The organism is Acinetobacter sp. FB (assembly GCF_056033405.1).
Window position 1 is genome coordinate 115,343 of record NZ_CM148502.1, and the last position, 922,746, is coordinate 1,038,088.

Annotated in this window: 816 protein-coding genes, 26 tRNA genes, 3 rRNA genes, 1 other RNA gene, 10 pseudogenes and 2 riboswitches (2 of these 858 only partly in view); of the genes and pseudogenes, 504 read left to right on the forward strand and 352 right to left on the reverse strand. The window is 38.9% G+C overall.

Going from position 1 to position 922,746, the window contains the following annotated elements; translation table 11 throughout:
- The 4 genes in view from urtB to urtE are tightly spaced (at most 9 nt apart) and all read left to right on the forward strand, a layout consistent with a single transcriptional unit that may run on beyond the window.
- Positions 1 to 171, forward strand: partial view of an urea ABC transporter permease subunit UrtB gene (gene urtB, locus AC0JIQ_RS00520; RefSeq protein WP_474202314.1) — the end only. The gene continues 1,452 nt to the left of window position 1, outside the view; only the last 171 of its 1,623 coding nucleotides appear in the window; the start codon falls outside the window, past its left edge; it ends in the stop codon at positions 169 to 171.
- A gap of 4 nt (positions 172 to 175) precedes the next feature.
- A complete protein-coding gene (urtC, locus tag AC0JIQ_RS00525) occupies positions 176 to 1,246 on the forward strand; it encodes an urea ABC transporter permease subunit UrtC (RefSeq protein ID WP_474202315.1) in 1,071 nt (356 codons plus the stop codon).
- Positions 1,247 to 2,074 carry an urea ABC transporter ATP-binding protein UrtD gene (urtD, locus tag AC0JIQ_RS00530; RefSeq protein WP_249570419.1) on the forward strand — a complete coding sequence of 276 codons (828 nt, stop codon included), beginning with the start codon at positions 1,247 to 1,249 and terminating at the stop codon, positions 2,072 to 2,074.
- A 9-nt stretch (positions 2,075 to 2,083) separates the two neighbouring features.
- Positions 2,084 to 2,782 (forward strand): urea ABC transporter ATP-binding subunit UrtE, encoded by a 699-nt coding sequence (urtE, locus tag AC0JIQ_RS00535; protein WP_474202316.1) that lies wholly within the window; start codon positions 2,084 to 2,086, stop codon positions 2,780 to 2,782.
- Between the two features lie 26 nt (positions 2,783 to 2,808).
- On the opposite strand, the gene AC0JIQ_RS00540 is transcribed toward urtE, so the two are convergent.
- From AC0JIQ_RS00540 to AC0JIQ_RS00550, 3 genes are all read right to left on the reverse strand, one after another.
- Positions 2,809 to 3,549, reverse strand: a complete 741-nt coding sequence (locus tag AC0JIQ_RS00540; protein WP_474202317.1) for a hypothetical protein — start codon at positions 3,547 to 3,549, stop codon at positions 2,809 to 2,811.
- Positions 3,550 to 3,620: 71 nt separating this feature from the next.
- Positions 3,621 to 4,166, reverse strand: a complete 546-nt coding sequence (locus AC0JIQ_RS00545; RefSeq protein ID WP_474202318.1) for an N-acetyltransferase family protein — start codon at positions 4,164 to 4,166, stop codon at positions 3,621 to 3,623.
- 93 nt (positions 4,167 to 4,259) lie between these two features.
- A complete protein-coding gene (locus AC0JIQ_RS00550) occupies positions 4,260 to 4,997 on the reverse strand; it encodes an outer membrane protein OmpK (RefSeq protein WP_474202319.1) in 738 nt (245 codons plus the stop codon).
- A 370-nt stretch (positions 4,998 to 5,367) separates the two neighbouring features.
- Here AC0JIQ_RS00550 and AC0JIQ_RS00555 point away from each other — a divergent pair, with 370 nt between their 5' ends.
- The 5 genes from AC0JIQ_RS00555 (at position 5,368) to AC0JIQ_RS00575 (ending at position 9,840) form a co-directional block, all read left to right on the forward strand.
- Positions 5,368 to 5,742, forward strand: coding sequence for an HPF/RaiA family ribosome-associated protein (locus tag AC0JIQ_RS00555; protein ID WP_004659842.1), 375 nt, complete (start codon positions 5,368 to 5,370; stop codon positions 5,740 to 5,742).
- Positions 5,743 to 5,871: 129 nt separating this feature from the next.
- Positions 5,872 to 6,417: an ankyrin repeat domain-containing protein gene (locus AC0JIQ_RS00560; RefSeq protein WP_046739832.1), complete on the forward strand. Its 546-nt coding sequence runs from the start codon at positions 5,872 to 5,874 to the stop codon at positions 6,415 to 6,417.
- Between the two features lie 31 nt (positions 6,418 to 6,448).
- Positions 6,449 to 7,216, forward strand: coding sequence for a transporter (locus AC0JIQ_RS00565; protein WP_046739831.1), 768 nt, complete (start codon positions 6,449 to 6,451; stop codon positions 7,214 to 7,216).
- A 78-nt stretch (positions 7,217 to 7,294) separates the two neighbouring features.
- The gene (dsbD, locus tag AC0JIQ_RS00570) at positions 7,295 to 9,142 is read left to right on the forward strand and encodes a protein-disulfide reductase DsbD (RefSeq protein WP_474202320.1); all 1,848 of its coding nucleotides are present in this window, start codon (positions 7,295 to 7,297) and stop codon (positions 9,140 to 9,142) included.
- Between the two features lie 2 nt (positions 9,143 to 9,144).
- On the forward strand, positions 9,145 to 9,840 hold the full coding sequence (locus AC0JIQ_RS00575; RefSeq protein WP_474202321.1) for a glutathione S-transferase family protein: 696 nt from the start codon (positions 9,145 to 9,147) through the stop codon (positions 9,838 to 9,840).
- A gap of 44 nt (positions 9,841 to 9,884) precedes the next feature.
- Here AC0JIQ_RS00575 and AC0JIQ_RS00580 read toward each other — a convergent pair whose 3' ends face one another.
- Positions 9,885 to 11,072 carry a GGDEF domain-containing protein gene (locus tag AC0JIQ_RS00580; RefSeq protein ID WP_346510205.1) on the reverse strand — a complete coding sequence of 396 codons (1,188 nt, stop codon included), beginning with the start codon at positions 11,070 to 11,072 and terminating at the stop codon, positions 9,885 to 9,887.
- 286 nt (positions 11,073 to 11,358) lie between these two features.
- Positions 11,359 to 12,270: an alpha/beta hydrolase gene (locus AC0JIQ_RS00585; RefSeq protein WP_005219239.1), complete on the reverse strand. Its 912-nt coding sequence runs from the start codon at positions 12,268 to 12,270 to the stop codon at positions 11,359 to 11,361.
- 187 nt (positions 12,271 to 12,457) lie between these two features.
- On the opposite strand from AC0JIQ_RS00585, the gene AC0JIQ_RS00590 reads away from it, so the two are divergent.
- On the forward strand, positions 12,458 to 12,895 hold the full coding sequence (locus tag AC0JIQ_RS00590; protein WP_004659856.1) for a DUF2147 domain-containing protein: 438 nt from the start codon (positions 12,458 to 12,460) through the stop codon (positions 12,893 to 12,895).
- A 65-nt stretch (positions 12,896 to 12,960) separates the two neighbouring features.
- Here the strand turns inward: AC0JIQ_RS00590 and AC0JIQ_RS00595 are convergent, their stop codons facing one another.
- Positions 12,961 to 13,311, reverse strand: coding sequence for a Spx/MgsR family RNA polymerase-binding regulatory protein (locus AC0JIQ_RS00595; protein ID WP_050041173.1), 351 nt, complete (start codon positions 13,309 to 13,311; stop codon positions 12,961 to 12,963).
- A 441-nt stretch (positions 13,312 to 13,752) separates the two neighbouring features.
- A complete protein-coding gene (locus AC0JIQ_RS00600; RefSeq protein WP_474202322.1) occupies positions 13,753 to 14,577 on the reverse strand; it encodes an exodeoxyribonuclease III in 825 nt (274 codons plus the stop codon).
- 41 nt (positions 14,578 to 14,618) lie between these two features.
- Between AC0JIQ_RS00600 and pyrE the strand changes: the two genes are divergently transcribed.
- The gene (gene pyrE / locus AC0JIQ_RS00605; RefSeq protein WP_061393106.1) at positions 14,619 to 15,269 is read left to right on the forward strand and encodes an orotate phosphoribosyltransferase; all 651 of its coding nucleotides are present in this window, start codon (positions 14,619 to 14,621) and stop codon (positions 15,267 to 15,269) included.
- Between the two features lie 227 nt (positions 15,270 to 15,496).
- On the forward strand, positions 15,497 to 16,420 hold the full coding sequence (locus tag AC0JIQ_RS00610; RefSeq protein ID WP_474202323.1) for a LysR family transcriptional regulator: 924 nt from the start codon (positions 15,497 to 15,499) through the stop codon (positions 16,418 to 16,420).
- On the opposite strand, the gene AC0JIQ_RS00615 is transcribed toward AC0JIQ_RS00610, so the two are convergent.
- From AC0JIQ_RS00615 to AC0JIQ_RS00625, 3 genes are all read right to left on the reverse strand, one after another.
- On the reverse strand, positions 16,370 to 16,978 hold the full coding sequence (locus tag AC0JIQ_RS00615) for a LysE family translocator (protein WP_474202324.1): 609 nt from the start codon (positions 16,976 to 16,978) through the stop codon (positions 16,370 to 16,372). The genes AC0JIQ_RS00610 and AC0JIQ_RS00615 overlap by 51 nt on opposite strands.
- Positions 16,979 to 17,106: 128 nt before the next feature.
- Positions 17,107 to 17,295 carry a DUF3565 domain-containing protein gene (locus AC0JIQ_RS00620; RefSeq protein ID WP_474202325.1) on the reverse strand — a complete coding sequence of 63 codons (189 nt, stop codon included), beginning with the start codon at positions 17,293 to 17,295 and terminating at the stop codon, positions 17,107 to 17,109.
- A complete protein-coding gene (locus tag AC0JIQ_RS00625) occupies positions 17,296 to 17,748 on the reverse strand; it encodes a MarR family winged helix-turn-helix transcriptional regulator (protein ID WP_005060194.1) in 453 nt (150 codons plus the stop codon).
- Between the two features lie 179 nt (positions 17,749 to 17,927).
- Here AC0JIQ_RS00625 and AC0JIQ_RS00630 point away from each other — a divergent pair, with 179 nt between their 5' ends.
- The 9 genes from AC0JIQ_RS00630 to lpxC all read left to right on the forward strand — a co-directional run bounded on the left by AC0JIQ_RS00630 (position 17,928) and on the right by lpxC (position 27,892).
- A complete protein-coding gene (locus tag AC0JIQ_RS00630; RefSeq protein ID WP_005052532.1) occupies positions 17,928 to 18,410 on the forward strand; it encodes a glutathione peroxidase in 483 nt (160 codons plus the stop codon).
- 223 nt (positions 18,411 to 18,633) lie between these two features.
- Positions 18,634 to 19,578 (forward strand): glutathione synthase, encoded by a 945-nt coding sequence (gene gshB / locus AC0JIQ_RS00635; RefSeq protein WP_474202326.1) that lies wholly within the window; start codon positions 18,634 to 18,636, stop codon positions 19,576 to 19,578.
- Between the two features lie 226 nt (positions 19,579 to 19,804).
- Positions 19,805 to 20,902, forward strand: a complete 1,098-nt coding sequence (gene murG / locus AC0JIQ_RS00640) for an undecaprenyldiphospho-muramoylpentapeptide beta-N-acetylglucosaminyltransferase (protein ID WP_474202327.1) — start codon at positions 19,805 to 19,807, stop codon at positions 20,900 to 20,902.
- Between the two features lie 13 nt (positions 20,903 to 20,915).
- Entirely contained in the window at positions 20,916 to 22,361 is a 1,446-nt protein-coding gene (gene murC / locus AC0JIQ_RS00645) for a UDP-N-acetylmuramate--L-alanine ligase (protein ID WP_050041164.1), read from the forward strand.
- A 46-nt stretch (positions 22,362 to 22,407) separates the two neighbouring features.
- Complete coding sequence (locus AC0JIQ_RS00650) at positions 22,408 to 23,334, forward strand: D-alanine--D-alanine ligase (RefSeq protein WP_474202328.1); 927 nt, start codon at positions 22,408 to 22,410, stop codon at positions 23,332 to 23,334.
- A gap of 6 nt (positions 23,335 to 23,340) precedes the next feature.
- Complete coding sequence (locus tag AC0JIQ_RS00655) at positions 23,341 to 24,198, forward strand: cell division protein FtsQ/DivIB (protein ID WP_004659878.1); 858 nt, start codon at positions 23,341 to 23,343, stop codon at positions 24,196 to 24,198.
- Positions 24,199 to 24,263: 65 nt separating this feature from the next.
- Positions 24,264 to 25,526, forward strand: a complete 1,263-nt coding sequence (ftsA, locus tag AC0JIQ_RS00660; protein ID WP_004659879.1) for a cell division protein FtsA — start codon at positions 24,264 to 24,266, stop codon at positions 25,524 to 25,526.
- A gap of 167 nt (positions 25,527 to 25,693) precedes the next feature.
- Positions 25,694 to 26,878 (forward strand): cell division protein FtsZ, encoded by a 1,185-nt coding sequence (ftsZ, locus tag AC0JIQ_RS00665; protein WP_241306458.1) that lies wholly within the window; start codon positions 25,694 to 25,696, stop codon positions 26,876 to 26,878.
- Positions 26,879 to 26,989: 111 nt separating this feature from the next.
- Positions 26,990 to 27,892, forward strand: coding sequence for a UDP-3-O-acyl-N-acetylglucosamine deacetylase (lpxC, locus tag AC0JIQ_RS00670; RefSeq protein WP_474202329.1), 903 nt, complete (start codon positions 26,990 to 26,992; stop codon positions 27,890 to 27,892).
- A 98-nt stretch (positions 27,893 to 27,990) separates the two neighbouring features.
- On the opposite strand, the gene AC0JIQ_RS00675 is transcribed toward lpxC, so the two are convergent.
- Positions 27,991 to 28,431 (reverse strand): hypothetical protein, encoded by a 441-nt coding sequence (locus AC0JIQ_RS00675; protein ID WP_004659883.1) that lies wholly within the window; start codon positions 28,429 to 28,431, stop codon positions 27,991 to 27,993.
- Between the two features lie 106 nt (positions 28,432 to 28,537).
- Here AC0JIQ_RS00675 and AC0JIQ_RS00680 point away from each other — a divergent pair, with 106 nt between their 5' ends.
- The 11 genes from AC0JIQ_RS00680 (at position 28,538) to recJ (ending at position 42,249) form a co-directional block, all read left to right on the forward strand.
- The gene (locus AC0JIQ_RS00680) at positions 28,538 to 29,242 is read left to right on the forward strand and encodes a M23 family metallopeptidase (protein WP_005219268.1); all 705 of its coding nucleotides are present in this window, start codon (positions 28,538 to 28,540) and stop codon (positions 29,240 to 29,242) included.
- Between the two features lie 205 nt (positions 29,243 to 29,447).
- Complete coding sequence (gene aceE / locus AC0JIQ_RS00685) at positions 29,448 to 32,165, forward strand: pyruvate dehydrogenase (acetyl-transferring), homodimeric type (RefSeq protein WP_474202330.1); 2,718 nt, start codon at positions 29,448 to 29,450, stop codon at positions 32,163 to 32,165.
- Between the two features lie 2 nt (positions 32,166 to 32,167).
- A complete protein-coding gene (locus tag AC0JIQ_RS00690; protein WP_474202331.1) occupies positions 32,168 to 34,126 on the forward strand; it encodes a 2-oxo acid dehydrogenase subunit E2 in 1,959 nt (652 codons plus the stop codon).
- A 136-nt stretch (positions 34,127 to 34,262) separates the two neighbouring features.
- The gene (locus AC0JIQ_RS00695) at positions 34,263 to 34,550 is read left to right on the forward strand and encodes a hypothetical protein (protein WP_005219274.1); all 288 of its coding nucleotides are present in this window, start codon (positions 34,263 to 34,265) and stop codon (positions 34,548 to 34,550) included.
- Between the two features lie 34 nt (positions 34,551 to 34,584).
- Positions 34,585 to 34,726, forward strand: a riboswitch (yybP-ykoY riboswitch).
- An 83-nt stretch (positions 34,727 to 34,809) separates the two neighbouring features.
- Positions 34,810 to 35,385, forward strand: coding sequence for a TMEM165/GDT1 family protein (locus AC0JIQ_RS00700; protein WP_004659895.1), 576 nt, complete (start codon positions 34,810 to 34,812; stop codon positions 35,383 to 35,385).
- Positions 35,386 to 35,542: 157 nt separating this feature from the next.
- The gene (locus AC0JIQ_RS00705) at positions 35,543 to 36,340 is read left to right on the forward strand and encodes an oxygen-binding di-iron domain-containing protein (RefSeq protein WP_241282271.1); all 798 of its coding nucleotides are present in this window, start codon (positions 35,543 to 35,545) and stop codon (positions 36,338 to 36,340) included.
- Positions 36,341 to 36,444: 104 nt separating this feature from the next.
- On the forward strand, positions 36,445 to 36,810 hold the full coding sequence (locus AC0JIQ_RS00710; protein WP_474202332.1) for a YkgJ family cysteine cluster protein: 366 nt from the start codon (positions 36,445 to 36,447) through the stop codon (positions 36,808 to 36,810).
- A gap of 141 nt (positions 36,811 to 36,951) precedes the next feature.
- Positions 36,952 to 38,418: an IMP dehydrogenase gene (gene guaB / locus AC0JIQ_RS00715; RefSeq protein WP_004659900.1), complete on the forward strand. Its 1,467-nt coding sequence runs from the start codon at positions 36,952 to 36,954 to the stop codon at positions 38,416 to 38,418.
- 126 nt (positions 38,419 to 38,544) lie between these two features.
- Positions 38,545 to 39,882 carry a phosphoglucosamine mutase gene (glmM, locus tag AC0JIQ_RS00720; protein WP_474202333.1) on the forward strand — a complete coding sequence of 446 codons (1,338 nt, stop codon included), beginning with the start codon at positions 38,545 to 38,547 and terminating at the stop codon, positions 39,880 to 39,882.
- A gap of 12 nt (positions 39,883 to 39,894) precedes the next feature.
- Positions 39,895 to 40,548, forward strand: a complete 654-nt coding sequence (pdxH, locus tag AC0JIQ_RS00725) for a pyridoxamine 5'-phosphate oxidase (protein WP_336938460.1) — start codon at positions 39,895 to 39,897, stop codon at positions 40,546 to 40,548.
- Positions 40,549 to 42,249, forward strand: coding sequence for a single-stranded-DNA-specific exonuclease RecJ (recJ, locus tag AC0JIQ_RS00730; RefSeq protein WP_474202334.1), 1,701 nt, complete (start codon positions 40,549 to 40,551; stop codon positions 42,247 to 42,249).
- Positions 42,250 to 42,292: 43 nt separating this feature from the next.
- Here the strand turns inward: recJ and AC0JIQ_RS00735 are convergent, their stop codons facing one another.
- The gene (locus tag AC0JIQ_RS00735; protein ID WP_004659907.1) at positions 42,293 to 43,060 is read right to left on the reverse strand and encodes a putative porin; all 768 of its coding nucleotides are present in this window, start codon (positions 43,058 to 43,060) and stop codon (positions 42,293 to 42,295) included.
- 388 nt (positions 43,061 to 43,448) lie between these two features.
- On the opposite strand from AC0JIQ_RS00735, the gene prfB reads away from it, so the two are divergent.
- From prfB to AC0JIQ_RS00750, 3 genes are all read left to right on the forward strand, one after another.
- A protein-coding gene (gene prfB, locus AC0JIQ_RS00740) for a peptide chain release factor 2 (protein ID WP_152630136.1) occupies positions 43,449 to 44,544 on the forward strand; the annotation gives its coding sequence in 2 pieces (ribosomal slippage) (positions 43,449 to 43,520 and positions 43,522 to 44,544; 1,095 coding nt in all).
- A 162-nt stretch (positions 44,545 to 44,706) separates the two neighbouring features.
- Complete coding sequence (locus AC0JIQ_RS00745) at positions 44,707 to 45,009, forward strand: ArsR/SmtB family transcription factor (RefSeq protein WP_034601002.1); 303 nt, start codon at positions 44,707 to 44,709, stop codon at positions 45,007 to 45,009.
- Positions 45,010 to 45,035: 26 nt separating this feature from the next.
- Positions 45,036 to 46,100 (forward strand): alkene reductase, encoded by a 1,065-nt coding sequence (locus tag AC0JIQ_RS00750; protein ID WP_474202335.1) that lies wholly within the window; start codon positions 45,036 to 45,038, stop codon positions 46,098 to 46,100.
- Between the two features lie 52 nt (positions 46,101 to 46,152).
- Here AC0JIQ_RS00750 and AC0JIQ_RS00755 read toward each other — a convergent pair whose 3' ends face one another.
- On the reverse strand, positions 46,153 to 47,169 hold the full coding sequence (locus AC0JIQ_RS00755) for a hypothetical protein (protein ID WP_474202336.1): 1,017 nt from the start codon (positions 47,167 to 47,169) through the stop codon (positions 46,153 to 46,155).
- A 154-nt stretch (positions 47,170 to 47,323) separates the two neighbouring features.
- Between AC0JIQ_RS00755 and AC0JIQ_RS00760 the strand changes: the two genes are divergently transcribed.
- Positions 47,324 to 48,640: a 3-deoxy-D-manno-octulosonic acid transferase gene (locus AC0JIQ_RS00760; protein WP_474202337.1), complete on the forward strand. Its 1,317-nt coding sequence runs from the start codon at positions 47,324 to 47,326 to the stop codon at positions 48,638 to 48,640.
- Complete coding sequence (locus AC0JIQ_RS00765; protein ID WP_474202338.1) at positions 48,637 to 49,350, forward strand: 16S rRNA (uracil(1498)-N(3))-methyltransferase; 714 nt, start codon at positions 48,637 to 48,639, stop codon at positions 49,348 to 49,350. Before AC0JIQ_RS00760 ends, AC0JIQ_RS00765 begins: the two co-directional genes overlap by 4 nt.
- On the opposite strand, the gene AC0JIQ_RS00770 is transcribed toward AC0JIQ_RS00765, so the two are convergent.
- Together AC0JIQ_RS00770 and AC0JIQ_RS00775 are read right to left on the reverse strand one after the other, a co-directional pair.
- Positions 49,339 to 50,310: a mechanosensitive ion channel family protein gene (locus tag AC0JIQ_RS00770; protein WP_004659919.1), complete on the reverse strand. Its 972-nt coding sequence runs from the start codon at positions 50,308 to 50,310 to the stop codon at positions 49,339 to 49,341. The genes AC0JIQ_RS00765 and AC0JIQ_RS00770 overlap by 12 nt on opposite strands.
- Positions 50,311 to 50,444: 134 nt before the next feature.
- On the reverse strand, positions 50,445 to 51,014 hold the full coding sequence (locus tag AC0JIQ_RS00775) for a DUF805 domain-containing protein (RefSeq protein ID WP_474202339.1): 570 nt from the start codon (positions 51,012 to 51,014) through the stop codon (positions 50,445 to 50,447).
- Positions 51,015 to 51,296: 282 nt separating this feature from the next.
- Between AC0JIQ_RS00775 and acs the strand changes: the two genes are divergently transcribed.
- Positions 51,297 to 53,240 carry an acetate--CoA ligase gene (acs, locus tag AC0JIQ_RS00780; RefSeq protein ID WP_474202340.1) on the forward strand — a complete coding sequence of 648 codons (1,944 nt, stop codon included), beginning with the start codon at positions 51,297 to 51,299 and terminating at the stop codon, positions 53,238 to 53,240.
- 61 nt (positions 53,241 to 53,301) lie between these two features.
- Here acs and AC0JIQ_RS00785 read toward each other — a convergent pair whose 3' ends face one another.
- Positions 53,302 to 53,844, reverse strand: coding sequence for a cysteine hydrolase family protein (locus AC0JIQ_RS00785; RefSeq protein WP_474202341.1), 543 nt, complete (start codon positions 53,842 to 53,844; stop codon positions 53,302 to 53,304).
- 104 nt (positions 53,845 to 53,948) lie between these two features.
- On the opposite strand from AC0JIQ_RS00785, the gene AC0JIQ_RS00790 reads away from it, so the two are divergent.
- A complete protein-coding gene (locus AC0JIQ_RS00790; protein WP_474202342.1) occupies positions 53,949 to 54,362 on the forward strand; it encodes an Lrp/AsnC family transcriptional regulator in 414 nt (137 codons plus the stop codon).
- A 75-nt stretch (positions 54,363 to 54,437) separates the two neighbouring features.
- Here AC0JIQ_RS00790 and sfnG read toward each other — a convergent pair whose 3' ends face one another.
- Together sfnG and msuE are read right to left on the reverse strand one after the other, a co-directional pair.
- Positions 54,438 to 55,544 (reverse strand): dimethylsulfone monooxygenase SfnG, encoded by a 1,107-nt coding sequence (sfnG, locus tag AC0JIQ_RS00795; RefSeq protein WP_336942458.1) that lies wholly within the window; start codon positions 55,542 to 55,544, stop codon positions 54,438 to 54,440.
- Between the two features lie 27 nt (positions 55,545 to 55,571).
- Positions 55,572 to 56,312: an FMN reductase gene (msuE, locus tag AC0JIQ_RS00800; protein ID WP_474202343.1), complete on the reverse strand. Its 741-nt coding sequence runs from the start codon at positions 56,310 to 56,312 to the stop codon at positions 55,572 to 55,574.
- Between the two features lie 351 nt (positions 56,313 to 56,663).
- Here msuE and AC0JIQ_RS00805 point away from each other — a divergent pair, with 351 nt between their 5' ends.
- On the forward strand, positions 56,664 to 57,314 hold the full coding sequence (locus AC0JIQ_RS00805; RefSeq protein WP_004659931.1) for a response regulator transcription factor: 651 nt from the start codon (positions 56,664 to 56,666) through the stop codon (positions 57,312 to 57,314).
- A gap of 123 nt (positions 57,315 to 57,437) precedes the next feature.
- Here the strand turns inward: AC0JIQ_RS00805 and omp33-36 are convergent, their stop codons facing one another.
- On the reverse strand, positions 57,438 to 58,367 hold the full coding sequence (gene omp33-36, locus AC0JIQ_RS00810; RefSeq protein WP_241339636.1) for a porin Omp33-36: 930 nt from the start codon (positions 58,365 to 58,367) through the stop codon (positions 57,438 to 57,440).
- 1,066 nt (positions 58,368 to 59,433) lie between these two features.
- Between omp33-36 and AC0JIQ_RS00815 the strand changes: the two genes are divergently transcribed.
- Together AC0JIQ_RS00815 and AC0JIQ_RS00820 are read left to right on the forward strand one after the other, a co-directional pair.
- A complete protein-coding gene (locus tag AC0JIQ_RS00815; RefSeq protein ID WP_474202344.1) occupies positions 59,434 to 61,155 on the forward strand; it encodes a GGDEF domain-containing protein in 1,722 nt (573 codons plus the stop codon).
- Positions 61,156 to 61,209: 54 nt separating this feature from the next.
- On the forward strand, positions 61,210 to 62,883 hold the full coding sequence (locus AC0JIQ_RS00820; protein ID WP_474202345.1) for a P-loop NTPase fold protein: 1,674 nt from the start codon (positions 61,210 to 61,212) through the stop codon (positions 62,881 to 62,883).
- A 27-nt stretch (positions 62,884 to 62,910) separates the two neighbouring features.
- Here AC0JIQ_RS00820 and uvrA read toward each other — a convergent pair whose 3' ends face one another.
- Entirely contained in the window at positions 62,911 to 65,742 is a 2,832-nt protein-coding gene (uvrA, locus tag AC0JIQ_RS00825) for an excinuclease ABC subunit UvrA (protein WP_474202346.1), read from the reverse strand.
- A 367-nt stretch (positions 65,743 to 66,109) separates the two neighbouring features.
- On the opposite strand from uvrA, the gene AC0JIQ_RS00830 reads away from it, so the two are divergent.
- The 4 genes from AC0JIQ_RS00830 to AC0JIQ_RS00845 all read left to right on the forward strand — a co-directional run bounded on the left by AC0JIQ_RS00830 (position 66,110) and on the right by AC0JIQ_RS00845 (position 69,166).
- Entirely contained in the window at positions 66,110 to 66,712 is a 603-nt protein-coding gene (locus tag AC0JIQ_RS00830) for a TetR/AcrR family transcriptional regulator (RefSeq protein WP_474202347.1), read from the forward strand.
- A 3-nt stretch (positions 66,713 to 66,715) separates the two neighbouring features.
- The gene (locus tag AC0JIQ_RS00835; protein ID WP_474202348.1) at positions 66,716 to 67,693 is read left to right on the forward strand and encodes a zinc-binding dehydrogenase; all 978 of its coding nucleotides are present in this window, start codon (positions 66,716 to 66,718) and stop codon (positions 67,691 to 67,693) included.
- Between the two features lie 71 nt (positions 67,694 to 67,764).
- Positions 67,765 to 68,118 carry a DUF1304 domain-containing protein gene (locus AC0JIQ_RS00840; protein WP_474202349.1) on the forward strand — a complete coding sequence of 118 codons (354 nt, stop codon included), beginning with the start codon at positions 67,765 to 67,767 and terminating at the stop codon, positions 68,116 to 68,118.
- 313 nt (positions 68,119 to 68,431) lie between these two features.
- Positions 68,432 to 69,166: a hypothetical protein gene (locus tag AC0JIQ_RS00845; RefSeq protein WP_474202350.1), complete on the forward strand. Its 735-nt coding sequence runs from the start codon at positions 68,432 to 68,434 to the stop codon at positions 69,164 to 69,166.
- A 44-nt stretch (positions 69,167 to 69,210) separates the two neighbouring features.
- On the opposite strand, the gene tenA is transcribed toward AC0JIQ_RS00845, so the two are convergent.
- On the reverse strand, positions 69,211 to 69,879 hold the full coding sequence (gene tenA, locus AC0JIQ_RS00850) for a thiaminase II (RefSeq protein ID WP_474202351.1): 669 nt from the start codon (positions 69,877 to 69,879) through the stop codon (positions 69,211 to 69,213).
- A 170-nt stretch (positions 69,880 to 70,049) separates the two neighbouring features.
- Here tenA and AC0JIQ_RS00855 point away from each other — a divergent pair, with 170 nt between their 5' ends.
- From AC0JIQ_RS00855 to ssb, 3 genes are all read left to right on the forward strand, one after another.
- Entirely contained in the window at positions 70,050 to 71,132 is a 1,083-nt protein-coding gene (locus tag AC0JIQ_RS00855) for a DUF475 domain-containing protein (RefSeq protein WP_005156777.1), read from the forward strand.
- Positions 71,133 to 71,283: 151 nt separating this feature from the next.
- A complete protein-coding gene (locus tag AC0JIQ_RS00860; protein ID WP_034602552.1) occupies positions 71,284 to 72,648 on the forward strand; it encodes an MFS transporter in 1,365 nt (454 codons plus the stop codon).
- A gap of 51 nt (positions 72,649 to 72,699) precedes the next feature.
- On the forward strand, positions 72,700 to 73,281 hold the full coding sequence (gene ssb, locus AC0JIQ_RS00865) for a single-stranded DNA-binding protein (protein ID WP_336938445.1): 582 nt from the start codon (positions 72,700 to 72,702) through the stop codon (positions 73,279 to 73,281).
- A gap of 74 nt (positions 73,282 to 73,355) precedes the next feature.
- Here ssb and AC0JIQ_RS00870 read toward each other — a convergent pair whose 3' ends face one another.
- Both AC0JIQ_RS00870 and ycaC read right to left on the reverse strand, forming a co-directional pair.
- Positions 73,356 to 74,282, reverse strand: a complete 927-nt coding sequence (locus AC0JIQ_RS00870) for a LysR substrate-binding domain-containing protein (RefSeq protein ID WP_474202352.1) — start codon at positions 74,280 to 74,282, stop codon at positions 73,356 to 73,358.
- Between the two features lie 69 nt (positions 74,283 to 74,351).
- Positions 74,352 to 74,978 (reverse strand): isochorismate family cysteine hydrolase YcaC, encoded by a 627-nt coding sequence (gene ycaC / locus AC0JIQ_RS00875; protein WP_474202353.1) that lies wholly within the window; start codon positions 74,976 to 74,978, stop codon positions 74,352 to 74,354.
- Between the two features lie 288 nt (positions 74,979 to 75,266).
- Here ycaC and AC0JIQ_RS00880 point away from each other — a divergent pair, with 288 nt between their 5' ends.
- The 3 genes from AC0JIQ_RS00880 (at position 75,267) to AC0JIQ_RS00890 (ending at position 78,691) form a co-directional block, all read left to right on the forward strand.
- A complete protein-coding gene (locus AC0JIQ_RS00880) occupies positions 75,267 to 76,133 on the forward strand; it encodes a pirin family protein (protein ID WP_474202354.1) in 867 nt (288 codons plus the stop codon).
- 429 nt (positions 76,134 to 76,562) lie between these two features.
- Positions 76,563 to 77,861 carry an FAD-dependent oxidoreductase gene (locus AC0JIQ_RS00885; protein WP_474202355.1) on the forward strand — a complete coding sequence of 433 codons (1,299 nt, stop codon included), beginning with the start codon at positions 76,563 to 76,565 and terminating at the stop codon, positions 77,859 to 77,861.
- 2 nt (positions 77,862 to 77,863) lie between these two features.
- A complete protein-coding gene (locus AC0JIQ_RS00890; protein WP_474202356.1) occupies positions 77,864 to 78,691 on the forward strand; it encodes an SAM-dependent methyltransferase in 828 nt (275 codons plus the stop codon).
- Between the two features lie 48 nt (positions 78,692 to 78,739).
- On the opposite strand, the gene AC0JIQ_RS00895 is transcribed toward AC0JIQ_RS00890, so the two are convergent.
- Positions 78,740 to 78,815 (reverse strand) — tRNA-Thr (locus tag AC0JIQ_RS00895).
- A gap of 100 nt (positions 78,816 to 78,915) precedes the next feature.
- The gene (locus AC0JIQ_RS00900) at positions 78,916 to 79,242 is read right to left on the reverse strand and encodes a gamma-glutamylcyclotransferase (protein ID WP_474202357.1); all 327 of its coding nucleotides are present in this window, start codon (positions 79,240 to 79,242) and stop codon (positions 78,916 to 78,918) included.
- A gap of 569 nt (positions 79,243 to 79,811) precedes the next feature.
- Here AC0JIQ_RS00900 and AC0JIQ_RS00905 point away from each other — a divergent pair.
- Entirely contained in the window at positions 79,812 to 80,543 is a 732-nt protein-coding gene (locus AC0JIQ_RS00905) for a Fic family protein (RefSeq protein WP_474202358.1), read from the forward strand.
- A gap of 613 nt (positions 80,544 to 81,156) precedes the next feature.
- Here the strand turns inward: AC0JIQ_RS00905 and AC0JIQ_RS00910 are convergent.
- The gene (locus AC0JIQ_RS00910; protein WP_474202359.1) at positions 81,157 to 81,447 is read right to left on the reverse strand and encodes a hypothetical protein; all 291 of its coding nucleotides are present in this window, start codon (positions 81,445 to 81,447) and stop codon (positions 81,157 to 81,159) included.
- 559 nt (positions 81,448 to 82,006) lie between these two features.
- On the opposite strand from AC0JIQ_RS00910, the gene AC0JIQ_RS00915 reads away from it, so the two are divergent.
- Positions 82,007 to 82,876, forward strand: a complete 870-nt coding sequence (locus tag AC0JIQ_RS00915; RefSeq protein ID WP_474202360.1) for a YagK/YfjJ domain-containing protein — start codon at positions 82,007 to 82,009, stop codon at positions 82,874 to 82,876.
- 110 nt (positions 82,877 to 82,986) lie between these two features.
- Positions 82,987 to 83,286 carry a hypothetical protein gene (locus AC0JIQ_RS00920; RefSeq protein WP_336916737.1) on the forward strand — a complete coding sequence of 100 codons (300 nt, stop codon included), beginning with the start codon at positions 82,987 to 82,989 and terminating at the stop codon, positions 83,284 to 83,286.
- A gap of 90 nt (positions 83,287 to 83,376) precedes the next feature.
- Here AC0JIQ_RS00920 and AC0JIQ_RS00925 read toward each other — a convergent pair whose 3' ends face one another.
- Together AC0JIQ_RS00925 and AC0JIQ_RS00930 are read right to left on the reverse strand one after the other, a co-directional pair.
- The gene (locus tag AC0JIQ_RS00925; RefSeq protein ID WP_241282245.1) at positions 83,377 to 83,601 is read right to left on the reverse strand and encodes a hypothetical protein; all 225 of its coding nucleotides are present in this window, start codon (positions 83,599 to 83,601) and stop codon (positions 83,377 to 83,379) included.
- Between the two features lie 131 nt (positions 83,602 to 83,732).
- Positions 83,733 to 83,990 carry a hypothetical protein gene (locus AC0JIQ_RS00930; RefSeq protein ID WP_474202361.1) on the reverse strand — a complete coding sequence of 86 codons (258 nt, stop codon included), beginning with the start codon at positions 83,988 to 83,990 and terminating at the stop codon, positions 83,733 to 83,735.
- A gap of 660 nt (positions 83,991 to 84,650) precedes the next feature.
- Here AC0JIQ_RS00930 and AC0JIQ_RS00935 point away from each other — a divergent pair.
- The 11 genes from AC0JIQ_RS00935 (at position 84,651) to AC0JIQ_RS00985 (ending at position 103,493) form a co-directional block, all read left to right on the forward strand.
- Positions 84,651 to 85,706 carry a DUF932 domain-containing protein gene (locus AC0JIQ_RS00935; protein WP_474202362.1) on the forward strand — a complete coding sequence of 352 codons (1,056 nt, stop codon included), beginning with the start codon at positions 84,651 to 84,653 and terminating at the stop codon, positions 85,704 to 85,706.
- 166 nt (positions 85,707 to 85,872) lie between these two features.
- On the forward strand, positions 85,873 to 87,024 hold the full coding sequence (locus AC0JIQ_RS00940; protein ID WP_474202363.1) for a YqaJ viral recombinase family nuclease: 1,152 nt from the start codon (positions 85,873 to 85,875) through the stop codon (positions 87,022 to 87,024).
- Between the two features lie 147 nt (positions 87,025 to 87,171).
- The gene (locus tag AC0JIQ_RS00945; protein ID WP_474202364.1) at positions 87,172 to 88,044 is read left to right on the forward strand and encodes a recombination directionality factor; all 873 of its coding nucleotides are present in this window, start codon (positions 87,172 to 87,174) and stop codon (positions 88,042 to 88,044) included.
- 105 nt (positions 88,045 to 88,149) lie between these two features.
- A complete protein-coding gene (locus AC0JIQ_RS00950) occupies positions 88,150 to 88,383 on the forward strand; it encodes a helix-turn-helix transcriptional regulator (RefSeq protein WP_474202365.1) in 234 nt (77 codons plus the stop codon).
- Positions 88,384 to 88,475: 92 nt separating this feature from the next.
- Entirely contained in the window at positions 88,476 to 90,305 is a 1,830-nt protein-coding gene (locus AC0JIQ_RS00955) for a GmrSD restriction endonuclease domain-containing protein (RefSeq protein ID WP_474202366.1), read from the forward strand.
- Between the two features lie 179 nt (positions 90,306 to 90,484).
- Positions 90,485 to 91,513 (forward strand): competence protein CoiA family protein, encoded by a 1,029-nt coding sequence (locus AC0JIQ_RS00960; RefSeq protein WP_474202367.1) that lies wholly within the window; start codon positions 90,485 to 90,487, stop codon positions 91,511 to 91,513.
- Positions 91,514 to 91,607: 94 nt separating this feature from the next.
- Positions 91,608 to 94,883 carry a helicase-related protein gene (locus AC0JIQ_RS00965; RefSeq protein ID WP_474202368.1) on the forward strand — a complete coding sequence of 1,092 codons (3,276 nt, stop codon included), beginning with the start codon at positions 91,608 to 91,610 and terminating at the stop codon, positions 94,881 to 94,883.
- 2 nt (positions 94,884 to 94,885) lie between these two features.
- Positions 94,886 to 95,569: a DUF4391 domain-containing protein gene (locus AC0JIQ_RS00970; RefSeq protein WP_474202369.1), complete on the forward strand. Its 684-nt coding sequence runs from the start codon at positions 94,886 to 94,888 to the stop codon at positions 95,567 to 95,569.
- Positions 95,569 to 98,283: an ATP-binding domain-containing protein gene (locus tag AC0JIQ_RS00975; protein ID WP_474202370.1), complete on the forward strand. Its 2,715-nt coding sequence runs from the start codon at positions 95,569 to 95,571 to the stop codon at positions 98,281 to 98,283. Before AC0JIQ_RS00970 ends, AC0JIQ_RS00975 begins: the two co-directional genes overlap by 1 nt.
- Positions 98,284 to 98,308: 25 nt before the next feature.
- Positions 98,309 to 100,285 carry a site-specific DNA-methyltransferase gene (locus tag AC0JIQ_RS00980; RefSeq protein WP_474202371.1) on the forward strand — a complete coding sequence of 659 codons (1,977 nt, stop codon included), beginning with the start codon at positions 98,309 to 98,311 and terminating at the stop codon, positions 100,283 to 100,285.
- Between the two features lie 13 nt (positions 100,286 to 100,298).
- Positions 100,299 to 103,493 carry a type III restriction-modification system endonuclease gene (locus tag AC0JIQ_RS00985; protein ID WP_474202372.1) on the forward strand — a complete coding sequence of 1,065 codons (3,195 nt, stop codon included), beginning with the start codon at positions 100,299 to 100,301 and terminating at the stop codon, positions 103,491 to 103,493.
- 130 nt (positions 103,494 to 103,623) lie between these two features.
- On the opposite strand, the gene AC0JIQ_RS00990 is transcribed toward AC0JIQ_RS00985, so the two are convergent.
- The 6 genes and pseudogenes from AC0JIQ_RS00990 to AC0JIQ_RS01015 form a co-directional block, all read right to left on the reverse strand.
- On the reverse strand, positions 103,624 to 104,250 hold the full coding sequence (locus AC0JIQ_RS00990; protein WP_474202373.1) for a hypothetical protein: 627 nt from the start codon (positions 104,248 to 104,250) through the stop codon (positions 103,624 to 103,626).
- Entirely contained in the window at positions 104,237 to 104,701 is a 465-nt protein-coding gene (locus tag AC0JIQ_RS00995) for a hypothetical protein (protein ID WP_474202374.1), read from the reverse strand. Before AC0JIQ_RS00995 ends, AC0JIQ_RS00990 begins: the two co-directional genes overlap by 14 nt.
- Complete coding sequence (locus tag AC0JIQ_RS01000) at positions 104,698 to 105,399, reverse strand: hypothetical protein (RefSeq protein ID WP_474202375.1); 702 nt, start codon at positions 105,397 to 105,399, stop codon at positions 104,698 to 104,700. Before AC0JIQ_RS01000 ends, AC0JIQ_RS00995 begins: the two co-directional genes overlap by 4 nt.
- 70 nt (positions 105,400 to 105,469) lie before the next feature.
- Complete coding sequence (locus tag AC0JIQ_RS01005; protein ID WP_474202376.1) at positions 105,470 to 105,745, reverse strand: hypothetical protein; 276 nt, start codon at positions 105,743 to 105,745, stop codon at positions 105,470 to 105,472.
- Between the two features lie 316 nt (positions 105,746 to 106,061).
- Positions 106,062 to 107,224 (reverse strand): annotated as a pseudogene (locus AC0JIQ_RS01010) (tyrosine-type recombinase/integrase).
- Positions 107,225 to 107,407: 183 nt separating this feature from the next.
- Positions 107,408 to 107,497 (reverse strand) — tRNA-Ser (locus AC0JIQ_RS01015).
- Positions 107,498 to 107,619: 122 nt separating this feature from the next.
- Between AC0JIQ_RS01015 and AC0JIQ_RS01020 the strand changes: the two genes are divergently transcribed.
- From AC0JIQ_RS01020 to AC0JIQ_RS01030, 3 genes are all read left to right on the forward strand, one after another.
- Entirely contained in the window at positions 107,620 to 109,497 is a 1,878-nt protein-coding gene (locus AC0JIQ_RS01020; protein ID WP_474202377.1) for a potassium transporter Kup, read from the forward strand.
- 163 nt (positions 109,498 to 109,660) lie between these two features.
- Positions 109,661 to 110,734: a DNA/RNA non-specific endonuclease gene (locus tag AC0JIQ_RS01025; RefSeq protein ID WP_474203207.1), complete on the forward strand. Its 1,074-nt coding sequence runs from the start codon at positions 109,661 to 109,663 to the stop codon at positions 110,732 to 110,734.
- A gap of 71 nt (positions 110,735 to 110,805) precedes the next feature.
- The gene (locus AC0JIQ_RS01030) at positions 110,806 to 111,048 is read left to right on the forward strand and encodes a hypothetical protein (protein ID WP_346510289.1); all 243 of its coding nucleotides are present in this window, start codon (positions 110,806 to 110,808) and stop codon (positions 111,046 to 111,048) included.
- 39 nt (positions 111,049 to 111,087) lie between these two features.
- On the opposite strand, the gene aqpZ is transcribed toward AC0JIQ_RS01030, so the two are convergent.
- Positions 111,088 to 111,777 carry an aquaporin Z gene (gene aqpZ, locus AC0JIQ_RS01035; protein ID WP_241339622.1) on the reverse strand — a complete coding sequence of 230 codons (690 nt, stop codon included), beginning with the start codon at positions 111,775 to 111,777 and terminating at the stop codon, positions 111,088 to 111,090.
- Positions 111,778 to 111,951: 174 nt separating this feature from the next.
- Positions 111,952 to 112,959, reverse strand: a complete 1,008-nt coding sequence (locus AC0JIQ_RS01040; protein ID WP_346510292.1) for an AraC family transcriptional regulator — start codon at positions 112,957 to 112,959, stop codon at positions 111,952 to 111,954.
- A 115-nt stretch (positions 112,960 to 113,074) separates the two neighbouring features.
- Here AC0JIQ_RS01040 and AC0JIQ_RS01045 point away from each other — a divergent pair, with 115 nt between their 5' ends.
- The gene (locus tag AC0JIQ_RS01045; RefSeq protein ID WP_474203208.1) at positions 113,075 to 113,719 is read left to right on the forward strand and encodes a hypothetical protein; all 645 of its coding nucleotides are present in this window, start codon (positions 113,075 to 113,077) and stop codon (positions 113,717 to 113,719) included.
- A 248-nt stretch (positions 113,720 to 113,967) separates the two neighbouring features.
- Here the strand turns inward: AC0JIQ_RS01045 and AC0JIQ_RS01050 are convergent, their stop codons facing one another.
- Both AC0JIQ_RS01050 and hisF read right to left on the reverse strand, forming a co-directional pair.
- Entirely contained in the window at positions 113,968 to 114,411 is a 444-nt protein-coding gene (locus tag AC0JIQ_RS01050) for a hypothetical protein (protein WP_046739921.1), read from the reverse strand.
- A 53-nt stretch (positions 114,412 to 114,464) separates the two neighbouring features.
- Positions 114,465 to 115,223, reverse strand: coding sequence for an imidazole glycerol phosphate synthase subunit HisF (gene hisF / locus AC0JIQ_RS01055; protein WP_004659983.1), 759 nt, complete (start codon positions 115,221 to 115,223; stop codon positions 114,465 to 114,467).
- 101 nt (positions 115,224 to 115,324) lie between these two features.
- Between hisF and AC0JIQ_RS01060 the strand changes: the two genes are divergently transcribed.
- The 4 genes from AC0JIQ_RS01060 to AC0JIQ_RS01075 are packed head-to-tail and all read left to right on the forward strand — an operon-like array spanning position 115,325 to position 117,652.
- On the forward strand, positions 115,325 to 116,281 hold the full coding sequence (locus AC0JIQ_RS01060) for a homoserine kinase (RefSeq protein ID WP_474202378.1): 957 nt from the start codon (positions 115,325 to 115,327) through the stop codon (positions 116,279 to 116,281).
- A gap of 4 nt (positions 116,282 to 116,285) precedes the next feature.
- Positions 116,286 to 116,903 (forward strand): DUF1294 domain-containing protein, encoded by a 618-nt coding sequence (locus AC0JIQ_RS01065; RefSeq protein WP_474202379.1) that lies wholly within the window; start codon positions 116,286 to 116,288, stop codon positions 116,901 to 116,903.
- A gap of 32 nt (positions 116,904 to 116,935) precedes the next feature.
- Positions 116,936 to 117,328 carry a DUF4870 family protein gene (locus tag AC0JIQ_RS01070; protein ID WP_046739924.1) on the forward strand — a complete coding sequence of 131 codons (393 nt, stop codon included), beginning with the start codon at positions 116,936 to 116,938 and terminating at the stop codon, positions 117,326 to 117,328.
- A 12-nt stretch (positions 117,329 to 117,340) separates the two neighbouring features.
- Positions 117,341 to 117,652 (forward strand): antibiotic biosynthesis monooxygenase family protein, encoded by a 312-nt coding sequence (locus tag AC0JIQ_RS01075; protein ID WP_474202380.1) that lies wholly within the window; start codon positions 117,341 to 117,343, stop codon positions 117,650 to 117,652.
- Positions 117,653 to 117,671: 19 nt separating this feature from the next.
- Here AC0JIQ_RS01075 and AC0JIQ_RS01080 read toward each other — a convergent pair whose 3' ends face one another.
- Positions 117,672 to 118,601 (reverse strand): DMT family transporter, encoded by a 930-nt coding sequence (locus tag AC0JIQ_RS01080; RefSeq protein ID WP_474202381.1) that lies wholly within the window; start codon positions 118,599 to 118,601, stop codon positions 117,672 to 117,674.
- Positions 118,602 to 118,664: 63 nt separating this feature from the next.
- Here AC0JIQ_RS01080 and AC0JIQ_RS01085 point away from each other — a divergent pair, with 63 nt between their 5' ends.
- The gene (locus AC0JIQ_RS01085) at positions 118,665 to 119,216 is read left to right on the forward strand and encodes a helix-turn-helix domain-containing protein (protein ID WP_474202382.1); all 552 of its coding nucleotides are present in this window, start codon (positions 118,665 to 118,667) and stop codon (positions 119,214 to 119,216) included.
- 43 nt (positions 119,217 to 119,259) lie between these two features.
- Here AC0JIQ_RS01085 and hisA read toward each other — a convergent pair whose 3' ends face one another.
- The 5 genes from hisA to hisB form a co-directional block, all read right to left on the reverse strand.
- Positions 119,260 to 119,991, reverse strand: a complete 732-nt coding sequence (gene hisA, locus AC0JIQ_RS01090) for a 1-(5-phosphoribosyl)-5-[(5-phosphoribosylamino)methylideneamino]imidazole-4-carboxamide isomerase (protein WP_474202383.1) — start codon at positions 119,989 to 119,991, stop codon at positions 119,260 to 119,262.
- A 66-nt stretch (positions 119,992 to 120,057) separates the two neighbouring features.
- On the reverse strand, positions 120,058 to 120,720 hold the full coding sequence (locus AC0JIQ_RS01095; protein ID WP_474202384.1) for a 3'-5' exonuclease: 663 nt from the start codon (positions 120,718 to 120,720) through the stop codon (positions 120,058 to 120,060).
- Between the two features lie 141 nt (positions 120,721 to 120,861).
- A complete protein-coding gene (locus tag AC0JIQ_RS01100) occupies positions 120,862 to 121,362 on the reverse strand; it encodes a DUF805 domain-containing protein (RefSeq protein WP_474202385.1) in 501 nt (166 codons plus the stop codon).
- Positions 121,363 to 121,516: 154 nt separating this feature from the next.
- On the reverse strand, positions 121,517 to 122,134 hold the full coding sequence (hisH, locus tag AC0JIQ_RS01105; RefSeq protein ID WP_474202386.1) for an imidazole glycerol phosphate synthase subunit HisH: 618 nt from the start codon (positions 122,132 to 122,134) through the stop codon (positions 121,517 to 121,519).
- Positions 122,134 to 122,727 (reverse strand): imidazoleglycerol-phosphate dehydratase HisB, encoded by a 594-nt coding sequence (gene hisB, locus AC0JIQ_RS01110; RefSeq protein ID WP_000194096.1) that lies wholly within the window; start codon positions 122,725 to 122,727, stop codon positions 122,134 to 122,136. The genes hisH and hisB overlap by 1 nt, the downstream gene beginning before the upstream one ends.
- Before the next feature lie 103 nt (positions 122,728 to 122,830).
- Between hisB and AC0JIQ_RS01115 the strand changes: the two genes are divergently transcribed.
- The 4 genes from AC0JIQ_RS01115 to AC0JIQ_RS01130 all read left to right on the forward strand — a co-directional run bounded on the left by AC0JIQ_RS01115 (position 122,831) and on the right by AC0JIQ_RS01130 (position 125,048).
- Positions 122,831 to 123,208 (forward strand): GNAT family N-acetyltransferase, encoded by a 378-nt coding sequence (locus AC0JIQ_RS01115; protein WP_004659998.1) that lies wholly within the window; start codon positions 122,831 to 122,833, stop codon positions 123,206 to 123,208.
- A gap of 109 nt (positions 123,209 to 123,317) precedes the next feature.
- Positions 123,318 to 123,393: transfer RNA gene (locus tag AC0JIQ_RS01120), tRNA-Phe, on the forward strand.
- A gap of 138 nt (positions 123,394 to 123,531) precedes the next feature.
- Positions 123,532 to 123,607, forward strand: a tRNA-Phe gene (locus AC0JIQ_RS01125).
- 181 nt (positions 123,608 to 123,788) lie between these two features.
- Positions 123,789 to 125,048 (forward strand): OmpP1/FadL family transporter, encoded by a 1,260-nt coding sequence (locus AC0JIQ_RS01130; protein WP_474202387.1) that lies wholly within the window; start codon positions 123,789 to 123,791, stop codon positions 125,046 to 125,048.
- A 60-nt stretch (positions 125,049 to 125,108) separates the two neighbouring features.
- Here the strand turns inward: AC0JIQ_RS01130 and AC0JIQ_RS01135 are convergent, their stop codons facing one another.
- The 3 genes from AC0JIQ_RS01135 to ompR form a co-directional block, all read right to left on the reverse strand.
- Positions 125,109 to 126,623, reverse strand: coding sequence for an acetyl-CoA hydrolase/transferase family protein (locus AC0JIQ_RS01135; RefSeq protein WP_474202388.1), 1,515 nt, complete (start codon positions 126,621 to 126,623; stop codon positions 125,109 to 125,111).
- A 147-nt stretch (positions 126,624 to 126,770) separates the two neighbouring features.
- Positions 126,771 to 128,234, reverse strand: a complete 1,464-nt coding sequence (locus tag AC0JIQ_RS01140; protein ID WP_474202389.1) for an ATP-binding protein — start codon at positions 128,232 to 128,234, stop codon at positions 126,771 to 126,773.
- A 17-nt stretch (positions 128,235 to 128,251) separates the two neighbouring features.
- Positions 128,252 to 129,016, reverse strand: coding sequence for an osmolarity response regulator transcription factor OmpR (ompR, locus tag AC0JIQ_RS01145; RefSeq protein WP_004657337.1), 765 nt, complete (start codon positions 129,014 to 129,016; stop codon positions 128,252 to 128,254).
- A gap of 318 nt (positions 129,017 to 129,334) precedes the next feature.
- On the opposite strand from ompR, the gene AC0JIQ_RS01150 reads away from it, so the two are divergent.
- Positions 129,335 to 131,692, forward strand: a complete 2,358-nt coding sequence (locus AC0JIQ_RS01150) for a Tex family protein (RefSeq protein WP_474202390.1) — start codon at positions 129,335 to 129,337, stop codon at positions 131,690 to 131,692.
- Positions 131,693 to 131,863: 171 nt separating this feature from the next.
- Here AC0JIQ_RS01150 and AC0JIQ_RS01155 read toward each other — a convergent pair whose 3' ends face one another.
- A complete protein-coding gene (locus AC0JIQ_RS01155) occupies positions 131,864 to 133,603 on the reverse strand; it encodes an acyl-CoA dehydrogenase family protein (protein ID WP_474202391.1) in 1,740 nt (579 codons plus the stop codon).
- Positions 133,604 to 133,866: 263 nt separating this feature from the next.
- On the opposite strand from AC0JIQ_RS01155, the gene AC0JIQ_RS01160 reads away from it, so the two are divergent.
- From AC0JIQ_RS01160 to AC0JIQ_RS01170, 3 genes are all read left to right on the forward strand, one after another.
- Positions 133,867 to 134,697 (forward strand): AraC family ligand binding domain-containing protein, encoded by an 831-nt coding sequence (locus AC0JIQ_RS01160; RefSeq protein ID WP_474202392.1) that lies wholly within the window; start codon positions 133,867 to 133,869, stop codon positions 134,695 to 134,697.
- Positions 134,698 to 134,773: 76 nt separating this feature from the next.
- A complete protein-coding gene (locus AC0JIQ_RS01165) occupies positions 134,774 to 135,484 on the forward strand; it encodes an AzlC family ABC transporter permease (RefSeq protein ID WP_005219401.1) in 711 nt (236 codons plus the stop codon).
- Positions 135,481 to 135,798 (forward strand): AzlD domain-containing protein, encoded by a 318-nt coding sequence (locus AC0JIQ_RS01170; RefSeq protein WP_005052287.1) that lies wholly within the window; start codon positions 135,481 to 135,483, stop codon positions 135,796 to 135,798. Before AC0JIQ_RS01165 ends, AC0JIQ_RS01170 begins: the two co-directional genes overlap by 4 nt.
- A 45-nt stretch (positions 135,799 to 135,843) precedes the next feature.
- Here the strand turns inward: AC0JIQ_RS01170 and AC0JIQ_RS01175 are convergent, their stop codons facing one another.
- Complete coding sequence (locus tag AC0JIQ_RS01175) at positions 135,844 to 136,599, reverse strand: SDR family oxidoreductase (protein WP_474202393.1); 756 nt, start codon at positions 136,597 to 136,599, stop codon at positions 135,844 to 135,846.
- A gap of 108 nt (positions 136,600 to 136,707) precedes the next feature.
- Between AC0JIQ_RS01175 and AC0JIQ_RS01180 the strand changes: the two genes are divergently transcribed.
- Together AC0JIQ_RS01180 and AC0JIQ_RS01185 are read left to right on the forward strand one after the other, a co-directional pair.
- Complete coding sequence (locus tag AC0JIQ_RS01180; RefSeq protein ID WP_474202394.1) at positions 136,708 to 137,592, forward strand: LysR family transcriptional regulator; 885 nt, start codon at positions 136,708 to 136,710, stop codon at positions 137,590 to 137,592.
- Between the two features lie 100 nt (positions 137,593 to 137,692).
- Positions 137,693 to 138,454 carry an HD domain-containing protein gene (locus tag AC0JIQ_RS01185; RefSeq protein ID WP_474202395.1) on the forward strand — a complete coding sequence of 254 codons (762 nt, stop codon included), beginning with the start codon at positions 137,693 to 137,695 and terminating at the stop codon, positions 138,452 to 138,454.
- A 65-nt stretch (positions 138,455 to 138,519) separates the two neighbouring features.
- Here AC0JIQ_RS01185 and AC0JIQ_RS01190 read toward each other — a convergent pair whose 3' ends face one another.
- Together AC0JIQ_RS01190 and AC0JIQ_RS01195 are read right to left on the reverse strand one after the other, a co-directional pair.
- On the reverse strand, positions 138,520 to 139,812 hold the full coding sequence (locus AC0JIQ_RS01190; RefSeq protein WP_474202396.1) for an MFS transporter: 1,293 nt from the start codon (positions 139,810 to 139,812) through the stop codon (positions 138,520 to 138,522).
- A 201-nt stretch (positions 139,813 to 140,013) separates the two neighbouring features.
- Positions 140,014 to 140,391: a heavy metal-responsive transcriptional regulator gene (locus tag AC0JIQ_RS01195; RefSeq protein ID WP_005219411.1), complete on the reverse strand. Its 378-nt coding sequence runs from the start codon at positions 140,389 to 140,391 to the stop codon at positions 140,014 to 140,016.
- 103 nt (positions 140,392 to 140,494) lie between these two features.
- On the opposite strand from AC0JIQ_RS01195, the gene AC0JIQ_RS01200 reads away from it, so the two are divergent.
- On the forward strand, positions 140,495 to 141,604 hold the full coding sequence (locus AC0JIQ_RS01200; protein ID WP_474202397.1) for an SDR family oxidoreductase: 1,110 nt from the start codon (positions 140,495 to 140,497) through the stop codon (positions 141,602 to 141,604).
- A 57-nt stretch (positions 141,605 to 141,661) separates the two neighbouring features.
- On the opposite strand, the gene AC0JIQ_RS01205 is transcribed toward AC0JIQ_RS01200, so the two are convergent.
- Both AC0JIQ_RS01205 and AC0JIQ_RS01210 read right to left on the reverse strand, forming a co-directional pair.
- Positions 141,662 to 142,549: an SDR family NAD(P)-dependent oxidoreductase gene (locus AC0JIQ_RS01205; protein WP_046739943.1), complete on the reverse strand. Its 888-nt coding sequence runs from the start codon at positions 142,547 to 142,549 to the stop codon at positions 141,662 to 141,664.
- A gap of 249 nt (positions 142,550 to 142,798) precedes the next feature.
- Positions 142,799 to 144,076 carry an O-acetylhomoserine aminocarboxypropyltransferase/cysteine synthase family protein gene (locus AC0JIQ_RS01210; RefSeq protein WP_474202398.1) on the reverse strand — a complete coding sequence of 426 codons (1,278 nt, stop codon included), beginning with the start codon at positions 144,074 to 144,076 and terminating at the stop codon, positions 142,799 to 142,801.
- 297 nt (positions 144,077 to 144,373) lie between these two features.
- Between AC0JIQ_RS01210 and ettA the strand changes: the two genes are divergently transcribed.
- The 7 genes from ettA (at position 144,374) to AC0JIQ_RS01245 (ending at position 154,410) form a co-directional block, all read left to right on the forward strand.
- The gene (ettA, locus tag AC0JIQ_RS01215) at positions 144,374 to 146,035 is read left to right on the forward strand and encodes an energy-dependent translational throttle protein EttA (protein WP_004660087.1); all 1,662 of its coding nucleotides are present in this window, start codon (positions 144,374 to 144,376) and stop codon (positions 146,033 to 146,035) included.
- A gap of 228 nt (positions 146,036 to 146,263) precedes the next feature.
- Positions 146,264 to 146,857 (forward strand): hypothetical protein, encoded by a 594-nt coding sequence (locus tag AC0JIQ_RS01220; RefSeq protein WP_474202399.1) that lies wholly within the window; start codon positions 146,264 to 146,266, stop codon positions 146,855 to 146,857.
- Between the two features lie 210 nt (positions 146,858 to 147,067).
- On the forward strand, positions 147,068 to 147,466 hold the full coding sequence (locus AC0JIQ_RS01225) for a cation efflux protein, CzcI-like (protein WP_241306525.1): 399 nt from the start codon (positions 147,068 to 147,070) through the stop codon (positions 147,464 to 147,466).
- A gap of 54 nt (positions 147,467 to 147,520) precedes the next feature.
- Positions 147,521 to 148,948, forward strand: a complete 1,428-nt coding sequence (locus AC0JIQ_RS01230; protein WP_474202400.1) for a TolC family protein — start codon at positions 147,521 to 147,523, stop codon at positions 148,946 to 148,948.
- Between the two features lie 3 nt (positions 148,949 to 148,951).
- Positions 148,952 to 150,184, forward strand: a complete 1,233-nt coding sequence (locus tag AC0JIQ_RS01235; RefSeq protein WP_474202401.1) for an efflux RND transporter periplasmic adaptor subunit — start codon at positions 148,952 to 148,954, stop codon at positions 150,182 to 150,184.
- Complete coding sequence (locus tag AC0JIQ_RS01240) at positions 150,174 to 153,338, forward strand: efflux RND transporter permease subunit (protein ID WP_474202402.1); 3,165 nt, start codon at positions 150,174 to 150,176, stop codon at positions 153,336 to 153,338. The genes AC0JIQ_RS01235 and AC0JIQ_RS01240 overlap by 11 nt, the downstream gene beginning before the upstream one ends.
- A 127-nt stretch (positions 153,339 to 153,465) precedes the next feature.
- Positions 153,466 to 154,410 (forward strand): cation diffusion facilitator family transporter, encoded by a 945-nt coding sequence (locus AC0JIQ_RS01245; protein ID WP_034600869.1) that lies wholly within the window; start codon positions 153,466 to 153,468, stop codon positions 154,408 to 154,410.
- 31 nt (positions 154,411 to 154,441) lie between these two features.
- Here AC0JIQ_RS01245 and AC0JIQ_RS01250 read toward each other — a convergent pair whose 3' ends face one another.
- Entirely contained in the window at positions 154,442 to 154,780 is a 339-nt protein-coding gene (locus AC0JIQ_RS01250; RefSeq protein WP_004660100.1) for a zinc-ribbon domain-containing protein, read from the reverse strand.
- A gap of 224 nt (positions 154,781 to 155,004) precedes the next feature.
- Here AC0JIQ_RS01250 and AC0JIQ_RS01255 point away from each other — a divergent pair, with 224 nt between their 5' ends.
- Both AC0JIQ_RS01255 and AC0JIQ_RS01260 read left to right on the forward strand, forming a co-directional pair.
- A complete protein-coding gene (locus AC0JIQ_RS01255) occupies positions 155,005 to 156,615 on the forward strand; it encodes a hypothetical protein (RefSeq protein ID WP_474202403.1) in 1,611 nt (536 codons plus the stop codon).
- A 179-nt stretch (positions 156,616 to 156,794) separates the two neighbouring features.
- Entirely contained in the window at positions 156,795 to 157,730 is a 936-nt protein-coding gene (locus tag AC0JIQ_RS01260) for a hypothetical protein (RefSeq protein ID WP_428980039.1), read from the forward strand.
- Between the two features lie 42 nt (positions 157,731 to 157,772).
- Here the strand turns inward: AC0JIQ_RS01260 and AC0JIQ_RS01265 are convergent.
- From AC0JIQ_RS01265 to AC0JIQ_RS01295, 7 genes are all read right to left on the reverse strand, one after another.
- Positions 157,773 to 157,848 (reverse strand) — tRNA-Glu (locus AC0JIQ_RS01265).
- Positions 157,849 to 157,885: 37 nt separating this feature from the next.
- A tRNA-Glu gene (locus AC0JIQ_RS01270) sits at positions 157,886 to 157,961 on the reverse strand.
- 211 nt (positions 157,962 to 158,172) lie between these two features.
- A complete protein-coding gene (locus AC0JIQ_RS01275; RefSeq protein WP_474202404.1) occupies positions 158,173 to 159,579 on the reverse strand; it encodes an amino acid permease in 1,407 nt (468 codons plus the stop codon).
- Positions 159,580 to 159,696: 117 nt separating this feature from the next.
- Positions 159,697 to 159,772, reverse strand: a tRNA-Glu gene (locus AC0JIQ_RS01280).
- Between the two features lie 26 nt (positions 159,773 to 159,798).
- A tRNA-Ala gene (locus AC0JIQ_RS01285) sits at positions 159,799 to 159,874 on the reverse strand.
- A gap of 58 nt (positions 159,875 to 159,932) precedes the next feature.
- Complete coding sequence (gene gltX / locus AC0JIQ_RS01290; RefSeq protein WP_474202405.1) at positions 159,933 to 161,441, reverse strand: glutamate--tRNA ligase; 1,509 nt, start codon at positions 161,439 to 161,441, stop codon at positions 159,933 to 159,935.
- A gap of 105 nt (positions 161,442 to 161,546) precedes the next feature.
- A complete protein-coding gene (locus AC0JIQ_RS01295; protein ID WP_413772447.1) occupies positions 161,547 to 161,792 on the reverse strand; it encodes a DUF4179 domain-containing protein in 246 nt (81 codons plus the stop codon).
- A gap of 463 nt (positions 161,793 to 162,255) precedes the next feature.
- On the opposite strand from AC0JIQ_RS01295, the gene AC0JIQ_RS01300 reads away from it, so the two are divergent.
- The 8 genes and pseudogenes from AC0JIQ_RS01300 (at position 162,256) to AC0JIQ_RS01335 (ending at position 171,485) form a co-directional block, all read left to right on the forward strand.
- On the forward strand, positions 162,256 to 163,251 hold the full coding sequence (locus tag AC0JIQ_RS01300; RefSeq protein ID WP_336938377.1) for a sulfate ABC transporter substrate-binding protein: 996 nt from the start codon (positions 162,256 to 162,258) through the stop codon (positions 163,249 to 163,251).
- A gap of 197 nt (positions 163,252 to 163,448) precedes the next feature.
- Positions 163,449 to 164,372 (forward strand): 16S rRNA (cytosine(1402)-N(4))-methyltransferase RsmH, encoded by a 924-nt coding sequence (rsmH, locus tag AC0JIQ_RS01305; RefSeq protein ID WP_050041021.1) that lies wholly within the window; start codon positions 163,449 to 163,451, stop codon positions 164,370 to 164,372.
- Positions 164,372 to 164,710, forward strand: coding sequence for a cell division protein FtsL (gene ftsL / locus AC0JIQ_RS01310; RefSeq protein WP_004660120.1), 339 nt, complete (start codon positions 164,372 to 164,374; stop codon positions 164,708 to 164,710). Before rsmH ends, ftsL begins: the two co-directional genes overlap by 1 nt.
- A gap of 10 nt (positions 164,711 to 164,720) precedes the next feature.
- Positions 164,721 to 166,554: pseudogene (gene ftsI / locus AC0JIQ_RS01315) on the forward strand (penicillin-binding protein PBP3).
- Positions 166,555 to 166,557: 3 nt separating this feature from the next.
- Entirely contained in the window at positions 166,558 to 168,057 is a 1,500-nt protein-coding gene (locus AC0JIQ_RS01320) for a UDP-N-acetylmuramoyl-L-alanyl-D-glutamate--2,6-diaminopimelate ligase (protein WP_474202406.1), read from the forward strand.
- Between the two features lie 22 nt (positions 168,058 to 168,079).
- A complete protein-coding gene (locus tag AC0JIQ_RS01325; RefSeq protein ID WP_474202407.1) occupies positions 168,080 to 169,489 on the forward strand; it encodes a UDP-N-acetylmuramoyl-tripeptide--D-alanyl-D-alanine ligase in 1,410 nt (469 codons plus the stop codon).
- Positions 169,490 to 170,608 (forward strand): phospho-N-acetylmuramoyl-pentapeptide-transferase, encoded by a 1,119-nt coding sequence (gene mraY, locus AC0JIQ_RS01330; protein WP_004660135.1) that lies wholly within the window; start codon positions 169,490 to 169,492, stop codon positions 170,606 to 170,608.
- Between the two features lie 58 nt (positions 170,609 to 170,666).
- Positions 170,667 to 171,485, forward strand: coding sequence for a putative RNA methyltransferase (locus tag AC0JIQ_RS01335; RefSeq protein WP_474202408.1), 819 nt, complete (start codon positions 170,667 to 170,669; stop codon positions 171,483 to 171,485).
- Positions 171,486 to 171,504: 19 nt separating this feature from the next.
- On the opposite strand, the gene ponA is transcribed toward AC0JIQ_RS01335, so the two are convergent.
- On the reverse strand, positions 171,505 to 174,075 hold the full coding sequence (ponA, locus tag AC0JIQ_RS01340) for a penicillin-binding protein PBP1a (RefSeq protein WP_474202409.1): 2,571 nt from the start codon (positions 174,073 to 174,075) through the stop codon (positions 171,505 to 171,507).
- Positions 174,076 to 174,237: 162 nt separating this feature from the next.
- On the opposite strand from ponA, the gene AC0JIQ_RS01345 reads away from it, so the two are divergent.
- The 17 genes from AC0JIQ_RS01345 (at position 174,238) to AC0JIQ_RS01425 (ending at position 195,309) form a co-directional block, all read left to right on the forward strand.
- Positions 174,238 to 175,296 (forward strand): pilus assembly protein PilM, encoded by a 1,059-nt coding sequence (locus AC0JIQ_RS01345; RefSeq protein WP_004660139.1) that lies wholly within the window; start codon positions 174,238 to 174,240, stop codon positions 175,294 to 175,296.
- Positions 175,296 to 175,946 carry a PilN domain-containing protein gene (locus AC0JIQ_RS01350; RefSeq protein WP_474202410.1) on the forward strand — a complete coding sequence of 217 codons (651 nt, stop codon included), beginning with the start codon at positions 175,296 to 175,298 and terminating at the stop codon, positions 175,944 to 175,946. Before AC0JIQ_RS01345 ends, AC0JIQ_RS01350 begins: the two co-directional genes overlap by 1 nt.
- Positions 175,943 to 176,692, forward strand: a complete 750-nt coding sequence (locus AC0JIQ_RS01355) for a type IV pilus inner membrane component PilO (protein WP_474202411.1) — start codon at positions 175,943 to 175,945, stop codon at positions 176,690 to 176,692. The genes AC0JIQ_RS01350 and AC0JIQ_RS01355 overlap by 4 nt, the downstream gene beginning before the upstream one ends.
- Positions 176,692 to 177,219 (forward strand): pilus assembly protein PilP, encoded by a 528-nt coding sequence (locus tag AC0JIQ_RS01360; RefSeq protein WP_474202412.1) that lies wholly within the window; start codon positions 176,692 to 176,694, stop codon positions 177,217 to 177,219. Before AC0JIQ_RS01355 ends, AC0JIQ_RS01360 begins: the two co-directional genes overlap by 1 nt.
- 16 nt (positions 177,220 to 177,235) lie before the next feature.
- Positions 177,236 to 179,416 (forward strand): type IV pilus secretin PilQ, encoded by a 2,181-nt coding sequence (locus tag AC0JIQ_RS01365; protein WP_474202413.1) that lies wholly within the window; start codon positions 177,236 to 177,238, stop codon positions 179,414 to 179,416.
- Between the two features lie 10 nt (positions 179,417 to 179,426).
- On the forward strand, positions 179,427 to 179,993 hold the full coding sequence (gene aroK / locus AC0JIQ_RS01370) for a shikimate kinase AroK (RefSeq protein ID WP_087535970.1): 567 nt from the start codon (positions 179,427 to 179,429) through the stop codon (positions 179,991 to 179,993).
- A 24-nt stretch (positions 179,994 to 180,017) separates the two neighbouring features.
- Positions 180,018 to 181,100: a 3-dehydroquinate synthase gene (gene aroB / locus AC0JIQ_RS01375; RefSeq protein ID WP_178882506.1), complete on the forward strand. Its 1,083-nt coding sequence runs from the start codon at positions 180,018 to 180,020 to the stop codon at positions 181,098 to 181,100.
- A 19-nt stretch (positions 181,101 to 181,119) separates the two neighbouring features.
- Positions 181,120 to 181,986: a hypothetical protein gene (locus tag AC0JIQ_RS01380; RefSeq protein ID WP_474202414.1), complete on the forward strand. Its 867-nt coding sequence runs from the start codon at positions 181,120 to 181,122 to the stop codon at positions 181,984 to 181,986.
- 463 nt (positions 181,987 to 182,449) lie between these two features.
- Positions 182,450 to 186,928, forward strand: a complete 4,479-nt coding sequence (gene gltB, locus AC0JIQ_RS01385; protein WP_346510610.1) for a glutamate synthase large subunit — start codon at positions 182,450 to 182,452, stop codon at positions 186,926 to 186,928.
- Between the two features lie 71 nt (positions 186,929 to 186,999).
- On the forward strand, positions 187,000 to 188,421 hold the full coding sequence (locus AC0JIQ_RS01390; protein ID WP_474202415.1) for an FAD-dependent oxidoreductase: 1,422 nt from the start codon (positions 187,000 to 187,002) through the stop codon (positions 188,419 to 188,421).
- Between the two features lie 168 nt (positions 188,422 to 188,589).
- Positions 188,590 to 189,480 carry a metal-dependent hydrolase gene (locus AC0JIQ_RS01395; RefSeq protein ID WP_250750273.1) on the forward strand — a complete coding sequence of 297 codons (891 nt, stop codon included), beginning with the start codon at positions 188,590 to 188,592 and terminating at the stop codon, positions 189,478 to 189,480.
- 182 nt (positions 189,481 to 189,662) lie between these two features.
- Positions 189,663 to 190,253, forward strand: a complete 591-nt coding sequence (locus AC0JIQ_RS01400) for a LemA family protein (RefSeq protein ID WP_004660169.1) — start codon at positions 189,663 to 189,665, stop codon at positions 190,251 to 190,253.
- Between the two features lie 85 nt (positions 190,254 to 190,338).
- Positions 190,339 to 191,349 carry a TPM domain-containing protein gene (locus AC0JIQ_RS01405; RefSeq protein ID WP_474203209.1) on the forward strand — a complete coding sequence of 337 codons (1,011 nt, stop codon included), beginning with the start codon at positions 190,339 to 190,341 and terminating at the stop codon, positions 191,347 to 191,349.
- Positions 191,343 to 191,903, forward strand: coding sequence for a TPM domain-containing protein (locus tag AC0JIQ_RS01410; RefSeq protein WP_474202416.1), 561 nt, complete (start codon positions 191,343 to 191,345; stop codon positions 191,901 to 191,903). Before AC0JIQ_RS01405 ends, AC0JIQ_RS01410 begins: the two co-directional genes overlap by 7 nt.
- A gap of 403 nt (positions 191,904 to 192,306) precedes the next feature.
- Entirely contained in the window at positions 192,307 to 192,786 is a 480-nt protein-coding gene (locus tag AC0JIQ_RS01415) for a prepilin-type N-terminal cleavage/methylation domain-containing protein (RefSeq protein WP_474202417.1), read from the forward strand.
- Positions 192,787 to 192,858: 72 nt separating this feature from the next.
- Complete coding sequence (gene tfpZ, locus AC0JIQ_RS01420; protein ID WP_474202418.1) at positions 192,859 to 193,590, forward strand: TfpX/TfpZ family type IV pilin accessory protein; 732 nt, start codon at positions 192,859 to 192,861, stop codon at positions 193,588 to 193,590.
- 84 nt (positions 193,591 to 193,674) lie between these two features.
- Entirely contained in the window at positions 193,675 to 195,309 is a 1,635-nt protein-coding gene (locus tag AC0JIQ_RS01425; protein ID WP_474202419.1) for an O-antigen ligase family protein, read from the forward strand.
- A gap of 53 nt (positions 195,310 to 195,362) precedes the next feature.
- Here the strand turns inward: AC0JIQ_RS01425 and bfr are convergent, their stop codons facing one another.
- The 6 genes from bfr to gmk form a co-directional block, all read right to left on the reverse strand.
- Positions 195,363 to 195,827, reverse strand: coding sequence for a heteropolymeric bacterioferritin subunit Bfr (bfr, locus tag AC0JIQ_RS01430; RefSeq protein WP_004660182.1), 465 nt, complete (start codon positions 195,825 to 195,827; stop codon positions 195,363 to 195,365).
- A gap of 265 nt (positions 195,828 to 196,092) precedes the next feature.
- Positions 196,093 to 196,287 (reverse strand): bacterioferritin-associated ferredoxin, encoded by a 195-nt coding sequence (locus AC0JIQ_RS01435; protein WP_474202420.1) that lies wholly within the window; start codon positions 196,285 to 196,287, stop codon positions 196,093 to 196,095.
- Between the two features lie 178 nt (positions 196,288 to 196,465).
- Positions 196,466 to 196,849: a RidA family protein gene (locus AC0JIQ_RS01440; protein WP_474202421.1), complete on the reverse strand. Its 384-nt coding sequence runs from the start codon at positions 196,847 to 196,849 to the stop codon at positions 196,466 to 196,468.
- A gap of 172 nt (positions 196,850 to 197,021) precedes the next feature.
- The gene (locus AC0JIQ_RS01445) at positions 197,022 to 199,130 is read right to left on the reverse strand and encodes a RelA/SpoT family protein (protein WP_474202422.1); all 2,109 of its coding nucleotides are present in this window, start codon (positions 199,128 to 199,130) and stop codon (positions 197,022 to 197,024) included.
- A gap of 208 nt (positions 199,131 to 199,338) precedes the next feature.
- Entirely contained in the window at positions 199,339 to 199,617 is a 279-nt protein-coding gene (gene rpoZ, locus AC0JIQ_RS01450) for a DNA-directed RNA polymerase subunit omega (RefSeq protein ID WP_004660187.1), read from the reverse strand.
- A 70-nt stretch (positions 199,618 to 199,687) separates the two neighbouring features.
- A complete protein-coding gene (gene gmk / locus AC0JIQ_RS01455) occupies positions 199,688 to 200,311 on the reverse strand; it encodes a guanylate kinase (RefSeq protein ID WP_474202423.1) in 624 nt (207 codons plus the stop codon).
- 102 nt (positions 200,312 to 200,413) lie between these two features.
- Between gmk and ispH the strand changes: the two genes are divergently transcribed.
- The 12 genes from ispH (at position 200,414) to rplS (ending at position 211,998) form a co-directional block, all read left to right on the forward strand.
- Positions 200,414 to 201,364 (forward strand): 4-hydroxy-3-methylbut-2-enyl diphosphate reductase, encoded by a 951-nt coding sequence (gene ispH / locus AC0JIQ_RS01460; RefSeq protein WP_474202424.1) that lies wholly within the window; start codon positions 200,414 to 200,416, stop codon positions 201,362 to 201,364.
- A 140-nt stretch (positions 201,365 to 201,504) separates the two neighbouring features.
- Complete coding sequence (locus tag AC0JIQ_RS01465; RefSeq protein ID WP_474202425.1) at positions 201,505 to 202,005, forward strand: pilus assembly FimT family protein; 501 nt, start codon at positions 201,505 to 201,507, stop codon at positions 202,003 to 202,005.
- Positions 202,005 to 202,547 (forward strand): type IV pilus modification protein PilV, encoded by a 543-nt coding sequence (gene pilV / locus AC0JIQ_RS01470; protein ID WP_474202426.1) that lies wholly within the window; start codon positions 202,005 to 202,007, stop codon positions 202,545 to 202,547. Before AC0JIQ_RS01465 ends, pilV begins: the two co-directional genes overlap by 1 nt.
- Positions 202,548 to 203,552: a PilW family protein gene (locus AC0JIQ_RS01475; protein WP_474202427.1), complete on the forward strand. Its 1,005-nt coding sequence runs from the start codon at positions 202,548 to 202,550 to the stop codon at positions 203,550 to 203,552.
- Complete coding sequence (locus tag AC0JIQ_RS01480; protein ID WP_474202428.1) at positions 203,552 to 204,388, forward strand: pilus assembly PilX family protein; 837 nt, start codon at positions 203,552 to 203,554, stop codon at positions 204,386 to 204,388. The genes AC0JIQ_RS01475 and AC0JIQ_RS01480 overlap by 1 nt, the downstream gene beginning before the upstream one ends.
- 15 nt (positions 204,389 to 204,403) lie before the next feature.
- A complete protein-coding gene (locus AC0JIQ_RS01485) occupies positions 204,404 to 208,579 on the forward strand; it encodes a PilC/PilY family type IV pilus protein (protein ID WP_474202429.1) in 4,176 nt (1,391 codons plus the stop codon).
- Positions 208,567 to 209,106 carry a type IV pilin protein gene (locus AC0JIQ_RS01490; RefSeq protein WP_474202430.1) on the forward strand — a complete coding sequence of 180 codons (540 nt, stop codon included), beginning with the start codon at positions 208,567 to 208,569 and terminating at the stop codon, positions 209,104 to 209,106. Before AC0JIQ_RS01485 ends, AC0JIQ_RS01490 begins: the two co-directional genes overlap by 13 nt.
- The gene (locus tag AC0JIQ_RS01495; RefSeq protein WP_474202431.1) at positions 209,100 to 209,564 is read left to right on the forward strand and encodes a type IV pilin protein; all 465 of its coding nucleotides are present in this window, start codon (positions 209,100 to 209,102) and stop codon (positions 209,562 to 209,564) included. The genes AC0JIQ_RS01490 and AC0JIQ_RS01495 overlap by 7 nt, the downstream gene beginning before the upstream one ends.
- Positions 209,565 to 209,821: 257 nt before the next feature.
- Positions 209,822 to 210,079, forward strand: coding sequence for a 30S ribosomal protein S16 (gene rpsP, locus AC0JIQ_RS01500; RefSeq protein WP_004776006.1), 258 nt, complete (start codon positions 209,822 to 209,824; stop codon positions 210,077 to 210,079).
- A 16-nt stretch (positions 210,080 to 210,095) separates the two neighbouring features.
- Positions 210,096 to 210,644: a ribosome maturation factor RimM gene (gene rimM, locus AC0JIQ_RS01505; protein WP_009513842.1), complete on the forward strand. Its 549-nt coding sequence runs from the start codon at positions 210,096 to 210,098 to the stop codon at positions 210,642 to 210,644.
- Positions 210,645 to 210,689: 45 nt separating this feature from the next.
- Entirely contained in the window at positions 210,690 to 211,430 is a 741-nt protein-coding gene (gene trmD / locus AC0JIQ_RS01510) for a tRNA (guanosine(37)-N1)-methyltransferase TrmD (protein ID WP_474202432.1), read from the forward strand.
- Between the two features lie 196 nt (positions 211,431 to 211,626).
- Positions 211,627 to 211,998, forward strand: a complete 372-nt coding sequence (gene rplS, locus AC0JIQ_RS01515) for a 50S ribosomal protein L19 (RefSeq protein ID WP_004660214.1) — start codon at positions 211,627 to 211,629, stop codon at positions 211,996 to 211,998.
- 58 nt (positions 211,999 to 212,056) lie between these two features.
- On the opposite strand, the gene AC0JIQ_RS01520 is transcribed toward rplS, so the two are convergent.
- Both AC0JIQ_RS01520 and AC0JIQ_RS01525 read right to left on the reverse strand, forming a co-directional pair.
- A complete protein-coding gene (locus tag AC0JIQ_RS01520; RefSeq protein ID WP_005219522.1) occupies positions 212,057 to 213,031 on the reverse strand; it encodes a lipase family alpha/beta hydrolase in 975 nt (324 codons plus the stop codon).
- Between the two features lie 103 nt (positions 213,032 to 213,134).
- Complete coding sequence (locus tag AC0JIQ_RS01525) at positions 213,135 to 214,178, reverse strand: lipase secretion chaperone (RefSeq protein WP_474202433.1); 1,044 nt, start codon at positions 214,176 to 214,178, stop codon at positions 213,135 to 213,137.
- 137 nt (positions 214,179 to 214,315) lie between these two features.
- Here AC0JIQ_RS01525 and truB point away from each other — a divergent pair, with 137 nt between their 5' ends.
- From truB to AC0JIQ_RS01540, 3 genes are all read left to right on the forward strand, one after another.
- The gene (gene truB, locus AC0JIQ_RS01530) at positions 214,316 to 215,209 is read left to right on the forward strand and encodes a tRNA pseudouridine(55) synthase TruB (protein ID WP_474202434.1); all 894 of its coding nucleotides are present in this window, start codon (positions 214,316 to 214,318) and stop codon (positions 215,207 to 215,209) included.
- A 10-nt stretch (positions 215,210 to 215,219) separates the two neighbouring features.
- A complete protein-coding gene (locus tag AC0JIQ_RS01535) occupies positions 215,220 to 215,990 on the forward strand; it encodes a TSUP family transporter (RefSeq protein WP_474202435.1) in 771 nt (256 codons plus the stop codon).
- Between the two features lie 151 nt (positions 215,991 to 216,141).
- Entirely contained in the window at positions 216,142 to 216,588 is a 447-nt protein-coding gene (locus AC0JIQ_RS01540) for a hemerythrin domain-containing protein (RefSeq protein ID WP_474202436.1), read from the forward strand.
- A 37-nt stretch (positions 216,589 to 216,625) separates the two neighbouring features.
- Here AC0JIQ_RS01540 and AC0JIQ_RS01545 read toward each other — a convergent pair whose 3' ends face one another.
- The 3 genes from AC0JIQ_RS01545 to serA all read right to left on the reverse strand — a co-directional run bounded on the left by AC0JIQ_RS01545 (position 216,626) and on the right by serA (position 219,801).
- The gene (locus AC0JIQ_RS01545; protein ID WP_474202437.1) at positions 216,626 to 217,492 is read right to left on the reverse strand and encodes an EamA family transporter; all 867 of its coding nucleotides are present in this window, start codon (positions 217,490 to 217,492) and stop codon (positions 216,626 to 216,628) included.
- A 91-nt stretch (positions 217,493 to 217,583) separates the two neighbouring features.
- Positions 217,584 to 218,453, reverse strand: a complete 870-nt coding sequence (locus tag AC0JIQ_RS01550) for an EamA family transporter (RefSeq protein ID WP_474202438.1) — start codon at positions 218,451 to 218,453, stop codon at positions 217,584 to 217,586.
- A gap of 115 nt (positions 218,454 to 218,568) precedes the next feature.
- On the reverse strand, positions 218,569 to 219,801 hold the full coding sequence (serA, locus tag AC0JIQ_RS01555; RefSeq protein ID WP_004660223.1) for a phosphoglycerate dehydrogenase: 1,233 nt from the start codon (positions 219,799 to 219,801) through the stop codon (positions 218,569 to 218,571).
- 357 nt (positions 219,802 to 220,158) lie between these two features.
- Here serA and AC0JIQ_RS01560 point away from each other — a divergent pair, with 357 nt between their 5' ends.
- Positions 220,159 to 221,568 carry an FAD-binding oxidoreductase gene (locus tag AC0JIQ_RS01560; RefSeq protein ID WP_474202439.1) on the forward strand — a complete coding sequence of 470 codons (1,410 nt, stop codon included), beginning with the start codon at positions 220,159 to 220,161 and terminating at the stop codon, positions 221,566 to 221,568.
- Positions 221,569 to 222,057: 489 nt separating this feature from the next.
- The gene (locus AC0JIQ_RS01565; protein WP_474202440.1) at positions 222,058 to 222,822 is read left to right on the forward strand and encodes a nucleotidyltransferase domain-containing protein; all 765 of its coding nucleotides are present in this window, start codon (positions 222,058 to 222,060) and stop codon (positions 222,820 to 222,822) included.
- A 301-nt stretch (positions 222,823 to 223,123) separates the two neighbouring features.
- Here AC0JIQ_RS01565 and AC0JIQ_RS01570 read toward each other — a convergent pair whose 3' ends face one another.
- The 3 genes from AC0JIQ_RS01570 to AC0JIQ_RS01580 form a co-directional block, all read right to left on the reverse strand.
- Positions 223,124 to 223,438, reverse strand: coding sequence for a putative quinol monooxygenase (locus tag AC0JIQ_RS01570; RefSeq protein WP_474202441.1), 315 nt, complete (start codon positions 223,436 to 223,438; stop codon positions 223,124 to 223,126).
- A 12-nt stretch (positions 223,439 to 223,450) separates the two neighbouring features.
- Positions 223,451 to 224,041, reverse strand: coding sequence for an NAD(P)H-dependent oxidoreductase (locus AC0JIQ_RS01575; RefSeq protein WP_474202442.1), 591 nt, complete (start codon positions 224,039 to 224,041; stop codon positions 223,451 to 223,453).
- A gap of 108 nt (positions 224,042 to 224,149) precedes the next feature.
- The gene (locus AC0JIQ_RS01580) at positions 224,150 to 225,022 is read right to left on the reverse strand and encodes a DUF4349 domain-containing protein (RefSeq protein ID WP_474202443.1); all 873 of its coding nucleotides are present in this window, start codon (positions 225,020 to 225,022) and stop codon (positions 224,150 to 224,152) included.
- A gap of 181 nt (positions 225,023 to 225,203) precedes the next feature.
- On the opposite strand from AC0JIQ_RS01580, the gene AC0JIQ_RS01585 reads away from it, so the two are divergent.
- Both AC0JIQ_RS01585 and craA read left to right on the forward strand, forming a co-directional pair.
- Positions 225,204 to 225,575 (forward strand): hypothetical protein, encoded by a 372-nt coding sequence (locus AC0JIQ_RS01585; RefSeq protein WP_004660233.1) that lies wholly within the window; start codon positions 225,204 to 225,206, stop codon positions 225,573 to 225,575.
- Between the two features lie 349 nt (positions 225,576 to 225,924).
- On the forward strand, positions 225,925 to 227,154 hold the full coding sequence (gene craA / locus AC0JIQ_RS01590) for a chloramphenicol efflux MFS transporter CraA (RefSeq protein WP_474203210.1): 1,230 nt from the start codon (positions 225,925 to 225,927) through the stop codon (positions 227,152 to 227,154).
- Positions 227,155 to 227,249: 95 nt separating this feature from the next.
- On the opposite strand, the gene sodC is transcribed toward craA, so the two are convergent.
- From sodC to AC0JIQ_RS01605, 3 genes are all read right to left on the reverse strand, one after another.
- The gene (sodC, locus tag AC0JIQ_RS01595; protein WP_288403436.1) at positions 227,250 to 227,831 is read right to left on the reverse strand and encodes a superoxide dismutase [Cu-Zn] SodC; all 582 of its coding nucleotides are present in this window, start codon (positions 227,829 to 227,831) and stop codon (positions 227,250 to 227,252) included.
- A gap of 103 nt (positions 227,832 to 227,934) precedes the next feature.
- Positions 227,935 to 229,032 (reverse strand): AI-2E family transporter, encoded by a 1,098-nt coding sequence (locus tag AC0JIQ_RS01600; RefSeq protein ID WP_474202444.1) that lies wholly within the window; start codon positions 229,030 to 229,032, stop codon positions 227,935 to 227,937.
- Between the two features lie 122 nt (positions 229,033 to 229,154).
- A complete protein-coding gene (locus AC0JIQ_RS01605; protein ID WP_474202445.1) occupies positions 229,155 to 229,799 on the reverse strand; it encodes a ParA family protein in 645 nt (214 codons plus the stop codon).
- Between the two features lie 128 nt (positions 229,800 to 229,927).
- On the opposite strand from AC0JIQ_RS01605, the gene AC0JIQ_RS01610 reads away from it, so the two are divergent.
- Positions 229,928 to 230,395: a Holliday junction resolvase-like protein gene (locus AC0JIQ_RS01610; protein ID WP_005156416.1), complete on the forward strand. Its 468-nt coding sequence runs from the start codon at positions 229,928 to 229,930 to the stop codon at positions 230,393 to 230,395.
- A 14-nt stretch (positions 230,396 to 230,409) separates the two neighbouring features.
- Here the strand turns inward: AC0JIQ_RS01610 and AC0JIQ_RS01615 are convergent, their stop codons facing one another.
- Entirely contained in the window at positions 230,410 to 231,033 is a 624-nt protein-coding gene (locus AC0JIQ_RS01615) for a class I SAM-dependent methyltransferase (protein WP_474202446.1), read from the reverse strand.
- Between the two features lie 169 nt (positions 231,034 to 231,202).
- Between AC0JIQ_RS01615 and AC0JIQ_RS01620 the strand changes: the two genes are divergently transcribed.
- Positions 231,203 to 231,766, forward strand: coding sequence for a hypothetical protein (locus AC0JIQ_RS01620; RefSeq protein ID WP_004660247.1), 564 nt, complete (start codon positions 231,203 to 231,205; stop codon positions 231,764 to 231,766).
- A 44-nt stretch (positions 231,767 to 231,810) separates the two neighbouring features.
- On the opposite strand, the gene AC0JIQ_RS01625 is transcribed toward AC0JIQ_RS01620, so the two are convergent.
- Together AC0JIQ_RS01625 and AC0JIQ_RS01630 are read right to left on the reverse strand one after the other, a co-directional pair.
- A complete protein-coding gene (locus tag AC0JIQ_RS01625; RefSeq protein ID WP_474202447.1) occupies positions 231,811 to 232,386 on the reverse strand; it encodes a hypothetical protein in 576 nt (191 codons plus the stop codon).
- A 19-nt stretch (positions 232,387 to 232,405) separates the two neighbouring features.
- Positions 232,406 to 233,185, reverse strand: coding sequence for a class I SAM-dependent methyltransferase (locus AC0JIQ_RS01630; RefSeq protein WP_474202448.1), 780 nt, complete (start codon positions 233,183 to 233,185; stop codon positions 232,406 to 232,408).
- Between the two features lie 120 nt (positions 233,186 to 233,305).
- Here AC0JIQ_RS01630 and AC0JIQ_RS01635 point away from each other — a divergent pair, with 120 nt between their 5' ends.
- Complete coding sequence (locus AC0JIQ_RS01635) at positions 233,306 to 234,580, forward strand: hypothetical protein (RefSeq protein ID WP_474202449.1); 1,275 nt, start codon at positions 233,306 to 233,308, stop codon at positions 234,578 to 234,580.
- 58 nt (positions 234,581 to 234,638) lie between these two features.
- Here the strand turns inward: AC0JIQ_RS01635 and AC0JIQ_RS01640 are convergent, their stop codons facing one another.
- Both AC0JIQ_RS01640 and AC0JIQ_RS01645 read right to left on the reverse strand, forming a co-directional pair.
- Positions 234,639 to 235,226, reverse strand: coding sequence for a hypothetical protein (locus tag AC0JIQ_RS01640; protein WP_474202450.1), 588 nt, complete (start codon positions 235,224 to 235,226; stop codon positions 234,639 to 234,641).
- Between the two features lie 318 nt (positions 235,227 to 235,544).
- Positions 235,545 to 235,991, reverse strand: a complete 447-nt coding sequence (locus tag AC0JIQ_RS01645; RefSeq protein WP_474202451.1) for a hypothetical protein — start codon at positions 235,989 to 235,991, stop codon at positions 235,545 to 235,547.
- 240 nt (positions 235,992 to 236,231) lie between these two features.
- Between AC0JIQ_RS01645 and AC0JIQ_RS01650 the strand changes: the two genes are divergently transcribed.
- Positions 236,232 to 237,728: a flavin-containing monooxygenase gene (locus AC0JIQ_RS01650; protein ID WP_474202452.1), complete on the forward strand. Its 1,497-nt coding sequence runs from the start codon at positions 236,232 to 236,234 to the stop codon at positions 237,726 to 237,728.
- Between the two features lie 48 nt (positions 237,729 to 237,776).
- On the opposite strand, the gene AC0JIQ_RS01655 is transcribed toward AC0JIQ_RS01650, so the two are convergent.
- From AC0JIQ_RS01655 to AC0JIQ_RS01680, 6 genes are all read right to left on the reverse strand, one after another.
- Positions 237,777 to 238,196, reverse strand: a complete 420-nt coding sequence (locus AC0JIQ_RS01655; protein ID WP_474203211.1) for a hypothetical protein — start codon at positions 238,194 to 238,196, stop codon at positions 237,777 to 237,779.
- A gap of 138 nt (positions 238,197 to 238,334) precedes the next feature.
- On the reverse strand, positions 238,335 to 238,925 hold the full coding sequence (locus tag AC0JIQ_RS01660) for a hypothetical protein (protein ID WP_192413901.1): 591 nt from the start codon (positions 238,923 to 238,925) through the stop codon (positions 238,335 to 238,337).
- Positions 238,918 to 239,637, reverse strand: coding sequence for a nucleotidyl cyclase domain-containing protein (locus tag AC0JIQ_RS01665; protein WP_192413903.1), 720 nt, complete (start codon positions 239,635 to 239,637; stop codon positions 238,918 to 238,920). Before AC0JIQ_RS01665 ends, AC0JIQ_RS01660 begins: the two co-directional genes overlap by 8 nt.
- 72 nt (positions 239,638 to 239,709) lie before the next feature.
- Positions 239,710 to 241,779 (reverse strand): glycine--tRNA ligase subunit beta, encoded by a 2,070-nt coding sequence (gene glyS / locus AC0JIQ_RS01670; protein ID WP_474202453.1) that lies wholly within the window; start codon positions 241,777 to 241,779, stop codon positions 239,710 to 239,712.
- Positions 241,779 to 242,768, reverse strand: a complete 990-nt coding sequence (gene glyQ / locus AC0JIQ_RS01675) for a glycine--tRNA ligase subunit alpha (protein ID WP_004660270.1) — start codon at positions 242,766 to 242,768, stop codon at positions 241,779 to 241,781. The genes glyS and glyQ overlap by 1 nt, the downstream gene beginning before the upstream one ends.
- A gap of 112 nt (positions 242,769 to 242,880) precedes the next feature.
- Positions 242,881 to 243,291, reverse strand: coding sequence for a phosphoesterase (locus AC0JIQ_RS01680; RefSeq protein WP_474202454.1), 411 nt, complete (start codon positions 243,289 to 243,291; stop codon positions 242,881 to 242,883).
- A 183-nt stretch (positions 243,292 to 243,474) separates the two neighbouring features.
- Between AC0JIQ_RS01680 and AC0JIQ_RS01685 the strand changes: the two genes are divergently transcribed.
- The 4 genes and pseudogenes from AC0JIQ_RS01685 to AC0JIQ_RS01700 all read left to right on the forward strand — a co-directional run bounded on the left by AC0JIQ_RS01685 (position 243,475) and on the right by AC0JIQ_RS01700 (position 247,230).
- Positions 243,475 to 244,737 carry a putative DNA modification/repair radical SAM protein gene (locus AC0JIQ_RS01685; protein WP_474202455.1) on the forward strand — a complete coding sequence of 421 codons (1,263 nt, stop codon included), beginning with the start codon at positions 243,475 to 243,477 and terminating at the stop codon, positions 244,735 to 244,737.
- A 2-nt stretch (positions 244,738 to 244,739) separates the two neighbouring features.
- The gene (locus tag AC0JIQ_RS01690; RefSeq protein WP_474202456.1) at positions 244,740 to 245,534 is read left to right on the forward strand and encodes a TIGR03915 family putative DNA repair protein; all 795 of its coding nucleotides are present in this window, start codon (positions 244,740 to 244,742) and stop codon (positions 245,532 to 245,534) included.
- Positions 245,535 to 245,587: 53 nt separating this feature from the next.
- Positions 245,588 to 246,006: pseudogene (locus tag AC0JIQ_RS01695) on the forward strand (lysozyme inhibitor LprI family protein).
- A gap of 111 nt (positions 246,007 to 246,117) precedes the next feature.
- Positions 246,118 to 247,230, forward strand: coding sequence for an HPP family protein (locus AC0JIQ_RS01700; protein ID WP_474202457.1), 1,113 nt, complete (start codon positions 246,118 to 246,120; stop codon positions 247,228 to 247,230).
- A 60-nt stretch (positions 247,231 to 247,290) separates the two neighbouring features.
- On the opposite strand, the gene AC0JIQ_RS01705 is transcribed toward AC0JIQ_RS01700, so the two are convergent.
- Positions 247,291 to 247,560 (reverse strand): PspC domain-containing protein, encoded by a 270-nt coding sequence (locus tag AC0JIQ_RS01705; RefSeq protein WP_004660281.1) that lies wholly within the window; start codon positions 247,558 to 247,560, stop codon positions 247,291 to 247,293.
- Between the two features lie 346 nt (positions 247,561 to 247,906).
- On the opposite strand from AC0JIQ_RS01705, the gene AC0JIQ_RS01710 reads away from it, so the two are divergent.
- Entirely contained in the window at positions 247,907 to 248,578 is a 672-nt protein-coding gene (locus AC0JIQ_RS01710; protein ID WP_474202458.1) for a hypothetical protein, read from the forward strand.
- Positions 248,579 to 248,635: 57 nt separating this feature from the next.
- Here the strand turns inward: AC0JIQ_RS01710 and AC0JIQ_RS01715 are convergent, their stop codons facing one another.
- Positions 248,636 to 250,459 (reverse strand): acyl-CoA dehydrogenase C-terminal domain-containing protein, encoded by a 1,824-nt coding sequence (locus tag AC0JIQ_RS01715; protein ID WP_474202459.1) that lies wholly within the window; start codon positions 250,457 to 250,459, stop codon positions 248,636 to 248,638.
- Positions 250,460 to 250,698: 239 nt separating this feature from the next.
- On the opposite strand from AC0JIQ_RS01715, the gene AC0JIQ_RS01720 reads away from it, so the two are divergent.
- Positions 250,699 to 253,026, forward strand: a complete 2,328-nt coding sequence (locus tag AC0JIQ_RS01720) for a hypothetical protein (protein ID WP_474202460.1) — start codon at positions 250,699 to 250,701, stop codon at positions 253,024 to 253,026.
- 68 nt (positions 253,027 to 253,094) lie between these two features.
- Here the strand turns inward: AC0JIQ_RS01720 and aroE are convergent, their stop codons facing one another.
- Both aroE and hemF read right to left on the reverse strand, forming a co-directional pair.
- Complete coding sequence (aroE, locus tag AC0JIQ_RS01725) at positions 253,095 to 253,883, reverse strand: shikimate dehydrogenase (protein ID WP_474202461.1); 789 nt, start codon at positions 253,881 to 253,883, stop codon at positions 253,095 to 253,097.
- Between the two features lie 133 nt (positions 253,884 to 254,016).
- Positions 254,017 to 254,958, reverse strand: coding sequence for an oxygen-dependent coproporphyrinogen oxidase (gene hemF, locus AC0JIQ_RS01730; RefSeq protein ID WP_474202462.1), 942 nt, complete (start codon positions 254,956 to 254,958; stop codon positions 254,017 to 254,019).
- Positions 254,959 to 255,191: 233 nt separating this feature from the next.
- Here hemF and hemN point away from each other — a divergent pair, with 233 nt between their 5' ends.
- Complete coding sequence (gene hemN, locus AC0JIQ_RS01735; protein WP_474202463.1) at positions 255,192 to 256,562, forward strand: oxygen-independent coproporphyrinogen III oxidase; 1,371 nt, start codon at positions 255,192 to 255,194, stop codon at positions 256,560 to 256,562.
- A gap of 51 nt (positions 256,563 to 256,613) precedes the next feature.
- Here the strand turns inward: hemN and ribA are convergent, their stop codons facing one another.
- Positions 256,614 to 257,216, reverse strand: coding sequence for a GTP cyclohydrolase II (gene ribA, locus AC0JIQ_RS01740; RefSeq protein WP_004660293.1), 603 nt, complete (start codon positions 257,214 to 257,216; stop codon positions 256,614 to 256,616).
- 305 nt (positions 257,217 to 257,521) lie between these two features.
- Here ribA and dxs point away from each other — a divergent pair, with 305 nt between their 5' ends.
- The 9 genes from dxs to AC0JIQ_RS01785 all read left to right on the forward strand — a co-directional run bounded on the left by dxs (position 257,522) and on the right by AC0JIQ_RS01785 (position 267,409).
- Positions 257,522 to 259,417: a 1-deoxy-D-xylulose-5-phosphate synthase gene (dxs, locus tag AC0JIQ_RS01745; protein ID WP_474202464.1), complete on the forward strand. Its 1,896-nt coding sequence runs from the start codon at positions 257,522 to 257,524 to the stop codon at positions 259,415 to 259,417.
- A 135-nt stretch (positions 259,418 to 259,552) separates the two neighbouring features.
- Positions 259,553 to 260,383: an inositol monophosphatase family protein gene (locus AC0JIQ_RS01750; RefSeq protein ID WP_004660297.1), complete on the forward strand. Its 831-nt coding sequence runs from the start codon at positions 259,553 to 259,555 to the stop codon at positions 260,381 to 260,383.
- A gap of 819 nt (positions 260,384 to 261,202) precedes the next feature.
- Positions 261,203 to 263,155, forward strand: coding sequence for a DEAD/DEAH box helicase (locus AC0JIQ_RS01755; protein ID WP_474202465.1), 1,953 nt, complete (start codon positions 261,203 to 261,205; stop codon positions 263,153 to 263,155).
- Between the two features lie 420 nt (positions 263,156 to 263,575).
- On the forward strand, positions 263,576 to 264,394 hold the full coding sequence (locus AC0JIQ_RS01760) for an ABC transporter ATP-binding protein (protein WP_346510486.1): 819 nt from the start codon (positions 263,576 to 263,578) through the stop codon (positions 264,392 to 264,394).
- Positions 264,391 to 265,170: a lipid asymmetry maintenance ABC transporter permease subunit MlaE gene (gene mlaE, locus AC0JIQ_RS01765; RefSeq protein ID WP_004660307.1), complete on the forward strand. Its 780-nt coding sequence runs from the start codon at positions 264,391 to 264,393 to the stop codon at positions 265,168 to 265,170. Before AC0JIQ_RS01760 ends, mlaE begins: the two co-directional genes overlap by 4 nt.
- Positions 265,170 to 265,847, forward strand: a complete 678-nt coding sequence (gene mlaD, locus AC0JIQ_RS01770; RefSeq protein ID WP_046738988.1) for an outer membrane lipid asymmetry maintenance protein MlaD — start codon at positions 265,170 to 265,172, stop codon at positions 265,845 to 265,847. The genes mlaE and mlaD overlap by 1 nt, the downstream gene beginning before the upstream one ends.
- Positions 265,848 to 265,866: 19 nt before the next feature.
- Positions 265,867 to 266,499 (forward strand): MlaC/ttg2D family ABC transporter substrate-binding protein, encoded by a 633-nt coding sequence (locus AC0JIQ_RS01775; RefSeq protein ID WP_346510489.1) that lies wholly within the window; start codon positions 265,867 to 265,869, stop codon positions 266,497 to 266,499.
- Positions 266,500 to 266,510: 11 nt separating this feature from the next.
- The gene (locus AC0JIQ_RS01780) at positions 266,511 to 266,798 is read left to right on the forward strand and encodes an STAS domain-containing protein (protein ID WP_004660311.1); all 288 of its coding nucleotides are present in this window, start codon (positions 266,511 to 266,513) and stop codon (positions 266,796 to 266,798) included.
- A 62-nt stretch (positions 266,799 to 266,860) separates the two neighbouring features.
- A complete protein-coding gene (locus AC0JIQ_RS01785; protein WP_474202466.1) occupies positions 266,861 to 267,409 on the forward strand; it encodes a hypothetical protein in 549 nt (182 codons plus the stop codon).
- Positions 267,410 to 267,459: 50 nt separating this feature from the next.
- Here AC0JIQ_RS01785 and AC0JIQ_RS01790 read toward each other — a convergent pair whose 3' ends face one another.
- Complete coding sequence (locus AC0JIQ_RS01790) at positions 267,460 to 268,473, reverse strand: CorA family divalent cation transporter (RefSeq protein ID WP_046738987.1); 1,014 nt, start codon at positions 268,471 to 268,473, stop codon at positions 267,460 to 267,462.
- Between the two features lie 172 nt (positions 268,474 to 268,645).
- On the opposite strand from AC0JIQ_RS01790, the gene AC0JIQ_RS01795 reads away from it, so the two are divergent.
- Positions 268,646 to 269,230: an LOG family protein gene (locus AC0JIQ_RS01795; RefSeq protein ID WP_474202467.1), complete on the forward strand. Its 585-nt coding sequence runs from the start codon at positions 268,646 to 268,648 to the stop codon at positions 269,228 to 269,230.
- A 9-nt stretch (positions 269,231 to 269,239) separates the two neighbouring features.
- Positions 269,240 to 269,635, forward strand: coding sequence for an NUDIX hydrolase (locus tag AC0JIQ_RS01800; RefSeq protein WP_474202468.1), 396 nt, complete (start codon positions 269,240 to 269,242; stop codon positions 269,633 to 269,635).
- Here AC0JIQ_RS01800 and AC0JIQ_RS01805 read toward each other — a convergent pair.
- Together AC0JIQ_RS01805 and recG are read right to left on the reverse strand one after the other, a co-directional pair.
- Complete coding sequence (locus tag AC0JIQ_RS01805; protein ID WP_474202469.1) at positions 269,586 to 270,272, reverse strand: ComF family protein; 687 nt, start codon at positions 270,270 to 270,272, stop codon at positions 269,586 to 269,588. The genes AC0JIQ_RS01800 and AC0JIQ_RS01805 overlap by 50 nt on opposite strands.
- Complete coding sequence (gene recG, locus AC0JIQ_RS01810; protein WP_474202470.1) at positions 270,265 to 272,310, reverse strand: ATP-dependent DNA helicase RecG; 2,046 nt, start codon at positions 272,308 to 272,310, stop codon at positions 270,265 to 270,267. Before recG ends, AC0JIQ_RS01805 begins: the two co-directional genes overlap by 8 nt.
- An 18-nt stretch (positions 272,311 to 272,328) precedes the next feature.
- On the opposite strand from recG, the gene AC0JIQ_RS01815 reads away from it, so the two are divergent.
- The gene (locus AC0JIQ_RS01815; RefSeq protein WP_474202471.1) at positions 272,329 to 273,147 is read left to right on the forward strand and encodes an NAD-dependent epimerase/dehydratase family protein; all 819 of its coding nucleotides are present in this window, start codon (positions 272,329 to 272,331) and stop codon (positions 273,145 to 273,147) included.
- 125 nt (positions 273,148 to 273,272) lie between these two features.
- The gene (locus AC0JIQ_RS01820) at positions 273,273 to 274,253 is read left to right on the forward strand and encodes a putative solute-binding protein (protein ID WP_004660323.1); all 981 of its coding nucleotides are present in this window, start codon (positions 273,273 to 273,275) and stop codon (positions 274,251 to 274,253) included.
- 51 nt (positions 274,254 to 274,304) lie between these two features.
- Here AC0JIQ_RS01820 and plsB read toward each other — a convergent pair whose 3' ends face one another.
- On the reverse strand, positions 274,305 to 276,860 hold the full coding sequence (gene plsB / locus AC0JIQ_RS01825; RefSeq protein WP_474202472.1) for a glycerol-3-phosphate 1-O-acyltransferase PlsB: 2,556 nt from the start codon (positions 276,858 to 276,860) through the stop codon (positions 274,305 to 274,307).
- Between the two features lie 329 nt (positions 276,861 to 277,189).
- Between plsB and AC0JIQ_RS01830 the strand changes: the two genes are divergently transcribed.
- On the forward strand, positions 277,190 to 278,062 hold the full coding sequence (locus AC0JIQ_RS01830; protein WP_004660328.1) for an acyl-CoA thioesterase: 873 nt from the start codon (positions 277,190 to 277,192) through the stop codon (positions 278,060 to 278,062).
- A gap of 136 nt (positions 278,063 to 278,198) precedes the next feature.
- The gene (locus AC0JIQ_RS01835) at positions 278,199 to 279,440 is read left to right on the forward strand and encodes a dicarboxylate/amino acid:cation symporter (RefSeq protein WP_474202473.1); all 1,242 of its coding nucleotides are present in this window, start codon (positions 278,199 to 278,201) and stop codon (positions 279,438 to 279,440) included.
- Positions 279,441 to 279,495: 55 nt separating this feature from the next.
- On the opposite strand, the gene AC0JIQ_RS01840 is transcribed toward AC0JIQ_RS01835, so the two are convergent.
- From AC0JIQ_RS01840 to AC0JIQ_RS01865, 6 genes are all read right to left on the reverse strand, one after another.
- Positions 279,496 to 280,440, reverse strand: coding sequence for a metal-dependent hydrolase (locus AC0JIQ_RS01840; protein WP_474202474.1), 945 nt, complete (start codon positions 280,438 to 280,440; stop codon positions 279,496 to 279,498).
- Between the two features lie 129 nt (positions 280,441 to 280,569).
- Entirely contained in the window at positions 280,570 to 281,346 is a 777-nt protein-coding gene (gene yihA / locus AC0JIQ_RS01845) for a ribosome biogenesis GTP-binding protein YihA/YsxC (RefSeq protein ID WP_004660333.1), read from the reverse strand.
- Positions 281,347 to 281,420: 74 nt separating this feature from the next.
- Complete coding sequence (locus AC0JIQ_RS01850) at positions 281,421 to 281,873, reverse strand: RrF2 family transcriptional regulator (protein ID WP_004660334.1); 453 nt, start codon at positions 281,871 to 281,873, stop codon at positions 281,421 to 281,423.
- Between the two features lie 79 nt (positions 281,874 to 281,952).
- On the reverse strand, positions 281,953 to 283,164 hold the full coding sequence (gene hmpA, locus AC0JIQ_RS01855; protein ID WP_474202475.1) for an NO-inducible flavohemoprotein: 1,212 nt from the start codon (positions 283,162 to 283,164) through the stop codon (positions 281,953 to 281,955).
- 143 nt (positions 283,165 to 283,307) lie between these two features.
- Positions 283,308 to 284,855 carry a helicase HerA-like domain-containing protein gene (locus tag AC0JIQ_RS01860; RefSeq protein ID WP_474202476.1) on the reverse strand — a complete coding sequence of 516 codons (1,548 nt, stop codon included), beginning with the start codon at positions 284,853 to 284,855 and terminating at the stop codon, positions 283,308 to 283,310.
- Positions 284,856 to 284,874: 19 nt separating this feature from the next.
- Positions 284,875 to 286,068, reverse strand: a complete 1,194-nt coding sequence (locus tag AC0JIQ_RS01865) for a PLP-dependent transferase (RefSeq protein ID WP_474202477.1) — start codon at positions 286,066 to 286,068, stop codon at positions 284,875 to 284,877.
- Positions 286,069 to 286,235: 167 nt separating this feature from the next.
- Here AC0JIQ_RS01865 and AC0JIQ_RS01870 point away from each other — a divergent pair, with 167 nt between their 5' ends.
- The 32 genes and pseudogenes from AC0JIQ_RS01870 to AC0JIQ_RS02025 all read left to right on the forward strand — a co-directional run bounded on the left by AC0JIQ_RS01870 (position 286,236) and on the right by AC0JIQ_RS02025 (position 303,742).
- A complete protein-coding gene (locus AC0JIQ_RS01870) occupies positions 286,236 to 286,964 on the forward strand; it encodes a type 1 glutamine amidotransferase (protein ID WP_004660342.1) in 729 nt (242 codons plus the stop codon).
- Positions 286,965 to 287,190: 226 nt separating this feature from the next.
- On the forward strand, positions 287,191 to 287,502 hold the full coding sequence (gene rpsJ / locus AC0JIQ_RS01875) for a 30S ribosomal protein S10 (RefSeq protein ID WP_000070912.1): 312 nt from the start codon (positions 287,191 to 287,193) through the stop codon (positions 287,500 to 287,502).
- 57 nt (positions 287,503 to 287,559) lie between these two features.
- Positions 287,560 to 288,198: a 50S ribosomal protein L3 gene (gene rplC / locus AC0JIQ_RS01880; protein ID WP_004660344.1), complete on the forward strand. Its 639-nt coding sequence runs from the start codon at positions 287,560 to 287,562 to the stop codon at positions 288,196 to 288,198.
- 11 nt (positions 288,199 to 288,209) lie between these two features.
- Complete coding sequence (gene rplD / locus AC0JIQ_RS01885; protein WP_004660347.1) at positions 288,210 to 288,812, forward strand: 50S ribosomal protein L4; 603 nt, start codon at positions 288,210 to 288,212, stop codon at positions 288,810 to 288,812.
- On the forward strand, positions 288,809 to 289,129 hold the full coding sequence (gene rplW / locus AC0JIQ_RS01890) for a 50S ribosomal protein L23 (RefSeq protein WP_004641070.1): 321 nt from the start codon (positions 288,809 to 288,811) through the stop codon (positions 289,127 to 289,129). Before rplD ends, rplW begins: the two co-directional genes overlap by 4 nt.
- 11 nt (positions 289,130 to 289,140) lie before the next feature.
- The gene (gene rplB, locus AC0JIQ_RS01895; protein WP_004660349.1) at positions 289,141 to 289,965 is read left to right on the forward strand and encodes a 50S ribosomal protein L2; all 825 of its coding nucleotides are present in this window, start codon (positions 289,141 to 289,143) and stop codon (positions 289,963 to 289,965) included.
- Positions 289,966 to 289,978: 13 nt separating this feature from the next.
- Positions 289,979 to 290,254 carry a 30S ribosomal protein S19 gene (gene rpsS, locus AC0JIQ_RS01900; RefSeq protein ID WP_004641066.1) on the forward strand — a complete coding sequence of 92 codons (276 nt, stop codon included), beginning with the start codon at positions 289,979 to 289,981 and terminating at the stop codon, positions 290,252 to 290,254.
- 11 nt (positions 290,255 to 290,265) lie between these two features.
- Positions 290,266 to 290,595 (forward strand): 50S ribosomal protein L22, encoded by a 330-nt coding sequence (gene rplV / locus AC0JIQ_RS01905; RefSeq protein ID WP_004657676.1) that lies wholly within the window; start codon positions 290,266 to 290,268, stop codon positions 290,593 to 290,595.
- 1 nt (position 290,596) lies between these two features.
- Positions 290,597 to 291,413 (forward strand): annotated as a pseudogene (gene rpsC / locus AC0JIQ_RS01910) (30S ribosomal protein S3).
- Positions 291,353 to 291,766, forward strand: a complete 414-nt coding sequence (gene rplP / locus AC0JIQ_RS01915) for a 50S ribosomal protein L16 (protein WP_004657678.1) — start codon at positions 291,353 to 291,355, stop codon at positions 291,764 to 291,766. Before rpsC ends, rplP begins: the two are co-directional and overlap by 61 nt.
- Complete coding sequence (rpmC, locus tag AC0JIQ_RS01920) at positions 291,766 to 291,963, forward strand: 50S ribosomal protein L29 (RefSeq protein WP_000849927.1); 198 nt, start codon at positions 291,766 to 291,768, stop codon at positions 291,961 to 291,963. Before rplP ends, rpmC begins: the two co-directional genes overlap by 1 nt.
- Positions 291,960 to 292,217, forward strand: coding sequence for a 30S ribosomal protein S17 (gene rpsQ / locus AC0JIQ_RS01925; RefSeq protein WP_004641057.1), 258 nt, complete (start codon positions 291,960 to 291,962; stop codon positions 292,215 to 292,217). The genes rpmC and rpsQ overlap by 4 nt, the downstream gene beginning before the upstream one ends.
- Positions 292,218 to 292,309: 92 nt before the next feature.
- Positions 292,310 to 292,678: a 50S ribosomal protein L14 gene (rplN, locus tag AC0JIQ_RS01930; protein ID WP_004657680.1), complete on the forward strand. Its 369-nt coding sequence runs from the start codon at positions 292,310 to 292,312 to the stop codon at positions 292,676 to 292,678.
- Positions 292,679 to 292,687: 9 nt separating this feature from the next.
- A complete protein-coding gene (gene rplX, locus AC0JIQ_RS01935) occupies positions 292,688 to 293,005 on the forward strand; it encodes a 50S ribosomal protein L24 (RefSeq protein ID WP_004641054.1) in 318 nt (105 codons plus the stop codon).
- A gap of 15 nt (positions 293,006 to 293,020) precedes the next feature.
- Positions 293,021 to 293,557 (forward strand): 50S ribosomal protein L5, encoded by a 537-nt coding sequence (gene rplE, locus AC0JIQ_RS01940; protein WP_004660357.1) that lies wholly within the window; start codon positions 293,021 to 293,023, stop codon positions 293,555 to 293,557.
- A 9-nt stretch (positions 293,558 to 293,566) separates the two neighbouring features.
- A complete protein-coding gene (gene rpsN, locus AC0JIQ_RS01945) occupies positions 293,567 to 293,872 on the forward strand; it encodes a 30S ribosomal protein S14 (RefSeq protein WP_004660360.1) in 306 nt (101 codons plus the stop codon).
- Between the two features lie 12 nt (positions 293,873 to 293,884).
- On the forward strand, positions 293,885 to 294,280 hold the full coding sequence (gene rpsH / locus AC0JIQ_RS01950) for a 30S ribosomal protein S8 (RefSeq protein ID WP_004660361.1): 396 nt from the start codon (positions 293,885 to 293,887) through the stop codon (positions 294,278 to 294,280).
- 13 nt (positions 294,281 to 294,293) lie between these two features.
- On the forward strand, positions 294,294 to 294,827 hold the full coding sequence (gene rplF / locus AC0JIQ_RS01955; RefSeq protein WP_004660363.1) for a 50S ribosomal protein L6: 534 nt from the start codon (positions 294,294 to 294,296) through the stop codon (positions 294,825 to 294,827).
- Between the two features lie 14 nt (positions 294,828 to 294,841).
- Entirely contained in the window at positions 294,842 to 295,192 is a 351-nt protein-coding gene (gene rplR / locus AC0JIQ_RS01960; protein ID WP_004660364.1) for a 50S ribosomal protein L18, read from the forward strand.
- A gap of 2 nt (positions 295,193 to 295,194) precedes the next feature.
- Positions 295,195 to 295,692 (forward strand): 30S ribosomal protein S5, encoded by a 498-nt coding sequence (gene rpsE / locus AC0JIQ_RS01965; protein WP_004657688.1) that lies wholly within the window; start codon positions 295,195 to 295,197, stop codon positions 295,690 to 295,692.
- A 6-nt stretch (positions 295,693 to 295,698) separates the two neighbouring features.
- On the forward strand, positions 295,699 to 295,875 hold the full coding sequence (gene rpmD / locus AC0JIQ_RS01970) for a 50S ribosomal protein L30 (protein WP_003653652.1): 177 nt from the start codon (positions 295,699 to 295,701) through the stop codon (positions 295,873 to 295,875).
- 3 nt (positions 295,876 to 295,878) lie between these two features.
- Positions 295,879 to 296,319 (forward strand): 50S ribosomal protein L15, encoded by a 441-nt coding sequence (gene rplO, locus AC0JIQ_RS01975; RefSeq protein ID WP_004660366.1) that lies wholly within the window; start codon positions 295,879 to 295,881, stop codon positions 296,317 to 296,319.
- Positions 296,320 to 296,364: 45 nt separating this feature from the next.
- The gene (gene secY, locus AC0JIQ_RS01980; protein ID WP_171062401.1) at positions 296,365 to 297,684 is read left to right on the forward strand and encodes a preprotein translocase subunit SecY; all 1,320 of its coding nucleotides are present in this window, start codon (positions 296,365 to 296,367) and stop codon (positions 297,682 to 297,684) included.
- 20 nt (positions 297,685 to 297,704) lie between these two features.
- A complete protein-coding gene (gene rpmJ, locus AC0JIQ_RS01985) occupies positions 297,705 to 297,821 on the forward strand; it encodes a 50S ribosomal protein L36 (RefSeq protein WP_000867907.1) in 117 nt (38 codons plus the stop codon).
- A 107-nt stretch (positions 297,822 to 297,928) separates the two neighbouring features.
- Positions 297,929 to 298,285, forward strand: a complete 357-nt coding sequence (gene rpsM, locus AC0JIQ_RS01990) for a 30S ribosomal protein S13 (RefSeq protein WP_000090816.1) — start codon at positions 297,929 to 297,931, stop codon at positions 298,283 to 298,285.
- Positions 298,286 to 298,304: 19 nt separating this feature from the next.
- Positions 298,305 to 298,691: a 30S ribosomal protein S11 gene (rpsK, locus tag AC0JIQ_RS01995; protein WP_001040166.1), complete on the forward strand. Its 387-nt coding sequence runs from the start codon at positions 298,305 to 298,307 to the stop codon at positions 298,689 to 298,691.
- Between the two features lie 12 nt (positions 298,692 to 298,703).
- Positions 298,704 to 299,330: a 30S ribosomal protein S4 gene (gene rpsD / locus AC0JIQ_RS02000; protein WP_004641035.1), complete on the forward strand. Its 627-nt coding sequence runs from the start codon at positions 298,704 to 298,706 to the stop codon at positions 299,328 to 299,330.
- A gap of 18 nt (positions 299,331 to 299,348) precedes the next feature.
- Complete coding sequence (locus AC0JIQ_RS02005) at positions 299,349 to 300,356, forward strand: DNA-directed RNA polymerase subunit alpha (protein WP_004660372.1); 1,008 nt, start codon at positions 299,349 to 299,351, stop codon at positions 300,354 to 300,356.
- A gap of 18 nt (positions 300,357 to 300,374) precedes the next feature.
- Entirely contained in the window at positions 300,375 to 300,740 is a 366-nt protein-coding gene (rplQ, locus tag AC0JIQ_RS02010) for a 50S ribosomal protein L17 (RefSeq protein WP_004641032.1), read from the forward strand.
- A 147-nt stretch (positions 300,741 to 300,887) separates the two neighbouring features.
- Positions 300,888 to 301,331 (forward strand): hypothetical protein, encoded by a 444-nt coding sequence (locus AC0JIQ_RS02015; RefSeq protein ID WP_474202478.1) that lies wholly within the window; start codon positions 300,888 to 300,890, stop codon positions 301,329 to 301,331.
- Positions 301,332 to 301,628: 297 nt separating this feature from the next.
- On the forward strand, positions 301,629 to 303,119 hold the full coding sequence (locus tag AC0JIQ_RS02020) for a flavin-containing monooxygenase (protein ID WP_474202479.1): 1,491 nt from the start codon (positions 301,629 to 301,631) through the stop codon (positions 303,117 to 303,119).
- A gap of 122 nt (positions 303,120 to 303,241) precedes the next feature.
- Positions 303,242 to 303,742, forward strand: coding sequence for a DUF2059 domain-containing protein (locus AC0JIQ_RS02025; RefSeq protein ID WP_474202480.1), 501 nt, complete (start codon positions 303,242 to 303,244; stop codon positions 303,740 to 303,742).
- A gap of 53 nt (positions 303,743 to 303,795) precedes the next feature.
- On the opposite strand, the gene AC0JIQ_RS02030 is transcribed toward AC0JIQ_RS02025, so the two are convergent.
- Positions 303,796 to 304,968, reverse strand: a complete 1,173-nt coding sequence (locus AC0JIQ_RS02030; RefSeq protein ID WP_004660381.1) for an acyl-CoA dehydrogenase family protein — start codon at positions 304,966 to 304,968, stop codon at positions 303,796 to 303,798.
- Between the two features lie 188 nt (positions 304,969 to 305,156).
- On the opposite strand from AC0JIQ_RS02030, the gene AC0JIQ_RS02035 reads away from it, so the two are divergent.
- The 6 genes from AC0JIQ_RS02035 (at position 305,157) to AC0JIQ_RS02060 (ending at position 310,694) form a co-directional block, all read left to right on the forward strand.
- On the forward strand, positions 305,157 to 305,414 hold the full coding sequence (locus AC0JIQ_RS02035) for an FAD assembly factor SdhE (RefSeq protein ID WP_004660383.1): 258 nt from the start codon (positions 305,157 to 305,159) through the stop codon (positions 305,412 to 305,414).
- Entirely contained in the window at positions 305,401 to 305,796 is a 396-nt protein-coding gene (locus AC0JIQ_RS02040) for a hypothetical protein (RefSeq protein WP_005219655.1), read from the forward strand. The genes AC0JIQ_RS02035 and AC0JIQ_RS02040 overlap by 14 nt, the downstream gene beginning before the upstream one ends.
- 210 nt (positions 305,797 to 306,006) lie before the next feature.
- On the forward strand, positions 306,007 to 306,213 hold the full coding sequence (locus AC0JIQ_RS02045) for a hypothetical protein (RefSeq protein ID WP_004660385.1): 207 nt from the start codon (positions 306,007 to 306,009) through the stop codon (positions 306,211 to 306,213).
- A gap of 359 nt (positions 306,214 to 306,572) precedes the next feature.
- Positions 306,573 to 307,652 (forward strand): hypothetical protein, encoded by a 1,080-nt coding sequence (locus AC0JIQ_RS02050; RefSeq protein ID WP_004660386.1) that lies wholly within the window; start codon positions 306,573 to 306,575, stop codon positions 307,650 to 307,652.
- Positions 307,653 to 307,728: 76 nt separating this feature from the next.
- Positions 307,729 to 308,310: a rhombosortase gene (rrtA, locus tag AC0JIQ_RS02055; protein WP_474202481.1), complete on the forward strand. Its 582-nt coding sequence runs from the start codon at positions 307,729 to 307,731 to the stop codon at positions 308,308 to 308,310.
- Between the two features lie 179 nt (positions 308,311 to 308,489).
- Positions 308,490 to 310,694 carry a TRAP transporter large permease subunit gene (locus AC0JIQ_RS02060; protein ID WP_314370475.1) on the forward strand — a complete coding sequence of 735 codons (2,205 nt, stop codon included), beginning with the start codon at positions 308,490 to 308,492 and terminating at the stop codon, positions 310,692 to 310,694.
- Positions 310,695 to 310,801: 107 nt separating this feature from the next.
- Here AC0JIQ_RS02060 and AC0JIQ_RS02065 read toward each other — a convergent pair whose 3' ends face one another.
- The 5 genes from AC0JIQ_RS02065 to rnr form a co-directional block, all read right to left on the reverse strand.
- The gene (locus tag AC0JIQ_RS02065; protein ID WP_474202482.1) at positions 310,802 to 311,686 is read right to left on the reverse strand and encodes a DMT family transporter; all 885 of its coding nucleotides are present in this window, start codon (positions 311,684 to 311,686) and stop codon (positions 310,802 to 310,804) included.
- A gap of 227 nt (positions 311,687 to 311,913) precedes the next feature.
- Entirely contained in the window at positions 311,914 to 312,360 is a 447-nt protein-coding gene (locus AC0JIQ_RS02070; RefSeq protein WP_474202483.1) for a hypothetical protein, read from the reverse strand.
- 10 nt (positions 312,361 to 312,370) lie between these two features.
- Entirely contained in the window at positions 312,371 to 312,577 is a 207-nt protein-coding gene (locus AC0JIQ_RS02075) for a YheV family putative metal-binding protein (protein ID WP_004660391.1), read from the reverse strand.
- Positions 312,578 to 312,615: 38 nt separating this feature from the next.
- Positions 312,616 to 314,655 (reverse strand): M3 family metallopeptidase, encoded by a 2,040-nt coding sequence (locus tag AC0JIQ_RS02080; RefSeq protein ID WP_474202484.1) that lies wholly within the window; start codon positions 314,653 to 314,655, stop codon positions 312,616 to 312,618.
- Between the two features lie 180 nt (positions 314,656 to 314,835).
- A complete protein-coding gene (gene rnr, locus AC0JIQ_RS02085; RefSeq protein ID WP_474202485.1) occupies positions 314,836 to 317,268 on the reverse strand; it encodes a ribonuclease R in 2,433 nt (810 codons plus the stop codon).
- A 259-nt stretch (positions 317,269 to 317,527) separates the two neighbouring features.
- Here rnr and AC0JIQ_RS02090 point away from each other — a divergent pair.
- From AC0JIQ_RS02090 to AC0JIQ_RS02100, 3 genes are all read left to right on the forward strand, one after another.
- Positions 317,528 to 317,617 (forward strand) — tRNA-Ser (locus tag AC0JIQ_RS02090).
- Between the two features lie 11 nt (positions 317,618 to 317,628).
- Positions 317,629 to 317,705 (forward strand) — tRNA-Arg (locus AC0JIQ_RS02095).
- Positions 317,706 to 317,751: 46 nt separating this feature from the next.
- A tRNA-Arg gene (locus tag AC0JIQ_RS02100) sits at positions 317,752 to 317,828 on the forward strand.
- Positions 317,829 to 317,947: 119 nt separating this feature from the next.
- Here the strand turns inward: AC0JIQ_RS02100 and AC0JIQ_RS02105 are convergent.
- Entirely contained in the window at positions 317,948 to 320,830 is a 2,883-nt protein-coding gene (locus AC0JIQ_RS02105) for a beta strand repeat-containing protein (protein WP_474202486.1), read from the reverse strand.
- A 557-nt stretch (positions 320,831 to 321,387) separates the two neighbouring features.
- On the opposite strand from AC0JIQ_RS02105, the gene AC0JIQ_RS02110 reads away from it, so the two are divergent.
- Positions 321,388 to 321,464: transfer RNA gene (locus tag AC0JIQ_RS02110), tRNA-Arg, on the forward strand.
- Between the two features lie 59 nt (positions 321,465 to 321,523).
- Here AC0JIQ_RS02110 and AC0JIQ_RS02115 read toward each other — a convergent pair.
- Complete coding sequence (locus tag AC0JIQ_RS02115; RefSeq protein ID WP_474202487.1) at positions 321,524 to 322,822, reverse strand: SRPBCC family protein; 1,299 nt, start codon at positions 322,820 to 322,822, stop codon at positions 321,524 to 321,526.
- Positions 322,823 to 323,282: 460 nt separating this feature from the next.
- Between AC0JIQ_RS02115 and AC0JIQ_RS02120 the strand changes: the two genes are divergently transcribed.
- From AC0JIQ_RS02120 to AC0JIQ_RS02130, 3 genes are all read left to right on the forward strand, one after another.
- Positions 323,283 to 323,780, forward strand: coding sequence for a YcxB family protein (locus AC0JIQ_RS02120; protein ID WP_004660401.1), 498 nt, complete (start codon positions 323,283 to 323,285; stop codon positions 323,778 to 323,780).
- Positions 323,781 to 323,813: 33 nt separating this feature from the next.
- Positions 323,814 to 324,455 carry a fumarylacetoacetate hydrolase family protein gene (locus tag AC0JIQ_RS02125; protein WP_004660402.1) on the forward strand — a complete coding sequence of 214 codons (642 nt, stop codon included), beginning with the start codon at positions 323,814 to 323,816 and terminating at the stop codon, positions 324,453 to 324,455.
- Between the two features lie 69 nt (positions 324,456 to 324,524).
- Positions 324,525 to 325,421, forward strand: a complete 897-nt coding sequence (locus AC0JIQ_RS02130; RefSeq protein ID WP_474202488.1) for a polysaccharide deacetylase family protein — start codon at positions 324,525 to 324,527, stop codon at positions 325,419 to 325,421.
- Position 325,422: 1 nt separating this feature from the next.
- Here the strand turns inward: AC0JIQ_RS02130 and AC0JIQ_RS02135 are convergent, their stop codons facing one another.
- The gene (locus tag AC0JIQ_RS02135; RefSeq protein ID WP_474202489.1) at positions 325,423 to 326,223 is read right to left on the reverse strand and encodes an AraC family transcriptional regulator; all 801 of its coding nucleotides are present in this window, start codon (positions 326,221 to 326,223) and stop codon (positions 325,423 to 325,425) included.
- 107 nt (positions 326,224 to 326,330) lie between these two features.
- Here AC0JIQ_RS02135 and AC0JIQ_RS02140 point away from each other — a divergent pair, with 107 nt between their 5' ends.
- Positions 326,331 to 327,239 (forward strand): DMT family transporter, encoded by a 909-nt coding sequence (locus AC0JIQ_RS02140; protein WP_474202490.1) that lies wholly within the window; start codon positions 326,331 to 326,333, stop codon positions 327,237 to 327,239.
- A gap of 30 nt (positions 327,240 to 327,269) precedes the next feature.
- On the opposite strand, the gene AC0JIQ_RS02145 is transcribed toward AC0JIQ_RS02140, so the two are convergent.
- Both AC0JIQ_RS02145 and AC0JIQ_RS02150 read right to left on the reverse strand, forming a co-directional pair.
- Positions 327,270 to 328,040, reverse strand: coding sequence for a tetratricopeptide repeat protein (locus AC0JIQ_RS02145; protein WP_474202491.1), 771 nt, complete (start codon positions 328,038 to 328,040; stop codon positions 327,270 to 327,272).
- Between the two features lie 153 nt (positions 328,041 to 328,193).
- Positions 328,194 to 329,444, reverse strand: coding sequence for a YihY family inner membrane protein (locus AC0JIQ_RS02150; protein ID WP_474202492.1), 1,251 nt, complete (start codon positions 329,442 to 329,444; stop codon positions 328,194 to 328,196).
- 112 nt (positions 329,445 to 329,556) lie between these two features.
- Between AC0JIQ_RS02150 and wrbA the strand changes: the two genes are divergently transcribed.
- Positions 329,557 to 330,156, forward strand: a complete 600-nt coding sequence (gene wrbA / locus AC0JIQ_RS02155; RefSeq protein WP_474202493.1) for an NAD(P)H:quinone oxidoreductase — start codon at positions 329,557 to 329,559, stop codon at positions 330,154 to 330,156.
- A 32-nt stretch (positions 330,157 to 330,188) separates the two neighbouring features.
- Here wrbA and lgt read toward each other — a convergent pair whose 3' ends face one another.
- Positions 330,189 to 331,001 (reverse strand): prolipoprotein diacylglyceryl transferase, encoded by an 813-nt coding sequence (gene lgt / locus AC0JIQ_RS02160; protein ID WP_004660416.1) that lies wholly within the window; start codon positions 330,999 to 331,001, stop codon positions 330,189 to 330,191.
- A gap of 106 nt (positions 331,002 to 331,107) precedes the next feature.
- Between lgt and AC0JIQ_RS02165 the strand changes: the two genes are divergently transcribed.
- Positions 331,108 to 331,890 (forward strand): NRDE family protein, encoded by a 783-nt coding sequence (locus tag AC0JIQ_RS02165; RefSeq protein ID WP_474203212.1) that lies wholly within the window; start codon positions 331,108 to 331,110, stop codon positions 331,888 to 331,890.
- Between the two features lie 45 nt (positions 331,891 to 331,935).
- Here AC0JIQ_RS02165 and AC0JIQ_RS02170 read toward each other — a convergent pair whose 3' ends face one another.
- From AC0JIQ_RS02170 to AC0JIQ_RS02230, 13 genes are all read right to left on the reverse strand, one after another.
- Positions 331,936 to 334,113 carry a PhoX family protein gene (locus tag AC0JIQ_RS02170; protein WP_474202494.1) on the reverse strand — a complete coding sequence of 726 codons (2,178 nt, stop codon included), beginning with the start codon at positions 334,111 to 334,113 and terminating at the stop codon, positions 331,936 to 331,938.
- Between the two features lie 181 nt (positions 334,114 to 334,294).
- Positions 334,295 to 335,062, reverse strand: a complete 768-nt coding sequence (gene tatC / locus AC0JIQ_RS02175; protein WP_474202495.1) for a twin-arginine translocase subunit TatC — start codon at positions 335,060 to 335,062, stop codon at positions 334,295 to 334,297.
- Complete coding sequence (tatB, locus tag AC0JIQ_RS02180) at positions 335,059 to 335,499, reverse strand: Sec-independent protein translocase protein TatB (protein WP_474202496.1); 441 nt, start codon at positions 335,497 to 335,499, stop codon at positions 335,059 to 335,061. The genes tatC and tatB overlap by 4 nt, the downstream gene beginning before the upstream one ends.
- A 12-nt stretch (positions 335,500 to 335,511) precedes the next feature.
- Positions 335,512 to 335,727 carry a Sec-independent protein translocase subunit TatA gene (locus tag AC0JIQ_RS02185; RefSeq protein WP_004660425.1) on the reverse strand — a complete coding sequence of 72 codons (216 nt, stop codon included), beginning with the start codon at positions 335,725 to 335,727 and terminating at the stop codon, positions 335,512 to 335,514.
- Positions 335,728 to 335,965: 238 nt separating this feature from the next.
- Complete coding sequence (rdgB, locus tag AC0JIQ_RS02190; protein WP_474202497.1) at positions 335,966 to 336,589, reverse strand: RdgB/HAM1 family non-canonical purine NTP pyrophosphatase; 624 nt, start codon at positions 336,587 to 336,589, stop codon at positions 335,966 to 335,968.
- Positions 336,590 to 336,703: 114 nt separating this feature from the next.
- Positions 336,704 to 337,171, reverse strand: a complete 468-nt coding sequence (locus tag AC0JIQ_RS02195) for a hypothetical protein (RefSeq protein WP_005318076.1) — start codon at positions 337,169 to 337,171, stop codon at positions 336,704 to 336,706.
- A 94-nt stretch (positions 337,172 to 337,265) separates the two neighbouring features.
- Positions 337,266 to 337,853 carry a tetratricopeptide repeat protein gene (locus tag AC0JIQ_RS02200; protein WP_004660430.1) on the reverse strand — a complete coding sequence of 196 codons (588 nt, stop codon included), beginning with the start codon at positions 337,851 to 337,853 and terminating at the stop codon, positions 337,266 to 337,268.
- Complete coding sequence (gene metW / locus AC0JIQ_RS02205) at positions 337,850 to 338,443, reverse strand: methionine biosynthesis protein MetW (protein ID WP_005219708.1); 594 nt, start codon at positions 338,441 to 338,443, stop codon at positions 337,850 to 337,852. The genes AC0JIQ_RS02200 and metW overlap by 4 nt, the downstream gene beginning before the upstream one ends.
- Positions 338,443 to 339,603, reverse strand: coding sequence for a homoserine O-succinyltransferase MetX (metX, locus tag AC0JIQ_RS02210; protein ID WP_004660433.1), 1,161 nt, complete (start codon positions 339,601 to 339,603; stop codon positions 338,443 to 338,445). The genes metW and metX overlap by 1 nt, the downstream gene beginning before the upstream one ends.
- 103 nt (positions 339,604 to 339,706) lie before the next feature.
- Positions 339,707 to 341,404 carry a 2-isopropylmalate synthase gene (leuA, locus tag AC0JIQ_RS02215; protein WP_005219710.1) on the reverse strand — a complete coding sequence of 566 codons (1,698 nt, stop codon included), beginning with the start codon at positions 341,402 to 341,404 and terminating at the stop codon, positions 339,707 to 339,709.
- A 403-nt stretch (positions 341,405 to 341,807) separates the two neighbouring features.
- Entirely contained in the window at positions 341,808 to 342,911 is a 1,104-nt protein-coding gene (locus tag AC0JIQ_RS02220; RefSeq protein ID WP_474202498.1) for an alpha-hydroxy acid oxidase, read from the reverse strand.
- Complete coding sequence (locus tag AC0JIQ_RS02225; RefSeq protein WP_474202499.1) at positions 342,911 to 343,594, reverse strand: Fe2+-dependent dioxygenase; 684 nt, start codon at positions 343,592 to 343,594, stop codon at positions 342,911 to 342,913. The genes AC0JIQ_RS02220 and AC0JIQ_RS02225 overlap by 1 nt, the downstream gene beginning before the upstream one ends.
- Before the next feature lie 97 nt (positions 343,595 to 343,691).
- Complete coding sequence (locus AC0JIQ_RS02230) at positions 343,692 to 346,091, reverse strand: catecholate siderophore receptor Fiu (protein WP_474202500.1); 2,400 nt, start codon at positions 346,089 to 346,091, stop codon at positions 343,692 to 343,694.
- A gap of 462 nt (positions 346,092 to 346,553) precedes the next feature.
- Here AC0JIQ_RS02230 and tig point away from each other — a divergent pair, with 462 nt between their 5' ends.
- From tig to AC0JIQ_RS02250, 4 genes are all read left to right on the forward strand, one after another.
- Positions 346,554 to 347,885, forward strand: a complete 1,332-nt coding sequence (gene tig, locus AC0JIQ_RS02235) for a trigger factor (protein WP_046738411.1) — start codon at positions 346,554 to 346,556, stop codon at positions 347,883 to 347,885.
- Between the two features lie 196 nt (positions 347,886 to 348,081).
- Positions 348,082 to 348,687 carry an ATP-dependent Clp endopeptidase proteolytic subunit ClpP gene (gene clpP, locus AC0JIQ_RS02240; protein ID WP_004660445.1) on the forward strand — a complete coding sequence of 202 codons (606 nt, stop codon included), beginning with the start codon at positions 348,082 to 348,084 and terminating at the stop codon, positions 348,685 to 348,687.
- A gap of 28 nt (positions 348,688 to 348,715) precedes the next feature.
- Positions 348,716 to 350,026, forward strand: a complete 1,311-nt coding sequence (gene clpX, locus AC0JIQ_RS02245) for an ATP-dependent Clp protease ATP-binding subunit ClpX (protein WP_004660446.1) — start codon at positions 348,716 to 348,718, stop codon at positions 350,024 to 350,026.
- A 151-nt stretch (positions 350,027 to 350,177) separates the two neighbouring features.
- A complete protein-coding gene (locus AC0JIQ_RS02250; protein ID WP_046738410.1) occupies positions 350,178 to 350,894 on the forward strand; it encodes a DUF2846 domain-containing protein in 717 nt (238 codons plus the stop codon).
- Between the two features lie 17 nt (positions 350,895 to 350,911).
- On the opposite strand, the gene AC0JIQ_RS02255 is transcribed toward AC0JIQ_RS02250, so the two are convergent.
- The 3 genes from AC0JIQ_RS02255 to AC0JIQ_RS02265 form a co-directional block, all read right to left on the reverse strand.
- Complete coding sequence (locus tag AC0JIQ_RS02255) at positions 350,912 to 351,454, reverse strand: DUF2059 domain-containing protein (protein WP_474202501.1); 543 nt, start codon at positions 351,452 to 351,454, stop codon at positions 350,912 to 350,914.
- Between the two features lie 93 nt (positions 351,455 to 351,547).
- On the reverse strand, positions 351,548 to 353,074 hold the full coding sequence (locus AC0JIQ_RS02260) for a fumarate hydratase (protein ID WP_474202502.1): 1,527 nt from the start codon (positions 353,072 to 353,074) through the stop codon (positions 351,548 to 351,550).
- A gap of 148 nt (positions 353,075 to 353,222) precedes the next feature.
- Positions 353,223 to 354,083, reverse strand: coding sequence for a helix-turn-helix domain-containing protein (locus tag AC0JIQ_RS02265; protein WP_474202503.1), 861 nt, complete (start codon positions 354,081 to 354,083; stop codon positions 353,223 to 353,225).
- Between the two features lie 183 nt (positions 354,084 to 354,266).
- On the opposite strand from AC0JIQ_RS02265, the gene AC0JIQ_RS02270 reads away from it, so the two are divergent.
- Complete coding sequence (locus AC0JIQ_RS02270) at positions 354,267 to 355,172, forward strand: DMT family transporter (RefSeq protein WP_474202504.1); 906 nt, start codon at positions 354,267 to 354,269, stop codon at positions 355,170 to 355,172.
- 63 nt (positions 355,173 to 355,235) lie between these two features.
- Here the strand turns inward: AC0JIQ_RS02270 and pta are convergent, their stop codons facing one another.
- The 3 genes from pta to AC0JIQ_RS02285 form a co-directional block, all read right to left on the reverse strand.
- Positions 355,236 to 357,371, reverse strand: a complete 2,136-nt coding sequence (gene pta, locus AC0JIQ_RS02275; RefSeq protein ID WP_474202505.1) for a phosphate acetyltransferase — start codon at positions 357,369 to 357,371, stop codon at positions 355,236 to 355,238.
- A gap of 33 nt (positions 357,372 to 357,404) precedes the next feature.
- The gene (locus tag AC0JIQ_RS02280; RefSeq protein ID WP_474202506.1) at positions 357,405 to 358,580 is read right to left on the reverse strand and encodes an acetate/propionate family kinase; all 1,176 of its coding nucleotides are present in this window, start codon (positions 358,578 to 358,580) and stop codon (positions 357,405 to 357,407) included.
- Positions 358,581 to 358,877: 297 nt separating this feature from the next.
- Positions 358,878 to 360,143 (reverse strand): glutamate-5-semialdehyde dehydrogenase, encoded by a 1,266-nt coding sequence (locus AC0JIQ_RS02285; RefSeq protein ID WP_005219728.1) that lies wholly within the window; start codon positions 360,141 to 360,143, stop codon positions 358,878 to 358,880.
- 344 nt (positions 360,144 to 360,487) lie between these two features.
- Between AC0JIQ_RS02285 and AC0JIQ_RS02290 the strand changes: the two genes are divergently transcribed.
- Positions 360,488 to 361,798: an alpha/beta fold hydrolase gene (locus AC0JIQ_RS02290; RefSeq protein WP_474202507.1), complete on the forward strand. Its 1,311-nt coding sequence runs from the start codon at positions 360,488 to 360,490 to the stop codon at positions 361,796 to 361,798.
- 60 nt (positions 361,799 to 361,858) lie between these two features.
- Here the strand turns inward: AC0JIQ_RS02290 and AC0JIQ_RS02295 are convergent, their stop codons facing one another.
- Positions 361,859 to 362,701, reverse strand: a complete 843-nt coding sequence (locus tag AC0JIQ_RS02295) for a class I SAM-dependent methyltransferase (RefSeq protein ID WP_050042015.1) — start codon at positions 362,699 to 362,701, stop codon at positions 361,859 to 361,861.
- A gap of 133 nt (positions 362,702 to 362,834) precedes the next feature.
- On the reverse strand, positions 362,835 to 363,854 hold the full coding sequence (nagZ, locus tag AC0JIQ_RS02300; RefSeq protein ID WP_050042014.1) for a beta-N-acetylhexosaminidase: 1,020 nt from the start codon (positions 363,852 to 363,854) through the stop codon (positions 362,835 to 362,837).
- Between the two features lie 239 nt (positions 363,855 to 364,093).
- On the opposite strand from nagZ, the gene AC0JIQ_RS02305 reads away from it, so the two are divergent.
- Complete coding sequence (locus AC0JIQ_RS02305) at positions 364,094 to 366,277, forward strand: carboxy terminal-processing peptidase (protein ID WP_004660463.1); 2,184 nt, start codon at positions 364,094 to 364,096, stop codon at positions 366,275 to 366,277.
- A gap of 61 nt (positions 366,278 to 366,338) precedes the next feature.
- Here the strand turns inward: AC0JIQ_RS02305 and AC0JIQ_RS02310 are convergent, their stop codons facing one another.
- The 6 genes from AC0JIQ_RS02310 to AC0JIQ_RS02335 form a co-directional block, all read right to left on the reverse strand.
- Positions 366,339 to 366,785, reverse strand: a complete 447-nt coding sequence (locus AC0JIQ_RS02310) for a DUF2147 domain-containing protein (RefSeq protein ID WP_004660464.1) — start codon at positions 366,783 to 366,785, stop codon at positions 366,339 to 366,341.
- A gap of 237 nt (positions 366,786 to 367,022) precedes the next feature.
- On the reverse strand, positions 367,023 to 367,466 hold the full coding sequence (locus AC0JIQ_RS02315) for a DUF2147 domain-containing protein (protein ID WP_161794032.1): 444 nt from the start codon (positions 367,464 to 367,466) through the stop codon (positions 367,023 to 367,025).
- An 86-nt stretch (positions 367,467 to 367,552) separates the two neighbouring features.
- Complete coding sequence (locus tag AC0JIQ_RS02320) at positions 367,553 to 368,221, reverse strand: LrgB family protein (RefSeq protein ID WP_004660468.1); 669 nt, start codon at positions 368,219 to 368,221, stop codon at positions 367,553 to 367,555.
- A gap of 12 nt (positions 368,222 to 368,233) precedes the next feature.
- Positions 368,234 to 368,596: a hypothetical protein gene (locus AC0JIQ_RS02325; RefSeq protein ID WP_004660470.1), complete on the reverse strand. Its 363-nt coding sequence runs from the start codon at positions 368,594 to 368,596 to the stop codon at positions 368,234 to 368,236.
- A gap of 43 nt (positions 368,597 to 368,639) precedes the next feature.
- The gene (hflX, locus tag AC0JIQ_RS02330) at positions 368,640 to 369,968 is read right to left on the reverse strand and encodes a ribosome rescue GTPase HflX (RefSeq protein WP_474202508.1); all 1,329 of its coding nucleotides are present in this window, start codon (positions 369,966 to 369,968) and stop codon (positions 368,640 to 368,642) included.
- Positions 369,969 to 370,042: 74 nt separating this feature from the next.
- Positions 370,043 to 370,183 carry a hypothetical protein gene (locus tag AC0JIQ_RS02335; protein WP_005156142.1) on the reverse strand — a complete coding sequence of 47 codons (141 nt, stop codon included), beginning with the start codon at positions 370,181 to 370,183 and terminating at the stop codon, positions 370,043 to 370,045.
- Positions 370,184 to 370,372: 189 nt separating this feature from the next.
- Here AC0JIQ_RS02335 and AC0JIQ_RS02340 point away from each other — a divergent pair, with 189 nt between their 5' ends.
- A complete protein-coding gene (locus tag AC0JIQ_RS02340) occupies positions 370,373 to 371,185 on the forward strand; it encodes a lysophospholipid acyltransferase family protein (RefSeq protein WP_474202509.1) in 813 nt (270 codons plus the stop codon).
- Between the two features lie 15 nt (positions 371,186 to 371,200).
- On the opposite strand, the gene AC0JIQ_RS02345 is transcribed toward AC0JIQ_RS02340, so the two are convergent.
- Entirely contained in the window at positions 371,201 to 372,766 is a 1,566-nt protein-coding gene (locus tag AC0JIQ_RS02345) for a phospholipase D family protein (RefSeq protein WP_474202510.1), read from the reverse strand.
- 168 nt (positions 372,767 to 372,934) lie between these two features.
- On the opposite strand from AC0JIQ_RS02345, the gene AC0JIQ_RS02350 reads away from it, so the two are divergent.
- On the forward strand, positions 372,935 to 373,945 hold the full coding sequence (locus tag AC0JIQ_RS02350; RefSeq protein WP_474202511.1) for a metallophosphoesterase: 1,011 nt from the start codon (positions 372,935 to 372,937) through the stop codon (positions 373,943 to 373,945).
- A gap of 48 nt (positions 373,946 to 373,993) precedes the next feature.
- Here the strand turns inward: AC0JIQ_RS02350 and yfiB are convergent, their stop codons facing one another.
- Genes yfiB through yfiR form a run of 3 tightly spaced genes read right to left on the reverse strand, consistent with a single transcriptional unit; the run spans position 373,994 to position 376,223 of the window.
- Positions 373,994 to 374,473 carry an outer membrane lipoprotein YfiB gene (yfiB, locus tag AC0JIQ_RS02355; protein ID WP_004660479.1) on the reverse strand — a complete coding sequence of 160 codons (480 nt, stop codon included), beginning with the start codon at positions 374,471 to 374,473 and terminating at the stop codon, positions 373,994 to 373,996.
- Between the two features lie 8 nt (positions 374,474 to 374,481).
- Entirely contained in the window at positions 374,482 to 375,705 is a 1,224-nt protein-coding gene (gene dgcN, locus AC0JIQ_RS02360; protein ID WP_474202512.1) for a diguanylate cyclase DgcN/YfiN, read from the reverse strand.
- Between the two features lie 5 nt (positions 375,706 to 375,710).
- On the reverse strand, positions 375,711 to 376,223 hold the full coding sequence (gene yfiR, locus AC0JIQ_RS02365) for a regulatory sequestration protein YfiR (protein ID WP_474202513.1): 513 nt from the start codon (positions 376,221 to 376,223) through the stop codon (positions 375,711 to 375,713).
- A gap of 518 nt (positions 376,224 to 376,741) precedes the next feature.
- Here yfiR and AC0JIQ_RS02370 point away from each other — a divergent pair.
- The 11 genes and pseudogenes from AC0JIQ_RS02370 to AC0JIQ_RS02420 all read left to right on the forward strand — a co-directional run bounded on the left by AC0JIQ_RS02370 (position 376,742) and on the right by AC0JIQ_RS02420 (position 386,593).
- Positions 376,742 to 378,278 (forward strand): 16S ribosomal RNA (locus tag AC0JIQ_RS02370).
- Between the two features lie 59 nt (positions 378,279 to 378,337).
- A tRNA-Ile gene (locus AC0JIQ_RS02375) sits at positions 378,338 to 378,414 on the forward strand.
- A 55-nt stretch (positions 378,415 to 378,469) separates the two neighbouring features.
- Positions 378,470 to 378,545: transfer RNA gene (locus tag AC0JIQ_RS02380), tRNA-Ala, on the forward strand.
- Between the two features lie 359 nt (positions 378,546 to 378,904).
- A 23S ribosomal RNA gene (locus AC0JIQ_RS02385) occupies positions 378,905 to 381,795 on the forward strand.
- A gap of 159 nt (positions 381,796 to 381,954) precedes the next feature.
- A 5S ribosomal RNA gene (rrf, locus tag AC0JIQ_RS02390) occupies positions 381,955 to 382,069 on the forward strand.
- Together the 16S, 23S and 5S rRNA genes with 2 tRNA genes alongside form the textbook arrangement of a ribosomal RNA operon.
- Before the next feature lie 92 nt (positions 382,070 to 382,161).
- Entirely contained in the window at positions 382,162 to 382,551 is a 390-nt protein-coding gene (locus AC0JIQ_RS02395; RefSeq protein ID WP_474202514.1) for a putative signal transducing protein, read from the forward strand.
- Between the two features lie 84 nt (positions 382,552 to 382,635).
- Positions 382,636 to 383,031, forward strand: coding sequence for a hypothetical protein (locus AC0JIQ_RS02400; protein WP_474202515.1), 396 nt, complete (start codon positions 382,636 to 382,638; stop codon positions 383,029 to 383,031).
- 65 nt (positions 383,032 to 383,096) lie between these two features.
- Positions 383,097 to 383,441, forward strand: a pseudogene (locus tag AC0JIQ_RS02405) (GFA family protein).
- A 22-nt stretch (positions 383,442 to 383,463) separates the two neighbouring features.
- A complete protein-coding gene (locus tag AC0JIQ_RS02410) occupies positions 383,464 to 384,027 on the forward strand; it encodes a DUF4256 domain-containing protein (RefSeq protein WP_287691082.1) in 564 nt (187 codons plus the stop codon).
- A gap of 137 nt (positions 384,028 to 384,164) precedes the next feature.
- Entirely contained in the window at positions 384,165 to 385,328 is a 1,164-nt protein-coding gene (locus tag AC0JIQ_RS02415; RefSeq protein WP_474202516.1) for an acyl-CoA dehydrogenase family protein, read from the forward strand.
- Between the two features lie 92 nt (positions 385,329 to 385,420).
- Positions 385,421 to 386,593: an acyl-CoA dehydrogenase family protein gene (locus tag AC0JIQ_RS02420; RefSeq protein WP_474202517.1), complete on the forward strand. Its 1,173-nt coding sequence runs from the start codon at positions 385,421 to 385,423 to the stop codon at positions 386,591 to 386,593.
- A gap of 55 nt (positions 386,594 to 386,648) precedes the next feature.
- On the opposite strand, the gene AC0JIQ_RS02425 is transcribed toward AC0JIQ_RS02420, so the two are convergent.
- From AC0JIQ_RS02425 to AC0JIQ_RS02440, 4 genes are all read right to left on the reverse strand, one after another.
- Positions 386,649 to 387,386 (reverse strand): hypothetical protein, encoded by a 738-nt coding sequence (locus tag AC0JIQ_RS02425; RefSeq protein ID WP_474202518.1) that lies wholly within the window; start codon positions 387,384 to 387,386, stop codon positions 386,649 to 386,651.
- Between the two features lie 17 nt (positions 387,387 to 387,403).
- Entirely contained in the window at positions 387,404 to 388,021 is a 618-nt protein-coding gene (locus AC0JIQ_RS02430) for a DUF6915 family protein (RefSeq protein WP_474202519.1), read from the reverse strand.
- 249 nt (positions 388,022 to 388,270) lie between these two features.
- Positions 388,271 to 388,675: a YbbD-related protein gene (locus tag AC0JIQ_RS02435; RefSeq protein ID WP_474202520.1), complete on the reverse strand. Its 405-nt coding sequence runs from the start codon at positions 388,673 to 388,675 to the stop codon at positions 388,271 to 388,273.
- Positions 388,676 to 388,710: 35 nt separating this feature from the next.
- Positions 388,711 to 389,310: a TetR/AcrR family transcriptional regulator gene (locus AC0JIQ_RS02440; RefSeq protein ID WP_346511008.1), complete on the reverse strand. Its 600-nt coding sequence runs from the start codon at positions 389,308 to 389,310 to the stop codon at positions 388,711 to 388,713.
- A 194-nt stretch (positions 389,311 to 389,504) separates the two neighbouring features.
- Here AC0JIQ_RS02440 and AC0JIQ_RS02445 point away from each other — a divergent pair, with 194 nt between their 5' ends.
- The gene (locus tag AC0JIQ_RS02445; protein ID WP_474202521.1) at positions 389,505 to 391,307 is read left to right on the forward strand and encodes an acyclic terpene utilization AtuA family protein; all 1,803 of its coding nucleotides are present in this window, start codon (positions 389,505 to 389,507) and stop codon (positions 391,305 to 391,307) included.
- A 67-nt stretch (positions 391,308 to 391,374) separates the two neighbouring features.
- Here AC0JIQ_RS02445 and AC0JIQ_RS02450 read toward each other — a convergent pair.
- Positions 391,375 to 393,343: pseudogene (locus AC0JIQ_RS02450) on the reverse strand (DUF2075 domain-containing protein).
- Between the two features lie 176 nt (positions 393,344 to 393,519).
- Between AC0JIQ_RS02450 and AC0JIQ_RS02455 the strand changes: the two are divergent.
- Genes AC0JIQ_RS02455 through AC0JIQ_RS02475 form a run of 5 tightly spaced genes read left to right on the forward strand, consistent with a single transcriptional unit; the run spans position 393,520 to position 400,053 of the window.
- Positions 393,520 to 394,440: an SDR family oxidoreductase gene (locus tag AC0JIQ_RS02455; protein WP_420001480.1), complete on the forward strand. Its 921-nt coding sequence runs from the start codon at positions 393,520 to 393,522 to the stop codon at positions 394,438 to 394,440.
- Positions 394,441 to 394,443: 3 nt separating this feature from the next.
- A complete protein-coding gene (locus AC0JIQ_RS02460; protein ID WP_474202522.1) occupies positions 394,444 to 396,057 on the forward strand; it encodes an acyl-CoA carboxylase subunit beta in 1,614 nt (537 codons plus the stop codon).
- A gap of 43 nt (positions 396,058 to 396,100) precedes the next feature.
- A complete protein-coding gene (locus AC0JIQ_RS02465; protein WP_474202523.1) occupies positions 396,101 to 397,258 on the forward strand; it encodes an acyl-CoA dehydrogenase family protein in 1,158 nt (385 codons plus the stop codon).
- 15 nt (positions 397,259 to 397,273) lie between these two features.
- Positions 397,274 to 398,107 (forward strand): enoyl-CoA hydratase/isomerase family protein, encoded by an 834-nt coding sequence (locus tag AC0JIQ_RS02470; RefSeq protein WP_474202524.1) that lies wholly within the window; start codon positions 397,274 to 397,276, stop codon positions 398,105 to 398,107.
- Positions 398,107 to 400,053: an acetyl/propionyl/methylcrotonyl-CoA carboxylase subunit alpha gene (locus AC0JIQ_RS02475; RefSeq protein ID WP_474203213.1), complete on the forward strand. Its 1,947-nt coding sequence runs from the start codon at positions 398,107 to 398,109 to the stop codon at positions 400,051 to 400,053. Before AC0JIQ_RS02470 ends, AC0JIQ_RS02475 begins: the two co-directional genes overlap by 1 nt.
- Positions 400,054 to 400,084: 31 nt before the next feature.
- On the opposite strand, the gene AC0JIQ_RS02480 is transcribed toward AC0JIQ_RS02475, so the two are convergent.
- The 12 genes from AC0JIQ_RS02480 to rplM all read right to left on the reverse strand — a co-directional run bounded on the left by AC0JIQ_RS02480 (position 400,085) and on the right by rplM (position 408,983).
- The gene (locus tag AC0JIQ_RS02480) at positions 400,085 to 400,552 is read right to left on the reverse strand and encodes a hypothetical protein (protein ID WP_474202525.1); all 468 of its coding nucleotides are present in this window, start codon (positions 400,550 to 400,552) and stop codon (positions 400,085 to 400,087) included.
- Between the two features lie 115 nt (positions 400,553 to 400,667).
- Positions 400,668 to 401,597, reverse strand: coding sequence for a lipase secretion chaperone (locus AC0JIQ_RS02485; RefSeq protein ID WP_474202526.1), 930 nt, complete (start codon positions 401,595 to 401,597; stop codon positions 400,668 to 400,670).
- Between the two features lie 12 nt (positions 401,598 to 401,609).
- The gene (locus tag AC0JIQ_RS02490) at positions 401,610 to 402,956 is read right to left on the reverse strand and encodes a sphingomyelin phosphodiesterase (RefSeq protein WP_287690647.1); all 1,347 of its coding nucleotides are present in this window, start codon (positions 402,954 to 402,956) and stop codon (positions 401,610 to 401,612) included.
- A gap of 452 nt (positions 402,957 to 403,408) precedes the next feature.
- On the reverse strand, positions 403,409 to 403,828 hold the full coding sequence (locus AC0JIQ_RS02495; protein ID WP_004664921.1) for a roadblock/LC7 domain-containing protein: 420 nt from the start codon (positions 403,826 to 403,828) through the stop codon (positions 403,409 to 403,411).
- 32 nt (positions 403,829 to 403,860) lie between these two features.
- Positions 403,861 to 404,403 carry a GTP-binding protein gene (locus AC0JIQ_RS02500; protein ID WP_004664920.1) on the reverse strand — a complete coding sequence of 181 codons (543 nt, stop codon included), beginning with the start codon at positions 404,401 to 404,403 and terminating at the stop codon, positions 403,861 to 403,863.
- Positions 404,404 to 404,411: 8 nt separating this feature from the next.
- Complete coding sequence (locus AC0JIQ_RS02505) at positions 404,412 to 405,371, reverse strand: hypothetical protein (protein ID WP_474202527.1); 960 nt, start codon at positions 405,369 to 405,371, stop codon at positions 404,412 to 404,414.
- Positions 405,372 to 405,518: 147 nt separating this feature from the next.
- Positions 405,519 to 405,878, reverse strand: coding sequence for a roadblock/LC7 domain-containing protein (locus tag AC0JIQ_RS02510; RefSeq protein ID WP_005214502.1), 360 nt, complete (start codon positions 405,876 to 405,878; stop codon positions 405,519 to 405,521).
- 381 nt (positions 405,879 to 406,259) lie between these two features.
- Positions 406,260 to 406,907: a hypothetical protein gene (locus tag AC0JIQ_RS02515; RefSeq protein ID WP_474202528.1), complete on the reverse strand. Its 648-nt coding sequence runs from the start codon at positions 406,905 to 406,907 to the stop codon at positions 406,260 to 406,262.
- Positions 406,908 to 406,924: 17 nt separating this feature from the next.
- Complete coding sequence (locus AC0JIQ_RS02520; protein ID WP_004664913.1) at positions 406,925 to 407,350, reverse strand: ClpXP protease specificity-enhancing factor; 426 nt, start codon at positions 407,348 to 407,350, stop codon at positions 406,925 to 406,927.
- Positions 407,351 to 407,361: 11 nt separating this feature from the next.
- The gene (locus AC0JIQ_RS02525; RefSeq protein WP_474202529.1) at positions 407,362 to 408,021 is read right to left on the reverse strand and encodes a glutathione S-transferase N-terminal domain-containing protein; all 660 of its coding nucleotides are present in this window, start codon (positions 408,019 to 408,021) and stop codon (positions 407,362 to 407,364) included.
- A gap of 134 nt (positions 408,022 to 408,155) precedes the next feature.
- On the reverse strand, positions 408,156 to 408,542 hold the full coding sequence (rpsI, locus tag AC0JIQ_RS02530; protein ID WP_004640839.1) for a 30S ribosomal protein S9: 387 nt from the start codon (positions 408,540 to 408,542) through the stop codon (positions 408,156 to 408,158).
- Between the two features lie 12 nt (positions 408,543 to 408,554).
- A complete protein-coding gene (gene rplM / locus AC0JIQ_RS02535; protein ID WP_004664909.1) occupies positions 408,555 to 408,983 on the reverse strand; it encodes a 50S ribosomal protein L13 in 429 nt (142 codons plus the stop codon).
- Positions 408,984 to 409,246: 263 nt separating this feature from the next.
- Between rplM and AC0JIQ_RS02540 the strand changes: the two genes are divergently transcribed.
- From AC0JIQ_RS02540 to AC0JIQ_RS02620, 17 genes are all read left to right on the forward strand, one after another.
- On the forward strand, positions 409,247 to 409,876 hold the full coding sequence (locus AC0JIQ_RS02540; protein ID WP_474202530.1) for a hypothetical protein: 630 nt from the start codon (positions 409,247 to 409,249) through the stop codon (positions 409,874 to 409,876).
- A gap of 413 nt (positions 409,877 to 410,289) precedes the next feature.
- A complete protein-coding gene (gene pdxA / locus AC0JIQ_RS02545; RefSeq protein WP_474202531.1) occupies positions 410,290 to 411,258 on the forward strand; it encodes a 4-hydroxythreonine-4-phosphate dehydrogenase PdxA in 969 nt (322 codons plus the stop codon).
- 32 nt (positions 411,259 to 411,290) lie between these two features.
- Positions 411,291 to 412,103 carry a 16S rRNA (adenine(1518)-N(6)/adenine(1519)-N(6))-dimethyltransferase RsmA gene (gene rsmA / locus AC0JIQ_RS02550; RefSeq protein ID WP_474202532.1) on the forward strand — a complete coding sequence of 271 codons (813 nt, stop codon included), beginning with the start codon at positions 411,291 to 411,293 and terminating at the stop codon, positions 412,101 to 412,103.
- Positions 412,103 to 412,942 carry a symmetrical bis(5'-nucleosyl)-tetraphosphatase gene (locus AC0JIQ_RS02555; protein ID WP_474202533.1) on the forward strand — a complete coding sequence of 280 codons (840 nt, stop codon included), beginning with the start codon at positions 412,103 to 412,105 and terminating at the stop codon, positions 412,940 to 412,942. Before rsmA ends, AC0JIQ_RS02555 begins: the two co-directional genes overlap by 1 nt.
- A gap of 126 nt (positions 412,943 to 413,068) precedes the next feature.
- Positions 413,069 to 414,385 carry a glycosyltransferase family 4 protein gene (locus tag AC0JIQ_RS02560; protein ID WP_474202534.1) on the forward strand — a complete coding sequence of 439 codons (1,317 nt, stop codon included), beginning with the start codon at positions 413,069 to 413,071 and terminating at the stop codon, positions 414,383 to 414,385.
- A gap of 24 nt (positions 414,386 to 414,409) precedes the next feature.
- The gene (locus tag AC0JIQ_RS02565; protein WP_474202535.1) at positions 414,410 to 414,961 is read left to right on the forward strand and encodes a phosphatase PAP2 family protein; all 552 of its coding nucleotides are present in this window, start codon (positions 414,410 to 414,412) and stop codon (positions 414,959 to 414,961) included.
- Positions 414,962 to 415,055: 94 nt separating this feature from the next.
- Complete coding sequence (gene iscX, locus AC0JIQ_RS02570; RefSeq protein ID WP_004664895.1) at positions 415,056 to 415,256, forward strand: Fe-S cluster assembly protein IscX; 201 nt, start codon at positions 415,056 to 415,058, stop codon at positions 415,254 to 415,256.
- Between the two features lie 108 nt (positions 415,257 to 415,364).
- Positions 415,365 to 415,796, forward strand: a complete 432-nt coding sequence (ndk, locus tag AC0JIQ_RS02575; RefSeq protein ID WP_003654870.1) for a nucleoside-diphosphate kinase — start codon at positions 415,365 to 415,367, stop codon at positions 415,794 to 415,796.
- 121 nt (positions 415,797 to 415,917) lie between these two features.
- The gene (gene rlmN, locus AC0JIQ_RS02580; RefSeq protein ID WP_004664894.1) at positions 415,918 to 417,153 is read left to right on the forward strand and encodes a dual-specificity RNA methyltransferase RlmN; all 1,236 of its coding nucleotides are present in this window, start codon (positions 415,918 to 415,920) and stop codon (positions 417,151 to 417,153) included.
- A gap of 17 nt (positions 417,154 to 417,170) precedes the next feature.
- On the forward strand, positions 417,171 to 417,974 hold the full coding sequence (pilW, locus tag AC0JIQ_RS02585) for a type IV pilus biogenesis/stability protein PilW (RefSeq protein ID WP_046740161.1): 804 nt from the start codon (positions 417,171 to 417,173) through the stop codon (positions 417,972 to 417,974).
- The gene (locus AC0JIQ_RS02590) at positions 417,965 to 418,765 is read left to right on the forward strand and encodes a helix-turn-helix domain-containing protein (RefSeq protein ID WP_474202536.1); all 801 of its coding nucleotides are present in this window, start codon (positions 417,965 to 417,967) and stop codon (positions 418,763 to 418,765) included. Before pilW ends, AC0JIQ_RS02590 begins: the two co-directional genes overlap by 10 nt.
- 22 nt (positions 418,766 to 418,787) lie before the next feature.
- Entirely contained in the window at positions 418,788 to 419,903 is a 1,116-nt protein-coding gene (ispG, locus tag AC0JIQ_RS02595; protein ID WP_004664888.1) for a flavodoxin-dependent (E)-4-hydroxy-3-methylbut-2-enyl-diphosphate synthase, read from the forward strand.
- The gene (hisS, locus tag AC0JIQ_RS02600) at positions 419,900 to 421,192 is read left to right on the forward strand and encodes a histidine--tRNA ligase (RefSeq protein ID WP_474202537.1); all 1,293 of its coding nucleotides are present in this window, start codon (positions 419,900 to 419,902) and stop codon (positions 421,190 to 421,192) included. Before ispG ends, hisS begins: the two co-directional genes overlap by 4 nt.
- Positions 421,193 to 421,223: 31 nt before the next feature.
- Positions 421,224 to 421,922 (forward strand): YfgM family protein, encoded by a 699-nt coding sequence (locus AC0JIQ_RS02605; RefSeq protein ID WP_336938867.1) that lies wholly within the window; start codon positions 421,224 to 421,226, stop codon positions 421,920 to 421,922.
- Positions 421,922 to 423,064, forward strand: a complete 1,143-nt coding sequence (gene bamB / locus AC0JIQ_RS02610; protein ID WP_474202538.1) for an outer membrane protein assembly factor BamB — start codon at positions 421,922 to 421,924, stop codon at positions 423,062 to 423,064. The genes AC0JIQ_RS02605 and bamB overlap by 1 nt, the downstream gene beginning before the upstream one ends.
- Before the next feature lie 176 nt (positions 423,065 to 423,240).
- Positions 423,241 to 424,650: a ribosome biogenesis GTPase Der gene (der, locus tag AC0JIQ_RS02615; protein WP_005214471.1), complete on the forward strand. Its 1,410-nt coding sequence runs from the start codon at positions 423,241 to 423,243 to the stop codon at positions 424,648 to 424,650.
- Positions 424,651 to 424,847: 197 nt separating this feature from the next.
- A complete protein-coding gene (locus tag AC0JIQ_RS02620) occupies positions 424,848 to 425,501 on the forward strand; it encodes a 4'-phosphopantetheinyl transferase family protein (RefSeq protein ID WP_474202539.1) in 654 nt (217 codons plus the stop codon).
- Positions 425,502 to 425,595: 94 nt separating this feature from the next.
- Here AC0JIQ_RS02620 and secF read toward each other — a convergent pair whose 3' ends face one another.
- The 7 genes from secF to queA all read right to left on the reverse strand — a co-directional run bounded on the left by secF (position 425,596) and on the right by queA (position 432,963).
- Positions 425,596 to 426,564 carry a protein translocase subunit SecF gene (gene secF / locus AC0JIQ_RS02625; RefSeq protein WP_004664877.1) on the reverse strand — a complete coding sequence of 323 codons (969 nt, stop codon included), beginning with the start codon at positions 426,562 to 426,564 and terminating at the stop codon, positions 425,596 to 425,598.
- A gap of 10 nt (positions 426,565 to 426,574) precedes the next feature.
- The gene (gene secD / locus AC0JIQ_RS02630) at positions 426,575 to 428,476 is read right to left on the reverse strand and encodes a protein translocase subunit SecD (RefSeq protein ID WP_474202540.1); all 1,902 of its coding nucleotides are present in this window, start codon (positions 428,474 to 428,476) and stop codon (positions 426,575 to 426,577) included.
- A 51-nt stretch (positions 428,477 to 428,527) separates the two neighbouring features.
- Positions 428,528 to 428,857 (reverse strand): preprotein translocase subunit YajC, encoded by a 330-nt coding sequence (gene yajC, locus AC0JIQ_RS02635; RefSeq protein WP_004664873.1) that lies wholly within the window; start codon positions 428,855 to 428,857, stop codon positions 428,528 to 428,530.
- 109 nt (positions 428,858 to 428,966) lie between these two features.
- A complete protein-coding gene (gene tgt, locus AC0JIQ_RS02640) occupies positions 428,967 to 430,097 on the reverse strand; it encodes a tRNA guanosine(34) transglycosylase Tgt (protein ID WP_005162280.1) in 1,131 nt (376 codons plus the stop codon).
- Positions 430,098 to 430,257: 160 nt separating this feature from the next.
- Positions 430,258 to 430,827 carry a LemA family protein gene (locus AC0JIQ_RS02645; protein ID WP_004664869.1) on the reverse strand — a complete coding sequence of 190 codons (570 nt, stop codon included), beginning with the start codon at positions 430,825 to 430,827 and terminating at the stop codon, positions 430,258 to 430,260.
- Positions 430,828 to 430,883: 56 nt separating this feature from the next.
- On the reverse strand, positions 430,884 to 431,912 hold the full coding sequence (locus AC0JIQ_RS02650; protein WP_474202541.1) for a hypothetical protein: 1,029 nt from the start codon (positions 431,910 to 431,912) through the stop codon (positions 430,884 to 430,886).
- Between the two features lie 13 nt (positions 431,913 to 431,925).
- Positions 431,926 to 432,963 carry a tRNA preQ1(34) S-adenosylmethionine ribosyltransferase-isomerase QueA gene (queA, locus tag AC0JIQ_RS02655; protein WP_346510958.1) on the reverse strand — a complete coding sequence of 346 codons (1,038 nt, stop codon included), beginning with the start codon at positions 432,961 to 432,963 and terminating at the stop codon, positions 431,926 to 431,928.
- A gap of 181 nt (positions 432,964 to 433,144) precedes the next feature.
- On the opposite strand from queA, the gene AC0JIQ_RS02660 reads away from it, so the two are divergent.
- From AC0JIQ_RS02660 to AC0JIQ_RS02680, 5 genes are all read left to right on the forward strand, one after another.
- Positions 433,145 to 433,231, forward strand: a tRNA-Leu gene (locus AC0JIQ_RS02660).
- Between the two features lie 514 nt (positions 433,232 to 433,745).
- Positions 433,746 to 435,017: a sensor histidine kinase gene (locus AC0JIQ_RS02665; protein ID WP_474202542.1), complete on the forward strand. Its 1,272-nt coding sequence runs from the start codon at positions 433,746 to 433,748 to the stop codon at positions 435,015 to 435,017.
- A 73-nt stretch (positions 435,018 to 435,090) separates the two neighbouring features.
- Positions 435,091 to 437,838, forward strand: coding sequence for a bifunctional [glutamate--ammonia ligase]-adenylyl-L-tyrosine phosphorylase/[glutamate--ammonia-ligase] adenylyltransferase (glnE, locus tag AC0JIQ_RS02670; RefSeq protein ID WP_474202543.1), 2,748 nt, complete (start codon positions 435,091 to 435,093; stop codon positions 437,836 to 437,838).
- A 26-nt stretch (positions 437,839 to 437,864) separates the two neighbouring features.
- Entirely contained in the window at positions 437,865 to 438,791 is a 927-nt protein-coding gene (locus AC0JIQ_RS02675; protein ID WP_004664837.1) for a branched-chain amino acid transaminase, read from the forward strand.
- A 176-nt stretch (positions 438,792 to 438,967) separates the two neighbouring features.
- Positions 438,968 to 439,723 carry a glycosyltransferase gene (locus AC0JIQ_RS02680; protein ID WP_474202545.1) on the forward strand — a complete coding sequence of 252 codons (756 nt, stop codon included), beginning with the start codon at positions 438,968 to 438,970 and terminating at the stop codon, positions 439,721 to 439,723.
- Positions 439,724 to 439,809: 86 nt separating this feature from the next.
- Here the strand turns inward: AC0JIQ_RS02680 and AC0JIQ_RS02685 are convergent, their stop codons facing one another.
- From AC0JIQ_RS02685 to AC0JIQ_RS02695, 3 genes are read right to left on the reverse strand one after another with little or no spacing between them, the layout of a single operon-like run.
- The gene (locus tag AC0JIQ_RS02685; RefSeq protein WP_474202546.1) at positions 439,810 to 440,835 is read right to left on the reverse strand and encodes an NAD-dependent epimerase; all 1,026 of its coding nucleotides are present in this window, start codon (positions 440,833 to 440,835) and stop codon (positions 439,810 to 439,812) included.
- Positions 440,832 to 442,001, reverse strand: coding sequence for a nucleotide sugar dehydrogenase (locus AC0JIQ_RS02690; protein ID WP_474202547.1), 1,170 nt, complete (start codon positions 441,999 to 442,001; stop codon positions 440,832 to 440,834). Before AC0JIQ_RS02690 ends, AC0JIQ_RS02685 begins: the two co-directional genes overlap by 4 nt.
- A gap of 35 nt (positions 442,002 to 442,036) precedes the next feature.
- Positions 442,037 to 442,918 (reverse strand): ATP-grasp fold amidoligase family protein, encoded by an 882-nt coding sequence (locus AC0JIQ_RS02695; protein ID WP_474202548.1) that lies wholly within the window; start codon positions 442,916 to 442,918, stop codon positions 442,037 to 442,039.
- A 374-nt stretch (positions 442,919 to 443,292) separates the two neighbouring features.
- Here AC0JIQ_RS02695 and AC0JIQ_RS02700 point away from each other — a divergent pair, with 374 nt between their 5' ends.
- The 3 genes from AC0JIQ_RS02700 to AC0JIQ_RS02710 are packed head-to-tail and all read left to right on the forward strand — an operon-like array spanning position 443,293 to position 446,012.
- Entirely contained in the window at positions 443,293 to 444,291 is a 999-nt protein-coding gene (locus tag AC0JIQ_RS02700) for a Stealth CR1 domain-containing protein (RefSeq protein WP_474202549.1), read from the forward strand.
- Positions 444,292 to 444,294: 3 nt separating this feature from the next.
- Positions 444,295 to 445,053 carry a glycosyltransferase family 25 protein gene (locus AC0JIQ_RS02705; RefSeq protein ID WP_474202550.1) on the forward strand — a complete coding sequence of 253 codons (759 nt, stop codon included), beginning with the start codon at positions 444,295 to 444,297 and terminating at the stop codon, positions 445,051 to 445,053.
- Positions 445,054 to 445,100: 47 nt separating this feature from the next.
- On the forward strand, positions 445,101 to 446,012 hold the full coding sequence (locus tag AC0JIQ_RS02710) for a capsular polysaccharide synthesis protein (protein WP_474202551.1): 912 nt from the start codon (positions 445,101 to 445,103) through the stop codon (positions 446,010 to 446,012).
- Here the strand turns inward: AC0JIQ_RS02710 and AC0JIQ_RS02715 are convergent.
- The 3 genes from AC0JIQ_RS02715 to AC0JIQ_RS02725 all read right to left on the reverse strand — a co-directional run bounded on the left by AC0JIQ_RS02715 (position 446,009) and on the right by AC0JIQ_RS02725 (position 449,991).
- A complete protein-coding gene (locus AC0JIQ_RS02715) occupies positions 446,009 to 447,952 on the reverse strand; it encodes an acyltransferase family protein (RefSeq protein ID WP_474202552.1) in 1,944 nt (647 codons plus the stop codon). The two genes, AC0JIQ_RS02710 and AC0JIQ_RS02715, sit on opposite strands and share 4 nt — an antisense overlap.
- Before the next feature lie 57 nt (positions 447,953 to 448,009).
- On the reverse strand, positions 448,010 to 448,897 hold the full coding sequence (locus AC0JIQ_RS02720; protein WP_474202553.1) for a lipopolysaccharide biosynthesis protein: 888 nt from the start codon (positions 448,895 to 448,897) through the stop codon (positions 448,010 to 448,012).
- A 185-nt stretch (positions 448,898 to 449,082) separates the two neighbouring features.
- Complete coding sequence (locus AC0JIQ_RS02725) at positions 449,083 to 449,991, reverse strand: glycosyl transferase (protein WP_474202554.1); 909 nt, start codon at positions 449,989 to 449,991, stop codon at positions 449,083 to 449,085.
- 272 nt (positions 449,992 to 450,263) lie between these two features.
- Between AC0JIQ_RS02725 and AC0JIQ_RS02730 the strand changes: the two genes are divergently transcribed.
- Complete coding sequence (locus tag AC0JIQ_RS02730) at positions 450,264 to 451,079, forward strand: glycosyltransferase family 25 protein (RefSeq protein ID WP_474202555.1); 816 nt, start codon at positions 450,264 to 450,266, stop codon at positions 451,077 to 451,079.
- 13 nt (positions 451,080 to 451,092) lie between these two features.
- Here the strand turns inward: AC0JIQ_RS02730 and AC0JIQ_RS02735 are convergent, their stop codons facing one another.
- The 4 genes from AC0JIQ_RS02735 to AC0JIQ_RS02750 all read right to left on the reverse strand — a co-directional run bounded on the left by AC0JIQ_RS02735 (position 451,093) and on the right by AC0JIQ_RS02750 (position 455,020).
- On the reverse strand, positions 451,093 to 451,971 hold the full coding sequence (locus AC0JIQ_RS02735) for a lysophospholipid acyltransferase family protein (RefSeq protein ID WP_474202556.1): 879 nt from the start codon (positions 451,969 to 451,971) through the stop codon (positions 451,093 to 451,095).
- A 5-nt stretch (positions 451,972 to 451,976) separates the two neighbouring features.
- Positions 451,977 to 452,198: a hypothetical protein gene (locus tag AC0JIQ_RS02740; protein WP_004664817.1), complete on the reverse strand. Its 222-nt coding sequence runs from the start codon at positions 452,196 to 452,198 to the stop codon at positions 451,977 to 451,979.
- Between the two features lie 126 nt (positions 452,199 to 452,324).
- Entirely contained in the window at positions 452,325 to 454,106 is a 1,782-nt protein-coding gene (gene aspS, locus AC0JIQ_RS02745) for an aspartate--tRNA ligase (protein ID WP_004664816.1), read from the reverse strand.
- 140 nt (positions 454,107 to 454,246) lie between these two features.
- Complete coding sequence (locus AC0JIQ_RS02750; protein ID WP_474202557.1) at positions 454,247 to 455,020, reverse strand: DUF4184 family protein; 774 nt, start codon at positions 455,018 to 455,020, stop codon at positions 454,247 to 454,249.
- Positions 455,021 to 455,156: 136 nt separating this feature from the next.
- Here AC0JIQ_RS02750 and znuD point away from each other — a divergent pair, with 136 nt between their 5' ends.
- Both znuD and AC0JIQ_RS02760 read left to right on the forward strand, forming a co-directional pair.
- Complete coding sequence (znuD, locus tag AC0JIQ_RS02755; protein WP_474202558.1) at positions 455,157 to 457,223, forward strand: zinc piracy TonB-dependent receptor ZnuD; 2,067 nt, start codon at positions 455,157 to 455,159, stop codon at positions 457,221 to 457,223.
- A 79-nt stretch (positions 457,224 to 457,302) separates the two neighbouring features.
- Positions 457,303 to 458,766 (forward strand): phospholipase D family protein, encoded by a 1,464-nt coding sequence (locus AC0JIQ_RS02760; protein WP_474202559.1) that lies wholly within the window; start codon positions 457,303 to 457,305, stop codon positions 458,764 to 458,766.
- A 24-nt stretch (positions 458,767 to 458,790) separates the two neighbouring features.
- Here the strand turns inward: AC0JIQ_RS02760 and AC0JIQ_RS02765 are convergent, their stop codons facing one another.
- Positions 458,791 to 459,231, reverse strand: a complete 441-nt coding sequence (locus AC0JIQ_RS02765; protein WP_474203214.1) for a hypothetical protein — start codon at positions 459,229 to 459,231, stop codon at positions 458,791 to 458,793.
- A 180-nt stretch (positions 459,232 to 459,411) separates the two neighbouring features.
- On the opposite strand from AC0JIQ_RS02765, the gene AC0JIQ_RS02770 reads away from it, so the two are divergent.
- Both AC0JIQ_RS02770 and AC0JIQ_RS02775 read left to right on the forward strand, forming a co-directional pair.
- Positions 459,412 to 459,900: an RcnB family protein gene (locus AC0JIQ_RS02770; RefSeq protein WP_474202560.1), complete on the forward strand. Its 489-nt coding sequence runs from the start codon at positions 459,412 to 459,414 to the stop codon at positions 459,898 to 459,900.
- A gap of 153 nt (positions 459,901 to 460,053) precedes the next feature.
- The gene (locus AC0JIQ_RS02775) at positions 460,054 to 460,425 is read left to right on the forward strand and encodes an RcnB family protein (RefSeq protein WP_474202561.1); all 372 of its coding nucleotides are present in this window, start codon (positions 460,054 to 460,056) and stop codon (positions 460,423 to 460,425) included.
- Positions 460,426 to 460,466: 41 nt separating this feature from the next.
- Here AC0JIQ_RS02775 and AC0JIQ_RS02780 read toward each other — a convergent pair whose 3' ends face one another.
- From AC0JIQ_RS02780 to AC0JIQ_RS02795, 4 genes are all read right to left on the reverse strand, one after another.
- Positions 460,467 to 460,964, reverse strand: coding sequence for a phosphate-starvation-inducible protein PsiE (locus AC0JIQ_RS02780; RefSeq protein ID WP_004664805.1), 498 nt, complete (start codon positions 460,962 to 460,964; stop codon positions 460,467 to 460,469).
- A 122-nt stretch (positions 460,965 to 461,086) separates the two neighbouring features.
- The gene (locus tag AC0JIQ_RS02785) at positions 461,087 to 462,868 is read right to left on the reverse strand and encodes an acyl-CoA dehydrogenase C-terminal domain-containing protein (RefSeq protein WP_474202562.1); all 1,782 of its coding nucleotides are present in this window, start codon (positions 462,866 to 462,868) and stop codon (positions 461,087 to 461,089) included.
- 161 nt (positions 462,869 to 463,029) lie between these two features.
- Positions 463,030 to 464,832: an acyl-CoA dehydrogenase C-terminal domain-containing protein gene (locus tag AC0JIQ_RS02790; RefSeq protein WP_474202563.1), complete on the reverse strand. Its 1,803-nt coding sequence runs from the start codon at positions 464,830 to 464,832 to the stop codon at positions 463,030 to 463,032.
- A 330-nt stretch (positions 464,833 to 465,162) separates the two neighbouring features.
- A complete protein-coding gene (locus tag AC0JIQ_RS02795; RefSeq protein WP_474202564.1) occupies positions 465,163 to 465,516 on the reverse strand; it encodes a heavy-metal resistance in 354 nt (117 codons plus the stop codon).
- A gap of 131 nt (positions 465,517 to 465,647) precedes the next feature.
- On the opposite strand from AC0JIQ_RS02795, the gene baeS reads away from it, so the two are divergent.
- From baeS to AC0JIQ_RS02815, 4 genes are all read left to right on the forward strand, one after another.
- Positions 465,648 to 467,318, forward strand: a complete 1,671-nt coding sequence (gene baeS / locus AC0JIQ_RS02800) for a sensor histidine kinase efflux regulator BaeS (RefSeq protein ID WP_474202565.1) — start codon at positions 465,648 to 465,650, stop codon at positions 467,316 to 467,318.
- A 45-nt stretch (positions 467,319 to 467,363) separates the two neighbouring features.
- A complete protein-coding gene (locus tag AC0JIQ_RS02805; protein WP_004664800.1) occupies positions 467,364 to 468,050 on the forward strand; it encodes a response regulator in 687 nt (228 codons plus the stop codon).
- Positions 468,051 to 468,210: 160 nt separating this feature from the next.
- The gene (locus tag AC0JIQ_RS02810; RefSeq protein WP_474202566.1) at positions 468,211 to 469,599 is read left to right on the forward strand and encodes a hypothetical protein; all 1,389 of its coding nucleotides are present in this window, start codon (positions 468,211 to 468,213) and stop codon (positions 469,597 to 469,599) included.
- 38 nt (positions 469,600 to 469,637) lie between these two features.
- Complete coding sequence (locus tag AC0JIQ_RS02815; RefSeq protein ID WP_474202567.1) at positions 469,638 to 470,711, forward strand: hypothetical protein; 1,074 nt, start codon at positions 469,638 to 469,640, stop codon at positions 470,709 to 470,711.
- A 3-nt stretch (positions 470,712 to 470,714) separates the two neighbouring features.
- Here AC0JIQ_RS02815 and AC0JIQ_RS02820 read toward each other — a convergent pair whose 3' ends face one another.
- The 4 genes from AC0JIQ_RS02820 to AC0JIQ_RS02835 all read right to left on the reverse strand — a co-directional run bounded on the left by AC0JIQ_RS02820 (position 470,715) and on the right by AC0JIQ_RS02835 (position 474,990).
- Positions 470,715 to 471,575, reverse strand: coding sequence for a hypothetical protein (locus tag AC0JIQ_RS02820; RefSeq protein WP_474202568.1), 861 nt, complete (start codon positions 471,573 to 471,575; stop codon positions 470,715 to 470,717).
- Between the two features lie 74 nt (positions 471,576 to 471,649).
- Complete coding sequence (locus AC0JIQ_RS02825; protein ID WP_474202569.1) at positions 471,650 to 472,231, reverse strand: L,D-transpeptidase family protein; 582 nt, start codon at positions 472,229 to 472,231, stop codon at positions 471,650 to 471,652.
- A 10-nt stretch (positions 472,232 to 472,241) separates the two neighbouring features.
- A complete protein-coding gene (locus AC0JIQ_RS02830) occupies positions 472,242 to 473,684 on the reverse strand; it encodes a protein adenylyltransferase SelO (protein ID WP_474202570.1) in 1,443 nt (480 codons plus the stop codon).
- Between the two features lie 136 nt (positions 473,685 to 473,820).
- A complete protein-coding gene (locus tag AC0JIQ_RS02835) occupies positions 473,821 to 474,990 on the reverse strand; it encodes an acyl-CoA desaturase (RefSeq protein WP_005214393.1) in 1,170 nt (389 codons plus the stop codon).
- A gap of 211 nt (positions 474,991 to 475,201) precedes the next feature.
- Between AC0JIQ_RS02835 and AC0JIQ_RS02840 the strand changes: the two genes are divergently transcribed.
- Positions 475,202 to 475,729 (forward strand): META domain-containing protein, encoded by a 528-nt coding sequence (locus AC0JIQ_RS02840; protein ID WP_474202571.1) that lies wholly within the window; start codon positions 475,202 to 475,204, stop codon positions 475,727 to 475,729.
- Positions 475,730 to 475,758: 29 nt separating this feature from the next.
- On the opposite strand, the gene AC0JIQ_RS02845 is transcribed toward AC0JIQ_RS02840, so the two are convergent.
- The 3 genes from AC0JIQ_RS02845 to AC0JIQ_RS02855 all read right to left on the reverse strand — a co-directional run bounded on the left by AC0JIQ_RS02845 (position 475,759) and on the right by AC0JIQ_RS02855 (position 479,040).
- Complete coding sequence (locus AC0JIQ_RS02845) at positions 475,759 to 476,478, reverse strand: glycerophosphodiester phosphodiesterase (protein WP_474202572.1); 720 nt, start codon at positions 476,476 to 476,478, stop codon at positions 475,759 to 475,761.
- 20 nt (positions 476,479 to 476,498) lie between these two features.
- On the reverse strand, positions 476,499 to 477,086 hold the full coding sequence (locus tag AC0JIQ_RS02850; RefSeq protein WP_474202573.1) for a cob(I)yrinic acid a,c-diamide adenosyltransferase: 588 nt from the start codon (positions 477,084 to 477,086) through the stop codon (positions 476,499 to 476,501).
- A gap of 94 nt (positions 477,087 to 477,180) precedes the next feature.
- A complete protein-coding gene (locus AC0JIQ_RS02855) occupies positions 477,181 to 479,040 on the reverse strand; it encodes a TonB-dependent receptor plug domain-containing protein (RefSeq protein ID WP_474202574.1) in 1,860 nt (619 codons plus the stop codon).
- Between the two features lie 37 nt (positions 479,041 to 479,077).
- Positions 479,078 to 479,290: riboswitch (cobalamin riboswitch) on the reverse strand.
- A gap of 117 nt (positions 479,291 to 479,407) precedes the next feature.
- Between AC0JIQ_RS02855 and AC0JIQ_RS02860 the strand changes: the two genes are divergently transcribed.
- From AC0JIQ_RS02860 to AC0JIQ_RS02880, 5 genes are all read left to right on the forward strand, one after another.
- Positions 479,408 to 480,067 carry a phosphoribosylanthranilate isomerase gene (locus tag AC0JIQ_RS02860; RefSeq protein ID WP_474202575.1) on the forward strand — a complete coding sequence of 220 codons (660 nt, stop codon included), beginning with the start codon at positions 479,408 to 479,410 and terminating at the stop codon, positions 480,065 to 480,067.
- Positions 480,048 to 481,292, forward strand: coding sequence for a tryptophan synthase subunit beta (trpB, locus tag AC0JIQ_RS02865; RefSeq protein ID WP_241307068.1), 1,245 nt, complete (start codon positions 480,048 to 480,050; stop codon positions 481,290 to 481,292). The genes AC0JIQ_RS02860 and trpB overlap by 20 nt, the downstream gene beginning before the upstream one ends.
- A gap of 247 nt (positions 481,293 to 481,539) precedes the next feature.
- Complete coding sequence (locus AC0JIQ_RS02870) at positions 481,540 to 482,565, forward strand: GGDEF domain-containing protein (RefSeq protein WP_227505859.1); 1,026 nt, start codon at positions 481,540 to 481,542, stop codon at positions 482,563 to 482,565.
- An 18-nt stretch (positions 482,566 to 482,583) separates the two neighbouring features.
- Entirely contained in the window at positions 482,584 to 483,579 is a 996-nt protein-coding gene (locus tag AC0JIQ_RS02875; RefSeq protein WP_474202576.1) for a DUF2804 domain-containing protein, read from the forward strand.
- A 225-nt stretch (positions 483,580 to 483,804) separates the two neighbouring features.
- On the forward strand, positions 483,805 to 484,200 hold the full coding sequence (locus AC0JIQ_RS02880) for a hypothetical protein (protein WP_474202577.1): 396 nt from the start codon (positions 483,805 to 483,807) through the stop codon (positions 484,198 to 484,200).
- 58 nt (positions 484,201 to 484,258) lie between these two features.
- Here the strand turns inward: AC0JIQ_RS02880 and AC0JIQ_RS02885 are convergent, their stop codons facing one another.
- Positions 484,259 to 485,134 (reverse strand): metal-dependent hydrolase, encoded by an 876-nt coding sequence (locus AC0JIQ_RS02885; protein ID WP_005214379.1) that lies wholly within the window; start codon positions 485,132 to 485,134, stop codon positions 484,259 to 484,261.
- A 118-nt stretch (positions 485,135 to 485,252) separates the two neighbouring features.
- Between AC0JIQ_RS02885 and AC0JIQ_RS02890 the strand changes: the two genes are divergently transcribed.
- Positions 485,253 to 486,275, forward strand: a complete 1,023-nt coding sequence (locus AC0JIQ_RS02890; protein WP_336938819.1) for an AraC family transcriptional regulator — start codon at positions 485,253 to 485,255, stop codon at positions 486,273 to 486,275.
- A gap of 35 nt (positions 486,276 to 486,310) precedes the next feature.
- Here AC0JIQ_RS02890 and AC0JIQ_RS02895 read toward each other — a convergent pair whose 3' ends face one another.
- Positions 486,311 to 487,642, reverse strand: a complete 1,332-nt coding sequence (locus AC0JIQ_RS02895) for a Na+/H+ antiporter NhaC family protein (protein ID WP_474202578.1) — start codon at positions 487,640 to 487,642, stop codon at positions 486,311 to 486,313.
- A 276-nt stretch (positions 487,643 to 487,918) separates the two neighbouring features.
- On the opposite strand from AC0JIQ_RS02895, the gene trpA reads away from it, so the two are divergent.
- The 5 genes from trpA (at position 487,919) to AC0JIQ_RS02920 (ending at position 493,019) form a co-directional block, all read left to right on the forward strand.
- Positions 487,919 to 488,722: a tryptophan synthase subunit alpha gene (gene trpA, locus AC0JIQ_RS02900; protein WP_004664768.1), complete on the forward strand. Its 804-nt coding sequence runs from the start codon at positions 487,919 to 487,921 to the stop codon at positions 488,720 to 488,722.
- A complete protein-coding gene (gene accD, locus AC0JIQ_RS02905) occupies positions 488,719 to 489,615 on the forward strand; it encodes an acetyl-CoA carboxylase, carboxyltransferase subunit beta (protein ID WP_004664767.1) in 897 nt (298 codons plus the stop codon). Before trpA ends, accD begins: the two co-directional genes overlap by 4 nt.
- Positions 489,612 to 490,898 carry a bifunctional tetrahydrofolate synthase/dihydrofolate synthase gene (folC, locus tag AC0JIQ_RS02910; protein ID WP_474202579.1) on the forward strand — a complete coding sequence of 429 codons (1,287 nt, stop codon included), beginning with the start codon at positions 489,612 to 489,614 and terminating at the stop codon, positions 490,896 to 490,898. The genes accD and folC overlap by 4 nt, the downstream gene beginning before the upstream one ends.
- Complete coding sequence (locus AC0JIQ_RS02915; RefSeq protein ID WP_474202580.1) at positions 490,889 to 491,995, forward strand: SPOR domain-containing protein; 1,107 nt, start codon at positions 490,889 to 490,891, stop codon at positions 491,993 to 491,995. The genes folC and AC0JIQ_RS02915 overlap by 10 nt, the downstream gene beginning before the upstream one ends.
- Before the next feature lie 88 nt (positions 491,996 to 492,083).
- Positions 492,084 to 493,019 (forward strand): DUF6929 family protein, encoded by a 936-nt coding sequence (locus AC0JIQ_RS02920; protein ID WP_474202581.1) that lies wholly within the window; start codon positions 492,084 to 492,086, stop codon positions 493,017 to 493,019.
- Between the two features lie 154 nt (positions 493,020 to 493,173).
- On the opposite strand, the gene AC0JIQ_RS02925 is transcribed toward AC0JIQ_RS02920, so the two are convergent.
- The 3 genes from AC0JIQ_RS02925 to AC0JIQ_RS02935 form a co-directional block, all read right to left on the reverse strand.
- A complete protein-coding gene (locus AC0JIQ_RS02925) occupies positions 493,174 to 493,761 on the reverse strand; it encodes a dual specificity protein phosphatase family protein (RefSeq protein WP_474202582.1) in 588 nt (195 codons plus the stop codon).
- Position 493,762: 1 nt separating this feature from the next.
- Positions 493,763 to 494,572: an MBL fold metallo-hydrolase gene (locus AC0JIQ_RS02930; RefSeq protein ID WP_474202583.1), complete on the reverse strand. Its 810-nt coding sequence runs from the start codon at positions 494,570 to 494,572 to the stop codon at positions 493,763 to 493,765.
- 300 nt (positions 494,573 to 494,872) lie between these two features.
- Positions 494,873 to 495,508: a peroxiredoxin gene (locus AC0JIQ_RS02935; RefSeq protein ID WP_004664755.1), complete on the reverse strand. Its 636-nt coding sequence runs from the start codon at positions 495,506 to 495,508 to the stop codon at positions 494,873 to 494,875.
- 337 nt (positions 495,509 to 495,845) lie between these two features.
- Between AC0JIQ_RS02935 and secA the strand changes: the two genes are divergently transcribed.
- Positions 495,846 to 498,581 carry a preprotein translocase subunit SecA gene (secA, locus tag AC0JIQ_RS02940; RefSeq protein ID WP_474202584.1) on the forward strand — a complete coding sequence of 912 codons (2,736 nt, stop codon included), beginning with the start codon at positions 495,846 to 495,848 and terminating at the stop codon, positions 498,579 to 498,581.
- A 146-nt stretch (positions 498,582 to 498,727) separates the two neighbouring features.
- Entirely contained in the window at positions 498,728 to 499,102 is a 375-nt protein-coding gene (locus AC0JIQ_RS02945) for a hypothetical protein (protein WP_005214358.1), read from the forward strand.
- Between the two features lie 55 nt (positions 499,103 to 499,157).
- Here the strand turns inward: AC0JIQ_RS02945 and lpxO are convergent, their stop codons facing one another.
- The 3 genes from lpxO to trhA all read right to left on the reverse strand — a co-directional run bounded on the left by lpxO (position 499,158) and on the right by trhA (position 502,275).
- A complete protein-coding gene (gene lpxO, locus AC0JIQ_RS02950; protein WP_474202585.1) occupies positions 499,158 to 500,063 on the reverse strand; it encodes a lipid A hydroxylase LpxO in 906 nt (301 codons plus the stop codon).
- 156 nt (positions 500,064 to 500,219) lie between these two features.
- Positions 500,220 to 501,530, reverse strand: coding sequence for an MFS transporter (locus AC0JIQ_RS02955; protein WP_287691353.1), 1,311 nt, complete (start codon positions 501,528 to 501,530; stop codon positions 500,220 to 500,222).
- A gap of 103 nt (positions 501,531 to 501,633) precedes the next feature.
- On the reverse strand, positions 501,634 to 502,275 hold the full coding sequence (gene trhA, locus AC0JIQ_RS02960) for a PAQR family membrane homeostasis protein TrhA (protein WP_474203215.1): 642 nt from the start codon (positions 502,273 to 502,275) through the stop codon (positions 501,634 to 501,636).
- Positions 502,276 to 502,376: 101 nt separating this feature from the next.
- Here trhA and AC0JIQ_RS02965 point away from each other — a divergent pair, with 101 nt between their 5' ends.
- Entirely contained in the window at positions 502,377 to 503,594 is a 1,218-nt protein-coding gene (locus AC0JIQ_RS02965) for a class I SAM-dependent methyltransferase (protein WP_474202586.1), read from the forward strand.
- 17 nt (positions 503,595 to 503,611) lie between these two features.
- Positions 503,612 to 504,037: a GNAT family N-acetyltransferase gene (locus AC0JIQ_RS02970; protein ID WP_474202587.1), complete on the forward strand. Its 426-nt coding sequence runs from the start codon at positions 503,612 to 503,614 to the stop codon at positions 504,035 to 504,037.
- 63 nt (positions 504,038 to 504,100) lie between these two features.
- On the opposite strand, the gene AC0JIQ_RS02975 is transcribed toward AC0JIQ_RS02970, so the two are convergent.
- The 3 genes from AC0JIQ_RS02975 to AC0JIQ_RS02985 form a co-directional block, all read right to left on the reverse strand.
- Positions 504,101 to 504,340, reverse strand: coding sequence for a hypothetical protein (locus tag AC0JIQ_RS02975; RefSeq protein WP_474202588.1), 240 nt, complete (start codon positions 504,338 to 504,340; stop codon positions 504,101 to 504,103).
- A gap of 266 nt (positions 504,341 to 504,606) precedes the next feature.
- Positions 504,607 to 505,461 carry a patatin-like phospholipase family protein gene (locus tag AC0JIQ_RS02980; RefSeq protein WP_474202589.1) on the reverse strand — a complete coding sequence of 285 codons (855 nt, stop codon included), beginning with the start codon at positions 505,459 to 505,461 and terminating at the stop codon, positions 504,607 to 504,609.
- A gap of 66 nt (positions 505,462 to 505,527) precedes the next feature.
- Positions 505,528 to 505,749: a hypothetical protein gene (locus tag AC0JIQ_RS02985; protein ID WP_474202590.1), complete on the reverse strand. Its 222-nt coding sequence runs from the start codon at positions 505,747 to 505,749 to the stop codon at positions 505,528 to 505,530.
- Positions 505,750 to 506,015: 266 nt separating this feature from the next.
- Between AC0JIQ_RS02985 and AC0JIQ_RS02990 the strand changes: the two genes are divergently transcribed.
- On the forward strand, positions 506,016 to 506,303 hold the full coding sequence (locus AC0JIQ_RS02990; RefSeq protein WP_004664733.1) for a hypothetical protein: 288 nt from the start codon (positions 506,016 to 506,018) through the stop codon (positions 506,301 to 506,303).
- 90 nt (positions 506,304 to 506,393) lie between these two features.
- Here the strand turns inward: AC0JIQ_RS02990 and AC0JIQ_RS02995 are convergent, their stop codons facing one another.
- Together AC0JIQ_RS02995 and AC0JIQ_RS03000 are read right to left on the reverse strand one after the other, a co-directional pair.
- Entirely contained in the window at positions 506,394 to 508,529 is a 2,136-nt protein-coding gene (locus AC0JIQ_RS02995) for a 3-hydroxyacyl-CoA dehydrogenase NAD-binding domain-containing protein (protein ID WP_474202591.1), read from the reverse strand.
- Positions 508,530 to 508,539: 10 nt separating this feature from the next.
- Positions 508,540 to 509,745, reverse strand: coding sequence for an acetyl-CoA C-acetyltransferase (locus AC0JIQ_RS03000; RefSeq protein WP_474202592.1), 1,206 nt, complete (start codon positions 509,743 to 509,745; stop codon positions 508,540 to 508,542).
- A gap of 231 nt (positions 509,746 to 509,976) precedes the next feature.
- Between AC0JIQ_RS03000 and AC0JIQ_RS03005 the strand changes: the two genes are divergently transcribed.
- Positions 509,977 to 511,074: an agmatine deiminase family protein gene (locus tag AC0JIQ_RS03005; RefSeq protein WP_474202593.1), complete on the forward strand. Its 1,098-nt coding sequence runs from the start codon at positions 509,977 to 509,979 to the stop codon at positions 511,072 to 511,074.
- Positions 511,075 to 511,154: 80 nt separating this feature from the next.
- Here the strand turns inward: AC0JIQ_RS03005 and AC0JIQ_RS03010 are convergent, their stop codons facing one another.
- Positions 511,155 to 512,168, reverse strand: a complete 1,014-nt coding sequence (locus AC0JIQ_RS03010) for an AraC family transcriptional regulator (RefSeq protein WP_004664725.1) — start codon at positions 512,166 to 512,168, stop codon at positions 511,155 to 511,157.
- Between the two features lie 213 nt (positions 512,169 to 512,381).
- Between AC0JIQ_RS03010 and AC0JIQ_RS03015 the strand changes: the two genes are divergently transcribed.
- The 7 genes from AC0JIQ_RS03015 (at position 512,382) to AC0JIQ_RS03045 (ending at position 521,570) form a co-directional block, all read left to right on the forward strand.
- Positions 512,382 to 513,500 carry a CaiB/BaiF CoA transferase family protein gene (locus AC0JIQ_RS03015; protein WP_474202594.1) on the forward strand — a complete coding sequence of 373 codons (1,119 nt, stop codon included), beginning with the start codon at positions 512,382 to 512,384 and terminating at the stop codon, positions 513,498 to 513,500.
- 146 nt (positions 513,501 to 513,646) lie between these two features.
- The gene (locus AC0JIQ_RS03020) at positions 513,647 to 514,867 is read left to right on the forward strand and encodes a carbohydrate porin (protein ID WP_474203216.1); all 1,221 of its coding nucleotides are present in this window, start codon (positions 513,647 to 513,649) and stop codon (positions 514,865 to 514,867) included.
- A gap of 87 nt (positions 514,868 to 514,954) precedes the next feature.
- On the forward strand, positions 514,955 to 517,360 hold the full coding sequence (locus AC0JIQ_RS03025; protein ID WP_474202595.1) for a glucose/quinate/shikimate family membrane-bound PQQ-dependent dehydrogenase: 2,406 nt from the start codon (positions 514,955 to 514,957) through the stop codon (positions 517,358 to 517,360).
- A gap of 173 nt (positions 517,361 to 517,533) precedes the next feature.
- Positions 517,534 to 519,177, forward strand: coding sequence for a nitrite/sulfite reductase (locus AC0JIQ_RS03030; RefSeq protein WP_474202596.1), 1,644 nt, complete (start codon positions 517,534 to 517,536; stop codon positions 519,175 to 519,177).
- Entirely contained in the window at positions 519,170 to 519,655 is a 486-nt protein-coding gene (locus AC0JIQ_RS03035; RefSeq protein WP_474202597.1) for a DUF934 domain-containing protein, read from the forward strand. Before AC0JIQ_RS03030 ends, AC0JIQ_RS03035 begins: the two co-directional genes overlap by 8 nt.
- A gap of 81 nt (positions 519,656 to 519,736) precedes the next feature.
- Positions 519,737 to 520,090 (forward strand): DMT family transporter, encoded by a 354-nt coding sequence (locus AC0JIQ_RS03040; protein WP_474202598.1) that lies wholly within the window; start codon positions 519,737 to 519,739, stop codon positions 520,088 to 520,090.
- Between the two features lie 130 nt (positions 520,091 to 520,220).
- Positions 520,221 to 521,570, forward strand: a complete 1,350-nt coding sequence (locus tag AC0JIQ_RS03045) for a hypothetical protein (RefSeq protein WP_474202599.1) — start codon at positions 520,221 to 520,223, stop codon at positions 521,568 to 521,570.
- A gap of 54 nt (positions 521,571 to 521,624) precedes the next feature.
- On the opposite strand, the gene AC0JIQ_RS03050 is transcribed toward AC0JIQ_RS03045, so the two are convergent.
- From AC0JIQ_RS03050 to AC0JIQ_RS03060, 3 genes are all read right to left on the reverse strand, one after another.
- Positions 521,625 to 522,065, reverse strand: a complete 441-nt coding sequence (locus tag AC0JIQ_RS03050) for a VOC family protein (protein WP_474202600.1) — start codon at positions 522,063 to 522,065, stop codon at positions 521,625 to 521,627.
- A gap of 133 nt (positions 522,066 to 522,198) precedes the next feature.
- A complete protein-coding gene (locus AC0JIQ_RS03055; RefSeq protein ID WP_474202601.1) occupies positions 522,199 to 523,374 on the reverse strand; it encodes a thiolase family protein in 1,176 nt (391 codons plus the stop codon).
- Positions 523,375 to 523,485: 111 nt separating this feature from the next.
- On the reverse strand, positions 523,486 to 523,998 hold the full coding sequence (locus tag AC0JIQ_RS03060; protein ID WP_050041455.1) for a GspH/FimT family pseudopilin: 513 nt from the start codon (positions 523,996 to 523,998) through the stop codon (positions 523,486 to 523,488).
- A 387-nt stretch (positions 523,999 to 524,385) separates the two neighbouring features.
- Here AC0JIQ_RS03060 and omp38 point away from each other — a divergent pair, with 387 nt between their 5' ends.
- Positions 524,386 to 525,423 (forward strand): outer membrane protein Omp38, encoded by a 1,038-nt coding sequence (gene omp38, locus AC0JIQ_RS03065; protein ID WP_241307096.1) that lies wholly within the window; start codon positions 524,386 to 524,388, stop codon positions 525,421 to 525,423.
- A gap of 148 nt (positions 525,424 to 525,571) precedes the next feature.
- Here the strand turns inward: omp38 and AC0JIQ_RS03070 are convergent, their stop codons facing one another.
- From AC0JIQ_RS03070 to AC0JIQ_RS03090, 5 genes are all read right to left on the reverse strand, one after another.
- The gene (locus AC0JIQ_RS03070; protein WP_474202602.1) at positions 525,572 to 525,730 is read right to left on the reverse strand and encodes a hypothetical protein; all 159 of its coding nucleotides are present in this window, start codon (positions 525,728 to 525,730) and stop codon (positions 525,572 to 525,574) included.
- A 4-nt stretch (positions 525,731 to 525,734) separates the two neighbouring features.
- Positions 525,735 to 526,940: an RtcB family protein gene (locus tag AC0JIQ_RS03075; RefSeq protein WP_474202603.1), complete on the reverse strand. Its 1,206-nt coding sequence runs from the start codon at positions 526,938 to 526,940 to the stop codon at positions 525,735 to 525,737.
- A gap of 237 nt (positions 526,941 to 527,177) precedes the next feature.
- On the reverse strand, positions 527,178 to 528,635 hold the full coding sequence (locus AC0JIQ_RS03080; protein ID WP_046740265.1) for an amino acid permease: 1,458 nt from the start codon (positions 528,633 to 528,635) through the stop codon (positions 527,178 to 527,180).
- 18 nt (positions 528,636 to 528,653) lie between these two features.
- Entirely contained in the window at positions 528,654 to 529,670 is a 1,017-nt protein-coding gene (locus tag AC0JIQ_RS03085) for a methyltransferase (RefSeq protein WP_474202604.1), read from the reverse strand.
- Between the two features lie 62 nt (positions 529,671 to 529,732).
- On the reverse strand, positions 529,733 to 531,091 hold the full coding sequence (locus AC0JIQ_RS03090) for a uracil-xanthine permease family protein (protein ID WP_004664690.1): 1,359 nt from the start codon (positions 531,089 to 531,091) through the stop codon (positions 529,733 to 529,735).
- Between the two features lie 176 nt (positions 531,092 to 531,267).
- On the opposite strand from AC0JIQ_RS03090, the gene typA reads away from it, so the two are divergent.
- The 3 genes from typA (at position 531,268) to AC0JIQ_RS03105 (ending at position 534,268) form a co-directional block, all read left to right on the forward strand.
- Complete coding sequence (gene typA / locus AC0JIQ_RS03095; protein ID WP_004664688.1) at positions 531,268 to 533,103, forward strand: translational GTPase TypA; 1,836 nt, start codon at positions 531,268 to 531,270, stop codon at positions 533,101 to 533,103.
- Between the two features lie 245 nt (positions 533,104 to 533,348).
- The gene (gene mscL / locus AC0JIQ_RS03100; RefSeq protein ID WP_004664687.1) at positions 533,349 to 533,777 is read left to right on the forward strand and encodes a large conductance mechanosensitive channel protein MscL; all 429 of its coding nucleotides are present in this window, start codon (positions 533,349 to 533,351) and stop codon (positions 533,775 to 533,777) included.
- Between the two features lie 152 nt (positions 533,778 to 533,929).
- Positions 533,930 to 534,268 carry a gamma-glutamylcyclotransferase family protein gene (locus AC0JIQ_RS03105; protein WP_474202605.1) on the forward strand — a complete coding sequence of 113 codons (339 nt, stop codon included), beginning with the start codon at positions 533,930 to 533,932 and terminating at the stop codon, positions 534,266 to 534,268.
- Between the two features lie 41 nt (positions 534,269 to 534,309).
- On the opposite strand, the gene AC0JIQ_RS03110 is transcribed toward AC0JIQ_RS03105, so the two are convergent.
- Complete coding sequence (locus AC0JIQ_RS03110) at positions 534,310 to 534,600, reverse strand: peptidylprolyl isomerase (RefSeq protein WP_004664683.1); 291 nt, start codon at positions 534,598 to 534,600, stop codon at positions 534,310 to 534,312.
- 33 nt (positions 534,601 to 534,633) lie between these two features.
- On the reverse strand, positions 534,634 to 535,455 hold the full coding sequence (mutM, locus tag AC0JIQ_RS03115) for a bifunctional DNA-formamidopyrimidine glycosylase/DNA-(apurinic or apyrimidinic site) lyase (protein WP_474202606.1): 822 nt from the start codon (positions 535,453 to 535,455) through the stop codon (positions 534,634 to 534,636).
- Between the two features lie 206 nt (positions 535,456 to 535,661).
- Between mutM and AC0JIQ_RS03120 the strand changes: the two genes are divergently transcribed.
- Complete coding sequence (locus AC0JIQ_RS03120) at positions 535,662 to 537,791, forward strand: TonB-dependent receptor domain-containing protein (RefSeq protein ID WP_474202607.1); 2,130 nt, start codon at positions 535,662 to 535,664, stop codon at positions 537,789 to 537,791.
- Positions 537,792 to 537,836: 45 nt separating this feature from the next.
- On the opposite strand, the gene AC0JIQ_RS03125 is transcribed toward AC0JIQ_RS03120, so the two are convergent.
- The 5 genes from AC0JIQ_RS03125 to ygfZ all read right to left on the reverse strand — a co-directional run bounded on the left by AC0JIQ_RS03125 (position 537,837) and on the right by ygfZ (position 541,575).
- On the reverse strand, positions 537,837 to 538,640 hold the full coding sequence (locus tag AC0JIQ_RS03125; RefSeq protein ID WP_474202608.1) for a tetratricopeptide repeat protein: 804 nt from the start codon (positions 538,638 to 538,640) through the stop codon (positions 537,837 to 537,839).
- 217 nt (positions 538,641 to 538,857) lie between these two features.
- On the reverse strand, positions 538,858 to 539,589 hold the full coding sequence (locus AC0JIQ_RS03130; protein WP_346510821.1) for a DsbC family protein: 732 nt from the start codon (positions 539,587 to 539,589) through the stop codon (positions 538,858 to 538,860).
- 76 nt (positions 539,590 to 539,665) lie between these two features.
- Complete coding sequence (locus AC0JIQ_RS03135; protein ID WP_474202609.1) at positions 539,666 to 539,986, reverse strand: low molecular weight protein tyrosine phosphatase family protein; 321 nt, start codon at positions 539,984 to 539,986, stop codon at positions 539,666 to 539,668.
- A 12-nt stretch (positions 539,987 to 539,998) separates the two neighbouring features.
- Complete coding sequence (locus tag AC0JIQ_RS03140) at positions 539,999 to 540,691, reverse strand: DsbC family protein (RefSeq protein ID WP_474202610.1); 693 nt, start codon at positions 540,689 to 540,691, stop codon at positions 539,999 to 540,001.
- Positions 540,692 to 540,852: 161 nt separating this feature from the next.
- Positions 540,853 to 541,575, reverse strand: coding sequence for a CAF17-like 4Fe-4S cluster assembly/insertion protein YgfZ (gene ygfZ / locus AC0JIQ_RS03145; protein ID WP_474202611.1), 723 nt, complete (start codon positions 541,573 to 541,575; stop codon positions 540,853 to 540,855).
- A gap of 185 nt (positions 541,576 to 541,760) precedes the next feature.
- On the opposite strand from ygfZ, the gene AC0JIQ_RS03150 reads away from it, so the two are divergent.
- The 5 genes from AC0JIQ_RS03150 (at position 541,761) to AC0JIQ_RS03170 (ending at position 543,870) form a co-directional block, all read left to right on the forward strand.
- On the forward strand, positions 541,761 to 542,207 hold the full coding sequence (locus AC0JIQ_RS03150) for an SRPBCC family protein (protein WP_474202612.1): 447 nt from the start codon (positions 541,761 to 541,763) through the stop codon (positions 542,205 to 542,207).
- 62 nt (positions 542,208 to 542,269) lie between these two features.
- On the forward strand, positions 542,270 to 542,605 hold the full coding sequence (locus tag AC0JIQ_RS03155; RefSeq protein ID WP_004664670.1) for a DUF2004 domain-containing protein: 336 nt from the start codon (positions 542,270 to 542,272) through the stop codon (positions 542,603 to 542,605).
- Positions 542,606 to 542,634: 29 nt separating this feature from the next.
- Entirely contained in the window at positions 542,635 to 542,991 is a 357-nt protein-coding gene (locus tag AC0JIQ_RS03160) for a DUF488 domain-containing protein (RefSeq protein ID WP_474202613.1), read from the forward strand.
- A gap of 51 nt (positions 542,992 to 543,042) precedes the next feature.
- The gene (locus AC0JIQ_RS03165; protein ID WP_346510811.1) at positions 543,043 to 543,387 is read left to right on the forward strand and encodes a zinc ribbon domain-containing protein YjdM; all 345 of its coding nucleotides are present in this window, start codon (positions 543,043 to 543,045) and stop codon (positions 543,385 to 543,387) included.
- Positions 543,388 to 543,534: 147 nt separating this feature from the next.
- Positions 543,535 to 543,870 (forward strand): YegP family protein, encoded by a 336-nt coding sequence (locus AC0JIQ_RS03170; protein ID WP_046738379.1) that lies wholly within the window; start codon positions 543,535 to 543,537, stop codon positions 543,868 to 543,870.
- A 54-nt stretch (positions 543,871 to 543,924) separates the two neighbouring features.
- Here AC0JIQ_RS03170 and AC0JIQ_RS03175 read toward each other — a convergent pair whose 3' ends face one another.
- Positions 543,925 to 545,640, reverse strand: a complete 1,716-nt coding sequence (locus AC0JIQ_RS03175) for a proline--tRNA ligase (RefSeq protein WP_474202614.1) — start codon at positions 545,638 to 545,640, stop codon at positions 543,925 to 543,927.
- Positions 545,641 to 545,829: 189 nt separating this feature from the next.
- Entirely contained in the window at positions 545,830 to 546,486 is a 657-nt protein-coding gene (locus AC0JIQ_RS03180) for a hypothetical protein (protein WP_474202615.1), read from the reverse strand.
- A gap of 280 nt (positions 546,487 to 546,766) precedes the next feature.
- Here AC0JIQ_RS03180 and pilG point away from each other — a divergent pair, with 280 nt between their 5' ends.
- The 6 genes from pilG (at position 546,767) to AC0JIQ_RS03210 (ending at position 555,876) form a co-directional block, all read left to right on the forward strand.
- A complete protein-coding gene (gene pilG / locus AC0JIQ_RS03185; protein WP_004652356.1) occupies positions 546,767 to 547,150 on the forward strand; it encodes a twitching motility response regulator PilG in 384 nt (127 codons plus the stop codon).
- 19 nt (positions 547,151 to 547,169) lie between these two features.
- Positions 547,170 to 547,532: a response regulator gene (locus AC0JIQ_RS03190; protein ID WP_004664659.1), complete on the forward strand. Its 363-nt coding sequence runs from the start codon at positions 547,170 to 547,172 to the stop codon at positions 547,530 to 547,532.
- Between the two features lie 39 nt (positions 547,533 to 547,571).
- Positions 547,572 to 548,108, forward strand: coding sequence for a chemotaxis protein CheW (locus AC0JIQ_RS03195; RefSeq protein WP_004664657.1), 537 nt, complete (start codon positions 547,572 to 547,574; stop codon positions 548,106 to 548,108).
- A 47-nt stretch (positions 548,109 to 548,155) separates the two neighbouring features.
- Positions 548,156 to 550,243, forward strand: a complete 2,088-nt coding sequence (locus AC0JIQ_RS03200) for a methyl-accepting chemotaxis protein (RefSeq protein ID WP_474202616.1) — start codon at positions 548,156 to 548,158, stop codon at positions 550,241 to 550,243.
- A gap of 156 nt (positions 550,244 to 550,399) precedes the next feature.
- Positions 550,400 to 555,409: a hybrid sensor histidine kinase/response regulator gene (locus tag AC0JIQ_RS03205; protein ID WP_474202617.1), complete on the forward strand. Its 5,010-nt coding sequence runs from the start codon at positions 550,400 to 550,402 to the stop codon at positions 555,407 to 555,409.
- 11 nt (positions 555,410 to 555,420) lie between these two features.
- Positions 555,421 to 555,876: a hypothetical protein gene (locus AC0JIQ_RS03210; RefSeq protein ID WP_474202618.1), complete on the forward strand. Its 456-nt coding sequence runs from the start codon at positions 555,421 to 555,423 to the stop codon at positions 555,874 to 555,876.
- A 50-nt stretch (positions 555,877 to 555,926) separates the two neighbouring features.
- On the opposite strand, the gene dapE is transcribed toward AC0JIQ_RS03210, so the two are convergent.
- The 3 genes from dapE to AC0JIQ_RS03225 all read right to left on the reverse strand — a co-directional run bounded on the left by dapE (position 555,927) and on the right by AC0JIQ_RS03225 (position 558,299).
- The gene (dapE, locus tag AC0JIQ_RS03215) at positions 555,927 to 557,060 is read right to left on the reverse strand and encodes a succinyl-diaminopimelate desuccinylase (RefSeq protein ID WP_474202619.1); all 1,134 of its coding nucleotides are present in this window, start codon (positions 557,058 to 557,060) and stop codon (positions 555,927 to 555,929) included.
- Positions 557,061 to 557,173: 113 nt separating this feature from the next.
- Positions 557,174 to 557,317, reverse strand: coding sequence for an entericidin A/B family lipoprotein (locus AC0JIQ_RS03220; RefSeq protein ID WP_017196706.1), 144 nt, complete (start codon positions 557,315 to 557,317; stop codon positions 557,174 to 557,176).
- 100 nt (positions 557,318 to 557,417) lie between these two features.
- A complete protein-coding gene (locus tag AC0JIQ_RS03225) occupies positions 557,418 to 558,299 on the reverse strand; it encodes a DUF1853 family protein (RefSeq protein ID WP_474202620.1) in 882 nt (293 codons plus the stop codon).
- Positions 558,300 to 558,399: 100 nt separating this feature from the next.
- Here AC0JIQ_RS03225 and AC0JIQ_RS03230 point away from each other — a divergent pair, with 100 nt between their 5' ends.
- From AC0JIQ_RS03230 to AC0JIQ_RS03270, 9 genes are all read left to right on the forward strand, one after another.
- A complete protein-coding gene (locus AC0JIQ_RS03230) occupies positions 558,400 to 558,765 on the forward strand; it encodes a YbaN family protein (protein WP_474202621.1) in 366 nt (121 codons plus the stop codon).
- A 269-nt stretch (positions 558,766 to 559,034) separates the two neighbouring features.
- Complete coding sequence (elsL, locus tag AC0JIQ_RS03235; RefSeq protein ID WP_474202622.1) at positions 559,035 to 559,544, forward strand: cell wall-recycling L,D-carboxypeptidase ElsL; 510 nt, start codon at positions 559,035 to 559,037, stop codon at positions 559,542 to 559,544.
- Between the two features lie 163 nt (positions 559,545 to 559,707).
- A tRNA-Val gene (locus AC0JIQ_RS03240) sits at positions 559,708 to 559,783 on the forward strand.
- Positions 559,784 to 559,806: 23 nt separating this feature from the next.
- Positions 559,807 to 559,883: transfer RNA gene (locus tag AC0JIQ_RS03245), tRNA-Asp, on the forward strand.
- Between the two features lie 45 nt (positions 559,884 to 559,928).
- Positions 559,929 to 560,005 (forward strand) — tRNA-Asp (locus AC0JIQ_RS03250).
- A 103-nt stretch (positions 560,006 to 560,108) separates the two neighbouring features.
- A tRNA-Val gene (locus AC0JIQ_RS03255) sits at positions 560,109 to 560,184 on the forward strand.
- Positions 560,185 to 560,222: 38 nt separating this feature from the next.
- Positions 560,223 to 560,299, forward strand: a tRNA-Asp gene (locus AC0JIQ_RS03260).
- A gap of 82 nt (positions 560,300 to 560,381) precedes the next feature.
- Positions 560,382 to 560,457 (forward strand) — tRNA-Val (locus tag AC0JIQ_RS03265).
- Between the two features lie 88 nt (positions 560,458 to 560,545).
- On the forward strand, positions 560,546 to 561,016 hold the full coding sequence (locus AC0JIQ_RS03270; protein ID WP_004664639.1) for a DUF2750 domain-containing protein: 471 nt from the start codon (positions 560,546 to 560,548) through the stop codon (positions 561,014 to 561,016).
- Between the two features lie 31 nt (positions 561,017 to 561,047).
- Here the strand turns inward: AC0JIQ_RS03270 and AC0JIQ_RS03275 are convergent, their stop codons facing one another.
- From AC0JIQ_RS03275 to yccS, 4 genes are all read right to left on the reverse strand, one after another.
- Positions 561,048 to 561,833: a YdcF family protein gene (locus tag AC0JIQ_RS03275; RefSeq protein ID WP_474202623.1), complete on the reverse strand. Its 786-nt coding sequence runs from the start codon at positions 561,831 to 561,833 to the stop codon at positions 561,048 to 561,050.
- A 121-nt stretch (positions 561,834 to 561,954) separates the two neighbouring features.
- The gene (locus AC0JIQ_RS03280) at positions 561,955 to 564,492 is read right to left on the reverse strand and encodes a PepSY domain-containing protein (RefSeq protein ID WP_474202624.1); all 2,538 of its coding nucleotides are present in this window, start codon (positions 564,490 to 564,492) and stop codon (positions 561,955 to 561,957) included.
- 159 nt (positions 564,493 to 564,651) lie between these two features.
- A complete protein-coding gene (locus tag AC0JIQ_RS03285) occupies positions 564,652 to 565,236 on the reverse strand; it encodes a YcxB family protein (protein ID WP_004664633.1) in 585 nt (194 codons plus the stop codon).
- A gap of 79 nt (positions 565,237 to 565,315) precedes the next feature.
- Positions 565,316 to 567,490 carry a YccS family putative transporter gene (gene yccS, locus AC0JIQ_RS03290; protein ID WP_474202625.1) on the reverse strand — a complete coding sequence of 725 codons (2,175 nt, stop codon included), beginning with the start codon at positions 567,488 to 567,490 and terminating at the stop codon, positions 565,316 to 565,318.
- 142 nt (positions 567,491 to 567,632) lie between these two features.
- On the opposite strand from yccS, the gene AC0JIQ_RS03295 reads away from it, so the two are divergent.
- The gene (locus AC0JIQ_RS03295; RefSeq protein WP_474202626.1) at positions 567,633 to 568,850 is read left to right on the forward strand and encodes a multidrug effflux MFS transporter; all 1,218 of its coding nucleotides are present in this window, start codon (positions 567,633 to 567,635) and stop codon (positions 568,848 to 568,850) included.
- 21 nt (positions 568,851 to 568,871) lie between these two features.
- On the opposite strand, the gene AC0JIQ_RS03300 is transcribed toward AC0JIQ_RS03295, so the two are convergent.
- Positions 568,872 to 569,579 carry a nitroreductase gene (locus tag AC0JIQ_RS03300; RefSeq protein ID WP_005214270.1) on the reverse strand — a complete coding sequence of 236 codons (708 nt, stop codon included), beginning with the start codon at positions 569,577 to 569,579 and terminating at the stop codon, positions 568,872 to 568,874.
- A 421-nt stretch (positions 569,580 to 570,000) separates the two neighbouring features.
- Here AC0JIQ_RS03300 and AC0JIQ_RS03305 point away from each other — a divergent pair, with 421 nt between their 5' ends.
- The 5 genes from AC0JIQ_RS03305 to sbmA all read left to right on the forward strand — a co-directional run bounded on the left by AC0JIQ_RS03305 (position 570,001) and on the right by sbmA (position 576,901).
- The gene (locus AC0JIQ_RS03305) at positions 570,001 to 571,347 is read left to right on the forward strand and encodes a DcaP family trimeric outer membrane transporter (RefSeq protein WP_474202627.1); all 1,347 of its coding nucleotides are present in this window, start codon (positions 570,001 to 570,003) and stop codon (positions 571,345 to 571,347) included.
- 181 nt (positions 571,348 to 571,528) lie between these two features.
- Positions 571,529 to 572,764, forward strand: a complete 1,236-nt coding sequence (gene gltS / locus AC0JIQ_RS03310) for a sodium/glutamate symporter (protein WP_336938776.1) — start codon at positions 571,529 to 571,531, stop codon at positions 572,762 to 572,764.
- Between the two features lie 94 nt (positions 572,765 to 572,858).
- The gene (locus tag AC0JIQ_RS03315) at positions 572,859 to 574,334 is read left to right on the forward strand and encodes an alanine/glycine:cation symporter family protein (protein ID WP_005214267.1); all 1,476 of its coding nucleotides are present in this window, start codon (positions 572,859 to 572,861) and stop codon (positions 574,332 to 574,334) included.
- A gap of 163 nt (positions 574,335 to 574,497) precedes the next feature.
- A complete protein-coding gene (locus tag AC0JIQ_RS03320; protein WP_474203217.1) occupies positions 574,498 to 575,475 on the forward strand; it encodes a patatin-like phospholipase family protein in 978 nt (325 codons plus the stop codon).
- A 229-nt stretch (positions 575,476 to 575,704) separates the two neighbouring features.
- Positions 575,705 to 576,901 carry a peptide antibiotic transporter SbmA gene (gene sbmA, locus AC0JIQ_RS03325; protein ID WP_288401416.1) on the forward strand — a complete coding sequence of 399 codons (1,197 nt, stop codon included), beginning with the start codon at positions 575,705 to 575,707 and terminating at the stop codon, positions 576,899 to 576,901.
- A 52-nt stretch (positions 576,902 to 576,953) separates the two neighbouring features.
- On the opposite strand, the gene AC0JIQ_RS03330 is transcribed toward sbmA, so the two are convergent.
- Complete coding sequence (locus AC0JIQ_RS03330) at positions 576,954 to 577,703, reverse strand: DUF4850 domain-containing protein (RefSeq protein WP_474202628.1); 750 nt, start codon at positions 577,701 to 577,703, stop codon at positions 576,954 to 576,956.
- Positions 577,704 to 577,828: 125 nt separating this feature from the next.
- On the opposite strand from AC0JIQ_RS03330, the gene AC0JIQ_RS03335 reads away from it, so the two are divergent.
- The 3 genes from AC0JIQ_RS03335 (at position 577,829) to AC0JIQ_RS03345 (ending at position 580,349) form a co-directional block, all read left to right on the forward strand.
- Complete coding sequence (locus AC0JIQ_RS03335; RefSeq protein ID WP_474202629.1) at positions 577,829 to 578,902, forward strand: DUF1176 domain-containing protein; 1,074 nt, start codon at positions 577,829 to 577,831, stop codon at positions 578,900 to 578,902.
- Positions 578,903 to 578,940: 38 nt separating this feature from the next.
- Positions 578,941 to 579,711 (forward strand): hypothetical protein, encoded by a 771-nt coding sequence (locus tag AC0JIQ_RS03340; RefSeq protein ID WP_474202630.1) that lies wholly within the window; start codon positions 578,941 to 578,943, stop codon positions 579,709 to 579,711.
- Between the two features lie 122 nt (positions 579,712 to 579,833).
- Positions 579,834 to 580,349 carry a hypothetical protein gene (locus tag AC0JIQ_RS03345; RefSeq protein ID WP_474202631.1) on the forward strand — a complete coding sequence of 172 codons (516 nt, stop codon included), beginning with the start codon at positions 579,834 to 579,836 and terminating at the stop codon, positions 580,347 to 580,349.
- Between the two features lie 166 nt (positions 580,350 to 580,515).
- Here AC0JIQ_RS03345 and AC0JIQ_RS03350 read toward each other — a convergent pair whose 3' ends face one another.
- On the reverse strand, positions 580,516 to 582,180 hold the full coding sequence (locus tag AC0JIQ_RS03350; protein ID WP_474202632.1) for an FRG domain-containing protein: 1,665 nt from the start codon (positions 582,178 to 582,180) through the stop codon (positions 580,516 to 580,518).
- A gap of 195 nt (positions 582,181 to 582,375) precedes the next feature.
- Positions 582,376 to 583,242 (reverse strand): metal-dependent hydrolase, encoded by an 867-nt coding sequence (locus AC0JIQ_RS03355; RefSeq protein WP_474202633.1) that lies wholly within the window; start codon positions 583,240 to 583,242, stop codon positions 582,376 to 582,378.
- Positions 583,243 to 583,354: 112 nt separating this feature from the next.
- Here AC0JIQ_RS03355 and AC0JIQ_RS03360 point away from each other — a divergent pair, with 112 nt between their 5' ends.
- On the forward strand, positions 583,355 to 583,975 hold the full coding sequence (locus tag AC0JIQ_RS03360) for a TetR/AcrR family transcriptional regulator (protein ID WP_474203218.1): 621 nt from the start codon (positions 583,355 to 583,357) through the stop codon (positions 583,973 to 583,975).
- Between the two features lie 43 nt (positions 583,976 to 584,018).
- Here AC0JIQ_RS03360 and gatB read toward each other — a convergent pair whose 3' ends face one another.
- Genes gatB through gatC form a run of 3 tightly spaced genes read right to left on the reverse strand, consistent with a single transcriptional unit; the run spans position 584,019 to position 587,337 of the window.
- Positions 584,019 to 585,488: an Asp-tRNA(Asn)/Glu-tRNA(Gln) amidotransferase subunit GatB gene (gatB, locus tag AC0JIQ_RS03365; RefSeq protein ID WP_474202634.1), complete on the reverse strand. Its 1,470-nt coding sequence runs from the start codon at positions 585,486 to 585,488 to the stop codon at positions 584,019 to 584,021.
- Positions 585,488 to 586,966, reverse strand: a complete 1,479-nt coding sequence (gatA, locus tag AC0JIQ_RS03370) for an Asp-tRNA(Asn)/Glu-tRNA(Gln) amidotransferase subunit GatA (protein WP_474202635.1) — start codon at positions 586,964 to 586,966, stop codon at positions 585,488 to 585,490. The genes gatB and gatA overlap by 1 nt, the downstream gene beginning before the upstream one ends.
- Positions 586,967 to 587,019: 53 nt before the next feature.
- Positions 587,020 to 587,337, reverse strand: coding sequence for an Asp-tRNA(Asn)/Glu-tRNA(Gln) amidotransferase subunit GatC (gene gatC / locus AC0JIQ_RS03375; RefSeq protein ID WP_474202636.1), 318 nt, complete (start codon positions 587,335 to 587,337; stop codon positions 587,020 to 587,022).
- 133 nt (positions 587,338 to 587,470) lie between these two features.
- Here gatC and AC0JIQ_RS03380 point away from each other — a divergent pair, with 133 nt between their 5' ends.
- From AC0JIQ_RS03380 to AC0JIQ_RS03405, 6 genes are all read left to right on the forward strand, one after another.
- A complete protein-coding gene (locus tag AC0JIQ_RS03380; RefSeq protein ID WP_004664594.1) occupies positions 587,471 to 588,511 on the forward strand; it encodes a rod shape-determining protein in 1,041 nt (346 codons plus the stop codon).
- A gap of 17 nt (positions 588,512 to 588,528) precedes the next feature.
- On the forward strand, positions 588,529 to 589,386 hold the full coding sequence (gene mreC / locus AC0JIQ_RS03385) for a rod shape-determining protein MreC (RefSeq protein ID WP_004664592.1): 858 nt from the start codon (positions 588,529 to 588,531) through the stop codon (positions 589,384 to 589,386).
- Complete coding sequence (gene mreD, locus AC0JIQ_RS03390; protein ID WP_005214245.1) at positions 589,373 to 589,864, forward strand: rod shape-determining protein MreD; 492 nt, start codon at positions 589,373 to 589,375, stop codon at positions 589,862 to 589,864. The genes mreC and mreD overlap by 14 nt, the downstream gene beginning before the upstream one ends.
- The gene (locus AC0JIQ_RS03395; RefSeq protein ID WP_474202637.1) at positions 589,852 to 590,412 is read left to right on the forward strand and encodes a Maf-like protein; all 561 of its coding nucleotides are present in this window, start codon (positions 589,852 to 589,854) and stop codon (positions 590,410 to 590,412) included. The genes mreD and AC0JIQ_RS03395 overlap by 13 nt, the downstream gene beginning before the upstream one ends.
- Before the next feature lie 48 nt (positions 590,413 to 590,460).
- The gene (gene rng, locus AC0JIQ_RS03400; protein WP_004664586.1) at positions 590,461 to 591,915 is read left to right on the forward strand and encodes a ribonuclease G; all 1,455 of its coding nucleotides are present in this window, start codon (positions 590,461 to 590,463) and stop codon (positions 591,913 to 591,915) included.
- Between the two features lie 134 nt (positions 591,916 to 592,049).
- On the forward strand, positions 592,050 to 592,223 hold the full coding sequence (locus AC0JIQ_RS03405; RefSeq protein WP_004664584.1) for a PA1571 family protein: 174 nt from the start codon (positions 592,050 to 592,052) through the stop codon (positions 592,221 to 592,223).
- A 38-nt stretch (positions 592,224 to 592,261) separates the two neighbouring features.
- On the opposite strand, the gene AC0JIQ_RS03410 is transcribed toward AC0JIQ_RS03405, so the two are convergent.
- Both AC0JIQ_RS03410 and AC0JIQ_RS03415 read right to left on the reverse strand, forming a co-directional pair.
- Positions 592,262 to 593,647, reverse strand: a complete 1,386-nt coding sequence (locus tag AC0JIQ_RS03410) for a WS/DGAT/MGAT family O-acyltransferase (RefSeq protein ID WP_004664582.1) — start codon at positions 593,645 to 593,647, stop codon at positions 592,262 to 592,264.
- Positions 593,648 to 593,830: 183 nt separating this feature from the next.
- Complete coding sequence (locus AC0JIQ_RS03415; RefSeq protein WP_087535743.1) at positions 593,831 to 594,565, reverse strand: phosphoadenylyl-sulfate reductase; 735 nt, start codon at positions 594,563 to 594,565, stop codon at positions 593,831 to 593,833.
- A gap of 171 nt (positions 594,566 to 594,736) precedes the next feature.
- Here AC0JIQ_RS03415 and thrH point away from each other — a divergent pair, with 171 nt between their 5' ends.
- Positions 594,737 to 595,354, forward strand: a complete 618-nt coding sequence (thrH, locus tag AC0JIQ_RS03420) for a bifunctional phosphoserine phosphatase/homoserine phosphotransferase ThrH (RefSeq protein ID WP_046738126.1) — start codon at positions 594,737 to 594,739, stop codon at positions 595,352 to 595,354.
- A gap of 84 nt (positions 595,355 to 595,438) precedes the next feature.
- On the opposite strand, the gene AC0JIQ_RS03425 is transcribed toward thrH, so the two are convergent.
- Both AC0JIQ_RS03425 and AC0JIQ_RS03430 read right to left on the reverse strand, forming a co-directional pair.
- Positions 595,439 to 596,668, reverse strand: a complete 1,230-nt coding sequence (locus AC0JIQ_RS03425) for an OmpP1/FadL family transporter (protein ID WP_474202638.1) — start codon at positions 596,666 to 596,668, stop codon at positions 595,439 to 595,441.
- Between the two features lie 294 nt (positions 596,669 to 596,962).
- Positions 596,963 to 598,453, reverse strand: a complete 1,491-nt coding sequence (locus AC0JIQ_RS03430; RefSeq protein ID WP_474202639.1) for a long-chain fatty acid transporter — start codon at positions 598,451 to 598,453, stop codon at positions 596,963 to 596,965.
- Positions 598,454 to 598,942: 489 nt separating this feature from the next.
- Here AC0JIQ_RS03430 and kdpA point away from each other — a divergent pair, with 489 nt between their 5' ends.
- Genes kdpA through AC0JIQ_RS03455 form a run of 5 tightly spaced genes read left to right on the forward strand, consistent with a single transcriptional unit; the run spans position 598,943 to position 606,691 of the window.
- The gene (gene kdpA, locus AC0JIQ_RS03435; protein WP_474203219.1) at positions 598,943 to 600,640 is read left to right on the forward strand and encodes a potassium-transporting ATPase subunit KdpA; all 1,698 of its coding nucleotides are present in this window, start codon (positions 598,943 to 598,945) and stop codon (positions 600,638 to 600,640) included.
- Between the two features lie 16 nt (positions 600,641 to 600,656).
- On the forward strand, positions 600,657 to 602,669 hold the full coding sequence (kdpB, locus tag AC0JIQ_RS03440; RefSeq protein ID WP_474202640.1) for a potassium-transporting ATPase subunit KdpB: 2,013 nt from the start codon (positions 600,657 to 600,659) through the stop codon (positions 602,667 to 602,669).
- A 9-nt stretch (positions 602,670 to 602,678) separates the two neighbouring features.
- Positions 602,679 to 603,314 carry a potassium-transporting ATPase subunit KdpC gene (kdpC, locus tag AC0JIQ_RS03445; protein ID WP_474202641.1) on the forward strand — a complete coding sequence of 212 codons (636 nt, stop codon included), beginning with the start codon at positions 602,679 to 602,681 and terminating at the stop codon, positions 603,312 to 603,314.
- A 12-nt stretch (positions 603,315 to 603,326) separates the two neighbouring features.
- A complete protein-coding gene (locus AC0JIQ_RS03450; RefSeq protein WP_474202642.1) occupies positions 603,327 to 605,975 on the forward strand; it encodes an ATP-binding protein in 2,649 nt (882 codons plus the stop codon).
- 11 nt (positions 605,976 to 605,986) lie between these two features.
- A complete protein-coding gene (locus AC0JIQ_RS03455; protein WP_474202643.1) occupies positions 605,987 to 606,691 on the forward strand; it encodes a response regulator in 705 nt (234 codons plus the stop codon).
- Positions 606,692 to 606,744: 53 nt separating this feature from the next.
- On the opposite strand, the gene AC0JIQ_RS03460 is transcribed toward AC0JIQ_RS03455, so the two are convergent.
- Positions 606,745 to 608,205 (reverse strand): coniferyl aldehyde dehydrogenase, encoded by a 1,461-nt coding sequence (locus AC0JIQ_RS03460; protein ID WP_474202644.1) that lies wholly within the window; start codon positions 608,203 to 608,205, stop codon positions 606,745 to 606,747.
- 128 nt (positions 608,206 to 608,333) lie between these two features.
- Between AC0JIQ_RS03460 and AC0JIQ_RS03465 the strand changes: the two genes are divergently transcribed.
- The 4 genes from AC0JIQ_RS03465 to AC0JIQ_RS03480 all read left to right on the forward strand — a co-directional run bounded on the left by AC0JIQ_RS03465 (position 608,334) and on the right by AC0JIQ_RS03480 (position 612,713).
- On the forward strand, positions 608,334 to 609,398 hold the full coding sequence (locus AC0JIQ_RS03465) for an AraC family transcriptional regulator (protein WP_474202645.1): 1,065 nt from the start codon (positions 608,334 to 608,336) through the stop codon (positions 609,396 to 609,398).
- Between the two features lie 111 nt (positions 609,399 to 609,509).
- Positions 609,510 to 610,073: a phosphatase PAP2 family protein gene (locus tag AC0JIQ_RS03470; RefSeq protein WP_474202646.1), complete on the forward strand. Its 564-nt coding sequence runs from the start codon at positions 609,510 to 609,512 to the stop codon at positions 610,071 to 610,073.
- 132 nt (positions 610,074 to 610,205) lie between these two features.
- Complete coding sequence (locus AC0JIQ_RS03475) at positions 610,206 to 611,618, forward strand: glutamine synthetase family protein (RefSeq protein ID WP_474202647.1); 1,413 nt, start codon at positions 610,206 to 610,208, stop codon at positions 611,616 to 611,618.
- 291 nt (positions 611,619 to 611,909) lie between these two features.
- The gene (locus tag AC0JIQ_RS03480; RefSeq protein WP_004664554.1) at positions 611,910 to 612,713 is read left to right on the forward strand and encodes a metal-dependent hydrolase; all 804 of its coding nucleotides are present in this window, start codon (positions 611,910 to 611,912) and stop codon (positions 612,711 to 612,713) included.
- A gap of 85 nt (positions 612,714 to 612,798) precedes the next feature.
- Here the strand turns inward: AC0JIQ_RS03480 and AC0JIQ_RS03485 are convergent.
- Positions 612,799 to 612,874: transfer RNA gene (locus tag AC0JIQ_RS03485), tRNA-Arg, on the reverse strand.
- 70 nt (positions 612,875 to 612,944) lie between these two features.
- On the reverse strand, positions 612,945 to 614,303 hold the full coding sequence (locus AC0JIQ_RS03490; protein WP_474202648.1) for an amino acid permease: 1,359 nt from the start codon (positions 614,301 to 614,303) through the stop codon (positions 612,945 to 612,947).
- A 368-nt stretch (positions 614,304 to 614,671) separates the two neighbouring features.
- Here AC0JIQ_RS03490 and prpF point away from each other — a divergent pair, with 368 nt between their 5' ends.
- From prpF to AC0JIQ_RS03505, 3 genes are all read left to right on the forward strand, one after another.
- A complete protein-coding gene (gene prpF, locus AC0JIQ_RS03495; protein WP_474202649.1) occupies positions 614,672 to 615,859 on the forward strand; it encodes a 2-methylaconitate cis-trans isomerase PrpF in 1,188 nt (395 codons plus the stop codon).
- 163 nt (positions 615,860 to 616,022) lie between these two features.
- Positions 616,023 to 616,934 (forward strand): polyprenyl synthetase family protein, encoded by a 912-nt coding sequence (locus tag AC0JIQ_RS03500; RefSeq protein ID WP_474202650.1) that lies wholly within the window; start codon positions 616,023 to 616,025, stop codon positions 616,932 to 616,934.
- A gap of 48 nt (positions 616,935 to 616,982) precedes the next feature.
- Positions 616,983 to 617,351 carry an MmcQ/YjbR family DNA-binding protein gene (locus tag AC0JIQ_RS03505; protein WP_046739393.1) on the forward strand — a complete coding sequence of 123 codons (369 nt, stop codon included), beginning with the start codon at positions 616,983 to 616,985 and terminating at the stop codon, positions 617,349 to 617,351.
- A 48-nt stretch (positions 617,352 to 617,399) separates the two neighbouring features.
- Here AC0JIQ_RS03505 and AC0JIQ_RS03510 read toward each other — a convergent pair whose 3' ends face one another.
- From AC0JIQ_RS03510 to AC0JIQ_RS03525, 4 genes are all read right to left on the reverse strand, one after another.
- On the reverse strand, positions 617,400 to 618,251 hold the full coding sequence (locus tag AC0JIQ_RS03510; RefSeq protein WP_004664547.1) for an SPFH domain-containing protein: 852 nt from the start codon (positions 618,249 to 618,251) through the stop codon (positions 617,400 to 617,402).
- Between the two features lie 18 nt (positions 618,252 to 618,269).
- A complete protein-coding gene (locus tag AC0JIQ_RS03515) occupies positions 618,270 to 618,731 on the reverse strand; it encodes an NfeD family protein (protein WP_474202651.1) in 462 nt (153 codons plus the stop codon).
- A 153-nt stretch (positions 618,732 to 618,884) separates the two neighbouring features.
- On the reverse strand, positions 618,885 to 619,802 hold the full coding sequence (locus tag AC0JIQ_RS03520; RefSeq protein WP_474203220.1) for a patatin-like phospholipase family protein: 918 nt from the start codon (positions 619,800 to 619,802) through the stop codon (positions 618,885 to 618,887).
- Positions 619,803 to 619,864: 62 nt separating this feature from the next.
- Positions 619,865 to 620,491: a 1-acyl-sn-glycerol-3-phosphate acyltransferase gene (locus tag AC0JIQ_RS03525; RefSeq protein WP_087535760.1), complete on the reverse strand. Its 627-nt coding sequence runs from the start codon at positions 620,489 to 620,491 to the stop codon at positions 619,865 to 619,867.
- 144 nt (positions 620,492 to 620,635) lie between these two features.
- On the opposite strand from AC0JIQ_RS03525, the gene AC0JIQ_RS03530 reads away from it, so the two are divergent.
- The 5 genes from AC0JIQ_RS03530 to AC0JIQ_RS03550 all read left to right on the forward strand — a co-directional run bounded on the left by AC0JIQ_RS03530 (position 620,636) and on the right by AC0JIQ_RS03550 (position 627,310).
- Positions 620,636 to 621,883, forward strand: a complete 1,248-nt coding sequence (locus AC0JIQ_RS03530) for an MFS transporter (protein ID WP_474202652.1) — start codon at positions 620,636 to 620,638, stop codon at positions 621,881 to 621,883.
- 336 nt (positions 621,884 to 622,219) lie between these two features.
- On the forward strand, positions 622,220 to 623,341 hold the full coding sequence (locus AC0JIQ_RS03535; protein ID WP_336938752.1) for a porin: 1,122 nt from the start codon (positions 622,220 to 622,222) through the stop codon (positions 623,339 to 623,341).
- Positions 623,342 to 623,645: 304 nt separating this feature from the next.
- A complete protein-coding gene (locus tag AC0JIQ_RS03540; RefSeq protein WP_474202653.1) occupies positions 623,646 to 625,286 on the forward strand; it encodes a phosphoethanolamine transferase in 1,641 nt (546 codons plus the stop codon).
- A 14-nt stretch (positions 625,287 to 625,300) separates the two neighbouring features.
- Entirely contained in the window at positions 625,301 to 625,978 is a 678-nt protein-coding gene (locus AC0JIQ_RS03545) for a DNA-binding response regulator PmrA (RefSeq protein WP_004664536.1), read from the forward strand.
- Positions 625,979 to 625,984: 6 nt separating this feature from the next.
- A complete protein-coding gene (locus AC0JIQ_RS03550; RefSeq protein WP_474202654.1) occupies positions 625,985 to 627,310 on the forward strand; it encodes an ATP-binding protein in 1,326 nt (441 codons plus the stop codon).
- A gap of 42 nt (positions 627,311 to 627,352) precedes the next feature.
- Here the strand turns inward: AC0JIQ_RS03550 and AC0JIQ_RS03555 are convergent, their stop codons facing one another.
- From AC0JIQ_RS03555 to AC0JIQ_RS03565, 3 genes are all read right to left on the reverse strand, one after another.
- Complete coding sequence (locus AC0JIQ_RS03555; RefSeq protein WP_474202655.1) at positions 627,353 to 628,159, reverse strand: serine/threonine protein kinase; 807 nt, start codon at positions 628,157 to 628,159, stop codon at positions 627,353 to 627,355.
- Between the two features lie 61 nt (positions 628,160 to 628,220).
- Positions 628,221 to 628,937, reverse strand: coding sequence for a phosphatase PAP2 family protein (locus AC0JIQ_RS03560; protein WP_474202656.1), 717 nt, complete (start codon positions 628,935 to 628,937; stop codon positions 628,221 to 628,223).
- 112 nt (positions 628,938 to 629,049) lie between these two features.
- Positions 629,050 to 630,237, reverse strand: a complete 1,188-nt coding sequence (locus AC0JIQ_RS03565) for an ammonium transporter (protein WP_050041557.1) — start codon at positions 630,235 to 630,237, stop codon at positions 629,050 to 629,052.
- Between the two features lie 413 nt (positions 630,238 to 630,650).
- Between AC0JIQ_RS03565 and AC0JIQ_RS03570 the strand changes: the two genes are divergently transcribed.
- From AC0JIQ_RS03570 to AC0JIQ_RS03585, 4 genes are all read left to right on the forward strand, one after another.
- Positions 630,651 to 632,321, forward strand: a complete 1,671-nt coding sequence (locus tag AC0JIQ_RS03570; RefSeq protein ID WP_474202657.1) for a sensor domain-containing diguanylate cyclase — start codon at positions 630,651 to 630,653, stop codon at positions 632,319 to 632,321.
- Positions 632,322 to 632,429: 108 nt separating this feature from the next.
- Positions 632,430 to 633,449, forward strand: coding sequence for a molecular chaperone DnaJ (locus AC0JIQ_RS03575; RefSeq protein WP_474202658.1), 1,020 nt, complete (start codon positions 632,430 to 632,432; stop codon positions 633,447 to 633,449).
- Between the two features lie 155 nt (positions 633,450 to 633,604).
- Positions 633,605 to 634,432: a hypothetical protein gene (locus tag AC0JIQ_RS03580; RefSeq protein ID WP_474202659.1), complete on the forward strand. Its 828-nt coding sequence runs from the start codon at positions 633,605 to 633,607 to the stop codon at positions 634,430 to 634,432.
- A gap of 29 nt (positions 634,433 to 634,461) precedes the next feature.
- Positions 634,462 to 634,932 (forward strand): hypothetical protein, encoded by a 471-nt coding sequence (locus AC0JIQ_RS03585; protein ID WP_474202660.1) that lies wholly within the window; start codon positions 634,462 to 634,464, stop codon positions 634,930 to 634,932.
- A 127-nt stretch (positions 634,933 to 635,059) separates the two neighbouring features.
- Here the strand turns inward: AC0JIQ_RS03585 and AC0JIQ_RS03590 are convergent, their stop codons facing one another.
- Together AC0JIQ_RS03590 and AC0JIQ_RS03595 are read right to left on the reverse strand one after the other, a co-directional pair.
- The gene (locus AC0JIQ_RS03590; RefSeq protein WP_474202661.1) at positions 635,060 to 635,929 is read right to left on the reverse strand and encodes a hypothetical protein; all 870 of its coding nucleotides are present in this window, start codon (positions 635,927 to 635,929) and stop codon (positions 635,060 to 635,062) included.
- Between the two features lie 77 nt (positions 635,930 to 636,006).
- Positions 636,007 to 638,907 (reverse strand): valine--tRNA ligase, encoded by a 2,901-nt coding sequence (locus AC0JIQ_RS03595; RefSeq protein WP_474202662.1) that lies wholly within the window; start codon positions 638,905 to 638,907, stop codon positions 636,007 to 636,009.
- A 204-nt stretch (positions 638,908 to 639,111) separates the two neighbouring features.
- Between AC0JIQ_RS03595 and AC0JIQ_RS03600 the strand changes: the two genes are divergently transcribed.
- The 4 genes from AC0JIQ_RS03600 to AC0JIQ_RS03615 all read left to right on the forward strand — a co-directional run bounded on the left by AC0JIQ_RS03600 (position 639,112) and on the right by AC0JIQ_RS03615 (position 642,101).
- Positions 639,112 to 639,792: a hypothetical protein gene (locus AC0JIQ_RS03600; RefSeq protein ID WP_474202663.1), complete on the forward strand. Its 681-nt coding sequence runs from the start codon at positions 639,112 to 639,114 to the stop codon at positions 639,790 to 639,792.
- A 117-nt stretch (positions 639,793 to 639,909) separates the two neighbouring features.
- The gene (locus AC0JIQ_RS03605; RefSeq protein WP_005214182.1) at positions 639,910 to 640,572 is read left to right on the forward strand and encodes a hypothetical protein; all 663 of its coding nucleotides are present in this window, start codon (positions 639,910 to 639,912) and stop codon (positions 640,570 to 640,572) included.
- A gap of 18 nt (positions 640,573 to 640,590) precedes the next feature.
- Positions 640,591 to 641,397 (forward strand): SDR family NAD(P)-dependent oxidoreductase, encoded by an 807-nt coding sequence (locus tag AC0JIQ_RS03610; protein ID WP_005214180.1) that lies wholly within the window; start codon positions 640,591 to 640,593, stop codon positions 641,395 to 641,397.
- Positions 641,394 to 642,101 carry a Dph6-related ATP pyrophosphatase gene (locus AC0JIQ_RS03615; protein ID WP_474202664.1) on the forward strand — a complete coding sequence of 236 codons (708 nt, stop codon included), beginning with the start codon at positions 641,394 to 641,396 and terminating at the stop codon, positions 642,099 to 642,101. Before AC0JIQ_RS03610 ends, AC0JIQ_RS03615 begins: the two co-directional genes overlap by 4 nt.
- A 39-nt stretch (positions 642,102 to 642,140) precedes the next feature.
- Here the strand turns inward: AC0JIQ_RS03615 and AC0JIQ_RS03620 are convergent, their stop codons facing one another.
- The 8 genes from AC0JIQ_RS03620 to sdsA form a co-directional block, all read right to left on the reverse strand.
- Positions 642,141 to 642,575, reverse strand: a complete 435-nt coding sequence (locus tag AC0JIQ_RS03620) for a YbjQ family protein (RefSeq protein WP_474202665.1) — start codon at positions 642,573 to 642,575, stop codon at positions 642,141 to 642,143.
- Positions 642,576 to 642,583: 8 nt separating this feature from the next.
- Positions 642,584 to 642,934, reverse strand: coding sequence for a YbjQ family protein (locus AC0JIQ_RS03625; protein ID WP_004664510.1), 351 nt, complete (start codon positions 642,932 to 642,934; stop codon positions 642,584 to 642,586).
- Between the two features lie 110 nt (positions 642,935 to 643,044).
- A complete protein-coding gene (adeK, locus tag AC0JIQ_RS03630) occupies positions 643,045 to 644,505 on the reverse strand; it encodes a multidrug efflux RND transporter AdeIJK outer membrane channel subunit AdeK (RefSeq protein WP_004664509.1) in 1,461 nt (486 codons plus the stop codon).
- A 5-nt stretch (positions 644,506 to 644,510) separates the two neighbouring features.
- Positions 644,511 to 647,684, reverse strand: coding sequence for a multidrug efflux RND transporter permease subunit AdeJ (gene adeJ, locus AC0JIQ_RS03635; RefSeq protein WP_346510697.1), 3,174 nt, complete (start codon positions 647,682 to 647,684; stop codon positions 644,511 to 644,513).
- Between the two features lie 12 nt (positions 647,685 to 647,696).
- Positions 647,697 to 648,953 (reverse strand): efflux RND transporter periplasmic adaptor subunit, encoded by a 1,257-nt coding sequence (locus tag AC0JIQ_RS03640; protein ID WP_474202666.1) that lies wholly within the window; start codon positions 648,951 to 648,953, stop codon positions 647,697 to 647,699.
- Entirely contained in the window at positions 648,940 to 649,590 is a 651-nt protein-coding gene (locus AC0JIQ_RS03645; RefSeq protein WP_004664505.1) for a phosphatase PAP2 family protein, read from the reverse strand. The genes AC0JIQ_RS03640 and AC0JIQ_RS03645 overlap by 14 nt, the downstream gene beginning before the upstream one ends.
- Before the next feature lie 152 nt (positions 649,591 to 649,742).
- Entirely contained in the window at positions 649,743 to 651,794 is a 2,052-nt protein-coding gene (locus tag AC0JIQ_RS03650; protein WP_474202667.1) for a site-specific recombinase, read from the reverse strand.
- A 14-nt stretch (positions 651,795 to 651,808) separates the two neighbouring features.
- The gene (gene sdsA / locus AC0JIQ_RS03655) at positions 651,809 to 652,786 is read right to left on the reverse strand and encodes an All-trans-nonaprenyl-diphosphate synthase (RefSeq protein WP_005214169.1); all 978 of its coding nucleotides are present in this window, start codon (positions 652,784 to 652,786) and stop codon (positions 651,809 to 651,811) included.
- Positions 652,787 to 653,235: 449 nt separating this feature from the next.
- Here sdsA and rplU point away from each other — a divergent pair, with 449 nt between their 5' ends.
- Both rplU and rpmA read left to right on the forward strand, forming a co-directional pair.
- On the forward strand, positions 653,236 to 653,547 hold the full coding sequence (gene rplU, locus AC0JIQ_RS03660) for a 50S ribosomal protein L21 (RefSeq protein ID WP_004664501.1): 312 nt from the start codon (positions 653,236 to 653,238) through the stop codon (positions 653,545 to 653,547).
- A 17-nt stretch (positions 653,548 to 653,564) separates the two neighbouring features.
- Complete coding sequence (gene rpmA / locus AC0JIQ_RS03665) at positions 653,565 to 653,819, forward strand: 50S ribosomal protein L27 (RefSeq protein WP_004640422.1); 255 nt, start codon at positions 653,565 to 653,567, stop codon at positions 653,817 to 653,819.
- A gap of 73 nt (positions 653,820 to 653,892) precedes the next feature.
- Here rpmA and AC0JIQ_RS03670 read toward each other — a convergent pair whose 3' ends face one another.
- The gene (locus AC0JIQ_RS03670; protein WP_474202668.1) at positions 653,893 to 654,756 is read right to left on the reverse strand and encodes a pirin family protein; all 864 of its coding nucleotides are present in this window, start codon (positions 654,754 to 654,756) and stop codon (positions 653,893 to 653,895) included.
- Between the two features lie 297 nt (positions 654,757 to 655,053).
- Between AC0JIQ_RS03670 and lolA the strand changes: the two genes are divergently transcribed.
- From lolA to AC0JIQ_RS03700, 6 genes are all read left to right on the forward strand, one after another.
- Entirely contained in the window at positions 655,054 to 655,752 is a 699-nt protein-coding gene (lolA, locus tag AC0JIQ_RS03675) for an outer membrane lipoprotein periplasmic chaperone LolA (RefSeq protein WP_004664497.1), read from the forward strand.
- A 190-nt stretch (positions 655,753 to 655,942) separates the two neighbouring features.
- Complete coding sequence (locus tag AC0JIQ_RS03680) at positions 655,943 to 657,418, forward strand: carotenoid oxygenase family protein (protein WP_474203221.1); 1,476 nt, start codon at positions 655,943 to 655,945, stop codon at positions 657,416 to 657,418.
- A gap of 97 nt (positions 657,419 to 657,515) precedes the next feature.
- Positions 657,516 to 658,280, forward strand: a complete 765-nt coding sequence (locus tag AC0JIQ_RS03685) for an RsiV family protein (RefSeq protein WP_474202669.1) — start codon at positions 657,516 to 657,518, stop codon at positions 658,278 to 658,280.
- Positions 658,281 to 658,397: 117 nt separating this feature from the next.
- Positions 658,398 to 659,669, forward strand: a complete 1,272-nt coding sequence (gene serS, locus AC0JIQ_RS03690; RefSeq protein ID WP_474202670.1) for a serine--tRNA ligase — start codon at positions 658,398 to 658,400, stop codon at positions 659,667 to 659,669.
- Between the two features lie 67 nt (positions 659,670 to 659,736).
- The gene (gene cysG, locus AC0JIQ_RS03695) at positions 659,737 to 661,110 is read left to right on the forward strand and encodes a siroheme synthase CysG (RefSeq protein ID WP_474202671.1); all 1,374 of its coding nucleotides are present in this window, start codon (positions 659,737 to 659,739) and stop codon (positions 661,108 to 661,110) included.
- 79 nt (positions 661,111 to 661,189) lie between these two features.
- Positions 661,190 to 661,660 carry a tRNA (cytidine(34)-2'-O)-methyltransferase gene (locus tag AC0JIQ_RS03700; RefSeq protein ID WP_474202672.1) on the forward strand — a complete coding sequence of 157 codons (471 nt, stop codon included), beginning with the start codon at positions 661,190 to 661,192 and terminating at the stop codon, positions 661,658 to 661,660.
- 9 nt (positions 661,661 to 661,669) lie between these two features.
- Here AC0JIQ_RS03700 and AC0JIQ_RS03705 read toward each other — a convergent pair whose 3' ends face one another.
- Together AC0JIQ_RS03705 and AC0JIQ_RS03710 are read right to left on the reverse strand one after the other, a co-directional pair.
- Positions 661,670 to 662,050 carry a VOC family protein gene (locus tag AC0JIQ_RS03705; RefSeq protein ID WP_474202673.1) on the reverse strand — a complete coding sequence of 127 codons (381 nt, stop codon included), beginning with the start codon at positions 662,048 to 662,050 and terminating at the stop codon, positions 661,670 to 661,672.
- A 26-nt stretch (positions 662,051 to 662,076) separates the two neighbouring features.
- Positions 662,077 to 662,451: a winged helix-turn-helix transcriptional regulator gene (locus tag AC0JIQ_RS03710; RefSeq protein ID WP_474203222.1), complete on the reverse strand. Its 375-nt coding sequence runs from the start codon at positions 662,449 to 662,451 to the stop codon at positions 662,077 to 662,079.
- A 117-nt stretch (positions 662,452 to 662,568) separates the two neighbouring features.
- Here AC0JIQ_RS03710 and AC0JIQ_RS03715 point away from each other — a divergent pair, with 117 nt between their 5' ends.
- Positions 662,569 to 663,123, forward strand: coding sequence for a flavodoxin family protein (locus tag AC0JIQ_RS03715; protein ID WP_004664484.1), 555 nt, complete (start codon positions 662,569 to 662,571; stop codon positions 663,121 to 663,123).
- 53 nt (positions 663,124 to 663,176) lie between these two features.
- Here AC0JIQ_RS03715 and AC0JIQ_RS03720 read toward each other — a convergent pair whose 3' ends face one another.
- From AC0JIQ_RS03720 to rpoD, 7 genes are all read right to left on the reverse strand, one after another.
- A complete protein-coding gene (locus tag AC0JIQ_RS03720) occupies positions 663,177 to 664,580 on the reverse strand; it encodes an APC family permease (RefSeq protein WP_171062470.1) in 1,404 nt (467 codons plus the stop codon).
- Between the two features lie 253 nt (positions 664,581 to 664,833).
- On the reverse strand, positions 664,834 to 666,018 hold the full coding sequence (locus AC0JIQ_RS03725) for an iron-containing alcohol dehydrogenase (protein ID WP_474202674.1): 1,185 nt from the start codon (positions 666,016 to 666,018) through the stop codon (positions 664,834 to 664,836).
- A 1-nt stretch (position 666,019) separates the two neighbouring features.
- Entirely contained in the window at positions 666,020 to 666,553 is a 534-nt protein-coding gene (locus tag AC0JIQ_RS03730; RefSeq protein WP_004664480.1) for a hypothetical protein, read from the reverse strand.
- A gap of 81 nt (positions 666,554 to 666,634) precedes the next feature.
- Positions 666,635 to 667,285 (reverse strand): lipoyl(octanoyl) transferase LipB, encoded by a 651-nt coding sequence (gene lipB / locus AC0JIQ_RS03735; RefSeq protein ID WP_474202675.1) that lies wholly within the window; start codon positions 667,283 to 667,285, stop codon positions 666,635 to 666,637.
- Positions 667,286 to 667,573: 288 nt separating this feature from the next.
- The gene (locus AC0JIQ_RS03740) at positions 667,574 to 667,885 is read right to left on the reverse strand and encodes a DUF3144 domain-containing protein (protein ID WP_474202676.1); all 312 of its coding nucleotides are present in this window, start codon (positions 667,883 to 667,885) and stop codon (positions 667,574 to 667,576) included.
- A gap of 50 nt (positions 667,886 to 667,935) precedes the next feature.
- Positions 667,936 to 668,223: a YbeD family protein gene (locus tag AC0JIQ_RS03745; protein ID WP_004664473.1), complete on the reverse strand. Its 288-nt coding sequence runs from the start codon at positions 668,221 to 668,223 to the stop codon at positions 667,936 to 667,938.
- A 130-nt stretch (positions 668,224 to 668,353) separates the two neighbouring features.
- Positions 668,354 to 670,237 carry an RNA polymerase sigma factor RpoD gene (gene rpoD, locus AC0JIQ_RS03750; RefSeq protein ID WP_004664471.1) on the reverse strand — a complete coding sequence of 628 codons (1,884 nt, stop codon included), beginning with the start codon at positions 670,235 to 670,237 and terminating at the stop codon, positions 668,354 to 668,356.
- Between the two features lie 350 nt (positions 670,238 to 670,587).
- On the opposite strand from rpoD, the gene AC0JIQ_RS03755 reads away from it, so the two are divergent.
- The 3 genes from AC0JIQ_RS03755 (at position 670,588) to AC0JIQ_RS03765 (ending at position 672,633) form a co-directional block, all read left to right on the forward strand.
- Complete coding sequence (locus tag AC0JIQ_RS03755; protein WP_004664469.1) at positions 670,588 to 670,788, forward strand: PA3496 family putative envelope integrity protein; 201 nt, start codon at positions 670,588 to 670,590, stop codon at positions 670,786 to 670,788.
- Positions 670,789 to 670,865: 77 nt separating this feature from the next.
- Positions 670,866 to 671,390, forward strand: a complete 525-nt coding sequence (locus AC0JIQ_RS03760; RefSeq protein WP_004664468.1) for a YecA/YgfB family protein — start codon at positions 670,866 to 670,868, stop codon at positions 671,388 to 671,390.
- A 307-nt stretch (positions 671,391 to 671,697) separates the two neighbouring features.
- Complete coding sequence (locus tag AC0JIQ_RS03765) at positions 671,698 to 672,633, forward strand: hypothetical protein (RefSeq protein WP_474202677.1); 936 nt, start codon at positions 671,698 to 671,700, stop codon at positions 672,631 to 672,633.
- 380 nt (positions 672,634 to 673,013) lie between these two features.
- Here AC0JIQ_RS03765 and tmpT read toward each other — a convergent pair whose 3' ends face one another.
- From tmpT to trhO, 3 genes are all read right to left on the reverse strand, one after another.
- On the reverse strand, positions 673,014 to 673,646 hold the full coding sequence (gene tmpT / locus AC0JIQ_RS03770; protein ID WP_474202678.1) for a thiopurine S-methyltransferase: 633 nt from the start codon (positions 673,644 to 673,646) through the stop codon (positions 673,014 to 673,016).
- A 47-nt stretch (positions 673,647 to 673,693) separates the two neighbouring features.
- Positions 673,694 to 674,305 (reverse strand): DedA family protein, encoded by a 612-nt coding sequence (locus tag AC0JIQ_RS03775; RefSeq protein WP_474202679.1) that lies wholly within the window; start codon positions 674,303 to 674,305, stop codon positions 673,694 to 673,696.
- 145 nt (positions 674,306 to 674,450) lie between these two features.
- Positions 674,451 to 675,383: an oxygen-dependent tRNA uridine(34) hydroxylase TrhO gene (gene trhO, locus AC0JIQ_RS03780; protein WP_005214121.1), complete on the reverse strand. Its 933-nt coding sequence runs from the start codon at positions 675,381 to 675,383 to the stop codon at positions 674,451 to 674,453.
- A gap of 109 nt (positions 675,384 to 675,492) precedes the next feature.
- Here trhO and AC0JIQ_RS03785 point away from each other — a divergent pair, with 109 nt between their 5' ends.
- Positions 675,493 to 675,984 carry a DUF1289 domain-containing protein gene (locus tag AC0JIQ_RS03785; RefSeq protein ID WP_346510651.1) on the forward strand — a complete coding sequence of 164 codons (492 nt, stop codon included), beginning with the start codon at positions 675,493 to 675,495 and terminating at the stop codon, positions 675,982 to 675,984.
- Here the strand turns inward: AC0JIQ_RS03785 and AC0JIQ_RS03790 are convergent.
- Positions 675,981 to 676,637: a DUF2306 domain-containing protein gene (locus AC0JIQ_RS03790; protein WP_474202680.1), complete on the reverse strand. Its 657-nt coding sequence runs from the start codon at positions 676,635 to 676,637 to the stop codon at positions 675,981 to 675,983. The two genes, AC0JIQ_RS03785 and AC0JIQ_RS03790, sit on opposite strands and share 4 nt — an antisense overlap.
- 69 nt (positions 676,638 to 676,706) lie before the next feature.
- On the opposite strand from AC0JIQ_RS03790, the gene AC0JIQ_RS03795 reads away from it, so the two are divergent.
- On the forward strand, positions 676,707 to 677,372 hold the full coding sequence (locus tag AC0JIQ_RS03795) for a YARHG domain-containing protein (protein ID WP_474202681.1): 666 nt from the start codon (positions 676,707 to 676,709) through the stop codon (positions 677,370 to 677,372).
- Between the two features lie 77 nt (positions 677,373 to 677,449).
- Here the strand turns inward: AC0JIQ_RS03795 and gltA are convergent, their stop codons facing one another.
- Positions 677,450 to 678,724, reverse strand: a complete 1,275-nt coding sequence (gltA, locus tag AC0JIQ_RS03800) for a citrate synthase (protein WP_004664452.1) — start codon at positions 678,722 to 678,724, stop codon at positions 677,450 to 677,452.
- 900 nt (positions 678,725 to 679,624) lie between these two features.
- Here gltA and sdhC point away from each other — a divergent pair.
- From sdhC to AC0JIQ_RS03855, 11 genes are all read left to right on the forward strand, one after another.
- Positions 679,625 to 680,026, forward strand: coding sequence for a succinate dehydrogenase, cytochrome b556 subunit (sdhC, locus tag AC0JIQ_RS03805; protein ID WP_018676974.1), 402 nt, complete (start codon positions 679,625 to 679,627; stop codon positions 680,024 to 680,026).
- The gene (gene sdhD, locus AC0JIQ_RS03810) at positions 680,026 to 680,391 is read left to right on the forward strand and encodes a succinate dehydrogenase, hydrophobic membrane anchor protein (protein WP_474202682.1); all 366 of its coding nucleotides are present in this window, start codon (positions 680,026 to 680,028) and stop codon (positions 680,389 to 680,391) included. Before sdhC ends, sdhD begins: the two co-directional genes overlap by 1 nt.
- A 12-nt stretch (positions 680,392 to 680,403) precedes the next feature.
- The gene (gene sdhA / locus AC0JIQ_RS03815; protein WP_004664448.1) at positions 680,404 to 682,299 is read left to right on the forward strand and encodes a succinate dehydrogenase flavoprotein subunit; all 1,896 of its coding nucleotides are present in this window, start codon (positions 680,404 to 680,406) and stop codon (positions 682,297 to 682,299) included.
- 14 nt (positions 682,300 to 682,313) lie between these two features.
- Positions 682,314 to 683,024: a succinate dehydrogenase iron-sulfur subunit gene (locus AC0JIQ_RS03820; protein ID WP_004664446.1), complete on the forward strand. Its 711-nt coding sequence runs from the start codon at positions 682,314 to 682,316 to the stop codon at positions 683,022 to 683,024.
- 740 nt (positions 683,025 to 683,764) lie between these two features.
- On the forward strand, positions 683,765 to 686,605 hold the full coding sequence (locus tag AC0JIQ_RS03825) for a 2-oxoglutarate dehydrogenase E1 component (RefSeq protein WP_474202683.1): 2,841 nt from the start codon (positions 683,765 to 683,767) through the stop codon (positions 686,603 to 686,605).
- Entirely contained in the window at positions 686,605 to 687,798 is a 1,194-nt protein-coding gene (gene odhB / locus AC0JIQ_RS03830; RefSeq protein ID WP_346510643.1) for a 2-oxoglutarate dehydrogenase complex dihydrolipoyllysine-residue succinyltransferase, read from the forward strand. The genes AC0JIQ_RS03825 and odhB overlap by 1 nt, the downstream gene beginning before the upstream one ends.
- 97 nt (positions 687,799 to 687,895) lie before the next feature.
- The gene (lpdA, locus tag AC0JIQ_RS03835) at positions 687,896 to 689,329 is read left to right on the forward strand and encodes a dihydrolipoyl dehydrogenase (protein ID WP_046739361.1); all 1,434 of its coding nucleotides are present in this window, start codon (positions 687,896 to 687,898) and stop codon (positions 689,327 to 689,329) included.
- A 136-nt stretch (positions 689,330 to 689,465) separates the two neighbouring features.
- Positions 689,466 to 690,632, forward strand: a complete 1,167-nt coding sequence (gene sucC / locus AC0JIQ_RS03840; protein WP_004664440.1) for an ADP-forming succinate--CoA ligase subunit beta — start codon at positions 689,466 to 689,468, stop codon at positions 690,630 to 690,632.
- 12 nt (positions 690,633 to 690,644) lie between these two features.
- Positions 690,645 to 691,535, forward strand: coding sequence for a succinate--CoA ligase subunit alpha (sucD, locus tag AC0JIQ_RS03845; RefSeq protein WP_474202684.1), 891 nt, complete (start codon positions 690,645 to 690,647; stop codon positions 691,533 to 691,535).
- 279 nt (positions 691,536 to 691,814) lie between these two features.
- A complete protein-coding gene (locus AC0JIQ_RS03850) occupies positions 691,815 to 692,441 on the forward strand; it encodes an esterase/lipase family protein (RefSeq protein WP_474202685.1) in 627 nt (208 codons plus the stop codon).
- A gap of 254 nt (positions 692,442 to 692,695) precedes the next feature.
- Positions 692,696 to 692,935, forward strand: a complete 240-nt coding sequence (locus tag AC0JIQ_RS03855) for a hypothetical protein (protein ID WP_474202686.1) — start codon at positions 692,696 to 692,698, stop codon at positions 692,933 to 692,935.
- Between the two features lie 79 nt (positions 692,936 to 693,014).
- Here the strand turns inward: AC0JIQ_RS03855 and AC0JIQ_RS03860 are convergent, their stop codons facing one another.
- From AC0JIQ_RS03860 to trpS, 3 genes are all read right to left on the reverse strand, one after another.
- On the reverse strand, positions 693,015 to 694,721 hold the full coding sequence (locus AC0JIQ_RS03860; RefSeq protein ID WP_474202687.1) for a flotillin family protein: 1,707 nt from the start codon (positions 694,719 to 694,721) through the stop codon (positions 693,015 to 693,017).
- Between the two features lie 30 nt (positions 694,722 to 694,751).
- Positions 694,752 to 695,396, reverse strand: a complete 645-nt coding sequence (locus AC0JIQ_RS03865; RefSeq protein WP_474202688.1) for a YqiJ family protein — start codon at positions 695,394 to 695,396, stop codon at positions 694,752 to 694,754.
- Between the two features lie 414 nt (positions 695,397 to 695,810).
- A complete protein-coding gene (gene trpS, locus AC0JIQ_RS03870) occupies positions 695,811 to 696,824 on the reverse strand; it encodes a tryptophan--tRNA ligase (RefSeq protein WP_004664430.1) in 1,014 nt (337 codons plus the stop codon).
- A gap of 165 nt (positions 696,825 to 696,989) precedes the next feature.
- Here trpS and AC0JIQ_RS03875 point away from each other — a divergent pair, with 165 nt between their 5' ends.
- The 6 genes from AC0JIQ_RS03875 (at position 696,990) to AC0JIQ_RS03900 (ending at position 727,004) form a co-directional block, all read left to right on the forward strand.
- Positions 696,990 to 697,913, forward strand: coding sequence for a DUF808 domain-containing protein (locus tag AC0JIQ_RS03875; RefSeq protein WP_474202689.1), 924 nt, complete (start codon positions 696,990 to 696,992; stop codon positions 697,911 to 697,913).
- 42 nt (positions 697,914 to 697,955) lie between these two features.
- Complete coding sequence (gene ypfJ, locus AC0JIQ_RS03880; RefSeq protein WP_474202690.1) at positions 697,956 to 698,849, forward strand: KPN_02809 family neutral zinc metallopeptidase; 894 nt, start codon at positions 697,956 to 697,958, stop codon at positions 698,847 to 698,849.
- Positions 698,850 to 699,108: 259 nt separating this feature from the next.
- Positions 699,109 to 700,608, forward strand: coding sequence for a cation:proton antiporter (locus AC0JIQ_RS03885; RefSeq protein WP_288401476.1), 1,500 nt, complete (start codon positions 699,109 to 699,111; stop codon positions 700,606 to 700,608).
- Positions 700,609 to 701,009: 401 nt separating this feature from the next.
- A complete protein-coding gene (locus tag AC0JIQ_RS03890) occupies positions 701,010 to 723,485 on the forward strand; it encodes a BapA/Bap/LapF family large adhesin (RefSeq protein WP_474202691.1) in 22,476 nt (7,491 codons plus the stop codon).
- A 112-nt stretch (positions 723,486 to 723,597) separates the two neighbouring features.
- A complete protein-coding gene (locus AC0JIQ_RS03895; protein ID WP_474202692.1) occupies positions 723,598 to 725,262 on the forward strand; it encodes a poly alpha-glucosyltransferase in 1,665 nt (554 codons plus the stop codon).
- A gap of 17 nt (positions 725,263 to 725,279) precedes the next feature.
- Positions 725,280 to 727,004: a CapA family protein gene (locus AC0JIQ_RS03900; protein ID WP_474202693.1), complete on the forward strand. Its 1,725-nt coding sequence runs from the start codon at positions 725,280 to 725,282 to the stop codon at positions 727,002 to 727,004.
- Here the strand turns inward: AC0JIQ_RS03900 and AC0JIQ_RS03905 are convergent.
- Positions 727,001 to 727,732, reverse strand: a complete 732-nt coding sequence (locus AC0JIQ_RS03905) for a zinc metalloprotease (RefSeq protein WP_474202694.1) — start codon at positions 727,730 to 727,732, stop codon at positions 727,001 to 727,003. The genes AC0JIQ_RS03900 and AC0JIQ_RS03905 overlap by 4 nt on opposite strands.
- 92 nt (positions 727,733 to 727,824) lie before the next feature.
- Here AC0JIQ_RS03905 and AC0JIQ_RS03910 point away from each other — a divergent pair, with 92 nt between their 5' ends.
- Positions 727,825 to 728,142: an MGMT family protein gene (locus AC0JIQ_RS03910; protein ID WP_474202695.1), complete on the forward strand. Its 318-nt coding sequence runs from the start codon at positions 727,825 to 727,827 to the stop codon at positions 728,140 to 728,142.
- A 105-nt stretch (positions 728,143 to 728,247) separates the two neighbouring features.
- The gene (locus AC0JIQ_RS03915) at positions 728,248 to 728,760 is read left to right on the forward strand and encodes a hypothetical protein (protein WP_474202696.1); all 513 of its coding nucleotides are present in this window, start codon (positions 728,248 to 728,250) and stop codon (positions 728,758 to 728,760) included.
- Positions 728,761 to 728,834: 74 nt separating this feature from the next.
- On the opposite strand, the gene AC0JIQ_RS03920 is transcribed toward AC0JIQ_RS03915, so the two are convergent.
- Both AC0JIQ_RS03920 and AC0JIQ_RS03925 read right to left on the reverse strand, forming a co-directional pair.
- Complete coding sequence (locus AC0JIQ_RS03920) at positions 728,835 to 729,272, reverse strand: universal stress protein (protein ID WP_004660790.1); 438 nt, start codon at positions 729,270 to 729,272, stop codon at positions 728,835 to 728,837.
- Positions 729,273 to 729,482: 210 nt separating this feature from the next.
- Entirely contained in the window at positions 729,483 to 730,106 is a 624-nt protein-coding gene (locus tag AC0JIQ_RS03925; protein ID WP_474202697.1) for a CatB-related O-acetyltransferase, read from the reverse strand.
- Positions 730,107 to 730,592: 486 nt separating this feature from the next.
- Here AC0JIQ_RS03925 and AC0JIQ_RS03930 point away from each other — a divergent pair, with 486 nt between their 5' ends.
- Positions 730,593 to 731,075, forward strand: coding sequence for a DUF5071 domain-containing protein (locus AC0JIQ_RS03930; protein WP_474202698.1), 483 nt, complete (start codon positions 730,593 to 730,595; stop codon positions 731,073 to 731,075).
- A 101-nt stretch (positions 731,076 to 731,176) separates the two neighbouring features.
- On the opposite strand, the gene greA is transcribed toward AC0JIQ_RS03930, so the two are convergent.
- The 3 genes from greA to carA all read right to left on the reverse strand — a co-directional run bounded on the left by greA (position 731,177) and on the right by carA (position 736,132).
- Positions 731,177 to 731,653 (reverse strand): transcription elongation factor GreA, encoded by a 477-nt coding sequence (gene greA, locus AC0JIQ_RS03935; protein ID WP_004660795.1) that lies wholly within the window; start codon positions 731,651 to 731,653, stop codon positions 731,177 to 731,179.
- Between the two features lie 91 nt (positions 731,654 to 731,744).
- Complete coding sequence (carB, locus tag AC0JIQ_RS03940) at positions 731,745 to 734,978, reverse strand: carbamoyl-phosphate synthase large subunit (protein WP_046738773.1); 3,234 nt, start codon at positions 734,976 to 734,978, stop codon at positions 731,745 to 731,747.
- 14 nt (positions 734,979 to 734,992) lie between these two features.
- Complete coding sequence (gene carA / locus AC0JIQ_RS03945; protein WP_474202699.1) at positions 734,993 to 736,132, reverse strand: glutamine-hydrolyzing carbamoyl-phosphate synthase small subunit; 1,140 nt, start codon at positions 736,130 to 736,132, stop codon at positions 734,993 to 734,995.
- 360 nt (positions 736,133 to 736,492) lie between these two features.
- Here carA and AC0JIQ_RS03950 point away from each other — a divergent pair, with 360 nt between their 5' ends.
- Positions 736,493 to 737,101, forward strand: a complete 609-nt coding sequence (locus tag AC0JIQ_RS03950; RefSeq protein ID WP_004660802.1) for a hypothetical protein — start codon at positions 736,493 to 736,495, stop codon at positions 737,099 to 737,101.
- A 45-nt stretch (positions 737,102 to 737,146) separates the two neighbouring features.
- Here the strand turns inward: AC0JIQ_RS03950 and AC0JIQ_RS03955 are convergent, their stop codons facing one another.
- Together AC0JIQ_RS03955 and yhbY are read right to left on the reverse strand one after the other, a co-directional pair.
- Positions 737,147 to 737,683, reverse strand: coding sequence for a DOMON-like domain-containing protein (locus tag AC0JIQ_RS03955; RefSeq protein ID WP_087536935.1), 537 nt, complete (start codon positions 737,681 to 737,683; stop codon positions 737,147 to 737,149).
- A 5-nt stretch (positions 737,684 to 737,688) separates the two neighbouring features.
- Positions 737,689 to 738,015 carry a ribosome assembly RNA-binding protein YhbY gene (gene yhbY / locus AC0JIQ_RS03960; protein WP_004660805.1) on the reverse strand — a complete coding sequence of 109 codons (327 nt, stop codon included), beginning with the start codon at positions 738,013 to 738,015 and terminating at the stop codon, positions 737,689 to 737,691.
- Positions 738,016 to 738,243: 228 nt separating this feature from the next.
- Between yhbY and rlmE the strand changes: the two genes are divergently transcribed.
- The 7 genes from rlmE (at position 738,244) to AC0JIQ_RS03995 (ending at position 745,288) form a co-directional block, all read left to right on the forward strand.
- Positions 738,244 to 738,894, forward strand: coding sequence for a 23S rRNA (uridine(2552)-2'-O)-methyltransferase RlmE (gene rlmE, locus AC0JIQ_RS03965; RefSeq protein WP_314371050.1), 651 nt, complete (start codon positions 738,244 to 738,246; stop codon positions 738,892 to 738,894).
- Between the two features lie 136 nt (positions 738,895 to 739,030).
- On the forward strand, positions 739,031 to 740,926 hold the full coding sequence (gene ftsH, locus AC0JIQ_RS03970; protein WP_004660808.1) for an ATP-dependent zinc metalloprotease FtsH: 1,896 nt from the start codon (positions 739,031 to 739,033) through the stop codon (positions 740,924 to 740,926).
- Between the two features lie 70 nt (positions 740,927 to 740,996).
- Positions 740,997 to 741,263, forward strand: coding sequence for a hypothetical protein (locus AC0JIQ_RS03975; protein ID WP_474202700.1), 267 nt, complete (start codon positions 740,997 to 740,999; stop codon positions 741,261 to 741,263).
- Positions 741,264 to 741,397: 134 nt separating this feature from the next.
- Positions 741,398 to 742,246 carry a dihydropteroate synthase gene (gene folP, locus AC0JIQ_RS03980; protein WP_474202701.1) on the forward strand — a complete coding sequence of 283 codons (849 nt, stop codon included), beginning with the start codon at positions 741,398 to 741,400 and terminating at the stop codon, positions 742,244 to 742,246.
- A gap of 112 nt (positions 742,247 to 742,358) precedes the next feature.
- Positions 742,359 to 743,102, forward strand: a complete 744-nt coding sequence (locus AC0JIQ_RS03985; RefSeq protein ID WP_474203223.1) for an SIMPL domain-containing protein — start codon at positions 742,359 to 742,361, stop codon at positions 743,100 to 743,102.
- A 134-nt stretch (positions 743,103 to 743,236) separates the two neighbouring features.
- Complete coding sequence (locus tag AC0JIQ_RS03990; protein WP_474202702.1) at positions 743,237 to 744,862, forward strand: vWA domain-containing protein; 1,626 nt, start codon at positions 743,237 to 743,239, stop codon at positions 744,860 to 744,862.
- Between the two features lie 111 nt (positions 744,863 to 744,973).
- On the forward strand, positions 744,974 to 745,288 hold the full coding sequence (locus AC0JIQ_RS03995) for a DUF5713 family protein (RefSeq protein WP_042862453.1): 315 nt from the start codon (positions 744,974 to 744,976) through the stop codon (positions 745,286 to 745,288).
- A 29-nt stretch (positions 745,289 to 745,317) separates the two neighbouring features.
- Here AC0JIQ_RS03995 and AC0JIQ_RS04000 read toward each other — a convergent pair whose 3' ends face one another.
- Together AC0JIQ_RS04000 and AC0JIQ_RS04005 are read right to left on the reverse strand one after the other, a co-directional pair.
- Positions 745,318 to 746,922 (reverse strand): CocE/NonD family hydrolase, encoded by a 1,605-nt coding sequence (locus tag AC0JIQ_RS04000; protein ID WP_474202703.1) that lies wholly within the window; start codon positions 746,920 to 746,922, stop codon positions 745,318 to 745,320.
- A 120-nt stretch (positions 746,923 to 747,042) separates the two neighbouring features.
- Positions 747,043 to 747,996, reverse strand: a complete 954-nt coding sequence (locus AC0JIQ_RS04005; protein WP_474202704.1) for a DMT family transporter — start codon at positions 747,994 to 747,996, stop codon at positions 747,043 to 747,045.
- 412 nt (positions 747,997 to 748,408) lie between these two features.
- Between AC0JIQ_RS04005 and pnuC the strand changes: the two genes are divergently transcribed.
- Positions 748,409 to 748,981 carry a nicotinamide riboside transporter PnuC gene (gene pnuC, locus AC0JIQ_RS04010; RefSeq protein ID WP_250748073.1) on the forward strand — a complete coding sequence of 191 codons (573 nt, stop codon included), beginning with the start codon at positions 748,409 to 748,411 and terminating at the stop codon, positions 748,979 to 748,981.
- A 40-nt stretch (positions 748,982 to 749,021) separates the two neighbouring features.
- On the opposite strand, the gene AC0JIQ_RS04015 is transcribed toward pnuC, so the two are convergent.
- Positions 749,022 to 750,155: a glycerophosphodiester phosphodiesterase gene (locus tag AC0JIQ_RS04015; protein ID WP_474202705.1), complete on the reverse strand. Its 1,134-nt coding sequence runs from the start codon at positions 750,153 to 750,155 to the stop codon at positions 749,022 to 749,024.
- A 165-nt stretch (positions 750,156 to 750,320) separates the two neighbouring features.
- On the reverse strand, positions 750,321 to 751,934 hold the full coding sequence (locus tag AC0JIQ_RS04020) for a phosphoethanolamine transferase (RefSeq protein ID WP_474202706.1): 1,614 nt from the start codon (positions 751,932 to 751,934) through the stop codon (positions 750,321 to 750,323).
- A gap of 310 nt (positions 751,935 to 752,244) precedes the next feature.
- Between AC0JIQ_RS04020 and AC0JIQ_RS04025 the strand changes: the two genes are divergently transcribed.
- From AC0JIQ_RS04025 to AC0JIQ_RS04035, 3 genes are all read left to right on the forward strand, one after another.
- On the forward strand, positions 752,245 to 755,352 hold the full coding sequence (locus tag AC0JIQ_RS04025; protein WP_474202707.1) for a multidrug efflux RND transporter permease subunit: 3,108 nt from the start codon (positions 752,245 to 752,247) through the stop codon (positions 755,350 to 755,352).
- Between the two features lie 292 nt (positions 755,353 to 755,644).
- Positions 755,645 to 756,982, forward strand: coding sequence for a magnesium transporter (gene mgtE / locus AC0JIQ_RS04030; RefSeq protein WP_474202708.1), 1,338 nt, complete (start codon positions 755,645 to 755,647; stop codon positions 756,980 to 756,982).
- A gap of 78 nt (positions 756,983 to 757,060) precedes the next feature.
- The gene (locus tag AC0JIQ_RS04035; protein ID WP_474202709.1) at positions 757,061 to 757,654 is read left to right on the forward strand and encodes a DUF4112 domain-containing protein; all 594 of its coding nucleotides are present in this window, start codon (positions 757,061 to 757,063) and stop codon (positions 757,652 to 757,654) included.
- 57 nt (positions 757,655 to 757,711) lie between these two features.
- Here AC0JIQ_RS04035 and htpX read toward each other — a convergent pair whose 3' ends face one another.
- Together htpX and AC0JIQ_RS04045 are read right to left on the reverse strand one after the other, a co-directional pair.
- Complete coding sequence (htpX, locus tag AC0JIQ_RS04040) at positions 757,712 to 758,617, reverse strand: protease HtpX (RefSeq protein WP_004660837.1); 906 nt, start codon at positions 758,615 to 758,617, stop codon at positions 757,712 to 757,714.
- Positions 758,618 to 758,831: 214 nt separating this feature from the next.
- Positions 758,832 to 759,692 carry a lytic transglycosylase domain-containing protein gene (locus tag AC0JIQ_RS04045; protein ID WP_474202710.1) on the reverse strand — a complete coding sequence of 287 codons (861 nt, stop codon included), beginning with the start codon at positions 759,690 to 759,692 and terminating at the stop codon, positions 758,832 to 758,834.
- Between the two features lie 492 nt (positions 759,693 to 760,184).
- On the opposite strand from AC0JIQ_RS04045, the gene ttcA reads away from it, so the two are divergent.
- On the forward strand, positions 760,185 to 761,090 hold the full coding sequence (ttcA, locus tag AC0JIQ_RS04050) for a tRNA 2-thiocytidine(32) synthetase TtcA (protein ID WP_004660841.1): 906 nt from the start codon (positions 760,185 to 760,187) through the stop codon (positions 761,088 to 761,090).
- A gap of 200 nt (positions 761,091 to 761,290) precedes the next feature.
- The gene (locus tag AC0JIQ_RS04055) at positions 761,291 to 761,674 is read left to right on the forward strand and encodes an SCP2 sterol-binding domain-containing protein (protein ID WP_004660844.1); all 384 of its coding nucleotides are present in this window, start codon (positions 761,291 to 761,293) and stop codon (positions 761,672 to 761,674) included.
- Positions 761,675 to 761,726: 52 nt separating this feature from the next.
- On the opposite strand, the gene AC0JIQ_RS04060 is transcribed toward AC0JIQ_RS04055, so the two are convergent.
- Positions 761,727 to 762,836 (reverse strand): transglycosylase SLT domain-containing protein, encoded by a 1,110-nt coding sequence (locus AC0JIQ_RS04060; RefSeq protein ID WP_004660845.1) that lies wholly within the window; start codon positions 762,834 to 762,836, stop codon positions 761,727 to 761,729.
- Positions 762,837 to 763,207: 371 nt separating this feature from the next.
- On the opposite strand from AC0JIQ_RS04060, the gene greB reads away from it, so the two are divergent.
- The 3 genes from greB to AC0JIQ_RS04075 all read left to right on the forward strand — a co-directional run bounded on the left by greB (position 763,208) and on the right by AC0JIQ_RS04075 (position 765,207).
- Positions 763,208 to 763,696, forward strand: a complete 489-nt coding sequence (gene greB / locus AC0JIQ_RS04065) for a transcription elongation factor GreB (RefSeq protein WP_474202711.1) — start codon at positions 763,208 to 763,210, stop codon at positions 763,694 to 763,696.
- 96 nt (positions 763,697 to 763,792) lie between these two features.
- A tRNA-Ser gene (locus AC0JIQ_RS04070) sits at positions 763,793 to 763,882 on the forward strand.
- 500 nt (positions 763,883 to 764,382) lie between these two features.
- Positions 764,383 to 765,207, forward strand: coding sequence for a hypothetical protein (locus tag AC0JIQ_RS04075; RefSeq protein WP_046739556.1), 825 nt, complete (start codon positions 764,383 to 764,385; stop codon positions 765,205 to 765,207).
- 13 nt (positions 765,208 to 765,220) lie between these two features.
- Here the strand turns inward: AC0JIQ_RS04075 and AC0JIQ_RS04080 are convergent, their stop codons facing one another.
- Positions 765,221 to 765,571, reverse strand: a complete 351-nt coding sequence (locus AC0JIQ_RS04080) for a helix-turn-helix domain-containing protein (protein ID WP_474202712.1) — start codon at positions 765,569 to 765,571, stop codon at positions 765,221 to 765,223.
- A gap of 452 nt (positions 765,572 to 766,023) precedes the next feature.
- Between AC0JIQ_RS04080 and AC0JIQ_RS04085 the strand changes: the two genes are divergently transcribed.
- The 5 genes from AC0JIQ_RS04085 to AC0JIQ_RS04105 all read left to right on the forward strand — a co-directional run bounded on the left by AC0JIQ_RS04085 (position 766,024) and on the right by AC0JIQ_RS04105 (position 772,229).
- The gene (locus AC0JIQ_RS04085) at positions 766,024 to 767,586 is read left to right on the forward strand and encodes a YadA-like family protein (RefSeq protein ID WP_474202713.1); all 1,563 of its coding nucleotides are present in this window, start codon (positions 766,024 to 766,026) and stop codon (positions 767,584 to 767,586) included.
- Between the two features lie 60 nt (positions 767,587 to 767,646).
- On the forward strand, positions 767,647 to 769,287 hold the full coding sequence (locus AC0JIQ_RS04090; protein ID WP_474202714.1) for a YadA-like family protein: 1,641 nt from the start codon (positions 767,647 to 767,649) through the stop codon (positions 769,285 to 769,287).
- 290 nt (positions 769,288 to 769,577) lie between these two features.
- The gene (locus AC0JIQ_RS04095; RefSeq protein ID WP_474202715.1) at positions 769,578 to 770,453 is read left to right on the forward strand and encodes a hypothetical protein; all 876 of its coding nucleotides are present in this window, start codon (positions 769,578 to 769,580) and stop codon (positions 770,451 to 770,453) included.
- Positions 770,454 to 770,863: 410 nt separating this feature from the next.
- A complete protein-coding gene (locus AC0JIQ_RS04100) occupies positions 770,864 to 771,487 on the forward strand; it encodes a MarC family protein (RefSeq protein ID WP_050040697.1) in 624 nt (207 codons plus the stop codon).
- Between the two features lie 220 nt (positions 771,488 to 771,707).
- Positions 771,708 to 772,229 (forward strand): acyl-CoA thioesterase, encoded by a 522-nt coding sequence (locus tag AC0JIQ_RS04105; RefSeq protein ID WP_004663395.1) that lies wholly within the window; start codon positions 771,708 to 771,710, stop codon positions 772,227 to 772,229.
- Positions 772,230 to 772,362: 133 nt separating this feature from the next.
- On the opposite strand, the gene AC0JIQ_RS04110 is transcribed toward AC0JIQ_RS04105, so the two are convergent.
- Entirely contained in the window at positions 772,363 to 772,578 is a 216-nt protein-coding gene (locus AC0JIQ_RS04110) for a hypothetical protein (RefSeq protein ID WP_004663393.1), read from the reverse strand.
- A gap of 477 nt (positions 772,579 to 773,055) precedes the next feature.
- Between AC0JIQ_RS04110 and AC0JIQ_RS04115 the strand changes: the two genes are divergently transcribed.
- The 7 genes from AC0JIQ_RS04115 to pgaD all read left to right on the forward strand — a co-directional run bounded on the left by AC0JIQ_RS04115 (position 773,056) and on the right by pgaD (position 779,786).
- Positions 773,056 to 774,069 carry a CobW family GTP-binding protein gene (locus AC0JIQ_RS04115; protein WP_474202716.1) on the forward strand — a complete coding sequence of 338 codons (1,014 nt, stop codon included), beginning with the start codon at positions 773,056 to 773,058 and terminating at the stop codon, positions 774,067 to 774,069.
- Between the two features lie 75 nt (positions 774,070 to 774,144).
- Positions 774,145 to 774,675, forward strand: coding sequence for a YaeQ family protein (locus AC0JIQ_RS04120; RefSeq protein ID WP_046739798.1), 531 nt, complete (start codon positions 774,145 to 774,147; stop codon positions 774,673 to 774,675).
- A gap of 19 nt (positions 774,676 to 774,694) precedes the next feature.
- On the forward strand, positions 774,695 to 775,036 hold the full coding sequence (locus AC0JIQ_RS04125; RefSeq protein ID WP_005217778.1) for an FKBP-type peptidyl-prolyl cis-trans isomerase: 342 nt from the start codon (positions 774,695 to 774,697) through the stop codon (positions 775,034 to 775,036).
- A gap of 385 nt (positions 775,037 to 775,421) precedes the next feature.
- Entirely contained in the window at positions 775,422 to 775,817 is a 396-nt protein-coding gene (locus AC0JIQ_RS04130) for a hypothetical protein (protein ID WP_474202717.1), read from the forward strand.
- Positions 775,818 to 776,069: 252 nt separating this feature from the next.
- The gene (pgaB, locus tag AC0JIQ_RS04135) at positions 776,070 to 778,067 is read left to right on the forward strand and encodes a poly-beta-1,6-N-acetyl-D-glucosamine N-deacetylase PgaB (protein WP_050040689.1); all 1,998 of its coding nucleotides are present in this window, start codon (positions 776,070 to 776,072) and stop codon (positions 778,065 to 778,067) included.
- A 15-nt stretch (positions 778,068 to 778,082) separates the two neighbouring features.
- Positions 778,083 to 779,339 carry a poly-beta-1,6-N-acetyl-D-glucosamine synthase gene (gene pgaC, locus AC0JIQ_RS04140; RefSeq protein WP_474202718.1) on the forward strand — a complete coding sequence of 419 codons (1,257 nt, stop codon included), beginning with the start codon at positions 778,083 to 778,085 and terminating at the stop codon, positions 779,337 to 779,339.
- Between the two features lie 30 nt (positions 779,340 to 779,369).
- Positions 779,370 to 779,786, forward strand: a complete 417-nt coding sequence (gene pgaD / locus AC0JIQ_RS04145) for a poly-beta-1,6-N-acetyl-D-glucosamine biosynthesis protein PgaD (RefSeq protein ID WP_004663380.1) — start codon at positions 779,370 to 779,372, stop codon at positions 779,784 to 779,786.
- Positions 779,787 to 779,920: 134 nt separating this feature from the next.
- On the opposite strand, the gene AC0JIQ_RS04150 is transcribed toward pgaD, so the two are convergent.
- Positions 779,921 to 780,006 (reverse strand) — tRNA-Leu (locus AC0JIQ_RS04150).
- A gap of 208 nt (positions 780,007 to 780,214) precedes the next feature.
- Here AC0JIQ_RS04150 and AC0JIQ_RS04155 point away from each other — a divergent pair.
- From AC0JIQ_RS04155 to AC0JIQ_RS04180, 6 genes are all read left to right on the forward strand, one after another.
- Positions 780,215 to 782,023 carry an alkaline phosphatase D family protein gene (locus AC0JIQ_RS04155; RefSeq protein WP_474202719.1) on the forward strand — a complete coding sequence of 603 codons (1,809 nt, stop codon included), beginning with the start codon at positions 780,215 to 780,217 and terminating at the stop codon, positions 782,021 to 782,023.
- A 329-nt stretch (positions 782,024 to 782,352) separates the two neighbouring features.
- Complete coding sequence (locus AC0JIQ_RS04160) at positions 782,353 to 783,255, forward strand: helix-turn-helix transcriptional regulator (protein ID WP_474202720.1); 903 nt, start codon at positions 782,353 to 782,355, stop codon at positions 783,253 to 783,255.
- A gap of 14 nt (positions 783,256 to 783,269) precedes the next feature.
- Positions 783,270 to 784,385, forward strand: a complete 1,116-nt coding sequence (locus AC0JIQ_RS04165) for an ATP-binding protein (RefSeq protein WP_474202721.1) — start codon at positions 783,270 to 783,272, stop codon at positions 784,383 to 784,385.
- Positions 784,385 to 785,584, forward strand: a complete 1,200-nt coding sequence (locus AC0JIQ_RS04170) for a hypothetical protein (RefSeq protein ID WP_474202722.1) — start codon at positions 784,385 to 784,387, stop codon at positions 785,582 to 785,584. The genes AC0JIQ_RS04165 and AC0JIQ_RS04170 overlap by 1 nt, the downstream gene beginning before the upstream one ends.
- Positions 785,581 to 786,867, forward strand: a complete 1,287-nt coding sequence (locus tag AC0JIQ_RS04175) for a hypothetical protein (protein WP_474202723.1) — start codon at positions 785,581 to 785,583, stop codon at positions 786,865 to 786,867. Before AC0JIQ_RS04170 ends, AC0JIQ_RS04175 begins: the two co-directional genes overlap by 4 nt.
- A 5-nt stretch (positions 786,868 to 786,872) precedes the next feature.
- The gene (locus AC0JIQ_RS04180; RefSeq protein ID WP_474202724.1) at positions 786,873 to 787,502 is read left to right on the forward strand and encodes an OmpA/MotB family protein; all 630 of its coding nucleotides are present in this window, start codon (positions 786,873 to 786,875) and stop codon (positions 787,500 to 787,502) included.
- A gap of 271 nt (positions 787,503 to 787,773) precedes the next feature.
- Here AC0JIQ_RS04180 and AC0JIQ_RS04185 read toward each other — a convergent pair whose 3' ends face one another.
- The 4 genes from AC0JIQ_RS04185 to AC0JIQ_RS04200 all read right to left on the reverse strand — a co-directional run bounded on the left by AC0JIQ_RS04185 (position 787,774) and on the right by AC0JIQ_RS04200 (position 789,082).
- A complete protein-coding gene (locus AC0JIQ_RS04185; RefSeq protein ID WP_474202725.1) occupies positions 787,774 to 787,968 on the reverse strand; it encodes a hypothetical protein in 195 nt (64 codons plus the stop codon).
- A gap of 176 nt (positions 787,969 to 788,144) precedes the next feature.
- Positions 788,145 to 788,735: a DUF805 domain-containing protein gene (locus AC0JIQ_RS04190; protein WP_474202726.1), complete on the reverse strand. Its 591-nt coding sequence runs from the start codon at positions 788,733 to 788,735 to the stop codon at positions 788,145 to 788,147.
- 179 nt (positions 788,736 to 788,914) lie between these two features.
- Positions 788,915 to 789,000: transfer RNA gene (locus AC0JIQ_RS04195), tRNA-Leu, on the reverse strand.
- Between the two features lie 8 nt (positions 789,001 to 789,008).
- Positions 789,009 to 789,082, reverse strand: a tRNA-Cys gene (locus AC0JIQ_RS04200).
- Positions 789,083 to 789,234: 152 nt separating this feature from the next.
- Between AC0JIQ_RS04200 and folD the strand changes: the two genes are divergently transcribed.
- The 3 genes from folD to AC0JIQ_RS04215 all read left to right on the forward strand — a co-directional run bounded on the left by folD (position 789,235) and on the right by AC0JIQ_RS04215 (position 791,201).
- Complete coding sequence (gene folD, locus AC0JIQ_RS04205; RefSeq protein WP_004663376.1) at positions 789,235 to 790,083, forward strand: bifunctional methylenetetrahydrofolate dehydrogenase/methenyltetrahydrofolate cyclohydrolase FolD; 849 nt, start codon at positions 789,235 to 789,237, stop codon at positions 790,081 to 790,083.
- A gap of 48 nt (positions 790,084 to 790,131) precedes the next feature.
- On the forward strand, positions 790,132 to 790,800 hold the full coding sequence (locus AC0JIQ_RS04210) for a class I SAM-dependent methyltransferase (protein ID WP_474202727.1): 669 nt from the start codon (positions 790,132 to 790,134) through the stop codon (positions 790,798 to 790,800).
- 116 nt (positions 790,801 to 790,916) lie between these two features.
- On the forward strand, positions 790,917 to 791,201 hold the full coding sequence (locus AC0JIQ_RS04215; protein ID WP_474202728.1) for a GNAT family N-acetyltransferase: 285 nt from the start codon (positions 790,917 to 790,919) through the stop codon (positions 791,199 to 791,201).
- Between the two features lie 53 nt (positions 791,202 to 791,254).
- On the opposite strand, the gene AC0JIQ_RS04220 is transcribed toward AC0JIQ_RS04215, so the two are convergent.
- On the reverse strand, positions 791,255 to 791,680 hold the full coding sequence (locus AC0JIQ_RS04220; protein ID WP_005217773.1) for a hypothetical protein: 426 nt from the start codon (positions 791,678 to 791,680) through the stop codon (positions 791,255 to 791,257).
- Between the two features lie 260 nt (positions 791,681 to 791,940).
- Here AC0JIQ_RS04220 and glpK point away from each other — a divergent pair, with 260 nt between their 5' ends.
- The 3 genes from glpK (at position 791,941) to glpD (ending at position 796,040) form a co-directional block, all read left to right on the forward strand.
- Complete coding sequence (gene glpK / locus AC0JIQ_RS04225; RefSeq protein WP_474202729.1) at positions 791,941 to 793,455, forward strand: glycerol kinase GlpK; 1,515 nt, start codon at positions 791,941 to 791,943, stop codon at positions 793,453 to 793,455.
- A 50-nt stretch (positions 793,456 to 793,505) separates the two neighbouring features.
- Positions 793,506 to 794,264, forward strand: a complete 759-nt coding sequence (locus AC0JIQ_RS04230) for a DeoR/GlpR family DNA-binding transcription regulator (protein ID WP_046739790.1) — start codon at positions 793,506 to 793,508, stop codon at positions 794,262 to 794,264.
- Between the two features lie 255 nt (positions 794,265 to 794,519).
- Entirely contained in the window at positions 794,520 to 796,040 is a 1,521-nt protein-coding gene (glpD, locus tag AC0JIQ_RS04235) for a glycerol-3-phosphate dehydrogenase (RefSeq protein ID WP_474202730.1), read from the forward strand.
- A 644-nt stretch (positions 796,041 to 796,684) separates the two neighbouring features.
- Here glpD and AC0JIQ_RS04240 read toward each other — a convergent pair.
- From AC0JIQ_RS04240 to AC0JIQ_RS04250, 3 genes are all read right to left on the reverse strand, one after another.
- Positions 796,685 to 797,227 (reverse strand): hypothetical protein, encoded by a 543-nt coding sequence (locus AC0JIQ_RS04240; RefSeq protein ID WP_474202731.1) that lies wholly within the window; start codon positions 797,225 to 797,227, stop codon positions 796,685 to 796,687.
- Positions 797,228 to 797,401: 174 nt separating this feature from the next.
- Complete coding sequence (locus AC0JIQ_RS04245; RefSeq protein WP_474202732.1) at positions 797,402 to 797,611, reverse strand: hypothetical protein; 210 nt, start codon at positions 797,609 to 797,611, stop codon at positions 797,402 to 797,404.
- Positions 797,612 to 798,086: 475 nt separating this feature from the next.
- Entirely contained in the window at positions 798,087 to 799,916 is a 1,830-nt protein-coding gene (locus AC0JIQ_RS04250; RefSeq protein WP_004663356.1) for a phosphoenolpyruvate carboxykinase (GTP), read from the reverse strand.
- Positions 799,917 to 800,311: 395 nt separating this feature from the next.
- Between AC0JIQ_RS04250 and AC0JIQ_RS04255 the strand changes: the two genes are divergently transcribed.
- The 5 genes from AC0JIQ_RS04255 to AC0JIQ_RS04275 all read left to right on the forward strand — a co-directional run bounded on the left by AC0JIQ_RS04255 (position 800,312) and on the right by AC0JIQ_RS04275 (position 805,053).
- On the forward strand, positions 800,312 to 801,250 hold the full coding sequence (locus AC0JIQ_RS04255; protein ID WP_474202733.1) for a diacylglycerol/lipid kinase family protein: 939 nt from the start codon (positions 800,312 to 800,314) through the stop codon (positions 801,248 to 801,250).
- Entirely contained in the window at positions 801,231 to 801,986 is a 756-nt protein-coding gene (locus AC0JIQ_RS04260; protein ID WP_474202734.1) for a metallophosphoesterase family protein, read from the forward strand. Before AC0JIQ_RS04255 ends, AC0JIQ_RS04260 begins: the two co-directional genes overlap by 20 nt.
- A 189-nt stretch (positions 801,987 to 802,175) precedes the next feature.
- Entirely contained in the window at positions 802,176 to 802,466 is a 291-nt protein-coding gene (locus tag AC0JIQ_RS04265; RefSeq protein ID WP_005144860.1) for a co-chaperone GroES, read from the forward strand.
- Positions 802,467 to 802,526: 60 nt separating this feature from the next.
- The gene (groL, locus tag AC0JIQ_RS04270; protein ID WP_004663351.1) at positions 802,527 to 804,161 is read left to right on the forward strand and encodes a chaperonin GroEL; all 1,635 of its coding nucleotides are present in this window, start codon (positions 802,527 to 802,529) and stop codon (positions 804,159 to 804,161) included.
- A 154-nt stretch (positions 804,162 to 804,315) separates the two neighbouring features.
- Positions 804,316 to 805,053 (forward strand): outer membrane beta-barrel protein, encoded by a 738-nt coding sequence (locus tag AC0JIQ_RS04275; protein WP_474202735.1) that lies wholly within the window; start codon positions 804,316 to 804,318, stop codon positions 805,051 to 805,053.
- 61 nt (positions 805,054 to 805,114) lie between these two features.
- On the opposite strand, the gene AC0JIQ_RS04280 is transcribed toward AC0JIQ_RS04275, so the two are convergent.
- A complete protein-coding gene (locus tag AC0JIQ_RS04280) occupies positions 805,115 to 805,489 on the reverse strand; it encodes a diacylglycerol kinase (protein WP_005217751.1) in 375 nt (124 codons plus the stop codon).
- A gap of 191 nt (positions 805,490 to 805,680) precedes the next feature.
- On the opposite strand from AC0JIQ_RS04280, the gene AC0JIQ_RS04285 reads away from it, so the two are divergent.
- On the forward strand, positions 805,681 to 806,748 hold the full coding sequence (locus AC0JIQ_RS04285) for a 4-phosphoerythronate dehydrogenase (protein WP_474202736.1): 1,068 nt from the start codon (positions 805,681 to 805,683) through the stop codon (positions 806,746 to 806,748).
- Positions 806,745 to 807,728 (forward strand): EF-P lysine aminoacylase EpmA, encoded by a 984-nt coding sequence (gene epmA / locus AC0JIQ_RS04290; protein WP_474202737.1) that lies wholly within the window; start codon positions 806,745 to 806,747, stop codon positions 807,726 to 807,728. The genes AC0JIQ_RS04285 and epmA overlap by 4 nt, the downstream gene beginning before the upstream one ends.
- A gap of 20 nt (positions 807,729 to 807,748) precedes the next feature.
- Here epmA and AC0JIQ_RS04295 read toward each other — a convergent pair whose 3' ends face one another.
- The 5 genes from AC0JIQ_RS04295 to AC0JIQ_RS04315 all read right to left on the reverse strand — a co-directional run bounded on the left by AC0JIQ_RS04295 (position 807,749) and on the right by AC0JIQ_RS04315 (position 812,761).
- Positions 807,749 to 808,876, reverse strand: coding sequence for a helix-turn-helix transcriptional regulator (locus tag AC0JIQ_RS04295; RefSeq protein ID WP_474202738.1), 1,128 nt, complete (start codon positions 808,874 to 808,876; stop codon positions 807,749 to 807,751).
- A 200-nt stretch (positions 808,877 to 809,076) separates the two neighbouring features.
- Entirely contained in the window at positions 809,077 to 809,238 is a 162-nt protein-coding gene (locus AC0JIQ_RS04300) for a hypothetical protein (RefSeq protein WP_288400949.1), read from the reverse strand.
- 95 nt (positions 809,239 to 809,333) lie between these two features.
- On the reverse strand, positions 809,334 to 810,335 hold the full coding sequence (locus AC0JIQ_RS04305; protein WP_474202739.1) for an SUMF1/EgtB/PvdO family nonheme iron enzyme: 1,002 nt from the start codon (positions 810,333 to 810,335) through the stop codon (positions 809,334 to 809,336).
- Positions 810,332 to 812,011 carry an arylsulfatase gene (locus tag AC0JIQ_RS04310; RefSeq protein ID WP_474202740.1) on the reverse strand — a complete coding sequence of 560 codons (1,680 nt, stop codon included), beginning with the start codon at positions 812,009 to 812,011 and terminating at the stop codon, positions 810,332 to 810,334. Before AC0JIQ_RS04310 ends, AC0JIQ_RS04305 begins: the two co-directional genes overlap by 4 nt.
- Before the next feature lie 132 nt (positions 812,012 to 812,143).
- Positions 812,144 to 812,761 (reverse strand): rhomboid family intramembrane serine protease, encoded by a 618-nt coding sequence (locus AC0JIQ_RS04315; RefSeq protein ID WP_474202741.1) that lies wholly within the window; start codon positions 812,759 to 812,761, stop codon positions 812,144 to 812,146.
- 154 nt (positions 812,762 to 812,915) lie between these two features.
- Here AC0JIQ_RS04315 and nfuA point away from each other — a divergent pair, with 154 nt between their 5' ends.
- Positions 812,916 to 813,554, forward strand: coding sequence for a Fe-S biogenesis protein NfuA (gene nfuA / locus AC0JIQ_RS04320; RefSeq protein WP_004663326.1), 639 nt, complete (start codon positions 812,916 to 812,918; stop codon positions 813,552 to 813,554).
- A 227-nt stretch (positions 813,555 to 813,781) separates the two neighbouring features.
- Positions 813,782 to 816,049, forward strand: a complete 2,268-nt coding sequence (locus tag AC0JIQ_RS04325; RefSeq protein WP_474202742.1) for a TonB-dependent siderophore receptor — start codon at positions 813,782 to 813,784, stop codon at positions 816,047 to 816,049.
- Positions 816,050 to 816,074: 25 nt separating this feature from the next.
- Here the strand turns inward: AC0JIQ_RS04325 and AC0JIQ_RS04330 are convergent, their stop codons facing one another.
- Together AC0JIQ_RS04330 and AC0JIQ_RS04335 are read right to left on the reverse strand one after the other, a co-directional pair.
- Positions 816,075 to 817,085 carry a hypothetical protein gene (locus AC0JIQ_RS04330; protein ID WP_474202743.1) on the reverse strand — a complete coding sequence of 337 codons (1,011 nt, stop codon included), beginning with the start codon at positions 817,083 to 817,085 and terminating at the stop codon, positions 816,075 to 816,077.
- Positions 817,086 to 817,108: 23 nt separating this feature from the next.
- Positions 817,109 to 818,122 (reverse strand): alpha/beta fold hydrolase, encoded by a 1,014-nt coding sequence (locus AC0JIQ_RS04335; RefSeq protein WP_474202744.1) that lies wholly within the window; start codon positions 818,120 to 818,122, stop codon positions 817,109 to 817,111.
- A 236-nt stretch (positions 818,123 to 818,358) separates the two neighbouring features.
- Between AC0JIQ_RS04335 and AC0JIQ_RS04340 the strand changes: the two genes are divergently transcribed.
- Positions 818,359 to 818,973 carry a carbonic anhydrase gene (locus AC0JIQ_RS04340; protein WP_004663322.1) on the forward strand — a complete coding sequence of 205 codons (615 nt, stop codon included), beginning with the start codon at positions 818,359 to 818,361 and terminating at the stop codon, positions 818,971 to 818,973.
- Positions 818,974 to 819,001: 28 nt separating this feature from the next.
- Here the strand turns inward: AC0JIQ_RS04340 and AC0JIQ_RS04345 are convergent, their stop codons facing one another.
- Entirely contained in the window at positions 819,002 to 819,631 is a 630-nt protein-coding gene (locus AC0JIQ_RS04345) for an arylesterase (RefSeq protein ID WP_474202745.1), read from the reverse strand.
- 36 nt (positions 819,632 to 819,667) lie between these two features.
- On the opposite strand from AC0JIQ_RS04345, the gene AC0JIQ_RS04350 reads away from it, so the two are divergent.
- Together AC0JIQ_RS04350 and AC0JIQ_RS04355 are read left to right on the forward strand one after the other, a co-directional pair.
- On the forward strand, positions 819,668 to 820,372 hold the full coding sequence (locus AC0JIQ_RS04350) for an ABC transporter ATP-binding protein (protein ID WP_474202746.1): 705 nt from the start codon (positions 819,668 to 819,670) through the stop codon (positions 820,370 to 820,372).
- The gene (locus tag AC0JIQ_RS04355) at positions 820,369 to 822,846 is read left to right on the forward strand and encodes an ABC transporter permease (RefSeq protein WP_474202747.1); all 2,478 of its coding nucleotides are present in this window, start codon (positions 820,369 to 820,371) and stop codon (positions 822,844 to 822,846) included. Before AC0JIQ_RS04350 ends, AC0JIQ_RS04355 begins: the two co-directional genes overlap by 4 nt.
- Here AC0JIQ_RS04355 and AC0JIQ_RS04360 read toward each other — a convergent pair.
- The gene (locus tag AC0JIQ_RS04360; protein ID WP_474202748.1) at positions 822,843 to 823,649 is read right to left on the reverse strand and encodes a rhomboid family intramembrane serine protease; all 807 of its coding nucleotides are present in this window, start codon (positions 823,647 to 823,649) and stop codon (positions 822,843 to 822,845) included. The two genes, AC0JIQ_RS04355 and AC0JIQ_RS04360, sit on opposite strands and share 4 nt — an antisense overlap.
- A gap of 72 nt (positions 823,650 to 823,721) precedes the next feature.
- Between AC0JIQ_RS04360 and mtgA the strand changes: the two genes are divergently transcribed.
- Both mtgA and ppk1 read left to right on the forward strand, forming a co-directional pair.
- Positions 823,722 to 824,396: a monofunctional biosynthetic peptidoglycan transglycosylase gene (mtgA, locus tag AC0JIQ_RS04365; RefSeq protein ID WP_474202749.1), complete on the forward strand. Its 675-nt coding sequence runs from the start codon at positions 823,722 to 823,724 to the stop codon at positions 824,394 to 824,396.
- 112 nt (positions 824,397 to 824,508) lie between these two features.
- Positions 824,509 to 826,587 (forward strand): polyphosphate kinase 1, encoded by a 2,079-nt coding sequence (gene ppk1, locus AC0JIQ_RS04370; protein ID WP_293741598.1) that lies wholly within the window; start codon positions 824,509 to 824,511, stop codon positions 826,585 to 826,587.
- 43 nt (positions 826,588 to 826,630) lie between these two features.
- Here ppk1 and AC0JIQ_RS04375 read toward each other — a convergent pair whose 3' ends face one another.
- Both AC0JIQ_RS04375 and AC0JIQ_RS04380 read right to left on the reverse strand, forming a co-directional pair.
- Positions 826,631 to 827,674 carry an NAD(P)H-dependent flavin oxidoreductase gene (locus AC0JIQ_RS04375; RefSeq protein ID WP_474202750.1) on the reverse strand — a complete coding sequence of 348 codons (1,044 nt, stop codon included), beginning with the start codon at positions 827,672 to 827,674 and terminating at the stop codon, positions 826,631 to 826,633.
- A gap of 118 nt (positions 827,675 to 827,792) precedes the next feature.
- Positions 827,793 to 828,494, reverse strand: coding sequence for a VIT1/CCC1 transporter family protein (locus AC0JIQ_RS04380; protein ID WP_004663310.1), 702 nt, complete (start codon positions 828,492 to 828,494; stop codon positions 827,793 to 827,795).
- A gap of 226 nt (positions 828,495 to 828,720) precedes the next feature.
- Here AC0JIQ_RS04380 and AC0JIQ_RS04385 point away from each other — a divergent pair, with 226 nt between their 5' ends.
- Together AC0JIQ_RS04385 and wecB are read left to right on the forward strand one after the other, a co-directional pair.
- Entirely contained in the window at positions 828,721 to 829,935 is a 1,215-nt protein-coding gene (locus AC0JIQ_RS04385; RefSeq protein WP_474202751.1) for a tetratricopeptide repeat protein, read from the forward strand.
- A 2-nt stretch (positions 829,936 to 829,937) separates the two neighbouring features.
- The gene (gene wecB / locus AC0JIQ_RS04390; RefSeq protein WP_474202752.1) at positions 829,938 to 831,065 is read left to right on the forward strand and encodes a non-hydrolyzing UDP-N-acetylglucosamine 2-epimerase; all 1,128 of its coding nucleotides are present in this window, start codon (positions 829,938 to 829,940) and stop codon (positions 831,063 to 831,065) included.
- A 34-nt stretch (positions 831,066 to 831,099) separates the two neighbouring features.
- Here the strand turns inward: wecB and AC0JIQ_RS04395 are convergent, their stop codons facing one another.
- From AC0JIQ_RS04395 to AC0JIQ_RS04435, 9 genes are all read right to left on the reverse strand, one after another.
- Entirely contained in the window at positions 831,100 to 832,008 is a 909-nt protein-coding gene (locus AC0JIQ_RS04395; protein ID WP_474202753.1) for an alpha-amylase family protein, read from the reverse strand.
- Positions 831,986 to 833,833 (reverse strand): hypothetical protein, encoded by a 1,848-nt coding sequence (locus AC0JIQ_RS04400; RefSeq protein ID WP_474202754.1) that lies wholly within the window; start codon positions 833,831 to 833,833, stop codon positions 831,986 to 831,988. The genes AC0JIQ_RS04395 and AC0JIQ_RS04400 overlap by 23 nt, the downstream gene beginning before the upstream one ends.
- Positions 833,834 to 835,084, reverse strand: coding sequence for a glycosyltransferase family 2 protein (locus AC0JIQ_RS04405; RefSeq protein WP_004663300.1), 1,251 nt, complete (start codon positions 835,082 to 835,084; stop codon positions 833,834 to 833,836).
- Entirely contained in the window at positions 835,071 to 835,976 is a 906-nt protein-coding gene (locus AC0JIQ_RS04410) for a hypothetical protein (protein ID WP_474202755.1), read from the reverse strand. Before AC0JIQ_RS04410 ends, AC0JIQ_RS04405 begins: the two co-directional genes overlap by 14 nt.
- Positions 835,976 to 836,725 (reverse strand): hypothetical protein, encoded by a 750-nt coding sequence (locus AC0JIQ_RS04415; RefSeq protein ID WP_474202756.1) that lies wholly within the window; start codon positions 836,723 to 836,725, stop codon positions 835,976 to 835,978. Before AC0JIQ_RS04415 ends, AC0JIQ_RS04410 begins: the two co-directional genes overlap by 1 nt.
- Positions 836,726 to 836,904: 179 nt before the next feature.
- A complete protein-coding gene (locus tag AC0JIQ_RS04420) occupies positions 836,905 to 838,347 on the reverse strand; it encodes a cryptochrome/photolyase family protein (RefSeq protein ID WP_474202757.1) in 1,443 nt (480 codons plus the stop codon).
- Positions 838,348 to 838,467: 120 nt separating this feature from the next.
- On the reverse strand, positions 838,468 to 838,950 hold the full coding sequence (locus tag AC0JIQ_RS04425) for an FKBP-type peptidyl-prolyl cis-trans isomerase (RefSeq protein ID WP_004663295.1): 483 nt from the start codon (positions 838,948 to 838,950) through the stop codon (positions 838,468 to 838,470).
- A 122-nt stretch (positions 838,951 to 839,072) separates the two neighbouring features.
- On the reverse strand, positions 839,073 to 840,359 hold the full coding sequence (locus AC0JIQ_RS04430; protein ID WP_474202758.1) for an NAD(P)/FAD-dependent oxidoreductase: 1,287 nt from the start codon (positions 840,357 to 840,359) through the stop codon (positions 839,073 to 839,075).
- Between the two features lie 93 nt (positions 840,360 to 840,452).
- On the reverse strand, positions 840,453 to 841,772 hold the full coding sequence (locus AC0JIQ_RS04435) for a D-alanyl-D-alanine carboxypeptidase PBP6B (protein ID WP_474202759.1): 1,320 nt from the start codon (positions 841,770 to 841,772) through the stop codon (positions 840,453 to 840,455).
- A 170-nt stretch (positions 841,773 to 841,942) separates the two neighbouring features.
- On the opposite strand from AC0JIQ_RS04435, the gene AC0JIQ_RS04440 reads away from it, so the two are divergent.
- Positions 841,943 to 843,646: a M61 family metallopeptidase gene (locus AC0JIQ_RS04440; RefSeq protein WP_474202760.1), complete on the forward strand. Its 1,704-nt coding sequence runs from the start codon at positions 841,943 to 841,945 to the stop codon at positions 843,644 to 843,646.
- 113 nt (positions 843,647 to 843,759) lie between these two features.
- On the opposite strand, the gene uraH is transcribed toward AC0JIQ_RS04440, so the two are convergent.
- On the reverse strand, positions 843,760 to 844,158 hold the full coding sequence (uraH, locus tag AC0JIQ_RS04445; RefSeq protein ID WP_241306155.1) for a hydroxyisourate hydrolase: 399 nt from the start codon (positions 844,156 to 844,158) through the stop codon (positions 843,760 to 843,762).
- Between the two features lie 492 nt (positions 844,159 to 844,650).
- On the opposite strand from uraH, the gene AC0JIQ_RS04450 reads away from it, so the two are divergent.
- Both AC0JIQ_RS04450 and AC0JIQ_RS04455 read left to right on the forward strand, forming a co-directional pair.
- The gene (locus AC0JIQ_RS04450) at positions 844,651 to 846,882 is read left to right on the forward strand and encodes an NADP-dependent isocitrate dehydrogenase (RefSeq protein ID WP_474202761.1); all 2,232 of its coding nucleotides are present in this window, start codon (positions 844,651 to 844,653) and stop codon (positions 846,880 to 846,882) included.
- 135 nt (positions 846,883 to 847,017) lie between these two features.
- Entirely contained in the window at positions 847,018 to 848,061 is a 1,044-nt protein-coding gene (locus AC0JIQ_RS04455; protein WP_474202762.1) for a DUF2971 domain-containing protein, read from the forward strand.
- Positions 848,062 to 848,097: 36 nt separating this feature from the next.
- Here AC0JIQ_RS04455 and AC0JIQ_RS04460 read toward each other — a convergent pair whose 3' ends face one another.
- Positions 848,098 to 848,901: a pseudouridine synthase gene (locus tag AC0JIQ_RS04460; RefSeq protein WP_005157989.1), complete on the reverse strand. Its 804-nt coding sequence runs from the start codon at positions 848,899 to 848,901 to the stop codon at positions 848,098 to 848,100.
- 192 nt (positions 848,902 to 849,093) lie between these two features.
- Here AC0JIQ_RS04460 and icd point away from each other — a divergent pair, with 192 nt between their 5' ends.
- The 3 genes from icd (at position 849,094) to AC0JIQ_RS04475 (ending at position 854,304) form a co-directional block, all read left to right on the forward strand.
- Positions 849,094 to 850,350: an NADP-dependent isocitrate dehydrogenase gene (gene icd / locus AC0JIQ_RS04465; protein ID WP_005157986.1), complete on the forward strand. Its 1,257-nt coding sequence runs from the start codon at positions 849,094 to 849,096 to the stop codon at positions 850,348 to 850,350.
- Positions 850,351 to 850,572: 222 nt separating this feature from the next.
- Entirely contained in the window at positions 850,573 to 851,391 is an 819-nt protein-coding gene (locus tag AC0JIQ_RS04470) for a PhzF family phenazine biosynthesis protein (protein ID WP_474202763.1), read from the forward strand.
- 144 nt (positions 851,392 to 851,535) lie between these two features.
- Positions 851,536 to 854,304, forward strand: a complete 2,769-nt coding sequence (locus AC0JIQ_RS04475) for a M16 family metallopeptidase (RefSeq protein WP_474202764.1) — start codon at positions 851,536 to 851,538, stop codon at positions 854,302 to 854,304.
- 48 nt (positions 854,305 to 854,352) lie between these two features.
- On the opposite strand, the gene AC0JIQ_RS04480 is transcribed toward AC0JIQ_RS04475, so the two are convergent.
- Positions 854,353 to 854,739: a DUF3144 domain-containing protein gene (locus AC0JIQ_RS04480; RefSeq protein ID WP_005217661.1), complete on the reverse strand. Its 387-nt coding sequence runs from the start codon at positions 854,737 to 854,739 to the stop codon at positions 854,353 to 854,355.
- Positions 854,740 to 854,843: 104 nt separating this feature from the next.
- Here AC0JIQ_RS04480 and AC0JIQ_RS04485 point away from each other — a divergent pair, with 104 nt between their 5' ends.
- The gene (locus tag AC0JIQ_RS04485; RefSeq protein WP_474202765.1) at positions 854,844 to 855,476 is read left to right on the forward strand and encodes a hypothetical protein; all 633 of its coding nucleotides are present in this window, start codon (positions 854,844 to 854,846) and stop codon (positions 855,474 to 855,476) included.
- A gap of 97 nt (positions 855,477 to 855,573) precedes the next feature.
- On the opposite strand, the gene AC0JIQ_RS04490 is transcribed toward AC0JIQ_RS04485, so the two are convergent.
- The gene (locus tag AC0JIQ_RS04490) at positions 855,574 to 857,022 is read right to left on the reverse strand and encodes a CYTH and CHAD domain-containing protein (protein WP_474202766.1); all 1,449 of its coding nucleotides are present in this window, start codon (positions 857,020 to 857,022) and stop codon (positions 855,574 to 855,576) included.
- A 176-nt stretch (positions 857,023 to 857,198) separates the two neighbouring features.
- On the opposite strand from AC0JIQ_RS04490, the gene AC0JIQ_RS04495 reads away from it, so the two are divergent.
- From AC0JIQ_RS04495 to rapA, 8 genes and pseudogenes are all read left to right on the forward strand, one after another.
- Complete coding sequence (locus tag AC0JIQ_RS04495) at positions 857,199 to 857,570, forward strand: Mpo1-like protein (RefSeq protein ID WP_050040619.1); 372 nt, start codon at positions 857,199 to 857,201, stop codon at positions 857,568 to 857,570.
- 114 nt (positions 857,571 to 857,684) lie between these two features.
- Positions 857,685 to 858,593: pseudogene (gene cas1f / locus AC0JIQ_RS04500) on the forward strand (type I-F CRISPR-associated endonuclease Cas1f).
- 115 nt (positions 858,594 to 858,708) lie between these two features.
- The gene (locus AC0JIQ_RS04505) at positions 858,709 to 859,716 is read left to right on the forward strand and encodes a S1 family serine peptidase (RefSeq protein ID WP_474202767.1); all 1,008 of its coding nucleotides are present in this window, start codon (positions 858,709 to 858,711) and stop codon (positions 859,714 to 859,716) included.
- A gap of 46 nt (positions 859,717 to 859,762) precedes the next feature.
- The gene (gene thiE / locus AC0JIQ_RS04510; RefSeq protein WP_474202768.1) at positions 859,763 to 860,374 is read left to right on the forward strand and encodes a thiamine phosphate synthase; all 612 of its coding nucleotides are present in this window, start codon (positions 859,763 to 859,765) and stop codon (positions 860,372 to 860,374) included.
- A 51-nt stretch (positions 860,375 to 860,425) separates the two neighbouring features.
- Positions 860,426 to 861,724 (forward strand): glutamate-1-semialdehyde 2,1-aminomutase, encoded by a 1,299-nt coding sequence (gene hemL, locus AC0JIQ_RS04515; protein ID WP_474202769.1) that lies wholly within the window; start codon positions 860,426 to 860,428, stop codon positions 861,722 to 861,724.
- A gap of 108 nt (positions 861,725 to 861,832) precedes the next feature.
- Entirely contained in the window at positions 861,833 to 862,429 is a 597-nt protein-coding gene (locus AC0JIQ_RS04520; protein ID WP_474202770.1) for a hypothetical protein, read from the forward strand.
- 161 nt (positions 862,430 to 862,590) lie between these two features.
- Positions 862,591 to 863,235, forward strand: a complete 645-nt coding sequence (locus AC0JIQ_RS04525) for an RluA family pseudouridine synthase (RefSeq protein WP_474202771.1) — start codon at positions 862,591 to 862,593, stop codon at positions 863,233 to 863,235.
- A 187-nt stretch (positions 863,236 to 863,422) separates the two neighbouring features.
- Positions 863,423 to 866,251, forward strand: a complete 2,829-nt coding sequence (rapA, locus tag AC0JIQ_RS04530; protein ID WP_474202772.1) for an RNA polymerase-associated protein RapA — start codon at positions 863,423 to 863,425, stop codon at positions 866,249 to 866,251.
- Positions 866,252 to 866,313: 62 nt separating this feature from the next.
- Here rapA and dps read toward each other — a convergent pair whose 3' ends face one another.
- From dps to fabR, 3 genes are all read right to left on the reverse strand, one after another.
- On the reverse strand, positions 866,314 to 866,808 hold the full coding sequence (gene dps / locus AC0JIQ_RS04535) for a DNA starvation/stationary phase protection protein Dps (RefSeq protein WP_046739728.1): 495 nt from the start codon (positions 866,806 to 866,808) through the stop codon (positions 866,314 to 866,316).
- A gap of 206 nt (positions 866,809 to 867,014) precedes the next feature.
- Entirely contained in the window at positions 867,015 to 868,031 is a 1,017-nt protein-coding gene (locus tag AC0JIQ_RS04540) for an AI-2E family transporter (RefSeq protein ID WP_241281715.1), read from the reverse strand.
- An 85-nt stretch (positions 868,032 to 868,116) separates the two neighbouring features.
- On the reverse strand, positions 868,117 to 868,815 hold the full coding sequence (fabR, locus tag AC0JIQ_RS04545; RefSeq protein ID WP_004663232.1) for an HTH-type transcriptional repressor FabR: 699 nt from the start codon (positions 868,813 to 868,815) through the stop codon (positions 868,117 to 868,119).
- Between the two features lie 138 nt (positions 868,816 to 868,953).
- Here fabR and AC0JIQ_RS04550 point away from each other — a divergent pair, with 138 nt between their 5' ends.
- Positions 868,954 to 870,021, forward strand: a complete 1,068-nt coding sequence (locus AC0JIQ_RS04550) for a ferredoxin reductase (RefSeq protein WP_474202773.1) — start codon at positions 868,954 to 868,956, stop codon at positions 870,019 to 870,021.
- Between the two features lie 14 nt (positions 870,022 to 870,035).
- Positions 870,036 to 871,130 (forward strand): fatty acid desaturase family protein, encoded by a 1,095-nt coding sequence (locus AC0JIQ_RS04555; RefSeq protein ID WP_046739725.1) that lies wholly within the window; start codon positions 870,036 to 870,038, stop codon positions 871,128 to 871,130.
- Between the two features lie 52 nt (positions 871,131 to 871,182).
- On the opposite strand, the gene AC0JIQ_RS04560 is transcribed toward AC0JIQ_RS04555, so the two are convergent.
- Positions 871,183 to 871,650, reverse strand: a complete 468-nt coding sequence (locus AC0JIQ_RS04560; RefSeq protein ID WP_474202774.1) for a hotdog fold domain-containing protein — start codon at positions 871,648 to 871,650, stop codon at positions 871,183 to 871,185.
- Positions 871,651 to 871,763: 113 nt separating this feature from the next.
- Between AC0JIQ_RS04560 and AC0JIQ_RS04565 the strand changes: the two genes are divergently transcribed.
- On the forward strand, positions 871,764 to 872,396 hold the full coding sequence (locus tag AC0JIQ_RS04565; RefSeq protein ID WP_474202775.1) for a TetR/AcrR family transcriptional regulator: 633 nt from the start codon (positions 871,764 to 871,766) through the stop codon (positions 872,394 to 872,396).
- 38 nt (positions 872,397 to 872,434) lie between these two features.
- Positions 872,435 to 872,896: pseudogene (locus AC0JIQ_RS04570) on the forward strand (GFA family protein).
- 49 nt (positions 872,897 to 872,945) lie between these two features.
- On the opposite strand, the gene AC0JIQ_RS04575 reads toward AC0JIQ_RS04570, so the two are convergent.
- Complete coding sequence (locus AC0JIQ_RS04575; RefSeq protein ID WP_474202776.1) at positions 872,946 to 873,647, reverse strand: SIMPL domain-containing protein; 702 nt, start codon at positions 873,645 to 873,647, stop codon at positions 872,946 to 872,948.
- Between the two features lie 465 nt (positions 873,648 to 874,112).
- Here AC0JIQ_RS04575 and AC0JIQ_RS04580 point away from each other — a divergent pair, with 465 nt between their 5' ends.
- The 8 genes from AC0JIQ_RS04580 (at position 874,113) to blp2 (ending at position 885,902) form a co-directional block, all read left to right on the forward strand.
- Positions 874,113 to 875,483 (forward strand): diaminobutyrate--2-oxoglutarate transaminase, encoded by a 1,371-nt coding sequence (locus AC0JIQ_RS04580; RefSeq protein WP_346509674.1) that lies wholly within the window; start codon positions 874,113 to 874,115, stop codon positions 875,481 to 875,483.
- A 3-nt stretch (positions 875,484 to 875,486) separates the two neighbouring features.
- A complete protein-coding gene (locus tag AC0JIQ_RS04585) occupies positions 875,487 to 877,019 on the forward strand; it encodes a pyridoxal phosphate-dependent decarboxylase family protein (protein WP_474202777.1) in 1,533 nt (510 codons plus the stop codon).
- A gap of 523 nt (positions 877,020 to 877,542) precedes the next feature.
- A complete protein-coding gene (locus AC0JIQ_RS04590; protein WP_004663224.1) occupies positions 877,543 to 878,574 on the forward strand; it encodes a substrate-binding domain-containing protein in 1,032 nt (343 codons plus the stop codon).
- 99 nt (positions 878,575 to 878,673) lie between these two features.
- Positions 878,674 to 880,053 carry a phosphate ABC transporter permease subunit PstC gene (pstC, locus tag AC0JIQ_RS04595; protein WP_474202778.1) on the forward strand — a complete coding sequence of 460 codons (1,380 nt, stop codon included), beginning with the start codon at positions 878,674 to 878,676 and terminating at the stop codon, positions 880,051 to 880,053.
- Complete coding sequence (gene pstA, locus AC0JIQ_RS04600) at positions 880,050 to 881,441, forward strand: phosphate ABC transporter permease PstA (protein WP_474202779.1); 1,392 nt, start codon at positions 880,050 to 880,052, stop codon at positions 881,439 to 881,441. Before pstC ends, pstA begins: the two co-directional genes overlap by 4 nt.
- Before the next feature lie 14 nt (positions 881,442 to 881,455).
- The gene (gene pstB, locus AC0JIQ_RS04605) at positions 881,456 to 882,370 is read left to right on the forward strand and encodes a phosphate ABC transporter ATP-binding protein PstB (protein WP_241339845.1); all 915 of its coding nucleotides are present in this window, start codon (positions 881,456 to 881,458) and stop codon (positions 882,368 to 882,370) included.
- Positions 882,371 to 882,519: 149 nt separating this feature from the next.
- Positions 882,520 to 883,482: a protease SohB gene (sohB, locus tag AC0JIQ_RS04610; protein WP_004663217.1), complete on the forward strand. Its 963-nt coding sequence runs from the start codon at positions 882,520 to 882,522 to the stop codon at positions 883,480 to 883,482.
- A gap of 242 nt (positions 883,483 to 883,724) precedes the next feature.
- Positions 883,725 to 885,902: an Ig-like repeat protein Blp2 gene (blp2, locus tag AC0JIQ_RS04615; protein WP_474202780.1), complete on the forward strand. Its 2,178-nt coding sequence runs from the start codon at positions 883,725 to 883,727 to the stop codon at positions 885,900 to 885,902.
- 23 nt (positions 885,903 to 885,925) lie between these two features.
- Here blp2 and AC0JIQ_RS04620 read toward each other — a convergent pair whose 3' ends face one another.
- Together AC0JIQ_RS04620 and AC0JIQ_RS04625 are read right to left on the reverse strand one after the other, a co-directional pair.
- Positions 885,926 to 886,564 carry a DUF2238 domain-containing protein gene (locus AC0JIQ_RS04620; protein ID WP_474202781.1) on the reverse strand — a complete coding sequence of 213 codons (639 nt, stop codon included), beginning with the start codon at positions 886,562 to 886,564 and terminating at the stop codon, positions 885,926 to 885,928.
- A 38-nt stretch (positions 886,565 to 886,602) separates the two neighbouring features.
- Positions 886,603 to 886,953 carry a hypothetical protein gene (locus tag AC0JIQ_RS04625; protein WP_004663211.1) on the reverse strand — a complete coding sequence of 117 codons (351 nt, stop codon included), beginning with the start codon at positions 886,951 to 886,953 and terminating at the stop codon, positions 886,603 to 886,605.
- Positions 886,954 to 887,101: 148 nt separating this feature from the next.
- Here AC0JIQ_RS04625 and AC0JIQ_RS04630 point away from each other — a divergent pair, with 148 nt between their 5' ends.
- Together AC0JIQ_RS04630 and AC0JIQ_RS04635 are read left to right on the forward strand one after the other, a co-directional pair.
- On the forward strand, positions 887,102 to 887,707 hold the full coding sequence (locus AC0JIQ_RS04630; protein WP_474203224.1) for a GNAT family N-acetyltransferase: 606 nt from the start codon (positions 887,102 to 887,104) through the stop codon (positions 887,705 to 887,707).
- A gap of 79 nt (positions 887,708 to 887,786) precedes the next feature.
- Complete coding sequence (locus AC0JIQ_RS04635; RefSeq protein WP_474202782.1) at positions 887,787 to 888,191, forward strand: hypothetical protein; 405 nt, start codon at positions 887,787 to 887,789, stop codon at positions 888,189 to 888,191.
- On the opposite strand, the gene rsmD is transcribed toward AC0JIQ_RS04635, so the two are convergent.
- Together rsmD and mrdA are read right to left on the reverse strand one after the other, a co-directional pair.
- Positions 888,188 to 888,736: a 16S rRNA (guanine(966)-N(2))-methyltransferase RsmD gene (gene rsmD, locus AC0JIQ_RS04640; RefSeq protein WP_269239280.1), complete on the reverse strand. Its 549-nt coding sequence runs from the start codon at positions 888,734 to 888,736 to the stop codon at positions 888,188 to 888,190. The genes AC0JIQ_RS04635 and rsmD overlap by 4 nt on opposite strands.
- Complete coding sequence (gene mrdA, locus AC0JIQ_RS04645; RefSeq protein WP_474202783.1) at positions 888,736 to 890,736, reverse strand: penicillin-binding protein 2; 2,001 nt, start codon at positions 890,734 to 890,736, stop codon at positions 888,736 to 888,738. The genes rsmD and mrdA overlap by 1 nt, the downstream gene beginning before the upstream one ends.
- 241 nt (positions 890,737 to 890,977) lie before the next feature.
- Here mrdA and AC0JIQ_RS04650 point away from each other — a divergent pair, with 241 nt between their 5' ends.
- From AC0JIQ_RS04650 to AC0JIQ_RS04690, 9 genes are all read left to right on the forward strand, one after another.
- Complete coding sequence (locus AC0JIQ_RS04650; protein ID WP_004663205.1) at positions 890,978 to 891,499, forward strand: hypothetical protein; 522 nt, start codon at positions 890,978 to 890,980, stop codon at positions 891,497 to 891,499.
- Positions 891,500 to 891,562: 63 nt separating this feature from the next.
- Positions 891,563 to 892,876, forward strand: coding sequence for a DUF445 domain-containing protein (locus tag AC0JIQ_RS04655; RefSeq protein WP_346509694.1), 1,314 nt, complete (start codon positions 891,563 to 891,565; stop codon positions 892,874 to 892,876).
- 83 nt (positions 892,877 to 892,959) lie between these two features.
- The gene (adk, locus tag AC0JIQ_RS04660) at positions 892,960 to 893,613 is read left to right on the forward strand and encodes an adenylate kinase (protein WP_004663203.1); all 654 of its coding nucleotides are present in this window, start codon (positions 892,960 to 892,962) and stop codon (positions 893,611 to 893,613) included.
- A 184-nt stretch (positions 893,614 to 893,797) separates the two neighbouring features.
- Complete coding sequence (locus AC0JIQ_RS04665) at positions 893,798 to 895,129, forward strand: SWIM zinc finger family protein (protein ID WP_474202784.1); 1,332 nt, start codon at positions 893,798 to 893,800, stop codon at positions 895,127 to 895,129.
- A complete protein-coding gene (locus tag AC0JIQ_RS04670) occupies positions 895,120 to 896,757 on the forward strand; it encodes a hypothetical protein (RefSeq protein ID WP_474202785.1) in 1,638 nt (545 codons plus the stop codon). Before AC0JIQ_RS04665 ends, AC0JIQ_RS04670 begins: the two co-directional genes overlap by 10 nt.
- Positions 896,758 to 896,789: 32 nt before the next feature.
- Positions 896,790 to 897,872 (forward strand): ATP-binding protein, encoded by a 1,083-nt coding sequence (locus AC0JIQ_RS04675; RefSeq protein WP_474202786.1) that lies wholly within the window; start codon positions 896,790 to 896,792, stop codon positions 897,870 to 897,872.
- Between the two features lie 76 nt (positions 897,873 to 897,948).
- Entirely contained in the window at positions 897,949 to 900,306 is a 2,358-nt protein-coding gene (locus AC0JIQ_RS04680) for a DUF5682 family protein (protein WP_474202787.1), read from the forward strand.
- 3 nt (positions 900,307 to 900,309) lie between these two features.
- A complete protein-coding gene (locus AC0JIQ_RS04685) occupies positions 900,310 to 901,494 on the forward strand; it encodes a VWA domain-containing protein (RefSeq protein ID WP_346509704.1) in 1,185 nt (394 codons plus the stop codon).
- A gap of 64 nt (positions 901,495 to 901,558) precedes the next feature.
- Complete coding sequence (locus AC0JIQ_RS04690; protein ID WP_034602651.1) at positions 901,559 to 901,741, forward strand: hypothetical protein; 183 nt, start codon at positions 901,559 to 901,561, stop codon at positions 901,739 to 901,741.
- Here the strand turns inward: AC0JIQ_RS04690 and nth are convergent.
- Positions 901,738 to 902,424 carry an endonuclease III gene (gene nth / locus AC0JIQ_RS04695; protein ID WP_474202788.1) on the reverse strand — a complete coding sequence of 229 codons (687 nt, stop codon included), beginning with the start codon at positions 902,422 to 902,424 and terminating at the stop codon, positions 901,738 to 901,740. The two genes, AC0JIQ_RS04690 and nth, sit on opposite strands and share 4 nt — an antisense overlap.
- The gene (locus AC0JIQ_RS04700) at positions 902,425 to 903,225 is read right to left on the reverse strand and encodes an RnfABCDGE type electron transport complex subunit B (protein ID WP_474202789.1); all 801 of its coding nucleotides are present in this window, start codon (positions 903,223 to 903,225) and stop codon (positions 902,425 to 902,427) included.
- Between the two features lie 344 nt (positions 903,226 to 903,569).
- Between AC0JIQ_RS04700 and gdhA the strand changes: the two are divergent.
- A pseudogene (gene gdhA / locus AC0JIQ_RS04705) lies at positions 903,570 to 904,953 on the forward strand (NADP-specific glutamate dehydrogenase).
- Between the two features lie 89 nt (positions 904,954 to 905,042).
- On the opposite strand, the gene AC0JIQ_RS04710 reads toward gdhA, so the two are convergent.
- The 5 genes from AC0JIQ_RS04710 to AC0JIQ_RS04730 all read right to left on the reverse strand — a co-directional run bounded on the left by AC0JIQ_RS04710 (position 905,043) and on the right by AC0JIQ_RS04730 (position 911,169).
- Positions 905,043 to 906,149, reverse strand: coding sequence for an META domain-containing protein (locus AC0JIQ_RS04710; RefSeq protein ID WP_474202790.1), 1,107 nt, complete (start codon positions 906,147 to 906,149; stop codon positions 905,043 to 905,045).
- A gap of 181 nt (positions 906,150 to 906,330) precedes the next feature.
- Positions 906,331 to 907,104, reverse strand: coding sequence for a DODA-type extradiol aromatic ring-opening family dioxygenase (locus AC0JIQ_RS04715; protein ID WP_046739158.1), 774 nt, complete (start codon positions 907,102 to 907,104; stop codon positions 906,331 to 906,333).
- A 100-nt stretch (positions 907,105 to 907,204) separates the two neighbouring features.
- Entirely contained in the window at positions 907,205 to 907,684 is a 480-nt protein-coding gene (gene rlmH, locus AC0JIQ_RS04720) for a 23S rRNA (pseudouridine(1915)-N(3))-methyltransferase RlmH (RefSeq protein ID WP_474202791.1), read from the reverse strand.
- A gap of 323 nt (positions 907,685 to 908,007) precedes the next feature.
- On the reverse strand, positions 908,008 to 910,437 hold the full coding sequence (gene lon, locus AC0JIQ_RS04725) for an endopeptidase La (protein WP_004663189.1): 2,430 nt from the start codon (positions 910,435 to 910,437) through the stop codon (positions 908,008 to 908,010).
- Positions 910,438 to 910,581: 144 nt separating this feature from the next.
- Positions 910,582 to 911,169 carry a 5-formyltetrahydrofolate cyclo-ligase gene (locus tag AC0JIQ_RS04730; RefSeq protein WP_474202792.1) on the reverse strand — a complete coding sequence of 196 codons (588 nt, stop codon included), beginning with the start codon at positions 911,167 to 911,169 and terminating at the stop codon, positions 910,582 to 910,584.
- Positions 911,170 to 911,574: 405 nt separating this feature from the next.
- Between AC0JIQ_RS04730 and AC0JIQ_RS04735 the strand changes: the two genes are divergently transcribed.
- Entirely contained in the window at positions 911,575 to 911,775 is a 201-nt protein-coding gene (locus tag AC0JIQ_RS04735; RefSeq protein WP_005217587.1) for a hypothetical protein, read from the forward strand.
- 58 nt (positions 911,776 to 911,833) lie between these two features.
- Here the strand turns inward: AC0JIQ_RS04735 and AC0JIQ_RS04740 are convergent, their stop codons facing one another.
- Positions 911,834 to 912,214 (reverse strand): MerR family transcriptional regulator, encoded by a 381-nt coding sequence (locus AC0JIQ_RS04740; RefSeq protein WP_005217585.1) that lies wholly within the window; start codon positions 912,212 to 912,214, stop codon positions 911,834 to 911,836.
- Between the two features lie 100 nt (positions 912,215 to 912,314).
- Here AC0JIQ_RS04740 and AC0JIQ_RS04745 point away from each other — a divergent pair, with 100 nt between their 5' ends.
- The 3 genes and pseudogenes from AC0JIQ_RS04745 to AC0JIQ_RS04755 all read left to right on the forward strand — a co-directional run bounded on the left by AC0JIQ_RS04745 (position 912,315) and on the right by AC0JIQ_RS04755 (position 916,951).
- Entirely contained in the window at positions 912,315 to 915,029 is a 2,715-nt protein-coding gene (locus AC0JIQ_RS04745; protein WP_474202793.1) for a heavy metal translocating P-type ATPase, read from the forward strand.
- A 163-nt stretch (positions 915,030 to 915,192) separates the two neighbouring features.
- Positions 915,193 to 916,431 (forward strand): putative solute-binding protein, encoded by a 1,239-nt coding sequence (locus AC0JIQ_RS04750; protein WP_004663180.1) that lies wholly within the window; start codon positions 915,193 to 915,195, stop codon positions 916,429 to 916,431.
- An 80-nt stretch (positions 916,432 to 916,511) separates the two neighbouring features.
- Positions 916,512 to 916,951 (forward strand): annotated as a pseudogene (locus AC0JIQ_RS04755) (SMI1/KNR4 family protein).
- 111 nt (positions 916,952 to 917,062) lie between these two features.
- Here AC0JIQ_RS04755 and ssrS read toward each other — a convergent pair.
- From ssrS to AC0JIQ_RS04770, 3 genes are all read right to left on the reverse strand, one after another.
- A non-coding RNA gene (ssrS, locus tag AC0JIQ_RS04760) (6S RNA) lies at positions 917,063 to 917,244 on the reverse strand.
- A gap of 79 nt (positions 917,245 to 917,323) precedes the next feature.
- The gene (locus AC0JIQ_RS04765; protein ID WP_474202794.1) at positions 917,324 to 917,611 is read right to left on the reverse strand and encodes a cell division protein ZapA; all 288 of its coding nucleotides are present in this window, start codon (positions 917,609 to 917,611) and stop codon (positions 917,324 to 917,326) included.
- A gap of 2 nt (positions 917,612 to 917,613) precedes the next feature.
- Positions 917,614 to 918,168 carry a hypothetical protein gene (locus AC0JIQ_RS04770; RefSeq protein ID WP_005217581.1) on the reverse strand — a complete coding sequence of 185 codons (555 nt, stop codon included), beginning with the start codon at positions 918,166 to 918,168 and terminating at the stop codon, positions 917,614 to 917,616.
- 66 nt (positions 918,169 to 918,234) lie between these two features.
- Between AC0JIQ_RS04770 and AC0JIQ_RS04775 the strand changes: the two genes are divergently transcribed.
- The 5 genes from AC0JIQ_RS04775 to AC0JIQ_RS04795 form a co-directional block, all read left to right on the forward strand.
- Complete coding sequence (locus AC0JIQ_RS04775) at positions 918,235 to 918,870, forward strand: UPF0149 family protein (RefSeq protein WP_474202795.1); 636 nt, start codon at positions 918,235 to 918,237, stop codon at positions 918,868 to 918,870.
- A gap of 69 nt (positions 918,871 to 918,939) precedes the next feature.
- Positions 918,940 to 920,262 (forward strand): Xaa-Pro aminopeptidase, encoded by a 1,323-nt coding sequence (pepP, locus tag AC0JIQ_RS04780; protein WP_474202796.1) that lies wholly within the window; start codon positions 918,940 to 918,942, stop codon positions 920,260 to 920,262.
- 56 nt (positions 920,263 to 920,318) lie between these two features.
- Positions 920,319 to 920,789: a hypothetical protein gene (locus AC0JIQ_RS04785; protein WP_474202797.1), complete on the forward strand. Its 471-nt coding sequence runs from the start codon at positions 920,319 to 920,321 to the stop codon at positions 920,787 to 920,789.
- A gap of 493 nt (positions 920,790 to 921,282) precedes the next feature.
- Positions 921,283 to 922,494 carry a 2-octaprenyl-6-methoxyphenyl hydroxylase gene (gene ubiH / locus AC0JIQ_RS04790; protein ID WP_474202798.1) on the forward strand — a complete coding sequence of 404 codons (1,212 nt, stop codon included), beginning with the start codon at positions 921,283 to 921,285 and terminating at the stop codon, positions 922,492 to 922,494.
- Positions 922,491 to 922,746, forward strand: partial view of an FAD-dependent monooxygenase gene (locus AC0JIQ_RS04795; protein WP_474202799.1) — the start only. The gene runs 977 nt beyond the window's last position; 256 of the gene's 1,233 nt are visible here — the first part of the coding sequence; the start codon lies at positions 922,491 to 922,493; the stop codon falls past the right edge of the window. Before ubiH ends, AC0JIQ_RS04795 begins: the two co-directional genes overlap by 4 nt.

Genomic DNA, 922,746 nt, shown 5'->3' on the forward strand with positions numbered 1-922,746 from the left:
CAAGTATGGGGTGCGGTACTTGCAGCCTTAGGCTTAGGGATTAGCGGTACAGTTTTAGAGATTGGTTTAGGTGCGGTTTTAGCAAAAATTATTCTCTTGGTTCTTGTGATTTTGTTTATCCAAAAGCGTCCACAAGGTTTGTTTGCCATCAAAGGTCGTTTCGTGGAGTAAGCCAATGAAAATCACTTCTTTATTTGCAGATAAACCGTATAGCGCAATTGCGATTGCCATTTGTTTTACCGTGTTATTGAGCTTACCTTGGTTACATCTGTTATCCCCTGATTCGGCATTTTATCTGTCTGCGTATTGGATCACGTTAATTGGCAAAATCATGTGCTTGGCTTTGGTCGCGTTGGCACTGGATTTAGTGTGGGGCTATGCAGGGATTTTAAGCTTGGGGCATGGTTTGTATTTCGCCTTGGGTGGTTATGCCTTTGGCATGTACTTGATGCGCGAATCCGCAGGTGATGGCTTACCTGATTTCATGCGTTTCCTCAGTTGGACAGAACTCCCTTGGTATTGGGTTGGCACTGAGCATTTTGCTTGGGCGATGATCTTGGTTTTATCTGTGCCTGCCTTAGTTGCGTTTATTTTTGGTTTTTTTGCTTTCCGCTCAAAAATCAAGGGTGTGTATTTCTCAATTATTACCCAAGCCATGACTTTTGCCGCAGCCTTATTATTCTTCCGCAATGAGACAGGTTTTGGTGGAAACAATGGCTTCACGGGGTTTAAAACCTTACTCGGTTTTGATATCACCTCTGCGCCGATGCGTGCCACTTTATGTTTTGTCACTGCTTTGGTGTTAATGCTGTGTTTTATCGGCTTACGTCAACTGATGAATCGTCCTTATGGTCGAGTGCTTGGCGCGATTCGTGACAGTGAAAACCGCTTGCAATATTTGGGCTATCGCACACTGTGGTACAAGCTTTCAGCATGGGTGCTATCGGCAGTGATTGCAGGTATCGCAGGGGCGTTGTATGTGCCACAGGTTGGCATTATTAACCCAAGTGAAATGAATCCAGTCAACTCGATTGAAATGGCAGTGTGGGTTGCCGCAGGTGGTCGTGGCACATTGATTGGACCGATTCTTGGTGCAGGTTTAATCAATGCTGTGAAGACTTATTTTACAGTAGCAGCACCAGAAGCATGGTTATTGATCTTAGGTGCTTTATTTATCGTGGTGACGATTTTCTTGCCAAAAGGTGTGATTGGATTATTTGACCGTTTTAAAAAGGAGAGCAATTAAATGAGTGATTTATTCCTAGACTCAGCTCAACATGGCGGTCAACTCGGCGAGGGTTATGGACGCGCCAAAACTGAGGGCGCAGACTTTAGTCATGGCATTGCCTTGTATTTGGAAAAAGTCAGTGTCTGGTTTGATTCGTTTCGCGCCCTCAATGATTTATCACTGTATATCGCTGAAGGTGAATTACGCTGCATCATTGGACCAAATGGTGCGGGGAAAACCACACTAATGGATGTGATTACAGGGAAGACTCGTCCAACCACGGGCACTGCTTTTTTTGGACAAAACTATGATCTTGCCAAAATGAGTACCGAGGAAATTGCGGAAGCAGGGATTGGGCGCAAATTCCAAAAACCAACGGTATTTGAAAATTTCACAGTCATGGAAAATTTACTGCTCGCTGCACCACGAGATAAGCGAGTCAAGAAGAGCTTATTTTCTCGTTTAGACCCAGAAGCACAATTGGCATTGGATGAAAGTTTGGAGCAAATCCGTTTAAAGGAATTTGTAAAAAAGCCCGCAGGATTATTATCGCATGGTCAAAAGCAGTGGTTAGAAATCGGCATGTTATTGATGCAACGTCCGAAGCTGATTTTATTGGATGAACCTGTGGCAGGAATGACCGATGCAGAAACAGAACGGACGGCTGAACTGTGTTTGGAATTGAAAAAAAATCATACGCTTGTGGTCGTAGAACATGACATGAGCTTTATTGATACCATAAGCGAAAAAGTTACGGTATTAGCACAGGGCGCAATCTTGGCAGAAGGCACATTAGCAGAGGTACAAGCCAATGAAGATGTGATTGAAAAGTATTTAGGACGCTAGGAGACAGCCATGTTAGAAGTGAAAGAAATTAACCAGTTTTATGGTGGCAGTCATATTCTGCGTGACGTATCTTTTCAAGCGCCTATAGGTGAATGCAGCGTCGTTTTAGGACGTAATGGCGTAGGTAAAACCACGTTGCTGAAATGCTTGATGGGAATTTTACCGATTAAATCAGGACAAATTTTGTTAGACGGCAAAGACATAGCCAAGATGTCGCCTGAGCAACGGGTGCGTGCTGGCTTGGCATATGTACCGCAAGGACGAGATATTTTTTCAACTTTGACAGTAGAGGAAAATATCTTAATTGGTATGGCGAAATTTTCAGGTGCAAAAACACGGACAGTACCGAGTCATCTCTACGAAATTTTTCCTATACTTGATGAAATGAAACATCGCCGTGGTGGAGATTTATCGGGTGGTCAGCAGCAGCAGCTTGCAATTGCTAGAGCGTTGGCTTCTGAGCCTAGTGTCTTGATTTTGGATGAGCCAACTGAGGGGATTCAGCCGTCAATCATTAAAGATATTGGTCGCGTAATTCGTAAATTAGCAGATCAAGGGGAAATGGCGATCGTTTTAGTTGAGCAGTTTTATGATTTTGCTGAAGAGCTTGCAGATAACTATACCGTGATGGCGCGTGGTCAGGTGATCGCACAGGGGCAAGGTGCGGAAATGCCTGAAAAGGGAATAAGGGAGTTGGTGGCGATTTAATAAAAGCCTCGTAAGAGGCTTTTTACTTATTTACTCTCCACTTTATAGAACGTCCCACCAGCATAAACATTGTGTCCAAAGCCACAAGAAGATTCACTATCCTTCTGTTTCACCTCAATTTTTTGACCTAGATTCGGGTCATTAGCAAATTGAAGTTTGATCTGACAGTCTTCATAGCGATAGTTTGCCTGTTTTGCCGTGGTCGGCATGGTAGTTTCAAACTGCCCCATATTTGGACCATAAATCAGACCTCGAATCCCAAAGTAATAACCATCAAAAGCGATCTGATATTTATTTTGCTTTTTACTGACCTTAATGTAATCCCATTGCCCAAAACCATTGGCTCGAACATAAGTGCCTTGTAGGTCTTTAGATATTTGGGGCTTTGCTAGCTGTTTCAGGTTGTATTGGCTAGTTTTAGAGTCTTTATCTCTTAAAAACCAAACTCTTGCCCATTGGGGTTTACCTAATTTTGCATAACTTAATCCCACATTATTATTGGCAATTTCAATGTCTCGGTCAGTCACCTGAATGCCACTTTCCTGAGCATTCATTTGGCAGAACTGAGCCCATGCAGCTTGATCTTCAAATTGTTTTACTGCTTTGGCATATTGCTTTTGATCGTAAAACTTTTTGCCTGCTTGCGCATATTGTTTCACTTTGGCACAGCCTTGTTGTAACTCTTGTTCAAATGAATCTTCAGCAAAAGTTGAAGCTGAGCCAATTGCTGTTATAACCATTAGGCAAAGTTGCGTTGTTCTCATCATTTTCAATATTTCTAAAACTGCTTGGTACTCATTTTAAACAAGAAGTGAAAATAGATGCTGTGAGCAAATTGTTAGCTTGAAAGTTGTAGCTGCATCCAAACCAAGTCACGCCATTGTCCAAATTTTTGTCCGACTTGTGGCATATAACCTGTTTGTACAAAACCAAGCTGTTCATGTAACACAATTGAACCCATATTTTCACTATCAATCGCAGCTACCATGATATGCATGTTTTGTTGTATCGCGAGATGGATCAGTTGTTGCATCAAGGCTTTGCCTAGACCTTGACGTGCGTAGCTTGGATCAACAAAAACAGAATGTTCGATACTCTGACGATAGCCGCTGATACTACGAAATGCAGCATAGTAGGCATAGCCAGCAACTTTATTATGACGTTGGTCTTCAACCACAATCATTGGCAATTGCTGCTGTTGCATGTCTTGAAAACGTTGTTGGTATTGTTCTAAAGCAACAGCTTGATCGTTCCAGTTGGCTGTACCCGTCAGGATTTCATGATTATAAATCGTAAGAATTTGTTCCAAATCATTCATCGTGGCAAAACGAATTTGATAAGGTGAATGCAAAGGACGTGCTGCAAGCTTAAGTTTGAATGGCATGGATGAATTAATGAAAGTTCACATATTCTGAATATGCGTGATTGCAAAAAAAACAGCAAGACTAAGCTTGCTGTTTTTCAATAGATGGACTGTTTAGAAATGATATTTCACTAACGCACTGACATTGTTTTCGTCGCTGCCTTGGATACCAAACTTGTTATTCCAAACAGAGTGCTCAATACCTAAATATAAGCGTGTTTCAGGTGAAATATGTTTACCAACATTCCACTTATATTGAGTCGTCCAGTTGAGTTCACTTGCGTGACGCTCCTTACCGTCGTGTGCAGCACTTGACCAGTCAAGGAAACCATCGACCAAGAAATCTTCAGTTGATACTTTAAATGGCAATGCATAGGCAATCGTCATTTGATAGTCATCAGCGGTTTTTTCATTATTGGCACGGTAGAAGTTTACATTCGCATATTGGAAATATGGAATTGCTAAATCAAAGCCTACGCCGTACAAGAAGTTGTCAAAGTTATTGCCATTGGCACTATTGCTTTCCCATGTTGTTGAGATCAACACATCTTTGACTGGGCCGAAAGCAAGTTTTTGACCAGAAATTTCGCCTAAGCTCAAACGAGGAGAAAGTTCGAAATAGGTACTTTTGTTGTCGTCACCACCACGCATACGATCCATAAAGAAGAATACGTCGGCATATTGTACTTTTGCAGCGTATTCGACAGTTAAAGTCGTTTGTTTTTCATCGACAACTTCATAGTTTTCACCGTATAAACCAGTGAGGCTAAAATCTTGCCAAATAGGCTTTGCCTGAACGAAAGCTGCTGTAGATACCAATAAACAAGTCGCTGCAAGTTGCTTCAATTGCATTTAAAAAATCCCCCCAAAAATGGCGTGTCAAGCATACAAGGAATTAAGCAAAAATAAAGCCAAATTTGACCAAATGCTCAAAAGAACTGTATAGAGCCGACCAAAAGAAAAAAGCCAATGAATTTAAAAATCTTTTTGATCAAGTTTTAATAAAAATGTCAAAAATCAGCTTGCATATTTGTTATGAAAGTCAGATATTGGAGTTATAGAAGATCTTCTTAACTACTGAAAAGCAACAGATGTGAAGCAAGGAGACCACAAGCATTTACATAATCAAAATATACAACTGCACTGAATGAATGCATGCTCAAAGCGTGCTAAATAAAAAAGTTTCGTAGAACCGTCTCACAGAAAAGAGAGGAAGATATTTATGAATATTGAAATCCGTACAGATAAAAACATTCAAGGTAGCGAACGTTTAATTAGTTATGTCCGTGCAGAACTTACGCAAGAATTTCAACGCTATAGCGAGCGTATTACACATTTTTCGGTTCATATTAGTGATGAGAATGGGGAGAAAACGGGCGATCATGACAAACGTTGTATGATCGAAGCTCGTCCAGCGGGTATGAAGCCACTTGCCGTGACTCATAAAGCTGCAAATATTGATGCATCTATTCATGGTGCGATTGATAAGCTAAAACGTAGTTTGGAACATTTATATGAGAAAAAAGAACATCATCGTGGTGGTTTACCAGAATATGTTGACGTCGATGACGATGTAAAAGTTGATGATGAAGCGTAAAGATAAACGCGAAAAAAAGTCCAGTTTTGGGCTTTTTTTTTGTGTATATCAAATTTATACGTGATTTTATAAAAACCTGTCGGGATATTCGGCATAATAGAAACATTAAATATATTGTGAGAATTGGTCATGTTAAGCAATCAGCAGCAGGCCTTGGTGCAAGCCATACAACAACTCGATTTAGACCAAGTGCAATCTTTACTTGCTGAAGGACTCGACCCGAACTTTATTGATCCAGAACATGGTTTCCCGGTCTCTATTTTATGTGATGGCTTATTTGTCTGGTGGGAGAATGTCTGTGAAGCTTATGAAGCGGGTCAGCCATTGACTGAAGCAGATAAACAACAACAATTACAAGTTTATCAAGACATTTTAGAAGCATTAATTCAAGCGAAAGCCAATCTTCATTTATGGGATGCGGAAGAGTTTTATGGCCCGCTCTGGGATGCTGCAAGTTCAGCATGCGTACCAGTGGTTCAACGCTTACTTGATGAAAAAGTCGATCCAAACACAAGAGATGAAGAGGGTCTAACGATTTTGTCTTCAATTAGCCAACTGTTTTTTGATTGTGATTTTGATGAAATTGACTGGTCAGAATCTTTGGTCGAAGAGCGTGAGACACTCGAATTATTACGCAAACATGGCGCAAAAATGTCAAAAGAGCTAACGGCATAAGTCTAGCCAACAAGATATAAAGGGGAGAACAATGAAAAAGTTTCAAGTATTAGGCTTGGTTGCTGCATCAATCATGACAACTGCAACATTTGCAGCAGAATTTTCTTTTGACCGCCCAGGCTCAGGTATAGGTACGGGTATTACACCTGTAGGTCACTTGGCGTGGGAACAAGGACTACCGAGCGTAAGCTATCAAGAAGGGACAGTCGATGGCGTAAAAGATAAAACGCTTACATTGAACGGTGATATGCTTTTACGCACAGGTTTAGCTGATGGTCTAGAACTGCAACTGGGTTGGCAAGGTCCTGTTTGGCAGCAATATAAACATGCTGGCACTAAGAAAGAAACCAATGGTTTAGGTGATGTCAGTATTGGTTTGAAAAAGGCGATTAATTTAAAAGATGATCGTTTAACAATGGCATTGTTAGCAGAAGCGATTATTGCGACTGGCAATGATGAATTCACGAATCACGATGATATTTATAGCCTTACTTCAGCAGTTGCGTATAAGTTCAGCGATTTGGTGGGTACATCAATTACCATGCGTTATGAAGCACAAAACAGTGATTGGGCTGTGACTGCAATTCCAACCATTGATTATAAAATTGCGGGTAAATTATCTGGTTTTTCAGAGTTTGTTTATCGGAAAGCAGAAAGCCAAGACTATGAATATGGTTTAGGAACAGGTTTAGTCTATAGCTTAAATGATCGAGCTCAACTTGATGCCAGTATAGGTGTGGATTTGAATGGCGATCAAAAAAGCTATAACGGTGGTTTAGGTTTATCTGTTTTATTCTAGTCAAAATCTCCGCTAACTTTTGAAATACTTCTTCAAAATAAGGCCTTAAGTTATCGGGAGAGTTACAGTGAGATGAACATGAAAATGTCTGTTCAGGGTGGGTACCTTAGCCAATTAATACGCTACTTTTTGGCTACTTTATTGTTGTTATGTACGTCTTTGGTTTACGCTCAAGACAATCTATCAGCACCGTTACTGACTCCTGAACAGGCATTTGCATTTTCAGTTGAATCGACCAAAACCAATCAAGCGCGGTTACACTGGACCATTCAGCCCAATTATTATCTCTATCAACACAAATTTGAGGTTCAACAAGGCAATCAACCTGTTACGTTGAAATTACCCAAAGCAGTTGAACAGTACGATGAAAACTATGGTCATAGCCAAGTTTATTATCAGCAAGCAGAGTTTGAGATTAGCACTCAAGCATCTCAACATTATCGTGTTACATGGCAGGGTTGTGCCAAAGACCGTATTTGCTATCCACCTCAAAATATTGAATTTCAAACCGATGCTGATGGGTTGGTCAGTGTTGAAAATGTCAGTTCTAATTCACAAAAACGTTTTTTAGATGTTGCTCGTTCTGCGAATAGCTTAAATGCTCAGACCGTAGAGACGGATGAACTTACAACTGAAAAGTCTAATGATGTAAAGCTGAATAATTCAGTCAATATGGCGCAAGACCAACAGTGGTCAAGCACATTGGCACAGCACTCTCTTGCTTATAGCTTGTTATTATTTCTAGGTTTAGGAATTTTATTGGCATTTACGCCGTGTTCTTTACCAATGTTGCCGATTTTGACCTCATTGATTGTTCGTGAACATAAAGGCGTTAAAGCGTGGACGATTGCACTTACTTTTGTATTTAGTATGGCAATGGTCTATGCCGTATTGGGTTTAATTGCCTCTGTGGCAGGGCTAAATTTCCAACGATGGTTACAGCAACCTGCGACATTAGTTGCATTTAGTCTATTGTTCGTTGTATTCGCTTTAAATCTGTTTGGTTTATTTGAATTGAAACTGCCACAGAAATGGGTGAATCGCCTTGACCAAATGCAGTCAGTACAACAAGGTGGGACTTTGCTTGGTGCGAGTATCATGGGCATGATCTCCGCATTGTTAGTCGGTCCGTGTATGACGGCACCTCTAGCGGGTACATTGCTCTTTATTTCACAAACGCAAAATCAGTGGCAAGGTGCTCTACTATTATTCACCTTGGGATTTGGTATGGGTATTCCATTACTGCTTGCTAGTGTTCTAGGTGCAAAGGCACTACCGAAAGCAGGGGAATGGATGCATCAAATTAAGGTTATTTTTGCCTTTTTGATGTTGGCTTTAAGTATTTATTTTATCCGTCCGTTGTTACCTGAATTAGCGATTCAAATACTTAGTCTTGTATTGGGCATGGCATTTATTGGTTTCGCGATATATCGTCTATTTGTGAAAAAAGGGCAATTACAGTGGTTATATGCATTGTTGCTGATGATCTCAGTTCCGTTTTTAGCTTTTAACCAATATCAACATATTCAAAATTTAAGCGCAGTTCAGGCAGATAAATTAGCAGAGTGGCATGTCGCAACAACCGCTGTTGAGTTTGAGCGGATTCTAGCCAATGCACCAAAAGATCAAGCTATAGTGATTGATGTGTATGCAGACTGGTGTGTGGCTTGTCAGCCGATTGAGCATCGTGTATTAAAAGATGCAGAAGTTCAACAGGCATTATCTCACTATTATTTGATTAAACTTGATTTAAGTCATTATGATGCGTCGCATCAGGCTTTATTAAATCAATGGGACATTTTAGGACCCCCAACCTATTTATTTTTAGATCAAAAACAACAAGAAGTACGTTCACTGCGTTTAACTGGTGCTTTTCAAAAATCAGAATTATTACAACAACTCACCTTGCTGAAAGGGAAATTATAATCATGTATCAACTGTTTATTGGCAATAAAAATTATTCAACTTGGTCGATGCGACCGTGGATTTTATTAAAACAACTTGGCATTCCATTTCAGGAGCATGTAATTCAATTTGATAGTTTTGAACCTGACAGCCAATTTAAAACTGAGATTTTAAAATTGAATTCAACGGGCAAAGTCCCAACACTCATGCACGATGATTTGATTATTTGGGATAGTCTAGCGATTTGTGAATATATTGCTGAACAAAATCCTGAGAAGAATGTGCTACCTCAAGATAGAAAGCAACGAGCCAGAGCACGATGTATTAGTGCAGAAATGCACAGTAGTTTTCAAAGCTTACGTAATTTGTGTCCAATGAATGTTGAGGCTGATTTGTCCCATATTGGAAAACAGCTTTGGGCTGACCACGAGCAACTAAGGAATGACGTGGCCCGAATTGATCAAATTTGGTCAGAGAGACCAAGTGAAGAGCAGTTTTTATGTGGTGAGTTTAGTCTAGCCGATGCATTTTATGCGCCTGTGGCTATGCGGTTTGAATGTTATAAATTACCCATCTCTGCTTCTAGCCAAAGTTATATGCACAAGATATTGTCTTTAGCATCAGTTCAAGAGTGGATTGCAGAAGCCAAACAAGAACAGATGTTTGTACCCTTTGATGAGCCTTATCGTAATCATCGTGAAGAATATTTAAAAGACTAAATAACAGATCAAAAATAAAGGCATCTTTGGATGCCTTTATTGGATTAATTTAAGAAAAGTTCAGTAAAAATTTTGACTTGATTTCGACCAGATGCTTTTACCGCATATAATGCTTGATCTGCCTGACTAATAATTAGGTGAGGTTCATCGGCACTGAGGGTGCTACTGATTCCAAAACTGGCACTGATTGAAAACTCTTGATGATCTTCTGAGGTAAATTTTAACTCACTAATCGCTAAGCGACAGCGCTCCGCCACATTTTGTGCTTGTGCAGGCGTAGTATTTGGCAATAATAAAATAAATTCCTCGCCCCCAAAGCGCCCAATCATATCTCGGTCACGTAAATTATTCGCCAAACATTTTGCAACATTGACCAACACTTGATCCCCAACGCTATGCCCAAAATGATCGTTAATATTTTTAAAATGATCTAAATCGAGTAATACAATCGAGTACAGTTGATTTGGTTGCTGATGTAAGCGCTCTAAGTGATTGCTAATACTGCGACGATTCATCACATTGGTGAGCGGATCTAAACGACTGAGTACTTGAATAGCCGTTTCTCTAATTCGCCATTGTTTGAGCAGACTTTCAAATAGCAGCAAACAAGCAATTAAAATTGGCAATAAGAAGAAAAACATACTGCCAACCCAAAAAGGATGCATTTGAGCTTGATTCAGGACTTCTAGCTTAAATATCGGTGCATATTGTAGTACACCATACATACTTAAAAAGTTACAAAACAGCAGTGCGATTGTTGCTGGCACTAGAGCGCAATAAATCATTTTACGATCAAACAGAACCAGACCTACTCCCACGACACTAACATACGCAACCATGGTTGCAGGACTAAAACTCCCAATCAGATAGCCTGTATGACAAAGTAAAACAGTAAAGACCTGTACGCTTAAAATCGGAATAATTTCTTGTACCCAAGATTTATCTTTATAAATAAAGCAGGGCACAATCAAACTTAAAAAGACAAAAAGCATGATTACATTGGTCCAAAGTTTAGATCGAACCAACGGTAAATTTACCCATTGCCATGTAAATGGATTGAGCAGGACAAAACTGTCCCAAATAATTCCAAATAGACTCATAAGTGAGGCTAAGATTAGCAACAGAATACATTTCTTTAACATGTTCCAATTAATTAATGGTTCATGTTCCCAGAACTGCGAGAAATTCCATTTTTCTCTGTCAACTAATCTCTTAAAATGAATCTTCATCATTGGCATGCTTCCTTATATGCAATGAGATTCCTAAGAAACGTTATTAGTGTAAATTCGTCATCAAAAACATTATTAAACGATTATTAAAATAACAATAGCACCTTTAGAATGAGAAGGAAGTCTAGCTATGTGCTTTTTAATGTAAATTAGGAGAGGAAAAATTCTTTGAAAAAGGAAGCTTAATCTAAATATTCGATCAGTTTGTTCTTATAATGACAAAAAGGAATTAAGAATGACAATGGTCAGACATAGCTGACCATTTTCTGCACAATCATCAAATTATGTTTTAATCACGATCAATTGCATGAGCAAAATCCGCAATGTCTGCTAAAGCTTGTTTGGCTTCTGGAAACCAAGCATTAAACATTTGGAAGTTATGCCACATGCCTGTGTAAAGTTTAAAGTGTACTTTGACTCCAGCTTTTTCTGCTTTTTCTCTAAAGCGTTTTGAATCATCTAGTAAAATTTCTTTTGAGCCGACTTGCACCAGTGTCGGCGGTAAGCCTTTAAGATCATCAAATAGAGGAGAAACACGCGGATCATCCGCTTGAATACCATCTTTTAAGTAATGATTAATTCCTGCTTGTAAGGCTTCAATAGAGAGCAGGGCATCATGTTTTTGATTAAAGCGTAATGATTCACTGGTGAGGGTCAGGTCTAAATAGGGTGACATTAAAATTAAACCGCTTGGCATGAGGTCAGGTTGTGCTTTTAATCGTAAGCACAATGCCAACGCAAGATTGGCACCACAAGAATCACCCGAAATAATAATATCTTTAGGTTGGATACCTTGTACCAATAGTGCTTGATAAACGTCAAAAATTGCATCAATTGCTTCAGGGAAAGCATGTTCAGGGGCTAATGGATAATCCACATGAACCACTTGCATTTGCGTGCGTGCAGCAATATCAGTCATGAGAGCACGATGCGTATTTAAACTCCCCAAGAAAAAAGCGCCGCCATGAATATGGAAAATAAGCTGTGTGGCAGAAGCTTGTGCTTTGATTTCTTCACCACGCACGCCTGCTAAGCGCAATGGCCGAATTTGTACTGTTGGATTTTGAGGGAATAGACGACAAAGTTGGTCTAATAAAGGTCGCAAAGCATTCGGGGCTAAATTAAACTGACTCGGCGTACGAATGGTCGCTTTTAGTAATGATTCAGTAAAATAATATTTCCAAACAGTACCAAATTTCATAATTTTTCCATATTGTTAGGTCAGTATATAACTAAGAGAGTTTTGACTCGTGTGCCTTGCACTGTAATTACAACAATGTTTTGTTGTTGCTCAGGCTATACCCAATAGTCATAATCAAGAATTGCAATATTGATAGAAATTCTCAATACTCTTAGTCTTGAAAAGACCCCTTAAGGATATTACAAAAATGAAGAAAATTGCTTTAGCATTTGGATTGCTCGGTTTAACAACTTTTGCCAATGCTGCAGATGCATTAAATGGCTCAGTATGGCAAACCATTGATGATGAAACAAAACAGCCAAAAGCGATCGTGAAATTTACGGAGCTGAAGGATGGCACGCTTACAGCATCTATTCAAAAATATTTAGTTCCAGGTCAAGAGAATGCATGTTCAAAATGCGAAGGAACATTTCATAACAAGACATTAAAAGGGGTAACGATTGTTCATAGCCTTAAAAATGTTGGTGGCGTAAATTATGATGGTGGTTCGATTATCGATCCTAAGAATGGCAAAACTTATAAATTGAAAGCTGAGATCATCGAAGGTGGTAAAAAGCTTAAATTACGCGGTTATATTGGTGTAGCGGCGCTTGGTCGTAACCAAACTTGGATTCGTGCAAACTAATTACATTTTAAGCGTAAAAAAACCGAGTCTCATGACTCGGTTTTTTATTTCTATTAATGGGTCATTTATGCTGATAAAGCTTGATAAGTCGCTTCATCAAAGCCAATTACAAAGCCTTCAGGCGTTTGTAAAACGGGACGTTTAATCAAACTCGGCTGAGCAATTAAAGTTTCAATCAAATTTTCCTGATTACTGGTTGCATGTGCCTGTTCTGCTTCGGTTAATTTACGCCAAGTCGTACCTTTTTTATTTAGGACCTTATCTGCGCCAATCTCTTTTAGCCAAATTGCTAAAGTGTCGGCATCAATCCCTTGTTTTTTATAATCATGAAATTCGTAAGAAATTCCTTTTGCTTGTAGTGCATCAAAAGCTTTTTTCATCGAATTACAATTTTTAATTCCATAAATTTTAAACATACTGAAAACCATAACAACACAATGAAAGATATGCGTTAAAGCCTAACTTAAAAGGCAGGGAATGTACCAGTTGAAAATTTTTATCAAGTTAATCGATGTTATGTATTAAGCGTAGATTAAATGACTAAATCTTTCTTATTTTTTGAACAAAATTGCTAAATACAAAGGAGAGGAAAAATATTTAATATCTGAAAAAGAGAAAACCCGCATCTAATCATCCTGATCATGCGGGTCTCATTTCAACGTCCAATGTCTCATCCTTGCAAATAAACTTAATCTAAGTTTATTTTGTCTTCCTACGGCGTCCTATCCTTTTGTGGTCATCCTGACCGCTTCCCTGTGCCGTGGTGCTATAATGCCGTTACAGCTGGTAAATAAAAATACACAAAAAACGACATGATATGTAAGCTAAAGAGGCGGTCAAAGTGAACGAGTGTTCACTTATTCGCATATTTTATAATCAATAATCACAGGTGCATGGTCACTAAACCATTGTTCTTTATACACCCAGGCATTTGCAGTCCGTGCTTTCCAATCTGGAGAACATGCTTGATAGTCGATACGCCAACCGACATTTTTCGCACGTGCTTGCCCACGATTTGACCACCATGAATACAATTCGGCTTCTTTTCGTACCTCACGGAAGGTATCTACATAGCCAAGTTCATCATAAATATGGTCGAGCCATGCACGTTCATGTGGTAAACAGCCAGATGATTTCTGATTGCCTGACCAGTTTTTAATATCAATACGTTTATGCACGATATTGTAGTCACCACACACGATGATCGATTTATTTTCATCTCGCCATTGCTTGAGTATTTGGGCATATTCTTGAAGAAATAAATCTTTACGTGCTTGTGCTTCATCACCGCTTGAACCTGATGGTAAGTATAACGAGGCAATATGAACAGGGTGTGACAGACCTAAATCGAATTCCGCCGTGATAAAACGTCCTTGCGAATCCGCCAATTCAAAACCTAAGCCATTTTGCACAGAGACAAAAGGTAAGCGGCTATAAATAGCTGTGCCTGCATAGCCTGCACGTTCAGCAGGGAACAGATGCGTATACCAACCTTCTGGTTTAAATTTATGCGTCCATTGTTCATGGGTGATGCGGCTTTCTTGCATACACACCACATCGGCATCGGACTGTTCTAACCACTCAAGCAGACCTTTGGTCACAGATGAACGTAGACCATTTACGTTAATTGAAACCACTCGAAGAATTTTTACATCACTTGGATAGCTATCCTTTGGTATCATACGTCTGTTTAACCTCAATTAAAGAATTTGGAGCACCTAATATGACAACGCCTGTGTCATTTCATCCGCAAGCTTTTATCGAACTCGCATTATCACGTGGTGTGCTTAAATTTGGTGAGTTTACCTTAAAATCAGGTCGTGTCAGTCCTTATTTCTTTAACGCGGGTTTACTCAATGATGGCGAAGCGTTGTCTTTGTTAGCACAAGGTTATGCCGATAAATTGGTTCAGTGTGAAAACGTTGGTGTGATTTTTGGTCCTGCATATAAAGGTATTCCTTTTGTTGCTGCTACTGCGGTGGCATTGTCTCAAGTGCATGGCAAGAGTGTTCCTTGGGGTTTTAACCGTAAAGAAGCCAAAGATCATGGTGAAGGTGGTGTGTTGGTTGGTGCATCGGTTGCAGGTCAAAAAGTCTGGATCATTGATGATGTAATCACTGCGGGGACTGCGATTCGTGAAGTTGTAACGATCTTAAAAAATGCGGGTGCGACGATTGCAGGGGTGTTGGTTGCGCTAGACCGTCAAGAACGTGGTCAAGGTGAGCTTTCTGCGATTCAGGAAGTACAAAAAGAACTCGAAATCCCTGTGCATGCTTTAATCACGATGAAAGATTTGATGGATTATTTGGATGCAAAAGGCGAGAAAGAAGCATTGGCAAATATGCAGGCTTATCGTGAAAAATATGGCATCTAAGTTTTAGATGTAAAAGAAAAGGAAGCGAAGGCTTCCTTTTTTTGTTGAGGTAATAGATTATTGTAAATAATGTTTAAAAATAAGCGTGAAAACTGAAAAAGCCGTTATAGTGCACTGAATCCTAAGGTGGCTTAATTTAAGATATTGATACTTATAGAAAGATTTCAAGCATTTTTTATAAAATTTATTATGTCGATTTTAGATATTCTTTAATATTATGGTATGAAATGATTGAAGACATTAGATACTTAATAGTTTTTGCTAAGATTGCTGAAATAGGTTCCATTAGTAAAGGGGCTAAAGCGCTTGGCTTATCTAGTGCAACAGCTAGTCAACACCTTACAAAATTAGAAAAAAATTTGGGGTGTGCATTGTTCTATCGAAATACTAGAAAAATAACTCTAACTCATGATGGAGAAAAACTTTTAGAAACAGCTAAATCTATATTAGAAACTTATGAGCAAGGTATCAATGACTTAAGAAAAAGTTCAATAATTAGAAGTACAAAGTTAAATATATCAATTCCTGCTATTTTTATTCACGGGGGTTTTATGAAACATATAACAGATTTCATAAAAAATTTTCCTGATTTAATAATAAATATTACTTGTGATGATGAAAAAAATGACCTTGTTTTTGAAAATATAGACGTGGCTTTTAGAATAGGAGAGCCTTTGGATAGCTCACTAAAATCTAAGTATTTATTTGATATACCTAGAAGTATTGTTGCGACAAAAAACTATCTTAAAACTCATGAAGAGCCACAAACTCCATATGATTTGGAAACAATGAGCTGGATTGGTTTAAGTATGCGCCCTCATTCAAGAATATTGAGAAACAAAACTAATGCCGAGGAAGTAAAAATTACTTATAATCCAAGTGTTTGTGTAAATAACGTGGAAGCATCTTATCAGCTAGCAAAACTTGATGTTGGCTTGGCTGCTCCTCCTAATTATTTGATTAAAAATGACATTATTAGTGGAGATATTGTAAAAGTTTTACCTCAATGGGAATTACAACCTTTAAACGTATATGCTATTTGGCAAGCTAATTTACCTATCAATAGTATTGCCTATTTGTTAATTAATAAAATTTATAGTTCATTTGAAAGTAAAAATACTAAATATCATATATATAGAAATGAATATTAAAGAAAAGCCCATCAACCTATTGAATAGTAAGATACGCTTACTATTACTCAATATCATAGTTAACTTTTCCCCTAAAGCTCCCCATAAGGCTAAAGATAAATAACAAATTAGAAAGTAAATACAGATAAAAACTATGAATGGAGCGTTAGTGTTTGGAGCTGAAAATAAAGCAGCTCCTGAAGCACATGCTATCCATGCTTTAGGATTTAACCATTGTAATAGGAATCCATCTAAGAAATTAGGTATCGAATTATTATGAAGGATTTCAATTTTTGGTTTTGATGATAGTATTTTATAGCCTATATAGATAATAAAAACGGATCCTAAAAACTCTAATGACTTAAAGATGATAGGGTAAGTATTTATAATTTTAGAAAAGCCGAATCCTACACATATTAAAAGCAATATAAATCCAATAGTAGCTCCCGATATGAAAGGAAATGCTTTAATAAAACCATGATTTAGGCTAGTTGATAGTATTGTTATATTTACTGGACCGGGGGAAATAGACATGCTCAAAGAAAACATGAACATGCTTAAAATTACTGCTAATGACATCTTGAATATAATCTATAAATATTTTTAGGTAGCTAAAGATTACAATCATAAGACATATAGAATTAGCCTATTTTTATCAAAAACAGTTTTAGAAATTTTTCACATTTAACATAAATCTCTAATGCGAATTACTTATCTTCGCACTTCTTACATTCCAACATCAGACCTAATTTTTCTTTACGCCCTTGTTTAGTTAAAACCCAAGGGCGATTTTGCCACGGTGGGTCGTGGCGCACATGTTGCGTATGACCACAAGCGAGATCAGCAACCCAATGATTTTCTTCATCGATATGAAAACCAACAATGGCTTGCTGCATTTATTCACTCAAACTTTCGAGTTTAGAATCCTCTAAACCCTTTAAAAAACGATGGCATAGATTATGAATTGCCACCAAATCATTTGGATCAACACCCAAAGAGCAGGCGAGTTTAAACGGAATTAAGGTAATTTCATCTTTTGCAGCAAGTGCTTTTTCAAGCAAGATCACTTTTTTCATACGCTCATCTTCTTTCACTGCAACGCGCTTTAAAAATTGCTTTTCTTCTAGTTTTTTAATAATTGGTGTCAGCGTGCCCGAATCAAAAAAGGTCTTTTGACCAATTTCAGACAACGTCACATTGTCCTTCTCGTATAAAGCCAATAGCACAATAAATTGCGGATAGGTCAGGTCGTATTCTTGAAGCAAGGGACGATATTGACGAATCATCGCATTGGTCGCGGAATACATTGCAAAACACACTTGATTATCCAAGTAAGAAAATTCAGTCATGCTTTGCTCCTTAGCGTCATCTTTGCGAACTCACAGTATAGTTTGATTAATATAAAAAGTATATTGTGTATAATTAACTTGCACACAATATAATTGTGTGCAATATTAATCCACATAGCTGAACAAATAGACAAAGCTATTAGGCAAATAAGATTGATTGAATCAGAGCGAGATGTTGTATGACCACAATTTATGATTTTCAGGCTGAACTTTTAGAAGGCGAGCAAAAGAACTTTGCAGACTATCAAGGCAAAGTTTTATTGGTGGTGAACACGGCAAGTCAATGTGGCTTAACTCCACAATTTGAAGGTTTAGAAAAGCTATATCAGGACTATCAACAACAAGGTTTGGTGATTTTAGGCTTTCCATGTAACCAATTTGCCAACCAAGACCCATCAAGCAATGAAGAAATTGGTAGCTTCTGTCAGCGTAACTATGGCGTATCATTTCCAATGTTTGCCAAAGTCGATGTGAATGGTTCAAATGCGCATCCGATTTATAAATATCTCACTTCAGAAGCCAAAGGCATCTTAGGGAGTGAAAGCATCAAATGGAATTTCACCAAGTTTTTGATTAACCAAAATGGTGAAGTCATCAAACGCTATTCACCAACCACCAAACCTGAAAAAATTAGCAAAGATATTCAAAAACTCTTGGCATAAGTTGAATATAAAATTGAATGCTTTAGAAATTACTGGTATCGAAATCATCTACCAGTAATTTTTTAATTTTTATCACTCAGAAAATCGTCTATTTAAATAAATCGAATCTAGTGATTTGAATAAATTAGAATTTTTTAGATTTAATAATTACATAACTTGTTTAAACAACATCAACAAACTTCGCTATACTTTTTGCCAAGATTAAAAATATGAGCGTTAAATTATGCGTGTACTTGTAGTGATGGACCCAATTGAAACGGTGAATCTCAAGAAAGATTCCACCATGGCAATGTTATGGGCGGCAAGCCGTCGCGGTCATGAATTGGGTTATGCATTACAACACGATTTATATATTGATAAGGGTAAAGCCTTTGGTTTGATTTCACCGCTTAAAGTCTTTGAAGATTACGATCACTATTATGAGTTGGGTGACAAGCGCAAAGAGTCATTGGCGGACTACGATGTGGTTTTGATGCGCAAAGACCCACCGTTTGATATGAATTTTGTCTATACCACTTATATTCTGGAACAAGCTGAACGTGAAGGGGCGTGGATTATTAACAAACCACAATCGCTACGTGACTGTAATGAAAAGCTGTTCGCAACTCAATTCCCAGAATTACAAGTACCGACTTTAGTGACTTCACAACAAAGCCTAATTCGTGAATTCATTAAAGAACATGGTGATGTGATTGTAAAACCACTCGATGGTATGGGCGGGATGGGGATTTTCCGTTTATACCAAGATGGGGTAAATATTGGTTCAACTCTGGAAATGCTCACCGAAATGGGAACATGTCCGATCATGGCACAACGTTATATTCCTGAAATTGTTGAAGGGGATAAGCGTATCTTGATGGTGAATGGTGAGCCGATTCCATATTGCTTGGCGCGTATTCCGCAAAATGGTGAAGTTCGAGGTAATTTGGCGGCAGGTGGTTTAGGTCAAGCGCGCCCACTCACTGAAAATGACAAAATGATTGCGGCAAAAGTCGGTCCTTTCCTACGTGAAAAAGGTTTGGTTTTTGTGGGTCTTGATGTGATTGGTAATTATGTCACTGAAATAAATGTCACGAGTCCAACCTGTATTCGTGAGATTGATGCTCAGTTTGGTACCTCGATTGCAGATAATTTATTTGATGTGCTAGAAGCAGGGCGAAACAGCTAAGATTACGCCATTTTTTGACCAAACTGCCCGTTTGTATTTAGATTAAATTTATGTGCAAATGGGTGTTTGGATATTGGCAGAACCTTGTTTTCAACAAAGAATTAAAAAAAGCTGAGCTTTCTGTTGTAAACAGGTGAAATTCGCTTTTCGTGAATGAAGCTTTAGGATTAGAATAACTTCCGAAAACAATAGACGATAACTTTCTTTTGAGTTGAAGAATTAGACCGTGACCAATTCACCACAGAACAAACCTAAACATGTCATGATGATGGCCGCTGGTACAGGTGGACATGTTTTCCCTGCGCTTGCTGTTGCCAAACAACTGCAACAGGATGGCTGCCAAGTCTCTTGGCTAGCAACGCCTACAGGAATGGAAAATCGGTTACTCAAAGATCAAAATATTTCTATTTATCAAATTGATATTCAAGGCGTACGCGGTAATGGTATTTTACGTAAGCTGAGTGCGCCATTTAAAATTCTAAAAGCAACGTTAAGCGCAATGCGCTACATGAAGCAGCTTAATATTGATGCTGTTGCTGGTTTCGGTGGTTATGTGGCAGGCCCAGGTGGTTTAGCAGCGCGTTTACTCGGTATTCCTGTGTTAATCCATGAACAGAATGCGATTGCAGGATTTACGAACACCCAATTGGCGCGTATTGCCAAGACCGTGTGTCAGGCTTTTCCAAATACATTTGCAAACAGTGATAAAGTCGTGACCACAGGTAATCCTGTACGTGCTGAGATTACTGCAATTTTGAACCCATCATGGCGTTATCAAACCCGTGAGCAAGAACAATTACCACTGAATATTTTGATTGTTGGTGGTTCACTTGGTGCACAAGCACTAAATGAACGTTTGCCTGAAGCTTTGAAAAAGGTCAATGTTCCATTGAATGTGTTTCATCAATGTGGCCAAAATCAGCAAGATACAACGCGTGTGCGTTACCAAGGCGCGCCTTCGAGTTTGAATATTCAAGTTGAGCCCTTTATTCATGATATGGCAAAAGCCTACAGTGACGCTGATTTAATTATTTGCCGTGCTGGCGCATTAACGGTTACAGAAGTCGCAACTGCAGGTCTTGCCGCAGTGTTTGTTCCGCTGCCTATCGCAGTGGATGATCACCAGACTGCAAATGCGAAATTTTTAGCAAATGTCGGCGCTGCGAAAATTTGTCAACAAGCAGATATGACACCCGCTGTTTTAGATGAGTTGTTAGCCACATTATTAAATCGCCAACTACTGTCTGAAATGGCAATTAAAGCACGTCAACAAGCACAACCGAATGCAACTCAGCATGTGGTTGATCTGATTAAAAAATTGTAATTCGAGTTTATTTATGTCTCCAACAAATCCAAACCAAGCCAAAAAGCTCATCAAAGTGCCAGAAATGCGCCGTATTAAACATATCCACTTTGTTGGGATTGGTGGAGCGGGGATGTGTGGTATCGCCGAGGTATTGGCCAATCAAGGTTATAAAATTTCTGGTTCAGACATCAAAGCCTCAAAGACCACAGCGCAACTCGAAAGCAATGGTATTAAAGTTTATATTGGGCATTCGGCTGAAAATATTAAAAATGCCAATGTGCTAGTGGTATCAACTGCGATTGATCCTGAAAATCCAGAAATTAAAGCCGCGATTGAACAACGCACACCGATTGTACGCCGTGCTGAAATGCTAGGTGAGTTAATGCGTTATCGTCACGGTATTGCAGTCGCTGGAACGCATGGTAAAACTACAACTACCAGTTTATTAACGACGATGTTGGCGGAAGAAAATCTAGATCCAACTTACGTAATTGGTGGTTTGCTGAATAGTACAGGTGTCAATGCTGCACTGGGTGAAAGCCGTTTTATCGTAGCAGAAGCTGATGAGTCAGATGCATCTTTCTTGTATTTGCAACCGATGGCTGCAATCGTGACCAATATTGATGCAGATCATATGGACACCTATGAAGGTAGCTTTGATAAGTTAAAAGATACCTTTATTCAGTTCTTACATAATTTACCATTCTATGGTTTGGCAGTCGTTTGTGGTGATGATGCCAATATTCGTGAAATTCTTCCCCGTATTGGTCGTCCAACTTTGACTTACGGTTTTGGTGAAGATAACGATATTCGTGCAGTCGATGTGGTACAAGAAGGTATGCAATCGCACTTTACTGTACTGCGTAAAGATCGTGAGCCATTACGCGTCACCATCAATCAACCAGGTCTGCATAATGTCTTGAATGCATTGGCTGCGATTGGTGTGGCAACTGATGAAGGTGTTTCTGATGGTGCGATTTGCCGTGCTTTAGAAGGCTTTAGTGGAGTGGGGCGTCGCTTCCAAGTTCAAGGTGAATTTGCAGTGGGCGAAGGCTTGGTGAAATTGGTGGATGACTATGGTCACCACCCGAAAGAGGTAGAGGCCACTATTAAAGCAGCGCGTGCCAGCCATCCAGACCGTCGTTTGGTGATGTTGTTCCAACCACACCGTTTTAGTCGTACTCGTGATTGTTTTGATGACTTTGTCGATGTGTTATCGCAAGTGGATCAACTGTTATTACTGGAAGTCTATCCAGCGGGTGAAAAACCGATTGTGGGTGCGGATAGCCGTGCTTTAGCACGCAGTATTCGTTTACGTGGTGAAGTTGAACCGATTCTAGTTGATCCAGTTGATGGCAATTTGCCGAATGTTTTACAAAAAGTGTTACAAGCGAATGACTTGTTATTAACACAAGGCGCAGGTAACGTGGGAGCAATTTCGGTAGAATTGGCTCAGCATCGTTTGTATGCCAAATAATTTATTTTCGTGAATATAAAAGTTTTACAGTTTTAAGGATATAAACGTGTCAAATGCTGCAAAATTCGGCAAAGTTGCTGTGTTGTTTGGTGGGAAGTCAGCTGAACGTGCTGTGTCATTGGATAGTGGTCAAGCCGTTTTAGAGGCTTTGTTGCGCTCAGGTGTGCAAGCAGAAGCATTTGATCCACAAGAGCGGAGGGTGACTGAGTTGGTCGGTTATGATCGTGCTTTTATCGTATTGCATGGTCGTGGTGGTGAAGATGGCCAGATCCAAGGTGTATTGGAGTGGTTAAACCTTCCTTATACTGGTACGGGTGTACAAGGTTCTGCGATTGGGATGGATAAAGTCAAAACCAAACAAATTTGGCAGGGCAGTGATTTACCAACCGCACCATACCGCATCATTACGAAAGACTCAGATCTAGATGCAGTCATTGCAGATTTAGGTTTGCCTGTGATTATCAAACCTGTGCACGAAGGTTCGAGTGTCGGAATGAGCAAGGTTGAGAAAGCAGAAGATTTTGCGGCTGCAATTGAAAAAGCGACACAGCATGATGCTGTGGTGATGGCTGAAAAGTGGATTACGGGTCGTGAATTCACCATTTCATTCTTGAATGGTCAGCCTTTGCCTGTGATTCGTTTACAGCCACCTGCAGACGTTGCTTTTTATGACTATGAGGCAAAGTATCAACGCAATGACGTGGAATATGGCATTCCTTGTGGTTTAAGCGAAGATGAAGAGAAAAGCTTACAAGCATTGTGTCTACGTGCTTTTCAAGCAGTCGGTGCGGAAGGTTGGGGGCGTATTGATGCAATGCAGGATGAGCAAGGCAATTTCTGGTTGTTAGAAGTCAATACCGTACCGGGAATGACCAGTCATTCTTTAGTGCCTAAAGCAGCTCAAGCCGTAGGTTATAGTTTCGATCAGCTCTGTGTTGCAATTTTAGAGCAAACTTTAACCCAATCGGCTTAATGATATATGGCTCAACTCCCTGCTTCTATGCGCCGTAAAACACGGCCAGCCATTAGCTCGATTCATGAGAAACCGCCTTCACAGAAACAAAAAATGGTGAATGCGGGTGGCTGGGCGTTGTTGATCATTGCTTTTATTGTATTGGCAATTGGTCTATATGGCTTATATAAAGTGATGACTGATGCAAAAGTCGCACAATTACAGGTGGTTGGGACTAATTCGGATATTGAAAATCAGCAGTTAGTGCAATATCTAAGTCCAATTATCAAAGATAACTATTTCACTTCCGATTTAGAGCAAATTCGAGATCAGGCGTTAAAAGTGTCTTGGGTAGACCGTGTCGTGGTATCACGAGCTTGGCCGAATGGGATTCGTGTAAGGGTTATGCCGCGTCATGCAATTGCGCGTTGGGGAACAGGGCGTTTGCTCAGTGATAATGGTGATGTCTTTAGTGAAGCTGTATTAAAAGTACATCCAAACTTGCCACTTTTACATGGGCCGGTCAGCCAATCCAAAATGATGATGCGTCGCTATAATGAAATTAACCAACTGTTTCATCCAGCGAATTTAAGATTAAAAGAATTGTATTTAACAGAGCGAATGACGTGGTTTATGCAGTTTGATTCAGGTCTACGGATTATTGTTGATCAAGATCAAACCATGAATAAGCTTCAACGCTTAAGCCATTTGGCACAAACGGATCTCAAACCTGTATGGTCGAAAATCTCAGCAATTGATTTGCGTTATCGGAATGGCTTGGCTATTCAATGGAAAAACGCAATCCCGCCAAAGATTGTCAACGGTCAGTTAGTTGTAACGATTGATGACACAAGCCTTGCAGGGGCAATTCAGGCAAAGCCATAATACGTGGCTTGAAAATAACAGGCAGTTTGCCCGTACTAAACAACAAAAGATATGGTAATGAAGTAATGAGTGAAGCTGTTTCCTCAGTTGTTGCGATTGATATTGGGACGCATAAAGTCTCAGTTTTGATTGGTAAGGTCCATGCACCGGATAAGATCCAAGTGATTGGCATGGCAACTGCTCGCAACCGAGGCATGGTTAAAGGCAAAATTGTGAGCTTGGATAAGGTGATTGCTGCGATTAAAAATGCAGTCTCTGAAGCCGAAGATATGGCTGAATGTCGTATCCATAGCGCATGGGTGTCAATTCCAAGTACTGAATTGCAAAGTTTTTATGCATCAGGCCGTACACCAGTGGCTAATCATGATCATATTATTACGACAAATGAAGTGGTTAGAGCATTAGAGTTAGCCAAAGCGAGCCATGTATCGCCAGATTATTATCTTGCGAGTGCTGTTCCATTAGGCTTCGAGTTAGGCGATTCGGCTGAATGGGTGCAGAACCCAGTCAATATGTCGGCTCATAGCATGACAGGGCATTATCAATTGATGATGATGCCGATTAGTACCATGCAAAACCTTGATCGTGCCATGAAAGGTGCGAATATCGGGGTAGAGAAAATGGTGGTATCTAGTTTAGCTACGGCTGAAGCTAGTTTGCTCAAAGATGAAAAAGAATATGGCGTATGTTTAGTTGATATTGGTGCAGGGATTACTAATATCGCTGTGTATTTAGATGGTCGTTTAGCATTAGTACGTACCTTGCAACGTGGTGGTGAAAATGTGACCCGCGATATCGCAGCGGTTTTACAAACGACCACTGAAGAAGCTGAACGTATTAAAATTTTACATGGTTGTGTTGATCTTAGTGTAGTGAAACCTGACCATATGATCCAAGTGCAAGCGATTGATGGACAACAGACCATTAGTCGTATTGAGCTTGCAGAAATTATTATTGCGCGCTATGAAGAAATCTTTACATTAATTCGTGAAGAGTTAGAGCATAGCGGGGCAATACATGGTTTATATCATGGTGTTGTACTCACAGGTGATGCTTGTCAAATTGAAGGTATGGTGAATTTGGCACGTCGTATGCTTGGAGTATCTGCACATTTAGGTAATCCACCTTTACAGGTCTATGCTGAAGACCAACATCTTGCCGCATTACGCCGTTCGATGTATGCGACAGCGTCAGGATTATTGATGTTTAGCCAAAGTGATTTGCAGGATGCAGTAGAAGAACCAGAAGAATCGAATGATCGAAGTTTTATGGATCGAGTGACCAATGGTTGGAATGCATTAAATAGCAAATTAAAAGCTATATTTTAAGTTGTACGTATTTTGGGGAAAATTTGTTAGGAAGTTGTAATAGTGAGCCGTTGTACTTGACAAGCTAGCTATTATTGAACAGCATCCTAAACATCGGTTGTTTTAAAAATCAGGGCAGTAACGGGCTGAAGTAACTGTCACTTAATATATTAGGAAATCTAAAGGTCATGGCCTCATTTGAATTTATAGAAGATGAACTAGACGATGGCAACGGTCAAGCCCGTTTCACAGTATTTGGTGTCGGTGGTGGTGGTGGTAATGCTGTCCAACATATGGTGCAGTCAGATATCCAAGGGGTAAAATTTGTTTGTGCCAATACTGACAAACAGGCACTTGATAGCATGAATGCCCCTTTTAAAATCCAATTGGGTGAGCAAAGTACGCGCGGATTAGGTGCAGGTGCAAACCCTGAAGTTGGACAAATCGCAGCTGAAGAAAGCCGTGAAGTGATTCGACAACACCTTGAGGGTACGGATATGGTATTCGTAACTGCGGGTATGGGTGGTGGTACTGGAACAGGTGCTGCGCCAGTTGTGGCTGAAGTTGCTAAAGAAATGGGCATCTTAACCGTAGGTGTTGTAACAACCCCGTTTAATTTCGAAGGTCGTCGCCGTCAAAAATCAGCTGAAAAAGGGATAGATGCATTAGAGGCTCATGTTGACTCACTGATTATCATTCCAAACCAACGCTTACTCAGCGTTTATGGCGATATTTCAATGAAAGATGCCTATAAAAAGGCAGATGACGTATTATTAAATGCCGTTCGTAGTATCTTTGACTTGGTTGTAAATCGTGGTCATATTAACCTCGACTTTGCAGACTTGAAAACAGCCATGAGTACTCGTGGTTATGCGATGATGGGTGCTGGTTTAGGGCGTGGCGAAGACCGTGCACGCCAAGCTGCTGAACAAGCGATTCGTAGCCCATTATTAGATAATGTGAATATTATCAATGCGAAAGGTGTACTGATCAATATCACGGGTGGTGATGATATCACCTTGCGTGAAACTGAAATTATTACCGACGTGGTTAACCAAATCGTTGATTTGGATGAAGGTGAAATCTTCTATGGTACGGTATTTGATCCTGATGCACGTGATGAACTACGTGTCACTGTGATTGCGACTGGTTTGACCCGTAATGCATCTGAAGTTGAACATAAGAAACGTACAGTGACTGCACATCATGCACCTGTTCAAGCAGCTGCTCAGCAGCCAGTTGATGAAGATGATGTTCCAGCGATCAGTAAACGTGCAAATGTAGACGCACCTGCTACAGCAGCGCCAAGTTCTACACCACGTTCATCGCCAATGAGTATTCAAGACTATCTGAAAAATCAGCAGCGTAAATAATAAAATCATATGTTTAGAGAGAGGGGGTAAATAATTGCTCCCTTTTTTATTTTTTTAAAATGGCAAAATATGCTAAGTTATATCGGTTTTTGCAAATGAAGTTGTCATGGTATGGTGAAACAACGTACTCTCAAGCGTGCGGTGAAAGCGAGCGGTATTGGTCTGCATAGTGGTCAAAAGGTGCTGATTAATTTTGTTCCTCACCATATTGATGGAGGTATTATCTTTCGCCGTATTGACCTCAATCCTCCCGTAGAAATTCCTGCGAATGCTTTACTCATTCAAGAAGCATTTATGTGTTCCAATCTTGTCCGAGAAGATATAAAAGTCGGTACGATTGAGCATGTGATGAGCGCTATAGCGGGATTAGGCATTGATAATTTAATCATTGAGGTCTCCGCTTCCGAAGTGCCTATTATGGATGGCAGTGCAGGTCCATTTATTTATTTACTCATGCAAGGTGAGTTAGCAGAGCAAGATGCACCAAAGAAATTTATTAGAATTCTGAAACCTGTTGAAGCACTCATTGAAGATAAGCGTGCTATTTTCACCCCGCATTCAGGTTTTCAACTCAACTTTACGATTGATTTTGATCATCCCGCATTTGCTAAAGAATACCAATCCGTGTCGATTGATTTTTCAACGGAAACTTTTGTATACGAAGTCAGTGAGGCGCGAACTTTCGGCTTTATGAAAGATCTTGATTATCTAAAGGCGAATAATCTGGCTTTAGGGGCGAGCCTAGACAATGCGATTGGTGTTGATGATACAGGTGTAGTCAACGAAGAGGGATTACGCTTTGCTGATGAGTTCGTGCGTCATAAGATTTTAGATGCTGTCGGTGATTTATATTTATTAGGTCATCAGGTAATTGCTAAGTTTGATGGCTATAAATCAGGGCATGCACTCAATAATCAGCTGTTACGCAATGTTCAAAATGATCCGAGCAGTTATGAAATTGTAACATTTAATAACGATAATGATTGTCCAATTTCTTATGTGAGTGTGACATAAGTCATTGTCTTTTATTGGCTATGTTATATTATAACAATAAAAGTTGAGATTTAGTTCACATAAAATAAGTGTATATTTCAATACCTAAGATAAGTAGTTTACTTTTTATTGCTTGCCAAACGTAGTAAAGCTTGGCTAAGCTTAGGGTCGCTCACATATTCAGCGGCGCTGCGTAACTGCTCTTGGGTTTCTGAAGAAAGTGTTTTAGATGGGGGAGAAGGTTCACGAGGAACATTCATTTTGTTTCTTAGACGAACTTGGATTTTTCGTAAGTCTTTGAGTCCTTCTAATTGAGCTAACTGCGCAACATAGTTGCTTTGTAAATAGCTGAGTTGACTAATCATCGCTTGATTTTCACCAGTTATGATCAGAACTCCATGTTGATAACAAACAACCTGCCATTGCTCTGGTTGGGGCAGTATAGGTTGAATAATTTTCGTAAGTTGTTTCCATTGAGTCACTTGCGTAGTCAGAAACGTTAAGTTTCCAGTTTTTATGTGTTGTCCTTTCTGTTGAAAAACGTTGCTAGGTTCAGACATGTTAACTTCCTTCGAGGTTATCTGCTCATCTTAAGCGTTCATTTTAACTGTTATCAAGGAAGAGATGATAAAGGAACTATTTAAGGACGGTTTCAAGAGGTTTTTTATGCATACGCGTCGTATTTTACTCGCATTCTCACTCGCTGCTTCAGCCGCTTCGGTTGCTTTTGCAGATTATCAAAATATTGGTCAAGCAACAGATGGTGACCGCCTAGAGCAATTATCTAAAACCTTAGCACAAGGTTCTTATAGCCATCCTGATGATATTGATTTGCCTGCCGTATCGAATGTATCAGTTAAATTGCGCGAAAAAACCATTGAGTTGAATAATGCGACGATCGAAAGAAAATATGGTCGTTCAGCGATTTCATCGACTGCCGAAGATAATGCACCATCTTTTTCAGCAAATACAGGTTATTCGTGGCTAGTTAATCATCCACTTCAAGAAGGGCGGGTAAGTTCAACATGGGGCAATCGTACCTTATTAGGAACGACACGTCATCATTCGGGTGTTGATTTAGCGGCACCGTCAGGTACACCTATTTATTCAACAGGTTCTGGTGTTGTAACCAAATCAGGTTGGGGATCAGGTTATGGTCAATATGTTGAAATCGATCATGGCAACGGTTATATCACTCGTTACGCACATGCTTCACGCTTAATGGTGAATGCGGGTGATCGCGTTAGTGCAGGCGAGCATATTGCCAATGTAGGCTGTACTGGACGTTGTACAGGACCACATTTGCATTTTGAAGTTGTCAAAGATGGTCAACGTAAAAATCCAACAACTTATCTTGCAATGTTGCCGTAAGCTAATTTGTTAACAGTTGTATATTAAATTTAAAAAGAAAGCGCCTTAATTGGCGTTTTTTTATGTTTTTTGTTTCATTTAAGTCAATGACTATTTAGCAAGAAAATATTAAGGGATTTTGTATTCATTTGGAGCGATACCTCCATAGCACCAAAACATGATAAATATATAAGGTCAAAATAACTTAAGGGAAAAGGTGAATTGTATGGCGTTTTATGGCGACTCAGACGCGCAGGAAACCCAGGAATGGCAAGAAGCATTTGATTCAGTATTACAACATATGGGCACGGAACGCGCCGCATTCTTATTAGAAAAACTTTATCAACAGGCTATTGCAAAACATGTTCCGATCCAACGCTTAAATACACCTTATCTCAATACGATTTCTGTTGAAGAACAACCAGCGATGCCAGGCGACCAAGATATGGAGCGTCGTATTCGTGCTTTAATTCGTTGGAATGCCTTGGCGATGGTATTACGTGCGAATAAAACGGGCGATGATCTTGGTGGTCACCTTGCTAGTTTCGCATCGTCTGCAACCTTATATGATGTTGGTTTTAACCATTTCTTCCGCGCAAATAGCAATAACTTTGGCGGAGACATGATTTATTACCAAGGACACTGTGCGCCGGGTATTTACGCACGTTCATTCTTGGAAGGGCGTTTAACTGAAGATCAATTGAATAATTTCCGCCGTGAAGTGGGTGGTAATGGTCTTCCGAGTTATCCACATCCGTATTTAATGCCGGACTATTGGCAGTTCCCAACTGTATCCATGGGTTTGGGTCCAATTATGTCGATTTACCAAGCACACATTCAAAAGTACTTGATGAATCGTGGTTTGATTAAAGAAGAAAATCGCAAAGTCTGGGCATATCTGGGCGATGGTGAGATGGATGAGCCAGAAAGTACGGGTGCAATTTCACTTGCTGGTCGTGAAAAGCTGGATAACCTGATTTGGGTGGTGAACTGTAACTTACAGCGTCTCGATGGTCCCGTACGTGGTAACGGTAAAATTATTCAAGAATTAGAATCTTTATTCCGTGGTGCGGGATGGCGTGTGATTAAAGTGGTGTGGGGCCGTCATTGGGATCCACTACTTGCTCAAGATGCTTCAGGTGCTTTAAAAGCGGTCATGGAAGAAACAGTGGATGGTGAGTACCAACGCTATCAAGTGAAAGGTGGTGCATATACCCGTGAGAAATTCTTTGGCAAGTATCCAGAAGCTGCGGAACTGGTCAAAGATTTAAGCGATGAGGACATAGATAATCTTAATCGTGGTGGTCACGACCCATACAAAGTTTTTGCTGCCTATGCAGAAGCAATGAAAGCCAAAGGTCAACCCACCGTTATTCTTGCGAAAACGGTTAAAGGTTACGGTTTGTCTGAAGAAATTGAAGCGGTGAACAAAACCCACCAAATCAAAAAAATGCAGATCGACTCTTTGAAATATGTACGTGACCGTTTTAATTTGCCATTTACAGATGACAAGTTAGAAGAGCTTCCATTCTATCGCCCAAGTGAAAACTCTCCAGAAATGAAGTATATGAAGGCGCGTCGTGAAGCATTAGGGGGTTACCTACCTGCACGTCGTCGTGAGAGTGAAACTTTAGCGATTCCTGAACTCTCTGTATTTGATGCGGTATTAAATGGTTCAGGTGGTAAAGAACAATCGACCACGATGCTGATGGTGCGTTTAATTGCGGCTTTACTGAAAGAAAAAGCCATTAAAGACCGCGTTGTTCCAATCGTTCCAGACGAAGCACGTACCTTTGGTTTAGAAGGGATGTTCCGTCAGCTGGGTATTTATGCCGCTCACGGTCAAAAATATACCCCAGAAGACCAAGAACAGTTAATGCATTACCGTGAAGCAAGTGATGGTCACATGTTGCAAGAAGGCATTAACGAAGCGGGTGCGATGAGTGCATGGGCTGCGTTGGCAACCAGTTATTCAACCAATAACTTGCCGATGATTCCAATGTACATGTACTACTCAATGTTTGGTTTCCAACGTATTGGTGACATTGCATGGGCTGCTGGTGATGCACAGGCACAAGGTTTCTTGCTCGGTGCAACTGCTGGTCGTACCACATTGAATGGTGAAGGTTTACAGCACCAAGATGGTCATTCACATATCTTGGCGAACACCATTCCAAACTGTGTATCTTATGATCCATGTTTTGGTTATGAATTGGCAGTGATCGTACATGATGGTTTACAACGTATGTATGTGAACCAAGAGCGAGTGTTCTATTACTTAACCGTAATGAACGAAAACTACGAGCATCCTGCAATGCCAGAAGGGGCTGAGGAAGGCATTAAACGTGGTATGTACTTGTTCGAAAAAGACGAAAAAGCCACTGTGCAATTATTGGGTTCAGGTGTCATTCTTCGCGAAGTGATCAAAGCTGCGAAAATCTTACGTGATGAATACCAAATCCATTCAAACGTTTGGAGTGTAACCAGCTTCAATGAGTTGTCGCGTGATGGCATGGCATGTGAAGAATACAACCGCCTACACCCACTGACTGAAGAAGTGAAAGAATCTTGGGTATCTAAACAGTTACGTGGTACAGAAGGTATCGTTGTTTCTGCGACAGATCATATGCGTGCGTATAGCGAACAAATCCGTGCATATCTCCCAGATGGTCGTCCATTTGTTGCCTTAGGTACTGATGGTTACGGTCGTTCAGATACACGTGCCAACTTACGTAGTTTCTTTGGTGTTGATGCTGCGCATATCGTGGTTGCGACGTTGAAAAAATTAGCAGATGAAGGCGAAGTGGATGCACGTTTAGTGAAAGATGCGATTTCTAATTTTGAGTTAGATACTGACCGTCCAGTAGCATGGGCGCCACAAGCGCACCCAGAAGTTCAGGCAGTTGCTGAATACCATGAAACGCAAACAGGTGAGGGGAAATAATCATGCAAATCCAAGCACCTGATATTGGCGTAGATAAAGCACTGGTTGCAGAAATCTTGGTCAAAGTAGGCGACCATGTTGCAGTTGATGATAGCCTTCTGGTTTTAGAGTCAGATAAGGCAACGGTCGAAGTACCAAGCACTGCGGCAGGTATCGTAAAAAGTATTCTGGTTCAACAGGGAGATGAAGTCACTGAAGGCGTCGCATTAATTGAATTAGAGTCTGAGTCTGCTGCTGAAGCACCTGCGAACGAAGCACCGAAAGCGGAAGCGCCAAAAGCAGAAGCGAAACCTGTCGAAGCTGAAACAAAAGCACAACCCGCTGCCGCTCCAGTAGCGACAGCAAGCCAGGTTGTGGATGTAAAAGTTCCAGATATTGGTGTGGAAAAAGCGCTGGTTGCAGAAGTGTTGGTCAAAGTCGGTGATCAGATTGAGCCAGAACAAAGTATTGTCGTGGTTGAATCAGACAAAGCGACGGTAGAAGTCCCAAGCTCTGTTGCTGGTGTTGTTGAAGCCATCCAAATCAAAGAAGGCGATAGCATTAAGGAAGGCGTGGTCTTGATTCAGGTCAAGACCGCAAGTTCGGCTGCTGCACCAGAATCGCAAGCAGCACCTGCTCAAACAGAAGCGCCAGTCGCAACCACAGAAGTAGCAACTGCAACAAATACCTCAACAGGTAATGTTGAAATTGAAGTACCTGATCTAGGTGTAGAAAAAGCTCTTGTTTCAGAAATTCTAGTCAATGTCGGTGATCGCGTTGAAGCGCAACAAAGCCTATGCGTGGTTGAGTCAGATAAGGCTTCTGTTGAGGTGCCAAGTTCAGTAGCAGGGATTGTGAAAGCAATCCATGTGTCTGCCAATCAAGAAGTGCGTCAAGGCGTGGCTTTGGCAACGATTGAGGTGAGTGGTCAGGCCGCTGCACCAGCATCTGCACCAAAAGCTCAGCCAGCAGCAACGACAGCACCAGCAAAACCACAGGCGGCAGCGACAGCAGCACCAAGTGAACCTGCACAAGCTGAGAAGTTGACTAAACAACAAGAAGCTGACAATGCCAAAGTCTATGCAGGTCCAGCCGTGCGTAAACTGGCACGTGAGTTGGGTGTTGTTCTTGGGCAGGTCAAAGCCTCTGGCGAACACGGTCGTGTGATGAAAGACGATGTTTTCGCTTATGTGAAAACACGCTTAACTGCACCACCGCAAGCTGCTTCTAGTACACAGGCTGCACCTGTTGCATCGGGCTTGCCTAAGTTGCCAGACTTTAATGCATTTGGTGGTGGTGAAATGAAAGCGATGACGCGTTTACAGCAAGTGTCTGTACCGCAATTGTCATTGAACAATTTCATTCCTCAAGTCACCCAGTTTGATTTGGCTGATATTACAGAGCTTGAAGCGTGGCGTGGCGAGCTGAAAGATGGTTTCAAAAAACAAGGAATTAGCTTAACTATTTTAGCGTTCATCGCGAAAGCGATTGCTCACTTGCTAAAAGAAGAGCCTTATTTTGCAGGCCATTTGGCAGATGATCAAAAGTCAGTGTTGTTGCGTAACGAAATTCATATGGGTATCGCAGTCGCTACACCAGATGGCTTAACGGTTCCTGTGCTGCGTAATCCTGACCAGAAATCCATTAAGCAAATCGCGGTGGAATTGGCTGAGCTGAGTCAAAAAGCGCGTGATCGCAAGTTATCACCGAAAGACTTACAAGGTGCAAACTTTACCATTACCAGCTTAGGCAGTATTGGTGGTACTGCGTTTACCCCATTGGTGAACTGGCCTCAAGTCGCCATTTTGGGTATCTCTCCAGCTACGATGCAACCTGTATGGAATGGTAAAGATTTTGATCCACGCTTAATGTTGCCATTATCGTTGTCATATGATCATCGAGTCATTAATGGTGCTGATGCAGCACGCTTTACAAATAAGCTGACCAAGCTTTTAAAAGATATTCGTAGCTTATTGCTCTAGTACTTTTTAACGATGGAAACCTCGCATATGCGAGGTTTTCTATTTTATAGCATTAAAAAATCGACTTTATTTGCGCAAGCTTTTGTCTAAAATTAATATAGTTGAAAGAAGTATTTATTTGGAGTAAGGAGCAAGGATGTTAATCATTTATCGAGTTGTATTACCGATATTACTGATTATTTTTGTATTAATGGGCTTGTGGGTCAATTTTCTACATTTTGCATCAGATTGGGTTATGTACATCGTCATGGGTTTGGAGGTGTTAGCTGCAACAATTGTGGTTAGCATGGAATATCAAGCTCAAAATGTTGGTGGTGCAAGTGGTTGGGGGATTTTTGGTTTTTTTGGTTTGAGTGTGAATTTAGCTTTGTTATTGGGGATTGCCCGTTTAATGATTTGGGGTTACCAAAAATTTTGGGCATAGTGATTTAAAAAATTTAAAGAGTTTGATAAACTAATATCACTTCATTGGGGAGTAGCCGCTCTTTACGCAAAGTAAAGAGGTGATGGTCAACATAATTGTTCCACAGAACATGGTCATCATAGCAAAGAACCAAGAACAGCTGTTTAGCTGTGCTTTTGTTGGCAAGACCTTTGATTTACCACTCTGCATCAATCTATTTGATTTTGGCTAGCAGGAGGGGTAGGTCATCGGTATATTTTGCTAGCCAGAGCATTCAACTATGTATGAATTCCTCATCTCCACATCAATTGTTGCCCTTGCTGAAATGGGCGATAAAACGCAATTGCTGGCATTATTACTCGCTGCACGTTTCCGTAAACCCGTTCCGATTTTAATTGCAATTTTACTGGCTACCACGATTAATCATGGTATCTCTGCGGTATTAGGTCAATGGATTACGACTGTCCTAAGTCCTGAAATTCTATTATGGATTTTGGCACTTGGTTTTATCGGTATGGCGATTTGGATGCTCATTCCTGATGAATTAGGGGATGAAACTGAAAGTATTAATAAATGGCAAAAATTTGGCGTATTTGGTGCAACTTTTATTCTATTTTTCTTGGCTGAAATAGGTGATAAAACCCAAATTGCTACAGTTGCTTTAGCTGCACGTTTTGACAGTATTTTTTGGGTCATGTGTGGTACAACGCTTGGCATGATGTTAGCAAATGCACCAGCAGTATTTATCGGCGATAAGTTAGCTGATAAGTTACCAATTTCACTTATTCATAAAATTGGTGCTGCTATTTTCTTAGTCGTTGGTGTTTCAACCTTGGTACAGCATTATTTCTTCTAATTAAATTTAAATTGCAAAAAGATCCATTATTTATGCATGGATCTTTTTGCATAAATTATGATAAAAGTACAATATCTGATTGAAACAATAATAAAATCCCATTATTTTATTAAGGAATTAAAATATTTCATATTTAAAGAATTTTTATGGGGTTGATATGAGTTTTGAGCGGACTACATCGCAAATACTATTTGATAATGGTACGCATAAATGCATTAGTTTTACCAGTTTGGTCAAGGGCGAAGGCATTCAAGCCAATCAATTTTTAATTATTGATCACGATCGTGCAGCGGTTCTAGATCCAGGTGGTGATCTGACCTATGTTCCTTTAACAATGGAGCTGAATCGATATACCAAATTGAAAAATTTGGATTATGTGATGGCATCCCATCAAGACCCCGATATTATTACTTCGATGCCACGTTGGTTAGTTTATACCGATGCGAAAGTAGTGGCATCTAAATTATGGGCACGCTTTTTACCGCATTTAAACTCAGCATTTATGAGTGATCGAATGAAAGGGAATTGGGAAGAACGCTTAATTGAGCTTGCCGATACGGGACAAGTGATTCCTTTAGGTGAATCAGCAATCGTAGCGATTCCTGCTCACTTTTTGCATTCGGTGGGTAATTTTCAGTTTTATGATCCAACTGCCAAAATTCTATTTTCAGGTGATATGGGCGCATCCATAGTGGAGGATGCAAGTCAGCCTATTAGCGATTTTGAAGCGCATATTAAAAAGATGAAAGGCTTTCATCAACGTTATATGTGTTCCAACAAAGTCATTCGTTTGTGGGTCAATATGGTTCGTCAAATGGATATTGATATGATCGTGCCGCAACACGGGACTGCATTTGTCGGTAAAGAAATGATCAATCAATTTTTAGATTGGATTGAGCAACTAGAATGTGGCGTAGATTTAATGAATGAGTATGTATTTAGTTGTCCTACCTAAATGAATTCATAAAATTTTTTCTATAAATCTATTGTGTTCATCAACAACTTTTCTTAGGATTCAAGTTACAAAAAATTAATTTGATAACGAGAATTTTAAGAAAAATGTTGTCTCAAGTTGCAAGCTCAGATACATGCGTGAGTTGTGGTGCATGCTGTGCAAATTATCGTGTTTCTTTTTATTGGGCTGAAGCAGAACGGATGCCTGCAAACATGGTCGAACCGCTCACAGCCGTTTATTCTTGTATGAAAGGTACCAACCAAGCTCAAGTCAAATGTATCGCATTACAAGGAGAAGTAGGACAGCAAGTCAGTTGTTCGATCTACGCCGTTCGAAGCTCAACGTGTAAAGAGGTTCAGATTGCGGATGATCATTGTAATAAAGCACGACTTGCGCACAATCTCATCTCATTGATTAATATTGAACAACAAGATTCAGAAAATAATGAGAATTATGATCAAGTTTGTTAACTGTATCGATGTTGCTTAAATGACATAAGGCGTCGTAGTGAAGCGTTTCTACGCGCTTATCAAATTATTTTCATCATAGAAAATGAAAATCACATCGAAATTTGTTTATAATAGCTCACGGAAATTACCAGTGAGATTGTTATGCTGACCATCGTTCAAGAAGCGTTAACCTTCGATGATGTCTTATTACTTCCTGCCTACTCAACTGTTCTCCCAAAAGATGTCTCCTTAAAGACACGTTTAACTCGCGGAATTCAACTTAATATCCCTCTCGTTTCTGCTGCAATGGATACTGTGACTGAGTCTCGTATGGCGATTGCAATGGCGCAAAATGGTGGTATTGGTATTTTGCATAAAAACATGGATATCGCTGCACAAGCTGCGGAAGTACGCCGTGTAAAAAAATTCGAAGCTGGAATGGTGAAAGACCCAATCACAGTAACGCCTGAAACGACAGTACGTGAACTTATTGCAATTACTCAAGCTAATAATATTAGCGGTGTACCTGTTGTAAAAGATGGCAAAGTTGTGGGTATTGTCACAGGTCGTGATACTCGTTTTGAAACCAATCTTGAACAACCAGTAAGCAACATCATGACAGGCCAAGACCGTTTAGTGACTGTTCGTGAAGGTGAGTCGAAAGAAAATATTCAAGCATTGCTACAAAAGCATCGTATTGAAAAAGTTCTAGTTGTTGGTGAACACAATGAACTCAAAGGTTTAATTACAGTCACTGACTTCCGTAAAGCGGAAAGCTATCCAAGCAGCTGTAAAGATGACCTTGGTCGTTTACGTGTTGGTGCTGCAGTCGGTACAGGTGTAGAAACACCAAGCCGCGTGGAAGCATTAGTCGATGCGGGTGTAGATGTGATTGTCGTAGATACGGCACACGGTCACTCAGCAGGTGTGATTGAACGTGTACGTTGGGTAAAAACAAATTATCCACAAGTTCAAGTGATTGGTGGAAATATTGCAACAGGTGATGCAGCTTTAGCATTGTTAGATGCAGGTGCAGATGCCGTTAAAGTGGGTATTGGTCCTGGTTCGATCTGTACGACACGTATTGTGGCAGGTATCGGTATGCCGCAAATTTCGGCAATTGATAGCGTTGCCAATGCACTAAAAGATCAAATTCCATTGATCGCAGATGGCGGTATTCGTTTCTCTGGCGATATGGCGAAAGCGATTGGCGCAGGTGCGAGCACGATTATGGTTGGTTCACTCCTTGCTGGTACTGAAGAAGCGCCAGGTGAAGTTGAATTTTTCCAAGGTCGTTACTATAAAGCGTATCGTGGTATGGGTTCATTGGGTGCAATGGCGGGAGCAACAGGTTCTGCTGACCGTTATTTCCAAGACTCTAAAGCAGGTGCTGAAAAGTTGGTGCCAGAAGGCATCGAAGGTCGTGTTCCATATAAAGGTCCAATGGGGAATATCATCCATCAAATGATGGGCGGTTTGCGTTCTTCTATGGGCTATACAGGTTCATCTGTGATTGAAGATCTTCGTCAAAATGCAAAATTTGTGAAAATTACTTCAGCAGGCATGTCTGAATCACATGTTCATGATGTGACGATTACTAAAGAAGCACCAAACTATCGTGTAGGTTGATCTTTAGTAATTTTGGCAATAAAAAAACCGTCAGTCCACTGACGGTTTTTTTGTTTTGGTGTAAAGTAAAACAGATGAAAAATGATATGACGATACGTCATATAAAGATAAGAAAGCGAGTAAAGAATGAGCTATTTTGGAACTGATGGAATTCGTGGCAAATTTGGACAAATGCCGATTACCCCTGAATTTGCATTAAAATTAGGATTTGCAGCAGGAAAAGTATTAAAAAGAAATAGCCCCAAAAACAAACCAATTGTTGTTATGGGTAAAGATACGCGTTTATCAGGTTATATTCTAGAAGCAGCTCTCCAAGCAGGTTTAAACGCAGCAGGTGTGTATGTGCATTTGTTGGGACCATTACCAACGCCTGCAATAGCGCATTTAACACGTGCTTTGCATGCACATGCAGGTATTGTGATTTCAGCATCACATAACCCTTACTTTGATAATGGGATTAAATTTTTCTCAGGTGAAGGTAAAAAACTCCCAGATGCCCTACAAAATGAGATTAATCAAGAATTAGAAAAAGATTTAGTGATTGATGATACGGCTAACCTAGGTAAAAGTGTTCGTGTAAAAGATGCAAATGGCCGATACATCGAATTCTGTAAATCAACATTTCCATACCACTTCGATCTTAGTAATCTCAAAATTGTAGTGGATTGTGCTAATGGCGCAGCATATAGCGTTGGTCCTTCAGTTTTTAGAGAGCTAGGTGCAAAAGTAATCCCGCTTTTTAATGAACCAGATGGTTTAAATATCAATGAAAATTGTGGATCAACCCATCCTGAATTTCTACAAAAGGCTGTGGTTGATCACCAAGCCGATTTAGGTATTGCGTTTGATGGTGATGCAGATCGTGTCGTGATGGTGGATAAAAATGGTCAGCTGGTAGATGGTGATCATATTCTGTATATCCTTGCAACTCAGGCCAAAAATAAACCAACAGGTATTGTTGGAACAGTCATGAGTAATATGGCGCTTGAGTTAGCATTACAGAAAGCGGATGTCGGTTTTGTACGCGCAAAAGTCGGTGACCGCTATGTATTACAGGCATTAGAAGAAAATGGTTGGGTCACAGGTGGTGAGCCTTCAGGTCATATCTTAACGTTGGATAAGAGCACAACTGGTGATGCGATTATTGCCGCTCTACAAGTGTTAACAGTGATGGTTGAGCAAGCGAAAGCATTACATGAATTAGTTGCAGACTTTGAATTATTTCCACAGGTGTTAATTAATGTTCGTTTACAGCATATGATTGATCCATATGCTGTTCCTGCTCTTGTTGCTGAATTTGAAAAAGCTGAACAACAATTGACTGGGCGTGGACGTATTTTGATTCGTAAATCAGGTACTGAACCTGTGATTCGAGTTATGGTAGAAGGAGATCAACAGCAGGAAGTGGATGCCATCGCAAATCATTTAGCCGATGCAGTTAGAGCTCATGCTCAAGCTGCTTAAAGGAGAGTAATAATGAATGATGTCATTAAAGACCTGAGTGAGCTTCGTTTAAGTTATGAACAAGGTGAGTTACACGAATCCCAGATTAGTGTAAATCCCCATGAGCAATTCTTGAATTGGTTCAATCATGCACTCACTGCTCAATTACATGAACCGTATGCGATGTCTTTGGCGACAGCAAATGTTCAAGGTCGCCCACACGTGCGAACTGTTCTGTTAAGGGGTGCGACAGAAGCTGGTTATGATTTTTACACCAATTATGATAGTCAGAAAGGATTAGACCTTGCGGAAAATCCTTATGCTGAACTTTTATTTTACTGGCCGAGTTTAGAACGTCAGGTACGTATTGGTGGTCAGGTTTCCAAGATTCCAGAACAGGAATCGACGGATTATTACCATAAGCGTCCACGTGATAGTCAGATTGCAGCACATATTAGTACGCCACAAAGTGGTGTCATTGAAAGCCGTGAGTTATTACAACAGCGTTTTCAAAACTTACAAAACCAAGTACATGAAGCTGAGTTGGATAAACCCGAATTTTGGGGTGGTTATCGCTTAGATGCAGATTGTTATGAATTCTGGCAAGGACGACCAAATCGTTTACATGATCGTTTGAGTTATGAAAAACAAAATGGACTTTGGATTATTCAACGCTTGATGCCATAAATGACCATGATTCAAATTCAACAAAGACCATTTTTGACACGCCCTGAAAAATTTCAGGGCGTGCCTACGTTTATTGCTGAGATATTGGCGAGACGTGGAGTGCAATCGGAACAAGAGCTTGAGCTAAAACTCAAGCATTTATTGCCACCTGATCTCGAAGGATTAGATCAAGCCGTTGAATTAATTGATCAAGCGATTGATCAAAAAAAACAGATTGTGATTGTTGGTGACTATGATGCGGATGGTGCGACCAGTACTGCATTGATGATCTTAGTTCTTAAAGAAATGAGGGCGAACGTTGAATATTTAGTGCCTGATCGCTTTAAGTACGGTTACGGCTTAACCCCTAAAATTGCTGAGCTCGCCAAGGAAAGCTATCAGCCAGATCTTTTGATTACCGTGGACAATGGTATATCGAGCCATGCAGGGGTGGAGACTGCCCAAGCTTTAGGGATGCAGGTCATCATTACCGATCATCATTTGACGACGAAACCTACGCCAAATGCTGAAGCAGTGGTCAATCCGAATCAACTAGGTTGCATTTTTCCAAGTAAAGCACTTGCAGGTGTTGGCGTTGCTTTTTATGTACTAGCAAAATTAGCCAGTTACCGTTCTCAGCAGGGAAAAAGTACCAGTAAAGTTACTCAGTATTTAGATTTGGTTGCATTGGGGACTTATGCTGATGTTGCATCGCTTGATTATAATAACCGTATTTTAGTGGATGCTGGCCTAAAACGAATTCAGCAATATCAATGTCGTGCAGGAATTTTAGCATTATTGGATATTGCAAAACGAGACGCCGCAAGTTTACGCGCTCAAGATTTAGGTTTCGTGATCGGCCCTCGAATTAATGCGGCTGGTCGTATGGAGAGCATGCGAATTGGCATTGAGTGTTTATTGGCTCCAGATCTAGCAACAGCCTATCCAATTGCACAGCAGCTCAATCAACTGAATGTAGAACGTCGTCAAGTTGAAGCTGAGATGAAACAGCAAGCGATCAGTGCATTACAGCATGTACAGCTACAAGCAGATTCTTTACCTGCCGCATTGGTGATGTTTGATGAACAGTGGCATCAAGGGGTAATAGGGATTGTAGCTGGGCGTCTAAAGGAACAGTTTCACCGACCAAGTTTAGTATTTGCTCCTGATGAAGATGGGATACATATTAAAGGCTCTGCGCGTTCGATTGAAGGTATTCATATTCGCGATACTATTGAGCAAGTCGCAGAACAATACCCACATTTAGTTAGCCATTTTGGTGGTCATGCCGCAGCAGCAGGTTTGACCTTAAAAAAAGACAATTTTGATGAATTTAAAACAGTTTTTATTCAATCGATTGCTGAAATGGATGCTGAATTGTTTCATGCAACGATTTGGACAGATGGTGAATTGCCTGAGAATGCTTTAGATCTATCTACAGTGGATTGGATTGAGCAATTGGGGCCATGGGGACAGAAATTTCCATTTCCACAATTTCAAGGAACATTCAAAGTCATTGATTATCGCTGGTTGAAAGATCAACATCTCAAGTTAAAACTTTCACTTGGTACACAGTCGATTGATGCAATTGCATTTAATGCGGTTGACCGTTTTGAGTTTAATCCAATGCTTGGTTATGTTGATCTAGTTTATACATTGGAACGTAACGTTTTTAATGGCAATACGAGTCTGCAATTGCAAATATCACATCTCGCACAATAAAAAATCCGCTCAGTAGAGCGGATTTTTTATCTAGCATAATTGCTTAGAAGCGGTATGCACCACGGATACCATAGGTATTATAGTCATCACCAAAACCAACACGACCTTCTAAGCTCACTTGTTGATTCAGGAATTTCTTCGCAGAGATACCCCATTCATCACGATTTGTTAGGTCGTTATTGTAATAATCTGCACCAACACTCAGTGTTTTATCTAGATAGTAGTCACCTTTAACACGGTATTCATCTAAATCACCAAATGCGCCATAAGCTTCTAAGTTGACATCTTTCCCACCAACTTGAGTGACATATTTAGCACGTACAGTTGGATCAGCGCCGTCTTTACCATTTTTCTCGTCGTAACCTTTCACACCTAATGCAAGTAATAAGCCTGGAGCAGGTAAGTAACCAACTTCTGCGCCGTAGGTTGTTACTTTTTGATCGATGGCAGTATTGTCTACTTCAAGCTCACTACGACCGACATTACCACTTAAATAGAAATCACTATTCGGTACGAAATATTCAACACCTGCGCCATATTTTGTATCTTTTACGCCACTATTGTCGGCATAGTTAACATTGGCTTTCACGTTGCTAGCACGGTTTAAGAACGCTGCTTCTGCAAGTGGTGCATTACGTGTTTGGACTGGATTGAAATAATAAGTACCATCTACGCCAAAACTATGAGTGTTATCATAATGATCCGGATCTGTATAAGTATATGAACCACCGACTTCAGCTTGATAAGCATGAGCAGTGCCTGTTACTGCAATCGCAGATAAAAGTGCTGATGCTATTGCTAATTTTTTCATGGTTATGCCCCTGTTGAGATAATGAACCAAATGAATATTAATTACACGTTTTGTTACAACTTTTAGTCTAGAGAAAATTATTTAATCGTCAATCTTAAGAAAGTAACTGTACGGTACAAACGTAGATAAAATGTAAATTTCAATTAATACATGATTGATTTTAAATAAAAAATATTAGTGTTTTGATTTATTAAAACTTAGGATAGATTGTGTTGATTCGTATTTTTAGTGTAATCAGAGTCAGTTTTAAACACGAAATTATATAAGCAAAATACATTTCCATGTATCTGATGAACTGCTGAATTTAGTTAAAAAGACATGGCTGTGTCGTACAAACCAGTTATGTTAAAATATGAGATTGAGTGAAAAATATTGTGAGAAAATACGCGTGGAAATTAATCCGTACTTAGTCCAATTGAAAGATTTATCTGATCGTAGCCAAACACTACGGGGGTATCTTTGACTACGATCTAAAGGCTGAGCGTTTAGAAGAAGTTTTAAGAGAACTAGAAGACCCAACGATTTGGAATGATCAGAGTCGTGCGCAAGCGATTGCGAAAGAAAAGGGCAGTTTAGAAAATACTTTAGGTGTATTTGATCGTCTTGCAGAGCAGTTAGATGATGCTAAAGCCATGCTTGATCTGGCTGTAGAAGCCGATGATGAAACTTTACTGGAAGATGTTCAGGCTGAACTTGATAGTGCTGAACAGGCTTTAGGTAATTTAGAATTCCGCCGTATGTTTAGTAATCCAATGGATCCAAATCCATGTTTCCTTGAAATCCAATCAGGTTCTGGTGGTACGGAAGCACAAGACTGGGCATCGATGTTACTACGGATGTATCTACGTTGGATTGAACGTCATGGCTTTAAAGCTGAATTGATGGAAGTGTCTGATGGTGATGTGGCAGGCATTAAATCAGCAACCATCCGTGTCGATGGCGAGTTTGCTTATGGCTGGTTACGTACCGAAAGTGGCGTACATCGTTTAGTACGTAAGTCACCATTTGACAGTAATAACAACCGTCATACCTCATTCTCAGCGGTATTTATCTCACCTGAGATTGATGACAATATCGAAATTGATATTAATCCGTCGGATGTCCGTACCGATACTTATCGTGCTTCGGGTGCGGGTGGTCAGCACATTAACAAAACCGATTCGGCAGTTCGTCTCACTCATGCACCAACGGGTATCGTGGTGGCGTGCCAGAACCAACGTTCACAGCATGCGAACCGTGATCATGCGTGGAAGCAATTACGTGCCAAACTCTATGAGTTAGAGATGAGCAAACGTAATGAAGCAGCTCAAGCATTGGAAGACTCGAAGTCAGATATTGGTTGGGGAAGTCAGATTCGTTCTTATGTCTTAGATGATTCGCGTATTAAAGATTTGCGTACTGGTATTGAAAATTCAAATACTAAAGCAGTCTTAGATGGTGATTTAGATCGATTTATTGAAGCAAGTTTGAAACAAGGTCTATAAGTTTCAATTAACTTAAAACGGCAATCTCGTTCAGCATTTGATAGTTAATCGAAAAAATATGATATTAATATCGGAAAATATAGATATTAATATTTATAAAAATCGATATAATGGTTTCAGATGCTGAACAAAGCTTTGCCTGTTGAGAAACGTGGTGAGTCTATGGATATTGATGTTATAAGCAAGGCCTTAGCCAATCCATTACGTCGACAGATTTTGCAATGGCTGAAAGAGCCTGAGCAATTTTTACCGGTGCAGGAATGTGGTGGCAGTTTTGAACGAGGCGTATGTGCAGGTCATATTGAACGTCTTGGCAAAGTTGCACAATCAACCATGTCAAATCATTTGTCTGTGTTACAGCAGGCAGGTTTGATTCAAGTTGAGAAATATGGGCAGTGGTCCTATTTCACCAGAAACGAAGCTTTGATTCAGCAATACATCGAACATTTAAAACAAACACTTTAAGTGAATAAGTGTAAGTTGAGGCGATCATGGCTGGACTAAATTCTGCGTTACAAGTGGGTGATTTTACGATAAAAAACCGTTTGGTTTTAGCACCTTTGACGAGAGCTCGTAGTGGTGTTGAGCGTATTCCAAACGATTTAATGGTGGAATACTATCAACAACGTGCCAATGCGGGCTTAATTATTACTGAAGCGACGGTGATTAGTCCGAAAGCTGTTGGCTACGCCAATACGCCAGGCTTATGGTCACAAGAACAAGCTCAAGCGTGGAACAAAATTGTTGAAGCAGTGCATGCCCAAGGTTCAAAGATTGTGGTTCAGCTATGGCACGTCGGTCGTATTTCACATCCTGACTTATTGGATGGTGATATTCCGGTTGCACCAAGTGCGATTCAACCTGCGGGTGAAGTGAGTTTACTGCGTCCAAAACGTCCTTTCGTTACACCTCGTGCTTTATCGCATGAAGAAATCCAAGAAATCGTCGCACAATATAAACATGCAGCTGAGTTAGCGAAAGCAGCAGGTTTTGATGGTGTTGAGTTGCATGCAGCCAATGGTTATTTGATTGACCAATTCTTGCAAAGTACGACCAATCATCGTGATGATGAATATGGTGGTTCGATTGAAAATCGCGCACGTTTATTATTACAAGTGGTCGATGCATTTATAGAGGTTTGGGGGGCTGGTCGTGTGGGTGTCCACCTTGCACCACGTGCAGATTCACATGATATGGGCGATGCAGATCCATTAGCGACTTTTGGTTATGTGGTTGAGCAGTTAGACCAACGTAATATTGGTTTTATCTTTACCCGTGAATATGCAGCGGAAGATAGTTTACAGCCGCAACTCCGCCCTAAATTTAAAGGGGTGTGGATTGCTAACGAGAAATTGACACCAGCTTCAGCAAAACAAATTTTAGAAACTGAGCAAGCAGATGCCGTTGCATTTGGATTAGCTTATATTGCCAATCCAGATCTATTAGAACGTTTGGAACATGATTTGCCTTTAAATCAGGTTCAATTTGATACTTTATATGGTGCCGGTGCAGCGGGTTATACCGATTATCCTGCCTTTGAACAGCTTGAAGCTTAAGTAAAGCAAAAACCTCCTCGCAGGTTGAATCTGTAAGGAGGTTTTTGACAATTTAAGTTTGTGGTGCTTGTATAGCGTGTTCACTTCTATTTTTGTAGAAATCCAGAATCACATTGGAAAAATCATGCACCATCAATTGTGCAATCTGATTGGCATAAAAATTGACTTCGGTGCTAATTCGATAATCAATTTTTAGTGTGAGCTTAGTTTGCTGATCATTGATTGGTGTCAGTTCAAACGCGGTATATCGAAGATCAAAATATTTCCCTCCAATACTGACATGATCATCTAGCGCGCCTTGAGGAATGGACTTCGGGGAGAAACGATAGGTCCAACTGAGATATTGATTAGGTTTGGATTGTTGAATGATTTCTTCAAAATGAATATTTTTTTGCCAAGTTGAATATCGGATCAATCCTTCATTTGTCGGTTTAGTCAGCCCAGAAACGGGATAAGGCACACCAATGCTGTATAACACGCTCGGTTTAAATTCATGTGGTTGAATATTGTCAGCATGATTGAGTTGTTGCCAAATGACCTTAGCAGGGGCATTGATGAGAATACTCCGATCAACATGATCATAATGCAGTTGGGTTTTCTCAGGGATAGGCAGCAGAATAAATGGTAATAATACGAGGCTATAAATAGTTTTATTGGGTTTCCATATTTTATAACACAGCCCTTTCATGAATAAAGCGCCAGTCAGCATACCGCCCAATAAAATCGGGGTCATAATTACAACGCAAATAGCACCTTCATGTAGTACAACAATCGAGAACAATAAGAGCAAAACGAGGAAAATAATAATCACTTTAAAACTTTGTATAAATGAAACAGCCTTTCGGTAATTCTGGATATATACAATGAGCGCACCAATAATAAAGGGAACCACAAGTAAAAAACTGGCTTTCATTAATGCGCCTAAGTGACTGGCTAGAAGGGCCCATAAGCAGCACAGTAACGCTAGAATTAAAAAAGGGAGGATAATTTGAAATGGATGACGGGGTAGATATTCTTGTGTCGTTTCATCAGAAGGTTGCTTTATTTGTTTGAACCAATCAGGTTGCATTTTTTTTCTCAAAATGGATTATTCTTTGTTCTAAGATATCATTTTTCTTTATAAAGAAATATTTAATCAAAGTGCAACATACAATAATCAATTGTCAATGCATATGAAACTTCCGCATAATGAGCTGAAATCAAATTCTAAATTATGGTCTAGGATGGCGCAGCAAAACGCAGTACAGCAAACACCATTTTGGTATAACTTTTTACTGATATGTCTCAAGCCGTTATACCGTTGGAAAATTAAACAACGGGCTGAAAGTGATGCGCTATTCCAGCAAGAGTGCCTAGAGCGTTTTGGACCATTTCAACCACCTAAAAATTTAAATACGATTTGGTTTCATGTGGTATCGGTTGGAGAAACTAATGCTGCTCAACCTTTGATTGAGCACTATCTAAAACTTGGACATTCGGTTTTAGTAACCAACACCACAAAAACAGGGCAGGCCAGAGCCAAGAGTTTATTTTCCGAAAAATATCCTGCACTTTTTCAGGCAGTCTATTTGCCTGTTGATCAAAAACCGTTACTCAAGCAATTTTTTAATTTGTATCAGCCGAAGCTACTCGCTTTAGTTGAAACTGAGATTTGGCCAAACTTAATTGCCCAAGCGAAACAGCAACAAATCCCATGTATCTTATTGAATGCTCGTCTTTCAGCAAAATCAGCGAAAGGTTATGGCAAAGTTCGTCGTTTAACACAGCCGATGTTGCAGCAACTCACATGGTTATTGGCTCAAGACATCGCGACACAACAGCGTTATATTGATTTAGGGCTAGATCAAGCCAAGAGTCAGGTGGTTGGTAATATTAAATTTGATATTGCAGCACCGCAATCTTATGTAGAAAAAGCTGAACAGTTAAAACAAGATTGGCAATTGCTAGATCGTCAGATGATTACCTTAGCTAGCACCCATTCACCTGAAGAAGAAAATTTATTAAGACAATTACAACCACATTTAAATTCAAATCCAAATTTGCTCTGTATTGTGGTGCCGCGTCATCCAGAGCGCTTTGATGATGTGTATCAAATTTGCCAGAATTTAAATTTAAATACGCAACGCCGTAGTCTTAAACAGCCAATTCAAACCGATACACAGGTTTTTCTTGCTGATAGTATGGGTGAAATGTGGTTATGGTATGCACTCAGTCAAGCTTGTTTTGTTGGTGGTTCATTGAATGAGCCAGGTGGTGGACATAATATTCTAGAGCCGATGGTGCTTGATGTACCAACGGTGATTGGTCCACGCTATTTTAATTTCCAAAGTATTGTGGATGAGTTTGTAGCTGAACACGGAATTTTGATTGGAAAAGATGCAGTGCAAGTAGCACAGCAACTTTTGAGTTGTTTAGATGACCCAATACAGACTCAGCAATTGATTGAACAGGCTGAATTGGTTCTGCAACGAAATAAAGGCTCACTCCAAAAGCATATTCAATTGATTGATCATTATTTAGAATTCAAAGCTTTGTCATGAATATTGTTTTACTCGAACCTAATCAAATCACGACAACGGATGATGTCTGGCAGATTGAAAATCAACGTCAATTACAACATTTACAACAGCATATTCAGTTGAATTGTGGTGATACCTTAAAAGTCGGCGTGCGCAATGGTCAACGCTATCTTACGAAAGTAATATCTGTTTCTGAGCAACAGATTCGCATAAGACCGATTCAGGTTGAAGCAATCCCAGCAAAGTTACCTGTGCATTTAATTCTTGCTTTGCCACGTCCTAAAGTGTTACGCCGTATCATCATGGATGCGGTGACTTTAGGCGTGGAACGGATCAGTTTGATTCATAGTTATCGCGTGGATAAAAGCTATTGGCAAAGCCCATTCTTACAGCAGCTCGATGATTATGTGACTTTAGGTTTAGAGCAGGCAGGTGATACGATTGCACCTGAAATTCAATTGTATAAACGCTTTAAACCTTTTGTTGAAGATGTTTTGCCTACATTTATTTCAAATGAAAAACCTGCTTATGTCGCACATCCTTATGCGGAACAGAAAATACCATCTGCGATTCAACATTCATGTCACTTAATTGTTGGTCCAGAAGGTGGGTTTATTCCATATGAGGTCGATCTGCTCATAAAAAACGGCTGCCAAGCGATGAGCTTAGGCAACCGAATTTTACGAACTGAAACCGCAGTATCACATATTTTAGGGCGATTATTTATCTGAGTTCTCTGTATTATCAGATTGATCACCACGATACACTTTGACTTCTTGTACTGGGTAAGGAATCGAAATTCCTTTCTCATCGAAGGCTGTTACAACCAGTTCTTGAATTTCACTAATTGATGCAGATGTGGTGGTTTCTGTAGTATTCACCCACCAACGGACGGTTAAATTAATCGAGAAATCTGCAAGTGCGGTGACATTGACCGAGAAACCAGGTTGGCTCAGTACATTGAGATTACGGTCTAAAATATCCATAATGATTTTTTTTGCTTTCTGCATATCATCTTCATAACCAATACCAACGACAAACTCACAACGACGACGCTGATAGGCATTGTTCACGATGACTGCACTGGTATATACCGTGGCATTTGGAATCACGATGCGACGACCATCTGGTGAACGTAAGAAAGTCGCACGGATTTGAATATCTTCAACATTTCCTTCCAAACCATTCACAACAATATCATCGCCAATACGGAAAGGTTCACTGAGTAAAATTAAGATACCTGATAGCAAGTTTTGGAAAATATCTTTGAAAGCAAAACCGATCGCAACAGAACCGATTCCCAATGCTCCGATTAACTGGCTTGGGGTGAAACCGGGAATAGCGATGACTAATGCAATTAAAAAACCAAAGAATAGAATAAAAGTACTTCCGACACGGTTGAGAACCAATACCAAGTTTTGTCGGGTGTAGCTACGGTTTTCCAAAGTTTTGCGAATAAAGAATTTAAATAGCTTAGTCAGTAGCCAAAAAATGACAAATACTGTGATCGCAATACAGATATAGGGTACACGCTCCCAAAAGCTATCCATAATTTTATCAATTGTAGTATAGGCATCATGATATTTTTCAGTATGTGCCAATACCGTTTGCGTGGTTTTTGCACCTGCTTGATGAATCAATTCACCAGTATCTTTAGCGACCTCAGTTAATGTCGTTTGCTCATTTGCCACGGGAAAATCTCTATTTCGCAACGTAAGGAATTTATTAGGGGAGCCATCATAATGAATTTATCTTGATCATGCATGATAAATTCCGTAACGGTTTTATTTATTGAGTAGTTCAAATTTGGCTGTTCGATAAAGTATTAAAAATACTCAGTTGTATTTTGTAAGATTTGCGTTGGTGTACCCCAAAAGTCAGGGCTAGCAAAATAATAGCTAAAGATAAACATGCCAAATATCATCATTAAACTCAATATAATCATGATCCATGCAAATAGTTTTTCCCATGTGGTGGATGGGCGGACATCGCCATAATCATTGCGATGAGGTGTGCCTGCTGCAAATAAGACATAAAGTGTAAAAAAGAATTGAATGATTGGCACGAGTAATAATAGACATAGCCACCCTGTTTTATTCAGATCGTGTAAACGTCGGATCAAAAAAACGATCTGAAAATAAAAGCCAGCAAACCATAGTGCAATCAGCGCAATTCCACCAATTCCTGAAAATGCAGATAAGATTGGTTCATGAATCTGTACGTTATTTACGCTTAGACTCGCCGAAATTGTGGCAATAAGAATGAAAAGAACCGTCCAACTGATACTCAGTAAACCATACCAACCTAGATAGCTTAAGCGATTAAAACGTCCTTTAGCAGATAAAGGGTGATCGTATTGAGGCTGAATTGGGGCAGATAACGTTTGATCGAACATAATGAATTCCTATTTTTTGATTATTAAATCTTTTAAGGTCTTAGCAATGATCAAAATAATCACTTATTTTAAAAGTAAAAAGCATGGACAAGCAGTTCAAATTTAAATTATTTTGAGTAAATTTTTGAAAACAATTTGGTCGCTAAAGCATAACATTCTTACGACCAAAGCCGCATTGTTTGCTCTTGTAAATGGTGACCATACTGCAAGAGAAAACAAAACATACCCGAAAAATAGATGTGTATATCTAAGGTATGAAATAAAAAACAAAGGAAGTGAGCTATGAAAGAAATCTACCCAGTGCCTGATAAATTCAAAGAAATGGCAAGAATCTCGGAAGCAGACTATTTCAAACGTTATCAGGATTCAATTGAGCAACCCGAAGTATTTTGGGCGCAGGAAGCAAAGAATATTGATTGGATCAAACCATTCACACAGGTTAAAAATACAAGTTTTAACGCAGATAATTTCAAAATTGAGTGGTTCGCCGATGGTGAACTGAATGTTTCAGCCAACTGTTTAGATCGTCATCTTAAAGATAATCCTTTAAAGCCTGCGATTATCTGGGAAGGTGATCATCCTTCACGTCATAAAATCATTTCATTTTCTGAACTACACGATGAAGTCTGTCGGTTTGCCAATGTGCTAAAGAAACAAGGCATTCGCAAGGGTGATCGTGTGGTGCTATATATGCCAATGGTGCCTGAGGCAGCGATTGCCATGTTGGCCTGCGCACGAATTGGTGCTGTGCATTGTGTGGTATTTGGTGGGTTCTCCCCAGACTCATTGGCCAGCCGTATCGAAGATAGTCAAGCAAAATTAGTGATTACCGCTGACGCAGGAATGCGCGGCGGCAAGCTCATTCCACTGAAAGAAAATGTAGATGCAGCCTTAGAAATTGATGGCACCACTAGTGTCGAAAATGTGATTGTGGTGCATCGTACAGGGAATCCAATTCAGTTTAATGCGGAACGTGATGTTTGGTATCACCTTGCGATTATGGAAGTAGATGAACACTGTCCACCAGAACCGATGAAAGCAGAAGATCCGCTCTTCATTCTGTACACCTCGGGTTCAACAGGAAAACCGAAAGGCGTGCTGCATACTACAGGTGGTTATCTGGTTTATGTCAACACCACCTTTAGAGAAGTCTTTGATCTCAAAGAAGATGATGTATATTGGTGTACCGCCGATGTGGGCTGGATTACGGGACATAGTTATTTACTTTATGGTCCGTTGAGTAATGCCACTACTACGGTCATGTTCGAGGGAATTCCACAATATCCAACTTGGGCACGTATTGGTCATGTGATTGATAAACATAACATCACGATTTTATATACTGCACCAACTGCAATTCGCGCCATGATGCGTGAAGGCGATGCCTACGTGCGTGAAAGTGATCGGAGTAGTTTGCGTTTGCTGGGTTCAGTCGGTGAACCAATTAACCCTGAAGCATGGAATTGGTATCACGAGGTCGTAGGTGAAGGCCGTTGTCCAATTGTTGATACTTGGTGGCAAACTGAAACAGGTGGCATTTTAATTTCACCATTGCCGGGTGCAACTGCACTCAAACCGGGTTCAGCAACACGTCCATTCTTTGGAGTACAACCTGCGTTAGTCGATGGTGAAGGAAATGAATTGGACGGAGCAACCGAAGGTAATTTGGTCATTAAAGATTCATGGCCGGGTCAAATGAGAACGATTTGGGGCGATCCAGAGCGCTTTATTGAAGCTTATTTCTCAACTTTTAAAGGCTATTATTTTACTGGTGATGGTGCGCGCCGTGATGCCGATGGCTATTACTGGATCACTGGGCGTGTTGATGATGTACTGAACGTTTCAGGTCATCGTTTAGGGACAGCCGAGATTGAAAGTGCATTAGTCGCACATGAAGCTGTGGCTGAGGCGGCAGTTGTTGGTATGCCACATGACATTAAAGGTCAAGGGATTTGTACTTTTGTCACCTTGCAAGCTGATGTTGCGGAATCTGAAGAGCTACGTAAAGAGTTGGTGAATTGGGTGCGTAAAGTGCTTGGTCCTGTGGCAACCCCTGATGCCTTGCATTGGGCACCAGCTTTGCCAAAAACCCGTTCAGGTAAAATCATGCGCCGGATCTTGAGAAAGATTGCTGCCAATGAATTGGATAGTTTAGGTGATACCTCGACCCTCGCTGAACCCGCTGTGGTTGAGCATTTGATTGCGACAGTTTATCCAAACCGATAAAAAACCGGATTCAAATGTGAAAAGAGCGTTCGATTGAACGCTCTTTTTTGTCTGCATTATTTTAATTTTGCGCTAAAAAATCCGCCGTATTTTGTACCGTGGCGAAGAATCCCAATGCTGCTAAAAATGCTGTTTGTACATCGGCTGCTTTGACGATCTTGCCCTCATGTTCAAGATCACGGCTAGCAGTTGCATCGGCAATCACAATCGGTTGGTAGCCAAGCTCTTTCGCTGCACGTGTCCCTGAATCAATACAGACATGGGTCATCATGCCTGTAATCACTAACTGTTCAACTTGATGCTGTTCAAGGATGGCTTGAAGGTTGGTTTCTAGAAAGCTATTGGGGAAATGCTTTTCGACAATCAGTGATTGATCTGTGATTTTAAGTTGAGGATGTAATTCAACACCCACGGTATTTTCCTGAAAAAAACTGGCTGAGGCAGGATTAATATGCTGAATATAAATAATCGGTAAATTGTTTTGAATAAAATGATCTTCTAATTGGTTGGTTTTCGCCAGAGCAAAGTCTGGATTGACCAATTCCATTTTGCCATTTTTAAAATAGTCGTTTTGAACATCAATAATCAGTAAGGCTTGTTTCATTGTTTTTAGGTCCAACATTAAGATAAAACAAGAGTAGGGTGAAACTGAGAAATCGGCTATATTCAAATGAAAGCATTGTTGCTGGTTTTCTTTCGTAATGAAAAATGAATATTGAACTTGATCCCATCGACTTAAAAATTATTGAATTGCTGAAGCAGGACTCACGTTTAAGCCATAAAGAAATTGGGCAGCGAGTGCATCGTACTGGGCAGGCGGTGGGTGCCCGTATTGCTCAATTGATGGGTGCAGGCATCATCAAAAATTACACCGTTGCGATCAACTACGAACATAAGCAGTTTATTCAACTCTTTATGAATGATCAGCAAGCTTTTATCGAAGTTGAATTACTGGTTAAACAATATGAGCAGGTGGATGAATGTTTTAAAATTCTCGGTAATGCTTGTTATATGATTGTCAGCCATTTTAATCCATCACAATTAAATGAGTTTATTGAGCAACTGTCACAGTGGTGCCGATATTCGGTTGAAACGGTCATGCGGGAAATTAAGACTGCTTAAATTAAAAATCCCCAAGCCGAGCCTTGGGGAGAAATATTCAATCGCTTTTATTTTTCTTCTTATTTAATGTCTAGCTTACGCTGATTTTGCCTCCAATTGAATTTCCTGTTGTTGTTCAAGCTGACGAACCAGTGGCAGTACTTTTTCGCCAAAATATTCTACTTCTTCAATAAAATGTAGAAAGCCTGAAAGAACCAGATCAACGCCAACATTCTTCAAAGCCACAATCCGTTCCGCAATTTGTTGCGGAGTACCAATTAGATTTGTTTTAAAACCATCATTGTATTGAACCAAATCATCAAAGGTCGATTTTGCCCAGTTGCCCTCACGCTCAGGGGCTGCTGCACCAGCTTCACGGGTGGCATCACCGAAGGCATTCACCGCTTCGACATTGGCTTGAGCAATGATTTCATTCAGTACGGCTTTGGCTTCTTCCTCAGTATCACGTGCGATAATAAAAGCATTGACTCCAATCTTGACTTGTCTGTTGGCTAACTTTGCTTTGCTGCGGACATCATCAACCTGTTTTTTAATTTCTTCGACACTGTTGCCATTGGTAAAATACCAGTCCGATACTCGTGCAGCCATATCACGTGCGGCACGTGAGCTGCCACCTTGGAACACTTCGATATAAGGTTTTTGCAAAGGTTTCGGTTTAAGCGTGTAATTCTGGAATTGGTAATATTTGCCATCAAAGCTGTAATTGTCAGTGGTCCAGATACCTTTGAGGGTACGAATAAATTCTTCAGAACGCACATAACGCTCATCATGTTCAGGCCAAGGCTCACCAATGGCATCAAATTCGCCACGGAACCAGCCACTGACCACATTAATCGCAATACGCCCTTGGCTGAGGTAGTCAATGGTTGCCAGCTGTTTAGCCGCAAGTACAGGCTTCCAAGGACCAGGTAAAATAGCCGCAATTACTTTGAGTTTTTCGGTCTTTGCTAATAAAGCATGGCTAAAACTTACGGATTCATGTTGGTTTTCTGCGCCATAGCCAGCGGTAAAACGGATTTGGGTGAGGGCATATTCAAAGCCGCTTCGTTCCGCTGCTTGTGCTAAGCGCACATTATAGTCATAGCTCCAGTCAGTGCGTTGTTCAATATTGCTTACAACGAGACCGCCACTCACATTCGGAACCCAGTAGGCAAATTTAATTGCGGATGCTGTTGTTGTCATCGTTGTATCCTCCATAAAAGATATGGTTTATGCGACGTGGGTTAACTTCTTGGATGACTTCGGGTGTAAGCGAGATTCAGCTGCATCCAGATTCGGTACTGCCGCAGATGGTAAGACTTCTGCTTGTTCGATTTGTTTGTTGATGCCGAGATTCTGATTCGCTTGCTCAGTTTTGGCTTTGATGGCAGCAGCACGTTGACCTTTGGCAGGTGCCCATTCCAAAATCGGTAAAGCACGTGCTACAGCTAAGGTGACGCGATCAGACAATTGCTCGCTTTTAACTGTATATTCAGGCGTGAAATCACGATCGGTAGCATAGACGCCAATCGGTAAAGTTTGTGCTTGGAAGAAGCTAAATAGTGGGCGTAATTGATGTTCGAGAACCAAAGCATGGCGATCACTGCCACCTGAGGCTGCCAGTAAAACGGGTACATCAACCAAAGCGGTTTGCTCAACAAAGTCGAAGAAATGCTTAAATAAGCCTGTAAATGAAGCACGATAAACAGGGGTGCCCACAATCAATGCATCGGCGGCTTCAACTGCAGCCAAATCATCTTGTACGCGTTGTGGCAGCTGATTGCGATAAATTGCCCCACCCAGTAAAGGCCCAATTTCACTCAGCTTGACGAAATGCACCTTGATATTAATCGCCTCTGAAAGTTCATCCAGAATCGCCTGAACTAAACTTTCTGTTTTTGATGGGCTGTTTAAACCACCAGATACTGCAACAATATTAAGGGGAGTAGAGAGAGTATTGTGATTGGACATAATAGCGGCCTAAAAGATCATTTCGAATTGCTATTTATTTATCTACATCGCATGCCAAGTTGTAAAATAAGGAAATGCTGCAAGCTTATCTGTTTTGTATATATACCTATAGAGGATTAAGTAGAAAAAATTAAATGAATTTAATACTCTGTTTCTATTGGTTATTTCTGTATAGTAGTTATTGATTAGTCTATGTTGTGTGAGTTATATCAATATTTGTATTGTTTTGCATTTATGACGAAATAAACAACTTTTGATGTCTAACCAACAGTTCATTTAAAAAATAGGCTAAGATAGATTAAATTTGAATAAACACCGTACAGTGACGTACTCGCAGACAGCTCAGCGCTTATGAATATTTTAATTGTAGATGACCACCCTTTATTTAGACATGCTTTAATTCAAGCGGTTCGATATAGTCTTCCTCAAGCACAGATTCAGGAAACTGCGGATGTCGATGAATTCTATGAGCGCTTAGAGCATGGTGCAGAACCTGATCTCGTATTACTTGATCTGAATTTACCCGGCGCATCTGGTTTTTCTGCCTTGGTATACGTACGAGCACAATACCCAGCGATTCCAATCATTGTTGTATCAGCACATGAAGAAGTGTCGATTATCCAACGGGCAATTGCACATGGTGCAATGGGGTATATCCCGAAATCATCACATCCAAGTCATATTGGCGAGGCAATTAAACATGTATTAGAGGGTGAAATTTGGCTACCACCGAATTTACCCATGCATCATGGTTTCGATCCAAGAGCTGCGGATGAAACGGCGTTGGCAGAACGTTTGCAATCGCTTACACCTCAACAGTTCCGTGTATTGATGATGGTGGCAGAAGGTCTGCTCAATAAACAAATTGCTTATGAGTTAGATGTATCAGAAGCCACGATCAAAGCGCATGTCACGGCTATTTTTCGTAAGCTAGGTGTACAAAATCGCACGCAAGCTGTTTTAGCAATTAGTGCATTAAATATTGAAGATAAAAAGATGTAAGATACTCAAATGAGACAGCCAATCTCTTATTTAATTGAATATCATAAAAATAAAAAACCAGTTCTTATGAACTGGTTTTTTATTATGAATTAAATGTTTTAACGTTAAAACATAAACCCAATATTAGAAACGGAATTTTGCATTCACACCGATTGTTTGAATATCAGCATTTATGCCCATACCGCCTACAACTACTTCTTTTGCATTCGCATTTACATAGCTAGCACCTACAGCAACTGCTGGAGTGATGAAGTAATTTACGTTCGCACCCCAAGCAGATTTGATTGGTGAAAAGTTGTCGCTAGCTTGATCAGAACTGTAGTTAGCCTGAGCATATGAAGCACCAACACTTAGCTTTGGTGTTAAGTAAAGATCAGTTTTTAAACCGTAAGCTTTGTTCTCACCATATACAAGGTTAGATTCAAAACCAACAGCCATATTTGTACCATCGATATTACCTACGTATTTAGTACGTGCAGTAACAACATCTTGCTTTTCACCAATGATCATTGAGTCAGCAACAGTGTTAAATACGCCATTTTCTAGAACATTGTTAGCATCTAAAGCGATTTGATCTGATACGCGAGTATAACCCACAGCAATTAAGAAATTAGGTGCTACTAATGCACCAACTTCTAATGAATAACGGTCACCGTTGTCTTTCTCATCTTCAAACTTAGTTTGAGAGTGGCTATAAGATGCACTAGCGTAAGCTGGTACATAAGGTGTTGGAATATATGCTTCACCTTTTGCACCAAATGAATTGTTTTTTAATGAAAAACTTTCGCCACCGTCAACATCACCGCTTAATTTAGCAAAGCTGTAAGCTGCAGAAACGTTTGATGCTTGGTTTAAGAATGCTGCTTCAGCTAAAGGGCCTTTAGATGTATCAACATTTTTAAGGTAGAAAGTACCTTGAGCAGCACCAGTAAAGTCTTTGTCATTCAAATCTGTAGCATTGATGAATTCAGATTGACCTTGAACTTCTACTTGGTAAGCGTGAGCACCGGTCATGGCTAATAATAAAGCAGTGGCTAAACCGAGTTTTTTCATAATAATTTCCAGCTTTTACAGTAAGGAGTAAAGTTGGATTTCATTCTATTGTAACAAAATATGAAGTCAATGTAATAAATGACATGTTCCGACAAATGATCTTGTAAGATAATAATGGTGGTTAAAAATTGCTCTGCTAGAGTATCGGTTGTCAACTTTAGAAAAAATATAATATTAATATATAGATAAGATATTTTCTTATGTTTATTTAAGCAAGTAATCTTGTTTCGAAACGATGTATCTTAATTGTTTAATTCGATTGAATTTATCGTTTTTTTCGTTTCAATCTGTCGTAAAACTGTAATAAAACACCAATAAAAATGTGATTTTAATCTCATTAAGATTGTGTTATGTGATTAATTTGATTTGTAAATGAAGCGTGATAATTAGAAAATTTGGGAAGTTCAATTTTAAGAGCTAATTTAATTTGGAAAAACGATTGTAAATTTAAACCCGATCTATTTAATCGACTTTACTTTTTGAGATATAATTCACATAATGATTGTGAAGAGGTATTTAATTTGCATTTTATTATCTCGTAACATTTTCTCAATATATTGTGTTTTACTAGCTCGACTTTCCCCAAGGTTGAGCTTTTTTTTGTCCCATTCTTTATCCATTTTTTTTAGATATGACCTTTCAAGAACATAGAAATTTGTGACAAAGATTTATTCTGTTTACAATCATAAGGTGATTTAAATTCTAAACGTTTAAAAAATATGTTTTTAATCAATTATTAAAGTTTATTATTTTATTTTTTGATTAAAATTCAAATCTATTTAACTTAAAAAGAAGATCTTAATTATTTTTAAAATTATGAAACAAATTTTTCTCTTATATTTTTATCAAATAAGTAATAATTGAATTAAATGGATTTTAATATTAACTTTATTAAAACAATAGATTAGATTAAAAATCACAGCTTAATTGAAAAATATTTTAAATTTATACTTTATTTAAATGAAAAAGTACCTGGAATTATGACAGTTAGATTTAAAATTCAGGTAAAATTAGCGTTGTTTAAAAATCAATCAGGATGGTTTTTTGAGAATAGTAGGATATGTTCATGGAACGTAGTCAAAAACATACGAAATTACGTTCAGGACATACAAGCCTTCGTCTATTTTTCTGTATGGTCATCATTATTTTCTCTATTTTATATATTTCCATTCCTCTCATCGTTCATAGTTATCAAGAATACGTCAAAACAAAACAAGCTTTAATCGAAATTACGAGTCTGCGAGCTTTGGTACAAACGGCAAATCAAATTTCTAAAGAAAGAGCGCCATCCAATCAGGCAATGTCGAGTCAACCGAATGAGTTATTTATAAATAAAGAAAAGTTGCAACGTCATCGACAGGCTGTAGATACTCAGATTAATCAAACCATTTCAGTATTAAAGCAGAATGGTTTTCAATCTATTGCAGGACATTTGCAGACTGATCTCAAAGTGAAATTAGCTCAGGCACGTCATGTTGTTGATGTTTATATTGAAACACCGTATTCGCAAAGAAGTTCTCAACAACTGGATCATGCAATTTTAGCGCTTTTCTCTGTGTGGGATGAAAATAGGCTTTTTTTAAAATTATTAATGACGCAATTAGAAAGTAAAGATAGCGACATGTCGAATTATTTTACTTCAATTCTCATCCTAACAGATATGCGAGATCAGGCTGGGCGTATTGCATCTAACATTATGGCTCCAATCACTTTTGCTGAACCGATTTCTGATGCAAATCGAGCACGTTCTTTACAGACTCAGCATCAGGCAGAATATCTTTGGTCGTTGGTTGATACGATTCAACCTGAACAGACCAAAACACTAAAATATAAACTTTTACATGAACGTGTAAAAACGGAGTTTTTAGAGCAGGGTTTGCCTTTAATTTCTAAATTACTTGATCAAAGTGAAAATGCTGAACCGTATTCTTTAACAGGGACGCAACTGACCGAGCGGATGGTTGATAAATTTACCACGGTGATGGATTTACAGAACTATATTTTAGATTATAGCTATGAAATCGTTAAGCAGCAGAATAAAGAAGCTCAGCAGCAGTTTATTTTTAACTTTGGTATCTCGATTGTTTCATTGCTTACAGCAATTTTCACTATGAGCTATGCCAAGAGACGTGTATTTCAGCCTTTAATTAGAGCAAGAAATATGATTTTGAGCTTATCAAATAGTCCAACTGAACCTTTTACTGGTAAGCAGTCTCGGCAGGAATTCTTTTCTTTATTTGAAGCGATAGAAAGATTAAAAAGTATTTTGAAACAACGTGACATGATGGAGTCGCAGCTTAAGAAAGTTGCGAACTCAGATATATTAACAGGCGTCGCAAATCGCTTGGCTTTGGAAGAATATATCAATGTTTTAGAGTCAAAGCCTGAAGGTCTATCAGAAACCTGTGTCATTGTGATTGATATTGATAATTTTAAATTTGTGAATGATCAATATGGGCATATTGCGGGTGATCAGGTGATTACCATGATTGCAGATCAACTCAAGCATAATGTAAGAGCTTCTGATTTAATCGTTCGTTATGGTGGTGATGAATTTTTAGTCGTGATCGAAAGTATTGAAATGAAAGCAGCAAAAGCGATTGCTGAAAGTATTCGTTCAGGGATATTAAAACAGAATATTATGACCTCAAATGTTGGTGAGTTGATTCAGGTTTCAGTGAGTATAGGAATTGCGATTGGAGCCGAAACTTGGCTAGAGTTATTAGAAAAAGCTGATCAGTCTTTGTTAAAAGCAAAAGCAAAAGGGAAGAACATCGTAGAGACTTGATTCGCTCAATTATTGAATTATTATAAAATTTTATATTTACAGCATTATGATCTGATGGACATATTAGAGAAAGAAAAAAGATTAAAAGAGCGACTAGAACACAATATTAGAAATGAGGAGATCGGGACAGCAATTGCAATTACTGGACCTTGGGGTGTTGGTAAGACTTTCTTTTGGAAAAGATGTATAGATGGATATAATTTTAAAAAGAAGTACGTCTATGTCTCATTATTTGGTCTTGAGTCGCTGAGTGATTTAAAAACGCATATTTATAGCAATATTGAGAATAATCATTCAACTTTAGAGATTCCTCGATGGATTCGGGGGTTACCATCGATTTTAAAAGATACCAGAGTTTCACAATTTGGATTAAACGCTTCTACTAAAATTTTTGATAGTCTTATGTTTAATCAGGTCAAAGATGCCATCATCTGCTTTGATGACTTCGAGCGTATGTCTAATAAATTAGATATAAAAGACGTTATGGGCTTAGCAAATTATTTAAAATTAGAAAAAAATTGTCAGATCATTTTGATTTTAGATGAAGATAAAGCAGAAGGTGACAATAAGCAGAAGTATGCGGACTATAAGGAAAAACTAGTTGATGAAACGATTATTATCAATTCTGTTGAGCATTTGATACGTGCAAATACAGAAGATATTGATGATGAACTTGTTAATTTGATGATTGATTTTGCTGAGACATTAGAGGTTCGTAATTTTCGCTTTTTCCAAAAGGTGATTAAGCTATATCAGCAATTTCGAAAAGAATTAGGTGCCGATATTGCACTGTCAACAAAAGAAATTATTTTAGTAAGAGTTCTTCAAGGCTACTTAATTCAGGACTTTACAAATTTTGAGTATAGTTGGAGTGATTATCGATATTATTCCAACAAGGATCGAGAACATTGGAGTGAAATAAAACAACAGAAATATGAAGCATTGAAAAAGATTAGCTATAACTTTACTGAAGATGATTTATGGTTTTATGAATTTAAAAAATGGTTTGAACAAAAGGATCGTGTGAATTTCCAAAAACTCAAAGAACTAGCTACATCTGAGTTGATATCAGAGGAACAAAATCAATTTAGAATGGAAATAAGGCAGCTAATGCTTCAGTGGAGAAATATTGAGATAGATAAGAATTTTTGTGAGCGACTACATTCTTTAGCTATCAAAAGAATTGGTTTTGAGAGCTTAGAAAATCTAGATTTTTGTAGAATATTATTGAGTGAATTTGGCAGAACGGATTTATCAAAAAACTTAAGAATGAAAATTAAAGAGTGGATAAATATAGAAATACAGACTAAAGGAAAGTCCTTTGCGAATGATACATTCAGTTTTGGATACCATGCAAAAAATATATTTCATCGTTACATAAGAGTTTTAGCTAAGCAGAATCCTTTAGCTGGCTTGCCAAGTCTTATTGAAGTTGTTAAGCGATATGTTATCCATGATATTTATAATAGTGAAACAAGTGCTATTGTTTTAGAGCAAGCAGCTAAAGAAGATTGGCGTAAACTATTATTTGTAGTGTTCCATGAGGATGGAGATTTTAAAGAAATTAGTAGGTTAGAACTGATTAAAAAAATAATTAGACAACCAATTAAATCTGAGTTGAATCCAAAAATAAGACAAGAAATTTTAGAAATATTACAGGAAAAAGCAGAGGAATCAGAAATACTCAAATTGAATGTGGACTATTTAATTACAAGACTAGATGATTAAAAAAGGGCTCTTTCGAGCCCATTAAAATCATTTCAACATTGGTTTCAAGAAACGACCTGTATGTGAGATTTCAACTTCAGCCACTTGCTCAGGCGTACCTTCTGCAATAATTTGACCGCCACCAGAACCACCTTCAGGACCAAGGTCAATTACCCAATCGGCAGTTTTGATCACATCCAAATTATGTTCAATCACCACAATGGTATTTCCCTTATTGCGTAGCTCATACAAAATGTCGAGTAACTTGGCAATATCATGGAAATGTAGACCTGTAGTCGGCTCATCCAAGATATATAAGGTTTTACCTGTATCACGTTTTGCTAACTCACGCGCTAATTTCACCCGTTGTGCTTCACCACCTGAAAGCGTGGTTGCAGCTTGACCTAGGCGAATATAACCCAGACCCACTTGCATTAAGGTATCTAAACGACGATGAATCACAGGAATGGCATTAAAGAACTCAGCTGCATCTTCAACGGTCATTTCTAACACATCTGATATGTTCTTGCCTTTATAACCGACTTCTAAAGTTTCACGGTTATAACGCTTGCCATGACAAGCATCACAAGGCACATACATATCAGGTAAGAAGTGCATTGCCACCTTGATCATGCCATCGCCTTCACAAGCTTCACAACGTCCACCTTTCACGTTAAACGAGAAACGACCTGCACTATAACCACGCGCTTTGGCTTCAGGTGTTTGCGCAAATAATTCACGAATCGGCGTAAATAAACCCGTATACGTGGCAGGATTCGAACGAGGAGTACGACCAATTGGACTTTGGTCAATATCGACCACTTTATCGAGATGCTGTAAGCCATCAATCGAATCAAACTTCTCTGCGGTCAGCGTTGTTGCGCCATTCAGTTGAGTCGCAGCCAAAGGCAATAAGGTACGGTTAATCAGCGTTGATTTTCCTGAACCTGAAACCCCAGTCACACAGGTCATAATGCCGAGTGGAATGGTAAGATCGACATTTTGTAAGTTGTGTCCGCTTGCGCCAGACAATTTAATGACTTCATCTGGACGAGGTGATTGAGTACGCTGTTTCGGTACTTCAATCTTCAATTTGCCTGAGAGGTATTGACCTGTAAGGGAATCAGCATGGTTTGCCAACTCATCATACGTTCCTTCAGCAATAATTGCCCCACCGTGAATTCCTGCACCAGGACCAATATCAATAATATGATCCGCGGCACGAATTGCATCTTCATCATGCTCAACCACAAGCACGGTATTGCCGAGATCGCGTAAGCGAATTAAGGTTTGTAATAGACGATCATTATCACGTTGATGCAGACCAATAGATGGCTCATCCAATACATACATCACACCCATTAAGCCTGCACCAATTTGCGATGCGAGACGAATACGTTGTGCTTCACCACCTGAAAGTGTTTCAGCCGAACGTGCCAAGCTCAGATAATTCAGGCCAACACTGACTAAAAAGTGTAAACGCTCACGAATCTCTTTAAAGATTTTATCGGCGATTTCACCTTTAGCCCCTTCAAGATTGAGGTCTTGATAATAGTTTTCCGCATCACCAATCGACATCTTGGTGATTTCTGCGATGGTCTTATCTTTAACACGAACATGACGTGAAATTTCGTTTAGACGTGAACCATCACAGGCATCACATGCTGCATTTGATAAATATTGTGCGAGATCATCACGCACATAATTCGATTCAGTTTCACGATAGCGACGTTCTAAATGTGGCAAAATTCCTTCAAAGGCTTGTATGCGACTGTGTTTACGACCTCGTTCATCGATATAACTGAGATCGATTTTCTCTTTGCCTGTGCCTTGTAAAAATTTCTTTTGGGTGTCTTTATCTAAACTATTCCAAGGCTGATCGAGATCAATACTGAAATGATCCGCTACTTTTTGCAGCATGGTGTAGTAATACGGACGTTGTCTGTCCCAACCCCGAATTGCACCTTGGCTAATGGATACTTCAGGATTTGGAATCAACTTTTCTGCGCTGAAATGACTACGAGTTCCCAAACCATCACAGACAGGGCAAGCACCGAATGGATTATTGAATGAGAACAGACGTGGTTCGAGTTCAGCTACGGCACGGTCACATTCAGGACATGAATGTTTTGCAGAGAACACACGTTCAGGATGTTCGCCATTCATCCACGACAACACCGCAATATCACTACCTAGACGTAATGCGGTTTCAAACGATTCTGCGATACGATTGCCAAGATCGTCACGGACTTTAAAGCGATCGACCACGACTTCGATGGTATGTTTTTTCTTTTTATCCAGTTCAGGTGGGGTATCAATATCAATGATTTCACCATCGACACGGGCACGGACAAAACCTTGGCCTTGTAATTGTTCAAATAATTGGGTGTATTCACCCTTACGCTCACGCACCACAGGTGCGAGTAACATCAATGCTGTACCTTCTTCTAATCCTTTTACCGCATCAACCATTTCTGAAATGGTTTGTGCCACCATCGGTAGATCATGTTCAGGACAGTAAGGTGTTCCTACACGTGCATAGAGCAAACGTAAATAGTCATAGATTTCGGTAATTGTACCTACAGTTGAACGTGGATTATGACTGGTTGATTTTTGCTCAATCGCAATTGCAGGCGATAAACCTTCGATTGAGTCAACTTCAGGTTTTTCCATTTGCGAAAGGAATTGGCGTGCATAAGCTGAAAGTGATTCGACATAGCGACGCTGACCTTCAGCATATAAAGTGTCAAATGCAAGGGATGATTTTCCTGAACCTGAAAGCCCTGTGATCACCACAAATTTGTCACGTGGAATATCGAGTGACACATTCTTTAAATTGTGGGTACGTGCGCCTCGAATACGGATATGACTTTGGCTCATGAAAACATCTCAGTAATATGCAAATAGAAGATCAAAATACATTGAACAGCAATCTCATAGATCATTCATTATTTAAGTTGAATGTATTGAAAGAAAGCTCAGTACTAAACAATTTAAAATAATTTCTGAGCAGCATTCTGCTGTTGAATGGGTCTTATATGATAGCGCCTTAAAATTGTTCAAGTGGTATAAAAATATTTAAAACGACAAATTATGACGGTTAAATCACATTGATAACGAGTATCACATACTGACCGAGTTGTATTTTTATCATTCCTTTTCTGATTTTACTACCGTAAAGCTGTTGCAGAATAAAAATACATAAATTTACTAGACGACTGGTCTAATATTAATTTATAGTGTGACGATGAAACGATCAATCAAGAGTGAAGCAACTCGACAACATATCTTGGATACCAGTTTTGAATTGGTATTGCGTAAAGGTTTTGTGGGAGTTGGCTTACAAGAAATTTTAAAAGCCTGTGACGTGCCAAAAGGTTCGTTCTATCACTACTTTGCATCTAAAGAGGCATTTGGTTGTGCCCTATTAGAACAGTATATGGCGGATTACAAAGTACGAGTCGAACAGCTCTGGCAGCACACTGAACAAAGTGCGTATGCACATTTGATGGCTTTGTGGCAGGCATGGATTGACGATCCAATTTATGGCAGTTGGGCAGAAAACTGCTTAATTGTCAAACTCGCGGCTGAAGTCTCTGATTTATCAGAAGACATGCGACAGATTTTAAATTTAGGTGTGCATCGACTCACGCAACGCGTGGCGCTGTTATTGCAAGAAGGGCAGCAGCAAGGTTCGATTCCAACACATCTTGATCCATTTAAAACAGCTCAAGTGATGTATCAGCTTTGGTTAGGGGCTGCTTTGATGACCAAATTGGCACAAGACAAAGCACCGCTGCATCTGGCTCTAGAAACCACCAAACAGCTGTTACAACCAATACAGGAGTAAATCATGCAAAGTATTATCCATCATCAATTTGGCGAACCTGTAGATGTTTTAGAATTCGGTGATATGCCGAAACCTGAGCCTAAAGCAGGTGAAGTCCGTATTAAAACGATTATGTCCCCAATCCATAATCACGATGTGTGGACGGTGCGGGGGAGTTATGGCTATAAGCCAACTTTACCTGCAATTGGTGGTAGTGAAGCAGTCGGTATCGTCGACGCTATAGGTGAAGGTGTCGATGAAAGTAAATTAGGGCAACGGGTTGCAGTTGCTGGTGTACATGGTAGTTGGGCAGAATATTTTATTGCGCCTGCGCAAAGCATTATTCCTTTAAATGATGCGATTGATGATGCAACAGCAGCGCAATTGATCGGGATGCCGATAAGTGCTTTGATGTTACTCGACTTTGTAAATGTTCAAGCAGGGCAATGGCTGATTCAAAACACAGCCAATGGTGCGGTGGGTAAAACCGTGGCGATGATTGCTCAGGCGCGTGGTTTGCAAGTGATTAATCTTGTGCGTCGTACCGATGCAATTGCCGAAATGCAGGCTTTAGGCATTCAACATATAGTTGCCACGGATCAAGCGGATTGGAAGCAACAAGTCAAAGCGATTCATGCTGATCAGCCATTGATTGCAGGCGTGGACTCAATTGGTGGAGTGGCGAGTGGTGAAATGTTGAATCTACTGAGTGAAAATAGCGTATTGGTTTCATTTGGCAGCATGACGGGTGAAACCATGCAGATTTCATCGGGTGATTTGATTTTCAAACAGGCTACAGTGAAAGGCTTTTGGGCAAGTGTAGTCAATAAAGAAATGCCAGCAGAGCGTAAAAAGGCATTATTTGTTGAGTTATTAACGCTTGCGACACAAAAGAAACTAGTTTTACCTGTGGAAGGTGTTTTTAGTTTTGATGACATTAAAACGGCTGCACTGAAAGCAACTCAGGGTGCGCGTCAGGGCAAAGTGTTATTAAAGCCTTAATTTGGAAAACAGATGACCAGTCGTGAGGCTGGTCTACTGATATTGAGTCATAAAATAAAAAGGAAAATGAGATGATTGGACAACTGCTCGTAGGATTAATTGCTGTCTTACATGTTTATATTTTAGTACTGGAAATGTTTTTGTGGGATAAGCCCTATGGTTTAAAAGCTTTTGGTAATAGTTTGGAAAAAGCTCAGCTCACTAAAGTTTTAGCGCAGAATCAAGGTCTTTATAATGGGTTTCTTGCAGCAGGTTTGTTTTGGGCATTAATTGCACCTGAAACCTATGCGGCGGCTTTGGCGAATTTCTTTTTAGGCTGTGTGTTGATTGCAGGTATTTATGGTGGTTTGACTGCAAGCAAAAAAATTATTTATATCCAATCCGTACCCGCATTGCTTGCCTTAATTGCGGTTAACTTTTTTTAAGCAATTAAAGGTATTCACTCGATCTGATTTATGTTTTAATGCAGCCAGTTTGAGATGAGCCTCATACAGTATATCGGACAACACGATATACGACTAAGCCCCCATGAGGGGCTTTTTTTATTTTGTATAGAGTTTTTAATTAAATTAAAAATATTGAATTTATTTGTAATAAGCATTATTGGTAAATAAAGATAAGAGAGTGCTAATATTTGCCACTTTTAGTCACTACTAGTTGATATAATTAAAAAACTGTTTCTTTATTCATCAATAAACAAATTAAAATTAAATATATATAAATAATGAGTAAAGAATAATGTCAAAAAGGATGATGCTATTTGTATGTGTATTATTTTTCACGGACGGTACTTTTGCTGAAGAAACTAAAATTAGTGGTTTTAATCAGGTTATCGATGTAAATCCTGATCAGAACTATCAATCTGAATTAAAAGATTTAAACCCAAGTACTCAGTTGTGGACAGCATTTTATGTAGTTGGAGTTCCTCAATCTGCAGGAGCACACACTCAAGCAAATTTGACGGTTACTGGGGAGGGACTAATTGCAAAAAATCATCCTAAGATACCAGTCGAAAATATTACTTTGATTGCGAATGATTTACCAGTCCGTCAAAATTATTCTTTAAATGAATTCAATGATTTAGTTTCTGAAATAGAAGAGCAGACTGGACAGAAAATCCAGGAGCCTAATGTTAGTCAAACGAATAATGTTCGAGTATATGGACAGATTTTAGATTGGATTCCAGAATATAATCTGCAAAAACCAGCGAAAATTAGTTTCAGTATTCATAATCCTAGAGATTTTGATATTAAGGCAATTTATATGATTGTTGGTGAAGGTGTAAAAACACCTCAGTTATTGAAGTTGGTGATTGGAAATAATGCTGGAGAAATACAAGAAACTAGTATTAAAACACAGGCGAATGCTAGTCACTCATCTTTCTCTAATTCTTTAGTAATCAAGGTCTTTGTCTTTTTAGCATCTGCTGCTTTAATGGGTATAATAGCTTTTTTAAAAAGAAAAAGAGCATAAAAAGTTATTGTTAAAGGAGGATTTAAATCCTCCATATATTTACCTTAATCTAAACCTACCCATTGACGTTGTTGATACGCGCTGTCCCAAAACAACCATTCCAGTTTTGCACCCATAGTGTATGCAGCATGCATTTTCGCCAAAGTGTCTTGATCACAACGTGCTGCCACTTTATCTACAGTTGCAATCACATTGCGCACTGCCGTATTAAATTCTTCACCTGCATAGGTATCAATCCATGCTTGGTATGGATTATTAGGAACAGATTGGTTTACGATGTCTTTACCAACCTCAGCATAAATCCAAAAACAGGGAAGCAATGCTGCCAAGATCACAGGATAACTTTCTGACCAAGCCGTTGCAGTTAAAAAAGAAGTGTAATGGTGACAGGCAAGTGTTAATGGTGTGCTTTCAAACTCAGCCTTGCTGACGTCAAACTCCTGCATAAAATCACTATGCAGGCTACGTTCTACAATAATCGCAATTTTTGCTGCTTCAGAAAATTGAATCACATCATCTGCTTCATAGGCTTTTGCCGCAGCTACAGCAAGTGCACGACCATAAGCTAGTAAATAGTGAGCATCTTGAATCACATAATGGCAAAAAGCTTTACGATCCAAAGTCCCTTTAGCTAGTTCTTGATTGAATGGTAAAGCTAATATTTTTTGATATAAATCGTGATTACGTTGCCATACATCTTGAGAAAACGTCATGAAATGAACCTATTAAAGTACATATAAAAGAAATCTTTCAGCACTATAACAGAGTCTGGTTTGGATGGTTTCTTTTGCCAAACAAGTCCAACAATCTTTTCTCTTTTTGGGTCGAAACTCGCCTACAATAGCTACATTTTATAACTCAACGATTTCGCATAAGGCTGTTCATGAAGCATTTTCGTTTTTCTATATTCTTTACGGTAGTGTGCTTAGCACTATCTGCCTATTGGGGCTACACGCATGGTCCTGAAGCAGGCGTAGCTACAATGCTTAAAGCATTAACGATTACTGCGATCTTGGCAGTAATGGAAGTTTCACTATCCTTTGATAATGCTGTGGTAAATGCTTCGGTATTACGTAATTGGGATCATTTCTGGAAAATGATTTTTTTAACGGTAGGTATTCTAATCGCCGTGTTTGGTATGCGTTTGATTTTCCCTGTCGTTATTGTCGCTGTGACGGCAGATATGGGCATGATTGAAGTCGCTAAAATGGCATTGAATGATCCAAAAACCTATTCAGAGCGTTTAATGGCACATCATGCTGAAATTTCAGCGTTTGGTGGTACTTTCCTATTAATGGTGTTTTTAAACTTCTTCTTTGATGATGGTAAAGAAACGCATTGGTTTAAGTGGTTAGAAGCAAAATTAGCGAATTTAGCTAGTGTGCCAGCAATGTCTGTTTTTCTCGCATTGATTGCCATGATTATTATGGCAGCCAATGTTGAAGAGTCTGTACGTTTGGCTGTGACCATGGCAGGGATCTGGGGTATTGTCGTATATATTGGCGTACAGGTACTTAGTCATCTCCTCGGTGGTGAGCCAGAGATTGATGAAAATGGTAATGCGGTTACGCATGATGCAAATGGGGCTGCTTCAGGTGTCGTGAAAGCTGGTTTTGGTGGCTTTTTATATCTTGAAGTCCTAGATGCATCGTTCAGTTTTGATGGTGTGATCGGTGCATTCGCGATTACCAGTGATGTTGTCATTATCATGTTAGGTCTTGCGATTGGCGCAATGTTTGTCCGTTCAATGACCATCTATCTTGTTGAAAAAGGCACATTGGATGCTTATATTTTCTTGGAACATGGCGCGCATTATGCGATTGGCGCTTTGGCATTTATCATGATCGCAAGTGGTACAGGTTTACATGTACCTGAAGTTGTAACAGGCCTGATCGGGGTTGCCTTTATCGTTTGGGCTGTGATCGCATCTATTCAATATAGCAAGCGAGAACAGCAAGCTTCTTAAGCTTATTTTCAGCTAAGTGATATATTTTAAATAAAGGAGCACGATTTGCTCCTTTATTTTTTCTCCTAAAGATTGTGTTTTTCATAATCTACTTACAACCTTGTTAAGCGAATCGCTTATAATTCGCTAAGCCAGTTATAGTGTCTTATCAATAATGAATGCTTTAGAACGCCGTTCAACTTTTGCCTTAAGCAGCATTTTTGCCTTACGCATGTTGGGTTTGTTCATGATTATTCCTGTCTTTTCAGTGGCAGGACAATCTTATCAATATGCCACGCCTGCCCTCATTGGTTTAGCTGTAGGGGTCTATGGTTTAACACAAGCAATTTTGCAGATTCCGTTTAGCTTGTTGGCTGATCGTTTTAGTCGTAAACCATTGGTTGTGCTTGGTTTGCTCTTATTTGCGATTGGTGGTGCGATAGCAGGTTTATCTGACACAATTTATGGTGTGATTATTGGTCGTGCAATTGCAGGTGCAGGTGCAGTTTCAGCCGTAGTAATGGCTTTACTGGCCGATGTGACCCGTGAAGAACAGCGGACCAAAGCCATGGCAGCGATGGGGATGAGTATTGGCTTGTCTTTCGTGGTGGCATTTAGTTTAGGGCCTTGGCTCACTAGCTTAGTCGGTATTTCTGGGCTATTTTTCGTGACAACGATTATGGGATTGGCTGCGATTTTGATGTTATTGCTCGTGCCTAAAGTCACCCGACATCATCGTAATTTCCAACAAGGTTATTTATCGCAGTTGAAACAAGTCATTCAAATGGGCGATCTGAATCGCCTACATGTCTCTGTTTTTTCTCTGCACTTATTGCTCACGGCAATGTTTATTTATATTCCTTCTCAGTTGATTGAATATGCACAAATTCCACTGGCAAAACATGGTTTGATTTATTTGCCATTATTGGTGCTGAGTCTGTTCTTTGCTTTTCCAAGTATTATTATTGCTGAAAAATATCGCAAAATGCGTGGTATTTTCTTATCAGCAATTGCTGGAATTATTGTGGGCTTACTGATTCTTATTTTTGGTTATGAATCAAAGTATGTATTGCTCGCAGGGCTTGGTATTTTCTTTATCGCCTTCAATGTCATGGAAGCGTTATTGCCATCTTGGTTATCGAAAGTTGCACCTATTCAATCTAAAGCAACTGCGATGGGAATAAATGCCAGTAGTCAATTCTTAGGTGCTTTTTTTGGTGGTACTTTGGGCGGACAGCTTTTGATGTTACAGAATACTGCACTTGGGTGGAGTGTCCTCTCTGGGATTGCTATACTTTGGTTGTTGGTCAGCTTTGGGCTGGCTCAACCTCGATATTTGTCTTCAATTGTGTTGCCTCTACCTCAAATGACACAAACGGATGAATGGACTTCAAAATTGTTGGCAATTCGTGGTATTGAAGAAGTCGTGGTGATGCCTGAACAACAAGTTGCTTATATTAAAGTCGATAAACAGTGTATAGATGATGCTGGGCGACAAGATTTAACGCACTTGATTGGCAAAGAGGTAGCCATTTAAACATAACTCTTATAAAGTAAAACATAGAAATACATAGGATGAAGACAGCTAATGCGTGGTGTGAATAAAGTTATTTTAGTAGGTACTTTGGGTAAAGATCCTGAAACAAAAACTTTTCCAAATGGTGGATCCCTGACTCAATTTTCGATTGCAACAAGTGAGTCTTGGACAGATAAAAATACAGGCGAGCGTAAAGAACAAACAGAATGGCATCGTATTGTGTTACACAACCGTTTAGGTGAAATTGCACAGCAATATTTGCGTAAAGGTTCAAAAGTTTATATCGAAGGTTCATTACGTACTCGTCAATGGACAGATCAAAACGGTCAAGAGCGTTACAGTACTGAAATTCGTGGCGATCAAATGCAGATGTTAGATACGCGTCAACAAAGTGAACAAGGCGGCGGTGACTTTAATCAACCACGTTTTAATAACAATAATCAAGGTGGTGGTTACCAAAATACGGGTTATAACAACAACCAAAATGGTTATGGTCAAGGCGGTGGCTTTGCTGGTGGTAATCAAGGTAATTATGCAGGTAGTCCACAAGCAGGAAATGGTTTTAATACACCAAAATCAGCACCTCAGCCTGCGACAGCCCCTGCGGATTTAGATGACGATTTACCATTCTAAATCTTCTGATTCAAAAAAGGCATGAACTTGGTTTCATGCCTTTTTTATTTTTAAAAAATATTTTTAATTTTATATTACAAAGCGTAACCATTGTCAGTTTTTGCCAATTCCCGAAGACCGTCTATTAATGTTTCGATAAGTTTTTCAACCACAAGACGTTGCCCTTTACGTGATGCGTATACCAATTGGACGGTGCCCCGATTTGATTTCCATTCGGGCAGGATATGGATAAGGTGTCCTTTTTGAATATCAGCTTGAACGGTTAAATAAGGCAGGTCTGCGATACCTAAACCATCACGAACAGCATAATAAACGCCTGCTAAATCATTGCTTTTTATGCGTGGATGGTAAGATATATCAACGGTTTCATCATTTTCTACATGGCATAGATGCCAAAAATATTGATTTTTTTGAGTCCCTAAAGCTACGCTTGGAAAATGTTGTAATTCTGAATAATGTCGAACTTGTTGACCTTGCAGCAATTCTGGAGCAGCAACCAGACAATGCTCAGTTCGAATCACATCTCGCACAATTAAGCTCGAGTCCTGATTCGGTTCAAAGCTTGTTCGGATCGCAATATCAATATCATCATGTAGAATATCAACGCGGCGGCTCGTCAGCTCTAAAGAAATTTCAACTTTTGGATAATCTTTTAAAAATTGATTCAGTAATTTTCTGATTTGAAAATGCATCATGAGGGGAGGACAACTGATCTTAATCAGACCTTGTGGTTCACTTTTTTGTTTTAGCAACACATTTTCAGCGCATTCAACTTGTGCAATCACCTTACAACATTCTTCATAAAACTCTTGCCCTAATTCTGTCACTTTGAAATGGCGTGTCGTTCGTTGGATCAGATTGACATTAAACTTATTTTCCAAATCAATAATGCGGCGACTGAGTTTGGATTTACTGATATTTTCTGCTTCACTGGCAGCACTAAATCCGCCATGTTTCACGACCGAGTAAAAATAATGAAAGTCATCAAATGAATTGATCAAGACAAATTCAGTCCTATAATGAGATGAAGATTAGAATAGCATCAACACTTCTAATCTTCAGTGAACGATTTATTTTTGTGACGTATTTTGAACGTAGCTGTTGATTAAATTGCGGTAATCAGGAATATGATTGGAAAATAAAGCGCCTAAACCTTCAATATCGTTACGCCAGTCGCGATGAAGTTCACATGCCATTCCAAACCATGTCATGAGTTGTGCGCCTGCTTTGGACATACGATCCCAAGCAGCATCGCGTGTTAAGGCATTAAATGTTCCAGATGCATCGGTAATGACAAAAACTTCAAACTCTTCTGCTAGCGCGGAAAGCGCAGGAAATGCGACACACACTTCTGTGACCACACCTGCAATAATCAATTGTTTTTTCCCTGTTGCTTTTACAGCTTGAATAAAGTCAGGATTATCCCATGCATTGATTTGACCAGGACGGGCAATATACGGTGCATCAGGAAATATTTCTTTGAGTTCTGGGACTAGAGGACCATTTGGACCATGTTCAAAACTGGTGGTGAGAATGGTGGGGAGATTAAAGTATTTGGCTGCATCAGCCAGCGCTAATACATTATTTTTAAATTTATCTGGATCAATATCACGAACCAGTGAAAGTAGACCTGTTTGATGGTCAACTAAAAGTACGGCAGCATTGTCTTTATCTAAACGAATATAGCCTTTTCCCATTTTTGCATCCTCAAGTTTTTGTTAAAAATAAATATGAAAAGAAAGCATCTTTTTCCTATTACCTGAAATGATGCTAGTGAAATTCTAGAGAGTGATGAAGTCTAAATATTGAGATTAACAATACTGAAAATAGGATGATGATTTTAATATATTACTTAATTGTGTATTAAATTTAGGATTGTCCTGTTTATGGAATAATGTGTTGTTAATCCATATCTATAAGCGTTGATCATCAAGGCGTAAAATGAATCTTAAGAAAAGAATTTCTGCCTGAATAGGAGAAACTAAATGAAGAAAGTTCTTGGTATTTATCAAAATAAAAACATGCACTGGGTCGGTGATGGTTTCCCTGTGTACAACTTGTTTTCTTATGATCGTTTAGGACAAACGATTAGTCCATTTTTACTTTTAGATTATGCAGCGCCGTACCGTTTTGAACCAACAACTGCTCAACAAGGAGTTGGTACACATCCGCACCGCGGTTTTGAGACCGTGACGATTGCTTATCAAGGTGAAGTGACACATAAGGATTCAAGTGGTGGCGGTGGCACAATTAAAGCCGGTGATGTGCAATGGATGACAGCTGGAGGTGGTGTTCTACACCAAGAATTTCATTCCCCTGAATTTGCTCATCAAGGTGGTTTGTTTGAAATGGTGCAATTATGGGTAAATTTGCCAGCTCATTCGAAAATGACACCTGCAAAATATCAAGCCATTGAAGCAACAGATATCCAAAGTATTCACTTAGATGATGTAGGGAGTGAATTACGTGTGATTGCTGGGCAATATCAAGAGACAATTGGTGCAGCTGCAACGTTCAGTCCAGTCAATGTTTGGGATGGTAAAATTGTGGCGGGTCAAGCACACACATTTTATGTGGCTGAAGGTCATACAACATTGTTGGTGCTACTTTCTGGTGAGCTGATTTTAAATGATGAGCAAACGATAGAGGCTCCAAGCTTGGTGGTGCTCAGCCGTGAACAGATTGATTTTAAGATCCAAGCAGAGCAGGACAGTAAATTCTTGATTTTAACAGGCCAACCTTTAAATGAGCCTATTGAGGGTTATGGTCCATTTGTGATGAACAATAAGGCTGAAATCATGGATGCAATCAATGATTTCAATCGTGGTAAATTTGGTGTGATGGATCGCTAATTTATCTTGATTTTGATTACATATAAGAAAGCCCATAACTCCTTTAGAGTTATGGGCTTTCGCTATAAGGTTCTCTATTGATTTTTTTAATATTAGGTCACTTATTATTATCCAGTTTATTATGTGACTCAGTTCTGATTATTGTTTAATCAGAATAGCGCTAAATTTTTGCTTTGCAAAGCCCCTAACAAGGTAAAAATGGAAAAATAAAGAATGTTCTGTATATTTATTTAATGTGTAGAACAATATAGTTAATATTATCATTGAGTTAAGCTTAAAATAAGAAGTGTGTTAAAATGTAACAATAAGTGAATGGCCACATTAAGACAAAAGTCTAGCTTAAATGCAGAATCTGGTATTTTTTAATACCGTATTTAGGTTAACTATCAGTCATAATCAAGAAAAATCATCAACTGATGGGACATAATTTTGGATATTGCAATTATCGGCAGTGGTATGGCAGGACTTGCCTCAGCCAGAATCCTACATGATGCAGGACATAACGTAACGATATTCGAAGCACTTGCTGGGCGCGGCATGGACAGTCACAGTATAGACTTTGATGGGGGCTTAATTGACGCACCATTACGTGTGATGAACCCAAAACTTTGGAAAAATACCTTAAGTTTAGCCAGCTATTTGGGAATAGAAACGTTCCCTGTGCGTACATTTATGGCTTGTAGTTGGTTATTTGAAGATAAAACAGATACTTGGCTAACAACTTCACGTAGCCGGATTGGAAATTTCCCAATTATTAATAACCGTAAAGGCATACAGCAATATGGTTGGCGTCTGGTGAAAGGGATGCTACAACTCAAAACAGCTGTGCATCAATTTTTCAAATCAGATAATCAAGACATCACCCTAGCTGAGTTCATGAATCAATACCATATTGAGGAAGTGTTTTGGCACGGTACGGTAATGCCAGTGCTTTATACCATTTGCACATGCCATCCAAAAACGATTGGTGAGTGGCCGGCTAGACCCCTATTAGAATTTGTTCGTCAGTTGACTGAAGGTGAAGCTTTATTACGAATGAAAGGTGGAACACCTGCACTTGTGAATCGACTGATTGATGGAATTGATATCCATAGCGGCTCACCTGTTGAGAAAGTAGAAGAGCAAGGTGATAAGATTTTGGTAGAAAATGGACAAGGTGAAAGCCAATTGTTCGATCGAGTTGTTATTGCAACACCAACACCAGCCATTGAAAATTTTCTGAAGCAACCACAATTTGCAGATGATATTGCATTATTGAAAAAGTTCCGTTTTGAACAAGGTGATTTGGTTATTCACACCGATCCAATCGTGATGCCACAACGCCGTAAAGATTGGGCAGTATTAAGTTATATGATGGATCGGAATTTTAGTCGTCAGCAATTTACAGTGTGGATTAATTCAATTGAACCAAGCCTAGTCGGCAAAAATGCCGTATTCCAAACTTGGTGCCCTGTAATTGATATTGACCCTAAGAAAATTATTTCTAAAGTACAGCTCACGCGTGCTGTTGTAGATTCAGAGACGGTTGCATTGAATAAACAAATTCAACAACGTCATTTAGACCTCAATCGTAAAGTGTTTTATTGTGGTTCGTGGTCATGTGATGGATTACCAATTTTAGAATCTGCAGTGACCTCGGCGATGCATATTTCTGAAATTTTAGGTGCACCATTACCTTTCGTTGGGCTTAAACCGAAAGTTTCAGTTGCGCCAGAACTGGGTTATTAAATATGGCTTACTCCAAGCAAGGATGGATTGAGAAAGTTTTCGGACATAAATATGCAATAGATGCAAAACGCCTCGGAGATGATTCTCTACTTGCTTGGAGTAATTTAGGTTATTGGCAGAACCAATATGATGATTACCCACAGGCTTGCCAAAGCCTAGCAGATCAAATCGCTTCTTCTATTCAACTCAAACAATCTGATCATGTTTTAGACCTAGGCTGTGGACAGGGAGCAAGTCTTTTACATTGGCTTCGGTATTATCAGATTCAACAACTCAGTGCGGTTGAACTACAGCCCGAATGTACCAAACGAATTCAAAAACAATTACCCCAAGTTCAAATTCATTGTGGATCATTTTTGAATTTAAAAGCACTGCAATTTTTGAATTCATTTGACGTAGTGCTGTGTATAGATGCGGCTTATCACAGTGATTTGAATTTATTTCTCAATTCGACATCTTTGGTTTTGAATTCAAAAGGTCGAATCGCATTTCATTATTTGATGTGGTCAGATGCTTGGCGAGAGAGTTCGAGTTTTAAAAAACAACAATATCGTTATTTGCTCAAAAGTGCTGATGTTAATTGGCAAAATTTAATGGGCGAACAACAATTAACACAAAAGCTTATACAAAAAGGATTTACCGAAATTGAAATTCAGAATTTTTCCGAACCTGTTTTAAATGGTTTTGCTGTCTATATTGAAAATAAGAGAACAGAAAGGAAACATTTTGACTTAGCACAATTAAAAATTGATATGACAGCAAAGTTATGTAGAAAGCTCTATCAAGATGGTTTAGTGCATTATATTCAGGTCAGCGCAATTAAAAATTAGGCAATAAAAAAGGCTTAATCTTTAAAATTAAGACTTTTTTGAATTTGATGGTGCCGGCACACGGATTCGAACTGTGGACCTACTGATTACAAGTCAGTTGCTCTACCAACTGAGCTATGCCGGCAACGTGGCGAGAATTTTACAGAATCTATTTAAAAAAACAAGCGAAAAAATGAGCAATTGGGTGGATTTAATTCGATTGTGGGATTTTTATCCATTTTTATTTAAGTATTTAGTGCGTATACATAAGAATCAATCACTTCACCTGTACTTAAATACGCTTTAACAGAGATGCGTTGATAGCTTGTACCTTCGAATTCATCGAGTTCTTGCCAATGTTGTTCTAGATTGTCTGAGAAAAAGACAAAGCCAGAGACCTGATGTTCGCTGTGATCCAACACAATCCCCGGAAACCCGAGTTCTGCCCCCCAACCTTGTTCTTTTAGTGTGCCAAATACATGTGCTTCTGCCCAATTACCGCCAATTTTTTCCAAAATATGAGCGTTGGGACGATTTGGTCCTAACGTACCGTAAACAAATAAACTAAGCATAAATAAATGTAGGAATTAAAAAGGATAGTTTAGCAAATAGGATAACTCAAGAATGAGGGCTTTTTATTTCATGATTTTTTTGATCAAAAATCATTTAAAAATTTGAATGGGATTTTTTAAATATATGTCTTTTGATGTCGCCATCTGTACCATTTCAGAAGTTTCCGTAGAAAATTGGGGGGATAAAAATAGGGGTAATTTATTATACCCCCAATTGTCCCCCACAACATGGGGGATTGCAATGGAAAGGGTAGGAACTTGTAAGCAATAAAAAAAGCTTAAACCCTTTAGATTTAAGCTTTTAGGACTCTATGAGACATCATAGAAACTAAATTTGGCGAGAGAGGGAATAAACTTATTAATTTAAGTGTATGATAATTAATTAAAATTAAAAACCGTATTTTGTATTTTACCCCCCAGTTATACCCCCAACTGTATGAGGGTACTCCATAGCTACTTAGCCATTGTTCTTACTATAGCATGGAAGCATTGGATTAACCTGATGGATTTCATTGCCATCATTTTTTAATGTATGATCATTTCATACTTACATACGTACAGAGATAAGCATGTTTGAGATCATTGATGATTTAAAAGCTAAATTAGATCAGCATCGACCTCTTTCACCTGCGATTGTTAAAAATCTACATGAAGACTTGATCCTGCGCTGGACGTACCATTCCAATGCGATTGAGGGTAATACTTTAACCTTATTGGAAACCAAAGTTGTTCTAGAAGGGATTACGGTAGGTGGTAAGGCATTAAGAGAGCATTTTGAAGCGATCAATCATCGTGATGCAATCTTGTATATCGAAGATATTATAAAAAAAGAAGAACCATTTTCTGAATGGCAAATTCGGAATGTTCATCAACTAATATTAAAAAACATTGATGATGAAAATGCTGGACGATATCGCCAGCAGAATGTATTAATTTCAGGTGCTACAACTAATCCGCCAGACCATACTTTGCTTAATGACAAAATGGCTCAGTTTATAGATTGGTATAACACGGAAGCTCATACATTGCATCCAGTTGAACGAGCTGCCAAAGTTCATGCTGATTTCGTAGGCATCCATCCTTTTGTCGATGGGAATGGACGAACATCTCGGTTATTGATGAATCTGGAACTGCTTAAAGCAGGCTATCCGCCCAGTGTGATTACAGTAGAAAATCGTTTAGCTTACTATGAGGCTTTAGATCAATGGATGGCTTATGGTAATACAGAACCATTCATGAATCTAATTGGTGGAGTTGTACTGGATGGATTTAAGCCTTATCAGATAGTTCTTGGTATTTGACTTTATTTAGAATGATTGTCAATTTTACTTTTTCATGGAATCCAATCTCAATGAGCGCTTACGAGCATCATGTGATCTTTTATTCCAAGTACTTTGAATTTTCTTTAAAACTTGATGATATCTTCTAATATCAAGTGTATACCATAGATCAAGTTGATGAAGCATAAAGCTCTTTCTTTCGTCGATAGTGTATGGAATATAAGTTGTTCTGTATGACATTTCTGATGCAATAATATTTTTTTCTATATAGTCAAATAACCACTGAGAAAATTCTTCATTTTGGATATGATTTTCGATAATCGTTTTTGATTGCTTTTTTATTTGAATAAATATTGTTAAATAAGTATTAAAAAATTTTTTACAATTATCTTGTTCTATGTATTTTTTTACTAAATAAAGATTTGCTAATAATGGTGAGTTGTTGCTGTAAAAATAAACTAATTCATCATTGTAAAAAATCACCTTTTGGGGTGGGGATGCAATTAGTAATTCTATTAATTTTTTTTCATTATTTCTTTTGTTGAAGGAGATATCTATAGAGTCATCTAAAAAATAATATATAAAATCTGCTAACCTCTTTTCACTATAAATCTTTTTTAAAAATGTTCTAAATTCAGCATTTGGATATGAAAAAGGAAGCTCTTTTAGGAATTTCTTTTTTAAGGGATAAATCAGTAGGTAGAACTAATATTAATCTGGTTAGTTCTTTTTTTACATCAATTAGTGTTTCACATCGTTGAATAATTTTAAGAGTCTCATCGAAATAATTAATTTCTCTTTCAAGTAAAGTTTCATAATCATGTTGAAATTTATTAAATATTTTAATTATTACCCAGATATATAAATTTACATCTGTTGTCTTCAGTAAGGTTTCTATTTCTTTTAACTCATCAGGTGATTTCATTCTATATCTAGCCCTCTTTGTTTTAAAGTAATTCAAAAGTAAAAATTATAGCATAAAATAGTATTTTTTTAGTAATAAAAAGTAATTTATTTAGGATAAATAAGTAATAATTATTCCTGTAAACTATTGTAGTAGTTGGTATGTTTGTTTAAAAAAGTAATTTATTACCTACTTTTAATGAATCGCTATCAAAATATAGAGTTCTATACTTAGCATTCTCAGCTCTTACTTATTTAAGTAAGTGTAAAATTTTGAATTGTTTGGAAACTTTTTGGTATAAATGTTCTTGTAATAATACTAAATTTTATTTTTTGTTAATCGAATAAAAGTTGCTTGATATTTTTTAATTTTATTATTGATGTATAGAGTGGTGAATTAATTTTTTAAGTTATTTCATCAAGGGTTATTAATATTATCTACTTTCAATTTATACTTCTTGTATTGATCTATTTGAATCTATCTGGTAGTTGGTATACTTGCTGTAGCAGTATGCTGTTTTGATTTAAGTCAATAATTACATCATCAGTTTTCCTATGTCTAAATAGCGTAGGAAATAAAGATGGTAAATCCAGTAAATGAATCAAGAGTCTTAATTGAAATTGAGTATTTTGTTGAGGATGTTATTGCTAAAAGATCTAAGCCAAGAAACTTCTACAGCAAGTTAACTCATTTATTGATTGAGTTTGATGCAATCTATAATCCTGACTTTCATTATTCCGCATTAATCGGTGCATTTATTGAATTGCTGCTTGATATGGAAAAATATCTCTATTGTCAAAAACAGTTGTTGGATCGATTATCTGAAATCTCTTACGCCGATATTCAACGAGATTTTAAAAAGCAGGATCGACGATATAAAAAACAATTACGTGATCATGGTTATAGTGAATCTCAGAACAGCGAACAACTAGTAAGACGAATGGAGCAGGTGAGTCAACGATATGCCCGTATTTTAGTAGTACGTGTTGATCTGGCTTATCCCCTGAAGCATCAGCATTTGGTGAATATCCAAAAGTTGGATGATGATATGAGGGTGCTGAGAAGACGGATTCAGGATCAGGATAAAATCTTTAAAGGTTTAATTGAATCAGCTTGGGCATTAGAGCAAGGGGAAGACAAGGGTTATCACTGTCATCTATTACTGGTGTATAAGGGGCATGAACGCTGCAAAGCCTATGGTATTGCTGATCAGGTTGGCAAGTTGTGGAAGCAGATCACAGGTGATTTAGGCTGTTATTTTAATTGTCATGATACTGAATATCTTAGACAGTTCTCCGAACGCAACATGCTTGGCATTGGTATGATTCATCGGAATAATCACCTAGAGGTCAATAATATGCTGAATACGGTGAAGTATCTGGTTCGTCCTGAAAAGGAGCATCAGTATCTCCGAGTTAAAACCCGTAAACGAATGCGAACCTTTGGATAAATTAAAAAAGATCTCAGATCTACATTATCGACATGAAGATGGATGCACAACATCCAATTTTTAAGGGCTGAGTTAACTGAGCCCTTTTTTATTATTCATGGAGATTACTTATGCAAATTCTTTGTCCTTATTGTCATTCTGAACATGTACAACGGATGTTACATAGCCCAGCGCAAGCTTCTGATGATTCAAGTCACCTATTGGGTACATCGGCAACCTTTGCCAGTATTGGTGCAGGCTTATCCAAAAGCTTGGGTGGCCAGATTCCAATTTCACCATGGATTGGGGGAATAGCAGGAGCGGTGATTGGTGGATTGTTTAGCGGATTACTGGATACACCACAACGAGCAGCAGCACCGTTACCAATCAGTTATTTCCAATGTCAGTCATGTCGGCAGTCGTTTATGTAGCGGCATAGTTTAAAAAAACCAATCAGCTTGATGACATGTATCTCAAAGCTGATTGGTTTGTATTCTATGTACGCGTGAGGGGATTGGATCTTATTTGGAACGTAGTGCGATAAACCCAATGAATAAGAGAATAATGATTCCCCCAATAAATTTACCGAAAGAGGGGAACATTATTGTAGGCCAGACTACCCCTTGACCTAAATGATAGGCAAAGGATTTATAGCTTTGAGGCCCCCAAAAGTGTTGATATACGGTAAAAAGTAATCCAATCGAGCAATAGCAACCAATTAACCAAGATTTAATATTTGTATTCATTTTTTTCCTCCAAATGCATATTCAACAAGTAAGACAAACAGAAACAACAGGATCATCATTCCAATAAAGGGTAGACCTAAGAAGCTGATGACAACGATGATGCAGATTAGTCCAGCAAGGAAGCGCATACGCTACTCCTGCATGCATTGCATGCTGCTTTGGATCATGTCTTGTTGAAAGCTTGTGGTTTGATTCATGGTGTAGAGATTGCTTTTGAGCCCATCCTCACCATATTTATTTTCCAGTTTTTGATAGATACAACTACAGGTTGATCCATCAATGCCACCTGTCTTACAGCCATTCACAAACTGCCGTTCGGTTTTACTGGCACAGCCTGTGAGTAGCAATATGGCGAAAGTGATGGATACCATTGTTAAAGAGGTTTTCATTGTTTCCCCAGAAATTGATTTTTAAATCAACATGCATATTTTTATTTAGCGTCTTATGAGAAATTCTAGCGACAACCAAGCTCCGAACTGTAATGTCGGATTTTTAGCAGCAACAAAGATGCTTAAATAACGGTATGGGCTAATTCAGCCTGTAACAAAGAACGCAGGGGTGCTTGAGGGAAAACAAGAGAGATAGATAGTGCTTAGTCATGATCGACTCCTTAGGTTGAAGAAGTCCTACCGAATCACTGTCAATTGATTATGGTGGCAGAACGAAAGGGGGTTGACAGACTGAACCTAAGAATCAGCACACCCGAAGGTGTCCCCCTCCCGTTCTACCGCAGAGGGAGCACGAGAACTCACACCAAAAGAAAGGGATCTTTTAGTGTACTTAGGAATCGGTCTGTCAAAACCGACTGACCATGAGGGTCAGCAAGGCAAGGATAATATTGAGTGGGTGTTTAGTCAATTGCGAGTTTTTAAAAGTCTTTGATTTGACTGAATTAGAAAAAATTTCAGCTATATATCATCTAAGTGAATCAAACGGTTCAAATTTATTTGATCGTCTTCATCTTTGGTCTGCTCCCTCAGCAGGCCTTTTTTTATGCCCAAAATTTAATTTGGATGACAGCAATTTCACTCTTTTAAAAGGAAAATCATATGGCACATTTAGTTGAAACCATGGCATTCGTTGGACAAACCCCTTGGCATGGACTAGGCAACCAACTCACCCAAAACCAGCCCATCGAGATATGGGCGCAGCAGGCAGGTATGGATTGGCGCATCGAATCCTCTGATGTCAGTTACATGGCGCAAAATGAAAAAGGACAAAGCATCATCATGCCTTTTGAGGAACAGCGAGTACTTTACCGTTCTGATACCCATGCACCTCTATCCGTGGTGAGTCAACGCTTTCAGGAAGTGCAACCTAAAGAGATTTTAGAATTCTATCGTGACCTGACTGAACAATCAGGCTTTGAACTAGAAACCGCTGGGGTGCTGAAAGGTGGTAGGAAATTCTGGGCATTGGCTAAGACGGGACAGACTTCCGCTTTAAAAGGTAAAGACGTCAGCAATGGTTATATTCTTTTAGCGACAGCCTGTGATGGCACACTCGCCACCACAGCACAATTCACCAGTATTCGAGTGGTGTGTAACAACACTCTCGCGATTGCCCTTAAAGGACAAAATACCAGTGCAGGTGTAGTTAAAGTTCCGCATAGTACCAAGTTCGATGCAGAGAAAGTCAAACAGCAACTCGGGATTTCAGTCCGTGCATGGGATGAACACATGTATGAAATGAAACAACTGAGTCAGCGTAAAGTGACACAGCAGGAAGCGACCGCCTATTTTGATGCAGTGTTTAACAACACCAGTCTCAGTACAGCAGAACAGGATGAAAGCATTATTCAATTCTATCGAAATGCAGCCATGCCAAATCAAGGCATCACGCCAGTAAGTAAAGCCGACAATAAAACTGAACCGAATGGACGTGCCATGTCGAAAGTCATGACTATGTTTAACGGACATGGACGAGGGGCAGAACTCAGCTCAGCCAAGGATACGGCGTATGGATTATTGTGTAGCATCACCGAGTTTTGTGACCATGAACGAAGAGCGATGAGTACCGATCATCGACTGGATTCAGCATGGTTCGGAGCGGGGGCTGCCATTAAACAGCGTGGTCTCGAACAGGCATTGAGAATGGTTAGTTAAGAAAAGCATACCATTCGTTCAGTTTTATTTAAGCTCATCCATTTAGCCTAAGCATACGGTAACACCGTACAAGCACAGCAACATCTTTAGCCACATTCTCCAGATGTGGCTTTTTTTATGCCCGAAATTTAGCTTTTACGATTTTACTCATACAGGAATATTCAATATGCATAGCCATACCCAAATTCAAAACACATTAAATCATCCACCACTACAGCCTTATTCACCAAACTTAGATCAACCCACTCAACAGGTTGAGGCGGGAACTCGAACCAAGCGAAATCCATCTAACAGCACAACCAATCCCTCACACAGTAAGCAGCCACGAAAAACCAAAGCACCTGTAGCGAAACGCCTTGCCAATACTAAACAGCTCAATTACCAACAATGGCTCGAAGTCAGAAAACAGGGCATTGGCAGTAGTGATGCAGCAACCGCCTGTGGACTCAATCCCTATATGTCGATGCTGGAACTGTGGATGATTAAGACAGGACGGATGCAACAAAACATCGAGGATGAAAGTGCAGGCTACGCTCCATTGTACTGGGGCAAGCAGTTAGAACCGTTGGTGGCTGAATACTACAGCATGCATACCAACCACAAAGTGCGTCGGGTCAATGCAGTGCTGCAACACCCTGATGAAGACAAGCATTTTATGCTCGCCAATTTGGATTATGCCGTGGTAGGTAATGAAGAAGTTCAAATATTAGAATGCAAAACCGTAGGGGAATATGGCTCAAAACTCTGGCGGGATGGCGTACCGCTTTATGTCCTCTGCCAAGTGCAACATCAACTCGCAGTCACAGGTAAACAGGCAGCACATATCTGTGCCTTGATCTGTGGACATGAAAGTAAAATCTTTAAAGTGACCCGTAATGAAACGGTGATTCAGCACATCATTAATGCCGAACGCCACTTCTGGCAATGTGTGGAGTCGGATATTCCACCGAGTGTCGATGCCTCGGATTCAGCGGCCAAAGCTTTGCAACAACTTTATCCAGCACAGACGCCATTACAGGTAGAAGACCTTACCCAAAATGAACAAGCCAATTACTTATTCAATCAACTGTTAGAGGAGAGACATAAAGTTGAACAACACCAACAGTATTTCGATGAACTCAAACATCAACTACAAATGATGATGAAAGAGGCAGAGCGAGCGGTATTTACAGGTGGTTCAGTCACTTGGAAAAAGTCGCAAGACTCCATCAGCCTAGACAGCAAATCCCTGCTTAAACAGCATCCTGAATATCTACAGCAGTTTCCACAAACTAAAGCTGGGACACGAAGATTTCAGATTTATTCGAATGGTGGATAGGACAGATATTTATTCCACCATTTATTATCTTAACAAAAGTATCAATTCAGCCGATCCCATACCTCAACAGGTATGGGATTTTTTATGCCCAAAATTTAATTGAACCTATTCAATTTTTATTTATACATCTATATAGAGGACATCAACATGATTAAAGGTCTCGCAATCACTCCACCTGTTTTAGGTCGTATCAGTATCGGCAAAATTGTTGAAAAGAATGGTAAACGTCTGCCTGAACGAGATGATCAATTTACCATTACCAGTCAAATCCAAAACAAAGAGGGTTGGGTGAAACATCCACTGGATGAACAGTTACGTGCTAATGCACAAAACCAAAAACTCAGAACGATTCCAGTACGGATGATTTTCAATGACCCTGAACTTAACCTACGGGCAGAGTACAGCCTATTTGACCGCCAAACAGGACGATTAATCTGCTCAGGCAATGGCGAAACTTGTCAGCGACTTGGACAAAATGGCATTGAACAACATCCATGCCCATCACCTGATTTATGTCCATTGGCACAAGGTGGACTGTGTAAACCTTATGGCAGACTGTATGTCAATTTAGATGAATCAGATGAGTTTGGCACATTCATCTTTAGAACCACAGGCTTTAATAGCATTCGCACTTTGGCAGCAAGGCTCAGTTATTATCATGCAGCATCGGGTGACTTGCTTTCGTGTTTGCCATTGCAATTGACCTTGCGAGGTAAAAGCACAACACAAAGCTATCGTACCCCGATCTACTACGTGGATCTAACTTTACGTGATGGCACAAACCTGAAAGACGCGATTAGTTCAGCCAAACAGATGGATGAACAAAGTAAGATAGCAGGGTTTTATCAGGAGGCGTTGGATCATGTGGCACGGCAAGGCTATGGCAATGCCAGCTTTGAGGTGGGAAGTGAAGAGGGCTTGGATATTGTGGATGAGTTTTATACTGAGGAAGCAAAATCTGAGCAACATCAGCAAAGGCATGATTTAACTAATGTTCAGGATATTCAGAAAGGTTTGTAGCAGTCGGTTCAGGCTTTGAATTAGCTGAAGCCCAGTGAAATTTTACTGGATAGAGCTATCATCTGAGCGAATCCCCGCTCGCATCAATGATTAGGAGAAATCATCATGAATGCGTTCACAGGTCAAACTTTTCAGATGAATCAAATTATTAACATTAAGCATGTAGTCGAGTTTACTGCCCTTAGCCGATCGAAAATCTATGAGATGATTAACAAGGACTCAAAATATTACGATCCTACATTTCCCCAGCCTATACGGTTGACTGAAATGCGTATTGGTTGGTCAGCGTGGGAAATCCATCAGTGGATTGAGAGTAAGCTGAAAAGCCGAGAAGAATAATAGTGGGAGCTTTTGCTCCCTTATTTTTTTGCTAATTGAAAAATTTATAAGATAATGTATTTTAAATGAATTAATTTAAATAAGTTTGGCATATGAGTAATTTTGATAGTTCAAAAGAATATTTGAATGATATTTTAAAGAAAGTTATTCAAGGTAAATTACAGTTACCTGATTTTCAGAGAGGCTGGGTATGGGATAATTCACATATAAAATCTTTACTAGTGAGTATATCTCGTTCTTTTCCAGTTGGTGCAGTGATGTTATTGGAAACAGGTGGAGATGTTAAATTTCAAGTGCGCCCCGTAGAAAATGTGGATCTAAAAAATAAAGATATTCAGCCTGAGGAGCTCATATTAGATGGTCAACAACGATTAACATCTTTAACTCAAGTACTAATGCTTGATAAACCAGTAAAGACTTTTGATGAAAAAGGGCGTTTAATTAAACGCTTCTATTATATTGATATTGAAATGGCTCTTGGTGGTAATCTTGAGGAGGCTTTTATATCAGTAGAAGAGGATAGAATTGTTAGAACTAATTTTGGACGCGATATAAAAAAGATAACAAATGAAAAAGGGGATGAGATTCTATTAGACTTTTCTACAACACAAAAAGAATGCAAGGCATTTTTCTTTCCCTGTAATAAAATTCTAAACTCTGATGAGTGGGAGGAGTCTCTTTTTGAAAATGCTCCTGAAAATATGCCTAAATATATGCAGTTTAGGAAAAAAGTATTAGATGCTTTTCGAAAGTATGCTGTGCCAGTGATTAAGCTAGATAAGGATAACTCAAAAGAAGCAGTCTGCTTGGTATTTGAAAAAGTAAATACTGGTGGTGTTCCATTATCTGTTTTTGAGTTAGTAACAGCAACTTTTGCAGCCGAAGGTTATAACTTAAGAGATGATTGGTACGGTCACCCAGAGAGAAATCCTATTGGACGTTTCCAATCTTTATTTGATAAAGAATCAATTTTAAAAGTGATTGAACCTACTGATTTTTTACAAACGATCAGCCTTTTGAGTACATTGCAAAAACGAACAACAGATGTAAAAGAAAATAAGTCTGGAAAATTAGTTTCAGCAGTCAGTGCAAAACGTTCAGCAATATTGGCAATGTCATTAGAAGAATATAGGCAATGGGCTGATAAAGTAGAAAATGGTTTTTTACTGGCTGCAAAGTTCTTGAGGAAAGAGTGTTTTTTCTTCACGAAAGATCTGCCATATAGAACTCAACTAGTCCCTTTGGCTGCAATATTGAGCCTCCTAAATGAAAGATGGCTTGAACCAAAAGTTTATGAAAAATTAACTCAATGGTTTTGGTGTGGTGTCTTAGGCGAGCTATACGGTGGGGCAGTTGAGACTCGTATTGCAAATGACTTAGAAGACTTCGTAAGTTGGTTGACAGATAACCATCATGATGTCCGTACTATTCAAGAGGCCTCTTTTCAGGCACAACGTCTAGTAACTTTAAGATCTCGTTTGAGTGCTGCTTATAAAGGACTAAACATACTAATATTAAGAGATGGAGCACAAGACTTTTTTTGGAAAGAGTCTATTCAAAATCTAGATGTAGAAGAGGTAGCTTTAGATATTCACCACATTTTCCCTAAGAAATGGTGTGAAGAAAATAATAAACCTGTAAAAGTGTATGACTCGATACTTAATAAAACGCCAATATCTTATAAAGCAAATAGAATGATTGGGGGGAAGGCCCCCTCTAAATATCTAGAGGATTTACAAAATCATAAGACTGTTATGATTGATAATGAAGCAATGAATCAAATCTTGAAATCTCATCTTATTAGCTTTGATGCTATTAGAAATGATAATTTTGAACTTTTCATTGAAAATAGAAGAAATGATTTACTCTGGTTAATTACAAGAGTAATGGGTAAATCTTGCTCAGATATGAGTGTTGGTTAATTAAAATTGGGAGATAAGCTATCTCCCAATTTTCTTATATGTATCTATATAAAAGAATATTTGATTTTATGTGGCTTAATTTCTTAGTTGGAATAGTGCATTTCTTAAGATTTAGGGGCATTGAAGAGGAAACAATTAGAACTTAGAGTATTTGATTATAAATATAAAAGGGCAGGTTTATGGCACGTTATCAATATGCTAAAGATCAATTGGGGAAAGTAGTCAGAGCTATTGATTTGGTTGGTAAAGAGCAACAGTCAAATTTCATATGTTTAGGCTGTGATAATATTTTAATAGCCAAAGTCAATGGAAAAATAAAACAACCACATTTTGCACATAAAAATATTCAAGAGTGTAATGGTGAAACATATTTGCATCGTTTGGGCAAACAGGTTTTTTTTGATGTGTATCGAAAATGTTTAGAGGAAAATGAACCCTTTTATATTACTTTTCATGTTTCTAAGAAATGCAATAAATTCAGAAGAAGTATTCGTAAGAATTGTGATCTTGGATTTATTGAAAAAAAGTTTGATCTGACCGAATATTTCTCAATTATTGAAGTTGAGAAGAAAGAGGAAAATTTTATTCCAGATTTATTACTTTCTAGAGCAAATTTCCCAGAAGACAATATTTATATTGAAATTGCCGTAACGCACTTTTTGAGTGAGAAAAAACAAAGCTCAGGAAAACGTATTATAGAAATAAGAATTGATTCTGAAGAAGATATAGATCAAATATATCAAGCAAATTTAGAGCCTCATGGTGCTTTGTTTTTAGGTTTTAATCAGGGTAGTGCCTCAATTACGGATTCTGAGTGCAAATGTTTACGTAAGCAATTTTTTGGTTTCTATATTTGGGACTCAGGTAAGTCCTTTTTAGAGCTCTCCTATTTGTCAGATATTGAAGAAAAGCTTACGAAGTATAGGGATAAAATTATTTATAGCAATATCATTGAAACAGATTTAGAGTTCGTTAACTCTACTGTATATGTGGGCTATGCTCATGGTGATATCTTTCTGGACCAGCTAAAGCTGGCAGCTCAGAACAAAGTACCGATTAAGAATTGTTTTTTATGCAAATATAGTGGGAATAACTGGGATTATGCAAATAATCAGCCTATTTTTTGCAAAGCCAAAAAATTTAAATGTGGGTCCAATCAGGCAGCTGAATGTGATTGGTATAGACCTGAAAAACTATTGAATTTATGAAATAAATAAGAATTTGGTATGTGTGGGGAAGATTGCGAAAAAGAAGAAATATTTCAGTTATTATAGTGAATGATATATTTATTATTCCTTCTCTATGAAACTTATTGATAACATTAATAACACATTAGGTAATGAGATTGAGGAAAATCTCAACAGCAAATCACGTCTAAAGATAGCGGCATCTTATTTTTCAATTTATGCCTTTGCTGCATTGAAGAAAGAACTTGAAAAAATTGAAGAATTACAATTCATTTTTACTTCTCCAACCTTTGTTGCGGATAATGTTACAGACAAACTTAAAAAAGAAAAACGTGAGTTTGTGATCCCTCAGCAAGATCGTGAAAGTAGTTTGTACGGGACAGAATTTGAAATTCATTTAAGGAATAAATTATCACAAAAAGCGATTGCCAAAGAATGTGCAGATTGGATACGACGAAAAGCTAAATTTAAATCCAATAACAGCAATGCGCCAATGCAGGAATTTATCAACATTCAAAAACCTGAACACTCTCTAACATACATGCCCATTCAGGGATTTACTCCAATGGGGCTTGGTTTTGAGAAGGGAAATGCTATCTCGAATATCGTAAATTGCTTTGATGAGACTGCTACAGTACAAACTTACATTCAATTATTTAACCAAATTTGGAATGATGCTTCAAAGGTTGATGATGTCACCAGTGAAATTATTCAGCATATAGAATCTGTCTATCAAGAGAATCCTCCTGAACGTATTTATTTCTTAATGCTTTACAACATCTTTAAGGATTTTTTGGAAGATTTAAATGAAGATGTGATGCCAAATGATCTAACGGGTTATCAGGATACTTTGGTATGGAATAAGTTATTCAATTTCCAGAAAGATGCAGCAGTAGGGATCATTAATAAGCTTGAAAGCTATAATGGCTGTATCTTGGCAGACAGTGTGGGATTGGGTAAAACTTTTACTGCATTGGCTGTGATTAAGTATTATGAATTAAGAAATAAAAGTGTCTTGGTACTTTGCCCTAAAAAATTAAGTGCTAACTGGACCAATTATAATGCGAACTTAGTAACCAATATTTTTGCTAAGGATCGTTTTAACTATGATGTTCTTTATCATACTGATTTATCACGTAGTAGCGGTGAAACACTAGGGATTGATTTAGCAAAGATCAATTGGGGAAATTATGATCTTGTTGTAATTGATGAGTCACATAATTTTAGAAACCGAGATACTTATAAAGATAAAGAAACTCGTTACGATAAATTAATGAATAAAATTATTCGTCAAGGTGTAAAAACTAAGGTTTTGATGCTTTCTGCAACTCCAGTCAATAATCGTTTTAATGATTTAAAAAATCAGTTGGCATTGGCATATGAGGGTAATGCCTCATTGCTTGAACAAAAGTTGGATACCGAGAGGGATATTTCAACAATTTTTAGTCGTGCGCAAGCAAGTTTTAATACATGGGCAAAACTTGATCCGAAGCAACGTAATACACAAGCAATTTTAAACTTATTGGATTTTGATTTCTTTAAGTTGTTAGATAGTGTCACGATTGCTCGCTCTAGAAAGCATATTCAAACTTTTTACGATACTAAAGATATTGGGCAATTCCCCCAACGATTAAAGCCAATTTCATTTCGCTGTGCGTTGTCGACTGAGCACAATACTGTATCTCTGAATGAAATATATGCCGATCTGTCATTAATTAAGATGTCTGTCTATGCGCCAGTGAGTTACATTTTTCCAAGCGCATTAAAAAAATATGAAGAGCTATTTGATACTCAAGTAGGAGATGGGAAAAAATTTAAGCAAAAGGATCGGGAAAAGAGTCTACAAGCCTTAATGACGGTGAATTTGCTGAAACGGCTTGAAAGTTCTGTCCATGCCTTTCGTTTAACACTGACTGTGCTAAAAAATAATATTGAGAAAGTCCTATCACAAATTGCTGATTTTGAAGCACGGCAATCTTCGGATGAAATCAGTATTTCAACTGATTTTGGATATGATGAAGATGAAAATGATGAGGGGATAAGTAGTGAAGATTTAATTGGGAAAAAACTCAAGATCCATCTAGGTGATTTGGATCTCATGACTTGGAAAGTTGATCTTGAAGGTGATCATCAACTGATCCTCGGTTTATTGCGTTCAATTAAAGTAATCGATGCAGCCCACGATGCGAAACTACAACATTTAAAACAGCAAGTGATTGAAAAGGTTCAACAGCCAATTAACCCTTCAAACTGCAAAGTAATCATTTTTACTGCGTTTGCGGATACTGCGCATTATATTTACGAACATCTAGCCCCCTATTTACATGAACAGCATCAATTACACAGTGCTTGTATTACTGGCTCAAAAAACAATTCAACTATTAAAACAATGCTAGGCAGCCGTAAAGCCTACGATATGCAAGGTTTACTGACATTGTTTTCACCAAGGTCTAAACAAAAACAAGATATATTCCCAAATGAAGCAAGAGAAATTGATATTTTAATTGCTACAGACTGTATTTCTGAGGGACAAAACTTACAGGATTGTGATTATTTGATTAATTTTGATATTCATTGGAATCCTGTACGTATCATTCAGCGGTTTGGGCGAGTGGATCGTATTGGCTCATCCAATGACGTAATTCAGCTTGTGAATTACTGGCCTGATATTAGTTTAGATGAATATATCAACCTACGAGAACGGGTTGAGAATCGGATGGTCATTGTCGATATGACGAGTACAGGGGATGATAATGTTCTGAGTGCTCAAGCCAACGATATGGCATATCGCAAAGAACAACTACAAAAATTACAAAATGAAGTGCTGGATTTGGAAGATGCGAATACAGGTGTATCGATTACAGATTTAGGTCTAAATGACTTTCGTATGGATTTGCTTGGCTATTTGGAACAGTATCCTGAATTGAAACGATTACCAAATGGTCTTCATACTGTTGTGCCTGCACAGCCAGAATTAGGTCTGAATACAGGAGTCATTTTTACTTTAAGAGCACGACATCCTGAGTCGCATACGAGCCAAAGTAATCGCTTATATCCGTACTATTTAGTTTATATTAATGAAAGTGGTGAAGTGATCTATGACTATACTCAAGCTAAATATTTATTAGATATAGCTAGAAAAGCATGTCGTGGGAAAGTTGAGCCGATTCCAGAAGCGTATGAAAAATTTAATCAAGAAACCAATGATGGTCGAGATATGAGTCAATATTCAGCATTATTGGATACCGTGATCCATAGCATTCAAAATATAAAAGTTGAAAAGGATATTGATAGTCTGTTTTCGGGTTTGACAACTTCAGCATTGGTTGATGTTGTTTCAGGCTTAAATGATTTTGAGTTAATTAGTTTTATTGTGATTGAAGATACTTAGTCATGAAGCTATATCAATTTCCACAACAAGCAAAAGTTGACCGCCTAATTCCGAAAAATAAGTTCTATGAACAAGGTAGAGCCAACAGTAAAATTGAGCAACTCTTTGTGAATCAAGTAGAGAGTATTCGTTGGGCTTATAAATTGGCAGCTTCTACCATTCACCTTGAAGATCAAGATGACTTGAAAGAAATTCAAATTTTTCGAGTGAAGAGCCGTGTCGAAAATTTAGATATCTCAATTCTATCGTTTATCGATAAACTCATTCTAACGCCTATTATTTTTGAGGTGCTTTATCAAGATAAAGTTAAAGTCGTTGCAACATATAAGCATTTGAATCAATCAGATAAAAGCAAAGCTGTGATTGGTCAATATTATGCTTCTGAGTGGTTAGAAGATCATCACCGTGCTGAATTGCCTTTTTACTTAAAATTGCCTGATCTATATGAACATTTCATCGAACAGTTATTACCACTAGCAACAAGTGAAGAACAACACAAAGATCAGGAATCTATTTCCCTTGAACTTAAATTACAGCAAGCCCATAAACTTGAAAGCTTGTTAAAACAGTTTGATCAGTTGAAATCCAAGTTGAGAAGTGAAAAGCAATTTAACCGCAGAGTTGAATTGAATAAAAAAATTATTGAATTAAAGAATCAACTCATTCAAATTGAGAGAGGAATCTAATGATCCACAAGGAAATTAATGAAGTAGCACAAGATACACTTAACATCATTACTGATATTTCTTCTAGAGCAAGGGATTCTTTAGCTCAATCTGGATATTCAAGTGAAGTAATTACAGCAAATAGTTTTACAGATAATGCATTTCTAACATTAGAAGCTTCTTCTGATGCTATACGGGCTGACTATTTTTATCTTATTAAAGAACCAGCATTTATGTGTATAGATTTGGAGGATAAAAAACATAATTATTGTCGTAGTATTTATTTTTCTAAGTTTGCAGTACCAACTGGATTAGGTTTTTGGCGTGAAAAGAATATTGATTTTGTTAGCTATCGTTCACCCATGGGAAAAATAGCCTCTTTGTCTTGTAACTCAAAGGTTGAATTAGGTAATACAGAGTATCGCATCACGAGAAAAGTGGAGTTTATTCCATATCAGACGGAAGAGTTATGGGATGGCATTTCAATTGATATAGTCACAAAAAAAGAAAAAATTTATTTAGAATCTTTTCGCAAGTTTTTGGAAAGTTTAGAAGATAAAGGTATTGATGTAGAAGCTTATTTAAAAGCTATTGCTGAAGAAGAGCAGACAACAGTAGGTAAAATTAAAAATCTTACACGTAATATACGTTCAGGGATGTCTTTACGTAGCCAAGCTGCGTTAGATGAATACCAAGACAATATTTTTCGTTTACCAGTCAACTCACAACGTATTATTTTAGGTCCACCTGGTACAGGTAAAACCACAACTTTAATTAAGCGTTTAGGGCAAAAACTTGATAGATCACAAGGTGTATTGTCAGGAATTGAAGAAGACCTTTTAAAAAAATTAAGTAAAGATGGTAAAGGATTTAACGATTGGTTGATGTTTACTCCTTCAGAGTTATTAAAAGAATATTTGTTTAAAGCTTTTAATTATGAAGGTATTGCAATTCGAGAAAACTTAATAACGTGGTCAAATTGCTCTAGAAATATTGCACGTAAAAATTTTAGTATTTTAAATACTGCAAAAAATAGCTCAGGTTTTTCTTTTTCTTCAACAGAGAATCTAAAACCACGGCATGTTGATGATCCTCGTCTTCTATATACAAGCTTCCAAAGCTTTATTGATACTGCTTTAACTTTAGAATTAAGCAATGGCTTTAAAATTTTGCAGAAAGCATCTAGCTTAAATGATGAGAAATTGATTGAAAAAATTCGAGTCATTATTGAAAGTAGAGAAGCTGTTACAGCAAAATATAGACAACTTTTTGAACTTGAAAATCAAATCAAGAAATTGATTGAAAGTGAAAAAAGTGTCAGTGACAAGTTAGTTCAAGAAGAGCGTAACTTATTGGTGAATAAGAATGCAGGTATTCTTGAAGATCTTGCTCGCTTCTTAAATGATTTTAAAAATGTTGATGATGAAGAGGAAGATGATGAGTCTGACTATGATGAAGATGAAACGGAAGTAATTGTAAGTCATACTCAGCAAGCAAAGGCTTTGGTAGAATTTCAAAAAATTTTAAAGAAACTTGCTCGTTATCATTATCTTAAGAAATCATTTAAGAAAAACAGTAAAGATGCAAAATTAGTTGATTGGTTAATGGGAAAATTGCCTTCAGATGAAAGACTTCAGCAATTAGGGCGAAGTATAGCTTTACAAAATGGCTTACGTCATAACTTAAGTTGTTGGAAGCGTAGCTATAAAAAAACTGTGAACTTATATAAAAAGTTTAGAAAAGAAGAAGGATATCAATATTTTTATGCCACTACTAAATTAGATACTAAAAAAATTTCACAAGCAGAACTAGACTTAATTTTATTGGTGACATTACGTAATTTAAAAGCCTTACTTAAAGAGCCGTATATTCTTAGAAATATAGATGAACTTGCTTTCCAAGAGTTGAAAAGTTTACGTGATAGTATATTTAAAGATCAGATAATGGTTGATGAAGCTACTGATTTTTCTGCATTACAGCTTGCTTGTATGCAAGCAATGACGACACCGCTGTTAAACTCTTTCTTTGCTTGTGGGGATTTTAATCAACGACTAACTCAACAAGGGATTAAAGATTTAGCTTTGATCGAATGGATTTCACCTGATCTAAAAATAGAACGTATCAATACAATTTATCGTCAAAGTCCTAAATTAAATGAATTCACTCATGCAATTTTGGATTTAATGGGTGAAAGTGATATAGAAGCACGTTCTGAATTATCACCATTTACCTCTTTTGAAGGCTTACCATCTGTGTTGGTTGAGTATCAACAGGATATGGAAGATATAGCCCAATGGATAACTGAGCGAATTGGTGAAATTGAGCGTTTAGTGAATGTGAATCATGCTGAAGAGCAACTTTTGCCATCAATCATGGTTTTGGTCAAAGATGAGTCTCTTGTGCAACCTATGGCTAAAAAATTATCTGAATATTTGGATGAGTATAATTTAAAAGCGATTGCATGTTTACAAGGTCAAAGTGTAGGCAATGCTACTGATGTACGTGTATGTAGTATTGAGTATATTAAAGGTTTGGAATTTGAAGCTGTATTTTTTGTGGGTATCGACCAATTAATACAGCAGTATCCTGATTTATATCAAAAGTTCTTATATGTCGGTGCAACCCGAGCAGCCAACTATTTAGGGGTGACCTGTGCTGATGAATTGCCGAAAGCACTTGAACAATTACGTCCATACTTCGGTAAAAACTGGAATATGGAAAATTTAGATTTTTAAGATTAAATGATTGAGACGATTGATAATGTCAAACCAAGACCAACTAAAAATGCACAGCCCTAACCTTGTGGATAGCAATATCGAAAAAATAGCAGCACTTTTTCCAAATTGTGTCACAGAAGCACAAGGTGAAAATGGCGAGCTAAAAAAAGCCATTGATTTTGATTTACTTAAACAAGAGCTATCTCAAGTGATTGTTGAGGGTGAGCAAGAGCGTTATCGTTTAGATTGGGTGGGGAAAAAAGAATCTATCCTTACGGCTAATGCACCAATTGCGAAAACCTTGCGCCCATACCGTAAAGAAAGCGTTAATTTTGATAAGACAGAAAACTTGTTTATCGAAGGTGATAACTTAGAAGCCTTAAAACTTCTGCAAGAAAACTATTTGGGTAAGGTAAAAATGATTTACATTGACCCGCCATATAACACAGGTAATGATTTTATCTATGAAGATGATTTTGCAGAAAGTACCGATGAGTTTTTTGAGCGCTCTAACCAAGTAGATGAAGAAGGAAATCGCTTAATTGCAAATACAGATACTAATGGAAGGTTTCATTCTGATTGGCTGAGTATGATGTATAGCCGTTTAAAGTTGGCTAGAAATTTACTTTCAGATCAAGGGGTATTATTTTGCAGTATTGGAGAAGTTGAAGTTGATTCTTTAGCTAAGCTTATTAAGGAAATATTTGGTGAAAATAATTTTTTAACTATTATTCCAAGATTAATGAAAACTGGAGGAGCAAAAGGTAAGTTTTTTTCACCAAGCGTGGACTATATTCTAGTCTGTACTAAAAATATAGAATCTACTTTACCTTTTAGAGCTCCTCTAACAGAAGAGCAAATACAAACTTTTTATAATAAGAAAGAAATTGAAGGGGAAAGAAAGGGGGAGTTGTTTGGAGAAGAACGACTTTTTAAGGCTTCACTTGATGCAAGACCAAATCAGCGATATTGGATTGAATGTCCAGATGGTTCTTTTTGCATACCACCAGGTAATAAATTTCCAAAAAAATTGATTCAGGGTGAAAAAGTTCTACCTTCTTCAGATGATAAAGTTTGGAAATGGATTTATCCAAGATTTAAGGATGAGTTCGATAAAGGTAATATAATTTTTAAAGAAACGGCAACTAGTGGTTTAGTTGATCAGGATGGTAAGCAATCTAAATGGAATATTTATAATAAGGTATGGTTGCTTGATCAACAAGAGAAAGGTGTTGTGCCTTCAAATTATTTAAACAAATTTGAAAACAGACAGAGTTCTGCAGAACTAAAAAAATTAGAAATACCTTTTGATTTCGCTAAGCCTACAAGTTTATTAATGTATTTAACACAAATTTGTAGATTAAAAGATCAGGATATTGTATTGGATTTCTTTGCAGGATCTGGTTCATTTGCTGATGCAATCATGCAACTATCAATCAAAGAAAGTAAAAAATTGAAATATATCCTTGTACAAATACCACAGGAATGTATGGATGATAGTGAAGAATATAAATTGGGTTATAAAAATATTGCTGAAATTTCAAAAGAACGTATTCGTCGTGCTGGTAAAAAGATTGTTGAAGAAAATTTGAATAAAGAAGGCATCGAAAATTTAGATATTGGTTTCCGTGTTTTAAAAATAGATTCAACCAATATGAAAGATGTGTATTACACGCCAGATGCTTATACACAAGCGGATATTTTAGATTTAGCAGACCATATTAAAGAAGACCGCACCTCTGAAGACTTATTGTTCCAAGTGATGCTAGATTGGGGCTTAGAGCTTTCATTACCAATTGAACGTAAAATCATTCAAGGCAAAGAAGTGTTCTATGTGGCAGGAAATAGTCTCGTTGCATGTTTTGACGAAATTAACTTTGCAATGGTGGATGAAATTGCCCAAGACAAACCATTGCGCGTGGTATCGGCAGAACGAGCAATTCAACTCGACCATGATAAAACCAATATCAAGGAACGCTTTAAACAGTTATCGCCTGAAACTGAAGTTAAGTTTATTTAAGAGGATTAAATAAATGAAAATCCATTTTAAAACACTTGATTATCAGAAAAATGCTGTAAAGGCAGTGGTCGATTGCTTTGTTGGGCAACCAAAGTTGGAAGGTCATCGTTATATGATCGACCAAGGGACAGTAAAATCTAAAAAACCAACAGCACAAGCCGATATGCTTGAAGATACATTAGATTTACAACGTGGTAAGTCAAAAAAAGTGGTGGCTGATGTTGGTTTTGAAAATGCCAAAATTTTTGACTTAAATGCAGTGCTTAAAAATATTCAAAATGTACAAATGGCGAATATTTTAGAACCATCGCCAAGTTTAATAACAGATGATAGCAAAGGTAAAAATCTAACAGGCAGCCCACTGAATTTAAATATTGAAATGGAAACAGGTACAGGTAAAACCTATTGCTATATCCGTACAATGTTTGAACTCAATGCAAAATACGGCTGGTCAAAATTTATTATTATTGTACCGAGTGTTGCGATTCGTGAAGGTGTTCATAAAAGTCTTGAGATGATGGCGGATCACTTTCAGGAACAATACGGCAAAAAAGCACGTTTCTTTATTTATGACTCGAAAGCACTGCATCATTTAGAAAGCTTTAGCTCAAATGCAGGCATTAATGTCATGGTTATTAATGTCCAAGCATTTAATACTATTAAAGAAGGTGCAAATAATGAAGCTGCACGAAAAATTTATAGCGTCTTAGATGAGTTTCAATCTCGTAGACCAATTGATGTTATTAGCCGTAACCGACCAATTCTAATTTTGGACGAACCACAAAAGATGGGTGCTGAAAATACCCTTAAAGCAATGGCTAACTTCAATCCATTGTTTATCTTGCGTTATTCGGCAACACATAAACGTGACTATAACTTAGTCTATCGTTTAGATGCCTTAGATGCCTATAACCAGAAATTAGTGAAGAAAATTACGGTCAAAGGCATTGAAGTTCAAGGTTTAACAGGCACACATGGCTACTTGTATCTGCAAGATATTATTGTCTCAAAATCTGCACCAGTTGCACGGCTAGAGTTAGAAATACAAACCAAAACAGGTTTTAAGCGAGAAGTAAGAAAAGTATCTAAAGGTGATGATTTATTTATCATTTCGCATGAGGCAGAGCAGTATAATGATCGTTACGTCATTTCTGATATTGATGCACGAACAAATACGGTCACTTTTGTAAATGGAATCACAATTCAAGCTGAAAAATCGATAGGACATCTTGATGAACAAGTGATGCGTACCATTCAAATCCGTGAAACGATTCGCGCACACCTTCAAAAAGAACGTCAACTTTATAATCAAGGTATTAAAGTCTTAAGTCTTTTCTTTATCGATGAAGTAGCAAAATACCGTCAATATGATGACAATAATAATCCTATTGATGGTGAATACACTCAAATATTTAAAGAACAGTACCAATATGTTTTAAATGAGGTTTTAGATCTCAATTTAGAAAATGATCCGTATCAGGATTATCTAAAGTCGATTGACGTAGACAAAACCCATAATGGATATTTCTCGATTGATAAGAAATCGAAAAAGTTAACTGATCCAGCCTTAAAGAAAGTAAAAGATGAAGAATTGGGCGTATCCGTGCAACAAGCGGATGATATCGATGCTTACGATCTCATTTTAAAAGATAAAGAGCGGCTACTGTCTTTTGAAGAGCCAACACGTTTTATTTTTTCACATTCTGCTTTACGAGAAGGTTGGGACAATCCAAACGTTTTTGTGATTTGTACATTAAAGCATTCAGACAATACCATTTCTCGTCGCCAAGAAGTGGGACGGGGTCTGCGTTTAGCGGTGAATAAAAATGGCGAACGTATGGATGCCAACTATTTCGGTGCATTAGGTGAAGTTCACCGTTTAAATAATCTGACTGTTGTCACCAATGAAAGTTACAAAGACTTTGTTGCTAAATTGCAGACAGAGATTGTAAATACATTGGCGAGTCGTCCAACACAAGCAACGCCTGAGTACTTTGAAGGCAAGGTATTCACACTTGTCGATGGTTCAAAACTTGAAGTGACGAAAGTCATGGCAAAGCAGATCCATAAGTATCTGACGCGAAATGACTATATCGATGATAATGATCATATTGCACCTAAATATCATCAAGACAAAGCCAATGGTGAACTGGTTACACTCCCTGATGAGTTGCAACCCTACACAGCTCAAATTACAAAGTTGATAGATAGTATTTTTGATCCTAAAGCTACGGATAGTATGACTGAGGATGCTAATAAACGTTTGACTAACCACATCAACTCTAAAAATCTTGAGCGTAAAGAATTTCAGGATTTATGGAAGAAAATTAACCGTAAAGCGATTTATCAAATTCAGATTGACTCTAACAAGCTGATTAGTGACAGTATTAGTTGTGTTGAACGTACAGCAAAAGAGCGTAATAACAAGTTTGTAGAAACATTGAGTTATAAACTTGCAGAGTCATCAATGAAAGATGAGGTGAGTTTTGATGAGTTGAAGTCTAAAGAAGCTTTTGGAAAAATGACAACCAAAACTGAAAATAGTACTTTATCGATTCATTCTCAGGTGCAATATGACTTGGTTGGTAATATTGCGGAAGATACCAACTTAACCCGTAGGACTGTAGCACAGATTCTTAAAGGGATTAATGCCTCTGTTTTTGCTCAATTTAAATTAAACCCTGAAGCGTTTATTCGTGAAATGAGTAGAATTATCAATGAGCAACAAGCCTCAATGGTTATTCAGGGTTTAAAATACAATCCATTAAAAGAGGGTTATCCTGAAAATGATATTTTCGTAAGTAATGAGAATATTCCATCAAAGTCATTTAAAGCAGATCGTCATATTTGGAATTATGTGGTCACTGATTCCGACAATGAACGCAAGTTTGTAGAAGAATTGGATGGAGCTGATGAAGTTATCGTTTATGCAAAACTTCCAGATCGTTTTCAAATTCCTACTCCGTTTGGTAACTACAACCCTGACTGGGCAATTGCTTTTGATAAAGATAAAGTACGCCAAGTTTACTTTGTCGCAGAAACAAAAGGCTCTATGAATGATGCTGATTTACGGGATAAAGAAAAGCGTAAAATTGACAGTGCTAAGAAATTCTTTGCAACGTTGAATGAAGAAAATCAGTCCTTAGGCGATGCGGTTAAGTATGCTGTAATTGATAGTTTTAGCAGCTTGATGCAGTTAGTGAAATGATCTGTAGAGTATACTAATTCAAACTTGATCTGACAGTTAAGGATATTTGTTCCAGACTGTCAGTTTCAATTTGAGCTAAACCCTTTTCCGTGCAAATGTATTTCCAATGAAGAGGTGCTACTGCGGCGTTCTATTTTTGTGGATCGTGCCGAACATCTACAGTCATGTGTCTTATAAAATATTCTAGTCCAGACTTATGATGAGGCATAGTAGAATCAAAATAGAGATTTCTTCCTGCTCTATCTGAACATGTAATTTCATAAGAAAAATCCTTTTTACGTTGATCATCAGAAACAAATGATCTCCAGCTTTCTAAAATATCAATAGATGGAATCTTTGTATCTTGAATATATATGAGCAACCCACCATGATAGTTATCAGTTGAAGACGCGCTATATCTCGTGGTCAACTGTAAAAAACCTTCAAAAATTTTAGTTGGACTCCCATAAATTTTAGCTTCACCTAACCAAATAAAATGACGATACTGAACGTGTATGTCTACATGACCGTTATGAAAAGTATCATGAGATGCTTTATATCCCATACCCTTTAGCTGAGTTTCTATAATTAGAGATAGCTGATCTTCACTTTGTGAATGAGCATAATGCGCTTTTGATTCTAAATCTTTAACGCATATACCTAAATCTTTATATAATTGTTTTATATAAAGTTCATAGTCATTTTTTTGTATAGCTAACCTTCGATTATACAAACTTTCTTCTAGAGGATCAGTTAAGTCAAATTCAAGAGTGGTCATGTTTTAAATATTCTTTAAACTCGTCTGTAAATGAAAAATATCGAGAAATTATTTTAGAAAACTCCTCTTTACTTATCTCTTCTTCAGTAAAAGGGTCGATGTAGGATTGGTTAAGAATACAGCCATTAATCCATTCTTTCTCAACTGAAATAATATTCTCAGAATGAAGGTCACATGCTTGAAAATGGTCATCTAAAATATTCAAAATCAATAGATTATTTATAAATATTTTAAATTCAGAGTTTTCAATAGGCTTAATCACATCATAAATTCTGCTATAAGTAATATGCTTATAAGAACTCTTTTCTTTTGTATGAGAAAAATATGTGACGAATTTATCTAACCAGGTAATCATTTCTTGGTAATGAGATTCGTTTGCTTCTTCATCAGAGAGTTCATTAGTTTCAATGAACTTCGTAATGTAAAGCCTATCAACTGCTTCTGAGTTCATGATGTTTTGACGATTTCTTCAATTGCTTTGAAAAAGCTACCTTGGTCTTTTGTAGAAACATAAAAGTTATTTAGATTTGGTATGCCTGTATTGATTGCAAGAGCATGCCAAGACCCTTTAACAGTAACTAATACTTTATAGGTTTTAAGATTGTACTCTTTAGTAATATTGTAAGGCTCGATAGTTGCATTTGCTATACCACCTTTATGATATTCACCACTACGTAAATCCTCAATACCGACTCTTGATGATTCATTATGTGAAATTCCGTCATCAGTTTTAAATGATAGGTTCTTAACGTTACCTATTGCTTCATGATAGAGTTTTCCAATGGCAGGGAAAACATTACAGCCAGTATCAGGAATATGCTCAACTACAAGTTGATTTAAATATAATCTGAGCTTAGCTAACGCTCCGCGTAGGTTTTCTTCGTGAAATTGCGATGATAGATCTGCACACAAGATAATTTCTTGAGTGGCATCATCGAGAATAATGCTATCAAAACAAGGTAAACGAACTTCTTTATAAGCTACTAATTTTTCATATTCTTCATTTACATATTCACTTTTTAGAGCATCTACACGAATATTTTCTTTTAATATAAAAGTTCTAATAATTTTGAACTGATATATATGTTTTTGTGCTACCTCTTGCTTAGCTTGGAAAATATGATCTCTGAAATCACCATTTCTAGACAAATCTAAAGTTTGATCAGGTGAAATTAGACTTTCTAAATGTAGTTTTAATTAATCGTAGCAAGGTAATCCTTTAATAGACACTCAAATATTTATCTTCAAAAAGAACTCTTTTATTAAAATCAGCCTGTATTTTCGTATACAGATCTCCTAATTTGGATAATAAATCAGGTTCAATATCTTCTTCAAGTTCACTGATATGTACGAATAAACTAGACCAAGTATGGATTCGGTCTAAGAAAGTAAAACTTGATAGTAGAGGATGTATTTCATTCCTGAGGCTAATTCCACGGCCTCTATATATTTTTAATAGATTTACAATATTAGTTTTCAAATCATCGAAATTCATAAATCTAAACCATTTTCAAATTTTTTTTAATTTAACAAATAAAAAATATTTTATCTTTAGTAACTTATCATTTTTTAAATGTTTTTTGAGATATAGTTCCTATGGAACTTATATTTAGCTAAAGTTGTATTTTTAACTTTCGATACAATTGTCTTTAAATCAATGCTTTATGTTCCTTCATAAGTCGGGAGATAGATAGAAATTTCAAATAGATCATTTTTACAATCTATTATTGTAATGAATTTGATCAAAAAAACCACAAATTTGGATAATCTAATAATCATGATTGTGTGAAAATTATTAGAGAGAATGTCTTTTACCTCCTCAACCCATCAATAAAATCAGACCATTCCTGCATCATCTTAATACGGTAGTCTAGGTGTTGGGCATGGTTATAAGCCTGAGAAACTGCATTACCTACCCGATGAGCTAATTGAATCTCAATGGCATCGTGCATATAGCCTTGCTCATGCAAGGTTGTAGATGCAAGTCCTCGGAAGCCATGACCTGTCATTTTACCGTTATAGCCCATTGTTCGAATTGCACATAAAAGGGCATTACTGCTGATTGGCTTGGCTGTACTGTAGTTGTAGAAAACGTACTGTTTTATGCCTGTAATTGGTTGAATTCTTTCTAATATCTCTAAAGCCTGTGTTGATAAAGGCACTATATGAGGCATAGCCATTTTCATTTTATGTGCTGGAATTCTCCATAAACGATTCTCATAATCAATCTCATTCCACTCCATCATTCTCAGTTCTGCCGTTCTGACAAAAGTAATCGTCATCAACTGTAAGGCTGATCTAATGATCAGGTTGCCGTGGTAGCGATCCATACGTTCAACAAAGGCAGGGAATTCGGAAATATCCAGACGAGCCATATTTTTTACTTTACGTGGTTTAAGCGCTTCACCTAAGTGTGGAGTCGGGTCATTCTCAATAATGCCTTTACGAATCGCAAAGCGGAAAATACGTCCAGCTAAAGGGATTGAGCGTTTCGCCATTTCCAGTGCACCACGCTCTTCAATTTTTTTGGCGCAGGCAAGTACATCCTTACCCTTAATCTCATCAATAGCCATATCGCCTAAAGCAGGGAAAAGGTCTTTTTCAAATACTGATAAATCACGTAAGTAAGTTGCTTCTTTTATAACTGCTTTACGGTCTTGCATCCATTCCATAGCAAGTGCCCTGAAAAGTGTGCTTTCATCGACTTGCATTTTTTTTGTTTCTTTGCTTCGTTTGGATTAATTCCATCTTTTAACTTTAAGCGAGCTTCATCACGGATTCTTCTTGCTTGGGCAAGTGTAGTGTCAGGATATGTACCAATACTGAAAATATTTTCTTTACCCTGAAAGCGAAATTTCATACGCCAATGCATGCCACCTGACGGTGTGACTTCCAGATACATGCCTTTTTCATCAGAATATTTGGTTTTCTTTTCAGCAGGTTTGATCTTTCTGACCTGAGCATCTGTAAGCATTGCAACGCTTCCCGTAGAAATTTGGGGGTATAAAAATGGGGGTAATTTATTATACCCCCAGTTATACCCCCAACTATATCAGGATTCAATAGGGTCAATTGGAAAACATAAGGCAATAAAAAAAGCCTAAACCCTTTAGATTTAAGCTTTTAGGACTCTATGAGATATCATAGAAAGTAAACTTGGCGGTGAGAGAGGGATTCGAACCCTCGATACGCGCAAACGTATACACACTTTCCAGGCGTGCTCCTTAAGCCACTCGGACACCTCACCAAGGTGTGCGATAGTAACTAAAAAAAAGCAGACTGCCAAGTTGTAGTCGAACAGATTTGCAGAAAAACTTCTTGGCTAATGATAATATTAAGGAATATAACGTTCTATATTGAAGACAATATATGCAAAGTACTGCAAAAAAAGCAGCCTTACCTGCCACTGCATTGGCAGCATTAGGGGTGGTGTTTGGAGACATTGGAACCAGTCCTCTGTACGCTTTGAAAGAATCCTTCCATGCTGCACATGGCTTAGGAATTCAACCTGAAAATGTATTAGGAATCTTGTCGATTATTTTTTGGTGTTTAATGCTGATTATTAGTATTAAATACATCGCGATTGTTATGCGTGCGGATAACAATGGTGAAGGTGGAATCATGGCTCTACTTGCTTTGAATCTACGCAAGGCAAAAATATCCGACAGTAAGAAGATTTATTTAATTGCGATTGGTTTTGTTGGGGCATCGCTATTTTTTGGTGACGGTATTATTACGCCGGCAATCTCAGTACTTTCCGCTGTTGAAGGTCTATCAATTGCCACCAATGTACTTGATCCGTTTATTGTGCCAATTGCAATCGTGATTGTAACGACATTATTTTTAATGCAAAAACACGGAACCGCGTTTGTTGGTAAATTCTTTGGGCCAATTACGCTACTCTGGTTCTTGTCATTGGGGATCTTGGGTGTCATTAGCGTCGTACAAACACCAATCGTACTCGGTATGGTTAGTCCTCATTGGGCAATTCAGTTTATTTTCACTCATCCTGTACAAGCATTTTTTATTATGGGTGCTGTTGTTTTAACGGTCACAGGTGGTGAAGCCTTATATGCAGATATGGGGCATTTTGGACCGCGTCCAATTCGTTTCGGTTGGTTTAGTGTCGTTTTGCCTTGCCTTGTATTAAATTATGCTGGACAAGGTGCGCTGTTACTTCGCAATCCTGCGGCTATTGAAAATCCATTCTATTTATTAGTCCCAAGTTGGGCTTTGTACCCAATGATTATCTTGGCAACGATGGCAGCTGTGATTGCATCACAGGCCGTTATTTCTGGGGTTTTCTCATTAGCCCGTCAAGCAATCCAATTGGGTTATTTACCACGTTTAGGCATTAAACATACTTCTGATTCTGAAGAAGGACAAATTTATGTGCCATTTCTGAATTGGTTATTGCTGATCGCGATCGTCATCTTAATTCTAATTTTTAAAACTAGCTCAAACCTTGCAAGTGCTTATGGCTTGGCTGTGACCTTAACCATGTTATGCGACACGATTTTGGTTGCTGTATTCATATACTATGCATGGAAATGGAGCTTACCAAAGGTGATGCTGTTGATTATTCCATTCTTTATTTTGGAATCCGTACTGGTCGCAGCAGCATCATTAAAAATGTTCTCAGGTGGTTGGGTACCGTTATTGATCGGTGCAGTCGCGGTTATGATTCTGATGACGTGGAAACGTGGGCGTGAGCTTACTTTTGCTAAGCTTGAACATGACACTCTATCACTCGATTTATTTGTGAAAAGTATTGGGGACAATGTTCATCAAGTACCAGGCGATGCAGTTTTTTTAACCGGAACACCTAATGTTGTTCCGCATGCGATGCTACATAATATTAAGCACAATAAAGTACTACATGAGCGTAATATTTTAGTCACTGTAGTGATTGAGGATGTTCCATTTGTTCCTCAAGAGGAGCGAATTAGTGTTGAAACGTTGAATGAACATTTCTATCGCATCAAAATTTTCTACGGTTTTAAAGATGAACCTAATGTGCCAAAAGCCTTGATTCAAGCTTACGAAGAATTAGGCTTTGAATATGACTTGATGCAAATTAGCTTCTTTATTTCACGTGATCGTATTGTTCATAGTGTGGGAGATGGTATGTCTCCGTGGCGCGAACGCTTATTTATCTCAATGCAACGTAATACTAGCCCTGTGAGTGACTTCTATCAAATTCCAACCAACCGTGTTGTGGAGTTAGGCAGTCAAATTGAAATTTAGGTAACATAAAATCATCAAAAAAGGCACTTTAGAGTGCCTTTTTTATTGTCTGGTGATCAAGTGAACAGTTTTGCGACATAAAGTGTCGTTCTTGGCTTTATCTCAATATACAGTTGAATATGGAATTGCTAAGCTTCGCATTCATATTGATTTTGATTTAGTTATGGCGAAGAAAACAACCAAAAAGAGTAAAACACAATTTGCTTTTTTGAGCCAAAATTTTGGAAAAATTGTTCTTGCTTTGATCGCAACAGGCAGTTTCGCGATTGCATTTGGTAATGAAAAAATTTCTAAATTAATTCCTTTGCCATCGAGTCATGGTGCTTGTTTAGAACAATTTTATCGAGATGTTCCTCCTTTACTTACAAAAGAGAGTCTAAAAAAAGATAGTTATGCTTTGTGTTTTAATGATTTTAATGTGATGTATTCAGGTATTTCAAAAACACCATTGTGGTCAGCGGAATACCTTACCCCAGATCGTTTAAGTATTAAAATCAAGCGCGAAGATAGTTTTCACGAAGAAACACGAGTACCTCTCGCTCATCGTGCATTGTTAGCGGACTACCGTGGTTCTGGGTACGATCGTGGACATATGGCACCGAATGGCGATATGAATAACACTGCGGCACAACATGATAGCTTTTCTTTAGCCAATATGGTGCCGCAATCACCGAAGAATAATCAGGAAGTTTGGCGTAAACTCGAAGAAGCAGTACGCTCTATTGTGACTAAACAGCATAAAGATGTTTATGTTGTGACTGGACCAATTTTTGAAGCGAAGCGCTTAAAAACCATTGGTAGTGGTGTGATTGTACCGACTGCTGTATATAAGGCAGTGTATTTACCTAAACAGGGAATTATTGGGGCGTACTATGCACCAAATAATGATTCATTACAGGTTAAAGTGGTGAGCATCTGTTATTTAGAAGAAAAGTTAGGAATTAATTTATTTCCACAACTTACAGAACAACAAAAGCGTAATGTTTATCAATTGCCTACATCAGCACAACAAGTTAAAGCCAATAAAGAAATTAGCTATGTGAGTTGGGATAGACAAAGTCAATGTGCTGAAGAAGCAACCACGGCAAGTATTCAAGCACAACAGCAGCAATTTTCTTCTGGGAAGACACAAACTGATGAGACTAATTTGCCGCAGATTGATGAGGAAACCAAACAAGCTTTAATCAAACAATTGATTGATGCATTGGTTCAGTATTTCTTACAATTGTTGCGCTAATTTCACAGCTATTCTAATGTGACTATGCTTAACTCAATAGGTGGAAACGAGAACGATAAGGAGTGGAATCAATGTTTAAACCTTTTGAACATGGTGAGGAGTCCTCAGCAATTTATGACTTGACCCTAGAAAATCAGGCGGATTGTGTAAGTCTATATGGCAATTTGCAAATCACAAAAGATCAAGCAGGTTTAAAGGCAGCGAAAGCTTTACAACGTTTTATCAACGAAGTGGTCATGGTGTTAGAAGCACAGAGCTTACCTGAACAGATTGAGCGTAAGCCAGAACAAGAAATTGAAAATCCATTTCTATAAAAAACAGCCTGAAAAAGGCTGTTTTTTTATTCTAAAATCTTAGCTTTTTTCACTTGCAACGACTTTATAAATAATTGCGCCAATGATTGCACCTAAAATTGGAGCTACCCAAAATAACCACAATTGACTCAGCGCTGCTGTCTCAGCAAAAAAGGCAACACCTGTACTACGTGCGGGGTTTACCGAGGTATTCGTGACTGGAATACTAATTAAATGAATGACGGTAAGTGTTAAACCAATTGCAATTGGAGCAAAACCAGCAGGCGCATTTTTATGTGTTGATAATAAAATAATGATCAGAAAGACGGCTGTAAGAACGACTTCGATTAAAAAGGCTGAAGCTATTGAGAAATGGTTTGGAGATAGTTCTGCATAGCCATTTGTTGCGAAGCCTCCAGTTCCTGTAAAACCTGCTTGGCCTTGCACAATAATGTATAAAACAAATGCCGCGAAGGTTGCACCAATCACTTGAGAAATAATATAAGGCGCTAAATCTTTTGCTTCTAAACGTCCACCTACCCATAGGCCTACACTGACTGCAGGATTAAAATGTGCTCCAGAAATATGACCAAAGGCATACGCACCAGTAAGTACAGTCAAACCAAATGCGAATGCAACACCTAAAAAGCCGATCCCAAGTTCTGGAAATGCAGCTGCCAAAACAGCGCTACCACAACCACCAAAAACAAGCCAAAAGGTTCCCAAAAATTCTGCTAAATATTTGTTCATTGTTATCACCCAAATCTTTGTAAAAATAAAAAAGTATGCATCCAAAATTTATTATGGATATATTTAAGCCTTGTGAAGAAAATGTGAATTAATTCACAAAACTGCATATGCTCTTGTATAAATGCTGTAATAAAAATGATCTGTTGTGAAACCGTTAGTGTGTCTTTAGTTTTATTAAGAATTGTAAGTTATGTTGTTGTTTCGCCATTGTTGTGGTGTTTGGTTGGTCCAAATTTTAAATGCACGTTGAAAGGCACTTTGTTCAGAATAGCAAAGTAATAATGCGATTTCTTGTAAGCTCAAATGCGGATCTTTTAAATATTCTGTTGCGAGCATAAAACGTACTTGTTGCACACGTTCTTGAAATGTCGTGTTTTGCTGTTGTAAGTGGCGTTGTAATTGTCTTACCGATAATCCTAATTTTTCTGCAATAAAATCGATTTGATATTGGTTTTTTTGTAATCCAGTCAAAATTGCATGTTGTAGACGTTGATCGAGTTGAGTGGAATTGGGAAGCTTATCCAATAAAGCTTGAGCTTGTTGTAGCAACAATTGTTGTAAAGTGTGATCGCCTGTTCGAAGTGGCTTAAAGGCTTCGGTAACAGGTAAAAGTAGCTGAGTTTTAGGCTGATCAAAACGGACTTTACAGCGGAAATATTGCTCATAAACCGTAATGTTTTTCGGTGCTGTATTCACAAAATGCACTTCGTGTAGATTGATATCTTCACCTGACATAAATAACTTAAGGAATTGCACCATCAGCGCAATTGCAATTTCATCTGTTAATTGGGTTGGATAGGGTTCTGGAGCTTCCCAGCGGATTGATGCGTAGGGTGGGTTAAATTCAACAATGAGAGGGCTACCATCATAAATTAAGCGATGAAAATCATGATAACGCGCCAATGCTTCGCCCAAGTTTTCACATGACAGTGCGAGATAAGCAATAATTCCTAAATGTTTAGGTTGTACGTGCTCTGCAATTTCTAAGCCTAAACCTGTCTTGGGATTTAAACGATTAAGATCTTCAAGTAAGTCACGCCAAATGACGTAATCAAAACGTTCAAGATTTTGGACTTGTTGTAATTGTTCAGGAATTTCAATATTTTTTGTTTCGCAATAAGCCTTTAATAAATGCCCTAATCCGCCATAAACAGAGCCTGTATAGTTCTTGAGTTGGGACATCCTGTCTACTCCTTATTCTGTCGTGTTTTGTCAATATAAATATATCGTATCGTCAATACTTCGCCTACAAAAATTTATATCTTTAATAAAAATAAGGAAACATTTGGTGAAAACCATGATTAAGGGTTTTATTGCAGGTTTGGCAGTTGCAAATGCATTTGAATGGTTTGCTCATAAATATATTTTGCACGGTGTGCATCGTCCGGGTCAGCCACGTTACAGTCCTGTACCAAAAAGTATGGAATCGCATTGGGCACATCATCGTGAGGTTCGTAAGCAAGAGTTTTCTGATGATTGTTATGTTGAAGGTTTGGATAGCTGGCGTACTCGAAATGAATTAATGTCACTTGCTGTTGCGGCAGGTGTAGCTAGTGTCGTGTTTTATCCCTTTTCAAAAGGGATGTCGTTGGCAGCAGTTTATAGTGCTGGTAATTATTATTATGTACATCGCCGTGCGCACTTAGAACCTGATTGGGCAAAGCGTACCATCCCTTGGCATTACGATCATCATATGAATTCGAATCAAGATGCTAACTGGTGTGTAACGCGACCATGGTTTGATTATGTGATGGGAACGCGAGTCGTATCTTCGGCTGATTTAAAAGAAGCCAATCCACTCGGTCTACCGTTACCTGCACCATTTTCAAAAGCATTGACGCAAGCGATAGAGTCGGTTTTTCCAGCGAAATGGGTTGAGCAAAAACCCAAATTAGTCAAAGCGCCTGTAGCAGAAAATGAGCAACAAGAATCAGTGGCTTAGAGGGAAATGCGACATGTGACCATAAAGCATAAGCATTGTGACGAATCGTGACGATGCTTTCATGAGCCATGTCGTGAATTGTCAATAAAATGGGTTTTTAATGTCAATATTTTTGTTCATTTTATAGCTATTTTGATTCAAGCATTTGAAATGCACAGAATTTTCAAAATGACAAAATTCACGTTTACCCTCTAGCGTTGTATAAACGCAGTTTCCATACCTTGCTCAGCAAGGTATTTTTTTGCCTGTTAGTTTTGTAAGCTCAAACCTGTGAGTAAGTAACGTCCATCACTATCTTTAAATTCTGGTGAATATTGAAAACAGATTTTCTGTTTAGGTTGAATTTGAGCCATGATTGGCAAATTTTTAGCAACAGCACGATTACGTGCAAAAACAAAAATCTGTCCTTGTTCTGTTTTAAACTCATATAGTATTTGAGTCCAATTACCATTCCTTGAATAATGCTCAATGCTTTGGTGTTGATTAAAAATTCCACAATGGTGTTCTTGCTTGGGGTTATTCACTGCAAAATAATAGTAAATTTGATGAGCATAAACGTATAAAAAAATGATACTGGGAACACTTATAAGAGAAATTACAACACTGAGAAAAACAGACTCCTTATGTTTGAGCCAATAGATAATCAGGCCTAGACAACCAAAAAGAACAATCCAAACTAAAGTTTCATTCATATTTTTTCAGCTAAAGATTTAGGCGTAACTGAAAGCTACGCCCGTTATAGACTTTAGAGACGCATTTCAATCCCTTGCTCAGCCAAATATTGCTTAGCTTCTGGAATCGTGTGTTGACCAAAATGGAAAATAGAGGCAGCCAGTACCGCATCTGCACCGCCTTTCAAAATTCCGTCAGCCAAATGTTGTAAATTGCCTACGCCACCTGATGCGATGGTCGGAATATTGACACGATCATTGATTTGACGCATCAAGGCTATGTCATAACCAGCTTTGGTTCCATCGGCATCCATACTGGTAATCAGCAATTCGCCCGCACCGAAGTCAGCCATTTTCACAGCCCATTCAATCGCATCGATTCCTGTGGGTTTACGACCACCGTGGGTAAAGATTTCCCACTTATTTTCGCCAGTTTTTTTCGCATCAATTGCGACCACAATACATTGTGCGCCAAAACGTTGAGAAGCTTCTTGAACAAACTCAGGCGTAAATACTGCTGCCGAGTTGATACTGACTTTATCAGCACCCGCATTTAGTAATAAACGAATATCTTCAACTTTACGGACACCACCACCTACAGTTAAAGGGACAAACACGCTTTCAGCCATACGTTCTACCGTACGGTAAGTCGTATCGCGTCCATGATGGGTAGCAGTAATATCTAAAAAGGTAATTTCATCGGCGCCTTGTTCGTTATAACGACGTGCGACTTCAACAGGGTCACCTGCGTCACGAATATCAAGGAATTGAACGCCTTTGACGACTCGACCATTATCAACATCTAAGCAAGGGATAATACGTTTTGCGAGCATAAAATTTTCCAAAAAATCGCCAATAAAGAAAGGGGTGCTACACCTTCATGGAGGGAACAGGTATTCTATCAAACTTCACAGCTATTTTTTGCAGGTTTTCCATGTCGGTTTATACCCCGTTGAGTTTAGAAGAAGTTCAAGCATTCGCTGAGCCTTATGGTTTAGCGATCATTGAGCTGATTCCAATCCAAGGCGGTATTCAAAACACCAATTATTTTTTGGTGGATCAATCAAAACAACACTATGTTTTAACGGTTTTTGAAGAATTAGATGCTGAGGGGGCAGGTGAACTCGTCCCAGTACTCGATTGTTTAGGTAAGGCGGGCGTACCTGTGGCGGTGCCCTTAAAATATGATGGGCAGGCGATTCATAGCATTGCAGATAAACCTGCTCAGATTGCACCTCGTTTGATGGGTGAACATCCTGAAGAAGCCAGTATTAAACAAGTACAGGCGATTGCTCAAGCGCAGGCAAAATTGCATTTGGCTTTGCAGGGCTTTCCTTTGGAACGTGATTTTAATCGCAATCATCAATACTGGTCTGAAGTAGCAAACCAATTACGTCCTCAATTGATTCAAGCAGATCAACAACTTTTAAATCAGGTCTTTCACTTATTTACAGTGATTACGCAAGCATATCCAAACAGACCAACGGGCTTTATTCATTCCGATTTATTTCGGGATAATACCTTGTTTGAGGGAGATCAATTACAAGGTATTCTTGATTTTTATGAACTCAATCAAGATGAGTGGCTGTTTGATATTGCGATTAGTATCAATGACTTCTGTACAGCTTATCCACAAGCCCATTTGGATATAGAAAAAGCTGAAGCATTCTTAGGTGCTTATCAAAGCATTCGTCCACTGACACAAGATGAATTGGCTTGTATGGATATTTTCCTAGCAATGGCAGCTTGTCGTTTTTGGAGTATGCGTTTACAGGTCGCACAGAAAAATGCAGCAGAAGGGCGGACAGGTGAAGATATTTCACAAAAAGACCCTATGGAAATGCGCATGATGTTACAAAACCGTTTACAACAAGTTTTAGGTTTAGGGTAGGAATATGCGAGATCAAGGGCGCTTAGTTGAATGGTTCGATGATAAAGGCTATGGCTTTATTCAACCGAATGATGCACATAAAGATCGTGTTTTTATCCATATCAAAGACTTTGCTCGCACAGGGCCGCGTCCAATCGTGGGGTGTGCCTTGGGGTATTTAGTCATTTTGGATGAGCGCGGTCGTTATCGCGCTCAGCAAGCAACTTATTTAAAAGCATCACAAGTAATTGAACACCGCAGCAAACCTGCTCAGCTAACATCTGCCAAGCGTTGGTCGGCGATGCAGGTTGGTATCGTGATTTATATCGTTTTTATGCTGATTGCAAGCTTTAGTAAATTGCTGCCGCCGTATACCTTGTTATTTGTCAGCTTAATGAATGTGTTGAGTTATTGGTTGTATGCGCAAGACAAAGAAGCGGCACAATTGGGGAATCGACGTATTCCAGAGCAGACTTTGCATATCGTGGATTCTTTGGGTGGTTGGTGTGGAGGATGGCTTGCTCAACAAAAACTGAGACATAAAACACAAAAACAACCGTTTCGTAAGATTTATTTCTGTACCATAGTCTTTCATATATTGTTGATATGTTGGTTAATTTCTCCACTCAATGTGTTTTACTGATTGGGGAAGTGAGTTTTTGGAGATAAATAAAAATGAATTATTCCGTTGATCAAGATCCAAACCGTACCTTAACTTTGGTTCTCTATGTCCTTTATATCATTGCGATTTTTAGTGGTGGTTTGTTGGCGATTATTGCTTTGATTATTAACTATGTAAAGCGTAGTGATGTGCAAGGTTCAATTTTTGAGAGTCATTTTACTTGGCAAATTCGTACCTTTTGGTGGTATTTGGCTTGGAATATCATTGCATTTATCCCATTTTTCTTTCTGTTTTTTACAGGCGATAATGCCAATGCTTTTGCAGGTGTCGCACTCTCAAGTACTATATTTTGTGGGTTAGTGATTTTTGCTGCATGGGTGTGGATTGTATATCGAGCAATTCGAGGTTTAATTGCATTAAATGATAATAAGCCAATGTATCAATAAATTGGATCAACCATGATTATTGAACATGTACATTTGAATATTAAACCAAATCAAAGTGAAGATTTCGAATTAGCCTTTCAAACTGCGAAAGAGATTATTTATCCAATGGAAGGTTTGAATGCTGTTCAGCTCATTAAACATGTCGAAGACCAGCATCGCTATATTTTGATGGTTTTTTGGGATCGTATTGAAAATCATACTGAAGGTTTTAGGAAATCTCCTGAATATCAGCAGTGGAAAGCATTATTGCATCCATTCTATGATCCAATGCCCGTAGTAGAATATTATCAACCGCATATATTATTAAAAAAGAAAGCACCCTAGGTGATAAAAAGAGAGCTATTCAGCTCTCTTTTTTCTTTTCTAATATTTTGAATTTTAATTCACTGACTAAAACACCAAGCACCACTAAACACCCACCGAATAAAGCCAATAATGGTAATCGCTCGCCTACGATTCTTCCAAACACACCTGCCCAAACAGGCTCACCTGCATAAATAATTGCAGCGCGGGTTGGATCGACCATTCGTTGTGCCCAATTCATTACAAATTGAATCAGTGCACTGGCTAAACCCAAACTAAGCACTAGAATGCTTAATTGCCATGAAAAACTAGGAATATTATGTTCGCCAACAAATGGCATACTGGCAAATGATAAGAATGATGCAACAGCCAATTGAATAACGGTGACTCGTCTTAAATTAACTTTTCCTGCGAAATAACCAATCAAAATAATCTCCAGTGCAATCACAAAAGCACAAATTAATGTAAGCATTTGTCCATAGCTTAGACTGATATTGGAAATACCATTGCCAGTTAAAAGAACTAGTCCAATAAAAGCGAATGCTGTTCCTAACCATGTCATGAGTGAAGGTCTTTTTTGGAAAATAACCCACATTAAAATTGGGACAAGAGGCACATACAATGCGGTTAAAAAGGCAGATTCACTACTTAAAATTGTTTGTAACGCAATGGTTTGGGTGCCATAACCAATCGCAATCACTATACCAATCGCTGTGCCTGCTAAGACCTCTTTTAAATTTAATCCACGCATTGATTTGATTGAGATTAAAAAAATTGCCAAGGCTGCGACAGCAAAACGACAGCCCACAAAAAATATAGGGCTACTAAAATTCAGGGCGTATTGCACCGCTAGAAATGTTCCACCCCAAATCATGGTAATGAAAATAAGTGCAAATTGAGCTACTTTGGGAGATTGAGATAGTGATGTCACAACAACAAACCTAATATGGGAGTGCAATATATTGCACATATTGTATTATTTTAGAGTTTTGTGCAATATATTGCACTAGTATTGATTTAATTGCTGATGTAAATGAGCCAAGCTGACACTGTTTTACAATATGTAGGAAAAAATATTCGTTATTTCCGCGATCAATCACAACTCAGCCAACAAGAATTAGCTGATCGGGCAGGTGTGAGTCGACGGACTATTGCTGCCTTGGAAACAGGACAAGTGAATATTAGCTTAGCCAAGCTAGATGCAATTGCCGCTGTTTTGGCTGTCGATTTTAAAAGACTTGTGAGTAATCCTGAGGTAAGTGAAAACGCAATTGTGAATGCGCTTGCATGGCAAGGAAAAGCTCAAGACAGCCATGCTACTCTTTTGGCTGCTGTACCAACACATACCCAAACTGAGTTGTGGAATTGGTCACTTGCGGTAGGAGAGGAATATTGTGCTGATGCAGATCCAATCGGCTGGAGAGAACTCATTTATGTTTTAGAAGGTGAATTAAGCCTTGAGTTTGAAAATGAAACTCGTGTGATTTGCGCAGGTCAGTCAATGCTTTTTGAAAGTGATGTGAGCTATCGTTATATTAATCGTGGTACAAGCGTATTAAAATTTATTCGTAATGTGTTGTATTAAATAAAAAAGAAGCTACCGAAAAGATAGCTTCTTTTGTACTGAATTAAAGACGATTATCATCCAACAAGAGCTGTGCTTCACGAAGGTTTAATGTGCCTTCATAAATTGCGCGACCTGTAATTGCACCTAAAATGCCTTGCTGACCTTTTAAGTTGCGAACATCATCCAGATTGGTCACACCACCTGAAGCGATCACAGGTAAGCCAGAGTATTGTGCTAAATGAACCGTTTGCTCAACGTTAACACCTTGCATCATGCCATCACGTGCGATATCGGTATACACAATACTTGAAACACCAGCATCTGCAAAACGTTTTGCAAGATCAGTTGCCTTCACGTCAGTTACATTTGCCCAGCCATCTGTCGCAACCATACCATTGATTGCATCAATACCAACAATGATATGACCTGAAAAGCGTTTGCATGCTTCCTCAACAAATTCAGGTTCTTTTACTGCTTTTGTGCCGATAATGACAAAAGATACACCTGCTTCCAAATAATGTTCGATGGTTTCAAGTGAACGAATACCACCACCAATTTGAATTGGAAGTTCTGGTTGTGCGCGTGCAATCGCTTCCACCACCGGTTTATGAATTGGCGTACCTGCGAAAGCACCATTTAAATCAACTAAATGTAAACGACGTGCGCCTTCATCAACCCAATGTTGTGCAGTTGCGACAGGATCATCAGAGAAAACGGTATCGTCTTCCATACGACCTTGTTTTAAACGAACACATTTACCATCTTTCAGGTCTATTGCAGGGATGATTAGCATGCTTTCGCTCCTAGCGTCATCATAAAGTTTAAATTGGCTACATATTAACAAAGTATTGATCAATCGCTAAGCCTTGTCTGCTGAACCTTGAAGTATTCTTACTATTTGTTGTTGAATTTGAGGAGGTAGTAACTGCTGATGATATAGGTGTTGGTATATCAACAATGCAGCATAAGCATCAGCGGCAGCATAATTGATTTGTTGAGGACTTAGCTGTTTGACAGACCAGTTTGAAGTGCTGATTTTTTTGCTTTTGGCAAAATAACGTTGGAAAATTAGAGCAATCGCAGTTTGTACACCGACTTGAGTGTTATAACCAAAACTCGAAAAACTCTTCGAAAGTTCAATCAGTGATTTAGGTTCAATCCCTTTACGGCGAAAACTACTCACATCATTTTTTAAACCAAAACCAACTTTGAGTTGATGTTCATTTTCTAAAATAGGCTTTAAGAAATTAAGAATGTCAGGCTTTACTTGGAACAGATAGGCTTTTTCATGTGTTGAAAGTTGAATTAAATGGGGGCCTGTAGATTTCTCACCGATTTTGAAGGTTGGTTTAGATTCGGTATCAAATCCGAATACAGCAACGGCGTGAAGTTCAGTTTGAATTGCCATGCATTGTTCGAGTGTTTGAATCACTAAAATATTTTCAGCACTTAGATTTTGAAATGCAGGTAATGCACGGATTTGTTCTTTGCTTAAAAGCGCTGTTGCTTGCTGCATTTCCATTTTCTGAAACTCAAAACTTTTGCTTGAGCTTAAACAGTTTTGTGGCAATGAAAAAGCCAAGTTAGAAAACTTGGCTTTTAAATGTTATGGATTCAGTTTGATTAGACTTTATCTGATCTAGGTTAGTTCATTTTTTGAAAACTAATGAGGAGCAGACATTGATGCAAGCGACATCAGAATGTTAAGAATCAAACCTAGAGGGAATAAAACGGCATAAATCGAACCTAGGACTTTTTCCCAACCTCTGGTTTTTCGAACTGGTCCAAAATTATTAGGACCTTCTGTACCCTTGGCGCATAATAAATAGATCATAAAAAATAAATTGATGACAGGGACAATAATCAATAATGCTAACCATGCACCTCGATTGCAGTCATGTAGGCGACGAATAATAAAAACGATAGCAATGTAGCAAGAAATAAGAACAATTAGACTGAGAGTTAGCATAAAGATTATGGTTACAGTGTCAGTCCCTTCTGATGCATTTTTATCAAATAAGTCTGCTGAAAAAACCAAGGGAATGAATGCAGTAATTACAAAGATAAGAGCCATCATAAATGACCATCCCAAATAGGACAGTCGGCCAAAACGACCATGCGGGCGCAGAGGATGATCTTTGATTGTTTGAGTAGATGAATTCATTATATATAACCTGAATGAAGTGTTTTTATATAGTTGTTTAAATTTAAAAAATGTATATACAAGAATTATAAAGAAGAAATTAGAAAATGATAGTTGTTCTTATTTGAAACAGATCAAACGGTACACGACGTTTGATCTGTAATCGCGCGATGAGTTAGATATTCCACTCAACAAAGTTTTTTAACAATTGCAAACCAGCCGTATGACTTTTCTCTGGATGAAATTGGGTCGCGAACAAATTGTCTTTGTGAATCGCCGTACAGAAATTCACGCCATAATCACAAATTGCTGCCGTGATCGCTGGATCTTTTGGTTCTACATAGTAACTATGCACAAAGTAGAAACGTGCATCTTGTTCAATGTTATTCCACATCGGATGGCTTGGATCAAGTTGATGGACTTGATTCCAGCCCATGTGAGGTACTTTCAAGTTTGGAATTTCTGGAAAGTGTTTAACAACACCGTCAAAAATACCCAAGGCATCGACACCGCCATTTTCTTCTGAACTTTGCAGTAGTGCTTGCATGCCGACACAAATGGCTAATACAGGTTTGTTAAACGCGGCTTGACGTACCACTTCATCGATCCCTGCTTCATGCATGCCTTGCATACAATCACGCATGGCACCTACACCAGGAAATACAATTTTATCTGCTTTAGCAATCAGTTTTGGATCATTGGTCACATCGACAGTTGCACCCACATGCTCTAAAGCTTTTGCTGCAGAGTGTAAATTACCCATACCATAATCAAGTAAAGCAATACGTGTCATTACAAGCTACCTTTGGTCGAAGCAATTGTATTTTCTGCACGTGGATCAATTTCACATGCCATACGCAATGCGCGAGCCAATGCCTTAAACACACTTTCGATCTGGTGATGGCTATTCTTACCCTTTAGATTGTCAATATGCAGGGTCATTAACGCATGGTTGACAAAACCTTGGAAAAACTCAGAAAACAAATCGACATCAAACGTGCCGATACGAGCGCGAGTGAATGGAATATCCATAAATAAACCCGGACGACCAGATAGATCAACAACAACACGAGAAAGTGCTTCATCAAGTGGTGCATAAAAATGACCATAACGACGTAAGCCTTTTTTATCACCTAAAGCTTGCGCAAAGGCTTGTCCCAAGGTGATTCCACAATCTTCAACAGTATGGTGATCATCAATTTCTAAGTCACCATCGCAATGAATATCGATATCAAATAAACCATGACGCTTGATTTGATCAATCATATGGTCTAAAAATGGAACTCCAGTGTTGAGTGTGCCTTGACCTGTACCATCGAGATTGAGACGAACTCGAATTTTGGTTTCGTTGGTATTTCTTACCACTTCACTGATACGTTGCGTCATGGACACGTTCCTCAAAAAACGTCAAAAATGATTGAATTAAAAACCAATATTTCGCTGTGACGAAAAAGTGACAGCATCATAGTTTGCTCAGGAGGGTTTATCAATGCCTATTACCGTACATGCTTACAGTACACTAGATAATCTAGGAATTCGTACTCAGCTCGAGCGACTCTACGATACCAGCCCAGAGTTTGGTGATGGGCAAGATGCAATGGAGCAACTTGCGCAAAATCTACAGCAATATACCACAGTTTATACCGCTGAATTTAACACCAAAATTATAGGTGCAATTTGGGCAACAGGACAAGGTGAAAGCCGTGTTTTAGAATATATTGTCGTACATCCATCCAATCGTGGACGTGGGGTTGCAGAGCGTTTGGTTGAAGAAGTGTGCCGTATGGAAGAGGAACAAGGTGTAAAGCATTTTGAACCAGGTTGTGGAGCAATTCATCGTTGTTTATCGCATTTGGGCAAAATCTAAAATTAAAGTCTAATTGGTTTGCGATTTGCAGTAAAATTAGACGTTTGATAGAAAAATCCACAAATTTGCTTGACGCACGTGGGTAAACATTGTTTAATACGCCCACTTTGGCGCGATAGCTCAGTCGGTAGAGCAACGGATTGAAAATCCGTGTGTCCCCAGTTCGATCCTGGGTCCCGCCACCATAATTTGTATTTTCAATCCCCGATCCCATCGGGGATTTTTTTTACTCAAAATTGATTGCATGAAAAATGGGCAATCAAATCAAAAGCTCATGATAATTATTGACTATTGAGCTGAGATACGGCTTAATACACCCCATTGGCGCGATAGCTCAGTCGGTAGAGCAACGGATTGAAAATCCGTGTGTCCCCAGTTCGATCCTGGGTCCCGCCACCATATTCAAAAAGCCCTAAACTCAAGTTTAGGGCTTTTTTTATGCATGAATCAAAATGGAATGTGTTTTGATCAAAAAATCTGTTTATGAATAAAAAGAATATGCTTCTCAAATTAACTTAGTTATCTGAATAAAAGAAAAACAATATGCTTATGCATATATTATTTTTACTGAAGATAAGTTATGCAAAAGTTGCTTGGATTTACACTTCCTACATTATTTTTATCTGCTTTATCGTCATCAGCATTCGCGACAACAGGTTATTTTATGCATGGCTATGGGGTTAAAGCTCAAGGAGCTGCTGGGGCCTCTATTGCGGAATTTAATGATGCTTTGACGATTGCGAATAATCCTTCTGGATTGGCTTGGTTAGACAGTCGTGTCGATATTGGCGCGACTATATTTAACCCTAAGCGTTCTGCTGAAATTGAGGGAAATTTGGCAGGCGCCAACGGTCAATATAGTGGCAATGGGCGTGAATATTTTGTTCTACCTGAATTTGCGGTAAATAAGAAAGTAAATGATACGGTTGCTTTGGGTTTAGCGATTTATGGTAACGGCGGTATGAATACCTCCTACAAGAAAAATCCGTATGCAGCTTTTGGAAATACAGGTGAAGCAGGGGTGGATTTAGCGCAGATTTTTATTTCTCCATCTGTGGCTTGGCGATATAGCGAAAATCAATCCATCGGTGTTGCGACCAACATTCTTTATCAACGATTTGAAGCTAAAGGAATTTCAGGTTTTGCACCATTTTCTGTTGATGGGCAAAAACTGAGTAATAATGGTAAGGACTCTGCTACAGGCATAGGTGTTAAAGTCGGCTGGAGTGCCAAGCTAAATGATGTCGTAACCGTTGGTGCAAATTATTCTTCAAAAATTAAATCGGACAAATTTGATCAATATCGAGGTTTATTTGCACAAGCTGGAGGTTTTGATGTGCCGGAGAGTTATGGGGTAGGAGCCGCTTTTCAATTGACGCCTGCATTAACTGTATTAACCGATATAGCGCGTATTAATTATTCTGATGTAGATTCAGTTGGAAATCCTTTTAGTCTAGCTTCGGTGATGGCGGGTAATGGTTTTGGTTCAGAAAAAGGTCAGGGTTTTGGTTGGAAAGATATCAACATTTACAAGATTGGTGCGGCATATCAAGTCAATCCACGAGTGACGATAAGAGCTGGATATAGCCATAATGATCAGCCAATTCCCCAAGATCAAACGTTCTTGAATATTCTTGCACCTGGTGTAATTCAAGATCATCTCAGCGTGGGGGCGACGTGGAATATTGATCGTGCACAGGAGCTTAGTGTTGCATATACCTATGGTTTGAAAGGAACCGTAAAAGGAAGTCAATCTATTCCTTTGAACTTTGGAGGTGGTGAAGCTAACCTTGAAATGGATCAGCATATTTTAGGTGTTTCATATGGTCTGAAATTCTGATCAAAACGAAAAAGGCTGAATCAAATGGATTCAGCCTTTTTGAAGATGTGAAGCAAAAAATTAAGCGGTTTTTGCTAATTTTTCGTTTGCTAACATATGACCAGTTTCTTCGAAGTTCGCATGCCATGACAGTGCTTCACGAAGAATATGAGGTGTATGGCCACCGCGCTCGCAGGCACGATCAAAATAGTCATTTAAGGCAGCTTGATAAAGTGGGTGTACACAGTTGTCAATAATCACACGTGCACGCTCACGAGGTGCTAAGCCACGTAAATCTGCTAAACCAACTTCAGTTACCAAAATGTCAACATCGTGCTCATTGTGATCAACGTGGCTTACCATTGGCACGATTGATGAAATATCACCACCTTTTGCGATTGACTTGGTAACAAAGATTGCAAGGTGAGCATTACGCGCAAAATCACCTGAACCGCCGATACCATTCATCATTTTTGTACCGCAAACATGCGTAGAATTCACGTTGCCGTAAATATCGAATTCGAGTGCTGTATTAATTCCAATAATACCTAAACGACGTACGATTTCAGGGTGGTTAGAAATTTCTTGTGGACGTAATACTAATTTATCTTTGTAGTGTTCAAGATTGCCAAATACGCGCTCACCACATTGTGCAGATAGGGTAATTGAGCTACCAGAAGCAAATTTCATTTTTCCAGCATCAATCAATTCAAAAGTACAGTCTTGTAATACTTCAGAATACATGACCAAATCTTCAAAGTTAGAATCTTTAAGACCAGTCAAAACTGCATTTGCAATTGAACCAATACCTGCCTGTAAAGGACCTAGGTTTTTCGCTAAACGACCTGCAGCAACTTCTTTTTCAAAGAAAGCGATGAGGTGATTTGCAATCCCTTGAGTTTCATCGTCAGGCGCAGTCACAGTTGAAGGTGAGTCTGCCGTATTATTAAAAACGATGCCTACGATTTTTGCTGGGTCAATTTGGATTGCAGTTGAACCAATACGATCATCGACTTGAGTTAATGGAAGTGGGGTACGTGTTGGACGATATGTTGGAATATAAATATCGTGTAAGCCCTCAAAGTTTTCGCTCAATGAGGTATTAATTTCAACGATCACTTTTTCAGCAAAAATTGCGAAACTTGCAGAGTTGCCTACAGAGGTTGTTGGTACGATATGACCATCTTCTGTAATCGCAACAGCTTCAATCACAGCAATATCTGGACGTTTAAGCTGTTGATTACGCATTTGCTCAACAGTTTCAGATAAATGTTGGTCGATAAACATTACTTCACCATTATTAATGGCGCGACGTAAAGTATTGTCAACTTGGAATGGCATACGACGAGCAAGTACACCTGCTTCCGTCAATTGTTTGTCTAAGTCATTCCCTAGGCTTGCACCTGTAATTAATGTGATTTTTAACGGACTTTTTTTAGCTTGTTCGACTAATGCTTGTGGCACAGCTTTAGCTTCTCCAGCACGAGTAAAACCACTCATACCAACCGTCATATCATTTTCAATAAAGCGAGCAGCCTGTTCAGCGCTCATCACTTTGTCATGTAGGGTAGCAAGGCGAATACGACTTAAAGACATGATCCATTCTCAATATACTTCTTAGTTAGATATGGATTTTAGCGTTAAAACTTGAAAAGGGAATTGGACTACGGCTAAGGTCTAATATGTGAAATGCGTGATACTTTTTCAGAGATAAAAAGAGTTATTTTTCCATCACGAATTGTTCTAAAAATGTCCGGTTATAGTCTGTTTAATTTTATCAATCGCATTCGTTTGAGATTCTTCAAGATTTTCATGGTTGAGAGGAAGTGAAATCACCACTTCTAAACCACCTTGCTCGCGATTGCGAATGCTAATTTGTCCCTGATGAATGTCAACAATACGTTTTACAATGGCTAAGCCGAGGCCACTTCCTTGAATCGTACGCGCTGAATTACCACGAACAAAGGGTTGCATGAGTTCTTCAACTTGATCTGGTGGAATACCTTCACCATGATCAGCGACGGTAATCAGAATATGATCATCAACATGGCTTGCCGATAATTCAATTGGTTCTGCGCCATAACGTTTGGCGTTGTTGACTAAATTCGCAATCAAACGTTTTAAGGATAGACTTCGCGCAGGGATGATGGGTAGCTCTTGTGCTTCAAAACGAATATCTAAGGGCTTAAATTGTACAGCGACCTCTTGAAGCAAAGTATTGATATTGGTTTGTGATAGTTCTTCATCAGATCCATCTCGCATATACGAAATAAATTGATTGAGGATCGCATCCATATCATCTACATCGTAAATTAGACCTTCGCGGAAAAACTCATCTGGGAGCATTTCTGCGGTCAGGCGAATACGTGTCAGTGGTGTACGTAAATCATGTGAAATCCCTGCTAGCATGATTTGTCGATCGCGTTCAGTTTGCTCAAGCGTATATACCATATGGTTGAATGCTTGGTTTACTTGACGTATTTCGAGTGGCCCATGATTGGTATCAAGATAAGGTGCTTTACCAATTTTACTGTAATTGTTGGCAGCATTCTGTAATCGACGTAATGGTCGATTCATTTGTCGAACTAGAATTAAAATAATAATTGAAGAAATAATTGGAACGCCAAATAGCCATGCTGCAATCAGTTCCACGCTGTAGTTAGTATACGTTTTTAATGGTTCACGCACCCAGTTACCATGCATTTCAGGCGTTTGAATCCAAATACGTGGAATCGGTTTGAATTTAAAATATACAGTAACGTTATCAGCGTTATCGACTCCCAGCTCTTTCGCAAGTTTGGTTTCGATTTGGTTGGTAAATAACTCGGCTAAGAATTTATCTTCAATTTTTGGAAATTCTTTAGGGTCAGTGATGTATTCAATACCAATACGGTTTTTAAGCCATGTATCGACATCAACTTCTGTATCACGATGTAAAATACGGATATCTGGATTATTGACTAATTCAAGCTCAATGGCGAGATAACGCGCATGTTGTTGTAATTCTGGTAAATATAACGTTCGCCAAAAGAACCACAAGGACATAAACAAGCTAAAAACGACCGTGAACAATACCAAGATCGTGGTACGCATAGCCGCAGAACGAGGTTTAATTTTATCTAAAAAACGTTCCCATTTTGTTCGCGGTCTTTCTGAATAAGTCGCGAAATCTGTAAATGCTTGTGGATCAATTGGTTCAAGTTTCAATGAAGAATTTCCTAAGCTTACTCTGCACCATCTGGAACAAATACGTAACCTACACCCCAAACGGTTTGAATATAACGGGCACGCGCAGGATTATCTTCGATTAAACGACGTAGACGAGAGACTTGGACATCAATCGAGCGCTCCATAGCACCCCATTCACGACCACGTGCCAAATTCATCAATTTATCACGAGTTAAAGGTTCGCGAGGATGCTGAACCAAAGCTTTTAATACCGCAAATTCACCTGTCGTTAACGTGACCACCTGACCTTCACGCGTTAAAGTACGTGTAGAAAGGTCAAGCGACCATGGACCAAAACTTACGACTTCAACTTGTTGACTTGGTGCACCTGGTACTTCACGGACTTGGCGACGTAAAACGGCACGAATTCGTGCTAATAGTTCATTTGGGTTGAATGGTTTTGGTAAATAATCATCTGCACCCGCTTCAAGACCCGCAATACGGTCAGAATCACTACCACGTGCAGTGAGCATAATAATAGGTGTGTCGATATTAGACTGACGTAAACGACGGCAAATACTTAAACCATCTTCAACAGGCAGCATAAAATCTAAAACGATAAGCGAAAATAACTCACGTTGTAGTAAACGATCCATTTGCGTTGCATCATGGGCTGTTTTTACCACAAAGCCTTTATCTTCTAAAAAGCGTTGTAATAAGGTACGCAGACGCACATCATCATCGACCACTAAAATGCGTTCGACGCGATCTGTCTCATGATGTACGGTTTCCGTCGATTCGGCAGGTACAACTAAACTCATGATGTGCTCCTTTATCGTTTATTGTCATCGTCTTTATGCAATGCTAGGGAGTATACGATTCATTGCACAGTTTTGGCTATGTTATAAAGCAACAAATATTGCCAATAAAATCAAGAGATAGATACCAAATGTATACAGGTAAAATTATGACAATCGATCTATTTTTCAATATTTAGGCGAAAAATTCTTAGTATTTTATAAGTATTTATCAATTAGCATAATCTACTCTAAAAATATTCAAAAAAACAATAGTGGATTTTATAGTCACGGACTTTATAATCAGTGCTTTTAGACTTAACCCTTGTGGAATCAATCACGATGACTGACTTAGTTCAGCAGTTGGCAAATGAACTTGCCGTACGTCCAAACCAAGTAGAAGCTGCTATTCGTTTAATTGATGAAGGCGCTAGCGTTCCTTTTATTGCACGTTACCGTAAAGAAGTCACGCAGGGCTTAGACGATACGCAATTACGCCAACTCGACACACGTTTAACTTATCTACGTGATTTATACGAGCGTCGTGAAAAGGTGATTCAATCTTTACAAGAACAAGATAAATTAAGTGATGATTTATTGGCGCGCGTGAATGCAGCAGAAACTAAAAATGCATTAGAAGAAATTTATGCACCGTACCGTCCAAAACGTACCAGTAAATCATTTAAGGCAAAAGAAGCTGGTTTAGGTCCAATAGCTGAAAAAATTATTGCCGATCAAGTTGATCCGACTGAGGCATTGGTAGGTTTTAGTCATGAAGATTATCCAGATGTCGAAAGCCAACTTGATGCAATTCAGCATATCTTGATTGATGATTGGGCACAAAATATTGGATTAACCACTGAATTAAAACAAATTTTCTCTAAAACAGCAGTTTTGAAAAGCGCAGTTGCTTCTGAAGAGAAAAAAGAAGTTGGCAAAAAATTCCGTGATTATTTTGAATTTTCAGAAAATTTAAACAAGTTACCTTCTCATCGTTTATTGGCGATGTTACGTGGTCGTCAAGAAAATGTATTGTGTTTAAAAGTAGATGGTGAAGATGATGCGCCATTGGTACGCATCGAAAATGAATATAATCTTGAACAAATTCAACCACAAAGCCGTCAGGATTATTTAAAACAAACTGCAAAATTATTTTGGCTTGGCAAGATTCGCCCGCAAATCGAACATTCATTATTGACTGATAAGCGCTTAGCTGCTGAAGCTGAAGCAATGGATGTGTTTGCTGAAAATCTACGTCATTTACTTCTTTCTGCACCTGCTGGTGGCCGTACGACTTTAGGTGTTGATCCTGGTATCCGTACAGGCGTAAAGCTTGCGGTTGTGAGTGATGCAGGTGATGTTCTAGCACATAGCACGATTTACCCGTTTGCACCGAAAGAAGATAAAGAAGGCTCAATTGCAGAGCTCGCTCGTTTATGCAGAGAGTTCCACGTGGAACTTATTGCGATTGGTAATGGTACAGCGAGTCGTGAAACCGAAGCTGTTGTTGCTGAGATGATGGCTGCAAATACTGATTTAAAACTCACGCGTATTACGGTCAGTGAAGCTGGAGCATCGGTTTATTCGGCAAGTGAACTTGCTTCTCAAGAATTACCAGAGCTTGATGTTTCAATTCGTGGAGCAGTATCGATTGCTCGTCGTTTACAAGATCCATTGGCCGAACTCGTTAAAATTGATCCTAAATCAATTGGTGTGGGTCAATATCAGCATGATGTGAATCAAACTGGTTTGGCAAAAACACTGGATGCAGTTGTTGAAGACTGTGTGAATGCGGTGGGTGTGGATGTGAATACCGCATCTCCAGCGATCTTGGCATATATTGCAGGTTTAAATAAATCGATTGCACAGCAAATCGTTGAATATCGTAAAGAACATGGTCGTTTCGATAACCGTCAAGCCTTGAAAAAAGTGCCACGTTTAGGTGAGCGTACTTTTGAACAATCAGCAGGCTTCTTACGTGTTCAAAATGGTTCTGAGCCATTGGATGCATCAGCAGTTCACCCAGAAAGTTATGGCGTTGTTGAAAAGATTGTTGCAGCAAAAGCCACAACAGTAAAAGACATTATTGGTAATACTGAAATTATCCGCCAAGTCAAAGCAGATGAGTTTGTCGATGACAAATTTGGTTTGCCGACGATTCAAGATATTTTAGCTGAACTTGAAAAGCCGGCTCGTGATCCACGTCCAGAGTTCCGTACTGCCAAGTTCCGTGAAGATATTACGGAAGTTGCGCAACTGACTGAAGGCATGCAGCTCGAAGGTGTGGTGACCAATGTGACTAACTTCGGCGCGTTCGTAGATGTGGGTGTACATCAAGATGGTTTAGTGCATATCTCTGAACTTGCAAATGAATTTGTTTCTGATCCACATAAAGTGGTGAAACCAGGTCAAATTGTGCAAGTACGTGTGATGCAAGTTGATGTGGAGCGTAATCGTGTGAACTTAAGTATGCGTGCAGAAGGTTCTGCACCTGCTAAAGCGCCACGTCAGCAACAGCGTCCACAGCAAGAGCGAACTGAACGTTCAGAGCGTAAGCCTCAAGGTCAACGTCCACCACGTAAAGAAGGTGACTTTAAGCGTCCGCAAAATAACAAGCCAAAAACTGAAAAACCACAAGAGCAAAAAATTGGTGGTTTAGGTGCTTTGTTATTACAAGCAGGGATCAAAGGTTCTAAATAATCTTCTTTAATTGTTAAAAGTCTGAATTATTGAGGAAATAAGCCTATATTAATAGGCTTATTTCTTATTAATCTTCTACTATAAAATTTTTTTTGATTTGCGATGTTAGAATAACAGTCAGTAATTAAATTTCAAAAAAGATAAAACACAAAATTTATTTCTTCTTTTGTATTAAAAAATTTGTGCAATATCTCCCCATTTTCTAGCGATTTCTTTATTACCCATAGGAGTTCTTTTAACTAGCTCAAGCATATCAAATTCATTTGCCACAAAAAGGGCTTCTTGTTCAAATACTTGGATGCAGCTTGTTTCATAATCAGTACGTAAGTTTTGAAACTCTGCATGGGTAATAAGTCCGTTGGCACTGAACCATGCCGCGTTATCTAAAATATATTTGATGGAAAAATTTCTTTGTACTTCTGGGCGATTCTGGAGTGCTAGTATGGTTTGATAAATACCATAAGCCCAAGCAAGTTCTTTGGCAATTTGTGTGGAGTCATTCCATGCTTGAATAGTATCCATACTACTTTCCAATTTTGATGATAAAAAATCTTTTTGCTTTTGAATTTGATACAAGATAATGTGTTGCAATTTGAGTACTGATTTAATAGATAAATTCTCCATATTTGCAATTTGGCTTGGTTCTAAATTTTTATTAATAAGATCCTTTGCGATTTTCATCAATACAGGTAATGAATCACCTTCTGCCGTACTAGTGTGGTCGTTTAAAGAGATTGCTGAGACAATGAGATTACGTCCCATTTTACCTTGAGCACCAGTCCTTGCCATACAAATATGTAGAGCCTCTCTTGCAATTTCTACACACATACTTTTTACGATACCAGCCTGATGTTGGAATTCTGTTTTTGAGAGCTTTTCCGTTAAGCATTTTTGTTTGATCGATTCATAAAGTGAAATTGAGGCGATAATAGAGACATATGCGTAGGATAGCTCTAATTTATGTATAAGAATATCGAGTAAGCTAAAGCGAATGTTTTTATTATTAAGAGTTCTATTCTTTGAGTATTCAATTGCATTTGAAATTGCAATTTTGAAATTAGGTATTAGTGCTGCAACTAATACTATTTTCCCCCATTCCACACGAGAGAGTGAGTGAAAGAAAATTTCTCTTTTATTTTTAGCTTTAGTAATAAATAACCCATCAGATGTTACTTGATTTAAATCTCCACCTAAAAAAGCATAATATGGAATTCGAACATCATGAAAAGCCGTAATACTATGATCTACTTGTGCCGTATGCATATCAACAACAGATAGCTCACTTGTTTTAATGCCTGATAATAATTTTCCGTCATGATCTCGACATTGAATAACAAAAGGGTGAACGCCACAATCCTTTCCTTCAGTCCATAGCCGAGCCATGACTACAGCCAGTTTAGGGTGTCGATTTGAGCCTAAATAAGGCATAAATTTACATGCCCCAACGACAGGTGTATTTATAATAAATTCTTTTGCTTCTTTATTATAATGCGCTTGTGTTTCTAAACTCATTGCATTATTCCCCATATCTAGCTCAGTAACCATATAGATTCCTTTGCTTTTTAGTTTTATCAAATCATCTATATATTGGTTAAGTAAATTACGATTCTCTCCTGCTAATGTCAGGATTGTACCTAAACATAAGTTATAGTGGCTGGCTAATAAAGGTGATAAACCTGGTGCCCAGATTAAACATGGAGATTCCATAATGGTAAGTAATTTCCCCATGTTATGTAAGATATCATCTGCTGTAAGATCAGCTATTTGAATAACAGCCTCCATTTGGTTATAAAGTTGCTCAACGTCTTCTATTTTATTTTGATTAATCTTAGAAGAACAAAATAAACTAGTTTGACTGAGTTTTTTTAGACTTGTTTCTAAGTCATTAAAATTATTTTGTATTTTTTTCATAATAAGACCTTGAATGGTGAATGTTTTTATGGTGAATTTTTTTAATAATAGTTGGCTTTATTCTATTTAATTTTCCACTTAGTTATGTAAAATTTTTTAATGCTTTTGAGATATTTTCTGTTGCAAGATCTTTGTAAAAATACGTTTATCTGAATCAATCAACTATAAGCAAATAGTAGATGCGAAAAACAGCAATTTTGTTCTATAAATCTATCTAAATCGCGTTAACCTGAAATGATGCATACATCCCTTAGGAGGTCGTGATGTCGCGCAGACCTCGAGAACAAGTCGATTACTTACACCTAGAAGAATTGGGTGGTTTAGAAATGCTGAAAGCCAGTTACTATCAGCAGGAATTCTCACGGCATGTCCATGAAGGATTTTGCATTGGTGTCATTGAGGAAGGGGCACAACGGTTCTATCGTACAGGTGGCAATCATGTTGCACCACAAGGCGATATTATTTTAGTGAATGCTGATGAAGTGCATACAGGCTCATCTGCCGTGGAAACAGGTTGGCGTTATCGCGCGATTTATCCGACTCCCGAAATTTTCCATGAATTAACCCGTGATCTCACCACTGTACACGGTACAGCACCGTGGTTTAGAGAAGCAGTGTTGCATGATGAAGGTTTGGCACAGCAATTACGATTACTTTTTGATTTACTTGAACAACCGAATAATAAGCTGCTTAAACAAACATTATTTTTGTCGACAATTGCTTGGCTAATCTCAAAATATAGTCAAACCAAGCCTCAAGCCACTGATCTGAGTAATGCGAAACAACGCATTTTAAATATTAAAGAATTAATGGCGAGTATACCTGAGCAAGAGTTTTCACTTATTGAATTAGCGGGAATGGCAAATCTCAGCCAGTGGCATTTTTTACGTCAATTTAAAAAGCATGTTGGACTCTCACCGCATGCGTGGCTCATTCAAGCGCGTTTACAGAAGTCACAAAAATTATTAAGACAAGGTCTGAATTTATCCGAGGTTTCACAACAATGTGGTTTCTCGGATCAAAGTCATTTCAGTCGACATTTCCGTCAAACGTTTGGTATTACACCGGGTGGTTATATTGCTTATCTCAAATAAAACCGCAATTTTATACAAGCTTCATGAAGTCATTTTTGGCATAGTCTATTCTCGTTAATGAATAATTGTGATGTTGATGTTAGGTGAAAGCACAGACGACACTCCGATGACCGAATCACGGGCATTTTTAAATGGAGTGATCAAAATACTGCCATTGTGTTTTGCGGTATTGCCGTGGGGTTTACTCGCGGGTTCAATGGCGATTCAAGCAGGGCTAACGACTTTACAAGCGATTGGGATGTCTGCATTGGTCTTTGCAGGTGCTGCACAATTGATGACCTTAGGTTTAGTCATGGCAGGAACGCCTGCAATCACAATTATCATTTCCGTTTTTTTGATTACCACGCAGCATTATTTATATGCACTGTATTTACGTGAAGATATTTCTAAACAGCCTTTAAAAGATCGGTTGATGTTGGGCTTTTTACTAACTGATGAATTGTTTGCAGTGAGTATTAAAAAGCAACAGCATTATATTCACTATCTGCTAGGCGCAGGACTTTGCTTTTATTTATGTTGGGTTCTATTTAGTGCTTGTGGGGTCTTTCTTGCTGCTGCAGTTCCTAATTTAGATCAATATCATCTCGATTTTTCGATTGTCGCGACATTTATCGCAATCGTGGTTCCATTTATTAAAAACTTAAATACTTTGGTTGGAGTATTGGTTTCAGTGATTCTCACCGTTGTTTTTCTAAGTTTAGGTTTTAAAAGTGCCGCGATTATGGCGGGTGTAATTGGAATGTTTGCGGCAACCTGTTTGCAGAATTTTAGGGAGCGTACAGCATGACTTGGTTTCTCCTGATTATTCTCGCAATTGTGGTGTTTATGAATCGCTATATTCTACTTGAACCGAATCTGCCTTTGCGTTTACCCAAATGGTTTCAACAATCTTTGCAATATTCTGCACCGTGTTTATTGACGGCTATTGCAACACCGATTGTTTTTATGGATGAACATGGTGTATTTCGTGAAACATTACTCAATCCTTATTTTCTGGCGACGATTTTAACGATTTTGATTGCGTATAAAGTCCGTCATACCTTGTTGACGATTATTTTGAGTTTGGCATGTTTTTATGGATTGGTGTTTTGGTTGAATTAAAAGATTGGGTTACAGATCATGCACCCAATCTTGATTATGAATGCCTTAACGCGTGGTGTATCCACCATTGGCGAAAATGGTTTGTCCTGTAATCCACCAACCATCAGTCACTAAGAAACGTACTAAGGGTTCAATATCTTCGATCTTGGTTAAGCCGCCCAAGGCTGATGCTGATTTATGATAAGCCACAGCTTCTGGTGCTTCCTGACCGTAGAAAAAAGGCGTATCCATTGGACCAGGTGCGACAGCAGTGACAGAAATACCACGTTCACCAAACTCTTTTGATGCAGCACGCGTGTAGTGTTCCACAGGGGCTTTTAAACCCTCATAAGTGGAATAAAGTCCTGTATATGCAGCAAGTAAACTGGTGACAATGGTACAGATTTTTCCATTTGGATTGAGATGACGACCTGCCGATTGAATAAAGAAATAGGCAATTTTATTATTGATATCATTCATGCCATCAAACTCTTGTTCAGTGGTATCTAAATACGGTTTTTTGAGCACGCGCCCGACGGTATTAATTGCGATATCCACACCGCCAAATTCTGTTTTGGCTTGAATAAATAAGTCTTCAACGTTTTGGATATTGGCTAAATCTGCTTGTACCAAAATTGCTTTAATCCCCAGTGCTTGTACCGCTTGTAAAGTTTCTTCAGCATCTGATTGTGTTGCGGCACTGTTGTAATGAATCAATAAATTTGCCCCTTGTTCAGCAAATTTACGTGAAATTAATCCACCTAAGTTTTTTGCACCGCCGGTAATCAGTACCGTTTTTCCTTTTAGATTATGTTGTGACATTGCTTTATTCCTCATGTTGTTTTTGCATAGAAAACATCCTAATTGAATTTATTTGTTTGAAATAGTTGTTAGTATTGAATTGATTGTGCAAAAAAGTTGAATAATAAAATGGATAAAATTGAGCGGTTAAAGATTTTTTGTCTGGTCGCTGAAAAACAGTCTTTTGCCCAAGCCGCACTGCAACTGGGTTTGCCTCGTTCAAATGTGACTTATGCGATTCAGGCTTTGGAAAAAGAATATGAAGTTTTACTGTTTTATCGCACTACGCGTAAAGTTGCGTTAACGCATGAAGGCAGTTTGTTTTATGAGGAGGCAATACGTCTGGTTGCCCAACTGAAAGAGTTAAATCGTTTTAAAACGCAGGTACGTAGCCAAGAGGGCAAGATCAGTATCGGTATGCCGAAACGTTTGGCAACACAAGTGTTGATCCCTCATCTATCTGCATTTTATCAACGCTATCCTAAAGTCAAAGTGTTGATTAATGGCAGTGATGATTTTTCAAATTTGATTGAACAACAACTGGATTGTGTGGTGCGGGTTGGTCAGGTTCAGGATGAATATTTACTGATTCGACCGATTAAACAGACGCAAATCTGGACTTTAGCATCACCAAAATATTTGGCGGAATATGGTGAACCAAAGCATTTTGATGAGTTAGAACGGCATTTTGCTGTGGATTATCATGTGGCAAAGCATTATAGAGAACTAAGTGAATTAAGCTTTCAGAATCATCCTGTCAAGATGCCTTATCGTTTACTGGTTGAAAATACAGAGGCCTATATCCAAGCAGGTTTGGCAGGTATCGGCTTGATTCAGATCCCTGAATTCGATGCGAAAACTTATGTAGAGCAAGGGCAGCTCCAGCGATTATTCTCAGATATTCCAAGCTTGGAATTACCTGTGAATATTTTGCTGACGGATCGACAATATCGCCCAAAATATTTCCAAGACTTTATCGATTGGTTAGATGAACGACTCAAAAATTTGCTTTAGCTTTTATAGAAGCAACGCCTCAGATCACTTTGACAGAAGCAGAAATTTACAGTAAAACTAGAAATTAGAGTAATTACTCTAATTTTATAGGTGAATAAAAATGCAGATTGGTCGACAAGAATGGATGGCTCAAACTTCAGGCGATTTGTCTTTAAAGGATCGTATGGCCTTATTGAGTCATAGCCTATTTCCTGTGCTCAAACAAAGTATAAAAATGTATATGTATTCAGGTCATTCTAAGCAGCGTCATCAGTTTTTGAGTGTGGATGATTTACATTTGCCTGATAGTAATCATGTCAAACAGGCAATTGAAAAGATACAATCTTGTAGTTCAGTGAGTTTACAGAATCATTGTTTAAGGACTTGGCATTATGCCGTTGCATTTTCCAAGATGCAGAATCTAAAACACGATGCTGAATTATTGGCGGTATCTTGTTTGCTCCATGATTTAGGCATGACTGAGCAACATTATCAGCATCACGAAAATTGTCGTTGTTTTGCAGGACAGGGTGCTTATGCTGCTCAAGACTGGTCTTTAGCACAAGGATGGCAAGCACCACGTGCTGATCAATTGTTTGATGTCATCAGTATGCACATGAATCCTTATGTTGCGGTTGATGAGGGTGTTGAGGCACATTTGCTACAGCAGGCGGCCAGTTGTGATGTGATTGGAAGTCGAGGTTTTGAGTTTTCTACACAATTTAGACAACAATTATTTGGGCAATATCCTCGTTTAGACTTTAACCAGCACATGATTGAATTTACTCAAAAAGAGGCACGTATTCGCCCAAAATCTCGAACAGCAATGGTAGTAAAGAGTGGGTTTAAGCAATTGGTTCGTTTGAACCCTTATCTTGATTAAACAATTAGAAATAAAAAAACCACTTTTGCGAGAACAAAAGTGGTTTAAATGAATCATTCGCTTGATTAGTGATCATGCTCCAAATATTCAGGTTTTTTCGGTAACGCCAAGCTACACAAGAAACAAATAATCAGCATGAAAATCACATAGATAAAGAAGATATTTTCAATGCCTGCATCTTTAAATATCAGGGCAACCGATGGTGCAGAACCACCAAATAAGGCATTACCCACCGCATAGGAGAAACCGACACCTAAGGCGCGTACATGAGGAGGGAACATTTCAGCTTTGACCAAACCGCTGATTGAGGTGTAGAAGCTCAACAACATCATCAAGAAAATGAGTAATAAGGTGATGATGACAGGTGAGTCGGCAAAACTCCGCATCCCCGTAACCATGACTGGATAAATAAAGATTGCGCTGAGTAAGCTGAAAGCGAGCATTGAAGCACGACGACCGATTCGATCCGATAACATCCCAAACAAAGGTTGCGCGATCATAAACACAAATAATGCCGTCGTCATGATAAAGCCTACAGTTTTACCATCCATACCGATATTGGTGAGGTAGGTTTTTGAATATACCGTTACCACGTAAAAGGTGAGTGAACCTGCTGAGGTGTATCCCACCACCAACAGAAACGTTTTCCAATGTTGCTTCAATAATGCAATTAAACTACCTGACTCTTCACGTTCCGCATCTTCATGAGAAAGTGTTTCTTCTAAGCGACTTCGCGCAGCAAGAGAAAGCAAAGCAGCGACACCACCGATCACAAATGGAATACGCCAACCGCCATCATTTAATTGTTGCTCCGTCATAAAACCAAGCAAAATCACCCCAAGTAAACTGGCAAGAAGTTGTCCGCCTGATAAGGTCACATATTGGAATGATGCGAAGAAACCACGCTGTCCTTTTAAGCCAAGTTCGCTCATATAGGTAGCAACAGCGCCATATTCACCACCAACGGATAGACCTTGTAGTAAACGAACCATTAACAGTAAAAATGGTGCCCACATTCCAACTTGATCATAGGTCGGCAATGCTGCAAATAGGAATGAGCTGAGTGCCATTAAGCAAATCGAAATAACCATGGATTGTTTACGACCTTGGCGGTCGGCAATGCGTCCGAATAACCAACTACCAATGGGTCGCATGAAGAAGCTCGCGCCAAACACTCCCCATACATAAATGGCTTTGGTGGTTGAATCCATATCTGGAGCGGTCAATGCATGAGTAAAATAAGCAGCAAAAACGGCATAAATATAAAAATCGAACCATTCAACTAAATTCCCTGATGCTGCACCGACAATGCCTTTAATACGGCTGAGTCTTTCTTCCTTACTATATGTTTGGTTCATTCCTATTCCTTTCGTAATCCAATCAGGCTTTTTTATTTAACTTTTAATGAATGTTATATACCGCTGAAAAACATGAAAATGACACTATTTTGTATGCTTTTTATAGCGATATTTTAAATAAAAAGAGATTTTAAGGAGGTAGGAATGAAACTAAAATTAGGAAATAAAGTTAAACTTAGACTCTAATATTCTGAAAAATAATTAATTTATGTCAGGAATAGGGCAATCTGCTCTAAGTGGGCAAGCAGCCCCTTGTGTAAAGCGACTTAACATGGTTTTGATATGCAGTAATTGTGAAATTTTTTCATCAATCATATTCAGTTTGTCTTGGAAAATATCGTGTACTTGAATGGCGGGGATTTCTCCTTGCGCTGTTAGTGCCAAAATTTGTTTAATTTCAGTGAGAGAAAATCCTAAATTTTTTGCAGTTCGTATTAACTGTAATTGTTGTAGTGTTTGTTCTGGATAATCCTTATAGCCATTATTGCGGGTGATAGACTGAATTAACTGCATTTTTTCATAAAAACGGATGGTATCTCGGCTTAAATCAGTTTGTTTTGCGAGTTGTCCAATTAACATGATCTCATCCTTATTATTTTCAAAGTGCAATAAAAAATTGCTTGACTATAGAGTGTACTCCATCCTTTAGCCTATTCCTATCTTCAAAAATAGGATCTTAAACATGGAAAATAATCCGATAAAATTTCAGCAAAAACAGATTGCGCTAGTTGCTGGAGCAACTGGATTTGTTGGGCGATTTTTAATTGCAGAATTATTAAAGAATGGGCATCAGGTTTTTGCGTTGTTACGACGTCAGTCAGTACAACAAGCGAGTTTAGAACAATGGTTCAGTGCTCAACACATTCCTACATACAGACTCACATTTATTCAAGGTGATGTGACTAGGCCTAAGCTCGGAATCAGCGAGCAAGATTGGGAAAAATTAAGTTCAGTGGATACGTTATATAACATTAGCGCGCTTTTTGCATGGAACTTGAGTATGCAACAAGCTCGAGCTGTGAATGTGGATGGTGCATTAAATTTACTGAGTTGCGTAACACAACATTGTCATTTACAGCGTGCTCTACATGTTTCAGGCTATATGTTGACCATACAATCGCATATACAGCAAGCAGGCGTGTGTTTGGAACAACCTAACCGAACCGATTGGCAAGCAGTGTATCAACAATTAGGTGCATATGAAGCTTCCAAAATTGAGGCTCATTACGCTTGGATAGAATGTGCTGAAAAGCTCTCGATTGATTGGACGATTATTCATCCTGCTACAGTCTGTGGTGATGCTTTATCGGGTGAAATCCCTCACAATCAACCAATTGCTCAAATGATTGATTTATTAAAGCGTCGTAAAATGAGTGCAATTCCTGCAACACCAAAACATTATCTGCCTTTGGTGAGCGTAGATGATCTATGCCAAGTGATGGTGCGAGCTGCAACAGATTCAGGTTTAGTGAACCAGTCCTTATTAGTTGCCTCAGAGCAGAACATTCCTTTGTCTGAATTGACGCAAATGATTGCTCAACAATTAAAAGTCTCCGCACCGAAACAACATGTGCCGCTGGCTATTTTACGATTAATTTTGAAATGGACATGGTTGGCAAATCAATTAGAAATGTCGGCTGAGATGTTAAGTTTTTTGAGGACTGAACAACTGGATTTAGAACCGCTTAAACAATTTAGACAGCGTTGGGATATACAGACAGGGGATTTAGCGGATGCTATTACAAAAACAACAGATTGGATGAAACAAACAACATCCACACAAATTGTTTAAATCATAAAAAAACAGCGTATCTAGAGATACGCTGTTTTTAAAATCGGAATCACAAGATTACCAGTGTTCACCTGGGAACAAGCGTGCATAGGCACGTTGTACAAGATTTAATTTCTCTTGCTCACCTACAGATGCTGTAGAGCTTGGGAATAAGTTAAATCCGATTGACATCAAAATATTATTTACATCTGGTGCAATCGCATAAGTAATCGATGCAAGACGACCTAGGTTGGTTGCAATCTTCTTCGGACGTTTCACAATCGCATAAGCAATCAAATCCGCTGCTTGTTCAGGAGAAAGCGTTGGTACATATTTATAGATTTTGGTTGGTGCAATCATTGGTGTGCGCACTAATGGCATATAAATCGAAGTGATTGCAATTTTGTGCGAGTGAACTTCAGCAGATAAACAACGGCTAAATGCATCCAGTGCTGCTTTTGATGCTACATAAGCAGAGAAGCGGGTTGCATTTGCAAGTACACCAATCGAACTGATATTGATGATTTGGCCATCTTTACGTTGCATCATGTGTGGCAACACATTTAACACTAAACGAACTGCACCGAAGTAATTCAATTGCATAGTACGTTCAAAGTCATGGAAACGATCAACAGACTCATGTACAGCACGACGAATTGAACGACCTGCGTTATTAACCAAAATATCAATGTGATCAACAGCAGCTAAAATTTCTTTTGAAACTGCATCAATTGATTCCATGTCGTTAAGGTCACATGGAAAAACAGAAGCTTTTCCACCCTCAGCTTCAATCTCAGCTTTGACTTCGTCTAATTTTTCTTTAGTACGAGCAAGCAACAAGACATGAGCACCTGCCTGAGCGAGGTATTTTGAGACCGTTAAACCAATGCCACTTGATGCACCAGTGACAACAATAGTTTTCCCGTCGACTTTTTGTTGAAAAAGTTTTTTGAGTTTTGCGTTCATGTAAGTTACCTACATTAATCAAGCTGTTGTTTGCAATGCTTTTTTATTGCGATTAAACATTGCACTTTATTTTGTATTAATATTAACCGATTTTTTTTGTTTGTCTAGTGTAAATATTTGAAATATAATAAATTTTTTAGAGTAAAAACTCTAAAACTAAATATAGGGATAGTTGAAAAGGAAATAAGTTTTTAGTTTATTAAATAAAAAAACAGCCTCTACAAGAGAGGCGGTTTGATGTACTGGCGTTTAAACTTGAGCGAGGGCTTGTTCTAGATCTGCAAGCAAATCATCAATATGTTCGATACCGACAGAAAGGCGAACTAGATCTTCGCTGACACCAGCAGATTTAAGTTCTTCAGCATTGAGTTGGCGATGGGTTGTGGTAGCAGGGTGACATGCCAAGCTTTTGGCATCACCAATATTGACCAAACGCGTAAAGAGTTGTAATGCATCGATAAAGCGAGTACCGCCTTCTAAGCCATCTTGCACGCCAAAAGAAAGAATTGCTGAAGGTTTACCTTTCACATACTTTTGTGCCAAATTATGCTGTGGATGGTCACTTAAACCTGCATAATTGACCCATTTTACTTTTGGATGTTGTTTCAAATAATTTGCAACTTTCAGTGCATTCTCCGTATGGCGCTCCATACGAAGGCTTAAAGTTTCTAAACCTTGTAAGATCAAAAACACACTCAGTGGACTAATCGCAGCCCCTGTATTGCGTAACGGAACAACGCGTGCACGTGCGATATAAGCAGCTTCACCCAGAACTTCAACATAATTCACGCCGTGATAGCTTGGATCTGGTGTATTCAACGCTTTAAAACGTTCAGGATATTTGCCCCAAGGGAATTTGCCACTATCAATAATGACACCACCAATACTGTTGCCATGTCCGCCAATGTATTTCGTCAGAGAATGAACCACGATATCTGCACCAAATTCAAATGGTTTCAATAAAGCAGGAGTTGCAACAGTATTATCTACAATAACAGGCACACCATATTCATGAGCAATTTTGGAGATTGCTTCTAGGTCGATGATATTCCCAAGAGGGTTTCCGATCGACTCAACAAAGACCAGTTTGGTCTTATCATCAATAATAGAACGTAAAGCTTCGGGATTCTGATAATCAAAGAAACGAACTTCAATCCCTTGTTTCGGCAATGTATGCGCAAATAGGTTATAAGTACCACCGTATAAAGTGGATACAGATGCAATATTGTCACCTGCTTCAGCAATCGTTTGAATCGAATAGGTGATCGCTGCCATACCTGAGGCTAGAGCCAATGCACCAATACCACCTTCAAGCGCTGCGAGGCGTTGTTCGAGTACGGCAGTGGTTGGATTCATAATACGGGTGTAAATATTTCCCTGAACTTTTAAATCGAATAAGTCAGCACCATGCTGTGTATTATCAAATGCATAAGACGTGGTTTGATAAATAGGTACAGCGACAGCCTTTGTAGTGGCTTCTGGTGAATATCCCGCATGAATGGCTAAAGTTTCATCTTTATAGGTCATGATTACATCATCTACGTGAGTTAAATACTGATCGAGTGTAGCCGAAAAGCTATTCAAAATGGTGCATAATTTATGCGATTTATTGCGTTTTTATTCATATAAACAAAATATTAAGCGATTGAAGGCGATAATTCTGTTATGAAGACAAAATTGTGTAATGTCTTGAAAAAGAAAATCCTTTGATTGGATGAAACAAAGATGATCTTAACTTCATGTTAATCCCGTTTTCAGCGTATAATACGTGCGATTATTTTTCGCTTTTTGCGATTTATTGGTTTTTCAATTGAGGAGTCCTGCGTGGCCCAATATATTTATACGATGAATCGAGTGTCGAAAATGGTTCCGCCAAAGCGCGAAATCTTAAAAGACATCTCTTTATCATTTTTCCCAGGCGCAAAAATTGGTGTGCTTGGTTTGAACGGTGCAGGTAAATCTACCTTACTCCGTATTATGGCTGGCGTAGATAAAGATTTCTCAGGTGAAGCACGCGCACAACCAGGAATCAAAATCGGTTACTTAGAACAAGAGCCGCCACTCGACCCAAGTAAAGATGTACGTGGAAACGTTGAAGATGGCGTACGTGAAGCACTTGATGCTTTAGAACGTCTTGATCAGGTTTTTGCAGAATATGCAGATCCAGATGCAGATTTTGATGCACTTGCAAAAGAGCAAGAAAAATTAGAATCAATCATCCATGCTTGGGATGCACATAATCTGAATAATCAGCTTGAAATTGCTGCAGATGCATTGAATCTTCCAGCTTGGGATGCAGATGTATCATTGCTTTCAGGTGGTGAGCGCCGTCGTGTTGCATTATGTCGTTTATTGCTTTCTAAGCCAGACATGTTACTTCTTGACGAACCAACGAACCATTTAGATGCTGAATCAGTGTCTTGGTTAGAGCGTTTCTTGAAAGATTTCCCTGGTACGATCGTTGCGATTACGCATGACCGTTATTTCTTGGATAACGTGGCTGAGTGGATTCTTGAACTTGACCGTGGCATGGGGATTCCTTATCAAGGTAACTATTCTTCTTGGTTGGAACAAAAGAATGCCCGCCTAGAGCAAGAGAACAAACAAGAAGAATCTTTTGCGAAAGCATTGAAAAAAGAACTTGAATGGGTTCGTTCAAATGCCAAAGGTCAGCAAAAGAAAAACAAAGCGCGTATGGAGCGTTTTGAAGAGCTTAACTCTCGTGAGTTCCAACAGCGTAATGAAACTTCTGAAATTTATATTCCACCTGGCCCACGCCTAGGAAATAAAGTTGTAGAAGTTGAAGGCATCAGTAAATCATTCGATGGTCGCTTACTTTACGAAAACTTAACGTTTACTGTACCTCCTACAGCGATTGTGGGTATCGTGGGTCCAAACGGTGCGGGTAAAACCACGCTATTCCGTATGATGACCGGTGAACAGCAACCAGATACAGGTACTGTGACTTTAGGTGAGTCGGTTAAAGTGGCTTACGTTGGTCAGATCCGTGACACCTTAGATAACAACAAAACCGTTTGGGAAGAAGTTTCTGGTGGTTTAGATATCTTAAAAATTGGTGATTACGAAATTGCATCACGTGCTTATATCGGTCGCTTTAACTTTAAAGGTCAAGATCAGCAAAAACGTGTAGGTGAATTGTCTGGTGGTGAGCGTAACCGCTTACAACTTGCCAAGATCTTACAGTTAGGTGCAAACGTTATCTTACTGGATGAGCCATCGAACGACTTGGATATCGAAACTTTACGTGCGCTTGAGGATGCAATTCTTGTATTCCCAGGTACAGTGATGGTGGTATCGCATGACCGTTGGTTCCTTGACCGTATTGCAACGCACATCTTGTCATTTGAGAATGAACAGCCAGAATTCTACACAGGTAACTATGCAGAATACGAAGCATACCGTCAGTCTCGTTTAGGGGATACAGCAGCAACTAAACGTACAAAGTATAAAAAGATTACAGGTTAATTTCCTGTCTAAAAAACCAGCTTTCGAGCTGGTTTTTTTTATTTTATAGAGAACTAATAAATATTAAAAAATGGATTTATTCTCATTTAACTTATAGGCGGTTTACTCTATAGAAGTTAAGCGATTCAAACTTATTAAAATAATCGCAATTAGTCTTATTTTTTTAATTTATTAATATTAATATTAATTTTCAATTTATTAAATGGTAAATATACTTTTTGGAAAATTATGAAAAAAATTAAACTTTATTCTATTGTTTTAGGGGTAGCTGCTGCTACACAACTTACAGGGTGTCTTTCTGTTAAGTCTTATGTTGATCCAGCATATAAAGGACTTAGTTATTCTGATATCAAAAGGCCAAATCAACCCATTCCGGTGGTATTAACTACAGAATTTCAAAGAAATGGTGTGGTTATTCCAAGAGCGGCAAAAGAATTACAGTCTAGTGTAGATCGTAGTTTAAGAGCTACAGGTGTATTCTCACCTATAGTTCAATCTAATAATGATAACCAAGCAAAAATCTATTTAACAGCAAACAATGTAGCTGATTTAGGCGAAGCTGCTGGGAAAGGTGCATTAACGGGTTTGACTTTTGGTGCTGTAGGTAATGCAGTTACTGATAAATATGAATTTAAATTTAAATATATCGATGCTCAAGGCAAAGAAATTTCTCAGCGTTATCCGCATATGATTTTATCGACTGTTGGGAACAAAAAAGCACCAGTTGAAAATGTAGCACCAATGACCATTAATGAGGCATTTAACAAGGTTATTGATGATGTTGTAATTCGCTTTACTTATGATCTACAAAAACAACAGTAGATATTTTTTAAATAAAAAGGCTTTTCCGGAAGCCTTTTTAGGGAAATGGAACCTTATGATAAAGATTGTTGTTCTATGAGTTTAAAAGAGTAATTGGTTTTTCAATTTAATTTGAAGAATAGCCTTATCGGAATAATCTTTTAATAATGTAATTTTATTACATGTACTTTACTTGCTATAGTGACCCAAATTTTGAACAGTTGGTGTAATGTGCAACGTTCTGCTGTATTTATGACACTCTTGCTGAGTTTGTTCATGTTCCAAAGTTTTTGGAATGTGGCGGCAGCTTTTTGTGCGCATGAACAGCCGACTGAATATCGTACGTTGAATCATTTTGGGCATCATATCCCTGAAAATTTAGATGCTTCTGAAAAACATGCAGTAGTTGCAGATCAAGATGCTTCTGATTTACCCATGCCGTTAAGTTTGCAAGATCATCATGATCATTTGCCATCTTGTTTTCATGTCGTTGTGACCGAAGCGCAACAACAGTTGAATGAACCAATTTTACAGACGCATGAAATAGAACAAAAATATTACTGGTCTAATTTGTACCAGTCGCCACATTTATCACAACTCACCCCGCCGCCTGTATTCACCCCGCTATAGGTGGGGTAGCCGAAAAATAGCCCACCGCAACCTTATTTATTTGCGGGGCTTTATATGTCTTTAAGTTTAAATCAGCGTAGCTATGCATTTAAAAAGCGTACGCTTAGAAATCATCTGCTTTTATCATCATTGAAATGGTCAATTTTGAGTATTGGTTTATCAGTGGGAGTTTTAGCTCAAGCAGCTTCAGCTGAGTCCTTACTCAATGTGAATCAATCGCCAACAACTGTTGCGCAGCGAAATAGTAACTTTGAAAAAATTCTTGAGCAAATTCGTGGTTATCAAGCCAACCAATCCAATTGGCAAACCCAACAACAGATGGCGAATGTACAGCTCAAACAAAGTGCTTTACGTGTGAATCCAAGCATTTCAATTGAGCAAACTGGTTTACAGAATAATCAGGATCAAGAGCTTGCCATTGGTATTTCACAGCCATTAGATTTATTTGGTCAACGACGTGCAGCACAAAAAGTTGCTCAGCTTTCAGCAACTCAAGTCGATTTAGAACAGCAACGCTACAATGCTGAACTTGAATTGATTGTGCAATATGCATGGTCACAAGTGGCATTATTCCAATTGGAAAAGTCTTTGGTTGCAGAGCAATTACAAGTCAGCCAAGAAAATTTAGACGCAACGATGAAGCGTTATCAAGCTGGTAATATAGCTCAAGTTGATGTTGAGCGAGTTCGTATTGCACATTTAGAAAATCAGCGTATTTATCAACAAGCAGATTTACAGCTTCGAGTTGCACAACAGCAATTAGCAAGTTTTTGGGGCAGTGACCTGAATCAATTTGTGATTGCTCCCAGTGTCAATGAGCTTTGGTCTCGTGCCATAGTCGTAAAAACTGACCGACAAGATATAGAGAATTTATTTGAGCGAGGTTTGCAATTAGAAACTCAGCGTCAACAAGCCAATATTGATCAGCTCAAAGCAAAATCTCGTCCTCAACCGATTATGTCTTTAGGTGTAAATCGGACACGTTCGGCAGATCAAAATACTGAAAATCAAATTCGTTTAGGGGTGGAGATTCCGCTCAATATTTTTAACTCACAAAAATACGGTATCCAGATTGCGGAAGCGAAGCAAACACTGATTCAACAACAACATCGTTTTTATCGTCAGCAAAATCAGTTGGATATTGATGTTCGTCTTGCTGAACTACGTGGACTACAAACGCAATTTAAACAGTTAAATGACCAACAAGTGCCTTTAGCGATACAGGTTCAGCAAAAGACTTTGCAAGGTTTTCGCCTAGGTAAATTTGCTGTTACGGATGTGCAACAAGCCACAACTCAGTTACAGGATGTCCGTTTACGTAAAGTTCAACTCCTTAAACAAGCTTGGCAATTGAATGTGGAAGTACAAAGTGCACGTATGGGGCTTCCAGTAGAGCAGATCACAGCGAAAGATGCCTTAATGCAATTAAATCAACGCGTTTGGCAACAAAGTAACGCTTTTCCAAGCCAAGTAGGAGAATAAGAGATGGATATGAAACAAAAAACACGTTCTCAATGGGTTTGGATTAGCATCATTATTGTTGTCACGGGGATTCTCGCGGGTGCTTTGTTATGGGGTGCTAAAGCTGAAAATACCGAGAATGCTGAGCAAGAGCACGCTCATCAGGAAAATGAAAAAGAAGGTGCTGAAGGTGAAAAAGAGCAGGGTGAGGAAGAGGAAAAGCTCACCTTAACCAATGAGCAAATGCAGCAGCAAAATGTCAAACTTGCGCAAGTTGCATTAGGTGAAGTCAATCAAGTTCAAACATTTCCAGCCAAATTGGTGGTCAATACAGATCGCCAAGCGCACGTTTCGCCGAGTTTCGCTGGGCGTGTGGAGTCTGTTTTTGTTGAACTAGGTCAGCAAGTCAAACGAGGTCAGGCCTTAGCCAATTTATTGGTTCCAGATCTCGTCGATCAACAAGCCAATCTACAAATTGCGCAAACAAATTTGGATTTGGCGAAACAAGATTATGAACGTGAACGCAGTTTATGGTCGCAGGGCATTTCTGCAAAACAAGATTATCAGCGTGCTTATAATGCTTATCGTCAAGCGCAAATTCAGGTACAAGCTGCTCGCTCACGTTTAACCGCTTTCGGTGCTGGTTCAAATTCTAGCGGACGCTATACCCTCACAGCACCAATGAATGGTGTGATTAGCAACAAAGATATTGTGATTGGAGAAAATGTTCAGCTTGCCGATCAGTTGTTCACCATAGATCAACTTGATCAGCTTTGGTTGGAGTTTGTTATGCCGACAATCGCTAACGTCAATGTTCAGCCAAATCAACAAATCCGCTTCAAGTCTCTGCAAACAGGTAATCAATTTAACGCACAAGTTCAAAGTCTCACTACTGAAGCCGATGCACAAACAGGGCGTTTACAAGTGCGCGCTAAAGTTCTGTCAAATGCAGCCGAATTACGTCCAAATTTGATGGTGAATGTAGAGTTACAAGCAGGCTCAAAACAGTCAGCTATCCGTGTGAATGCACAGGCGATTCAACAGGTTGAAGGTAAAGATGTCGTTTTCGCCGCTCAAACGAATCAGAAAAAGGGTTTTGATTTCAAAGCGATTCCTGTTCAGATCGGTCAACGTACCCAAGATGGACAATGGGTCGAAATTACCCAAGGTTTGAGTGCGGGCCAGTCTTATGTAGTAACAGGTAGTTTCTTGTTGAAATCAGAACTTGAAAAAGGGGAGGCTGAACATGGGCATTAACTCTCCTCAATTCCCCAAGCCTGAAGGTTTATTTGATCGATTGATTCAATTTTCGATTCGTAATGCCATTTGGGTGATGCTATTTATGATGACGTGGATTGCAGTTGGTATTTGGAGCTATCAAAAGCTTCCGATAGATGCAGTTCCTGATATTACCAATACTCAAGTACAAATTAATACCCAAGCGAATGGTTATACCGCTTTAGAGGTAGAACAGCGGATTACCTATCCGATCGAAACTGCGATGGCAGGTATTCCAGATCTAGAACAAACCCGTTCGATTTCTCGTTATGGCTTATCGCAAGTGACCATTATTTTTAAAGATGGCACGGATATTTACTGGGCAAGACAGTTAATTAATCAACGTTTGCAGGAGGCAGACGGACAATTGCCAGATGCGGTTGATCCTGTGATGTCACCGATCTCTACAGGGCTTGGAGAGATTTATCAATGGGTGGTTAAAGCTAAACCCGATGCAAAAAAAGAAGATGGAACACCGTATAGTGCGATGGACTTACGAGAAATCCAAGATTGGATTGTGCGTCCACAATTACAGCGTGTTAAAGGTGTGGCTGAAATTAACAGTATTGGCGGCTACAGCAAAACCTATATTGTTTCACCTGATTTAAAGCGTTTACAGCAACTCCAAATTTCCTTGCCAGCGTTCCAAGCTGCATTGCAAGAGAACAATGAAAACCGAGGCGCAGGTTTTATTGAGGAAAATGGACAACAACTAACGGTACGTGTGCCGGGTATGCTCAGTACAGTTGAGGATATTCAAAACATTACTGTCTCGGTTAAAAATGGTCTACCCATTCGTGTTGCAGATGTGGCTTCAGTGGCGATCGGACATGATTTGCGTACAGGTGCTGCCACATATAATGGCGAGGAAACCGTGCTTGGTATCGCTATGATGATGATGGGCGAAAATAGCCGTACGGTTGCCCAAGCGGTTGATAGTAAGATCAATGAAATTCAGCTGACTTTACCCAAAGGCGTTGAAATTGAAACGGTGTATGACCGTACGAGCTTAGTAAATAAAGCCATCAAAACGGTTCAGAAAAACTTAGTAGAAGGCGCGATTTTAGTCATCGTGATTCTGTTTATTTTCTTAGGCAACTTCCGTGCTGCTTTGATTACTGCTTGTGTGATTCCGTTGTCAATGCTGTTCACCTTAACGGGTATGGCTGAACAAAATATCAGTGCCAATTTAATGAGTTTAGGTGCATTAGATTTTGGGATCATTGTTGATGGTGCAGTGGTCATTGTCGAAAACTGTATTCGACGGCTAGCGGAGGCACAGCATCATGCTGGACGCTTACTCACACGACAGGAACGCTTTAAAGAAGTCTTTTTGGCAGCCAAGCAAGCACGTAAACCACTCCTATTTGGTCAGGCCATTATTATGGTGGTGTATTTACCCATTTTTGCTTTGACAGGTGTAGAAGCGAAAATGTTCCATCCAATGGCAATGACGGTGGTAATGGCATTGCTGGGTGCGATGATTTTGTCGGTAACTTTTGTACCAGCTGCGGTTGCATTGTTTATTACAGGTGAAGTCAAAGAAAAAGAATCTCGTTGGATGCAAGGCTTAAAACGTAAATACCAACAGATTTTGGATTGGGCATATCAATTCAAAATGGTGGTGGTGGCTTTAGCCGTGAGTATTTTGGTACTGACTGGCGTACTGACGACCCAAATTGGCAGTGAATTTGCGCCACAACTGAGTGAAGGAGATTTTGCCTTACAACAAATGCGTTCGCCAAGCACAGGCTTGGAGCAGTCTTTACGTATGCAGGAAAATACTGAAAAGTTAATTATGAAGAATTTTTCAGAAGTCAAAGCGGTATTTGCCAGAACGGGGACAGCTGAAGTTGCGACCGATGTGATGCCGCCAAATATCTCAGATGCTGTGATTTTGTTAAAACCGCGTGATCAATGGGAAAATCCGAAAGAAACAATTGATGAATTACGTAGCCGTATGCAGGCATTTTTGGAAACCATCCCGGGTAATAACAGTGAATTTTCACAACCAATTGAACTCCGTTTTAATGAGTTGATCTCAGGTGTACGTAGTGATGTCGGGATCAAAGTCTTTGGTGACGATATGAATGTGCTGAACACTCAAGCACAGGCGATTGCGCAAAAAGTACAGAAAATTTCAGGTGCGACTGCGGTCAAAGTGGAACAGACCACAGGTTTGCCAGTGCTTAATGTGGATATCAATCATGCATTAGCTGCGCAATATGGCCTGTCGGTTAAAACCATTCAGGATGTGGTTGCAGCGAGCGTGGGTGGTCAAAATGTTGGACAGATTTTGCAAGGTGATCGTCGTTTTGATTTTGAAATTCGTTTGCCTGATGCACAACGTACAGCACAGAACTTAGCGCAGTTACCTATTCAATTGCCAAATGGTGGTTTGATTCAATTGCAAGATGTTGCCAAAGTGGAAACGATTTTAGGGATGAGCCAAGTCGGTCGTGAAAATGGTAAGCGTCGTGTTATTGTCACCGCAAATGTGGAGGGTCGTGATCTGGGTTCATTTGTGCAGGAGTTACAAGCGACATTAAAACAACAACCTCTGCCAGCAGGTTATTGGCTAGAGTTTGGTGGACAGTTTGAAAATCTGGCTTCTGCGGCGGCTCGTATGCAAATTGTGATTCCACTGGCGTTGATTACCATCTTTATTTTATTGATGGCAGTGTTTCATAACTTTAAGGAAAGCCTGTTGGTCTTCAGTGGTGTGCCATTTGCGTTGTCAGGTGGATTAGTCGCACTTTGGCTGCGTGACATTCCATTGTCTATGTCCGCAGGTGTTGGATTCATTGCGCTCTCTGGTGTCGCAGTACTCAATGGGTTAGTGATGCTGAGTTTCATCAAAGAGCTTCGTGAGCAGTTTAATGTACATAAAGCGACCTGGCAGGGGGCGATTCTCCGATTACGTCCCGTTCTGATGACCGCCTTCGTGGCATCGTTGGGTTTTATTCCGATGGCGATTGCCACAGGGACTGGTGCAGAAGTACAACGCCCATTGGCGACAGTTGTGATAGGTGGGATTATTTCTTCTACTTTACTGACATTGCTGATTTTGCCTGTAGTTTATCGCTGGATGAATGAAGCTAAGGAAGCAAAAAGTCAGGAAACCGCAATCTAATCCATTTATGTTATCTTCTTAATTAAGCATTTTATTAAGAAGAATCTGAACCGATCAAAGCATGATTCATGCTTTGGTCGACTGTGGGGCTGAACAGTCTTACTTTGATAATGATAAGGAGTCCAACATGAGTGGACATCAAGGGCATGATCATAGTCATGCTGCTGTTACAGAAGGCAATGCAAAAAAACTAACGATTGCGCTAATACTGACCACGACTTTTTTAGTCATTGAATTTATTGCAGGTATCATCACACAGAGTTTGGCATTACTTTCCGATGCTGCACATATGTTTACTGATGCCGCTGCATTAGCGATTGCTTTAGCAGCGATTAAAATTGCTAAACGCCCTGCTGATGATAAGCGTACCTTCGGTTATCAGCGTTTCGAGATTTTGGCGGCATTGTTTAATGCATCTATGCTATTTTTTGTGGCGATGTATATTCTTTACGAAGCCTATCAACGTTTTACCCAACCGCCCGAAATTCAAAGTATAGGCATGTTGGTGGTCGCATCAATTGGATTAATCATTAATTTGATTTCAATGAAAATTTTGATGTCGAGTGCGACTGAAAGTTTGAACATGAAAGGTGCTTATTTAGAAGTGCTGAGTGATGCATTAGGTTCTGTCGGTGTGATTATTGGTGCTGTGATTATCTATTACACCAACTGGTATTGGGTTGATACCATAATTGCAGTTGCGATCGGTTTTTGGGTCTTACCAAGAACATGGATTTTGCTCAGACAAAGTATCAATATTTTATTAGAAGGTGTACCTGAAGAGGTTGATATTGAAAAGTTACGCACTGATCTGTTGGGTTTAGATGGTGTTGAAAGTATCCACCAATTAAAGGTTTGGGCGATTACATCGAAGAATATTCATCTTACCGTACATTTGTTTGCACCGAATGTTGATCGTAATCAGCTACATCGTGCTGCAATTGAAATGTTATCGCATGAACATGGTATTGCCGAAGTGACTTTGCAGATCGAAGATGATGCTGAAATGAATTGTCAGCATACTCATCAACATGTTGAAGATGAACAACACACTCATTCACATCAGCACTAAGCTGATGTGAATTGGAATTTAGAGCAACGTGTTAGTTTTGCCATTCGTGATTACAGTCACGGCATTTCCAATGCTTTTGCGCTTGCATAAAAGCCTGCATTGAAATTTTGAAATCAGGTAAATCTCGCCAAAATAAGATGCCCGCGATGACACAGACAATAAATACTGCAACGGTCGCAATTTGCAGGCCTTGACCAGCGCCATGCCCAAAAATCCACATTGCAACACTAATTAACACCAACACCAGTAAAATAAAAATAGCAGGAACTAAAAGCACCAAGCTTTTAGGCACATTAGGGCGAGGGCTATTTGTACCCTGACTGACAGGCATAATTTTAACGCTTTGGCATTTAGGGCAACGATATTGCATAAAGGTTTCCTATAGTATTTTGTTTATTTTAGCGAAAATTATGCAAAAGCTAAAATCCTACGTTGTTCAAATACATAAACTTACTTATTTTGTACTATCTTTAAAATATTAAATTGATTCGAGCAATCAATATCGGTCGCAGCTCGTCTAAACCTGTTCGCTAAAATAATATCAGTCATGCTAATTTGTGAACTGAATGTGTTGAATAATGCGCAAGGAATCGCATGCTGCCTACCAAACTTCTAAAATTACGATTAGCTCGCATCGAAAAGGGCAAAGGTCATCTTTCGACCCAAGACAAGCTAATGTTGGTTAGCATGGAGAGTCCTGATTTAAGTGCAAATTTTTTTTTAAGATTGTTTAAAGTCTCGTTACCAAAGCAATGGAAATTCCAGCATGAGACAGATGAAGATATTCTATATACATCACAACTTATCAAATTAATTGAAAACGAATTTATTCCAAGTTATGAATCTCATGCCAGAAAACATGCATGGTATGAACAATGCTTGGTTTATCAGCTTAATTTTGTTGTGCCTCAACCGACACAGCCACAAATCAATCTTTATTTACGTCAGCTAGATAAATGTTTAGATCAACAACCTAAGATTGATTTATTGCTTTATTTTCAACAGCAATATCCAAGTGCAAAGCATGCGGTGGCTTTAGCAAAAGCCTATGCAGGCGCAGAACAATATACGGAAGCGATCAAACAGCATGAATGGGCTTCACAGCAGTCTATACAGCGGAGTGAAATTGCTTTTTATGCATATATAGAGTGTTTGGTAAATCGCAACCAGTCTGAGTACATGCTCAATGTAAGCGATGTTGAATATGCAATTGATTTACTCTCTAAATTTGAAAAACCAGTTGATCAAAAAACCTATCTAAATATGTTGAAATCTGCGGTAAATGCTTTGTTGCCAGCAGTAATACTGCAAACGCAAGCGATAGAAACGAATATTTGGGCAGATGTTGGGCATAGCTTAAATTCACTGGGCAAGTCAATCGGTGGAATGCTAGGCGGACGGGATTTTCAGCTTCCTTATAGTAAAGAAGTGATTGCAAATGCACCACAACTTTTAACTCATCCGCTCGTATTTGCAGGTCTTGCAGAATCTAGTGCGATACAAAATGCCCTATTACGTCTTTTGAAAAATGATCAACAGTGTGCTGATACTCTATTGTTGAAGTTATGGTTGGCTATTCAACAAGATATGGATATTTGGAGATGGCTGGTCGAGCCGATTCAAAGTGAACAATTTATACAGGCTTTATCTAAAGTTGAATATGAACAACAGCCGACCATTATTTCAGAGCCGATACAACTGGTCCTAGAGCAAGGGTTGATGCAATTCTTGGGTGACTTTCGTCTTGATAAACAACACGCTGAAAGACCTACTTTATATGAGCAGCGAGATATTGTCGTTAATGAAATGATGAGCTTTGCCCACATGTTCCACAAGAATATTTTAGAACCTTATTTGGTAAAGCAGCGTTATTGCTTGCAACAGTTACAATTGAATTGGATGGGTAAGCTGAGTGAAATTGCACTTTCAAGTGGTTTATTTGCTTATCAATTTGAAGCTGAACAACGTGCGCAAGCTTTATTTGATTGGATGCAACAAAAACTAGAGAAAGGTAATGACTTTGATAAAATGCAAGCCGCTTGGGTGGCATTGCGAGAAGTTAGTCATTTAGAGACAGTCGATATACAGGAAAAACTTGTTTCTATTCAAATCGCGCTAGAAAAGTATAAACAACTTCGTCTAAATCAAATGTTATTAAAAGCAGATACGGATGAAAAAGTGCAGCTCGAAGAAGGTGAAATGTAACGTTTTCTGAAACATATTTAGAAAATGGACGATTAAATTAATTTAAAAGTGTGCAACAAAAAGACGCAAATTGCGCTAAATAGCATGCTAATCTACATAAAAACAGCCAATAAGTTTATAAAACAGATTCTTGCTCATATCAAAATTGAGTTGCTGAGAAAGGGAAGAGGGAGAACATCTTGAATCGACAAGATGATAAAAAGGCAATGTTCGATATTATGCCTGCAGATATAGATTCATCTGATGAAAAACCGTCTTTATCACGTCGGTTAATCAATAAGACATTACAGCACGCACAAGATGCTGTTGAGTTTGCGAGTGACACCTCTCGAAATATCGCTGGTGTCGCAGATGCTGCTTTAGATGCCTTAGATCAGGTTACCCATCATACCAAACGTGGTGTTGAAGGGATGCGAAATACTGTTCGTGATATGGTATCAGAAACCAGTGAAGCAGCGCGTCAAGTTGCGTTGGCAATGGCACGTGCATCGTTAGGAAAAAGTAGCCTCACCTTATATTTGCCTGAAATGCTGCTCAATAATCAAATTCGGAAACGTATGGATCGTTCTGAAATTGATGATATTAAAATTGAATGTGGCAATGATCGCTTTCATATCGAATTAGATGGACACTATCGCCGTTTCCTATATCGTCTGTCTTTAGAGTTCAATGTTTTAGAATGTCGTATGGGGCAGGAAAAATATTTACGTCTTTGTCAGGTCGATGAGCATCTGGATTTACAAATTCGTCATGGTGGTACTTTAACAAATTGGGCAGCAAGACGTGTTGGTAATATCAGCTTTGAAGTGATTAATTCCTTACCGATCCCATTTTTGATCAATCACCTCATTCGTGATGTGCCAGGGATTCAAAAAGAAGGGCATCGTTTATGGTATATCGACCTTGAAGAAGCGGGTTTTATTGATTTCATTAATAACCGCTCATGGATGGTCGATAAGTTATTAAATTTGACTGATTTTAGTATTTTGCCAGGACTTAATATTTTGCAAGAGAGTCGCGAATTGGTACAACAATTAGTTGATCAATTTGAGATCCGAGGCTTACGCGTTCAGTCTGGACGTTTAGAAGTCCAAGTTGGGATTGGAAGTGAGTAAGCAATAAAAAAGCCACTATCAATGCAGTGGCTTTCTAGAATTTGGCGTCCCTACGGGGATTCGAACCCCGGTTACCGCCGTGAAAGGGCGATGTCCTAGGCCTCTAGACGATAGGGACTTATATGAGGCATACATCTGAAAACAATAATAAATATTGGCGTCCCTACGGGGATTCGAACCCCGGTTACCGCCGTGAAAGGGCGATGTCCTAGGCCTCTAGACGATAGGGACGTTTCAGAGGTGGGCGTATATTAGGGTGAATTGGATAGGGTGTCAAACACTTTTCCAAAGAAAATCTAAAAAAATCTTGTGAGTGTCTAAAAATAAAACATATCGTAGAATAAATAATCAAAATAAAGAAGTTAAAGTAAAATTATCAAGCAAGTTAATTTAAGTTAAATAAAAAATGCAGCCTAAGCTGCATTTTTTATTCATTATAATTTTATGTACGATCACGGTAGAAAACGTAGTAACTTAAATAACAAGCGGCAATAAATAGTAAGCATCCAATAAAACCAGCCTGCATTTCAGGATCGTATGCCATGCTGAGACCTGTAATTAAACAGAAAATAAAACCTAAGATGGGAACGATTGGATAAAGTGGTGCAGCAAATTTTAAATCTTTTGCTGAATGTCCAGCCTTGTACCATTGGCGTCTAAAGTTAAACTGACTCCAACAAATACTCATCCACACGATGACCATGGTAAATGCAGCAACACCTAGTAAATTTTTGAAAATTGTCTCTGGGGCAAAATGCTCAGATAGTAATCCGGGAATTGCGCCAAACATGGTTACCACTAGCGCGATGATAGGCGTACCACTCTTAGACAATTTTGAGAATATGCTTGGCAGTTGGCGTTGATCAGATAAAGACCACATCATGCGGGAAGCCGCATAGAGACCTGAGTTTGCAGCGGATAATAAGGCAGTAATAATCACGAAGCGAATAATATCATCGGCATATGGAATACCGATATATTTAAATACCGTTACGAAAGGACTGCTACTTACTCCGTCACCACCTAAGCCAGCTACATGGAATGGAAGTAATGCACTAATAACAACAATCGTACCCACAAAGAAAATTAATAGTCGCCAAATTGCCGCATTAATTGCTTTAGGAACATTTTCAGCTGGATTTTTGGTTTCACCTGCTGCAACACCAATGAGTTCAGTTCCAGAAAAGGCAAAGTTAACAATTAACATCGTGGTGAAAATTGGGAAAAGACCTTGTGGAAACCAACCATGTGCCGTTAAGTTATGAAATAACGGTGCTGATTCAGTGCCTTGGAATGGAATGAAACCAAAAATTGCGCATAAACCTAAAAGGATAAAGGCAATAACGGTAATGACTTTGACTAATGCAAGCCAAAACTCTGATTCAGCAAAAATGCGGGTTGAACTTAAATTTAATCCTAAAATCGTAATTGCAAAAATAATGGTCCAAATCCACATCGAAATATGAGGGAACCATTCTTGCATGAGTAAGGCTGCGGCGGTAAATTCTGTACCAAGCGTTGCTGTCCATGTCAGCCAATAGAGCCAAGAAATCATATAACCCGTTCCTGGGCCAATATATTTTTGAGCGTATGCGCCAAAAGATCCAGCCACAGGCATATGTACTGCGAGCTCACCTAAACAGAGCATAACCATATAGGCAATTAAACCACCTAAAAAGTAGGCAATAATTGCGCCGATAGGACCTGTTTGAGCGATGACCTCACCAGAACCTAAAAATAAACCTGTACCAATTGCACCGCCTAATGAAAGCATAACGAGGTGACGGGTGCTCATTGCACGTTTTAATGTTTTTGATTCAGAGGTAGCATTTGAGTTGGAAGATTGCATACCACAATTTGTCCAAGCGTGGAGAAGCGGGTATTTTATGTAAAATTTTGAAATGTGCAATCTGAATGAATGAATGTTTAGTTGAAAATTATAATTTTAATTATTTTGCATAAAATATGGCGTCCCTACGGGGATTCGAACCCCGGTTACCGCCGTGAAAGGGCGATGTCCTAGGCCTCTAGACGATAGGGACTTATTGAGGCAACACAAATTGAAGTTTGGTGGAGCCAAGCAGGATCGAACTGCTGACCTCTACAATGCCATTGTAGCGCTCTACCAACTGAGCTATGACCCCAGTCTGTGTGAGCGCAATATTAGGGCGAATGCGCTCACACGTCAATGATTAAACTGAATTAATTCTCACTATTTGCATCATTTTTCGGCAGTTTTAGTGATTCGTTTAATTTTTCCCAAACTTTGAGTTCTTTCTTGCTTGGTCCACCTACGATTTCTAAGGCATGACGTAAACGTGCAAAAGTCAAATCAGGACCTAGTGTCACCATAGATTGCATCACAGGCGTTGAACTCGTTGAACCCGCAATGGCTATAAAGAATGCTGGCATAAAGTCACGAAGTTTAACTTCCATTTGAGTGGCTAAATCCATCAGCGTTTGGCTGACAGTATCATTATTCCACGTAAACTGACTCTCTAAGCGCCAGATTGCAAATTGTAAGCTTTGACGAACTTGCTCTTCGGTCAATTTTTTGCTTTCAAACTGTTCTTTACTGATTTGTGGCATGTGATTGAAATAGAAACCAGCCCAATTCACAGCTTCTGAAAGTAGATTGATACGAGGTTGAATCGCAGCCGCAATGTCTTCAAGTGTTTGACGGTCGCTTTTCCATGTTAATAGGCGATCTAGAAGTTGCCCCGGTGTTAAGCCTTTGATCCATTGACCGTTCAGCCAATTAAGTTTTTCAACATCAAAGATTGGGCCGCCCAATGAAACACGCTGTACATCAAAGTTTTCAACCATGTCCTGTAATGTGAATACTTCACGCTCATCAGGCATTGACCAACCCATGCGACCTAAATAATTCAATAATGCTTCTGGTAATACACCGATGTCGCGATAGTAGTTAATAGAAGTTGGGTTCTTACGTTTAGAAAGTTTTGATTTATCTGGGTTACGTAACAATGGCATATGGCATAAAGTTGGCATTTCCCAACCAAAATATTGGTAAAGCAACTGATGCTTAGGCGCTGAAGGCAGCCATTCTTCCCCACGTAATACATGGGTAATTTCCATCAAATGATCATCCACGACATTAGCAAGATGGTAAGTTGGTAAACCATCCGTTTTTAGCAACACTTGCATGTCAACTTGTGCCCAAGGAATCTCCACTTCACCACGAAGCAAATCATTAATCTTACAAATACCATCTTCAGGTACTTTCATTCGAATGACATGTGGTTCACTCGCAGCAAGGCGTTGTTGTACTTCTTCTTGTGAAAGTTTTAAGCCGCGACCATCATATTTTGGGGTTTCACCACGTGCTTGCTGCTCTGCACGCATCTGGTCTAACTCTTCAGCTGTAGCGAAACAATAGAAAGCATGTCCTTTTTCAACCAAATCTAAGGCATATTGCTTGTAAATACCCATACGTTCCGATTGACGATACGGCGCATGAGGGCCACCCACATCTGGACCTTCTGACCAGTTCAACCCTAACCAACGTAAAGAGTCTAAAATCATCTTTTCTGATTCAGGTGTTGAACGGAGTTGATCTGTATCCTCAATACGTAAAATAAATTCACCACCGTGCTGTTTAGCAAAACATAAATTAAATAACGCAATATAAGCAGTACCTACATGAGGGAAACCTGTAGGAGAAGGCGCAATACGGGTACGAACTTTCATAAATTATCGAAGCTTAAATTAAAATTGAAACTATTATAACGAAAAAGCCTAGTCACAGCATGACTAGGCTTATTTAAACATGTAGAGCTTTACATATTTAAAAGATCAAGATGTGTGCGGTTGAAAAATAGTCTGAACAAAGCGTGAAAAACGTTCGTGTTGGCTTGCAAAGAACGTTTGTGTTGGCGTTGTACGGATGGTATTCAACATTTTTAATTCGTCATCTGTTGAAGGCAACATCGCCGTATTACGTTTTTGTTGATCAAGCGCTTTCACAATTAACGAAGACGATTTGTCTATCGTTTTAATATTATTGTTTTCTTTAATTGCAGCTGCATGTCCAACTTGAATAGAACACACCAAAAACAAGCTTAAGCATAGTGTTTTTTTAAGTTTTGATGCTTGCACGGTAACATCCCCTTCATGACTTCGAGTCTACAAGACTAACTAGATAACTATAGTATTGCTTTAATCATACGATTCAAACATAAATTTTAATAAAAAAGTATAACTGCGTCACACTTTTTACAAAAAATAATAAATAAACACATTTTTAGGTGTTGTAAGCCTATGGCTAGAATATGTGCAAATCAAATCTAGCAAGCAAATGTGTAGAAAAAGTGGAGAATGATAATTTTTCTCAAAATAAAAATAACATGAATAAACACTTAGCATTTTAACTGCAATACATCCTTAATATTACGATATATAAAAAAAAGAATAATTTCTAAATTATTGATATAACTATATGATTGTAAATTATTTTTAAATAAATATAGTGATCACAGATATACAGAAAATGAGTGAATAATAAATGAAAACAGTGATCGCCGCGGCATTACTTGCTTTGGGTTTAAATAGCATAGCGCAGGCAGCTACAACGTTTTTAAATGTATCTTATGATCCAACACGAGAGTTTTATCAAGAATATAACCAAGCATTTGGTCAATATTGGAAACAGCGTACAGGTCAAGAGGTCGATTTTAAACAATCGCATGGTGGTTCAGGCAAACAGGCACGATCGGTAATTGATGGTTTGCAGGCTGATGTTGTGACATTGGCTTTGGCGAATGATATTGATGAAATTGCCAACGCAGGTCTCATTCGTAAAGATTGGCAAAAACAATTTAAAAATAATTCTGCACCTTATACATCAACGGTCGTATTTCTTGTCCGCAAAGGAAATCCGAAAAATATCCGTGATTGGAATGATCTTACCAAAGAGGGTGTCGAAATTATTACCCCAAATCCGAAAACAGGTGGGGCACCGCGTTGGATTTATTTATCAGCATGGGGCTATGCCTTGAAACAACCCGGTGGTAATGAGACTAAAGCCCGTGATTTAGTCAAAAAATTATACCAAAATGTCAAAGTACTTGATTCGGGAGCGCGAGGTTCTTTAACTACATTCGCTGAGCGAGGTATAGGCGATGTGTTACTGTCATGGGAAAATGAAGCTTTATTGGCGACCCAAGGTTTAGGTAAAGATAAATACGATATTGTTTATCCATCAATTTCGATTTTGGCTGAGCCTTCAGTTGCGATTGTAGATAAAACCGTGGATAAAGATGGTAATCGCAATTTAGCGCGCGGTTATTTAAATTTTCTTTATTCACCTTTAGGGCAGGAACTTGCGGCAAAACATTATTTCCGTCCACGTAATCCGCAAGTTGCAGCAAAATATGCAAAACAATTTCCAAAGATCAAACTCTTCAGCATTAATGATGTATTTGGTGGATGGGCAAAAGCGCAGAAAACCCACTTTGTGAATGGTGCGATTTTTGATCAAATTTATACAGATAAACAGTAAATAAATTATATATAAAATTTGTGATTGAATATGGGAAAGCAAATACACGGAGTATTTGCTTTTTTGTTGCATAAAAAATGATAAGAAAACGGTTTTATCTATGAAAAGTTAAGAATTCTCTACAAAAAGTCGTTTGGTACTGGGATAAAACAAGGTGATAATGTGCAGTTACATTTTTAGCTATTGATCCTATTGTTATGTCGCATATTTCTGTCTTACTTCATGAAACCGTTGATGGCGTATTGGCAGGTCGCGATACTGGTATTTTTGTCGATGCAACGTTTGGCCGTGGAGGGCATACCAAGCTCTTACTTTCCAAATTGGATCAAAATGCACGTGTTTACGCCTTTGATAAAGATCCTCAGGCACTTGAAGTTGCCGCACAATTAGAACAAGAAGATCCGCGGTTTAAAATTATTCATGCCAGTTTTGCCGATATTCAGGCGGAATTAACAAATATTGGGATTACCGAAGTTGACGGCATTATGGCCGATTTGGGTGTGTCTTCACCGCAACTTGACCAAGCAGAACGTGGGTTTAGCTTTATGCAAGATGGCCCACTAGACATGCGTATGGATAATTCTCAAGGTTTAACTGCGGCTGAATGGTTGCTTGAAATCGAAGAAGAAAAATTAGCCAATATTATTTTTCAATATGGTGAAGAGCGTTATAGTCGCCGTATTGCCAAAGCCATTAAACTGGCAGGCGAAATCACCACAACAGCGCAATTGGCTGAAATTGTTAAGGTTGCACATCCAAAGTGGGAAAAACATAAACATCCTGCAACGCGTACTTTCCAAGCGATTCGTATCGCAATTAACAAAGAGCTTGATGATATTGAAACGTTTTTACCGCAAGCTGTAGAATTATTGAAAGTACAAGGACAGTTGGCTGTGATTAGCTTCCACTCTTTGGAAGATCGTTTGATTAAACAATTTATTCAAAAAGAATCAACTTTAGCGGAAGATCATGGTTGGGGAATGCCTCAAGCACAGATCGATACGCGACGTTTAAAGAAAGTGTCTCGTATTCGTGCGAGTGAAGCAGAAGTCAAAGCAAATCCTCGTTCGCGTAGTGCATGGTTGCGTGTAGCAGAGCGTTTAGAGCAGAAAGGCAGATAATGAATAAAAAGAATGATGATGAGATCATATCTAGCAGCAAGAAAGGACTGAAAAAAGTTGTAGTGTATGCTGTGCTGATTGCGATGGTATTCACAAGCGCAATGATGGTGGTCTTTCAAGTGTTTGAATATCGTCATGATTATCGTGATTTAAGTGCTTATATGCGTGAAAGAGACGATCTGAATGCAGAATGGGGGCGCTTGCTGATTGAACAACAAACGTTTGGTGCAACTGCGCAGATTGGCTCTCGTGCTGTTACACAATTGCGGATGTTTTCACCACCCGCAGCACAAACGGTTGTGATTTCTTTACCTATGACTTCAAAGCAAGACAAATAAGGCATGCTGTATGGCAGATAAGCGAAGTAAACCAATACGAAAAAAACAGCAGTCTATTTCTGAAAGACCAACACTTGCTTTAGACATGTGGCGATTTTATTTGCTTTGGGGCACGGTGTTACTGTGCTTTATTGTGTTGATTGCACGTGCATTTTATGTGCAAGTGGTCAATAAAGATTTTTTACAAAATAAAGCGAATGCCAATATTTTACGTACGGAACGCCTAGAAGCAATGCGTGGTGTGATTAGTGATCGCCACGGAGTGCCTTTAGCGATTAGTACACCGATTATGAAAATTGTGATTGACCCAAGAGATTATTGGGAAACGAAACAACAATTTGATGAAATTACTGCCGAATTAAAAAAAGATCCACATAACCGAAAATTAAAACGTCAATTACCTGATAAAAACTTGAATTTGGATGAGTTGGCTGATGTGGTTGGTGTAGACCGTGCTGATCTCAAAAAGCAAATGGAAGCTCGTCCACGCTCACGTTATTTGGTACTACAAAAAGAAATTCCACCACAGCAAGCTGATCTTATTACCAAGCGAAACTTTCAAGGGGTTTACGCTGAAAAGACGTATAAACGTTACTATCCACAACCGCAGCCGAATGCACAAATTATTGGTTTAACCAATAGTGAAGGGGTTGGGGTTGAAGGTTTAGAAATGCAACTGAATAAACAGTTGTCAGGCGTCGATGGTGAACAAAAAATTATTCGGGATAAAAAAGGTAACCGTCTTAAAGTCTCAGAAGTGATTAAAGAAGTCGAGTCAGGTGAAAATGTCACACTCAGTATCGACTCACGTTTGCAATATATTATGTATCGTGAATTGACCGCTGCTGGTGTTGCAAATAATGCTCGTTCGGCAACCGCTATTGCTGTAGATGTAAAAACTGGCGAAATTTTAGCAATGACCAGTTGGCCGTCATATAACCCAAATGATAAAAATGGTTTAGCCAACAAAGATGCAATGCGTAACCGTGGTGCAATTGATATGTTCGAACCGGGTTCGACGATGAAACCATTTACCGTTGCTGCTGCCTTAGAAAGTGGCAAATACACGCCAAACACAATCGTTAATACCTCACCAGGTTCAATGAAGTTGGGATGGCATACCATTCGTGATACACACAACTATGGTGCATTAACCCTGACAGGTATTATTGTTAAATCATCTAACGTGGGTTCAGCAAAACTCGCATTGTCACTACCAAAGGATGCAGTTCCATCATTCTTCCGTCGTGTCGGTTTTGGGCATCGTTCTGATGTGAAATTCCCGGGTGAGAGCGCAGGTCTGTTGTATTCGGGTGAGAAGTTGAACCCGTCTCAGTTAGGTACGATGGCGTATGGTTATGGCTTAAATGCAACCATTCTCCAAGTTGCACAAGGTTATGCCATGCTTGCAAACCATGGTGTGGAAATGCCATTAAGTCTAAGAAAATTAGATCAAGCACCTCAAGGTAAGCAAGTTCTTGATCCTAAGATTGCAGATCAAGTGTTATTGATGCTTGAGCAGGTTACTATGCCTGGTGGTACAGCTACACAGGCCAATATTCCTGGTTATCGTGTTGGTGGTAAAACAGGTACGGCACATAAATTACGAGCTGACCGTAAAGGTTATTCGAGTAATGAATATCGTGCTTTATTTGCTGGGGTTGCTCCAGTGAGTGATCCTCGTCTGGCGATGATTATCGTCGTTGAAAATCCTCAAGGTCGTTATTATGGTGGTCTCGTCGCAGCGCCCGTTTTTGCGAGAATTATGCAAGAATCGCTACGATTACTGAATGTACCTTTAGATAAACCACTTGATACCTCTATAAAATCCAATCCGTAGGTAGATTATGTCGATTAGTTTTCAGCAGATATATCCGATTCATATCGATGCGGCTTGGTTCACTCAGCCTTTTCAAGGCTTTTGTCTAGACAGCCGTAAGATTGAAGTTGGGCAAATTTTTATTGCTTTAAGTAGTTATAGCCAACCTGAAAAAACTCGTCAATTTGCACAAAATGCGCTGAATGCAGGAGCATTGGCGGTCATTAGTGAAACGAGTTTAGGGCTTGCGAACGAGTGGGTTTGCCCTGAAGTGCGTTTTCTTATGGGTGAATGGCAGCAGCAATATTTACAAGCGGTAGATCCTGTACAGCCATTACGTGGTATTGCTGTCACAGGTACCAATGGAAAAACCACCATTTCACGTCTGATTGCAGAACTGATAAGTTCACAAGCGAAAGGCTGTGCAGTGATGGGGACAACAGGCAATGGTATCTTGCCAAACTTGACCCCCTCAACCCACACCACTTTAGATGCCCTACAATTACAGCAGGCACTGCATGATTACGCTAAACAAGGGGCTAATTTTGTTGCACTTGAGGCGAGTTCCCATGGTCTGGAACAAGGTCGTCTGAATGGTTGCGATCTTGAAATTGCAGTTTATAGTAATTTAAGTCGTGATCATTTGGATTATCACGGTACTTTAGAGGCTTATGCAGAAGCTAAGGCGCTATTATTTAAATTTACCACTTTAAAAGTTGTTGTAATTAACATCGACGATGCACATGCAAACGTGATGCTGGCTGCTGCGAAAGAGAATCCATCAAAACCGAAAGTTTTGACTTATTCTTTGACTCAAACTTCTGCGGATTATTATATTGATCATTTGCAATATCGCTTGAGTGGTGCAAGTTTTACATTGATTAGTCCAACAGGTACTTTTGCTGTGCAAAGCCCATTGCTTGGACATTTTAATGTAGAAAATTTATTAGCAAGCTTGATTGCAGCAGAATATGCTGGTTTTTCGCTTGCTGATTTAGTGCAGTTCGTTCCGCAACTTAAGGGTGCCCCAGGACGCATGCAAGTCATTCAAGATGCGGATCGTCTATTTGTCGTTGATTATGCACATACACCTGATGCATTGATTCAGGTGTTAACCACGTTGAAACGCCATGTCACTGGACAATTATGGGCTGTATTTGGCTGCGGTGGTGATCGCGATCGCGGTAAGCGTCCTTTAATGACTCAGGCTGCGCTTGATCATGCTAATCCTGTAGTTCTCACCTCGGATAATCCACGAACTGAAAACCCTGAACAAATTTTTGCTGATATGAAGCAGGGAATTGATTTTGCAGAACACAACGTACATGAAATTCATGATCGCCGTGAAGCGATTAAATTTGTGGTCGCTCAAGCTCAAGCTGGAGATATAGTCGTGATTGCTGGCAAAGGTCATGAAAACTATCAGGAAGTAGATGGAGTTCGTCACTGGTTTGATGATGTAGTCGAAGTGCAATCTGCGATTAATGCTCAGCCGCATCCTGTAGATTCAGCTTATCCTGCACACTAAGGTTAAAAGGTAAATAAAGCGTATGCATACTTCAACAACCAGCACCGTTCCACTAGAACCTTGGACAGCAGAGCAATTACAACAAGCGACTCAAGGTGAATGGCATAATCATAAGATTCCACAAAGCGAAGTTAAGCGTATTTTGACTGACTCTCGTCACGCTGAGGCGGGCGATGCATTTCTTGCTTTAAAAGGTGAGCGCTTTGATGCTCATAACTTTATCGCTCAAGTGGCTGCGCAAGGTTGTCAGATTGCCATCGTAGAGCATCCTGTCGATGCTGATATTGCACAGCTCGTCGTCAAAGATACACGTTTGGCTTTAGGGCATCTTGGAGCATATCGCCGTCAGCAAAATCTACAGTTGAAAGTGATTGCATTAACAGGCAGTAGTGGTAAAACCACCACGAAAGAAATGTTGGGTAGTATTTTATCCCGTTTAGCACCAACCCTGATTACGCGTGGTAACCTGAATAATGATTTGGGTGCGCCGATGATGTTGCTGGAACTGCGTCAGGAGCATCAATATGCTGTGATGGAGTTGGGTGCCAGTCACCAAGGTGAAATTGATTACACCTCAAATCTGGTGCAGCCACATGTGGCGGGGATTTTGAATATTGGTACAGCGCATTTGGGTGAATTTGGTGGTCGCGAGGGCATTTGTCGCGCTAAATCAGAAATCTATTCGCATATTTTGCCTGAGGGGATATCGATCGTTCCCGCTGATGATGATTTCACAGCGACCATTCGTGAAAATGCTCAAGCTCATTCAATTCTGAGTTTTGGTCAGGGTGGAGATGTGTTTGCGACAGATGTTGAATTATATCCTCAATCAGCAAAATTCAATTTACATACTCCACAGGGTATCCGTACAGTAAATCTTCCATTTGCAGGTGCACATAACGTACAAAATGCAACTGCTGCAACAGCATTTGCCTTGGCAATTGGGATTGCGCTTGATGATATTGTACAAGGCTTAGAACAAGCACAGGGTGCCAAAGGGCGTCTGAATTTTATTCAACACCAAAATCACTTATTCATTGATGATACTTATAATGCCAATCCAACTTCAATGCGTGCAGCAGCAGAAGTTCTTGCTCAACAAACGGGCATTAAAGTGATGGTCATGGGGGATATTGGTGAGCTTGGAAGTACAGCAGCGCAACAACATTATTTGTTGGGCCGAGATTTGGTTTCGATGCAAGGTATTCATTTTGTAGTTGCAGTGGGTGAATTCTCACCTGCCACTCAAGAAGGTGCAAGAAGCACACAATACGGTAAAAAATTACAAGCTTTTCTGAATCAGGGGCAAGCTTTGTCATTTTTAATGAGTTTAGTAGAGACACATCAACCCCAGCACATGAGTTTCCTATTTAAAGGTTCTCGCTATACCCATATGGAAACGTTGATGGCTGACTTGATGGAGAAGATTTAAATGTTGTTATGGTTATTTGAACAATTGGCAGGCTATAACAGCTCTTTCCAAGTGGTTCGTTATTTAACATTACGCTCTTTGTTGAGTGTATTAACTGCTTTGACCATTGGCTTGGCTTTAGGGCCTGTGATGATCCGTAAATTACAAGCCTTAAAATATGGTCAGGCAGTAAGCTCATTTGCTCCTGAAAATCATGCGAAGAAGATGGGAACACCAACGATGGGTGGGATCTTAATTCTGCTCTCAATCGGTATTAGTACCTTATTATGGGCTGATTTATCAAACCCTTATGTTTGGATTGTATTGGGTGTTATGGTGGTCTTTGGTGCTGTTGGTTGGGCAGATGACTGGATTAAAGTTCGTTATAAAGATAATGCTGGTTTACCTGCACGTAAAAAATTCTTTTGGACTTCTGTGGCATCATTAGGTGCTGGTATTGCTTTATATCTAATTGCAAAACAACAAGATAATCCAATGAATACTGCAAATATGCTAGATTTGCTGATTCCCTTCTTTAAAAATCTCTCCATTCCACTTTCAGCGGTGCCATTTGGTCTAGCATTTATTGTTTTCACTTATTTGGTGATTAATGGGGCATCAAATGCAGTCAATCTGACGGATGGATTGGATGGACTGGCAATTATGCCAATTGTCATGGTTGCAGCAGGTTTGGGCGTATTTGCTTATTTATCAGGTGATATTCGGTTTGCCAATTATTTGCATATTTCCTATGTAAAATATACCTCTGAGCTGGTTGTGGTGTGTTCAGCTATGGTTGGCGCAGGTCTAGCTTTCCTTTGGTATAATGCACATCCTGCTCAAGTATTCATGGGTGATGTCGGGGCTTTAGCACTAGGTGCGATGCTAGGTACAATTGCTGTTATGGTTCGCCAAGAAATCGTTTTTGCGATTATGGGGGGGGTATTCGTAATGGAAGCCGTTTCTGTATTTTTACAAATTGGTTCATTGCGAATGCGGAATAAGCGCGTTTTCTTGATGGCACCTTTACACCATCATTATGAAAAACAAGGTTGGAAGGAAACACAGGTTGTTATTCGTTTTTGGATTATTACCATTTTCCTTGTTGTGTTAGGCTTAATGACCTTAAAGTTGCGTTAAACCATGATTCAAAAAGAAGCTGGTGATCACCAGCTTTTTTTATGTTTGGAGAAAATAGATGAATTTATTGATGTGTCCTGTTTGTCGCCAATCATTGAATTTGGTTGAGCGTTCTTGGCATTGTGAAAAAGGCCATAATTATGATGTCGCCAAACAAGGTTATGTCAATCTGCATGTCGTACAGCATAAGCATAGTAAGACACCAGGGGATACTGCAGAGTCGGTATTGGCCCGTCGTGAATTTTTGCAAACAGGTGCTTATCAGCCGTTACAGCAGGCGATTGTTGAACTGTTGCAGCGGCTCAAGCCGAAAACTATTTTAGATATTGGTTGTGGTGAAGGTTATTACACCAGTGCGATGCAAGTGCATACTCAACACTGTATCGGTGTGGATATTGCTAAAACTGCTGTACAACGAGCCGCAAAACTCAACTCCAAAGTCACTTGGATTGTTGGGACGGGTGCAACATTGCCCGTACAGGATTGTTCAATCGACGTATGTACTAGTTTATTTAGTCCAATTCCACAAGAAGAGATCACACGTGTTCTTCAAGAGAATGGTCATCTGATTGTGGTGACACCTGCACCTCGACATCTCTATAGGTTGCGTGAAGCTTTATTTGAGCAAGTAAATTTACACGAACCAGAAAAATTTTTAGAACATCTAGATGGTCAATTTGAATTGCAGCAACAACAGCTTGTCGAGAGTGCAATCGAGTTAGATCAACAAGCGCTAAAAAATTTGATTGCTATGACACCTTATGCTTATAAAGCGAATCCTGAACGAAGAATGATTTTAGAACAAGAACAGCATTTCTTAGTGACAGCCGCTTTTCAAATTTATGTACTCCAAAAAAGAAAGAAGCCATCAAATTGATGGCTTCTTTTGAATTTACTTATTGAATATTATTAATTAAATTTTCAATACCATCATGTTCTTTTTGAGGTGATGCTGTTCCCATCGCTGGTGGCTGTTTTTTCGCGGGAACAATAATTTGCTCTTCATCAGATGGTGCTGTATCTGGTAAATCTGAGAAGTCAGTTTGTGCGGAGCGAGTTGGTGCAACTGGAGCTGGGCGATAAAGTGGGCGTGCCAACGGTGGGGAAGCACGATATTCTTTTTGCCCTTCATTTTTCTCCAGTTGTAACTTGTCAAATGAAATTGGATCTTTCGCGTCTTTATCAAAATGTACCCAAGCCGATGGCGTATCTTTAAGTGAGTTCGCCATGAAATTTGTCCAAATTGGTAAAGCAGCAACTCCGCCGTATTCACGTCGACCGAGTGTGCGTGGTTGATCGAAACCAACCCAAGCGATTGCAACTAACTTGCCATTAAAACCTGCAAACCAAGCATCTTTTGCATCATTGGTTGTTCCTGTTTTCCCACCTAAATCGTCACGACCGATTTTAAGTGCTGCTCGTCCAGTACCATGCTGAATCACATCGCGTAAAATATTAGCCATATCATAAGCTGAGCTGGATTTTAAAATGCGTTGAGCTTGGCGATAATTACTATTTGTCGTTGCGGCTGTCTGAGAGTTAGACGCAACAGTTTCAGATGCGGCAGATACATTATCTAAAGTTTCATTGGTGATTTCATTTACAGCATCTTGCTCTTGAATAGCATCGGCTGTTGCATAGGCATTTGGATCACTAATACAAGGTATACAAGCATATTCTGGATTTGCTTCATAAATTACTTTACCTGATGCATCTTCTATTCGTTTAATAAAATGGGGCTGAATGCGATAACCGCCATTTGCAAAAGTGGCATAGCCTGTAGCCATTTGCACAGGGAGTACTTGAGGTGTTCCTAATGCGATTGTGTAGTTACGAGGAATTTGATCTTCTTGTAATCCAAAATCCATAAATAGTTGGCGTGTGCGTTCAATTCCCACAGTTTGTAATAAACGGACAGAAACCGTATTCCTTGACAAATATAATGCACGACGTAAAGGAATCATGCCTAAGTAACGTCCATCTGAGTTTTTTGGAGACCATTTGCCAATACTGATGGGGCTATCATTCACCATGCTATAAGGTGTCATACCACGTTCAAGTGCCAATGCGTAAACAAATGGTTTAATAGTTGAACCGGGTTGTCTCCACCCTTGTAACGCACGATTGAACTTAGATTGATAAAAACTATAGCCACCAACAACAGCTTCTATGGAGCCATCATTTGGATTCAAGGCAATCAATTGACCTTGAACTTTAGGAACCTGTACTAAAGACCAAACGGTTTTGTTTTCATTTGGGCGTAATCGAATAATATCTTTCACTTTAACAATTTGTGAAGCATTCGACATAGCGCCGCCTACACTGTTCGCATTCCGATAAGGGCGAACCCATGACATTCCTGCCCAATTTACGGTAACTGTTGAACCATCTTGCATCAAAGCATCAAAAGAATTGTTATTCACTTTTATGACTTGTGCTGGATAGGTATTTGCATATGGGACAAACTGGTTAAGAGGTTTGTCATGTGCTTCTGGTCCACGCCAACCATGGCGGCGATCATATGCTTCTAAACCATCTTGAATTGATTCTTCAGCGTAACGTTGGCGATTACTATCAATCGTCGTATATACCTTATATCCTGAATCAATCGCCTGCTCGCCAAAGTTTTCAACCAATTCTGAACGAACCATTTCACCAACATAAGGAAAAACATTACTGACAGAGCGATCAATCATATTAAGGTTGATTGGCTCAGCAACAGCTTTTTGGTATTGACTCTGATTAATATAGCCAAGTTGTAGCATACGCCCTAAAATCCAATTCCGGCGTTCAAGTGCTCGTTCTGGATTTACGACAGGATTGTATTTTGATGGTGCTTTAGGTAATCCTGCAATCATTGCCATTTGCGCAATGGTGAGCTGATTAATATTTTTGTTGTAATAGATTTGTGCAGCTGCAGCAATTCCGTAAGCATTTTTGCCTAAGAAGATCTTATTGACGTATGAGCTTAGAATTTCTTGTTTGGTGAGATTTTGCTCAATTTTGCGAGCAAGAAAAACTTCAGTTAGTTTGCGTTTAAGAGTTCGTTCTGGACTTAAATAATAATTTTTTGCCACCTGCATGGTAATGGTTGAACCGCCAGTTTGTACATCTGACCCTGTAATAGATTCTGTTAGTGCTCGCCCCAAGCCCTTAAAACTAATCCCATTATGCTCAAAAAATGACGAATCTTCCGCTGCTAGAAATGCATGAATAAACGCTGGTGGAATCTGTTCGTATTTCACTGGAATGGAAAGTTTACCGCCATATTCTGCAATTAACTTATTATCTGCCGTGTAAACTTGCAATGGTTTTAGTAAAGGTGCCTTTTTTAATGAACTCATATCAGGCAAAGAGGGTGCTAGATAGAGATACATGCCATAAAATCCCATTGGAAGTGAGACTAATATAATAATAAGCATCAAAAAAAATGGACGAACAATACCAGAACTGGATAGCTTTTTCATAATAAGTAAGTTTTAATAAGAGCGAATGGCAAACTAATTATGGTCAGTATATCCTTTAGCCTTACGGATTGTTAGATGAGATATTGTATCCGTATCAATTAAAGACCAAAACAAATTAGTGAGTTGTATTTTTGGGGATAAAAAAATAAATAGGAATGTACTGTGCTCAGGTTATATCGTAAACCAAATAAGGGGTTAGTAGGGGTCGATATTAGTTCGACAACTGTTAAGTTATTGGAGCTCTCTGTAAAGAACGGTAGATATTGGGTTGAAAGCTATGCTGTGATGCCACTGCCTGAAAACAGTGTCGTAGAAAAAAGCATTCTCAATCCAGAAGCAGTTGGTGACGCGCTTGAAAGAGTTGTTAACCTTGCGAATCCGCGTACGACGAATGTGGCTATAGCTGTGCCAACTTCAATGGTGATTAATAAAATCATTGAAATGGATGCAGATATGACAGCCGATGAACGAGAAGTTCAAATTCGTATGGATGCTGAGCAATACATTCCGTTCCCATTAGATGAAGTAAGTCTAGATTTTGAAGTCTTATCTGACAAACTAGCAAACCCAAATCGTGTCAATGTATTGTTAGTGGCAACGCGTACAGAAAATGTTGACACACGTGTAGAAGTTCTTGAGCTGGCTAATTTATCTGCAAAAATTGCCGATGTTGAAAGTTATGCCATGGAACGCGCTTTCAGTGTATTCGCAGACACCTTGCCAATGGGTGCAAACACAGTTGGTATTTTAGATATTGGTCATACTATGACGACCTTATCTGTTATGCAGAAAGGTAAAATTATCTATACACGTGAACAGGTGTTTGGTGGTCGACAGCTAACCCAAGATGTTCAGAGCCGTTATGGTTTGTCCTTTGAGGAGGCTGGGCGTGCAAAAAAAGAAAGAACGCTGCCTGATGATTATGATACCGAAGTTCTTGAACCTTTTTTAGATGCTGTGGTTCAACAAGCTGCGCGCTCACTTCAGTTTTTCTTTTCATCATCACAATTCAATGAGATTGACCATATTTTATTGGCAGGTGGTAATGCCAATATTCCTGGTTTAGCCAAGTTGTTACAACAAAAACTAGGTTATCGCGTCACCATTGCCAATCCATTCTTACAAATGGGCTTTTCTCCGCAAATTGATATTAAAAAAATTGAAAACGATGCTTCCTCATTGATGGTTGCATGTGGTTTAGCATTGAGGAGTTTTGATTAATGGCAAAGATTAACTTACTCCCTTGGCGTGATGAGCTAAGAGAACAAAAAAAGAAACAGTTCGTTGCATTTTGTGCTGGGGTAGCAGCATTAGGCGTAGTATCAGTTTTTTCTGGCTGGATGTATTTTGATCACAAGTTGAACGATCAAGAGCAGGCAAATCAGTTGATTGTAAGTACTAATCAGAATTTAGATACTCAACTTAAATCATTAGAAGGCTTACAAGAGAGACGTAATGCAATTATTGAGCGTATGAAGCTGATTCAGGGACTGCAAGGGCAACGCCCAGTTGCGGTACGATTGGTAGATGAGCTAGTGCGTGTAACACCACCAACAATGTATTTGACGAAATTTACTCGCACGGGTGATAAATTTTCTATCGAAGGTAAAGCTGAAAGTCCAAATACTGTGGCTGAACTTTTAAGAAATTTAGAAGCCTCGCCTTGGTATCGTAATGCTTTTATGAATTCATTTTTGGCAGCAGATGAGAAGAAAGATAAAGCAGTAAGCTCTTTGATTCCTCGAATTGAAGAGAACTATGGGACTTTTGTGGTAACTGTAGATTTGGGGGAAATAGGTACAACAGCTGAAACTGACCCAAGTTTAGAAGCTGCGACATCAGGAGCAGTGGCAGTAGGGGTGGCAAAATGAATTTAGAGAAATCCGATGATTTGAACCAGGACACCATAACTGTTAAGAAAAAGAAAATGACATTAGAGCAGTTTTTTCAGCAGTTTAATACTTTGGACATGAATAATTATGGAGGGTGGTCACTTTCTGTAAAAATTACTTGTTGGTTTTTTGTTTTTTTAGCAGTTATTGCTTTAGGCTATTTCGTTGTAATTAGATCTCAAATTGAAACAATTGCAGGTGCTGAGGCCAAAGAGCAAAGTTTATTAAATGAATTTAGAGAAAAAGATTCTAAATTACGTAATTTGCAACAATATCAAGCCCAATTACAGGAAATGGAAGCAAACTTTAATCAGCAACTGGAACAGCTGCCAAAAGAAACAGAAATTCCAAGTCTAGTTGAAGATATTAATTTAACGGGTGTTAATTCGGGGTTGAAATTTAAAAATATTCGTTTAGAAAATGAAGTAAAACAAGAATTCTTTATTGAACAACCTATTAGTATTGAGGCAACTGGGGATTATCATGCATTTGGCGCCTTTGTAACAGGAATTGCTGCATTACCTAGAATTGTTACGTTGCATGATTTTGTTGTTGAGGCGAAAGAAGATACTCTAAAAAAATCAGATATTCCAGTTATTAATTATTCTATTAAAGCCAAAACCTATCGTTATATAAGTTCTGATGAGCAGGTTGATATAGGTAAGGAATCAACTAGTCCGCCAGCTACAAATACAGCTCCAGCAGTTCAAGGAGGTCAGCACTAATGGCTAATTATAAAATATTATGTGGTCTGTTGATCAGTATTGCTTTAGTCGGATGTGACTCTCGCATAGATGCCGTAAATCAACAAATGGCAGACATTCGTAATCAACCTCCATTGCCAATTGAACCTGCACCAATATTTACTCCTGTACCATTATTTAACTATTCTGCACATCAACTTAAAAGCCCATTCATGCCAAGTTCATTGGCTGCAGAATTGAAAATTATGGCTGGTAAACGTGTTTATCCTAACCTTAATCGTCAACCTCAACCGTTAGAAAGTTATGCTTTAGAATCGTTGAATATGAAAGGTAGCATGCGTGGTAAAGCAAATGACACGATTGCCTTAATTCAAACGCCTGATGGGCAGATTGAGCGTGTTCAGGTTGGTAGTTATTTGGGAATGAATCAAGGGCGTATTGTAAAAATTAGCCCAACACAAATTGATTTAATTGAAATTGTGCCAGATGGGCGAGAAGGTTATGTGGAGAGACCGCGTACGCTCGTTTTAATTGGGCCGGCATCGTAAGATTAAGGGAATAACAATGAAAAAACAGTTTAAAGATTCTTTATTTGGGGAAGTCAAGACCATGAATCATGCATTCCGTCAATTTTCAATGGGTGCTGTGGCAATTGCAATTATGCAAATTGCATCTGCACAGGTGAGTATGACGAATATTGTTCCAATGAGCCTAGCTGACCAAGGTACTGAAATTCGTGTCATGTTTAATGGTTTACCTCCGCAACCTCAAGCTTATCAATTAGAGCAACCCTCTCGATTAATTCTCGATTTTGATAAAACACAACAAAATCTCACGCAGAAAGTGATCCCAGTATCAACAAATGAAGCTTCAACTATTGACGTTGCTGCTGATGACCAGCGTTCTCGTTTAGTGGTTAATTTAAAAGATGCTGGGGCGTTTACCACACGTGTTGAAGGGAATACTTTTATTCTTAAAATTAATTCAGTTCAACCACTAACTAGTAGTTCACGCAATACCGCAGTTACAAGACAACCCCAACAAGGCGTATCAAATATTGGCTTCCAACGAGGTGCTCAAGGAGAGGGTTTGGTCGTTGTTGATCTATTGGGTAGTAATACACCTATAGATGTGCAGCAACAAGGCAGCAAAATTGTTATCCGTACAATGGGGAACAAGATTCCAACACATTTAGCCCGTCGTTTAAATACCAACGATTTTGCAACGCCCGTTGCGAGTGTAGACGCTTATAATGACAAAGGGAATGGCGTTATTACAATTCAGTCTGCGGGTAGTTATGAATACATGGCTTACCAAGCGGAAAATAAATTAACGATTAGCCTGAAGCGTCCAGAAGATAAGTCTTCGCCGAAAGCTAAAGCTCAAGTCTATACTGGGAATAAAATTTCATTAGATTTTCAAGATATTGAAGTACGTCGAGTACTACAGTTACTAGCTGACTTTACTAGTATAAATATGGTTGCTGCGGATACGGTGCAAGGGAACATTACTTTACGTCTCAAGGATGTACCATGGGACCAAGCCTTAGATATTGTTCTTAAAACCAAGAGTCTCGATAAACGTCGTAATGGGAATGTGATCTGGATCGCACCAGTTTCAGAGTTAATTAAATCGGAAGAAGAAGAGGCTAAGGCAATTGCCCAGAGTATTAAGCTAGCACCTATTCAAACAGAATATATTAAACTAAGTTACGCAAAAGCAGCTGATATTTTAAAGCTTATAGAGGAATCTCGTGATAGTAAAGGTGGTATGTCTAATAGAACTACTAACTCAGATTCTTTGGCTTTAGAAAGCTTATTAAGCTCACGCGGGAGTGCTGTAGCTGATACTCGTACTAATACTTTAATTATTAATGATACAGCGTTAAATATTGATAAAATACGTAAGTTAATTGATTTGTTGGATGTCTCGGTGAAGCAAGTCATGATTGAAGCGCGTATCGTTAGTGCAAGCACCGATTTTACAAAGGAAATGGGTGTAAAATGGGGAATATTATCACAAGGAATTACAAGTAATAATGATCTGCTAGTTGGTGGTAGTGAGACTACGTTATGGAATTTACGAAAACCAGAAAAAGATGGTGATACTGGTGGTTGGAAATATGAAATTGAACGTCCAGATAACTTGAATGTCGATTTAGGTGCGGTAACACCTGGTGCAAGTCGTATAGCATTTGGTTTGATTAGTCTGTCTGATTTTATGTTAGATTTAGAGTTGTCAGCAGTGCAAGCCGATGGTTATGGTGAGGTGATTTCTACACCAAAAGTGATGACGGCAGACAAACAATCAGCAAAAATCGAATCTGGTAAAAAAATTCCTTATGCTTCATCAAATGGAGGGGGAGCAAATGCAGTTCCAAAAACGGAATTTATTGATGCGACATTAAGTCTAGATGTAACACCTAGTATCACGCCAGATGGTAAAGTAATGATGAAGCTTAACATTACAAAGGACTCACAAAGTACTCCTACACCAACAGGACAGTTAACCATTAATAAAAATGCAATTGATACCAATGTATTGGTTGATAATGGTGAGACTGTAGTATTAGGCGGAATTTTTGAACAAGAGAACGTTAATTCACAAACCAAAATACCTTTTTTAGGTGATTTGCCATACGTAGGGCGATTATTCCGTCGAGAGCTTAAAACGGATAATAAACGCGAACTACTTATTTTTGTGACACCAAGAATTGTTAATGACACTTTGACTAGAAATCATTAATATATTTTGAATAATTGCAATTAATATAGGTGGCGCGTTGCAGGGCAAAGCGTTTGAAACCCTACCAAATATTTATTTGGTAGGGCCAATGGGGGCAGGGAAAACAACAGTTGGTCGACATTTAGCAGAATTGTTGGGACGTGAATTCATTGATAGTGATCATGAAATTGAGCGTAAAACAGGTGCTACAATCCCTTGGATTTTTGAAAAAGAGGGTGAATCTGGTTTTCGAGCACGTGAAACTAATGTGTTAAATGACCTAACCGCACGTTCTGCCCTTGTTTTGGCGACTGGTGGTGGTGCGGTAACACAATCGGAAAATCGAAAGTTTTTAAAACAGCGAGGTATCGTTGTTTATCTATATACTCCTGTAGAGCTTCAGCTACAGCGAACTCATCGCGATAAGAATCGTCCATTGTTGCAAGTAGAAAACCCAGAAAAGAAATTAAGAGATTTGTTAACTGTGCGAGATCCACTTTATCGTGAGGTTGCACATTTCATTGTTGAAACAAATCAGGGTGCAGCGCGAGATTTAGCGCAAAAAATTCTACAGCTTATTTTATCTAAACAAATTTAGTAATTTTCTTGTTGGTCTAATTTTATGCAAACACTACATGTTGAATTGGGTGATCGTCGCTATCCTATTTTTATTGGAAGTAATTTAAATCCTAGAGATTTGCTAGCGCCATATATTCATGGTCGACAAGTGATGCTGGTTTCCAATACAACAGTCGCACCATTATATTTGCAACATTATGTTGATGGATTGCGCCAGTTAGATAAACAGATTGCACAATGTATTTTACCCGACGGGGAGCAATTTAAAGACATTGAACATTTGAATTTAATTTTTGATGCGCTTTTGGAATCAGGTTTTAATCGTGATTGCACAGTGCTTGCATTAGGTGGTGGTGTTATTGGAGATATGGCTGGTTTTGCATCTGCTTGTTTCCAGCGCGGAGTGAATTTTATTCAAGTACCAACTACATTATTATCTCAAGTTGATTCAAGTGTGGGTGGGAAGACAGGAATCAATCATCCTTTAGGTAAAAACATGTTGGGTGCGTTTCAGCAACCTCAAGTTGTATTAGCGGATATGGCACAGCTTGATACTTTACCAGATCGTGAACTTTCTGCTGGTTTGGCTGAAGTGATTAAATATGCATTACTAGGCGATGTGGATTTTCTAGTATGGTTAGAGCAGAACATGGATGCGCTTGTTGCACGTGATGCGAATTTACTCGCAGAAGCAGTTTATCGCTCATGCGCACATAAAGCTAGAATTGTGGCTAATGATGAAAAAGAGCAGGGCGAGCGTGCACTTCTAAATTTAGGGCATACTTTTGGGCATGCAATCGAATCTTATCTAGGTTATGGGGTATGGTTACATGGTGAGGCGGTTGCAACAGGTATGGTAATGGCAGCAGATTTGTCACATCGCTTAGGTTGGATATCTGCTGAAGATGTTGAGCGTACAAAAAGAATTATTCTACGTGCCCATTTACCGATATCATGTCCACAAATTCCACTCGACGAATTTTTGGCTTATATGTCGCATGATAAAAAAGTGCTCAATGGCCAATTGCGCTTGGTTTTACTTAAAAAGTTAGGTCAAGCCATCATTACCAAAGATTTTGATGTGGATTTAATGAAGCAAACGATTCTTGCGAACCAATCTTCATAATCAATATATTGAGAAAAATATGCTTATTTCTAGATCAATTTGGCAAAATATTCAACAATACAGCTGGCTCACACTTGCAATTGTATGCTTGATTGCTGCATTGGTCTTTTGGGGCGTTACTGATGGAGATGCTTTGGTTGAAGTAGATCAACCAGCTAAAACTGAAGTTCAAATTCAACCTGAAAAAGTGACTGCAACTGCTCATTTAGGTGCCTTTTCTAATGAGGTGAAGCCATTAGATTTAACAACCAGAGTTGTTGTTTCTAATGAGCATGCACCAGAATTTCGTGGCACTAAATTTATTAAAGAAAATCAGCAACAATGGACGATGGAAATTTTTCGTAGTTCAGATGAAGCAATTGTTAAAAATTTCTTATTAAGTCGATCAGATCGGAAAAAGTTTATTTATTTCCGTTTAACTGGCGCAGATCAAGCAGAACAATATGTTCTTGCTTACGGTATATCACCGAATATGGAGGAAGCAAATCGTCAGTTTGCTCAACTAAATTTGGTACTTCCTCAGTCCGTACAACCGAAAGCTCAGCAATTATCAAAATATGCTGAGTTTGTGAATGATTTAGGCTCAGATGAATTAAAAACGGCGATAAATCAGCTTTATGATATTCAGTTAAAACCCGCAGCGCTACCTAAAGTGGATGAGAGTTTGTTGGCTGCAGGGGCTGTGGCTTCACAAGGCAGTTTGGGTGTTAGTTCAGGAAAGCCAGCAGTTGATCCTGCAATAGCAACTCAAACAACAGTCACACAGCGTGATGCTCAAGGTAACGTGGTAAACGTCAAACAAAGCCAATCTTCAACACAAAATCCTGAAAAATTGAAAGAAAATTCAGATTCTTCTAAACGTGATGTGACAGATCCATTCAATTAGTATTGCACTAATTTTGAGCATTATTGGCGCCTTTTTAAGGCGAAATGATTTATTTTGGTGCAAAAAAACTTCATAAGATATAGCTTTAGCCTATTATAAATTAAGGTTATTTTAATTTTTTTAATGATTTAGTAAATTTACAATTAATTGGTATGTTTTTTGCTTCCTTGTGGTGCTAATTTATCTGCTCATTGCACTTTTTCACACTAAATACCCAATTAATTTAGTGAAATGGAAAGTTTTTGTGCTTTACAAACATTGGTGAAGGTGTAATAACTGAAAACACTTTATATGCTTGAGTACGCTGTTTCTTCTTAAAGAAAGGCGTATATTGCAAATCCGCCAGGAAAAATGTTTTTGCGAAGCATTGAACTTTATATGAGTTGATCGGCAATATCGCAGAAAATGAATTGATTGTTTGTTGCTCGAAAGAGCCATGTTGAAAGAAGGGTACGCTATGCACATGCCATCGCCTAATACTGTAGCTCCCGCTCAAGGCTTATATCAGCCTGATGAGTTTAAGGATAACTGTGGTTTTGGTCTGATTGCCCATATGAAGGGTGAATCAAGCCATCATCTGGTCGAAACTGCGATTCACAGTTTAAGTTGCATGACGCACCGTGGTGGTATTGCCGCGGATGGTAAAACAGGAGATGGTTGCGGATTGTTATTGGCAATGCCAAAACAATTTTTCCGTGAAGAAGCTCAGAAGCTAGGCAGTAATTTAACTGAGATTTTTGCTGCGGGTACAGTATTTCTGAATATTGACCCTGCTTTAGCTCAAAATGCAAAGAACATTTTAAATAAAGAAATTGCAGCAGAAGGTTTAACGGTTGCGGCATGGCGTGTTGTACCAACAAATAATGATGCTTTAGGTGAAATTGCATTACAATCACTCCCAGCATTTGAACAAATTTTAGTTAACTGCCCAATGGGTTTGACTGAAGTTGAATTTAACCGCAAGTTATTTTTAGCTCGTCGCCGTGCAGAACAACAATTACAAAACGACCCATTATTCTATGTGACAACACTTGCAACAACTGTCATCACATATAAAGGCTTAATGATGCCAGCAGCAATTGCTGACTTCTATACAGACTTAGCTGATGAACGTCTAAAATCGCATATTGTGGTGTTCCATCAGCGTTTCTCAACCAATACTTTGCCACGTTGGCCATTGGCTCAGCCATTCCGTTATCTTGCGCATAATGGTGAAATTAATACCATTACGGCAAACCGTAACTGGGCACTGGCTCGTACGCCAAAGTTTGAAAATCCATTACTGCCAGGTTTAACTGAGTTAAATCCGATTGTAAACCGTACTGGTTCGGATTCATCAAGCCTAGACAATATGCTTGAAATTCTTGTTGGTGGCGGAATGGACTTATTCCGTGCACTTCGTATGCTCGTTCCACCAGCATGGCAAAATGTTGAAACTTTGGATGCTGATCTACGTGCATTCTATGAATTCAACTCTAAGCATATGGAAGCTTGGGATGGTCCAGCGGGTCTTGTGATTCAAGATGGTCGTCACGCGATTTGTATGTTGGATCGTAATGGCTTACGCCCAGCGCGTTGGGTGATCACCAAAAATGATTACATCACGCTTGCATCAGAGATTGGTGTATGGGGTTATGAACCAGAAGATGTTGTGTCTAAAGGTCGTGTTGGTCCTGGTCAAATTTTAGTTGTAGATACTTTGACAGGCAAAGTGCTTGATACAAAAGATGTCAGCAATCACCTTAAAAACATGCGTCCGTATCGTGAATGGTTGCGTGACCATGCGATTCGTTTGAAAGCAGATCCTCAGCTTGAAGAACAATTGAGTGATCAAGGTTTAACTGGTGATGCATTAAAAGCGGCTCAAAAAATGTTTATGGTGACATTTGAAGAGCGTGATCAGATTTTGCGTCCAATCGCAGAAAGTGGTCAGGAAGCTGTTGGTTCAATGGGTGATGATACGCCAATGGCAGTCTTGTCTCGTCAAGTTCGCCATGTATCAGATTATTTCCGTCAACAGTTTGCGCAAGTGACGAACCCACCAATCGATCCATTACGTGAATCGATCGTAATGTCATTGGAAACATGTTTGGGTCGTGAGCAAAATGTGTTTGAACAGGGTCCTGAACACGCTGACCGCATCATTATTTCAAGCCCTGTATTGTCACATTCAAAAATGCAGCAGCTTCGTGATGTTGAAAAAGAACGTGCGGGTTATGCTGTTGCTGATATCAATCTGAATTATGCAGAAACCGAAGGTTTACAAGCCGCAGTTGCACGTATTTGTGAAGAAGCTGCACAAGCTGTTCGTGATGGCAAAACTTTAATCGTTTTGACAGACAAAAATATTCGTGAAGGTTTCTTGCCAGCAAACTCAGCATTGGTAACAGGTGCAGTACATCATTACTTGATTCAAGTTGGTTTACGTACTGATGCAAATATTTTGGTTGAGACAGGTTTCGCACGTGATCCACATCAATTCGCAGTGTTACTAGGTTTTGGTGCGACAGCAATTTACCCATATTTAGCTTATGACGTGATCAATGATTTGGTTGCGAAAGGCGAATTGTTGGGAGACCCAGTTTATGCACAAGCAAACTTCCGTAAAGGGATTGAGAAAGGCCTATTAAAAGTTCTTTCTAAAATGGGGATATCGACAGTCGCTTCTTATCGTGGCGGCCAATTGTTTGAAGCCGTAGGTTTGTCATCTGAAGTAGTTGATAAATGTTTCCTTGGCGTACCAAGCCGTATTCAGGGTGCAACCTTTGCTGATCTGGAAAATGACCAGAAAAAATTGGCAAGCACAGCTTGGTCAAATCGTAAACCGATTGATCAGGGTGGTTTACTCAAGTTCGTATTCGGTAAAGAGTACCATGCGTTCAACCCTGATGTGATTAACTCATTGCATAAAGCTGTTCGTTCAGGTCAATATCAAGACTTTAAAGAATACGCTGAGCTAGTAAACAACCGTCCAGTTGCTACGATCCGTGACTTATTCAAGTTAAAAACAACTGATTCGATTGCGATTGATCAAGTTGAAACGATTGAAGAGATTCTTCCTCGTTTTGATTCTGCGGGAATGTCTTTAGGTGCGTTGTCTCCAGAAGCACATGAAGCAATTGCAATTGCGATGAATACGATTGGTGGTCGTTCGAACTCTGGTGAGGGCGGTGAAGATCCTGCACGTTACGGTACCATTCGTAACTCGAAAATCAAACAGATTGCATCAGGTCGTTTTGGTGTAACTCCTGCGTACCTAACGTCTGCTGAAGTATTGCAGATTAAAGTGGCACAGGGTGCAAAACCAGGTGAAGGTGGTCAATTACCAGGTGGTAAAGTAAATGGCTTAATTGCACGTTTACGTTACTCAGTGCCGGGTGTGACTTTGATTTCTCCGCCTCCGCATCATGACATTTACTCAATTGAAGATTTGTCACAATTGATCTTTGACTTGAAGCAAGTCAATCCCCAAGCGATGGTATCGGTAAAACTAGTATCAGAGCCAGGTGTTGGTACTATTGCGGCAGGTGTTGCAAAAGCCTATGCCGACTTCATTACCATTTCAGGTTATGACGGTGGTACAGCGGCATCACCACTTTCATCGATTCACCATGCAGGTTCACCGTGGGAATTGGGTCTCAGCGAAGCGCATCAAGCGCTACGTGTCAATGATTTGCGTGGCAAGGTTCGTGTACAAACCGATGGTGGTTTAAAAACAGGTCTGGATGTGATCAAAGCAGCAATTTTAGGTGCAGAAAGCTTCGGTTTCGGTTCTACACCAATGATCGCATTAGGTTGTAAATATCTGCGTATTTGCCACTTGAATAACTGTGCAACTGGTGTTGCAACACAGCAAGATCATTTGCGTCAAGAGCACTATATTGGCGAACCAGAAATGCTCATCAACTTCTTCAAATTTATTGCTGAAGAAACACGTGAATGGTTAGCTGCTTTAGGTGTTGCGTCACTCAAAGATTTGATTGGTCGTGTTGATTTGCTTGAGGTTTTACCAGGCGAAACTGAAAAGCATGCGCATCTTGATCTCAGTGCATTATTGACATCACATCCTGCTGCTGAAGGCAAAGCTCAGTATTGCCAAGTTCAAGGTAATGCACCATTTGATAAAGGTGTTTTAGCTGAGAAAATGGTGGCTGAGATGTTGCCAGCAATTGAAGCAGGTACAGGTGGTTCGTTTAACTTCACTGTAGGTAACTGTGACCGTTCGATTGGTGCGCGTATTTCTGGTGAAATTGCACGTCGTTATGGCAACTTGGGTATGGAAAACAGTCCAGTAGTCATGAATCTTGTAGGTACTGCTGGTCAGTCACTTGGTGTTTGGAACGCTGGTGGTTTGCATATCAAACTTGAAGGTGATGCAAACGATTACGTGGGTAAAGGTATGGCGGGTGGTCGTGTGTCGATCTTCCCACCAAAAGGTTCACCCTTCCAAACGCAAAATACCGCGATTATTGGTAACACCTGTTTATATGGTGCGACTGGCGGTAAAGTCTTTGCGGCAGGTACTGCGGGCGAGCGTTTTGCAGTTCGTAACTCAGGTGCATTTGCAGTCATTGAAGGTGCAGGTGACCACTGTTGTGAATATATGACAGGTGGTGTGGTGACAGTACTGGGTAAAGTCGGTCATAACTTCGGTGCAGGCATGACTGGTGGTTTTGCTTATGTCCTTGACCTTGATAATGACTTTGTTGACTACTATAACCATGAGTTGATTGACTTAAATCGTATCTCAACTGAGGCGATGGAAGATCATAAAGAAAACCTCCTTCGTATTCTTGATGAACATATTCAAGAGACTGGAAGTGCTTGGGCATACAAAATCCGTAATGAGTTCGACTTCTATAGTCGTAAGTTCTGGCTTGTAAAACCAAAAGCTGCTAATTTGCAATCGCTTTTGAAAACAACCCAAGCTGATCCACAATAATTCCACGACTGCAAAGACATAGGCAGGTGCAGAGGTGAAGGACACCACTGCGCCTACCCACGGAGAGAGACATGGCAGAACGCCTCAATAATGACTTTCAATTTCTGGATGTAGCACGCCAAGATCCAGAGAAAAAAGATATTACTGTCCGCAAAGCAGAGTTTGTGGAAATTTATAAACCCTTTACTGCGGAAGTTGCTGCGAATCAAACGCACCGTTGTTTAGGATGTGGTAACCCATATTGTGAATGGAAATGCCCAGTACATAACTATATTCCAAACTGGTTAAAGCTGATTGCAGAAGGTCAAATTTTCCAAGCGGCTGAGCTTTGCCATCAAACCAATACCTTGCCAGAAGTATGTGGTCGTGTTTGTCCGCAAGACCGTTTGTGTGAAGGTGCATGTACCTTAAATGATGGTTTTGGTGCGGTTACGATTGGTAATGCAGAAAAATATATCAATGATACAGCGTTCGCTTTGGGCTGGCGTCCAGATATGTCTGGCGTGAAATGGACCAATAAAAAAGTTGCCATTATTGGTGCGGGTCCAGCAGGTTTAGGCTGTGCTGATATTCTTGCTCGCGGCGGTGTGAAACCAGTTGTATTTGATAAACGCCCTGAAATTGGTGGTTTACTTACATTTGGTATTCCAGAATTTAAAATGGAAAAAGATGTGATGAAACGTCGTCGTGAAATCTTCACGGGGATGGGTATCGAATTCCGCTTAAATACTGAAATCGGTGTTGATGTAACGATTGAACAACTCCTTGCTGAATACGATGCGGTATTTATGGGGATGGGAACCTATACTTACATGAAAGGTGGTTTCCCTGGCGAAGATCTTGATGGTGTTTACGATGCCTTAGATTTCTTAATTGCTAACGTCAATCGTTGCCAAGGTTGGGAAAAAAATCCAAGCGAATACATCAGTGTTGATGGTAAAAAAGTGATTGTTCTTGGTGGTGGTGACACTGCAATGGACTGTAACCGTACTTCATTACGCCAAGGTGCGCATGATGTGACATGTGCTTACCGTCGTGACGAAAGCAACATGCCGGGTTCCGCACGTGAAGTGAAGAATGCCTATGAAGAGGGTGTAAAATTCCTGTTCAATCGCCAACCGATCGAAATTGTTGGTGAAAATGGTAAAGTGACTGGTGTTAAAGTGGTGACTACCCAAATGGGTGAGCCTGATAGTCGCGGTCGTCGTAGTCCTGAGCCTATTCCGGGTTCTGAAGAAATCTTACCAGCAGATGCAGTATTGCTTGCATTCGGTTTCCGTCCAAGCCCAGCTGATTGGTTTGGTTCTGCGAATGTTGGATTAGATGGTTCAGGTCGTGTTGTTGCGGCAGAACAACAAGAATTTAAATTCCAAACGTCTAATCCAAAAATCTTCGCTGGCGGAGATATGGTGCGTGGTTCTGACCTTGTTGTTACTGCAATTTGGGAAGGTCGCCAAGCAGCAGAAGGTATTTTAGATTACTTAGGTGTCTAACTAATCTTTATAGTTTGATTGCGATAAAGCCTGCTCAAGCAGGCTTTATTTTTTTCATCTTATCTTTTTGGTAGTTTTAGCAAATCTTGTAAGCTTTTTTGCCCTGTCGCTGATCATTTTTCAGCATGATACTCGAAGACCAATCAGGAAATTGTGCAGGCAATAAAGATGGCTCTTGCAAATGTGAATGCTGAAAAAACCTATTTAAATAGACCAAAAGCTTTGGGTATTACGGTTCGTCGTTTGCAGTTTAATCCAAAAAAAATTAAACGACATTATTTCGCTAATTCTCCACTAATGTCACATCTCTTAACGGCTTTGTCTTCAACATTTCCAATCGGTGAACAATATTTTGTAAATAGCGTGAGGAATGTTAGGGATAAAGTCCAAGAGCCACAGTTACAAGCACAAATTGCAGCATTTATCGGGCAAGAAGCGATGCATTCTAAAGCACATACCGAATTTAATGATGCATGGCGAAGAGATGATTACAATCTAGATCGTTTTCAAGCATGGCTTGCAAAACGTGATGATACACTGAGAAATATTCACCCTAAATTACAGCTTGCGTTGACCTGTGCATTTGAACATTTTACAGCGATGTTAGGTGGTTATATTCTGAAGCATCCAGAGATTCTAAGTACTTTAGATGATGATGCGATGAAACTTTGGGTTTGGCACGCGATTGAAGAAATCGAGCATCGCTCGGTTGCTTTTGATGTCTATCAAGAGGTCTATGGTGATGACCGAATTCGTCGTCTGTTGATGCGTAGCGTGACCACTGGATTTGCAAGTCTCACTTTTTATGCAACATCACGTTTAATTTGGCAAGATAAGTGGAAAAGCTTGCCGAAAGTTGGTGGGAATGTATTTGGGATGTATTTGCTTGGGAAAATGTTTATTCAACTGATTCCAGAATACTTGTCTTATTATCAAGCGGATTTTCATCCTGCAAAGCACGACTATACGAAATTAGTGAATTATTGGAAAGCACGTATGGCGGATGAGTATGGTATGGTCAGTTTTCAAGAAGAAAAATTTTCAAAATTATATAGTTAATCCATTTTTTATAAACATAAACGTTGTGCTTAACAAGGCATTACTCAAGGCCATTGAGTAATGCCTTTTTTTTATTTAAATACGTATAAAGTAACTTTAATAAATGTTACACAGCGAACAAAAAATCACATTACAATGAATTATTGCAAAAAATATAAAGAAAAACCTGAGGATAAATTTTTATGAAAGTTATTAAGAAAACCGCATTAGCAACAGTATTAACAAGCACCTTGTTGTTCACAGGTTGTGGATATAATACTTTACAAGTGAAAGATGAAGCCGTAAGTGCTTCATGGTCTGAGGTGCAAAACCAGTATCAGCGTCGAGCAGATCTTGTGCCCAATCTTGTCAATGTGGTTAAGGGCTATGCTAAACATGAAGAGCAAGTCCTCACAGAGGTTACGCAAGCTCGTTCTAATGTTGCGGGTTTAAAAGTAGATAAAGAAGTTTTAGAAGACCCAGCGCTATTCGAAAAATATCAACAAGCACAAAGTCAATTGACAGGTGCATTATCTCGTTTGATTGCTGTTTCTGAAAATTATCCAGATTTAAAAGCCAATGAACAATTCCGTGATTTACAAGCACAATTGGAAGGTACAGAAAATCGAATCGCGGTTGCTCGTAATCGCTATATTACGACCGTGCAAGATTACAACTCATATGTGCGTCAGTTCCCACAAGCAATGACGGCAAAAGTCATTGGTATGAAAACCAAAGAGAACTTCAAAGCGGAACAGTCGGCTCAACAAGCACCAACAGTATCATTTAATTAAGATTTGAAATTGTTCTTGATGGGTTTGGAGTTGCCATATGTTGGAAGAAATTAGACAAAAACCTAAGCAGCTTTCGGCTGTTTTCATGATTGTTTTTGTAACACTATTTTTTCAACATACAGTTTGGGCTGAGGTTGCGACTGCAGCAGATGAAACTGATTTAGTTGTTGCAAGTAAAATTATTCAAGAACAGCAAAAGAATAAGCCCACGCCTTCAAGTGTTTCAGATACTGAAACACCAGTATTGCCTAAAGTTGCGAATGATATGGCTGAGGGTGAATCCATACGTGGTTTACCGACTTTACATCAGCCCATCATAGATCAGACCAAAATATTAAGTGATGCGGAAATACAGCAACTCAATCAAAAAATACTGACGTTGTATCAGCAGGGTAAAGCTCAGATTGGGGTGATTATTGTACCAACCACTGGACAGGAAGCTATTTTTGATTTTGCTTTACGTACAGGTGAAAAATGGCAATTAGGTTCTGCTAAACGTGATAATGGTTTGTTAATGGCAATTGCAGTCAATGATCGCAAAATTCAGATTCTAACAGGCTATGGTCTAGAAGGTGTTTTACCTGATGTGGTACTGAGCCGTATTATTCGTAATCAAATTACACCTTATTTTAAACAAGGTCAGTATGCTCAAGGAATCTCATCAGGTTTGGATGAGATAAGCCAGATTGTGAATCAAGATCCAGAAATTGCACAACAGGCTGCCCAAGAATTAAAAGACCGTCATGAACAAGCTTTACGTGAGCAACAAGCGAAAGATAATACGCTAACTATGGCGCTATTTATCCTTGTAGCCGGTGTTGTAGGTTCATTCATTGTTGGCAATCGTTTAAGCGCTGCTACAGCTGGCGTTACCGCTGCTGCTGCTGGACTTTTAAATGGTGCAGGTATTTTGATGAGCTTATTGCTTGGTTTTGGTATCTTCTTTTTACTGATTACTTCACTAGCTCAGCTTATTTTTCAAGCTTTTCTATCTGGAGGAGGAAGAGGTGGCGGTGGTTTTGGTGGAGGAAGCGGTGGCGGATATAGTGGCGGTGGTGGTAGCTTTGGTGGCGGAGGAGCATCAGGTTCATGGTGACAAAGACGGATACAACGGAAATCATTACGCAATCGAAACTAGAAGAATACGCGCAACCTAGTTTAAAACGCTGGTTCAAACATTTTTTATATATTTCTTCTGCACATCGTTTTTTTAATAAAAAAGACCGCTTAGATATTGCACAAGCTGTGCAGCAAGCCGAAAAAGGGCATGTCGGTGAAATTCAAGTGGTAATAGAAGGGCATATACCATGTTCACAGGCTTATCATCAAAACACACGGCTACGTGCTCAGCAGCTATTTGCCGAATTAGGTGTATGGGATACTGAATTGAATAGTGGGGTTTTGCTTTATTTGAACCTTTGTGAGCGCAAAGTTGAGATTGTGATTGATCGTGGTCTTAAAAATGCGACTAAAACTGAGATTTGGAATCATATTTGTCAGCGTATAGTCTATCAACTTGCTCAAAAACAACATTTGGAAGCCATCAAAAGCGGAATTGGTGAGATTGGTCAAGTATTAGATCATTATTATTCTAATTCGAAGATAGATAACAAAAATGAATTGCCAAACGAGCCTATCATTATAAATTGAACGATTTAATAGTTTTATGATCTTTTTGGACACATCTAGAGCACGCTTATCGGCTCAATAGCTCTATAAAAGGCTATTTCTTAAAAAACCTTTTTATCTTCCGATAAACGGTTATGTAAATATTCATAATTTTAATGTGATTTGTTTCGCTCAATTTTACACCTCTTCGATAGAAATCATGCTTAATTGATACGATGTTTGAAAATAAGTCGTGAAAGGTGACGTTTTTTGTCATTTTTTGTCATAAAGAGTGATAATTGCATTAAAACTAATCTGCAATAATATTCTTTTAAGTCTCTGTTTTTTTGAGTTAAAATTGGCTAAGCTAAGGATTGGCATAGAACATGCTAAATACAAAGTAGCTGAAAAGGCTTATAAAAATTTAATACATTGGAGAAATGTTATGAAATCAATGCAAAAGGGTTTTACTCTTATCGAATTAATGATCGTTGTAGCGATCATTGGTATTTTGGCTTCATTTGCAATTCCTGCATATCAGGACTACATTGCAAAAACTCAAGTTTCTGAGCTAGTTGGTTTAGCTGATGGTTTAAAAACTGACATCGCTGATGAACTACAGCGCTCAGCATGTACTCAATTAGCAGCTGGTACTCCTGCTGCTACAGGTAAATATGGAACTGTTGCAATTTTACCAGCTGCTGGCGCTGCTCCGACTGCGGGTACTGTTACAGTTGGCGGAGCTTCACAAGCAACTACTGGTTGTTCTGTGGTAGCTACAGTTGCTACTGCTGGTACATCTAATAAAATTGCTGGTGGTGCTTTAAATCTATTAGTTTTAGCTAATGGTACTTTAGTTCAAGACCCTACAAAAGTTGCTACTGATGTTCAAGCTAAGTTTGTTCCAACAGCTCTTAAACCATAATATATAAAATTTTATATAAAATGCCCAGTTCGCTGGGCATTTTGCATTGTGAATGAAAGAGTGGATATAAGGATGTCTAAGCGAATAAATTTTTTTTTGTGCCATTTGTCTATTTCTCTGGTATTTGCTTTAGTCGCAATATTTATGGTCTTTTGCGTCTGGTACCCTGCTCCTTTAGCAAAAGCAAATGGGGTTAGCTATATTTTTATGATGATGTTAGCGATCGATGTTATTTTAGGTCCCTTGCTAACTTTATTGATTTATAAACAAGAAAAAAGAACGTTAAAATTTGATGTAGGGGTTATTATTTTAATTCAGATTTCCGCATTTTTATATGGATTTCATGCGATTGCTCAGGGACGTCCCGTTTGGTTAGTGTTTTATTATGACCGTTTTGATCAAGTTCGTGCTATAGATATAGACTCAAGAAATTTAAATTTTGCACAAAAACAATTTAAGTCTACTCCGCTATTTGGTGTGGAATATGCAGCTGTTAGATTCTCAGCAGATGTTAAAATTCGCCAAGCAGATACTTTAATGGAGTTGGATGGTACAACACTTGCTGAACGACCAGAGAAATACATACCATTAAACCAAGTCGTAAATCAAATTGTCGCAAAATCAAAAAATGTTGATAAACTAGAAGAGTTTAATGATAAAGAAATAGTTCATAAAATATTAAATACGTATCCACAAGCAAATGCTTGGTTGCCACTAAAATCAAATAATATTGATATGGTTGTACTTATTAATAAACAAAAGGGTGAGGTTGTTAAAATTGTAGACTTACGACCATGGAAATAAATCAACGCAAGTTAATTCATTATTAGGATTTGTTTAAATGAGCTTCGATGTATAATCTATCGAAGCTCATTTTTTTATGTCGATATGCAAATTCTTCGTAGTGTAGTTGCAGCTTTGCTGATTAGTTTTGCTTGGCTGTCACCATTTCATACCTATCCTTGGGTGACATTTTCCAGTGAGCTGGCAAGCTTCGGAGCTGCTTTGGCATTACTAAGTATTTTGCTCAAACAAAATATTAAAATTCCTAAACCTCAACTTTTGATGTTGCCTTTGCTTTTGATTCCTGTATTTCAATGGCTATTTGGACTCGTTCCAGATTTTAGTGTGGCATTGCTAAGTTTTTCATATGTTTTTATGTTCTGGTTGATGATGATAGGTGGATATAACCTGTCCTCTACATCTGAAAATCGTCAACGCTCTATGCAAGGGGCGAGTTATGTAGCACTAAGCGTTGCTTTTATAAGTAGTTTGATTGCGATTATTCAATGGTTGAATCTAGAGTCAAATTTTAGTTGGATTATTCAACTGAAAGGAAGCCGACCATATGCGAATTTTGGTCAACCCAATAATTTAGCTACATTTTTGATTATAGGTTTAATGGGTGCGTTGTTCTTATATGAAAAGCATAAAGCATCTTTGTGGCTACTTATCCCGTCAAGTTTATCTATCTTATTTGCGATTTGCTTAACGCAGTCACGTACTTCTTGGCTAGTCTGTATTTTTATTTGTATATATTGGATGATTAAGCAATATAAGAATAAACCAAGACTTAATTTTATTAAGTTATTTGGTTGGACTGCTACTTATTTTTTAATTGCGGGCTATTTATTGCCTATTATCGCACAAGTCATGACGACAAGTGTTGGAGAGGCGGTAACCCATACAGCATCACTAGCAGAACGTGCAGGTTCAGGGCATGAGCGTCTTGGGATGTGGATGCAAATTATACATGCCATAGGTGAGCGTCCGTGGTTTGGTTATGGCTGGAATCAAACAAGTGTCGCGGTTGTGGAAAGTATCCATTTTAATACCGTACAAGTTTGGTTTAATAGCGCACATAATATTCTGTTAGATCTTTTGGTTTGGAATGGTTTGCCATTAGGCTTTTTAATTATTGCGTACTTTGCGATTTGGTTATTTTGGTTAAGTAAAAATGCAAAAGATACAATTTCGATTGTGGCAATATTAATGGTCAGCGCAATTTTGATGCATGCGATGTTGGAGTTTCCGCAACGCTATGCTTACTTTTTATTACCAATGGGTTTTTTATTGGGATTAATTCAAGCCCAAACGCCAAATTTAAACGGTGTTACCTTACATCGAAATATTATTCGTTGTGTATGGCTCGTTTCTCTGATTGTCTTACTGTTGATTTGGCGAGATTACAAACTGTTCCAAGAGAATAGTAAATTGGTTTTCAAACAAAAACCAGTTTCAGAAGAGATATTGGGCAGTTCTAAAATATTGATACTTACTCAATTTCAGCAAAGATTAGATTGGATTGCTTTGAAGCCTCAAACCTTGATGTCTGATTCAGATCTTAGCGTAATTGGCGAAATGGTTGAAAATAAGGCTACACCTTATAATTTAAAAAAATATGCACAGTTACTTGTTTACAATCATAAGCTTGATGAGGCGGAGAAACAATTATTTGTTTTACAACAATTGTATAAGCAAAAAATAAGTTTGGCAGAAATTATGGAATTAAATAATAAATAAAGTTGTAAAATTCATCTACTTTATCTTTTAAGGGATAAAGTAGATGACATGCTTTAAATTTGGCTTTGGATATAGTTCTCGATGCCAACGTTTTCAACTAAATCAAGTTGTGTATCGAGCCAATCCCAATACTCTTCTTCTTTCTCTAAAATTTCCTGAACTAAATCACGTGTAACGTAGTCTTGTTGTACTTCAGCAAGTTCAACAGCTTGTTTAATTGCTTCAATGTTTTCTTTTACTTTACGAATGTCGCAATTGAGGACTTCAATGGTATGTTGTCCAATATACAACTTACCTAGATGCTGTAAATTAGGTAGACCTTCTAAGAATAAGATCCGTTCAATCACCTTATCTGCATGTTTCATTTGACGAATTGATTCTTTATATTCAGCGGAGCCAAGTTTTTCAATTCCCCAGTCATTAAACATACGAGAGTGTAAAAAATATTGGTTAATTGCAGTTAAATGGTGATAAAGCACCTGATTCAGTTGATTAATCACGTCTCGATTGCCTTTCATTGCACTTACTCCATAACACTATGACGCCCTAGTTTTTAAGGCAATTTATATGATTTTAATCAACAAATAATAATCTGACGAGTAAATTATAGAACGGCAAATGAAAATCACAATCAAAATACGAAAAGCATTTTGGATTTATACTAAAGTGAATAACTGAAATAAAAAAACCGCTTATCTGAGGAATGGTTAAAGTTCGACAAGAAGCGGTGGAGTCGTAAACAGATAGTTAAATGAGGTTGTTGATGTGTTGGATTACTTTAAATTATGCAGCAACTGAAATACGAGCAGCTATTTCTGCGAGCTCATCACTAATAATAGAACGGGCTTCGGGTGCACAGCGACCACAGCAAGTGCCTAAGTCGAGTAAATCACGAATTTCACGATAACTTTCAGCGCCGTTTACAACAGCGTCTTTGATATCTTGATCTGTGATTCCACGGCATAAACAGACATACATGGGAGTGATCCACAAATATTAATGCGATAATTGATATTATTGATAATTGTTATCGTTTGTCAATGAATTTCATTCTTAGAGTGAATATATTCTTATTGAGAATTTGAATAAAAAAATACCACCTGATCGGTGGTATTCTTTCTTCATTTTATCTATTTGATAAATATAGTATTTAATTCTATGTTGGAATAATAACAATACCATCCATTTCGACTAGTGCACTTTTAGGTAGGCTTGCTACACCCAATGCTGCACGAGCTGGATACGGCTGAGCAAAATATTCGCCCATAATTTGGTTCACCAATTGGAAGTGAGAAAGATCTGTAAGGAAAATATTCAATTTAGCGATATCTGCTAAGCTGCCACCTGCGGCTGCGCATACAGCTTTTAGATTGTCGAATACACGACGAATCTGAGCCTCAATACCTTCTACAAGTTCCATACTGTATGGGTCTAAGCCAATTTGACCTGAAAGATAGAGCGTATTGCCAACAAGAATTGCTTGAGAATATGTTCCGATAGCAGCAGGGGCGTGTTCAGTATGAATAACTTGACGTGACATTAAGCTCTCCTATGTCATTGTTTCTATCTTAAACAATGTGACTTTAACACAAAAGTTTGGCTCGGAAACGGTCGAATACTGTTTAGTCGCAATTGTTTGCAAATGATTCATTAGCTTTAAGAATATGGAATCTTACAATTTTAGGTCTGGGCGAACATCGTGTATTAAACGATTAACTAATTTTTGCAACCTCTGGTTGGGCGGTTGGCATATTTAAGCGTTCAATCCGTGGGAAGCCAAAATGCATGCGTAAATCACGAATAATTTGGGCAATTTGATTTCGATTGCTCACGACTATATTCACATAGGTTTTCTGGTCTTGAGAATAGACCATTTCTACGCCTGTTTTGGCTTTGCGGCATTGATAAATCAGGTCAGAAATTTGTTCGTCACTCATCGTCATATGAATACATAAGAATGCACTAAAGCGAACATCATCAATTTCTTCTGATTGCCAGTGTAAAGGCATAATGTTTTCAGGATGTAGGTGTTGTTCATGCAGTAAATTACGGCAGCGTGAACGGTGTACGATTAAACCACGTCGAGATAAATGTCCTTGAATTGGATCTCCAAGCACAGGATTACAACAGTGTGCATATTTTACATCAACACCCTCAGTTCCTAAAATCAAGCGATCGGAAGTTTCATGATGCTGAGAGTGATAATCTTGAGCAAATAAATGATTTGCAACCAATTGAGGTAATAAATCCCCAACTGCGATTTGTTCAAATAGCGTATCTTTATCAGCTAAATGTCGCCACTCAAGCACACTAATCCAGTCTTCTGCTGAAAGGTCATCTATAGAGCGATGAAATAGTTTTAAAGCGCGATTAAGTGCTTGCTGACCTACAAGGCGTTGCTCATCAATATCTTGTTCTCTTAGCAAATTCTGTAATGCACGACGTGCTTTTTGAGTATTAATGAAACTGAGCCAATCTGGATTCGGTGTTGCTAATACGTCTGTGATAATTTCAACTACTTGTCCGCTATGCAATGGAGTTGAAAGAGGACGAATTTCACCATCAACTTTTGCACCAACAGCATGATTGCCTAAAAATAGGCTGGCTGAGTAGGCGAAATCAACGACAGTGGCGCCTTGAGGAAGCTCATGTAATTGACCATGCGGCGTATAGACCCAAATTTTTTCTTGATGTAAATAATCAAGTAAGTCGCTAAAAGTGGTTTTTGCACAATCACTGTCTATGAGCGTATTTAGGTTCTGCATCGAAGCTTGAATTGCCGAACGGCATGCTTGAGGTGCATTCTCTCCGAGTACTACACCAAAACGAGCAGCTTTACGCATTAATTCGGTTTGGATCGTCAAAGATAATGTTGTTTTTTCACCTTTTAGCTTAATCATTAATGATTGATTGCCACCTGGTAAAGGGCGGCGAATATGATCGTTATATTGTAAGACTTGAAAATTATCTTTGAGTGCTTCGACTAGACGGTCGCAATCAGCAATACTTTGAAGAATAATTTCAAAAGCATGGCTATGACTTAGTTCATTTAAATCAATTTCATTTTTTACAAAATGACGTAGTAGTTCGATGTTATTATTTTTCTTCTTAATACGCCCTTGTAGATTATATTTTTTCAGCAAATCTGATAATTTTTGCTCCCATACCGCTTGGTATTCACAACGTTTGGGTTTGGTTTCTAATAATGCGGTTTGCACATCATTAAACATATCCAAATCAAGATTTTGATAACATAAGTGTTCTAGGTTATCGGCCATCTCATTCATACCGACAAGACGTGCCATGGGTACGAAAATATCAAAGGTTTCTTGCGCGATACGTGCTCGTTTATCTGGACGCAATGCACCTAGGGTTGTCATATTATGATAGCGATCTGCTAATTTAATAATAATGACACGTGGATCTTGTAAAGTAGCCTGTAGAATTTTGCGGAATGATGCTGCCTTATTATATTCTTTATCACTTGAGTGGCTGAGTTTAGTCACACCATCAACAAGTTCGGCAACTACGGATCCAAATTTTTCACCAATCTCATCTTTGCTAAATTCAGTATCTTCTATCACGTCGTGTAATAAGGCTGCCATAAGCGTATCAGCATCTAAACGCATATGTGCCAGAATGCAACTCACAGCAATAGGATGAAGAACGTAGGGCTCACCACTTTTTCGTGTAATACCACTATGTGCTAAATCAGCAAAATCACAGGCAGCAAGTACACTCTGAATATCACTATCTTTGAGATAGGCTTCAATAATGACCTTAAGTTGTTGCTTGGCTTGGCTGACCTCTTCGCCTGGCATAAAACACCTTTTATAACATGAATTCAGGAATAAATAAGACTAGCTTCTAATGAAAAGCATATTGTGAAACTTGTCAATTTGTTCATTAGAAAAACTCGTAAATTTTTTCAATGAAATATATTGTTTTTACCAATATGGCGCTGAAATTTTCAACAAACAAAAAAGCCCAGTGTATTCACAATGGGCTTTTAGACAAAGCAAATCCAATTTAGAAAGAGAAGCCTTCTAAATTTAATGAGTTTGTAGACAACACCATATCAAGATTTGAAGTCTGATAATCTTGATCGCGTTGTTTTAAAATTTCTTTAGTGACATGACCTGCCGCAATTTCGCGTAATGAAACGACTGTTGGTTTATCATTATCCCATTCTACAGTTGGTTCCATACCTTGACGTGCTAATTGGCGTGCACGTTTACTCGCTACCAGTACTAACTCAAAACGGTTATCTACGTGGTCTAAACAATCTTCAACGGTTACACGTGCCATAAGTTGTCTCGTTTGAACATTACATTTGAAAAGACTAAATAGTATAAAAGGCTTTTAAATAAGACTCAAGTTATTCACGATTAAGGGTGATTAACTTTTCAATTAATTGCTGGTGACGAGCACTTTGCTGTAAGGTAACTAAACGATTTGCTGTAATAATTGCTTCTAAATCATGAACAGCTTTATTGAAATCATCATTGATGATGATGTAATCGAAATTTGCGAAATGACGCATATCTTCTACAGCACAACTTAAACGATGTTCAATTACTTCAACTGAATCTGTTCCGCGATTAGATAATCGTTGTCTTAAATCATATTGAGTTGGCGGTAAGATAAAAATTTGTTTTGATTCAGGAAAAAGTCGACGAACTTGATCAGCACCCTGCCAGTCAATCTCGAGTAACACATCATGACCTTGTTGTAATTGTTCTTTGACTTTGGCTTGAGATGTACCGTAGTAATTACCAAATACTTCTGCATACTCAATAAAACCACCTTGTTCTACTTGAGCTAAAAAAGTTTCAGTATCAGTAAAATGATAGTGAACACCATCAAGTTCACCAGAGCGTTGACCGCGTGTAGTATGAGAGACAGAAACGTGTAAATTGCTGACTCGATCGAGTAGGGCTTTAACGAGAGATGTTTTGCCTGTTCCTGATGCCGCAGAAACGACAAACAATAGACCCGACATGATATTTTTCCTGATATGATAAAATATCTTGGCTATTGTAGTGTAGCGTGCCATTAAACGAAATAGTTTGGCATAAATATTCAGGTGATAAGAGAGGATGTTATGGAAATTGTATTGGCCAATCCGCGAGGCTTCTGTGCTGGTGTTGACCGTGCGATAGCAATCGTCAATCGCGCACTAGAATGTTTTAATCCGCCAATTTATGTTCGTCATGAAGTCGTACACAACAAGTTTGTGGTTGATGATCTACGTCAGCGTGGCGCAGTGTTTGTTGATGAGCTGGACCAAGTGCCAGATGGCTCGATTGTGATTTTTAGTGCTCACGGTGTTTCAAAAGCTGTACAACAAGAAGCAGATCGTCGAGGTCTAAAAGTATTTGACGCAACTTGCCCTTTAGTGACTAAAGTACATATTGAGGTCACGAAATATGCTAGAGAAGGAACGGAAGCAATCCTAATTGGGCATGAGGGGCATCCTGAGGTTGAAGGCACAATGGGGCAATATGATAAATCTGGTGGCGGAAAGATTTATCTGGTTGAAGATGAAGAAGATGTTGAAGCTTTGGTGGTTGAACATCCTCATAAAGTTGCATTTGTCACTCAAACGACGCTTTCGATTGATGATACTGCTAAGGTCATCGATGCCTTAAGAACAAAATTTCCTAAGATCCAAGGTCCGAGGAAAGATGATATTTGTTATGCCACTCAAAATCGTCAAGATGCGGTACGTGATTTGGCTGAACAATGTGATGTAGTGTTGGTAGTAGGTTCTCCGAATTCATCGAATTCAAATCGCTTACGCGAGTTGGCAGAGCGGATGGGTAAATCTGCTTATCTCGTGGATAATGCTGATCAGCTTGAAAAAGAATGGTTTAAGCAAGAAAGTAAAATCGGTGTGACTGCAGGTGCATCTGCGCCAGAGATACTAATCAAACAAGTGATTCAACGGTTACAAGATTGGGGTGCAGCCCCTCCTAAAGAGTTGGATGGACGAGAAGAGAACATTACATTTAGCTTACCTAAAGAGTTACGTATTCAGGTGATACAAGCCTAATTTTTATAGAAAAATGTGAACTAAAAACGGATGATCTGCAGTCTATCCGTTTTTTTATGATGCTTATCTGCTTTGTATTGGTTCTGTAAAAATAAGATTTAATATAAATTAAGGGAATTTGGATAATCAGGTGCAAAACGATGGGGAACAATCGAGGATTCACCTTAATTGAATTGATGGTGACAATTGCTATACTTGCAATTATTGCAACATTAGCAGCGCCTAGTTTTGGAAATTTTGTAGCTCAACAAAAAATAAATAGTTCTACTCGAGAAATCCTTCTGTCAGTAGATTTAGCAAAATCACGTGCGTCATTAATGAAAGCTCCAGTGGCCTTATGTTTAAACAAGACCAATACCGACAATAATTTCGATGCAAATGAATGTGCGATTCAAGCAGCAATACCAGGGTATGCTGCTATGGACGCTAATCAAAAACTAGAAGTTCAGAAAACTAGAGTGATATTGGCTCAGATAAATCCTGATGTCGTAGTTCGTTCCACAAGTGGCATTAGTATATTAGTGAATGAAGTCGGAGGGGCTAGTGCAACTCAAACATTTGATCTATGTAAATCAGGTAAACAAAAGACCATTACAGTTACAAGATTAGGAATCATCACTCAAACTCCAGGAACTTGCTAATGAGAATCAATAATTATCAAAAAGGTGTTGGTATGATCGAAGTTTTGGTCGCACTTTTATTGTTGGCAATCGGTGTTTTAGGATACAGTATTTTACAATTAAGAGCTGTTGAAGCTTCAGGCGAGGCTTTATCTCGATCGCAAGGGATGCTGATTTTACGTACTTTAGCTGAAAATATGAGAGCTAATTCCACAGCTCAGAATAATTATCCTGCTGCTGTAAGAGGATATACAAATATCACGAGCATACCTACAGCTCCTTCACCAAGTTGTTTTAATCCAACAACAGCTTGCACACCAGTACAAATGGCAAATTATGATGCCTTTATTGCTGCTAGAGATGCTTTCGAGATAGGTATGAATCTAACTATGGACGATTGTCCAGGTGTAGGGGCCTCACCAATCAGAAGACAGTGTTTATTTATATCATGGGGAAATACATCTTTAAGTGCCACTAATACTTCAGCGAATGTTAGTCAGTGCATGACTGCTGCTGGAGTATATGTCAATGGTTCGAATTGCTTGATGATGGAGGCCTATTAAATGAAAGTCTCTATTCAAAAGAATAATAAATATCAGCTGCAGCTAGGTTTTACGCTTGTAGAGCTTATGGTGGCATTGGCATTAGGACTTCTCATTTCTGCTGCTGCTGTGCAGCTTTTTCTTGGAGGTGTATTAACTTCTAGGATGCAAGAAGCAAATGCTGAATTACAAAATAGTGGTGTATTCGGGTTAGATTATGTTGCAAGAGATATTCGTTTAACCAACTATCTTAATACTGATTTTCCTAATTTAAATGAACAAACTCCTTGGGGAGGTGTGGTTTTAACAGCTAAAACGGCAGCAGTCAGTGATGCAAATATACCTATTCCTGCAGCTGCCCCATTTATTTCAACTGGTTTGTTGAGTCATAGTGTTGGTACTGGTGAAGCTGTAAGTACTACCCAAAATGAATGGCAAGGTCTATCAAATGTAAATCAATCAAGTGATCAGCTCACGATACAATTTGTTGCTCCACGTGCAATGGTAAATTGTGAGGGTGCTAATGTTCAATCAGGTGACTATGTTATTGAACGTTACTTTATTAGGCGAGCAGATGCATCTCTGACCACAGGTAACGATTATGGTTTAGCATGTGATGCTAATACTCCTACTCCAAGTGGTACAACAGCCGTATCTAAACCAACCTCAATAACAGGGTTTGGCGGAGCGGGTGAGTTGATCATGCCGCGGGTTGATCATTTTGCGGTGCAGTTAGGTACTAAAAACCAAAATGGAAATCTAGCTTATTACACGATAAATCAGTATAGAAATATTGCTAGAGCTGCAAGAACTGCAGCCACACCTAGTGATCCTCCACGTATCGTTTCAGTCAAATTAGCTGTTTTAGTTCGTTCGACGGATAATACTCGGAATGATTCTATAGATTTAACTAAAAACATTAATATTTTAAATCAGAGTGTTACTTTGAATGATGCGAATACAAAATATGCTAGAAGGGTTTATAGCACTACTGTAACTTTTAGAAATGGTTTGGGAGAAAAATAATGAGAAACCAACTTATACTTCCAAATCAGCAAAAAGGTGCAACTTTAATCGTTGTTTTGATTATGTTACTTGTGATAACTATCGTTGGGGTGATTGCAATACGTATAGCGACAACATCACTTAATATTGCCACTAATAGTCAAATCGGCCAGTTACTATTACAAACCAGTGATACGCCCACTAATACTATTCTCAATCAAAGTCAATTCAAAAATTTAACTTCTGTTATGGGAGCAGTAGGTAAAGCAATAAGTGATCAACAAGATCCTTTGAGTAGGGGGCGTGAATATACTTTTTGTTATAGACCAACAGCTTCATTGCAAATGGGAAGTATTTTAGATGTCACTGTTCTTATTCCCCCATCAGCAACTTCAGCAGATAATACTAAAGCAACTGTAGATACTACTGAAAGCAATCGTAGCGGCTTTTGTAATTTAGAGGCCGATTTTGGTAGTGCGCGGCAGGCTGTAGTTACTCAAGTTTCTGTAAAATATATTAATGATGATACTTTAAATGCTGCTCCAGGTGCGAGCTTAGAACGCGGTTCAGATGCAAGTAAAGATGGCAATATTCAACAAGGTAAAGTTGTTGGTCGTGTAAGGATAACTGCTACATCAATTTTACCGAATTATTCTAGTGCTAGCTTAGCTGATGTTCAACGTGACTGTATTGGAGATGCCTCAGCTGTTGGTTATATTAATGACAACTCTGACGCAGATCTTAATACAAAAAGAACGATTGCTGATTGTTTGAGTGATTATGGAATTCCAGTAAATACACAAATTCAAGAAATAGACTTGAAGACACGTTATGTTCAGGTAACTGCACCAACGTAAATGGGGAGAATTAGGATGGAAAAGCACAAAAAATTAAATCCCAAAAAAAATACTCACCAAATTAAATATGGTGTGTCATTTACTTGGGCATTTACTGGAACGGTATTGATCGCTTCTTCTGTTGCTCAAGCTACAGATATGCAGATCTATGCTGTACCAACAGCAGGTAAAAAAACGATCGTTATGATGTTGGACACCTCTGGTTCGATGGGTTATACACTTAGTTCAGGCTATAGTTTGTATGATGATTATGGCTTAACAAGTAGTACGTGTAGTGTAACTTCGGCAACTAGTTCAACAACACCATCTTATACGCGTTATTATTGTTCAATATCTGCAAGTACGACAAATGCGAAAGTTAAAGATACCTCTTCTGGCTGTGAGGCACAACCTCTAGGAGCAACAGGCTCTTCAATCACAGGATATCGTTGCTATGATCGTTTGAGCCGTCTCAAAGATGGTATGTTTGCTTTTTTAGATAGCAATAATCCAACTTTAAATAATGTACGCGTAGGTTTGGGGCATTTTTCTGGTTATAACTCTGGTACAACAACAGGGGATGGCTCATCTGGTGAGATTCTTGTAGCTGCTAAGCAACTTGGAGCTACGGGTTCAGCTCAGCGAGTAGCATTGAAAACTGCCGTTGCGGGTTTAGTGGCAAGTAATGGTACGCCATCTGCCCATGCATATGCAGAAGCTGCTGCCTATCTAATGGGAACATCGACATATACTGAAAATCGAGTCTACCGTGATATTGCTGTGGAAAGGCAAAGATTAGTCAGAAAATATGTCACTATTTTTCTATCAGGAAAATATAATTATACTTATACCTACACTGTATCAAATTGTACGGCTTGGAATGCCACAGTTTTTGGTAATACCAATACACAAACTTGTTCAAATTGGGTAGCTAATCCTTCAACAACAGCTACAAGTACTGGTAATACTAATACAAATCCAGTATGGACATCTCAGCCGACATTTACCTATGACTCAACCAACCCCACCACAGTGAATAATCCTAGTGCGAATATTAACCAACAAATTATTTACAGGGTAAATGAATCCCAGTTGTATCAAATTAATGCGGATGCAAATAGTGGTGTTCCAAAATCAAAAAGTAGAGATACAACGTCGAACCCAGACATTGTAATGGATCGAACGGCTGATGATATTGACGTTGCCTATAAATCACCATTACCTGCCGCTGCCGATCGAGTTTCTTGTGACGGTCAGGGAATTTATTTCTTATCAGATGGTGCTGCAAATAGTTCCAGTACTGCTGAAGCTACACAAGTAATGTCAAAAGCTTTAGGGGATAAGGGGACTGGTTTTAGTTGTAGTGGCGGTCTAACAAATACAGGTAGTGACTCGGCTTGGGATTGCATGGGTGAGTTTGCGAAAAAACTTTATAACGGTGGGCAAATTCAATCAGATGTTGGTCAAAGTAAGAACCCTGTAAATCTTCCAATTCAAACAGCCTTTGTTGGATTTGGTTCTGTAATGAATAATTTAACAGCTACTTCTGGTGCAGATGATGCTCGGAATGCTTGTCGAATTAGTTCTAGAACTCAGGCTGATCGTACAGGTGATGATAAATGTTCTCCTAATCAATCTGGTTATCCGGTAACTGCACCAGGTTATGGTAATGGTGGTTTCTTTCCTACGCAAAGTGCTTCAGGCGTGACAGATAGTGTTATTTCATTTATTAATAACCTCGGCGCAACACCTTTAGAGCCACTAACTACGGGTGCAATCTCTGTACCTGCAGATGCGCTAAGTCCATCTGGTTTACAACCTTATGGATATTTACGTGCCTTAGAACCTGATCCACAAAGTAGTAAACTAATCTGGGCAGGTAATTTAAAACGATACAAAGTTCTATTATCAGGTGCAAATGCAGGTGCTTTTGGTGCTGCAGATGGGACTACTTTAGTATTTAATAAAGATGGCTCTTTCAAAACGACTACTAAAGATTTGTGGAACAGTAGCTCTGTATATAACGGTAAAAGTTACAACGATGGTGGAATTATTGGTTTAGGGGGGGCGTACTCACGAGTTCCAATGCCAATCTCAGGTCAAGTTGAAAATCTTACGATTAATCCTAAAAAATATGAATTTTTAGCCCAACCAAATGCTTTACGTAAACTGTTTAGTGATATTTCTGCAACTGGCGGTGCAACTTTAACAGCATCGAGCAATGGCGAAACTTTATTGCGTATTCCTATTGGTCCAATACCTCAAACTAATGTATCTACCTATGTGCTTGATAAGTTTAATACTCAGACTACGCTAAAAGATATTCCTGTTTATAGTAAGCAAAAGCTACTGAATTATTTAGGATTCAGCGTTCCGCTTGATACAACGGCAACATCTTTACCTGGCTCACTAACGCTATCAGCTACTCCGAATTTAGCAATGGGCGGTAGTATTCATTCATTCCCTGTGCAATTAACTTACTCTGGGACTTTAGATGCTTCAGGAAATTTAACGACTACTCGAAGCCAATCGATTCTCTATGGAACAATGGATGGAGGATTGCATCTTGTTGATAGCCAGACGGGTGTAGAGCAAATGGTATTTGTTCCGTCTGAACTCCTTCGTAATACAACAGCATCAAAAGCTTTGGTAAAAGGTGAGGGTGATCCAACAGCTCCAACACATGGCTTAGATGGTGCCTGGGTAGCTGATTCCTTATATGCTGTTCAAAAAGCGACTTCTTCAACTGGCGATAATTTGGTTAAAGCACGCCAAATGAACATTTACGGTGGTTTAAGAATGGGCGGAGAAAGCTATTATGGGCTTGATGTCTTAGATCCGAGCGCACCTAAATTTTTGTTTAGAGTAGGCAAAGATCAAAGTGCATTCAGTCGTATGGGGCAATCTTGGTCAAAACCTGTATTAGCGAATGTGCGTATAAATAACGTCATCAAACGTGTAATGATAGTTGGTGGTGGGTATGATCAGTGCTATGAAAATCCTAAGTTCAGTTTAGGTTCTACTGTTTCGACAACAGACTTTCCAGATACCACTTGTAACAATAAGACAGCGGCACAAGGAAATGCTGTTTATATGATTGATGCTAAGACAGGAGCTCGGTTATGGTGGGCAAGTAACACAGGTGCAGATACTAATAATACTAATATGAAACATAGTATTGTTAGCCGGATTAGTGCTATTGATAGAGATAATGACGGACTTATCGATCATCTATATTTTGGTGATTTGGGGGGACAGGTTTTCCGCGCAGATTTGAATAATACTGTTGGTACGACTTCAGCAAATTTTGGTAAGCGAGTTATCCGTTTAGCAAATTTAGCGACTGATACGAGTGGAACTGCGCTCACAGCAGGGAGAAATCCTCGTTTTTATGAAGCTCCGACAGTGACCATTCATGACCAAGGGGCAACAACATTTATGTTGATTGGTCTGGTTTCAGGTAATCGTAGTACACCATTAGATGTATTCCCAATACAAGGGCGTGAAGGTATGTTGCCTTTTAATGCATTAAATGATCGTCTGGTAAATAATGTATATGGTGTGATAGATCGTGATTTTATTCAGACAAATTTGATTACAGGTACACCAACACTCGCTACTCAGGATATTAACTTATCAACAATGCAAAAAAATCCGCAGTTGCTAAGTGGTAATATTCCAAGCATCTTTATTGGAACTACAGCTAGCAAGAATGGTTGGTACAGATCATTGTCGAGTAATAGTTCAGGTACGGAGCGTGCAGATAATAGTTTCCGTATACCTGGTGGTATGAAAGCATTTGAAGAACCAATTGCCATAACAGGGAATCTCCTCGTTTCTGTTTATGATCCGCAAGGAACAGGAATTGAGCCAAAGAATCCATGTTTACCAAGGGTTGTTGGTGAAACTGATCGTCAGCGTTATTGTTTACCGTTTGGAGTGTGTTTAAATACAGATGGAACAATCAATAGTAGCCAAGAGAGTGGAACAGGTTTCAAAACGAAAGTTGATGGATGCCCTGTGGGTGTTGCAGAGTGTAATGACCCTCCATTAGGTGCTGGTATTGTTGGTCAAAGTTTGGTTCCAAAAGATAATGATCCAAATAAACAATGTCCAGATGTTACGGTTGCTGGAAATGAAAAAGGCTCTGGTCTATGGACATGTGTTCCTACCATTAACCCAACAAGATGGTACGAGCGATGGAAAAAATAATTACAAATAGTTCTGGATCCCCATCGGCTTTATCAAGCCGTATGGGAGGATTCACATTAATTGAACTTATGCTGGCTTTAGTAATCATTGCGATCATGACTGCAATTGCCATACCTACTTACAGAGAATATGGAAGGCGTTCAGATGCTTCGATGGCACAACAAGAAATGCAGAAAATAGAAGCACAATTGCAAAGCCATAGGGCGAAGAATTTTAGTTACAGAGGATTTGATCCAAGTTTTATCTACGGAATAGCTGGGCCAATGACATCTATCACTTTGCCAAGAGGTGCTACGGGTGCAAGTATTAAATATACGATTCTTATTCGCGACGGAGAGCAAACCACTAGACTTTTAACAGATCCAGCCGCTCGGGCACGCCGTTGGGTTATCAAAGCGGAAAGCAATGATCCTTATAATTATAATTTGTTGCTTAATAGTGAAGGATTGCATTGCAAAAACAAAACACAGGCCCTCGTAACATTTGTAGATTGTGGTGCTATATCTTCGGGGAGTATGACATGGTAATAGCAAAAGGTAGAGGCTTCACTTTGGTTGAGCTAATGTTAGTTATTGCAATTATTGGTGTTTTAGCAAGCATAGCATACCCTTCTTACATCAACTATAAAACTAGAGTAGATCGAACCAGCGCCCAAGTTGAAATGATGGAAATTTCACACGGATTGGCTAAATTTAAGATGGCAAATAGTACTTATGCAGGTAGAACTGCTCAAAATATTTATGGTACAACTGCTATTCCGAGAACTAAGCCTTTATATGATATTACTTTAACTGATGTAAATGGCATAGCTTTAACTAATGCAGGCGCAAATGTTAGAACTTGGCTATTAAAAGCAACTCCAAAAAGTGGTACTAGGCAGTATGGAAATGGGGTGATCTGTTTGAATGATCAAGGTCAAAAATTTTGGTCCAAAGGTGCTTCGACATGTGTCCTTTCGCCAACTTCAAATTGGGATGGACGTTAATTGATTCCTTTCCAGTCCCAAAAGCAAGCTTAACTAGCTTGCTTTTTTATTTAGTAGTTTTCATGATTTAGTTAAAGTAGCCTATCACCTTAGTTATTGGCAATTATTCTTGCTAAATTCAAAACTGTGGATAACTCTTAATTTAGTCTTTCTTTCAAAGCAAATATAACGTAGAATATTGCCCTCTATGAAAGGGGTTTGAAGTGCTGCCGATGGTCGGCGCAGGGATAATCCGTAAAAATTATAAGGTTGTTCTCATGGTTGTTATTCGTTTAGCGCGCGGTGGTGCAAAAAAACGTCCATTCTATCAAATCGTTGTAACTGATAGCCGTAACGCACGTGATGGTCGTTTCATCGAACGTATTGGTTTCTTTAACCCAACTGCACAAGGTAAAGCTGAAAAAGTTCGTTTAGACGCTGACCGTTTTGCTCACTGGGTTGCTCAAGGTGCTCAACCTTCAGAGCGCGTTGCTTCTTTAGCTGCTCAAGCTAAAAAAGCTGCAACTGCTGCGTAATCGTAGTAGGTAGCCCATGACATCGACACAGAATGTGCCAGAAGATCGTATTCAGATTGGACAGTTACGTTCAGCTTATGGATTGAATGGGTGGCTCTGGGTTTATTCAAATACTGAACCTATGAGTAATATGTTTGACTACCTTCCTTGGTACATTGAGACCAAGGCAGGTTGGCAAACAATAGATGTGAAACGTTGGAAACCACATGGCAAAGGCTTGGTTGTTGCATTAAAAGGCGTAAATGATCGCACGGGTGCAGAACATCTGGTTGGCGCAAATATCTGGATTGCCAAATCACAGCTTCCTAAAGCAGATGTAGACGAGTACTACTGGTCTGATCTTAAAGGTCTAACAGTGTTAGGTCTTGATGATGAAGAACAGGAAGTCAATCTCGGTCAAATCTACGAACTGTTTGAAACCGGTGCCAATGATGTCATGGTCGTTAAAGCGACTGCTGACAGTGTTGATGCTGAAGAGCGAATGATTCCGTGGCATAAAGATGTGGTACAACGTGTTGATCTTGAAGCTGGTCGTATTTACGTCAATTGGGGCGTAGACTACTAATCCTTTTGGGGAAAGTAGCGCAGCAGGAAAATAGAGGAGTCTGCGGTGTTTTTTGCAGTCATCACATTGTTTCCTGAAATGTTTGAAGCGATTACAGCGTACGGGATTAGCGGGCGTGCAGCAAAGCGTGACATCGTGCAAGTCAATTGCATTAACCCACGAGATTTTGCTGAGGGAAACTATAAACGAGTGGATGAACGTCCGTTCGGTGGTGGTCCTGGTATGGTGATGATGGCTGAGCCTTTGGCAAAAGCAATTAACCATGCTAAACAACTTGCAACACAAGCAGGCTGTGTTCATGCCCCAGTGGTGTATATGTCACCGCAAGGGAAAACTTTAAATGAACAGGCAGTACAACAATTCGTTGATTATGATGGTTTGATTGTATTGTGTGGGCGTTATGAAGGGGTTGATGAGCGTTTAATCCAGCATTATGTTGATCAAGAATGGTCAATTGGGGATTACGTTTTATCGGGTGGTGAACTGCCAGCAATGGTGTTGCTTGATAGTATTATTCGTCGATTGCCAAATGTCATGTCTGACGAGCAATCTGCGATACAAGATTCTTTTGTGGATGGTCTATTGGATTGTCCACAATATACCAAGCCTGACTGTTTCGAAGGGCTGGGTGTGCCTGAGGTACTTAAATCAGGACATCATGCCAATATTGAGAAATGGCGTTTTTTGCAGCGTTATCAACGAACTTTAGATCGTCGACCAGAGTTGGTTGATAAAGTTGAATTAACTAAACAGCAAAAAAAATGGCTTAAAAATTCGCAAGACTAAACTGTTAGAAGTTTGTGTTTGCAACAGACGAGAAGCTTTGCTTCGAGTTACTACTTAAACTGAGTTTAAGTTGAAAATAGGCTCTTTAGGGTAATTTTGCTTTAAAGGGAAAGTTAAACGAGCGATATGCGTTTTAGCCTCTATCCTCAGCGGTGTAAGAGACCTCTTCTCTCCCGCACATATTGGAGATTCCACAATGAGTGGTAAACATCCTTTAGTTCAAGCTGTTGAAAATGCACAGTTAAAAACTGATATCCCTGCTTTTGCTCCTGGTGACACTGTTATCGTTCAAGTTAAAGTAAAAGAGGGTGACCGTGAGCGTCTTCAAGCATTTGAAGGTGTTGTAATCGCGAAGAAAAACCGTGGTTTAAACTCTGCTTTCACAGTTCGTAAAATCTCTAGCGGTGTTGGTGTTGAGCGTGTTTTCCAAACTCACTCTCCAATCGTTGCTAAAATCGAAGTGAAACGTCGTGGTGACGTTCGTCGTGCTAAACTTTACTACCTACGCGAGTTGTCTGGTAAAGCTGCACGTATTCGTGAAAAGTTACCAGCTCGTAAACAAGGTTAATTTTAACTTTGTTGTAAAGCAAAAAAATGCGCCTTTGGCGCATTTTTTTATGGCTATTCTATAGTCCTTGTAATTTTAGTCGATTGGCATGTTGACGATAAATATCAATTGGATCAGGTGCAAACAGTGATTTCAAACCTAAAACCTGATTCACCTCATCTGCATGATTCCATGGGAGATTATCTCTGATCGTACGTCCAAACTTAGCGCTACAACGGCTCACCATACCATCATTATCTCCTTTAATATCGACAATTAGGCTCGTACCTGCAAATAGGGGATCAAGTGGGTCAAGAATGTTTGTGACGGCTTGAGTCCCTGAGAATGAATACATATATATTCCTTTCTCTTGATAATTACCTTCGCCACATGTTGTAGTTGGTACGCCCATTGGGAATCGTGTATTGAATTTGGTTGAACCTTCTACCGAAATACTACGTCCAGCGGCTAAAGCATCGTGAGGATAGCTTTTTGGATCAAGTCCTTGTGCCCATGTAATTGCGCCTGAAAAGAAGTTGACTACTGCGGCTCCAGCACTACCTAATGCAGTTCCATCCACTTTCATAATCAAACTGGCAACGGGTGAACCTTTATGGGTTCCGCTTACACTAGTTAATGAGGCAACTTTATTCGGCATAATGCCAGCAACGTAACGGATCGTTGGACCACCTTGGCTATGACCAATTAAATTAACTTTAGGTTGTCCAGTAATCGCAATAATTTCTTCAACTTGTTGCGCTAGTTGTTCACCACGAATTTCATTTGAGTTAAAAGGTGAAAGTCGTGTCGCCCAGACATTTGCACCATTACGAGCAAGGTCAGGTAGGATTTGATGCCAATAATCAACGCCTAATGGATCACTTCCAACGCGTGAAAAACCTGCGACACCATGTACAAAGACCATTGGATATTTAGTTTTTGCATATGTTGATGTGACATTATTGTCTTTAACTTGCGTTGTATTTGATGCGTAACTTGTTGATACGCCCATTGCTATCATAGATAGTGCAAGACAGCGGATTAGTTTTTGCATGATATTTCTCTCGATTTTTGTTTTCATATGGGTCTTGATGTTCTTGCGAACGAGACATTGCATCCATGCTAAATAGCGTTATTTCAATGCCTTAATATGTTTCTTAATTACTAAAAGGTAAGGTTCCTCCTTGGTCATAGACAGTTTCAAAAGTTTGCAAACGCTGTTGTTCTTGTGTTGATTGGAATTGTTTTTGTTTGAGTTGTTGAACTGCTTGATCTTTGGCTGAAGTGCTCATATTGCTATCTACAATTGTTTTACGTTCATCAAGATAGGATTGAACTCGCTGCTTCCAATCAGATCGTTGTTGATCGAGTTGCTCTAAACGCTGAGTAGCAGCCTCGCCAACTAAACTGACACGCATATCACGCAGCTCTTGGCTTGAGCCATGTCTTGCTTTGATTTGTGCAGTTAATGAATGTAAATCATCGAGCTTAGATAAATCTTTGAGGTTGTCTTGCCAATCTTGAGGAAGCTGCTCAAAACGCTGTTGTAGTTGTTTTGCTTTTGCTGATGCATCTAATCCGTTATTTTCTAGAATTTTCATGCGATCAAGCGTGTATTGTTGATAGATATCCTCTGATCCAAACAGTCCCTCAATTTCAGTATTTGAAAAAAAACGCTGTTTTAAATCATGCATCGAATTAAAAATAGCTTGGAAATATTGATAGCTTTCCTGTGTGGGTTGTTGAGTCTGTAATTTACTGAGCTCTTGGCGATATTCTAAATAACGTGACCATAAGGTTAAAACTTGCTGTTGTTGCGAAGCTTGAAATGTTTTAGCGATATAAAGCTGAAAGTTATGCCGAATTTCATCAATATTTCGCTCGCCATATTGAGAAATAAAATACTCAAAACAATTCCGCGTGTGTTCATTCACAATTAAATGCTGAGCGCTATTGAATTGTAATTTGCAGTCAATCTCAGTATCCATTTGGCTGGTGCTATTAAAAGAAGCATCAAGTTGATTGATATTCTTTGGGCTTTTATGTAGCTGTGATGGATTGCTGTTGTTGCTATATTGATCAGTTGAGTTAAGTGATTGCTGAGACTGATTTGGATATAACCAATACAATACGCTCAGCGTGACTGCTGAAATGATCAATAAGCTACATAATAATGCTATTTTTTTTCCATTTTTATTCATTAAGCATAATCCATTTGCTTTTAATTTCGGAAACGAAAATAAATCTATCATAAATGTTGTTTTTTTGAGCGTTTAATTTTTAAAAATCCGATGAATAGTTTTGATAAAATACACCTTTCTTGTTTGGCTTTTCATTTATGAAAAAAAGCTCTTATCGCCATCTGAGTGGTGTTTTCTTATTAAATAAGCCGTTAGGTTTAAGTTCTAATTCGGCATTGCAAAAAGTACGTCGACTTTTTAATGCACAGAAAGCAGGACATACAGGTGCTTTAGATCCGCTTGCAACAGGTTTATTACCGATTTGCTTAGGGGAGGCAACCAAGTTTTCGCATTATTTATTGGATTCTACCAAGCGTTATCAAACAATTGTAAAACTTGGACAAACAACTGCTACGGGTGATGTTGAAGGGGAAATTCTTCAACAAAGAGATGTACCCGCATTAACTGAAGCTAATATTGAACAGGTTCTAGAACAGTTTCGTGGTGATATCAAGCAAGTGCCACCGATGTATTCGGCACTGAAACGAGAAGGTCGCCCTTTGTATGAGTTAGCGCGCCAAGGAATTGAAATTGAGCGTGAAGCGCGTCCAGTCACTATTTATGAACTCAAGCTTTTAAGTTTTACAGAAGACAGTTTGACCTTAGATGTGACGTGTTCTAAAGGAACTTACATCCGAGTGTTAGGTGAAGATATTGGTGAAGCTTTGGGCTGCGGTGGACATTTAACAAAATTACATCGTACTCAAACAGGGCATTTTGAGATTAATCCAAGTTATACCATCGAATATTTAGAAGGGCTTACTCAGGAACAGCGGGATGCATTATTGTTGCCTGTTTATGCACCTGTTGAACATTTTCCACGGGTTCAATTACCCGAAGGGCGTGAAAAATATTTTGGTAATGGTCAAGAAAGTAATATTGAGCACGAAGCTGCTGCTGAAGTATTGGTATTCGATGGTGAGCGTTGTTTAGGCTTAGCTGAAATTACAGATAAAAAGCGTCTTGTGCCAAAACGTTTGTTGAATTTATAAGGTTATATTGATGGAATGGGAGCTGATTCTGAGTCTAGTGTTCTTTGCATTCTGTGCGGGAACAATTGATGCGGCAGTTGGTGGTGGTGGGTTAATTCAGATTCCAGCATTAATGGGTGCATTACCACAAACGGCTCCTGCAACATTATTTGGAACAAATAAACTTGCCTCTATTTTTGGAACGGGTTCTGCAGCTCTTTCATTTGTACGTCGAGTAAAGTTGCAGTGGTCATTATTATGGGTGATCGCAATTTTTGCTTTTATCAGTGCGTATGTAGGTGCAGCCTGCGTTTCATTGGTGCCTACTCATATATTAAGACCGATTGTCTTAGTCATGCTGATTGTGATTGCGATTTATACCTTTATGAAAAAGCAATTTGGGCAAGTACATGTTGATCAACACATCACACTGAAATTATTATTTTTTGCCGCATTGGGTAGTTTAGCGATTGGTTTCTATGATGGAATCTTTGGTCCAGGTACAGGCAGCTTCTTTATCTTCTTTTTTATTCGCTTTCTTCAAGTCGATTTTTTACATGCTTCTGCATTATCCAAGATTGGTAATTTTATGACTAATCTGGCGGCACTGAGCTTTTTTATTCCTGCGGGGCATATCTTCTTTCAGCTTGGTTTTATGATGGCGGCTGCCAATATTGCTGGTTCATTGTTGGGTGTAGGTTTGGCTTTGAAATACGGTAGTGGCTTTATTCGTATTTTATTTTTGATTTTGGTCAGTATTTTAATTTGTCGGTTGGCTTATCAAATCTTTGTTGCAGTTTAATCTATAAAAATAAACTTTCCATACAAAAACCTACGCAAACATCGCTGTTTAAAAAAGGGTCATTTTTTAATATGAAAGCTCAGCCAAACAGATCAACTAGATAAAGAATTGAAGTAAGTGTTGATTATGCTAGCCATCGTAGAGGTAAATAATGAATATATTTGAGGCACTCAGAGAAAGCCACGAGCAACAACGTAACTTAGCTGAACGATTAATTCAGACCAGCGGACATACTCAAGAAAGGGAACATTTATTTAAACAGCTTAAGACTGAACTCTATGCGCATTCAGTTGCTGAAGACCGCTATTTATATATTCCTTTAATGTTTGATGATGTGGGTTTAGACATTACTCGCCATGCTTTATCTGAGCATCATGAAATGGATGAACTGGTTGAAAAATTAGAAGAAACTGATATGAGTAATCCGAGTTGGTTAGCGATAGCAAAACAATTAAGTGAAAAAGTCCATCATCATTTAAAGGAAGAGGAACATAAATTTTTCCAACAAGCTGGAAAAATTTTAGAGGATGATGAAAAGGAAAAACTAGGTAAAAAATATCTTACTGAATATCAGAAATATAAAAATGCAGATAGCTAATTTTCGTTATAACGAGAATGAGCAGAAAGGAGTGCTCTTACTGTGTTTGAGATTTTTCACCACGTAAGGTCACTCCAATCGATGCAATCATAATACATGCAAGCGCGATCCACTGGATGAAGCTAATTTGTTCATGCAGTAACACGAGCCCTGCTAAAGCAGCAAGCGCAGGTGCAAGGCTTGAAAGCGTACCATAGCTGAGTTTACTTAAACGTTTTAGTGCCATGAGATCGAGTGCATAAGGAATAGCTGTAGCTAGAATTGCAATGACTAAAGCTTTACCCCAATATTGAGTGTCGAGTAGAGCAGGTGCATTACTCCACAGACCAAATGGAAGTAAGGTCAGGGCAGATAAACCAATTGCGATGGTTAAGGCATGCATACCAATATTCTGTTGTACAACTCGATGTCCAAAATAAATATAAAATGCCCAAAATAATCCAGCACCTAAAGCGCACGCTGCACCAAGATAAGAAAAATGCTGAGTATTTGCATCATGCCAAGGCACCATCAGTACAATTCCTAAGACGGCAAAAGCTACCCAGATGTAATCACTACGCTGCTTAATTGAAAGTAAAGCTAAACCGAGAGGGCCGATGAATTCTAAACCGACCGCAATCCCTTGAGGCAGCTTCCCTAAAGAGCTATAAAACAAGATATTCATACAACCCAAAGAAGCGCTATATAGCAGTAGATCTCGCCATTTTAGGTATTTCAGTTTAGCGATCACTTTCCATGAACGGAACATGACTGCAACTAGAATAGTCGCAAAACACAGGCGTAATATTGTGACTGTAAGCGGATCAAGTGTCGCAATCAGTTGTTTAGCAAATGAGGCACTGATTTGATAAGCCACCATGGAAAGAACCATGTATAGCACAGCGACCAACTGAATATTTTTCATGGGAGATCTACAAAATCAAAGTAAACAGACCTAAAAATAGGCGCGATGATTATATGCTGTGAAAACGACATTATGATCATACGGTGACATTTTATTGAGCCTCTTTCTGTTGTCGAGCATGTTGAGTGGTAAAAGTACAACCGATTGATGCAACTATAATCGTTGCTAAAGCGAGCCATTGATTCCAAAGCAAAGTTTCACCCAAAAAGATGAAGCCTGAGAGTGCTGCTACTGCAGGTTCTAAGCTCATCAAAGTACCAAAGCTGAGTGGGGTTAAACTGCGTAATGCAATCATTTCTAGCGTAAAAGGTAAGGCACTGGCTAAAATCGCAAGCCCAATAAAATAGTATAAATTGGGTAGTTCAAAGACTCGATCGATGGCACCAGCAGCGAGTGTGAAGGGCAATAAACACAGCATACCAATACTCATGCCTAAACAAACTGTATGATTACCTGAAATACCTGATGGTTTTTGACCTGCGATAATGTATAGCGCCCAACATGCACCCGCAGCCACAGCGAAAAATACACCGACTAAATCTAGATGTTGTTGTGCTTGTTGTAGAGGAAATAGCAATATCAAACCCAGAATGGCACAACCCACCCAAATAAAATCATAGCGCTGTCGTGCATGAAATAGTGCAACACTTAAAGGGCCGATAAACTCAAAGGCAACCGCTAAGCCCAAAGGTAAACGCTCTAGTGATAAATAAAACAAGGCATTCATTCCAGCAAGTGCAAAACCATAGCTGAGAATCGCTTTCCAACGAACCACTTTGAAGTTGATGGTCCAAATTTTAAAAATTACCGCTAAAATGAGTGCACCAAAAAACAGACGCATGGCTGATACGGTAAGGACTGGAAAACTTTGGAACAGAATTTTGGCTAAAGAACCGCTTCCTTGTACACACAACATGGCAATCATTAACAACAATAAGGCATGAAGTGGGGTTTTTAACATTAGAGAAGCAACTTATTATTTGAACAATTGGTGTATTATTCACATAATAATTCAAATGCGAATAAAAAAGCCACAGCTATTACTGTGGCTTTTTATAGATTATTCTAAATTTAACTTAGAACAATACACGTACACGAATTGTGCCTTCAACTTGGCTTAAGGTATCAAGAGCTTCTTGAGAAGCAGATGCGTCAACATCCATAACTAGATAACCAATATCACCTTTGGTCATTAAAGACTGACCAGAGATGTTGATGCCTTGTTCAGCAAATAATGTATTGATTTTAGACAACACACCTGGCACGTTTTTGTGGATGTGAAGTAAACGGTGTTGGCCATCAGAAAGTGGTAATGCGATTTCTGGGAAATTCACCGCAGAAAGTGTCATACCTTTATCTGAATATGCAACGAATTTTTCAGCAACTTCTAAACCGATGTTTGCTTGCGCTTCCATCGTAGAACCACCCACGTGCGGTGTTAAAATCACGTTGTCTAAGCCACGAAGTGGAGACTGGAATTCTTCACCATTCGCTTTTGGTTCTTTCGGGAATACGTCGACCGCTGCACCAGCAATGTGACCAGATTTAATCGCATCTGCCAAATCTTCAATAATCACACATGTACCACGTGCAGCATTAATGAAGATCGAACCTTCTTTCATTTTCGCGAACTGTTCTTTTTTGAAGAAGTTACGTGTAGAAGGAACATCTGGAACGTGTAAAGAAACTACATCAGCAGTTTCTAAAAGCTCATCCAATGAACCCACTTGACGTGCATTACCTAACGGTAATTTAGTTACCGCATCATAATAGCAAACTTTCATACCTAAGCTTTCAGCTAAAACTGAAAGTTGTGAACCAATTGAACCGTAGCCAATAATACCTAGAGTCTTACCACGCGTTTCAAAAGAACCAACCGCAGATTTGTTCCAACCGCCTGCATGTGTATCTTTTGATTTTTCAGGTACACGACGAAGTAATAAAATTGCTTCAGCAAGAACCAATTCTGCAACCGAACGTGTATTTGAATATGGTGCGTTGAAAACAGGGATACCACGAGACATCGCTGCTTTTAAATCGACTTGGTTGGTACCGATACAGAAACAACCTACCGCAATCAATTTATTCGCTGCTTCAAAGATTTCTTCAGTCAATTGAGTACGCGAACGAATACCAACAAAATGAGCATCTTTGATCGCTTCTTTTAAAGCTTCACCTTCAAGTGCAGTTTTGTGGTAGTCGATGTTGGTATAACCCGCAGCGTTTAATGTATCGATGGCATTTTGGTGCACACCTTCTAACAAAAGGAAACGGATTTTGTCTTTCGGTAGTGATAGATGTTGGCTCATTACGGCTCCGCTACAAAGGCCAAAATTTAGTTGCAGTATCATAGCATAGAGCTTTGAGATATAGATATTTCGTTTAAAATTAGCTCAGCATAAATATTGAGAATTTTTCAGTTTCGAATGAATTTTAGTGTTTATACACATTTTGTTATGACACTATTGCCATCCTGTGCTTTATCCCTCGCTTGCTTACATGTAAAATAAAGAAATACGATAATCAAACTGATCAATTGAAAGTTTGATGCTTTCGCTAGCGTTTCTATATTTTGGATGTTTCCAGACCTTTGTGTATAAGGTTTTGAAAAATATTATGTTGTCATCCAAAAGCCCTATATTTACTTCTTGCTAGGCCTGTAAACGATGAATGCTTCAGTCGCTTTGACACCTGAATTATTGACCCAATTGACGGCAATTGTAGGTGAAAACCGTATTAAAACCGATGCTGACAGTTTAGAAAATTGGGGACGAGATCATACTAAACATTTTGATCCGAACCCATCAGTCATCGTTTTTCCATCAAGCACTGAACAAGTTCAGTCAATTGTGAAACTTGCAAATTTGTTTAATGTTGCGATTACGCCATCAGGCGGGCGCACAGGTCTATCTGCAGGTGCAGTTGCAACTAATGGTGAAATTGTTATTAGTTTTGACAAGATGAACCAAATTATTGAGTTCTATCCAGCAGATCGTATGGTACGTGTGCAAGCAGGTGTGGTGACTGAACAATTACAAAACTATGCTGAAGAGCAAGGTATGTATTATCCGGTCGACTTCGCTTCGGCAGGTTCAAGTCAAATCGGTGGAAACATTGGTACAAACGCGGGCGGTATTAAGGTTATTAAATATGGCATGACGCGTAATTGGGTACTTGGTTTGACGGTTGTGACGGGTAAAGGTGACATTTTACGTTTAAACAAAGGCATGATTAAAAATGCGACAGGTTATGCCTTACAGCATTTATTTATCGGTGGTGAAGGTACATTAGGTTTAATCACTGAAGCTGAAATTAAGCTTGAGCGTCAACCACAAAACCTACAAGTCATGGTATTGGGTACGCCTGACTTTGAAGCGGTGATGCCTGTATTACATGCTTTCCAAAAAGAAATCGACTTAACGGCATTCGAGTTCTTTGGTGAAGTGGCAATGCAAAAAGTCTTGGATCGTGGACATGTACAGCGTCCATTTGAAACCACTTGCCCATTCTATGTATTACTCGAATTTGAAGCGCCATATGAGCCGATTATGGACAAAGCAATGCAGATTTTTGAGCATTGTATGGAACAAGGTTGGGTGATTGATGGCGTAATGAGCCAAAGCTTAGAACAAGCTCAAAGCTTATGGCGTTTACGTGAAGATATTTCAGAGTCAATTGCGCCGTATATTCCTTATAAGAATGATATTTCAGTGTTGATTACGCATGTGCCAGCGTTTATCTCAGAAATTGATGCGATCGTTGCAGACAACTATCCAGACTTTGAAATCTGCTGGTTTGGTCATATTGGTGACGGTAACTTGCACTTAAATATTTTAAAACCTGAAAACTTAACTAAAGATGAGTTTTTTGCGAAGTGTCAGGTGGTGAATAAATATGTGTTTGAGACTGTGAAAAAATATGATGGTTCGATCTCTGCTGAACATGGTGTAGGGATGACTAAGAAACCATATTTAGAATATTCACGTTCGCCTGAAGAAATTGAATATATGAAAGCATTGAAGTTGGCATTTGACCCGAATGGAATTATGAACCCAGGGAAATTATTTGATCTTTAATGCTTGATTAAATAAAAGAAGTTCTGTTAAAAGCGTATCGAAAGATGCGCTTTTTTTATAAAACCAATATGAAAACTCAAGCTTATATTTATCTAGAGAGTGATCAAGTATATGGAGACTATATTGATCATTTTTATAATGAACATAATATAAAGTGTATGCGTATTATGTTGAGAGTAAAAATTGGAAATCTATTTTACTCCTGTTCATTTATATTCAAAGACTTCTCTTCATGGATATTAGGAGAGCTTATTCATTGTGAGATAAATTTTCTTTGTTATGACGGAGAATTAAATTTCTTTAGGAATTACGAGCTCCATAACTTAAAAAATGAACGGATAGGATTTATCTATTTTACTGATGTGTTATAGGTTAACTTAGCTAGTAAATTAAAAATACTATTTTTTATTGGACAAACTAAGGGTAGAGAATCAAATTGACAGGTTACAAATAATAAAATTCTCGTTTAATCGAATGTTAGAGAGAAATATGAACATCCACCAAGAAATCGAAAAACTATTCGAACAACACCAAGATATTCCACTATTTTATATCGAAAGTGGGAGTCGTCTATGGGGTATGGCTAGCCCTGACAGTGACTATGATGTGCGTGGCTTCCATTTGCCGAGCAAAGATCAATATTTTGACTATAAAAAGTACCGTGATCTAATCGAAATCATGGACGGTGATTTTGATTTCGTTTCTTATGATCTCGACAAAATGTTTGGCTTATTGGCAAAAAGTAACCCAACGGTATTGGAATGGGTCAGAGCACATATTGTTTATTTTAATGCTTTTCCAGAATGGCAAAGCTTTCGCGATGGACTGATTGAGCGAGTCGACTATAGTGCGCTATATCACCACTACTTATCGCTGGCGAAAGGCGGTATGAAAGTGATGCAAACTGCGGATAATTTTACTTATAAGAAAGTATTTTATTCGATCCGTGGTTTGATGTCGGCAGAGTTAGCGACTCAAGAAGTCATGCCTGAATTATTGATTACCGATTTATTCGCCCAAGTCTCTGAGCATGATCCATTACGTCATTGGGCAGAAGATTATTTGGAAATTAAAAAACAGCAAAAAGAAAAAGCTCAACTTCCTGAAGTGAAACAAGCAGCAATTCTTCATTTGTTGGAAACAAAGATTGAACATTTGGCTGCTAAAGAGATGCAAAAAGCTGATCGTCGAGAGGGCTTAGAGCGTTATTTAACGGAATATAGTCGTCATTTAAAGCAGCATTATTATCAGTAAAATTTTTTTACTCACCATCTTGGTTGGACTTATATATTTTCCAATTCATTGAAAAATAATTATCTTGGCGGGGTCTTGCCGAGTGCTCATCTAATTTCAGGATCAGCCTGCGGCTCGCCCTACTTTGGTTTCGCCCAAAGTAGGGAAAGGCATTGTCATCCGCAAAACTCGTTGACTACCATCAACTAGTTTAATAAATCGCAGAAACATCATTTTATTAATGAAGTCCTGTCTCAAACAGTTGCGGATGACGTTTCCGAGTATCATATTATTTTCGAACTCAGGTTAATGGTTTTATCTATTAAATCCCATTTTCCAAAATACGAACTTTGACATCAGCCACATGGTCTTTAGTCGCTTCAAAATGCTTCAACATATGTGCCGTTTGCATATGCGCTTCTAGATGAGCGGTACTTTCCCATTGTTCTAACATCACAATGCTATTTTCATCTTGCGTCTGCATCGCAATCGCTGGTAGATGATCAATCAATGGGGCATAGCCGTGACAACCTTCTTCTGCCAATACAGTTGGAATGATTTTTTGGAAAGCATCTAACACTGCTTGGCGGTGTTCTGCACCTGCATGTGTCTGAATTTCTGCAATAATTGTCAACATAGGATTTCTCTCTTAATTGGCAGTCGCAAAAACCTGATCTAAATGTGCTTTATAAGCTTCGATGTAGCTTGGGACATCAGGCATTTTGATTACATCATTCACGATAAATGTAGGTAATGATTCCATACCCAAGAATTGATTGGCTTTATGGAAAGGTAAATACACGCCATCTACACCCACGCCGTGAAAGAATTGGTCAGGATCAGTGAACGCTTCCATTGGTGCGTTCCATGTCAACGACAACATGTATTTTTTACCTTGAATCAAGCCACCTGAACCATACTTTTTAGAAGCATCAGAACGGCTACGTCCATCGTTGGCATAAAGTGAACCATGACCAATCGTAAAGATATCATCAATGTATTTTTTCATTGTCCATGGTGCACCCATCCACCAACCTGGCATTTGATAGATCACCACATCTGCCCATAAATATTTTTCAATTTCTGCTTGGATGTCATAGTCACTGTCGGTACGTGTTACTTGTACCGTATGACCTAAGGTTTTTAAATGTGATTCGGAAAAATCAGTTAAGGTGTCATTCAATTCACCATTCGAGTGAGCGAATTGTTTAGCACCATTAATAATTAAAATATTGCTCATAAAATTAAACTCAAAAATTGATTTCTAAAACTTGGACACATTTTAGAGAATCTATTCGTGAGTAAAAATGTATAAATAAGCAAAATACTATTGACTAAAAATCAATAATTATGGGTTCTGCTTTCGTGTTTTATAGGCTTGACGGATCAACCAAATTGCAATAATCACTATATAAAATGCCCAAAATTGGATCAACCAGATGAGCGTTTCTTTAAAATATGATAGTCCGATTTTGAATGCTTCGGCTATTCGGGTGAGTAATGGATCGCTGTCTAGTGATGCAATACGATGAATATTGAGGTCATGACTCTTACGCACTTTTGGCTGTTGGAAAAATTCTAAACGAATGGTGCTATACGCTAGGCGATCTTTTACTTCTAAATCAGTAAGCTGTTGTAATTGATTATTTACTGCATTAGATGCGCTATTACTTTGGTTCGCTGTATTGAGTTTTTCTTCTAACAGTTTTAATTCATAACGTTTTGCTTCATAGCTTTGTGTATTAAAGTTCAGCATTAAAGGCAGTAAATGATTTAGAAATGTTGTCACCTGATCATTTGGAATACGTACTGTCAGTTGTACCGTCGGCGTGATTTTTTCATAAATATCCACGGTTCCATCGATACGATCATGTTGAGAACGGTCACTCACTTGATAGTCAATTTGCTTATTCTCAATATAGCCATTGTATTGCAATAACTGTTGCTCAAGTGTAGATGTGGTTTTTAATACATCGTTCACTTCAAATTTCAATTCAGCACTTTTAATTAATTGCCGATTTTGTTCGAGAGCACTTTGTTGTGTGCTGACTAGCTGTTCAGGATTTTTTGCTGCATTTGCTCGAATTGTTTCACTATTGGGCGCTGCACTTTCTGTCGCTACAGATGCATCGCTTGCAGTACCTTCTTCTTTTTTAGAGCAGCCGACAATCGTACTACTGATGACTAAAATAATTGCTAATTTTTTTGCTAAATCTGACATTGGTGATGCCTAATCCGTGGTGATGTTCATGTTATAAAATTTGTTTTTTTAGTGACTTGTGATGATGTTCAAATGATTGATAAATACAACAAATCTCTTATAAGTCACATACATTTTGTTGCTTTGAAATCCAGTTTTGCATAGTAGCATAAATGCATGTGGTAAATAGGAAAGGTACAAAATGTATAAAATTTGGATGGTTTTAGGGTGTAGCTTATTTTTAGCCGCATGTAATCAGCCGATTGCACAGTCACAGCAACAAGCAGCGGTACAAAAAAGTACGGCAATACATGCGGTTTTACTCGATCAACCAAATTTATTTCATGATGAAACTAATCTCAAAATTGATCAGCAGTTTAATCGTGCAGAAAACCCAACAGATGCGGAAATCACTGTTGAGCAAGCCCAATTAGATGATTCTGTTGCAGCTATTCGTACCGAATATGAGTTAAAGCGTGATCAAGAAGTCTGGAAGATTGTAAATAAAAAACAAAGCTATCAGTGTGCGAGAGGGGACAATACCAATAAATTCCAGTTTGAATTGTGTTCCTGAATCTCATTGATAAATTGACGATGAATAAAAACCAAACAAAAATGTGGATAACTTTTAGGTTATTCACATATCCACACAATTCCTTTTATTGCTTAAATTGCAGGCATTTTTAAAAAGTGCTAAAGTTGCGCTTGTAAATTTTTACGATAGGTAAAATATTTACGAATCTCACGCAATTTATACACCTTGTGAATACGGTGTTTTCACATTTATTACATGCGCTCTCACTGCATGAAAATCAAAATTTAATTTAAATCAGAACCATAAAATGACGTGGTGCGGAATCTATTTTCTTTTTTTCAAGGAAATGGAATGCACGCGAATTGGTTATTTTTGTGAATAGAACATGATGAAGAACAATCAAAGCATAACGTTAAACCGTATAACGCTCATGTTTCCATTAGCTTTAGTGCTATTCGAATTTTCAGTATATATCGGTAATGACTTAATTCAGCCAGCGATGTTGGCGATTACGGAACAATTCGGTGTTAGTGCAACATGGGCACCATCTTCCATGTCTTTTTATTTATTGGGTGGAGCAAGCGTTGCTTGGTTGCTTGGACCTCTGTCAGATCGTCTTGGACGTAAGAAAGTATTATTGGCAGGCGTAGCTTTCTTTACCATCTGTTGTTTGCTGATTTTATTGACCCAGAATATCCAACAATTCCTGACTTTACGTTTCTTACAGGGAATTGGCCTTACAGTCATTTCGGCAGTGGGTTATGCTGCAATTCAGGAAACATTTGAGGAGCGTGATGCCATTAAAGTGATGGCCTTAATGGCCAATATCTCATTGCTTGCGCCATTACTTGGGCCTGTTCTTGGTGCATTTCTGATTGATTATGTCTCTTGGCATTGGGGTTTTGTTGCGATTGCAATCGTTTCATTCCTGAGTTGGTTTGGTCTAAATAAATTTATGCCAGCAACCCAAGAGCGTCGAGCTAGACAACCTTTTATTTATATTTTTGATGATTTTAAAAAAGTATTCACCAATCGCCGTTTCTTAGGGTTAAGCATTGCTTTACCTTTGGTTGGAATGCCATTAATGCTATGGATTGCGCTGTCACCCATTATCTTGGTCGATGAGTTAAAGCTCAGTAGTGTGCAATATGGTTTAGCGCAATTTCCTGTATTTTTCGGGCTTATTGCGGGAAATATCATTCTGATTAAGATTATTGATCATTTTCCTCTAGGTAAAACGATTTTGACGGGCTTACCCATTATGTTGCTTGGAACCTTATTTTTGCTGCTAGGTGTGATTTGGCAAACTTATCTAGTGCCGTGCTTATTGATGGGTATGACCTTAATAAGCTTAGGAGAAGGGATTAGTTTTTCAGTTTTATATCGTTTTGCATTAATGTCTTCAGAAGTATCCAAAGGGACAGTCGCTGCGGCTGTTTCAATGCTATTGATGATGAGTTTCTTTGTGATTATAGAATTGGTGCGTGTACTTTATACGCATTTCCATATTTGGGCTTTTGCTTTAGCGAGTGTCAGTTTGATCGGTTTTTGGTTTATGCAACCAAGAGCTGTACTCAAACAAGTGATGCAAGAACGTAAAGCCGAGGGGATAAATTAGTGAATAACATGCTGAACCAATAGCGTAGTTATTTGTAGCTGCATAAAATATCTACGAAACTGTGGATATCTTTTTAGATACCCACAGTGCTTTTATTATTGAATAACACCGCAGGCAATTCGCTCACCACCACCACCTAAAGGCTTAGGTGTATCTGAATAATTATCTCCACCCGCATGAATCATGATCGCACGACCTTGAATATCTGAAAGTTTTAGGCGAGGAGCAATGACGGGTGTAACCGCAAAACCTTTATTATTGACCACCAACACAGGTAAGTCACCTAAATGCCCATTCTCAGGTGTACCATGATTGGCAATATGATCTGGGTTGAAGTGACTACCGGCAGCAAGGGCTGCTCCCATTTTGCCATCCTTTAATGCTGCTTCACATGAGCCGTTTTCATGGATATGAAAACCATGTTCACCTGGGGAAAGTTTTCCAAGCGCAGGGGTAATTAATAAACCTTTTGCTGTTTGCTTGAATGTTACTGTTCCAATCGATGCACCTACACCTTTGGCATCGACTTGGTAAACTTGTATGAGTTGTTTCTGATCTGTTGTCGTTGGCTGTGTTTGAATTTTAGATGCATTGTTGTCTAAGTTAATAGACGAACACGCACTCATCATCAAAACTAAACTTGCCAGAACACAAGACTTTTGTACCGTTGAAATCATTGCAAATTATCCTTATCTATCATCTTTATTTGTTTGATTCAAATAAAGTATGGGATAACTCGCAAGTTGTCAGTAAGATTAAATAGTAAGTCGTGTAAATAGATTACGACTTTATTTCAGGTGGTGCTTCAATAGCAGCGATTGGCTCCTGAACATTTTCATGTAACCATTCACGCCAGATTGCCAATAAAATAGCTAAGATGACTGGACCAATAAATAAGCCCACTAAGCCAAAACTTGCGATTCCTCCTAGCACACCAAACATAATTAAAATGAATGGAATTTGGGTTGCGCCTGAGATAACTAAAGGTCGAATCACATTATCTGAGCTACTTACAATCAAGACACCCCATGTAATCACACCAATTGCTTCGACAGTTTGGCCTTGAGCAAATAGCCATAAACCAACCCCTAAATAGGAGATGGGAGTTCCAAATGGAATTAAGGCCAAAATAAACGTTACCATGGTGAGTAGCATTGGGTTAGGCACACCTGCTACAAAGTAACTGAGACCCGCTAAAATAGCTTGTGCCACAGCAGTTAACCCCACACCATATACTACAGCGCGTGTTGTTTCTGAAATGGTTTCTAGATAATGATGTACGCGAGGACCAATGATCTTTTCTAAGGCGCGACTCACTTGGGACAAAATCATTTGCCCATCACGATAGAAAAAGAACAGCGTCATGATTGCAAAGGTCAGTTTAACTAAATTTCGACTAATCTCGCTCAGTACAAAACGACCATAGCTCAAATGACCTTGTATCCATTCGGCAACATTCTTCGCAATACTATTCGGATCGGCACTTAATTCATTGACTGTACGACTAATATCCTTACCAACAATTGGTAGTGTTTTAATAAATTCGGGGACTTGAATATGACCTGAAAATAATTGTTTTTGTAAATTAAAATATAAATTTCGGCCTTCGAGTTGCAGCATGAAAATGGCACAAATAAAGGGAACCCCAATTACTAAAATGACCAACGTAATCATGATCGTTGCATTTAGCGTTGGTCGATTTTCACCAAAAAAACGACGTTGTACCCATAAATAAACAGGCCATGTCATATAAGCAATAATCGCTGCCCAAAGAACAGGAACGATAAAGTATTTGAGGATACTGAATCCGAGGAACATTAAGACAAAAAATAGTCCAAACAGCAAAACGCGTTGTAATGTTGGGGCGTATTGTTGCACGATAATATTTCTCTAGTACTAGCAGATAAGTAAAACCATATTAACTGAAAAACTAGTCTAGGGAAATTTTCATTTCCTTATTTAAAGATTCAATATCAAAAGATTACCTTTCTTTGCAAAGCTTAAAACCATTCGCTTGGATCATCGACTAACTGATTCAGAACGGGTTGCCATTGGCTTTGAATACTCACAAAATTTTTCTGTGGCTTATCAAAAATACTTAAACCTTGCATAGCCAACGTGCCATAAGCACTACGTTCTGAAATCCATGCGACAGGCTCTTGTTCAATCTTATTAAAGAAGTCTTGAATGTCTTTTGAACTAGAGCTATTCGCTTTTACACGATTGGCAATCAATAGAATTTGTACTTTCCCTTTACGTATACGTTTGATGTCTTGTAAATGTTTTAGGAAACGACGCGTACTATCAATATCAAAGAATGAGGGCTGTAAAGGGGTCACAATCGCATGGGCTTCGCTGACCAATTGCTCTGCATGCTCACCTGACAGTGCACCTGGTGCATCAATGATTAAATAATCGAGATGTTTAGGTGCGTCACCAATTGATTTTTCATGCCTCCAGTCGAGGCTTTGAATGGTAGCAACAGTTTCAGGGCGTTGTTTTAACCATTGTAATGATGATTTTTGGTTATCAGCATCAGCTAACGCGACTTTATAGCCCTTTTGTGAGAGTGCTGCGGCAAGCGTAATGGCTGTCATGGTTTTACCACAGCCACCTTTTTGATTTGCAATTAATATTGTCTTCATGAAATTAGATTTTTTAACAAGCATTTTGTATTCAACTATACCTTAGCATCTTTTTCAGTAGAGTGTGTGACACATGACAAAAGTTTAATGTTGCAGTTAAATAGCAGATTCAGAAAAAGGAAAGTTTTATGTCGGTTTGGCTTGCAATGTTAATTGGTGGTTGTATTGGTGTTGTGATTACCACGCTGATTTTGTCCAATACGCGGAATGGTCGTATTCAGGCGGAATATGAAAAATATATTGCTGAATTAGAATTAGAACATAAGCAAGCTTTGCTAGATGCACAGAAACGTAGTGTAAATACCAGTCGTGCGGTGTTAAAAGGAAAAATGGCAGAACAGTTTGCGCCGATTTTACCTGAATTTCAGTATTTACCCAGTGATGCAAAATTTCTCGGTGATCCTGTCGATTACGTCGTTTTTGATGGCTATACCGATTTTCGTGATGGTGATGGGACTGCTGACGATATTGAAGTGATTCTACTTGATATTAAAAGTGGCGGTGCGCGCTTGAGCAAAGGACAGCAGGCAATTGCTCAAGCAGTACGTGAAGGACGTATTCGTTTTGAAACGCTAAGAATTGATTTTGAAAATTAATGATTGCTTTGAATTTATAACTTTTGCACGCGCGCCAATAGCATTTTTTGTGCAATCGCGGGAATACCATCTGCATCAAAATATTCTTTTTCAAGAAATTTAAATTTAGCTTGTGCAAGGTGTCGTTCAATATCACGATTGAGATGGCATCCATCTCCAATCCTTTTTTGTATCGGAGTGAGTAGGGTCTGTAAGGATTGTAATTTAATCGAGTCAGGATGTTTCACATGTTCAATTAAATGAAAGGTGCCAGTAGGTTTCAACACTCGATAAATTTCTGCTAAGGCGACATCAAGTTTTGGAATACTACAGAGAGTCCATGTGGAAACAATATGATCTAAACTTACATCGGCAAATGGAAGTTTTTCTGCGCTAGATTGTACATGCTTAATATAAAAAGGTGCATGCTGAACTCGTTCAACGGCAAGATGATAAATGTCTGGGTTGGGTTCTAAAGCATAAAGTGAGTCAACATTGCCATAGAAAGGAATATTTAAACCTGTACCAAAACCTATTTCGAGGACTTCACCTTCGATAGGAACCAATAATTCACGACGCTTATCCATTAGACTTGCAGTCTGCATGACTTGGTTGAGTAAATGTGGGAAAACTCGACGTTGATAGAATTGATAAATCATAGAGATCCATTCGTTGATTCAGATTAGAGAAATTAGTAACAAAGCCACAAAAATATGACTAAAGTAAGTTTGATTGTTACTAAAAAAAGTAATTTTTTTCATCGTCTAAGCATACTATGAAGAGATACGCTTTTCTAAGAATTTAGTTAGATTTTGAGGGTGATGAGCCATGAAAAAACGTCTATGGATGAGTTTAGGCATGGTGGTTATGCTTGGGCAGGCACATGCATCGACCAGCGGAATAGAATATAACATTGCCAATGGTTTATCGCCGATCGCAAAGGATCAGTCTATTTCGGTGCTACAGCCTTTTTATGGCAACTTTCGTATTCTTGGTTCTAAAATGTATCAAGATGACGAACAAGCAAAATTTTCTCCGATTGATTATGCCGTGAGTTGGGGTTTGTTTGCCAAGCCTGAGATCGCACGTAAAATCTCAGTAAATCAATATGACCGCTATTTGAATTGGAAAATAGATAAGCTACCTGTTCCTGCAAATCAAGCCATGCAAATGGTTTCCAATATGCATATTATTCCCGCAAATCCTGAAATTGCCCAGCAAATCAAACAAGTGAAGCGTGGGGATTTGGTACAGTTGAAAGGTGAGTTGGTTGAGATTCGGGATAAAGATTTGGTTTGGCGATCTTCTCTAACACCTACGGATACAGGTGATGGAGCATGTGAGTTATTCCGTGTTAATTCAATTCAGTGGATAGAAAAACAAAAAATCTAATCTTGTTGAACAAGAGAGGGTCGTATGACCCTCAATTTTTTATATCACTCACTAGTCTTTTTAGTTTCTGTTGGTTGAGAACTTTTCCAATGGTGTAGTTGGCTTTGCGCATGTAGATATTCATTTAAATGATCAAATTGTTTAGACGTATCAGTATTTTCTGTGGTACTCGCTAAGGTGCTTTGTTCGAGTACTTTGGCTTGATTATCCCAGTATTCATATAAAAGTCCTTGAATATATCGACCTTGTGCTGTTTTAAGTTCTAACTCTTTCAGCATATTCAGTGCCGATTGAACATTATCTTTTTGGCGTTGCTGTTCAAACGCTGGAGTGAGCGTATTGGCTTCTTTCATCTTCGCCAGTTCTATTTCCATACTGTCGCTCATTTCGGTAAAACGACGGTCATAGTCATCTAAAATTGCAATATCATGCGCATCGTCAGCCGTTGTAGGGAACTGTTTAATAGGGATTTGCTTAAGCTGACCAATGGCATCATTAGAATTTTGAGTTTGCTGTTCTTGCTGAGAGGGTGCTTTGGGGTCTTTGTTACAAGCACTCAGTAATAGTGTAGAGCTGATCAAGCAACTAAGTGCAATCGTGGTTTTAAATTTAAAGGTCATAGAAACACCTGATTTATTGTTACTTTGCTATTTTTTGAAAATGGTAGGCAAAGGTTGTATAAGGAAAATCAATCTGATCTTGAGCAGTTAGTCCTGTAAAATCAAATACAATTTGTTCAAATTTTGCTTTCAGTTGCTGTTGTTGATGTTCTGGCATTGCTGCAATAAAACTCGTGGAAAGTAACCGTTTGCTGACCACTTGTTCTACTGTGCCTGTATGTTTGAGTTGAAAGGTCTGAAGACCGTTGAATTGAAAGAGCTGTTGTTGCTCAAAAACCCGTTTCCATTTCTCACTATGATAACGTGGTGTATCTGCTTCAAATGGGGCGATTTCATCGGCCAACGCTTTGACCCAGTCAACAGTAATATCACGTTGATTCCAAACCAGTCCAAGATGCCCCGTAGGAATTAATACCCGATACATTTCCTTGAGCGTTTCGCTATTTGAGAACCAGTGGAAAGATTGTGCGCAAATAATGGTGTTAATGGATTCATCCTTTACCAGAAGTTGATCGCTTGAAGTCTGTAGACATTTGACTGTGCTATAGCGTTGCTCCAGTTGTTCTCGCATCGCTGTCACAGGTTCAACGGCAATTACTTTTGCCTGTGTCTGAAGCAGGAAAGGTAAGAATTTGCCAGTCCCTGAACCGAGGTCAATAACAGTGGAATTTTCACCGACTTTGAGCTGATCTTGCAGCCAAACGAGGATTTCTGGTGGGTAACTGGGGCGAACTTGCTGATACAGTTCAGCCCCTAAACTAAAGCCTTTTTGAGCGGAAGGATGTAAGGATTGTGTCATTTTTTGCGCTTTTTAATCTGTCTTATCTCTATAAAATAAGATACTCCGCAAATAGGGTTTGGCAAAGACATCATTTGATGACTTTTTGCGACAAGCCTAGGATTAATTTTCAGTGTGAGCATGGATAAGCAAATAATATTTGAAGATGAACATATTCGCGTTATTTTTTTAAAAGGTTCAAGTGACACTTTGGTGGTTTCGTTTGGCGATTTGATTAGTCGTGCCAAAGGAATGTCAATTAATGCTGAAAAATCACTCATAAAATATCAATACAATGTCATCGGTATTATGCCGAAGCAAAAATCTTGGTTTCCTCAAAACAGCATGCTTGAGATGCAGCGACAGATTCAACCGATCTTACAACAGTTTGAGCAGATTGTGGGTTACGGTGGATCAATGGGAGGCTATGCTGCGATTAAATATTCTAATTTATTGAATATGCATAAAATCGTTGCTTTTGTACCACAATATTCGATAGACCCTGATGTGGTTCATGATCGCCGTTATGCAGAATTTTTTGACGCATCTATTCATCAAAATATGCAGATTCAGGTGGATGAAGTGGATTCATCTCGTGAATACATCATTGTCTATGATCCATACTATGTAGAAGATAAAGAACATTTCTTAAAAATACAGCCGTTATTACCAAAGATGCATGTGATTCATTTGCCTTTTACAGGACATGAAGCACTCTCGGTTTTGGCAAGTTCGCAATTACTCAATGATTTTGTTGAGCAACCTTTTGAGATTACTTATTTTTATAAGCGCGTTCGAGAGGTTAAAAAGCAAAGTAAGTTCTACTATCGCCATGTACTAGATGCATTATTGACCAGACATCATCAGGCTTTATTGCGAATCTTGCAAAATAACGATTTTGAATTAGATGAACGTTATTTTGATGCTGTTCTTAAGCAAAAATTGGTTCAACAATTATTTAATCTACAACAGGGTACTGAGCAAAATTTACGGAAGTTAGGTATTCATCCGCATTTTATCCAACAGATGGACAGCTCAGTGCCAACCATTCGCACGATTCAAAATACATGGTTAGTTTTTAATTTAGTTAGCTTAAAGCTAGAGGCTTATAACGCTGAAGCAATTCAGGCGAATCAACAATATCTGTTGCCATTGAAAGTCAGTGCGAATGCTGTTGTTGAACTTGAGTTAAATGCAGAATCTTATGTTTTGACGATGAATGATCGTGGGATTCATAAATTAGTTAAAGCCGGTGAAGCTTTGGCTTTGGATCAGTCTTTATTGATTTTTAAACGCTATCCTGAATTTTATCAACTCAGTTATAAAAATTTAACCTTGAGTTGTGATGATCATGGGCAGGGACATTTTATTGAAAATCACGTGGATGAGCAGACCAAACTACAATTGATAGATTAAATCACATAATCAAAAGCCCTTTGCTTAAGCAAAGGGCTTTTAACGATGGGTTAGAAAATTAGTTTGTACCCACCTTTGCATTGGTATTTACGTTCGCATTTACACCTAATACTTTCACACCAACATTGGCACCTGTTTGCAGATTTTTTCGATCTGCATTTAAGCCTGTTTTTGCATTTAGAGATGAAGTTTTACCATTTACTTGTGTATTTAAATTCGTTTCCGCATTTAAATTTAATGCTTTAGATTTAGTTTGCTTTTCTTCAATTCGTTTTTTGATGTTGGCCTTTTGGTCAGCAGTAAATCTCTTGCCATCATTTGCTTTGTCTACGGTGTAATCACGCGTATTTTTGACAGCCTCACCTGTTTTATTAATAACTTGTGAACTTACATTGGTTGCGACACCAACCGTTTTTTGAGTGGCATTTACACCTGTATCTACAGCAGCATGACCGACATGCTGAGCTGCATGACCAACGCCTTGTGCTGTATTTTTAACTGCACCAGTAACGCCTTTGATCAAGCCACCTGATTCGACATTGATTTGTGCAGAACCATTGGCATTTACACCAACGTTTTGCGCAAAAATAGATGCAGAAGCAAGTAGAGTTGTTGTGACGATAGCTGTTTTGATCATTTTTTTCATTGCGATTTCCTTAGCGATGTACCGTATTGGGGTACTTCATCAACGCCAATGCATCATAGCGAGCAAAAGAAAGAAAGCGATGGATTTCAGCAAAACTTTACAAGCACATTACAGCTTAAAAACACTGTAGCTAGAAATTGTGGAGATTTAAATTTTTATAATTAAATGAAAAATAAAGTAAAAAATTTATGTTATTTAAATAACTCATCTCAATATAATTGAAAGAAAAAGGTGAAAAGCATATTTCCTATGATTGTTTTGATCGCAAGACCACAAATATTTTGAGATCCTGCATCATCGGTATTCAGCTATGATGCATTAGGCGCATTGCGCGAGTGCATTTGGACTAAAATGACTTTTCAATTTATTGAAGTTGTTCGTTACATCTGGATTTTGAATATCAAAAGTAGTGGCACGACGTGTTTTAGAATCAATCATAGGTTTTGATGTGCCCGCAAGATGATTTTGATTTACAACGTATTGGTATGTTTCAGAAGATGCTTTCTTTAATTGATCATTTTTGAAATACCACGTTTCCGTACTTTCACCACCGTCAAAATAGCCTGTAAATTGGATCAGACAACCACTGTTAGAGCGACTCAATGTTGCCAAATTGGTTTCGGTATTGGGAATGGCTTCAATATTTTGGACTTGTTCTAACTGTTGTATGGGAGAGGTTGATGTTGTCGGTAAATAAGAACATGCAGTGAAACTAATTAAGCTGAGTAATGGTAGTACCATCATTTTGAATGAGCGGTGCATCATTTGCAAAATTCCAATCCTATGAATTTATGCTATTTAGTGTGTAGAGAAATATGAAGAAGTTCAATCTGTGTTTTGAGACAACACTGTAAATTTTAGCTAAATCTTTCGCCTAAAATCTTCAGTAGACCACTTTAACAATTTGTGTCAAAAATGACCTAATAAAAGGCCTATCTTGATAATGACCCTCTCGGTTGTTTATGCGATGTTGTTCACGGAATTAAAATAAGGAAATACGTGGTTATGGGTACGAAATCGAAGACTGTGCCATTTTATCGAGTGATTGTGATCGGTGGTGGTTTTGCGGGTTTAGGTGCTGCGATTAAACTCAAAGAAGCGGGTATCCATGATTTTATCTTGCTCGAAAAAGCCAATGAACTCGGTGGTGTATGGCGTGAAAATACCTATCCGGGATGTGCCTGTGATGTGCCATCGGCATTGTATTCATATTCTTTTGAACCGAATCCTACATGGAGTCGGGTATTCGCGGGACAAGCGGAAATCAAACAATATCTGCAAAATACGGCGCATAAATACCAAGTTTTACCGCATGTGCATTTCAATCATGAAGCCTTAGCTGCAACGTGGTCGGATGTTAAACAGTGTTGGATTATTAAAACTAATCAAGGTGAATTACATTCACAATTTGCGATCATGGCATGTGGGCCAATGCATGAACCTGTGATCCCGCATGTAAAAGGTCTCAAAGATTTTGAAGGTGAGATTTTCCATTCATCTCGTTGGCGACATGATGTGGATTTAACAGATAAACGTGTTGCAGTAATCGGTACAGGCGCATCTGCAATTCAGTTTGTGCCGCAGATCCAGCCGTTGGTCAAAGAACTTAATGTATTTCAACGTACACCGCATTGGGTATTACCAAAATCTGATATGCCATTGCCAAGTGCCATTCAAACTTTATTTAAATATGTTCCCGTGACTCAGTCGGTGATGCGTGGTTCAGTCTATGGCATCTTTGAAACCTTAAATGGTGGATTGCAAAGCAATGCTGCGATGCGACAAGTTCAGCGTATTGCTGAATTTCATATTAAACAGGGCATCAAAGACCCTGAGTTACGCACTAAAGTGACGCCAAATTATGTGATCGGCTGTAAACGCATTCTGCAATCTAATGAATGGTATCCAGCCTTAGCTCAAGACAATGTCAATGTAGTTGCAGGGGCGTTAAGCGAAGTCAAAGGCAAGCAGTTAATTGCCAGTGATGGTTCAAGCTTTGAGGCTGATGTGATCATTCTTGGGACGGGTTTTGAGGTGGCTGAACCGCCAATTGCTCAGCGTGTCTATAATCGTTATGGACAAAGCATGTCTGATGTATGGCAGGGCAGTCCAGAAGGTTATATGGGAACCATGGTGGCAGATTGCCCGAATGGCTTTTTGATGTTTGGACCGAATATCGCAGTGAGTTCTTCGGCATTTATCATCATTGAAGCACAGCTCACTTATATTATGGATGCGTTAAAACAAGCGATTCAAAAAAATATCAAAACCATAGAACCTGATCCTGTGCGTATGGCTGAGTTTAATCAACGCGTACAAGAGGCTTTACAAACCACGGTTTGGAACAAGGGTGGTTGTCAGAGTTATTTCATTGATCGGAACGGGCGCAATAGTACGGTATGGCCGTGGACGACGTTTAAGATGCGCCAGCAACTCAGCCGTTTTAATTTAAATGAATATCTGATTGATCGTCAGGTTAAGCTCGAAACTGAAACAGCTTAAATCTCTATCATTAAAAAAACCTCTAACTTTTGATTAGAGGTTTTTTATTTAGTTCGATGATGGCTGACTAAGTTCAGCACGCTCAATAGGAACATTTCCATCATTGGTACCAACCACCGCATCTTTGGTGTCTTGCCATTTTTTAGCAGTGTATTGTTTGGCTTTTTGTGTTTGTTCCTGAACGATTTCAGATTGTTCAGCGGTATATTCTTTGGTGTTTTTCCATCTCTCACTCATTTTTTGTGAGGTGTTTTCAGATGCGCCTTGAATTGAATCACCTAAGTTTTGTAGCCCTTTACCTGTTTTATACAGCAATACTCGACCGAGGCTAGGGTTATCACCATAAGGAAGTGTTTTTTCAGCCGTTGCAGCATTTGCATTCGCTGTGGTTGTATTTGTTTCGGCTGCCCAGAGAGAAGACGATGCGATCAGTGCAGTCGCTAAATATAGTGCAGGTACTTTTTTCATCATCTTTTATCCTTTTGGCGATATTGTTGCAATTCAAGTTTTATAGCTTATCGTCAAGTTCAAGAAAAGAATGTAGCTGATGTGAAATTGATACACGGAAAATACAGGTCACTACAGAAAACTCTATATTGGATTAAATTATTTAACCTTAGATATATTAGTAGTTTTTTGGACTTCTACTTTTTTTGTATCTGGTGCGAACAGGAAAGATATTGAACCTATCACAATTAAGCATGCTATTAGCCCTACAGCAAATTTTAACCGAAAAATTTTCAGATCGCGGATGTAAATTAGCTTAAGGTGTTCAAATGCAAGCTCTTTTGTAAATGGGAAATTTGGGTCATCTAATTCATTGGAATAATTAGTAACTGTCTGTTGGGTGCGAATATCAGTACGAAAGAAACCATTAATCAAATTAAATTTGAAAGTTCCACCCCCATAATATGTACCTTTCTGAGCATAGCCATCATTTATATGTTTACTTGGATTATCAATTGCTGAAAGAGCTGCTAATAAGATTAAAACAGCAATGAGCCAAATTGCAAAGATAAGCCAAGCTAATCCTTGTTGCCACCATAGACCATTAGAGTTTAAAAACTCATAAATTGTTCTAATCTGAGGGAAAGGAACAATACAACCTGCAAGTAAAGCTCCAATTTTGAAATCTATAGCACGAATATTTTGTTGAGTATCTTGAATAGCAGATTGCAAAAATGTAGATTTATCCATTTTTTTCTACCCATTCGTTCATTTTAACATTAACGTAATCTCCCTCGTAACAATCAAGGTTATAGCATTTAGTTAGTAGGCTTTGGTTGTGTTTATCTAGGTTATTATAAAAAACATTTGAAACTAGACTACGAGATCTACCATTTTTATTTGCTTTAGAGCATAAATCAGCAGTTTCATTGACGAGAGTTCCTATCCAAGTCACTTCATTAATACCACTGCCGCTATAGCCTGCTTTTATCATTAATGTTTCACTGTAATGAATACCTGTACCAGCTTTTATTGGTGTATATTTTTTCTTCTTTAGTTTTACATTTAATGTATCAATTAAAGAATTTACTTTTGCTGATATATTAAATACAGAATTAATATCACTTCTAAGAGGGGTATTATAAATAGCCCAAACACAATCGCCCTCAATATAAAGTTCTCTAACTTTTTCAAAACTATTTAGGAGAGCAACTAGCTCAGAAATATATGATCTGTAAACCTTCGCCAGAACGGGTCTGCGATGGTTATTTGCATATTCTTTTGACCCTCTCATATCAACAAAAATAGCTGAACCATAAACATAATAACCATTAGTAAAAGTTAAACTATCTCTACTAGGAATTTCTTTTTTATCTAAGTAATTATTATCGGAAGAATTTAATATTTCATCCATTCTTTCACGACTTTTCTCAAAATCATATTCTTTATAGTTTGATTGCATTTTTAGCCATTAATAAGAAACCCCGCTAAATATATAGCGGGGTTTATTTAAAAGATCAAGTGTTCTAAAGGCTTAACCCTGCAAGACACTTACATCTGCAATTGCTGTGAATAAATCACGCAATTGAGCCAATAAACGTAAACGGTTTGCTTTCAACTCTGCATCATCTGCCATAACCATCACGCCTTCAAAGAAAGCATCAATTGGCGCACGAAGTGCTGCAAGCTTAGACAACGCTTCTGTGTAGTTACGCGCAGCAAGTAAAGGTTGAACCACAGGCGTGAGGGCAGACAATTCTGCATAAAGTGCTTTTTCAGCAGCTTCAACCAGATTGGCTTCAACCACAGCACCTTCAGGTGTCGCTTCTTTAGCAAGAATATTGGCAACACGTTTATTTGCCGCAGCCAATGCAGCCGCTTCTGGTAAGGTACGGAAATGATTGACCGCAGTCACACGCTTGTCAAAATCTAGTGGAGATTTTGGTGCAAGTGCTTGTACCGCTTGAATTACATCAACCGCTACGCCTTGGTCTTCATATTTGGCACGGTAACGACCTTCAAGGAATGCAACTGCATCCGTACGGGTTTTATCGTGATCTTTAACAACGTCGCCATAGCCTTGCAAGGCAAAGTTCACCAATTCTTCAATGGTTACATCAAGTTCATTTTCGATGATTAAACGCAAGATACCGATTGCAGAACGACGTAATGCAAATGGATCTTTAGAACCTGTTGGTGCTTGACCGATACCAAAAATACCAACCAATGTATCTAAACGATCTGCAAGCGCAATCGTTGTACCTGTTTTAGTTTGTGGTAATACATCACCCGCAAATTTAGGTAAATACTGTTCACCTAAAGCTTCGGCAACTTCGTTATTTTCACCTTCAAGGCGCGCATAGTACGTGCCTGCAATCCCTTGAAGTTCTGGGAATTCACCCACAAGTTCAGAGGTTAAGTCACATTTCGCAAGTAACGCAGCTTTCTCAGCATCAGCAACATTTGCCCCCGTAATTGGAGACAATGCTACAGCTAATTTAGCAATACGTTCTGATTTATCCCAAAGCGTACCCAATTGCGCTTGGAATACCATGTTAGCTAATTTTTCTTTACGAGACGCAAGTGGTTGCTTTTGGTCTTGTAAGAAGAAGAATTCCGCATCAGACAAACGTGGACGCACAACTTTCTCATTCCCTTCAATAATTTGAATCGGATCTTTCGACTCAATATTTGAAATGGTAATGAAGTAAGGCTGTAATTTACCTTCTGCATTGATTAAACAGAAATACTTCTGGTTATCCTGCATGGTGGTAATCAAAGCTTCTTGAGGAACAGCTAAATAACGCTCTTCAAAAGTTGCACGTAAAGCAACAGGCCATTCAACCAGACTTGTTACTTCATCAAGCAAGTCTGCTGGCACAATTGCAGTCGCATTGACTTCATCTGCCAATGTTTTGACTTGTGCTTGAATGGTCGCTTGACGCTTTTCGAAATTCGCAACCACGTACGCTTTTTCTAAAGTTGCCAAGTAGTCATTTGCATGCGTCAAAGTCACGGCTTCAGGTGCATGGAAACGATGACCATAAGTCACATTACCTGCTTTATGATCTTGAATGGTTGCTTCAACCACTTGATCATCTTTCAGCAATACCACCCATTTTACTGGACGCACGAATTCAGTACGGCTTGCTGCTGAACGCATACGTTTTGCGATTGGCAAGTTATCCAATGCAGTTTGTAAAATTTGTGGCAGTAAAGCATCAAGGCTTTGGCCTTTGACATCTTTCAAGAAGCAAACTTTTTCAACTTTACCTGCTTGGAACGTCGAAAGTTGGTCAACCGTGATGCCTTGACCACGCATAAAGCCTTCAAGTGCTTTAGTTGCTTTACCTTCAGCATCATAAGCCGCTTGTACAGCAGGGCCATCAAAACGTTTTTGCGTGTCCGCTTGAGCAGCATCGATATCAACAATTTTCAATGCTAAACGACGTGGAGCAGCATAGGCTTCGATAGCACCGAAGTTTAAGCCCGCATCTTTTAGGCCTTTTTCCGTTTCTGCTTTAAGTGCATCACGCAAAGTTTTTAAGCTTTTTGGTGGAAGTTCTTCACAGCCAAGTTCGAATAAAACTGTATGCTTAGTCATTATTTATTCTCCTTCGCTTTTTCAGCTTGGGCTGCTTCTGCTTCAACTTGTGCTTTAAGTTGAGCCAATACTTCATCACGCAAATGTGGTTCTGCCATTGGGAAACCGAGTTTCGCACGTGCAGCCACATAACTTTGTGCAATTGAACGCGCCAAAGTACGAACACGTAAAATATAACGTTGACGTTCAGTCACTGAAATCGCACCACGTGCATCCAACAAGTTAAAGCAATGTGATGCTTTGATCACTTGTTCGTAAGCAGGAAGCGGTAGTTCAGCCTCGATTAAACGAGACGCTTCAGCTTCATAGAAGTCGAACAATTCAAACATTTTATCGACTGGCGCGTATTCGAAGTTATAGGTTGATTGCTCAACTTCGTTTTGATGGAATACATCACCGTAAGTCACTGTACCGAACTGACCTTTGGTCCAAACCAAATCGTAAACTGAGTCTACACCTTGCAGGTACATCGCCAGACGTTCTAAACCGTAAGTAATTTCGCCAGTCACAGGGTAACATTCAACACCACCGACTTGCTGGAAGTAAGTGAACTGAGTCACTTCCATACCATTGAGCCAAACTTCCCAACCTAAGCCCCAAGCGCCAAGCGTTGGAGATTCCCAGTTGTCTTCTACGAAACGAATATCGTGAGTCAGTGTATCAATCCCGATCGCTTTTAACGAATCAAGGTAAAGTTGTTGGATATTGTCTGGATTCGGCTTAAGTACCACTTGGAACTGATAGTAGTGTTGTAAGCGGTTTGGGTTCTCTCCATAACGACCGTCTTTCGGACGACGAGAAGGTTGAACATAAGCCGCATTCCAAGTTTCTGGGCCTAATGCGCGTAAAAAGGTTGCAGTGTGGAAAGTACCTGCACCCATTTCCATATCATATGGTTGTAATACGACGCAGCCTTGCTCCGCCCAATAGTTTTGTAGGGCAAGAATTAAGCCCTGAAATGTATCAATATGCGATATAGCACGACTCATGGTGCATCCACTGGAATCAAACAAAAATTGTGGTTAAGTATAAGGATTTTCGGGTGCAGTGCAAAGGATTCAAACACTTCGGCAGCAAGTTCTGACTAGAAATAAAAAAATGTTATTTTATTCCACATTCATTTCTACTTTTGGCTGATAGTAAACTTTTGATATAGCCTATTTCTTGATTTGTTTTCATCTGTTTGATGTATTGATCTAACTGTTGGTCAGCAGGCGAACTTTGATTGGTATCAATAGATGGGATTTTCGGCGTATTGTCATCCACTAAAAATACTTTACCCTCGGTAAAACCCCAACTTTTATTGATTTCGCTTCCATCCTCAAGGACAGCAGATGTTTTTAAAAAACAAGTATTATCATATTTAATTAAAGCAAACTCTTTTATAAAATAGGGACTTGTAATTGATTTCAGGTTTTTTACTTCAATGAATTCAGGCTCATTCTGTGGGCTACATGCTGGTAGTGATAATGTTAAAAATAAGAGAGAAAGAAAATATAAAGAATTGTTCATTATAGGACGAGATAGAATTTTCTTGATCATATTATAGATTGATTACATTGTTTTGAGATGAATAATTTAGCTTAAGTCGAAAAATCCTCACGTCACCTCATGACGCATAACATCTTTATCAATCTTAATTTTCAAATCATGAAATGTTAGCTTTGAAATGATGTTGTCACAGAGGTGTTTGATATGTCTGATCGCATTCGTGAAAAATTGCAAATTCTTGCGGACGCAGCCAAATATGACGTGTCCTGTTCATCCAGTGGTAGTGACCGTAAAAATAAAGACAAAGGTTTAGGCGATGCCAGTCGGGCAGGGATTTGTCATAGCTATACCGAAGATGGTCGTTGTGTTTCGCTGCTGAAAATCTTGTTCAGTAATGTCTGTATTTTTGACTGTGCCTATTGTGTGTCACGCCGTTCTAATGATGTGAAACGGGCTGCATTTACCGTGCAGGAAGTGGTTGACCTGACCATTAATTTCTATCGACGCAACTATATTGAAGGGCTATTTCTGAGTTCAGGTATTTTTAAATCCGCAGACTATACGATGGAGCGGATGCTTCAAGTGGTGAAGAAACTGCGTTTGGAAGAAAATTTTAATGGCTATATTCATCTTAAAACTATTCCAGGGGCTTCACCTGAATTGATTCATGAAGCGGGTCTCTACGCCGATCGAATGAGTATTAATCTGGAAATGCCAACCGAGGTCGGTTTAAAAGCCTTTGCACCTGAAAAATCACATCAAGAAGTACAAAAAGATTTGGGACTGGTTCGAGATCGCTTGATTCAACTCAAAGATGAACGTCAAATTATTAAGCATGTACCGAAATATGTACCCGCAGGGCAAACCACACAAATGGTGGTTGGCGCACATCAGGAAACCGATCAAGATGTGTTGGTGATGGCAGATCGACATTACAAAGAATTTAAACTCAAACGGGTGTATTTCTCAGGTTATATTCCAATCAACACGGAAAATAACTATTTACCTGCGGTGGGTTCTGCACCGCCTTTGCTACGCGAAAATCGACTTTATCAGAGCGATTGGTTGATGCGGTTTTATGGGTTTGAAGTCAATGAAATCGTCAACGAAAAACACCCACATTTAGATTTGGATGTAGACCCCAAACTGAGTTGGGCATTGCGTCATCCTGAACAATTTCCAGTGGATTTAAATCGTGCGGATTATCAAATGATTTTGCGCGTACCGGGCATTGGGGTGAAGTCTGCCAAGAAAATCGTACAAGCGCGTCGTTTTGGTAAAGTGCATATTGATTTGCTGAAACAACTCGGTGTGGCGTATTCACGTGCCAATTTTTTTATTCGTTGTGAAGACAGTCCACGTTTTCAAAAGGAACTTTCTACGACTGATATTCGCCAGCAAATCTTGACGCAGGGTTCATCTAAATACGTTAAACAACTGTCACCGCAATTGAGTTTAGGATTTTAAACATGCTCAGTGATGCTGTGGTTTATTACTACTTTGATGGCTCTATGGTCGGTTTACTCAACTGTGTATTTCGTGCTTTTCAATTTAAAGAATTCCATGTTCAACTGTGTTTAAACCAAGGTGCACAGCATGGCTTATTTGCCACGGTGGTTGAAATTCCAAATCATGAGCAACATGCCGAACGTGTGTGGTCTGCGTTACAAAAAAAGCTTTCATCTTCTTCGTTAAAACAATTTTATTTTGCTTATCTATCTGAATCTTTAGATGCCTATCAGCATTTATTTAATTACTGTGTCTATGTTTTTCGGCATCAACATTCAGTCGAAAAAAATTACTCTCATCCCAGTGTTTTAGCGATTTCGCAATGGACGAAAAAGGTCGGGCGCGAAAAGCATCGTATGGAAGCTTTTGTGCGTTTTAAGAAAACCACAGATGGTTTATTTTTAAGTTTAGTTCGACCAGATTTTAATGTATTACCTTTGATACAGCCGCATTTTAAGCGTCGTTATCAAGATCAACGTTGGCTGATTTATGACGAACAACGCAAATATGGTCTGTATTATGATTTGAAGGAGATTCATGAGGTGTCTTTAGAGGCCAATCAGATTGACCGTAATATCGAAAATGGTGCGAGTCAAAATTTCCAATTAGAATTAGATGAACAAGAAGAATTATACGATCAACTTTGGAAAGATTATTTCAATAGTATCAACATTAAAGAACGTCAGAATGTGAAATTGCATGTGCAATATTTACCTAAACGCTATTGGCGTTATCTGAATGAAAAATATGTTTAAGGCATTTTTTGATTATTATTTTAAAAATACCAACATAACAAAAGAGCACATTCATGACTAAATTAGTTTTAAAAACAGCAGTACTGATTATGGCTTGTTTGAGTACTTTAGTATTTGCCAAAACGCAAGATAAAGCGATAGATCCTTATAGCCAATGTGTCGATGACACCATTCAACAGCTAAAACTGGGGAATATCAATAATGCTGTGGTGGGAGATTTGTAGCACCAGAACCAAAACTTTATATGCAAAGCAGATTGTGCAGTTATTGGATCAAATAAAAAAACAGAGTCAGGAATACAAGCAGCCTGAACGTTATCAGGACATTATTAAATCACAACAGCTTTGGAAAAAATTTTGTCGATCAAGAGTGCCGTAATGCCGGTGCTTATATCGGTTCGCCGATGTATGAGTTTTGCCCCATGCAAAAATATGCAGAGCGATTGGAGCAATTAAAGGAGTATTTAAATTGACCTTGATCAGTTTTCGTTATTATTTAAAACTGTAATTTAAATACACCTTCAGTCTGAGTCAGCGTATACTGCTGCAACCAATGAAACAATACTATTCCAGCAAGGTGCATTGTGAGCTTAACCCAATCAGACTGGCTAAATTTCTTAAAACCGAATTACAAAGTATTACCTTTGAAAGAACGTTTACTTTCTGGATTTGGCGCGCTTTGTGGTTTAGCAATATCCTCTTTAATTAGTTGGTATGTATTGGGTGGTATGAATGCATGGTATATCGCCCCGATGGGTGCCTCTTCGGTACTGCTTTTTGCAGTTCCGAATAGTCCTTTAGCGCAACCTTGGAATGTTGTGGTTGGCAACATATTGGCAGGTTTAATTGGTGTGACATGTACACAGTTGTTGCCTGATTTAACCTCTGCTTTTAGTGTCGCAGTTGGGTTAGCTATTTTTATGATGATGACAACCGATTCATTGCATCCTCCAAGCGGCGCAGTTGCAATCACCGCAGTTTTAGGTGGTGATGCTGTACATCGTTTAGGATTCCACTTTATTTTATATCCAGTATTACTCAACTCAATTTTACTTTTGTTGATTGCTGTCTTTTTCAATCGCTTGATTGGGCGTTATTATCCGATTACAGCACATGTCAATGAGCGTTCCAAAGACCCTACGCCAACTCAGAAAGTTTCGATCCAACCTAAAGATATTAAGTATGCTTTAGCACACCACACAGAATTATTAGATATTAGTCAGTATGATTTGGAAAAGATCATTTTAGAGGCACAAGAGCATGCCAATGAACGTTTGAATCACTCATTTGTTTGCCAAGATATTATGAGTCGTGATGTGATTAAGCTACATGAAGATGATGATATTCACCAAGCTTTAGATAAATTCAAAGCGGTAAATTTAATGAGTTTGCCTGTGGTAAATTCAGAGCATAATTTGGTAGGGACACTTGCTTTGTATGAGGTTGTGGAGTGGTTTAAAGGTGCAACAGATCCAAGAAATTCATGGCAACACTATGTCCATCAAATTATGAGTCATCGCGTGGTGACGGTTGATCCGCTACAACCGATTCAAGATCTTATTCCTTATTTTGTAGAAAAATCTTTTAATTATATTCCCGTAGTGGAAAATCAACGTTTGATTGGCATTATTAGTCGTGCGGATATGATCGCTGCGCTTCAACAACAACTCAATCGTCAAAAGCTTCAATCAGAATAAAAAAAGCTACGGTTGTATTAGGGGGAAATTCAACCGTAGCGACCAAAAGAGGTAAAGAAATTAACGTTTTATGCTTTGGTCTTCATAAACGGTTTTTACGGGCTGATTATAGCCTTGTACATAATCAACGCGACTTTGCTGTTGTTTTGGAATTACTAACCACAAAATTAGGTAAACCAAAATACCAGGGAAAGCTGCGCTCATGAGTGAAATCACTACAAAGATCAAGCGTAATAAATTTGCATTCCAACCAAAACGTTCCGCAATACCGCCCATTACACCAGCGATCATGCTTTGTCGGTTTGAGCGATATAAACCAGAATTGGCCATTTAATTTTTCTCCTAAAATATTTGATACAGCAACAGAACGAGGCTTCATTCATGATAAATCGCTGTTAATAATGAGATAGGGACGAACTGGTTTTTTTAAAGTTTAAACAGACGGGAGAATCGTTACGGTGTGTAAAAGGCTGATGGAAAAAACGACAGTATCGCCTAAAATGCACCGACTTAAAGCATACTGCTTTGTTAATTTGCTATTTCATCAAGTTACGTCCGCCATAATTACCCATTTGGGGAATAGACGAATATTCAAATGCTTCCTATATTTTGCAGAACCATGGGGTGTTTTTTGAAAAAAGTGTGACAACGATGTTGATATTAGAGATTTGTGGATATGCAGTTCAGGTTCTTCTTACAGCATGTTAGTGTAGGATTTTTATTGAGTTTGGGCTTGAGTGCTTGTGATAGCTATCATCCGGATTCAATGAAAACATCAAACCAAGCGCAGCCAACTACTGATGAAAGTTCTATTCCTGTTATGTTAGATGCTGAGCAAGCACGAACAAGTGCAAGTGAAGGGATGTCACTGACTGAGGTTGCTGGACAAGCAACAGTTCCTCATGTTGCTTCTAAACATATGACGCAACCGACTCAACAAGATATGCAATATGTTGGGCGCTATCATGCACGTATTCCTTGTACTGATGCATTTGCTGGTTGTATCAAAGATGAAAAAGAAGCGGAATATATCTTAAATTTATTAGAAGATGGTTCAGTCTATTGGACCAATACCAGTTTTGGGCGCTTGGGGTCAGATCCATCGCGCAATATGACCAAAATAGAGCAAACCTGTAAGCAGGTGCAATGGCATGTTCATGAGGCAGGGAAGGAAATTATTGTCCGTTGTGATGCAGCCAATGTAAATTTGTATTATCAAATTAATCAAAATCATGATTTGGTTATGGATCTTGAGCAAATTTGGAATGGTGACCATGGGCGAAATCGTGTTTTTTTTAAAGAATATCCTTTCCCGAAACAAGCTTATGTGTTTAAAAAAGTGAAATAAAGCTTCCATAAAAAAGAGCGCTTGAAGCGCTCTTTTTATTGATCAGTTCTGATTGAATTAGTAATCGAAGCTGAAGTGTTCTGGAGCAAGTGAAGTTAAAGTACGTGAAGTCGTTACCATTGATTCTGCATGACCTTGTGCACGCGGCAATAAACGGTCAAAGTAGAAGTCAGCAACTTTGATTTTTGCTTTATAGAATTCTGGAGTTTCAATGCCGTTACCAGCTTCTAGTTTCTCAGAAGCAATCACTGCTTGTTGAGCCCAGAAATAAGCCATCATTACATAACCAGAGAACATCAAGAAATCATTAGAAGCAGAAGATACGATGTCACGATCTTTACGAGCTGCAAGCATGATGCGAACAGTCAATGTGTTCCATTGAGCGCAAAGCTTCGTTAAGTCCCAAGCGAAACGACGTAAATACTTGTTACGCGCATGCGTAGCACAGAATTTCAAGATTTCAGCAGTATAGTCACGAACAACTTTACCTTTTGAGCTTAAAAGAACTTTACGACCTAATAAGTCAAGTGCTTGGATACCCGTTGTACCTTCATACAATGTTGAGATACGTGCATCACGTGCGATTTGTTCCATGCCCCATTCTTTGATGAAACCATGACCACCGTATACTTGCATACCATGGTTCGCAGCTTCCAAACCTAATTCAGTCAAGAAACCTTTCAAAATCGGCGTATAGAAACCTAGTTTGTCATCAGCAGCTTCATAAGCAGCTTGATCGCCATTGACTAATGCATCTGTCATTTTGTCTGCAAGTTTAGCAGCATGATAGATCATTGCGCGACCGCCTTCTGCAACCGCTTTTTGAGTTAACAACATACGACGAACGTCAGCATGGTGAATAATCGCATCAGCTACACGCTCAGGCTCTTTCTTACCAGAAAGGGCACGCATAGACATACGATCTTTCGCATACGGTAATGCACCTTGAAAAGAAAGTTCAGCATGTGCAATACCTTGAACCGCTGTACCAATACGAGCAGTATTCATGAACGTAAACATTGCATGTAAGCCTTTGTTTACTTCACCGATTAAGTAACCAGTTGCATTGTCAAAGTTCAACACAGCAGTTGCTGAAGCACGGATACCCATTTTATGTTCGATAGAACCACAAGAAACAGTATTGCGCTCACCTACACCGCCGTCAGCAGTCGGGATGAATTTCGGTACGATGAATAAAGAAATACCACGAGTACCTGCAGGTGCATCTGGAAGACGCGCAAGTACGATATGAATGATATTGTCTGTTAAATCGTGTTCACCTGCAGAGATGAAGATTTTTGTACCAGAGATTTTATAAGTACCATCAGCAGCAGATTCAGCTTTAGTTTTAACTTGACCTAAGTCTGTACCACATTGAGGTTCTGTTAAGCACATTGTGCCAGACCAAGTACCTTCAACCAATTTAGGCATATAGGTATTTTTTTGCTCATCCGTACCGAACTGCATAATGGTATTCATACAACCAGTACTTAAACCTGGGTACATGGTAAATGACCAGTTCGCAGTACCCATCATTTCAGATTTGATGAGGTTCAAAGACATTGGTAAGCCTTGACCACCAAACTCTTCTGGGTAAGAAAGACCTTGCCAACCGCCCATTACGAACTGGTCGTAAGCATCTTTAAAACCTTTCGGTGTAGTGACTTCACCATTGTTGAAAGTACAACCTTCTTCATCACCTGATTGGTTCAGTGGAGAAAGTACGTTTTCGCAGTAATCAGCTGCACCTTCAAGAATCATATCAACGGTTTCAGCATCCGCATTTTGACCACTTGTCAAAGTTTGGTAATGTGCTGGATAATCTAACATTTCGTTCATTAAGAAACGAATATCGCGGAGAGGGGCTTTATAAGCTGGCATAATCTTAATCCTGTATTTGAATCATTTTGGATTATCTGTTTCGATACTTTGATTATTCATAATAGTGATAAAAATACATTGATAAACTCTAGGGAAAAAATTGTCAGAAAAGCTAATTTTCGAAATGAGTTGTGTGTAAGAAAATCATTTTTCTGTTAGAGTCTTCGCATATATTATATGTGAAAAATGATCTATTTTATAGTTGAAAATATAACGATATAAGGGTGTTTGGTAAAGCTATGCGTTTAAAATATTTAACATTATGCTTGTTAGGTCTTAGTCTTTCTGCATGTTCGCAGCATGTCATTAAAACCAATTCAGGTTCTCAGAATTTAGAGCAAAAGGCAATTAATAGTCTTAATGCAATGTATGAATATCCGAGTTACGATTATCGTGGCAAATTTAAAGTTCATGTCGACCTAGATCAAAATAAATCAAACACCTCGTCAGAAAAGGCGACTTTAGATGCAGCACTCAAACAAAAAGTGGATCAATATTTACAAGAGCAAAAGGTTAATTTAAACAGCAAACAAAAGCAGGCACTCTATAATGCCTTGGCACAACAGCCCAAAAGTTCTGGTGGTTCTAAAGCTGATAAATTTGCTCAGATCATGACCAATATATTGAATGATATGCAATTTGAATATGATGGCTCAGTCCACTATCGTCAGAAAATGGGTTCGTTTAATCTGACAGCACGTTATGAAAAACCAACCTTGTTAGTTCAAGCAAAAGTGCCGATGGTTCTAGATTTAAATAATTATAAGTTTTATATCAATTATTTTGCTTTGATGCCGTATTTGGTGAACAAAGAAAATCAAAATAATTTAGCTTATTTGGATTTTTCAAAATATCAGGCAATGTTTAAGCAAGTGGATTACAAAAAATTTGCAGAGTATGTGAAAGCTTCAAGTGCTGTTTATTACCGTTTAGCTGATCAAAATAACATTCAAGCATTGTCTGTGCCCGCTGCTGATCGAAATTTGGGAGTAGTCGAAAAAATTCGCTTAAAAACATCGATTGAAGAATTAATTTTACAAGCGAATTTGTACAGTAAAGTGAATGAAAAATATTTAATGCAAAGCATTTTAAATATTAAAGAACAAAATTTAGAAAAGCTGATTGCTGATGAAACGAATGCTGCAAGCAAAGCCAAGCCTGATGCAGCGGCATCCATATTAGCGAGTAAGGATTCCGCAGATGATGCAAGTGTCGTCAGTCAGCAATTATATCGTTTAGTGAATCAGCACTTTGGTGTTGAAGATGAAGCTGATCCAAAGGTATCCGATGCAGCGCAGCAAGCGATGGATGCTGCTAAAGAAGCAGGGATAGTCGCTGACGATTCAGAATCAGCTGATGCTGCCGCAGATGCAGCTTCTTCCTCAAAAGATGAACAAGGTTTGACAGAGGCCCAATGTACAGCGCTCCAGAATGCTAAACAGGCTGCTTATGGAGATGCACAGTATTGTGAAAGTATTTACGATATTGATGTTTTTAATGCGAAAAAAGCCGAATCAGGTTTTCTATCTTATGTTGAAAAATTACAAAGCGTAGAAAAAGAATTTGCTGTATATGATCAAAATCAATTTATTGATGATCAGGCATTTAAAGCGCTATGGATCAAGCATCAGGCTGAGATTGAAGAAACGTTGCCTCCTCAAGACAAACGTAATCCATTTACCATGGATATTGGCTTAGACGCGCAAGGGCGAGCAGTTAAAATTGATTATGATTTGAATTATGCACTCCCTGAACTGAAGTCTCGTTTTAATCTTAAAGCAGATATGTTGATTTCCAATTATGGTCAAGCAACGCCAATTGATCAGGCTCAATTGAAACGAGCGAAAACATGGGCTGAAGCAAGTAAAGGCTCAATGTTGGAACAAGCAATCGGCAGTTTCTCAGAAAAATTGGGACAGGCAGGTATTCAAGAGCGTTCAGCTGAACCTTATACGTTATCTCTAGAAGATCAACTCAAAGTCATTGCAGAACAGCGATATGATGCAACACACAGTTATGAGCAAACATTTAAAGCGGTATTTATTGCCAAGCTGATAGAAAATAAGGCAGAAATTGCGCAACGTTATACAAGTCAGGAATTGCAGGAAATCGCTGCTGTTTACGCCTATTGGTATGCCACAGATGACATCTATAACCCACAAGGTAAGGCGTTAAAGAGCATTGAAGCATTACAGAAGAAACATCATCTTGAGCAAGATGATCAGTTTGATGACAAGTTAGGGCAAGCTGTTAATCGTCTTGTAAATGATGCGATGCATGGTGATAAAGACCGTCAAGCTTGGAAAAAGCTACAAGCTCAATATAAACAGCCACAGCAGCTATTTGCTCAACAGTATCAAGTTCAATTTGAGCGTGATAATGGAGTTTCAAGTGAGGAAAAACCATTATTGGTACAAACAGCAACGATTTTAGGACAAGTATATGTTGATGCTCGTAAAAATCAGTTGTCCGAAAAGAGTATTAAATCATTAAAGATTGAACACAATGAATTTATTGATTATGAAATCTTTAAAGAAGTGTATTTGAAAATGCTAACGGCAAAATAATAGGTGATTACTTGAAAAGAACCTGCGTAATGCAGGTTCTTTTTTGCTCATTAATATTTATAGATGGGTCATAAGAAATCTTTTAATTCAGGTTTGACCCCATTCCAAATAGAAAAAGCTTCAATCGCTTGACCCACCAACATACCAAAACCATCTGTTGACGGAACTTGACGCTCTTGAGCTTGATCCAAAAAGCTCGAAGGTTTGCCATAAGCCATTTCATAAGCATGGTGAAAAACCAAGCATTCAGGAAGCTGTAAAGTATCACCAGTTAAGCTGGCAGAAGTGGCATTGATGACAAAATCAAATTCACCAGCGAGTTGTTCCAAGCTGAGTGCTGAGAGTTGCGCCTGCGGAACGGCATCTTTTAAATCTGAGACCAATTGTTCAGCTCGAGCAAGTGTACGATTGGCAATTACAATCTGCTTTGCACCTGCTTGTACTAAAGGATAAATGACACCACGTGTCGCACCACCAGCACCTAAGATTAAAATGCGACTATTTTTAAGGTCCCAACCTAAGGCTTGAATGGCGGCGACTAAACCCTGACCATCGGTATTATCTCCAAACAGTTTGCCATCTTGCATCCACAAGGTATTCACAGCTTTGGCAATTTTGGCACGTTCAGTAAGTTGATCACATAAAGCAAATGCCTGCTCTTTAAAAGGCACAGTTACATTCATTCCAATGCCATCATGAGCAAAAAAATCTTTTGTTGTACTTTCAAAACCATCTAAGGGCGCAAGAATTTTTTTATAGTCTAAATTGACCCCCGTTTTTGCTGCAAATGCATGATGGAGTTCTGGTGATCGAGATTGTTCAATCGGATTCCCAATGACAGCAAATTGTTTGGTCATACTTTTATCCAAAGTTGAAAGAGAGGACAGAGGCTATTAAACATATTTGAATGCTTATGCGGACACAATATACGATAATCTTTAGGTACAAAAAAAGCACCTAAATTCAGGTGCTTTGAATAATTACGGTCAATTATTTATTTAAACTCAACCAATCTCTAGGTTTTAGATAATAATCGGTTAAACGTTTCTCTATTGAATCAGCATCCCATTCAGGGCGATAAGACCAACCCGCGAGATTAGGCAAGCTAACTAAAATCGACTCAATACGACCACCCGTTTGCAGGCCAAACAAGGTACCTCGATCGTATACTAAGTTGTATTCAACATAGCGACCACGACGATACAATTGGAATTCACGTTGAGCTTCGGTATAAGGCTGTTCACGATGCTTTTCAAAAATAGGCAAGATTGCTTCTAAGTAACCATTACCAACGGCTTGAATATATTTAAAACAAGTCTCGAAGTCCCATTGGTTCAAATCGTCAAAGAATAAACCGCCAACACCACGTTGTTCGTCACGATGTTTTAAGTAGAAATAATCATCACACCATTGTTTATGTTCAGCATAAATATGTTCGCCAAATGGTTGGCATAAATCATAAGCGGTTTGATGCCAGTTTTGAATATCTTGATCATCTGGATAGAAAGGTGTGAGATCAAAGCCACCGCCAAACCACCAAACAGGGGCTTGACCCTCAGGTTCAGCAACAAATAAACGTACATTGGCATGTGAAGTTGGGATATTGGGATTTTTAGGATGAATCACTAAAGAAACACCCAAAGCTTGTGCTTTTGCACCAGCGATTTGAGGATGGCGTTCCGTTGCAGAGGCAGGAAGTTTACTGATGTTGATGTGGGAAAACATCACCCCACCTTTTTCAATCACGTCACCATTTTGCAGAACACGAGAGCGACCACCACCACCTTCGGTTCGTTGCCAATCATCAATGATAAACTCAGCAGTGCCACCGCCTGCACGTTCCTGTTGTTCTAATCCTGCACAAATACGTGCTTGTAAGTCGAGTAAAAACTCGCGAACACGTTGAATATCAGCTGAAGTTGGATGCTGCATTTCAACCTTCTAATCATTAAAAAAAGATGGAAGGATATGTACCATGAAATCATAAAAAAAATAAGCTGATTTTATGATTCAAACTGCAATTAGATAGTTGAACAGCTTAAAGGATCTAATCGATCTAACCATAATTATTCCGACCAAAAGGGTTGGTTGATTTCTTAGGTTAAGCTCAGCAGAATGTATTGATAATGCTTGTTGTTGCAAGCTGAACATCAGATAGGCACGTTATGACTCAAGTTCATTCACTTATTCAAAAATACAATGTTGCAGGACCACGTTACACCAGTTATCCGACTGTTCCGTACTGGCAAGAACAAGATTTTAGTTTGGAAATGTGGAAGCAAACTTTAAAACGGGCATTTGATGAGACAAATACGAGTGAAGGGATTAGTTTATATATCCATTTGCCATTTTGTGAGAGCTTGTGCACTTTTTGTGGTTGTCATAAGCGTGTGACGAAGCGCCATGAAGTAGAACAACCTTATATTCAAGCCGTGTTAAAAGAATGGGAGTTGTACTGCCAGTTGCTTGTCGACAAACCGAGGATTAAAGAAATTCATTTGGGGGGAGGAACTCCGACATTTTTCTCTGTACAACATTTGATCGAGTTGATTAATGGGTTATTGGAAAATGCAGATATATGCGATGAATATGAATTTAGTTTCGAAGGACATCCTAATAATACGACTCGAGAGCATTTACAAGCCCTATATGATCTTGGTTTTCGCCGAGTGAGTTATGGGGTGCAGGACTATAACGAAAAAGTTCAGAAAGCAATTCACCGTATCCAACCATTTGCTCATGTACAACAGGTTACAACGTGGGCACGCGAAATTGGTTATACCTCGATTTCACATGACTTGGTCTTTGGCTTGCCATTTCAGAACTTGACTGATGTGTTACACACGATTGAACAAACGAATAGTCTAAAGCCAGATCGTTTGGCATTTTATAGCTATGCTCATGTACCTTGGATTAAGGGCAATGGACAGCGTGGTTTTAAAGATCAGGACGTACCTAAAGATGAGTTGAAACGCCAGTTATATGAAGAGGGAAAGAAAAAACTTTTAGCACAGGGTTATCATGAAATTGGTATGGATCACTTTGCTTTGGAACATGACAAAATGTATCAAGCTTTCCAACAAGAAAATCTGCATCGTAATTTCATGGGGTATACCTCATCAAAAACGCAAGTCATGATTGGCCTAGGTTTGTCTTCAATTAGTGATAGTTGGTACAACTTTGCGCAAAATGAAAAAACGCTAGAAGATTATTATGCACGTTTAGAACAGAATGAGATTCCTGTATATCGTGGACATCTTTTAACAGAAGAGGATTTAGTCATTCGCCAACATATACTCAATTTAATGTGTTGCTTTAGTACTTCATGGCAGAATGAAGCATTGTATTTTCCAGAGTTACCTGAAGTATTAGCACAACTAGAGGAAATGCAGAATGACGGTTTGTTAAAGATGACATCAAAGGATATTCAAGTAACCGAACAAGGCAAAGCATTCGTAAGAAATATTTGCATGGCATTTGATTTACATCTTCGCCGCAAAGTACCCAATAACCGTATTTTTTCTATGACGATATAAAATAATTGCTTATTTTCGAATTATCATGAGCTTGATTGAATCAAGGATGACTTAGAAGTCATCCTTCTGGTAAAGATGATCCATACGCTCACGTTTGGTCTTTAAATATTGTTCATTAAATGGGTTACGACCTACTGTTAACGGTACACGCTCAACCACATTGATGTCTAAATCAGTTAAGGCTTTAAGTTTTAAGGGGTTATTCGTAATTAACTTAACTTCTTTAATTTGTAGATGATCTAGCATAATGCTACACATGTCATAGCGACGTGCATCCGCAGGAAGATTTAATAACAGGTTTGCATCAACAGTGTCATGCCCTTGATCTTGTAAAGCATAGGCGCGGATTTTATTCGTTAAACCAATCCCACGACCTTCTTGGCGTAGATACAAAATCACGCCTTGACCTGCTTCATTAATCAAACGTTGGGTCGCTTGTAATTGAGGACCGCAGTCACACTTTAATGAAGCGAAAGCATCACCTGTTAAGCATTCTGAATGAATACGGACTAAAACAGGTCCTGTTGGGGGAGTTTCTAAACCTTTAGAAAGCGCCACATGTTCTTCGCCCGTTTGAGGGTCTTGAAACACAGAAATATTGAAGTCACCAAAAGCAGTTGGTAGCTTTGATGTTGCAATAAATTCAATCGGCACAGAGAGCTCGCTATGTTAGTAAAAACTGTCAAAGTATAGCTTAATGTGTGAAGATTGAGTGAATTGGAATTTCTGATTTTTCACATAAGTTTTTCTTTTTCATAGAAAGCACACAATAATGGTTGATAAACAGTGACATAATTCAGGATAATCTGTAAGTCAGTTGTTTAAGATTGGCTTGAGAATGTTCAGCACTACATCATTCGCACATGTGGCTGATTGAAGGTAGATCGTATTTAATTGTATGATTGCCCCCATTTAACCCAGCTTCGGATTTGCCAGGCTTAAAAAGGCTTTGCCACATTATGTTGTATACCGAAATTCCAACTCAACGTCCTGTTACGCCATTGTTAGATGGAATTGATCATCCACAACAATTACGTCAGCTCGAGCAAAGCCAACTCGCACAAGTGGCGGATGAGTTGCGTCAATATATTTTGTATGCGGCAGGGCAAAGCGGTGGCCACTTTGGCGCAAATCTTGGTGTAATCGAATTAACGGTTGCACTGCATTATTGTTTTAATACGCCGCAAGACCGTTTGGTTTGGGATGTGGGTCATCAAGCATATCCACATAAAGTACTGACGGGGCGTCGTGAGCGAATTACTACGATTCGTAGTAAAGATGGTTTAGCCGCTTTCCCTGCGCGTGAAGAATCTGAATTTGATACCTTTGGCGTAGGGCATTCGTCAACAGCAATTTCTGCGGGTCTAGGAATGTCGCTTGCGCGTCGTTATCAAAAAGATCCGTGTGATGTGGTTGCAATTGTTGGTGATGGTGCAATGACAGCAGGTATGGCATTTGAAGCCATGAATGATGCGGTTGCACATGATGCTGATCTGATCGTTGTTTTAAATGATAACGATATGTCGATTTCATGTAGTACGGGTGGTTTTGCGAGGCATTTGGCTGCAATTTGGGAAACAGGTCAACTGGTGAATGTCGACGAACATGGTCAAGCCTACGTTCAGCCACATCCGAAGTGGACTTATAACTCACGGTTACATCAGTCTGCAACAGATGCAGCGGATAACTTATTTAAAGCGATCGGTTTTGATTATTTTGGGCCATTTGATGGACATGATGTTGAGCAACTCACACAAGTTTTTCATGCGCTAAAAAAACGTAAAGGCCCTCGTTTAGTTCATATTTATACCAAAAAGGGTAAAGGATTTGCGCCTGCTGAAGCAGACCCGATTACCTATCATGCTATTACTAAAATTGCACCTACAACATCTGCTCCTGCAAAAAAGTCACCGCCTAAATACTCAGACGTGTTTGGACAATGGTTGTGTGATGAAGCAGCGCAAGATGATCGTTTACTCGCAATCACCCCAGCCATGTGTGAAGGTTCAGGGATGGTTCAGTTTGCAAAGCAATACCCTGAACGTTTCTTTGACGTTGCGATTGCTGAACAACATGCAGTGACTTTAGCAGCGGGTATGGCGTGTGAAGGTTTAAAACCTGTTGTAGCAATCTATTCGACCTTTTTACAACGCGGCTATGATCAATTGATCCATGATGTTGCCTTGCAAAATCTAGATGTCACTTTTGGGATTGATCGTGCTGGTTTGGTTGGTGAAGATGGTCCGACCCATGCAGGTGCATATGATTATGCCTATATGCGTACTGTACCTAACATGGTGATCATGGCACCAAAAGATGAAAATGAATGTCGTCAGATGTTGCATACGGCATATCACTATAATGGCCCAACAGCCGTACGTTACCCACGTGGTGTCGGTACAGGTGCTGAAATCCAACAACAGATGACTGCTTTAGAAATTGGTAAAGCTGAAATCGTTGCGCAATTTAATCAGGACGCAGATCAGCAGATCAGTATCCTTGCTTTTGGTAGCCGTGTTGCAGCATCAGTTGAAGCAGCAGAATTATTTGCAAGTAAACATTCGGTTGCTGTACGTGTGGTCAACATGCGGTTTGTAAAACCATTAGATGAGCAGATACTTCGTGACTTAGCTGCTGACACAAAACTTTTTGTGACTGTAGAAGAACATGCGGTTATGGCCGGTGCGGGCAGTGCAGTAAATGAATTTTTAGCACGAGCTAAAATCATTAAGCCAATTTTAAATCTAGGTTTGCCAGATGCATTTTTACATCAAGCAACTCATCAGCAAATGCTCATTGACAGTGGCTTAGATGCCAAAGGTATTTTGCTTTCAATAGAAAAAGCTTGGTTATAGGTCGCTAACGCTTTGTAAATCAGAAAATAATCTTTCGCAAACATTTTTTACCTAAAAGCCCTTATATTTGATAGAATATATGGGCTTTTATGCATTATTCTTTGTCAAAATCTTCAAATTTGTAGTGGGTGTTCAATGGAACCTATGGTGGTTATGGCTGCGCGTGCGGCTCAAACAGTTGGTCAAGAGCTTTTAAAGGCACATCAAAATCGTCATAAACTCGATTTACAAGTTGAAGAAAAAGGCATCGATGGTCCAGTAACGCGTGTTGACCGTTACATCGAACAGCTTACAATTGATACGCTTCGTAAAAGTTATAAAAACCATAGCTTCCTTGGTGAAGAGTTTGGCATGCAAGAAGGTAAAGGTCACGATGCAGATTGGTGCTGGGTGATTGATCCTTTAGATGGTACCCAAAACTTTATCAATGGTTTCCCTCATTTCTGTATTTCTATCGCTGTACAACATAAAGGCGTAACTCAGCACGGTGTGATCTATGATCCAGTGCGTGATGAATTATTCTCTGCAAGCCGTGGTCGTGGCGCAGTCATGAACCAACGCCGTATTCGCGTGAATGTTAAAGACTCTTTAGAAAACACATTCCTTGCGGTAGGTCATCCTTATCGTGCGAAACGTAATGGTGAAATCGTTTCTTATGCAGAACAACATTTCGCTTCTTTGTTGGCTGTAACTAAATCAGGCGCGCAAATCCGTCGTGGTGGCTCTGCTGCTTTGGATTTGGCTTATGTCGCTGCAGGTCGTTTTGATGGTTTCTTTGAGCTTGGTTTAAAACCGTGGGATATTGCTGCGGGTGAGCTGATTGTAAAAGAAGCGGGCGGTGTAGTCGTTGATGCTCGTGGTGGTAATGAATCATTTGATAATGGTCAAGTACTTGCTTGTTCACTTAAAATGTTAAAACCATTGATGCAAACTGTTGTTCCAGCTTGGGGTGATGCTGCAAAATAAGTTTTGGATTTTTATAAAAGGGGTAGCGATTGCTACTCTTTTTTATGCCTAATAATAGAAACACATAGAACAAGATGAAAAAAGAATAATATAAATATATTTATCATATATGCCCACATAAAAGGTGGTGCATGCATAGCACTGCTATATGCAATTAAAAGTTGTATGAAAGTAATAGTGCTTAAAATCGTGCAACTTCTAAAGGGATATTTTTGAATAGATGAAGTCGATTCTAGAAAATATGTAACGATAAAATAACTAGAAAAAAATAAAGAAATTAGGATTACACCATCTATAGGGTAGTGATAAATATACTCTGGTTCACTCTTTATAAGAAATGGATCAAGTTTAAAACCGAAATAGATAATATTGAGGCATCCTAATAGCCATAAGATGAATAATAATTTTAGTAGCATAGAGGTTTTAAAATTTTTGTTTGTTTATAAATATATTTAAGCTAAATTCTTATAAAATCAATGAATAATCGAAATAGATAGAAAAAACCTATTAAAAAGGGTGACTTTTAAAATTATTCTGCTATAATCCGCCCACGCACTTAAATTCCAGTTCATTACCTGAACATTCAGTTCTATTCATATTAGCGCACGCTGTCCATAGAGAGGACCATATCTTGCGCCCAAATCGCTTAGCGATTCTTCAGGTTGAGGCAGTAATCAAGCGTGCGTTTAGTCCACATCGTCGTTATTCGGATTGCCGCTGAACTTCATCTATTTTCAGCTTGAGTCGCTTTGCCGCTTTTTGCCGATGTCTATTTTTTGTATTTATTAAAATGGAGCACCCATTAGGGTGAAACTCTCTATGAGCAAAACTTTTGCCGAATTTTCTTTGCACGAAACCTTACAACAAGCCCTAGAAGGTTTAGGTTTTACAAGTCCAACTCCTGTGCAAGAACAAGCGATTCCAGCTGCGTTAGATGGAAAAGATTTATTAGTTTCAAGCCAGACAGGTTCTGGTAAAACAGCAGCATTTTTACTCCCTACATTAAATGCTTTGGCAGGTCAGGAAACTTTTGTGCCATTTAAAGAGCGCATGAAAGCTGTGACTCAACCAAGCATCTTGGTTTTATGTCCTACGCGTGAATTGGCTCAACAAGTAAGCCAAGATGCGATTGCATTTGTACGTCATATGAAAGGTGTTCGTATTGCTGCAATTATGGGTGGTATGCCTTTTGGTAAGCAAATTCAACAGCTTAAAGGCGCACAAGTGATCGTTGCAACGCCAGGTCGTTTGCTTGACTTAGTAAATCGTCGTCAATTGAAACTTGATAAAGTTGAATCGTTAATCGTCGACGAAGCTGACCGTATGCTTGATCTAGGCTTCTCTGAAGATTTAGAAGCAATTGGCGAGTTAGCTGCAAACCGTAATCAAACATTAATGTTCTCTGCGACTTTTGCTGATCGTATCATTCGCCTTGCTGAACGTATGATGAATGATCCACAACGTATTGCAATTGAAACTGGTCACAGCACTAACACTGATGTAACACAAACATTACATTGGACAGATGGCTTTGAGCATAAGAAAAAATTACTTACTCACTGGTTGTCTGATGAGTCAGTAGATCAAGCTGTTGTCTTTGCAAGCACGCAAGAAGATACAGATATGCTTGCTGAAGAATTGGCTGAAGCAGGTCACTCAGTTGTTGCATTGCATGGTGCTATGCCACAAACCGTTCGTAACCGTCGTTTACGTAGTATTCGTGAAGGTCGTGCAAAAATCTTAGTTGCAACTGACGTAGCAGCACGTGGTTTAGACGTACCAACTATTTCTCACGTGATTAACTTCGGTTTACCGATGAAAAACGAAGACTATGTACACCGTATTGGTCGTACAGGTCGTGCTGGTCGTACTGGTCAAGCGATTACACTTGCGACTTATCGCGAGCGTGGCAAAATCCGTGCGTTAGAAGATTATTTAGATGCACGTTTAAATGTATCTGAAATTGAAGGTTTAGAGCCATCTCCACCTCCTGCTCGTTCAGGTCGTGATGGTGGTGGTCGTGGTCGTGATGGCGGTGGTCGTGGTCGTGGCGGCCGTGATGGCGGTCGTGGCGGTTTTGGTGGTGGTCGTCGTTTTGAAGGCGAGAGCAATTTCAAACGTCGTGAAGGCGGTGAAGATCGTCCACGTCGTAGCTTCGATGATAAACCACGTGGTGAGCGTCCATCATTCGGTGGTGAAGATCGTCCACGTCGCGAGTTTAACTCTGACCGTCCACGTCGTGAAGGTGGTTTTGAAGACCGTCCACGTCGTAACTTTGATGATAAGCCACGTGGTGAACGTCCATCATTCGGTGGTGAAGATCGTCCACGTCGCGAGTTCAATTCAGATCGCCCACGTCGTGAAGGTGGTTTTGAAGATCGTCCAAAGCGTAGTTTTGGTGGTGAAGACCGTCCACGTCGCGAGTTCAATTCAGATCGCCCGCGTCGTGAAGGTGGTTTTAATGATAAACCGCGTTTTGACTCGAATGATGACAACCGTGGTAACCGTGTAGATTACAAACCACGTCGTGAAGGTAGCTTCGGCGACCGTCCAAAGCGCGATTTTGGTGATCGTCCACAACGTGAAGGTGGTTTTGGTGACCGTCCAAAACGTAGTTTCGGTGGTGAAGATCGCCCAAAACGTAGTTTTGGTGGTGAAGACCGTCCAAAGCGTAGTTTCGGTGGTGAAGACCGTCCAAAGCGTGATTTTGGTGATCGTCCAGCACGTGAAGGTGGCTTCGGTGGTGACCGTCGTCGCAAAAATGATTTTTAATCGTTAAAAACCGATGAAAAGAAGAAGCCAGTTGTAAAACTGGCTTTTTTATTTAGGATTAGTCATGTAAAATTCGAAAAATGTCTACTAATTCAAATTTTACAGAAGAAATGAATAGGGTTAAGCAAAATAAAAGTCTTTTAAGTCAAATATGGTCATTCATTTGTGGTGAAGGGCTGCCATGTCTATTTGTTATTTTAATGCTTTGTAATGGGTTATTTTTTGCATATGCACTTATTGCACGCAATCATACCGATTCTTTGAATGCAAGCTCACAACATGAGTTGAGCACAGAAGTTGATAAAAAGAACAATTACATAAATTAATAATCTTCATACGTAGCATATCAAAATAAAAACAAGCGCTTAATCTTTCAGTGTATAGTATGCGTGCATAAAAAGTGCAGGAATGAATGCCAGTATGAATAACAAATCTCCTCTCGATGCTGAAGCCCTAATTGAAGTTAAAAACTTGAGCTTTAACCGAGGGGAACGCGTCATTTATGATGATGTCAGTCTTAAAATTCGACGTGGTCAAATTACTGCAATTATGGGACCTTCGGGAACAGGTAAAACCACTTTGCTTCGTTTGATTGGTGGGCAGTTAGTCCCTGATCGTGGTGAAGTATTGCTCGATGGTAAGAATATTGCAGCCATGTCTCGTCCAGACTTGTTTGCTGCACGCGCACGTATGGGGATGTTATTCCAGAGTGGTGCGTTATTTACTGATATGTCAGTTTATGAAAATGTTGCATTTCCTATTCGTGCGCATACACAATTACCAGAACATTTGATTGCTGAGTTAGTCGCTTTGAAGTTGGAGTCTGTTGGGCTACGCGGTGCTGAACCATTAATGCCAACTGAACTTTCAGGAGGTATGAATCGTCGTGTTGCCTTAGCGCGTGCGATTGCACTTGATCCAGAATTGATTATGTATGATGAGCCATTCGCTGGCCAAGATCCAATTGTTAAAGGTGTTCTAACACGATTGATTCGTTCTTTGCGTGAAGCTTTAGACTTAACAACAATTATTGTCTCGCATGATGTCGCAGAGACATTATCGATTGCTGATTATATTTATGTGGTTGCTGAAGGCAAAATTCAGGGTGAAGGTTCACCTGAGCAGCTACAGGCACATGCTTCCCCATTTGTACGTCAATTTTTAACAGGCTCAGCTGAGGGTCCTGTTGAATATCAATTTACTCATCAAGCATATTTAGATAACGAGGTTCGTGCATGAATACGATTGCCTGGTTAGGTAGACTCGTTATTGAGCGAATAAAGGGGATAGGTGCAGCGTCACTTATGCTCATCCAAATTTTATTTTCAGCGCCTTCAAAGGGTGGTTTTCAACGCTTTGTGTATCAGATGCATCGTGTTGGGGTCATGTCCCTGCTGATTATTGCTGTCTCAGGCTTGTTTATTGGCGCTGTCCTTGGCTTGCAGATGTATAGCATTTTGGTCACGTTTGGTAGTGAAGCCATGTTAGGCACTGCGATTTCGTTAACTTTGTTACGTGAACTTGCTGCAGTTGTTGCTGCATTACTATTTGCAGGGCGTGCAGGCTCAGCTCTCACTGCCGAAATTGGTTCAATGAAACAGAGTGAACAATTAGCCAGTATGGAAATGATTGGCGTTGATCCACTTCGTCAAATTGTGGCTCCGCGTTTGTGGGCAGGTATTGTTAGTTTGCCGATGTTGACTGTGATTTTTGCAACGATCGGTATCATTGGCGGCAAGTTGGTTGGCGTAGATTTTTTAGGTGCTGATGAAGGTTCTTTCTGGGGGGGTATGCAAAGTACAGTTCAGTTTGGGCATGATATTTTTAATGGCACTATTATTAAAAGCATTGTTTTTGCGCTGATTTGTACATGGGTTGCGGTCTATCAAGGTTATGCTTGTGATCCAACACCAGAGGGTATCGCGACTTCGATGACCAGAACGGTCGTATATTCTTCACTTTGTGTATTAGGTTTTGATTTCGTGTTGACTGCGGTCATGTTCGGAGGGATTTAATGAAATCACGTACTAGTGAGCTGGCCGTAGGTATTTTTGTGATTATCTTCGGTATTGCTCTATTTTTTCTTGCGATGAAAGTTAGTGGTTTAGTGGGTACAAATCTACGTGATAGCTATAGCATGACAGCGCAGTTTGATAACGTAAATGGTTTAAAACCACGAGCAAAGGTGACCATGAGTGGTGTGACCATTGGTCGTGTAGAATCTATTACGCTTGATCCAGTAACACGTTTAGCAACAGTTAAGTTTGATTTGGATGGTAAATTAACCAGCTTTAATACTGAGCAATTAAAAGAAGTGCAGAAAAATGCCTTAGAAGAATTGCGTTATAGCTCAGATTATCAACAAGCTGATGCCGCGAAACAAAAAGCAATGGAACAGCAACTTATCAGTAACATGACCTCCATCACCAGTTTAGATGAGGATGCTTATATTATGGTTGCAACCAATGGCTTACTTGGTGAGAAGTATTTGAAAGTTGTACCAGGTGGTGGGGTGAATTACCTAAAACGTGGTGATGTTGTTTCAAATACCCAAGGTACAATGGATTTAGAAGATTTGATCAGTAAGTTTATTACTGGTGGTGCTGGTAAAGCCACATCAAGCTCAACAACTTCAGAGAGTTCGGCATCGCAGCCAGCTGCTACTGAAGCAGAACCATCATTTGTTGAGTAATTCAGGTTAGGAGATTGAAGTGAATACATTATTGAAACAGACGTTAACAGCAAGTGTATTATCAACCATGCTTGCGAGTACTGCATTTGCAGCACCAACAGAAACCCCACCTGATTTTGTTAAACGTGTGGCTGATGGTTTAATTACACGTTTAAAAGCAGATCATGCGAAATTACAAAGTAACCCTGCTTTAGTTAAATCGATTATTCGTCAAAATCTTGATCCGTATGTTGATTCACAAGCATTTACACGTATCGTATTAGGTACGTATGCAAACAATCAATATACAACTGCTGCGCAACGTGCTCAGTTTGAGCAAAATTTCCGTGCTGTGATTATTGAAAACTACGGCGGTGCTTTCGCTAAATATACGAATGAAAGCTATACGATGCGTCCTTTTAAGTCGACCAATAGTAAGAACCCCGTTGTTACATTAGACTTCTTACATAATGGCGAGAAAATCCCTGTATCGTTCCAGTTGACAGATAAAGGTGATCAGTGGAAAGTCCGTAATATTAATGTGTCTGGTATTGATTTAGGCTTGCAATTCCGTAACCAGTTCGCTGCTACTGTTCAGCGCAATGGCGGTGATATGAATAAAGCGATTGCAACCTTTAAGCCAGATGCAGATGCTGCTGTTAACAAGAAATAAGTAGGTGACGGGTGATTCAGTATATTGATCAGCAGTTAATTGTCTCAAAAACAATTGATTTCTCGAACGCAGAACAGGTTTATCGAGCAGGTTTAAAGCATATCCAGCAACATAAGAGTTTTCCTCTTATTGTTGATCTGGGGCAGCTTGAACAAGGAAACACCCTTTCTTTGGCAGTGTTGGTGCAGTGGTTGCGTCAAACGCCAAATAACAAAGGTCTACATTTTAAAAATGTGTCTGAGAAAATGCTGAAAGTCATCCAAGCTTGCCATCTACAAGATGATTTGAAATTGATTTGATATCATCTTATTCATCGAGAAAAGAGAGTTACCTAACTCTCTTTTTTTGTTTTGGGGTAGAAATGGGATATGTATCTGATATGGAAAGAATACGTTCAACAATAGTCAATATGGTAATCAGTAATGACATATTTAATGATGATTGTAATATTTATTATTTTGAAAAAGAGGATGGGACAAAAAGACATCAAGCTGTAAGCACATTGCGTGATGATATAAATTTACATGTTATTTTTTCAATACCTACAAATACACATCATATTTATATTACGGTTTCTGATGGCGATGCTAGTTTAATCAGGCAGTTATTTGCAACACTTGAAGATATTGAAGGACATGAGCAAATAGGTATTGGTTGTGTCCAGTTGTTTGATGACACTCGCCTTATCGAAAATGATGTAAGAGGAATAATCTTATTGCCAATTATTACATCGAATATTTTAAATTTTTTACCCACTCAACTCGAAATTAATGAGGTAAATTATAATTTTATTCTTGTTGTTTTCTTAAGCACGAAAGAATATCAGCAATGGAAAACTAAAGGACATGATGCTTTAATTGATTATTTTATTGAAAATAAAAAAGATCTTGTCGCATTTGATTTATCATAAAAGGGTTAGAATATTTTGACTTTAGCCAAAATATTCTAGATATAAAAACATTAAATCCATTTCTTCCAGCGGAAGTACACCATTGGGAGGACCAAAAACGCCATCAAAATAGCGGTGACGATCCAGAAACTGAGACTGCCATGAGCAAACGGCAATACATCGGTATTCATCCCGTAAATACTAGCAATCAGCATCGGTGGTGCAAGCATACTGGGTAAAATCGAGAATCGACGAATCGTGTCATTTTGTTCGGTGTTAATGAAGCCTGATGTGGTATCCAGTAAGAAGCGGACTTTCTGGAATAAGAATGCATCATGTTCGACAAGTGAACGGACATCCTCACTTAATTCTCGAATATCTGCATCATAAATATGACTGCCTAAAGCTCGAGGACGAGAAAGGAAGGTAAGCACACGACGTAAATCGATCAAACACAGTTGCGCCTTTCCAAGCATATCTTCTTGTTGTGCGAGTCGTGTAATCATGTCATCAAGATCGAGCAGGGTTTCACGATGATGGTTATTGAGTACTTCTGTGGAGTATCTTTCTAAGTCTTTGTGGATATCTTCTAAGATATCCGCAAGTTCATCGAGTTTAGCTTCAAGTAAGCCCAATAAAATCCATGTTGGGTCTTTATAGTCCATATCATAGTCATTGCGACGTGCGCGCGCACGGAAGGCACGAAATGCAACTAATTTTTCGCCACGCATCGTAAACAAACGATCTTTATGCAGAATGAAGGCAACAGTTTGTACTGTTGCAAGCATATGAGATGACTCATCTGTATCGCCATCGACCTGATAATTTTTATTCTTTGTTAAAAAATATGTACTGATATGCAAAATACCATCATCATCACGGTAAAATCGTGCAGATGAGGAAATGTCTTCAAGTGATTTTAATGTTGGTAAGTTGCGCTCGTAAGCATCAAATACCCACTGTTGTTCTTCTTGAGATGGAGCAATTAGATCAATCCAAACCAATTCAGGGTGGAGATCAAAACTCCCATTGATTGTTGCATCTTCTAGACTACCGCGCTCTGTGGCATAAAAGGCTTCAAGCATGTCTTTTTTCCTCGCGCAGCCAATGTGAGATTTTCAGCATTGTACCGAAAACCAGCGTGTATTTTAGACAAGGATGAAACGAAAAACACTTGCCTAAACGTTAATTTCTAAAAAATCTTGTTACACAGCCTACTTTATCAGCATGACAGTTATATAAAACGGTTTTAATTGTATGAATTCTATATGTGTTTTTTGCGGTTCTTCTCTCGGTAATGATCCCATTTATCAACAAATTGCACAGGCGACAGGGCAGGCAATTGCACAGCAAGGCCAAACGCTTGTGTATGGTGGCGGTCGCTCTGGTTTGATGGGTGTGGTTGCAGACAGTGCAATAGCCGCAGGTGGGCAGGTCATTGGCATCATTCCACAAGCTTTGGTTGATCGAGAATTAGCGCATACAGGTTTGACGGAATTGTATGTGGTCAAGGATATGCATGAGCGAAAAACTAAAATGGCAGAATTAGCCGATGCGTTTGTCGCATTGCCTGGAGGAGCAGGCACCATGGAAGAGATCTTTGAGCAATGGACGTGGAATCAATTAGGGATTCATCAAAAGCCTTGTGCATTTCTAAATGTTGAGGGCTTCTATGATGGCTTAATTCAAACGATCCAAGATTCTGTAGATCGCGGATTTAGTCAGGCAAGGTTTGTAGAGAACTTAATTGTCGCTGATAATATTGGTGAAATTTTAACTGCATTTTCAGTGTATCAGCCTGCAACACCAAAATGGATGTTAGCTGCAGATATTCAAGTTTAAGGGGATAATGTGGAAATCATAACCGTTGCTGCCGCGATTATATTGAATGAACAAAATCAATTGCTTTTGGTTCGTAAGCAAAATACACAAGCTTTTATGCAAGTAGGCGGCAAGCTAGAAAGTAATGAAGCGCCTGAAATTGCAATACAGCGTGAAATTTTAGAGGAAATCGCGTGTGAATCTGAGATCAAACAGTTTGTCGGGCGCTTTGAAACGGCTGCTGCAAATGAACCTGATCATCTGTTAGTGAGTTATGTTTATGAGGTGAAACTGAAACAAACACCACGTATCGCTGCGGAAATTGCGGAGATGAAATGGATTGATTTGGAAGATCAAGTCACTTTACTTGCACCTCTTACTCAGCAAGTGGTGATTCCATGGTGTCATCAAAATTTAGAGAACTAGCATTATTACAGATAGGGGCTGCTAAACAAATACTATAAACCTGTTGGCAGCCAAGTTGTTGCAAGACTTGAGATAAGGCGGTAATTGAACTGCCCGTTGTGACGACATCATCGACGATCAAGACTTTGCGATAACGAAGATGATTGGGCGGCGCAGCCACAAATTGCTGTTCAATATTTTCTAGTCTTTCGATGCGCGATAAGCCTTTTTGCGAGTGTTGGTCCAAGCGTTGTACAGGTTGCCAGATAGGGATATTTAAGCTTTTACTAAGTGCCTGGGCCAGTAACAGCGTTTGGTTGAAACCTCGTTCAACTAATCGATCAGTTGAAATCGGCATTGGAACGATGGCATGTACTTTAGGAAGCTTTAGTTGTTGTAGTAGTCCTTCCAATAGTCGTTGATGATGCAGTTTTTGTTCATATTTAAATTGCTGAATGATGCGATCAATCGGATATTGATAATGGCAGACAACGAATATTTGTTGTTGATTACGTTGAATAGATTGTTTTAACCAAGGTAACTGATTCCAACAACTTTGACATACTCCGTATTGCTTCCTAATCCCAATATCACACAGGCTACATGGCGTTAGATAATCAAAGATTTGTTTTGCTGATGTTTTAATTAATTTAAACATAGGCGTATCTTGGGGCTTCAGGCAGCCAGCGTTTTAATAGTCCATCGGCATGTTGTGGATAATCTTTTAGAATTTGTTCAGCCACATAATGTGCTTGTGTGAGTAAATGATCATCACGTTCTAAACGTGCCACACGGAAGCCCATATCCCCAGTTTGTTTTGTTCCTAAGAGTTCACCCGGACCGCGTATTTCCAAATCTTTTTCAGCAATCACGAAACCATCATTACTTTCTCGTAAAATAGATAGTCGCTCCTGACCATTTTGAGACAAGGGTGTTTTATACAACAGGGCACAAAAACTAGCGGTAGCACCACGTCCAACGCGTCCACGAAGTTGGTGCAATTGCGAGAGACCCAAACGTTCAGCATTCTCAATGACCATGATTGAGGCATTGGGTACATCGACCCCAACCTCAATCACTGTTGTGGCAATTAACAGTTGTGATTGATTGTCTTTAAAGGCTTGCATGACCGCTTGTTTTTCATCTGCTTTCATTTTGCCGTGGACTAGACCAATATTGATGTCTGGAAAGCGTTCCTTGATTTCTTGATAGGTAGCTTCGGCGGCTTGAGCATCTAGGGTCTCAGATTGTTCCACTAAGGTGCAGACCCAATACGCTTGTTTACCTTCACGACAGTTGCTGGCAATTCGTTGTAGAACCTGTTCACGGCGATCTAAAGGAATTGTTACGGTTTGAATCGGGGTGCGTCCCGGGGGGAGTTCATCAATAATTGAAGTATCTAAATCACCATAAGCACTCATCGCGAGTGTGCGGGGAATCGGGGTTGCTGTCATCACCAATTGATGTGGGGTAAATTGATTAGCGCCTTTATTTCTTAAAGCAAGGCGTTGATCGACCCCGAAACGATGTTGTTCATCAATAATAACCAAGCCTAGTTTAGAAAATTCCACGGCATCTTGGAATAAAGCATGCGTACCGACAATAAGTTGTGCATGACCTTGTTTAATTTGTTGTTCAGCTTGTGTACGTGCCTTGCCTTTTTGTTTGCCTGAAAGCCATGCCACTTGGATGCCTAGTGGCTCAAACCAACGTTTAAAATTTAAATAATGTTGTTCTGCTAAGATTTCAGTCGGTGCCATCAGTGCAACTTGCCAGTCTGCTTCTAGTGCATGGCAGGCTGCAACTGCTGCGACGAGTGTTTTACCTGCTCCCACATCACCTTGGACTAAACGGAGCATCGGTTGATCTTGTTTGAGATCTTGCAAGATCTCCTTAGAAACTCGTTTTTGTGCATTGGTCATTTGAAAAGGGAGACCGTCTAATAATGCCTTAGCCAAGATTTTACTGCTATCAAAACGAGGTGCAGCAATTTGGCGGATATAGGCACGGCGTGTTAATAGGCTAATTTGATGTGCGACCAGCTCTTCAAAAATTAATCGTTGTTGGGCAGGGTGTGAACCTTGATTGAGTTGTTGCATGTTGGCATCAACAGGGGGCTCATGAATATATTCTAATGCTTGTTTAAGTTCATAGCCGTTGCTGTATTTTTTAGGTAATAACTCAGCTAAAGCATCACTATGATGTTGTAACGCCAGACGAACATATTCACGTAATTTAGGCTGCGTCAGACCTTCCGTGCTGGGATAGATCGCTGTAAGTTGGGTCTTGGGTAATGGCGTATGCTGTTGGATCACCTGTATTTCAGGGTGATACATTTCAAGACCACGTGCTCCAACACGAACTTCACCGAATATTCGGAGCTGTTGTCCCATTTTGATGCGATCAGTTAATCCCTTATAAATATGATAAAACCGTAAAGTGACCTTGCCAAAATCATCTTGTAATAAGGCCGCAAGTGATTTCTTTTTGCCTTGAGGAAAATCTACGGATCGAACTTCACCTTCGAGCAAATAACTTCGTCCAACAACCAGCTGATTCATTGGAATAATGGTGCTACGATCTTCATAGTCACGAGGAAGATGAAATAACAAATCATCCGTGCTAAAAATATAAAGCTTTTCTAATAGGGTTGCTGCGGCGGCACCAACACCTTGTAATTGCTGGACTGAAGTCATCTCTATTCAAGGGTGTATATGCATATTTTATTTATTGGTTATGGTAAAACATCTCAGCGCGTTGCTAAACACTTATTTGAGCAAGGTCACCACATTAGCACAATTAGCCGTAGTCCAAAAATGGATTGTTATGCAAGTCACTATATTCAAGATATACACTATTTAGATTTGACTCAGCTTGATCCAATTGATTTGGTTTATGTCATTCTTGCACCTTCGGAGAGCGGCATAGAAGCATATCAACAAACCTATGTTGATAGCGTTGAACCGATTGCTAATGCTCTCAAAAATCATCCTGTTCGACGTATCATCATCGTTTCTTCGACACGAGTCTATGGTGAAAATGCAGGGGAGCGAATCGATGATGAATCATTCATTCAACCCATCGATGAGCAGGGACATCTGCTTAGGAAGATGGAGTTGTTGTGGCAATCACATTATCCGCATCAGAGCATTATTGTCCGACCAGCAGGAATTTATGGGACCTCAATTGCTCGTTTAAAAAAGCTTGCTGAACAAACACTGACTTATCCAACGATACATTTTAGTAATCGAATTCATATCGATGATTTAGCCAAGTTTTTAGCATTATTAGCTGTTATGGATATTGTTGAATCAAGTTATATCATCAGTAATAACAATCCTTTACCCATGCATGAAATATTAAGTTGGTTTCAACAATATTTAAACTTGCCTCAGTTGCAGCTTTTGTCTGAGCAAGTGACTGGGAAGCGAATTTATGCAACTCGATTGCCACAAACTGGATTTAAATTTGAACATCAGATTTGCTTTAATGACTATCAGACGCTGTTGTCGGTACATGGTAATGAAAAATAATTAGATTAAACTGCAAGACAATTTGAATAGTTGGTATAGATTTTGATGATAAAATACCAACAGATTCCGTAAAGGAACTGCCTGAGTTGTGCACATGGTTTGTGATGAGGCATTAAGGGGTGGATATGAGAAAAATAATTTTTACGATGATGCTGGGATTGGTGGCAACAACAAGTTGGGCGGGTGCGCAAACATGGTGTGTATTTGATCCATTGGGCACTCAAGGAGACATTAGTCGCCGTTTACAGGATATTCGGCTTTATGCGCTTCAACACAATACTCAGTTGAAATTTGATACTTTTAAAAATGAAAAAGATGCGATTCAGGCATTTGATCAAAATAAATGTTCAGGTTTAGTTGCATCGAACTTTAATACTTATCGTTACAATCATTTTATGGGAAGTACTGGCGGGATTGGTCTGATTTCCAATAATCGTGTTGCGCGTATGTTATTACAGCTACTCACCAATACAAATGTCGAAAAACGTATGTTAGATCAAAATTATGAAGTGCTAGGGATGATTCCAATTGGTACGGCATACATGATCATGAATACGCAGCAGATTAATAAAGTTTCGCAATTAAAGAATAAGACGATTGGTATTCTTGAAAATAATCCACCTCAATTGGCATTGGTGCAAAGTGTGTCGGCAAAACCTGTTTATGTAGATTTTGCGACGGCTGTTGATTCTTTCAAGCAAAAGAAGATCGATATTTTGGCTGCGCCTGCGTATGGTGTATTACCTTATAACTTGAAAAAGGAATTTGGTGAATCGACCCAAGTTGTCAATTTTCCAGTCGCGTATTTCGCAATAAATATTGTGATTCGACCTCAAGCTTATCCCACTGGTTTTGGTCACCAAATCCGAAGTTGGTTTGTAAAAAATAGTAATGTTTTGGCCGCTCAGGCGATGCAATGGGAAAATCATTTACCAGCGTATTATTGGGCTGATATTTCGGGTTATGAAAAGCAGGGCTATGAGGCGCTGGTTGCTAAGATTCGTAATCGTTATGTGGATTCAGGTTATTATGATGCGTATTTCGTGGAATTAATTAAACGACTAAGATGTCTAGATGATCCGAAATATTTAGAGTGCCGCAAATAAATTGGGTTAGCCAAATTTTTGACTAACCCATCAAAAGTGAATACTCAAACATTAAGCTTTCTTGCGTTTTAAACGACGTTTTGCCTGTTGAGAAGCCATTGCTTCTAAAGCGGTTGCAAGTTCTTCATCTGTAAATGTTGTGATGTGTTGCAACATTTGTAATGTCGTTTCATCAAGTACCAACTGTGCACCTGCGGCCATTTCACTGAAATTATCATCATATTCAATGAAACCATGTTCATTATTACGAATGTAATTTTGTTGTGTTAGAACCTTAATAAAGCTTTGGAACAAAGATTTATCAAAGAACTCAGGTGAGTTGAATTCATATAGTACAGATAAGCGCTGACCTAATAAGTGACTTAACTCTTCGACTTGTTTAGTTGAAATATTGCCAGAACCACGTTGGGTGATCAGTGCAAGCGTCATGTAGTAACGTTCTAAGCTTTGTTTAACTGGCATGCCTAAAGTCAAAAGTTTCTGATGCTCTTCACTGTTTGGTGTTGGGCTAAATAAGTTACCATCATGATCTTGGAAAATTAGACCAATTTGAACGAGTGCGTTGATATAGTTATCAATGTGCTGTTGCAATTCAGAAGCTTTCCACTTCATGAATAATTCAGCTTTTAAGAATGGATACAATGTACGAATCACATTGCTTAAATCTGTTTTATTAATCTTACCGTTATGTTCAACCAATGATGCAACCAGTGATGGTAAGACAAAAGCATGTAAGATGTTGTTACGGAAATAGGTTAATAAAATGGCTTGGTTGTCTTCTATGGCAATAATATCACCTAGAACATGCTGCACACGTTTGATCAGTTTGAGCTTTAGACCATAAGCAATGATTTCTTTACCTGATAAAGAAGTGACTTGTGTGCGTTCATCATAAGGTTGTTGAGTCGCTAAATCACGATAAATATCAAGCTGTTTCGCACAGATCTCTTCATCTAATGTATGCTTTGGTGTTGCTAATAAGATCAAAGATAATAATGAAACAGGGTTGATGACCACTGCGCGGTTAATATTTTCTAAAATAACATTAGCTGAGCTTGAAACAACATTCGATACTTCAGCTGGAATTGGAGCATCATTTTTTTCGATCTGAATTTTGTCTGCATTATGCTGCTTTAAAATATCATCGAGGAAAACAGGTTCACCAAAGTTAACGTGTACCTTGCCAAAAATTCTTTCAATTTTACGTAAAGTTTTGACGATACCGAAAATTGATTCTGCTTCTTTTGGCTTACCTTGCATTTCACCTACATAAGTTGAGCCTTCCATCAAGCGCTCATAACCAATATATGTCGGTAAGAATACGATTGGCTTAGCACGACCGCGTAAATGACCATGTACGGTCATTGCAAGCATACCTGTCTTCGGTGGTAGCAAGCGACCAGTACGTGAACGACCGCCTTCAATGAAGTACTCGATAGGCGTATTGCGCGATAGAATGCTGTATAAATATTCTTTGAATACAGAAGTATACAGTGCATTTCCGCGGAATGAGCGGCGTATGAAAAATGCACCGCCTCCACGCAATAACTGACCTACAAAAGGTAAATTCAGGTTATCACCCGCAGCAATATATGGAATCATTAAGCCACGTTTATAAATCACATAAGACAATAATAAATAGTCGATATGGCTACGGTGGCATGGTGTGTAAATAATCTCATAGTCTTTCGCAAGTTCGCGAACTGTACTGAAATTATGAACTTCAACGCCGTCATACAGTTGTGTCCATAATCGTGTTAAAGCCATATCTGCGAAGCGTACTGCTGACGCTGAATAATCAGAAACGATTTCATTGACATAGCCAATGGCACGCCGTTCTGCCTCAAGCATGCTGATTTTATGCTGAATGCTTTCACGACGGATGGCATCTTGTACATCACGTGCTTTTACCACTGACTGCATCACATTACGGCGATCAGATAAGTCAGGACCCAGTACGACTTCACGTTGCTGATCTAGATAAGTATCTAAAGAACTTGAAATATAAGTTGCAGGTGAAATATTTGGATGATGTTTCTTGGCATAATCTACCAATTCACGTAGAGATTGAGGCTCATGGAATTCTAAATATGAATCACGCCCATGTAAGCCAATATTCATGAGTTGTTTAACTGTACCTGGTGTTGCCCAAGTATCAGAAAATAATAATTTAAACCATGAATCTTCTTTATCTGGTGAGCGTCCCCAAAGTACTGTAACGGGAACTAATTGAACATCTACTTCTTGATTTTGTTCTAATGCTTCGATCAATTGTAGAAGGCGTGGGGGATATGTTTGAGTATTAAAAAAGTTATTTTCATTTTGATGTAAAAATAGAACCGAGTTTTTTTCGTGATAAGTTCCAAAACTCATGGCATCTAAAGCTGGCTTTAGATGAAGGCGACGCGTTTCACCATCAACTACCAAAGCATTACTACGTGAATAATTTTGTAGTACATAGCAAATCACTTTATTTGAATCTGGTGTGCTTTGCTCAGTTGTTGTTGATTCTGTAGGAACTTCACCAAGAACATGTGGAGTGACCACAAGGTCAAGTAACTTACTCGAAAGTTGGCGATACATTTGACCAAATCCAGTCTTGGACATTACAAACTCCTAAATGATAACCTTGAGCATGAGGCGTTGTTATAGTGCCGTAAAACCACAGCGTACGGCATAGCTCGATGAACACAAACGTCAACACGACATTCTGCGATATTCTGCCATGAAACGATATGTTATTTTCTGACAAAATATAGCGTATTTGGTAGATTTTATCGTTAAAAATCGTATTTTTAGCGGTTATAAATAAAGATTAATGTGACGGATGAATCATTTTATCCTGAGCATATTTATTGGAATTTGTGGCACAATCGAAATGATCAATCCAGAATGGATTAGTTGATCTCTCCTCATTGATGTTGGAAGGCTATTACATGAATGCGTTAACTCAAGAACTGGTTGAACTTTTGACTTTGGAAAAGTTGGAAGAACATATTTTCCGAGGCAACAGTCGCAATTTGGTTGGGAAACGAGTATTCGGTGGGCAAGTTCTTGGACAAGCATTAAGAGCGGCGTCATATACCACAAACCGTCCAGCACATTCGTTGCATGCTTATTTTTTATATGGTGGTGATGTCGATGCACCGATCATTTATGAAGTTGATCCATTGCGAGATGGTAAAAGTTTTGCAAGTCGACAAGTGCGTGCGATCCAACATGGACGTACAATTTTCTCGGCGATGGTATCTTTTGCCAATCCAGAAGAAGGCTTAAATTATCAACATAAAGAACCAGAGTATCCGAGTCCTGAAGAGCTGAAGTCTGAGAAAGAATTAAAAGAAAGTATGCTCAATTTCGTTCCAGAAAATGCACGTACGAGTTTTATGCGCGAACGTCATGTGGAAATTAGACCAACTCGACCAGTTAATCCTTTTCAGCCGCAGCCTGAAGCACCATATTATGCGCACTACATTCGTACCCATGATCGTATTGCAGAAAATGTTGATGACGTTTCATTACATCAAGCCATCGTTGCGTTTTATTCAGACTTTACTTTGATGACTACAGCACTGCGTCCACACGGGTTATCTTGGATTTCGCCAAATTTACAATGTGCAAGTATTGATCATACCATTTACTTCCATCGCCCGTTACGTGCTGATGATTGGATGCTTTACGATATGGAAGCAACGATTAGTGCCAGTTCACGTGGTCTGAATTTTGGACGCATGTGGCAGAATGGTCAGCTGGTATGTAGCACTGTGCAAGAGGGGCTAATTCGCTTAAGAGAAATTGAAACCCAGTAAGTTAGATTTGAAAAATTCAAATTAAAGCCATCGTTTAGATGGCTTTTTTTGTCATAAGGTTGTGACAAAAAATTGCTCGATTCTTCAATATGAGCGTGCCATAGTACCCACAAGCTAAAATATTTTATTAATCAGAATGAATTTAAATACACAAATTCTAATCGCAGCCGTACTGGGTGTTATATATGGGTTCTTCTTGACTTTGTATCCGCAGACTAGTTTTGCTGAACATAGTTTGTATGGGCTGGGGATTTTAAGCAGTATTTTTATTGGTTTACTAAAAATGTTGCTCATCCCACTTATTTTTAGTTCGATCGTTGTAGGTGTTTCAAATTTACAGGCTGGTGGACAATTTGGACGAGTTTGGAAAATTACAGCATTAAGCTGTCTCACGACGACAACCTTAGCTTTGATTTTAGGGATTAGTTGTGCACATCTATTTGAAGTAGGTAAAGGCGTAGATATTCAAATCTTCCAAGAAGCTATGCAAAACCACCAGACGCCAGATACGCTGACGCCTTCAAGTTTTCTGACCAGTTTTATCCAAAATACCTTGATTAATCCTTTTAAAGCATTTAGTGAGGGTAATGTACTTGCAGTTGTGGTCTTTGCGTTATTCCTTGGAGTCGCATTAGTCAAAGGTGGTGAAAGCTTTAGCTTGGTTCGCAATACCTGCCAACAATTCTTTGTCATGATGATGATGCTTGTGGGCTGGGTGATGAAGCTAGCGCCAATCGGTATTTTTGCACTGCTTGCTAAATTGATCGCGACTGAAGATCTTTCTGTGTTAAGTCGTTTAGTGGAATTCGCAGTGGTTGTCACAGGAACAACGATTTTCCACGGTGCTGTTGTTTTGCCGGCATTACTTTGGATTTTTGGCAAAATGAATCCAATCACTTTCTTTAAAGGTGCACGCACAGCTTTGGTCACTGCATTTGCGACCAGTTCAAGTTCCGCGACGATGCCACTCAGTATGAAATGTGCACAAGAAAATTTAGGTGTGCGACCACAGACGGCAGGATTTGTGATTCCTTTAGGAACACAATTAAATATGGATGGTACTGCACTTTATGAGGCAGCCGCCGCTTTATTTATTGCGAATTTGATAGGCTTGGACTTGAGTTTAACACAGCAAATTATTGTATGTTTAACTGCCATGATTGCTTCATTGGGAGCACCAGGTATTCCCAGCGCAGGTATGGTGACCATGATTATGGTTTTACAATCAGTTGGTTTGCCTGCGGAAGCGATTGCGATTTTATTACCGATTGATCGAGTATTAGATACTGTACGAACAGTAGTGAATGTACAGGGTGATATGATGATCAGCGTTGTTGTTGATCGTTATGCTAAGCAAGCAGAAGTTGAATCAAGTTGATGCGATTTAAGAAATAAAAAAGCAGGAGAAGACTCCTGCTTTTTTATTGAAATGCTTATGCAGCTTGTTGTAAAGCGCGTTTTGCTGCCGGTGAACTATTTAAATAATTCACCGCATCTTGAGTATTACCTTCTTTCACAGGATCATACCAAGGCATGAGATAGTCGATTTGTTGAGCGACTAACCAAATTGGATTTGGTAAAACCTGATTATCTTGACGACCAATTTTGTACCATTCCATCCAAACCCATGGTCTAAATAAGCTCGGTTTTTTGTCAGCAAAACGAGGATCTTGACCCATGATATGTGCCGCGCCATCAACCCATAAACCAAGTACACCCACGATTACAGCGACACTCATGTAATAACGTGCAATATAACCACCACCTAAATGACGATATAGATCAAAGGCAACGGTACGATGTTCGATTTCTTCAGAACCATGCCATTTAATCAGATCAATCATTTCTGGATCGGCACCGAGCTCTTCCCAACGTTTGTTGTACAGTGCGTATTTACCCAATACACAAGTCATGTGTTCAACTGTTGCAATGACGCCTAGACGGAACAAATCCCATTGATGGTCAAGTATTTTAGGAACTTCTTTACCAAAAGGCTTATCAGCTAAAGCTTTGTTAAATAAGAAATCCATAATATCGAGATTACGCTGAATATCAATATTACGTTGGCTAAGATATTCTTTATTCGCAGACGTATGTGCAACCGCATGCATCGCTTCTTGGCGAATAAATGCTTGAACGTCTTGTTTTAATTTTTCATCAGTAATTTCTGGAAGAACTTTATTGTATAAGCGGCAGAACCAAAACTCACCAGCAGGCAAAATATTGTTAATTTCATTAATAAAATAACTGGCATAAGGCTGGTTTGGAATCCAATCCACTGGTGTTTTTTCCCAGTCAAACTTCACTTTGCGTGGGAGAATTTTATAGTCAATCGAAGAACCAAGAACTTTGTTCTTCATAAATGATAGTAATTTCATCGTTTAGTCCTAATCGATAGTGCAATGAACCAACACTAAGCAGTATATGAAAACTACCTAGTGTTTGTGTTTAGCAATTCGGGACAATTAGAAATTATTTAATGCATCAAGTTGCATAAAATGCATTATTTATTCTTCAACATCTATTTCTGAAGCTTCTGGGATCTGATCAAGGTCAAATTCTGCTGGTTGATCAAGTGTGAAATTTAAACGGCCACCCATGACGCTTGCCAATTCTTCTAAACCAATTCGATTGAGTGAAGAGAATAATTGAATCGAGAAATCAAGTTTCATTTTCTTCAACTGTTGCTTAATTTCTAATAGTACTTTATTGGCAGGGCCACGGTTTAATTTATCTGCTTTAGTAAGCAGGATATGCACAAACAAATGACGTGAATGTGCCCATTCCAGCATCATTAAGTCAAAGTGTTGTAATGGATGGCGGATGTCCATTAACAGTACTAAGCCTTGTAAGCTTTTACGATGGATTAGGTAGTTCTCAAGTTCTTTCTGCCATACGATTTTCATGGCTTCAGGGACGGCTGCATAACCATAACCTGGCAAATCGACCAAACGTTGATCTGGATTACCTAAGCTAAAAAAGTTAATCATTTGCGTGCGCCCAGGTCTTTTTGAAGCACGTGCGAGTTGCTTTTGATTAGTTAAAGCATTAATTGCACTCGATTTTCCTGCATTGGAACGACCTGCAAATGCGATTTCATAACCTGTATCTTCTACGCACAAATCCAGTTTAGGTGCACTCATCAAAAATTCAGCTTGGCGTAACCAAGTCAAAGACTGTACTGCATATGCGGTTACAGCAGGATCAGTCTTTTTTTCATAACTGATTTTTTGTTTAGGTGCGAGTTTGGCTTTGGTGTCTTTCGATTTTTCACTACGACGCATAGAAGCTTACTTTTTGAATTGAAATAGCAACGACTATTATAAAGGATGTGAGAGATTCGTGCGAATCTTGATGTTTAGGCTTTTTGAACGAGTTGTAAAAAGTCAATATTTGAATTTGTAGAAGAGGGAAGAATGCCATATTGCACCACTTCTCCAAGTGTATATTGATCTAGGCTTTGATAAAAACATTCTAAAGCTTGATCCAAAATACTTTTAAGTCCGCAATGAGAGCGTAAAACACAAGGTGGCGTATTACATTCTACGATTTGATGATTGCCTTGTAGGATACGAACAATTTCACCTAGTTTTAAACTTTTGGCTTCAGGATTTAAACGAAGTCCACCACCTTTGCCGCGAATTGTTACGATCCAATGCTGTTTTCCCATGAAGTGAACGATTTTCACTAAATGGTTTTGGGATACATGCAAGTCCCGTGCAATATCTGCGATCGTATACGGTACATCACTCGGACGAGCGACATACATTAAGATTCTGAGTGCATAATCAGTAAACTTATTGAGTTGCATGGGTTTTCACTCAATCTATTGCTTTAAACAGAAAAGGCTAGTCTAACATAGACTAGCCCTATGCAAAACGCAGCACCGATTAGCTGAGTTTTACGCCACCCGTACCGAATGCTTCGCTATGGATATTTTCAGCAGGGATGCCACGAGCAACTAAAGCTTTATGTTGCTCTGCCATAAATGGCATTGGACCACATAGATAATAGTCTGCATTGGCTGGTAATAATCCAGCATCCATTGACACTAAATCTAAGCGACCCGCTGCATCAAAATCTTCGCCTAACACGTCACCTTGATGAGGAAACTCATAAGCAGTGAATGTGCTCAAGCGTGGATATTTTGCTTTTAGTTCATGGATATGCTTTTTCATGGCATGCACTTGGCTGCTGCGGCAAGCATGAATAAAGCTCACTGGTTGCGGCATATCTAAAGTCACCAATTGATTGAGCATTGCAATCATTGGCGTTAAACCTACACCACCACTAATAAACACATTACGTTTGCTGCTATCAATTAAATAGAAGTTACCTGTTGGTGCAGAAACTTCAATTTCTGAACCCTCAGCTAAGCTATGCAATGTACTAGATACCCAACCACCTGCTAACTCACCTTTTTCATCTTCACGTTTGACTGAGATACGTAAGTAATTTGCTTGAGGACTTGTTGATAGTGTGTATTGACGTGGTTGTCTTAAATTGAGTTCAGGTACAAACACGCGAACGGAAATATATTGACCTGCTTCATAGTGTGGTAACTCGCCGCCATCCACAGGAGCTAAATAGAATGAAGTAATTTCATCGCTTTCAACTACTTTTTTGGCAATTTTGAAATTACGCCAGCCTAACCAACTGCCTTTGGTTTGTTGATGTTGATCATAAATGGCTTTTTCAGTGCTAATAAATAAGTCAGCTAATTGACCATAAGCGGCAGCCCATGCACCAATCAATGGATCTTCCATCGAGATATTTAGTACTTCACTGATAGAGTGCAGTAGGTTCTCACCCACAATACTGTAATCAGGTGATTGAATATTCAAACTAACATGTTTGTGCGCAATCAATTCGACCACAGGTAAAAGTACAGAAGGATCTTCAATATTTTCCGCATAAGCTAGTACAGCACCCGCAAGTGCTTGTGCTTGTGCACCACTACGTTGATGCCCCATATTGAAGGTTTCTTTTAGTTCGGGGTTATTACCTAACATACGGTTGTAAAAGTAACCAGTGAGTGCCACACCATTTTCACGGAGTACAGGTACAGTTGCTTTTACAAGGTCAATTTGCTGCGGAGTCATGGGTGATCTCTCTTGGCTATCATTTATAAGATATATTTAAAATATACCTTATAAAATTTATTTGCAAGATCTGTTTTGACTAAAACCATAAAAAAAATAGGGGATAAATGATTATCCCCTGATTTTTAAAATAATAAAGATTTTTATTTGCCAAATAATGAACCAAGTAAACCGCGAACGATCTTTTGACCTGTAGAGCCGCCTAAGCTACGAGCCGCACTTTTTGCAAAAGTTCCCACAATATCTTGGGTGAGTTTTTCTCGATCTCGTTGTGCTTTCTCTGCGGCTTTTTGTTGCTCTTTCGCAAAGCGTTCTTGCTCTTTCGCTTGTTGTTTGGCTAAAGCATCTTGTTCTTTACTTTGCTGCTTTTCTAATTCATCTGCCTGTTTTTGTTGAGACTGTTGTAGCACTTTCTTTTGCAACATTTCATAGGCGCTGTCTCGATCCACTGCCTGATCATAAACCCCTGCGACAATACTTTGCCCAATAATCACTTGGCGTTCTTCTGGTGTTATTGGCGTAAATGAAGAGTAAGGTGGCATGACCCAACCGCGCTCTACAATTTGCGGTGTTCCTTGTTCATCTAGACAACTAATTAATGCTTCACCTACAGCAAGTTCTGTAATCGCTTGATCAACTTTGAATGCTGGATTGGCTCGAAAGGTATCCGCTGCGGTTTTGACTGCCTTTTGATCTTTCGGAGTAAATGCACGTAAGGCATGCTGTACTCGGTTGCCCAATTGCCCTAAGACACTTTCTGGTAAATCCAAAGGATTTTGGGTAATAAAATAAATCCCCACACCTTTAGAGCGAATGAGACGTACTACTTGCTCAATCTTTTGTTGTAAGGCTGGACTGGCATTATCAAACAATAGATGCGCTTCATCGAAAAAGAATACTAACTTCGGTTTATCCATATCACCCACTTCAGGCAACTGTTCAAACAGTTCTGACATCATCCATAGTAAGAATGTGGCATAAAGCTTTGGAGTATTCATCAATTTGTCGGCAGCTAAGATATTAATATAACCCTGACCTTGCGTATCGGTCTGAATAAAATCGAGGATATTCAGGCTAGGCTCACCAAAAAATTGCTCTCCACCTTGATCACCTAAAGCCAATAAATTACGTTGAATCGCCCCAAGACTAGCTGGAGAAAGGTTGCCATATTCGGCTTTTAATTCGGCTGCATTTTCGCTGACATAGGTCAACATTGCTTTAAGGTCTTTGAAATCAATTAATAAAAGCCCTTGATCATCTGCAACACGGAAAACGGCCGAAAGAACGCCTTCTTGTGTGTCATTCAGATTGAGCATTTGTGCCAAAAGTAACGGACCAATTTCTGAAATTGTGGTACGAATAGGATGACCTTGTTGCCCAAATAAATCCCAAAAAATAACAGGGGAAGCAGCAAATGGAATGGGGGTAAGTTGTAAGTTTTTTAAACGCTCATCAAATTTGGCGTTGCTACTTCCTGCTTTAGCCAAACTAGAGACATCACCTTTAGCATCCGCCAAAAAGACAGGTACGCCCAGCCGTGAGAAACTTTCGGCTAGTACCTTGAGCGTCACTGTTTTACCTGTGCCTGTCGCACCTGCAATTAAACCGTGGCGGTTTGCAAATTGAGAATGTAAAACAATATCTTGTGTTGTATCTGTGGTTTTTTTTGCAATAACAATGGGTGTATTCATTCTTCACCTATGCTTTATTTCATTCGAGTTGTTTTAGTGCATTTTGAATATCTTGGATTAAATCGTTTGGATCTTCTAGTCCTATGCAGAAGCGAACCAATAAACCTTGTTGTAAATGTGTATTTTCTAGTTCTCGCATCTGTTTTAAATCATAAAGCATAACAAGGCTGACAGGGCCGCCCCAACTGAATCCTAACTTAAATAAGTTTAAGCTATCGCAGAATTTTCGAATCGCAAGAATATCGTATTCAGGTTTGAAAATGACACTGACTAAGCCAGCACTTTTGCCTGTTTCACAGACTTGTTGCCAAAATAAATGACCTGCTGAGTTGGCATCACTTGGATGTAAAATTTGGCAAAATTGAGATTGTTGCTTTAGCCAATCAAGCACTACTATTGCACTGTTAGATTGTTGTTCATAACGAAGTGGCATATGAGCCAAGCTGCGTTGAATTTGTGCGGTATCATCGCCTGAAACACAGATCCCTTGGGTTGCATGCATACGGTACAGTTTATGATGTAATCGCGGATCTCGTGTAACTACTGAACCCATTAAAATATCGCCACCGCCACTTGGATATTTAGTTAGCGCATGTATAGTGATGTCGACAGACAGATGCTCATCCGAAAAATCAAATGCATTAAAAGCCAGCCCAGCGCCCCATGTATTATCCAAGGCAGTGAAAACCTTCGCTTGCTGTGCTTTTTTAACCAGATTTTTGAGGTCGGGAAATTCTAAAGTGACAGAACCTGCCGCCTCTAGCCAAATTAATTTAGCTTTTTCAGTTGGTTGAAAGCTATTCGCATCAATTGGGTTGTAGATTTTGACGTGAATGCCGTAGCGGTCTTGCAGATTCTTTAAGTGTTCCAGATTCGGGCCATAAATATTGTCTGCAACCCAAACTTCATCCCCTGAACTTAAAAAAGTACTATTCACTAAATTGATCGCAGATAAGCCACTGGGTGCAAGTAAACAATAATTTCCACCTTCAATTCGAGCAATATTATCTCCTAATGTAAACGTCGTCGGTGTACCGTGTGTGCCATAACTATAATCATAAGGGTCAGTCCAGTGGCGATCAAAAAGGTGCGCTGTTGTTTTAAAAATAATCGTTGATGCACGAAATAGGGGAGGTTGAATCGTTTCTATGTATTGGGGAGCTTGGCGTGGTGCATGAATGAGTGTGGTTTGTAAGCTATTTTGTTTAGTCATGGGGCAAAATTAAATCAATAGAATGATTTAGGTTAAGAGAAAATATCGAATCCTGCTAGTGATTTGCATATTTTGTACAGAATCGTTACGAATCAAAGCTTTTAGTCAAAACTGGCTTTATTTTTGCTAAGACTAATTATCATTCTAACTACAATAGGTTTACGCGCATGAAGTCGCATTTAAGAGTGCATTATTTTCAGCACATCGCTGGTGAAGGTTTTGGCAGTTGCTATGACTATTTAAAGGCACATCAAGCAAAAATTACCGCCACAGAGTTCTTTGCTTTACCCGTTGATTTACCTCTTGAATTGGAGGCTCTACCTAATATTGATGAAGTTGATTTACTGATCATTATGGGGGGAACCATGAGCGTGAATGATGAAGCAAATTATCCTTGGTTAAAATTGGAAAAAAGATGGTTAAGACGTTATCTTTCTGCGGGAAAACCTGCGATTGGTTTATGTTTAGGGGGGCAACTGATTGCCAATGCACTCGGTGCATCTGTGAGTCGAAATCAACATCAAGAATTAGGGTGGATGGACGTGGGTCGTGTTTCACACGTACCCGAAAATTACTTTCAAATACCAGAAAAAATTAACATTATGCAGTGGCATAGTGAAACCTTCGAAATACCCCGTGGAGGAGTCCGTTTAGCGCAGAATAATGTTTGTCAAAATCAAATGTATCAAATTGGCCGCAATGTACTGGGGTTTCAATTTCATCCTGAAATGACACCACATGCTTTGCAATTGTTGATTGAAAATGAAGAAGATAGTGCGGTGTTTAATGGTCAATATGTTCAGCCAATCGCAGAATTAAAAAAAACGATTAAAAGTAAGTTTGAGCAAGGCAATCAATTACTAAATCGAGCAATAGAGTATGTGGTGAATGCTTAATCAAGTATAAAAACTAAAAAAATAAAAGAAGAATTGCATAAGACTTAAACAATCGTTATAATGGGCGACCCTCAAATGGAGGGCGTTCACTACGAAGAAAGTAGTCAACGCATTACAGTCGTGGCATCGATCATGACCTTAGTGATTTTCACTGCCCTTGACACTTACCAATAAGGTGAGGTGCGTCATGGGTGATTCTTTATATTTTGGCTTGGAGTTTACTGGTATGTCTAACCAGAGAATTCGTATCCGTTTGAAGTCTTTTGATCATCGCCTGATTGATCAATCTGCTCAAGAGATCGTAGAAACCGCTAAGCGTACTGGCGCACAAGTGTGTGGTCCAATCCCGATGCCTACTCGCATCGAACGCTTCAACGTTCTTACTTCACCACACGTCAACAAAGACGCTCGTGATCAGTACGAAATCCGCACTTATAAACGTTTGATCGACATCGTTCAACCAACAGATAAAACTGTTGATGCATTGATGAAGTTAGATCTTGCTGCTGGTGTTGATGTTCAGATCGCTTTGGGTTAAGGCTTTCGGTTAATTAACGTTAAGTTAATTAGGCCGCTTTTTTAGAGGTTTATGCACATGGCTATTGGTTTAGTCGGTCGCAAATGTGGTATGACTCGCGTCTTTACAGATGCTGGTGTATCTGTACCTGTTACAGTTATCGAAGTCGATCCAAACCGCATTACGCAAATCAAAACACTTGAAACTGATGGTTATCAAGCAATCCAAGTAACTACTGGTGAACGTCGCGAATCGCGCGTAACTAACGCTCAGAAAGGTCACTTCGCGAAAGCGGGTGTTGCTGCTGGTCGTTTAGTTAAAGAGTTCCGTGTTACTGAAGCTGAGCTTGAAGGCCGTGAAGTTGGTGCTTCTATCGGTGTTGATTTGTTCACAGTTGGTCAAATTGTTGACGTAACTGGTCAATCAAAAGGTAAAGGCTTCCAAGGTGGTGTTAAGCGTTGGAATTTCCGTACGCAAGATGCTACTCATGGTAACTCTGTATCTCACCGTGTATTAGGTTCTACAGGTCAAAACCAGACTCCTGGTCGCGTGTTCAAAGGCAAGAAAATGGCTGGTCACTTAGGTGATGAACGCGTAACAGTTCAAGGTCTTGAAATTGTATCTATTGACGCTGAACGTTCTGTTTTAGTTGTTAAAGGTGCTGTTCCTGGTGCAACGAATGGTGACGTTATTGTACGTCCTACCATCAAGGCCTGAGGGGAAATACTGTGAATTTAAAAACTGTTTCCGGCTCTGCTGTTGAATTGTCTGAAGTTGCTTTCGGACGTGAGTTTAACGAAGCGCTTGTACACCAAGTTGTTACAGCTTACTTAGCTGGTGGTCGTCAAGGTTCGAAAGCTCAGAAATCACGTGCAGACGTTTCTGGCGGTGGTAAAAAACCATTCCGTCAAAAAGGTACTGGTCGCGCTCGTGCGGGTTCTATTCGTAGCCCGATCTGGGTTGGTGGTGGTAAAACTTTTGCTGCTCGCCCACAAGATTGGTCTCAAAAAGTAAACCGTAAGATGTATCGCGGTGCAATGCAATGTATCTTAGCTGAACTTGTTCGCCAAGATCGTCTTGTATTAGTTGAAGAGTTTGCTGTTGCAGCTCCAAAAACTAAAGACTTGCTTGCAAAACTTACAGACTTGAATGCAACTCGTGCATTGATCATTACAGATGCTGTAGATGAGAACTTGTATCTTGCAGCTCGCAACCTTCCACACGTTGATGTGGTTGATGCTACTGCTATTGATCCTGTTAGCTTGATTGCATTTGATAAAGTTGTAATGTCTGTAGCTGCTGCTAAGAAAATTGAGGTAGAACTCGGATGAACAACGAACGTATCTATCAAGTCCTATTAGGACCAGTATTCTCAGAAAAAGCACAAGTTTTAGGTGATACTGCTGGTGTTCAAGTGTTCAAAGTTGCATTAAATGCAAACAAACTTGAAATCAAAAAAGCAGTTGAGCAGCTCTTTGGTGTTGAAGTTGTAAAAATCAATACAACGATCACTAAAGGTAAAACAAAACGCTTTGGTAAAACATTAGGACGTCGTTCTGATGTGAAAAAAGCATACGTCACCCTGAAAGCTGGCCAAGATGTAGAAATGGCTGACTTGGGCGATACCGCTGAAAACGCAGCGGAATAAGGACGAGAATTATGCCAATTCAAAAATGTAAGCCAACGTCTCCAGGACGTCGCTTTGTAGAGAAAGTGGTTCATGACCATCTTCACAAAGGCGCGCCTTATGCACCGTTGGTAGAAGCTAAAAAACGTACTGGTGGTCGTAATAACAATGGTCACATCACTACACGTCACGTGGGTGGTGGTCATAAGCAAAACTACCGTATTGTTGACTTTAAACGTAACAAAGATGGTATTCCAGCGACTGTAGAGCGCATCGAATACGATCCTAACCGTACAGCTCATATTGCTTTATTGAAATATGCTGATGGTGAACGTCGTTACATCATTGCACCTAAAGGCTTACGTGCTGGTGATAAAGTACAATCTGGTAACGATGCTCCAATTCGTCCAGGTAACTGCTTACCACTTCGCAACATGCCAATCGGTTCTACACTTCACAACCTTGAACTTAAAATCGGTAAAGGTGCTCAATTAGCACGTTCTGCTGGTACTTCGGTTCAGTTGTTGGGTCGTGATGGTTCTTACGCTATCGTTCGTTTACGTTCTGGTGAAATGCGTAAAGTACACGTTGAATGTCGTGCTGTAATTGGTGAAGTTTCTAACCAAGAAAGCAACCTTCGTTCATTGGGTAAAGCTGGTGCTGCGCGCTGGCGTGGTATTCGTCCTACCGTTCGTGGTATGGCGATGAACCCGGTAGATCACCCGCACGGTGGTGGTGAAGGACGTAGTAAAGGTATTCAACCTGTAAGTCCATGGGGTCAAAAAGCTAAAGGGTACAAGACACGTACCAATAAGCGTACGACTAAGATGATTATTCGCGACCGTCGCGTCAAGTAAGGGAATCTGAATAATGCCTCGTTCATTAAAAAAAGGTCCATTCGTCGACGCGCATTTGTTCGCTAAGGTTGAAGCTGCGATTGCTGCTAACAACCGTAAGCCGATCAAAACATGGTCACGTCGTTCAATGATCCTTCCAGACTTTGTTGGTTTAACAATTTCTGTTCACAATGGCCGTAACCACGTTCCAGTAATTGTTACTGAACACATGGTTGGTCATAAATTGGGTGAATTCGCGCCAACTCGTACCTATCGTGGTCACGGTGTTGATAAGAAGTCTAAACGTTAATAGGTGCTATGATGGAAGTAACTGCTAAATTACGCGGTGCCGCTATCTCGGCACAAAAAGCACGTTTAGTTGCTGATTTGATCCGTGGTAAGTCGGTTGCACGTGCGATAGACATTTTGAACTTCAGCAACAAGAAAGCAGCTGTGCTTGTTAAAAAAGCACTTGAATCTGCAATCGCGAATGCTGAACACAACAACAGCTTAGATGTTGATGACCTTAAAGTAACTACGATTTACGTTGATGAAGGCATGAGCCTTAAACGTATCATGCCACGTGCTAAAGGCCGTGCAGATCGTATTACTAAGCGTACTTGTCACATCACCGTTAAGGTAGGGGTTTGATATGGGTCAGAAGGTTCATCCAATCGGTATCCGCCTAGGTGTTGTGAAACGTCATAACGCTAACTGGTATGCGAGTCCGAAACAATATGCTGAATACTTGCTTAAAGATCTTCAAGTTCGTGAGTTTTTAACTAAAAAACTTAAAAACGCGATGATCAGCAATATTCTTATCGAACGTCCTACAGGCGCTGCTAAAGTAACAATTAGTACTGCTCGTCCTGGTATCGTTATCGGTAAAAAAGGCGAAGATATTGAGAAATTACAGCGCGAACTCACCAACATTATGGGTGTTCCAGCTCAAGTTAGCATCAATGAAATTGATCGCCCTGACTTGGACGCACGTTTAGTTGCTGAAGCGATTGCTTCTCAATTAGAAAAGCGTGTTATGTTCCGTCGTGCTATGAAACGTGCGGTTCAAAACACAATGCGTGCTGGCGCTAAAGGTATCAAAGTTGAAGTTTCTGGCCGTTTAGGTGGTGCAGAGATTGCTCGTACTGAGTGGTATCGTGAAGGTCGTGTACCTTTGCATACGCTTCGTGCTGACATCGACTATGCAACTATGCGCGCAGAAACAACATACGGTACGATCGGTGTTAAAGTTTGGATTTTCCGTGGCGAGATCTTAGGTGGCATGAAACAAGTCATGAACCCTGCTCCTGCTGAAGAGCGTCCAGCTAAACGTGGTCGTGGTCGTGGTGAAGGTCAAGAGCGTCGTGGTCGTCGCGGTGACCGTGCTGCTGACAAGGGAGAATAATCCATGTTGCAACCTAAACGTACCAAATTCCGTAAAGTGCACAAAGGCCGTAACACTGGTCTAGCGCACCGTGGTAGTACAGTATCATTTGGTTCGATTGCAATTAAAGCAACTGAACGTGGTCGTATGACTGCGCGTCAGATTGAAGCTGCACGTCGTACCATTAGCCGTCGTATCAAACGTGGTGGTAAAATCTTCATCCGCGTATTCCCAGACAAACCAATTACCGAAAAACCATTAGAAGTACGTATGGGTAAAGGTAAGGGTAGCGTGGAATACTGGGTTTGTCAGATCCAGCCAGGTAAGATCCTGTACGAAATTGAAGGTGTTAGCGATGAGTTAGCGCGTGAAGCTTTTGCTTTAGCTGCTGCTAAACTCCCGTTTAAAACCACTATCGTGACTCGGACGGTGATGTAATGAAAACTAAAGATCTACGTGAAAAGTCGGTAGAAGAGTTGAAAGCTTTGCTTGATGAGCAACAGCTTAACCAATTCCGTCTTCGTATGGCGAAAGCAACTGGTCAACTAGGCAAATCGCATGAAGTGCAAATTGCTCGTAAGACAATTGCTCGTATTAAGACACTCCTTACCGAAAAACAGGGGAACGGACAATGAGTGAAAAAACAGTCCGCACGTTAACCGGCAAAGTTGTAAGTGACAAAATGGACAAGTCTATTGTTGTGCTTATTGAACGCCGCGTTCAACACCCGTTGTACGGCAAATCAATCCGCCGTTCAACTAAATTACACGCTCATGATGAGAACAATGTTGCTAAAACTGGCGACTTAGTGACCATCAAAGAAAGCCGCCCAATTTCTAAAACTAAAGCTTGGACTTTAGTGGAAGTCGTTGAAGCAGCTGCTGAGTAATTAGACGTTCTTGTTGCATCATCGGACAATTTCGAGTACTCTTTGAGCCTTTCGAAATTGCGACCGGTGATGCTCGGTTTTGGAGTAGGGCAATGATTCAAACCGAAAGTATGCTCGACGTAGCAGACAACAGTGGTGCACGCCGCGTACAATGTATTAAAGTACTTGGTGGTTCACACCGTCGTTATGCTTCAGTTGGCGATATTATTAAAGTTACTGTAAAAGAAGCAATTCCGCGCGCACGTGTTAAAAAAGGTGACGTGATGAATGCTGTAGTTGTACGTACAAAATTCGGCATCCGTCGTCCAGATGGTTCTGTGATTCGTTTCGACGATAACGCAGCTGTTATTTTGAACAACAACAAAGCTCCGATTGCGACTCGTATCTTCGGACCAGTGACTCGTGAACTTCGTACTGAACAGTTCATGAAAATCATTTCATTGGCTCCTGAAGTTTTATAAGAGGCAATCATGGCTAAGATTAAAAAAGGCGATCAAGTAATTGTGATCGCAGGTAAAGAAAAAGGCAAACAAGGTGTTGTTTTGTCTGTTTCTGAAGATCGAGTTAAGGTCGAAGGTCTTAACTTAGTGAAGAAGCATCAAAAGCCGAACCGTGTAACTGGCGCTGAAGGCGGTATCGTTACTCAAGAGGCAACGCTTCATATTTCAAACGTGGCAATTTTTAATGCTACAACCCAAAAGGCTGACCGTATTGGTTACCAAGTGATTGATGGCGCGAAAACTCGTGTTTATAAATCAAATGGTGAATCAGTGGCGGTAGCGAAGTAATAGGTTGAATAGGCGATGGCCAGACTTAAAGCACGTTATAACGACGAACTTAAAGCGAAGTTACAAGAAGAACTTGGCGTTAAGAATGTGATGGATATTCCTCGCATCACGAAAATCACTCTTAACATGGGTGTAGGCGCAGCTGCAACTGATAAGAAATTATTAGATGGTGCTGTTGCTGATATGCAACTCATTGCTGGTCAAAAACCAGTTGTGACACTTGCACGTAAATCAATCGCTGGTTTTAAAATCCGTGATGGTTGGCCAATCGGTTGTAAAGTTACTTTACGTGGCGACCAAATGTACGAATTCTTGGATCGTTTGATCTCGATCGCTATCCCTCGTATCCGTGACTTCCGTGGTTTCTCTTCGAAATCATTTGATGGTCGTGGTAACTACTCTATGGGTTTAAAAGAGCAGATCGTTTTCCCTGAAATCGATTTTGACAAAATTGATCGTATCCGTGGTTTAGATATCACTATTACGACCACTGCTCGTAGCGATGACGAAGGCCGTGCGCTTATGCGTGCATTCGGCTTCCCGTTCAAATAAGAGGTCGATATGGCTAAGAAAGGTATGATTAATCGCGAATTGAAACGCGAAAAGACAGTTGCTAAATACGCTGCAAAACGTGCTGAATTAAAAGCAACGATTGCAAACGTAAATGCATCTGATGAAGAACGTTTCGAAGCGATGATGAAGTTACAAGCATTACCACGTAATGCATCTCCAGTACGTCTTCGTAACCGCTGTGGTTTAACTGGTCGTCCTCATGGTTACTTCCGTAAGTTCGGTTTAAGCCGTAACAAATTACGCGATACAGTAATGCAGGGTGATGTACCAGGCGTTGTTAAAGCAAGCTGGTAAGGAGCGACTATAATGAGTATGCAAGATACCGTTGCCGACATGTTAACGCGTGTTCGTAACGCTCAAATGGCAAAGAAACAAGTTGTTTCTATGCCTTCTTCTAAGTTGAAGGTTGCTATTGCAAACGTTCTTCAACAAGAAGGTTATATTTCAAATGTAGAAGTTGCTCAAGAAGATGCAAAAGCTACTTTGACTATTACGCTAAAATATTTCGAAGGCAAACCAGTTATCGAAACTGTGAAGCGCGTAAGCCGTCCTGGTCTACGTCAGTATCGCGGTAAAGATGCACTTCCAAGCGTTAAGCAAGGTTTAGGTATTGCAATTGTTTCTACAAGCAAAGGCATCATGACTGATCGCGCTGCACGTGCTGCAGGCGTTGGTGGTGAAGTTATTGCTTTTGTTTCTTAATAGGTGATTCCTCATGTCTCGTGTGGCTAAAGCCCCAGTAACTGTACCTAATGGTGTAACAGTTACTCAGAACGGCCGGCAGGTCGAAGTGAAAGGCACTAAAGGTACATTGTCTTTCAACCTGCATGCGCTGGTCGAGCTAAAACAGGAAGAAGGTAAACTTCAACTTGCTCCAGTTAAAGAGTCGAAAGATGCTTGGATGCAAGCTGGTACTGCTCGCGCTGTATTGAACAACCTTGTAAAAGGTGTTAGCGAAGGCTTTGAACGTAAGTTACAGCTAGTTGGTGTTGGTTACAAAGCAGCAGTTAAAGGCACTGTCGTTAACCTTGCTTTAGGTTATTCACACCCAATTGACTACGCTTTACCAGAAGGTGTAACAGCGGAAACTCCAACTGCAACTGAAATCATTTTGAAATCAGCAAACAAGCAGTTGTTAGGTCAAGTAGCAGCGGAAATCCGTGCATACCGTTCTCCTGAACCATATAAAGGTAAAGGTGTTCGTTATTCGGATGAAGTTATTCTTCGTAAAGAAGCTAAGAAGAAATAAGGCGCGAGGTTCTTATGAACGAAAAGAAACAAACCCGTTTGCGTCGTGCAAAAAGCACACGCTTGCACATTCGTGCATTGGGTGCGACTCGTTTGTGTGTAAACCGCACTCCGCGTCACATCTATGCTCAAGTTATTTCAGCAGATGGTGGCAAAGTTTTAGCGCAAGCTTCAACTTTAGATGCATCTTTGCGTAGTGGTGCGACTGGTAATATCGATGCAGCAACTAAGGTTGGTGCTTTAATCGCAGAACGTGCTAAAGCAGCTGGTGTTACTAAAGTTGCATTTGACCGTTCTGGTTTTAAATATCATGGTCGTATCAAAGCCTTGGCTGATGCTGCTCGTGAAGGCGGCTTGGAGTTCTAATCATGGCGAAAGTTGAACAAAACGAAGGTCTCGTTGAAAAGCTGGTTGCCGTTGATCGTGTAGCCAAAGTTGTTAAGGGTGGTCGTATCTTCTCTTTCACAGCATTAACTGTTGTGGGTGATGGTAATGGTCGTGTAGGTTTTGGTCGTGGTAAAGCACGTGAAGTTCCAGCTGCTATTTCTAAAGCACTTGAAGCTGCACGTCGTAACATGATTACTGTAGACCTTGCGGGGACTACTTTACAACACCCTGTGAATGCTCGTCATGGTGCAAGCCGTGTATACATGCAACCTGCTTCAGAAGGTACTGGCGTAATTGCTGGTGGCGCGATGCGTGCTGTTCTGGAAGCTGCAGGTGTACATAACGTACTTGCTAAATGTTATGGTTCTACAAATGCTGCTAACGTAGTAAACGCAACTTTCAAAGGTTTGCGTGATATGACTTCTCCTGAGAAAGTCGCTGCGAAACGTGGTCTTTCAGTAGAACAAATTCAAGGGTAATCAATCATGAAAACGATTAAAGTTACCCAGACTAAATCTTCTTCGCATCGTTTAAAAAATCATAAACTTTGCTTACAAGGTCTAGGTCTGCGTCGTATTGGTCATACTGTAGAAGTGCAAGATACGCCTTCTAACCGTGGTATGGTCAACAAAGTTTACTATATGGTTAGTGTAGAGGAATAAGCCATGACTCTGCGTTTAAATGAACTTGCACCTGCTGAAGGTGCTAAGCGTGAAAATCGTCGTCTAGGTCGTGGTATCGGCTCTGGCGTTGGTAAGACTGGTGGTCGTGGTATCAAGGGTCAAAACTCACGTAAAAGTGGTGGTACTCGTCCAGGCTTTGAAGGCGGTCAAACAGCGTTATATCGTCGTTTACCAAAATTCGGTTTCACTAGCCAAATCGCTTTGAAAACTGCTGAAGTACGTTTGTCTGAATTGAATAAAGTTGAAGGTGATGTAATTAGCCTTGAAACTTTAAAAGCTGCGAACGTTGTTCGTCGTGATCAAATTCGTGCTCGCATCGTTCTTTCTGGTGAAATCACTCGCGCATTCACTGTTCAAGGTGTTGTGTTGACTAAAGGCGCTAAAGCTGCTGTTGAAGCTGCTGGCGGTAAAGTCGAGGAGTAATCTCGAGTGTCTATGACTCCTAGTTCTTCAGGTCATGTAAACATGATGAAAGGCCAACCGTTTCATGTGAAATATCGTGAAATTATTCGTCGATTAATGTTTTTGATTGGCGCGTTATTGGTCTTTCGACTAGGAGCGCATATTCCGTTGCCAGGTATTGATAATATAGCGCTAGCACGGTTTTTTAAGGCGAATGAAGGTACCTTCTTAGGCTTATTTAACATGTTCTCTGGCGGTGCATTAGAACGCATGTCGATTTTAGCGTTAGGGATTATGCCGTACATTTCTGCATCGATTATCGTGCAGTTAATGTCTACGGTTGTTCCTTCGTTAGAAGCTTTGAAAAAAGAAGGCGAGCAAGGCAAACGAAAGATCAATCAATATACACGTTATGGCACCTTATTCCTTGCACTCGTGCAAGGTGTAGGGATGTGTGCTGGTTTGATCAGTCAAGGTATTACTTTGACATCAGGCTTAGCATTCTATGTTCCTGCAGTTACTTCGTTAGTTGCGGGAACAATGTTTCTGATGTGGTTAGGAGAGCAAATTACCGAACGTGGTGTTGGTAATGGTATCTCGATGATCATTTTTGCAGGTATTGTGGCAGGTTTGCCAAATCTTGTAATACAGTCGTTTACGTCTGTAGATAATGGTCAAGGTAGTTTAATTGGTTTAGCTGTATTTGGCTTACTCTCATTAGCCGTTTTAGCTGCGATTGTGTTTATTGAAAAAGCACAACGTCGTATTCCAGTGAACTATGCACAAAAGCAACAAGGTCGTCGTGTTTTTACTGCACAGCAAACGCATTTGCCATTAAAAATTAATATGGCCGGTGTGATTCCAGCGATTTTTGCAAGCTCACTGTTATTATTTCCAGCGAGTTTGGGACAATGGTTAGGTAGTGCTGATCCAAATGCAGGGATTGTGAAGCGTAGCCTACAAGATCTGGCATTGGTGTTATCGCCTGGACAGCCGTTGTATTTAATGCTGTTTGGTGCGTTAATTATTTTCTTCTGTTATTTCTATACAGCGCTAGTATTTAGCCCGAAAGAAGTTGCAGAGAACTTAAAACGCAGCGGAGCATATGTGCCTGGTATCCGCCCAGGTGAGCAAACGGCTCGTTATTTAGATCATATTCTTAACCGTTTGACTTTTATTGGTGCAATTTACATTACTGTAGTGTGTTTAATGCCTATGGTGCTACAAAGTTCGTTTAGTATTCCATTCCATTTGGGTGGAACATCTTTACTGATTGTAGTTGTAGTAGTAATGGACTTTATGGCGCAACTTCAAGCGCACCTTACTTCGCATCAATATGATAATCAAACGTTAATGAGAAAAACGACTGCTCATCCTAAGGGATAAGCGCACTTAGAGGTTTCATCATGAAAGTACAAGCTTCTGTAAAGAAAATTTGTGGTAGCTGCAAAGTTATCCGTCGTAATGGGGTTATTCGCGTGATTTGTAGCGCAGAACCTCGTCATAAGCAGCGTCAAGGTTAATTTAATTAAGACCTGTTGATTTCAGTAGGCTAATTAGGTTATTATCCGCCCCTCAAGATTTTTGTGGGGCGGTTGATTATCTTGACTGCCTTTTTGGAGAAAATTGAATGGCTCGTATTGCCGGTGTAAACATTCCGGATAACAAGCATGCTGTTATCTCTCTCACGTATATTTTTGGTATCGGTCGCCACACTGCTAAGAACATCTTAGCGACTGTAGGTATCACTGAAACTACAAAAATCCGTGAATTAGATGATGCTCAGCTTGATGCGATTCGTGCAGAAGTTGCTAAGGTTCCGACCGAAGGTGATTTACGTCGCGAAATTTCCATGAACATTAAACGTTTAATGGATTTAGGCTGCTACCGCGGTCTTCGTCATCGTCGCAGCTTGCCTGTTCGTGGACAACGCACCAAAACTAACGCACGTACCCGTAAAGGTCCGCGCAAACCGATTAAAAAGTAAGATTTCTGGAAGCTAAAAGATGGCTAAAGATACTCGCACACGCAAGAAGGTCACTCGTACCGTCTCTGAAGGTGTTGCACACATTCACGCGTCTTTTAATAACACCATTGTAACGATTACCGATCGTCAAGGTAATGCATTGGCTTGGGCTACCTCAGGTGGACAAGGCTTCCGTGGTTCACGTAAATCAACTCCGTTCGCTGCTCAGGTAGCTGCTGAAGTTGCTGGTAAAGCAGCTTTAGATTACGGTTTGAAAAACCTAGACGTCCTTGTAAAAGGTCCTGGTCCAGGTCGTGAGTCTGCGGTTCGTGCATTAGGCGCAGTGGGTTATAAGATTAACAGCATTACCGATGTGACTCCAATTCCTCACAACGGTTGCCGTCCACCTAAAAAACGTCGCGTGTAAGGAGAAACATTCATGGCTCGTTATATTGGTCCAAAATGCAAACTCTCTCGCCGCGAAGGGACAGACCTGCAACTTAAATCAGGCGTTAAACCGTTTGATGTAAAAACCAAAAAACACAATAAAGCACCTGGTCAACATGGTCAGGCTCGTGGTGGTAAGCAATCTGAGTATTCACTACAATTACGTGAAAAACAAAAAGTACGTCGTATGTACGGTGTGTTAGAGCGTCAATTTAGTAACTACTATAAAGAAGCAGCTCGTGTTAAAGGCGCAACTGGTGAAAACTTGTTGAAATTGCTTGAAAGCCGTCTTGATAACGTAGTTTATCGCATGGGTTTTGGTTCTACACGTTCAGAAGCTCGTCAGTTAGTATCTCACCGTTCTATTACTTTAAATGGTCGTCGTGTAAACATTGCGTCTATTCAAGTAAAAGCGGGTGATGTAATTGCAGTGCATGAAGGTGCTAAACAACAATTGCGTATCAAAAACGCTATTGAATTAGCTGCTCAACGTGGTATCCCTGCTTGGATGGAAGTTGATCATTCTAAGTTGGAAGGTACGTTTAAAGCTGCACCAGATCGCTCTGATTTACCTGCTGAAATCAACGAAAGCTTGATTGTAGAATTGTATTCTAAATAATCCTTGAGGTAGCAATAAATGACGCGTACTGCAAACGAGTTTCTAACTCCGCAAGCGATCAAGGTCGAAGCGGTGAGCGGGACCTCGGCAAAAGTGATTCTTGAGCCTTTAGAGCGTGGTTTTGGCCATACTCTAGGTAATGCTTTACGTCGCATTCTATTGTCTTCTTTACCTGGCGCTGCTGTGGTTGAAGTTGAGATAGAAGGCGTCGAGCACGAGTACAGTACTTTAGAAGGCTTGCAGCAGGACATCGTCGAGCTCTTGCTGAACCTAAAAGGATTGTCTATTAAGCTGTTCGATCAAAATGAAGCATATTTAACATTAGAGAAGCAAGGTGCAGGTGACGTAACAGCAGCTGACCTTCGTTTACCTCATAATGTTGAAGTGGTTAACCCTGATCATTTAATCGGTACTTTGAGTTCTTCTGGTTCATTGAAAATGCGCCTTAAAGTAGCTCAAGGTCGTGGTTATGAGACATCTGACTCTCGTTTCCCAGAAGGTGAAACACGCCCAGTAGGTCGTTTACAGTTAGATGCTTCTTATAGCCCAATCAAGCGCGTTTCTTACACAGTAGAAAATGCTCGTGTAGAACAGCGTACCGATCTTGATAAGTTAGTGATCGATCTTGAGACTAACGGAACTGTTGATCCAGAAGAAGCTATCCGCAAAGCGGCAACAATCTTGCAACAACAAATTGCAATTTTTGTTGATCTTCAGAAAGATCAAACTCCTGTTGCTCAAGAACCTCGCGAAGAAGTTGACCCAATTTTGCTTCGTCCAGTAGATGATCTCGAGCTTACTGTTCGTTCTGCTAACTGTTTGAAGGCAGAAAATATTTACTACATTGGTGATCTTGTTCAACGTACTGAAGTTGAGTTGTTAAAAACTCCTAACTTAGGTAAAAAATCGTTAACAGAGATCAAAGATGTTTTGGCATCGAAAGGTTTACAACTCGGCATGCGTTTAGAGAACTGGCCACCAGCTAGTCTCCGTATGGATGACCGATTTGCCTATCGTAGCCGTTAATTAAGTAGGACTATCACCATGCGTCATCGTAATAGTGGTGTGAAATTAGGCCGTACAAGCAGCCACCGTAAGGCGTTGTTTCAAAACTTAACAAATGCTTTAGTAGAGCACGAGTTAATTAAGACAACTTTGCCTAAGGCGAAAGAACTTCGTCGTGTTGCTGAGCCTTTAATCACTTTGGCTAAAAACGATACTGTTGCAAACCGTCGTTTAGCGTTTGCTCGTACTCGTTCAGCAGCAACTGTTGGTAAATTATTTACCGTTCTTGGCCCTCGTTACAAAGAACGTAACGGCGGTTATCTTCGTGTTCTTAAAGCGGGCTTCCGTGCAGGTGATGCTGCACCGATGGCTTACGTTGAACTCGTTGACCGTGAAGTAAAATAATACTTCTACGTGTAGAACAGTCAGTTGTTCCAAAAAAGGTCGGTGTAATAACCGACCTTTTTTATTGTTTAATAACGCTTATAATAAAATCATAAAGATACAATTAGATGAGTCAATACGAGTATTACTATTATAAATGAGACGATCATGGATTCTGAAAAATATTGTTTTATTAATGGATTGAAAAGGCGGCATGCTAATTTAATATTTGGATACAATGGAAATTTGTATGATAGACAGCTATTAGGATTCATTACAGCCGAAGCAGCAGCTCTAAGTCCAAATTCAATAAGTGTAAAAAAATTATCCAATATCTGGTATGTTGTATCAGAATATGATTGGATAAATAATTTATCTGATGATGAAAGCTATCTTTTTAACCCGAATTATTTACCAGATGCTGATAATTTCTATCATTTATCTGGTGCTATTCTGTCTGCATTTTCTAATGGTGTGGGCCTAGCATTAAATGGAGAAATAACAACTTCATATAACCTCAGTGACAATGATCTAAACGAAATCAAAAATGAAGTTGAACAACTAAAAAGTAGAGTTGTCTTTTTTAAAAGTATTGATACTTCAAGCGAATAAACAAATTAATGGATTTTCTACGGAATTAATGAACTTTTTTTAATGTGTTTTATAACATTTATTTTTCTAAAAAATCTTCAATTAAAAATTTTATAAAGATTTATTCTTAATTTTTTGTATTCAATACAACATAGTTTAAACGTAAACCCAAGTAAAAATCTCAGGATTTTTTAACCACTTTTTTTCTCAAAATGTCCCGAACTGATATAAAAAAACCGATGAATGACTAAACTTGACATTGTGTATTGTCAAATTTGTGCTTTAATAAAGACATGATTTACACAGGGTATAAAAAAAATGGAAAAGCAAGTTGATGTATTAATTATTGGTGCAGGTATCTCTGGAATTGGGTTAGCTGTGCATCTCTCTAAGAACTGTCCACAACGTAAATTCGAAATCTTAGAACGTCGTGATAGCTTTGGTGGGACTTGGGATTTATTCCGTTACCCTGGTATTCGTTCTGACTCGGATATGTCAACATTTGGTTTTAATTTTAAACCATGGGCAAAAGACAAAGTGTTGGCGAGCGGTGCTGAGATCAAGGGCTATTTAAGCGATGTGATCAGTGAAAATCAGTTAAAAGATAAAATTCACTTTGGTCATCGTGTTCTTTCAGCAAACTATGATTCTGCGAAGAAAAAATGGTTAGTTGAGATCGAAGATAACAACAAGAAAAAACAAACTTGGTCTGCAAATTTTGTAATGGGTTGTACTGGTTACTATAACTATGATCAGGGTTATGCACCTAAATTCCCTAAACAAGAAGATTTCAAAGGTCAGTTTATTCACCCACAACATTGGCCAGAGAATTTAGATTACACGGGTAAGAAAGTTGTGATCATTGGTAGTGGTGCAACAGCAATTACGCTGGTACCTTCAATGGTGAAAGGTGGAGCAGGGCATGTCACAATGTTACAGCGTTCACCAACTTATATTGCAACAATTCCTTCAATTGACTTTATTTATGAGAAAACACGTAAATTTATGTCTGAGGAAACAGCGTATAAATTTACTCGTGCACGTAATATTGGTATGCAACGTGGTATTTATGCATTAGCGCAAAAATATCCGAAAACTGTCCGTCGTTTATTGTTGAAAGGCATTGAATTACAGCTTAAAGGTAAAGTGGATATGAAACACTTTACACCAAGCTATAATCCATGGGATCAACGTTTATGTGTTGTGCCAGATGGTGATTTATTCAAATCTTTACGTGAAGGCAAAGCAAGTGTTGAGACAGATCAAATTGAAAAATTCACTGCAAATGGTATCCAATTAAAATCTGGAAAACATTTAGAAGCGGATATTGTGATCTCGGCAACTGGTTTGGAGATTCAGATATTAGGTGGAGTTCAAGGTTCAATTGATGGTAAGCCAATGAACACATCTCAACATATGCTGTATCAAGGCGTGATGGTGAGTGATGTCCCTAACATGGCGATGATCATTGGTTATATCAATGCTTCATGGACATTAAAGGTTGATATTGCAGCTGATTATATCTGTCGCTTAATCAATCATATGGATAAAAATGGTTTTGATGAAGTGATTGCACATGCTGATCCTTTACAGCGTGAAAATGATACGATCATGGGTAAAATGTCTTCTGGTTATATCGCACGTGCAGCTGATGTAATGCCTAAGCAAGGTAAACAAGCACCGTGGAAGATTACTAATAATTACCTAGCTGATCGTAAAGAACTGAAAGATGCTAAGTTTAATGATGGGGTTTTAGAATTCCATAAGCGTGATGATCAAACAAATCGTAAGCCAAAATTAGTCTCATAAGTTTTGCTTGAATGTTTTGGAACCCTATGCAGTTGCATAGGGTTTTTTATTTGAGTGGCTATTTAAATATAAAAAATATCGCGTATATTGAGCGCAATAACATTTAAAACAGGGATGACTGAGTGAAAAAGCTATTAATCTTGGGGACATTATTATTCAGTACATTTGTTTTTGCTGATGATGTAAAACAGAAAGAAGTTATTGCTCAAAAATTGGTATCTGTAGATGGAACCGAACAAGGTTTACAAAACACCGATAAAATGATTTTAGAGCAAATCCGAATGCGTTTGCCTAAAGATATACCTGAAAATTTTTACGTAGATTTGATTAAAAATTTAAATAGTGAACAGCGTAAGCAATTCATTATTCAACGCTATGTTGAAACATTCAGCCAAAAGGAACTACAAGCTGCATTAACCTTTTATCAATCTACAGAAGGGAAAGCATGGGCTAAAAAAGCCAGTGAGGTAGGAAGTGAAGTTGCACATTTCACTACGCAAAATGCACGTACTGCTTTAAATGTCACTATGCAGCAACATATTGATAATCCAACGGTAAAGCAACTAATGGCACGAATGAATCCAACGCCTACTCAAACAACTGAAAAACCTGAAACTAAATAAATAAAAAAGGATCGTGTAATTAAACACGATCCCTTTAACTTTCCAATTTATGTTTAAAGTGTACGAGAAATTAATTCTTTCATAATTTCATTTGTTCCCGCATAAATACGGTTAGCACGGTTATCGATGTAGGCACGCGCAATTGGATATTCCAACATATAGCCATAGCCACCATGTAACTGTAAGCAATCATCCACAACTTTTGAGAACATATCTGAAATTTTGTATTTAGCTGCCGCTGCGGCATCCACACCTAAGCTTTCTTCGAGTTGTAATTCCATACAACGATCTAAATAAGTACGGCAGAAATCAATTTCAGTACGTAATTCAGCTAATTTAAACCGCGTATTTTGGAAGGTACTAATCGCTTTGCCAAATGCTTTACGATCTTTAGTGTATTGCACAGTATGCGCAAATGCTGCTTCTGCACCTGCTTGGCAAATAATTGCAACCAACATACGTTCCCAAGCCAGTTCTTTCATCAACATGATGAAGCCCATACCTTCCATACCAAGTAGGTTTTCCTTAGGTACGCGCACATTGTCAAAGAACAATTCGCAAGTATCTTGCCCTTTCATTCCGATTTTATTCAAAGGTTTACCTTTACTAAAACCAGCACGATCAGCTTCAACAATGATTAATGATAAATTTGCTGAGCCTTTTTCATTGTTGCCTGTTTTACAGACGACAATTGCCATGTCACAAAGGTAGCCATTGGTAATGAAGATTTTTGAACCATTAATGACATACTCATCGCCATCAAGTACAGCTGTAGTACGAACTGCTTGAAGATCTGAACCTGTACCCGGTTCAGTCATAGCAATCGCTGTAACTGTTTCACCTGTTGCCATTTTTGGCAACCAATGTTGTTTCTGTTCCTCATTACCAAAGTTATTGACATAATTGGCAACGATGTCTGAGTGTAATGAGAAACCTGTACTTGAGTCCATTGCATAAGCTTGTTCTTCAATCAGAATCATACTGTACAAACGATCAACCCCAGAGCCACCATATTGTTCTGGCATTGTGGTACAGAGTAAGCCTAGTTCACCTGCTTTGTTCCATAAGTCACGGTCAACATGTTGTTGTTTCTCATATTTTTCAATATTTGGCACAACTTCTTTTTCATAAAATTTACGTACAGTTTCACGAAATGCTTCATGATCAGAAGTAAATAGCTTACGTGGGAGCATATTTGGAATTGGACGAATTGCACCTGATTGCATTTGTTATTTTTTCCCTAGTCATTGGATGTAAACGATCATCATCACGATACAAGAAATTGAAAATAGTGAACAATGTGATCAATGCTCAATTTGATTGATGTATTTGGTCACTTGAGAAAAAACGCTGCGAAGTTAATGGGGGATCGGGTACACTATCACTATAAAATTGTTGCATAGTGGAACAAATAATGTCTGATGAAATAAGTTTGGAAGAACGTAAGGTCGTTTATCGCGCACGTCGTGGTTTAAAAGAAATTGATGTGTATTTCGATCCTTATGTTAAAAACTATTATTTAACCGCCGATGCTGATGAAAAGGCGCTATTTGCAGAGTTGGTTGATCAAGAAGATCCAGACTTGCTGGATTGGTTTATGGAAGTTGGTGAGCCGCCTCGCGCTGAGTTAAAAGATTTTATTCGAAAATTAAAACATTATGTACACGGCTAATCGTGTTTTTGAGTTGCAATACAGTCGATTTTCCTTTGTATTGCAACTTTTAGTTTTTGTCACTGTTCTAATTTTAGCCTACCAATTGCTAGCTCTTTCATTTTGGCTGCTTAGCCTTGTTGTCATGGTTTTATTTTGGTTTCTGTTGTTACGGCGTCCTTTAATAAAGCGTTTTGAGTATTTGGATCATCAACATTGGTCATTTGAGTTTGTGGATACCTCTATCGCAATCCAAGGTCGAACAATCACTAAAATTATTGATCACCAAGCTTATATTACGATCTATTTTTCTGATACTCAGTATCAACCTTTAACGATTTGGTGGGATCAATTGTCAATTTCGCAGTGGAAAAACTTAAAATTATTAATAAAAATGCTTTAATTGTTGGACAATTCTACAACTGTATATAATTAATTATGTGTTTATTTTCAATTGTTTATATTGTTTTTGTTTTGCATCCATTTAAATTGTTAGATTAAATACTCTAAAATTTCGTGAAAATCTGAATTGTCAGACAATCTGACCATCAACTTGTATTCATTTTCGTTAAAGTACAAACACCAACGTAAAGTGTGGTGGAGGTCCAAAGTGATGGAAATTCCAACATGGTCGTTTCTGGTGATTGCAATTGTTTTTGCAATTGTTATAGGAAGAGCAGGAACTTTACTCAGGGAACTTCTTGAATCGCATCAATCTAAAGTTGTTGTGACCAAGAGAAAGAGATTGAAAGTGTCATCAATATATCATACTCCCGTGAATACTGATGACGAACGCCAATCTAGTATCTATCAAAAGTAGATACGCAATGTTGTAGGAGGTCTCTATGGAGATTTCAATGTGGATGTTTCTAGTAATTGCAATCGTTATGGCGATTGTTGTAGGAAGAGCTGGAACATTACTAAAGGATTACTTTCAACAAAACTAAAAGATAAAGAGTTTCACGTTTTTACCAGTTAATAAGTAGCATGTGCTGAACCGTCGCAATGCTACTTTTTTTTGCCTAAAATTTTTGTATTTTCAACTCTCTGTCAATTCACCTATCTGTGAATTGTGTCAAAATGCACATGTTAAATTAGAGCAATTACTCTTTAATTCAAGTATTGCATCTGATAAGGTACATCTAAAAGGAAAAACAAATTAATTAGAGGACAGGAAGAATGTCTAAATTCCAGAAAATGGGACAGGGTGTGGCGGTTGCGTTACTCACAACATCAATATTATCAGGGTGTTCACAAATCATTAAAACAGGGGCTAACGTCGCATTAAGTTTTAGTGAAAATCATATTGTTCCACCAATTTTGGCGATGGATGATGCCGAAATGGTGTGTAATTCAGGTAATGCCTTAACCCCAGCGGTGATGTCAACTAAAGATATGGGTGCTGATCCAACACGTATGGCGGTGTTATTGTATACCTCAGCAGGTATTTGTGCTGAAAATAAAGCCTTAGAGGCGGAACTCCGCTATTTGCGTGCTTCAAAAGCAGGTCAAGTTTCTGAAGCTCAAGACGCTCGTATTGAACAAAAACGTTGGGCGGGAATTGCTGCTGAACGTCAATATGCAGGTTATCAACTTTTTGCAAATCGTTGGGAATCAAAATATAAATATAAATTGGGTGATTCATGCCCAACAATGCGCAATGATTTAGATCAGACAGTTTACCTTTTAGGGATGGTAAGTGGTCTGCAAGCAATGACCAATGATATTAACTCTGGCGGCGCGATTAATGTCCCGAAAGATATTGCGGGTATTGTTGAGCGTGGCATGACCTGTTTGGATAATGAAAAATTCTGGGGCGCGCCGATGGCGACGCGAGCTGTGATTTGGACTTTATTACCAGGTGCGGGTGACGGTAAACCTGAACCTTATGCAACCATGAAAGAATCAATGCAAATTGGTGAGAAAAAAGGTGTTCGTTTATCACATGCATTGTATGCAGTTGCTGCACAAGCAAGTGGTGATGATGCCAAACTGCGTGATGCTTTCCGCTCTTATGCTGCTGCAACAGGTGAAGACAAACCAGCCAATCCTCAATTTAGATTGATCGATAAGATGGCTGGTTTGATGGTCCGTGGTATAGCTGATCGTTATTGGACTGAGAATACAGGCGTACGCTCTGGTGATGAAGGTTTGACTTCTTTCTGGGATGATAAGAAAGAAAGTTCATCTGAATTGGATGCGTTATTTGATGGTGGAGATGGCGCATCAGCACCAGCAGAAGGAACACCTGCAGAGTAAACTTGAATTAAACGACCTTTTACACGTGAAACATTTAAACTGGTAAAAGGTCAGTTTTTTCATGGGGTGGTAATGGATGAAAGATCACGTATGGATACCGAAAGTTATTTTAATCGCTGTATGTGTTTCTATATCAGCGTGCTTGCAAGTATTTGCAGATCACTTCATTTATTGGAAACCTAGTTTACTCGCTGAATTTTGGCGTTTATGGACGGCACATTGGGTTCATGTTGGATGGATGCATTTTTTCTTAAATATGTTGGCATTCGCATGTTTACCTTTTATTTTTCCTCATGCTCGTAATTGGCACTTATGTGTTCTGCTTTTAATCCTTCCTCCGTTTATTAGTCTTATCTTTTATTTCTACTTACCTTATATCGATGCATATGCTGGTCTTTCTGGCGTGCTGCATGGATTATATGTTGCTGTTGGTCTCGTGTATTTGAAATATCCTAAAGAAAGAAAATTTGCCTTATTGGTCTTGTTGCTGATCGCAGCAAAATTAATATGGGAAAATACTTTTGGCCAGACAGGTACTGCACAGTTAATTGGTAGTCCTGTTTTGACAGAAGCTCATTTGATTGGTGCGATTGGTGGTTTGTTCTGTGGGTTAAGTTATTTATTGTTAAGAAGGATAGAGAGAGAACATATAAGTTGATAAAAAAAACCAACAAAAAAGTGATTGTAGTCATTCTTTTTTGGAAAAGATTGCTGCAAATTTAGGCGGTTTAAAAGGGATTGGTTACGAAGAGGGTAAATTCACTTATCTATCAACCATGGACATCGCATGATTCAACATCTTTGGATGGGTGTTGATAACAATAAACTGGAATAGACATGCAAAATGATCAAGAGAAAATGTCTGGGTTAGCCCGATTAGGCTATATCTGGAATGATTGGATATCAACATTCATCATTCTTGCTTTGTTGCTAATGACTTTGCTTATTGGTACTGGCGAGATGATTCACGGTCAAATGCTCCGTATGGGGGAGCGTCTTTACGGTGATCAAACAACTGGGATGCAGTATTCGTTTTTACGAGCTGAACCTGAAAAACCATCTTGTGATCGACATCCTAATATTGAAGCGCAAGTTCAAGAGCAGATGAAAGCGAATGCTGCTGATGAATTTGCAAGCATGTTTGGTGCAGCTTCTGAATCAGATGTACGTGCTTCATTACTAGCTGCTCAACAGCAATGTGATGAAAAATATCAGTTCTATGATAAAGCAATGAAGCACTTGGAAGCTCATCCAAGTATTCGTACTTATCGTAAAGTTGAAACAACCTTCTTTGGTATCTTTAAGCTAGGTTCTGAGAACCAAACTGTTCTATTACTTGTAATGGTTTTGTTTGCTTCTATTACTGCTTCGCTTCGTTATCACCATATTGGTCTTCGTGCGCCAAAGAGTAAAATCGACTATCGCGTTTATTCAGCGCTAATGGTTGCTGGTAACGCATTACTCAGCTATTCAGTTGTTAGTCAGTACCATTCTGTATTGAACTCAGGTGTTGAAGTCGCTGGAAAGACAGCCGTTTTATATTGGTTGTGGATTGCCTTATTCGTATCACTTACGATTATCAGTGTTTTCCAATTTATCTTTATTCCTAAAACTGCACAGCCTAAAGGTAACTTTGGTCTAGCATTATTAAGCGTTCCGCTTTATGCCTTTATGTCCTTGGTAACAGGTATTGTATTTACCTTCTTCATGGACTATCCAATGGGGCAAGGGATCTATTTAGGTATCTTGGTTGAATTCTCTGGTATTTTCTTAAATCTTGCATTGTTTATTTGGGCGGGTATGTTGCTCACTCAAACACGTGTTATGGATTTATTCTTAAATATCTTACGTCCGTGGAATCTTGCACCTGAAACTTTAACTTGGTTAATTTTGATTGCAGCAGCGATTCCAACAGCATACACAGGTGCTTCTGGTATCTTCGTTATTGCAGCGGGTGCGATCATCTATAAAGAAGTTTGGAATTCTGGTGCGCGCCGTCAATATGCCTTAGCTGTATCGGCAATGTCAGGTTCGTTAGGTGTGGTTATTCGTCCATGCTTATTGGTTATCTTGATTTCAATGTTGGATAGCCGTCATGTAACGTCTACAGAATTATTTGATCATGGTATCTATGTTTTCTGGTTAACTGCATTTATTTTCCTTGGTGTTTCATTGATTCTTGCTGAAGAAAAATTCCGTGTAAATTCACCAAAAGTTGCTGTACCTGGAATGTTACGTGCATGTGTACCTGTGATTCCTTATGTAATCATTGGTTTTGCAGTTGTGATGTTCTATAAACTTGCGTTAGATACATCAATCAATGAATTTACAGCGCCAATGATTTTACCATTGGTGTTGATTGCAATGATTTTGTTTGACAAATTGTTTGCAGCAAAACTTGCACCAGCTCCAGTTGTTGATGCAAAGCATGAGGCGTTAGTTCGTGAACATGAACAGAAATCAGACTTCTTAAAAAGCCATGATCCTCATGGTGGTAAGAGTTTTGGTTTTGGTGGCGCATTACGTTTTGCAACTTCAGAAACAGTTGGTCATATCGGTGCGTTGATTCTACTGATGGCATTATCTGCGAGCGTTGGTGGTTTAATCGAGCGTGCTGAAGTGGTTGAGTTATTACCAACACACTTGGGTAATATCTACATTTCTCTTGCCTTTATTGCAATGTTACTTGCAATTATTGGTATGACTACCGATCCATTCGGTGCTGTAATCTTAGTTGCTGCGACAGTAGCGCCAGTCGCTTATGAGAACGGCATTCATCCGATTCACTTCTGGATGATCGTATTGGTTGCATTCGAATTTGGTTATGTAACACCACCTGTGGCATTAAACCATTTGTTGACGCGACTCTCTGTCGGGGATGAAGAAGTATCAGCCGCTGATAAGGAAGCGAAAGAGAAATACACAAGTTTCTATTATCGTTATGAGCGTTGGTTATTACCTATTATCGTATTGTTCTCATCTTTAGTATTGGTGACCTATGCACCATATATCTTCCAAATGTTTGGTTGGTATAAACACTAAGTGTTGAAATAAAAAAAGCACCTTCGGGTGCTTTTTTATTTTTTTAAGATTTAAAATGCTTTAGACGTCATCAATGTTGATCAGTTATTTTTTAAAGATCAAATATTTTAGCGTTGAATCATTTTCTTTTGACGTTGAGTCAATGGACTACATAATAAAATTGCCAGCAAAATAATACAAAATCCAATCACGCTGTATAAATCAGGTACTTCATCCCAAAGTAAGAAGCCCCATACACCTGCAAAAATAATTGCCATATAATTCACAGGTGCAATTTGTCCTGCTGGCGCAAGTCGATAAGCATGAGACATAAAAATTTGGCTGACATTAGCAAGTATCCCTGCGCCAATCAAAAATAATAATTCTTTTAGATGATAGATTCGCCACATCCAGAACATTGGAATCACAGAAAGTGCTGATCCTATCAAGCAGAAATAAAATACGATGCGTTCAGGTGGTTCAGTTTGAGTTAATGCTCGAACGGTTACAAAAGCCATTGATGCAAGTAAGCTAGAGGCGATACCAATCACTGAAATCCAGTTCAGTAGACCTTGATCGGGTTTAGCAACGCAAAATACGCCAATAAATCCTAAAACAGCTGCACAAAGCATAGCAATGGTGATTTTTTCTTTTAGAAATAGCCATGCAATAACTGGAATAAAAATTGGGGAAGAGTAGGTAAATACCATTGCATTTGATAACTTTAAATGCGCAATTGCGTAAAAGAAACCATACATGGCTGCAAGTCCAACAATACTACGCCATGTATGCATCCATAGTTTTTCTGTTTTTACAAAGCCAATGCCTTGTTTAAAAATAAAAGGCATAAACAGAATGAGTCCAACCACGTTGCGGAAAAATACAATTGTATAGTTATCAACCGTATGTGATGCATAACGAATACAGATACCCATGATCGAAAAAAGAAGGGCGGAGGTTGTCAGGCAACCAATCGCAAGTAAAAGATTGCGATTAGTTTGAAGTGAATTCATATTAGACACGAAACTTTGAGACTAAAGTTATTCTATGCTTGTCAAACGATGAAAGAAATGTGCTTTTAAACTAGATTTTAGATTTGTTGAGTGACTTATATCCATCATACCGCAATCAGTGTAAATACAAACTTATGAGGGTCTGTATGAAAAATCGCGATTAGAAATATGAGATTGATATTTAAATGAGTAAAAAAGCTTTAAATCGGATTAAAGCTTTTGTTGTTTTAAGATTTATGTTGTGCGGAGATTTGAGCCTCCAAAAGTTTAATTTGATCTTCTTTGAGCTTAAGTAAAGTATCAACATCGTTATTTTGTTGTTTCAAGTCACGCTGTTGGTCTTGCAGCTGCTGATGAATATCATCTAGCTTTGCAATCTCTTCTTTGGCTAAACTGTCATTGCTCGGAAGTGGTGATTTGACAATTGACTCTTCGACTAATTGTATTGGTGCAGCAACTTCACTGCTCGCCGTATTTATATCTGGACTAGCAGTTGTTTCTGCTTTGGATATAATTGTTTTTTCGGCAATTGGTTGTGTAGCTGTGCTTGTCGATTGCTGATTTTTTTGTGATAAAAACCATTGAATTGCAAGAAACAAAACCACAACAACGCTAATTCCACCAATTATCATCCATAATAATTTGGAATTTTGAGTTTGGTATGTGGACATCATTTTTAACCTTCTAGTCAAAATGACGAGGTTTGAATTGTATCACCCCAATTTCATCTGGCTCAGCGGGTTGTTGCTCTTCCACGTGGGTCGGGCGTTTTTCGCTATAAGCACATTCGATACATTCAATCCACTCGTCATCCACAGTGATGATCTTAACCACACGATCTAAGGCGCCACATTTAGGGCATTTTGCACCCGCGATGAACTGTCTTTTCATGTCAGTTAATTACACTCTGTGAACAATAATGACGTAGTTTAAGCGGTTTTATTGGTGTTCGTCCAACCTTGATGGCGTAATAATGCATCTATTTTTGGTTCTCTTTTTCGGAAATTGCGAAACGCATCAAGTGCCGTATCTTTTCCGCCAACTGCTAGAATAAACTTTCTAAACTCTTTGCCTGTCTCAGTGTTAAAAATACCCTCACTTTCGAAGCGATCGAAGGCATCACTGGCTAAAACTTCTGCCCATTTATAAGAGTAATAACCTGCCGCATAACCGCCTGCAAAAATATGGCTGAAACTATGCTGAAAACGGTTATAAGGTACCGCAGGAACCACGGCAAATTTATCGCGAATATCGTCCAGTGTGGCTTGGATTTGCTGGCTGTTTAAAGCCGGTGCTTGACGGTGAATGCTCAGGTCAAATAACGCAAATTCAATCTGACGTAAGGTTTGCATGCCTGATTGGAAGAAACGCGCATTGAGTAACGCAGACAGCAATTCTTGTGGCAAAGTTTGCTTGGTTTCGGTGTGTTCACTGAGTACATCTAAACTTTCATTGTCCCATGCCCAGAATTCCATAAATTGACTTGGTAATTCCACTGCATCCCACGCCACGCCGTGTGTGCCTGCAACTGAGATGTTATCCACTTCGGTTAACATATGATGTAAGCCATGTCCAAACTCATGGAACAAAGTAATCACTTCATCGTGAGTCAATAGTGCAGGTTGATCGCCAATCGGTGGGGTAAAGTTACACACCATATAGCAAATTGGTTTTTGTAGACCATTGGCCGTTTGCACACGAGAACGGAAACCACTCATCCATGCGCCACCGCGTTTGCCATTTCGTGCATATAAATCAAAGTAGAAACCACCGACCACTTGACCTTGATCTTCAATTTCAAAATAACGTACATCATTTTGCCAAACAGGGGCTTGGCGTTCGATGATTTGAATACCATAAAGACGTTGCACGATCTGGAATAAACCTTGTACTACTTTTGGTGCAGGGAAATACGGTTTAAGCGCTTCTTGAGAAAGGTTGAACTGTTGTTGTTTCAATTTTTCAGAATAGTAAGTCGCATCCCAAGGTTTGAGTTCTTCAATTCCATCTTGTTGTGCAATGCTTTTTAGTTCAGCAATTTCAGCAAGTGCAGGCGTACGTGCATGCTCTGCCAGATCCACCAAGAATTTATCTACGGTTTCGACATCAGGTGCCATTTTGCTGGCAAGTGAGTATTCTGCAAAGTTGTTAAAGCCAAGCAGTTGCGCCATTTCTTGACGTAAGCTCAGGATTTCCTCCATCACAGGGGTATTGTCAAATTCAGTTTGGTGGGATTGTTCTGAGGCACGGGTGACATAGGCCTTATACAGCTCTTCTCTTAATTCACGATCATCGGCATAGGTCAGAATGGCAAAATAGGCAGGGAAGTCGAGTGTGGCAACGGCTTGCTCAAGCTCACGCTGTTGTCCATATTGTTTTAATAATTCAATGCTGCTTTGTGGCAGACCTATGAGTTGTTCTTCAGATAAAGGTTTAAAATAGGCTTGGGTAGCATCGAGTACATGGTTTGAGAAGTCTGAAGACAACTGGGATAAACGCGCTGAAATTTCCGCATAACGTTTTTTCGCTTCGCCTTCGAGAGCCACACCAGACAGTTTAAAATCACGTAGCGCGAGTTTAATGGCACTTTGTTGTGCTTCGCTCAGCGTTTGTAAGACTGCACTGTCATGAATCTGTTGATAGGTTTGATACAGTGCCGTGTGTTGTCCAAGCTGCGTATAGTATTCACTTAAACTTGGTAAAAGCGCTTGGTAAACCTCACGGGTTTCGGCATTATTCATGACTGCATTGAGATGTGACAAAATACCCCACGATTCACTCATGTTATTTTCAAGTTGATCAACTTCTGCCAAGGTTGCTAGTTGGGCTTCAGAGCCTTGCGGAACTTCATTGAGTTGATTTAAGAAGTTTTGACCGTTTTGAATCGTTTGTTCAATCTGTTGTTTTAAATCGGCAAGTTGAATTTGATCAAATTGAGGAAGGGGGAGGGTCGCTTGTTGGAGTGTCATTGTATTTTTGCCATATTCATCTTTAAACATAGTTATAGATGTAGGGCTTAAGCCTCTATAAATCAAGGCTGATTGATTATTTATTAGATGAGTATTTTGTTTTCTATAAATTTTTATTCATTGCTAACACACATATTTTAAGACCAAAAAATTAGAGAGCCGAAGCTCTCTAATTAAATCTTATTCACTCTTGGTCTTGGCATTCGACTTTTTCTTTTTCACTTTCTTCTTTGGCTTTTCTTTGCTTTCAGGCTTCGCAGAAGATTTTTTACCTGTTTTTTTGGTATAAGAATTAGAACTTGATTTGCTCTTATCCTTTTTCTTACGCACAGGCTTTTCACCATCTTCACTGACTTTAGCTGCTGTCGATTGTGGTTTGCCAAAAACCTCTTCAGTGGTTGAAGCACGATTTGAAGTATTGGTTCTTGGCGCTTTTTGACGAATTGTACGTCCCAAATGCGTCAATTGCTGAACCAACTGGAAGTCGATCTTGCGTTCTTCCAGATTCACGCCTGCCACTTGGATCTTCACCTCATCGCCAAGGCTGAATGACTGTCCACGATTCTGACCAATCAAACTTTGGCTGGCTTGATCATAAAGGAAGAAATCTTCACCGAGCTGGCTGACATGAATCATACCATCGACATAGAGATCTTTTAGCGTCACAAATAGACCAAACTCAGTCACCGCACTAATGATACCACCAAACTCATCGCCTAAATGCTGTTGCATATAATGGCATTTCAACCATGTTGTCACACTACGTGATGCTTCATCGGCACGACGTTCAGTTTGTGAGAAATGCTCACCTGCATCATCTAAAGCCGCACCAGACAATGGATAAGCTTTCTTATCGAGATAGGCTTTAATTGCGCGGTGTAACAATAAATCTGGGTAACGACGAATTGGTGAAGTGAAATGCGTATAAGCTTCATAAGCAAGACCATAATGTCCTGCATTATTCGCACCATAATAGGCTTGCATCATTGAGCGTAATAACACCGCATGAATACTTGGCGCATCTAAACGATCTTTGGTCGCTTCAATCACGGCTTGGTAATCAGCTTGGGTTGGTTGCTCTGGGAATGGCAAACCGAGTAATTTGACAAAATCACGGACTTTTTGAATACGTGAGAATTCTGGCGCTTCATGTACACGATACAACATCGGAATATCATGTTCTAATGAGTATTCAGCTGCGGCAACGTTCGCCAATAACATGCATTCTTCAATCAGTTTATGCGCATCATTACGAGTACGTGGCAAGATTTCTTTAATGCCGCCTAACTCATCAAAGGTCATGTAGGTTTCAATGGTTTCAAACTCCATCGCATGACGTTTGGCACGTAGTTCTTTTAGTGTCTGATAAAGCTGGAATAGGGTATTTAACGATTTATGAACGCTTTTATCTTGTGGAATGGCATCGGTTGCGCCGTCAAAATAAGCAGCCACCTGATTATAGGTCAAACGTGCTTTGGAATGCATCACCGCAGGGTAGAACTCATAACCTGTGACTTTACCTGCACGAGACAGTTTTAAATCGCAGACCATACACAGACGGTCAACATGTGGATTGAGAGAACACAATCCATTCGACAATGCTTCTGGCAGCATTGGCAAAACAAAGTGTGGGAAATAAACCGATGTACCACGTTCTTCAGCTTCTTCATTTAAAGGTGAGTCTAAACGGACATAATGGCTCACGTCTGCAATTGCCACTACAACACGGTAACCACCACCTGAGCGTTTCTCTGCGAATACGGCATCGTCAAAGTCACGTGCATCTTCACCATCAATGGTGACTAATGGCAAATCGCGTAAATCAACACGACCTTTGCGATCTTGTTCTGAAGGTTCTTTAAAACTTTCAGCTTCTTTAATGACGGCTTCTGGAAATTCATAAGGTAAACCAAATTCTAGAATCGTTTGTGGAATGATGATTTCAGTATCTGCTTTATCCGCCATAGACTGTACAACATGACCTGTCGCTAATTCTTCACGAGTCGGGTAATCATCAATCGCAACACGTAGCATATCGCCAACTTTGGCATTGGCATGTTCAATCAATTCTTTTTCTAAGGTAATTGGTTGGTGCTGATTTGGATTGCTTGGCTGAATAAAGTATTCGCCTTCGTGTTCAGCGACTTTACCAATAATTTGTTTGACACGACGTTGTACGACTTCGGTAATAAAGCCCCAAGCTTTACCTTTACGGTCAACAGAAGTTTGGCGTACTTTAACACGATCACCATTAAAGACTAGACGTAATTCACGTTCAGGTAAGAGTACATCATCCTGACCTGCGATATTTGCCGTACCTAGACCTTTACTATTGATATAGACCGTTGCTTCATGGCTTGGTAAATCAGTTGCAGGTTGGTATTTAAAACCATCTTTCATTAACTGACCGTCGCGAACCATTGCACTTAAACGATGATTCAATGCATCAATACTTTTTTGATCCGGGATATTAAAGTGGTCAACCAGTTCTGCATGAGACTGTGCAGTTTTTAATTGTTCTAATGTAGTTAGAATAAGAGTTCGGCTAGGAATAGGATTATCGTAACGTTGCGCTTCTGCTTTTGCTTCGGGATCAACCCAATTTGTAGTCATATCGTTTCATTTCACATCTGGCAGATCGGTTTAGCATAAGTCATTCAAACTTTAACTGCACGTCAAAGATTGCAAGATTCTGTTTATTGTCCAATCTGAATAAAGGAGAGAACACTATATTAACAAGCGTTGAGCTAAAAAATGCCGAAAAAATATAAGAATTGGTTAAAAAACATTTGATTGATTTAAAAAAAGAGAAAAAAACAGGATCATCCCTTGTGTAATGTGGTTTTAGTTTGTATTATTGCGCTCGTGTTACGGTGAGATGGGTGAGTGGCTGAAACCACATCCCTGCTAAGGATGCGTACGGGTAACTGTACCGAGGGTTCGAATCCCTCTCTCACCGCCACTTTACTTAAAGCGCTCATAGCTCAGCTGGATAGAGCACTTGGCTACGAACTAAGGGGTCGGGAGTTCGAATCTCTCTGAGCGCACCAAGTAAAAATTTAAAGTAACACAGGCCTAAATAGGCACATAAGTAATGCGCTCATAGCTCAGCTGGATAGAGCACTTGGCTACGAACTAAGGGGTCGGGAGTTCGAATCTCTCTGAGCGCACCAACTTAATAGAAGAAACCGCTTAATTGCGGTTTTTTTGTGTCTGAATTTTATGATTGAATATGAATTAAATGATAAATGTAAAAAAGCCGCTGAAATCAGCGGCTTTTTAGTTGGTCTATTTAGAAATGATTGATTGAACTGAATAAATTGTCAGTTAGACTCGTTAATTGTGATGGAAGAGAGATGAGGTCAGTGACTGATCCGCCATTTGGATTTGGTTCACCTACAGCAATTGTTGATGAAACAGTTCCAGTAATTGCATTCAAGATACTATCTACGCTGCCACTAATATGATAATCCCCACCGCCTAAATTGACGTTAATCAAGCTGTCGATAGTTTCAAAGGTACTATCACTTGCTAGATTTGTGAGATTATCTTGAAGTGTATCTATGGCAAGATTAGCGTTAGTGATACCCGTTTGAATTGGTTGAGCAATTCCTGAAATCACATCACCACTATCAAAGCCGTTACCTATATTGGTGATAATCTCAGAAATAGATCCTAATGGGCTACCTGATATACTTCCAGTAATACCATCAATAACACCGGTGGCAATATCAAGTGGATTACCAAAAGCAAAATCATTTGTAATATGTTGAAGAATATCTGCTGCACTTGAACTGTTATTGATTAGAGTACCTACAACGCCAGTTGCAGACTCAAGTACACCACTAAGATCACCACCAGATAAATCAGAAATCGCTTCAAGTGTTCCATTCACTGTATCTCGTGAAGTTTCGAAACTAAGCGTACCTAAATCCGCTAGATCACCAACAGGGTGCTCAACTTGAGGAACGGCGCTGATAATTGTATCTGCAACAGTATTAATTCCTGTATTGATAATTTCTGTTTTGAGGCTTTCTACGCCCTGAAGAATATCGATACCAGTTTGGATTGCACCTGTAATTGGATTATTGGCGAGGTCACCGCCAGTAATACCACCAATAATGCCAGTTACAGCATCAAGAGGATTGCCACCGACACCACCCGTAACACCGCCAATAATATCAGTCACAGCATCAAGAGGATTGCCACCGATACCACCCGTAACACCACCAATAATACCAGTTACAGCCTCAAGCGGATTACCGCCAATTCCACCCGTAATACCACCAATAATATCGGTAATATTTCCCAGAGGATTGCTACTACCAAGGTCGGTTAGATCGCCTACAATATGTTGAATTGTGTTTGAAGCAGTTGTTCCATTATTAATTAAAGTTCCAATTACACCTGAGGCAGAACCTACGGCACCATTAATATCTGCACCTGCTAAATCAGAAATTGCCTCAAGTGTTCCATTTACAGTATCGCGTGAAGTTTCAAATGTAAGTGTCCCAAGATTGGTCAAATCAACGATTGGATGTACTTGGGGTAATACACCACTAATTACGCCACCTACTGTATTGATTCCTGTATTGATAATTTCTGTTTTGAGGCTCTCTACACCTTGAAGTACATCGATACCAGTTTGAACAATGCCTGTGACTGGATTGTTACCTAAATCGCCACCCGTAACACCACCAATAATACCAGTTACAGTATCGAGAGGGTTACCACCCACACCACCCGTAATACCGCCAATAAGATCGGTTACAGTCTCAAGCGGATTACCACCGACACCACCCGTAACACCACCAATAATATCGGTTACAGTTTCTAGTGGATTGCCACCCACACCGCCTGTAACACCACCAATAATATTGGTCACAGCATCAAGAGGATTACCACCGACACCACCCGTAACACCGCCAATAAGATCGGTTACAGTCTCAATTGGATTACCACCGACGCCACCCGTAATACCACTAATAATATCGGTTACAGCATCAAGAGGATTGCCACCGACACCACCCGTAACACCGCCAATAAGATCGGTTACAGTTTCTAGTGGATTGCCACCAACACCGCCTGTAACACCACCAATAATATTGGTCACAGCATCAAGAGGATTACCACCGACACCACCCGTAATACCGCCAATAAGATCGGTTACAGCATCAAGAGGATTACCACCGACGCCACCCGTAACACCACCAATAATATCGGTTACAGTTTCTAGTGGATTGCCACCAACACCACCCGTAATACCACCAATAATATTGGTCACAACATCAAGAGGATTACCGCCGCCTCCCGTAAGACCACCAATAATATCTGTGACAGCAGCAACAGGACTGCCGCTGCTAATATCCGTTAAATCACCCACAATGTTCTGAACCGTGTTTGAAGCAGTAGAACCATTATTGATGAGTGTGCCGATAACACCAGTTGCTGAGCCAATTGCACCATTAAGATCCGCACCAGCGAGATTTGACACTACTTCGAGACTTCCATTCACTGTATCGCGTGAGGTTTCAAAGGTAAGCGTACCAAGATTTGCTAAATCTCCGATTGGATGCTCTGATTGGTGAACCGTCCCTATAACTGCATCGGCTACAGTATGGATACCTGAATTAATAATACTGGTTTTTAAACTTTCTACACCTTGAAGAGTGTCTATAGTGGTTTGAATCGTACTCGTGACAGGATTATTGCTGAGATCACCTCCTGTAACTCCTCCGATGATTCCCGTTACAATATTGACAGGGTTACTTCCAGTGGCTCCTAAGATATTTGTGACTACATTGAGTGGGGAAGTTCCTATTCCACCTGTAATACCCCCAACAATATTAGTTACGGTATCAACAGGATTCGTGGTTGTTGCTCCTGTGACACCACTAACAATATTCGTCACTGTAGATAATGGACTGCTACTCCCAGTTACACTGCCTAAAGTACTGGTAATCGTACTTATTGGAGAACTTGCAATGCTATTGCTAACCGTGCTAATGGTTTGATTTACCGTATTTGTAATTGAATTCGTTGAAACGATATTTGTGATTGATGAAAGAGAAAGGGGAGCTAAGGTTGAACCTGTGATGGATGAGGTTGTTGTATTACTTTCTAATAAATTTGAAGTAATACTTTTAATTGGCGATAAAAGACTTTTGAAAAGCATAGCGGTACCTATATTTTTAAAGTTGTATTGTTTTGATTAATTATTAAAGTGATTTGATTTTTATGTGATGTATTTCACACTAATCAATAATAATGTTATTTGTATTTGTTTTTTTGTCAATTCAAACGATAAGCTGCATCATTGTTTAATACAGATTAATGAAAGGTTTTAGTAGTTGAATCTTAAAGTAATTCGATTTTAATAAAGAATAAAATCTCAAAAATAATAATAGAGAATGAGAAGAATAGAGCTGATATTTTTTGTCTTGATTTAATTTGTGATATCAGTGCATTGAAAATTATTTTTCTCGCGTTACAGTTTAAAAAATGACTTTAATCCAAAGAAGTTTATAAGTTTTGTTATTGGTTTGAAAATAAATATTAAGCAATTTTTATTCTTAGTTTAAAGGTATCAATATCAATGATTTATAGTTTTATTCCAATTATAAATATTTACTTTTAAATTGAAATGATCAATCTCTCACCGTTTGAATGCGATTTTATTAAAAAATACTTATCAATTGGAAAAAAATGCGTATAATGCGCTCCATCAAATATGCGCTCATAGCTCAGCTGGATAGAGCACTTGGCTACGAACTAAGGGGTCGGGAGTTCGAATCTCTCTGAGCGCACCAATTTGAATTTATCGAAAGATAAAGTGAAAAAAACCGCTTAAATGCGGTTTTTTTGTGCCTTACATTTTTGCTTTAATTTTCTGAACAAACACAGTATTACCACCAACTGCGGGTAGTACATCATGATAGGGTAAACTTCGCATAGCCCTTAATAGAAAGGGTGCTTTTTCATCAATTTTCATTGAACTGGTTATTTTAAATAAGCTCCCGTGATTCAATTCTGTAGCAACCATTTTTCCTTTTATAAAACGTAAATCACCACCATTTGCATAAAAGTTATTTTCAATAGTATTTGGATAATTAAAATAAAGCTTAAATGTAAAAGGAATATTAATCACACCTAAACCCACATTCACTTGAATATCTGCATCTTGACCTTGATTTTGGACAGCAGAAATACTGATTTTCTTGATTTGTCTTGGAAATAATTCTTGATAGGCTAAAGGGTTTAACCATTTATGTAATTGCTGTGGGGGCTGTTGATAAAATTGATAGGTTGTGGTGAAGCGCATGGTTTCCCGCCCATGTGTGTACAAAATGCTGGTCGGTGCATGTAGGTAGCTTACAGGCTGTTGTGCATTTTGACTCAATTGTGCAATCTTAGCCAATTGAGCTTCATTTAATTGAGGGCTTGGTATTTGTCCAGGATTTAAGGCAACGATATTTTGTTTAATAAAGCGTGTTCGAAGTGACTCTAGGATAAAAGCATTGGTTGAGCTTGGAATCCCTAATTTGACCTCTGGAATCGCATTCAGAATTTTTTTAAAAATAAAACCTTTAGGTTGATTTAAATCTCCCCATTGGGTGAGCGTAATTAAAGTTCGATGATCATCTAAGGCAAACCATTCAAACTTTCCTACACCGTATGGAATAGGAGAATCAATCACTAAACTGGAAATACTGTTCGATTTAATCTGATGCTGTAAGGTAACGTCTTCATTAAAATTGAGCACTGGAATAGGCGTTGGAATGGAGACACGATATTTCATTTTTACAGTATTGCCAGATTGTTCTAGTGTTTTGGCAGATTTAAGTGTTGGAAATAGACCGACATAGTGATTAAAGTCAGTTAGCGTCTTACTAACCTGTTGTACATTGGTAGGAACAATAAGTGCTGCGGATGTAAAACTGGCGTTTGGTTGTGAATTGGATTTGAGTGTGGGGAGGTTAGTTTTAGTTGCTGGATGTGCATAAATGAAAATATTATTTTGCGTGTAGCTTGCCAAAAGCTGGGGGTTATTTTGAAAAGGTTGTAAAGCACTTGGGATATTGTCATTCCAAGTTAGCATTTGTGCAAAGCAAGTTTGCGTTACGCTAAAAACAAGAGTCGTTAATATAAATCCATTCAAATACAACATCAGATTCCTTTGATTTTTCTTAATCATATACTCAGTTTCATCTGTAGATGAGCGATGAAACATTGCTATTAATAAAAGTTTTTATGTATAAAAAATAGTCATATTATGTAAAACATGTCTTATCATCGGCTTCCGATCGGTCAGTATTTGTAGAAATAATAAATTAACCTATCTATCATTCTGAATAGAAAAAAGATTTTTAATATTGTGAAGTGGAACGATGAAGAGAAAATAAAGTTTCAAAGGCAATTCTGATCATATTGAAAGATTTCGATCAGATCATCTTCATGGATAAAGCCTACTTTTTCTCGAAATTAGACATCTTATTTTCTATCTAAAATCAGCTGAAAAGCTCTATCGCATCATATTTAAATTTTGTATCAAATCACGATAAATCTGATTTACGCTCTAATCATTTATGTTCTAATAGATGAGTTTTTTCAAATCTTAGAAATCAAAAATGTCTGAACAACGTCCAACTGTATCTGTGCGCTATTATCTTAATTTAGAAGAATCACAAGATGGTTTTGCTCTTGTCACTTTTGGTAAAAAGACCTTTAGTCGTTTTCTAACACCTGTTATTAGTATTGCAATTATTGGTTGGGGAATCTATTTAGGTTTCTCAGACGTTGGTCGTTATTACGTTGCATTAGGTGCTTTTTTTCTGATTATGCAGGGCTTGATGCGCTATTGGTTGTTACCGATGTTGTTTAAACGTCAATTTGTTCGCTACCAATTTGGAAAAAGTGAGCAGGGAATTGACCTTTATCAAGATCATTTTGAACTTTATGCCACAGGTAAAAAGCAAACAGCGCAGTATGCAGAGGTACAATCTTTTGCAATAGGCAAACTGACTTACATGCTGGAGTTGAAAAACCATACCGTCATTATTGTTCCAAAGCGTTCATTCACTGATCCAGCAGATCAAACCAAATTTGAAAATAGTTTTAAAAAATAACTTCATTCGCGATTTAAGGAACAAGGAGCTTTTATGAGCACACGTCCGTCAAAAATTGTTTGTGTAGGCAGAAATTATGCTGAACATGCGAAAGAACTAGGTAATGCAATTCCTGATCGCCCAATTTTATTTATCAAACCACCAAGTAGTTTGAGTAGCTTAGCCCAAGGTGCCCGTTGGAATCAGGCTTTGGGTGAATGTCATTTTGAATGTGAAATTTGTTTGCAGATTGCACACCCATTGTCGCAGGAAACCGATCCAAGCAAAGCTTTAGAAGCGATTGGTGCTGTGACGTTAGGGTTAGATTTAACTTTACGTGATTTGCAGAATGACTTAAAAGCGAAAGGACAGCCTTGGGAGCGAGCAAAAGCTTTTGACGGTGCATGTATCTTGGCAGACTGGGTTGAAGCAGATGAAATTGGCGATTTACAAGAGTTAGAGCTTGTTTTAATGATTAATGGCGTTGAACGCCAACATGGTTTTAGCCAAGACATGATTTTTGATATCGGTGCATTATTGGTTGAAATTAATCAGTCATTTAGTTTGGAAGCGGGTGATGTCATTATGACGGGTACGCCTGCTGGCGTCGGGGCATTACACCCAAATGATCAATTAACCATGAAACTAATAACCCAATCAGGAGAATATGATTGGGATACATTTGTTCAAGCATAATTCATAAAATCAAAGCGCTGATATTTAAAATATCAGCGCTTTTTTATTTGTAAAAATGAGAAGATAAAAATGAAAATCTGGTTGTACTTTGCATTATTTTTAACCACAACGATCAGCCATGCTCAACAACTTGCCTTAAGTTTTGATGATGGCGTTAATCCCGATTTAAATAAACAAGCCGTTAATATTAATCAGAGAATTTTAGCGCAACTGGAACAACATCAAATCAAGAGTATGATCTATCCAAGTGTCATTAAAATTGGAGATTATGCGGGATTACAGTTAGTTGCAGCGTGGGGGGCGCAAGGTCATCAGATTGGCAATCATAGCGAGTTACATCTTAATTTAAATAAAGATAGCGTCACGAGCCAACAATATATTGATGGCATTCAGAGAGCTGAACATGTTTTTCAACCATTAAAAGGTTGGACGGCAAGATATCGTTATCCTTTTCTCAAGGAAGGAAATACCTTAGAAAAGAGAGAGCGTGTTGCGGATTATTTACAGCAACATGGCTATCAATCTGGTGCAGTCAGTATTGACGCGAGTGACTGGTTTTATAATTTAAAATATTTGTCTTATCAAAAACAAGGAAAAACAGCCCAGTTAAATCAATTGAAACAAGCTTATATTCAACACTTACTTGGACGTGCAACTTACTATGATCAATTGGCAACCGAGACTTTAGGTTATTCACCAAAGCACGTACTTTTATTACACGTGAATGCGATTAATGCTGCATTTTTAACAGATGTGATTCAGGCATTTCGCGTACAAGGCTGGCAATGGATTGATACAGTCGATGCTTATACAGATCCACTGTATCAACAGCGCCCGAATATTTTACCTGCAGGTGAAAGCATTATTTGGTCATTAGCCAAGCAACGTGGGCAAGCTCAGTTGCGTTATCCTGCTGAGGATGCACCTTATGAACAGGACAATTTAAAACGTTTTGGTTTAGATTGAATTAGCGTCCTTGATACAACTTGCGAAATTGGTCAGGAGTAAACTGCATCCAGCGCTTAAACATATAAATAAATGCAGATGAACTGGCATAGCCCAAATCGAGTGCAATATTTTCAATGGTTTTGCCTTGATTGAGCATCGACATTGCTTTCATGACTTTTAATCGTTGTCGCCATTCATGCAGTGACATTCCCAATTCTTTTTGACTATAACGCGCTAGCGTTCGTTCAGTCATATTTATCATTTTAGCTAATTCATCTAGAGTGCTGTTGTCGGCAGGATGAAGATGTAAATGATTCAAGATTTCTGATAACGCTGGATGCTGTGTGGTTGGTAAATAACTTCCGACCAATTCTGCATGAGTAAGAGAATCCAGAAGTACCTGTAGTAAACGTAAATATTCTGGATCATTCTCTTGAAATGGGTGTTTGCGGATATGTTCCAATAAGGCGGGAACTAAGGGAGCTGAAAGCAAGATTCCTGCTTGCTTGGGCATTCGCTCGCAAAGTGTTTCATGTATATAGAGGGTGCAGTGCGTGACTTCATTGCGATTAATCCCACTGTGCTGTAAACGTGGCGGTAGCCAAATACCATAGGGTGGGGGTGTTAAATAATGAATTTGTTCAATATTAACTTCTAATACACCATCGAATGCATAAATAAATTCACCCCATGCATGGACATGTTCAGGATAAAACGTCTCGGCAGGTGCATCTCGAATTCTAAGCCATAAAGGGGCTGGAATATCACTATACGCAGGAAGCTGTTGGAAATTTTGAATCCTTTGAGCTGATTTTTTCATAAAATGAGAATTGCCCGAAAACATGGATTGAATGTCAGATTTTCACTATATCATGAAAATCTGACAGCTTTATATTGGTGCTCTAATTATAGAATAGAGAGCCTATTATGGATGAGCGCAAGGCATTAGATGTAACAGCATCAGGTTTGATGATCGTACTGTGTATGATTTGGGGTCTGCAGCAAGCCATACTTAAAATGGCAGCTCCTGATATTTCACCGTTAATGCAAATTGCGCTACGCTCAGGCTTGGCTGCTTTACTGTTGTTACCCTTATTATATTTAGATAAAACCACGCAGCTATTGAACCGACAAAATTTAAAAGCGGGTGTTTTAGTCGCTTTATTATTTTCTTTAGAATTCTTTTTATTGGCACAGGCTCTGCAACTCACGTCTGCTTCACATGCGGTGGTACTCCTTTATACCGCCCCAATTTTTGTAGCCTTAGGTTTGCATTGGAAATTTCCTTCTGAACGTTTAAGTATTTTGCAGTGGGTGGGTATTGCAATTGCCTTTTTAGGGATTGTGGTGACTTTCCTGAGAGTAGAATCAGGCTCGCACTCAGCATTGCAGCAGCAAATGCTATGGGGGGATTTATTGGCATTGGCTGCAAGTATTGCTTGGGCAGCAACCACGATTACGGTTCGTTTATCTTCTCTAGCACAAGCGGCAGTGACGCAAACCCTGTTCTATCAACTTGCAGGGAGTTTTGTGTTGCTATTTGGCTTAGCTGTAATCCTAGGACAAGAGACGATTTACTTTACTCCGTTGGTGTTGGGTAGTTTAGCCTTTCATACTTTAGTTGTTTCTTTTGCCAGTTTTTTAGCGTGGTTTTGGTTGTTGCGAAATTACTTGGCATCTCGATTAGGCGTATTTTCCTTTCTCACGCCATTATTTGGGATGGCATTTGGAGTATGGTTATTAGGTGAAAAAATCGAACTAAATTTTTTGATTGGTGCTGTATTGGTTCTGTTTGGTATTGTGATTGTGAGTTTTCAAGGTTGGATAAGCAAATAAAAGAAAGACCTCGGTTGAGGTCTTTTGATTTTAATAACCTAGATTTGTGCTACGTGGTCTTGAATAAGTATTATCACTTGGGAGTGCTGTACCTGCTAGGCTAGCATAAGCACTATCAACTTGGTTCTTTAGGTGAGTGGAATGAGAAGATTTGTGTGTTCGCTTATCACTGATATACGAGGCGGAATTATCCCAAGTACGTGCTGTTTTAATTTCATTTGAGTCAATATGATAAAAATAAGCATTGTTGTATTTGGGATTCTTATATAAAGGAGGATAGTTTTTCATTGGCCAATAAAGGACATTTTTTTGACCATGATGTTCTTGGATAATCCCTTTTAAATCGCGATAGTTTACGATCTGTATTGCTAGTAGATTTCCTTGGCTAGCGGCTTTTCTATACCATTTCATCGCACTATAAGGGTCTTCAATAAGCCCTTTGCCTAAATCATACATCCAACCAACAGCATATTGAGCTTGAGTATCGCCTTTTTTAGCCTGTAACAATAACCATTGAGAAAATAAAGAATTATCATTGTCCATCAAATTACTAAGAAATTGATTTGCCTCTTGATTACCATGAAGTGCCTCAGTATGAAGCCATTCAAAGGCTTCAAAGTTGCCTTGATTGGCTGCTTTTTTAATCCAGATTAAACCTTGTTGATAATTGGTTTCTGTCCCAACGCCTTTGAAATACATTTGTGAAAGTCTAAACTGAGCATTAACTTGTCCTTGCTCAGCAAGTTTTGCAGCATTTTTAAACTCTCTTTCTGTGGGTGAGCTACAAGCAGATAGACTCAAACAAAAACTGAGTATGATAAGTGAAAATAATCTTTGTTTCATTTTTTAAATATAATTAAAGTCATATAGATAAATTATAATTAAAGACAGGGTATAGGTTGAATGATTTAGATAAATGGTGATGTCATATTTCAGACATCATCCTAGTACATTCTATTTCTGTTCAAAAATCGTTGAAAGGGGAATCGAAAGTTTTGCAGCTAAATAGTCATTACTCTCGATGAGGGATGGTCCTAAACGCTCAATCCATTCATCATCTTGATGGATATTGGCCACATCATGACGTAATGGTAAGGGGTAAGGAAGAGCTGTAAAAAAGCTCCAGAAATCAACTTGCGCAAGATTTCTAACCAATACATACTCATCATTGTCTGTACGTTTGACTAAGTTCTGTTTTTCTAACTGTAAGATATATGAGGGTAAGCGTCCTAATTCACCACGTCCAATAATCCCAAGTAGTTCTTGTTCACTGACACTTTCTCCAATTTGTTGCTTTTTATAAAACAACTCCAATATGTCTAATAACATTAAGATAGGATGGCGCTTTTGTTCTTTATCTGAATGAAAAGCAGTCAGTGCATAACTGACTTCTACGCCTAATAAGATAATGTTCCAAGACAAATAAATCCAAAGGAGGAAGATTGGAACAGCAGCAAAAGCACCATACACAATTTCATAACTGGTGAAATTACTCATCACCCAACCAAAGAAACGTTTTAAAATTTCAAATACTGTTGCGCTAAAACATGCAGCAATAACAGCGGAAAGAATAGGGACGCTACGATTAGGGATGGTCCAGTAAAGAATGAAAAAGCCAACAATTGTAAGTAGAAATGAAATGAGCCATAAAAGGAAAGAGCCATCTAATTGATAACCCGCAAAATTATTGCTCAGAATATTCATTGAGGCGACAGTAGATGAAAGTACAAAAGCACTGCCTAGGATAATTGGGCCTAAAGAGATGATTGTCCAATAACGCATAAAGCCAACAAGACCTGTCCGAGTTTCTTTGACACGCCAAATACGATTAAAGACATTTTCGATTGAGGTGAGCATAAGCACGGTGGTCACAAACAGAAATAGCACACCAATAATTGTGAGATTACTGGATTTATCTGTAAATGCGTTCAATGCTTTGTCAAAGGCAATGGTACTTTTTGGTAAAAAATTACTGTAAATCAATTGCTGTAGTTGTTGTCGAGCAGGCTCTAAAGCTTTGATTGAGGAGATAATGACTAAGAAAACGGTCAGCATCGGAACAACTGCAAACAAAGTAGTGTAGGTGAGCCCTCCAGCTTGTTCTCTACAGCGATCAGCTTCGAAACGTCGTAACACAAATACAATAAATTGAAACCATGTTTTTTCTAAAAAAGGCAGATTTTTTAGATAACGATTTAAGATCATGGGTTCTATCCTAGTTATTTTTAATAAAATCCTGTGTCAGCACAGGATTGATTACAGCTCAAAAGAGGAAAAATGTCGTATAGTGTTCTTTTTAACAAAATTTATTAAAGTGATGCAACCTTACGTTCTTGTTCTTTATTACAGTAAATATGGTTCAACTCGAGAAATGGCCCATCTAATTGCCGATGGAATTGAGTCTTCTGGTATCACAGCTCGTATTCGAACCGTTCCTAATCTCGCAACTGTTGTTACCCAAGCAGAACCGAGCATTCCTGCAGAGGGGGATGTTTATTGTACTTTAGATGATTTGACGTATTGCTCAGGTTTGGCGCTCGGTTCACCTACTCGCTTTGGTAATATGGCGAGCGAGATGAAATACTTTTGGGATCAAACGACGAGTTTATGGTTGAATGGCACTTTGCATAATAAACCAGCATGTGTTTTTACTTCCTCTGGCTCGATGCATGGTGGGCAGGAAAGTACTTTGCTTAGCATGTTACCGCCATTATTCCATCATGGTATGCTCATCATGGGGTTGCCAAATTCAATTCCAGCTTTATCGAATACTAAAACAGGCGGTACACCTTATGGGGCAAGTCATGTCAGTGGCCCTCGTCATGATCAAAGTTTGAGTGCAGATGAAAAAGTCTTATGCGAAGCACAAGGTAAACGTTTAGGTGATGTCGTAAAAGCGTTGTTAGGAAAAGTTTAGATCTAAAAAAGGGAGCATCTGCTCCCATTATTTTATTTTTTAATTTGCCAATCGTAGATTTTTTTCTGATAGGCGTACCACATCATCCACAGTCCAATCAGTAACATTGGTACAGTGAGAATCTGACCTTTGGTCATCCAACCGAATAGAATAAAACCTTGATCTGCATCGGGCTGACGGAAGAACTCCATGAAGAAACGCGCAACTCCATAGCCCATCAAGAATAATGCTGAAACCGCCATACGAGGACGTGGTTTAGCGCTAAACCACCAAAGTATGATAAATAGAATCAGACCTTCACAGAGTGCTTGATAAATTTGCGACGGATGGCGAACTAAACCTAAAGGATCGGTTGGAAAAATCATACCAAATGGATAGCTAGGGTCTTGAACTTGACGACCATACAACTCACCACCAATAAAGTTACCGATACGACCAAACATCAAACCTGTCGGTACACATGGTGCAATAAAGTCCAAGGTTTGAAACCATGTTTTCTGATATTTCTTACACCAGAATAACATTGCGATCATGACCCCCAAGAAACCGCCGTGGAAGCTCATCCCACCTGTCCAGACTTGGAATAACCAAAGCGGATTTTCTAAGAATTTGCCAAACTCATAAAACAAAACATAGCCAATACGACCACCAAGTACTACGCCTAGAGCGCCATAAAACACCAGATCGGAGACCATATCGGCAGTCCAACCATCACGTTGTTTAGCACGATAAGAGGCTAAGCCCCAAGCGCATAAAAATGCCAAGAGATACATGAGTCCGTACCAATGCACTTTGACTGGTCCCAAGCTCAGCGCAACTGGATCAATATTTGGATAGGTCAGCATTGCTGTTCCTCAATTTAGAATTTGAAATTAAGTTTTGAGCAGATTGTAGCGGAATGATGTGAAAAATGTTGTACATTCAATGTGTAAAGATGTGAGAACAGAATTAATGTGTATTGTCGCTTTTGCATGGCATGTTCTTGATGATATGCCGTTGTGTTTAATTTCAAATCGTGATGAATTTTATCATCGACCAAGTGCTGTTTTACATCGATGGGATAACAGTTCGATAATTGCTGGGCAAGATTTACAGTCAGGTGGAGCATGGATGGGAGTCACTGAGTCTGGTCGTTGGGCAATCGTGACTAATTTTCGAAATGGACGAGATAAGAACCAATATTCAACTTCACGTGGGCATTTAATCCAGTCTTTTTTAGAAAGTGATTTAGCCCCTATTCGTTTTGCACAACAATTAGAACAGCAACAACAAGACTACGCTGGTTTTAATTTGTTTGTCGGTGATCGAGAGCAAGCGGTTTATATGAGTAATCGGGGGGAAGCTCCACAAGTCTTAGCGAATGGTGTTTATGTTGTTTCCAACGGTTTAATGTCAGAAGATTGGGAGAAAACCAAACATTTACGTAAACGCTTTACACAAGAATTTTTACCAATGTTGCAACAATCAACGATTACAGAATCTGATTTGCAATATTCAATCTGGGATATTTTGGAAGATGAACGAAAAATTATTCCAGATTTGTTGCCAGATACAGGGATTAGTGTGGAAATGGAAGAATTATTATCTTCAACTTTTATTCAAAGCCCAATTTATGGAACACGTTGTTCTAATTTTCTGAGAATGACATCTGAGCACTGGCGATGGTCAGAGAAGTCTCAACAAGGTGAGCAGCAGGGTCTTGTTATCAAAATGCAAGTTGATCTGTTGAAGTAAAAATACCGACAAGGCTGTCGGTATTTTTACTACGTTTCCTTTAAATTAAGCTTTTTTCACAACAGATGGGGCAATTGGATCCGCCGTGATATAACCGACTGCAGCAGCAAATTTGTTACTGTAGTTTTTATTAATGGCTTCATCAAGTTGCGCCAGTAAAGTGGTGCTCAGACCACTACGAGAACCATCTGCATTGTCTTTGTAGAAACGATACCATTCATCACCAGGATGCTGGAAGTTACTCATGATATATGTCCAACCATTCACTTCATCAACGGCATGTAAACCTGTTGACTCTGCACCTGCTGGTGTCGATAAAATACGGATTAACTGTTTGGTATCGACGTTATATGCCCATAAGAAATTATTCAGATGGTTACCTGAATCTTCACCAATGAACAAGGTGCGTAACTTCTCAGAAAACTTCAAGTTATCTGGGCTTGCAATTTGTTCTGGATCAGCGGTATTACCTAAGCTATCAAAGCTAATATCTTTACCTTTAAGCAATAGGTTCGATTCGCTTGGCACCCAATCACTATTAATGGCATTGTTGGTACTGTCTTTTTGCCCACCCGTTAACTTGTGTTCCAAGATACCGCCAGCAGTCAATTTCGGGAACTTTACATTGTGCTCAGCCAAGTAGCCGCTACCACCTTCAACCATTGAGTCTACAATGTTCGCTAATGCTGAATATGCACGTTTGTCAGCGATATTAACGGTCGTACCTTCATTTTTGGTTAATGCCATTGATGCACCAACATAAGCTGCATAACGGTGAGTTTCGAGGAAAGCCGCTGCTAATTTGGTTTTATCGCTATTGTCTTTTAACTTCAAGTAAACGCCTGTTTTACTCAAATAAGTAAATTTAAAACCTTGTGCCTCTAAAGTTAATTTTTGTTCTGCTTGCTGAGGTTTTATACGGGCTTTTGCAGCATCTGCCAATAGTTTTTGTTCCGCTGTTGGGCTAGTTGCATCGATTGCTTTTTTCTCTTCAGGAGTTGCATCACTTGGGTATTTTGCAATTTGTAATACAGACTCAAAAATATCCGTTCCTTTGATACCACTCTTAATGAGATTTTCAATCTCAGCACTGGTTGCATGACCCAGTCTAATCCAAGAAATTTTACCAATTGTTAAATCGGTTAATGGAGTCGTATATTTTGCAACATACAAGGTACCTGCAGATAAGTCTTTTTCTTTATCTGCAACGAACATAAATAAACCACCATTGGTATAATCATCACCCATCAGTACAGTACGATTATCAGGGAAGACTTGTACTAGTTCATGTGAAATACGACCTAAGCAGTAATGCTTTTTCACAGTACCTGTACCATCAGCTTTGACAATAATTTCAGGCAAATGACCATAGTTATATGGATTTGCTGTCGCTTCATTGCCATAGATATTCTTACTAAAAGCTTTTAGTGTTGATAATGACTGACCAAGTTTTTGATCGAATGCATCTGGCTCATACTCTTCACTTGAAAGGTGAGTTCCCCATGGAGAAAGACTTGCGCCACAAGTGATCCAAAGACCATGTGCACTAGAAGTATCGACATTGTGGTATTTAATGAGTGATAAATGACCAGTTTTAGGATCTTGGTCTAACGTTAAGACTGCAATTGGAGAAGATAACTTACCGTAAGTGTCTCCACCTTTCTGGTCTTTTGAAAGATATTCGAATTGAACGACATGGAAAACAGGGTTTCCTGTTACACCTAATGCTTTTTTATCTGCATCCGTAAAGTCTTTACCTGTTGCTTCTTTAAAACTAATTAATGAACTACCATCAGGACAATCAGAGAAGAATTGGCGTTCTTTACCTTCAACCGATTTATCAATAATTGGTTGGTTATTTATATCAAAGTAACCACCAGCAATTATTTTTCCACCCTTACCATCAGGTACCTGCGTTCCTGTCAAGAAGAAAGGTTTGTATGCTAACTGATAGTCAGTTTTGCTGCCATCATCCCAATTAATTGAAAGTCTTGATGAACAAGCTGTTGTTGCCATTGTTGCAACAGTAGCTGGTGCGGCCATGCCTGTGAAAGTTGCATTTTTGAAGTTAATTGGTTTTGGTGCAATGATGTCGTTATCATTATTATCATTGCAACCTGCTAAAGCTGCTGCTGTGCCCATTGCCCCGAGTGGTAAAAACGGAACACCCGCGAACCACTTTAAAATATCACGACGACTTGGCTGATTTGTATTGGCTGTCATAATAAATCCATATCTTTAATAAATGGTAAATAAATCTAGATTGATTTTATGTTTGATAGATGACAATTTTTTGACACTTTTAAGGCAGTTTGAAGACAATTTAATTTTTATAAATATATAAAAAATATAAATTTAAAATAAAAAATCCCTGAGATTATTCAGGGATTGAACAGAGATATTGTTATTCTGAAACTGCTTTACGCTTTTCTAATATTTTTCCAAAAAGTAAACCGATTTCAAATAGCATCCACATCGGAACAGCCAGCATAATCATGGATAATGCATCAGGTGGTGTTACAAACATAGCCACGAAAAAGCATCCAACAACAATAAAACGGCGTTTTTCAACGAGGCTTTGTGTACTCACGACACCAATCAAAATCAGCACTAGAGTAATGATTGGAATTTCAAAGGTAAAACCAAAAACCAAGAATAGTTTTAAGCAGAAGCTCAGATAGCTATTAATATCGGTCATAGGTGCAACAGTTTCAGGAGACACACTAATAAAGAAATGTAAAATAGCAGGTAGGGTAATGAAATAGGCAAATGCGACACCTGAGTAAAATAATAGAATGCTACCAAATAGCAAAGGAATCGCTAAATGTCGTTCTTTTTCATATAGCGCAGGTTTTATAAATGACCAAATTTGATAAATGATATAGGGCATTGCCAGCATAAATGCGACGAATAAATTGAGTTTAAACGGTGCCATAAAAGTAGCTGTGACATCCGTCGCAATCATGGTTGATGTTGCGGGTAATTGTTGTCTCAATGGTTCAGACAGCCATTGATAGGTTTGATTTCTAAAAGGTAATAAACAAAAAAACAGAAAAATTGTTACGCCAACAATCTTAAAAAGATATTGGCGAAGTACGATTAAATGCTGCATGACCGGCATTTGTTGTAGGGTTTCTTCAGTACTGACTGAAGTTGATGGTAATTGGCTCATACGGTAATCTTTAATTCGTTATCAAACTGATTCAACGATGGGTATGCTTCCATACCAATCACAGATGAGTTTTGGTATTGAACACAAAAAGGAATAATAGAACTTGAGTGATATGGCACATAGCGAATCGAATTTTGAGATTTAGTTACTGATTGCTCAGTCTCTACCTCATGATTTTGAGTTTTCAATTCATCTAATTGTTTTTGTAGCCGACGTTCAAGCTCAGTAATCTTTTCAATTTCTTTTTGCATTTCTTCGCGGAACTCAGAAAGACGGAGCTCTCGATCAATTTCATTCTGAATATTGTTGATAAATTTTTTAATTTTCCCATACCATTTTGCTACAAATCGAGCCGCTTCAGGTAATTTATCAGGACCGAGAACCAATAATGCAATTACTGCAAAGCAAAAAATCTCAGTCATTCCCAAGTTCAGCATAATTCCGCTCGCTTAGCTTTTTACTGAGCTTTCAGCATTTTTAACTTGAGCATCAATGGTACGAGGCTCATTGAGTGGTGCAGCAACTTCATCTTCTTTAATAGACTTTTTGAAATCTTTAACAGCACCACCAACATCTTTGCCTAAATTTTTAAGCTTTGATGTACCGAATAGTAAAATCACGACAATTGCAAAAATAACGACGTGCCAAATTGATAAACCAGCCATAATTCTATTCCTATATAACTTTGGTTATATCTCAACAGTTTGGCATGACAAAGATGTGACACTTATATTGCAATTTTGCGACAAAAAATTATGAGATTAAGTAGATTGATGGATGATTTTTTACTTTTTGGTTTGTAATCCATGTCTCGTTGAGGTGAGTTTTTACTCATTATTCAGTATTTTTATTCAATCTAGATTTAAATAATTTACCCTAGGTTTTAGCTAGGGCAAATGATCTTTAAATCAAACTTGTTTTAAACAGCTGCATTGCTTGACCACGGTGACTGATCTTATTTTTATCAGCTTTGCTTAGTTCAGCACTTGAAAGATTGAGTTCTGGTAGCCAGAACAATGGATCATAGCCAAACCCATTCTCACCGCGCGCTGCTTCTAAAATCTCGCCTTTCCAAATGCCTTGAAAGATTTGTGGCAATGGATCTTCCGCATGTGTGACCAGTGCTAATACGCAAACAAACATGCCCTCAATCACTTCGCCGTCTTTACGGAAGGGTGCAAGATCAGCTAAAAGTTTTTGGTTATTAGCTGCATCATTACCATGCTCGCCTGCATAGCGCGCTGAATAAATTCCTGGTGCACCACCTAAGATCGGGACACACAGTCCAGAGTCATCCGCAAGTGCAGGCTTGCCTGAAAGTTTAGACGCATGGCGTGCTTTGATAATGGCATTTTCAACAAAGCTGAGACCATCTTCGATGGCATCTTCAATATCGAGTTTGCCTTGAGGAATGATCTCGACAGGAAGATTAAGTTGTTGAAAGAGATGTTCAAATTCGACTACTTTGCCTTTGTTGTTACTTGCAAGCACAAGGTTGCCTTGGTTGAGCCATGATTGGGTAGACATATCAGTTTCAGATTAGTTTAGATTGAGTGGAATTTTAGGGGGTTTTTATTGAATTAGGTAGTGTTGAATTATCGCATTCTAAAAGTTAAGAGGAATTGCTTTTTTTCCATATCTTTAACTCTGTGTAGATAAGAAATCTTTTAAATCGTTTATGAAATCTTTAAATACAGTATCTGGTTCAGAAGGCGTATATCCTTCAAAACTTAAGTAGAACTGGTCATCATAGTAATTTAATAACTCAAAAAGATCTTCATTCTCTACAGCCTTAGATAAAGCCAAGAGCTTCTGAAGAAAAGGAAATAGAAGCTCTTGGCTTTTGACTAACTCTAAATGTTTTTCAATATAATCTTTTAAGAGGTTATTGACTGATTCCTTTGTTAAATCTGTATTAAATAGACTTCGGGATAATTGATTAAAATAGGTTCTAACTTGCTCTGGTGTTGATAGAAAGCATATTTCTAAAGCTAAATCATTCGATGAATCTTTTTCTAATGTCTCAATTGCCCACCTTTGGATTTCCTCTAGTGTTATTGTTTCCAATTCTAGTTTTGCTTTGAATATCGCCTTTTCTATATCGCTCATTTAATAAACTTAATTAAATATTAATGTTATCAATATAATAAAAAACCGACTCTTACAAGTCGGTTTTTCTATCAATCAATAGATCTAAGCAAGATTATTGCGCTTGAATCCATTTATCAGCACGGTCGCGTGCAGTACGAATCTGATCTTGAGTTAAGTTTGCGGCCAACGCTGTTTTCTTACCTTCAGAAAGGCTGATCACTTTGGTATCCAGCATACCGTCACGTGTTGAAAGCTCATACCATTGGTAAGCACCAACATAGTTTTTCTTTTGTTCTTCCATCATCGCGAGATTAAAGCTGGCACGGTTATCGCCATTACTCGCAGCTTTCTCGAAATATTTACGCGCCAAAGCTTCATCTTTCTTCGTACCGATGCCATCTGCATACATACGACCGACATTTAACTGTGCAGCAGATAAACCTTGATCTGCTGCTGCTTTAAATAAAGAAAAAGCTTGTTTCTCATCTTTAGCAACGTCTTTACCATACTGATAACGTGTTGCTAGATAAAATTGTGCCCCAGCTTGACCAGATTTTGCTGCGCTTTGTAATTCACTGATACTCATCACTGAATATCGTGCTGCCTGTGTTGCAACTGATTGGGGTTGAGCAACATAGTCAGCATGCGCTTGTATACTGATCAGACCAAATAAAAATGTGCTGATAAATGTCTTTTTCATAGAGCGCTCACTCGATAAATTGCGACTTCACCAAATAGGTTCGGCATATGCTTACTGAGCACACTACCTTGTTGGTCACCATTAACGGCAAGTCGATTAATAATTTTAATCCGATTCTCAGCACATAAGGCTTCAAAGTCACGGAAAGTACATAAATGAATATTCGGGGTGTTATACCACATATAGGGTAAAGCTTCCGAAACAGGCATTTTACCTTTTAATGCAAGAAAAGAACGTGTCTTCCAATACGCAAAGTTTGGAAAGGTAATAATCGCCTGTTTGCCAACACGCACCATATCACGAAGTAATACATCAGGTGCATCTACAGCTTGCAAAGCTTGTGCCATGACTACAGAATCAAAAGATTGGTCGGCAAAGCGGCTTAAACCTAAGTTTAAGTCCTGTTGAATAATATTTAACCCCCGACTGATCGCAATTGCAATCTTTTCTTGATCAATTTCTAAGCCATAAGCACGAATATTGTGCTGTTTGCTCATATGAGCCAGTAATTCACCATCACCACAGCCTAAGTCTAATACACTAGAGTTCGGACTGATCCATTTTTCAGCGAGTCGTTGATCTATTCGCATTAGTGCTGCTCCTGCGGTGTAGCTTGCAACTGTTGTTCTCCACCTAAAAATGCTCTTAATGTTTTCACATAGAGTGGGATAGGGAACAAGAACGAATCATGACCTTGTTCCGCATCAATATCTAAGTAACTGACGGGCTTATGATTATCAATTAAAGCATCAACTAATTCTTGTGAACGACTTGGACTAAAACGCCAGTCAGTCGTAAATGAAACCACCAAGAATTGGCACTTCGGTTGACTCATTGCCTTTGTTAATGAATGTTCATATTCACGAGAGGGATCAAAGTAATCCAAGGCCTTGGTCATAATCAAGTAAGTATTTGCATCGAAATTACGGCTAAATTGTTCACCTTGGTAACGTAAATAACTTTCCACTTGGAATTCGACATCAAAACCATACATAAATTTGCCAGATTTCAAATCACGACCAAATTTCTGTTTCATGGCTTCTTCAGACAAATACGTAATATGACCGACCATACGTGCCAAAATTAACCCACGTTTTGGATAACTATCATTTTCCAAATAACGCCCATGATGGAAATCTGGATCAGAGAGAATCGATTGGCGAGCAACTTCATTAAAGGCAATATTTTGAGCTGATAATTTTGGTGCACTGGCGATAATGACACATTTTTTTAAACGATCAGCATAGTCCAATGACCATTGTAGTGCTTGCATGCCACCTAACGAACCACCAATCACGGCAAACCAAACATCAATTCCGAGACGATCAGATAACATGGCTTGGGTCTTTACCCAGTCACGAACAGTGACTAATGGAAAATCTGGGCCATAAGGACGATTTTCATTTTCAGGGTTTGGCGATGTTGGGCCTGTTGAACCATTACAACCACCAATATTATTTAAGGAAACAATAAAAAAATGATTGGTATCAATCGCCTTGCCGGGACCAATACAGCTATCCCACCAACCTGCTTTTTTATCATCTGCATGATGATAACCAGCAGCATGATGATGCCCAGATAATGCATGGCAAATTAAGATTGCATTGGATTTATCTGCATTAAGTGTTCCATAGGTTTCAACCATCAAATCAAAACGTGGCAGGATACGCCCACATTCAAGCTCTAATGGTTGCTCAAATTGAAATTTTTGTGGTGTGACTAAACCCACTGAATCCGATGGAAAAGACACTGGAATGATTCGCCTTGTATAAATCTTTGATCAATAATAAAAGGATACCAATTCAGGTATCCTTTCAAAAGTCATTTTTTCTGATATTACAACTCAGCTTTGCTTAAACTGCCGCAGCAGCAACTTGCTCAGTTGTAAGTACGCCTTGTTCAATTAAACGATTGGTACATGCAATAATCGCTTCAATTGATGAGGTGACAATGTTGTCATGAATCCCTGCACCAAAGGCATTTTTACCTGTGCCTTTGACTTGAAGTTCAATCAAGGCAAGTGCTTTAGCATTTGCACCAGAACTGATACTACGTTCTTCATAATTTACAACATCAATTGGCAATTGTAACGCATCAAGCATCGCCGAAATTGGGCCGTTACCTTCACCGCGTAAACGTTGTACTTCACCATCAATTTCAATGTCTAATTCAATGATTTGTGTACCATTGATATCTGACAATTGATAATGCTTGGTTTGATAATGGCTATTTTTCACATCCACATAGGTATTTTGGAATAAGGTCCAGATTTCATGTGCACTGATTTCTGTACCGTTTTCATCAGTATGTTGCTGTACGATTTGGCTGAACTCGATTTGTACTCGGCGTGGTAAAGCAACGTTGTAATTCGATTCCAATAAGTAGGCGATACCACCTTTACCTGATTGGCTGTTGACACGAATTACTGCATCGTAGTCACGACCCAAGTCTTTCGGATCGATTGGTAAATATGGCATATCCCAGATTTCTTCATTTTTCTGGAATTCGAAGCCTTTTTTAATCGCATCTTGGTGTGAACCAGAGAACGCGGTAAAGACTAAATCACCTGCGTATGGATGACGAGGGTGAACTGGTAAACCTGTACATTCTTCAACAGTTGCAATGATTTCATTGATATTGGAGAAGTCTAAGTTTGGCGCAACACCTTGGGTATACATGTTCAACGCTATCGCAGCAACATCGACGTTACCTGTACGTTCACCATTACCAAACACGCAACCTTCAACACGATCAGCACCCGCCATGATCGCCAATTCAGAAGCAGCGATACCACAACCACGGTCATTGTGACAGTGAACTGAGATAATCACGCCATCACGACGTGCCAAGTTACGGTGCATCCATTCGATTTGATCGGCATAGACATTTGGCGTTGATACCTCAACCGTTGCAGGCAAGTTCAAGATCACCTTATTGGTTGGAGACGCTTCCCAAATTTCCGTGACCGCATCACAGACATCTTTGGCAACTTCCAATTCTGTTGCAGAAAAACACTCTGGACTGTACTGGAAAATCCATTCAGTTGCAGGGTATTGTGCTGCGTATTCTTTAACTTTATTTGCTGCATTAATTGCAAGTTGCTTTGCGCCGTTTGCATCTACATTCAACACTTTTTGACGGAATGTTGGTGAGTTTGAATTGTAGATATGCACGATCGCACGTTTAGCATCAACTAACGCTTCAAAAGTACGCGCAATTAAATGATCTCGAGCTTGAACCAAAACTTCGATATACACATCTTCTGGAATCAAATCTTCTTCAATTAACTTGCGAGTAAAGTCAAAGTCAATTTGAGATGCTGAAGGGAAACCAATTTCAATATGTTTGAAGCCGATTTTAACCAACATGTGGAACATTTTTAATTTTTGATCCATATCCATTGGTTCAAAAATCGCTTGGTTACCATCACGAAGATCGGTGCTCATCCAAATCGGTGCTTGGTTAATTTCGTTATTTGGCCATTGACGATCTGGTAAATCCACTCGTTGATACATACGGCGGTATTTTTTGCTTGGGTCAGCCAACATCATGAGATAACTCCTTGTTGTAGCATGGTTGCTGTTTCAAAATAAATGCAACGTACTACGAATATATATGGTGTCTATAAGAATTAATTTAAAGCGAATTCGGGGATCGAGTGCCTAAAAAAGTAGGCGAAAAATTTATACGCGCGCGAGGCGCAGCATCAGGAGAGCAGTGAGTAGTTTTATATCAGACGGATGGCTAAAATCATCACTCGTTTTCATCATTTACCGTTCAAAGCAAAAGTATTGGGTTTTGCAGTTATCTTAATCACCTAATTTGAATCAGTCTAGGTGAAAATACAAGCGACTGCAGTGGTCTATAATTTATTTTAATTCGAATGGATGGGAAATATTTTCCTATTTTTTGCATAAAAATAAAATTTAAAGAAAATATTTCCCGTTAATATGCTTAAGGCTGATAAATATAGTCTTGATTAATGTCCTTTATGGTAGCGGTTCCCATGAGTGCCATCGTAATTTCAAATTCTTCTTTTAACATGCGGATGACATGAGCAACACCTAAAGCGCCTGCTGTTGCTAAACCATAAATATAAGGTCGTCCAATCAATACTGCGTTTGCACCTAATGCAATTGCTTTAAAGACATCTGTACCACGTCGAATTCCACCATCTAATAATACAGGGTAATCAGGAGGAACAATTGCACGAATTTTTTGTAATGCAACTAAAGGTGGAATAGTCGTATCTACAATACGCCCACCATGATTAGAAACAATAATCCCAGACACACCATGATCGAGGGCTTTCTGAGCATCGGCAGGATGTAATATTCCTTTTAAAATTACAGGCAAATGTGTATTTGCAATCACCCATGCAATATCCGCCCACTTAGGTGCAATTTGCATTAAGCCTTGAAATAGTTGGCTTTCGGATGGTGATACATCAGGAAAACTTAAATGGGTAGGAGTGTGTGGATGTTGCATTTCTTCTGGTAATTGAAAGAATAACTTACGTTCCCGATCTCGGATACCCACGTGGGGGGCATCGACCGTAATCACAATTGCACGATAACCTGATTGTTCAGCTTGTTTGATTAAGGTTAAAGATTTTTCTCTGCATCCTTGCCAATACAATTGAAACCATTTATACGGGTTTTCTGGCTTCAACTGTGCCATATGTGTGTTTGTGAATGTACTTAATACAAAGTTACTTTGCATAAGTTCAGCTGCGAGAGCAGATGCAGCTTCTGCTTGAGGATGAAAAAGTGCTTGATGGCCAATCGGTGCAAGAAAAATAGGATGCGGATATTCCATCCCAAATAACTGAAAACGAGTATTACCTTGTGTTAAGTCGTTTAGAGGTCTAGGAATCAATTGAATATTTTGAAATTGTTGACAATTATTTTGCACGCTAATTTCATGCATCGCTCCACCACTTAAGTATCCCCAAATGTCCTTGCTAACATGGTGCTGAGCTTGCTGTTGATAGTCGGAAATTGTTTGAATATACGAAGGAATAGTATTCAAAGCGGGTGTAGGGATCTGCTCATGCATTATAAATCCCCCCATTGCCTTAATAAATTATGATAATGGCTGGTTAAACTAACAACTTCTTCTGTATCGCCCAATTGTTGTCTTAGTTTGATAATGGTCATGTCTAAATTGAATAGTATCGTTCGCTGCCAGTCATCTTTAACCATGCTTTGAATCCATGTGAATGCTGCGATTCTACGTCCTTGAGTCACAGGTTCAACACGATGCAAACTTGTTGCTGGGTAAACAATTGCATCTCCTGCATCGAGTTTCACTTCATGGCTGCCGTAGGTATCTTCGATAATCAGTTCCCCACCTTCATATTCATCAGGTTCAGATAAAAAGACGGTGATAGACACATCAGTACGTATCATTTGCCCTGTTTTTGCAGAATATTGAATCGAATTATCAACATGGTTGCCATAATTGCCTTGATTTTGATAGCAGTTAAACATTGGCAATAACGTATGTTTAGGGAGGGCAGCTGAACGCAAAAGCAGATTTTGTTGTAATGCACTCAAAACAGAATGGCTAACAGATTCATATACATCGCTCTGTATATCGACTTGTAAATTATTTTTAATTTTTTGTGCTTGTGGACCTGCACTATGAGTACCGTCAATCCAAACTGATTGTTGTTGTATTTGTTCGCGTAGCTCAGCAACTTGATGCTTATTGAGTACTTGGGGGATATGCAACATCATATTTTGAATCTTCCAAAAAATACAACCTGTCAAAAATTATAGCTTTTTTGACAGGCTGTGTTCATTTATTCAATCATGATGAATTAAATAAAATGACTTAGAATTTGTAGTTAAAGGTTAATGCAGCAGAACGTGGCTGACCAAGTACGAAACGACTACCGCCATTATTTAAAGCACTAATGTAATCTTTATCAGCTAAGTTGTAGACATTTAGATTCACAGAAGCATTCTTGTTAAAGCTATAACCCGCCATTGCATCAAATACAATATAAGATGGAACTTTAGGCATATTTGCTGGAGCTGTACTGTCTGTGATCACACGTTTTTGTTCATCAACATAACGTGCGCCTAGGCCTAACTTAAAACCTGCAATATCATAGGTTGTCCATAATGAAGCAGTCCAGTCTGGAGACCAACGTACCGAATCGGTGACAGTTTTTTCACCTGTCGTAGTATTGAAACTTTGTTGATTTTTTTGCTTAGTTTTCATATGAGCAACGCCCGCAGAAATATTCCAAGCATCTGTAATTTGACCAACGACACCAAGTTCTACGCCTTGAACACGTGTTTTGCCTTCTTGAATAGATTCTTTCGTAATTGGATCTTGGGTAAACTGGTTTTCATTCTCAGTATGATAAATCGCACTAGTTAATGCTAATTTATTCTTTAATACATCCCATTTTCCACCCACTTCATAGTGATTAGTTTTTTGTGGTTTAGCTGCTGAACTATTAGCTCCTGTGTCCGATAAGCTAAAGTTTGCACTTCCTGGCGGAGTCAATGATTTAGCGTAAGACACATAAAGGCTGCTATTTTCGGTTGGTTTGAATAAACTACCTAATTTCCAGCTCACCAAAGTATCGTGTGCTTTGAGATGAGTGGGAGTTTTAGTAATCGCAAGGGTGGTTGCATTCGTTGCAACAGCTAAAGCCTCATAATCGGTATGATAGTAATCAAGGCGTACGCCACCATTAAACTGTAAACGATTATCTAATAGTTTTACCGTATCAAATAAATAAGCTGCGGCTGTTTTGGTTTCACCATCACTATATGCACCTGTATAAACCAATTCAGGCATTACATCATAATGGTTAGGATTATAGAGATTCGCAGCAGGCGTTGTAGGAGCTTTTGTTCCTGGTTTTTGGGTAGATAAGGTACGTGAGATTTGTTGTTCTTGTAAAAACTCTAAGCCAGCAACTAAATCATGTTCAACAGCACCAGTTTTAAAATTAATATTCAAATTTGATGTATTCGCAAGGATTTTATTTTCTTGATCTACGCCTTGATGGGAACGAGAAATTGCCCATGTATCTCTATTATTAGGGTCAAATGACCCATAGTTAAATTTGTAACTATAGCTATTATCTGGATTAACGGTAACTGTAGCTGATGGAGCATTAATTGCATTAATTCCAGTTAATGCTCTTTTCATGCTGGTTTTACCTAATCTAGAGATATTGGTAAATTTGATATTTTCACTAAAGTCACTTTCGATTTTAGCTGAAATCATATCCGAGTTAATATCTTCATAGTCATTTACGCTTCCATAAAAGTTACTACGATCAACTTCAGGCGCATTTTGTAAAGCTTTATTCACTTTCTGCATATCAGCAGAGTTATTAATAGCTTCACGAATTTGATCTCTTAACGCAAGATTTTTATCGTTTGCGTAGCTAGAGGTATATCCATAAAAGCCTTTCATACCTACAGTTGGAATACCGCCATCAGGAATATTATTCTGACGAATATGTTGAGAATACAAATACAGACGAGTATCGCTGTCTAATCCGAATGCAATTGATGGCGCAATTGCCCAACCGTTATTTTCTATAACATCTCGACCTTCTACACCACCATCTTGTCCCATTACGTTTAAGCGGATCGCGGTACTTTCGCTAATTGCCTGATTAATATCAGCCGTTAAACGTGCATTTTCTGCTGTATTATAACGTGCAGAGACTTCACGGCTATTTTCAGCTTTAGGTAATTTAGTGACTAAATTGATATAACCAGAAGCAGAGCCACGACCAGCTTCAGCACCTGAAGGACCTTTGACAACTTCAATTTGCTCAAAGTTAAATACATCACGACTTACAGCACCAAGATCACGAATTCCATCTACATAAGTCGAAGTTTGAGTTGAAAAACCACGCATTTGGAAAGTATCGCCTGCACTGGTATTTCCATTTTCACCCATTTGTAAGGTAATTCCAGGAGTATTTCGCAATGCCTCCACTAAAGAAGCAGCCCCTTGTTCTTGTAAAATTTCTTTTTTAATTACTTGAATCGTTTGAGGTGTGTCCACTAAAGGTTGTGTGTACTTTGGGGAACTAACGGTATTGGCTTTATAGATCTCTTGCGCTGTCACTTCAATGGTTGGAAGTTGAGTCACTTTTTCTTCTTTAGTTGCCGCATGACTGACCAAAGGTAGACTTGCTGCAAGTGCAACTAACGGTGTTGTACCAATATGTTTACGGCTTTTGATTTTTGCCATGAGAGAACCCCCGAAATTAAACAGATGAATGACAGAGCTTTTGATCTTTTTAAACTTTTACAAAAAGTGTAGTAAAAGTGAGTGGATTGTTAAGCTGTGTAACATTTTGCGAGAAGTCTAATGATAATTATTATTATTATCAATTGTGATTTTGGCCATATAATGAATTGTATAGGCTTAAACATATGATATTTATAATTTAATTTTATAATTGGTATTACGGTTGTTTTTGATAATGAGAATCAGTATTAACGATTGATTTATTTAATGCTATGTTTTTTATACTTAAATGATTATTTTAAAATTGTTAGTTTGATTTTTAGGTTGAGAATTTAAATATTGTTTTTCTGGCAAATTAGGAAAAATAGGGAATTTTAATCATCTGATTTTGTATATCCAGAAAGTTGTCATATAATGTGGCACTTTTAAAAATGTTACTACTAACTATATATCGAGGAAGCCATGCAAGTAACGACTGAAGCGGTTTCGGGCGTTGCCCGTCGTTTAAATGTTTCTGTACCGACGAGCCGTGTTAACGAGCAATTTGAAGCTCGCTTAAAACGCACTGCCAAAACTGTGAAGATCAACGGCTTCCGTCCAGGTAAAGTGCCTTTAAATGTTGTTCGCCGTGAATATGGTGCGAGCATTTATCAAGAAGTTGTGAATGACATCATTCGTGACACAGTATTTGAAGCAATTCAACAAGAAAAAATCAATGCGGTCGGCATGCCGAACATTGAAAAAGTTGAAAACAAAGATGATGCTTTAGTTTTTGAAGCAACTGTAGAAGTTTATCCAGAAGTAGAAGTGAAAGCTTTTGCTGACTTAGAAGTTGAACGTAAATCATCAGAAATCAACGATGCTGATGTTGATGTAATGATTGAAAACTTGCAAAAACAACGTGCTTCTTGGACTGAAACTAAAGGCATGGCGAAAAAAGACATGCAAGTGACTTTCGATTTTGAAGGTACAGTTGATGGCGAGAAGTTTGAAGGCGGTGCTGCTGAAGACTTTAAACTTGTTCTTGGTTCTGGTCGTATGATTCCTGGTTTTGAAGATGGCATCATCGGGATGAAGAAAGGCGAAGAGAAAGTGATTGATGTTACTTTCCCTGAAGATTACCAAGCTGAAAACTTAGCGGGTAAAGCAGCTCAATTCAAAATCACTGTGAAGCTTGTTGAAAAACAAAAACTTCCAGAGATTGATGCTGAATTCTTAAAAATCTTTGGTTTAACTGAAGAAGAAGGCGTAGATAAGTTAAAAGCTGACGTTCGTAAAAATATGGAACGTGAAGTTCGCAACGGTCTTCGTAACCAAGTTAAACAAGCTGCATTTGATGCACTTGTCGCTGCAAACGAAATTGAAGTTCCAGCTTCTATGGTTGCTCAAGAAATTGACCGTCAACGTCAACAAATGATTCAACAGTTCACTCAACAGTTTGGTGCTCAAGGCGCAGGTGCATTTGATAGCAGCATGCTTCCAGATGAATTGTTTAAAGAACAAGCTGAAAAATCAGTGAAGCTTGGTGTATTGGTCAGCAAAGTATTAGCTGATGCTAAACTTGAAGTTGATCAAGCACGTGTTGAAGCTTACATCGATGACATGGCTTCTTCTTATGAAGATCCAACAGAAGTTGTTGAATACTTCAAAAATGATAAACAACAACGTGCTCAAATCGAAGCAGTTGTGTTAGAAGACCAAGTTGTTGATCATATTTTGGCTGCTGCTAAAGTAAATGATGTTCCAGTAAGTTACGAAGACTTATTGAAAGAACAACAAGCTCGTCGTGGCTAATCTTTTAAAAGTTCAGAAGAAAGGCGCTTAATGCGCCTTTTTTTATCCGTGTTATGAAAGTGTTAATTTATCGAAAAATTGCCAGCTTTTAGTCTAAATAGTCGAATATTTAGGGTTGAACCTTTTGCAATTTCAGCGATTATCCCTCATATTGTTGGCATGATCGAGTCACAATAATTTAGGAATAAATAAACATATGTATGTTCCAACAATTGAAAATGCTTTAGTTCCTGTAGTCGTTGAGCAGTCATCACGTGGTGAGCGTTCATTTGATATTTTCTCACGTTTGTTACGTGAGCGTGTGATCTTCTTGACAGGTGAAGTGGAAGATAACATGGCGAATCTTATCGTTGCGCAGATGTTATTTTTAGAAGCTGAGAATCCAGAGAAAGATATCCATCTTTATATCAACTCACCAGGAGGCTCAGTAACTGCTGGTATGGCAATTTATGACACTATGCAGTTTATTAAGCCAGATGTTGTTACATATTGCATGGGACAAGCGGCTTCAATGGGTGCATTCTTATTGAATGCGGGTGCTAAAGGAAAACGTTACTGTCTTGAAAATGCACGCGTGATGATTCACCAACCACTCGGTGGTTTCCGTGGTCAAGCGTCTGATATCGAAATTCATGCACGTGAAATTCTTTATATCAAAGAGCGTTTAAACCGTCTGATGGCTGAGCATAGCGGTCAAGATTATGAAAGAATTGCACGTGACACAGATCGTGACAATTTTATGACTGCACAAGCAGCTAAAGAATATGGTTTAGTTGACCAAGTATTAAGCAAACGTCCCTAGTTTTTAAGATTTAAGTTGTGGAGTAAATATGTCCGAACATCCTCAAGGACAAAAGCATTGTTCATTTTGTGGTAAGACACAATCTGAAGTTGGAAAATTGATTGCAGGTGAGGACGCATATATTTGTAATGAGTGTGTGGATGTCTGCTTAGATTTAGTGCAAACCAGTCAACAAGTTGAAGCAGGTGACTGGGCGACTAAAGCTTTGCCTAAACCACATGAGATACGTGCTGCGTTGGATCAATATGTCATTGGACAAGATGTTGCAAAGAAAACACTATCTGTTGCGGTCTATAACCATTATAAACGTTTGAAAGTTGGTCAGTCGCATCATGCACATCAAGATATTGAGATTGCGAAAAGTAATATCTTGTTAATTGGACCAACGGGTTCAGGTAAGACCTTACTTGCGCAAACTCTTGCACGCTTATTGGATGTTCCTTTTGCCATGGCAGATGCAACGACACTCACAGAAGCGGGTTATGTGGGTGAAGATGTTGAAAATATCGTACAAAAGTTATTGCAGAAAGCGGACTACGATGTAGAAAAAGCGCAGAAAGGTATTATCTATATTGATGAGATTGATAAGATTACCCGTAAATCGGAGAATCCATCAATTACTCGTGATGTATCAGGTGAAGGTGTACAACAAGCATTATTGAAAATGATTGAAGGCACCGTTGCTTCTATTCCGCCACAAGGTGGTCGTAAGCATCCGCAACAAGAATTCATTCAAATTGATACCTCAAATATTTTATTTATTTGCGGTGGTGCATTCTCTGGTTTAGAGAAAATTGTACAGCAACGTCAAGAGAAAGGCGGTATTGGATTCACGGCTGATGTGAAGAATAAGGACGACAGTAAAAAAGTCTCTGAGTTGTTCCGTCAAGTTGAAGCAACTGATTTAGTCAAATTTGGTTTGATTCCTGAGTTTATTGGTCGTTTGCCTGTGATTGCAACTTTAGAAGAATTGGATGAAGAAGCATTAATGCAAATTCTGACAGAGCCTAAAAATGCATTAACTCGCCAATATCAGTATCTTTTCACGATGGAAAATGTTGATCTTGTTTTTGATGAATCTGCATTGCGTGCTGTAGCGAAGAAAGCACTTGAACGAAATACGGGTGCGCGTGGCTTACGTTCAATTTTAGAAAACGTTTTGCTAGAAACCATGTATGACTTACCAAGTCGTAGTGATGTGGGGACGGTTATTGTGGATGAAGCTGTGATTAATGGCACAGCTAAGCCAACATTTAAAGCTGAACGTTTACCACAAGTGACAACACCTGAATTAGTTGAAAAGAAAGATTTGAAAGTTATTGATTCAAAATCTGCTTAATTCTCATTCATCTAAAAAGCATGAAAGGTTAGACTTTTCATGCTTTTTTTATTTGCAATTAATTAATGAGGTGTTAATCTTAAAAATTGGAAAATCCGCATAGTTTTGCGCTGTTAAAAAATAAATCCAAGAAAACGCCTTGAGGGATATCATGCGTTATTTAATATTGTCATTATGTTGTGCAGGGGTGTTGGCTGGCTGTCAAAGTCATAAGGCGGTTGAAGAAAATTCGACAGTACTCACAGCGACTTTACCTCCAGTAGATACAGCAAAAGAACCAGGGCTATCTGATCAGTATCATGTTGGTGGTTTTACCATAGGTGGATGGGTCAATCAAAAATTAGGTCAATATTACACACCGATCAAACCACAGAATGAGCAAGCGGCAGTGGTATATCTATATCGACCAGATACGCGCTGGAATCGCCAAGAAATTGCTGCTGCAAATTTATTTATAAACGGCCACCGAATTCCAAGCCTGTTACATAATCATTATTATTGGGTAGAATTACCAGCTGGGACATATCGTCTGAGTGTTAGCCGTCCATTGGCAGGGCTACATTTTCAAAAACCAAAATATGTAGATTTTACGGTTGATGCTTCACAAACGTATTTTATCAAATACGATGAAGAAAATAAGATTTCTCGTAGTGAACATACGGGACCATTTATGATTATGCCTGATAAAGTTGCACATCAGGAAATCGCATTTACACGTTTAAAATCATCGAGCTATAACTTTGTAGCACAAGATGCCTCAGGTAAAATTCGGTCTAAGCCCCAAGAGTTAAAGCCAGCTAAGTATGATGAAAAGTCTGAGGTACTCTTGGTTAAGCCATTTAAACTTTGGAATCCATTGACGTGGTAGTCGATATTGAGCAGCGTTTATTCATCTTGAATTAAGGGTTTGATGATGCTTAAAAGCTGCTCTTTGAGTTTTAAATTTTGCTCAGGATCATTTAAGGTCTTTTGACTTAAACTATTCATGTATTGAAAAACATTGCTACTAATTGTTAAATTTTTTTGGTTGATTGATTTTCCTTCTGGCGTTCGCAAAAATTTTAAATAAGCTTGTACTTCCTCTTCACTCAGTGTTTCTGCATAAATTTGCTCAATTGCTTGTAATGTTTCAGGGCGCATAAACATTTTTGAGCTTGTGTCTTTTAATAATTGACTGAGTTCTACAAGTGCTAGATGTTCTTGATTGGTTGTTAGTCTCTCTTTACCTAAAATTTTTAAAAGCATACTTTCAGCTTCAGAGTCTAACGCAGGCTGCATTTCATCTAAAGATGAATGTAAAAGGTTTTCTAAATCACTGAGTTTAATTAGTTCTTTTACAGATTTTTTTTGAGCAGGACTGGCAAATGTATTTTCTGTTGCCATGACACAGCAGAGACTTATTATTAGGATCGATATTGTTTTATTCATCTTGTTATCCTTATTGTTTTTTATAATTTAACAGATGCTTTAGGCAAAAAAATAGCCGAATACGATGATTCGGCTAAGATTATTGTATAAGTATTATTGAGCGGCAGCATCTACCACTGGAATCTTACCGATTTTCGCTTGCCAGATTTTTGGTGCAGTGGCATGGATCGAAGTACCATTCACATCAACTGCAACAGAGACAGGCATATCTTCAACTACGAATTTGTAGATTGCTTCCATACCTAAGTCTGCAAAAGCAACAACTTCAGCTTCACGAACTGCTTTAGACACGAGGTAAGCTGCACCACCAACGGCCATTAAGTAAGTTGCTTGATTGTCTTTGATCGCTTCAATTGCAGCAGGACCACGATCCGCTTTACCAATCATACCGAATAAGCCAGTTGCTTCTAACACTTGACGAGTAAACTTATCCATACGGGTTGCTGTTGTTGGGCCTGCAGGACCAACCACTTCATCGCCAACTGGATCGACTGGACCCACGTAGTAAATGAATTTACCTTTTAGATCGACTGGAAGTTCTTCGCCATTATTTAACATGTCGACCATGCGCTTATGTGCAGCATCACGACCTGTATAAATTGTACCGTTCAATAATAATGTATCGCCTGGCTTCCAAGCATTCATTTCTTCTTGAGTAATGGTATCAAGGTTGACACGCTTCGAATGAGACGAATCCCACGTTACAGCAGGGTAGTCTTCAAGTTTTGGTGCTTGAATATGTGCAACACCAGTACCATCTAACTGGAAGTGTGCATGACGAGTCGCAGCACAGTTTGGAATCATACCGACTGGCTTACCTGCCGCATGACATGGGTAATCCTTGATTTTAATATCAAGTACTGTGGTTAAACCACCAAGACCTTGTGCGCCAATACCCAATGCATTCACTTTCTCGAAGATCTCGATACGAAGTTCTTCCATTTTACTTTGTGGGCCACGACGAAGTAATTCGTCCATGTTGATTTCTTCCATAAGTGCTTCTTTTGCAAGCATCATGGCTTTTTCAGCAGTACCGCCGATACCAATACCGAGCATACCTGGTGGACACCAGCCTGCGCCCATAGTTGGAACCGTTTTAAGTACCCAATCCACGATCGAATCAGATGGGTTGAGCATCGCAAGTTTAGATTTATTTTCTGAACCGCCGCCCTTCGCTGCAACGGTAATATCAACTTTATTACCAGGAACGAGTTTATAGTGAATCACGGCAGGGGTATTGTCTTTGGTATTTTTACGACCAAAAGCTGGATCTGCTAAAACAGAAGCACGGAGTACGTTTGAGTTTTCTAGGTAACCTTGGCGTACACCTTCGTTTACAGCATCATCCAAGCTCATGGTTAAATCAAATTTAACGTCTAAGCCAACTTCAAGGAAAACGTTAACGATCCCTGTATCCTGACAGATTGGTCGGTGACCTTCAGCACACATACGTGAGTTGATAAGGATTTGGGCAATAGCATCTTTTGCAGCTTTGTTTTCTTCACGATCGTAAGCACGGCTCATCGCTTGGATGAAGTCTTGTGGGTGATAGTAAGAAATAAACTGCAGGGCATCCTTGATTGATGTAATCAAGTCATCTTGTTTGATGATCGTTGTCATATCAAATTTCTCTTGAGCGGGCGATTAGCTGGCGGGCTAAATTATATGACAAAAAGGAATCAATGTGGGAGTTTTAGCTTAGATTTGGCTAAAGGTCTAAAGCGAAGCTTTGATCTAAATTGCATCAACCAAAGATGCGCTTTGGATTTTAGTTTTTTCTCAGTTGAGATGGGCTACAGCCAAACTGTTTTTTAAAGCGATGGCTAAAATGGCTGCTGGAGCTAAATCCATATTGCACAGCAATCTCTGTCAGATTCGCTGTGGTCTGTTCAAGTGCTTGATGAGCGCGCTCGAGACGGCGTTGCATCACATATTGATGCGGTGGCATCTGCATCGATTGTTTAAACATATGCGCAAAATGATACTCGCTGAGTTGCGCTTGTTGCGCCAGATCAGACAAGGTCAAACTCAAATGGAGATGTTGATCAATCCATTCCAATAACTGCTTAAGCACATAAGGCGAGAGTCCCCCTTTGACTTCAGGTGCTTGCCATCGGGCATGACTGTAATTTTTGATCAGATGATTGAGTAATAGCGTCGTAGCCGTACTCATCTGCAAATGGTTTTCACGATCTTGCCATGCGCCATTGAGTAAAAAGTGTCGATAGATCATCGAAATTTGTGGGTCAGCCACAAAAATTTGTGGGTTTAAAATGATCTGACTTGGTTCCCGATCCCAGACTTGTTCGGCCACACGTTGTAAGTGCTGTTCAGTATAGTAAAGATGTACGAAGGTGAGTGGATCACGTAAGTCCCAAGTCGATTCGAAATCTTGTGGCATCAGGCACATACGGTCAGGGCCACCGCCATTGTGCCAGCCTTGCTGGGTTTTTTGATAGCTTTCATAACCGCCCTGAATATACATACTCAAAGTGTGGTGATTGCTACAGACGCTGACACGGTCTTGGTTATTTTGCCACATGGCCAACTGCATACCCGAACCCAGTTCTACCGAGTCGAGCAATTGCGCTTTATATTGCTGTAATTGATCTAGAATCTGATATTTCATCTTCTATACACAGTGCCAAATATGATCCAGTTTAGTGTAGAACTTTCAGCCAATTTTGTCATCTGGTCAAAAAAATTCTAGAAAAACGCAAATCCATGACAATCACCGCAAGATGGTGCAAGTAATCATGACCGCAAAAGCAGCAAAATAGTCGTCGAGGTAATTGAGTTTGGTTTTAGTGATATGAATGCGCTGTTATATGCTTTGGTTGTGGTGATTTGGGGAACCACATGGATTGCAATTAGTCTGCAACAACAAAGTGGAATATCAGCCAGTGTTGCAGTGTTCTGGCGTTTTTTTATTTCAGCAATGGTGTTATTTGCTTTTGTTGCTTTGAGCCGCAAGTTACAGAAGCTGGCTGGTAAAGATCATCTGTTTTGTATGTTACAGGCCTGTTGTATTTTTGGCTTTAACTTTGTCTGTTTTTATTATGCGGTGCAATATATCAGTAGTGGTTTAGAGGCCGTCATTTTTTCTATGGCCGTCATTTTTAACACCATCAACGCCAAACTCTTCTTTGCCCAGCAGGTGTCGACACGCTTTTATCCTGCGGCCTTATTAGGTGTACTCGGGATTATTGCCTTGTTTTGGCATGACGTGGTTGGCACGACTTTAAATCGTAATACATTGATTGGTATCGGGCTGTGTATTTTAGGAACTTATGGTTTCTCTTTGGGCAATATGATCAGTACGCGCCATCAAAAACATGGACTGGATATTTTTACCACCAATGCCTATGCCATGTTATATGGTTCGTTGTTGATGGCATTGATTTCATGGTTTAGACAAGATGAGTTTTTCCCAAGTATGCAATTCAGTGCAGTGAGTGCTTTATTGTATCTCGCTATCTTTGGTTCAGTGATTGGTTTTACTGCTTATTTCTATTTGGTCGGACGAATTGGCGCAGGTAAAGCCGCGTATAGCACCTTGTTATTTCCTTTAGTGGCATTGCTGATCTCGACAGTATGGGAAGATTATCACTGGCAAATGAATGCAGTGATCGGAGTGATCTTGATCTTATGTGGTAATGCAATTTTCTTTGTGAAAATTCCGCAGTTAAAGCGTTTAGGTTCTTCAAAAAATGCTTGATTGATGAATAAAAAAGCCATTAACTTTTGAACGAATTAATGGCTTTAATATAACGTTATGAGTTTAGTCTTGTTGTTTTGCCTGAATCGCCGTTAAGGCAATGGTAAATACAATATCATCAACCAGAGCACCGCGAGACAAGTCATTCACAGGTTTGTTTAAACCTTGCAGCATTGGGCCGACACTTACCACATTCGCTGCACGTTGTACAGCTTTATAGGTGGTGTTACCAGTATTGAGATCAGGGAAAATAAATACATTGGCACGACCCGCAACTTTAGATTCAGGTGCTTTTTGACGTCCAACGCTTTCAACTGAAGCCGCATCATATTGTAGAGGCCCATCAATCAGTAAATCAGGACGACGTTGTTGGGCGATCTTGGTTGCTTCAGCCACTTTTTCAACATCGGCACCTGCGCCTGACGTGCCTGTGGAATAACTGATCATGGCAATACGCGGATCAAGACCAAAGGCTTTAGCAGAGTCTGCAGATTGAATCGCAATTTCAGCAAGCTGTTCAGCATTTGGATCTGGATTAATTGCACAATCGCCGTAGACATAAACTTCATCAGGTAACAACATAAAGAAGATTGATGAAACTAATGAATAGTTCGGGGCTGTTTTAATCAATTGAAATGCAGGGCGAACGGTATTGGCAGTGGTATGGATTGCGCCAGATACTAAGCCATCGACTTGATCAAGTGCCAACATCATTGTACCAAGGACTACTGTATCTTGTAGCTGTGCTTTTGCTTGTAATGCATCTAGCTTACCTTTGCGTAATTCAACCATAGGTTCAATATATTGATCACGAATACTATCGGGATCAATAATTTGCAGATCAGCTGGAAGCAGAATACCACGCGCTTTAGCAACTTCAGCAACAGCTTCAGGTTTCGCTAATAAAATACATTCAGCAATACCGCGTGATTGGCAAATCGCTGCGGCTTGTACAGTACGAGGTTCATCACCTTCAGGTAGTACAATGCGTTTTTTCGCAGCAATCGATTTTTGTACCAGCTCGTAGCGGAATGCAGATGGAGATAATCGTGGATTCAGGTTGTTCTGAGTATGTTGATCGAGCCAACTATTATCAAGATGGCTTGAAACAAAACGCGTCACTTGTTCAGCACGTTCAATATCATCTACAGGAATTTCATTGCCAAAATGATATAGGCGTTGTGCTGTTTCTAATGTGTCTAGCGAAGTGTGTAAAATCGGTAGGCCTTGTTTAATAGCACCTTGGCAGAATTCTAAAATATTCGCGGCTGGAGCTGCTTGTTCAGCTAAAACCAAACCCGCTAAAGGAATTCCATTACTGCTTGCGAGACTTGCTGCAAGTAGAGCATCTGTACGTTGAGATGCGCTAATGATGAGTTCGCCAGCAACAAATTTATGTAATTCGGCTTCAATATCAGATGCGATTAAACTGGTATGTAAAATACGGCGTTGTTTTGCTTCACCTTCATTTAACCACGTACCATTCACAACAGTGGCAATATCTAAGCTACGCGGTACGCTTAGAATATTACTGAATGGTACTAAACCAATGATAGGTAATTCACTTGTGCCAATAAAACGATTGTAACGTTGTAATTGTATTGAAAATTCAGCTATTTGCTTATCTAAACGCAAACTTGGATCAAGTGTGACAGGAATTGCTGCTGTACCATCAGGGAGACCTTTGGTTCGCATAAATAAAACGCCTGTGGTGCGTGCTGATGCAGCACCTCCGAATTGACGCAAATGTGCATCAACTTTTTCAGCTGTTTTACGTGGGTCAGCTAAATCCGCTGTGCTGACCAAAACGACTTGAGCATCGAGTGCTTGTGCGAGTGCGGCATTAATTTCACTTGCAAAGTGATCTTGTCCATTTGGAACAAGTCCTTCTACAATAATCACATCGTGATTGGCTGAGATTTTACGATGCAGTGCAACAGCCTCTTCGAGTAGCTCATCTGTTTCACCTAAACCAAGAAGCTGGGTGAGCTTTTCATAAGCAATCGGTTCAACAGATTGATGTTGAAATAAATGACGATAAAGTGTTGCAGTGCGATCAACGGTTGAATCTGCTAATTGAGAAAATGGTTTAAGAAAACCAGCATTAATCCCTTTGCAGTCTAAAGCGTAGATCATTCCTAAACAGGCAGATGTAAGACCAACCCCTTCACCTGTTGGAATCAGTAAAATCGTATTCATAAGAACCTTAAAATTTATCTAAATTTTTGTGAATTAAGCGAGCTGTTCAACGACTTGACGCGTTTCTTTCGCAATGCGTCCTTCTTCATCTGTAGGTACAACCCAAATCTGTGGACCTGTGCCATTATCGATTCGGCCTTCAGTGCCGCGTGCTAAAGCATTATTTTTTTCTTTGCTGAATTGCAAGCCAAAATGAGGTAAGTAAGCTAATGTTTTTTCACGAACATAAGCTGAATTTTCACCAATACCCCCAGTGAAAACCAAACCATCTAAATGCGGCAAACCACAGCTCAAAGCAGATAATGATTTTGCTAAACGATAGCAGAACACTTCAATTGCAAGTGCTGCCCCTTCATGACCATTATTCGAAGCGTCAACTAAAGTACGCATGTCGTTTGACAGGCCAGATAAGCCAAGCAAGCCACTTTCTTTATTCAACATACTGTCAATTTTCTGGATACTCCAGCCTAAATTACTTGCAAGGAATAAATGTAAGCTTGGGTCAACATCGCCACTACGTGTTCCCATCACTACACCTTCTAATGGAGTCATGCCCATAGAAGTATCAAGACTTTGACCATTCCAAACGGCACAAGTTGAACTACCATTGCCTAGGTGGGCACTGAGCCAGCCCCCTTGATTTTTTGCACCCGCGAGTTCACTTGCACGTTCAGTCACATAAGCGTGGCTTGTTCCATGAAAACCATAGCGACGGACATGGTGTTCAGTATATAAGTTTTGCGGTAAAGCATAACGATACGCATGTTCAGGCATGGTTTGATGGAATGCAGTATCAAATACAGCAACCTGAGGTAATTCAGGGAACAAACGCATGGTTGCTTCAATCCCAATCAAATGTGCAGGATTGTGCAAAGGTGCAAGTGGTGTTGCAGCTTCGATGCGGCTTACAATTTCAGGTGTTAATAGTTCTGCTTTGGTTAAATTGCCACCATGAACAACACGATGACCAATCGCTTGTGGATTGTAGTTCGCTAAACGTGCAAGAAGAGTCTCAAGTGCTTTGGCGTGATCTGCATGTGGAATCGAAAGTTCAAGTGGTTCACCACCAATCGTAACGCCTTTGATACGCGCTTCAGCAGAACCTAAGTTTTCTGCTAATCCATAAATACGATCTTCACGGCGTTCTGAGATAAGCGCGTATTTGATTGAAGATGAACCACAGTTAATTACAAGTACAGATTTAGCCACGTTTGAACACCTAACAAATTTTGAATTTTATGACGAACAATTTTGATCTTGCTGCAACGTGTCGAGCAGAGCAATCACGTGCAATGTTTTAACATGGGTTGTCATATTGGCGAAGATAGACTTTAGCCTATACAACTGATTTATAATTGAATCTAATGATTATAGAGTGTAAATACAAACTTCTTAGGATGAATCTGTTTATTTTGATCAGTGTTTTTGTATGAAAATATGTGAAAACACGATAAAGATCAAATAAATGAGCTTTATCGTGCAGAGTTTTACTTGAATCTAAATGCCTTATTGGCGTATTTGACCATCACCAAATACGATCCATTTTTGAGAAGTTAGGCCTTCCAGACCAACTGGACCACGTGCATGGATTTTGTCTGTTGAAATTCCTATTTCTGCACCTAGACCATACTCAAAGCCATCAGCAAAGCGGGTTGAAGCATTGATCATGACTGAGCTTGAATCAACTCGTGCGAGAAACTCACGTGCTAGACTAAAGTTTTCAGTAATAATTGCATCGGTATGATGAGAACCATATTTATTAATATGTTCGATTGCTTCATCCATACCTGTAACGACTTTGATTGCAAGGATAGGACCTAAATATTCAGTGTACCAATCTTCTTCGGTGGCTGTTTTAACAGACTCACCTAAGATACGTTGTGTTTCCGCACAACCTCTTAGTTCAACTTGTTTATCTGCATATAGTTCAGCAATACTTGGCAGGAAATCTTCTGCAATTGCTTCATCAACAAGTAATGTTTCCATCGCATTGCATACGCCATAACGATGTGTTTTTGAGTTGAGCGCAATTGGTAATGCTTTTTGTAAATCTGCTTGTGCTTCAACAAAAACATGGCAATTGCCATCTAAATGCTTAATCACAGGAATACGCGCTTCATTCGTTACACGTTCAATCAAGCTTTTACCGCCACGAGGAACAATCACGTCTACAAATTCAGTCATCGTGATTAAGTGACCTACTGCTGCGCGGTCAGGTGTGTCAATCACTTGAACAGCATGTTCAGGTAAGCCTGCAATTTGTAAACCGTGTTGAATTGCGATTGCAATTGCTTTATTCGATTCAATCGCTTCTGAACCGCCGCGTAGAATAATGGCATTTCCTGACTTTAGTGCCAATGATGCGGCTTCAAGGGTAACATTCGGTCTCGATTCATAGATCATGCCGATTACACCTAAAGGAACCCGCATTTTACCCAGTTGGATACCTGATGGACGGTAAGCTAAATCCGTAATTTCCCCGATTGGGTCAACAAGTGCAATAACATCTTTTAACCCTTGTAGCATGCCTTTAAAGCGAGCAGGAGTGAGTTCAAGACGATCAAGAAGGGCAGAATCTAATTGACGTTGGTGACCATTTTGCATATCAATTTGATTGGCTGCTAAAATTTGTGCTTGATTATTTTCTAAAGCAGTATAAATTGCAGACAGAGCATGGTTCTTTAGATGCGTTGATGCGCTCATTAAGATACGAGACGCTTGACGTGCCTGAGTACCAACCTGTTGCATATAGTTTTGAATAGAATCTTGCATAGCATTTTGACGATTGCATATATTTATAATGATAGTAACAGTCAAATGCTGAACAATGAATAGGCTGAACTGATAATTCAAAAAATTATAGATTGTAAATTTTGAGCAGTTCGTTTGATTTAAAATTGAATTTACAAGCTGATTACATATTTTGCAAAATATTATTGATCTAAACAAGATAAGTGGTTAAGGAAATGATTGCGTATAAATCATGCATTTGTATAGAATGAAAAATGTATAGGATAAATGTAATACAAATTTTATAAATTTGTTAACTTGTAACTAGAACTCACTAAAAATGAGACTAATTACAGCAAAAAAATAAACAAGGATGGAGGAAGGATATGAATTCCATAATCCAAATGGACTCGGATTTAAACCATACCTACACAGGGTTTGGTTTTTTCGACATATACAATAAAAACAGTTTTAAACAACCAGCGCGTACTACATGGATAGATGGTTGGAAAATTGAATATATGGCAATTGCAGATCCTAAGACGATCTACAACACGCCAATTGTAATTGTCGGGGGCGCATTTCAAAATTTTAACTCTTATAAGTATTGTGTCGAGCAACTCTTTGAGAGTGGGCCTGTCATATTGATTGATTTACCATCAATGGGCGCAAATCAGCAGATTCGAAATGTGGATACAGGCGAGTCAGCAGGAATTCTTGAATTACCAGATTTATCGAAAATGTTAGGTCAATGGCTTGATATTGTTGGGATTGATAAAGTTTCGGTCATGGGCATGTCGTTGGGATCAGTTGTTGCATCTTCATTTGCACACCAACGTCCTGAACTGATTGATCGTATGGTCTTGATGGGTGTGATGCAAAAGACCCGTAAAAGCTGGCGTATGCTGCTCGAGGAATCTTTACACTTGATGCGTGAAGATCGTATGGAGGAGTTTGGGCAAGCAGTTATTTTGTATCTTGTGAATCATGCCAAGCTTGATAAAACGCGGATGTCTCCAACGGCAAAACGTTTATTCTTTAGACAGATGGCCGAGTTTACTGCAACTGAACGTGAGCGTTACGAGATTAATTGCAATCGACTACTCCGTTTAAGCAATGTACCGGTTGCGCAGTGTAAAACTCTTGTTGCGGCAGGGCAGTACGATAGCTTTACTTTGCCACATGAAAATGCTGACTTTGCTTTGCAATGTAATAATATGGAATTTGCGTTGATTGCCAATGCAGACCATGTTCCACAATTACAACGCCGCAAAGAAACGATGACGCTTTTTACTACGTTTTTAAAGGGAGAATCCATCGACAATCTTGATGGTATTATTCCAATGAACCGCGAACAGATGAAAAACATTGAGCGTCGTGGTGAAGAACGTATCCCTGTTTTAAAACCAGACACTAAATTATCACATCGACATTCAGATACCGAAGTAGCAGTAAAGATTGTAGATATTACGTTCTTTGGTGTGTACTTAAAACTTGATCATTTGGATCAGCTTGATTTTGTTAGCCAACATCCACGAGATTTAGCCTTACATTTAGCTGATGAAGAAGGTGAGTTTAAAATAGAATGTTTAACATTTGAGGCAACTGAACAAGGTTTACGTATCTTGTTTAAACATGGTAGTTTCGACGTTGCGGATCGTTTGTCTCGTTTTCTTGAGCGTCAGAAACAAATTTAATTATTTTTAATAGAATTTTAAAAGAGAAGTGTTTTGAATTCACTTCTCTTTTTTTGATTTTTATTTATTGGTGGCTTGAATCATCCAAACAAGATCACCGAGATGCTGTTCCTTGTTTTCTAAACGTGTTTGTTCAAAAAATTCTTTAGGTTGAAGCACTTCAACTTGCTTAAAACCAGCTTCATGAAAAAAATTCTCTACCTCTACTGGTGTCTTAAAGTGGAAGCTAAAAGCGCTGCGTGACATTAATTTCAATAAACGACTACTATTCCAAATAATGGTTGCTAATTTATTTTGAGTGGGTTCTGGATAAAGATCGGTTAAATAATGAAGTTCTTTGAAGTCACGGCCATAGATCGCAATTGCTTGAATAAGTTGCTGAAGTAGTGGCTTTTCAAAGTAGTTAATTAAGCCTTCACTAATAATCACCAAAGGTCGTTTAGGGTCAAAGACTTTAAATACGTTGGCAAATGCTTCTGTAAATAAATCAACGGATAGGACATCATCAACATGTGGTTCAATTTGTTGTAATGCTGCTTGTTTTGTTGCGGCCATATCAGGTAAGTCAAGTTCACGATAGCAAATGTCTGGGTGATGCTGTCTAAACCACCAACCTCGTGGCGATAAGCCACATGCAATTTCAAGTACTTGTAGGTTTGGATATTGCTGAATCAATTGCTCTAAATGCGTATCAAGCATGGTATGGCGTTGTTTCAAAGTTGTTCGCATACTTCCACCAACATACTTTTCTGCCCAACTTTCAATCGGATGGACTAAGGCTGCTAGTGTTTTTCCTTTAGTTGTCGCTAATGCAGGGTGGGAAATGCCCATTTGATACCAAATATAACCGGTATAGTGTGCAGTAAATGAAATATGGCGGTGTTTCGAAAGTTGTTGTGTCATCTGTCCTAGACTCAATTTTTTCATTTTATTGTGTTCCCATGCACAACCCATTTGCGCGAGGAAATTGACCTATTCATTTTCAAATAGGTCAATTGGAGATGGCGTGTTAAATCATCTTTTGCCTATTGGCAAGTTAAAACGAATTCTTAAAGTCTTCAATGACTTTTTTTACGTTCTGCCAACTTTCATCTAAATTTAGTGTTGAACCTACTTGGATGTTTGGAATTTTACCGCGCATACGCTCTAGACGTTGTTGATTTGGTAAAGCCAATTTTTGAATGCCATCTAAAGCTGTACATGCTGCTGTTCGATCATTACACACTAATCCCATATCACAACCCGCATTTAATGCCGCTTGAATACGTGCATCAGCACCACCAGCAACACATGCAGCTTGCATACTGAGATCATCAGAGAACAAAACGCCGTCAAATTTGAACTGCTGGCGTAAGATATTTTGTAGCCAAAATGAAGAAAAGCCTGCAGGGTTTGGATCGACTTGATCATAAATCACATGCGCAGGCATTAAAGCATCAAGTTGAGGCATTAATTTGATAAAGCTTTGCATATCTTTGTCGTAAATTTCTTGATATGAGCGACTATCAATCGCCGCAGCGACATGTGAATCAGCTTTTACGGAACCATGTCCAGGGAAATGTTTTCCAGTTGTTGCCATGCCTGCTTGTTTCATTCCACGCATAAAGGCATCAGCTAGTGGCACGATGTCTTGCATATTTTTAGCAAAGCCTCGATCACCAATCACATCACTAATATCATTGAGATCTAGGACTGGAGCAAAACTAAAATCAATACCTACAGCGAGAACTTCAGTTGCCATTAACCAACCACATTGTTGGGCTAACTCAATTGCTTGTTCAGGATGATGTACATAATGTTCACCAAGTCGCCCCATTGCAGGTAACAAGGTGAAGCCTTGTCTTAAACGTTGAACACGCCCACCTTCTTGATCAACAGCAATCAGAATATCTGGACGGACTTGGCGCATATGATCAGTTAAAGCGCGAACTTGTTGAGGAGACTCAATATTTCGTGCAAATAAAATCATGCCACCGACTTGCGGAGCTTGTAATAGTTCAATATCTTCTTGAGTAAGTTCTGTGCCAGCAACGTCTAGCATCAATGCGCCGATCATATGGATTCCATTTGAATTTTGATGTAAAAAAGCGATAGCTAAATTGTGCAATGATTTGCTACATTTTGTCAGTACAGAATATGATAAAACTACATGATATTGATGATAAGTGCTTGTTGGTCATTTATTTACAATGATTAACGCGTACTACAGTTTGGTAAAAATATTGAATGAAATATGTTCATATTGATCGTACTAGCATGTAATAATTGCCATATCCAAGGAAGTACCAAAATTTTATGAAACTTCAAATGATAGCGTGTGCAGTTGCAATCGCGACTGGTGGTTTATTTTTTTCTCATACAATGAATGAGGCATTTGCGGCAACGGAAGCTCCTGTTGTTTCAACCGTGATCAAGCCATCACAAGAACAAGCATTGGTCGCACGTCAGTTGGCAACATTAGTTGATCGTCAGCATTATCTGAATATGCGTTTAGATGCTGCGACATCAAATCGTATTCTAGATATGTATTTGGACAGCTTAGATCCAGATCATTCATTATTTCTGAGCAGTGAAGTTTCAGAATATAAAAATAAATATGGTTCAAATTTTGGTAGCTCATTAAAAGCAGGAAATCTGACAGGACCTTTTGCGATTCATGCCCAATATCGTGAACGCTTGAAACAATTCTACGAATTTATGTTGGCTGAATTGAAGAAGCCACAAAATTTACAGCAAAAGGGTGTTTACCTTGATATTGATCGCGAAAAAGCGCCTTATTTTCAGACTTCTGCCGAGCAACAAGCACATTGGCAGAGAATGTTGGTGTCTCAGCTAATTAATTTAACGATTAGCAAAGAAGAAGAGCAAGCGAAGCAAAAGGCTTTGAAAGCTGATCCATCGCTTGCAAATGGTCAGGATTTAACTGGTCCAGAGGATTTAACACCAGTACAAACGCTGACAAAACGTTATACGCGCCAGCTTGAACGTATTGGTCGTGTAAAGAGCGATGATGTTTTAGATAAAACATTAAATGCAATGTTGGCAACTTACGATCCACATAGTAATTATTACCCTCCTATTGATGCGATGGAGTTAAATCGCCAGACCACATTGCAACTTGAAGGCATTGGGGTATCTATTCGCCCAGAACGAGGCAATGAAGATTACACCAAGATTGAAACTATTGTTGAAGGGGGACCAGCGAGTAAATCTGGTCAAATCAAATCAGGAGATCGAATCATTGGCGTTGCCCAAGATGGCGAAAAAATGATTGATGTCATTGGTTGGTCGAGTTCAGAAATTGTTGGATTGATTCGTGGTAAGCGTGGAACTAAAGTAACTGTTCGCTTACTCGGTGCAGGTGCTTCGATGAGCCAAGCACGTAATGTGAGTTTAGTCCGAGATGTGATTCAGGAAGAGGATGCGGGTGTTCGCTCACGTACAGTTGAAATTACACGTGATGGGAAAAAACATCTTTTCGGTGTGATTGAAATTCCATCTTTCTATTTCGATTATCGTTCACGTCGAGCTGGTACAGAATATCGTTCAGTTTCAGAAGATACAGCAAAAGCATTTGAATCTCTCAAAGCACAGAAAGTAGAAGGTGTTTTGGTTGATTTACGTAATGACCCAGGTGGTTCATTAGAAGAGGTTGCTCGTATGCTGGGTCAGGTGATTAAGTCTGGTCCAGTCGTACAAATTCGGGATGGCAATGGTAATGTGAATGTCTTTGAAGACACTGATGGCGGAGAGCAAATTTATGCTGGGCCAATGGCTGTGCTCGTTAACTTAGCGTCTGCGTCAGCGAGTGAGATTTATTCTGCTGCAATTCAAGATTATGAGCGCGGTATTATTATTGGTAGTACTACGACAGGAAAAGGCACCGCTCAGGTTCAATTAGACTCCTTAGCACATGGTCAGGCAACGTTAACTCAACGCAAATTCTATCGTGTTACAGGTGGAAGTACGCAGAACAAAGGCGTGATTCCTGATATCAAACTTGTTGATATTTACAATGAAGAATTTGGTGAGCGTAAAGCTAAAAATGCATTGAAATGGGATACCATTCCAACAGCACCTTTCAAGCGCGAAGGTTCTGTACAACCGTATATTGCTAAGCTTACCCAATCTTCTGAACAGCGGGTGAAAGCTGATTCACAATTTAATTATTTAGAAGCTCGAAAACTGATTGCACAAAAAAGTTCTGATCAGAAGAAAGTTGAGTTAGATATTGCTCAACGTCGGGCTGAGTTAATTGATTTAGAAAAGCAAACACTCAATGCTGAAAATCAGCGTCGTATAGCGACAGGTCAGGCACCTTATGCCAACTGGGAAAGCTATCAGGCTTCGATTGATGCATTAATTGAGTCACGTGCCAAAATGAAAGCTTATGCACGACCAGCATTGCCTGAAGAAGAAACCTTTATTACAGAAGCTGCAAATGTTTTGATTGACTACGCAAAGTTACAAAGCCATTAAACTACAGTTATAGAAATATAAAAAAGCCCTCAAATTGAGGGCTTTTTTATTGATTAGATTTTTAGTTATTCACACGAATCCAAATTTGACTACGACCTAATACTGATACGCCTACATATCCTCGTAAGTGTAAACGTTGTCCATTATTACTTACTTTTGCTGCAAGACTATAAATACGACCACTGTTTGGATCTAAGATTTTGCCACCAGAATAAGATAAATCTTTTTTATGCTTTAACTTGGTGATAACAGTCAAACCGAGGATAGGTTTGTTGGTGTAAGGAGCAGGGCAGCCCGTACAAAATTCTTTTGGTATATAACCTGTGCGTGGCGTAATTTTAGTGATTTTACCAATATATGTCCCATCGGCTTCTTGGGTGATTTCAACTTGCCCTTTGGGTGCTCCAGTTAGATCATCAATACTTTGCCAAGTACCTATAATATCCTGTGCAAAAGTCAGATGGCTAAGACTAAATAAGAAGAAAAACGTAATCAGTTTTGTGTACATGTTAAGCTACTCAGCCACTATTATTGTCTCTCTATTATTTCGGATTTCTAACAACACATTCAATCATTATTTTACATTTGTGTATTTTTTTAATAATTGAAATTTCAATGAATTTTTTTTAATGTTTAAGAAAAAACACCTTTCATTCAGAACGAAAAAAAGGTGTTTTATAGTGCTAAACCGTGATCAATTTGATCAAATACGGAGATGGCTGGCGCAATTGATAGCTCTAAAATTTTATTCTGCGCGAATCCAGATCTGATTACGACCTAATGCAGATATCCCAAGATAGCCACGTAAGTGTAAACGTTTACCATTTGAACTTAATTTTGCTTTCATACTATAAACTTTACCTGTATTCGGATCTAGGATACGTCCATTAACGTAGTTAATTCCTTCACCATGTTTTAAGCCCGTCATAACATCTAAGCCTAAAATTGGTTTGTTGGTATATGGTGCAGGACAGTCCACACATATTTCTTTAGGTGTGTAACCTGCTCGTGGAGTAATCTTTACAATCTTACCCGCATAAGTACCGTTCGCTTCTTGACGAATTTCAACCAAAGCTTTTGGTGCGCCAGTTTTGTCATCGATACTTTGCCACATACCTGTAATATCTTCTGCAAAGCTAAAACTGCTTACCGCAGAGAGAATCAACGCGCCTAATAATTGTTTGCCCATCATTAAAAATCCTTTTAACGTTTGAACTTTCATTATGTAGGATTTTTGACAACTAGTTCAATATTAATTGACATCTGTGTGACAAATTAAGAAAGAGACAAAATAAAAGTGGGTAGCCATATAGCAGTAAATACACCATTTACAGCCATACCAAAAGCAGCATAACGACCTGTAACAGGGCCTCGCTGCCATGCTTGTGCTGTACCAATTGCATGAGCAGCCAAACCTAAAGCTAAGCCTGAAGCCCGTTCATCATGGATATGTTTTAAAATCCACGGAGAAAATGCGGCGCCAATGACTCCAGATAAAATCACAATCAGCGATACCATCATCAGAGGAGCATGTAATAGTGTGGCAATATTCAGAGCAATAGGCGTCGTTACAGCTCGGGTCGCAAAAGCCATAATTGTTGGTTCTGACATGTGTAATAAATATGCAAGTCCCATCGGTAATGCAACTGCACTGATACTTGCAAAACACAAAATGCCAATCATTGATTTAATTGGCAAATCATCATAACGCATCGCAGCTAAAGGGATGGCTAAAGCCACAGTAACGTAGCCAAGTAAATGATTAAATATACTATTCACATTATTCATGTAATGTTCATAAGGAATACCCAAAATTGCGAGTAGCCCAATCACGATAAACATCGCAAAAACAATTAATGGAATTTGTGGAATTTTTTTATTTAAAGGTTTTGCGATGAGATAACTGATTAAGGTAATCACGAATCCATATATAACCATCAACATATTCATGAACTCCTATAACCAGCGTTTCGCCATTTTGGCGTAAATCCACAATGGCAATAAAGTACTCAGGGTTAAGACAAATAAAAAGATTGGAATTTCTTTGCCTAAATGTACCAACATGATCAAGGAGCCAGCACAGATCGGCAAAAATGCAAAAGCACTTTCTTTCATGATTTTGTTGTTGGTATCTATAAGACGATTAGAGATTTTTCTAAATCTTCTCCAAATTAATAAAGTTGCAAGTAAGCTGATCAGTCCGACGAGATTACCTAATTCTGGATGATGAAAGACCGTGGTAATAGCAACAGCACCTTCACGAAATACAATAATTAATAGAATCGTGCAAAACCAAGCTGTCCAATCAATTTCTTTCATCTTTTTTCTAACTCTCACTTATGAACGATTATTACATTGATGCTTACTTTTCAAATTCTTCCAAAGGCCTGTGAAATAAAGCTGCTTGGTTTCCAAGAATTTCATCTAATGGTAGATGTGCTTGTTTGATCAGTTGATACAATTTTTGTGGAGCAATACAAACTGATAAATGCAAATCACCTTGCTCATCATATTGTTCAGTTTGAATGACATTGAGTGTATAAAGTTGTGTGCGTAGTTTACCGTAAGCGGGTTTGAGAACTAAGTCGAAATGTTGTAACTGTCCCATGAGGCATTGTTGAACAGCTTGGCTTAGTAAATCCAATCCCTGCCCAGAATGCGCAGAAACATAAACGCGATCAGGTAAATCTGCTGCCTTATAAATAATTTTTGCCGTATCACCACTGAGATCAATTTTATTGTAAACATGAAGAATCGGTGCATCGGCTCCAATTTCTTTCAGCACAGATTCCACTGCTTCGATTTGTTCAGGCATGTTAGGGCTACTGCTGTCAATTACATGCAAAAGTAAGGTCGCTTCTAGTGTTTCTTCTAAGGTCGCTTTGAAAGATTCAACCAAATCATGCTGTAAATTTCTCACAAATCCAACTGTATCTGCGAGTACGACAGTACCAATACCATCCCATTCTAGACGACGTAAGGTTGGATCGAGTGTTGCAAAAAGTTGGTCTGCTGCATAGACATCACTTTGGGCTAAAATATTAAACAGTGTCGACTTACCGGCGTTGGTATAACCAACCAAAGAAATCGTTGGAATTGCTGCTTTTTGGCGTGCGGCACGACCTTGTAATCGGGTCTGTTGAACTTTAACCAATTTGTCTTTCAGTTGGTTAATACGTACTTTGATGAGTCGGCGGTCAGTTTCAAGTTGTGATTCACCAGGACCACGTAGACCAATCCCACCTTTTTGTTGTTCTAAATTACCTGTGAAGCCTCGAATTAACCGCGTTGATAAATGCTTAAGTTGGGCAAGTTCAACTTGTAATTTTCCTTCGTGTGTACGCGCCCGTAATGCGAAGATATCTAAAATAAGCCCTGTGCGATCAATTACACGGCATTTTAAGATTCTTTCTAAATTACGTTCTTGAGCTGGTGAAAGAGAGTGATCAAAGATGACTAATTCAGCTTCTAGCTGCTGAACTAATTCTGCGATTTCATCAACTTTACCTGAGCCAATAAAAAATTTAGGGTCTGGTTTATTTCTTTGTACAGAAATATGTTCAAGAATTTCAGCACCAGCGGATTGAGCGAGCAATCGAAACTCTTCAGCATCAAGGTCATCGAGTAACTGCACAGAAACACTGACTAAAATTGCTCGTTCACCACCTTGTTGCCGCTCAAAAAATTCCACGCTGTTATCATATCCTGAGTCTTGAAGCCTTATTCTAGAATAAACTTCAAGCAAAGGGCAAAGGCTTCATGGATTTATATGACATGATGGTGAAGAAGTTTGATAAAACCAACGAGTGTGCCGATATATAAAATTGACCAGCCCAAGAACATTCTTAAAGCATAGCCATAAGGAATATTCACTTGATTATGAGATGTTGTGTGTTGAGGATTCATCATATGACTTCTTAATTTATTAATTCGATTTATTTATGATATTTAATTTAAAAAACCTTTTAAAATTGAAAATAATTATATTCACATTCGTTTTTTCTCATGGTGGTAACTTTTATAAATAGATACGGGCATGATATAAGTGAGCTAGTTCAATGTAATGTGCATACATGCGTACGGTTTTAATGATTTATGACTCAAGAAGCAACAGCAGCAAATAACACACCATTAAATTTCATCTCTAAATTGAGCTTGTATAGTAAAAAATTAGCCTCAGGTCTAGAAACAATTGGTGAAGGTTTTTATCTCATTTATCGACACGGTTTATACAAAGACCCGAATAATCCAACGAATACGCGTTATGTTCAGTATTTTTGCCGCCGTTTATGCGAAGTTTTTAATATCGAAGTTCAGATTCATGGCACTATTCCACGAGAACCAGCGCTTTGGGTGAGTAATCATATTTCTTGGTTAGATGTTGCTGTACTTGGCTCTGGAGCACGTATTTTCTTCTTAGCAAAAGCAGAAGTCGAAAAATGGCCTATTTTGGGTAATCTAGCAAAAGGCGGTGGAACCTTATTTATTAAGCGTGGTTCTGGTGACTCAATCCGAATAAAAGAACAAATTACAGAGTTTTTAAAACAAGATATTCCAGTTTTGTTCTTTCCAGAAGCCACAACCACAGATGGTCGTCAGGTCAAAAAGGTACACGGGCGCTTATTGGGTGCTGCGATTGACGCGCAACGTCCAGTTCAAATTTGTGTGATTTGCTATGTCAATCAGCAAGGTGAATTAGATCTAGTCGCACCATTTATTGGTGAAATGTCTTTTGCAGAACATGTGCAACGTGTTTTAGAAATGCCAAAAGTTACCGCACATTTATTGACCCTACCTGCAATTCCTGTAACAGGCCATACGGTAGATAGCTTAACTAAAGAAGTTGATCGTCAAATGCGAGCAGGGCTGCTTGAGTTACAAAGCAAAGTTTTAAATACTCAGCCATAACATATTCGGTTTAAATTACATAAAGCCTTCAATTGGCAGCCATGAAATAATTTTCATGCCTGCTTTTTGCCACCATTTCATTCGAGGTTCTTTGGTGTAGATGACAGGGCCTTGTGGTGTTTCACGTCGCCATGTAATTTTTTTATTGGCATCTAACACTAATTTATAGGCATATTTACTTAGGTTTTGGTCCATAGTTGCATGAACAGCCTGCGCTAAAGGTGGGCTATCTAAAAGCACGCCAATTTCAGTGTTCAGGTAAGCAGAGCGTGGATCAAAATTAAATGAACCAATAAAAACTTGCTTTTCATCTAGCGCCATCAGTTTGGCATGTAAACTGGAACGGCTTAGTCCTTTGATATTTACTTTTGCTTTCTTCGCGAGTTCTTCGGTATGTTTATCGAGATCATTTTTATTTAATGCTGGAAGAAACTCATATAGCTGTACACCATGTTCCAGTAAATCCTGACGATATTTTCCATAAAATGCATGAACAACAGCGACATCGTTTGCCTGAAATGAGTTTGTGAGCACTCGAACCTCGATTCCATCTTTTGCAAGATCATTGAGAATTTTGGCCCCCTTTTTTTCAGGGACAAAGTAAGCTGAGATGAGGTCAATATTTTTTTCAGGTTGTTCTAAATGGTTAATCAATTGGAAATTAAGGTGTTCTTGTTTTTTGGCTTTTGATTTAATTTTGTCAGGAGAGTCTTTTACAACTTCAGCTTTTACCCAGTTTAAAGGAATATCCCGACTGATAATTGAATCAATTGCCTGTGAGTTGCCAGTCAGATCAAGATAATTCTGTACCGTTGCTCTCTTATAATGCTCATCAAGTTGCTGTTTTAGGCTCTCATAGCTTAAGCGATGAGCATTTTGATTGACAATTTCCTTTACATCGTAAGCGTAACTATGATTCCAGTATTCGTCAAAAGACTGTGAGATGTCATTGACCGCTTTGCCCACCAACATCACATCGACATCAGAAAACTGATAGTTATCACTCACGTTATAGTATTGATTCGTCATATTACGTCCACCAATCAAGGCAACTTGTTGGTCTGCAATAAAACTTTTGTTATGCATTCTGCGGTTGATACGTTTTAAGTCCAAAACCATATCAAGCGCACGGTATTTGCGAAAACGATAGGGATTGAATAATTTAACTTCAATATTTGGATGCTGTGCTAGAGCTAAGAAGATGCCTTCAGTTTTTTTTGCGTTATTATCATCAATAAGTAATCGCACTTTGACACCACGATCTGCTGCGCGAATCAGCGCATGCAAAGCAAGAGCACCTACTTTGTCATTGTCCCAAATATAATATTGCAAATCTAAGGTTTTCTCTGCTTTATCAATTAAACGTAGTCGTGCTGCTAACGCTTCTAGGGGTTCAAATAAAACGTGATAACCCGTCAATCCAAGATTTTGTTGTTCTAAAGGTTGAATGATCTGAGCCAAAGTTGTCTGATTTATTTCTAATTGTTGAATGTTAGATTGTTGTATTGGCTCTATTTTATGTTTAGGTAGTGTGCTGCATCCTGTGATTGTGATCGCAATACTGCAATAAATCGCAAGCATACTTTTATTGTAAGTAGTTGTACTTATTTTTGTATGTTTGCGATTTAGATGAGAAAATTGCGTCATAATCTTTACTGATTAAAAGTTGGACTTGAGTATAGCATTTCATCAAAAATTATAAATATGAGATGCGATGTATGCCCTAATGTCAGATTAATGAGAGTGGTAATGTCGAATTCGGACACAGTTATATTAATTTTCTATATTATTTTTATTGTTTTAGCCTTGTGGGCATTCGCTCAGGCATGGATTCATCAAGCAAGAACTGAAACGATTCATCCTTTTAAAGCTTTTGTACATCTAGCAGCATTTTATCTTTCTTATTTGTTAGTTCCTCTCTGGTTTTTTACCTTGTATGCAGGTTGGTCTGAATTTTATAGTTTACATGAGAGTATTTTTGTTTTCCTTTTAACGAGCATATTGATTTATGCACGATTTATTGAACCACATATGGTTCATATTAAACATCATCAATACCGTTTAAATCCAGATCGTGATTTTATTCGACCTGTTAAAGTGGCCTTAATTGCAGATATGCATGTGGGATTGTTTTCTGGTCATGAACGTCAATTAAAAAACATTGTTAAAAATTTAAATGAAGCTAAACCAGATATTGTAGTGGTTGCAGGTGATTGGACTTATGAACCTGAGAATCGCTTGATTCAGGAACTCTCAGTACTAAAACAAATTCATGCCCCTGTGTATTCCGTCCCTGGTAACCATGATGAGCAGTATCCTGGTCCACCTATACAGACATTATTAAAAGATGCATTGGAGCAGAATAATGTGATTGATATAGAAGGGCAGATTATCGATTTTGATGAGTTTCGCTTAATTGGAATTGGTGATTTATGGGCGGGTAAAGCAAATATGCGATTTATGCCAGACTTACCACAAGATAAACCATGGCTCATTTTATCTCATAACCCTGATACAGTAGATATGGTGCCAGCATTACCTACACGACCATTAATGCTGGCTGGTCATACACATGGAGGGCAAATCGAACTTCCTTGGATTACAACGTATATTATGAAAAAAGTGTCTATTTTGGGGCACAAAAAAGGTTTTTATACACATGAACATGCTGATGTATTTGTAACGGTTGGGACTGGAATGGTTGGTGTTCCATTTCGATTTCGAGTTCCACCGACGATTGATATTATTGAACTCATATAAATTAAAAAAGCCAACTTTAAATAGTTGGCTTTTTTAAAAAATTACAAGTTAAGGAATAATAATAATCGTAACTCGGCGGTTATTCGCGCGGTTCTCGTCAGACGTATTTGGTACGAAAGGTTGGCTTGCACCACGACCAATCACAGTGACATTATTTGGTTTGAAACCCTGATGAATAAAAATCGAAGAAACGCTTTGAGCACGTTCTTCAGACAATTTCTGGTTATATTCAGGATTACCAATATCATCAGTGTGACCCACAACTTTTAATTTTTGCAGATCATACTTGTTCAATTGATTGGCAAGACGAACGATTTCTCTTTGATTTTCAGGTTTAATATCTGCTTTATTAAAGTCGAAAAGTAAACGTTCAGGCAGACCCAGACTCCAACCTTCTTCTGTTAAAACGAAACCTTCTTTTTTTAGCATTTTGACTTGACGATATTTCAAAGGACCAAAACTTAAACAGCCAGCCAATGTTAGGCAGAGTAATGCTACAAAGGAGATCTTAAAAGTGTGAGCGCGCATAACATGTCCTAAATTTCTGGTTTATAAAGAAACCAATGTGGATTTAAATTTTTAGCTTTATACATTGCTTGATCTGCTTGCATGACTAAATCATCTGGATTGTCTGCAAACTGTGAAAAAGCAATCCCTAAACTAAAGCTAAAATGGATAAGTTGACCGTTAAAATCCAAAGGCTCATCACAACTTGCTAGTAAACCTTCAGCGATTGTTTGTAAATGATCAGAATGATGGATGGTATGCAAAATGATTGCGAATTCATCACCACCCAAACGAGCAATAAAGTCTTCTTGTCTGACAGACTGCATTAATCGATGTGCCATTTCTCTTAATACCGCATCACCAGCAAGATGACCATAATGATCATTAATTGCTTTAAACTTATTATTATCTATGAAAATCAGTGCAGAATTGTGACGAAATTGCTTATTTTTAAAAATATTGAGCAATTCTTCATAAAAATAGTGTCGATTAGGTAAACCTGTGAGCTGATCATGGTGAGCTTGAAATGAAAGTTGGAGATTCTCTTTCTGTAAATGAGTATGCCAAACTTGTATTTCTTCTAAGAGCTCATTAAATACCGTATTAAGATTTTGAAACTCTTTAATATGGTTATTGGGGAAGCGTAAGTTGTAAGCTTTCTGATCACTCACTAATTGAGCAATATGCGTTAATGGTTTGATCGCTTGCATGATTTGGCGATAGGTAAGATTAACGGACCATAACAGAGCAATCACGATAAAAAACATTGATATGGCTAAGCCAATAATGATGGTCTTTAAAAAATGTAAAATGTTTTCAGAGCTACCATATAAAACCAATTCACCAACTTTTTTCTTATGATGCATCACAATAAGTTTAATTGGGTCGTGCAAGAACCAACGATCTAATATGCTCTGTAAAAATGAGGTATGTGCTATTTGCTTAGTACTTTCTGCTAATAATTGATGTTCTGGGTCATACACATGGATACTGCGAATAGCATGATCGGTTGTATAGTCAGCTAGGATTTGATCAATAGCACCTTTATCTTTAAAAACGACAGCAGGTTGAATGCGTTCAAGTACTGTTTGACTTAATAGCTGCAAATTCTGTTTAGCATAAGTTTCCATAGTAAACATGGAAATTGTTGCAAAAGTACAAGAGCAAATTAAAAAAGTAATTGCAAAAATCGTAAATTGAGATTTACGGAATAAAGCATGTAGCGAAGTAGATTGATATAAATTCGAAATCACTTTGATTACTCCGTATTCTTCGCCAAGATTAAGACTCGGGGGTCGATATGAACTTTGGAGTAACTCAAAGCATCTAGATTTACTTTAAATGTAGAAGAGGTCTTTTTGTTGTATAAACAGAAAATACTGCCGATTTCACATGCAGGGTTATTGATACTTAATGAAAGTAATGAACGCGATGGATAAGCTTGAATCAAATTTTGTTGCTGTTGCGGAGTTGTTGTTGAGAAATACACAACATGACATTCTGTTTTTTGAAAATCTTTTGAATTAACAGTCTGCACCTGATAGTCATATCCAAGTTGTTTAATATTGGACTGAAATTGATTCGAAGCCTCAGCATTATCTATCACACAAATAATTGGGCGAGATGTATTCGACCACTTGCTATAACTCAATATGGTTAATGCTAATTCATAAAAATTATGATTTGAAATGGCGTAACAAATCTGGCTCGTAGCGATCGACGCTAAAAGCAACAGTAATTGTACTTTTTTACTAATAAACCGTATTTTCAATCAAAAATGCCAAAAAATGTGAAGCAAGAGACACATTCTACTTAACTTAATTGTTTAAAAAAAGTTCTTATCGACAAAGAAAATAGATAAAAAGTAATTGATCAGTCTAAAAAATGTTCACTTAAATAAAAAGATTAAGAAAGGGGGGTTGTATTGGTTTGGGAATGCTGTAGAATGCACATCCATCGGCGGTGATGCAGATAAAAACTTGTTGAGAAACAAGGATTTGGCTAGATTGGTTGGGTTCTTGGATTGATTGATAGGTTTTAAAAATATCTAAATTACCTGTTGACTTTAAGATAAATTAGAGTAACATAGCCGACCTAGCTTGATGATGACGAATCATCAAGAAGATCATTAAGAGAATAGAAGAACAACTTGTGTGGATTTTTACTGGTTGATCGATCGAAAATATTTCATTGATTGAATGGTAGAAATTTCTCGAAGTTTATTTGAGCGAATTTTTAGTCAGAAAATTGATGAGCCAAGATTTGTAGCCATAAGCTACTAATGATTTTAAACTGAAGAGTTTGATCATGGCTCAGATTGAACGCTGGCGGCAGGCTTAACACATGCAAGTCGAGCGGAGATGAGGTGCTTGCACCTTATCTTAGCGGCGGACGGGTGAGTAATGCTTAGGAATCTGCCATTTAGTGGGGGACAACATTCCGAAAGGAATGCTAATACCGCATACGTCCTACGGGAGAAAGCAGGGGATCTTCGGACCTTGCGCTAAATGATGAGCCTAAGTCGGATTAGCTAGTTGGTGGGGTAAAGGCCTACCAAGGCGACGATCTGTAGCGGGTCTGAGAGGATGATCCGCCACACTGGGACTGAGACACGGCCCAGACTCCTACGGGAGGCAGCAGTGGGGAATATTGGACAATGGGCGGAAGCCTGATCCAGCCATGCCGCGTGTGTGAAGAAGGCCTTTTGGTTGTAAAGCACTTTAAGCGAGGAGGAGGCTACTAGTACTAATACTACTGGATAGTGGACGTTACTCGCAGAATAAGCACCGGCTAACTCTGTGCCAGCAGCCGCGGTAATACAGAGGGTGCGAGCGTTAATCGGATTTACTGGGCGTAAAGCGTGCGTAGGCGGCTTTTTAAGTCGGATGTGAAATCCCCGAGCTTAACTTGGGAATTGCATTCGATACTGGGAAGCTAGAGTATGGGAGAGGATGGTAGAATTCCAGGTGTAGCGGTGAAATGCGTAGAGATCTGGAGGAATACCGATGGCGAAGGCAGCCATCTGGCCTAATACTGACGCTGAGGTACGAAAGCATGGGGAGCAAACAGGATTAGATACCCTGGTAGTCCATGCCGTAAACGATGTCTACTAGCCGTTGGGGCCTTTGAGGCTTTAGTGGCGCAGCTAACGCGATAAGTAGACCGCCTGGGGAGTACGGTCGCAAGACTAAAACTCAAATGAATTGACGGGGGCCCGCACAAGCGGTGGAGCATGTGGTTTAATTCGATGCAACGCGAAGAACCTTACCTGGCCTTGACATACTAGAAACTTTCCAGAGATGGATTGGTGCCTTCGGGAATCTAGATACAGGTGCTGCATGGCTGTCGTCAGCTCGTGTCGTGAGATGTTGGGTTAAGTCCCGCAACGAGCGCAACCCTTTTCCTTACTTGCCAGCATTTCGGATGGGAACTTTAAGGATACTGCCAGTGACAAACTGGAGGAAGGCGGGGACGACGTCAAGTCATCATGGCCCTTACGGCCAGGGCTACACACGTGCTACAATGGTCGGTACAAAGGGTTGCTACCTAGCGATAGGATGCTAATCTCAAAAAGCCGATCGTAGTCCGGATTGGAGTCTGCAACTCGACTCCATGAAGTCGGAATCGCTAGTAATCGCGGATCAGAATGCCGCGGTGAATACGTTCCCGGGCCTTGTACACACCGCCCGTCACACCATGGGAGTTTGTTGCACCAGAAGTAGGTAGTCTAACCGCAAGGAGGACGCTTACCACGGTGTGGCCGATGACTGGGGTGAAGTCGTAACAAGGTAGCCGTAGGGGAACCTGCGGCTGGATCACCTCCTTAACGAAAGATTGGTGACTGGTAAGAATCCACAACAAGTTGTTCTTCGAAGATGTATCTGAGGGTCTGTAGCTCAGTTGGTTAGAGCACACGCTTGATAAGCGTGGGGTCACAAGTTCAAGTCTTGTCAGACCCACCAAATCTGATTGTAGTAGCTTAGATTGAAAGATATGTCGTTCATTAAGTGATAAGCTGGGGACTTAGCTTAGTTGGTAGAGCGCCTGCTTTGCACGCAGGAGGTCAGGAGTTCGACTCTCCTAGTCTCCACCATGAATTAAAAGAGTTTGTAAAAACGAACTTAATTCAAAGCTAAGAAGATTATAGAGTTTAGTGAATACAGTCCAAGTTGACTGGTTTATTAATCTCTGTGATTTATCACAGTTTACTGCTCACCGACGAGGTGGTAGTTAATCATTAACAGATTAGAAAATTGAGTCTGAAATAAATTGTTCACTCATTTGTTCGAAAGAACAAAATGAGAACTAGCAAAAACACTGAATCAAGCGTTTTGGTATATGAATTTAGATTGAAGCTGTATGGTGATTAAGTTCACAGACAACGAATAGTAGCAATTAAGTTTGCAACGCTAACACTCACTTGTATGTGTTAACGACTGTTTGGGGTTGTATAGTCAAGTAATTAAGTGCATGTGGTGGATGCCTTGGCAGTCAGAGGCGATGAAAGACGTAATAGCCTGCGATAAGCTCCGGGGAGGCGGCAAATATCCTTTGATCCGGAGATTTCTGAATGGGGGAACCCACCCGCTATAAGGCGGGTATCATAAGCTGAATACATAGGCTTATGAAGCGAACGAGGGGAAGTGAAACATCTCAGTACCCTTAGGAAAAGAAATCAATTGAGATTCCCTTAGTAGCGGCGAGCGAACGGGGAGCAGCCCATTAAGTTGTGTGTGTTCTAGTGGAACGCTCTGGGAAGTGCGAACGTAGAGGGTGATATTCCCGTACACGAAAGGGCACACACAATGATGACGAGTAGGGCGAGGCACGTGAAACCTTGTCTGAATATGGGGGGACCATCCTCCAAGGCTAAATACTCCTGACTGACCGATAGTGAACCAGTACCGTGAGGGAAAGGCGAAAAGAACCCCTGTGAGGGGAGTGAAATAGATCCTGAAACCGCATGCATACAAGCAGTGGGAGCCGACTTGTTCGGTGACTGCGTACCTTTTGTATAATGGGTCAGCGACTTATATTCAGTAGCGAGGTTAACCGTATAGGGGAGCCGTAGAGAAATCGAGTCTTAATAGGGCGTTTAGTTGCTGGGTATAGACCCGAAACCAGGCGATCTATCCATGAGCAGGTTGAAGGTTGGGTAACACTAACTGGAGGACCGAACCCACTGTCGTTGAAAAGCCAGGGGATGACTTGTGGATAGGGGTGAAAGGCTAATCAAGCCTGGTGATAGCTGGTTCTCCCCGAAAGCTATTTAGGTAGCGCCTCGGACGAATACCATTGGGGGTAGAGCACTGTTTCGGCTAGGGGGTCATCCCGACTTACCAAACCGATGCAAACTCCGAATACCAATGAGTACTATCCGGGAGACAGACTGCGGGTGCTAACGTCCGTAGTCAAGAGGAAAACAATCCAGACCGCCAGCTAAGGCCCCAAAATCATAGTTAAGTGGGAAACGATGTGGGAAGGCATAGACAGCTAGGAGGTTGGCTTAGAAGCAGCCACCCTTTAAAGAAAGCGTAATAGCTCACTAGTCGAGTCGGCCTGCGCGGAAGATGTAACGGGGCTAAAACTATGTGCCGAAGCTGCGGATTTGACATTAGTCAAGTGGTAGGGGAGCGTTCTGTAAGCCGATGAAGGTGTATTGAGAAGTATGCTGGAGGTATCAGAAGTGCGAATGCTGACGTGAGTAACGACAAAACGGGTGAAAAACCCGTTCGCTGAAAGACCAAGGGTTCCAGTCCAACGTTAATCGGGGCTGGGTGAGTCGACCCCTAAGGCGAGGCCGAGAGGCGTAGTCGATGGGAAATTGGTTAATATTCCAATACTTCTGTGTAATGCGATGAGAGGACGGAGAAGGTTAAGTCAGCCTGGCGTTGGTTGTCCAGGTGGAAGGTTGTAGGCATGTATCTTAGGCAAATCCGGGGTACTCTATGCTGAGAACTGATAGCAAGCTGTACTTGTACAGTGAAGTGGCTGATACCATGCTTCCAGGAAAAGTCTCTAAGCTTCAGTTACACAGGAATCGTACCCGAAACCGACACAGGTGGTCAGGTCGAGTAGACCAAAGCGCTTGAGAGAACTCTGCTGAAGGAACTAGGCAAAATGGTACCGTAACTTCGGGAGAAGGTACGCTGCTGACGGTGATGGGACTTGCTCCCTGAGCTATTGGCAGCCACAGAAACCAGGCCGCTGCAACTGTTTATTAAAAACATAGCACTCTGCAAACACGAAAGTGGACGTATAGGGTGTGATGCCTGCCCGGTGCTGGAAGGTTAATTGATGGGGTTAGCGTAAGCGAAGCTCTTGATCGAAGCCCCAGTAAACGGCGGCCGTAACTATAACGGTCCTAAGGTAGCGAAATTCCTTGTCGGGTAAGTTCCGACCTGCACGAATGGCATAATGATGGCGGCGCTGTCTCCAGCAGAGGCTCAGTGAAATCGAAATCGCTGTGAAGATGCAGTGTACCCGCGGCTAGACGGAAAGACCCCGTGAACCTTTACTGCAGCTTGACATTGAACTTTGACCTTACTTGTGTAGGATAGGTGGGAGGCTTTGAAGTTGGAACGCTAGTTCCAATGGAGCCGTCCTTGAAATACCACCCTGGTAATGTTGAGGTTCTAACTCTGCCCCGTAATCCGGGGCGAGGACCATGTCTGGTGGGTAGTTTGACTGGGGCGGTCTCCTCCTAAAGAGTAACGGAGGAGTACGAAGGTGCGCTCAGCGTGGTCGGAAATCACGCGTAGAGTATAAAGGCAAAAGCGCGCTTAACTGCGAGACCCACAAGTCGAGCAGGTACGAAAGTAGGTCTTAGTGATCCGGTGGTTCTGTATGGAAGGGCCATCGCTCAACGGATAAAAGGTACTCTGGGGATAACAGGCTGATACCGCCCAAGAGTTCATATCGACGGCGGTGTTTGGCACCTCGATGTCGGCTCATCTCATCCTGGGGCTGAAGCAGGTCCCAAGGGTATGGCTGTTCGCCATTTAAAGAGGTACGCGAGCTGGGTTTAGAACGTCGTGAGACAGTTCGGTCCCTATCTACCGTGGGCGCTGGAAATTTGAGAGGATCTGCTCCTAGTACGAGAGGACCAGAGTGGACGAACCTCTGGTGTACCGGTTGTGACGCCAGTCGCATCGCCGGGTAGCTATGTTCGGAAGGGATAACCGCTGAAAGCATCTAAGCGGGAAGCCTACCTCAAGATAAGATTTCCCTAGGAATTTATTCCTCTAAAGAGCCGTTCGAGACTAGGACGTTGATAGGTTGGGTGTGGAAGCACGGTGACGTGTGAAGCTGACCAATACTAATTGCTCGTGAGGCTTGACTATACAACACCCAAACAGTTGTTGTATTCAAGATAAATTCAATACATAACTTGATTTAGTGTGAAAACTAGTTACAATACAGACCCAATAATCTAATCCGTTAATAACTCTTTCGGTAATAAGTGGCAAAAAACGTAAGACCACCGAAAGCCAAAACAGTTTGCTGGCGACAATAGCAAGAGTGAACCACCTGATCCCTTCCCGAACTCAGAAGTGAAACCTCTTAGCGCTGATGGTAGTGTGGCGTTTGCCATGTGAGAGTAAGTCATCGCCAGCTTTTAAATCTAAACACCCCTAACCTAACGGTTGGGGGTGTTTTTTATTGTCCAGAGTTTTATATACTGAATCTTTATTTAAGATCTTTCTGATATGACTTGGATCGTTGTACAAAGTTTTTCCTTTCCATATGAGGCTCAGATCGCCAAAACGGAATTGGAAGCAGCTGAAATTGCACGTATTGAAAATGAACATACCATTAATATGGATTGGCTTTATTCCAATGCTTTAGGTGGTGTACGACTATTAGTTCCAGAACATTATGCAGAAGAAGCGAAAGTATTACTTGTACAAGATTTTAGCCAAGAAGTAGAACAACAGTTTGGAGCAAGTGAAAGCTGTCCTAATTGTGGTAGTACTGATATACAACCTTATACAGAAGGTAAACGCCCCGCTTATGTGATTTTTCTATTGCTTGGCTTTCCACTATTTTCTTATAAAAATGGAACGAAGTGTCGGCAGTGCCAACATTTTTGGAGTTAATGCCGTATAGCAAATCAGCAAGATGTTTTAAATCACCAATGATCTGTATATGCTCAAATTAAAATAAAAAGCGCATTGAAGTTTATGAATATTCAGAAAAATATTTTATGGGTAGATTGCACTGCGGCTGCATTTGCTGGGCTGGTCGTATTGCTTGCTGCACAATGGTTAAGTCAACTTTATCATTTACCCAAAGGGATTATTGTTTTCGTGGGTTGCGTGAATCTCTTATACGCATGTTATTCATTTACACTCGCCAATTATAAAAAATGTGCACTGTTCCTCATCAACATTTTGGTGATTGCAAATAGCATCTGGGTCTTGGCTTGTCTGGTTATGCTTTGGCGATTCTGGCAGGAAATGACAATCTTTGCAGTGATCCATATTGCTGTAGAGGCTGTCTTTGTTGGTGCTTTGGCTCGATTGGAATATGAATGGCGGCATCAACTTAAATTTTCTTATCACGAAAGAAATAACTAAATTAAGTGGGCATCATTTAAACAGCTTTGTCTAATACACTAGAAGATTATAAAAAGGACAATAAGATGGAATATAACGGAAGTTGTAATTGTGGAAAATCACCTTTATTGCGCAAGGTGATTTAACTAAAGCAATGTCATGTAACTGCTCGATCTGCCAAAGAAAAGCTTCTTTATTGTGGTTCTTACCGATAGATAAAGTTCATATCTCAGTTCGAATATGTTTTAACTAGTTACCAATTTAATAAGCATGTGATTGATCATCATTTTTGTAAGATCTGTGGTATTCATCCTTATGCTATAGGTATTGATCCGCATGGGAATAAGATGTAGGCCATTAATATTAGATGTATCGAAAATTTAGATTTGAAAAGCACAAAAATCAATCATTTTGATGGCCGTTTGGTGTAGTATTAAAATTTAGAGAAGAAAAATGACTAAGAAAAAACAGTTAAGTGCTGAACAGACGATCATGTTGTTTGAGATCCTAGAAAAGCGTTTTGAAGAAAATATGCATCGGCATCAAGCTTTAAATTGGGTTGATATTGAAAATCAGTTGAAACAGAAACCTGAAAAGCTATGGGTGTTGAATCAAATGGAAGAGACCGGTGGAGAACCTGATATCGTATCATTTGACTCAAAATTATCAGAAATCATCTTTTATGATTGTGCTATAGAAACGCCAAAAGGGCGTAGAAGTCTTTGTTATGATCGCGCTGCTTTAGATGCACGTAAAGAACATAAGCCCGAAAATAATGCGCTTGAAGTTGCAGAGACAATGGGTATTGAATTGCTCACAGAAGAACAATATAAACAATTACAGTCGGTTGAACATTTTGATCTAAAAACATCGAGTTGGGTAAAAACACCAGAAGATGTACGCAAATTAGGTGGAGCAATTTTTTGTGATTCTCGTTATGGACGAGTTTTTACTTATCATAATGGTGCGCAATCTTATTATGCGACTCGTGGTTTTCGTGGTCGACTAAAAATATAATTTTGTACTTTATGTCATTATTCTAATTTTTTTTAATTTTAAATTTTGCCAAGCGCTTGCTTGGTTTTTATGGTTTTGATACCTTAGTGCTCACTAAATATTCGAAAACAATGATCAATAATTACTAGGAAGTAAGCATGCTACTCAATCCCTTATATTACACTGAGCAACATTTAGCCTTTGCTGAGAGTGTTAGGCGCTTTACTGAAAAGGAAATTAGTCCTTTTATCAATGAATGGGATGAAGCGGAAACCTTTCCGAGAGAACTTTATAAAAAGGCTGCTGATATTGGCTTGCTTGGTGTTGGCTTTGATGAAAATTATGGTGGTATTGCGGGAACGGATGCATTTTATACTCTACTTGCCTCCGTTGAGTTGGCGAAGTGCGCATCAGGTGGTTTGGCTGCATCATTACTTTCACATACGATTGGTACGCCACCAATTCAGCATTTTGCTCAAGAAGAGGTCAAGGCTGAAGTCTTACCACAAATTTTGTCAGGAGAAAAAATTTCTGCATTAGCAATTACTGAACCTAGCGGTGGTTCGGATGTTGCGGCTTTGAAAACCCAAGCGGTTCGAGATGGTGACGATTATATTGTCAGTGGTGAAAAGACCTTTATTACATCGGGTATTCGTGCGGATTATTATTCTGTTGCAGTAAGAACTGATCCCGATGCGAAGGGCGCTAATGGTATTTCAATGTTGCTGATTGATGCGCATAGTGAAGGCATTACAAAATCAAAGCTAGATAAAATGGGCTGGTGGGCATCGGATACAGCTCATTTGCACTTTGATAGTGTGCGAGTACCAGCCAAAAACTTACTTGGTGCCGAAAATATGGGCTTCTTTGTCATTATGAACAACTTTAACATGGAGCGATTTTTTCTTGCTGCCAGTAGCTATGGTTATGCATTGGTTTGCTATGAAGAGGCTTTGGATTGGGCTCAACAACGTCAGACTTTTGGTAAACGCTTAATTGATCATCAAGTCGTGCGTCACAAGTTGGTCGATATGGCGACACGTTTAACTTCAACTCGCGCATTATTGGAAGATACGGCCTACCGTTTAGGAAAACCTGAATTACAGGGAAATGAACTGATTGCTCAGATTTGTATGCTCAAGAATGTGGCTACACAAACCATGCAATTCTGTGCCGATGCTGCGGTGCAGACATTAGGCGGTATGGGTTTTATGCGTGGTATGAAATCTGAACGTATCTATCGTGAAGTGAAAGTGAACATGATTGGTGGTGGTGCAGAGGAAATTATGAAAGACCTTGCCAGCCGCCAACTCGGTTATTAAGCGAAATTTTAAGGCTTTAGATCATGACGAGATTGGTCTAAAGCTGTATTTATAAAAGAACAACTAGTTAAATAATAATTTAGGAAAAAGACATGGATGGTTTATCACTTAACCCGATTTATTACACATCTGAACATCGGGCTTTTGCAGACAGTGTCAAACGTTTTGTAGAGAAAGAAATTTCACCTTATGTGAATGAATGGGACGAGGCAGGAACATTTCCACGAGCACTCTATCAACAGGCTGCAAATATCGGTTTAATGGGCTTAGGTTATGATGCTGAACATGGTGGCATTCCCGATGCAGATGCCTTTTATGTCATGTTGGCAGCAATTGAGATGGCAAAAGCTGGATCTGGTGGTGTACATATTTCGCTTATGATTCATAGCATTGGAACACCACCCATTCATCATTTTGCTCGACCTGAGATTCGTAATGAAGTTATGCCACAGATTATTGCAGGCGAAAAAATATCAGCCTTGGCGATTACCGAGCCTAGTGGCGGTTCTGATGTAGCAGCAATTAAAACCAAAGCAGTTCGAGAAGGAGACCATTATATTTTAAATGGTGAAAAGACCTTTATTACCTCAGGGATTCGTGCTGATTATTATACGGTTGCTGTAAAGACGGATCAGCAAGCACAAGGCGCCAAAGGTATTTCTATGTTACTGGTCGATGCACATAGCAAGGGAATAACCAAATCACCTTTACAGAAAATGGGTTGGTGGGCATCAGACACAGCGCATTTGCATTTTGACAATGTCCAAGTCCCAGTTAGTCATTTGTTGGGTGAGGAAAATGCTGGTTTTAAAGTCATTATGAATAACTTTAATATGGAGCGTTTTTGGCTAGCAGCGATGGCATATGGTTATGCCTTGGTCTGTTATGAGGAAGCCTTAGATTGGGCAAAACAGCGTCAAACTTTTGGAAAGCGCTTGGTAGATCATCAAGTGGTTCGCCACAAACTCGTAGATATGGCAACACAATTGACCTCAACACGAGCATTATTAGAAGATACAGCTTATCGAATGGGACAAAATGAGCTGCAAGGAGCAGGCCTCATTGCACAAATTTCGATGTCAAAGAATGTAGCGACTCGTACGATGCAATTTTGTGCGGATGCTGCTGTGCAAACTTTGGGTGGAATGGGTTTTATGCGTGGAACCAAGTCCGAACGAATTTATCGTGAAGTGAAAGTGAATATGATTGGTGGTGGTGCTGAAGAAATTATGAAGGATTTGATTAGTAAGCAGCTAGGCTATTAATACCTTTATGGCGAATAAAAAGTGTGGTTAATTTCCGCACTTTTTATTTTCAAATTTATTCTAGTTCAGCTAATTCTTCTAAAGAGATTTGGCGGATTTCAAATATAGGTTGTTTCAAAAATGAGTTCAAAGTTTTTATATCGATAAATTTTATATTATCTAGGGCAATACCTTCGATACTGTCTTTTTCAGCATCGTAACGAATATCTGGAGTCTGTTCGATAAATTGTTTGAATAACAGTGGACTATCGCTTAACTCGGCAAGTGGTTTGTCCATCAAGGCTTCGAACTCATAGTCCATCGCATAAATATTGGCTTCCCACATAACATCGCTAAAGTTTTCATCTTGGCTAGAAATAATACTGCCAGTTTCATAACCACTAAAATAGTCTTCTTCTGAATTGATCCAAAGCACATAGCAAGGTTGTGTCGAATCGATCTCTAAGAGTTGATACCAAACAATACCTGAAATTTTGGCAAATTTAAAAGCATCATCTTCATTCAGCTTAGGAATTTCTCCATCATCTATATTAAAAGTTTTTCCTGTTTTTTCTAAAATTAAAGCTTCAAGTTTTTCGTAGATTTCATCATCTGCTTCACCATTGCCAATGTCATAGTTACATAGTTCATCATAGTATAAGCCTTCGACGACTAGTGATTTGTATGCCTTTTCAGCTTCAGCTTTATCTGTATAAATCTGCTTGATCGCACCTGTTGAAACGCAATTGGTCAGATGCCATTCATCATTGTAAGCAAAGTCGTTTTGACGAATCACGTATTGGATATTGCTCATGTTTATTTCCCCTTTAATTAAGCAATTTTAGTTTTTAATTCTTGCAGTTTGGCTGCACTTGGCGGGACGGCCATACCATTGTCCATCCAAAGCTCAAAACGCATTGCATTGAAAAAGAAGTCTGGACTAATATCAAAAGCAATAAATTTGGCTTCGCCTTTTCCCATCATAGGAAGAATGGTATTGATAAACCAACTATTGTGAGTGATCAGTAAAGATTTTAGTTGACCTGTCACTGATAATGGAGAGAGTAATGTTGCTGATAGCTTTGGATCATCAATCACATCTGAGTGAAATTTTTCGAGGCGTTTAGCTAGTCCATCTGTAGGAATATCCTGCATTGCAGCAACGAAGTCTCCAATCGTTGGAATAAAGCGGTGATGGAAATCCACTAACAGATGATCTTTTTCACAAAGGTCTTTAACTTCTATGCTATTGCCAGCACTATTTTCGAAGTAATGTCCAAAAATCGGAATAATTACTTCTTGAACTCCCCAAAAGGTATGCAAAATACGATGGCGGTTGTCGGTGCATAGCATTTTTGTGCTGTCGATTAGCGCATGAATATCAATATAATCTTCAAGCTCGCCCCCACGACGTTTCACTGAAATATTGGCATGTTGAACTGGATTCATTTTTACTATTTCTTGTAATCTTTTGATGTTTAAGCAGAATAGCAGTTTTTAATTTGAACGAGAATAGAGGAAATTGGTTAGGCGTTAAGTTGTGTCGTTTGTTTTATTAAAGTAAAAGTCATCATTTAACTGAATTATTTTAACCATGTATTGCTGATAGTTTGAATATATAAGTGGCGGTAGCGCTGAAGAAATTATCAAAGACTTGATTAGTAAGCAGTCTGGTTACAGATATTTATATTTGGGAGACTATCTTATTAACTCAATCCAATAGTTTCCTTTCCCTTCTGGATGAACTGCTATATACCAAAGTGATGAATCTTTAGCATATACGAAAATTTGAAACCCCTGATCCTGCATTTCCTTTTTTGTACCATGATTTACAGTACTTATTTTAATTGGAATTGCACCTTGATCGCTAAAATACTTTAGGTCTATTGGTGAAAAAGTAAAAGAGCCGTTACCTTTATTCAAGTCTAGATCATTTGTTTCAACAATATTTGTTGTGCTGGGCGGTAAAATTGGAGGTAACCAACCGCGTTCAAAAGCATGTTCAGCTTTCGCATGCCGCAAATCTGTAAATTTGGTTGTAACGATATCATCTGTACAACCGAGTATTAGGCTGGAAAGTAAGATTATAAATGTTCGTTGCATATATTTTGCTCAAAAATATAAGAGGAAATTATTCATTATTTCAGTGCCATTTCCCAAACCATTTCAGTCAGTTCATCCACTTTGACTTTACCATCTGGGTTATACCACGTGACCGACCAAGAAATAGAACCACCAACTAATCGACGCCAAATAAATGCATCATGTTTAACTTTTCCTTGAGCACGTAATTTTTCAATCACATTGAGCCAAATTTGTTCATACTCATTGCGCATCTTTAAAAGATAGTCTTGTTTTTCTTTAGAGAGGGCAAACCATTCATGAACAAGTACGGCCATCGCGGCACCTGTATCCCCAGTAATAGAAATCAGTTCAGCTTTGATCAAATCACGTAATTGTTGTTCTGGCTCGTTTGAACGTTCGGCTGCTTCTTTTAAGCGGGCAAAGTTATAAATAATGGTTTGTTCCATGACAGTAGCTAAAATGTCATCTTTACTTTTGAAATGATGGAACAAGCTACCTGACTGGATACCAATAAATTCACCGAGTTGTCGAACCGTGGTTTTGTCATAACCTTGTTTATAGAATAGGTAAGCTGCACCCAGTAATAAACGCCCACGTGGACTATCGTCAAAACATACAATTTTAGGTATTTGCTCAATTGAAGTTGCGATCATGCCAGTCCGTCTATCCTATTAAATCTAGTGAGCATTGTAACAAAATTCATTTCATGAATTGTCTTATCTTTTTATAACAAGCATTTGCTTGGGTTTGTCTATTTTTGCCAATACAGCATATCATTATGTACTTTACAAACCAAGCACTTGCTTGGTAATGTTGGAGCAATTTAGAAATAACAATGAGAAAGCTCATGACAAGCATCAAGCAGGATGATCAGAAGGTAATCAAAATTGGGTGTGCATCAGGTTTTTGGGGGGATACCAATACAGCCGCTTTTCAGTTGGTGCATCTGAGTGATATTGATTATTTAGTCTTTGATTATTTGTCAGAAATTACCATGTCTATCATGGCAAAGGCAATGATGACCGATCCAAATCATGGTTATGCTTTAGATTTTGTTAGCCGAGTGATGGCACCACTGATTAATAAAATTGCTGAGAAAAAAATCAAAGTTATTAGTAATGCAGGGGGTGTTAATCCTTTAGCTTGTCGTGATGCCTTACAAAAAATAATTGATGAAAAAGGATTAGATTTAAAAGTTGCTGTGGTACTTGGGGATGATGTATTACCTAAACATGCTGAGCTACTAAAACAAAATGTTCAGGAAATGTTTAATGGTGAGGCTTTACCACATCATGTAGCTAGCAGTAATGCCTATTTAGGAGCAGTTGCGATCCGTGATGCCTTGGATTTAGGTGCGGATATTGTGATTACAGGTCGAGTGGTTGATTCGGCTGTGGTACTTGCACCCTTACTGCATGAATATAAATGGTCACTCGATGATTATGATAAGTTGGCTCAAGGCTCATTGGCGGGGCATGTGATTGAATGTGGTGCTCAATGTACAGGTGGTAATTTTACTGATTGGCGTTTAGTACAAGGCTTTGACAACATGGGCTTTCCAATTGTAGAAGTCAGTGCAGATTCCTCTTTTGTTGTGACTAAACCACAAGGTACAGGTGGTTTAGTATCGACTGCAACGGTCGCAGAGCAAATCGTTTATGAAATAGGTAATCCACAAGCCTATTTACTTCCTGATGTGACAGCTGATTTTAGCCAAGTTTATTTAGAACAAGTCGGTGAAGATCGAGTAAAAGTTACAGGTGCAACAGGTCGTGCACCAACGCAGCAATATAAAGTCAGTGCTACCTATGCGGATGGTTATCGTGTTTTAGTTAGCTTCTTGATTGCAGGTCGTGAAGCACCTGAAAAAGCTCAAACGATTGCCAATTCAATTCTAAATAAATGTGAACGTGTATTGGCTTTGCGTTCTGTTCCGCCATTTAGTGAAAAATCAATTGAAATTCTTGGGATCGAAAGTACTTATGGCCCGCATGCCAGAGTGAAAGATAGTCGTGAGGTGGTCGTCAAAATTGCTGTGAAACATATGTTTAAAGAAGCTTGTATGTTCTTTGCTTCGGAAATTGCACAAGCCTCCACAGGTATGGCACCTGCATTGGCGGGGATTGTTGGTGGTCGTCCTAAAGCTTCGGCGGTGGTTAAACTTTTCTCTTTCCTAATTGATAAAGATCAAATCAAGGTTAAGGTCGATTTTGCAGGGCAACGTCATGCTGTTGAGATTCCAACTGGCTCAACCGTACAGAGTTTTGTTCCGCACCCAATTGGTGAAGTCGCAATTTATCAAGGTGATGAAATTGAAGTGCCTTTGATTGAAGTCGCACATGCACGCAGTGGCGATAAGGGCAATCACAGCAATATTGGTGTTATTGCACGAAAGACTGAGTACTTACCTTGGATTCGAGCGGCATTAACTGAGGAAAATGTTGCTGATTATATGCAGCATGTACTTGATCCAGACAAATCAAAAGTCATTTGTTATGAACTGCCAGCCATGCATGCACTGAACTTTATGCTTGAAAATGCATTGGGTGGGGGGGGAATTGCTAGTTTGCGGATTGATCCGCAAGGTAAGGCTTTTGCACAGCAATTGTTAGATATGCCGGTGAAGGTGCCTAGAAAACTAATTGTCTGATCATCAATATCAACTAGTATATGAGTTTCGCTTGCACGAGATACTGTAAGCGAAACTCCAGTACTTTTTATATTATGTCTAGTCCACAAGAAATGAGATAGTTATAGATTGAGTCATAGTGTTTTTGAGGTCTTGTAGGGTCTGTTCCATCTACAGCCGGAATAAAAATAACCATACCTTGCCGAGCCCTGGTCAATAGAACTCTATAAGCATTGATAAGATAGCTTTTAGTCGAGTCTTTATTAATATTTTGCCACTTTGAGCCTTTAAAACTTTGAAATTGCCAACCTTGATCATAATAAAGATTAATATCCCAAGTTACGCAGGTATAGTCGATTTCAAGCCCTTGGATATCGAACTCAGTTGCTAATATCCTCTAAGTAATAAGATGAACGGGTATCATCCTGATGATTTAGAAACCAATCAGTTGGAGATATATCATTTTTAACATAGATACCTTCTGCTTTTAGTCTTTTAGCGCCTGAACTTGCGATAAGCCCAATTCGCTCAGTACCTCTAGCTTGATTTCTTAACCAGGCTTTTGCCTTGGCTAAGTCTCTCGTGATTTTAATTGGATAATTATTTTTAATTTCTTGATAAATTTTAGAAGCTTGATCATTTTGATTATCTAAAATAGATTGGATTAATGACGCAACTTTTTCACTTCGAAATGAGCGGACAGAGGTGGATAAATGAAGATCAGTTCTTTGATGTCCATGTTGCTGTAACCAATTTGATAAATCTGGATTATTTAGATAGGTATTTGGTTTAGCCAAAATTTTATCTGAATAATAAATATCCCAAGCTTGATATTTTGTTTTTAGCGACTCGATCCACTCTGAGACACCAGCTTCACCAGTATTAATTTCTTGACCACCGCCGATTACACATATAATTGTGCACCAGTCATCATGTCGATCCATTACACTGATTAGATATTCTGGTTCAGACATATCAAAGTTTGGAATTCCTTTTTTCTGTTGCATGAACTTGGAGACTTGTTCTTTTTGCCAAGCTCTTTGTGCTTCATCGAAAACAACAACTTTTTCAATCGGCGCATGAGGTGTTCTTAAATTATCATCTCTAAAATGATGAATATTTTGAATAAAAGCCTTGGCTTTTCGTTCAGCCTCTGTACGTGAAATTTTCTGGCCCCTTTTTTTAGCAGATTCTACCGAGTCTCTGGTTAGAGCTTCCCTCAATAGATCTACTAATGGGCCATTACCAGATAAAAATACTGAATGTTCTGATTCATCTGCTTTAAGTCGCTCATTCGCGATATTTAGACCCGCAAGAGTTTTCCCAGCCCCAGGAACACCTGTTAAAAAACAGATTGATTTCTTATGTTGGGTTTTAGAGTCTTCGATAATTTTATTTATTAAATGAGAGGTATTTGATAGGTTAATTGTACCAGCATCACTCCTTGAAATTTCTTTGACACTATGACCTTTATATAAGGCTTGAGCAGCCTCAATAATCGTTGGTGTCGGCTTATAAACGCTATTTTCCCAACTATGAATATCTAAGCTTTCTGTAGTTTTTGCTTGGTCTAAAATTTGAAGCAATATCTCTTTGAAATTTTCTTTATTACATAAAATGCAAGTTGTCAGGTTCAATGAACCATTGATATTAGAAGGTTTACTTGGAGCATTTGTAGCAATAAGAATGGGGACAATCGTTTTATTATGGCTGCCTTCATGAAAATTCTGTAAGTCAAGGCAATAGTCGATTGTCTGATTCTGAGCATAGTTTGAATAACTTCTGTCACCTACTTTGAACTCGATTACGAAAATCAAATTATTAATAATTAAAATGTTATCTACTCGTTTTCCCATTCTGGGGATGGAAAACTCGAAATATAAATGTCCACAAACATCATTAAGCTCTTGTTGTAGAAATTCAATTTGTTCTAGCCAAGCATTTTTCTGCAAATCTTCTAAATCATGTTGATGATGGCGTGCCAGTTGTCCAAAAATTGTATTTTTATTTTCGTTTAAAAAAGAATCTATCGAACTTTGATAATAACTTGTATTCATTGTGAGTTTTTAAATTTTAAAAATCTTAGATTGAACAATATCTTAGCATCAAAAATAATCAATTACTTAAAATAGTACGACTTCTGCTCTAAGTCACAATATGTACTTTACAAACCAAGCACTTGCTTGGTAGTGTATAGGCATTCAAAAATAATACATGAATGGATCTTATCAAAATGGCTTACCAATCAATTTTCAGGGCAGATGCATTTACTGACAAAGTGATTATCGTGACAGGCGGAGGTTCGGGTATTGGCCGTTGTACCGCACACGAATTGGCTTCTTTAGGCGCTCAGGTGGTGATCACTGGCCGCAAAATTGAAAAGTTAGAAAAAGTTAGCCAAGAAATTTTAGAAGATGGTGGCAAAGTCCATTTTATCGTCTGTGATAACCGTGATGAAGAACAAGTCAAAAACATGATTGCTGAAGTGATTGAAAAATTCAGCAAACTGGATGGTCTAGTCAATAACGCAGGTGGGCAATTCCCATCTGCACTTGAAAGTATTTCTGCCAATGGCTTTGATGCTGTAGTACGTAATAACCTGCATTCAACTTTTTACCTGATGCGTGAAGCCTATAACCAATGGATGGCAAAACACGGCGGTAGCATTGTCAATATGGCTGCTGATATGTGGGGCGGTATGCCAGGAATGGGACATTCTGGTGCAGCACGTTCGGGTGTGGATAACCTGACCAAAACCGCTTCAGTCGAGTGGGGGCGTTCAGGCGTTCGGGTTAATTGTGTCGCGCCGGGTTGGATTATTTCTTCTGGCATGGATAACTACAGTGGTGACTTTGCCAAATTCATTATTCCAAGTTTGGCAGGTAATGTGCCTTTAAAACGCATGGGTACAGAATCTGAGATATCTTCAGCGATTTGTTATTTACTTTCTGATGCTGCTGCATTTGTTTCAGGTGTGACCTTAAGAGTTGATGGTGCAGCTTCACAAGGAACACGGATGTATCCGTTAGCAGATGCAACGAATAGCCAGTCTTTTAATGGCTTCCATCGTGCATTTATTCCAGATGTACTCAAAGATCAGATTGAAAAAGCAGAGCAACAATCTGCCCAAGCGCAAGATGCAAATAAGGATTAAATCATGACTATTCTTCAATCTGAAATTGCAGTCGGTAGTGAACAATATCAACAAAATAGAGATGCTTTATTAAGCCAAATTGCAGAGGTGCGTGCCGTACAGCAAAAAGGCATTGATAAGTCTTACGCAGTAAAACCAAAGTTTGATAAGAAAGGCAAAATTCTCCCACACGAACGTGTACGTTTACTTCTCGATGCTGATTCACCTTTTGTGGAGTTATGCGGTCTAGTTGGCTACAACATGCATGATGATAAAGATGGTTCTGAAGCGGGTGGGGGTATTATTGCAGGAATTGGTTTTGTCAGTGGTGTTCGTGCTTTGGTCACTGCCAGTAATAGCGCAATCAAAGGTGGCACCATGTCACCGATGGGTGTACAAAAAACCTTACGTTTGCAAAAGATTGCGCTTGAACAAAAATTACCAATTGTGACATTGACCGAAAGTGGCGGCGCAAATTTAAATTATGCAGCCGAAGTGTTTACTTATGGCGGTATGACTTTTGCCAATCAGGCGAGAATGTCTGCGGCAGGGATTCCACAAATATCAGTTGTGCATGGTAATGCCACCGCAGGTGGTGCATATCAACCTGGTTTATCTGACTATGTGATTGCTGTCCGTAAGCAAACAGAAATGTTATTGGCTGGTCCACCATTATTGTTAGCAGCAACAGGTGAAGTGGCAACGGCTGAGGAACTCGGTGGTGCTGAAATGCATACTCAGGTTTCTGGTGTAGCTGAATATTTAGCTGAAAATGATGCTGATGGCATTCGTATTGCTCGTGAAATTTTTGAGCATTTGAACTGGAAAGAACAAACCAAAAGCCTCGATCAGGATTATAAAGAACCTCGTTACTCAGCCGAGGAGTTGTTAGGCATTATTCCGCAAGATCCGAAGCAACCTTTGGATATGAAAGAAATCGTGGCGCGGATTATTGATGATTCAGACTTTTTAGAATTTAAACAAGAATATGATGCGCTTACTGTTTGCGGTTGGGCAAAAATGGGTGGGGTACATATTGGAATTATCACCAATAATGGACCAATCACACCACAAGGAGCGGTTAAAGCCGCACAGTTTATTCATCTTTGTGAACAAACCCAACGACCACTTTTATTCTTGCATAATACCACGGGTTTTATGGTCGGAACGGATGCTGAACAAAACGGCATTATTAAACATGGTTCTAAGCTGATCCAAGCGGTTGCCAACGCGACTGTACCTAAAATCTCGATCATTGTTGCTGGTTCTTATGGAGCAGGTAACTACGCCATGTGTGGACGTAGTTTATCGCCTAACTTTATCTTTGCTTGGCCAAATTCGCACGTAGCGGTGATGGGTTCAGCACAGGCAGGAAAAGTGTTGCGTATCGTGGCTGAGGGTAAACAGAAAGCTTCAGGCATGGAACCGAATCCACAGATGTTGGATTTTCTAGAACAAAGTACTTCGATGAAATTGGAACAGCAATCGACCGCTTTATTTAATACAGCGATGTTACATGACGATGGCATTATCGATCCTAGAGACACGCGTAAAGTATTGATCTTCCTGTTACAGACCATTTATGAAGCACAGCAACGCGAGTTAAATCCAACTCGTTTTGGTGTATCACGTTTCTAATTCAACACAAAATTTAGTCAATAAAAATATTTAGGACAGAACTATGAAATTTACCGCAGAGCATGACGCTTTACGCCGTACCGCACGTCAGTTTGTAGAAAACGAACTTAATCCGTTTATTCCAGAATGGGAAGCCGCGGGACGTTTTCCGATCCATGAAGTCTTTAAGAAAATGGCTGATTTAGGTTTGCTTGGTATTTGTAAGCCCGAAGAAAATGGCGGTTTGGGTTTAGATTATTCGTATAACCTTGTGGTAGCAGAAGAATTAGGACGTGCAGCATGTGGTGGTGTGCCTCTAGCGATTGGTGTGCAAACCGATATGGCAACACCTGCACTTGCTCGTTTTGGTAGTAAAGAACTGAGAGAAGAGTTTCTGAATCCTGCGATTCGTGGTGAATATGTGGCATCAATTGCAGTTTCAGAAGTGCATGCAGGTTCAGATGTTGCAGCGGTTAAAACCACCGCAAAAAAAGATGGTGATGATTATGTGATTAATGGCAGCAAAATGTGGATTACTAATTCACTGCAAGCGGACTTCTTCTGCTTACTTGCGAATACTTCTGATGACAAACCGCATGTCAATAAATCAATGATCATTGTTCCTGCTAAAACCGCAGGCATTAGTTTCTCGGAACCATTGAATAAGCTAGGAATGCGTTCAACCACAACGGCTCAAGTTTATTTCGATAACGTTCGTGTACCACAGCGCAATCTGGTGGGTGCTGAGGGTATGGGCTTCATGATGCAGATGATGCAGTTTCAGGAAGAACGTATGTGGGCATGTGCAAATGCTGTCGGTGGTTTGGAAAATGTGATTCAACAAACCATTGATTACACTAAAGAACGGACGACATTTGGTCAGCCACTCATTAATAATCAATATGTGCATTTCCGTTTTGCTGAATTGATGACTGAGGTTGAAGCGCTAAAAGCTTTAACTTATCAAGCCTGTGAACAACATATCGCAGGAGAAAATGTAACGATGATGGCTTCGATGGCAAAGCTCAAAGCAGGGCGCTTAACTCGAGAAGTCGCAGATAGCTGCCTACAATATTGGGGTGGAAATGGCTTTATGTGGGAGAACCCTGCATCACAGTTGTATCGTGATGGACGTTTAGGTTCGATTGGCGGTGGTGCAGATGAAATTATGCTTGGGATCATCTGTAAGCTCATGGATATTCTGCCGAAGAAACAGAAATAAGATAGGAGAAGAAAAATGACACTTTCAACTTCTCTTATTGATTTACAAATAGATGAAAGTATCCAACTTGAACAACAAGGCAGTATCTTAACCCTGTGGCTGAATCGACCTGAAAGCCGTAATGCCATGAGCCTCAACATGGTTAATGCTATTCAACAGGTCTTTGCTCACATTGCTGATGATGTTTCGATTCGTGCGGTAATTTTGCGTGGTAAAGGCGGGCATTTCTGTGCGGGTGGTGATATTAAAGATATGGCAGCTTTGCGTGTTGAAGCAGCGAATGTGGGCAGTTTACAGCCTTATGTTGATTTTAACCGTCGTTTTGGTGCCATGATTGAACAAGTTGATCAAGCTCCGCAAACAGTTGTTGCAATTTTAGAAGGGGCAGTGCTCGGCGGTGGTTTTGGCTTAGCCTGTGTCTCGGATGTTGCGATTAGCCGTGATAATGCTCAATTTGGTCTACCTGAAACAGGTCTTGGAGTATTACCTGCACAAATTGCACCGTTCGTGGTGAAACGGATTGGACTGACTCAAGCGCGTCGTTTGGCGTTGTTAGGTTCACGTTTTAATGGTGAGACTGCACAGAAGTTAGGTGTGATACACGAAGTTGTGCGTGATGACGTTGAGCTTGAGCAATTGCTTACGGATACTATTCAACAGATCAAACGTGCTGCACCGTTGGCATCTCGAAACACCAAAGCATTGCTACATCGAACTTTAAATGAGCCTTTAGATTCTTTACTTGACGATGCTGCACAGCAGTTTGCTCAAGCGGTTGGTGGGGTAGAGGGTCAAGAAGGTACGATGGCATTTATTCAAAAACGTTTACCAAATTGGACTGAGCAATGATGAAATTTTCAAAAGTTTTAGTCGCAAATCGTGGTGAAATTGCCGTGCGTGTGATGCAAACGGCAAAAGCAATGGGTTATCAAACTGTTGCAGTGTATTCAGATGCAGATGTCAATGCTCGCCATGTTCAAGTAGCTGATGAAGCTGTATACATTGGTGTTTCTAAAGTCTCTGAGTCTTATTTGTCGATCACCAATATTATCGAAGCCTGCAAAAAGACTGGTGCCGATGCTGTTCATCCTGGTTATGGGTTTTTATCTGAAAATACCGATTTTGCCCAAGCTTGTAGCGACAACGGTATCACCTTTATTGGGCCAAACGCTGCTGCGATTCATTTAATGGGCAGCAAGCGCTTATCCAAAATTGCCATGATTGATGCAGGTGTACCGTGTGTACCTGGTTATGAGGGTGATCAGCAAGATATTCAATACTTGGCTGAGCAAGCGGAAAAAATTGGTTTTCCATTGATGGTCAAGGCATCTGCTGGTGGTGGTGGGCGTGGTATGCGCTTGGTTCACCAGTCTGCTGATTTACTCGAAGCTTTAAAAACAGCGCGTTCAGAAGCCGAAAATGCATTCGGTTCAGGTGAACTCATTATTGAAAAAGCAGTGATCGCACCCCGTCATGTGGAAATCCAGGTGTTTGGTGACACACATGGCAACTATGTTTATCTATTTGAACGAGATTGCTCAATTCAACGCCGTCATCAAAAAGTGGTAGAAGAAGCACCATGCCCAGTAATGACAACTGAGTTACGCCAGAAAATGGGAGAAGCTGCGGTGGCGGCAGCAAAATCCTGTGATTATATCGGCGCAGGTACGGTTGAATTTTTACTTGATCAGTCTGGCGAGTTCTATTTCCTTGAAATGAATACTCGTTTACAGGTTGAGCATCCTGTGACAGAAATGATTACGGGACTAGATTTGGTCGAGTGGCAACTCCGTGTCGCCAATGGTGAAACTCTGCCGTTACAACAACATGAACTGACTCTAAATGGCCATGCGATTGAAGTACGTTTATATGCCGAAGATCCACGTCAGGACTTCTTGCCACAAACGGGAAAAGTATTACGTTGGCAGCCTGCGGCGTTGCCTAGTGTCCGTATTGATCATGGCATGTTAGAGGCGGGCGAAATTAGCCCATTTTATGATCCGATGGTGGCTAAAGTGATTGCCTATGGTAAATCCCGTGAAGATGCCATTCGTCTATTAGCGCGTGCTGTTGATGATTGTGTATTGCTTGGTGTAAATAGCAATAAACAATTTTTGGTAAATTTATTGCGTCATCCGATTATTGTGGCGGGTGATACCAATACTGCATTTATCCAGCAGCATTTTCAGGATGACGTCAGCCTACATCAACAAGTTCCAACTCTTGAAAGTCTAGCGATTTCAGCAACACTATTTGCGCAACATAAGGCTTCAAAAACGGCATGGCAAACAGGCATTGCAACGCCGCTACCATTAAAGTTGAAATGTGCAGATCAACAACTGTCACTACAAGTCGAGATGGATCAACAGCAAGTCACCGTGCGATTATGTGATCAACAATGTACGATTCAGGTTGTAGAAATAAGCGATACTCAGATCATCTATAACGTTGATGGCGTGCGCCGTAAATTGAGTTATGTACTTGATCAAAATCAACTCTATTTAGATACAGTGAATGGTAATTTAGTGATTGAAAATATTACCTATGCCGCACCTGAAGCTGCTGAAGTGGTAGGGGATGGTAAAATCCGTGCGCCAATGGATGGGGCAATTGTGAATCTATTGGTCAATGCTGGAGACACTGTTAGCAAAGGGCAAACCTTATTGATTTTGGAAGCCATGAAAATCCAACAACAAATCAAGTCGGATGTTGACGGCGTGGTAGATGAGTTGATTGGTCAAATTGGACAACAAGTGAAAAAACGACAATTATTATTAAATGTCGCGATTGCATAAAATGTGTAAATTAAAAAGCTAGGTTCTACGCCTAGCTTTTTAATAACTCTTTCACAGCTAATAGCGAATTTTCAGAATTACCCTTTAATTCTTGGGTTGCAAATTCAGCTAGTGCTTGCTCATGTGCCAATAAATATCGAAGAAATTCTTGAGTCGTTGCATCGGCATGTTGATTCATTCGCTCAAACGTTTCCATAAAAGGTTTTGTACCTTGTTTGAGTAAATGCATTGCAACTTTCCAAGGAAGCTTTGCCATCGCGATACCTGATGCTTTCGCTTGCAACTTAATGTGTGGTCGAATTGAAGCAGTGTGACCCTGTTGCACTAAGAAATCTCCTAACCGTTGAAGTGTTTGAGTTTCCAGTTGTGCCAAAGTTTGCCATTTTTGCTGTTGTTCTATGGAACGGGAATGTTGGGCAGCATTCAGAAAAATTAATTCTCCTAAGATTTCTGATTCAAGTGCAATATTTAAGTCATGTTGAAATTTTGAATAGTTCATTCCATTGATTTCCATCAATAATCTTAGTTTTCCTTTTTATAAATACCACAATATTTGGTCAAAATGTATATTCAACCATCTGTATTCATGACACAGATGGTTTTAAAAATCATGATTAAGAGAACATTTTGAGACGTAAATCTTGCAAACGGGTTTCATATTGTTTTTGCCATTCTGCATCAGAAAGCTGCGATTTTAATGGCTGCATTTCTTGTTGGAGCTGTTGCACGGCTTGCTGATATTGATTGACTTGCTGCTGCTGTTGAACTTCACGTTGATCACGAAGTTGAATATCGTGTCGTTCTTGTTCGGTTAAATACTGCTGCTGCAATTTTTGTTTCAAACTTGCAATCTCAGCAGGATTATTTGAACTTTGATTCAGTAATTGAATCGCTTGTTCATAAAGCCCCATTTTGCTTTCCTGTTTTGTTGCGTCAGGATATTGACGCTGTAATTTCTCAAAAGCTTTTAGACGCTGTTCCGCACTCAGATTTTGATTCTGAGCCAAATCATTATAGGCAAAACGATAGTCTGCATAATGACGTTCTTGCCCAAAACCAAGCATTGCTTCGGCTTGCCCTAAAGTCTGTTCTCTGAGTTTCCACAATGCCTCGAAACGTTGTTTAGGCGATAAAGAAGTCGATAAGACGGTACTTTGCATTTGTTGCTCATATTGCGGCATACGCTTTAGTAAATTTTCAACTAAATGCGCAAACGCTTGATCAGGATAATTAGCTAATGCTTTTGCTAAAGCTGCATTGCAATCAGTCACTGTACAATTCGCCTTAAAATTATTAAGGAATTCTGTGATATTGCCAGGCTGCTGCTGTAATACTTTCAGTTGCTTTAATAAAGCGTCTTGTAGCAATTCATCCTTATTTTTATTTGACATATTTGCATCGTTCATCTGTATAGATGAATTTTCAGATGATGAGGTGGATTTGGTTTGCTGAATTGCAGCGGAAGAGGCAGTGCTCTTCCAAACTACAATTCCGACCAAGACCACTAAAACAATAATAATTGTCAGCAATAGTCTTTTATTCATACAGCATCCTGCTTATGGACTGTAATTAAATTGTCCCATTACAGGGAAATGGTCTGAGAGATCCCAAGTCATATACAAAGGATCTGCTGTGGTACGTAAAATACGCACATCGTTACGAGATTGTGTCGGTTGGCGATGTGTATTTGAAGCCACCACATAATCTAAATATTCAACGGCTGTGCCTCCTGAACCAGCCGCACCTGCTAATTTATTGACACGTGGATCAAATGTCGATGCGGTATAACCTGTACTTGGCGCTGCTGTTGCGTTGAGATTAGTCAGCATATTTTGATAATCTTGAGGCCATAACAGCTTATTGACATTGAAATCACCGCCCATCAACACTGCATCAAAACTTGGAATATTTTGTTGATTGACTAACTGGCGAATTTGCTGGAATTGGACTTGGCGAAGGGCACGTGCTTCATCGGTATCAAATGATGCAGTGTGTGTTGAAGTCACATGATAGGCTTTACCATTTTTAATAATTTCAGCATACAATACGCCTTTATCAGCAAAACAATCCGTTCCTGTACAGTCTGGATAGATTAATTGTGCAGTTTTCACGATTGGGTAGCGGCTAACGATCACGAGACCACTATCAAATAAGTTATAACCTGAACCCACTGGAATATGGGTTTGATATGGATATTGCTGAGCGAGTTGATTCAGCATACCCGTACGAGAAGAAGCAAAAGCTTCTTGCATCATAATCACATCATAACCATTTAAATGATTTGGTAACTCAGCTAAACGTTCACTGATCTTGCTTGCGACCATTGGCAGAGCATATACATTATAAGTCAGTACTTTTAATTCATCTGCACTGCTAGAAACAGGTTCTTGAACTGTATTTTGATGAATCGTGTAATGGAAATCATCATAGCCTCCAGTATATTCAGCTTTTACTGCGGCTTGTGCGGATAAACCAGCGTAAGTTGTATTGATTCGATGAATATCACGGTCTGAATACCATGGTGAAGTAGTGGTCGCCGTTTGAATACCGTGCTTAATCGTACTACCAGACCAAGTTCCCGTCATTGTTTGTTTCAACGTAACTTGTGAATTACCTGTACTTACAACTGTATCGAAATTATAGGTTTTTCCTGATTTTAGACCCGTATAGCGATTGATACGAAGTACACGTTTAGTTTCGTATGGTGCAATTTGAGTTGCTTCCTGCGCCCATTCATTGCCTTGTTGTAAAATATGTGTACCTGTTTGACTGATTTGAACAGAAACAGTTTGTGGTGTGGTATTGGTCACAAATACATAAGAATCAGCAACTGCATCTTGCGAAGCAAGACCTCCTAAAAGCAGTGCAAACCCTGCGCCAAACTTTAAGCTTCTCAGCCCCATAATACATCTCTCCATAGTGCATAATGATAAATAAACAAAGGACAACCAATAATTATAAAATATTCATTTTCGAAAATTTAATGATTGTTATTTGTTCGAAATTTATAATAATGAAAATATATTGCCAACGCATGTAAAAAACCAACCATTTATCTGAACTTATTGATAATTAATTCATTTTAAATTCTATAAATGTGATTTTTATCAAATAATTGCTTAAAAAAATGATTTATTTTGGTACTATTTTTTCTTTATTGAAAAAATAGTATTGTTTATTTCTATGAAAAAAAATTTATAAAAATAAATAAGTAAAAATTAAGAAAGAGAATGCATAAATTGATTAATCGTATTTTTTAATCATATGGATAGAGTAAGTGAGTGAGGAGAGTATTTTCGATTTTGAAAATAAAAATCTGAAAGCGCATCTCACTTTCAGATTTTTAGAAGAAAAATTAAGCTTGATCTGCATCCATAATCGCTGCACTAGCCTGTTTTAAGCTATAAAGTAATTGTCCTAAAAGAACGTCTTTATTACTTAATGTCACCATCACCATCGGATGGTGTGGTGCAGGAATTGAAGTCAGGATTGCTTTACCATTTTCAGCATCAAGCGTGATACTCTGACATCCATTTAATTGAATTTCATTTAAAAATGCACTAACCATCGCTAAAATTGAACTACTTACAGCAGCTAACTTAGTGCTGTTATAAGGATTCTTTTTATAGATTGATGCCAATTCAAAGCCATCCGTAGAACAAAGCATAATGTAATCAATACCACGGATATTCGTTAAAATGTCATTCGCCTGTGTTTTTGCTAATTGAATAAGTTCTTTTGGCGCAGTGCGTTGTTGGCTTGGGATACTGAACATAATTTTTCTCTTTATTAAAGTTATTAAGTCATTTAGTTCGTTGCTTTGAGATTGACTTCCAAGGCTGCAATTAAGGATTCAACCATCAGCAATATGTGTTCTTGTTTTCGGGCATCGATAAAAAACAAAGGGTATTGATATTCATTTTGAATCAACCAATCTCTATAAATTGAAGTTGGTTGACCTTTGTTCTCATCAATATGAGTAATACCAATTGATATATTTTTTGTATAGTCTTTAAATGTATCTAAATATCCCTCAAGTTCATCAAGTGGGAGTTTACTATTATGATCTACTAAAATAATAACACCAAGAGCACCTTGGCAAATCACTGGCCATATAAAATCAAAACGGGCTTGACCAGGTGTGCCATATAGTCCGATTTTGACACCATCATCTAAGGTAATTTCACCATAATCAATGCCAACCGTAGTTTGCATTTTATTATGAGCCTGACTATCTGTATTGAATGCTTCAGTTGCGAGTACTGGAACTTCAGAAAGTGATCTTATCGCTTCAGTTTTTCCAGCACCCATACTTCCAGCAAATACAATCTTATATTGTTGTAAAATCATATAATTCCTTAAAGCCCAAATCGGCGTCTAATTTTGCCGAAAAATTTATTAAAAAAATTGTGTTCTTCAACAGGCTGTTCGGCTGCTTCTGATTTCAAATAATGACTTTCTGTTGCTGGAATAATGTCTCCATTATTTGAAATGATGCAGGCAGCAATAAATTGTTGAACCGTTTGAATTGGGATTTTTAATTGCGTTGCGACTTGTGAAAGTTGGGCTCCTTGTATAAAACATGCTGAAAGCAAAAGTGTAAGTTTTCGATCCGCACTTTGACTAGGTTGAGGCCAATGTTCAATTTTAAAATATTCATTTTCATTCGGCGCAAGTCTTTGAAACTCTAAAGAATGCCAAAATAAATTCCATAACCAATCCTGTAAGTCATATTCAACTTTACGAGAAACTTTTGTGAAATCAAAAGTGGTCGCAAATTCATATTTAAAGCTATGATTGGTTTGCGTGTGTATGCGAGTTGGTTCTAACCATGCAATCTGACTACGTGTATCAATAATCGCTAAAGTCCCATGATCATCAAAAAGATGAAGACGAGCATTTTCAGGGTTTAGCATATCCTTTAAAAACTTTTCACTTACAGCGTTATGATTAGATAGAGAATCATTTTTAGGTTGTTGATGAGAAATATAACTTAGCAATCTAAGCTGTATCCAATTCTTTAAGGCATCCGTTTGTTGAAAGGGGAGGTAGAGTGTGTTGTCCTCCTCGATTTGGCAAGAACCTTGCCCCTTAGAAATTTTTAAACATGGTAATTGTTTTTGTTGAATAATACGTTGGATACCTTCAGTATCAAAAAAGTTTTCATTTATTAATAATAAATCGAGATTTGGGTCTGAAATATTGATCCAGTTGATGCCAAACTCATTAGGTATTGTTTTTCTAAGTTCTATTTTTAGTTCATCTGAAACTTTTAAACTTATACCTGAAATTGCGATATTAATGCAATGTCCATTCATAGTATCACTTTAATGTTTTATAAAATATTGGACTGCACGAAATTATACTTTTACTTAAGAATGATAATAGACCTCTTATATAATTCTAATTTTTATAATTAAAATAAATATAAGAAGTCTAATTTTTAAAAAATCTTAAGATTTTAATTAAGCAAAGTCTAATTCTTTTTCGAACGTTTTTAATTCGTGGCGTGCCATTGCTAAGTTTGATTTGCTACGATCTAATACAAGGTAAAGAAATAAATTTCCGTTACTCTCTAATGGTCGAATTAAGTGATATGCTTTACCAAGTGTAATTAGAATATCTTCAATATCATCATTAAGTTTGAGTGAGTTTGCAACACGACGTTTTGCGCGAATCACTTCAGTGTTACCTGCTGCTGCTAATTCTAAGTCAATTGCGCCCCCACCTTGAGTTGCAAGCGCTAAGCCACTTTCAGTGTCTACTAATGCCGCTGCCACAAAACCATCAATATTTGTCAAGCTTTCTAGTGAAATTTTAGCCATGATATTATCTCTACTTATGCATCTTTGTTTATGAATTTATATTCCCTGCTTTTGTTTTAGATTATTTTTCAAAAGCAGTTGATATCATTATAGGAAACTCTTTTATTAAATCAATAATACTTAAACACACTTAAAATAATAGAATTGGTAATAAATGACAGTTTTTGTCAAAAAAATAAATCAAAATCGTATATAAAAGTGTATTTTAAAAAAATATTGTGATTTTTATCACAAATACAGGGTGATTTTAATTATTTTTTTGATTGTAAATAAATGTAAATCTTTATAATTATATAGTTTTTCTTATTTTAGTATGATTTAAATATCTGTAAATGTTTGATAAAGAAAGTAATATACTTTCTTTATCATTTTTTAATATGCTTAAATAGTCGTCAGCTGAATGTAGCTGCAATATAAAAATAATAAAATAATAAGTGCTGTTACAGGTGCAATAATAAAAGACCATGTCGGTGTAGTTGGTTCTGGAGTTGAAATTTCTTCAGTATGTTGTGCTTGATGAACCATTTGATTAAATTCCTGTATCGTTGTTTCTAGAGAAACTTCTTGCTGTATGACTGGTTTTGAACCTAAAAGTTCAGTGAGTTGGTTGGTTGACCAAACCCAATCTTCTGCTTGTCCAGATAGATGTTCTATTTGACCTAAGAGAAGCTCACTTATACCTGTTTGACCAAAGCTACCTGTTTGGTCTAATTGATTTAATTCTGCGAATTGTAAAGTGAGTATTTCAGAAATACTTGACTCTAACTCAGAAGCGCTTAAAGCGGATTGATTATATGCAGAGGTTGTAAGATGTCTAGCTATTCCTTGAATATAAAGGGGATCAGATGCTTTTATTTCCTGATAGAGTTTTTGATTATCTTTTTTCCAAAGACTGATCAACTGTCCAAGAGCAAGCATATTCACTTCATCAATAAAATAAAGTCTTTCTTTTGATGTGTATTGATCAAAGAGCTGTGGTTTTTGAATTTTAATTTGTTCAGAAAAGTATTGAACTAAGTCAAATGCCATCGTGCATTTCCTCGCTTTTAATCTAGAATCCTGAGAGAAGGTTTTTTCTTATTCGGTTCGGCTTCTTGCTTTTTATCTTCTATTGGAGTTTCGATAGTCTCTTGAATATCGCCATATTCGCTTGGATCAAAAAATAAACCTTGTCCATTTTCTCTAGCATAGAGCCCTAAAACAGCGCGAATAGGTACATAAATATCTTTTGCAACCCCACCGAAACGAGCTGAAAATGAAATAGCATCATTATCCATATGAAATTGATGGATTGCATGTGGTGCTAGATTTAAAACGATTTGTCCATCTTTTACAAATTGTTGAGGAACATCTGTGTGTTGTTGTGTTGCATCAACGAGTAAATAAGGCGTCAATTGGTTATCACAAATCCATTCATAAATGGCACGTGCAAGATAAGGGCGTGTGGGCGTAACATTTAATTGATCTGACATAATTTACAAGCTTATTTAATCATAGGAATTAAATCATTGTAGCTGTTTTTTTCTTGAGCTGTCATTGATTTAATGAAAGATGGGCGACTGAAAATACGATGACAATATAAAAAAATAGGTCGGCAATGTTGTGATGGAAGTTCAATTCCCATACTTTTTAATCTGAGAAAAATTGGTGCGAGCATACAATCTAAGATTGAAAACGTCTCAGACATAAAAAAAGGAAAATGTTGAAATAATGGGGTAAGTGAAATAAGTGTATCTCTAAGTTCTTTCTGGGCTTTTTGTTTTTCTTGCGGGTTGAGCGTATCGGTATGTCTAAGCATTTGATCTGCAAGCTTGAACCAATCTTGTTCAAAACGCCAAATATATTGACGTTGCTCCGCTCTGGCCATTGGAGCATCCGCATAAAGCTTATTTTGACGATAGCGATCATCCAGATATTCACTAATGATATTTGGTGAAAAAAGTTTTAGATTTTGTTCAATCAACATAGGAAGTTGATTGTAGGGGTTGAGATCAGCCAAATCTTCATCTTCATGATCTGTGATAATCAGATGATATTTGATCTGCTTTTCAGCGAGTAAAAAACGAATCCAGTGTGAACGGAAATCATCTGCATGACTATAAAGTGTAATGCCCTGAACTGGGGTCGTTTCAACAGAAGACATATCACAAAGCTAATCAAGTAAACGGTTTAGCATACTAAAAAAATATAAGAAAAGCATCTTAGAAATATGTAGATCTATATAAATAAAAAAACCTCGGATAAATCCGAGGTTTTTTTGTCCAATTCGTAAAACGATTAACGTTTAGAGAATTGAGGACGTTTACGAGCTTTACGTAAACCAAGTTTCTTACGTTCAACTTCACGAGCATCACGAGTAACGAAACCAGCTTGACGAAGAGCAGGTTTTAAAGTTTCGTCAGCAGCGATCAATGCACGAGTAATACCGTGACGGATAGCGCCAGCTTGACCACCAATACCACCACCTTTAACAGTGATGTAAAGGTCAAATTTTTCAGTAACTTCTAAAAGCTCTAAAGGCTGACGTACAACCATACGAGCAGTTTCACGACCGAAATATTGCTCTAAAGTACGATTGTTGATTACGAGTTTGCCTGTACCAGCTGATAAGAAAACACGTGCAGTTGCGGTCTTACGGCGACCTGTACCATAGTTAGTAGCCATGTGCTGTATCCCTTAGATGTCCAAAACTTGTGGCTGTTGAGCAGTATGAGGATGCTCGCTACCAGCGTACACTTTCATTTTTTTGATCATTGCATAACCAAGAGGACCTTTTGGTAACATACCTTTAACAGCTTTTTCTAAAACTGCTTCAGGTTTGTGAGCGATTAACTTTTCAAAGTTAGTCTCACGGATACCACCAGGGAAACCAGTATGGCGATAGTATTTCTTATCAAGTGATTTATTACCAGTCACTTGAACGTGTTCAGCATTGATCACAACGATGTAGTCACCAGTGTCAACGTGAGGAGTATAAGAAGTTTTGTGCTTACCGCGTAAACGACGAGCGATTTCAGTCGCAAGGCGACCTAAAGTTTTGCCAGAAGCATCAACAACATACCAGTCGTGTTGAACTTCAGCAGGCTTAGCGCTGAGAGTTTTCATTAACCACTACCTATTATAGTTGGTTTGAGCAAGGAATCGCCCAAACAAAAGGAGACCGAATTCTATATGAATTTATAAAATCACACAAGAACAATTCATTGTTAATGTCATATTTTGCTGCAATGTGACTGATTTTGTAACTATATCGCCGTTAATTTTGAGCTACATTTTTTGGCTTGAGAGGCGATGGTATTTGACCTATCATTTTTGAATTAATTATTTGAAATAAGTAGAAGTATTTACCTCTTCTTTTGGGGAATTTGATGAAATTGTCGTTTTCTACAAACATTATTGTAGTCGCTATTTGCGTAATAGCTTGTTCTACACAAGCGAATGCACGACGCCTCTACAAATGGGTCGATCAGGGCAGTGTAACCAATTATTCTGAATTTCAGCCCAAAGAGGGTACAAGTCGTAAAGTTGAAGTGTTGGAAAGTCGTGGTGAGCATGTTGATCCAGCAATGATGGTCACTGCTGAAATGAAACCGATTGAAATACCAGATGATCAAACGAATCCCTTGGCGCAACCCTCAAGTTCTTCAGTGCAAGCAAATGCTCCTGTGCATCAACAATCATCGCAGACTGTGGTAAAACAAGGTGCTATCGCTTCTCCTTATACTTCTCATCCAGTAAATACAGCTCCATTACCAGAGAAGAAAGAACCACAACTCGTACAGCAGCCGCAATCTACAGAGAAAAAAGAGCCGATTGCAAATCCATTTATAGAGAAGCCGAGTAGTGCTGTGGTTGCTGCGGTAGAAAAGAAAGAAGAGGCGGTGGTTGTTCAACCTGAGAAAAAGGTACAACCAAAAATTAACCCGTGGACTCGTCAAGTTGAATTTGTGCCTTCTAATCTAGTGCCTGAAAATTTGCCTAAAGCGAAAAAGCCTTAAAAATTTTAAATTGTTCAGTATTTAATTTTATTCTCTTTCTTGATTGCTTCTTATCTAGTTATCTAGGAGGGCGCGCTGAGAGAATAGAATTTGATGAATAATCATTTCAAGTGCTTCATCAGCATTATGTTGTAGCATTTAATCGTTTTAATGTTATTCCCATTTAAATTCTGTTTTTATAGTGTATATCGCTGTATTTATTGATAGAAATTTATTTATTGTTTATCGGTTTGTAAATTTTCACTTCATGTTTTTTCCAAAAACTTTTGCCTATGTGGATAGTGGATTGTTTTTTTATCGGTGTTGTTTTGTCTATTGGGTGTTTAGCCAATCTTATGGGTATACACAAAACTTTCTAAATAAAAAACTTTCGGTAAACTATAATGTAATGCTTAAATTAGAATTGGTGAGTCATGTTGCCTTTGTATGTCACTTCTGGCGAGCCAGCCGGAATTGGACCAGATATTTGTCTAAGTCTAGCAAACCGTATTGATGAGCGACCGATCGTTATTCTGGCTGATATGCAGATGCTCCAACAGCGCGCCAAACAGTTAAATATTGATGTTGAACTTATTCCATTTCAAGGTGAGAAAAAGTCGAGTTTAGCAGGGCAACTTTTCGTTGAGCATGTGCCTTTAGCAAAACCTGTTATTCTAGGTCAGTTAGATTCAGCCAATGCTGCTTATGTGTTAGAGCAATTACGTCGTTCAGCTGACTATGCGATGTCGGGGCGGAGTGTAGGGGTTGCTACAGCGCCAGTGCAAAAGTCGATTATTAATGATGCAGGCATTCTATTTAGCGGACATACTGAGTTTTACCAAGAGTTTGCAGGTGTGGATCGTGTGGTGATGATGTTGGCGACTAAAACATTGCGTGTCGCATTAGCAACCACACATTTACCTTTGCGAGATATACCTGATGCGATTACTAAAGAGCGTTTGCATCAAGTGATTGATATTCTGATTCAAGACCTAAAAAGCAAATTTAAAATCGCACAACCACGTATTCTAGTCTGTGGCTTAAATCCACATGCAGGTGAAGATGGTTATTTAGGTCGAGAAGAAATCGACGTGATTAATCCAGTGCTAGAAAGCTATCGTGCACAAGGTATAGGGATGAGTCTTTGTTTGCCTGCAGATACCTTATTTACCCCAGAAAATCTAAAAGATGCAGATGCTGTTTTAGCAATGTATCACGATCAAGGTTTACCTGTGTTAAAATCACAAGGCTTTGGTGAAGCAGTAAACATTACATTAGGCTTGCCATTTATCCGAACTTCGGTCGATCATGGTACAGCACTTTCTCTTGCAGGCACTGGACAGGCAAAAGCATCAAGTTTGCATGTTGCAGTGGATTTAGCACTTGATTTAGCCCGTCAGTAATGGGCGAGTAAATTATTCACGTTGGAATTATTATGTATCAAATTAATGCCCTAAACCCTAAAGATGAAGGGCATCAGGCTCGAAAACGTTTTGGTCAAAACTTTTTACATGATCAACGTGTGATTGCCAAAATTGTACGTTCAGTTAATCCGCGTGCGGGCGAGAATATTGTCGAAATCGGACCGGGTTTAGCCGCATTAACATCGCCTTTGATTGGTGAGTGTGATGCGTTGACCGTAGTTGAGCTGGATCGAGATTTGGCAGCAGGGTTACCTGGGCGTGTGCCACATCCTGAACGTTTGACCATTATTGAAGCTGACGCATTAAAGTACGATTTCACCGAACTGTTTAAAGATGGTCGTCCACTGCGTGTGGTTGGAAATTTACCCTATAACATTTCTACGCCTTTGTTGTTCCATCTCTTGGAGTTTGGTGACAAAGTCAAAGACATGCATTTCATGTTGCAAAAGGAAGTGGTTGATCGTATTACAGCGACACCAAACACCAAAGAATATGGTCGTTTATCGGTGATGATCCAGTATTACTGTAAACCGACTTTCTTATTTGAAGTGCCACCAGGTTCATTTAATCCGCCACCAAAAGTGACATCAGCCGTATTTCGTTTGGAACCTTATGACGTTAAACCGATCGTAGCAAAAAATGAGAAAGCATTGGCGCGTTTAGTGGGGCATGTGTTTACCCAACGTCGTAAGACCTTGCGCAATAGCTTAAAAGGTATGTTGGTGGAAGATGGTTTTGAAAAAGCTGGTGTTGATCCGATGGCGCGTCCAGAAACCTTAAGCTTGGCTGATTTTGTCGCACTTTCTGATCAGATGGTATCTTAATGTCTAAACGCTATAACTATGTCATTGGTGATGTACAAGGTTGTTTTGAAGCGCTGAAAGCGTTACTGAAAGAAATTCGCTTTGATCCAGATCAAGACTTTTTATGGTTTGCGGGTGATTTAGTTGCACGTGGCGAAAACTCGGTGGGCGCATTACGCTTTATTAAAAAACTGGCTGATCGTGGTGCTGCGGCAACTGTACTAGGCAATCATGATCTGACCCTCATTGCTTGTGCTCGTGGTTTTAAAAAAGTTAAAGATAAAGATCGTACTCAAGAAGTGATTGATGCGATTGATGGTGATGAGCTGATTGATTGGTTGCGTAAACAGCCATTGAGTTTATCTCCGAATGATCAAACTCTGATTACTCATGCAGGTGTGCCGTGTATCTGGAATGCCGAACAAACTGTGGTATTGGCACAAGAAGTACAGCAGGTGGTAGGTCATGACGATCTCTCGGTTTTGGATGACTTTCTTGCCGAGATGTATGGTTCACAACCTGATTTATGGTCAGATGAGCTGACTGGTATGGCTCGTTTGCGTTGTATTACTAATTATCTGACCCGAATGCGTTTGACTGATGCCGAAGGGCGTTTAGAGTTTGACTTTAAAGATGCACTGGATGCACCGATGCCAGCAGGTTTCCAACCGTGGTTTGAGTTTGAAAGCCAGACAGCGAAAACACACCAATTGATTTTCGGGCATTGGGCGGCTTTACAAGGTAAAACTATTAGTCCTCAGATTCAAAATGTCGATGGTGGTTGTGTTTGGGGACAGCAGTTGATGGCATTCCGTTTAGAAGATCAACAGTTGTTTAAAGTGGATAATCCTTTAGCTTGATCAGCCTGTGATCTCTTTTAAATGCCCATTTTTATATTGAAATCGGGCATTTTCTATTTTAAGACTGTCAAAAAATTGTCATACACTGATCATTAAAGTGTCAAAAAATATTTATAAGCTAAAAGCATGAAAATAACGACACAAATGGATGGCGATATGCAAAGTACATACGCGACATCTCTACTAAAGCAAGAACAGTTTCCTGAAAGTTTTAAATTTTACTTTAAAAGGAAACAACTTAAAAATAAACAAGATGAATTGTCTGAACTTCGGGATTTAGTTCGTCCTCGTTTAAGAATCGCAATTGTCACTGAAACATGGCCACCAGAAATTAATGGTGTAGCATTATCGATGATGCAATTATGTCAGGGGCTACAACGGCTTGGACATAAAATTCTATTGGTCAGACCTATACAAAAAGCGATTTGTACAGAATTTTTACCTGAACAAGAATGCTTGGTGATGTCTCAGCCTATTCCAAAATACCCAAGTGTTCAATTTGGTTGGCCACAATATCTTAAAGTCTCTAAAGCATTTGAACAGTTCGCACCTGACGTGGTGCATATCGTGACTGAAGGTCCATTAGGTTTAACAGCGCTACAAGCTGCAAAGTCAAAAAAAATCGCCGTATCGAGTGGATTCCATTCAGCTTTCCAAGATTTTAGCCGTTTCTTTGACTTGGCTTTCTTGGTTAAGCCGATTCAACGTTACTTAACATGGTTCCATAACAGTACAGATGTCACGTGTGTACCCAGTCAATACACGGAACAAGCACTACGTGGCTTTGGCGTGACTTGTCCTTTAGTTGTTGTTGGGCGAGGTGTTGATACTGCGAAGTTTTCTCCAAAACATCGTTCACAGCAATTACGCCAACAATGGGGTGTAGATGCTGATACCCGTGTAATGCTGTATGTCGGGCGTTTATCACCAGAAAAAGAAATTGATGTCTTAATTAAGGCGTTCCACGCTTGGCAGAGACAGCAAGGTGCAAATACAAAATTTGTAATTGTTGGAGATGGGCCTGATCGTATTCGTTTGAGTAAATTAGCGATATCAGAAGATATTATTTTTACTGGTAGCTTAAGTGGTAAGAATCTTTCAGCCGCTTATGCAAGTGCAGATGTTTTCGCATTTGCTAGTCAAGCTGATACGTTTGGAAATGTAGTGCTAGAAGCAATTGCTAGCGGATTACCAGTGATTGCTTATGACTACGTATGTGCTCATCAGCATGTCAAACATGGTGTTACAGGTTGGTTGAGTCCTCTCGGACAGGCCGCAGATTTAACTCAATCCATTTGTCATTTGCCAGCTCTCCCAGAACTGAGACAAATGGGTTTATTGGCAAGTGAAACTGTACAAGAAACCAGTTGGCACTTTCCTGTACAACAATTAGAACAAGCACTTTATCAGGTAGCGAAGGAACCTCTTATGAACTCTACCTAAAGTATCCTCAGAAAGGAGAAAAGTATGAAATTTCAAAATGCAAAAATAAAAATGCTCGATCTAGACCTAAAAGGGTGTGTATACCTTAATCATCTCTCCCAGTCACAACGCATTGCCTTATTTTTTAAAACGATTAGTCGTTTGGGCGATGGACCATTTTGGTATGTCATGTTGTTATCAGTATGGATCGCACAAGGTTTGGCATACGTTCTGCAAATTCTATATTTGCTCGTTGCAGGTTCTGTTGGTACGGGGATTTATAAGTTTTTAAAGCATAAAACGACTCGACCACGCCCTTATCAAGTTCACCAAGTGATTGTGTTGGGCGAGCGACCATTGGATCATTTTAGTTTTCCATCAGGTCATACTTTGCATGCGGTCATGGTCACCATCACATTAGGCTATATCCAACCGTTGTTATTAATCTTGATGTTGCCATTTACGATTCTGGTTGTATTGTCCCGTATGATTTTAGGATTACATTATCCAAGTGATGTGATCGTGGGGGCGGTGATTGGTGCATCCGTTGCTAGCTGTATTATTTTGTTGGCACCAAGCTTCAATATCATTCTTTAAATAATTTAACGGGTTTTAATGATAGAAGACTATTTTTTAAATCTTGGGATTTGTTAAAGTACGCTCAATCACAAACTGTTAATTAGGTTATCAAATGGGCTTACGTTGGACAGATACGATTGATATCGCAATCGAACTTACTGAAGCACACCCAGATGTAGATCCTCAATGGATTCGTTTTACTGATTTACATGCTTGGGTTTGTGCTTTACCAGACTTTAATGATGACCCAAATAAGTCGACGGAAGGTTTGCTTGAAGCGATTCAAATGGCTTGGTTGGATGAAGTTCGTTAAAAAAACATCAGAAATCACTGAACTTTTACAGATTCAAGCTGATTATTGGCGATGACATCGGTATAATGCGGCAAATTTTTTAGTTTACACCATAAATAGGAGTCAATCATGGCGATTGAACGTACTTTATCTATCGTAAAACCAGATGCAGTTTCTAAAAACCACATTGGTGACATTTTTGCTCGTTTTGAAAAAGCGGGTTTAAAAATTGTTGCTACTAAAATGAAACACCTTTCTCAAGCTGATGCTGAAGGTTTCTATGCTGAGCACAAAGAACGTGGTTTCTTTGGTGATTTAGTTGCATTCATGACTTCTGGCCCAGTTGTTGTTTCTGTTCTTGAAGGCGAAAATGCTGTTCTTGCTCACCGTGAAATCTTAGGTGCTACAAACCCTAAAGAAGCAGCTCCAGGTACAATCCGCGCTGATTTCGCTGTAAGCATCGACGAAAATGCTGCTCACGGTTCTGACTCAGTTGCTTCTGCTGAGCGTGAAATCGCTTACTTCTTTGCTGATAACGAGATCTGCCCACGCACTCGTTAATCCAAAGTATTCAAGCCAGATAAGTGGTATACTACTTATCTGGTTTTTTATTTTTTATAGATTGAGTTGTGTGAAAAATACACAGCATTTTCTAGCGCTGATATCGTTTAGGTAAATATACATGAGTTCTGTAGTGGTCGTTTCATCTGAGAATGTCGATGAAAAACAACAGTCTTTAACTACGTCTGTCGTTCAAGCTGCCGATAAGAAAGTAAATTTACTTGGCATGTCCAGAGCTGAATTAGAAAAGTTCTTTGAAGACTTAGGCGAAAAGAAGTTTCGTGCTAGTCAAGTCATGAAATGGATACACCAGTTTTTCGTCACTGATTTTGCTGAAATGAGTAATATTTCAGGAAAATTGCGCGAAAAATTAGAAAAGATTTGTGAAATTAAAGCCCCAGAGGTGGTACACCGCAACTATTCTAAAGACGGTACCCGTAAATGGGTGTTTCGTGTAGGTGATGGTGAAGGTTCTCTGGTTGAAACCGTACTGATTCCTGCGGAAGATAAAACAGGTGCACGTAAAACCCTGTGTATTTCATCACAAGTGGGTTGTGCACTGGATTGTTCATTCTGTTCGACGGGTAAACAAGGTTTCCAACGTGATTTAACACCAGCAGAAATCATCGGTCAGTTGTGGATGGCAAATTATTCTTATATGGAAGATGTGCCTGTTGCTGAGCGTGAACGTACCGTGACCAATGTGGTCATGATGGGTATGGGCGAACCTTTACTTAATTACGATGCAGTACTCAGCTCAATGCAGCTCATGTTAGATGATTTTGCCTACGGAATGTCTAAACGCCGTGTGACCTTATCAACATCAGGTGTTGTTCCAAAAATTGATCAATTGGCGCAAGACATTGATGTTGCACTTGCGATTTCATTACATGCACCAAATGATGAACTACGTAATGAATTGGTTCCTATTAATAAAAAATATCCGTTGCAGCAACTTATTGCTGCGTGCCAACGTTATTTAGCTAAAGATGGTAATGAAAGCTCACGTCGCCATGTCACTATCGAATATGTGATGTTGGAGGGTGTAAATGATCACCCTGAGCATGCACAGCAATTATTAAAATTATTGAAAAACTTGCCAAGTAAAATCAATCTGATCCCATTTAATCCATTTCCGCATGCACCTTACGGACGTTCGAGTCGTAATCGCATCATTGCCTTTCAAAAAACTTTGTCTGACGCTGGATTTGTGTGTACGATTCGTCAGACACGTGGCGATGATATCGATGCTGCATGTGGTCAATTGGTAGGACAGGTTGCTGACCGTACGCGTCGTGCGGAACAGTGGAAGAAGAAAGTGGCGCAACGACAAGAAATTTTGCGCACACAAGGATAAAACTTGGGGATATAGCGTTGAATACAACTCGACTAAAAACGATTATAACGACTACTGTTGTGTTTACTGTAATGGGTTTAACAGCTTGTCAATCTTCGACAGGGTTGAAGAAAGACCCAGAAAAAGCTGTTCAAGTTCGTTCTCAACTGGCTGCTGAATATATTCGTACAGGTGATTTGGATTCCGCTAAACGTTCTCTTGATCAAGCTTTAAATATTAATTCGCGTGATGCAAACGCCAATATGATGATGGGGATTCTACTGCAACAAGAAGGTAGTAAGTCCAATATGGAAAAAGCAGATGCTTATTTTAAGCGTGCGATTTCTTCAGAACCAGATAATGCACAAGCTCGTAATAATTACGGTACATATTTGTATCAAATGCAACGTTATAATGAAGCGATTGAGCAATTTACCCGTGCAGGTGCAACCTTAGGTTATGAACAGCGATTTCAATCGTTGGAAAACTTGGGGCGAATCTATTTAAAGTTAGGCGATGTTGCGAATGCTGAAAAAGCATTCAAACAAGCGCTACAAGCAAATCGTAACGCAACTATTTCAATGTTAGAGTTGGCAGAAATTTTCTATTTGCAACAAAATAATAGAGATGCATCGCAATTATACGAACAGTATGTTCGTAATGTGGGGCAAAAAAACCAAGGTGCACGTGCACTTTGGATTGGTTTACGCATTGCTCGAGCGAGTGCGGATCAATTAGGAATGCAAGTGTTAGTGAATCAATTACGAGCATTATTTCCTGATAGTCCAGAATATCAACGTTATTTGCAATTACAGTACAGTACTGAGGCCGTATGGAAATAAATCCAAATTCACATCAGCCAACTGGCTCAACCTCGCCATCGTCAACGTTAGGAAATATTCAACGACCTGGTGAGTATTTGCGTCAAATTCGTATTGCACAAAAGAAAGAACTTGAAGAAATTGCAAGCGTATTGAATATGCCCGTTAAAACATTAACGGCATTAGAGCAAGATGACTATAAATCATTACCTGAGGCGACCTTTATCAAAGGTTACTATCGAGCTTATGCAAAATATTTAAATGCAGACGCAAGTGTGATTATTCAGCGTTTTGATGAAATTTATGTTAATGATACTGGCCTTAAAGCAAACCATGCCTTGAATAATTCTCCTATCAAGATCATGGGTAAACTATCTGGTTCGAAAAGTGTACGTAACCGTAAATGGTTGAAGCGTATTGCTATTTTAGCTGCTGTTTTAGTCTTAGGTTGGTTGGCGGTGATGGCTGTACAAAATTGGACATCTAGCCACAAAGATGATGCAGAAGTTGAAGCGCCGAAAGCAAAAAGTTCTGATGTCGAAATTATACCGATGGGAACGGCAACGAACGTAACTTCTGGCGATCAGTTAGTTTTGAATTTTAGTCGACCAACATCTGTGCATATTGTTGATGCAACAGGTAAAGTATTGGCAACAGGTCGTCAAGCATCTACATTAACTTTGAGTGGTGAATCACCATTCCAAATTCGTTTAGATGATGCAACAGCTGTATCCTTGACCTTGAATCAGGAGCAAATATCTTTGTCTCCATATACGGTTAATGGAAAAGCAGAATTCCGTTTGTCTCGTTAATGCCAAAGAGTAGAGCTATACGATGATTGTGAATCCAATTAAACGCCGTCCAACACGTAAAATTCGTGTTGGTTCAGTGTATGTCGGTGGTGATGCCCCGATCAGTGTTCAAAGTATGACCAATACTGAAACCTGTGATGTGGATGCAACTGTAGCGCAAATCCAGCGCTGTGCAGATGCAGGTGCGGATATCATGCGTGTTTCTGTACCGTCAATGGAAGCAGCAGAAGCTTTTGGGGCAATTCGAAAACGAGTCTCTGTACCATTGGTTGCTGATATTCACTTTGATCATCGTATTGCTTTAGCAGTTGCGGACTATGGTGCAGATTGTTTGCGCATTAATCCGGGTAATATTGGTTCGGATCAGAAAGTACGTGAAGTTGTTGCTGCGGCAAAACATCATGGTATTTCCATTCGTATCGGTGTGAATGCAGGTTCTCTGGAAAAAGACTTACAAGTCAAATATGGTGAGCCGACAGGGCAGGCCTTACTTGAGTCAGCGATGCGTCATATCGATATTCTCGACCGTTTAGATTTCCATGAGTTTAAAGTCAGTGTTAAAGCATCCAATGTGTTTTTAACGATGGATGCCTATCGTTTGCTGTCTCAACAGATAGATAATCCACTGCATCTTGGTGTGACTGAAGCAGGTATTTACCGTACGGGTACAGTCAAATCAGCAATTGCCTTGGGTGGACTGTTGATGGAAGGCATTGGCGATACCATGCGTATTTCGCTCGCGGCTGAACCTGAAGATGAAATTAAAATCGGTTTTGATATTTTAAAATCGTTGGGCTTACGCTCAAATGGGATTAACTTTATTGCTTGCCCAAGCTGCTCACGTCAGGAATTTAATGTGATTCAAGTGATGCAGGCTTTGGAAGAGCGCCTAGAAGATATCCGCACCCCGATGGATTTATCCGTGATTGGATGTAAAGTGAATGGTCCTGGTGAAGCTAAAGAGGCGGATATCGGTATCGTTGGCGCATCACCGCGTTCGCTAGTCTATCGTAACGGTGAAAAAAGTCATTTAATTGACACAAATCAGTTGGTTGATGAAATTGAAACAATGGTTCGTCAACGTGTTCAAGAGCTTGAAGAAGCTAAATCTAAAGAAATTATTCGTAGTTCATCATGAGTTCAATTGTCGCGATCAAAGGTTTTAATGACACCCTTCCAACACAAACTGCTGCTTGGAGAAGTCTGGAACAACAATTAGCATCTTTAATGGATGCCTATGGCTATCAACAAATCCGTTTACCGATCGTTGAACAAACTGGTTTGTTTAAGCGTGCAATTGGTGATGCAACCGATATCGTTGAAAAGGAAATGTATACCTTTTTTGATAAAGGTACACCACCTGAATCGCTGACTTTGCGTCCAGAAGGTACGGCTGGGTGTGTGCGTGCGATGTTGGAACATAACTTATTGCGTGGCGCAACACCGCGTGTTTGGTATGTGGGTCCAATGTTCCGCTATGAAAAGCCACAAAAAGGTCGCTATCGCCAGTTCCATCAATTTGGTGTTGAAACTTTTGGTGTAGCAACGCCAGATATTGATGCAGAAATCATTTTAATGACGGCTCGCCTATGGAAACGTATGGGTGTTGCAGCAAATGTTCGTCTAGAACTCAATACTTTAGGTGAGATGGATGAGCGCGCGGAATATCGTGCTGCTTTGGTTGAGTTTTTAAATCAGCACAAAGATGCATTAGATGAGGATTCACAACGCCGTTTAAGTACCAATCCATTACGTATTTTAGACTCTAAAATTGAATCAACACAAAAGATTTTAGAAAATGCACCAAAGTTGCATGATTTCTTAAAAGAAGATTCGATTAATCATTTCCAACAGTTACAACAGTACCTCACTGATGCAGGCGTTGAGTTTGTAATTAACCAGAAGTTAGTACGTGGTTTGGACTACTACAACAAAACTGTATTCGAATGGACGACAACGATGTTGGGTTCACAAGGAACAGTTTGTGCAGGCGGACGTTACGATGGCTTGGTAGGACAACTGAAAGGTAAAGCCGATCAATCTGTACCTGCGGTTGGTTTTGCAATGGGTATGGAGCGTTTACTGTTGTTGCTTGAGCAGGTTGAACAAGCTCAAGAAGTCCGTGATTGTGAAGTTTTCTTATTGGCTGAGCCTGCATTTCAAGCTAAAGCTTTAGTATTAGCAGAGCAAATCCGTGACCAGTTAGAAGCAGCAAACAGCTCAATTCGTCTGAAAACAGGTTCACAAGGCAGTATGAAAAGCCAAATGAAAAAGGCTGATCAATCTGGTGCAATCTATGCAGTGATTTTGGGTGAGCGCGAGTGGGAATCACAACAGCTTTTGGTCAAAGAGCTAGCGACGGGTGAGCAGGCGCAGGTCGCTTTAACTGAGCTGACATCTTTTTTTATCGAAAAATTTAAACAATAAATTGCACAATATTTAGGGAAAGGACAATCACATGAGTTTAAGTGATGAAGAACAACTCGACCAATTAAAGTCTTTTGGCAAAAAATATGGTTCTGCCATGATTAGCGGGATTCTGATTGCCTTGATTGCCTTTTTCGGATGGGAATATTGGCAAAAGAAAAATTTAGCTGAGGCACAGAGTCAAACGGCGAAAGTACAAAAATTGATGGACGAAGCTAAGGCTGCATCAGGTCAACCAAATGCTTTCGCTACAGTATCTGAAGCAGCAGATAAAATTGTGAAAGATGATGCTAACTCGGTTCAAGCGATTCAAACCCAATTTATCTTGGCAAAGCTTGCTTATGATAAACAAGACTACGCTGCAGCTGAAAAAGCATTAAAGAAAGTTGAAAACTCAAAAGTTAAAGATGTAGGTTTATTGCAAATTGTAAAAATACGTTTAGCGGATTCACAATTAGCACAAAAGAAATATGATGAGGCGCTGAAAACCTTATCAAACGTGACTGAACCAGCGTTTAAAGCAACGGCGGAAGAGTTACGTGGTGATATTTTTGTTGCAAAGAAAGATACTGCATCTGCGCGAAAAGCATATCAAAGTGCTTGGGATAGCCTAATTGAACGTAAACAAGAGCGTCAGCTTTTACAAATTAAACTCGAAAGCGTTGGTATTTTAGTAGATGATCCTGAAATTGAGCGCCCGATCTTAGATACCAAAGTGGATGAGTCTTAATGCAGAACAAACTAAAATTACCTTTGGCAATTGCAATTGCTTCAGCTTTATTAATTGGATGTTCAACCAATAAAGTAAAAGAAGTGAAACCGAATCCGTTGCCAAAAATTACGCAACAGCAAGGCTTAAATCTGGTCTTTTCTCAAAGTGTTTCGTCGACAAATGCAGCAGAAGCTTTGCGCTTGCAGTTAGATACAGATAACGGTGTAATTTTTGCGATTGATCCAGATGGTCAGGTTTCTGCTTATAAGGGTAAGCAGCGTCTTTGGAAAAGTAAGGTTACTAAGCAAGAACTCACTGCTGGTGTAGAAGCGGGTGAGGGTATTGTCGTTATTGGTAACCGTAAGGGTGAATTATTTGCTTTAGATCAGGCTACTGGTAGCCAAAAATGGTCTGCCAAATTATCTGGTGCGATTTTGTCTCCTTCACTCATTCAATCGGGACGAGTTATTACGATTGCAAATGACGGTACTGTATTTGCGCATGATGCTGTTACTGGACAGCAAGTGTGGGCATATAAATTACCAAACGTTCAGTTTAGTTTACGTGGTCAACCTGCACCCGTTCGTTTAGATGAACGCACTGTCGTTGTTGCATCCGCGAATGCTTATGTTTATGCATTGGATGTAATTAGTGGTGTGCCGCGTTTCCAACGTCGAGTTGCAGTAAGCGATGGTCGTTCGGATATTCAACGTTTGATTGATGTTGTCGGTGACCCAGTTGTTGCAGGTCAATATCTGGTAACAACCAGTTTCCAAGGGCAAGTCACAACTACTGATCTTACGACACAGCGTGTGGTATGGAGTGAGGAAGCAAGTAGTACCAATAGCGCTGAAGTTTTAGGTGATAAAGTTTTTGTCTCGACTGCAGATGGAAAATTGAAAGCTTATAATTTAGCGACAGGTGAACTTTTTTGGCAGAATGAGGAATTACTTAACCGTCAATTGAGTAATCCTGTGATGCTTGGACAGAACCTTGTGGTTGGCGATTTAGATGGAGTTATTCATTTGATTGATCCAAATACAGGGAAGTTGATTGGTCGTGCGAAAACCAGTGGTGAAGTCCGTTCATTGCGTGTAATCGATAATCAGCTTTACGTTGCAACTCGAAAAGGTGAATTAAGCATTTGGCAGAATCGTTAATTTTGCCTTAGCTTGTGGTAAAATATTTAATTAGCAATTGCTAATAAAAGAATGATCGGGGTATTTGTTTGAACAAAACCCCGAATTTTTATTGTGATTATTTGATCACCAAAATCTTCCATACTGTTTCTGATACGATGTCATCAACGATGGCTCGTCTGAATTAAGGTTAATTTATGAAACCCGTTATTGCGCTTATTGGTCGTCCAAACGTCGGAAAATCAACGCTATTTAACCAAATCACTAAAAGTCGTGATGCTTTGGTTGCTGACTTCGCTGGTTTAACTCGTGACCGCAAATATGGCGATGCGGTGTATCAAAATAAATCATTCATCGTCGTTGATACGGGCGGTATTGGTGAGAATGAAGGCGGTATTGACTCATACATGGCGGAGCAGTCAAAAACTGCCATCCATGAAGCAGATATTATTGTTTTTGTTGTGGATGCACGTGCAGGTTTGTTGGCATCAGATGAACAGATTGCCCGTGAATTGCGTACACTAGGTAAGAAAGTCTATTTAGTTGCCAATAAGGTGGATGGTGTTCATGCAGAAGCCGCGCTAGTTGAATTCTATAAACTTGGTATGGGAGAGCCTATTCAAGTTGCGGCCAGCCATGGTCGAGGTGTACAGCAAATGCTTGAGGAAGTATTAGCTGAAGTGCCAGAAGATGAAAATCCTGAAGAACATAACAAAAATACAGGTTTGCGTTTGGCGATTATTGGTCGTCCAAACGTAGGTAAGTCAACTTTAGTCAACCGCTTGCTTGGCGAAGAGCGTGTAGTTGCATTTGACCAGCCCGGTACTACACGTGACTCAATTTATATTCCTTATGAGCGTGATGGTCGTCAATATACGTTGATTGATACCGCGGGCGTGCGTCGTAAAGGTAAAGTTGATGAAATGATTGAGAAATTCTCAATCGTGAAAACATTACAAGCGATCAAAGATGCTCACGTGATTGTCGTTGTGCTCGATGCGCGTGAAGGAGTCGTTGAGCAAGATCTACATTTAATTGGTTATGCATTAGAAGCTGGTCGTGCCATGGTGATAGCCATTAATAAATGGGACAACATGACCGAATATGATCGTAAGCAATGTAAGCTTGATGTTGATCGCCGTTTTGACTTTATTCCTTGGGCGAAAGTACATTTAATCTCAGCCTTACATGGAACAGGTGTTGGTGATTTATATCCAACCATCCATCGTGCTTATGATTCATCACATTTAAAAGTTTCACCAGCAAAATTAACGCAGATTTTGAATGACGCGACTGATGCGCATCAACCACCAATGATTAGTGGTAAGCGTATTAAAATGCGTTATGCACATATGGGCGGACAAAATCCACCTACAATCGTGATTCATGGTAACAAAGTAGATAAAACACCTGCTGATTACCGTCGTTATTTGGAAAACGTATTCCGTAAAGTATACAAGCTGGAAGGTACGCCAGTACGTATTGATTTTAAAACCTCAGAAAACCCATTTGAAGGTCGCAAATCTCAAGTCGATGAGCGTGTTGCAGCACGTAAACGTCGTTATGTACAGAAATTTAAAAAGGCTGAGAAAAAATTTAAGCGTTAAGCTGATTTTGCCGTTAAAACCCAAACATTGTTTTGGGTTTTTTTATGTTTTTAAATGTGACTCATGAGATAAGTTGCTTATGCAGTTCTTAATGAAGTCTTAAGATATGTGATTAAAAGAGATCAAGTTTGATTATAATATTCTAAATTTTTATACAATCAGGTTTATATTGAACGATGTTTTGTTGAGTGAAGCTGATGGTGGCACGTAAAATTGAAATACATATTCAAGCTTTGGCTTCACTTCTTGAGCGAGATAAAGCAGATTTCTCAGATTTTAGATCGTTTAATGATTATCAAAAACAACAAATTAAAGCCTATCGGGATCAACTTCTGGCAAATAAATTAAAGTGTTTAACTACTGATTTACAATTTTCAAAACATGAATATGGTAAGCCATTTTTAAGCTCTCATACCTTCGAATTTAATCATTCACATAGTCAACAATACTATGCATTAGCGATGAGTGAGCGTGTGAAAGAGATTGGTGTTGATGTCGAGGAGTTGGATCGAAAAGTCCGTTTTGATGCCTTGGCTCAACATGCTTTTCATGCAGAAGAATATCAAACTTGGCAGCAACAAGATCAAAACCCAGAGTATTGGCTTAGAGTATGGACGACTAAGGAAGCAATTTTAAAAGCATCAGGTTTTGGAATTAGACTGGATTTAAATAGTCTAAATACACAAGTTCATCCATCAAATGATGGTGGAATGTGTACTCATCCTTTGATTGGAACATTTGCTTACCAAAATTTTGTTTTAAATCAGAAGATCGTGCTGACTATCGCATGGCGTGCAGAGCAGTCTTGTCGCGGTTTTCAATTTCCGCAGATTCAAATTATTCAACATTGATAAATGAAGAACGTACAACCCCGTGCTCTAATCTTAATCAAAAAAGCCAGCATTATGCTGGCTTTTTTGATTTGAATTTTACGATGATTCAGATTTAAGGAATTTCTTCTTCATCAAATTCAGGTTTAACTTGGACAATAAAATCTTGACGATTTAAACCACGCCATAAAGCAAATGCGGTACCAATATAAATAGATGAGTACGTACCGATAAAGATACCTACACACATTGCAATTGAGAACCAATGTAAACCATCGCCTCCCCAGAACATCATGGCGAGAACCACAAGTAATAGGGTCATTGAGGTATGGATCGTACGACGCAAGGTCTCTGTTAATGCGATATCTACAATTTCACGTGGTGTTGCTCCGCGAATTTTACGGAAATTCTCACGGATACGATCCGATACAACGATGTTATCGTTGAGTGAGAAACCCATTACCGCAAGTATTGCTGCAAGCACGGTTAAATCAAATTGCCATTGGAACAATGCAAACGTTCCGATGATAATTACAATATCGTGAAATAATGAGATTACGGCACCCATTGCAAGTTTAAACTCGAAACGAATGGTGACGTAGATCAGCATTAAGATCAAAGCAAGTGCAAGCGCACCTGCAGAGCGGATATAAAGCTCATTACCTACTTGACCGCCAACAGAGTCAACTTTATGGACTTCTGCTTGGTTATTTGGCAATTGGACTGCTTTAGTGATGGTATCGTTTAGATCTTCAACTTTAAGATCTTCTTGCACTGGCATACGTACAATCAGGTCTTTATTACTTCCTAATGTTTGTACAACGGCATCTTTAAAGCCTGCTTTATCGAGTGCTTGAGCAACTTGAGCTGGTTGAACAGCTTCTTTGTAGTTGAGTTCAGCAGAGATACCTCCAGTGAAGTCCAAACCAAGATTCAGCCCCTTTGTGACGATAAAGAAAACGCTCGCAAGGGTAATCAAGATCGAGAAGATTGCAGCAGGTTTAGCAATCTTCATGAAAGGAATGATTTTTAGATCATCTGGGCGACCGTATTGTTTTGAGTCTTGTTGAGTCAGATCAGTCATGTGAATCTCCTTAAATACTCAACTTAGTCAAATTACGGCGTTTGCCATAAATGAGCTGGACGACAGCACGGGTTACAGTAATCGCCGTAAACATTGAACATACGATACCGATCATCAAGGTGACCGCAAAGCCTTTGATTGGACCTGTACCAATTGCGAACAAGATAAATGCCACGATGAAAGTGGTTAAGTTCGAGTCGAAAATGGTGTTATAGGCACGATCATAACCTGCGACAATTGCTTGTTTAGGGGAGGCGCCCCAAAGCATTTCTTCTCGTATACGTTCGCAGATCAGTACGTTGGCATCAACCGCCATACCAATACCAATGACGATCCCCGCGATACCTGGTAAGGTGAGGGAAGCACCAATCCATGACATAAAAGTTAAAATCATGGCAAGGTTGAACACCAAGGCAAAGTTTGCAATTAAGCCAAAGAGACGGAAGAAAACAACCATCCAAATTGCAACCAATAAGAAACCGATTTGAGTCGATAACACACCCTTATCAATATTCTCTTGACCAAGACTTGGACCAACAACACGTTCTTCTACAAAGTACATTGGTGCAGCTAAAGCACCTGCTCGAAGCATCAAGGCAAGTTCTGCTGCCTCTTGAGGTGAATCTAAGCCAGTGATACGGAATTGTGAGCCCAATACAGCTTGAATAGTTGCCGCATTGATGACCACAGATTCTGTATATGGTGTGCGTACTTCAGTTTGAGCACCCGTCTTAGGATCAGCAACATAAGAGATCTTTTGTTTATTTTCAATAAACAATACCGCCATACGTTTACCCACGGCATTACGTGTTGCATCTGCCATGAGCTTACCACCAGCGGTATCTAGGGTGATATTTACTTCAGCGCCACCAGAATCTTGACTAAAACCAGAGCTTGCATTTTGAACACGCTCACCTGTCAAAATACGATTACGTTGTAAAAGAAGTTGACGACCGCTGTCCAGAGATTGATAAGCAAAAACCTCAGTACCGGGTGGAAGTGGTTGGCCATTATATTTGCCAGTGTATTGATCAATATATTGATCATTACTGTCAGCAACTAAACGGAATTCTAAGTTCGCGGTACGACCTAATACACGTTTTGCTTCAGCAGTATCTTGGACACCCGGTAGCTCAACCACGATACGGTTACTACCTTGCGTTTGTACCAATGCTTCTGCTACACCAAGTTCGTTAATACGATTACGTAATGTAGTTAAGTTTTGGTTGACTGCATAAGACTGAATTTCTTGACGACGAGTATCTGTATAATTCAGTTTTAGAGTCGCGCCAGATGTCGTTGCAACTGCTTGTTGAGTAAACTCATTACCGTTACGACGTAAAAAATCTGCCGCGGCATCACGATCTGCATTGTCAGCAAATTGGATCGTAATGGTGTTATTACTTAAAGCAAGGTTATTAAATTTAATTTTGTTGTCACGAAATTGACGACGCAAATCAGTCGCAGATGTTTCCATACGCTGACCAATCGCTTTATCCATGTCGACTTCAAGCAAGAAATGTACACCGCCACGTAAGTCCAAACCGAGTTTCATCGGTTTAGCCCCAATCTTTCGCAACCATTCTGGTGTTGTTGGTGCAAGGTTGAGTGCAACCACATATTCATCACCTAAGTCACGGCGCAACACTTCTTTGGCTTTTAACTGTGCTTCTGAAGAGTTTAATCGTAATAATGCCGCATTATTGGTGAAGCTATTGTCGTGACTGCTAATGTTGGCAGTTTTTAAAATCTGCTCCGCTTTTTGCACAATGGTTTGATCTATTTTTGTGCCTGCTTTAGCGCCTGAAATTTGGACAGCAGGTTCATCTGGATACAAACTAGGAAGTGCATATAACGTACTGATCACAAGTACCACAAGGATCAGTAAATATTTCCATGCAGGGTAACGCATTCGCTTTCTTCTTAAATGAAAAAGTCGTGCTGAGGCACGACTATCTTATGATTAAAGGTTATTTAGTGTGCCTTCAGGTAATACTGAAATGACACTCGCACGTTGAATTTTTACATCGACACCACGGCTGAGTTCAACGACTGCAAAGTCACCATCAAGTTTGGTAATTTTTCCCATCAAACCGCCTGCAAATACGATTTCACTACCCACACCTAAGCTTTCGATTAAAGAACGATGCTCTTTAGCACGTTTTGCTTGAGGTCTCCAAATCAAGAAGTAGAAGATCCCAATAAATACAGCAATCATCAACAAGTTTGCCATCAGGCTAGGGCCTTGTGCAGCCGCTGGAGCAGCGTGAGCAGTAGAAATTAAAAAGCTCATTTCGATTTCCTAAAATTAAAAAGTCAAAAATTAATAATAAAATTCCAATTCGTTTTGCAATGTACCTTGTCTTGCGGTCAGGCGCAAATCTTGATGCAATTCATTCACATTAGTCTTCAGGACAAGCGGGAACTTCTAGACCACGACGTGCATAAAAGTCCTGAACATATTCGTCAAATGTGCCGTTATCCAATGCATCACGCATCCCTTGTGTCAGTCTTTGGTAATAACGCAAGTTATGAATGGTGCCGAGCATCGATGCCAACATTTCTCCGCATTTCTCTAAATGATATAAATAGGCACGGGTGAAGTTTTTACAAGTGTAACAATCACAATGTGGATCTAAAGGTCCTTTATCATGACGATATTTACTATTACGAATTCTTACCAGACCATCAGTGACAAAATAATGACCATTACGTGCATTACGGGTTGGCATGACGCAGTCGAACATATCGACACCACGGCGAACTGCCTCAACGATGTCTTCTGGTTTACCAACACCCATCAAATAACGTGGTTTGTCCTGTGGCATTTTGTTTGGTAAATAATCAAGTACCTTGATCATTTCTTCTTTTGGTTCACCAACTGATAAGCCACCAATTGCATAACCATCAAAGCCAACTTCTAATAAACCTTTAAGTGATTCATCACGAAGATCTTCATACATACCGCCTTGAATAATACCGAATAAGGCATTTTTATTCTTAAGCTCATCATGGTGGTGGGTTTTACAGCGTTTAGCCCAACGCAAAGACAGTTGCAGAGATTTTTGAGCTTCTTCATGTGTTGCTGGGTAAGGGGTACATTCATCAAAGATCATCACGATATCTGAATTCAGTACGTGTTGGATCTCCATTGAAATTTCTGGAGACAAAAACACCTTTGAACCGTCAATAGGAGAACGGAAAGTTACACCTTCTTCTTTGATTTTGCGCATTGCGCCTAAGCTAAATACTTGGAAACCACCTGAGTCGGTCAAAATTGGTTTATCCCATTGGATAAACTCATGTAGACCCCCATGCTCCTTGATCACTTCCAAGCCAGGACGTAAATATAAATGGAAAGTGTTACCTAAAATAATCTGTGCCTGAATTTCTTCAATATCACGAGGTAACATGCCTTTCACTGTACCGTAAGTACCGACAGGCATAAATACAGGTGTTTCAACCACACCATGCTCTAACGTAAGTCGACCACGACGGGCACGTCCCGACTGACCTAATTTTTCAAATTTCATGACACATCCATCAAGGCGAAAAAACAGTTCGCTGATCAAAAGCGGCTATTTTCCTTGATTATGGCGTGTAGTTCTACTACTAAATGTAGCGTAAGTTAAAAAATAAAAAAGCCAATCAAGATAAAGCTTAGATTGACTGATATTCAAGTAAAAATAAATTTTAAAAATTCGGTTTATAGTCAAAATTTTCAGTTGCAAGATTATCCTTAAACGGGCGAATGGCTTTCTTGGATAAGGTTAGGGTATTGATCAGGTTGTTGGGGAACACCTCGATTTGGTTATTAAACAATTCTACGTTACGGTTAAATATCGTGATTGCCGCACCCACATTCTCGTTTTGTTCCTGAATATCATCCATCATTTTGCTATAAAGTGCATCAGCTTTCAGTTCAGGATAATTTTCCACTACCACATTCAAACTACGAATCAGTTCCTTACTCATTTTCTCAATCTGTTGTAATTGAGAAATATCGGTATCATTGACATTCAGATTCAGAATTTGTTGGCGTAATTCAGTCACTTTTTCCAAAGTTGATTTTTCAAACTGAGTATATTGATCTAATGTTGCTTCCAATGCTTCTAAAGTCTTTACTTTTTGACGCTCAAAGTTAGCAACTTCTGACCAAGCACGTTTAGTCGCATTAAAATAACGAACAATATTGTTGCGTGTGTAAATCGCCCATACAACGATCACAACAAAAATTCCCAAGAATATGAGTAAACCGGTCATCGTCATTCCCCTTATTATGTTTTCCCTAAGCCCTGTCTCAAAGAGATAAAGGGAATTTATTGAATTAAATTAAGCATCAATTGCTGAAACTTTTGATATTGCGGCATGGTCATGGTACGTAAATGTCCACGTAATGCTGAAATATCATGGATTTCACTGCGTTTACTGGCGGTTTGGAAAAGGTTTTGTTCGCCGAGGTAACACATAATTTGCTCTTCATGATGATAAATTAAATCCCCAGTAAAATGTTGAAAAAAATCATGTAGCTTTAAGGTGAGGCTGGGACTAATTTCTTTTGCTAATTGATGTTGATCGACCCCAAAAATATTTAACTCTTGGTTAATTAAAATATCGCTGCTTTGCCATGAATTTGTATATGGTTCAAAAAAACGAGAACGTTTATTGCTGATTGCTATTCCTGAAGCAGGCATTTGAAAAATAAAAGCGCCCCATAGATCTTTGTGAATTTCTTTGGCAATTTTCTGATTGCTATTTTCTTCCTGAAAAATGGGTAGTTCACTGACATAGTGATATTGAAACAATAAAACTTGATGTTCTGTCGTACCATCATGCCATGTAGTTGAAGCATATTGGGTGATTTCGTTAGATTCAGTGCCACGATTAAATAATGGGAAAAATTGCTTCAATCTACTGATCACCAATAACGGCTGTGCTTGAATGGGTAAATAAGCGGGTAGCTGTTGAAATTGCAGACCATAACGTAAGACGGTCATGCGTTGTTCGAGATATGTAATGACCTGGGTGAGTGGCTCTTTCGGCTCATACAGCAAATATGCTAAAAAGCCAGTCAAAAAAGCAGCGAGGAGGCTAAAGATATACTGAATATGTGGGTGAAAAAAATAGCCAAATACTAATGTGCAGACGCTTACAATGCCTAAAATAAAAGGCAATACATTAAAAAAGCATAAGCTATGATCATCACGCCACGGATGTAAAGCATCCAGCAAATCTTGATCACTATGTGATTTTTGCCCTATATCCCAAAGCCGAGCAATATTGCGGAAAACCTGCGCATTTTTTTTTCGTCTTATATGTAAGGCTTGTTCTACAGTATCGATCGGCATCGTTCTATTTAAATCAGCTGTTTAATTGATCCACTAGCATAGCATCACCATAGCTAAAGAAACGATAGCGTTGTTCAACAGCATGTTGATAAGCCGCTAAAATGTGGTCTCGATTTGATAATGCAGAAACCAGCATCAGCAAAGTTGATTCTGGTAAATGGAAATTAGTAATCAAACGATCTACGATACAGAATTGATAACCTGGATAAATAAAGATTTGCGTATCACCTGTCCAAGCCGCAATTTGTCCTTGATTAGCTTGCGCAGCACTCTCTAAGGCACGAGTCGCAGTCGTTCCAACAGCAATCACTTTATTACCACGAGCTTTAGTTTCTAAAATTAGATCAATTGTGGCTTGGGGCACATCACACCATTCACTGTGCATAATATGATTGGTGATGTCGGTGGTACGTACAGGCATAAAGGTGCCTGCACCTACGTGTAAGGTCACAAAAGTCTTTTGCACGCCTTTAGCAGCTAATTTTTCTAATAAGCCTTGGTCGAAATGTAGGCTTGCTGTCGGCGCTGCAACACTGGCAATTTTTTCAGGATCGTGGAATACAGTTTGATAACGCTCAGTATCAATCTCTTCGGCTTCACGGTTGAAATATGGTGGAATAGGGAGTTGACCGTATTGATCCAGTACCGACAAAATTGGTTGTGAAAACTTCACCACAAACAGATTTTCATGGCGACCTTGTACGGTGACAGGAACGGCATCTTCACCGATATACAGTTCTGCGCCTGCTTTAGGTGAGTTACTTGATTTGATATGGCAATGTGCGGTGTGGGTGTCCAGCATGCGCTCAACCAGTACTTCGATTGCGCCACCTGTAGCGCGTTTGCCTTTTAAGCGTGCTTTCATGACTTTAGTATCATTCAGTACCAGCAAATCACCTTCTTCAAGTAAATCAAGAATATCGGTGAAAACATGATCGTGATACTGACCTTGAGCATCGATATGGAGTAGGCGAGATGCGCTACGACTATCTAGTGGGTAGCGAGCAATAAGTTCATCAGGAAGATCAAACGAAAAGTCGGAGAGTTGCATACATCTAAAACATTGCAAAAAATTGGGTGTAGTATAGTCTTTTTTGTGTTTTCTCGCTGAGTTCACGTCTTTATAAGCAGAAAAATATCTGAGTGATTTAAAAGTGAGCAATAAGCGATAGTTAGTGTTTGACAATAGAATCAAACAGGTTATGATACGCAACACAAAGCATCGCACTCTTCCCGAGGTGGTGAAATTGGTAGACGCGGCGGACTCAAAATCCGCTGTCAGAGATGACGTGTCGGTTCGAGTCCGACCCTCGGGACCAAGATTCAAAGACCCCAAGCTGGTATTAAAAGCTTGGGGTTTTTTAATGCTTATGATTTTTAATTAAAAATTATGTTTCAAGAATAAAGGTTAACAAAGAATTGAATCTTAGACTTCATATTGAAAGCATTTATAATTTTGAATTATTTAAATATTTTTACATCATAATTGTTTCTAAAGAGCTTTAATATTGATGTTTGGATCCTTCTAATAGGAACAGTGGCGACATTTATTGTTGGAATCTTAGTTGCTTTTATTTCAGGAATATTATTTCTGAGTGTGGATGCATTGATTGAGATATATGATGATTTGAAAGTTCAGCAAATTTCCAAAAATTAGATTCTCTACGGAATTAATTTAAGTTTAAATTTCATGAAAGTTCACGTTTTGTTGCGAATTGGTTCAATCATGAATTGCCTTTTATGTTAAAGTTTGTTAATAGTAAGTGATGGTTTTGACATTTTTTCTTAGTGATTCGTAAATAACCGTATAACGATAATACACGAGAGGCGGGCATGGCTATTCAATTATTAGAATTACAGCAAGCCGATAAATTAAGTGCTTGTAAAATTTCGCTTTCTTTGGGCTTGAATTCTGAGCAAAATTTGCTTGAACAATTTTTACAGTTTAACCGTAAATTGATGCAAGCAGATACTGCTTTGCTCGCATTCCATCAAGAACCCTACCTTTGGCATTGTTGCGCAGAAAAGTTACAAGTAGTTGATATTTCAAAAATTAGTAAAAGTCTAAATACACTATTTGTAAATGGTGATTTGATCGATCAACAACACCCTCAATATCAGAGCTTATTGGCCTTTCTAGCGCCATTCAAACGTAAAATACAAACTGCAATTGCAATACACTTAAGGCATCCAGATCAAACATCATTAGGATATCTGGTTTTATTTGATGATGTTGCACAAGATTTCAGCGAATTACAAAAACAATTACTTCAAGAGCACTGTATGAGTTTTATGCAGAAACTGGAGTTAAAGGTCAATCATGACGAACTGAAAGAATTATACGAGCAAGAAGCTGCATTAAACTTTAGTAAAACTAAATTCTTTTCAATTATATCTCATGATCTACGAGCACCATTTCATGGTCTATTAGGTTTCTCTGAAATATTGGCAAAAGAGCGCGACACTTTAGATGAATCTAGCATTCAGAATATCGCGGACTATCTTTACGATACTTCTCAGTCGACCTATAACTTGTTGGAAAGTTTATTAAATTGGTCGATGGCTGAAGGTGGGCGCTTTGTTTACCACCCGATTAATTTTAAGCTAAGACAGATTACCAATATTGTTACAGATGTCTTAAAAACACTGGCGATCAAGAAAAATATCCAGTTGATTAATGAAGTGGATGAAAATCTTAAAGTTTATGCTGATATGAATATGATCACTTCCGTGATTCAGAATTTAGTATCCAATGCGCTGAAATTTACTGATATTGATGGTTCTGGCAAAGTCTTTATTCAAGCTCACACTCAAGGTAACTTTGTTGAAATTTATATTAAAGACACTGGCTTGGGGATGACCCTTGAGCAGATTGAAACGCTATTTCAGCCGAGAATCACGGTCAGTTTTAAGGGTACTGCAGGTGAAAAAGGGGCAGGGCTAGGGCTAACATTGTGTAAACGATTCGTTGATCTAAATCATGGTGAAATTAGTGTTAGCTCGAATGAGGGTGAGGGCACAATCTTTAAAGTTGTATTGCCTGCTGCAAATGAACCAATAGATTTATGTGTAGAACAACATAAAACAAAAGCGAAATTAGCCTAAAGAGATTTTAAAGATAAGCGTGTAACTGATATAACTAATCCTAGATGATACGAGATTAGCCGAGCCTTTTTATATGAATGCGGAACAGCTACAGAAAACTTTAGTTGCCAGTCAATATGCTGAACAAGTTTTAAATTTATATCAAATACAATTAGAACAAGATTATTGCGAAGATCAATTTCTCCAATCACTTTCTACTGAAAGTATTCATGAAAAAGTTCAACAAGCTGTTGCCGATGTAATAGATGAGCACGCTTGGATGAAAGTATTACGAGTCTTGCGTGCAAAGTTGATGTTTCGTTGGATTTGGCAAGATGCTAATCAACTTACCAATGTGGTGACGCTGACACGTGAACTTTCAGATTTTGCTGATGCCAGTATTTGTGCTGCAAAAGCTTTTGCATTACCGTCACTCTTAGCCAAACATGGCGAACCGATTGGTTATTCAGGTCATTTACAAGATTTGATCGTGATTGGAATGGGGAAACTTGGTGCACAAGAACTTAACCTTTCTAGCGATATTGATCTAATTTTTGCCTTCGATGAGCAAGGTGAAACCAATGGGCGTAAATGTATAGATGTACAGCAGTTCTGCATTCTATGGGGGCAGAAGCTGATTTATCTGCTTGATCACATTACTGCAGATGGTTTTGTATTCCGTGTCGATATGCGCTTACGTCCGTGGGGTGATGGTTCAGCTTTGGCGATTAGCCACAGCGGGTTAGAAAAATATTTAAGTCAGCATGGGCGTGAATGGGAACGCTATGCTTGGATTAAAGCACGTGTGATTACAGGTGAGAAAGCTGGCGCAGAACTCATGGAAATGTCGCGTCCATTCGTTTTTCGCCGTTATGTCGATTATTCTGCTTTCGCTGCGATGCGTGAAATGAAAGCGATGATTGAACGTGAAGTCATGCGCCGTAATATTGAAGATGATATTAAATTGGGTGCGGGTGGCATCCGTGAAATTGAATTTATTGTTCAAGTTTTTCAGTTAATTTACGGAGGCTCTAAACGTGAATTACAAGATCGTCAATGTTTGGTAAGTCTACATCATTTGGGAAATGCTGAATTACTTGATCAACAGGCTGTAATTGATCTTGAAGATGCTTATTTATTTCTAAGACGGATTGAGCACGCGATTCAAGCACTCAATGACCAGCAAACCCAATCTCTGCCGACTGAACCTGAATTAAGACAGCGCATGTTAGATACTTTAGGATTTCACGATTGGTCTGCTTTCTTAGCGGTTTTGAATCAAAAACGCGACAAAGTTAAAGTTCAGTTTAAACAACTTATTCAGGAAAAAGAATTTGCTGAGCCCGTAGATGACTTTGTTCAGCTTGAGCAAAAACTGAATACTGTATTAGATGATGGTGCAAAGAATCTAATTCAAAACTTTTGGCATGGACAAGCACTAAGAAAAATTCCCGCGAGTGCTTTAGAGCGCTTAAAGAAATTCTGGCCACACTTGATCGAAGCGATCTTACAGTCAGATCAGCCACAAGTCGCTTTGTTGCGATTAATGCCTTTGGTTGAATCTGTACTTCGCCGTACGGTGTATTTGGTCATGCTCATGGAAAGCCGTGGTGCTTTACAAAGATTAGTTAAGATGGCGACGGTTAGTCCATGGATTTGTGAAGAGTTAGCACAATATCCAGTCCTGTTAGATGAATTCCTTTCTATGGATTTTGGTTTACCGCAGCGTAAAGACTTAGAAGATTCATTACGTCAACAATTATTACGCATCGAAATTGATCAAGTTGAAGATCAAATGCGCGTTTTACGTCTATTTAAGAAGAGCAATGTCTTAACTGTTGCTGCAAGCGATGTCTTAGCTGAAAGCCCATTAATGAAAGTGTCAGATGCACTGACGGATATTGCTGAAGTTAGCGTCCAAGCGACGCTTAATTTAGCTTATGAAGCAGTTGCTGAGAGACATGGTTATCCTTTAGGCAATAATGGTCAGCGTTGTAGTTTGGATAACAAAGGTTTTGCTGTGATTGGATATGGCAAGCTTGGTGGAATTGAATTGGGTTATGGTTCAGACCTAGATCTCGTTTTTATCCATGCCTTTGAAGAACATAGTGAAACTGATGGTCGTAAAGGCATTAGCGGGGCTGAGTTTGCAATTCGTGTGGCACAAAAGTTTATGTCTTTAATGACGACGCAAACCTTAGATGGGCGTGTTTATGAAATTGATACACGCTTACGTCCATCGGGTGAGGCGGGGATGTTAGTCACCAGCTTAAAAGCGTATGAGCAATATCAACAAAAAAGTGCGTGGCTTTGGGAACATCAAGCTTTAGTGCGTGCTCGTTCGATTGCGGGTGATGTGAATTTGTGTCAGCTTTTTGAGCATATTCGTTGTCAGATTTTGACTCAAAAACGAGATGAAAATGTCGTGCGTGAAGAAGTTTTGAAAATGCGTCAAAAAATGAAAGACCATTTGGGATCGTCTTCTGAACAAAAAAAACATGGCATTTTTCATTTAAAACAGGATGCAGGTGGTATCGTTGACATCGAATTTATGGCACAGTATGCAGTGCTTGCATGGGGCGGGACGAATCCAGATCTTGCCCATTATTCTGATAACGTAAGAATTCTTGAAGATGCTGCTCGAGCAGGCTGCTTATCCAGTGAAGATGCCACAGCACTCATCCATGCTTATCTCCGTGAACGAGCTGAGAGCCACCGTTTAGCGCTTGCAAATCAATCTATGCAAGTCAATGCTGCGGATTGGCACGATACCCGAGAGATCGTTTGCAAGTTATGGCAAAGGTTAATTGATCCAACTGCAATAGCATTGGAAAGTGAATGATTGTGTAAAAATTTGGAGTATGTGCCATGAATTTGGCTGATCGTGATGGTTTTATTTGGCAAGATGGAAAATTAGTTGATTGGCGTGATGCAAAAATTCACGTCTTAACACACACATTACATTACAGTATGGGTGTTTTTGAAGGCGTCCGTGCTTATGAAACCCCAAATGGTACAGCAATCTTCCGTTTGCAAGACCACACTAAACGCTTATTAAATTCAGCAAAAATTTATCAAATGAATGTACCATTTGATCAAGCGACTTTAGAGCAGGCACAGATTGATGTCGTGCGTGAAAATAAATTGGTTTCAGCTTATTTACGTCCTCTCATTTGGATTGGCTCTGAGAAACTAGGAATTGCTGCAACAGACAATACCATCCATGCTGCTGTAGCAGCTTGGTCATGGGGTGCATACCTTGGTGAAGAAGCGATGGCACGTGGTATTCGTGTTAAAACGTCATCATTTACGCACCACCATCCAAACGTGACGATGTGTAAAGCAAAAGCATGTGGTAACTATACTGTATCGATTTTGGCACACCAAGAAGTTGCACGTTCAGGTTATGACGAAGCAATGTTACTTGATCCTCAAGGCTTTGTTTGTCAAGGTGCAGGCGAAAACGTATTCTTAATCAAAGATGGTGTTTTGCATACACCTGACTTGGCAGGCGGTGCGTTAGAAGGGATTACCCGTCAAACCGTAATTACCATTGCTAAAGACCTTGGTTATGAAGTTGTTGAGCGTCGTATCACACGTGATGAGTTTTACATCGCTGATGAAGCATTCTTTACCGGTACTGCTGCGGAAGTAACGCCAATTCGTGAATATGATGATCGTGAAATCGGTTGTGGTTCACGTGGTCCGATTACCACTGTTATTCAAAAAACCTTCTTTGATGCAGTACAAGGTCGTAACGATAAATATGCACATTGGTTGACTTATGTAAAATAAGATCAAACCAGATCAATTAAGCGAAGCTCAGGCTTCGCTTTTTTATTGACGAATTAATACTAAAAAAAGTAATTCGCTCTATGCTAAGATGAGAACATATTCAGTGCATATGATTGAACGCTTTTATTTTTTCTGATAAAGACTGCTTTCATATCTCAAGTATTTAAGGTTATCAAATGGTAGATATTCAACAAAATTCGGCAACTCATGAAGATAATGTGATCTTGTGTATGAAGTGGGGAACCAAGTATGGTGCTGAGTACGTCAACCGTTTGTTTAACATGGTCAAACGTCATTTGACTTTACCTTTTAAAATGGTGTGCTTGACCGATCGTACCGAAGGTATTGACCCGAATGTTCACTGTTTTCCAATTCCATCATTGGATCTACCCGCAGGCAGTCCTGAACGTGGTTGGAATAAGCTTTCAACCTTTGAACCTGATCTCTATGGTTTAAAAGGCAATGCGCTGTTTCTTGATCTGGATGTGGTCATCATTGATAATATTGACTGCTTCTTCCAAGCGGAAGGGGAGTTCTTGGTGATTCACGATTGGAAACGTCCTTGGCGCATCACAGGCAATAGTTCGGTTTATCGTTTTAAACTCGGGGCTTTCCCCGATATTTTGCCGTACTTCCGTGCAAACTTTAATGAGATAAGTCAAAAGTTCCGTAATGAACAAGAGTACCTGTCTTGGTTTGTACATAAAGAAGGTAAATTGAGCTATTGGAATAAAGACTGGTGTAAGAGCTATAAATACCATTGCTTAAGAAAAGTTCCTTTCGCTTATTTCCAGCCACCCGTAAAACCCAAAGGCGCGAAAATCATTATTTTCCATGGTGAGATTAATCCACCTGATGCGATTAGTGGTGGCGGGGGTAAATGGTATCGTTATGTGTTGCCATCGGATTGGATTAAAGAGTCTTGGCAGTAATCCAAGTGTTATTCATCCTGAAAATGAAGGGATGCATAAAATAAAAAAATCAGGAGAAATACCTGATTTTTTTATTTTAAGGGTTATTAAATATTGTGATATTGGCGATACCAATCAACAAAGTTTTTCACTCCATCGACCACCGAAGTCGCTGGTTTATAGTCAACATAGTTTTCTAGCGCAGAGCTATCGGCAAAGGTATCTGGTACATCACCTGGCTGCAGGGGAAGAAAATCTAAAATCGCTTCTTTACCTGCCGCTTTTTCAATGGCCTGAATATATTCAATCAGTTTTACTGTACGGTTATTGCCAATATTAAAGATTCTAAATGGGGCGTTACTTGTGGATGGATTTGGAGTATTGCTGTCCCAAGTCTCATCGGGTGTCGCAATCTTGTCGCTGGTACGAATAATCCCTTCAACTATATCGTCTATATAAGTGAAGTCTCGGGTGTGATTCCCATGATTAAACACAGGAATCGGTTTGCCTTCAAAAATGTTCTTGGTGAATTTGAACAGTGCCATATCTGGACGTGTCCACGGTCCATAGACAGTAAAGAAGCGTAATCCTGTGGTTGGCAATTTAAATAAATGACTATAACTATGTGCCATTAATTCATTGGCGCGTTTAGTTGCGGCATAAAATTGCAGTGGATGATCTACACCATGTTGTTCACTAAAAGGCATTGTGGTGTTCGCGCCATAGACACTACTTGTACTTGCATAAGTCAGGTGAGGTGTTTCTGCGTACCGACATGCTTCCAAAATATTGGTAAAAGCAATCAGGTTGCTCTCCACATAGCTATGTGGATTTTCAAGTGAATAACGTACACCTGCTTGTGCGGCCAAATGAATCACGCGGTCAAAATGATTCGCTTGGAAGCATTGGTCCACCACAGCTTTATTGGCAAGATTGTCACGAATCAGAGTGAAACAGCCCGTATTTTCGCGTTCAGAAAGTAATTGCAATTGCTGAGCACGTGCTTCTTTCAAGGATGGATCGTAATAATTATTGAAATTATCAAAACCGACCACATCATCACCGCGTTCGAGTAGTTTTTTTGCAACACTAAAGCCGATGAATCCAGCAGCACCTGTGACTAGAACTTTCATTCATCGCCTCCAAAAATATCTCGGGTATAAACTTTATTTTGTACATCTAACAATTCATTGGAAAGGCGATTGGCAATAATCACATCACAAGATTGTTTGAACTTATTTAGATCTTGAGTGACTTTAGACTTAAAGAAGGTGTCTTCATGAAAGGTCGGTTCATAGATAATGATTTCCAGACCTTTCGCTTTCAGTCGCTTCATCACGCCTTGAATGGCCGAGGCACGGAAATTATCTGAACCACTTTTCATCACTAGACGATAGATTCCCACCGTGCCTGGGTTTCTTGCTAGAATTGAATCCGCAATAAAATCTTTACGGGTACGATTCGCATCCACAATAGCTTTAATCAGATTGCTTGGCACGTTGTTGTAGTTTGCTAGTAATTGTTTGGTGTCTTTGGGCAGGCAATAGCCGCCGTAGCCAAAAGATGGATTGTTATAATGACTGCCAATACGTGGGTCAAGACAGACCCCGTCAATCACTTGTTTGGTGTCTAGACCGAAGCTTTGTGCATAAGTATCCAGCTCATTAAAAAATGCCACACGCATTGCCAAATAGGTGTTAGCGAACAGCTTAATCGCTTCAGCTTCGGTTGAATGAGTTAAAAGTACAGGAATATCCTGCTTTACTGCACCCTCTACTAATAAATTAGCAAACCGTTTTGCACGTTCCGATTGCTCTCCTACAATTATACGAGAAGGATAGAGGTTGTCGTGTAATGCTTTACCTTCGCGTAGAAATTCAGGAGAGAAAATAATATTTTGCGTTTGATATTTTTTTTTCACATGTTCAGTAAAACCCACAGGAACCGTTGATTTGACGATCATAGTCGCATTTGGGTTAATTGCTAATACATCCTGAATAACACTTTCTACACTTTGGGTATTAAAATAATTGGTTTGAGGATCATAGTCAGTTGGTGTAGCAATAATAATAAAGTCAGCATTTTGAAAAGCGAGTTGCTTGTCTACCGTTGCTGTGAAATTTAACTTTTTTTCTTTCAAAAAAAGTGAAATATCATGATCTTGAATAGGTGATACTTTGTTATTCAGTAAATCTACTTTAGTTTGTAGGATATCAAGTGCAATGGTTTCATGGTGTTGAGCAAATAGCATTGCATTTGACAACCCGACATATCCTGTTCCAGCAATTGCTATTTTCATAAGTACCTAACAGATTCGACATACATGATGGACTATTAATAGGATAACCAGAGGGAACCTAATTTAAAATCCCATTCTACGGGTGTAATGACCATTCGTCCTGCATTCGGAGTGAGTGTAATCTCACTAAAATACACATGATTTTGGGAAAGTAAGAAGTCTACACGGCTATAACCATACGCCAAACAGAGTTTTTCTGAAAGTTTAATAATATCCTCTAGTTGTTTTGGTGTAGCTAGAGTCGATGGTGAATTATCTTTAAGATCAACACGAAATGGTTGTAATGCCCATTGTGTATCATATATGTTGGAATAGTCATTGCCCTGATCATCTTGAACATCAATTTCCAAATATTCTGGGCGACCTTCAAAACAGTGTACACGACAAGTGGTAATGGTGAATTGACTAGCAGGATCTACATAGAGTTCAACATACTGTTCAACTAAAACTTTGGGGCAAATATCTTTGTAATGCCATTCGCGCTTTCTAAAATACATGTTCATTTTAAGATGATTTTTAATTTTAGTTGTAGCTTTTTCGATATTAAACGTACTCTTGTCGAGGCAAACCATGGCACTGCCACTATCATGTGTACATTTTAAAACAAATTGATTAGGTAGTTGGTTAAAATCAATTTCATCAATACACTTATAAATTCCAATTAATGGAACAAAATAGTTATCGCCTACTTTTGCTGAAATAAGCTTTCTTACAGCACATTTATCAGCTAATTTTGTGAATAAAGGGCTTCGCTCGAAAATCATTCGGGCAGTAACTTTTTCATTAAAGCTTTCTGGCGAGCAAAAATTAGGGGTATAGCCTAATTTGCAGATAAAGCGTTTGGTGAGGTAGGCTTTATCAGAAACAAATTTAGTTCTAATTATTTTTGCTTGATACTCAAAGTAATTATAAATCATCAGTCAAAAGATTAAATTTCGTCAAATTAGCCTGTAATTATAATAAAAATAGCTAAATTCGTCTAATAAAAATGTCGTAAATATTGATGATAAATGCTTCTAAAAGGTTTGATTTTGTTAGGGATTGTCAGAGTTTAAGCGAGGATTAATAAAGTTGCTCAATTGACTGAATTGCATGTTGCATGAATACTTTACTGATATGAAAATTTAAACAATTATAATATATTGATTTATATAAAATGATTACATGATTAAGATGTCTGCCATTACGAAATGAGACTGCCTGTGAACAGATCAGTGGTGTTATCATATGATCCCAGATTACACATGTTTAGCTGTATTTTCGGGCTTTCGGATCGTTTAAGAGTGAATTGATGAGTGAAATGATGCAACCGGTTGATGTGGTGATTGCTTGGGTGGATGGCAATGATCCAAAGTTAAAACAGAAGCGCATGCAATATCAGGGCAAAACCCAAGCTTCTGATGCCGTCAGCGATACCCGTTTTGCCAGCAACCATGAAATTTATTATAACGTTGCATCTATTTTAAAATATGTGCCATTTTGTCGACATATCTATATTGTGACAGATGGTCAGCAACCGCAATGGATTGATGACTTTGTTCAGGATGGGATTTGTGCGGCGGGTAAAATTAGGATTGTTGACCACCGTGAAATTTTTGCGGGTTATGAGCAATACTTACCGACTTTCAATACACGTTCGATTGAAACCATGCTCTGGAATATTCAGGGGGTATCCGATTACTTTTTGTACTTGAATGATGATTTCTTTTTTAACGCACCAACGCAATTAGAAGATATTCTTCTCAATGAGAAAATGGTGATTTACGGGCATTGGCAGAGCAGTTTTGTGCTCAAGGCCAAGCTTTGGTATCGTCATGTTTTAAATCAATATTTTTCCAAGCCGATACAACCTAAACATATGATTGCGCAAATGTTAGGTGCAGATATACTTGGATTTAAAAAGTTTTTTGAAATTCACCATTATCCGCATGCGGTTGACCGTAAAATATTACAAGACTATTTACTTGCTCATCCTAAGTTTTTAGAAAAACAGATTCAGTATAAGTTCCGCAGTGTCGAACAAATCAATCCGATTTCATTGATGAATCATTTGAAAATTCAAAAGGATGAGGCCTTGTTGAAGCCTGATCTTGAGATTGCCTATTTGAAAAATGAAAGCAGTTTAAGCAGCTTCTTGCAAAGCTTAGGTAATGAACAGATTAAATATGGGTGTATGCAAAGTCTGGATCAATTAAGTGATGTGGCGGCGGCAGAAATTTATGCAGCTTTAAATCAAAAATTGGCAGGCTATATCCCGAAAGTTTTATTGGCTGAAACGGCCAAAGGATAAATCATGAAAGTTGAAACTTATCTAATTAACCTTGATGGCAGTGATCAGCGTCTAGCCAGTGCGACTGCACAATTACAGCAACAGGGATGGCCATTTACCCGTTTTTCGGCCTATGATGGACGTGGCAAGGCCCTATCTGAGTTTAAACAATATGATGATGCTGAGGCTCAACGAATTCTTGGTCGTAGTTTGATCAACTCTGAATTAGGATGCTATTTAAGTCATTATGCTTGTGCGGAAAAGTTTCTGGAAACTGATGCCGACTATTTAGTGGTTTTAGAAGATGATATTCAGGTTTTACCCAACTTTAAACATAATCTTAAGTCACTCCTCACTTATTTAGATCAGCATAAAGAACTAGATTGGTATGTGGTGAATATGGCTGCGAAAAAGAAAAAACTCGCTAAAGATATTGTGCAGATGGATAATTATAGCCTTTGGCATGCTTATTATTTCCCTATCCGTGGGGTCGGCTTGCTTTGGTCTCGCAAAGGGGCTGAAGAGTTTGTGAAATTGGGTAAAAATATTCATGTACCTGTTGATATTTTTTTCCAAGGTTGGCTCAGCAAGAATGGTAAAGGTCTAGGCGTTTGGCAGCCTTTTGTTAAACCTGCAGGATTGGACAGCGATATTTTGGGTACTGTTGCAACTCAGGGGATTCAGCGTAAAGATTTGGAAAAACGTGATTCTTCTCATGCATTAAAGAAACAGAAAAGAATGTGGCGTGATCGTTTCTATGCGCTTAAACATCTGATTTCTTAATCAGAAATTTGTAGTTTTTGGTTCTAGTTTTTTATTTTGGGCAAAGTATGAAGATTTTTAAAAAATTATTTTATTTAGCAAAATTCCATTTAATGTATTCAAGACGAATTAGATATAAAAATAAAAAAATTGATAATTATGCGGGACTGCTTAAGTTTAACCCAGTTGATAAAGATATTGTTTTACCTAAGAAATTATGGATGTATTGGGAGAATGATATACCTGATTTCGTTAAAAAGTGTATTGTCAGGATGCGAGATTTAAACCCTGATTATCAAATTTTTGTGCTTAATCCTGAAAATGTTCACCAATATTCTCAAATTGACTTTAGTTTACTCAAAGACGCAACTGCTCAGCAGAAGGCTGATCTACTTAGATTTGATTTGATGTACGAACATGGTGGCATTTGGCTGGATGCTAGTATCATTTTATATGATAATTTGGATTGGATATCAGATCTTATGATTGATAAAAAAACAGAAAACTTTGCTTATTATAGACGTAAAAATACAACTAATTTGAATTTTCCAGTCTTAGAAAATTGGTTACTTGCTAGCGTTGGGAAAAATATATTCTTTAAAGAATGGTACGATGAACTCTATTTAGCCATTCAAAAAACACCTAAAAAATATATACAAAATATTAAGACAACAGTATCAAATACAAAAGATATCTTTCAACAGATTGGAAACTTAGAGTATTTAGTTGCATATGTTGCTTGTCAAAAAATTATGCGAAAGAATTTTCCGAGTATTACTTTAATTGACTGTGATGAAAATGCGTTCTATTATCAAGTTAAAAATAGATGGGTGAAAGAAAAAATTTTAATTAATATGGCAATTAACTACCCAGCAGATGAGTATCCAAAGCTTATTAAGCTTGCTGGTAAAGAGCGCAACTATTTGTGCCAATATTATAATAAAGGCATGTATTTTGAAGGCTCTTTAATTGATATTTAATCTATTGGTAGAATAGAGCTTGATATAAAATCTTTTAAATCTTTAAATTTAGGTTGCTTCTCAAAGTATTTTGCGGAAGCAATTGAACCCTCAATTGATATATGTCTACCATCTAAAGAATATGGAATTCTATTTGTTGTCAACTGATTTGATTGGAACAAATCTTGTTGGGTTAATAGGAGGGTGTTTGGGTATTTTTTGACTATGTGATCAATTATTTGTGTTGCGCGTTTCTGTGCTAATGCATTCGGATTATTCATATAATTTTTAAGGTTAAGATCTTGATTAAGCCATATTGCACGTTTAAATAATAGAGATATATTTTTATCAAATGCATAAGGTTCTGACATTACTATAACTTTTTTATGATGTTCCTGTGCAATACGAAGTAAAGAATCAAAACTATTTTGTTGATTCTGTTTTACAATATCAGACCAACGGCCAGCAAATATTAATACATCATATTTGTTTATGTTCTGAGATAAATATTCTCGATTAAGTAAGCATTGTTGATAAGCGAGAGATGACTTATTCCCTGTAAATTCTTTATCTAAACTTGGGTAGCACCAATTCGTGGTAATCGCTTGAATATTCAGATTAAGTTTACGACCAATATGATCCCAAAAAGGAGTGTTATGACCTGCGAACGAATCACCAAATAACAGTGCAGATTTTGAATTTTCTTGGTTTGAGGCTATTTTGCATTCAAATGCTTTTGTACTTACCTTAAGGATGTGGTTATCTTTTATATTATAAAAACACCAGCCATTTTCAACACTTGGCATTTGTATTTGATTAAAGTTAGCAAAATTATGATATTTTTCTCGATTTTCTAGGCCATTTTTTTCTATATTTTTATATATAGGATACATAACTAAAATTGTTGCTATAAAAATTAAATAAATATTTTTTTTGCTAATTCTTTGTAAAATTTTACTACTATTTTCTATGTGTTTATAACTTAACCAGCCTAGTATTGTTGATGAAAATATTCCAATAGTAAGGTTAATGAAATTAATTTCAATAAAAAGATAGTTAATTAAAAAAAATACTGGCCAATGCCATAGATAAATTGAGTAGGAAGCACTGCCAATATTTTGAATGATTTTTGAATTTGTAAATAGTGAATTTTTTTGATCTGCTATTAAGATTAACATTGTACCTATAACCGGTAGTAATGCATTGAAGCTAGGCCAAGATGTAGTAGGGTTAAATAGAATAAGGCCAAGAATGATTAATATAAAACCAATCCATTCACATGTTTTCTGTAGCGATTTTTTTAGAGCTTTTTGACTGAGATAATAATAGACTAATCCACCAGAAATGAGTTCCCATGCCCGACTTGTCAGTTTAAAAAATCCAAACATAGAATCTTTAGCTGTTATGAAAATGGAAAATAAAAGTGAAAGAGTAAAAAGTATAGTTAAAAAAATACCAATATATTTTAATTTTTTATCAAACTTAGTATAAATAAAAATTAATACTGGGAAAAAAAGATAAAATTGCCATTCAACTGAAAGAGACCAAGTATGAATTAAGGCTTTCTCATGAGTATCAGCGGCAAAATAATCCCCAGCTTGGCGATAATAAAGTTCATTTGATAAAAATGTCAAACTATACCGTGCGTCTTTAGCGAAGTTTTTGAAATCTTCTGGAATAAAAATGAACCAACCAAGAATGGTTAGAAATAAAATGAGAAACAGAAGTGCTGGAAATATGCGTATAATTCTGGCTAGGTAAAAATCTGTAAAAGAAAACTCATGTTTACTTATTTTTTCAATGATAATTTTTGTCATCAGATAACCTGAGATAACAAAAAAGATATCAACGCCCAGATAACCAGCTGAAAATCCTGGAATTTGAAAATGGAAAAGTACGACTAGAATTACAGCATAAGCTCTTAATCCATTAATATCTGTACGAAAATTATTGATGCTCATGGATTAAGATATTCAAAAAAAGCCAATTGTATTGTTAATTACAATGAAATTGAAAGTTTATATTGTATCTATTTTTTTAAAAGATTCGATCGCACTTGTAGGTGATAAATTATAAACTTGTACTTGCCTTTCATTGAAAAATTGCGCAGCCGCATCAAATGCTGGAAAAATTAAATGAAGATACTGGTCTAGCATTGTAGGTTGTTTGTTTTCTAGATTTTCATAAAATCGTGGTTGTGAAAAGTTATTCATATCTAGACCAGCAATATAAATTTCTTTGAAACCAATTGCATAGGCGACTTGTAGAGCTACATAAGGCACGGTTAAGTAATCAAAAACGGCATTGAAAATATTCGTTGAAAATCCAAATTCATCATACAAGTGAAAATAGGGCTTTTCTAAATCTAATTTCCGTTTTTTACCCATAAAAGGTTCAACAGTTTTATCTTGAAAAATAGTCTCGATAATTTTGATTTCACACTTAATTTGATTTAGATCGATTTTTTTTAAAATGATATCCAAACAACGAGGAGTTGTGAAAAAAATACAATCACTATCGAGAACTTTTGATATCAGATCGAAACGTTTAGTTGTAAAATTAAAATCAATAATCACGTAATATTTGAAATGAATGTGGTCTAGTGAAATAGCACCATTCACACCAATATAGTCGTAGTTAGTGTTTGTTAGAAAACTTTGATCTATATTTTTGACAGAAGGCCCAGTCGCAACCAATACACAGGTATTTTTTTGACTTTTAAAAGGTTTTGTATGATCAGCAATTAATTTTTTATTAAAAAATAATTGCTCTAAGTCACCTTCGCTATTGCGAATAGTCTTGTAGTATGGCCAATAGCGGCGATTATGTTTATATGCTTTGGAATGGAAAGACTTATAAAGGAATTTGAAAATATTTTGTGTAATACGATTGAAAATCTGTTGCATCGAGTTTACTCAGGTATAAGTTTGCCATCACAGCATGGGGGTTAGACTAAAATTGATCTCTTAATTATATGATATTTTATTATTAGCGGGATTGTGATAATACTGATCTGTAATGAATATTTTAACACTACCTCCTCATCGTATATTTTTTAAAGGAAGTAGTGTTATTCTAGCTGACAAGAGCATTAATCATCTAAAGAAAATTTCTTTTTTCCTTTAAATACAGACTTAAGCGATTGAACTGAACGATTAAACCAGTTCGCTGCTGTATCGGGGCGAGTTACTTTATTACCATGATAGTTGATCTGTGTTGCTTTTGAAAAATTACCGAAAGGGGTTATCGTGTAGTTCTCAGGGCGATATCCATTTTCAAGAGCTTCTTGGTAGTATTGATCAAATAATGCGACAAGGTCTTCACGCGGGTGCGGCATGATCTTCCCATCAAACCAATGCTTTTGCCCAGATGCTTCAAGGCGAGGTAAGGCATATTTATGACTAAACTGTGTTCCCATATCAGAGTAATGCAAAATTTTAATTTGCTCAATCGGGAGACTTTCACCATCAATATTGTTGTATGAATCTTGATAAGGTTGAACAAGTTCAGGCTTTTCTTTAATGAGCTGCATCAGTTTTTTATGCCCCTCAGGATCTGCTTGTAGTTCTTTTAATGTAGGTAAATGTTGTTTAGCTTTTTCACAGTCCCATACACAGGTGCATAAACGAGCAGTACTTTTTCCGCCTTTGGCAATAACGATTGCATCATTAGCAAGTGGGTGTAACCAAAGTTCAGCGATATCACAAAGTACCACTACGTCAGCATCCATATAAATAGCACGTCCTTGAAAATCACATGATTCAGGAATTGCCCATCGAAAACCTGAAAAAGGAGTAGCCCATTTTTCAGTATGCCAACCTTCACTAGCTTCTTGATTACTGTACCATGGACTTTTGGTATCATGGCTTAATTGCATCCAAAAAATTTCAATAGGATGTTGAGTGTGTTTTCGAATACTGTAATCTAAAACCATCATTTGTTCTAAGTCACAGTTGTTGGGATCACACCCAACGAATACTTTAATTACGTCATTGTTCATATCTGCAATCACTTCATCATATATAAATCAATGCAGTATGTAGAAGATAAAATCTTTAAGGAACTGCACGATAAAATTAAAACCAACATTGTAAGTCTATATTCTTTACATGACTAGCATTGAAATGTATTGGGCAATAAACTCCACTATGATTTTGATAGAATAGATAGTGCGTTCTAATTTATTGTTGTATTTACAAGATAGAATATGAATAATAGTTTCTTTCTGCCTTACTTTTAGTGGCTTATATTGTTGTATATGAAGATCAACCTATGAGAAATTATGTAATAAGTCTTTCAAATGAGTCTCAACGTAGAAAGCATATTCATACTGAATTTACTAAAGAGGGATTAGTATTTGAATTTTTTGATGCTATTACTCCCGTCACTTTATCTTCAACAGCACTTGATCTAGGCATAACGGTCGATAAAACTGATTTACATCCAAATGAAATTTCTTGCATATTAAGCCATGTCTGCTTATGGAAAAAAGCTGTTGATGAAAAATTAGATTATATTGCCATATTTGAAGATGATATTTATTTAGGTAATTCTGCTCAATTTTTTTTGAAAAACTCTCAATGGATTTCTGAGCAATGTGAAATAGTTAAATTAGAAACTTTATATCGTAAGGTATTTCTTTCTAGAAAAGATGAGCCTTTAACTCTTGAAAATAAACGTGAATTAGTAGTACTAAATGGTCCACATATGGGGGCTGGTGGATATATTTTGTCACGTCGCGCCGCAGAATCTCTAATAGATTTTACGGCTAGGCTATCAGAACTTATACCTATAGACCATATTATATTTAGGGCTTATCCAGAAGAATCCCATCAAAAAATATATCAGTTATCGCCAGCGCTTTGTATTCAAGATGTAATTTTAACTGACGGTGAGACAAATTTTCCTAGCTCATTAGAGGAAGTTCGAAATATTCGTAAAGGGGAGATTAAAGTTAAAAAGAAGTTGAGTTTAAGGGCCAAAGCTCAGCGTGAACTTGGGCGCCCATTTCTACAAATACTATCTTTTATTCAAATTGGAATATGGTTTTTTCAAGGGAAAAAAGTGACCAAAATTAAGTTTGAATAGTAATTTTATATCATTATTGAGTTTTTCTATAGAGTTCATCTGAGGCACTTACACCTCTAAACCGCTTATATCCCCACATATATTCAGCAGGAAAGCGGTTGATCATCCGTTCAACTGCTTTATTGAGTGCCGCAGTTGCGATCTGAATATCGCGATCGTATAACTCAGGATCATTCAGATCATCGCAATACACATCAAATCCTTCACCGTCCTCACGACGGAAACAGCTTAATCCCACCAGACGGCATTGCGTTTTTTGCGCCATTTTGCTTGCAAGTGTACTGGTTAAACAGGGAATTCCAAAAAAAGGAACGACAACCCCACCTGAAGGTTGAGGGACATGATCAGGTAAAATTACGCTAAAACCACCTTGTTTTAGATTCTTAAACAAGGCTTTTACACCATTTGCATCCGTTGGAACTAAGGTGGCATTTAACCGTTGGCGAGCATGCAAAGCAAATGCATTAAATCCTGAATCTTTCATGGGTTTGTACATAATGGTAGGTGTACCATACTGATTGACCCATGCATTCATCATTTCCCATGTACCCAAATGCGGAGTAATAATTAAAGCACCACGCGGATCACTTAAAGCATTTGTTAATACTTCTAAATTATGCACAGTACGAATTTGCTGAATGCTCCATCCAGGAGGCATTGCCCAACATTTCCCTGATTCAATATAACTCAGACATTGTTTGGTCACACTCTCTCGAGCAAGCTGTTCTTTTTGCTCTGAAGGAAGTGTTGGGTAGGCTAAACCAATATTAATTCTGGTTTTCCAAAGCATACTTTTATCAGGGTTTTGATTGATAAAGTAGGCAGCCACTTTTGCAATACTACGCAAAAATGTTAGAGGGAGAATACGAAGTAAAGTACTGTAAAATGACATCGCAATTAATCTTGCTTATCTGTATTGCCTTTGAGCACCATATAAATTAGTGCTACAAAAATCAATAACGCACCTACAAGACTACTGACGCAGAAATATAAAATACGTTGATTGGTGGTCATATTGAAAAGTTCATTTGCCAAGATGTAACGCATAAAAAACCATTGAGCAAGTGAAAACACAATAATCACAATTGTGTGTCGACGTACATCAGGACGCATTGCCATAAGACTGACCTCTCAATAAAAAAGCAGCTTATTATGCCATTACGCTGCATGATCGCAAAGTAAAACCATGTAATATAAAAAAACCCTGCATTAAGCAGGGTCTTATTCAGCAATCAATTGAAAAAATTACTTTTCTTCAGCTTTTGCTTTTTCGCGTAAACGAATACCAAGGTCACGTAATTGATTCGCTTCAACTGGCGCTGGCGCTTGAGTCAACGGGCATTCAGCAGTCTTGGTTTTCGGGAATGCAATTACATCACGAATCGAAGATGCGCCTGTCATAAGCATGATCAAACGATCAAGACCGAATGCTAAACCACCGTGTGGAGGAGCACCATAACGTAATGCATTGAGTAAGAAGCTGAATTTCTCTTCGGCTTCTTCTTCACCAATACCTAAAGCTTCAAAAATCGCTTTTTGCATCTCTAAGGTATAAATACGCAGTGATCCACCACCGATCTCAGTACCATTGAGTACCATATCGTATGCAACAGACAACGCTGCACCTGGATTGCTCTTCACTTCTTCAACACTTGATTTTGGTAGTGTGAATGGGTGATGCACAGAAGTCCATTTGCCATCATCAGTTTCTTCGAACATTGGGAAATCAACAACCCAAAGTGGTGCCCACTCACAAGTTGAAAGATTCAAGTCATGACCGATTTTCACACGAAGTGCGCCCATCGCATCATTTACAACTTTTGCTTTATCTGCACCGAAGAATACGATGTCGCCATTTTCAGCACCAACACGTTTTAATAAATCGAGTACGATTGGCTCAATAAATTTAACGATTGGTGATTGAAGGCCTTCGATGCCTTTTTCGAGTTCGTTGACTTTGATGTAAGCCAAGCCTTTTGCACCGTAGATACCTACGAATTTGGTGTATTCATCAATTGCACTACGAGGGAGTGAACCCGCACCCGGAACACGTAAAGCGACAATACGACCTTTAGGATCTTTTGCAGGACCTGCGAAAACTTTGAATTCAACGTCTTGCATTAAGTCTGCAACGTCAACTAATTTCAATGGAATACGCATATCTGGTTTGTCAGATGCATAATCACGCATTGCATCGTTATAGGTCATACGTTCAAATTTATCGAATTTTACATTCAATAATTCGTTGAACATTTTAACCGTTAAGCCTTCCATTAAATCCATGATGTCATCGTCACTCATGAACGATGTTTCAACGTCGATTTGGGTAAATTCAGGCTGACGATCCGCACGTAAATCTTCGTCACGGAAACATTTTGCAATTTGGTAATAACGATCGATACCACCCACCATTAACAACTGTTTGAACAATTGTGGTGATTGTGGAAGTGCATAGAAGCTACCATTTGAAACACGACTTGGGACTAAATAGTCACGTGCGCCCTCAGGAGTTGCACGAGTCAAGATCGGTGTTTCAACGTCTAGGAAACCGTGATCTTCAAAGTAGTTACGAATCAAGTTTGTAACTTTAGAACGGAAGCGTAAGCGATCTAACATTTCAGGACGGCGAATGTCCAAGAAACGGTATTTCAAACGAATTTCTTCAGAAATATTGGTGTTTTCGTCATTCAATGGGAATGGAGGTGTTTCAGAAGCAGCTAGAACTTCGATTTCTTTTGCTAAAACTTCGATTTGACCACTCACCATGTTGGCATTTTCAGTACCTTCATAGCGACGACGTACACGACCTGTAATTTTTAATACAAATTCAGAGCGTGCTTTATCCGCAGTTGAGAAAGCTTCTGGTGTATCAGGATCAATTACGACTTGAACTAAACCATCACGGTCACGCATATCAAGGAAAATTACACCACCATGGTCACGGCGACGATGAACCCATCCGCATAAAGTAACTGTTTGATCGATTTGGGCTTCAGTTAAAGAGCCACAGTAATGAGTGCGCATCATATTGAATTATTTATCCAAACTATATTGGCTAGAAGGTGAATGCGTAAACAGCGCATCACCAATGAAGGGGAGATTATGCCTTGTTGAACATATTGTCTCAAGTCTTAATGTTTTCAACAGAATTTTAAAGCGACGCTTTTTTAAAAAAACGATCTTGTTTGACCTTTTCGATCAAATAATAGTAGCAACAGACATGCTGCTGTAAAAACACAAAGTGCTGTTTGAGTAAATTCATTAATTGATTTACCAATAAAAAAATACCGTTCGGTGTACCAGAGTTCTGATGAAATATGACGACTATAGTCCCAAATCGACAACAATCCAGCAACTGTTGAAATGATTAAGCTTGTAGTGATAAATCCTTTAATCTTAATCGGTACAGGTTGAGCTAATTTATGTTTGATGTAATAGTTTTTACACATCCAGAAGATAAAAGGTAAGGCGAGAATCGATGAACCAATCTGCAAAATAAAATGTAATGGATAATGCAAACCAAAGAGAGAAATATCTTGTGCGAGTAAATCTTTAAAAGCGAAGGTCCGAAAGTCCAGATGGGTTAATCCATCCCAGATTAAATGTGTCGCTGTACCCAGAATAATCGCAAAGCAATTCATAAGAATAAAGCCCACTGCATCATCAAAATTGCTGATCTTTATGGGGTGTTTTATACCCAGAAAGCGATAGCTGACAGGGCGATAAATGAGATACCACAAGAGACAAAAGAATAATCCAATCGGAAGATTGGGAAATAATATGCCAGACCACTGATGTGTTAATGCAATTGTTTCTTGAGTAAATAAGCGGTGGAGGTCTGGGGTCATACAGCCGATAGCAAGCGCTGCGACAGGCAAATGACCTTTACTCAATTTTGATAGAGGTGGTGCAAGAACAGCGTGAGAAAGAGTAAATGGCATATTCTTGGAGTGTTATAAACATTGAATAATGGATTAGTAGTGTAGCAAATGTTTTTTTGGGGTTATGTTTTTTATTGCAAAATAAATGAAATGTTATAATATAACAATATATATTTAAGCTGATCTGAGACACGGCATGTCATTTTCTAAAAATATTTTGACTTTATCTATTTTAGCAATAGCCAGTAGTACCACCTTTGCAGAAGAGGAAGCAAAGGTTCAACAACTTGCTACGATTGAAATTAAAGCGCACCCTTTAGAGCGAAATTCGGCCGATTTTGCTGTCGCAGATCATGTGATTGAGCAAAAAGAGTTAACTGAAAAAAGTGTAACATTAGGTGATGCCTTAGCTGGTGAGATGGGTATACATACCAATCAGTTTGGCGCAGGTTCAAGTCGTCCAGTGATTCGAGGACAAGATGGTGCTCGAGTCAAAGTGTTGCAAAATGCCTCTGAAAATATTGATGTTTCAACATTATCGCCTGACCATGCGGTCACGGTTGATCCATTATTAGCTAAGAAAATAGAAGTTATTCAAGGACCATCTACTTTATTGTACGGTGCTGGTACTGTAGGTGGTTTGGTCAATGTCACAGACAGCAAAATTCCGACACAGATGCCAGAAAATGGTTATGAGGGGAATATTGGGCTACGCTATAACACTGGCAGTGATGAAAAATTAGCAAGCGCGGGTGTTACTGTTGGTTTAGGTGATCAAGTTGCATTACGTCTTGAAGGCCTCAAACGCGAAGCCAATGATTATATTGCACCTGATTATTTCCATGAAGGTGAAAAAGAACGTCGAGTCGATAATACTTTTGCCAAAGGGCAAACTGTAAATGTTGGTCTATCGTGGATTTATGATCGTGGCTTTACTGGTATTTCATATAGCAATCGTCAGGATCAATACGGTTTGCCAGGACATAGCCATGAATATGAAAGCTGCGATGCACATTTAAGTGGTAGACCACATTTACATTGTGGTGATCACGATCCAGATGATGGACATGATCATGACCATGAGGAACATGAGCATGCACATGATGCAGGACCTTGGATTGATTTAAAATCAGAGCGTTATGATGTTCGTACTGAGTTGGACAACCCATTTGCAGGTTTTAAAAAATTACGCGCACAAGCGAGTTATACTGATTATCAACATGATGAGATCGAAGAAGAGACCATCGCGACTCGTTTTAAAAATAAAGGTTATGATGGACGCTTAGAGTTAGTACATAACCCGCTGGGTGTATGGGAAGGGGTCATTGGTACACAATATGGACAACAAAAATTAAAACTTACAGGTGAAGAAGCCTTTTTAGCACCAAATACCACTAAAAAATGGAGTGTTTTTGCATTAGAACATGCGCAATTTAATGATGTTCATGTTGAATTAGCTGCTCGTGCAGAACAGCAAAAAATTGATATTGATGATGCAACGAAAAAAGATTTCGACGGTTCAGCCTTTTCTGTTTCTGGTGCCGCCAATTGGGAGTTTGCACCAAACTATAAACTCTCTTTTGTTACCTCACATCAGGAGCGTTTGCCTTTAGCACAGGAGTTATATGCTAATGGTGGGCATTTCGCCACCAATACCTATGAACTAGGGAATGATCAGCTTAAAAAAGAGCAGTCAAATAATGTCGAACTTGGTTTTCATTACGATGATAACAAGTTTGATTACCATGTACATGTCTACCATAACTGGTTTGACGACTACATCTATGCCCAAACTTTAGATCGTTATAAAGATTTCCGTTTGGTTCAGTATGCACAAGATAAAGCCAAGTTCTATGGTGCTGAAGCAGAAGTGGGTTATCAGCTCTCTTCAATTTATAAACTCAGTGCATTCGGTGATTATGTTCGTGGCAAGATCGATAATGAAAATGCACCACGTGTACCAGCGGGCCGTTTAGGTACAAAAGTGAATGCAGACTTTGGTGATGGTTTTAGCGGTTCAGCTGAGTATTATCATGTATTCCAACAAGATAAGATCGCAGCTTATGAAACTGATACACAGAGTTATAATATGTTGAATTTAGGGGTAGCGTACTCAGGTAATTACAGCAATGTTGGGGAATATCGTGTATTCCTGAATGCTAATAACTTGCTTGATGATCAGGTTTATCAACATGCTTCATTCTTATCCAACATTCCTCAAGTGGGGCGTAATTTTACGGTGGGTGTGAACTTTAGTTTCTAATTTGTCACTCAAATCTTATTGAAAAATCAAAGTATAAGCTCTAGCCTTAGTTCATTAGGCTAGGGCTTTTTCTGTTTATATGCGCATCTTCCAAAGAATTCATCAAAAATTAAACTGGTCAGGTCGACGTTACATGGCAGTCATATTGAGTATTTTTGCGATTGGGTATATTGCTTCTGCAATTTATCACACTGTAAAACCACTCCCAAAAGGACTGGATTTTACTGGACAACTTCGCCATGCCAATGTGAAATTTTTAGCGGATCAAACTTATATTGATATACAAGGTCAGCAACAAGTTGATCAGCATATTTTCAAAGAAGTATTCCAACTGATTGATCAAGCACAAACCACAATTGTGATTGATATGTTTCTATTTAATCAGGAAGTTGGTGAATCAAAGGTAAAGCAATTTCCATTGATGCAGCAACTCACTGATGCGTTGATTCTGAAGCGTAAACTTTACCCCGCAATTCAAATCGTTGTGATTACAGATCCAATTAACTCGGTTTATGGTGGAATAACTCCTAAACACTATCGTCAGCTTCGTCAAGCAGGCGTAGATGTGATAGAAACTGATCTAAAACCATTGCGAGCCTCGAATCCACTGTGGTCGGGATTTTGGTATATTTGTTGCCAAAATTTAGGCAATAATCCAGAAGGCGGTTGGCTAAATAATCCTTTTGGAAAAGATAAAGTAACAATACGGAGTTATTTGGAGTTACTCAATTTTAAAGCCAATCATCGTAAAACCTTAGTGGTAGATACGGCTCAAGGTTGGAAGAGTTTAGTGACCTCAGCGAATCCTCATGATGGAAGTTCACATCATAGTAATGTCGCATTGGTCGTGGATGGCCCAACCGCGATTGATATATTACAAACTGAGCAAACCGTCGCGAATATGTCACAAGGTTCAAGTCCTTTTGTGATTATGGGTGGGCTGGTGGAAGATAAGCGCTTGCCACAGGTGCAGCTACTGACTGAAAAAGCGATTTATGATGCTGTGTTGAAGATGATTCAATCTGCAAAAAGTGAAGAACATTTGGACATGGCTATGTTCTATCTGTCTGAGCGAAATATTATTGAGGCGTTAAAACAGGCTAAACAACGTGGTGTAAATATCCGTATCATGCTTGATCCAAATAAAGATGCATTTGGTCGTCAAAAGAATGGTATTCCAAATCGCCAAGTGGCTTCAGAGCTCAATGCGGTAGGCATTCCAATTCGTTGGTGTGATACCCATGGTGAACAATGCCATAGTAAAATGCTACTCAAATATAACACTCAGCAAGCTGAGATTATTTTGGGTTCAGCTAATTTAACGGCACGTAATCTTAAAAACTATAATCTTGAGACAGACATGCGCGTTTTAGGTTCAGCACAAGCACAGGTCTTTAAAGATGCAGGACAGTATTTTGATGCTGCTTGGAGTAATGCGAATGGTCGTCAGATCACGGTTGATTATGCAAAATATGTGGATGAGTCAAAAGTGAAATACTGGCTCTATCGTTTTATGGAGTGGTCGGGCTTATCGACTTTCTAAAAAAGAGGCTTTAGGCCTCTTTTTTTATTGCGGATTTGGTGGAATCAATTGATCTAAGTCTTTATCAGCCAATTGATCTAATTCACTTAAATCCGTTTTGATTTTCCACTGAGCTTCATCATCGACTGGATTAGGCAGACGAGCTTCTAACCAATCGCACACTGCATCAGGATTAAATTCAGGATGATTACATTGAATTACCCAAGCTAAAAAGTCTTTCGCTTCACCATTCATATAAGGAGGAGGAGAGACAGGGAAGAATTGAGTGGGTAAGCGCTCATTGGTCGATAAGTAGTTCAGAACATGCCCAAGTTCTTGAACAGTTTGCCATGCAAGTGGATGTGCAACATCAATATTGAATTTAAACCACCAAGCATGTTGACCATCTGTGCCATGTGCAACGATGCGAGCTTCCTGCACACTTGGAACTTTACAAAAGAATTGATAAAGGCGATCAAAATTCATTTCAGCCACAAATGTCGTCTCAAAATCAAAAGTATAATTTTAGCATATCTCAATTTAACTATCCGTAGATGTGATTGATCGATGAATTGATTGATTAGATCTGAAAAAATATTATTACAACAGTTATGCTTAATTTTTATTCTAAAATAGAAAGATACTCTGATTTCTTAGGAGATAATCATGAAGCAATCTAAAATTTATATTTATGGCTTGGCGACTATATTGGGTTATCTCCCTATCATGAGTTATGCAGATAATGCTTGGAGTGGCTATAGTGGGGTGGAAAGACGTTCATATGCTCAAACTCCTCGTTATCAACCAGCAGCAGAAGATCCTTTCGCATTTTCAAATCAGCGTTACACACCGACTGCACCACCTAAAGGCTATTATTATCAACCGAATCAAAATAATTATTATCCTTATCCAAGCCATCGACCGGGTGTTCGTATTGAATACTATCCAGAAACACAATATGAGCACAGCTATCGACGTGAATCATTTGTTGTTGGAAATGAATTACCCGGCGAGTTTCGTAGTGAACGCTATGTGATTCGAGATTGGGATTCATATTCATTGCGTGAACCACCAAGAGGTCGGCACTGGGTCATGGTCGATGGTCGTTATCTTTTGGTGACTGACGATAATTTTACGATTGAAATTATTCGCTGATTTTAAATGTTTTTTTGAATTTTATTCAAAATTGAAATCTCCATAATTTCTTGGTTTTTATTACAAAGTTTTGCAATGTCGCAGTTTTTATTCATGCTTTCTCCTAGAGTTTTTCTTAATCTGATTTTAGATCGAAAAACAGAGGATCAGAACATGAAAAAGACAGCTGTATTACTGGTATCAACACTTATGCTTGGTATATCTGCCTCAGCTATGGCAGATTCAAATCGTTGGGATCATCAACATAAAGATCGTTATGATTACCGCTATGATCGTTATGACAATCGTCATGATCATCGGGAACAACCTCGTTGGTCAAATGGGGATCGCGGCAATCATTATGGTCAACCAATCAATTTTAAACGTGGTGAACGTTTACCTTCAGAGTTTCGCAGTAACCGATATATTGTTTCCAACTATCGTTATCATCGCTTGTATGAACCACCTCGTGGCTATAACTGGATGCAGGTACAAGGTAAATATGTATTGGTTGATTCGAAATATCGAATATTCCGTGTTGCATAAAACACCTAAGAAAAAGCAGGCGAGATGCCTGCTTTTTTTATTTATGCAAGTTCGTCATCTTGTGGTCGTGGTGTCTTATTTGCAGGAAGTTGTTGTTCATGATCTTTACCTCGGATCACAGATGGGTAGTTCCATGAAGCAAAACGCACCACTAAAATCGCCAAAGCCAGAATTAAAATAGAGCCTGTAATAATGACTAAATCCATCGAGGCTTTGTGATTATGCTGAATATCTGCAATCAATAGGCGAGTAAGTGCAGTGATCGCCACATAGATGAGGAAGCGTACAGGCATATGATTGGTTTTAAAATAGATACCGACCATTGCACCAAGTTCGAGGTAGATAAATAGCAGTAAAATGTCATCAATGCTGGCATATTGTTTAACGGTCAAAATTTCAATGACGGTATGTACGGCCGACCAAGCAATCATACAGCCAATAATAAACAGAGCTAAATAGTGAAAGGCTTCAACGGCATAATGACCTAAACGGTCAAATAAACGTTGTAAATTTTCGAGTTTATCTTTGGAGTTAGACATACAGGCTTATATTCTCAACAAGATCATTAGAATGTTATGCAAGTTTTATGCTGATTTTATTATAGCCATAAAAAAACTGCCTAAACCAAATGATTTAGGCAGTTTTTAAAACCGAACTAGAATTAAGCTTGGTTTGTGAAATAATCTTCGCTGAAATTCATGATTAAGTCAGAACCTGCTTTGATCTTCGCAAGGCGAGAATCAAGTTCTGGTAAAATACGGTCAACAAAGTACTGTGCCAAAGCAAGTTTGTTTTGGTAGAAATCACCAGACTTGTCTTTTGCAGCAGCAGCAATCTTAGCAAACATATAAGCAAAGCTAAGTAGACCAACTGCGCTTAAGTAATCTACAGCCGTAGAATTCGGGAATTCGATGTTTTCAGCTGCTTGCTCAATAATGAACTGAGTAATTGCTTCGATTTCAGTTGCAGCATCTAAAGTTGCATCTTTAATGAAGTTTAAGTCAGTGTCTAATGCATTGGCAAAATCACGGATCTCAGTGATATATTCAGCGATGAAAGCGCCACCACACTTAATGGTTTTACGACCAATTAAGTCCTGAGATTGAACGCCGTTTGTCCCTTCGTAAATTTGAGAAATACGAAGATCACGGATGCACTGTTCCATACCCCATTCACGAATATAACCGTGACCACCAAATACCATTTGCGCATCTAAAGTTGCTTGGAATGCAGTATCTGTGAGGTAAGCTTTCGCAATTGGTGTTAACAGCGCAACGCGGTCATTGGCTTTCCTCACTGCTTCTGCATCAGTAGAGAATTTAGTGATATCAAGCTGTTGACCTACATATACTGCAAATGCACGAGATGCTTCATTATTTGCACGTACATTCAACAACATACGACGAACATCACCGTGAACTAAGATGCTATCCGCAGGTTTGCTTGGAGATTTAACACCAGAAGCACTGCGACCTTGTAAACGATCAGTCGCATATTGAGCTGCATTTTGGTAAGCAAATTCAGAAGCACCAAGACCTTGGATACCCATTGATAAACGTTCATAGTTCATCATCACGAACATTGCTGCAAGACCTTCGTTTTCTTTACCAACGAGATAACCTTTTGCAGCATCAAAATTCATCACGCAAGTTGCAGATGCTTTGATCCCCATTTTATGTTCGATTGAACCAGGCCCAACAGGGTTACGTTCACCTAAAGAACCATCTGCATTTACAATGTATTTCGGTACGATGAATAAAGAAATACCACGTGAACCCGCAGGTGCATCAGGTGTTTTTGCAAGAACTAAGTGAATGATGTTTTCGGCGAGGTCGTGATCACCACCTGTAATGAAGATCTTAGTACCTGTAATGTTATAAGTACCATCTTCGTTGCGTTCAGCTTTAGTTTTAATAATCCCTAAATCTGTACCTGCATGCGGTTCAGTTAAGCACATCGTACCTGACCATTCGCCAGAGTAGATTTTAGGTAAATAAGTTTCTTTTTGCTCTTGAGATGCATAGCTGTTTAATGCCATACCTGCACCCACAGAAAGAAGCGGATAGAGCATGAATGATGGATTGGTTGCGAATAACATCTCATCAGAAAGAACAGTCAGCATTTTTGGCATTGCCTGACCGCCCCATTCTTCATCAGCACCTAAGCCAATCCAACCACCTTCAGCGTATTGACGGAATGCTTCTTTAAATCCTGCTGGTGTGAATACTTCACCGTTAACCCAACGTGCACCTTCTTCATCACCAGTACGGTTAAGTGGGTGAGTTACGTTTTGAGCAAATTTAGCCATTTCTTCTAAAATTGCTTCAGCAGTTGCAGCATCTACATGAGCAAGATTCTCATTAGACTGCCAAAATTGTTCTGCTTTAAATACATCATTTAAGATGAATTTCATGTCTGCTAAAGGTGCATTGTAAATTGGCATAATCGTTCCTTTTTACGCACAGGTCATGTGCAAAGTGATCAAATAAAACGAACAAATAAATTGAATAGTGTAAATTTAGCATTGATTAAACAAAAAAAGGACGGTCAAAACTGACCAGTCCTTTTTCTGTGATGAACGTTGCATCTCACTCTAATCTATGATTAGAACGCGAAGTGTTCCGCATCAAGTTCAAACAATGGCGCAACGCCAGTTGAAAGTACATCTACGTGTGAGCGAACACGCGGCAAGATCTTCTTGAAGTAGAAGCGAGCAGTCGTTACTTTTGCATTGTAGAAGTCAACTTCTGTTGAACCTTCAGCCAATTTCTCTTGAGCAACAAGTGCCATACGAGCCCATAGGAATGCAAGTGTTACATAACCAGAGAAGTATAAGTAGTCAACCGCAGCTGCACCAACTTCATCAGGGTTTTGCATTGCGCGCATACCGATTTGCATTGTGATATCGCCCCATTCTTTGTTTGCAGCAGCCAATGGCGCAATGAACTCTTGCATTGCAGCATTGTCTTTATTTGCTTCAACAAATTTATGGATGATCTTGGTGAAATCTTTAAGCATTGCACCTTGAGTTTGCAATACTTTACGACCTAACAAGTCAAGTGCTTGGATTTCAGTAGTACCTTCGTATAAGCAAGAAATACGTGTATCACGTACGATTTGCTCCATACCGTGTTCAGAAATAAAGCCATGACCACCAAAGACTTGAACACCGTGCTTCGCAGATTCTGAACCAGTTTCAGTTAAGAATGCTTTAGCAATTGGCGTTAACAAAGATAAGATGTTGTCAGCAAACTTACGCTCTTCTTCAGTTTCGCCTTTTTCAACGATATCTGCATACTGAGCTAATAAGTAAACAAGTGCACGACCACCTTCAGCAAATGCTTTTTGAGTTAAAAGCATGTTACGAACAGCAGGGTGAACAATAATTGGATCTGCTTCTTTTTCAGGTGCTTTAGGACCTGAAAGTGAACGCATTGCTAAACGATCTTTCGCATATGCTAAAGCACCTTGGAAAGAACCTTCAGATGCAGCAAGACCTTGAACGGCTGTACCAATACGTGCAGTGTTCATGAATGTGAACATGCAGTTTAGGCCACGGTTTTCTGGTCCGATCAAGTAACCTTTTGCTTTATCAAAGTTGATCACACAAGTTGCGTTACCATGGATACCCATTTTGTGTTCGATCGAACCACAACGTACAGCGTTGCGCTCGCCAACTGAACCATCAGCATTTACAAGGAACTTAGGTACGATGAAGAGAGAAATACCTTTAGTGCCTTTAGGCGCTCCTGGTAAACGTGCAAGAACGATGTGGACAATGTTGTCAGCCATGTCATGTTCACCAGCAGAGATAAAGATTTTCTCGCCAGAAATTGCATAGCTACCATCATCATTTGGTTCTGCTCTAGTACGAATAATACCTAAGTCTGAACCAGCATGAGATTCTGTTAAGCACATTGTACCTGTCCAAACACCTGATACAAGGTTTGGCATATACGTCGCTTTTTGTTCATCAGAACCATGGTGTTCAATTGTACGAACAGCACCATGAGAAAGACCTGGGTACATACCCCAAGACCAGTTTGCTGTACCAACCATCTCAGAAATTGTGATTCCTAGAGAGTTTGGTAATGCTTGACCGCCAAATTCTTCATCAGCAGAAAGAGAAGGGAAGCCAAGTTCGATATATTTTTGATACGCTTCTTTAAAGCCTGTAGGCGTAGTAACAACACCATCATTCCAAGTACAACCTTCACGATCGCCTGATTGGTTGATAGGAGAAAGTTCATTCTCACAGAAATCAGCTGCTGCTTCTAAATATTGATCAACCAATTCGCGGCTTACGGTGCCTTGAAATGCAGGAAGTTTTGCGTAATGTGCTTCAGCATTTAATAATTCGTGCAATACGAACTGCATATCACGTAAGGGTGCTTTGTATTGTGGCATAGCATTTTCCTCAATACTGGTTAAACCAGAGTTATAATCTTAGTCAATAGTAAATATACCCAAAGGGTATCATTTTGTGTTGCTAATCGTGCAACAAGTTATAGTTCCGTACAAGCTTTAACAGGGCATTTCTTAGTGACTGTAAAGTCAAAGATAATGCTTAAATTATTTTAAAGCGTATTGATTGTAGGCAGTTTGCGTTGAATTCGCTCGTAATAATATGCAAAAAATCGTAAGCAGCTGTGTAATTAAAAATAATTGATTCGGCAAATAAATAAAAGGCGCTTGAAGCGCCTTGATAACGAAATAATATTATGTTCTTACATAGGTTTAACGTTTGAATTGTGATTTTTCTGGTGTAAAGCGAACGTCACAAGTACCTTCAATTACACGATTATTCCACTGAACATTCACACGCTCACCGATGCGTTTACCCTGACAGGCTTTCTCAATCTGTGCTCTCTGTAGTCGATGTTCTTCACGCATTTGTTCTTGTTGTTCTTCACGTTGTTCGCGCTTAGCTTGCCATTCTGCACGTTGTTCTGGGGTTAGCGGTTGACGTTGCATTTCGTGGCGGTGGCGGTCATGATTCATTCCTTGTTCTGAAGGTGTTACTTGGCAGGCAGCCAAACCTAAAACAGAACCGAGAAGAGTTGTCATTAATACAATTTTTGTCTTGTTCATTATTTTATCCTGCGTAGTCAGTTAAGATTCGATTGTTAAAGATTAGATAATAAAGATGAAGAAAGAATGGAGAGTTTTTTTGAACCATGTTGGTTACAATCCATAAATAGAACACTATTGAGATTTCGCTTTTGAATGTTCGTCGCATGCCTTTAGCCATACGTTTATTTTTAACGGTATTACTGACTACCTTAGTGATTGCAACAATCAGTTTAGGGGTATTGCATTGGACCATGCAAAAGAACTTCGCACGTTATGTTGCTGATGTGGAAATGCAAAAATTAGATCGTTTGATTGCAAATCTAGGTAATGTTTATACGGTTTATCATGACTGGGGTAATGCCATTCAAGCGCAGATTTTACAAATTGAAGGCAACGCAGCACCTGATGATTATGATCGCTTGTCTCAGTGGTGGTTACGCCGTCAGTATGATATTGCCTTACAACAACGTTATTTTAATGACCATACCTTATTAACGCTTTCACCCACTTTAGCTCAAAACAACACCGAAATAAAAAATCGTCAGATTTTTAATGATGAAGAATTAAAGATTCTTAAACAAAATTTACCCTCAGAATATCAACCCTTTGAAGGCTTACGTTTTCCTTTGAGTCCGAGCCAATTTCGACTAAAGAAAGATGCGAAAGATGACAAGCAAGAGACCAAATCTAGTTCATCATCTGAACACGTTAAAAAGCGTTTTGTATCAATTCCAGATCGTTTAGGTTTAAGTTCAAGACTGTCTTTATATGATGAAAAACACCAATTTATTGTGGGCGAACCTGCAACTGATCAAATAGCCTACCGTCCAATTCTGGTAGATCAAAAAGTTGTGGGTTATCTCGGCTTAAAACCCGTATTGGATCAGGATGATGCATCAAGTATCAATTTCTTTAGTAATCAAAAGCGTTATTTACTTTTAGTTTATGCCTTAACCGTGATTTCTAGTTTGGTGGCAGCATTGTTAATGGCAGCTTATTTCAAAAAGCCAATTCAACGTTTGCTCAATGCGACGTTGGAGTTAACGCGTGGAAATTACCAACATCAAGTTGTGATTAAGCGAAATGATGAATTGGGAGATTTATCTAATCAACTGAATCATTTGGCTGATATTTTGCATCAACATGAGGAATCGCGCCGTCAATGGGTCGCAGATACTTCTCATGAATTAAAAACGCCTTTGGCTGTGTTACAAGCACAGATTGAAGCAATGCAGGATGGAATTCGTAAAGCAACACCCGAGCATCTTGATGCAATGATGCGTCAAGTGAGTAGTTTAAAGAAACTAACAAAAGATTTGGCTGATTTGGCACAGGCAGATGCGCAGCAGTTGAAATGCTATTTTGCTGAAGTCAATCCATGGGATGTGGTACTGCAAGAAGTTGAGAATTTTAAACCTGCATTTGAACAAAAGCAGTTTGATGTTTCACTTTCAGGCGAAGGAATAAGCCTATCTTTAGATCGAGATCGTTTTAAACAGATCATCGTTAACTTGCTTGGAAATTGTGTACGTTACACAGAACAAGGTGGGAAAATACAGATTCATACTCAACAAAATGAGCATGAATGGATATTGTATGTGGATGATAGCCCATTTGGGGTAAGTGATGAGCAGTTGGCGCGTTTAGGCGAGCGTTTTTATCGTGTGGATGATTCACGCACACGTAGCACTGGCGGAACAGGTTTAGGTTTGGCTTTGTCTTGTAAACTTGCACAGGCTTTAGGTGGTTCACTTACTTTTAATCATTCACCTTTAGGTGGATTGCGTTGTGTACTGACTTTCCCAAAATTAATTAAATAACTTTTTGATCCTCTTTGCTTGAGGAAGATAGATAGGATGAAAACCATGAAACATATTATGTTGGTTGAAGATGAAGTTGAACTTGCACAGTTGGTTCGTGATTATTTAGAAGCGGCTGGTTTTGAAGTCAGTATGTTTCATGATGGTCAGGATGCTTATACCCAGTTTCAACAACGTAAGCCAAGTCTCATGATTTTAGACTTGATGGTTCCTCGTATGGATGGTTTAACCATTTGCCGTAAAGTACGTGAACAATCTGATTTACCGATTATTATGGTAACTGCGCGTACTGAAGAAATTGATCGTGTTTTAGGCTTAAATATGGGTGCAGATGACTATATTTGTAAACCATTTAGTCCGAAAGAGTTGGTTGCACGTGTACAAGCTGTTTTACGTCGTTTAGAGCGTAAGGCAGAACCTGATCAAAATGATTTATTTCGTATCGATAAAGCACAGCAACGTATTTGGTATCAACAAAAAGCATTAACTTTAACACCGACTGAATTCCGTTTATTGGAATTATTCTTGGAGCATCTCGGTCAAGTCTATTCACGAGCGCAATTGTTAGATCATATTAATCCAGATAGCTTTGATGTGGCAGATCGTGTAATTGACAGTCATATTAAAAATCTTCGTCGTAAAATTACTGAAGCTGCTGAAACAGGGAATCGTCATGAATGGATTCAGGCGGTTTATGGCGTAGGTTATCGTTTTGAATATCCTGATGAGTAAAATATAAAAGCCCTTTTGTAAATAAAGGGCTTTTTATTAAATAATAAATTGTCATTATAATTATAAGTAGCTATTATTTGTTCAAAGTCAATATATGACTTTTATTAAGTCCTAAATTTAAAATATTTAGATAATAATTTTATTATAAAAGGGGTGTCAAATGTTTAAAAAGACATTTTTAGCTTTCGCTTGTTCTACATTTTTAGTTGCTTGTGGAGGAGGTGGTAGTACTTCTTCAAATAATACTGATAATGGTAATCCAGTTGCTCCTGTTTCAGATTTAAATAAAGCAAAACAGTTGATTGATACAACCAATAATATCATTTCTTATTTTGATAGTTTTGATGGATTGCAATCACAATATCAGCCAACGTTTGATGCAATTAGTGATGCTGGTACGGATACTGGTAATGCGAGTGGTTTAATTTTGACTTTGGCCTCATTGGCACAGCAAGATGCAAATGGTTCGACCCAAGAATATAATGCAACTCAGTTAGAAGCCTTATTGAAAGAAGATTCAACGTATGGGGAATATTACTATCCTGATTATCAGTTGAGTAATAATACCCTTAAAGTCAGTGTGACACCGAATTCAGTGACTGTAACAGGTGGTGTTACAGCTAAGTATTGGACAGATTATGTTTGGGACTATAAAACTCAGACAGGTCATGATGTTTTTGGTGATGAAGCCAACGTAACTGTAACCAATTTGAAATTAGAAGCACCATTCTCGGCATCTCAATCAACTTACGATTTTAAATTGGTTGCTGGTGGGAAAATTGCCACTAAGAATGTTATGAGTAAAAAAGAAGCAATTTTAGCAGTAAATAGTGATAGTACGGCTCAAGTCGTTTATAACAATCCAGCAAAATTGGGTGATCGTTCTAGTGATCAAGTTCCTAAGACTGCGCAATTTAAGTTTGCGAATGTTGTATTGACTGCTGTAGGTACAGGCGCAGAGTTGAGTTTAACTGAATTTTCAAGTAAGGCGACGCAAGTTCAATTTAAAGATGGTTTAAGCACATCCACAGAAATTATTCCTACTGAGCTAAACTTAAAAGGTAAGGCTATTGCTGGAACGGAAAACCTGAACTTAGAGGCAAGCATTAAATTAAATAATGATTTATCCAAAGTAATTGATATTACAGGTGGTAATGAATCTGCTGCAGCATTTATTAATGCAGATCTTAATGTGAAACTCAGTGGTAATGTCAAAGGTGGTGGTACAAGTATTAAACCATTTAGTGTTGATTTAACTGCTAAACGTAATGAGTATCAGAAAGGTACAGCAACGATTAAGATTACTGTAGATAAAGATGTGCTTACGGCTGACTTTAAAACTGATAATTTGATTACAACAGCTGTACCTGTCGTTTGGGCAAAATTGTCTCATCCTAATGGTGCATATGTTGAAATTGCTGATCTTGATAATTTTTCATCAGCGCAGATTAAAGTGGGTAATACCGCATATGGCACAGTGAGTAAAGTGTCAGATAACGTATATTCTGCAAAATTCACAGATAATACTGTTAAAGCGATTGCACCATAATCATGAAAAGGAGAGGGGGAGTAATATCCCCTTTTTTTATGCTCAAAAAAAGTCTAGCTGTATTCGGGATATTGATTCCTTTCTATTCCCATGCTCAAGAAAAAATCTATTATCAAGTGCAGGCGAATATATATAGTGAACCTGTGTCGATTCACGCATTTACAGATGATTGGGATGATACACATTTTAAATCAGGAAAAAATGCTTTTGCTCATGGTTTAATGCAGTTGGGTATTAAACAGGGCCAATGGGATTTTAGCTGGATTTGGCGTTATGATTATGTCCTACATTTTAGTCCAGATACTGCAACATTATATTATCAGATCAAAAATGAAAAGTTGATTGATGCCAGTACTCAATATAATTTACAACTTGAGGCGCAGCATGTTGATACTGTCGGCTCTAGATTTGCCTATACATGGCAGTTGAGTCCGAACTGGAGTTTAACAACGGGTGCAACTGCATTAATTGGGCGGCATTATGTAGATGGTCAAGTTAATGCTTTGGCTCAAACAACTGATCAAAAGCAACTCATGGATCGCGTTAAATGGCTGAATGGCCAAATTGACTATAGTTATGATCAGCCAGCACTAAAAGAAGATAAAATGGGGTGGAATGAGCGTGCAAATCAGGGTTATGGTTTTGCATTTGATACTTCATTTCAAGGGACAATTGCGAATCACTGGAAAGTAAACATTAATATTCAGGATGCAATTGCTTATTTATATTGGCAAGATGCACCTTATACACAATATCAGATTACTTATGATCAAGATAAGCGTCCCCGCTTTGACATTCACGGACAATTTAGTAAGCACCATCAATACACTCAAAAACTGCCATTTAAAATTTATACTGATTTCAATTATCAGTCGGATCAGGCTTGGCAGTTAGGTATAAGCTCAATCAGTAATCAATATAATAGTCTTTGGCAACTCAATGCTTATTGGGATGCTGGGTTGCAATGGGGAATCCATTTTGAACCACAGACTCATGCCCTGGGGTTATCAATTCAACATGATTATTTTGGTGTGAAATATATTGCAGATAATCTAAATACTAATCAGGCTAAGAGAATGGGTGCACAATTATTTGCGCAATATCAATGGTAGACATTAAGCAAAATAGTAATCCATATCTAAACTCAAACTTAGTGCAAACAACTGTTGAATATTGGATGCACTTATGAGTCGATGATGTGGATTTTCAACATACCCAGTTGCGCTGATATCGAGTGAATATTGGGTATTAAAAAAAAATTGCTGTAAGGTACTTTGATAAGGTTGTAATTGTTCGAGTAGATCACTGATATGCTCATTCAGTTTTACTGTTTCTCGATTTAAACGAGAACATAATTTAAGTAATGAATTTCGATGTTTTAATTGTCGTTTGGTTTCTAATTTAAGTCCCTGATCAAAATATACTTCAAAAGTTAATTCAAGAAATAATTGTTGTAACTCATTTGCTGGTAATTTAGACCAAAGACAGAAATAAGCATATTCACTACATGGTCTTGATTCTTCTGTTGTTGCGATTGGTTTGGCATATGGATAATCGTGTCCATCATCTTGATCTAAATAACCATGTAAATGAAACCCAGCATTTAATTCGCTCAGTTCCCGTAATAGATCAATATTAAGATGAAATCCTGCACCTTGCGTATTTTCACCATGCGTAACTAAATGCAAAGTCAGATGAAATGATGTGGGAAGCTGTAATATATTGGTGTTGGTTTCAAGATACGTAAACCAATGTTGTATTTGCTCTACATTATTTAAATTTTTATCAATATCGAAGCGGATACACATCTGTTGAAATTGATGTTTACCATCATCACTGATTTGACCTTTATTCCAAGCTTCATAGCGACACATTCGATCAAGATGATATTGCTCAACAATCTGTTGAACATTTTGTTCACTGTCTTGGGTAATGGTGAAGTAAAAGTATTCACTATAGCTTTGTTGCTTGGACATTTTTTTATAAATCTCATTTTATCCTGTGGATAACCACAACATTATCCACAGAAAATGTGGATAGTTTTAAAAAATTATGGATAAATATTGATCTTTGTATGATTGGAGACGAGTGCCCATATTTCATCCATATCTGAATTAGTGACAGCAATACAGCCTAAAGTCCAATCTTTACGAGGCATATATGTTGCACTTGAAGGCAATGATGCTGCCCATGTAGGCACTGTTCCATGAATCATAACGTCTCCACCTGTAGATTGATGCTGCTGTTTGGCAAAAGTAAGATCATTTTGATTCGGGTAAGAAATATGCAAGGATTTATAATAAGCACTTTGGGGATTACGCCAGTCGATTGAATAAGTCCCTTCAGGTGTTTTGCCATCACCTTCAAATTGTTTATGCCCGATTGGGTTAAAGCCTAAACGAATCGGATAACTTCGAATCACTTCATCTTGATGTTTCAATTGTAGAAGTCGTTGGTTTTTAAATACTTCAATTGAAGTCACGGGTTTAGTTTGATTGAGTTGTTGTATAACTTGTGCTGAAAGAGGTTTGTGTGTTGGTACGTGTGAAGGCAGAAACTTTCCATACTGATAAAAAGCCAGTCCACTGAAAAGAATTAGTATTATAAATCCAACTACAAACCTGAGTTTCATCATTGATTTTCTACGATGAACAACTTACTGAAATTTCAGGTACATCACTTGATAAAGGTGCAGTATCTTGTTCAGTTTCCAACTCAGGCTGTTTTTGATAAGGATGATTGAGTAGCTTAAATAAACGATCAACTTCACTAAAATCACCACGTTCGGCTTGTTCAATCGCTTTTTGTGCCATGTGGTTGCGTAAAATATAATGAGGATTAGCGCTTTGCATAACTCGATCTAACTCGTCTATATCTTGAGTTCTGCGAATCTCCTGATATTGATGGAGAAAAGCATCAAACTGACGTAGATCTAAGCAGTCATCACGGAGGGTTTTATATTCCTTGTTCTGTAGGCGAATAAAACTTTGCGTATAGTCGAGTTGTTCCGTTTGTAAAATTCGCAAGAATGCAAAACTACAATCTAAACTGTCTTTATGAAAATGGGGGAGCCCCATCTTCTCGCAGAGTCCTTGACCATAATGATGTAAAAAGATTGGTTCAAATTGTTCTAAGCAAGTCGCTAAATCTTGTTTGAATTGTTCTTTATGCTCAGGCTTAGCTAAAGGAATCAGGTTATTCAGCCATGTCCACAAATTCCAGTGTCCAATACTCGGTTGGTTTTGATAGGTATAGCGACCTTGGTAATCGGAGTGGTTATTAATCCAGTTTGGTCGAAAGCGTTCCATAAATCCATAAGGACCAAAATCCAAGGTTGAGCCTGTAATATTTAAATTATCGGTATTCATTACACCATGCGCAAAACCGACTAATTGCCATTTGGCGATCATGATTGCTGTACGCTCAATGACAGCTTTAGCGAAAGCCAGAACAGGGTTCTCAGCTTCTAAACATTCTGGATAGTGCCATTCGATACACTTTTGCGTAAATTCAGTTAAAAGTTCAGGCGCATATTGATTGATCCACTCAAAATGACCGAGGCGAATGTGACATTCAGAAGTGCGTAACAACATTGCACCAAGTTCGAGAGTTTCACGTTGTACACCTTGTGTAGATGTGGTGAAACCAACGGCATGGCTAGATGCTACGCCAAGCGCATTAAGTGCATGGCCAGCCAAGTATTCTCGAATAACTGAACGAAGCACGGCACGACCGTCACCCATACGAGAGTAGGGCGTGGAACCAGCACCCTTGAGGTGTAGATCAATGGTTTGCCTATGTTGATTTAGAATTTGTCCAATTAATAAACCACGTCCATCACCTAATTGACCTGCCCATTGACCAAATTGATGACCTGCATACACCATCGCCAATGGCGTGAATTCAGCAAAAGTTTTTTGCCCACTACAAATCTCGACCCAATTGGCTTTGTCTTCATCACTCCATTGCAACTCATTTGCCAAAGCATCATTGAAATGACCTGCTTTTGCACCACGTAAAGGACTTGGTTGCTGTTGATGATAAAGCTTTGAATTGAGAGATGAATAGCGAGGATTGAAATGCATAGGTCAATATCATGGCAAGAAGCTGAATGATGACTATAACAAAGATAGGTCTAAAATAGTGAATTGTGGCTATGAACTGAGTCTTTAAATAGGCATAAAAAATGGCCTCTAAAGAGACCATTTTATTGAGTATTTTTTATTCTGAAACTGGTGCCTTTTTGATATTACGCACTAATGTTTCTAAACATTCACGATGGTGTGCAAGGCGATGTTCAAGCAGTTGAAAATCGACTTTAAGCTTATGATCCATTTGATGGATTTTTTCAGCCATTGCCGCTTTTTTTGCTTGTAGCTCTTGCTCTTTCAACTTCGCCCAATCGTTTAGAGTTAATGTAAAAGCTTCATATTCTTGAGCAATACGTTGTTTCATCTGAGCAATATCAGTGTTCACATCGTGACCATAAATTGCGAGATCTTGTTCAGCATATTTAAACTTCATCGCAAGTTCTGCTTTTTGGATATTAAAGCTTGGGATACGACGTAAATTTTTCGCTAAGCCCAACTTAGCACTCGTCCAAATTAACCATTTTGTAGGGTCATATTGCCACCATTTAACACCATTACGGTAATCGTATTGGAAAATATGGTGATAGTTATGATAGCCCTCACCCCAAGTGAGAATTGCTAAGATAAAATTATCACGTGCGGTATTTTCGTCAGTATAAGGGCGTTTACCCCACATATGACATAAAGAGTTAATGAAGAAGGTGACATGGTGGCTAAGGAACAAACGAACTAAACCACCTAAAAGTAATACACCCCAGATATCACCAACCAACCAACCAACAGGCAACAAAATACCTGCATGGACAGCAATAACTAAAGGAACATAATATTTATCTTGGAACATGACTAATTTGTCATTTAACAAATCAGGTGCATTTTTATAATTTGGTTCGGCAGCAGGGTAGTTACGTAACATCCAACCCATATGTGCATACCAGAATCCATTATTAATCGAATAAGGGTCTTGATCGATATCATCAACATGACGGTGATGGGTACGGTGACCTGAAGCCCAAAATAAGATACTATTTTGAACTGCAAAAGTACCCATAATCATAAGAATGATTTTTAAAGGTAGGGTTGCTTCATAAGCACGGTGTGCCCATAAGCGATGATAGCCAGCAGTGATACCTAAACTGCTTACACCTAGTAAGACAAACATGCTAATCCATGCGCCCATACTAAAGTCATGATAATAGGTATAAATTGGAATCGAAATGAGTGCAACAACTGGTAAAAATACCAATGCGAAAATTGCAATCCAATTAATGGGTGCTTTCTTGAGTGGGGCGGAAGTCATATCCGTCAGCGCTCCTAAAAACCTTGTTTACACAAGATATAAAAACCAAACGAGATAGCAAAACCAATCATGACGATATATTGCTATTTTATGCTCGATATTAGCATGCTCAGATTAGATAACACTAGTATTATTCTACAGTTGTACTGAAAGAACAGTAACAGAATTCGTTTGTTGAATTAATCAATAAATTAAAAGGCGAAATAAATCAATGTCAGAACAAATAAGCGTGAAAAATACAATTTATTCTTTGAATAAGTTTTTTCACAAAACTTTAATATTATCTTGTGCTTTGCTACTTACGGCATGCCAAAGTCAACCGACACAGATCGCTAAAAATAGCTTACATCCCAAACGTGTAAGTGAATTGCCTCCTATGCAAGTTCGTAAAAGCAACGATGGCATTCAAGATGTGAATTGGCAAATTACCATGATTCAAAATAAACGTGCTTTATTCTTCAATCAATACCCAAGTTTTATGCTGAATTCAGTGACTAAAACCATTTCAGGTCATACGGGCTGCAATAACATTTATGGAAGTTATCAATATGATCTTAGCCAAAGGAAAATGAGTTTTGATGTGAGAGCGCAGCACTTTAGTTGTGATAAAGCATTAGCACAAGAAGCAGACTTGATGGATGCGATGCAGCGGATTGAACGTTTCCAAATTGAAGGGACGAATTTGTATTTATTAGATGCAAAAGGGCAGCGTTTAATTCAGGCGCAATCTAAAAAATAGAATTAGTTGTCGGAATAAATTCCATACTTTTATAAAGTTAGATGTTGCAACATGGTGCTCGGGAAATCAGTGATTAACCCTTGAATGCCCAATTGTTGTAGATTTTTGGCACGTTCAACGTCATTAACTGTCCAAACACTCACAGCAAGTTCGGCTTGCTGTGTAAACTGAATGATTTGATCGGTTGCCAGTTGATCTTTCCAACCAATTTGGTCGCACTCATATTGTTGAGCAAGCTCGATTGCGTATTCCCCAATTGGAATTTCAACCAACAGACCACGTTTAAAATGACTTTGATGTTGTTGTAATGCCGCTAAAATTTTTACATCAAAACTCGTAATTGTGGCAGTTTGTTCAAAGCCGACTAAATCTTGGTGTAATTGTAGAATTAAACGCTCAGCCGCTGCTTCATCTATAACTGCTTTAATTTCAACTTCAATATGTTCAAAATCAGTTAAACAACCCATTACATGGGGCAGGCTAGGAGTGTATTCTTCAAATCCCCACGCCTGCCATTGATGGCGATGATCGAATTGCTGAGCCTCGTGTAAATTACAGCTTTCAACATGATGTGATTTACCCGTAGTACGAACAAAATCATCATCATGAATCACCACCAATTGGTCATCTTTGAGTTGGCGCACATCAAACTCAACTGCACGTACACCTAAATCATGCAGGTAACGGAAGCCTCCTAAAGTATTCTCAGGAGCTTCGCCACGTGCACCACGATGACCGATGATTCGCATTTTGATTTACCTTAAAATAATTATGCTTGATCAATACTATCATTAATGTTTTTTTGCCAAAGTACTTCACTACCGCCTTCTGCACGTTGCAAAGCACGTGAGGCAACAAATAACCAGTCGGATAAACGGTTCAAGAGTTGTAATGCAGTAGATTGAATATTTTGATCACGATTGTGCACTGACATCAAAGTGCGTTCTGCGCGGCGGCATACAGCACGAGCTTGATGTGCATAACTACATGCTAGGCTACCCGAAGGCAAGATAAACTCTTTGAGCATTGGCAGAGATTCATTCATGTGATCAATTTCTTTTTCGAGAAACTCGATACAAATTGGTTGGAGTAAATGATAGTTCGGAATACAAACCTCACCGCCTAAATCAAATAACCAATGTTGAATCAAGCTTAAACTTTTATCCCAATCAGCTTTATTTTCAATTTGAGATGCGCTGATTTGTGCTCTTAATACGCCAATCGTGGCATTGAGTTCATCTACATCACCTAGCGCATTAATTCGTAAGTCATCTTTAGCGACACGTGAGCCATCCCCAAGACCTGTTGTACCGGAATCGCCTGTGCGCGTATAGATTTTACTTAAACGATGTCCCATGGAGCTGTCCTACAAATAAAAAGGGGATAATGTCGGTCAGAACATTACCCCGAAATTGGAGTTAAGAAAATATTTTATTGTCTAGATTGCACGATTAATAACGGAAAGTCACACCCATAGATGCAAGGCGACCACCGTTGATGTAGTAACTACCACTACCAAAAGCGGTACGATATTGTTTATCGCCTACATTTTGAATATTGGTAAAGAGTTTAATGTTCGGGTTTACATTGTAATATGCATTAAAGTCGATACGTGTAAAACCTGGAATTTGTACGGTATCATATCCACTATTGTCACTATTACTTTTTGCAATCACTGTGGTTGAAATGCCATAAGTTGCATCAGCCCATCCTGCCGTGAGAGATGCGGATTGACGAGGACGACGACTTAAATCTTCGTTATTTTTTTTGTCTTTCGCACGAACATATTGATAACCTAAATTTAGGTAAAGATTATCACCTTGCCATTTAATATAACTTTCAGCACCTTCGATTTTAGCTTCAGCAATATTGATGTTTTGGTAGACAGGGAATGTTGTTTCCCCGTCACCATCACATACGGCAACACATTCAGATGAAATCAGATTTTTAACCTTGGTTTGATATATAGATAAACCTGTAGATAAACCATAGTTAAGTTTTTGATCCAGACCCACTTCATAAGAAATACTTTCTTCTGGTTTCAGGTCAGGATTTCCACCAAAAGCATACATATCATTTAAAGTTGGTGCTTTAAATGCTGAACCGATATTTGCATAAACACTGGTTAAGGGTAGCACTTGATAACGAGCAGATCCTTGAGCAACAGTATGTGTGCCGAATTTTTCATTGTCTTCTACACGGATACCAACCTGAGTGTTTAATCCTGCTTGATCATATTTGTGTTGGATATAATAACCTGTTGAATCAATATCTTCTTGATATGGTGTGCCATAGGAGATCACATCACCATCAATATTTCGATGTGTTGCACCAACTAGAAGCTTTTGATTTGGTGTAAAGCCCCATTGACCATAGATTTCAGATTCTTGCGTTTTACTGTGGACAAAATCTGTTGAATTATTTTGATCTATTTCATCTTTGAATTGAGAAAAACGGGCATGTAGAGCTAAATTCTCAAGAATATTTAAACGTCCTTTAATGTTAATGATTTCATTTTTAAAATCTTGAGAAACGAGTTTGCCAGAGCTATCGTAATCGCTATAACCTTGGTTCTCACTATAATCAACAGAAGCTGCGTACTGTTCTTTTTCTACACCAATTTTTGCACTATAGCCTTTTTGATCAAATGAGGCATCGGCTGCATTTTTTATATCTTTGACAGGTGTTCCATCAGTTTCAAGGCGTTGACCGCGAATCTGTGCATAGAAACCATTTTCAGCCAGATCTGCACCGACTACAGATTTATAAGTTTTATTTTCACCAATTTCACCTGTTACAAAAGCAGCGGTTTTCTCTGGTGTTTTAGAAATCAATTGAACTACACCTGAGATTGCATCAGTACCATATAAAACTGATGCAGGACCTTTTAATACTTCGATCTGCTTAATATCAGTTGTATCAATAAATGGTAATGATGCTGTACCAGAAGTATTTGAATTTAGACGGACGCCATCTCTTAAAACAAGCGTTTGGTTTGAATTACCACCACGTAAGAAGATAGATGCAGCTTGTCCATAGCCACCGCTTTGTACCATATTGATCGAAGCATCTGTTTGAAGCAATTGCGGTAATGATGCAATTGGAGATTGCTCAAGAATTTTTGGTTCAATAATATTAATACGTGCTGGAACTTCGCTAATTTTTTGTTCAGTACGAGATGCCGTTACAACAATTGTATCTAGCGTCGCAGTTTTATCGTTTGATTGATCTTGAGCAAAAGTAGTTGAAGAAAACCCCATCGCAATAGCGATAGCACCAACTAAACGTGTCGGTTGAAAAATAGTAGACATGATGTCGCTCCAGACATTCACCCATCGTGAATGTTAAAGTGGAAATAAACAACAAGCAGGTCTCCGGACTTCACTATATCATCACAAGGACGATGCTATTAATCATCTTCCCACATCATTCAGATGCAGTGATTTGGCGTTTAGCTGAGATTAATAATTCGGTGTTACCGTTGCGAGGGCAGTGTTGGACTTACACCAACTTCCCTATAAGCAAAAGAATTTGCTTTAGACTTGTTGCGAGATGATGCGAAGTATAGAGTGTTAACGTTTTTTAAACAATTGCATTTGGAAATGAACTTTGACCAAAGTATGTCAAATTGCTTTACAATGTGAGAGTAGTAAATAGTCATCTCAAATTGGACATCAAATGCGCCAAACCCAACTCCGAACTCGTGCCAAAATTTGTGGAATCACTCGGACTCAAGATATTGATGCTGTTGTGCAAGCAGGAGCAGATGCGATTGGTTTTGTATTCTTTCCCCCAAGCCCACGTCATGTCAGTATTGAACAAGCGCAAATCTTGGCAAGCTCAGTACCCGCTTATGTTCAGTTGGTCGGTTTATTTGTAAATGCAAGCGCAGAAGAAATCCAAACAGTGCTTGATTCAGTTCCGTTGGATGTATTACAACTACATGGTGATGAAACACCTGAACAATGCCAACAAATTGCGTTGCATTGCAAACGCCGTTGGTACAAAGCCATTCAGGTTAAACCCGATTTAGACATTTTGACCGAAATTCAACGCTATCAAGCTGTGGGAGCCAGTGCGGTTCTACTTGATGCGTGGCATCCTGATTTAAAAGGTGGAACAGGCCACTGTTTCGATTGGAATAAATTTCCAAAACTTGATATTCCACTAATCTTGGCAGGGGGCTTAACCCCTGAAAATGTGAGTGACGCTATTGATACTACAGCATCTTTTGCTGTGGATGTCAGCGGAGGCGTAGAGTCCGCTAAAGGTATAAAAGACCAACAACTCATTGAAAAATTTATGCAAGGAGTCCAACGTGGATCAGCAAAACCTTAGTCAACAAAATCAGGCGATTGACTACACCCAGTTTCCAGATGCTCAGGGGCATTTTGGTATTCATGGTGGGCGTTTTGTGTCAGAAACGCTTATGGCTGCACTTGAAGACTTAGAAAGTCTTTATGGTCGTATGAAAAATGATGCTCAGTTTTTAGCAGAGTTTGACCGTGATCTTGCGTTTTATGTTGGTCGTCCAAGTCCACTTTATTATGCTGAGCGATGGTCTCAGCACCTCGGCGGTGCGCAAATTTACCTGAAACGTGAAGACTTGAACCATACAGGTTCACATAAGGTCAACAACACCATTGGTCAGGCTTTATTGGCAAAGCTATCAGGTAAGAAGCGCATCATCGCAGAAACAGGAGCAGGTCAACACGGTGTAGCGACGGCTACCATTGCAGCACGTTTGGGTATGGAATGTGTGGTGTACATGGGTGCTGAAGACGTAAAACGTCAGGCCATGAATGTATATCGTATGCGTTTACTTGGGGCGACTGTAGTTCCTGTGCAAAGTGGTTCAAAAACATTAAAAGATGCTATGAACGAAGCAATGCGTGATTGGGTCACCAATGTTGATACGACTTATTATGTCATTGGTACGGTTGCTGGTCCGCATCCATATCCACAACTCGTTCGTGATTTTCAATCAATCATTGGTCGTGAAGCACGTCAACAAATCCAAGCACAAGCAGGGCGTTTACCTGATGCCTTGGTTGCTTGTGTTGGCGGAGGTTCAAATGCAATGGGCTTGTTCTATCCATTCTTGAATGACCAAGATGTGAAAATGTACGGTGTTGAAGCTGCAGGCTACGGTATTGAAACAGGTAAGCACTCTGCACCATTAAATGCAGGGCATGTGGGTGTATTACATGGTAACCGTACTTACCTCATGTCGGATGAGCAAGGTCAGATTATTGAAACACATAGTATTTCAGCAGGTTTGGATTATCCAGGTGTTGGTCCAGAGCATAGTTTCTTAAAAGATATGCATCGTGTTGAATATGTTCCAATTAAAGATGATGAAGCCTTACAAGGCTTCCGTGATTTAACTCAGATTGAAGGCATCATTCCTGCACTTGAAAGTTCACATGCGATGGCTTATGTCACTAAACTTGCCCCAACAATGTCGAAAGATCAAATCATTATTGCAACAGTTTCAGGTCGTGGTGATAAAGACTTAATGACGGTTGCAAAAATTGATGGTATTCCGATGGTCGACTTATAATATCGAATATTTGTATGATAGTATTATTATGAATAGTGTACCTAAACAACATTGATATTTATTATGTTGTTACAGGTTGTACATGGATGTATAACACGACAATAATCATACAGGATTACGGAGGATGAAATACTCCTTACCCATATATATAAGTAAAGCTTTTCTTGTCATTTTGGATTGGGATTTAGTTAAAAAATCCCAATCTATATTACTTTATGCTAGTTTTACAGCTGTGGTCATCTATTTTATGCAAATAAAATATATGTATCATCCTTTAGCAAATACTGAGTTATTAACTAAATTTCTGTGGTTGTATCCTAGTATATTTGTTTTAAATGCATTTTTAATTCTGTTTGGCTTTTTTATTAAAAATAAGCCAAATACCCATATTTATTATGTATTATTTTTATCTGTTTATTACCCATTTTCATTGTTAGGCTTGCCGATTGGTGTTGGTTTGCTCAATATTCTCAATGGAATTATTTTTATGGGGATTGCCTTCACGGCATTATTGTTATTTCCTCGTTTTGTTGTCTATTTCGGTCTAATTTCTTACGTCATTGTATATTATCTTTTAGCAGGACTAACGGTTGCTGGGTATTTGGATTATGCAATTGCGTATAAACCTTATACCTTGATGCATAAAGATGTGCAAAATGCTCAGATTATTTATTCCATGTTTTATACAACATTATATGCAGCATTTACGATTACTTTATTTGATATTAGTGTAGAGCGTTGGCGCAGATATAATTCAAAAATACAAAAGCTAAGCTGTACCGATGAGTTGACAAGTTTGCTTAATCGTCGTGGGGTGAATCAAATTATTGATTTACAGATGCAACAGGCACAAATTACCCATCGAGAAACATCGTTGATTATGGTGGATATTGATAATTTTAAAAATATTAATGATCAATATGGACATCATCAAGGAGATTTGGTTTTAAAACATGTCGCAAATATACTGCGAAAAAATTTACGAGCCAGTGATGTGATTGGACGTTATGGTGGTGAGGAATTTGTCATTTTATTACCATTTACTTCTATTGAAAATGCAGTGTTGGTGGCAGAGGTATGTCGTAAAGCATTAGAGCAGACCGCAGTTGAAGTGAAAGAAAATGAAATGCTTTATATCAAGGCGTGTTTTGGGGTAAGTAGTACAGCTTTTAGTGGTTTTGATTATACAGGCTTGTTTGAGCAAGCAGATAAGGCGTTGTACGAGGCGAAACACAATGGTAAAAATCAGGTCAGAACGGCATTTACGTTATAATTGAGTTGGGGAAATCTTGTGAAATTGATACAGAAAAATGGTCAGCCTCGTTATGGGCGTTTTGATCAAATACCTTCACAAATTAATTTGGACGACTATATTTATAAAACGCCTTATGGCCAAGTACTAAAAGGCTGGCGCAAGCAGCTTAAATATAAGAAATTTAAATTCTGTGGTTTACAACATGAGCATTACAGCATTGGTATTGCAATTGTCGATCTATCATGGGCAGGGCATGGCTTTTTCTATGTTTATGATCATCTTTCTAAAAAAGTAATCGAATGGAATGCGATTCAGCCATTGGCGTTGAAAACCCAACTCGATGAACAACCTTTATTTAGTCAAAGCTATTTTAAAAAATCGGCTTATCAATTTGATATGCAACACGCCAATGGTGTGCGTTATATCCAAGTAACCAAACATGGCGAAGTACAACTGAAAGCACGTATTTTCTGTGCAGGTACGGATGCACTCAGTTTATGTAGTCCAACAGGGATTAATGGCTGGACATATACGCAAAAACAAACCACTTTGGCTGTAGAAGGCTTTTTCATTAGCCCAGATCAACAGCAGATCGAGTTCAATGCACATAGTCTCGCTGCACTCGATGATACTTGTGGTTTTTTACGACCTGAAACCGCTTGGTTTTGGTTGTCTTGTCAGTTCCGTGATGCAAATGATCGCCGTATTGGCTTGAATCTCGCATCAGGTGTCAATGAAAGTTTTGGTAATGAAAATGCGTTGTGGGTTGATGGTCGTTTATATCCACTCACTGATATTTTATTTGAGCAACAAAATGAAAATTGTTGGGCAATACGTTCTTTGGATGAGCGATTGAATTTACTAGTTGAAACAGGTTGGTGTCGTTTTGAAAATATTAACTTACGTTTGATCGGTAGTCAGTTTAATCAATGGCAAGCGAAAGTCAGCGGTACGATTGAACATGAAAATGTTGAACTGGTGATGTTGAATAACGAATATGGATTATTAGAACAGCATTATGCGAAGTGGTGATTATTAGAATATGAGTCTGTTTCTTGTATTAAATATGCCATAGTGAGATAAGGTTGTAGGTATAAATATTAACCATGTGGAGTATTGTTTCACAAGACCTCATAATACAATGTTAGAACGGGGTAATATTCAGTTATGTATTTTTATTATTCATAAGTTGGAATGTATAAAGATAATATTGAGATTTTTATTTCATAGAGAGAGTTAAAGAGTGGTAATTTTTAAATGATTAACTCAGCAGAGGAATTTATTTTACTTCGAAATAGTGAAACACGTGACGAATATATACGAGCAGCCTCTGAAGATGCTTCTGACCTTGTTTGGATAGATGTCATTTATAGATTTTCAGAAATGAGAGAGTGGGTTGCATATAATAAAACTGTGCCATTAAATATATTAGAAATTCTAGCAAGAGATGAAAATGAATCTGTCCGAGCGGCAGTTGCTATGAAGAGAAAGCTTAGCCCAGAGTTGTTTGATTTATTATCTCGAGATAGTAGTGAGGAAGTTCGTCATAGAATAGCATGTAATAAAAAATCGCCAATTTATATTCTGAAAACGCTTACCAATGATCCAATAAGGTTTGTTCGTGAAGCTGCTTTAAAACATGTTGAAAATTAATAAATTACCTTGCTCCACCACCTTGTGGTAGAGCATTGAAGTTTTTATTTAAAGTGGACTAAAGCCCTGCTTGCCAGAATGCTTCACCCGCAGCAATCGGATCATTGGTCTTGGCCAAAGTATCAATCCAGACATCGTACTGACGAATCACTGGATGCTGATTCGGATGGAAATCTTTTTTAAACCAGTCGCTATATTGTGCTCTTTTCGCAGTCAAAATTCCGTTTCGACCAAAGAACCAAGGTAAACCTTTACGTGCCATATCAAAACGTTGTCTTAAATTAAAACCGTCAGTTTTTAGCATTACATCCGTACGATACAAAGTAAAACCAAACATCATGACAGTGGTGAAGAGCAGTGCAAAACGTCGAGTGGCTTCCGGTACATCACCGACTTGCTTCATTACATCAAAAGCAACATCACGATGTTCCATTTCTTCAATCGCATGCCAAGCGAATAGCGCACGAACAAATGGATCTGCCTCCGCTAAAGTCTCTTTTTTACTATAAAAAGTATCTGCCATTAACGCAGTTAAATGCTCTGCGGCTGCGGTCATGGCAATGTTGTATTGAGCTGAACGGTTTTTTAATTCAAATCTAAAAATCTTTTTCAACCGAGCAGTGAACTGATCAACAGGCATACCTTGTTCTTTCATGATCTGATTCATTTTGTCATGTGCAATACCATGCTGTGCTTCCTGACGAATAAAATCAGCCACACGCTCTTGCAAATCAGGATCATTAATTTTGTCACGGAATAAACGCACACATTCAATAAAATAGCGTTCGCCATCAGGGAAGGTTAGGCTTAATGCATCAAACATACGAGTACGAAATGGATCACCACCAAACCAAAAACGTGGTGCCTGATCTAAATGGAAATCTAGTTTTGTTCTAACAACTGGCTCAACTTGATAGGAAACGTGTGCATTCATTTTTTGCTATTCCTTGTCTTTTCTTCATGAACTCAGTATGGAAAAAGTCCGATGAAATGTTTTGACAGTTACAGCCAAGTTTTATACAAATAACGACAGATCAGGATGAGATCGGCATATGTCAGTTAAAATTATTATTGGATACCTACGATTATTTAATCGTGTTTTACAACAAGAACAAATTGATTTGTCTAAAGTTGTTGCGCCTGAGCTTTGGCAAGCTTTTCATACTTGCTTGGAAAATCCAGATGAGCATGATTTTGATGTCGAACGTTATGCATTGCTTTTGCAATCGGCACAAGCTTATTTCCCTCGACCGATTACATTAGTATTGGCTGAACATGCCAATTTGCAAGATTTGGGTTTAATGGGTTATTTGGCTTCAACCAGTTTAGATCTGCAACAAGCGTTACAGCTTTTACAACGTTATTATTCTTTGGTTTTTAAACAGACCAATTTAGAACAACTGAATGTTCAGCAGTTTTCTGATTATATTCAAATTGTTTGGGGAGCATCCTATAGTGATTATAGGGAAATGTATGAGCTAAATCTGGCGCTGATCTTTAAAATTTCTCAGTCTATTGTGCAAGATGCCCTCGTTCCGCCACAGATGATTCAATTTGGTTACGCACCACATACAGCTTTATATCACTTTGAAAAATTTTATGGTTGTCCGATCCAAATTCAAGCTGGGCAATATGCAATTCGCTTTTCAAATCAAATTTTAAAAGCAAAAAGTATCGCGGCAGACCAACAATTAAACTATGTACTCTCGACTCAAGCGCAGCAATCATTGAATAGCATTACTTCTTTTGAGATTCAGCAACAACAGTTCCGTCAAAAAATACAAACGCATATTGAACAAGGACTTTTACAGCAAGAGGAACTACTGCTCAGTTATGTTGCTAAGCGTTTGCATTGTTCAGAACGAACATTGCAACGTCAACTCAAAACCTATCAGCTTAATTTTCAAGATATTTTAGATCAGTATCGTTTGGAACAAAGTAAATTGTATTTGCAACAAGGGAAATCATTCTCTGAAATTGCTGAACGCTTGAATTATGCAGATCAAAGTGCGTTTGGGCGAGCGTTCAAACGCTGGACAGGAATTACACCCAAGCAGTTTTTAAAATCTCTTTAACTTTAAAGCAAACTAAAGAGATTTATGGATTGCTTTTAGCGTGTTTTTAAACGTGGATAATTAAAAACAATTGCAAGGATTGCGCACACTGCGAGAATCCAGCAATAGTAGATATTGCCAATTAGTTCAACTGGCGAAAGTTTGGCAATTGAACAAGCAAGCAGTAATTGAGCACCGTAGGGAATAATCCCTTGAATTACGCAAGAAAAAATATCAAGTAAAGCTGCACTTCGCTTAGGGTCAACACCATATTCTTTTGCTACTTCACGTGCCATATCTCCAGATAAAATAATCGCAACGGTATTATTGGCGACAAATAAATTTGAGAATATGACCAGAAAACTAATGCCTAATTCACCTGCACGCTGTTTGCCAAATTTGAATAGACGCGTAATCGTATAAATATGTTGAATAAGCCATTGCAAACCGCCTTCTTTTTGCATCAGTGTAGACAAACCACCTAACAACATGGAAAGTAATGCCACCTCAAACATGCCAACAAAGCCATCATAAATTGAGTTATTGAGTTTTAATAAATCAAATTCAGGTTTTTCAATAAGACCAATCACACCTGACAAAATAACACCAATCATTAATACAGCAAGTACATGTAAGCGTGTAAAGGCAAGAAAAAAAACAGCTAAATAAGGCAAAATAAGCAATAAATCATAAGGTTTTGATGCAATTGACTCTGTTTGGTGACTCATCATTACATAAAGCATTAATGTAATGATTGCGGCAGGAAAGGCAATCCACACATTCACCCTAAATTTATCTCGAAGTTCAACATTTTGGCTACGTGTGGCAGCGATCGTTGTATCCGAAATCATAGATAAATTATCACCAAACATAGCGCCTCCCACCACTGCACCTATGGCATAGAGAGGTGCTATCTCTGTTGCTTGGGAAAAACCGAATGCAATTGGTGCACAAGCTGCGATGGTGCCCATAGACGTTCCCATTGCTGTTGCAATAAATGCAGCAATAATAAATAACATGGGTAACACAAATTCAGGCGAAATCAGCGAAAGTCCCATCTGTACTGTCGCATCGACACTGCCTATGGCACTGGAGACACTGGCAAAAGCACCTGCCAACATAAATACCATAAACATTAAAATCAAATTTGGATGACTAGCGCCTTGTAGGAATTCTTCAATCGCCGTATTTAGTTTCTGTTTATAAAGTAGTAATGCCAGAATAACAGCTGGAATCGCGGCAATAGGTGCTTTGACTTGATAGAATGCAAATTCTGTCCCGATCATTGAATGATAGAGACCACTCCCGAGAAAGATGATCAAAAATACCAATAGTGGTAGCAAAGCAAGGGGATTGCTTTGTACTTTTTCCTGAGTGTGGGCAGACATAAAAATAAAAAGAAAACTTAAAAATTGCGGGTAGTATAAAGGAGCTGAGCTCATTTCTAAAATCAGCCTCGATGAAGCTAAAATTAGGAAGCTTTGATCATTGAGAAAAAGCTGAAAATATAGATAAATGTAGCAGGGCAGTTGTAAGTAGCAACATTCACTGTTGCAATCACGTCAAACTCTGTTCAATGAACAAAAAATAGCGTTACAATGCGGTGTTCTTGTATGACTACAAACAACTCCTCAATTTATATAAATCAAGGAAAGCATAATCCTATGTCACGTCTTGCCACTCGTTTTGAACAGCTTAAATCTCAGCACCGTAAAGCGCTTGTTTCTTATGTTATGGCAGGAGATCCGCATCCACAAGTCACAGTTCCACTGCTTCATCAAATGGTTGAAGCAGGCGTTGATGTGGTTGAGTTGGGTTTACCATTCTCAGACCCAATGGCGGACGGTCCAGTGATTGCCCTAGCTGCTGAACGTGCTTTAGCAGGTGGAACGAGCACACTCGATGCTTTGAATATGGTGAAAGAATTTCGCGAAAAAGATCAAACGACACCCGTTGTTTTAATGGGGTATTTAAACCCTGTTGAAGTGATTGGTTATGAAAAGTTTGTTGCTTATGCGAAAGATTGTGGTGTTGATGGTGTACTTTTGGTGGACTTACCGCCTGAAGAATCAAAGCAATTTGGTGATGTCTTAAAACAAAATGAGATGGATCAAATTTTCTTACTTGCACCAACATCAACAGATCAACGTATTCAGCATGTTGTAAATCAAGCCAGTGGCTTTGTTTACTATGTGTCGTTAAAAGGTGTGACAGGTGCAGCAACACTAGATACCTCTGAAGCAGCAGCTCGTATTGCGAAAATTAAGAGCATGACCAACGTTCCTGTTGGGGTTGGTTTTGGGATTAGTGATGCAGCTTCTGCAAAAGCAATGGGTCAAGTTGCTGATGCCGTAATCGTAGGAAGTGCTTTCGTTAAATCTTTTGCGACATTGCCAGCAGACGAAGCTGTGCAACAGACGGTGAATAAAGTGAAGGAGCTTCGAGCCGCGCTCGATGAGTTAGTATGAGTCAAGAGTTAACAGCAGGGAAGGTTCTGAACCCATCAACGCCTTGGACAGAGCGTCAAGTACCTGGTATTCAAGTTGCGAATGAACAACAAACATTCAAAGCAACATTTACGGAACCAACCATTGAATGCCCTGAATGTCATGCCTTAGTAACACGTACGGCAATGTCATTTAATGCCTATGTATGCCCACAATGCGATGAGCATTTGCGTATGCGCGCACGTGATCGTTTGAATTGGTTCTTTGATCAAGTCAATGCAGAGTTAGGTCAAGAATTTAGCGCGAAAGATCCATTGAAGTTTGTGGATAGCAGACCTTATCCAGAGCGTATGCGTGAAGCACAAGATAAAACAGGTGAAACTGAAGCGTTAGTTGTAATGCAAGGTTCATTAAAAGGTTTGGACTTGGTGGCTTGTGCATTTGAGTTCGATTTTATGGGTGGTTCAATGGGGACCGTTGTTGGTGATCGTTTTATCCAAGCGGCAGAACGAGCAATTCAACTACACCAACCGTTAATTTGTTTTGCTGCTTCAGGCGGTGCTCGTATGCAAGAAGGCATGTTGTCTTTAATGCAAATGGCACGTACTTCTGCTGCGATTCAAAAAATGAAAGAAGCCCGTGTTCCATATCTTGTTGTATTGACTCATCCCGTCTATGGGGGAGTAACCGCATCATTAGCGATGTTAGGTGATGTACATATTGCTGAACCGAAAGCGATGATTGGTTTTGCAGGTAAACGCGTCATTGAACAAACAGTTCGCGAGAAGTTAGAAGAACCGTTCCAACGTGCAGAATATTTGCTTGATCATGGTGTGGTCGATCAAATTGTTCATCGTCATGCATTACGTGATACTGTATATCGACTCGTAGCTAAACTGATGAATTTACCTTGAAACTGGACGCACCACATTCTACAGATACATTAACAACATGGCTCGATTATTGGGGCCATGTTCATGTTACAGGCATTGATTTAGGTTTGGAGCGCGTAATTCCCGTTGCTGAAAAGTTGGGAGTTATGCAACCTCAAGCAAAAGTTTTTACTGTGGCAGGAACGAATGGTAAAGGCTCAACAACAACGACACTCGCTGCAATTTTAAATGCACAAGGTTATAAAGTCGGGTTGTATCAATCACCGCATATTTATCGTTTTAATGAGCGCGTAAAACTTGCTGGGATTGAAGTTGATGATCAAAGCTTAGTTGATGCATTTGTATTGGTTGACCAAGCTCGTCGAGAATGTGGTTTATCATTGTCTTTTTTTGAAGCAACCACTTTGGCTGCTTTTCTTATTTTTAAACTAAAACAATGTGATGTCTGGGTACTTGAGGTTGGCTTAGGTGGCCGTCTGGATGTCGTGAATGTGATTGATCCTGATATTGCCGTGATTACCAATATTGGTTTAGATCATGTCGATTGGTTAGGTGACACGATAGAAAAAATCGCCTTTGAGAAAGCAGGGATTATTCGTCCGAATATTCCAGTGGTATTTGCTGGTCAACAACAATTACCCCAAGCGATTCAAGATAAAGTAGCTGAAACTCAAGCAGATCTATATGCGCTGAATCGAGATTATTTTTATCAACTCAATGATGACGGTCAAACATGGTCATTTGCATCGTCAGGTACAACGCTAAAATTGCCAATTGGTCAGCTTGCTTTAGACAATATTTCTACAGCCGTGGCTGCTGCTTTAGTGAGTGGCGTAGAGATTTCTCAAGCATCGATTGCAGCGGGTATCCAGCAGGCGCGTTTGCAAGGCCGTTTTGAAATACGACAAATTCAAGATAAAACAGTTATTTTTGATGCTGGACATAATCCACATGGCGTCGAATTTTTATTGAATCAGTTGCGAAAATTCTTAAAATACAATAAACAGTACACAGATGTTGTCGCAGTATTTTCAATGCTGGCAGATAAAGATATCTCGTCTGTCACCGATTTACTAAAAACAACAGTAAAAGATTGGTTTATTGCTAGTTTAAATGTACCTAGAGCAGCGCCATTGCATCAATTACATGATGCATTACAAGGTCAACAGGTATATGAGTACGGTAATATCCAGCAAGCCTTTGAAGATGTGCTGAAGCAAAGTAATAACAATCAGCTGATTTTAGTCTGTGGATCGTTTCATACCTTAGAAGCGGTTTGGGAGTATTTAGAACAATGTCAATGAATAACAAACAACGCTGGATGGGAGGCGTTGTTCTATTGGGTGGAGGTGTTTTATTGGCAGCATTACTCCTTAAAGGTAATGACGAAATAGGACATGACAAAACACAAACGGCAATTGCACACCCAATTCCTAAAACAGAACCTAAAACTCAAACAGCTCAATCGACCCAAGAAGGTGAAATGGTTTCGTTACAACCATTAGCCGTAGATGTTGAGACTGAAAAAAGATTGCTTGAAGAACAACGCCGTTCTCGTGAGAAAGCGGTTGCTGAACAAGAAGCACGTGCAGCTGATTTTCTAAAAATGCAACAAGAAGCTGAAGCTGCTGCTGCGCGTAAAGCAGCAGAAGAATATGCTGCGATTAATGCACGTCGTCTAGCTGAACAAGAAAGTTCTGATAACATTCCACCAGAACTTGGTGAAGATGATAAAGCTAAGACACAACGAGCGACTGAAGAAAAAAATAAATTAGATGAAAAGAAAAAAGTAGAACAGCAAAAAGCAGATCAGCAGAAAAGTGATACGGATAAAAAGTTAGCGGAAGACAAGCGCAAGGCTGAAGCCGAAAAAAAGTTGGCAGAAGAGAAGCGTAAGGCAGAAGCTGAAAAAAAGGCTGAGGAAGATAAACGTAAAGCTGAAGCAGATAAAAAAGCGTTAGAAGAAAAGCGTAAAGCTGAGGCAGATAAGAAAGTTGCCGAAGATAAACGTAAAGTCGAAGCTGAGAAAAAAGCAGCTGAAGAGAAGCGTAAAACTGAAGCTGAGAAAAAATCGGCTGACGAGAAAAAGCGTAAAGCTGACGCTGAGAAAAAAGCCGAAGCTGAAAAGGCTCGTGATCTCATGGAAAATGGAGATAAAAAGTGGATGGTACAAGTGGCATTGGCTGCCAACCAAGCTAATGCAGATGCAGTTGTATCTAAATTGCGTGCCAAAGGCTATAAGGTTACAACAAGCCCGACTTCAAAAGGAATTCGTATCATGGTTGGACCATCGAAGGACCGAGATGTTGCAGATGCCGCACGTAAAAAAATTACCTCTGATGAAAGTTTAAATATGAAATCAGCGTGGGTGATTGATTGGGTTCCACTTGATCAGCGATAACAAAAGATAAGCGATGAGATCAAAGCCGGCAAGCGTCTGGTTTTGACCTCGTTACAAGTGTTCTATTTCTGCGGGCAGTGAGTACAATATGAGTAGCGGCTTTAAGATATTAGAACACTTTATATTTTCAGAGGATTCGAGTGTTAGTGCACTTTCTGGCGTGGCTTGTGTGGGAGATGATCTCTACTTGGTTGGAGATGATGTGGGTTACTTACTCAAAACCGATCGAAAAAATAACATCAATCGTGCGACTAATTTTGAAAAAATTCCATTATTTGAACAGCCTAAACATACGACACTAACGATATTTAGTAAAAAAACTAAACCAGACTTTGAAGCGCTTAGCTGTATTCGCTTTGATGGACAACCTCAATTATTAGTAATGGGTTCAGGTTCTACAGAAAATCGAAAAAAAGCATTATTGTATAATCCAGCTGATCATCAGGTTCATGTTCTACTTGATACCTCGGATTATGATTTTTTAGAACATTGTTTGGCGTTGACTGGTGGCGCTGATCTCAATATAGAAGCAGTTTGTTCTGATCAAAACAATTTATACATCTTTCAACGTGGCAATATTAATCGTTTTCATGGTGTTTTAGTCTTTGATTTAATAAAACTTCAAAATGGAAAATCATTAGAAAGTTCGCTGAAAAATTCATTTAATCTGACATTACCAGAGCTTGAAGGGGCAGTAAGTGGTATTTCTGATGCTTATTTTCTGGTGGAGAAAAATCTAATTATCGCCACCGCTGCGGTTGAGCAAACATTAAATACTTATGATGATGGCGCAGTGCTAGGCAGTTTTATTTTAATTTTCTCACCAGAGGGTAAAATTTTATATACACATTTGATTCAGGATTCGAAAGGACAAACTCTTGCTATTAAAGTAGAAGGAATTACATGGCTAGAGTCGACATCTGATGGTGAGGTATTTTTATTGATCACGGATAGCGATGGCGGTGATTCTGAAGTTTTTAAAATATTACTTAGCAATTCTGTTTTTGCCAATTCTTCAGGTTAGTTCGTATTTCTTAACTTACCATTCAGCTTATAAAATTAGGTTTTTTAAAGCCCAATAAAAAATGCATAAAACCCAAAAATTAAAGAAACAAATCTTACACGTCCAACATCTATCTCTCTAAAAATTGGATTTAATCTAAAGCTCATCTCGCAATTTAAATAGCTGCTGGATTCGAAAGTTGTTGTTGAATCCATTTTACATTTTCAGGGGTGAAAAGATGGTCAATATTTTTCCAAATGATATGATAGCCGTATCCTCCTTGTTTCATTTCTTTAACCGCATCTTCAATTGCCCAATGCTCAAAAATAATTCGATACATCGCAATTGTGGCACCAGTTCGATCTGAGCCATGATAGCAATGCACTAAGATTTTCTGGTTTTGTTGTTTAGCAGTTTGAATAACACGCATTGCTTCTAACAAGTCTTTACGATTGATTGCCCAAGTATTGATTGGAATGTGTACCAGATTAAAAGGCTGATCTTTTAAAACTTTGGCATCTTCATTTCTAGCTCTCAAATTGATAATCGTATTAATTTGATGAGCTTCAAGGCTTGGGATCAAATCAATACTCGGCTGTTCGCTACGAAAAACATCTGAACTAATTTGATAAAAATTATGGGTGTTAGAAATAAGAGTTCCCCAATTTTGAGGACGTTGGTCTTTTTCTAAACTTGAGTGTTGCATACACCCTGAAACATTAAGCGTTGATAAAAGAACAACGGTGATAAGCGCTTTTTTCATGTTATTGATAACGATCAAATTCAACAGGATCATGCGCACAAATTAACTCAATACTCGGTTCATGTTGAGCGAGATATTGTAACTGTTTAAGGTTATGTAACCTTTGTTGATTATCTTCTGCCAATAAACGTTCAGTAAGATCTAAGGCTCTCAATTTGTTTTTTGGATTGAGTTCTAAATGGGTGTAATACGCATCACCACAGAATAAAATCCAGCCTTCAGTTTTTTTAATTGCAATACCACAATGTCCAGCAGTATGACCAATCAATGGAATCATCAATATTTCATCTTGGAAAAAAGGAAGACCTTGAACCCTTTTTAAATTAAACCAAGCTTCACCATTTGTATGCTCAGCAAAATTCCAATGACGATGTTGTTTAAATTGTTCAGTTTTATAACGAAGTTTACCTTTGGCTGTTAATGTCTGCGTTGCATTAAACTCAGAAGCTAAAATATGCACGGTTGCATTAGGAAAATCTGAGATACCACCTGCATGATCAAAATCAAGATGTGTGACAAAGATATGTTGCACATCTTCAGGGCGTAAGCCTAATTTTTGAATTTGTTCGATGGCACTTAATTTGAGATTGGGCACAATCGAACCAAATTGAGTCAGTAATGAACCTAGACGTTGTTCAGTGTGCAAATAGTCCTGTGTACCCAAGCCTGTATCAATTAAAACCAGACCTCGATCAGTTTCAATTAGTAGGCAATGACAAACTAGATGTGCTTTCCAGCCTTTTTGTCCAAATAGGGGAGCACAAACAGGGCAGAAGCTTCCGCAATGGAGATGATGGATGTTATAAATCATCGTGATTGTTATTCTATTTTGAAGAGAATTATTTTTATAACGTATCGACTAAAAAATACCAACAAATTTTTATTTTGCGATTTAAAAAGCCTATCGGGTCGATAGGCAATAGAGTTTATTATTCAGATTCAATAGTTTTTTACTGTTCGACTTATGTTCGTAAAAAGTATTGTTTGTTTCATGTACGACGCACTTCGTTTGTCTTGCACTGCGCTTGAAGCCTTTCGTCGGCTTCAATCTTTTAACTCACAGCATAGCTGTTTCGACTTGCGTTCGTAACGAGCGTTGCTCGTTTGATCCTCACTCAGGTTGTGGTGTTAAACGTAGATAAGGTTTCACTGCGGTATAGCCTTGAGGAAAGCGTTGTTTAATTTCCTCTTCATCTTTCAACGACGGTACAATGACGACATCTTCACCATGTTGCCAATTTGCAGGTGTTGCGACTTTATGTTTATCCGTTAGCTGCAATGAATCAACCACTCGTAATACTTCATTAAAGTTACGACCTGTTGAGGCTGGATAAGTAATAATCAAGCGGACTTTTTTATTGGGATCAATAATGACCAGTGAGCGAACAGTTAAGGTCTCACTCGCATTTGGGTGGATAAAACCATATAGTTCTGAAACTTTACGATCTTTATCTGCAATGATTGGAAAGTTGACCGTAGTATTTTGTGTTTCATTAATATCTTGAATCCAGCTTTTATGGGATTCAACATCGTCGACTGAAAGCGCAATTGCTTTGACGCCACGTTTTGTAAATTCATCTTTCAGTTTAGCGGTAAAGCCAAGCTCAGTGGTACAAACTGGGGTGAAATCCGCTGGATGTGAGAATAAAATGCCCCAGCTGTCGCCTAAAAATTGATAAAAATCAATATGACCGTCGCTAGAGTCTTGTTGGAAATTCGGGGCGATATCACCTAAACGTAATGTCATTTAATTAGTCCTCAATACATTATTGATGTTTTATGTGTGTATTTAATATGCAGGAATCACTTTATAAATAAAATTATTGTTTTTTCATTTTGTTATGAGAATTTAAGATAATTGAATGTAGCGAAGCTAAAAAATTGATCATAAATTCACACGCAAAGCGATGTAAGTTAAATCCAAATTTGCTACATTAACGCTCTTTAGTTGTGTGATGTCAGAATCGCCTCGCAGTTTTTTTACCTGTTTGGATGCAAAGCCCTTGTAGTTCTTATTTCTGACTCCATAATAACAGCTAAGAAAAAATTACTTATTTAAACAAACAGGATTAGAGAGTTTATTCATGTTGGCAAGTCTGATCGGAGGTATCTTCGGTACAAAAAATGAGCGTGAGCTCAAACGCATGCGTAAAATTGTTGAACAAATTAATGCGCTTGAACCGACGATATCTGCTCTTAGCGATGCAGACCTCTCTGCAAAAACTCCAGAATTCAGACAGCGTTTTAGTAACGGTGAAAGTTTAGATAAATTGATGCCTGAAGCCTTTGCAGTCTGCCGTGAAGCAGCAAAACGGGTTATGGGTATGCGTCACTATGATGTGCAGTTGATTGGTGGTATTACCTTACATGAAGGTAAAATTGCTGAGATGCGTACAGGTGAAGGTAAAACCCTCATGGGTACTTTGGCTTGCTATCTTAATGCATTGAGTGGTCAAGGTGTTCATGTGATTACGGTGAATGATTACTTGGCACAACGTGATGCTGAGCTGAATCGTCCGTTATTTGAGTTTTTAGGTCTGAGCATTGGCGTGATTTATTCAATGCAAATGCCGGCCGAAAAAGCTGAAGCTTATTTCGCCGATATTACTTACGGTACCAACAACGAATTTGGTTTCGATTATCTACGTGACAACATGGTATTTTCTCTACAAGAGAAAAAACAACGTGGCTTAAGCTATGCGATCATCGATGAAGTTGACTCAATCTTGATTGATGAAGCACGTACACCACTCATTATTTCTGGACAAAGTGAAGATTCATCTCATCTGTATCAGTTGATTAATAGTATTCCGCCAACATTACGCCCACAGAAAGAAGAAAAAGTGGCTGATGGCGGACATTTCTGGGTAGATGAGAAACAACGTTCAGTTGAAATGACGGAAGTCGGTTACGAGACAGTTGAACAAGAATTAATTCGTATGGGATTGTTGGCTGAGGGTGAGAGTCTTTACTCAGCGACCAATTTGAATTTGGTTCACCATGTTACTGCTGCAATTCGCGCGCATTACTTATATCAAAAGAACGTACATTATATTATTGGCGTAAATCCACAGACTCAAAAAGAAGAAGTCATTATTGTGGATGAAAGTACTGGTCGTACTATGCCGGGTCGTCGTTGGTCTGAAGGTTTACACCAAGCAGTTGAAGCCAAAGAGAACATGGAAATTCAACCAGAAAACCAAACTTTAGCAACTACGACTTTCCAAAATTATTTCCGACTTTATAAAAAGCTTTCAGGTATGACGGGTACAGCAGATACTGAAGCCGCGGAAATGAAAGAAATTTATGGTTTGGATGTGGTATTAATTCCAACGCATCGTCCAATGGTACGCCAAGATCATAACGATTTAATTTATTTAAATCGTAATGGTAAATACAATGCCATTATTGAAGAGATCAGTAATATTCGTCAAAAAGGTGTTGCGCCTATTTTGATTGGTACGGCAACGATTGAAGCAAGTGAAATATTATCTTCAAAACTGCTGCAAGCAGGGATTCATCATGAAGTTTTGAACGCAAAACAACACGAGCGTGAAGCAGATATTATTGCGCAAGCCGGTAGCCCAAATGCAGTCACGATTGCAACCAACATGGCGGGTCGTGGTACGGATATTTTGCTCGGTGGTAACTGGAAAGCAAAACTTGCCAAAATTGAAAATCCTAGCCCTGAAGACGAAGCTCGTTTACAGGCACAATGGGAAAAAGATCACGAAGATGTCTTAAGTTCTGGTGGTTTACATATCATCGGTTCTGAACGTCACGAATCTCGTCGTATTGATAACCAGCTCCGTGGTCGTGCAGGTCGTCAAGGTGACCCAGGTGTATCACGCTTCTATTTATCACTTGAAGATGATTTGATGCGTATCTTTGCGGGTGATCGTGTTGTTGCGATGATGCGTGCAATGGGCTTGCAAGAAAATGAAGCCATTGAGCACAAAATGGTGAGTCGTTCGATTGAAAATGCACAGCGAAAAGTTGAAGCACGTAACTTTGATATTCGTAAAAATCTATTGAAGTACGATGATGTAAATAATGAACAGCGTAAGATTATTTATACTCAACGTGATGAGGTATTGGCTGAAAGTACTTTACAAGACTATATCGAAGAAATGCATCATGAAGTGATGAAAGGGGTAATTGCTAACTTTATTCCACCTGAATCAATTCATGATCAATGGGATATTCAAGGTCTAGAAAATGCACTACGTACAGATCTTGGTATTGAGCTTCCTGTTCAGCAATGGCTTGATCAAGATCGTCGTTTAGATGAGGAAGGCTTAGTTGCACGTATCTCTGACGAAGTAATTGCACGTTATCGTCAACGCCGTGAGCAAATGGGTGATGAGTCAGCTGCAATGCTTGAACGTCACTTTATGTTGAATTCACTTGATCGCCATTGGAAAGATCATCTAGCTGCGATGGATTATTTACGTCAAGGGATCCATTTACGTGGCTATGCTCAGAAAAATCCTGAGCAAGAGTATAAAAAAGAAGCGTTTAATTTGTTCGTGAATATGTTGGGTATTATTAAATCAGATGTTGTAACTGATTTATCTCGCGTTCACGTACCAACAGCAGAAGAGTTAGCTGAATTAGAAGCTCAGCAACAACGTCAAGCTGAATCTATGCGTCTTTCTTTTGAACATGATGATGTTGATGGTTTAACAGGTGAAGTGACGATTTCTGAAGAGACTGGTAGCTTGTCTGGAAATGCAGTATTTCCAGTGCCAGAAAGCCGTAATGCGCCATGCCCATGTGGTTCGGGTTTAAAATATAAACAATGTCACGGTAAGATTTAAAATTTTGACTTAGTTTATATTTAAGTAAAAAAGCAGAGCATTCGCTCTGCTTTTTTACGAGAAGTAACTTGTGTCTAGAGCAACTTTGTAGTTTTATTATGAGAATTATCCTCCTTAATTGGATTCGCATTAAAAGCGGGAAGACAATGAAAAAGCCATTACAACTTTTAATTTTAGCGAGTGCTGCATTATCTGGCGTTGCACTTGCAGACAACGTTCCTCAAACGACTACGGTCGATAAAGTGCTTGCAGCAAAAGGAGCGACTACTGCTGAGGCACAGGTTAAACGTGAAGTTACCACCGTGATTAGTCCACGTACAGGTATTCGTTATACTCTAGGTGATACAGGTAATCGTCCAATCGTGTTGCAAACTGCGGCAATTGCACCTGCAAATTCTGCCAATATTAATCGTATCGTTGCATCTAATCCTGCTTTATCAGCAAGAAGCCAAGAGAAAGCAAAAGTTGCTTTAATCGGTGAAGCGGCAGTGCAAACGGCGAGTGCTCAGCCACCCAAATAAATATTTAATGTCAAAAAAAAGAGATGCTCAGCATCTCTTTTTTTATAAAAACTGATTATAAAAAGCTAGGTAAAAGTATTAGACCAATAATAATGCCGAATAATAACCATTTAGACACATAGTACAAACGACGATTACGTTGTTTTAATTCACGACCATAGGCGTGTACAGCATAGCCATATTTGAAGATGCGATTAATGAAACCAGTTTTATCTTGATCATCATTGGGTGAACTTGCAGCAGACATTACGTTTCGTCCGAACCAATGATTTACTTTCTGTGCCCAACCCCATTTCATTGGACGTTCAATATCACAGAATAAGATAATACGTGTTTGATCTGTTTGATTATGTGCCCAATGGACATAAGTTTCATCAAAAACAGTTGCTTCACCATCTCTCCAAGAATAACGCTCTTGATCGACTTCAATGAAACAGTCATCGCTATTCGGTGTGACTAAACCTAAGTGGTAGCGAACAGAACCCGCATAAGGGTCACGATGTTTACCAAGATAGCTACCAGATGGTAATTCAGTAAACATGGCTGCTTTTACTGAAGGAATACTTTCCAACAGCGCGACTGTTTTAGGGCAGAGTTGTTGTGCTGATGGGTGGCTATCTTGATACCATTTCAGATAAAAGCGTTTCCAGCCACGTTTAAAAAAAGTATTAAAACCAGCATCATTATTTTTTTCAGAAGCTTTAATTTGATTTTGAAGTTGGATCGCTTCTTCTCGAATCACTTGCCAGTTATCTTGTAATGGTTTCAGTTCTGGGAACTGCGCCACATCAAAGAACGGTTGGTTTGGCAGTTTAGAGAAACCAGTCATAAACATGTTAACTGGGGCTAGGAATGTAGAATGGTCGAATAATTGTCGAGATGCTTTTAATCGTTCCTTGCCACGATAATAAGTGTATAGGAAGCTGAATAAAAATACGGCAACGATAATCACTGCGTACATAAATACAGTCGTCTAAAAAATAGGAGTGAAATATTTTAGCACAAAAAATATTTCACAGAATGTTGTTGTCAGATCAACAGTAAATGGCTTGAAATGACAAGATCAGTAATTTCCGTATGATTAATTAAATAAATCATCCGAGAATAAGAGATGCGATTAAATTTGGTTATTTACATCATCATTTTTGGTTTCACGAATCAGTAAAAATGCGATTAAAGATAATACAGAAGCCAAGCTTAGATATAAACCGACAGCCCCTAAACCATAATTTTCTGCAAGTTGAGTCGCGATATAGGGTGCAAATGAAGCACCAAAAATTCCAGCTAAATTAAAAGTTAATGCTGAACCTGTATAACGTACTGATGTTGGAAAAATCTCTGAAAGCACTGTTCCAATTGGTCCATAGGTCAACCCCATGATTGAGAGTCCGATACACAGGAATAAAAACACCAATATTGGGCTACCCGAACCAAGCAATGGAGCGAAGCATAAGCCAAATAGTGCTGATAATACGCAGACAGCGATTGATGTGGTTTTACGTCCAAACTTCTCTGCTAAGATCGCTGAGACAGGAATAAAGGCTGCAAAACACAAAGTTGCGGCTAGTTGAAGTTGTAAAAACTCGCCCCGCGCATAGCCTAACTTAGTCGTACCCCAGTTTAATGCAAATACAGTGGTTAAATAGAACACTACAAATGTACAAATTGCGGCAATTGTACCCAACACAAGCATAGGAAAATGTTTGGTCATCACTTCTTTAAAGGGTACGTTCACTTCTTTTTGTTTATTCAATACCTTTTGAAATGCTGGCGTTTCATGTAATTTTAAACGGATATATAGCCCAACAAGCACTAAAATTGCACTTGCAACAAATGGAATGCGCCATCCCCAAGTCATAAAATCTTGCTCGGACATAAAGGCATTCAGTAATAGAAATGAGCCTGTGGCAAGGATAAAGCCAATTGGTGCTCCCAATTGTGGAAACATCCCATACCAAGCGCGTTTACCTTCTGGTGCATTCTCAGTGGCAAGTAAAACAGCACCACTCCATTCACCACCCAGACCTAAACCTTGTCCTAAACGACATAATGCGAGCAGTAGTGGTGCTGCAAGACCGATTTGTGCATAGGTCGGCAAAAGACCAATACAAACCGTTGAGATTCCCATGGTAAGCAATGCCGCAACGAGCGTTGCTTTACGCCCAATTCGATCGCCTAAATGTCCAAAAATGGCTGCTCCAATTGGACGAGCAATAAAAGCAATTGCAAAGGTTGCGAGTGATTTAAGTACTGCAGCACCATCACTACTTTCAGGGAAGAAGAGATGTGGAAAAATCAATACAGCTGCGGTTGCGTAGATATAAAAGTCGAAAAACTCAATCGTAGTACCAACGAGGCTGGCAAATAATACCCGTACTTTTGAGTTGCTAGCCACTGCTGTAGTGACTGTCGTAGTACTTGACGACATACATAACCTTAATTTTATTTATTCAAGATGCAGAGCGATCACGACCTTGAAAAGCCCTTTTGAATGCGGGGTTTACTTAACAAACTGGGTGTAATGTAGAGCTTTATAATACATAACAATAGATCGCCAAAAAGTGTAAACCTGCCCCTAATAGCACAAAAACATGCCAAATTGCGTGGGTATATCTTACCTTTTTTAACGCATAAAACAATGTGCCAACGGTATAGGCAAGTCCACCTGCAATTAACAGTTGAATTGCTTCTTTTGAAAGGTAGCGTTGCATATCATCCATGACCAAAACTGCTAACCATCCCATCACAAGATAAGCGGCTAATGAAACTTTTTCAAAGCGATGAATAAAAACTAACTTAAATAGCGTGCCAATCAGTGCAATTACCCATAATGCAATCAGTAAATAGTGGGCTTTAGCTGTTGGAATCGCGATACTCAGAAAGGGCGTATATGTACCTGCGATGAGATAATAAATCGCAGTATGGTCCAGTTTTTTATACCAATAGCGTTTACGCTCATCTTGAGCAAAATGATAAATCATTGAGCTACTCAGTAATAAGACTAAGCTAAAACCATATACCCATAAACTGCACCATTGTCCTAAAGGCAGGTGTTGACCTTTAATAATGAGTAAGATAGAAGCAATCAGTGCTAATACAGCTCCAATACCATGACTATAAGCATTAATTCGTTCTTCTTTCGGGTCATAGCTCAACAAGGTATTTACGGTCATCAGATTTATTGTTTGCATAAAAATACAACTGTATCGTAATGCAATTTCCCTTTTAAAGTAAGACGCTTTAAAATTTAGTTTCTATTTGTCAGGTTTTCATTATGTTTGCGCCGAAATTTTCTTTTGAACAAGAACAGCAGTTTTTCTTGGATATCCAGCAATCTATTGAAAATAAAAGCTTTGATCGGCTAATACTCAGTCAATACAAAGGTGAATTGACAGAATTAGAAAAAATAACTTTTCGTATGATTGAATTACAAGGACAGGCAACACTGTCTTGTTTATATCATCATACTACTCAGGATGTGACTAAAAATTACACTCTAATTGATGGTATAGAAAAGATTGCTGAGTTACTGAATCTATCTAAACAAGCCAATTTATTCACTTTGAATCAAGATATTCAATTAAAGAAAAATAAAAAGAAAGCGATGTTAAATCGTCAGAAAAAGCAAACATCAGTACTTAAAATTGAACAACAACAGCACAATCGTGAAAAGCAACGCTATGTACAGCAGCAAAGTCCTTTTTTAAGACATTTGGGCATTACTGATGAAAAAGGCCAGATTGTTCCAAGTATGGCGCGTAAGTGGAAGCAGATTAATAAATTTATTGAAATCTTTTCAAATGCCTATGAACAGATTGATGCATCTCAACAAGAATTGAATATTGTCGATTTTGGTTCAGGAAAAGGCTATTTAACTTTTGCATTGTATGATTATTTACAGTCGCAACAAAAAACACCATTGATCACAGGAGTGGAATTGCGTTCCAACTTAGTCGAGTTTTGTCAGAATGTAGCTGATCAGGTAGGTTTCAATCATCTTGATTTCTTTGAAGGTGATGTACGTAGTTATCAGCCTGAAAAACTAGATGTGATGATTGCGTTACATGCTTGTGATATTGCCACTGACTTTGCTATTCATACAGGTATTCGTCTGAATGCTTCAATGATTATGTGTGCGCCATGTTGTCATAAAGAACTTCGCCCACAATTACATAGTCCAGAAGTATTACAACCAATGCTGCAATTTGGTATTCATGCGGGGCAACAGGCTGAAATGTTGACGGATACTTTACGTGCTTTATTACTCAAAGCATATGGTTATGAAACCAAAGTATTCGAGTTTGTTGCCTTAGAACATACCAGTAAAAATAAAATGATTTTGGCGACGAGACGTAAAGCACTTCAACAGCCTGATCCAAAAGTCATGCAACAAATCCAAGCCTTAAAAACGATGTATGGCATTAAAAAACAGAGCCTAGAATTATTATTACAAGACCAAATGCCGATTGAAAATATCGGTTGTAAGTGTTGATCAAGTTTTAATGCTATATGTATAGAATCAAACAAGGACATTGGGATCAATTACAGCAAGATGCTAAATTGATCCGAACGCAGGTTTTTATTTGTGAACAAGGTATCACTGAAGCAGATGAGTGGGATGATCAAGATCTGATTTCTCAGCATTTTGTGATCTATGATCAAGACCAGCCAATCGCGACTGCACGTTTACTCGAAAATAACAGTGTAGGGCGGGTTGCTGTACTAAAAGCCTATCGGGGGCAAGGTCTTGGACAAATGATTATGCTAGAAATTATTAGTTATGCTCAAAAGCAACGTCGATCAGTATTGACATTATCCTCTCAAGTCCATGCGATCTCATTCTATGAAAAGCTAGGTTTTACTGTACAAGGTAATTCATATGATGAGTGCGGAATTCCGCACATTGAAATGACGATGAGTCTAAACACTTTATAGATAAAAATCATATTGAGAGGGCTTACTCAATAGATCATGATTGTCTAAGTTTATACTCTAATGCTACTTTTTTGGGCTCTGCTCAATAACTTCTGATGCAGCAGAAACATGTTCATGTTGAGCAAGTTCTTTCTCTTGTTGGGCTTTACGTTGTGCACCAGGCATGTAATCAGGTTCTTGAGACATTGCTAAATAAAAAAAGCTGAGAAATATGGTACTTAATACGCCCACAATAATGACAAACTTCCATCCTAATACCGTTTCTTCATTTGAGTTTTTTTGTGGTGATGGTTGATTGCTCATAATAAATTCCAAAAATTAAAATTTTAAGGTTGCAGCATTAATCAATAAAATTAATAAAACCTTAAATATTATATGGCTTTCAAATTACTTTGGGGAATTTATTTATATTTTGTATTGGATTCAATGCGTAAGAGTCTGCAAAAGTCAGTTAAAAAAATCGCATTGTAGATATTTAAAATAGAAAAAAGCATAAATGATTGAATAATTTGGGATAGAAATAACCAAATTATTCAATCATGATTCATTCAAGATTTGGTTGTGCAAACTCAGAGGTTCTTCCAATCCTCAATCGCTTTTAAACCCGTTTCTATACCCACATCGTAGCTATAGCGAATTTTTGCTTTGTTTTTAGAAAGTCGACCTGCCATGTTTTTTAGATCAGGGGGGCAAACTTCAAGAATTAGTTGTTTTGACGCTGAGCGAACAAATTGCACCGAATCATTATAACGTTGAGTTCTGTTGAGCAAGCTTTCTGCAAAACCACGTTTTTGTTTAAACACATATTTAGCGAGCAACTGATCACCTTTGCTGCTGGCTTTATAATAATTCTTTGGCCGTGTTCGCAATACCATAAGTTTCGAAACATCATGTTGCTGAGCAGCCCAATGTATTGGGAGGGCATCCGCAACACCGCCATCAAAGTAGGGTTCACCAAATACGTCAACTGCTTGACGTGTGAGGACGGGGATAGAGCTAGATGCTCTTAATCCATCTAAAATATTGTCTTTAGATGCTCTGATATAAGTGGCTTCACCTGAAATCGCATGGGTGAGCACCATATAAAATTCAGGATGATTTTCAAACAGATGTGTCTGATTTAAAGGATATTCTTTTTCAACTACATCCCACATCCATTTTAAATCCAATAAATCACCGCCTTTAAAGAAGCGACCATAATGGATAAATTCAGAGCGAAGTGAATGATCTAAATAGATTTGTAGAGTACGGCCTTGCTGAGCAGCTAAGTAATTTGCGACATTAGTTGAACCAGAAGAAACACCAACACATAGGTCAAAAGGATTAAATTGTTGCTGTAAAAATGCATCTAAGACACCGCTGGTAAATGCACCACGCATTCCACCACCTTCAACAACCAGTGCCTGACGATTTTGGTGAAGCATTGAAAATCTCGAATAACATGATAAATCCCTGTTTAGCACGGATTCATCATGATCGACAATAATATTTTAGTGATTATGTTCATGCTCCGCATGCATTGTTTCGGTTGTCATCGATGACTCTGACATTTCAGATTGAGCTGCTGCTTTCTTCTGATTCATTGGCATATAATCTGGTTCGTTGTTCATCGCCAAGTAAAAAATCACCATAAAAAGGAAACTTAAAATACAGGTGATAATGAGTGCTTTCCAACCCCAAGGAGAGGTTTCTGGACAGAGTTTTTCAGACATAGGATTTTTCCTAAAGAGAGAAAATAAATAGCCTTATAACATAACAGTATAATCCACTCCGTGTGCAGATGTTAATAAGCAAATCAAAAATCGACTTTTGTCCAATATGGATTACGGGATCGGATTGTTAAAATAGCCATAGTATTCAATACAATGAACACAGATTCTTTCAAGGTAGATAAGAAGCTGAGCTTTTTTTAAGGACAATTATCTATTTTGAAGATCATAACAATATTGATGAAAAACAAAATATGATGGAGAAAAGAATGATTTTGGATTCAACGGATACGGATGTTTTTGCAGCTGTTACGCAGTTTTATGTGCGTTTAAGACGGGTAACGGGTCGTGTAGTTGATGTACTTTATATGGTGGAAAATCAAGAATATGCACAGCATCTCATTGATTATGCTAAAACAATAGATGATACCGAGTTGCAAAGCCATGTGAATCATCTCACACGATCTTTTAATATTGTGAAAGCGCCAGTTGTAGTAGAACAACCTGAGCAAGTCGTGGAACGACCTGTGCCGCAAAGAGTTTGGTTCTTAGGTTAAACCTTAATTTTTAAAGGTCTAAAATAAATATTCCTCCCCCTTTGATCAAAGAGGGAGGGCATATAAACAGCTTAGTGTAAAAGCGTCATACTATTTAAATATTTCACCTGATTCAGCATGTTTTCTAAGTAATGCGGGTGCTATAAAGCGTTCTCCGTATTTAGCAGCTAATTCTTCTGAGCGCTGTAAAGATTGCTTAACGCCGTTTTGATTGAGGAACTGAATCGCTCCACCTGTCCACGGTGCGAAACCGATCCCAAAAATCGAGCCGACATTGGCATCAATGACTGATTCCAGAACGCCTTCCTCATAGCAGCGTAAAGTATCAAGTGCTTGAACAAACAAGAAACGATCAATCATATCTTGTTCAGAAATATCATTGGCTTTCGTCCAACGGCTGAGCCCATCCCACAAATGTTTTTTGCCATTTTCAGGATAGTCATAGAAACCTGCACCCGCTGCTTTACCTTTACGATTCAGCTCGTGAATCATGGTGTGAACCACTTCATCTACTGGGGTTTTAGGTAAGTCTTTACCTTCAGCTTGCAGTGCTTTGCGCGTTTCTCCTGCAACATGCTCAGTCAGAGTTAAAGACACTTCATCCTGAATCGCAAGAGGCCCCACAGGCATACCTGCTTTGAGCGCTGCCATTTCGATTTTCGCTGGATGCACGCCCTCAGCAAGAAGACGCATTCCTTCTTGAATGAACGTACCAAAGACACGGCTAGTAAAGAAGCCACGACTGTCATTCACCACAATTGGCGTTTTAGCAATTTGTTGTACAAAGTCATAAGCCTTCGCCAATGTTTCAGCAGAAGTTTCTTTGCCTTTGATGATTTCTACCAATTGCATTTTATCTACAGGGCTAAAGAAGTGTAAGCCAATAAAGTTTTTGGTATCTTTACTTGCTGTGGCTAGACCTGTGATTGGCAGGGTAGACGTATTCGATGCAAATATTCCACCTTCAGCTAAATACTGTTCAGCTTCTTGAGTCACCTTAGCTTTGAGTTCTTGATTCTCAAATACTGCTTCAATAATTAAATCACAGCCTTGTAAATCAGCTGCATCAGCGGTTGCAGTAATCAGTGCTAACACTTGATCGCGTTTTTCCGCTGACATACGACCCTGTGAAACACGTTTATCAAGTAGCTTTTGCGAGTAAGCTTTGCCTTTCTCTGCATTTTCAACAGATACGTCTTTGAGTACGACAGGAATGCCTTTGATTGCGGTTGAGTAGGCAATCCCTGCACCCATCATGCCTGCACCTAATACACCAACCTTGGTTGCTTGCCATTTAGCAATATCCGCAGGGCGGCTCGCACCAGATTTAATTGCATTGAGACCATGCCAGAATGTACCGATCATGTTCTTCGACACTTGACCGACAGTTAGTTGTGTAAAGTAACGTGATTCAATACGAAGCGCGGTATCTACATCAACTTGAGCACCTTCAACCGCAGCCGCCATGATTGCTTCAGGGGCAGGGTAGCAACCTTTTGTTTTGTCACGTAGCATTGCAGGAGCAATCGCAAGCACTTGTGCCACCGCAGGAGTGCTTGGACTGCCACCCGGGATTTTGTAGCCTTTCACATCAAATGGTTGCTGTGATTTTGGATTAGCTTTTACCCAAGCAATTGCTTTTTCTAACAGCTCTTGTTCATTCTCAGCCGTGTCATGTACCAAGCCGAGAGATTTTGCTTTATCGACACCAAATTGCTTACCTTCCATGAGGAACGGGAATGCATTTTGTAAGCCGAGCAGACGCACCATACGCACGATACCGCCACCGCCTGGCAGTAAGCCCAAAGTCACTTCAGGTAAACCAAATTTAGTTTTTGGATCATTGATGGCAATACGATAATGACAACCTAAAGCGATTTCCCAGCCACCGCCAAGCGCAGTACCGTTTAAAGCTGCAACAACAGGTATACCTAAAGTTTCGATTGTACGTAAGTCACCTTTGAGTTTTTCAATCATCTTGAAAAATTCAGTGGCATGTTCAGGTTGTACCTGAATCAGCTCATCTAAGTCACCACCAGCAAAGAAGGTTTTCTTAGCTGAACGGAAAATAATACCTTCCAGATCAGTTTCAGCTTTAAGTTTTTGACTGACTTCATCTAAAGCATCACGGAACTCTGCATTCATGGTATTTGCAGATTGACCCGATGAGTCCAGTGTAAGAATTACAATATTGTCAGCGTTTTTTTCGTATTTAATAGCGCTCATGTTGCTCTCCTTACACCAACTCGATAATGGTAGCGATACCCATACCACCACCGACACATAATGTTGCTAGACCGCGTTTTTTACCTTGACGCTCTAATTCATCTAGCAAAGTTCCTAGAATCATGGCACCAGTTGCACCCAATGGATGTCCCATCGCAATCGCACCACCGTTGACGTTGACTTTCTCAGCAGGAACTTTCAGTTCTGTAATAAAACGCATCACCACAGCTGCGAAAGCTTCATTCACTTCAAATAAATCAATATCGTCGATGCTTAAGCCTGCTTTTTCTAATGCTTTACGTGCAGCAGGAGCAGGGCCAGTCAACATAATGGTTGGATCTGTACCGACTAATGCAGTTGCAAGCACCTTGGCGCGAGGTTTTAAACCTTGCTCTTTGACTGCTTTTTCAGAAGCCAATAACACTACCGCAGCACCATCAACGATACCTGATGAGTTACCTGCATGATGAACATGGTTAATTTTTTGTGCTTCAGGATACTTCTGTAATGCAACTGCATCGAAGCCCATTTGTCCCATCATTTCAAAGCTAGCATTCAGTTTTGCTAAACCTTCAACGGTGGTTGTCCCTTTGATAAATTCGTCTTTTTCTAAGATTGTTACACCTGCATGATCTTTCACAGGCACAACTGATTTATCGAAATAACCATTTGCCTGAGCGGCAGCAGCCTTTTGTTGCGAAGCGACCGCAAATGCATCTACATCTGCACGGCTATAACCATCTAAAGTTGCGATTAAGTCTGCACCCACACCTTGTGGTACAAAAGACGATTTTAAATTGGTTTCTGGATCAAGCGCCCATGGACCACCATCAGAACCCATTGGAATGCGTGACATTGACTCCACACCGCCAGCAACCACAACATCTTCCCAACCTGAACGAACTTTTTGTGCTGCCAAGTTCACGGCTTCTAAACCAGAAGCACAGAAACGATTGATTTGTACGCCAGCGACATCATCATTCCAACCTGCAGCAATCGCAGCAGTTTTGGCAATATCCCCACCTTGATCACCAATTGGTGTCACACAACCGAGAACGATATCATCGACTTTAGAGGTATCGAGTTGATGGCGTTGTTGTAATTCATTCAATAATGTTGTCAGTAAAGTAATTGGTTTTACTTCATGTAATGAGCCGTCTTTTTTTCCTTTTCCGCGTGGTGTGCGAATGGCATCAATAATATAGGCCTCGCTCATAGCTGTTCCTTGTATTGCCTTAAATTAAAATCATTGTGCTTCGAGTGTACTCAATTTAAGTGGCAGTGCAATGATGATAAACATTGGCAAGTTTGATGTTTTTAGCCAATTTGATGGGTTCAGCAAGTGATCAAGCCAATTGTTAATATTGGTATTTTTCTGCATGTATTAGGAGATCTTCGATTAGACTAGTGTTTGGAAATGATTGATAGAAAAAATGGGCGAAAGCACATGATAAAATTAAAGCGTCACTATGCTGTTATGGCATTGATCTTGTCACTTTTTGGATGCGATTCATCTGGACGGAATATTGAAAACAACAAAACAGTTGAGGATAAAAATAAAGTGAGCCAAACGTATTCTAATCAAGTTGCTGATGACAAAATGCTATTGGTATTGTCTGCGCCTTCTGTACATGATCCGTATTACAAATCTGCTTTTCAACGGATTGTCGATTTCCAGATCGATTACGCCAAGTCCATTTTGGGCAATGATAATGTGGTGATTCTGGTTGATAAAGACACCAAACCATATTTCACTGGCAAAGTGCCAGAAGACATTTTACTGGTGGATGATGTGCGTGATATCTGGATGCGTGATTTTACTACTGTTAATCCAATGCAGCCCGTGCAATTTACCTATACTTGGGCATCTATGACCCAAAAGCAAAGTAAAGAAGTACAAAAAAGTTTTAGTCAGTTAGCTGATCGTTATCAAATTCACAGAGCCAAAACTGATTTGATGCTTGATGGGGGGAACCTTGTCGATGATTATGCGGGCCGTGTAATTACCACTACACGTTTTATAGAAGATAACGGGCTTAGCTATAACGAGGCCAAACAAGAGTTAAAAGCTACGTTGGGTGCAACCGAAGTTGCCATTTTAGAGCCTGACGAAGAAGTGTTGGCACATTCAGATGGCATGGTCAGTTGGGTGGATAAAAATACCTTGCTTGTGAATGACTATTCAAAAACACCATCATTTAGAACAGCAGTAATGAAGGAGTTAAAAACTTCGTTTCCAACTGCAAAAATTGTGGAAGTGCCTGTTGAGTATAAGACCAATCCGAAAGGTCAATGGGAAGGTTTTGAGTCAGCATGTGGTGTGAATTTGAATGCCACGGTCACTTATCACAATATTTATGTACCAACCTTTAATATGCCGCATGATCAGAAAGCACTCACGATCATCAAGCAAAACACTTCGAAGAAAGTCATTCCAATCAATGCTGAAAATGTTTGTCCAATGGGCGGTAGTGTACGTTGTCTCACTTGGCAGGTGACGGGGAACAATGCCGTGAAACTTATTCAAGCCGCACGAGATCGCTAATAATAGATGTTTAGATTAAATTGAGTGATTGAAATTTCCAAGATAGCCTGAGCATGATCAGACTAACTTGGAAATATGATTTATGAATGATGTCCGTGCAATTGGCGATATAAACCAGGAGTAACACCTGTCCATTTCTTAAAGGCACGGTGGAAGGTACTGGTTTCGCTGAAGCCGACCTGTTGAGCAACGTCTTCAAGGGTTAGGTTTGGTGTTAATAATAAATGGATTGCAGCATCACGACGTAAGGCATCTTTAACCCCTTGATAACTTTTACCTTCTGCAGCCAAACGGCGACGCAATGTTTGAGGTGATAAATACAACATTGATGCAACATCATTCAAGGTTGGCATTTCTTCACCAATTTGGCTCTTCAATACATCTCGGATACGTGAAGTGAGTGAGTTGGTATTCTTAAATTTCACCAGTAATTGTGCAGGTGCCGCTTTCAAAAACTCTTCTAAGGTTTTGTCATCTTGACGTATTGGTAAATCCAGATAATCAGCAGCAAAGGTGATTTCCGTACGCGGTGCATCGAATTGCATCACTGGTGCAAAAAATAGCGCATCATATTCATCGGCGTGGTTAGGGCGTTCATAGCCAAAATGAACACGTTCCAAAGGTAGTCGACGTTCGATTAACCATGATGCAAGTCCATGCCAAATCATCAGCATACTTTCAGTAATAAAATGATCAGGGTCAAGCGCTTTAGGAATGTGAGGCACTAAACGAGCTTCGTGTTTATCGCGCTCTAAACTTACAGACCATTCATCACCGAATAATTTGTAAAATTGTGAGGAAAGTTCGAGTGCTTGTCCAAGTGTTTTCGAATGTATGATTAATTGGCACATAATGGCAAATGTACCCAAGCGACGAGGCTGTACATCAAAACCTACATGTTCGTCTTGGGTGACCATCCATAACATTTTGACAAAGCGAGTGTATTGCTCAGGGGAGATTCGAGCTTTGGGTTGACGCAGCAGTTCTGCCTCAATTCCGACATGTGAAAGTAATGTTTCAACGTCCATGCCTAGGCGTTTAACACCTGTTAAAGCCGCATTCACGAAGTGGATGCTGATCGTATCACGGCTCATATTGAATCCTTCAGTTTCTTTACTGTTCACGATAATTGACCTAAATAACCGTCTAAAATATCAAATTGGGCAATTGACAAGAAAAATAATTGCTCATTCTGTACATGTTAAATTGCCGAAACTATCAAGGTAAATGGCTGAACATGACATTGTTTTTGTGTTTATCCGAACCTAGTATAAAAGAAAATTTGAACAAATCGAGTAAAAATTATTATGCCATCTGCTTTAAAAGGATTGAAAGTTCTAGATTTTTCTACTTTATTGCCTGGTCCATTTGCAAGTATGTATCTTGCGGATATGGGTGCAGAAGTGATCCATGTGGAATCTCCAACTCGTCCAGACTTAGTAAGGATTATGCCACCCTATGCCAATGGGCAAGCCACTGCACACAGTTATCTGAATCGAAATAAACAGTCGATTGCACTTGATCTAAAAGATCCAAACAATATTGAACTGATCAAAACTAAAATTTCTGAATTTGATATTGTCTTGGAACAATTCCGTCCCGATGTGATGCGCCGTTTAGGTTTGGACTATGAAACTTTAGCTGAGATTAATCCGCGTTTAATCTATTGCTCGATTACGGGATATGGCCAAACAGGAAGTTATAAAGATCGTGCTGGGCATGATATTAACTATCTCGCATTAGCTGGTGTTTCAGGTCATAGTGGTCGTCAAGATAGTGGACCACCTCCATTAGGGATTCAAATCGCAGATGTTGCAGGAGGTTCTTTACATGCCGTGATTGGAATTTTGGCAGCAGTTGTAGAGCGCCAACGTAGTGGTATGGGTCAATATATTGATATTTCGATGACGGATTGTGTGGCGAGTTTAAATAGCATGGCTGCTTCAGCGAGCTTGGCAGGTCAGACGCCACAAGCACCAGAACAAGGGATGTTAAATGGTGCGAGTTTTTATGATTATTATGAAACCAAAGATGGGCGTTATTTCTCTGTCGGAAGTTTAGAGCCACAATTTATGGCGGGTTTATCGGCAGCTTTGGAATTGCCAATCTTAATGGCAAAAGGTGCTTCATTTGACCCTGAAGACCGCCAAGCGGTGAAACAAGCATTACAGGAAAAGTTTAAGAGCCAAGATTTTGCTGAATGGCAACAGCTTTTTCATCACTTAGATATTTGTGTCGAACCTGTTCTCAGTCTTGATGAAGCATTAGTTTCACCGATTGCTGAACAACGTGGCTGGGTTGTGAATGTACCATTGTCAGAGAATTCTGAGCAAACAGAAGCACAATTGGCATGCCCAATTAAATTCTCTCGTTCACAAATTAAATATGCCTTTATTGGTCAAGGTTTGGGTGGAGGAAAGTGGTAGAAAATATGTGAGATTTATCACTGTATTGTTAAGATGTTGTACAGATCTTTAACATTTTAAATAAATTGTTATCAGAAAAATCAGAGTAACCTTTTATAAATAAGAATATAAAAGGTTACACAAACATGACAATCTCTCATTCACGGATTGTTTCTTGTTTATCCGTTCTATCATTAAGTTTATTTATTCAACAGACTCCGGCAGCTTCTGCTTTTGATCCGAATGGTCAATGGCTGCTTGGTGATTGGAACGGTCAACGCTCTGCGTTAGAACAGCAAGGATACAATTTTTCTGCAGATTACACCGGTGAGTTTGCAGGTATTTTAGACTCAAAACAACATTCAAGTCATGGCAGTGAATTTACTGGACAATTGGCTTTGGGTACTCATTTCGACTTAAATAAAATTTTGGGTTGGCAAGATACTGAGGCACAGATTACGGTAACTTATCGTGATGGTCAGTCCTTATCTCAAACTGCTGAAGGTTTACAAGGTCATCAAAGTTCTGTGCAAGAAGTTTGGGGACGTGGTCAAACTTGGCGTTTAACCGATCTGTGGATCAAGAAGAAATTTTTAGATCAAGCTTTAGATATTAAAGTGGGGCGTTTTGGAGAAGGTGAAGATTTCAACAGCTTCGCCTGTGATTTTCAAAATCTAGCTTTATGTGGTTCTCAAGTGGGTAATTGGGTCGGTGATCAATGGTACAACTGGCCTGTGAGTCAGTGGGCATTACGTATTAAATATAATTTGCAGCCAGACTTATATGCTCAAATCGGGGTATATGAATATAACCCTGAGAATCTTAAACGTGGTAAGGGCTTTAATTTAAGTACAGATGGCTCACGTGGTGCAATCATTCCATTAGAACTTGTTTGGTCACCAAGACTAAGTCAGCAATCCCTTTCCGGTGAATACCGCTTTGGATATTACTACAGTACAGCCGATGCAGTTGAGATAAGTAATCCTACAAAAAGCTCACATAAACAAGGTGGGTGGTTTACAGCGAAGCAACAACTTATTCGTCAAGATACGGACTCAGATCGAGGGTTGAGTGGTTTTATAAATATCACAGTGCATGATTCAAAAAATAACGCGATCAAAGATATGCAAAATATTGGTTTGGTCTATAAGGGATTATTACAACAACGACCACAAGATGAACTTGCTTTAGGTTTAGCACGTATTCATGCCAATGATGAAAATAATCCTTTATTAGATGAAGAATACAATACGGAATTGTATTACGGCATTCATGCAACCAATTGGTTGACTATTCGACCAAATATTCAATATGTACACCACGTTGGTGCATTGAAAGATGGTGATAAGACTTGGGTTGGCGGTATTAAATTCCAAACGATTTTCTAAGTTTCAGTTTTGTTATGTATCCGACTGTTGGGGAGATTGATCATCTTCTCAATGATTCTAAAAATATAAAAGAGGTAAGGTGATCGTATGACTCAATCTTCTTCAAAATCAGTGCTTAGGACATTAACGGTAATTATTTTTATAATTACTGCTTTGTACTTGCTTATTGGTGGTATTTGGCTCGCGATCATCGGAGGGTCAATTTACTATGTAGTTGCAGGAGTTCTTCTGCTAGTCGTAGCGGTGCAACTGCATAAACGTGCATCAGGACCTTTATGGGTTTATGCCGCATTGATGTTAGGGAGTGTGATTTGGGGTGTTTGGGAAGTCGGAACCGACTTTTGGGCACTCGCACCTCGTCTCGATATTCTTGGTATTTTGGGATTGTTATTGCTGATTCCTGCAGTTACACGTGGTATCTATAATCTGACATCGAGTAAAGTTGCTTTGTCATCGACACTAGCTATTGCGATTGTGGTCATGGTGTATTCAATTTTTAATGATCCCCAAGAAATTAACGGTGTAATTCAAACGCCGCAACCTGCACAAGCGAAAGCTATTACTGGTGTTGCACCAGAAGATTGGCCCGCATATGGTCGTACTCAGGGTGGTGAACGTTATTCTCCACTGACCCAGATTAATGAAAAAAATGTCAAAGATCTTAAAGTCGCTTGGACATTTCGTACAGGTGACTTCAAGACAGGGAATGATTCGGGTGAAACCACAAATCAGGTCACACCAATCAAAATTGGCAACAATATGTTTATGTGTACACCCCATCAGCATTTGATTGCGATTGACCCTGCAACAGGTAAAGAAAAATGGCGTTTTGATCCTAAACTCAAAACTGATAAAACCTTTCAGCACTTAACCTGTCGTGGAGTGATGTACTACGATGCCGCTAATACCAGTGAATTTGCAAGCAGCTTACAAAGCAAAAAATCAGACTCTACCGAATGCCCACGTAAAGTGTTTGTTCCTGTCAATGATGGTCGTTTAGTCGCTGTTAATGCTGATACGGGTAAAGCATGTTCTGACTTTGGTCAAAATGGTGAGGTGAACTTGCAAGAGTTCATGCCGTATGCATATCCGGGTGGCTATAACCCAACTTCACCAGGTGTAGTTTCTGGTACGACTGTGGTGATTGCAGGTTCAGTCACGGATAATTATTCTAATAAAGAACCCTCTGGTGTCATCCGTGGTTATGATGTGAATACAGGGAAATTGTTATGGGTATTTGATACGGGCGCAGCCGATCCAAACGCAATGCCGGGTCAAGAAACCACATTTGTAAATAACTCACCAAATGCATGGGCACCTCTTGCCTATGATGCAAAATTGGATATTGTCTATGTGCCAACAGGTGTAGGTACACCAGATATCTGGGGCGGTGATCGAACTGAGTTAAAAGAGCGTTATGCCAACTCGATGTTGGCGATCAATGCAACAACGGGTAAGTTGGTTTGGCATTTTCAAACCACACATCATGACTTATGGGATATGGATGTACCATCACAGCCATCTTTGGCAGATATCCAAGTTAAGTCAGGTCAAACGGTTCCCGCAATTTATGTTCTAACTAAAACAGGAAATGCCTTTGTTTTAGACCGTCGCACTGGGCAACCCGTAGTTCCAGTCACTGAAAAACCAGTACCACAAACTGTGAAGTGGGGACCACAAACTAAAGGCGAACATTATTCAGCAACACAACCATTTTCTGATTTTAACTTAGCGCCAAAAGATAAATTAACTGATAAAGACATGTGGGGCGCGACTATGTTTGACCAGTTAATCTGCCGAGTAAAATTCAAACGTTTGAACTACGATGGTATCTATACGCCGCCTTCAGAAAATGGAACTTTAGTTTTTCCAGGTAATTTGGGCGTGTTTGAGTGGGGCGGGATGTCTGTAAATGCTGATCGCCAAGTTGCGGTAACAAATCCGATTGGCTTACCATTTGTCAGTCGATTGGTTCCAGCTGATCCTAATCGTCCTCAAACTGCAAAAGGCGCAGGAACTGAACAAGGGATGCAGCCAATGTATGGCACGCCATATGGGGTAGAGATTAGTCCGTTTCTTTCACCATTCGGCTTACCATGTAAGCAACCGGGTTGGGGCTACGTTGCTGGCGTTGACTTAAAAACACATGATGTGGTCTGGAAAAAACGTATTGGTACCATTCGTGACAGCTTGCCGCAATTGTTCCAATTACCGCCAGTTAAAATTGGAGTACCGGGTTTAGGTGGTTCGATTTCGACAGCAGGAAATGTGATGTTTGTCGGTGCAACACAGGATAATTATCTACGTGCCTTTAATGTATCGAATGGCGACAAGTTATGGGAAGCGCGTTTACCTGCAGGTGGGCAAGCTACACCAATGACATATGAAGCCAATGGCAAACAATATGTGGTGATTATGGCCGGCGGACATGGCTCATTTGGAACTAAAATGGGAGATTATCTCGTGGCTTATGCATTGCCAGATAAGAACTAATTTCATTTAGAAAATGATTGTAAAAGCTCAGATTCGTCTGAGCTTTTTCTATTTGTGGTAATTAGATAGGCTTATCAATAAAATCGTTATTAAATATGCAAAAAAAGCATTTTGTTGATGAATAAAAGCTCGCTATGCTAGTCGCCTTTATAATGAATGACTAGCCATACGCCATGTATTTATATACGGATTTCGATCAACAACTGATTAACCAACGTGTTGCTCAGTTTCGTGATCAAACAGAACGCTATTTAGCAGGAAAATTGACCGAAGACGAATATCGTCCATTACGTTTGCAAAATGGTCTGTACGTGCAACGTTATGCACCTATGCTCCGTATCGCTGTGCCGTATGGCTTGATGAATACTAAACAACTCAGAAAAATTGCTGAAATTGCGACTGAATATGATCGTGGTTATGCCCACGTTTCAACTCGTCAAAATATTCAGTTGAACTGGCCTGCTTTAGAAAATGTACCTGATATTCTTGCTGAGCTAGCTACAGTACAAATGCATGCAGTACAAACCTCAGGTAACTGTATTCGTAATACCACGACTGATCAGTTTGCAGGAGTTGTTGCTGGTGAGATTGCAGATCCACGTCCAACGTGTGAATTGATTCGTCAGTGGAGTACTTTCCATCCTGAATTTGCGTTCTTGCCACGTAAGTTCAAGATTGCAGTTTCTGCTTTAGAAGAAACGGATCGTGCTGCAACAGCTTTCCATGATATTGGTGTTTATATCGTTCGCAATGAAGCAGGCGAAATCGGTTATAAAATCATGGCGGGTGGTGGTCTAGGTCGTACTCCAATTATTGGTAGTGTAATCCGTGAGTTCTTACCACGTGAAGATTTGATTGCTTATTTAGAAGCGACCTTACGTGTGTATAACTTGCATGGTCGTCGTGATAACAAATACAAAGCACGTATTAAGATTTTGGTGAAAGCATTAACACCACAGGTATTTGCCGAAAAAGTTGAAGCCGAATTTGAACACACACGTGAAGCATTGAAGATTCAGCCTGAGATCTTGAAAAAATTAGATGAAGAATTCACTCCATTTGATTATCAAGATTTAGAAGATCAAGATTTCACAGCATTGTTTGCTGAATATCCTAAATTCAAACAATGGTTTAACGTGAATACTAATGCACATAAAGTCAAAGGCTATCGTATTGTGACGATTTCTTTGAAACGTGCAGGGGTTGCTCCTGGTGATGTCACCACTGAAGAAATGAACTTAATTGCAGACCTAGCAGATAAGTACACTTTTGGTGAATTTCGTACCACACATGAGCAAAATATTTCACTTGTGGATGTACCACAAAAAGATTTATTTGAATTGTGGCAAACCTTAGAACAGAACAATATGGCACGTGCGCATATTGGTTTTATTACCGATATTATTTGCTGTCCTGGCGGTGATTTCTGTTCATTGGCAAATGCGAAATCAATTCCAATTTCAGAAGCGATTAGCCGTCGTTTTGATGATTTAGATACGATCTATAATCTTGGTGAACTTGATTTAAATATCTCAGGCTGTATGAATGCTTGTGGTCATCACCATGTGGGTAACATTGGTATCCTTGGTGTAGATAAAAAAGGTGCAGAATTTTATCAAATCACGCTAGGTGGTAACGCGAATCATGATGCGTCTATCGGTGATATTTTAGGACCATCTTTTGCTGCTGATGCAGTACCTGATGTAATTGAAGAAATCCTCAATACTTACCTTGACCTACGTACTGAAGGTGAGCGTTTCATTGATACGTATCGCCGTGTAGGTATCCAACCATTTAAGGAGCGTGCTTATGCTTAATACATCGCTACAAGTGCTGTTTAAAGATGGCACGATTGCTGATAATACTTATCAAGTGATTGCTGAAGATGGTGTAATTCCTCAAGGCAATGTGGTTGTAACAACTGCTCAGTTAGATCAATTGGTAAATATACAAGCTAAAAAAGCGTTATACATTACTGTTAATGATTCACCTGAAACTCATCAATTTCCATTAAATGAATTAGATGCGATCTTCATTGAGTTCGCTGGTTTCAATGATGGACGAGGTTATTCATTTGCTGCGTTATTACGTCGTCAAGGTTATCAAGGCGAGTTACGTGCTGTCGGTGATATCTTTAAAGATGTTTTAAACTATTTAAAACGTTCTGGCTTTGATAGCTTTGTGGTTAAAGAAGGTAAGGATATTCATGAAGCCGCTGCTGGACTTCAAGATTTCACCAATCCTTATCAAGCATCAACAGCAGTACCACAAGCGAGTTACCAAACAGGTGCTTAGACTCGTTTAAGTAAAAAAGCTGAACTCAGGTTCAGCTTTTTTATTGCGTATTATTTAAAATTTATAGATTGAAGAATAACAATGCTGACCTTTATTGCAAAAATAAATCCTGGGGTGATTTGGCTGCTTTTCGCCATCGCAACCGATGTGCTTTCTACCTTTTATTCCGCCAAAGGTAATGGTTTAGTCAATAAGTTTGACCAAGGAATCGCTTTGGTTCTGTATCTTGTTTCTTTTACTTGTGCTGCGATTGCATTGAAGTATATGCAAGCTGGGATTTTATATGTGCTTTGGTCTGGGCTAGGTGTTATTGCGACAGCCGCTTTAGCAAAAGTTTTTTTAGGACAGCATATTGATGTAGCAGGGTGGATTGGGATTGGATTTATTACCATAGGTTTGATGATTATTGCTCAGTATTCCAATATTGATGTTTGATATTAAGAAGGGGTGACAGTGATTTTAGAATTTGTTATAAAAATAGATTGTCTTAATTAGAACGAACGTGTTTAAATTTTTAAAAAAGATATTTTGCTCATCTGAGCCATATATAAATACAGCCGAAATATTGGCAGAACGCCAAGCGCTTGAACAAACACGTAAATCGAATATTCCTCAACCTGAACCAGAAATCGTAGATATTCCATTTATTAAAAAGAGTTTGGATGAGTTACTACAGTCATTGAGATATTATGATGGTTATGCGCGACAACGGACATTAGAACATTTAAAGGATTGCTACGAACAAGAACTGTTTCCTGCCTTATTATTTCGTTTAAGTGATTATGTGGAAATCAATCGAGAGTTGGCAGCACAGCATATCCAACGTTGGAGTCAGCGTCCTGAATTTGCTCAATTGTGTATAGATCATTTTTTACAGATTGCCGCAGTACAACAACGTGTACGCACTGTCCCTGAAATTGAAAATTTATTACTGAATACTGTAGCTGAAAATAAAGATTATTTGCAGCGCACTGTTATTTCTGAACAAGGTCAATTACCTCGTGTACTATTGAATTATATTGTAGAACATCAATGGATTGAGCAGGAGCAATTACTTGAATTATCGAAGGTTGCGAAAGATCAAATCGTGCGTAAATTTTGGTTAGATCATATTGCTCAAAATGAATCAGACCAAACATTATTATTTGAGTTGAAAAATAGTCAATTTAGAGATGTGCAATATTATTTATTTGATATTTTATATCAAAGAAAAATTTTAAATACTGATGATATTATTGAATTATGGCATAGTCGTTTTTTATCCGTGATGGATTATGCTTATTTTGCATTAAGACAGCAAAATTTTGATTTTAAAAATTATTTTAATCAGTATCCGATAGAGTTACTCAATCCACAGCAGGTGAAAATTCGAGCATATCAATGGGTTTTATTTAAAGGGGAGCAAGCACAGTTTTTTGAGATCATTAAAAAAATTGAAATTAAACCGATTGCGAATGCTTTGGTTGTGTTTGCGTTAAAGCAAAAGTTTATTCAATTTCACCAGTATTTAGATTATTTTGCATTAACCCAACAGAAGTTATTACCACACAACTTTATTAAAGCAAAAGTATATAGTGATACTCAACCAACTTTGGACGAACTCAAACAGTACTTATCTTTAGTTAAAGATAATCTGTCATTACAGCAGAGACTCGATTTAACACAAGGCTATAGTTTATGGGATCAGCTATATTGGTTTGTTACTCAACAAGAATATATACAGACTGAAAAAGATCGGCAGGATTTTTATTATCATTTACGATGCCGTCTACAGTTTCTAAGTTATGAAATCTATCCGCCACGATGGACAGTGATTCAGAAAGACCAAATGAAACAGCAATTACCAGTTTTTATGAAGCAATATTCTGAAATTTTTGAAGATGTAGGTGTCAAGAAAATACTCGGAAATCTTTAAGTTAATAATGTGGCTGATGCAATATAGGCTTTATATTGCATCAGCAAAATTATCTTATTCTTCAAGCTGACAATTGACCATCCACTTGATTCCGAACTGATCAGTGAAAGCACCATACAGTGCGCCCCAAAAGGTTTTTTCTAATTGCATTTCAATATGACCACGTACAGAAAGCTGGTTGAATAAACGTCGTGCCTCCATTTCATCGTGTTCAATATTGATTGAAATATAATGATTGTTGCCTTGGGTGAAAACACTATTCGGAGAGCAGAACTGATCATTAACGTCTGAACCCATGAGTACGGTATATTCATTAATAGGTAAGGAAACATGCAGAATTAAGCATTTATCTGCTTCTGATAACATAATCCCTTCTGTAGGTGGCATATCACCATAGCGACTGATCATTGCGAATTCACCGCCAAAAACAGATTGATAAAAAATAAATGCTTGTTCAGCTTGTCCTTTAAAATTTAGATAATGGTTCAACTGCATGAGGGAACTCCTTGTTGTTTTTTTATACAGTGCATAACTTATCGGGATTTTAATAACAGGTGCATTATTTTTTGTAATTATGAAAATAAAAAATCCTGCACTTGGCAGGATTTTTAGTTAATCGAATTAATGTTTAGATCAATTCAATTGCAACTGCTGTTGCTTCACCACCACCAATACAAAGCGCCGCAACACCTTTTTTACCACCAGTACGTTTAAGTGCATGAATCAACGTAAGAATGATACGTGAACCCGTAGAACCAACTGGATGACCAAGTGCACAAGCACCACCATTGATGTTCACTTTTTCTGCATCTAATTTGAAGTCATCAATTGGGCACATTGTAACCATTGCAAAAGCTTCATTGATTTCCCAAAGATCAACGTCTTGAGCATCCCAACCAGCTTTTTTCAAAACTTTTTCAATTGCCCCTACAGGAGCAATCGTAAATTCAGAAGGATGTTGAGAATTTGATGCGGTTGCAATAATTTTCGCTAAAGGCTGTAAACCACGTTCAACGGCAACGTCACTTGAGGTTAATACAAGTGCAGATGCACCATCAGAAATTGAACTCGCATTTGCCGCAGTAATTGTACCGTCTTTTGCAAAAGCAGGTTTCAAACTTGGGATTTTGTCAATTTTTGCATTTAATGGTTGTTCATCTTGATCAACAACAACATCACCTTTACGGCTAGATACAGTTACTGGAACGATTTCATCTTTGAAATAACCTTCAGTAATTGCTTTCTGTGCACGTTGTAGAGAACGTATAGCGAAATCATCCATTTGTTCACGTGTATAGCTACGTTTATTTGCCATATCTTGTGCAAATGATCCCATTAAACGACCAGTTTCTGCATCTTCTAAACCATCAAGGAACATATGATCCTTAATTTCACCATGACCCATGCGATAACCTGCACGTGCCTTAGGTAAAACGTAAGGAGCATTGGTCATTGACTCCATACCACCCGCAACCACGATTTCAGCACTACCAGCTTTGATCATATCCGCAGCTTGCATCACAGCTTTCATGCCAGAACCACAAAGCTTGTTAATGGTTACTGCACCAGTAGAGTCAGGCAAACCTGCTTTACGCATAGCTTGACGAGCTGGGCCTTGTTTTAAACCTGCTGGTAACACACAGCCCATGATTACTTCTTCTACATCAGTAGGCTGTAAACCCGAACGAGCAATTGCTTCTTTGATCGTGATTGCACCTAATTCGGGTGCAGTTGCGCTTGATAATGCGCCTTGGAAGCCGCCCATTGCTGTACGAGCGCCGTTGACAATTACGATGTCAGTCATTATGTGTCTCCAGACTTATAATTTGCAGAGAATGTTCAAAACCTATGCAGTATATTAAAAAAACCATGCGAATAAAGTATTTTACGTCGTTTAAGCTAGACTGAAGAGTTTTTAACACGTGGTAATTTCCTTACTACGTATTTGTCCCATATTGCTGAGAATTAATTGGGTATGATGATTAGAATCATTCATACAATAAAAGAAGCTTCCATTTGAGCCTCTTGGTAGGCCTGTGTCACCTTGGAAAGTAAGTGAATTTACTCTTAATGTACCTCTCCAATCTAATCTCCCATACTTATAATTAAATGCTTTGGAATACAATAAAGGATCATTTGAATCACGTTGTCGATTAGCATTTAAATCAAGGAATCCGATTAGTCCACTGTTCCAATCCGAATCGCAGCTAGTTAAGTCTTTACTTGCGCATAAAGTCACATTTTTATGATAAATCTGTGCATCAGATTTGGATTTTTGTATGTAAATTGTGAGTATTCTTTTCATTTGATTTACTTCATTTGAAATCAATAATTGATTCAAATAAGGTAAACTGAGGCATGCTAGAATCGCACAAATAGCAAGTGTTACCATTAATTCACTGAGAGTGAATCCTTTAACTTTTAACATTTTTTTACCTTTTGATAATTTTGTAATTTTTTTATTAACAAAGTGTTAAGTAATTACTGTATTTATTAAATTAAGTTTAGTATTAGAAAAACTAACCATTACTTCATGAAGCAAATGCTGCTAAAATTGAAGAAAGCGAACAATAAGCTATTCGAACTTTAAAGTTGAATTGAAAATTTACTGAACTACAACGGAAATTGTAAGAAATTTTGTCAATAATTTACGAGGTTAAAGTTATCAAGCACTTGGAAAATTCATCAAGTGTTTGTATGATTCAAAGTGAAGTGAATAGCTTAAAAATAATACTGTAAACATTTTATGTTCGCAGGGCCAAAAATCATCGGCTAAGCTTGAACAACAAACAATTGTTATCTCTGGAGGATATCCATGAAATTGAGTCGTATTGCACTTGCTATGCTTGTTGCTGCTCCTTTAGCTGCTGCTAATGCGGGTGTAACAATAACTCCATTAATGCTTGGTTACACATTCCAAGACACTAAACATAACAATGGCACTGATAAGCATCTAACAGATGGTCCTGAGCTTCAAGACGATTTGTTTGTGGGTGCAGCTCTTGGCGTTGAATTAACACCATGGTTAGGTTTTGAAACTGAATATAACCAAGTTAAAGGTGATGTAAAGGGTATTGATGGCGCTGAATATAAGCAATCTCAAATCAATGGTAATTTCTATGTTACTTCTGATTTAATTACTAAAAATTATGATAGCAAAATCAAACCTTATGTATTGTTAGGTGCTGGTCATTATAAATATAAAGGTGCTGGATCAATTTCTGGCAACGAAGCTGAAGAAGGTACTTTAGGTAATGCAGGTTTTGGTGCTTTCTGGCGCTTAAATGATGCTTTATCTCTTCGTACAGAAGCTCGTGGTACTTATAACATCGATGAAGACTTCTGGAACTATACAGCACTTGCTGGTTTAAACGTAGTTCTTGGTGGTCATTTGAAGCCAGCTGCTCCAGTAGTAGAAGTTGCTCCAGTTGAACCAACTCCAGTTGCTCCACAACCACAAGAGTTGACTGAAGATCTTAACATGGAACTTCGCGTATTCTTTGATACGAACAAGTCTGACATCAAACCACAATACAAGTCTGAAATCGCGAAAGTAGCTGAGAAATTAGCTGAATACCCGAATGCGACTGCACGTATTGAAGGTCACACTGATAACACTGGTCCACGTAAGTTAAACGAACGTTTATCTTTAGCTCGTGCTAACTCTGTTAAATCAGCGCTTGTTAACGAATATAACGTTAACGAATCTCGTTTGACTACTCAAGGTTTTGCTTGGGATCAACCGATTGCTGACAACAAAACTAAAGAAGGTCGTGCTATGAACCGTCGCGTATTCGCTGCGATCACTGGTAGCCGTACTGTTCTAGTACAACCAGGTCAACAAGCTCAATAATTAGAGTTTTTGAACTGAATAAAAAAAGCGACTCTGATGAGTCGCTTTTTTTATATGGGTTTGTATACAAGTGATTCGAATATATAAACATTTTGATTGCTCCTGCAAAATAATTTGATTGATGTGTTTGATTAATATTTTCTAGAATTTACCAAACTTCTTTTCTAAGCTGTTGTTTGGTATTTTGTCTTTCTCGACGGTGCTGAGCTCTAGGTTTTTCTGTTTCGTGGATTCCTCCTTTTTGTAGTAAAGGGGAGAGCGCAACAGGATTACGAACTGTGATTTTAGGCATCGCTTTAAGTTTCATTTATTTAACCTTTTATACATAGAACTTGTTTAAGGGTGTGCACGATTTCGATTAAATCTGATTGGTTTGCCATGACTTGATCAATATCTTTATATGCACTTGGTATTTCGTCAATTACACCACTGTCTTTACGACATTCAATACCTTGGGTCTGCTGAATCAAATCCTCTTGACCAAAAAGTAATTTGGCTTTACTACGACTCATTTTTCTTCCTGCGCCATGCGAACATGAGCAGAATGATTCAGGGTTAGCTTTGCCCTTCACAATATAGGAGCGAGCCCCCATTGAACCAGGAATAATGCCTAATTCATCTTGACCAGCACGGATTGCACCTTTTCGAGTAATCAGGAGATCTTCACCAAAGTGATTTTCTTGGCTGACATAATTGTGGTGGCAGTTAATCGCTTCTTTGGTCATTTGAAAGGGGGGGAGCAGAGGTCGAATTGCTTCTAAAATGAGACGCATCATTTCACGTCTATTCTCAAAAGCATATTCCTGTGCCCATTCCACCGCTTCAACATAGTCATTAAAACTATTTGAGCCTTCTGCAAAATAACTCAAGTCCTTATCTGGTACATGCCCAAATCGATGTTGAGCTTCTTTCTTTGCTAGCTCGATAAAATAAGTTCCAATCACATTACCTAAACCACGGCTACCAGAATGTAGCATCACCCAAACGTCCTGATTTTCATCCAAACAGAGTTCGATAAAGTGATTGCCACCGCCTAAGGTACCGAGTTGTTTTTGCCATGTCACATCAAACTTTCTGAGCATCCGAACTAAGCCAGGGTGCTTTTTAATGATCGGCTGCAAGCGTTTTTCCAATGGAATAATGCTTGAGGCTTTCGCCTTAATTTGTTTGTGTAACTCAAAGCCTACAGGGACTTTACGTTCAATTGCATGACGTAAAGGTGCGAGATTATCTGGCAACTGTGATGCCTTTAAATTGAGTCGGATAGCATTCATGCCACAACCGATGTCGACACCGACAGCAGCGGGAATAATCGCGTGTTTTGTAGGGATGACGCTACCAACAGTTGCACCTTTACCTACATGCACATCAGGCATCACGGCAACATGTGAATACACAAATTGCAGTTGTGCCATTTTCTTTAGTTGTTCAATGCTTTCGCTATCAATATCATTGGTGAATATTTTTACTGGAACACCATATTCAGCATTAGCATTAAGTATTTTTTGTATGCCCATTTTCTTATCTCAGGTATTTTAATTTTGCATCCGAATAGGCATAAAAAAACCTAGCGAATGCTAGGTTAAATAGAGCATTCGGACAAGTGATTCTGATTTGTACACTTGTCCGTGAGTCGACAGTGCCAAATCTTAAGTTGTTGTTCCTTGTATTGCTGGCATGATGTCGTCCTCCTATATAATAGTGCAGCTGATTTTACTGATATTTAGTTAAGGGTCAAGTGAATTTTTGGCTTTTTATTCGCCTTCTTTCACGTTCATATCTTTATATGCAATCAATTTGGTTTTGTACTTCCATTTATAACCCAACCAAATCGCCAAAAATAATGGAATACTGATATAGGTTGAAACTAAGCCTAACCAATCAACTTTACCACCCAGCACAGCTTGATAGTTTTGTCCTAAAATGATGATAGAGCAGAGAACAAAGGCAAACCAAGGTGCAAATGGGAAAAACTTGGCACGATAAGCAAGATCTTCAAGTTTATGCCCTTGAGCAATATAGCCTTTACGGAAACGATAATGTGAAATGGCAATACCTAACCAGACGATAAAACCACACATCCCAGACATATTTAACAACCAGTTAAACACTTGTTTTTCGCCGATAAAGGTGGTCAAGAAACATAATGCAGCAACTGCTGTTGTTGCATAAAGTGCATTCATGGGTACGCCACGACCATCAAGTTTTGAGAACCATTTTGGCGCTCGACCTTCTTTTGCCATATCGAATAGCATACGCGTAGATGAATACATCCCAGAGTTACCTGCAGATAAAATCGCACTGAGAATAACCGCATTCATCAAACTTGCAGCAAAGGCAAAGCCTGCTTTTTCATACAGTAAGGTAAATGGTGACAATGCAATATCTTCACTTTGTGCCGCTTTTAATAGAAGTGGATCATCATAGCTCACCAATGTACCAATGATAAAAATACACAAGATATAGAACAGTAAAATACGCCAGAAGATTTGTTTAATCGCCAAAGGAATCGTTTTCTTTGGATCTTTAGATTCACCTGCTGCAACGCCAACCATTTCAGTTCCTTGGAAGGAGAATCCAGCGATCATGGCAACACCGATCAGGGCTTGTAAGCCACCAACAAACGGGGCATCTTTATAATGCCAGTGTTGAAAGGTTGATACATTCGGTGTCATCATAATTTTAGCAATCATCCAGATACCGATGATGATAAACACAATGATTGCAATCACTTTAATCAAAGAAAATAAGAACTCACTTTCACCAAAGCCTTTTACTGTCAATGCATTAATCGCAAAAATAATGGCAAGGAAGATTGCACTCCAGTAAAACCCAGGAATATCTGGAAACCAGAATTTCATGATGAACTGAACTGCGACCAATTCAAAAGCAACAGTGATTGCCCAGTTATACCAATAGTTCCAGCCTAAGGCGAAACCAAAACCATCTTCGACATAACGACTGCCATAGGTGAAGAATGCACCTGAAGTTGGATTGTGCGTGGCTAATTCACCGAGACTGGTCATCAAGAAATAAATCATGATTCCGATAAGGGCATAGGCCAATAACGCACCACCAGGACCTGCTGTTGCAATCGTTGAACCTGAAGCAAGGAATAAACCTGTACCAATTGATCCACCAATGGCAATCATATTTAGATGGCGTGCTCCGAGCTGACGCTGAAGGTGTTGAGGAGCAGATGTATCGCTCATAAAAATTCCTTAAACTGTTTATTTCGCACAGGCATATAACACTTTGAATCCCTGTTGATCTGCCTTCACAAGACATTGACCAAAGCTCTGCTCAATCAGAGGTGGATAATTTAGAAAACGATTAGCCACGATCCATAGTTCACCTGAACTTTTCAGATGCTTTTTCGCCAATTGGCAGAGTTCTTCACTTGCATCGTAATTGGTATGAATGCCTTGATGAAAAGGTGGATTACTCACGATGGCATCTAGATCTTTAGGTGCATCAACAAAACCTGTGACAGGCTGTAGATGTAGCTGTGCTAAGTTCAGATCATTTTTTTGAAAAGTGAACTCAGTAGACCGTAATGCAAATGCATCAACATCAAGTGCAAAAATGTGCTGGTTTGCATTTATTTTGGCTAAATAAGCACTAATAATTCCAGCACCGCAACCAAAGTCGGCAATCTTACCTGATTTTACTTGGCTCAGGTAAGGGAGTAATACAGCTGTTCCAATATCTAAATGGTCTTGACTAAATACACCTGGTAAAGCACAGATTTCGAGCTGTTCTTGATTGACTTGCACAATATAGTTTTTTAACCAATGGTCAAGTGGTTTGTGTATTTCAGTCTTTTCAATTTTCATGTGCCAAAATTGACAGTGGCGTGCGCTATCAATTTTAAAGGCTTTGCCATATTGCAGTAGTTGTTTTGCAGCACGTTCAACACCGCCTTTTTTTTCACCCACTAAAAATACGCTTTGACCTAGTGTTAACTGGCTAACCACGACATGAAGAATATAATTCAATAACTCTTTAGATTTTGGAACGAAAATAACAACCTGATCAAAACTTGCTTGTGGAAACTCAACTGAAAAATGTGAATTTATACCACTGCTTTGAAAACCTTGATGATCAGCATAATTCCAAGTCCAGACAGACGCTTGCACTTGGCTAGGTAAATTTTTGGCGAGTTGATCATTGGGCGCATTAATCAGTAAAACTTGCCCATTTAAATAATCTTGTTGTCGTATAACGACTTCACTACGTGGATCCATTTTGATCTCTCATCAAAAACAAAGCCCAGTGGTGAAACTGGGCAATTACGATGGTTAAAAGACTATTTTTGAGTTTCAGGTAAAACAATATTTAAAATCAACGCGGCAATACCACCCGTTGCAACACCTGAGCTGAAAATGTTTTTGAATAATTCAGGAAGATGTTCAAGGATTTGTGGAACTTGTGCTACACCTAAACCTAATGCGAGTGAAATCGCAATAATCAGTAAAGCGCGACGGTCAAGATGAATACTTGAAAGAATATTGATTCCAGATGCAGCCACCGCACCAAACATCACCATTACCGCACCACCTAGCACTGCTTGGGGAACAGCTTGAATTACAGCAGCTACAGCAGGGAAGAGGCCTAAAATGATCAATAAGATCGCAATCCAGATCCCGACATAACGACTTGCCACGCCAGTGAGTTGAATCACGCCATTGTTTTGTGCAAACACTGAACTTGGGAAGGTGTTGAAGATACCTGCTAAAAATGAGTTAGCACCATTCACAAGTACACCACCTTTAATGCGTTGCATCCAAATGGGGCCGTCTACAGGCTGGTTAGAGATTTTGCTAGTTGCTGTCACATCGCCAATGGCTTCAAGTGAAGTAACGAGATAGATGAATGCCATTGGAATGAACAAGCTCCAAGAGAAGCTTAGACCAAAATGCATCGGCGTAGGAATCTGAATTAATGGGGCGTCTTGCAATACGGAAAAGTTTAAATGACCCATAAAGCCTGCAAGAATGTAACCAATCACCAATGCGATTAAAATTGCTGAACTTTTTACCCAAATAATTTGAACACGATTCAATAAAATAATGACCGCCAGTACTGTACAGGACATGATCAGATTGTCTGTATTGGCAAAAGTATGATCTTGCATGGCCATATAACCGCCTCCCATGCTAATCAGACCTTCTTTAATCAGTGTTAAACCAATTAAAAGAACAACGATACCTGTAACTAAAGGGGTAATTAATTGTTTTACCCAAGGTAAAATCCGAGACACGCCCATTTCAATAAATGAGCCTGCAATTACCACACCGAAAATAGCAGCCATCACTTGCTCAACAGGCGTACCTGCAGCAACCATGGCGCTACCAATACCAATAATTGGGCCAATAAAGTTAAAACTTGTACCTTGAACAATCAATAGTCCTGCACCGAAAGGACCAACTTTTTTACACTGTAAAAAGGTTGCAATTCCTGAGATGATCAGAGACATCGACAGGATCATATTGGTGTCTTCACGAGATACACCAAGCGCTAAGCAAATTAACAATCCTGGAGTAACAATTGGGACTAAAATTGCTAAAAGATGTTGTAAAGCTGCTAAAAATGCGATGAACGGTTTTGGACGATCATTGAGTCCGTAGACGAGATCAAGTGGCTGTTGGGGTTGAGAATTTGACATGGGAGTATAAGAAAAGCGATAAGCAATAGTGGAATATTCTAATAGAGTTAGCCTACTTTACCAACGATTCTGAAACAGTTCGTCCGAAAAAAAGTTTCATGTCAACAAACTGTCACTACTAAAGTTTAGGATTTTTCTATATAATCTGCCCTCAAATTTTAAGCGTATCGAATTCTATGTCTGATATTAAGAATCTCCGCAATATCGCAATTATTGCGCACGTCGACCACGGTAAAACCACGCTTGTCGATAAATTACTTCAACAATCTGGTGCTTTGGGTGACCGTGCAGGCGAGATTGAGCGTGTCATGGACTCGAATGCGCTTGAAAGTGAACGTGGTATTACTATTCTTGCAAAAAATACGTCAATTACGTGGTTAGATCAACGTACTGACACAACTTACCGCATCAATATTGTAGACACCCCGGGACATGCGGACTTCGGTGGTGAAGTTGAACGTGTAATGTCGATGGTTGACTGCGTATTGCTTCTTGTTGACTCTCAAGAAGGTCCAATGCCACAAACTCGCTTCGTAACGCAAAAAGCATTCGCGCGTGGTTTGAAGCCAATCGTAATTATCAACAAAGTTGATAAGCCAAGTGCACGTTGTGACTGGGTAATCGATCAAGTATTTGACTTGTTTGATAACTTGGGTGCAACTGATGAACAGTTAGATTTCCCAATCGTTTACGCTTCTGGTTTGCGTGGTGTAGCTGGTCCTTCTCCTGAAGAATTAGCTGAAGATATGACACCATTGTTCCAAACTATCGTTGATATCGTTGAACCACCAGCAGTTGATGTTGATGGTCCATTCCAAATGCAGATTTCTTCACTTGACTATAACAGCTTCGTTGGTGTTATCGGTGTTGGTCGTATTCAGCGTGGTGGTGTAAAAACGAATACTCCTGTGACTGTGATTGATAAAGAAGGCAATACACGTAACGGTCGTATCTTAAAAATCATGGGTTACCATGGTTTAGAGCGTATTGATGTTGAAGAAGCATCAGCAGGTGATATCGTTTGTATCACTGGTATTGATGCACTCAATATTTCTGACACAATTTGTGATCAAAAAAATGTAGAAGCTTTGCCACCATTGTCTGTAGATGAACCTACGGTTTCGATGACATTCCAAGTAAACAACTCACCGTTTGCTGGTAAAGAAGGTAAATTTGTAACATCACGTAATATTCGTGAACGTCTTGATCGTGAATTGATTCACAACGTGGCATTACGCGTTGAAGATACTGATAGTCCAGACCGTTTTAAAGTTTCTGGTCGTGGTGAACTTCACCTTTCAGTATTGATTGAAAATATGCGTCGTGAAGGCTTTGAAATGGGCGTATCACGTCCACAAGTGATCATGAAAGAAGTCGATGGCGAAAGACAAGAGCCATACGAAAACGTAACGTTTGATGTTGAAGAACAACATCAAGGTTCAGTAATGGAACAAATGGGTCACCGTAAAGGCGAAATGACCAATATGGAAGTTGACGGAAAAGGTCGTATCCGTATTGAAGCAACTGTACCTTCACGTGGTTTAATCGGTTTCCGTTCTGAGTTCTTAACCATGACTTCTGGTACAGGGATCATGACATCAAGCTTCTCTCATTACGGTCCTGTTAAGCAAGGTACTGTTGCGAAGCGTCAAAACGGTGTATTGATTTCTATGGTTCAAGGTACTTGCTTGGGCTATGCATTATTTAGCTTACAAGACCGTGGTCGTTTATTCGCTAAACCTCAGTTAGAAGTTTATGAAGGTATGATCGTGGGTATTAACTCGCGTTCGGACGATATGGTTGTTAACCCAACTAAAGCAAAACAATTAACCAACGTTCGTGCGTCTGGTACTGATGATGCTTTAACTTTGACGCCTGCAATTGAATACACGCTTGAACAAGCACTTGAATTCATTGAAGATGATGAGTTAGTTGAAGTAACACCAAAATCGATCCGTATTCGTAAACGTTACTTAACTGAAAACGAACGTAAGCGTAACCGTGATAAATAATTTTTCTTCACTGAAAAATGACAAAACCGCTAAATTTATTTAGCGGTTTTTTATTGCATAAATTTCAGGGTAGGGACATGCTTAAACACATATTTTTATTAAAATAAAAAGTGTTGTTAAAGTGTGAAATAGCTTTCTTTTTTTGATAAAAATATTAAATTATCAACATTATGTGGATAGCCGCACCTGTGTAATAAACAATGCAAAAATGGGTTGCGATTAAGTTCAACTCTGGAGAGTTATAAATGAGTATTATTCAAGAATTTAAAGAATTTGCCATCAAAGGCAATATGATGGATCTTGCCATTGGTGTCATCATTGGTGGTGCATTTGGTAAAATTATTGATTCATTAGTGAAAGATATCATCATGCCACTTATTTCAGTTATTACTGGCGGGGGTGTTGATTTTACGCAGAAGTTTATTGTGCTTGGAGACAATCCAAATAATTTACAGTCTTTAGATCAATTAACGAAAGCAGGTGTCAATGTTTTGACCTATGGTAATTTCTTAACGATCTTTATTAATTTCATTATTTTGGCATGGGTTGTGTTTCTTATGGTGAAAGTAATGAACCGTATGCGTAAACAAGAAGAAGCAGCGCCAGCTGAACCAGCAGCAACGCCTGAAGATATTCAATTATTACGTGAAATTAGAGATTCTTTGAAAAAATAAGTACTGATTATTTTCATAAAAACGGCATTTTAAAATGCCGTTTTTTTATGAGGCATCTGAATCATATTTAGTGAATAATGCATCGTTTTACATAGAAAATTTAATACTTTCATTTTAAGATGCTGTACAAACTAAAAGAGGGATTAACCAATATGAATCGATTATTTGTATATGGCACATTATGCCCAAATCGAGAAAATGCGCATATCCTTGCAGCGATTGGTGGGGAATGGGATAAGGGATCTGTTCATGGAACTGTGCATATATTAGATTGGGGACCAGACAAAGGTTTACCTGCCTTAGTTTTAGCTGAACAAGACCCATTAATCATGGGATATTTATTCAGCACGGAAAAATTAGAACAAAACTGGCAAATGTTAGATGATTTTGAAGGATTTCAATATGAGCGAGTTGTTGCTGAAGTTGTCTTGGAATCTGGTGAAAAAATAGATGCATGGACTTATGTGATGAAACCGCAAGAATTAAAATAACTGAGAAGAGGAGAGAGCTTAAAATAATTAAGCTCAAACCATTATCTTAAGCCATCCATGCGAAATTTCACTTCAATCAAGTGAAAACCAAATTGGCTTTTGATCGGGCCGTGTAAGATTCGTTCTGCTGCTGTAAAAACTAGTTTATCAATAACAGGGACCAATTGCCCCTTTTTCACTTCACCGAGTTCGCCTCCACGTTTAGCTGAGTTGCAAGTGGAGTATTGTTTGGCGATTTTGCTAAAATCAGCACCAGACTGAATTCGTTTTTTTAGCTGTTCTGCTAAGTCTTTATCTTTGACGAGAATATGTCGAACAATTGCAGTTTGCATAAGGTTGTTCTCCTTGATTGCATCTTAAATGGTCTATACTTTGCTTAATTTCAAAGGTTGGCATTGTGGACAAAATACACTAGCACGTTGACCCAACTTTAAGTTTTCTAATGTAGTTTCACAATTAACACACATTTCACCTGCGCGACCATAAGCTAAAAGTGTCTGCTGAAAATAGCCATTTTCACCCATGGCATTACTATAGTCACGTAAAGTCGAACCACCTAAATCAATTGCTTGTTTTAAGATGCGTTTTACTTCGATGACTAACTTTTCGACTTGTACTTTGCTCAGCGTCGAAGCAGGTTGCGCAGGATGAACCCCGATGTTGAATAAACTTTCAGTTGCATAAATATTGCCCACACCAACCACTATATGGTTATCCATTAAAGCAATTTTAATGCCGACATTTTTTTTAGCTAATTTTTCATGCAAATATGTTGGATTAAAATTTTCAGTTAATGGTTCTGGTCCTAGCGTATCAATCAATTTACTTTGATTGGTTTCATCTAACCATAGAATACACCCAAAGCGCCGTGGGTCATGGTAGCGGAGTTGCTGATCTTCAAATTCGATCACAAGATGGTCATGCTTTTTTAATTCATCACTGGATTGACATAGGCGAAAGCTTCCTGACATACCTAAGTGCCAAAGCATTTGATCTTGTTCAAATTCAGCCAAAATATATTTGGAACGACGTTTGAGTTGAATTAAACGTTGACCAATTAATTTTTCAAGATCATCAGGGATAGGCCAGCGCAAACTAGGATTGTGTACTCTTACAGCTTGTACACGTTGTTCTAAAAGCGGCAGTAAACTGGTTTTTGTGGTTTCAACTTCAGGAAGTTCGGGCATAGTGAGCTCAAGTTGTTTCAACAACAATACAATGAGGGCAAATGTTTAACTTACAATTATGACGATATTTAATTTGATTAGCTAATCATCATTAAAATTGATTTTTGGTTTTTTTAGCTAAGGTTAAAGATCTAATCTAATTATAAAATAATGAAATACTTACTTTAAAAAGCTTGCCCTTAAATTCTGTGAAACAAGGAATTTTCATGCCTTTAGTAAAAACAAATTTTTTATATGGTTGTGTTGCAATAAGCATGGGTTTGAATGGCTCTTTTGTTTGGGCTACTGAATCAGAGGTAGATCGGCCTATACAGCTTCCGACAATCAAGGTCGAAGCAACTCGTACTGACACTGCTTATATGGAAACACCAGCATCAATTTTTAGGGTAGATATGCCTAAAAATGATCAGAGCTTAGAAGTTAATTTAACTGAGGTTGTGAAGGGGATACCTAGCGTTCAACTGCGCAATCGAGAGAATTATGCACAAGATTTACAACTTTCTATGCGTGGTTTTGGTGCGCGTTCCACATTTGGAGTTCGTGGAATTCGTTTATATACCGACGGTATTCCTGCCACAATGCCAGATGGACAAGGGCAAACCTCAAATATTGATTTAAGTAGTTTAAGTCATCTTGAAGTATTAACAGGTCCATTTTCTTCGTTATATGGAAATTCTTCAGGAGGTGTGATTCTAGCAACAACAAAGGAAGGACAGGGCAAAGATTCGATAGAGATGAGTTATGCGGGCGGCAGTCATCACAAAAATCATGCTGGTTTAGTTTTACAAGGCGGTTCAAAAAATCAAAATGAACCAAGCTATATGATTAGCTCATCCTATTTTGATACAGATGGTTATCGTAATCATAGTAGTGCAGAAAAAGTATTAAACAATGCAAAACTCGCATGGAATTTAGATGATGGTAGTAAAATTAATTGGATCACAAACTATGTGAACATCGATGCTGATGATCCAGGTGGGTTAACTCGTGTAGAAAAGGAAAATAATCCTAAACAAGTGGCTAAAAATGTTTTGGATTACAATGCTCGAAAAAAAATTGAGCAAACCCAAACTGGTATCACATGGTCAAAGCCGATAAATGATCAAAATGAAATTTACGCAATGAGTTATATAGGGCAACGTCATGTAACTCAGTATCAATCTATTCCGCAAATAACTCAGACTAATCCTAATACGCCGTATCAAGCGGGCGGAGTAATTGATTTTAAACGTGACTATTATGGTGCCGATTTTCGTTGGACAGGAAAAGATTTGTTGCCACATACCCAATTAAGTGCGGGGCTTGCAATTGATGCGATGAATGAGAGTCGACAAGGATATCTGAACTTTCATGACACTGGTGAAAAAGGTATTAAAGGTGCTTTACGTCGAGATGAAAGAAACACGTTGTGGAATATAGATCCATATTTACAAGCTGCTTGGTACTTTTTACCTGCGATGCGGCTTGATACTGGTGTCCGTTACAGTAATGTGCATTACCAATCCAACGACCATTATATTGTTGGATTGAATGGTGATAACAGTGGAAAAACGACTTACCAAGAGGTTTTACCTTCAATCGCTCTGAGCTGGCAGATTATCCCTCAAGCCTTAATCTACGCAAGTTATGCCAAAGGTTTTGAGACCCCGACATTTACGGAGATGGCTTATCCTGCACAAGGTGGAGCACGTAGCTTAGATTTAAAACCCTCTAAAAGTGATAATTATGAGCTAGGCTTAAAATCATCAAATGTATTTGGTGATTTTAATTTGGCAACATTCTATATTCAGACCAAAAACGATATCGTCGCTGCAGAAAATATAGGTGGGCGAGCAACCTTTCGTAATGCTGAAAAGACTTTACGTAAGGGCGTTGAATTTGCATGGAATAAAAAGTTTTGGAAAGATTTAGTTGTTAATGCAAGTTATGCCTATTTAGATGCAACTTTTGACTCTACAGTACCCGCGATTGGAAAAGTTGCTCAAATCCCTGAAGGTAATGCCATTCCTGGCATTGCAAAAAACCAAGCTTTTATAGGTTTTTCTTGGAAACCAGAACAGGGTTTTTATGCTGGATTTGATACCCAATTCATGGATAAAGTTTATGTGAATGATATGAATGGTGATGCGGCAGAGAGTTATACAATTGCATCGGCTTATACTGGATATACATTTCACTATACGGATTGGAGTTTAAATGGATTTGCCCGTATAGATAATTTATTTAATAAACAATATGTCGGTTCAGTGATTGTGAATGAAGGAAATAATCGTTTCTTTGAACCTGCAGATAGGCGCAATTGGAGTGCTGGGATTAAGTTAAGCAAACAATTTTAAATAAAAGCAGCACTCTATAGGGTGGAAGTGCTGCTGAATTGATTATTAGTTCTTTGTTTTTACTGAAGCTGCTTTTTTTGCAGCAATTGCTTCTTCAACTTTAGCCAATGATTCCTTCGCATTTGGATAGTTAGCTGCTGCTAAGCGAGCAAAAATATTTTTTGCCTGCTCTAAATCTTGGTCAACAATACCTCCATTTGCTAACATATTGCCGAGAACCATTAAAGATGGTGCATAACCTTTTTTAGCTAAATCTTTAAGGCTATCAACCGCCTGTGATTGCATAACAGGATTTTTATTTTTAACACCAACACTTAAATCGTAGATTGTCTTGAGATGTTTTGCTGGATAATAATCCTTCCGTAGCAATGGTAATAGTTTCTGAACAGCGATCTGATCATATTCAGGTTTGCCTTGCTCAAATAAAATTTTTGCAGTTTCAACAATGGCTTCATCAGAACCTTGATTAGACGCTTTGTCTAAATACTCTTTGTATTTTTGATTATTTTTAGTGATGCCCAAATCACCTTTATGATAAGCCTGTGCTAATGTATAACTGGCTTGAGCAAAGCCTTTATTTGATGCATCTTGATAATGTTGTACGGCTTTCTTTTCATCCTTTACTGTGCCTTGACCAACTTGAGTCATATAACCTAGGTTATAAATTGCTTGGGCATTCCCTGTATCAGCGAGACGCTGCATTTCTTGAAATGCAGCAGGGTAGTTTTTTGCTTCGTATAGTTTAGTTGCTTGAGCAAATGCATCTGGTTTTGCAGTTACTTTACTATCAGCTGCAAATGTTGAATGACTTGTAGCAAGAATTAAGCTGGCAATCAGCAACTTTTTCATTTTATTTATTCCTTTCACAGATATCTGCTTTAATCCATTACATGGCAGTTTTTAATGCCTTCATCATAAAAGTTTGGTGTGAAATGTAAATATAGATTTTGTATAAATCTTGCTTAATTAATTTATTTTAATTTTTATATTATTTAATATAAATCAGAATCTTATGTTGTAAGTGGTGGCTTGCCAGTCAACTGAAAAGCCACCACTTAATTAGACACTATTTTTTAGTTTGTGCTTCTAATAGAAGTTGTTCAATTTGTTGAGCATTTTGTGGTAAGCCTGCGACTCTAGTGCCATTTTCAAGGAAGATTGTAGGTGTCCCACTAATTTCTAGATTTTGTCCTAAAGCAATATTTTTCTGTACAGGTGTTTCACATGTACCTGAATTTTGGGCTAACTTACGATGTAGCATGTAATCTTCCCAAGCCTCATATTGATTTTTTGCACACCAAATTTTATTTGCTGCAGTTTCAGCTTGTGGATGCAGTTTCTTAAGTGGGAATAAAAAAATGTAGACCGTTACATTGTCGATAGAGGTCATGTATTGTTCAAGTTTTTGACAATATGGGCAATCGGGATCGGTAAAGACATATAAAGTACGTTCGCCTTTACCTTTAATGTGTTTAATGGCTTGTTTGAGAGGTAGTTGTTTTACATCAATTTTACTCAGTTCAGAAATACGATCTTCTGTTAGGTTTTTCTGATTTTTTACATCGAGTAAATTGCCAAAGAAAAGATATTTAGCATTTTCATCTGTATAGATAATCTTGCCAGACACATAGACTTCATAAATTCCATTTAATGGAGATGGGGTGACTGAAGTAACAGGAATATCTGGATAATTTTGTTTAAAGTTTTGTTCTAAGGTTTTGCTATCAGCATGTGTTATTTGTAAGCTTAATAGACTCAGTGATAAGGCTGATAGCCAAGTTTTGATGGTTATTTTCATTTGAGAGAGAGATATTGTTGAGAATAGGTGAACAATAACCTTCATTTCGATTCTCGACAAGAATGATCATTAAACTTTATTTCAAATAAGGCTGCATTGCCAATTGTAGTAATTCAATCAGCTCGGGATCCATATAGTGATAGTCATCTGGAATATCGAGCACAAACACTTTCTTATGCGACAGTTGTTTGGAAAATTGTTCTTTGATCTGTTGTTTGTGTCGAGATTCCATAACAAAAATTTGTTCAGCCCATAGAATATCTTTGATTGAAATCGTATGTTTAGCATTACGACTGGTTCCTGCTGAACGGGTATGTAGACCATACCCGTTTGCGAAAATACGTTCGGCTGTTGGACTACGCCATTGATTGCGACTGCAAATAAAGAGAGTATTCAATTAAGCACCAAATTAATGATCAGTGTTGTTAATAAAATCTTCTAAACTTTCGAGTTGAGGTACTCCTACAATTCTATGACCTTTAGAATTAAATATCGTTGGTGTTAGATTAATCCGATATTTTTTAGTCATTATCATATTTTGATCTATAGGCTGATCACATGAATTATTTCTTTGATTGGGTTTATCGCCATCTAATAAATAGGTTTTCCATGCTTTAATCGGATCTTTTGAGCACCAAATATTCTTAGATGTTTCAATCGCTGAGGGGTGTAGATGTGTTAAACCCATAGGGAATGTATAGATCGTTATGTTATCCACCTCTTCAAGAATACCTTGTAAGGCCTGACAAGCAGGACAATCTGGATCGGCAAAAACATATAAAACTCTTTCACCATTTCCTTTGATCTCTTTTAATGCATTTGCAGTGGGTAGTTGTTTGGGGTTAATTGCATAATGCTTTTGATAGTTGAAGTCCGCTATGTTGTGCATATTTTCAAGATCAATAATGTCTCCAGAAATTAAATATCGACCAGAAGCATCTATCCATATAGAGCCTCTGATGTTTGAAAGAGTATAAAGATCTGGAATAGGTGTTTTATCTATAAATTCTGGTTTTAATTCATTAGGCAGACTTTGGATTCTTTGATTAATTTTTTCTGTGTTAGCAAAACTAGATTGCATATTAAATAAAGCGGTAGCCATCGTAATCATAAAAATTAATATAGATTTAAGCACAGGTAATTCCGATAAATTGAATAAAATAAAAAAGTATTTGTTTTAAATAAGAGTATATGCTTAATTTTAATTAAAGGATCTTATTTATAATTAAAAAGCCCTAGTAAAAGGGCTTTTGTTTAAAATGATTATTGTGGTCGTGCTACATCACCATTTAATACTTCTGGTAAATCCAAAACCTTTACACCAAGTTCTTCTAAAGCAACTGGTTTTGCAATTACAAGTGCGATATAGCCATCTTCAAATGCAGCACTATTCACAACCTCAACATCTTTACTTAGCTGGCTAGCAGGAGAAGGCACAGTATCTTTGGCTTGGATTAAATGTAACCAATGTTTTGGTTTTGCTTTAAACCATAGACGTGCCACAATTTCCTGACCTAAATAACAACCTTTATCAAAATGTACACCATCACGTTGATGCAAACGTAGTTCTTGTGGTTGAAACAAATGTTCTGTACTTTGACTAATCCATGCTTGACCTGACTGAATCGCTTGAACTTGCCAAGCATCGATGTCTGCCTCTACAGAAGAAAACTCAGTCTGAATGCCATTTAATGAAGGAAAAACAGATCCTATTTCTTCTAATTTCATTTTTGAAAAAGCACCAAACTTTTTAATATGTTTGGAAAACTCTTCGGCTTGATCTTGGGTGGTTACAAGTTCAAAACTCTCTGGATTTAATCTTTTAATCCATAACCCAAAATGAATACGTCCTTTTAAGTCACAAATAGCGGTATAGCGATTTTCATTTTCAGGGAGACGTTCTACATGAACAGTCACTTGACCCTGTAGAAATTTTTGCGCATCTACACCATTTAAGCTAAAAGCAGTAAAAGCAAGCTGACTCATAGATTAATCCTAAAGCTGCGTTCTTATCACTAAATATGGAGTGCTATTTTGCGCCATTTTTTACAAAAAAGCAGCTTTAGATTCTAGATATTCGGGTTCAATTGAGCGATTGAAGGAATAGTATTTCATCACTAAATCGCTATGATAGATGCACGAATTAAAAATAACTTAGTCGGAGAATAATAATGAGTGGAACAGTACAACTACATCGTGTATTTAATGCACCGCCAGCTCGTGTTTTTAAAGCCTTTCTCGATCCAGATGCCTTAGTAAAGTGGATGCCACCTCATGGATTTACCGCCAAAATCCATCACTTAGACCCGCAAGAGGGTGGAACATACAAAATGTCATTTACTAACTTTTCAACTGGACAAATTCATTCATTTGGAGGGACGTACATTGAGCTTATCCCGAATGAATTATTACGCTATACCGATAAGTTCGATGATCCTAATTTACTAGGTGAAATTCAGGTCACAATAAAATTAAAATCGGTGTCAGTAGGAACCGAAGTGCATATTATTCAAGAGGGAATACCTGATGTTATTCCTGTTGAAGCGTGTTATTTAGGTTGGCAGGAATCTCTGTATTTATTGGGGTTGCTGATTCAAGCTGAAATTCCAAATGAATAACAACTCTTTAGCTTAATTCAAACTAGCTAAATTTTTAATATTTAATCATATTGGGGAATATTATGTCTGAAGAAATTCTTGAACACAGAGAACAATTAGCTCGTGTTGCCATGCGCGAAGCTTTAGAAAATCAACAAGCAGAAGATAGTGTGGAGTTATTTATTCAACATCATCTTGAAGAAGTTGAACCTGAATATTGGGAAAAATATTTTGACACATCAAAACCTAATTTATTACAAATTTTAGAGTTACTGGTATTAGATTCACGTTGGGATGAGGGTGATCTGGAAAGTTATGAAATTTTAGATTTCACCTTACCAGATGAGATCACAAATTACGTTATCTGCGTTAGTTTTGATTCAAAAGGGCAGGTTGTTAATATTTCAATGGAAAGCTGAAAAATTTGTGAGATGCGGGATAGGCTGATGTGAAAATTGACATTAAACGTATTTATGATCCTGTAGAACCGACTGATGGACAGCGTGTATTAGTAGATCGGTTATGGCCAAGGGGGATATTGAAAGAGCAGGCACATTTAGATTTATGGCTTAAAGATATTGCCCCCTCAACTGAATTGAGAAAAGCATTTTGTCATAAGGTTGAACATTGGCTGAGTTTTCAGGAAGGATATTATAAAGAGCTTAAAGAAAACCCTTATGTAAATCAGCTTAGAGACATGGCACAGCAACAGCAAGTAACGCTCATTTACGCAGCTAAAGATCCTAAGCTTAATGATGCCCTAGTACTTAAAAATTATTTAATTGGACAAGCGATTCAAGCTTAAATTTTGAAAAAATGCGTCTATCGATCATAATAGTGCTTTTGAGATGTTTTTATGTCTTTTCCACACTGCCCAAAATGCCAATCAGAATATACTTACCAAGATGGCGACTTATTGATTTGCCCTGAATGTTCACATGAATGGAAAGAAGGGGAGGCATCTGCTTCAGAACAACAAGAGATTATTAAAGATGCCAACGGTAATATTTTAGTTGATGGTGATAGCGTCACTGTCATAAAGGATTTAAAAATCAAAGGCTCATCATCTGTAGTTAAAGTTGGAACGAAAGTGAAAAGTATTCGTTTATTACTCGATGCGAATGATGGGCATAATATTGATTGTAGAATCGATGGGATCGGTGCAATGAAATTGAAATCTGAGTTTGTAAAAAAGATTTAATTCAAGTCATTTAAGGGGGCATATCAGTGCCCCTTTGCTATTCAAAAACTTACCAAAAGTGAACAATAAATCATTTTCTATTGGTATAAAAAATAATCTATAAATAAAGCTATAACAATCAAAACAACTCAAATAAAAGAGGTATTTATGGCAGGATGGTTTGAGGTAAATCAAGCAAGTGATGGTCAATATCGTTTCATACTTAAGGCTGGGAATGGTGAAGCTATTTTGAATAGTGAACTTTACAAAACTAAAGCATCTGCTTTAAATGGGATTGCATCCGTTCAAAAAAATAGTTCAGATGAAGCACGCTATGAAAGACTAACTTCAAAAAATGATAAAGCTTATTTTAATTTAAAGGCGGCTAATCATCAGGTGATTGGTACAAGTCAGCTTTATGCAACTGAGCAATCTCGTGATAAAGGGATAGAATCTGTTAAAAATAACGGCTCTTCAGAAACAATCAAAGATCTGACAGTTTAAGTTTTCAATAAAAAAGCCGTTTATTAAACGGCTTTTTTATTGCTAGGATGAAGATTAGCCTATAAGTTTAGCTAATAGTTCTTCTTTACCTAAATTGCTTGCTTCAAGATCGCGACGACCTTTGTACTCAAAAGTGCCTGCATCAAGACCTTTCTCACCAATAACAATACGGTGAGGAATACCCATTAATTCAAGATCAGAGAATTTTACTCCGGGGCGTTCATTACGATCATCCAGCAATACATCATAGCCTTGAGCTTGTAATTCAGCATAAAGCGTTTCAGCTGCTTCAAGGGTACGAGGTGATTTATGTGCATTCATTGGCACAATCGCAATGTCGAATGGAGCAATCGCTTGAGGCCAAATAATTCCTTTGTCATCAAAATTTTGTTCAATTGCCGCTGCAACCACACGTGTTACACCAATTCCATAACATCCCATTGTAACAGTGAATGGTTTGCCATCTTCACCGAGTACTTTACACCCTAAAGCTTCTGAGTATTTTGTACCGAGTTGGAAGATATGACCGACTTCAATACCACGTTTGATTTGAAGTGTACCTTTACCATCTGGAGAAGGGTCGCCTTCAACAACATTACGTAAATCATAAACTTCGGTAAATTTTGCATCACGCTCCCAGTTCACACCTGTCGCATGTTTATCGACTTCATTTGCACCCGCAACAAAGTCAGATAATACGGATGCAGCACGATCCACAATCACGGTTAAGCCTTTTTCAACTAAACCTTGTGGACCGCAGAAACCTGCTGTTAAACCATGTTGTTCTAATTGTGCTTCAGTTGCAAATGCCAAAGGTGCAGCAATTAAAGGATGCTTTTCAGCTTTAATATCATTTAATTCGTGATCGCCACGTAAGAATAGAGCAACAACGGGTGTATTGCCATTTTCATCTGTTTGACCTTGTACAAGTAAAGCTTTTACAGATTGTTTTGCATCACTGTTTAAAAATTGGCAAACATCGGCAATTGTTTTCTGATTTGGTGTATCGACTAAGGTCATTGTTTGAGTTGGCGCAGCACGCTCACCGACTAACAATGCTTCTGCCATTTCAACGTTAGCGGCGTAATCAGATTCAGTAGAAAATGCGATATCATCTTCGCCACTTGCAGCAAGTACATGAAATTCGTGTGAAGCAGAACCACCAATAGAACCTGTGTCTGCCTGTACTGGACGAAAATCTAGCCCAAGGCGTGTAAAAATACGGCTATAGGTGTCATACATGACATCATAGGTTTCTTGTAGCGATGCTTGAGTTGCATGGAAAGAATAAGCATCTTTCATAATAAATTCACGAGATCGCATTACACCGAAACGTGGACGAATTTCATCACGGAATTTAGTCTGGATTTGATAGAAATTTACTGGTAATTGCTTATAACTTTTTAGCTCATTACGTGCCAAATCTGTAATGACTTCTTCATGAGTAGGACCAAGCACGAATGGATTATCATGACGATCTTTGAAACGAAGTAATTCTGGACCGTATTGTTCAAAACGACCAGATTCTTCCCAAAGCGCAGCAGGTTGAGTGACAGGCATAAATACTTCTAATGCGCCTGAACGGTTCATTTCTTCGCGAATAATCGCATCTACTTTCTTTAAAACACGTGTTCCCATGGGCAACCAAGAGTATAAACCAGAAGCTAATTTACGAATCATCCCCGCACGTAACATGAGCTGGTGCGAAATGACTTCAGCATCATTTGGGGTTTCTCTTAACGTTGCAAATAAAAAGCGGCTTGCGCGCATGGAAACTGTCCTAAAGTTAAGTGTTATTTAGAAATACTCAAACGAGCAAAATTATCTACTCAGTTTTAAGCAATAGCATTATGACATGAATCATTGAATTTCGTGTAATCTAAAGCAAGCTGAATGAATTAAAACTATGAAAATTAAGATTTAATATTTTTGAGAGAACATGCAAGAAAAACTTTAAGTCTATTGTGTTTCTTGTTCAAGATTTTTTAAACGGTTAATAATATCCGCATAATCAGTTTCAGTTTTATGATAGGCATTGCGTAAACTTTCCACTGTTCTTTTTACATTTTCAATATTCTTGGCATTATTGTCTAAATTGTTTTTGAGTTGAGCGGGGAGCGTTTCTCCCTTACGATGATATTCCATCTCTTGTCGCTTAAATCCAATTTTGTCTTGTTGTAGCTGTTGTAATTGTTCTTGTTGATAATTAAGTTGCTTTTTCAAATTAGCCAAAATTTGATCTCTTTTGGTTGCCGCTATTTTTGTATTTCCATAAGCACGTTTTAATCTCATATCTTGTTCGCGCTGACGTGCCATAGATTCGCGACGAGAAGATTGTTGTACATCTACTGTTGCGTTATAAGCACGGTTGCGTTTGATTACTTGCATATTACGATCAAGTGCTTCATAACCATAACGAATATGTTCAGGTGTAACTGATGTACTCACATTAGCCACACCATTTTTATCATAATAACGATACCATACAGCTCTGGGTTGCTCTGTAGCCGCAAAACTTGAACTGCAAAAAATCAATAAAAAAAACGCGCAAATGTAATTACGAGTAATCGTTGTAAAGTGGCTAATGCCGAAACCGCACTTTAACGAACCAGTCATTACATTCCCCGGAAAAAGTTAACTAAATCACTTATTTTTAAATAATAATCAGTTGTATATTAGTAGCTATTTAGATAATTAAAAATAGTTAGTATACAAAAAATTTAGGAATTTGACGAAAAGTGTGAGCAATTTGTTATTGTTATTGAAAACTGATAGGTTGGTTCAAAAAACTTCGTTGATAATGCAAGTAAAGATATGTTAAAAATATCAACTGATCTGTATAAAACAAATTAAACCAACCATAATTTGTATTGAGTGAATGGGGCAGGACAATTAAATGGAAGATAAATTTCAAAATTTGAAGGTAATGGTGATTGACGATTCAAAAACGATTCGTCGTACAGCTGAAACGCTTTTACAACGAGAAGGTTGTGAAGTGATCACCGCTGTTGATGGTTTTGAAGCATTATCAAAAATTGCAGAAGCAAATCCTGATATCGTGTTCGTCGATATCATGATGCCTCGTTTAGATGGTTATCAAACCTGTGCACTGATTAAAAATTCTTTAAATTACCAAAATATCCCAGTGATTATGTTGTCAAGCAAAGACGGTTTGTTTGATCAGGCTAAAGGGCGCGTTGTGGGTTCGGATGAATATTTAACTAAGCCATTTAGTAAAGATGAGCTGTTAAATGCGATTCGTAATCACGTTAGCGCATAAAATTTAAATTGAGGAAAAAATGGCTCGTATACTTATTGTAGATGATTCACCTACTGAAACATTTCGCTTTAGAGAAATTTTGACTAAGCACGGTTATGAAGTTTTAGAAGCAACGAATGGCGCTGACGGTGTCACGATGGCGCAAGCAGAACTACCAGATCTCGTACTAATGGATGTGGTAATGCCAGGAATGAATGGTTTCCAAGCGACACGCCAAATTAGCAAAGGTAAAGACACGCAGCATATTCCTGTTGTGATCGTAAGTACCAAAGATCAGGCAACAGATCGTGTTTGGGGTAAGCGTCAAGGTGCTTGTGATTATTTGACCAAGCCGATTGATGAGCAACAGCTAATTGATGTGATTAAACAATTATTAAGTTAATTCGTACGAGCCTTTTCATTACTCAATACGGGATAGGGTATGGCAGCAAATGGATTTATCGAATTGCTTCGCTTATCCAAGCGAGGCAACAAACAATATGCTTCAACTCAAAATGAAGTCAGCCGTTGGTCTGGTATCGCATTTGAGATGTTAGGGCAATATTTTGTTGCACCATTAGGGGAAATTTCGGAGGTGATTTACCCTCCAAAATATACCCCTGTTCCTAATACTCAGGCATGGGTACGTGGTTTGGCAAATATTCGTGGTCGATTGCTTTCAGTTTCTGATTTAACACATTTTATTTCAGGACAACGGAGTCAGTTTTCACCAACACAAAAAGTAATATGCATTAGCCATCAAGACCATTATGTAGGCTTGGTTGTTGACCAAGTTCTTGGAATTCAGCACTTCAATAAAAAGAGTTTTTTTTCACAAAGTGCTGATCTAGATAATAAATTGAAAGATTATTGTCAGGGATACTTCCATCAACATAATCAGCAATGGCATGTGTTTTTACTGAGTCGGTTGTTGCAAAATCCTCAATATATGAATGCATCAATAAAATTTATAAACTAATTTGATACGCTACGGAAAATAAACGCGTATTCAGGGGAGAAGCTGACATGGGCTTTAAACTTAAAAAGAAAAATGGTAGTAGTGCTGATAGTACTGGTCTTAAGAATGGTGGTGCATTTTTAGAGAATGCTCGAACGCAAATTGATCAGTTTTCTCGCTTATTTGGTGAAACTGAAAAGTCGAAACCAATTCTATACCGTGCGATTGGTGCTTTAGCTCTTGCAGTTATCCTCTTAATTTATTTATTCGTGAGTGTTCCTCGTCATAACCAGTTAACTCGTAGTTTGGGTGAGTTACGCTTGTTATCTCAGATGATTTCTCGTCAGGCAACCGAGGCAACGGCATCTGGTACACCTGAAGCAATGAAAAGCTTAGTTGAATCTGAAAAGCGTTTTGCTGAGAATTTAGAGACGGTTGAAAGTGTATATGGTACTGGTTCAGAAGAGTATAAAAAAGCAAATGCACTTTGGACGAGTGTTTCTAAGAACATTGAGTTAATTGCTTCACAACAAAAAGTTATTAATCAATTATACGATACAAACATCTCGATCAGTGAAACGATTCCTGAAATTCAGGCTGAATATAACTTGATGGTTGATCAGATGGTTCGTGAGAATATGCCAAGTAGTCAGGTAATTATCACAAAAAACCAAGTGTTTATTGCTGAACGTATTTTGCGTTCGATTAACTCTGTTTTAGTTGGTACCGATAATTCAAACGTTTCGGCAAACGATTTTGGAGCGGATATTGATACCTTTGGTGTTTATTTAAACGCGCAATTAAATGGTAGTACAGAACTTGGTGTAGATCGTATTGCATCTCCTGATTTACGTGAGTCTGTAGATAGTATTAAATCTGATTATGATGCAGTATTGAAATCAGCGGCAGCAACAGTATTGCAAAACGCAAACCAAATTGTTCGTGTACGTCAGGCATCTTCGCAAATCTTTTCTCAATCAGATGCTTTGTTAACGTCATTAAACGATTTATCTAACAAAGCAGAGGGTGGATGGGGTAACGTTATTGCGGGTGTTGTATTAATTGGTGCGTTAGGTCTATTGATTTTCTCTGCACTACAATTACTTGCTTTACGTAGTAATACAGATAAAGAGCGTGTAACTCGTTTACAAGATGAATATGACCGTAACCAAAATGCAATTTTACGTTTACTCGATGAAATTGCCGACTTAGCAGATGGTGATTTACGTTCATATGCAACAGTATCAGAAGATTTTACTGGTGCGATTGCCGACTCGATTAACTTCGCAATCGATCAATTACGAGACCTTGTATCTCGAATTACTGAAACATCTCAAGAAGTTGCTCGTTATACCCAAGATACTCAAGATATTACCAACCAATTAGCAGAAGCTTCTGAACATCAGGCGCAAGAAATTGCAGGTGCATCAGCAGCGATGAACGAAATGGCATTGTCGATTGACCAAGTATCTTCGAATGCATCCGAGTCTGCTGAAGTAGCACAACGATCTGTACAAATTGCGTCGAATGGAGCAGAAGTTGTAAACCGCTCTATCGAAGGTATGGATCACATTCGTGAACAAATTCAAGAAACTTCAAAGCGTATTAAGCGTTTGGGTGAGTCTTCTCAAGAGATTGGTAACATCGTATCTTTAATTAACGATATTGCCGACCAAACCAACATCTTGGCATTAAACGCAGCGATTCAAGCATCTATGGCTGGTGAAGCAGGTCGTGGTTTCGCAGTCGTAGCCGACGAAGTACAACGTCTTGCAGAACGTTCTGCATCAGCAACGAAACAGATTGAAAGCTTAGTAAAAACCATTCAAACAGATACGAACGAAGCTGTTATTTCAATGGAACAAACGACGTCAGAAGTTGTCCGTGGTGCGAACTTGGCAAAAGATGCGGGTATTGCACTTGATGAGATTCAAACCGTATCTGGTGACTTGGCAAAATTAATTGCGAGCATTTCTGATGCAGCAAAACTTCAGTCTGCATCAGCAAGTCACATTGCAACAACGATGAATGTTGTACAAGAAATTACGTCACAAACGACGACAGCAACGTTTGATACAGCTCGTTCGGTTTCTGAATTGGCAAATATGGCTGAATCATTACGTGAATCTGTAACTGACTTTAAGCTACCTGAATAAGCAGCAAAGGGGAGGCAGAGTATATCTGTCCTTTCCCTTTTTTGAAGAGATGTAGAATATCTCTACAAGATGATGACTAACATGGAGCTACATCTTGTGTGATAGATACACGTAATTTTTAGCCACAATTAGTGGATAAAAACGAAAGAAGCCGCTATGAAAGAAATATTAAAAACGTTAGTTGAAACGATGACGCTTCCTGAAGATAGTTATCTTGAGCAAGATGCAGAAATTCTTGAAATTTTTATTGAAGAATTAGATGAAATCTTTGTTGAATTAGAGCCATTAATCGTTCAATGGATTGAACAGCCAAATCAACAAGATGTGCTCACAGATATTCGCCGACATTTCCATACCTTAAAAGGTTCTGGAAGGATGGTTGGTGCCAAATCTTCAGGTGAGTTGGCGTGGACGGTTGAAGATACTTTAAATCGAGTACTTGCAGGGACAGTGTTGTTGAATTCAGATATTCAACATTATGTAAAAGCGATTTTTAATATCTACCGCTTTAAACTTGTACATGATTTTAAATTGGTTCAAAAACATCAGATAGATTTAAAACCTTTGGTTTTATTAGGTCAGCAATTACAGCAGCAACTTAGTATAGAACCAGCGCTAGCTGAGTTATTACAATTATCGAATATGCTGAATGATAACGCTGCAACTGGTCTCGAACTGATATCTGTAAGTATGGATACTGTCGATGTCGCAGATTCAGAATCTGTATTTATAGGTCATCCGCTAGATGATGAAGCGTTAATCAAAGAAACATTATCGATTTTCTTGGAAGAAGCAGAAGATCATTTGACTACGATTGATCAATTTTTATTAAATGATCGCCCGACAAATGATAATTATAATACGCTAATTCGAGCGCTTCATACTTTACGTGGCAGCTCTGCTATGGCGCATGTTGAGCATGTGTTTGAAGCAAGTTCGAAAGTTGAGAATTTATTCAAAACATTATTGCAAGAAGAGCTTGATTCAAGTTCTGATGAAACGGCACTTTTGACACACTATGCACAGTTTGTTCGTGACTATTTGCACACGTTGAAACACCAAGGTTCACAGCAGAAATTTGAAGAAATTTATAATACTTTTAATGTTGCATGGGATAGCTACGATTTCCAATTAGAAGAAAAACAAGGCGAATCTTTACGTCCACAGGGTCTAGTTTCGCAATTACTAGAATTGAATATCAATGATCTTCTTGACGTTGAGTTTGATTTTGAGAAGCGTGCACGTACTGAATTTCCTCAATATATTCAACTGTTAAGTCAGCAAACTGAAACCTTATTAGAACATACCCATCATCATGCGACGATTGGTATGTATCAATATACAAGTTTGTTACGTTCTAGTTATCAAGATCTGTTATTTAAGCCAGATTTGCTGAATCTTGATTATGCTTTTGAACTTTATTATCAAGTACATCAACAGTTCATTCAATTGTTTGATACCTTGGCTGCAGGACAGCGTGTGACTTTGACAAAGGCACATGAACTTGTATTAAATGAATTGAGTTCATTTACGCAGCAAAATATTGAGTTCTTGGAAGCGCCTGTAACTGAGCAACAAGCAGGTTTAGTTGAAGCACCGATTGCTGAATTTGAGCCATCTAATAACAAAGTTGATGTGAGTGATTTAGCTGCACAATTTGCTTTAGATAAACAAAGCTTACAATCGAGTGATTCAAATCGTGACTTTGATCCGGACTTGTTAGATATCTTCCTTGAAGAGGCTGATGAGTTATTGGTTGGTATTGATGCTGATCTAAATACATGGACAGCTGATCAACAAAATATAAGTGCATTGAAAAACTTGATGCGATATTTGCACACCTTAAAAGGTGGTTCAAATATGATTCAAGCACGTCATATTGGTTTAATTGCACATGAATTGGAAACAATTTATGAGAAATTAATTAATCAGCAGTTACAACCGAATTCACAATTAATCGCAGTCATTCGTGCAGTACAAGATGATATTGCAGATCGAATTCAAACCATTCGTGATAAACAAGTCGATTATCCTGCTACACACGCGTTGAATGTATTAACAAACCAAGATTCAGCAAGTGTTGCATCAGCGGTTATTCCTGTTGACGACGTTGAAGAATTGGATAGTTTGCATACAGCCACTGTGGAAACCACGGTTGATTCGACTGTTTCTGTAAATACGTTAAGAACTGAAACACTTCATGCTGTTGATGTGAGTGATTTAGCTGCACAATTTGCTTTAGATAAACAAAGCTTACAATCGAGTGATTCAAATCGTGACTTTGATCCGGACTTGTTAGATATCTTCCTTGAAGAAGCTGATGAGCTATTGGTTGGTATTGATGCTGATCTAAATACATGGACAGCCGATCAACAAAATGTAAGTGCATTGAAAAACTTGATGCGGTATTTGCACACCTTAAAAGGTGGTTCAAATATGATTCAAGCACGTCATATTGGTTTAATTGCACATGAATTGGAAACAATTTATGAGAAATTAATTAATCAGCAGTTACAACCGAACTCACAATTAATCGCAGTCATTCGTGCAGTACAAGATGATATTGCAGATCGAATTCAAACCATTCGTGATAAACAAGTCGATTATCCTGCTACACACGTACTTCAGTTGCTTCAGCAAGCAGATCAATCTATTGATTTTACTCCGTCATCACCTGCTACTTTTGAGTCTGTAGCCGAAAATCATGTTGCCGCTGTGGTCGAAACGCATGATCTCACGGACTTATCAATTGATGAATTCTCATTGGTCGAAGCTCAAGAAGTTCTAGAAGATACTTCAAATGCCGAGATTGTTCGTGAAGTTGCGCTAGATGATGATGTTCGTTCTCTTGTTGAGCAAACATTCTTAGAAGAAGCAGAAGAACTACTTGAACAAGCCAAAGGTCTATTAAGACAATGGTTCGATCAACGTGGTAATCGTAGTTTGCTCTTACAGTTACAACGTAATGCCCACAGTTTAAAAGGTGGTGCACGTATGGCTGAGTTAGATGCAATTGCGATTGTTGCTTATCATCTCGAGAATGCATTTGAACAGTTTGGTGTACACCATTTCAATTCGAACGTTTATGATAATCTTCTCAATACAGCACTGGCTTGGTTGAATGATGCAATTTTCAAACGTCAGTATGCGAACTTTGATGGCTTAAAACAAAGTTTAGAGAATATGGAGTTTGTGGATGTTTCAGCACAACTTCCACAAAAGCTCTCAGCTAAAGATATTTTCACTCCAGAATATACAATGGAGTTTGTTCAAGGCGATGGTACTGAACCTCCATCAATGTTAGGTGAATGGGAAACAACCGAACGTATTGAACAAAATAATGAGATGATTCGTGTCTCTGCTGACGTCATTGAGAAAATGATTGACTTGTCAGGTGAGAATGCGATTAACCGTTCGCGTATCGAAATGGACCTTGGTCAATTGGGGGGTACGCTAACGGAGATGGAGCTTGCGATCAAACGTTTGGCAGATCAGTTACGCCGAATGGAAGGTGAGTTAGAAAGTCAAATTATTGCACGTCATGGTGGTGAGAACTCTCGCTACGCAGATTTTGACCCATTAGAGATGGACCAATATTCATCTTTAAATCAGTTGTCAAAATCTCTTGCGGAATCCGCTTCGGACTTGGTTGACTTTAAGACTACACTTTCTGAGAAGATCCGTGATACGGAAGGCTTGTTATTACAACAATCTCGTATTCAAGCAGAAATTCAAGAAAGTTTGATGCGTACCCGATTGGTACCATTCTCTCGATTATTGCCACGTTTACAACGTATTGTTCGTCAAACAGCATCGACTTTAAACCGACCAACAGAATTAATTGTTAACAATACTGAAGGTGAGTTAGACCGTAGTATTTTGGAAAAATTAGTTGCGCCATTTGAACATATGTTGCGTAACGCGATTGACCACGGTATTGAAGACAGAGAGCAACGTTTACAAGCGAAGAAACCAGAAACTGGACATATCGCTTTAGATATTGGTCGTCAGGGTACTGATATTGTTGTGACATTTAGTGACGATGGTAAAGGTATCGATGTGAATCGCATTAAAGATAAAGCGATTCAAACAGGTTTAATGACTAAAGAGCAGAAACTTGAACATGAAGAAATTCTGCAATTTATCTTCCATCCAGGTTTTAGTACTGCTGCACAAGTTACACAAATTTCTGGGCGTGGTGTTGGTCTAGATGTTGTTCAGAGCGATATTAAAGCGCTTGGCGGTCATGTGAGTGTGAACTCTGTTTTAGGTAAGGGAACAACATTTACCATTCGAGTACCGACTACAGTAGCTGTAAGTGATGCCTTGATGGTAAAAGCGGGCGATCAACAGTTTGCCTTCCCACTTGCACAAATTGACCGTATTGTTCGTATTTCACCTGCAGCACTAGAACAATACTTTGAAAGTAAAGACGATTATTTCAAGATCGATCAAGAAAGTTATCGTTTACGTTATTTATCTGAGTTTGTTGCTGGGCAGCCGATTCCTCGTTTGCATGGGGTTGTTCACTCATTGCCTGTATTGTTGGTTAAAGGTGCACAGGGACAAACGACCGCATTACTTGTTGATCAGTTAATTGGTTCTCGTGGACAAATTGTTGTAAAACCTATTGGACAACAGTTCTTAAGCATCGGGGTGATTGCTGGTGCGACGATTATGGGTGATGGTCAGGTATGTTTGATCTTAGATGGTCAAAATATTGCTCGACAAGCACAGTCTACAGCACGTAGTAAACAGGCTGATGAAACTTACACCAAGCAGCGATATGATGAACGTCGCTTGATTATGATCGTCGATGACTCGGTAACTGTACGTAAGGTAACTTCGCGTCTATTAGAGCGTCAAGGTTATGATGTTGTGACTGCGAAAGATGGTGTGGATGCGATTGAGCAGCTTGAAACCATTAAGCCAGACTTGATGTTACTTGATATTGAAATGCCGCGTATGGATGGTTTCGAAGTTACAAACCTTGTTCGACATCATGAATTACATCGTGACTTACCAATTATCATGATTACATCACGTACGGGTGAAAAGCATCGTGAACGTGCTTTATCACTTGGTGTAAGTCAATATATGGGTAAACCGTTCCAAGAAGAAACGCTCTTGGAAAATATTGAAAGTTTACTAACAGTGCGCTCATGAGGTAAAAATTAATGGTAAAAAAAAGCGCAAACTCAAGTTTGGGGCAAATTGACCAACAAGAGTTACAACATTTAATTACGGTATCAACAGGGTTTATTGACGCTTATATTATTAAATGTCATGAAAAAGTTCCGATGCTGTTACCACAGAATATCGTGTTATCAGCGATGGATACACAAACCAATATTGATCATGTTGAATGGCATGATCTCAAACTTCCTATTTATGCTGTAAATGATCCAGCAAATAAAAATGGGGTAGCGTTGGTGGTTGAAGGTGATGACGTTTCAGAACGATTTGCTTTGGTTTGTAATGAAATGCCTGAATCTATTCGTTTACGTATTTCTGAAATTGTAGATGAAGAAAAAGACATTGATGACAATAACGTATTTAAATATGTCAAGATTGGGGAAAAACAGTTTTATGTCCCTCATCTACAAAATATTCAAACCCAACTAGGGTTATAAATAAAAAAGGAACTCAAAAGAGTTCCTTTTTTATTGCCGCATCGTGTATCTTAAGCAAGTAATTCAACTAAAATTTGCTCATAAATCTCAGCAAGTGGCTCTAAATCATCGACATTTACATGTTCATTGATTTGATGAATTGTTGCATTTAATACACCTAATTCTAAAACTTGAGCGCCCGTAGGTGCAATAAAGCGACCATCTGACGTTCCACCACTTGTTGATAGAACAGTTTCAACACCAGTCACATTTTTGATCGCTGTTTTTGCAGCATTCACTAATTCACCCACAGGGGTGAGGAATGGTAAACCTGATAGTGTCCATTGAATATCATAAGTTAAATTATATTTATCTAAAGTCTCAAGTACGCGTTGTTTGAGAATTTCAGCTGTCACTTCAGTTGAGTAGCGAAAGTTAAAAGTAACTTTTAGTGTGCCAGGTATTACATTTGTTGCACCTGTTCCAGCTTGTATATTTGAAATTTGGAAAGAGGTCGCAGGAAAATATTCATTGCCATTATCCCAAACAGTATCACACAGTTCAGTTAAAGCCTTTGATGCTGAATGAATAGGATTTTCTGCTAAATGAGGGTAGGCCACATGTCCTTGTTTGCCATGAACAGTCAAAACAGCATTCAAAGAGCCACGACGACCATTTTTGACAATATCACCTAATTGATGTGTGCTCGATGGTTCGCCTACCAAGCACCAGTTCATTTTTTCGTTACGTGCTTCTAAAGTTTCAATGACCTTCACTGTCCCGTTGATTGAAGGACCTTCTTCATCAGATGTAATCAAAAATGCAATAGAACCCTTATGGTTTGGATGTTTCGCCACAAAACGTTCAGATGCAACCACCATTGCAGCCAGTGCTGTTTTCATATCTGCTGAACCACGACCATATAATTTACCGTCACGGATACTTGGTAAAAATGGATCTGAATTCCAAGCATCTAAATGGCCTGTAGGAACGACATCTGTATGACCTGCAAAACAAAAAACAGGTGCTGTAGTGCCTCGGCGTGCCCATAAGTTATCAACGTCTTCAAAACGCATGTTTTCGATATTAAAGCCAATTTTTGCTAAACGCTCGGCCATAATATTTTGACAATCATGGTCAATTGGGGTGACAGAAGGTTGGCGTAGGAGCTGTAAACTAAGTTCAAGAGTATCGGAATGGTTCATGCGAGATGTGGTTAAATCTGGTGAAATCTGAACCGATATAATAGGGGAATATGATTGAGAAAGGTATGCAAAAATAAACCTTATCTAAGTTTAGATAAGGTTGTTCACTAAAATTACATTTTATCCTGAGTTTTTTCAGCAGTTTGAGTAACTTTGTCACCTGCTTTAGATACATCCTGCCCAAAACCCTTAAATGTATTACAACCAGTTAAAACAAAAGCAGTCATGATTGAAGCAACTAAGATTTTTTTCATCATCTTCTCCGTTTAAATGTAATTATGATGTTCTTAGAGGCTAAGAAAAAATGCAGAAAATAAACATAATGGTTTGATAGTAGAAGTGTTATAAAATGTTACTTTATAAAAAATAATCTGATGAAGAAGATCTAATGAATAATAAAGAGGGTTGGCGAAACATATAAAAAGAGGGACTAGGTGTTTCATGATAATAAAGACCATTTGTCCACCATGTTGCATTTTTTGAGGATGCTTGTTGATTAGGACATAACCATTCATGACGTTGTAATCGATAGTAATCTGTTGTGGGAATTTTGGTTCCCCATAATCCTAAACGTCGGGATGAGTTGACCCAATTAGGGAATGTAAACTGATTCAAATCAGTCGGCAAATATAATTGCCCTTTCATAACTGCAAATCTACGTTGAATCTGATGATGATTTGCATCCGTAAACTGAAATTGACGTTGAGTGAAGTGCTTCAATTTTCTTTGTAATGTGTCTTCTCGATTTAGCCCATACCATTGCGCTAAGTCTAAGTTACTTTCGCCTAGGTAATACTTTAGCGCAACTTCCCAATGTTCAATTTCTTGCGTGTTTTTATTTAAAATGACGAAATCTAGTTCACCTAGCGTAATCGCTCCTGCAATTTTTTGAATACTATGACCTAAAAGTTGATAAGGATGATACTCATCATCTAATAACCAAAACCAAAGTAAGTTCTCGAATCGTAGCCCAAGGCGAGTACTTTTGAGCTGAGCAAGAAAATCAATGAGGGTTTGCGGATGTTGATCAAGTTGTTTTAAGCGTTCTTCATAGCGTTCATAATGAGTTTGCCAGATTTGATCCGAATGGAGCTCAAAAGTATGCATTATCTCTAAATCTGGCGGGATTCGAGCTAAAATATTCGGACTCGCAATGCAAAAAGCCAAGTGACGTACTATAGGATTCTTAAACTGCAACCAAGGTTCAAAAAAAATGGTCGTACTCATTAGGCTAGACATGCGGTTACTCAATCATGGAAATAATAAGTTAAGTTTAAGAAAGAGCAATAAAAACAATTTATACTAGCATGGTTGTAAACATGTGTTGGTTAATTACTCAATGAAAACATTGTTCTGGCGTAGTTTAGTTGTGATTTTTATTATTTTAGGAATCATTGGAGCAATTTTACCAGGCATGCCAACCACTGTGTTTTTAATCCTTGCAGCATGGGCTGCATCGAAAGGATGGCCTGAAATGGATGCTTGGCTCTTGAATCATCCTAAATACGGACCGACCTTACGCAATTGGCGTGAAAATGGAACAGTACCGCGTAAAGCAAAATGGATTGCCAGTATCATGATGCTAATCAGTGGTATTTTAATGCTGTTTACCAAGGCCCCATTCCTTGTCAAGATTTTTACAGATCTCACTATGTTTATTGTTGCTATGTGGTTGTGGTTACGCCCTGAGCCTGAGCAGCGTTAAGAAAAGCAACGCTTTTTAGCTGCGCAAGACGAGCGGCTATGCCGCGAGTGGCGAGGATAAGCAAAATTAAAAAATATCGATTTAATGTTTTGTCCTGAGAATTGATTAAAGCACTACTTTTGCTCATCTAAAACAGTATGTTTCATCTTATTATGCTGTTTTGTTTTTTATATTTAAAATCAATCAACAATCAAAACTACCGAAAAATACAAGAAAAAGCTTTTGGTCTATGTTGAAATAACTGTGTTCTATCATCTGTTGAGATAAAAATGACTTATACCCTTGATCAGGCAGACATCGTCATAGATTTAGCACAACAAATTCTACATTTGCCAAAGCACAATAAATTTTATGTGATCTCTTCTGCCAAGAATGGTATTGGCGAGCAAGAAAATAGCGGTAAGACGCCAAGAGGTTGGCATCAAGTCGCACAAAAGATTGGTGCAGATCTAAAGAAAAATACGGTTTTTATTGCACGTAAGCCGACAGGGGAAGTGTATAATCAACAACTCGCACAACAATTTCCACAAAGAGATTGGATTTTGTCACGAATTTTATGGTTGGATGGTTTAGAAGATGGATTCAATCATGGAAATGGTTGCGATACATTTAAACGATATATTTATATTCATGGCACGCCTGATATAGAACCGATGGGCATTCCGATGTCACATGGCTGTATTCGGATGAAGAATGATGAGATTATTGAGTTATTTGAGCTGATTTCTGAGCAGGCGCTGGTTTATATTTCAGAACATACTTTAGAAAATGAAGGATGAAAATATGAATAAGTGCTTAAATAAAATACGAAAATCTTGATTTTTTCAATGAATTACTTATTTTTTAATCATTCGTACGCTTTTTTCAGAAAAGAATGGCAAAAGCGTTTGACAGGCTGTAAAGATTCTCTATAATGCACCTCACAAACGATGAAGACGTTAAGGGCGCTTAGCTCAGTTGGTAGAGCGTCTGCCTTACAAGCAGAATGTCGGCGGTTCGATCCCGTCAGCGCCCACCAAGCCTTTACGTTAAAACTCAAGTGCAGCGGTAGTTCAGTTGGTTAGAATATCGGCCTGTCACGCCGAGGGTCGCGGGTTCGAGCCCCGTCCGCTGCGCCACTTAAGTTTTAATATCGTTTTACCCTATAATTGCAAAATTATTGTGCAGCGGTAGTTCAGTTGGTTAGAATATCGGCCTGTCACGCCGAGGGTCGCGGGTTCGAGCCCCGTCCGCTGCGCCACTTTAAGATTGCAAGAATAGATAGAGTTAAGTAGATTAGAGTCTAAATTCTTTTATACTTAAACAATATTTAAAGCATTGCTTTAAATTTGTTACCTCGCTCAGGGCGCTTAGCTCAGTTGGTAGAGCGTCTGCCTTACAAGCAGAATGTCGGCGGTTCGATCCCGTCAGCGCCCACCATAATTAGTGACATATATTTCTTAATAGAAGTAAGCAGTGCAGCGGTAGTTCAGTTGGTTAGAATATCGGCCTGTCACGCCGAGGGTCGCGGGTTCGAGCCCCGTCCGCTGCGCCATTCTCTTAATATCTTTTTTGAGAATGTTTGTTTTAACAAGTATACTTATACTTGATCTCTGATACGAGTTTACTCTCGCTCAGGGCGCTTAGCTCAGTTGGTAGAGCGTCTGCCTTACAAGCAGAATGTCGGCGGTTCGATCCCGTCAGCGCCCACCATAATTTCTCTTCTAGTTCAAATCCTTGTAATTTATATAGAATTATTTTATTATTAGCGTCAATAATGATTCTAATATTGAACTATTTTATGAAAAATCCATATCAACGCAAGGCTGCGTCGAAATCACAAACAACAAATTCTAGTTCCTCACCAAAAGATATTTATCGTCAATTTATTCAAAATATTATTATACAACGCCAAGTTATTGCGCTTTATCATGATGGGTGGGCCTTATGTTCAACACCATCTGGTCAACACGCATTATCGATTTGGCAAAATAAAGGTTTGGCAAAATTATTGATTAAAGATAATTGGGCTAAATACGAGATTCAGGAAGTGTCACTGTGGGTTTTCATTGAAAAGATGATTCCTTTTTTAAAAGAAAATAATACCATTCTATCTTTAGACCTTACCCCTGAGGGTAACAATCTATTGGTTTCACCTGATACTTTTTTATTGGATATTAAAAACTTTCTTTACCAAATTTATTTACAACGACCAGATGTATTTGCTGAGTTAAAGTTACCTTTGCCTAGAGATATTCGTCTACACAATTAAATGAGATAAATTGATTGGGGGACAACCCCAATCAATATTCATTCAGAAGCCAACCACTGGCGTAAGCAAAGTATTCTCTCAACCATGCATTATAGCGTGTCGTGACTGGTGTCGTTGCGCCAAGCATAATGATATTACGATAGCCTTGTTTCTTTGCAATGGCGGCAGCGCGTAATGTGTGGAAATCGCTGGTCACAATCGCGATCGGTTGATGGATGTCAATCTGTTGTGCCTGTAATAAGTGTTGGCTATTTCTAAGATTCAGCTCAGTACTCGTGCTTTTATCTTCCAAGATGATCTGTGAGGCAGGAATATGATAGTGCTGCTGTACATAACGTGACATGACAATCGCTTCACTATCAGTTTCACCAAAATCAATACCACCTGTCATGACTAATTTGGCATGAGGTTGTGCTAAAGCTATAGGGGCAGCACGGTCTAAGCGTTTCGCCAATGTGGCAGAAGGTTGTCCATTTTCAATGCCACTGCCTAATACAATAATGGCTTTAACCGCAGGGATATTTTGAGTTTTGGTATTATTGTCTGAAATGTAATTAAAGAAATAGCCTAAGCTGACGACCCAAATCCAGAAACACAACCAGCCGAAGCGCCAAATCGAATGCAGACGGAAATGATAGAAGAAGAAACGCTCGATATGATAATAGAAATAAGCATAGAGGCAAAAAAATAGCCCAAGTAGTAGCGGTAGTACTGTCCCAATATGAATCTTTTTAAAGGCGATCAGAATAGCGCCATCTAAGAACAGAACTGAACCGATAAGGGCTAAAACAAGACGAACCCATGAACTTATTTGCATAATCTTAATTGTGTTGATTTGAACCGTGCTCAGTGTATGCAAAATTCTAAGAAAGGCAAATTCTCTTATGGTTTGATGAAAAAAACGAGTGGCTGGCACTCGTTTTTAGATCTAAAAGGGCTTAATAAACGTCTCGACGATAACGTCCAGTCTGCCTGAGTTGATCCATTTTTTCTTCGCTGAGAATATCTATTAAAGCTTGATCGACTCCTGAAGCCATGCCTTCGATACTACCGCAGACATAAATCACCGCACCTTGCTCAATCCATTTAATAAGTTCATCAGCATTGCTTCGCAAAATATCTTGTACATAGATGCGTTGTTCTTGATCACGAGAGAAGGCGAGGTCCAAACGTTGTAAGCTTCCCATATTCGACCACGCTTGAATGGTTTCTTGATAAAAGAAATCATGTTCGCGTTGACGTTCACCAAAGATTAGCCAGTTGGCAGTATAGTTTTGTCGATTACGTTGCTGTAATAAACTCATCAAGCCTGCAATGCCTGTGCCGTTACCGATACAGATAATTGGACGGTTATCGTCAATCAGATGGAAGGACTCATTGGTCCGAATACGCAGGGCAATGGTCTGCTGCAACTGAGCAAATTCAGTGAGCCAACCTGAACCAAGACCAAGTTGATTCTGTTCATCACGTTTTTGACGAACGACCAGTCTCAGGAGTTGTTGCGAAGGAATACTGGCAATCGAATATTCACGTGTAGGTAGGGTGGGTAGTTGTTCGAGTAAATCTTCAAGCGTACTGAAAGGCTTGATTTCAACCCCTAGGTTTCTATTCCACAAGAGCTGTTCAATCTCTTGGTTCAATGATTCAACGACACTGTGTGCTGGAATCTGATACTTGATTAAGAAATTGTGAATGTCTGCCAAGCAATTGGCAGGCTGAATTTCTGCAATATCGCCAGCATGCCAAGTCATATCAGAAGCGGAACGAAGTTCAATATTGTAGGCTGCTTGTCCTAAGCTATTAGGGTTGAGCAATGTACGTTCAGCGAGAGTCCACTGGTCAAACACTTTCTCTATATTCATGGCATGTAGTTCATGCTTAGTCACCACCGAAAGCGCTTGATTCCAGCATTGAATATCATTGCTGTTGGCATTATCTACTTCGATCAAGTCGAATAATGGTTGTGCCTTGCATTGTTTTAACCATGCATCAACGGCATAACCAAAGCTGCAATAGCTGTCAGGATATTCTCTTGATCCTAGTGCAAGCACTGCATATTGCATATGAGCTAACTCTAGCTTTTGTTGCATCAGTTTCTTATTAAAACTTGCTGCAAGATCAGGTGCTTCACCTGTGCCATATGTGCTGATTACAAATAAAACCTGTGATGCTTGTTGTAGGTCTTGTTCTGTCAGTTGCTGAATCGGTTTAACCATCGTTGGCTGTTGCGCTTCCTGCAAGCTAGTCGCAGTACGCCATGCTAGTTGTTCAGCTACACTTGTTTGCGTCGCATAAGTGATCAGCCAAGGCTTGGCATTTGGATCAACCTGCTGTGCGCTGAGTGATTGACGTGCCGCTTGGGTCAGCTTTTTCTGCTTGCGACGTTTTAGATACAACATCCAGCCCGTTACAAAGAATAGTGGCATGGCCAATGATGCCAGCATGGCAATAAATTGATAGGTTGAACCAAAGAAGCTGCCGCGATGCACAGGCAACATGCTGCTCATGATTTTTTCATTGAGCTTTTTGTTTTCATACAGTTCAAATTTTTCGAATTTATTGTCTTGATAGTTATAAATCGCTTGGTTACGTGCACGTTCATGTTGAGGAATGGCATCGACAAAAGAGAGTTCAACTTTGGTATCCGCATTTTTGGGAATATTCAGGGTTAAACTTGAGTATTCACGACCAATCTGGGCATTTACCCCAGTCCATGTTTGCATCAAGATAGTATTAAGCTGTGCGTTTGTCAGCTTAGGTTGTTTATCTTTGCCGCGTTCATTATTTTGTTGATTACGTTGTGGCTGTTCAACACCCATGACCTTGAACATACCTGCACGCCACCAGTCATAAGACCAATATAAGCCAGTGCAAGCAAACAGTAGATAAAACACAACGACCCAAGTTCCCACCACTGCATGTAGGTCCCAAATAAAATTACGACCTTTTAGCTTTGGCTTAATAAAAAACCATTGTTTAATACTATGCTTCTTTGGAAAGCGCAGATAGATGCCACTCAATACAAAGAAAATCAGCATCAGCGTAGATGCCCCAGTAATCTGTGCCCCAAATTCCCCAGCGGTTAAATTACGATGTAAACGCTGAATAAATTGTAAAGTATCACGACCTTTAATATCAGGTAGGACCTCAGCGGTATAAGGGTTCACCATCATATTATAACCACGACGTGCACCTTCTTTTTTAATATTGACGGTAGAAGATGCTGTTGGGTCGGCAGCAATAGTAATGCTGTTAATTTGAATCTCGGGTTGTTGCTGATTGAAATGTTGGTATAACTGGGCAGGGCTAAGTTTTGGTGTTTGAGCAGCCTCAACGACATAGCTGTCTTGGTTGAGCCATTTTAAAATTTGCTGATCATAAGAATAAATTGCACCGGTTACTCCCATTAAAGAAAGTATAAGCCCTGCAGTAATCCCTAAAAACCAATGGATTTGGAAGAAGACTTTTTTAGACATGGTCAAAAATGAAAAGATAATGAAATTTATGTCAAAAATTATAACTCAAGAATACGAACATAATATGGATTTTGTAGGTAATATTGATTTTGATTCTCATTTATTATTATGAAGTTGAAAAAAACCTCTCATTTCGAGAGGTTTTTAGAATCATAGGCGTTAAATTGACTTTGGTGCGCCTACAACTTCATTTAAATGTTTACGTACCGTGTTAAAAGAGAAATTCTTAGAATCCATACGCTTAGGTAGGATGTAAGCACCTTGTTGTTGTTCGCCTTTTGGTGTTTTTACTTTGAAATTGACTAAAATAAACTCTGGAGAGTTGTACCATTCGTAAATGTCTTTCCAGCCAATGGTCGCAGTACCTTCTTGTAATCCAACTTTCTGGCGCATCACGATACCATGGGGTTGTACGCCTAAACGAAGACCTTTAATCTCTTGAACCGGAAATTCTGTCATTTTGCGTTTAACGTACCACTCAAGACCAAATTTTTTCACAAGATAAAAAAGGATCACAGCAATGATCACAACCCAACACAATACAGTTGAGTAGGTTGAATAATACTTAATCAGTCCTGCTGAAACTAATGAAAGCACCACAAGTGCAATCATAATCATCCATGCTTTTTTACTGAATTTATTGGTACTACGCCAAATCATCAGTTGAGCTTGACGTTGTTCAGCTTCAGAGACTTCGTAAGGAACAGGTTGTAGCGTATAAGCGTATAGCGTTTTGGCGGTCATAGTTTAAAAAATGAGTTTAGAACTAAGTTAAGTTTAACACCAATTGGCACTCAAAGATATTATGCCAATGGCGGATAAATTAAAGAGAAGCAAACTCAGTGCCATCTTCATTCGGTTCATGACTGAGACTTTGTTTGAGCATACTTAAACGGGTCAATATGCTAAGCATAAGCGAAAGCTGCTGTAAAATAATCAGAGACTTTTGATTGTTTTCATCATTGCGATTTAAATGCTCTCGTATGGTTTGCATCATATTTTGTGCAGATAAATCAGGAACTTCATCTCTAAGCAGAGCACCTTGAATATCATCTAATGCTTGATCGAGCAAGGCTAGAACCTCTTGATCTTGAATTTGTTCCCGATGAGCTCCAAGTGCAGCAATATAACTTAAAAAAGTATGACTTAAGCATAGAAACTCAAAAGCCAAAGTTTTCTGAGTAGATTCAATATTGGGTTCTGTGGCAAGTGTGGAAATGAGAGAAGCAACTTCTGCATCAGTATTGTGCGCAGCACGGCGAACTACACGATAATTTAATGCATTATTACGACCTTGGTGATATTGCTCAATTACTTCTGCTAAGTATGTACATTGGGCTTGTAAAGAACGTTGAATCGAGCGAGGTAGCCTGCGGAATTTCCAATCTGGCCAAATGAAACTGACCCCAAACCATGCCAAGGCACAGCCGATCAAGGTATCAATAAAGCGTGGGAATCCTGCCGCAAATGCAGAACCATCTAGATTAAAGTTAATTAAAGCGAGAATCGTGATAAAAGCTGTCGCTTGAGCATACTGTTTACTTCGAAGTTCTAAAAATAGTACGCCACTGAGAACTAACATCACCAGTTGCCCTTCAACCGAAGGAATAAAATAGATGATGGTTAGCCCCACGATAATACCAATTAGAGTTCCAACAATTCGCAAATATAAGCGGCGTTTGGTGGCATTAAAGTTAGGTTGGCAAACAAACAATGCTGTGAGCAAAATCCAGTAACCATAAGCAATATGGGTTAATTGAATAAAGACATAACCAATAAACAAGACGATTGAAAGTCTAACTGCATGGCGAAATAACACAGACTCAGGGGTTAAATGTTGTTTAACACGGACTAGAATATCATTCCAACCTTTTAAATCATCATCTTTTAATTGATTTTCTGCTTGTTGTGCATTGATTAATTTCAGATTTCTTTCCGTTTCTAAATTCTGTAATTGTGCATCAATCGATTTAAGATTTTGATAGAGTGCAAATAATGCATTGATGCGAACTTGATCATAAAGTCCATCTTCTCTTAATTTTTCTAAGGAAACTCTTAAATTTTCAAAGCTGTGTTTAAAGCGTTTGTTATGCACGTAAGGGGTACGGCTTAAAATTGATTGGGCTAAATCCTGACAGGCTTTACCCTGAATCGTGAGAATGCGTTGAAAACGGAATAAGATATCACTGTGTTGAAATACTTTCGCTAGCTTTTGATAATCAATATGTGCGGAGTCTGCACGTTCATGAATATCTTGTGCGACGAAATAGTATTGTAGACTGCGACGAGTATCTTTCTGGCCGCGGTCACCTTTTAAGCGAGTTAACAGTGACATTCGCATATCATTAAAAATAGCTACCAATTTGCCATTTTCTAATGCAATATCAATCATACTTTGTTGATAACTGGATGGAGTCATGTCCACATCAAATAAGTTTGATTTAGCAAATAAAAAACTACCTAAAGCATTATAGGATGCATAAAGTTGGTCTTGTACTTTTCGTACAGGGAACAGCAAGAAACTGATTGTTGAAAGTACTCCATACCAAGCGGCTCCCAAAACTAAGAATGCTGGTTGTAAATACCATTGTTCAAATAAGTGTACACCGAGCATGGTATAGACAGAAATCACTAAACATCCGTAAGCGATGGTCGCATAACGCCGCCCCAAAGAACCTAATAAAATCCATCCAATACAGGAAACAATTAATCCAACTGCAAAAATAATTGGGTAGGGGAATAACAATTGGACCGATGCAGCTGTGATAAAAAATCCAATATAGGTATAAATCTGATTCTGAATACGGACAGAAAAGCGATCATCAATATCACTAATTGCTGCCGCAACAACGCCTAAAGTCAGTGGAATCGTCGCAAGTTGAAAATTTAAAAGATAAGGAACGAATGCTGTTCCTGCGAAAGCGATCAGCATGCGCACGTTATACATTAACGTGGTGTTATAGGTGGTTTGTTTTAAACGTGCTAGCCAAGGATTCAATGGTTGTCCTTTTATATTCGGCAATCAATTTATGATCATGCCTGTTAACATTTTTCAGGTATCAGCAGACTCTAATATTATGCACAAATATGGTGAGGATGCTAAGCTTAGAAAAATAAATAAACTTGAAAAGTAGAGGATTATGCAGGTAGAACAATCGAATCAGCGTCAGTATTCAACAGCATGGATTTTGTTACTTGCTTTGTTGACAGCACTCGGTCCATTGTCAATTGATATGTATTTACCCGCATTGCCCCAAATGGCAAATGAGTTTGGGGTAAGTACCCAAATGATTGCAAATACATTACCTGCTTACTTTTTGGGTTTAGCCATAGGTCAATTAATTTATGGACCTGTGAGTGATCGTATTGGGCGCAAGCCTCCCTTATATTTTGGGCTTAGCCTTTATGTGATTGCAAGTTTGGCTTGTGCGTTTACAACAAATGAATGGGCTTTGATTGCTGCACGAATTTTTCAGGCTTTAGGTGGTTGTGTTGGTGTTGTGATTGCGAGAGCAGCTATACGTGATCGCTTAGACATGCAAGGTTCAGCTCAAGCCTTTTCAAGCATGATGATCGTAATGGGGCTTGCGCCTATTCTAGCCCCGATGTTTGGTGCATGGATTCTGACATTTTTCCCATGGCACGCTATTTTTCTGACGTTGGCAATGATTGGTGTGATCTGCTGGTTGTGTATACATTTCTTCTTTAAAGAATCATTACCTATTGAACGCCGTTTAAAGTTATCAATTTATCAAGTCACCACACTTTATGCTGCAATTCTAAAAGATGACAGCTTTAGAGTACCAATGTTTGCAGGTTGTTTAACTGGCGCAGCATTATTCTGTTATATCAGCTCTGCTTCAGCCGTTTTTATGGGGCAGTATGGACTGTCTCAGCAACAGTTTTCTTATGCATTTGCATTTAATGCAGCTGGGATTATGTTGATGTCTTCAATCAATAAGCACTTAAATACTCGAATGGGTATTTTTCAGCGGTTACGATTAGGTGGTTCGATTCAATGCTTTGGAGCACTTGTTGTCATCAGTGCGGGGCTGATGGCGAATGCACCATTGTGGTTATTAATGTCTGGTCTTTTTTTAGTTGTGTCTGGTATTGGATTAACTGGTCCTAATGCAATGGCTTTGGCGATGTCTAAGCAGGGTGCGCGTGCTGGAACTGCGAGTGCGATTATGGGGAGTATGCAGTTTGCATGTGGTTTGTTGGGTGGTGTGATTTTAAATTTCTTGTTATGGAAAGCGAGCCTCAATATGGGCATTATGATGTTGATGTTTACTAGCGCAGGTTTATTTGCAATTTTAAAAGTTGGAAAACAGCTACAAAACAGTACCTCTGCATAGAGATACTGTTATTTAAACAATTTACTGGTCTAAAAATACTGTAAAGTTTTCAACGGGTTCACGGGGAGTAATGAAGGTATTGACGATATGATCAGGATCAGCATATCCCAAGGCAATTGTACAAACCAACTCTTCATTTTCTGGAGCACCCAAAACATCTAAAACGATGGGGTGAAAATGATTCCATGCGGCTTGTGGGCAAGTATCTAAACCACGTGCTTTTGCCGCAATCATCACATTTTGGATCATCATGGAAATATCCATTTTTGAACCAATTCCCATTGCTTTATTGACTGTAAAATAAAGTGCGACAGGCGCATCAAACAATTGATAGTTGCGCAATTGTTGTGCCGCCATTTTTTCTTTTTCGCCTTTTTGAATACCCAGCAAACCATATAGTCCCCAACCATTTTCACGACGACGATCAATAAATGGTGAAATCCATGTTTCAGGGTAGTAGGCGAAAGTTTCTTGATATTGTTCAGCGAGTTCTGGTTGTTGAAAAAGTGCTTGTTGAGCGGTACAAACTCGCTCAATCATCTCGGCGCGTTTTGGGCCTGTCACCACATAGACTTTCCATGGTTGAGTATTCGTACCTGATGGTGCACGAGCAGCAACATTTAAAATATCTTTGATTGTTTCTGTTGCAACTGGTGTATCTAAAAATGCACGTACAGAATGACGGGTTGTAATCGCATCATCCACATAACGGATTTGTTCCATGTTCATCTTAAGGTTCCTAGGCTTATTGCTCTTTCTCATGTGCTGAGACTATAAAGTAATAAGATAGATTTGAGGATGGATTTTTAGTCCTAGATTGAGATTTGAATAAAAAATAGTCGAGTAAAGATTAACGAGATGAGATTGTCCATAAAATTTTTAATTTGTTATCTTTATGTGAAAAAGAAATATATTTGTAACACAATGAAATAGAAATAGTATTTATTGATACACGCTGAAATCGTTATGATGATTGGAATAAAAAAATACACACAATAATCTAAATTTATGCATAATACGCCCTTTTTAAAAATTGATTAGGCTTTTCTGACCAAGAAGGTGAGGGAAGTTTTCTATGATAAGCATATTTATTTACCCAATTTTATGCTTATGGAAAATGTTGAAATATACACGAATACAGGAGCTTCTCATGAGTTTACCTCTCATCCGTAAGCCGTTCATAGTTCAGGGATTGGCGTTTACCATTGCTGTCTTCATGATGAACAATGCGCAGGCTGCTAGCGAACAAGAACAAATTCAACAACTTCGAGATGAAGTAAAAGAATTAAGAGCTTTATTGGAACAATATATTCCTCAGTCAAAACAAAAAAATAATGTACCGCAGTACGATACCCAGCGATCTACTACTGTTGCTTCAGTATCCACTCAAAATATTTCATCTAATACCCAGCAAGCGGCTCAAAAATCGCCTTTGAGTTTTAATTCTGCTTCGGGTGCGCAAGTTCAGCTATACGGTTTTCTACGTGGCGATGCCTCGTATCAGACAAAAGGCGGCGATGCTATTTTTAACCGAATCAATAAAGTTGATCTTGAAGGCAATGAAAAAAATAGTGATCGTTTTTATAGTACGGCAACAGTTACGCGATTAGGTTTAGATTTTAAAGCACCCATTCAAGAAGCAGATGTTGGCGGGAAATTAGAAGTCGATTTTCGTGGTGGTAGTAGTAACGATACGATTCGTATCCGCCATGCGTATATGACTTTAAATAATTGGTTATTTGGTCAAACCACATCTACGTTCTTGGCGACAGATTTACAGCCAGAAATGATTGATTTTAATTCTCCTTTAGGAGTAGGTACTTATCGTACTCCGATGGTTCGCTATAGCGGAAAATTTAATCCAGACATCAGTTATATGCTTGCTTTAGAAAAAGGCAATGACGACAACCGAGCTCCAGCTTTAACCTCTAAGTTAAAATATGATTTTGATGATGGCAAAGGTACGGCTTCAGCCCGTGTTTTAGTAACAGAAGCGCGTAGCAAAGCCAGTTACGATAAGAATAATAATCAATTGACAACTGATAATGCTGATCTAGGGTGGGGTATTGCAGTAGGAAGTAAGTATAAATTTACTGATTCTTTACAAGCGATGATCGATTATTCGCATGTGAAAGGTGATAGTAAGTTTTTGCTTTATACCAATAGTGCTTTTAATGTAAATCCCAATAGTTTTGAGTTGAATCTGAATGAGTTTGATGCACTCACCGTTGGTACAACTTATCAAGTTAACCCTAAATTGCGTAGTACTTTAGCGTATGGCGCAATGTTTGCAAAAGATAATAGTCAATTTGCACAACAAGCATTTGCGGATACAACGCAGAACAAAACCTTGCAACAAGGTTGGTGGAACATCATGTATTCACCAGTTACTCCGATTACGTTTGGTTTGGAATATATCTATGGCGAACGTAAAACCTTTAATGGTCTAAAAGGTAAGGATAACCGTGTAGGCGCAATGGCTCGCTACAACTTCTAGCCTAATCCTATAAACGTAATCATCCGTGGAAACGAATCACTTTCTTTGGTTGAGTTCTTACAAAGAACTGTATGCTTTTTATTAAGTTGATTGAGTTTTCACTCATTTTGAGAGTTACTATTTTATTAGCTAAATGATGGAAAAACCGTCTAAAAGACTAATAAAATAAACGGAAGAAGATATGGAATTTACTTTTAATGGTTTTTATACCCTGATTTCAGCCGTCATTGTGCTGCTGTTAGGGCGTTTTCTTGTCAATCAAATTGATTTTTTGCGTCGTTACAATATTCCTGAACCTGTAGCTGGTGGTTTGGTTGCAGCTGTTGTTTCGCTATTGGTCCATTCAATGTGGGGTTATAGCATTGTTTTTAGTAGCCAATTACAAACGAGTTTTATGCTGATTTTCTTTGCTTCAATTGGTTTGAGTGCCAATTTTATGAAGTTGAAAGAAGGTGGACTAGGACTGGTTATTTTTCTAGTCTGTGTTGCTTCGTTTATCGTGGTTCAAAATGCTGTCGGTATGAGCCTTGCAACGCTTTTAGGTATTGATCCTTTAGTCGGATTGATTGCAGGTTCAATTACTTTAACAGGTGGACACGGTACAGCAGGGGCATGGGGTGAAATTCTTGAAAGCCAACATGGAATTCAGGGTGCATTAGCACTAGGTATGGCAAGTGCAACTTTTGGTTTGATCATTGGCGGCATCATTGGTGGGCCACTTGCAAAATTATTAATCAATCGTTATAGCCTCGCTCAAGAACAATCATCCACTGCGATTAAGAATCGTGATACCCATTTAGATCAACACCCTGATGAACTCGCACCATTTGAAAATCCACATCAAGTGCGTTTAATCACGGCCGATAATGCGATTACTACACTGGGTATGTTTGCGGCGTGTCTAGCATTTGCTGAGTTTATGACAGGTTATAGCAAAGGCACATGGTTTGAGTTACCAACCTTTGTATGGGCATTGGGCGGTGGTGTCATCCTGCGTAATATTTTAGAAAGCGTATTAAAAGTTGATATTTTTGATCGTGCAATCGATGTGTTTGGTAATGCATCTTTGTCACTTTATTTAGCGATGGCATTGTTGTCATTAAAGTTGTGGCAGTTAGCCGATTTGGCTGGCCCGCTGGTTGTAATTTTGGGTGCACAAACCATTACCATGGCGTTGTATGCAGCATTTATTACTTTCCGTGTCATGGGCAAAAATTATGATGCAGCAGTTCTTGCTGCAGGTCACTGTGGTTTCGGTATGGGAGCAACGCCAACAGCTGTTGCTAACATGCAAGCAATTACCAACATGTATGGACCATCACATAAAGCATTTTTAATTGTTCCGCTTTGTGGTGCGTTCTTTGTTGATTTAATTAATGCAACAGTAATTCAATTAATTTTGAAATTCTTTGCCTAAGTCGGATCAAAAGCCCCATGTGGGGCTTTTTTGGTTCATCCATTGTTATCGTATATGTACGGGCGTACATAAAATATTTAAAAGCGAATAAGTGATGAATGAAAAATTAAATGACACCCTGATGGCTTGGGTAAGTTTTTTTAATGATCCTTTATGGGACTTTCTGGTCATTTTCCTACTGGCAGTAGGGATTTTCTATACTGTTGCAACGAAAGCAGTACAGATTAGAATGTTCTTTCATAGTATCAAAGTCATGAAAGGCAGCCGTAAAGGCGAAAAAGATACGCACGGATTGACACCATTTCAGGCGTTTGTAACGGGCTTAGCCAGTCGAGTTGGGGTAGGTAACATTGCTGGTGTAGCAATCGCAATTGCGATTGGTGGTCCTGGTGCTGTGTTTTGGATGTGGTTTACCGCAATTTTGGGTATGAGTTCAGCGTTTATTGAATCTTCACTCGCTCAGTTATTTAAAGTCAGAGATAGTAATAGTAAGCAATTCCGTGGAGGACCTGCTTATTACATTACTCAGGGCTTACGCAGTAAAACCTTTGGTGTGATCTTTGCACTTGCCCTCATTTTTACTTATGGTTTTGTTTTTAACTCAGTTCAAATCAATGCGATTGCGAATGCTTCTTCTCATGCGTGGGGTTGGGATAAAGCGAATCTGATTGCACACTTGGGTGGCGTTGATCTCGAAATTTCATGGGTAGGTCTTGCACTTGTCGTTATGGTTGCATTAGCAATCTTCGGTGGTATCAAACGTATCGCAAAATTTGCGGAAATGTTTGTGCCATTAAAAGCAGGTCTCTATTTAGCTGTTGCTTTATATATTGCGATTAGTAATTACGAGTTGTTGCCAGGCATTTTCAAACTAATTTTCACCGAAGCATTTCAGTTTAATGCAGCTGCAGGTGGTTTCTTTGGTGCCATGATTTCTATGGCCATGATGCAAGGGATCAAACGTGGTTTGTTCTCAAATGAAGCGGGTATGGGTTCTGCGCCGAATGCTGCTGCGGCATCAGATGTAAAACACCCTGTGAACCAAGGTTTGGTTCAAATGTTGGGTGTGTTTGTCGATACCTTCATAGTATGTACAAGTACTGCAATTATTATCTTAGTTTCGGGTGTCTATCACGATGCTGGATTTGTTGGGGTTGAACTCACACAGCGTGCTTTAGAAACTCAGGTCGGAAGTTGGGGCGGTGATTTCCTCGCGATTTTATTATTCTTATTCTGTTATTCGGCTGTTTTAGGTAACTATGCTTATGCCGAAGGTAATATGCAGTTTATTAATAATAATCCAAAAGTGATGTTCATCTTCCGAGTGCTCGTATTAGTGATGGTGTACTTTGGTGCAATCGGTAGTGTTCCACTGGTTTGGTCTTTAGCAGATTTGTTCATGGGTATTATGGCGACCATTAACTTGGTAGCGATCTTACTATTAACACCTATAGCACGTACTTTATTGAAAGACTACACATCTCAGTTAAAGAAAGGCATTCAAGAGCCTGAATTTAAGATTGATAATTATCCAGAATTGAAGAAAAAAGTAGATTCTGATATCTGGTAAGCTATTGAATTGATGAAGGCTTATTTCACTAAATTAAAGCTCCTTCCGAGGGGCTTTTTTTATGAATATATTGTGGATATATACATAAAAATTGATACAGCATTTCACGAATAATGGCGTTAAAATTAAAAGATAGAACCACGTAGATATGGCAAGACAGCATATGAAACAGCTTAAATTATTGACGCTTGGACTTTCAATGGTGATTTTGGCGGGTTGTCAAACAACTTCGCATTTAAAACCTTTAGTTGAAGATGCCCAAGTACAAGCAGTTGTTCAGCCTTTTGCACATATTAAACAACAAGAAAAAAGACCCGTTGTTGCTTTAGTACTCGGCAGTGGTGGGGCACGTGGATATGCTCATATCGGCGTACTTGAAGTGTTGGAACAGCAAGGTATTCGCCCTGATTTTATTGTAGGTACAAGTGCGGGCAGTATTGTAGGTTCAATTTATGCAAGTGGTAAATCCGCTGCAGAGTTGAGAGATATTGCACTTAAACTTAAGGCTACCGATGTAAGAGAAGTGAATGTCAGTTTAAAAGGTTTCTTTGATGGTAAAAAAGTTGAGGACTATGTGAATGAGCAAGTCCAAAACATTCCTTTACAGAAGTTAAAAATCCCGATGTATGTGGTTGCAACGGAATTAAAAGACGGCACCAAAACTGTATTCAATTATGGTAATACAGGCCAAGCAGTACGCGCATCTGCTTCGATTCCGAGTATGTTTGTACCAACCAAGATCCGTAATGTGGAATATGTTGATGGCGGTCTAGTCAGTCCTGTGCCTGTGGAGGTTGCACGGGATTTAGGTGCAGATGTGGTGATTGCAGTGGATATTTTGGCACAACCTATTCATACCGAAACCAGTAATGTTTGGGGGCTATTCAATCAAAATATCAACATTATGCAAGGACGTTTAGCTGAAGAAGAGTTGAAAAATGCAGATATTGTCATTCAGCCTGATCTACGTGAAAAAGCGCATATCTTTGATATCAAAGGTCGTGAAATGACTATGCAAGCGGGTATTGATGCTGCAAAAGAAAAATTGACTAATATTCAATGGGTAATTAAAAGTAAAACAAAGCAAGTTGATTTAAATCAACAGGATTTAGCTTTAAAAATGAGTAGCCTTGAGCCATAGTTTCCGCAAAATATTAAATTAAGGATAGGCAACGATAAGATTTAAGTTCGTCTATCCAATCCATGTTTATTAAACAAATTGTAAATACGATACAAAAAGCTATCAAAAAATTGAGAAAACAGGTAAATAACTACCATTCATTAAACTTTTTTATCAGACAAATTTAAGTTTGAGATTATAGGATGACGTTCTAACGTCAATAGCAACACTACAAGGATTGTTAAACGCGATGTTTAAATCTTTTTTTCCTAATCCACGCTTGTTCTTTATTTCAGTCGTTGTGTGGTTAGCCCTGAATATGCTGCTTTGGTATACAGGTGGTCATGGTTGGGGTGAATATCTCGGTTTTGCCAAAGGTTATGCTGAAGCAGAGCTACCTGTTGGTGTGAGTCGATTTTTATCAGCATCATTTATTTGGTTTTATATTTGGTTTTTAGCTTCAACAGCACTTTTTGCAGGATTCTGGAGATTTTTTTCTGATAATAAATGGCAGAAATGGTCAGTTTGGGGTTCTGCATTTATTTTGTTTAATATCTGGTTTGGCGTGCAGGTAAGTGTTGCGATCAATGCTTGGTATGGTCCATTTTGGGATATGATCCAAAAGATGCTAAGTGATGGTGGTGGTAATATTAATGATCTATATAAAGGTACGCTAACATTCCTTTATATTGCGATGGTTGCTGTTACATTTGCCGTAATTAATGCCTTTTTTACCAGCCATTATGTATTCCGTTGGCGTACAGCAATGAATGAATACTACACAGAAAATTGGGAGCAATTACGCCACGTTGAGGGTGCTTCGCAGCGTATTCAGGAAGATACCATGCGCTTCGCAACTATCGTCGAGGATTTAGGTGTTGAGTTGATTAAATCAGTGATGGTTCTCATTGCCTTTTTACCGCTATTGTTCAAAATTTCAGAAAAAGTACCTGTCTTACCTATCGTTGGTGAAATCAAACATTCATTGGTGTGGGCGGCTGTGGTTTGGGCTATCGTAGGTACGATTATTTTAATGTTTGTCGGGCAAAAACTACCAGGCTTGCAATTTAACAATCAAAAAGTTGAAGCAGCTTATCGTAAAGAACTGGTTTATGGTGAAGATCATCCGAATAGAGCTGATCCAATCACGTTAAAAGAGTTATTCAGTAAAGTTCGTTTAAATTATTTTAGACTTTATTTCCACTATGCTTATTTTAACCTAGTCGCGATTTGGTATAAGCAACTCGATGTTTTATACAGCTTAGTAGTTCTATTTCCAGCGATTGCATCAGGTAAAATGACTTTAGGCTTGATCAACCAAATCAGTAACATCTTTGATAAAGTTCGTGAATCATTTCAATATCTCATCAGTTCTTGGAAAACGATTATTGAATTACTTTCAATTTATAAACGTTTAAAAGCTTTCGAGTCAATTTTAAAAAAATAAGTGTGATTAAAAAAACCTGCAACTAGCAGGTTTTTTTGCCCCTATGATTTGATTAGTGAGTCGCATTGTAAAAATTTAGAATAGTTCCAACCAAATGCTGTTGTGATTGATCAACGGTGACTTTGATTTCTCTAAAGTTAAACGTGTCTTCATCTTGATATTTGGCTACGCCATGTGTTCTGTTATTCAGCTTAGGAATTTGATAACTAAAGAAAACGATTTGTTTTGAAGGGTGTACGATCTTCAGTAATTTAAGTGGATCTTGATAACCGCCGTATTCATATTCCACACTTTGTTTTAAAAGATGCGGAAAATAAAGCGTCGCATTTGGCATACCGCAACCTACACAAAACGATGAATCATAAAGCTGAATTGCTTGTTTCTGATTTGGACTCATAATTAAGGCAGATCCAGTACCATTCGCTCCTGCATTTGATTGTATGTCTTGCCAATTTCTAGGTACAAGCACAATTCCTATTTCAGGAATAGCCCATAACTTGAGTTGTTCGGCTTGTTTAGCATCCAATTTAAAATCGAAATGACAGCTTTTTGCGGAACATGATTTAAAGTCTTTTAATAAACCATCTTCCACAGGGTTGAGTGCGGTTACCCCGTAAAAAGGCACCCGAACATCATTTGCAAAAGAAGCTTCACCGAGAGGGTAAATTTGATTTTCTGCTTTTCGTTCTTTTGCACTATTTGAAAACTGAGGGAAATTTGCTTTAAATACCGTAATTTCAGCATGAGTGGCTGAGGAGAACATAATCATTAAAATCGTGGGAAATAAAATTGTTCTTTTCATTTTTAAATTTGACCAAACTCAGTTTGCTTTAAGCTCATATCTTCTGCAATAAAATGACATATGACAAGTGTAGATCAGCCCTTTAAACTGTTTTCAAGTTTGATAATAAATATGAGTAATACAGAATGATACCAGTGAAGAATATACTTTCAGTTTGCTGCTTTATGGCACTAAGTTCTACTAGCTTCGCACAAGAAATCAAAGGCATTTCATTTTCACATCAAGATTGGGAAATTTACTGTAGTAATACAGGAACATGTCGTGCTGCTGGTTATCAAAATGAAGACGGGCAAAATGAACCTGCATCGTTGTTATTAACGCGCAAAGCTGGAGCAAAGCAAACAGTCAGTGCCGAGTTCGCGCTTGCAAATTTTGAGCAAGAATCACTGTCAGCAGCTAAACTCCAAAATATTCATTTTTATGTGAATGGAAAAGATTTGGGACAAGTCTCTGTTGATGGCACTGAGTTCCCAATCATGGGGAAACTTTCTACAAATCAGGTGAATGGCTTATTGCAACAAGCCAAACAAAAGACAGATATTGTCTTTAAAAACTCAAATGTCCAATGGCAAATCTCTGATGCCGGTATGACAGCTAGTTTATTGAAAATGGATGATTTTCAAAAGCGAGTCAGTACGGTTGGGGCATTGATTAAAAAAGGCAATGCTGATGAATCTAAGGTTCTGGCTGCTCAACCTAAAATGGTTGTGAAAAAGGTGAAAACAGCTGATAAACCCTATCTCACACTACAACCTAAAACAAAACAGTATCAATCCGTATATCCACTTTTAATGGCAGCACAAACGATCCCCAAAGAGGAGGGATTCTGTGAGGGCATCTATAATGGTGATGGAACAGAATCGCAACCAATCGAGCTTTATAAGCTAAGTAACAACAAAGTATTGGCGATGACTTTATGTTGGCGAGCAGCCTATAACGAAGGTTATGGTGCATGGGTACTCGATCAATCATTAACAGGAAAAGCGACTTTCGTGACGGAACATGCCTCTGACTTTGGTTCAGGGATGATGAGTAGCGCACAAAAAGGTCGTGGCATAGGAGATTGTTGGTCAAGTGATGAATGGGTATGGGATGGGCAGAAATTTGTGCATACCAAAGACATGTGGACGGGGATGTGTAAAGGGCTTGCTGCAGGTGGGGTATGGGAACTTGATCAGGTCGAAGCGATTGTAAAATAATACTGCGTACAAATAAAAAAATAGCCTAAGGAAATATCATGCTGAATCATAAAATTCATTTACGTGGGCTGATTTTAACGGTTTCATTTAGTTGTTTTAGTTCCTCAATTTTTGCTGCACCGTTGCAGATTTTAGAGTTTAAAAAAGGACAACTCAGCCAAGTTGAACAAACGCAAATTTGTGAACAACTTAAAGATCTCTGCCAACAGCAAGCACAATGGCGCAGTTTGAAAATTGCGGATCAAGATCTATTGTTATTGTCAGGAAGTGATATTGCTCAATTTCATGTATCGCAAACTGGATTGAAATTAACTCATCAGTGGCGTATACAATTAGCACTTTCTGAGGAAGTGGAACGGACAAGCCAATATATTTTTCCTAAACTATTTCCTATGGATCAAAATCGTTATGCCATTGCCTTGATTGATACATTTTCAGAAATGTATTCGGGTGGTGGGGCTGGAATTGAACGTGCTAGTTTTTATGAGTTAAAGGATTCAGGGCAAACACATCGCTTTATTGAAAATTATCCTTTTAGTTTTAGTCGGATGATTCGGGCATGTTTCTCTGAACAAGATTATAAAAGTTCTAAAGGTAAATGCCACGATGAAGATCGTTTGAGCCTAGATATTCGTCCGCTTAAGCCGATGTTGTGGCAATTCCGTTATCGTTACAGTTTAGAAGTATCACCAGCATCAGATTCAGGTGAAAAATCATTTAAGGGTAGTCGTAATCTCAATATTGATCTAAACAAAGCACCACCGCAGCCAAATATTCCTGCAAATTGGGATTATCAAGGACAAGGTTAAGTTCGAGTTTTACATTTTGCCTAAGTTCTAAGGCGTTGGGTTTACGCAATTTACAGCGTCATAACAGATGATTTGTATAGTGCGTGGTACAAAGAGACAGATTGCTTTTTGGAACTGTGCTTATGTCTCCTGTTTATATCTTTTCTCGTCGTAAATTTTCTCATTTGAGTCGTTCTTTATTAATGGCTGCGGCTGTGTGGGGAACAACGCAAGTAGCTATAGCAGGACCAACAGTGGATCAACTGAGTGATTGTTTGGTGAAAGCGACTACCGCAGCGGATAAGACTACAGTGTTGCAATGGACGTTTACGGCTTTAGCAGCACATCCTGATCTGAAAGGTTTTAGTAATGTTACGCCTGAGCAAAAGAATCAGTTAGATCAGAAATTGGCACAGGTTTTACAGCGTGTGATTGTGGAGCAGTGTTCGACACAGACTAAGGCGGTGATTCAGGCTGAGGGGATTCAAGCGGTTGGAGAGGCTTTTCAGCAGTTAGGGCAAAGTGCGGGTGAAGATATTGTCAAAGATCCAGCGGTCAGACAGCAGTTGCAAGGCACGTTGCGTTATATTGATTTAAATAAATTGGTTACGACTTTTTTAACGCCTGATATCTGGAATAAGTTGGGTGTGTTGAGGTAGATATATCTTTTCCCACTTAACATGGAACGAACCATTATTTATTAAATGAATAATTTTTTTTAAAGAGTAATTTAGATTTGATTTTTAAATCAGAAAAACAATAAGTTATTTTTGTTTTTTTAAATTGCTAAGACTCTTTGGTTTATAAAGAGTCTTAGCAGTATCTTTATTTGGAATCAGCCTCTCTTTCTAATTTTTCTTTTAAATATTTTGAAGTGTTTTCTAAGCTTGGGTAAATAGTTCTAAGATTTACTTTTAATAAATCCAACTCGTTTAGTAATTTATTTTTATCTTTGGATTTAATCTTAATTCTATTTATCTTAAAGATATCATTACCTTCTTCAGGTAATTTACTATCTAACCCAAAGAGTAGGAAAGAGCCTGCTTGAGCAATAATTCTATCTTGGGTTAAGCGTCCTTTAACACATAATACCTTTTTTAGATCATCTATCTTAACTCTTGGACTAAAATAAGGTTTTTCTTGTCTAATAAAATGAATATATCTTGCGAAAGTCAAATTGTTAATAAGGTCATTTTGGTTTAATTCATCTTTATCGGGTGTATCCACTATACACTTATTTATAAGTAATCGTAATTCATTTTTCTGGTCTTCTGTAAGCTTTGCTAAATTAGTCAAACAGGAAACAGAGTCTGAATCAAAATATTTAATCTCTGATTTTTTTATAGAAAATAAGATGACTTCACCCACAATATCCAACTCCTTACCTTTATCATCTTTTTTAATTTCACAAGCAAAATAGAGTGCAGCTAAGGGGTTGCTTGAAATATCTAGTAGTCGAGTAGGGAATGAATAATGTTGCATATGGGTAAGGATATCAAAGCATCTACTTTCATTTCCAAATGACTTTGGTTCTGTTGTTAGTAAATCCATATATGAATTTCGTTCAGAATTTAAATAAATTAAACCTTTATCCTTATACTGTCTGAATAGGCTAGGTTGTAAGAAGTATTTATCAGCATTGCTATGACCACGGAAAAATACTTCTCGGCAATCTAGTGTACTTGTTTCACTTATTTGATTAATTAGATGCATATATTCCGAAAGATTTGAAATATATTGCTCTTGTGGCTCTTGTGGCTCTTGTGGCTCTTGTGGCTCTTGTGGCTCTTGTGGCTCTTGTGGCTCTTGTGGCTCTTGTGGCTCTTGTGGCTCTTGTGGCTCTTGTGGCTCTTGTGGCTCTTGTGGCTTACTAATTTCTAATGTTGCTTGTACTTCAACTCCAACTGATGTTGTAGCTTTAAGGTCAATATATTGAGGCAAGGGTAATTGATCTTGATAATGAGGAAATAAGCTTATATAAGTAGGATGATTGAATTGACTAAGATGTTGATTATTGCTTAATAAATTAAAAATATCTCCTGTTTTTAATGCCCAGTGATTGCGATATTCTTCTAACTCCTCAAATTTTAGAGTTTCTTTAATACTTCTTAGATAGATATCATAATTTTTGTTTTTTTCTCGAATAGTTTCCCTTGAATCAGTATCTTTGAATTCAATATCTTCTCTTTTTGTAATCTCAAGACTATCTAATTGATTATAAATTATTCTTATATTTTGTTCTTCGGGTTCATAGTAAATATTCTGAATTTTTGCTAGAGAGATTTTATTTTCAAATCTTTCATAAGTAATAAATGTAGGATACTTTTTTAGTAAATCTAGCTTTTCTTGATTTATTTTCTTATAAAAAACTCGAATATCCTCATTTGTGTATTCTAAAAAACGACTAGTATCCATAATAATTATATAACTAGAGTCATGTTTTTTAATTTGGTTTTCGGTACTAACTTGTAATATATTAAAGTAACTCATTTTAAATTTAATCTCAAAAAATTAAAAACAACATTAAGTGAGGTTTTTATAGCATAATATCAAATGATTGGCGACTAAATTTGTTAATTAATTTCTTCATCAAATCATCTACTTGAGCTAAGTTGGCTCTAACTTTTGTAGTTTCTATGACTTGATCGACAGATCATTAAAGGCTTTTCTATTTCCGAAATGCGCTTAGCTTTTAAGCGCGCTTTTTAAAATACCATTTTCACCAAATAATTTTTCACGGTATTCTGCTTCGAGTTGCTCAGTCGGCATATCCAATGGATCGAAATGTTGATCTCTGACATCAAGCATTTCGATAAACGTACGAGAAAAAATACCTAAACGATTTACACCACCGAATGCCAAATAAAATGCATCTTTCAGTTCTTTGGCTGAAAACTTAATATCTTTACGTTTTAAAATCTGTATCCAATAATCAAAAGTGATTGGCGCAATAAATCGAGCTACTCGAATCAAAGCAATTCTTCGATTTCTAACTGTATTACCACCAATCGCTTTCAACGCATCAAAAGCAACAGATTTATGTTCTAGTTCTTCAAGCGCATGCCATTCCCAAAGATTTCGACTTTCTTGAGTGGTTTTCTGTTTGATTAATGGATCAGTCAACAGCAAGCGAGCAAGAGTAGCAGTGAAATGCTCCATCACTACAGTCGCCGCTAATTGCTCAACTTTGGGAAGTTTACGAAATTTATCTAATCTGGCTTTGGTTAAGGCTTCGATTTCGACTACTTCTGGATAATTTGATTGAATCAGATGCTCATTCAGAGATTTATGTTCTCGACTATGAAAAGCTTCTTGCGCAATAAAATTACGAATATCTTCGAGCAATTTTTCATCCGTAATTTGATCACGAACATTACGTACGCTCTCGATGAAAAACATTTCACCTGGTGGAAACATCGCAGATAAAACCACAAACAGAGAAGCCACAACAGAATTATCTTCATAGTAAAAAGAAAACTTCTTGTTTTTGTCCAAAGGAATAATCACATTACGGCGGACGATTCGTTGTAGAGATTGTACTGATATATTCATCTTTTTTCCTTGTCATCTGTAGAAGATAATTTGAACAAAATTTAGTATGTATATAGAATCTATCAGTGAATTTATACGGAAAAAAGACGGATTTAAGAATGAGGTTTTTATAATGGTAACTATAAGAAAACCAAAACAAAGTAGGTCTAAAAATACTTATAATTCCATAGTGGATGCAGGATTTATATCAGTAAAAAGCAATGGGTTGGATCACACTACCGTGTTGAAAGTTTGTGAGATTGCGGGTGTTGGTTCTGGAAGCTTTTATGAATATTTTAAAAATAAAGAAGCCTTGTTTGTAGAGATGCAACAACACTTTATTGCTGAGCTTGCCAAAGTCATTTACGAGGTCATTCCAACCATTCAGGAAATGGAAATTCCCGAAGCGATTCGATCCATTTTTTTACATATTGGTGAGTTTTTAGCAGCAGATGAGAATAAGTATTTCTATTGGTTGAGTGTATCGAGTAAATACAGTACTGAAGCCAGTCATGTAAAAGCAGTCAAGGCGATCAATACATTAGCGATTGAATACGCGGTGAAACATCCTGAGGTATTGAGAATAAAAAACCTAAAAATGATGGTTTATATTTTAATTAATTCTAGTGTCGCACTGACGATGAATTTCTTTTCATCTCAAAATATGGGTTTTACTTTTGAAGAATTAATTGATTGTCTGATTGATATTACAATGTCCTATATTGATGATGATCGTAATAAGTTAAAAATATAAAAAAACCCGCTCGAAAGCGGGTTTTGTTAGAAATTAGATCAGTTTAACCAATCAATTTCTTCATCAATTCATTGACTTGCGCAGGGTTGGCTTTACCTTTTGCCGCTTTCATGACTTGACCAACAAGACCGTTAAAGGCTTTTTCTTTACCAGACTTGTACTCTTCAACCATTTTTTCATTGGTTGCAAGCACGTCTTTGATAATCGCTTCAATCGCACCTGTATCGGTTTCTTGCTTTAAGCCTTTCTCAGCAATAATATCATCCGCAGATTTTCCTTCTGCTTCCCACATAAAGCCAAACACTTGCTTCGCAATTTTACCGTTAATGGTATTGTCAACAATACGCGCGATCATGCCGCCCAACTGCTCAGCTGAAACAGGAGAGTCCGCCAATTCTAGGCCTGCTTTGTTTAAAGCACCTGAGAATTCGCCCATCACCCAGTTTGCAGAGACCTTACCTTGCGCAGCACCGCCAGCAGCAGCGACAACAGCTTCGTAGAAGTCAGCCATTTCGCGTGACAGCGTCAATACATGTGCATCGTATTCAGTTACACCGAAGTCAGCTATAAAGCGTTCACGACGAGCAGCGGGCAATTCTGGCAGGGCAGCACGTGCCGCTTCGATCTGCTCATCGGCAATGATCACTGGCAATAAGTCTGGGTCAGGGAAGTAGCGATAGTCGTTCGCTTCTTCTTTCGAACGCATTGAGCGAGTTTCCATCTTGTTCGGATCGAACAAACGGGTTTCTTGGTCGATCGTGCCGCCATCTTCCAAAATTTCCATTTGGCGTTCAATTTCAACATTGATCGCTTGCTCAATGAAACGGAATGAATTGAGGTTTTTTAACTCGCAGCGTGTACCAAAAGGTTGACCCGGACGACGCAATGACACGTTACAGTCGGCACGGAATGAGCCTTCTGCCATGTTGCCGTCAGAAATACCTAACCAGCGCACAAGCGTGTGAATCGACTTGATATAAGCAACCGCTTCTTCAACCGAACGCATATCTGGTTCAGATACGATTTCAAGCAATGGTGTGCCCGCACGGTTTAAGTCGATACCCGACATACCTTCGAATTGGTCATGGATCGATTTACCTGCATCTTCTTCAAGATGGGCACGAGTCACGCCAATACGCTTCACAGTACCATCTTCAAGCTGGATGTCGATATGACCCAAGCCAACAATCGGATTGTCCATCTGGCTGATCTGGTAGCCTTTTGGCGAATCTGGGTAGAAGTAGTTTTTACGTGCAAACACAGAGGCTTGGTCGATATAGGCATCAATCCCCAAACCAAAGCGAATCGCAAGATCAACCACTTCAGCATTCAATACTGGCAATACGCCCGGCATGGCCAAATCAACAAGGCTGGCTTGCGTATTTGGATCTTGACCAAATTCAGTCGATGAACCTGAAAAGATTTTAGACTTGGTCGCAAGCTGAGTATGGATCTCGATCCCGATAACGACTTCCCAACCGTCAATAAGCTTTAACTTTTGAGCTTCAGTCATTATACATTCTCCTCAGCAATTGCAGCACGTTTGGTATGCCAGTCTGTGTTTTGTTGATATTGATGCACAATCGAAAGCAATTGTGATTCTGACCAGTAGTTACCAATCAACTGTAAGCCCACAGGCAAGCTGTCTTTATCAAAGCCTACAGGTGCGTTGATAGCAGGTAAACCTGCCAAGTTCACAGCAAGGGTATAGATATCGCCTAAATACATTTCAGTCGGGCTGAGGTTTGCACCGATCTTGTAAGCAGTGGTTGGCGCAGATGGTGCAGCAATCACGTCAACATTTTCAAATGCTTTCAAGAAATCTTGTTGAATCAAACGACGTACTTTTTGTGCTTTGACATAGTAGGCATCGTAGTAACCCGCAGAAAGGGCATAAGTACCGATCAGAATACGACGTTGTACTTCGGCACCAAAACCTTCTGAACGTGAACGTTTGTATAAGTCCATCAAGTCCACAGGATTTTCACAACGGTAGCCATAACGCACACCATCATAACGTGACAGGTTTGAAGAAGCTTCCGCAGGTGCGATCAAGTAGTAAGTTGGCACATAGGCTTCAGTCATGTTGAGGTCAATCTCAACCAAGATCGCACCCATGTCTTCAAGCTTTTTCAACGACTCTTCAACACGTGCTTTTACATCAGCATCTAAACCTGCAACATTGAAGTATTGCTTTGGAATACCAATGCGTAGACCTTTCACTGCGGTACCATTTAGGTTAGCAACATAATCATCCACTTCTTTGTTGATTGACGTTGAGTCTTTGGCATCATGACCAGCAATCACATTCATCAAATAAGCACAGTCTTCCGCAGAACGTGCCATTGGACCGCCTTGATCGAGAGATGATGCATACGCAATCATACCGAAGCGAGACACACGACCATAGGTCGGTTTTAAGCCCGTTAAGCCGCAGAATGAAGCAGGTTGACGAATTGAGCCACCTGTATCAGTTCCAGTCGCAATTGGAGCCAAATCTGCTGCTACAGCCGCAGCAGAACCTCCTGATGAACCGCCCGGAACATGATCTAATGCCCATGGGTTGCCTGTTGCGCCAAAGTAAGAGCTTTCAGAGGTTGAACCCATAGCGAATTCATCCATATTCACCTTACCTAAAGTCACAAGACCCGCAGCTTTTGCTTTAGCAACAACTGTCGCATCGTAAGGTGAAATGAAGTTATCGAGCATTTTTGAACCCGCAGTGGTTTTAATCCCTTGGGTACAAAAAATGTCTTTGTGTGCAAGAGGAATACCTGCCAACGCATGTGCATGACCTGACTTAAGTGCAAAATCAGCAGCATCAGCTTCAACAAGTGCTTGTTCTGCTGTAACCGTCACATAACTTTTTACTTTTGGGTCAATTTTGGCAATACGTTTTAAATAATGTTCAGTCAATTCACGTGATGAAAATTGAGCTTGTTTTAGCCCTTCAGAGAGTTCACGGATTGATAAGCGATGTAAATCTGTCATATGAAAAATTTCTTTACATTCTAAATATAAAATATTGACTAATCGAATAGAAATTATTCAATTACACGAGGTACAAGGTACAAACCTGCTTCAGTTGCAGGGGCTACTGCTTGATATTCATCACGATGGTTGCTTTCACTTACAATATCAGCACGTAAAGGTTGCGGATTATCAAAAGGACTTTTCAAAGGCTCAACATTATCGGTATTAATGCCTTTTAGGCTTTCCATCATGCCAAGAATTTTATTTAAACTGTGAGCATATTCAGTAGATTGCGTGTCATTTAGAGACAAGCGAGCAAGATGTGCAATCGCTGAAACGGTCTGTGCATTTAAGTCCGTTGTCTGCTGAGCATCTGATGATGTAGACATAACTTTACCTAATTCAGTATCAAAAAATTGCAAAATATCGTGCGTTATAATAAGCGATTGACTTGTTCAAAGCATCACATTTCGTTAAAGTTGCCACCTTGCATCCATACAAAGTTTAATTGAGAACGCCCCCGTGATTCTAAAACGACTAATTGGCTTGTTTTCGCCGGATTTAGCCATTGATTTAGGTACGGCAAATACACTTATTTATGCACCAGGCCGTGGCATTATATTAAATGAACCGACTGTTGTGGCGATTCGTCATAGCGGTTCGCAAAAAATTGTTGCTGCTGTTGGTCTTGATGCTAAACAAATGTTAGGTCGTACACCAGCGAATATTTCAGCGATTCGTCCGATGAAAGACGGTGTGATTGCCGATTTTGAAGTCACTGAGACCATGTTGAATCAGTTTATCGGTAAAGTACATGAAAAGCGTTTATTTCCACCAGCACCGCGTGTTGTGGTCTGTGTCCCATGTAAATCGACTTTAGTTGAACGTCGTGCGATTCGTGAAGCTGTATTTAATGCAGGCGCGCGTGATGTCCGTTTAATTGAAGAGCCAATGGCGGCAGCGATTGGTGCAGGTATGCCAGTCGAACAAGCATGTGGTTCGATGGTGGTTGATGTGGGTGGCGGTACGACTGAGATTGCGATCATTTCATTACAAGGTTGTGTTTATGCCGATTCATTACGTATCGGTGGTGATGTATTTGATGAGCAAATCATCAATTATGTGCGTAAAGCACATGGTTGCGTGATTGGGGAAACCACAGCAGAAACCATTAAGAAAGAAGTGGGTATGGCTGTGACTGATGGCAAAACCCTTCAGATTGAAGTTCGGGGTCGTAATTTGGCAGAAGGTGTACCTCGTGCAATTACCGTCACTTCTGATGAAATTTCACAAGCAATTGCTGACCCATTACAAAGCATCGTGAGCGCAGTAAAATCTGCTTTAGAACAAACTCCACCTGAACTTTCTTCGGATATTGCAGAGCGCGGTATTGTGTTGACCGGTGGCGGTGCATTATTACGTAACCTTGATAAATTGCTTGCGCAAGAAACAGGTCTACCTGTGATTGTTGCGGATGACCCTTTAACTTGCGTCACGCGTGGTGGCGGTAAAGTCTTAGAGTTCTTTGATAATCCGAACCATGACATGCTTTTTGTTGGCTAAATCATAAGGACTAGGCGGTGCAACCGAATCTTTTTTCAAGACAACCGCCATCTTTTCGCTCATTTATTATTGCGGTTATTTCATGTTTGGTGGTGCTTTTCTTTGATTGGCGCATGCCTTATGTGATTAAGCCAGCAAGAGATGTCTTGTACGCAGCGTATAATCCAATTTATGCGCTGGCAAGTTATCCTGTATTGTCGCGAGAATGGCTGAACCAACAAACCAAATCTGAAACTCAATTGCGCCGTGAAAATACCGCAATGCAGGCTGAACTCCTTCAAGCTCAAGTTCGACTCCAAAAACTTTCAGAACTCTCCGCGGAAAATAACCGTTTAAGGGGGCTTTTGGATACGCCATTGATTATTGATGGTCGTATGCAAATTGCAGAAGTGATTGGAACAGATGCCGACCCATTACGCCATATTATTATCATTAACCGTGGCTCTGTGGATCACTTAAAAGTTGGGCAAACTGTTCTCGATGATAAAGGGATTATGGGACAGCTGATTAATGTGTACCCACATAGTGCCCGTATCATGTTGTTATCTGATAAAGAACATTCGCTGTCTGTACGTTTAGAACGGACAGGAATGCGTGCGATTGTATCTGGAACAGGTGATTTAGGTCACCTAAAAATGGAATATGTCCCGACGAGCGCTAATATTCAAGCGGGTGATAAAGTATTTAGTTCGGGTTTGGGCGAACATTTTCCAGCGGGATATTTGGTGGGTACTGTTTCTAAGGTTAGCCGTCATACTTCAGGTGAGTTTGCAGAAATTGATGTTATTCCTGCGGCACAGCTTGCCAGTGGTCATCATGTGGTAGTGTTATTTTCAGAATCTTTAGCGCAGGAGCAACCTTATGCCGATCGCTAGATTGAGTTTTGAAAAACGTAAAGATCCACTTTGGATGATTATCATCTCAATTATTATCGGGTCAGTTCTTTTAGTTTATCCAATTGCTTACGAAGCTTCAGGATGGCGACCATCAATTATGCTGATGATCATGCTGTTCTGGATTCTTTATCAACCTAGTTGGTGCGGGGTTTGGTTCGCCTTTGGAATGGGGATTTTCACTGATTTATTGTTAGATGCGCCTTTGGGTTTAAATGCGCTTAGTTTTGTGTTGATTACATTTGGTACGCGTTATTTTATTCGCGAACGTCGAATTTTAACTTTCGCGAACTCATGGGTAATCGCTGTGCTTGCAATTATTGCGCACTTAACCTTTTTATGGATGAGTCAAACAATATCGAGTACACATTTTTCAATTGCGCGACATTGGCAACCGCTTGTTACTAGCGTGATAGGATGGCCGATGGTTTATTACTGCTTACAAAAATGGCGCGTATAATTTTAGCTTCGAGTTCACCTCGTCGAAAGGAGTTGTTGCAACAACTCGGTTTGGATTTTGAAATATATAGTCCAGATATTGATGAAAGTGTCCGTGAGGGGGAAATTGTTGAACAATATGTTGAACGATTAGCGAGAGCAAAGGCACATGCTGTTCTAGGTTTATTTCCTAATGCGATTGTGATTGCTGCGGATACCAGTTTAAGTTTTGCAGGCAAGATCATTGGAAAACCACAATCAAAGCAGCATGCATTTGAAATCTGGTCAACAATTTCTGGGCAATGGCATGATGTGTACTCTGGAATTTGTGTGGCAACCTCCATCGAATGCTTAAGTGATGTGGTTAGAACCCAAGTAGAGTTGCAACAGCTTAGTCTTGTCGACATGGAAAAGTATTGGGCAACGGGTGAACCTGTCGGAAAAGCAGGGGCGTATGCAATCCAAGGGATAGCAGCTCAATATATTCCCCAAATTCGGGGCAGTTATAGTAATGTGGTTGGTTTACCGTTGTACGAAACAGCACAGTTATTAGAAAGGGTTAAAATTTAAAGTAGACACTTTCGGATATAAGAATTTTTATAAAATTTTGAGTGGATTATGGCAGAAGAATTGCTAATTAACGTCACACCGATGGAATGTCGTGTGGCTTTAATTGAAAACGGTACGGTCAATGAATTATTTGTTGAGCGTACTGTAAAACGTGGTTTAGTGGGTAATATTTATAAAGGTAAAGTGGTACGTGTACTGCCAGGTATGCAAGCTGCTTTTGTTGATATTGGGTTGTCTCGGACTGCTTTTTTACATATCAATGATATGGTTTGGTCACGTTCGCAACCTACCCCAAATGTTTTTGAGCTTTTGCATCCGGGACAGATGTTGACGGTTCAAGTGATGAAAGACATGTTGGGAACCAAAGGTGCGCGTCTAAGCACAGATCTTTCTATCCCATCGCGCTATCTGGTATTAATGCCTTATGGTAATCATATCGGTGTATCACAACGCATCGAATCAGAAGAAGAGCGTGATCGTCTTCGTAGCATGATTGAACGCATTCAGACGGAACACAGTTTACCCGGCAGTGTGATCGTTCGCACCGCAGCGGAAGGTGTGGATGAAGCTGCGATTGCCCAAGATATGTGTTATTTGAGTAAGCTTTGGGAATATATTCAACGTAAGCAAAAAGAAGTTGCGACACCTGAACTTATTTTTGAAGAATTGCCTTTACCACAAAGAATTGTCCGTGATTTAGCCAGTGATGAAACTGCAAAAATTTATGTCGATTCTCGTGAAATTCATGCCAAATTAAATGAATTTGTGCTTGAGTTTGTGCCAACAATTGAAAATCGTCTGATTCACTATCCTGGCGAAAAGCCACTTTTTGATTTGTATAACGTCGAAGAAGATATTCAGAAGGCATTGCAGACACGTGTCGCACTTAAGTCAGGTGGCTATCTGATGATAGATCAGACTGAAGCGATGACCACGATTGATGTGAATACAGGCTCTTATGTGGGTGGTCGTAGTTTAGAAGACACGGTGTTTAAAACCAATATGGAAGCGACACAAGTCATTGCGAGACAACTTCGTTTACGTAATTTGGGTGGCATTATCATTATTGATTTTATTGACATGCAAGAGCTTGAGCATCGACAAGAGGTCATGCGTCAGTTTGAACGTATGCTTGAACGTGATCATGCCAAAACAAAAATCACCCAAGTTTCAGAATTAGGCCTGGTTGAAATGACACGTAAACGTACACGTGAGTCTTTAGAGCATTTATTATGTGAATCATGCCCAACTTGTCAGGGACGTGGATATGTAAAGACAGCAGAGACAGTATGTTACGAGATATTTCGAGAAATTTTGCGTTATGCCCGTGCATTTGATTCCAAGAGTGGCTTTACTGTCGTTGCACATCCAGCAGTGATTGATCGCTTATTAACGGCAGAAGCCCCAGCCGTCGCAGATTTAGAGCATTTCATTAGCCGAGTGATTAAATTCCAAGTTGAAAATTTATATACGCAAGAGCAATACGATATCATTCTGAGCTAAAGTTGTAACAAAATTTCGCTTAATCCTTGTTACAACTGAAATTTTACTTTCTATCATGAATTTTAAATACTAGAACCATAGAATGAGCCATAGGTATCTTGAGTACCTTAGCAAATAATATGAGGTATATAATTATGAATGTGAGCGAAAGATTAGTGAATCACGGTTTTAAGCATGTTTTAGACAGTAATCCAGTCAATACATGTTATATGGTCGATAGCCAAGGTAAAGAGGTTCAAATTACTACGGCGATGATCCGTTTAGCCTGCCATCAACTATTACAACGTTGTCGTACAATTAAAAAATAAGGGGCCATTTAAAGCCCCTGAATTTTTTAGCGAATTACTTAATTCGCAACTTTCTGTTGTGGTAAATTTTCAATTGCTTGTTCAAAGCGTTGAATTTCATCTTCTAAATGGGTCAATAAGTTTTGCATTTTAGGTAAAGCATTACGACATGCAATCAAACCTACTTCTAACTTATCTAAATAACTTGTCATTGTAATATTTAGTGCTTGGCCATCCATGACGATTGATGCAGGATAAAGCGCATCAAGCTTGGCACCATTCCAATATAACGGTTCGCGAGGACCTGGTACATTTGAAATTACAAGGTTAAATGCTTGGCGTTTCGGTAGCATGCCAGAAACAATATTTAATCCAGCAGGGCCATAAACAACAGCACTGTAGTTTAGGATTTCATTCGCAGTCATACGACTAAAACGCTGTTTAGAGTTTTGTACGCTACGACGAATGATTTCTAAGCGCTCGATTGGATTCTCAATATGAGTCGCAAGATTGGCTAGAATCATCGTGATACGGTTACTTACATCTGAATCATCTGTACGCAAAGATGCTGGCACCATCGCGATCAAAGGTTTCTTCGGTAAACTATTATGACTAATCAAATATTCTCGAAGTGCACCAGAACATACGGCTAGTACCACGTCATTGATGGTTACACCGAGTGATTTAGCAATATTACGTAGACGATCAAGCTCAAAAGACTGAGCTGCAAAACGGCGAGAAGAACTTACACGTTGGTTTAAAATTGAAGGAGGAGCTTGGAAAGTTGACACATAGTCTGGATTCTTACCAATTTCTTTAAACAATGTTTGTGAAAGTTCTTGCATGACTTTTGGCGTGACTTCAAGTTGAGACTTGATACCATCCATAATGCCTTTGATTTTACTTACTGTCGGTGGTTTTGGTGCTTTTAAACGTTTAGTACGTTTACCTTCTACACACCATAACGGTACTACATGTTTTTCATTTGGATCTTTAGATAATGATTTTTCAATGAGGCGCATACCTGCAACGCCATCGACCATCGCATGATGGATTTTGAAATACATTGCGAAGCGATTGCCTTCAATGCCTTCAATAATATCGCAAGTCCATAATGGCTTTGCACGATCAATCAAGGAACTGTGTTGCTGTGAAATATAGACCAATAGTTCACGAATACGCCCTGGATTTGGTAACGCGATATGACGGAAATGATGATCAATATCGAATTCAGGATCTTCACCCCAGAATAATCCAGTTAGTTGATTGTTAAATGGAGGAACCGGAATACTCTTCGATTGACGGATATCTTGAACAAGATCATGTACGAATGTCGGAGATGCATTTTCTGGGATTTCAAATAAAAATAATCCTCCTACATGCATAGGTTGCTGTCTTTTCTCTAATGAAAGAAAAATAAAATCAATAGGGTGTAATGGGCGCATAGCAGATATAGCCTCTCATTGCATTTTTTATAAGATACTCTTGGAGCTCTTATTAGAATTATTGAACCGTTGTGTGAAGTATATACGGTTTGGTCTGGTTAAAATATGACTTTGTACAGGGGAGTCAGAAAAAATAAAACCACTGATGAATCAGTGGTTTTTATATACCAAATCTGCTAGGAATTATTTTTTCAGATTACCCGAGTGTAATCCGCACTCTTTATGAGTTGCTTCTTCCCACCACCAACGACCTTCACGTTCATGTTGGTTTGGTAATACAGCACGAGTACATGGTTCACAACCAATTGAAATAAAACCACGTTCGTGTAGCGGGTTATATGGAATTTCCATCATTCGAATATAACTCCATACATCTGCACTGCTCCAATTTGCAAGCGGATTATATTTAATCAATTGCTTGCCTTCACCTGAAAAGCCAACATCCGCTTGAACTACGGGAATCTCATTACGTGTGCCTGGACTTTGATCTTTACGTTGACCTGTAATCCAACCATCCAAAGTCGCTAATTTTTTACGTAAAGGTTGTACTTTACGAACGCCACAGCATTCCTGATGACCATCTTCAAAAAAACTAAACAATCCCTTTTCATTTACCAACTGCTGTACAGCAGCGGATTCAGGGAAGCAAATTTCGATCTTAATATTGTAATGTTTACGCACAGTTTCAATAAATTGATAGGTTTCTGCATGTAAACGCCCTGTATCTAAACTAAATACACGAAATGGTTTACCAAGACGCGAAGCAATATCAATTAATACAACATCTTCGGCACCAGAAAATGAAATTGCAATTTCGCCTTCTTGGCTTAAAGCAAGCTCTAAAATTTCTCGTGGTGATTTATCTGAATATTCAGCAGCGAGCGCATCTACAAGGTCAATAGTCGGAATAACAGTCATAGGTGTTCCTGGCGAAAAGCTTGGGCACAATTGTAAATCATTCTAAGCAAAGCCATTTGCTTGTCTTCGATTTTAATCTTGCAGAATAAAATCGTTTTATTTAACAACCGCGCAAAAATGAAAATCTTAATGGTATGATACAGCAATTTTTAATCAACATTGGATGCATTCATGGAAATCGTATGCCTAGACCTTGAAGGGGTACTTGTACCTGAAATCTGGATTAACTTTGCCAAGAAAACAGGAATTAAAGAATTAGAAGCGACGACGCGCGATATTCCAGATTATGATGTTTTAATGACTCAACGTTTAAACATTTTAAAAGAGCATGGTTTGGGTTTAAATGATATTCAAGCTGTGATTGCTGATATGGGACCATTTGAAGGTGCAAAAGAATTTGTTGAATGGGTGCGTACACATTTTCAACTGATTATTTTATCTGATACTTTTTATGAGTTTGCACATCCATTGATGAAACAACTAGGTTGGCCAACGATTTTCTGTCATAAACTTGAAACTGATGAAAATGGTATGATTACCGCGTATAAATTACGCCAGCCTGATCAGAAGCGTCAGGCAGTGAAAGCATTACATGGTTTAAATTTCCGTGTGATTGCTGCAGGTGACTCTTATAATGATACGACTATGTTAGGTGAAGCAGATCATGGTTTCTTATTTGATGCACCAGCAAATGTAATTGCTGAATTCCCACAGTTTCCACCTTTGCATGGCTATGAAGCATTGAAACAAGCGATACGCTCTGTATCACAACGTAATATTCCAGAATAATCAAAATTTCTAAGCTTTTTAATAAAGGTAAAGGAAATTTAAAAATAAAAGGCGCTTAGAAGCGCCTTTTATTTTTACTATTTATTAGAATTTATAACCAATTTTCAAACCATAAGCGATCGCATCATTATTTTCAAACTCAGCTACGTAGTTAGGCGTATTAAATTGAGAACCTGATTGAGCTTTAGCATCTCCTAACCAGAAATACTTTACACCACCAGCAATAAAGTAATTCGGGGCAGGGCTATATTGAACTCCTAGGCCTACATTCCAATAACCTTCTGTTGGTCCGAGTGTTGTAACTGGGTTACCTGCACCAGAATCCCAACCTACAGAAACATTACCAGCCCAATGATCATTTACTTTACGGCCTACGCCAGCAGTTACAGAATATTGGTCGTCAGTATAAGCCACTAGATCAAAGCCGTCTTTTTTACCAGTCTTATTAACGATGGGAGGTAGAACTGAAGCGGCCCCAAATTTATATGGACGAATCGCAAAGTCTTTCCAGTTTACCCAACGAACGTTTGCGAACGCGACAGTATTTTCCATAATTCCCGTTTGAAAATCGAGATTAACGGACTGAGGCGTCGTGATTTCAGTTGTACCTTGAGCATTGTTAATTTGATTTAACATCACATCAAAAATAGGACTGCCTGTAAAACCTGCAATTCCATGATTCTCATATGCATTCATTTCATGCTTGATTTTTGCACGGTAAGTTAAAGATGTTTTGAGTGCAATTTCAGGAATTTGATAAGCTATGCCTGCTAACCAGCCTACAGCTTCATCACGACCTGTTTTAAAATCATAACCACTGTATGCACTATAACTTGCACCACGTAATAATACCGTTGCATCTAGTGTTTGATAAACAGCTCCTGCATAGAGGTTCCAGTTTAGGGTTGGTTGATAACCTAGAATTAAATTCAAATCTTCAGTATCAACTGTAACTGAGGTGCCACCTTTAAATGGGACAGGGCGACTTTCGATAAAGTTACTTTTACGTTTGTATTCTGCATCAGCTCCATAAGGTTGGTCATAAATAAGGGCAATAGAGAATTTTTCGGTTGCTTGAATTTTTAAAGCAGCGTTTGGCGAGTAATAGTTACCTGCCATATTACCTGTGTCATTTTGTGAATTATCTTTTCCTGATACATTTGGATCAAGAATTGAAATACCTGCTTCAAAATAGTTGCCTGCTTGTAAAAAAGGGGCAATAGATTGACCTGAACGGTCTAAAGCTGCTGCAAAAGCAGAAGTGGTTGGGAGTAAGCTAAGTAAAAGAGCGTGCTGAATCGCATTAAGCTTCATTGATATTTTCTCTCATATCACTTTGTAACAAGAATGTTGCGAAAAGTAACATAATTTTTATGGTTCAAAATATTTTACAAATGTCCATAAATGAACTGATAAAGTCATGAAAATTTCTTGAGAAGTGTAGTGTTATATACTAGTCGGTATATTTGTAAAATTCTTATTAATACTTTGATTAATCATGTTTTTCTATATTTTAAGAATAATCTGTAATAAATTTTTGAAACGATTTATTTTTCGCACGAAAATAAAAAAGACCATCAAAAGATGGTCTTTTTTATAACCCTTTTATTAGAAACGATAACCAATTTTTAAACCATAAGCGATTGCATTATTGTCTTCAAATTCTGCAACATACTCATTACCACCAGCTTGAGCGCCAGTTTGAGCTTTAGCATCACCTAACCAAAAATACTTAACGCCACCAGCAATAAATGTTGCAGGGGTTGGACTATATTGAACACCTACACCAACATTCCAGTAACCTTCTGTTGGTCCTAAAGTTGTAACTGGGTTACCTGCACCAGAATCCCAACCTACAGAAACATTACCTGCCCATTGTTCATTGAGTTTACGACCGACACCTGCATTTACAGACCATTGATCATCAGAATATTCAACTAAATTAAAACCGTTTGGACGACCAACTAATCCACCAATTTGTTGCGACAATAAGCCAAATTTATATGGTTGAATAGCGAAATCTTTCCAATTTACCCAACGCACATTAGCAAATGCAACAGTATTTGCCATGATTCCAGTTTGGAAGTCTAAGTTAACAGATTGAGGTGTTGTAATTTTGGTTTTTTTACCAGCGCTGCCTTCTTCTAGAGCTTGCGCTTGAGCCAATGCTTGAGCTGGTGTAATACCGAGTAGACCTGCAAGAACTGCTGGATTACTAGTTAAAGCAGATGTTACTGCAAATTTTTCATCAATATTTACTTTATGATCGATTTCAGAGCGATAAGTTACAGCTGCTTTTAATGCAATTTCAGGAATTTGATACGCTGCACCTACTAACCAACCAGCACCACCAGTTTCTTTAATATCGGCATCGTAACCATTATAGATACTATATGCAGTACCGCGTAGGTTTACTTTACCCTTTACAGTTTGGTAAACACCACCAGCATAAAGATTTAAGTTTTTAACTGGTTGGTAACCAAAAATAAGAGAGATATTTTGAGAATCTACTTCTACTCCAGTGCTACCTGTTCCTAAAGAGGCATTGGCATCAGCTAGACCTTTTTGTAATGCTTTAACTGGTGCACTATTTAAAAAACCTTGAGTCACAGCAGCTTGGGCTTGAGCTGGAGTCATACCACCTTGTACAAGCCCAGCAATTTGCTGTTGACCTGTTGGTGAGGTTAAGTAATCACTTACTTTCTTTTGTAATAATGCATTTGTTCTTTCAACAGGTAAAACAGTATCACTGCCTGGATTAGATACGAAAACATTCTGACCGCTATATTTCGCATCGGCACCAAAAGGTTGATCGTAAAGTAAGCCAAAAGAAATATTATCAGTTAGTTGAAGTTTTAGAGCGGCGCTAGGGAACATGTAATCATCACCCATATCACCGATTTTACGTTGAGTTGGTGATGTGCCAGCTTCTTTTCCTTCAACAGTTGGATCTAGAACCGAAAGACCAGCTTCAAAATAGTTACCTGGCTGTAAAAAAGCAGACATTGACTGACCTGAGCGATCTAATGCAGCTGCAAATACTCCAGTTGCAGGTAGCGTCGCTAAAATCATTGCAGTGCTAAGATGTTTTAATTTCATTTTAAATCTTTCCTTGAACTTCAAGATTTTCTAAGTAAGAAGCTATGATTGGCTTGTCAAATCATCTATTGAAATAGATTTGATATAACTTCATGTAACAAAAATACCATAATTAAAATAAGAGTAAATGTTCTAAATGAACTTGTCAGTACGATTGATTACATGAAAATGCACAAAAAAAATGCTATTTAAATTTATGTACATTTGTGTTTTTATTGATAATATGATGATAAATATAAAGTATTACTAATAATTTATGGTGTTTTGTTTTTGCATTTCTTTTTAATTTTTTTTAAATAAGGTCAAAGATTTTTTGTAAAAATTAAGAAATTTTTCTCCATAATTTTTCTTTAAAGCATTTTTTGACAATACAGAGAAGAGTTTAGGAATAATTTTACGAAAAATTTACGTTCACTGGTTTTTTCAATATAGAGAATTTACGCTCTCAATTTCCATACTAATGATGACCTATTTTAAATGGCATTTGCTATGTGGGAATTTATTTCTGTATTTGTCCTTTCATTACTGCTGGCTTATCCGCTCGGTGCTTATCTCGCCGATGTAATGCAGGCTAAGCCAATGAAAAGCGACACTTTGTTTAAATGGATTGAACAACCCATTTATGCTGTGTTGGGTGTTAAGCGTAGTGGAATGAATTGGCGGCAATATTTAACGGCATTTGTGCTCAGTAATATTTTACTGCTCGCTGCAAGTGTCACTATTTTAATGACTCAAGCATGGTTACCACTCAACCCTGATCATATTCCAAATATGAATTGGGATCTGGCTTTACATACCAGCATTTCATTTCTGACCAATACCAACCAACAACACTATTCAGGACAGGCTCAACTGTCTTATCTATCGCAAATGACAGTCATTGTTGGATTGCAATATTTATCGCCAATTATCGGACTTGCTTTATTAGTCGCCATGTTAAGGGCTTTATTCCTGCAATCACGTCAAGCGCAAGATCCAGAGCAAAAGAATTGGAACCATATTAATCTAGGTAATTACTGGATGGATATTATCCGACCATTGTTTAGATTCTTTATTCCACTTGGTTTAGTTTTTTCTTTGCTCCTTACTTTTCAAGGTGTTCCAGCAACATTATCTGCAGGTCCAACCGCACAGGTCTTGGATCAAACCGTAGATTTTAAAACCCAACATATTCCACTGGGTCCAGTTGCGCCCATGGTTGCAATTAAACAACTGGGCAGTAACGGTGGCGGTTGGTATGGCCCAAACAGTAGTGTGCCTTTAGAGAATCCAACGCCGTTATCCAATGTTATTGAGATGATCGCGATCTTACTAATCCCGTTGTCAGTGGTATTTATGGTGGGGCGCTTTATTCAACGTAAGAAATTGATGTGGATGATTTTTGGCACTATGTTGCTGATGTCGTTGGCTTCAACCTTATTAACGTTGTGGACCGAAAAATCATCTTTAAGTGTTAATGCCGCGTTGATGGAAGGGAAGGAGCTTCGTTTCGGTGCAGACGCATCTGCATTATGGGGAAGTTTGACCACGCAAGTGAATAACGGCTCGGTCAATATGATGCATGACTCTGCCTCACCACTGACAGGATTAGTTGAGCTGTGCAATATGCTGATTAATGCCATTTGGGGCGGTATCGGCTGTGGTCTATTACAGTTTTTTATATACCTATTCTTGGCTGTATTTATCGCAGGCTTGATGACGGGGCGTACCCCTGAATTATTTGGTCGAAAGATTGAAGTCACTGAAATTAAGTTGTTAGCACTGGTGATTGTATTACAGCCTGTGGTGATTCTTGGCTTAACTGCGATTGCCATTGCATTCCCATCCATGACAGGAAATTCAAATCCAGCGTTCCATGGCATTAGCCAAGTGTTTTATGAGTATGTCTCTGCTTATGCCAACAATGGTTCTGGTTTTGAAGGCTTAGGCGATAACACGCTCTGGTGGAACCTCAGTGCCAGTGTGGCTTTATTGGCAGGGCGTTATAGCGTGTTGATTATTCCAGTTTTAATCGCAGTGAGTTTAGCAACCAAACCGCAAGCAGCCGAAAGCAAGGGTTCTTTACATATTGAATCTCCAACTTTTGCGTTGACCTTGATTGGGATCGTGCTGATTCTGACCTTGTTGCAATTCATGCCAGTGTTGGTGATTGGGCCAATTGCTGACTATTTGTCGATAAAAGTTTAAGCGTGGAGCAAGCACAATGAAACATTCAAATGCGACACAACAGATGGATATTTTGAATAAAGAAATTATTCAACAAACCTTTTATAAACTATTACCGCAATATGCGTTTAAAAATCCAGTGATGGCTTGTGTCTGGGGGGGAACAATCTTAACGATTGTCGCAACCTTGATGGGGAGTACCAGCTTCGGTTTTGGTCTGCTGTTGAGTTTGATCTTATTGGTGACTGTATTGTTTGCTAATTATGCAGAAGCGGTTGCAGAAGCTAAAGGCCGTGGACAAGCAGCATCATTACGTCAGGCGCGTGAAAACTTAACTGCAAATCGTATTCTCGATTTAAATGCTGTACCGACCGTGATTTCCGCAAACCTACTCAAAAAGGATGATTTAGTCATCGTTAAAGCAGGTGAAATTGTTCCTGCGGATGGCGAGATTATTCAGGGTTTTGCGACCATCAATGAATCGGCAGTTACAGGAGAGTCTGCACCCGTACTGCGTGAAGCCAATACCGACCGTTCAGGTGTGATTGGTGGCACTAAGGTCTTGTCGGATGAAATTATTATTCGAGTTAGTAATGAGGCAGGGCATAGCTTTTTAGACCGCATGATTGCCTTAGTTGAAGGCGCCAATCGCCAAAAAACGCCGAATGAGGTCGCGTTGAGTATTTTGCTCAATATCATGACCATTACTTTTATTGTGGTAGTGGCAAGCTTACCTTTTATTGGTTCAATGGTCGGGATCAAAATCAGTCTAGTCTTGTTGATTGCTTTACTGGTGTGTTTGATTCCAACCACGATTGGAGGATTGCTGCCTGCGATTGGGATTGCAGGGATGAACCGTGCGTTAAAAGCCAATGTCTTAGCCAAATCAGGGAAAGCGGTTGAAGTTGCAGGTGATATTGATGTGTTGCTGTTGGATAAAACAGGCACGATCACCTATGGCGACCGTCAAGCCACCGCCTTTTATCCATTGGCAGGTGTAACGCCAAGTGAATTGCGCCAAGCAGCCATGCTGACCTCTTTTGCTGATCCAACCCCTGAGGGTAAATCCGTGGTGAGTTTGGGTAAAGAAATGGGAGAGAGCATTCGTGAGCCTCAAGATGCCGAATTCATTCAGTTTAGTGCATCGACACGGTTGTCTGGCGTGGATTTGGCGACAGGGCAAAAGATTCGTAAAGGCGCAGTGGATGCTATTCTTAAATTCACTAATCAAGAGATTAAAGATAACGTTGAACTAAAAACTAGAGTGGAACAGGTGGCGTCAAAAGGTGCAACCCCATTGGTCGTGGCTTCGAATCACAGTATTTTAGGGGTGATTGAACTATCTGATGTGATTAAACAGGGGATTAAAGAACGCTTTGCACTGTTACGTGAGATGGGTATCAAAACCATTATGGTTACAGGCGATAATCCTTTGACTGCGGCTGCGATTGCGGCTGAAGCAGGCGTGGATGACTATATTGCAGAAGCGAGACCTGAGGATAAATTGGCTTGTATTCGTAATGAGCAAGCAGCAGGAAAATTAGTCGCAATGGTGGGTGATGGCACTAACGATGCACCTGCTTTGGCGCAGGCAGATATTGGTTTAGCCATGAATTCGGGCACTCAAGCTGCCAAAGAAGCTGGCAATATGGTGGATTTGGATTCTGATCCAACCAAATTACTAGATGTGGTTGAAATTGGTAAACAGCAATTGATTACTCGTGGAGCATTAACCACTTTTTCGTTAGCAAATGACGTATCTAAGTATTTTGTGATTTTACCTGCATTGTTTGCCGTTGCGATTCCACAACTTGGGGTACTTAATATTTTACAGCTTAGTAGTCCAAGCAGTGCCGTGATTTCCGCTTTGATCTTTAATGCTTTGATTATTCCAATGCTGATTCCATTGGCACTCAAAGGCGTTCAATTCAAACCTGCCAGTGCGCTGCAATTGTTACGCCGTAATATGCTGATCTATGGTGTAGGTGGTGTGATCTTTCCGTTTATTGTGATCAAGCTGATTGACCTTGTTGTGTCATTGTGGATTTAGGAGTTGGAAATGAATACTTTATTGAGTCATGAGCAATTGAATCAACAGGACTTGGCATTATCTAGTCAAGGACATTCAGTCCTACGCCCGAGTATTGGTTTAATCTTGGTTGGTTTTTTGATTGCAGGTGTGTTGTATAGTGCAGTAAGTGTTTCCATTGCGCAGTTGATCTTTCCCAAAAAAGCCAATGGTAGTGTCATTGAACTGGATGGTAAAATTATTGGTTCAAGCTTGGTAGGGCAAAACTTTGTTAGTGAACAATATTTTCATGGACGACCAAGTGCGGTAAGTTACAATGTAGATGGCATGGCAGGCAGTAATTTGGCAATCTCTAATCCTGATTTACAAACACAAATTAAAGAACGAACAGTGCAATTTGCCCAGAATAATCATATTACTGAGCAACAAGTGCCAAATGAGATGGTGACAGCATCAGGAAGCGGAATCGACCCAGATATTTCACCTGAAAGTGCTTTATTACAGGTGAAACGTGTGGCACAGCAACATCATTTGCCTGAGCAGCAAGTTCGTGATTTGGTACAACAACAAACTCAGCCTGCACAATTCGGCATATATGGGCAAGCCCGAGTGAATGTGTTACAGCTAAATTTAGCCTTAGATCAATTGTCATCGACCACACGTTGATAGAGCGTAATTATGCAGATCGACCGTAATAACAAAGCAGATGCATGGTTGGCACATAGTCAACGTGAACAATCTGGACGTTTGACCATTTTCTTGGGTGCAGCACCTGGGGTGGGGAAAACCTATGCCATGCTGACCCGAGCGCATGAATTGATGCAACAAGGGCAGCATGTGGTGGTTGGTGTGGTGGAAACCCACGGTCGATCTGACACCGAAGCTTTGATTCAAGGGCTGAATGTTATTCCAAGAAAGTCTGTGGAATATCAGGGGCGAATGTTGGATGAGATGGATCTCGACCAAATTCTTAAATTAAAGCCTCAAATTGTGCTTGTTGATGAATTGGCCCATCGTAATGTACCCAATAGTCGGCATGAATATCGTTGGCAAGATGTCAATGAGTTGTTGGATGCAGGTATTGATGTCTATAGCACCTTAAATATTCAGCATTTGGAAAGTCTGAATGATGTAGTTTTTCAAATTACGGGGATTCGGGTCACTGAAACTGTCCCCGATGCACTACTTAAACGTTTGAAAGATATTCGACTGGTTGATTTACCTGTTCCCGAACTATTAGAACGGATGAATCATGGCAAGATTTATTTCGCCGATGTTGCACCCCATGCATTACAAGGTTTTTTTAAAGCTGCGAATTTGACAGCGTTACGTGATCTGGCAATTCAAACTGTTGCAGGGCAGGTTGATATTGATTATCGAGAAAAATTTGTTGCGCAAGGGCAGATTATTCCGATTCAAAATCATGTGATGTTGGCGATAGATGGTTCTGAATTCTCTGAAGATTTGGTACGCCGTGCCCATCGGATTGCGGAAAGGCGCAATGCAACGTGGAGCGTCATTTCGATTCAAAAAAGTAAGGTTGAAACGACCCAAGCTTTTGCAGTGACTAAAGCCTTTAATCTAGCGCGTAAGCTCGGTGCAGACACTTATTTACTCTATAGTAATCATATTGCATCGACTATTTTACAAGCGGCTTATGATTATGGTGCATCTAATATTTTGCTTGGCAAAAGTCCTCAAAAATCGCTATGGCAGCGCTTATTTTCAGATCATATTGCCGATCAACTGTTAGAGAAACAGCATCCTTTTGAAATCACCTTTGTTCAGCCTTTAAAAGCCAAAAATAATGAAAAGCGTTTGCAGACAGATGTCGCTCATTCATCTTGGTTGGAACAAAGTTTAGCATTTAATCAACGTGAAGTGTTTGAAAGTATTATCATTGTGTTGTTAGGGCTGATTGTGGCAGCAATCAGTGATCATTTTATTGGGTATAGTGATTTAGCTTTAATTTTTATTGTGACTGTATTACTAGTTGCGATACGCGCCCGCATGTTGATCACGATTATCAGCGTATTCATCTGTTTTTTACTCTACAACTATTTTTTTATCGAACCTCGATTTACTTTTATGATTAGCGCTGAACGAGGCGTGATTACCATCATTACGTTTATTGTCTCAGCCTTACTGGTCGGGCGTTTAGCCAACCAATTACGTGCGCAGGTATTGAATTTACGTGCTGCAAATTCAGTCTCGTTACAGTTGCAAGAATTGGAAAGAAAACTATCGACCTGTGTGGATATTGAACAGGTATTAACCGTCGCCAAACAACATTTAGAAACTTCATTAAATGCGATGGTCTGGTTAAAAGTTGAAAATCAGTCTTTGGGTGATGTCACTGCTTTAAATGAAAAAGATCAAATAGCCGCAGATTGGACGCAGAAGAATGCGAAACCCTGTGGACGCTTTACCAACACACTGACCAATTCTGAATGGTGGTTTATTCCACTGAATTTAGTGAAAGAATATGGCGTAATTGCAATTCGCTTTCATCAAAATGCTCAAACCATCAGTTTTGAATTACAACGTTTAACTGAGTTGATGATTGAAGATATTGCGCAAACTGTTGCTCGGGTACAACTGTCTTTACAGTTAGAAAATTCTAGAGTAGTGGCTGAAACGGAAAAGCTACGTTCAGCTTTACTTTCTTCGGTATCGCATGATTTACGTTCACCCTTAGCAGCGATGATTGGTTCAGCAGATACGCTCAAATATTATGGTGAACAGATGCCTGAAAGCGATCGCCATGAATTATTAGACACCATTCATATTGAGGGTGAACGATTGGATCGTTATATTCAAAACCTGTTGGACATGACTCGTTTAGGTCATCAGGGTTTGACTTTAAGTCGTGCTTGGATCGGTGCAGATGAGCTGATTGGCTCGGCAACTCAACGGCTTAAACGCTATCAGCCTGAGGTGAAAATCGAAGTTGCTTTGGCGGAAGAACTTCCGCAATTGTATGTACATCCTGCTTTGATTGAACAAGCCATTTTTAATGTTTTGGAAAATGCTGCCAAATTTTCACCAGAGAATGTTCCGATTGAAATAAAGATTCAGCAAGAGGAACAATTTCTGCAAATTGACATTATCGACCAAGGGATTGGCATTCCCGAAGATGAACGCGAGCAAATCTTTGATATGTTCTACACCATGCAACGCGGTGATCGAGGAAAAACGGGGACAGGTTTAGGACTAGCGATTGTCAAAGCCATTATTGGCGCTCATATGGGTAGTATTGAAGCTTTTGCTGGAACAGATGGTCAAGGCACCTTAATTCGCATACGATTACCGTTACATCAGGATTAAAATTATTATTTATGCCGCAAACAACCCATCCGAATGCATCAATTTTAATTATTGATGATGAACCTCAAATTCGAAAATTTTTAGACATTGCTCTACGTGCGCAAGGTTATCAGGTGCATGTTGCTGAAAATGGCATGAAAGGCTTAGAAATTTTGGCAACACGAGGTGCGGATTTACTGATTTTAGATTTGGGTTTGCCAGATATGGAAGGACAGGAAGTATTGACTGAGATGAGGCAATGGTCAGATATTCCTGTGATTGTGTTATCTGCCCGTCCTGATGAAAATCAAAAAATTAAATTGCTCGATGCAGGTGCAAACGACTATGTCACTAAACCGTTTAGCATTCAGGAATTATGTGCCCGTATTCGAGTGATGTTTCGCAATAAACCACAACAGTCTGGACAGAACATTGTATTTGATGATGGTCAATTATCTGTGGATGTGGCTGAGCATGTGGTGACGTTTGCCCAGGAAGAAATTGTCCTCACCAAAAAAGAATTTCAACTATTAGCACTATTGATTCGCCATCAGGGGAAGATTGTTACGCAAAAACAAATTATGACCGAGCTATGGGGTATTAGCCATGAAGAAGATACCCATTATCTTCGAATCTTGGTGAAAAAACTCCGCAGCAAAATTGGAGATTCTGCGGTTACTCCAAAATATATTTTTACCATTGCAGGGGTGGGGTTACGTTTCCAAGGGCAATCCTAAATTGAAAATAAAAAAGAGAGTTTGCAAAACTCTCTTTTTGACGAATAAACCGTTTATTTTAAGTTTGGGTCGCCTTTTTTCAAGAAGAAACTCAAAGCAAGTTTTTGCACCCAAGTGCCATAAGGTGGATAGAATAATTGCGTTGGGAAGAAGCGATGACGAGCAAAAACTGTTTTCGCATGTGATAGCTCACGGAAGCCTTCTTCACCGTGATAAGTTCCCATACCAGAGTTACCAATACCACCAAATGGTGCATCATGGTTGACCACATGCCAACCCCAATCATTAATCGTAACACCACCTGAATGAGTTTGTTTTAAGATGTGGTCACGTTCAGTTGAATCATGAGTGAAACAATAGAGTGCTAAAGGTCGTTCACCTGCTTTGATATAGGTAATTGCATCATCAAGGCTATCGTAAGCCACTACGGGCAATACTGGGCCAAACAGCTCTTCTTTTAGAATACGCATATCGGGTGTGCAATTCAGTACAATATGTACAGGCATACGACGCGCATCTTTGTCACGATCATATTCGGCACAGGCAATAATTTGAGCGCCTTTGGCTTTGGCATCGTCTAGGATTTCTAATAGGCGTTTGAAATGGCGATCATTGACGATAGAGGTATAGTTAGAATTATTGCTGATGTTACTGCCATACATCGCCGTAAAATTATTTTTACATTCTTCTGCAAACTGATTCACTTGTTCTTTGGGTACAAGTGCATAGTCAGGTGCAACACAGATTTGCCCACAATTGGTTGCCTTACCATGCAATACCCGTTTAGCTGCATCGGCTAATGGATAATGACGGCTGACAAGCGCAGGGGATTTACCGCCTAATTCTAATGTGACAGGCGTTAGGTTTTCTGCTGCTGCACGCATTACCACTCGACCAATTGCAGGTGAACCAGTAAATACAATATGGTTAAAAGGGAGTGATGTGAATTGTGCAGGATTAAGAATTTCTTCACCGAAAATACAAACTTCATCTTCAGAAAAAACTTCAGCCAGCATACGTCTCAGCACTGCATTAGTTGCAGGTGTAATTTCGGGCAGTTTAATCATGACTCGATTGCCCGCAGCGATTGCCGCAACCAATGGACCAAGCGCCAAATAAACGGGGAAGTTCCACGGCACAATCACACCGACCACACCTTTCGGTTGATATTGGACAGCCAGACGGTTTGATAAAAACAGTAATTCAGTACTTCGTTTACTCGGTCGCATCCATTTACGTAAATGTCGAATGGCATGTTCTGCTTCCAAAACTGAGCCTAATAAATCCAATAATTTTGATTCATCTATCGATCGAGAACTAAAATCGCTATTGATAGCGGTTGCAATCACGTCTTGATAACGAATAATTTGTTTTTTAAGTTTGAATAATTTTGTACGTCGAGCATCGAGATCAGGATAAGGATTCGCATCGAAAGCAGCACGTTGTTGGGCGAATACCAAGTGCATATGTTTAGTTGCCGAGTCGCTAAATTCCTGCGAATGAGAAAGTGTCATTGTTGCTCCTTCCATGCTTATTGGTAGAAATAGACTTTATGATTGATTGAATTTTTAGTCGATGTTAAATTGAGACAACAAAAAGTAATTTAGTGCCATTATCTACTGATCGAATGGATAAAGTAAAAATGCCTAAACAGAATATTGAGCAAAATATTTATATTGAAGCTCGTTATGATCATACGATATTCGGTCAAGGCACGCCTATACTTGGTTTAAGCAGTTTGTTTGATGAAATGCAAAAACAAGGATATTCCATCGCTCAGATATTAGATGGTACGGGTATTGCGCATGATGCGTTAACATGTGCGACCACAACAATATCTCAATATCAAAAGTTGAAGTTATTTCAAAATATCCAATCTTTGTCTAAAGATTCATTGATCGGGCTTAGGGCAGGTCAAAAACAAAAATTATCAGATTTTGGGGTGTATGGTTATGCACTGTACTCTTCTCGTAATTTTCAACAAGCCGTCGAACTTGGCATTCGACATATCAAACTAGCCAGTCCTGTACTGCAAAAATCATTTTATATACAAAATGATACTGCAATTTTTGAAGCTAAAGAAATTATTGCTTTAGGACATTTATTACCATTAATTTGCGAGTTTTGGTTTAGTTCAATGCAGACCTTAATTCAGTGTGTACTCGAAGCGCCATTTCAAGCTAAAAGGTTATTACTGCCTTATCCTGCCCCTGAATATGCAGATGAATATCAAAAGGTATTTGGTTGTGTTGTAGAGTTTGATGCAGAGGTGATGCAATGGCATTTCGATTTAGCATGGTTAGATGCGCCTTGTCCAAATGCAAATCCGATTACTGCAGATATGTGTCAGTCTTTTTGTGAACGGATGTTGGGAGATGAAAATGATGAGGAATCTGAACTGATCAAAACGATTCGTCTTATTTTCTTGGACAGTGTTGGGAATTTTCCAACTGCTCAACAGATCGCAGATCAATTACATGTATCTAAAAGAACTTTATATCGCCGTTTAGCCGATTTGAATGTGAGTTATCAAGAAATATTGGATAGTACGCGAACACGTCTTGCCGATGAATATCTAGCCGCGACCACACTGAGTATGGATGAAATTGCTGAAAGGCTTGGTTTTTCAGATACTTCAAACTTTAGGAAAGCGTATTGTCACTGGACGGGAATTTCACCTAATCAATATCGTAAAAAGTTTGCTTAGTGAAATGCAAGAGCTAGAGATTATTTAAAATTAATTTTGATAGAGATTTAATCATTCTTTCATGATTCGCTTATATATTGCAGTGAGCGAATCTAAAAAGATAAATATGCAATGATATTTGAAAGCTTAAACATTTACTTGTTTGATTGCATAAACTCATTTGCGACTCAGAATCCGATTGTGGATAGAGTTGCTATATTTACAGCACATGATTTAAATACAGTTTTTATATGTTTTCTTTTATTTTTATTAGTTTATCAATGGAAAATCTATAATTATTTATTCGCTAAAACACTTTTAATTGTGTTGCTTTCTTTAATCCTGAGTGATTTAGCTGAAATCTTCTACCATCATCCACGTCCGTTTGAAATAGGACTAGGTCATCAACTTATTGGGCATGGTCCAAGTTCATCATTTCCCAGTCAGCATACCCTAACCATCACAATCATTGCCTTTTCATATTGGTTAGCAGGTTTTAAGAAGATTGGTGTATTTGGTATTTTTGTCGGTATGGTCGTTGGTTTATCAAGGATTTATGTTGGGGTTCATTTTCCATTTGATATCATTGGATCTTTTATTATTGGTTTGATGTTGGTTGTATCTGTCAATTATATCGTGAAGGAATTGACTGTTAGAATTCGTAAAATTACATCGGTCAGTGCTTATGATGCTTAACAAAATGCTAAACGGTTACTTGAATTTTACGTTAAATTTATACTGAGCTTAGATAAGTTTATATTATCTTAACGTTACATATTTATAAGCATAAATTATTCTATTCATAACAATATGAACTTGGTTTAATTTATGAATGCTGTCTTTGTAGAGTTGAATCAGCTATTAAATTTTAATAATACAATTAATCAATCAAATGAGCAAAAATCTGAAAATATTCTGTTCGATAAGGGATTATTTTTAGAGGAAGTAGATCATTATTTAGAAAAGTATCCAAATACACAACATATTGATATTTATTTGTATGATTTGAATGGACATCTACGAGGTAAAAGAATTGATGTCAAATGCTTAACACAATTGGTCAAAGCATGTTATTTACCCCTTTCTATTTATGCGATGAGTCTAAATGGAAATGTGATAGAAGAAACAGGATTAGGTAAATTTATTGGTGAACCAGATCATTTGTGTCAGCCTATTCTAGGTTCATTGCAACCTTGTGCCATTGAGCCTGAAACTAATGCTCAATTGTTATTGACGATGAAAGATGATCGCCATCAAGAGTGTTTAATTGAACCTCGTAATATTTTAAAAAGAATACTCCAACAATTACATGAAAAAAATTATCACCCATGTATTGCAGCAGAAATAGAATTTTATTTGCAGCCGTTGAATGGGGAACAAGAAGTTCAAGAATTAATAACTCAATGTTTTGATATTCATCTCTCTGATACACATCAACAAATTTTAGATGAGATTGAAGCTATCGCTAAACTACAGAATATTATAATTACAGGAATTATTTCTGAAGCATCTTCAGGGCAATATGAGCTTAATCTACAACACACATGTGATCTTTTAAAGTTATGTGATCAGATTATGTTGTTAAAACGAACCATTAAACAAATTGCACATAAACACGGATTTCGTGCAAATTTTCTAGCAAAGCCAGATTTGTTAAAAGCGGGCAGTGGAATGCATTTTCATATGAGTTTGCTTGATCAAGATCAAAACAATATTTTTAGTCCTCGGAAAGATGTGTTATCTCAAGATCTTTTAAAAGTCATCAGTGGTTTGTTATGGTTAATGCCAAGTTCGATGGCAATTTTAGCACCCAATTTAAACTCTTTTAGACGCTTTAAAAAAGGTCATCATGTTCCTTTAGAAGCGAGTTGGGGGCTGAATAACCGTAATGTGGCTATTCGAATACCTTGCTCTGATCAAGAAAATCAAAGATTGGAATACCGTGTGGCAGGAGCAGATTGTAATCCTTATCTTACCATTGCCATGATTTTGATTGGCACACTCTATGGTTTAACACACCAGTTAGAAATACCGAAACAAATCAATCAACTTACGTTTAAATCTAAACATTATTTATTGCCAATTGAGCAAATTGAAGCTTTAAAATTATTTAAAAATAACAAGATACTTACAGAATATTTAGGTAAAGAATTTATGGAATTATGGTGCACAGTAAAACAAGCAGAACACCAAAGCGTTCATAGTCAAATCACATCAATTGAAAAGTCTTGGGATATTTAGGTGCATCTATTGTTTTATCTAGTCTTGATTTAGCAAATAACCGCTTTAAGGGCACAAAATATCTTTATAGGACAAATTGAGAAAATACATGAAAAATAAATTGACAGCATGAATAGTAGATTATAATTTAATCATAGTTCCAATTTGGAACTAAGTAGAAATTTATATCTAAGCTTGTTCAAGAGATGATGTAGCTCTTGTCGGTTTGCTGTTGAATATATGATTTCTTGATGGTCTTATTAACGTAGTTAAAACCGTTTGCGCTTTAGTTTTAGGGGAAGGAAAGCCATAATGTCACATAATACAATTACGGTGCGCCAAACGCAGTTTAAACCTGAGAAAATTAAAGCGCACTATACTGAATCTACGCTAATGTCACATTTTCTCACAGCACTATCTATGAGCTTTCCACAGGGAGAACGTTTTTTTGTAGAAACTGTTCGTAATGTGCGTGATCAAATTCATGATGAACAATTACAAAAAGATATTTCAGGTTTTATTGGTCAAGAGGCACATCATGCCCGCGCTCACGAACAGTTTAATCAGTTGGTGCAAAGCAGCGAATATCATTTAAAAAAATTTGAAAAGGCTTATGAGCAGGAGATGATTCGCTTACGGACTTTGAGCCAACGCCGTCAATTGGCTGCAACGGTCGCACTTGAGCATTTTACGGCAATGATGGCTGGTTATATGCTTCAGTATCCAAATGTCATGTTTAAGGGTTTATCAGAAAACATGAAGAATCTATGGCTTTGGCATGCTGTTGAAGAAATTGAGCATAAGCATGTAGCTTTTGATGTATATCAGCAAGTTTTTGCTAATCTAGCGCAGCGTCGTAGAAGTATGCGAACTATCACAGTGGGATTTATAACTAGCACTATTGTGATGACCAGTCATCTTGCCTGGCAAGACCGCAAAAATACCTTGTATTCCCCAGCACAACTTTTAAAAAATGCTCAAACGCTTTTAGGACTGACTCAAATGACGTGGCGTTTACTACCTGATTATTTAGCATTCTATAAAGCTAGTTTTCATCCGTCTGAGATAGATCAACAAGATTTACTCACCAAAGCGAAAGGATTATTAGCTAATTAAATAGTTAAATTTATTTTTAAAATTAATTGTTTATAGATTTTTACTTTGTTCAAGGATGCTATTGTTTATATCTCAATCATCTAAATGGTGCGCTCAGCGGGACTCGAACCCACGTCGGTCGCTTAGGAGGCAACTGCTCTATCCAGTTAAGCTATAAGCGCATAATTTTATGATTATAAACAAAAAAGTGATTGCCTAAGCAATCACTTTTTGATGAATTTGATCAGATATTTAGTCTTTAGCTTTAAGATTTAAAGCTTTATATAGCACAAACATTAATACAATCCAGATCGGAATCATCAGCACAGATTCTTTGAAACCTTGTTGCCACATGATGTACAGCACGACTGCAATGAAAACTAAGACTAAGTAGTTACTGATTGGTGACCATAACGCAGGGAAACTGGTTTTTAAATTCTTTTGCTTTACCATCGCTTTAAATTTTAAATGAGTTAAGCTGATCATTGCCCAGTTAAGCACTAGAGCACCAACCACCACATACATCAAATGACCTAAGGCATCTTCTGGAACAAAATAGTTCAACAGTACACAACCAAAAATCAATAAAGCAGATAATAAAACAGCAGGAATCGGTACACCTTGTTTATTTACTTTAGCGAAAACTTTAGGCGCATTCCCTTGTTGTGCTAAACCGAAAAGCATACGGCTATTGGCAAACATACCGCTGTTATATACAGATAAAGCCGCTGTTAAGATAATAAAGTTAAGTAAATGAGCCGCCCAACTAATTCCCATTTGACTAAAAATCATCACAAATGGACTTTTGTCTAAACCACCTAAATCCAGTTGGTTCCAAGGCACAAGTGAAAGGAGAATCGCTAATGAGCCAACATAGAAAACCAAAATACGCACAACAACTTGATTAATTGCTTTTGGTATCGTTTTCTTTGGATCATTGGCTTCTGCCGCAGCCATACCAATCAGTTCGATTCCACCGAAAGCAAACATAATAAAGGCAAGCATGTAAAACAAACCATCAAAACCGTTTGGAAAGAATCCACCATGTGACCAAAGGTTACTAAATGAGGCTGTTGAATTTGCATCTGCTGTGAAAAGTAAGAACAAACCAAATAAAATCATAGCGACAACAGCAGTCACTTTAATAATAGCTAACCAAAACTCTGATTCACCATAGAATTTAACGTTAGTCAGATTAATTGCCGTAATAATGACAAAGAAAAATAACACTGATTGCCAAGCCGCAATATGAGGCCACCAGTAGTTAATGTATTTTGCAACCGCAGTCAGTTCACTCATCGCAACAAGGATATATAGTACCCAATAATTCCAACCTGATAAGAATCCTGGAAACTTCCCCCAATATTGATAAGCAAAATGACTAAATGAACCAGCGACAGGTTCTTCGACAATCATTTCACCTAATTGGCGCATGATGAGAAATGCAATCAAACCACCAATTGCGTAACCCAAAATAATTGATGGTCCAGCAGACTGGATGACTTGCGCAGAACCTAAAAATAAGCCCGTACCAATAGCTCCACCCATAGCAATGAGCTGGATATGGCGGTTTTTTAGTCCACGCTGAAGTTGAGAAGAATCGTTGTTCAAAGGACTGAGCTCGACGAGGAATAAGTGGAATATTCTAATAGATTGCAAAGTTTTAGCCTAGTAAAAGTACAGCTTGGCTATGACTGGAAAGTAGTTTTTAAAAGTTATTTAAAATCCTATATTTGAACGAATAGTAAACTACATGATGGTGGTATTTTAGACATTTAAATCAGACTTTTGTTTTTTAAACAGCAGTTGTTTATTTTCGTGCCATTGTTAAGTTATTCAACTTTACTCAATATACACGATGTACTTTATCTATTCCGCTTTGCTTTAATCGTATAGTCGTATGGCATTTCAGATGACTCTACGATAATTTAAGCTCACATTCACTTGCACCAACAACATGATAAAAGGATGAAATTGACATGAGTTCAGTACCACAAATTAAAGTCCCTGCAACCTACATGCGTGGTGGCACGAGTAAAGGTGTCTTTTTCAATCTCAATGATTTACCTGAAGCCGCACAAGTTGCTGGAAAAGCACGTGACTTGCTCTTACTACGTGTCATAGGAAGTCCAGATCCTTATGGTAAACAGATTGATGGTATGGGCGGTGCAACTTCAAGTACCAGTAAAACAGTGATCTTGGCAAAAAGTGCAGAGCCAGAGCACGATGTCGACTATTTATTTGGACAAGTTTCAATTGATCAAGCTTTCGTAGATTGGAGTGGTAACTGTGGCAACTTGACTGCAGCAGTCGGTTCATTTGCTATTTCAAATGGTTTGGTCGATGCAGATCGTATTCGTGAAAATGGGATTTGTACGGTACGTATTTGGCAAAAGAATATTCAAAAAACCATTATTGCACATGTCCCAGTAACCAATGGTCAGGTTCAGGAAACAGGTGATTTTGAATTAGATGGAGTGACTTTCCCAGCAGCAGAGGTTCAAATTGAATTTTTAGACCCCGCTGATGATGGCGAAGAGGGTGGGGATATGTTCCCTACAGGAAATGTTGTTGATCAATTGGTTGTGCCCGATGTTGGAACATTCCAAGCGACATTTATTAACGCAGGTATTCCAACTATTTTCTTGAATGCTGAAGATATTGGCTATCAAGGAACAGAATTACAAGATCATATTAATGGAGATGCCGCAGCCTTAGCGCGTTTTGAAAAAATTCGCGCATATGGTGCAGTTCAGATGGGCCTGATCAAAGATATTTCAGAAGCAGCAGCACGTCAGCATACACCTAAAATCGCTTTTGTTTCAGAACCTAAAAGCTATAGTTCTTCAAGTGGCAAAACTGTTGAAGTAACAGATGTTGATTTATTGGTACGTGCATTGTCTATGGGTAAGCTACATCATGCCATGATGGGGACAGCAGCCGTGGCGATTGGAACGGCAGCCGCAATTCCGGGTACTTTAGTGAATTTGGCAGCCGGTGGTGGTGAGCGTGAAGCGGTTCGTTTTGGTCATCCATCAGGCACTTTACGTGTTGGTGCTCAAGCCGAGTTAATTGATGGGAAGTGGGCTGTCAAAAAAGCGATTATGAGCCGTAGTGCACGTGTATTGATGGAAGGTTGGGTGCGTGTACCTGGTGATACTTTCTAAATACTGATTTGATCTTATGAATAAAGCCTTCGTTTGAAGGCTTTATTATTTTAAAGTTATTAAAAACACAAAAACAATTTCTCTAAATAAATAATGTTATGATGTTGTCATTCTGGCAAGTTTTTGTCGGTTGATCCTTTCATTAAAATTTCCCGAGGCAATCGTGTCATCTATTTCTCAAGTTAATGCGGATGTTTTACAACAATCTCAACAACGTATTCAACAAGATTTATTGACAGCATTGGCTGCATTTTCTATTCCTGAACCATTAAAGTCAGCCGTTCATCATGCAGTAATGTTGGGCGGCAAGCGTGTCCGTCCTGCATTATGTTATGCAACAGCAGCTCTATTGCCGAATCATAATTCTGCAGCGGCTCGTCGTGCTGCCGTTGCGATTGAGTTAATACATTGTTATTCCTTAGCACATGATGATTTGCCATGCATGGATAATGATTTGTTACGTCGAGGTCAACCAACCTGTCATGTGGCATTTGGTGAAGATACGGCACTATTAGCCGGTGATATTTTACAGTCTATGGCATTTGAGATATTGGGCAGCCGTTTGTTTGATGAACAAGGCCAAGGTACAGATGCAGCTATTGTCTTGAAGCAAATGCAAATTTTGGCGACAGCAAGCTCTAAAATGGTTTGTGGTCAAGTACTTGATTTACAGGCTGAAGGCAAACAAGTTGATCAAACTGAATTAGAAAATATTCACCGTAATAAAACGGGGGCGCTGATTCAAGCCGCGATTATGATGGGTGCCGTGACCATCTTTAATGGGACAGATCAAGCAATTCCTAAATTGCGTCAATTTGGGCAAACCATTGGTTTAGCTTTTCAAGTACAAGATGACATTCTTGATGTTACGGCGAGTACTGAAATTTTAGGTAAAACTGCGGGCAAAGATGAGCAAGTGCAAAAATCTACTTATCCTGCATTGATGGGATTGGCTCAAGCTCAGGCTTATGCTCAAACTTTACATGATCAAGCTTTTGAAGCATTAGCATATTTCGGGGATGATGCTAAAGAACTTGTTGAAATTTCTCAATTCTTGTTAGCACGCCAAAGTTAATCTAAGCCAAGACCATAAATGATAAGAAATAAAATAGGATACGGTTTTATGAAGGACGATCAATTACAACAACTTGCACTCGAGTATGGGCAAGAACTTGCTTTTTCAATCCAGTCCCAACCCTTTGGACCAGATTGTGAGGTGTTTAAAATTTTTGACAAGATGTTTATGTTGATTGGTGCATATTCTGGAAAGCTGCTTGTAACCATCAAATGCAAGCCTGAGAAAAGCTTGGAATATCAAGAGCTGTATCCTTCAATTTCGGCAGGCTACCATATGAATAAGAAACACTGGATATCAATCGCCAGCGGTGATGAAATTACAGCAGATCTGCTGCAAGACCTGATTAAAGATTCTTATGATTTGGTGGCAGGAAAATTGCCGGTTAAAGAACGAAAACTGATTCAGAATGTATAAAAAAATAAAGCGGCGATAACGCTGCTTTATTTTGATTGGAAAGTGAGTTTAATGTTTACCCATAATTCCACGGATAGCATTAAGTACATCCGATGGGAGTACCACAGTTTTTGCATTGCTTGATTTAGATAGATCCTGCATTGCTTTCACATATTGCTCACCCAATAAATAAGCAACAGGAATTTCTTTATCACCTACAGCAGTGGTGATCATTTCAATCGCACGTTGTGAAGATTCAGCAAGGACTACCTGAGCTTCTGCATCACGCCGGGAAGCTTCTAAACGACCATCCGCCTCTAAAATTGCAGCTTGTTTTTCACCATCTGCTTTCGTCACCGTTGCACGACGTTGACGTTCAGCCGCTGCTTGAGCTTCCATCGCAGCTTGCATTGTATGTGATGGTTGAATATCTTGAATTTCAACTGTTTTAAGGGTGATGCCCCAATCTGAAATGTCATCAGAAATGGCAGCTTTTAATTTCGCCTTAATGTGGTCACGAGATGATAAAGCATCATCTAAATCCATTTCGCCGACGATCGAACGTAATGAAGTTTGCACTAGGTTTTGAATCGCCCACGTATAATTTTCAATTCCATACACGGCTTTTTCTGGAGTTGTTAGATTGATATAAGCGACTGCATTCATCACTAAAACAGCATTGTCTCGAGTAATCACTTCTTGAGATGGAATATCTAACACAATATCTTTCGTTGTAATTTTATACGCCACTTCATCGATATAAGGAATAACAAAGTTCAGACCTGGGTTTAGGGTGGTATGGTATTTACCTAGACGTTGCACAATCCATTTATACCCTTGAGGAACAATACGCACCCCTTTAAAAATAGTTGTGCCAATAAAAGCTAAAAGTGCTAAGACAACAATAGTACCGACAGACATTGGAAACCCTCTTTATGTTTATGAGTTGCTATGTGGTTGAACGACTAAATCATTACCTAAAATATCAATTACTCGGACACGATCACCAACTTGTACTGGAGCTGTAGAACGGCAATTCCATTCATCAGAACCTAAAATAGGCATGGGAAAACGTACGACGATTTGTCCATGATCAAGTCCAGTTTTAATCACCATACCCACTTGACCTATTGTTGATTCACGCGCTAGGCCTGCTTTAGTTTTATCAATTGAAAGTGGTTTGATAAACTTGAACCAAAGAATCGTACATAAAATGGATAAAATTCCCCATGTGATCACTTGGGTGGTAAAGCCCATCATTGGGAAAAGCCATAGTAAAATGCAGACCATAATTGCGGCTACGCCAAACCATAACGCAGCAAAAGCGGTCAAAATCAACTCTGAAAGGATCAGCAAAATTCCTAATACAAACCAGTGCCAAGGCTCAACTACAAACTCCATAGATTTGCTCGCATCATTAAACTGAGTTAGGTGAAAAAACATTCACTTTGGCACTGTAGCAGATCATTATGTTTATGAATATACAAAGATTGTTTTTTTAGATATTGGGGCTGATGATTATTATAAAATAGCAGCAGCCCCTGAAGATAATGATTAGAATTTAGCTTTTGGTGCAGGTTTAAATGCAGCAGGAGATTTCTTAAATGTTGCAATTGCATTTTGGATTGATGTGATTTTCGCTTGAGCCGATTTTTCACCTTCTAAAATTGCTTGATTACTCGATTTCAGATCAAGTACACCCAAATGACCGACTTTCGGTTGAATTACAATATTTGCTTGGCTCAATTCTTCATTAATACTTTGTTGCCCCATAATATTAATGGTCTGATCCAATAAACCCCACATACTTAATGGTTTATCACCTGTTGGACGTGCAGATATATCGACTGCAATCACAATATCAGCACCCATATCTTTGGCAGTTTTCACAGGAATAGGACTGACTAAACCACCATCTACATATTTGGTATTACCAATCACAGCTGGAACAAAGACGTTGGGAATACTGCAAGAGGCCCGTACGGCTTGACCTGCATTTCCTTTAATAAACTCAGCTTTTTTACCATTGTCTAAACGAGTGGCGACCGCAGCAAAGCGAATTGGAAATTTTTCAATTGGTTTGTTTCCAACTTGAGTATTGACATAGTTTTGCAGTTTTTGCCCAAGGATAATGCCTTGGCTATTGATGGTAAGATCACGCAAATCAGATTCTTGGAGTTTTAATGCGAGATTTTGCATTTGATAAGGGGTTTGCCCACTTGCATAAATACTTCCAACAAAGCTACCCGCACTTGTTCCAGTGACAATCTTAGCTTTAATACCATGAGATTCTAAAACTTTAATGACACCAATATGCGCAAAGCCTTTTGCACCACCTCCACCTAAAGCCAAAGCGATAACAGGTTCACGAGCTTTAATCGAAGTCGTAGGGGGAGCATTTTTTACAGTTTGATCACAACCAAATAAAGCTAAGCTGAATAAAGCCAAGCAAGACAGTCGAGCAATTTTCATATGAAGTGGAGATAAAATAGACAAAAAGATGGGCACATCAGAGCAGATTTACCCCTAATTTTCTAGTCCTTTTTCACAAGTTTTTGTAATGGTTCTGCCAGCCAAGCCGGATTCTTTGGAGAAAAATGACCAACATAACGCTGCATAATCTGTTCAAGGTCATTTTGATAGTGACCTGTTGGTGTAAATGCTCCTAAGCTGTAAATGGTTTTGCGATCGTAGTCGAAAGCAAACATCACAATGGGTATTCCTGCTGCATGAGCTATATGATAAAAGCCACTTTTTATTTTTTCAGCTTTTTTTCGCGTTCCCTCGGGTGCCATACCAACCCAAATTTTGTCATATTTGTGAATAGTCGCGACCACTTGTTCAGTGAGACCGTTAGTGCTGTCGCGGTGAACAGGAATGAGTCCTGCCCAATCTAAAATTGACTTAAAGGGTGGTTTAAATAAAGTATCCTTTCCTAAAACTGTAATTTTTAAACCGAGCCCACCAATTGCCAAGAAACCATACCAACCATCAATATTTGAAGTGTGTGGAGAAATGATAGCAACTGCTTTGGGTAAGTTTGGAATTTCTCCAACCACAGTCCAACCTTGTCCTAAAAATAGTTTTCTACACAAAGTACGACTGAAAGCCGTTCCACGTTGCGGAACTAACGGAGGTAAGTCAGGAAAATATTGTGGCATAAATCTGTAAATACGATGACAACTACAATTTATGTTAAACGCTCATGAGAGGTCTAGCATTGGCAAAAACTAAGATTTTATTGCCAGATCAATGAAAGGATTAGATACTTGAGTTCTCTCTTTTGTTGCTCTGGAAAACTGTAAATGCTTAATCTTCGACAGATTTACATTTTATTGTTTTCTCTATATTGGGCACAGGGATTACCTGTAGGTTTCATGACCCATGCCTTACCCGTAATTTTAAGGGCACAAGGTGTCTCTTTAGCACATATCGGTGGTTTTGGTTTACTGATGCTGCCTTGGTCGATCAAAATCTTTTGGGCGACATATGTTGATCGTTTTGCACTCTCTCGTTTAGGACATTACCGTAGCTGGATCATTCCGACGCAATTATCCAGTGTTTGTATTTTGGTTATTTTGTCATTTTTCCCTATTCAAGTACTTGATCAACCTAGTTATTTATTTATTTTCTTTCTCTTACTTTTCTTGATGAATTTTACTGGTGCGACACAAGATATTGCCACAGATGCTTTAGCTATCAATTTACTCAAACAGGATCAACAGCATTGGGGCAATACATTTCAAGTGATTGGTTCACGCTTAGGATTTATTGTTGGTGGTGGAGCAGTGCTTTGGTGTTTAGATTGGTTAAATTGGCAAAAGACCTTTCTTATTTTAGCCATGTTGGTCTTTTTGAATACCCTACCTATTTTGTTTTATCGAGAGCCTAGGCATGATTTTACAAATAGCGCGCAGACAACTTCTTCGATTTCATTTAGCCAATCAATTAAAAAATATCTTACTTATTTTACATCTTCTCAAGAGTTAAAAACGTGGTTGATGGTCTTATTGAGCTTTAAAGTTGCTGATGGTTTGGCAGGACCATTATTAAAACCTTTGATGGTAGATATGGGCCTAAATTACACCCAAATAGGCATTTTTATCACCATATTTGGTGCTATGGCGGCGCTGCTAGGAGCAGGTGTTGCAGGGCTTTTATTGAAACATTTTTCCAGAATACGATGCTTAATTACTTTCTCAATTCTGAAGATTATCAGTTTAGTAGCTTATACAGGCATTGCTTATGGGTATGAAACTAATCAGCAGATTACTCCATTTTGGTTATATATCGTCAATGCATTTGAAGATGCATGTTCAGCAATGTTATTGGTGGTCATCTTAACTTTGATTATGCAGTACAGTCGCAAAGCATTTGCAGGTACAGATTTTACTTTTCAGGTATCGATTATGGCTACGATGAGTGGTTTACTGTACTTAGGAAGTGGAATTTTGGCTGATGCAATTGGATATTATCGTTACTTATGTTTGATTTGTATGATTGCTATTTTTTGTCTATTCCCGATTTTCTATTGGAAAGAAAATACAAGATGAAAACAAATTTTTATTACAAATTTCTTTTAATATTTCTTAATTTTGAAATATAAATGATGGTTTTTATATTGCTTCATCGGCAAAGTTTATTGTTTTAACTCAAAGTCTCGTGATTGTGCATAAGTATTTTTCATGGAATAGTGTTTTAAAAAATATTATTTAATTTATTGAAATTTATTAATAAAAAAATATTTTTTATAGAACTTATAAAATGTAATTGATGTGTATAAAAATTAAACTTTAGTCGAAAATAGAATAAATAAATAAGATTTTAATCGTTTTGTCATATAAAGTTAATGTGTAGGATTTGTTACAAATTTAGCTAGGACGTAAACAATGAAAATCAAAATTGTAACAGCAGCAGTGCTTGGTTTACTCGCAACTTCAACATTCGCAGCACCAACAATCTATGGTGAGATTGATGCCAGTGTTGATTATTTACCAGAAAAAAATGCAAAGACTGCTAATCGAGATGTTTGGGAAATCAGCTCAAATAGTTCGTTTATTGGAATCAAAGGCGACGAAAAGCTAACAGATCGTTTAAGCGCTGTTTATGCTGCGGAATGGGGCTTAAGCGCTGATGGTGATAGCACTGATTGGACGCAACGTAACCGCTTTGTTGGTTTAAAAGACAGTCAATTAGGTACAATTAAAATTGGCGTACATGATACCCCAGTTAAGCAATTGTCGAGCGCTGTTGATACGTTTAATAACTATGTGGCAAACAAAGCTGATGTGAATGGTATTTTTACTGGTGAAAATCGTATTAGCAATGTCGTTGTTTACGAATCTCCTGCAGTAAAAGTACCTGTATTAGATGGTGCAATTAAAGTAAATGCTTTATTGGCAACAGGTGAAGCAACCGGCATTGATAACAGTAAATCAGGTGTTGCAAAAGTTGCTGGAAGAGGCCTAGGTGATTCTTGGTCAGCTTCAGCGAGTTTTGAAAGCCCATTATTAGTTGCTGGTATTGGATATGACAAAGCGATTCCTAGTAATTTCTTAGGACGTGGTATTCTAAATGCTAATGCTTCTGATAAGGCGATTGCAGGGAGTCAATTATTTGCTGCTGCAAATACAGTTCGTGCAATTGGTCGTTTAAATCCAGTAGAAGGCTTGGCATTAAAAGCACTTTATCAAACGTCTGAAGTTGAAAAAGCATTAGGCAATGCTGCTGGATCTGAAAATATTGATGATGCTCAAGGTTGGTTAATTGGTGCTGAATATAATATTCCGCAAGCAAAAAATTGGACGGTGAAAGGTCAATATAGCCAAAATGATACGAGTTTTAAAAACAACACGGCAGATTTTAAAGCCAAACAAGTGATTGCTGGTGCTGACTATGCATTTAGCAAACAAGTTAAAACATATGGTTATGCGGGTTATCTAACGCTTGAACAAGCGGACAAAAAAGATAAGCAACCTGTAGCAGGGTTAGGTTTAGAATTTAAATTCTAATATCTTGTATCTAAAAACACCCCCTAAGTTTGACTTAGGGGGTGTTTTTTTATTTCTATTTTATTATGTTGTAATATAATCATTTAACTGAATAAAATGATTTTCGACAATAACACTAAGACAAATTTTAGATGGAAAGTAAATGGAATTCATTGTTTTAAAATGAATTATTTTGACATATGCTTTGATGCCTAGATCTAGATCCATTGTTTTGTTAACTCTCAATTATTTAGTTTAAGTCATTTTTAAGTTTTTATTCTTATCTTAAGCAAGTTAAGAAATCTATTTTCAGACTGTGAAGATCATGTTCCTACAGAAACTCAAAACCAAATCGATATCCTTGTTTGCATTTAATCTATTGCTTGCAATATGGTTAGGTATTTTTCTTAACTTTGCTTTTTATGAAAAAATCCAATCGCTTACGCCCTATACTGGGATAAAAGCGGGAATGTTTGTCGCAGCATCCATTATTGTAGTTGTTGCAGCTTATCATTTTATTTTTCAGCTTTTTAACTGGAAATGGACAGCAAAACCAATAGCTATCGCTTTAGTTTTTATTGGTGGCTTTGCTTCATATACTGTGAATACGCTTGGTGTTTTAATTACATCAGATCAAGTGCAAAATTTAATGCAAACTGATGTTGCTGAAGCACGTGATACATGGTCTTGGCATTTGGTTGTATGGACATTAGGAATGACTGTACTTCCCATCATTGCAATTTTGATGGTGAAGTTAAAGCCTGAACCAATCCTGCGTCAAATTGTAAAAAAAGTGATTGCTTCAATTGTTTCATTGGCTTTGGTTGGTGGATTATTGTTTGTTTTTTACGTTGATTTTGCAGCGATATTCCGTGAAAACCGTGATTTGAAGGGAATGATCTCACCGCAAAATATGATTGCTTCATTTGCTTCATATTATAAGAAGAAAGCACCTAAAGAAAATTTACCGTTAGTGACTTATGGTGAAGATGCTTCAATGCAGAAAGCGAATGTTACTGCTTTACCTAAATTGATGGTTTTAGTGGTGGGTGAGACGGCACGTGCAGAAAACTTTTCTTTGAATGGCTACGCTAAGAATACCAATCCGAAGCTTGCGAAACAGGATTTAATTAATTTTGCTCAAGTGAGCTCTTGTGGTACAGCGACAGCTGTTTCCGTACCATGCATGTTCTCTGGTATGCCACGTAAAGAATATGATGAACGACTTGCAAGCCATCGTGAAGGTCTACTTGATATTGCAAAACGTGCAGGTTATCAAGTGACATGGATTGATAATAATTCTGGTTGTAAGGGAACTTGTGATCGAGTTGAACAATTTAATATTCCAGAGCCAATTCAAAAGAAATGGTGTAAAGATGAAGAGTGTTTTGATGATATTTTAATTGATAGCTTGAAAGCATATCTTGCAACAATTCCTAAAGATGATACGCGTCCACGCTTAGTTGTACTACATCAAATGGGTAGTCATGGTCCAGCCTATTACAAACGTATTCCAGCAGAATTTAAAGTTTTTAAACCGACCTGTGATACCAATGCGATTCAAGGTTGTTCGCGTGATGCACTTGTGAATAGTTATGATAATACCTTGCTTTATACGGATTATGTTTTGGACTCATTGATTGAAACGTTAAAAGGTCAAACACAGCACGAAGCAGGCTTGTGGTATTTATCGGATCACGGTGAATCAACAGGTGAAAGTGGTATGTATTTACATGGAGCGCCATATGCAATTGCCCCGACTCAACAAACCCATGTTCCAATGTTTATGTGGTTCTCTGATCTTTGGAAAAAGCAAGCTCCAGAACAAATGAAATGTTTAGCGAAGCAAAATAAGAGTGTATTGAGTCAAGACAATTTGTTTCCAACGATGTTGAGTTTACTCGATGTCAAAACCAAGGTGATTGACCCTAAAAATGACATGTTAGCGACATGTTCCAACCCATAAGGTGAGATAAAGTCATGACCAAAATCTTGATGATCGAAGATGATTTTATGATTGCAGAGTCAACATTGACTCTGTTGCGCTACCATCAATTCGAGGTAGAGTGGGTCAATAATGGCGTAGATGGGCTGTCCTTATTAGCAAAGCATAATTTTGATTTAGTTTTGCTTGATTTAGGTTTACCCATGATGGATGGTATGCAGGTATTGAGACAAATCCGTCAACGTAGTGCACTTCCAGTATTGATCATTTCAGCAAGAGATCAACTGCAAAACCGTGTCGATGGGTTGAATCAAGGTGCGGATGATTACCTAATTAAACCTTATGAGTTCGATGAGTTATTGGCACGAATTAATGCACTATTACGTCGAGGTCATGCAGAAACAGCACAACTTAAAAATCAATCGCAGTTATTGAAAAATGGTGATTTGGTTCTTGATGTTGAGCAGCATTTGGCGACCTTCAAAGGACAACAGATTGAGTTATCAAACCGTGAATGGGCAATTTTAATTCCGCTTGTGAGCCATCCAAATAAAATCTTCTCCAAAGCAAATCTTGAAGATAAGCTTTATGATTTTGATAGTGAGGTGACCAGTAATACCATAGAAGTTTATGTACATCACTTACGTGCAAAACTAGGTAAAGATTTTATTCGAACCATCCGTGGTTTGGGTTACCGACTGGGACAATCATAAATATTTATGAAAATATCTAAGCAATACTCACTGAAAAAAAGACTGATTTGGGGAACTTCGGTCTTTAGTTTGCTGCTTGGATGTTTATTAATCTTTACAGCTTATAAAACAGCTTTACATGAAGTTGATGAGATTCTTGATACACAAATGCAATATATGGCTGAGCGTTCGACTGCTCAGCCATTAACAACTGTTGCGAGTAAAGTTGAATTGCATCGCACATATCACGAAGAAGATTTGTTGGTTGATATTTGGGCTTATAAAGATCAAAGTCATTTATGGCATCAAACACACTTACTCATCCCCCCTGTAAAACAAGCAGGTTTTTATAGCCAAGAAACGCCACAAGGCAAATGGCGTGTCTATGTGATTCCTTTAAAAGACTATCAAATACAAGTTAGTCAGCAGGAAGATGTTCGCCAATCATTTGCTTGGGAATTGGCAGGGAGTATGTTTGTTCCCTATATCATTTTATTGCCTTTTGCGATTTTAGTTTTAGCTTTTATCATTCGTTTGAGTTTAAAACCTCTCGACGATTTCAAAACAGAATTAAAGCGACGTGATTCAGATGGTTTAGCGCCCATTGATGGCAATCATTATCCTCAAGAGTTGATCCCAACTATTGAGGAGATGAATCATTTATTTGAACGAATTCAACATGCTCAAACCGAACAAAAGCAGTTTATAGCAGATGCTGCACATGAATTACGAACACCCGTCACTGCACTCAATTTACAGACCAAGATCCTGATTAGCCAATTTCCTGAACATGAAGCATTGCAAAATTTGAGTAAAGGCTTGGCGCGTATTCAGCATTTGGTGACGCAGCTTTTAGCTTTAGCAAAACAAGATGTTGGATTAAGTTTAATCGAACCAAATACTCACTTTCGTTTGAATGATGTCGCACTCAATTGTGTTGAACAGCTTGTTAATCTTGCAATGCAAAAAGAAATTGACTTAGGTTTTGAACGTAACGATTTGATAGAAATGCAAAGCCTTGAATCAACTGTTCATTCAATTATTTTTAATCTGATTGATAACGCGATTAAGTACACTCCAGATCAAGGTATTATTAACATTTCAGTTTACAGTGACAGTGACGATTTTGCTTGCATTCAAATTGAAGATAGCGGTGTCGGTATTGATGCTGAACAGTACGATAAAGTTCTAAAACGTTTTTATCGAGTGCATCATCATTTAGAGGTGGGCAGTGGTCTCGGACTTTCAATTGTCGATAAAGCCACGCAGCGACTAGGTGGAAGCCTAGTTCTATCTCGAAGTCTTGATTTAGGTGGTTTATCTGTTTTGGTTCGTTTACCTAAAAAGCTCTAAATTTGTTTCTCGATGATTTGAGTTATTGAATTATCAAATGAGTTAAGTAATTGTTTCGGAATGCTCTTTTAAGTAACGTAAAAATAAAACACATTTCTGAATACGTTTGCCATCATTACCAATTTTTCTAATATTAAAATTAAGAATCCATTTTAAACGTTTTCCAACTTTACATATGTCATTATAAACTTGTGGTTCAGTCAGTAAAGTAGGATAAAGAATTTGACTAGCATCGGATAATTGCTCAAATTCGAAATGATAAGCAGTAGAAAAAATAAATAACAACCAGTCACGAACAAAACAGTCATGCAAACTTAATACTTCACGAGGATCTGTTTCAAAATCAATAAAACTAAAATTATTATTTTTATCGACTAAAATATTTCGAGCAAATGCTTCGCTTAAATAACCTTGTTTAGTATGAATATATTGAATCGCTTGAATTGCTTGGTTAAATAAAAGAGATTTTGAATGAATATCATTTTTGCATTTAGCTAATGCTTGATCAAGTTGTTTAACTTTAGTCTTGTGCTGTGCTCCAACATCCTCCAGCAGAATTCCTTTTTGGGAAATAGCAAGTACGTTTGAAGTTGAAATACCTAAGGATTTGAGTGATTGAATTCGTTTGTATTCACATTGAATAGCATCGGAACCACCTTGATTTGGAACTGGAGTAATTGCACCTAAATTAAATATTTTTGCTAACCACTTTAATGGCACGTAAAGCCACAAACTATGACGTTCTGAGGCTTTTTTTAACCATACTTTATGGGAACCTAGATCATATGCTTGAATGGAAGATTGTTGCTTAGTTAAAGTGGTTTCTAAGAAGTTTTGAAAGTCATCCATCAGCAGCAAACAGTACCTAAGTGATTATCATGATAGTGCATGAAGCCATGCGAGTAGAGTCTCACTTTATCATATCATGATTCATTTGCGTTACAGAATTAGCCGCTGCATGAGCTAAATGACGTTTATACGTGATCATATAGACCACAACATTGATAGCAAAGCAAATCCAAGCTGTCCATAAATTATGGCTGAGGAAATGAGCACCACGCATCATTTGCGTCCAGCCCATAACAAACCCAATTAATATACCTGAGAATAAGTAAAACCAAGCTCTTTTGTTTTGATCAAGACGATAAACAAAATAGCCTGTGACTAAGGCAAAGCCTGTACTTGCATGTCCACCTGGAAAACAATGCCCAGCTGTTGCTGAAAAATCCCAAATAAAGCCTGTTATTGTCTTATGGGTCATATCCCATGGACATGCATGTGCAGCTTGAGCTTTGATTAGACCAATAGTGCACGTACACAGCATACTAACCCAAAACATATAGCCATATTGCCAACGTTTCACTTTGAGTTTTTCTATTTTAAAAGAAGCGATCCATAATAAGAAAAAACTTACGTATACGAAAGTTAAGACTTTTTTAACATAACTATGATTAAGTGTTGCAAGATACCAATCACCCTTTAATGCAAAATCACCAAAAGTTCCTACCCATGGTTGGATCAAATAGAGATCTATTGCCCCACCGACTGGAAACACGAATAAGAGGATAAAAAAACTCACAAATAATAAGAAACTTGCGATTAAGAAGAAACGTGTTTTTAAAATCATAGAGCATGCAATTCGGCAGAATGATAGCTTGGTTATTTAATAATTTGAAACTTAATTATCTCTTAAAATGTTCATAAAAAAAGCGGCTTAATAGCCGCTTTAAAAATTATTTTTAGAACATTGATTCTTCTGAATTTGCTGAAATTTTATGAATTGAAAGATCCGCACCACGATATTCATCTTCTTGAGAAAGGCGAATCCCCATCGTAACTTTCAATATGCCATAAACGGTGAAACCACCAGCAAGCGCAATCACAATGCCTAAAACCGTTCCAATGATTTGAGAAATGATAGAGACACCTCCTAAACCACCTAATGCTTGTAGACCAAATATGCCTGCCGCAATCCCACCAAATGCACCACATACGCCATGTAAAGGCCATACACCCAAAACATCATCTACTTTAAGTTTATTTTGTGTATAAGTGAATAAATACACAAACAAAGCACCCGCAGCACCACCAATTACAAGCGCACCAATTGGGTGCACGATATCGGAACCTGCACAGATTGCGACCAAACCTGCGAGAGGGCCATTATGTAAGAAACCAGGGTCATCTTTACCCATGAAGTTTGCTGACAATGTACCACCAACCATTGCCATAAGAGAGTTAATCGCAACTAACCCTGAAATAGCATCAACGCGTTGTGCGCTCATGACATTAAAGCCAAACCAACCCACAATTAAAATCCATGAACCTAAAGCAAGGAATGGAATCGATGACGGCGGATGTGCGCTTACGCGACCATCATGCTTATAACGACCATGACGCGCGCCAAGTAAAATCACTGCGGCTAAGGCAATCCAACCGCCCATTGCATGTACGACAACTGAACCTGCGAAGTCATGGAAGCTTGCACCAAAAGAGCTTTCTAACCATTTTTGAAAGCCGTAGTTACCATTCCAAATCATGCCTTCGAAGAAAGGATATATTAAAGCAACCAGAATTAAAGTGGCGATTGCTTGTGAACGCATTTTGGCGCGTTCTGCGATGCCGCCAGAAATAATTGCTGGAATCGCTGCTGCGAAGGTGAGTAAGAAAAAGCAACGCATTAGGTTATACCCATGGTCAGCCGCTAAAGTGCTTCCTGCATGGAAAAAGTTTTGTCCGTATGCAATCCAGTAACCGACAAAGAAATAAGCGATTGCTGAAATCGCAAAATCGGTCAGAATTTTACTGAGTGCATTGACTTGGTTTTTGTGGCGGACTGTACCAAGCTCAAGAAATGCAAAACCTGCATGCATTGCCAATACGAGTACTGCACCGAGCAGTAAGAAAAATAGATCTACGTTTTGCATAGTGGTGCTCAAAAAAAGTGCTAAATTTAATTTCGATGCAAACATTTGATTCGTTTTTTGCACCAAAATAGATTTAGTAAATCTAAAAACTTAAGCTGTCGTTGAACAACTCAATTTGATAAAAAATATAATGCAAAAAACGCACCAATTTAGAAAGTAAATTATAATTTTGGTGAAAAGTGGTGCATTTTGCTTAAAAATAGCACCATTTATTATGCTTTGAGAACTAAATTTTAAAATATGAATGCGTTATTGCAACCGAAAATTACAGTCTAAGCTCGGGCAATAGAACTTGAGTCTATTTTCATCGGATTCAGTATTTTTCCAAGAACATTCGTTACTTTGACTTAATAATTCATAAAAGATCTTTGATATATTGCTGAGTTTAAAAAGTGATTTGCTATAGGGTGCAAATGAACATATTTCGCATAGATTCCTTTCGTAATCGACTACTGGTCCTGTTTGCAGGGATGTCTTTTATGTTTGGACTATGTATTACTTTATATATTGGTAAGACTGCTTCGGCGCAAATGAGTCAAACCAGCGGTCAGACCTTATATATTGCAGCGAAAAGTATTAGTAATACCTTGGCAAACTCGCTTACAGAACGTGAGCGAGAAATGGTGTTATTAAGCCAATCTCCATTTTTTGCTGAAGCTGATTTTCATAACCCGCGAGTACAGCAACAACTTGAGCAAGTCAAAAAGTCTTATAAATATTATGCTTGGTTAGGGATTGCCAATACTCAGGGGCAAGTCGTCGTTGCAGCTAATCATTTACTAGAAGGGGCAGATGTTTCAGAACGCCCGTGGTTTATTCATGGTGTAAATCAAGTCTATCTAGGCGATGTACATAAAGCTGTTTTACTGGCCAAGAAAATTAAAGCGATTAATCCTAATGAACCATTACGTTTTATTGATTTCGCTACGCCAATTTATGATCCATCGACACATAAAATTAAAGGCGTTTTGGCTGCACATGCAGATTGGAGTTGGGCGAGCCATGTATTAAGTAGTTCATTATCGGAAAATGCTGCACAACGCGGTATTGAGGTATTTATTGTCAATCAGCATGGTGAAATTCTATATCCATTTAAAAGCATTGGACAAGTTCAGCCTCCTACATTTCAGGCAAATCGTGGACATTATTTTTTGCATAATTGGAATGAAAAACAACAGTATTTAACTACAGATGTTCCCGTGCTTTCTCAAACTAAGAGTAATTTAGGTTGGCACGTGATTATTCGTCAGCCCATTTCGATTGCTTTAGCAGAGGTGAAATCACTGCAACATAAAATATTAGCTTTGGGCTTTATTTTGTCATTATTGCTGTTGCTACTTACTTATAAATTGGCGAATAAGTTTAGCCGTCCGATTGAATTATTAGCAGATTCAGCGCATGCAGTAGAAAAAGGGCAAGAAGATATTCAATTTGAAGCTCAAACCAGTATTCGTGAAATTCAAGGTTTATCTCAATCGTTGCAAAGCATGACCGACACCTTGCTTACTCAAAAGCATCAACTTCAAGATGCCAATGCCACACTTGAGCAAAAAGTTGCAGAACGTACGCACGAACTACAAGTTGCCAATGTCGAGTTAGCTCATATTGCACGTTATGACGCACTTACGGGCTTACATAATCGCCGTGCTTTCAATGATTATTTATCCTATCTATTTACTCAAATGTCACGTACACAACATACTTATGCAGTGCTGTTAATGGATATCGATTTCTTTAAAAAGGTGAATGATACCTTTGGACATGAAATAGGCGATCAGGTATTGCAACGTGTTGCAGAAATTCTTCCAACCGCTTTACGGATTACTGATTTCGTCGCACGTTTAGGTGGCGAAGAGTTTATTGCTTTGTTGCCTGCTACTTCATTGGATGGAGCTGCGATATTGGCAGAGAAAATCCGATCTACGATTGAGCAAGAACAAATTATTGTAAATCACGCCATCAGTTTAAGTATTGGTGTAAGTGTAGTCCAGTTAGATGATACTGATATGAATGATGCGATTCGTCGTGCAGATAAAAATTTGTATATTGCGAAGCAGCAAGGACGTAATCGAGTGATTTCTTGACTGCTATTGCCATAGTGGATTAGAAAGTTGATTTAAATAGCTTTGGCAAAGCACTACTTTTAATATTTGATTATTGCTAGGGTTTTTAAAATTTTTAGGTGAATGAGCATGCCCTTTGATCTCAAAGTTAGTTTACAACAAAGGGCTGAGCCGTCTGCGCAGCAGAAAAAGTTGAATCGTCTCATCGATCAAATTGAACAGCAAAAAATTAGCCTTAGCATGTGGCAAAATGCCCAAGCTGAAATTCAGCAACATACACGGCAAAAACTTTTACCCGTGTATAGTGAACTCCATGAAATACTATTTCAGCAGTTAGAACAACTTTGGAATATGTTACACAGCCATGAGTTTTCCAAAGCGGATATGCAGCAACTCGATGAAAAAATTGCTCAGCTTGCTCAATTTTTAAAGCGCTCCAAAATGTTGAAAGACGAACAGCTAAAGCTAGTCAAGCAGATTGATACTTTTTATCAGCAACATGCACAGCAATCGGTTAAAAAGAATAAAAAACTACAGTCAGCCAAGTTTGAATCTGATGAAAATTTTGAGCAGGATGCAGCATTAGAACGCGATGACTTTGAGCAGTATGTGGCTGAGCAACAACATGCACGGGAACAAGCCAAGCAACTGAGGCAACAGCAGAAACGTGAGCAAGCTGAGCAGATGGCAGCACAGTCGTTGAAAACCGTGTATTTAAAGATTGCTGTGATGATTCATCCTGACCGTGAGCGAGATGAAACTAAGAAAGCAGAAAAAACTGAGTTATTTCAACAGGCAAGCCAGGCTTATGAACGGCAGGATTTATTTTATTTGCTCAAATTCCAATTACAACTTGAACAGAATAAAGGTGTAGGGGCGAAAGAGTTATCTGCGGAGCAAGTGAAGTTTTATAAATTGGCTTTGGATGCGCAAAGTCAACAGCTTGAAAGCCAAATTGATGAGATTTTAGATTCCTTTCAGTTGGTGAAAAAAGTCAAAGCCGAGCATGTGCATATGAGTGATGTGTATAAAGCCATAGATGCGGACTGTGCTGAGTTAAAGCAGCAGTTGAAGTGGGAAAAAGAACGTTTAAAGCATATGAAAAAGCTGAGTGGGGTAGAGATGTTATTGGGGCATGGGGTGCTTTGATTATTATATTTTAGAGATAAAGTCTAAATTTGTGAGTAAAAAACATACATAAAGTAATTATTTAATGTTGTAATTAGAGTTTGATAATACTAAATATTGTCTGAATAAATAAAATGTTATATGAATAACAGCAATAAATTTCTGAAATAAAATAAATGCCAAACTATATAGCAATTGAAAAGAAAATAGAAAATTCAAAATCTTATGCATTACTACAAATGGCACATACAGATGATCTGATTCGAAGTTATTGTGCAAGATATTGGTATGAATGTGCTGTTCACTTAAAGGATGACCCTGCTCTTCAAGTGCGAATTGAGATAGCTAAAAATTGGTATGATTTAGCAAAACAATTAGTAACTGATGAAGCTGATAATGTAAGAGTTGAAGTGGCGGCAAAATGGTATGACCTCGCTCAAAAACTTACGAATGATTCATCTGAAGAAGTTCGAGCAAAAATTGCAGCAAAGTGGTTTGAATTAGCCAAAGAATTAATCAAAGATCAGTCTACTTATGTTCAATCTGCTTGTGTTGCAAATTGGTATGAGTTAGCTGTTAAAACTTTAGATCATAATCAATCTATTGATATTTCTGTTAAAGTTGCGTGTGTTGCGTCGTGGCATGATTTGGCGATACGAGTTATTGATGAAGGTGAAACTGATGTTTCTGTGATCAATGTCTGTATTCGTAAATGGCATGATATTGCTGCGCGTTATATCGATTCTCCTATTGTTAGTCATCGATTTATGGCTGCAAAATGTTGGCATGATCTTGCAGAACAATTGCTGCATGATCCTGAATCTTTTGTTCGTGCATATTGTGCTGAGTGGTATGATTTTGCAGTTAATTTATTTAATGATACGAGTACTAAAGTGAGACAAGAGTGCGCGGCTAATTGGTATGACCTTGCAATACAATTATTAGATGATAAAGACTCACAGGTGAAAAAAATTGCAAAAATGACCGTTAAGAAAAATAAATAAAAATAGTAAATACATGTGGATATTAAAGAATGGGAAATAGCCCAATAATATTTTTAAGTATTGATAATGAAGAAAAACTTTATTACTTTAACTTCGCAAATAAAAAAATCGATCAATCAAATATATCAAGAACACAGCGTGCAGCAAACGGTTATGGTGTTTTTGTGGAAATAGATAAAGAGAAGAAATTAGCAGCAATTTTGGGTTTTGATGAGTCAGTTTACTTTTTATTTGATAGGTCATTGTATCGTTTGGATGATAAGAGCTTAACAGTGATTCAAAAAGATGGTTTTCTGAAAAATACTTTTCAATTGTTCGTTAATGGGCAAAAGAAACTTAATATTCGCTATAAACAAATATGGGATATTGATAACGATATTTTCTTGGATGTGAAAAACTGGTTGGAGATGAAACCTAGAGAGAAACTTCTTTTTGAATTGAGTAAATATGCAAATTTTTTAAAAGAGGATAATCTTGAAATAAGAGCTGATTCTAGTTAATAAAAATAATTTTCACTTAAGTATTGAGTAGTTATCATTTATTTAATTGAAATTTGATTGGTCGAAATCTAATAGAATTTGAAGTAGTAAAGGCTAAATTTATGATGAAAAATTTAGCCTTGTCGATTTAAAATTTAAGTTTAATAATACAAGGAGTATAGTATTCAATTTTTCTATACTCTGTTCCATACTCATTATTTTTAGTATCAAAAATACTTCTTTGTATCCAATTTTCACACGCATCAAATTTGTAGTTTATATAGTTAACATCAGTATCATGGTTACTATAGTTAATAATTTTAGCTAATACATTGTTGTTATATTTATATTCTATTTTAGAATTTTCTCTCATGTCTTTTAAAGTTGATATTGTCATTCCATTATTTTCATATATTTTTTCAAGTGGTGGCATGAAGTGGTATGGTGGCGCATTTGTTAAGGTTATTGTTTCAAGTTGATTGGTGCTCTGATTCAACTTAACAGTTTGGATAGTCATAAGTTGAAGCTTCCCATCAGGCATATTTGCATATTGTTTATATGTTTCAGTATTATGTGTGTATTCAATTAATGTCTTTTTAGAAAGGATATTCGGTGCAATTTGAGGGTAATAGGCAATTATTTGTGGTCTATTTTTTTCATCATACTTCGTAACAGTGCCGATAAGATAGTTTGCTCTATCTTTGTTTTGTGCATTCATATATACATGATGCTTTATTAATTTAGACGTTTTTTTATCGAATTCCCATTCCTGACCAAGTAATCCCATTGAAGCATCAATTTGAAGTAGAGTTCCATTTGGTAGGAAATTTAATTGTGCCTCATCATATTTGAAAGAGCTATTTTTTTGAGTGGACCATAATTTTAATGTTTTTACTTCTCCTTTTAAATATAAATCATTTTTATTAATTATTAATTTTTCTGGAATTTCAATTTGTGCATATGAGAGCATACTGATCATGGAAAATTGAAATATTAAAAAGATTTTAAGAATTTTCATTTAATATGCCTTAATAAATTATAAAGGGCTGATTATTCAGCCCTTTATATTACAGATTAAATTGTAGCCTTTAAAGATTAAAGCGCCGCAATCTGCTCCATATTCGCTTTAATCTTCACTAACTGATCAGCAAACTCAGCCAATTTTGCTTTTTCACCCTCAACTACAGCCGCTGGTGCTTTCGCCACAAAACCTTCATTACCAAGCTTAGTCGCAATTTGGTCATGCTGCTTTTGTACTTTGTCTAAGTCTTTTTGTAGGCGACTAAGTTCCGCTTTCGGGTCAATTAAACCTTTCATTGGAACAAATACAGACACATGACCTACAACAGATGAAGACGACAATGGTGGTTGTTCAGCATCCGCCAAGAAGGTAATGCTTTCTACTTTCGCCAAAGCTTTAAATAGAGCTTCAATACGTGTGATCTGTGCTTTTTCAGCTTCCGTTGTGTTTTGAAGCAATACTGGTAATAAACGTGCATTACCTAAGCCCATTTCACCACGGATGTTACGTACCGCACCAATCAAACCTTGTAACCACTGCATGTCCGCTTCAGCTTGCTCATTGATTTTCTCTTGAGCAGGCACAGGATATGCCGCAGTCATAATAGTTTTGCCTTCAATACCCAGCATTGGCGCAAGCGTTTGCCAAATTTCTTCAGTCAAGTACGGCATAATCGGGTGAGCCAAACGTAAAGATGCTTCCATCACAGCCAATAACACACGACGAACTTCAGCTTTACGCTCTTCTGACACTTCAGCATCGTTCAATATTGGCTTGGTGAGTTCTACATACCAGTCACAGTATTCATTCCAAATAAAGTCGTAGATCGCTTGTGCAGCTAAATCTAAACGATAGGTTGCAAAGGCTTGTTGAACCGCAGCTTCAGCTTTTTGTAGACGGCTGATAATCCATTGTTCAGGTAACTCCCAAAGATCAGGACGAGCAGTTTGACCAACCGTTTGACCTTCAACATTCATCAATACGAAACGGGTTGCGTTCCAGATTTTATTACAGAAGTTACGATAACCTTCAACACGCTTCATGTCGAATTTGATGTCGCGACCTGTGTTCGCGAGTGCACAGAAGGTGAAACGAACGGCATCTGTACCATAAGCTTGAATGCCTTCTGGGAATTCTTTACGGGTTGATTTTTCAATCTTCGCTGCTTGTTTCGGGTTCATTAAACCTGTAGTACGTTTTTGTACTAAAGTTTCAATATCTACACCATCAATCAAGTCGAGTGGGTCAAGTACGTTACCTTTCGACTTAGACATCTTCTGACCTTCGCCATCACGAACTAAACCATGTACATAGACAGTTTTGAACGGAACTTGAGACGTACCATCTTCATTTTTCATGAAGTGCATGGTCATCATGATCATGCGTGCAACCCAGAAGAAGATAATATCAAAACCAGTCACCAACACATCAGTCGGGTGGAAGGTATTGAGGAAATAGTTTTCCGCATCTTTTGCTTTGTCGCCAGTCCAACCTAAAGTTGAGAATGTCCAAAGTGCAGAAGAGAACCATGTATCCAATACGTCTTCATCTTGGTTCAATGTAACATCAGCAGGGATGTTATTATTGGCACGAACTTCTGCTTCGTCACGACCAACGAATACATTACCTTCAGCATCGTACCAAGCGGGGATACGATGACCCCACCAAAGCTGACGTGAAATACACCAGTCTTGAATGTTGTTCATCCATGCCATGTACATGTTGCTGTACTGCTCAGGTACAAATTTGATGTCACCATCTTTCACTGCTTTAATAGCTGGTTCAGCAAGCGGTGCAATTTTGACATACCATTGGTCAGTCAATAATGGCTCAACGATCACACCTGAACGGTCACCGCGAGGTGGTTTCAACGTATAAGGTTGAATTTGATCTAACCAGCCTTCAGCTTCAGCTTGTTCAACCAATTTCTTACGTGCAGCAAAACGCTCTAAACCAATGTAGTCTGCTGGTGCAGCGATGGTTTTAGAAATTTGCTCGCCTGCTTTGGCGATGTATTCAAACTCAGCCAATACTTCCGCATTTTTGTTAAAGATGTTGATAATCGGCAATTCACAACGCTTACCGACTTCATAGTCATTGAAGTCATGTGCAGGCGTAATTTTTACACAGCCTGTGCCGAATTCTTTATCAACATATTCATCTTTAACAATTGGAACTGCGCGACCTGTAATTGGCAGGATAATATTTTGACCTACAAGGTGTGAATAACGCTCATCATCAAGTGCAACAGCAACGGCGGTATCGCCTAATAAAGTTTCAGGACGTGTGGTTGCGACAACAATGTGATCTTTACCATCGTGCGTGCGGAGTGATTTGTCTTCAAAGAAGTATTTGAAGTGCCACAATGAACCTGCTTCTTCTTTGTCTGATTCAACTTCAAGATCAGAAAGGGCAGTTTGTAGTTTCGGGTCCCAGTTTACCAAACGTTTACCGCGATAAATTAAGCCATCTTCATGCAGTTTAACGAAGACTTCTTTCACCGCATTGGATAAACCTTCATCCATGGTGAAGCGTTCACGTGACCAGTCAACAGAAGAACCTAAACGGCGAATTTGACGAGTAATCGTACCACCAGATTGTTCTTTCCATTCCCAAATTTTTTCAATGAACTTTTCACGACCCAAGTCATGACGGCTGATGTTTTGTGCGCCAAGCTGACGTTCTACGACCATTTGTGTTGCAATACCGGCATGGTCAGTACCCGGTTGCCATAAGGTATTTTTACCAGACATACGGTTATAGCGAGTCAAAGCATCCATGATGGCATTGTTAAAACCATGACCCATGTGCAAGCTGCCCGTGACGTTTGGTGGTGGAATCATGATACAGAATGATTCACCTTGACCTGAGGGTTTAAAATAACCTTGTTGTTCCCAGATTTGGTACCATTTCTTTTCGATCTCAGTTGGATCGTAAGTAGTTGCAATATTTTGAGCAGATTGAGCGTCAGTCATAGTACAGAAGATTAAAATTGAATAAAAAATTAGATCTATTGTAGCAAAAAAATGATGAATATTTTCATCAAAAAAAGTCGATGAAAACAGTTGGTTTTTTTCTTGAAAAAAGTTAGATTTATGTGTGTTACATCACACAATTAAAAATGTTTAAGCATAAAACAACGATATAAAAATATTAAAACTTAAAAATGGATGGTTACGATGAGTTATTCAATTCTATTAAAAATCAATGAAGTAACTTATGATAAGTTTGAGACGATTCGTCAGCAACTCAATGATGGAACGAGTGCGAGTCAATCTAGAGTTCTAGGTGAAGTACTTTCAGAAATTGCTTGTGACATCGTAGAACAAGTTTTTTCAGTATTATTGATTCAAAATAGTCAACCTACAGCGATATCGCAGAAATATAAGACTGAATCTGAAAAAGTAATTCAACAAATTATTGGTGCAGTACGTCGATATATGCCTTGGTCAATCGCATTATTTGGTAATGAGCGGCTTTGTCCTTTTGTGAACTATTTTTCTAATATGATTAAATATCATGATCAGCAAGTTTATGTAGCTTATCCAATTGATCGAAACCTAGTACAACAGGCACACGCGTTAGTTGCACAGATCAAAAACAATGAAATCAATGATATGGCAGATGTGTTCCATACGTTGATTCAGATTGTAGACTTAGGTGTAACTAATCTAATTCGTGAGCCAAAAAAATGCCTAAATTTCAATAAGGTGGTGGATAAAACTTTAAATGGGGTGATTAATATAACGGCACAACTCAGTTATAAGCGTTTAGAGAAAATGAGTAACCAAGTAGACTCAAATACGGCAACAGATTGCGTTAATCACTTTTTGGCATTTATGCATGTTGATCGTGAATAGAATGTGGTAAATTCAGCACTTGAAAAGCCAAAAATGAAAGAAAAACAGAATCTAAGGATGAATAAGGGCTTATTAAATAAGCCCTTATTTTATGGAATCTAGAATAGGGTTATTAGAATGAAAACTGACGTTTTTTTAAATATTCATGCCGATACATATGCGCGATTTGCTCATATCCGTACGCAGCTCTTACAAGGTAGTAAAGAAAGCCAAGCAAATGCATTGGGGGCAGTTTTATCTGAAATTGCATGTGAAGTGATTGAACAAGTTTTTATGGTGCTATTACAAGACAATCAACATCACTCACTCACAGGTGAATCTGAAAAAGTGATTCAGCAGATTTTAGAAGCAATCCGAAAATATATGCCATGGTCAGTGTCATTCTTTGGTAATGATCGTCTAGTTCCATTAGTTGAATATTTATCTAAAACAATTCGAGTTGAAGATGAGTCGGTATATATGACTTATCCGATTGAGCAACAGTTGACTCAACAGGTTAAAGCTTCGAGTCAAAAATTGGCTGAAGGGGAAAGTCGGGAAATTGCCAATTCACTTAAATTACTGACAGAAGTGATTGATGTAGGTGTCACTCATTTAATTCGTGAACCTAAAAAGAGCCTAAAATTTAATTTTGTAGTCGATAAAACTTTAAATGGCGTAATTAATATGACGACTCATTTAGGGTATAAGCGTTTAGAGAAATTAGGTACTCAACTTGATCAACAAGTTGCGGCAACTTATGTAGATTACTTTCTTAAATTTATGCGTCACCCTGCATAAATAAAGGAGATATATAACATGGCGAAACTTAAAAGTCTTGAAAATAAAGTCGTATGGATTACAGGTGCATCTTCAGGTTTAGGTAAAGCTTTGGCACGAGAGTGTGCTTTACAAGGTGCTCAAGTTGTACTAACTTCACGTCGTTATGATGAGTTGGAGTCCGTTCGAGTGGGTTTACTTAAACCTGAACAGCATCTTTCAATCGCTGCTGATATTACCGATGAGGCTCAAGTCCGCCATGCACATGAACAAGTTCTCGCAACCAAAGGACGTATTGATTGGCTGATTAATAATGCAGGTTTGAGTCAGCGTGCGTTGATTGAAGAAACAAGTATGCACACTGAACGTGCCATCATGGAAGTGGATTATTTCTCACAAGTGTTCTTTACCAAAACCGTATTACCCACTTTGCTCAAACAAAAATCAGGTCGGGTGGTGTTTATTTCGAGTGTGGCAGGTCTTTTAGGAACCCAGTATCGCGCGACTTATTCTGCGGCTAAGGCTGCAATTCACATGTGGGCCAATAGTTTACGTGCGGAAGTCGCTAAAGAGGGAATAGCGGTTTCAGTGGTTTTTCCTGGTTTTGTTAAAACTAATGTTTCATTTAATGCTTTAAATGGTGAGGGCAAACCACAAGGGCATCAAGATGAAGCGATTGAAAATGGTTTAGAAGCAGATGTATTTGCAGAACGTGTCGTTGAATCTTTGATGGCGGGAGATGAATATATTGTTGTTGGTGGAAAAAAAGAACAATTGGGTGTCTTGGTCTCTCGATTATCACCAAACTTATTGTATAAGATGATTCGCAAAATGAAAGTGAAATGAGTGTGAATAAGCGCAAGAAAGCCGTTTTCAATTGGAGTGGTGGTAAAGATTCATCTTTGGCATTGTATAAAGTATTACAGCAGGATGAATTTGAGGTAGTTGCCTTATTAACAACAGTAAATGAAGAAACTGAATTGTCTTCCATGCATGCGATTCCCTTTTTATTATTGATGAAGCAAGCTGAAAGTATTGGGATTCCACTTTATCCTGTATTTTTACCCAAAAATCTGCCTGTGTATGAGCAGCGTATGTTAGATGCTGCCAATCATTTTAAAGCGCAAGGTGTTAAACACTTTATCTTTGGTGATATTTACCTGAGCGATGTACGCAAATATCGAGAAGATCAATTGCATCCTTTAGGGATTGAAGTCGTTGAACCGATCTGGAATCTTAATTCGAACGAAGTGATGCAAGATTTTTTAGACTCAGGTATTAAAACTAAAATGATTGTGACTGATGCCAGTAAGCTCGATAAGTCGTTTATTGGTCAAGATATTGATGCTGAACTGATTGCACGAATGCCAAGTGAAGTCGATCTCTGTGGTGAGAATGGTGAATATCATACCTTTGCTTATGCTGGTGGTTTATTCAAGCATTCTATTGAGTTTGAAATTACTGAGACGCGTCAGATGTCATATGAGTTTAAGTTAGAGAATGGGGAAGAAAAAACCTATCACTATTGGCAAGCAATATTTGCAACGTAGAATAAAAAATCCTGTGAGTTGCACAGGATTTTTTTAATGTTAATGATGGACTGCCGTACCATAAGCAAATACTTCAACCATACCACCTTGCATACCTAATTCTGTGGTACTGAGACGAACTCCCATAATATGATTTGCGCCTATTCGATCTGCTTCTTGCTTGAGGCGGAGCATGGCTTCACGACGTGCACGTTCAACCACACTTTCATAACTGGTCAGGCGACCGCCGAAAAAATTCTGAATATTGGCAAGTACATATTTAAAGTAATCATGTGAGATTACAACATTGCTACTCACCAATTGCCCCTTTGCTGATGTTTCAACAAATCGATTGGTATCAATTCGAATATGGGCAAATCGTTTTTCTTTTTCATCTAGTTCACGTAAATGTTTTTGTTCGATATGACGACCAAATCCCCAACCGACTGAAAATAGAATCAAGAAAAGAATAACCTGAAAAATTAAGCCACTCATAGACATGCCTAAGCGTTAAATGGATCAGGAAGTTTTGGGGTGATCGGTTGGACTACGACCGCTGTTCCATAGACAAAGAGTTCAGATGCACCTTGAGCGATATTTGAGGTCGAGAAGCGGATTCCGACAACAGCATTTGCACCTAAACTTCGCGCTTTATCAATCATACGTTGAGTTGCTTCTTGACGAGATTCTTCAAGTAATTCTGTATAACCTGTCAGTTCACCACCCACGATGTTTTTCAAACCAGCCATAAGGTCACGACCAACGTGTTTACTACGAACGGTGCTGCCATAAACAACATCTAACTGACGTAAAATAGTATGCCCGGGCATAGATTCTAAACTGCTTAATAACATAGTATTTGTCTAAATCATTGATATGCTATCTTTGAAGATAAGAAAAATTTGCATGTGTTGCAATAAAAAAAGCTCACCGAAGTGAGCTTTTAAACCGAAAATAATCAAAATTATTGAGCGGCGTGAATTTGTGCGCTAGACGGTTGTGGATTTACTGTTTCACTTGTATTGGCTTTTAAACCACCACCAAGCGTTTTATAAAGTTCCACTTGGCTATTTAAGTTCGCTTGTTGTAACAACAATAAACCTTGCTCAGCCGAATATGCTGAACGTTGCGCATCTAATACGGTTAAGTAACTATCAATACCTGCACGGAAGCGAGCATTAGAAAGTTTATAAGTCGTATTTGTTGCTTCAACTAAACGACGTTGAGCTGTTAAACGATCACCAATATTGGCACGCGTTGCAAGTGCATCATTCACTTCACGGAAAGCAGACTGTACTGACTTTTCATAGTTAGCAAGTGCAATTTTTTGATCCGTTTCAGAAATCTTCACATTCGCTTTGCGTGTACCCCAATCGAAGATTGGCATGTTAATACTTGGTCCAATAGACCATAATGCATTTCCTGATTTGAATAAGTCACTCAAGTCAGTTGATGCATAACCCGCTGAACCAGTCAAACTAATGGTTGGGAATAATTGTGCTTTTGCTGCACCAATATTCGCACCAGCAGCACTAAGTTGATATTCGGCAGCTTTCACGTCTGGACGATTATTTAACAAATCACTTGGTAAGCCTGCACTTAACGCATTTTGCTGAGTGATACGAGTCACTTGTTGTTGAGGCAGCAAGTTCTGAGGAACTGGCTGGCCAACAAGCAAGTTTAACAAGTTCTGCGCTTGAGCAATTTGTGTTTTGTAGTTAGCAACGTCATTACGCGCAGTTTCAACTGAAATTTGTGCCTGACGCACAGGAATTTCACTATCAATCCCTACATCGAAACGTTTCTTATTCAGATTAAATGAATCTTGTTGCGCTTTGAGGGTTTGATCTGCGAGTTTGAGTTGCGCACTGGCAAATGAATAATTCAACCAAGCTTGAGTGACTTGGCTGATTAAACTGATTTGCGTTGCATCACGTGAACTTTGAGTTGCAAGATAACTGTCTAAAGCCGCATCTTTTAAGCTGCGTACGCGTCCCCAGAAATCAAGCTCGTAAGAGGTGAGACCTAAACCAACTTGATAAGTTGAATAAGGATTATTCGGATCACGAGAAGGGCTGACTTGGCGCACAGCACTACCGCTTGCCCCGATTGTTGGCAATTGATTATTTTCTGAGATTTGATATTGCTGTTGAGCTTTTTGGATATTCAATGCAGCAGTACGTAAATCGCGGTTATTAGCAAGAGCCAAATCAATGACCTGTAATAAACGTTGGTCAGCAAAAAAGTCTTTATAACCTTGTTCAGCAATCGATTTTCCAGAAGCATTACCATAAGACGCGTAGCTTTCAGGAGTATTTGTGCTCACAACAGGCTCTGGCCCGCGCATACTTTGGCAGGCAGCCAAAGAGAGCGCGAGTGCAGAGATTGCAATGCCACGACTGGAAATAGACCAAACAGTTTGCATCACGATCAATGCTCCTGAGTATTTAAAGTTTTAGGTTTGTACTTAAAGATACTACGAATCCACACGAAGAATACAGGGATGAAGAAGATACCTAAAAGTGTTGAAGAAATTACACCACCAAGTACACCATAACCGACTGAGTGCTGACTACCAGCACCAGCACCGCTTGCTAACGCTAATGGTAAAACACCAAAACCAAAAGCAAGTGTTGTCATGATAATTGGACGTAAACGCATTTTTGCAGCATGTAAGGTTGCATCAAATAGATCTTCACCTTGCTCCTGCAATTCTTTAGCAAATTCTACAATTAAAATTGCATTTTTGGCAGAAAGACCTATGACTGCTACGATCGCGACTTGGAAGTAAATATTAAAGGACAGGTTTGGATCGCCCTTAATCACCATACCCAACCATGTCAATGTAAAGGCACCGATAATACCTAAAGGTACAACCAATAATACAGAAATCGGAATTGCCCAACTTTCATATAATGCCGATAGACATAGGAATACAATCAATAACGAAAGAATCAGTAAAGGCAGGGTCTGATTACCAGAATCACGTTCTTCTAAAGATAATCCAGTCCATTCATAGTCGAAGCCTTGTAAGCCCATAGACGGTAACTTACCAATGATTTCTTCCATTGCCAACATTGCATCACCAGAGCTAACACCCGGTGCAGGAGTACCTTGAATATTGACTGATGATACGCCGTTATAACGTTCTAAACGTGGTGAGCCATACGTCCATTCGCCTTTAGCAAATGCTGAGAATGGAACCATTTGGCCTTTGTTATTGCGTACATACCATTTGTTTAGGTCTTCGGGCATCATGCGAGTATCCGCTTCACCTTGGACATAAACTTTTTTGACACGACCACGGTCAACGAAGTCATTGATATAAGAGCCACCCCAAGCCATGCTCATGGTGCTATTAATATCACTAATACTGACACCCATTGCACCAGCTTGCGCTTGATCAACAGTGATTTTGTATTGAGGTGTATCTTCTTGACCATTCGGACGAACACCTGCAAGACGTTTGTCTTGTGATGCCATACCTAAAATTGCATTTCGTGCCGCAATCAGTTTTTCATGGCCTTGACCACTGACATCTTTCAACTGGATATTAAATCCTGATGATACGCCTAATTCTGGCATAGCAGGCAATTGTAATGGCATGATGTAAGAAGCATCTTTTACAATCATATTGAGTGCCATACCACGCTGAATAATCGCACCAATTTGTGATTCAGGTGTTGTACGTTCGCTCCAGTCCTTCAATTTAATGAAGGCGAGACCCGCATTTTGACCGACCCCAGTGAACGAGAAACCAGAAACGGTAAAGATCGAATCAACATGATCTTTTTCCTTATGCAGGAAGTAATCGGTCATTGTAGTGATAACTTTATCAGTACGTTCTAAGCTAGCGCTTGGCGGCAACTGAACTAAAGTCATAACTACGCCTTGGTCTTCTTCTGGTAAGAAAGAAGATGGCAACACTTTGTATAGACCAACCAAACCAGCAATCACTACGATATAAATGATCCCAGAGAAAATTTTATGGTGTGTCATGCGATTGACACCACCTTGGTATTTCACTGAAAGTTTATCGAAGCTACGGTTAAACCAACGGAAGAAGCGCGCAAAAATATTATTACTTTCTTGCTTGTTCGGATCATGTTGCTTTAACAAAGTCGCACATAGGGCAGGGGTAAACGTTAATGCAACGATTAAAGATAAAATCATTGCAGTGACTAAAGTGATTGAGAACTGGCGATAAATAACCCCAGTTGTACCACCAAAAAATGCCATTGGTACGAATACCGCTGTTAATACACTGGTAATACCAACCAATGCACCAGAGATTTGCCCCATCGATTTTTCAGTCGCTGCTACAGGCTCTAAGTGCTCTTCTTGCATGACACGTTCGACGTTTTCTACTACAACGATCGCATCATCGACCAACAGACCAATCGCTAGTACCATAGCGAACATCGTCAGCGTATTGATCGAAAAGCCAAAGATATTAATGACAGCAAATGTTCCCAATACAACAACAGGAACTGCAAGGGTCGGAATGATTGTTGCGCGCCAGTTTTGTAAGAACAGGAACATTACGATAAATACCAACACCACAGCTTCAATCAGTGTGTGAACTACACTTTCAATAGATAGCTTAATAAATGGCGTTGTGTCATACGCAAGTTTGTCTTTTAAACCATTTGGGTAGTTATTGCGTAGTTCAGATAAGCGCTTTTCAACGGCAGCAGCGGTATCAAGTGCATTTGCACCCGTTGCAAGTTTAATTGCAACACCACCTGCAGGATTACCATTGAATTTAGAATCAAATTGATAGTTATCAGAACCTAATTCAACACGTGCAACATCGCTCAAACGAACTTGTGCGCCATCCGCAGTGTTTTTAAGGAAAATATTTCTAAATTGCTCAGGTGTTTGCAACATACTTTGTGCATTTACAGTCGCATTTAAAATTTGACCCTGAACTGCTGGAGCACCACCTAATTGACCTACTGCAACTTGAGCGTTTTGTGAACGTATAGCCGCAGCAACATCTGAAGGTGTGAGATTAAAGCTGGTAAGTTTCGCTGGATCTAACCAGATACGCATTGCATAAGAACCACCAAATACAGTGACTTCACCGACACCTGCAACACGACTAAGTGGTTCAGAGATGTTTGAGTTTACATAGTCTTTAATATCTGATGCAGATAAGCTGCCATCTGGCGAGTAAAATGCAACAACTTGCATAAAACTTGCACCAGACTTAGTCACTCGTACCCCTTGACGTTGTACGTCTTCAGGTAATAGTGCTGTAGCTGATTGAAGTTTGTTTTGAACTTGAACTTGAGCAATATCTGGATCAATACCTTGTTCAAAGTTTAAATTGATAGATGCTTGACCATTACCTGCACTGTTTGAAGAAATATAACGTAAGCCATCCAAACCATTCATTTGTTGTTCGATGATTTGGGTAACTGTATTTTCAACTGTTTCAGCAGATGCCCCAGGATAAGTTGCGGAAATCGTTACCGTGGGGGGAGCAATTGTTGGATATTGCGCAACGGGCATTTTTGTCAGCGTGAGAATACCCGCCAACATAATGACCAGCGCAATCACCCATGCAAAAATCGGGCGATGGATAAAAAATTGAGCCATGCAATCTACCCCTTAAGCTTGTGAAGTAGCTTTTTGTTCAGCTTTTGGTGAATTGACTTGCTTTTGTTCGCTTGCCTGAGGGGCAGCATTCTGATCTTGTGGTGCTTTTGCTTGTGGTTGATAAGGCTTAGCAGAAACTTCTTGCCCTTCTTTGACCTTAGCAACGCCATCGACTACAACTTTATCACCAACTTTTAAGCCTTCAGTCACAATCCAATCTTGACCTTTTACGCCGACTGTTGTGATAGGGCGAGTTTCAATTGCACCTTTCGCATTTACGATCAGTGCGATTGCTTGACCTGTTGGTAAACGTGTTACAGCCGCTTGAGGAATCAAGTAAGCATTCGGTAGAACCGCTTGAGAAATTTTTGCAGTTGCATACATACCCGGTAATAACAGATGATTTGGGTTTGGGAATACCGCACGTAAAGTCACTGTACCAGTTTCTGGATTAACACTAGCGCCAGAGAATGCAAGTTGTCCTTCTAATGGATAATCTGAACCATCTTCAAGTGTAATTTTGACCCGAGTATTGTTGCTATTGTCTAAGCTACCTTTGCTAAGTTGCTGGCGCAGACGCAATAGTTCAGCACTTGACTGATTGATATCAACATAGATTGGGTCAAGTTGTTGAATCGTGACTAAAGGATCAGCTTGATTTGCTGTGACTAAAGCACCAGAGGTAACTGATGAACGACTCGATTGTCCAGAAATAGGTGCTCGAACAGTTGAGTAACCTAAATTAATTTCAGCATTTTTAAGCGCTGCTTGTGATGCTGCGACATCTGCTTCAGCGAGTTGAACTTGAGCATTGATATCATCATATTCTTGTTTAGAAACAGCATTAGTTCCAACCAATTGACGATAACGACCTTCTTTCACACGTAGCGCATTTAGATTTGCTTGCTGACGCAATAAGGTTGCACGAGCACTATCAGCAGTTGCACGATTTGTATTCGCATCAATTTCATAGAGTGCTTGACCTGCTTGTACATAACTGCCTTCAGCAAATAAACGCTTTAAAATGACGCCGCCTGTTTGTGGGCGAACTTCTGAAATTTGATATGCAGACGTTCGACCCGAAAGTTCTACGTTTTGTTCAACGCTTTGTGGTTGTGCAACGATGACACCGACTTCTGGAGGTGGCATTTTTTGTGCAGCAGCAGTTTGCTGTGCATTTTTAGGATCTTTGCTACAACCAACAAGCGCAATGCTTGTTGCTAATGCGCAAGCAGTCAGGGCAGGTGCCCAAAGCTTAGCCGACATCATTATTCCACCTCAATTTAGATTTCTTATCTAAAAACAAATTGTTGCTGAAATTGCTTTGATACAGCCAAAACCAAAGCAATGAAGTCCAAATCAACCCAATTCCCCAACCTGTGAGTACGTCAGTCGGAAAGTGAACCCCTGCGTAAACTCTAGATATCCCCATGAAAATAAACCATAACGTAGATACTAAAATGACACTAATGCGATATTTATGTTGCTGAAGCAATAACATCATTAAACTCGCAAGGGTTGCTGCATAAAGGCTATGGGCACTTGGGAATGATGCGCCATAGCTTTGAACTAAGTGATAAAACTCCAAGGGTCTTGGTCGATCAATACTCCATTTCAGAAGCCAACCAATCACAATACTTCCACCCACACTCAAAGTGATAAAAATCACATTCTTATAGTTTTTAATCCAAGTTTGATAAAGACACAAAAAAGTGGTTAAAAATAATAAAAATGGCATCCCACCTAACAGAGAAAGTAGAATTGTCACGTGGTTAAGCGTCAATGAACGGTGTTCAAAAAAAGCTTGAACACTAAAAAGGTCTAAATTTGATGTGTTTGGAAAAATGAACCCAATCACACCCAATCCTAAAAAAAAGCAACCAATACAAAGCAGTAGGTACGGCATGCGAACCTCATTTTTTGCTTAACCATTGTTCAGGGTTATCGAATGTTTTGAAGTGTACTCGCGAGTACACTTTTGGTCAAGTCTTGAAATTTTATGATAATTTCATTTTCATATTTTTATAAGCTTCATTAAAAAAACATAACAAAATTCGATTAATGTCTCACTTTTTGCTCAGTTTTATTTTGTTCTTCTAACTGTACAGGTTGGCTAGGGGGCCAAAAAAAGTCACTTGGCCGAGTTAAGAAATGAGTCATCACTAATTTTGCGAGTGGTTTCCATTGAGCGAAGCGGACGCGGCGGGCACGAAGTGCAACAATAATTGTCAAGGTAAAGCTGACAAATAAGTTAGTCAGGCCGATTAGCATAACCCCTAAAAAAGACACGATGATTAAACCAATATCAGGGCTACCGATGGTCATAAGGCCTTGAATAAAATTGGCAGATGCAAAGGCAATATGTCGAATATCTAAAGGTAAACCAAGAATAAAACCAATCGTCCCCATACTGCCAAGCATGATGCCAAAAAGAAAATTACCAGCTAAAGCCCCAAGATTGGTTTCAATATAATTGGCAAATTTATCTAAACGTTGTTGTCCCATCCAGCGTTTCAAACGCTGGTGTTGTTTTAAGCGAGGACCAACCTTTCGGTAGACGGCCAAATTATCGAAGTAGCCTGCAAGTAGTCCTGAGAAAAATAAGCATATTCCAGCAATTGCAGCATGGGGTACAGCTAACGAAGTAAACGGATTTAGATCATGTAAGGTTTTGGTTGCTTTTGTTGATGAAAGCAAAGGTTCGTGTAGATTGTATTGCCATAAAAAAGTAATTAAAGCTGCTACTGGTATAGCAATCGAAATGTTACCGAGGATTGCAATAAATTGAGTTCGAATAATGTTGATAATCAGAGCAGCCAATTCAGCAATTTGAGCTGTTTTACTGCCTTTTTGATGTTGTACTGTTGCGGCAAGTGCCGCCGCTGTCATCGCAGGTTGTTTAGTTGCTACGGTAAAGTGTAAGACATGGATAAGCATGAAACCTAATGCATAATTCATACTATATAAAAATGCATGTGTAAAAGGTGCGAGCACTAAACGAGCAGTTAAAATCTTTAAAGTGGCCATCGTTGCGATAATTGCACCAGCGCCTGCTGCTGCTTTATACATACCAAAAAAGCCAGCTTTATCAGTACTTACATAATGTTCACCTGTTTTACTCGCATTTTCAGTGACCTGTAATGCAATCAGCTCACTGGTTGAGCTGAGTAAATGACGAACACTTTTTTCATCATAATGTGCCTTGGTGAAGTCGGTGAGTAATTCACCCAGTGCAAGATAGCGTATCTCGTTTTTACTTGCCAATAAGCTCAATAAAAGTTCAATACGATCAATTGCTTGCTCAAGTAGAGACAATAAATAGGTTAAGCTAACACTCACACCAATACGTTTAGTTGCACGGCGAATTTTGAGCACAACTTCACGACATTGATCTAGCATCACGAATGCCTGAGAAGCATCAGGTGGTGGCATTACAATAACCGCATCTTGATCATCAATTTGTTTTTTATATTTCTCGATGAATTCAACAATTTCTCGATTTTGAACTAAGAAGGGAGATTCATATTCAATAATATCTGGCTGAGCATTAATAAATTCAGGATATAAACCTATACCACTGATTCGATAAGACAAAACGGTAATCGCTTTGATTAACTCATTTTTAGAAATTTGTTTTTCAATCGTATTGCTTTGGCTTTCGGCTAACAGATTAAATAAAGTGATCCAGTCTTGATTCTCAATCAGATCAAGCCATTGGCTATCTGTTTCTTGGTGAAATACTTTTCCAATAAGAGTCTTTAACTGCTGACCGTCTTCAACCAATGGAAGAAAGTGCGCGCCAAGGCGTTGACTCAGCTGATTCCAAAAGCCATCTAATGAAAGAATACCGCTATCAGCATATAAGCTAATCTGTTTGTATTGGCTAATCAGTTTGAGTAAGAAATTTTGTAATAGGAGCGCAGACGTCGGCGTCAATAATAATTTTTTGATGAAACCCTGAATCTGTTGTTTAACTTCGTCCGCATCCTTTGGATTTTTTGGTCGTAAGCGGTTAATTAATTCGATGATAATATTTTCATCTAAAACAGCTTGGTTTTGATCAAGCTGTTCCTGCATTTTTAAAAATAAATCAGATAAAGTTAAATGCATAGGCACTCATAAAATTATTGAAGTCGATGTAAGGCCATTAAGGTCAAATTAATCAGTGCTTGGCGATATTCATTATCTGGTAGCGCTTTAAGCGCCTCTAAAGCTGCATCCGTTTCTTGTTGGGCACGTTTTTGACAGTAGTCTAAGCCGCCTGAGTTGTGAACAATTTCAATGACTTTGTCCAAATGCTCGATACCACCTGTCGCGATACTGCGACGAATAATCGCATGATCATCTCCAGTTGAATGAGCTAATGCTGAAATTAACGGTAAAGTAGGTTTACCTTCCATTAAATCATCACCAATATTTTTACCTAATGTGTCGGCATCAGAGGTGTAGTCCAAAATATCATCAATAATTTGGAAGGCATTACCAAAATGACCAGCAAAACGACGCAAAGGCTCTCGATATTCTTCAGTGCCAGCTAAAATTGCTGCGCCTTCTGTTGCAAGCTCAAATAAACGCGAAGTTTTACCGTGAATAATTCTGAGATAGGTTTCTTCAGTGGTATCAGGTTGATGTTGTGATTGTAGTTGAAGGACTTCCCCCTCAGCAATTTCACAGGTTCCTGTTGAAAAATCTTTCAGTAAGGTAATGTTATTGAGATCAACTAGTAAGTCGAAAGCACGCGCGATTAGAAAGTCACCGACCAAAACTGCAGTTTGATTATTCCAAGTGGCATTTGCGGTTGGGCGGCCACGGCGTAAGTTGGATTCATCAACGACATCATCATGCACCAATGTTGCAGTGTGTAGCATTTCGATAATTGCAGCTAAATGTTGAGCATGTTCCATGTTTGCGACGCCGCAAGCACGAGCAGCAAGTAAACACATGATTGGGCGCATACGTTTACCGCCAGCTTCAACAACATGTTTACTGACAGACATAACAAGACCAACTTTAGAACTTATACCTTCATTGATCAGGTGATCCATCGCAGCAAAATCTGTCGCAACAGGGGAGAGAATGTCTTGCTTGAAATCGATAACCATATGAAGGAAAACCTCGTATAGGTGGATAATGTTGCCAAGTGTATCAATTAATTTATTGCTAAACAGTTATACAAGTCATGTAATCTGTGATTTACAACAAGACGGTGAGTTTTTTGGTCTTAATTTAGGCAAATAAAGGCAATTCTCTATAAACCGATATCACTCTACTTATGACTTGATAAAAACACAGTTTGTTATTGTCGCAATTTGTTTTTAAAAATGTATTTCAAATTTTGATCAGAATCAATCAAAACAAGCCGACATCAATCTAATTGATTTCATTAAAAAATCCAAGCAACTTATCAATATCTTTGCATTTGTGCAAAATGACTTGTTGTTTGATCAATTTTCACTTAAAATTTGTCCCCTTGTATAACCCCAGTGGCGTTCGTTTTAAGCTCGGTATATCCCTTTATCGACACGACGACACGGGCATGTTGGAGTACATTATGTACGCAGTAATCCAAAGCGGTGGTAAACAGCACCGTGTTGTTGAGGGTGAAACCCTTAAAGTAGAATTGTTGAAAGCAGAAACTGGTTCAACTATTACGTTTGATGACGTATTGATGGTTGTTAACGGTGACAGCATTCAAATCGGTGCTCCAGTAGTAGCTGGCGCAAAAGTAACTGCAGAAGTAGTTGGCCATGGTCGTCACGACAAAATCCGCATCATCAAAATGCGTCGTCGTAAACACTACCGTAAGCAACAAGGTCACCGTCAATGGTTTACCGAGTTGAAAATTACTGGTATCGCAGGCTAACTCAGGAGTAAATAGACATGGCAACTAAAAAAGCCGGTGGATCGACGAAGAACGGTCGTGATTCGAATCCTAAGATGTTAGGTGTTAAAGTTTACGGTGGTCAAACTGTAACTGCTGGTAACATCATCGTTCGTCAACGTGGTACAGAATTCCACGCTGGTGCAAATGTTGGTATGGGTCGTGACCATACTTTATTTGCTACTGCTGACGGCGTAGTAAAATTTGAAGTGAAAGGTCAATTTGGCCGTCGCTATGTAACTGTTGAAGCTTAAGCTTTAATGGTTCAAAAAAACCCGCTTTTAGCGGGTTTTTTATTGGTCTTCATTTTGAAATGGATCATTAGTTTTAGTACTTGCCAAATACACCCGTTTTTAAGTCTTCATAGGCTTGTAGAATTTCTTCATAACTATTCATTACGAAAAAACCATGCCCATTAACAGGTTCCTGTAAAGGTGGAGCAGATAGAAATAAGATGTCGCAATTTTCTAAAGCGGTGATTGAAACATCGGTCTCAAAACTAGACATCATCGCGATGGCTTGTTCCTCTAAAAAGTCTTCATCTTCAGCAAATTGCGCCTTACCGCGACGTACATAAACTAATGTTGTATCTCCATGAGCTGCCGGCAGAATAATTTGATGTCCTTTATTTAAATGAACATCAAACACATTCATTGGACTAAATGTTTGAGCAATACCTTGAATATTTTCAAATTGCCCTGCAACAATACGGACATAACCAGCATCGTGTTCTAATAATATTTTTGGAATCGTATTATTCGATAAGCTTTGATAGCGAGGATGTGACATTTTATCTTTAGCTGGTAAATTAACCCATAATTGTACCATTTCAAAATAGCCGCCTTGCTCTCTGAATTCTGGGCTGAAATGTTCAATATGCTGTACCCCAGAGGCAGCTGTCATCCACTGCACATCACCTTGTTTAATAATTCCCCCATGCCCAATTGAATCTTGATGCTCTAATTCCCCAGCAAAAACGAAGGTCACGGTTTCAAAACCACGATGAGGGTGTTCGTGGACACCTTTTTTATTACTTTTAGGCTCTAAAATACCAGGTCCAAGATGATCTAAGAGTAAAAAAGGTGAAGTGGTATTACCCAACTCCTGATAGGAAAATACGGAAAGAGCAGGATAAAAGTCACCGATGGCAAAGCGGGTATCATTACGGTGAATAAAGGCAAGGCTTTTCATTCGTTATACTTCTAAATAGAGCTTATAGTAGACTAACAAAATCTAATTTTTCGTCTAGCATATTGTTGATAAACAGTTTCTCATTTCAGACATAATCATTAAAAATGTATTCTTCTTTGATCTTTATCGCTAAGCACTTTTATTATTACAATTTCTACATAAAGGCTGTAACTTCATACATAATGCAGAACTTTGCGACACGAATTACACAAAACCAATGCTTTTCTTCATTTTTTAAATGATCAAAAACAGTAAGATGTCGTCATAACAGTAAAAATCTGATAGAAGGTTCATTTTATGAATTTCGTAAAAAAAATCGCTTATGCAACAACTTTAAGTGTAGCTACACTTGCTCCTGTTGTGAGTAGTCAGGTATTTGCTGCACCTGTGGCTGCATCGACTCAGCAGGCGACGAATAGTTTGGTTCAACAACTCTCTGGCTTACAAAGATTCACAGCAGATTTTGAACAAAGTACCAAAGTAGCTGCGAGTAATAAAGCAGTTCAGAAAAAAGGTTTAACTGCGCAACATATGAATCAGACTTTTAAAGGTTCAATGAAAGTTGAACGACCTGGAAAGTTTTATTGGGAAACCACAAGTCCTGCTAAACAAACGATTGTGACCACAGGTAAAGTAGTCTGGATTTATGATCCTGATCTTCAACAAGCTGTACGTCAAAGTTTGGATGATCAAATTGCGAATACCCCAGCGCTTTTACTGTCAGGTAATACCAATCAGATTATGCAATCTTATCGCGTAACGCAGCCTGATCGTAGTAAGCTTTATTATACTTTGTATCCAAAACAAGAGGATGGAGCATTCCAAAGTTTAACGATTAGTTTTGGTGCAAATAAGGCACCTAACTTAATGGTCTTACAAGATTCTTTAGGTCAAACAACGAATGTTCGCTTCACTAATGTAAAAGTTAATCCAACTATTCCTGCATCAGTTTTTAATTTCACGCCACCGAAAGGTACGGATATTATTGATCAGTAAATGATAAAGGATAAGTGAAAAGCAACCTGTGGGTTGCTTTTTTTATGATAGGACGACATTAATAAAAATTTCTTTAGAAGTTCAACAGTCTAGAGATTAATACTATCTATTCATCTTGAAGTTTATTGGATTTAAAAGATGGTTTATTTTATTCTTAGTAGATAAGAATTCAAGAATATTTTTAATAAAAATGAAAGATTTGGCTGATCAGAAAGCAATTCATAATTATCCTAGAATGACAGTGTTGAAATCACTGAAGAATGTTCTAAAACAAAAAATAATTAGGATTATTGGTTTGTTCTTAAGACGGCATGCCTCTCGTAATGAGAAGGATATTTATCAAAAAATTGTATACCGACCTGTAAATGAAACTGAGATTTCAAACTTTAAAGTGACTGGAGAAATCCCAAAGCACTTGCATGGTTTATTACTGCGAATTGGTTCGAATCCAATCTATGTCAAAAAATCAACATTGTTTGAATGGTATTTGGGTGATGGCATGGTTCATGGGCTGAAACTGCAAAATGGAGAGGCGATCTGGTTTAAAAGCAAAATGATTGCAACAGATATAGTCCAGGAAAATAAAAAACAGCAATCTATACAGGGCTATAGGCGGGGTGCTCATGATGTTGTTAATACAAATATCTTTAAGCATGCTGGAAAGCTGTGGGCTGTGATTGAGGCAGGTGCTTTCCCAATCTGCTTGGACTATGAACTAAATACGGAACGTTATCAGCTTTTTAACAGTGATGCGGATCTGCCGTTTACCGCACATCCTCGTAAGGATCAGAAAACGGGGCACTTACATGCGATTTGTTACGATGCTCTGGATCGTAAAAATGCCTATTACCAAGTGATTGATGGGAGGGGTGAGTTGATTCATGTGACTCAAATTTATTTACAACATGGTCCGATGATTCATGATTGCCTCATAACAGAACAGGATGTGATCGTTTTTGATTTTCCTCTCACATTTTCCCTCACTCGGTTATTTACAGGCAAGAGCGTGCCTTATCAATGGAATGAACAACATCAAGCCCGTATTGGTATTTTAGCGAAGTATGGAGAAGCTGAGAGTATCCGCTGGATCAATGTTGCTCCTTGTTTTATTTTCCATGCCGCGAATGCTTTTCGAGATGATAAAAGCCAAATTATATTAGATGTTTTAGTACATAAAAACGATTTTGAACATTCTCAACATGCGGCCTATGAGGATCAACATGCGATATTGGAACGTTGGATAATTGATTCGAATTTAAAGAGTATTAGTAGAATTATTGTGGATACTGATATTCAGGAATTTCCAAAAATTGATGAGCGTTATACGGGAAATTCCTACCGTTATTTATATACTTTGGCTTTTCCACAAGATGGCTTATTCAATGTTTTGAAAATCCATGATTTGGTTTTAGAAACCAACCGCACTTATGATTTTGGTCAGCAATGGGTCATGGGTGAGGTAACATTCGTACCTGAGCATGCGCAAAGTGTTGAGGGACAGGGTTATTTAATAACGTATTTACACCACATACACGGCGAAGCCTCAAAAGTGGCGATACTTAAAGTGAAAGGCGTAGAGATGAGTGTTCAAGCTGAAATAGAATTGGGAGTCCGTGTGCCGTTAGGTTTTCACTGTAACTGGATGAGTTTTGAAAAAGAGGAATAAGTTTCATAATTGATGACTGGCTAAAAATGTAGATACATTTCTTAATTTTATCTATAGGCAAGGCTTTGTATAGTTAAGAAAAACATCAGAGACTTGTATGACGATGAACTTTACACAATTATCAAAAATTATTCCGCTTCTTCCTATCCTGACAGTTATTGCATTAACAGGTTGCCAACCTAAAAAAGATACAACTAATGAAAAGGACAAAGTAGATATTCCACTCATTCAAGCGAAAGTTATTGCAGTCAAAATACCCAAACAAAAAGTCTGTTTAGAAGATGGTTGTACCAAGTATGATTTACAAAACGTTGAAACCAATCAAAAATGGATTGATGAATATTTTCTCAATCGTATGAAAAAAGCTGAGCCGAATGCATTTTCGAACTTAGCTGATCAACAGGTAAAAGTCCCTGCTGGTGAATCATCACTCAGTGAAAGTAGTACCTATGTACGTTTTGTAGGGCAAAATTATAATTTGGCGACTTTCGCAATTCAGACTTACTCATATTCAGCTGGTGCTGCGCATGGTATGTCACATCAAGAATTTGTGAATTTTGATTTGTCGAATAAGAAACATATTACTGTTGCAGAGTTGTTGAAACCTGAAATGAATCAAAAACTTCGTGATGAGTTATATGCAGCTAATCAAAACTGGTTAGATGATCACCAAATTAAGAAAGATCAATTGCAAGTCAGTGATAATTTTTATTATGGAGTAAATGGTATTGTATTTGTTTATCCTCTATATGAATTGGCTTCATATGCAGAAGGGATGAGCGAATTAACTTTACCGTATTATTCAGCCAAAAAGTTTATCAAGGCTGAATATTTGCCAAGCTTACCTAAAGAGCCAAATTAGTTGTTAGTCAGCATCTAAACATTGTTTATAGATGCTGATAGTTTATTGCCAATCGCTGTATTTTTTTAGGTTAAAGCCTTACACTATAGCCAGTTTTTTCTCTATTCATGATTGATTATGATCGACCCAAAATTACTCAGAAATAATATTGAAGCAGTGAATGCTGCTTTAGCAAAACGTGGTATTCAGCTTAATGTACAAGAATGGGCTGACTTAGAAGTTCGCCGTAAAGATTTACAATCCAAAGCTGAAAATTTACAGGCTGAACGTAACGCTGGTGCAAAACAAGTTGGTCAAATCAAAAAATCGGGCGGAGATGCATCTGAAATTATGGCACGTATGGCTGCCATTGGAGATGAAATCAAAGCGGCTGAAGTTGCGCTTGCTGAGTTGCAAACTGAACTAGAGCAAAAATCACTGGCGATTCCAAACTTACCTGATGAATCTGTTCCAGAAGGTAAAGATGAAAGTGATAACTTAGAAATCTTAAAGTGGGGCACACCACGCCAATTTGATTTTGAGATCAAAGATCATACTGATCTTGGTGAGTGGATGGGTGGGCTTGAGTTTGAAACAGCAACCAAATTAACAGGTTCACGTTTTAGCGTACTCAAAGGTCCATTAGCGCGTTTACAACGTGCTTTAACCCAATTTATGTTGGATACGCATACCCTTAAAAATGGTTATACCGAAGCTTATGTACCTTACTTGGTCAACGCGGATAGTTTACGTGGTACAGGTCAGCTACCTAAATTTGAAGAAGACTTATTCAAGTTGCAAGGTGAAAAAGAATATTACCTGATCCCGACCGCAGAAGTGCCAGTAACAAACTTTGTGCGTGATGAAATCTTAGATGCAGATCGTTTACCACTTAAATACGCAGCACATACACCATGTTTCCGTAGTGAAGCAGGTTCTTATGGTCGTGATACCCGTGGTTTGATTCGTCAACATCAGTTCGATAAGGTCGAAATGGTGCAAATTTCAAAACCAGAGCACTCAATGCAGGCGCTTGAAGAACTAACTGCACATGCAGAGAGCATTTTGCAAGCATTAGGCTTACCATATCGTAAAATTTTGCTCTGTGGTGGTGATATGGGTTTTGGTGCAACCAAAACTTATGACTTAGAAGTATGGGTGCCAAGCCAAAATACCTATCGTGAAATCTCAAGTTGCTCAAACATGGGCGATTTCCAAGCACGACGTATGAAAGCACGCTACCGCGTAGATCAGAAGAAGATCGAATTGGTGCATACTTTGAATGGTTCAGGTTTAGCTGTTGGTCGTACTTTGCTTGCAGTGATGGAAAACTATCAACGTGCTGATGGTTCAATCGAAATTCCTGAAGTTTTACGTCCATATATGGGCGGTATTAGTTATATCGACTAAAATGCATCGAATTTGTGCATAGTTTTTGCTTTAGCTCAATCAGATCTAAAAAATATAGAGGCGTATCGTGGAAATTTTCCCAATCTCTTTAAAGTTGCAGCAGCAACGTTGTCTGATTGTGGGTGGTGGGCATATTGCCTACCGCAAAGCAAACTTATTAGTCAAAGCTGGTGCAATTATTGATGTGATTGCGCCAGAGATTGAGCCTGATTTGCAACAATTAGTTGAGAAGTCACTGGGTCAATATATCCAAGCCCCTTTTTCTGTAAATATTTTAGCAACGCCTTATCGCCTAGTGATTGCAGCGACAGATCAGCCTAATGTGAATAAAGCTGTCTTTGAGCAATGTGAGATACGTAATCTTCTCGTCAATAGCGTAGATGATATTCCAAATTGTCGTTTTATGGTACCTGCAATTATTGATCGGTCACCACTCGTTATTTCTGTGGCTTCAAATGGAGCTTCGCCTGTTTTATCACGTCAAATTCGTACACAGTTAGAAAGTTCTATTCCACATGGTATGGGTAAATTAGCTGAGTTTTCTGGTCAATGGCGTAAACAGGTGAAAGAAAAAATTGCGAATCCAGATGAGCGTCGTATTTTTTGGGAAAACTTATACGCAAGTCCACTAAAAGAGCAAGTCTTTAATGACAATCTTGAGGTGGCAAATAATTTAATTGAACAAGCCTTAACAGAATGGACTGCACCGAAAGGTGAAGTCTATTTAGTGGGTGCGGGTCCCGGTGATCCAGAGTTGCTGACTTTAAAAGCATTACGCTTGATGCAACAAGCTGATGTGGTAATTTATGATCGTTTGGTTTCTGCACCGATCTTAGAGTTGTGCCGCCGTGATGCTGAAAAGATTTATGTTGGTAAAGCACGTTCTAATCATTCAGTCCCACAAGATGGTATTAATGCTTTGTTGGTTGAATATGCGAAAAAGGGTAAGCGTGTTTGCCGCTTAAAAGGTGGTGATCCATTTATTTTTGGGCGTGGTGGCGAAGAGATTCAAGAATTAGTTGAAGCTGATGTTACGTTCCAAGTTGTGCCGGGTATTACAGCCGCGTCAGGGTGTTCTGCTTATGCAGGTATTCCACTCACGCATCGTGATTACGCGCAAAGTGTACGTTTTTTAACAGGACACCTTAAAGAAGGATCACCAGAACTTCCTTGGAGTGAGCTAGTGTATGAAAACCAAACTTTGGTGTTATACATGGGCTTAGTTGGTTTAGAACGCATTTGTGAGCAATTGATTGCTCACGGCCAGCGTCCAAATATGCCAGTTGCACTTATTTCCAAAGGTACTACGCCAGATCAAAATGTGGTTGTTGGAACTTTAGCTGATATAGCGACCAAAGTATCTGAGCATCATATCGTAGCACCGACTTTAACCATTATTGGTGAAGTAGTCAGTCTGCGTGAACAGTTAAAATGGCAATAAAATTTCCTTTATGGCGTTGTCGTCATTCCAGATCTATTTAATAAATAGATCTGGAGAATTTGAATAGTAGAGAAAATTTGTGATTCATGTTGTCCTATACGAACCAGAAATACCTGCAAACACAGGTAATATTATTCGTTTGTGTGCCAATACAGGTGCTCAATTGCATTTAGTGAGACCTTTAGGTTTTGAACTAGATGATAAGAAATTGAAGCGAGCAGGTTTGGATTACCACGAATGGGCAAGAATGCAAATTTGGGACAATATCGAACTCTGTCTTGCCGATTTAAAAACCAAAGGTGTTGAGCATGTTTTTCCACTGACTACTAAAGGTACAGCGACACCGCATACTGTCGATCTTAATCGTCCAGTGGCTTTGTTGATGGGACCTGAAACTCGTGGTTTACCTGAACAAGTGCGTTTAATGTTCCCACAAGAGCAATGGATTCGTCTGCCTATGGCTGAAAATTCAAGAAGCTTAAACCTCTCTAACGCAACTGCAGTTATTGTCTATGAAGCGTGGCGGCAGCAGGATTTTAAACAACTTTAGTTTCTGAGGTTAGAGATCACCATACGGGCTTGCAACAACCAAGGTATAACCGTTCAGATCTTTAAACCAAATCTCTCGATGGTGTGCGTTAGGATTGTATTTCGGTCCTTCTAAAATTTCGATTTGATGAGTTTGTAATTTTTGAACAATCTCATCAAATCGATTGCTTTCAAACCACAATAAAACCCCATTTCCAATCAGCCGTTTGGGGTCACCGATATGTGAGTGGTCATGAGCTTGCCATTGGTGCAGTTGTAACACCATATGCTGCTCAAACAACAATTGCTCATATTCTCTGCCACCATGTCCGCTTTCTAAACCAAGTATTGTTTGATACCACTGACTGGTTTTTTCGACATCAGCTACCGCAATTAAAGGCTGTGGATACATACACACACCTCACTGAATGATTAGAATTACTGTTCTTGTATTGCATCAAAACGTTGCTGTGCATAAATGACTTGTTCAATATTACTCTCTGCCCAGTCTTTCAATTGATATGCCATTTTTGCGACTTCTAAGCCGAGGTGGGTTAATGAGTAATCAACACGAATGGGTGCAGTATCTTGTACTTGTCTTGCAATAAATCCATCTCGTTCTAACATTTTTAATTTTTGTGAAAGCACTTTTGGGGAAATACCCTGAATACTTTTTTTGAGTAAATTAAAATGCTGAGTTTCTCTTGCAAGTATATTGATGATCAACAAAACCCATTTATCTGCAATTTTTTCAAAAAATAATCGAGCAGGGCAATGTTGTTGATAAATATTATATTTTAATGCCTGATTCATATTTTTAACCCTCGATTTATTCATTTAGCACACCTAGTTACCGACTGGTAACTAATTGACACCTAGTTTCTAAAATATATCATTAAATCGAACTTTTTAAAAATTTTGGATAATCTCATGACAAAAATTGCAGTTGTATATTTCTCTGGTTATGGTCACACCAAAGTAATTGCACAAACTTTTGCACAACCGATTGATGCTACATTAATTGAAATTGATCAAAATGGTGAAATTACAGAACAAGATTGGCAAACGTTAAATGATGCCCAAGCGATTGTATTTGGTGCTCCAACATACATGGGAACAGCACCTTGGCAATTTAAGAAATTTGCTGATGCTTCCTCAAAGGTATGGTTCACACGTGGTTGGCAAGATAAAGTTTTTGCAGGCTTTACAAACAGTGCGAGTTTAAATGGTGATAAACAAGTGACGTTGATTCAATTACAAACCTTAGCTTCTCAGCATGGTGGTATTTGGGTGAGTTTAGGTTTACTTCCAGCCAATACCAAAGCTGCAAAACGCGAAGATGTGAATAATTTAGGCGGTTCTGTTGGTTTACTGGTTCAATCACCTTCTGATGCGAGTGTAGATGAGATTCCAACAGGGGACTTAGAAACAGCGAAGCTGTATGCGGAACGTGTTAAATCAATTGTTGAAAAACTGCATAGCTAAGTTTTTGAGTTAATAAAAAGGCGCATTCAGCGCCTTTTTAGATTTAGATGATTTTATTCGTGTTCATTGTGTTGAGGGGCATTATATTTAAAGCCTTTGGTTTTATAGCCTAAATATAAAACACCAAACATTGCCCACCATAAACCGTATTTTAATGCTGTATCTTCAATTTCCAGCCACATAGCGAAGACACTCAGGAAGCCACAAAGAGGAATGATGACAAAGTTTAAAATATCTTTGAAATTCTTTGTGCGGCCATCACGTAATGCATAGCGAGAAATCACTGAGAGATTCACAAAAGTAAATGCAATCAAAGCACCAAAGCTGATCATTGAAATCACAACATCCAAACTCATAAAACCAGCGCTTAATGCGACCAATCCTACAATGATAATATTATAAGATGGGGTATATGTTTTATGACTAATATGGCCGAAGATTTTCTTGTTGATGACACCATCACGACCCATTACATACATTAAACGGGATACACCTGCATGAGCCGAAATACCAGATGCCATGACAGTCACAATTGCAAACGCTAAAACGTAAGACTGGAACAGCGAACCACCAACCAACAATAAAATATCTGGCTGCGTTGCTGCGACATCTTGGAAGTAACTTTTTGGATCATTTGGAAAGTAAATTTGCATAAAGTAGGTGCTGATAATAAAAATTACACCTGCGAATAATGCAGTCAAGAAAATCGCTTTTGGTAAGGTCTTTTCAGTATCTTTGGTTTCTTCTGCTAGAGAGCTTAGTGAGTCAAAACCTGTAAATGAAAAGCACAGTAAAGTCGCACCTGTAATTAACGCACCAATAGAGGTTAGCTCATTCCAGAACGGTTGTAAGCTCCAAAGTTGATAGCGTGTTTCTGCAGTAATCGGACCTTCTGCGTTATATCCCATTTGTAGTTTGTTATAAACTAAATAGGTGAATACACCGATGACGATCAGTTGAACTAAAACAATCAAGCTATTAAAGTTTGCAACAAAACGAGCACCACGTAAATTAACACCAGTCATAAAGGCTGTTAATACAATCACCCAAACCCAATGATTTACATTTGGAAATAAGGCATCGAGATAGATTCCCGCCAAGATGATATTGACCATCGGTGATAGTAAATAATCGAGCCAAGAAGACCACCCCACCATAAAGCCAACATTTGGATGGATTGATTTTTGAGCGTAAGTATAAGCCGATCCAGAAGATGGATAACGGCGAATCATGTGCCCATAGCTTAGCGATGTAAACAAAATCGCAATCAATGCCACAATGTAAGAGGTAGGAACATGGTGATGACTTTCTTCTGATACCAGACCGAAAGTGTCAAACAAGGTCATCGGTTGAATATAAGCTAAACCAATAATGATAATGTGCCAGAGACCTAGCGTTTTTTGCAGTTTAGCTACCGATGGAGTCCCAGAAATATTTGTCAACGGCGTTATCCTCATAATCGTTGATCAAAGATCAGCTATGGTTTTAAGGGTCATTTGAGACAAAAACGGCCCCCGCTACAAAAAAAAGAAGTGCGCCAATTTATCGTAAATTATTATAAATTGTCAGTACTTTTATGCTTCTTTTAGCAATTTTTTTGCCAATTCGCCAAAGAAATAGATGAATAAAGATTCACTTAAAATAGCAAAACCCCGATAACAGGTTGATATCGGGGCTTTGAAAGTTAAATTATTTATTTAACTTAATGAATTACCATGCTTTTTGCAAAATTGCACGAAGATCTTCTAAATTTGCTTCTTTTGGGTTGTAAATGATTGAACCATCATTTAGCGCTTTTTCAGCAACTTCGTCTAACTGCGCTTCTGTCACTTTACCCGTTTCACGTAAAGTGCGTGGAAGTTTAGTAAGTGTGAATAACCGATCACGCATAGTTAAAATAGTTGCAATGGCTTTTTCTGCTCGCAGATTGGCAGGGGTCTGTGCGTAAATATCTGCACCTGCAAGTGGAAGCAATAATTCACCAATCTTAGCACCATTGACTTCTTTGTTGTATTCAAGCACATATGGCAAGAACAAGTTCATGCAAAGACCATGGGGCAGGTGAGCGACTGCGCCTAATGCGTGACCAAGTGAGTGTACTAAACCTACCATTGAATTAGAGAATGCGATTCCCGCCATAGTTGATGCTTGAGCAAGCTCTAAACGACCTTGTGCATCACTTGGGTTGTCTAAAACTTTGAATAAGTTTTCACTAATTTTCTTTATACCAGCACTTGCATAAGCATCGCTTAAAGGATTCGCTGCTAAGCAGGTATAAGCTTCAACACAGTGAGTTAGTGCATCCATACCTGTCATTGCGGTTAGGTGTGATGGCAATGTTTGTGTCATGCGCGGATCAAGAATCGCTGCATGTGGCATGAGGTAGTAAGAAGCAAATGCAAGTTTGACATTTTTTTGCGTATCAGAAACGACAGCAACCATAGTTGCTTCAGAACCTGTACCAGACGTTGTCGGAATCACGAAGAATGGTTTTAATGGTTTTGGTAGATTATGCGCACCTGAGTATTGCAATAAATCATCACCACCTTCTGAGACTAAAATATTAGTTGCTTTCGATGTATCAATAACCGAACCACCACCAATCGCAATAATCGCATCACATTTTTTTTCGCGATAGAGTTGTGCTGCTGCACGTACTACTTCTAAGCTTGAATCGGGTGGAACGTCATCAAAAATTGCACCAATTACAGCATCTGTTGTGCTAAAAGCAGCTTCAATTGGGCTGAGTAGACCATTTGCACGTACGCCTTTATCGGTAATGATCATTGGGCGTTTTGCACCAAGAGTCGCAAGTTCAAAAGGGATGTGCTCTAACGCAGCGTTACCAGCAATTACTTTTACAGGACAGAAAAATTCGTAATAAGGCTTAGCCATGTTATGCGCTCCGTTTGAAATATGATTGTGCGACTTTGAGGTAGATATTTTTTGCGCCAGTGAATTTTTCTTTGAATGTTAATTCAGCTGGATAACGTTTCACAGCAAGTGATGCGATCAATTTAGGTAGAATTAACGCTTCCATTTTATTTAAACAACGAACTAATCGAATGGCACTTGAAACATCACCATCAGCGATCATACGGTCGTTAGCAAATGCTTGAGCGGTACTTTCTTGGAAAGAAAATACAAGGAAAGCATGTGTTAAATGTTTAAAAGTAATTGTTAAATCTGGTTTGCCTTTATAATTAGGTAAAAGCTCCAATTGTTTTTCTTCGGTCACTCGTGCAATAAATGCAGGACCATTTGGGAAAACATTCATTGAAAGTATAAAGCCAACTGGAAATTTAGAGACTTCCTGTTGTACTTCGTCATCCACTTGGCTTGCCATTACTAAACCACGACCGACGACATCCATCATGAGTTTTACGTAGGCAAATTGCAAAGTGGGCTTCACTGCTTTGGTCGAAATCACTCGCGTATCCCTTGTTAAAATTATGCAAAAGCAAATTTAGAGTAATTACTCTAATTTATTTCTTTGGAATTTAAAAGTAGTTTATTCAGATTTGACTACAAGGTCATGAAAGAAATTCGTATTTTGTAAATAGCTAATAAAATCATGACAAAGTTGCTCAAAGCTTGGGTAATCTTCAAGCAAGTCTTGCAAGCGTACCATTTCTAAACCTGCGTATCCACAAGGATTAATGGTTTGAAAGCCTGTTAAATCACAATCAATATTTAAGGCAAAACCGTGGTAACTACGACCACGGCGAATTTTAAAACCTAAAGACCCGATTTTACGACCATCAACATAGACACCTGGTGCATCAGGCTTAGCATAAGCCTCAATATTGTATTGTTTCAGCAACTCAATCATGGCTTGTTCAGCAAAGCTGACTAAAGTTCGGACATGCCATTTCAAACGGTTTAAATCTAATAGGAAATAAGCAACGAGTTGACCCTTACCATGCCAAGTGACCTGTCCCCCGCGATCAGTATGGACAACAGGGAGGTTGCTGTGCATCAGGATATGTTCAGCTTTACCTGCTTGCCCTTGAGTCAAAACATCTTGATGTTGTAATAACCAAACTTCATCGGGTGTGGTTTCATCGCGATTGGTTGTGAAGTCTTTCATTGCTTCAAAACGAGCTGTGTAGTCTTGTAGATCATTGAAACAACGAACGATTAAGGAGGGCTTAGAATTCATTTTTAACACCTTGCTTTACATGCTCAAGTATTTCTGCACAGTTTGATTCATATCCAGCAATGGGGAGGTCATTAATAAACTTAGCCCATTTTATAAATATTATTGGCTCACCTGAATTTGCTATTCTTACAGAATTTTCACCTAAGATAGATAGCGTTTCGCTGTAACATAAATTTTGATGAACGTATGTACTGAAAGAACCTGTATAAAAGCAAGTAAAACTCCAAATGAGGGCTAAGCAGATAAAAGGTATACGTTTAAAAAATTTCATATGGCATTTAATATTTCTTATTCGTTGATTATCTCTGATTCTGGAGGAATAAACATATATTCTTGAAAATTTTCAATATAATCATCAAGATTTTCTTCAAGCATTTTTCTATATTCGGTTAGGAAATATTCTATTGTTTCTTCTTTAGCATTCGCTAATTCTTCACCAGTATTCCATCCTGTTGCGCTCACCCAAGCATTAAAGCGTGATGTTGCGTAAAGTATGGAAGCGCTGACTTTTCCTCCTCCGATTACTTCCGTTATCTGCTGATTAGACAATTGAATATGCTGATCAGCTCGTTCATAGAATTCATCATCAATGTTTTGCATTATTATTCTCACAAAAAATCCAAAACACTTTCGTATTTTGGATTTCTTATTTAAAGCGCTGTCTTAATTAAAGGACAGGCTGCAAGATCAGCATATAGTGCATGAACTTGTTCTAATTCTTCGAAGCGTAATTGTGCAGTCAAAGAATGGTATTTACCTGTACGTGAAGGTTGTACTTTTACTGTACCACCATCGAATTCAGGGAAGTGCTTCTGCAAAATATCAACAACAGCCACTCGAAGTTCATCCCCTGCATTACCAATCAATTTGATTGGATAGTCCATCGGGAAAACCCAAAGATGTTCTTGCAATTCACGAGAAGGAGTGCGGTCTAACATGAGCAACCTCTTTAATTTGAAACGCCTGCATCAGTGCAGGCGCTTATGATCTAATAACTAGATGGGGATGGAATGTTTAATTTCAAGTCTCGATTAAGAGCTTATGCACTCACTCAAAACTTCCCATCAATTAGTCATTTTCCAAGAATGAACGTAAATGTTCAGAGCGAGAAGGGTGGCGAAGTTTACGTAACGCTTTCGCTTCAATCTGACGGATACGTTCACGTGTTACGTCAAACTGTTTACCCACTTCTTCTAAAGTATGGTCGGTTGGCATATCGATACCAAAACGCATTTTTAACACTTTAGCTTCACGTTCTGTTAAGTTTTCAAGCACTTCACGTGTCGCTTCTTTTAAACCTTCTGAGGTCGCAGCATCGACTGGAGATGTGATGTTTGAGTCCTCAATGAAGTCACCTAGATGCGAATCTTCATCATCACCGATCGGTGTTTCCATCGAAATCGGTTCTTTTGCGATTTTAAGTACTTTACGAACCTTAACCTCATCCATTTCAAGACGTTCACCTAATTCTTCAGGTGTCGGTTCACGCCCCATTTCTTGAAGAAGTTGACGTGATACACGATTGATCTTGTTAATCGTTTCAATCATGTGGACTGGAATACGAATAGTACGCGCTTGATCGGCAATCGAACGAGTAATCGCCTGACGAATCCACCAAGTTGCATAAGTCGAGAATTTATAACCACGACGATATTCAAACTTGTCTACAGCCTTCATCAAACCGATGTTACCTTCTTGAATCAAATCAAGGAACTGTAAGCCACGGTTGGTGTATTTCTTCGCAATCGAAATAACCAAACGTAAGTTTGCTTCAACCATTTCTTTCTTGGCACGACGTGCTTTCGCTTCACCAACTGCCATACGCTTAGAGATATCTTTGATATCTTTTACGTTCAAACCAAGGTCTTTCTCAATATCAGCAATCTTCTGTTGGAATGCCAATACGTCAGGACGCACTTTTTCTAAATGTGCTTTGGTTTCAGCAGGGGCTTTCGCGATTTGTTCATCTAACCAAGCTGGATTTGACTCTTGTTCAGGGAATGTTGTACGGAATTGATTACGATCCATACGACCACGACGCACTGCATAACGCATGATTTCACGTTCATTGGTACGAATTTGTTCATGTGTGCCGCGAATCATTTCTGAAATGATATCAAATAAACGTGGTGTGAATTTGAACATCATAAAGACTGCAGCTAAAGCTTCTAGTGCAGCTTTTGCTTCGTCACTATTACGACCATGTTTTGCTACAATTGCTTTTGTATCATTCCAAGCAGCTTCTAGTTCAGAAAAACGAACTTTGGCAATTTCAGGATCAGGTCCAGATTCACCTTCAGAATCATCATCACCTTCAGATTCTTCGTCTTCGTCATCATCATCAAGTTTTACATCTTTTGTCGCAGGTGAAGCGCTTTCAGCTTCTTCAAGTTCTGCTTCTTCTTCCAGTACTTCTGGAATGTCATCATCAGTTTCTGGGTCTAAGTAGCCAGAAAGAATATCGGCAAGACGACGCTCACCTGTTAAAAAGTCATTATATTCTTGTAAAACGACTTCAACAGCATTTGGCCAATAAGCAATTGAATGTAAAACGTCACGAATACCTTCTTCGATACGTTTTGCAATGCTAATTTCGCCTTCACGTGTTAAAAGTTCAACTGTCCCCATTTCACGCATGTACATACGTACAGGGTCAGTGGTACGACCAGGCTCACTTTCAACCGATGCTAATACGGCAGCAGCTTCTTCTTCAGCGACTTCGTCCGCAGCTTCAGTAGATTCACCAAACATGGTGTCATCAGTTTCTGGTGCACGTTCATGCACTGGAATACCAACGTCTTGAAGCATCTGGATGATGTCTTCAATCTGCTCACTTTCCGTAATTGAGTCTGGTAGATGATCGTTAACCTCAGCGTAAGTTAAGTAACCTTGTTCTTTGCCTCGGCTAATCAGAGCCGCTACTTGCGAAGTAGGGGAATTCATATCGCTCATCTTTGCTTACTCTTTTGTTGAATCTGTGGCGGTGAAAAACCGTGCATGATAGCACAATTCACGAGGAATGTTTTGGATTTGATCCGCTAGCTTTAAATAAAAAATAGGTTGGATTGAACTGTAGTTTCTTAAATATGGGGGTGTGTCATAATTTTTCAAGCAGAGAATTCCTATTCAAGAATTTTTTCATTAGTACAATTGTTAGAATATAAATACACAAAAAAAACGATGAAAAAAAGTACAAAACACCATTTTATAGTGAAAAAATCAAATAAAACTTGACAAGGTTTGATAAGACCGATAAATAGCGGCTAGACCCATTTATATTTTTTCATTTAGAGGTACTGTTAGTGTCTTCTACAGATTTCGAATTAGATGATGATAACTACGGTGAGGATGATGTTGGTTTTGATGAGTCATCAGGCAAAATCAGTGCCAAAGAATCATTAGAAAAGCGCCGTTTGATTGATGATCTACTCGCTCAACGCCGTTTAGAACGAGAATTAAAAGATTTCGATTATGATTTCGACGACGATGATTTGGATGACTAAAGCGAAGCAAAATTGCTAAGACTTTATGTTTGAAAATGTTATGCTGTTGCCGATGTATTTAAAATTTGGATCATAAAATGAGCACATTAGATTTAGACTTATTGAGTAATTTTCTTGACGGTGATCAAAATGAGCACGGTTTAGATTTTGCAGCGACTCATGGCTTTTTGTGTGCTATCGCGGTTGGTCCAAAATTTGATCGTTGGCTGGATGAGCTTTTTGAGAGTAATCAAAAGAAAGTTCCTAGTGAAATCATTGAACAAATCAAAGCTTGGTTAGAATCTATTCGTCAAGATTTAGCCAATGAAAACGGAATTGAATTCCCTTTTGAAATTGAAGAAGCAGATGTTGATTCAAGTTTAGGTGATTGGAGCGTTGGTTTTGTTGATGCAATGTTCTTAAATGAAGAGGCATGGTTTGCTCCAGAGTTTGAAGAACAATTGGTTGATTTAACTTTACCAATTATGGTGTTTAGTGGCATTGATGAAGAAGATCCTCAAATGGAGTCTTTCCGTCGTAATGGTCAATTGATGGATGAATTAGCAGAAGAAATTCCTGATAATTTGAACGAAATTTATCTTATGTATCACACACCAACATGATTTTATAGTCATATAATTTTATTATCATAATTTAGAGTAAAATTATATTACTTTTATTTAAAAGCTAGTTCATATATGAGCTGGCTTTTTTATTTGTAAATTAAATAAAAATTAATATTTAATTTAATTAAGTATTTATTTTAAAAAATTTAATAAATTGTTTTGATTTTATTTTGAAGTATTTAAGACCTTGAGTTGACTTAATCTATTATATTTTTTTATTGTATGATTTGATCCTATCTTTTTGCTTGTGTTGATATTATATTCTATTGGTGGTTATTTTTAATTTTTATAAAGAGTGTTGAGTATGGGGAATAATAGAATTAAATATTTTTTTTGGGCTTTTTCTTTAATTCTTGCGGGATGCGGTGGTGGAGGTTCAAATGATTCGAACTCATCCTCTTCAAATAATAATACACCTTCTACAGGTGATAATGAAATACTTAAGGGAGGAACGCTTGTTAATCCTGAAATACTTATTAGTACCAAAAAGTATTTAATTGGGCCTAATAATTTTTATAATTATTTTACATATTCTGGTACTGATAAAGAAACGATATTTTTAAAGGTGAATTTTGACTTACCATTCACTATGCAGAATAGAAGGAGATGTAGAGAATCTATAGCGAATGGGTATCTTGATACAGAGTATCCAATTACACGCATGTATGATAATAAAAATAAGTTAGAGCAATTAAATTGTTATGAAGATGTAAAGTATACATTTGATTCTTCGAATAAGAAAATATTTCAGGTGGTTCCAGCTTATAGAGGAAACGGGATTTTAAATTTTGCAGCAGTTAAAGGTAACGCAGCAATTATAGCACCCGTTGGTGAGCAAGGAAGTCCTAGTAATCCAATTTTAGTTAGAGCATCAAACAAGATGAATCATAATTCTTTTTATAATTACTTTAAGTATAGTGCAAAAGCGGGGGAGACAATTCACTTGTCGGTATTTTTAGATACACCATTAACCGATAGACAATTAAGACGTTGTCGTGAGGCTGAAAGTGATTTGACTTTGAACAAAGTTAGTGGTTATTCAACTGATCTATATATTTATGATGATAACTATAATTATGTAAAATCTGTATGTGATACTGAGGTTAAATATACTTTTTCTAAAGATGGTACCTATATTTTCTCATTTAACTTTGAGGGGGCAGGTAATAGTGATGGTGGTGGGAATGGAACAGGGACTATATACTTTGAAAGTCTAGGTACTCAAATGTCATATAACTAAGTCTTGATAATTTCATGTGTGGAATAAGGCTGTTCTAGAGTGGCCTTATTCAAAAATATTGTGGCTTGGTAGTATTTAAAATTTTTAGTGATATTTAAAATATAATTTTGCTAAAGCAATAATTTAGTTTTTTAAAATTTTTATAAAATGAATTGTAGATTATGTAATCTATTTTAAATTATAGATTAATGTTGGTGAAGTCTTTTGATGGGTTTTAATATGGTCTTTTGTGTGAAATTTAAATTTTGACTATCTTTGTTAAGATTCTAAATATAATGATTGAACAACTTAATATGCTTATTGGATAAGTTTGGCTTTCTTGAACGGATAAACACTCTGGGAGAATATCATCATTCTCCAGAGCTAATGTTCTGTCTAGATCATTTACGGCTTAGGTGCCAAATACTTTCATTGGCTGTTGCTTTATTTCTAAGATTTTCTGTTGTAGTTGCTAATAATTCAAAATTGTAATGTTCTGCGTAATGCTTTGTTAATTCATCTTTAGGTACGGAGAATGGTGGTCCTTTAAGTAAATTCTGATCATATTCAAGGCTAATTAATAGCTGAGGTGCTTGTTTTGTAATGTCTAACAAATGTTGTGTGTATTGGCTTCGCATTTGTGGTGGAAGAGCGATTAGAGCAGCTCGATCATAAACAGCATCTATATCTCCAAGTTGTTGTGCTGTTAACTGGAAAAAATCACCAATGAATAATTCAATTTGGGGATGTTGATAGTGAGTCAATTCACCTGATTGTGCCTCTTTAAAGCTCAATCCTAAATTTGAAATAAGATCTTGGATTGCAATAGGGCTAAGATCAATACCAACTATATGATAACCCTGATTTATTAGCCAGTTTATATCTAAACTTTTACCACAAAGTGGAACAAAAATACGTGCATGAGGCTTTAAATCTAATGATCTAAAATATTGGGTTAGTAGGGCGTGAGGTTGTTCTTGATGAAAACCAATATTATTGTTTTGCCATTTGTCATGCCAAAAATCATGTTGCATTATTTGAACCTCAGTATTCATTTAAATAGAGTTGAAAATGTCATCTACTATTTTTTTGATAAATAGAATTTCTTGATTAAGAACCAAAGTACGTATGCTATTGCAATAGCTAAAATAATAGTGCCAATACGTTGTGTAATAGCACTCATCAATGCTGGATTTTCACTAAAATGATAACCAACATAGGCAAGTAGCGTGGTCCAAAGGATTGTACCTGCAGCACTATAAGCCATAAACTTACTAAAAGGCATTTTGCTTATACCTGCTGGGATACTAATTAAAGAGCGAACTGCAGGTACCATACGACCAAAAAAAACGATCCTATGCCCATATTTTTCAAACCAAACTAATGATTTTTCAAGATCAGCAACACTAATACGGAGGTATTTTCCGTAGCGTTCGACAAGAGTAAAAAGGTGGTGTTGCGGAATCTTTCTACCAATCCAATACAGTAATGCCGCGGCTAGAAGTGAGCCGATACTACCAGCAATAATCACTCCGATTAAAGTCAGTTCACCTTTTGCCGCAGTATAACCTGCGGATGGCATAATGATTTCGGATGGAATCGGTGGGAAAATATTATCAAGAAACATTAAAAATGCGATACCTAAGTATCCTAGTTTCTCCATGATGGATAATACCCAGTCTTCCAGTCCCATAGCGCCTAAATGTGATTTGTGATTTAAGGTTTAGAATAATGGTTGTCTAAATAACTCTCAATGATGTATTGGTTAATAATCTTGATGATTAAAATAAAAAAGCCTTAGTTTGAGCTAAGGCTTTTTATTAAATGTTTATACATATTTATAGACGCTTGCGTTTTGCCGCTGCAATCTGTGATTGGCGCATACGGAAGCCTGCTTTTTGCTTGTCCGTGGTTTTATCAATACAGTAAACACAAGACACACCATGTTCATAGCTTGGCAGTTCAGCTTCAACCTTAGTAAGTGGCCAACCGCAAGCATGACACTTGATGTTTTCACCTTCTTCAACACCATGAGTAACAGCAGTACGGCCATCAAAAACGAAACATTCACCTTCCCACATGCTTTCTTCAGCAGGTGTTTCTTCTAGGTATTTAAGAATGCCGCCTTTCAGATGATAAACCTCATTGAAACCTTCTTGGAGAAGGAGAGAGGTTGATTTCTCGCAACGAATACCGCCTGTACAGAACATTGCAATTTTTTTGTCTTTATGTTGTTCGAGGTTTTGTTTTACATATTCAGGAAATTCACGGAAACTTTCAGTTTTCGGATCAATCGCGCCTTTAAATGTACCAGCTTTGTATTCATAGTCATTACGAGTGTCGATCAAGATCACGTCATCACGACTAATCAGATCATTCCATTCTTTAGGATCAAGATAGTGGCCAACTAAATCACGTGGCTTAACTTCGACACCTAAAGTGACAATTTCATTTTTAAGTTTAATTTTCATTTTACGGAATGGTTTTTCAGAGCTTTCAGACTCTTTATATTCCATTGCATTAAACCCTTCGTTTAAAAGGAATTGATGAACGGTATCAATCGCAGCGCGGTCGCCAGCAACAGTTCCATTAATTCCTTCAGACGCTACAATCAGAGTTCCACATAAATTGATGCTCTTCACTAAGTTCAAAAGACGTTGTTGCAGGTCTGCTGCATCTGAAACTTCTTTAAATTGATATAGTGCCGCAACAACCCAATTATTGGTCGCTTGCTGTTCTACAGGTGCAAGCTGTTCTACAGTAGCGTTCATGGATAACTCCAAATGTATTAAGATAGAAAAATAAGGCGCACATTTTAGCGCGAAATCTGAAAATAAGCGAGAAAGCCATAAAACAAATATGGTTTTAAAGGAGTTGGTTTTGAGTAACGATCGTCGAATTCCATCATTGACCCCCTGTGCAGGACGTTGCTCAACGGTATTTGGTGATCTGGTTTGTCGTGGTTGTCGACGTTTTAATCATGAAGTGATTCAGTGGAATACCTATACGCCTGAGCAAAGACTTATGGTTTGGAGGCGATTGGATGCACAATTGAATCAAATATTAGTGCCTTTGCTACCTCATGCGAATCTTCAACATATTGAAGGTTTTATTCACAGTAAACATATTCGTGTCTTAGAGACAGCCACTACAGGGCGAAAGTTGTATCATGCTTTGAAAATTTGCGAGAAGAATAAGCATTTGGCATATGATAGTGGGCTTGGTATTACAGATTCACAGGTTAAACCAATTTGGGATGAGTTTGAGCGTCGTGTGTTGGCTTTGGCTAAGGCGAGTTATGAATTGGCATGGTTACGTGCGGATGGTATCAGTGCAACCTTGTTACGTGCCCTAGAAGAAGATGAGATCTAAAAAGATTTTTTACGAAAAGTTAGCCAATAAATAACTATTTCAGCAATTAATACATTTATTGTCCAGCCTAACCATGCTTCAAGCTGATAAATGTGGATTGGTGTAAGCCAATCCCAATAGGGTTGAATTTGGTAAAGTGCAAGTTTCCATGTTCTTAAGCTTAATGCAGATAAGGCTAAAGCAAAACTTCGAATCATCCAGTTACGATGTGCAATCCATTTTTTTTGAAAAGCATAATAAAGTGCAAATAGGGTACTTGTTCCCCATAATAATCCAAGAATGACAAAGCAGATTTGAGTACTTAAACCTCCATTTGCTGAAATTGCAAGAATGAAGCCGCTAGGCAAGGCGGCTCCAAGTGTTGCAATAATATAAAGCCAGCCCGCATAGCGATGTAAACGTGGTGTGTTGTTACGAATTGAATGTGAGAATTGGGTAAAACCCGCCAATAATACCAAGCCGCTAGTGATAACATGAGTTTGAAATGCAAAGCGCCAAGGCTGAGTGTGCACGACATCTTGCTTAAGAACTAAAAAATTGGTGCTATCCGACCAAGGGAAATAATTCAGGCAGATTTTAAGCATTAACCAAGATAGATAGCCGAAAACTAATATGATGATCAATTGAAAGAATTGGTTGAGTATTTTCCACATAAATATTGATCACTGATATGCTGTGTAAGCAAAATAATTTAAATAGTCTTTTTAGATGAGAACATTAAAATGAATAAGCCTAAACAATTATTAATTGCGATTGCTATTTTATCAAGCACTACGCTGACTTTAGCACAACCCGCTCAAATAGCACCTTCATGGACAGGGTTATATAACGATGAACAAAAAATTTCTTTGTTTATGCAGCAAAAAGGTAATGATGTTACTGGTTATAGTGTGTTGAATGGTAAGCAACTAAATTTTAAAGGGAAAATAAAGCAAACTGATTCAAATTATACATTAACCTTAAATGAAGTTGGGCAGGGTGTGGATGTCGGTCGATTCGTATTGAATTATAAGGGGAATACTTCACCGATTGAAGCGCAATGGTCGTCTGCAACTCAAACGGTAAAACCTAAATTTTTTAGTCTAAATGCACAGCAATGTAAATATGCAAAAGAGCAAGGGGAATTTCCTGATGCTTCTGTGCGTTTTTTAAAAGATGCTGATTTACAAGTACCTTTAGGTCAATTGCAATATATGCGCAATGAAATTTATGCACGTCATGGATATGCTTTTCAAAATAAAAAATGGGCGATCACTTTCTCACAATATGATTGGTATATGCCATGTTATCTAAATGTAGATGCGCGTTTGACTCAGATTGAAAAAGAAAATGTGAAACGTATTAAAATGGTCGAACCATATGCAAAAGATATAGATTGGGGGCGTTAATTTATTTTGATGAATACTGTTTCTAATAAAAAAGCTGCCATTTGGCAGCTTTTTTAACATTAATTTTAAAAATAAAATTAACGTTTGATGTCGCGTTGAGTCGAGCCTGTGTAAAGCTGACGTGGACGACCGATCTTGTAAGGACCGCTGTGCATTTCTAACCAGTGGCTGATCCAACCAACTGTACGTGCAAGCGCGAAGATTACAGTAAACATTTCTGTTGGGATACCAATCGCTTTTAAGATGATACCTGAATAGAAGTCTACGTTTGGATACAAGTTACGCTTGATGAAGTATTCATCAGAAAGCGCAATTCTTTCAAGTTCCATTGCAAGAGCAAGTTGTGGATCTTGGATACCTAAAGCTTCAAGTACTTCGTCACAAGTTTGTTTCATGACTTTCGCACGTGGATCGAAGTTTTTGTAAACACGGTGACCGAAGCCCATGAGTTTAACTTCTTTGCTCTTCACTTTTTCCATGAACTCAGCAACGTTTTCTACGCTACCAATTTCATCTAACATTTTAAGTACAGCTTCGTTTGCACCACCGTGAGCAGGTCCCCAAAGTGCAGAGATACCAGCAGAGATACATGCATATGGGTTCGCACCAGTAGAACCAGCAAGACGAACTGTAGACGTAGATGCATTTTGCTCGTGGTCAGCATGAAGCGTAAAGATACGATCCATTGCACGTGCAAGAACAGGATTTACTTTGTAGTCACGATCAGCAGGAGTTGCAAACATCATGTGCAAGAAGTTTTCTGCATAACCTAAGTCATTACGTGGGTAAATGAATGGTTGACCTACAGTGTACTTATAGCTCCACGCTGCAAGCGTAGGGATTTTCGCGATTAAGCGAATTGCAGTAATTTCACGATGGTTAACATCTTCGATGTCTAAACCGTTGTGATAAAACGCAGATAATGCACCTACTACACCAACCATGATTGCCATAGGGTGAGCATCACGACGGAAACCATTGAAGAAACGGCTTACTTGGTCATGAACCATAGTGTGGTTGCGAACTTTAGCATCAAATTCTGCTTTCTGTTCAGCATTTGGAAGCTCGCCATTTAATAATAAGTAGCAAGTTTCTAAATAGTCTGCTTGAGTCGCTAATTGATCAATCGGATAGCCACGGTGTAATAACACACCTTTGTCACCATCAATGAATGTGATCTTAGATTCGCAAGCAGCTGTCGCCATAAAACCAGGATCGAAAGTAAAATGACCAGATGCCAATACATCTTTAACGTCAATTACATCTGGGCCCAATGTGCCGCTGTAAATTGGTAATTCAATTTCTTTGCCATCAAGCTGTAATACGGCTTTTTTGCCAGTTGCTGCAGACATTCAATAGATCTCCTGTCCTGGTGAATGATTATCTGACTCGAAATCCTAATCTTGTCATGTGCGAATCAGACGGTGTCAAAATTTGCTATAAGATTAGTGGCTACTAAAATTTTGTCAATTATACTTAGGGATAAAAAATAACGTTATTGCAGTCAATTAGTCATTCAGTATCAAAGAAAAAATTGAGTAAAATCACAGCATCGGTCGAGTATAATATGTCAAATCAGGTTTGAGGTGCATAAAAAAAATGAAGCACCAGTACAATTGTAAGTAAATTTTTATCCGAGTTATATTTTGGCGCTTAAAAAATAAATACTTACCACAATTCAAAAGCCTATATATCTCAGGGTTTAGAATTAACTATCCATTAAAAAATAGATTAAAAGTTTTATATATCGAGTCATAATTGATTCATTATGGTGCGATTAATTGTATAAAAAATAGCTTATTTTTTAGGAGTATCTAGTATGAGGAAACAGATTATTGATCCCTGATATTTAATATATAAATGAGGGGTATTATTTTTGCCTATATTTAAGATTGTGGTTTTTGATTAATTTTTAGACATTAAGCGGAGTGTTATTGAAATATATTAGAAATAATTTTGACAAAAAATTTAGTAAACTAAAAAATAATAACTCATATTTTATTTTTATATAACAGTAATATATTGGGTTTTATTGCGGTTTCTAGCGCAGCTTACATATGTATTAAATGTGAATGATTCTTATTTCATTGCATTTTCGACTAAAGCGAAAACTGATTGTTTGTATTTTGATATTTCACGTTTTATAATTCGTTGTCGTTATATAGGTTAGGCGTGCATTATGCTTGCCTGACTATGCCAGCTTTCCTTTGAATTAATTCAAACAAACTCCGGATGGAGTTTCTACCTACAGGATGCCCGCTGTGAAAAGCAACAGACCTGTCAATTTGTCCATGGGTCAGGTGTTAGCGGTAAATTTACGCTCACCCGTGGCTATTGCATCAATTCTACACCGTTTATCAGGTGTAATCGTTTTCTTATTAGTCGCTGTTCTTTTATGGATTTTGGATAAATCTTTATCTTCACCAGAAGGATTTGACTACGTTAAAAATGTCGTTTTCGGAAATATCTGTGTACGTTTCATCGTATGGGTATTTGTAGCTGGCTTAATTTTTCACTTCATTGCTGGGGTAAAGCATTTACTTGCTGATCTTGGTTTTGCTGAGGAACTTCAAAGCGGTCGTATTGCAGCTACTATTTCATTGATCTTGTCTGCGATCGGTATTCTCGCGGCATTTGTATGGATTATGTTCTGATGAAAAGTGCTACAGGTTTAACAGGTTCAGGTTCTCGCGATTGGTATATCCAGCGTGTCAGTGCTGTAGTTTTGGCTGCTTACACTGTGGTGATGTTCGGTTGGATCTTGTGTAATAGCGGATTCGGTTACGAACAGTGGGCTGGCTTTATGTTGACTCTACCAATGAAGATTTTCTCTTTATTGGCAGTATTGTCACTTATTGCTCATGCTTGGATTGGTATGTGGCAAGTCTTTACTGATTATGTAACGACTCGTCAAATGGGTCCTTCGGCTTCAGGTTTACGCCTTGTACTCACTACAGCTGTCATTATTTCAGTGTTCGTGTACGCAATCTGGGGTATCCAGATTTTCTGGGCAAATTGATAGGAAGAGATCATGGGCGCAATTAACCCTAAAGAAGATTATTCAAATATTCAAAACCTCACTTTCGATGCAGTTATTGTTGGTGGTGGTGGTTCTGGTATGCGTGCTTCTTACCAACTTGCTCAAGCTGGTTTAAAAGTTGCAGTATTGACCAAAGTATTCCCGACACGTTCGCATACTGTTGCTGCTCAAGGCGGTATTGGTGCATCGTTAGGTAACATGCAAGAAGATAACTGGCATTATCACTTCTATGACACGGTTAAAGGTTCAGATTGGTTAGGTGATCAGGACGCAATCGAGTTTATGACACGTGAAGCGCCAAAAGTTGTTTATGAGCTTGAACACTTAGGTATGCCGTTTGACCGTAACGAAGATGGTACGATCTATCAGCGTCCATTTGGTGGTCACTCTGCAAACTATGGTGAAAAAGCAGTTCCACGTGCGTGTGCTGCTGCAGACCGTACAGGTCATGCATTACTTCATACTTTGTATCAAAGTAACGTAAAAATGGGTACTCAGTTTTACGTTGAATGGATTGCATTAGACTTAATCCGTAACGAAGCGGGTGATGTTCTTGGTGTAACCGCAATCGACCAAGAAACAGGTAACATTGCAGTATTCCAAGCGAAAGCGACTTTGTTTGCTACGGGTGGTGCTGGTCGTGTTTATCGTGCATCAACCAATGCTTATATCAACACTGGTGACGGTCTTGGTATGGCTGCTCGTGCAGGTATTCCATTACAAGATATGGAATTCTGGCAATTCCACCCAACGGGTGTTGCGGGTGCAGGCGTATTGTTAACTGAAGGTTGTCGTGGTGAAGGTGGAATCCTTCGTAACAAAGACGGCGAACCATTCATGGAACGTTATGCTCCAACTTTAAAAGACTTGGCGCCACGTGACTTCGTATCACGTTCTATGGACCAAGAAATTAAAGAAGGTCGTGGTTGTGGTCCTAAGGCGGATTATATCTTGTTAGATATGACTCACTTGGGTGCTGAGACGATTATGAAACGTTTACCATCTGTATTTGAGATTGGTAAGAAGTTCGCAAACGTTGACTGTACGAAAGAGCCAATTCCAGTTGTACCAACAATCCATTATCAAATGGGTGGTATTCCTACGAATATTCATGGTCAAGTTGTTGTACCACACGGTGTTGAAGAGGGTGAATTCTCTGCGCACTATGATAAAGATACGAAAGAGTATTCTTATAAAGGTACACGTGACTATGTGAAACCAGTAAAAGGTTTCTATGCGATCGGTGAATGTTCTTGTGTATCAGTACACGGTGCAAACCGTTTAGGTACAAACTCATTGCTTGACCTTGTGGTATTTGGTAAAGCAGCGGGTGAACACATCATTGACTACGTGACTAAACATCATGGTGATGATTATCAACCGCTTCCGACTGATGTGTTGGAAAATACATTAAAGCGTATTCGTAAGTTAGATGATTCAACGACGGGTGAAAACGCGCAAGAAGTTGCTGATGCAATCCGTGACATCGTACAAGATCACGCAGGTGTATTCCGTACTCAAGCATTGCTTGATAAAGGCGTAAAAGAAATTCTTGCGATTGAGCCACGTGTTCGTAACATTCATTTGAAAGACAAATCTAAAGTATTTAACACAGCACGTGTTGAAGCATTGGAAGTTGAAAACTTGTATGAAGTTGCAAAGGCGACTCTAATTTCTGCTGCTGCACGTAAAGAATGTCGTGGTGCGCATACAGTTGTTGACTATGAGTTAGCACCTGATCACCCAACTTATTCTTACGGTCGCCGTGATGATGAGTGGATGAAGCATACTTTATGGTATTCATCAGACAACCGTCTTGAATATAAGCCGGTACGTTTCAGCCCATTAACGGTTGAAGCAATTGAACCTAAGCCACGTACATTCTAATCGGGAGAACAAAGATGAGTAGAGGCACTCGTACATTCGAAATCTACCGCTATGATCCTGATAAGGATAAAGCGCCGTACATGCAAACTTTCAAACTTGAGTTAACCGATAAGCATCGTATGTTGCTTGATGCGTTACTTGCGTTGAAAGTGCAAGATGAGTCATTAACATTCCGTCGCTCTTGCCGTGAAGGTATTTGTGGTTCGGATGGTGTGAACATCAATGGTAAAAATGGTTTAGCGTGCTTGTGGAACTTGAACGATTTACCAGAGAAGATTGTGATCCGTCCTTTACCTGGTTTACCAGTGGTAAAAGACTTGGTTGTAGACATGAACCAGTTCTATGATCAATATGACAAGATCCAACCGTTCTTGATTAACAATCAGCCTGCACCAGCAAAAGAGCGTTTACAGTCTCAAGCAGAACGTGAACACTTAGATGGTCTATATGAATGTATTCTTTGTGCATGTTGTTCAACATCATGCCCATCATTCTGGTGGAACCCTGATAAGTTCCTCGGACCATCTGCATTGTTAAATGCATATCGCTTTATCATTGACTCTCGTGATACGGCAACACAAGAGCGTTTGGCTCGTTTAGACGACCCATTCTCTTTGTTCCGTTGTAAAGGGATCATGAACTGTGTATCAGTTTGTCCTAAAGGTTTAAACCCGACGAAGGCAATTGGTCACATTCGTAATATGTTGTTAGACCAAGCTGGTTAATACAGTTTTCTGACATGTGAAAAGGGAGCTTTTAAAAGTTCCCTTTTTTATTTTGTTTAAATCCTTTTCTGTGTTGGGGGCTTGTAAGGCTTATTATCGAGTCCTTAAAAATATTATTGAGTGTTGAAAATTTATAAATTTTGAGCTTAAGAAAAATTACTTGGATTAATAATAAAAATGAATGATCTATTTTTAGGCGCTCTGCATAATGTTTGTGCAAGAATTGTAGAAAATCTTTAACTTTGGTCGATAAAGGTGCAACTATTATAAAAAGGGCGGTATATTAGAATATAATTAAGAATGTGTATTTCGCTGCTTTATAGATGGTATGTGTCAAAAAAATCAATTCGTACATGAGAACATGTTACGATTTCTGCCACGACCTGAAGCAAAAAATAAGCATATTCCTGATGTTATATCGCTCTAATGCTTACCAATTGTATGGATATAGTTTGGGTTAAAGTCAATTTAGAAAAGTTAATATTTTTGTTAATTTTTCTAAAATGGTTTGCAAAAAATTGCTCGATTTCATCGAGTATAAGGATGAGTTATGTGCTTTGAATTGAAAGTGCATAGCTCATTTATTACATCAAAAGGAATACTCCTGATGTGTAGTGATAATGTCTCAAGGTTGGATGATCTTGAGTAGTAGTGTCATGTTACCAATTTGATACTATGAATCATGGGTGTGCTTAAAAGGCAACCTGTATTATTTTTTGCAATAGGAAATGGGTCCAAAAATGCAAGAAGTTGCTGACGCACTGCGTCTTGACACTGAACTTTCCGCTGATAGTGCAGCGTATATTGAAGAGCTTTACGAACAGTACCTAACTTCTCCAACCTCAGTGTCAGAGGATTGGCGTGAATATTTCGATAAATACCCTAAAGGTGATCAACCACACGGCAGTGTGCGCGAGCAATTCCTCCTTTTGGGTCGTAATTCAAACCGAGTTCAACCTGTTGTACAAAGCACTGTAAGTACAGAACATGAGCGTCGTCAAATTGGTGTATTACAACTTATCGCTGCTTATCGTAACCGTGGTCATCAAAAAGCCAAACTTGATCCATTAGGCCTTGCGAAACGCGAAGAAGTTCCAGATCTTGATTTATCTGCACATGGTTTAACCAAATCTGATTTAGATACTGTATTTAATACAGGTAACCTCGCGATTGGTAAAGCAGAAGCGACATTGTCTGAAATGGTTGAGTCCATGGAAGCAATTTACTGCTCTTCAATCGGTGCAGAATACATGCATATCGTTGATACTAAAGAAAAGCGTTGGATTCAACAACGTTTGGAAGGTGCTCGCGGTAAATTCAATTACACCAATGATCAGAAAAAAGGTTTTCTTGAGCGTTTAACCGCTGCGGAAGGCTTAGAGAAATATCTTGGTAATAAATTCGTTGGTGCGAAACGTTTTGGTGTAGAAGGCGGTGAGTCTTTTATTCCAATGATGAATGAAATCATTCAACGTGCAGGCAGCGTCGGTTGTAAAGAAGTTGTGATTGGTATGCCACACCGTGGTCGTCTCAACCTTCTTGTGAACATCATGGGTAAAAACCCAGCGGATCTTTTTGGTGAATTTGAAGGTAAGAGCCTACATAAAAAAGGTTCTGGTGACGTTAAGTATCACCAAGGTTTCTCTTCAAACGTAATGACTCCGGGTGGCGAAGTTCACTTAGCATTGGCGTTTAACCCATCCCACTTAGAGATCGTTGGCCCTGTAGTTGAAGGTTCGGTTCGTGCACGTCAAGTTCGTCGTAAAGATATTGGCGGCGATGACGTTCTTCCAGTGATTGTACATGGTGATGCTGCATTTGCGGGTCAAGGTGTAAACCAAGAAACCTTCCAAATGTCACAAACACGTGGTTACACAGTGGGTGGTACCGTTCACATCGTGATCAATAACCAAGTGGGCTTCACAACTTCTGATCCGCGTGATACACGTTCTACAGAGTATTGTACTGACGTTGCGAAGATGATTCAGGCGCCGATTTTCCATGTGAATGGTGATGATCCTGAAGCTGTGATTTTCGTAACTCAGCTTGCACATGATTTCCGTCATACTTTCCGTAAAGATGTCATCTTAGACTTGTTCTGCTACCGTCGCCGTGGTCATAACGAAGCGGATGAACCATCTGCAACTCAACCATTGATGTATCAAGTGATCAACAAGAAAGCAACAACACGTACGTTGTATGCTGATCAATTAGTTCAAGAAAAAGTGCTTGATCGTGCAAGTGCTGATGCCATGGTTGAAGGTTATCGCTCTGACTTAGAAGCAGGTAATCATGTTGCCAATGCTTTAGTTCGTGAACCAAACAAAAAAATGTTTGTAGATTGGTCGCCATATTTAGGTCACGAATACACAGATATTTGGGATACAACTTTTAGCATCGATCGTCTAAAAGAACTTGGTTTGAAAATGAATACATTACCTGAAGGTTTTGTATTACAACGTCAAGTTCAGAAAGTGATCGAAGATCGCGTGAAGATGCAAACAGGTGAAATGCCACTTAATTGGGGTGCAGCAGAAACTTTAGCTTATGCATCTTTGCTTGACGATGGCTTCCTTGTGCGTATCACGGGTGAAGATGTGGGGCGTGGTACATTCTCGCACCGTCATGCCAAATTACATAACCAAGTCGATGGTTCGGTTTATATTCCACTTTGTCATATCAAAGAAAATCAGCCACGTACTGCAGTCTATGACTCTTTGTTGTCAGAAGAAGCAGTGCTTGCATTTGAATATGGCTATTCAACGACATTGCCAAAAAGCTTAATCGTTTGGGAAGCACAATTTGGTGACTTCGCAAACTGTGCGCAAGTTGTTATTGACCAATTTATAGCTTCGGGTGAAACCAAGTGGGAGCGTGTGTGTGGCCTAACAATGTTGTTACCACACGGTTATGAAGGCCAAGGTCCAGAGCATTCATCTGCGCGATTAGAACGTTTCTTACAGCTTTGTGCTGAAGACAATATGCAAGTGATGACACCAACAACACCAGCGCAGATTTTCCATGCGTTGCGTCGTCAAGCGGTTCGTCCGATTCGTAAACCAATGATCGTAATGTCACCAAAATCATTACTCCGTCATAAACTTGCGACTTCAACTTTAGATGAATTAGCAAACGGTTCATTCCAAACTGTGATTGATGAAGTTGATCAAATCAATAAAGCTGATGTGACTCGTTTAGTTCTTTGTGGTGGTAAGGTTTATTACGATTTACTCGAAAAACGTCGTGAGCTTGGTCTAAACCATATTGCGATTGTTCGTATCGAACAATTGTATCCATACCCAGGACAACGCTTAGCTGAGGTTATGGCTCAGTATCCAAACATTCAAGAACTTGTTTGGGCACAAGAAGAGCCGAAGAACCAAGGTGCTTGGTTATTTATCGTTCCTCGTTTATATGAAGACGTTCTTAAATCAGGTAAACAAATTCGTATTAGCTATGCTGGTCGTGACGCATCTGCCGCACCTGCTTGTGGCTCGCCATACTTGCATGCAAAACAACAAGCTCAGCTTATCAATGACGCACTCGCGATTGAAGTTGAACAATCAGGAGATTCTAAATAATGGCAACCGAAATTAAAGCACCGGTATTTCCAGAGTCAGTTGCTGACGGTACGATCGCAACTTGGCACAAGAAAGTAGGTGAACCTGTATCACGTGATGAAGTGATCTGTGACATTGAAACCGATAAAGTTGTTTTAGAAGTGGTTGCTCCAGCTGATGGTAGCTTAGTTGCAATCATCAAAGGTGAAGGCGATACAGTTCTTTCTGACGAAGTGATTGCTCAATTCGAAGCTGGTGCTGTTGCTGCCGCTGCTCCTGAAGCTGCTGCACCAGCCGCGGCTGCTCCAGTTGCATCTGCGCCAGCAGCTGCATCAACTCAAGCAGTTGATCAAAACCAAGCACCTGCAGTTCGTAAAGCATTATCTGAAACTGGTATCAATGCTGCTGACGTTCAAGGTACAGGCCGTGGTGGTCGCATCACTAAAGAAGATGTTGCGAGCCATCAAGCTAAACCTGCTGCATCAGTTCAACCATTAAGCGTTGCTGTAGGCGAGCGTATCGAGAAACGTGTTCCGATGACACGTTTACGTAAGCGTGTTGCTGAGCGTTTATTGGCTGCGACACAACAAACTGCAATGTTAACAACGTTCAACGAAGTTAACATGAAGCCAATCATGGAAATGCGTAAGCAATATAAAGATGCTTTCGAAAAACGTCATGGTGCACGTTTAGGCTTTATGTCTTTCTTCGTTAAAGCGGCAACTGAAGCGTTAAAACGCTACCCAGCTGTAAACGCTTCTATCGATGGAGACGATATCGTATATCACGGTTTCTATGACATCGGTGTAGCTGTTTCTTCTGACCGTGGTTTAGTTGTGCCAATCCTTCGTGATACTGATCGTATGAACTACGCTGAAGTTGAAGGTGGAATTGCTGCATATGCTGGTAAAGCACGTGAAGGCAAATTATCGATCGAAGAAATGACTGGTGGTACGTTCACGATCACGAACGGCGGTACTTTCGGTTCATTGCTTTCAACACCTATTTTAAACCAGCCACAAACAGCAATCTTGGGTATGCATAAAATCCAAGAACGTCCTATGGCGGTAAATGGTCAAGTTGAAATCTTGCCAATGATGTACTTAGCGCTTTCTTATGACCACCGTTTAATCGATGGTAAAGAAGCAGTAGGTTTCTTGGTAACAATTAAAGAATTGTTAGAAGAACCAGCTAAACTCATTCTTGATCTTTAATACATTAATTATAAATCTCCCCTAACCCCTCTTTACTAAAGAGGGGAGTCCCGCCCTTTTCAAGAAGGGGATTCAGGGAGATTAATTGGAGATAAAAATGTCTCAACAGTTTGATCTTGTTGTTATTGGCGGTGGACCTGGTGGTTATGAAGCAGCGATTCGTGCAGCTCAACTTGGTTTCAAAGTCGCTTGTATCGAAAAACGTATTCACAACGGTAAGCCATCTTTGGGTGGTACATGTTTAAACGTGGGTTGTATCCCTTCTAAAGCATTACTTGACTCTTCTCACCGTTATGAAGCAACAATTCATGAGCTTGCTGAACACGGTATCACGACTGGCGAAGTTAAATTTGATTTAGATACTTTGTTGGCACGTAAAGACAAAGTTGTTGATCAATTGACCGGTGGTGTTGCTCAATTACTGAAAGGTAACGGTATCGAGTGGTTACAAGGTACTGGTAAATTACTCGCAGGTAAAAAAGTAGAATTCACACCGTTTGAAGGTGAAGCACAAGTTTTAGAACCTAAATATGTCATTCTTGCGACTGGTTCTGTACCTGTAAATATTCCAGTAGCTCCAGTTGATGAAGACTTAATTGTTGATTCTACTGGTGCATTAAAATTCCCAGAAGTTCCTAAACGTCTTGGTGTGATTGGTGCTGGTGTTATTGGTTTAGAACTTGGTTCTGTATGGCGTCGTCTTGGTTCAGAAGTTGTTGTGTTTGAAGCATTAGATGCTTTCTTACCAATGGCAGACAAAGCATTGGCAAAGGAATATCAAAAAATCTTGAAAAAACAAGGTTTAGATATCCGTATCGGTGCAAAAGTTTCTGGTGCTGAAACCAATGGTCGCGAAGTAACGGTAAAATATAACCAAGCTGGCGAAGACAAAGAACAAGTTTTTGACAAGTTAATCGTGTGTGTAGGTCGTAAGGCATATGCAGAAGGTTTATTGGCAGAAGATTCTGGCATTAAATTGACTGAACGTGGTTTGGTTGATGTGAATGATCAGTGCCAAACATCTGTTGAAGGTGTTTACGCGATTGGTGACTTGGTACGCGGTCCAATGCTTGCGCATAAAGCAATGGAAGAGGGCGTAATGGCAGTTGAACGTATACACGGTCATGCTGCTCAAGTGAACTATGACACAATCATCAGCGTTATTTATACACATCCAGAAGCTGCTTGGGTTGGTTTAACTGAAGAACAAGCTGCTGAAAAAGGTCACGAAGTTAAAGCAGGTCAATTCCCGTTTGCGGTGAATGGTCGTGCGTTGGCTGCTGGTGATACTGCTGGTTTTGTAAAGTTCGTTGCTGATGCAAAAACTGATCGTTTATTAGGTATGCACGTTGTGGGTCCAAATGCATCTGATATCGTACATCAAGGTATGATCGCACTTGAATTTGTATCTTCAATTGAAGACCTACAATTAATGACTTTTGGTCATCCAACTTTCTCAGAAGTTGTACATGAAGCCGCGCTTGCTGTTGATGGTCGTGCCATCCACGCGATTCAACGTAAACGTAAATAACAAAATAAGTGTGGTTCGCCACACTTTTTAATTAATGATGGTTGAAATAAAAACAATCATTTACTCAACTTGTAACAGTCTATAATTTATAATATATCTAGACTGTATGACAATAAACTACATAGTAGGTAACTGAATGAACTTACATGAATATCAAGCTAAAGCATTATTGAAAAAATATGGTATGCCAGTACAGGAAGGTATATTGGCAACAAATGCAGATGAAGCCGTTGCTGCGTTTGAACAGCTTGGTGGTAAATTTGCTGTAATGAAAGCACAAGTTCATGCTGGTGGTCGTGGTAAGGCTGGCGGTGTAAAAGTTGCGAAATCAAAAGAAGATGTTATCGAATTTGCAAACAATATTATTGGTACGCGTCTTGTAACGTATCAAACAGATGCAAATGGCCAACCAGTAAATAGTATTATTGTTGCTGAAGATGTATATCCAGTTGAGCGTGAGCTTTATTTGGGTGCGGTTGTAGACCGTTCTAGCCGTCGGATTACTTTCATGGCTTCTACCGAAGGTGGTGTAGAAATCGAGAAAGTTGCAGAAGAAACGCCTGAAAAAATTATTAAAGTTGAAGTCGATCCACTTGTTGGCTTACAACCATTCCAAGCACGTGAAGTTGCATTTAAATTAGCATTAAAAGATAAACAAGTTGGTCAATTTGTTAAAATCATGACAGCTGCATATCAAGCATTTGTAGAAAATGATTTTGCTTTATTTGAAATTAACCCACTTTCAGTACGTGAAAATGGTGAAATTTTGTGTGTTGATGCAAAAGTAGGCATTGACTCAAATGCATTATATCGTTTACCAGAAGTTGCTGCTTTACGTGATAAATCTCAAGAGAATGAGCGTGAATTAAAAGCATCTGAATTTGATCTTAACTATGTTGCTTTAGAAGGTAACATCGGTTGTATGGTGAATGGTGCTGGTCTTGCAATGGCAACGATGGACATCATCAAACTTTATGGTGGTCAGCCTGCAAACTTCCTTGATGTTGGTGGCGGTGCAACGAAAGAGCGAGTAATCGAAGCATTTAAAATCATCCTTGCTGATACGTCTGTACAAGGTGTTTTAATCAATATCTTCGGTGGTATCGTACGTTGTGACATGATTGCTGAAGCAATTATTGCAGCGGTTCAAGAAGTAAATGTCACTGTACCAGTTGTTGTTCGTTTAGAAGGTAACAATGCTGAGTTAGGTGCTAAATTACTTGATGAATCTGGTTTGAAATTAATTTCTGCGAATGGTTTATCTGATGCCGCAGAAAAAGTTGTAGCTGCAGTGAAAGCGTAAGGAGTATCAATCATGAGCGTATTAATTAATAAAGACACTAAAGTATTGGTACAAGGTTTTACTGGTAAAAACGGTACTTTCCACTCTGCACAAGCTTTAGAATACGGTACAAAAGTTGTTGGTGGTGTTACTCCGGGTAAGGGTGGTACAACTCATCTTGAACTACCTGTATTCAACACGATGAAAGAAGCGGTACGTGAAACAAATGCGGATGCATCCGTAATTTATGTACCAGCACCATTCGTTTTAGACTCAATCGTTGAAGCGGTTGATTCAGGTGTTGGTTTAATCGTTGTGATCACTGAAGGTGTTCCAACCATCGACATGCTTAAAGCGAAACGCTACTTAGAAACTAACGGTAACGGTACTCGTTTAGTTGGTCCTAACTGCCCAGGCGTGATCACTCCGGGTGAATGTAAGATTGGGATTATGCCTGGCCACATCCACCAACCAGGTCGTATTGGCATTATTTCACGTTCAGGTACATTGACTTATGAAGCTGTTGCTCAAACAACTAAGCTTGGTTTAGGTCAGTCGACTTGTATCGGTATCGGTGGTGACCCAATCCCAGGTATGAACCAAATGGAAGCGCTACAATTGTTCCAAGATGATCCAGATACTGATGCTATCATCATGATCGGTGAGATCGGTGGTACAGCGGAAGAAGAAGCTGCTGAATTCATCAAATCTAACGTGACTAAGCCTGTTGTTGGTTACATCGCTGGTGTAACTGCACCTAAAGGTAAGCGTATGGGTCATGCTGGTGCGATTATTTCTGGTGGTCAAGGTACTGCTGAAGAGAAATTCGCTGCCTTCGAACGTGCGGGAATGGCTTACACGCGTAGCCCAGCTGAGCTTGGTTCTACTATGTTGCAAGTTTTAAAAGAGAAAGGTTTAGCGTAATACGTTAGATTTTAATCTTTTAAAAAACCCCAATGGAAACGTTGGGGTTTTTTTATTGTGGGAATACCATCTACCAAATTTACATTTAATTTATGAAAGAATACCCATGATAAAATACTTGACATGGTTATTTTGTATTCGTACTTTATAAGATAAGTTTCAATGCTAACAATAAATTAATGGAAGTTATATATCTAATTTTTGGAAAGTTATATGGCAATTTGCCGTATAACGTTTGTTAGGTCTTAAAGCGCTATGCAAGCATTATTCGTACATGGAATGGGGCGCTCGCCTTTATCTGGTTGGCCAATGCTTCGCCATATTAAAAAGGCTGGCATTACAACTAGGTGCTTCGGCTATTCTGTAAGCTTACAATCGTTTTCTGAAATTCAAGTTCGCTTGACTAGATGGATTGAAGAAATCGCAGCAAAGGGAGATTATGTGCTCATAGGTCATTCCCTTGGGGGAGTGCTAATCCGCTCTGCTTTAAGTTCGCTCCCAGCAGGAACAAACCAGCCCAAACACATCTTTCTGCTTGGTTCTCCAATCCAAGCCTCACAACTTGCTCAGCGTTTCAACAGGAACTTCCTGTTTCGCTCAGTCACACGTGACTGTGGTCATCTGCTTAGTTCGATAGAGCGAATGGCAGCTATACCGTGTACTGAACATTCAACCACAGGCATTGCTGGTATTAAAGGACTTTCAGGAAAACTGAGCCCATTCAGAACAGAATTTAACGATGGAATTGTCTCGTTATCTGAAGTAAGTGCCGATTGGCTTACAGATCAAGTCAAGTTACCTATTATCCATAGCCTACTTCCATCTAGTAAACAAGTTGCACAAATCATTATTCAACGCATTAATTGCAAAGATACCCATGCTCAGTTTTCAAATCAAATTCCTTAATCTAAGAGCCTGAAATCTCATGTACTACAACAACGACTAATTATTTTGCTTTATTCAACTATTTTGTATTGCAGTGAAGACTTTTGTGCACTCCTTTATTGTATTGAGCTAGCATTTGATAATGAAATTATTGATAAAAGTGTTTTTATGACTGCTTTGTTGGTTTGGATTGAGTCAATTCTTAATTCATTTCGTTTCATCACACCGATTAACAGTAATAGAACGATGAGCTAATTAGTCTAAGGCTAAGATAAATGATTAAAGAAAAATTAATTTATAGTATTAAGCAGTTTATAGATAAAAAAGATATATCTATTAAGAATGCACAAAGAATAGAAGTTTTTCTTGATGATTTGAAGTCAGAGGAAGAGTTGATAAATAATATGATTCTAATTTTAGCTTCATATGTGTGTGGAGGCGGTGTGTACATGTATGATGAAGATAAGGTAATTTTAGAATTGAAAAAAATCTTAATTTTTTTAAATGATGCTTAAGCTCCACTATTTATCTATTTATATTTTTTAGATGAAAAAAAGAGCCTTATTACTAAGACTCTTTATAGATCAACAATATTTAGTCTGCTTTTGGTTTTAACCCTTGGGTCAAACCATTGATATCACCACCTTGTAAGCCAAGTTCATTCATTAAACTATCAATGAGCGGTGCTTGTGAACGATAGCGTAGGGCGCTATTCACCACTTGGTCAGACAAAGAAGTTTGACTACTTTCTATTGTTTCACCTGACACAGAACCACCTGCGAAATTACTTAAACCATTGACCTGTAAAATCTTGATGTCATCAATATTTTCCATTGGTTTAACACTTTCTCGAATGATCTCAGGTAAATGTTTAAGCAACGCTAAACGAACTTGCATTTCTACTTGCTCAGCAGAAAGAGTATTGGCGGCTTCATTCACTGCACGCGCACCTTCCGCATCAACTTGATATTGTTTTTCCAACGCTTGGGCAAGCAATATTTTAGCATCGGCTTCACCTTTCGCTTTTAAGCGAATTTTTTCAGCATCTGCTTCAGCAGCAATACGGACAGCTTCCGCTTCATCAGCAGCGGCTTTTTTACCTGCATCGGCAGCAACGGTAATCGCAATGGCTTCTTTCTCTGCCGTTTGTTTAGCTGCAACCAGCTCGACTGCTTTTTGACGTTCCGCACGTTGAGTTTCACGAACAGTCACAACTTCTTCCTCTGCTTTCACCGCTTCAGCTCGGGCTTTGTCGGCTTGGGCTTTGGCTTCTGATTCAGCACGAGATTTTTCCGCAATGGCAATGGCACGATCTTGTTCAGCCAACTCAATGGTTTTTTTCTGTTCAACCTGCGCCTTTTGAATCAATTGTGCCTTTTGGATATTTTCATTCTCAACATCACGGGCAGAGGCAATACGTTTAAGCTCCACTTCACGTTCCGCAGCGATACGAGCTTCTTCAGCTTCACGTTTTTTACCTGCTTCTTGTGATGCGATTTCAGCAGTTTGTTCTGCTTTACGAATTGAAATTTCACGCTCTTGTTGCAGCTTGGCATATTCCTCTTCACGAGAAATTTCCAAACGAGCACGTTCAGCTTCCAAGTTTTTAGCACGAATTGCTAAGTCCGCATCTTGTTCAATATCGTTACGTTTTTTACGACGATCTTCAATAGTTTCAGTTAGTTTGGTTAAACCTTCTGCATCAAAGGCATTTTGTGGATTAAAGAATTTAAAACTGGTCTGGTCTAAACCAGTCAATGACACTGTTTCAAGTTCTAAACCATTTTTAGATAAATCTTCAGAAACGACTTGCTGAACTTTCTGTACAAAGTCCACACGTTTTTCATGTAGTTCTTCCATTGCCATCTCAGCAGCAACAGCACGTAAAGAGTCAACAAATTTACCTTCTACCAAGTCTTTCAATTCTTGAGGCGACATGGTTTTTCGACCTAATGTTTGGGCTGCCGTTGCAATTGATTCACCAGTAGGTTTGACTCGAACATAGAATTCAGCCATGACATCGACGCGCATACGATCACGAGTGATCAGTGCTTGATCTGCTGCACGTTTAACTTCGAGGCGCAAAGTATTCATATTCACAGGAATAATTTCATGTAAAACAGGGAGGACAATTGCTCCTCCGTTCAGAATAACTTTTTCACCTCCAAAACCTGTTCGTACAAAGGACACTTCTTTGCTGGAACGGGTATATAGGCGAGCAATCACGACGCCGATAAAAATGAGTGCTGCAAAAATAATACCTGTGATGATTAAAATTTCAGTCAATGCTGAACTCAACATTTAAAATCCCTCATTAAATTAATATACAAATTAAGCGTTAATTGCTTGGAATCCAATTTTTGTTCTTTGGGTTAAAATCACATCTTGCCCTTGATAAAAAATAATATCTAACTCAGGTTCAACCAAGACATAATGGGTTTGACCAAATTGATCTTTTACCTTAGCTTGAGCAGGGGAGTTTTGTTTGGCTTGTCCTAAAATAATTTGTGCTGTACGACCAATCAGCTCATCACTATGAATGGCTGTGGTTTCATCTTTTGGAATAATTTTACTGATCAATGCTGCAGTTGTTCTCACTAGTGGCATACATAAAAATAAACACATAGGAGCAATAATCCAAGCAGATAAATAATGCTCGGTTAAATGGAAAAAAATATCCTGAATAATGAGACCTGTGAGTGAGTAGACCGTTAAAAAGATAATTAACCAAATGAGAAGAGGAACTTTTCCTAAATAAAGCCATTCTAAAAGCTGAGTAAAAATACCATCAGTATGTTCAATAGAAATATCTGCATGATCAACATCAACTAGACTGTCTGGTAAAAATTGATCAATGAAACTACTACTACCGCCAAATAATAATAAAATTAATTCTAGAGCACCTATAAATAGGCATAGCATTAATGAAATACTAAAAACAATGTTTGATGGATGTGTTAATAAATCCCATATCATTTGTATTACTCTTATTTCTTTTAGAGATAATTAATAAAATTTTTATAAAAATAAATCATTTATAAGATTAAATGTAACTTGATTTAATTTCAACCCAAATCATTAATATTATTAAAGACAAAAAAAACGCAATGATTGGGGTAGTCATTGCGTTGAACAACGAATCTGCAGAAACAGTTTCGGTTGAAAGGAGAAATGTCATGAGATTAGTGTTTACTAATCTACTTGGCTATAGTACAAAAAAACCTGACAGAGTTCATAGGTATTCATGTAAACTAGTGTTAATGGATGTTAATATGTGACAAAAATTGTTAGTTATCGGGTTGTTACCGAGGTCTAAAACTAAATTTAATAAGATATTTACATGAAAAAAGCCTAAATATTAGGCTTTTTTTGCAATAAAAGTAACGTAAATTAGAATTTAAACAAACCTAATCCACTTTTCACTTCATCTAATGTTTGCTGAGTAATGTCACGGCATTTATCTGTACCATGTTTTAAAATGTCCATAATATAATCAGGATCTTTTTCGAGTTCAGCTCTGCGTTCACGAATCGGTAAGATCAATTCTTTGAGTACACCTTCTAGGCGTTTTTTCACCGTACCATCACCTAAACCACCACGACGGTAATGCGCTTTTAGTTCTTCGATTTCTTCTTTATTTGGATCAAACGCATCAAGGTAAGTAAATACAATATTACCTTCGACTTGACCTGGATCTTCAATTCTTAAGTGATTTGGATCGGTATACATCGCATTGACTGCTTTTTTAATATCTTTATCAGAAGCATTCAGGACAATCGTATTACCGAGTGATTTAGACATTTTAGCCTTACCATCAAAACCTGGTAAGCGTCCCATATTTGATAATAATGCTTTACATTCAGGTAATAAGTCATGACCAATTTGGCGGTTAACACGACGTACAACTTCATTGGTTTGTTCAATCATTGGGATTTGATCTTCGCCAACAGGTACTACAGTCGCTTTAAATGCGGTAATGTCTGCTGCTTGAGCTACTGGATAACATAAAAAGCCAGCAGGAATATCTCGTTCAAAACCACGCATTTGAATTTCTGACTTAATGGTTGGATTACGCTCTAAACGTGCAACAGTCACAAAGTTAAGATAAAGCATTGTGAGCTCATTCAGTGCAGGCAAGCATGACTGAACGCAAATTGTTGTTTTAGTTGGATCGATACCAACCGCTAAATAATCTAAAGCAACTTGGAGAATGTTATTACGAACTTTATCTGGATTGTCTGCATTATCAGTCAGTGCTTGAGCATCTGCTAATAAAAGGTGTTGATGATGACTGTCTTGTAAACCAACACGAGAGCGTAATGAGCCAACAAAGTGTCCAAGATGAAGTTGTCCAGTAGGGCGGTCGCCTGTCAAGATGATTGGACGTTGATCAGCATTACTCATGATATGTTCCAAGATTCAGTAGTTTCATAAATATAAAGATTGATATTATTGTACGGGAAATAAAATTTTTTCGTCAGCGATTGCTTAAACTTTTTCTTAAAATAATGTTGTGAATTTATTGAGGAATTCTACAATAGCGAAATAAATACAAACTGGGAAATAAAAATGGCGAGTGGTTTATTGTTATTACTCGATGATATTGCAACGATTTTGGATGATGTTGCGGTAATGAGTAAAATGGCTGCAAAAAAAACAGCAGGGGTGTTGGGTGATGATTTAGCCCTAAACGCGCAGCAAGTCAGTGGTGTACGTGCAGATCGAGAGTTGCCTGTGGTATGGGGCGTGGCTAAGGGTTCCTTCGTTAATAAGCTTATCTTGGTTCCATTAGCATTACTAATTAGTGTAGTTGCACCTTGGTTAATCAATCCTTTGTTAATGATTGGCGGTTTATTTCTATGTTATGAAGGAGTAGAAAAAGTTGTACACATGCTCCAGCATAAAAAAGCAAAAACGGCTGAGGAGGCCAATGAAAGCTTGGAACAGATCGAAATAGATTTAGACAAGTTTGAAAAAGAAAAAGTAAAAGGTGCGATACGTACCGATTTTATTTTATCTGCTGAAATTGTGGTGATTTCGTTAGGTACAGTTGCAACAGCTGCATTTATGACTAAAGTGACTGTATTAAGTGTGATTGCAATCGTAATGACCGTAGGTGTTTATGGTTTTGTTGCAATGATTGTGAAAATTGATGATTTAGGCTTATATTTAACACAACAGGCATCTACGTTTAAAAATAAAATAGGTCGTGGTCTACTCGCATTTGCTCCTATTCTAATGAAAACATTATCTATTGTTGGAACGGTTGCAATGTTTTTGGTAGGTGGTGGAATTATTTCGCATACAGTTCCTTTATTACATCATTTTACTGAAGAAACCGTAGACCATTTAGAGTTAATTCCAAGTTTTGGTTCAATTATCGGTGCCTTAACACCAACTTTGATTAATCTAGGAATCGGCTTTATTGCAGGTGCTGTTGTATTAATGGTTGTTATGCTTATTCAAAAATTTTGGTCAAAAGCATCTGCATAAATAAAATGCTCAATCACCATCATTATCATATGTGAGGTTAATATGCGTTGGAAAGGTCGTCGTGTCAGTACCAATGTTGAAGATCGTCGTGGTGGTGGCGGAGCAAAAGCAGGTGGTATCAGTATTATAGGTTTGATCGTTGCATTTGTTGCGTGGAAGTTTTTTGGAGTAGATCCACAACAAGCCTATCAAGCAACTCAAGCGGTTACCAGTGCCCAGTCTTCGCAACAGGGTGTTGCGCCACAAAATTTAACTGCTGAACAGAAAGAGGCAAGTGATTTTGTTGGAACTATTCTTGCGGATACAGAAGATACTTGGACTCCGATTTTTCAAAAACTTGGCATGACTTACACGCCACCACGCTTAGTTTTGTTTAGCGGTGTCGATAAATCAGCTTGTGGTAGGGCACAAGCAGCAATGGGGCCTTTTTATTGCCCTGCGGATCAAAAAGTTTATATCGATACTGCTTTCTTTAAAGATATGCGCCAGCAAATGGGTATTTCTGGTGAGCAGAATCAGACAGAACTTTCTCGTCAAGATCAAGCAGGGGATTTTGCGCAGGCTTATGTCATTGCGCATGAAGTTGGGCATCATATTCAAAATCTATTGGGCATCTCTGGTCAAGTACAGCAAGCACGTGCACAAGCTAGCCAAACACAAGGAAATCAGCTTTCTGTCCGTTTAGAATTACAGGCGGATTGTTTTGCTGGTATTTGGGCGCATCAGAATCAACAGCGCACCCAATTTTTAGAACAGGGTGATATTGAAGAAGCAATGGATGCTGCCGAGAAAATTGGCGATGACTATTTACAACGTAGAGCTACAGGTCAGGTTGTTCCGGATAGTTTCACACATGGTAGTAGTGAACAACGAATGCATTGGTTTCAGCAAGGTCTGAAATCTGGAGAGATCAATCAATGTGATACTTTTAAGTAAAAACGATGAATATTTGTCCTTGATTTTTATACGGAAGATATACGATTTATAAGAAAAATTAACGTAAAATTAAATTGTCTATACTGATTTGAGGATGATGGGTTTATTACTGCATCTAAGTTATCTCTTTTGAAATAAAAAAATGCTGTATAGACACTAATTTTCCACTCAGTTTTAGAATAATCCATTCATAAATTTTATCAACATTAAATTTTAAAATTTAAGTAACGTATCTTATTGAAAATAAGTAAGAGGTTGTATGGGGAATTATTTTCTATTACAGGCATTAACCGTAATTTTTGCATTATCCATTGCAACGACCATTTTTAATAAAAGGATTTTAGGATTCCCACAGGCAATTGGTGTACCGATTGTGTCGGCAATTTTTGTCTTTATTTTACAGTGGGGAGCCAGTTTATTAAATGGAAATCAGTTTGTTACGATTAATATTCATAATATTGAAGCCGCAGTACGCGAAATCGATTTTTATGATTTTTTAATTAATGGTGTAATTTGCTTTATCCTAACATCTTCTGCTTTAAAGTTTAAAATTTCAGATCTACGTAATTACTGGAAGCCAATCAGTATATTAGCAACGATCGCTTTAGTATTATGTGCCGGTTTTTATGCGGGAATTTTATATTTTTTCCAATGGGCAGTGGGCTATCCTGTTCCGATTTCAGTTTTATTGTTATTAGGCGCAGCCTTAGGAGCAACCGATCCTATTGGAATTAAAGGCGTATTAAGTTCCATTCGCGCACCTCATCACTTGATTGTAAAACTAGAAGGCGAATCTTTATTTAATGATGCGATGTGTATCGCTTTGTTTATGACTTTACTGAAAGTTTTACAAGGTGAGCACTTCTCATTGCTTGCGACCGTTGAAACATTATTATATGAAATTTTTGTCGCAGTGATTATTGGTTTCGCATTTGGCTTTGGAATTTTGCGGTTATTGCGTGGTAAGCATGAGATGGAGTCACTAATTTTAACGACTGCCTTACTTGCGAGTGGTTCATATCTGGTTGCGTTATTTGCGCATGCATCTGCGCCAATTGCTTGTGTAATTGGCGGTTTAATTGTTGGGAATAAATGGCAAGAAATCCGTGAACAACGTGAAATCCGTGAAGTAAATCATTTCTGGCATACAGTTGAAGGCATTATTAATTCATTTCTATTTACGTTGATTGGTTTAGAATTATTTATTTTAGATTTAAGTGTAAATTTAATCATTGGAGGAATTGTTTCTTTCTTAATTCTTCATCTGTCACGATTCGCAGCGAATTTCTCCGCTTTTGCTTTATTTCCTTCATTTCGATACAAAAGTTACAATGGTAGCTTAACTATTCTGTCATGGGGTGGCGTCCGTGGGGGTATTTCATTGGCTTTAATTTTAGCTGTTGCGAACATTCCTCAGCTCAGTCCTTATAGCAGTATTTTAATTGGATATACTTTTATTAGTGTACTTTTATCTGGTGTTGTGTGTGGCTTAGGCTTACCTGCTGTCATGAATACTTTTTATTATAATCCAAATGAACAAACAGAGGGGCTAAAAGGTTTTTATCAACAGATGTGTAATAAAATGAACCGACGTGGTTTTAAATATATCGTTGGTGAAGATGCTTTAGGTAAAGAAATAATAACAATTTATAATCCAGAAATTTTATTAGATCAAAAATCAGATGATGGCGTGGCAACAGTCCACCACCCAAATAAAAGAGATGAAGTAAGGCGTTTAGAAAATCCCAATAATTTTTAATATTATATTTTGTTCTTTTGATAAAAAGCCTTTAGTTAATATTAAAGGCTTTTTTATTTTATGGTTTTAAAATTTCTAAAAATTATTTTAACCGATCTTAAAATTCTTTTTAGGAACTAATTAATATTATTTTATATATTTATTAAGAAATGTAATTTTAATAACTATTAAAAAGGTATTTTAAATATTTTTTATTTAAAAATCATTTGTTTATTTTGCTGTAATTAATTGTGTCAATGTAATTGTTTAATACATGGTTTTTGTGAGCTATTTAACATTTTTTTTATTTGATTTAAAGTGATGTTGTGAACTATGTCACTAGAAACAATAACTTAAATCTAAAGTAACAACTTAATTAAAAACTAGTTAGAAATTAATAATTTATAATGAGGAATATAATCATGGCTGAAATACAAATTATTTCCAAGGAAAGTCATAAAACCCTTGCAAATACGACGGCAAAAACAGCTTCACTATCATCTTCTGAACCGGCAGTTGTATTAGTTAAGATTCCTACAACTGATATTTCGGCAGTGAAAAGAGATGGAACGAATGCTGTTGTTCTATTAAAAAATGGAGAAATGATCGTTATTCAAAATTTCTTCAGCGAGAGTGCTAGCCTAGATAATAGCCTTGTATTTCAAGGGGAAAATGGCCAGCTAATTTGGGCAAGATTTAAAGATGCAGAAAATGATGCAGATGCAGATAGTGACGCAGATGCAGATAGTGATTCTGACCATGAAGGTGCAGTTTATTTAGAAGAAACACCAGCAGCAGTTCCTGAAGTTGCACAAGCGCCAGTTTCAGATGTTGTTTTTCAACCAATTCAATCTGTTGAACCCTTACTTTATCATGAAGGTGGATTAAGCCCTTGGTTATGGGCGATACCACTTGCTATTGGCGGTATTGCTGCTGCTGCGGGCGGTGGAGGCGGAAATGATAATAACAATAATACTCCTTCAGATACTACGCCACCGAATACAAGTAATGTTGGATTCAATATCAATCCAGTCACTGCGGATAATGTGATCAATATTGCTGAATCATCAAGTAATGTCACCATTACAGGGACGTTAACGAATATCCCAGCAGATGCAGCGACTACAGTAGTAACTGTGGTTGTGAATGGTGTCAGTTATAACGCGACTGTAAACACTGCGAATGGTACATGGAGTGTAAGTGTACCGGGCAGTGGCTTATTGGCAGATGGAGATAAAGTTATTGATGCCACTGTGAAATTCACAGATGCGGCAGGGAATAGCAGCACAGTTAACGATAGTCAGAGCTATGGTGTGGATGTGACTGCACCGAATGCACCAGATATTAATCCAATCAATGCAACAGATCCGATTACCGGAACAGCAGAACCGGGTTCAACCGTGACCGTGACCTTCCCGGGTGGCGGTACAGCAGTTGTAGTTGCGGGACCAGACGGTAGCTGGACTGTGCCAAATCCTGGTTTAAATAACGGAGATACAGTTACTGCAGTTGCTACAGACCCAGCAGGAAACCCATCACAACCAGCGACAGAAACAGTCGATACGCTTAGCCCAGTAACAGACAATGTTGGATTCAATATCAATCCAGTCACTGCGGATAATGTGATCAATATTGCTGAATCATCAGCTAATGTTACCATTACGGGAACGTTGACGAATATCCCAGCGGATGCAGCGACTACAGTGGTGACGGTGGTTGTAAATGGTGTCAGTTATAACGCGACTCTAAATACTGCAAATGGTACATGGAGTGTGAGTGTACCGGGCAGTGGCTTATTAGCAGATGGAGATAAAGTTATTGATGCCACTGTGAAATTCACAGATGCGGCAGGGAATAGCAGCACAGTTAACGATAGCCAAAGCTATGGTGTAGATGTCACTGCACCGAATGCACCAGATATTAATCCAATCAATGCGACAGATCCGATTACCGGTACAGCAGAACCGGGTTCAACCGTGACCGTGACCTTCCCGGGTGGCGGTACAGCAGTTGTAGTTGCGGGACCAGACGGTAGCTGGAGTGTGCCAAATCCTGGCTTAAATAACGGAGATACAGTTACTGCAGTTGCTACAGACCCAGCAGGAAACCCATCACAACCAGCGACAGAAACAGTCGATACGCTTAGCCCAGTAACAGACAATGTTGGATTCAATATCAATCCAGTCACTGCGGATAATGTGATCAATATTGCTGAATCATCAGCTAATGTTACCATTACGGGAACGTTGACGAATATCCCAGCGGATGCAGCGACTACAGTGGTGACGGTGGTTGTAAATGGTGTCAGTTATAACGCGACTCTAAATACTGCAAATGGTACATGGAGTGTGAGTGTACCGGGCAGTGGCTTATTGGCAGATGGAGATAAAGTCATTGATGCCACTGTGAAATTCACAGATGCAGCAGGGAATAGCAGCACAGTTAACGATAGTCAGAGCTATGCTGTGGATGTTACTGCACCAAATGCACCAGTACTTGATCCAATCAATGCAACAGATCCGATTACTGGTACAGCAGAACCGGGTTCAACTGTAACGGTGACTTTCCCAGATGGCAGCACTGCCCAAGCAGCGACTGATCCAGTGACTGGGGCGTGGACTGTACCGAATCCGGGTGGATTAACCAACGGAGAAACCGTTACTGCAACCGCGACAGACCCAGCAGGCAATACCTCAGCACCAGCTAGCGGAACCGTATCGAGTGATGTCACTGCACCAATGGTGAATGTCGATGACGTGTTGAGCAATGATGCAACCCCAGCCTTGACGGGTACAGTGAATGACCCAACAGCAACCATCGTGGTCAATGTAGATGGTGTGAACTACCCAGCCACCAACAATGGCAATGGCACTTGGAGCTTGGCAGACAATAGCTTGCCAAACCTTGCGGATGGACCGCACACCATTACCGTCACGGCTACCGATGCAGCAGGCAATGTCGGAACGGATACTGCGGTATTAACGATTGATACCACTGCACCGAATGCCCCAGTACTTGATCCAATCAATGCAACAGATCCGATTACCGGTACAGCAGAACCGGGTTCAACTGTAACGGTAACTTTCCCAGATGGCAGCACTGCCCAAGCAGCGACTGATCCAGTGACTGGGGCATGGACTGTACCGAATCCGGGTGGATTAACCAACGGAGAAACCGTTACTGCAACCGCGACAGACCCAGCAGGCAATACCTCAGCACCAGCTAGCGGAACCGTATCGAGTGATGTCACTGCACCAATGGTGAATGTCGATGACGTGTTGAGCAATGATGCAACCCCAGCCTTGACGGGTACAGTGAATGACCCAACAGCAACCATCGTGGTCAATGTAGATGGTGTGAACTACCCAGCCACCAACAATGGCAATGGCACTTGGAGCTTGGCAGACAATAGCTTGCCAAACCTTGCGGATGGACCGCACACCATTACCGTCACGGCTACCGATGCAGCAGGCAATGTCGGAACGGATACCGCGGTATTAACGATTGATACCACTGCACCGAATGCCCCAGTACTTGATCCAATCAATGCAACAGATCCGATTACCGGTACAGCAGAACCGGGTTCAACTGTAACGGTAACTTTCCCAGATGGCAGCACTGCCCAAGCAGCGACTGATCCAGTGACTGGGGCATGGACTGTACCGAATCCGGGTGGATTAACCAACGGAGATACAGTTACCGCAACCGCGACAGACCCAGCAGGCAATACCTCAGCACCAGCCAGCGGCACCGTATCAAGTGATGTCACTGCACCAATGGTGAATGTCGATGACGTGTTAAGCAATGATGCAACCCCAGCCTTGACTGGCACAGTGAATGATCCAACAGCAACCATCGTGGTCAATGTAGATGGTGTGAACTACCCAGCCACCAACAATGGCAATGGCACTTGGAGCTTGGCAGACAATAGCTTGCCAAACCTTGCGGATGGACCGCACACCATTACCGTCACGGCTACCGATGCAGCAGGCAATGTCGGAACGGATACCGCGGTATTAACGATTGATACCACTGCACCGAATGCCCCAGTACTTGATCCAATCAATGCAACAGATCCGATTACCGGTACAGCAGAACCGGGTTCAACTGTAACGGTAACTTTCCCAGATGGCAGCACTGCCCAAGCAGCGACTGATCCAGTGACTGGGGCATGGACTGTACCGAATCCGGGTGGATTAACCAACGGAGATACAGTTACCGCAACCGCGACAGACCCAGCAGGCAATACCTCAGCACCAGCCAGCGGCACCGTATCAAGTGATGTCACTGCACCAATGGTGAATGTTGATGACGTGTTGAGCAATGATGCAACCCCAGCCGTGACTGGCACAGTGAATGATCCAACAGCAACCATCGTGGTCAATGTAGATGGTGTGAACTACCCAGCCACCAACAATGGCAATGGCACTTGGAGCTTGGCAGACAATAGCTTGCCAAACCTTGCGGATGGACCGCACACCATTACCGTCACGGCTACCGATGCAGCAGGCAATGTCGGAACGGATACTGCGGTATTAACGATTGATACCACTGCACCGAATGCCCCAGTACTTGATCCAATCAATGCAACAGATCCGATTACCGGTACAGCAGAACCGGGTTCAACTGTAACGGTAACTTTCCCAGATGGCAGCACTGCCCAAGCAGCGACTGATCCAGTGACTGGGGCATGGACTGTACCGAATCCGGGTGGATTAACCAACGGAGAAACCGTTACTGCAACCGCGACAGACCCAGCAGGCAATACCTCAGTACCAGCTAGCGGAACCGTATCGAGTGATGTCACTGCACCAATGGTGAATGTCGATGACGTGTTGAGCAATGATGCAACCCCAGCCTTGACGGGTACAGTGAATGACCCAACAGCAACCATCGTGGTCAATGTAGATGGTGTGAACTACCCAGCCACCAACAATGGCAATGGCACTTGGAGCTTGGCAGACAATAGCTTGCCAAACCTTGCGGATGGACCGCACACTATTACCGTCACGGCTACCGATGCAGCAGGCAATGTCGGAACGGATACTGCGGTATTAACGATTGATACCACCGCACCGAATGCCCCAGTACTTGATCCAATCAATGCAACAGATCCGATTACCGGTACAGCAGAACCGGGTTCAACTGTAACGGTAACTTTCCCAGATGGCAGCACTGCCCAAGCAGCGACTGATCCAGTGACTGGGGCATGGACTGTACCGAATCCGGGTGGATTAACCAACGGAGATACCGTTACTGCAACTGCGACTGATCCAGCAGGCAATACCTCAGCACCAGCCAGCGGCACCGTATCAAGTGATGTCACTGCACCAATGGTGAATGTCGATGACGTGTTAAGCAATGATGCAACCCCAGCCTTGACTGGCACAGTGAATGATCCAACAGCAACCATCGTGGTCAATGTAGATGGTGTGAACTACCCAGCCACCAACAATGGCAATGGCACTTGGAGCTTGGCAGACAATAGCTTGCCAAACCTTGCGGATGGACCGCACACCATTACCGTCACGGCTACCGATGCAGCAGGCAATGTCGGAACGGATACCGCGGTATTAACGATTGATACCACTGCACCGAATGCCCCAGTACTTGATCCAATCAATGCAACAGATCCGATTACCGGTACAGCAGAACCGGGTTCAACTGTAACGGTAACTTTCCCAGATGGCAGCACTGCCCAAGCAGCGACTGATCCAGTGACTGGAGCGTGGACTGTACCGAATCCGGGTGGATTAACCAACGGAGATACAGTTACCGCAACTGCGACAGACCCAGCAGGCAATACCTCAGCACCAGCCAGCGGCACCGTATCAAGTGATGTCACTGCACCAATGGTGAATGTTGATGACGTGTTGAGCAATGATGCAACCCCAGCCGTGACTGGCACAGTGAATGATCCAACAGCAACCATCGTGGTCAATGTAGATGGTGTGAATTATCCAGCCACCAACAATGGCAATGGCACTTGGAGCTTGGCAGACAATAGCTTGCCAAACCTTGCGGATGGACCGCACACCATTACCGTCACGGCTACCGATGCAGCAGGCAATGTCGGAACGGATACTGCGGTATTAACGATTGATACCACTGCACCGAATGCCCCAGTACTTGATCCAATCAATGCAACAGATCCGATTACCGGTACAGCAGAACCGGGTTCAACTGTAACGGTAACTTTCCCAGATGGCAGCACTGCCCAAGCAGCGACTGATCCAGTGACTGGGGCATGGACTGTACCGAATCCGGGTGGATTAACCAACGGAGATACCGTTACTGCAACTGCGACTGATCCAGCAGGCAATACCTCAGCACCAGCCAGCGGCACCGTATCAAGTGATGTCACTGCACCAATGGTGAATGTTGATGACGTGTTGAGCAATGATGCAACCCCAGCCGTGACTGGCACAGTGAATGATCCAACAGCAACCATCGTGGTCAATGTAGATGGTGTGAACTACCCAGCCACCAACAATGGCAATGGCACTTGGAGCTTGGCAGACAATAGCTTGCCAAACCTTGCGGATGGACCGCACACCATTACCGTCACGGCTACCGATGCAGCAGGCAATGTCGGAACGGATACTGCGGTATTAACGATTGATACCACCGCACCTAATGCCCCAGTACTTGATCCAATCAATGCAACAGATCCGATTACCGGTACAGCAGAACCGGGTTCAACTGTAACGGTAACTTTCCCAGATGGCAGCACTGCCCAAGCAGCGACTGATCCAGTGACTGGGGCATGGACTGTACCGAATCCGGGTGGATTAACCAACGGAGATACAGTTACCGCAACTGCGACAGACCCAGCAGGCAATACCTCAGCACCAGCCAGCGGCACCGTATCAAGTGATGTCACTGCACCAATGGTGAATGTTGATGACGTGTTGAGCAATGATGCAACCCCAGCCGTGACTGGCACAGTGAATGATCCAACAGCAACCATCGTGGTCAATGTAGATGGTGTGAATTATCCAGCCACCAACAATGGCAATGGCACTTGGAGCTTGGCAGACAATAGCTTGCCAAACCTTGCGGATGGACCGCACACTATTACCGTCACGGCTACCGATGCAGCAGGCAATGTCGGAACGGATACTGCGGTATTAACGATTGATACCACCGCACCTAATGCCCCAGTACTTGATCCAATCAATGCAACAGATCCGATTACCGGTACAGCAGAACCGGGTTCAACTGTAACGGTAACTTTCCCAGATGGCAGCACTGCCCAAGCAGCGACTGATCCAGTGACTGGGGCATGGACTGTACCGAATCCGGGTGGATTAACCAACGGAGATACCGTTACTGCAACTGCGACTGATCCAGCAGGCAATACCTCAGCACCAGCCAGCGGCACCGTATCAAGTGATGTCACTGCACCAATGGTGAATGTTGATGACGTGTTGAGCAATGATGCAACCCCAGCCGTGACTGGCACAGTGAATGATCCAACAGCAACCATCGTGGTCAATGTAGATGGTGTGAACTACCCAGCCACCAACAATGGCAATGGCACTTGGAGCTTGGCAGACAATAGCTTGCCAAACCTTGCGGATGGACCGCACACCATTACCGTCACGGCTACCGATGCAGCAGGCAATGTCGGAACGGATACCGCGGTATTAACGATTGATACCACTGCACCGAATGCCCCAGTACTTGATCCAATCAATGCGACAGATCCGATTACCGGTACAGCAGAACCGGGTTCAACCGTGACGGTGACTTTCCCAGATGGCAGCACTGCCCAAGCAGCGACTGATCCAGTGACTGGAGCGTGGACTGTACCGAATCCGGGTGGATTAACCAACGGAGATACAGTTACCGCAACTGCGACAGACCCAGCAGGCAATACCTCAGCACCAGCCAGCGGCACCGTATCAAGTGATGTCACTGCACCAATGGTGAATGTTGATGACGTGTTGAGCAATGATGCAACCCCAGCCGTGACTGGCACAGTGAATGATCCAACAGCAACCATCGTGGTCAATGTAGATGGTGTGAATTATCCAGCCACCAACAATGGCAATGGCACTTGGAGCTTGGCAGACAATAGCTTGCCAAACCTTGCGGATGGACCGCACACCATTACCGTCACGGCTACCGATGCAGCAGGCAATGTCGGAACGGATACCGCGGTATTAACGATTGATACCACTGCACCGAATGCCCCAGTACTTGATCCAATCAATGCGACAGATCCGATTACCGGTACAGCAGAACCGGGTTCAACCGTGACGGTGACTTTCCCAGATGGCAGCACTGCCCAAGCAGCGACTGATCCAGTGACTGGGGCGTGGAGTGTAGCGAATCCGGGTAATTTGGTGGATGGTGATACGGTTAGCGCAACTGCAACTGATCCAGCAGGCAACATTTCTCTACCAGCAACTGAAATTGTTGATGGAGACGGTTTACCACCAGTCGTTGCGCTGAATGATGAGATCACCAATGATGCGACACCTGAACTAACCGGTACGATCAACGATCCAAACGCAAGCATTGTTGTGAATGTGAATGGAGTGGATTATGTAGCCAGCAATAATGGCGATGGTACTTGGACTTTAGCAGACAATAGCTTGGCTGCATTGGCAGAGGGCAGCTATAGCGTTACCGTGACTGCCACTGATTTAGCGGGCAATGTCGGTACCGATACCGGTACGATCACAATTGATCTGACTCCACCAAATGCACCAGACATTGATCCAATCAATGCGACAGATCCGATTACCGGTACAGCAGAACCAGGTTCAACCGTGACGGTGACTTTCCCAGATGGTAGCACTGCCCAAGCAGCAACTGATCCAGTGACTGGGGCGTGGAGTGTAGCGAATCCGGGTAATTTGGTGGATGGTGATACGGTTAGCGCAACTGCAACTGATCCAGCAGGCAACATTTCTCTACCAGCAACTGAAATTGTTGATGGAGACGGTTTACCACCAGTCGTTGCGCTGAATGATGAGATCACCAATGATGCGACACCTGAACTAACCGGTACGATCAACGATCCAAACGCAAGCATTGTTGTGAATGTGAATGGAGTGGATTATGTAGCCAGCAATAATGGCGATGGTACTTGGACCTTAGCAGACAATAGCTTGGCTGCATTGGCAGAAGGCAGCTATAGCGTTACCGTGACTGCGACTGATTTAGCGGGCAATGTCGGTACCGATACCGGTACGATCACAATTGATCTGACTCCACCAAATGCACCAGACATTGATCCAATCAATGCGACAGATCCGATTACCGGTACAGCAGAACCAGGTTCAACCGTGACGGTGACTTTCCCAGATGGTAGCACTGCCCAAGCAGCAACTGATCCAGTGACTGGGGCGTGGAGTGTAGCGAATCCGGGTAATTTGGTGGATGGTGATACGGTTAGCGCAACTGCAACTGATCCAGCAGGCAACATTTCTCTACCAGCAACTGAAATTGTTGATGGAGACGGTTTACCACCAGTCGTTGCGCTGAATGATGAGATCACCAATGATGCGACACCTGAACTAACCGGTACGATCAACGATCCAAACGCAAGCATTGTTGTGAATGTGAATGGAGTGGATTATGTAGCCAGCAATAATGGTGATGGTACTTGGACCTTAGCAGACAATAGCTTGGCTGCATTGGCAGAGGGCAGCTATAGCGTTACCGTGACTGCCACTGATTTAGCGGGCAATGTCGGTACCGATACCGGTACGATTACAATTGATTTGACAGCGCCTGTGGTGACCTTGACCGATCTCAGCACCAATGACCAAACCCCAGCGCTTAGCGGTACTATAGATGACCCAACCGCGACCGTGGTGGTGAATGTGAACGGGACTGACTACACCGCCACCAACAATGGTGATGGGACTTGGACCTTAGCAGACAACACCTTACCGAGCTTGCCAGAAGCGAACTACCCAATCACCGTGACCGCAACAGACACAGCCGGCAATATGGGCACAGATACGGGTAGCTTAAGCATCGACTTAACCCCACCAAGCACCATCACAACTGTGTTTAGCATTGATGCGATCACGGCAGACAATGTGATTAACAGCACAGAGGCAGGCGCTGCGACCGTGACCCTCACAGGGGTACTCACTGGAATCCCAGCGGATGCAAGCAGTACGGTGGTCACCGTGACCGTGAATGGCAATGACTACACCGCAACCGTAGACAGCGTTGCAGGCACTTGGAGTGTTGATGTCAGCGGCAGTGACTTGGCCAATGACAACGACTTGACCGTGGATGCCAATGTCAGCTTCACTGATGTTGCGGGCAACAGCAGCAGTGTCAACGACAGCCAAAGCTATACCGTGGACACCACAGCGCCTGTGGTGACCTTGAATGATCTCAGCACCAATGACCAAACCCCAGCGCTCAGCGGCACCATAGATGACCCAACCGCGACCGTGGTGGTGAATGTGAACGGGACTGACTACACCGCCACCAACAATGGTGATGGGACTTGGACCTTAGCAGACAACACCTTACCGAGCTTGCCAGAAGCGAACTACCCAATCACCGTGACCGCAACAGACACAGCCGGCAATATGGGCACAGATACGGGTAGCTTAAGCATCGACTTAACCCCACCAAGCACCATCACAACTGTGTTTAGCATTGATGCGATCACGGCAGACAATGTGATTAACAGCACAGAGGCAGGCGCTGCGACCGTGACCCTCACAGGGGTACTCACTGGAATCCCAGCGGATGCAAGCAGTACGGTGGTCACCGTGACCGTGAATGGCAATGACTACACCGCAACCGTAGACAGCGTTGCAGGCACTTGGAGTGTTGATGTCAGCGGCAGTGACTTGGCCAATGACAACGACTTGACCGTGGATGCCAATGTCAGCTTCACTGATGTTGCGGGCAACAGCAGCAGTGTCAACGACAGCCAAAGCTATACCGTGGACACCACAGCGCCTGTGGTGACCTTGAATGATCTCAGCACCAATGACCAAACCCCAGCGCTCAGCGGCACCATAGATGACCCAACCGCGACCGTGGTGGTGAATGTGAACGGGACTGACTACACCGCCACCAACAATGGTGATGGGACTTGGACCTTAGCAGACAACACCTTACCGAGCTTGCCAGAAGCGAACTACCCAATCACCGTGACCGCAACAGACACAGCCGGCAATATGGGCACAGATACGGGTAGCTTAAGCATCGACTTAACCCCACCAAGCACCATCACAACTGTGTTTAGCATTGATGCGATCACGGCAGACAATGTGATTAACAGCACAGAGGCAGGCGCTGCGACCATGACCCTCACAGGGGTACTCACTGGAATCCCAGCGGATGCAAGCAGTACGGTGGTCACCGTGACCGTGAATGGCAATGACTACACTGCAACCGTAGACAGCGTTGCAGGCACTTGGAGTGTTGATGTCAGCGGCAGTGACTTGGCCAATGACAACGACTTGACCGTGGATGCCAATGTCAGCTTCACTGATGTTGCGGGCAACAGCAGCAGTGTCAACGACAGCCAAAGCTATACCGTGGACACCACAGCGCCTGTGGTGACCTTGAATGATCTCAGCACCAATGACCAAACCCCAGCGCTTAGCGGTACCATAGATGACCCAACCGCGACCGTGGTGGTGAATGTGAACGGGACTGACTACACCGCCACCAACAATGGTGATGGGACTTGGACCTTAGCAGACAACACCTTACCGAGCTTGCCAGAAGCGAACTACCCAATCACCGTGACCGCAACAGACACAGCCGGCAATATGGGCACAGATACGGGTAGCTTAAGCATCGACTTAACCCCACCAAGCACCATCACAACTGTGTTTAGCATTGATGCGATCACGGCAGACAATGTGATTAACAGCACAGAGGCAGGCGCTGCGACCGTGACCCTCACAGGGGTACTCACTGGAATCCCAGCGGATGCAAGCAGTACGGTGGTCACCGTGACCGTGAATGGCAATGACTACACCGCAACCGTAGACAGCGTTGCAGGCACTTGGAGTGTTGATGTCAGCGGCAGTGACTTGGCCAATGACAACGACTTGACCGTGGATGCCAATGTCAGCTTCACTGATGTTGCGGGCAACAGCAGCAGTGTCAACGACAGCCAAAGCTATACCGTGGACACCACAGCGCCTGTGGTGACCTTGAATGATCTCAGCACCAATGACCAAACCCCAGCGCTCAGCGGCACCATAGATGACCCAACCGCGACCGTGGTGGTGAATGTGAACGGGACTGACTACACCGCCACCAACAATGGTGATGGGACTTGGACCTTAGCAGACAACACCTTACCGAGCTTGCCAGAAGCGAACTACCCAATCACCGTGACCGCAACAGACACAGCCGGCAATATGGGCACAGATACGGGTAGCTTAAGCATCGACTTAACCCCACCAAGCACCATCACAACTGTGTTTAGCATTGATGCGATCACGGCAGACAATGTGATTAACAGCACAGAGGCAGGCGCTGCGACCGTGACCCTCACAGGGGTACTCACTGGAATCCCAGCGGATGCAAGCAGTACGGTGGTCACCGTGACCGTGAATGGCAATGACTACACCGCAACCGTAGACAGCGTTGCAGGCACTTGGAGTGTTGATGTCAGCGGCAGTGACTTGGCCAATGACAACGACTTGACCGTGGATGCCAATGTCAGCTTCACTGATGTTGCGGGCAACAGCAGCAGTGTCAACGACAGCCAAAGCTATACCGTGGACACCACAGCGCCTGTGGTGACCTTGAATGATCTCAGCACCAATGACCAAACCCCAGCGCTTAGCGGCACCATAGATGACCCAACCGCGACCGTGGTGGTGAATGTGAACGGGACTGACTACACCGCCACCAACAATGGTGATGGGACTTGGACCTTAGCAGACAACACCTTACCGAGCTTGCCAGAAGCGAACTACCCAATCACCGTGACCGCAACAGACACAGCCGGCAATATGGGCACAGATACGGGTAGCTTAAGCATCGACTTAACCCCACCAAGCACCATCACAACTGTGTTTAGCATTGATGCGATCACGGCAGACAATGTGATTAACAGCACAGAGGCAGGCGCTGCGACCGTGACCCTCACAGGGGTGCTCACTGGAATCCCAGCGGATGCAAGCAGTACGGTGGTCACCGTGACCGTGAATGGCAATGACTACACTGCAACCGTAGACAGCGTTGCAGGCACTTGGAGTGTTGATGTCAGCGGCAGTGACTTGGCCAATGACAACGACTTGACCGTGGATGCCAATGTCAGCTTCACTGATGTTGCGGGCAACAGCAGCAGTGTCAACGACAGCCAAAGCTATACCGTGGACACCACAGCGCCTGTGGTGACCTTGAATGATCTCAGCACCAATGACCAAACCCCAGCGCTCAGCGGCACCATAGATGACCCAACCGCGACCGTGGTGGTGAATGTGAACGGGACTGACTACACCGCCACCAACAATGGTGATGGGACTTGGACCTTAGCAGACAACACCTTACCGAGCTTGCCAGAAGCGAACTACCCAATCACCGTGACCGCAACAGACACAGCCGGCAATATGGGCACAGATACGGGTAGCTTAAGCATCGACTTAACCCCACCAAGCACCATCACAACTGTGTTTAGCATTGATGCGATCACGGCAGACAATGTGATTAACAGCACAGAGGCAGGCGCTGCGACCGTGACCCTCACAGGGGTACTCACTGGAATCCCAGCGGATGCAAGCAGTACGGTGGTCACCGTGACCGTGAATGGCAATGACTACACCGCAACCGTAGACAGCGTTGCAGGCACTTGGAGTGTTGATGTCAGCGGCAGTGACTTGGCCAATGACAACGACTTGACCGTGGATGCCAATGTCAGCTTCACTGATGTTGCGGGCAACAGCAGCAGTGTCAACGACAGCCAAAGCTATACCGTGGACACCACAGCGCCTGTGGTGACCTTGAATGATCTCAGCACCAATGACCAAACCCCAGCGCTCAGCGGCACCATAGATGACCCAACCGCGACCGTGGTGGTGAATGTGAACGGGACTGACTACACCGCCACCAACAATGGTGATGGGACTTGGACCTTAGCAGACAACACCTTACCGAGCTTGCCAGAAGCGAACTACCCAATCACCGTGACCGCAACAGACACAGCCGGCAATATGGGCACAGATACGGGTAGCTTAAGCATCGACTTAACCCCACCAAGCACCATCACAACTGTGTTTAGCATTGATGCGATCACGGCAGACAATGTGATTAACAGCACAGAGGCAGGCGCTGCGACCATGACCCTCACAGGGGTACTCACTGGAATCCCAGCGGATGCAAGCAGTACGGTGGTCACCGTGACCGTGAATGGCAATGACTACACCGCAACCGTAGACAGCGTTGCAGGCACTTGGAGTGTTGATGTCAGCGGCAGTGACTTGGCCAATGACAACGACTTGACCGTGGATGCCAATGTCAGCTTCACTGATGTTGCGGGCAACAGCAGCAGTGTCAACGACAGCCAAAGCTATACCGTGGACACCACAGCGCCTGTGGTGACCTTGAATGATCTCAGCACCAATGACCAAACCCCAGCGCTCAGCGGCACCATAGATGACCCAACCGCGACCGTGGTGGTGAATGTGAACGGGACTGACTACACCGCCACCAACAATGGTGATGGGACTTGGACCTTAGCAGACAACACCTTACCGAGCTTGCCAGAAGCGAACTACCCAATCACCGTGACCGCAACAGACACAGCCGGCAATATGGGCACAGATACGGGTAGCTTAAGCATCGACTTAACCCCACCAAGCACCATCACAACTGTGTTTAGCATTGATGCGATCACGGCAGACAATGTGATTAACAGCACAGAGGCAGGCGCTGCGACCGTGACCCTCACAGGGGTACTCACTGGAATCCCAGCGGATGCAAGCAGTACGGTGGTCACCGTGACCGTGAATGGCAATGACTACACCGCAACCGTAGACAGCGTTGCAGGCACTTGGAGTGTTGATGTCAGCGGCAGTGACTTGGCCAATGACAACGACTTGACCGTGGATGCCAATGTCAGCTTCACTGATGTTGCGGGCAACAGCAGCAGTGTCAACGACAGCCAAAGCTATACCGTGGACACCACAGCGCCTGTGGTGACCTTGAATGATCTCAGCACCAATGACCAAACCCCAGCGCTCAGCGGCACCATAGATGACCCAACCGCGACCGTGGTGGTGAATGTGAACGGGACTGACTACACCGCCACCAACAATGGTGATGGGACTTGGACCTTAGCAGACAACACCTTACCGAGCTTGCCAGAAGCGAACTACCCAATCACCGTGACCGCAACAGACACAGCCGGCAATATGGGCACAGATACGGGTAGCTTAAGCATCGACTTAACCCCACCAAGCACCATCACAACTGTGTTTAGCATTGATGCGATCACGGCAGACAATGTGATTAACAGCACAGAGGCAGGCGCTGCGACCGTGACCCTCACAGGGGTACTCACTGGAATCCCAGCGGATGCAAGCAGTACGGTGGTCACCGTGACCGTGAATGGCAATGACTACACCGCAACCGTAGACAGCGTTGCAGGCACTTGGAGTGTTGATGTCAGCGGCAGTGACTTGGCCAATGACAACGACTTGACCGTGGATGCCAATGTCAGCTTCACTGATGTTGCGGGCAACAGCAGCAGTGTCAACGACAGCCAAAGCTATACCGTGGACACCACAGCGCCTGTGGTGACCTTGAATGATCTCAGCACCAATGACCAAACCCCAGCGCTCAGCGGCACCATAGATGACCCAACCGCGACCGTGGTGGTGAATGTGAACGGGACTGACTACACCGCCACCAACAATGGTGATGGGACTTGGACCTTAGCAGACAACACCTTACCGAGCTTGCCAGAAGCGAACTACCCAATCACCGTGACCGCAACAGACACAGCCGGCAATATGGGCACAGATACGGGTAGCTTAAGCATCGACTTAACCCCACCAAGCACCATCACAACTGTGTTTAGCATTGATGCGATCACGGCAGACAATGTGATTAACAGCACAGAGGCAGGCGCTGCGACCGTGACCCTCACAGGGGTACTCACTGGAATCCCAGCGGATGCAAGCAGTACGGTGGTCACCGTGACCGTGAATGGCAATGACTACACCGCAACCGTAGACAGCGTTGCAGGCACTTGGAGTGTTGATGTCAGCGGCAGTGACTTGGCCAATGACAACGACTTGACCGTGGATGCCAATGTCAGCTTCACTGATGTTGCGGGCAACAGCAGCAGTGTCAACGACAGCCAAAGCTATACCGTGGACACCACAGCGCCTGTGGTGACCTTGAATGATCTCAGCACCAATGACCAAACCCCAGCGCTCAGCGGCACCATAGATGACCCAACCGCGACCGTGGTGGTGAATGTGAACGGGACTGACTACACCGCCACCAACAATGGTGATGGGACTTGGACCTTAGCAGACAACACCTTACCGAGCTTGCCAGAAGCGAACTACCCAATCACCGTGACCGCAACAGACACAGCCGGCAATATGGGCACAGATACGGGTAGCTTAAGCATCGACTTAACCCCACCAAGCACCATCACAACTGTGTTTAGCATTGATGCGATCACGGCAGACAATGTGATTAACAGCACAGAGGCAGGCGCTGCGACCATGACCCTCACAGGGGTACTCACTGGAATCCCAGCGGATGCAAGCAGTACGGTGGTCACCGTGACCGTGAATGGCAATGACTACACTGCAACCGTAGACAGCGTTGCAGGCACTTGGAGTGTTGATGTCAGCGGCAGTGACTTGGCCAATGACAACGACTTGACCGTGGATGCCAATGTCAGCTTCACTGATGTTGCGGGCAACAGCAGCAGTGTCAACGACAGCCAAAGCTATACCGTGGACACCACAGCGCCTGTGGTGACCTTGAATGATCTCAGCACCAATGACCAAACCCCAGCGCTTAGCGGTACCATAGATGACCCAACCGCGACCGTGGTGGTGAATGTGAACGGGACTGACTACACCGCCACCAACAATGGTGATGGGACTTGGACCTTAGCAGACAACACCTTACCGAGCTTGCCAGAAGCGAACTACCCAATCACCGTGACCGCAACAGACACAGCCGGCAATATGGGCACAGATACGGGTAGCTTAAGCATCGACTTAACCCCACCAAGCACCATCACAACTGTGTTTAGCATTGATGCGATCACGGCAGACAATGTGATTAACAGCACAGAGGCAGGCGCTGCGACCGTGACCCTCACAGGGGTGCTCACTGGAATCCCAGCGGATGCAAGCAGTACGGTGGTCACCGTGACCGTGAATGGCAATGACTACACTGCAACCGTAGACAGCGTTGCAGGCACTTGGAGTGTTGATGTCAGCGGCAGTGACTTGGCCAATGACAACGACTTGACCGTGGATGCCAATGTCAGCTTCACTGATGTTGCGGGCAACAGCAGCAGTGTCAACGACAGCCAAAGCTATACCGTGGACACCACAGCGCCTGTGGTGACCTTGAATGATCTCAGCACCAATGACCAAACCCCAGCGCTCAGCGGCACCATAGATGACCCAACCGCGACCGTGGTGGTGAATGTGAACGGGACTGACTACACCGCCACCAACAATGGTGATGGGACTTGGACCTTAGCAGACAACACCTTACCGAGCTTGCCAGAAGCGAACTACCCAATCACCGTGACCGCAACAGACACAGCCGGCAATATGGGCACAGATACGGGTAGCTTAAGCATCGACTTAACCCCACCAAGCACCATCACAACTGTGTTTAGCATTGATGCGATCACGGCAGACAATGTGATTAACAGCACAGAGGCAGGCGCTGCGACCGTGACCCTCACAGGGGTGCTCACTGGAATCCCAGCGGATGCAAGCAGTACGGTGGTCACCGTGACCGTGAATGGCAATGACTACACTGCAACCGTAGACAGCGTTGCAGGCACTTGGAGTGTTGATGTCAGCGGCAGTGACTTGGCCAATGACAACGACTTGACCGTGGATGCCAATGTCAGCTTCACTGATGTTGCGGGCAACAGCAGCAGTGTCAACGACAGCCAAAGCTATACCGTGGACACCACAGCGCCTGTGGTGACCTTGAATGATCTCAGCACCAATGACCAAACCCCAGCGCTCAGCGGCACCATAGATGACCCAACCGCGACCGTGGTGGTGAATGTGAACGGGACTGACTACACCGCCACCAACAATGGTGATGGGACTTGGACCTTAGCAGACAACACCTTACCGAGCTTGCCAGAAGCGAACTACCCAATCACCGTGACCGCAACAGACACAGCCGGCAATATGGGCACAGATACGGGTAGCTTAAGCATCGACTTAACCCCACCAAGCACCATCACAACTGTGTTTAGCATTGATGCGATCACGGCAGACAATGTGATTAACAGCACAGAGGCAGGCGCTGCGACCGTGACCCTCACAGGGGTACTCACTGGAATCCCAGCGGATGCAAGCAGTACGGTGGTCACCGTGACCGTGAATGGCAATGACTACACCGCAACCGTAGACAGCGTTGCAGGCACTTGGAGTGTTGATGTCAGCGGCAGTGACTTGGCCAATGACAACGACTTGACCGTGGATGCCAATGTCAGCTTCACTGATGTTGCGGGCAACAGCAGCAGTGTCAACGACAGCCAAAGCTATACCGTGGACACCACAGCGCCTGTGGTGACCTTGAATGATCTCAGCACCAATGACCAAACCCCAGCGCTCAGCGGCACCATAGATGACCCAACCGCGACCGTGGTGGTGAATGTGAACGGGACTGACTACACCGCCACCAACAATGGTGATGGGACTTGGACCTTAGCAGACAACACTTTACCGTTGTTGGCGATTGCAGCTTATCCAGTGACTGTAACTGCTACTGATACTGCAGGTAACATCGGAACAGATACGGGCACATTAACGATTGATGTGACAGCACCAACCGTAACCTTTGATGATTTAACAACTAATGATGCTACGCCTCAATTAACAGGTACGACTGATGATCCAACAGCAACAATTGTTGTCACTGTAAATGGTATAAATTACACAGCGACTAACAACGGTGATGGAACTTGGACATTAGCTGATAATACATTGCCATCCTTAGCTGATGGAGGTTATACGGTCACTGTAACCGCAACTGATCCAGCAGGAAATATTGGATCGGATACAGGTACTTTAGCGGTCGATGCAAATCCATTAGCAGCATTTGATAATTTTGATAATGCTGTGATCAGCCCACAACCTTTATTGGTGGTTAATGATCAAGCATTAGGAAGTGCAAGCTATCTCATCCTTACTTCATTGGTTGGGTTAGATCTTCAACTTGGAGCAAATTCAGTTGGTTTCACGGTCGGTGCAAATCAAGAAGGAACAGCAACATTTACCTATAGTTCCTTAATTGATGCGAGCTTGTTATCTGATTACCTTCTAGTTGTTCAAAAATATAATACGACCACTGGTCAATGGGAGTCATTGCATGGAGACAGTGATGCTTCTCTAATTAGTTTGAGTCTATTAGGTATAGGCGCGACACCTGGTGCCATCCTAGAAGGTTTAGATGAAGGACAATATCGTGCTTTCATGACTTTTGATGGGTTACTCGGTGCAAGTGTACTCGGTACATTATCTGGCACAATGGATGTTTATGACTTGACCCAAGTGGGTGGATATGAACTTGGTGATGCACAAGGTAATGTAATTACTGACGTAAACTCTAGTGGTGATGTCGATATCGTAACACCAACGACTTATGTAACTAGTGTAGATGGTATTTCAATTGGCGCGGCAGGAACAACGATCTCGGGTGATTATGGTTCAATTACCTTCTACCAAGATGGTAGTTATATCTATACTCCACTTCCTAATGGTGCAGGTATTGGACAGACAGAACAGTTCAATTACACCTTACTTGATTCTGCAACAGGAGATCTGGCTCAAGCGACGCTTTACATTGATCTTGGTTCAATTAGAGCTGCTGATAACTTAATAGAAGCTAAATTAGATCCTCAACCATTGTTAGTGGAAAATGATGCTGCTTTAGGTTCTTCTTCTTATCTCGCACTCGTTTCGTTGGCTGGACTTGACTTCCAATTACTTGGAACAGATGCCATTGAGTTCTCGGTCGCAGATAATTTAGAAGGGGTTGCAACTTTCACCTTCAGTACTTTACTTGGTGCTTCTGCATTAGGTGATTACACAGTCGTTGTTCAAAAATACAATGATATTACTGGTCAGTGGGAATCAATAACTGGTGGAACAAATGCTTCGTTCATTGATCTGACATTACTAGGTTCAACACCAGCAGCACAAATAGGTGGTTTAACTGAAGGTTCATATCGAGCATTTATGGCTTATAACGGACTGATCGGAGTTGGCCTAGGTGGTACTCTGACTGGTACGATGGATGTTTATAATCCACATATTATTGATAGTTATGAAGCTGTAGCAGTACATGGCAATCTAATTTCAGATCCAAATACGAATGGTGATATTGATATTGCCACTACAAATACGGTCATCAGTGAAGTAAATAGCGTCGCAATCGATCCAGCAGGAACGACGATTACTGGAACTTACGGTAGTTTAGTGATCTATCCAAATGGTGACTATACTTACACGCCAAATGCAAATATGACTGGTCTTGGTCAAGTCGATCAATTCACCTACACACTATTTGATCCAATAACGGGTGATACTTCGGATGCAACATTCTATGTACATCTTGATAGTAATACGATTGATATGACTTGGAATGCAGCAGATCCATCTCAACCTGCAGTCATTAATGATCCATTACCTTTAGATGCATTCAGTAATGTTGATGTGGCTTCGATTGATTATCAGTATCCAGTAACAGTTGAAAATCTCAATAATGCAATTAGTTATAGTTGGTTATTGGGTATTGGTGGATTGGTGATTGGTAGCTCAAGTGGTTCGGCAAACTTTACGGTTGATCCAGGTAATCTGACTGACGCTGTAATTTCTGTGAACTTTGGTTCTCTTGGAACACTACTTGATGGTCTTCACGTGGTTCTGACTCGAACTAACCCAGATGGTTCTACCACTGTAGTTGCAGATAGTTCTAACAATGGTTTGCTTGATTTATTAGGTATCTTTGGCTCAACAGTTCAGTTCGAAGCTAAAAACTTAGCTGCTGGCACATACACCTTGTTCATGGAAAGTAATACTTTACTGACTGCGCTAGGTAGTGTGACCGCAGACATTACCTTAAATCATGGTGATATTACCCAAGCTCCATTGATCACAGGTGCTGCTATAACAGGTAATGTGATTTCAGATGATAATTCTGCGCTATATGGTATGAATTATGATCATGATTTCATTACATCAGCCACAACAGTGACTCATGTCGCTTCTTCTGAGGTGGGCAATAGTAATAGCTTGAATGTGACTGTGGGTGTTCCAACGGTGATTGTCGGCAACTATGGTACATTGACCATTAATTCTGATGGTAGCTATAGCTATCAACCAGATGTGAATCCTGCAAACATTGGTAAGGTTGATAGTTTCACTTATACCTTGTCTGATCCTACAAATGGGTTGGCTGATAGCACTGCATCATTACACATCCAAATTGGTTCTAATGATGTGAGCTTCACATGGGATCCAATTGATCCATCGCTAGATGCGGTTATTCCTGCTCCACAAGCAAATCCTGATACAGCAGCTTCATTAGTAGATGTGCAAAATGTGGTCAATAATAACTTCTTTAATGCAAGTGGTAATACACTCGGTATTATTGCGACTACGCAAACCTATACCAGTGGTGCCTTTACCTTAACCAATAGCATGGACCCATCTGGAATCTTAAGTGTCAATGCGTTGGGCCTAGGTAATGCCAATGTAACCTTAGCGCTTCAAAGACAAACAGGTCCTGCGACATGGGTAAATGTAACCACCGATGTTCATACTGGTGTTGTTCTAGCATTAGGTGAAATTGCATCGATAGACCTATCAAGTTTGAATTTGATCGCAGGTAACTATCGTGTACAAACAACAATCCAAACCCCATTAATTGGTGGTGCTGTGATGTTGATTGGTACAAATGCTGATGTGAATATTACTTATGTTGATCAATTTACCAATACAAGTCCTACAGCCGATTGGATACATGGAAACATCTTAGAAGGAGATACACTTGGCGGTGTTGCTGATGTTACAGTCGGTACTCAGTTATATGTATTAAATCCTGTTTCTGGGTTATATGAGTTAGCTGCTGGTCAAAGTATTGATACGGGCGAAGGCACATTGTACATGTACAGTGATGGTTCATATTATTATCAACGTGACATGGTGGTTTCATCTGCAACTGATGTAATCGATTATAAACTGGTGTCTTTTGATGGAACTGAAGTTCAATCAACATTGACCATCTCTTTAGGACAACACTTCAATCTCAGCTCATCAAACGATATCGTTACGAGTACATCTGGTAATGATGTATTGGAAAGCGCGACGGGTGGTGCAGATACATTAATCTTTAATGTGTTGAATAACGCTGACAATGCGGGCGGTAATGGTCATGACACTTGGAATGGTTTCCATGAGGGTAATACAGCAACAGATCCAAATGCTGATATTATCGATATTTCTAACCTTCTAGTTGGATATACAGGAAACGGAAGCGCTGCTTCGTTAGCAGGTTTTGTGAGTGTAAGTTCAGATGGCACTACAACAACAATTAGTATTGATCGAGATGGTGCAGGCGGTGCTGCTCACAGTAGCGTGACATTGCTCACCATTGATGTCGATACAACATTGAATGATTTGATTGCGAATAATCAACTTCATGTTCTTTAAACACTAATTCCTAAAAAAGAGAACCCTAGGGTTCTCTTTTTTGATTTTGTTAAAAGCATAAAAATATGTGGTATCTTGATTGAAATAATTAAAAATTCTAACAATACATACTATGACGATTGTGACAGCTTTAGAGCTTGAAAAGCTCAAATACGAATTGAGTGGGTACATCAAACAAGTTCAACAATATAGCAACTTAGATAAAACGGTACTTTTCTATTCATATGGAGAAAAAACTGAACGCTGCCAGGTCTGGAACTCATCGTTTTCAACATTTTTGATTCTTGAAAAAGAACTTTTTGAATTTCTGGATCAGCAGTTCACAAGTAATAATAAATTAGCTGAATTATTAAAGTTTGATATTGCATACAATATTCAACAAGAAACATGGTATGAGATTGAGCAAACATTAAAAAATCAATTTCATAATAATCATTATCGTAAGGGCATCAGTTTTGATGAGAATTTTAAGATTAGTTTTTTAGAACAAGAGCTATATGGCAAAGCCATTATCCGAGGGTTAAGTTACGACACGCCCAATTTTTTTGATCAAAATAATCTCAATATTGCGATTATAAAAAAATATCCAAATAGCGATATAGTGCTAAAAATTAATGAAATTCAGCATATATGGACATTTGATACCCATGCTGTGTTTTACGAAAATGGACAACTATTACCATTACAAACGTGTTTTACTGAAAATGGGGTTCGTTATTTAACCGAATCTAAGCAACAACATTTAACTAAAATGATTAAAGGAAATGCTGAGTTTTTGTCTCAACAAATCCAAACGAATGGACAATTTATTTACGGTTTTTTTCCAGCCTATGACCGAGAAATTCGTAGCTACAATACAGTCCGACATTGTACGACGACTTATGCTTTGATTGAGACCTTGGCATTAGATTTACAACCAAACGTGGTGAGTAAAATTCAGTCTGCAATTGATTATGCATTGACAAATTTTTATGTCGAAAAAGATGATGATCTCGCTTACATGTTAGATGGTGCTGATTTGAATCAACTTGATGAAATTAAATTAGGTGCAAATGCAGCCGCAGTTTTAATGCTGACCAAATATCAAATTATGGTGGGGGACAAGTCTTATTTAAAATATGCAAAGGCTTTGGCGAATGGCATCTTATCCATGATCGATAAACAAGGGGAAACAACTCATGTGCTGAGTTTTCCAAGTTATGAAATCAAAGAAAAATTTCGCATCATTTATTATGATGGTGAATCTGCGCTCGCACTTTTACGGTTGTATCAGCTTGATAGTGATCCGCGACTATTAGAAACTGTTCAATTGATGTTTAAACAATTTATTGAAAAAAAATATGAGCGTTATCACGATCATTGGTTAAGTTACTGTACCAATGAACTTACTAAAATTTGTCCAGAAGAAAAATATTTTCAATTTGGGATTAATAATTATTTAAGACATATGATTTTTATTCGTAATCGTAAAACAGCATATGCAACTTTATTAGAAATGATGATGGCTGCTTATCAAATGGTATGTCGAGTGCGAAATTTAGGATTACATGAGTTATTTGTAAAATCGCAATTTGAAGATCTAAAAAAATTGATTGAGTTTCGCACTGAGTTTCAGCGTACTGGTTTTTTCTACCCTGAAGTGGCGATGTACATGGCATGCCCAGATAAAATCTTAAATGCTTTTTATGTTCGGCATGATCGTTTTCGGATTCGCATTGATGATCAAGAGCATAATCTTTCGGGCTATATTGCTTATGTTCAGCATTATCAAGATTGAATAATTGAGGCTAAATTATGGATGTACCTCAAGAAATAAAAATAATCAGTCAAATAGGACAAGAAAATTTTAAGCATGCTATTTGGCACAATCAAATTGAAGGAAGTTGTACACACTGGGTATTATTACTTTTGATATTTGAAAAAATCCAAAAAAATGAACTCAAATTGACTAATAAAATTCCAATCTCACAACGGTCTCAATTATATCCGCTTGATGTGACTCAAGTTGAAGATTCATATGAATTAGGATTTTTACTACAATATTTAGTTTTTACCCAGAGCTACGAACTCAGTTTGATCATTGCTAAATATATCTTTGGTGATGAAGGGCAAGCACTGAAAACAATTATTTCAAAAGCTAAAACATTTGGGATAGACATATCTTCTGACACGTATATTACGAATACGATTCAAAATTTATATGTCTTAGCCCGAGCTATTTTTAGTATGCCGATTGATTTGATTCGAGAAGTATTCATAAAAAAACTGAGTATTGACAGTCAAAAAATCAGACCAATTAGTTCTTTATTTACCTGTCATCAGTTAGATGCTGTTTTATGTATAACTAGCCAACATAAAAAATATTTTTTTACTTATTGTAATAAAAATCAGAATATTGGCATCTTTCAATTACTGGATGATATCCATCGTATTGATCATTTAATACCTTATTATCATTATTTTAATTCAGGTCTATTGCCTGCAAAGCAAATCTCTTTGAAAAGTCATTGCATCAATATTATTGGTGATACTTATTTCGGGGAATACTATACAAAACGAAGGAAAGCAAAAGGAATTGATGATGCTTTACAACGTTATGGTTATCAGCATTCTTTTGAAAGGATAAGACAATTTTTTTCTGAAGATGACCTCAATATTGCCAATTTTGAAGCTGTCTTTAACCTAGATGAATATTCATCTTTACACGGGAAAAAAGACTTTATCTTGGGTGCAGACTCACAGCAAACGCTGACTGAATTTAGGCGTGTTTATATCAATGCGCTGTGTCTTGGGAACAATCATTTAAAAGATTATGGCACTGAAAGCTTAACTCATAGCTTAGCGGTGTTAGATCAAAGTGAGATAAATTGGATTGGGGCAGGGAATAATCAGCAGCAAGCTCAACAATATTTTCAGATAAAAACTCAACAGCAAAATGTTGCTATTTTTAATGGGTATTGGCATAGAGAGAGTGCTTATCAAGATTATGATTTTTATGCACTTGGTGATCGTGCAGGTGTGGCTTGTTTAAATGCGATTTTATTTGAGCAGATCATGCAATATAGGCAGTTCCATCCAACGCATAAAATTATTGTCATTTGTCATTGGGGGCAAGATTTCCAAACAACACAAGTTGAACAAGAAAAATTGGCAGATATTTTGACTAAAATAGGCGTTGATTTGGTGATTGGACACGGTGCTCATACGATTCAACCGATTCAAAAAATTAATCATAAACCTGTTATTTTTGGGATTGGAAATGGGGTGTTTAATAGTAACGGAGAGTTTGAAAAATATCAGGCTTTAGCCTATGGCCTGATTGTCAAAATTAATCTAATCGAAAATGTAATAAAGCTTTATCCTATATATACAAATAACCTAGAAACTTTTTGGCAGCCTTGTACTGTGACTGATATTCAGTTTAAACAGGCAAAAGAAAATTTGACCACACGGCTGACCCCAAAGGACTTTTTCGAAGGGAAAGACCATCTAGGGCACTATATCGAGATGAACTTCTAAGGATATTTATAATAGTTATCTAAAATGATGCTGAGTTGTTCTGCGGTGAAACCTAAATTACGTAAACCTCCACTTCCGAGTTTACAATCGTAACTGGTCATAATATTGGTAGGTGTTGTTTTTGTTGCATCTGGCGCGCAAACATGCCCCAAACCAAAAGCATGACCCATCTCATGTATAGATGCTGCTTGAGTTTGATAATTTAAACGTTCCCAATCAATCAATATAAATGGACGACCTTGATTTCTAAAACCCCAACTGGTGATGTCACTGTATTTAAGTTTCTCAGTGTAGGAATCATAAATAATAAATAGAACCTCTTTACTTTTTCTGTGAGGGAAACAAGTGTCTATAGCATTGGGGAGGTCCTCAGTGATTAGCGGTGAAGCTTGATTTAATTGATTTGTGAGATCGCATTTCTTCTTTGTAAAGTCTTGATATGAGAGGTAGTGATTAATTTTAAATTTAAATATTTTTTGATTTTTTTCATCTACAAAGTAATGATTTAAAATTTCTAGTTCTTTATACATTTGCAGTTGAGTGTCTAATAATTTAGCTTGTGGTCGATTGATGGTAAAAATAAAACTAACGTATACGATTGGTAGATGATCTTTTGAGTCTATTGGGTATCGATAAGGCGTAATTTGAACATGAGATGATTGTTTAGTTGAGCAAGAGAGATTGATGCTTAGACAAAATATGATGAAGAAAACTGTTTTTAGCTGCATTTTTATTCTCTAAATACATAAGTTATTTTATTTCTCGTTTAAGCTTTTAAGTGTCGCTTTAATCATAGTATCAGATTTTTATAGGTTATTTTATGCAAGATACTAATGAACTACATCGACAAATATTAGAGGTTATCGCTTTGATTCCATATGGAAAAGTAGCGACCTATGGTCAAATTGCAAAATTAGCAGGTTTGCCTAAGCATGCACGTTTAGTCGGTTATGTTTTGAAGCATTTAGATAAGAGCAGTGAAATCCCTTGGTATCGAGTGATTAATTCACAGGGAAAGATTAGTGTCATTCGTATAGATGAAAATGGAAATAACATACAGCAAAGCTTGCTTGAACAAGAAGGAGTTTACTTAATGAATGCTAAGGTTAATTTGAAAATCTTTGGTTGGATGCCTTAATATAAAAAATAAACAGACTAGTTTGTATAAATGTCGTTGCTGTTATTATTATTTTATTTTACAATAATTGTACATAAAGAATACATATGTATAATTGGTACTTAAATGAAAAAATTAGCTGTTATGTGTGGGATTGCTGTTCTCAGTTTATCTGGATGTGCAAGTATCATGTCTGGAAGTTCGCAGACATTGACTTTTGCAAGTACACCTGAACTTAGTAATATTACGATATTAAATAAAGCAGGTAAAAAAGTTCATGTTGGACAAGCCCCTGTTACAGTGAGCCTTAAAAGAAGTTCGGGTTTTTTTGTTCCTGAAAAATACACTGTAATTTTCGAAAAAGAAGGTTATGAAACTAAAACTGTTGATATTTCAGCTCATGTAAATGGCTGGTATGTTGGAAATATTATTTTTGGTGGTGTGCTAGGGTTATTAATTATTGATCCTGCTACAGGTGCAATGTATAGCCTGAGTACAAAAGATACAAATGTTGTGCTTAAAGAATTGAATAAAGAAAATCTACAAGCAAACACTCAATCATTAACTATTGTTTCAACTACAGAGCTTTCAAAAGATGTATTACAAAAAGTTAAGCCTGTTGAATTAAAAACTCAATAATCAAAAATAACCCTTATGAAACTTAAGGTTTCATAAGGGTTGCGATGTTTTTTTAAACTAAAAAATCAGAATATTTAACGTACGACTAAAACAGGGATATGGCTTTCACCTAACACTTTTTGAGCCACACTACCTAAGATAAATTTTTTGAAACCAGTCCGACCGTGTGATCCCATAATAATTAAATCAGCACCTAAGTTCTGTGCAGCACTGATAATTTCTCCATTTACAGAGAAGCCTTCCAACACTTGAGTTGCGACTGTCAGTCCTAAAGCTTCAAATTTTTTTTCCGCTTTCGTTAAATTTTCTTGTACATAGCTACGAACGCGTTCAATCAATTCATTACTTTGACCGAGTCTAAGGTATGCATCTGCCAAATATGGGTCTAAGGTCATCACTTCAACAACAGTGATTTCACTATTTAGGGCTTTTGCAAGTTGAGCCGCTTGTTGAATGACATTATCGGAGATTTCAGAGTCATCAATTGCAACCAAGATTTTTTGATAGGCCATGTTTATTACTCCTTATTATTGCACTTTGAGTTGTTTCTAAATTTTTGTTTAAAATAAGATCTATGTTTTCATATTAAACTTATTAGTAGCATAATAAAACCTAGTAATTTTATAAGAATAATTAGATGTTAAAGCAGTTTTTAATTATTCAATCCATTGAAAAAATAATCTTTTTTTTAAATATTAAGGTGAATGTTAGATTTGGAAAGATTATAGACTTTGGTCTAAATATGAACATAAATCTACGAGTTGATCCGTCTGCAATTGTTCACGCATTTTTAAAATCTGCTTTTCATCTAAGTCATAGAGTTTAAGTGCGAGTAACTTTTCAATATCTTGTTCAGGAAAACGATATTTAATCACTTTAGCAGGTACGCCGCCAACAATCGCATAAGGTGGCACATCTTGGGTAACCACAGCACCAGTGGCAATCACAGCACCTTCACCCAATTTCACGCCCTGCATAATCATGGCACGACTACCAATCCAGCAACCATCGGCAATCACGGTATCACCAGCAGGTAGAAAGCTGCGTGTATCGAAAGGGAAGGTTGAGATCCAATCGGTACGGTGGAGTTGATTACCGCCCATCATAATAACGCATTCAGCACCAAAACAGACAAAGTTACCGATATGGAGCTGATCAATTGGCTTTTCAGGTGTAGATGCTTTGTCATGCAGATAACGGACTACACAACGTTCAAAGCCCTGATCCCAATAAGCAGAATAATAAGAATAATTACCTTTGATATGGATATTTGGATTTTTTACTGTTTTGGAAATAAATTCGAATTCACACCAATGTTTAACAGGGGAGTTGATCAATGAATCCATAACTAAGACAAAATACTAAAAGAAATCGGCGCTATTATAGCTTTTATATCAGGAGAGAGCGTTAGTTGAAGAAGAATTTCCAAAACCAAATCAACAAACATTGAATTTGATTCGGAAATACAAAGTCTAGAATAACATACAGTGTACTGCATTGGTCATAAGAATGATATGGAAAGCTCATACGATTACAACAGCAATCCATAGGATTATTCTAGTAATCTCATACATAATGCTACTGATCAGTCGATCTTGCATTCCTTTATTACATTTTTATTGTATTTAGAAATAGGATGCTCTTGAAACAAAAGAACCATTCAATCGGTTAAAAATTTATTTTAAATATAATTGGGTAAATTTTGCATATTTAATTTAATCGAAGTTATTGGTAATAAAATTATGGGTTTAAAGGAAAAGAATAAAAAAATATTGAACTGAATTCATTTATAAATACATAATATCTGAATTATAACAAAAGGATAAATATTAATGATTGAACCAATAAATGAAAGTTCAATTTTAAAAATTATTGGTGAAAAACTTTTATATATACATGATTTAATTGATTTAGCATTTGAAATTAAAAGAAAATTGAGAAGTAGGGAGTTAGATTTCTCTGTATTAATTCAGCCATATAGTGGTTCTGAATGGGAAAATCTGACAATGATGATTCCATATCTTCCGCGAGAAATCGTAGAAGAAAACTTAGATCAGTTATTAGAAGGTTTTATGGATTTAAATTGGCCTGGCTCTAGAATTTTGTATGGATACTTAGCTGAGATAGATATTCATAAGCTAAAAAATTCTTTTGATCGAGTCATTGATAAGGCAATAGAGAAGGATGATACCGAATGGGTATATTTTCTTTGCGTCTTCATGAATGATGAAAGAGTTGGCATGAAAGATTCTTTTATTCCAGAGATTGCAAAGAGTCGTTCATTTCTAAAATCTCACGATATGGATTATGATTGAAACTCTTAGGATTAAAACGATTTCTAAGTTTTTTAAAAGCTAATAAAAGAAAAATAAATGAGAAGAAAAACCCCTCAAATAGAGGGGTTAGTGACTTGGAATTAAATATATTCCACGCTCACGATTTCGTATTCAACTTCACCTTGCGGTGTCTGAATTTTTGCTTCGTCGCCTTCGCTTTTACCTAAAAGACCACGGGCAATCGGTGAATTCACTGAGATTTTATTGATTTTAAAATCTGCTTCATCATCACCTACGATTTTATAAGTCTTACGCTCTTCAGTGTCTAGGTTTTCGATGGTTACTGTAACGCCAAACACAACACGACCATTTTGTTCAAGTGTTTTGACATCAATCTCTTGAGCTGCACCCAGTTTGCCTTCGATATCCTGAATACGACCTTCACAAAAACCTTGCTGTTCACGTGCAGCGTGATATTCAGCATTTTCCTTTAAATCACCGTGCTCACGAGCTTCCGCGATCGCTTGGATAATACGTGGGCGATCCACTGTTTTTAGCTGTTGTAATTCTTTCTCTAAGGCAACCTTGCCTTCAGGAGTCATAGGATAACGTTGCATTTCAGTCCCTCTAAATTGGTTGGGAAAATACAGGATTAAAAAAAGAAAAAGCCCGCCACCGATAAGGTGACGGGACTTTATCGGTAGAGAATTAACCTACAGTTTGTAAATCTTGCAAGCGGTATACATCCATTGGCAATTTCACAGCAAATGCTTGGCAAACAGCCTCAGCACCATTAATGGTCGTAGTGTAATACACTTTACCTTGTAGGGCAGCACGACGAATCATGGCAGAGTCATATTGAGCTTGTTTGCCTTCAGTTGTGTTGACAATAAGATGAATCTCACCATTTTTCAAGCGGTCTACAATATGTGGACGACCTTCAGTGACTTTATTGACAGCTTCACATTCTAAACCAGCTTCTTTCAGCACTTGGTAAGTACCATTAGTCGCAACTAGTTTAAAACCATAAGCAATTAACTGTTTTGCAATGTTGGCGATGTATTTCTTGTCTGATTCACGTACAGATAAGAAAGCATGCTTCACTTCACCTTCAGTTGGTAAGCCAGGTAAACGTTCGTTTGAACCAAGTACTGCTTTGTAGAATGCTTCACCGAAAGTTTGACCGACACCCATCACTTCACCTGTAGATTTCATCTCAGGTCCAAGCATTGGATCAACACCTTGGAATTTAGCAAATGGGAATACAGCTTCTTTTACTGCAAAGTGAGTCGGGATGATCTCTTTGGTGAATCCTTGAGATTCTAAAGATTGACCAGCCATACAACGTGCAGCAACTTTTGCTAAAGACTCACCAATACATTTAGAAACGAAAGGAACAGTACGTGATGCACGTGGGTTCACTTCGAGTACATAAATGTCGTTGCCTTTTACTGCAAACTGAACGTTCATCAAGCCGATTACGCCAAGTTCTTTTGCCATCGCAACAGTTTGACGACGCATTTCATCCTGAACTTCTTGTGAAAGAGAGTAAGGAGGGATTGAACATGCTGAGTCACCTGAGTGAATCCCTGCTTGTTCGATGTGCTGCATGATACCGCCAATCACAACGTCTTTACCGTCAGATACGCAGTCTACGTCAACTTCAGTTGCATCATCTAGGAAACGGTCAAGTAGAACAGGGGCTTCATTTGAAGCTTGAACTGCTTCACGAAGGTAGCGTTTTAGCTCATCTTCGTTATAAACGATTTCCATTGCACGACCACCCAATACATAAGATGGGCGAACAACCAGTGGATAACCCACTTTTGCTGCTTCTGAAATACCTTCTTCAGCAGATTTAACGATGCTGTTGTTTGGTTGACGAAGCTGTAGACGTTGAATCATTTGTTGGAAACGTTCACGGTCTTCTGCACGGTCAATCGCATCAGGAGAAGTACCAATGATTGGTGTACCTGCTTCTTCTAAAGCACGTGCCAATTTCAATGGTGTTTGACCACCGTACTGTACGATTACGCCTTTAGGCTTCTCTGTACGTACGATTTCAAGTACATCTTCAAGTGTTACAGGTTCGAAGTACAAACGATCTGAGGTGTCATAGTCAGTTGAAACTGTTTCAGGGTTACAGTTCACCATGATGGTTTCATAACCGTCATCACGCATTGCAAGCGCAGCATGTACACAGCAGTAATCAAACTCGATCCCTTGACCAATACGGTTTGGACCACCACCAATCACCATGATCTTATCGCGGTTAGATGGATTTGCTTCACATTCTTCGTCGTAAGTTGAGTACATGTAAGCTGTGCCAGATTCGAATTCGGCAGCACAAGTATCAACACGTTTATAAACTGGATAGACACCCAAGTTCCAACGTTGCTTACGGAATTGCTTTTGTGAAATACCCATTAAGTCAGCAATACGAAGGTCAGATAAACCTTTGCGTTTGAATGAACGAATATTATCAGCGTTTAAATCACCAAAACCTAAAGTTTTTACTTGAGCTTCAGTTTTGACGATGTCTTCGATTTGGATCAAGAACCAACGGTCGATCTTAGTTGCTTCGAATACGTCATCTAATGAGAAACCATGACGGAATGCATCAGCTACATACCAAATGCGCTCAGGGCCTGGAACTTTAAGTTCTTTTAAGATGATATCTTTGGCATTGGCAGTACCAACTTCGATTTTTTCATCAAAGCCACTAACACCCACTTCAAGACCACGAAGCGCTTTTTGAACAGATTCTTGGAAGTTACGACCAATTGCCATCACTTCGCCCACAGATTTCATCTGAGTCGTCAATACAGGCTCAGCTTGTGGGAATTTTTCGAAGTTGAAGCGAGGAATCTTGGTTACAACATAGTCAATTGCTGGTTCGAAGCTTGCAGGAGTGATACCACCAGTGATGTCATTTTTCAATTCATCAAGGGTATAGCCAACTGCAAGTTTTGCCGCGATTTTCGCAATAGGGAAGCCTGTTGCTTTAGATGCAAGCGCAGATGAACGAGAAACACGAGGGTTCATCTCGATCACAACCATACGACCGTCTTTCGGGTTAATACCGAATTGAACGTTTGAACCACCTGTTTCAACACCGATTTCACGAAGAACAGCAACCGATGCATTACGCATGATTTGATATTCTTTATCTGTCAATGTTTGCGCAGGGGCAACAGTGATTGAGTCACCTGTGTGTACGCCCATTGGGTCAAAGTTTTCAATCGCACATACGATAATACAGTTGTCGTTTTTGTCACGAACAACTTCCATTTCGTATTCTTTCCAACCAATTAAAGATTCGTCGATCAATAATTGTTTAGTTGGAGAAAGATCGAAACCACGTTCGCAGATTTCAATAAATTCTTCTTTATTGTATGCGATACCGCCACCAGAACCACCCATGGTAAATGATGGACGAATGATCACTGGGAAGCCGAAACGTGACTGAATTTCCAGTGCATGTTCCATACTTTCAGCAACATCGGCACGAGGACATTCCAAGCCGATTTTACGCATGGCGATATCAAACAGTTTACGATCTTCTGCTTTTTCAATCGCTTCTTTTGATGCGCCAATTAATTCAACATTGTATTTCTCTAAAACACCGTTGGCATCTAATGCAAGTGCACAGTTCAATGCAGTTTGACCGCCCATCGTTGGAAGGACTGCATCTGGGCGTTCTTTTTCAATGATTTGAGCAACAGTCTGCCAAGTGATTGGCTCGATATAAGTTGCATCCGCCATTGAAGGGTCAGTCATAATGGTTGCTGGGTTAGAGTTCACCAAAATAACACGATAGCCTTCTTCACGAAGTGCTTTACATGCTTGTGCACCTGAGTAGTCAAACTCACATGCTTGACCGATCACAATTGGACCTGCACCAATAATTAAGATGCTTTTAATATCCGTACGTTTAGGCATTATTCGCTCCTTAATTACTTCTTAGATGCTTCAATAAGTTCGATGAAATGATCGAACAATGGAGCACAGTCATGTGGACCAGGGCTTGCTTCAGGGTGACCTTGGAAGCTGAATGCTGGTTTATCAGTGCGATGAATACCTTGGTTTGTACCATCAAACAGTGAACGATGTGTCACTTTTAAGTTTGCAGGTAAAGTACTCTCATCTACAGCAAAGCCGTGGTTTTGAGAAGTAATCATCACTGTACCATTCTCAAGATTTTGTACAGGATGGTTTGCACCGTGATGACCATGATTCATTTTCATGGTCTTCGCGCCAGAAGCGAGTGCTAGAATTTGGTGACCTAAACAAATACCAAATACAGGTAAAGTCGTAGTTTCTACAATGGTCTTTACTGCTTCAATTGCATAGTCACATGCTGCTGGATCACCAGGACCATTTGACAAGAACACGCCATCTGGATTTAAAGCGAGCACTTTCTCAGCAGGAGTTTGTGCAGGAACAACTGTTAATTTACAACCGCGGTCTGCGAGCATACGTAAGATGTTGGTTTTGACACCATAATCGTATGCAACGACATGAAATTTAAATTCAGGTTGAGTAAAGCCTTGACCTAAAGTCCAAGAACCTTCAGTCCATTCAAAGCCTTCAGGATCACAGCATTCTTTTGCAAGGTCTAAACCATTTAAACCACCGAAGGCACGTGCTTTCGCAATTGCTTCTTCTTGAGTTATATTTTCGCCAGCAAGGATGCAACCGTTTTGCGCACCTTTGTCACGTAAAATACGTGTCAATTTACGTGTGTCAATATCAGCGATTGCAACAACATTATGTTGTTCTAGATATTCACTTAAAGATTGTTCTGAACGGAAATTACTATGTAATAAAGGAAGATCACGAATAATTAAACCGTTCGCCCATACTTTATGGATGCGACCTGATTCAACGTCTTCGCTATTACAGCCTGTATTTCCAATATGAGGATAAGTCAGCGTCACAAGTTGTTGCGCATAACTTGGGTCAGTCAAAATTTCTTGGTAGCCAGTCATGGCTGTATTAAAAACGACTTCACCAGTCGTACTTCCCGATGCACCGATAGACGTTCCTTTAAAGATCGTTCCATCTGCGAGGGCTAAAATGGCGGGGGTGCTCAAACCAAAGCTCCTGAACTAAAACCACAAAAATAGGGCTGTAAAAAAGCGAGAAGACATAAAAAAAGGCAGGCTGTCTTTAAAAACATGCCCCTCCTTCCAGTCTGCTCGCTTGTAACTTAACAGCGCATTATACGCATGAGTAGTTCAAAAGTCTATCTGTTTTATTGGTTAAAGCGAGTAATTGTAGTTTTTCTTTTATAAGCTTGACTGTTGTTATGTCTATTGCCAAATCAATCATTCTTCTATCTATATCATGAGATATTATGCAAATTGTCTAACAATTTTTTCATAGTCTAAAAGTAAAGCGTTTTATCTTATATTTAGCCAAAAAATCAACAAACAATATAGAGGGGAAACACAATGGCTGATAATCAAACTACACCAGCAACTGAAGAAGTTAAAGAAGTTGTGGTTGAAAAAACAGCGAAAGCAAAAGAAGTCGTTGCAGAGAAAACTGCTGAAGTCAAAGAAGCTGTTGCTGAAAAGACGGCAGAAGTGAAAGAGGTGGTTGCTGAGAAAACTGCAAAAGCGAAAGAAGTTGTAGCTGAAAAAACAGCGAAGGCGAAAGAAGTGATTGCTGAGACTCAGGAACAAGCGAAAGAAGTGATTGCTGAGACTCAAGAGCAAGTGAAAGAAGTATTAGCTGAAACTCAAGAAAAAATTGAGGCTGAAGCGAAAGAACTCAACCAAAATATCCAAAATCAGCTTGCACAAATTAAACAAGATATCTTGCAGCGTATTGATGTCATTAAAACTCAACTGAATTCCTCACAAGGCAATTTAGTTGAATTAACGAATGCATTAAAAACTGAGTTAAATGCTTTAATTGAAGATTTAACGAAGGTGAGCAAAGAGTTGAAAGATGATATTAGTCAAATTTCAGTGAAGCATAAAGATACTTTGGTTGGTAGTTTTAAGCGCACTAAAGAGCAAGCAGTAGAAGCTTGGAATAAAGTTCGCGCTAGCTAACAAGTATTTAAATAAAAAGCGAGATCATTCTCGCTTTTTTATTTTTTAGAATTGATGTAACCAATCACGTTTATTATGAAAGTCGGCTTGTGGGCTACTATGTTGCATTGCAAAATAGTGATTACCTTGAGTGGTATTAAAAACCGCACTTAAACCTAAATATAAGTCAGACCATTTCAATTTATTTTGTTGCATAAATTTAGATAAATCTAGACTGACATTTAAACCATAATGTGTGCGTTGCAAATGGTTCAACTCAATGTCATATGCAGCAACGGGCGGCATATCCTCAGGGAAGCGATATTCTTCAAATTGATAGGCTTGCCAAGCTTGAGAGGGAGAAAGATTGATTTCACGATAAAAATCTTCATCTTTCACGCCAATAAAAATCTCAAAACAAGTCTGTTCCCACAAAAAGTCTTGGCGAGGATGAGCCTTGACTTGATCTGGATAAATCAGAAATTGATTGGGATCACGAACCCAAAAACCAACATTTAATGTCGCTGGTGTTTGTTGCTCAATTGCTCCAACGACAGTAATAGCATTAAAGCGATCGAAAGCAGAAAGTTCATAACTTGCCATTTTGATTACTTGTTACTTAAGTGAGCAAAACGAACTAAATTAGAAAGATGCTGGTTTTGTTTTGCTGCTTTTTTATAAAGCAAAACAATTTTACCAATTTTTTGTACAGATTCAGCACCTGTTGCTTCAACCAGTGCATCAATTACTGCTGCACGTGCATCACGATCTTCACCTGCAATTTTCACTTTAATGAGTTCATGATCATTTAGTGCGCGATGAGTTTCTTCAATGACGTTTTCTGTAAGACCTTGGCCACCAATCATTACAACTGGATTAAGTGCATGGCCAATTTGACGTAAACGCTTACGTTCATGGATAGATAAAGCCGCCATTAAAAATACCTGATTGGGAAAACAACCTAGTATAACTTGCATCCCGTTTCTAAGATAGATTTAGCAGACAGGCACTTGAAACAAATATGTGAAAATTAGGCAAATAGCCAATTATGACAATCGGAAAAAATCTGTAAAAGTTCGTGTGAATGAACTACATCCGTACTGTAATGGGAGTAATTTTCACGTACAATGACCAATCAGAAGTTTTTTGAAATTTAGTGAGTTATGGCGACACGCATTACCAATCAAAAATTGTCTAAAAGCAGTCGTGCATGGATGAGAGAGCACTTAGATGACCCTTTTGTAAAGAGAGCGCAGAAGGAAGGTTATCGCGCACGTGCAGCATATAAATTACTTGAAATCCAAGAAAAATATAAAATGATCAAGCCGGGTATGACAGTTGTCGATCTTGGTGCAGCACCAGGCAGTTGGTCACAAATTGCAGGTAAATTAGTCGGCGCAAATGGTTTAGTGATTGCTTCAGATATCCTCGCAATGGACGCTCTTCCAGATGTGACATTTTTGCAAGGCGACTTCCGAGAAGAAGAAGTTTTCGAAAAATTGTTAAATATTTTAAATGGACGTCAAGTAGACGTTGTAATTTCAGATATGGCCCCCAATACATCAGGTAATAGGGCTGTCGATCAACCACGCCAGATTTACTTATGTGAGTTGGCATTAGATTTTGCTCAAAAAGTTTTAGGCCCAAATGGACAGTTTATTGTTAAAGTGTTCCAAGGTTCAGGATTTGATGAGTTCAGAAAACAAGTTGTCGATAGTTTTGATGTATTAAAAACAGCCAAACCTGCGGCATCTCGTGCTCGATCAAAAGAAGTTTTTTTGATTGGTCAAGGTCGTAAAAAGGCATTGCAATAAAAGTGTACTTGCCAAGTTGTTAAAAATTGTGCATTTTGTACCTTTTAAGTTTTTTGCAACGCAAATTCATTGCTGTTTTTGTGAAGGTCAGCCAAGATTAGGTATGATCAAATTAGATTGATATGGGAATAAAGCCTTGAGCGATTACTTCAAGAATGCCGTATTGTGGCTCATCATACTCGGTGTTCTGATTTTGATTTTTAGCAACGTCAGTGACCGCAATAAGCCTGCAGCGATGAAATATTCTGATTTCGTTGCAGCGGTGAATGCTGGGCAAATTAAACAAGTCACAATTGACGGTTTAAACATTAGTGGTGAAAAAACCAATGGTTCTTCTTTTGAAACGGTTCGTCCACAAGTAGAAGACACTGAATTGCTTCCAAGCTTGAATAAACAGAATGTAGTCGTTGAAGGTACTGCGCCACAACGTCAAGGCATTTTGATGCAACTTCTCATTGCAAGCTTCCCTGTATTACTGATCATCTTATTATTCATGTTCTTTATGCGTAATATGGGTGGGGGTGCTGGTGGCAAAAACAGCCCAATGAGTTTTGGTAAGTCAAAAGCTAAAATGTTATCTGAAGATCAGATTAAAATTACGTTTACTGATGTTGCAGGTTGTGATGAAGCCAAGCAAGAAGTGGTTGAAATTGTTGACTTCTTAAAAGATCCTTCTAAGTTTAAACGTCTTGGTGCAACCATTCCTCGTGGTGTACTGATGGTTGGTCCTCCAGGTACTGGTAAAACATTATTGGCCAAAGCAATCGCAGGTGAAGCTAAAGTTCCATTCTTTAGTATCTCGGGTTCTGACTTCGTTGAAATGTTTGTTGGTGTCGGTGCTTCACGTGTTCGTGACATGTTTGAACAAGCTAAACGTCATGCACCATGTATCATTTTCATCGATGAGATTGATGCTGTTGGTCGCCATCGTGGTTCTGGTACAGGAGGTGGTCATGATGAGCGTGAACAAACCCTGAACCAAATGCTTGTTGAGATGGATGGTTTTGAAGGTAATGAAGGTGTGATTGTCATTGCAGCAACTAACCGTGTTGATGTACTTGATAAAGCATTACTTCGTCCAGGCCGTTTTGACCGCCAAGTGATGGTTGGTTTACCTGATATCCGTGGTCGTGAGCAAATTTTAAATGTTCATTTGAAGAAACTTCCATCTGTTACAGGTGTAGATGTTAAAGTTCTTGCACGTGGTACTCCAGGATTCTCTGGTGCGCAACTTGCAAACTTAGTCAACGAAGCTGCGTTGTTTGCTGCTCGCCGTAATAAAAATACGGTCGATATGCATGACTTTGAAGATGCAAAAGACAAGATTTACATGGGTCCAGAACGTAGATCGATGGTTATTCGTGAAGAAGAACGTCGTGCGACTGCTTACCATGAAGCTGGACATGCAATTGTTGCTGAAATTTTACCGGGTACAGATCCAGTGCATAAAGTAACAATCATGCCACGTGGTTGGGCATTGGGTGTAACTTGGCAGTTGCCTGAACAAGATCAAACCAGCCATTACAAAGATAAGATGTTGAATGAGCTTTCAATTTTATTCGGTGGTCGTATTGCCGAAGAAGTGTTCATTAATCAAATGTCGACAGGTGCATCAAACGACTTTGAACGTGCAACTAAAATGGCGCGTGCAATGGTGACCAAATATGGTATGTCTGATGCCCTTGGTGTAATGGTTTACGAAGATGAAAACCAAAATGGTTTCTTTGGTAATGTGGGTAGCCGTACAATTTCAGAAGCAACTCAGCAAAAAGTTGATGAAGAAGTACGTCGTATCTTGGATGAACAATATAAAGTTGCTCGTGATATCTTAGAAAATAATAAGGATATCGCACATGCAATGGTGAAAGCGTTGATGGAATGGGAAACCATTGATCGCGACCAAATCCGTGACATTATGGAAGGTCGTGAACCACAACCGCCTAAAGTTTATATTGCTGAAAATCCAGTGGCTGCATTTGAACCACCAAAAGATGGTCCATCTACACCACCACCATTACCAGCAATGGGCTAATCATTGAATTCAAAAAAGAGCCGCTCAAGAGCGGCTCTTTTTTATGGCCAAATAAAAAGAGTGAATTAAAATGTCTAGAGTTGAAAGATTATCAGCATTATTTTTGAAGGTTGAAAATTTAGCTTATAGATATTTAGATAGAATGTTTCAGAAAAATACTTTGAATGATTTAGATATATTATGTGATTTTGATTTACTTCAATTTCAGACAGCGTCTATTTTACAAGAAGTAAACAAGAATTATTCTCAATCTATATTTATTTGCAAACTTGATATTTTTCAGGGAAAAAATAAAAAACTGGGTTATTACAAACTCATTCTTGATATGGATTATTAATTTTTGGATGAATTTTTGTCATTTTCGAAAATTTATAATGAAAAATTGAGCAGACAAAAAAGATTGAAAATAAAGAAACACCTAGATCAACTGATCATTGCTAAAATATACGTTATTAGAAATGGAGAAGCTTGATGCAGTTGATGCCATTACCACCGTGCCAGTTACAATGCGGTCATTTTACATTGGATTTATCCCAGCCACAGATTATGGGTATTCTTAATGTAACACCTGACTCATTTAGTGATGGCGGACAGCACCATCAAAAAGATCAGGCGGTTCAACATGCCTTACAAATGATTGAAGATGGGGCAAAGATTATTGATATTGGTGGAGAATCTACACGTCCAAATGCATCACCTGTAGCGCTAGAAGAAGAACTTCGTCGAGTGATTCCTGTGGTTGAAGCATTATCCAATTATGATGTAATTATTTCGATTGATACTAGTCAGCCAGAAGTGATGCGTGCTGCGGTACAAGCAGGTGCGCATATCTGGAACGATGTTCGTGCATTAACACGTCCACAGGCCTTGGAAACTGCTGCCGAGTTGAATATTCCTGTGGTGCTGATGCATATGCGTGGTGAACCGACCAATATGAATCAGTTGGATCAGTATGATGATGTGACTGAAGATGTGATTCAGGAGTTACAACAACGTCTGGATCAGGCCATTGCGGTTGGAGTTAAACCTGAACATATTATTATCGATCCTGGTTTTGGTTTTGCTAAAAATGCACAGCAAAACTTCCAATTATTGAATGAGTTTTGGAAACTTAATCGAATGGGCTATCCAATTTTATCAGGCCTATCACGGAAACGTTTTATCGGTGAAGCCTTAAATGGTGTACCTGCTCAAGAGCGCGCGGTTGGCAGTGTGACTGGGCACCTTTTAAGCATACAGCAGGGTGCGAGTATTGTTCGGGCACATGATGTTAAAGCCACTCGCGATGCGATAAAAGTTTGGAACATGATGCAAATTTAGGCCTCACTGATGCGTCAGTAGGGCCTAATGGCTCTATTGACTTGTTAAATCAGATTAAATATAACAAATGTATAATTAAATTGAGTGATATTAAAAAATGTAAAATAAAACAATAACATATAAAAGTTTATGGGTATTTGCTCTTATTCTGAGTCTCGGTTTTATTGCTTCTGCTGCTGTGATGGGCTATGCTCTTAAACAGTTTAATAGCACCAAAAATTCAATTACAGTCAAAGGATTAGCTGAGAAACCGATTCAAGCAGATGCAGCACGTTGGGAAATCAACTTACAAACCAACCACACTTCAGCGACGATCCCAGAAGCTTATCAATTACTCGATCAACACATGAAGGAACTACAAAGTTTTTTTGTTGAACACGGGTTCAAAGCCGAAAATATGCAATTCGGAAATAAAAGTTCTCAGCCCTATTATGAAGAAGTGAATATGGGGGAAGGGCGGATCAATCGTGAGTTTAAAGGCTATATGGCATTACAATCTTTAGTGATCAATAGTCGTGATATCAAGAAGATTGAACAAGCGGCTAAAGATGCTTATGTCTTGGATGAAAAAGGCATCGCCCTTGAACAGAAACCTGAATATCTCGTTTCGAATTTAGAAGAAATCAAAATGTCCTTGATTGCCAATGCAACCAAGAATGCGTATAGCCGTGCCAATGAGTTTGCTAAAGTTGGTAATGTTCAAGTGGGGATGATGCGTTCAGCTAGTCAAGGTGCATTCTATATTCTGCCTGAAAGTGGTTCGGATGATGATAGTGATTATGGGGGTGCTTATGATAAAGCGACTATTAAGAAAATTGCCCGTGTGGTCGTCACTATTAACTATGCGATTGAGTAAAACTTAATTTAGATCAACAATAAATAATTTTTAGATAGATACATTCGAACACGATGTATCTATCTTTTTTTTCATACAATTCTGCACATATCGACTTTATTTGAAAAGACAAAATAGAATTGGGGAATTGAATAATGCATCAATCAACAAAAATACTTACATTGAGTTTGCTCAGTTGTATGATTATGGCGTGTAGTAATCCAGTCAAACAACAAGCACATGTTGCTGTTGAGACCGGAATGCCAGTGCCTGCACCACTATCTTCTATGAATAGCACGCAGAAGATGATCGCACCAGCATCATACATTGCGGCGATGCCGGCAAACGGAAGATCGCGTTTAGAACAGAATACTGAAAAATACCAAAAGAATGATGTTAATCCTGTTCATCGAGTCGCCGATCAAGCTATTTCAACCTTTAGTATTGATGTAGATACAGGTAGTTATACCAATACACGCCGTTTTTTGAATGATGGACGTTTACCACCTGTTGACGCCGTTCGTGCCGAGGAGATGATTAATTATTTTGATTATCAGTATCCGCAGCCAAATAATGTACATCCATTTTCAGTCAGTACTGAAACTGTTGACTCGCCGTGGAAAGAAAATGCCAAGCTGATCAAAATTGGGATTCAAGCCAAAGATTTAAGCACCAAACAATTGCCGCCTGCCAATTTGGTATTCTTGGTTGATGTTTCAGGCAGTATGGATGCAGCAGATAAACTTCCATTAGTTAAGCAAACTTTGCGTTTACTCACTGAGCAACTTCGAGCTCAGGATAAAGTCACCATCATTACTTATGCGAGCGGCGAAAAATTGGTATTAGAACCGACAGCTGGTAATGAAAAAGATAAGATTCTAGCAGTGATTAATACATTACAAGCAAGTGGTGCAACGGCAGGTGAGCAAGCCATTCAATTGGCCTATAAGCAGGCTGAAAAAGCCTTTGTGAAAAATGGCATTAATCGCATTCTACTAGCGACGGACGGTGATTTTAATGTTGGTATTACTGACTTTAGCACTTTAAAAGGCATGGTCGCTGAGAAACGTAAAAGTGGTATTTCCCTCACAACATTAGGTTTTGGTACTGGAAACTACAATGAACAGCTCATGGAACAATTGGCGGATGCAGGTGATGGCAATTACAGCTATATCGATAATAAAAATGAAGCAAAAAAAGTCGTAGAACGACAGCTTTCATCGACGCTTGCAACGGTTGCTCAGGATGTCAAAATTCAGGTTGAATTTAACCCTGCGACGGTGAAGGAATATCGTTTGGTGGGGTATGAAAATCGGATGCTAAAACAGGAAGATTTTAATAATGATAAAGTCGATGCAGGAGATATTGGGGCAGGGCATAACGTAACAGCAATTTATGAAATCGTTCCAGTTGGACAACAAGGCTGGCTCAATGATTCACGTTATCAGGCATCGAAAAAAACAGATACAACGAAAAAATCTGAATATGCATTTGTAAATTTGCGCTATAAATTGCCAAATCAAGAGAAGAGTATTCTTTTAAATCAAGCTGTAAAAGCTGAAAGTAAGTCCCTTGCTCAGGCCAATAGCGATACTCGTTTTGCCATTGCAGTGGCTTCCTATGCCCAGCAGCTAAAAGGTGGGCAATACAATGCTGCTATGGGGTGGGATCAAATTATTCAGTTAGCCCAGCAATCTGCAAAACCAGATCCTTACCAAATGCGTGAGGAATTTATAGAGCTTGCCAAGATCGCAAAAAGTTTAAGTGCTAAAAAAGACTAAATTATCTTTTTAAAAAGCGGTCGGAAAGATCGCTTTTTTTATGTCTAAATATCGTGATTTGTATGAGATTATGTTATAAGCATGGCGTTTTATTGGCATATTATTTTATTTATGTTTGAAGATCTCCTTCTCCCCATGTTTGATGATGAATATTATCCTGATATTCTCGTTGCCGAAGTTAAACAACAGATTAAACACTTTTCCAAAAAGGTGAGTCGTTCAGGTTTAACTGAAGCAGAAATATATCATTTTGCTCATCATACAATGATCGCAATTAATGAGATGAAACCCCAGTTTGAAGACCTGGATTCAAGTTTGGATGATACGGCTGCAGATTATATTGCTGAAGCTATGATGATGATTGTGCAAGAAGCAGGTTATTTTGAGATTGAAATGGAACAATTGATTGCAAATCGAGAGTGGTAAAATTCACTCTCGATGTTTAGAAATTATAATTATTCCTTATTTGAAATATCAGTCCAAAATTTAGGTAAAGTAATTTGACCTGAAATCCATGCTTCAATTTTAGGTTGTTTAATTTTTTGATAATAAATACTTTCGGTCTGAATCAGTAAGCCTAAAGTATCGCCTTTGTTTAAACGTCCATTAATACTAGGTAATTCAATAGTTTGATTTCCTTTCGATGCTGAATCTTTATTAGAAATAACTTGGTCAAAAGTATGTTTTTTGCTTGGATTTAATGCCGTTGTTTGATCATTTAAAATAGCATATTTACCCGTTTTTCCAGATTTAATGACCATAGAAATAAATAGTGTTGGTTCTACTTTATTGTTTGGCGTTTCGATCTTTAAAGTAAGTTGTGGTGTACCTGTGATATTTGCCAATTCAGTTATTGTATGGATCGGAACGAACACAGCTTGCGAATTCTGAGGTTCAATCCAAGTTTTATTTAACGTGTATTGTGTTTTTGCATCCAAATCTTTGAACTTATAGACCGGACTTTTGTCGACACATAATTCTGGTAAATCAATTGTTGCAGTTTGGTCTTTGAGTTTTTGATCAAACCATCCCATGATCGTGTCTTGTAATTTATATTTTTTTTGATTTCCACAGGTGACAGATTTTCCAATATACCAAAAAGGAGTATCACCTAATGGAGAATGCTGTGCAAATGGTTGTAAATGTCCACCTTGTACGCCGATTAAATGGACTTCATGCTGCGCTTTGTGAATACATTGAGCTGCCTTTACACCTTGGTTAAAAGGAAATAAAACATCTCTAAACCCTTGAATAATGAGAGCATCTGCTTGAGGGGCTTGTGCAGTTTCGCAAAACCAACTTGCTTGATGTGTTTTTAGAAAATCATAAGTTGATTGTTTCAACTGACCTTGTTGGGTATCTTGATAAGCTTGTTTCAGTTGCAGATCAAATTTGTTCCAATTCCACCAATCGCCAATCAAATTTAAGAAACTTAGCCAGTCACCTTTAGGCACACCATTAGGCACAAGACTTTCGACGATGTCATACCAAGTTGTGATAGGTACAATTGCTTGTAAGCGAGGATCTAAAGCGGAAGCAATATATTGCACACCTCCTGCATAAGATTCGCCAATCATGCCCGTACGAACCCCATTTTGGTTTTGTGCGAGTTGTGGCAAATTTTTTTCAGCCCAGTTCATGATGCTGATGACATCTTGAGCTTCTTTTTCAGGATCGGTTAAGCGGATTTTACCCTGACTATTTCCATGACCACGTTGATCATAGCTGATTACCCAATAGCCATTTTTCCACGCTGTTTTGGCTACTTGACCCGTCGGAAGTAAAAAACCATACAAGCTTAATTCTGGTCTTTTCATTCGAGATAAACCAAAACCATGGGTATGTAGCAGCAAAGGAGCTGTTTGTCCTGCTTTTAAATGAGGTTGATACACTGTAAACGCAATGATTGTTCCATCTGATGCGATTGTTTTTGCTTGAAAATAACGTTGTTTTAATTCTGTTGGTTGCGATTGAATTTTTTGAGGTTGAATGGGTGCATTGACACAACCTTGTAATAGCAAAAAAATGCCGAAGCAAAGCCATAAAATATTTGAACGCATAGATTCTTTCATCCTTGAGCAAATCTGTGGGAAATTCTAATTGGATGGTATGTAGTTTACTGTGTGAAACGGATTGAGACTATAAAGGATAGGTCATTTTATTGACCTATCAGTTTGATACTATTTAATTCGATGTGGGCTTGAGCGATAAGCATATAAGAACAATCCCGCACATAAAAAGATTAAGCCTAAAATCAAATGTGAATTAAGCGGCTCATGATTGAAAAATATCCCCCAAAAACTTGCTAATACAGGCGTCATAATCGTAATCAGCATCACTGTCGTTGGGTTAAGTTTTTGAATAAGATTAAAGTAAAAAATCATAGCTAATACTGATGAAAAAACGGCGCTGTAAAGTAAAGCAAGACACACCTGTAAACTTGGTAACTGCACTGGCATTTGAGTCATAAAGAATGGTAGTAAACATAAATACCCGAACCATGAAACAATTGTTGACCCTGTCGTTTGAATAATAGGATGGATCGAAGCACCAATTTTAGCAACGAGAAACATTGAAACTACATAAAGTAGCACAGCAATAATTTCATACAGTACACCAACGAGGTCCATATTAATTTGCTGAGAGCCAACACCGAATGTGAGTGATAGCCCAAAAATGGCAAGCAATAATCCATACCATTGACGCTGAAAAAAATGCTCACGTTTTAAAATAAAAACTGCAATCAGGCCTGACCATAAAGGCGCTGTTCCATAAATAATCGAGATCATTCCAGATGAAACCTTAGTTGCCCCCATATAACAGAAAGCCATTGATCCAAATAAACCAAGAGCGCCAGCGGCATAACTCATCATGGCTTTAAAGTTTAGAATGAGTCTAAGTCGAAAATAAAAAAGACAAATTAGGGCAAGAGGAATGGCGAGAGTGAATCGAATCAATAAGCCCCACGCCCAATGAACCTCATGTACTGTCCAGACAGCCGCCAATGGAGTAAAAGACCAAATCAGCACAACTGCAATAAATTGACCGACTGTAGCTAGGCGAGGGGAGTTGGGTGCTACAGTCGGTTGAATCTGTGTCGTTTGTATAAAGTTCTTTTGTTGAAACTGTGTCATGAAAATGTTCCTGTTTAGTTTGATCGCAATACTGTATTTGAGTGATTAAAAAAATGAAGGCAATAAAAAAGGTCGCGATTGAGGCGACCTTTATTTTTCAAATGATGAGATGTTTAAATGATCATCGGATGAAGCTGTGCAAAGTCCCCTCGCATAAAAATGCAGACGCGTCGCCACATTGCATTGGCGGCAATACAATGTGAGATATCAATAAGACGCATTTTGGAAACTGTGTTGATAAGCATATTAAAAAATTAAAAAAACTTTTCATTTTTATAGCATAAGGTTTGAGCGAAAAGTAGTCGTTATCTGAAAAATAATTTCAATCTAAAATGATGTTAGAATTTTTTTGTTGCTTAAATAAAGAATCTTTTGATAATGATGTGATTCAGTTTTTCAAAGTTGTTTACTCTTGTCTTCTTTAGAAATTATTGCCGTTATTATTAGTGTGCTCGGTGTTGCGCTTACGATAAAACGAAATATGTGGTGTTGGTGGTTTAATTTTTTGGCATTTATTTTATATGCTTACCTTTTTTTCACCTTTAAATTATATGGCGAGACGATTTTACAATTCTTATTTATGCTGATTAATTTCTATGGTTTTTATTATTGGCTGAAAGGTAAACGCCAAGACCATGAGATTCGGATCGAACCAATTGCTGTTAAAACAGTACTGATGCAAATGTGTTTGGCAGCAATAGGTGGATTATTGTTTGGTTTAACGCTTAAACATTTTACCGATGCTGCTGTACCGTTATTAGATGCCCAACTCGCTGCTTTTAGTTTATTGGCAACCTATTGGACGAGTCGTAAACATATTGCAACTTGGGTACTTTGGGTATTTGTCGATATTGTCTATGTAGGTATGTTTATTTATAAAGAATTGTTTTTAACCGCAGGATTGTATGCCGCTTTTGTGTTGTTGGCAGCATATGGTTGGTGGCAATGGGAACAAGTCAAACACAAGCAACTCACTCTTTCTTAAAAATAAGAGCAGTAGAACTGCTCTTATTCACTACGTTGACTTATTTAGTTGCTTGATAATTTTGTATTGCCTGACGACCTAATGCAGGATCATCAGTAAATATACCATCTACGCCAGCCTTGAAGTAAAGTTGCATTTCCTTGATTGAACCTGTCTCACAACGCTCGGCTGCTTTGGACGTATCCTTACTACATTTTAAGCTGTCTGGTAGGAAATTATTTTCAGGGCGGAAGGTATAAGGATGTACTTTTAAATTGACTTTATGGGCATCTGCAATAAAAGAGGTGGTCTGTGTCATTGCGGCATCTTTAAAGACATAGACTTTCCATGGACCTACACCATTGGCATAGGCCGAAACGTCTTTCAGGCCTTGTGCTGTTGCTAGATCTGCATAGGTTTTAGGATTGTTTTGTGCAACATAATCTGCTGGTCTTGCTTCAGGCGAATCATAGAGCTGAATTAATTGTGCATGCTTAACACTCTTGTGTAAATCGAGTTGGTTTTTTAAATATTTGAGATTACTAACTTCAAAAGACTGTAAATAAATTGGCGCAATATCGCGGCTATATTGATATTTGGATAAGGTTTTTAACAAAGTATCTTCCATTGCCAAATTCTGTTTTTGGAAATAGGTCGGGTGTTTGGTTTCTGGATAAAGACCAATAATTTTTCCCGTTTTTTGATAATGCTTTGCAGCTAAATCAATGATTTCATCGAGTGTCGGGATTTCAAATTGATCATTATATTGTGTATTGGCAGCACGATACTGGGGAATACGCTCACGTGCTTTGAGCTGTTTTAGCTCGGCCAAAGTAAAATCTTCAGTAAACCAACCTGTTAAAGTCACGCCATCAATGATTTTGGTTCTTTTACGGTCTGCAAACTGAGGAAGCGTTGCAACATTGGTTGTGCCACTGATCTCATTTTCATGGCGAGCAACCAATATGCCGTCTTTGCTTGATACCAAATCTGGTTCAATAAAATCAGCACCATCATCAATGGCTTTTTGATAGGATGCAAGTGTATGTTCTGGTCGAAGTGCGCTTGCGCCACGATGTCCAATCACTTGCGGTAATTGAAGTTCAGGTTGCGCCGTGCTGTGTTGATCTTTGTTGTCATCATGGCAAGCTGTCATACCGATCAAGCTGACACAGACTAATGCTTTTTTGAACATAATTTAACTCATTAGTTTTTCTTAAAGCATTGATCTTGTCGTTTTAATTTATCAAATGGATGACAATCAGATGATAATTTTATGAAAATAATGAAATTTTTTAACTGAATGTTTGAAATTCAATATCGCATTTCAGGCTTTGATAAAGCGGGGTCTGGAGGGAGATTATGACTTCTGTTTCCAATAAGGCCAATTTACTTCAGGCGTAAAACGATAATCACGATCTAACCAATAAGATTGCGGTGAAGCAGTTTTATTTTTAAGACCCATGATATGCATTAAGTTGTTATCGAGTTCAGCTGTATTGAGTATTTTGTCTTTATTGACACCCGTGATTTGCATATTGTCATGCCACATAATCACAGGAACTTGGTATCCCGCTTTTGTATTCGGGCTGTGACCCGCATAGTCAATCTCATGACCAACTTCATTTCCATGATCTGAAACGACCATAAAAGATCTAAAATTAGAATTATTATCAGTCTTTAGATCATCTAAAAATCTGGCAAGCAACGAGTCTTCATATAATACTGCATTATCATAATCATTGCGTAGTGAACGAACCCAAGGATCAATATTGCGATTCTTGAGGTCGAGTTCGACAGGATCATTACTGTCTCCAGTAAATTTATTAAACGCTAATGGGTAACGTTCTTGGTAATTTGGATGTGCACCAATCAAATGAAGAATAATCAGCTTTTTAGGATCTGGATCTGCAAGAGCTTGTTGATAAACGGGAATAAGCTTTTCATCTAATGAATTACTACTTCTTCCTGATCGTGTATTTTTATAAACAGCCGTATCTGCATAAGAACCAAATAATGAAGATAAATAACTATCATCTTGATTGCTTAACCAATAAATTTTATAGCCCGCTGCTCGAGCGTAAGCTAAAACACTTTCTGAAGAATATTGATCATGTGCAGATGCAGGACTTTCAGTCAATAAAACACGTAGCGCATTAATCGTTGAAGGTGATGGTGAAAATGCATTACAAAAGATTTTTAACTCATCAAGTTTTTTTGCTAATTCCGGAGTCGTCTCGCGTTGATAACCACAAACACTTAAATTTAAACTTGTTAAGCTCTCTGAGAGAACTAATACATGTGTTTGTTTCTCATCCTGTTTTTTTGTTAGAGTTAAATTTTGCTTTGCACTGATGTCCCATTGTCGGTGTACATTTTGATGTTGCTTAATTCTATTTTTAAAATCTTGAAGTTTTGTTTGATAGTCTGACCAAAAAATGATGGGATGAACTTTACGTGATGGCTTCATTAAATAGCTTGTTATTGTTAATAGAACAAGTAAAACGATACAACTACGATAAATTCGACTCTGCCACATTTGATCAAGATGGTGAGCTTTAATCAATTTGAAAGTAGAAATACTGTAAATAATTAGCAAGCAAAGTAGGCTAAAAATCACACTTAAGATTGTGCTTAAGTGTAGTTGTATGAATTCCCACGTTTCCTGCTGACTGGTATTGGCAATTGCTTCAATAATAAAATAGGCTTCATTATCACTATTAAATAAAAACCACGTACTCGAACGTAGTAGTACATCAAGCCAAGTCGAAAACCACCATAAAACAGTAAGTCCATACCAATATTTTTTTTGTGTTTTAATGGCAAGCCAAATTAAAGCTACACCAGGCAAAGAAAGGAATCCCAATCTTAAACCATCAGATAAATTACCAGCAATACTGAGTAACCCCCCAGTAATTAATGCGGGCAATAAAATTAGGAGCAGAATATTAAAATGTTTAAAACTGGCCTTCATATATGCCTAGAAAAATAAGGGAGCAAAGGGGAGCGTGCTACTATCGGTTTAAGTGAGTGGAGTGTCAATCTAAAATTAAGAAGTATTTGATTGGATAGTAAATTAAATTTTTGACCTCATTTGTTTTCGATGAGATATGTTGATGATCAATAAAAAATCCATTATTTCTCCGTAATTTTCGCTTTTTGCAATGATATGTTAATAAGGATGGTGTTTCCTTGAAAGCTCGGTAATGATCATAGATTGAAAGTGCCTCTATTTTCCTATCTTTTTGAAAAAATTGACTGTTTCCACGATGGAATGAGCAGCCATGCTATCTAAATTTTTTATTGAGCGTCCAATTTTCGCAGGTGTGCTTGCCATTATTGTTATGGCATTAGGAATACTCGCAATTCTGAATTTGCCAGTTGAACGTTATCCTGATATTGCTCCACCGAAAATTACAGTATCGACCAACTATAGTGGTGCTGATGCCAAAACAGTTGAACAAAGTGTAACTCAAGTTTTAGAGCAGCAAATCCAAGGTCTCGACCATTTACTGTACTTTAGTTCAACCAGCGATGCAGCTGGTCGTAGCCGTATTACGATTAGTTTTGAAAATGGCACAAATCCCGATACAGCACAGGTTCAAGTACAAAATAAAATTAGTGGTGTGATACGCCGTCTCCCAGATGCGGTACAACGGCAGGGAGTTAATGTCACTAAGTCCTTGGGTGATACCTTTATGGTGATTGGACTGTATGACAGTACAGGGCAAGCAAATAATATTGCGTTGTCTGATTATCTATCTACACATGTCCTTGATAATTTAAATCGGATTGATGGCGTCGGTGAAACAGATGTTTTTGGATCGCAGTATGCAATGCGAATTTGGCTAGATCCAAATAAATTGACTCAATATAATTTAATTCCAAATGATGTCGTTACCGCGATTACCACTCAAAATACACAGGTTGCAGCAGGTGCGATCGGCGATTTGCCTGTTGTTCAAGGTCAATATTTGAATGCAAAAGTAACAGCAGGTTCTCGTTTAAAGACGATTCAAGACTTTGAACAAATTATTGTGAAATCAGATGTATCTGGGAGTTTTGTTCAATTAAAAGATATTGCTCGGATTGAATTAGGGGCAGAAAATTATCAATCTTTTAATACGATCAATGGTTATCCAGCTGCAGGTCTTGGCATTTCTTTATCTTCGGGTGCCAATGCGATTCAAACATCTAAGCTTATTCATCAGACTTTAGATGAACTCTCTAGCAAGCTTCCAACAGGGTATAAGATCGTTTATCCAAGAGATAATACTCCCTTTGTGCAAGAATCTATTAAAGAGGTGATTAAAACACTTGTCGAAGCAATTGGTTTAGTTATTTTAGTCATGTTTCTTTTTCTTCAAAGTTGGCGTGCGACGCTTATTCCAAGTATTACTGTACCGATCGTGATCTTAGGGACTTTTGCTGTACTTGAATTACTTGGATTTAGTATTAATACCTTAACTCTTTTTGCATTGGTGCTTGCGATTGGTTTGTTGGTTGATGATGCAATTGTTGTGGTGGAAAATGTTGAACGGCTTATGCAGGAGCAGTATTTGTCACCCAAACAAGCAGCCGTTGAATCTATGCAAGAAATTAGCGGTGCATTGATTGGAATTACCATGGTGTTAACAGCCGTTTTTATTCCAATGTCATTTTTTTCTGGTTCAATCGGGGTTATCTATCGTCAGTTTTCAATCACTTTAGTTGCTGCGATGGCCTTATCTTTAGTGGTCGCTTTGGTGCTTACACCCGCTTTATGTGCTTTGATTTTAAAGCCAAATCATCAACCTAAGTCATGGGCGATTCGGTTCAATAACGGGATAGACACACTTAAAAATAAGTATTTATCTCTAGTGCAAACTATGCTTCGTTATAAAATCTCTGTATCTGTGATTTTTATTGCATTAATTGCCGTATTTGCTTTGTTCTATAGCAGTCTGCAAAGTAGTTTTTTGCCAAAAGAAGACCAAGGGATATTAAGTGTTCAATTTAAATTAGTGGATAGTGCGCCACTTTCAAAAAGTCAGGAGGTCGGTGAGGCAATTCGTCAGTATTTTCTTCAGAATGAAAAAGCAAATGTCAATTTAGTGCTTATTCGCTATGGACGAAACAATTCTGGTACAGGGCAAAATCTTGGACAAGGCTTTGTTTCATTAAATCATTGGGACAACCGTACTGGGAAGAAAAACTCTGCTGAAGCTATTCGCAAGAGAGCACTTAAATATTTTAGTCAATTTCCTGATGCACAAATTAATGTGACGTTGCCTGCTTCGGTAAATGGATTAGGTGCAACAGATGGAATGGATTTATGGATTCAGGATATCAATGGGCAAGGTGAACAATTCCTTGATCAAAGTTTTAAACAACTGCAACAGTTGGGACAAAAATATTCAAGTTTTGAAAACTTAGATAAACAATCCACTGATAGTAAAGCTACTTTGAATGTGAAGATTGACCATAAGCAAGCGATGGCAAATGGTTTAAATCTAAATGAAATTAATAGTACTTTGTCGACAGCATGGGGTGGGACATATGTGAATGACTTTATTGACCGTGGTCGAATTAAACAAGTTATTTTACAAGGTGATGCACCATTCCGTTCTAAGCCTGAAGACTTATATAGCTGGTCAGTACGCAATAATCAAAATCAAATGGTACCTTTTAGTTCATTTTCAACGACATCATGGGGAGGGACACCAAGCATTGTGCAACGCTATATGGGATACAGTGCTTTGCAATTACAAGCTAATGTTGTCAGTGGTCAATCTTCAGGCCAAGCCATGAAAGATATTGAACAGTTGGTGGGCCAACAAGAAGGCTTAGGTTTGCTATGGACTGGGCTTTCTTATCAAGAGCAGCAATCGACTAATCAAGCAATTTGGCTATATTTAATTTCTATTGCATTTATTTTTCTATGTTTAGCCGCGTTGTATGAAAGTCTGCGTATTCCTATGGCTGTGATGACCGCAATTCCTTTAGGAATTGGCGGTAGTATTATTTTTGCCCATATTTTTGGTTTACCAAATGATGTTTACTTTCAGATCGCTTTACTTACAACAATTGGCTTATCCTGTAAAAATGCAATTTTGATTGTTGAATTTGCAGCAATGGCACAAACACAAGGAAAAAATGCCATTCAAGCAGCACTACAAGGTGCAGGGCTGCGTTTGCGTCCTATTCTAATGACGTCTTTTGCATTTGGCGCGGGAGTCATTCCACTGGTTTTTGCATTTGGAGCAGGGGCTGTAAGCCGTCAGGAAATTGGTATCAGTGTTTTAGGTGGTGTGATATTCGGGACAGTGTTGGTACTGATATTTATTCCATTTATGTTTGTACTTGTTGCTAATATCTTTAAACCTAAAGAAGAAATTGAAATTTTTAAATAAAAATAATGAAAGCCAAGCAATAGAAATGAATTATTCATGGATTCATTTAAGACATGAATTGTTCATTTTTGTTGTGTAAGTTGAGAATATAAAAAAATATTTGTAGTATGGCTCTGCCGTATAAACGGTTTAACTAGGTTTAATGCCCTAAATGGACACGCAGAGTTGTAGTTTAATCCAAATTACACATTTTTATATTCATCAAAATCTGAATGAAGCTTCTTATTCGACAGTAAAATAATTTGCTGCGTTTGACCCTTCATTGCAGATGATTTGTAGTGAAGAGGCAGAAATGAGCTACAATAACTTTTTATATTTATTAAGTGACGCACTCAAAAATAATCACATTGATCTTGCACTTGCATCAGTTAAAACTTTTCAAGCTATCGATATTGCAGATGTATTAACACAGCTTTCTGCTGAACAAAGTCAATTGCTGCTCACACATTTACCTGATCGAGCCTATGTCTTTTCCTATCTTCCTCCCAGTGAACAAGTCAAACTCGCCCAAGCCATGCCCAGAAATATTTTGGCTGAAATTATCGGCGAAATGTCCTCGGATAAACGTGCCGATGTGTTCAAATGCTTGGATCAAGAACAACAAAATGCGTTGTTGCCTGCTTTGGCTCAAGCAGAACGCGAAGATATACGTCAACTATCTTCCTATTTAGAGGGAACGGCAGGCTCAATCATGAGCTCGGAATATGCGACTTTAAAACCGAATATGATGGTCAATGATGCGATTAAAATGTTACGCCTAGAAGCACCTGATACCGAAATGATCTATTTTGCTTATGTACTGGATGAAGCGCGTAAGATTTTGGGCGTATTGTCTTTAAAGCAGTTAATTTTGGCACCTGAAGATCAAAATATTAATGAGTTGATGGAGACCAATGTCTTAACCGCTTATGTAGATACCGATCAAGATGAAGTGGCAAAAACCATTGCTCGTTATGATTTACTTGCATTGCCGATTATTGATCATCAACAGATGATGGTCGGTATCGTGACCTACGATGACGCAATGGATGTGGCGAGTGAAGAAGCAACCGAAGACTTCTTAAAAGTCGGTGCCGTCAATGCATCTTCTAAACTCAGTATCAAGTCTGCCCCCATTTTGCAACTTTACCAGAAACGAGTGTTTTGGTTAGTATTTCTCGTGTTTGGTAGCTTGTTGTCAGGGATTGGTATTGCTCATTATGAAGATGTGATTGCGAAAAATCTTGTCTTAGTATTTTTTTTACCACTATTGGTGGGAAGTGGAGGCAATGCTGGTTCTCAGTCTTCAACACTTATGGTGCGTGCTTTAGCGACAGGTGATGTGCAATTTAAAGACTGGTTCTATCTGCTCGGACGGGAAAGTTTGGTCGCTTTATGTTTAGGGGGAACTATGGCGGTTGCCGTGTCATTGCTGGGTTATTTCCGTGGTGATGAGATGGTAGCTTTAGTTTTGGCGCTGAGTATGATGGGAATTGTACTCATGGGTTGTCTGATTGGTATGAGCTTACCATTTATTTTAAATAAGGCTGGACTTGACCCTGCCAGTGCTTCGGCACCCTTGGTCACTTCAATTTGTGATGCAACTGGAGTATTGGTGTATCTATTTATCGCCTCAATGATTTTATTCTGATTGGTAATAATAATTGTACCGACAAAACGAAAAATCTGCTTTATTCTCAAGCATAAACATGGTTTTTAGGTTGAGTGAATGATTGCTCCAACAGAACAGAAAAAATTAACTCAGCAGCAAGCGATTGCTGTTGAACGTGATTTAGCAAAATTTGCGAATACCATGGACAGTTTGGTTCGGATTCCTTTTACCAAACAGGGAGTCGGGGCAGATGCTGCATTGAGTACCATTCCTTTTGCGGGCGATATCGCAGGTTTTGTTTTAACACTGTATGCTTTTAAAAAAGCCAGAGAAGTGGGCGTACCACAGCATAAACTGAACGGTGTAGTCAAACTGGCAATTATGGATATGTTGGTGGGTTTTGTACCTATTGTCGGTACCTTATTTGACGTATTTATTCGTCCAAGTCGCAAGACACTGGAAATCGTACATGACCATATCCGTGAGGAATATCAAGTGCACAGTGATATTCATGTGGTGCATCCATTCTTGCATGAATCCCTTGAACAAAAGCAGAAAACTTCAGCTTTCTGGCGTAATCCGATCGTGAGTTGGATTTGGTTACGTATCCCAGATTTATTGGGTATTGCTGTACTGATTTTATTGGTTGTTGCAGTTTGGGCTGGTTTTAGTTATCTGTGGCAGTTTTATCAATCTTTTCAAACACACTAGATTTTAAGCAAAAATAAAGCCTCCATAACGGAGGCTTTATCATTTATCTGATAATGATTATTGAACATTTAATTGCTGTAAAGCGGCAACACGTTGTTCAATGGTTGGATGAGTTTGGAATAAAGCCGCTAAGCTAAAGCCTTGTTCCTTACCTTCCGCAATTGCAAATGCTTTCATTTCTTTTGGCATTTGATCAGGCATTTCTGATTCTGCCTGTAAACGAAGTAGAGCAGAAATCATTGCTTGTTTGCCTGCTAAACGTGCACCAGCTTCGTCTGCGCGATATTCACGTTGGCGAGAGAACCACATTACAATCGCAGAGGCCAAAATACCAAATACGATGTCGAGTACAATCGTAATAGCAAAATAAGCAAGACCAGGTGCTTCACCATCTTCACGACCGAACACATTACGGTCAATAAAGTCACCTGCAATACGTGCAAAGAACATAACGAAGGCGTTCACTACACCTTGAATCAATGCAAGGGTCACCATGTCGCCGTTGGCAACGTGACCGATTTCGTGCGCAAGTACAGCACGAAGTTCATCTTTGTTCATACGCTCAAGTAAGCCTGTCGAGACAGAGACTAAAGCATCATTTTTATTCCAACCTGTCGCAAATGCATTGGATTGGTAAGAAGGGAAAATACCAACTTCAGGCATTTTAATACCTGCACGTTGAGAAAGTTGTGCCACTTCTTGTAGTAACCAAGCTTCTGCTTGACTACGAGGAGCATTTGGGTCAATTAATTCAGTTCCAGTGGTTTTTTTAGCCATCCACTTCGACATGAATAAGGAAATTAAAGAACCCACCATACCAAAGACAAAACAGACGACTAAAAGGTTGCCTAGATTCAAGCCACCCGCGCCATGGTAACTACCGACACCGAAGAGTGACAAGATAATGCCAGCTACAACCAGTACCGCGAGGTTGGTCAGCAAGAACAAACCAATCCGCATCATTGAGAAAATCCTCTTATAAATAAAAACTGATCTGATTTATAAATTATAAATCATAACGCTAATATGCAGGGCGAACCCTAAAAATTCAAGCAAAAAATGAGCGTAGATACATTAAGCTAATAAAACAATAGAAGTGTTTTAAGAAGGGAGAAACGACTAATTTATTTGAAAAAAACAAATAAAATCATGATGTGAGAATAAGTGATTTCTTTGTTTAATCACTTACTCGGATTCGTGCAGATGCCGTTGCATTGGCTGTGGTATATGTGCCTGGTGCATCTGTAAAAGTACCATCGGCCAATGTGATAATTTGACGGCTATATTGTTTAGGTGCAGCCACAACTTCTGAATTTGAAGATGTATAATTAGCCGATTGAGCAATCACTTGAGTATTTGCATTGTTAGAACTCGAAGTTGAACTTAGACCTGATGAATAGAGATTTTGAAAACGACTTGTGACACGACGGACATAATCTTGTGTTTCACGAAATGGCGGTATTCCACCATATTTATCAATATTGCCTTCACCAGCGTTATAAGCAGCAATTGCAAGTTGCGTATTGCCATTAAAACGTTTTAACAACCAACTTAAATATCTAGCACCACCAAAAATATTTTGTTGAGGGTCGTAAGCATTACTCACATTAAAACGCCGTGCAGTTGCAGGCATCAGTTGCATTAATCCTTGAGCGCCGACAGGGGATCGCGCATTAATATTAAAACCTGACTCAGTATGCATAACGGCTTTAATAAGACCTTCTGAAACGCCATGCTGTTGCGCTGCTTGACGGATCATTTGATCAAAAGCATTTTTATTACGACTATAACTTGGTAGAACAGAGGCTTCACTTGACCCCCAGTTACTATAGCTGTGAATATTGCTATCAGGATAATAGGTCGCTTTAATCACTTTTAGGTGATTGTATTCAGCTTTCTTTTTATTGGTAAGTAAAGTTGTACCATTATCATCTTTAAATTGATAAATGGTTTGACCAGCATAACTAGATACTGTCGTATTTAAAAAACCGATTGTCCCCAAAAAAAGGACGAAAATATATTTTGTTTTGTCCATCATTATAATATTCACAAAAGATGAGCATGGGTTCTTCACAGCAGTGTAACAAAAAAAAGCATAAAAAAAACTTTAGCTACAATTTTTTTATTTCCACTGTCTTACAAAAAGCAAGTCGATTTGTGCGAATGTTCAGCAAAAAAAATTAAATTATTTTTTTTAAAATCTAAGTCTTGACATATTTAAAGCATTGTTTTTATTAATTAAAAATCATTGGTTAAAAAATGATCAATTTGATTGTAAGCCTTGTTCTCACATAAAAATACTTTGTCAATAGCGAAGAAATCCACAATTTTATCCACAGCTTTTGTGGAAAACTGTGGAAAAGTTTGAAATATAAGCAATCCAGACCGTTTTGACATAATTTGGTCAGAATTTTACCAGTGTGAAACTGAAATATGACGATTGCACGAAATTGAAAAATTCTCTAGGTGCGCATCTTTTCGGAATCGGATAAAATCTTGCGGTATTTTTGTTTATGAGTAAATCACGTCTATGTACGCGCCAGTGGAGTCCAACCAAGGATTTAATTTTAAGCCTGAGCTTCCGACAAGTTCGGCATATTATCGCCTGTTGAAAAAGCTTCGTCGTCAAGTAGGGCATGCAATTCGTGATTACAACATGATCGAAGATGGCGACAAAGTCATGGTCTGTGTGTCTGGTGGTAAAGACAGTTACACGTTGCTTGATATTTTATTGCAGTTTAAACGTATCGCGCCGATTAACTTTGATGTTGTGGCTGTGAATCTTGATCAAAAACAACCAGGGTTCCCTGAAGATGTTTTACCACGTTATATGGAAGAAAATAACATTCCATATTACATTCTTGAAAAAGACACTTATACGATTACTAAACGCCTAACGCCTGAAGGTAAAACCTACTGTGCAGTATGTTCACGCCTACGCCGTGGTTCGTTATATGGCTTCGCACAAGAAATCGGTGCAACCAAAGTTGCATTAGGTCATCATCGCGATGACATTATGGCGACTTTCTTTTTAAATTTATTCCATGGCGGTAGCTTAAAGGCAATGCCACCAAAACTTCTTTCTTCAGATAAAAAGAATATCTTGATTCGTCCTTTGGCTTATGTCGAAGAAAAAGACATTATTAAATATGCTGATCTACGAAAGTTCCCAATCATTCCGTGTAACTTATGTGGTTCACAAGAAAACTTACAACGTGCAATTATTAATGATATGCTACGTGAATGGGATAAACAACATCCAAAACGTTTACATAGCATCTTTGGTGCCTTACAGAATGTATCGCCTTCACAATTGGCTGACCGTGAATTGTTTGATTTCGAAGCCTTAGATGGGCAACGTGAATTTGATATGAAAGACCCTGAAGAGATGAAAAACCGTCTTGATGTAGTGAACTTGAGTTTTGCTGCTGAATAAAATGTAAAACTTTTTGAAAAGGCACTTATTTAAGTGTCTTTTTTTTTATAAAAAAGAGCTAAAAAGTGAATTCTTCGTACAAAAAGCCATAGCCTAAAATAAAAATTACGTGCTATAACAGGGCACAAGCAAATTGCTTCATTTAATGTTATCTGGATAGATGACACAAGAAATTGAACAAATATATTTGAGGAATAATCATGGCTGCATTTTTAACTGATGATTGGTTTGCAACTGTTGAAAAACTTACTGCTGAAGCGGGTGATTTAAATTTACCACCAGCGCTTGCGAATTTAGCGATTAACTTAGTTGTAACAGATGCAGCTGGTAATACCGAATTGGCTTTAGATGCTGGTAAAATCCAAAAAGGTTTGTCTGCAAATGCTAAAACAACTTTAAACATGGATGCTGAAACATTACGTAAAGTATTCTTAGAATTTGATATGGCTGCTGCGATGCAAGCATTTATGACTGGTAAAATCAAAGTACAAGGCGATATGTCTCAACTTATGGCTTTACAAACAGCGAAGCCAAGCCAAGAACAAAAAGATTTATTCAAGAAAGTACTTGAGCAAACTGCTTAAGTCCTTTTCTCATAAAAAAGCTTACCGCGAGGTAAGCTTTTTTATTTTCAACTTAGACATCAATACGACTGTTGGTCTTTAAATGTTCTAAGTAAGTTCGAATACGTGTCACGTATTGAACTGCTTGTTTATATCGACCATTTCGCGCTTGGTTACGCTGTAAATAATCATATAAATTTACCCATTGATTTGGGTTTTTTCCTTGGTTTTTGATTCGGTTTTGAATCTGATTGACTGCACCTGGTCCCATGTTATAGGCGACCAAAGCATACCAATTACGGTCTGGATAAGGTACATTCGAAAATTGATCTAGCATCAGATCAAAATATTTCGCACCACCTTGAATACTTTGTATTGGATCAGATCGGTTGCTCACACCCATTGCTTGAGCGGTGCTATTGGTCAACATCATCAAACCACGCACGCCAGTGGGAGAGACTGAGGTGGGTTTCAGATAAGACTCTTGATAGCCAATTGCAGCGAGCAAATGCCAATCTAAATTATATTTAGAGGCACTTTGTTTAAAGCTTGCTTTATAAATTGGCAAACGCTGATTCAGGTCTTTTTGAATCGTAGACCATGCTTCAGGTTTAACCACATTGCGATTATAAAAGGAAGCAAGTTGTTGGGTTGTACCAAGCTGTTTGCTTTGACAAACAAATCCACTTGCAGTGAGCGTTAACGGATCATCAGCTTGCTTAAGTACCCAATTGAGTTGAGGATTTAATCCGTTTTTACTTAAAGTAGCTTGATCACCACAACTTGCAGAAAAAGAGACAAGTTGTTTACTTTCAATGGCTGCTAAATTTGCAGTTGTCATAGCAAGATTAGCTTTACCTTGAGCAATCCACTTTAACGCAGTTGCATTATCAGGAACCGTTTTAAAATCGAGTTTGACATTTAAACTCTGGGCGTAATTTCGTGCTAAATCATAGCCAAAACCATGCAAAAATTGCCCGTCTTTAAATACAGTTGTTGGGTTTTCAACAGCAACTACCGTTAATGTATTGGTTGTTACAACTGTATTATATTGATGTGATTTTTCTGCGTTCAAACTATTAAATGGAAGGATTGCTATTCCTAATACCATCGTTTGAAATGAAAGTTTAGAAGATAAAGAGTTAAGGCTAGGCCTCGACCCAGAACTTGAATTACTGTGCATGTTGTCTCCGCTACAGGTAATTTATGCCCAAAAAGTTCAGCAAAACAAAGCTTTAACTTTTAAAAGTTGATAAATTCAATAAGGGTGGGCAAGTCATGACGCCATTCAAAATGACATAGGATTAATGGGAGAAATGATGTTCGTGTTACACATCATTCACAAAGTGTACAAAAATTAAACAAAACCAACTTAGGGGCGCATATTAAGCGCCGAAAAAAGGATTGTCAAATTTTGATCAATAAAAAAATGAGAAATACCTCACAAATGTATGATTTGAAAAAGAATAAAATTTATACACTGTTGTCGTGCTAAAATAAGGAATACAATGCAAAAACTTGTAAATAGAATGTTGTTTTAACGTATTTGAACCCATGAAATCTAACTTAATTACGCGAACTGGACATGATTTATTGGTTGCCGAGTTGAAAAGACTATGGCATGACGAACGACCAGAAATTACTAAAAAAGTAAATTGGGCTGCAAGTTTGGGGGATCGTTCAGAAAATGCAGATTACCAATACAATAAACAAATACTCAGAAAAATAGATCGTCGTGTCCGGTATTTAGGTAAACGTTTAGAAGAATTAAAAATTGTCGATTATATGCCTGAGCAAGAGGGCAAGGTTTATTTTGGAGCTTGGGTAGAGATTGAAAATGATGACGGGGAGCAAAAAAAATTAAGGATTGTTGGGATAGATGAAATTTATGATCATCATCCCCAGCATATTTCGATTGAGTCTCCAATGGCACGTGCATTATTAAGTAAACAGGTGGATGATGAGGTGGAAGTCATTACTCCATTAGGAAAAAAAGTGTGGTATATCAACTCAATTTGCTATGAAAAATCTAAAAATGTTTAAATTTTTACTGTTTTGATTTTATTTTGAGCATTTGATTGATTATTTTGAATAAAAGATTTGCCAATTCTAATTTTTATTTATATGATAGCCGCCATTGGAAGCGTGGCAGAGCGGTTTAATGCACCGGTCTTGAAAACCGACGAGGGTGTGAGTCCTCCGTGAGTTCGAATCTCACCGCTTCCGCCAAATATATAAATAAGCCCTTGTTATTGCAAGGGCTTATTTTTTATCTGCGTTTTTACCCCTCAAGCCACCCCGCATTGAATATTGGATTAATGAGATGGATTTCGAATAATCCATAAAAAGAGACTAAATAAGTTTAATTTTATAGAAGTATCGACACCTATTTTAATAAAATAAATAAAACCAATATTTTATTGTCAACGGTCGATCATGGCAAACTAGATAGCATTGGGATAATTCATTTTTGAAGAAATTATAGCAGTTCAGTAATAGTTTTAAGGAGCAGAATACGAGCTATCTAATTTTGTGAGAAAGGATAGTGCAGTATTAGCATTTATTGTTTTTTCTTATAAAGTTTTATTCCATAGTAAAAATATACATAATTTTTCAAAAAAAAGGCTACAATTCTATACTTACATCGTTCGAGTGATACCAAATAATTAAGACTGAAGTCATGGTTGATCTCAATAGCTATTTACGCTGTGTTGGATATTGGAGTTTGCATGAGTAAAGACACGTCAGCTTTAGTTGTTGCTGAAGATACGATGTTGTCTCATGATACTGAAACAACATTAGAGCATGTTATCAGCATTATGCCTCAGCTCATTCATTGGCTAATAAAATCTGGTATTGGCTATAATGAGTTCACCACTGCGCTTAAAGCATTGTTCTATAATGAAGCGATTAAAGAGTTAGAATCGATTAAACAAAAGAAAACAGATTCAGCGATTAGCCTATTGTCAGGATTAAACCGTCGTGATGTGAGAAGTTTTTGCCAAACTTATGGTGAATATACACTGGTAGATCAGTTTAATTTACAATTACCGATCAGCGTTCCTGCGCGTGTTGTTGGTGTATGGATCAATCAAAAATTACCTTTGCAGATTCCCTTTCAAGGTGAAGAGAATAGTTTTGAAAGTCTAGTTAAACAGATTTCTTCAGAAAAGCACCCTAAATCAATTTTATTAGAATTGAAACGCTTAGGTATTGTTGTAGAAGAAAATGACAATGTGATTTTACAAAATTCAAGTTTTACTCCAAATCCACAAGCTGATGAAAGTAAACAGTTATTTACTCAAAATATTTCGGATCATTTGTCAGCAGGAATTAGCAATTTAACTCAAAATACAAATTTTTTAGAGCAAGCGATATTTGCAGATGAGTTGAGTCAAGAGTCAGTAGAAAAATTGAATCAATTGAGCGTTGATCTGTGGAATTTAATGTCTAAAGCGATCATCTCGGCAGCGATCGATCATTGTAAAAATGATGAAGCTAATCCTGAAGCCAACAAACGTTTTCGGCTTGGTGTTTATCAATATAATGAATAAGATATTATAAATGTTAAGTTTTTTGTTTTTTGACTTTTCCTATCTTATCTAAACCTCTCCAAAGTATGGAATAAGAAATTTTATAACCAAAATGTTGTTCAAAAGGTTCAAGTAAATCTTTAATTTGATGGTAAGGCGTTGAATCAATAAATTCTTCGAAGCTTTTTAAGTCCTTAATTGAGAATCTTCTTCCATTACGAATAGCAGGTAGTGGTTTGAGATCTTTAGTATTTTTCTCTAAAGAAATCCATTCATCTAAAGTGGAACGCGCAATATTAAATTTTTTACAGACATTAGATTTATGTTTTGTTTGACGATAAGCCGCCATCACTTTCTTTCGAAGTTCTAATGAATGAGCTCGCATAAAAATTTCTTGCTACTTCCTATATTGTTACGTTACCGATGAATTTAGAAGATCAAAATAATTTTGAGATCAGATAAATTGTTGTTACGCGGTAATTTCCCGACTGTTTTGCTCAAGTTTTTAACACCCCAAAATCTATCATTAAATTCAAATAATGTACATATTGAACATATTTAAAAAATATTTTTTATTTCAGATCATACAATTTTATCCATTTTTTATATTTTTAAACTATAAAAATTAATTATTTATATATAAATTAAGCTTTTTTTATAAAAAAAATTGCACTATTGCATGCACTAAAACTATATGTTAGTTTTTTTAATATGTGCAGATTACACATTAAATATTGATTTTAATGACTCATACCACAGAATCCATAGATCTGAGTTTTTAATTCTTTAAAAATCAATATTTATCAACAATTAATGAGTTTGCAAAAGGACAACCTAATGAAAAAAACTTTTAAATTATCAGTGATAGCAACAGCGTTATTGGCTGCGAATGTATATGCAGCTCAAACCAATATTGGTACAGGAAATACTGCAACAGGGCCAAATACCACTGTTGTTGGAACGAATAACCAAGCTGGCGATACCACTGTGATTGGTACAAATAATAATAGCAGTGGCGGTGGCTTAGGATTTGTTGGGGGAACAGATAATACTGTGGAAGCGAATGGTGCTGTAGCCGTAGGAAATAATAATACGGTTAAAGGACATTACAGCGTTGCCGTAGGTAGTGATATTACGACTGAAGCGCAAGCAAATACTGCGGTAGGTAACAATATTACGGTCCACGATACTTGGGGAACTGCTGTCGGTGGAAATATTGAAATTTCAGGTGAGCAGGCAAGTGCTTATGGTGACTCTGTTATTGTAAATGGTACGGGTTCAACAGCGATTGGTTCAACTTCAGAAGCAAAAGGTGAGTATGCAACAAGCCTTGGTTTTGGTGCAAAAGCAACAGCAAATAATGCGATTGCAACAGGCAGTAATGCTGCTGCGAGTGGTCTAAATTCAATTGCTATTGGTAATACTGCTGAGGCGAGTGCAGAAGGTGCGATTGCGTTAGGAAATGGTGCAAAAGCCACTGCTAAAGGTGCTGTGGCGATCGGTGCTGGTACAGTCAATGATGTGGAAAATACGGTTTCAATTGGTGATCGTCGTATGACTTGGGTCGCTGATGGTATTGGCGATAACGATGCCGTGAATATCAAACAATTAAAAGATGCACTTGCGAGTGTTGATACAGCACCAAGCCAAGCAGATCTTGATGCAATTAATAATAAAATCGCCGCTGAAAAAACTGCACGTGAAGCAGGTGATGCTGATCAAGCCAATAAATTAGCTGCTGAAAAAACTGCACGTGAAGCAGGCGATGCTGATTTACAAGCAAAAATTGATAATGAAGCAGAACTTCGAGCAAAAGCAGATGCAGATGAAGCGACTGCACGTACAACTGCAATCAATAACGAAGCTCAACTCCGTGCTAATGCCGATGCAACAGAACAAGCAGCACGCATAGCGGGAGACGAAGCTGAAGCAACAGCACGAATTGCTGGTGATGAAGCAGAAAAAGCAGCACGTATTGCAGCAATTAATACTGAAAAAGATGCACGTATTGCAGGAGATGCTGCTGAGGCGACAGCACGTAACAATGCCGATATTGCTTTAGGAAAACGGATTGATACTGAAACAGCAACTCGTATCTCTGAAGTTAACCGTTTAGATCGACGTGTTGATCAATTAAACACACGTTTAGATCATGTTGAAACCACTGCAAATCGTGGTATTGCGATTTCTTTAGCAACACAACAAGCGATTCCAAGCATTCAGCCAGGGCAAGTGGCTGTATTTGGGGGAGTCGGATATTACGAAGGAGAGGCTGCTGGTGCATTTGGTGTTGTGACATCATTTAGTGACCGTTTCTCTGGAAGTGGTGCCGTAGGTGTTGCAGATGGTGGGAAATTTGGCGGTCGTGCAGGCGTCGCTTATGTCATCGGAGGGAACTAAGTTGGGCTTAGTTATATTAAAAACTGAGTCAAAATTAGTCACAATAAGAAGGATGATGTAATGAAAAAAACTTTTCAATTATCGGTGATTGCTATGGCTATGATAGCCAGCAATACCTTTGCCGCACAAGTCGTAGAAGGCCCTACTGGAAGTGGGACTGGTGGAAACAATGTCAGTGGAACGGATACGATTGCTGTCGGACAAGGAAATGTTGTTGATAATAATAGTACCTCGATTGGTTATTTCAACCGTGCCACTGGCCAAAATAGTTTCGTGGCTGGTTCCAGAAACAATACTAATGACACCAATAACTCTGTAGCAATGGGTGGTTGGAACTTTCAAGATACTCATGGGGATAACAGTATTGCTGTAGGTGCGGATGTTGTAACAGATAAGCTGGGCAGCATTGCCGTAGGTAATAGTATTCATGTTTATGGTGAAAATGCGACTTCAGTAGGTGGGCACAATCAGGTTGCCGGAAATCAAGCAACTTCATTCGGTGATTGGGCTTGGACTGGTAATGATGCTGCTACCGCGATCGGAAGTCAGACTTATGCAAATGCTAAAAATGCAACGACTCTAGGCTATAACGCAGAAACAGCTGGTGAAAATGCACTACGTATCGGTGCCCAATCCTCTGGATCAGGCTTAAATTCTATTGTGATAGGTAGTCATGCGACAGCGACAACTGAAGATTCAATTCAGCTTGGTTCTGGTGGTGCTGGTGCAGCAGGCATTCCTGGGACATCTATTGCTGATGATAAAAACTCTGTTGCGATTGGCTATGGCTCTGATACACAGGGTCAAGGAGCAAGTAGTGAAAATACGGTCAGTGTTGGTGGTGCTTTAGGAGGGGCGATTCGCCGTATTACTCAGGTGACGGATGGTGTGGATGATAAAGATGCCATTAACGTGTCGCAGTTGAATGATGCGATTGCAGGTCTAACTTCTGGCGCTGAATTGATTACTATTGCTGATGGTTTATTGACAACAGAGAAAGAGCAGCGTATTGCGGCTGACACCGCTGCAATAAATGCAATTGCTGCAGAGGCTACAGCACGTGCAGCAGGAGATACTGCATTACAGTCATCACTGAATGATGAAGCACAAAAGCGTGCGAATGCTGATGCAGCCCAAATTGTTGCTCGTACAGCAGCCATCGATAAAGAAGCTCAATTACGTGCAGCAGCAGATGAAACTGAAAAAGCAGCACGTATAGCAGGCGATGAAGCAGAGAAAGCAGCACGTATAGCAGGTGATGAAGCAGAAAAAGCGGCTCGTATTAGTGCAGTTAATGCTGAAGCGCAAGCGCGTATCGCTGGTGATGCGGCTGAAGCAGCAGCGCGTGCTGATGCTGATCTTGCTTTGACGAATCGTATTAATACTGAGGCAGCAACTCGCACCAGTGAAGTGAATCGATTAGATGGTCGTATCGATCAAGCAAGTCGTCGTTTAGATGATATTGAGAAAAGTGCCTACCGTGGTGTAGCAATCGCATTAGCAGCACAACAAGCTGTACCCAATATCCGTTCTGGTCAAATTGCCTTATTTGCAGGTGTTGGTCATTACGAAGGAGAAACAGCAGGTTCAGTGGGTGTTGTGACCTCTTTTATTGCGAATCGAGTTTCTTTGAGTGGTGCTGTAGGCTTTGCAGGTGGGAATGAAGTGGGAGGACGGATTGGTTTAAGTTATTCCTTCTAGATTTGCATAGTCTAAATGAAGATTCAAAAATAAAGAGAATTTGAGTGTTATGGATTGGCGAATTTTAAATTCAAATTCTCTTTTTTGCTCCTCTTGGGTTACTTTTATTCAGCATGGAAGTAACCTTTTTTTATTTTTCGATTAAATCAGCTTATTTGATTGATAGATTGTTATATCTGAGCAATTTAGTTGGTTTAAGTATCTGTTAAAATATTTTGAAATCTATAAAACAGGTGATAGGACATCATCTGTGAAAAATATCGATAATAAGGCTGATTGGGGCAATATGAATGGCAGATATACAATCCAAGCTTTGCTTGATGTTAATGGGGACGTTACTTTTTACAGGCTGTACAGATGAGAATGGTAATTTTAGTGTTGGTGTTAGTTTAGGTGGCACAGGCACAGGTGGTTTATCTGTTGGAACCGAAAGTCCAGTTCCCAAACCTCAACCAGATATTAATCCTGATCGAATGGAAGATGATGCAGAATATGCAGTTGCATATCCTAATCCTGTTACGCAAAATTGTGATGGTATTGAGCGTACAATTCAATTTGTGAGTCACTATGCACCATTTTCTCCAATGGTGCAGGGCGATAGAATGGATCTCCTAAGTATCCATAATGGTTTAAAGGTGAGATATAAATTAAAAGTAGTTGTTAAAAATAATACATCAGCGCCAATGTATGAATATATTAATAGTTGTGATGCTGCTTTTCAGTTAACAGGAACAAAAACATCGAAGAAAGCTCAAACAGATTATTGTTTAAATGATGAAACGGTGAATACCTATCAACCGAATGAGTCTCGAACATATTATTATTCTTTTAATTTACCTAATATTTTACAAAACTGGACTGCAAGCTATCATACACAGTACTCAAAAGAGTTATATGCATCTAATTACGATGATGAAAATGAGAGTAAGCGAACACAGTGCGCTCCATTAAGTACAATTCTTTTAATCGACCAATATCCTTCAACGAAAGATGGTGCTCCTCCAACATCAAGTACAGGGGGTACAGGAAATAATAATTCTGGATCGAATAATAATTCGTCTACCAATCCTACACATCAGCCTCCTATTTTTGGCGGTTTTGATTTGGGTGAGGGTGATACTGAAAGTCCTTCTTTCGGCGGTTTTGGTTTAGGTGATGAACCTTAAAAGAATGTCTTTTCACTTTTAATGTATTTTTTATGAAATAGAAGGCGATAAATATTTTTATCGCCTTTTTACATTTTCAATACTAGTTATATACAGCGCTACAAATTTAAAGAAATATGAATATGCGAACATATTCAAACTGGTTAGTTTTTAGGATTTTAAGGTTCATAAAAATTATTTATCAGTTTTTTGCTGTTTATTTGATCGTATTTTTGCCTGTATCACTTATGAGTTTTTAAAAATTAACTAATTGAAGATAGGTAGATTCAGACGGTGATACTGTTTTTAGTGTTGAATCGCAGCATATGCATTCTTTGTTTGATCAACCAGTTGGAATCGTTTTGAAATTCTATTCTCAGTTACTTTAAGTAGAACAAAGTTTAGGTATTAATCGTAATAACGGGAGTTTTATGTTTTCACCCTATATCCATGCATTTGCATTGTTTTTTTCATTATTGAATCCGTTCCTGATGAGTGTCTACATGGTCGGGATGATTCGGAATACAGATGTAAAAGTATTTAATAAAGCATTGATTCAAGGGAGCTTAATTGCTTTTGCTGTTTTTGCATTATTTGCATGGGGCGGTGAGAATATTTTTAGTCGCTATCTGAATGTAAGATTTGAATCTTTCCAAATATTTGGTGGATTAATTTTCCTTGTGATTGGTTATCGGTATGTGTTTCAGGGTGCAGAAACAATCGGTGAAATGCGTGGTGCTCCTGAGCATTTGGCAGGGACGATTGCTATGCCTTTTATGATCGGACCAGGAACAATTAGTGCTGCGGTTGTAACAGGCGTGAGTGTTCCATTTGGAGGAGCAATTGCTGTGATTGCCCTCACATTGGCGTTAACTTGCAGTATTCTTATCGCGATGAAATATGGACACGATCATTTACGCTACAAGCATGCTAAGTATATTGATCGTTACTTTGACATTATGGGGCGTTTATCTGCCTTACTGATCGGTACAATTGCTGTCGATATGATCGTTAATGGCGTGATGGGACTCATTCAATCTACAAATTTAAATTAAATTATCAGATATAAAATTTTGTATGATGAGTATTTATCTAGTTAATAACACATTGTTAATTTTAGATAAAATCTAATAAAAAGGGTCTATATGTAATCCTACTGAAATAATGTTTCGATCTATCATAAAAATAGTTGATGATGTTTTATACATTTATACGTATTTTTACGTTGAGGAATGAACGATAATACACATGTTGTATTCTCCTATGAGTTCTCCTATGTATCCATTAGATCAATTGAACCAAGCACCTGATGATCAGTCAGAGCTTACAATGTCAGTTTTAATGACACCTGATATGGCAAACTTTTCAGGTAATGTTCATGGTGGAGCAATTTTAAAACTGCTTGACCAAGTTGCTTATGCTTGTGCAAGCCGTTATTCAGGCAGCTATGTTGTGACCTTGTCTGTTGATAAAGTTAATTTTAAAGAGCCAATTTACGTTGGTGAATTAGTCACATTTTTAGCGAGTGTTAATCATGTAGGACGTACTTCTATGGAAGTCGGCATTCGTGTAGAAGCACAAAATATTCAAAAGCGTACAATCAGACATACCAATACATGCTATTTCACCATGGTTGCTGTGGATGAGGAGCGTAAACCTAAAGTTGTTCCGACATTAAAATTAGATACGGATTGGAAGCGTTGTCGTTTCGAAGCTGCAGAACAGCGTAAAGACCTACGTTTACAAGAAGTACAGCAACCTTCTTGCAGTATTTTCAAGAAATCTAGCCAGTGTTGATTTATTCATCATATTTCTAGTGATCTAAAAAAAGATCGAACCGCAGCAAGGTCCGATCTTTTTTTATTTGTAAAGATGAGTCAGATCATTACAAATGTTGTTCTAAAGGGTCTGGAGGAACCTGAAGATCAAATTATTTACTAGCCGTCGGAGCAGCTGTTGTTGCTGCATCACTTGCTGTGGTGTCTGTCGTAGCTGGATTTAGAGTTTCAGGTTGCTCCTGAGTTGATACCACGACTTTCTCTTCGGTGGTTTTGGTGCTATGTGATTTGTCATGAGCCGAAGCTGCAAATGTTGTTGCCGCTGTTAAAGCAAATGTTGTCGCAATTAAAGTCTTAATGAGTTTCATGTTTGGCATCCATATTTAAACTTAATTAAAAAATTACAGCTTCAATTCGAGAGATGAGTGAGAACAAATCTTGAATTTCTGCATGAGGTTTATGCTAAGTGCCTAAGTTTTTTACAGCAATATTCTTAACAATCTTTTACGGCAAACTTAACAATAGCGCATCATAAAACGCGGTTTTGTGATGCGCTTGTAAAGTTAAATGCCTGAACCGATCAATAAAATGTATATAAATATGTATTTTTGATTAAAAAATAATCTACAATTTTACGTGTTTTAAACATGAGCTTTATTTTGCAAAGAGTTTAATAATTGGATAAAACATTTATATTTTAATTTTAAATAGTATTTTTAGATTGATTTTGTGATTATATCCTCTTTATTTTTGTTTTAATTGAAGTGTTTCATAAATTTTATGCTTTATTTTATTTCGTATATTTTTCTCTTTAGAATGAAATAAATTTTTAATGCGAGTAAATCGTGAAGTTCATTGCTCCCAAAATTGTTACTACTCACATTATTTCTGGTTTTTTAGGTGCAGGTAAAACAACGCTATTACAGCATTTATTAACCCAAAAGCCTGAAAACGAAGTTTGGGCTGTTCTAATGAATGAGTTTGGGCAAATAGGTGTTGATCAACAACTGATTACCCAACAACAAGGCTATGCTGTCAAAGAACTACTTGGTGGATGCTTGTGCTGTAGCAGTCAACTTCCTATGCAAATTGCATTGGCTCGCTTACTCAGTGAAAGTAAACCTGATCGTTTATTTATCGAACCAACGGGTTTAGGTCATCCTGCACAATTATTGGAACAACTGACCGAGCCACATTGGCAAAGTAGTTTAGCAATGCATGCTTTGGTGATTGTTGTAGATGGGAGTCGTCTACATGATGAAGATTGGGTTAAACAGAACTTATATACCGATCAACTTAAATCTGCACAAATCGTAGTCCTCTCGCATATTGATTGTATGTCAGTAGCAGATCATCAAGCTTATGCAGCTTTAAAACAAGAATATGACACTTATGTCCAGCATTGGATTGAAGTTGAGTGTGGCAAAATTGAATTGTCTCAGATTGATATTGTGCAACAACCTGTACAACGTAAGATCCAACCTTTACTCAAGTTACAACGAACACAGGCTATTGAGCCTCCATCAGAAATAAAACAACTTCCATATCATTATGTAGAAACGGCTCAAGGTTATACCGTTGCAGGTTGGAAATTGCCTAAACGCTGGCAATTTAAATTTTTTGAACTGTTAGATTTGTTGTGTGCGCAACAAAATTGGGTCCGCATCAAAGGCATATTTAATACGGATCAAGGTTGGAAAAGTTTTAACTTTAATCCTCAACAATTTAACTATAAGTCTGCCGAAGAGAGTATTGATAATCGAATTGAAATTATTTGCCAATCCGAACAAGATTGGTTGGGGTTTGAAACACATTTATTAAATTGTCGTCTTGATCTAACTGATGCTCAAAATGATTAAAGCCGATATTTTCTGTAATAAAATAGAGTATGCTTAGCGCCAAATTTGAGTACACCGTATTTAAGAGTATTTTTCATGGCGCTAAAAGCAACAATATATAAGGCAGATTTGAATATTGCCAATATGGATCAGCATATCTATGCAGATTATCAGCTAACACTTGCCTTACATCCGTCAGAGACTATTGAACGTTTGATGGTTCGTATTCTTGCTTATGCACGTTATGCCGATGAGCGATTAGAATTCACCAAAGATTTGTTTGAAACGGATGAGCCTGCGTTATGGCAAAAAGATTTAACAGGGCTTTTAGAAAATTGGATTGAAGTCGGTTGTCCATCTGAAGATAAAGTGAAAAAAGCCAGTGCTCGCTGTAAGAAAGTGGCTGTGATTACCTATGGTTCACAAGCTGCTGATTGGTGGCAAAAAAATACCAAGATTAAGACTTTGAGTAATGTGGAAGTTTGGCAATTAGCATCTCAGACTACACAGGCACTTGAAGGCTTATGTGAACGCACGATGCAATTACAGCTTAATATTATGGATGGAGAGTGGACTTTGCTGAGCGATAAAGGTCAAGTCGATATTCAATGGTTACAATTGCAATAAATCTGATTGGGAGTAAAAAATGAGCGCTGAATTACAAATTATTGATTTAAAAGTGGGTGAAGGTAAAGAAGCTGTTAAAGGTGCTTTAATCACAACACACTACACGGGGTGGTTAGAAGATGGTACTCAGTTCGATTCTTCAATTGACCGCGGGAATTATTTTGAGACGGTGATCGGTACTGGACGAGTCATCAAAGGTTGGGATCAAGGCATCATGGGAATGCGCGTTGGTGGGAAGCGTAAATTAATCGTACCTGCACATTTAGCTTATGGCGAACGCAAAATGGGAAAAATTATTCCAGCAAATTCAAATCTGACTTTTGAAATTGAATTATTTGATGTTAAAACTCGCGACGAGTGATTTAGTCTAAATTATGCAAAGCATGATGGCATTGATTTGATTGCTTAATTCATGCTTTGTGAAATAAAGTACAAAAACAATACAAATGAAAAAAATGATTTAAATCTAATATTTTGATTTTTAACATTTTTATATTAATCTTCTTTTTTTAACAATCTGCTTAAAATTATTGATTCTATAGACGGTTCTGTATATCTTTTAAAGAAAGAGCAATGCATTCTGAATCAAAGTTTTTACAAAAAATGTGATGTTAATTTACCTTTTGGAAAAATTGCTTTTAATGTTGCCATCCATGATCAGCAGATTCATAAACATGGCGAGGTAAATTATAAAAAATCTATGCTTGTGTTAACGAGCACCAAAAATTTGAGTGAGTGAGGCAGCTATGAATGATTATTTGGATATTACCGCTTCTGAGCTATTAAAAGAATTACATAATTTTTTCTTGATTAATACTTATAATGGCGCTGAAAATGGTTTTTGGGTCAATGAAAAAGCATTGATTGATAAACATTATTGGATGGATGGAGAGAACAAGGTCGAGATTCTACGAGAGGTGAGTCCTTCACATCAGCATTCACATCCTGACTATCAGATTACCTTATTATCTCCATTAGAAGGGAATGTCGTCTTGCTACAATATGATGGCGTGAATAAAAAGATTCAGACTTTCCGTCGTGGTGAATGGGTAAATCGCTTATATAAATATTTTTATCAAAAAGAACGTTATTATTTACAACAACTTTCTGAGCATCCAAATTTTCAGCTCATTCAATATTAAGCTTTTATATTTAGCTCATTAGGTTCTTAATACGTATCGTGTTAGGAACCTAATCACATATTGCTAAAATATTGATGTATATTGCGATAAAATTTATAAAATATTTTTTTAAGATTATTTTCAGTTTTTAAAATTATAAATACAATCCTTGCTCCCAGCTGACTCGCTAAAAATCTTATTTGTCCACAAATTGTAAGATGATTCATGCATGATTCGCGCTCAGCCATTTTCGAATATTGAGAAGATATCTCTATGACAACACGTTTAGTGTCTCCGACCTTAAAAACATTTTTAGGTCTAATGATTGGTTTAGTTGCGACTACAGCAACTTTTGCAGAAAATTCCAAAATTGATGCGACAACGTTAACCGTCATTGGTTATCATGAAATTACCGACCATAAAGATGCACTCATCCCCAGTTATGCAGTAACAGCACAACAATTCAGCGAGCACATCGATTGGTTACAAAATAATGGTTATCACTTTATCAATGTCGATCAACTGATTAAAGCGCATCAGGGCAAATATACTTTACCAACTAAACCTGTGTTATTGACAGTAGATGATGGTTATCAGTCTTTTTATCAAAATGCTTATCCTATTGTACGTGCGAAAAAAATTCCAGTTGTATTAGCAGTTGTTGGTTCTTGGTTAGAGCCAAAAGCTAATCAGAAAGTGGACTTTGGTGGGGAAGAGATTACGCGCAATAAAATTTTGAGTTGGAATGAACTCAAAGAAATGCAAAATAGTGGCTTAGTTGAGATCGCAAGTCATAGCTACCATTTGCATCGAGGAGTAAACGCAAACCCTCAAGGTAATTCAGAACCAGCAGCGATTACTCGAATCTATGATTCAAATACGAAAACCTATGAAAGCGATGCAAATTATCAAGCACGTGTTTATCAAGATCTAAAGAAAAATAATGAATTATTGCAGGCACATGGTTTACGTTCACCACGTGTCATGGTTTGGCCTTATGGTCGCTATAATATGCAATTAGTGCAAATTTCTAAACAATTGGGCATGCCGATTACCATTACTTTGGATGATGGCGCTGATCATGCCAAACAATCGATCCAAAATATGGGGCGTATTTTAATTCAAGGGAATATGTCAACCAATGCCTTGGCACAAGAAATTAAGAACCGCGAACTGAACTTAAACGATAATAATCGTCCACAAAAGATCATGCATGTGGATTTAGATTACATCTATGATCCAGACCCACAACAACAGGAACGCAATTTAGGTAATCTGTTAGATCGTATCAATGGGATGGGAGTAAAGACAGTTTACTTACAAGCATTTTCAGATCCTGATGCAAATGGTTCTGCTGATATGGTGTATTTCCCAAATCGTCATATTCCAATGCGTGCGGATTTATTTAACCGAGTAGCTTGGCAAATTCAAACACGTACGCCAGTACAGCGTTTGTATGCTTGGATGCCTTTACTTGCATGGGAGTTACCTAAATCAGATCCAGTGTCAAAGGATTTGGTTGTCACGCAACAAGCAAAAGCGGGCGAGCATTTGAATATGGGATATATCCGCTTAAGCCCATATTCCCCAAAAGCAAGACAAACCATTAAAGAGATTTACCAAGATCTTGCAAAATCTACGCCATTTGATGGTCTGTTATTTCATGATGATGTGACATTATCTGATTATGAAGATGCAAGCCCTCAAGCACTAGCAGCCTATGCGAAACAAGGTTTGCCAACGGATCTGGCTAAAATACGAAATAATGACGACAAGTTACAGAAATGGACTGCTTATAAAACGCGTACCCTAGATGATTTTGCAATGGAGCTAGCAGGTGAGGTGCGTCAATATCAGCCTTATTTGATGACTGCACGTAATTTGTATGCGCAAGTTGCCCTTAACCCGTATGCCGAAAATTGGTATGCGCAGTCTTTAGAAGAGTCATTAAGACGTTATGATTTCACTGCAATAATGGCAATGCCTTATATGGAGCAATCGGATAATCCCGAAAAATTTTATACGGATATTATGAATCGGGTGAAACAATATCCAAACGGGATTAAAAAGACAGTGATGGAGTTACAAGCGATTAACTGGCGTAATGATCAGAAGATTCCTTCAGAAGAAATGGCAGCAACAATTAAGTCGCTTTATCAACAAGGTGCGATGCACATTGCATATTATCCTGACGATCCGATTAAAGAACACCCAGATGTAGAAACTATGCGTAAGGCTTTTGCTTTAAAATCATCACAATTAGTACCATAACGGAGTAATGTGTCGATGAGTATAATTGCTTTATTATGGGCTTATGCCATTAAGTTTGTGTTTTACTATCCATTATTTATGTCTTATTTATGGATGGTAGGGGCAATTATTTTCTACTGGAAAGAGCGCCAAGATCCTCCATATCAGCAGCCAGCAACTTTGCCTGAATATCCTAAAGTTGCTGTACTCGTTCCTTGTTTTAACGAAGGTGATAATGCAGAAGAAACCATTAGTCATGCTTTGCAATTAGATTATCCAAACTTTGAAGTGATTGCGATTAATGATGGTAGTTCTGATAACACGGGCGAAGTGCTGGATCGTCTCGCGGCGCAGCATGAAAAATTACGTGTTGTGCATCTCGCTCAAAACCAAGGTAAAGCCATGGGACTGCAAGCGGGCAGTTTAATGACTGATGCGGAGTTCTTGATTGGTATTGATGGTGATGCATTACTAGATCCTCATGCTGCTAAATGGATGATGCGTCATTTCCTAGAAGACCCAACAGTTGCAGCAGTCACGGGTAATCCACGTATTCGTACACGTTCAACTCTATTGGGACGTATCCAGGTTGGTGAGTTCTCTTCAATTGTTGGCATGATTAAACGCGCACAACGTACTTTTGGCCGTTTATTCACAGTATCAGGTGTAATTACTGCATTTCGTAAAAGTGCCGTACATCAAGTTGATTATTGGTCTCCAAATATGTTGACTGAAGATATTGATATCACTTGGAAATTACAACGCGCAGGTTGGGATGTTCGTTTTGAGCCAAATGCTTTGGTTTGGATTTTGATGCCTGAGACTTTCAATGGTTTGTGGAAACAACGTTTACGTTGGGCGATGGGTGGGGCACAAGTTCTGATAAAGAATATTGATGTGTTCTTTAAACCAAAACTTAATTTTCTCTGGCCTTTAATGTTGGAGCTTTGCTTAACATTAGTATGGTCATATTTGATGTTGATTATGGCTGTCATGTGGTTGTTACATTTTGTATTTACAATCCCAGCCCTTGCTATCGTTAGTTCACCTTTTTTACCATATGGTAGCGGAATTTTATTAGGTGCGACCTGTTTAATTCAGTTTGCTTTAAGCAAATGGATGGATAGTCGTTATGAGCCAAGCCTAGGGAAAAATTATTATTGGATGATTTGGTACCCATTTGTGTTTTGGTTAATTACGATTACTGCTACAATCGTCGCCTTTCCAAAGGTACTGTTGCGTGGTGATGAAAAACGCGCCCGTTGGATTAGCCCTGATCGTGGAATTCGCTGAGTCGCAAGATTCATTTTGCTGAGACTAGAAATGAAAGCAAATAGTTTGATTATCGATGTACGTCGCCAACTCCCATGGCATAAGCGTTATTTTTCTACGACCACAACAGCAATGATGTGGGCGGGTTGGCTGCTATTATGGCGACCATTTATCTTGGTTTGGGTGTTGGTTGAGCTACAAAAGACACATATTGCACAACGCTTAATGGCTGCATTCAGTCAGGGTCTTGAGCACGGCGTTACGGCCTTATTTATGTGTGCAATTGCATTATTACTATGGGGACTCTTACCTTCAAAGAGAGTTCATGATAAGCATGCAATTGAAAAAGCACTACCTGATTATGCACGTTATTTTGAGTTGCCTGAGCAAGAAATTCAAGCTGGTCGCCAACAAAAAGTAACCACGCTGCATCATGATGAAAATGGTAAGATTATTAGAGTTGAGTGAAATTTGTTCGATTGAGAAGTATAAATGCCTTAATTTTAATTAAGGCATTTTTTTATGCTTGTCTTAAATTTTAGGCATAAAAAAACCAGCTTAGGCTGGATTTTTATTTGCACCATATTTCATTAGTTGAAAAATGGTGCCCGAGGCCAGACTCGAACTGGCACGCTTTGTGGGCGGGGGATTTTAAATCCCCTGTGTCTACCGATTTCACCACTCGGGCATGTGCGCAATAATAGAGGAGACTTTAAAACTTGGCAAGAGTAAAAAGTATTAATTGCTTTCTTTTCAATCAATTCATGTGTTTATCAGATAAAAATTAAGCATTGTCATATAATTTTCATGATTATTTCATCAAACTGAGATCAAACTTTCATTTAAGCAACTTAGTTTTAATTATTTAAAGTAATAAAATTAAGGTAGCTATCCAAATGACAGCAAAAATTTCACGACGGGAACTCATTCAAAAAAGTTTATTCGGTTTTGGGGCATTGTCTTTATCTGCAGGATTTACAGGATGTAATGACAGTTCAGATCAAGAAACAGCGACATTACAAGTTAATTTTGAACATGGCGTTGCCAGCGGTGATCCACTACAGGATCGCGTGATTTTGTGGACACGCTTAACACCAAGTGATAGCAGCGCACGGTTGCAAGTCACTTGGGAAATTGCGTTAGATCAGCAATTTAAGCAAATTATTAAAACCGATAAAGTCACTACTGCTGCTGCGCAAGACTTTACTGTAAAGGTGGATGCAACTGGATTAAAACCAAATCAAAGCTATTTTTATCGTTTTAGCTTTGGTGATAAGATTTCGCCTATTGGGCAAACCAAGACTTTGCCAACCAGTACATCTAAAGTAAGTTTTGCAGTGTGTTCATGTTCGAATTATCCAGCAGGGTATTTCTATGTGTACCGTGAAATGGCTAAGCAAGATGTCGATGTAGTCATTCATTTGGGCGACTATATTTATGAATACGGTGCGGATGGTTATGCAGCGGAAGATGCAGCTAAATTGGGACGTACACTTGCTGCGGATAATAATAAAGAAATTATTAAATTGGACGATTATCGCAAGCGTTATGCGCTCTATCGTAAAGATAAGGATTTACAGTCCTTGCATCATCGTCATCCATTTATTGTTATTTGGGATGATCACGAATTAGCAAATGATGCATGGCGAGAAGGTGCTGAAAATCATACTGAAGAAACAGCAAATGCAAAGAATGAAGGTAAATTCTCTGAAAGAAAGTTAGCAGCATTGCAAGCTTATTTTGAATGGATGCCGATTCGTCCTGTGGACAACCAACATATTAAGATTTATCGACAGTTTAATTTTGGTGGTTTAGTTAATTTGATGATGTTGGACACTCGTATTATTGCGCGTGATGAACAGTTGGACTATGGGAAATTTATAAATCCAATGACAGGACAATTAGACGCAGTTGCGTTTCAAGCCGCTCTGTTTAATTCTACTCGAACAATCATGGGAGAAACTCAGAGAGAATGGTTGTTAGGCAATAAAGAGAAAAATATCGTCGGTGTAATACAAAGCTCAAATGCAACTTGGGATGTTTTGGGGCAACAAATTCTCATGACCAAAATGTTTGTGCCAGCAGAGTTGTTACAGGCTTTAGCTGAAATTACAGCTGGTAATCCAGGTCTAGATACTTTAAATAAAATGAATGCCCAAATCACTGAATTAGTAAAATTGAAACTGCGTTTAATACAAGGTGATCCGACGTTAACAGCACAAGATAAAGCGCGTGTATTAACGGTTGCACCTTATAACTTAGATGCATGGGATGGTTATTTTGCTGAACGCGAGATTGTGTATGGAACTTTGGCACAATTAAAGAAAAAGGTGGTTGTTCTAGCAGGGGATACTCATAATGCATGGTCATCCAATTTATACAGTAAGGATGGGGTGTTTGTTGGTGTTGAATTGGCAACAAGTTCTGTTTCTTCACCTGGATTGGAAAAATATCTAAATATTCCGCTAGACCAATTACAGCAGTTTGAGTTTGCATTCACAACGTTAATTGATGAATTGAATTACTGCAATTTAAATCAAAGAGGATATTTAATTGTCCAATTTGATGAAACTCAAGTCCAATCACAGTGGATTTATGTAGATTCGATCAAAAAATCTGAATATGTAATTGATAAATCACGAGGCTATCAATTGAGTTTGGATAAAAATTTATTGCCAGTGAAAACAGGGCAGCAAGTGGCTTAAGAGTTTTTGGTTGGTTCGTTATATCACGTATCAACCATTTATTTTTTAGTTTTTCTAATACTATTTATTAAAATAATTTTTGCATGTTACTTTCTTGGTTATAATTTGACGTAATTGTAATTTATTGGCGTAAAAAGTCATACTTTGAATAAATGTTAATAATTTTAAACCTTAAATAAATTAATAATTATAATCCTCGGTATATTTTATGCTGATTTATTTCATAAAAGTTAATAAAAAATATTTGATATTAATTTGAATGACACAACCTGTCATAAGGGTGTGAAAAATATGCATATGTGAAGAGAATAAAATGAATTGGGTAAAGAATGGCAAAAAGTTCTGAAAAAAGTGGGCTATTGGCTGAGCGTTTAGCCACATTAGTTGTTATGCTTTATCATGGTGAAAAGCTTGATTTAAAAGAGTTAGCTAAAAAATTTAATATCAGTGAGCGTACATTATCTCGAGATATTGATCGATTAAGAGCAGCCCATCTTTCAATAGAGCTAGATGAAGAACAAAAATATTATCTTGTTGGAGGAAGTTCGAACATTGGATTTAAGCAAGCAGATATTAATGACTTTGTGCAACTTTCAGGTATTCAAGGTTTATATCCTAGTGTAAAAGCGTCATCTTTAAAAAAATTATTTAAAGGTCATGAACAGGCAATTTATGAGGCAAAAGGTTATACATATGAAGATGCAAGTCAATTTGAAAAATTACTAACGATATTTTCAGAAGCAATAGAGAAAAATCAACAAATTGGTTTTTTATATAATGGTGAACCAAGAGTTGTTGAACCTTACCGTTTGATTCATCATCATGGCAGTTGGTACTTGGCTGCGGTAAGAAAGGGAAAACTTCTTACTTATCGGGTGAGTCGTATTGCCCGTTCTTATCAACAACATGAACTTTCAACATTCGAACCGAATCCGGATATTTTAAAACAATTGGAAGATGAGGATAGTATTTGGTTTGGGCAGCAAAAAAGTGAAGTTATTTTAAAAATTCATGCTGATGTTGTATTGCATTTTATGCAACGCCAACTTTTACCTGAGCAAGAGCTTGTTAAGACATTAGAAGAAGGTGGGATATTAATCTCCAGTAAAATTAGCCATGCCATGCAGCTTTTACCTTTGGTTAGGTATTGGATTCCGCATGTTGAAATTGTTAGTCCTGAACATTTACAGGATGAGTTGGAAGCTGGATTAAAAGGGTATTTGGAACGTTAGAAAGGGGAAATTTTATGAAAGAAGATATATTAATGACTGGGAAAAACCTAATTAGCGATATTGCTCAAGCAATAAAAAATGAAATGCAACCATTTGATGACAAAAGTCAAGAACGGCTGGATAAAATTGCGAAATCTAATCATCTAATAGATGGAAAAGAGAAAGGTGATCTAATCGAATTAGATAAAGCTAAACTAGCTCGTTTTCAATTAAAGGATATTGTCTTACCTATTACAACTGAAAATGAAATTCGTGAGGCTTTGATCAAGGTTAAATTTCATGAACTTATTTATCATTCATGGGGATTTAATGAGATTGACCCTTCTGGTAAAGGCTGTGTTCTAAATTTTTATGGTCCACCTGGTACAGGTAAGTCTCGTGGAGCAGAGGCATTAGCAGGTGAATTAGGTTTACCTTTTCTAAAAGTAGATTTAGCTGAGTTAGAAAGCAAATTTATGGGGGAAACTGCCAAAAACCTTTGTGCAGTCTTTAATGATGCTCAAGAAAATAATGCTCTCTTATTTTTTGATGAAGCAGATACAGTTTTAGGTAAACGTTTATCTTCAGTAACTCAAGGTGTAGATGCGGAAATTAACATGACACGTTCTACCATGTTAATTGAAATGGATAATTTTACAGGAGTTTTGGTATTTGCCAGTAATTTCCCTGAAAATTATGATTCTGCATTTAGAAGACGTATTTCGCATCATATTAATTTCCAATTGCCTGATTTAGAAGCGCGTATTCGTTTATGGGATATGCACATTGTTCCTAATATTCCTTTGCAATCTGAAAGCCGTGAAAAATTACTAGAAGAACTTGCTGAACAATCGGAAGGTTTTTCGGGTGGTTATATCTTGCAGGCAATGCGTTTGGCTTTACCAATGGCAGTGAATCCAATTCAACCTGATAATAGTCAGTTGACAAAGGAACATTTACTAAAATCGATTGATTTAGTGAAACGTGGGATGCGTGAAGTTGGAGGTGATGTTCAGGAACGTTTAAGTGATACCCGAGAAATGTTTGGTATTAAGAAAGCATCAGATGAGAATGTTTTGGAAGATCAGAATCCTATTATAAATAATGAATTTATTGAAAGTAGTGAAATTATCGTTGAAGGGGTAAATTAATGGGATTTTGGAGTAGTGTCGGTGGCTTTGTTGGGGGAGCTGTTCGTAGTGCAGGACGAGTAGTAGGTGCAGTTGCTTCTGGTATTAGTCGGGGTATTAGTGCTGTTGCTTCTGCTGGCAGTCGCTTATTTAAAAGTGCAGCTTCGGCAGTGAAACAAATGGCATCTAAAGTGCATGATTGGCAAGCATTAATAGGTGCAATGGTTAATGGTGCTAAAAAAGGTGCAAAGATGGGGTCTAAAAAAGGTCCTTGGGGAATGCTTTTCGGTGGATTAATTGGCGCAGGCGTCGGTGGGTGGCTTGAGTGGAAAAAACAAGCTGCTAGCCATCAATATATGCCTGAACCTATATATGAGACAGAAGAAAAAGGCGAAGTTGATACAGATATTGAACGCCTAGGTAAAATGATTACTGAATTTTTACCAGCGTTACAACGTAAATTTTCAAGTAATGCTCCAGTAGAAAGTTTTGAGGAATATCTGCGTATAGATGTATCAATGGCATTTATCCGTGACTTTTTAGAGCGTTTAGAAAAAATGGAAAGTACATCAGAGCTTACGCCATCTGATCGTCGTTTCATTGAATTAATTGACAAATTAGCACTTGATAAGCCAATGAGCGAAGCTGAATTACAAGAATTTGATGATTTAGTGAAAAAACGATTTGGCAAAAGCCTATTACTGATTGGTTCACAACGTTTGTTCTCCTTATGGACAAATGAAGAAGAGACTTGTAAACAAAATGTGAATCAGCAACGTACTGAAATTAGTCGAGCGGAAATTTATTATAAAGAGTTGGAAAGTCGAGCAAAATATAATTTGCCCATGACAGATGAAGAAAAGGCGAAATATGAAGAGTTAAAAGTTCATGTAACAAAAACTCGTCACGAGTATGAAAATTCTCGAAAATATTTGACCAATATTAGATTAATGACAGGGGTTGCAGAAGGTTTATTGCAACAAGCTGAAGCAGAAAATGCAGGTCAAGTAATTCGAGAGCAAGAACGAAAACGGGCAGATCGGGCTGGGGCAATCCTCGTTAATATGGAACGTACTCTAGATGAGGGTACTCAAGAACAAAGCTTACCACTTGCTGAACAAGATAAGGCATTTTTGGAGCAATATGTAGATTTACATATGCCGGCCGCGATTAAACGTCAAAAACAACATTCTCAAGAATTTGTGGAAGTTACTGTATGAACACTCTAATTGCTTTCTTATTACCACAAACTGGTTTGGACTGGTTTTTCTTCTTGTTACTTTTGGTTTGGATTGCTTTTTCCTTATATGCTGCTAAGAGGGCAAAAAGTAATATTGATCAGCGTATTCAAACTTCTCATTTTAAAAATATAAAATCTAGTGTAAGTGAATTATCTGCTGCTTTAAGGCATCCTTTATGGGATCACGTTATTGAAAATGCACCAGGATTCGCATTAGTTCTGGGCTTACTTGGCACATTTCTCGGGATTGGTTTAGCAATTCAGGGAGCGGGACAAATTTTGGCAGATATGAATTCAAATGCCACAAGTGCTACAGATATGAGACAAACTATTGGACATCTAAGTCCGATGTTAGCTGAAATTGGATTGAAATTTAAAAGTAGTGCTTGGGGGATATTAGCGCATATTTTTTTAAGATTTAGTATTCCTGCTTTTGGTATTGAAGAAAAGCGTTCATTAGAAATTTTTAAAGAACTAGAACAAGATGCACTTGATGAGGAAAAAGTAATCAATGAACGTTGGAAACAAATGGAAAATTTGCTTCAAGCAGCATTATTTACTAACACAGCACAGGCTGGTTCAATTGCTAAAGTAATGGAGACCCAAACTGAACATTTAGCAATTATTGCAGATGTACAGAAAAGCTTTGGTGATAATGTAAAAACATTAGGGCACTCAGTAAAAGAGTTTGAGAAAACTGTTGATGCTTTTAGAGGAAGCATGAAAACTGCAATTCAAGAAATGCAGGAAAGTGTAAGTAGTGCTAGCCAAGGATTGCATGATACTGTGGAATCTATGAAAGAAGAAGTGCGTACTACATTTACTCAATTTAGAGATAATGTATCGCAGACTTTAAGCAAAGTAGGGGAAGATATTTCTACATCAAGTCTTGCTATTAAATCTTCTGTAGATACATTAAGTAGTAGCATGGCAAAAGAGTTGCAAAATGTTACTACTGTTACAGCAAGTTTAACTACCCATTCTCGTGAAATGGCAGCAGCAATTACTGAGCAGAAACTAACATTGGAAGAAATGGTGGATAAGGTACAGTCTATTGCTGCTAAAGGGGCTGAATATGCGTTTAGTTTAGAAGATGTAACAGGGAATATTGAGAAACTTGCTGGTTCAGATGGTATTATTGCTAATAACTTGGCAAAAGTAGCCAAAAATACGCAAGAGAGTAATCAACATCTTGAAATTCTTGTTAATAATACATCCACCACTGAAAAAAATACATTAAGTAATTTACTAAGTAGGAAATAATTCTAATGGCAGATCACGCAAATAATGAGTGGATCTCTATTGGAGATTTTATGGCTGGTATCGTAGGTGTGTTGGTTTTATTTTTCGTTATTGCAATTTTGATTACTGCAACTTCACAAGCTGAGGCTGAAGAAAAAAAACAACAAGGAGCAATAAAAGTTATTAAGGCAATTGAACAGACATTAAAGGAAAGTGGAAGTTCAAAAGGGATTACTTTTTTACCGGAAAAAGGAATTATACGTCTTGAAGACTCTTCTTTTGCTCAAGGAAGCGCATGTTTGGATAGTAATTTAAAAAAGGCATTTCAAGAGAAATTTGCTCCATTAATTCAGAAAAGTATGATAGATAACCGATTTCTAGATATACAAATTGAAGGCCACACAGATGCTGCTCCTGTAAATGGTGTAAAAGCAAATATTATCCAAGTTTGTTCCCCATTTGACGATAATTATACGTTATCTGCTGGTCGTGCAAGAGAGGCAAGAAAAGCTTTATTTGCAAAGATAACATCATCTGAGTTAATTCAACGAATTTCTGTTGTAGGTTATGGTCCGGATCGGTTGCTGAACAAGGAAAACCCTAATGCTGCTAGCAATCGCCGTGTTGAGATTAGATTTATAATTCGGGATTTGTAGTAATTGATTTGATAATTTAATTCAGTATTATAGATGTATTATAATGCTGAATTATTTGCGTCTTCTATAAAACTATTAATTATAATATAGATTATTATTAAATTTTAAATAACCCATAAACCCAATAAACCTTAAAATCGGTGTAAAAAGACCAGAGATTAAAAACCAAAGTGAAAAAGATTGACCTTGGCTTTTTGCATAAGTTGCAACTAAAAAGCAAAAATACTAAAATAAGAAAAGGCATGTTTTAATTTCCTGATTACTTTATAATTTAGGCAACAAGCCATTCCTGACGAATATTAGTTACTTGATCACCGCGATTTAAATCAAATGTGACTTTTAATCCCAGCCTTAAATTGGCATCTTCTTGCCATTCATGACTAGAAAATGGATAGCGAACAGCATTTTCATCAATAACAACGCCTACTTTATTCAAAGGTGAATAATGTAAAATTAGCCCAATCATCTAATATTCTTTCTCATTATCTTTAGAAGTTAGAATAATTATGAATAAAGAGGATGACAGGTGATGTCATTTAAAAAGAATTATTTATAATTTTAGATTTAATTAGGTTCTAGAGAGTAAAAAACTCCCAAAATTAAATTGAGAGTTTGAATTAAAGGTTGAAGAAAGAGTTGAAATTATTTCACAGGTTCACCATAAAGATTGTTTTCATTTTCTCCTTCAGTGGCAAACCAGATTACTAATAAAATAATGCCAATAATAGGGATTAAACTAATAAGGAACCACCAGCCCGAACGCCCTGTATCATGTAAACGGCGTGCACTCACAGCTAAATCAGGAATAAAGGTGGCAAGTAAAACTAAACCCGTAAAAATTACTTCTGTTTCGAGCACCATATCAACAATAGAAGCAATAATCACTAGAATGAAAATACTTAAACGAAAGAACCAGTATTCCTTGCGTCTAGCCCGATCATTAAAGTTTACATAATTTTTCATACATTTGATAAACCAGTCAAAGACATGATAATGCTCTTCATCTTTTTCGGTGGCATTGGACTGATTTGCAATCCTAGGAAATGCACCTAAAGCTTTATAGATTCCAATAGCAAAACCCTGCTCATTTAAATCAAAATCGACTTTTAACCCACGTTGTGGAGAAGTGTTTTCTTTCCATTCATTACCAAAAAATGTATAGCGTTTTTGGTCATCCCCAGAAATAATCCCGCTATTGGTTTGAATCGAAAAATCAAGAATTGTGCCTTTCATTTTTATACTCCGTACATACGATTAGATAATGTATATTCACGGAGCTATTATTCTTCGTCAGAATGACAGGATATGTCATTAGAATAGAAATATTTTTTATTTCTAATGTTAAATCGAAGGCATAAAAAAACCAGCTTACGCTGGATTTTTATTTGCACCATATTTCATTAGTTGAAATATGGTGCCCGAGGCCAGACTCGAACTGGCACGCTTTGTGGGCGGGGGATTTTAAATCCCCTGTGTCTACCGATTTCACCACTCGGGCTTTACCAATGGAGGCGGAGGTCGGAATCGAACCGGCGTACACGGAGTTGCAGTCCGCTGCATGACCACTCTGCCACCCCGCCATCTCTTGGTGATGCACATATTAGCAACCTTTAGAAAAAAAACAATAGTGTTTATAGTGAATATGCGCATAAAAACAACATCTAAAAGAATATTGCTCAAATTATCATGTATTATTTGCATAATTGATTCATACCCACTTTGGAGATGCGCTGTGGCATTGGTTTTAGACGGTCGTGCATTAGCAAAACAAATCGAAGCTGATTTGTTGGTACGTGTAGAAGCTTTAAAAGCAAAAACGGGGCGTACCCCAATTTTGGCAACAATTTTAGTTGGTGATGATGGTGCATCCGCAACGTATGTGCGCATGAAAGGCAATGCATGTCGTCGTGTCGGTATGGATTCACTTAAAGTTGAGCTTCCAAAAGAAACCACAACAGAGCAATTATTGGCTGAGATTGAAAAATTAAATGCTAATCCTGATGTACACGGTATTTTGTTGCAGCACCCAGTGCCTGAACAAATTGATGAAAGAGCATGTTTTGATGCCATTTCATTAGCTAAAGATGTGGATGGCGTAACTTGCTTAGGTTTTGGTCGTATGGCTATGGGTGAAGCGGCATATGGTTCTGCGACACCTGCGGGTATTATGACAATCTTGCAAGAAAACAAGATCGAGATCGCGGGTAAACATGCAGTTGTGGTCGGTCGCTCAGCGATTTTAGGCAAACCAATGGCAATGATGTTATTACAGGCGAATGCGACAGTAACTATTTGCCACTCACGTACTCAAAACTTAGCTGAATTGGTAAAACAAGCAGATATTATTGTAGGTGCGGTGGGTAAAGCTGAGTTGATTCAAAAAGACTGGATCAAGCAAGGTGCAGTTGTTGTAGATGCAGGTTTCCACCCGCGTGATGGCGGTGGTGTTGGTGATATTCAATTAGTGGGAATTGAAGAAATTGCTTCTGCTTATACACCAGTTCCAGGTGGTGTAGGGCCAATGACGATTACGACTTTGATTCGTCAAACTGTTGAAGCTGCTGAAAAAGCATTAGTTTAAAGATTAATAGCCCCTCGATAAGAGGGGTTTTTTTAGAATTAAAGATATATGAGTTGTACATTTCAATTTGCGAAAGCCCCTGAACAATTGCTTCAAGCATTACATGAAGTCATTCCTAATACGGATCTACTAGCACAGCAGCTTCCTGAAACACCTATATCGTTATGGTTGATCCCACCAGTTTTTCCAACTGATCGTTTGGATGATGAGGTGATTCGTCGTATTTGGAATGAAACTCCATATTGGATTTTCTGTTGGGCATCTGGTTTAGCGATGGCACAGTGGTTACTCGCTGAGCCACATCATGTTAAAGATAAAGTGGTCTTAGATTTTGGTGCAGGTTCAGGTGTAGTTGCAATTGCTGCAAAAATGGCAGGTGCGAAGCGTGTGATCTGTTGTGATATTGATCCAGTAAGCCTTGCGTCATGTCGTGAAAATGCTTTGTTGAATGATGTTGAACTTGAATATTTGGATGATTTATATAAATCCGAGCAGGTGGATGTATTGCTTGCTGCGGATGTGCTGTATGACCAATGCAATCGTTTCTTCTTGGATGAATTTCTTAAGTTCGCACCTGAAGTTTGGGTTGCCGATAGCCGAGTTAAAAACTTTAGTCACCCTCAATATATGAAAATTGATGAACGCAGTGCAACGACTTGGCCTGACTTGGATGAATCCAAAGAGTTTAGAAATGTGAGTTTCTACCGCACAAAATAAATAATGTTTAATCTAAAAATAATCAGTGTTGAGACTATCAAATCTCAACGCTATTTCCTTCTTACTCATGCTAAAACATTCAGTTGAAATAGAAATAATCTTCAAAAGGAAAGAAAATGAATATTCAACAGGTTGATGATAATAAACATGGGATATTTAAGCTGTTCAACGGTGAAACAGTAGCTGCTGAAATGGCTTACACATGGGCTGGGGATACGATGTTAATTATTGATCACACTGATGTGAATGATCAATTTCGAGGGCAAGGATTAGGTCGAAAACTTTTAAATGAGTTAGTTATTTTCGCAAGAGGTCGCAAAATTAAAGTCATTCCTTTATGCCCATTTGCAAAGTCGGTTTTCGATAAAGATCTATCGATTCATGATGTCTTGAAGGTGTAAAATATATAGGATGTATAAACCTAAATAAAAACTTATACATCCATGATTATTATTTATTCAGAACAAGTATAGCGAATGACTTTAAGTGTGGTCGGACGTGCCTCAAGTGCTTGGCGTGTTGCATATCCTTCACTGTTATTGAAATCAGGTGAATTAGAAAGTCCAAAAGTTGCACGACTATTTCCAAGTTTTACGCCGTATTGTTCTTGTTGTGTAGGATTCATAATTTCATTAACACTGAGTATTGAAATTTTATAAGTTTTTCCTACGCCTAGAACTTGGTTACATGCATGTTGTAATTTCTTTTGATCTAAATCTTGATTGGTACGTGCTGCAAGGGTGTAAGCAATCGTGGCTGAAGTTGTTGTTTTATTTTCTATTTGATAGCCCGTCACGCCGTTAAATTTGTGTGGTGTACTTTGACATGCAGTGATAACAAGTGCACTTGTAACGATAATGAATAAATTGGTTTTTTTCATATCTATGATCCTATTATTTCTATAATTAGTATGGCATAAAATAAGGTTGTTATTGTGAGTAATCTTTAAAATTGGCGCTATTCATCGTATTGAGGTTCAAAGTTAAAGAAAGAATTTTCGTTTTCGAACAATTTTGCATATAATCTGCCAAGTTTTTTATTTAATACAGAAGTCGTTGCTTTATTGCAGTATTTTTGCCCGTTTTAACGGGCATTTAATTTATTGGTCTGTTATATAAGGCAAGTCTGGATAGGTGTGTCATGATCTCTACAGATAGTCAAAAAAAATATGTGGTTGCGTTTGACCAAGGTACAACGAGTTCACGTGCAATCGTGTTGGATCACGATGCAAATGTTATTAGTATTGCTCAGCGCGAGTTCACGCAAATCTACCCACAACCAGGTTGGGTTGAGCATGATCCTATGGAAATATGGGCAACTCAAAGTGCAGTTTGGGTTGAGGCGCTAGCACAAGCTGGTATTTCAAGTGACCAAATTGCTGGAATCGGGATTACTAACCAACGTGAAACCACGATCATTTGGGACAAGAAAACTGGTAAGCCGATTTATAATGCTATTGTTTGGCAAAGCCGTCAAAGCAATGAAATCTGTAATCAATTACATCAAGATGGTTGGGATGATTATGTTCGAAAAGTAACGGGCTTAGTCATCGATCCTTATTTTTCAGCAACAAAAATAAAATGGATTTTGGATCGTGTTGAGGGCAGTCGTGAGCGTGCAGAGCGCGGTGAGCTTTTGTTTGGTACAGTTGATACGTGGTTGATTTGGAAATTAACCAATGGTCAAGTTCACGTGACAGATTATACCAATGCTTCACGTACTATGCTGTTTAATATAGAAACCTTAGAATGGGATGATAAGTTACTTCAAGCTTTAAACATTCCAAAAGTAATGTTACCAACTGTGCGTAGTTCATCTGAGGTTTATGGATATACACACACCATTAGTGGTCAAGAAGTTGGAATTCCAATCGCTGGCATCGCTGGTGATCAACAAGCGGCATTATTTGGGCAAATGTGTGTAGAGGTTGGACAGGCTAAAAATACCTACGGCACAGGTTGTTTCCTGCTGATGAATACAGGAAAGAGGATGGTTCAATCTGAGCATGGTTTGTTGACTACCATTGCATGTGGTGCAAAAGGTGAAGTGAACTACGCATTAGAAGGTGCTGTGTTTAATGGTGGTTCATGTGTGCAATGGCTGCGCGACGAGCTTAAAGCAATCAATGATTCTTATGATTCTGAGTATTACGCAACCAAAGTAAAAGACAGTAATGGCGTGTATGTTGTTCCTGCCTTTACAGGTTTAGGTGCGCCATATTGGGATCCAACTGCTCGTGGTGCAATTCTTGGAATCACACGTGGTGTGAGTATTGAACATATTATTCGTGCGACCTTGGAATCCATTGCTTATCAAACACGTGATGTATTAGATGCAATGCAACAAGATTCTGGCGAAAAGTTGCGTACACTACGCGTAGATGGTGGTGTAACAGCGAATAACTTCTTGATGCAATTCCAAGCGGATATTCTTTCGACTTCAGTTGAACGTCCAGCAATGAAAGAAACCACGGGAATGGGAGCTGCCTTTTTGGCTGGTTTAGCTGTCGGTTTTTGGTCGGATTTAAACGAATTGAAGAGTAGAATGTCGATCGAACGAACCTTTACACCAGAGTGCAGTCAGGATCAAACTGAAAAACTGTACAAAGGTTGGCTAAAAGCTGTCGGACGTACTCGAGATTGGGCAGAAGATTAAGCTAAAATAGTCGGATATAATATGCCGTAAATAACACAGGATTGATGAGCATGAGCTTGATACTACGCCAACAGAAAACCCTCGAATTAGTACGAGAACGTGGTTATATTAGTATTGAAGAACTTGCTCAACATTTCGATGTTACACCTCAAACGATTCGTCGTGATATTAATCAATTAGCGGATGAAGGGCTTTTGCGCCGTTATCATGGCGGCGCTGCGCATGATTCAAGTGTTGAAAATACAGAATATACGATGCGTGTCGGGCATATGCTTGAGCAAAAAAGAACAATTGCTGAAGCTGTTGCTGCTGCCGTTCCAGATCACGCTTCTTTATTTATTAATATTGGTACCACAACCGAAGCGATTGCTCATGCACTACTGAACCACACAGGCTTAAAAGTCATTACTAATAACCTGAATGTTGCAAAGATCCTGAGCACAAAAGAGGATTTTGAAGTTTTGATTGCCAGTGGTCGTGTTCGTCCAGATGGTGGTGTGATTGGTCAAGCAACCGCTGATTTTTTTAAACAGTTTAAAGCGGATTATGCGCTTATTGGGATTAGTGGAATTGAAGAAGATGGCACATTGCTTGATTTTGACTTTCAGGAAGTGTGTGTCTCTCAAGAAATTCTTTCAAGTGCACGCCAAGTTTTTTTAGCCGCGGATAGCAGTAAATTTGGGCGTAATGCGATGATTCGATTAGGTTCACTTAAGCAAGTGGATTGTATTTTTACTGATCAACAACCAAATGAGCAATTTATAAAAACCATCCGAGACTTAGATGTTGGTTTGATTGTTGCAAAATAAATCTTCATTTTCGAAAAATTGTTACTTTTCTTGAGTTAATCAATTTAACTCAAGATATATTCAATAAAAATTATATTTTTCTTATAAATAAATGCGGTTACTGTTTTTTTAAATTTTTAGTCTCTCCACTGAATTTTACCATTTATCTAAAAATGTCGATAGATTGGCATTTTTTGATCTATTTTTCATTGTTTATTTTCGATTTATATGTTTAAATTTTCATTATCGAAAAATAATGAAAATTTGCGGTGATTTATGCAAACTTCTCCTCAGACAAATGAAAAAATCTATGACCTTGCGGTCATTGGTGGTGGTATCAATGGTGTTGGTATTGCGGCTGATGCTTCAGGACGTGGTTTGTCGGTATTCTTGTGTGAAAAAGATGATTTAGCGAGTCATACTTCTTCTGCAAGCAGTAAGCTTATTCATGGTGGTTTACGTTATTTAGAACACAAAGAATTCCGTTTAGTGCGTGAAGCATTAGCTGAGCGTGAAGTGCTATTGGCTAAAGCTCCGCATATTATTCGCCCAATGCGTTTTATTATGCCGCATCGCCCACATCTTCGCCCTGCATGGTTGATTCGCACGGGTTTGTTCTTCTATGACCATTTAGGTAAGCGTGAGAAATTATTGGGTTCAAATAATGTCTATTTTAAAGAAGATAGTCCTTTAAATTCTGCGATAACACGTGGTTTTGAATATTCTGATTGTGCTGTTGATGATGCTCGTTTGGTCGTACTCAATGCGATGCATGCCCGTGAAAAGGGTGCTGATATTGTAACTCGTACTCGTTGTTTGTCTGCACGAAGAGATGGGCAGTATTGGGTTGTTGATTTAGAAAATGAACATGGTCAATTCCAAATTCAAGCAAAGGCATTGGTCAATGCTGCTGGACCTTGGGTAGCACAATTCATCAAACAAGATTTAGAGCTAAAATCACCTTACGGTATTCGCTTGATTCAAGGTAGTCATATCATTGTGCCGAAACTGTATGAAGGTGACAAAGCATTTATTATGCAAAATGATGACCGCCGTATTGTGTTTGCGATTCCGTATTTAGATCAATACACCATGATTGGAACTACGGATCGTGAATATCAAGGTGATCCTGCGCAAGTACAAATTACTCAAGCAGAAACAGATTATCTGCTTGAAGTGAGCAATGCACATTTCAAAAAACAGCTTACTCAAGCGGATGTTATCTGGACATTTGCTGGGGTGCGTCCACTCTGTGATGATGAATCGGATAATCCCTCTGCAATTACGCGTGACTATACTTTAGCTTTATCTAAAGAGAACGATGAACAAGCGCCATTGCTTTCAGTATTTGGTGGAAAGTTAACAACTTATCGAAAATTAGCTGAGTCAGCTATGCAGCAGTTAAAAGCATTCTTCCCTGAAATGAAGGGGAGTTGGACTGCAACAGAAGCTTTACCTGGTGGCGAAAATATGGAGTCTGTTGAACAGTTGATGCGAGAAATTCGTGCACAAATCACTGATGCATCAGAAGCTTTAGTTAAGCGTTGGGCATCAGCTTATGGTTCACGTATTTGGAATATTTTGGGCGAGAAAAGTTCAGTTGAGCAACTTGGACAGCACTTTGGACAAGGTTTGTATGCACGTGAAGTGGATTATTTATGTGATGCTGAATGGGTAACTACGAGTCAGGATGTATTATGGAGACGTTCTAAACTAGGACTTAGCTTCACGCAAAAAGAAACCGAAACTTTGGATGCTTATCTGATTGTAAAAACACATAACAACGAAGCTGCTTAAAAAGCGCTATAGCAGTATCTAAGCGCTGTCTTTAAAAAAGCCCTTTATCTAAATAACCTGAGTTCGGCGAACTCAGGTTATTTACTGATAGATGTGCAGGGGGCTTTTGGGGATGCGAATATTGTCATTTATTCGATGTATTGATGATTTAAATCATTTATTAATTGATGCTTGATTTTAGAGTGTTTTGATGAAAACCGTACGTGGGCAAATTGCTCATTTGATTAGTGGCTGAGTAGAGTTATGGTCGTAACAGTTCATTGCATGCAAATTGCGTAGGTTTAAATAGACACGAAGCATCCATTTAACGCCTGAATTAGGTGCCGCTTTCGACATTACTAAGCACCGCTGATTTCACGATTTCTGAGTAAAGTGATATAACAAAATCATCAGTTAGTAACGAAACAAGCTCATCGTAGGCTAGCTTTGTATACTTTTTTATCTCTATTTCCTTCGTCATAGAGTGTGTATTCGTTATCTTGTTTAAAGATAAAGAAAAGAAACGGACTAGCAGGATTTTTTTCATCTAGGACGATAACAATAGACTTTCTATCATCGTATGCATGCACAAGCCAATTAGTACCACCATATGTTTTATTTAATGAGCCAATTGAGTCGGCTCAGGAGTGCCTTGTTAGGGGGCATTACAGGCTAAACATTTGCAGGACTTTGTTAAGACGCCTCTCATAAGCCTGATCATTTTTACAATTGGTAGCCAGTTGGTGACAGAACGTTTTTAATGCTTCAAGGAACACCAAATAAATGTCTTCTATATGAACTGGAATATGTTTACCACCGTCTATTAAAGGCGTTGTGGATGCAAATAACTTGGCTTGTGGCGATTCTTTGGCGCCAGCGTAATACTGTAATTCTTTTGCTTTATTGTCGTTGGATAGATCAGATTGGGACGTGAAGGTGTGAAGCACTGCACAGCGCGCCGCCCAAAAATCTAACTCGTTAAAGTTAATGCGAGGGTCGCCAAGCATGTATTTTTTTACCCAATTCTTGAATGAATCGCCTGTTGCTTTAATTTGTGATGGCGGTGCGTCTAGTAGCCCCATTGCATCTATGCACGAATACAGCAAAACCAGCATTTGCCCATATAGCTTTGCGCCGTAAAGAAGGTTTAAACCATGTAAACTGTTGCTAAGGTATTTTTCGATTCTGCTATCTATTTCGAGTGACATAAGTCTGCTTTGCCCCCTAACTATTCTTATGCGGTAGTGGTGATACATAAGATTCCAAATTCTGCTGCATAAGATACCTCATTGATTGAAAATGGAATAAAAATAATTAATTTTTGAACCTTAGACTCTCAGATGAAGTGCAACAGAGATTAATTTAACTATTTTCATTTTAGGTTATTCAACAGTCTTAATAACAATATTATTCATATTTGTATAAGCTTCTTCTGAACATGTTGTTTTCATTGATATATCTATATAAATTCTGGAGAAATCTGTATCAAAAAACCACAACTCCCATTGATCCATTTCCGTATTGGCATACCTATGTAAGAGTTTAATCATTTGGGTAAACTCTTTTTCTGTTAATCTCTTTTTATTTTCCATGAGAACCTAACTACTCTTATATGGCAGAGGTGACACATAAGATGCTAAAACTTGCTGCATAAGACACCTGATTTATTAAAATGAAATAAAATAATTGATTTATTTGGACTAAAAACTATCATCGAATAATAAAAATAACAAGGATAATAAATGTCAGTTCAACAGCCCAAATTACTTGATTTAGTTAGATAGTGTATGCATTAAGCATATTAGTTATAGGGTTGGATAGGTCTGTTATTTAAGATATCTCTAACCGTGATGAAACCAAAATTTTCGCTTCTCTGACATGTCACTACTTTGATGGTTTGTGGCGTTTCTTTGGTTGAGTTGTTTAATTTTGCACTACAATTGCTTTAGTAACTACTTACAAATGTGTTGTACATCGTTACTGAATCCGCCAAATAAAAAAGGCCGCCGAAGCGACCTTTTCAAATCTCCCTTAATCCCTCTTTAATCAAGAGGGAAACTAGAGTGATTAAGCAGATTTAACAGCTGCTAATAATTCATTTTGACGATCTTTAAGTGCTTGCGGTAAGCGATCACCAAGTTTAGTGAATAACTCAGTATGGCTTTCAAGCTCTTTGATCCATTGATCTTTATCTTGAGCTGTAACAGTGTTGAATTGCTCTTTAGAGAAATCAATACCAGTCCAGTTCAACTGTTCATAAGTTGGAACATAACCGATTGGTGTTTCAGTCGCTTCAGCACGACCTTCACAACGATCAATAATCCACTCAAGAACACGCATGTTTTGACCAAAACCAGGCCATACGAAATTGCCTTCAGCATCGCGACGGAACCAGTTTACATTAAAGATTTTTGGTAATTTGTTACCAGCAGCTTCTGCTTTAGCACCAACTTCTTGACCGAGTTGTAACCAGTGACCAAAGTAGTCAGCCATGTTATAACCAGCGAAAGGAAGCATTGCAAATGGGTCACGGCGAACAATACCTTGTTGACCAACAGCAGCAGCAGTTGTTTCTGAACCCATTGTTGCAGCTTTATAAACGCCATCAACCCAGTCAAAAGCTTCAGATACTAAAGGTACTGTATCTGCACGACGACCACCGAAGATGAATGCAGAGATTGGTACACCTGCTGGATTTTCCCAGTCAGCATCGATAGAAGGGCATTGACCAGCTGAAACTGTAAAGCGAGCATTTGGATGAGCTGCTTTTTCACCTTCAACGTGAGGCTGACCTTTCCAGTTGGTTAAGTTTGCTGGAACTTCTTTAGAAAGACCTTCCCACCAAATTTCACCGTTATCTGTTACAGCAACGTTCGTATAGATAACATCTTTAGTTAACGTAGCCATACAGTTCGGGTTGGTTTTGGTATTTGTACCAGGTGCAACACCGAAGAAACCCGCTTCTGGATTGATTGCATATAAACGACCATCTTCACCTGGTTTGATCCAAGCGATATCGTCACCTACAGTTTCAATCTTCCAACCTTCATAACCTGCCGGTGGAATCAACATAGCAAAGTTCGTTTTACCACACGCAGAAGGGAATGCCGCAGCGATGTAGTGTTTCTCACCTTGTGGATTGGTTACGCCTAAAATAAGCATGTGCTCAGCTAACCAACCTTGCTCACGACCCATTGCAGAAGCAATACGTAAAGCTAGGCATTTTTTACCAAGTAAAGCATTACCACCATAACCAGAACCGTAAGACCAGATTTCACGAGTTTCTGGGTAATGAACAATGTATTTTTCATTGTTACATGGCCAAGCGACATCTTTTTGACCATCTTTCAATGGAGCAGCAACCGTATGAACACATGGGATAAACTCACCATCTGTACCTAATACGTCATAAACTGCTTTACCCATACGCGCCATTTTTGTCATGCTGACAGCAACGTAAGGTGAATCTGTTAATTCGATACCGATGTGTGCAATATGGCTTCCTAAAGGACCCATAGAGAAAGGAACTACGTACATGGTACGACCTTCCATTGCGCCATCAAATAAGCCGTTTAATTTCGCACGCATTTCAGCAGGCGCAACCCAGTTGTTTGTTGCACCAGCATCTTCTTGATTTTCAGAGCAGATATATGTGCGATCTTCAACACGAGCAACATCAGAAGGGTCAGAATTTGCAAGATAAGAACCAGGATGTTTTTCTTGGTTAAGTTGTTGCATGGTGCCGTTAGCGATCATCAAGTCGATCAGACGTTGATATTCTTCCGCGCTTCCGTCACACCATTCGATTTTTGCTGGTTTGGTTAATTTTGCAATTTCTTCCACCCATGCAATAAGCTTAGGGTGACGAACGAATTCTGGTGCGTTCACTTGGGTCATGGTGATGCCTTTTTAAAGTGTGTACGACGTACAATTCTATTCATTGGATGACAATGAAAATAGATGAAGTAAAAAAAGTGGCTGTATTAAAGCATAAAATCGTAAAAAAAATAAGACTACCGTGCTTGATAGAGTATTAATCTAAGAGTGTATATTTATGGGTAACATATTGTTTTTACGTAAATTGAGTATTTTTTAGTCCTATATGTAATTTTTTTATGTGTATTATTTTTATTTTAAATTACTATTAAAAACAATTGGATAGGTTTGTTTATTTTTTTGAGAATTATTATTGATAAATTGAATAATGCTCATCCAAAATTTACATAAACAAACTTTTAATTGTTGATTTTATAAACAAAAATACTGGTGATTTATCTTTAAGGCTGTTAGGTATGACTCAGAATTTACGGCCCTTGTCCATAATTTACAATCAAAAGTCTGGCTTTCATGCAGCACAGCAAGAAGACCAGTATGAAGCTCTTATGGCTTTTTGGAGTCAAAAAGGATTTGAAATTCAGGTTTTTGAATTAAATCCGCACATGAATTTTGATGAAATGATGAATAATGTTTTATCTCGACATCAACAAGAACATGCGCGTGGCGTAGTTGTTGCTGCAGGTGGTGATGGTACATTAAATGCTGTAGCAAAAAAGTTAATGCATACCAATATTCCAATGGGAATAATGCCTTTAGGTACGTTTAATTATGTTGCACGTGCTTTAGATATTCCGATTGATGTGGCTCTAGCAGCAGAAGTAATCGCAGTGGGTCAACCACGCGAAGTTCATGTTGCAACGATTAATGATCAAATTTATTTGAACAATGCCAGTTTAGGTTTGTATCCTTTATTCATTAAAAAGCGTGAACTTTATAACCAGTATTTAGGGCGCTTTCCTCTACATGCCTATACTTCGGCGTTAGATGTGTTACTGCGTGAACATAAATCATTAAAACTCGCACTTACTGTGGATGGGCAAAAATATCCTGTAGCTACTCCGTTAATATTCTTTGGTAATAATCAGTTGCAATTAGAGGATATGAAATTAAGAGTTGCCGAGTGTGCTGCAAAAGGCAAGTTAGCTGGAGTTGTTGTTGCTAAAAGTGACCGAATCAGTTTATTAAAAATGTTATGGAAACTTGTTCAAGGGGAAATTGATCAAGCATCGGACGTCTATTCTTTTTGTGCCGAACAAATACAGGTTGACTGTAAAAAGGCCAAACTTACTGTTGCAGTCGATGGGGAATTAGTGGATATGCAACCACCTTTAACGTTCTCAGTAAAAAAATCAGCCTTGAAAGTGATGGTTCCAAATGTTGTTACACCTATCTGATCTACATTTTGGTACTGAGCGTGAAGAATGTATTCAAGCGATACAACTGTTTTGCCAACAAAAACGCCCAGAGGCAATTATAATCAGTGGTGATTTAACCCAGCGTGCGCGTTTTAAGCAATTTTATGATTGCCGTCAGTTTTTAGATTCTTTGCATATTCCATATCTTGTTGTGCCAGGTAATCATGATATTCCCCTTTATCATGTCTGGAATCGCTTCTTCTCTCCATTTGTACGTTACCAAGCATTTTTTGGTCGTTTAGAGTCCACTTTAGAAACGGAGCATTTTTATATTGTTGGTATGAATAGTATTCGTCGGAGATATCATACCCGAGGGCATATTTCCCTTAAGCAAATTCATGAAACGGATACCAAGCTAAAAAATGCACCCACAAATAAAATAAAATTGGTCACTTTCCATCAGCCTTTTTATACCTTCCCAAATGAACATGGAGATAAAGATTGTCCTGTGCTTGCTAAAATTGCATTAGAACGTTGGGGTGAGACAGGGTTGTTTGGTTTATTACATGGGCATCTACATAAAGTTGCAGTTCATGATTTAAATCAAATTTTTCAATTGGGATTTAACCATCCTATTTTAGATATTCATGCTGGAACAGCAACTTCAAATCGTTTGCGTTTTGGATTCTCAAATAGTTTTAACGTGATTTTAGATGACGGAACAATTGAGCATTATTGGTTTGATGAAAAACAGAAAATCTTTCTTCGATCATGAAATGGTGCTTAATTCAGCAAGATCATGTGATTGTGTTGAAAAAAACATCTTTAAATAGATTTTTTTTTAATTTCCCCCTTGAAGCCATTTTTTTTAACCCCACAAAAGTGGCATATCAAAATTTTATATGTGTTGCCATGAATTGGCGACATACATTAATCAATAAGACTAAGTCTGATGGAGTTAAATATGAGCAACATTCGTCCATTACATGATCGTGTTGTGATTCGTCGCGTAGAAGAAGAAACTAAAACGGCTGGTGGTATTTTACTTCCAGGTTCTGCTGCTGAGAAGCCTTCTCAAGGTGAAATCATTGCAGTAGGTAATGGTCAGATTACTGACAATGGCGTTCGTGCTTTAGACGTTAAAGTTGGTGACAAAGTATTGTTCGGTACTTATGCAGGTACAACAGTAAAAGTAAGTGGTGAAGAACTCTTAATCATGAAAGAGTCGGACATCTTAGCTGTGCTTGAAGGCTAACTCGACACATAACTCAAATTTATTTTCAGATTCAGTATTTAAAAAGATTCGGAGTTTAACATGTCAGCTAAAGACGTAAAATTTGGTGATTCAGCTCGCTCAAAAATGATTGCAGGCGTTAACGTGCTTGCAGATGCAGTAAAAGTAACTTTAGGTCCTAAAGGCCGTAACGTTGTCATCGACCGTTCTTTCGGTGCGCCACACATCACTAAAGATGGTGTAACAGTTGCGAAAGAAATTTCTTTAAAAGACAAGTTTGAAAACATGGGTGCTCAACTTGTTCGTGAAGTTTCTTCTAAAACCAATGACATCGCAGGTGATGGTACAACAACGGCAACTGTACTTGCTCAAGCAATTTTAAATGAAGGGATCAAATCTGTAACTGCAGGTATGAACCCAATGGATTTAAAACGCGGTATCGACATCGCAGTGAAAACGGTTGTTGAAAATATCCGTACCAATGCAAAACCTGCTGATGATTTCAAAGCAATTGAACAAGTAGGTTCAATCTCTGCGAACTCTGATACGACTGTTGGTAAACTTATCGCTCAAGCGATGGAAAAAGTAGGTAAAGAAGGTGTTATCACTGTAGAAGAAGGTTCTGGCTTCGAAGACGCATTAGACGTTGTAGAAGGTATGCAGTTCGACCGTGGTTATATCTCTCCATACTTCGCGAACAAGCAAGATACTTTAACTGCTGAACTTGAAAATCCGTTCATTCTTCTTGTTGATAAAAAAATCAGCAATATCCGTGAATTGATTACTGTATTAGAAGCTGTCGCTAAAACAGGTAAACCACTTCTTATCATCGCTGAAGATGTTGAAGGCGAAGCGCTTGCTACACTTGTTGTGAACAACATGCGCGGTATTATCAAAGTATGTGCGGTTAAAGCACCTGGTTTTGGTGACCGTCGTAAAGCAATGCTTCAAGACATCGCGATCTTGACTGGCGCGACTGTTATTTCTGAAGAAGTCGGCATGTCTTTAGAGCAAGCTTCTCTTCAAGATTTGGGTACTGCACACAAAATTACTGTATCTAAAGAAAACACAGTAATTGTTGATGGTGCGGGTAATGCTGCACAAATCGCTGAACGTGTTCAACAGATTCGTGCGCAAATCGAAGAATCTACTTCTGAATACGACAAAGAAAAACTTCAAGAACGCGTTGCTAAATTAGCGGGCGGTGTTGCAGTCATCAAAATTGGTGCAGCAACTGAAGTTGAAATGAAAGAGAAGAAAGATCGTGTTGACGATGCACTTCACGCAACTCGCGCAGCAGTTGAAGAAGGTGTTGTAGCAGGTGGTGGTGTTGCACTGGTACGTGCTGTAAACGTATTGGATGGTTTAAAAGGTGCAAACGAAGATCAAACTGCGGGTATCAACATTTTACGTCGTGCGATCGAAGCGCCACTTCGTCAAATCGTTTCGAATGCTGGTGATGAGCCATCAGTTGTAATCAATGCAGTTAAAGCGGGTGAAGGTAACTTCGGCTATAACGCTGCAACTGGTGAATATGGCGATATGTTGGAAATGGGTATTCTAGACCCTGCTAAAGTAACGCGTTCTGCACTTGAGCACGCAGCTTCTGTTGCTGGTTTAATGTTGACAACTGAATGCATGATTACTGACATTCCAGAAGACAAACCAGCTGGTCCAGATATGGGCGGTATGGGTGGTATGGGCGGAATGATGTAATTACATCTTCTTCCTAGATTAAAAAAATCCCTGCATTAGCAGGGATTTTTTTACGTTTGTAGAATAGAAAAAGTCTAACTAACAAGTTATTAATAATCTGATTGATATTTATAAAACTAAGAATTGAATAGAAAACAAATTATTGGAGCTATAAATGAATAAATTCTTTTATTTCATGATCGGTTGTGGTTTCTTGAGCTGTCCAGCTTATGCTGAAAGTATTAAACATTCATTGAATGGAGAGACTAAATTCTTTATCAATATTTATGGCTTTGCAGCAGATATTGATGGAGTAGTTGGTTATCAAGGATTGAATTATCAAGTTGATCAACCATTTAAAGATACGCTTGAAGCTCTAGACAAAGCGTTGATGGGGCATTTTGAAATAAATAAAGGAAAATGGGGTGTTTTTTCAGATATCCAATATGTAAAAACTGAGGAAAAAAAAGATCTACTCCCTTTTCCTGTTGCATTATCCACCAAAGTGAATTTAAGTAATTTAGGTATCTATTATCGAGCTTATGAACAATTTGCGGATGCAAAAGGTTTAGTTATCGAGCCGACCTTAGGTTTTAACTATACAGATTTAGAGGCAGATTTATCTGCTTTAGGTATGCAAGTTTCAGTTGGAAAAAGTTGGACTGAGTATTTTGGTGGGGTACGGATAAAATATAATACGGATTCGTCTTGGAATTTAGCCGCCCAATATACGTATGGGATTGAGCAGACCCAAATCGCACAAGCATATTTAGGTTATCGTCAAAATATATGGACCACTCCGATCAATTTTAGAGTGGGCTATCGTTACGTATCACAAGATTACAAAGATGGTGCCTTTAAATGGGATACCGTACAACAAGGGCCAGTAGTCGGAATTGGTGTTGCTTTTTAAGGTCAATTTGATGGTAAATGAGAGAATAAATCGACATATGATTCATTCTCTCCAATCATGGTTATTTAAGTAAAATAATCATCCACGTACAAAAGATAATCGCAAGAGAAACAAATTGAGCCGCACTGCCCATATCTTTAGCATTTTTAGAAAGTTGATGTTTTTCCAAAGAAATACGATCAACTACAGCTTCAATCGCAGAATTAAATAATTCAACAATGATTGCGAGTAAGCAAACAGCAACCATGAGTGCTTGTTCTAATGCTGATACATGAACAAAAAAACTGATTGGGATCAAAATTAAATTAAGCAAAAGGACTTGTCTAAAAGCGGCTTCATGGCTAAATGCAGCTTTAAACCCTGCAAGGGAATAGCCTGTTGCATTAAAAATACGTTTGATACCACTTTTGCCTTTATAGGGAGAGTAAGGCGTCATAATAAAACTGCTTATGAAGAAAACACTACTATTATAAAATTAAAAATAAGACAGAGGATTGGCAATAAGTCGCATGATTGCATCAAAAATGTAGTGTTTCTCGCCATTTTAACTGGAACATTCAGATTTGATTTGTCAATTTACTTTGCGCTAAGGATAATAAGCACATACAAATCGATGGAAAGTATTGCATGAAAATTATCGCAGATGAAAATTTGGCATTTACCGATTATTTTTTTGCAGATTTTGCTGAAATACAGCATAAAGCAGGGCGCACCTTGACTCATAACGATGTTCAAGATGCCGATGCACTTTTGGTTCGCTCAGTGACTAAAGTGAATCATGCCTTAATTGATCAGACCAAGATTCAATTTGTGGGTAGTGCGACAATTGGTACAGATCATTTAGATATTCAAGCTTTGGAACAGCAGCATATTGCATGGAGTAATGCTGCGGGCTGCAATGCGCAAGCCGTTGCTGAATATGTGATTACTGCTTTATTGCATTTGAATATCGACTTATTAGAACAAGAGAAAGCTTTTACATTAGCAATTGTTGGCTTAGGCAATGTAGGGAGTCGACTCGCAGTGATGGCTCAATTGTTGGGCTGGAATGTGATTGGCTATGACCCTTATGTGCAATTAAGTCATATTGAAAATGTTTCATTTCATGAGTTATTAAAACGGGCAGATGCGATTTCAATTCATGTCCCTTTAACCTTAGCTGGTGATTATCCAACGCAACATTTGTTCAGCGATGCTACGTTTGCTGTAATGAAAGCATCCGCAATTTTGATTAATAGTGCGCGTGGTCCAGTGATTCAACAATCTGCATTGATGAGCGATATTAAAAAAAATAATCGTAAAGTTGTCTTGGATGTCTTTGAGTTTGAACCAGAGATTCCAGCGCAATTGCTGGATTTATTGGCTTTAGCAACCCCGCATATTGCAGGGTATAGCCTTGAAGGCAAAGCGAGAGGAACGCAGATGATTTATGAGGCATTTTGCGATAAATTTTCTTATGAAGCCTCAAAGCGTTTTGAGAGTCAATTGCCTCAAGTAGAACAATATTTCGGGCAGCAGGATTTAAAAGCTGCGCTTAAACAACATCTTACTCAGATTTACGATATTGCTGAAGATGATAAACAATTAAGAGCTGGTGTTCAAAATGCTAAAGTTGAACAAAAAGCATTTGATTTACTTCGTAAAAATTATCCTTTACGCCGTGAATGGGCGGCACACGGTGGACCAAAAGCATGAGCCAAGATATGAAATCCTATCAACCGACTTGTTCTATTGAGGCATTAAAAGCACGTGCAGAGATGTATCAAAAGATTCGTCAGTTTTTTGCGGAGCGTAAGGTATTAGAGGTTGAAACACCTGTTTTGTCTCAAGCTGCTGTAACTGATGTTCATTTGGCATCTGTACAAGTACAACGTCATATTCATGGAAAATTAAATACTCAATACTTACAGACTTCACCTGAATTTCCAATGAAACGTTTATTGGCCAGTGGTAGTGGAGCAATTTATCAAATCTGTAAAGTATTCCGTGATGATGAGCATGGGCGTAAGCATAATAGCGAATTTACCATGCTGGAATGGTATCGACCAGGTTTAGATTTAAAAGCTTTAATGCATGAAACAGCAGATTTACTAGAAGTGTGTTTGGCACATCGTTTTGGTGAAGTTCGTCCGTATATTTTGAGTTATAAGCATGCTTTTCAAGATCGTTTAGATATTAATCCTTTACAAGCGAATTTAAAGCAACTTAAAGAAACTGCGAATCGTGTAGGACTCAATCTTGATTTAGGAAATGATCGCTTGGGTTATATAGATTTATTATTTTCGCATTTCGTTGAACCAAGTTTAGGCTTTGATGCACCTGTATTTTTAACTGATTTTCCGCCTGAAATGGCATCGTTGGCTAAGGTGAAAACAGATGAGGATGGTGAATTAGTCGCAGCACGCTTCGAGGTATACATTGAGGGTTTAGAGCTTGCCAATGCCTATGATGAGCTTTTAGATGCCAAAGTTTTAGCTGAACGTTTTGACGCCGATAATATCGAGCGTGCTCAACAAGGATTACCCGTTATTCCAACGGATCAACATTTGTTAGCAGCTTTACCCCACATGCCAGATTGTTCAGGAATTGCACTTGGAATTGATCGTTTACTGATGGTTGCGATGAATAAGATGAAAATTGATCAAGTGATTACTTTCCCAGCGGAGATTGCTTAGAAACTTTGATCTTTACACGCTTATAAAAACTGCATCAATAATTGAATTAACTCACTTTGTCGATGCGTTTTGGTTTTCTTGAAAATCGCTTGTAGATGTTTTTTGACAGTATCAGCCTGAATATCGTGTGAGAGAGCAATTTCTTTGGTGGTTTTACCCTCAAGTAATTGCTCACATATTTTGTGTTCTACAGGTGTGAACATAAAAAGCTGAGTACATATTTCTCGTTGATATTTAGGTTTATGTTTTAAACCAGAAAATGTGGCGAGTAAAACTGGACGTAGCCCAAAAATCTTGTGTGTTTTTTCTGGACTTAATAAATCCAGTGTTAAGAATAAATGATCATCAACCATCATAATTTTACTACGTTCAGCGTAGCTTAAGTCATGATGACGTTTATGCAGGCGTTCTAGCTCAATCAGGTTTAACTCAAATTGTTGTTGGCTACTTTCATTGAATGCAAAACGACGTTGTTTGATTTGGATCAATTTACTATTTTCCAATAGCTGTTTTGCTTCTGTATTCAATTCAAGAATATCGCCATTCAAATTAATAATCGCAATTGGCTGATTCATTTTTTGAATTAATTGTGACCCGAGTAAGGTCATTGTCGAGTATTCAAAATGATGTCGATATTGTTGAATTTTCTGCTGTAGTATCGGTAATAACTCATAAATCGGCTGTAATTCAGAACAACTCAAAGCACCTCGTTCAGGGCTAGTCAAAAATGAAAGCATGACACAAACTTTATGATCATGAAGAATTTGTATTGCTGAACAAAAACGTAAATTTAGGGGTTCTAATACTTGTTGATAGACTTGAGTTTGAAGAATTTCATCTTCTGCGAAATGTTGAATACAATGCATCCAACCTTGCAATGGCGCCAATAACATTTTGTTTAAGCGAGGATCATCATCTATATCTAAACGAATTTGTTTTAGTGCGGCTTGTTCAAGTTGATGTTCATCAAAATCAACGCCATGATGAACACTAAAAGATAGTGCTTGTACTTCAAGATCAACTGCGAGTAGTTGAGAGGCTTGAAGATTAAAATGTTGATTTAGTTGTTCTAATAAAATAATCCAATCATCAGCATGCTGTACCTTATTTAAGATTTCCATGACATTACTGTGTTGGCTTAGATCCATTCAAAAATCTCATTAAAATAAATAGAATACATTTCCATGTAGTTTATATGGGTTTTAATTAAATGAAATCAGTAACTGAAATATATTCTAGTTTTATTTATACAATTTGATGAGATGAATCGTTTAGAAGAAAAAATTGAATAAACTTTACTATTTGATAAAAATGCCTAAGCCTTATCAAAGCCTAGGTGAGATTGAATTTAACAACGTCCTTTTTTAGCCTGTCCTGGAGGACAAAAATCACCATGACGATCATGGTGATTGTCTGGATCAACAATCACACTGCCATGAGGAGTATGTACGGCACAGGCAGATAAGCTAAATGTAATTAAAGTACTGAAGCAAAGCAGTATTATTTTCAGCATTGCATCCTATTTTTATTGCTTTCTCATTTACTTTAAATTGATCCAAACTTTTCGACTAGCTTAATGACGCATGTTTTTAATAGAGATTTGTATCATTCGGCTGAACGTAAAATAGTTCTAAATCCCACATGGGTTGCTGCCAAATCAAACTCTTGTGGATAACGACTACTGTTCCGATAACGGGCGCAAAAGTTGGAGGCACATAAAAAAGAACCACCTTTAAGTACATATTGCGTTGCGGTGCTATTTTTTTGACGCAGTTCCGCATAATTGCCCATGTGCTGATCATGTGCGCCGTGATAAGCAGAAGAGGTCCATTCCCAGACATTGCCAATCATATCGAATAACTTAAAAGCATTGGAAGGGTAACAACCGACGGGTGCCACGCTTTGGAAATGGTCCTCAACGCTATTCTGGAAAGGAAACTCACCTTGCCAATAATTCGCTTGTGGGTGTTGATGAGCATCTTGTGGCGCTTGGTGTAAAGAAGTATCGCTTTTCGAACCTGCTTTGGCGGCATATTCCCATTCTTGCTCTGTAGGTAAATCCCGACCTAACCAAACAGCATAGTGTTCAGCATCATTTTTAGTGACATAGCGAACTGGCTCTGAGGGAAGAGGGGCTTTACCTGCTGGACCATTGGGGTTTTTCCAAGTGTAATCTGCTTTCAACTGCCACCATTGTTTGGGGTTGTTCGCATCAGGCGAAAATACCGCTGCCTGCTTTTGTTTTTCTGCATCGGTGACATAGCCTGTTGCTTTGATGAAACTGGAAAACTGGGCAACCGTCACTTCGGTTTGATCGATCCAAAATCCTTTGACCTGACGTTGTGGTTTGCCAAAATTCAATTCATCAGGATAGGCAAGATTTGAACCCAGTTGAAATGAACCTTTAGGAACCCACACCATCCCCGCGGTTTTACTGTTTTGCCATGCCTCAGGTAAGCCCGAATACTGTTGGCATTGCTGTAATGAGCCCAGTTGAGCCTCAGTGCTGTTTTGTGTATGTGAGTGAGTGGTAGCAGGCTTAACTTTGCTACAGCCTGTCACAAGGGACAGGCTGCTGAGTGAAACTAAAAAGATAATCCTCTTCATTTAAGGAAATATTCCTTAACACCATTTTGTTGGGTGTATTGGTTATATACATTCACCAGCTCTTGTAACTTGGCTGGATTATCCTGAGCAAGGTTTTGCGTTTCACCTCGATCATTTTTCAAGTTGTATAGTTCCCAAGTTCCTGTGCCTAATTGAGGAGTGCCTTGTAATGCAATTTTCCAGTCCCCTTGACGGGCATATTTACTGCCATGTAATTCATCGGCAAAGCTAAAGTTGACTGGGCGAATGGCTTGGGCTTTATTGTCGAGTAGCGGTTTCCATGAGTAGCCACTTGGCGTATTGATCTGACGGCCTTTGTATTGACCTTGTGGGACGGCAATATTTGCGTAGTCGAGCACGGTTGGGAACACATCCAATACTGAGGCAAAACCATGATGAGTTGCTTGAGCCTTGGTTTGGTATGGCAGTTTTACAATTGCAGGTGCGGTGGTTGCACCTTCACCCGCAGTATCTTTCCATAGATGGAATGGTGCAGCGCTGACTTCCGCCCAGCGTGGTCCAACATAGTGATAAGAGCTTGATGTACCTACGTTATTTACGCTGTTATCAAAACCAGCTTCGGCACCATAACTGCGACGAATAAAGCCTTCCGCGCCATTATCTGAAACGAAGAAGATTAAGGTGTTGTCATATAAGTTATTACGTTTTAGATACTGAATCACACGACCAATATTGGCATCCAAATTTTCAACCATACCCGCGTAGATTTCCATTCTGCGTGCTTCAAGCGCTTTTTGCTCGGTTGAAAGTTCATTCCACTTACCGTATTTCTGTGGTGCATTTTGTGTGGCAATTGGTTCAGCCGCAGTAAAATTCGCTGGAATTAAGCCAAGCTGTTTTTGACGGGCAATTCGCGCATCACGAATCACATCATAGCCTGCATCATAAACACCGCGATAACGGTCACGATATTCAGCGGGTGCTTGTAAAGGCCAATGCGGTGCGGTGTAAGCAGCATAGGCAAAGAATGGCTTGCCTGAGTTTTTACCTGACTCGATATAACTGATCAATTTGTCTGTGAAGTAATTGGTAGAGAAGAAATCATCGGGTAAGGATGAAATCGGAATTTGCTTACCATCTTCGGTATAAGTGGCTTCACGCTTATAGGTACTCGGTGCTTGTTTGAAATGTAGGTCTAAGCCTTGCAATAATGTAAATGAGTGATCGAATCCTTTAGCATGTGCATTGGTTGCATCGGTCAAGCCTAAGTGCCATTTACCACTGATATAGGTTCGGTAGCCATTGTCTTTCAATACTTCTGCAATAGAGAGAGAACGTTCATTTAAATAGCCCTCATAACCCGGTTCATTTTGTAAGTGAGGCTTATTAAGTTCCGCCATTGCCCCAATACCTGCTAAATGGTGGTCAGTTCCCGAAATTAATTGTGAACGAGTTGGTGAGCAGGTTGGGGCAGTATGGTAATCCGTTAAAATACGACCTGCTCGTGTTAGTTCATCAATATTTGGTGTATGAATTTCCCCACCAAAAGCGCCTAAGTCTGAATAGCCTAAGTCATCGGCCATGATGAATAAAATGTTGGGTTGCTTCTTGGTTTCAACCACAGTATTTGAATTATCAGAATCATTGCTGCAAGCTGAAATTGACAAGATAAATAATGCAATAGAAAGTGTGCTAAGGAGACTATTACGAGACATTAGAATCGACTTAATTTTATAGAAGAATTATGGCGAGTTTAGAATGATGATTTTTATGATAAAAATAATTAAAATTTGATTATTAATCTTAAAAAAAGAAAAGCCCCAAAAAAGGGGCATGTATGATAAAAATTAAAATGGTATTTGAGTGAGTTGATTTAAAAAGTGCGGCAGCACTTTAGGTTCTAATAAAATTGTCATGACAACACCATACGCTGCTCCCCATAAGTGAGCGCTATGGTTGATATTTGTGTTGCCTCTTTTGCCAGACCAAATACTATAAGCGACATATAAAATGGCAAAAATAATGGCCGGAACGGGAATAAAGAAAACGAAAATGAGCTTCCATGGTTGAAACAGAATATAAGCAAATAACACTGCAGAAACAGCACCAGACGCACCTAAACTTGCCCAACGAATATCATGTCGATGTTTTAAATAGCTTGGTAAAATTGCTGCAATTAATCCACCTAAATAAAATAAGACAAAGCCTGTGTCATAAAAAAACTGACGATAAAAGCTTTCTATAATATTACCGAAGAAGAACAGCGTGACCATGTTAAAGAGTAAATGAGTACCATCAGCATGAACAAAACCATGTGTGATAAAGCGGTCATACTGTCCACGTTGAAGTGCAGGTGGCCAAAAAATTAAACGATTCATCACCGTTTGATTTGAGAAGGCTAACAAGGAAATCGCAACTGTAATGATGATCAGTGTCACAGTATGACTAAAGGGTAGATGTAACATAAATGTTTTAAAATTGATCAGTGTCTCAGCAATAATGCCATTAAAAACTTAATAAACAATGATCTTGCATAGAATTCCTACAAAAATGGTTGATTTTTTTTTATTACACTCCATCTTCGGTTAAGATAACGACATCAGCTTGAGGAATATTGTTATGTCGACTGAGAACACCAACACTGCCATTGCAGAAGAAATCCCAAACCTTTTGATTACTCCATCTGCGCAAGAGTATTTAAGTGATTTATTATCAAAGCAAAATACTCCAGGGATTGGCGTTCGTGTTTTTGTAGAGCATCCAGGTACACCGCGTGCAGAATGTTGTATGGCATATAGCGCACCTGATGAAGTAGTACCAACAGACTACAAACAGGAATATCCTGATTTTCCTGCTTATGTTGATGCACCATCCATTCCATATTTATTAGATGCTGTCATTGACTACAACAAAGACCGTTTTGGTGGTCAATTAACTTTCCGTGCCCCAAATTCAAAAGTGCCACGTGTTGGCCCAGATGCATCAATTGAAGAACGAATTACCTATATTTTACAATCGGAGATCAATCCAGGTTTAGAAGGTCATGGCGGTAATTGTAGTTTAGTTGAAGTGAAAGATGATCCTGAGCATGGGCTTACAGCTGTGTTAAAATTTGGTGGTGGTTGCCAAGGTTGCTCAGCAATTGATGTCACCCTTAAACAAGGGGTTGAAACGACATTACAACAGCATGTTCCAGAATTAAAGCGTGTGGTTGACCAAACTGATCACTCTCAGTCAGAAGGTGCGTACTTCAAGTAATAAAACTTGAAATTTATTGCATTATAAAAGCCCTGAATAGGGCTTTTTTTATTGTTTATTTAGTCAAATTTTATTTGATCATTATGTTCATGAATGTGTAATTTGAATTAAATAGTGAAAATATAAATAATAATTATTATCATTTATATTGAGTTTTATTGTTTCTTTGTTAGAATCTAGCCTAGTTTTTTAGCAAATCTTATGATTTATCTTAATTAGGTGGGAATATGTCTAATAAAATAGCACGCCATACATTACTCGCGACTTCAATTCTGAGTGGCATGATGACGTTTGCATATGCAGCAGAAACTACAGTTAATCAAAGTGGATTGGTTGAAAAATCAAATGAAAACGATGTTGTTAAACTGGAGACAATTGTTCTAACAGCAGAGGAACAAATTAAACAATCTCTCGGAGTTTCTAAGATCACTGCCGAAGATTTAGAAAAAATTCCAGTACGTAATGATATTTCTGAATACGTTCGTCGTATGCCAGGCGTTAACTTAACAGGGAATAGTGCAACAGGTCAGCGTGGAAATAATCGTCAAATTGATATTCGTGGTATGGGCCCTGAGAATACACTCATTTTGATTGATGGAAAGCCTGTTTCTTCACGTAACTCTGTACGCTATGGTTGGAAAGGAGAGCGTGATACACGGGGAGATTCAAATTGGGTGCCAGTAGAAGCAATCGAGTCTATTGAGGTTTTACGAGGTCCAGCAGCAGCTCGTTATGGTTCTGGAGCGGCGGGTGGTGTAGTCAATATTATTACTAAGAAAGTAACGAATGATACACATGGTTCCGTTGAGTTATATAGCAATCAACCTGAAGATTCCAAAGAAGGCGATTCTACTCGAGCAAGTTTCAATCTAAGTGGTCCAATCATTAAAGACATTTTATCTTATCGTTTATATGGTAATTACAATAAAACTGATTCAGATGCAGTAGATATTAATAAATCAATTGGCAGTCAGGCTGCTGGTCGAGAAGGGGTTAAAAATAAAGATATTGCTGGGCGTTTAGCTTGGCAAGCAACTGATGAACAAACAGTATTGCTTGATATTTCTTCTGGTCGCCAAGGTAATATTTATTCTGGAGACTCTCAATTAAATTCAAATGCAGAAACCGACCCAATTCTTTCTCAGCTTATTGGGAAAGAAACCAATACCATGTATCGAGATAGCTTGGCGCTAACTCATGAGGGAGATTGGGATTGGGGCAAAAGCAAATTGGTTGCGCAGTACGATAAAACACGTAATAAAAGACTTCCAGAGGGTTTAGCAGGAAGTGTTGAAGGAAAAATTAATAATTTAAATGATCGTGTTACATCTAAACTAGACACTTTAAGATTGAATGGTGAGCTAAATATTCCACTTGAGTATTATCTGCCCCAAGCATTGACCTTAGGTGTCGAATGGGTGGAAGATAAATTCACTGATCAGACCTCTACAACACAAGGCAAGGATCAAAGTGGTGCTGGCTATGGCGATCAGCTTGCAAAAGGTGATCGTAGTAAAATGGAATCACGAATTGCATCGGCATATATTGAAGATAACTTGAAAGTTACAGATATGACCGATGTTGTGGTCGGTTTACGTTTTGATGATCACAGTAAATCAGGCTCAAACTGGAGCCCAAGTTTAAACATAACACAAAAACTAAATGATCATTTTACTTTGAAAGGGGGGATTGCCAAAGCTTATAAAGCCCCGAATATGTACCAAAATGCTGAAGGTTATTTATTGAGTACCAATGGTAATGGTTGTCCTGCAAATATTGCATCGCGCTGTTTATTACAAGGTAATGGCGATTTAAAACCAGAAACCTCAATGAACAAAGAAATTGGGATTCAATTCCAAAAAGATGTTGTGAATGCCAGCTTAGCTTGGTTCCGTAATGATTATAAAAATAAGATTGTTGCTGGAACAGACATTGTTGGGACTGTGAATGGTTCAAGTACAAATGCAAATGGCGGCGTTACGCAAACGACTTGGAATATTCTTCGTTGGGATAATACACCAGAGGCATTGATTCAAGGGTTTGAAGGGAGTTTAGGGCTAGATTATGGCAATATCCGCTGGACCAACAATTTCACTTATATGATGGACTCTAAAGATAAGAAAACAGGAAATCCTTTGTCACTTGTTCCAAATTATACGATTAACTCAATTTTCGATTATGACATCACTGATCAATTGGATGTGAATTTTGTTTACACTCAATATGGTCGTCAAAAATCACGTCAATTCGCAGAAAATAGGATTGAAGCAGGTGTGGGTTCAGGTGGTACAAGTAGTGCGATTAAGCCAAGCGATGTAAAAAGTTATAGCTTAGTCGGTTTAAATATGGGCTATAAATTTAACAGTCAATTCAGCACTCGTCTTGGTGTAAGTAATTTATTTGATAAACAAATTTTAAGAGATAGTAACTCAATCAGTCAAACATATAACGAACCGGGTCGTGCTTATTATGCAAGTTTAAAATATTCATTCTAAGCAAACGACGATAAGGCAAGGCACTTTAAGTGCCTTGCTTTTTTAGTATTTCATGGACTTGTTCTGAGTAATAAAATTTTTCTAGATGTGCGCGTGCTCGTTGTCTTAAATACCCAGTTTGAATCACTTGCTGTAGCACGGGGAAGAGTAAATTATTCAATTCATTCTGAATTAAATCTTCATCAATATTTAGATCACGCAGTAACAAATCGAAAGTTCTCTCTTGGTTTCTTGCGTACCACGCATAGACCCCATCATGAACCTGCTGTTTTAAGTAAGGCGTTTGACGAATATGATCCCAGATTTCATGACCTAATCCCACGGTTTTAGGTAGGTCTTGAACTTCAAAGTAGTTTCGTAATACTGAAACTGGCATCAGTTTGATTTTATGCCAAAGATTTGCTTGGAAGTGATAGAGCTTGTCATCATTAAAATGTTGATTCAAAACTTTTTCGCTCATTTGGCTAATTTTTAAAATATTCTTTTGCAAATAATGACCAATAGTTTCATTCAGGTTGGAATCTGTGACTGTTTCTAAAACGGATTTGCCCATTTTCATGAAATGTCCTACGCCAGGAACGCGTTTAGACATGACCGAATTATCTAAGTAATCTTGGATTGAGTGTTGTATAAGCTGCGTAATCAAGGCTGAAAAAGCCGGATTATTGACGATAGTTTGAATTAAACGTTGCCGATGTCCAGCTTTTCCTGCGACGTATTGTGCAATTGAGTCGATGGTCAATACAGGAATAACCTCTTCAATTGTGGTGCTATCGTTCAGCGGATGAATCAATGCAAAACGAATATGCTCGGCAATTTGCTCAATTAGAAATGGACTTGCGGGCGTTGCTAGAATTTGCTTTTCGATCAGTTTAAAAATTTGTTCAAATGACCAAATATGTTGTAGCTGTTGCAACCGTAACCAATGATAGAATTGCTTAAACTCATATTGAATGGTTTCTGAATGTGAAAACTCTTGATCTAAAAAATCAAGTTGTGCATCAATTAGCTGTTCTATCATTGGATGTTTAGACATAAAACCTCAAATTCTTACTAAACTTATGGAGATGGTGCAGTTGCAGGCTTTTGTGTCTGGATTTTGCTCAAGAAAGGTAGATATTGTTGAACCACCAATTGATCTGCTTCCAAGATTGGCATATGTCCCACATTATCTAAAATCACAGGTGCTTGCGCATTTTTCAATAATGATTTTAACTCAGGTGCCACTTCGACATTAATAATTTTATCTTGCTTGCCCCATAAAATCAGGGTGGGTGCATCAATTGATTTTGCAAGCAGAGCAAAAGAATCAGGAGTAAACAGTTTATTGAGTGCGATCACTTGATCTACCATTTTTTGGGTTTGCTCAACTTGACCAATCATCATTTTTTCCTGTGCTTGAGCAATTTCTTTTGGAATAAATGGCGGAGCATACATCGCCTGTTGCATCAAGAAATTAAAGTCGCCTTTTTTGCTGACGATCATGTTTTTCACATGGTTCGGATCTTTTAGATAAGGCGTTGTTGCCGCTTTGTAGACACCAGCAGCATCGACCAAGAACAGGCTTTTCGTTTCAAATGGATATTGACCTGCGTATAGCATTGCGATTGATCCACCAAGTGAGTGACCTGCAATATGTGCTGGACCTGTCAAATTTGCGGCTTCGATAAAACGACGTAATTTTTCAGTCACATTCGGAACTGAATAATCAAAGTCTTTAGGAACTTGTGTTTCGCCACTCGCTGGTAAGTCAGGGATAATAACATGGTAATTTGCCGTTAATGCATGTGCGACACGATTCCAGTTATCACGACTACCTGCTAAACCATGAATTAAAATAACAATAGGTTTTCCTGCTTGACCACCTTCACTATATGACCAGCTAATATCTCCTACTTTTAAAGTCTTGGTCTGTAAGCCAGCCCAAGCACGTTCTTGTTGTAATACATTTTGGAAACTCATTTCTATTTCAGCAGCTTGAGTAGAACTTACAGAAATTGTTGCTAAGCTGAATGAGAGCAAAGTGGCAGTGATCGTTTTTCGGAATGGTGTTGAAAACAGTGTTTTGGTCATGATTGTTCTATCCTTGATTTATTTTTAAACCAATTGATTATTGTAGATGTTTGGAGTGGAGTCATTTGCATAATCTACAGATGTATGGAAATTCTTGCCAATGAAATGATTAATTTTCCATTATTTTTCTTGATATCAGGACACTCAATTGTCTGAGAGTTTTTATTTTTGTCAGTGACAATCTAGCATCCCCACATTAAACTAGTTTTTCATGTCAATCATAGATGGATGTACGCATGCTCACCGCTCAAGAAGCCTTAGAACGTTTAAAATCTGGTAATGCTCGTTTTGTTAAAGGGGAAACGACCCAGCAAAAATTGCTCACTCACCAAGAGCGTGCTGAAATGGCAAGTGAACAAAATCCTTTTGCTATCGTCTTAGGATGTTCTGATTCTCGAGTGCCTGCGGAAATGGTATTTGATCAGGGGTTAGGTGACTTGTTTGTTATCCGAGTTGCTGGAAATATTGTTGCACCCTCTCAGGTTGGTAGCGTTGAATTTGCTGCTGAACGTTATGATTGTGCTGTGGTAGTTGTATTAGGACATAGTCATTGCGGTGCGATTCAAGCAACGATTGATACACTCAAACATCCTGATCAAGCGCCATCTTCAAACTTGATGTCAATCGTAAATCGTGTACGCCCATCTGTTGAAATCTTAATGCAAACTGAGTTAAAGGATGATTTGAAAAAATTGTCTGCGCATGCAGTACGTTCAAATGTATTTGCTTCAGTGAATCAGCTACGTCATGGCTCAGCTGTATTAGAGGGCTTGATTGAAAAAGGCAAAATGATTGTTGTTGGCGCAGAATACTCGCTTGAGACAGGTGAAGTCATATTTTTTGATTTCTAATAATTAGAATCTGAATCATAAAGGGTGCCTATAGGGCACCTTTTATGTATGGATAAGCTAAATTTAGTAGAATAGGTTGGGCTTTAGCATTTGGGTGAATTTGATCGTTTTGAATTAAATTTTTATGTCCAGCGACCCCGTCTAAAAAGAAAGGCAATAACTTGACTTTATATTGCTGGCTTACAACTTTATAATTTTTTTCAAAAGCGCTGCTATACGCCGTCCCATAATTGGGTGGTATTTTCATGCCAAATAGTAAAACAGAGGCTTTCTGCTTTTGGCTGAGTTGTACTAATTGTGCTAAATTTTTTTTAATCATTTGAGGGGGTTGACCTCGTAAGCCATCATTTCCACCTAACTCAATTACAACAATTTCAGGCTGATAAGTTTGCAATAATTTAGGCAGTCTTGCCAAAGCACCACTTGTAGTTTCACCACTGACGCTTGCATTGACCACTTTATGCTGTTTCGGATACTGTTGATCTAAACGTTGTTGTAATAGGTTTACCCAGCCTTGTTTGGCATCTATGCCATAACCTGCACTGAGACTGTCACCCAAAATTAAAATAGTCTTTGCTGACGCGAAAGTGGGTAATGAGCAAATCGTGATGATTCCAAATTTTTTGGATAGCGAAAATAAAACTTTAGATATTTGCATTGCACTTCAAATTTGTCCTAAAGGATACGTGACATCATGCCACAGCCGATTATTTCTGCCCAAAAAGTTACACAAAATATCCACATTAATCAGCAAACATTAACCATCTTAAAAAATATCGATTTAGATATTTATCAGGGGGAACAGATTGCGATTACAGGTCGTTCAGGTTCTGGAAAATCCACTCTATTGGGTATTTTAGCAACACTTGATCGACCAAGTATGGGCGAATTGTGGGTCTGTGGACAAGCGGTGCATACTTTAACTGAAGAGCAGCGTGCTCAGGTTCGTTTAGAAAATATTGGTTTCGTTTTTCAATCTTTTCAGCTTTTACCACAACTCAGTGCACTCGAAAATGTGATGTTACCCTTACGTCTTCAGCCTGATTTCAATTTTAGGCAAGCTGAAAATAAGGCATTACAATGGTTGGAACGTGTTGGATTAGTTCGTCAGGCACAACAAACGCCTAAAGTTTTATCGGGTGGTGAGCAACAACGCGTTGCAATTGCGCGAGCATTAATTGCTGAGCCTAAAATTATTTTTGCAGATGAACCGACAGGTAATCTGGATGGACAAACCGCAGCAGAAATTGAGCAACTGTTATTTGATTTAAACAAAGAACTCGGAACAACTTTAATCCTTGTAACGCATGATCAAAATTTGGCAGCCTTGTGTCAACGGCATGTCAAATTGCTTGACGGCCAAATCCAAGAAATTATAAAAGTGCAGGAGGATATATGAGTTCAGTCCTCAAACCACTACTTTTTCAAAGCTTCCGCACAGGAGGGTTATATTTACTGATTATTGCCCTGTCTTTAGCCATAAGTGCCACCACCGCATTAAAATTTAGTAATACTCAAGTTCAAAATGCCGTTTCATTGCAAGCTGCTGAAATGCTGGGTGCAGATTTAGTTTTGTCTGATAATGACCCTATCCAATCAAAGTGGGTACAAAAGGCTCAACAACTTCATCTAAAACAGGCAGCTGTCACTTTGTTTGGATCAATGGCACATACCCAAGATCAATTTGTGATGGTCAATGTCAAAGCTGTCGATGAGCATTTTCCGCTGCGCGGTAAACTAGAGATCCAACCGAGAGCGAAATCTATTCAACAAGGTGAAGTTTGGTTAAGTCCAAGAGCAATTGATCTGTTAAAAGTAAAAGTGGGAGATCAGGTTGCAATTGCTGATGGCAAATTTAAAGTAACAGGCATTATTGAGCATGATTCTAATCAGGAGTTGGGCTTTTCAGGTTTTTCACCAACCGTGATTATTCATCAAGCAGATATTGCGAAAACGAATGCCATTCAGGTTGGGAGTCGGATAGATTATCGATTATTAATGGCAGGTGAGCCAAAACAAGTTGAAACATTTAAGAGCATCTTTAAACAAGCAACCAAGCTTGAAGCTGATCCTCATAATCAACAAGCAGAGAATAGTGAACAAAGCACCCTGAAACTACGTGATGCGAGTCAGTCCAATACCCGTTTGATGAAACCTATTGAAAATCTGGATACCTTTCTACAGCTTGCCAACCTCTTAACCATTCTACTGTGTGGGATTGCAATTGCTTTAACCAGTCAACGTTATGTGCAACAAAATCAGGATCATATTGCCTTGATGCGTTGTCTCGGTGCGAGTAAACGACAGATATTAGTCGCTTATATGATATTGCTTGCACTTGTCAGTGTCTTATCAGTTTTGATTGGAAGTTTTATTGGAATCATTCTAGGCTATGGTTTGTTGCAGTTGATGCTGCAACTGATTCCACAATTACAACTCAGCTTTGCGATTGTTGATCTATTCATGGCTTTACCCATTGCAATTTTTACCAGTGTTATGGTGTTAATTGGTTTCATTTTGCCAAGCATTTGGGAGTTATTGAATACGCCACCAATTCGTGTCATTCGTCAGCAAGAGCGTTCACGTAAATCCTATATCATGATGTTTAGTGTCGGTATTGCGAGTTTGGTCATATTTAGTTTAGTTTTGAGTGATAATCTAAAGCTAAGCCTATTGGTCTTATCTGCCATCTTAGTGCTTTGTGTGACTCTATTTGCTGTGATTTGGTCATTACTGAGAGCAATTAAGCAGTTGAAACATCCCTTATCTGCTTATGTTCGAATCCCACATCAGACAGCCTTGCAAATCACAGCACTTGCTTTAGGTCTCAGCTTAATAACTGTTCTAAGTGTTTTAAGAACGGATTTATTAGAGCGTTGGCAGCAGCAATTGCCTGAAGGTACACCGAATCAATTCGTCTATGGCTTACCTCCTTTTGATATGCCACAGTTTAAACAGCAGCTTGAACAAAATAATTGGCAATCAACACCCCTATATCCCAATATTCGGGGTCGCTTAATTGCTAAAAATGGGCAGGCGTTTAGCACTGAACTGATTCAACAGAATAATTCTTTACGGCGTGAGTTGAATTTGACGCAAGCGGAACTTTATCCAAAAGATAATCTGATTACTCAAGGGAATCCAAAGTTCACCCAAGTTGGACAAGTGTCGGTAGAAGAAAAATTGGCTACTGAGTTAGGGATAAAAGTCGGGGATCAGTTGAGCTTTAGCTTACCCGAAGGATCATTGAATGCCAAAGTGATTAACCTACGTTCAGTTGAGTGGGAGAGTTTTAGCCCTAATTTTTTCTTTATTTTTTCGCCTAAAACCATGGATGAAAATGCAGGAAGCTATTTAGGCAGTTTTTATGTCCCTACTGCGGATCAGCCGAAAATGGTACGCTTGATTGCACAATTTACCAATACCGTATTTATTGATGTGGGGCGTGTATTAGATGAAGTGAAACGCTTAATGAATATATTGGTTCAGGTGGTGACAGTACTGGCAATATTGGTTGGATTGTCTGGAGTTTTGGTTCTTATTGCTTGTCTAAATGTTTTAATGGATGAGCGCCGTAAAGAAGTGGCGTTATTACGATCTTTTGGTGTCGCAAAAAATAAATTAAAACAGATGCTCAGTTTAGAAATTGGTTTTATTGGCTTGGTGGCAGGAATTGTAGCATGTCTTTTTGCTGAAGTGATTAGTGCGATTGCCAGTTACAAGATGCAAATGGCAATCCAATTTCATCCTGAAATTTGGTTAATTTTACCGTTCAGTATGATGCTAGTATGTATGTTGATTGGTCGATATCGACTCAGTTATTTATGTGATATTCCACCGTTACAAAGTCTGAGAGAGATCAATCAATCTTAAAAGCTTAACTGGTTTTGGCGCAGGATTTCATTCCATAGAGAATTAAGTCCTGTGCTTAACTCATTACAGTAAACATAAAATCCGAGCGTTAATAAACTACCTAAAACCAGTGCAATGATTTGTAAGATAACTCGATGCTGAGTTTTATGACTGAAATACCAAGAGCCTGCAAGTAAAGCACCCATGATCATTCCACCGATATGTGCTGCATTATTAATACCTGGAACAGTAAAGCCAAAGGCAAGGTTAATAGCCATAATCAATAATAATGACTTTTTATCTAACCAAAAACGTTGTTGGGGTAAAGGTGGAAATAAAGAAACAGTTGTGAGCGCAGCACCTAAACCCATCACTGCACCAGATGCACCAGCACTGATATGTGGCAGTAATTGGGGATCGAAATGTTGTAATAACTCATAACCGTCTTGAATACTGAGATAACTGGAAAGAACGCTACCCATTAAACCCGCGAGAAAATACAGCGCAATATAATAACGACGACCAAAAAGTGGTTCAGCAACACTCCCGAAAATATACAGTGCCCACATATTCAGCATTAAATGGATCAGACCGAAATGGAAAAACATACTGCTAAACAGACGTTCGGGCTGTCCAGAGAAGGTGAGTGGTGTAAAATCTGCCCCCCAAGTAATTGCATCCATAGGGGAAGGGTCGGTAATATTCACACCTGAAAGAATTTGCCAGCCAAATAAACCAACATTGATGGCAATTAATAATGCTGTAAACCACCATATCTGTATTTGCAACTTTTGAGTAATTTGTGGTGGAGTGGTTTCAGTCATATGTTTATGCAAGTTATTACGATATAAAAATAGCTTAGCATGAATTTGTTGCCCAAGGAGTGATGCGCTTTAATGAAAGCCTTTTTAGCACGTGCAGTGATGTTGATTATCGGTATCATTCTTCTCATTCAGCTTTGGATCTTTAGTAGCTTGGTGTGGTGGAGAACGCAGCCTGTTGAAACAACGATGTTTATGCGTTGGGATTACCTGACTGACTTTAAGCCAATTCAACAAGACTGGCGTGATTATGATGATATTAGTGATAACTTTAAGCATGCAATTTTAGCTGCTGAAGATGCTAAATTTATTCATCATCATGGTTTCGATTGGGCTGGGATTCAGTTTGCATTAGAGCGTAATAATGAAAAAGGGGAAGTCGTTGCTGGAGGTTCCACGATTTCTCAACAGTTAGCAAAAAACTTATTCCTTTATAATCAGCGTTCATTTATTCGTAAGGGGCAGGAAGCTGTTGCTACATGGATGATGGAACGTATGTGGTCAAAACGTCGAATTTTAGAGGTTTATATGAATTCGGTCGAGTTTGGTCAAAATATCTATGGTGTTGAAGCTGCTGCACAATTTTATTATGGTAAGAGCTCGAAAAGTTTAACGCGTGAGCAAGCTGCTTTTTTAGCTGCTTTACTACCAAATCCTAAGTATTATCAATATCATCGCAATGATCATAAGTTACAGTTCCGCAAGCGTGTGATTTTAAGGTATATGAATAGTACACAAATTCCACAATAATTCAGATAAATTAAAAAAAGCTCAATATTTTTGGGCTTTTTTACCAAATTGACATAATTTTGCAGCATACTTAAACCGTGTTTTGATGAATGATAAAGCGACAAGGTTCAGTATGAATACTGCAGTGACGACAACAACGCCAACAGAATATACTTATAATGATCGATATATAAATCGTGAACTTTCTATTCTCGATTTTCATTTACGCGTACTTGAGCAAGCAGTTGATCCTCTCCATCCACTATTAGAAAGAATGAATTTCCTGCTTATTTTTTCAAGAAATTTAGATGAATTTTTTGAAATTCGTGTTGCAGGAATGATGGAGCAATTAACTTTAGGAAATGAAAGTCGTACACCAGATGGTTTGACCCCTAAGCAAGTACTCGATCAAATTTCTAAAACAGCACATGCTGCGATTGAACGACAATATCGTATTTTAAATGAACAAATTTTACCAAAATTGCGTGAGGAAGATATTTGCTTTTTACGTCGTGGCGAGTTGACTCCTGCACAATCGGCATGGATTAAAAAATATTTCCAAGAACAAGTTGCACCCGTTTTAACACCGATTAGTCTTGATCCAGCCCATCCATTTCCACGTTTAGTAAATAAAAGTTTAAACTTTATTGTAACGCTGGAAGGTAAAGATGCCTTTGGTCGTCAGATTGATCTTGCTGTAGTGCCAGCGCCTCGCTCTTTACCTCGTGTGGTTCGTTTACCCGATGAGCTTACTGATGGTAAAGAACATCATGTCATGTTATCTGCCATTATCCATGAACATGTTTCAGACCTATTCCCTGGTATGACGGCAACAGGCTGTTATCAATTCCGTGTAACGCGTAATGCCGATTTAGCCTTAAATGAAGATGTTGAAGATTTAGCAAAAGCTTTAAAAGGTGAGTTGAGTTCACGTCGTTTTGGACGTGCCGTTCGTTTAGAAGTTACGCATAATTGCCCAAAGCATATTTATGAATATTTATTGGATGAATTTGATTTAGAAGAAGAACAGCTTTATCGCGTAGACGGTCCTGTAAATTTGGCGCGATTACTTTCTAATTTTAAACGTCCACATTTACGCTATGACTCACATACACCAGTCGTTCCAAAAGTATTTAAGAAGACTGAAAGTATTTTTGCTGCGATGCAAAAGCAAGATATTTTATTGCATCACCCATTTGAGTCATTTGCACCTGTAATTCAATTATTGCGTGAAGCAGCACGTGATCCGCAAGTTTTGGCAATTAAACAAACACTTTATCGTAGTGGTGCAGACTCAGAAATTGTTCAAGTACTTGCCGAAGCGGCGCGCAATGGTAAAGAAGTCACTGCTGTGATTGAGTTACGTGCTCGTTTTGATGAAGAATCAAATATTGAAGTTGCAAATGTATTGCAAGAAGCTGGCGCTGTGGTTGTTTATGGGATCGTTGGTTATAAAACACATGCCAAAATGATTTTAGTCGTACGCCGTGAGAATAATAAATTAGTACGTTATGTACATTTGGGTACAGGGAACTACCATGCCACGAATGCACGTATCTACACCGATTATGGTCTAATGACTACAGATAAAGATTTGTGTGAAGATGTACATCGAATTTTCCAAGAGCTTACGGGCATGGGGAAAATGGCAAAACCGAAAAAGTTATTACATGCACCATTTACATTACATGCTCAACTAATTAACTATATTGATGAAGAAATTGCGAATGCCAAAGAGGGTAAATCGGCGCAGATTATTGTAAAAGTGAATGCGTTAACCGAAGTCCAACTGATCAATAAGTTATATGAAGCATCGCAAGCAGGCGTACAAATTGACTTAATTATTCGTTCAATTTGTTGCTTACGTCCGGGTCTCCCGAACTTGTCAGAGAATATTCGTGTTCGCTCAATTGTGGGAAGATTCTTAGAACATACACGAGTTTATTATTTTAGTAATAATGGTAATCCTCGTATTTATTGTTCAAGTGCAGATTGGATGGATCGTAATTTATTTAATCGCGTAGAAGCATGTTTCCCGATTGAAGATCCTGCATTGAAAAAGCGTATTTATCAATTAGGTTTAATGAATTATTTAAAAGACAATCAGCAAGCTTGGTTATTACAAGGTGATGGTGTCTGGGATCGCGCTAAACCTGCTCAGGGTGAGGAACCGCACAACGCGCAACACACATTACTTGATGCGATTAAATAAATCTAAAAAACCGACCCTAAGGTCGGTTTTTTGTAAATATAGATTAGTTGGTTTTAATTTCTAAGACCAACTGATTGACTAAATCGGCAGCTTCCAACTCTCTAATTTGTGCCACATTGCTCCCCGCCCAAAATGCGCCATAACTAAAATCTTGGTGGGTATTTGCAATACTCATGAGTTGTTTAGCTAGATCATAAGTATAAGGATAGGCTGGCGTTTGAGGTCGATTTGGTGAGTCAATCAGTGTGTGCCAAGTCCCCACTAAACCGCGTGCTGGACGACCTGATAAGCTTGAACTGATTTGTGTAATAGATTGACTGAATAAAGCTTTTCGATAGGCTGCATTCGCACTCGAACTTTTACATTGCACAAATGCTGTACCCAATTGAACAGCAGCAGCACCTAATTTCAACATCGATTTTGCTTGATCACCATTCATAATACCGCCAGCAGCTACTACAGGTAATTTACAATGTGTTGAGATGAGTTGTACGAGATCACCGGTTTTAATTGCTGCATCAAAAGTTTGATTGAAAATACCCCGATGTCCTCCAGCTTCAATCCCTTGAGCAATAATAATATCAATACCCGCCGCCTCAATTGCTTTGGCCTCGATGAGATTGGTTGCTGAAACCATGGTAATAATTCCAGCTTGCTTTAATGCTTCAATTTGATGAGGGTGAGGAATTCCAAAATGAAAACTCACAGCTTTGGGGCGAGTTTCAAGTACAACATTCAGGAAATCATCATTATCTAAAAAGCTTGGATAAATACAATTCAATTCAGTCGGAGGTTCTGCTCCGAATTTTTCAAATTCAGGACGAATATAGTTAATCCATTGTTGAGCAACTTCTGGATCGAGTTGTTCTGATTGATGGCAGAAAAAATTAACTTGAAAAGGGTGGTCAGTCAGTTCTTGAGTTTTAATAATTTGTTGTTTTGCTGCCTCTGTTGAATTTGCCCCAAGTCCCAAAGAACCTAAAGCCCCTTGATTAGAAACTTCAGCAGCAAGCTCTGGTGTTGACACACCAGCCATTGGGGAAAGAAAAATCGGATGCTTTATTTCTAATAATTCTAAAATTGACATGATTTATATACTCTTTAGCTTTTCCATCACCATAACGTAAAAACAAAAAGCCCTGCAAATAATAATCAGTATTTAATTATTGAATACTAATCTTTTTAAATACCTAGTCACACAGAAATTAAATGGCAGTCACATGGAACAATGAGCCGACCCAACTCGAAAATGCCATGGCTAAAATACCCCATAAGGTAATACGTAGACTACCTTTTAGCATTGATGTTCGAGCAAAATAACTGGATAACGCTCCCAATAATGCTAGTGAGACAATACCTGTAATTAAAACTGAGCGAGCGACCCATGAACTTGGGCTGAGTAAAATGGCAAGCATAGGAAGTACAGCACCACATGAAAAGGAAGCAGCAGAAGAGAGTGCTGCTTGAATAGGATTTGCAGCAGTATTTTCATGTATGCCAATTTCATCACGGGCATGTGCCCCAAGCGCATCATGTTCGGTGAGTTGTGTGGCAACTTCATGTGCCAATTCAGGTTTTAGACCTCTAGAAATATAAATTTCAGTCAGTTCTTTCAATTCTGCATGCGGATTTTTTTCAAGTTCAGTTGCTTCAAATCTTAAGTCTGATTTTTCAATATCTTCTTGAGATTTTACCGAAATATATTCTCCAGCCGCCATCGAGGTTGCACCTGAGATCAGTCCAGCAATACAGGTGACCAAGAGTGTCTGCGAACTCGCACCACTGGCTGCCATCCCCATAATTAAACTTGTGACAGAAATAATGCCATCATTTGCGCCAAGCACGGCAGCACGCAGCCATCCTGAGCGTTGTATGACATGGAGTTCTTGGTGGTGTGACAAAGACATAATGGCTCTCTTTTTATATATGTAAACGTAATTATTGGGGGGAATAGATGAATCATTATGAGCAGAATTTTATGACGATTCATCAACTTAACTTACTTATAAAGTAACTTATTTTAACGATAGCGTGATGATGATTTAGTTATGATATGTGAATAGTTTAACATTTTTATATGTGAAATTGATTTTGTATCAGCTACCGAGTTGGTATTTTGAGTTGAGATCTATGATGAATAATTCGAAAAAAAAGCTACTGAGTCATACACTATTTATTCTAGGTTTTATATCGCCACTACAGCATGTAATCAGTGCTGAACCTGATTTTGTGAAAGAAGGTGATGCGTCGTATAAACCAGGGCATCCTATTTACGATCGTTGGGATAAATTTTATAAAATTGAACAGAGTCAGCCTGAGGAAGCGGAGAAAATTCTTTTAGAACTTACACAGCTTACGCCACAAGATATTAAAGTTTGGAAGAGTTTAACTTATTTGCAAATCCGTTTGAATAAGCCAAATGAGGCAATTCAAAGTGTTCGTAAAGCAGAATTATTTGATCCTCAAGATCAACAGCTAAAATTACAAGAAGCATATTTGCTCAATCAACAAAATAGAAATACTGAAGCATTGGTTATTTTTAAAAACTTGAGCACCTCCTCTGACAGTGAAATCGCAACTAAAGCACAACAAGCAGTGCAGAATTTAAGTGGTTCAACAGTTAAGCCAACATTTAAAGATATTTATTTTGCGCCATCTTATGAGTCTCGCTATGACGACTTTATTTTCCCCTTGAAAATGCGTTACGGCAAAAATTTAGAGGGTGGACGAGCGCAGGTATATGGTTTTGTAAATCTAAATCGTGATACCAAATCAAAAGGTGGCGTGCGCCCTGAAATTATTGATGAAAATGCGGTAACAGTGGGCGTTGGTGCAAATTATCAACCGTGGCAATCTATACCGATTCGCGCTTACCTTGAGGTCGGAGGTAGTTACGATTTGATTGATCGTAATCGTGACAAGTTTCGTGAAAGTGTGGTTGGTGGAGTGACAGGCTATCAAGAATGGTATGCCAATCCAAGTATCGAACATGGTACAGTGTGGAATGATTATTTTACTGATTTATATGGCAATGTCGCGAGTTACTCACGCGAAGATTATAACGTGATTGCGGATTTAAGATTACGATCTGGTTTTAACGTCTATCGCGGCGAAGCAGGGACAGTCCAAGCATATGGCAAACTGCATACCTTAGCCGATTCTAAAGGCGAAAATTACAATAATTTATTTGAATATGGTGTGGGTGTGGCTTGGCAACCATTCAATTACGTCCCCGTAAAATTAAGAGTAGAACGTCTTTACGGTGATTATTTTAAGAGAGCTTTATCTGACGGGACTGAGAGTTATAACAACACACGTACAGAACTGGTATTTTATAAGGACTTCTAATAATGAAAAAATTAATATCGATTGTCTTTGGTACGCGACCTGAGTTGATTAAATTAGCACCTGTTATTTTATTGGCGCAACAAGATCCACGTTTTCAAGTTGAAGTTATCTTTACAGGGCAACACGATGAGTTAGTTCGAGATGCAATAGAGTTTTTTCAAATCAAAATAGATCAACGTTTGCAAATGATGAATGCTGGTCAAAGTCTGAATCAATTATTAATACAAGGTTTAAGTCAATTAGAACAAGTTTTTAATGATGGAAAGCAACGTGATGCGGTGATTATTCAAGGTGATACAACGACAGTATTAGCTGCTGGTTTGGTTGCATTTTCAATGAAAATTCCAGTTGCACATGTCGAAGCTGGTTTGCGGTCTTATGATTTAGACCACCCCTTTCCTGAAGAGGGTAATCGACAATTGGTGTCTAGAATTACTCGTTGGCATTTTGCACCCACTGAGCAATCGAAACAAAATCTACTTCTTGAAAATATTCCATCAAATACAATAACGATAACAGGAAATACGGTCGTGGATGCAGTTTATTTGGGTCGAGATTTAATTCATCAACAAGATCGAAAACAAAATCATCTGCAACAACACGGTTTAAATTTTCCAATGAATGCTCGTGTGATACTCATTACCGCGCATCGACGTGAAAACTTCGGCGAAGGGATTCGGAATATTTGTCATGCGGTTGAACAGTTGGTTCAAAAGCATTCAGATGTGCATTTTGTTTGGCCTGTTCACTTAAATCCTGCAGTGCGTGAGGTGGTCTATGCTCAGTTCGCAGAGCATCCTCAAGTACATTTAGTAAAACCTTTAGATTATCCTAGTCTTTTAGCCGTGATTGATCGTGCTGAGTTTATTTTGACAGATTCGGGTGGCATACAAGAGGAGAGCCCTTCATTTCATAAACCTGTCTTAATCTTACGTGACACAACTGAGCGCCCTGAAGTTGTAGACGTAGGCGCAGGAATTTTGGTGGGGACGGATCAACACAAAATTGTGACTGAGGCTGAAAAATTACTGATTGATTCAAGCCACTATGCTTCTATGGCAAATGCTCCCAACCCATTCGGAGATGGCAAGGCTTCGCAACGGATTTTAGACAAAATTGCCGAAGCATAATTGATCGGTTCTAATCATCATTTAAATGAATTGTTTAAATTTTTGGAGAGGTTTTTAAAGGCGATCCATATTTGAACTGATACCATAAAGCCACAACATATACTGTGGCGCGGCTCATGTAATGTGGGCCGTCAAATATATAAACCTTTTGTCCTTCATATGCTTTCAGTTGCTCGATTATTTCCCAAGGATAGGCAGACCGAAATTTGCCGTCTTTAACGGGCCTAAAAGCTTCTAAGACAATAATCACATTTTCTTTGCCAAATTCTTTTTGTAATTCTTCTAAAGTCGCTCTTGCTTGTTTAGGCGAACGGGTGCCTACACCGACACCATCTTGAAAAAATACCCCTGTATGTTGTGGCAACCAACTTTTGAGCCATGCATCGAAGTGTTTTGGTTTTTGTTCGGCACTATAAATACTGACCCAGATCGGTTTAGGTAAAATGCGAATTGCTTTAGCGAGATCATCGACACATAACCATGTTGGATCAGCCTCGATGGGGAGGTAATAGCCTTTTAATGGGATTGACTGAGTTTTCTCTATAATTTTTTTAGAATGCTGAGCAAGTGTCAGTACATTGGAGCGAGCAATTTTTTCATTATACTCACCAGCTAGACCTAAAATAATATTTTTTGCCCACGGCTCTTGATTCAATTGCTTGAGATTTATATTTTTTTCCCATTTCGGAAAACTGGTATCGTGATCAAACCAAGACTTGGATTCCACTACAGACCACTGAGGGACAAAGGTAGTAACACCCAACAAATCCCAGTTTCCTGTCGGTGCAGTGGTTGCTAAATCAGGCTGCCAAAACATTCCCTCAATTTGAGGTGCTAATTGCTCTGTTTTGAAGTGGTGCATGCAGCCACCCACTAACAATAATGTAGAGGTGGCTAAACCGATGAGAATTGATGTTGATTTATTCAGCCTTTTCTTGATCATTCGGTCGTTTTCGCCAATACCACAGCAGGATCGCTAAAATCATGATAGCAGAGATCGTCACGATCAGGATAAAGAAAGAGGACTGTTGAACTAAAGGTGCTTTCTGATTGCCTACAATAATCTTTTGCAAGGTAAAGATCTGCCCATTTTCAGCAATTAAAATCTTACTCGCGTTATTAGGAATACTGGTTTGTACTTTTTCCCAAAGTTTAGAGAAGTTTTGTGCTCCTTCAACAGAGTCTGTCACAATATCAAAGCGTTGGTCATGAAAACTTACTAAAAAACCACGTGCTGCCGCGGGTGCATAAATAATATCGGGATGCATCAAGACTTGCTGACGATAGATATTCGGATTGACTTGGATATTGATCACTTCGGGTTTTGCTGTATCCACCTTTACAAGATTGAGCGGAACTGGATCATTGGTCATCAACATTCGTTTTGCTGTTTGGCTCACAGCAATCGCCATTTCTAAACTACCTGAATTGCTATCAATCGCAATCGTAGGGTGTGTTGCAAAACTCATAGAAAGTGAAGCAACACCATTTTTGAGTTTGTGTGGGAGCTTAACAGTTGATTTTTTAGTGTCAATCCATAACGAACCTTTTGCTGTTGGCAAACACTGTGAATTCACAATCACTGAGTTTTCTAATTTCATATTAAAGGTCGTACTGTCTGAAATCGTTTTTGCAAAATAATTAAATTGTCGATTTACAGGGTCAGAATCTAATTCTGCTGTTTTCAAACTGCCTGCCAGTCCGCCATCAATCCAAGTGGTCAGATTCGAACCTTCCAATAAACCACTTTGCACACGTAGAGCGATTTGACCTTGTAAAATGTCGGTGGGTTGCCAAACTGCTGGGAATGATAGAAATAAGTTTTTTTCAGCTTGGTTGAGTCTGAAATCACTAATGCCTAGATCAGCAAGAGTTTTAATGTCTTTCAACTGAGCCCATTTTGGGGCTGCAAGTTTATTTGGTAAGAATGTTGCTGAAGTATCCAATTGTTGCAAATAGTCAGAATTTAATAATCCATTGATTGCCGATACGAGTTTTTCAGGCTGATCATATTGAATGCGTAAAGTCGGAATCTCATTTTCGGCACTCATCTGTACCAGAGTCCCATTAGGCAAAGGAGTTGCTGATTTACTGATTTCAATAAAAAAGTTAGCGGCTTGATCAGTTGGTGCATTCTGTTCATACCATTGAATTGGTGTGACAGCGCTCCAAGCACTAATTAAGCGCCCTAACATTGATGCTTCACTCATATTTTTTTGATTAAATTTTAAAACACCTACAAATGGCGTAGGGCGAACAATTTGTGGGTTAAATAAGGCATCTGGTAAATCTTTTAATTTATAGATAGGTCGGTGTCTTAAATAATCAATTTTAGAGTGGCTAAAATAAGTGACTTGATCAACATCCTCACTACAGAACGTGGTTCGATCCGCCGCTGGAGACGTTGCTGGTGAATACTGCTGTATAATAAAGTCCAGCCGATGAAAACCACTTTGGCTGGCAGGAATATTAAAATCTAAAGTACCTGAACCATTGAGTGTGGTGTTATAGATAAGCTTATCGTCATATTTAACTAACAGTGTGGTGAAATGTTCAGTTGAGTATTCGCTAGTAAAACGAATACTTTGCCATTCTGAGCCTTTACCTACATAAAAGAAGTGAGGTTCAATGGTGTATTTATTTGATGTATTAATATTATCAAAAGTCCACGTATTCCATGTATCAGCCGAAGCAAACACAGGCAAAGAGAGAGTCATACTGACGAGTAGAACTTTTAACATGTGATGATCTAAGTGATTTTTTTTCATTTATTTTCTCTCTTTGCTACGTTCAGTCTTGTACCACTGTAAAGAGTTCCCTTGAATCTTATTTTTCAACATGTCATAAGCGGCTTTAAACACGATAAATAAAAAGATTTGAGAATAAGTTACGTAAGATAAAACTGAGAAGAAATATAGTTGGGGTTTAGCTCTTTCTAATGAGAGGGTAAACCACATTTGTGCGACATATAAACAGAAGGATAGGCCCCAGAGTAGGGTAAAGGGGCCAGCTAGACTGATCCCTGCAATACCGAGTAAACCTAGGCTTAGGGTGATATGACTCCAAATTAGTGCGGGAACAAACAGCACATAACACATGATGTTATTAAAGATCTCGACACCAATTGGAAATGGCTTTCTTAATGCGATGGGTAAATATTTACTTGTGACATAGAAATTTCCCTGCGTCCAGCGAGAGCGCTGCTTGATAAAAACACTTAGCGATGGCGGATCTTGCTGCCAACCTACGGCATAAGGCACCCACTTAATCCGTTTCTGCCCTAAAAAAATCCTGAAACTCATTTCAGTGTCATCTACTAATGATTTCTCGTCAAAGCCACCTAATGTTTCAAGTGCATCTCGCCAGATCACATAATTTGTACCCATGAGTGTAGAGAGTTCAAAGCGCTGCCAACGACCACCTTGGAAAATCCATTGGAAAAAAATAAATTCAATTGCAATAAAACGCGTCAAGATACTGTCTCGCCAGTTGCGAGTTCTCACTTTACCGTTAACTGCGACTAATTTTTTATCCGCCAATAAAGTTTGAGCCAGTAGCCTTACACAGTCAGGTTCAGGCGTACTATCCGCATCATACACAACGATCAGTTCGCCTTGAGCGTGCGGTAGGCCATTATTTAAGGTTCGAGATTTACCTTTTCCCCCCATTCCTTTGGGAACATTGACGATCTTAATACATGGATAAATTGCTGCCATACGTTCAGCAATTTCTAAGGTATTGTCTTTAGAACCATCATTAATTAATAACACTTCATAAGCATGGGCTGGGTAATCTTGTTGTGCAATCGCATGTAAAGTATCTTCGATTACAACACCTTCGTTATAAGCAGGAATCAAGACACTCAAAAATGGCCAGTGTTCAGGAATGGGAAGGTTTTCTAATTCACGTGCGGCATTTTTTGAATATTTCCAAGCTTGAAAACTGAGCCACGCCCAAAAAGCTTGAGGAATCCAGATACCTAAAAAACCAAATAGGAAAAGCACATCAATTGCGGGCATTTATTCTTCTCCTACGGATAATGGAAATAATAAGAATGAGCAGTAATCCACATCCTAATAAAAGCGAAATCCACGAAATTGAACTGCCAAATGTACTCAACAGGCTTGGGTAGGGGGCTGAGAGAATATAGTCTAAGGGGATAATTACTGTGCTGATGGTCATCATGATATAACCAACAATACTCGTTTCAACGCCATCAGTAGTGCTTTGATAATTGATATGATTTAATTTCCAAGAAATACCAAGATGAGGGTATGCAATATTATTTAACGACATATCTACTGGAGGATTCACAATAATCTGATAGCCAGAATTCTGTGTGACATCTGTGGTTGCTTGATAAAAATATTGTTGGCGATGTTGAATCATGCGTGCAGGAACATTTAATTCATTAGGATCATCTGACTGAATGATGTAATTGCCTGCGGGCTGTGCAATTAAGTTTTCGTCCCATCCAGTTTCAACAATTGCTGCTAAAGGTCTCAAGCCAATTGCAGTTGAAAATGTAGCTTTTGCTGCAAAGTATTTTGAATACTTCATTTGATAGACAACAATTGGAATCGCACCCTGACTGACTGCTTTTTTAATTTTGTAATAATCAACAATGCTGAAATATTCATTTGGGAGAATAATTCCAGGCTTAATGTCATGTTGAATTAGCTTTTTGAAGCTAGCGGATTGTAGTTGGTCTACCGTGAATATGGGCCACCAAGTTGAAGTCTGTGGAAATAATTGCGAGACTGACGATGCTGATTGAATCTGAGTTGATGTCTCATCAGTACTACGTTCAATTTGGCAATGATAATACTGTTGATAAAAGCTCTGAAGCGTTGCATCTGGAAAATGCGAAGCGCTCATCAGCATCCCACAAATATTTAAAATAACAGACATTAAACAATCTCCTTATCGGTAGGAGATAGATGTTCAATATGTTGTTCAATTTTCAGTTTTAAAACGCTGAGTTCTTGTAGTTGTTGAATAAAGAATGGGTAAAGCTGATTTTCATTTTTTTCAGGTTCGTGGATAACAATACTTTTAATTTCACTGAGTTGTTCATTAATAAAATGATAAATCACGCTGTCTCGTTCAGTGGATAAGATTTCCATGATCTTATTTTGTGTTTCTTTCCAGACATCTTCTCCTAACATTTCTCTGATTAGAATGGTGTTAGTAATTTGAGTTGTAATTACTTTATAGTGATCTTTTTGTGTGAGCTGTAAAAGTTTTCGAAGTTCCGCTTGAAAGTGAGCCAATGCGGTCAACGGTAAAATATCATGTTGATAGTTACGGTCGTAACTTTGGATTGCGCGATAACTTTTTAATGCATTTTGAATATTATGGCGCACCGCACTTAAAAATATCGGCGCCATTGGAATTACAAATAATAAAAGTAACTGTCTTTCGATATAAGTTTGATTGGCTAAATCAAGCGAAAAATAAACAGCCATACTGAGAAATGCAACTAAACCCATAAGTAAAGCTGCACCAATATTTAAAAATGCGCCTGCAACCAATAACAAAATTAAAAAAATCCAACTGCCTCTATAACTCGCAGGTAACCATTCATAAGCAACGATACCCATAAATATTTGAGCTGCGATAATCCATAAGATGAGTGCTGGTGCTGGATTCTTTTGCATAGCTATTTTGTTTTAATAAAGTCTTTTCTGATTAACTTAACACCATATTAATGTGATTTTTGATTGTTTTATGTTATTGATTTGATGAAATGATTTCATAAACAGTAACATACAGTATGAATTGTTTATTTGTGCGATTAAAAAATGATTACTCAGCAAATTTATAGCCTTGGTTAAGGCTATAAATATGATTTGAAAGCTTCGATTGCGCGTGTTCTGCTAGTTTTAAGATCAACAATTGGTTTTGGATAATTGAGATTTTTTGATAAATCTTTTGCATAAGGCTCATGTATGATTTGTGCATCCAAATGCGCGAGTTCTGGCACCCATTTACGAATATAGTCTCCATTGGAATCAAACTTTTGTGATTGGCTAATTGGATTAAATACTCGGAAATAAGGGGCAGCATCTGTGCCTGTAGATGCACACCATTGCCATCCACCATTATTTGCCGCTAAGTCACCATCGATTAAATGTTGCATAAACCATTTTTCGCCGATGCGCCAATCAATCAATAGATTTTTAGTTAAAAACATAGCGCAAATCATACGAACTCGATTATGCATCCAACCTGTTGCGAGTAGCTGACGCATACCTGCATCTACAATTGGAATACCTGTTTGCCCTTGTTGCCATTTTTCGAGATTAACCGGATCATCGCGCCAATTGATTTGTTGGGTTGCTGCTTTGAAGGGTAAATGTTTAGAGACTTGTGGAAAATCAAACAAAATATGTTGATAAAATTCACGCCATAACAGTTCATCGAGCCACGTTTGTTGACCTTCAGATTGAATAACAAAATCACCGTGCTGTTGTCGAAACAACGCTTGGATACATTGGCGAATGGATAGTATGCCAATATTTAAATAGGTAGAAAGCTGGCTTGTGCCTGATATTGAAGGCAGATCACGAGATACTTTATAGTCCGTTAGATTCTGATCGATGAAATGATCCAATAAATTATGAGCGTGCGACTCACCTACATTCCAAAGAATTGTAATTGGTGGTTTTATTTTCTCTGTATATTCGAGTTGTAATTGATGAATGTCTGTTTGAGCTAAAGCAGATAAATCTAATTTAATCGGTTGTTGAATATTGGGCACTGGATAGCATTGAGGTAAAGCATGTTGTAAACGTTGGTAGCATGCTTTTTTAAATGCGCCAAAAACTTGGTAGGGCAGGTTCGATTGATTACGGATAGATGCAAAAGGAAACAGCGTTCGATCATGTAACAGTACGAGTTCTTTTTGATGCTGATTTAAAAGCTTTTGAACATTTGCATCACGTTGAAGTTCATTAACACCGACTTCAATATTGGCATAAATATTTTGAAAATTAATATGTTCTATTAAGCGAATAAAGAATTGGGGAATATCGTTCCATAAAGGAATGGTTTGAACGATTAATGGGATATTCAGGCTATCCAGTTGTGTTTTTAGCTCTTGTAATTGACGTAGATAAAATTCAATTTTAATCGGCGCATCATCATGGCGTTGCCATTGTTCAGGCGATAATAGAACGATTGCGACACATGAACCTGTTTGAGTCGCATGCCATAAAGCAGCATGATCATGGATTCTTAAATCTTGACGAAACCAAATCAATTGATAGACATGAGACATAAGCTAACAACCATTAAATTTATTAGAAAAAAATTAAATATAATTATGATTTTATTTATGTCTATGTGAAGAAAAAGCAAAGCCGAAGCTTTGCTTTTTTATCTAATTCAAAAATATGAATTAGTGGTGGTGACCACCTGCACCGTGAACATGACCGTGATCTAATTCTTCTTGACTTGCATCACGGATTTCTACGATTTCAACTTCGAAAGTTAAGTCTTGACCAGCAAGAGGGAAGTTTGCATCAACAATAACGTTTTCGCCTTCAACTGCTTTAACAGTTACGATTTGAACGCCATCATCAGTTTGAGCTTGGAATTGCATACCCGCTTGGATATTGTCTACACCTTGGAACATTTGAGCTGGAACTTCTTGTACGAGGTCTGGGTTATATTCGCCATAACCTTCAGCAGCTGGAACAGTTACAGTAAATTTTTCGCCTACTGTTTTACCAAGAAGTGCATTTTCTAAACCTGGAATGATGTTGCCCGCGCCGTGCAAATATGCAAGTGGTTCACCTTGAGATTGATCAAGTGTTTCACCCTCAGCGTTTGTTAAAGTGTAGTGGAATGAAACCACGTGGTTATTTGCAATAGCAGTCATGTTGTTTGATCCATTCAATCAATTTAGGTGTACATCATAAAGTGAAAAATAGATTTTGTTGACTATTTTCCACTTTTTGAAACTATTTCGTTATAAATGGGAACGAAATAGAAAATTTCAACTCAATAAAGTTTAATTTTTGGACGTACACGACGTGTCAGAAAATCTTTCATAGTCAGCATTCCTGCTTGGGTATAACCATGAATATTGGCTTGATGTAATCGATACAAAGACACATACATTGTTTTGGCAATAAAACCTTGTACGCTTACATCACCGAGTAATTCTCCAACAGCCTGATTACGGCTTAATGAAACCAAAGAGCCTTTATCACTGAAATTAAACATAGGTTGAGGTGAACCAGATAAACGAGCGGCCATGGCATCTACCAAGAATGTCGCTTGTTGGCTTGCGACCTGTGCACGTGGTCCTAATGGAGGTTGACGTGCATCAAGCTGACAATTTGCACAATCCCCAAATGCAAATACATTTGGATCTGAATAAGTTTGTAATGTCGCATAGACCATTAAACGATTAATTTTATCGCGTTTAAAATCTGTAAATGACTCTAAAACTTTAGGTGCTTTGACACCTGCCGCCCATACAGTAATGTCCGAATGCAAAACATGACCATTGCTAAAATAGACATTTGATTCATCGACTTTTTGCACTTTATGTTGCGTCAGAATGTCTATGCCCATTTTTTGTAATTGTTTCGCACTATGTGCAGCTGTTTTTTCATTGAGCGCAGGCAAGATACGATCTGAGGCTTCGATCAAAGTAATTTTAACTTGCTTTGGATTAATTTTCTTTAACCCATAACGATAAAAATTCTTCGTGGTTTCAATCAGTTCAGCCGCTAATTCAACACCTGTTGCACCCGCACCCACGATACCAATATTCAAGGCACGTTCAGTTGCTTGGTTTTGCGCTTCAATATAAAGATGGAATAAGTCCTGTTGGAAAATATCGGCTTGTTTGCGACTATCTAAGAAATGACAATTTTCACGTACACCTTCAGTTCCGAAGTCATTTGACACTGAGCCAACAGCTAATATCAATGTATTGTAGCTGAGACTTTGAATAACAGGAGTATGTTCTTTAGAAAGTTGAGGAGGCGAAATCGTAATTTGCTTTTGATCTTTATTTACATTGATTAAGGTTCCGAGGATGAACTCAAAATCATGTTTTTCTGCGTGAGCAAAATAATTGGTTTGTTCTTCGTGAGGATTTAGCGAGCCAGCCGCAATTTCGTGTAGGAGAGGCTTCCATATATGCGTGAGATTTTGGTCGATTAGGGTAATTTTGGCTTTCTTTTTCCTGCCAAAACGTTCACCTAATTGTGTCGCAAGCTCTAAACCACCTGCGCCACCACCCACAATCACGATATGATGTAAGGTTTTGCTCATGATTAACCTAATTATTTTTGTGAAAGGATGGTTGGATTATGCCATCCTTTTTTCAACATTGTATGGTTAATCTTGATAAAAACAGTAGGTTTTTTATCCTTGATTTAAGGGATAAAGTTTGGCAGCTTTGACATCATTTGTTGAAAAAAACGAGAATAAGTTTGTAAACCAAATCATAATTTTTTGAAAAATATTCGCTTCTTCAATTTCCACGTTATTTTCAATTTGTAGGCTACGAATTAACTGATTATTTTGATAAACCGTCACTGTGGCCAAATTCATCACTTGCGTCAATGGCGCTGTTAAATGCTGTTCATTGAGTTTGATATTGACGTGTGTTTTTGTCGTTTCAAGTGGTTCAATGGTTTTGATTTGCTCGTTTGTATCAAGCAAACGTATACGCTGTGTGAGTAAATCGAAACTATTTAGATCAATTGGTGTCGCTTGATCGTATAAAGATGTTGTTACGATAGTGGGTTGTTGAGTTTCAACTTTGAAAATTTTTAAAGTTGATTTGATGACAGGAAGTTCAGCAATTAGCTTTTGCTTTGGAATCACTTCTTCATCACGTGTATATGTGTAAGCTAAATTCATTAATTTATGTGCGACTTCAGCACGTTTTAGCGCACTTGGTGTTCCAAGTACCACTACAATCAAACGACGCTTATCAATATGTGGATTTAGAGTAGGGCGCTCAGCGGTTAAAGCCAAGTTGTAACCTGCCGCCTTGGTATAACCTGTTTTTAAACCATCTGCTGTTGGATCCATTTTTAATGCAAGATTCGTTGCACGGTGAAAGCGTTGGTTATAGCTAAAGCTTGGCATTTTTGAATAATGTAAATATTCAGGTGTCTCTTTTACGATAGCTTTTGCTAATAAACTCAAATCTGCTGAAGTTGAGTAATGATCCGTCATGGTGATACCAGCAGGATTACTGAAATGGGTATCTTTCATCCCTAAGGCTTGGGCTTCTTTATTCATTCGCGCAACGAACTGTGGAACACCACCTGAAATTTTTTCAGCAAGCGTAACTGCGGCATCATTCGCAGACATGACAATCAGTCCTGCTAAAAGTTGATCAACAGAAATTTGTTCACCAGCTTTTAAATACATTTGGGATTCATCCCACATGACGGTGCTCACCACAGGTGTTGCGGTTAATACCTCTTCCTTACGTAATTTACCTGCTTCGATTTCTTTCAAAGCAATATAAGCCACCATCATTTTGGTGAGCGATGCAGGCGAACGTTGAACATGACTATTATGTTCAGCAATGATTTGACCTGATTGAGCATCTACGATCGACCAAGCTTGCGCTTCAACCGTTTCAGGAGCGATATTGAGTAAATTAGCATGTACTAAATTGGCACATAACAGACTAAACAACGTAAAGAGCGAGAGGAGAAATTTCACGAGAACACCTAGTGCAGCCGATCCAATGGCATGGAAAGCGAAAAAAGCATGCTATGACTTTTTTGTTGCAGAATCCAGCAACTTTTGCCAACAATTAAGACATCTACGCATGACTTTGTAAAAAAATGCTAAGCTGTGTGAAACCGTTCCTATTTTTATGATCTAAAACTATGTTGCACTATCAAATTGAGTTTGACGATTATCGCCAACATCTTATTCATGTCACACTTCGTTTCCTTGCTAATCCGAACCAAGAGCTTTGGTTACCGACATGGATTCCTGGCAGTTATTTGATTCGAGAGTTTTCAAAACATATTGAATCAGTAAAAGCATCTGATGAAGCAGGGCGGTTACTTAGTATTAAGAAAACGGAAAAGAACCGTTGGCGATTATTCAATACAGATCATGAATTGATTACGGTTGAATATGATGTCTACGCTTATGATTTGTCGGTACGAGGCGCTTATGTTGATCAAACTCGCCTATATGTAAACCCTGCTTGTGTTTGTTTAGGTTTACTTGATCAAGAACAATCACCATGTGAAGTTGAAATTTTCTTACCGCATGAATTAAAACATTTTCAAATTGCAACAGGTTTAACTGCTAAGAGTTTGGTGAAAGGACGCTATACTTTAAAGGCAGATAACTACGATCAGTTGATTGATAGTCCATTTGAGCTGGCAGAGCAAACCCGTTTTAGCTTCGAAGCAAACGGTATTCCGCATGAGTTTGTGATTTCAGGTAAACACAATACAAATCTAGAGCGGTTACAAACTGATATTCAGCAAATCTGTCAGACTGAAATTAAGATGTTCGGTTCTGCACCGTTTCAAAACTATACCTTTATGACTATGGCAACGGGCAATAGTTATGGCGGTCTAGAGCATTGTAATAGCACCAGTTTGATCACACCACGTGATGATTTGCCGAAAGTAGATGAAGCTGAAGAACCGTCTAAAGATTATCAGCGTTTCTTAGGCTTATGTAGCCATGAATACTTTCATTCATGGTTAGTTAAATTTATCCGTCCTGAAAATTTTACGAATTATGATTTACACAAAGAAGGCTATACGAGCTTATTGTGGATTTTTGAAGGTTTTACTTCTTATTACGATGATTTAATTTTATTACGCAGCGGCGTTATTTCTCAAAAATCTTATCTAGATTTACTTAAAACACAGATTGAGCGTTATTTGCAAAATCCAGGGCGCTTTATTCAATCTGTTTCAGAATCGAGTTTTGATGCATGGGTTAAATTCTATCGTCAGGATGAAAATTCAAATAATGCAGGAACCAGTTATTACAACAAAGGTAGCTTAGTTGCGCTTTGTTTAGACTTGGGCTTACGTTTACGTGGCTCAAACTTAGATGCCTTGATGCGTCGTTTGTATGAAAATACCCAAAATGGCATTCAGGTCAATGAACGCACGATTTTTGAATTGTGTAATGAATTGACAGGGGATAACTGGATTGAACAAATTAATCATTTGATTAATACCACTGATGAATTGCCATTGGATCAACTATTCCCAGAGTTTGGTTTGAGCTATATCGTTAAAAATGACAAAGCATTACCTTTTGGCTTAAAAATGCTAGATAAAGCGGAAGGTGTCATCGTGCAAAATGTTCGCCGTGATAGTGCTGCTGCACAAGCTGGTTTGTCTGCTAACGATGTCATTATTGCGATTGATGGTATCAAAGCATCAGAAAAGTTGTTGGCGAAGTATGCAAAACAAAAAGGCTCATTTATACTTTATGCATTCCGTCGTGATGAGCTCCTACAGTTTGAACTTCATGCTGGAGAGAATCCTTTGAATTCGGTTGAGTTAAAAGTTGAGGATCAAACCAAATTAGAGGTTTGGTTGAAAGGTTGATGCAATTGATAGCGTTGTATATATCATTAACATAAATCTTCAAATGAATGAGGGAACAGATTCAGTTTCCCTCATTTGTATATTAAAATTTTAATTAAGATTTTTGAAAATAATTAGTTACCACGATAAGTTGAGTATCCATAAGGACTAATCAAAAGTGGAATATGATAATGTTCAAGATTGCCATCCACAGAAAAAATGACAGGAACTTCTGGGAAAAATGAGCTTTGTTTATTTTTTTGGAACCATTCACCTGTTTTAAAAGTAACTTTGTAAATACCTTTTTGAAGGGCAGCATCTTCAGGATATAACGCTGTGATCCGACCTTGCTGATTGGTTGTACTTTGGTTAAGCTCTTTCCATTGGTTATTTTCTTGTTTTTCTAAAATAACTTTTACACCCGCCGAAGGAAGTCCATTTTCTAAGTTAAGCACATGCACACTTAAAGGGTTTTGCGCAAAGCTAAAAGATGAAAGAGAAATGGCTACGCAAGGAATCAAAACTTTTAACATCTGACCAATCCTTAAAAAAAATAAAAAATGATTTTAATCATTTGTTCAAAATATAGGTTTAAAAAGTGTAAATGAAACTTGAGTCGAATATTCGTACGGACTTAAACAATTTATTATGGTTAAGCATTTTATAAAATATTTGGCAGAAATGAATCGGCAAATAGAATTTTGAAAAATGTAGGGTTTAATCGTACGGAAGTACTCAAGCATTGGTATTTCGTATCGAAATGTCAATATCACGATATATTACATTGACTGAGAAGTAATCAACGCTGATACTCTCATGTTTTATTTAAGCTAACCGGTTCCTTGGTCACAAAGCGTAAGCTTTATACCATTATTTCGTAGCGAAATGTCAACATCACAAGATATTGCGTTGACTGAGATACGTTGAGGACTGATACTCTCAGACCTTAATCAAGCAAACCGGTTTTAATGGACTGGGCCAAAAGCTCGTTCATGAAAAACTCAACCAAACACAAGGGGCTATATATGGCTGGTGGAAAGTCAAAAATCATTTATACACTGACTGATGAGGCGCCATTGTTGGCGACCTATTCGCTACTGCCGATCATTGAGACCTTTACTAAGCCAGCTGGCATAGAAATTGTCAAGAGTGACATTTCTGTTGCAGCACGTGTGCTTGCGGAATTTTCGGAATACTTAAGCGATGAGCAGAAGGTAAGCAATAACCTTGCTGAGCTTGGTCGCCTTACTCAAGATCCAGATACAAATATCATTAAACTGCCAAATATTAGTGCTTCAGTTGCTCAGTTAACAGCATGTATCAAAGAATTGCAGTCTAAAGGATATGCAATTCCTGATTATCCAGAAAATCCAACAACGGATGAAGAGAAAGAACTTAAGACACGTTACGGTAAATGTCTTGGTTCTGCTGTAAACCCTGTATTACGTGAAGGTAACTCAGATCGTCGTGCGCCTGCTGCTGTAAAAAATTATGCGAAAAAGCATCCTCATTCAATGAGTGAGTGGAAACAATGGTCACAAACGCACGTTTCTCATATGGAAGAAGGTGACTTCTACCATGGCGAAAAATCAATGACACTTGATCGTGCACGTAATGTGAAGATGGAGTTAATCACGAAAGGCGGTGAGACAATCGTTCTCAAGTCTAAAGTTGCGCTTCAAGATGGCGAAGTGATTGACTCAATGTTCATGAGCAAAAAAGCATTGTGTGACTTCTATGAGAAGCAACTTGATGACTGCCGTGAAGCTGGTATTTTATTTTCATTACACGTAAAAGCGACCATGATGAAAGTTTCACACCCGATCGTTTTCGGTCACTGTGTGAAAATTTACTATAAGGATGCTTTTGAAAAACACGGTAAGCTATTTGATCAGTTAGGCATTAATGTCAATAATGGTATGGCAGGTCTTTATGAAAAGATCGCAACTTTACCAACTTCACTTCGTGAAGAAATCATTGAAGATTTACATGCTTGCCAAGAACATCGCCCAGCATTAGCTATGGTTGATTCAGCGAAAGGTATTGATAACTTCCATTCTCCAAACGACGTGATTGTAGATGCATCTATGCCAGCTATGATTCGTGGTGGCGGTAAAATGTGGGGTGCCGATGGTAAACCTTACGATTGTAAAGCAGTCATGCCTGAATCAACTTTCGCACGTATCTACCAAGAAATGATCAATTTCTGTAAGTGGAATGGTAATTTTGACCCACGTACGATGGGTACAGTACCGAACGTTGGTTTGATGGCGCAAAAAGCTGAAGAATACGGTTCACACGATAAAACATTTGAAATTCCTGAAGCGGGTATTGCGAACATTACCGATTTAGACACTGGTGAAGTGTTGATGTCTCAAAATGTAGAAGAAGGCGATATCTGGCGTATGTGTCAGGTGAAAGATGCACCAATTCGTGACTGGGTAAAACTTGCTGTAAGTCGTGCTCGTAACTCTGGTATGCCTGCGATTTTCTGGCTCGACCCATACCGTCCACATGAAAATGAGTTGATCAAGAAAGTTGAAAAGTATCTAGAAGAACATGATACAGATGGTCTTGATATCCAAATCATGTCACAAGTACGTGCAATGCGTTATACGCTTGAACGCGTAGCACGTGGTTTAGACACAATCTCTGTGACTGGTAACATCTTACGTGATTATTTAACTGACTTGTTCCCGATCATGGAATTGGGTACTTCAGCAAAAATGTTATCAATCGTTCCGTTAATGGCGGGCGGTGGTATGTATGAAACAGGTGCAGGTGGTTCAGCGCCGAAGCATGTTCAGCAGTTAGTTGAAGAAAACCACTTACGTTGGGATTCGCTTGGTGAGTTCCTTGCGCTTGCAGTTTCTTTAGAAGAGCTTGGTCTTAAAGAAGATAATGCACGTGCGAAGTTACTTGCAGAAACTCTTGATCAAGCAACGGGTAAATTGCTAGATAATGATAAGTCTCCATCTCGTCGTACTGGTGAGCTAGATAACCGTGGTAGCCACTTCTACTTAGCAATGTATTGGGCTGAAGCGCTTGCTGCTCAAAATGAAGATGCTGAATTGAAAGCGAAGTTTGCTCCTCTTGCAAAAGCCTTGGTTGAAAATGAACAAAAAATTCTTGCTGAATTAAGTGAAGTACAGGGTAAAGCAGCTGATATTGGTGGTTACTATGCTATCGATCCAGTGAAAGTAAATGCAGTGATGCGTCCAAGTTCAACGCTTAATACTACGCTTGAAACTATTTAAGTTTAGTAAAATCGGCTATCAGTCGATAAAGTGAAAAAGCCGATACGAAAGTATCGGTTTTTTTAAAGTTGATTTATTTGAATTAAGTTTGATCTGAAGTTAGTATTAATTTTTAATATTATTTTCTATAAAAATATGAATGTTTATAAATATAGATATGGCTCAAAACGTGATTTAGAGTCATTAGAGCAAGATTATTTTTATGCTCCGCATCCATCTAAACTGAATGATCCATGTGAAAATTTATTTGATGCCGCAGATATTGAACAAACTTTAGCTATATTGGCAAGCACTCATCCTTCTTCCCAAATACTCTCTGATAGCTTTTCGGCTTTAGTTGCGCAGATACAGGAAAAAGTAGGTATCTATTCATTAAGTAAAACAGTTTTAGATGAGCTACTTTGGGCATATTATGCCAATTCTCATGCGGGTTTTTGTATTGAATATGATTTAGAAAAATTAGATAAGCTGACCAAATTTGCAGGTTCTTTTGATGTGGTATATCAGGATTTAATTCCTAAAATTCAATTTGATATGCTTGTTAGAAATGATACTGAAAGTATACTTGAAACGCTTAAGTTAATATCTGGGACAAAATCAAAAAAATGGAAACATGAAGATGAAATAAGAATAATCATGGATAATTTTGGTAAAGTTGAATATGACTTTAGAGCAGTGAAAGCAATTTATTTTGGTTTAAGAATGCCAAAAACAAAGCAAGATCTGCATGATGATAATAAGAAATTATCAGATAGTTCATCTCAGGTGAGTCAAGAACAGGTCATGGAGGTGTTGAAAGGTCGGAATATCAAATATTATCAAATGGCATTAAAACCTAACTCTTATGAATTTGAATATAATGAAGTTATAGACCCTTATGGAGATGCTGAAAAATATAAAAATACTGTTAAATTTATAGATAAATCTTTGATTGATTACAATGGTTATGGTTGGGAAATAGACACAACTTATTTTGATAAAGTTGCTGAGACTATTCGCAGAGATCCTTATTTTTATAAATTGGCTTGTATAGCTATTTCTGTAAATGATCCAAGAAGTAAAATTGAACCGATTATTTATGCTCACTTCTATAAAACGGAAGAAGAGATATCACCGATAAGAAAAAACTTCACTTTGCAAGAAATTGATAATTTTTATGAGAAATTACATTTAGCGTAAAAAAGCCCACTTCCGTGGGCTTTAAAAAATCAACTTTTAACGACCATTACGGCTACGCCCACGTGGTGCTTTAGTATTGGGACGAGTTGTACCATTGGTCTTGCGACGTGGTTTCTCACTTTCATCCATTTGCCAAATACGCTTTGTACCTGACTTTTTCTTGTTCGGATCTTTTTTATCACCTTCTTTCTTTTTCTGGTGCATTGGTTTACCGCCTGTGCCGCCTGGTTTTTTCACATACGAGCGAGAACGATACGGTTGATCTTCAGGTAAATCTTTAAAATCAGGATAAAGCAAAGGCTCGATTTCAGTTTGCTCACCTGGTTGTAAACCTAAACGAACTAAATCAATTGCACCAATTTTAGTACGAATTAAGCGTAAAGTTGGAAAGCCAACAGCCGCTGTCATACGACGTACTTGGCGATTACGACCTTCACAAATTTGTAGCTCAATCCAACTCGTTGGGATGTTAGCGCGATAACGTACAGGTGGATCTCGGTCCCATAACCATTCTGGCGCATCTACTTTCACTGCGTTAGCAGGTAACGTCATGCCATCAGCGAGTTCAACGCCTTTACGCAATTGTTCTAAAGCTTCCTCAGTTACATCACCATCGACTTGAGCAAGGTAGGTTTTAAATTTTTTATTTGCAGGATTCGTAATGTATTGATTCAGACCACCATGATCGGTAAGGAACATAAGTCCTTCTGAATCAAGATCAAGTCTGCCTGCCAGACGTAAATCTGGATCATGAATAAAGTGAGAAAGTGTAAGGTGAGCTTCATCCTCACGGAACTGTGACAAAACGTCGAAAGGTTTGTTGAATACAACTATTTTCATATGAGTATACTGCTTTGGCTATGGGCGGCATCATAACAATAAAGGTTTCTATTTAATGGGAAAATGTTGTTATTTCCCGTATAAATCTCAAAAAAACCTGTTTTGAACTAAACTGTTTCATGCAATAAAAACGAAAGTATGCCATAGAAGGCATAGTTATAATCGCTAAATACATGAGGGAGAACCTGCAAAATGGGTTATCAGAAGATCGTGGTTCCTGCTGATGGTGACAAAATCACAGTAAACGCAGACCTGTCACTGAATGTTCCAAATCATCCAATCATCCCTTTTATTGAAGGTGATGGTATTGGTGTGGATATTACACCAGCTATGAAAGCAGTAGTAGATGCTGCGGTGTTAAAAGCTTACGGTGGCAAACGTTCGATCGAATGGATGGAAGTCTATTGCGGTGAAAAAGCAGATAAAATTTATGGCACTTATATGCCTGAAGAAACCTTCGAAGCTCTACGAGAATTTATTGTTTCAATCAAGGGGCCTTTAACCACACCTGTGGGTGGTGGTATTCGTTCACTGAACGTTGCGTTGCGTCAAGAACTTGATTTATATGTTTGTGTGCGACCAGTACGTTGGTTTGAGGGTGTTCCTTCACCTGTTCAACATCCTGAACTCACGGATATGGTGATTTTCCGCGAAAACTCAGAAGATATTTATGCAGGGATTGAGTGGAAAGCAGATTCAGAAGAAGCTAAAAAAGTTATTAAATTTCTAAAAGAAGAAATGGGTGTAACAAAAATCCGTTTTGACGAAGGCTGTGGAATTGGGATCAAACCTGTTTCTAAAGAAGGGACACAACGTTTAGTACGTAAAGCCATTCAGTTTGCGATAGATAATGATAAACCTTCTGTGACGTTGGTCCACAAAGGTAACATTATGAAATACACCGAAGGTGCATTCAAAGAGTGGGGCTATGAACTTGCAATAGAGCGCTTTGGTGGTGAATTACTTGATGGTGGGCCGTGGGTTAAAATCAAGAACCCTAAAAATGGTAAAGACATCATTATTAAAGATGTGATTGCCGATGCATTCTTACAGCAAATTTTAATGCGTCCAGCGGACTATTCTGTTATTGCGACGCTTAATTTGAATGGTGACTATATTTCTGATGCGCTGGCAGCAGAAGTAGGGGGAATTGGCATTGCACCTGGCGCTAATATTGGCGGTGCGATAGCAGTTTATGAGGCAACACATGGAACAGCACCAAAGTATGCGGGGCAGGATAAGGTTAATCCTGGTTCAATTATTCTTTCTGCTGAAATGATGTTACGTGATATGGGGTGGGGCGAAGCTGCTGATTTGATTATCAAAGGTGTTTCCGGTGCAATTGAAGCGAAGACAGTAACGTATGATTTTGAACGATTAATGCCGAATGCAACCTTATTGCGCTGTTCTGAATTTGGTCAAGCCATTATTCAACACATGGAAGATTAAACAAAGCTGAGCGAAAGAGAAGGGTGTTTAAGTAACGCCCTTTTTTGTCGGCATTTTTTTTAGTTATATTGTATTGTTTGTTAATATCGTCTTTTCATTGTGCATTTCACATGATTTTCAAACGTATAAATATGCACTGTATCGTAAATTTAGATAAATCTGTATCTATGTTTTATCGGCTAAAAGTTCAAAATAGTTGAAAAATATTTAGAGTCTGTTGCTATGAAAATGTATCAAGTTGATGCTTTTACCCAAGTATTATTTAAAGGCAATCCAGCAGCAGTCATTGTCTTAGATGAATGGTTGGATGAGTATCTCATGCAAAATATTGCATTAGAGAATAATCTTTCTGAAACGGCTTTTGTTAAAAAGATTGATGAGACAAATTATGAAATTCGTTGGTTTTCGCCAACGAATGAGGTCGCTTTTTGTGGACATGCGACACTGGCAAGTGCATTCGTATTATTTAAAGATTTTACAAGATTAAAAACCATTCAATTTCATGTACGTGAGTTAGGAATTTTTATCGTTAGCCAAGCAGCAGACGGCAAGATTAAAATGAATTTCCCTATTCGAAAAGCTAAACTTGTATCTGAATATCCTCAGGAACTTCGAGATGGTTTAACCAAGCCATTTAAAGCGGTTTATCTGAATGGTCAGGCGTATATTGTTGAATATGAAACAGTCGCTGATGTATTAAACGAGCAACCTGATTTTGAAAAATTAAAGCAATTAGGCGCATTACGTACCGCAATTACTGCATCTCAACCTGATGTTGCTATTACAGCGAGAGGCGAGGGTCAGTTTGATTGTGTATCTCGCTATTTCGCCCCTGCGATTGGGATTAATGAAGATCCTGTTACGGGTTCGATTCATACCGCAATTGCGCCCTTATGGGCTGAAAAACTTGATCAAACTCAGCTTATCGCATATCAGGCATCAGTTCGAGGTGGGGTTTTAGAGTGTGTTATTGAGTCTGAGGATCGTATTGAAATTTCAGGTTATGCAAAACTGTATATGCAAGCTGAACTGACGATCTAAATTTTAACTAAACCGCTATAAAAACATAGAAAAAAGCTGTTTAAATACACAGCTTTTTTCAAAACATAACTATTAAAAATTTAAACCATTATCTAGTATAGCTTGTTGTTTTTATTTAAATCACCAAAAAAACTCGGATAATCTATGTTAATGCGGTTTAAGCAGCTTACTCTCTCACTTTGTTTGATCGGGTTGAGTGCAACGTCTTGGTCTCAGACAGTACTCGTAAAAAGTGAAAAAAATATTGAAGAATACAAATTAGATAATGGTTTCAGAGTTATTCTTGCACCAAATGATAAAGAAAATAAAGTCTATGTAAATACAGTGTATTTAACAGGCTCTCTTAACGATCCTAAAGGGAAAAGTGGTCTTGCTCATTTGCTTGAACATTTGGCATTTAAAGGCACACAAAATGTAAAAGGTGAGGAGTTTCAGCGTCGTTTGGATCAATTCACTTTAATGACAAATGCCAGTACCGATTATTACTCAACTAAATATTTAAATATTGTTCGTCCTGAAAAAAATGCACTGAATGAAATTCTATACCTTGAGTCTGAGCGTATGGATAAATTAGTGCTACAAGAAAAATTTGTCCCTTCTGAAATCGAAATCGTAAAACGTGAACGTGAAATTCGTATGGATCAACCGTTTGCAGTATTGATGGACCAGATGTGGAAAGCGGCTTATGGCAATGAATATTTAGGTCGATTGCCGATTGGTGATTTGCCTGAATTAAAATCTATAAAAATGAATGAACTAAATCAGTTTTATAGAACATGGTATGCACCAAATAATGCTGTAATGGTCATTTCAGGAAAATTTGATAAATCAGAAGTATTAAATAAAATTGATCAATATTTTAGTCCGATTCCTGCACGTACTGTGCCTGCACCTGTTCAAGTTCCAGTCTTAGATTCTAGTAAGATTGAGCAGCGAAAATTCACGGTGCAAAAGGGCAGTGATCTTGCTAAATTCCACATTTATATGAATGGAAAAAATACGCAACTACAACCAGCATTAGCACTTGCGCCAGCACTTTATACCATGCAGCCTAGTGGTACGCTTTATAAAAGCATGGTAGAAACAGGAGTGAGTACAGCTGTTCAATCGACGACATGGTTGGACCAAGATTTTAATATGGTCTTTATGGGTGCGGTGTATGCGCCGAATCATGATGCAAAGAAAGTTGATGATGCGTTGATTGATGGTGTTGAGAATAGTCAAGCATTTACCGACGCAGAATTACAACGTATCAAAACTATTACTCAAAATACCGCTGATACGATTGCAAATGATGCTGTTGCTTTAGGTTCTCGCCTTAGTGACTATGCAGTGTCTTCACACGGACAATGGGATCAGTACTTTAAAGATTTACAAGCTATTCAAGATTTAAAATTAAATGATGCCAATCAAACATTAAAACAGTTTTTAGTGTCATCTCATCGTATTTCGGGAGATATTCTACCTACGCCTGAAGATCAAAAGAAAGCGATGACACCCAAGGTACAAGATAAACCTAAAACCTTAGATCAAAGTGCTGAAAAACCTGAACCTTTGAAAGATGTTGCTATTTATCAACAAGAAGTCACTCAATTTGTTGCACAGTCTGCGCAGCAACTGCAAAAAAATGAGCAAAAAATTCAACGTGGTGAATTAAAGAATGGTATTCGTTATGCTTTATTCCCAACCACAACACGCGATGACAAAACCTATGCCACGATTAGCCTAGATTTTGGTACGGAAAAATCACTGTTTGGTAAAGGAGTGACCTTAGATTTAACCAGTTATTTGATGTTGCGTGGTTCTGAGAAACATACACTGCAAGAAATTACAGATAAAGCGATTGCAGCAAGCGGTGGAGCATCTATCACTTCAAATGGTAATGGTTTAACAATTGGGATTCAGGCAAAAAAAGATAAGTTTGAAGATTTTTTAAACTTTATTATCGATGTGATGAAGCAACCTAAATTTGCACAATCGGAATTTGATTTAGCAAAAAATCAAAGCTTATCTGCATTAGATCGACCTTATACTGAACCTGCTGTGGTCGCATCTATGACTTTGGCAAGATTACTTGAAACCTATCAACCAGGTGATTTGCGTTATCACTTTGAACCAGAGTTTGCCAAGAAGCAGTTAAATGCGGCTACGCAAGCACAGGTGAAGCAATTTTATGATCAATTCTTTGTGACAGATCATGGTCAAATTGCTGTGACAGGTGATTTCGATCCGAAAAAAATGCAAAACACTCTACAGAAAGCATTTGGACAATGGAAAACGAAACAGCCGTACCAAAAAATTACTTCTCCTTATGTTGCCTTCAAAGCTGAAAAAGTCCATGCACTATCCGAGCAACGTGAGTTTGGTAGTTATCAAAGTATCCTGACTATTCCTGTAGGTGCTTATCATCAAGATGCTCCTGCACTCATTATCCTTAGCCATATTATGGGTAACTCGCAGTTGTCTTCTCGCTTGGCGCAGGAATTACGTGAGAAAAATGCACTTGTTTATGGATTTGGAAGCAATCTTGATCTAGATTCTGATACAGATAATGGATCAATTAGTATTACTGCGAATTATACAGCTGGTCGTTCTGATCAAGTCTCTCAATCTGTTCATAAAGTATTAACTGATTTGCTAAACAAAGGCGTGACTGAACAAGAGGTTGAAGCAGCCAAAGCCGATATTATGAAGAAGCGTGTGACTTCATTAGAAGATGAACGAAATATTCATAGTATGCTTACGGGTCAATTAGAGCGAAATAAGACATTGATGGATCGTGCTGAACGAGATCAAGCACTTGCAAAGTTGAGTAAGGCAGATGTAGATGCTGTAATTAAAAAATACATCAAATTGGATCAGTTTGTGGAAGTGATGGCTGACCAATATGGTAAAGCCCAAGACTTAAAGTAACAGACCAAAAGAAAGCCACCATTAGGTGGCTTTCTTTTTACGTTTAAATTATTCGTGATCGTGTTTATGCGTATGAAAATCTTCATTTTTACGGAAGCGTAAGTAATTTTCAAACTGCTCGCAATATTCGTCAAAGTTATCTTCTAACATCATTTGAAATTGTTGCAATAAATAAGACATGACTTGCTCTTTGGCGTCACGCATTTCATTGCCATCTTTAAAATTATTTGCCGCAACCCACGTATTAAAGCGGGCCGTTGCAAATAACATGGCAGCGCTGACTTGTCCGCGTAACTCTTCTGGTTTGGGTTGCTGTCCTTTTTGTGGGCGACAAAACTCATTGGCTTGTTTGATAAATTCATCTGCTCGCTCAAAAAATATCGCATTTAAAGCTTCTTCTTCTGTCACATCAGTGGCATTAATTTTTTGAGACATGATTTTTCCCAACAACAAATAAGACACGATATTATAGACAAAGCCTTGTGGAAACTAAACCTTTGGCTTAATCTAAAATAGCCTAAGTAATTAGAATAATCACTATGCAAGATGCGATTGCAATTCAAAGCCTTAAAACAGATATCGCTTTACTACGTCAACATATTCATCCACCACAATATTTAGAGCATGTCGAAGGTTTGCCGATTTATTATGGTTTAAAGGATGAGGTCGATGAATACTACCAACAATGGCAACCTTTGATTGAAAGGGCGCAGCAACTCTGTCAGCCTTTTATGGAGGATGATGTCGTTGATGCGATTCATTTACCGAGCCATCTAAATTTTCCACTGTTTTTCTTTCATGTAGATCGTATTCGAATTAATAAAACACGAGCTAAAGAATCTAAGACTTTCCGTGGCGTGGCGGCTTTGCTCGAAAAATGTGGACAATTTGAGACCGATCAGATTTTTGCGATGCAGGAATGGTTGGGGAGTGATGATACTGCGGCTTTGGTGGCACATCGTGAGTTTATTGATTTACGAACTTATGTTTTTCAACATGGACAAAGTGAATATACGCGTACCCGTTTTTATATGAATGGCGTGATTTTAAGTGTTGAGCCGCATTTTAAATTGGTAGATGCGCGAGATAAGCCACGTAAGCAGCGTAATGATAGTTATAGTGATCCGATTGCCGATAATGGGACGTGGAAGATTTTTGGGAAATATCGGTAAGATTTGATAATTTCTTGTGAAGTGTAGATTTTTATTCCCCCTCTTTTTCAAAGAGGGGTTAGGGGCGATTTACACTGATCTGTATTTGGGGCGATTACTACTTCCAAAAAATATCTTTAGCCGATAAATGCTGTAACTTTTTATTAGCTTTCTTTGCGACATGAGGTTGTTGTGCTTTTACCCAACCGAGTGCAAATAAAAATTGTGGTTGTTCTAGTGCCTGCTTTTCAAAAATCTGTTCCGCCACAAAGAGATCATTATAAAAACCTAAATATTCCTGAATTGGCTCAAGTTTATTTAGAAATTGTTGAACCTCTTTTTCAGGATAAAGCCTAGAAATAAAATCGATGCAATAACGCAATTGCTTAATATGCTTACGAGTACGATGTTGTTTTTCAACTGTAAGTGTAGAAAACTGAGTCGCGTCCATTAAAATTTTATGAAAAAGCTTGCTCAAACTTTTAGTCACTTGTTTAGATAATTTTGATTTCGATTCCTCACCACAATATATAAAACTAAATAATGATAAGAATAGCTGTGTTGTTTTAGCTCCGCTGAAAAGCTTGGCGATATTGGAATCTATTTCAGAACCAAGAGGAAATTCAAAATCACAGCTTTGTTTTATAAGCGGAATCACAGAATCCTGAATTGCATCGTGATCACGTGATTGCCCCAAAGCCCTAAAAAGTTCTGCTAATTCATTTTCCCAAGTTGGATCAACCTTTGCTGACCAATTTAAAAAATGTTTTAAAGCAGAACGTAAGCGACGCAAGCCGACACGTGCTTGATGAATATGATCGGCTTCAGCGACACCATCGGCAATTGCGGCAGCATTCGGCAATATTTGGTTTAAGGTATTTTCGACGATCAGTTTAAGCGACTGTTCCGCGCTAAGTTCAGATGCTAAATTTAGCATTTTGGCTTTGGTTGCAGGAGAAACACGTTTGCCAACTGCGAGTAAATTACCTCGTTCTGCTTTGCTACGCACATCAAGCCATAATTGATATTTATCAACCCATGTCTTGGCAAAATCAATTAAGTCTTGTGCTGCTCCTTGTTTGAGTTCAAATTCGACTTCACAAATTTTGGCTTGATCGGTTGGAGTACGAATTTCACCATCATCTAAGCAAACTTCAATCTGTGAATCTTGAAACTCAAACACATGGAAACTTCGTTGTACGTCTGTTTGAAACTGTAATTCTAGCTTAGCAGGAGCATCACCTAAAATCTCACGTAGCACCGTTTGAACGGTTCGGTTGTGCTGATAAAGTGATAGATCAAGTTCGGGTTCTTGTTCACATTTACCCAGATAAATATCTTCTTCAATGCGCTGAAAATGGTTTTTACTGGCAGCTTTAAAGGTTTGTACCCAGTGCTCACCTTCTTGGCGTAAGCGGATAGCGACATAGTTTTTGGCAAGTAAGCGGTCAGCGGTATCATAATATTTAGCTTGGAGCTGAATTTTTTGCGCTTTTTGCTTATTCAATGTTTGTAAAACCGTTTTTTTCTTAGATTCAGGAAGTTGAAATTTAAGCTCTATTTCCATGATGTTATAACTCCCGAACGTAAACGATGATAAATATAAAATGAGTATAACGGGTTGATCTTAAGAATAATTGTAAAGTTGTTTTAAGTCCGTATACGTTGACACCTAATGACTTTATTTTGTGCAAAAAATGAATTAACGTGTGAACAATCTTGCACGATTAGGATGATCAAGAAATGAATGCACCAGCAAATATAACTAAGCCAGTTGAATTTTCATTACCGATTAAAAATTATAATGAATTCTATTATTTTTATCTTACAGAACATCGTAGTATCGCTAGCCGCCGTTTACACGTGATCGGTAGTTCAATTGGCTTATATTTCTTTAGTAAAGCAATCCGTCAGCGTAAAGCAAAATACTTCGCTTATGGCTTAGTCTCAGGCTATGCTTGCGCTTGGGTTGGGCATTTCTTCTTTGAACACAATAAACCTGCTAGCTTTAAACAACCATTTTATAGCTTTATTTCGGATTGGAAGATGCTATCAGACGTTGCACGTGGGCGTTTGAGTTTGGTTGATCGTCAGTTTGATAAAATTGATTCTTAAAAAATATTTTCCTTTAATATAATAAACGACAGCTATTGTCGCAAAGCTGCTTCGGCAGCTTTTTTATGACCAATTGTTTAAGTAATATAAGAAAAAACAAGAGAAATCATAATAATGGAACAACTTAATCCTTCCGATTTAAAAGCAATTTTACATTCTATACGTGCCAATCTTTACTAACTTGAACATGCACGTGTCATGCAAAAAGATGGTCGAGTTTTATATCTCACAGAAGCCAAAAATGAAAACCAATATTGGAACATTCCAATCGCTAATACCACGGTCATTTTATTGGGTACAGGTACATCGATTACACAAACTGCCATGTGGATGCTGACTAGTGCTGGAGTGTTAGTGGGTTTTACAGGTGGTAGTGGAACACCTTTATTTATGGGGAGTAAAATTGAATGGATGATGCCACAAAGTGAATATCGCCCTACGGAATATATGCAGGGGTGGATGAGCTTTTGGTTTGATGATGCGAAACGTTTAGAGGTCGCAAAACAATTTCAGTTCGCCCGTATTGAGTTTATTCGTAAAGTTTGGGCTAAAGATCGGGCTTTACAAGCCGAAGGATTTTATCTGGATGACCAAGATATCACCCAAACGTTAATAGGATTTGAAAAGAAAATTCCGCATCAAAGCAAAGTTGGTGATTTATTGCTTGCTGAAGCACAAATGACCAAGCAACTTTATAAGATTGCGGCAACACGTTGCAAACTCAGTTTTGAACGCAATCCTGAACAAGGGGATTTAGCCAATGATTTTTTGAATCATGGTAATTATCTCGCCTACGGTTTAGCCGCAACCACGCTTTGGGTGTTAGGCATTTCTCATTCATTTGCTGTGATGCACGGTAAAACTCGACGTGGTGCTTTGATGTTTGATGTGGCTGATTTAATTAAAGATGTTGTGGTTTTACCTTGGGCATTTATTTGTGCCAAAGAAGGTATGACTGAGCAAGAGTTCCGTCAACAGCTATTGCAAAAATTTACTGAATATCGCTGCAGCTTAGAAAGTTAAATCTAATCGATGTTTTTATTTTCTAGATATATTTTGGTTAAATCTCTTAAATAAATAAGTTTATGCTCTATTATCTAATTATTAACTCAATATTATTCTTTTGAGACTTATATTTGTGAAAAAATATTCTCTTATTTTTAGCCTCTTGTTATTCAGTTTTACTCAATTTGTATGGGCAAATACAGCTCCTCAAGCTCGTATTATCAATGGTAATACGACTACAGAAGCACAAATCCCGTGGCAAGTAGCATTAATCGCTAGTCCATTAGATCCTTATCAATCCTATTTTTGCTCAGGAAGTCTAGTTGCAGATCGTTGGGTGGTCACCGCAGCCCATTGTATTGAGCAATTTGAAAAACAAAATCGTGATTATTATGTTTTGATAGGTGCACAAAATTTACAAAGTATTCAATTAGGACAAATTGTTAAAGTCAAAAAAGGTCATATCCATGAGAAATATAATAATCGTATTTATGATAACGATATTGCATTATTAGAATTAGAAGGTGCTGTAGATTTTATAAAATGTGATAAGAACTGCCAAACTATAGACATTATAAATCCTATAATTGAACAAAAAAATGTATTAATGAATGATATGTTGCAAATTGCAGGGTGGGGCGTATTAGAGGATTGTAGAAGTAGTACTTCTCAAACTTGTCAAGAATATTCAGGAAAAATGATTAGAAATCCTGTGTTGTATCCAACCACGTTGAGGTATACCACAGTAAAATTAGCAAATTGTTTATCGTCATCTTCGTTGTATGGAAGTCAACAAATTACCCAGAATATGCTTTGTGCTGAATCACCCACAGAAGAAAGTCTTACTGATGCCTGCTATGGCGATAGTGGTGCGGGTTTAACGATAAACAATTTAGAAAAGCCATATCTGCTTGGGATTGCAAGTTGGGGTGTCGGTTGTGCCAAGGTGGGTTATCCTGGTGTTTATACGCGAGTTGCAAATTACTCTGATTGGATAAACAACTATCTGCATCCAAGCACTATTCTAGAACAAAAAACTAGCCAAACAAATCAATCAGGCGGTGGAAGTGTTGGTATTTTCATGATTTTATTATTAGTCATATTAGCAATTATACGTGGGCGCTTTATTAAAAGTGCGTAATATTTTTGCTTTATACTTTAATACATGAAATTGATGAGTTTGAACTATGCGCGGTCTTTATCTGATTACCAATGATGATCCCCTACAATTATTATTAGAAAAATTAGATGTGGCTTTGGCGACGGGGAATATTGCTATTTTACAATACCGCCGTAAAAAAGTGGCGAGAGTGGCTCAACCATCCGAAGTTCAACAAATCAAAGCACTTTGTGAAAAATACCAAGTTCCATTTGTAATTAATGATGATTTAGCTTTGGCAGAACAATTTGGTTTAGGTGTACATCTTGGGCAGTCTGATGGCGAAATTATCGATGCGACTGCACGTCTACCACAGGGGGTGATTATTGGGCGAACTTGCTTAAACTCCTTAGAATTGGCTGAAAAGGCAATTGCTGAAGGTGCAACCTATGTGGCCTTTGGCGCAGTCTATGCCACTTCAACTAAACCTGAAGCAGGGAATGTTGGAATTGAAGTCATTCAACAAGCAAAGCAGAAGTTTGAAGTACCAATATGTGCCATTGGTGGTTTGACCGTTGAAAATTCCCAAGTGGTCATCGAGGCAGGAGCAAGCCTTTGTGCGGTAATTAGTGATATATTAGGGCGATCAACAGCCGAAATTCCTGCTCGTGTAAATGCATGGGCAAAGTTATTTGCATAATTTTTTGCATCGTTTCGACATTTTATTCTTCGATTCTAGGTTGAGTCTTTTATGAGTTTATCTCCAAAGCAAGAACAGTTATTTAAACAAGCAAATAAACATATTCCAGGTGGTGTCAACTCACCTGTACGTGCATTTAACGGTGTTGGTGGTACACCTGTCTTTATCGAAAAGGCCAAAGGTGCGTACTTGTGGGATGTTGATGGCAAGCGTTATGTGGATTATGTTGGTTCATGGGGACCAATGATTTTAGGTCATGCGCATCCCGATATTATCAAAGCGGTACAAACCGCAGCAGAAGATGGCCTAAGTTTTGGTGCACCAACAGTATATGAAACTACTTTGGCAGACACCATTTGCGAGATTATGCCGTCAATTGAATTGGTACGAATGACTAGCTCAGGTACTGAAGCAACTATGACCGCGATTCGTTTGGCGCGTGGTTATACTGGACGTGACAAAATCGTAAAATTTGAAGGCTGTTACCATGGTCATTCAGATTCGTTATTGGTGAAAGCAGGCTCAGGTTTACTCACTTTAGGTGAAGGTGAACCAACTTCAAAAGGTGTACCTGCTGATTTTGCAAAACATACCTTAACGTTGCCATATAACAATATTGAAGCTTTAAAAGAATGCTTTAGCAAGTTTGGTCATGAAATTGCAGGGGTCATCATTGAGCCTGTGGCAGGAAATATGAACTTGGTGACGCCAATCGAAGGCTTCTTACAAGCGATTCGTGATGTCTGCGATGAGTACAAATCGGTATTCATTATTGATGAAGTGATGACGGGTTTCCGTGTTGCTTTAGGTGGCGCACAATCTGTTTATAACGTAAAACCAGATTTAACGACTTTAGGAAAAATTATTGGTGCGGGCTTACCTGTCGGTGCTTTCGGTGGTAAACGTGAAATCATGGAATGCATCGCACCTTTAGGCGGTGTTTATCAAGCAGGTACATTGTCAGGGAATCCATTGGCAATGCGTGCTGGTATCGCGATGTTTAAACATCTACGTGAACCTGAATTTTATGACAAGCTTTCGGCACAGTTAGCGAAATTGCTTACAGGATTACAAGCTGCGGCAGATGAAGCGGGTATTCCATTTAAAACTCAGCAAGTCGGTGGCATGTTCGGTTTGTATTTCACCGATCTAGAGGACATTACCAGCTTTGATTCGATGTTAGCTTGTGATGTTGAAGCATTTAAGAAGTTCTTCCATGGCATGTTAAAGCGTGGCGTATATCTTGCGCCATCTGCATTTGAAGCAGGATTTATTTCTTCTATGCATTCAGATCAAGATATTGCAGAGACCATTCAAGCTGCCAAAGAAACATTTGTAGAAATGAAATAACCTTCTGATGCATATAGAAGCCCGATTTTTCGGGCTTTTTTATGACTTTGAACTTGTGATGAGAAATCAAGATGGGATATGATTTAAAAAAATAATCAGGTGTATCAAATGAAATTAAAATTAACACCTTGGACAATTTTCTTGGGAATCCTCTTATTTTGTAAAGAGTTAATTTATACGGTTTGCTTACGTCTAACTTTGGTTGGATATGTGTCTGTTATTTCTTTTCTCATTTTTCCACTTTTTGCAGGTCTACTTTTCAATCTTCTCATTCTAACAATACCGTTATCTTATTTTCTTTATGCGCAACCAGCTTTTATTCTCGCTATCGCTTTATCAGCAATCATGATTATTTTTAATCGACACGTATTAAATAGAAAAAGTGCATTTATCATTTTTAGTATACTTATGGCACCTTGTGCTGTGGTGATGGGAATAAAATTTTGCGATCCATCGTATACGCCACCTTGGATCATAACGATGGTAGAAGATTTTTTTTCTTATCAAGTAGATGAAAATCCATCTCCTATGGCAGTTAACTTATTATTGGGCGGGATAATGTTGTTCGCAATTGTCATTACAATAATGGGGACTTTGTTGGGAGGTGGGCTTGTCGCAAGTACTTTAAATGAAAAAATACTACAAACATTATTAATACCACCAAGGTCTGTCAAGAAACAGTTATTGGCGTATATCAACTCCTAATTGTATAAAAAAGATAAAGAGATATAAAATTCGGACGCAGAGAAATTGAGTTTTTGATTTTTAATTGTAACGTATAAAAAAGTTCATAATTTTAATTGTAATTTCTCTCTAAGCTTTTTATGATTGCCCGCTTGTTTTCATCCAGTCGTTGGAAGGTACGCTTGAGTAATTTTCTAAGTGAACATTTGATTCATCGTGATGAAGATTTTATGGTGATCCATAAACCTGCTGGGCTTCTGACAGTGCCGGGGAAAACACCTGATTTACAAGATTGTTTAATCAATCGTTTATTAGAATTAGAACCCAAAACTTTACTTATTCACCGTTTAGATCGTGACACTTCAGGTATTCTAGTCTTTGGTTTATCTAAATTTGGACAAAGCAATATTTCACGTCAATTTCAAGATCGTCAAACCTCAAAAATTTATCAAGCTTTGGTTGCTGGACATTTAGAAGGTCAAGGCAAAGTCGATATTCCTGTGATTTATGATCCAAGCCGTCCACCGCTGCATATTGTTGATGCTTCATATCACAAACCTGCATTAACAGAATGGCAAGCCATTGAGCATTTAGAAATTCAAGGACAAGCGGTAACCCGAGTTAAATTGATTCCGATTACAGGTCGTTCACACCAACTTCGTGTGCATATGCAATATTTAGGTCATCCAATACTAGGGGATACCTTATATGCGACTCCTGAACAGCAACAGCTTTATGCACGTTTGTGCCTTCATGCAACACAACTCAGCTTCACTCATCCTAAAACAGGCACTCAACTGAGTTTTGATTGTTCTGTACCATTTTAATCGTATTTTTTTGATCTAAAGAGATGTAAAGCGCGCTATTTCAGTCAGCTTTATGTCAAAATATTAGGGCTATTTGCGTGGCTTAATTTCGCGTAAATACCAAATTTAAAACTACATAAAGTAGCTTAAACTTTCGTCAGTTTAAGGCATACAATATGTGGGCTAACATGAGAAAAGGTGGAATAAATTGCAGCCGTTTGCTATTGGTCAACGTTGGTTATCAGATACAGAAACTGAACTCGGTCTAGGTGTTCTTATTGATGTAGATGAGCGTTCTATCAGTATTTTATTCCCTAAAAGTGATGAAACTCGCGTATATGCACGAAACAATGCGCCTTTATCTCGCATCATCTTCAATGTAAAAGATGAAGTGCAAGATCAAGAAGGCGTTAAGTGGATTGTTGAATCGATTGAAGATCGTCATGGCGTGCTGCGTTATGATGTGGTTCGTAGCCTTGAAAATGGCGAACAAGAACGTAAGTCACTCAATGAAACTCGTATCGGTGCGCAAATTCAGCTATCAAAACCTTTAGAGCGTTTGTTAGCGAGCCAAATTGATTATAAAGAATGGTATGACCTTCGTATTGAAGCGATGTTATTGCAAGCGCAAATGCATACCAGTCCTTTACGTGGTTTTCTTGGTGCACGTGTAGGCTTGATTCCACATCAGCTTTATATCGCACATGAAGTGGGTAAGCGTTTTGCACCGCGTGTTTTATTGGCCGATGAAGTTGGCTTAGGCAAAACCATTGAAGCAGGTTTGATCATTCACCAGCAATTGAAAACAGGGCGTTCTGAACGTATTCTGATTTTAGTACCTGATTCATTACAGTATCAATGGATGATTGAAATGCGCCGCCGTTTCAATTTGCAATTTTCTCTGTTTGATTTAACGCGTACTGCTTCGATCAAAGAACATGATCCTGATCTCAACCCATTCCTGACTGAGCAATGCATTATTGCGAGTGTCGATTTGATGGTTGACCATGATGATTTGCGTGAGCAAGCAGTTGAAGCAGGTTTTGATTTACTTGTTGTCGATGAAGCACACCATTTAATGTGGAGTGAAGAAGAAGGCGGTAATGATCGTTATGATCTTGTCGAAGAGTTAGCTGAACAAACAGCGGGTGTCTTACTTCTCACAGCAACGCCTGAACAATTAGGTGTAGAAAGCCATTTTGCACGTTTACGTTTACTTGATCCACAACGTTTTAGTAGCTTAGATCGTTTCCTTGACGAAGAAGAACAATATCAGCAAACAGCTAAAGTTGCCGAAGTCTTAATGTCAGATGAAGCACTGACTGAAGAACATCTTGCTGCTCTGGATGGCTTATTGGGTCATCGTATTGACGATCAGCCTGAACAGCGTATGCGTGCAATTCACGAGTTGTTAGACCGTCACGGTACAGGTCGTATTTTATTCCGTAACACACGTGAAGCGATTCAAGGTTTCCCAGGTCGTGATTGCCAGCCAGCACCTTTGCCAGCACCAGAAGACTGGTCATTTGATGGCAAAATGCGTGAGCAAATGTGGCCAGAAGAAGGTCAACTCGATGGTGCTTGGATGGAAAATGATCCTCGTGTGCCATGGTTGATGGAAGTTCTACGCAAAGATTTAAAACATAAAAAAGTATTGTTGATTGCGCGTAGTGGACCAGTGGTTGAAGCGCTTGAAAATGTATTGCGTTTACATGCAGGTATTCGTACAGCAATGTTCCATGAGGGCATGAGCTTATTGGAACGTGACCAAGCTGCGGCATACTTTGCCGAAGACAGTTATGGCGCTCAGATTCTTCTCTGTTCGGAAATTGGTTCTGAAGGTCGTAACTTCCAGTTTGCCAGTGACTTGATCCTATTTGATTTACCTGCAAACCCTGACGTATTAGAACAACGTATTGGTCGTCTAGATCGTATTGGTCAGGAAAATCGCATTCAAATTCATGTGCCATATTTGATCGGTACAGCACAAGAGCGCATGTTCCGCTGGTATAACGAAGCATTGAATATTTTCAGCAATATTTCTCCAACCGCACAAACGCTGCAAGAGAACTTTATTGTTGAATTGAAAGACTGTTTATTGGCAGATCAAGGTCAGACGTTTGAAGATTTACTTGAAGAAGTGAATGTACAACGTCAAGCTTTGGAAGCTGAGTTACAAGCTGGTCGTGATCGTTTGCTTGAATACAACTCTTGTCGCCCAGTCGTTGCACAGGGCATTGTACAAGCACTTGAAGACTATGATGACAACACCACTTTGCCAATGTTCGTGAAGCGTTTCATGTCATCCACCAATATTGACTTTGATGAGCAAAGCAACGGTACTGTGATCATCAAGCCAACGGATCAAATGCAAGTTCAAGGAATCACTTTGGACGAAGAGGGTATGACAGCAACTTTCTATCGTGATCAGGCTCAGATCCGTGAAGATGCACAATATTTAACGTTGGAACACCCATTTATTGAAAGTGTGATGGAAATGATCCGCACACAATCATTTGGTAGTACTAACGTTGCATTACTCAAATCGAATGCGTTAAAACAAGGTTCGGTCTTACTCGAAGTTTGGTTTAAGGTCGATGTAGTTGCACCAAAAGGGTTGAACTTACCGTCAAGTTTGCCGAAGCAATTGATTCGTGTGTTACTGAGTGAAACAGGTCAAGATTTATCTGCCAAGATCGATCCAAGTATTTTGCGCCCATATTTGCATCATCTCGATGGCAATAGCTGCCGTCAAGTTGTTAAAGCACGTCGTGATGTAATTGAAGAGCGTTACGCACAAGCTTTAGATATTGCCAAAACCTCTTTGCCTGAATTGATGCAACAAGCTAAAGAGCATTATGGCAGTAAATGGCAATATGAAATTGACCGTTTAACTTATCTTAAGCAATTTAACCCAAGTATTCGTCAAGATGAAATTGAGCGTTTACAAAAGTTCCAGAAAGAGGGTCTAGGCTTGTTAGATGGTCTTTCTGTGACTCCAGAAGCGATTCAAGTCTTAGTTGTAGTTAAACCATAATTACGACTGATGTAATAAAAAAGAGGACAAATCATGTCCTCTTTTTTATGTCGTGAATATACTTAGTTTTGATCGATATTAGCTTCTAAGAACCATAAATATTGATCCAGATCTTCGAGTGCTGCATGGATAATATCTTCAGAGATTGGATCTTTAATTTGCTCGATTGTATCTCGAAGATGATTTGCAACGACACCATAACGATCAGCTAGCTCTTTTAAGTGATCTTGCACTGCATGGATTGCAACAGGATAAGGCTTAAGATGCGAACTTTCAGCAACCGTTTGGGTTGTTCCGAGCGCTGTTCCACCAATCTGTACCGCACGCTCTGCGACATTGTCTAAATGGGTGATCAATGAAGTACGGAACATATCTAACATTTCATGTACCGCAATAAAATTACTACCCCGCATATTCCAGTGCGCTTGTTTGGTAAGCAATGATAGATCAATAAGATTTGCAAGAATTTGATTTAAAATTTTAACGGTGGCTTCTTTGATAGAATCATCTAAATTATTACGTGTATATACTTTCAAAGCCGCTGCTGAAGAATTCATAGTTACCTCATTCAATTATAATGTAATGAAACATCGTGAATAAAAACCATTCTGTTCTAGCTTAAGCGCAGAATGCCTGAATGAATGTTTTAATTCGCAAGGCTTTTGTAATTTTCCTTATCATCATTTTTCTTTTTATTACTTTGCTCAATCAGTCGCAATGATAGATAGATTGATCTATTGAATCTGAATAGCCCGAATATAACTCAGATCAAACCAGCATCTTTGCATTCTAATTTAATGTAAGCATAAAAAATCGGTGCAACGATTAAGCCACTCAAGCCAAAAATCGATTCAAAGATTAGCATAGCCAAGAGTACTTCCCATGCACTCGCATTAATTTTTGTACCAATAATTTTTGCATTTACGAAATATTCAAGTTTATGAATAATGACTAAATATGCTAAAGCGATGGCTGCTACTGAGAGTGAAATGGTTAAGCCAGCCATAATAATTAAAGTATTTGAAATCAAGTTACCAATAATAGGTAAAAGACCAAAAATGAAGGTCAAAATAGTCAGTGTTTTAGCAAAAGGTAAATGGATATGGAATAGAGGTAAAACGATAAAAACAAAAATGATGAATAGTGCTGTATTGATTAAAGAGATTTTTACTTGAGCAAATACAACATTTTTGAATGAAATCGAAAGCTTCTGAATACGATGTAAAATAGCAGCTTTAAAGACAGGTTGTGGTGCGTGCTGCTTAAAGTTCTGAATTGAAACCAAGATACCTACAATTAAACCGATCAGCATGGTTGCTAAGTTATGCAGAATATCGGTACCTGTATTTTTAACAATCGAAATATTATTCTTGATGAAGGACAAGATCTGATTCTTGATATCTGCAACACTATGAGGAAGATAACCAGGGACATAATGACTCATTTCGGCTTGGAATTTAATGAGGGTTTGATCAATCTTAAAGTTAAACGAGTTAAGACCTGTTCCTTTTAAATCATAGATCACAAAACTAATTAAACTGGTAATAAAAAAGCCAATCAAAAATGTGGTCAAAATTCCAAGAATAATACTGATAAAGATGCGCGCGCGTTGTCCATCAATATGTTTTTCAACAATTGAGCTTAGACTGTTAATAATTTCGAAAATCAAGAAACCTGCAAAAAAACTAGGCAACAAATGCAGGGGAATGACCATCATTAAAAATAAAAACATCAGAATAAAACTGGCGATGATACTTTGACGGTCATTGAGAAGGGTCATGATCTGTATGCCTAAATTTGCTTGTAGTTATGATAAATGACAAAGATATATACTTAATGACGATAGTCTATGCTGATGAAATTGCTTAATCAATTTCCATTTTATCAAAATGACGAGCGCCTTCTAAAATCATACGAATCATTACCATGGTTTGCTCTGCAACGTCAGTTCGTTGTTCAGCAGGTAAATCAATCACTTTTGCCCCCATATTGAATACCAATTGGGTAATCGCTTTAGCTGCAATGTCAGCATGACTGATTTTACTATTATTCATTTGTTCTAGGCGAATCAGGTCTTCTTGTAATTCTTGCTGAAAGAAATTTAGCTGACGGTCTACAGCGAGTTTATATGAGGTTGAGCCCGTATATCCTTCGCGTAATAATAAGCTGAGATAACCTTCATCTGCATCTAGCTGTTGAATGAAAACTTCAACCGAACTTCGAATAATGCTTTGCTGCATAGATGCCTGCAAACGCGCTTCACGAATGATTTTACGTAATACCAAACCTGCACGATCGATCAGAGCGATAGCCAGTTCATCAATATCTTTAAAATGTCGATAAAAACTATTTGGTGCAATGCCTGCTTCACGCGCTACTTCACGTAAGCTCAAAGATGCAATACTTTTCTGTGGACCAATTAAATTCAGTGTCGCCTGAAAAAGTTCTTCTTTGGTAATGGTTGCTTTTCTACCAACCGAACGTACAGGAGATTTCATAGCAATGACATCTTGTTCATTTAGTGTGTCATGACCGAGCGGTAAAAAAGTAGAAGACTGAACCATTATTTTCAAAATATAAGTAAGCTACTCGGGATTATAGCGATTGTCTGACTACTTGGGAAATGTAAATTCTTATACGAATATATATACAAATATATATACATATGTATAATAATTAAAAAATGATTAGAGTTCCCGCTCATGCAAGCAGTCGAAAAGAGAATTTCTCTATTCAATTCAATAGCCCAAAGCGTAATTACGAACCATGATGCCAATTTTTGGCTACAAAAAATCAATCCACTGTGGTCTTTGAATCAATCACTCGCCAAAGTTGTAAAAAAACAAACGGTAGCTAAAGATACGGTGAGTCTTATTTTGCAATGCAATCGTCATGTACAACGCGGTGCAGCAGGACAACATCATCCTGTCACCGTTGAAATAGCAGGGCGTCATTACGAACGCACGTATAGCTTGATGCAATTAGATGCAGATCATCTCTGTTTAACCGTCAAAAAAGTTGATCAAGGTTTGGTGAGTTCATGGTTGGTTGAGCAATCTAAAGTAGGGGATATTGTCTATTTAGGGCAACCTTATGGCGATATGCAGCAGCATATTCAAACTCCTAACCTGTTATTACTTGCAGCAGGTAGCGGCATTACCCCGATGCTGAGCCTGATCGAAAGTTTGAGTCAAACCAAGCAGTTTTCGACGACATCTGTACAGTTGATCTATTGGGTGAAAACTCAGGCCGATGCAGCCTATGCTGAATATTTCAAAGAAACAGCGGAAAACTTTCCTTATTTCAGTTATCAAATTTTTTATACCCAAGAACAAGACCAACGTTTGAACCAGAGTTATGTTGATCAAATTTCAGCTTTAAATGAAACCACTGTATATGCCTGTGGTCCATCGGGTTTTGTGAGTACAGCAGAAAAATTATTTTCTTGTGCTGCTTTGCTTCAAACCGAAGCTTTTAGTTTAAGCCAATTTGATGTGGATGCTTCGGAAACTGGTTTTATAAATGTGAGATTGACTCAATCCAACAAAACGGTTGCGATACCTAAAGGGCAATCCATTCTTTCTAGTTTGGAACATCAAGGGATTAAACCTAATCATGGTTGTCGTATGGGCATTTGTAATAAATGCGCCTGCACTAAAGCGCAAGGCTCAACGAAGAATTTGTTGAATGGTTCAGCGAATCATGAACCAGCTCAACTATTAAAAATTTGTGTAAATTCCGCTCAGTCTGATCTAGTGATTGATCTATAAATGAGAAATTAATTATGAATATGCCTGTTAAAATTGAATATTTTAAAAATCCAAAAAATCGTGATTTAACTGCTTCAGAATTAGATGCTTTTGCTCGAGAATTAGATCAGATCAAGCAAGAAGTATTGGATGACTTAGGCGAAAAAGATGCGAAGTATATTCGTCGTGTTTATTCGTCAATCCGTTATAGCAGCTTACTCGGACGAGCTTTGTTGTTTGCAGGATGGTTTCCACCAGCATGGTTATTAGGAACGGGGCTATTGGGTTTTGCCAAAATTATGGAAAACATGGAGTTAGGTCATAATGTGATGCATGGACAATATGACTGGATGAATGATCCAAAATTTAATGGTCAGACTTACGAATGGGATACCGTTGGAACCTCAGATAATTGGCGTCAAACACATAACTACAAACACCACACTTATACCAATGTGAAAGGTATGGATGATGATGTGGGTTATGGTGTATTTCGTTTATTTCCAGAACAACGTTGGACAAAGTTTACTTTAATTCAACCAATTTATATTGTGCCATTCAGCTTATTATTCCAGTGGGGAGTTGCGATTCAAAATCTTGAGCTCGGCAAAGTGATTTATAAGCGTAAATCAATCGCGCAATTTAAACGAGAATGGCAACCAGCACAGAAAAAAATAGCGAAGCAACTTTTTAAAGATTATGTGTTTTTTCCATTGATTGCAGGACCTTCAGCGATCCCAGTTTTTACTGGAAATTTAGTTGCTAATGGGATTCGTAATATCTGGACTTTTAGTATTATTTTTTGTGGTCATTTTACGAAAGATGCTGAAGTCTTCCCAAAAACTGTTTTACAGAATGAAAGTCGCGGTCATTGGTACATGCGTCAAATTCGTGGTTCTTCTAATTTAACAGGTTCAGAAGCATTTCATATTTTGACAGGGCATTTGAGCCATCAAATTGAACATCACTTATACCCAGATATTCCCGCTCGCCGCTATCGTCAAATTGCACCTAAAGTGGAAGCTGTATGTGAGAAATATGGTTTAAATTACAATAATGCTAGCTTTGTAAAACAATTCGGTGAAGTGGTCGGGCGTATTTTTAAATATGCGCTTCCTTTTAAAAAGTAAAAAATAACTTAAGCAGAAGAGCCCCGAATAGCATGTTCGAGGCTTTTTACTTTTATTTTTTCTTTTTTGAAACCCACATGGTAATGGTGGCGTGAAAGACTTTTTCATTCTGTTGATCAATTACATCAACATTCACCAGATATTCTCCAGCTTTATCCCAATCGTAGTGCTGCTCTACTGGGGTGGCGATCGCAATTAAATCAGTTTCCGCTTTTTTTAAATATTCTACGGTCATGCCTTTTGGAATCCAGCGATGTGAAGTTGGAACAGTCACCTCAGTCATCGTACCGCCTGCAAGTTCGGCCATATTACACATTGCAATCGCATGAACTGTACCAATGTGATTCAGCACTCCGCGTTTTTTCTTAATGGATATTTTACAAGAGTTCGGTTTTAACTCCTCAAATAAAGGAGAAATGCTACTGAAATAAGGTGCTTTTAAACAAAGCATACGTGTGAACGTCCATTTTCCAGCAGGTAAAACTGAAACCTTATTCCATAATTCCAAAGTTGATGCCATTAGATGATTTCCTGTAAAACAGAATTAAATTTTTTTACGGAATATAATTCTGTTTACAAGTTGTGGTCAAGTCATACACAATAGTTCCGATGATTGGTAAATTTAAATAACTTATGCAAACGGCTCAGCAATTATTAGAACGCTTATATCCACAACGTAGATCATTGTTAAAAAGACAAATCTTATTGGATGCATTGGCATGTTTTCTTGAATATGGGCTCGATGCGACCAGCATTGAAATGATTCGCGATAAATCTGAAAGTAGTGTTGGGGCAATTTATCATCATTTTAAAAACAAAGAGGGCGTGATTGCTGCACTTGTTTTTGCTGCTTTAGATGATCAAGCAGCATTACGAGATCAATATCTAGAGCGCGCGCAGTCTTTAAGGGATGTTTTGAATGCTTTAATTTATAGTTACGTTGATTGGGTTTCTGATCAACCTCATTTTGCTAAGTTTCTAATGTTAGCGCATTTTTCAGTGATGCAAGGCGAGCACCGCCCATCATTAAATGAAAAAAATAAAATCAGAAATCAAAAGATCGTAAATTATATCGCAGCATATAATGATGCGCAGTTATTACAATCGGTTCCGTCTGAATTGATGATGTCATTAGTGATTGGTGCAAGCGAAAGTTATTGTCGTGCTTGGTTATCTGAAAAAGTGTTCACCAATCCAAAATTCTATCGTGAAAACTTGGCTCAGGCTGCTTGGGATTCATTACAAAACTTAAGTCATCCAGCATAAAAGGACTAAGACAAACAAATCATCTGGATCAGAAAGTTATGGCAGGATTAGATCAAAAACAACAATTCAATGGTGCTTGTTTGTGTGGGGAAATAAAATTTCATTTTCATATATCGAAAATTAAAACGATCTATCGTTGTTATTGTCGTTTATGTCGCAAGCAGAGTGGGGCAGCATCCAACACTGCGACATTGATTTCATCTGATTAATTTTATTGGCAACAAGGCGAGCAATTTATTTGCACTTATATCAAAGCCACAGGTTTTACTAGCTCCTTTTGCAGACAATGTGGTTCGCCTATTCCTAATCTACTAGGCACTAATCCTAAAGTAATGTGGATTCCGCTAGGTTTAATTCACGAAGATTTTGAACCAAATAAGGAGTTAAATTTTTGTATGACTTCTAAAATCAGCTGGGCTGGCGAGAATAAAGCACATACTTCATTTGATGAATTACCAACTGGTCGACAGCTTGAAGAATATTTTGAACTCAATGAATAAAAAAAGCAGAAAATTAATTTTCTGCTTTAATTTAGATGAAATCGTGCTTTTATTTAAATTGGATTGAGCCATTGGCACTGACAGTAATTTTCGATTCACCAGCCGCCATGTCTTGTGCTGGAGCTGCCTCAGCCATCGCAAATTTTGCCATGCCACCACGCATCATTGGTTGAGGGAAATAATTACTTGTATTCAAATTTAAATTGACAAGATTATATTGCGTTTTATTCCAAGCCTGGGTAATCGCTTGTGCGCGTTGCTGAAAGTTTTTAGAAGCTTCAATCATCAGTTCATTTTCAACTTTTTTACGTTGTTCGTCAGATACGCTAAAACTAATCGATTGGGTCTGAAAGCTCTGCTGAAGTTCACTAATCAACTGGCTTGCTGCTTTAAAGTCTTTACTTTCAATTTGGATTTCTGCACGTGCGCGCCATTCTTTTAACTTATTATTATCATTGTCATAAATAGGATAAGTACTTTGAGCACCTGTTTCGACTTTTACTTGTGCGTATTTACGAGAAATTGCTTGTGCTTGATTCATTAATTGATTGATTTGATTCGAAAGCTCTGCGGGTTGCTTATTGCTTCTTTCAATATAAAGTACAGCACGCATTTCGTCATTCGCAACTTGGCGTGCTGCATCTGCTTGGATATTCACAATATTATAGTTCAAGTTTTCAGTCTCATGAGCAAAAAGGCTTGGGCTAAGTGCAGCTCCGATCATTAATGTTGCAAGTGCTAAAGTACGCATAAAAAATTCCTTAAAATTTGGTATTAAACATTTATTTTTACAAGTCTGATATTAGAAACAACTGATGGGGAACTTTTGCATATTTTGTGGTGTCTTTGTAATATATTAACAGTGTTTTGCAACAGAAAAATTAATTAAAAAATATTTAAAATTAAATAATTAGCTTTATATATTTGACCATTTATCTAAAAAAATTAAGGCTGTTAAAAAAAGCTTACTTTCTTTCGCTTGTCACATAGTATGATGATAATTCATCATAGTTATTGGAATGAAGCATTTTTTCAATAATATTAGATGAATGTCAGGCATAAAAAGAGTTTATTTTATTTCAAAATTAGGTATCATCTCGCTCCTAGTTGAAAGATATAAAATTTGTGTCTCACTAGATTCTAAAAAGCACCGAGTCAAACGACCGCAAGTCACCAGACTTATTTCTTTTACCCATATCAGAGATGGTAATTCGATATGAGCGTTACTTCCGTAAATCCTGCCGCTAATGCAACTAACGAATATTATCTGACTCGCCAAAGTCAGATGGAATCGAATGTTCGTAGTTATCCACGTAAATTACCGTTAGCGATAGCAAAAGCACAAGGCTGTTGGGTTACTGATGTTGAAGGTACAGAGTACCTTGATTGTTTAGCTGGGGCAGGGACATTGGCTTTGGGCCATAATCATCCTGCGGTGATTCAAAGTATTCAAGACACATTGGCAAGCGGTTTGCCATTGCATACTTTAGACTTAACGACTCCTTTAAAAGATGCGTTTACTGAAGCGCTTTTGGCTTATTTGCCAGGCGGTCAAGAAGAATATTGCCTACAATTCTGTGGTCCATCTGGTGCAGATGGTACAGAAGCAGCGATTAAATTAGCGAAAACTTATACGGGTCGTAGCACAGTGATTAGTTTCTCTGGTGGCTACCATGGTATGACGCACGGCGCGCTTGCAATGACAGGTAACTTGTCTGCAAAGAATGCGGTGAATGGCTTAATGCCAGGCGTGCAATTTATGCCATACCCACATGAATATCGTTGCCCACTTGGTTTAGGTGGGGAAGCAGGTGTTGACGCTTTAACTTATTTCTTTGAAAACTTCATTGAAGATGTTGAAAGTGGTGTAACCAAGCCTGCTGCTGTGATCCTTGAAGCGATTCAAGGTGAAGGTGGTGTTGTTACTGCACCTGTAAAATGGTTGCAAAAAATCCGTGAAGTGACTGAAAAGCACAACATCGTTTTAATCTTGGACGAAGTTCAAGCTGGTTTTGCACGTTCAGGTAAAATGTTTGCCTTTGAACATGCTGGAATCGAGCCTGATGTTGTGGTGATGTCGAAAGCGGTAGGTGGTAGCTTACCACTTGCAGTATTGGGTATTAAACGTAAGTTTGATGCTTGGCAGCCTGCGGGTCACACGGGTACTTTCCGTGGTAACCAACTTGCAATGGGTACAGGTTTAGCGTCACTTCAAGTGATCAAAGAACAAAACCTTGCTCAAAATGCGCAAGAGCGTGGTGATTTCTTGCAAGCTGAGTTCAAGAAACTTGCTCAAGAATTCCCATGTATCGGTAACGTACGTGGTCGTGGTTTGATGATCGGTGTTGAGATCGTTGACGAGCGTAAACCTGCGGACCATATGGGTTCATTACCAGCTGATGCTCAATTGGCTGCTGCAATCCAGACGGCTTGTTTCAACAATAAATTATTGCTTGAAAAAGGTGGTCGTAACGGTACAGTCATTCGTTTACTTTGCCCATTAATTATCAATCACGAAGAATGCGTAGAAGCGGTTGCTCGCTTCAAGAAAGCTGTTGCTGAAGCATTAAAAGCAGTACGAGGCTAATTCATGGTTGATTTTGCAGAACATCGTAAAGCGTTACTCTGCAATGATGCTCAATCTATTGCTGACTATCAGTCAGCAATGGGCGAGGCGGTACAAGCCGTTTCAGCATGGTTGCAAAATGATAAAATGTACACTGGCGGTAGCATTAAGGATTTGCGTGCAGCAATCTCTTTTGCTCCTTCAAAAGAAGGTCTAGGTGTACAGCAATCATTACAACGTATGGTTGAGCTTTTTCTCAATAAAAGCTTAAAAGTACATCACCCGCATTCACTTGCACACTTACACTGCCCAACCATGGTGATGAGCCAGATTGCGGAAGTGTTGATCAATGCAACCAACCAGTCGATGGACTCATGGGATCAAAGCCCAGCGGGTTCTTTGATGGAAGTTCAATTAGTTGATTGGCTTCGTCAAAAAGTGGGCTATGGTGCAGGTCAAGCAGGTGTGTTCACCTCTGGTGGTACACAGTCAAACTTGATGGGTGTATTGCTGGCACGTGACTGGTGCATCTCGAAAAACTGGAAAGACGAAAATGGTAAGCCATGGTCGGTTCAGCGTGATGGTATTCCAGCAGAAGCAATGAAAAACGTCAAAGTCATCTGTTCTGAAAATGCACATTTCTCTGTGCAAAAGAACATGGCGATGATGGGTATGGGCTTCCAGTCTGTTGTCACTGTACCTGTGAATGAAAATGCACAGATGGATGTTGATGCACTGGAAAAAACCATGGCGCATCTTCAGTCTGAAGGCAAAATCGTAGCCTGTGTTGTTGCAACTGCCGGTACGACAGATGCTGGTGCGATTGATCCACTCAAGAAAATCCGTGAAATTACTACGAAATATGGTTCTTGGATGCACATTGATGCAGCTTGGGGCGGTGCACTGATTCTTTCAAATGACCATCGTGCAATGTTGGATGGAATTGAATTATCAGATTCGATCACACTTGATTTCCATAAGCATTATTTCCAAAGCATTAGCTGTGGCGCTTTCTTGTTGAAAGACGAAGCAAACTATCGCTTTATGCATTATGAAGCAGAATATCTAAACTCTGCATATGATGAAGAACACGGTGTTCCTAACCTCGTGTCTAAATCATTACAAACAACACGTCGTTTTGATGCATTGAAATTATGGATGACGGTTGAAGCATTAGGTGAAGAGCTTTATGGTTCAATGATTGACCATGGTGTGAAATTAACACGTGAAGTTGCAGATTATATTAAAGCAACAGCGGGTCTTGAATTGTTGGTTGAACCACAATTCGCTTCAGTCCTGTTCCGTGTCGTACCAGAAGCTTATCCTGCTGAATTTATCGATAGCTTAAACCAAAACGTGGCAGATGAATTGTTTGCTCGTGGTGAAGCGAATATAGGTGTAACCAAAGTGGGTAATGTTCAATCATTGAAGATGACCACTTTAAGCCCAGTTGCAACGCTTGAAAACGTTCAGAACTTGCTTGCACTTGTGTTGGCAGAAGCTGATCGTATTAAAGATGCAATTGCTGCAGGAACTTATGTTCCAGCGATTGACTAATCGATTTGCTTTCTAAGAGAAAGGCACATTTATGTGCCTTTTTTATTTTTTAGTCTGTGAGATTGAGCTTAGAAAGATTTAGCTCATCTGAATATACCTTTAATTTAATCTCAAGCAATTCTCGGAATAGCTTAAGATAGACGTGTAAATGGCTATTGGAAACCTAATTTTAGTTCATTTAGAACCGAATTGACGGATTAAAACTAATATTACATAGACATTTGTCATATAGTTTTCATTACTAAGGTCGTCAAATTTGTATTTCTAGTTTGATTTCTTATATGTCGTGTTGTAAGTAAAAAATTATAAATTACAATCATTAAGATAATTTTCTTTCGCAATTTTTATAAAAAAAAATCTTTTCTTTATGACTGAAAATTTTCAAATAAAAATGATCATCATAAAAGCGTCATAAAGTTGTCACTTAATTGTCATATTATCTCCTCAAAATGCAGTTAACTAAAGTACAACACTTGAATTAAAAAGAGTTGTAAATCAAATTGTATAAATGAGAGAAAACAGAATGCGCTTAAATCCACGTCATATCGCAATTGCATTAGCTGTATCTGGAGTAGCCGTAGCAACAACTGCGAATGCAGCTCGTGATACGATTCAAATCGCTGGTTCTTCAACTGTATTGCCATATGCAAGTATTGTTGCTGAAGAGTTTGGTAATACTTTCCCGCAATTTAAAGCACCCGTTGTTGGTTCAGGTGGTACTTCAGGTGGTTTAAAGCAATTCTGTCAAGGTGTTGGCGACAATACCATCGATATTGCAAACGCTTCACGTAAAATCAAAGATTCAGAGCTTGCTGCATGTAAAAAAGCAGGCGTAAATCAAGTTCAAGAAATCAAAATTGGTTATGACGGTATTGTATTTGCGTCTAACTCAAGAAAGGGTGCTTATAACTTAGATCCAGCACATGTGTTTACTGCATTGGCTGCACAGCTTCCTTCAGGTGGTAAATTGGTTCCAAACCCATATACACGATGGAACCAAATTGATGATGACTTACCAAATGAACCGATTACTTTAGTTATTCCAGCAACAAACCATGGTACGCGTGAAGTGTTCCAAGAAAAAATGGTTGAAGCGGGTTGTGAATCATTTGCTTATTTCAAAAATTTAGATAAAGAAGAACAGAAAAAAGCATGTTCAAACTTCCGTAAAGATGGTCGTGTGATTGAAATTGCAGGTGACTACACTGAAACACTTGCTCGTTTAAAAACTTCTCCTAATGCAGTGGGCGTATTTGGTTTAGGTTTCTATGACCAAAACCGCGATAAATTACGTGTTGCGACAGTAAATGGTGTATTACCTTCTGAGAAAACAGTTTTAAGCGGTCAATACCCAGTATCTCGTGCACTTTACTTCTATGTGAAAGGCGAGCATTTAAAATCAATTAAAGGTTTACCACAATACGTAGAATATTTCTTAAATAAGAAAGCTTCTGGTAAAGGTTCTAAATTAGAAAAAGCTGGCTTGATCACTATGAGCGATAAAGAACGTGCAAAAGTTCTAGCTGATTTCAAAGCGGGTAAAACAGTTAAGTAATATTGTTAAAAGGGAGGCTGGTGCGACTTAGGTTCATCAGCCTTTTTGTCTAACTAAGTTTTTTCAAATGATGAAAATTGAGAAAACAGTGGAGATTACATGAATCTGCTACTTATCGGTGTGTTATTAGCCCTTGTGGCAATTGCATATCAAATCGGGCTGAGCAAAAGCCGTAACCTAGCAGGTAAGGGAAACAACTCAGCAACTTTGCATTCACGTCCAGGTTATTATGGTGCGTTGGTCGCTTTGTGGTGTGGTGTTCCTGCTTTTTTAATTTTGATCATTTGGAACTTGGTCGAACCAAGTGTCCTTCAACATATTATTTTTAACAATATTCCAGCATCGGTCAGTGCAACTTTAGATGAAGCAAGCCGTGATGTTTTAATCGATCGTGTTCAAGCGATTGCGTCTGGTTTTGGGGTTACAGATAAGCCTGCAGCTTATGAGCTAGCAGCTGCACAACAACTTGCAAAATTTGAAACCATAGCTTCTTTTGCAAAATTGGCAATCGTAATTAGTGCTGGTTTAGCAGGTTTAGTTTGGGCAAAACGTCATGTGAGTCAGCAATTTCGTGCTCGTAATCAGGTTGAGAAAGCCATTAATGTTGGTTTGATCCTATGTTCTGGTGTGGCGATTCTCACAACGATTGGTATTGTACTGTCAATGTTGAGTGAGGCATTACATTTCTTCCGTTTTGTTAGCCCAGCAGATTTTTTCTTTGGCACAGAATGGAATCCAGGTTTTAGCACGTCAGGTAATGCAGAGGGAAGTTACGGTATCTTGCCATTAATTTGGGGTACTTTAATGGTTAGTGGTATTGCATTATTAGTTGCAGTACCAGTGGGTTTGATGATTGCTATTTATCTAGCTGAATATGCATCTCCAAACCTGCGCTCTTGGGCAAAACCAACAATTGAAGTATTAGCGGGTATTCCAACCATCGTTTATGGTGTATTTGCATTAATGGTCATTGGTCCATTCTTCAAAATGATTGGTGAAATTGTTGGTATTGATATTAATGCAACAAGTGCACTGACTGCCGGTTTTGTCATGGGGATTATGATCATCCCATTTGTTTCATCGCTTTCAGATGACATTATTACTCAAGTTCCTCGTGCCTTACGTGATGGTTCGTTGGGTTTAGGTGCAACCAAATCAGAAACGATTCGCCAAGTTGTATTGCCAGCAGCATTACCTGGTATTACAGGTGCATTTCTACTTGCAGTGTCACGTGCGGTAGGTGAAACCATGATCGTGGTACTTGCAGCAGGGAATAGTCCATTATTGCATGCAAATCCATTTGAAGCAGTTTCAACAGTGACTGTGACAATTGTTAAACAGTTAACTGGTGATACAGATTTTGCGAGCCCACAAGCATTGGTGGCATTTGCACTTGGTTTAACTTTGTTTGTGATTACTTTGGGTTTAAACATTATTGCACTATATATCGTGCGCAAATATCGTGAGCAATACGAATGAGTTCAAATACATCTCCTCTGGATCAGAACGTATTTGATCCACAAGTAGCTGCTGAACAACGTGAGCAGCGTAAAGCAATAATTCAAAGCTCTTTAGCAAAGCGTCATCGTAAAGAGAAAGCATTTCGCTTTGCAGGTTTCTCTGCGGTGATGATTGGTCTTGCATTTGTTGCTTTACTGTTCGGTAGCATTTTAGCAAAAGGTTTGCCTTCATTTTGGCAAAGTAGTATGACTGTTCCTGTGTATTTTGATCCTACAATTATTAATGTAGGAGCAAAACCGAAACAGACTGCCGGTGAGACACCTGCTCATTTTGAAGAGCGCTTTGTGGCTTGGCAAACTGAAATGGGCATGGTGGATTGGGATGCGCTTATTGTTAATGGTATTGTTGCTAAAGATCCAGCACTAGAGTCACAACGTGATTATTTGAATAGTTTGTACACGAGTTCAGAAGCCTATCGTTTACGTGATATGGTACTTGAGAATCCAGCATTAATTGGTACTAAAGATGAGATTAAATTCTTAGCGGACGCCAATGTGGATGTGTGGTTAGCAGGTAATATTGATCGTTCCTTACCAGATGACCAACAGCAGCTTGATCCAGAAGTTCGTCAACTTGCAGATAAATTAAAAGCAAATGGTATTATTGAAAATACATTTAATACGAATTTATTTATCAGCCCAGACTCACGTAGTTCACCAGCAACCAGTGGTTTAGCGGGCGCGTTTATGGGTTCGTTATTCATGATGTTGATTGTAATCTTGATTTCAATTCCAATCGGGGTTGCAAGTGCGATTTATCTTGAAGAATTTGCACCTAAAAACATCATGACTGACATCATTGAAGTCAATATCAATAATTTGGCGGCGGTACCTTCGATTGTATTTGGTCTACTCGGCGCGGCGATCTTTATTGGTTGGATGCATTTACCATTGTCTGCACCGTTGGTTGGTGGTCTGGTACTCAGTCTCATGACTCTACCAACCGTGATTATTACAACACGTGCTTCATTAAAAGCTGTGCCACCTTCAATTCGTCAGGCAGCGCTTGGCTTAGGTGCATCAAAAGTTCAAACAGTGTTTCATCATGTGCTACCACTCGCGTTGCCAGGAATCATGACAGGATCAATTATTGGTGTTGCACATGCTTTGGGTGAAACCGCACCATTACTATTAATTGGTATGAGTGCTTTCGTTGCAAGTGTTCCAGCTACGCCACTGGATCAGGCAACAGCATTACCTGTACAAGTTTATTTATGGCAGGGAAATGAGTTACGTAACTTCTTTGAAGGGCGTACTGCTGCTGCGATTATTGTGTTACTTGCATTAATGATTGGTTTAAATAGCCTTGCAATTTGGCTTCGTAAGAAATTTGAAGTGCGTTGGTAGTTGAGGAGAGTACAATGAATACGATTGATATTATGAACGCCGTAGAAAAGGATAAGTCAGTGAATCCACAGCAAACAGAATTTACTTCATCTGAAGCGCCAGTTCAGCAATCTAATACTGCGTTTGTTTCTCAGTTTGAAACAGCTTCATCGAATAAAAAGCCAAAAGTAAGTGATGTTAAAATCAGTACCAAAGATGTGCATGTTTATTATGGTGAAACTGAAGCAATTAAAGGTATTGATATCGATATTTATCAAAATGAAGTGATCGCATTTATTGGACCATCGGGTTGTGGTAAATCGACATTTCTGCGTACCTTAAACCGTATGAACGACACCATTGATAGTTGTCGTGTGACAGGCAAAGTGACACTGGATAATCAAGATATTTACGATCCAAGCCTTGATGTGGTGTTGCTACGTGCTCAAGTGGGTATGGTGTTCCAAAAGCCAAATCCATTCCCGAAATCAATTTTTGATAACGTTGCTTACGGACCAAAACTGCATGGTTTAGCACGTGATAAATATGATTTAGAAGAAATTGTAGAAAACAGCCTACGTAAAGCAGGCCTGTGGGATGAAGTGAAAGATCGTCTCAGCCAACCTGGTACTGGTTTATCTGGTGGTCAGCAACAGCGTTTATGTATTGCACGTACCATCGCTGTTAGCCCAGAAGTGATTTTGATGGATGAGCCTTGTTCAGCACTTGATCCGATTGCGACAGCAAAAATTGAGGAATTGATTTCAGAACTTTCTGAACAATATACCATTGCGATCGTAACACACTCTATGCAACAGGCTGCACGTGTTTCTGATCGTACTGCTTACTTCCATTTAGGTGATTTGATTGAAGTAAACTCGACTGAGAAAGTCTTTACTCAACCAGATCATCAATTGACTGAGGCGTATATTACGGGTCGTTTTGGCTGATTGATCTTCTATAAATCAAAAAAGGGCCTTCGGGCTCTTTTTTTGTGATACAGATGAAAATGAATCTATTTTGCAAAATCACTATTGAATTTTTATCCAATAGACCACATCTTAGTCGAATAAAGCCGAACTTATAGAGCACTTACTTTATGTTATTCCATTTACCTAAATTTCCTGCTGAAATTCGTATTAGTCATTTAAATGCGCGTGTGAATGAACAAAGAAAAAGAATTGCACAAACAACAGCATCTCGTTTGGAATTACTACAACTCGTTCAACAACTTGCTAAAGAAGCAAAGATTCGAAAAAAGAATGATCAAAAAATTTATGTGCTTGACTTTAAAGGTGATGTGCAAGCATCTGCGGTAGATACTATTCGTGAAGAAATTACTTTAATTTTAGCAACTGCAAAAGCAGGGCATGACCGTGTCGTTGTACGTTTAGAAAGCCCAGGTGGTATGGTTCATGGTTATGGTTTAGCGGCAGCTCAATTGGTTCGTTTACGTGATGCAGGCTTTAATGTCACGATTTGTGTAGATAAAGTCGCTGCAAGTGGCGGTTATATGATGGCATGTATTGCCAATGAAATTATTTCTGCTCCTTTTGCGGTTGTTGGTTCGATAGGAGTGGTTGCTCAAGTTCCAAACTTCAATCGTTTATTGAAGCAACACAATGTTGATTTCGAGCTTTACACGGCAGGTGAATACAAACGTACTGTGACTATGTTTGGTGAGAATACGCCAGAAGGTAAAGCGAAATTTGAAGAAGAGTTACAACAAACCCATTCTTTATTTAAGCACTTTGTTGAGAAGTATCGTCCACAATTAGATGTTGCTAAGGTTGCAACAGGTGAGCACTGGTACGGTGAAGACGCACGTGAGCTGAACTTGGTTGATAAATTACAGACCTCTGATGAATATTTGTTAAGTCTATTACCAAAACATGATGTGTATGTGATTAATACTCGTAAGCGCCCAACTTTTGGTGAAAAATTAGGTTTACAAGCTGCTCAAATGGCTGAGAATTTAATCCCTACAGTTTTGGGGAAACTAGTTGATAGTATTCACAAAGCAAATAGTTCCATCGTTCAAATGCGTGATCCAAAGTTCTAATGAGATTGCATTTTTGATATTAATAAACCAGTCTAAATAGACTGGTTTATTTTATTTAGATGTTGATTAAGAAATTCAATCTTAAGAATATATAAATAATCAGCTATATAAAAACCACAAAAGTTGCTTTAGGGTAGATTGTTGTGATCGCGATCATTTGTTATTTTAACCATTAGGTTAATTCTTTAACTAATTAGTATTCAATAAATACATAAAAAATAATTGATAAGAGAGTATAAAAAATGACACGAGTTGTTGTCTCATCTAAGAAAAATTTGCATGTTTTACAAGATGCGCAAATGAAAAGTATTATTTTGGATCAGCCTTCAATTGTACAAATTGGTGTAAATCAGGCGGATATTAAATCAATTATTAAGCAAGGTAATGATCTGGTTATTACATTAAAAAATGGTGAGAAAATCATTATTAGTGATTTCTACAAGGATACCAATCAGACTGAACATACACTTGCGATTCCAAATGAAGATGGAAGTTATGCAATTGCTCAATTTGATGATTCAGGTCGATTTATCCGTTATATGCCTGCAACTCAATTGTCTCAATTTATCGATAGTGAAATGCCGACTCAAACTATTAAAACAGAGAGTGAGGTAGATGATTTAGGTATTAGTAAGTCACAATTATTGAAAGTCGGTTTAGTTGCTTTAGCAGCAGAAGGCGTGTACTTATGGGCCGTTAAAGATGATGAGGATCAGTCTAATCAGAATCATTCTATTGATATCACTCCGCCAATTGATCCAACAGCATCATTAGCTACTGATACGCAAACTATTACAGGGAAAACGGAAGCGGGTGCAAAAATTGAAATTAAAGATACGACAGGAAAAGTAATCGCAACTTCACACGCCGATCAGCAAGGAAATTATACAATTAAACTTGATCAACCTTTAGTGAATAATAGCAAAGCAACGGTGATTGCAATTGATGCTGCTGGTAATTCATCTAAAGCAATCGCAGTGATTGGTAATAAAGATACGATTGCACCAGAAGCGCCAAGTGCTCAATTAAATGTAGATGGGACGATTGTCTCAGGTAAGACAGAAGCGAATGCTAAAGTAGCTATTTATGATGCAGATGGAAAATTATTAGGCTCTGTTAATGCAAATAGCTCAGGATTGTATTCCATTAAACTTTCATCACCCTTAACAAGTGATAAAGGGGGAACAGTTATTGCTGAAGATGCCGCAGGAAATAAGTCTACGCCGTCTAAGGTGATTGCGGGAAAAGATACTTTAGCTCCTGATCAACCATTAGTAGAAGTGAATAAAGATGGGGCTTCAATTTTAGGTCGAGCTGAAGCAAATACAAAAGTACAAATTAAAGATTCAGATGGAAAAATTATAGGAAGTGGTATTACAGATTCACAAGGAAAATTCAATATTACACTTTCGCCAGCTTTGACAGCAACGCAAAAAGCAACTGTTGTGCTTGAAGATGTGGCAGGAAATCAGTCTAAACCATTAGAAATTAGTGCAGGCAAAGATACCATTGCGCCAGACAAAGCAGTAGCACAATTAAATGCTGCAGGTGACTCACTGACGGGCACAGCTGAAGCAAATGCTAAAATTCAAATTAAAGATTCAAGTGGTAAATTAATTGGAAGTGGAGTCGTTGATGCACAGGGTAAATTTACGATAGCTATTTCACCTGAGCTAACTGATCAAAAAACAGCAAAAGTATATGTGATTGACTCGGCTGGTAATTTATCGGATGCAACGGGTATCGTTGGGACAAAGGATATTACTCCTCCCACTAAGCCGATAATTCCAAAATTAACTGATGATGTTGGTGATGTTAAAGGTTCTATTAATGCAGGTGGTACAACGGATGATGCTAGACCAACCTTTTCTGGGGCAGCGAATTCAGCAGAATCTAAGGCTTTGCTAACGATTTATGATAATGGGCAAGCAATAGGAGTCGTGACAGTTGCCAGTAACGGAAGTTGGGTCTTTAATCCAAATCATGATCTAGCATTAGGTCTGCATAAAATTACATTGACTCAGACGGATGCCGCTGGGAATACTAGTGAAATGAGTGATGTATTTAGTTTTACGATCGTTTCTCCAACGACGACCTTGGCATTGCTGCAAAGTGAAAATATTGACATTAATTTGAGTCATGCTTCGCTCGTAGATCAGATTGATTTAAGTTCGTTAGAAACTAAACCAATAGCTGTTACACCATTACCCTCAGTCGAAAAAGTTTCATTAAATGATATATTAGTTTCGTCAAATCAATATGATAACCAACTTGATGATGTATTAAACCAGTTTGCTTCCACATCATCTACATCTACCAACGATGTCGTGGATAAGAGTTTAATAGGTTCTGATTTTATTCCAATCATTAAACCAGAGATTTTTGATCAATTCGATATATTGCAACACGCGATCATTTAAATTGGAATTTTTAAATAAAACGCTTATTTATCGATAAGCGTTTTATTTTTGTAGAGTTGAATCATCCCCATAACAATCGCACCAAGCGTAGCAAGAAACATATCTTTGTGAGCATCCCATTGATCGCCTTGTTGTCCATTGTAATTCTCAGCATCTTCAGGAGATAAACCCATCGCAATCCACCATTCAATCAATTCATAAAATAAGCTACTTGCCATTACAAATTGAATCACAAATAAAAATAGAGAGAATGGTTTTACCTTGGGTAACCATACTTGAAAACATCGATAAAAAAATGGGTACAGCAACAAGCCATAAGCAAAATGCACAAAGCGATCATACATATTACGTGACCAATCCATGCTTTGATTTAGATCGAAGTGAAAAAGTGTGTTGATCCAATCGTTATAAGGAACATAAGAATATAGGTAATGTGCACCAATAATATGAATGAAAAGGAAGGCGAGATAGAGACAGAAACTATAAAAATTGATGCCAATCTTTTTCAGTGTAACTAACAACGCAATCAGCATCAGAACAGTACCTGCTTGATGCAATAAATAGGATTCAAACTCTAAAGGTTGAATACTTGCGATTATGACACTTAGTACAATGCTAGCTAAAGCGAGGTAGTGTTTTAAATTCAGTTGTTTTTCTATCATGCCATATCCAAAATGAATTAAGGCAAATATGATTTACCTTACTTGTTTGTATTTAAGTCAATGGGTTGTTTTTCTGTAGATATACCACCAAGTGCCTGACAAGCTTGTTTATATAATTGATATTTTTGTTGTACAACCTCATCTAGTGGGATATCAAAAAGATCTTCACCATTTTTATATTGTTCGATATAAGTTGAGACTTTTTCCTTATTGACCGCAAGTGTTTCTTGGTAAAAGTTAGACATTGATGATGGGGCAACTTGGTTTGTCTCAATATTTTTACATTCGAAATTCTGTAAAATTTTTTCTGCACGTTTGACTTCACTGGATTTGCCAAAAACACATCCAGTTAAACAGATTGTGAGCACAAACGAGAAAAAAAGCTTCATGATAAATAAGGTGAAATTTGAGTTATTGTATTATTGTATATTAAATTAATTTAATAAATTAATTCTTAATGTCCAACACAAAAAAAATTAAGTAATTTTTAATAATTTATTTTTGTTTTTAAAAAAGATAAATAATCTGAGAATGATGATGTACATAAGAAAAGCAGAGAAAAAAGACGTATATGATTGTGTTCCATTGATCTATAGTGCGGGCGTGCCTCTATTTGATTACATTTATCGGCATGAACAAATTACGGCGGAGCATTTTATTCACAAAGAGTTTTTGTCTGAATATGGGTATACCAGCTATAACTTACATTGGGTTGTTGAGGATCAGGGGAAAGTGATTGCTGTAGTGGCATGCTATGCAACAAAAGATTTGTCTCGTATGGATAATGGAACCATTAAAAATATTCTAAAGATGTATAAATTCCGGTTTCCTCGTGTGTTGATGCGAGCACTAAATTCCAATTCAGTGGTAACAAAACCCAGTGAGACGAGTTTACATGTAGCAAATTTTGGTGTGCATCCAAATTATCGTAGTAAAGGAATCGGCACTCAATTATTACAACATCTAAAAATGCATGCCATTGAACAAGGATATTCAGGGTTGTCTTTAGATGTTTCTAAAGCAAATCCAAAAGGGCAAAGCTTATATGAGCGAATCGGTTTTAAGGTCGTAGAAGAAACAGCTTTTAAAGATGAAAACACTCAAAGAATGCCAAATGGTAGACGGATGGAATGGTATTTCTAACACGATCTAGAATATGGATATTTATAAAAACTAAGATTTCACGTTATGCTATGCATGAGCATCATCAATCCAAATTCTTATGCGAGTTTTAAACATTATTTTATATGTCTTGCTAATCTGTTGCTCTTGTTTGGCAAGTGCCAAAGATTATGATTTTTTTGCAGAAGATCATGATGAAACGGAGAGTATGTTTGATGCTGCTTATCCGCAAATTAAAAAAGATTATTCAATCTTGCATAATCTTTTTTTCCAAGATGATCGTTGGCGTGTTTATAACTATACAGCTTACCAAACCAATCAATTTAATCAAAAGATGTTAACTGGAGATACGAGTAATCTATCTTTAGATGATTTTTCGATTTCACTTGGATACGGTATGGTGTATCAATTGAATAAAAATAATCGGATTGGTTACGAATATCTTTCCAGTTTTCCATTTGATCGGGGCCAATTAATTCGATTATTTTGGTTGCGCATTTTTTAAGATTTTTTCTGGTACAAACCCGCTCTGACAATTCCTGCTTTTGTTTCTTTAATTTTTTGCCAACTAGATGGAAGTTTTAATTGAGATAATTCTCGATCTGCCTCTACATAAATAAAGGCATTTTCCGTAATAATTGGATCAGCTAATTCAGCAAGTTCTTCCCATAATGCTAGGTCGTATGGGGGATCTAAAAAAACAACATCAAAATGAGTGTTTAATTTCTTTAATGCTTGTTGTGCAGTTAAAGTAAGTAGCTGACAATTATCTGCTTTTAGCAATTGAATGTTTTCTTTTAAAAAGCGAGCTTGAATTGGGTTGGGTTCGATCATGACGACTTTTGCAGCGCCACGTGATAAAGCTTCAAAGGCTAGTGCACCAGAACCACTACATAAATCTAAAACTTGTGAATTTTGTATATCCCACATGAGCCAATTAAATAATGTTTCTCTTACTCGATCTGGTGTCGGACGTAAACCCTCAATGCTAGCGAATGGTAGTGTTCTACGTTTCCAATCACCACCGATGATACGCAATTGATTTTTCATTATTCAGTGACTCCATCATTGGAATGAGAAGCAGTAGTTGTTGTAACTGAACTTGACGCTGCTGGTGTAGATGCAGGTGAATCAGAACTATTTGGTAGTTCACCGGGTTTAATACCAGCAGTCATTAAACCGCCACTCACTTGATGGTTGGCTGGACGAATAGGATTATTTTTACGAGTGACTAACCAGTAATCAAAGACTGGACGTGCAAGTTGAGCCGCCGATCCGCCATGTTTACCATTTTCCCAAACGACAGCAATTGCGATTTGAGGATTATCCGCTGGTGCAAAGCCAACAAATAAACCGTGGTCCCATTGTCGAGAGGAAAGAGCGGCTTCATTATAACGTTTGCCCTGAGCAATACTTTTGACCTGAGCTGTACCTGTTTTACCCGCAATAGAATATTGTAATCCGCCCTTAATGCCACGCCCTGTTCCAGATTGAATCACGTCAATCATGGCTGCATGCATGTTGAGCCAATCTTGCTCTGTACCATTAAATTGAATTTTACCGTCAGGAGCATTGTGCACAGAATATTTTTTTGCGCCCTTATTATCACGTAAAACGTGAGGTGTAACGTGAGAGCCCTTGTTGGCAGTAATTGCTACAGCCATCGCAAGTTGTAATGGGGTAGCAGTAAATGCACCTTGTCCAATACTCACAGAAATAGTTTCGCCTTTTAACCATTTCGATTTACGTGTACGCATTTTCCATTCTGGACTTGGATATAAACCTGTGCTTTCACTTGGTAAATCTACACCTGTTTTTGCGCCAAAGCCAAATTGCCGCATCCAGTCATTCATTTTTTCGATACCCATACGATAAGACAGGATATAGAAATAGGTATCGCAGGATACAACTTCAGCTTTATGTAAATTTACAGCACCATGACCTGTCTTTTTATGATCACGGAAGCGGTGGCTATCTCCTGGTAAATTAAAATAACCAGGATCAGAAATTGCTGTGCCCCAATCGACAAGTCCGTAATGAATTCCGCCAAGTCCGAACATCGGTTTAATTGTCGAACCCGGTGGATAAACGCCTTGTACGGCACGGTTATAAAGTGGTTGGTCTAAGTTGTCACGTAAACCACTATAATCTTTTGAACTGATGCCTGTAACAAATAAATTTGGATTAAAACTCGGGCTAGATACCAGTGCTAAAATTTCTCCTGTTCGAGGATCCATGGCTACAATAGCACCACGACGATCTGCCAACTGTTGAGCTGCAATCGTTTGAAGACCATAATCTATTGATAAATAAAGATCATTTCCGCGCGTTGGGTTTTGACGACCTAAATGACGGAGTACATTACCATGTGCATCGGCTTCAATTGATTCATAGCCCGGTGTTCCATGTAATAACTCTTCATAGCTTTTTTCTGCACCAATTTTTCCAATCAGGTTGGTGCCTGCATATAAATCTTTATCAATAGATTTTAGTTCTTTGTCATTAATTCGTCCCACATAACCGATCACATGGGCAAATAATTCGCCATGAGGATAGTAACGTGTCATTTGTGTTTCAATTTTTACACCCGGGAAGTCATATTTAACTTCACTGAATTTTGCAATATCTGCCTCAGTCAGATTTAACTTGATGGCAATTCTTTCCGTTTTACGTGCAGTTTTTACGCGACTTTTAAAACGATCGACATCTTCTTGGGTTAAGCTCAGTACTGGAATTAAACGTGCAATGGTTCCATCAATATCTGTGACATCTGTACGACTCAGTGTCGCTGTAAAAACAGGATAATTATCAGCTAAAAGTACGCCGTTACGATCATAAATATAGCCACGCGCTGGTGGAAGAGGTTGTAAACGAATCCGGTTTTTATCCGAGGCTGTTGTAAAGTCGTCGTAATGAATAATTTGTAAATATGCATAACGGCAAATTAATAAAAGTAGAAAAATAGCGACGACGAATATAGCAAAGAAGATTCGACCCTTGTAAATGCGCTTTTCTTGTTGCATGTTTTTTAAAGGAAAGTGCTGTTTCATAGGGTGTCGACTTAAATTACTAGGGAGAAAATATAAAAGGCGCACTATTTTAACGTAAGTTGCATGATCATACTGTAGTATTTTCAATACATCATCTGAATGATGACGCGACAGTTTTTGACTTTGCAGACATTAAAATTGTAGGGACTTGTATATTAGATGCAAAATAATTCTGTTAAAGTCTCAAACTGTTTGAAATAGGATTGTCCAAGATACATTCTTAGGGAAAATGGAGAAAATAATGAAAAAATCTTACCTTTTACTAGCGGTTTTAGCATTCAATGGCGTTGTCCATGCTGAAGAAAATCCATATATGCCTGAAGCAAAATTAAAAGGGGCAAAAGACGTAGCAACTTGGAATATTGGTGCTGGTTTTACTAAAAAATTACTACATGCCAATCTTGAATGGGTAAATCCGTACGGTATTGCTTATGCAAAAGTAGGCGCTTTTTTAAATGATGATAATGAACCTGGTGCGCAAATTGGCTTTCGTTATCCATATTATTTAACAGGTACAGATAAAAATGGTTATTACCTTGGTCTGTATGCTGGTCATCTTGATAGTAGAAACTATGGTGGTAAACAAAAAGGGAATTTAGGTGTTGGTACTGATTTAGCATTTGTTTGGTTGAATAGTGATCGAATTAGTACATTTAGTGTGGGAGCGGGAGTGCGTGACAAGATAGAAGATGGAAATGGGAATACTGTTAAAAAAGTAGAGCCCGTTTTTCAGATTTCTTACACGTTAAGTTTTGGTTTATAGAGGTATGACGGATTGCTCATTCTTTTATAAGTCTTAATGTATCAATAATTCTGAGAGTCATGCATGTTTGATTACGTCAATGAATTGTGGCAGATTTTTTTAAATCGACCTGACCATCTGGCGGTCCTAAGTATTATTCCAGTGACAGCCCTAGTAACATGGGCTCATGTATGGATGGCTTTAAAAATGGTGTTTTACCCAATTAATTTTTGGGGATTCCATTTAGGACCTTTACCTGTAGGTTGGCAGGGGATTGTGCCGCGTAAAGCAGGGCGTATTTCGGGCATCATTACCGATAATACATTATCTAAGTTGGGTTCATTGCGCGAGTTTTTAGAGGCAATGGATCCAGAAGATATGGCAATGATCATTGGTGAGCAAGTTGGTTTTGAACTTGAACACTTAATTGATGAAGTCATGGTTGATCGTAATGCGGTGTTGTGGGAGAACTTACCATACTCGATTAAACGTCGAATTTATGCGCAAGCCCATAAACAATTACCAAATACATTAAAAGAACTTGTGACTGAGCTGACCATGAACGTCGAGTCACTTGTGGACATGCGGGAAATGGTGGTCAGCCAAATGGAAGGTGATCGCCGTTTAATGGTACGTATGTTCCTTAAAGTTGGTCAGAAAGAAATTAATTTTATTTGGCATATCAGTGCGTTAATTGGAATGTTCTTTGGTGTTTTCCAAATGATCGTTTGGTTTGTGGTGCCTTGGCATTGGACAGTACCTTTTTGGGCATCAATCTGGGGCTTTTTAACCAACTGGATTGCGATTTGGATGGTATTCAATCCAATTGAACCTCATTATATCCGTTACCCACAGATTTTCCGTTTGACCAAAGACCGTAAGTTTCCATGGATCATTCCTGTGCTAAGGATTGGTACATATAACGTTCAAGGTGCATTTATGAAACGCCAAGAGGAAGTTTCAGATGTATTTGCAAGCGTGGTAACGGAAGACTTAATTACTCTGAAATCCATCATGACTGAAATGATGTATGGTAGTAAAAAAGATAAAACTCGTCGGATTGTCAAGCGCCATATCAATGAAATTATGGAAACTCCATTGGTCAGAACTTCACTGCAGCTTTCATTGGGGCCAAGAGAATATGCTAGACTCAAGACCGACTTGATTGATCGCTCAATTGAAATTACTATGGGTCCAGTATGTGACCCAGCTCTGAATGCAAGTCGTGCGCAGAAGATCTTTCAAATGTTTAGAGACCGCATCCGTGAACTAACACCGAAAGAGTTCCAGAATTTATTGCGACCTGCGTTCCAAGAAGATGAGTGGATCCTAATTGTATTGGGTGGTGTGACTGGTTTTTTTGCAGGCTTAATCCACTTATTTGTTGCTTTCTTATAATTAATTTGATGTTGGTTGAGCAATAAATCTGTATCATATTGCTCAATTTAAGATTTATTGTTTTTAAATGAGGATGTTCTTTTATGCGCATTATTTTACTCGGACCACCTGGGGCAGGTAAAGGTACTCAAGCTCAGTTGATCTGTAAGCGCTACAATATCCCACAAATTTCAACCGGTGATATGCTCCGTGCTGCAATTCGTGAAGGAACTGAACTAGGTCTTAAAGCGAAAAGTGTTATGGAGTCTGGTGGTTTAGTATCAGACGAACTCATTATTGGTTTGGTTCAAGAGCGTATCGCTCAACCAGATTGCGTGAACGGTTGTATTTTTGACGGTTTCCCACGTACGATTCCACAAGCTGAAGCTTTGGAAACGGCGGGTATTTCAATTGATCATGTGATTGAAATTGATGTTCCAGATGAAGAGATTGTTCAACGTCTTTCAGGTCGTCGTCAGCACCCAGCTTCTGGTCGTGTTTATCATCTTGTTTATAATCCACCTAAAGTAGAAGGTAAGGATGATGAAACTGGTGAAGACTTGGTGCAACGTCCAGATGATCAAGAAGAAACGATTCGTAAGCGTTTAGGTTCATATCATAGTGAAACTGAACAACTAGTAGGTTTTTATCAAGGTCGTGCTGCTTCAGGTGAAAATGCACCAACTTATGATAAATTGAATGGCTTACGTGCAATCGAAGAAGTTCAAAAAGAATTATTTGCTATTTTAGATAAATAATTTAGTTTTGATAGAACTGTCTTATGTAGCCATAAGACAGTTTTTTTATACCTATAATTATCTACGACATAAAATGTCGCTATGTCAGATTAAATGATATAAAAACTAAACAAAAAACGTTATATTTCATTCAAGCGTACAATTTAAAAATACTGAAACTTAGAATTATTTTAAAGGGTTAACTATGTTGCTGACGATTCAATCTGATCAAGTCGAGCAAATTATTCCAGATGCAAGTTCGGCAAAATCAGCCAAAAAACTCGCAAAATTTGAAGCATGGAACAATATCTCGGGTTCGACTGATCAGTGGATTTGGGGAGAAATTCAGGGCAGTGCGATTTATCAAAGCGCAGTTTTTTTACCTGAACTTAAATGCGAATGTAGTTGTCCAAGTTTTAAACGACCTTGTAAACATGCTTTAGCATTATTGTTTGTCTATACCGAGTATCAAGATAAATTTACTGTGCAATCAGATGAACAAAGCATACCTGATCGAGTACAAAAATGGCGAGATAAAAAAACTAAAACACTTGAGAAAAAAGAAAACAAGATTGATAAACCGATTGATGAAGAAGCACGTGCGAAACGCCAATTGGCACGTGAAAAAAAAATGGATGCAGGCATTGAGGCATTGCAAACATGGTTGAATGATGTTGTCACGATGGGACTAGGGAGATTGCGTCAACAACAACATGAAAAGTTCCGCGATATTCAAAGTCGTTTGGTGGATGCTCAAGTTGCAGGTTTAGTCAGCTATTTAGATGAGTTTTCGAGTGCGTTGTATCAAAGCAATTGGCAAATGCAGAGTTCATTTTGGATAGCTAAATTACAAACAGCCGTTCATTTATGGCAAAACCGTCAACAGCTCAAACCAGAACTTTATGAAGAAGTAAAACAGCTTTTTGGTGTGAATTTACCAACTGATGTGTGGGATAACATATCTGCTCAGATGCTTCATGTTTATGCATTAGGACAAGTAACACATGAGTTGGTGAATACTCGTGGACGTTATCGTCGTCAATGGCTGTGGGATAGTCAAAATTTACGGGACTATTTGTTATTAGATTTTGAAATTTCACCTTATTCGAATTTCGGCCTAACGTTGCCTTACCAAAAACAATTGGCTTTAAATGCCAAACTTTATCCAGTGGTAAGCCAACAACGTCTTCGTTTAGAAGATAATTTAATGTCATTCAATGATTTGAGCCTAACGCTGGTTGCGCCAAAAGGCTTTGAAAATTTTGATCAAGCATTTACTCAATATGCGAATGGATTAAAACAATGTCCTTTGCAGTTAGTACGCTTTTTCTGGCTAGAGCAATTGCATTTAGTCAAACATGACAAAGTAATTTATTTGGTCGATCAGAATCAAAAGATGTGTGAAATTGAAATTAAACAATTTGTTGAATTATGGTTTTTAGTGGGGACTGAGCCATTTAGCGCAGGCGTTGAATGGAATGGATTGCAACTAAAACTAGTGAGTATTTGGCAGGGAGGGCACTTTGAATGTCTTTAAGCACATCATACAGTGAGTTTAGCCAGCAATTACTACTCAAACTAACACTAGGACAGCAATTTAAACAGACTGTAAAAGTACCGAGTGAATTGCAAATCTATGTGCCTCAGCAGATTGATTCAGCCCAAGACTTATTGGTTTTGAATCAATATTGGGTGCTCATGCAACAAGCAGGTTATCAAGCGCAAGGTGTACCTGAAACCTTACAAAAGAATATTGCTGAGATTGATCAGATAGAACATGAAAAGCAATTGGATAATCAACTTGTGCAAATTTTGAAATGGGTTGTTGCACAAGAGTCGCCATTTTTATATCAAGATTGGGTTATTCAAATTTTCAAACTTGCTCAACTACAGCAGCAAGTGATTCCTCGTTATTTGGTATTGAAAGTTTTACCACTGTGTCGGAACCCTGTGTTATTGGCATCAGTCTTACCTGAGTTTGCATTTCAGGGCGATGTGACAACGCGTTTGGATGATGTAAAAAGGGTGTGGAAATATGTGAAGCAACAAGATGCAGCACCATTGATCCGCCAATTACTGAAATCAAAAAGTAGCGAATGGTCCTTGTTGATGAGCCAATTATGTGGTCATTTGCCGAACTTTATTCATCAACATATAGCAGAGTTTTGGTCACAATCGATTCAGAGAAATCATTTGCAAAGTTATGCTGAAAGTCTTGTGACATATAATATGCCAGTGACTAAATTTGAAGCTTTATACCAGTATGTAAAAACATTAGAACCACAGAATGCAGCGACAGTAAGTAGTAATGCTGCATTAGCTTTCTATTTATATTATCAAGATAATGCGCTTTATAATGAAGTTATGGCGTTACTGCGTGTATGTTTGAGCTACGATGCTCAAGCTAAAAAAGTTAAGTTCGACATTAACTTAGATCAGGATGATGCCCTCAATGATTATGGCTTTTTTGATCGAGAAGCTAATTTGGTTGAAAGCCGTAAAAGTTTAAAAACGGCTTACCAAAGTGCTCAAGTCGAGCAAGCTTATCAGGCATTTTGTGAAAGTTCACAGGGCGTACTTTATCTCAAAAGAATTTTAATCCAATTGCCACTTGCGTATTGGTTAGAATTATTTGGTGCTTGGGAGCATTTATTCTCATTGCATTCACAGCAAAGAGATTCACTTTGGAATGCGTTTATTGTGTGTTGTTATCGAGAGCAACGTCGTGATTTAGCTTTATGGTTTTATCAACATCAAGCTAAATGGTGTGAAGCTGTAACGGCATCAAGTGGGAACATGTTTGAACGTGAGTTAGTCTTTACTTTACTAGACCAAGAACTAGCAACTGGATTGTTATTAAAGCAACTCGAGTCCCATTACCAAAATCAAGATTTAGAACATTTCTGGTTGTTGTTTCAGCGTGCTAAAGCGCTGCATGATGTTCAAAATATCTCAGAAATGGCAGTCGTGTTATTACAACATGCATATGCGAACTTAGATTTGCAGCAGGATCAGAAGAAATTTGCATTATTAAAAGAGCAGGCTCAATGGCTGATTTTGCAAGCTTATCCAATCGACATCAGTAGTTTACAAGCTCTTTTTTCTATTTCTGAATGGAAACAGCTCATTCAATTTAATCAGTACAAACAAAAATTTATTGCTTAATGATCAAGAAATCATAAATTAGGATAATCAAGATGTCTCAACAAGTTTTACGTGCACGTGCAGAACAACAGTTTTCTCATGAATTAGATGCATTAAAAGCACATGACAGTTTAGTAAAACCTCCTCAATGGCAGCTTTCACCAAAAGCAGTGGTTGATTATTTACTAGGAACAACTTTAGCAGATGGCACAGTGATTTCACCAAAATATATTGGTAATCGCCGTTTGATGGAAATTGCTGTTGCGACATTGGCGACTGATCGCGCCTTATTACTATTAGGGGTGCCAGGGACAGCAAAATCATGGGTATCTGAACATTTGGCTGCTGCGATTTCAGGTAATAGTGCTTTGTTGATTCAAGGTACGGCTGGAACCAGTGAAGATACCTTACGTTATAGTTGGAATTATGCCCAATTATTATCCAAAGGCCCAAGTGAAGATGCTTTGGTGAAAAGCCCGATGTTACGTGCAATGCAAGAAGGTAAGATCGCGCGTGTGGAGGAACTGACTCGTATTCCTGCCGATGTCCAAGATACCTTGATTACCTTACTTTCTGAGAAAAATTTACCTGTTCCTGAGTTAGGAATTGAGTATCAAGCGGTACAAGGTTTTAGTGTGATTGCCACCGCGAATAACCGCGATAAAGGGGTGAATGAACTCTCTTCTGCGTTAAAGCGTCGTTTTAATACGGTGATTTTACCGCCGCCTGCCACCATCGCTGAAGAAGTGGAAATCGTACAAAAACGTGTTCAATCTTTGGGCAAGAGTTTACAACTACCTGAGATTCAGCCTTTAGATGTTCAAATTCAAAAACTGGTGACGATTTTTAGAGAGTTGCGTCATGGGCAAACCTTAGATGGCAAGCAAAAACTAAAAACCACCACAGGAACTTTATCAACGGCTGAAGCCATTTCAGTGATGAGTCATGGTTGGGTGATGGCAGGGCATTTTGGTTCGGGCAATGTTACGGATCATGAATTGGCAGCAGGTCTACAAGGTGCAGTATTAAAAGATCCTGTGCAAGATATTGTGCCTTGGAAAGAGTATGTAGAAACCGTAATTAAACAACGTGAGGGTTGGCAAGACCTGTATCGTGCTTGTCGTGATTTAGAATAAAACCAAATAATAAATGACCTCATCCTAATCTTCTCCTCGACAAGGAGAAGATGTGATCGGAATAAAGGATAGAAAAATGCTGCATATTCTCGGTATTCGTCATCACGGGCCTGGTTCGGCGCGTAGTGTCTGTAATGCTTTGGCTTCGATTCAACCTGATTGTATTTTGATTGAAGGGCCACCTGATGCCAATTCAATCATTGCTCAATTGCAACATGCAGATTTCAAACCACCTGTTGCATTATTATTGAATACGCCTGTACAAAAAGAAGTGCGTTCACAAGCGGTCTTTTATCCCTTTGCTGAGTTTTCACCTGAGTGGCAAGCCTTACAATATGCGTTGCGTCAGCAAATTGCAGTAGAGTTTATGGATCTGCCTTTGCAACATCGTTTTGCGTTGGAAAAACAATGGGCAGAGCAACGTTTACTGCAAGCTTCAGCAGACGAGCAAGCATTAGTAGACGAGCAAGAGATTGAGTCTAATCAGCAAGGTGATGTTGAGCCAGAACAGAATTTGGAACAGCATTATCTTTCGATTCGCCGAGATCCAATTCAATTGTTGGCAGAGCAGGCAGGCTATCAAGACAGTGAACGTTTTTGGGAGCATTTGGTCGAGCAGCAGCCACACGCTGGACAAATGTTTGCCGCAATTAGCGATGCCATGGCAGCTTTGCGTGATTATTTGTTAAGCCAGCAACCTGAAAATTATAGTAGTGAAGACCAACTGCTAGAGCAGTATCGCGAAGCTTATATGCGCAAAGTGATTAAGCAAGCAGAAAAGCAAGGCTATCAAAATATTGTGGTGATTTGTGGGGCATGGCATGCACCTGTATTGGCGGATTTAAAAGCGCAAAATAAAGCAGATACCGCCTTGCTCAAAGGCTTACCTAAAGTCAAAGTTGATGCTGCATGGATTGCATGGACACATGGGCGTTTGAGCAGGGACAATGGCTATGGTGCAGGTGTACAAGCGGTTGGATGGTATACTCATCTTTGGAAGCATTATCAACAAGCTTTAGACGAAAATGTTGATGGTGAAAAAATTACCATTGATTGGTTAAGCAAATTTGCCCAAGCCTTACGCCAAGCAGGTCATGATGCCTCTAGTGCTCAGATTATTGATGCGGTACAACTGATTCAATCTTTATTGCAATTACGTGGACGACGTATTCCTGATTTGGAAGATTTATTTGAGGCGATTCGTTCGGTCTTAAATCAAGGCTTAGATATTCCACAACCGATTTTAGCTAAATTGCTTGAAGACGAGCAATTGGGGCAAGTGCCTGATGAATTGATTGAGTTGCCCATTCAAAAAGACTTTTTACAGCAAGTGAAGCATTTCCGTCTGAAGCTCGAAGCACCTCATCGTGACATTAGTCTGGATTTACGTGAAGCCTTCGACTTGGCAAAAAGTCAATTTTTACATTGCGTGAAATTACTTGGTCTCGCTTGGGCAGAGTTAGGAGGTACAGGCTCAAAACAGGGTAATTTTAAAGAAGTTTGGCAGTTGTCTTGGCAGCCTGAAACTAGTCTATATCTGAATGAAATGTCATTATGGGGAAATAGCATTCAGCTTGCCACACAAAGTTATGTCGAACATCAGATTAGACAATGTGAGGATGTGGCGCAAATTGCGCAACTGATTGAGAGTATTTTATTGTCTGGTTTGGATCAAAGCCTAAATTTGGCTTTGGATAAATTGAATGAGCTCACCACTCAGCATCAAGACCCAAGCATTATTTTGGCAACATTAAAGCCGCTTATTACGGCAATTCGTTATGGCAGTGTGCGCCAATTTTCAATGCAACATTTACATCAAGTGGTAGAACATTTAGCGATTCGTTTGATGTTGAGTTTGCCAAGTTATTGTGTACAATTGAATGCCGAAATGGCACAGCAGTTTGCCCAACAACTACAAAATTTATATGAACTTTTAGAACAATTACAACAGGATGAATTGCTACAGCTCTGGCAAGAGACCTTACATCAGTTATTGCAGTTGGAACATATGCAAGGTTATTTGCATGGTTGTTGTGTGCGTTTAGCTCGAGAACAGCACTTGATTAATGTGGAGCAAATACAGGGGTTTCTGTCTCGAGCTTTGTCGATCGGGCAGACGGCGGATTACAGTGCAGCTTGGTTTGAAGGTTTCTTGACCCATCAAGCTTTGTTATTGATTCATGAGCAAAGTCTTTGGGACACCGTGAGCCAATGGGTCAATCAATTACAAGAGCAGCAATTCATTGAGTTATTGCCAATTTTGGCCAGAACAGCTTCAAGTTTTAGCCCTGCTGAAGCACAGCAATTAATTCAGAAAGTGACGCAGAAAGCGACCGCAGTCAAACAAGAGGTCGGTACTTTAGATATTGCACGTGCTCAAACGGTATTAGATGAAATTTACGCGTATTTACAGCCTGTTGCTGTCGAGGTTTAAGTGATGAATATGAATGAAGAACTGATCACTTTAGAGCAACCTGACCTTGCGGAACAAGAACGACGTTGGCGATTAATTTTAGGACAAGTCCCAAATTCGACTTCGCATTTACCGAATTGGTCGGTGCAAGATACCAAAATGCAAGAATGTCTGAATGAGCTTTATCAGGCGCAACAGCCTAATCGCCGTGGTGGTTTGGGGCATTCTAGTCCTAGGGTGGCGCAATGGTTGGGGGATATTCGCCAGTATTTCCCATCTTCTGTGGTAAAAGTTATTCAAAAAGATGCTTTAGAGCGTTTAAATTTACAACAAATGTTGTTAGAGCCTGAATTGTTGGCAAGTGTAGAAGTCGATATTCATTTGGTTTCTACCTTAATTTCACTCAATCATTTGATGCCTGAAAAAACTAAAGAAACCGCGCGTATCGTGGTGCGTCAGTTGGTAGAGCAACTTGAAAATCGTCTAAAGCAACCATTACAGCAAGCGATTCGAGGCAGTATTAATCGCTCAGCACATACACGCCGTCCTAAACGCATGCAAGACATTAATTGGCAGCGCACCATTCAGTCTAATTTGAAACATTGGCAGGAAGATTTTAAAACGATTATTCCACATGAGTTACATGGTCATCCACGTCAACAAACGGCTTTAAAAGACATTGTACTCTGTGTTGATCAGAGTGGTTCGATGGCACCTTCCGTGATTTATTCCAGTGTTTTTGCGGCAGTGATGGCAAGTATTCGTGCAGTCAGTACACAAATGATCGTGTTTGATACGGAGTTAGCCGATTTAACCCCTTTGCTCGAAGATCCTGTGGATGTGCTATTCGGCACACAGTTGGGTGGGGGAACCGATATTGCTAAAGCAATTAAATACTGTCGTAGTAAAATCACTCGCCCAGAAGATACTATTTTTATTCTTATCAGTGATTTGTGTGAAGGTGGAGATGCTAAGCAAATGCTCAAGCAAGTAGCTGAAATGCTAGATAGTGGTGTGCAAGTGATTACGCTACTGGCATTGTCTGATGACGGTGCACCTTGGTACGATACTCAACATGCACAGATCTTTGCGGATATGGGGATTCCAACGTTTGCCTGCACACCTGATCAATTTCCAGAACTCATGGCGACAGCTATTGAAAAACGAGATATTCATGCATGGTTTGCAACCCAGCAAAATCTGACATAATAGAACATGAAGATCACGTTACGGTATTCAAGTCGAAACGTGTGAGTTGATTGAGGATAGTTCGTTGTTGAAAATTATTTTGATTGTGGTGGTAATTTTAAGTTTAGCTTTACTGTTGTTTTTATTGTATCAAAGCCAAAAAATGTTGCGCCATGTGCAGAAACAACAGGCTTTGGAAAATAAGAAAAATGGTCGAGAACGTCAGCTACATCCCAAATTACAGCAGCGTAAAAAACCTCAGGATTAACTGAGGTTTTTCGTTGGAATTGTTTTTACGGCTCCAAATTCAAAACGATCAGGCCAGTTGCAGACATCGGATACGATACATTCAGCACATTTAGGTTTACGTGCTATACAACAATAACGTCCATGCAAGATCAGCCAATGATGAGCATCAATAATAAACTCTTTAGGAATAACCTTAATTAATCGATCTTCGACTTCTAAAACATTTTTACCTACTGCCAAACCAGTACGATTGCCAACACGGAAAATATGGGTATCGACTGCCATAGTGGGATGACCAAAGGCGGTATTGAGCACGACGTTTGCCGTTTTACGCCCTACACCCGGTAAAGCTTCCAGTTCTTTTCGCGTTTCTGGAATTTGTCCTTGATATTGATCAACCAAAATCTGACAAGTTTTGATCACATTTTCAGCTTTAGCGTTATATAAGCCAATCGTCTTAATATATTCTTTTAAGCCATCAACCCCAAGATTTAAAATAGCTTGTGCAGTATTGGCAACGGCATAGAGTTTATCAGTCGCTTTGTTGACACTGACATCGGTTGCTTGTGCAGAAAGCAAAACAGCAATCAGTAACTCAAAAGGAGAGCTGTAGTTCAGCTCCGTTTGGGGATGTGGTCTTTGTGTACGTAAACGTTCAAAAAAAGTCTGAACTTGTTTTTTGGTCATATTTTTGACAGACATTTAGATTCCCTGTAATTCATTTAAACGTTTTTGCAAATCAAGCAATTGTGTTTGCTTGGATTCATCTGCACGTACACTTAACTGCTTTTCTAACTTTTTGATTTGCGTTCTGATTTTCGCAAGTTCAATTGTCGTTTTTGCATCTAATACAGGATTTTCTTTCGGTTTATCCATGAGTGTGATCACGGGTACATTGTTAAGTGCTTGAGAAAATTGAGCAAAAAATTCAGTATCAATTTCAGCACGAACAATCGGTCCTTTACGACTCAAACGACGTTTTTCTTCTCGTTGAATATGCGCATAGTAACGATGTCTTAGATCATCTTGTTCAAGAGTACGTTGTTGAGCTGTAGGTAATGGATTGGAATCTGAGACCAGATCAATACAATCTACAGGACAGGGTGGAATACATAACTCACAACCCGTACATAGATCAGTCAAGATACTATGCATTAATTTTCCGCTACCGATGATTGCATCAACAGGACAAGCACTAATACATTTAGTACACCCGATACATTCATCTTCACGAATTATCGCTTTCATTTGTTGCGGTCGACCATCTGCTTGAATGTCCCAAACACTGGGTTCCGCAATCATTGTTGGTCTTTTTAATAATGTCGCAAGTGCATCTGCAACGGGTTGTCCACCTGGAACGCATTTGTTTGCATCTTCACCTTCAACGATCGACTTTGCATAAGGTAAACAACCATCACGATGTCCACATAAACCACATTGCGTTTGTGGTAAAAGTTGGTCTACTTGAACGATAAGAGAGAGTTGTTGTGCTGAAACTGACATGAAAGAAGATAGGATAAAAACAGTATCGCTATTATAGCAAAGAATAGTTTAATCGGCGGCAATCGTTGTTTAAATCTACTTTGATAGACTTTTTATTTTTGCTATTTTATAGTGCTAACATAGTTTTATTTTGGTGCTAAATTTTGTATTTTGAATTATTTCTGATGTTTTATTACTAAGTTAAACGCTGATTTAAGCTATTTTTTGAATATTTATTATAAAAATAATGAATATTTTTAAATTTAAAATATTGATTTAAAATAATAAAAAATATTTTTTATGAAAATTGGGTTGAGAGTTGATCATAAAGGGTATTAAATGTGTTTAATATTCTATTTTGGTGCATTTTTTGCACTAAATTAAATCACTATCTGGGGGTGAGAGTTGAAATACGATAGCTTAAATGATTTCTTGGAGTATGTTAAAGCTAGAGATCCATATCAACCTGAGTTTTTACAAGCAGTAGAAGAGGTCATGACGAGTTTATGGCCTTTTATACAGAAAAATCCTAAATACGCTCAATACGGTTTGTTAGAGCGTTTGGTTGAACCTGAACGTGTTATTCAGTTTCGTGTATCGTGGATGGATGACCAAGGTCAAACTCATGTGAATCGAGCTTTTCGGATTCAATTTAATTCAGCGATTGGGCCATTTAAAGGTGGCATGCGTTTTCATCCTTCAGTAAATTTATCGATTTTAAAATTTTTAGGTTTTGAGCAAACATTTAAAAATGCATTAACGACTCTACCTATGGGCGGTGGTAAAGGTGGTTCAGACTTTGATCCAAAAGGAAAGTCAGAAGCTGAAATTATGCGTTTTTGCCAAGCGTTAATGTTGGAGTTATATCGTCATTTAGGATCGAATACCGATATTCCAGCAGGTGATATTGGGGTTGGTGGTCGTGAAGTAGGCTTCATGGCGGGGATGATGAAAAAGCTGAGTAATGATACGGCTTGTGTTTTTACGGGCAAAGGTATTTCTTTTGGCGGAAGTTTAATGCGTCCAGAAGCGACTGGTTATGGCACTGTTTATTTTGCTGAAGAAATGCTGAAAACTCGTGGTGATAGCTTTGCAGGAAAAACGGTTTCGATTTCGGGTTCGGGGAATGTAGCGCAATTTGCTGCTGAAAAAGCTATGTTTTTAGGTGCAAAAGTGGTGAGTCTGTCAGATTCGAATGGCACTGTTTTTGTAAAAAATGGTTTCACTGATGCATTACTTGCCGAAGTGATGGAGCTGAAAAATATCAAGCGTGGACGTATTTCAGAGTTTGCATCGAAGCATGGTTTTGAATATTTTGAGGGTAAAACCCCTTGGCTTATTCCTGTTGATATCGCATTACCTTGTGCCACTCAAAATGAGCTAGGTGCAGAAGATGCAAAATTATTACTAGAAAATGGTGTGATGTGTGTTGCAGAAGGAGCCAACATGCCATCTACTTTGGACGCAGTTGAACAATTTATCGCAGCTAAGATTTTGTATGCACCAGGTAAAGCATCAAATGCGGGCGGAGTTGCAACTTCTGGTCTTGAGATGTCTCAAAATGCATTACGTTTTGGTTGGACACATGGTGAAGTCGATGAACGCTTACATGCCATCATGAAAGATATTCATGCCAATTGCTTAAAATATGGGACCCAAGAAGATGGTACTGTCAATTATGTTGATGGTGCGAATATTGCTGGTTTTGTCAAAGTAGCAGATGCCATTCTCGCGCAGGGTATTTATTAAGGGTCTCCTAAAATCCCGCTTTAATAAAGAGGGGATTTCCATAAAAAAAATCCGATGTTGAAACATCGGATTTTTTTAACTGGCTAAAATTATGGTTTTTTCACGATTTCTTGTTCAACCACCATATCTAACACATCTGCAATACTTGATTGATCGGCAGCAGGGTTTTTAATGTCAAAACGTTTAACTCGAACGATCACACGTTGGTTTGGATTATGTTCAAAACCTTCGATTTGACCATAGTAAAGTGACCAATTTTTATCAGCATAGGTTTTGATGCCTTTATCGTCATATTTAATTTCACGAACTTGCATACAAGTTTGCGGTGCAACACCAGTACATGATTTAGTTTGTGGTGAAATTTCGAGGAAAACGATTTTACCTTCAGACTGGTATTTTGCTTCAGCTGTCATTTTACCAAGGAACGTATATTTTTGACCGTTTGCATCGCTTAAAGTTAAGCTCGGCTGGTCTAAATTTGTTGCATTAATTTCAAATGGAACCTTACGTTTCTGTAAAAGTGTACCTGCAAATTGCTCTTGTTTCATCAGCGCTGGTTCACATGCCATCATTGTTGAAGCGCCGTTACCTGTAACAATTGAACCATTTTCAATTTTCCATGAGGTATTTAAGCGGTTACAACCAGTGTCTACAGATAAACGATCATTGGCTAAGAAACTTAATATGATTGGTTTTTTTGTATCAGTAGGTTGATATGACCAAGTATAGTTTGTTAACACACTCGTATTCACGATTTTGCTTCCTGTAAATACATGTTTTTGACCTTTACTATCAGTTACCGTCAAGATCGCTTGATCATTTTGGGTACTGAGTGTGAAAGGAACTTTTTTCTCACTAAAAATATCAGCAGATAAGCGTTCTTGTTGCATTAAATCATCCGCACATGCCATCATTGTTGATGCCAGTGGTGAGGTTACAATGGTATTACCTTCAACTTTCCAAGTCCCGCCTTGATTATTACAACCAGTTTGAATAGATAATCGTTGATTATCATCGAAAGATAAAACTAAAGGTTTTGATGCTTTTGAACCTTGATAAGTCCAATTATATTCAGTTAAATTTTTTGCAGCAGTTGTATTAATTTGAGAAATAACATTATCAGTTACATTTTGTACAGTTTGGCACGCCATCAAAGAAAGCGGTAATAAGGCAAGAACTAAATATTTAATTTTCATAGTCAAACAACAGTAAATAAATAACAGTCATAAGCTTAAAGTATTCTTAAAAAAATAAAATGTAATCAGTTTATGGATTAAGTTCGTTAAATGTATCTATTTGTAAATTTTAAGAAAATTGATTTGGAAAATGACTTACTCAAATATAAGTAAGCCATTTGAAAAAGATGATGCTTGGTTTTTAATCAAAACGATAAATATCCATACCTAATGATCCCATTGAAAAACTACTATGCACGATACTAAAACGATGACCTGTTCCCATTGCAAAGAATAATGGTGCAAAATGTTCAAGGGTAGGATGATTTCGTTGCACGTAGGGTAAAGATGGCCAGTCAAGTACAGCGTCATAATCTTGATGGTTCAATTTACTGACCACACTATTTCGAAATGTGCTTGCCCATATTGGAACTTCAGCATCTGCATGCCATGAAAGTTCAGAGAGATTATGGGTAATACTACCAGAGCCAATCAATAAAATTTGTTGTTCACGTAAAGGTGCTAAAACTTGCCCGATTTTGTAAATTTGCTCAGCATTCATTTCGATGGGTAAGGAAATTTCAATCACAGGAATATCGGCTTCTGGATACATATGCAATAAAGGCATCCATACACCGTGATCTCGTGGTCGCGTGCTATTTGCATGTGCAGGAATATCTGCTTCTGCAAATAGAGTCAGTATTTCCTCAGCAAGTTTTGGAGCGCCCGCAGCAGGATAACGGATCTCATAAAGTTCAGGGGGGAAGCCGCGAAAATCATGCCACGTTTGAGCTCGAGTTGAGGTACTCACTTCTAGCGCTTGGCTTTCCCAATGAGCAGACATCACAATAATTGCTTGAGGTTTTGGTAAATTATTGCTTAAACGATGCAATGCAGGGCCCACTTGTTCAGGATCAAGTGCGAGCATGGGAGAACCATGAGAAATAAACAATCCGGGTAAAGTCTGGAAATTCATAGATAAGCACCTGATTGGAAATACATCATTATCGTGACAAATTCATGGGAACAATGACAGCCCTTAAATATCAACAGATTGTTCTATAATCAGAACAATTTTAAGCGCGATGATAAGGATGATTATGATTGATACTCATCGCTCTATAAAGTTGTTCAATCAGTAGAATACGAACCATTGGATGTGGCATGGTCAATTTAGAAAGAGACCAATGCCAAGCTGCTGCTTTACGAACTGCGTCTGAATGTCCATCAGGACCACCAATCGCAAGAGCAATATCATTGCCTTCAAGCATCCATTGTTTCATGGTATCTGCCAGTTTTTCTGTACTGAGTTCTCGACCAACTACTTCTAAGGCAATTAACGTTTCACTGGGTTTAAGCGCATTTAAAATACTATCACCTTCAATTTGACAATATTTTAAAATATCTGCTTCGGAATCATTTTTGCCTCGTTTTGCCATCGGGAGTTCAATCACTTGAGTTTGTACAAAAGGTTGAATGCGTTTGAAATAGTCTTCAAATCCAGTTAACACCCAAGCAGGCATTTTTTGACCAATAGTCAGAATACGAATTTTCATAGGATAAATAGATCGAGAAATTACACCTATTATAAACGGTGTTCTTTATGGATAGTGATCAGCATGAAAGGGAATAGTCGCTGAAAGTGTATTTATTGATTACGTTGTATAAAAAACGCAGCTCAAAATTGCGTTTGAGCTGCGATCAAAGTGTCATCAGTCTGGAGTTCAGATGACACTAAAAAATGGGTTCACTGAGTCAAGCTTCATCTTTATTTTTATCGACTCTATTTTATTATGCAATATATTGGTTGTTTTTCAATCAAATTATGTAACAAAAAAAGAGAGCCGAAGCTCTCTTTAATTTTCATCTACTTACTTGTTTAATGACGCGCCGCCTTTGCTTCTTCTACTGGTTTAACAATAGGTGTTTTAGGTAAAGGCTTCGGGGTATCCGTCAATGCTAAAGGTAAGATCTCATCAATACTTTTTACAGCTTTGATTTCTAAGCCTTCTTTTACATTGTCGGGAATCTCGGCTAAGTCACGAACGTTATCTTGCGGAATAAAAACTAATTTAATTCCACCGCGGTGAGCTGCAAGAAGTTTTTCTTTTAGACCACCAATACGCATCGCACGACCACCTAGACTCGTTTCACCTGTCATGGCAATATCTGGACGAATCGCAATACCTGTAAATGCTGATACAAGTGCAGTTGTGAGTGCTAGACCAGCAGATGGACCATCTTTTGGCGTTGCACCTTCAGGTAAGTGAACATGGACATCAGTTTCATCAAAACGTGATGCTTCAATACCTAATTCATCAGCACGAGTACGAACCACAGTCATTGCAGCAGTAATCGACTCTTTCATCACATCACCAAGCGAACCCGTCGTAATGAATTTACCTTTACCTTTCACGGCTGCAACTTCAATGGTAAGCAATTCACCACCTACCGAAGTCCAAGCTAAACCATTTACACGACCGACTTGTGCTTCATCTTCAGCCATACCAAAGTCAAATTTGTGCGGACCTAGGTATTCAGGAAGATTGGCAGAAGTGACATCAACTTGTAAGTTTTTAGACTTCTTGCTAACAGCTTCTTTCACCACTTTACGTGCAATTTTAGACACTTCACGCTCTAGGCTACGAACACCCGCTTCACGTGTATAACGTTGTACGATGTCACGGATTGCTTCTTCGTGAACAGTCAATTCTTTAGCACGTAGACCATTGTTCTTAATCGCTTTTGGAACAAGGTAACGTTCAGCAATATTCACTTTCTCATCTTCGGTATAACCCGGTAGACGAATGACTTCCATACGATCCAGCAAGGCTTCAGGAATATTCATGCTGTTAGCAGTACAGATGAACATGACTTCTGAAAGATCAAGATCGAGATCTAAATAATGATCGTTGAACTTACTGTTTTGTGATGGATCAAGTACTTCCAATAATGCCGATGCAGGATCGCCACGGTAGTCTTGTGCCATCTTGTCGATTTCGTCGAGCAAGAACAATGGGTTTTTAACCCCAACTTTTGTTAAAGACTGTACAATTTTACCTGGCATCGCACCAATATAAGTACGACGGTGACCACGGATTTCAGCTTCATCACGGACACCACCAAGCGCCATGCGAACAAACTCACGACCTGTCGCTTTGGCAACAGATTCACCAAGTGATGTTTTACCCACACCTGGAGGACCGACTAGACAAAGAATAGGACCACGGAGTTTTTTCACACGAGATTGCACTGCAAGATATTCAACAATACGATCTTTGACGTCATCTAAGCCGTAGTGATCTTCATCAAGAATCTCTTGTGCTTTCGCTAAGTTAATGCTGACTTTGCTCGCCTTATTCCAAGGTGTATCTAAAATGACTTCTAGATAGTTACGAACAACGGCAGCTTCGCTTGATGCAGGTTGCATCGCTTTCAGTTTGCGAAACTCAGCTTCAGCTTTTTTGCGTACATGTTCAGGTAAATCTGCTTCAGCAAGACGTTTTTCAATTTCCGCAACGTCATCTTCAGCACCGCCGTTCATATCAGAAAGTTCACGTTGAATAACTTTCATTTTTTCATTTAGAAAGTATTCTCGTTGATTCTTTTCCATCTGACGTTTAACACTGTCATGCAACGTTTGTTCAATTTGCTGTTCAGCAGATTGATTCATCAAGTAGCTCATCAACTCTTGCAAATGCGCTTCAAACTCGTCGTGCTCTAAAAACTTTTGTTTCACTTCGATATTTAAAGGTACACGAGTTGCAACAAAGAACATTAATTGTAATAAGTCTTCGATTTTATTTGCTGCTGCAACAAGCTCACGTGCATTGCGTAATTTCGCTTCAGCATATTGAGCGAATAGGGTACGCAATTCGTTTAAGCGAGTTGCTTGAGCTTCCTCATCCAATGGTAATGTAATTGGACTGAGACTGTGCTCAGCAGTCAAGTATTCTTCACCATCAATAATCCGCTCTAATTTAGAACGATGCAGACCTTCAATCAGTACTTTAATGCAGTTTTCATCATTTTCATGATTTACGACTTGTACAATTTTAGCCACAGTTCCATATTGATAGAGGTTATCGTGATCAATTTCTTCTGTAAGCGAATCTTTTTGCGCAACTACAAATACTAAATTGTCACCGTTACGAGCCACATCCACTGCATTGATCGATTTTTCACGACCCACAAATAGCGCAATTTGCATGTGTGGATAGACCACAACATCACGTAATGCTAATAGTGGTAATACACTTGGAACCTGTGGCTCTAAGCTTGATTCATTATTTAAAATATATTCAGACATGGGCACTCCTAATGAGTGACAACGGTGTTGCCATGTTTTTTATAGTGATGTGCATTTCAAAAATTACAAGGGTTTTTACTTAGAAAATATTAAAAAAAGACTAAATTGGTCGGTTTTTTTCTAAAAAATATTAGAACTTTAAGGTTAAGGCTTGAAAATATAGAACTTTTTAGGTGTTAGTAAACCATGAATCGGTTGATCCCATTTTTGTCTAGGTAAAGTTTGATCAATATATTGAAATGTATGGGCGAGACCCAAACGGAAAGGTCGATGCGGCGCACTTGCTAAAGTACGGTCATAGAAACCACCTCCCATGCCAATTCGTGTCCCTAAGTGATCACAGGCAAGTACAGGCATAATTAAAATATCCAAAATGGAAATATGATGACCGCGACTTGCCATGGGTTCTTTCATCCCGAGAGGATGATGGGAAAAACGTTTATTTGAATATTGCTTAGAGCTTATTTTTACCCATACAAGTTCTTGATTCATCGTGCAGATCATGGGTAGGTAAACAAGTTTTTTGTGTTTAAAACAAAGTTGAATGAGTTTGTGAGTGTGCACTTCGCCAAAAGCATGAAGATATAATCCAACGCTTTTTGCAAACTTGAATTGAGGTATTGATCTGAGGCGATTTAGAGCGTCTTGCTCACTTTTTTTATGTTCAAAGCGATTCACTCGTTTTCTTTTTAAACGAACATCTTTTCTGAGTACCTGTAAATCACTATTCATCGTATTCAAAATATAACAAAGCCTCGAGAATCATACTTGATTTAAGTGTGCTTAAGTATTTAAATAAATTGAAGTTCTAATGTTGTTGATCAGTTTAGATTCTGACAACTCAAAGTAATCACACAGCTGAAGTATTAGACCTAATTACTATGCTGTCAAAAATAAGAATAAAATAACAAATTTTGGTTTTATATGACAAAAATATCACAAATTGCGTAAAAAGTGCTCTATAATCTTGCCGTGAAAATCGCAAATACTTTGTTATTTCACATATTTAAACAATTAAAAGGAATATTTTAGCGCTATGAATGAAAGGGGTATTTTATTTCATTCGTTACGATATTCACTGTGTCACTTTATAAAAATATTTAAAAGACCATAGGGTAAGGTTTAGAGGGAAAAACTATGTTTGATTCAAAAAATGTAATTGTCTTAGATCAAATGCTTATCTTAACTAAAGAAGGTAAAAATGATTTGATTTATCATAATGATACGCTGTTGAAAGTAATGATGATCTCTAATCAGCATCTCATAGTCGCTGATGATTACCAAACCAGTTTCTTATTGAAACAGAAGGATGAAAATGTGATTTGGTCATTTATTTAATGTTATGTACTTTCTTTTGATTAGTGTTGATTCAATTATCTAGATTTATTGATGGAACTTATTGTTTGAGTTCCATCAATATTGGGCAACATTCATTTTCTGTCGTTTTACACTCGTCTAACCATGTGGAAAGTCTTTGCTTAAGACCCACAAGTTCCTGAATTCTTTCATCGATCTTGCTCAATCGTTGTTCAATAACATGTCTGACTTGGATGCGATCTTCTAAATTCAGTGTGAGCAATTCTTTAATTTCATTCAGTTGTAATCCAGCATCCTTCGCTTTCTGAATAAAGCTCAAGGTCTCTAAGTCTTGCTGATTGTAATATCGGTAGCTTTGAGTGCTTTCGGGTATTCGCATTAAGCCTATACGTTGATAATAACGAATGGTTTCGACATTAACGTGACAGGATTTTGCTAATTTTCCGATTGTAAGGTTCATTTTCTCATACCTTTGTTGGGATAGTGAAAAAGCACTTGACTCTGTACCTAGGTACAGACTTTATCCTAGTCCTATCGAGAAAGAAAAGATAGGTGTCGTTATGACTCAACAACCATCTTCATGCTGTTCTAAAAATGAAGTACCGTTTGTGTACGAATATATTGATCCAATTTGCGGTATGACAGTCGCTGAAAACTCGCAGCACTATTTTGATTACCTAGGTATCCGCTATTTATTCTGTTCAGCAGGTTGCCAACAGAAATTCAGCTCAAAACCTGATAATTATTTAAAATCAGATCAAGATCTAAAATTAACATCATCTTGCTGTGCTAATCAGCCTCAACAAAAAGCAGGTTCATGTTGTGAAAGTGAATTAGAGCAGCCTATTGAATTAGCTCAAACCTCTTCTTCTTGTAAGCCTAAGCCAACGAAGCAAAAAATAAGTTCATGTTGTGGTACTAAACCAGAAGTACCATCTATTCAAGATGAAGCTAAAAAATCTTCTTGTTATGGTGGAAAGCATAATCATTCAAGTGAAAGCAATTTAGTTGATACAGAGATTGATCCTGTTTGTGGTATGTCAGTCAAAATCACGACAGATTTAAAAACAGATTATCAAGGTAAAACCTGTTATTTCTGTAATCCATCTTGTTTAGACAAATTTAAAAATGATCCTGATTTTTATCTAATTCCAGTTGATCAGCGTCCTGTACCTGAGGGGGCAATGGATATGGATTATACCTGTCCAATGGATCCTGAAATTGTACAAAAAGGGCCAGGAACTTGCCCAATTTGTGGTATGGCACTTGAGCCGATGCAACCCACTTTGGATGATGGACCAAATCCTGAGTTAGTAGATTTTAGTCGACGTTTTTGGACTACATTACCTTTGAGTTTGTTGGTGATGATCTTGGCCATGGGTTCACATATTCATGCCTTTATTTCGCCACATGTTCAGCCGTGGATTGAACTTCTTTTAAGTTTGCCTGTAGTGCTATGGGCGGGTTATCCCATTTTACAACGTTGTTGGGTGTCCTATAAAACAGGACATCTGAATATGTGGAGTTTAATTGGCGTTGGGGTACTTGCAGCATTTATTTATAGTGTTATTGCCACGATTTTTCCATCATTAATCCCTATTGAAGCGAAAACAGGGCATGGTGTTGCTGTGTATTTTGAAGCAGCATGTATGATTGTTTCATTAAGCTTGTTGGGTCAAATTTTAGAACTAAAAGCACGTTCACAAACAGCAAATTCATTAAAAGCTTTACTACGTTTACAACCTGCTAAAGCGAAACTTGTGCAGCATGATCAAGTTGTTGAAGTAGATATAGCGATGGTCAAACAAGGTGATATTTTGCAAATATCATCGGGTGAGCAAATTCCATTAGATGGTCTAGTAGTTGATGGAAAGACCTATGTTGATGAATCCATGATGACAGGTGAGCCTGTTCCTGTGAAAAAGCAAAAAGATGATCTAGTCATTGGCGGGACAATTAATCAACAAGGCTCTATTCGAATCCAAACAACTGCTGTAGGTACGAACACAACATTAGCCAAAATGATCCAAACTGTCGCTGATGCGCAACGCTCCAAAGCACCATTGCAACGAATTGCAGATGTGGTTGCAAAATATTTTGTGATCGCCGTACTCAGTATTAGTGTGCTGACTTTTATTGCGTGGATGGTATTTGGGAAAGCACAGTTTGATTTAGCCTTAATGTGTGCAGTCGCTGTTTTGATTATTGCTTGTCCATGTGCTCTTGGCTTGGCAACACCGATGTCAGTGATGGCAACCACGGGTCGAGCAGCTCAAAAAGGCGTGTTGTTTAAAGATGCTGAAGCGATTGAAGCTTTAAGCAAAGTAAATACTTTGATTATTGATAAAACAGGAACATTGACCGAGGGTAAGCCAAGTTTAAAAGAGATTCAGTCTTTATCTGAAGTGTATAGCCAGACACAAATTGAGTTATGGATTGCATCGATTGAACAATATTCGACGCATCCAATTGCACAGACATTAACTAAATTAGTTGATCCAAATCAATTGCTGAATGTTTCTGAGTTTGAAGATGTCGCAGGCTTTGGTGTGAAAGGAAACATTGATCACCAGACCCTGTATATTGGCAGTCAGAAGCTTATTGAACAGTTAGCGTTGACCTTAGATGCTGATTTAATCCATGAGTTGGATCAAAAACGTGCACAAGGTGATGTGTTTAGTTTTCTGATGTCAGAAAAAGAAGTGCTTGCCTATATTTCGATTCATGATGCAATCAAACAAAATGCCAAAATTGTGATCGATCAACTACATGCTGATGGAATTGAAGTAATTATGGCAACTGGTGATCATCAGAAAAATGCAAATATGGTTGCAGATACTTTAGGTATTAAAACAGTCTATGGCAATCTTGATCCTAAGCAAAAACTTGAAATTGTGAAACAAGCACAAGCTCAGGGAAAAATTGTGGCAATGGCTGGGGACGGTATCAATGATGCACCAGCACTGGCACAGGCGAATGTTGGTATTGCGATGGGAACAGGAACAGATATTGCCAAGCAAACAGCGCAAGTGACTTTAGTTAAAGGGGACATTCAAGGGGTTGCACAAGCAGTTCATATGGCAAAATTAGGTGTGAGAAATATGAAGCAAAATCTAGCATTCTCTTTTGTTTATAATGGATTAGGTGTTCCTGTCGCAGCAGGTTTATTTTATCCACTAACAGGATTATTGCTCACACCAATGTTTGCTGCTGTAGCAATGTCATTAAGCTCGCTTTCTGTTGTGGTGAATGCTTTACGTTTGAATAAATCATAATTCATTTTTAGAAAAATAAAGCCTCTATTCTCATAAGTTGAGAGTAGAGGCTTTATTTTGACCCAACTGACATCATCAAAATGAATGCAGTCAATTCTATTTCTCTATTTTATCCTTAATTTAAATGAAAACTATTGGGAAATAGCTAAGGATGGATCTAAAGATGCAAAACAATAAATTTAGTCGTGTTGTAAAATCACTTTTTACTTCAAGTATTATCGTATCATCATTATTATTGACGAATGCTAGTCATGCAGCACCTGAAGGTAAACTGGATTTAACACTTTCTGCACATTCACAAAATAAGATTAAACAGCTACTTAACGATCCTAAAACGTGGCAACAAATTCCAAATCAAGTCACTTTATGTGTGTTCTCTCCAAATGGAGAGCATAGTGAGGCTTTTGAACAGGCTACAAGTTACATCACTGAAATTCCACGTATGGTACGTGTAGCCAAACAGTTTGGTGTCAATATGAATGTGACACGACCATCTCATTTACAGTTCAAATTAGATTTTGATTACCCAAAACTTAAAAAATCAGCGTCTACTTTGGTCAATTTAAAAGTTTATACCAATGAAGCAGTATTAACAGAAGATTTCCGTAGTAAACGCTGTGATGGTGCAGGGATTAGTAATCTGCGTGCAAAACAATTTAATAAATTTGTAGGAAGTATTGATGCAATTGGAGCGTTACAAACCTATAAACAATTAAGTTCAGTGATTCAAGTTCTAGCTAATCCAAAATTTGATGAAAAAATGGTGAATAAAGACTATGAGGTTGTGGGTGTTGTACCACTAGGTGCAGCTTATATTATGGTGACTGATCGTAATATTAATACTTTAGCCAAAGCAGCAGGTAAGAAAGTTGCGGTTTTCCAATTTGATGAAACTCAAAAGAAATTGGTACAAAACGTGGGTGCGCAACCTGTCTCAGTTGATTTGGTGACTGTCGGTGGGAAGTTTAATAATAAAGAAGTTGATATCATGGCAGGTCCAGCCATTTTATTTGAACCGCTTGAGCTACAAAAAGGGATGACGGATAAATCGGGCAAAGCTGTTGGCGGAATTATCAAGTTCCCAGTCATTCAAGTCACTGGAACGCTGATTATGCATCGCAATAAATTTCCAGCAGGAATGGGTTCTATTGCGCGTGAAGTTATCTCAAAACAGTTGAATCCAGCATTTGAATTCGTAGATAAAATTGAAGCCAAAATTCCAGATAAATTTTGGCTTAACCTTAACGAAAGTGATAAACCTGGTTATGTTCGATTAATGCGCGAAGCTCGAGTGCAAATGACCAAAGAAGGTTTTTACGATAAAGATATGATGAAGTTGCTGAAACAGGTTCGTTGTTCACAAGATCCAAGCAATTATGAATGCGCTTTGAAAGATGAGTAATAAAATATATCCAAAGAAGTGATCATCTAGTTTGCAGGAGTGATTTACTTTATTTAGATTGATATCTAGTAGGGTAAATCATGAATGTTATTAATAAGATTAAACTTAAATTGCAGAAACAGAATATAAGCTTGAATAAACCAGCAACGTGGCAGGAAATTTTGGCTTTTGAATATAAGCATCAAGTTAAATTATCACCCGTTTTAACAGCTTACTTTTTGGAATTTAATGGTATAGCTGACCGAGATATGGATGATAATTATTTTACGTTCGTGTCGCTGGCCGAATTCCAATCGGTTGAAAGTATTTCAAGCTATTATGATAAAGATAAGTTTTTATATCCTAACTGTTTTGTATTTTCGGACTATCTAATGTGGTGTTGGGGGTATGCGGTACAACTCGATCAGATTGGTTCGGATGGTGTTTTGTATCATGTAGGAGGATCATCAAGAAGAAAAGTTGCAGATTCGTTACAGCATACTTACAACAATATTTAATTAATAGTGATGAACTATTATAAAAAAGATTTAGAAAATTTAATGGGAGTTAATTTAACGGTATAAATTCTATTCAAAATAAATAGTTTATTAAAAAATACTTGAGGTGAAATCATTATTTTTATAATTAAAAAAATTGCTCCAGAGATGCCGCTGCATGGTCGTTACCCTGAACCCGATGAGTTCAAGGTGGAGGTGACGCATACTTACTGGGTTTCCTACTCGGGGTAGGCATACACTCAAAATATACAGGACACATCCATAAATTTAAGTATCGGCAGGGGACTAGACGTACTGGCGAACACCCTAGAGACAGTTTTAGTATAACCGATCTTTACGCGATGACAATCGCTACTTGTAAAGATAATTATTAATTGATGAGGCTTTGTGCAATTTTACTCAACAGTTTGTTCTATATCTTCCAAAATCGTTTGGAGTAAATGCTCACAATGTGCATATTCCTGTAATGATTTGTTTAAGCTAAACACTTCTTGAGCCATTTGTAGTGCCACCATAATGACTAGTTTATTATGTTCAACACGTGGTGCACTACGGCGCATATCATGAAACTTTTGATTTAAAAATTCAGCGGCACGCTCAAGTTCTTCTCGCTTATCTTCAGTCGTGTTTAGACGGAAGGTCTGTTCAATTAAGCGAAGCTCAACAACAATTGGTTCACTCATGATCAGGTTTCCTCTTGGGTTTCAGCATTTGGATGCGCGAGTTGCTGAATTTCTTGTGCATGTTGATCTTGTGCAGTACCTAAAATTGAAAGACGTTGAATAATCGCCTCAACTTTAGATTTTGCCAACTCATTTTTCTGTAGCAAGCGATCACGATCTTGTTGTAAATCTTGAATTTCTTGCTGACTATGACGTTGCTGTGCTTGTAACTTCTCTTTATTTACACGTAAGTCATTACGCTCAGCCAAAATCTCTTGGAAGCGGTTTTTTAAATCAGTGGTGCTTTTCTCTAAACGGCTATAACGTTCCGCTAAAGTTGTTGCATCTTGATTCAGTTGTTTAAATTGATCTTGTAACTGAGACAATTGTTCAGTTAAGTTATCAACTTCTTCCTGCTTTTGCGTGATGATGCTATTTTTCTGCACAACTTGTGCATGGTGGTCAGTTTCAGCTAATTGTTTAGCCTCAGTAAGCGAAGTATTCTCTCGCTCTAAATGATGTAAGCGTGTTTTTAAAACACCAATATGCGCTTGTAGACGCTGTAATTGTTCTAACATAACGAAGGTCGCACAGAGTTGCAATCAAAGGTAATATATACAGCAGTATAGAGATTGGATAAACGAATGCAAGACGATATTTCAGGTTGGACGGAATGGAATGCTCATTTTGATGGGATTGAAGAAATTTCAAGTCCAAGTGAGTTACATGGTTTACTCACAGGTATAGTTTGTGTCACACAAGCGCCAACCACCGATGAATGGTCACAAATTTTAAACACCCTCAACGTGCCAGCTTTACAGCCAGAAGCACTCGAAAGTTTAACGGATGAAGCAGAAGACGTTTCTCATGCTTTGTCAGATGATGAATTAGATTATTTGCCTATGCTTCCAGATGATAGCCATTTGCTTGTAGATCGTGTGCAGGCGTTGTCAGATTGGTGCGCAGGCGTAGTCCTCGGTTTTGGTTTGGCTTCAGGTCATATTCGTGGTGAAGAACAAGAGCTGATTGAACATTTACAAGATGTTGCAGCAGTTGAGTTTGAAGACTCAGATAATGATGAAGAGGGTGAAGAAAGCTATCAGGAATTGTATGAGTTTGTACGTTTGATTCCTGTGAGTTTATCAATTGGTCGCACCAAGATTCCTGTCGCTGAAAGTTCATTATTGAAAAACTTTCATGCCAAAAGCAGAAATCAAGATAATCAGGCGACTGATCCGCAAACGGTTGTCGAAATGTTTACCCCTCATCGTCCGAGTTAACTCGGGCGGTGCCTTAAGCTCTTATAAATAAAGATACTTACAATCATTTATCTTCATCAGAAGGACAATATGAAATTAAGTCAAGCTGATTTCAAACAACGTCGTGATCTTCTTGCTAAACAAATAGGCAGCAATAGCATTGCAATTATTGCGACTCGAGCAGAAATGTATCGTAATCGCGATGCGGATTATAAATATCGTGCAGACAGTAGTTTTTATTATCTAACTGGATTCGCCGAGCCAGAAGCGGTTGCAATCATTGAAACTTTTGAAGAGGGTGAGGAATATAGCTATAGCTTGTTCTGCCGTGAACGTAATCGTGAAATGGAAATCTGGAATGGCTATCGTGCTGGGATTGATGGTGCGATTGAAATCTATGATGCAGATGAAGCGTATGCAATTGATCTGCTTGATGAAGAAATTATCGACAAATTGTTAAATAAACAGCGTCTTTATTATCGTATTGGTCAAAATGCGGAATTTGATGCACGTGTAAGTCAATGGATCCAAAAAGCAGATGCACAGCAGCGTCGTGGTGGCGCTGCACCCGCTGAAGTGGTTCAGTTGGATCGTATTGTTGATGAAATGCGTTTGAAAAAATCAGCAAAAGAAATTGAGTTGATGCAGATCGCAGCCAATATCAGTGCTGAAGCGCATACCCGTGCGATGCAATCGGTTAAACCTGAGATGATGGAATACTCGCTAGAAGCAGAGCTGAATTATATCTTTGGTAAAAATGGTTGTGTACCTGCTTATAACAGCATTGTTGGTGGCGGTGAAAATGCTTGTATCTTGCATTATGTTGAAAATAACAAGCCTTTAAAAGACGGTGATTTAGTTTTGATTGATGCGGCATGTGAATATGAGTTTTATGCATCGGATATTACCCGTACTTTCCCTGTAAATGGCAAGTTTAGTCCTGAGCAAAAAGCACTTTATAATATTGTTTTAGATGCTCAATTGGCTGCCATTGATGCAACTCGTATTGGCAATCACTATAAATATCCACATGAAGTGGCTGTAAAGATTTTAACCCAAGGTTTGGTTGATCTCGGCTTGCTGAGCGGTAATGTGGATGAGTTGGTTGAGAGTGAAGCATTCCGTCAATTCTTTATGCATGGTACAGGCCATTGGCTCGGTATGGATGTACATGATGTGGGTGCTTATAAAACGGGCGAAGACTGGCGTGCTTATGAAGCGGGTATGGTGGTGACCGTTGAACCCGGTCTATATGTCGCACCAGATGATGAAACGGTTGATGCAAAATGGCGCGGTATCGGGATTCGTATCGAGGACGATATTGTCGTGACTGAAAAAGGACCATTGGTTTTGACTAAAAATGTTGTGAAAACCGTTGAGGAGATTGAAGCATTAATGGCTCAAGCAAAATAAAAAATCAAAAGGCTTAAATGGATTTAAGCCTTTTGAAATATAAAGAGAATAATAAAATGAGTGAGTATGCGCCACAGTATACTTTTAAAGAAGGAATAAGGTTGCGGTTATTGTATGTATTATATTCAATGCCAGTGATTTTATTTTTATGGGGTATTTTTGGAATAACTAAAATATCATATTGGTTGGAGTGTTCTCCTTATGGGCGGCAAGTGTTTTTCTATGGTGAATTTGTAGGAATGTATATTTTTTTTGGATGTGTTTCCTTATTTTTTTGGATTAAAAATGATTATCCTGTGATTAAGTTAAAACAATATCCACTACCTCATAAAAAAGTCTTAAGAAAAATAAAATATAAATATGGTTGGCGAGCGGTAATGCCTGTGTTCATTAAATTGATAATTTGTATTTCATTTTTTATTATTTCGATATGGGGATATTTTCAGGCAACCATTATAATTAACAATAATATTAATGTAATAGAGCAGCAGAGTTGGACGGTGTTGTGTGAAAATAAGAGTAAATGATCAAAAGAAATTAAAATGCTATCAAATATGCAATAACACCAAAAAATACACTAATGAAATTGGAAATCGCGACGGTTTTGTCTTTTATTAAGATGCCATACTATACCCAAAGTGTGTAATTTATCGCGATAGAGGAGGGTTAAAACGAATTAACGTTATCATCTTCTGAATATAAAAAACATATATTGTAAGTAATTACAGTTGCAACGATTGCGAGCGATTTGAGATAAGGGTTTTCTCTATAGTGTCTAATTTCTTTTTTATATGATAGAAGACTTTTAAGTGGGAGCACATCATTGCTGAATGTTTTTAATAAATTAGCTACAAAGATGATAAGTTCGGAAACAAGAAAAAAGTATTTAATTTTTAAGTCTAATTTGAATGTAATTTGAAAAAAATAGACCAAACAAAGTACAAATTCCAATCCTGATTTGAGTTAGAGTAAGATAGTCCCGAAACATCAAGTCATGAAAAACTGATAAGGAATAATATTATGCAGCAACAAGTCATCATTGTCGGTGGAGGTATGGTTGGACTCAGTCTTGCTTTAATGTTGGCAAAATCTAATATCGCAGTAAAGTTATTAGAAGCTGTGAAATATCCGAATTACGATGACGAAAACGTTGCGCCTTATCATTCTAGCTTTGATGCGCGGAATACCGCACTGTCACGTCGTAGTGTACAGATTTACCAAAAGTTAGGCTTATGGGAAGCACTTCAACAACATGCCACGCCGATCTTACAAGTGCATATTACCGAGGAGGGGAGTTTTGGTAAGGCGCGTTTAGTTGCAGAACAAGAAAAAGTAGAAAGCTTTGGACAAGTGATTGAAAACGCATGGTTGGGTCGTGTATTGCTCACCCAAGTTCGTCAGCAGCCATTGATTGAGTTGATTGATGGTGTGCAAGTGACCTCATTGACGCAAGATGCAGATTACGTACAAATTGAAGCGATGCGTAATGGTGAATATATCCACTCCTTAAAGTCCAAGTTAGTGATTGCGGCGGATGGTCGTGATTCATTCTGCCGCCAAGCGATTGGTGTAGGTGTGGATGAACATGATTATGACCAAGTGGCGATCGTTACTACGGTACAGACCTCTAAACCCCATCAGCACGTTGGCTTTGAACGGTTTAGTGCATTAGGACCATTGGCCTTGTTACCATTACCGGGTGAATACCGCCGTTCAGTGGTGTGGCCTGTGAAAAAAGGTACTGAAGCTGAATGGTTGGGTGAAGAAAATGATCAACACTTCTTAGATGCCCTACAAGAAACTTATGGCGATCGTGCGGGTAAATTTGAAAAAACGGGTAAACGTTTTAGTTATCCATTGTCACAAGTTCTGGCTCACAAGCAGGCGGTTGGTCGTGTAGTTCTCATGGGTAATGCAGCGCATACAATACATCCTGTTGCAGGGCAAGGCTTTAACCTTTGTTTACGTGATGCTGATGTATTGGTTCGCTATTTATTAGAACAGCTAGCGAAGTCTGATGATATTGGTCATCCTGATAATTTATTGGCTTATGAGCAAGCACGTTTAACAGATCAGCAGCGTGTGATTAAGTTCTGTGATTCAGTTGTGCGTGGTTTTAGTAATCAAAATCCGCTTCTTAAATTAATAAGAAATACAGGATTGATTGCATTTGATGTGATTCCTGGAATTAAGCCTTTGGTTGCGAACTATGCGATGGGGCTAAAAGCATGAGTGAAATGTTAGATGTCGTCATTGTTGGTGGTGGATTAGTCGGTGGTTTAACAGCTTTGTTGCTAGCACAAGCTGGCGTGCAAGCAACTGTATTGGATGCTGCACCAGTGCTAGATCAAGAAAAGACATTGGCTGTAATGAATCCTCGAGTATTGGCACTGAGTCAGGCGACGATTCACTTACTTAAAACAGTGGATGTCTGGAATGATTTAGCGCGTCAAATGCCCTATTCAGGTATGCAAGTCTGGAATA

What these genes read in the sequence shown, in the direction of transcription:
- AC0JIQ_RS01060 (WP_474202378.1), top strand. Translation starts at nt 115,325, where the DNA reads ATGTCGGTTTATACCCCGTTGAGTTTAGAAGAAGTTCAAGCATTCGCT.
- aqpZ (WP_241339622.1), bottom strand. Translation starts at nt 111,777, where the DNA reads ATGAACAAATATTTAGCAGAATTTTTGGGAACCTTTTGGCTTGTTTTT.
- nth (WP_474202788.1), bottom strand. Translation starts at nt 902,424, where the DNA reads ATGTCTGTCAAAAATATGACCAAAAAACAAGTTCAGACTTTTTTTGAA.
- AC0JIQ_RS03415 (WP_087535743.1), bottom strand. Translation starts at nt 594,565, where the DNA reads ATGACTGTTATTCCGACTATTGACCTTGTAGATGCGCTCGCTGCTGAA.
- AC0JIQ_RS02225 (WP_474202499.1), bottom strand. Translation starts at nt 343,594, where the DNA reads ATGATGTTGCATATCCCCCAAGTACTCAATAAGCATCAAGTTGCTGAG.
- AC0JIQ_RS03525 (WP_087535760.1), bottom strand. Translation starts at nt 620,491, where the DNA reads ATGCCACAATATTTTCCTGACTTACCTCCGTTAGTTCCGCAACGTGGA.
- AC0JIQ_RS03540 (WP_474202653.1), top strand. Translation starts at nt 623,646, where the DNA reads ATGTTCCTACAGAAACTCAAAACCAAATCGATATCCTTGTTTGCATTT.
- AC0JIQ_RS03715 (WP_004664484.1), top strand. Translation starts at nt 662,569, where the DNA reads ATGACAAAAATTGCAGTTGTATATTTCTCTGGTTATGGTCACACCAAA.
- AC0JIQ_RS04400 (WP_474202754.1), bottom strand. Translation starts at nt 833,833, where the DNA reads ATGAAAAAAAATCACTTAGATCATCACATGTTAAAAGTTCTACTCGTC.
- AC0JIQ_RS03915 (WP_474202696.1), top strand. Translation starts at nt 728,248, where the DNA reads ATGAAAAAATTAGCTGTTATGTGTGGGATTGCTGTTCTCAGTTTATCT.
- AC0JIQ_RS01185 (WP_474202395.1), top strand. Translation starts at nt 137,693, where the DNA reads ATGCAGATTGGTCGACAAGAATGGATGGCTCAAACTTCAGGCGATTTG.
- hisH (WP_474202386.1), bottom strand. Translation starts at nt 122,134, where the DNA reads ATGACACGTATTGCTTTACTTGATTATGGTATGGGTAATTTACACTCT.
- AC0JIQ_RS02250 (WP_046738410.1), top strand. Translation starts at nt 350,178, where the DNA reads ATGCGTTATTTAATATTGTCATTATGTTGTGCAGGGGTGTTGGCTGGC.
- rplU (WP_004664501.1), top strand. Translation starts at nt 653,236, where the DNA reads ATGTACGCAGTAATCCAAAGCGGTGGTAAACAGCACCGTGTTGTTGAG.
- AC0JIQ_RS03475 (WP_474202647.1), top strand. Translation starts at nt 610,206, where the DNA reads ATGAATGCTGTCTTTGTAGAGTTGAATCAGCTATTAAATTTTAATAAT.
- AC0JIQ_RS04560 (WP_474202774.1), bottom strand. Translation starts at nt 871,650, where the DNA reads ATGGCATCAACTTTGGAATTATGGAATAAGGTTTCAGTTTTACCTGCT.
- AC0JIQ_RS03070 (WP_474202602.1), bottom strand. Translation starts at nt 525,730, where the DNA reads ATGAAACTTAAAGCGATGCCTAAAATCACAGTTCGTAATCCTGTTGCG.
- AC0JIQ_RS03030 (WP_474202596.1), top strand. Translation starts at nt 517,534, where the DNA reads ATGTATTTATATACGGATTTCGATCAACAACTGATTAACCAACGTGTT.
- AC0JIQ_RS00950 (WP_474202365.1), top strand. Translation starts at nt 88,150, where the DNA reads ATGAATGCGTTCACAGGTCAAACTTTTCAGATGAATCAAATTATTAAC.
- AC0JIQ_RS02620 (WP_474202539.1), top strand. Translation starts at nt 424,848, where the DNA reads ATGGTGGCACGTAAAATTGAAATACATATTCAAGCTTTGGCTTCACTT.
- rng (WP_004664586.1), top strand. Translation starts at nt 590,461, where the DNA reads ATGGCAGAAGAATTGCTAATTAACGTCACACCGATGGAATGTCGTGTG.
- AC0JIQ_RS01025 (WP_474203207.1), top strand. Translation starts at nt 109,661, where the DNA reads ATGGCGAAGAAAACAACCAAAAAGAGTAAAACACAATTTGCTTTTTTG.
- AC0JIQ_RS00815 (WP_474202344.1), top strand. Translation starts at nt 59,434, where the DNA reads ATGGAACGTAGTCAAAAACATACGAAATTACGTTCAGGACATACAAGC.
- accD (WP_004664767.1), top strand. Translation starts at nt 488,719, where the DNA reads ATGAGTCAAGAGTTAACAGCAGGGAAGGTTCTGAACCCATCAACGCCT.
- rsmH (WP_050041021.1), top strand. Translation starts at nt 163,449, where the DNA reads ATGTCGCATATTTCTGTCTTACTTCATGAAACCGTTGATGGCGTATTG.
- AC0JIQ_RS02830 (WP_474202570.1), bottom strand. Translation starts at nt 473,684, where the DNA reads ATGCATTTCAATCCTCGCTATTCATCTCTCAATTCAAAGCTTTATCAT.
- AC0JIQ_RS02015 (WP_474202478.1), top strand. Translation starts at nt 300,888, where the DNA reads ATGGATTCTGAAAAATATTGTTTTATTAATGGATTGAAAAGGCGGCAT.
- gatC (WP_474202636.1), bottom strand. Translation starts at nt 587,337, where the DNA reads ATGTCTACATCATCAGATGCTCAGCAGACAACGGACTTAAATGCACAG.
- rpsQ (WP_004641057.1), top strand. Translation starts at nt 291,960, where the DNA reads ATGAGTGAAAAAACAGTCCGCACGTTAACCGGCAAAGTTGTAAGTGAC.
- AC0JIQ_RS02725 (WP_474202554.1), bottom strand. Translation starts at nt 449,991, where the DNA reads ATGAACAATGACGTAATTAAAGTATTCGTTGGGTGTGATCCCAACAAC.
- AC0JIQ_RS03340 (WP_474202630.1), top strand. Translation starts at nt 578,941, where the DNA reads ATGCTGAATCATAAAATTCATTTACGTGGGCTGATTTTAACGGTTTCA.
- AC0JIQ_RS02120 (WP_004660401.1), top strand. Translation starts at nt 323,283, where the DNA reads ATGTCTGAACAACGTCCAACTGTATCTGTGCGCTATTATCTTAATTTA.
- AC0JIQ_RS02335 (WP_005156142.1), bottom strand. Translation starts at nt 370,183, where the DNA reads ATGAATCCTCAACACACAACATCTCATAATCAAGTGAATATTCCTTAT.
- AC0JIQ_RS03395 (WP_474202637.1), top strand. Translation starts at nt 589,852, where the DNA reads ATGGCGCGTATAATTTTAGCTTCGAGTTCACCTCGTCGAAAGGAGTTG.
- AC0JIQ_RS00540 (WP_474202317.1), bottom strand. Translation starts at nt 3,549, where the DNA reads ATGATGAGAACAACGCAACTTTGCCTAATGGTTATAACAGCAATTGGC.
- AC0JIQ_RS03295 (WP_474202626.1), top strand. Translation starts at nt 567,633, where the DNA reads ATGCAGGTAGAACAATCGAATCAGCGTCAGTATTCAACAGCATGGATT.
- AC0JIQ_RS02750 (WP_474202557.1), bottom strand. Translation starts at nt 455,020, where the DNA reads ATGCCATTTACTCTTTCTCACGCTGTTCTTGCACCACCTCTATCAAAA.
- AC0JIQ_RS04110 (WP_004663393.1), bottom strand. Translation starts at nt 772,578, where the DNA reads ATGAAACTCATTAAGACTTTAATTGCGACAACATTTGCTTTAACAGCG.
- ftsA (WP_004659879.1), top strand. Translation starts at nt 24,264, where the DNA reads ATGAGTGAAGCTGTTTCCTCAGTTGTTGCGATTGATATTGGGACGCAT.
- AC0JIQ_RS04470 (WP_474202763.1), top strand. Translation starts at nt 850,573, where the DNA reads ATGAAAATGTATCAAGTTGATGCTTTTACCCAAGTATTATTTAAAGGC.
- AC0JIQ_RS00920 (WP_336916737.1), top strand. Translation starts at nt 82,987, where the DNA reads ATGCAAATTCTTTGTCCTTATTGTCATTCTGAACATGTACAACGGATG.
- AC0JIQ_RS00960 (WP_474202367.1), top strand. Translation starts at nt 90,485, where the DNA reads ATGGCACGTTATCAATATGCTAAAGATCAATTGGGGAAAGTAGTCAGA.
- AC0JIQ_RS00935 (WP_474202362.1), top strand. Translation starts at nt 84,651, where the DNA reads ATGGCACATTTAGTTGAAACCATGGCATTCGTTGGACAAACCCCTTGG.
- AC0JIQ_RS04220 (WP_005217773.1), bottom strand. Translation starts at nt 791,680, where the DNA reads ATGAAAAAAACCAATTTATTCATTATCGTTACAAGTGCACTTGTTATC.
- AC0JIQ_RS03545 (WP_004664536.1), top strand. Translation starts at nt 625,301, where the DNA reads ATGACCAAAATCTTGATGATCGAAGATGATTTTATGATTGCAGAGTCA.
- ssb (WP_336938445.1), top strand. Translation starts at nt 72,700, where the DNA reads ATGCGTGGTGTGAATAAAGTTATTTTAGTAGGTACTTTGGGTAAAGAT.
- AC0JIQ_RS04130 (WP_474202717.1), top strand. Translation starts at nt 775,422, where the DNA reads ATGAATGATTATTTGGATATTACCGCTTCTGAGCTATTAAAAGAATTA.
- AC0JIQ_RS01490 (WP_474202430.1), top strand. Translation starts at nt 208,567, where the DNA reads ATGGAAAAAATAATTACAAATAGTTCTGGATCCCCATCGGCTTTATCA.
- AC0JIQ_RS02715 (WP_474202552.1), bottom strand. Translation starts at nt 447,952, where the DNA reads ATGAGCATCAATAATTTTCGTACAGATATTAATGGATTAAGAGCTTAT.
- clpP (WP_004660445.1), top strand. Translation starts at nt 348,082, where the DNA reads ATGTATGTTCCAACAATTGAAAATGCTTTAGTTCCTGTAGTCGTTGAG.
- AC0JIQ_RS04630 (WP_474203224.1), top strand. Translation starts at nt 887,102, where the DNA reads ATGTACATAAGAAAAGCAGAGAAAAAAGACGTATATGATTGTGTTCCA.
- AC0JIQ_RS01135 (WP_474202388.1), bottom strand. Translation starts at nt 126,623, where the DNA reads ATGTCTTTAAGTCGTATTCGCCTTGCTACCCTACATGACAAAGTGATG.
- AC0JIQ_RS02695 (WP_474202548.1), bottom strand. Translation starts at nt 442,918, where the DNA reads ATGATTTATAATTACTTTGAGTATCAAGCAAAAATAATTAGAACTAAA.
- tmpT (WP_474202678.1), bottom strand. Translation starts at nt 673,646, where the DNA reads ATGCAACATGATTTTTGGCATGACAAATGGCAAAACAATAATATTGGT.
- AC0JIQ_RS01050 (WP_046739921.1), bottom strand. Translation starts at nt 114,411, where the DNA reads ATGAATGAAACTTTAGTTTGGATTGTTCTTTTTGGTTGTCTAGGCCTG.
- yihA (WP_004660333.1), bottom strand. Translation starts at nt 281,346, where the DNA reads ATGCGTCGTAGTGAAAAATCGAAAGACACCAAAGCCAAACTCGCACCT.
- AC0JIQ_RS01040 (WP_346510292.1), bottom strand. Translation starts at nt 112,959, where the DNA reads ATGTCCCAACTCAAGAACTATACAGGCTCTGTTTATGGCGGATTAGGG.
- pyrE (WP_061393106.1), top strand. Translation starts at nt 14,619, where the DNA reads ATGACAACGCCTGTGTCATTTCATCCGCAAGCTTTTATCGAACTCGCA.
- AC0JIQ_RS03405 (WP_004664584.1), top strand. Translation starts at nt 592,050, where the DNA reads ATGAATGTGAGCGAAAGATTAGTGAATCACGGTTTTAAGCATGTTTTA.
- sucC (WP_004664440.1), top strand. Translation starts at nt 689,466, where the DNA reads ATGAACTTACATGAATATCAAGCTAAAGCATTATTGAAAAAATATGGT.
- AC0JIQ_RS03925 (WP_474202697.1), bottom strand. Translation starts at nt 730,106, where the DNA reads ATGGATTCATTGATCAACTCCCCTGTTAAACATTGGTGTGAATTCGAA.
- AC0JIQ_RS01030 (WP_346510289.1), top strand. Translation starts at nt 110,806, where the DNA reads ATGTTTAAACCTTTTGAACATGGTGAGGAGTCCTCAGCAATTTATGAC.
- AC0JIQ_RS02815 (WP_474202567.1), top strand. Translation starts at nt 469,638, where the DNA reads ATGCTCAAAAAAAGTCTAGCTGTATTCGGGATATTGATTCCTTTCTAT.
- AC0JIQ_RS01445 (WP_474202422.1), bottom strand. Translation starts at nt 199,130, where the DNA reads ATGCCAGGCGAAGAGGTCAGCCAAGCCAAGCAACAACTTAAGGTCATT.
- AC0JIQ_RS04280 (WP_005217751.1), bottom strand. Translation starts at nt 805,489, where the DNA reads ATGACGCCTTACTCTCCCTATAAAGGCAAAAGTGGTATCAAACGTATT.
- AC0JIQ_RS02070 (WP_474202483.1), bottom strand. Translation starts at nt 312,360, where the DNA reads ATGATGTCCACATACCAAACTCAAAATTCCAAATTATTATGGATGATA.
- AC0JIQ_RS04085 (WP_474202713.1), top strand. Translation starts at nt 766,024, where the DNA reads ATGAAAAAAACTTTTAAATTATCAGTGATAGCAACAGCGTTATTGGCT.
- AC0JIQ_RS03725 (WP_474202674.1), bottom strand. Translation starts at nt 666,018, where the DNA reads ATGGCTAAGCCTTATTACGAATTTTTCTGTCCTGTAAAAGTAATTGCT.
- AC0JIQ_RS04330 (WP_474202743.1), bottom strand. Translation starts at nt 817,085, where the DNA reads ATGTCTAAACATCCAATGATAGAACAGCTAATTGATGCACAACTTGAT.
- rplO (WP_004660366.1), top strand. Translation starts at nt 295,879, where the DNA reads ATGACTCTGCGTTTAAATGAACTTGCACCTGCTGAAGGTGCTAAGCGT.
- AC0JIQ_RS01405 (WP_474203209.1), top strand. Translation starts at nt 190,339, where the DNA reads ATGATTGTTTTTGTAACACTATTTTTTCAACATACAGTTTGGGCTGAG.
- AC0JIQ_RS02460 (WP_474202522.1), top strand. Translation starts at nt 394,444, where the DNA reads ATGACTATTCTTCAATCTGAAATTGCAGTCGGTAGTGAACAATATCAA.
- AC0JIQ_RS04265 (WP_005144860.1), top strand. Translation starts at nt 802,176, where the DNA reads ATGAGCAACATTCGTCCATTACATGATCGTGTTGTGATTCGTCGCGTA.
- AC0JIQ_RS01230 (WP_474202400.1), top strand. Translation starts at nt 147,521, where the DNA reads ATGTCTTTAAGTTTAAATCAGCGTAGCTATGCATTTAAAAAGCGTACG.
- AC0JIQ_RS02320 (WP_004660468.1), bottom strand. Translation starts at nt 368,221, where the DNA reads ATGTTGATGGTTATATATGGATTCGTGATTACCTTAATCAGTTATCTC.
- trpS (WP_004664430.1), bottom strand. Translation starts at nt 696,824, where the DNA reads ATGAGTAATGCTGATCAACGTCCAATCATCTTGACAGGCGACCGCCCT.
- mlaE (WP_004660307.1), top strand. Translation starts at nt 264,391, where the DNA reads ATGAATACGATTGCCTGGTTAGGTAGACTCGTTATTGAGCGAATAAAG.
- AC0JIQ_RS02925 (WP_474202582.1), bottom strand. Translation starts at nt 493,761, where the DNA reads ATGAAAAAAGCGCTTATCACCGTTGTTCTTTTATCAACGCTTAATGTT.
- AC0JIQ_RS04305 (WP_474202739.1), bottom strand. Translation starts at nt 810,335, where the DNA reads ATGAAGAGGATTATCTTTTTAGTTTCACTCAGCAGCCTGTCCCTTGTG.
- elsL (WP_474202622.1), top strand. Translation starts at nt 559,035, where the DNA reads ATGACTTATACCCTTGATCAGGCAGACATCGTCATAGATTTAGCACAA.
- AC0JIQ_RS00630 (WP_005052532.1), top strand. Translation starts at nt 17,928, where the DNA reads ATGACCACAATTTATGATTTTCAGGCTGAACTTTTAGAAGGCGAGCAA.
- rpsD (WP_004641035.1), top strand. Translation starts at nt 298,704, where the DNA reads ATGGCTCGTTATATTGGTCCAAAATGCAAACTCTCTCGCCGCGAAGGG.
- AC0JIQ_RS02955 (WP_287691353.1), bottom strand. Translation starts at nt 501,530, where the DNA reads ATGTCGTCAAGTACTACGACAGTCACTACAGCAGTGGCTAGCAACTCA.
- AC0JIQ_RS01750 (WP_004660297.1), top strand. Translation starts at nt 259,553, where the DNA reads ATGGAACCTATGGTGGTTATGGCTGCGCGTGCGGCTCAAACAGTTGGT.
- AC0JIQ_RS03900 (WP_474202693.1), top strand. Translation starts at nt 725,280, where the DNA reads ATGGATGTACCTCAAGAAATAAAAATAATCAGTCAAATAGGACAAGAA.
- AC0JIQ_RS04350 (WP_474202746.1), top strand. Translation starts at nt 819,668, where the DNA reads ATGCCACAGCCGATTATTTCTGCCCAAAAAGTTACACAAAATATCCAC.
- ispH (WP_474202424.1), top strand. Translation starts at nt 200,414, where the DNA reads ATGGAAATTGTATTGGCCAATCCGCGAGGCTTCTGTGCTGGTGTTGAC.
- AC0JIQ_RS02605 (WP_336938867.1), top strand. Translation starts at nt 421,224, where the DNA reads ATGAGTTTAAGTGATGAAGAACAACTCGACCAATTAAAGTCTTTTGGC.
- AC0JIQ_RS04480 (WP_005217661.1), bottom strand. Translation starts at nt 854,739, where the DNA reads ATGTCTCAAAAAATTAATGCCACTGATGTGACAGAAGAAGAAGCTTTA.
- AC0JIQ_RS02465 (WP_474202523.1), top strand. Translation starts at nt 396,101, where the DNA reads ATGAAATTTACCGCAGAGCATGACGCTTTACGCCGTACCGCACGTCAG.
- rplM (WP_004664909.1), bottom strand. Translation starts at nt 408,983, where the DNA reads ATGAAAACTCTCAGCGCTAAGCCTGCTGAAGTTCAACACGACTGGTAT.
- AC0JIQ_RS02400 (WP_474202515.1), top strand. Translation starts at nt 382,636, where the DNA reads ATGAATATTCAGAAAAATATTTTATGGGTAGATTGCACTGCGGCTGCA.
- AC0JIQ_RS01350 (WP_474202410.1), top strand. Translation starts at nt 175,296, where the DNA reads ATGGCAAAGATTAACTTACTCCCTTGGCGTGATGAGCTAAGAGAACAA.
- gatA (WP_474202635.1), bottom strand. Translation starts at nt 586,966, where the DNA reads ATGACAGATTTACATCGCTTATCAATCCGTGAACTCTCTGAAGGGCTA.
- AC0JIQ_RS01525 (WP_474202433.1), bottom strand. Translation starts at nt 214,178, where the DNA reads ATGAATAAAAATGGAAAAAAAATAGCATTATTATGTAGCTTATTGATC.
- AC0JIQ_RS03425 (WP_474202638.1), bottom strand. Translation starts at nt 596,668, where the DNA reads ATGAAGCTTAATGCGATTCAGCACGCTCTTTTACTTAGCTTACTCCCA.
- AC0JIQ_RS04245 (WP_474202732.1), bottom strand. Translation starts at nt 797,611, where the DNA reads ATGGAAAATAAAAAGAGATTAACAGAAAAAGAGTTTACCCAAATGATT.
- AC0JIQ_RS03515 (WP_474202651.1), bottom strand. Translation starts at nt 618,731, where the DNA reads ATGGAGTTTGTAGTTGAGCCTTGGCACTGGTTTGTATTAGGAATTTTG.
- AC0JIQ_RS02915 (WP_474202580.1), top strand. Translation starts at nt 490,889, where the DNA reads ATGTCAATGAATAACAAACAACGCTGGATGGGAGGCGTTGTTCTATTG.
- AC0JIQ_RS03040 (WP_474202598.1), top strand. Translation starts at nt 519,737, where the DNA reads ATGCTGACCTTTATTGCAAAAATAAATCCTGGGGTGATTTGGCTGCTT.
- AC0JIQ_RS01865 (WP_474202477.1), bottom strand. Translation starts at nt 286,068, where the DNA reads ATGACTAAACAAAATAGCTTACAAACCACACTCATTCATGCACCACGC.
- AC0JIQ_RS03320 (WP_474203217.1), top strand. Translation starts at nt 574,498, where the DNA reads ATGAAACAGCTTAAATTATTGACGCTTGGACTTTCAATGGTGATTTTG.
- AC0JIQ_RS00990 (WP_474202373.1), bottom strand. Translation starts at nt 104,250, where the DNA reads ATGACCACTCTTGAATTTGACTTAACTGATCCTCTAGAAGAAAGTTTG.
- AC0JIQ_RS01585 (WP_004660233.1), top strand. Translation starts at nt 225,204, where the DNA reads ATGTATAAAATTTGGATGGTTTTAGGGTGTAGCTTATTTTTAGCCGCA.
- rdgB (WP_474202497.1), bottom strand. Translation starts at nt 336,589, where the DNA reads ATGTCTACCCAATCATGGCTCAACCAAGGCAACCTTGTGCTTGCAAGT.
- znuD (WP_474202558.1), top strand. Translation starts at nt 455,157, where the DNA reads ATGTCATTTTCTAAAAATATTTTGACTTTATCTATTTTAGCAATAGCC.
- AC0JIQ_RS04575 (WP_474202776.1), bottom strand. Translation starts at nt 873,647, where the DNA reads ATGCGTACTTTAGCACTTGCAACATTAATGATCGGAGCTGCACTTAGC.
- AC0JIQ_RS00775 (WP_474202339.1), bottom strand. Translation starts at nt 51,014, where the DNA reads ATGTTCGATCAAACGTTATCTGCCCCAATTCAGCCTCAATACGATCAC.
- AC0JIQ_RS01390 (WP_474202415.1), top strand. Translation starts at nt 187,000, where the DNA reads ATGGCAGAACGCCTCAATAATGACTTTCAATTTCTGGATGTAGCACGC.
- tfpZ (WP_474202418.1), top strand. Translation starts at nt 192,859, where the DNA reads ATGTCTAAGCGAATAAATTTTTTTTTGTGCCATTTGTCTATTTCTCTG.
- AC0JIQ_RS02700 (WP_474202549.1), top strand. Translation starts at nt 443,293, where the DNA reads ATGAGTGAAATGATGCAACCGGTTGATGTGGTGATTGCTTGGGTGGAT.
- AC0JIQ_RS01360 (WP_474202412.1), top strand. Translation starts at nt 176,692, where the DNA reads ATGGCTAATTATAAAATATTATGTGGTCTGTTGATCAGTATTGCTTTA.
- acs (WP_474202340.1), top strand. Translation starts at nt 51,297, where the DNA reads ATGAAAGAAATCTACCCAGTGCCTGATAAATTCAAAGAAATGGCAAGA.
- AC0JIQ_RS04745 (WP_474202793.1), top strand. Translation starts at nt 912,315, where the DNA reads ATGACTCAACAACCATCTTCATGCTGTTCTAAAAATGAAGTACCGTTT.
- AC0JIQ_RS02510 (WP_005214502.1), bottom strand. Translation starts at nt 405,878, where the DNA reads ATGGCTAAAATTTCACTAGAAAGCTTGACAAATATTGATGGTTTTGTG.
- AC0JIQ_RS00785 (WP_474202341.1), bottom strand. Translation starts at nt 53,844, where the DNA reads ATGAAACAAGCCTTACTGATTATTGATGTTCAAAACGACTATTTTAAA.
- AC0JIQ_RS04675 (WP_474202786.1), top strand. Translation starts at nt 896,790, where the DNA reads ATGTCTCAACAAGTTTTACGTGCACGTGCAGAACAACAGTTTTCTCAT.
- AC0JIQ_RS02820 (WP_474202568.1), bottom strand. Translation starts at nt 471,575, where the DNA reads ATGTCCAAGCAACAAAGCTATAGTGAATACTTTTACTTCACCATTACC.
- ompR (WP_004657337.1), bottom strand. Translation starts at nt 129,016, where the DNA reads ATGAGTTTAGTTGTACCTGCCGAATCGACGGAAACCGTACATCATGAG.
- AC0JIQ_RS02490 (WP_287690647.1), bottom strand. Translation starts at nt 402,956, where the DNA reads ATGGGGCTGAGAAGCTTAAAGTTTGGCGCAGGGTTTGCACTGCTTTTA.
- AC0JIQ_RS01840 (WP_474202474.1), bottom strand. Translation starts at nt 280,440, where the DNA reads ATGAAATTACTATCATTTATGAAGAACAAAGTTCTTGGTTCTTCGATT.
- AC0JIQ_RS00880 (WP_474202354.1), top strand. Translation starts at nt 75,267, where the DNA reads ATGAAGAAAGTTCTTGGTATTTATCAAAATAAAAACATGCACTGGGTC.
- AC0JIQ_RS03350 (WP_474202632.1), bottom strand. Translation starts at nt 582,180, where the DNA reads ATGAGTTACTTTAATATATTACAAGTTAGTACCGAAAACCAAATTAAA.
- AC0JIQ_RS01320 (WP_474202406.1), top strand. Translation starts at nt 166,558, where the DNA reads ATGTCGATTAGTTTTCAGCAGATATATCCGATTCATATCGATGCGGCT.
- AC0JIQ_RS02965 (WP_474202586.1), top strand. Translation starts at nt 502,377, where the DNA reads ATGTTTGCGCCGAAATTTTCTTTTGAACAAGAACAGCAGTTTTTCTTG.
- AC0JIQ_RS02445 (WP_474202521.1), top strand. Translation starts at nt 389,505, where the DNA reads ATGACAAGCATCAAGCAGGATGATCAGAAGGTAATCAAAATTGGGTGT.
- omp38 (WP_241307096.1), top strand. Translation starts at nt 524,386, where the DNA reads ATGAAATTGAGTCGTATTGCACTTGCTATGCTTGTTGCTGCTCCTTTA.
- AC0JIQ_RS01565 (WP_474202440.1), top strand. Translation starts at nt 222,058, where the DNA reads ATGAACATCCACCAAGAAATCGAAAAACTATTCGAACAACACCAAGAT.
- AC0JIQ_RS04100 (WP_050040697.1), top strand. Translation starts at nt 770,864, where the DNA reads ATGTTTTCACCCTATATCCATGCATTTGCATTGTTTTTTTCATTATTG.
- AC0JIQ_RS02140 (WP_474202490.1), top strand. Translation starts at nt 326,331, where the DNA reads ATGGATGAGCGCAAGGCATTAGATGTAACAGCATCAGGTTTGATGATC.
- rpsK (WP_001040166.1), top strand. Translation starts at nt 298,305, where the DNA reads ATGGCTAAAGATACTCGCACACGCAAGAAGGTCACTCGTACCGTCTCT.
- sbmA (WP_288401416.1), top strand. Translation starts at nt 575,705, where the DNA reads ATGTTTAAATCTTTTTTTCCTAATCCACGCTTGTTCTTTATTTCAGTC.
- AC0JIQ_RS03995 (WP_042862453.1), top strand. Translation starts at nt 744,974, where the DNA reads ATGTTTGAAGATCTCCTTCTCCCCATGTTTGATGATGAATATTATCCT.
- AC0JIQ_RS03790 (WP_474202680.1), bottom strand. Translation starts at nt 676,637, where the DNA reads ATGTGGAAAATACTCAACCAATTCTTTCAATTGATCATCATATTAGTT.
- AC0JIQ_RS02105 (WP_474202486.1), bottom strand. Translation starts at nt 320,830, where the DNA reads ATGCTTTTCAAAAGTCTTTTATCGCCAATTAAAAGTATTACTTCAAAT.
- AC0JIQ_RS02590 (WP_474202536.1), top strand. Translation starts at nt 417,965, where the DNA reads ATGGAAATAAATCCAAATTCACATCAGCCAACTGGCTCAACCTCGCCA.
- AC0JIQ_RS03200 (WP_474202616.1), top strand. Translation starts at nt 548,156, where the DNA reads ATGGGCTTTAAACTTAAAAAGAAAAATGGTAGTAGTGCTGATAGTACT.
- AC0JIQ_RS03090 (WP_004664690.1), bottom strand. Translation starts at nt 531,091, where the DNA reads ATGTCAAATTCTCAACCCCAACAGCCACTTGATCTCGTCTACGGACTC.
- AC0JIQ_RS03595 (WP_474202662.1), bottom strand. Translation starts at nt 638,907, where the DNA reads ATGACTGACGCTCAATCTGCTCAAAATATTGCAACTACTTACGATCCA.
- trpA (WP_004664768.1), top strand. Translation starts at nt 487,919, where the DNA reads ATGTCACGTCTTGCCACTCGTTTTGAACAGCTTAAATCTCAGCACCGT.
- AC0JIQ_RS01435 (WP_474202420.1), bottom strand. Translation starts at nt 196,287, where the DNA reads ATGTATGTCTGTTTATGCCGTGGAATCACAGATCAAGATATCAAAGAC.
- AC0JIQ_RS03520 (WP_474203220.1), bottom strand. Translation starts at nt 619,802, where the DNA reads ATGAAAATTGCTCGACTGTCTTGCTTGGCTTTATTCAGCTTAGCTTTA.
- AC0JIQ_RS02125 (WP_004660402.1), top strand. Translation starts at nt 323,814, where the DNA reads ATGAGCACACGTCCGTCAAAAATTGTTTGTGTAGGCAGAAATTATGCT.
- AC0JIQ_RS04080 (WP_474202712.1), bottom strand. Translation starts at nt 765,571, where the DNA reads ATGCGAGCTCATTCATTAGAACTTCGAAAGAAAGTGATGGCGGCTTAT.
- glpK (WP_474202729.1), top strand. Translation starts at nt 791,941, where the DNA reads ATGATCTCTACAGATAGTCAAAAAAAATATGTGGTTGCGTTTGACCAA.
- AC0JIQ_RS02980 (WP_474202589.1), bottom strand. Translation starts at nt 505,461, where the DNA reads ATGCTTCACCAAAATCGTCAGGCACTGGTTGTTGAAGGTGGTGGAATG.
- AC0JIQ_RS04240 (WP_474202731.1), bottom strand. Translation starts at nt 797,227, where the DNA reads ATGTCACTCGAAATAGATAGCAGAATCGAAAAATACCTTAGCAACAGT.
- AC0JIQ_RS03025 (WP_474202595.1), top strand. Translation starts at nt 514,955, where the DNA reads ATGACTCAATCTTCTTCAAAATCAGTGCTTAGGACATTAACGGTAATT.
- AC0JIQ_RS01540 (WP_474202436.1), top strand. Translation starts at nt 216,142, where the DNA reads ATGAATATATTTGAGGCACTCAGAGAAAGCCACGAGCAACAACGTAAC.
- rlmN (WP_004664894.1), top strand. Translation starts at nt 415,918, where the DNA reads ATGAGTTCTGTAGTGGTCGTTTCATCTGAGAATGTCGATGAAAAACAA.
- AC0JIQ_RS03765 (WP_474202677.1), top strand. Translation starts at nt 671,698, where the DNA reads ATGGGGAATAATAGAATTAAATATTTTTTTTGGGCTTTTTCTTTAATT.
- pilV (WP_474202426.1), top strand. Translation starts at nt 202,005, where the DNA reads ATGAGAATCAATAATTATCAAAAAGGTGTTGGTATGATCGAAGTTTTG.
- AC0JIQ_RS03905 (WP_474202694.1), bottom strand. Translation starts at nt 727,732, where the DNA reads ATGCAGCTAAAAACAGTTTTCTTCATCATATTTTGTCTAAGCATCAAT.
- typA (WP_004664688.1), top strand. Translation starts at nt 531,268, where the DNA reads ATGTCTGATATTAAGAATCTCCGCAATATCGCAATTATTGCGCACGTC.
- AC0JIQ_RS02565 (WP_474202535.1), top strand. Translation starts at nt 414,410, where the DNA reads ATGAAATTTCAAAATGCAAAAATAAAAATGCTCGATCTAGACCTAAAA.
- clpX (WP_004660446.1), top strand. Translation starts at nt 348,716, where the DNA reads ATGTCCGAACATCCTCAAGGACAAAAGCATTGTTCATTTTGTGGTAAG.
- AC0JIQ_RS03170 (WP_046738379.1), top strand. Translation starts at nt 543,535, where the DNA reads ATGGCAGGATGGTTTGAGGTAAATCAAGCAAGTGATGGTCAATATCGT.
- AC0JIQ_RS04555 (WP_046739725.1), top strand. Translation starts at nt 870,036, where the DNA reads ATGAATATGCCTGTTAAAATTGAATATTTTAAAAATCCAAAAAATCGT.
- AC0JIQ_RS02515 (WP_474202528.1), bottom strand. Translation starts at nt 406,907, where the DNA reads ATGGCATTTGACTTAGTTCAATACTTTTCTGAACAAATTAAAATTCAA.
- secY (WP_171062401.1), top strand. Translation starts at nt 296,365, where the DNA reads ATGAAAGGCCAACCGTTTCATGTGAAATATCGTGAAATTATTCGTCGA.
- AC0JIQ_RS03850 (WP_474202685.1), top strand. Translation starts at nt 691,815, where the DNA reads ATGGGGCGCTCGCCTTTATCTGGTTGGCCAATGCTTCGCCATATTAAA.
- AC0JIQ_RS03085 (WP_474202604.1), bottom strand. Translation starts at nt 529,670, where the DNA reads ATGGATCCACGTAGTGAAGTCGTTATACGACAACAAGATTATTTAAAT.
- AC0JIQ_RS04665 (WP_474202784.1), top strand. Translation starts at nt 893,798, where the DNA reads ATGTTGCTGACGATTCAATCTGATCAAGTCGAGCAAATTATTCCAGAT.
- recG (WP_474202470.1), bottom strand. Translation starts at nt 272,310, where the DNA reads ATGACTTCAGTCCAGCAATTACAAGGTGTTGGTGCCGCCGCAGCAACC.
- AC0JIQ_RS04775 (WP_474202795.1), top strand. Translation starts at nt 918,235, where the DNA reads ATGCAAGACGATATTTCAGGTTGGACGGAATGGAATGCTCATTTTGAT.
- gmk (WP_474202423.1), bottom strand. Translation starts at nt 200,311, where the DNA reads ATGTCGGGTCTATTGTTTGTCGTTTCTGCGGCATCAGGAACAGGCAAA.
- thiE (WP_474202768.1), top strand. Translation starts at nt 859,763, where the DNA reads ATGCGCGGTCTTTATCTGATTACCAATGATGATCCCCTACAATTATTA.
- AC0JIQ_RS04185 (WP_474202725.1), bottom strand. Translation starts at nt 787,968, where the DNA reads ATGATTGGGCTAATTTTACATTATTCACCTTTGAATAAAGTAGGCGTT.
- secD (WP_474202540.1), bottom strand. Translation starts at nt 428,476, where the DNA reads ATGCGTTACCCTGCATGGAAATATTTACTGATCCTTGTGGTACTTGTG.
- tenA (WP_474202351.1), bottom strand. Translation starts at nt 69,879, where the DNA reads ATGACGTTTTCTCAAGATGTATGGCAACGTAATCACGATTTATATCAA.
- AC0JIQ_RS04295 (WP_474202738.1), bottom strand. Translation starts at nt 808,876, where the DNA reads ATGGATCTAAGCCAACACAGTAATGTCATGGAAATCTTAAATAAGGTA.
- AC0JIQ_RS02895 (WP_474202578.1), bottom strand. Translation starts at nt 487,642, where the DNA reads ATGTCTGCCCACACTCAGGAAAAAGTACAAAGCAATCCCCTTGCTTTG.
- AC0JIQ_RS03580 (WP_474202659.1), top strand. Translation starts at nt 633,605, where the DNA reads ATGCCAAACTATATAGCAATTGAAAAGAAAATAGAAAATTCAAAATCT.
- AC0JIQ_RS02890 (WP_336938819.1), top strand. Translation starts at nt 485,253, where the DNA reads ATGTCAGTTAAAATTATTATTGGATACCTACGATTATTTAATCGTGTT.
- ubiH (WP_474202798.1), top strand. Translation starts at nt 921,283, where the DNA reads ATGCAGCAACAAGTCATCATTGTCGGTGGAGGTATGGTTGGACTCAGT.
- lpxO (WP_474202585.1), bottom strand. Translation starts at nt 500,063, where the DNA reads ATGTACGCAGTGATTATCGTTGCCGTATTTTTATTCAGCTTCCTATAC.
- AC0JIQ_RS04000 (WP_474202703.1), bottom strand. Translation starts at nt 746,922, where the DNA reads ATGCGTTCAAATATTTTATGGCTTTGCTTCGGCATTTTTTTGCTATTA.
- lon (WP_004663189.1), bottom strand. Translation starts at nt 910,437, where the DNA reads ATGTCTGAATATATTTTAAATAATGAATCAAGCTTAGAGCCACAGGTT.
- ypfJ (WP_474202690.1), top strand. Translation starts at nt 697,956, where the DNA reads ATGCGTTGGAAAGGTCGTCGTGTCAGTACCAATGTTGAAGATCGTCGT.
- AC0JIQ_RS04215 (WP_474202728.1), top strand. Translation starts at nt 790,917, where the DNA reads ATGAATATTCAACAGGTTGATGATAATAAACATGGGATATTTAAGCTG.
- AC0JIQ_RS02165 (WP_474203212.1), top strand. Translation starts at nt 331,108, where the DNA reads ATGTGTATTGTCGCTTTTGCATGGCATGTTCTTGATGATATGCCGTTG.
- AC0JIQ_RS01685 (WP_474202455.1), top strand. Translation starts at nt 243,475, where the DNA reads ATGTCTGATCGCATTCGTGAAAAATTGCAAATTCTTGCGGACGCAGCC.
- AC0JIQ_RS03885 (WP_288401476.1), top strand. Translation starts at nt 699,109, where the DNA reads ATGGGGAATTATTTTCTATTACAGGCATTAACCGTAATTTTTGCATTA.
- AC0JIQ_RS03280 (WP_474202624.1), bottom strand. Translation starts at nt 564,492, where the DNA reads ATGTCTAAAAAAGTCTTCTTCCAAATCCATTGGTTTTTAGGGATTACT.
- AC0JIQ_RS03855 (WP_474202686.1), top strand. Translation starts at nt 692,696, where the DNA reads ATGATTAAAGAAAAATTAATTTATAGTATTAAGCAGTTTATAGATAAA.
- AC0JIQ_RS00965 (WP_474202368.1), top strand. Translation starts at nt 91,608, where the DNA reads ATGAAACTTATTGATAACATTAATAACACATTAGGTAATGAGATTGAG.
- AC0JIQ_RS01870 (WP_004660342.1), top strand. Translation starts at nt 286,236, where the DNA reads ATGAAGTCGCATTTAAGAGTGCATTATTTTCAGCACATCGCTGGTGAA.
- AC0JIQ_RS03990 (WP_474202702.1), top strand. Translation starts at nt 743,237, where the DNA reads ATGCATCAATCAACAAAAATACTTACATTGAGTTTGCTCAGTTGTATG.
- AC0JIQ_RS04440 (WP_474202760.1), top strand. Translation starts at nt 841,943, where the DNA reads ATGTTGCACTATCAAATTGAGTTTGACGATTATCGCCAACATCTTATT.
- AC0JIQ_RS01155 (WP_474202391.1), bottom strand. Translation starts at nt 133,603, where the DNA reads ATGAAAAAAATACAAAATAATTTTAATGACTTAGAAACAAGTCTAAAA.
- greA (WP_004660795.1), bottom strand. Translation starts at nt 731,653, where the DNA reads ATGCAACGTTATCCTATGACTCCTGAAGGCAAGGTTGCCTTAGAGAAA.
- AC0JIQ_RS03355 (WP_474202633.1), bottom strand. Translation starts at nt 583,242, where the DNA reads ATGAATATATCAGTACAATCTCTACAACGAATCGTCCGCCGTAATGTG.
- AC0JIQ_RS04190 (WP_474202726.1), bottom strand. Translation starts at nt 788,735, where the DNA reads ATGAAAGGCACAATTCTTGATTTTTCGATTCAAACCAATAGCGGGATT.
- rpsJ (WP_000070912.1), top strand. Translation starts at nt 287,191, where the DNA reads ATGTCTAACCAGAGAATTCGTATCCGTTTGAAGTCTTTTGATCATCGC.
- AC0JIQ_RS04450 (WP_474202761.1), top strand. Translation starts at nt 844,651, where the DNA reads ATGGCTGGTGGAAAGTCAAAAATCATTTATACACTGACTGATGAGGCG.
- AC0JIQ_RS04420 (WP_474202757.1), bottom strand. Translation starts at nt 838,347, where the DNA reads ATGTCTCATGTCTATCAATTGATTTGGTTTCGTCAAGATTTAAGAATC.
- AC0JIQ_RS02730 (WP_474202555.1), top strand. Translation starts at nt 450,264, where the DNA reads ATGAGAAATTATGTAATAAGTCTTTCAAATGAGTCTCAACGTAGAAAG.
- murC (WP_050041164.1), top strand. Translation starts at nt 20,916, where the DNA reads ATGTCTCCAACAAATCCAAACCAAGCCAAAAAGCTCATCAAAGTGCCA.
- AC0JIQ_RS00680 (WP_005219268.1), top strand. Translation starts at nt 28,538, where the DNA reads ATGCATACGCGTCGTATTTTACTCGCATTCTCACTCGCTGCTTCAGCC.
- AC0JIQ_RS04325 (WP_474202742.1), top strand. Translation starts at nt 813,782, where the DNA reads ATGTCTAATAAAATAGCACGCCATACATTACTCGCGACTTCAATTCTG.
- AC0JIQ_RS00590 (WP_004659856.1), top strand. Translation starts at nt 12,458, where the DNA reads ATGAAGAAAATTGCTTTAGCATTTGGATTGCTCGGTTTAACAACTTTT.
- lipB (WP_474202675.1), bottom strand. Translation starts at nt 667,285, where the DNA reads ATGAATTCTAAGCCCTCCTTAATCGTTCGTTGTTTCAATGATCTACAA.
- AC0JIQ_RS03130 (WP_346510821.1), bottom strand. Translation starts at nt 539,589, where the DNA reads ATGAAAATAACCATCAAAACTTGGCTATCAGCCTTATCACTGAGTCTA.
- htpX (WP_004660837.1), bottom strand. Translation starts at nt 758,617, where the DNA reads ATGATGCGGATTGGTTTGTTCTTGCTGACCAACCTCGCGGTACTGGTT.
- greB (WP_474202711.1), top strand. Translation starts at nt 763,208, where the DNA reads ATGAAATCTAACTTAATTACGCGAACTGGACATGATTTATTGGTTGCC.
- ygfZ (WP_474202611.1), bottom strand. Translation starts at nt 541,575, where the DNA reads ATGAGTCAGCTTGCTTTTACTGCTTTTAGCTTAAATGGTGTAGATGCG.
- AC0JIQ_RS01300 (WP_336938377.1), top strand. Translation starts at nt 162,256, where the DNA reads ATGAAAACAGTGATCGCCGCGGCATTACTTGCTTTGGGTTTAAATAGC.
- AC0JIQ_RS02045 (WP_004660385.1), top strand. Translation starts at nt 306,007, where the DNA reads ATGGAAATTCCAACATGGTCGTTTCTGGTGATTGCAATTGTTTTTGCA.
- AC0JIQ_RS02480 (WP_474202525.1), bottom strand. Translation starts at nt 400,552, where the DNA reads ATGAACTATTCAAAATTTCAACATGACTTAAATATTGCACTTGAATCA.
- AC0JIQ_RS02265 (WP_474202503.1), bottom strand. Translation starts at nt 354,083, where the DNA reads ATGAAATATCAGATTCTAGATCAATTACAGCAATATAAAGCGCAATTG.
- AC0JIQ_RS03640 (WP_474202666.1), bottom strand. Translation starts at nt 648,953, where the DNA reads ATGATGTCGGCTAAGCTTTGGGCACCTGCCCTGACTGCTTGCGCATTA.
- AC0JIQ_RS00910 (WP_474202359.1), bottom strand. Translation starts at nt 81,447, where the DNA reads ATGAAATCACCTGATGAGTTAAAAGAAATAGAAACCTTACTGAAGACA.
- AC0JIQ_RS00545 (WP_474202318.1), bottom strand. Translation starts at nt 4,166, where the DNA reads ATGCCATTCAAACTTAAGCTTGCAGCACGTCCTTTGCATTCACCTTAT.
- AC0JIQ_RS04335 (WP_474202744.1), bottom strand. Translation starts at nt 818,122, where the DNA reads ATGACCAAAACACTGTTTTCAACACCATTCCGAAAAACGATCACTGCC.
- AC0JIQ_RS03775 (WP_474202679.1), bottom strand. Translation starts at nt 674,305, where the DNA reads ATGGGACTGGAAGACTGGGTATTATCCATCATGGAGAAACTAGGATAC.
- pdxH (WP_336938460.1), top strand. Translation starts at nt 39,895, where the DNA reads ATGAATGATGTCATTAAAGACCTGAGTGAGCTTCGTTTAAGTTATGAA.
- AC0JIQ_RS01495 (WP_474202431.1), top strand. Translation starts at nt 209,100, where the DNA reads ATGGTAATAGCAAAAGGTAGAGGCTTCACTTTGGTTGAGCTAATGTTA.
- gltS (WP_336938776.1), top strand. Translation starts at nt 571,529, where the DNA reads ATGGAATTTACTTTTAATGGTTTTTATACCCTGATTTCAGCCGTCATT.
- AC0JIQ_RS03080 (WP_046740265.1), bottom strand. Translation starts at nt 528,635, where the DNA reads ATGAGCGATACATCTGCTCCTCAACACCTTCAGCGTCAGCTCGGAGCA.
- AC0JIQ_RS04540 (WP_241281715.1), bottom strand. Translation starts at nt 868,031, where the DNA reads ATGACCCTTCTCAATGACCGTCAAAGTATCATCGCCAGTTTTATTCTG.
- AC0JIQ_RS04055 (WP_004660844.1), top strand. Translation starts at nt 761,291, where the DNA reads ATGGCTGCATTTTTAACTGATGATTGGTTTGCAACTGTTGAAAAACTT.
- AC0JIQ_RS01830 (WP_004660328.1), top strand. Translation starts at nt 277,190, where the DNA reads ATGAATGCGTTAACTCAAGAACTGGTTGAACTTTTGACTTTGGAAAAG.
- AC0JIQ_RS03110 (WP_004664683.1), bottom strand. Translation starts at nt 534,600, where the DNA reads ATGCAAACTGCAATTGTTCGACATATTCTCGTCAAAGATAAAGACTTA.
- AC0JIQ_RS03450 (WP_474202642.1), top strand. Translation starts at nt 603,327, where the DNA reads ATGCAGATCGACCGTAATAACAAAGCAGATGCATGGTTGGCACATAGT.
- rpsM (WP_000090816.1), top strand. Translation starts at nt 297,929, where the DNA reads ATGGCTCGTATTGCCGGTGTAAACATTCCGGATAACAAGCATGCTGTT.
- AC0JIQ_RS02200 (WP_004660430.1), bottom strand. Translation starts at nt 337,853, where the DNA reads ATGAAAAAGACATTTATCAGCACATTTTTATTTGGTCTGATCAGTATA.
- AC0JIQ_RS03555 (WP_474202655.1), bottom strand. Translation starts at nt 628,159, where the DNA reads ATGGATGACTTTCAAAACTTCTTAGAAACCACTTTAACTAAGCAACAA.
- AC0JIQ_RS01115 (WP_004659998.1), top strand. Translation starts at nt 122,831, where the DNA reads ATGCCTATTACCGTACATGCTTACAGTACACTAGATAATCTAGGAATT.
- pstB (WP_241339845.1), top strand. Translation starts at nt 881,456, where the DNA reads ATGAATACGATTGATATTATGAACGCCGTAGAAAAGGATAAGTCAGTG.
- AC0JIQ_RS03055 (WP_474202601.1), bottom strand. Translation starts at nt 523,374, where the DNA reads ATGACTGACATCGTAATTGTCAACGGCGCTCGTACAGCAATGGGCGGC.
- AC0JIQ_RS04360 (WP_474202748.1), bottom strand. Translation starts at nt 823,649, where the DNA reads ATGACTGAAACCACTCCACCACAAATTACTCAAAAGTTGCAAATACAG.
- AC0JIQ_RS01655 (WP_474203211.1), bottom strand. Translation starts at nt 238,196, where the DNA reads ATGAAAAAAGTACCTGCACTATATTTAGCGACTGCACTGATCGCATCG.
- AC0JIQ_RS04735 (WP_005217587.1), top strand. Translation starts at nt 911,575, where the DNA reads ATGTTTGATTCAAAAAATGTAATTGTCTTAGATCAAATGCTTATCTTA.
- AC0JIQ_RS04015 (WP_474202705.1), bottom strand. Translation starts at nt 750,155, where the DNA reads ATGTTCAAAAAAGCATTAGTCTGTGTCAGCTTGATCGGTATGACAGCT.
- AC0JIQ_RS02340 (WP_474202509.1), top strand. Translation starts at nt 370,373, where the DNA reads ATGACTCAAGAAGCAACAGCAGCAAATAACACACCATTAAATTTCATC.
- AC0JIQ_RS03120 (WP_474202607.1), top strand. Translation starts at nt 535,662, where the DNA reads ATGCCTTTAGTAAAAACAAATTTTTTATATGGTTGTGTTGCAATAAGC.
- AC0JIQ_RS01195 (WP_005219411.1), bottom strand. Translation starts at nt 140,391, where the DNA reads ATGTTAATTGGACAACTCGCAAAACAAACTGATTTAAGCCGAGATACC.
- AC0JIQ_RS03860 (WP_474202687.1), bottom strand. Translation starts at nt 694,721, where the DNA reads ATGTTGAGTTCAGCATTGACTGAAATTTTAATCATCACAGGTATTATT.
- AC0JIQ_RS02765 (WP_474203214.1), bottom strand. Translation starts at nt 459,231, where the DNA reads ATGAATTTTGATCGCCTTTATCAATTCTTTTGTAAAGTTCCAAGTGTG.
- AC0JIQ_RS03620 (WP_474202665.1), bottom strand. Translation starts at nt 642,575, where the DNA reads ATGAGTGGCTTAATTTTTCAGGTTATTCTTTTCTTGATTCTATTTTCA.
- AC0JIQ_RS04750 (WP_004663180.1), top strand. Translation starts at nt 915,193, where the DNA reads ATGCAAAACAATAAATTTAGTCGTGTTGTAAAATCACTTTTTACTTCA.
- der (WP_005214471.1), top strand. Translation starts at nt 423,241, where the DNA reads ATGAAACCCGTTATTGCGCTTATTGGTCGTCCAAACGTCGGAAAATCA.
- AC0JIQ_RS01835 (WP_474202473.1), top strand. Translation starts at nt 278,199, where the DNA reads ATGAATTTAAATACACAAATTCTAATCGCAGCCGTACTGGGTGTTATA.
- AC0JIQ_RS02885 (WP_005214379.1), bottom strand. Translation starts at nt 485,134, where the DNA reads ATGAATGCACACGTTTCCTATCAAGTTGAGCCAGTTGTTAGAACAAAA.
- rplC (WP_004660344.1), top strand. Translation starts at nt 287,560, where the DNA reads ATGGCTATTGGTTTAGTCGGTCGCAAATGTGGTATGACTCGCGTCTTT.
- AC0JIQ_RS03895 (WP_474202692.1), top strand. Translation starts at nt 723,598, where the DNA reads ATGACGATTGTGACAGCTTTAGAGCTTGAAAAGCTCAAATACGAATTG.
- AC0JIQ_RS02195 (WP_005318076.1), bottom strand. Translation starts at nt 337,171, where the DNA reads ATGAGCGATATAGAAAAGGCGATATTCAAAGCAAAACTAGAATTGGAA.
- AC0JIQ_RS01475 (WP_474202427.1), top strand. Translation starts at nt 202,548, where the DNA reads ATGAAAGTCTCTATTCAAAAGAATAATAAATATCAGCTGCAGCTAGGT.
- AC0JIQ_RS03465 (WP_474202645.1), top strand. Translation starts at nt 608,334, where the DNA reads ATGCCTAAACAGAATATTGAGCAAAATATTTATATTGAAGCTCGTTAT.
- AC0JIQ_RS01795 (WP_474202467.1), top strand. Translation starts at nt 268,646, where the DNA reads ATGAATTCTATATGTGTTTTTTGCGGTTCTTCTCTCGGTAATGATCCC.
- AC0JIQ_RS00955 (WP_474202366.1), top strand. Translation starts at nt 88,476, where the DNA reads ATGAGTAATTTTGATAGTTCAAAAGAATATTTGAATGATATTTTAAAG.
- AC0JIQ_RS01410 (WP_474202416.1), top strand. Translation starts at nt 191,343, where the DNA reads ATGGTGACAAAGACGGATACAACGGAAATCATTACGCAATCGAAACTA.
- AC0JIQ_RS03875 (WP_474202689.1), top strand. Translation starts at nt 696,990, where the DNA reads ATGGCGAGTGGTTTATTGTTATTACTCGATGATATTGCAACGATTTTG.
- AC0JIQ_RS04255 (WP_474202733.1), top strand. Translation starts at nt 800,312, where the DNA reads ATGACTCAGAATTTACGGCCCTTGTCCATAATTTACAATCAAAAGTCT.
- AC0JIQ_RS01860 (WP_474202476.1), bottom strand. Translation starts at nt 284,855, where the DNA reads ATGAATACACCCATTGTTATTGCAAAAAAAACCACAGATACAACACAA.
- AC0JIQ_RS02665 (WP_474202542.1), top strand. Translation starts at nt 433,746, where the DNA reads ATGGCTATTCAATTATTAGAATTACAGCAAGCCGATAAATTAAGTGCT.
- AC0JIQ_RS01150 (WP_474202390.1), top strand. Translation starts at nt 129,335, where the DNA reads ATGACTGACTTAGTTCAGCAGTTGGCAAATGAACTTGCCGTACGTCCA.
- AC0JIQ_RS00710 (WP_474202332.1), top strand. Translation starts at nt 36,445, where the DNA reads ATGTTGTCTCAAGTTGCAAGCTCAGATACATGCGTGAGTTGTGGTGCA.
- AC0JIQ_RS03825 (WP_474202683.1), top strand. Translation starts at nt 683,765, where the DNA reads ATGCAAGAAGTTGCTGACGCACTGCGTCTTGACACTGAACTTTCCGCT.
- AC0JIQ_RS04310 (WP_474202740.1), bottom strand. Translation starts at nt 812,011, where the DNA reads ATGTCTCGTAATAGTCTCCTTAGCACACTTTCTATTGCATTATTTATC.
- AC0JIQ_RS03105 (WP_474202605.1), top strand. Translation starts at nt 533,930, where the DNA reads ATGAATCGATTATTTGTATATGGCACATTATGCCCAAATCGAGAAAAT.
- AC0JIQ_RS03590 (WP_474202661.1), bottom strand. Translation starts at nt 635,929, where the DNA reads ATGAAAATTCTTAAAATCTTTTTAATATTTCAATTTTCCATGATCAGT.
- mgtE (WP_474202708.1), top strand. Translation starts at nt 755,645, where the DNA reads ATGAGCTACAATAACTTTTTATATTTATTAAGTGACGCACTCAAAAAT.
- AC0JIQ_RS03190 (WP_004664659.1), top strand. Translation starts at nt 547,170, where the DNA reads ATGGCTCGTATACTTATTGTAGATGATTCACCTACTGAAACATTTCGC.
- AC0JIQ_RS01205 (WP_046739943.1), bottom strand. Translation starts at nt 142,549, where the DNA reads ATGAACGCAAAACTCAAAAAACTTTTTCAACAAAAAGTCGACGGGAAA.
- AC0JIQ_RS04585 (WP_474202777.1), top strand. Translation starts at nt 875,487, where the DNA reads ATGGTTGATTTTGCAGAACATCGTAAAGCGTTACTCTGCAATGATGCT.
- AC0JIQ_RS03220 (WP_017196706.1), bottom strand. Translation starts at nt 557,317, where the DNA reads ATGATGAAAAAAATCTTAGTTGCTTCAATCATGACTGCTTTTGTTTTA.
- AC0JIQ_RS03600 (WP_474202663.1), top strand. Translation starts at nt 639,112, where the DNA reads ATGAGTTATTCAATTCTATTAAAAATCAATGAAGTAACTTATGATAAG.
- AC0JIQ_RS04275 (WP_474202735.1), top strand. Translation starts at nt 804,316, where the DNA reads ATGAATAAATTCTTTTATTTCATGATCGGTTGTGGTTTCTTGAGCTGT.
- AC0JIQ_RS04375 (WP_474202750.1), bottom strand. Translation starts at nt 827,674, where the DNA reads ATGTCAATTTTAGAATTATTAGAAATAAAGCATCCGATTTTTCTTTCC.
- AC0JIQ_RS04425 (WP_004663295.1), bottom strand. Translation starts at nt 838,950, where the DNA reads ATGACTGCTATTGCAAATAACCACGTGGTTTCATTCCACTACACTTTA.
- AC0JIQ_RS03155 (WP_004664670.1), top strand. Translation starts at nt 542,270, where the DNA reads ATGTCTGAAGAAATTCTTGAACACAGAGAACAATTAGCTCGTGTTGCC.
- hisA (WP_474202383.1), bottom strand. Translation starts at nt 119,991, where the DNA reads ATGCTAATCATCCCTGCAATAGACCTGAAAGATGGTAAATGTGTTCGT.
- plsB (WP_474202472.1), bottom strand. Translation starts at nt 276,860, where the DNA reads ATGTCCAAGACTGGATTTGGTCAAATGTATCGCCAACTTTCGAGTAAG.
- AC0JIQ_RS04650 (WP_004663205.1), top strand. Translation starts at nt 890,978, where the DNA reads ATGAAAAAATCTTACCTTTTACTAGCGGTTTTAGCATTCAATGGCGTT.
- AC0JIQ_RS03610 (WP_005214180.1), top strand. Translation starts at nt 640,591, where the DNA reads ATGGCGAAACTTAAAAGTCTTGAAAATAAAGTCGTATGGATTACAGGT.
- AC0JIQ_RS02650 (WP_474202541.1), bottom strand. Translation starts at nt 431,912, where the DNA reads ATGCCGATCGATACTGTAGAACAAGCCTTACATATAAGACGAAAAAAA.
- serA (WP_004660223.1), bottom strand. Translation starts at nt 219,801, where the DNA reads ATGAGCCAACATCTATCACTACCGAAAGACAAAATCCGTTTCCTTTTG.
- AC0JIQ_RS01705 (WP_004660281.1), bottom strand. Translation starts at nt 247,560, where the DNA reads ATGGCCAATTCTGGTTTATATCGCTCAAACCGACAAAGCATGATCGCT.
- rpmA (WP_004640422.1), top strand. Translation starts at nt 653,565, where the DNA reads ATGGCAACTAAAAAAGCCGGTGGATCGACGAAGAACGGTCGTGATTCG.
- AC0JIQ_RS01170 (WP_005052287.1), top strand. Translation starts at nt 135,481, where the DNA reads ATGACTTGGTTTCTCCTGATTATTCTCGCAATTGTGGTGTTTATGAAT.
- nagZ (WP_050042014.1), bottom strand. Translation starts at nt 363,854, where the DNA reads ATGATCGGCGCATTGATGCTAGACGTTGCTGGCACAGAACTTACTCAA.
- AC0JIQ_RS04075 (WP_046739556.1), top strand. Translation starts at nt 764,383, where the DNA reads ATGAGTAAAGACACGTCAGCTTTAGTTGTTGCTGAAGATACGATGTTG.
- tatC (WP_474202495.1), bottom strand. Translation starts at nt 335,062, where the DNA reads ATGAGCCAATTACCATCAACTTCAGTCAGTACTGAAGAAACCCTACAA.
- rplX (WP_004641054.1), top strand. Translation starts at nt 292,688, where the DNA reads ATGGCTAAGATTAAAAAAGGCGATCAAGTAATTGTGATCGCAGGTAAA.
- AC0JIQ_RS02350 (WP_474202511.1), top strand. Translation starts at nt 372,935, where the DNA reads ATGTCGAATTCGGACACAGTTATATTAATTTTCTATATTATTTTTATT.
- nfuA (WP_004663326.1), top strand. Translation starts at nt 812,916, where the DNA reads ATGTCGACTGAGAACACCAACACTGCCATTGCAGAAGAAATCCCAAAC.
- AC0JIQ_RS03205 (WP_474202617.1), top strand. Translation starts at nt 550,400, where the DNA reads ATGAAAGAAATATTAAAAACGTTAGTTGAAACGATGACGCTTCCTGAA.
- adk (WP_004663203.1), top strand. Translation starts at nt 892,960, where the DNA reads ATGCGCATTATTTTACTCGGACCACCTGGGGCAGGTAAAGGTACTCAA.
- gltX (WP_474202405.1), bottom strand. Translation starts at nt 161,441, where the DNA reads ATGAAAGTTCGTACCCGTATTGCGCCTTCTCCTACAGGTTTCCCTCAT.
- msuE (WP_474202343.1), bottom strand. Translation starts at nt 56,312, where the DNA reads ATGTCCAATCACAATACTCTCTCTACTCCCCTTAATATTGTTGCAGTA.
- AC0JIQ_RS02440 (WP_346511008.1), bottom strand. Translation starts at nt 389,310, where the DNA reads ATGATCGCAACTTCAATTGAGCAAATACCTAAAATTGTATGTTTTGAC.
- AC0JIQ_RS04460 (WP_005157989.1), bottom strand. Translation starts at nt 848,901, where the DNA reads ATGAAAATAGTTGTATTCAACAAACCTTTCGACGTTTTGTCACAGTTC.
- AC0JIQ_RS00945 (WP_474202364.1), top strand. Translation starts at nt 87,172, where the DNA reads ATGATTAAAGGTCTCGCAATCACTCCACCTGTTTTAGGTCGTATCAGT.
- AC0JIQ_RS02735 (WP_474202556.1), bottom strand. Translation starts at nt 451,971, where the DNA reads ATGTCATTTTACAGTACTTTACTTCGTATTCTCCCTCTAACATTTTTG.
- AC0JIQ_RS02945 (WP_005214358.1), top strand. Translation starts at nt 498,728, where the DNA reads ATGAAAAAGCCATTACAACTTTTAATTTTAGCGAGTGCTGCATTATCT.
- bamB (WP_474202538.1), top strand. Translation starts at nt 421,922, where the DNA reads ATGCAGAACAAACTAAAATTACCTTTGGCAATTGCAATTGCTTCAGCT.
- AC0JIQ_RS04165 (WP_474202721.1), top strand. Translation starts at nt 783,270, where the DNA reads ATGAAAGAAGATATATTAATGACTGGGAAAAACCTAATTAGCGATATT.
- AC0JIQ_RS01715 (WP_474202459.1), bottom strand. Translation starts at nt 250,459, where the DNA reads ATGCCAGCTTATAAAGCCCCTCTCCGCGATATTCGTTTCTTAATGAAC.
- ispG (WP_004664888.1), top strand. Translation starts at nt 418,788, where the DNA reads ATGATTGTGAATCCAATTAAACGCCGTCCAACACGTAAAATTCGTGTT.
- rplF (WP_004660363.1), top strand. Translation starts at nt 294,294, where the DNA reads ATGTCTCGTGTGGCTAAAGCCCCAGTAACTGTACCTAATGGTGTAACA.
- ftsL (WP_004660120.1), top strand. Translation starts at nt 164,372, where the DNA reads ATGAATAAAAAGAATGATGATGAGATCATATCTAGCAGCAAGAAAGGA.
- AC0JIQ_RS01805 (WP_474202469.1), bottom strand. Translation starts at nt 270,272, where the DNA reads ATGTTTAAATTAATTAAAACATCAGCAAAACAAATCTTTGATTATCTA.
- rpoD (WP_004664471.1), bottom strand. Translation starts at nt 670,237, where the DNA reads ATGAGCGATATGAATTCCCCTACTTCGCAAGTAGCGGCTCTGATTAGC.
- AC0JIQ_RS02840 (WP_474202571.1), top strand. Translation starts at nt 475,202, where the DNA reads ATGTCAGAACAAATAAGCGTGAAAAATACAATTTATTCTTTGAATAAG.
- AC0JIQ_RS02860 (WP_474202575.1), top strand. Translation starts at nt 479,408, where the DNA reads ATGCGCCAAACCCAACTCCGAACTCGTGCCAAAATTTGTGGAATCACT.
- AC0JIQ_RS04180 (WP_474202724.1), top strand. Translation starts at nt 786,873, where the DNA reads ATGGCAGATCACGCAAATAATGAGTGGATCTCTATTGGAGATTTTATG.
- AC0JIQ_RS00745 (WP_034601002.1), top strand. Translation starts at nt 44,707, where the DNA reads ATGGATATTGATGTTATAAGCAAGGCCTTAGCCAATCCATTACGTCGA.
- sdhD (WP_474202682.1), top strand. Translation starts at nt 680,026, where the DNA reads ATGAAAAGTGCTACAGGTTTAACAGGTTCAGGTTCTCGCGATTGGTAT.
- sfnG (WP_336942458.1), bottom strand. Translation starts at nt 55,544, where the DNA reads ATGACAACAACAGCATCCGCAATTAAATTTGCCTACTGGGTTCCGAAT.
- AC0JIQ_RS03570 (WP_474202657.1), top strand. Translation starts at nt 630,651, where the DNA reads ATGAACATATTTCGCATAGATTCCTTTCGTAATCGACTACTGGTCCTG.
- rplB (WP_004660349.1), top strand. Translation starts at nt 289,141, where the DNA reads ATGCCAATTCAAAAATGTAAGCCAACGTCTCCAGGACGTCGCTTTGTA.
- AC0JIQ_RS03315 (WP_005214267.1), top strand. Translation starts at nt 572,859, where the DNA reads ATGAATGAAAAATTAAATGACACCCTGATGGCTTGGGTAAGTTTTTTT.
- AC0JIQ_RS03550 (WP_474202654.1), top strand. Translation starts at nt 625,985, where the DNA reads ATGAAAATATCTAAGCAATACTCACTGAAAAAAAGACTGATTTGGGGA.
- AC0JIQ_RS02720 (WP_474202553.1), bottom strand. Translation starts at nt 448,897, where the DNA reads ATGCAACAGATTTTCAATCGTATTACACAAAATATTTTCAAATTCCTT.
- AC0JIQ_RS04520 (WP_474202770.1), top strand. Translation starts at nt 861,833, where the DNA reads ATGAAATTAAAATTAACACCTTGGACAATTTTCTTGGGAATCCTCTTA.
- AC0JIQ_RS00765 (WP_474202338.1), top strand. Translation starts at nt 48,637, where the DNA reads ATGAATATTGTTTTACTCGAACCTAATCAAATCACGACAACGGATGAT.
- AC0JIQ_RS02080 (WP_474202484.1), bottom strand. Translation starts at nt 314,655, where the DNA reads ATGACACTCCAACAAGCGACCCTCCCCCTTCCTCAATTTGATCAAATT.
- AC0JIQ_RS01180 (WP_474202394.1), top strand. Translation starts at nt 136,708, where the DNA reads ATGGATAAAATTGAGCGGTTAAAGATTTTTTGTCTGGTCGCTGAAAAA.
- kdpA (WP_474203219.1), top strand. Translation starts at nt 598,943, where the DNA reads ATGTGGGAATTTATTTCTGTATTTGTCCTTTCATTACTGCTGGCTTAT.
- pepP (WP_474202796.1), top strand. Translation starts at nt 918,940, where the DNA reads ATGAAATTAAGTCAAGCTGATTTCAAACAACGTCGTGATCTTCTTGCT.
- AC0JIQ_RS04550 (WP_474202773.1), top strand. Translation starts at nt 868,954, where the DNA reads ATGCAAGCAGTCGAAAAGAGAATTTCTCTATTCAATTCAATAGCCCAA.
- serS (WP_474202670.1), top strand. Translation starts at nt 658,398, where the DNA reads ATGATCGACCCAAAATTACTCAGAAATAATATTGAAGCAGTGAATGCT.
- mutM (WP_474202606.1), bottom strand. Translation starts at nt 535,455, where the DNA reads ATGCCCGAACTTCCTGAAGTTGAAACCACAAAAACCAGTTTACTGCCG.
- AC0JIQ_RS01485 (WP_474202429.1), top strand. Translation starts at nt 204,404, where the DNA reads ATGGAAAAGCACAAAAAATTAAATCCCAAAAAAAATACTCACCAAATT.
- AC0JIQ_RS04635 (WP_474202782.1), top strand. Translation starts at nt 887,787, where the DNA reads ATGCGAGTTTTAAACATTATTTTATATGTCTTGCTAATCTGTTGCTCT.
- AC0JIQ_RS02995 (WP_474202591.1), bottom strand. Translation starts at nt 508,529, where the DNA reads ATGAGCGCTATTAAATACGAAAAAAACGCTGACAATATTGTAATTCTT.
- AC0JIQ_RS00600 (WP_474202322.1), bottom strand. Translation starts at nt 14,577, where the DNA reads ATGATACCAAAGGATAGCTATCCAAGTGATGTAAAAATTCTTCGAGTG.
- AC0JIQ_RS04285 (WP_474202736.1), top strand. Translation starts at nt 805,681, where the DNA reads ATGAAAATTATCGCAGATGAAAATTTGGCATTTACCGATTATTTTTTT.
- AC0JIQ_RS01550 (WP_474202438.1), bottom strand. Translation starts at nt 218,453, where the DNA reads ATGTTAAAAACCCCACTTCATGCCTTATTGTTGTTAATGATTGCCATG.
- rsmD (WP_269239280.1), bottom strand. Translation starts at nt 888,736, where the DNA reads ATGAAAAATCAATTGCGTATCATCGGTGGTGATTGGAAACGTAGAACA.
- AC0JIQ_RS01355 (WP_474202411.1), top strand. Translation starts at nt 175,943, where the DNA reads ATGAATTTAGAGAAATCCGATGATTTGAACCAGGACACCATAACTGTT.
- AC0JIQ_RS04095 (WP_474202715.1), top strand. Translation starts at nt 769,578, where the DNA reads ATGGCAGATATACAATCCAAGCTTTGCTTGATGTTAATGGGGACGTTA.
- AC0JIQ_RS02260 (WP_474202502.1), bottom strand. Translation starts at nt 353,074, where the DNA reads ATGACAACGATCATCAAACAAGATGACTTGATTACATCAATCAAGGAT.
- rimM (WP_009513842.1), top strand. Translation starts at nt 210,096, where the DNA reads ATGACATCGACACAGAATGTGCCAGAAGATCGTATTCAGATTGGACAG.
- AC0JIQ_RS01255 (WP_474202403.1), top strand. Translation starts at nt 155,005, where the DNA reads ATGCTGCCTACCAAACTTCTAAAATTACGATTAGCTCGCATCGAAAAG.
- AC0JIQ_RS02150 (WP_474202492.1), bottom strand. Translation starts at nt 329,444, where the DNA reads ATGATCTTAAATCGTTATCTAAAAAATCTGCCTTTTTTAGAAAAAACA.
- AC0JIQ_RS01535 (WP_474202435.1), top strand. Translation starts at nt 215,220, where the DNA reads ATGGAATGGGAGCTGATTCTGAGTCTAGTGTTCTTTGCATTCTGTGCG.
- AC0JIQ_RS00925 (WP_241282245.1), bottom strand. Translation starts at nt 83,601, where the DNA reads ATGAATACAAATATTAAATCTTGGTTAATTGGTTGCTATTGCTCGATT.
- AC0JIQ_RS02780 (WP_004664805.1), bottom strand. Translation starts at nt 460,964, where the DNA reads ATGTCTAACTCCAAAGATAAACTCGAAAATTTACAACGTTTATTTGAC.
- AC0JIQ_RS03165 (WP_346510811.1), top strand. Translation starts at nt 543,043, where the DNA reads ATGTCTTTTCCACACTGCCCAAAATGCCAATCAGAATATACTTACCAA.
- AC0JIQ_RS02285 (WP_005219728.1), bottom strand. Translation starts at nt 360,143, where the DNA reads ATGCAAGATTCTATTCAAAACTATATGCAACAGGTTGGTACTCAGGCA.
- AC0JIQ_RS03270 (WP_004664639.1), top strand. Translation starts at nt 560,546, where the DNA reads ATGAAAAATCCATATCAACGCAAGGCTGCGTCGAAATCACAAACAACA.
- urtC (WP_474202315.1), top strand. Translation starts at nt 176, where the DNA reads ATGAAAATCACTTCTTTATTTGCAGATAAACCGTATAGCGCAATTGCG.
- AC0JIQ_RS04160 (WP_474202720.1), top strand. Translation starts at nt 782,353, where the DNA reads ATGGCAAAAAGTTCTGAAAAAAGTGGGCTATTGGCTGAGCGTTTAGCC.
- AC0JIQ_RS02005 (WP_004660372.1), top strand. Translation starts at nt 299,349, where the DNA reads ATGACGCGTACTGCAAACGAGTTTCTAACTCCGCAAGCGATCAAGGTC.
- AC0JIQ_RS02845 (WP_474202572.1), bottom strand. Translation starts at nt 476,478, where the DNA reads ATGCGAATCATCGGTCATCGTGGTGCACGTGGCGAAGCTCCTGAGAAT.
- AC0JIQ_RS02935 (WP_004664755.1), bottom strand. Translation starts at nt 495,508, where the DNA reads ATGACATTACGTTTAGGTGATATCGCCCCGAATTTCCAACAAGACTCT.
- AC0JIQ_RS02270 (WP_474202504.1), top strand. Translation starts at nt 354,267, where the DNA reads ATGAATGCGCTGTTATATGCTTTGGTTGTGGTGATTTGGGGAACCACA.
- AC0JIQ_RS01520 (WP_005219522.1), bottom strand. Translation starts at nt 213,031, where the DNA reads ATGCAAAAACTAATCCGCTGTCTTGCACTATCTATGATAGCAATGGGC.
- AC0JIQ_RS03455 (WP_474202643.1), top strand. Translation starts at nt 605,987, where the DNA reads ATGCCGCAAACAACCCATCCGAATGCATCAATTTTAATTATTGATGAT.
- rplV (WP_004657676.1), top strand. Translation starts at nt 290,266, where the DNA reads ATGGAAGTAACTGCTAAATTACGCGGTGCCGCTATCTCGGCACAAAAA.
- AC0JIQ_RS02760 (WP_474202559.1), top strand. Translation starts at nt 457,303, where the DNA reads ATGCGCATCTTCCAAAGAATTCATCAAAAATTAAACTGGTCAGGTCGA.
- AC0JIQ_RS02675 (WP_004664837.1), top strand. Translation starts at nt 437,865, where the DNA reads ATGAATTTGGCTGATCGTGATGGTTTTATTTGGCAAGATGGAAAATTA.
- AC0JIQ_RS01570 (WP_474202441.1), bottom strand. Translation starts at nt 223,438, where the DNA reads ATGTTGACAATTATTGCAGAAATTCAGACACATGCAGGTGCAGAACAC.
- AC0JIQ_RS03760 (WP_004664468.1), top strand. Translation starts at nt 670,866, where the DNA reads ATGAGCACATTAGATTTAGACTTATTGAGTAATTTTCTTGACGGTGAT.
- pgaC (WP_474202718.1), top strand. Translation starts at nt 778,083, where the DNA reads ATGAGTATAATTGCTTTATTATGGGCTTATGCCATTAAGTTTGTGTTT.
- AC0JIQ_RS00555 (WP_004659842.1), top strand. Translation starts at nt 5,368, where the DNA reads ATGAATATTGAAATCCGTACAGATAAAAACATTCAAGGTAGCGAACGT.
- AC0JIQ_RS03535 (WP_336938752.1), top strand. Translation starts at nt 622,220, where the DNA reads ATGAAAATCAAAATTGTAACAGCAGCAGTGCTTGGTTTACTCGCAACT.
- AC0JIQ_RS03740 (WP_474202676.1), bottom strand. Translation starts at nt 667,885, where the DNA reads ATGCAAAACATTGATGATGAATTCTATGAACGAGCTGATCAGCATATT.
- tatB (WP_474202496.1), bottom strand. Translation starts at nt 335,499, where the DNA reads ATGCTGAACTTGGGAATGACTGAGATTTTTTGCTTTGCAGTAATTGCA.
- AC0JIQ_RS04230 (WP_046739790.1), top strand. Translation starts at nt 793,506, where the DNA reads ATGAGCTTGATACTACGCCAACAGAAAACCCTCGAATTAGTACGAGAA.
- glnE (WP_474202543.1), top strand. Translation starts at nt 435,091, where the DNA reads ATGAATGCGGAACAGCTACAGAAAACTTTAGTTGCCAGTCAATATGCT.
- blp2 (WP_474202780.1), top strand. Translation starts at nt 883,725, where the DNA reads ATGACACGAGTTGTTGTCTCATCTAAGAAAAATTTGCATGTTTTACAA.
- AC0JIQ_RS03285 (WP_004664633.1), bottom strand. Translation starts at nt 565,236, where the DNA reads ATGACCGCCAAAACGCTATACGCTTATACGCTACAACCTGTTCCTTAC.
- AC0JIQ_RS03795 (WP_474202681.1), top strand. Translation starts at nt 676,707, where the DNA reads ATGAATAAGCCTAAACAATTATTAATTGCGATTGCTATTTTATCAAGC.
- AC0JIQ_RS00705 (WP_241282271.1), top strand. Translation starts at nt 35,543, where the DNA reads ATGAGTTTTGAGCGGACTACATCGCAAATACTATTTGATAATGGTACG.
- AC0JIQ_RS01660 (WP_192413901.1), bottom strand. Translation starts at nt 238,925, where the DNA reads ATGGATAAATCTACATTTTTGCAATCTGCTATTCAAGATACTCAACAA.
- AC0JIQ_RS03820 (WP_004664446.1), top strand. Translation starts at nt 682,314, where the DNA reads ATGAGTAGAGGCACTCGTACATTCGAAATCTACCGCTATGATCCTGAT.
- AC0JIQ_RS04785 (WP_474202797.1), top strand. Translation starts at nt 920,319, where the DNA reads ATGAGTGAGTATGCGCCACAGTATACTTTTAAAGAAGGAATAAGGTTG.
- AC0JIQ_RS00610 (WP_474202323.1), top strand. Translation starts at nt 15,497, where the DNA reads ATGATTGAAGACATTAGATACTTAATAGTTTTTGCTAAGATTGCTGAA.
- AC0JIQ_RS01575 (WP_474202442.1), bottom strand. Translation starts at nt 224,041, where the DNA reads ATGAGCAATATTTTAATTATTAATGGTGCTAAACAATTCGCTCACTCG.
- AC0JIQ_RS01325 (WP_474202407.1), top strand. Translation starts at nt 168,080, where the DNA reads ATGCATACTTCAACAACCAGCACCGTTCCACTAGAACCTTGGACAGCA.
- AC0JIQ_RS02420 (WP_474202517.1), top strand. Translation starts at nt 385,421, where the DNA reads ATGGATGGTTTATCACTTAACCCGATTTATTACACATCTGAACATCGG.
- AC0JIQ_RS00805 (WP_004659931.1), top strand. Translation starts at nt 56,664, where the DNA reads ATGAATATTTTAATTGTAGATGACCACCCTTTATTTAGACATGCTTTA.
- AC0JIQ_RS04355 (WP_474202747.1), top strand. Translation starts at nt 820,369, where the DNA reads ATGAGTTCAGTCCTCAAACCACTACTTTTTCAAAGCTTCCGCACAGGA.
- AC0JIQ_RS03075 (WP_474202603.1), bottom strand. Translation starts at nt 526,940, where the DNA reads ATGGGCATACAAAAAATACTTAATGCTAATGCTGAATATGGTGTTCCA.
- rpsN (WP_004660360.1), top strand. Translation starts at nt 293,567, where the DNA reads ATGGCTAAGAAAGGTATGATTAATCGCGAATTGAAACGCGAAAAGACA.
- AC0JIQ_RS04625 (WP_004663211.1), bottom strand. Translation starts at nt 886,953, where the DNA reads ATGAAGCTTTTTTTCTCGTTTGTGCTCACAATCTGTTTAACTGGATGT.
- AC0JIQ_RS03330 (WP_474202628.1), bottom strand. Translation starts at nt 577,703, where the DNA reads ATGAAAAGAACAATTTTATTTCCCACGATTTTAATGATTATGTTCTCC.
- AC0JIQ_RS01075 (WP_474202380.1), top strand. Translation starts at nt 117,341, where the DNA reads ATGATTATTGAACATGTACATTTGAATATTAAACCAAATCAAAGTGAA.
- AC0JIQ_RS01710 (WP_474202458.1), top strand. Translation starts at nt 247,907, where the DNA reads ATGCAGTTCAGGTTCTTCTTACAGCATGTTAGTGTAGGATTTTTATTG.
- AC0JIQ_RS03505 (WP_046739393.1), top strand. Translation starts at nt 616,983, where the DNA reads ATGAAGGACGATCAATTACAACAACTTGCACTCGAGTATGGGCAAGAA.
- AC0JIQ_RS03225 (WP_474202620.1), bottom strand. Translation starts at nt 558,299, where the DNA reads ATGTCTAGCCTAATGAGTACGACCATTTTTTTTGAACCTTGGTTGCAG.
- AC0JIQ_RS02555 (WP_474202533.1), top strand. Translation starts at nt 412,103, where the DNA reads ATGTCTAAACGCTATAACTATGTCATTGGTGATGTACAAGGTTGTTTT.
- AC0JIQ_RS03575 (WP_474202658.1), top strand. Translation starts at nt 632,430, where the DNA reads ATGCCCTTTGATCTCAAAGTTAGTTTACAACAAAGGGCTGAGCCGTCT.
- AC0JIQ_RS01720 (WP_474202460.1), top strand. Translation starts at nt 250,699, where the DNA reads ATGCGTTTAAAATATTTAACATTATGCTTGTTAGGTCTTAGTCTTTCT.
- AC0JIQ_RS04060 (WP_004660845.1), bottom strand. Translation starts at nt 762,836, where the DNA reads ATGCACAGTAATTCAAGTTCTGGGTCGAGGCCTAGCCTTAACTCTTTA.
- iscX (WP_004664895.1), top strand. Translation starts at nt 415,056, where the DNA reads ATGGGCTTACGTTGGACAGATACGATTGATATCGCAATCGAACTTACT.
- AC0JIQ_RS04715 (WP_046739158.1), bottom strand. Translation starts at nt 907,104, where the DNA reads ATGAATTTCCAGACTTTACCCGGATTGTTTATTTCTCATGGTTCTCCC.
- AC0JIQ_RS00995 (WP_474202374.1), bottom strand. Translation starts at nt 104,701, where the DNA reads ATGAACTCAGAAGCAGTTGATAGGCTTTACATTACGAAGTTCATTGAA.
- AC0JIQ_RS02520 (WP_004664913.1), bottom strand. Translation starts at nt 407,350, where the DNA reads ATGTCAGATCAATTAAATGTTACGCCCACACGCCCTTATCTTGCACGT.
- AC0JIQ_RS01070 (WP_046739924.1), top strand. Translation starts at nt 116,936, where the DNA reads ATGAATTATTCCGTTGATCAAGATCCAAACCGTACCTTAACTTTGGTT.
- pstC (WP_474202778.1), top strand. Translation starts at nt 878,674, where the DNA reads ATGAATCTGCTACTTATCGGTGTGTTATTAGCCCTTGTGGCAATTGCA.
- glpD (WP_474202730.1), top strand. Translation starts at nt 794,520, where the DNA reads ATGCAAACTTCTCCTCAGACAAATGAAAAAATCTATGACCTTGCGGTC.
- AC0JIQ_RS04035 (WP_474202709.1), top strand. Translation starts at nt 757,061, where the DNA reads ATGATTGCTCCAACAGAACAGAAAAAATTAACTCAGCAGCAAGCGATT.
- sohB (WP_004663217.1), top strand. Translation starts at nt 882,520, where the DNA reads ATGTTATTCCATTTACCTAAATTTCCTGCTGAAATTCGTATTAGTCAT.
- AC0JIQ_RS00790 (WP_474202342.1), top strand. Translation starts at nt 53,949, where the DNA reads ATGAATATTGAACTTGATCCCATCGACTTAAAAATTATTGAATTGCTG.
- AC0JIQ_RS03430 (WP_474202639.1), bottom strand. Translation starts at nt 598,453, where the DNA reads ATGAAATTAAAACATCTTAGCACTGCAATGATTTTAGCGACGCTACCT.
- AC0JIQ_RS02990 (WP_004664733.1), top strand. Translation starts at nt 506,016, where the DNA reads ATGATTTTGGATTCAACGGATACGGATGTTTTTGCAGCTGTTACGCAG.
- rpoZ (WP_004660187.1), bottom strand. Translation starts at nt 199,617, where the DNA reads ATGGCACGTGTAACCGTTGAAGATTGTTTAGACCACGTAGATAACCGT.
- dapE (WP_474202619.1), bottom strand. Translation starts at nt 557,060, where the DNA reads ATGAACCATTCCGATACTCTTGAACTTAGTTTACAGCTCCTACGCCAA.
- AC0JIQ_RS01645 (WP_474202451.1), bottom strand. Translation starts at nt 235,991, where the DNA reads ATGATGCACCGCTCATTCAAAATGATGGTACTACCATTACTCAGCTTA.
- AC0JIQ_RS02495 (WP_004664921.1), bottom strand. Translation starts at nt 403,828, where the DNA reads ATGTTCAGTATCCCAAGCCAACAACGCACTGCGCCAAAAGAACTTATT.
- AC0JIQ_RS02455 (WP_420001480.1), top strand. Translation starts at nt 393,520, where the DNA reads ATGGCTTACCAATCAATTTTCAGGGCAGATGCATTTACTGACAAAGTG.
- AC0JIQ_RS03210 (WP_474202618.1), top strand. Translation starts at nt 555,421, where the DNA reads ATGGTAAAAAAAAGCGCAAACTCAAGTTTGGGGCAAATTGACCAACAA.
- AC0JIQ_RS00900 (WP_474202357.1), bottom strand. Translation starts at nt 79,242, where the DNA reads ATGCTTAGTTTATTTGTTTACGGTACGTTAGGACCAAATCGTCCCAAC.
- AC0JIQ_RS01850 (WP_004660334.1), bottom strand. Translation starts at nt 281,873, where the DNA reads ATGCAACTCAATAAGTTTACTGATTATGCACTCAGAATCTTAATGTAT.
- AC0JIQ_RS03910 (WP_474202695.1), top strand. Translation starts at nt 727,825, where the DNA reads ATGCAAGATACTAATGAACTACATCGACAAATATTAGAGGTTATCGCT.
- AC0JIQ_RS01020 (WP_474202377.1), top strand. Translation starts at nt 107,620, where the DNA reads ATGCAAAGTACTGCAAAAAAAGCAGCCTTACCTGCCACTGCATTGGCA.
- AC0JIQ_RS03195 (WP_004664657.1), top strand. Translation starts at nt 547,572, where the DNA reads ATGGCAGCAAATGGATTTATCGAATTGCTTCGCTTATCCAAGCGAGGC.
- ttcA (WP_004660841.1), top strand. Translation starts at nt 760,185, where the DNA reads ATGTACGCGCCAGTGGAGTCCAACCAAGGATTTAATTTTAAGCCTGAG.
- AC0JIQ_RS00835 (WP_474202348.1), top strand. Translation starts at nt 66,716, where the DNA reads ATGCAAAGTATTATCCATCATCAATTTGGCGAACCTGTAGATGTTTTA.
- AC0JIQ_RS04765 (WP_474202794.1), bottom strand. Translation starts at nt 917,611, where the DNA reads ATGAGTGAACCAATTGTTGTTGAGCTTCGCTTAATTGAACAGACCTTC.
- AC0JIQ_RS04005 (WP_474202704.1), bottom strand. Translation starts at nt 747,996, where the DNA reads ATGACACAGTTTCAACAAAAGAACTTTATACAAACGACACAGATTCAA.
- AC0JIQ_RS02065 (WP_474202482.1), bottom strand. Translation starts at nt 311,686, where the DNA reads ATGAATTCACTTCAAACTAATCGCAATCTTTTACTTGCGATTGGTTGC.
- AC0JIQ_RS02855 (WP_474202574.1), bottom strand. Translation starts at nt 479,040, where the DNA reads ATGTCTACTATTTTTCAACCGACACGTTTAGTTGGTGCTATCGCTATT.
- craA (WP_474203210.1), top strand. Translation starts at nt 225,925, where the DNA reads ATGAAGAACAATCAAAGCATAACGTTAAACCGTATAACGCTCATGTTT.
- AC0JIQ_RS02290 (WP_474202507.1), top strand. Translation starts at nt 360,488, where the DNA reads ATGAATTCCATAATCCAAATGGACTCGGATTTAAACCATACCTACACA.
- icd (WP_005157986.1), top strand. Translation starts at nt 849,094, where the DNA reads ATGGGTTATCAGAAGATCGTGGTTCCTGCTGATGGTGACAAAATCACA.
- hisS (WP_474202537.1), top strand. Translation starts at nt 419,900, where the DNA reads ATGAGTTCAATTGTCGCGATCAAAGGTTTTAATGACACCCTTCCAACA.
- gshB (WP_474202326.1), top strand. Translation starts at nt 18,634, where the DNA reads ATGCGTGTACTTGTAGTGATGGACCCAATTGAAACGGTGAATCTCAAG.
- AC0JIQ_RS03345 (WP_474202631.1), top strand. Translation starts at nt 579,834, where the DNA reads ATGTCTCCTGTTTATATCTTTTCTCGTCGTAAATTTTCTCATTTGAGT.
- AC0JIQ_RS02740 (WP_004664817.1), bottom strand. Translation starts at nt 452,198, where the DNA reads ATGGCAATGCGTCCTGATGTACGTCGACACACAATTGTGATTATTGTG.
- AC0JIQ_RS04020 (WP_474202706.1), bottom strand. Translation starts at nt 751,934, where the DNA reads ATGAAGGCCAGTTTTAAACATTTTAATATTCTGCTCCTAATTTTATTG.
- AC0JIQ_RS02710 (WP_474202551.1), top strand. Translation starts at nt 445,101, where the DNA reads ATGAAGATTTTTAAAAAATTATTTTATTTAGCAAAATTCCATTTAATG.
- AC0JIQ_RS00560 (WP_046739832.1), top strand. Translation starts at nt 5,872, where the DNA reads ATGTTAAGCAATCAGCAGCAGGCCTTGGTGCAAGCCATACAACAACTC.
- AC0JIQ_RS04175 (WP_474202723.1), top strand. Translation starts at nt 785,581, where the DNA reads ATGAACACTCTAATTGCTTTCTTATTACCACAAACTGGTTTGGACTGG.
- AC0JIQ_RS02040 (WP_005219655.1), top strand. Translation starts at nt 305,401, where the DNA reads ATGTACACGGCTAATCGTGTTTTTGAGTTGCAATACAGTCGATTTTCC.
- AC0JIQ_RS02775 (WP_474202561.1), top strand. Translation starts at nt 460,054, where the DNA reads ATGAAAAAGACAGCTGTATTACTGGTATCAACACTTATGCTTGGTATA.
- AC0JIQ_RS03530 (WP_474202652.1), top strand. Translation starts at nt 620,636, where the DNA reads ATGCTTAATCTTCGACAGATTTACATTTTATTGTTTTCTCTATATTGG.
- AC0JIQ_RS04700 (WP_474202789.1), bottom strand. Translation starts at nt 903,225, where the DNA reads ATGTCAGTTTCAGCACAACAACTCTCTCTTATCGTTCAAGTAGACCAA.
- hisB (WP_000194096.1), bottom strand. Translation starts at nt 122,727, where the DNA reads ATGACGCAACGTATCAGTGAAGTGGTAAGAAATACCAACGAAACCAAA.
- truB (WP_474202434.1), top strand. Translation starts at nt 214,316, where the DNA reads ATGAAAAAAAGCTCTTATCGCCATCTGAGTGGTGTTTTCTTATTAAAT.
- rlmE (WP_314371050.1), top strand. Translation starts at nt 738,244, where the DNA reads ATGGCGACACGCATTACCAATCAAAAATTGTCTAAAAGCAGTCGTGCA.
- AC0JIQ_RS01425 (WP_474202419.1), top strand. Translation starts at nt 193,675, where the DNA reads ATGCAAATTCTTCGTAGTGTAGTTGCAGCTTTGCTGATTAGTTTTGCT.
- rplW (WP_004641070.1), top strand. Translation starts at nt 288,809, where the DNA reads ATGAACAACGAACGTATCTATCAAGTCCTATTAGGACCAGTATTCTCA.
- AC0JIQ_RS03680 (WP_474203221.1), top strand. Translation starts at nt 655,943, where the DNA reads ATGAAAGATTTGGCTGATCAGAAAGCAATTCATAATTATCCTAGAATG.
- AC0JIQ_RS01365 (WP_474202413.1), top strand. Translation starts at nt 177,236, where the DNA reads ATGAAAAAACAGTTTAAAGATTCTTTATTTGGGGAAGTCAAGACCATG.
- AC0JIQ_RS02970 (WP_474202587.1), top strand. Translation starts at nt 503,612, where the DNA reads ATGTATAGAATCAAACAAGGACATTGGGATCAATTACAGCAAGATGCT.
- rplR (WP_004660364.1), top strand. Translation starts at nt 294,842, where the DNA reads ATGAACGAAAAGAAACAAACCCGTTTGCGTCGTGCAAAAAGCACACGC.
- AC0JIQ_RS02030 (WP_004660381.1), bottom strand. Translation starts at nt 304,968, where the DNA reads ATGCAATCAGGTGCAATTCGTCCAATTCCAAATATGCTCCCACGTAAG.
- AC0JIQ_RS01200 (WP_474202397.1), top strand. Translation starts at nt 140,495, where the DNA reads ATGGAAAATAATCCGATAAAATTTCAGCAAAAACAGATTGCGCTAGTT.
- AC0JIQ_RS03010 (WP_004664725.1), bottom strand. Translation starts at nt 512,168, where the DNA reads ATGAGCCGTGATACGATCAGCATCCACTTCGTGAATGCGGCTTTAACA.
- mlaD (WP_046738988.1), top strand. Translation starts at nt 265,170, where the DNA reads ATGAAATCACGTACTAGTGAGCTGGCCGTAGGTATTTTTGTGATTATC.
- pgaB (WP_050040689.1), top strand. Translation starts at nt 776,070, where the DNA reads ATGACAACACGTTTAGTGTCTCCGACCTTAAAAACATTTTTAGGTCTA.
- AC0JIQ_RS04090 (WP_474202714.1), top strand. Translation starts at nt 767,647, where the DNA reads ATGAAAAAAACTTTTCAATTATCGGTGATTGCTATGGCTATGATAGCC.
- AC0JIQ_RS04250 (WP_004663356.1), bottom strand. Translation starts at nt 799,916, where the DNA reads ATGACCCAAGTGAACGCACCAGAATTCGTTCGTCACCCTAAGCTTATT.
- wrbA (WP_474202493.1), top strand. Translation starts at nt 329,557, where the DNA reads ATGCAACCTTACGTTCTTGTTCTTTATTACAGTAAATATGGTTCAACT.
- AC0JIQ_RS04430 (WP_474202758.1), bottom strand. Translation starts at nt 840,359, where the DNA reads ATGAGCAAAACCTTACATCATATCGTGATTGTGGGTGGTGGCGCAGGT.
- AC0JIQ_RS01785 (WP_474202466.1), top strand. Translation starts at nt 266,861, where the DNA reads ATGGGATATGTATCTGATATGGAAAGAATACGTTCAACAATAGTCAAT.
- gltA (WP_004664452.1), bottom strand. Translation starts at nt 678,724, where the DNA reads ATGTCTGCAGCAACTGGCAAAAAAGCCGTATTACAGCTTGATGGCAAA.
- AC0JIQ_RS00905 (WP_474202358.1), top strand. Translation starts at nt 79,812, where the DNA reads ATGTTTGAGATCATTGATGATTTAAAAGCTAAATTAGATCAGCATCGA.
- glyS (WP_474202453.1), bottom strand. Translation starts at nt 241,779, where the DNA reads ATGACTAAGCATACAGTTTTATTCGAACTTGGCTGTGAAGAACTTCCA.
- AC0JIQ_RS00585 (WP_005219239.1), bottom strand. Translation starts at nt 12,270, where the DNA reads ATGAAATTTGGTACTGTTTGGAAATATTATTTTACTGAATCATTACTA.
- AC0JIQ_RS01465 (WP_474202425.1), top strand. Translation starts at nt 201,505, where the DNA reads ATGGGGAACAATCGAGGATTCACCTTAATTGAATTGATGGTGACAATT.
- AC0JIQ_RS00975 (WP_474202370.1), top strand. Translation starts at nt 95,569, where the DNA reads ATGATCCACAAGGAAATTAATGAAGTAGCACAAGATACACTTAACATC.
- lpxC (WP_474202329.1), top strand. Translation starts at nt 26,990, where the DNA reads ATGGTGAAACAACGTACTCTCAAGCGTGCGGTGAAAGCGAGCGGTATT.
- AC0JIQ_RS02310 (WP_004660464.1), bottom strand. Translation starts at nt 366,785, where the DNA reads ATGTACACAAAACTGATTACGTTTTTCTTCTTATTTAGTCTTAGCCAT.
- AC0JIQ_RS01620 (WP_004660247.1), top strand. Translation starts at nt 231,203, where the DNA reads ATGAAAAAACGTCTATGGATGAGTTTAGGCATGGTGGTTATGCTTGGG.
- AC0JIQ_RS04025 (WP_474202707.1), top strand. Translation starts at nt 752,245, where the DNA reads ATGCTATCTAAATTTTTTATTGAGCGTCCAATTTTCGCAGGTGTGCTT.
- AC0JIQ_RS02870 (WP_227505859.1), top strand. Translation starts at nt 481,540, where the DNA reads ATGCAAATAAAATATATGTATCATCCTTTAGCAAATACTGAGTTATTA.
- AC0JIQ_RS04340 (WP_004663322.1), top strand. Translation starts at nt 818,359, where the DNA reads ATGCTCACCGCTCAAGAAGCCTTAGAACGTTTAAAATCTGGTAATGCT.
- AC0JIQ_RS04490 (WP_474202766.1), bottom strand. Translation starts at nt 857,022, where the DNA reads ATGGAAATAGAGCTTAAATTTCAACTTCCTGAATCTAAGAAAAAAACG.
- metW (WP_005219708.1), bottom strand. Translation starts at nt 338,443, where the DNA reads ATGCGAATAGATCAACGACTCGCTGAAAAATGGATCAGTCCGAACTCT.
- trhO (WP_005214121.1), bottom strand. Translation starts at nt 675,383, where the DNA reads ATGAACGCTACTGTAGAACAGCTTGCACCTGTAGAACAGCAAGCGACC.
- AC0JIQ_RS02985 (WP_474202590.1), bottom strand. Translation starts at nt 505,749, where the DNA reads ATGTCTGAAAAACTCTGTCCAGAAACCTCTCCTTGGGGTTGGAAAGCA.
- AC0JIQ_RS02410 (WP_287691082.1), top strand. Translation starts at nt 383,464, where the DNA reads ATGACTAAGAAAAAACAGTTAAGTGCTGAACAGACGATCATGTTGTTT.
- rplN (WP_004657680.1), top strand. Translation starts at nt 292,310, where the DNA reads ATGATTCAAACCGAAAGTATGCTCGACGTAGCAGACAACAGTGGTGCA.
- AC0JIQ_RS03275 (WP_474202623.1), bottom strand. Translation starts at nt 561,833, where the DNA reads ATGCAAATAAGTTCATGGGTTCGTCTTGTTTTAGCCCTTATCGGTTCA.
- AC0JIQ_RS03035 (WP_474202597.1), top strand. Translation starts at nt 519,170, where the DNA reads ATGCTTAATACATCGCTACAAGTGCTGTTTAAAGATGGCACGATTGCT.
- AC0JIQ_RS02430 (WP_474202519.1), bottom strand. Translation starts at nt 388,021, where the DNA reads ATGAATCCAGTTCAACATGCCAATATTTCAGTGAAACGTCGTGGGGGC.
- rpsP (WP_004776006.1), top strand. Translation starts at nt 209,822, where the DNA reads ATGGTTGTTATTCGTTTAGCGCGCGGTGGTGCAAAAAAACGTCCATTC.
- ftsZ (WP_241306458.1), top strand. Translation starts at nt 25,694, where the DNA reads ATGGCCTCATTTGAATTTATAGAAGATGAACTAGACGATGGCAACGGT.
- AC0JIQ_RS00985 (WP_474202372.1), top strand. Translation starts at nt 100,299, where the DNA reads ATGAAAATCCATTTTAAAACACTTGATTATCAGAAAAATGCTGTAAAG.
- AC0JIQ_RS04485 (WP_474202765.1), top strand. Translation starts at nt 854,844, where the DNA reads ATGCAAGATGCGATTGCAATTCAAAGCCTTAAAACAGATATCGCTTTA.
- AC0JIQ_RS01480 (WP_474202428.1), top strand. Translation starts at nt 203,552, where the DNA reads ATGAGAAACCAACTTATACTTCCAAATCAGCAAAAAGGTGCAACTTTA.
- urtD (WP_249570419.1), top strand. Translation starts at nt 1,247, where the DNA reads ATGAGTGATTTATTCCTAGACTCAGCTCAACATGGCGGTCAACTCGGC.
- AC0JIQ_RS01080 (WP_474202381.1), bottom strand. Translation starts at nt 118,601, where the DNA reads ATGTGCAATATATTGCACTCCCATATTAGGTTTGTTGTTGTGACATCA.
- AC0JIQ_RS01680 (WP_474202454.1), bottom strand. Translation starts at nt 243,291, where the DNA reads ATGAACAATTCTTTATATTTTCTTTCTCTCTTATTTTTAACATTATCA.
- AC0JIQ_RS02680 (WP_474202545.1), top strand. Translation starts at nt 438,968, where the DNA reads ATGGTAGATATTCAACAAAATTCGGCAACTCATGAAGATAATGTGATC.
- epmA (WP_474202737.1), top strand. Translation starts at nt 806,745, where the DNA reads ATGAGCCAAGATATGAAATCCTATCAACCGACTTGTTCTATTGAGGCA.
- dps (WP_046739728.1), bottom strand. Translation starts at nt 866,808, where the DNA reads ATGAATTCTTCAGCAGCGGCTTTGAAAGTATATACACGTAATAATTTA.
- trhA (WP_474203215.1), bottom strand. Translation starts at nt 502,275, where the DNA reads ATGACCGTAAATACCTTGTTGAGCTATGACCCGAAAGAAGAACGAATT.
- AC0JIQ_RS01580 (WP_474202443.1), bottom strand. Translation starts at nt 225,022, where the DNA reads ATGTCAGATTTAGCAAAAAAATTAGCAATTATTTTAGTCATCAGTAGT.
- rplP (WP_004657678.1), top strand. Translation starts at nt 291,353, where the DNA reads ATGTTGCAACCTAAACGTACCAAATTCCGTAAAGTGCACAAAGGCCGT.
- AC0JIQ_RS03470 (WP_474202646.1), top strand. Translation starts at nt 609,510, where the DNA reads ATGATATTTGAAAGCTTAAACATTTACTTGTTTGATTGCATAAACTCA.
- AC0JIQ_RS04410 (WP_474202755.1), bottom strand. Translation starts at nt 835,976, where the DNA reads ATGTCTGTTATTTTAAATATTTGTGGGATGCTGATGAGCGCTTCGCAT.
- AC0JIQ_RS02020 (WP_474202479.1), top strand. Translation starts at nt 301,629, where the DNA reads ATGGAAAAGCAAGTTGATGTATTAATTATTGGTGCAGGTATCTCTGGA.
- AC0JIQ_RS00840 (WP_474202349.1), top strand. Translation starts at nt 67,765, where the DNA reads ATGATTGGACAACTGCTCGTAGGATTAATTGCTGTCTTACATGTTTAT.
- AC0JIQ_RS02825 (WP_474202569.1), bottom strand. Translation starts at nt 472,231, where the DNA reads ATGAAACTCAGGTTTGTAGTTGGATTTATAATACTAATTCTTTTCAGT.
- AC0JIQ_RS02115 (WP_474202487.1), bottom strand. Translation starts at nt 322,822, where the DNA reads ATGTTGTATTTGAATGGATTTATATTAACGACTCTTGTTTTTAGCGTA.
- AC0JIQ_RS01440 (WP_474202421.1), bottom strand. Translation starts at nt 196,849, where the DNA reads ATGTCACGTCAAGTTATTCATACTGAACACGCCCCTGCTGCTATCGGA.
- AC0JIQ_RS02540 (WP_474202530.1), top strand. Translation starts at nt 409,247, where the DNA reads ATGAAATTGTCGTTTTCTACAAACATTATTGTAGTCGCTATTTGCGTA.
- AC0JIQ_RS02075 (WP_004660391.1), bottom strand. Translation starts at nt 312,577, where the DNA reads ATGAAAAGACAGTTCATCGCGGGTGCAAAATGCCCTAAATGTGGCGCC.
- AC0JIQ_RS00855 (WP_005156777.1), top strand. Translation starts at nt 70,050, where the DNA reads ATGAAGCATTTTCGTTTTTCTATATTCTTTACGGTAGTGTGCTTAGCA.
- rpsS (WP_004641066.1), top strand. Translation starts at nt 289,979, where the DNA reads ATGCCTCGTTCATTAAAAAAAGGTCCATTCGTCGACGCGCATTTGTTC.
- AC0JIQ_RS02770 (WP_474202560.1), top strand. Translation starts at nt 459,412, where the DNA reads ATGAAGCAATCTAAAATTTATATTTATGGCTTGGCGACTATATTGGGT.
- sodC (WP_288403436.1), bottom strand. Translation starts at nt 227,831, where the DNA reads ATGATTTCAACGGTACAAAAGTCTTGTGTTCTGGCAAGTTTAGTTTTG.
- AC0JIQ_RS01240 (WP_474202402.1), top strand. Translation starts at nt 150,174, where the DNA reads ATGGGCATTAACTCTCCTCAATTCCCCAAGCCTGAAGGTTTATTTGAT.
- AC0JIQ_RS03670 (WP_474202668.1), bottom strand. Translation starts at nt 654,756, where the DNA reads ATGAAAAGCCTTGCCTTTATTCACCGTAATGATACCCGCTTTGCCATC.
- AC0JIQ_RS01210 (WP_474202398.1), bottom strand. Translation starts at nt 144,076, where the DNA reads ATGACCTATAAAGATGAAACTTTAGCCATTCATGCGGGATATTCACCA.
- tig (WP_046738411.1), top strand. Translation starts at nt 346,554, where the DNA reads ATGCAAGTAACGACTGAAGCGGTTTCGGGCGTTGCCCGTCGTTTAAAT.
- AC0JIQ_RS01545 (WP_474202437.1), bottom strand. Translation starts at nt 217,492, where the DNA reads ATGAAAAATATTCAGTTGGTCGCTGTGCTATACATGGTTCTTTCCATG.
- mrdA (WP_474202783.1), bottom strand. Translation starts at nt 890,736, where the DNA reads ATGAAACAGCACTTTCCTTTAAAAAACATGCAACAAGAAAAGCGCATT.
- glyQ (WP_004660270.1), bottom strand. Translation starts at nt 242,768, where the DNA reads ATGAGTCGTGCTATATCGCATATTGATACATTTCAGGGCTTAATTCTT.
- AC0JIQ_RS00595 (WP_050041173.1), bottom strand. Translation starts at nt 13,311, where the DNA reads ATGTTTAAAATTTATGGAATTAAAAATTGTAATTCGATGAAAAAAGCT.
- AC0JIQ_RS01275 (WP_474202404.1), bottom strand. Translation starts at nt 159,579, where the DNA reads ATGCAATCTTCCAACTCAAATGCTACCTCTGAATCAAAAACATTAAAA.
- AC0JIQ_RS03605 (WP_005214182.1), top strand. Translation starts at nt 639,910, where the DNA reads ATGAAAACTGACGTTTTTTTAAATATTCATGCCGATACATATGCGCGA.
- pta (WP_474202505.1), bottom strand. Translation starts at nt 357,371, where the DNA reads ATGAATACGATTTTACTGATTCCAACAGGTGAAGGGGTTGGTCTTACA.
- glmM (WP_474202333.1), top strand. Translation starts at nt 38,545, where the DNA reads ATGAGCTATTTTGGAACTGATGGAATTCGTGGCAAATTTGGACAAATG.
- rpmC (WP_000849927.1), top strand. Translation starts at nt 291,766, where the DNA reads ATGAAAACTAAAGATCTACGTGAAAAGTCGGTAGAAGAGTTGAAAGCT.
- AC0JIQ_RS04315 (WP_474202741.1), bottom strand. Translation starts at nt 812,761, where the DNA reads ATGTTACATCTACCCTTTAGTCATACTGTGACACTGATCATCATTACA.
- AC0JIQ_RS03230 (WP_474202621.1), top strand. Translation starts at nt 558,400, where the DNA reads ATGAAAACATTGTTCTGGCGTAGTTTAGTTGTGATTTTTATTATTTTA.
- yfiB (WP_004660479.1), bottom strand. Translation starts at nt 374,473, where the DNA reads ATGCGCGCTCACACTTTTAAGATCTCCTTTGTAGCATTACTCTGCCTA.
- AC0JIQ_RS03645 (WP_004664505.1), bottom strand. Translation starts at nt 649,590, where the DNA reads ATGCCGTACCTACTGCTTTGTATTGGTTGCTTTTTTTTAGGATTGGGT.
- AC0JIQ_RS02415 (WP_474202516.1), top strand. Translation starts at nt 384,165, where the DNA reads ATGCTACTCAATCCCTTATATTACACTGAGCAACATTTAGCCTTTGCT.
- kdpC (WP_474202641.1), top strand. Translation starts at nt 602,679, where the DNA reads ATGAATACTTTATTGAGTCATGAGCAATTGAATCAACAGGACTTGGCA.
- AC0JIQ_RS02560 (WP_474202534.1), top strand. Translation starts at nt 413,069, where the DNA reads ATGAAAATAACGACACAAATGGATGGCGATATGCAAAGTACATACGCG.
- ppk1 (WP_293741598.1), top strand. Translation starts at nt 824,509, where the DNA reads ATGAATACTGCAGTGACGACAACAACGCCAACAGAATATACTTATAAT.
- AC0JIQ_RS02315 (WP_161794032.1), bottom strand. Translation starts at nt 367,466, where the DNA reads ATGGGCAAACAATTATTAGGCGCGTTGATTCTCTCTGCGGTAAGCAGT.
- dxs (WP_474202464.1), top strand. Translation starts at nt 257,522, where the DNA reads ATGTTGTATACCGAAATTCCAACTCAACGTCCTGTTACGCCATTGTTA.
- secA (WP_474202584.1), top strand. Translation starts at nt 495,846, where the DNA reads ATGTTGGCAAGTCTGATCGGAGGTATCTTCGGTACAAAAAATGAGCGT.
- AC0JIQ_RS02475 (WP_474203213.1), top strand. Translation starts at nt 398,107, where the DNA reads ATGAAATTTTCAAAAGTTTTAGTCGCAAATCGTGGTGAAATTGCCGTG.
- recJ (WP_474202334.1), top strand. Translation starts at nt 40,549, where the DNA reads ATGACCATGATTCAAATTCAACAAAGACCATTTTTGACACGCCCTGAA.
- AC0JIQ_RS04710 (WP_474202790.1), bottom strand. Translation starts at nt 906,149, where the DNA reads ATGAAAATTAAATATTTAGTTCTTGCCTTATTACCGCTTTCTTTGATG.
- AC0JIQ_RS02470 (WP_474202524.1), top strand. Translation starts at nt 397,274, where the DNA reads ATGACACTTTCAACTTCTCTTATTGATTTACAAATAGATGAAAGTATC.
- mscL (WP_004664687.1), top strand. Translation starts at nt 533,349, where the DNA reads ATGAGTATTATTCAAGAATTTAAAGAATTTGCCATCAAAGGCAATATG.
- AC0JIQ_RS02035 (WP_004660383.1), top strand. Translation starts at nt 305,157, where the DNA reads ATGTCTGATGAAATAAGTTTGGAAGAACGTAAGGTCGTTTATCGCGCA.
- AC0JIQ_RS01630 (WP_474202448.1), bottom strand. Translation starts at nt 233,185, where the DNA reads ATGACACAATCCTTACATCCTTCCGCTCAAAAAGGCTTTAGTTTAGGG.
- AC0JIQ_RS02060 (WP_314370475.1), top strand. Translation starts at nt 308,490, where the DNA reads ATGCAAAATGATCAAGAGAAAATGTCTGGGTTAGCCCGATTAGGCTAT.
- AC0JIQ_RS00615 (WP_474202324.1), bottom strand. Translation starts at nt 16,978, where the DNA reads ATGTCATTAGCAGTAATTTTAAGCATGTTCATGTTTTCTTTGAGCATG.
- rpsH (WP_004660361.1), top strand. Translation starts at nt 293,885, where the DNA reads ATGAGTATGCAAGATACCGTTGCCGACATGTTAACGCGTGTTCGTAAC.
- AC0JIQ_RS01605 (WP_474202445.1), bottom strand. Translation starts at nt 229,799, where the DNA reads ATGAAGACAATATTAATTGCAAATCAAAAAGGTGGCTGTGGTAAAACC.
- thrH (WP_046738126.1), top strand. Translation starts at nt 594,737, where the DNA reads ATGGAAATCGTATGCCTAGACCTTGAAGGGGTACTTGTACCTGAAATC.
- AC0JIQ_RS02325 (WP_004660470.1), bottom strand. Translation starts at nt 368,596, where the DNA reads ATGAAAGAAATTGATTGGACAGCTTGGTTTTGCACGATTCTATTAATT.
- prpF (WP_474202649.1), top strand. Translation starts at nt 614,672, where the DNA reads ATGAGTTCAGTACCACAAATTAAAGTCCCTGCAACCTACATGCGTGGT.
- AC0JIQ_RS01400 (WP_004660169.1), top strand. Translation starts at nt 189,663, where the DNA reads ATGAAAGTTATTAAGAAAACCGCATTAGCAACAGTATTAACAAGCACC.
- hisF (WP_004659983.1), bottom strand. Translation starts at nt 115,223, where the DNA reads ATGCTCGCAAAACGTATTATCCCTTGCTTAGATGTTGATAATGGTCGA.
- sucD (WP_474202684.1), top strand. Translation starts at nt 690,645, where the DNA reads ATGAGCGTATTAATTAATAAAGACACTAAAGTATTGGTACAAGGTTTT.
- AC0JIQ_RS03510 (WP_004664547.1), bottom strand. Translation starts at nt 618,251, where the DNA reads ATGTCTGTCGGTACTATTGTTGTCTTAGCACTTTTAGCTTTTATTGGC.
- AC0JIQ_RS03565 (WP_050041557.1), bottom strand. Translation starts at nt 630,237, where the DNA reads ATGCAAAACGTAGATCTATTTTTCTTACTGCTCGGTGCAGTACTCGTA.
- rsmA (WP_474202532.1), top strand. Translation starts at nt 411,291, where the DNA reads ATGTATCAAATTAATGCCCTAAACCCTAAAGATGAAGGGCATCAGGCT.
- AC0JIQ_RS02230 (WP_474202500.1), bottom strand. Translation starts at nt 346,091, where the DNA reads ATGGCAAAAATCAAAAGCCGTAAACATATTGGTACAACACCGTTAGTT.
- hemL (WP_474202769.1), top strand. Translation starts at nt 860,426, where the DNA reads ATGAGTTTATCTCCAAAGCAAGAACAGTTATTTAAACAAGCAAATAAA.
- AC0JIQ_RS03460 (WP_474202644.1), bottom strand. Translation starts at nt 608,205, where the DNA reads ATGACACTTTCTCATTCGCAGGAATTTAGCGACTCGGCAACTAAACAT.
- AC0JIQ_RS02790 (WP_474202563.1), bottom strand. Translation starts at nt 464,832, where the DNA reads ATGCCACAATACAAAGCACCCTTACGTGATATGCAGTTCGTATTGCAC.
- AC0JIQ_RS03920 (WP_004660790.1), bottom strand. Translation starts at nt 729,272, where the DNA reads ATGGCCTATCAAAAAATCTTGGTTGCAATTGATGACTCTGAAATCTCC.
- lolA (WP_004664497.1), top strand. Translation starts at nt 655,054, where the DNA reads ATGAATTTCGTAAAAAAAATCGCTTATGCAACAACTTTAAGTGTAGCT.
- AC0JIQ_RS01610 (WP_005156416.1), top strand. Translation starts at nt 229,928, where the DNA reads ATGTCGGTTTGGCTTGCAATGTTAATTGGTGGTTGTATTGGTGTTGTG.
- ponA (WP_474202409.1), bottom strand. Translation starts at nt 174,075, where the DNA reads ATGAAAAAGCTATCCAGTTCTGGTATTGTTCGTCCATTTTTTTTGATG.
- AC0JIQ_RS02850 (WP_474202573.1), bottom strand. Translation starts at nt 477,086, where the DNA reads ATGGGACATCGTTTAAGTAAAATCTATACGCGCACAGGCGATTCCGGT.
- bfr (WP_004660182.1), bottom strand. Translation starts at nt 195,827, where the DNA reads ATGAAAGGCAATCGAGACGTGATTAATCAACTGAATCAGGTGCTTTAT.
- AC0JIQ_RS03125 (WP_474202608.1), bottom strand. Translation starts at nt 538,640, where the DNA reads ATGAAAAAGTTGCTGATTGCCAGCTTAATTCTTGCTACAAGTCATTCA.
- AC0JIQ_RS02345 (WP_474202510.1), bottom strand. Translation starts at nt 372,766, where the DNA reads ATGCTTGCGATTTATTGCAGTATTGCGATCACAATCACAGGATGCAGC.
- AC0JIQ_RS04155 (WP_474202719.1), top strand. Translation starts at nt 780,215, where the DNA reads ATGACAGCAAAAATTTCACGACGGGAACTCATTCAAAAAAGTTTATTC.
- AC0JIQ_RS03335 (WP_474202629.1), top strand. Translation starts at nt 577,829, where the DNA reads ATGATACCAGTGAAGAATATACTTTCAGTTTGCTGCTTTATGGCACTA.
- AC0JIQ_RS03585 (WP_474202660.1), top strand. Translation starts at nt 634,462, where the DNA reads ATGGGAAATAGCCCAATAATATTTTTAAGTATTGATAATGAAGAAAAA.
- AC0JIQ_RS02135 (WP_474202489.1), bottom strand. Translation starts at nt 326,223, where the DNA reads ATGAAAAAATCAGCTCAAAGGATTCAAAATTTCCAACAGCTTCCTGCG.
- rrtA (WP_474202481.1), top strand. Translation starts at nt 307,729, where the DNA reads ATGAAAGATCACGTATGGATACCGAAAGTTATTTTAATCGCTGTATGT.
- lpdA (WP_046739361.1), top strand. Translation starts at nt 687,896, where the DNA reads ATGTCTCAACAGTTTGATCTTGTTGTTATTGGCGGTGGACCTGGTGGT.
- AC0JIQ_RS00915 (WP_474202360.1), top strand. Translation starts at nt 82,007, where the DNA reads ATGGTAAATCCAGTAAATGAATCAAGAGTCTTAATTGAAATTGAGTAT.
- aroE (WP_474202461.1), bottom strand. Translation starts at nt 253,883, where the DNA reads ATGACCAAACAATTTGCTGTCATTGGGAATCCGATTGAACAATCTCGA.
- AC0JIQ_RS03615 (WP_474202664.1), top strand. Translation starts at nt 641,394, where the DNA reads ATGAGTGTGAATAAGCGCAAGAAAGCCGTTTTCAATTGGAGTGGTGGT.
- rpsI (WP_004640839.1), bottom strand. Translation starts at nt 408,542, where the DNA reads ATGGCTACTAACTATGGTACAGGTCGCCGTAAGACCGCAACTGCACGT.
- kdpB (WP_474202640.1), top strand. Translation starts at nt 600,657, where the DNA reads ATGAAACATTCAAATGCGACACAACAGATGGATATTTTGAATAAAGAA.
- wecB (WP_474202752.1), top strand. Translation starts at nt 829,938, where the DNA reads ATGAAAAAATTAATATCGATTGTCTTTGGTACGCGACCTGAGTTGATT.
- hemN (WP_474202463.1), top strand. Translation starts at nt 255,192, where the DNA reads ATGACTCAAGTTCATTCACTTATTCAAAAATACAATGTTGCAGGACCA.
- AC0JIQ_RS04590 (WP_004663224.1), top strand. Translation starts at nt 877,543, where the DNA reads ATGCGCTTAAATCCACGTCATATCGCAATTGCATTAGCTGTATCTGGA.
- AC0JIQ_RS02395 (WP_474202514.1), top strand. Translation starts at nt 382,162, where the DNA reads ATGACTTGGATCGTTGTACAAAGTTTTTCCTTTCCATATGAGGCTCAG.
- rlmH (WP_474202791.1), bottom strand. Translation starts at nt 907,684, where the DNA reads ATGAAAATTCGTATTCTGACTATTGGTCAAAAAATGCCTGCTTGGGTG.
- AC0JIQ_RS02295 (WP_050042015.1), bottom strand. Translation starts at nt 362,701, where the DNA reads ATGACACAACAACTTTCGAAACACCGCCATATTTCATTTACTGCACAC.
- rpmD (WP_003653652.1), top strand. Translation starts at nt 295,699, where the DNA reads ATGAAAACGATTAAAGTTACCCAGACTAAATCTTCTTCGCATCGTTTA.
- AC0JIQ_RS00820 (WP_474202345.1), top strand. Translation starts at nt 61,210, where the DNA reads ATGGACATATTAGAGAAAGAAAAAAGATTAAAAGAGCGACTAGAACAC.
- AC0JIQ_RS04680 (WP_474202787.1), top strand. Translation starts at nt 897,949, where the DNA reads ATGCTGCATATTCTCGGTATTCGTCATCACGGGCCTGGTTCGGCGCGT.
- AC0JIQ_RS01160 (WP_474202392.1), top strand. Translation starts at nt 133,867, where the DNA reads ATGTCGCGCAGACCTCGAGAACAAGTCGATTACTTACACCTAGAAGAA.
- AC0JIQ_RS03930 (WP_474202698.1), top strand. Translation starts at nt 730,593, where the DNA reads ATGATTGAACCAATAAATGAAAGTTCAATTTTAAAAATTATTGGTGAA.
- AC0JIQ_RS04345 (WP_474202745.1), bottom strand. Translation starts at nt 819,631, where the DNA reads ATGCAAATATCTAAAGTTTTATTTTCGCTATCCAAAAAATTTGGAATC.
- AC0JIQ_RS04475 (WP_474202764.1), top strand. Translation starts at nt 851,536, where the DNA reads ATGTTAATGCGGTTTAAGCAGCTTACTCTCTCACTTTGTTTGATCGGG.
- AC0JIQ_RS03720 (WP_171062470.1), bottom strand. Translation starts at nt 664,580, where the DNA reads ATGAGGATAACGCCGTTGACAAATATTTCTGGGACTCCATCGGTAGCT.
- AC0JIQ_RS04405 (WP_004663300.1), bottom strand. Translation starts at nt 835,084, where the DNA reads ATGCCCGCAATTGATGTGCTTTTCCTATTTGGTTTTTTAGGTATCTGG.
- rnr (WP_474202485.1), bottom strand. Translation starts at nt 317,268, where the DNA reads ATGACTACAAATTGGGTTGATCCCGAAGCAAAAGCAGAAGCGCAACGT.
- AC0JIQ_RS01245 (WP_034600869.1), top strand. Translation starts at nt 153,466, where the DNA reads ATGAGTGGACATCAAGGGCATGATCATAGTCATGCTGCTGTTACAGAA.
- AC0JIQ_RS00930 (WP_474202361.1), bottom strand. Translation starts at nt 83,990, where the DNA reads ATGAAAACCTCTTTAACAATGGTATCCATCACTTTCGCCATATTGCTA.
- gltB (WP_346510610.1), top strand. Translation starts at nt 182,450, where the DNA reads ATGCCATCGCCTAATACTGTAGCTCCCGCTCAAGGCTTATATCAGCCT.
- AC0JIQ_RS00690 (WP_474202331.1), top strand. Translation starts at nt 32,168, where the DNA reads ATGCAAATCCAAGCACCTGATATTGGCGTAGATAAAGCACTGGTTGCA.
- AC0JIQ_RS02505 (WP_474202527.1), bottom strand. Translation starts at nt 405,371, where the DNA reads ATGAATGGACATTGCATTAATATCGCAATTTCAGGTATAAGTTTAAAA.
- AC0JIQ_RS02425 (WP_474202518.1), bottom strand. Translation starts at nt 387,386, where the DNA reads ATGAGCAATATCCAATACGTGATTCGTCAAAACGACTTTGCTTACAAT.
- AC0JIQ_RS02525 (WP_474202529.1), bottom strand. Translation starts at nt 408,021, where the DNA reads ATGTCTTCTGTTGAAACGACCCCAGTTCAGGGCATTACACTTTATAGT.
- AC0JIQ_RS01690 (WP_474202456.1), top strand. Translation starts at nt 244,740, where the DNA reads ATGCTCAGTGATGCTGTGGTTTATTACTACTTTGATGGCTCTATGGTC.
- AC0JIQ_RS03300 (WP_005214270.1), bottom strand. Translation starts at nt 569,579, where the DNA reads ATGAACATGGAACAAATCCGTTATGTGGATGATGCGATTACAACCCGT.
- pilG (WP_004652356.1), top strand. Translation starts at nt 546,767, where the DNA reads ATGGAAGATAAATTTCAAAATTTGAAGGTAATGGTGATTGACGATTCA.
- urtE (WP_474202316.1), top strand. Translation starts at nt 2,084, where the DNA reads ATGTTAGAAGTGAAAGAAATTAACCAGTTTTATGGTGGCAGTCATATT.
- AC0JIQ_RS03710 (WP_474203222.1), bottom strand. Translation starts at nt 662,451, where the DNA reads ATGAATCAGGCATTAAAATATAATATTTATCAACAACATTGCCCTGCT.
- AC0JIQ_RS01790 (WP_046738987.1), bottom strand. Translation starts at nt 268,473, where the DNA reads ATGCTTGAAGCCTTTTATGCCACAGAGCGCGGTAGTCTAGAAGATGCA.
- AC0JIQ_RS00735 (WP_004659907.1), bottom strand. Translation starts at nt 43,060, where the DNA reads ATGAAAAAATTAGCAATAGCATCAGCACTTTTATCTGCGATTGCAGTA.
- AC0JIQ_RS03950 (WP_004660802.1), top strand. Translation starts at nt 736,493, where the DNA reads ATGGCTGATAATCAAACTACACCAGCAACTGAAGAAGTTAAAGAAGTT.
- AC0JIQ_RS01175 (WP_474202393.1), bottom strand. Translation starts at nt 136,599, where the DNA reads ATGTCACAACATAATCTAAAAGGAAAAACGGTACTGATTACCGGCGGT.
- AC0JIQ_RS02645 (WP_004664869.1), bottom strand. Translation starts at nt 430,827, where the DNA reads ATGACCGGTTTACTCATATTCTTGGGAATTTTTGTTGTGATCGTTGTA.
- AC0JIQ_RS00700 (WP_004659895.1), top strand. Translation starts at nt 34,810, where the DNA reads ATGTATGAATTCCTCATCTCCACATCAATTGTTGCCCTTGCTGAAATG.
- AC0JIQ_RS04730 (WP_474202792.1), bottom strand. Translation starts at nt 911,169, where the DNA reads ATGAATAGTGATTTACAGGTACTCAGAAAAGATGTTCGTTTAAAAAGA.
- rplE (WP_004660357.1), top strand. Translation starts at nt 293,021, where the DNA reads ATGGCCAGACTTAAAGCACGTTATAACGACGAACTTAAAGCGAAGTTA.
- AC0JIQ_RS02880 (WP_474202577.1), top strand. Translation starts at nt 483,805, where the DNA reads ATGATTAACTCAGCAGAGGAATTTATTTTACTTCGAAATAGTGAAACA.
- adeJ (WP_346510697.1), bottom strand. Translation starts at nt 647,684, where the DNA reads ATGGCTCAATTTTTTATCCATCGCCCGATTTTTGCATGGGTGATTGCG.
- AC0JIQ_RS02920 (WP_474202581.1), top strand. Translation starts at nt 492,084, where the DNA reads ATGAGTAGCGGCTTTAAGATATTAGAACACTTTATATTTTCAGAGGAT.
- AC0JIQ_RS03305 (WP_474202627.1), top strand. Translation starts at nt 570,001, where the DNA reads ATGAGTTTACCTCTCATCCGTAAGCCGTTCATAGTTCAGGGATTGGCG.
- fabR (WP_004663232.1), bottom strand. Translation starts at nt 868,815, where the DNA reads ATGGTTCAGTCTTCTACTTTTTTACCGCTCGGTCATGACACACTAAAT.
- AC0JIQ_RS04415 (WP_474202756.1), bottom strand. Translation starts at nt 836,725, where the DNA reads ATGCAAAAGAATCCAGCACCAGCACTCATCTTATGGATTATCGCAGCT.
- groL (WP_004663351.1), top strand. Translation starts at nt 802,527, where the DNA reads ATGTCAGCTAAAGACGTAAAATTTGGTGATTCAGCTCGCTCAAAAATG.
- AC0JIQ_RS04455 (WP_474202762.1), top strand. Translation starts at nt 847,018, where the DNA reads ATGAATGTTTATAAATATAGATATGGCTCAAAACGTGATTTAGAGTCA.
- AC0JIQ_RS01250 (WP_004660100.1), bottom strand. Translation starts at nt 154,780, where the DNA reads ATGCAATATCGTTGCCCTAAATGCCAAAGCGTTAAAATTATGCCTGTC.
- sdhA (WP_004664448.1), top strand. Translation starts at nt 680,404, where the DNA reads ATGGGCGCAATTAACCCTAAAGAAGATTATTCAAATATTCAAAACCTC.
- guaB (WP_004659900.1), top strand. Translation starts at nt 36,952, where the DNA reads ATGCTGACCATCGTTCAAGAAGCGTTAACCTTCGATGATGTCTTATTA.
- AC0JIQ_RS01760 (WP_346510486.1), top strand. Translation starts at nt 263,576, where the DNA reads ATGAATAACAAATCTCCTCTCGATGCTGAAGCCCTAATTGAAGTTAAA.
- AC0JIQ_RS03360 (WP_474203218.1), top strand. Translation starts at nt 583,355, where the DNA reads ATGGTAACTATAAGAAAACCAAAACAAAGTAGGTCTAAAAATACTTAT.
- AC0JIQ_RS03685 (WP_474202669.1), top strand. Translation starts at nt 657,516, where the DNA reads ATGACGATGAACTTTACACAATTATCAAAAATTATTCCGCTTCTTCCT.
- AC0JIQ_RS01615 (WP_474202446.1), bottom strand. Translation starts at nt 231,033, where the DNA reads ATGATTTATCAATTCTATCAACGTCGAGTTTTCCCACATTTACTCAAC.
- AC0JIQ_RS02705 (WP_474202550.1), top strand. Translation starts at nt 444,295, where the DNA reads ATGAAAGTTGAAACTTATCTAATTAACCTTGATGGCAGTGATCAGCGT.
- AC0JIQ_RS01045 (WP_474203208.1), top strand. Translation starts at nt 113,075, where the DNA reads ATGATTAAGGGTTTTATTGCAGGTTTGGCAGTTGCAAATGCATTTGAA.
- rplQ (WP_004641032.1), top strand. Translation starts at nt 300,375, where the DNA reads ATGCGTCATCGTAATAGTGGTGTGAAATTAGGCCGTACAAGCAGCCAC.
- queA (WP_346510958.1), bottom strand. Translation starts at nt 432,963, where the DNA reads ATGCAACTCTCCGACTTTTCGTTTGATCTTCCTGATGAACTTATTGCT.
- uraH (WP_241306155.1), bottom strand. Translation starts at nt 844,158, where the DNA reads ATGTTAAAAGTTTTGATTCCTTGCGTAGCCATTTCTCTTTCATCTTTT.
- AC0JIQ_RS00970 (WP_474202369.1), top strand. Translation starts at nt 94,886, where the DNA reads ATGAAGCTATATCAATTTCCACAACAAGCAAAAGTTGACCGCCTAATT.
- AC0JIQ_RS01165 (WP_005219401.1), top strand. Translation starts at nt 134,774, where the DNA reads ATGTTAGGTGAAAGCACAGACGACACTCCGATGACCGAATCACGGGCA.
- mreD (WP_005214245.1), top strand. Translation starts at nt 589,373, where the DNA reads ATGCCGATCGCTAGATTGAGTTTTGAAAAACGTAAAGATCCACTTTGG.
- AC0JIQ_RS01190 (WP_474202396.1), bottom strand. Translation starts at nt 139,812, where the DNA reads ATGAACCAAACATATAGTAAGGAAGAAAGACTCAGCCGTATTAAAGGC.
- AC0JIQ_RS01395 (WP_250750273.1), top strand. Translation starts at nt 188,590, where the DNA reads ATGGCTCTTGCAAATGTGAATGCTGAAAAAACCTATTTAAATAGACCA.
- adeK (WP_004664509.1), bottom strand. Translation starts at nt 644,505, where the DNA reads ATGCAAACTGTTTGGTCTATTTCCAGTCGTGGCATTGCAATCTCTGCA.
- AC0JIQ_RS04670 (WP_474202785.1), top strand. Translation starts at nt 895,120, where the DNA reads ATGTCTTTAAGCACATCATACAGTGAGTTTAGCCAGCAATTACTACTC.
- AC0JIQ_RS02795 (WP_474202564.1), bottom strand. Translation starts at nt 465,516, where the DNA reads ATGAACAAGACAAAAATTGTATTAATGACAACTCTTCTCGGTTCTGTT.
- hemF (WP_474202462.1), bottom strand. Translation starts at nt 254,958, where the DNA reads ATGCAGCATCCAACTTCAGCTGATATTCAACGTGTTCGCGAGTTTTTA.
- gatB (WP_474202634.1), bottom strand. Translation starts at nt 585,488, where the DNA reads ATGACTGAAGCTCAAAAGTTAAAGCTTATTGACGGTTGGGAAGTCGTT.
- AC0JIQ_RS00760 (WP_474202337.1), top strand. Translation starts at nt 47,324, where the DNA reads ATGGCGCAGCAAAACGCAGTACAGCAAACACCATTTTGGTATAACTTT.
- AC0JIQ_RS03175 (WP_474202614.1), bottom strand. Translation starts at nt 545,640, where the DNA reads ATGCGCGCAAGCCGCTTTTTATTTGCAACGTTAAGAGAAACCCCAAAT.
- AC0JIQ_RS03890 (WP_474202691.1), top strand. Translation starts at nt 701,010, where the DNA reads ATGGCTGAAATACAAATTATTTCCAAGGAAAGTCATAAAACCCTTGCA.
- AC0JIQ_RS04770 (WP_005217581.1), bottom strand. Translation starts at nt 918,168, where the DNA reads ATGTTAGAACAATTACAGCGTCTACAAGCGCATATTGGTGTTTTAAAA.
- AC0JIQ_RS02785 (WP_474202562.1), bottom strand. Translation starts at nt 462,868, where the DNA reads ATGCCAATTTACAATGCACCTTTAGCAGACATGAAATTCATCTTAAAT.
- AC0JIQ_RS03705 (WP_474202673.1), bottom strand. Translation starts at nt 662,050, where the DNA reads ATGTATCCACAGCCTTTAATTGCGGTAGCTGATGTCGAAAAAACCAGT.
- ycaC (WP_474202353.1), bottom strand. Translation starts at nt 74,978, where the DNA reads ATGGGAAAAGGCTATATTCGTTTAGATAAAGACAATGCTGCCGTACTT.
- AC0JIQ_RS00580 (WP_346510205.1), bottom strand. Translation starts at nt 11,072, where the DNA reads ATGATGAAGATTCATTTTAAGAGATTAGTTGACAGAGAAAAATGGAAT.
- AC0JIQ_RS04655 (WP_346509694.1), top strand. Translation starts at nt 891,563, where the DNA reads ATGTTTGATTACGTCAATGAATTGTGGCAGATTTTTTTAAATCGACCT.
- AC0JIQ_RS02220 (WP_474202498.1), bottom strand. Translation starts at nt 342,911, where the DNA reads ATGCATGAGCAGATCCCTACACCCGCTTTGAATACTATTCCTTCGTAT.
- AC0JIQ_RS02185 (WP_004660425.1), bottom strand. Translation starts at nt 335,727, where the DNA reads ATGGCTGGTTTATCAATTTGGCACGTCGTTATTTTTGCAATTGTCGTG.
- AC0JIQ_RS02930 (WP_474202583.1), bottom strand. Translation starts at nt 494,572, where the DNA reads ATGATTTATAACATCCATCATCTCCATTGCGGAAGCTTCTGCCCTGTT.
- AC0JIQ_RS04620 (WP_474202781.1), bottom strand. Translation starts at nt 886,564, where the DNA reads ATGATAGAAAAACAACTGAATTTAAAACACTACCTCGCTTTAGCTAGC.
- AC0JIQ_RS04580 (WP_346509674.1), top strand. Translation starts at nt 874,113, where the DNA reads ATGAGCGTTACTTCCGTAAATCCTGCCGCTAATGCAACTAACGAATAT.
- AC0JIQ_RS04045 (WP_474202710.1), bottom strand. Translation starts at nt 759,692, where the DNA reads ATGATGGACAAAACAAAATATATTTTCGTCCTTTTTTTGGGGACAATC.
- aspS (WP_004664816.1), bottom strand. Translation starts at nt 454,106, where the DNA reads ATGATGCGCACTCATTACTGTGGCTCTTTAACTGAAGCCCAAATCGAT.
- AC0JIQ_RS01640 (WP_474202450.1), bottom strand. Translation starts at nt 235,226, where the DNA reads ATGAAAAAAATGATCAAAACAGCTATCGTCACAACAACTCTACTTGCT.
- AC0JIQ_RS02685 (WP_474202546.1), bottom strand. Translation starts at nt 440,835, where the DNA reads ATGAAAGTTCTAGTCACAGGTGCTGCTGGATTCATCGGCTTTAGTGTT.
- AC0JIQ_RS01065 (WP_474202379.1), top strand. Translation starts at nt 116,286, where the DNA reads ATGCGAGATCAAGGGCGCTTAGTTGAATGGTTCGATGATAAAGGCTAT.
- AC0JIQ_RS03975 (WP_474202700.1), top strand. Translation starts at nt 740,997, where the DNA reads ATGTCTAGAGTTGAAAGATTATCAGCATTATTTTTGAAGGTTGAAAAT.
- AC0JIQ_RS01100 (WP_474202385.1), bottom strand. Translation starts at nt 121,362, where the DNA reads ATGAATTCATCTACTCAAACAATCAAAGATCATCCTCTGCGCCCGCAT.
- AC0JIQ_RS03955 (WP_087536935.1), bottom strand. Translation starts at nt 737,683, where the DNA reads ATGGCAAGTTATGAACTTTCTGCTTTCGATCGCTTTAATGCTATTACT.
- lgt (WP_004660416.1), bottom strand. Translation starts at nt 331,001, where the DNA reads ATGCTGACCTATCCAAATATTGATCCAGTTGCGCTGAGCTTGGGACCA.
- ndk (WP_003654870.1), top strand. Translation starts at nt 415,365, where the DNA reads ATGGCGATTGAACGTACTTTATCTATCGTAAAACCAGATGCAGTTTCT.
- AC0JIQ_RS01820 (WP_004660323.1), top strand. Translation starts at nt 273,273, where the DNA reads ATGAGAAAAATAATTTTTACGATGATGCTGGGATTGGTGGCAACAACA.
- AC0JIQ_RS02690 (WP_474202547.1), bottom strand. Translation starts at nt 442,001, where the DNA reads ATGAAAATAGCAATTGCTGGAACAGGATATGTCGGGTTGTCAAATGCA.
- AC0JIQ_RS03560 (WP_474202656.1), bottom strand. Translation starts at nt 628,937, where the DNA reads ATGATTTTAAAAACACGTTTCTTCTTAATCGCAAGTTTCTTATTATTT.
- secF (WP_004664877.1), bottom strand. Translation starts at nt 426,564, where the DNA reads ATGACTGATCTGACTCAACAAGACTCAAAACAATACGGTCGCCCAGAT.
- AC0JIQ_RS01650 (WP_474202452.1), top strand. Translation starts at nt 236,232, where the DNA reads ATGGGTACGAAATCGAAGACTGTGCCATTTTATCGAGTGATTGTGATC.
- AC0JIQ_RS01380 (WP_474202414.1), top strand. Translation starts at nt 181,120, where the DNA reads ATGCTTATTTCTAGATCAATTTGGCAAAATATTCAACAATACAGCTGG.
- AC0JIQ_RS01635 (WP_474202449.1), top strand. Translation starts at nt 233,306, where the DNA reads ATGGATAAGCAAATAATATTTGAAGATGAACATATTCGCGTTATTTTT.
- pdxA (WP_474202531.1), top strand. Translation starts at nt 410,290, where the DNA reads ATGTTGCCTTTGTATGTCACTTCTGGCGAGCCAGCCGGAATTGGACCA.
- AC0JIQ_RS04740 (WP_005217585.1), bottom strand. Translation starts at nt 912,214, where the DNA reads ATGAACCTTACAATCGGAAAATTAGCAAAATCCTGTCACGTTAATGTC.
- AC0JIQ_RS00625 (WP_005060194.1), bottom strand. Translation starts at nt 17,748, where the DNA reads ATGACTGAATTTTCTTACTTGGATAATCAAGTGTGTTTTGCAATGTAT.
- AC0JIQ_RS04395 (WP_474202753.1), bottom strand. Translation starts at nt 832,008, where the DNA reads ATGATCAAGAAAAGGCTGAATAAATCAACATCAATTCTCATCGGTTTA.
- AC0JIQ_RS01095 (WP_474202384.1), bottom strand. Translation starts at nt 120,720, where the DNA reads ATGGAAATGCAGCAAGCAACAGCGCTTTTAAGCAAAGAACAAATCCGT.
- AC0JIQ_RS04260 (WP_474202734.1), top strand. Translation starts at nt 801,231, where the DNA reads ATGTTGTTACACCTATCTGATCTACATTTTGGTACTGAGCGTGAAGAA.
- AC0JIQ_RS03050 (WP_474202600.1), bottom strand. Translation starts at nt 522,065, where the DNA reads ATGCAGTTGAACCATTATCTAAATTTTAAAGGACAAGCTGAACAAGCA.
- AC0JIQ_RS02050 (WP_004660386.1), top strand. Translation starts at nt 306,573, where the DNA reads ATGTCTAAATTCCAGAAAATGGGACAGGGTGTGGCGGTTGCGTTACTC.
- AC0JIQ_RS03410 (WP_004664582.1), bottom strand. Translation starts at nt 593,647, where the DNA reads ATGCGCCCATTACACCCTATTGATTTTATTTTTCTTTCATTAGAGAAA.
- sdhC (WP_018676974.1), top strand. Translation starts at nt 679,625, where the DNA reads ATGCCCGCTGTGAAAAGCAACAGACCTGTCAATTTGTCCATGGGTCAG.
- AC0JIQ_RS00575 (WP_474202321.1), top strand. Translation starts at nt 9,145, where the DNA reads ATGTATCAACTGTTTATTGGCAATAAAAATTATTCAACTTGGTCGATG.
- AC0JIQ_RS00655 (WP_004659878.1), top strand. Translation starts at nt 23,341, where the DNA reads ATGGCTCAACTCCCTGCTTCTATGCGCCGTAAAACACGGCCAGCCATT.
- AC0JIQ_RS00565 (WP_046739831.1), top strand. Translation starts at nt 6,449, where the DNA reads ATGAAAAAGTTTCAAGTATTAGGCTTGGTTGCTGCATCAATCATGACA.
- pstA (WP_474202779.1), top strand. Translation starts at nt 880,050, where the DNA reads ATGAGTTCAAATACATCTCCTCTGGATCAGAACGTATTTGATCCACAA.
- AC0JIQ_RS00980 (WP_474202371.1), top strand. Translation starts at nt 98,309, where the DNA reads ATGTCAAACCAAGACCAACTAAAAATGCACAGCCCTAACCTTGTGGAT.
- AC0JIQ_RS01220 (WP_474202399.1), top strand. Translation starts at nt 146,264, where the DNA reads ATGAAAAAAATTAAACTTTATTCTATTGTTTTAGGGGTAGCTGCTGCT.
- AC0JIQ_RS01005 (WP_474202376.1), bottom strand. Translation starts at nt 105,745, where the DNA reads ATGAATTTCGATGATTTGAAAACTAATATTGTAAATCTATTAAAAATA.
- AC0JIQ_RS03060 (WP_050041455.1), bottom strand. Translation starts at nt 523,998, where the DNA reads ATGTTAAAAGTTAAAGGATTCACTCTCAGTGAATTAATGGTAACACTT.
- AC0JIQ_RS03625 (WP_004664510.1), bottom strand. Translation starts at nt 642,934, where the DNA reads ATGTTATTAAGCAGTTTAGAATCTATGCCCGGGCATACTATTTTACGT.
- AC0JIQ_RS00845 (WP_474202350.1), top strand. Translation starts at nt 68,432, where the DNA reads ATGTCAAAAAGGATGATGCTATTTGTATGTGTATTATTTTTCACGGAC.
- leuA (WP_005219710.1), bottom strand. Translation starts at nt 341,404, where the DNA reads ATGATGTTGGCTGACCCAAGCAAAAAATACCGCCGTATGTATCAACGA.
- AC0JIQ_RS01130 (WP_474202387.1), top strand. Translation starts at nt 123,789, where the DNA reads ATGCAAAAGTTGCTTGGATTTACACTTCCTACATTATTTTTATCTGCT.
- AC0JIQ_RS02810 (WP_474202566.1), top strand. Translation starts at nt 468,211, where the DNA reads ATGTTTAAAAAGACATTTTTAGCTTTCGCTTGTTCTACATTTTTAGTT.
- AC0JIQ_RS04170 (WP_474202722.1), top strand. Translation starts at nt 784,385, where the DNA reads ATGGGATTTTGGAGTAGTGTCGGTGGCTTTGTTGGGGGAGCTGTTCGT.
- AC0JIQ_RS03005 (WP_474202593.1), top strand. Translation starts at nt 509,977, where the DNA reads ATGATAAAATTAAAGCGTCACTATGCTGTTATGGCATTGATCTTGTCA.
- AC0JIQ_RS01665 (WP_192413903.1), bottom strand. Translation starts at nt 239,637, where the DNA reads ATGCAATCAAACTATAAAGAATATGATTTTGAGAAAAGTCGTGAAAGA.
- mraY (WP_004660135.1), top strand. Translation starts at nt 169,490, where the DNA reads ATGTTGTTATGGTTATTTGAACAATTGGCAGGCTATAACAGCTCTTTC.
- hmpA (WP_474202475.1), bottom strand. Translation starts at nt 283,164, where the DNA reads ATGACTCCGCAGCAAATTGACCTTGTAAAAGCAACTGTACCTGTACTC.
- AC0JIQ_RS00675 (WP_004659883.1), bottom strand. Translation starts at nt 28,431, where the DNA reads ATGTCTGAACCTAGCAACGTTTTTCAACAGAAAGGACAACACATAAAA.
- AC0JIQ_RS00550 (WP_474202319.1), bottom strand. Translation starts at nt 4,997, where the DNA reads ATGCAATTGAAGCAACTTGCAGCGACTTGTTTATTGGTATCTACAGCA.
- mtgA (WP_474202749.1), top strand. Translation starts at nt 823,722, where the DNA reads ATGAAAGCCTTTTTAGCACGTGCAGTGATGTTGATTATCGGTATCATT.
- AC0JIQ_RS02835 (WP_005214393.1), bottom strand. Translation starts at nt 474,990, where the DNA reads ATGACTTCCGCCCCACTCAAGAAAGCACCCATTAATTGGATTGCAATT.
- AC0JIQ_RS03015 (WP_474202594.1), top strand. Translation starts at nt 512,382, where the DNA reads ATGCCATCTGCTTTAAAAGGATTGAAAGTTCTAGATTTTTCTACTTTA.
- AC0JIQ_RS01755 (WP_474202465.1), top strand. Translation starts at nt 261,203, where the DNA reads ATGAGCAAAACTTTTGCCGAATTTTCTTTGCACGAAACCTTACAACAA.
- AC0JIQ_RS03000 (WP_474202592.1), bottom strand. Translation starts at nt 509,745, where the DNA reads ATGAGCGAGGCCTATATTATTGATGCCATTCGCACACCACGCGGAAAA.
- AC0JIQ_RS00620 (WP_474202325.1), bottom strand. Translation starts at nt 17,295, where the DNA reads ATGCAGCAAGCCATTGTTGGTTTTCATATCGATGAAGAAAATCATTGG.
- AC0JIQ_RS02500 (WP_004664920.1), bottom strand. Translation starts at nt 404,403, where the DNA reads ATGATTTTACAACAATATAAGATTGTATTTGCTGGAAGTATGGGTGCT.
- AC0JIQ_RS00695 (WP_005219274.1), top strand. Translation starts at nt 34,263, where the DNA reads ATGTTAATCATTTATCGAGTTGTATTACCGATATTACTGATTATTTTT.
- AC0JIQ_RS01415 (WP_474202417.1), top strand. Translation starts at nt 192,307, where the DNA reads ATGAAATCAATGCAAAAGGGTTTTACTCTTATCGAATTAATGATCGTT.
- folP (WP_474202701.1), top strand. Translation starts at nt 741,398, where the DNA reads ATGCAGTTGATGCCATTACCACCGTGCCAGTTACAATGCGGTCATTTT.
- uvrA (WP_474202346.1), bottom strand. Translation starts at nt 65,742, where the DNA reads ATGAGCCAAAGTCATATCCGTATTCGAGGCGCACGTACCCACAATTTA.
- AC0JIQ_RS04105 (WP_004663395.1), top strand. Translation starts at nt 771,708, where the DNA reads ATGTATCCATTAGATCAATTGAACCAAGCACCTGATGATCAGTCAGAG.
- rplS (WP_004660214.1), top strand. Translation starts at nt 211,627, where the DNA reads ATGAGTGGTAAACATCCTTTAGTTCAAGCTGTTGAAAATGCACAGTTA.
- AC0JIQ_RS04380 (WP_004663310.1), bottom strand. Translation starts at nt 828,494, where the DNA reads ATGTCTTTGTCACACCACCAAGAACTCCATGTCATACAACGCTCAGGA.
- AC0JIQ_RS03150 (WP_474202612.1), top strand. Translation starts at nt 541,761, where the DNA reads ATGAGTGGAACAGTACAACTACATCGTGTATTTAATGCACCGCCAGCT.
- AC0JIQ_RS04125 (WP_005217778.1), top strand. Translation starts at nt 774,695, where the DNA reads ATGAGCGCTGAATTACAAATTATTGATTTAAAAGTGGGTGAAGGTAAA.
- odhB (WP_346510643.1), top strand. Translation starts at nt 686,605, where the DNA reads ATGGCAACCGAAATTAAAGCACCGGTATTTCCAGAGTCAGTTGCTGAC.
- AC0JIQ_RS03745 (WP_004664473.1), bottom strand. Translation starts at nt 668,223, where the DNA reads ATGTTAGACCGCACTCCTTCTCGTGAATTGCAAGAACATCTTTGGGTT.
- yhbY (WP_004660805.1), bottom strand. Translation starts at nt 738,015, where the DNA reads ATGGCGGCTTTATCTATCCATGAACGTAAGCGTTTACGTCAAATTGGC.
- omp33-36 (WP_241339636.1), bottom strand. Translation starts at nt 58,367, where the DNA reads ATGAAAAAACTCGGTTTAGCCACTGCTTTATTATTAGCCATGACCGGT.
- carB (WP_046738773.1), bottom strand. Translation starts at nt 734,978, where the DNA reads ATGCCTAAACGTACGGATATTAAAAGCATCTTAATTATTGGTGCAGGT.
- sdsA (WP_005214169.1), bottom strand. Translation starts at nt 652,786, where the DNA reads ATGGTTATCGATTTCAAGCAAGACATTCTCTCCCCTGTTGCGACAGAT.
- AC0JIQ_RS02305 (WP_004660463.1), top strand. Translation starts at nt 364,094, where the DNA reads ATGAAACTTCAAATGATAGCGTGTGCAGTTGCAATCGCGACTGGTGGT.
- AC0JIQ_RS01625 (WP_474202447.1), bottom strand. Translation starts at nt 232,386, where the DNA reads ATGACCTTTAAATTTAAAACCACGATTGCACTTAGTTGCTTGATCAGC.
- AC0JIQ_RS04685 (WP_346509704.1), top strand. Translation starts at nt 900,310, where the DNA reads ATGAATATGAATGAAGAACTGATCACTTTAGAGCAACCTGACCTTGCG.
- AC0JIQ_RS01815 (WP_474202471.1), top strand. Translation starts at nt 272,329, where the DNA reads ATGCATATTTTATTTATTGGTTATGGTAAAACATCTCAGCGCGTTGCT.
- AC0JIQ_RS02255 (WP_474202501.1), bottom strand. Translation starts at nt 351,454, where the DNA reads ATGAATAAAACAATATCGATCCTAATAATAAGTCTCTGCTGTGTCATG.
- AC0JIQ_RS04120 (WP_046739798.1), top strand. Translation starts at nt 774,145, where the DNA reads ATGGCGCTAAAAGCAACAATATATAAGGCAGATTTGAATATTGCCAAT.
- AC0JIQ_RS01560 (WP_474202439.1), top strand. Translation starts at nt 220,159, where the DNA reads ATGAATGCTTCAGTCGCTTTGACACCTGAATTATTGACCCAATTGACG.
- dsbD (WP_474202320.1), top strand. Translation starts at nt 7,295, where the DNA reads ATGAAAATGTCTGTTCAGGGTGGGTACCTTAGCCAATTAATACGCTAC.
- AC0JIQ_RS03865 (WP_474202688.1), bottom strand. Translation starts at nt 695,396, where the DNA reads ATGATATGGGATTTATTAACACATCCATCAAACATTGTTTTTAGTATT.
- yajC (WP_004664873.1), bottom strand. Translation starts at nt 428,857, where the DNA reads ATGAGCTTTTTAATTTCTACTGCTCACGCTGCTCCAGCGGCTGCACAA.
- AC0JIQ_RS02170 (WP_474202494.1), bottom strand. Translation starts at nt 334,113, where the DNA reads ATGACAGCCAATACAAATCAGCCAAGTCGTCGTGATATTTTAAAGTGG.
- AC0JIQ_RS01335 (WP_474202408.1), top strand. Translation starts at nt 170,667, where the DNA reads ATGAATTTATTGATGTGTCCTGTTTGTCGCCAATCATTGAATTTGGTT.
- AC0JIQ_RS04565 (WP_474202775.1), top strand. Translation starts at nt 871,764, where the DNA reads ATGCAAACGGCTCAGCAATTATTAGAACGCTTATATCCACAACGTAGA.
- AC0JIQ_RS03480 (WP_004664554.1), top strand. Translation starts at nt 611,910, where the DNA reads ATGTCACATAATACAATTACGGTGCGCCAAACGCAGTTTAAACCTGAG.
- tgt (WP_005162280.1), bottom strand. Translation starts at nt 430,097, where the DNA reads ATGAAATTTGAAAAATTAGGTCAGTCGGGACGTGCCCGTCGTGGTCGA.
- rpmJ (WP_000867907.1), top strand. Translation starts at nt 297,705, where the DNA reads ATGAAAGTACAAGCTTCTGTAAAGAAAATTTGTGGTAGCTGCAAAGTT.
- rpsE (WP_004657688.1), top strand. Translation starts at nt 295,195, where the DNA reads ATGGCGAAAGTTGAACAAAACGAAGGTCTCGTTGAAAAGCTGGTTGCC.
- aceE (WP_474202330.1), top strand. Translation starts at nt 29,448, where the DNA reads ATGGCGTTTTATGGCGACTCAGACGCGCAGGAAACCCAGGAATGGCAA.
- AC0JIQ_RS04385 (WP_474202751.1), top strand. Translation starts at nt 828,721, where the DNA reads ATGAATAATTCGAAAAAAAAGCTACTGAGTCATACACTATTTATTCTA.
- AC0JIQ_RS04210 (WP_474202727.1), top strand. Translation starts at nt 790,132, where the DNA reads ATGAGTTGTACATTTCAATTTGCGAAAGCCCCTGAACAATTGCTTCAA.
- AC0JIQ_RS01085 (WP_474202382.1), top strand. Translation starts at nt 118,665, where the DNA reads ATGAGCCAAGCTGACACTGTTTTACAATATGTAGGAAAAAATATTCGT.
- AC0JIQ_RS00940 (WP_474202363.1), top strand. Translation starts at nt 85,873, where the DNA reads ATGCATAGCCATACCCAAATTCAAAACACATTAAATCATCCACCACTA.
- AC0JIQ_RS02130 (WP_474202488.1), top strand. Translation starts at nt 324,525, where the DNA reads ATGAAAATCTGGTTGTACTTTGCATTATTTTTAACCACAACGATCAGC.
- AC0JIQ_RS02805 (WP_004664800.1), top strand. Translation starts at nt 467,364, where the DNA reads ATGAAACATATTATGTTGGTTGAAGATGAAGTTGAACTTGCACAGTTG.
- AC0JIQ_RS02975 (WP_474202588.1), bottom strand. Translation starts at nt 504,340, where the DNA reads ATGAGCAATCAACCATCACCACAAAAAAACTCAAATGAAGAAACGGTA.
- aroB (WP_178882506.1), top strand. Translation starts at nt 180,018, where the DNA reads ATGCAAACACTACATGTTGAATTGGGTGATCGTCGCTATCCTATTTTT.
- AC0JIQ_RS00750 (WP_474202335.1), top strand. Translation starts at nt 45,036, where the DNA reads ATGGCTGGACTAAATTCTGCGTTACAAGTGGGTGATTTTACGATAAAA.
- AC0JIQ_RS00890 (WP_474202356.1), top strand. Translation starts at nt 77,864, where the DNA reads ATGGCTTACTCCAAGCAAGGATGGATTGAGAAAGTTTTCGGACATAAA.
- AC0JIQ_RS04495 (WP_050040619.1), top strand. Translation starts at nt 857,199, where the DNA reads ATGAATGCACCAGCAAATATAACTAAGCCAGTTGAATTTTCATTACCG.
- AC0JIQ_RS01235 (WP_474202401.1), top strand. Translation starts at nt 148,952, where the DNA reads ATGGATATGAAACAAAAAACACGTTCTCAATGGGTTTGGATTAGCATC.
- AC0JIQ_RS03180 (WP_474202615.1), bottom strand. Translation starts at nt 546,486, where the DNA reads ATGACTGGTTCGTTAAAGTGCGGTTTCGGCATTAGCCACTTTACAACG.
- AC0JIQ_RS02485 (WP_474202526.1), bottom strand. Translation starts at nt 401,597, where the DNA reads ATGAATAAAAGACTATTGCTGACAATTATTATTGTTTTAGTGGTCTTG.
- AC0JIQ_RS03650 (WP_474202667.1), bottom strand. Translation starts at nt 651,794, where the DNA reads ATGCATTTAACTTTATCTGATTTATTTTTAAAAATGCAGGAACAGCTT.
- AC0JIQ_RS00755 (WP_474202336.1), bottom strand. Translation starts at nt 47,169, where the DNA reads ATGCAACCTGATTGGTTCAAACAAATAAAGCAACCTTCTGATGAAACG.
- pgaD (WP_004663380.1), top strand. Translation starts at nt 779,370, where the DNA reads ATGAAAGCAAATAGTTTGATTATCGATGTACGTCGCCAACTCCCATGG.
- AC0JIQ_RS02435 (WP_474202520.1), bottom strand. Translation starts at nt 388,675, where the DNA reads ATGCAACGAACATTTATAATCTTACTTTCCAGCCTAATACTCGGTTGT.
- AC0JIQ_RS03140 (WP_474202610.1), bottom strand. Translation starts at nt 540,691, where the DNA reads ATGGCTACCGCTTTATTTAATATGCAATCTAGTTTTGCTAACACAGAA.
- AC0JIQ_RS00830 (WP_474202347.1), top strand. Translation starts at nt 66,110, where the DNA reads ATGAAACGATCAATCAAGAGTGAAGCAACTCGACAACATATCTTGGAT.